Source organism: Pseudarthrobacter sp. SL88, from assembly GCF_026672455.1.
Classification (GTDB): Bacteria; Actinomycetota; Actinomycetes; order Actinomycetales; family Micrococcaceae; genus Arthrobacter.
Genome location: NZ_JAPPRD010000001.1, coordinates 2,909,305 through 3,816,627 on the forward strand (window position 1 = coordinate 2,909,305; position 907,323 = coordinate 3,816,627).

The 907,323-nt window shown below is 66.4% G+C and carries 824 protein-coding genes, 12 tRNA genes, 6 rRNA genes, 1 other RNA gene, 15 pseudogenes and 9 riboswitches (2 of these 867 cut by a window edge); of the genes and pseudogenes, 359 read left to right on the forward strand and 499 right to left on the reverse strand.

Features of this window, described 5'->3' with window-relative positions:
- A protein-coding gene (locus OVA06_RS13065) for a sigma factor-like helix-turn-helix DNA-binding protein (protein WP_268158826.1) crosses the window boundary here: on the forward strand, window positions 1-726 show its 3' portion. Its footprint begins 276 nt before the window's first position; the window shows 726 of its 1,002 coding nt (coding positions 277-1,002); the start codon falls outside the window, past its left edge; the stop codon is at window positions 724-726.
- 245 nt (window positions 727-971) lie between these two features.
- Entirely contained in the window at window positions 972-2,303 is a 1,332-nt protein-coding gene (locus tag OVA06_RS13070) for a TY-Chap domain-containing protein (protein ID WP_268158828.1), read from the forward strand.
- Window positions 2,304-2,327: 24 nt separating this feature from the next.
- Here OVA06_RS13070 and OVA06_RS13075 read toward each other — a convergent pair whose 3' ends face one another.
- On the reverse strand, window positions 2,328-3,500 hold the full coding sequence (locus OVA06_RS13075) for an AAA family ATPase (RefSeq protein ID WP_268158830.1): 1,173 nt from the start codon (window positions 3,498-3,500) through the stop codon (window positions 2,328-2,330).
- A gap of 648 nt (window positions 3,501-4,148) precedes the next feature.
- Here OVA06_RS13075 and OVA06_RS13080 point away from each other — a divergent pair.
- From OVA06_RS13080 to OVA06_RS13115, 8 genes are all read left to right on the forward strand, one after another.
- Window positions 4,149-4,397, forward strand: a complete 249-nt coding sequence (locus OVA06_RS13080) for a hypothetical protein (RefSeq protein ID WP_268158832.1) — start codon at window positions 4,149-4,151, stop codon at window positions 4,395-4,397.
- Window positions 4,398-4,623: 226 nt separating this feature from the next.
- Complete coding sequence (locus OVA06_RS13085) at window positions 4,624-5,190, forward strand: hypothetical protein (RefSeq protein WP_268158834.1); 567 nt, start codon at window positions 4,624-4,626, stop codon at window positions 5,188-5,190.
- Window positions 5,187-6,872, forward strand: a complete 1,686-nt coding sequence (locus tag OVA06_RS13090; protein ID WP_268158836.1) for a nuclease-related domain-containing DEAD/DEAH box helicase — start codon at window positions 5,187-5,189, stop codon at window positions 6,870-6,872. Before OVA06_RS13085 ends, OVA06_RS13090 begins: the two co-directional genes overlap by 4 nt.
- A 78-nt stretch (window positions 6,873-6,950) precedes the next feature.
- On the forward strand, window positions 6,951-9,479 hold the full coding sequence (locus tag OVA06_RS13095; RefSeq protein ID WP_268158838.1) for a sigma-70 family RNA polymerase sigma factor: 2,529 nt from the start codon (window positions 6,951-6,953) through the stop codon (window positions 9,477-9,479).
- Window positions 9,479-10,066, forward strand: a complete 588-nt coding sequence (locus OVA06_RS13100; protein ID WP_268158840.1) for a hypothetical protein — start codon at window positions 9,479-9,481, stop codon at window positions 10,064-10,066. Before OVA06_RS13095 ends, OVA06_RS13100 begins: the two co-directional genes overlap by 1 nt.
- Window positions 10,066-10,650 carry a hypothetical protein gene (locus OVA06_RS13105; protein ID WP_268158842.1) on the forward strand — a complete coding sequence of 195 codons (585 nt, stop codon included), beginning with the start codon at window positions 10,066-10,068 and terminating at the stop codon, window positions 10,648-10,650. Before OVA06_RS13100 ends, OVA06_RS13105 begins: the two co-directional genes overlap by 1 nt.
- A 57-nt stretch (window positions 10,651-10,707) precedes the next feature.
- A complete protein-coding gene (locus OVA06_RS13110) occupies window positions 10,708-13,545 on the forward strand; it encodes a PD-(D/E)XK nuclease family protein (RefSeq protein ID WP_268158844.1) in 2,838 nt (945 codons plus the stop codon).
- Window positions 13,542-16,832, forward strand: a complete 3,291-nt coding sequence (locus OVA06_RS13115; protein ID WP_268158846.1) for a UvrD-helicase domain-containing protein — start codon at window positions 13,542-13,544, stop codon at window positions 16,830-16,832. Before OVA06_RS13110 ends, OVA06_RS13115 begins: the two co-directional genes overlap by 4 nt.
- 14 nt (window positions 16,833-16,846) lie before the next feature.
- On the opposite strand, the gene OVA06_RS13120 is transcribed toward OVA06_RS13115, so the two are convergent.
- On the reverse strand, window positions 16,847-17,014 hold the full coding sequence (locus OVA06_RS13120) for a hypothetical protein (RefSeq protein WP_268158848.1): 168 nt from the start codon (window positions 17,012-17,014) through the stop codon (window positions 16,847-16,849).
- 173 nt (window positions 17,015-17,187) lie between these two features.
- Here OVA06_RS13120 and OVA06_RS13125 point away from each other — a divergent pair, with 173 nt between their 5' ends.
- The gene (locus OVA06_RS13125) at window positions 17,188-17,832 is read left to right on the forward strand and encodes a hypothetical protein (RefSeq protein ID WP_268158850.1); all 645 of its coding nucleotides are present in this window, start codon (window positions 17,188-17,190) and stop codon (window positions 17,830-17,832) included.
- A 25-nt stretch (window positions 17,833-17,857) separates the two neighbouring features.
- Here OVA06_RS13125 and OVA06_RS13130 read toward each other — a convergent pair whose 3' ends face one another.
- The 4 genes from OVA06_RS13130 to hisC all read right to left on the reverse strand — a co-directional run bounded on the left by OVA06_RS13130 (window position 17,858) and on the right by hisC (window position 21,172).
- Window positions 17,858-18,211 carry a type II toxin-antitoxin system HicB family antitoxin gene (locus OVA06_RS13130; protein ID WP_268158852.1) on the reverse strand — a complete coding sequence of 118 codons (354 nt, stop codon included), beginning with the start codon at window positions 18,209-18,211 and terminating at the stop codon, window positions 17,858-17,860.
- The gene (locus OVA06_RS13135) at window positions 18,212-18,469 is read right to left on the reverse strand and encodes a toxin HicA (RefSeq protein ID WP_268158854.1); all 258 of its coding nucleotides are present in this window, start codon (window positions 18,467-18,469) and stop codon (window positions 18,212-18,214) included.
- A 149-nt stretch (window positions 18,470-18,618) separates the two neighbouring features.
- Window positions 18,619-20,031: an amino acid permease gene (locus tag OVA06_RS13140; protein WP_268158856.1), complete on the reverse strand. Its 1,413-nt coding sequence runs from the start codon at window positions 20,029-20,031 to the stop codon at window positions 18,619-18,621.
- A 43-nt stretch (window positions 20,032-20,074) separates the two neighbouring features.
- Window positions 20,075-21,172: a histidinol-phosphate transaminase gene (gene hisC, locus OVA06_RS13145; protein WP_268158858.1), complete on the reverse strand. Its 1,098-nt coding sequence runs from the start codon at window positions 21,170-21,172 to the stop codon at window positions 20,075-20,077.
- A gap of 93 nt (window positions 21,173-21,265) precedes the next feature.
- On the opposite strand from hisC, the gene OVA06_RS13150 reads away from it, so the two are divergent.
- The 3 genes from OVA06_RS13150 (at window position 21,266) to OVA06_RS13160 (ending at window position 24,372) form a co-directional block, all read left to right on the forward strand.
- Complete coding sequence (locus OVA06_RS13150) at window positions 21,266-21,769, forward strand: Lrp/AsnC family transcriptional regulator (RefSeq protein ID WP_268158860.1); 504 nt, start codon at window positions 21,266-21,268, stop codon at window positions 21,767-21,769.
- 118 nt (window positions 21,770-21,887) lie between these two features.
- A complete protein-coding gene (locus tag OVA06_RS13155; protein ID WP_268158862.1) occupies window positions 21,888-23,546 on the forward strand; it encodes a thiamine pyrophosphate-binding protein in 1,659 nt (552 codons plus the stop codon).
- 334 nt (window positions 23,547-23,880) lie between these two features.
- Entirely contained in the window at window positions 23,881-24,372 is a 492-nt protein-coding gene (locus OVA06_RS13160) for a hypothetical protein (RefSeq protein ID WP_268158864.1), read from the forward strand.
- A gap of 228 nt (window positions 24,373-24,600) precedes the next feature.
- On the opposite strand, the gene OVA06_RS13165 is transcribed toward OVA06_RS13160, so the two are convergent.
- The 4 genes from OVA06_RS13165 to OVA06_RS13185 form a co-directional block, all read right to left on the reverse strand.
- Window positions 24,601-24,717 (reverse strand): mycothiol transferase, encoded by a 117-nt coding sequence (locus tag OVA06_RS13165; protein ID WP_268158866.1) that lies wholly within the window; start codon window positions 24,715-24,717, stop codon window positions 24,601-24,603.
- A complete protein-coding gene (locus OVA06_RS13170; RefSeq protein WP_268158868.1) occupies window positions 24,701-25,081 on the reverse strand; it encodes a mycothiol transferase in 381 nt (126 codons plus the stop codon). The genes OVA06_RS13165 and OVA06_RS13170 overlap by 17 nt, the downstream gene beginning before the upstream one ends.
- 172 nt (window positions 25,082-25,253) lie before the next feature.
- The gene (locus OVA06_RS13180) at window positions 25,254-25,745 is read right to left on the reverse strand and encodes an SRPBCC family protein (protein ID WP_268158870.1); all 492 of its coding nucleotides are present in this window, start codon (window positions 25,743-25,745) and stop codon (window positions 25,254-25,256) included.
- Complete coding sequence (locus tag OVA06_RS13185) at window positions 25,742-26,092, reverse strand: ArsR/SmtB family transcription factor (RefSeq protein WP_268158872.1); 351 nt, start codon at window positions 26,090-26,092, stop codon at window positions 25,742-25,744. The genes OVA06_RS13180 and OVA06_RS13185 overlap by 4 nt, the downstream gene beginning before the upstream one ends.
- 131 nt (window positions 26,093-26,223) lie before the next feature.
- Here OVA06_RS13185 and OVA06_RS13190 point away from each other — a divergent pair, with 131 nt between their 5' ends.
- Entirely contained in the window at window positions 26,224-27,153 is a 930-nt protein-coding gene (locus tag OVA06_RS13190) for an NADP-dependent oxidoreductase (RefSeq protein WP_268158874.1), read from the forward strand.
- Window positions 27,154-27,280: 127 nt separating this feature from the next.
- On the opposite strand, the gene OVA06_RS13195 is transcribed toward OVA06_RS13190, so the two are convergent.
- The 4 genes from OVA06_RS13195 to OVA06_RS13210 all read right to left on the reverse strand — a co-directional run bounded on the left by OVA06_RS13195 (window position 27,281) and on the right by OVA06_RS13210 (window position 31,300).
- Window positions 27,281-28,786: an MFS transporter gene (locus tag OVA06_RS13195; RefSeq protein WP_268158876.1), complete on the reverse strand. Its 1,506-nt coding sequence runs from the start codon at window positions 28,784-28,786 to the stop codon at window positions 27,281-27,283.
- A 292-nt stretch (window positions 28,787-29,078) separates the two neighbouring features.
- Window positions 29,079-29,348, reverse strand: a complete 270-nt coding sequence (locus tag OVA06_RS13200; protein WP_261621174.1) for a hypothetical protein — start codon at window positions 29,346-29,348, stop codon at window positions 29,079-29,081.
- Window positions 29,349-29,624: 276 nt separating this feature from the next.
- The gene (locus OVA06_RS13205; RefSeq protein ID WP_268158878.1) at window positions 29,625-29,945 is read right to left on the reverse strand and encodes a GYD domain-containing protein; all 321 of its coding nucleotides are present in this window, start codon (window positions 29,943-29,945) and stop codon (window positions 29,625-29,627) included.
- 74 nt (window positions 29,946-30,019) lie between these two features.
- Complete coding sequence (locus tag OVA06_RS13210; RefSeq protein WP_268158880.1) at window positions 30,020-31,300, reverse strand: serine hydrolase; 1,281 nt, start codon at window positions 31,298-31,300, stop codon at window positions 30,020-30,022.
- Between the two features lie 635 nt (window positions 31,301-31,935).
- On the opposite strand from OVA06_RS13210, the gene OVA06_RS13215 reads away from it, so the two are divergent.
- The 3 genes from OVA06_RS13215 to OVA06_RS13225 all read left to right on the forward strand — a co-directional run bounded on the left by OVA06_RS13215 (window position 31,936) and on the right by OVA06_RS13225 (window position 34,517).
- Window positions 31,936-32,634, forward strand: coding sequence for a DUF2306 domain-containing protein (locus tag OVA06_RS13215; RefSeq protein WP_268158882.1), 699 nt, complete (start codon window positions 31,936-31,938; stop codon window positions 32,632-32,634).
- Between the two features lie 110 nt (window positions 32,635-32,744).
- On the forward strand, window positions 32,745-33,212 hold the full coding sequence (locus OVA06_RS13220) for a hypothetical protein (protein ID WP_056078493.1): 468 nt from the start codon (window positions 32,745-32,747) through the stop codon (window positions 33,210-33,212).
- A 75-nt stretch (window positions 33,213-33,287) separates the two neighbouring features.
- On the forward strand, window positions 33,288-34,517 hold the full coding sequence (locus OVA06_RS13225; RefSeq protein ID WP_268158886.1) for an amidohydrolase family protein: 1,230 nt from the start codon (window positions 33,288-33,290) through the stop codon (window positions 34,515-34,517).
- A 39-nt stretch (window positions 34,518-34,556) separates the two neighbouring features.
- On the opposite strand, the gene OVA06_RS13230 is transcribed toward OVA06_RS13225, so the two are convergent.
- Both OVA06_RS13230 and OVA06_RS13235 read right to left on the reverse strand, forming a co-directional pair.
- Window positions 34,557-35,360, reverse strand: coding sequence for a hypothetical protein (locus tag OVA06_RS13230; protein ID WP_268158888.1), 804 nt, complete (start codon window positions 35,358-35,360; stop codon window positions 34,557-34,559).
- Window positions 35,361-35,483: 123 nt separating this feature from the next.
- Entirely contained in the window at window positions 35,484-37,541 is a 2,058-nt protein-coding gene (locus OVA06_RS13235) for a glycoside hydrolase family 28 protein (RefSeq protein ID WP_268158890.1), read from the reverse strand.
- A 483-nt stretch (window positions 37,542-38,024) separates the two neighbouring features.
- On the opposite strand from OVA06_RS13235, the gene OVA06_RS13240 reads away from it, so the two are divergent.
- Both OVA06_RS13240 and OVA06_RS13245 read left to right on the forward strand, forming a co-directional pair.
- The gene (locus tag OVA06_RS13240) at window positions 38,025-38,468 is read left to right on the forward strand and encodes a hypothetical protein (protein ID WP_056078505.1); all 444 of its coding nucleotides are present in this window, start codon (window positions 38,025-38,027) and stop codon (window positions 38,466-38,468) included.
- 36 nt (window positions 38,469-38,504) lie between these two features.
- Window positions 38,505-38,771 carry a hypothetical protein gene (locus OVA06_RS13245; RefSeq protein ID WP_268158892.1) on the forward strand — a complete coding sequence of 89 codons (267 nt, stop codon included), beginning with the start codon at window positions 38,505-38,507 and terminating at the stop codon, window positions 38,769-38,771.
- Between the two features lie 79 nt (window positions 38,772-38,850).
- Here OVA06_RS13245 and OVA06_RS13250 read toward each other — a convergent pair whose 3' ends face one another.
- The 6 genes from OVA06_RS13250 to OVA06_RS13275 form a co-directional block, all read right to left on the reverse strand.
- Window positions 38,851-39,747, reverse strand: a complete 897-nt coding sequence (locus OVA06_RS13250; RefSeq protein ID WP_268158894.1) for a diacylglycerol/lipid kinase family protein — start codon at window positions 39,745-39,747, stop codon at window positions 38,851-38,853.
- A 129-nt stretch (window positions 39,748-39,876) separates the two neighbouring features.
- Window positions 39,877-39,993, reverse strand: a 5S ribosomal RNA gene (rrf, locus tag OVA06_RS13255).
- Window positions 39,994-40,156: 163 nt separating this feature from the next.
- Window positions 40,157-43,284, reverse strand: a 23S ribosomal RNA gene (locus OVA06_RS13260).
- Between the two features lie 504 nt (window positions 43,285-43,788).
- A 16S ribosomal RNA gene (locus OVA06_RS13265) occupies window positions 43,789-45,310 on the reverse strand.
- The 16S, 23S and 5S rRNA genes sit together here, the layout of an rRNA operon.
- Before the next feature lie 566 nt (window positions 45,311-45,876).
- Window positions 45,877-46,959, reverse strand: a complete 1,083-nt coding sequence (locus OVA06_RS13270) for a TerC family protein (protein ID WP_268158896.1) — start codon at window positions 46,957-46,959, stop codon at window positions 45,877-45,879.
- Window positions 46,960-47,166: 207 nt separating this feature from the next.
- Window positions 47,167-48,036 (reverse strand): DUF1295 domain-containing protein, encoded by an 870-nt coding sequence (locus tag OVA06_RS13275; protein ID WP_268158898.1) that lies wholly within the window; start codon window positions 48,034-48,036, stop codon window positions 47,167-47,169.
- 137 nt (window positions 48,037-48,173) lie between these two features.
- Here OVA06_RS13275 and OVA06_RS13280 point away from each other — a divergent pair, with 137 nt between their 5' ends.
- From OVA06_RS13280 to OVA06_RS13295, 4 genes are all read left to right on the forward strand, one after another.
- The gene (locus tag OVA06_RS13280) at window positions 48,174-48,632 is read left to right on the forward strand and encodes a MarR family winged helix-turn-helix transcriptional regulator (protein WP_268158900.1); all 459 of its coding nucleotides are present in this window, start codon (window positions 48,174-48,176) and stop codon (window positions 48,630-48,632) included.
- Window positions 48,629-50,497: an AMP-dependent synthetase/ligase gene (locus OVA06_RS13285; protein ID WP_268158902.1), complete on the forward strand. Its 1,869-nt coding sequence runs from the start codon at window positions 48,629-48,631 to the stop codon at window positions 50,495-50,497. The genes OVA06_RS13280 and OVA06_RS13285 overlap by 4 nt, the downstream gene beginning before the upstream one ends.
- The gene (locus OVA06_RS13290; RefSeq protein ID WP_268158904.1) at window positions 50,494-50,922 is read left to right on the forward strand and encodes a DUF2177 family protein; all 429 of its coding nucleotides are present in this window, start codon (window positions 50,494-50,496) and stop codon (window positions 50,920-50,922) included. Before OVA06_RS13285 ends, OVA06_RS13290 begins: the two co-directional genes overlap by 4 nt.
- Window positions 50,923-51,112: 190 nt before the next feature.
- Entirely contained in the window at window positions 51,113-51,847 is a 735-nt protein-coding gene (locus OVA06_RS13295; protein WP_268158906.1) for a YoaK family protein, read from the forward strand.
- 135 nt (window positions 51,848-51,982) lie between these two features.
- Here the strand turns inward: OVA06_RS13295 and OVA06_RS13300 are convergent, their stop codons facing one another.
- The 3 genes from OVA06_RS13300 to OVA06_RS13310 all read right to left on the reverse strand — a co-directional run bounded on the left by OVA06_RS13300 (window position 51,983) and on the right by OVA06_RS13310 (window position 54,288).
- The gene (locus tag OVA06_RS13300) at window positions 51,983-52,141 is read right to left on the reverse strand and encodes an MFS transporter small subunit (protein WP_200937920.1); all 159 of its coding nucleotides are present in this window, start codon (window positions 52,139-52,141) and stop codon (window positions 51,983-51,985) included.
- A gap of 1 nt (window position 52,142) precedes the next feature.
- Entirely contained in the window at window positions 52,143-53,537 is a 1,395-nt protein-coding gene (locus OVA06_RS13305; RefSeq protein WP_268158909.1) for an OFA family MFS transporter, read from the reverse strand.
- 184 nt (window positions 53,538-53,721) lie between these two features.
- Complete coding sequence (locus OVA06_RS13310) at window positions 53,722-54,288, reverse strand: GNAT family N-acetyltransferase (protein ID WP_268160789.1); 567 nt, start codon at window positions 54,286-54,288, stop codon at window positions 53,722-53,724.
- A 77-nt stretch (window positions 54,289-54,365) separates the two neighbouring features.
- On the opposite strand from OVA06_RS13310, the gene OVA06_RS13315 reads away from it, so the two are divergent.
- The gene (locus tag OVA06_RS13315) at window positions 54,366-56,042 is read left to right on the forward strand and encodes an FAD-binding dehydrogenase (protein WP_268158911.1); all 1,677 of its coding nucleotides are present in this window, start codon (window positions 54,366-54,368) and stop codon (window positions 56,040-56,042) included.
- A 138-nt stretch (window positions 56,043-56,180) separates the two neighbouring features.
- Window positions 56,181-57,053 carry a universal stress protein gene (locus OVA06_RS13320; RefSeq protein WP_326493580.1) on the forward strand — a complete coding sequence of 291 codons (873 nt, stop codon included), beginning with the start codon at window positions 56,181-56,183 and terminating at the stop codon, window positions 57,051-57,053.
- A 75-nt stretch (window positions 57,054-57,128) separates the two neighbouring features.
- Here OVA06_RS13320 and OVA06_RS13325 read toward each other — a convergent pair whose 3' ends face one another.
- Window positions 57,129-57,905, reverse strand: coding sequence for a DinB family protein (locus tag OVA06_RS13325; RefSeq protein ID WP_268158913.1), 777 nt, complete (start codon window positions 57,903-57,905; stop codon window positions 57,129-57,131).
- A gap of 144 nt (window positions 57,906-58,049) precedes the next feature.
- On the opposite strand from OVA06_RS13325, the gene OVA06_RS13330 reads away from it, so the two are divergent.
- Window positions 58,050-58,691: a hypothetical protein gene (locus tag OVA06_RS13330; protein ID WP_268158915.1), complete on the forward strand. Its 642-nt coding sequence runs from the start codon at window positions 58,050-58,052 to the stop codon at window positions 58,689-58,691.
- Window positions 58,692-58,716: 25 nt separating this feature from the next.
- On the opposite strand, the gene OVA06_RS13335 is transcribed toward OVA06_RS13330, so the two are convergent.
- The 4 genes from OVA06_RS13335 to OVA06_RS13350 form a co-directional block, all read right to left on the reverse strand.
- Entirely contained in the window at window positions 58,717-58,971 is a 255-nt protein-coding gene (locus tag OVA06_RS13335) for a hypothetical protein (RefSeq protein WP_056084154.1), read from the reverse strand.
- 317 nt (window positions 58,972-59,288) lie between these two features.
- Window positions 59,289-59,696, reverse strand: a complete 408-nt coding sequence (locus tag OVA06_RS13340; protein WP_268158918.1) for a hypothetical protein — start codon at window positions 59,694-59,696, stop codon at window positions 59,289-59,291.
- Complete coding sequence (locus tag OVA06_RS13345) at window positions 59,693-60,055, reverse strand: PASTA domain-containing protein (protein WP_268158920.1); 363 nt, start codon at window positions 60,053-60,055, stop codon at window positions 59,693-59,695. The genes OVA06_RS13340 and OVA06_RS13345 overlap by 4 nt, the downstream gene beginning before the upstream one ends.
- A 68-nt stretch (window positions 60,056-60,123) precedes the next feature.
- Window positions 60,124-61,527 carry a GmrSD restriction endonuclease domain-containing protein gene (locus OVA06_RS13350; protein WP_268158922.1) on the reverse strand — a complete coding sequence of 468 codons (1,404 nt, stop codon included), beginning with the start codon at window positions 61,525-61,527 and terminating at the stop codon, window positions 60,124-60,126.
- Between the two features lie 275 nt (window positions 61,528-61,802).
- On the opposite strand from OVA06_RS13350, the gene OVA06_RS13355 reads away from it, so the two are divergent.
- The 3 genes from OVA06_RS13355 (at window position 61,803) to OVA06_RS13365 (ending at window position 63,156) form a co-directional block, all read left to right on the forward strand.
- Window positions 61,803-62,195: a VOC family protein gene (locus tag OVA06_RS13355; protein WP_056084242.1), complete on the forward strand. Its 393-nt coding sequence runs from the start codon at window positions 61,803-61,805 to the stop codon at window positions 62,193-62,195.
- Window positions 62,196-62,290: 95 nt separating this feature from the next.
- Window positions 62,291-62,929 (forward strand): hypothetical protein, encoded by a 639-nt coding sequence (locus OVA06_RS13360; RefSeq protein WP_268158925.1) that lies wholly within the window; start codon window positions 62,291-62,293, stop codon window positions 62,927-62,929.
- On the forward strand, window positions 62,929-63,156 hold the full coding sequence (locus OVA06_RS13365) for a helix-turn-helix domain-containing protein (RefSeq protein ID WP_268158927.1): 228 nt from the start codon (window positions 62,929-62,931) through the stop codon (window positions 63,154-63,156). The genes OVA06_RS13360 and OVA06_RS13365 overlap by 1 nt, the downstream gene beginning before the upstream one ends.
- Here the strand turns inward: OVA06_RS13365 and OVA06_RS13370 are convergent.
- The 3 genes from OVA06_RS13370 to OVA06_RS13380 all read right to left on the reverse strand — a co-directional run bounded on the left by OVA06_RS13370 (window position 63,153) and on the right by OVA06_RS13380 (window position 64,849).
- A complete protein-coding gene (locus tag OVA06_RS13370; protein WP_056084145.1) occupies window positions 63,153-63,659 on the reverse strand; it encodes a GNAT family N-acetyltransferase in 507 nt (168 codons plus the stop codon). The two genes, OVA06_RS13365 and OVA06_RS13370, sit on opposite strands and share 4 nt — an antisense overlap.
- Before the next feature lie 33 nt (window positions 63,660-63,692).
- Window positions 63,693-64,271, reverse strand: a complete 579-nt coding sequence (locus tag OVA06_RS13375) for an SOUL family heme-binding protein (protein WP_268158930.1) — start codon at window positions 64,269-64,271, stop codon at window positions 63,693-63,695.
- 68 nt (window positions 64,272-64,339) lie between these two features.
- The gene (locus OVA06_RS13380) at window positions 64,340-64,849 is read right to left on the reverse strand and encodes a DUF3592 domain-containing protein (protein WP_268158932.1); all 510 of its coding nucleotides are present in this window, start codon (window positions 64,847-64,849) and stop codon (window positions 64,340-64,342) included.
- Between the two features lie 162 nt (window positions 64,850-65,011).
- On the opposite strand from OVA06_RS13380, the gene OVA06_RS13385 reads away from it, so the two are divergent.
- The 3 genes from OVA06_RS13385 (at window position 65,012) to OVA06_RS13395 (ending at window position 67,353) form a co-directional block, all read left to right on the forward strand.
- Window positions 65,012-65,470: a MarR family winged helix-turn-helix transcriptional regulator gene (locus OVA06_RS13385; protein ID WP_268158934.1), complete on the forward strand. Its 459-nt coding sequence runs from the start codon at window positions 65,012-65,014 to the stop codon at window positions 65,468-65,470.
- Window positions 65,467-66,726: an MFS transporter gene (locus tag OVA06_RS13390; protein ID WP_268158936.1), complete on the forward strand. Its 1,260-nt coding sequence runs from the start codon at window positions 65,467-65,469 to the stop codon at window positions 66,724-66,726. Before OVA06_RS13385 ends, OVA06_RS13390 begins: the two co-directional genes overlap by 4 nt.
- A 129-nt stretch (window positions 66,727-66,855) precedes the next feature.
- Window positions 66,856-67,353 carry a DinB family protein gene (locus OVA06_RS13395; protein WP_268158938.1) on the forward strand — a complete coding sequence of 166 codons (498 nt, stop codon included), beginning with the start codon at window positions 66,856-66,858 and terminating at the stop codon, window positions 67,351-67,353.
- A gap of 132 nt (window positions 67,354-67,485) precedes the next feature.
- Here the strand turns inward: OVA06_RS13395 and OVA06_RS13400 are convergent, their stop codons facing one another.
- From OVA06_RS13400 to OVA06_RS13420, 5 genes are all read right to left on the reverse strand, one after another.
- Window positions 67,486-67,872: a VOC family protein gene (locus OVA06_RS13400; RefSeq protein ID WP_056084130.1), complete on the reverse strand. Its 387-nt coding sequence runs from the start codon at window positions 67,870-67,872 to the stop codon at window positions 67,486-67,488.
- Window positions 67,873-68,187: 315 nt separating this feature from the next.
- Window positions 68,188-68,511 carry a hypothetical protein gene (locus OVA06_RS13405; RefSeq protein WP_268158940.1) on the reverse strand — a complete coding sequence of 108 codons (324 nt, stop codon included), beginning with the start codon at window positions 68,509-68,511 and terminating at the stop codon, window positions 68,188-68,190.
- Window positions 68,512-68,588: 77 nt separating this feature from the next.
- A complete protein-coding gene (locus tag OVA06_RS13410) occupies window positions 68,589-68,933 on the reverse strand; it encodes an iron chaperone (protein WP_268158942.1) in 345 nt (114 codons plus the stop codon).
- 8 nt (window positions 68,934-68,941) lie between these two features.
- Entirely contained in the window at window positions 68,942-69,412 is a 471-nt protein-coding gene (locus OVA06_RS13415; protein WP_268158944.1) for an SRPBCC family protein, read from the reverse strand.
- An 83-nt stretch (window positions 69,413-69,495) separates the two neighbouring features.
- Complete coding sequence (locus OVA06_RS13420; RefSeq protein WP_056084120.1) at window positions 69,496-70,428, reverse strand: 2-hydroxyacid dehydrogenase; 933 nt, start codon at window positions 70,426-70,428, stop codon at window positions 69,496-69,498.
- Window positions 70,429-70,715: 287 nt separating this feature from the next.
- Between OVA06_RS13420 and OVA06_RS13425 the strand changes: the two genes are divergently transcribed.
- Entirely contained in the window at window positions 70,716-72,014 is a 1,299-nt protein-coding gene (locus OVA06_RS13425) for an MFS transporter (protein WP_056084118.1), read from the forward strand.
- A gap of 4 nt (window positions 72,015-72,018) precedes the next feature.
- Here OVA06_RS13425 and OVA06_RS13430 read toward each other — a convergent pair whose 3' ends face one another.
- Both OVA06_RS13430 and OVA06_RS13435 read right to left on the reverse strand, forming a co-directional pair.
- Window positions 72,019-72,354: a cupin domain-containing protein gene (locus OVA06_RS13430; protein ID WP_056084115.1), complete on the reverse strand. Its 336-nt coding sequence runs from the start codon at window positions 72,352-72,354 to the stop codon at window positions 72,019-72,021.
- A 9-nt stretch (window positions 72,355-72,363) separates the two neighbouring features.
- Window positions 72,364-73,407: a helix-turn-helix transcriptional regulator gene (locus tag OVA06_RS13435; RefSeq protein ID WP_268158948.1), complete on the reverse strand. Its 1,044-nt coding sequence runs from the start codon at window positions 73,405-73,407 to the stop codon at window positions 72,364-72,366.
- An 87-nt stretch (window positions 73,408-73,494) separates the two neighbouring features.
- On the opposite strand from OVA06_RS13435, the gene OVA06_RS13440 reads away from it, so the two are divergent.
- The 4 genes from OVA06_RS13440 (at window position 73,495) to OVA06_RS13455 (ending at window position 76,532) form a co-directional block, all read left to right on the forward strand.
- Window positions 73,495-73,902 carry a DUF1304 family protein gene (locus OVA06_RS13440; RefSeq protein WP_091718634.1) on the forward strand — a complete coding sequence of 136 codons (408 nt, stop codon included), beginning with the start codon at window positions 73,495-73,497 and terminating at the stop codon, window positions 73,900-73,902.
- Between the two features lie 82 nt (window positions 73,903-73,984).
- A complete protein-coding gene (locus OVA06_RS13445; protein ID WP_056084106.1) occupies window positions 73,985-74,737 on the forward strand; it encodes an ArsR/SmtB family transcription factor in 753 nt (250 codons plus the stop codon).
- Between the two features lie 159 nt (window positions 74,738-74,896).
- Window positions 74,897-75,904: an alpha-amylase family glycosyl hydrolase gene (locus OVA06_RS13450; RefSeq protein ID WP_268158953.1), complete on the forward strand. Its 1,008-nt coding sequence runs from the start codon at window positions 74,897-74,899 to the stop codon at window positions 75,902-75,904.
- Window positions 75,831-76,532 (forward strand): alpha-amylase family glycosyl hydrolase, encoded by a 702-nt coding sequence (locus OVA06_RS13455; RefSeq protein WP_268158955.1) that lies wholly within the window; start codon window positions 75,831-75,833, stop codon window positions 76,530-76,532. The genes OVA06_RS13450 and OVA06_RS13455 overlap by 74 nt, the downstream gene beginning before the upstream one ends.
- A 45-nt stretch (window positions 76,533-76,577) precedes the next feature.
- Here the strand turns inward: OVA06_RS13455 and OVA06_RS13460 are convergent, their stop codons facing one another.
- The 4 genes from OVA06_RS13460 to fdhA form a co-directional block, all read right to left on the reverse strand.
- On the reverse strand, window positions 76,578-77,342 hold the full coding sequence (locus OVA06_RS13460) for a dienelactone hydrolase family protein (RefSeq protein ID WP_268158957.1): 765 nt from the start codon (window positions 77,340-77,342) through the stop codon (window positions 76,578-76,580).
- A 9-nt stretch (window positions 77,343-77,351) separates the two neighbouring features.
- Window positions 77,352-78,713: an MFS transporter gene (locus OVA06_RS13465; protein WP_268158959.1), complete on the reverse strand. Its 1,362-nt coding sequence runs from the start codon at window positions 78,711-78,713 to the stop codon at window positions 77,352-77,354.
- A 167-nt stretch (window positions 78,714-78,880) separates the two neighbouring features.
- The gene (locus OVA06_RS13470; protein ID WP_268158961.1) at window positions 78,881-79,234 is read right to left on the reverse strand and encodes a GNAT family N-acetyltransferase; all 354 of its coding nucleotides are present in this window, start codon (window positions 79,232-79,234) and stop codon (window positions 78,881-78,883) included.
- A gap of 124 nt (window positions 79,235-79,358) precedes the next feature.
- A complete protein-coding gene (fdhA, locus tag OVA06_RS13475) occupies window positions 79,359-80,570 on the reverse strand; it encodes a formaldehyde dehydrogenase, glutathione-independent (RefSeq protein WP_056084091.1) in 1,212 nt (403 codons plus the stop codon).
- Between the two features lie 350 nt (window positions 80,571-80,920).
- Here fdhA and OVA06_RS13480 point away from each other — a divergent pair, with 350 nt between their 5' ends.
- Both OVA06_RS13480 and OVA06_RS13485 read left to right on the forward strand, forming a co-directional pair.
- The gene (locus OVA06_RS13480; protein WP_268158963.1) at window positions 80,921-81,895 is read left to right on the forward strand and encodes an aldo/keto reductase; all 975 of its coding nucleotides are present in this window, start codon (window positions 80,921-80,923) and stop codon (window positions 81,893-81,895) included.
- Between the two features lie 13 nt (window positions 81,896-81,908).
- On the forward strand, window positions 81,909-82,238 hold the full coding sequence (locus OVA06_RS13485) for a DUF6457 domain-containing protein (protein ID WP_056084085.1): 330 nt from the start codon (window positions 81,909-81,911) through the stop codon (window positions 82,236-82,238).
- Between the two features lie 110 nt (window positions 82,239-82,348).
- Here OVA06_RS13485 and OVA06_RS13490 read toward each other — a convergent pair whose 3' ends face one another.
- A complete protein-coding gene (locus OVA06_RS13490; protein WP_268158965.1) occupies window positions 82,349-84,676 on the reverse strand; it encodes an FdhF/YdeP family oxidoreductase in 2,328 nt (775 codons plus the stop codon).
- Between the two features lie 188 nt (window positions 84,677-84,864).
- Between OVA06_RS13490 and OVA06_RS13495 the strand changes: the two are divergent.
- The 3 genes and pseudogenes from OVA06_RS13495 to OVA06_RS13505 all read left to right on the forward strand — a co-directional run bounded on the left by OVA06_RS13495 (window position 84,865) and on the right by OVA06_RS13505 (window position 91,657).
- Window positions 84,865-86,579: pseudogene (locus OVA06_RS13495) on the forward strand (RecQ family ATP-dependent DNA helicase).
- A gap of 37 nt (window positions 86,580-86,616) precedes the next feature.
- Window positions 86,617-87,816 (forward strand): TerC family protein, encoded by a 1,200-nt coding sequence (locus OVA06_RS13500; RefSeq protein WP_268158967.1) that lies wholly within the window; start codon window positions 86,617-86,619, stop codon window positions 87,814-87,816.
- Window positions 87,817-88,012: 196 nt separating this feature from the next.
- Window positions 88,013-91,657 (forward strand): TM0106 family RecB-like putative nuclease, encoded by a 3,645-nt coding sequence (locus tag OVA06_RS13505; RefSeq protein WP_268158969.1) that lies wholly within the window; start codon window positions 88,013-88,015, stop codon window positions 91,655-91,657.
- Here OVA06_RS13505 and OVA06_RS13510 read toward each other — a convergent pair.
- The 3 genes from OVA06_RS13510 to OVA06_RS13520 form a co-directional block, all read right to left on the reverse strand.
- On the reverse strand, window positions 91,635-91,949 hold the full coding sequence (locus OVA06_RS13510) for an acylphosphatase (RefSeq protein WP_056084069.1): 315 nt from the start codon (window positions 91,947-91,949) through the stop codon (window positions 91,635-91,637). The two genes, OVA06_RS13505 and OVA06_RS13510, sit on opposite strands and share 23 nt — an antisense overlap.
- A gap of 104 nt (window positions 91,950-92,053) precedes the next feature.
- Complete coding sequence (locus OVA06_RS13515; RefSeq protein ID WP_268158971.1) at window positions 92,054-92,986, reverse strand: pullulanase X25 domain-containing protein; 933 nt, start codon at window positions 92,984-92,986, stop codon at window positions 92,054-92,056.
- Window positions 92,987-93,244: 258 nt separating this feature from the next.
- Complete coding sequence (locus tag OVA06_RS13520; protein WP_268160793.1) at window positions 93,245-94,306, reverse strand: adenosine deaminase; 1,062 nt, start codon at window positions 94,304-94,306, stop codon at window positions 93,245-93,247.
- A gap of 332 nt (window positions 94,307-94,638) precedes the next feature.
- On the opposite strand from OVA06_RS13520, the gene OVA06_RS13525 reads away from it, so the two are divergent.
- The gene (locus tag OVA06_RS13525) at window positions 94,639-95,292 is read left to right on the forward strand and encodes a LysM peptidoglycan-binding domain-containing protein (RefSeq protein ID WP_056084224.1); all 654 of its coding nucleotides are present in this window, start codon (window positions 94,639-94,641) and stop codon (window positions 95,290-95,292) included.
- A 134-nt stretch (window positions 95,293-95,426) separates the two neighbouring features.
- On the opposite strand, the gene OVA06_RS13530 is transcribed toward OVA06_RS13525, so the two are convergent.
- Entirely contained in the window at window positions 95,427-96,008 is a 582-nt protein-coding gene (locus OVA06_RS13530) for a hypothetical protein (protein WP_268158974.1), read from the reverse strand.
- A gap of 156 nt (window positions 96,009-96,164) precedes the next feature.
- Between OVA06_RS13530 and OVA06_RS13535 the strand changes: the two genes are divergently transcribed.
- The 3 genes from OVA06_RS13535 to OVA06_RS13545 all read left to right on the forward strand — a co-directional run bounded on the left by OVA06_RS13535 (window position 96,165) and on the right by OVA06_RS13545 (window position 98,868).
- Window positions 96,165-97,085, forward strand: coding sequence for an MSMEG_6728 family protein (locus OVA06_RS13535; RefSeq protein WP_268158976.1), 921 nt, complete (start codon window positions 96,165-96,167; stop codon window positions 97,083-97,085).
- Between the two features lie 3 nt (window positions 97,086-97,088).
- A complete protein-coding gene (locus OVA06_RS13540) occupies window positions 97,089-97,949 on the forward strand; it encodes an NAD-dependent epimerase/dehydratase family protein (RefSeq protein WP_268158978.1) in 861 nt (286 codons plus the stop codon).
- 73 nt (window positions 97,950-98,022) lie between these two features.
- Complete coding sequence (locus OVA06_RS13545) at window positions 98,023-98,868, forward strand: YqjF family protein (protein ID WP_268158980.1); 846 nt, start codon at window positions 98,023-98,025, stop codon at window positions 98,866-98,868.
- Window positions 98,869-98,872: 4 nt separating this feature from the next.
- Here the strand turns inward: OVA06_RS13545 and OVA06_RS13550 are convergent, their stop codons facing one another.
- Both OVA06_RS13550 and OVA06_RS13555 read right to left on the reverse strand, forming a co-directional pair.
- The gene (locus OVA06_RS13550) at window positions 98,873-99,223 is read right to left on the reverse strand and encodes a hypothetical protein (protein WP_268158982.1); all 351 of its coding nucleotides are present in this window, start codon (window positions 99,221-99,223) and stop codon (window positions 98,873-98,875) included.
- A 79-nt stretch (window positions 99,224-99,302) separates the two neighbouring features.
- The gene (locus OVA06_RS13555) at window positions 99,303-101,795 is read right to left on the reverse strand and encodes a Tex family protein (protein WP_326493581.1); all 2,493 of its coding nucleotides are present in this window, start codon (window positions 101,793-101,795) and stop codon (window positions 99,303-99,305) included.
- A gap of 164 nt (window positions 101,796-101,959) precedes the next feature.
- On the opposite strand from OVA06_RS13555, the gene OVA06_RS13560 reads away from it, so the two are divergent.
- A complete protein-coding gene (locus tag OVA06_RS13560) occupies window positions 101,960-102,277 on the forward strand; it encodes a hypothetical protein (protein WP_056084049.1) in 318 nt (105 codons plus the stop codon).
- Between the two features lie 237 nt (window positions 102,278-102,514).
- On the opposite strand, the gene OVA06_RS13565 is transcribed toward OVA06_RS13560, so the two are convergent.
- From OVA06_RS13565 to OVA06_RS13580, 4 genes are all read right to left on the reverse strand, one after another.
- Window positions 102,515-103,594 carry an alkene reductase gene (locus OVA06_RS13565; protein WP_056084046.1) on the reverse strand — a complete coding sequence of 360 codons (1,080 nt, stop codon included), beginning with the start codon at window positions 103,592-103,594 and terminating at the stop codon, window positions 102,515-102,517.
- A 143-nt stretch (window positions 103,595-103,737) separates the two neighbouring features.
- Window positions 103,738-104,670, reverse strand: a complete 933-nt coding sequence (locus OVA06_RS13570; protein ID WP_268158984.1) for a hypothetical protein — start codon at window positions 104,668-104,670, stop codon at window positions 103,738-103,740.
- A gap of 11 nt (window positions 104,671-104,681) precedes the next feature.
- Window positions 104,682-105,329 carry a DUF6318 family protein gene (locus OVA06_RS13575; RefSeq protein WP_268158986.1) on the reverse strand — a complete coding sequence of 216 codons (648 nt, stop codon included), beginning with the start codon at window positions 105,327-105,329 and terminating at the stop codon, window positions 104,682-104,684.
- A gap of 216 nt (window positions 105,330-105,545) precedes the next feature.
- On the reverse strand, window positions 105,546-107,273 hold the full coding sequence (locus OVA06_RS13580) for a purine-cytosine permease family protein (protein ID WP_268158988.1): 1,728 nt from the start codon (window positions 107,271-107,273) through the stop codon (window positions 105,546-105,548).
- Window positions 107,274-107,488: 215 nt separating this feature from the next.
- On the opposite strand from OVA06_RS13580, the gene bioB reads away from it, so the two are divergent.
- From bioB to OVA06_RS13605, 5 genes are all read left to right on the forward strand, one after another.
- Entirely contained in the window at window positions 107,489-108,502 is a 1,014-nt protein-coding gene (gene bioB / locus OVA06_RS13585) for a biotin synthase BioB (protein ID WP_268158990.1), read from the forward strand.
- The gene (gene bsaP, locus OVA06_RS13590) at window positions 108,499-108,810 is read left to right on the forward strand and encodes a biotin synthase auxiliary protein BsaP (RefSeq protein WP_268158992.1); all 312 of its coding nucleotides are present in this window, start codon (window positions 108,499-108,501) and stop codon (window positions 108,808-108,810) included. Before bioB ends, bsaP begins: the two co-directional genes overlap by 4 nt.
- A gap of 54 nt (window positions 108,811-108,864) precedes the next feature.
- On the forward strand, window positions 108,865-109,299 hold the full coding sequence (locus OVA06_RS13595; RefSeq protein ID WP_268158994.1) for a pyridoxamine 5'-phosphate oxidase family protein: 435 nt from the start codon (window positions 108,865-108,867) through the stop codon (window positions 109,297-109,299).
- 19 nt (window positions 109,300-109,318) lie between these two features.
- Window positions 109,319-109,753 (forward strand): very short patch repair endonuclease, encoded by a 435-nt coding sequence (locus tag OVA06_RS13600; RefSeq protein ID WP_268158996.1) that lies wholly within the window; start codon window positions 109,319-109,321, stop codon window positions 109,751-109,753.
- Between the two features lie 320 nt (window positions 109,754-110,073).
- Entirely contained in the window at window positions 110,074-110,484 is a 411-nt protein-coding gene (locus tag OVA06_RS13605; RefSeq protein ID WP_268158998.1) for an Hpt domain-containing protein, read from the forward strand.
- Here OVA06_RS13605 and OVA06_RS13610 read toward each other — a convergent pair.
- On the reverse strand, window positions 110,457-111,221 hold the full coding sequence (locus OVA06_RS13610) for a response regulator transcription factor (RefSeq protein WP_200937916.1): 765 nt from the start codon (window positions 111,219-111,221) through the stop codon (window positions 110,457-110,459). The genes OVA06_RS13605 and OVA06_RS13610 overlap by 28 nt on opposite strands.
- 94 nt (window positions 111,222-111,315) lie before the next feature.
- On the opposite strand from OVA06_RS13610, the gene OVA06_RS13615 reads away from it, so the two are divergent.
- On the forward strand, window positions 111,316-112,971 hold the full coding sequence (locus tag OVA06_RS13615) for a sensor histidine kinase (protein ID WP_268159000.1): 1,656 nt from the start codon (window positions 111,316-111,318) through the stop codon (window positions 112,969-112,971).
- Here the strand turns inward: OVA06_RS13615 and OVA06_RS13620 are convergent.
- The 11 genes from OVA06_RS13620 to OVA06_RS13670 all read right to left on the reverse strand — a co-directional run bounded on the left by OVA06_RS13620 (window position 112,968) and on the right by OVA06_RS13670 (window position 128,196).
- Complete coding sequence (locus OVA06_RS13620) at window positions 112,968-114,212, reverse strand: 5-methylcytosine restriction system specificity protein McrC (RefSeq protein ID WP_268160796.1); 1,245 nt, start codon at window positions 114,210-114,212, stop codon at window positions 112,968-112,970. The genes OVA06_RS13615 and OVA06_RS13620 overlap by 4 nt on opposite strands.
- A gap of 28 nt (window positions 114,213-114,240) precedes the next feature.
- Window positions 114,241-116,472, reverse strand: coding sequence for an McrB family protein (locus tag OVA06_RS13625; RefSeq protein WP_268159002.1), 2,232 nt, complete (start codon window positions 116,470-116,472; stop codon window positions 114,241-114,243).
- A gap of 110 nt (window positions 116,473-116,582) precedes the next feature.
- Window positions 116,583-116,840 carry a hypothetical protein gene (locus tag OVA06_RS13630; protein ID WP_056084017.1) on the reverse strand — a complete coding sequence of 86 codons (258 nt, stop codon included), beginning with the start codon at window positions 116,838-116,840 and terminating at the stop codon, window positions 116,583-116,585.
- 79 nt (window positions 116,841-116,919) lie between these two features.
- Entirely contained in the window at window positions 116,920-117,336 is a 417-nt protein-coding gene (locus OVA06_RS13635; RefSeq protein ID WP_261619366.1) for an acyl-CoA thioesterase, read from the reverse strand.
- Between the two features lie 47 nt (window positions 117,337-117,383).
- Window positions 117,384-119,462, reverse strand: a complete 2,079-nt coding sequence (locus tag OVA06_RS13640) for an ABC transporter ATP-binding protein (protein ID WP_326493582.1) — start codon at window positions 119,460-119,462, stop codon at window positions 117,384-117,386.
- Entirely contained in the window at window positions 119,459-121,192 is a 1,734-nt protein-coding gene (locus OVA06_RS13645; protein WP_268159005.1) for an ABC transporter ATP-binding protein, read from the reverse strand. Before OVA06_RS13645 ends, OVA06_RS13640 begins: the two co-directional genes overlap by 4 nt.
- Before the next feature lie 183 nt (window positions 121,193-121,375).
- On the reverse strand, window positions 121,376-123,589 hold the full coding sequence (locus OVA06_RS13650; protein ID WP_268159007.1) for an MDR family MFS transporter: 2,214 nt from the start codon (window positions 123,587-123,589) through the stop codon (window positions 121,376-121,378).
- Entirely contained in the window at window positions 123,582-124,079 is a 498-nt protein-coding gene (locus OVA06_RS13655) for a MarR family winged helix-turn-helix transcriptional regulator (protein WP_268159010.1), read from the reverse strand. Before OVA06_RS13655 ends, OVA06_RS13650 begins: the two co-directional genes overlap by 8 nt.
- Before the next feature lie 166 nt (window positions 124,080-124,245).
- Window positions 124,246-125,958 carry a thiamine pyrophosphate-binding protein gene (locus OVA06_RS13660; RefSeq protein ID WP_268159012.1) on the reverse strand — a complete coding sequence of 571 codons (1,713 nt, stop codon included), beginning with the start codon at window positions 125,956-125,958 and terminating at the stop codon, window positions 124,246-124,248.
- A gap of 6 nt (window positions 125,959-125,964) precedes the next feature.
- On the reverse strand, window positions 125,965-127,029 hold the full coding sequence (speB, locus tag OVA06_RS13665) for an agmatinase (protein ID WP_261619369.1): 1,065 nt from the start codon (window positions 127,027-127,029) through the stop codon (window positions 125,965-125,967).
- 591 nt (window positions 127,030-127,620) lie between these two features.
- Window positions 127,621-128,196: a helix-turn-helix domain-containing protein gene (locus OVA06_RS13670; protein ID WP_045731969.1), complete on the reverse strand. Its 576-nt coding sequence runs from the start codon at window positions 128,194-128,196 to the stop codon at window positions 127,621-127,623.
- Between the two features lie 261 nt (window positions 128,197-128,457).
- Between OVA06_RS13670 and OVA06_RS13675 the strand changes: the two genes are divergently transcribed.
- The gene (locus tag OVA06_RS13675; RefSeq protein WP_268159016.1) at window positions 128,458-129,984 is read left to right on the forward strand and encodes a sodium:solute symporter; all 1,527 of its coding nucleotides are present in this window, start codon (window positions 128,458-128,460) and stop codon (window positions 129,982-129,984) included.
- 128 nt (window positions 129,985-130,112) lie between these two features.
- On the opposite strand, the gene OVA06_RS13680 is transcribed toward OVA06_RS13675, so the two are convergent.
- Window positions 130,113-130,337, reverse strand: coding sequence for a hypothetical protein (locus OVA06_RS13680; RefSeq protein WP_056083993.1), 225 nt, complete (start codon window positions 130,335-130,337; stop codon window positions 130,113-130,115).
- A gap of 278 nt (window positions 130,338-130,615) precedes the next feature.
- On the opposite strand from OVA06_RS13680, the gene OVA06_RS13685 reads away from it, so the two are divergent.
- On the forward strand, window positions 130,616-131,791 hold the full coding sequence (locus tag OVA06_RS13685) for a VIT1/CCC1 transporter family protein (protein ID WP_268159018.1): 1,176 nt from the start codon (window positions 130,616-130,618) through the stop codon (window positions 131,789-131,791).
- 28 nt (window positions 131,792-131,819) lie between these two features.
- Window positions 131,820-132,761 carry a matrixin family metalloprotease gene (locus OVA06_RS13690; RefSeq protein ID WP_268159020.1) on the forward strand — a complete coding sequence of 314 codons (942 nt, stop codon included), beginning with the start codon at window positions 131,820-131,822 and terminating at the stop codon, window positions 132,759-132,761.
- Between the two features lie 39 nt (window positions 132,762-132,800).
- Here the strand turns inward: OVA06_RS13690 and OVA06_RS13695 are convergent, their stop codons facing one another.
- Entirely contained in the window at window positions 132,801-133,934 is a 1,134-nt protein-coding gene (locus OVA06_RS13695; protein WP_268159022.1) for an LOG family protein, read from the reverse strand.
- Window positions 133,935-134,095: 161 nt separating this feature from the next.
- The gene (locus tag OVA06_RS13700) at window positions 134,096-135,514 is read right to left on the reverse strand and encodes a sugar porter family MFS transporter (protein WP_268159024.1); all 1,419 of its coding nucleotides are present in this window, start codon (window positions 135,512-135,514) and stop codon (window positions 134,096-134,098) included.
- Between the two features lie 281 nt (window positions 135,515-135,795).
- On the opposite strand from OVA06_RS13700, the gene OVA06_RS13705 reads away from it, so the two are divergent.
- The 3 genes from OVA06_RS13705 to OVA06_RS13715 are packed head-to-tail and all read left to right on the forward strand — an operon-like array spanning window position 135,796 to window position 138,498.
- On the forward strand, window positions 135,796-136,536 hold the full coding sequence (locus tag OVA06_RS13705; protein WP_091718525.1) for a GntR family transcriptional regulator: 741 nt from the start codon (window positions 135,796-135,798) through the stop codon (window positions 136,534-136,536).
- 19 nt (window positions 136,537-136,555) lie between these two features.
- Complete coding sequence (gene iolB, locus OVA06_RS13710; RefSeq protein WP_268159027.1) at window positions 136,556-137,449, forward strand: 5-deoxy-glucuronate isomerase; 894 nt, start codon at window positions 136,556-136,558, stop codon at window positions 137,447-137,449.
- A 32-nt stretch (window positions 137,450-137,481) separates the two neighbouring features.
- Window positions 137,482-138,498, forward strand: a complete 1,017-nt coding sequence (locus tag OVA06_RS13715) for a LacI family DNA-binding transcriptional regulator (protein WP_268159029.1) — start codon at window positions 137,482-137,484, stop codon at window positions 138,496-138,498.
- A gap of 228 nt (window positions 138,499-138,726) precedes the next feature.
- On the opposite strand, the gene OVA06_RS13720 is transcribed toward OVA06_RS13715, so the two are convergent.
- Window positions 138,727-139,302: a recombinase family protein gene (locus tag OVA06_RS13720; protein WP_268159031.1), complete on the reverse strand. Its 576-nt coding sequence runs from the start codon at window positions 139,300-139,302 to the stop codon at window positions 138,727-138,729.
- A 268-nt stretch (window positions 139,303-139,570) separates the two neighbouring features.
- Here OVA06_RS13720 and OVA06_RS13725 point away from each other — a divergent pair, with 268 nt between their 5' ends.
- From OVA06_RS13725 to OVA06_RS13740, 4 genes are all read left to right on the forward strand, one after another.
- Window positions 139,571-140,089 carry a hypothetical protein gene (locus OVA06_RS13725; RefSeq protein ID WP_268159033.1) on the forward strand — a complete coding sequence of 173 codons (519 nt, stop codon included), beginning with the start codon at window positions 139,571-139,573 and terminating at the stop codon, window positions 140,087-140,089.
- 120 nt (window positions 140,090-140,209) lie between these two features.
- Entirely contained in the window at window positions 140,210-140,545 is a 336-nt protein-coding gene (locus tag OVA06_RS13730; RefSeq protein WP_268159035.1) for a hypothetical protein, read from the forward strand.
- A 336-nt stretch (window positions 140,546-140,881) separates the two neighbouring features.
- Window positions 140,882-141,121 carry a hypothetical protein gene (locus OVA06_RS13735; RefSeq protein ID WP_268159037.1) on the forward strand — a complete coding sequence of 80 codons (240 nt, stop codon included), beginning with the start codon at window positions 140,882-140,884 and terminating at the stop codon, window positions 141,119-141,121.
- Window positions 141,111-141,434, forward strand: coding sequence for a hypothetical protein (locus OVA06_RS13740; protein WP_268159039.1), 324 nt, complete (start codon window positions 141,111-141,113; stop codon window positions 141,432-141,434). The genes OVA06_RS13735 and OVA06_RS13740 overlap by 11 nt, the downstream gene beginning before the upstream one ends.
- A gap of 178 nt (window positions 141,435-141,612) precedes the next feature.
- On the opposite strand, the gene OVA06_RS13745 is transcribed toward OVA06_RS13740, so the two are convergent.
- The 3 genes from OVA06_RS13745 to OVA06_RS13750 all read right to left on the reverse strand — a co-directional run bounded on the left by OVA06_RS13745 (window position 141,613) and on the right by OVA06_RS13750 (window position 143,451).
- Window positions 141,613-142,185 (reverse strand): suppressor of fused domain protein, encoded by a 573-nt coding sequence (locus tag OVA06_RS13745; protein WP_268159041.1) that lies wholly within the window; start codon window positions 142,183-142,185, stop codon window positions 141,613-141,615.
- A 121-nt stretch (window positions 142,186-142,306) separates the two neighbouring features.
- Window positions 142,307-142,714: an SHOCT domain-containing protein gene (locus tag OVA06_RS19790; RefSeq protein ID WP_442793549.1), complete on the reverse strand. Its 408-nt coding sequence runs from the start codon at window positions 142,712-142,714 to the stop codon at window positions 142,307-142,309.
- Window positions 142,715-142,824: 110 nt separating this feature from the next.
- Entirely contained in the window at window positions 142,825-143,451 is a 627-nt protein-coding gene (locus tag OVA06_RS13750; RefSeq protein ID WP_268159043.1) for a hypothetical protein, read from the reverse strand.
- Between the two features lie 577 nt (window positions 143,452-144,028).
- Here OVA06_RS13750 and OVA06_RS13755 point away from each other — a divergent pair.
- A complete protein-coding gene (locus tag OVA06_RS13755) occupies window positions 144,029-144,544 on the forward strand; it encodes a DUF4265 domain-containing protein (protein ID WP_268159045.1) in 516 nt (171 codons plus the stop codon).
- Between the two features lie 100 nt (window positions 144,545-144,644).
- On the opposite strand, the gene OVA06_RS13760 is transcribed toward OVA06_RS13755, so the two are convergent.
- The 3 genes from OVA06_RS13760 to OVA06_RS13770 form a co-directional block, all read right to left on the reverse strand.
- Window positions 144,645-145,187 carry a hypothetical protein gene (locus tag OVA06_RS13760; RefSeq protein ID WP_268159047.1) on the reverse strand — a complete coding sequence of 181 codons (543 nt, stop codon included), beginning with the start codon at window positions 145,185-145,187 and terminating at the stop codon, window positions 144,645-144,647.
- A gap of 106 nt (window positions 145,188-145,293) precedes the next feature.
- Window positions 145,294-146,094 carry a peptidase M56 family protein gene (locus OVA06_RS13765; RefSeq protein WP_268159049.1) on the reverse strand — a complete coding sequence of 267 codons (801 nt, stop codon included), beginning with the start codon at window positions 146,092-146,094 and terminating at the stop codon, window positions 145,294-145,296.
- On the reverse strand, window positions 146,091-146,807 hold the full coding sequence (locus OVA06_RS13770) for an RNA polymerase sigma factor (RefSeq protein WP_268159051.1): 717 nt from the start codon (window positions 146,805-146,807) through the stop codon (window positions 146,091-146,093). Before OVA06_RS13770 ends, OVA06_RS13765 begins: the two co-directional genes overlap by 4 nt.
- 83 nt (window positions 146,808-146,890) lie before the next feature.
- Here OVA06_RS13770 and OVA06_RS13775 point away from each other — a divergent pair, with 83 nt between their 5' ends.
- A complete protein-coding gene (locus tag OVA06_RS13775) occupies window positions 146,891-147,331 on the forward strand; it encodes a DUF6896 domain-containing protein (RefSeq protein ID WP_268159053.1) in 441 nt (146 codons plus the stop codon).
- Between the two features lie 102 nt (window positions 147,332-147,433).
- Entirely contained in the window at window positions 147,434-147,769 is a 336-nt protein-coding gene (locus OVA06_RS13780; protein WP_268159055.1) for a hypothetical protein, read from the forward strand.
- Window positions 147,770-147,969: 200 nt separating this feature from the next.
- Here the strand turns inward: OVA06_RS13780 and OVA06_RS19795 are convergent, their stop codons facing one another.
- Complete coding sequence (locus tag OVA06_RS19795; RefSeq protein ID WP_442793581.1) at window positions 147,970-148,212, reverse strand: HIT family protein; 243 nt, start codon at window positions 148,210-148,212, stop codon at window positions 147,970-147,972.
- 124 nt (window positions 148,213-148,336) lie between these two features.
- Here OVA06_RS19795 and OVA06_RS19800 point away from each other — a divergent pair, with 124 nt between their 5' ends.
- Both OVA06_RS19800 and OVA06_RS13785 read left to right on the forward strand, forming a co-directional pair.
- Window positions 148,337-148,696, forward strand: a complete 360-nt coding sequence (locus tag OVA06_RS19800) for a PadR family transcriptional regulator (RefSeq protein WP_442793550.1) — start codon at window positions 148,337-148,339, stop codon at window positions 148,694-148,696.
- The gene (locus OVA06_RS13785) at window positions 148,693-149,241 is read left to right on the forward strand and encodes a hypothetical protein (protein WP_268159057.1); all 549 of its coding nucleotides are present in this window, start codon (window positions 148,693-148,695) and stop codon (window positions 149,239-149,241) included. The genes OVA06_RS19800 and OVA06_RS13785 overlap by 4 nt, the downstream gene beginning before the upstream one ends.
- Before the next feature lie 97 nt (window positions 149,242-149,338).
- Here the strand turns inward: OVA06_RS13785 and OVA06_RS13790 are convergent, their stop codons facing one another.
- Together OVA06_RS13790 and OVA06_RS13795 are read right to left on the reverse strand one after the other, a co-directional pair.
- Window positions 149,339-149,743, reverse strand: coding sequence for a VOC family protein (locus OVA06_RS13790; protein ID WP_268159059.1), 405 nt, complete (start codon window positions 149,741-149,743; stop codon window positions 149,339-149,341).
- A 127-nt stretch (window positions 149,744-149,870) separates the two neighbouring features.
- The gene (locus OVA06_RS13795; protein ID WP_268159061.1) at window positions 149,871-150,227 is read right to left on the reverse strand and encodes a DUF6984 family protein; all 357 of its coding nucleotides are present in this window, start codon (window positions 150,225-150,227) and stop codon (window positions 149,871-149,873) included.
- 124 nt (window positions 150,228-150,351) lie between these two features.
- Here OVA06_RS13795 and OVA06_RS13800 point away from each other — a divergent pair, with 124 nt between their 5' ends.
- Complete coding sequence (locus OVA06_RS13800; protein WP_268159063.1) at window positions 150,352-150,768, forward strand: hypothetical protein; 417 nt, start codon at window positions 150,352-150,354, stop codon at window positions 150,766-150,768.
- Between the two features lie 112 nt (window positions 150,769-150,880).
- Here the strand turns inward: OVA06_RS13800 and OVA06_RS13805 are convergent, their stop codons facing one another.
- The gene (locus OVA06_RS13805; RefSeq protein WP_268159065.1) at window positions 150,881-151,228 is read right to left on the reverse strand and encodes a hypothetical protein; all 348 of its coding nucleotides are present in this window, start codon (window positions 151,226-151,228) and stop codon (window positions 150,881-150,883) included.
- Between the two features lie 535 nt (window positions 151,229-151,763).
- On the opposite strand from OVA06_RS13805, the gene OVA06_RS13810 reads away from it, so the two are divergent.
- The gene (locus tag OVA06_RS13810; RefSeq protein ID WP_268160799.1) at window positions 151,764-152,450 is read left to right on the forward strand and encodes a hypothetical protein; all 687 of its coding nucleotides are present in this window, start codon (window positions 151,764-151,766) and stop codon (window positions 152,448-152,450) included.
- Window positions 152,451-152,525: 75 nt separating this feature from the next.
- On the opposite strand, the gene OVA06_RS13815 is transcribed toward OVA06_RS13810, so the two are convergent.
- On the reverse strand, window positions 152,526-152,891 hold the full coding sequence (locus OVA06_RS13815; RefSeq protein ID WP_268159067.1) for a DUF6188 family protein: 366 nt from the start codon (window positions 152,889-152,891) through the stop codon (window positions 152,526-152,528).
- 314 nt (window positions 152,892-153,205) lie between these two features.
- Between OVA06_RS13815 and OVA06_RS13820 the strand changes: the two genes are divergently transcribed.
- Window positions 153,206-154,072 carry an AraC family transcriptional regulator gene (locus OVA06_RS13820; RefSeq protein ID WP_268159069.1) on the forward strand — a complete coding sequence of 289 codons (867 nt, stop codon included), beginning with the start codon at window positions 153,206-153,208 and terminating at the stop codon, window positions 154,070-154,072.
- Between the two features lie 198 nt (window positions 154,073-154,270).
- Here OVA06_RS13820 and OVA06_RS13825 read toward each other — a convergent pair whose 3' ends face one another.
- From OVA06_RS13825 to OVA06_RS13835, 3 genes are all read right to left on the reverse strand, one after another.
- On the reverse strand, window positions 154,271-154,696 hold the full coding sequence (locus OVA06_RS13825) for a hypothetical protein (RefSeq protein WP_268159071.1): 426 nt from the start codon (window positions 154,694-154,696) through the stop codon (window positions 154,271-154,273).
- Between the two features lie 1,041 nt (window positions 154,697-155,737).
- Entirely contained in the window at window positions 155,738-156,031 is a 294-nt protein-coding gene (locus OVA06_RS13830; RefSeq protein WP_268159073.1) for a hypothetical protein, read from the reverse strand.
- A gap of 546 nt (window positions 156,032-156,577) precedes the next feature.
- Window positions 156,578-157,042, reverse strand: a complete 465-nt coding sequence (locus tag OVA06_RS13835; RefSeq protein WP_268159075.1) for a hypothetical protein — start codon at window positions 157,040-157,042, stop codon at window positions 156,578-156,580.
- Window positions 157,043-157,162: 120 nt separating this feature from the next.
- Between OVA06_RS13835 and OVA06_RS13840 the strand changes: the two genes are divergently transcribed.
- A complete protein-coding gene (locus OVA06_RS13840) occupies window positions 157,163-157,654 on the forward strand; it encodes a hypothetical protein (RefSeq protein WP_268159077.1) in 492 nt (163 codons plus the stop codon).
- A gap of 287 nt (window positions 157,655-157,941) precedes the next feature.
- Here the strand turns inward: OVA06_RS13840 and OVA06_RS13845 are convergent, their stop codons facing one another.
- Window positions 157,942-159,165, reverse strand: a complete 1,224-nt coding sequence (locus OVA06_RS13845) for an MFS transporter (RefSeq protein ID WP_268159079.1) — start codon at window positions 159,163-159,165, stop codon at window positions 157,942-157,944.
- Between the two features lie 163 nt (window positions 159,166-159,328).
- Between OVA06_RS13845 and OVA06_RS13850 the strand changes: the two genes are divergently transcribed.
- A complete protein-coding gene (locus tag OVA06_RS13850) occupies window positions 159,329-159,778 on the forward strand; it encodes a MarR family winged helix-turn-helix transcriptional regulator (protein ID WP_268159081.1) in 450 nt (149 codons plus the stop codon).
- Between the two features lie 93 nt (window positions 159,779-159,871).
- On the opposite strand, the gene OVA06_RS13855 is transcribed toward OVA06_RS13850, so the two are convergent.
- The 9 genes from OVA06_RS13855 to OVA06_RS13895 all read right to left on the reverse strand — a co-directional run bounded on the left by OVA06_RS13855 (window position 159,872) and on the right by OVA06_RS13895 (window position 170,286).
- Window positions 159,872-161,302, reverse strand: a complete 1,431-nt coding sequence (locus tag OVA06_RS13855; protein WP_268159083.1) for a sugar porter family MFS transporter — start codon at window positions 161,300-161,302, stop codon at window positions 159,872-159,874.
- Complete coding sequence (locus OVA06_RS13860; RefSeq protein ID WP_056083847.1) at window positions 161,299-162,174, reverse strand: sugar phosphate isomerase/epimerase family protein; 876 nt, start codon at window positions 162,172-162,174, stop codon at window positions 161,299-161,301. Before OVA06_RS13860 ends, OVA06_RS13855 begins: the two co-directional genes overlap by 4 nt.
- A 42-nt stretch (window positions 162,175-162,216) precedes the next feature.
- Entirely contained in the window at window positions 162,217-163,230 is a 1,014-nt protein-coding gene (locus OVA06_RS13865; protein ID WP_056083844.1) for a Gfo/Idh/MocA family protein, read from the reverse strand.
- Between the two features lie 45 nt (window positions 163,231-163,275).
- Window positions 163,276-164,187, reverse strand: coding sequence for a sugar phosphate isomerase/epimerase family protein (locus tag OVA06_RS13870; protein WP_056083841.1), 912 nt, complete (start codon window positions 164,185-164,187; stop codon window positions 163,276-163,278).
- Window positions 164,188-164,210: 23 nt separating this feature from the next.
- Window positions 164,211-165,725 (reverse strand): CoA-acylating methylmalonate-semialdehyde dehydrogenase, encoded by a 1,515-nt coding sequence (locus OVA06_RS13875; protein ID WP_268159088.1) that lies wholly within the window; start codon window positions 165,723-165,725, stop codon window positions 164,211-164,213.
- Window positions 165,726-165,768: 43 nt separating this feature from the next.
- The gene (gene iolD / locus OVA06_RS13880; RefSeq protein ID WP_268159090.1) at window positions 165,769-167,751 is read right to left on the reverse strand and encodes a 3D-(3,5/4)-trihydroxycyclohexane-1,2-dione acylhydrolase (decyclizing); all 1,983 of its coding nucleotides are present in this window, start codon (window positions 167,749-167,751) and stop codon (window positions 165,769-165,771) included.
- 6 nt (window positions 167,752-167,757) lie between these two features.
- Window positions 167,758-168,693, reverse strand: coding sequence for a Cgl0159 family (beta/alpha)8-fold protein (locus OVA06_RS13885; RefSeq protein WP_268159092.1), 936 nt, complete (start codon window positions 168,691-168,693; stop codon window positions 167,758-167,760).
- Window positions 168,690-169,706 carry a 5-dehydro-2-deoxygluconokinase gene (iolC, locus tag OVA06_RS13890; protein WP_268159094.1) on the reverse strand — a complete coding sequence of 339 codons (1,017 nt, stop codon included), beginning with the start codon at window positions 169,704-169,706 and terminating at the stop codon, window positions 168,690-168,692. The genes OVA06_RS13885 and iolC overlap by 4 nt, the downstream gene beginning before the upstream one ends.
- 175 nt (window positions 169,707-169,881) lie before the next feature.
- The gene (locus OVA06_RS13895) at window positions 169,882-170,286 is read right to left on the reverse strand and encodes a tautomerase family protein (RefSeq protein WP_268159096.1); all 405 of its coding nucleotides are present in this window, start codon (window positions 170,284-170,286) and stop codon (window positions 169,882-169,884) included.
- Between the two features lie 169 nt (window positions 170,287-170,455).
- Between OVA06_RS13895 and OVA06_RS13900 the strand changes: the two genes are divergently transcribed.
- Window positions 170,456-170,812 carry an ArsR/SmtB family transcription factor gene (locus OVA06_RS13900; protein WP_056083829.1) on the forward strand — a complete coding sequence of 119 codons (357 nt, stop codon included), beginning with the start codon at window positions 170,456-170,458 and terminating at the stop codon, window positions 170,810-170,812.
- Window positions 170,812-171,294, forward strand: a complete 483-nt coding sequence (locus OVA06_RS13905) for an SRPBCC family protein (protein ID WP_268159098.1) — start codon at window positions 170,812-170,814, stop codon at window positions 171,292-171,294. Before OVA06_RS13900 ends, OVA06_RS13905 begins: the two co-directional genes overlap by 1 nt.
- Before the next feature lie 145 nt (window positions 171,295-171,439).
- Here the strand turns inward: OVA06_RS13905 and sucD are convergent.
- From sucD to OVA06_RS13930, 5 genes and pseudogenes are all read right to left on the reverse strand, one after another.
- Window positions 171,440-172,343, reverse strand: a pseudogene (gene sucD, locus OVA06_RS13910) (succinate--CoA ligase subunit alpha).
- Between the two features lie 11 nt (window positions 172,344-172,354).
- A complete protein-coding gene (gene sucC, locus OVA06_RS13915) occupies window positions 172,355-173,524 on the reverse strand; it encodes an ADP-forming succinate--CoA ligase subunit beta (RefSeq protein ID WP_015936150.1) in 1,170 nt (389 codons plus the stop codon).
- 223 nt (window positions 173,525-173,747) lie between these two features.
- Window positions 173,748-174,470 carry a hypothetical protein gene (locus OVA06_RS13920; RefSeq protein ID WP_268159101.1) on the reverse strand — a complete coding sequence of 241 codons (723 nt, stop codon included), beginning with the start codon at window positions 174,468-174,470 and terminating at the stop codon, window positions 173,748-173,750.
- A 95-nt stretch (window positions 174,471-174,565) separates the two neighbouring features.
- Window positions 174,566-177,079, reverse strand: a complete 2,514-nt coding sequence (gene pcrA / locus OVA06_RS13925; protein ID WP_442793582.1) for a DNA helicase PcrA — start codon at window positions 177,077-177,079, stop codon at window positions 174,566-174,568.
- Between the two features lie 85 nt (window positions 177,080-177,164).
- On the reverse strand, window positions 177,165-177,995 hold the full coding sequence (locus tag OVA06_RS13930) for an inositol monophosphatase family protein (RefSeq protein ID WP_268159105.1): 831 nt from the start codon (window positions 177,993-177,995) through the stop codon (window positions 177,165-177,167).
- Between the two features lie 32 nt (window positions 177,996-178,027).
- On the opposite strand from OVA06_RS13930, the gene OVA06_RS13935 reads away from it, so the two are divergent.
- Window positions 178,028-178,663, forward strand: a complete 636-nt coding sequence (locus tag OVA06_RS13935) for a hypothetical protein (protein WP_056083812.1) — start codon at window positions 178,028-178,030, stop codon at window positions 178,661-178,663.
- A gap of 48 nt (window positions 178,664-178,711) precedes the next feature.
- Here OVA06_RS13935 and OVA06_RS13940 read toward each other — a convergent pair whose 3' ends face one another.
- Window positions 178,712-179,470 carry a DUF998 domain-containing protein gene (locus OVA06_RS13940; RefSeq protein ID WP_268159108.1) on the reverse strand — a complete coding sequence of 253 codons (759 nt, stop codon included), beginning with the start codon at window positions 179,468-179,470 and terminating at the stop codon, window positions 178,712-178,714.
- A gap of 83 nt (window positions 179,471-179,553) precedes the next feature.
- Between OVA06_RS13940 and OVA06_RS13945 the strand changes: the two genes are divergently transcribed.
- From OVA06_RS13945 to OVA06_RS13955, 3 genes are all read left to right on the forward strand, one after another.
- Window positions 179,554-179,626 (forward strand) — tRNA-Arg (locus tag OVA06_RS13945).
- A gap of 1 nt (window position 179,627) precedes the next feature.
- Window positions 179,628-180,122 (forward strand): DUF6314 family protein, encoded by a 495-nt coding sequence (locus OVA06_RS13950; RefSeq protein ID WP_268159110.1) that lies wholly within the window; start codon window positions 179,628-179,630, stop codon window positions 180,120-180,122.
- The gene (locus tag OVA06_RS13955; protein ID WP_056083806.1) at window positions 180,119-180,598 is read left to right on the forward strand and encodes an NUDIX hydrolase; all 480 of its coding nucleotides are present in this window, start codon (window positions 180,119-180,121) and stop codon (window positions 180,596-180,598) included. Before OVA06_RS13950 ends, OVA06_RS13955 begins: the two co-directional genes overlap by 4 nt.
- 14 nt (window positions 180,599-180,612) lie before the next feature.
- Here OVA06_RS13955 and OVA06_RS13960 read toward each other — a convergent pair whose 3' ends face one another.
- Together OVA06_RS13960 and OVA06_RS13965 are read right to left on the reverse strand one after the other, a co-directional pair.
- Window positions 180,613-182,526, reverse strand: coding sequence for an ABC transporter ATP-binding protein (locus OVA06_RS13960; RefSeq protein ID WP_268159112.1), 1,914 nt, complete (start codon window positions 182,524-182,526; stop codon window positions 180,613-180,615).
- Between the two features lie 2 nt (window positions 182,527-182,528).
- Entirely contained in the window at window positions 182,529-184,190 is a 1,662-nt protein-coding gene (locus tag OVA06_RS13965; RefSeq protein ID WP_261620664.1) for an ABC-F family ATP-binding cassette domain-containing protein, read from the reverse strand.
- A gap of 250 nt (window positions 184,191-184,440) precedes the next feature.
- Between OVA06_RS13965 and OVA06_RS13970 the strand changes: the two genes are divergently transcribed.
- Entirely contained in the window at window positions 184,441-185,178 is a 738-nt protein-coding gene (locus OVA06_RS13970) for a hypothetical protein (protein ID WP_056083797.1), read from the forward strand.
- On the forward strand, window positions 185,175-185,912 hold the full coding sequence (locus tag OVA06_RS13975) for a hypothetical protein (protein WP_261620665.1): 738 nt from the start codon (window positions 185,175-185,177) through the stop codon (window positions 185,910-185,912). The genes OVA06_RS13970 and OVA06_RS13975 overlap by 4 nt, the downstream gene beginning before the upstream one ends.
- Before the next feature lie 287 nt (window positions 185,913-186,199).
- Here OVA06_RS13975 and OVA06_RS13980 read toward each other — a convergent pair whose 3' ends face one another.
- The 10 genes from OVA06_RS13980 to OVA06_RS14025 form a co-directional block, all read right to left on the reverse strand.
- The gene (locus OVA06_RS13980) at window positions 186,200-189,229 is read right to left on the reverse strand and encodes an alpha-mannosidase (RefSeq protein ID WP_268159115.1); all 3,030 of its coding nucleotides are present in this window, start codon (window positions 189,227-189,229) and stop codon (window positions 186,200-186,202) included.
- A 123-nt stretch (window positions 189,230-189,352) separates the two neighbouring features.
- A complete protein-coding gene (fdhD, locus tag OVA06_RS13985) occupies window positions 189,353-190,231 on the reverse strand; it encodes a formate dehydrogenase accessory sulfurtransferase FdhD (protein ID WP_261620667.1) in 879 nt (292 codons plus the stop codon).
- A 66-nt stretch (window positions 190,232-190,297) separates the two neighbouring features.
- A complete protein-coding gene (locus tag OVA06_RS13990) occupies window positions 190,298-191,776 on the reverse strand; it encodes a molybdopterin molybdotransferase MoeA (protein ID WP_268159117.1) in 1,479 nt (492 codons plus the stop codon).
- On the reverse strand, window positions 191,773-192,066 hold the full coding sequence (locus OVA06_RS13995) for a DUF6457 domain-containing protein (RefSeq protein ID WP_056084187.1): 294 nt from the start codon (window positions 192,064-192,066) through the stop codon (window positions 191,773-191,775). Before OVA06_RS13995 ends, OVA06_RS13990 begins: the two co-directional genes overlap by 4 nt.
- A gap of 15 nt (window positions 192,067-192,081) precedes the next feature.
- On the reverse strand, window positions 192,082-192,747 hold the full coding sequence (gene mobA / locus OVA06_RS14000; RefSeq protein ID WP_268159120.1) for a molybdenum cofactor guanylyltransferase: 666 nt from the start codon (window positions 192,745-192,747) through the stop codon (window positions 192,082-192,084).
- A 129-nt stretch (window positions 192,748-192,876) separates the two neighbouring features.
- Entirely contained in the window at window positions 192,877-193,377 is a 501-nt protein-coding gene (locus OVA06_RS14005; RefSeq protein WP_056083784.1) for an HNH endonuclease, read from the reverse strand.
- A gap of 246 nt (window positions 193,378-193,623) precedes the next feature.
- Complete coding sequence (locus OVA06_RS14010; RefSeq protein WP_268159122.1) at window positions 193,624-194,403, reverse strand: NlpC/P60 family protein; 780 nt, start codon at window positions 194,401-194,403, stop codon at window positions 193,624-193,626.
- Window positions 194,404-194,560: 157 nt separating this feature from the next.
- Window positions 194,561-195,247: a C40 family peptidase gene (locus OVA06_RS14015; protein WP_056084183.1), complete on the reverse strand. Its 687-nt coding sequence runs from the start codon at window positions 195,245-195,247 to the stop codon at window positions 194,561-194,563.
- A gap of 70 nt (window positions 195,248-195,317) precedes the next feature.
- Window positions 195,318-195,499, reverse strand: a riboswitch (cyclic di-AMP (ydaO/yuaA leader).
- 128 nt (window positions 195,500-195,627) lie between these two features.
- A complete protein-coding gene (locus OVA06_RS14020) occupies window positions 195,628-196,458 on the reverse strand; it encodes a M23 family metallopeptidase (protein WP_056084180.1) in 831 nt (276 codons plus the stop codon).
- 10 nt (window positions 196,459-196,468) lie between these two features.
- Window positions 196,469-196,687: riboswitch (cyclic di-AMP (ydaO/yuaA leader) on the reverse strand.
- Between the two features lie 141 nt (window positions 196,688-196,828).
- A complete protein-coding gene (locus tag OVA06_RS14025; protein WP_268159124.1) occupies window positions 196,829-197,524 on the reverse strand; it encodes a metal-dependent transcriptional regulator in 696 nt (231 codons plus the stop codon).
- A 307-nt stretch (window positions 197,525-197,831) separates the two neighbouring features.
- Between OVA06_RS14025 and serC the strand changes: the two genes are divergently transcribed.
- The gene (serC, locus tag OVA06_RS14030) at window positions 197,832-198,962 is read left to right on the forward strand and encodes a phosphoserine transaminase (RefSeq protein ID WP_268159126.1); all 1,131 of its coding nucleotides are present in this window, start codon (window positions 197,832-197,834) and stop codon (window positions 198,960-198,962) included.
- 116 nt (window positions 198,963-199,078) lie between these two features.
- On the opposite strand, the gene OVA06_RS14035 is transcribed toward serC, so the two are convergent.
- Together OVA06_RS14035 and OVA06_RS14040 are read right to left on the reverse strand one after the other, a co-directional pair.
- Window positions 199,079-199,717, reverse strand: coding sequence for a DUF3027 domain-containing protein (locus tag OVA06_RS14035; protein ID WP_268159128.1), 639 nt, complete (start codon window positions 199,715-199,717; stop codon window positions 199,079-199,081).
- Between the two features lie 6 nt (window positions 199,718-199,723).
- Complete coding sequence (locus OVA06_RS14040; protein ID WP_015936126.1) at window positions 199,724-200,107, reverse strand: cold-shock protein; 384 nt, start codon at window positions 200,105-200,107, stop codon at window positions 199,724-199,726.
- 207 nt (window positions 200,108-200,314) lie between these two features.
- Between OVA06_RS14040 and OVA06_RS14045 the strand changes: the two genes are divergently transcribed.
- The 3 genes from OVA06_RS14045 to OVA06_RS14055 are packed head-to-tail and all read left to right on the forward strand — an operon-like array spanning window position 200,315 to window position 204,699.
- On the forward strand, window positions 200,315-200,548 hold the full coding sequence (locus tag OVA06_RS14045; RefSeq protein WP_056083768.1) for a hypothetical protein: 234 nt from the start codon (window positions 200,315-200,317) through the stop codon (window positions 200,546-200,548).
- 10 nt (window positions 200,549-200,558) lie between these two features.
- Window positions 200,559-203,039 carry a helicase-associated domain-containing protein gene (locus tag OVA06_RS14050; RefSeq protein WP_268159130.1) on the forward strand — a complete coding sequence of 827 codons (2,481 nt, stop codon included), beginning with the start codon at window positions 200,559-200,561 and terminating at the stop codon, window positions 203,037-203,039.
- Window positions 203,040-203,052: 13 nt separating this feature from the next.
- Window positions 203,053-204,699: a DNA repair helicase XPB gene (locus OVA06_RS14055; RefSeq protein ID WP_268159132.1), complete on the forward strand. Its 1,647-nt coding sequence runs from the start codon at window positions 203,053-203,055 to the stop codon at window positions 204,697-204,699.
- Between the two features lie 18 nt (window positions 204,700-204,717).
- Here the strand turns inward: OVA06_RS14055 and OVA06_RS14060 are convergent, their stop codons facing one another.
- A complete protein-coding gene (locus OVA06_RS14060; RefSeq protein WP_268159134.1) occupies window positions 204,718-205,566 on the reverse strand; it encodes an FHA domain-containing protein in 849 nt (282 codons plus the stop codon).
- 26 nt (window positions 205,567-205,592) lie between these two features.
- Window positions 205,593-205,850 carry a hypothetical protein gene (locus OVA06_RS14065; RefSeq protein ID WP_056083756.1) on the reverse strand — a complete coding sequence of 86 codons (258 nt, stop codon included), beginning with the start codon at window positions 205,848-205,850 and terminating at the stop codon, window positions 205,593-205,595.
- Between the two features lie 236 nt (window positions 205,851-206,086).
- On the opposite strand from OVA06_RS14065, the gene OVA06_RS14070 reads away from it, so the two are divergent.
- Window positions 206,087-206,587, forward strand: coding sequence for a DUF427 domain-containing protein (locus OVA06_RS14070; RefSeq protein WP_268159137.1), 501 nt, complete (start codon window positions 206,087-206,089; stop codon window positions 206,585-206,587).
- A 24-nt stretch (window positions 206,588-206,611) separates the two neighbouring features.
- Here OVA06_RS14070 and OVA06_RS14075 read toward each other — a convergent pair whose 3' ends face one another.
- Both OVA06_RS14075 and OVA06_RS14080 read right to left on the reverse strand, forming a co-directional pair.
- Entirely contained in the window at window positions 206,612-207,778 is a 1,167-nt protein-coding gene (locus OVA06_RS14075) for a phosphotransferase (protein WP_268159139.1), read from the reverse strand.
- Between the two features lie 3 nt (window positions 207,779-207,781).
- Entirely contained in the window at window positions 207,782-208,522 is a 741-nt protein-coding gene (locus OVA06_RS14080; protein WP_268159141.1) for a polysaccharide deacetylase family protein, read from the reverse strand.
- A gap of 323 nt (window positions 208,523-208,845) precedes the next feature.
- Here OVA06_RS14080 and OVA06_RS14085 point away from each other — a divergent pair, with 323 nt between their 5' ends.
- The 3 genes from OVA06_RS14085 (at window position 208,846) to OVA06_RS14095 (ending at window position 211,432) form a co-directional block, all read left to right on the forward strand.
- Window positions 208,846-209,556, forward strand: coding sequence for a response regulator transcription factor (locus OVA06_RS14085; RefSeq protein WP_268159143.1), 711 nt, complete (start codon window positions 208,846-208,848; stop codon window positions 209,554-209,556).
- Window positions 209,557-209,558: 2 nt separating this feature from the next.
- Window positions 209,559-211,034, forward strand: a complete 1,476-nt coding sequence (locus tag OVA06_RS14090) for a sensor histidine kinase (RefSeq protein WP_268159145.1) — start codon at window positions 209,559-209,561, stop codon at window positions 211,032-211,034.
- A 110-nt stretch (window positions 211,035-211,144) separates the two neighbouring features.
- Window positions 211,145-211,432 carry a WXG100 family type VII secretion target gene (locus tag OVA06_RS14095; RefSeq protein WP_056083737.1) on the forward strand — a complete coding sequence of 96 codons (288 nt, stop codon included), beginning with the start codon at window positions 211,145-211,147 and terminating at the stop codon, window positions 211,430-211,432.
- Window positions 211,433-211,437: 5 nt separating this feature from the next.
- On the opposite strand, the gene OVA06_RS14100 is transcribed toward OVA06_RS14095, so the two are convergent.
- Window positions 211,438-212,511 carry a ribonuclease HI family protein gene (locus OVA06_RS14100; protein ID WP_268159147.1) on the reverse strand — a complete coding sequence of 358 codons (1,074 nt, stop codon included), beginning with the start codon at window positions 212,509-212,511 and terminating at the stop codon, window positions 211,438-211,440.
- A gap of 255 nt (window positions 212,512-212,766) precedes the next feature.
- Here OVA06_RS14100 and OVA06_RS14105 point away from each other — a divergent pair, with 255 nt between their 5' ends.
- Window positions 212,767-214,077, forward strand: a complete 1,311-nt coding sequence (locus tag OVA06_RS14105) for an ABC transporter substrate-binding protein (RefSeq protein WP_268159149.1) — start codon at window positions 212,767-212,769, stop codon at window positions 214,075-214,077.
- A gap of 89 nt (window positions 214,078-214,166) precedes the next feature.
- Here OVA06_RS14105 and groL read toward each other — a convergent pair whose 3' ends face one another.
- From groL to OVA06_RS14130, 5 genes are all read right to left on the reverse strand, one after another.
- Window positions 214,167-215,801, reverse strand: coding sequence for a chaperonin GroEL (groL, locus tag OVA06_RS14110; RefSeq protein WP_056083728.1), 1,635 nt, complete (start codon window positions 215,799-215,801; stop codon window positions 214,167-214,169).
- A 289-nt stretch (window positions 215,802-216,090) separates the two neighbouring features.
- Window positions 216,091-217,362 carry an ABC transporter substrate-binding protein gene (locus OVA06_RS14115; RefSeq protein WP_268159151.1) on the reverse strand — a complete coding sequence of 424 codons (1,272 nt, stop codon included), beginning with the start codon at window positions 217,360-217,362 and terminating at the stop codon, window positions 216,091-216,093.
- The gene (locus OVA06_RS14120; RefSeq protein WP_268159153.1) at window positions 217,362-217,568 is read right to left on the reverse strand and encodes a cold-shock protein; all 207 of its coding nucleotides are present in this window, start codon (window positions 217,566-217,568) and stop codon (window positions 217,362-217,364) included. Before OVA06_RS14120 ends, OVA06_RS14115 begins: the two co-directional genes overlap by 1 nt.
- 185 nt (window positions 217,569-217,753) lie before the next feature.
- Window positions 217,754-218,398 carry a LytR C-terminal domain-containing protein gene (locus OVA06_RS14125; RefSeq protein WP_056083719.1) on the reverse strand — a complete coding sequence of 215 codons (645 nt, stop codon included), beginning with the start codon at window positions 218,396-218,398 and terminating at the stop codon, window positions 217,754-217,756.
- A gap of 44 nt (window positions 218,399-218,442) precedes the next feature.
- Window positions 218,443-218,796 (reverse strand): DUF3263 domain-containing protein, encoded by a 354-nt coding sequence (locus OVA06_RS14130; protein ID WP_056083715.1) that lies wholly within the window; start codon window positions 218,794-218,796, stop codon window positions 218,443-218,445.
- A gap of 131 nt (window positions 218,797-218,927) precedes the next feature.
- Here OVA06_RS14130 and OVA06_RS14135 point away from each other — a divergent pair, with 131 nt between their 5' ends.
- Both OVA06_RS14135 and OVA06_RS14140 read left to right on the forward strand, forming a co-directional pair.
- Window positions 218,928-219,698, forward strand: a complete 771-nt coding sequence (locus OVA06_RS14135) for a uracil-DNA glycosylase (RefSeq protein ID WP_268159156.1) — start codon at window positions 218,928-218,930, stop codon at window positions 219,696-219,698.
- Between the two features lie 14 nt (window positions 219,699-219,712).
- Window positions 219,713-220,552: a siderophore-interacting protein gene (locus OVA06_RS14140; RefSeq protein ID WP_268159158.1), complete on the forward strand. Its 840-nt coding sequence runs from the start codon at window positions 219,713-219,715 to the stop codon at window positions 220,550-220,552.
- 83 nt (window positions 220,553-220,635) lie between these two features.
- On the opposite strand, the gene OVA06_RS14145 is transcribed toward OVA06_RS14140, so the two are convergent.
- The 3 genes from OVA06_RS14145 to OVA06_RS14155 form a co-directional block, all read right to left on the reverse strand.
- Window positions 220,636-222,171 carry a threonine/serine ThrE exporter family protein gene (locus OVA06_RS14145; protein ID WP_056083707.1) on the reverse strand — a complete coding sequence of 512 codons (1,536 nt, stop codon included), beginning with the start codon at window positions 222,169-222,171 and terminating at the stop codon, window positions 220,636-220,638.
- A gap of 52 nt (window positions 222,172-222,223) precedes the next feature.
- Complete coding sequence (locus tag OVA06_RS14150) at window positions 222,224-223,534, reverse strand: peptidoglycan bridge formation glycyltransferase FemA/FemB family protein (protein WP_268159161.1); 1,311 nt, start codon at window positions 223,532-223,534, stop codon at window positions 222,224-222,226.
- A 107-nt stretch (window positions 223,535-223,641) separates the two neighbouring features.
- Window positions 223,642-224,715 carry a lipid II:glycine glycyltransferase FemX gene (locus OVA06_RS14155; protein WP_268159163.1) on the reverse strand — a complete coding sequence of 358 codons (1,074 nt, stop codon included), beginning with the start codon at window positions 224,713-224,715 and terminating at the stop codon, window positions 223,642-223,644.
- Window positions 224,716-224,920: 205 nt separating this feature from the next.
- On the opposite strand from OVA06_RS14155, the gene OVA06_RS14160 reads away from it, so the two are divergent.
- Window positions 224,921-225,466: a TspO/MBR family protein gene (locus tag OVA06_RS14160; RefSeq protein ID WP_268159165.1), complete on the forward strand. Its 546-nt coding sequence runs from the start codon at window positions 224,921-224,923 to the stop codon at window positions 225,464-225,466.
- 52 nt (window positions 225,467-225,518) lie between these two features.
- On the opposite strand, the gene OVA06_RS14165 is transcribed toward OVA06_RS14160, so the two are convergent.
- The 4 genes from OVA06_RS14165 to OVA06_RS14180 all read right to left on the reverse strand — a co-directional run bounded on the left by OVA06_RS14165 (window position 225,519) and on the right by OVA06_RS14180 (window position 232,008).
- A complete protein-coding gene (locus OVA06_RS14165; protein ID WP_268159167.1) occupies window positions 225,519-226,976 on the reverse strand; it encodes an L-serine ammonia-lyase in 1,458 nt (485 codons plus the stop codon).
- 6 nt (window positions 226,977-226,982) lie between these two features.
- Window positions 226,983-228,131 carry a glycine cleavage system aminomethyltransferase GcvT gene (gene gcvT / locus OVA06_RS14170; RefSeq protein ID WP_268159169.1) on the reverse strand — a complete coding sequence of 383 codons (1,149 nt, stop codon included), beginning with the start codon at window positions 228,129-228,131 and terminating at the stop codon, window positions 226,983-226,985.
- 93 nt (window positions 228,132-228,224) lie between these two features.
- A complete protein-coding gene (gcvP, locus tag OVA06_RS14175; RefSeq protein WP_268159170.1) occupies window positions 228,225-231,089 on the reverse strand; it encodes an aminomethyl-transferring glycine dehydrogenase in 2,865 nt (954 codons plus the stop codon).
- Between the two features lie 188 nt (window positions 231,090-231,277).
- A riboswitch (glycine riboswitch) is annotated at window positions 231,278-231,375 on the reverse strand.
- Window positions 231,376-231,471: 96 nt separating this feature from the next.
- On the reverse strand, window positions 231,472-232,008 hold the full coding sequence (locus OVA06_RS14180) for a TetR/AcrR family transcriptional regulator (protein WP_268159171.1): 537 nt from the start codon (window positions 232,006-232,008) through the stop codon (window positions 231,472-231,474).
- Window positions 232,009-232,094: 86 nt separating this feature from the next.
- Here OVA06_RS14180 and OVA06_RS14185 point away from each other — a divergent pair, with 86 nt between their 5' ends.
- Window positions 232,095-233,654 carry an MFS transporter gene (locus OVA06_RS14185; protein ID WP_268159172.1) on the forward strand — a complete coding sequence of 520 codons (1,560 nt, stop codon included), beginning with the start codon at window positions 232,095-232,097 and terminating at the stop codon, window positions 233,652-233,654.
- A 110-nt stretch (window positions 233,655-233,764) separates the two neighbouring features.
- Here the strand turns inward: OVA06_RS14185 and OVA06_RS14190 are convergent, their stop codons facing one another.
- On the reverse strand, window positions 233,765-234,244 hold the full coding sequence (locus OVA06_RS14190; protein ID WP_015936097.1) for a Dps family protein: 480 nt from the start codon (window positions 234,242-234,244) through the stop codon (window positions 233,765-233,767).
- A 222-nt stretch (window positions 234,245-234,466) separates the two neighbouring features.
- Between OVA06_RS14190 and OVA06_RS14195 the strand changes: the two genes are divergently transcribed.
- A complete protein-coding gene (locus tag OVA06_RS14195; RefSeq protein ID WP_268159173.1) occupies window positions 234,467-236,020 on the forward strand; it encodes an APC family permease in 1,554 nt (517 codons plus the stop codon).
- Between the two features lie 79 nt (window positions 236,021-236,099).
- Here OVA06_RS14195 and OVA06_RS14200 read toward each other — a convergent pair whose 3' ends face one another.
- The 6 genes from OVA06_RS14200 to OVA06_RS14225 form a co-directional block, all read right to left on the reverse strand.
- Window positions 236,100-236,651, reverse strand: coding sequence for an AMIN-like domain-containing (lipo)protein (locus OVA06_RS14200; RefSeq protein WP_056078539.1), 552 nt, complete (start codon window positions 236,649-236,651; stop codon window positions 236,100-236,102).
- Between the two features lie 273 nt (window positions 236,652-236,924).
- Window positions 236,925-237,227: a DUF4193 domain-containing protein gene (locus OVA06_RS14205; RefSeq protein ID WP_056078542.1), complete on the reverse strand. Its 303-nt coding sequence runs from the start codon at window positions 237,225-237,227 to the stop codon at window positions 236,925-236,927.
- A gap of 104 nt (window positions 237,228-237,331) precedes the next feature.
- The gene (locus OVA06_RS14210) at window positions 237,332-237,520 is read right to left on the reverse strand and encodes a hypothetical protein (protein ID WP_056078545.1); all 189 of its coding nucleotides are present in this window, start codon (window positions 237,518-237,520) and stop codon (window positions 237,332-237,334) included.
- A gap of 92 nt (window positions 237,521-237,612) precedes the next feature.
- Window positions 237,613-238,626: a LacI family DNA-binding transcriptional regulator gene (locus tag OVA06_RS14215; RefSeq protein WP_268160800.1), complete on the reverse strand. Its 1,014-nt coding sequence runs from the start codon at window positions 238,624-238,626 to the stop codon at window positions 237,613-237,615.
- 54 nt (window positions 238,627-238,680) lie between these two features.
- Window positions 238,681-240,201, reverse strand: coding sequence for an L-arabinose isomerase (araA, locus tag OVA06_RS14220; protein ID WP_056078548.1), 1,521 nt, complete (start codon window positions 240,199-240,201; stop codon window positions 238,681-238,683).
- Between the two features lie 35 nt (window positions 240,202-240,236).
- Window positions 240,237-240,953: an L-ribulose-5-phosphate 4-epimerase gene (locus tag OVA06_RS14225; protein ID WP_268159176.1), complete on the reverse strand. Its 717-nt coding sequence runs from the start codon at window positions 240,951-240,953 to the stop codon at window positions 240,237-240,239.
- A gap of 417 nt (window positions 240,954-241,370) precedes the next feature.
- Here OVA06_RS14225 and chvE point away from each other — a divergent pair, with 417 nt between their 5' ends.
- The 3 genes from chvE (at window position 241,371) to mmsB (OVA06_RS14240) (ending at window position 245,425) form a co-directional block, all read left to right on the forward strand.
- Window positions 241,371-242,501 (forward strand): multiple monosaccharide ABC transporter substrate-binding protein, encoded by a 1,131-nt coding sequence (chvE, locus tag OVA06_RS14230; RefSeq protein WP_200937757.1) that lies wholly within the window; start codon window positions 241,371-241,373, stop codon window positions 242,499-242,501.
- 109 nt (window positions 242,502-242,610) lie between these two features.
- On the forward strand, window positions 242,611-244,140 hold the full coding sequence (gene mmsA, locus OVA06_RS14235; RefSeq protein WP_268159178.1) for a multiple monosaccharide ABC transporter ATP-binding protein: 1,530 nt from the start codon (window positions 242,611-242,613) through the stop codon (window positions 244,138-244,140).
- A 4-nt stretch (window positions 244,141-244,144) separates the two neighbouring features.
- Window positions 244,145-245,425 (forward strand): multiple monosaccharide ABC transporter permease, encoded by a 1,281-nt coding sequence (gene mmsB / locus OVA06_RS14240; RefSeq protein ID WP_268159180.1) that lies wholly within the window; start codon window positions 244,145-244,147, stop codon window positions 245,423-245,425.
- Window positions 245,426-245,510: 85 nt separating this feature from the next.
- On the opposite strand, the gene OVA06_RS14245 is transcribed toward mmsB (OVA06_RS14240), so the two are convergent.
- The 5 genes from OVA06_RS14245 to OVA06_RS14265 all read right to left on the reverse strand — a co-directional run bounded on the left by OVA06_RS14245 (window position 245,511) and on the right by OVA06_RS14265 (window position 250,773).
- Window positions 245,511-246,776 carry an MFS transporter gene (locus tag OVA06_RS14245; protein WP_268159182.1) on the reverse strand — a complete coding sequence of 422 codons (1,266 nt, stop codon included), beginning with the start codon at window positions 246,774-246,776 and terminating at the stop codon, window positions 245,511-245,513.
- 11 nt (window positions 246,777-246,787) lie between these two features.
- Window positions 246,788-248,956 carry an elongation factor G-like protein EF-G2 gene (locus OVA06_RS14250; RefSeq protein WP_268159184.1) on the reverse strand — a complete coding sequence of 723 codons (2,169 nt, stop codon included), beginning with the start codon at window positions 248,954-248,956 and terminating at the stop codon, window positions 246,788-246,790.
- 138 nt (window positions 248,957-249,094) lie between these two features.
- Entirely contained in the window at window positions 249,095-249,517 is a 423-nt protein-coding gene (locus OVA06_RS14255) for a ChaB family protein (RefSeq protein ID WP_056078601.1), read from the reverse strand.
- Window positions 249,518-249,631: 114 nt separating this feature from the next.
- Window positions 249,632-249,708: transfer RNA gene (locus OVA06_RS14260), tRNA-Thr, on the reverse strand.
- A 189-nt stretch (window positions 249,709-249,897) separates the two neighbouring features.
- The gene (locus OVA06_RS14265) at window positions 249,898-250,773 is read right to left on the reverse strand and encodes a DsbA family protein (protein ID WP_056078567.1); all 876 of its coding nucleotides are present in this window, start codon (window positions 250,771-250,773) and stop codon (window positions 249,898-249,900) included.
- Window positions 250,774-250,952: 179 nt separating this feature from the next.
- Here OVA06_RS14265 and OVA06_RS14270 point away from each other — a divergent pair.
- The 4 genes and pseudogenes from OVA06_RS14270 to OVA06_RS14285 all read left to right on the forward strand — a co-directional run bounded on the left by OVA06_RS14270 (window position 250,953) and on the right by OVA06_RS14285 (window position 256,146).
- Window positions 250,953-252,456: pseudogene (locus OVA06_RS14270) on the forward strand (alpha,alpha-trehalose-phosphate synthase (UDP-forming)).
- A complete protein-coding gene (gene otsB / locus OVA06_RS14275; RefSeq protein ID WP_056078574.1) occupies window positions 252,446-253,276 on the forward strand; it encodes a trehalose-phosphatase in 831 nt (276 codons plus the stop codon). The pseudogene OVA06_RS14270 and the gene otsB overlap by 11 nt, the downstream one beginning before the upstream one ends.
- Before the next feature lie 220 nt (window positions 253,277-253,496).
- Window positions 253,497-254,579 (forward strand): ABC transporter ATP-binding protein, encoded by a 1,083-nt coding sequence (locus tag OVA06_RS14280; protein ID WP_056078576.1) that lies wholly within the window; start codon window positions 253,497-253,499, stop codon window positions 254,577-254,579.
- A 148-nt stretch (window positions 254,580-254,727) separates the two neighbouring features.
- Window positions 254,728-256,146 carry a DUF4032 domain-containing protein gene (locus OVA06_RS14285; protein WP_056078580.1) on the forward strand — a complete coding sequence of 473 codons (1,419 nt, stop codon included), beginning with the start codon at window positions 254,728-254,730 and terminating at the stop codon, window positions 256,144-256,146.
- Between the two features lie 3 nt (window positions 256,147-256,149).
- Here the strand turns inward: OVA06_RS14285 and OVA06_RS14290 are convergent, their stop codons facing one another.
- The 8 genes from OVA06_RS14290 to OVA06_RS14325 all read right to left on the reverse strand — a co-directional run bounded on the left by OVA06_RS14290 (window position 256,150) and on the right by OVA06_RS14325 (window position 271,832).
- On the reverse strand, window positions 256,150-257,520 hold the full coding sequence (locus OVA06_RS14290) for an FAD-binding oxidoreductase (RefSeq protein WP_268159188.1): 1,371 nt from the start codon (window positions 257,518-257,520) through the stop codon (window positions 256,150-256,152).
- A 59-nt stretch (window positions 257,521-257,579) separates the two neighbouring features.
- A complete protein-coding gene (locus tag OVA06_RS14295) occupies window positions 257,580-258,071 on the reverse strand; it encodes a hypothetical protein (protein ID WP_268159189.1) in 492 nt (163 codons plus the stop codon).
- Window positions 258,072-258,365: 294 nt separating this feature from the next.
- A 5S ribosomal RNA gene (gene rrf, locus OVA06_RS14300) occupies window positions 258,366-258,482 on the reverse strand.
- A gap of 162 nt (window positions 258,483-258,644) precedes the next feature.
- Window positions 258,645-261,773, reverse strand: a 23S ribosomal RNA gene (locus OVA06_RS14305).
- A 486-nt stretch (window positions 261,774-262,259) separates the two neighbouring features.
- Window positions 262,260-263,782: ribosomal RNA gene (locus OVA06_RS14310) — 16S ribosomal RNA — on the reverse strand.
- A 490-nt stretch (window positions 263,783-264,272) separates the two neighbouring features.
- A complete protein-coding gene (locus OVA06_RS14315; RefSeq protein WP_268159191.1) occupies window positions 264,273-267,995 on the reverse strand; it encodes a 1,4-alpha-glucan branching enzyme in 3,723 nt (1,240 codons plus the stop codon).
- A 1-nt stretch (window position 267,996) separates the two neighbouring features.
- Window positions 267,997-269,793, reverse strand: coding sequence for a maltose alpha-D-glucosyltransferase (gene treS, locus OVA06_RS14320; protein WP_268159193.1), 1,797 nt, complete (start codon window positions 269,791-269,793; stop codon window positions 267,997-267,999).
- A complete protein-coding gene (locus tag OVA06_RS14325) occupies window positions 269,790-271,832 on the reverse strand; it encodes an alpha-1,4-glucan--maltose-1-phosphate maltosyltransferase (RefSeq protein WP_261621052.1) in 2,043 nt (680 codons plus the stop codon). Before OVA06_RS14325 ends, treS begins: the two co-directional genes overlap by 4 nt.
- A 193-nt stretch (window positions 271,833-272,025) precedes the next feature.
- On the opposite strand from OVA06_RS14325, the gene glgP reads away from it, so the two are divergent.
- Window positions 272,026-274,644 (forward strand): alpha-glucan family phosphorylase, encoded by a 2,619-nt coding sequence (gene glgP, locus OVA06_RS14330; RefSeq protein WP_200937703.1) that lies wholly within the window; start codon window positions 272,026-272,028, stop codon window positions 274,642-274,644.
- 75 nt (window positions 274,645-274,719) lie between these two features.
- Here glgP and OVA06_RS14335 read toward each other — a convergent pair whose 3' ends face one another.
- The 8 genes from OVA06_RS14335 to OVA06_RS14370 all read right to left on the reverse strand — a co-directional run bounded on the left by OVA06_RS14335 (window position 274,720) and on the right by OVA06_RS14370 (window position 282,298).
- Window positions 274,720-275,076 (reverse strand): barstar family protein, encoded by a 357-nt coding sequence (locus OVA06_RS14335; protein ID WP_268159196.1) that lies wholly within the window; start codon window positions 275,074-275,076, stop codon window positions 274,720-274,722.
- 7 nt (window positions 275,077-275,083) lie between these two features.
- Entirely contained in the window at window positions 275,084-275,578 is a 495-nt protein-coding gene (locus OVA06_RS14340) for a ribonuclease domain-containing protein (RefSeq protein ID WP_056076527.1), read from the reverse strand.
- Window positions 275,579-275,595: 17 nt separating this feature from the next.
- On the reverse strand, window positions 275,596-277,707 hold the full coding sequence (gene glgX, locus OVA06_RS14345) for a glycogen debranching protein GlgX (RefSeq protein ID WP_268159198.1): 2,112 nt from the start codon (window positions 277,705-277,707) through the stop codon (window positions 275,596-275,598).
- A gap of 122 nt (window positions 277,708-277,829) precedes the next feature.
- Window positions 277,830-278,819 carry a 23S rRNA (guanosine(2251)-2'-O)-methyltransferase RlmB gene (rlmB, locus tag OVA06_RS14350; RefSeq protein WP_056076531.1) on the reverse strand — a complete coding sequence of 330 codons (990 nt, stop codon included), beginning with the start codon at window positions 278,817-278,819 and terminating at the stop codon, window positions 277,830-277,832.
- Window positions 278,820-278,909: 90 nt separating this feature from the next.
- Window positions 278,910-280,376 carry a cysteine--tRNA ligase gene (gene cysS / locus OVA06_RS14355; RefSeq protein ID WP_268159200.1) on the reverse strand — a complete coding sequence of 489 codons (1,467 nt, stop codon included), beginning with the start codon at window positions 280,374-280,376 and terminating at the stop codon, window positions 278,910-278,912.
- A 23-nt stretch (window positions 280,377-280,399) separates the two neighbouring features.
- A complete protein-coding gene (gene ispF / locus OVA06_RS14360; protein WP_261621048.1) occupies window positions 280,400-280,915 on the reverse strand; it encodes a 2-C-methyl-D-erythritol 2,4-cyclodiphosphate synthase in 516 nt (171 codons plus the stop codon).
- Entirely contained in the window at window positions 280,912-281,694 is a 783-nt protein-coding gene (gene ispD, locus OVA06_RS14365; protein WP_056076537.1) for a 2-C-methyl-D-erythritol 4-phosphate cytidylyltransferase, read from the reverse strand. Before ispD ends, ispF begins: the two co-directional genes overlap by 4 nt.
- Window positions 281,695-281,815: 121 nt before the next feature.
- Window positions 281,816-282,298, reverse strand: coding sequence for a CarD family transcriptional regulator (locus OVA06_RS14370; protein ID WP_011690592.1), 483 nt, complete (start codon window positions 282,296-282,298; stop codon window positions 281,816-281,818).
- 272 nt (window positions 282,299-282,570) lie between these two features.
- On the opposite strand from OVA06_RS14370, the gene OVA06_RS14375 reads away from it, so the two are divergent.
- Window positions 282,571-283,113, forward strand: a complete 543-nt coding sequence (locus OVA06_RS14375; protein WP_056076539.1) for a hypothetical protein — start codon at window positions 282,571-282,573, stop codon at window positions 283,111-283,113.
- A 137-nt stretch (window positions 283,114-283,250) separates the two neighbouring features.
- Here OVA06_RS14375 and OVA06_RS14380 read toward each other — a convergent pair whose 3' ends face one another.
- Window positions 283,251-283,931 carry a response regulator transcription factor gene (locus tag OVA06_RS14380; protein ID WP_268159204.1) on the reverse strand — a complete coding sequence of 227 codons (681 nt, stop codon included), beginning with the start codon at window positions 283,929-283,931 and terminating at the stop codon, window positions 283,251-283,253.
- Window positions 283,928-285,187, reverse strand: coding sequence for a sensor histidine kinase (locus OVA06_RS14385; protein ID WP_268160802.1), 1,260 nt, complete (start codon window positions 285,185-285,187; stop codon window positions 283,928-283,930). The genes OVA06_RS14380 and OVA06_RS14385 overlap by 4 nt, the downstream gene beginning before the upstream one ends.
- Window positions 285,188-285,393: 206 nt before the next feature.
- Here OVA06_RS14385 and phoU point away from each other — a divergent pair, with 206 nt between their 5' ends.
- Window positions 285,394-286,056, forward strand: coding sequence for a phosphate signaling complex protein PhoU (gene phoU, locus OVA06_RS14390; RefSeq protein WP_056076545.1), 663 nt, complete (start codon window positions 285,394-285,396; stop codon window positions 286,054-286,056).
- Between the two features lie 78 nt (window positions 286,057-286,134).
- Here the strand turns inward: phoU and OVA06_RS14395 are convergent, their stop codons facing one another.
- Complete coding sequence (locus OVA06_RS14395; protein ID WP_056076547.1) at window positions 286,135-286,881, reverse strand: phosphoglyceromutase; 747 nt, start codon at window positions 286,879-286,881, stop codon at window positions 286,135-286,137.
- A gap of 127 nt (window positions 286,882-287,008) precedes the next feature.
- Here OVA06_RS14395 and OVA06_RS14400 point away from each other — a divergent pair, with 127 nt between their 5' ends.
- The gene (locus OVA06_RS14400; protein WP_442793583.1) at window positions 287,009-287,854 is read left to right on the forward strand and encodes a class I SAM-dependent methyltransferase; all 846 of its coding nucleotides are present in this window, start codon (window positions 287,009-287,011) and stop codon (window positions 287,852-287,854) included.
- Window positions 287,855-287,923: 69 nt separating this feature from the next.
- On the opposite strand, the gene OVA06_RS14405 is transcribed toward OVA06_RS14400, so the two are convergent.
- Both OVA06_RS14405 and OVA06_RS14410 read right to left on the reverse strand, forming a co-directional pair.
- Complete coding sequence (locus tag OVA06_RS14405; protein ID WP_056076549.1) at window positions 287,924-288,274, reverse strand: DUF2516 family protein; 351 nt, start codon at window positions 288,272-288,274, stop codon at window positions 287,924-287,926.
- Window positions 288,275-288,283: 9 nt separating this feature from the next.
- On the reverse strand, window positions 288,284-289,474 hold the full coding sequence (locus OVA06_RS14410) for a trans-sulfuration enzyme family protein (protein ID WP_268159208.1): 1,191 nt from the start codon (window positions 289,472-289,474) through the stop codon (window positions 288,284-288,286).
- A gap of 127 nt (window positions 289,475-289,601) precedes the next feature.
- Between OVA06_RS14410 and tmk the strand changes: the two genes are divergently transcribed.
- The 5 genes from tmk (at window position 289,602) to OVA06_RS14435 (ending at window position 293,972) form a co-directional block, all read left to right on the forward strand.
- The gene (gene tmk / locus OVA06_RS14415; RefSeq protein WP_261620690.1) at window positions 289,602-290,300 is read left to right on the forward strand and encodes a dTMP kinase; all 699 of its coding nucleotides are present in this window, start codon (window positions 289,602-289,604) and stop codon (window positions 290,298-290,300) included.
- Window positions 290,297-291,460 (forward strand): DNA polymerase III subunit delta', encoded by a 1,164-nt coding sequence (locus tag OVA06_RS14420; RefSeq protein ID WP_056076555.1) that lies wholly within the window; start codon window positions 290,297-290,299, stop codon window positions 291,458-291,460. Before tmk ends, OVA06_RS14420 begins: the two co-directional genes overlap by 4 nt.
- Window positions 291,457-293,022: an alpha/beta hydrolase gene (locus OVA06_RS14425; protein WP_268159211.1), complete on the forward strand. Its 1,566-nt coding sequence runs from the start codon at window positions 291,457-291,459 to the stop codon at window positions 293,020-293,022. The genes OVA06_RS14420 and OVA06_RS14425 overlap by 4 nt, the downstream gene beginning before the upstream one ends.
- 106 nt (window positions 293,023-293,128) lie before the next feature.
- Window positions 293,129-293,201, forward strand: a tRNA-Thr gene (locus OVA06_RS14430).
- Between the two features lie 333 nt (window positions 293,202-293,534).
- Window positions 293,535-293,972: a peptidase inhibitor family I36 protein gene (locus tag OVA06_RS14435; RefSeq protein WP_235501388.1), complete on the forward strand. Its 438-nt coding sequence runs from the start codon at window positions 293,535-293,537 to the stop codon at window positions 293,970-293,972.
- Window positions 293,973-294,143: 171 nt separating this feature from the next.
- Here OVA06_RS14435 and OVA06_RS14440 read toward each other — a convergent pair whose 3' ends face one another.
- Together OVA06_RS14440 and OVA06_RS14445 are read right to left on the reverse strand one after the other, a co-directional pair.
- Window positions 294,144-294,719 carry a hypothetical protein gene (locus OVA06_RS14440; protein ID WP_268159214.1) on the reverse strand — a complete coding sequence of 192 codons (576 nt, stop codon included), beginning with the start codon at window positions 294,717-294,719 and terminating at the stop codon, window positions 294,144-294,146.
- Window positions 294,716-295,072: a hypothetical protein gene (locus OVA06_RS14445; RefSeq protein ID WP_268159216.1), complete on the reverse strand. Its 357-nt coding sequence runs from the start codon at window positions 295,070-295,072 to the stop codon at window positions 294,716-294,718. The genes OVA06_RS14440 and OVA06_RS14445 overlap by 4 nt, the downstream gene beginning before the upstream one ends.
- 656 nt (window positions 295,073-295,728) lie before the next feature.
- Here OVA06_RS14445 and OVA06_RS14450 point away from each other — a divergent pair.
- Complete coding sequence (locus tag OVA06_RS14450) at window positions 295,729-296,055, forward strand: hypothetical protein (RefSeq protein WP_268159218.1); 327 nt, start codon at window positions 295,729-295,731, stop codon at window positions 296,053-296,055.
- Here OVA06_RS14450 and OVA06_RS14455 read toward each other — a convergent pair.
- Window positions 296,052-297,293, reverse strand: a complete 1,242-nt coding sequence (locus OVA06_RS14455; RefSeq protein ID WP_268159220.1) for an NAD(P)/FAD-dependent oxidoreductase — start codon at window positions 297,291-297,293, stop codon at window positions 296,052-296,054. The two genes, OVA06_RS14450 and OVA06_RS14455, sit on opposite strands and share 4 nt — an antisense overlap.
- A gap of 125 nt (window positions 297,294-297,418) precedes the next feature.
- On the opposite strand from OVA06_RS14455, the gene OVA06_RS14460 reads away from it, so the two are divergent.
- A complete protein-coding gene (locus OVA06_RS14460) occupies window positions 297,419-298,429 on the forward strand; it encodes a hypothetical protein (RefSeq protein WP_268159222.1) in 1,011 nt (336 codons plus the stop codon).
- Window positions 298,430-298,510: 81 nt separating this feature from the next.
- Here OVA06_RS14460 and OVA06_RS14465 read toward each other — a convergent pair whose 3' ends face one another.
- Window positions 298,511-298,876, reverse strand: a complete 366-nt coding sequence (locus OVA06_RS14465; RefSeq protein ID WP_268159224.1) for a hypothetical protein — start codon at window positions 298,874-298,876, stop codon at window positions 298,511-298,513.
- 136 nt (window positions 298,877-299,012) lie between these two features.
- On the opposite strand from OVA06_RS14465, the gene OVA06_RS14470 reads away from it, so the two are divergent.
- A complete protein-coding gene (locus OVA06_RS14470) occupies window positions 299,013-299,195 on the forward strand; it encodes a hypothetical protein (protein WP_056076570.1) in 183 nt (60 codons plus the stop codon).
- Window positions 299,196-299,344: 149 nt separating this feature from the next.
- On the opposite strand, the gene OVA06_RS14475 is transcribed toward OVA06_RS14470, so the two are convergent.
- The 9 genes from OVA06_RS14475 to OVA06_RS14515 form a co-directional block, all read right to left on the reverse strand.
- Entirely contained in the window at window positions 299,345-300,190 is an 846-nt protein-coding gene (locus tag OVA06_RS14475; RefSeq protein WP_268159227.1) for an aldo/keto reductase, read from the reverse strand.
- Between the two features lie 105 nt (window positions 300,191-300,295).
- Complete coding sequence (locus tag OVA06_RS14480) at window positions 300,296-300,745, reverse strand: hypothetical protein (RefSeq protein ID WP_056076574.1); 450 nt, start codon at window positions 300,743-300,745, stop codon at window positions 300,296-300,298.
- Window positions 300,746-300,752: 7 nt separating this feature from the next.
- The gene (locus OVA06_RS14485) at window positions 300,753-301,400 is read right to left on the reverse strand and encodes a bacterial proteasome activator family protein (RefSeq protein WP_268159229.1); all 648 of its coding nucleotides are present in this window, start codon (window positions 301,398-301,400) and stop codon (window positions 300,753-300,755) included.
- Between the two features lie 78 nt (window positions 301,401-301,478).
- Window positions 301,479-301,682: a YbdD/YjiX family protein gene (locus OVA06_RS14490; protein ID WP_015936052.1), complete on the reverse strand. Its 204-nt coding sequence runs from the start codon at window positions 301,680-301,682 to the stop codon at window positions 301,479-301,481.
- On the reverse strand, window positions 301,682-303,979 hold the full coding sequence (locus OVA06_RS14495; RefSeq protein WP_261620696.1) for a carbon starvation CstA family protein: 2,298 nt from the start codon (window positions 303,977-303,979) through the stop codon (window positions 301,682-301,684). Before OVA06_RS14495 ends, OVA06_RS14490 begins: the two co-directional genes overlap by 1 nt.
- Before the next feature lie 245 nt (window positions 303,980-304,224).
- Window positions 304,225-307,101, reverse strand: coding sequence for a hypothetical protein (locus OVA06_RS14500; RefSeq protein ID WP_268159232.1), 2,877 nt, complete (start codon window positions 307,099-307,101; stop codon window positions 304,225-304,227).
- A complete protein-coding gene (locus tag OVA06_RS14505) occupies window positions 307,101-307,838 on the reverse strand; it encodes an ABC transporter ATP-binding protein (RefSeq protein WP_261620698.1) in 738 nt (245 codons plus the stop codon). The genes OVA06_RS14500 and OVA06_RS14505 overlap by 1 nt, the downstream gene beginning before the upstream one ends.
- On the reverse strand, window positions 307,835-308,443 hold the full coding sequence (locus OVA06_RS14510; protein ID WP_056076583.1) for a PadR family transcriptional regulator: 609 nt from the start codon (window positions 308,441-308,443) through the stop codon (window positions 307,835-307,837). Before OVA06_RS14510 ends, OVA06_RS14505 begins: the two co-directional genes overlap by 4 nt.
- Window positions 308,444-308,565: 122 nt before the next feature.
- Window positions 308,566-309,549 (reverse strand): NAD(P)H-quinone oxidoreductase, encoded by a 984-nt coding sequence (locus OVA06_RS14515; RefSeq protein ID WP_268159235.1) that lies wholly within the window; start codon window positions 309,547-309,549, stop codon window positions 308,566-308,568.
- A 108-nt stretch (window positions 309,550-309,657) separates the two neighbouring features.
- Between OVA06_RS14515 and OVA06_RS14520 the strand changes: the two genes are divergently transcribed.
- The 3 genes from OVA06_RS14520 to OVA06_RS14530 all read left to right on the forward strand — a co-directional run bounded on the left by OVA06_RS14520 (window position 309,658) and on the right by OVA06_RS14530 (window position 315,663).
- Window positions 309,658-309,745, forward strand: a tRNA-Ser gene (locus tag OVA06_RS14520).
- Between the two features lie 219 nt (window positions 309,746-309,964).
- Window positions 309,965-310,753 (forward strand): VOC family protein, encoded by a 789-nt coding sequence (locus OVA06_RS14525; RefSeq protein ID WP_268159237.1) that lies wholly within the window; start codon window positions 309,965-309,967, stop codon window positions 310,751-310,753.
- Between the two features lie 365 nt (window positions 310,754-311,118).
- Entirely contained in the window at window positions 311,119-315,663 is a 4,545-nt protein-coding gene (locus tag OVA06_RS14530) for an ExeM/NucH family extracellular endonuclease (RefSeq protein ID WP_268159239.1), read from the forward strand.
- 211 nt (window positions 315,664-315,874) lie between these two features.
- On the opposite strand, the gene OVA06_RS14535 is transcribed toward OVA06_RS14530, so the two are convergent.
- Window positions 315,875-317,830 (reverse strand): FAD/NAD(P)-binding protein, encoded by a 1,956-nt coding sequence (locus tag OVA06_RS14535; protein ID WP_268159241.1) that lies wholly within the window; start codon window positions 317,828-317,830, stop codon window positions 315,875-315,877.
- Between the two features lie 87 nt (window positions 317,831-317,917).
- On the opposite strand from OVA06_RS14535, the gene OVA06_RS14540 reads away from it, so the two are divergent.
- The 4 genes from OVA06_RS14540 to OVA06_RS14555 all read left to right on the forward strand — a co-directional run bounded on the left by OVA06_RS14540 (window position 317,918) and on the right by OVA06_RS14555 (window position 322,611).
- Entirely contained in the window at window positions 317,918-320,227 is a 2,310-nt protein-coding gene (locus OVA06_RS14540; protein ID WP_268159243.1) for a prolyl oligopeptidase family serine peptidase, read from the forward strand.
- Window positions 320,228-320,292: 65 nt separating this feature from the next.
- The gene (locus OVA06_RS14545; RefSeq protein ID WP_268159245.1) at window positions 320,293-320,826 is read left to right on the forward strand and encodes a GNAT family N-acetyltransferase; all 534 of its coding nucleotides are present in this window, start codon (window positions 320,293-320,295) and stop codon (window positions 320,824-320,826) included.
- A 99-nt stretch (window positions 320,827-320,925) separates the two neighbouring features.
- Window positions 320,926-321,013 (forward strand) — tRNA-Ser (locus OVA06_RS14550).
- Window positions 321,014-321,129: 116 nt separating this feature from the next.
- A complete protein-coding gene (locus OVA06_RS14555; RefSeq protein WP_268159247.1) occupies window positions 321,130-322,611 on the forward strand; it encodes an MFS transporter in 1,482 nt (493 codons plus the stop codon).
- Here the strand turns inward: OVA06_RS14555 and OVA06_RS14560 are convergent.
- The gene (locus OVA06_RS14560; RefSeq protein WP_268159249.1) at window positions 322,535-324,772 is read right to left on the reverse strand and encodes a RecQ family ATP-dependent DNA helicase; all 2,238 of its coding nucleotides are present in this window, start codon (window positions 324,770-324,772) and stop codon (window positions 322,535-322,537) included. The genes OVA06_RS14555 and OVA06_RS14560 overlap by 77 nt on opposite strands.
- 141 nt (window positions 324,773-324,913) lie before the next feature.
- Here OVA06_RS14560 and OVA06_RS14565 point away from each other — a divergent pair, with 141 nt between their 5' ends.
- From OVA06_RS14565 to OVA06_RS14580, 4 genes are all read left to right on the forward strand, one after another.
- The gene (locus tag OVA06_RS14565; RefSeq protein ID WP_268159251.1) at window positions 324,914-326,332 is read left to right on the forward strand and encodes a phosphomannomutase/phosphoglucomutase; all 1,419 of its coding nucleotides are present in this window, start codon (window positions 324,914-324,916) and stop codon (window positions 326,330-326,332) included.
- Window positions 326,333-326,335: 3 nt separating this feature from the next.
- Window positions 326,336-326,824, forward strand: coding sequence for a hypothetical protein (locus tag OVA06_RS14570; RefSeq protein ID WP_268159253.1), 489 nt, complete (start codon window positions 326,336-326,338; stop codon window positions 326,822-326,824).
- Window positions 326,825-326,839: 15 nt separating this feature from the next.
- Entirely contained in the window at window positions 326,840-327,325 is a 486-nt protein-coding gene (locus tag OVA06_RS14575; RefSeq protein ID WP_056076601.1) for an RrF2 family transcriptional regulator, read from the forward strand.
- Between the two features lie 153 nt (window positions 327,326-327,478).
- On the forward strand, window positions 327,479-328,639 hold the full coding sequence (locus OVA06_RS14580) for a globin domain-containing protein (protein WP_268159256.1): 1,161 nt from the start codon (window positions 327,479-327,481) through the stop codon (window positions 328,637-328,639).
- Between the two features lie 75 nt (window positions 328,640-328,714).
- On the opposite strand, the gene OVA06_RS14585 is transcribed toward OVA06_RS14580, so the two are convergent.
- On the reverse strand, window positions 328,715-330,541 hold the full coding sequence (locus tag OVA06_RS14585; protein ID WP_261621061.1) for a phosphoenolpyruvate carboxykinase (GTP): 1,827 nt from the start codon (window positions 330,539-330,541) through the stop codon (window positions 328,715-328,717).
- Window positions 330,542-330,817: 276 nt separating this feature from the next.
- Here OVA06_RS14585 and OVA06_RS14590 point away from each other — a divergent pair.
- The 6 genes and pseudogenes from OVA06_RS14590 (at window position 330,818) to OVA06_RS14615 (ending at window position 337,028) form a co-directional block, all read left to right on the forward strand.
- Window positions 330,818-330,891: transfer RNA gene (locus OVA06_RS14590), tRNA-Arg, on the forward strand.
- Window positions 330,892-331,045: 154 nt separating this feature from the next.
- Window positions 331,046-332,501: pseudogene (locus tag OVA06_RS14595) on the forward strand (dihydrolipoyl dehydrogenase family protein).
- Between the two features lie 69 nt (window positions 332,502-332,570).
- Window positions 332,571-333,431 (forward strand): ABC transporter ATP-binding protein, encoded by an 861-nt coding sequence (locus OVA06_RS14600; protein ID WP_442793553.1) that lies wholly within the window; start codon window positions 332,571-332,573, stop codon window positions 333,429-333,431.
- A complete protein-coding gene (locus OVA06_RS14605) occupies window positions 333,428-335,464 on the forward strand; it encodes a YhgE/Pip domain-containing protein (protein WP_268159259.1) in 2,037 nt (678 codons plus the stop codon). The genes OVA06_RS14600 and OVA06_RS14605 overlap by 4 nt, the downstream gene beginning before the upstream one ends.
- 74 nt (window positions 335,465-335,538) lie before the next feature.
- Window positions 335,539-336,273: a TetR/AcrR family transcriptional regulator gene (locus OVA06_RS14610; RefSeq protein ID WP_268160804.1), complete on the forward strand. Its 735-nt coding sequence runs from the start codon at window positions 335,539-335,541 to the stop codon at window positions 336,271-336,273.
- Between the two features lie 17 nt (window positions 336,274-336,290).
- On the forward strand, window positions 336,291-337,028 hold the full coding sequence (locus OVA06_RS14615; RefSeq protein ID WP_268159261.1) for a hypothetical protein: 738 nt from the start codon (window positions 336,291-336,293) through the stop codon (window positions 337,026-337,028).
- Here the strand turns inward: OVA06_RS14615 and OVA06_RS14620 are convergent.
- Window positions 336,929-337,903, reverse strand: coding sequence for an EamA family transporter (locus OVA06_RS14620; protein WP_268159263.1), 975 nt, complete (start codon window positions 337,901-337,903; stop codon window positions 336,929-336,931). The two genes, OVA06_RS14615 and OVA06_RS14620, sit on opposite strands and share 100 nt — an antisense overlap.
- A 72-nt stretch (window positions 337,904-337,975) precedes the next feature.
- Between OVA06_RS14620 and OVA06_RS14625 the strand changes: the two genes are divergently transcribed.
- Window positions 337,976-338,890 carry a LysR family transcriptional regulator gene (locus OVA06_RS14625; RefSeq protein WP_268159265.1) on the forward strand — a complete coding sequence of 305 codons (915 nt, stop codon included), beginning with the start codon at window positions 337,976-337,978 and terminating at the stop codon, window positions 338,888-338,890.
- Here OVA06_RS14625 and OVA06_RS14630 read toward each other — a convergent pair.
- The 3 genes from OVA06_RS14630 to OVA06_RS14640 form a co-directional block, all read right to left on the reverse strand.
- Complete coding sequence (locus OVA06_RS14630; RefSeq protein WP_268159267.1) at window positions 338,868-339,395, reverse strand: SixA phosphatase family protein; 528 nt, start codon at window positions 339,393-339,395, stop codon at window positions 338,868-338,870. The two genes, OVA06_RS14625 and OVA06_RS14630, sit on opposite strands and share 23 nt — an antisense overlap.
- A gap of 157 nt (window positions 339,396-339,552) precedes the next feature.
- The gene (locus tag OVA06_RS14635) at window positions 339,553-340,419 is read right to left on the reverse strand and encodes a winged helix-turn-helix domain-containing protein (RefSeq protein ID WP_268159269.1); all 867 of its coding nucleotides are present in this window, start codon (window positions 340,417-340,419) and stop codon (window positions 339,553-339,555) included.
- Window positions 340,420-340,987: 568 nt separating this feature from the next.
- Complete coding sequence (locus OVA06_RS14640; RefSeq protein WP_268159271.1) at window positions 340,988-341,968, reverse strand: hypothetical protein; 981 nt, start codon at window positions 341,966-341,968, stop codon at window positions 340,988-340,990.
- Between the two features lie 226 nt (window positions 341,969-342,194).
- Here OVA06_RS14640 and OVA06_RS14645 point away from each other — a divergent pair, with 226 nt between their 5' ends.
- From OVA06_RS14645 to OVA06_RS14655, 3 genes are all read left to right on the forward strand, one after another.
- Window positions 342,195-342,935 (forward strand): response regulator transcription factor, encoded by a 741-nt coding sequence (locus OVA06_RS14645; protein WP_056076624.1) that lies wholly within the window; start codon window positions 342,195-342,197, stop codon window positions 342,933-342,935.
- A 6-nt stretch (window positions 342,936-342,941) separates the two neighbouring features.
- A complete protein-coding gene (locus OVA06_RS14650) occupies window positions 342,942-344,435 on the forward strand; it encodes a sensor histidine kinase (protein WP_268159273.1) in 1,494 nt (497 codons plus the stop codon).
- A 133-nt stretch (window positions 344,436-344,568) separates the two neighbouring features.
- Window positions 344,569-344,726, forward strand: a riboswitch (cyclic di-AMP (ydaO/yuaA leader).
- A gap of 2 nt (window positions 344,727-344,728) precedes the next feature.
- Window positions 344,729-345,478, forward strand: a complete 750-nt coding sequence (locus OVA06_RS14655; RefSeq protein WP_268159275.1) for a hypothetical protein — start codon at window positions 344,729-344,731, stop codon at window positions 345,476-345,478.
- Between the two features lie 177 nt (window positions 345,479-345,655).
- On the opposite strand, the gene OVA06_RS14660 is transcribed toward OVA06_RS14655, so the two are convergent.
- From OVA06_RS14660 to OVA06_RS14670, 3 genes are read right to left on the reverse strand one after another with little or no spacing between them, the layout of a single operon-like run.
- Window positions 345,656-346,024, reverse strand: coding sequence for a glyoxalase superfamily protein (locus OVA06_RS14660; RefSeq protein WP_268159277.1), 369 nt, complete (start codon window positions 346,022-346,024; stop codon window positions 345,656-345,658).
- Between the two features lie 45 nt (window positions 346,025-346,069).
- The gene (gene upp, locus OVA06_RS14665) at window positions 346,070-346,705 is read right to left on the reverse strand and encodes a uracil phosphoribosyltransferase (protein WP_056076631.1); all 636 of its coding nucleotides are present in this window, start codon (window positions 346,703-346,705) and stop codon (window positions 346,070-346,072) included.
- 12 nt (window positions 346,706-346,717) lie between these two features.
- Complete coding sequence (locus tag OVA06_RS14670) at window positions 346,718-347,641, reverse strand: phosphatase PAP2 family protein (protein WP_268159279.1); 924 nt, start codon at window positions 347,639-347,641, stop codon at window positions 346,718-346,720.
- Between the two features lie 58 nt (window positions 347,642-347,699).
- Here OVA06_RS14670 and OVA06_RS14675 point away from each other — a divergent pair, with 58 nt between their 5' ends.
- Complete coding sequence (locus OVA06_RS14675) at window positions 347,700-348,206, forward strand: nucleoside deaminase (protein ID WP_268159281.1); 507 nt, start codon at window positions 347,700-347,702, stop codon at window positions 348,204-348,206.
- Window positions 348,207-348,261: 55 nt separating this feature from the next.
- Here OVA06_RS14675 and OVA06_RS14680 read toward each other — a convergent pair whose 3' ends face one another.
- The 4 genes from OVA06_RS14680 to OVA06_RS14695 form a co-directional block, all read right to left on the reverse strand.
- Window positions 348,262-349,344, reverse strand: coding sequence for a glycosyltransferase family 4 protein (locus OVA06_RS14680; protein WP_268159283.1), 1,083 nt, complete (start codon window positions 349,342-349,344; stop codon window positions 348,262-348,264).
- A gap of 3 nt (window positions 349,345-349,347) precedes the next feature.
- Complete coding sequence (locus tag OVA06_RS14685) at window positions 349,348-349,743, reverse strand: 6-pyruvoyl trahydropterin synthase family protein (RefSeq protein ID WP_056076637.1); 396 nt, start codon at window positions 349,741-349,743, stop codon at window positions 349,348-349,350.
- Window positions 349,744-349,824: 81 nt separating this feature from the next.
- Window positions 349,825-350,847 carry a zinc-dependent alcohol dehydrogenase gene (locus OVA06_RS14690; RefSeq protein WP_268159285.1) on the reverse strand — a complete coding sequence of 341 codons (1,023 nt, stop codon included), beginning with the start codon at window positions 350,845-350,847 and terminating at the stop codon, window positions 349,825-349,827.
- 194 nt (window positions 350,848-351,041) lie between these two features.
- A complete protein-coding gene (locus OVA06_RS14695; RefSeq protein WP_268159287.1) occupies window positions 351,042-352,775 on the reverse strand; it encodes an HNH endonuclease signature motif containing protein in 1,734 nt (577 codons plus the stop codon).
- A gap of 128 nt (window positions 352,776-352,903) precedes the next feature.
- On the opposite strand from OVA06_RS14695, the gene OVA06_RS14700 reads away from it, so the two are divergent.
- Window positions 352,904-352,993 (forward strand) — tRNA-Ser (locus OVA06_RS14700).
- 184 nt (window positions 352,994-353,177) lie between these two features.
- Here OVA06_RS14700 and OVA06_RS14705 read toward each other — a convergent pair.
- The 13 genes and pseudogenes from OVA06_RS14705 to OVA06_RS14765 all read right to left on the reverse strand — a co-directional run bounded on the left by OVA06_RS14705 (window position 353,178) and on the right by OVA06_RS14765 (window position 371,988).
- Window positions 353,178-355,457 (reverse strand): gluconokinase, GntK/IdnK-type, encoded by a 2,280-nt coding sequence (locus OVA06_RS14705; protein WP_268159289.1) that lies wholly within the window; start codon window positions 355,455-355,457, stop codon window positions 353,178-353,180.
- Between the two features lie 29 nt (window positions 355,458-355,486).
- A pseudogene (manD, locus tag OVA06_RS14710) lies at window positions 355,487-356,717 on the reverse strand (D-mannonate dehydratase ManD).
- Window positions 356,718-356,813: 96 nt separating this feature from the next.
- Window positions 356,814-358,223, reverse strand: coding sequence for a glucuronide transporter (gene uidB, locus OVA06_RS14715; protein WP_268159291.1), 1,410 nt, complete (start codon window positions 358,221-358,223; stop codon window positions 356,814-356,816).
- A gap of 267 nt (window positions 358,224-358,490) precedes the next feature.
- Window positions 358,491-359,870, reverse strand: a complete 1,380-nt coding sequence (locus OVA06_RS14720) for a mannitol dehydrogenase family protein (RefSeq protein WP_268160806.1) — start codon at window positions 359,868-359,870, stop codon at window positions 358,491-358,493.
- 89 nt (window positions 359,871-359,959) lie between these two features.
- Window positions 359,960-361,384, reverse strand: coding sequence for a glucuronate isomerase (uxaC, locus tag OVA06_RS14725; protein WP_268159293.1), 1,425 nt, complete (start codon window positions 361,382-361,384; stop codon window positions 359,960-359,962).
- Window positions 361,385-361,458: 74 nt separating this feature from the next.
- Window positions 361,459-362,529 carry a LacI family DNA-binding transcriptional regulator gene (locus tag OVA06_RS14730; protein ID WP_268159295.1) on the reverse strand — a complete coding sequence of 357 codons (1,071 nt, stop codon included), beginning with the start codon at window positions 362,527-362,529 and terminating at the stop codon, window positions 361,459-361,461.
- 85 nt (window positions 362,530-362,614) lie between these two features.
- Entirely contained in the window at window positions 362,615-363,781 is a 1,167-nt protein-coding gene (locus OVA06_RS14735) for a Gfo/Idh/MocA family protein (RefSeq protein ID WP_261620881.1), read from the reverse strand.
- 30 nt (window positions 363,782-363,811) lie between these two features.
- Window positions 363,812-364,672, reverse strand: a complete 861-nt coding sequence (locus OVA06_RS14740; protein WP_261620882.1) for a sugar phosphate isomerase/epimerase family protein — start codon at window positions 364,670-364,672, stop codon at window positions 363,812-363,814.
- Window positions 364,673-364,720: 48 nt separating this feature from the next.
- Window positions 364,721-367,438: an ABC transporter ATP-binding protein/permease gene (locus tag OVA06_RS14745; RefSeq protein ID WP_268159298.1), complete on the reverse strand. Its 2,718-nt coding sequence runs from the start codon at window positions 367,436-367,438 to the stop codon at window positions 364,721-364,723.
- A complete protein-coding gene (locus OVA06_RS14750; protein WP_268159300.1) occupies window positions 367,435-368,376 on the reverse strand; it encodes an ABC transporter permease in 942 nt (313 codons plus the stop codon). The genes OVA06_RS14745 and OVA06_RS14750 overlap by 4 nt, the downstream gene beginning before the upstream one ends.
- A gap of 84 nt (window positions 368,377-368,460) precedes the next feature.
- Window positions 368,461-369,993, reverse strand: a complete 1,533-nt coding sequence (locus tag OVA06_RS14755; RefSeq protein WP_091718162.1) for an ABC transporter substrate-binding protein — start codon at window positions 369,991-369,993, stop codon at window positions 368,461-368,463.
- A gap of 145 nt (window positions 369,994-370,138) precedes the next feature.
- Window positions 370,139-371,149 carry a Gfo/Idh/MocA family protein gene (locus OVA06_RS14760; protein WP_268159304.1) on the reverse strand — a complete coding sequence of 337 codons (1,011 nt, stop codon included), beginning with the start codon at window positions 371,147-371,149 and terminating at the stop codon, window positions 370,139-370,141.
- The gene (locus OVA06_RS14765) at window positions 371,146-371,988 is read right to left on the reverse strand and encodes a sugar phosphate isomerase/epimerase family protein (protein ID WP_268159306.1); all 843 of its coding nucleotides are present in this window, start codon (window positions 371,986-371,988) and stop codon (window positions 371,146-371,148) included. The genes OVA06_RS14760 and OVA06_RS14765 overlap by 4 nt, the downstream gene beginning before the upstream one ends.
- 205 nt (window positions 371,989-372,193) lie before the next feature.
- On the opposite strand from OVA06_RS14765, the gene OVA06_RS14770 reads away from it, so the two are divergent.
- A complete protein-coding gene (locus tag OVA06_RS14770) occupies window positions 372,194-373,240 on the forward strand; it encodes a LacI family DNA-binding transcriptional regulator (protein ID WP_268159308.1) in 1,047 nt (348 codons plus the stop codon).
- Between the two features lie 66 nt (window positions 373,241-373,306).
- Here OVA06_RS14770 and OVA06_RS14775 read toward each other — a convergent pair whose 3' ends face one another.
- From OVA06_RS14775 to OVA06_RS14795, 5 genes are all read right to left on the reverse strand, one after another.
- Window positions 373,307-374,773, reverse strand: coding sequence for an MFS transporter (locus tag OVA06_RS14775; RefSeq protein ID WP_268159309.1), 1,467 nt, complete (start codon window positions 374,771-374,773; stop codon window positions 373,307-373,309).
- An 83-nt stretch (window positions 374,774-374,856) separates the two neighbouring features.
- Window positions 374,857-375,336, reverse strand: a complete 480-nt coding sequence (locus OVA06_RS14780) for a MarR family winged helix-turn-helix transcriptional regulator (RefSeq protein WP_268159310.1) — start codon at window positions 375,334-375,336, stop codon at window positions 374,857-374,859.
- 157 nt (window positions 375,337-375,493) lie between these two features.
- Window positions 375,494-376,375, reverse strand: coding sequence for an aminoglycoside phosphotransferase family protein (locus tag OVA06_RS14785; protein ID WP_268159311.1), 882 nt, complete (start codon window positions 376,373-376,375; stop codon window positions 375,494-375,496).
- A 198-nt stretch (window positions 376,376-376,573) separates the two neighbouring features.
- Complete coding sequence (locus OVA06_RS14790) at window positions 376,574-376,906, reverse strand: GYD domain-containing protein (protein ID WP_056076709.1); 333 nt, start codon at window positions 376,904-376,906, stop codon at window positions 376,574-376,576.
- Between the two features lie 79 nt (window positions 376,907-376,985).
- Window positions 376,986-377,333: a hypothetical protein gene (locus OVA06_RS14795; RefSeq protein ID WP_091718143.1), complete on the reverse strand. Its 348-nt coding sequence runs from the start codon at window positions 377,331-377,333 to the stop codon at window positions 376,986-376,988.
- A gap of 180 nt (window positions 377,334-377,513) precedes the next feature.
- Between OVA06_RS14795 and OVA06_RS14800 the strand changes: the two genes are divergently transcribed.
- From OVA06_RS14800 to OVA06_RS14815, 4 genes are all read left to right on the forward strand, one after another.
- Window positions 377,514-378,581 (forward strand): NAD(P)H-dependent flavin oxidoreductase, encoded by a 1,068-nt coding sequence (locus tag OVA06_RS14800; protein WP_268159315.1) that lies wholly within the window; start codon window positions 377,514-377,516, stop codon window positions 378,579-378,581.
- Window positions 378,582-378,733: 152 nt separating this feature from the next.
- A complete protein-coding gene (locus OVA06_RS14805; RefSeq protein WP_268159317.1) occupies window positions 378,734-379,363 on the forward strand; it encodes a hypothetical protein in 630 nt (209 codons plus the stop codon).
- Between the two features lie 82 nt (window positions 379,364-379,445).
- Window positions 379,446-380,183: a YcnI family copper-binding membrane protein gene (locus OVA06_RS14810; protein ID WP_268159319.1), complete on the forward strand. Its 738-nt coding sequence runs from the start codon at window positions 379,446-379,448 to the stop codon at window positions 380,181-380,183.
- Between the two features lie 100 nt (window positions 380,184-380,283).
- Window positions 380,284-380,925 (forward strand): DUF4232 domain-containing protein, encoded by a 642-nt coding sequence (locus OVA06_RS14815; RefSeq protein ID WP_268159321.1) that lies wholly within the window; start codon window positions 380,284-380,286, stop codon window positions 380,923-380,925.
- Window positions 380,926-381,001: 76 nt separating this feature from the next.
- On the opposite strand, the gene OVA06_RS14820 is transcribed toward OVA06_RS14815, so the two are convergent.
- Window positions 381,002-381,466 carry a DUF4383 domain-containing protein gene (locus OVA06_RS14820; RefSeq protein WP_261620000.1) on the reverse strand — a complete coding sequence of 155 codons (465 nt, stop codon included), beginning with the start codon at window positions 381,464-381,466 and terminating at the stop codon, window positions 381,002-381,004.
- 277 nt (window positions 381,467-381,743) lie between these two features.
- Between OVA06_RS14820 and OVA06_RS14825 the strand changes: the two genes are divergently transcribed.
- Together OVA06_RS14825 and OVA06_RS14830 are read left to right on the forward strand one after the other, a co-directional pair.
- Window positions 381,744-386,903, forward strand: coding sequence for an Lhr family ATP-dependent helicase (locus OVA06_RS14825; RefSeq protein ID WP_268159324.1), 5,160 nt, complete (start codon window positions 381,744-381,746; stop codon window positions 386,901-386,903).
- Window positions 386,896-387,726: an Fpg/Nei family DNA glycosylase gene (locus OVA06_RS14830; protein WP_268159326.1), complete on the forward strand. Its 831-nt coding sequence runs from the start codon at window positions 386,896-386,898 to the stop codon at window positions 387,724-387,726. The genes OVA06_RS14825 and OVA06_RS14830 overlap by 8 nt, the downstream gene beginning before the upstream one ends.
- Here the strand turns inward: OVA06_RS14830 and yczE are convergent.
- On the reverse strand, window positions 387,690-388,379 hold the full coding sequence (gene yczE, locus OVA06_RS14835; RefSeq protein ID WP_268159328.1) for a membrane protein YczE: 690 nt from the start codon (window positions 388,377-388,379) through the stop codon (window positions 387,690-387,692). The two genes, OVA06_RS14830 and yczE, sit on opposite strands and share 37 nt — an antisense overlap.
- A gap of 60 nt (window positions 388,380-388,439) precedes the next feature.
- On the opposite strand from yczE, the gene yczR reads away from it, so the two are divergent.
- Window positions 388,440-389,921 carry a MocR-like transcription factor YczR gene (yczR, locus tag OVA06_RS14840; RefSeq protein WP_268159330.1) on the forward strand — a complete coding sequence of 494 codons (1,482 nt, stop codon included), beginning with the start codon at window positions 388,440-388,442 and terminating at the stop codon, window positions 389,919-389,921.
- A 155-nt stretch (window positions 389,922-390,076) separates the two neighbouring features.
- Here yczR and OVA06_RS14845 read toward each other — a convergent pair whose 3' ends face one another.
- Window positions 390,077-390,769: an SRPBCC family protein gene (locus OVA06_RS14845; protein WP_268159332.1), complete on the reverse strand. Its 693-nt coding sequence runs from the start codon at window positions 390,767-390,769 to the stop codon at window positions 390,077-390,079.
- Window positions 390,762-391,394: a winged helix-turn-helix domain-containing protein gene (locus tag OVA06_RS14850; protein ID WP_268159334.1), complete on the reverse strand. Its 633-nt coding sequence runs from the start codon at window positions 391,392-391,394 to the stop codon at window positions 390,762-390,764. The genes OVA06_RS14845 and OVA06_RS14850 overlap by 8 nt, the downstream gene beginning before the upstream one ends.
- Before the next feature lie 100 nt (window positions 391,395-391,494).
- Between OVA06_RS14850 and OVA06_RS14855 the strand changes: the two genes are divergently transcribed.
- Window positions 391,495-392,514, forward strand: a complete 1,020-nt coding sequence (locus OVA06_RS14855) for an RluA family pseudouridine synthase (RefSeq protein WP_268160808.1) — start codon at window positions 391,495-391,497, stop codon at window positions 392,512-392,514.
- 40 nt (window positions 392,515-392,554) lie between these two features.
- The gene (locus OVA06_RS14860; protein WP_056076734.1) at window positions 392,555-393,172 is read left to right on the forward strand and encodes a DedA family protein; all 618 of its coding nucleotides are present in this window, start codon (window positions 392,555-392,557) and stop codon (window positions 393,170-393,172) included.
- A 37-nt stretch (window positions 393,173-393,209) separates the two neighbouring features.
- On the opposite strand, the gene OVA06_RS14865 is transcribed toward OVA06_RS14860, so the two are convergent.
- The 3 genes from OVA06_RS14865 to OVA06_RS14875 all read right to left on the reverse strand — a co-directional run bounded on the left by OVA06_RS14865 (window position 393,210) and on the right by OVA06_RS14875 (window position 397,263).
- On the reverse strand, window positions 393,210-393,515 hold the full coding sequence (locus OVA06_RS14865; protein ID WP_056077060.1) for a hypothetical protein: 306 nt from the start codon (window positions 393,513-393,515) through the stop codon (window positions 393,210-393,212).
- A 124-nt stretch (window positions 393,516-393,639) separates the two neighbouring features.
- Entirely contained in the window at window positions 393,640-396,453 is a 2,814-nt protein-coding gene (ppc, locus tag OVA06_RS14870) for a phosphoenolpyruvate carboxylase (RefSeq protein ID WP_268159337.1), read from the reverse strand.
- 123 nt (window positions 396,454-396,576) lie between these two features.
- Complete coding sequence (locus tag OVA06_RS14875; protein WP_268159339.1) at window positions 396,577-397,263, reverse strand: NADPH-dependent F420 reductase; 687 nt, start codon at window positions 397,261-397,263, stop codon at window positions 396,577-396,579.
- 149 nt (window positions 397,264-397,412) lie between these two features.
- On the opposite strand from OVA06_RS14875, the gene OVA06_RS14880 reads away from it, so the two are divergent.
- A complete protein-coding gene (locus OVA06_RS14880; RefSeq protein WP_268159341.1) occupies window positions 397,413-398,303 on the forward strand; it encodes a DUF1684 domain-containing protein in 891 nt (296 codons plus the stop codon).
- 54 nt (window positions 398,304-398,357) lie between these two features.
- Here OVA06_RS14880 and OVA06_RS14885 read toward each other — a convergent pair whose 3' ends face one another.
- Both OVA06_RS14885 and OVA06_RS14890 read right to left on the reverse strand, forming a co-directional pair.
- Window positions 398,358-399,590, reverse strand: coding sequence for an acyl-CoA dehydrogenase family protein (locus OVA06_RS14885; protein ID WP_268159343.1), 1,233 nt, complete (start codon window positions 399,588-399,590; stop codon window positions 398,358-398,360).
- Complete coding sequence (locus tag OVA06_RS14890) at window positions 399,587-400,390, reverse strand: SDR family NAD(P)-dependent oxidoreductase (RefSeq protein ID WP_056076744.1); 804 nt, start codon at window positions 400,388-400,390, stop codon at window positions 399,587-399,589. Before OVA06_RS14890 ends, OVA06_RS14885 begins: the two co-directional genes overlap by 4 nt.
- A gap of 151 nt (window positions 400,391-400,541) precedes the next feature.
- Here OVA06_RS14890 and OVA06_RS14895 point away from each other — a divergent pair, with 151 nt between their 5' ends.
- The 4 genes from OVA06_RS14895 to OVA06_RS14910 all read left to right on the forward strand — a co-directional run bounded on the left by OVA06_RS14895 (window position 400,542) and on the right by OVA06_RS14910 (window position 405,775).
- Window positions 400,542-401,759 carry a glycoside hydrolase family 76 protein gene (locus OVA06_RS14895; protein ID WP_268159345.1) on the forward strand — a complete coding sequence of 406 codons (1,218 nt, stop codon included), beginning with the start codon at window positions 400,542-400,544 and terminating at the stop codon, window positions 401,757-401,759.
- 170 nt (window positions 401,760-401,929) lie between these two features.
- Window positions 401,930-402,988, forward strand: coding sequence for an iron ABC transporter substrate-binding protein (locus OVA06_RS14900; RefSeq protein ID WP_268159347.1), 1,059 nt, complete (start codon window positions 401,930-401,932; stop codon window positions 402,986-402,988).
- Between the two features lie 4 nt (window positions 402,989-402,992).
- A complete protein-coding gene (locus OVA06_RS14905; RefSeq protein ID WP_261619987.1) occupies window positions 402,993-404,585 on the forward strand; it encodes an ABC transporter permease in 1,593 nt (530 codons plus the stop codon).
- Window positions 404,582-405,775, forward strand: coding sequence for an ABC transporter ATP-binding protein (locus OVA06_RS14910; protein WP_200937711.1), 1,194 nt, complete (start codon window positions 404,582-404,584; stop codon window positions 405,773-405,775). Before OVA06_RS14905 ends, OVA06_RS14910 begins: the two co-directional genes overlap by 4 nt.
- On the opposite strand, the gene OVA06_RS14915 is transcribed toward OVA06_RS14910, so the two are convergent.
- The gene (locus tag OVA06_RS14915) at window positions 405,772-407,766 is read right to left on the reverse strand and encodes a glycoside hydrolase family 32 protein (RefSeq protein ID WP_268159350.1); all 1,995 of its coding nucleotides are present in this window, start codon (window positions 407,764-407,766) and stop codon (window positions 405,772-405,774) included. The genes OVA06_RS14910 and OVA06_RS14915 overlap by 4 nt on opposite strands.
- 182 nt (window positions 407,767-407,948) lie before the next feature.
- A complete protein-coding gene (locus tag OVA06_RS14920; protein ID WP_056076755.1) occupies window positions 407,949-408,557 on the reverse strand; it encodes a YdeI/OmpD-associated family protein in 609 nt (202 codons plus the stop codon).
- A 146-nt stretch (window positions 408,558-408,703) separates the two neighbouring features.
- Between OVA06_RS14920 and OVA06_RS14925 the strand changes: the two genes are divergently transcribed.
- The 5 genes from OVA06_RS14925 (at window position 408,704) to tgt (ending at window position 413,353) form a co-directional block, all read left to right on the forward strand.
- On the forward strand, window positions 408,704-409,447 hold the full coding sequence (locus OVA06_RS14925; protein ID WP_268159352.1) for a VOC family protein: 744 nt from the start codon (window positions 408,704-408,706) through the stop codon (window positions 409,445-409,447).
- A gap of 9 nt (window positions 409,448-409,456) precedes the next feature.
- The gene (locus OVA06_RS14930; protein WP_056076759.1) at window positions 409,457-409,996 is read left to right on the forward strand and encodes an NUDIX hydrolase family protein; all 540 of its coding nucleotides are present in this window, start codon (window positions 409,457-409,459) and stop codon (window positions 409,994-409,996) included.
- A gap of 87 nt (window positions 409,997-410,083) precedes the next feature.
- Complete coding sequence (locus OVA06_RS14935; protein WP_268159354.1) at window positions 410,084-411,130, forward strand: DUF6707 family protein; 1,047 nt, start codon at window positions 410,084-410,086, stop codon at window positions 411,128-411,130.
- Window positions 411,131-411,178: 48 nt separating this feature from the next.
- Window positions 411,179-411,904, forward strand: coding sequence for an SRPBCC family protein (locus OVA06_RS14940; RefSeq protein ID WP_268159356.1), 726 nt, complete (start codon window positions 411,179-411,181; stop codon window positions 411,902-411,904).
- 144 nt (window positions 411,905-412,048) lie between these two features.
- Window positions 412,049-413,353, forward strand: coding sequence for a tRNA guanosine(34) transglycosylase Tgt (gene tgt, locus OVA06_RS14945; protein ID WP_056076766.1), 1,305 nt, complete (start codon window positions 412,049-412,051; stop codon window positions 413,351-413,353).
- Between the two features lie 95 nt (window positions 413,354-413,448).
- On the opposite strand, the gene OVA06_RS14950 is transcribed toward tgt, so the two are convergent.
- Window positions 413,449-414,162, reverse strand: a complete 714-nt coding sequence (locus tag OVA06_RS14950; protein ID WP_268159359.1) for a queuosine precursor transporter — start codon at window positions 414,160-414,162, stop codon at window positions 413,449-413,451.
- A gap of 189 nt (window positions 414,163-414,351) precedes the next feature.
- On the opposite strand from OVA06_RS14950, the gene OVA06_RS14955 reads away from it, so the two are divergent.
- From OVA06_RS14955 to OVA06_RS14970, 4 genes are all read left to right on the forward strand, one after another.
- Window positions 414,352-415,008, forward strand: coding sequence for a TetR/AcrR family transcriptional regulator (locus tag OVA06_RS14955; protein ID WP_268159361.1), 657 nt, complete (start codon window positions 414,352-414,354; stop codon window positions 415,006-415,008).
- Window positions 415,009-415,049: 41 nt separating this feature from the next.
- A complete protein-coding gene (locus OVA06_RS14960; RefSeq protein ID WP_268159363.1) occupies window positions 415,050-415,961 on the forward strand; it encodes a TIGR01777 family oxidoreductase in 912 nt (303 codons plus the stop codon).
- Window positions 415,958-416,383 carry a hypothetical protein gene (locus OVA06_RS14965; protein ID WP_268159364.1) on the forward strand — a complete coding sequence of 142 codons (426 nt, stop codon included), beginning with the start codon at window positions 415,958-415,960 and terminating at the stop codon, window positions 416,381-416,383. Before OVA06_RS14960 ends, OVA06_RS14965 begins: the two co-directional genes overlap by 4 nt.
- A gap of 70 nt (window positions 416,384-416,453) precedes the next feature.
- Window positions 416,454-417,311 (forward strand): hydroxymethylpyrimidine/phosphomethylpyrimidine kinase, encoded by an 858-nt coding sequence (locus tag OVA06_RS14970; protein ID WP_056076777.1) that lies wholly within the window; start codon window positions 416,454-416,456, stop codon window positions 417,309-417,311.
- A 99-nt stretch (window positions 417,312-417,410) separates the two neighbouring features.
- On the opposite strand, the gene OVA06_RS14975 is transcribed toward OVA06_RS14970, so the two are convergent.
- The 3 genes from OVA06_RS14975 to OVA06_RS14985 form a co-directional block, all read right to left on the reverse strand.
- The gene (locus tag OVA06_RS14975) at window positions 417,411-419,159 is read right to left on the reverse strand and encodes a pyruvate dehydrogenase (RefSeq protein WP_268159367.1); all 1,749 of its coding nucleotides are present in this window, start codon (window positions 419,157-419,159) and stop codon (window positions 417,411-417,413) included.
- Between the two features lie 138 nt (window positions 419,160-419,297).
- Entirely contained in the window at window positions 419,298-421,754 is a 2,457-nt protein-coding gene (locus tag OVA06_RS14980) for a carboxypeptidase regulatory-like domain-containing protein (protein WP_268159369.1), read from the reverse strand.
- A 102-nt stretch (window positions 421,755-421,856) separates the two neighbouring features.
- Entirely contained in the window at window positions 421,857-422,489 is a 633-nt protein-coding gene (locus OVA06_RS14985; protein WP_268159371.1) for a TetR/AcrR family transcriptional regulator, read from the reverse strand.
- Between the two features lie 100 nt (window positions 422,490-422,589).
- Between OVA06_RS14985 and OVA06_RS14990 the strand changes: the two genes are divergently transcribed.
- The gene (locus OVA06_RS14990) at window positions 422,590-422,877 is read left to right on the forward strand and encodes a hypothetical protein (RefSeq protein WP_268159372.1); all 288 of its coding nucleotides are present in this window, start codon (window positions 422,590-422,592) and stop codon (window positions 422,875-422,877) included.
- Window positions 422,878-423,040: 163 nt separating this feature from the next.
- Here the strand turns inward: OVA06_RS14990 and OVA06_RS14995 are convergent, their stop codons facing one another.
- Window positions 423,041-424,459 carry an MFS transporter gene (locus OVA06_RS14995; protein WP_268159374.1) on the reverse strand — a complete coding sequence of 473 codons (1,419 nt, stop codon included), beginning with the start codon at window positions 424,457-424,459 and terminating at the stop codon, window positions 423,041-423,043.
- Window positions 424,460-424,687: 228 nt separating this feature from the next.
- Here OVA06_RS14995 and OVA06_RS15000 point away from each other — a divergent pair, with 228 nt between their 5' ends.
- The 4 genes from OVA06_RS15000 (at window position 424,688) to OVA06_RS15015 (ending at window position 428,739) form a co-directional block, all read left to right on the forward strand.
- Window positions 424,688-425,356, forward strand: a complete 669-nt coding sequence (locus OVA06_RS15000; protein ID WP_056076785.1) for a response regulator transcription factor — start codon at window positions 424,688-424,690, stop codon at window positions 425,354-425,356.
- Window positions 425,353-426,795, forward strand: a complete 1,443-nt coding sequence (locus tag OVA06_RS15005) for a sensor histidine kinase (RefSeq protein ID WP_268159376.1) — start codon at window positions 425,353-425,355, stop codon at window positions 426,793-426,795. The genes OVA06_RS15000 and OVA06_RS15005 overlap by 4 nt, the downstream gene beginning before the upstream one ends.
- Complete coding sequence (locus OVA06_RS15010; protein ID WP_268159378.1) at window positions 426,782-427,819, forward strand: TAXI family TRAP transporter solute-binding subunit; 1,038 nt, start codon at window positions 426,782-426,784, stop codon at window positions 427,817-427,819. Before OVA06_RS15005 ends, OVA06_RS15010 begins: the two co-directional genes overlap by 14 nt.
- Before the next feature lie 407 nt (window positions 427,820-428,226).
- A complete protein-coding gene (locus OVA06_RS15015) occupies window positions 428,227-428,739 on the forward strand; it encodes a hypothetical protein (protein ID WP_268159380.1) in 513 nt (170 codons plus the stop codon).
- 1 nt (window position 428,740) lies between these two features.
- Here the strand turns inward: OVA06_RS15015 and OVA06_RS15020 are convergent, their stop codons facing one another.
- Entirely contained in the window at window positions 428,741-430,225 is a 1,485-nt protein-coding gene (locus OVA06_RS15020) for a helix-turn-helix transcriptional regulator (protein ID WP_268159382.1), read from the reverse strand.
- 175 nt (window positions 430,226-430,400) lie between these two features.
- Here OVA06_RS15020 and aceA point away from each other — a divergent pair, with 175 nt between their 5' ends.
- Window positions 430,401-431,717 (forward strand): isocitrate lyase, encoded by a 1,317-nt coding sequence (gene aceA, locus OVA06_RS15025; RefSeq protein WP_268159384.1) that lies wholly within the window; start codon window positions 430,401-430,403, stop codon window positions 431,715-431,717.
- Window positions 431,718-431,969: 252 nt separating this feature from the next.
- Complete coding sequence (aceB, locus tag OVA06_RS15030; protein ID WP_268159386.1) at window positions 431,970-433,622, forward strand: malate synthase A; 1,653 nt, start codon at window positions 431,970-431,972, stop codon at window positions 433,620-433,622.
- Between the two features lie 237 nt (window positions 433,623-433,859).
- On the opposite strand, the gene OVA06_RS15035 is transcribed toward aceB, so the two are convergent.
- The gene (locus OVA06_RS15035) at window positions 433,860-435,056 is read right to left on the reverse strand and encodes an MFS transporter (protein WP_056076800.1); all 1,197 of its coding nucleotides are present in this window, start codon (window positions 435,054-435,056) and stop codon (window positions 433,860-433,862) included.
- Window positions 435,057-435,203: 147 nt separating this feature from the next.
- On the opposite strand from OVA06_RS15035, the gene OVA06_RS15040 reads away from it, so the two are divergent.
- Both OVA06_RS15040 and OVA06_RS15045 read left to right on the forward strand, forming a co-directional pair.
- Entirely contained in the window at window positions 435,204-436,163 is a 960-nt protein-coding gene (locus tag OVA06_RS15040) for a D-2-hydroxyacid dehydrogenase family protein (RefSeq protein WP_268159389.1), read from the forward strand.
- Between the two features lie 14 nt (window positions 436,164-436,177).
- Window positions 436,178-436,711, forward strand: coding sequence for a GNAT family N-acetyltransferase (locus OVA06_RS15045; RefSeq protein ID WP_268159391.1), 534 nt, complete (start codon window positions 436,178-436,180; stop codon window positions 436,709-436,711).
- Between the two features lie 4 nt (window positions 436,712-436,715).
- Here the strand turns inward: OVA06_RS15045 and OVA06_RS15050 are convergent, their stop codons facing one another.
- Both OVA06_RS15050 and OVA06_RS15055 read right to left on the reverse strand, forming a co-directional pair.
- Complete coding sequence (locus OVA06_RS15050; protein ID WP_268159393.1) at window positions 436,716-438,896, reverse strand: amylo-alpha-1,6-glucosidase; 2,181 nt, start codon at window positions 438,894-438,896, stop codon at window positions 436,716-436,718.
- A gap of 59 nt (window positions 438,897-438,955) precedes the next feature.
- Entirely contained in the window at window positions 438,956-440,017 is a 1,062-nt protein-coding gene (locus tag OVA06_RS15055; RefSeq protein ID WP_056076807.1) for a glycosyltransferase family 4 protein, read from the reverse strand.
- Between the two features lie 217 nt (window positions 440,018-440,234).
- Between OVA06_RS15055 and OVA06_RS15060 the strand changes: the two genes are divergently transcribed.
- Window positions 440,235-440,933 (forward strand): DsbA family oxidoreductase, encoded by a 699-nt coding sequence (locus tag OVA06_RS15060; protein WP_056077066.1) that lies wholly within the window; start codon window positions 440,235-440,237, stop codon window positions 440,931-440,933.
- Window positions 440,934-440,989: 56 nt separating this feature from the next.
- Complete coding sequence (locus OVA06_RS15065; RefSeq protein ID WP_056076809.1) at window positions 440,990-441,640, forward strand: TetR/AcrR family transcriptional regulator; 651 nt, start codon at window positions 440,990-440,992, stop codon at window positions 441,638-441,640.
- Between the two features lie 67 nt (window positions 441,641-441,707).
- On the opposite strand, the gene OVA06_RS15070 is transcribed toward OVA06_RS15065, so the two are convergent.
- The gene (locus OVA06_RS15070) at window positions 441,708-442,385 is read right to left on the reverse strand and encodes a LytR C-terminal domain-containing protein (protein ID WP_268159397.1); all 678 of its coding nucleotides are present in this window, start codon (window positions 442,383-442,385) and stop codon (window positions 441,708-441,710) included.
- Window positions 442,378-442,677 carry a type II toxin-antitoxin system VapB family antitoxin gene (locus OVA06_RS15075; RefSeq protein ID WP_171908923.1) on the reverse strand — a complete coding sequence of 100 codons (300 nt, stop codon included), beginning with the start codon at window positions 442,675-442,677 and terminating at the stop codon, window positions 442,378-442,380. The genes OVA06_RS15070 and OVA06_RS15075 overlap by 8 nt, the downstream gene beginning before the upstream one ends.
- Window positions 442,678-442,824: 147 nt before the next feature.
- Here OVA06_RS15075 and OVA06_RS15080 point away from each other — a divergent pair, with 147 nt between their 5' ends.
- Window positions 442,825-443,754, forward strand: coding sequence for a hypothetical protein (locus OVA06_RS15080; protein ID WP_056076813.1), 930 nt, complete (start codon window positions 442,825-442,827; stop codon window positions 443,752-443,754).
- Window positions 443,755-443,861: 107 nt separating this feature from the next.
- The gene (locus tag OVA06_RS15085; protein WP_268159399.1) at window positions 443,862-445,499 is read left to right on the forward strand and encodes a stealth family protein; all 1,638 of its coding nucleotides are present in this window, start codon (window positions 443,862-443,864) and stop codon (window positions 445,497-445,499) included.
- 55 nt (window positions 445,500-445,554) lie between these two features.
- Here OVA06_RS15085 and OVA06_RS15090 read toward each other — a convergent pair whose 3' ends face one another.
- The 4 genes and pseudogenes from OVA06_RS15090 to OVA06_RS19705 all read right to left on the reverse strand — a co-directional run.
- Window positions 445,555-446,484 carry a phosphodiesterase gene (locus OVA06_RS15090; protein WP_056076818.1) on the reverse strand — a complete coding sequence of 310 codons (930 nt, stop codon included), beginning with the start codon at window positions 446,482-446,484 and terminating at the stop codon, window positions 445,555-445,557.
- 164 nt (window positions 446,485-446,648) lie between these two features.
- Window positions 446,649-447,161, reverse strand: a complete 513-nt coding sequence (locus OVA06_RS15095; RefSeq protein ID WP_261619961.1) for a glutathione peroxidase — start codon at window positions 447,159-447,161, stop codon at window positions 446,649-446,651.
- 166 nt (window positions 447,162-447,327) lie between these two features.
- On the reverse strand, window positions 447,328-447,957 hold the full coding sequence (locus tag OVA06_RS15100) for a hypothetical protein (protein ID WP_268160867.1): 630 nt from the start codon (window positions 447,955-447,957) through the stop codon (window positions 447,328-447,330).
- A 158-nt stretch (window positions 447,958-448,115) separates the two neighbouring features.
- Window positions 448,116-448,943, reverse strand: a pseudogene (locus OVA06_RS19705) (M23 family metallopeptidase); the annotation flags it as partial.
- Window positions 448,944-449,052: 109 nt separating this feature from the next.
- Here OVA06_RS19705 and OVA06_RS15110 point away from each other — a divergent pair.
- Window positions 449,053-449,973, forward strand: a complete 921-nt coding sequence (locus tag OVA06_RS15110; protein WP_056076824.1) for an oxygenase MpaB family protein — start codon at window positions 449,053-449,055, stop codon at window positions 449,971-449,973.
- Window positions 449,974-450,054: 81 nt separating this feature from the next.
- Here the strand turns inward: OVA06_RS15110 and OVA06_RS15115 are convergent.
- A tRNA-Ser gene (locus tag OVA06_RS15115) sits at window positions 450,055-450,142 on the reverse strand.
- A 426-nt stretch (window positions 450,143-450,568) separates the two neighbouring features.
- Here OVA06_RS15115 and ffs point away from each other — a divergent pair.
- The 3 genes from ffs (at window position 450,569) to recR (ending at window position 454,965) form a co-directional block, all read left to right on the forward strand.
- An RNA gene (gene ffs / locus OVA06_RS15120) (signal recognition particle sRNA small type) lies at window positions 450,569-450,665 on the forward strand.
- Window positions 450,666-450,686: 21 nt separating this feature from the next.
- The gene (locus OVA06_RS15125; protein WP_442793554.1) at window positions 450,687-454,292 is read left to right on the forward strand and encodes a DNA polymerase III subunit gamma and tau; all 3,606 of its coding nucleotides are present in this window, start codon (window positions 450,687-450,689) and stop codon (window positions 454,290-454,292) included.
- 73 nt (window positions 454,293-454,365) lie between these two features.
- On the forward strand, window positions 454,366-454,965 hold the full coding sequence (recR, locus tag OVA06_RS15130; RefSeq protein ID WP_091718033.1) for a recombination mediator RecR: 600 nt from the start codon (window positions 454,366-454,368) through the stop codon (window positions 454,963-454,965).
- Window positions 454,966-455,021: 56 nt separating this feature from the next.
- Here recR and OVA06_RS15135 read toward each other — a convergent pair whose 3' ends face one another.
- The 3 genes from OVA06_RS15135 to OVA06_RS15145 all read right to left on the reverse strand — a co-directional run bounded on the left by OVA06_RS15135 (window position 455,022) and on the right by OVA06_RS15145 (window position 458,410).
- A complete protein-coding gene (locus OVA06_RS15135) occupies window positions 455,022-455,684 on the reverse strand; it encodes a hypothetical protein (protein ID WP_268159406.1) in 663 nt (220 codons plus the stop codon).
- 636 nt (window positions 455,685-456,320) lie between these two features.
- A complete protein-coding gene (locus tag OVA06_RS15140; RefSeq protein WP_268159408.1) occupies window positions 456,321-457,454 on the reverse strand; it encodes an ABC transporter permease in 1,134 nt (377 codons plus the stop codon).
- Complete coding sequence (locus OVA06_RS15145) at window positions 457,451-458,410, reverse strand: ABC transporter ATP-binding protein (RefSeq protein WP_261619956.1); 960 nt, start codon at window positions 458,408-458,410, stop codon at window positions 457,451-457,453. The genes OVA06_RS15140 and OVA06_RS15145 overlap by 4 nt, the downstream gene beginning before the upstream one ends.
- Window positions 458,411-458,616: 206 nt before the next feature.
- Between OVA06_RS15145 and OVA06_RS15150 the strand changes: the two genes are divergently transcribed.
- The gene (locus tag OVA06_RS15150) at window positions 458,617-459,975 is read left to right on the forward strand and encodes an aspartate kinase (protein WP_045730003.1); all 1,359 of its coding nucleotides are present in this window, start codon (window positions 458,617-458,619) and stop codon (window positions 459,973-459,975) included.
- Window positions 459,976-460,076: 101 nt separating this feature from the next.
- On the opposite strand, the gene OVA06_RS15155 is transcribed toward OVA06_RS15150, so the two are convergent.
- Both OVA06_RS15155 and OVA06_RS15160 read right to left on the reverse strand, forming a co-directional pair.
- Window positions 460,077-460,292 (reverse strand): hypothetical protein, encoded by a 216-nt coding sequence (locus tag OVA06_RS15155; protein ID WP_056076835.1) that lies wholly within the window; start codon window positions 460,290-460,292, stop codon window positions 460,077-460,079.
- A 159-nt stretch (window positions 460,293-460,451) separates the two neighbouring features.
- Window positions 460,452-460,694: a hypothetical protein gene (locus tag OVA06_RS15160; RefSeq protein WP_056077069.1), complete on the reverse strand. Its 243-nt coding sequence runs from the start codon at window positions 460,692-460,694 to the stop codon at window positions 460,452-460,454.
- Between the two features lie 76 nt (window positions 460,695-460,770).
- Between OVA06_RS15160 and OVA06_RS15165 the strand changes: the two genes are divergently transcribed.
- The 4 genes from OVA06_RS15165 (at window position 460,771) to OVA06_RS15180 (ending at window position 463,228) form a co-directional block, all read left to right on the forward strand.
- Complete coding sequence (locus tag OVA06_RS15165; protein ID WP_261619955.1) at window positions 460,771-461,238, forward strand: MarR family winged helix-turn-helix transcriptional regulator; 468 nt, start codon at window positions 460,771-460,773, stop codon at window positions 461,236-461,238.
- A gap of 101 nt (window positions 461,239-461,339) precedes the next feature.
- Complete coding sequence (locus OVA06_RS15170) at window positions 461,340-461,924, forward strand: SSI family serine proteinase inhibitor (protein WP_268159414.1); 585 nt, start codon at window positions 461,340-461,342, stop codon at window positions 461,922-461,924.
- Window positions 461,911-462,873 (forward strand): 3-methyladenine DNA glycosylase, encoded by a 963-nt coding sequence (locus OVA06_RS15175; protein WP_268159416.1) that lies wholly within the window; start codon window positions 461,911-461,913, stop codon window positions 462,871-462,873. The genes OVA06_RS15170 and OVA06_RS15175 overlap by 14 nt, the downstream gene beginning before the upstream one ends.
- Entirely contained in the window at window positions 462,851-463,228 is a 378-nt protein-coding gene (locus tag OVA06_RS15180) for a serine protease inhibitor (RefSeq protein ID WP_268159418.1), read from the forward strand. The genes OVA06_RS15175 and OVA06_RS15180 overlap by 23 nt, the downstream gene beginning before the upstream one ends.
- Before the next feature lie 107 nt (window positions 463,229-463,335).
- Here the strand turns inward: OVA06_RS15180 and OVA06_RS15185 are convergent, their stop codons facing one another.
- Both OVA06_RS15185 and OVA06_RS15190 read right to left on the reverse strand, forming a co-directional pair.
- Window positions 463,336-466,665, reverse strand: coding sequence for a S8 family serine peptidase (locus OVA06_RS15185; protein WP_268159420.1), 3,330 nt, complete (start codon window positions 466,663-466,665; stop codon window positions 463,336-463,338).
- 114 nt (window positions 466,666-466,779) lie between these two features.
- Window positions 466,780-466,965, reverse strand: a complete 186-nt coding sequence (locus OVA06_RS15190) for a hypothetical protein (RefSeq protein WP_056076845.1) — start codon at window positions 466,963-466,965, stop codon at window positions 466,780-466,782.
- Window positions 466,966-467,232: 267 nt separating this feature from the next.
- Between OVA06_RS15190 and purS the strand changes: the two genes are divergently transcribed.
- Genes purS through purL form a run of 3 tightly spaced genes read left to right on the forward strand, consistent with a single transcriptional unit; the run spans window position 467,233 to window position 470,577 of the window.
- Window positions 467,233-467,484 (forward strand): phosphoribosylformylglycinamidine synthase subunit PurS, encoded by a 252-nt coding sequence (gene purS / locus OVA06_RS15195; RefSeq protein WP_015935902.1) that lies wholly within the window; start codon window positions 467,233-467,235, stop codon window positions 467,482-467,484.
- Between the two features lies 1 nt (window position 467,485).
- The gene (gene purQ, locus OVA06_RS15200) at window positions 467,486-468,271 is read left to right on the forward strand and encodes a phosphoribosylformylglycinamidine synthase subunit PurQ (RefSeq protein WP_261619952.1); all 786 of its coding nucleotides are present in this window, start codon (window positions 467,486-467,488) and stop codon (window positions 468,269-468,271) included.
- Complete coding sequence (purL, locus tag OVA06_RS15205) at window positions 468,268-470,577, forward strand: phosphoribosylformylglycinamidine synthase subunit PurL (RefSeq protein ID WP_056076850.1); 2,310 nt, start codon at window positions 468,268-468,270, stop codon at window positions 470,575-470,577. The genes purQ and purL overlap by 4 nt, the downstream gene beginning before the upstream one ends.
- Window positions 470,578-470,657: 80 nt before the next feature.
- Here purL and OVA06_RS15210 read toward each other — a convergent pair whose 3' ends face one another.
- From OVA06_RS15210 to OVA06_RS15225, 4 genes are read right to left on the reverse strand one after another with little or no spacing between them, the layout of a single operon-like run.
- A complete protein-coding gene (locus OVA06_RS15210) occupies window positions 470,658-470,951 on the reverse strand; it encodes a DUF503 domain-containing protein (RefSeq protein ID WP_268159423.1) in 294 nt (97 codons plus the stop codon).
- Window positions 470,952-470,966: 15 nt separating this feature from the next.
- The gene (locus tag OVA06_RS15215; protein ID WP_056076855.1) at window positions 470,967-471,287 is read right to left on the reverse strand and encodes a putative quinol monooxygenase; all 321 of its coding nucleotides are present in this window, start codon (window positions 471,285-471,287) and stop codon (window positions 470,967-470,969) included.
- Window positions 471,284-471,838, reverse strand: a complete 555-nt coding sequence (locus OVA06_RS15220; RefSeq protein ID WP_268159425.1) for a DUF1990 family protein — start codon at window positions 471,836-471,838, stop codon at window positions 471,284-471,286. The genes OVA06_RS15215 and OVA06_RS15220 overlap by 4 nt, the downstream gene beginning before the upstream one ends.
- Window positions 471,831-472,238, reverse strand: coding sequence for an MmcQ/YjbR family DNA-binding protein (locus OVA06_RS15225; protein WP_268159427.1), 408 nt, complete (start codon window positions 472,236-472,238; stop codon window positions 471,831-471,833). The genes OVA06_RS15220 and OVA06_RS15225 overlap by 8 nt, the downstream gene beginning before the upstream one ends.
- 45 nt (window positions 472,239-472,283) lie before the next feature.
- On the opposite strand from OVA06_RS15225, the gene OVA06_RS15230 reads away from it, so the two are divergent.
- Window positions 472,284-473,315, forward strand: a complete 1,032-nt coding sequence (locus OVA06_RS15230; protein WP_268159429.1) for an isopenicillin N synthase family dioxygenase — start codon at window positions 472,284-472,286, stop codon at window positions 473,313-473,315.
- A 13-nt stretch (window positions 473,316-473,328) separates the two neighbouring features.
- On the opposite strand, the gene OVA06_RS15235 is transcribed toward OVA06_RS15230, so the two are convergent.
- From OVA06_RS15235 to OVA06_RS15260, 6 genes are all read right to left on the reverse strand, one after another.
- On the reverse strand, window positions 473,329-473,754 hold the full coding sequence (locus OVA06_RS15235; RefSeq protein WP_056076864.1) for a CoA-binding protein: 426 nt from the start codon (window positions 473,752-473,754) through the stop codon (window positions 473,329-473,331).
- Between the two features lie 45 nt (window positions 473,755-473,799).
- The gene (locus tag OVA06_RS15240) at window positions 473,800-474,696 is read right to left on the reverse strand and encodes a hypothetical protein (RefSeq protein WP_268159436.1); all 897 of its coding nucleotides are present in this window, start codon (window positions 474,694-474,696) and stop codon (window positions 473,800-473,802) included.
- The gene (locus tag OVA06_RS15245) at window positions 474,693-475,244 is read right to left on the reverse strand and encodes an RNA polymerase sigma factor (RefSeq protein ID WP_268159437.1); all 552 of its coding nucleotides are present in this window, start codon (window positions 475,242-475,244) and stop codon (window positions 474,693-474,695) included. The genes OVA06_RS15240 and OVA06_RS15245 overlap by 4 nt, the downstream gene beginning before the upstream one ends.
- Window positions 475,245-475,554: 310 nt before the next feature.
- Window positions 475,555-475,911 carry a YegP family protein gene (locus OVA06_RS15250; RefSeq protein WP_056076870.1) on the reverse strand — a complete coding sequence of 119 codons (357 nt, stop codon included), beginning with the start codon at window positions 475,909-475,911 and terminating at the stop codon, window positions 475,555-475,557.
- A gap of 276 nt (window positions 475,912-476,187) precedes the next feature.
- The gene (locus OVA06_RS15255) at window positions 476,188-477,477 is read right to left on the reverse strand and encodes an adenylosuccinate synthase (protein WP_056077073.1); all 1,290 of its coding nucleotides are present in this window, start codon (window positions 477,475-477,477) and stop codon (window positions 476,188-476,190) included.
- 241 nt (window positions 477,478-477,718) lie between these two features.
- Window positions 477,719-478,804, reverse strand: coding sequence for a M14 family zinc carboxypeptidase (locus tag OVA06_RS15260; protein ID WP_268159438.1), 1,086 nt, complete (start codon window positions 478,802-478,804; stop codon window positions 477,719-477,721).
- Window positions 478,805-478,987: 183 nt separating this feature from the next.
- A riboswitch (SAM riboswitch) is annotated at window positions 478,988-479,092 on the forward strand.
- A gap of 11 nt (window positions 479,093-479,103) precedes the next feature.
- Here OVA06_RS15260 and OVA06_RS15265 point away from each other — a divergent pair.
- Together OVA06_RS15265 and OVA06_RS15270 are read left to right on the forward strand one after the other, a co-directional pair.
- Entirely contained in the window at window positions 479,104-480,312 is a 1,209-nt protein-coding gene (locus OVA06_RS15265) for a cobalamin-independent methionine synthase II family protein (protein WP_268159439.1), read from the forward strand.
- Between the two features lie 217 nt (window positions 480,313-480,529).
- The gene (locus OVA06_RS15270) at window positions 480,530-481,162 is read left to right on the forward strand and encodes a uracil-DNA glycosylase (RefSeq protein ID WP_268159440.1); all 633 of its coding nucleotides are present in this window, start codon (window positions 480,530-480,532) and stop codon (window positions 481,160-481,162) included.
- A gap of 134 nt (window positions 481,163-481,296) precedes the next feature.
- On the opposite strand, the gene OVA06_RS15275 is transcribed toward OVA06_RS15270, so the two are convergent.
- The 3 genes from OVA06_RS15275 to OVA06_RS15285 form a co-directional block, all read right to left on the reverse strand.
- On the reverse strand, window positions 481,297-481,719 hold the full coding sequence (locus OVA06_RS15275; protein WP_268159441.1) for a DUF3151 domain-containing protein: 423 nt from the start codon (window positions 481,717-481,719) through the stop codon (window positions 481,297-481,299).
- Window positions 481,720-482,784, reverse strand: a complete 1,065-nt coding sequence (gene fbaA, locus OVA06_RS15280) for a class II fructose-bisphosphate aldolase (protein WP_268159442.1) — start codon at window positions 482,782-482,784, stop codon at window positions 481,720-481,722.
- A 103-nt stretch (window positions 482,785-482,887) separates the two neighbouring features.
- A complete protein-coding gene (locus tag OVA06_RS15285) occupies window positions 482,888-483,559 on the reverse strand; it encodes a TrmH family RNA methyltransferase (protein WP_268159443.1) in 672 nt (223 codons plus the stop codon).
- A gap of 94 nt (window positions 483,560-483,653) precedes the next feature.
- On the opposite strand from OVA06_RS15285, the gene OVA06_RS15290 reads away from it, so the two are divergent.
- Window positions 483,654-484,484: an HAD-IIA family hydrolase gene (locus OVA06_RS15290; protein ID WP_268159444.1), complete on the forward strand. Its 831-nt coding sequence runs from the start codon at window positions 483,654-483,656 to the stop codon at window positions 484,482-484,484.
- On the opposite strand, the gene OVA06_RS15295 is transcribed toward OVA06_RS15290, so the two are convergent.
- From OVA06_RS15295 to pyrE, 4 genes are all read right to left on the reverse strand, one after another.
- On the reverse strand, window positions 484,481-485,521 hold the full coding sequence (locus tag OVA06_RS15295) for an alpha/beta fold hydrolase (RefSeq protein WP_268159445.1): 1,041 nt from the start codon (window positions 485,519-485,521) through the stop codon (window positions 484,481-484,483). The two genes, OVA06_RS15290 and OVA06_RS15295, sit on opposite strands and share 4 nt — an antisense overlap.
- An 84-nt stretch (window positions 485,522-485,605) precedes the next feature.
- Window positions 485,606-486,247 carry a hypothetical protein gene (locus OVA06_RS15300; protein WP_268159446.1) on the reverse strand — a complete coding sequence of 214 codons (642 nt, stop codon included), beginning with the start codon at window positions 486,245-486,247 and terminating at the stop codon, window positions 485,606-485,608.
- A 146-nt stretch (window positions 486,248-486,393) separates the two neighbouring features.
- The gene (locus OVA06_RS15305; protein ID WP_056076885.1) at window positions 486,394-487,161 is read right to left on the reverse strand and encodes a GAF and ANTAR domain-containing protein; all 768 of its coding nucleotides are present in this window, start codon (window positions 487,159-487,161) and stop codon (window positions 486,394-486,396) included.
- A 168-nt stretch (window positions 487,162-487,329) separates the two neighbouring features.
- The gene (gene pyrE / locus OVA06_RS15310; protein ID WP_268159447.1) at window positions 487,330-487,914 is read right to left on the reverse strand and encodes an orotate phosphoribosyltransferase; all 585 of its coding nucleotides are present in this window, start codon (window positions 487,912-487,914) and stop codon (window positions 487,330-487,332) included.
- Window positions 487,915-487,988: 74 nt separating this feature from the next.
- On the opposite strand from pyrE, the gene nadE reads away from it, so the two are divergent.
- A complete protein-coding gene (gene nadE, locus OVA06_RS15315; RefSeq protein WP_268159448.1) occupies window positions 487,989-488,843 on the forward strand; it encodes an ammonia-dependent NAD(+) synthetase in 855 nt (284 codons plus the stop codon).
- 104 nt (window positions 488,844-488,947) lie between these two features.
- Here nadE and OVA06_RS15320 read toward each other — a convergent pair whose 3' ends face one another.
- Window positions 488,948-489,739 (reverse strand): IclR family transcriptional regulator, encoded by a 792-nt coding sequence (locus OVA06_RS15320; protein WP_268159449.1) that lies wholly within the window; start codon window positions 489,737-489,739, stop codon window positions 488,948-488,950.
- A 174-nt stretch (window positions 489,740-489,913) separates the two neighbouring features.
- Between OVA06_RS15320 and OVA06_RS15325 the strand changes: the two genes are divergently transcribed.
- The 4 genes from OVA06_RS15325 to OVA06_RS15340 are packed head-to-tail and all read left to right on the forward strand — an operon-like array spanning window position 489,914 to window position 494,041.
- Window positions 489,914-490,630: a CoA transferase subunit A gene (locus tag OVA06_RS15325; RefSeq protein WP_268159451.1), complete on the forward strand. Its 717-nt coding sequence runs from the start codon at window positions 489,914-489,916 to the stop codon at window positions 490,628-490,630.
- Window positions 490,631-490,683: 53 nt separating this feature from the next.
- Window positions 490,684-492,123 (forward strand): short-chain fatty acid transporter, encoded by a 1,440-nt coding sequence (locus OVA06_RS15330; RefSeq protein ID WP_268159453.1) that lies wholly within the window; start codon window positions 490,684-490,686, stop codon window positions 492,121-492,123.
- A 56-nt stretch (window positions 492,124-492,179) separates the two neighbouring features.
- A complete protein-coding gene (locus OVA06_RS15335; protein ID WP_268159455.1) occupies window positions 492,180-492,851 on the forward strand; it encodes a CoA transferase subunit B in 672 nt (223 codons plus the stop codon).
- The gene (locus OVA06_RS15340) at window positions 492,848-494,041 is read left to right on the forward strand and encodes an acetyl-CoA acetyltransferase (protein WP_268159457.1); all 1,194 of its coding nucleotides are present in this window, start codon (window positions 492,848-492,850) and stop codon (window positions 494,039-494,041) included. Before OVA06_RS15335 ends, OVA06_RS15340 begins: the two co-directional genes overlap by 4 nt.
- A gap of 105 nt (window positions 494,042-494,146) precedes the next feature.
- On the opposite strand, the gene OVA06_RS15345 is transcribed toward OVA06_RS15340, so the two are convergent.
- Window positions 494,147-494,869, reverse strand: coding sequence for an ankyrin repeat domain-containing protein (locus OVA06_RS15345; protein ID WP_268159459.1), 723 nt, complete (start codon window positions 494,867-494,869; stop codon window positions 494,147-494,149).
- A 9-nt stretch (window positions 494,870-494,878) separates the two neighbouring features.
- Complete coding sequence (locus OVA06_RS15350; RefSeq protein ID WP_268159461.1) at window positions 494,879-495,448, reverse strand: GlcG/HbpS family heme-binding protein; 570 nt, start codon at window positions 495,446-495,448, stop codon at window positions 494,879-494,881.
- Window positions 495,449-495,645: 197 nt separating this feature from the next.
- Between OVA06_RS15350 and OVA06_RS15355 the strand changes: the two genes are divergently transcribed.
- The 5 genes from OVA06_RS15355 (at window position 495,646) to OVA06_RS15375 (ending at window position 499,127) form a co-directional block, all read left to right on the forward strand.
- Window positions 495,646-496,848, forward strand: coding sequence for a sensor histidine kinase (locus OVA06_RS15355; RefSeq protein WP_268159463.1), 1,203 nt, complete (start codon window positions 495,646-495,648; stop codon window positions 496,846-496,848).
- A complete protein-coding gene (locus OVA06_RS15360; RefSeq protein ID WP_268159465.1) occupies window positions 496,845-497,471 on the forward strand; it encodes a response regulator in 627 nt (208 codons plus the stop codon). Before OVA06_RS15355 ends, OVA06_RS15360 begins: the two co-directional genes overlap by 4 nt.
- Window positions 497,472-497,601: 130 nt before the next feature.
- On the forward strand, window positions 497,602-497,805 hold the full coding sequence (locus OVA06_RS15365) for a cold-shock protein (RefSeq protein WP_013599688.1): 204 nt from the start codon (window positions 497,602-497,604) through the stop codon (window positions 497,803-497,805).
- A 137-nt stretch (window positions 497,806-497,942) separates the two neighbouring features.
- Window positions 497,943-498,263, forward strand: coding sequence for a hypothetical protein (locus OVA06_RS15370; protein ID WP_268159466.1), 321 nt, complete (start codon window positions 497,943-497,945; stop codon window positions 498,261-498,263).
- 78 nt (window positions 498,264-498,341) lie between these two features.
- Window positions 498,342-499,127 carry a MerR family transcriptional regulator gene (locus OVA06_RS15375; RefSeq protein WP_268159467.1) on the forward strand — a complete coding sequence of 262 codons (786 nt, stop codon included), beginning with the start codon at window positions 498,342-498,344 and terminating at the stop codon, window positions 499,125-499,127.
- Between the two features lie 16 nt (window positions 499,128-499,143).
- On the opposite strand, the gene OVA06_RS15380 is transcribed toward OVA06_RS15375, so the two are convergent.
- Window positions 499,144-500,334 carry an acyl-CoA dehydrogenase family protein gene (locus OVA06_RS15380; protein ID WP_268159468.1) on the reverse strand — a complete coding sequence of 397 codons (1,191 nt, stop codon included), beginning with the start codon at window positions 500,332-500,334 and terminating at the stop codon, window positions 499,144-499,146.
- 66 nt (window positions 500,335-500,400) lie between these two features.
- Here OVA06_RS15380 and OVA06_RS15385 point away from each other — a divergent pair, with 66 nt between their 5' ends.
- Window positions 500,401-500,913 carry a MarR family winged helix-turn-helix transcriptional regulator gene (locus tag OVA06_RS15385; RefSeq protein ID WP_056076909.1) on the forward strand — a complete coding sequence of 171 codons (513 nt, stop codon included), beginning with the start codon at window positions 500,401-500,403 and terminating at the stop codon, window positions 500,911-500,913.
- A gap of 6 nt (window positions 500,914-500,919) precedes the next feature.
- On the opposite strand, the gene OVA06_RS15390 is transcribed toward OVA06_RS15385, so the two are convergent.
- Both OVA06_RS15390 and OVA06_RS15395 read right to left on the reverse strand, forming a co-directional pair.
- Entirely contained in the window at window positions 500,920-501,573 is a 654-nt protein-coding gene (locus OVA06_RS15390) for a DedA family protein (RefSeq protein ID WP_261620137.1), read from the reverse strand.
- Between the two features lie 98 nt (window positions 501,574-501,671).
- Entirely contained in the window at window positions 501,672-502,268 is a 597-nt protein-coding gene (locus tag OVA06_RS15395) for a helix-turn-helix domain-containing protein (RefSeq protein ID WP_268159473.1), read from the reverse strand.
- 65 nt (window positions 502,269-502,333) lie between these two features.
- On the opposite strand from OVA06_RS15395, the gene OVA06_RS15400 reads away from it, so the two are divergent.
- Window positions 502,334-503,308 carry an NAD(P)/FAD-dependent oxidoreductase gene (locus tag OVA06_RS15400; protein ID WP_268159475.1) on the forward strand — a complete coding sequence of 325 codons (975 nt, stop codon included), beginning with the start codon at window positions 502,334-502,336 and terminating at the stop codon, window positions 503,306-503,308.
- Here the strand turns inward: OVA06_RS15400 and OVA06_RS15405 are convergent.
- The 4 genes and pseudogenes from OVA06_RS15405 to OVA06_RS15420 all read right to left on the reverse strand — a co-directional run bounded on the left by OVA06_RS15405 (window position 503,295) and on the right by OVA06_RS15420 (window position 507,633).
- Window positions 503,295-504,071 carry an enoyl-CoA hydratase gene (locus OVA06_RS15405; protein ID WP_056076917.1) on the reverse strand — a complete coding sequence of 259 codons (777 nt, stop codon included), beginning with the start codon at window positions 504,069-504,071 and terminating at the stop codon, window positions 503,295-503,297. The two genes, OVA06_RS15400 and OVA06_RS15405, sit on opposite strands and share 14 nt — an antisense overlap.
- Window positions 504,068-505,027 (reverse strand): 3-hydroxyisobutyrate dehydrogenase, encoded by a 960-nt coding sequence (mmsB, locus tag OVA06_RS15410; protein WP_268160810.1) that lies wholly within the window; start codon window positions 505,025-505,027, stop codon window positions 504,068-504,070. The genes OVA06_RS15405 and mmsB (OVA06_RS15410) overlap by 4 nt, the downstream gene beginning before the upstream one ends.
- Before the next feature lie 42 nt (window positions 505,028-505,069).
- Window positions 505,070-506,134: pseudogene (locus OVA06_RS15415) on the reverse strand (enoyl-CoA hydratase/isomerase family protein); the annotation flags it as partial.
- The gene (locus tag OVA06_RS15420; protein ID WP_268159477.1) at window positions 506,134-507,633 is read right to left on the reverse strand and encodes a CoA-acylating methylmalonate-semialdehyde dehydrogenase; all 1,500 of its coding nucleotides are present in this window, start codon (window positions 507,631-507,633) and stop codon (window positions 506,134-506,136) included. The gene OVA06_RS15420 and the pseudogene OVA06_RS15415, both read right to left, overlap by 1 nt.
- Window positions 507,634-507,830: 197 nt before the next feature.
- On the opposite strand from OVA06_RS15420, the gene OVA06_RS15425 reads away from it, so the two are divergent.
- Window positions 507,831-508,637, forward strand: coding sequence for an exodeoxyribonuclease III (locus tag OVA06_RS15425; RefSeq protein ID WP_268159479.1), 807 nt, complete (start codon window positions 507,831-507,833; stop codon window positions 508,635-508,637).
- 34 nt (window positions 508,638-508,671) lie between these two features.
- Entirely contained in the window at window positions 508,672-509,565 is an 894-nt protein-coding gene (locus tag OVA06_RS15430) for a hypothetical protein (protein WP_268159481.1), read from the forward strand.
- 45 nt (window positions 509,566-509,610) lie between these two features.
- Here OVA06_RS15430 and OVA06_RS15435 read toward each other — a convergent pair whose 3' ends face one another.
- The 5 genes and pseudogenes from OVA06_RS15435 to OVA06_RS15455 all read right to left on the reverse strand — a co-directional run bounded on the left by OVA06_RS15435 (window position 509,611) and on the right by OVA06_RS15455 (window position 514,259).
- Window positions 509,611-510,663, reverse strand: a complete 1,053-nt coding sequence (locus tag OVA06_RS15435) for a LacI family DNA-binding transcriptional regulator (protein ID WP_056076930.1) — start codon at window positions 510,661-510,663, stop codon at window positions 509,611-509,613.
- Window positions 510,664-510,789: 126 nt separating this feature from the next.
- Entirely contained in the window at window positions 510,790-511,038 is a 249-nt protein-coding gene (locus OVA06_RS15440; protein ID WP_015935850.1) for a hypothetical protein, read from the reverse strand.
- Window positions 511,035-511,931: a carbohydrate ABC transporter permease gene (locus tag OVA06_RS15445; RefSeq protein ID WP_056076932.1), complete on the reverse strand. Its 897-nt coding sequence runs from the start codon at window positions 511,929-511,931 to the stop codon at window positions 511,035-511,037. The genes OVA06_RS15440 and OVA06_RS15445 overlap by 4 nt, the downstream gene beginning before the upstream one ends.
- On the reverse strand, window positions 511,928-512,965 hold the full coding sequence (locus OVA06_RS15450) for a carbohydrate ABC transporter permease (RefSeq protein ID WP_056076934.1): 1,038 nt from the start codon (window positions 512,963-512,965) through the stop codon (window positions 511,928-511,930). The genes OVA06_RS15445 and OVA06_RS15450 overlap by 4 nt, the downstream gene beginning before the upstream one ends.
- 6 nt (window positions 512,966-512,971) lie before the next feature.
- A pseudogene (locus tag OVA06_RS15455) lies at window positions 512,972-514,259 on the reverse strand (ABC transporter substrate-binding protein).
- A gap of 139 nt (window positions 514,260-514,398) precedes the next feature.
- Here OVA06_RS15455 and OVA06_RS15460 point away from each other — a divergent pair.
- On the forward strand, window positions 514,399-516,237 hold the full coding sequence (locus tag OVA06_RS15460) for a glycoside hydrolase family 13 protein (RefSeq protein WP_268159484.1): 1,839 nt from the start codon (window positions 514,399-514,401) through the stop codon (window positions 516,235-516,237).
- 34 nt (window positions 516,238-516,271) lie between these two features.
- Here the strand turns inward: OVA06_RS15460 and OVA06_RS15465 are convergent, their stop codons facing one another.
- From OVA06_RS15465 to OVA06_RS15490, 6 genes are all read right to left on the reverse strand, one after another.
- Window positions 516,272-516,883: a hypothetical protein gene (locus tag OVA06_RS15465; RefSeq protein WP_268159486.1), complete on the reverse strand. Its 612-nt coding sequence runs from the start codon at window positions 516,881-516,883 to the stop codon at window positions 516,272-516,274.
- A complete protein-coding gene (locus OVA06_RS15470; protein ID WP_442793556.1) occupies window positions 516,880-517,536 on the reverse strand; it encodes a hypothetical protein in 657 nt (218 codons plus the stop codon). The genes OVA06_RS15465 and OVA06_RS15470 overlap by 4 nt, the downstream gene beginning before the upstream one ends.
- Complete coding sequence (locus OVA06_RS15475) at window positions 517,533-517,910, reverse strand: hypothetical protein (protein WP_268159488.1); 378 nt, start codon at window positions 517,908-517,910, stop codon at window positions 517,533-517,535. The genes OVA06_RS15470 and OVA06_RS15475 overlap by 4 nt, the downstream gene beginning before the upstream one ends.
- Window positions 517,907-518,098, reverse strand: a complete 192-nt coding sequence (locus OVA06_RS15480; protein ID WP_268159490.1) for a hypothetical protein — start codon at window positions 518,096-518,098, stop codon at window positions 517,907-517,909. The genes OVA06_RS15475 and OVA06_RS15480 overlap by 4 nt, the downstream gene beginning before the upstream one ends.
- Entirely contained in the window at window positions 518,095-518,556 is a 462-nt protein-coding gene (locus tag OVA06_RS15485; protein WP_261620128.1) for an Asp23/Gls24 family envelope stress response protein, read from the reverse strand. The genes OVA06_RS15480 and OVA06_RS15485 overlap by 4 nt, the downstream gene beginning before the upstream one ends.
- A gap of 227 nt (window positions 518,557-518,783) precedes the next feature.
- On the reverse strand, window positions 518,784-520,382 hold the full coding sequence (locus OVA06_RS15490) for a glycoside hydrolase family 68 protein (protein ID WP_268159492.1): 1,599 nt from the start codon (window positions 520,380-520,382) through the stop codon (window positions 518,784-518,786).
- A gap of 600 nt (window positions 520,383-520,982) precedes the next feature.
- Here OVA06_RS15490 and OVA06_RS15495 point away from each other — a divergent pair.
- Window positions 520,983-523,526, forward strand: a complete 2,544-nt coding sequence (locus OVA06_RS15495) for a polysaccharide deacetylase family protein (protein WP_268159494.1) — start codon at window positions 520,983-520,985, stop codon at window positions 523,524-523,526.
- A gap of 293 nt (window positions 523,527-523,819) precedes the next feature.
- Here the strand turns inward: OVA06_RS15495 and OVA06_RS15500 are convergent.
- The 3 genes from OVA06_RS15500 to OVA06_RS15510 all read right to left on the reverse strand — a co-directional run bounded on the left by OVA06_RS15500 (window position 523,820) and on the right by OVA06_RS15510 (window position 524,180).
- A tRNA-Phe gene (locus tag OVA06_RS15500) sits at window positions 523,820-523,895 on the reverse strand.
- 48 nt (window positions 523,896-523,943) lie between these two features.
- Window positions 523,944-524,017, reverse strand: a tRNA-Asp gene (locus tag OVA06_RS15505).
- Between the two features lie 90 nt (window positions 524,018-524,107).
- Window positions 524,108-524,180, reverse strand: a tRNA-Glu gene (locus OVA06_RS15510).
- Between the two features lie 164 nt (window positions 524,181-524,344).
- Here OVA06_RS15510 and OVA06_RS15515 point away from each other — a divergent pair.
- Window positions 524,345-525,379, forward strand: a complete 1,035-nt coding sequence (locus OVA06_RS15515; protein ID WP_268159496.1) for a PHP domain-containing protein — start codon at window positions 524,345-524,347, stop codon at window positions 525,377-525,379.
- Window positions 525,380-525,424: 45 nt separating this feature from the next.
- On the opposite strand, the gene OVA06_RS15520 is transcribed toward OVA06_RS15515, so the two are convergent.
- Complete coding sequence (locus tag OVA06_RS15520; protein WP_268159498.1) at window positions 525,425-526,108, reverse strand: DsbA family protein; 684 nt, start codon at window positions 526,106-526,108, stop codon at window positions 525,425-525,427.
- 126 nt (window positions 526,109-526,234) lie between these two features.
- On the opposite strand from OVA06_RS15520, the gene OVA06_RS15525 reads away from it, so the two are divergent.
- The 4 genes from OVA06_RS15525 to OVA06_RS15540 all read left to right on the forward strand — a co-directional run bounded on the left by OVA06_RS15525 (window position 526,235) and on the right by OVA06_RS15540 (window position 530,294).
- Complete coding sequence (locus OVA06_RS15525) at window positions 526,235-527,257, forward strand: DMT family transporter (RefSeq protein ID WP_268159500.1); 1,023 nt, start codon at window positions 526,235-526,237, stop codon at window positions 527,255-527,257.
- Between the two features lie 9 nt (window positions 527,258-527,266).
- On the forward strand, window positions 527,267-527,695 hold the full coding sequence (locus tag OVA06_RS15530) for a metallopeptidase family protein (protein WP_268159502.1): 429 nt from the start codon (window positions 527,267-527,269) through the stop codon (window positions 527,693-527,695).
- Between the two features lie 10 nt (window positions 527,696-527,705).
- Window positions 527,706-528,626, forward strand: a complete 921-nt coding sequence (locus OVA06_RS15535; protein WP_056076963.1) for a cation diffusion facilitator family transporter — start codon at window positions 527,706-527,708, stop codon at window positions 528,624-528,626.
- 180 nt (window positions 528,627-528,806) lie between these two features.
- On the forward strand, window positions 528,807-530,294 hold the full coding sequence (locus OVA06_RS15540) for a C40 family peptidase (RefSeq protein ID WP_268159505.1): 1,488 nt from the start codon (window positions 528,807-528,809) through the stop codon (window positions 530,292-530,294).
- A gap of 30 nt (window positions 530,295-530,324) precedes the next feature.
- Here the strand turns inward: OVA06_RS15540 and OVA06_RS15545 are convergent, their stop codons facing one another.
- The 5 genes from OVA06_RS15545 to OVA06_RS15565 all read right to left on the reverse strand — a co-directional run bounded on the left by OVA06_RS15545 (window position 530,325) and on the right by OVA06_RS15565 (window position 537,529).
- A complete protein-coding gene (locus OVA06_RS15545) occupies window positions 530,325-531,122 on the reverse strand; it encodes an ABC transporter permease (protein WP_268160814.1) in 798 nt (265 codons plus the stop codon).
- A gap of 73 nt (window positions 531,123-531,195) precedes the next feature.
- On the reverse strand, window positions 531,196-532,227 hold the full coding sequence (locus OVA06_RS15550; protein ID WP_268159507.1) for an ABC transporter ATP-binding protein: 1,032 nt from the start codon (window positions 532,225-532,227) through the stop codon (window positions 531,196-531,198).
- Window positions 532,224-533,477: a hypothetical protein gene (locus tag OVA06_RS15555; protein WP_268159509.1), complete on the reverse strand. Its 1,254-nt coding sequence runs from the start codon at window positions 533,475-533,477 to the stop codon at window positions 532,224-532,226. The genes OVA06_RS15550 and OVA06_RS15555 overlap by 4 nt, the downstream gene beginning before the upstream one ends.
- A gap of 104 nt (window positions 533,478-533,581) precedes the next feature.
- Entirely contained in the window at window positions 533,582-536,434 is a 2,853-nt protein-coding gene (locus tag OVA06_RS15560) for a PEP/pyruvate-binding domain-containing protein (RefSeq protein WP_268159511.1), read from the reverse strand.
- A 48-nt stretch (window positions 536,435-536,482) separates the two neighbouring features.
- The gene (locus OVA06_RS15565; protein WP_268159513.1) at window positions 536,483-537,529 is read right to left on the reverse strand and encodes a universal stress protein; all 1,047 of its coding nucleotides are present in this window, start codon (window positions 537,527-537,529) and stop codon (window positions 536,483-536,485) included.
- A gap of 430 nt (window positions 537,530-537,959) precedes the next feature.
- Here OVA06_RS15565 and OVA06_RS15570 point away from each other — a divergent pair, with 430 nt between their 5' ends.
- Window positions 537,960-538,583 carry an FAD-dependent monooxygenase gene (locus OVA06_RS15570; RefSeq protein WP_268160816.1) on the forward strand — a complete coding sequence of 208 codons (624 nt, stop codon included), beginning with the start codon at window positions 537,960-537,962 and terminating at the stop codon, window positions 538,581-538,583.
- Between the two features lie 48 nt (window positions 538,584-538,631).
- On the opposite strand, the gene OVA06_RS15575 is transcribed toward OVA06_RS15570, so the two are convergent.
- Complete coding sequence (locus OVA06_RS15575; RefSeq protein WP_268159515.1) at window positions 538,632-539,252, reverse strand: copper resistance CopC family protein; 621 nt, start codon at window positions 539,250-539,252, stop codon at window positions 538,632-538,634.
- Window positions 539,253-539,362: 110 nt separating this feature from the next.
- Here OVA06_RS15575 and OVA06_RS15580 point away from each other — a divergent pair, with 110 nt between their 5' ends.
- Window positions 539,363-540,805, forward strand: coding sequence for an NCS2 family permease (locus tag OVA06_RS15580; protein WP_056076980.1), 1,443 nt, complete (start codon window positions 539,363-539,365; stop codon window positions 540,803-540,805).
- Between the two features lie 30 nt (window positions 540,806-540,835).
- On the opposite strand, the gene OVA06_RS15585 is transcribed toward OVA06_RS15580, so the two are convergent.
- A complete protein-coding gene (locus OVA06_RS15585) occupies window positions 540,836-542,140 on the reverse strand; it encodes a cation:proton antiporter (RefSeq protein WP_268159517.1) in 1,305 nt (434 codons plus the stop codon).
- 233 nt (window positions 542,141-542,373) lie between these two features.
- Between OVA06_RS15585 and hutG the strand changes: the two genes are divergently transcribed.
- Entirely contained in the window at window positions 542,374-543,351 is a 978-nt protein-coding gene (gene hutG, locus OVA06_RS15590; protein ID WP_268159519.1) for a formimidoylglutamase, read from the forward strand.
- Between the two features lie 42 nt (window positions 543,352-543,393).
- On the opposite strand, the gene OVA06_RS15595 is transcribed toward hutG, so the two are convergent.
- Together OVA06_RS15595 and OVA06_RS15600 are read right to left on the reverse strand one after the other, a co-directional pair.
- A complete protein-coding gene (locus tag OVA06_RS15595) occupies window positions 543,394-544,065 on the reverse strand; it encodes a response regulator (protein WP_268159521.1) in 672 nt (223 codons plus the stop codon).
- On the reverse strand, window positions 544,062-545,636 hold the full coding sequence (locus OVA06_RS15600) for a sensor histidine kinase (RefSeq protein ID WP_056076988.1): 1,575 nt from the start codon (window positions 545,634-545,636) through the stop codon (window positions 544,062-544,064). Before OVA06_RS15600 ends, OVA06_RS15595 begins: the two co-directional genes overlap by 4 nt.
- A gap of 256 nt (window positions 545,637-545,892) precedes the next feature.
- Between OVA06_RS15600 and OVA06_RS15605 the strand changes: the two genes are divergently transcribed.
- Genes OVA06_RS15605 through OVA06_RS15620 form a run of 4 tightly spaced genes read left to right on the forward strand, consistent with a single transcriptional unit; the run spans window position 545,893 to window position 549,372 of the window.
- On the forward strand, window positions 545,893-546,903 hold the full coding sequence (locus OVA06_RS15605) for a Bug family tripartite tricarboxylate transporter substrate binding protein (protein ID WP_268159523.1): 1,011 nt from the start codon (window positions 545,893-545,895) through the stop codon (window positions 546,901-546,903).
- Entirely contained in the window at window positions 546,900-547,403 is a 504-nt protein-coding gene (locus tag OVA06_RS15610; protein WP_091717869.1) for a tripartite tricarboxylate transporter TctB family protein, read from the forward strand. Before OVA06_RS15605 ends, OVA06_RS15610 begins: the two co-directional genes overlap by 4 nt.
- Window positions 547,404-548,942, forward strand: coding sequence for a tripartite tricarboxylate transporter permease (locus OVA06_RS15615; protein ID WP_268159526.1), 1,539 nt, complete (start codon window positions 547,404-547,406; stop codon window positions 548,940-548,942).
- Between the two features lie 37 nt (window positions 548,943-548,979).
- Window positions 548,980-549,372 carry a universal stress protein gene (locus tag OVA06_RS15620; RefSeq protein WP_015935818.1) on the forward strand — a complete coding sequence of 131 codons (393 nt, stop codon included), beginning with the start codon at window positions 548,980-548,982 and terminating at the stop codon, window positions 549,370-549,372.
- An 11-nt stretch (window positions 549,373-549,383) separates the two neighbouring features.
- Here the strand turns inward: OVA06_RS15620 and OVA06_RS15625 are convergent, their stop codons facing one another.
- Window positions 549,384-550,253: a fumarylacetoacetate hydrolase family protein gene (locus OVA06_RS15625; RefSeq protein WP_268159529.1), complete on the reverse strand. Its 870-nt coding sequence runs from the start codon at window positions 550,251-550,253 to the stop codon at window positions 549,384-549,386.
- 187 nt (window positions 550,254-550,440) lie between these two features.
- Here OVA06_RS15625 and OVA06_RS15630 point away from each other — a divergent pair, with 187 nt between their 5' ends.
- Window positions 550,441-550,701, forward strand: coding sequence for a hypothetical protein (locus OVA06_RS15630; protein WP_261620115.1), 261 nt, complete (start codon window positions 550,441-550,443; stop codon window positions 550,699-550,701).
- A gap of 105 nt (window positions 550,702-550,806) precedes the next feature.
- Here the strand turns inward: OVA06_RS15630 and OVA06_RS15635 are convergent, their stop codons facing one another.
- The 4 genes from OVA06_RS15635 to OVA06_RS15650 all read right to left on the reverse strand — a co-directional run bounded on the left by OVA06_RS15635 (window position 550,807) and on the right by OVA06_RS15650 (window position 555,693).
- A complete protein-coding gene (locus tag OVA06_RS15635) occupies window positions 550,807-551,043 on the reverse strand; it encodes a hypothetical protein (protein WP_045732783.1) in 237 nt (78 codons plus the stop codon).
- Between the two features lie 163 nt (window positions 551,044-551,206).
- Complete coding sequence (gene hutH / locus OVA06_RS15640) at window positions 551,207-552,799, reverse strand: histidine ammonia-lyase (RefSeq protein WP_268159534.1); 1,593 nt, start codon at window positions 552,797-552,799, stop codon at window positions 551,207-551,209.
- Between the two features lie 105 nt (window positions 552,800-552,904).
- Window positions 552,905-554,647 (reverse strand): urocanate hydratase, encoded by a 1,743-nt coding sequence (locus OVA06_RS15645; protein ID WP_268159536.1) that lies wholly within the window; start codon window positions 554,645-554,647, stop codon window positions 552,905-552,907.
- A 212-nt stretch (window positions 554,648-554,859) separates the two neighbouring features.
- Entirely contained in the window at window positions 554,860-555,693 is an 834-nt protein-coding gene (locus OVA06_RS15650; RefSeq protein WP_442793557.1) for an IclR family transcriptional regulator, read from the reverse strand.
- Window positions 555,694-555,851: 158 nt separating this feature from the next.
- Here OVA06_RS15650 and OVA06_RS15655 point away from each other — a divergent pair, with 158 nt between their 5' ends.
- From OVA06_RS15655 to OVA06_RS15670, 4 genes are all read left to right on the forward strand, one after another.
- A complete protein-coding gene (locus OVA06_RS15655; protein ID WP_268159538.1) occupies window positions 555,852-556,571 on the forward strand; it encodes a class I SAM-dependent methyltransferase in 720 nt (239 codons plus the stop codon).
- Between the two features lie 64 nt (window positions 556,572-556,635).
- Window positions 556,636-557,226, forward strand: a complete 591-nt coding sequence (locus OVA06_RS15660) for a DinB family protein (protein WP_268159540.1) — start codon at window positions 556,636-556,638, stop codon at window positions 557,224-557,226.
- A 150-nt stretch (window positions 557,227-557,376) separates the two neighbouring features.
- A complete protein-coding gene (locus tag OVA06_RS15665) occupies window positions 557,377-558,873 on the forward strand; it encodes an amino acid permease (protein ID WP_268159542.1) in 1,497 nt (498 codons plus the stop codon).
- Window positions 558,874-558,921: 48 nt separating this feature from the next.
- The gene (locus OVA06_RS15670; protein WP_268159544.1) at window positions 558,922-559,557 is read left to right on the forward strand and encodes a LysE family translocator; all 636 of its coding nucleotides are present in this window, start codon (window positions 558,922-558,924) and stop codon (window positions 559,555-559,557) included.
- 133 nt (window positions 559,558-559,690) lie between these two features.
- On the opposite strand, the gene OVA06_RS15675 is transcribed toward OVA06_RS15670, so the two are convergent.
- The gene (locus OVA06_RS15675) at window positions 559,691-560,557 is read right to left on the reverse strand and encodes an SDR family oxidoreductase (RefSeq protein WP_268159546.1); all 867 of its coding nucleotides are present in this window, start codon (window positions 560,555-560,557) and stop codon (window positions 559,691-559,693) included.
- Between the two features lie 140 nt (window positions 560,558-560,697).
- Here OVA06_RS15675 and OVA06_RS15680 point away from each other — a divergent pair, with 140 nt between their 5' ends.
- Together OVA06_RS15680 and OVA06_RS15685 are read left to right on the forward strand one after the other, a co-directional pair.
- Window positions 560,698-561,075: a winged helix-turn-helix transcriptional regulator gene (locus OVA06_RS15680; RefSeq protein WP_056077012.1), complete on the forward strand. Its 378-nt coding sequence runs from the start codon at window positions 560,698-560,700 to the stop codon at window positions 561,073-561,075.
- A 260-nt stretch (window positions 561,076-561,335) separates the two neighbouring features.
- The gene (locus OVA06_RS15685) at window positions 561,336-561,599 is read left to right on the forward strand and encodes a hypothetical protein (protein WP_056077014.1); all 264 of its coding nucleotides are present in this window, start codon (window positions 561,336-561,338) and stop codon (window positions 561,597-561,599) included.
- Window positions 561,600-561,666: 67 nt separating this feature from the next.
- On the opposite strand, the gene OVA06_RS15690 is transcribed toward OVA06_RS15685, so the two are convergent.
- Both OVA06_RS15690 and OVA06_RS15695 read right to left on the reverse strand, forming a co-directional pair.
- Entirely contained in the window at window positions 561,667-562,416 is a 750-nt protein-coding gene (locus OVA06_RS15690) for a 3-hydroxybutyrate dehydrogenase (protein WP_056077015.1), read from the reverse strand.
- 46 nt (window positions 562,417-562,462) lie between these two features.
- Entirely contained in the window at window positions 562,463-563,845 is a 1,383-nt protein-coding gene (locus OVA06_RS15695) for an MFS transporter (protein ID WP_056077016.1), read from the reverse strand.
- A 130-nt stretch (window positions 563,846-563,975) separates the two neighbouring features.
- Between OVA06_RS15695 and OVA06_RS15700 the strand changes: the two genes are divergently transcribed.
- Complete coding sequence (locus tag OVA06_RS15700; RefSeq protein ID WP_056077018.1) at window positions 563,976-564,872, forward strand: LysR family transcriptional regulator; 897 nt, start codon at window positions 563,976-563,978, stop codon at window positions 564,870-564,872.
- On the opposite strand, the gene OVA06_RS15705 is transcribed toward OVA06_RS15700, so the two are convergent.
- The 11 genes from OVA06_RS15705 to OVA06_RS15755 all read right to left on the reverse strand — a co-directional run bounded on the left by OVA06_RS15705 (window position 564,869) and on the right by OVA06_RS15755 (window position 576,703).
- The gene (locus OVA06_RS15705) at window positions 564,869-565,798 is read right to left on the reverse strand and encodes a spermidine synthase (RefSeq protein ID WP_056077020.1); all 930 of its coding nucleotides are present in this window, start codon (window positions 565,796-565,798) and stop codon (window positions 564,869-564,871) included. The two genes, OVA06_RS15700 and OVA06_RS15705, sit on opposite strands and share 4 nt — an antisense overlap.
- A 53-nt stretch (window positions 565,799-565,851) precedes the next feature.
- On the reverse strand, window positions 565,852-567,402 hold the full coding sequence (gene rfaE2, locus OVA06_RS15710) for a D-glycero-beta-D-manno-heptose 1-phosphate adenylyltransferase (protein WP_268159550.1): 1,551 nt from the start codon (window positions 567,400-567,402) through the stop codon (window positions 565,852-565,854).
- Window positions 567,393-568,826, reverse strand: a complete 1,434-nt coding sequence (locus OVA06_RS15715; RefSeq protein ID WP_268159552.1) for an aldehyde dehydrogenase family protein — start codon at window positions 568,824-568,826, stop codon at window positions 567,393-567,395. Before OVA06_RS15715 ends, rfaE2 begins: the two co-directional genes overlap by 10 nt.
- A gap of 53 nt (window positions 568,827-568,879) precedes the next feature.
- Window positions 568,880-569,581: an SDR family oxidoreductase gene (locus OVA06_RS15720; protein WP_268159554.1), complete on the reverse strand. Its 702-nt coding sequence runs from the start codon at window positions 569,579-569,581 to the stop codon at window positions 568,880-568,882.
- 73 nt (window positions 569,582-569,654) lie between these two features.
- Window positions 569,655-571,115, reverse strand: a complete 1,461-nt coding sequence (locus OVA06_RS15725) for a PfkB family carbohydrate kinase (protein WP_268159556.1) — start codon at window positions 571,113-571,115, stop codon at window positions 569,655-569,657.
- Window positions 571,112-571,813 carry a D-sedoheptulose-7-phosphate isomerase gene (locus OVA06_RS15730; RefSeq protein ID WP_268159558.1) on the reverse strand — a complete coding sequence of 234 codons (702 nt, stop codon included), beginning with the start codon at window positions 571,811-571,813 and terminating at the stop codon, window positions 571,112-571,114. The genes OVA06_RS15725 and OVA06_RS15730 overlap by 4 nt, the downstream gene beginning before the upstream one ends.
- Window positions 571,810-573,069, reverse strand: a complete 1,260-nt coding sequence (locus OVA06_RS15735; RefSeq protein ID WP_268159560.1) for a glycosyltransferase — start codon at window positions 573,067-573,069, stop codon at window positions 571,810-571,812. Before OVA06_RS15735 ends, OVA06_RS15730 begins: the two co-directional genes overlap by 4 nt.
- Complete coding sequence (locus OVA06_RS15740; protein ID WP_268159562.1) at window positions 573,066-574,094, reverse strand: glycosyltransferase; 1,029 nt, start codon at window positions 574,092-574,094, stop codon at window positions 573,066-573,068. The genes OVA06_RS15735 and OVA06_RS15740 overlap by 4 nt, the downstream gene beginning before the upstream one ends.
- Window positions 574,091-575,179, reverse strand: coding sequence for a glycosyltransferase family 9 protein (locus OVA06_RS15745; RefSeq protein ID WP_056077034.1), 1,089 nt, complete (start codon window positions 575,177-575,179; stop codon window positions 574,091-574,093). The genes OVA06_RS15740 and OVA06_RS15745 overlap by 4 nt, the downstream gene beginning before the upstream one ends.
- Complete coding sequence (locus OVA06_RS15750) at window positions 575,179-575,715, reverse strand: D-glycero-alpha-D-manno-heptose-1,7-bisphosphate 7-phosphatase (RefSeq protein WP_268159564.1); 537 nt, start codon at window positions 575,713-575,715, stop codon at window positions 575,179-575,181. Before OVA06_RS15750 ends, OVA06_RS15745 begins: the two co-directional genes overlap by 1 nt.
- A gap of 169 nt (window positions 575,716-575,884) precedes the next feature.
- Window positions 575,885-576,703 carry a sigma-70 family RNA polymerase sigma factor gene (locus tag OVA06_RS15755; RefSeq protein ID WP_442793558.1) on the reverse strand — a complete coding sequence of 273 codons (819 nt, stop codon included), beginning with the start codon at window positions 576,701-576,703 and terminating at the stop codon, window positions 575,885-575,887.
- Window positions 576,704-576,963: 260 nt separating this feature from the next.
- Here OVA06_RS15755 and OVA06_RS15760 point away from each other — a divergent pair, with 260 nt between their 5' ends.
- Window positions 576,964-578,031 (forward strand): NAD-dependent epimerase/dehydratase family protein, encoded by a 1,068-nt coding sequence (locus OVA06_RS15760; RefSeq protein WP_268159568.1) that lies wholly within the window; start codon window positions 576,964-576,966, stop codon window positions 578,029-578,031.
- Here the strand turns inward: OVA06_RS15760 and OVA06_RS15765 are convergent.
- Window positions 578,028-578,807 (reverse strand): hypothetical protein, encoded by a 780-nt coding sequence (locus OVA06_RS15765; RefSeq protein ID WP_268159570.1) that lies wholly within the window; start codon window positions 578,805-578,807, stop codon window positions 578,028-578,030. The genes OVA06_RS15760 and OVA06_RS15765 overlap by 4 nt on opposite strands.
- A gap of 187 nt (window positions 578,808-578,994) precedes the next feature.
- On the opposite strand from OVA06_RS15765, the gene OVA06_RS15770 reads away from it, so the two are divergent.
- The 5 genes from OVA06_RS15770 (at window position 578,995) to OVA06_RS15790 (ending at window position 582,996) form a co-directional block, all read left to right on the forward strand.
- Window positions 578,995-580,005: a hypothetical protein gene (locus OVA06_RS15770; RefSeq protein WP_268159572.1), complete on the forward strand. Its 1,011-nt coding sequence runs from the start codon at window positions 578,995-578,997 to the stop codon at window positions 580,003-580,005.
- Window positions 580,005-580,433 (forward strand): phage holin family protein, encoded by a 429-nt coding sequence (locus OVA06_RS15775; protein ID WP_268159574.1) that lies wholly within the window; start codon window positions 580,005-580,007, stop codon window positions 580,431-580,433. The genes OVA06_RS15770 and OVA06_RS15775 overlap by 1 nt, the downstream gene beginning before the upstream one ends.
- Window positions 580,430-581,092: a DUF3618 domain-containing protein gene (locus tag OVA06_RS15780; RefSeq protein ID WP_268159576.1), complete on the forward strand. Its 663-nt coding sequence runs from the start codon at window positions 580,430-580,432 to the stop codon at window positions 581,090-581,092. Before OVA06_RS15775 ends, OVA06_RS15780 begins: the two co-directional genes overlap by 4 nt.
- A 114-nt stretch (window positions 581,093-581,206) precedes the next feature.
- Window positions 581,207-582,415, forward strand: coding sequence for a YihY/virulence factor BrkB family protein (locus tag OVA06_RS15785; protein WP_268159578.1), 1,209 nt, complete (start codon window positions 581,207-581,209; stop codon window positions 582,413-582,415).
- A gap of 323 nt (window positions 582,416-582,738) precedes the next feature.
- Window positions 582,739-582,996 (forward strand): hypothetical protein, encoded by a 258-nt coding sequence (locus OVA06_RS15790; RefSeq protein ID WP_268159580.1) that lies wholly within the window; start codon window positions 582,739-582,741, stop codon window positions 582,994-582,996.
- 65 nt (window positions 582,997-583,061) lie between these two features.
- Here the strand turns inward: OVA06_RS15790 and OVA06_RS15795 are convergent, their stop codons facing one another.
- From OVA06_RS15795 to OVA06_RS15820, 6 genes are all read right to left on the reverse strand, one after another.
- The gene (locus OVA06_RS15795) at window positions 583,062-583,814 is read right to left on the reverse strand and encodes a glycosyltransferase (protein WP_268159582.1); all 753 of its coding nucleotides are present in this window, start codon (window positions 583,812-583,814) and stop codon (window positions 583,062-583,064) included.
- A complete protein-coding gene (locus OVA06_RS15800; RefSeq protein ID WP_268159584.1) occupies window positions 583,811-585,205 on the reverse strand; it encodes a bifunctional PIG-L family deacetylase/class I SAM-dependent methyltransferase in 1,395 nt (464 codons plus the stop codon). The genes OVA06_RS15795 and OVA06_RS15800 overlap by 4 nt, the downstream gene beginning before the upstream one ends.
- Window positions 585,199-586,239, reverse strand: coding sequence for an acyl-CoA dehydrogenase family protein (locus tag OVA06_RS15805; RefSeq protein ID WP_268159586.1), 1,041 nt, complete (start codon window positions 586,237-586,239; stop codon window positions 585,199-585,201). Before OVA06_RS15805 ends, OVA06_RS15800 begins: the two co-directional genes overlap by 7 nt.
- An 81-nt stretch (window positions 586,240-586,320) precedes the next feature.
- Window positions 586,321-586,800, reverse strand: coding sequence for a Dps family protein (locus tag OVA06_RS15810; protein WP_268159588.1), 480 nt, complete (start codon window positions 586,798-586,800; stop codon window positions 586,321-586,323).
- A 98-nt stretch (window positions 586,801-586,898) separates the two neighbouring features.
- Window positions 586,899-587,576 (reverse strand): O-methyltransferase, encoded by a 678-nt coding sequence (locus OVA06_RS15815; RefSeq protein ID WP_268159590.1) that lies wholly within the window; start codon window positions 587,574-587,576, stop codon window positions 586,899-586,901.
- A gap of 85 nt (window positions 587,577-587,661) precedes the next feature.
- The gene (locus OVA06_RS15820; RefSeq protein WP_056080013.1) at window positions 587,662-587,985 is read right to left on the reverse strand and encodes a thiamine-binding protein; all 324 of its coding nucleotides are present in this window, start codon (window positions 587,983-587,985) and stop codon (window positions 587,662-587,664) included.
- 120 nt (window positions 587,986-588,105) lie between these two features.
- Here OVA06_RS15820 and OVA06_RS15825 point away from each other — a divergent pair, with 120 nt between their 5' ends.
- A complete protein-coding gene (locus OVA06_RS15825) occupies window positions 588,106-588,726 on the forward strand; it encodes a TetR/AcrR family transcriptional regulator (RefSeq protein ID WP_268159593.1) in 621 nt (206 codons plus the stop codon).
- 200 nt (window positions 588,727-588,926) lie between these two features.
- Window positions 588,927-589,151: a hypothetical protein gene (locus OVA06_RS15830; RefSeq protein ID WP_056080007.1), complete on the forward strand. Its 225-nt coding sequence runs from the start codon at window positions 588,927-588,929 to the stop codon at window positions 589,149-589,151.
- A 22-nt stretch (window positions 589,152-589,173) separates the two neighbouring features.
- On the opposite strand, the gene OVA06_RS15835 is transcribed toward OVA06_RS15830, so the two are convergent.
- The 7 genes from OVA06_RS15835 to OVA06_RS15865 form a co-directional block, all read right to left on the reverse strand.
- A complete protein-coding gene (locus tag OVA06_RS15835) occupies window positions 589,174-589,422 on the reverse strand; it encodes a hypothetical protein (RefSeq protein WP_268159596.1) in 249 nt (82 codons plus the stop codon).
- 108 nt (window positions 589,423-589,530) lie between these two features.
- The gene (locus tag OVA06_RS15840) at window positions 589,531-589,785 is read right to left on the reverse strand and encodes a hypothetical protein (protein ID WP_268159598.1); all 255 of its coding nucleotides are present in this window, start codon (window positions 589,783-589,785) and stop codon (window positions 589,531-589,533) included.
- 91 nt (window positions 589,786-589,876) lie between these two features.
- Window positions 589,877-590,188 (reverse strand): AzlD domain-containing protein, encoded by a 312-nt coding sequence (locus OVA06_RS15845; RefSeq protein ID WP_261621117.1) that lies wholly within the window; start codon window positions 590,186-590,188, stop codon window positions 589,877-589,879.
- A complete protein-coding gene (locus OVA06_RS15850; protein ID WP_268159601.1) occupies window positions 590,185-590,934 on the reverse strand; it encodes an AzlC family ABC transporter permease in 750 nt (249 codons plus the stop codon). The genes OVA06_RS15845 and OVA06_RS15850 overlap by 4 nt, the downstream gene beginning before the upstream one ends.
- On the reverse strand, window positions 590,931-591,398 hold the full coding sequence (locus OVA06_RS15855; RefSeq protein ID WP_056080048.1) for a DoxX family protein: 468 nt from the start codon (window positions 591,396-591,398) through the stop codon (window positions 590,931-590,933). The genes OVA06_RS15850 and OVA06_RS15855 overlap by 4 nt, the downstream gene beginning before the upstream one ends.
- 90 nt (window positions 591,399-591,488) lie before the next feature.
- Window positions 591,489-592,835, reverse strand: coding sequence for a CoA transferase (locus OVA06_RS15860; protein WP_268159603.1), 1,347 nt, complete (start codon window positions 592,833-592,835; stop codon window positions 591,489-591,491).
- 2 nt (window positions 592,836-592,837) lie between these two features.
- Window positions 592,838-593,794, reverse strand: coding sequence for a glycerophosphodiester phosphodiesterase (locus tag OVA06_RS15865; protein WP_268159605.1), 957 nt, complete (start codon window positions 593,792-593,794; stop codon window positions 592,838-592,840).
- A gap of 49 nt (window positions 593,795-593,843) precedes the next feature.
- On the opposite strand from OVA06_RS15865, the gene OVA06_RS15870 reads away from it, so the two are divergent.
- Window positions 593,844-595,193, forward strand: coding sequence for a DUF445 domain-containing protein (locus OVA06_RS15870; protein WP_268159607.1), 1,350 nt, complete (start codon window positions 593,844-593,846; stop codon window positions 595,191-595,193).
- Window positions 595,194-595,257: 64 nt separating this feature from the next.
- Here OVA06_RS15870 and OVA06_RS15875 read toward each other — a convergent pair whose 3' ends face one another.
- From OVA06_RS15875 to cycA, 3 genes are all read right to left on the reverse strand, one after another.
- Window positions 595,258-596,007: a LamB/YcsF family protein gene (locus OVA06_RS15875; RefSeq protein ID WP_268159609.1), complete on the reverse strand. Its 750-nt coding sequence runs from the start codon at window positions 596,005-596,007 to the stop codon at window positions 595,258-595,260.
- Complete coding sequence (locus OVA06_RS15880; RefSeq protein ID WP_268159611.1) at window positions 595,991-596,797, reverse strand: hypothetical protein; 807 nt, start codon at window positions 596,795-596,797, stop codon at window positions 595,991-595,993. Before OVA06_RS15880 ends, OVA06_RS15875 begins: the two co-directional genes overlap by 17 nt.
- A 220-nt stretch (window positions 596,798-597,017) precedes the next feature.
- Window positions 597,018-598,562: a D-serine/D-alanine/glycine transporter gene (gene cycA, locus OVA06_RS15885; protein WP_268159613.1), complete on the reverse strand. Its 1,545-nt coding sequence runs from the start codon at window positions 598,560-598,562 to the stop codon at window positions 597,018-597,020.
- Between the two features lie 50 nt (window positions 598,563-598,612).
- A riboswitch (glycine riboswitch) is annotated at window positions 598,613-598,707 on the reverse strand.
- A riboswitch (glycine riboswitch) is annotated at window positions 598,708-598,806 on the reverse strand.
- Window positions 598,807-599,066: 260 nt separating this feature from the next.
- Window positions 599,067-599,165: riboswitch (glycine riboswitch) on the forward strand.
- Window positions 599,166-599,321: 156 nt separating this feature from the next.
- Here cycA and gcvP (OVA06_RS15890) point away from each other — a divergent pair.
- The 7 genes from gcvP (OVA06_RS15890) (at window position 599,322) to OVA06_RS15920 (ending at window position 609,636) form a co-directional block, all read left to right on the forward strand.
- On the forward strand, window positions 599,322-602,174 hold the full coding sequence (gene gcvP, locus OVA06_RS15890) for an aminomethyl-transferring glycine dehydrogenase (RefSeq protein WP_268159615.1): 2,853 nt from the start codon (window positions 599,322-599,324) through the stop codon (window positions 602,172-602,174).
- 9 nt (window positions 602,175-602,183) lie between these two features.
- Window positions 602,184-603,332, forward strand: coding sequence for a glycine cleavage system aminomethyltransferase GcvT (gene gcvT / locus OVA06_RS15895; protein WP_268159617.1), 1,149 nt, complete (start codon window positions 602,184-602,186; stop codon window positions 603,330-603,332).
- A gap of 292 nt (window positions 603,333-603,624) precedes the next feature.
- Window positions 603,625-604,008, forward strand: coding sequence for a glycine cleavage system protein GcvH (gcvH, locus tag OVA06_RS15900; protein WP_056080113.1), 384 nt, complete (start codon window positions 603,625-603,627; stop codon window positions 604,006-604,008).
- The gene (gene glyA, locus OVA06_RS15905) at window positions 604,005-605,342 is read left to right on the forward strand and encodes a serine hydroxymethyltransferase (protein WP_326493583.1); all 1,338 of its coding nucleotides are present in this window, start codon (window positions 604,005-604,007) and stop codon (window positions 605,340-605,342) included. Before gcvH ends, glyA begins: the two co-directional genes overlap by 4 nt.
- A 336-nt stretch (window positions 605,343-605,678) precedes the next feature.
- Window positions 605,679-607,136, forward strand: a complete 1,458-nt coding sequence (locus tag OVA06_RS15910) for an L-serine ammonia-lyase (RefSeq protein WP_268159620.1) — start codon at window positions 605,679-605,681, stop codon at window positions 607,134-607,136.
- A gap of 70 nt (window positions 607,137-607,206) precedes the next feature.
- Complete coding sequence (lipA, locus tag OVA06_RS15915) at window positions 607,207-608,220, forward strand: lipoyl synthase (RefSeq protein WP_268159622.1); 1,014 nt, start codon at window positions 607,207-607,209, stop codon at window positions 608,218-608,220.
- Window positions 608,221-608,349: 129 nt separating this feature from the next.
- Window positions 608,350-609,636: an MFS transporter gene (locus OVA06_RS15920; protein ID WP_268159624.1), complete on the forward strand. Its 1,287-nt coding sequence runs from the start codon at window positions 608,350-608,352 to the stop codon at window positions 609,634-609,636.
- A 12-nt stretch (window positions 609,637-609,648) separates the two neighbouring features.
- Here OVA06_RS15920 and OVA06_RS15925 read toward each other — a convergent pair whose 3' ends face one another.
- The 3 genes from OVA06_RS15925 to OVA06_RS15935 all read right to left on the reverse strand — a co-directional run bounded on the left by OVA06_RS15925 (window position 609,649) and on the right by OVA06_RS15935 (window position 613,677).
- Complete coding sequence (locus OVA06_RS15925; RefSeq protein WP_268159626.1) at window positions 609,649-611,994, reverse strand: glycoside hydrolase family 65 protein; 2,346 nt, start codon at window positions 611,992-611,994, stop codon at window positions 609,649-609,651.
- 128 nt (window positions 611,995-612,122) lie between these two features.
- Complete coding sequence (locus OVA06_RS15930; protein WP_268159629.1) at window positions 612,123-612,860, reverse strand: HAD family hydrolase; 738 nt, start codon at window positions 612,858-612,860, stop codon at window positions 612,123-612,125.
- 199 nt (window positions 612,861-613,059) lie between these two features.
- Window positions 613,060-613,677 (reverse strand): alpha/beta hydrolase, encoded by a 618-nt coding sequence (locus tag OVA06_RS15935; RefSeq protein ID WP_056082413.1) that lies wholly within the window; start codon window positions 613,675-613,677, stop codon window positions 613,060-613,062.
- 273 nt (window positions 613,678-613,950) lie between these two features.
- On the opposite strand from OVA06_RS15935, the gene OVA06_RS15940 reads away from it, so the two are divergent.
- From OVA06_RS15940 to OVA06_RS15960, 5 genes are all read left to right on the forward strand, one after another.
- Entirely contained in the window at window positions 613,951-614,208 is a 258-nt protein-coding gene (locus OVA06_RS15940) for a DUF6458 family protein (RefSeq protein ID WP_268159632.1), read from the forward strand.
- 261 nt (window positions 614,209-614,469) lie between these two features.
- Window positions 614,470-615,276 (forward strand): DeoR/GlpR family DNA-binding transcription regulator, encoded by an 807-nt coding sequence (locus OVA06_RS15945; protein WP_261621178.1) that lies wholly within the window; start codon window positions 614,470-614,472, stop codon window positions 615,274-615,276.
- Window positions 615,273-616,265 (forward strand): 1-phosphofructokinase family hexose kinase, encoded by a 993-nt coding sequence (locus tag OVA06_RS15950; RefSeq protein ID WP_056082419.1) that lies wholly within the window; start codon window positions 615,273-615,275, stop codon window positions 616,263-616,265. Before OVA06_RS15945 ends, OVA06_RS15950 begins: the two co-directional genes overlap by 4 nt.
- Before the next feature lie 2 nt (window positions 616,266-616,267).
- On the forward strand, window positions 616,268-618,307 hold the full coding sequence (locus OVA06_RS15955) for a PTS fructose transporter subunit IIABC (protein ID WP_056082422.1): 2,040 nt from the start codon (window positions 616,268-616,270) through the stop codon (window positions 618,305-618,307).
- A 66-nt stretch (window positions 618,308-618,373) separates the two neighbouring features.
- Window positions 618,374-618,652 (forward strand): HPr family phosphocarrier protein, encoded by a 279-nt coding sequence (locus OVA06_RS15960; RefSeq protein WP_056082425.1) that lies wholly within the window; start codon window positions 618,374-618,376, stop codon window positions 618,650-618,652.
- 198 nt (window positions 618,653-618,850) lie between these two features.
- Here the strand turns inward: OVA06_RS15960 and OVA06_RS15965 are convergent, their stop codons facing one another.
- The 3 genes from OVA06_RS15965 to ku all read right to left on the reverse strand — a co-directional run bounded on the left by OVA06_RS15965 (window position 618,851) and on the right by ku (window position 621,454).
- Entirely contained in the window at window positions 618,851-619,282 is a 432-nt protein-coding gene (locus tag OVA06_RS15965; protein ID WP_268159634.1) for an SRPBCC domain-containing protein, read from the reverse strand.
- Window position 619,283: 1 nt separating this feature from the next.
- Window positions 619,284-620,126, reverse strand: coding sequence for a class I SAM-dependent methyltransferase (locus OVA06_RS15970; protein ID WP_268159636.1), 843 nt, complete (start codon window positions 620,124-620,126; stop codon window positions 619,284-619,286).
- Between the two features lie 146 nt (window positions 620,127-620,272).
- Window positions 620,273-621,454: a non-homologous end joining protein Ku gene (gene ku / locus OVA06_RS15975; RefSeq protein WP_268159638.1), complete on the reverse strand. Its 1,182-nt coding sequence runs from the start codon at window positions 621,452-621,454 to the stop codon at window positions 620,273-620,275.
- 40 nt (window positions 621,455-621,494) lie between these two features.
- On the opposite strand from ku, the gene OVA06_RS15980 reads away from it, so the two are divergent.
- Entirely contained in the window at window positions 621,495-624,011 is a 2,517-nt protein-coding gene (locus tag OVA06_RS15980) for an ATP-dependent DNA ligase (RefSeq protein ID WP_268159640.1), read from the forward strand.
- Between the two features lie 145 nt (window positions 624,012-624,156).
- Here OVA06_RS15980 and OVA06_RS15985 read toward each other — a convergent pair whose 3' ends face one another.
- Window positions 624,157-624,414 carry a hypothetical protein gene (locus OVA06_RS15985; RefSeq protein ID WP_056082444.1) on the reverse strand — a complete coding sequence of 86 codons (258 nt, stop codon included), beginning with the start codon at window positions 624,412-624,414 and terminating at the stop codon, window positions 624,157-624,159.
- Window positions 624,415-624,982: 568 nt separating this feature from the next.
- Between OVA06_RS15985 and OVA06_RS15990 the strand changes: the two genes are divergently transcribed.
- Together OVA06_RS15990 and OVA06_RS15995 are read left to right on the forward strand one after the other, a co-directional pair.
- Complete coding sequence (locus tag OVA06_RS15990; protein ID WP_268159642.1) at window positions 624,983-626,560, forward strand: MFS transporter; 1,578 nt, start codon at window positions 624,983-624,985, stop codon at window positions 626,558-626,560.
- Window positions 626,561-626,679: 119 nt separating this feature from the next.
- A complete protein-coding gene (locus OVA06_RS15995) occupies window positions 626,680-627,771 on the forward strand; it encodes an FUSC family protein (RefSeq protein ID WP_056082451.1) in 1,092 nt (363 codons plus the stop codon).
- On the opposite strand, the gene OVA06_RS16000 is transcribed toward OVA06_RS15995, so the two are convergent.
- Genes OVA06_RS16000 through OVA06_RS16020 form a run of 5 tightly spaced genes read right to left on the reverse strand, consistent with a single transcriptional unit; the run spans window position 627,721 to window position 634,005 of the window.
- Window positions 627,721-628,512 carry an SDR family NAD(P)-dependent oxidoreductase gene (locus OVA06_RS16000; protein WP_268159644.1) on the reverse strand — a complete coding sequence of 264 codons (792 nt, stop codon included), beginning with the start codon at window positions 628,510-628,512 and terminating at the stop codon, window positions 627,721-627,723. The genes OVA06_RS15995 and OVA06_RS16000 overlap by 51 nt on opposite strands.
- 9 nt (window positions 628,513-628,521) lie before the next feature.
- Entirely contained in the window at window positions 628,522-630,417 is a 1,896-nt protein-coding gene (locus tag OVA06_RS16005) for an IucA/IucC family protein (RefSeq protein ID WP_268159646.1), read from the reverse strand.
- A complete protein-coding gene (locus OVA06_RS16010) occupies window positions 630,414-631,013 on the reverse strand; it encodes a GNAT family N-acetyltransferase (protein ID WP_056082460.1) in 600 nt (199 codons plus the stop codon). Before OVA06_RS16010 ends, OVA06_RS16005 begins: the two co-directional genes overlap by 4 nt.
- On the reverse strand, window positions 631,010-632,386 hold the full coding sequence (locus OVA06_RS16015) for a lysine N(6)-hydroxylase/L-ornithine N(5)-oxygenase family protein (protein ID WP_268159648.1): 1,377 nt from the start codon (window positions 632,384-632,386) through the stop codon (window positions 631,010-631,012). Before OVA06_RS16015 ends, OVA06_RS16010 begins: the two co-directional genes overlap by 4 nt.
- Window positions 632,383-634,005 carry a pyridoxal phosphate-dependent decarboxylase family protein gene (locus OVA06_RS16020; protein ID WP_268159650.1) on the reverse strand — a complete coding sequence of 541 codons (1,623 nt, stop codon included), beginning with the start codon at window positions 634,003-634,005 and terminating at the stop codon, window positions 632,383-632,385. The genes OVA06_RS16015 and OVA06_RS16020 overlap by 4 nt, the downstream gene beginning before the upstream one ends.
- 331 nt (window positions 634,006-634,336) lie before the next feature.
- Between OVA06_RS16020 and OVA06_RS16025 the strand changes: the two genes are divergently transcribed.
- Entirely contained in the window at window positions 634,337-634,648 is a 312-nt protein-coding gene (locus OVA06_RS16025; RefSeq protein ID WP_268159652.1) for a hypothetical protein, read from the forward strand.
- A gap of 123 nt (window positions 634,649-634,771) precedes the next feature.
- Here OVA06_RS16025 and OVA06_RS16030 read toward each other — a convergent pair whose 3' ends face one another.
- The 7 genes from OVA06_RS16030 to OVA06_RS16060 form a co-directional block, all read right to left on the reverse strand.
- On the reverse strand, window positions 634,772-635,101 hold the full coding sequence (locus tag OVA06_RS16030; protein ID WP_056082469.1) for a GNAT family N-acetyltransferase: 330 nt from the start codon (window positions 635,099-635,101) through the stop codon (window positions 634,772-634,774).
- 15 nt (window positions 635,102-635,116) lie between these two features.
- Window positions 635,117-636,472, reverse strand: coding sequence for an acyltransferase family protein (locus OVA06_RS16035; protein ID WP_268159655.1), 1,356 nt, complete (start codon window positions 636,470-636,472; stop codon window positions 635,117-635,119).
- A gap of 106 nt (window positions 636,473-636,578) precedes the next feature.
- The gene (locus OVA06_RS16040; protein WP_056082476.1) at window positions 636,579-636,983 is read right to left on the reverse strand and encodes a DUF1304 domain-containing protein; all 405 of its coding nucleotides are present in this window, start codon (window positions 636,981-636,983) and stop codon (window positions 636,579-636,581) included.
- Window positions 636,984-637,029: 46 nt separating this feature from the next.
- Entirely contained in the window at window positions 637,030-637,905 is an 876-nt protein-coding gene (locus OVA06_RS16045) for a class II fructose-bisphosphate aldolase (protein ID WP_268159658.1), read from the reverse strand.
- Entirely contained in the window at window positions 637,905-639,371 is a 1,467-nt protein-coding gene (locus tag OVA06_RS16050) for a GntP family transporter (RefSeq protein ID WP_268159660.1), read from the reverse strand. The genes OVA06_RS16045 and OVA06_RS16050 overlap by 1 nt, the downstream gene beginning before the upstream one ends.
- Before the next feature lie 150 nt (window positions 639,372-639,521).
- Complete coding sequence (locus OVA06_RS16055) at window positions 639,522-640,421, reverse strand: NAD(P)-dependent oxidoreductase (protein WP_261618664.1); 900 nt, start codon at window positions 640,419-640,421, stop codon at window positions 639,522-639,524.
- A gap of 311 nt (window positions 640,422-640,732) precedes the next feature.
- Window positions 640,733-642,223, reverse strand: coding sequence for a four-carbon acid sugar kinase family protein (locus OVA06_RS16060; RefSeq protein ID WP_268159663.1), 1,491 nt, complete (start codon window positions 642,221-642,223; stop codon window positions 640,733-640,735).
- A 173-nt stretch (window positions 642,224-642,396) separates the two neighbouring features.
- Between OVA06_RS16060 and OVA06_RS16065 the strand changes: the two genes are divergently transcribed.
- Window positions 642,397-643,101, forward strand: coding sequence for a FadR/GntR family transcriptional regulator (locus OVA06_RS16065; protein ID WP_056082490.1), 705 nt, complete (start codon window positions 642,397-642,399; stop codon window positions 643,099-643,101).
- 52 nt (window positions 643,102-643,153) lie between these two features.
- Here the strand turns inward: OVA06_RS16065 and OVA06_RS16070 are convergent, their stop codons facing one another.
- The 3 genes from OVA06_RS16070 to OVA06_RS16080 are packed head-to-tail and all read right to left on the reverse strand — an operon-like array spanning window position 643,154 to window position 646,631.
- Entirely contained in the window at window positions 643,154-644,167 is a 1,014-nt protein-coding gene (locus OVA06_RS16070; protein WP_268159665.1) for a LacI family DNA-binding transcriptional regulator, read from the reverse strand.
- A 17-nt stretch (window positions 644,168-644,184) separates the two neighbouring features.
- Complete coding sequence (locus OVA06_RS16075) at window positions 644,185-645,762, reverse strand: glycoside hydrolase family 43 protein (RefSeq protein ID WP_268159667.1); 1,578 nt, start codon at window positions 645,760-645,762, stop codon at window positions 644,185-644,187.
- The gene (locus OVA06_RS16080) at window positions 645,759-646,631 is read right to left on the reverse strand and encodes a DUF6807 family protein (RefSeq protein WP_268159669.1); all 873 of its coding nucleotides are present in this window, start codon (window positions 646,629-646,631) and stop codon (window positions 645,759-645,761) included. Before OVA06_RS16080 ends, OVA06_RS16075 begins: the two co-directional genes overlap by 4 nt.
- A 306-nt stretch (window positions 646,632-646,937) precedes the next feature.
- On the opposite strand from OVA06_RS16080, the gene OVA06_RS16085 reads away from it, so the two are divergent.
- From OVA06_RS16085 to OVA06_RS16110, 6 genes are all read left to right on the forward strand, one after another.
- Window positions 646,938-648,242 (forward strand): ABC transporter substrate-binding protein, encoded by a 1,305-nt coding sequence (locus OVA06_RS16085; protein WP_268159671.1) that lies wholly within the window; start codon window positions 646,938-646,940, stop codon window positions 648,240-648,242.
- A 31-nt stretch (window positions 648,243-648,273) separates the two neighbouring features.
- Window positions 648,274-649,227: a carbohydrate ABC transporter permease gene (locus OVA06_RS16090; protein WP_261618657.1), complete on the forward strand. Its 954-nt coding sequence runs from the start codon at window positions 648,274-648,276 to the stop codon at window positions 649,225-649,227.
- 9 nt (window positions 649,228-649,236) lie between these two features.
- Window positions 649,237-650,157 (forward strand): carbohydrate ABC transporter permease, encoded by a 921-nt coding sequence (locus OVA06_RS16095; protein WP_268159673.1) that lies wholly within the window; start codon window positions 649,237-649,239, stop codon window positions 650,155-650,157.
- A 91-nt stretch (window positions 650,158-650,248) separates the two neighbouring features.
- The gene (locus OVA06_RS16100) at window positions 650,249-652,294 is read left to right on the forward strand and encodes a pectinesterase family protein (protein ID WP_268159675.1); all 2,046 of its coding nucleotides are present in this window, start codon (window positions 650,249-650,251) and stop codon (window positions 652,292-652,294) included.
- A gap of 38 nt (window positions 652,295-652,332) precedes the next feature.
- Entirely contained in the window at window positions 652,333-653,619 is a 1,287-nt protein-coding gene (locus OVA06_RS16105) for a pectate lyase family protein (RefSeq protein WP_268159677.1), read from the forward strand.
- A 62-nt stretch (window positions 653,620-653,681) separates the two neighbouring features.
- A complete protein-coding gene (locus OVA06_RS16110; RefSeq protein WP_268159679.1) occupies window positions 653,682-653,894 on the forward strand; it encodes a dodecin in 213 nt (70 codons plus the stop codon).
- 97 nt (window positions 653,895-653,991) lie between these two features.
- On the opposite strand, the gene OVA06_RS16115 is transcribed toward OVA06_RS16110, so the two are convergent.
- Window positions 653,992-654,201: a hypothetical protein gene (locus OVA06_RS16115; RefSeq protein ID WP_015935719.1), complete on the reverse strand. Its 210-nt coding sequence runs from the start codon at window positions 654,199-654,201 to the stop codon at window positions 653,992-653,994.
- 117 nt (window positions 654,202-654,318) lie between these two features.
- Window positions 654,319-655,218, reverse strand: a complete 900-nt coding sequence (locus OVA06_RS16120; RefSeq protein ID WP_268159681.1) for a helix-turn-helix domain-containing protein — start codon at window positions 655,216-655,218, stop codon at window positions 654,319-654,321.
- A 200-nt stretch (window positions 655,219-655,418) separates the two neighbouring features.
- Here OVA06_RS16120 and OVA06_RS16125 point away from each other — a divergent pair, with 200 nt between their 5' ends.
- The 3 genes from OVA06_RS16125 (at window position 655,419) to OVA06_RS16135 (ending at window position 658,352) form a co-directional block, all read left to right on the forward strand.
- A complete protein-coding gene (locus OVA06_RS16125) occupies window positions 655,419-656,240 on the forward strand; it encodes an aldo/keto reductase (protein WP_268159683.1) in 822 nt (273 codons plus the stop codon).
- Between the two features lie 106 nt (window positions 656,241-656,346).
- The gene (locus OVA06_RS16130) at window positions 656,347-657,318 is read left to right on the forward strand and encodes an aldo/keto reductase (RefSeq protein ID WP_261618651.1); all 972 of its coding nucleotides are present in this window, start codon (window positions 656,347-656,349) and stop codon (window positions 657,316-657,318) included.
- Complete coding sequence (locus OVA06_RS16135) at window positions 657,312-658,352, forward strand: NAD-dependent epimerase/dehydratase family protein (RefSeq protein WP_442793559.1); 1,041 nt, start codon at window positions 657,312-657,314, stop codon at window positions 658,350-658,352. The genes OVA06_RS16130 and OVA06_RS16135 overlap by 7 nt, the downstream gene beginning before the upstream one ends.
- Window positions 658,353-658,462: 110 nt before the next feature.
- Here OVA06_RS16135 and OVA06_RS16140 read toward each other — a convergent pair whose 3' ends face one another.
- Together OVA06_RS16140 and OVA06_RS16145 are read right to left on the reverse strand one after the other, a co-directional pair.
- Window positions 658,463-660,160, reverse strand: coding sequence for a glycoside hydrolase family 53 protein (locus OVA06_RS16140; RefSeq protein ID WP_268159689.1), 1,698 nt, complete (start codon window positions 660,158-660,160; stop codon window positions 658,463-658,465).
- An 80-nt stretch (window positions 660,161-660,240) separates the two neighbouring features.
- Complete coding sequence (locus tag OVA06_RS16145) at window positions 660,241-662,286, reverse strand: beta-galactosidase (protein ID WP_268159691.1); 2,046 nt, start codon at window positions 662,284-662,286, stop codon at window positions 660,241-660,243.
- Between the two features lie 225 nt (window positions 662,287-662,511).
- Here OVA06_RS16145 and OVA06_RS16150 point away from each other — a divergent pair, with 225 nt between their 5' ends.
- The 10 genes and pseudogenes from OVA06_RS16150 (at window position 662,512) to OVA06_RS19715 (ending at window position 674,017) form a co-directional block, all read left to right on the forward strand.
- Window positions 662,512-663,834, forward strand: a complete 1,323-nt coding sequence (locus OVA06_RS16150) for an ABC transporter substrate-binding protein (protein WP_268159693.1) — start codon at window positions 662,512-662,514, stop codon at window positions 663,832-663,834.
- 72 nt (window positions 663,835-663,906) lie between these two features.
- Window positions 663,907-664,887 (forward strand): carbohydrate ABC transporter permease, encoded by a 981-nt coding sequence (locus OVA06_RS16155; RefSeq protein ID WP_442793560.1) that lies wholly within the window; start codon window positions 663,907-663,909, stop codon window positions 664,885-664,887.
- 2 nt (window positions 664,888-664,889) lie between these two features.
- Window positions 664,890-665,741 carry a carbohydrate ABC transporter permease gene (locus tag OVA06_RS16160; protein WP_268159696.1) on the forward strand — a complete coding sequence of 284 codons (852 nt, stop codon included), beginning with the start codon at window positions 664,890-664,892 and terminating at the stop codon, window positions 665,739-665,741.
- 19 nt (window positions 665,742-665,760) lie between these two features.
- A complete protein-coding gene (locus tag OVA06_RS16165; protein WP_268159698.1) occupies window positions 665,761-666,777 on the forward strand; it encodes a LacI family DNA-binding transcriptional regulator in 1,017 nt (338 codons plus the stop codon).
- 130 nt (window positions 666,778-666,907) lie between these two features.
- Entirely contained in the window at window positions 666,908-669,463 is a 2,556-nt protein-coding gene (locus tag OVA06_RS16170) for a rhamnogalacturonan lyase (RefSeq protein ID WP_268159700.1), read from the forward strand.
- Between the two features lie 48 nt (window positions 669,464-669,511).
- Window positions 669,512-670,345 carry an aldo/keto reductase gene (locus OVA06_RS16175; RefSeq protein WP_268159702.1) on the forward strand — a complete coding sequence of 278 codons (834 nt, stop codon included), beginning with the start codon at window positions 669,512-669,514 and terminating at the stop codon, window positions 670,343-670,345.
- A 131-nt stretch (window positions 670,346-670,476) separates the two neighbouring features.
- Window positions 670,477-670,743 carry a GlsB/YeaQ/YmgE family stress response membrane protein gene (locus tag OVA06_RS16180; protein ID WP_056082542.1) on the forward strand — a complete coding sequence of 89 codons (267 nt, stop codon included), beginning with the start codon at window positions 670,477-670,479 and terminating at the stop codon, window positions 670,741-670,743.
- A 123-nt stretch (window positions 670,744-670,866) separates the two neighbouring features.
- Window positions 670,867-671,265 (forward strand): YtxH domain-containing protein, encoded by a 399-nt coding sequence (locus OVA06_RS16185; RefSeq protein ID WP_268159704.1) that lies wholly within the window; start codon window positions 670,867-670,869, stop codon window positions 671,263-671,265.
- A gap of 1,061 nt (window positions 671,266-672,326) precedes the next feature.
- A pseudogene (locus OVA06_RS19710) lies at window positions 672,327-673,583 on the forward strand (DUF222 domain-containing protein); the annotation flags it as partial.
- Window positions 673,584-673,723: 140 nt separating this feature from the next.
- Window positions 673,724-674,017 carry a hypothetical protein gene (locus tag OVA06_RS19715; RefSeq protein WP_326493594.1) on the forward strand — a complete coding sequence of 98 codons (294 nt, stop codon included), beginning with the start codon at window positions 673,724-673,726 and terminating at the stop codon, window positions 674,015-674,017.
- Window positions 674,018-674,171: 154 nt separating this feature from the next.
- Here OVA06_RS19715 and OVA06_RS16195 read toward each other — a convergent pair whose 3' ends face one another.
- On the reverse strand, window positions 674,172-675,032 hold the full coding sequence (locus OVA06_RS16195; RefSeq protein WP_268159707.1) for a methyltransferase: 861 nt from the start codon (window positions 675,030-675,032) through the stop codon (window positions 674,172-674,174).
- 229 nt (window positions 675,033-675,261) lie between these two features.
- Between OVA06_RS16195 and OVA06_RS16200 the strand changes: the two genes are divergently transcribed.
- Window positions 675,262-676,338: a lactonase family protein gene (locus tag OVA06_RS16200; RefSeq protein WP_268159709.1), complete on the forward strand. Its 1,077-nt coding sequence runs from the start codon at window positions 675,262-675,264 to the stop codon at window positions 676,336-676,338.
- Window positions 676,339-676,493: 155 nt separating this feature from the next.
- On the opposite strand, the gene OVA06_RS16205 is transcribed toward OVA06_RS16200, so the two are convergent.
- On the reverse strand, window positions 676,494-677,402 hold the full coding sequence (locus tag OVA06_RS16205; RefSeq protein WP_268159711.1) for an SDR family oxidoreductase: 909 nt from the start codon (window positions 677,400-677,402) through the stop codon (window positions 676,494-676,496).
- A 20-nt stretch (window positions 677,403-677,422) separates the two neighbouring features.
- Complete coding sequence (gene malQ, locus OVA06_RS16210; protein ID WP_268159713.1) at window positions 677,423-679,615, reverse strand: 4-alpha-glucanotransferase; 2,193 nt, start codon at window positions 679,613-679,615, stop codon at window positions 677,423-677,425.
- A 359-nt stretch (window positions 679,616-679,974) separates the two neighbouring features.
- On the opposite strand from malQ, the gene OVA06_RS16215 reads away from it, so the two are divergent.
- Both OVA06_RS16215 and OVA06_RS16220 read left to right on the forward strand, forming a co-directional pair.
- Entirely contained in the window at window positions 679,975-681,021 is a 1,047-nt protein-coding gene (locus OVA06_RS16215; protein ID WP_268159715.1) for an aldo/keto reductase, read from the forward strand.
- A 122-nt stretch (window positions 681,022-681,143) separates the two neighbouring features.
- The gene (locus OVA06_RS16220; protein WP_268159717.1) at window positions 681,144-681,443 is read left to right on the forward strand and encodes a DUF3040 domain-containing protein; all 300 of its coding nucleotides are present in this window, start codon (window positions 681,144-681,146) and stop codon (window positions 681,441-681,443) included.
- Between the two features lie 15 nt (window positions 681,444-681,458).
- Here OVA06_RS16220 and OVA06_RS16225 read toward each other — a convergent pair whose 3' ends face one another.
- The 11 genes from OVA06_RS16225 to OVA06_RS16275 form a co-directional block, all read right to left on the reverse strand.
- Window positions 681,459-682,493 carry a DMT family transporter gene (locus OVA06_RS16225; RefSeq protein ID WP_442793584.1) on the reverse strand — a complete coding sequence of 345 codons (1,035 nt, stop codon included), beginning with the start codon at window positions 682,491-682,493 and terminating at the stop codon, window positions 681,459-681,461.
- 5 nt (window positions 682,494-682,498) lie between these two features.
- Window positions 682,499-683,101 (reverse strand): TetR/AcrR family transcriptional regulator, encoded by a 603-nt coding sequence (locus OVA06_RS16230; protein WP_268160825.1) that lies wholly within the window; start codon window positions 683,099-683,101, stop codon window positions 682,499-682,501.
- A gap of 225 nt (window positions 683,102-683,326) precedes the next feature.
- Window positions 683,327-683,620 carry a hypothetical protein gene (locus OVA06_RS19720; RefSeq protein ID WP_326493584.1) on the reverse strand — a complete coding sequence of 98 codons (294 nt, stop codon included), beginning with the start codon at window positions 683,618-683,620 and terminating at the stop codon, window positions 683,327-683,329.
- A complete protein-coding gene (locus OVA06_RS16240; protein WP_268159719.1) occupies window positions 683,617-684,711 on the reverse strand; it encodes an L-idonate 5-dehydrogenase in 1,095 nt (364 codons plus the stop codon). Before OVA06_RS16240 ends, OVA06_RS19720 begins: the two co-directional genes overlap by 4 nt.
- Entirely contained in the window at window positions 684,711-685,481 is a 771-nt protein-coding gene (locus OVA06_RS16245; protein WP_056082572.1) for an SDR family oxidoreductase, read from the reverse strand. The genes OVA06_RS16240 and OVA06_RS16245 overlap by 1 nt, the downstream gene beginning before the upstream one ends.
- Window positions 685,478-686,449, reverse strand: a complete 972-nt coding sequence (locus tag OVA06_RS16250) for a 2-hydroxyacid dehydrogenase (protein WP_268159721.1) — start codon at window positions 686,447-686,449, stop codon at window positions 685,478-685,480. The genes OVA06_RS16245 and OVA06_RS16250 overlap by 4 nt, the downstream gene beginning before the upstream one ends.
- Before the next feature lie 72 nt (window positions 686,450-686,521).
- Entirely contained in the window at window positions 686,522-687,277 is a 756-nt protein-coding gene (locus OVA06_RS16255) for an SDR family oxidoreductase (protein WP_268159723.1), read from the reverse strand.
- 82 nt (window positions 687,278-687,359) lie between these two features.
- Window positions 687,360-688,700, reverse strand: a complete 1,341-nt coding sequence (locus OVA06_RS16260; protein WP_268159725.1) for an MFS transporter — start codon at window positions 688,698-688,700, stop codon at window positions 687,360-687,362.
- A 41-nt stretch (window positions 688,701-688,741) separates the two neighbouring features.
- Window positions 688,742-689,755 carry a biotin-dependent carboxyltransferase family protein gene (locus OVA06_RS16265; RefSeq protein WP_268159727.1) on the reverse strand — a complete coding sequence of 338 codons (1,014 nt, stop codon included), beginning with the start codon at window positions 689,753-689,755 and terminating at the stop codon, window positions 688,742-688,744.
- Window positions 689,752-690,483 carry a 5-oxoprolinase subunit B family protein gene (locus OVA06_RS16270; protein ID WP_268159728.1) on the reverse strand — a complete coding sequence of 244 codons (732 nt, stop codon included), beginning with the start codon at window positions 690,481-690,483 and terminating at the stop codon, window positions 689,752-689,754. Before OVA06_RS16270 ends, OVA06_RS16265 begins: the two co-directional genes overlap by 4 nt.
- 2 nt (window positions 690,484-690,485) lie before the next feature.
- Window positions 690,486-691,271, reverse strand: coding sequence for a LamB/YcsF family protein (locus OVA06_RS16275; protein WP_268159729.1), 786 nt, complete (start codon window positions 691,269-691,271; stop codon window positions 690,486-690,488).
- Window positions 691,272-691,671: 400 nt separating this feature from the next.
- Between OVA06_RS16275 and nac the strand changes: the two genes are divergently transcribed.
- Complete coding sequence (gene nac / locus OVA06_RS16280) at window positions 691,672-692,625, forward strand: nitrogen assimilation transcriptional regulator NAC (RefSeq protein WP_268159730.1); 954 nt, start codon at window positions 691,672-691,674, stop codon at window positions 692,623-692,625.
- A gap of 435 nt (window positions 692,626-693,060) precedes the next feature.
- Here the strand turns inward: nac and OVA06_RS16285 are convergent, their stop codons facing one another.
- Complete coding sequence (locus OVA06_RS16285; protein ID WP_261618625.1) at window positions 693,061-693,756, reverse strand: 4-carboxy-4-hydroxy-2-oxoadipate aldolase/oxaloacetate decarboxylase; 696 nt, start codon at window positions 693,754-693,756, stop codon at window positions 693,061-693,063.
- 62 nt (window positions 693,757-693,818) lie between these two features.
- Window positions 693,819-695,027, reverse strand: a complete 1,209-nt coding sequence (locus OVA06_RS16290; RefSeq protein ID WP_268159731.1) for an aspartate transaminase — start codon at window positions 695,025-695,027, stop codon at window positions 693,819-693,821.
- A 320-nt stretch (window positions 695,028-695,347) separates the two neighbouring features.
- Between OVA06_RS16290 and OVA06_RS16295 the strand changes: the two genes are divergently transcribed.
- The 6 genes from OVA06_RS16295 to OVA06_RS16325 all read left to right on the forward strand — a co-directional run bounded on the left by OVA06_RS16295 (window position 695,348) and on the right by OVA06_RS16325 (window position 701,707).
- Complete coding sequence (locus tag OVA06_RS16295; protein ID WP_056082603.1) at window positions 695,348-695,902, forward strand: hypothetical protein; 555 nt, start codon at window positions 695,348-695,350, stop codon at window positions 695,900-695,902.
- A 155-nt stretch (window positions 695,903-696,057) separates the two neighbouring features.
- The gene (locus OVA06_RS16300; RefSeq protein ID WP_056082606.1) at window positions 696,058-696,357 is read left to right on the forward strand and encodes a DUF4193 domain-containing protein; all 300 of its coding nucleotides are present in this window, start codon (window positions 696,058-696,060) and stop codon (window positions 696,355-696,357) included.
- 96 nt (window positions 696,358-696,453) lie between these two features.
- On the forward strand, window positions 696,454-697,818 hold the full coding sequence (locus OVA06_RS16305; RefSeq protein ID WP_268159732.1) for a BNR-4 repeat-containing protein: 1,365 nt from the start codon (window positions 696,454-696,456) through the stop codon (window positions 697,816-697,818).
- A 94-nt stretch (window positions 697,819-697,912) separates the two neighbouring features.
- Complete coding sequence (locus OVA06_RS16310; RefSeq protein ID WP_261618621.1) at window positions 697,913-698,818, forward strand: sugar phosphate isomerase/epimerase family protein; 906 nt, start codon at window positions 697,913-697,915, stop codon at window positions 698,816-698,818.
- Complete coding sequence (locus OVA06_RS19725) at window positions 698,815-700,515, forward strand: acyltransferase (protein ID WP_326493585.1); 1,701 nt, start codon at window positions 698,815-698,817, stop codon at window positions 700,513-700,515. The genes OVA06_RS16310 and OVA06_RS19725 overlap by 4 nt, the downstream gene beginning before the upstream one ends.
- Window positions 700,516-700,636: 121 nt before the next feature.
- Window positions 700,637-701,707, forward strand: coding sequence for a quercetin 2,3-dioxygenase (locus OVA06_RS16325; protein WP_268159733.1), 1,071 nt, complete (start codon window positions 700,637-700,639; stop codon window positions 701,705-701,707).
- A gap of 100 nt (window positions 701,708-701,807) precedes the next feature.
- Here OVA06_RS16325 and OVA06_RS16330 read toward each other — a convergent pair whose 3' ends face one another.
- The 14 genes from OVA06_RS16330 to OVA06_RS16395 all read right to left on the reverse strand — a co-directional run bounded on the left by OVA06_RS16330 (window position 701,808) and on the right by OVA06_RS16395 (window position 718,844).
- Window positions 701,808-703,043: a DUF3500 domain-containing protein gene (locus OVA06_RS16330; protein ID WP_268159734.1), complete on the reverse strand. Its 1,236-nt coding sequence runs from the start codon at window positions 703,041-703,043 to the stop codon at window positions 701,808-701,810.
- A complete protein-coding gene (locus OVA06_RS16335; RefSeq protein WP_268159735.1) occupies window positions 703,021-704,862 on the reverse strand; it encodes an FAD-dependent oxidoreductase in 1,842 nt (613 codons plus the stop codon). The genes OVA06_RS16330 and OVA06_RS16335 overlap by 23 nt, the downstream gene beginning before the upstream one ends.
- Window positions 704,862-705,761 carry a fumarylacetoacetate hydrolase family protein gene (locus OVA06_RS16340; RefSeq protein ID WP_268159736.1) on the reverse strand — a complete coding sequence of 300 codons (900 nt, stop codon included), beginning with the start codon at window positions 705,759-705,761 and terminating at the stop codon, window positions 704,862-704,864. Before OVA06_RS16340 ends, OVA06_RS16335 begins: the two co-directional genes overlap by 1 nt.
- A gap of 58 nt (window positions 705,762-705,819) precedes the next feature.
- Entirely contained in the window at window positions 705,820-706,788 is a 969-nt protein-coding gene (locus OVA06_RS16345) for an alpha/beta hydrolase (RefSeq protein ID WP_268159737.1), read from the reverse strand.
- Window positions 706,789-706,832: 44 nt separating this feature from the next.
- Window positions 706,833-707,825: an NAD-dependent epimerase/dehydratase family protein gene (locus OVA06_RS16350; RefSeq protein ID WP_268159738.1), complete on the reverse strand. Its 993-nt coding sequence runs from the start codon at window positions 707,823-707,825 to the stop codon at window positions 706,833-706,835.
- Window positions 707,822-710,566 carry an alpha/beta fold hydrolase gene (locus OVA06_RS16355; protein WP_268159740.1) on the reverse strand — a complete coding sequence of 915 codons (2,745 nt, stop codon included), beginning with the start codon at window positions 710,564-710,566 and terminating at the stop codon, window positions 707,822-707,824. The genes OVA06_RS16350 and OVA06_RS16355 overlap by 4 nt, the downstream gene beginning before the upstream one ends.
- On the reverse strand, window positions 710,560-711,582 hold the full coding sequence (locus OVA06_RS16360; RefSeq protein ID WP_268159742.1) for a 3-oxoacyl-ACP synthase III: 1,023 nt from the start codon (window positions 711,580-711,582) through the stop codon (window positions 710,560-710,562). Before OVA06_RS16360 ends, OVA06_RS16355 begins: the two co-directional genes overlap by 7 nt.
- A gap of 100 nt (window positions 711,583-711,682) precedes the next feature.
- The gene (locus OVA06_RS16365) at window positions 711,683-712,687 is read right to left on the reverse strand and encodes a bile acid:sodium symporter family protein (RefSeq protein WP_268159744.1); all 1,005 of its coding nucleotides are present in this window, start codon (window positions 712,685-712,687) and stop codon (window positions 711,683-711,685) included.
- 81 nt (window positions 712,688-712,768) lie between these two features.
- Window positions 712,769-713,752, reverse strand: a complete 984-nt coding sequence (locus OVA06_RS16370; protein ID WP_268159746.1) for a sugar kinase — start codon at window positions 713,750-713,752, stop codon at window positions 712,769-712,771.
- Window positions 713,749-714,438 carry a bifunctional 4-hydroxy-2-oxoglutarate aldolase/2-dehydro-3-deoxy-phosphogluconate aldolase gene (locus OVA06_RS16375; protein ID WP_268159748.1) on the reverse strand — a complete coding sequence of 230 codons (690 nt, stop codon included), beginning with the start codon at window positions 714,436-714,438 and terminating at the stop codon, window positions 713,749-713,751. The genes OVA06_RS16370 and OVA06_RS16375 overlap by 4 nt, the downstream gene beginning before the upstream one ends.
- 5 nt (window positions 714,439-714,443) lie before the next feature.
- Window positions 714,444-715,592: a galactonate dehydratase gene (dgoD, locus tag OVA06_RS16380; RefSeq protein ID WP_268159750.1), complete on the reverse strand. Its 1,149-nt coding sequence runs from the start codon at window positions 715,590-715,592 to the stop codon at window positions 714,444-714,446.
- Window positions 715,593-715,599: 7 nt separating this feature from the next.
- On the reverse strand, window positions 715,600-716,484 hold the full coding sequence (locus OVA06_RS16385; RefSeq protein WP_056082651.1) for a carbohydrate ABC transporter permease: 885 nt from the start codon (window positions 716,482-716,484) through the stop codon (window positions 715,600-715,602).
- Window positions 716,481-717,428, reverse strand: a complete 948-nt coding sequence (locus OVA06_RS16390) for a carbohydrate ABC transporter permease (protein WP_268159753.1) — start codon at window positions 717,426-717,428, stop codon at window positions 716,481-716,483. The genes OVA06_RS16385 and OVA06_RS16390 overlap by 4 nt, the downstream gene beginning before the upstream one ends.
- A 120-nt stretch (window positions 717,429-717,548) precedes the next feature.
- The gene (locus OVA06_RS16395; RefSeq protein ID WP_268159755.1) at window positions 717,549-718,844 is read right to left on the reverse strand and encodes an ABC transporter substrate-binding protein; all 1,296 of its coding nucleotides are present in this window, start codon (window positions 718,842-718,844) and stop codon (window positions 717,549-717,551) included.
- A 138-nt stretch (window positions 718,845-718,982) separates the two neighbouring features.
- Here OVA06_RS16395 and OVA06_RS16400 point away from each other — a divergent pair, with 138 nt between their 5' ends.
- On the forward strand, window positions 718,983-719,753 hold the full coding sequence (locus OVA06_RS16400) for a FadR/GntR family transcriptional regulator (RefSeq protein ID WP_261618610.1): 771 nt from the start codon (window positions 718,983-718,985) through the stop codon (window positions 719,751-719,753).
- 53 nt (window positions 719,754-719,806) lie between these two features.
- Here OVA06_RS16400 and OVA06_RS16405 read toward each other — a convergent pair whose 3' ends face one another.
- The 4 genes from OVA06_RS16405 to OVA06_RS16420 all read right to left on the reverse strand — a co-directional run bounded on the left by OVA06_RS16405 (window position 719,807) and on the right by OVA06_RS16420 (window position 724,905).
- Window positions 719,807-719,965: a hypothetical protein gene (locus tag OVA06_RS16405; protein WP_268159757.1), complete on the reverse strand. Its 159-nt coding sequence runs from the start codon at window positions 719,963-719,965 to the stop codon at window positions 719,807-719,809.
- A gap of 259 nt (window positions 719,966-720,224) precedes the next feature.
- Complete coding sequence (locus tag OVA06_RS16410; protein ID WP_268159759.1) at window positions 720,225-721,190, reverse strand: alpha/beta hydrolase; 966 nt, start codon at window positions 721,188-721,190, stop codon at window positions 720,225-720,227.
- On the reverse strand, window positions 721,187-722,176 hold the full coding sequence (locus OVA06_RS16415) for an alpha/beta hydrolase (RefSeq protein WP_268159761.1): 990 nt from the start codon (window positions 722,174-722,176) through the stop codon (window positions 721,187-721,189). The genes OVA06_RS16410 and OVA06_RS16415 overlap by 4 nt, the downstream gene beginning before the upstream one ends.
- Window positions 722,173-724,905 (reverse strand): alpha-L-rhamnosidase, encoded by a 2,733-nt coding sequence (locus tag OVA06_RS16420; protein ID WP_268159763.1) that lies wholly within the window; start codon window positions 724,903-724,905, stop codon window positions 722,173-722,175. Before OVA06_RS16420 ends, OVA06_RS16415 begins: the two co-directional genes overlap by 4 nt.
- Window positions 724,906-725,065: 160 nt before the next feature.
- On the opposite strand from OVA06_RS16420, the gene OVA06_RS16425 reads away from it, so the two are divergent.
- The gene (locus OVA06_RS16425) at window positions 725,066-725,920 is read left to right on the forward strand and encodes an IclR family transcriptional regulator (protein ID WP_082497454.1); all 855 of its coding nucleotides are present in this window, start codon (window positions 725,066-725,068) and stop codon (window positions 725,918-725,920) included.
- 4 nt (window positions 725,921-725,924) lie between these two features.
- On the opposite strand, the gene OVA06_RS16430 is transcribed toward OVA06_RS16425, so the two are convergent.
- Together OVA06_RS16430 and OVA06_RS16435 are read right to left on the reverse strand one after the other, a co-directional pair.
- A complete protein-coding gene (locus OVA06_RS16430) occupies window positions 725,925-727,076 on the reverse strand; it encodes a cation:proton antiporter (RefSeq protein WP_268159765.1) in 1,152 nt (383 codons plus the stop codon).
- A 153-nt stretch (window positions 727,077-727,229) separates the two neighbouring features.
- A complete protein-coding gene (locus tag OVA06_RS16435; RefSeq protein WP_268159767.1) occupies window positions 727,230-728,153 on the reverse strand; it encodes a LysR family transcriptional regulator in 924 nt (307 codons plus the stop codon).
- A 100-nt stretch (window positions 728,154-728,253) separates the two neighbouring features.
- On the opposite strand from OVA06_RS16435, the gene OVA06_RS16440 reads away from it, so the two are divergent.
- Window positions 728,254-728,706: a CBU_0592 family membrane protein gene (locus OVA06_RS16440; protein WP_268159769.1), complete on the forward strand. Its 453-nt coding sequence runs from the start codon at window positions 728,254-728,256 to the stop codon at window positions 728,704-728,706.
- A 29-nt stretch (window positions 728,707-728,735) separates the two neighbouring features.
- Here OVA06_RS16440 and OVA06_RS16445 read toward each other — a convergent pair whose 3' ends face one another.
- From OVA06_RS16445 to OVA06_RS16490, 10 genes are all read right to left on the reverse strand, one after another.
- Window positions 728,736-730,232 (reverse strand): glycoside hydrolase family 43 protein, encoded by a 1,497-nt coding sequence (locus OVA06_RS16445; RefSeq protein ID WP_268159771.1) that lies wholly within the window; start codon window positions 730,230-730,232, stop codon window positions 728,736-728,738.
- Window positions 730,233-730,318: 86 nt separating this feature from the next.
- Complete coding sequence (locus tag OVA06_RS16450) at window positions 730,319-732,664, reverse strand: glycoside hydrolase family 95 protein (protein WP_268159773.1); 2,346 nt, start codon at window positions 732,662-732,664, stop codon at window positions 730,319-730,321.
- A gap of 62 nt (window positions 732,665-732,726) precedes the next feature.
- Window positions 732,727-733,191 carry a hypothetical protein gene (locus OVA06_RS16455; RefSeq protein WP_056082678.1) on the reverse strand — a complete coding sequence of 155 codons (465 nt, stop codon included), beginning with the start codon at window positions 733,189-733,191 and terminating at the stop codon, window positions 732,727-732,729.
- Between the two features lie 59 nt (window positions 733,192-733,250).
- Window positions 733,251-734,102, reverse strand: coding sequence for a class I SAM-dependent methyltransferase (locus OVA06_RS16460; RefSeq protein ID WP_268159775.1), 852 nt, complete (start codon window positions 734,100-734,102; stop codon window positions 733,251-733,253).
- 45 nt (window positions 734,103-734,147) lie between these two features.
- A complete protein-coding gene (locus OVA06_RS16465) occupies window positions 734,148-735,104 on the reverse strand; it encodes a glycoside hydrolase family 43 protein (RefSeq protein ID WP_268159777.1) in 957 nt (318 codons plus the stop codon).
- Window positions 735,101-737,413 (reverse strand): alpha-L-rhamnosidase, encoded by a 2,313-nt coding sequence (locus OVA06_RS16470; RefSeq protein WP_268159778.1) that lies wholly within the window; start codon window positions 737,411-737,413, stop codon window positions 735,101-735,103. Before OVA06_RS16470 ends, OVA06_RS16465 begins: the two co-directional genes overlap by 4 nt.
- 68 nt (window positions 737,414-737,481) lie before the next feature.
- Window positions 737,482-738,489: an oligopeptide/dipeptide ABC transporter ATP-binding protein gene (locus OVA06_RS16475; protein ID WP_268159779.1), complete on the reverse strand. Its 1,008-nt coding sequence runs from the start codon at window positions 738,487-738,489 to the stop codon at window positions 737,482-737,484.
- Complete coding sequence (locus OVA06_RS16480; protein WP_268159780.1) at window positions 738,486-740,594, reverse strand: dipeptide/oligopeptide/nickel ABC transporter permease/ATP-binding protein; 2,109 nt, start codon at window positions 740,592-740,594, stop codon at window positions 738,486-738,488. The genes OVA06_RS16475 and OVA06_RS16480 overlap by 4 nt, the downstream gene beginning before the upstream one ends.
- Complete coding sequence (locus OVA06_RS16485; protein WP_056082700.1) at window positions 740,591-741,532, reverse strand: ABC transporter permease; 942 nt, start codon at window positions 741,530-741,532, stop codon at window positions 740,591-740,593. Before OVA06_RS16485 ends, OVA06_RS16480 begins: the two co-directional genes overlap by 4 nt.
- Window positions 741,533-741,592: 60 nt before the next feature.
- On the reverse strand, window positions 741,593-743,146 hold the full coding sequence (locus tag OVA06_RS16490; protein WP_268159781.1) for an ABC transporter substrate-binding protein: 1,554 nt from the start codon (window positions 743,144-743,146) through the stop codon (window positions 741,593-741,595).
- Between the two features lie 216 nt (window positions 743,147-743,362).
- Here OVA06_RS16490 and OVA06_RS16495 point away from each other — a divergent pair, with 216 nt between their 5' ends.
- The gene (locus tag OVA06_RS16495) at window positions 743,363-743,983 is read left to right on the forward strand and encodes a family 1 glycosylhydrolase (protein WP_268159783.1); all 621 of its coding nucleotides are present in this window, start codon (window positions 743,363-743,365) and stop codon (window positions 743,981-743,983) included.
- A gap of 13 nt (window positions 743,984-743,996) precedes the next feature.
- Window positions 743,997-744,620, forward strand: a complete 624-nt coding sequence (locus OVA06_RS16500) for a family 1 glycosylhydrolase (RefSeq protein ID WP_268159784.1) — start codon at window positions 743,997-743,999, stop codon at window positions 744,618-744,620.
- 57 nt (window positions 744,621-744,677) lie between these two features.
- Here OVA06_RS16500 and OVA06_RS16505 read toward each other — a convergent pair whose 3' ends face one another.
- Entirely contained in the window at window positions 744,678-745,508 is an 831-nt protein-coding gene (locus OVA06_RS16505) for a nucleoside hydrolase (RefSeq protein ID WP_268159786.1), read from the reverse strand.
- A gap of 279 nt (window positions 745,509-745,787) precedes the next feature.
- On the opposite strand from OVA06_RS16505, the gene OVA06_RS16510 reads away from it, so the two are divergent.
- Together OVA06_RS16510 and OVA06_RS16515 are read left to right on the forward strand one after the other, a co-directional pair.
- Window positions 745,788-746,693, forward strand: coding sequence for a methyltransferase family protein (locus tag OVA06_RS16510; protein WP_268159788.1), 906 nt, complete (start codon window positions 745,788-745,790; stop codon window positions 746,691-746,693).
- 90 nt (window positions 746,694-746,783) lie between these two features.
- Entirely contained in the window at window positions 746,784-747,074 is a 291-nt protein-coding gene (locus tag OVA06_RS16515) for a hypothetical protein (RefSeq protein WP_261618593.1), read from the forward strand.
- On the opposite strand, the gene OVA06_RS16520 is transcribed toward OVA06_RS16515, so the two are convergent.
- Window positions 747,059-747,811, reverse strand: a complete 753-nt coding sequence (locus OVA06_RS16520; protein ID WP_268159790.1) for a GAF and ANTAR domain-containing protein — start codon at window positions 747,809-747,811, stop codon at window positions 747,059-747,061. The genes OVA06_RS16515 and OVA06_RS16520 overlap by 16 nt on opposite strands.
- A gap of 106 nt (window positions 747,812-747,917) precedes the next feature.
- Between OVA06_RS16520 and OVA06_RS16525 the strand changes: the two genes are divergently transcribed.
- Window positions 747,918-749,477: a carboxylesterase/lipase family protein gene (locus OVA06_RS16525; protein ID WP_268159792.1), complete on the forward strand. Its 1,560-nt coding sequence runs from the start codon at window positions 747,918-747,920 to the stop codon at window positions 749,475-749,477.
- Here OVA06_RS16525 and OVA06_RS16530 read toward each other — a convergent pair.
- The 4 genes from OVA06_RS16530 to OVA06_RS16545 are packed head-to-tail and all read right to left on the reverse strand — an operon-like array spanning window position 749,455 to window position 751,155.
- Window positions 749,455-749,895: an SRPBCC family protein gene (locus OVA06_RS16530; protein ID WP_056083177.1), complete on the reverse strand. Its 441-nt coding sequence runs from the start codon at window positions 749,893-749,895 to the stop codon at window positions 749,455-749,457. The genes OVA06_RS16525 and OVA06_RS16530 overlap by 23 nt on opposite strands.
- A complete protein-coding gene (locus OVA06_RS16535) occupies window positions 749,895-750,164 on the reverse strand; it encodes a hypothetical protein (protein WP_268159794.1) in 270 nt (89 codons plus the stop codon). The genes OVA06_RS16530 and OVA06_RS16535 overlap by 1 nt, the downstream gene beginning before the upstream one ends.
- Window positions 750,165-750,178: 14 nt before the next feature.
- Entirely contained in the window at window positions 750,179-750,334 is a 156-nt protein-coding gene (locus OVA06_RS16540; RefSeq protein WP_442793561.1) for a hypothetical protein, read from the reverse strand.
- Window positions 750,335-750,381: 47 nt separating this feature from the next.
- The gene (locus OVA06_RS16545; protein WP_056082719.1) at window positions 750,382-751,155 is read right to left on the reverse strand and encodes an SDR family NAD(P)-dependent oxidoreductase; all 774 of its coding nucleotides are present in this window, start codon (window positions 751,153-751,155) and stop codon (window positions 750,382-750,384) included.
- Window positions 751,156-751,400: 245 nt separating this feature from the next.
- Here OVA06_RS16545 and OVA06_RS16550 point away from each other — a divergent pair, with 245 nt between their 5' ends.
- The 5 genes from OVA06_RS16550 to OVA06_RS16570 all read left to right on the forward strand — a co-directional run bounded on the left by OVA06_RS16550 (window position 751,401) and on the right by OVA06_RS16570 (window position 756,029).
- Window positions 751,401-752,738, forward strand: coding sequence for an MFS transporter (locus OVA06_RS16550; RefSeq protein ID WP_056082723.1), 1,338 nt, complete (start codon window positions 751,401-751,403; stop codon window positions 752,736-752,738).
- Between the two features lie 33 nt (window positions 752,739-752,771).
- A complete protein-coding gene (locus tag OVA06_RS16555; protein WP_056082728.1) occupies window positions 752,772-753,695 on the forward strand; it encodes a transketolase in 924 nt (307 codons plus the stop codon).
- Complete coding sequence (locus OVA06_RS16560) at window positions 753,692-754,711, forward strand: transketolase family protein (RefSeq protein WP_091717544.1); 1,020 nt, start codon at window positions 753,692-753,694, stop codon at window positions 754,709-754,711. Before OVA06_RS16555 ends, OVA06_RS16560 begins: the two co-directional genes overlap by 4 nt.
- 117 nt (window positions 754,712-754,828) lie before the next feature.
- Window positions 754,829-755,488: a GntR family transcriptional regulator gene (locus OVA06_RS16565; RefSeq protein ID WP_056082735.1), complete on the forward strand. Its 660-nt coding sequence runs from the start codon at window positions 754,829-754,831 to the stop codon at window positions 755,486-755,488.
- A gap of 94 nt (window positions 755,489-755,582) precedes the next feature.
- A complete protein-coding gene (locus OVA06_RS16570) occupies window positions 755,583-756,029 on the forward strand; it encodes a transferase (RefSeq protein ID WP_056082739.1) in 447 nt (148 codons plus the stop codon).
- 60 nt (window positions 756,030-756,089) lie between these two features.
- Here OVA06_RS16570 and OVA06_RS16575 read toward each other — a convergent pair whose 3' ends face one another.
- The 8 genes and pseudogenes from OVA06_RS16575 to OVA06_RS16610 form a co-directional block, all read right to left on the reverse strand.
- Window positions 756,090-757,133: a HoxN/HupN/NixA family nickel/cobalt transporter gene (locus tag OVA06_RS16575; RefSeq protein ID WP_268159797.1), complete on the reverse strand. Its 1,044-nt coding sequence runs from the start codon at window positions 757,131-757,133 to the stop codon at window positions 756,090-756,092.
- Entirely contained in the window at window positions 757,133-757,963 is an 831-nt protein-coding gene (locus tag OVA06_RS16580) for an urease accessory protein UreD (RefSeq protein WP_268159798.1), read from the reverse strand. The genes OVA06_RS16575 and OVA06_RS16580 overlap by 1 nt, the downstream gene beginning before the upstream one ends.
- A gap of 203 nt (window positions 757,964-758,166) precedes the next feature.
- Window positions 758,167-758,784 carry an urease accessory protein UreG gene (ureG, locus tag OVA06_RS16585; RefSeq protein WP_268159799.1) on the reverse strand — a complete coding sequence of 206 codons (618 nt, stop codon included), beginning with the start codon at window positions 758,782-758,784 and terminating at the stop codon, window positions 758,167-758,169.
- 30 nt (window positions 758,785-758,814) lie between these two features.
- A complete protein-coding gene (locus OVA06_RS16590; RefSeq protein WP_268159801.1) occupies window positions 758,815-759,483 on the reverse strand; it encodes an urease accessory protein UreF in 669 nt (222 codons plus the stop codon).
- A 207-nt stretch (window positions 759,484-759,690) separates the two neighbouring features.
- Complete coding sequence (gene ureE, locus OVA06_RS16595) at window positions 759,691-760,176, reverse strand: urease accessory protein UreE (RefSeq protein WP_261618586.1); 486 nt, start codon at window positions 760,174-760,176, stop codon at window positions 759,691-759,693.
- Window positions 760,177-760,209: 33 nt separating this feature from the next.
- A pseudogene (gene ureC, locus OVA06_RS16600) lies at window positions 760,210-761,968 on the reverse strand (urease subunit alpha).
- Complete coding sequence (locus OVA06_RS16605; RefSeq protein WP_268159803.1) at window positions 761,965-762,318, reverse strand: urease subunit beta; 354 nt, start codon at window positions 762,316-762,318, stop codon at window positions 761,965-761,967. The pseudogene ureC and the gene OVA06_RS16605 overlap by 4 nt, the downstream one beginning before the upstream one ends.
- Window positions 762,319-762,327: 9 nt before the next feature.
- On the reverse strand, window positions 762,328-762,630 hold the full coding sequence (locus tag OVA06_RS16610; protein ID WP_015935616.1) for an urease subunit gamma: 303 nt from the start codon (window positions 762,628-762,630) through the stop codon (window positions 762,328-762,330).
- A gap of 532 nt (window positions 762,631-763,162) precedes the next feature.
- Between OVA06_RS16610 and OVA06_RS16615 the strand changes: the two genes are divergently transcribed.
- Genes OVA06_RS16615 through OVA06_RS16625 form a run of 3 tightly spaced genes read left to right on the forward strand, consistent with a single transcriptional unit; the run spans window position 763,163 to window position 766,348 of the window.
- Window positions 763,163-764,113 (forward strand): hypothetical protein, encoded by a 951-nt coding sequence (locus tag OVA06_RS16615; protein WP_268159807.1) that lies wholly within the window; start codon window positions 763,163-763,165, stop codon window positions 764,111-764,113.
- Window positions 764,094-765,092 (forward strand): JmjC domain-containing protein, encoded by a 999-nt coding sequence (locus tag OVA06_RS16620; RefSeq protein ID WP_268159809.1) that lies wholly within the window; start codon window positions 764,094-764,096, stop codon window positions 765,090-765,092. Before OVA06_RS16615 ends, OVA06_RS16620 begins: the two co-directional genes overlap by 20 nt.
- A 5-nt stretch (window positions 765,093-765,097) precedes the next feature.
- Entirely contained in the window at window positions 765,098-766,348 is a 1,251-nt protein-coding gene (locus OVA06_RS16625; RefSeq protein ID WP_268159811.1) for an MFS transporter, read from the forward strand.
- Here OVA06_RS16625 and rsgA read toward each other — a convergent pair whose 3' ends face one another.
- From rsgA to arfA, 4 genes are all read right to left on the reverse strand, one after another.
- Window positions 766,349-767,371, reverse strand: coding sequence for a ribosome small subunit-dependent GTPase A (gene rsgA / locus OVA06_RS16630; protein WP_268159813.1), 1,023 nt, complete (start codon window positions 767,369-767,371; stop codon window positions 766,349-766,351).
- Between the two features lie 73 nt (window positions 767,372-767,444).
- Window positions 767,445-768,449, reverse strand: a complete 1,005-nt coding sequence (locus tag OVA06_RS16635) for a LacI family DNA-binding transcriptional regulator (protein ID WP_268159815.1) — start codon at window positions 768,447-768,449, stop codon at window positions 767,445-767,447.
- Window positions 768,449-769,036 (reverse strand): HhH-GPD-type base excision DNA repair protein, encoded by a 588-nt coding sequence (locus OVA06_RS16640; protein WP_268159817.1) that lies wholly within the window; start codon window positions 769,034-769,036, stop codon window positions 768,449-768,451. The genes OVA06_RS16635 and OVA06_RS16640 overlap by 1 nt, the downstream gene beginning before the upstream one ends.
- Window positions 769,037-769,096: 60 nt before the next feature.
- Complete coding sequence (arfA, locus tag OVA06_RS16645) at window positions 769,097-770,632, reverse strand: arabinosylfuranosidase ArfA (RefSeq protein ID WP_268159819.1); 1,536 nt, start codon at window positions 770,630-770,632, stop codon at window positions 769,097-769,099.
- A gap of 573 nt (window positions 770,633-771,205) precedes the next feature.
- Here arfA and OVA06_RS16650 point away from each other — a divergent pair.
- Complete coding sequence (locus OVA06_RS16650) at window positions 771,206-771,982, forward strand: GAF and ANTAR domain-containing protein (RefSeq protein ID WP_268159821.1); 777 nt, start codon at window positions 771,206-771,208, stop codon at window positions 771,980-771,982.
- Between the two features lie 51 nt (window positions 771,983-772,033).
- Here the strand turns inward: OVA06_RS16650 and OVA06_RS16655 are convergent, their stop codons facing one another.
- On the reverse strand, window positions 772,034-772,693 hold the full coding sequence (locus tag OVA06_RS16655; RefSeq protein WP_056082783.1) for a dihydrofolate reductase family protein: 660 nt from the start codon (window positions 772,691-772,693) through the stop codon (window positions 772,034-772,036).
- Between the two features lie 112 nt (window positions 772,694-772,805).
- Window positions 772,806-773,030: a three-helix bundle dimerization domain-containing protein gene (locus OVA06_RS19805; protein ID WP_397427745.1), complete on the reverse strand. Its 225-nt coding sequence runs from the start codon at window positions 773,028-773,030 to the stop codon at window positions 772,806-772,808.
- A 171-nt stretch (window positions 773,031-773,201) separates the two neighbouring features.
- Between OVA06_RS19805 and OVA06_RS16660 the strand changes: the two genes are divergently transcribed.
- A complete protein-coding gene (locus OVA06_RS16660; RefSeq protein ID WP_268159824.1) occupies window positions 773,202-773,708 on the forward strand; it encodes a hypothetical protein in 507 nt (168 codons plus the stop codon).
- Here the strand turns inward: OVA06_RS16660 and OVA06_RS16665 are convergent.
- From OVA06_RS16665 to OVA06_RS16695, 7 genes are all read right to left on the reverse strand, one after another.
- Window positions 773,698-774,453, reverse strand: coding sequence for an anti-sigma factor (locus tag OVA06_RS16665; RefSeq protein WP_056082793.1), 756 nt, complete (start codon window positions 774,451-774,453; stop codon window positions 773,698-773,700). The two genes, OVA06_RS16660 and OVA06_RS16665, sit on opposite strands and share 11 nt — an antisense overlap.
- On the reverse strand, window positions 774,440-775,057 hold the full coding sequence (locus OVA06_RS16670) for an RNA polymerase sigma factor (RefSeq protein WP_200937870.1): 618 nt from the start codon (window positions 775,055-775,057) through the stop codon (window positions 774,440-774,442). Before OVA06_RS16670 ends, OVA06_RS16665 begins: the two co-directional genes overlap by 14 nt.
- Window positions 775,058-775,070: 13 nt before the next feature.
- Complete coding sequence (locus OVA06_RS16675; protein WP_268159827.1) at window positions 775,071-775,793, reverse strand: class F sortase; 723 nt, start codon at window positions 775,791-775,793, stop codon at window positions 775,071-775,073.
- A 122-nt stretch (window positions 775,794-775,915) separates the two neighbouring features.
- The gene (locus OVA06_RS16680) at window positions 775,916-776,746 is read right to left on the reverse strand and encodes a DUF4397 domain-containing protein (RefSeq protein ID WP_268159829.1); all 831 of its coding nucleotides are present in this window, start codon (window positions 776,744-776,746) and stop codon (window positions 775,916-775,918) included.
- 108 nt (window positions 776,747-776,854) lie between these two features.
- Entirely contained in the window at window positions 776,855-777,874 is a 1,020-nt protein-coding gene (locus tag OVA06_RS16685; protein WP_268159831.1) for a LacI family DNA-binding transcriptional regulator, read from the reverse strand.
- A 69-nt stretch (window positions 777,875-777,943) separates the two neighbouring features.
- On the reverse strand, window positions 777,944-778,144 hold the full coding sequence (locus OVA06_RS16690) for a helix-turn-helix transcriptional regulator (RefSeq protein ID WP_261618571.1): 201 nt from the start codon (window positions 778,142-778,144) through the stop codon (window positions 777,944-777,946).
- 1 nt (window position 778,145) lies between these two features.
- Complete coding sequence (locus OVA06_RS16695) at window positions 778,146-778,613, reverse strand: hypothetical protein (protein ID WP_268159834.1); 468 nt, start codon at window positions 778,611-778,613, stop codon at window positions 778,146-778,148.
- Window positions 778,614-778,741: 128 nt separating this feature from the next.
- On the opposite strand from OVA06_RS16695, the gene OVA06_RS16700 reads away from it, so the two are divergent.
- Window positions 778,742-779,908 carry a GDSL-type esterase/lipase family protein gene (locus OVA06_RS16700; RefSeq protein WP_268159836.1) on the forward strand — a complete coding sequence of 389 codons (1,167 nt, stop codon included), beginning with the start codon at window positions 778,742-778,744 and terminating at the stop codon, window positions 779,906-779,908.
- 112 nt (window positions 779,909-780,020) lie between these two features.
- Here the strand turns inward: OVA06_RS16700 and OVA06_RS16705 are convergent.
- A tRNA-Lys gene (locus tag OVA06_RS16705) sits at window positions 780,021-780,093 on the reverse strand.
- 216 nt (window positions 780,094-780,309) lie between these two features.
- Between OVA06_RS16705 and OVA06_RS16710 the strand changes: the two genes are divergently transcribed.
- From OVA06_RS16710 to OVA06_RS16725, 4 genes and pseudogenes are all read left to right on the forward strand, one after another.
- Window positions 780,310-780,969, forward strand: a complete 660-nt coding sequence (locus OVA06_RS16710; protein ID WP_056082820.1) for a hypothetical protein — start codon at window positions 780,310-780,312, stop codon at window positions 780,967-780,969.
- 346 nt (window positions 780,970-781,315) lie between these two features.
- A pseudogene (locus OVA06_RS16715) lies at window positions 781,316-781,880 on the forward strand (DUF47 domain-containing protein).
- Between the two features lies 1 nt (window position 781,881).
- A complete protein-coding gene (locus OVA06_RS16720; protein ID WP_056082822.1) occupies window positions 781,882-782,892 on the forward strand; it encodes an inorganic phosphate transporter in 1,011 nt (336 codons plus the stop codon).
- A gap of 164 nt (window positions 782,893-783,056) precedes the next feature.
- On the forward strand, window positions 783,057-783,464 hold the full coding sequence (locus OVA06_RS16725; RefSeq protein WP_268159839.1) for a hypothetical protein: 408 nt from the start codon (window positions 783,057-783,059) through the stop codon (window positions 783,462-783,464).
- Window positions 783,465-783,515: 51 nt separating this feature from the next.
- On the opposite strand, the gene pstB is transcribed toward OVA06_RS16725, so the two are convergent.
- The 4 genes and pseudogenes from pstB to pstS all read right to left on the reverse strand — a co-directional run bounded on the left by pstB (window position 783,516) and on the right by pstS (window position 787,641).
- A complete protein-coding gene (gene pstB, locus OVA06_RS16730) occupies window positions 783,516-784,295 on the reverse strand; it encodes a phosphate ABC transporter ATP-binding protein PstB (protein WP_015935591.1) in 780 nt (259 codons plus the stop codon).
- A gap of 71 nt (window positions 784,296-784,366) precedes the next feature.
- Window positions 784,367-785,479: a phosphate ABC transporter permease PstA gene (gene pstA, locus OVA06_RS16735; protein ID WP_056082829.1), complete on the reverse strand. Its 1,113-nt coding sequence runs from the start codon at window positions 785,477-785,479 to the stop codon at window positions 784,367-784,369.
- Window positions 785,480-786,413: pseudogene (gene pstC, locus OVA06_RS16740) on the reverse strand (phosphate ABC transporter permease subunit PstC).
- Between the two features lie 106 nt (window positions 786,414-786,519).
- Window positions 786,520-787,641: a phosphate ABC transporter substrate-binding protein PstS gene (gene pstS, locus OVA06_RS16745; RefSeq protein WP_261618567.1), complete on the reverse strand. Its 1,122-nt coding sequence runs from the start codon at window positions 787,639-787,641 to the stop codon at window positions 786,520-786,522.
- A gap of 253 nt (window positions 787,642-787,894) precedes the next feature.
- Here pstS and OVA06_RS16750 point away from each other — a divergent pair, with 253 nt between their 5' ends.
- Together OVA06_RS16750 and radA are read left to right on the forward strand one after the other, a co-directional pair.
- Window positions 787,895-789,022: an FUSC family protein gene (locus tag OVA06_RS16750; RefSeq protein ID WP_056082838.1), complete on the forward strand. Its 1,128-nt coding sequence runs from the start codon at window positions 787,895-787,897 to the stop codon at window positions 789,020-789,022.
- Window positions 789,023-789,088: 66 nt separating this feature from the next.
- The gene (gene radA, locus OVA06_RS16755; RefSeq protein WP_268159844.1) at window positions 789,089-790,462 is read left to right on the forward strand and encodes a DNA repair protein RadA; all 1,374 of its coding nucleotides are present in this window, start codon (window positions 789,089-789,091) and stop codon (window positions 790,460-790,462) included.
- A gap of 76 nt (window positions 790,463-790,538) precedes the next feature.
- Here the strand turns inward: radA and OVA06_RS16760 are convergent, their stop codons facing one another.
- Window positions 790,539-790,808 (reverse strand): hypothetical protein, encoded by a 270-nt coding sequence (locus tag OVA06_RS16760; RefSeq protein WP_015935585.1) that lies wholly within the window; start codon window positions 790,806-790,808, stop codon window positions 790,539-790,541.
- Between the two features lie 110 nt (window positions 790,809-790,918).
- On the opposite strand from OVA06_RS16760, the gene OVA06_RS16765 reads away from it, so the two are divergent.
- On the forward strand, window positions 790,919-791,407 hold the full coding sequence (locus tag OVA06_RS16765; protein ID WP_056082844.1) for an NUDIX domain-containing protein: 489 nt from the start codon (window positions 790,919-790,921) through the stop codon (window positions 791,405-791,407).
- Window positions 791,408-791,483: 76 nt separating this feature from the next.
- Here OVA06_RS16765 and OVA06_RS16770 read toward each other — a convergent pair whose 3' ends face one another.
- Genes OVA06_RS16770 through OVA06_RS16790 form a run of 5 tightly spaced genes read right to left on the reverse strand, consistent with a single transcriptional unit; the run spans window position 791,484 to window position 795,377 of the window.
- Window positions 791,484-791,798, reverse strand: coding sequence for a hypothetical protein (locus tag OVA06_RS16770; protein ID WP_056082847.1), 315 nt, complete (start codon window positions 791,796-791,798; stop codon window positions 791,484-791,486).
- Window positions 791,799-791,815: 17 nt separating this feature from the next.
- Window positions 791,816-792,220 (reverse strand): universal stress protein, encoded by a 405-nt coding sequence (locus OVA06_RS16775; protein WP_015935582.1) that lies wholly within the window; start codon window positions 792,218-792,220, stop codon window positions 791,816-791,818.
- Entirely contained in the window at window positions 792,217-793,776 is a 1,560-nt protein-coding gene (locus OVA06_RS16780) for a tripartite tricarboxylate transporter permease (RefSeq protein ID WP_056082850.1), read from the reverse strand. Before OVA06_RS16780 ends, OVA06_RS16775 begins: the two co-directional genes overlap by 4 nt.
- Before the next feature lie 9 nt (window positions 793,777-793,785).
- A complete protein-coding gene (locus OVA06_RS16785) occupies window positions 793,786-794,361 on the reverse strand; it encodes a tripartite tricarboxylate transporter TctB family protein (RefSeq protein ID WP_056082852.1) in 576 nt (191 codons plus the stop codon).
- 5 nt (window positions 794,362-794,366) lie between these two features.
- Window positions 794,367-795,377, reverse strand: a complete 1,011-nt coding sequence (locus OVA06_RS16790; protein ID WP_056082855.1) for a tripartite tricarboxylate transporter substrate binding protein — start codon at window positions 795,375-795,377, stop codon at window positions 794,367-794,369.
- A 140-nt stretch (window positions 795,378-795,517) separates the two neighbouring features.
- Between OVA06_RS16790 and OVA06_RS16795 the strand changes: the two genes are divergently transcribed.
- The 5 genes from OVA06_RS16795 (at window position 795,518) to OVA06_RS16815 (ending at window position 802,057) form a co-directional block, all read left to right on the forward strand.
- Window positions 795,518-796,402: a LysR family transcriptional regulator gene (locus OVA06_RS16795; protein WP_268159850.1), complete on the forward strand. Its 885-nt coding sequence runs from the start codon at window positions 795,518-795,520 to the stop codon at window positions 796,400-796,402.
- A 177-nt stretch (window positions 796,403-796,579) separates the two neighbouring features.
- A complete protein-coding gene (kdgD, locus tag OVA06_RS16800; protein ID WP_056082860.1) occupies window positions 796,580-797,494 on the forward strand; it encodes a 5-dehydro-4-deoxyglucarate dehydratase in 915 nt (304 codons plus the stop codon).
- Window positions 797,495-797,521: 27 nt separating this feature from the next.
- Window positions 797,522-799,135, forward strand: a complete 1,614-nt coding sequence (locus OVA06_RS16805) for an aldehyde dehydrogenase (NADP(+)) (protein WP_268159852.1) — start codon at window positions 797,522-797,524, stop codon at window positions 799,133-799,135.
- Window positions 799,132-800,460, forward strand: coding sequence for an enolase C-terminal domain-like protein (locus OVA06_RS16810; RefSeq protein WP_056082865.1), 1,329 nt, complete (start codon window positions 799,132-799,134; stop codon window positions 800,458-800,460). Before OVA06_RS16805 ends, OVA06_RS16810 begins: the two co-directional genes overlap by 4 nt.
- A 187-nt stretch (window positions 800,461-800,647) precedes the next feature.
- Window positions 800,648-802,057 (forward strand): MFS transporter, encoded by a 1,410-nt coding sequence (locus OVA06_RS16815; protein WP_268159854.1) that lies wholly within the window; start codon window positions 800,648-800,650, stop codon window positions 802,055-802,057.
- A gap of 128 nt (window positions 802,058-802,185) precedes the next feature.
- Here the strand turns inward: OVA06_RS16815 and OVA06_RS16820 are convergent, their stop codons facing one another.
- Together OVA06_RS16820 and OVA06_RS16825 are read right to left on the reverse strand one after the other, a co-directional pair.
- The gene (locus OVA06_RS16820) at window positions 802,186-803,424 is read right to left on the reverse strand and encodes a beta-ketoacyl-[acyl-carrier-protein] synthase family protein (protein ID WP_268159856.1); all 1,239 of its coding nucleotides are present in this window, start codon (window positions 803,422-803,424) and stop codon (window positions 802,186-802,188) included.
- Window positions 803,425-803,432: 8 nt separating this feature from the next.
- Window positions 803,433-805,047, reverse strand: a pseudogene (locus OVA06_RS16825) (peptide chain release factor 3).
- Between the two features lie 141 nt (window positions 805,048-805,188).
- Between OVA06_RS16825 and OVA06_RS16830 the strand changes: the two are divergent.
- From OVA06_RS16830 to disA, 3 genes are all read left to right on the forward strand, one after another.
- Window positions 805,189-805,395 (forward strand): hypothetical protein, encoded by a 207-nt coding sequence (locus OVA06_RS16830; protein ID WP_268159858.1) that lies wholly within the window; start codon window positions 805,189-805,191, stop codon window positions 805,393-805,395.
- Between the two features lie 109 nt (window positions 805,396-805,504).
- Window positions 805,505-805,996: a 2'-5' RNA ligase family protein gene (locus OVA06_RS16835; protein ID WP_268159859.1), complete on the forward strand. Its 492-nt coding sequence runs from the start codon at window positions 805,505-805,507 to the stop codon at window positions 805,994-805,996.
- A gap of 263 nt (window positions 805,997-806,259) precedes the next feature.
- Complete coding sequence (gene disA, locus OVA06_RS16840; RefSeq protein ID WP_268159861.1) at window positions 806,260-807,336, forward strand: DNA integrity scanning diadenylate cyclase DisA; 1,077 nt, start codon at window positions 806,260-806,262, stop codon at window positions 807,334-807,336.
- Window positions 807,337-807,396: 60 nt separating this feature from the next.
- Here disA and OVA06_RS16845 read toward each other — a convergent pair whose 3' ends face one another.
- Window positions 807,397-808,086 (reverse strand): hypothetical protein, encoded by a 690-nt coding sequence (locus tag OVA06_RS16845; RefSeq protein WP_056082882.1) that lies wholly within the window; start codon window positions 808,084-808,086, stop codon window positions 807,397-807,399.
- Window positions 808,087-808,282: 196 nt separating this feature from the next.
- Between OVA06_RS16845 and OVA06_RS16850 the strand changes: the two genes are divergently transcribed.
- The 3 genes from OVA06_RS16850 to OVA06_RS16860 all read left to right on the forward strand — a co-directional run bounded on the left by OVA06_RS16850 (window position 808,283) and on the right by OVA06_RS16860 (window position 810,287).
- Window positions 808,283-809,209: an A/G-specific adenine glycosylase gene (locus tag OVA06_RS16850; protein ID WP_326493586.1), complete on the forward strand. Its 927-nt coding sequence runs from the start codon at window positions 808,283-808,285 to the stop codon at window positions 809,207-809,209.
- A 49-nt stretch (window positions 809,210-809,258) separates the two neighbouring features.
- Window positions 809,259-809,690 carry a DUF3592 domain-containing protein gene (locus tag OVA06_RS16855; RefSeq protein WP_268159864.1) on the forward strand — a complete coding sequence of 144 codons (432 nt, stop codon included), beginning with the start codon at window positions 809,259-809,261 and terminating at the stop codon, window positions 809,688-809,690.
- A gap of 105 nt (window positions 809,691-809,795) precedes the next feature.
- A complete protein-coding gene (locus tag OVA06_RS16860; protein WP_268159866.1) occupies window positions 809,796-810,287 on the forward strand; it encodes a hypothetical protein in 492 nt (163 codons plus the stop codon).
- A gap of 53 nt (window positions 810,288-810,340) precedes the next feature.
- On the opposite strand, the gene OVA06_RS16865 is transcribed toward OVA06_RS16860, so the two are convergent.
- From OVA06_RS16865 to lysS, 10 genes are all read right to left on the reverse strand, one after another.
- Window positions 810,341-810,583: a hypothetical protein gene (locus OVA06_RS16865; protein WP_056082893.1), complete on the reverse strand. Its 243-nt coding sequence runs from the start codon at window positions 810,581-810,583 to the stop codon at window positions 810,341-810,343.
- Window positions 810,584-810,596: 13 nt separating this feature from the next.
- The gene (gene dhaM / locus OVA06_RS16870; protein ID WP_056082896.1) at window positions 810,597-811,289 is read right to left on the reverse strand and encodes a dihydroxyacetone kinase phosphoryl donor subunit DhaM; all 693 of its coding nucleotides are present in this window, start codon (window positions 811,287-811,289) and stop codon (window positions 810,597-810,599) included.
- Entirely contained in the window at window positions 811,286-811,918 is a 633-nt protein-coding gene (gene dhaL, locus OVA06_RS16875) for a dihydroxyacetone kinase subunit DhaL (protein ID WP_268159869.1), read from the reverse strand. The genes dhaM and dhaL overlap by 4 nt, the downstream gene beginning before the upstream one ends.
- A gap of 2 nt (window positions 811,919-811,920) precedes the next feature.
- The gene (gene dhaK, locus OVA06_RS16880; protein WP_261618554.1) at window positions 811,921-812,922 is read right to left on the reverse strand and encodes a dihydroxyacetone kinase subunit DhaK; all 1,002 of its coding nucleotides are present in this window, start codon (window positions 812,920-812,922) and stop codon (window positions 811,921-811,923) included.
- 275 nt (window positions 812,923-813,197) lie between these two features.
- Window positions 813,198-813,707 carry an amino-acid N-acetyltransferase gene (locus OVA06_RS16885; RefSeq protein WP_056082905.1) on the reverse strand — a complete coding sequence of 170 codons (510 nt, stop codon included), beginning with the start codon at window positions 813,705-813,707 and terminating at the stop codon, window positions 813,198-813,200.
- Between the two features lie 246 nt (window positions 813,708-813,953).
- A complete protein-coding gene (locus OVA06_RS16890) occupies window positions 813,954-816,095 on the reverse strand; it encodes a S9 family peptidase (protein ID WP_268159872.1) in 2,142 nt (713 codons plus the stop codon).
- Between the two features lie 380 nt (window positions 816,096-816,475).
- Entirely contained in the window at window positions 816,476-818,968 is a 2,493-nt protein-coding gene (locus OVA06_RS16895) for an ATP-dependent Clp protease ATP-binding subunit (protein WP_268159874.1), read from the reverse strand.
- A gap of 529 nt (window positions 818,969-819,497) precedes the next feature.
- Window positions 819,498-819,833: a histone-like nucleoid-structuring protein Lsr2 gene (locus tag OVA06_RS16900; protein WP_056082913.1), complete on the reverse strand. Its 336-nt coding sequence runs from the start codon at window positions 819,831-819,833 to the stop codon at window positions 819,498-819,500.
- Window positions 819,834-819,970: 137 nt separating this feature from the next.
- Entirely contained in the window at window positions 819,971-820,147 is a 177-nt protein-coding gene (locus OVA06_RS16905) for a hypothetical protein (protein ID WP_268159876.1), read from the reverse strand.
- Between the two features lie 2 nt (window positions 820,148-820,149).
- Window positions 820,150-821,688, reverse strand: coding sequence for a lysine--tRNA ligase (lysS, locus tag OVA06_RS16910; protein WP_268159878.1), 1,539 nt, complete (start codon window positions 821,686-821,688; stop codon window positions 820,150-820,152).
- 68 nt (window positions 821,689-821,756) lie between these two features.
- On the opposite strand from lysS, the gene OVA06_RS16915 reads away from it, so the two are divergent.
- Window positions 821,757-822,611 carry an alpha/beta fold hydrolase gene (locus tag OVA06_RS16915; protein WP_268159880.1) on the forward strand — a complete coding sequence of 285 codons (855 nt, stop codon included), beginning with the start codon at window positions 821,757-821,759 and terminating at the stop codon, window positions 822,609-822,611.
- Window positions 822,612-822,712: 101 nt separating this feature from the next.
- A pseudogene (locus OVA06_RS16920) lies at window positions 822,713-823,550 on the forward strand (alpha/beta fold hydrolase).
- A gap of 72 nt (window positions 823,551-823,622) precedes the next feature.
- Here the strand turns inward: OVA06_RS16920 and OVA06_RS16925 are convergent.
- Together OVA06_RS16925 and OVA06_RS16930 are read right to left on the reverse strand one after the other, a co-directional pair.
- Complete coding sequence (locus tag OVA06_RS16925; protein ID WP_268159884.1) at window positions 823,623-825,101, reverse strand: DHA2 family efflux MFS transporter permease subunit; 1,479 nt, start codon at window positions 825,099-825,101, stop codon at window positions 823,623-823,625.
- A 126-nt stretch (window positions 825,102-825,227) separates the two neighbouring features.
- Window positions 825,228-825,794 (reverse strand): type 1 glutamine amidotransferase domain-containing protein, encoded by a 567-nt coding sequence (locus tag OVA06_RS16930; protein ID WP_261618547.1) that lies wholly within the window; start codon window positions 825,792-825,794, stop codon window positions 825,228-825,230.
- Between the two features lie 652 nt (window positions 825,795-826,446).
- Between OVA06_RS16930 and OVA06_RS16935 the strand changes: the two are divergent.
- Window positions 826,447-827,286, forward strand: a pseudogene (locus OVA06_RS16935) (HNH endonuclease signature motif containing protein); the annotation flags it as partial.
- A gap of 76 nt (window positions 827,287-827,362) precedes the next feature.
- Here the strand turns inward: OVA06_RS16935 and OVA06_RS16940 are convergent.
- The 14 genes from OVA06_RS16940 to OVA06_RS17005 all read right to left on the reverse strand — a co-directional run bounded on the left by OVA06_RS16940 (window position 827,363) and on the right by OVA06_RS17005 (window position 840,885).
- Window positions 827,363-828,379 (reverse strand): 4-phosphopantoate--beta-alanine ligase, encoded by a 1,017-nt coding sequence (locus tag OVA06_RS16940; RefSeq protein WP_268159886.1) that lies wholly within the window; start codon window positions 828,377-828,379, stop codon window positions 827,363-827,365.
- 2 nt (window positions 828,380-828,381) lie between these two features.
- Window positions 828,382-829,275, reverse strand: a complete 894-nt coding sequence (locus tag OVA06_RS16945; RefSeq protein ID WP_268159888.1) for a Rossmann-like and DUF2520 domain-containing protein — start codon at window positions 829,273-829,275, stop codon at window positions 828,382-828,384.
- Entirely contained in the window at window positions 829,268-830,836 is a 1,569-nt protein-coding gene (locus OVA06_RS16950; RefSeq protein ID WP_442793562.1) for a PH domain-containing protein, read from the reverse strand. The genes OVA06_RS16945 and OVA06_RS16950 overlap by 8 nt, the downstream gene beginning before the upstream one ends.
- A gap of 122 nt (window positions 830,837-830,958) precedes the next feature.
- Complete coding sequence (locus OVA06_RS16955; RefSeq protein WP_045731904.1) at window positions 830,959-831,471, reverse strand: PH domain-containing protein; 513 nt, start codon at window positions 831,469-831,471, stop codon at window positions 830,959-830,961.
- Window positions 831,452-832,000: a DUF3180 domain-containing protein gene (locus OVA06_RS16960; RefSeq protein WP_268159891.1), complete on the reverse strand. Its 549-nt coding sequence runs from the start codon at window positions 831,998-832,000 to the stop codon at window positions 831,452-831,454. Before OVA06_RS16960 ends, OVA06_RS16955 begins: the two co-directional genes overlap by 20 nt.
- Window positions 831,997-832,542, reverse strand: a complete 546-nt coding sequence (gene folK / locus OVA06_RS16965) for a 2-amino-4-hydroxy-6-hydroxymethyldihydropteridine diphosphokinase (protein WP_268159893.1) — start codon at window positions 832,540-832,542, stop codon at window positions 831,997-831,999. The genes OVA06_RS16960 and folK overlap by 4 nt, the downstream gene beginning before the upstream one ends.
- Entirely contained in the window at window positions 832,539-832,946 is a 408-nt protein-coding gene (gene folB, locus OVA06_RS16970) for a dihydroneopterin aldolase (protein WP_268159895.1), read from the reverse strand. The genes folK and folB overlap by 4 nt, the downstream gene beginning before the upstream one ends.
- A gap of 15 nt (window positions 832,947-832,961) precedes the next feature.
- Window positions 832,962-833,882 carry a dihydropteroate synthase gene (gene folP / locus OVA06_RS16975; RefSeq protein WP_268159897.1) on the reverse strand — a complete coding sequence of 307 codons (921 nt, stop codon included), beginning with the start codon at window positions 833,880-833,882 and terminating at the stop codon, window positions 832,962-832,964.
- 12 nt (window positions 833,883-833,894) lie between these two features.
- On the reverse strand, window positions 833,895-834,536 hold the full coding sequence (gene folE / locus OVA06_RS16980) for a GTP cyclohydrolase I FolE (protein WP_268159899.1): 642 nt from the start codon (window positions 834,534-834,536) through the stop codon (window positions 833,895-833,897).
- A gap of 9 nt (window positions 834,537-834,545) precedes the next feature.
- Complete coding sequence (gene ftsH / locus OVA06_RS16985) at window positions 834,546-836,609, reverse strand: ATP-dependent zinc metalloprotease FtsH (protein WP_268159901.1); 2,064 nt, start codon at window positions 836,607-836,609, stop codon at window positions 834,546-834,548.
- Window positions 836,610-836,773: 164 nt separating this feature from the next.
- Window positions 836,774-837,820, reverse strand: coding sequence for a LacI family DNA-binding transcriptional regulator (locus tag OVA06_RS16990; protein WP_268159903.1), 1,047 nt, complete (start codon window positions 837,818-837,820; stop codon window positions 836,774-836,776).
- Window positions 837,821-837,936: 116 nt separating this feature from the next.
- The gene (hpt, locus tag OVA06_RS16995; protein ID WP_268159905.1) at window positions 837,937-838,488 is read right to left on the reverse strand and encodes a hypoxanthine phosphoribosyltransferase; all 552 of its coding nucleotides are present in this window, start codon (window positions 838,486-838,488) and stop codon (window positions 837,937-837,939) included.
- Window positions 838,489-838,518: 30 nt separating this feature from the next.
- On the reverse strand, window positions 838,519-839,574 hold the full coding sequence (tilS, locus tag OVA06_RS17000; RefSeq protein WP_268160831.1) for a tRNA lysidine(34) synthetase TilS: 1,056 nt from the start codon (window positions 839,572-839,574) through the stop codon (window positions 838,519-838,521).
- A gap of 180 nt (window positions 839,575-839,754) precedes the next feature.
- Window positions 839,755-840,885, reverse strand: a complete 1,131-nt coding sequence (locus OVA06_RS17005) for a zinc-dependent metalloprotease (RefSeq protein WP_268159907.1) — start codon at window positions 840,883-840,885, stop codon at window positions 839,755-839,757.
- Window positions 840,886-841,131: 246 nt separating this feature from the next.
- Between OVA06_RS17005 and OVA06_RS17010 the strand changes: the two genes are divergently transcribed.
- A complete protein-coding gene (locus OVA06_RS17010; RefSeq protein WP_268159909.1) occupies window positions 841,132-841,314 on the forward strand; it encodes a hypothetical protein in 183 nt (60 codons plus the stop codon).
- A gap of 1 nt (window position 841,315) precedes the next feature.
- Here OVA06_RS17010 and dacB read toward each other — a convergent pair whose 3' ends face one another.
- Complete coding sequence (gene dacB, locus OVA06_RS17015) at window positions 841,316-842,845, reverse strand: D-alanyl-D-alanine carboxypeptidase/D-alanyl-D-alanine endopeptidase (RefSeq protein WP_268159911.1); 1,530 nt, start codon at window positions 842,843-842,845, stop codon at window positions 841,316-841,318.
- Window positions 842,846-843,000: 155 nt separating this feature from the next.
- Here dacB and OVA06_RS17020 point away from each other — a divergent pair, with 155 nt between their 5' ends.
- From OVA06_RS17020 to OVA06_RS19810, 4 genes are all read left to right on the forward strand, one after another.
- Window positions 843,001-843,489, forward strand: a complete 489-nt coding sequence (locus OVA06_RS17020) for an inorganic diphosphatase (RefSeq protein ID WP_015935533.1) — start codon at window positions 843,001-843,003, stop codon at window positions 843,487-843,489.
- Between the two features lie 114 nt (window positions 843,490-843,603).
- A complete protein-coding gene (locus OVA06_RS17025) occupies window positions 843,604-844,947 on the forward strand; it encodes a carboxylesterase family protein (protein WP_442793563.1) in 1,344 nt (447 codons plus the stop codon).
- A gap of 21 nt (window positions 844,948-844,968) precedes the next feature.
- Entirely contained in the window at window positions 844,969-845,505 is a 537-nt protein-coding gene (locus OVA06_RS17030; protein ID WP_442793564.1) for a DUF429 domain-containing protein, read from the forward strand.
- Window positions 845,432-845,722: a DUF429 domain-containing protein gene (locus OVA06_RS19810; protein WP_442793585.1), complete on the forward strand. Its 291-nt coding sequence runs from the start codon at window positions 845,432-845,434 to the stop codon at window positions 845,720-845,722. Before OVA06_RS17030 ends, OVA06_RS19810 begins: the two co-directional genes overlap by 74 nt.
- Window positions 845,723-845,729: 7 nt before the next feature.
- Here the strand turns inward: OVA06_RS19810 and OVA06_RS17035 are convergent, their stop codons facing one another.
- The gene (locus OVA06_RS17035; RefSeq protein ID WP_268159916.1) at window positions 845,730-848,192 is read right to left on the reverse strand and encodes a phosphoketolase family protein; all 2,463 of its coding nucleotides are present in this window, start codon (window positions 848,190-848,192) and stop codon (window positions 845,730-845,732) included.
- A 176-nt stretch (window positions 848,193-848,368) separates the two neighbouring features.
- Between OVA06_RS17035 and OVA06_RS17040 the strand changes: the two genes are divergently transcribed.
- On the forward strand, window positions 848,369-848,932 hold the full coding sequence (locus OVA06_RS17040; RefSeq protein WP_056082970.1) for a hypothetical protein: 564 nt from the start codon (window positions 848,369-848,371) through the stop codon (window positions 848,930-848,932).
- Between the two features lie 56 nt (window positions 848,933-848,988).
- On the forward strand, window positions 848,989-849,588 hold the full coding sequence (locus OVA06_RS17045; RefSeq protein ID WP_268159919.1) for a hypothetical protein: 600 nt from the start codon (window positions 848,989-848,991) through the stop codon (window positions 849,586-849,588).
- A 5-nt stretch (window positions 849,589-849,593) separates the two neighbouring features.
- On the opposite strand, the gene OVA06_RS17050 is transcribed toward OVA06_RS17045, so the two are convergent.
- The 8 genes from OVA06_RS17050 to OVA06_RS17085 all read right to left on the reverse strand — a co-directional run bounded on the left by OVA06_RS17050 (window position 849,594) and on the right by OVA06_RS17085 (window position 859,071).
- A complete protein-coding gene (locus OVA06_RS17050) occupies window positions 849,594-850,178 on the reverse strand; it encodes a histidine phosphatase family protein (protein WP_082497460.1) in 585 nt (194 codons plus the stop codon).
- A gap of 95 nt (window positions 850,179-850,273) precedes the next feature.
- Window positions 850,274-851,143, reverse strand: a complete 870-nt coding sequence (locus OVA06_RS17055; RefSeq protein ID WP_056082980.1) for an HAD family hydrolase — start codon at window positions 851,141-851,143, stop codon at window positions 850,274-850,276.
- 100 nt (window positions 851,144-851,243) lie between these two features.
- On the reverse strand, window positions 851,244-852,965 hold the full coding sequence (locus OVA06_RS17060) for a dipeptide ABC transporter ATP-binding protein (protein ID WP_056082982.1): 1,722 nt from the start codon (window positions 852,963-852,965) through the stop codon (window positions 851,244-851,246).
- Window positions 852,962-853,942, reverse strand: a complete 981-nt coding sequence (locus OVA06_RS17065; RefSeq protein WP_056082985.1) for an ABC transporter permease — start codon at window positions 853,940-853,942, stop codon at window positions 852,962-852,964. The genes OVA06_RS17060 and OVA06_RS17065 overlap by 4 nt, the downstream gene beginning before the upstream one ends.
- 8 nt (window positions 853,943-853,950) lie before the next feature.
- Window positions 853,951-854,898 (reverse strand): ABC transporter permease, encoded by a 948-nt coding sequence (locus tag OVA06_RS17070; RefSeq protein WP_056082988.1) that lies wholly within the window; start codon window positions 854,896-854,898, stop codon window positions 853,951-853,953.
- Complete coding sequence (locus tag OVA06_RS17075; protein WP_268159923.1) at window positions 854,895-856,541, reverse strand: ABC transporter substrate-binding protein; 1,647 nt, start codon at window positions 856,539-856,541, stop codon at window positions 854,895-854,897. Before OVA06_RS17075 ends, OVA06_RS17070 begins: the two co-directional genes overlap by 4 nt.
- Entirely contained in the window at window positions 856,538-857,965 is a 1,428-nt protein-coding gene (locus tag OVA06_RS17080) for an NtaA/DmoA family FMN-dependent monooxygenase (protein ID WP_056082995.1), read from the reverse strand. The genes OVA06_RS17075 and OVA06_RS17080 overlap by 4 nt, the downstream gene beginning before the upstream one ends.
- Before the next feature lie 11 nt (window positions 857,966-857,976).
- Complete coding sequence (locus OVA06_RS17085) at window positions 857,977-859,071, reverse strand: LLM class flavin-dependent oxidoreductase (protein ID WP_056083000.1); 1,095 nt, start codon at window positions 859,069-859,071, stop codon at window positions 857,977-857,979.
- Window positions 859,072-859,106: 35 nt separating this feature from the next.
- A riboswitch (SAM riboswitch) is annotated at window positions 859,107-859,215 on the reverse strand.
- A 215-nt stretch (window positions 859,216-859,430) separates the two neighbouring features.
- Between OVA06_RS17085 and OVA06_RS17090 the strand changes: the two genes are divergently transcribed.
- Together OVA06_RS17090 and OVA06_RS17095 are read left to right on the forward strand one after the other, a co-directional pair.
- Window positions 859,431-860,684 (forward strand): LLM class flavin-dependent oxidoreductase, encoded by a 1,254-nt coding sequence (locus OVA06_RS17090; RefSeq protein ID WP_056083002.1) that lies wholly within the window; start codon window positions 859,431-859,433, stop codon window positions 860,682-860,684.
- Between the two features lie 40 nt (window positions 860,685-860,724).
- A complete protein-coding gene (locus OVA06_RS17095; RefSeq protein WP_056083003.1) occupies window positions 860,725-861,105 on the forward strand; it encodes a rhodanese-like domain-containing protein in 381 nt (126 codons plus the stop codon).
- On the opposite strand, the gene OVA06_RS17100 is transcribed toward OVA06_RS17095, so the two are convergent.
- Entirely contained in the window at window positions 861,102-862,805 is a 1,704-nt protein-coding gene (locus tag OVA06_RS17100; RefSeq protein ID WP_268159926.1) for an MFS transporter, read from the reverse strand. The genes OVA06_RS17095 and OVA06_RS17100 overlap by 4 nt on opposite strands.
- A 288-nt stretch (window positions 862,806-863,093) precedes the next feature.
- Here OVA06_RS17100 and OVA06_RS17105 point away from each other — a divergent pair, with 288 nt between their 5' ends.
- Window positions 863,094-864,596 carry a PLP-dependent cysteine synthase family protein gene (locus tag OVA06_RS17105; protein ID WP_268159928.1) on the forward strand — a complete coding sequence of 501 codons (1,503 nt, stop codon included), beginning with the start codon at window positions 863,094-863,096 and terminating at the stop codon, window positions 864,594-864,596.
- A 431-nt stretch (window positions 864,597-865,027) separates the two neighbouring features.
- On the opposite strand, the gene OVA06_RS17110 is transcribed toward OVA06_RS17105, so the two are convergent.
- Window positions 865,028-865,555, reverse strand: coding sequence for a hypothetical protein (locus OVA06_RS17110; protein WP_268159930.1), 528 nt, complete (start codon window positions 865,553-865,555; stop codon window positions 865,028-865,030).
- Between the two features lie 272 nt (window positions 865,556-865,827).
- Between OVA06_RS17110 and OVA06_RS17115 the strand changes: the two genes are divergently transcribed.
- A complete protein-coding gene (locus OVA06_RS17115) occupies window positions 865,828-866,364 on the forward strand; it encodes a GNAT family N-acetyltransferase (RefSeq protein ID WP_268159932.1) in 537 nt (178 codons plus the stop codon).
- Window positions 866,365-866,621: 257 nt separating this feature from the next.
- On the opposite strand, the gene serS is transcribed toward OVA06_RS17115, so the two are convergent.
- Window positions 866,622-867,902: a serine--tRNA ligase gene (gene serS, locus OVA06_RS17120; protein ID WP_268159934.1), complete on the reverse strand. Its 1,281-nt coding sequence runs from the start codon at window positions 867,900-867,902 to the stop codon at window positions 866,622-866,624.
- A 90-nt stretch (window positions 867,903-867,992) separates the two neighbouring features.
- On the opposite strand from serS, the gene OVA06_RS17125 reads away from it, so the two are divergent.
- Window positions 867,993-869,069 (forward strand): diacylglycerol/lipid kinase family protein, encoded by a 1,077-nt coding sequence (locus OVA06_RS17125; protein WP_268159936.1) that lies wholly within the window; start codon window positions 867,993-867,995, stop codon window positions 869,067-869,069.
- A gap of 27 nt (window positions 869,070-869,096) precedes the next feature.
- Here OVA06_RS17125 and OVA06_RS17130 read toward each other — a convergent pair whose 3' ends face one another.
- The 3 genes from OVA06_RS17130 to OVA06_RS17140 all read right to left on the reverse strand — a co-directional run bounded on the left by OVA06_RS17130 (window position 869,097) and on the right by OVA06_RS17140 (window position 870,716).
- A complete protein-coding gene (locus OVA06_RS17130) occupies window positions 869,097-869,315 on the reverse strand; it encodes a hypothetical protein (RefSeq protein WP_015935510.1) in 219 nt (72 codons plus the stop codon).
- Between the two features lie 94 nt (window positions 869,316-869,409).
- Window positions 869,410-870,390, reverse strand: a complete 981-nt coding sequence (pheA, locus tag OVA06_RS17135) for a prephenate dehydratase (protein WP_268159939.1) — start codon at window positions 870,388-870,390, stop codon at window positions 869,410-869,412.
- A complete protein-coding gene (locus OVA06_RS17140) occupies window positions 870,390-870,716 on the reverse strand; it encodes a rhodanese-like domain-containing protein (protein WP_268159941.1) in 327 nt (108 codons plus the stop codon). Before OVA06_RS17140 ends, pheA begins: the two co-directional genes overlap by 1 nt.
- A gap of 110 nt (window positions 870,717-870,826) precedes the next feature.
- On the opposite strand from OVA06_RS17140, the gene OVA06_RS17145 reads away from it, so the two are divergent.
- The 4 genes from OVA06_RS17145 to OVA06_RS17160 all read left to right on the forward strand — a co-directional run bounded on the left by OVA06_RS17145 (window position 870,827) and on the right by OVA06_RS17160 (window position 873,624).
- Entirely contained in the window at window positions 870,827-872,236 is a 1,410-nt protein-coding gene (locus tag OVA06_RS17145; RefSeq protein WP_268159943.1) for an amidase, read from the forward strand.
- 118 nt (window positions 872,237-872,354) lie between these two features.
- Window positions 872,355-872,585: a hypothetical protein gene (locus OVA06_RS17150; protein WP_268159945.1), complete on the forward strand. Its 231-nt coding sequence runs from the start codon at window positions 872,355-872,357 to the stop codon at window positions 872,583-872,585.
- A 109-nt stretch (window positions 872,586-872,694) separates the two neighbouring features.
- Window positions 872,695-872,898, forward strand: a complete 204-nt coding sequence (locus tag OVA06_RS17155; RefSeq protein ID WP_056083031.1) for a hypothetical protein — start codon at window positions 872,695-872,697, stop codon at window positions 872,896-872,898.
- A gap of 279 nt (window positions 872,899-873,177) precedes the next feature.
- A complete protein-coding gene (locus OVA06_RS17160) occupies window positions 873,178-873,624 on the forward strand; it encodes a LapA family protein (protein WP_268160834.1) in 447 nt (148 codons plus the stop codon).
- Between the two features lie 73 nt (window positions 873,625-873,697).
- On the opposite strand, the gene OVA06_RS17165 is transcribed toward OVA06_RS17160, so the two are convergent.
- From OVA06_RS17165 to OVA06_RS17175, 3 genes are all read right to left on the reverse strand, one after another.
- Window positions 873,698-875,215, reverse strand: a complete 1,518-nt coding sequence (locus OVA06_RS17165) for a carboxyl transferase domain-containing protein (protein ID WP_268159947.1) — start codon at window positions 875,213-875,215, stop codon at window positions 873,698-873,700.
- A 1-nt stretch (window position 875,216) separates the two neighbouring features.
- Entirely contained in the window at window positions 875,217-876,443 is a 1,227-nt protein-coding gene (locus OVA06_RS17170; protein WP_268159949.1) for a CaiB/BaiF CoA transferase family protein, read from the reverse strand.
- Window positions 876,444-876,506: 63 nt separating this feature from the next.
- Complete coding sequence (locus OVA06_RS17175) at window positions 876,507-877,874, reverse strand: SLC13 family permease (protein ID WP_056083048.1); 1,368 nt, start codon at window positions 877,872-877,874, stop codon at window positions 876,507-876,509.
- A gap of 135 nt (window positions 877,875-878,009) precedes the next feature.
- Here OVA06_RS17175 and OVA06_RS17180 point away from each other — a divergent pair, with 135 nt between their 5' ends.
- Complete coding sequence (locus tag OVA06_RS17180; protein ID WP_268159951.1) at window positions 878,010-878,708, forward strand: FadR/GntR family transcriptional regulator; 699 nt, start codon at window positions 878,010-878,012, stop codon at window positions 878,706-878,708.
- A gap of 99 nt (window positions 878,709-878,807) precedes the next feature.
- Here OVA06_RS17180 and OVA06_RS17185 read toward each other — a convergent pair whose 3' ends face one another.
- Both OVA06_RS17185 and OVA06_RS17190 read right to left on the reverse strand, forming a co-directional pair.
- Window positions 878,808-879,380 carry a DUF4190 domain-containing protein gene (locus tag OVA06_RS17185; protein WP_268159953.1) on the reverse strand — a complete coding sequence of 191 codons (573 nt, stop codon included), beginning with the start codon at window positions 879,378-879,380 and terminating at the stop codon, window positions 878,808-878,810.
- A 59-nt stretch (window positions 879,381-879,439) separates the two neighbouring features.
- Window positions 879,440-880,030 carry a LysE/ArgO family amino acid transporter gene (locus tag OVA06_RS17190; RefSeq protein WP_268159955.1) on the reverse strand — a complete coding sequence of 197 codons (591 nt, stop codon included), beginning with the start codon at window positions 880,028-880,030 and terminating at the stop codon, window positions 879,440-879,442.
- 76 nt (window positions 880,031-880,106) lie between these two features.
- Between OVA06_RS17190 and OVA06_RS17195 the strand changes: the two genes are divergently transcribed.
- Complete coding sequence (locus tag OVA06_RS17195) at window positions 880,107-881,054, forward strand: LysR family transcriptional regulator ArgP (RefSeq protein ID WP_268159957.1); 948 nt, start codon at window positions 880,107-880,109, stop codon at window positions 881,052-881,054.
- On the opposite strand, the gene OVA06_RS17200 is transcribed toward OVA06_RS17195, so the two are convergent.
- Entirely contained in the window at window positions 881,014-881,958 is a 945-nt protein-coding gene (locus OVA06_RS17200; RefSeq protein ID WP_268159959.1) for a nuclease-related domain-containing protein, read from the reverse strand. The genes OVA06_RS17195 and OVA06_RS17200 overlap by 41 nt on opposite strands.
- A 273-nt stretch (window positions 881,959-882,231) precedes the next feature.
- On the opposite strand from OVA06_RS17200, the gene pgm reads away from it, so the two are divergent.
- Complete coding sequence (gene pgm / locus OVA06_RS17205; protein WP_268159961.1) at window positions 882,232-883,893, forward strand: phosphoglucomutase (alpha-D-glucose-1,6-bisphosphate-dependent); 1,662 nt, start codon at window positions 882,232-882,234, stop codon at window positions 883,891-883,893.
- 86 nt (window positions 883,894-883,979) lie between these two features.
- Here the strand turns inward: pgm and OVA06_RS17210 are convergent, their stop codons facing one another.
- Window positions 883,980-884,585 (reverse strand): malonic semialdehyde reductase, encoded by a 606-nt coding sequence (locus tag OVA06_RS17210; protein ID WP_056083064.1) that lies wholly within the window; start codon window positions 884,583-884,585, stop codon window positions 883,980-883,982.
- Between the two features lie 237 nt (window positions 884,586-884,822).
- On the opposite strand from OVA06_RS17210, the gene OVA06_RS17215 reads away from it, so the two are divergent.
- Window positions 884,823-886,175, forward strand: coding sequence for a uracil-xanthine permease family protein (locus OVA06_RS17215; protein ID WP_268159964.1), 1,353 nt, complete (start codon window positions 884,823-884,825; stop codon window positions 886,173-886,175).
- Between the two features lie 31 nt (window positions 886,176-886,206).
- On the opposite strand, the gene OVA06_RS17220 is transcribed toward OVA06_RS17215, so the two are convergent.
- The 3 genes from OVA06_RS17220 to OVA06_RS17230 all read right to left on the reverse strand — a co-directional run bounded on the left by OVA06_RS17220 (window position 886,207) and on the right by OVA06_RS17230 (window position 890,724).
- On the reverse strand, window positions 886,207-887,112 hold the full coding sequence (locus tag OVA06_RS17220) for an SGNH/GDSL hydrolase family protein (protein WP_268159966.1): 906 nt from the start codon (window positions 887,110-887,112) through the stop codon (window positions 886,207-886,209).
- Window positions 887,109-887,996, reverse strand: coding sequence for a GAF domain-containing protein (locus OVA06_RS17225; RefSeq protein ID WP_261620418.1), 888 nt, complete (start codon window positions 887,994-887,996; stop codon window positions 887,109-887,111). The genes OVA06_RS17220 and OVA06_RS17225 overlap by 4 nt, the downstream gene beginning before the upstream one ends.
- Before the next feature lie 217 nt (window positions 887,997-888,213).
- Entirely contained in the window at window positions 888,214-890,724 is a 2,511-nt protein-coding gene (locus OVA06_RS17230; protein ID WP_268159967.1) for a beta-glucosidase family protein, read from the reverse strand.
- Between the two features lie 91 nt (window positions 890,725-890,815).
- On the opposite strand from OVA06_RS17230, the gene OVA06_RS17235 reads away from it, so the two are divergent.
- Window positions 890,816-891,403: a TetR/AcrR family transcriptional regulator gene (locus OVA06_RS17235; RefSeq protein WP_056083080.1), complete on the forward strand. Its 588-nt coding sequence runs from the start codon at window positions 890,816-890,818 to the stop codon at window positions 891,401-891,403.
- A gap of 61 nt (window positions 891,404-891,464) precedes the next feature.
- On the opposite strand, the gene OVA06_RS17240 is transcribed toward OVA06_RS17235, so the two are convergent.
- Window positions 891,465-892,685 (reverse strand): ROK family transcriptional regulator, encoded by a 1,221-nt coding sequence (locus OVA06_RS17240; protein WP_268159968.1) that lies wholly within the window; start codon window positions 892,683-892,685, stop codon window positions 891,465-891,467.
- Between the two features lie 193 nt (window positions 892,686-892,878).
- Between OVA06_RS17240 and OVA06_RS17245 the strand changes: the two genes are divergently transcribed.
- The 13 genes from OVA06_RS17245 (at window position 892,879) to OVA06_RS17305 (ending at window position 904,199) form a co-directional block, all read left to right on the forward strand.
- Window positions 892,879-893,982 carry a Gfo/Idh/MocA family protein gene (locus OVA06_RS17245; protein WP_268159970.1) on the forward strand — a complete coding sequence of 368 codons (1,104 nt, stop codon included), beginning with the start codon at window positions 892,879-892,881 and terminating at the stop codon, window positions 893,980-893,982.
- A complete protein-coding gene (locus OVA06_RS17250; protein ID WP_268159972.1) occupies window positions 893,979-894,806 on the forward strand; it encodes a hypothetical protein in 828 nt (275 codons plus the stop codon). Before OVA06_RS17245 ends, OVA06_RS17250 begins: the two co-directional genes overlap by 4 nt.
- Before the next feature lie 109 nt (window positions 894,807-894,915).
- Window positions 894,916-896,241: an ABC transporter substrate-binding protein gene (locus OVA06_RS17255; RefSeq protein WP_056083092.1), complete on the forward strand. Its 1,326-nt coding sequence runs from the start codon at window positions 894,916-894,918 to the stop codon at window positions 896,239-896,241.
- A gap of 13 nt (window positions 896,242-896,254) precedes the next feature.
- Window positions 896,255-897,217, forward strand: a complete 963-nt coding sequence (locus OVA06_RS17260) for a carbohydrate ABC transporter permease (RefSeq protein WP_261620417.1) — start codon at window positions 896,255-896,257, stop codon at window positions 897,215-897,217.
- The gene (locus OVA06_RS17265; protein ID WP_268159974.1) at window positions 897,217-897,912 is read left to right on the forward strand and encodes a carbohydrate ABC transporter permease; all 696 of its coding nucleotides are present in this window, start codon (window positions 897,217-897,219) and stop codon (window positions 897,910-897,912) included. The genes OVA06_RS17260 and OVA06_RS17265 overlap by 1 nt, the downstream gene beginning before the upstream one ends.
- 5 nt (window positions 897,913-897,917) lie before the next feature.
- Entirely contained in the window at window positions 897,918-898,109 is a 192-nt protein-coding gene (locus tag OVA06_RS17270) for a hypothetical protein (protein ID WP_268159976.1), read from the forward strand.
- A 40-nt stretch (window positions 898,110-898,149) separates the two neighbouring features.
- Window positions 898,150-898,902, forward strand: a complete 753-nt coding sequence (locus OVA06_RS17275; RefSeq protein ID WP_268159978.1) for a sugar phosphate isomerase/epimerase family protein — start codon at window positions 898,150-898,152, stop codon at window positions 898,900-898,902.
- A complete protein-coding gene (locus OVA06_RS17280; protein WP_268159980.1) occupies window positions 898,899-900,020 on the forward strand; it encodes a Gfo/Idh/MocA family protein in 1,122 nt (373 codons plus the stop codon). The genes OVA06_RS17275 and OVA06_RS17280 overlap by 4 nt, the downstream gene beginning before the upstream one ends.
- Before the next feature lie 31 nt (window positions 900,021-900,051).
- Window positions 900,052-901,263 (forward strand): Gfo/Idh/MocA family protein, encoded by a 1,212-nt coding sequence (locus OVA06_RS17285; RefSeq protein ID WP_268159982.1) that lies wholly within the window; start codon window positions 900,052-900,054, stop codon window positions 901,261-901,263.
- Between the two features lie 2 nt (window positions 901,264-901,265).
- Window positions 901,266-902,267: a sugar phosphate isomerase/epimerase family protein gene (locus tag OVA06_RS17290; RefSeq protein WP_268159984.1), complete on the forward strand. Its 1,002-nt coding sequence runs from the start codon at window positions 901,266-901,268 to the stop codon at window positions 902,265-902,267.
- Window positions 902,268-902,300: 33 nt separating this feature from the next.
- Window positions 902,301-902,921 carry a TolB family protein gene (locus OVA06_RS17295; protein WP_268159986.1) on the forward strand — a complete coding sequence of 207 codons (621 nt, stop codon included), beginning with the start codon at window positions 902,301-902,303 and terminating at the stop codon, window positions 902,919-902,921.
- A gap of 9 nt (window positions 902,922-902,930) precedes the next feature.
- Window positions 902,931-903,182, forward strand: coding sequence for a hypothetical protein (locus OVA06_RS17300; RefSeq protein ID WP_268159988.1), 252 nt, complete (start codon window positions 902,931-902,933; stop codon window positions 903,180-903,182).
- A 3-nt stretch (window positions 903,183-903,185) separates the two neighbouring features.
- Window positions 903,186-904,199, forward strand: a complete 1,014-nt coding sequence (locus tag OVA06_RS17305) for a Gfo/Idh/MocA family protein (protein ID WP_268159990.1) — start codon at window positions 903,186-903,188, stop codon at window positions 904,197-904,199.
- Between the two features lie 75 nt (window positions 904,200-904,274).
- Here OVA06_RS17305 and OVA06_RS17310 read toward each other — a convergent pair whose 3' ends face one another.
- Window positions 904,275-904,631 (reverse strand): hypothetical protein, encoded by a 357-nt coding sequence (locus tag OVA06_RS17310; RefSeq protein ID WP_268159992.1) that lies wholly within the window; start codon window positions 904,629-904,631, stop codon window positions 904,275-904,277.
- Between the two features lie 43 nt (window positions 904,632-904,674).
- Window positions 904,675-905,589, reverse strand: coding sequence for an SDR family oxidoreductase (locus OVA06_RS17315; protein WP_268159994.1), 915 nt, complete (start codon window positions 905,587-905,589; stop codon window positions 904,675-904,677).
- 211 nt (window positions 905,590-905,800) lie between these two features.
- On the opposite strand from OVA06_RS17315, the gene OVA06_RS17320 reads away from it, so the two are divergent.
- The 3 genes in view from OVA06_RS17320 to OVA06_RS17330 are tightly spaced (at most 41 nt apart) and all read left to right on the forward strand, a layout consistent with a single transcriptional unit that may run on beyond the window.
- A complete protein-coding gene (locus OVA06_RS17320; protein ID WP_268159996.1) occupies window positions 905,801-906,313 on the forward strand; it encodes a DUF6328 family protein in 513 nt (170 codons plus the stop codon).
- A 32-nt stretch (window positions 906,314-906,345) separates the two neighbouring features.
- Entirely contained in the window at window positions 906,346-907,008 is a 663-nt protein-coding gene (locus tag OVA06_RS17325) for a DUF6766 family protein (RefSeq protein ID WP_268159998.1), read from the forward strand.
- Window positions 907,009-907,049: 41 nt separating this feature from the next.
- Window positions 907,050-907,323, forward strand: the 5' portion of a protein-coding gene (locus OVA06_RS17330; protein WP_268160000.1) for a LuxR family transcriptional regulator. Its footprint extends 62 nt past the window's final position; only the first 274 of its 336 coding nucleotides appear in the window; the start codon lies at window positions 907,050-907,052; its stop codon lies off the right edge, out of view.

Here is a 907,323-nt window from a genome sequence, read left to right on the forward strand (position 1 = left end):
CCTGATGCCGTGCTGAAGCTTCAGGCGCTGTACCCGGCGATCGACGTTGATCTGGCCGAAGAAGCCCTAAAGGGATCGTCCGTTCTTTTCTCCAAGGCGCAGGTCGATGACATCTTCTCCCAAGAGGCGCTGGCTGCCGGGATCTGGTTCCTGCTGGGATCCGACAGGAATCTTGCGCCCGACCGTGAGTGGGCGGCAGTGAACCTGGACCTGTCCCTCATGAGCGAGCTACGGGCCGCCCTGGAATCGGCAGAAGCGTCCCCCGATGACGTGGCAACCATCCTGGGAGTTATTGGCGCCGCCCAGAAACACGTCTCGAAGGATCCGACCACCAGCATCACCGGTGCCCGTTACCAGGAGCTCCGCGACGAACTTGTTGTGGCCTTCGGCCTAGTGTCTCGGCAAGGAGCTTTCCCGTGGCCGCCTACCCGGCAGACAGTGATGAAGCGCTTCGGGGGCTGGAACGAGGCCTTGGAAGCAATGGGAATCGGGACCACAAAGCAGGGCCGATCAAAGGGACTGCTGAAGTTCACCCGTGAAGAGTATGACGACGCGGTGAGTGACTTCTGCTTCCAAGCGGCGGCTGCCGAATCGAATGCGACGTACGCAGCCTACGACGACTGGGTGAAGCAGGAACTAGCAGCTGGCCGGTCCCGGCCCTCCGGCGCATCGGTCAGAAACATCTACGGCACTTGGGCGGACGCCCTGCGTTCGGTGAAGGGGTAGGCGAGAAGCATTGGGGGCATTTGCCGGCAAGGAACAGCACCAGGTGGGCATTCGTGTGCCGTCAGACTGGATGATCGAGTCTGACTTTATGGACTCGTACAGGAAGGGTGATCCGCTCCGTGCAATCGCCAGGGCGACGGAGCGCGACCTTGAAGAGGTTTGCCTCCTGATCATGGGGGAGCAGCCCAAGCGATGAATTGGAGCGCTCACGCGCTGTTCGGCGGCGCGCATCGGCAACCAACGAGGTGCTGCTCGCCAATGAGGAAATGGTTGAGCGGCTCCACGCCTCGGGAATTGATCGCGATGAAATACCCAAAGTTTTAAAAGCACTGGGTATTTCAATCGACATCCCCACCGCCGCGGAGCTGCTGCAAATCCCTGGTATTCCCGGGGGTCAAACGGTCGAGGACACCCCGACACGGCGGATCGGTGACAAGCTAAGCCTGCTGTATGTCGCGGGAGTCCACCATGAAATAGAACCGGACTACCAATTGGCCTTGGGAAAGATGTCACTGCCCGCAGTAGCAGAGCTCCGGGGCCTGCTGAATCAGCGCTTGCCGTATCGGCGCATGGCCGAGATTCTGGCCGTCATCGAAACGACAGCTCTGGCCATCCGAGCTAGAACAATCACGACCATTTCTCACGAGGACTACGAGAGCGCTAGGCAGGCAGTGTCGAGGCGCGTTGGTTCAATTGCGAACGACCCGGATGATCCCTGGCCCGTTCCGGGACGAACCTTGCGTGCACGCTACGGTCACGGGTCCTGGGAAAGTTTGCTGAACTCGGTGGGTATGCGACTTCTGTCCAGTGACCACCGCTTCACCGAGCTGGACTACTTGGACGTGCTCGACCGTTCCACCGAGGAATGCATGCAATTCGGGAATCCCATGGACATAGAGTTTTACGACCAGTGGATCATCGCGGCCGCCGCCGTGAGAGAAGAACATCCTTCAGCCGTAGAGCTGATCCGTCGTTACGGTAGCTGGGAAGCCGCCATCGAAGTCATACTCTCCCAAGAGGAAGAAGTCGACGAAGAGCCGGACACCCACGAGTTTTACTGGGGCTTTCCATTTGGATTTGAGGATGAAAGCTTGGCCATCAATGAAGCGAAAGCCAAACGTGAGGCTGAGGAGTGGCGTCAAGCAGGCGAACTCATCGGTCAACTCTTGGCAAAGATGCCGTGGAACAGCTTTCTGCGCGTCGAATACGACGGGAATGAGGAGGTCACAACTCGGCCCTACGCGCAGGCCACGCCGAGCGCCGACGGCGTGTGGTGCGAAATCGTGTCTGAGCAATACCTGTCGGCAGCTGAGTGGCCCATCAACAGGCGCTATTTTGCGAACAATGACTGGGCAGCGCCGGATGACGAGGTGCCCAATTGGTGGAAGACAGGTGTGCCCCTGGCCGATGCGGGTCACCAGATTGTGCGTGGGCTCAGACAAGGCCGGGGTTGCCAAGACGCTAATAAGCTGCGCTGGAGTACGGGCGAGTTCCCGGCCGGACCTGGCCCGGATGGCGGCGTCACGATAGAGCGAGCGCTGGGAGGCGAAGTCCAGACGTTGCGGAATGCGAGCTGACTCAAACGGAAATTGACGCTACCGTCAGGCTCTCTTGCTACAACTCGCCTTACCGAGTTTGACGGCTGGAAGTCCAGGCGCAGCAAGGTACGACGCCGCGTCATCGGAGCGGGCCTCGGGAATGGGTGGAGATAGCTGCAGCTGGGCTGCGCTGTTCCAGAGCGAGTCGTAACCAGCCAAGTCCGCCAGTCCACTGGCGGAAGTGCCAATCACCAGCGTGACGTTTGTTTGATTAGCGGTGTTGGCAAGGAACTTGATTAGGGTTTCCACAGCCTCAGCTGCGTCCACAACGTCAGTCTGGTTTGCTCTGCCTTTTATCAGGCCATCAAGATCATCAATAAATATTGCGATGGGCCGTGCCAACTCGGCAGAAATCCGAAAGTCTCTTACGTCTTTGGTTCCTAGTCTTCGGCACGCATCGATGCGCGGAAGAACCCGATCGAAAACGAGCCGCAGGAGTTCTCTTGTCTGCACGACTCCCGTGGACATAGTCCCCTGATGGTGGCGCCAGTTGGCGCTCACTGCGGACTCAGGGGCTGACGTGGCGACCCAAGTGAGCGCTCCAGAGTCTTGGGCAGCCATTGCCATGTCCGCGATCAGCCGCGACCGAGCCGAACGTGAACTGCCCTTAACCACAAGGTTCGGTGCCCACGCGGTCGAGAAGTTTGCCCTTTCAATTCCTGTCGGCAGCTCTAAAAACGCGTCTCCCACGGAGTTACCATCGGGGCCAACAAGAGGGCTAAAAAACGTTGATGGGGACCCGACAGGCCCTTCAAAAATGGCAGCCCCCGCAGGAATAACGGCATCCCGCAGGTCACCGTGCAAATACTGAGCGCCCTGCAACCCTTCACAGTTGCTGAGCTGGATGCGATGGGCTCCGTTCAAGCCGCCCACCAGAAGCTCGGAAACGTCCAAGTCGCGGCCCGCCAGTATTAAGGACACGCCTCCTTCAGGCGGGGAAGCGATGAGATGGTTGAGCTTCTCGGCAAGTAGGGATGAGTATTCATGGGCATCGGTCTGGAGTGACTCAGCTCCGTTGACAATGACAGGTGTACCGCGCGGATCCTCATGCATTCCTCCAAAGATCTCGCCGATACTCATGCAAGCATGCCCCATTGATGGGGAGAGTGTCCTCATCCCTTCCAACATCCAGCCATACTCACCGCCGACGAGGTCGATGACATGTGTTGCACGCATGCGGCAAGACTGACTGATGATCTCGTCGAGGTACGTTTTCCCCCTCTTAACTGACCCATCACCTCGAATCAGTAGGAGCCCACCGCTGGCTGGCCAATCTTCAGCCAAATCACCTAGGCGGACGACGGCCGTCAGGCAGCGTCCCGAGCATTATCAGGCGGTCATCCATGGGTAAGTCTCCGATCGCGGGTGAGTGCTGGAAGAAAGTGTATTGCCAGGCGCCGACACTGCCTCACAACAAATGTCGGACCTCGTATTCATAATGCTCTCAACGCCTCGCAACGATGCTTGGACTATGTTCTGGAGGGACGTTATTGGTGACGGATACGAAATATTTGATAGTGGGCACAACAAGCGCATTTCGCGACACCAACTGCTGAATGCGACGCAAATAGAACAGGTCATGATTGCGCTTCGTTCGCTCCGCTTGAATGGCGTCGAGGAGGCACGGATGGTGCTTTTGAAAGGGTCAGGCCGCCGCATCGCTCTAGTCACGGAATTGTATGACATAAAACTTCACAAGGTTCTGTCCTACATTGCCCGAGAAAAGCACCGTCGACTACTTGCAGGGCGCTAACCTCATCGGTCGAACAAAGCCCCTGTTCGTGTCGCCTCGACCAGACGGACAGCGAGTCGCCCGCCGCGCTCGTGCGCCAGGCCATCGAAAACGAAGACGGAGGCGCTTTCCCACTGACCCCGGCATTCCTCGAATGCATCGTCCGCAAGCTGATCGGAAACCTTGACAACGCCGTTGTACCTTCCACCACCTCCCACGAGGACGCAGCAGCCCAGGACTACCTCACTCAGCGCCTGTCCGTCCTGCGCAGGCAACCCGCTCACTCCACCGAATCCGCTTCACCGATGGGGTATCCGCTTAGGGTGCCCGAACCCTTTTAGACGTAGGATCCGTAATCCCGGGATGTTTCTCCGGCCTCCAGGAGAGCACCAATTCAGGACACTGCTGGAGCCGCGATCCGTCAAAGCAAATAATGTCGGGCAGTGCTGATACAAATATGATCTGAAACATCTTCTGAACTCAGCGCGGAGCAACACCACGCTGCGGTGTCCAGAGCTTAGGAACCGTGCGCGATCAAATGCGCAGCAGTGGAAAGATTGATACCCCGTGATGGAAATGCTCAGCGGAGCCAGCGTAGGCACGTTCAAGAACCTTGTGTGGATCATCGCTGTGGTGATCGGCCTGCTATTCCTCGTTGGAAGCCGCGTTTCCGCTCCGTTGAAAATTGCAGCGCGGGTGGTCACTGCCCTGACGGCAGGCACAGCGGCTTTTGCCGCAGCCAACCTCGCGGTGGTCTTTTACATCCTTGCCCACCTTATGGATCCGCGCTGGTCCGTTGGGAGGGACGCAACGGTTGAGAGCCCTGAACTGTCTGCGGGACCGTTCTTCCAGCCAATAACCGACACGCTGAATGACATCTTGGACGGCCTGACCGGCAGCGTTAACAACGTCATCGCACTGAAGAACGCGTTCCTCACCATGCCGGACTTTATTGTCGCCGCGGGCTGGGCGTCCTTGCTGCTGGTGGGTTTCGCCATCACGAACCGCATCCTTTCCTCGATTATCGAAAAGGACCAAATGAAGCAGATCGACCGGAATACGCGGGATCTAGCTGACATCCGTGCCCAGTTCGGGCTGGCCCCCTTCCAGGACACCAAAGTCGGGGCACGATGAGGTGCGTTCCGGAGGACCCGGAATTTGGCGAAGGTTTTCACGCCGAGAAGGCAGTCTGGGAGGCGCTGAAGAGTAGCCTTCCCGATGACTGCGTCCTGGCCCACTCGGTCCATGTCCGCGACGGCCGGAACGAATACGAGATTGACCTGCTCGTTCTTTGGCCCAACGTTGGCATGGCCGCCATTGAGGTCAAGGGCGGCCAGGTTTCCATCGACAACGGCCAGTGGTACCAGTCAGACCGCGCGGGGAAGCACAAAATCAAGAGCCCCCTGGCGCAGTCCCAAAGCTCACTCCACGCCCTCAAGAACTGGCTGGAGATCCAGCTCGGCTCCCGCATGAGCAGCCGCTGCGTCTACATGGTCAGCCTCCCCTACACAGAGGTGCCGGGAGACTGGACAATCGCAGGCTGCCCCCGGTCGCTCATCCTCGACCAGACCGGCAGCAAGTCCCCCGCCGACCTCGTCCGCCAAGCCATCGAAAACGAAGGCGGCGGAGCCTCCCCACTGGCGCCGGCCTTCCTGGAACGTATCGTCCGCAGGCTTGGCGGAAACCTGGACACCGCCGTCGTACCTTCCACCACCGCGCTGGAGGATGAAGCAGCGCAGGACCACCTCACCGAGCGCCAGTCCGTACTGCTCCAGGCAACCCGCTCACTCCCCCGGATCCGCTTCACGGGCGGCGCGGGCAGCGGAAAAACGTGGCTCGCCGTCGAGAGGGCCAAGCTGCTGAGCAAGCAGGGCAAGCGCGTAGGTCTCTTCTGCTACAACAAGGGCTTGGGGCAATACCTTCAGGACCGCGTCGCACCCTGGCGCCAGGCCAAGCCGGTGTTCACGGGCGAGTTCCACGAATACGTGCGCGGGCTGGGAGTCCCGGACGGCTCGGGGCAGGACTATTTCGACGTCGAAATGCCCCGCCTCTTGAAGGAGCTGGCAGCCGGACTGGAGCCGCACGAGCGGCTGGACGCCGTCGTCGTCGACGAAGCGCAGGACTTCGCACCCCTATGGTGGGACGCACTTCTCGCGTGCACCAGCGACCCGGACGCGGGTGAGGTATACGCGTTCATGGACGACCGTCAGGATGTCTACCAGCGCTGGGGAGGCGCGACGGCGGACCTCACCAGCGGCCCGATGGCTACCTTCGTTCCCATCCACATTGACGACAACCTCCGCAACACCCGCAAGATCGCCGAAACGTTCAAGCCCTTCGCGGGCGAATATTTCACGCCCCGGGGCAGCACCGGCCTCCCGGTACGGTTCGTGGACTGTCCGACCGAGGACGCGCTCGAGGTCGCCGGAGATTGCGTGGACGCGCTGATCGAGGAAGGCTGGGCGAACAACCAGATAGCGCTCCTCACCACCAAGGACCGCCACCCCATCCACCTGGATTACTTCAAGCGCGGCGCCACGGAAGAGTACTGGCGGGACTTCCACGCCAACGACGGTGAGTTCTACGGCCATGTGCTGGGCTTCAAGGGCTTGGAACGGTCCGTTGTTGTCCTTTGCGTCAACGGATTCAAGGACATGGGCAGGGCCCGGGAACAGCTATATGTCGGGTTGTCGCGGGCCCGGAGCCTGCTGGTGGTTGTAGGTGAGTCCGGGCTGCTGGAGGAGGCAGGCGGCCGCGAACTCAAGCTCGCGCTGTCGCGGAGCCAGACGTGGAAACCCGTGCTGGAAGACGGTTAGTGGCGCTGCTCACCTAAATTGTCGGTGCCCCGCAATACTCTTCAGGCACCAGATCAGAACCGTCCAATGGGGGATGAAATGCCAGAACTAGCCGACGCCGGGTCCCACCCGGTCGCGACGCTTCCGCGGGTGCCCGTCCAGGCTCCGCCCGCGTCGGTGCCTGCCTCCTACGACTACGCCTTCCTGTATCCGTGGCAGCAGGAGGCACTGAAGGCCTGGCACTCGAATGCGCGCCGCGGCGTGGTGGAGGCCGTGACCGGTTCCGGCAAGACGCGCGTTGGGATCGCCGCCGCTTTCGAAGCAGTGCGGCAGGGCATCAAAGTCCTGATCCTGGTGCCAACGGCCGAGCTGCAGCGCCAATGGCTGGTGTCCCTGCGCCGGGACCTGCCCGCCGCTCGGCGTGGTGCCCTTGGCGACGGCCGGGCCGATTCCCTCGACGACGTCGATATCCTCGTGGCCATCGTTCACTCCGCGTCCAACCGGGAGACGCTCCGCTCGCACAAGGCCGGACTGATCATCGCTGACGAGTGCCACCGCTATGCGGCACCCATGTTCACCGGCGCCCTCCAGGAAGGGTACGCCTGGCGGCTTGGGCTCACCGCCACGTTCGAAAGGGCGGACGGTGAGCACGAGAACCTCCTGACGCCCTACTTCGGCGGCGTCATCTACAACCTCTGGTACGACCGGGCGCTGAAGGACCAGGTCATTGCGCCGTTCGACATCGCTTTGGTTGGCGTTGATTTGACGCCTTCCGAGCAGGCGGACTACGACGAGTTTTCCGCCACGATGGTAGAGGCGGCCCGGAACCTGGAGACGTGCGCCGGCATCCCGCGGCGGCCCTTCCCCCAGTTCATCACTGCCGTGGCCGCGCTGGCCGCTTCGGATTCGCCCGGCCGGGAAGCAACCATCGCGCGCAGGTACATGCGGGCAATGTCCTCGCGGCTCACCCTGCTGGCGGAAGCCAAGACGAAGTACCTGGCACTTGCAGCACTGAAGGAAACGGTTGATGAGTCCCGCGGGACCTTGGTTTTTACACAGACCCAGGAGTCAGCCCGGCGGGCGCAGGAGCTGTATACGTCCCTCGGTTCGACGGCGTCGGCGGTTTTCAGCGGAATGGCCAGGGATGACCGCCGGCAGGGCCTGGAGGATTTCCGAACTGGCGCATCGCAGATTCTGGCCGCGCCGAGGCTCCTCGATGAAGGTATCGATGTCCCGGAGGCCGACCTCGGGATCATCGTTGCTGCCAACCGCAGCCAGCGGCAGATGGTGCAGCGGCTTGGCCGTGTCATTCGCAAGAAGGCCGATGGACGGCCCGGCCGTCTGGTTGTCCTCTACTCCAAGGGCACGGTAGAGGATCCAGACGTCCAAGGCGAGGAGTTCCTAGGCAAGGTGCTGCCGTTCGCCCGCAACGTTGAGTTCTTCGACATCAAGACGGACTTGGACGGGTTGCAGGAGTTCCTCTGCCCGGCCGAGCCTGAAGAGGTCACAGAGCCCGAGGCTGGCGGGACAACAGCGGGCACACCCGGGAACGGCGCTGGCCCGGAGGGCGGCAGTGCGCTCGAACCGGTGGTGGAGCCTTCTGTGGAGGAGGAGAGCGCACCGACGTCGTTTGATCTTGACGGCTCGGGCTGGCTGGAGGAACTCCAGGGGCTCGAGGGCTTTAGTGACGACGGGGTTTCGGACTACCTGCAGCGGGCCGGCCGCGCGGATCTGCTGACCGCCGAGCAGGAAGTGGAGCTCGCCAAGGACATCGAGGCCGGCCTTTACGCTGCGCAGCTGTTGGCAGACGGCACCGCACGTGGCCGCAAAGAATCCCGGGAACTCCGCACTATTGCCTTGCTCGGCGAACGCGCCGCGGACGTCCTGCTCGAGGCGAACCTCCGGCTGGTCATTTCCATCGCCAAGAAGTACATGTATCAGGGCATGGACCTGCTGGACCTGATCCAGGAGGGAAACATCGGCCTCCACCGGGCAGTCTGCAAGTTCGACTACACCTTGGGTAACAAGTTCTCAACGTACGCCACTTGGTGGATCCGACAGGCTGTCACCCGAGCCCTCGCCGACCAGGCCCGGGTCATTCGACTCCCGGTCCATATGGTGGAGCAGATCAATAAGGTGAAGACCATCCAACGCGATGCGTTCCGGAAGGGCCTCGAACACAGCCTTGAGGAACTCGGCAAGCTCACTGATCAGTCGGCTGAAAAAGTGGAGCACCTTCTGTCACTGGACCAACCCGTGCGTTCGCTGGACTACCTTGTGCCGGACGGCAGGGGCGGCCTGGAGCCGTTGGCGGACCAGCTCCTCGATCCCTGGCACGTTGATGTTCTCGACCAAATCGCCAAGGAACAGCTCAAGGCCCAAGTACACGCCGTTTTGGACACGCTGACGGAACGGGAAGCCGGCGTTATCGCGATGCGCTTCGGTATCGACGACGGCGAGGAGAAGACGCTGGATGCCATCGGCAAGGTCTACGGTGTCACCCGTGAGCGCATCCGCCAGATCGAATCGAAGACAATGGCGCTGCTCCGCGAACCCGAACGATGCCAGTCCCTCCAGGAGTGGAACTTCGCCTGCGGCAACAGGGCCAGCAGCACCGAGGAAGCCTGATGCCGGAGCCAAGAAAATCGCCATGGCCGGCCAAAAGTGCGCCGCCAGTTGATAACTACGAGGAGTTCATTAGCCGTCTCGATGCCGCGAGCGCCAAACTCATCGTGCGGCGCGACTCGCTGAACAAGACCATTGAGATCCTGACGCTGCTGTTAACGCAGAACAACACCGGTCTCCAGCTCTGGAAACAGCGGCTTCACGTATGCGAGGAGCTGCTGGCAAACGCCGCCGAAAAGCCTGCACGGAGAGCCGCCCTGACAGAGCTCCACGAGGTTGCGCTCAAGATGGAGCCCCTGTTCAGGAACCGGGCACAACGGATCACTGTGCGATTAGCCGCCGTCCAGACGCGCTGCGAGGAAATCAACAGCTCCCTCAAAGGGCTGGAGAAAAGCAGGATCAAGCTCACGTCGTCCCGGATGCTCTCGAAGGAGCGCGAGAACCTCAGCAGGGCGATCGGCGAACTGAGCGGGACTGCGGACGCAACTGCCGTGGTAAACCCGGACCCGGGCCTGCGCAGCGATATCCAGGACGCCCGGCACGCCATCATCCTGGCGGAGGCCCTACTCGAAGCGAAACGAGAGAAATGATGCCAAATCACCATCTGGAGCGGCGCGTCATCAGCAGCTTTACCTCCAAACAGTGGAGTGGCCAGCCAGCTGAGGACTACGGAAACCTGTTCGTTGGGTTGGCCGTGATCGGCGCCGTGCTGTGTCTGGTCCTGATGATTTTCGTGCCGGGCCTCAGGAATGGCGGAGCATTCACTCTCTTTACCGCTGCCTTTTCCATCGTCTTCACGGTGGTCTTAATCAGGGGGAAAACTGCTGCCGAACGCAAATTCCTGGAAGACCTGACGGCAAAGGTCAACGACATAATCGCGGGACTGACAGGAAATATTGCCCAAGGGTTGTCGGCCCAGCAATTCAGGGCTCTGATCGAAAACGGCGAGCCCATCCCTCTGCTAGTCAACGGTGTTCCCGGGCTCGAGCTAAGCGTAGTCAGGGAGCAACCGCCGGCGCAGGTGCGGGATCCCGCGGTGAAACGTGTGGACAACGTCGTCAGGACAACACGCGTCGTCATCACAGTGACCCCGCCCGACTATGGAATAACGAGTTTTGACCATTTGCTTGCCGCCGTAGAGGCTGGCGGGGACAGCGATGATGAAGTTCCGTAGCAGTTTTGTCAGTGCCGGTTGCTATGTTTTGTGGGATGTCAGAATGAGGGGGACAGCATGACCAGCACTATTTATGCTTCGGTGGGCGATGCTCTGGCCGAACTTGCAATAATAATCAGTCGCATTCAGGCCAAGGATCCGCTCGCTCCTGTCACCGTCCTGGTCCCGTCCCACGCTTCCGGGAGGGACGTGGCCCATTTCCTAGGCAGGACCCTCAACGCTGGTGCTGGAAGTGCGGGCATCAAAGCACTCACGCTGAAAGACCTGGCCGGCGACCTCATCGCCGACGAGCCCGCCATCAACGGGAGACGTCCACTTCTGCCGGTACTCCGGCTGGGAGCAGTAACAAGGGTCCTGACCGACGATCCCGGGCTCTTCAAGGATGTCGCTGACCAGCCCGCCACCGCCCGCGCCATAGCCAAGACAGCCGAACTCCTGGACGCCGTACCGAACACGGCCGGTCCCGCGGTCCCCGGCCTCATGCAAGAGGTGCTTCGAATCCATGATGCGGCCAAGCAGTCGCTCGGATCAAAGTGGTACACCGATCATGAGGCCTTTGCCCTCGCGGGCGGCAAGCTTGGAACCAGTACGGTGATGCGGCGCCTCGGCACCGTCATCGGTTTTATGCTGGGCACCGAAAACCGACCCGCAGAGGCCGCCTTCAGAGGGCGCCTCGAAGAGACGGGGATGCAGCACATCAGGGCGTCCGGGTCCCTGGAGGGCGGCACCACCATTAGGACGGCTTCCGATGCCGATGACGAAGTCCGGGCCGTCGTCCGGCTCGCCGTCGAGAAGCTGGCAGGAGGCACTCCGGGCCACCGCATCGGGATATTCCACTCCGCCGCCCAGCCGTACGCCGCCCTGTTGACGCAGCGGCTTAGCCAAGCCGGAGTCACCTTCGTCGGTCCGGCATCCCACCGGCTCACGGACTCTCCGCTCGCCCGTGGCCTGCTTCAGCTACTGAAACTTGACCCGCAGCTTCCGGACACGCGAGCCATCCTGAACATCCATGCCGAAGGCACCTTGTTCTGGCAGGAACAGAAACTGCCTAGCAGCGCCGTGTGCGAAAGGCTTTACGCCAATCCACCGGCCGAAGAGGACACCAGGGTGAAAGACTCCGCCAGGCATGCCTTTCACCTTGAAGACTTCGGGATACTCCGCTCCTTTGTCGCAGCCCTTGCCTTGCGGATTGGTCGAATCCATACGGCAGCAACGTGGAGAGAGGTGTCAGAGGAGCTTGTCCTGCTTCTCGACGGCTTTATGGGCCCGAGAACAGCCACCGAACGGCCGGAAAAGACCGCTGCCCGGGAAGCCTTGACCGTCGCCGCCTCGGAGCTCAGGCACCTGGACCTCGTCGGTCCGGCACCCCGCCCCTCGCTCATCCAAAGTGCCATGGAGGACGCCATCACCGCAATAGGCGGCTGGACCGGGAAAAGCGGCACCGGCGTCGTCATCGGCAGCTATGCCGACGCCGTGGCAAGGGACCTGGACGTCCTGTTCCTTCTCGGCGCGGCGGAAGGCCTGGCGCCGGCAAGAATCCGGGAGGACCCGCTCCTTCCGGACAGCGTGCGGACCTTGATGGGTGGCGGACTCCCGAGTGTGGAGCAGCGTGCGGAAGCCACCAAAGAACAGTTCTTTGCTGCCCTCGCTGCCGGGTCCGAGCGGACCATCACATCCCCGCGTGGCGATTTGCGCGGATCCGGCAGTTACCAGATGTCCCGGTGGATCACCGCCAGGCCCAGGCACGAGAACGAACTGCAGTCATTTGCCCACGGCATCGAGAACAGCGCCCCCACCGTGGCTGCGCTTCCTCCGACAGCCCAGGAATGGCGGCTGCGCCGCATCCTCACTGCCGAGGAGCGCACGGCGGCGCTTCGCGACGATACTGCGCTGCAGCGCGCATTGGCTGCTGCCCGTGACCGGCGCGATGGCATCTTCTCCAGGTTCAACGGCAACCTCGGCGCCCATGCCGGGGCCATCGTTGACCCCGAAAAAGCGCTGTCCCCCACGCGCCTCGAAGACTGGGTGACCAGCCCGTTCAGCTACTTCCTGAAGCACGTCCTGAAGGTGAACATCCTGGAGGACGCCGCACTGGAGGTGCAGATTTCGCCGCAGGAGCGGGGCACCCTTGTCCATCAGATATTGGAGGACTATGTCCGCAGCATCACCAAGGACGGCCTTCCGCCGTCGTCGGACCGCCTCATGGAGCTGGCAGAGGCGGCCTTTGCGCAATTCGCCAACCCGGCCTGGCTCAGCCACGTCTGGGAGCGCAACCAGGCCATGATCCGCCAGGATCTGGCGCGGGTGCTGGAAGATGACAACGAGCGGTTCGCGGACGGCTGGAGCTACCTCGCGGAAGAGGCAAGCTTCGGTCCGGAGGACACGGACAGCTATCCGCCGGTTGAGCTGGCCCTTGAGGACGGCACCGTGATCCGGTTCCGGGGGAAGGTGGACCGGATCGACGGCCATAACGACGGCAGGGTCCGGGTCATCGACTACAAGACCGGCAAGGTAAACGACAAATACAAGGCCCTGGGGAAACATCCAACCGCGGAAGGCACCCGCTACCAGCTGCCCGTCTACGGCCTGTTCGCGCAAAGCCTCCGAACCTCTGCCTCCCCTGTAGCAGCGGAATACTGGTTCATCTCGAAGGCCGGCAACTTCGAGAAGATCGGCTACACCGTGACGGACGAAGTCATGGAACGACTCCGCACGGACGCGGCCCTCATCATTTCGGCACTGCGGAACGGGGTCTTCCCCCCACGGCCCGAGTCCGATCGCTATGTCAACTTCACCACGATGATGGGAGCCCCGGAGCTCGGCCAGCAGTGGCTGAAGCTTCAAAACGCACCCGAAATTCAGCCCTATGCCCAGCTCCTGAAGGCGGAGAAATGACATCCGAAGTCCTGGACCTTGCAGACCAGATTGACCGCACGCTCATCGAGAAGGACCTCCAAGCAAACATCTTCGTCGAAGCCGGCGCCGGCAGCGGCAAGACGCATGAACTCGTCGAGCGCATCTGCGCCATGGTCGACGCCGGCGTGGAACTAAGGAGCGTGGCAGCCATCACCTTTACGGAAAAGGCGGCGGGTGAGCTCCGGGAACGGGTCCGGGAGCAGCTGGAGGACGCCAGCCCTAAAGACCTGCGCCGGCGGGCCCTCGACCAGCTGGACACCGCGCCCATCGGCACCATCCACTCCTTCGCTGCCCGCATCATCAGCGAACATCCCATCGAGGCCGGCGTCCCTCCCCTAATCACCGTGGTGGATGAGCTGCGGTCCCGGATCGCCTTTACCCGCCGCTGGGAGGCTGCGCGGCAAAAACTCTTCACCGACCCGTCCATCGACGACGCCCTCCGCATCCTCCTCGCGGTGGGCGTTTCCCTGGACCACCTCCAGAACGTGGCGTCTGACCTGGACTCGAACTGGGACCGGCTGGAAAGCCACCCTCCGCAGCGGCGCCACATCCCGGCCGTGCAGCTGGGCCCGCTTCTGCGCCAGACCTCCGAGGTCCTCGCGCATGCTGAACACTGCACAGATCCGGCAGACAAGCTGCTCACCGCCTTCGAACACATCAAGAGCTGGCACGGCCGGCTCGCCGAGGCCGAAACCGGCGAACTGGGCCTGGTCCTGGAGCTACTGCATGCTGTCCCCACGAAGGGCTTCGGCGGCGGCCAAAAGGGCAACTGGTCCGTCAACGTCGCGGACGTGCGGAGCTCCTGCAAGGATCTGGCTGATCAAGCCACCGCCCTGCGCAACAGCTTCGTCCAGCCCGCCGTCGAGACCGTCACGGCCGCCATGGCTGAGGTTCTTCTAGAGGCTGCACGTGAACGGCAGCACAGCGGCGAGCTTGAGTATCACGACCTCCTGATCCATGCCCGGGACCTCCTGGTCGGCGAGAACAATCATGCCGTCCATGCGGCCCTCCACAATCGTTACCGCTGCATCATGCTGGACGAGTTCCAGGACACCGACCCCGTCCAGGCGGAACTTGCCAGCCGGATTGCGGCGGACGAGGTCTGTGGGCCCGAGGGCTGGGAACAGCTGAGCGTCCCGCCGGGCCGGCTGTTCACCGTCGGGGACCCGAAGCAGTCCATCTACCGCTTCCGCCGGGCCGACATCGCCACCTACCTCGCGGCCCAGCAGCGCTTCTCTAACGATTCCTCTTCGAGCATCGCCTCGCTCCAGACCAACTTTCGCTCAACCGGAATGCTCCTCGACTGGATCAACGGCACCTTCGGCCACCTGATCGTGCCGAGCGGCACCATCCAGCCCGAATACCGCCCGCTGACACCCGATCCCCAGCGCCCTGACTGGAACAACGAACACGGCCCCGCTGTGGCGGTCATTGGCCGGGCCGGCGCCCAGGCCGGCGAATCGGGAAAGGTCACAGCTGACGCCATGCGCCGGCAGGAAGCGGCCGACGTCGCGGCAGCTATCAGGATCGCAACCGGCACGGCAGGGCTGCCGGGCTGGCAAAAGCAAAGCAAACGGAAAGGGGAATTCCGGCTTTCACCCATCGAACTGAAGGACATCTGTATCCTGATCCCCACCCGGACGGCCCTTGCCGCCCTCGAAGACGCGCTGGACGACGCCGACATCGAGTACCGGGCCGAGGCGTCATCGCTGGTCTACTCCACCCAGGAAGTCACCGATCTGCTGCTCGCTATGCGCGCAATCTCCAACACAGCGGATGAAGCCGCGCTGGTGCTGTCCCTGCGGTCGGCGATGTTCGGCTGCGGCGACGATGAACTGTTCGAGTGGAAGCAGGCGGGAGGCCGTTGGAACATCTTCTCGAAGGTGCCGGAGACGCTCAAGGACTCCCCCGTGGCCCACTCCCTGCAGTACCTTGCGGCCTTGTGCCGCGACATCGACGTGCTGACGCCGGCCGAGATCATGGAACGCATTGTCACCGACCGGCGAATGCTGGAGGCAGCTATTGACGCCCCTCGCTACCGGGACGTATGGCGCCGGCTCCGCTTCGTCGTCGACCAGGCCCGTGCCTGGACCGAGGCCACCCACGGCAGCCTGCGGGACTACCTCGTCTGGGCTGCCGCGCAGCAGGAGGAGAACTCCCGGGTCAAGGAAGCCGTAGTGCCGGAGACCGATGTCCAGGCTGTGCGGATCATGACCATCCATGCTTCTAAGGGCCTGGAATTCCCCATGGTGATCCTGGCAGGCACGGGCTCCGGCCCGAACAACCAAAAAGCTGCAGCCCTCTGGGACCAGGATTCCCAAGTGCAGGTGCACTTCATCCGCGACATCCGGTCGGCGGGTTACGGTGCCGCGGAGGAAGTGGAGGACCTGTTCGGCGAGGCAGAGCGGATCCGGCTGCTTTACGTTGCGTGCACACGCGCGGAAAGCCACCTCGTCGTATCGCACTACGTAAACGCCAGAAACAGCCTCGGCCAGTTCCTGAGAGACGCAGACACTGCCTCGGTGCCGGACCTCGACATTCCGGAGGACATGCCGGTACAGGCGAGAGCGCCCCATGAGGTCCTGCCCGTCGAAGCGTTCGACGCGTGGCAGCAGCGCCGCACGGCGTGGCAGACGAACTCCGCCATCCCATCCTCCACGTCCGTAACCGCGACAGCCAAGGGAACCGCGGACCTGGCCAGCCTTGAATCCGATGGTGCGCCGCGCTTTGTGAATATCGACGAAGACGGCGCACTGCCGCCCTTCGCAGCCCCGGGCGGAGAACACGGCCCGGAGTTCGGAACAGCACTGCACCGGCTGCTGGAGGTCAGCGACCTGCGGGAAGCCGCGGACTTTGATGAGCTGGCAGAAAGGATCGCCGATGCAGCAGGCCTCGGGGATCCGGCGGGCCTCGCGGAAAGGGCCCGTTCTGCCCTCAGGAGCGCGCCCGTCCGGCGCGCCGCGGAACGGGACCACTGGCTCGAGCTGCCGGTCGTCACATCTACGGACGGCGTGACCCTCGAGGGCATCATCGACCTGATGTACCGCGAGGACAATGGCACGCTGGTCATCGCCGACTTCAAAACCGACATCAGTGTTCCACAGGAGCGGTTGGGCTCATACTGGCGGCAGCTCAGCACATACGCCGGAATGGTGGAACGCATCACCGGCCAGACGGTCAGTGAGCTCGTCCTGATCTTCTGCCGGGCCGGAGACGCCGAAATCCGCCGTCAGGTACCGCACAGCAAGGCGGTTGCCGGGTCATAGAGTGTGGACGCCCATTACCCCCAACGGTGCCGGCACTCGGGATTCTGGCATGCCCACTTCGGCACACCCATTTCGGCTTTGCCGGTGTCGGGATAGATCCTGAGTTCCTCCATCATGACGCAGCCGGCGAACTCTGCCTTTGGAAACTGCTCCCGGGTGTCGGGCATGATCATGCCGTACATGACGCGCCAGGCTTCATGCCCGCACACGGGGCACTTCCTTGTCGCAGTTTTTCGTTTGGGGTTTCCGTTCTCTGCCATCTGAGAAACGTAGCCTCGGCGGCAGACATTATGCCGACTTACAAAAAGTTCTAGGGCCCGACATCGCCACAAAGGAAACAGGAGCAGCAACTCACGTGACCACCCCTGAACCGCGAATAGCGGTGTTACCAGACGCGCCTGAAACGAGGCTACTGGTAGCACTAACCAGTCATGCCTCCGACCTTTCGGAAGCCGCGCATACCCTGAGTAATGCTTTCGAGGCCGGTGAAGGTTCCGAGCTATGGCTCCCGCTGACTTCGCACGCGGTCACGGCTTACATCCGCCCGTTCATCGATTCGAACGTTCGCACACGCCTCGACGAGATGCCGGAGATCCCGGCGTTGCCGCCTACCCTAGCTGGGGTGCACGAGACGATACGGAAGTATCGAAACACCACCGTCGCGCACTCACAGTCAGAATTGACCCTGCCGCTACCCGTTGCCTTCCTCGACGCCGAGGGACGCGGAGTCAAGGTCAGGGGAATTTCGATCATTCATCCGATGCCTTTGGCAATTGCCGAGAGCTTCTCGGACCTGATCTCAGTAATGCAGGACATCGTGGACGATGCGACACAGCCAGTCCTGGAAAGCCTACGCGTCTGGTTGAAGGGCCAGGCCCCGGAAGCCATCAAAGGTTGGGACCATCCGACGTTTATCCACGCAACCGACTCGGACTTCAGCGCTGCCACTAGAAGAACGCCGGCGCCTCGGTTTACCGCTTATTGGCACGTGGAGCCCTGACCAACGACGGCACACAACCAGCCGTTTAGGCCGTCAGCCGCTCCGTTGCGTACTTGTTGAGGGGCATCCCGTGATTGGCAGCCTCGATAGCCAGCTTGCGGTGAAGCTCTGGGGGTACTCGAAGGTTGAGCCTGCCACTAAAGGTTTGGCCTGCAATTGGCTGGGGCACTGGCTCGCCTGAGCGGGTAAGTTCGTCGATAACGTCGGACACCAGGCGTTCAATGCCCCGGAGCGCTTCGAACTGGTCCTCATCCAGCCAGGAGAGGGACGGGAACTCTAGAACTGTGGCCACAAATTCTTGGTCCTCCGGCGACCACTGGACCGAGTAGCGGTAGTGCGCCACCTGGGACGGCGCGGCAGCTGCTTTACGGGTTGACATCTACTTCTCCTTGCTCCGATCGATGGCGGCAATGGCTTGCTTCACCTGGTACGGCTTCGCCTTGCCATTCTTGTTCTGCAGATTGATCCTCGGATCCCCCGCCCAAGGCATCTTGAATATTGCGTTGTGACTTCCGGAACCTGACCTCGGTTCGCCGAAGTAGTGTGTACAAAGTTTGAGCATTTCACCGTAGGAGACGTTCTCAGGTGAGTTTCTAGCTTGCTTTTCGATCTCATCGAGGCTCGCCATATGAACCATGGTGCCAGTTTTGGCACCATTTCTCAAGACAGCAGGGCCCCTTGCACCCTCGGGACACTGCTCCGGCACATATGGCAAAGGCGCGCCCAGCAAAAGCCGGACGCGCCCTCCTATGCAACGAACCAATAAGGTAGTTCACAACGCCAAATTCAGTCGATGAGCGCCGGCTGCTTGGCATCCTCGGAAGCTTCAACAACCGGCGAAACGTTCCGGTTCCGGTGATGCATCCAGTTCGCCACCGCCAGGAGCGCCACGAGCCCGAACGTGCTCAGCAACTGCGGACGGGAATCCTCGCCGATGAAGCCCACCGTGAAGATCGCCGCGAGGATAAGCAGGCCAAAGCACGTGAGCCACGGGAAGCCGGGCATCCGCAGGGGAAGCTCCGTTCCCTCGCGGTCGGCGCGGAGGCGCAGGGCAAGCTGGGCCAGGAGCGCGGACGTCCAGACCAGCAGGCAGGTCGAACCCACGATGTTCAGCAGGACCGGAAGCACCTTCTCGGGGAAGGCCAGCTCCAGCACCACCGTGAAGACGCCGAAGGCCACGCTGGCCAGAACGGCCACCACCGGGACCCGCGCCTTGGAAACCGCAGCGAGCCACCGCGGAGCCTCACCGCGCTCGGCCAGGGAGAATGCCATCCGGGAAGCACCGTAAAGGTTGGCGTTGAGCGCGGACAGCAGTGCGGCGACGGCCACCAACGTGATGGCGGTGGCCGCACCGGGCATGCCGGCGGCGTCCAGCACCGCGGCGAACGGGCTCTTGAGCCCCGCCGAACCGACGGGAACCACGGCGGCGATGACGAAGATCGCGCCGATGTAGAACACCAGGATGCGCCACAGCACCGTGCGGACTGCCTTCTTCACACTGCGGGCCGGCTCGGCGGTCTCGGCTGCCGCGACGGACACGATCTCGGTGCCGCCGAACGCGAACGCCACCACAAACAGCGCCGTCGCAATCCCGCCGAACCCATTGACCGCGAAGCCCTCCCCCGTGAAGTTGGAGAGGCCCGGTGACTGCACGCCCGGAATCAGGCCAAACAGCAAGGCGAAGCCCACCAGCAGGAACCCGACGATCGCCGCCACCTTGAGGAGGGCGAACCAGAACTCGAACTCACCGAAGTTCTTCACGCTGGTCAGGTTCACGGCGGTCAGCACCACAATGAACACGAAGGCCATCAGCCACACCGGGAGGGCCGGGAAGATGGTGGCCAGCAGGCCCGCCGCACCCAGCGCTTCCGCGGCGATGACCACCACCAGCTGGATCCACCACAGCCAGCCGACGGTGGCGCCGGCCACCGGCCCGTAGGCCTTGGCGGTATAGACGGAGAAGGCGCCGCTGTCCGGGTTGGCCGCGGCCATCTCGCCGAGTGCCCACATCACCAGGATGATCAGGGTGCCGGCCACGAGGTAGGAGATCAGCACCGCCGGGCCGGCGGCCTGGATGCCGGCACCGGAGCCGATGAACAGGCCCGCGCCGATGGCGCTGCCCAGTCCCATCATGGTGAGCTGCCGGGGTTTGAGGGCTGCGCCGAGTGGGCGGGCAGACGTCTTTGTCTGTTGTTCCATGGGATTCCTCTTAGTTGTAGGTGGAACTGTCGGGGATAAAGCTTCAGGCCGTGTGGGTTGCCAGGAGCCGGAGCACGCGGTTGTTGGAGGCGGGGTCGGCAACGGTGATCCGCACGCCGTCGCCCTGGTACGCCCGGACCATAATGCCGGCGGTATTGAACGCGTCCACCAGCGTCGCCAGCAGCTGCTCGTTGGCGCGGATCCACAGGAAGTTGCCCTGGCTTGGCTGGAGCGTCCAACCGTGGGCCTCCAGCTCCGCGGCTATCCGGGCGCGCTCCAGCTTCACCGCCGCAACCCGCGCTGCCATCTCCTCCCCCGCGTCCAGCGACGCGATGGCCGCCTTCTGGGCCAACGCGCTGACGGCGAAGGGCAGGGCGGTGCGGTGCAGTCCTTCGGCGATTGCCTGCGTCGCAATTGCATAACCCACGCGAAGGCCGGCGAGCCCGTAGGCCTTGGAGAAGGTGCGCAGGATGCAGACGTTCGGGTACCGGCGGTAGAGGGCCAGGGAATCGGGGCCGCTGCCGGCGTCGGCGTATTCCACGTAGGCCTCGTCGATCACCACCAGGACGCTGGACGGCACGGCCTGCAGGAAGGCCTCGATGCGTTCGTGGCCGATCGGGACGCCGGTGGGATTGTTGGGTGTGCACAGCAGGATCACCTTGGTGCGGTCGGTGACGGCGGCGGCCATGGCGTCGAGGTCGTGGCCCTCAGCATCGTCCAGCGGGAGGGGGACCGGCCTGGCGCCTGCCAGCTCCACCAGGATGGGGTACGCCTCGAAGGAGCGCCACGCGAAGATCACCTCGTCCCCGGCGTCGCACAGCCCGGTAATGATCTGCTGCAGGACGCCCACGCTGCCGGGCCCCACCGCGATCTCGCCCGCGGTGACGCCCAGGTGCCGGGCGATCCGTTCGCGGAGTTCGACGGCGGCGCTGTCCGGGTAGCGGTTCATGGTGCCGGCCGCGTGGGCCACGGCAGCCACCGCTGCGGGCAGGGGCTCGTAATGGCTTTCGTTGCTGGCGAGGGCGGCGATGTCCGCGCCGGCGCTGCGCCGGCCGGGGACGTAGGACGGAAGGCCGGTCACCGCGCCGCGAAGGGTGGGGAGCGCAGTTTCGGGCACGGCCACAAGCTGATCACTGGTCATGAGGTCCGATCATGGAAGTGACCCGGACCACAATGCAAGATACCCTCAACCCATTGGGACTTCTGCTCAACTTCTAGTACCTCTGGTGAAAATATGACCATCACAAATGCCCGCACCCTCGATACCCTGGACGGCCGGATCATCCTCGCCCTGGACAAGGACCCCGAAGCCAGCGCCCTGGCACTCTCCCGGACCCTCGGCGTCGCGCGCAACACCGTCCACGCCCGGCTGGCACGGCTGGAGCGCAGCGGCGCGCTCCGCTCCTTCAGCCGCAGGTTGGACCCCGCGGCCCTGGGCTACGAACTGATGGCCTTCCTGTCGCTCTCGATCAGCCAGACCCGCACCGGATCGGTGGAGAACGGGCTCGAGGCCATCCCCGAAGTCATCGAGGTGCACGCCACCACCGGCGACGCGGACCTCATGGCCAAGGTGGTGGCCCGGTCCACCGCCGACCTCTACCGCATCACCAACGAGATCCTGGAGATCGACGGGATCCAGCGGACCAGCACGGCCATCTCCATCCTGGAACTCATGCCGCCCCGCTACGACGGCCTCATCAGCCGGCTGTCGGAGCAGGAAGCGCGCCCGTCGGAGTAGCCACAGGTGACGGGTGCCACAGTGGGCAAATTGTCACTAGTCGCTTCTTCTGCTGCCAAAATGCCCAGCTGCATCGAGCGGTATTGCAAAGCTGAGATGCAGGACACACGATGCCTGCATGACTACTCTCACCGTCTCCGGCCGCGTGGCACAGGTTCTCAGCCGCTATGCCAGCGACGTCTTCGGCGTCATGGGCAACGGCAACGTCTACTTCCTGGACGCCGCGGAGCAGCAGGGCCTGCGCTTCACGCCCGTCCGGCACGAGGGCGGCGCCATCGCCGCGGCCGACGCCTACTACCGGGCCTCCGGACGGCTCGCAGTAGGCACCACCACCTATGGGCCCGGCTACACCAACGCGCTCACCGCCCTGGCCGAGGCCGTCCAAGCGCAGATCCCTGTCGTGCTGGTCACCGGGGATGCCCCCACCAGCGGCGCCCGGCCTTGGGACGTGAACCAGGCTGCTATTGCTACGGGCCTCGGCGCGGCCACCTTCACCGTCACCCGCGATGCCGCCGGCGCCGTCACCCGGCAGGCGGTGGAGTACGCACTCACCCGGCGCACCGCCGTCGTGCTTGCCATCCCCTACGACCTCGCGTCCCTCGAAGCCGGAGACGAGGAGCTTCCGGAGCCGCACGCACCGAAAGTGACGGACGACGTCGACGGCGGCCTTGCGCAGGTGGCCCGCCTGCTCGCCGGTGCCAGGCGACCGCTGATCCTGGCCGGCCGGGGTGCGCACCTCGCCGGAGCCGGGCCTGAGCTCCGCGAACTCGCCGACCGGCTCGGCGCACTGACCGCCGGAACCGCCCTGGCGCTCAACCTCCTCAATGGCGAGGGGTACCTGGGCGTTGCCGGCGGTTTCGGCACCGACACCGCGGCCGGGCTCATGGGCGAGGCCGACGTGGTCCTGGTGGCCGGGGCGAGCCTGAGCCCTTTCACCATGCGGTTCGGGCACCTGCTGGGCCCGGACGCCACGGTCATTCAGATCGATACTGCCGTGGAGCCGACGAACCCGCGGGTGGATGTGTTTGTCTCCGCGGACGTGAAGGCTGCAGCTTTGCGGCTGTTGTCACTGCTGGACGGCGAGGCTGCCGTGGCTGGCTGGCGGGCGGAAGCTTCCAAGCGTCTGGATGCGGGACCGGGGCATGAGGCTGGCTCGGTGGAAACCCTCGACGGCCGGCTGGACCCGCGTGCCCTTGCCACGGCGTTGGATGCCGTGCTGCCGGAGCGCCGCACGGTAGTCCAGGACGGCGGTCACTTCATCGGCTGGGCGCCCATGTACTGGAACATCCCGCGGCCGCAGGACCTGGTGATGGTGGGCACCGCGTTCCAGTCGATCGGGCTGGGTCTGGCGAGTGCCGTCGGGGCAGCCCGTGCGGTGGAGGACGGCCGCACCCTGGTGCTAGCCTCCGGCGACGGCGGTTTCCTGATGGGCTTGGCCGACCTCGAATCGCTGATCGGTGCCGCCCGCAGCGCCATCGTGGTGATCTACAACGACGCCGCGTACGGGGCTGAGGTCCACCAGTACGGCTCACAGGGCCTGACCGAGAAACCGATGCTGATCCCCGAGGTGGACTTCAGCGGGGTCGCGCAGGCGCTGGGTGCGGAATCTGCTGTGATCCGGTCACTGTCCGACCTTTCCGCGCTGCAGGACTGGATCGACGCCGGTGCCAACGGAACCTTCGTGGCCGACTGCCGCATCACCTCAAGCGTCCGTGCGCCATGGCTGACCGAGTGGATGAACGCCACCCGGGCAGCGAAGGCTGCGGTGGCGGGGTAGCTGGCGACGACACTCCTCCATTTCAAAGAGCGAGGTCAGGAACACCCCAATAGCCCAGCCGGACAAGGACTGAGAGGCAATTAGGTAGGGTTCCCCTAAATTGCTTAAAAGGGTAGAGAAAATTGGATGCGAATCTTTAGCGACGACAGTGGACCTGCTAATGTGAGCGGCCCGGACTCCTTTTGTGCCGAAGAATTGGCCGCTCGGTTAAGAGCTGCGGTGAGGGCTTAGCCCGTGCCTTGAGACGTTCCTGATTGCCCCGGACAGCTTTCAGTTCACGTCCATGAAATAGCAAAACCCAGTACGCATGACTCTGATTCGATGGAGAACGCAGATGATTCGCAATGCCACTCGTCGGTTGGCACCGCCCACTTTACTCGCCGCTCTGATGCTCATCGTGCCGCAAGCAGCCTCCGCAGCCGATCCCGTCTTCTACCCTGCTTGTCCTGGCTTCGATGTCGCGGTCAGCGGCGTCAGAGGCAACCAAGACGTAAAAGTGACGAGGGAGAAAAACGGTCTTGTGACCACGAAGGCGGGAGGTGATGGATTCATTTTGACCCTCACCAGCAGCAAGGGCACGTCAATAACTGTTCCAACGAACGGCTCCAACACAACTACGACGAAGTTCCCCGGAGGAGCACGAAAAGATGTCCTCACAGGGCAGAATGTGTTTCTCTATTTTTCGGGTGACAACGCCGGTGGCACGACGTCCACGCCGGCAACGGTCTTGTACACGGGAAGGGTAGTTATCACTACTAGCGCCACGGGCGTCAGCACTCTCGAAAGCGCATCTGGTAAACAACAGAACCTCTGCAATTTGTTGTAAGCCTAAGAATATAACCAGATCGCAGTAGCGAATCCTTTGGCTGGGTTGACCTGCCGAAGGATTCGCTGATTTAACAGCCCGACGGACCCTATTTCCGGGGCTTGCTGTGCTTGCAAGGAACTGCTCATCGCGGACGGCGGATTGGCAGGCACGACGAGCGTGGACAAAGGGATCGAGGAGCGCACCAACAACCCCGGACCTAATTACATGGGCGCCCAGGCCCAACCGCTAATTCGCTACGATGTGCTGATGCCCGTCGATGAGCTCCCGGACGATGTCCAGGTGGCCGGCGTGGACGGACGTCTCAGCGAGCACGCGGACCAGGACCTCACGCCCAGTTGCCATCGGTGGTGCGTCGAACACGCTGGCTGGGGGGCCACCAGCGGGGAGGGGCATCCAGATCGACCGCCGCAAGGACCTCGTCACTTCGAGCGATTTCAAGCTTGTAGATGGCAACGGCTTCCGTACCGGTCATCGGTTCGGACGCCCACCCGTCATGCAGTCCGGCAATGGCCCGGTCATCACCGCCGAGAACAGCCGATATCCAGAACATCTCGTCGTCGAATGCCAAGTGGTTGAGCAACTGCGTCATCGTCCAGCCGGACGGGACTAAGGAACGGCGCATCTGGTGGTCCTCGAGGCCGTCGACTGTCCGTAGAACATGCCTGCGCTCACTTCCCAGCTGGGCAAGCAATGGGGCGTCGCTCATGCCGCGTGCTCATATCCGATAGGCCACTGGAGCCCATGGCGGTCAACCACCTGGCCAGCGGACCCAGCCCGCGGCTTTGGCGAAAGTGGATCGAGCACCGACCCGTCAACGGAAAGTCTGTCGAACCACTCATGGAGGAGCGCCGGCTCGGCGATTCCCAGCAGCGAGAGCATCACAGGGCGGAGCTGTCTTTGACCCGGTCGATGGTGGCAGCCCACCCCTCCCGGGCACCGCCCAGCATGAGCTTTTGTACCTCCTCGATGTCCAGATCCTCGGAGAACCGGACCGTGAGGACGAGCTCCGTATCCCTGCCCAGGTCGTTCAACTGCACCGTGACAACAGGGGCAGTCATGTCGTTCCCGCCTCCGAGTTCGGGCCATCCACCCACCGCACCCCAGCGGAAAACGAGCCGTTCGTCAGGAACGATCTCCAGGTAGATTCCACCGGTGGGATAGCTCAGTTCCTCGTTGACGATCATCTGCTGCCTCCACGTCCCCCCAACCCGAAGATCCACTTCAATGGGCTCGGCCGGCATGGGCATGTCAGGGTTATGGAACCATCCAAGGTGCTCAGGATCGGTCCACGCGGTGAACACCGCCTGCCGCGATGCAGATAAAATACGGGTCAGGGTGAAGCTTCGATCTGTTGGGGAGTGGGTCGTCATCTGTCCTCCAGTTCAGTGAGCTTATTGGGTCGAGCGGGATCCATGGCGAGCTGAGCCTCAAGGCGGTCCAGCCGTGGGCCCAGGAAATCGCGGTACGGGCGCATCCATTCCTCCACCTGCTGCAACGGAGCAGTTTCAAGCCGGCAGTTCCTCCATTGGGCAGACCGGGACTTGGTGATCAGCCCCGCCTGCTCGAGCACCTTCAGGTGGCGCGACACGGAGGGCACACTGATGGTGTGCGGAGCGGCCAGTTCGGTCACCGTCGCTTCACCCCACTGCAGTTGCGCCAGCAAGGCACGGCGTGTGGGATCCGCCAGCGCAAGGAAAATCGCACTCAGATTGTCCATTTGCGCTCGAGCCTAATTACGCATCAGCGTAAATACAAGACTTCGATGTCTGGTGGTTCCCGATCTGCTATCTGCGCCACATGTCGGCCGGATCCGGAATACCGGTGCCGGGCCCATTGGTTGTCGCAAACATGAAGGCAATCACTTACAGCGAATACGGCAACCCCGACGTCCTCGAATACGGCGAACAGCCAATGCCGAAGGTGGGGCCCGGCATGGTCCTGGTCAAAGTCAAGGCGGCGGCCGTGAACCCGGTGGACTGGAAAATCATGGCCGGCGGTCTGGACGCCGTGATGGACCTGCAGTTCCCGGCCATCCCCGGCTGGGACGTGGCCGGTGTTGTAGAATCGGTGGGCATCGATTCCCGGCAGTTCCAGCCCGGCGACGAAGTAGTTTCCTACGGACGGAAGGACTACGTCCACGGCGGCAGCTTCGCCGAATACATCGCCCTGCCGGAGCGGCTCCTGGCCCGCAAGCCCGCTTCGCTCGGCTGGAACGAATCGGCCGGCCTGCCGCTGGCTGGCCTCACCGCTTTCCAGGTGCTCCGCCGGCTGGGCCTGAAGGCGGGCGAAACGGTCCTGATCCACGGCGGCTCCGGCGGCGTCGGATCCCTCGGCATCCAGATCGCCGTGGCCCTGGGTGCCAGCGTCATTGCCACCGCGTCGGAGAAGAACCACGACTACCTCCGTTCCCTGGGCGCTGAACCTGTTGCCTACGGGGAAGGGCTTGCAGACCGCGTGCGCGCGCTTCGCCCCGTCGGCGTGGACGTCGTAGCCGACTTCGTGGGCGGAAACCTTGAGGCCACCCTGGCGGTGCTGGCCGACGGCGGCCGGCACGCCTCCATCGCCGACAACGAAGTTGAGCAGCACGGCGGGGACTGGATGTGGGTCAACCCGGTGGGCGCCGACCTGCAGGAACTCGCCGACCTGGTGGACAGCCGGAAGTTCCGGGTGGAGGTCGCCGAGGTCTTCCCGTTGGAGAACGCCGCGGATGCCTTCCGCTCCAACATGGGAGGCCACACGCGCGGCAAGATCGTGGTAGCCGTGGACCAAAAGTCCTAATCCTCCAAAAGACCAGCGAAGGCTCCGCCCCATAGGACGGAGCCTTCGCTGTGTAGAAGCCCTGCCGCCCGCGCGCACACCGCAACCGCCGGCACCCAAGCCAAGCGCCGCCGTCGTACGTCCTTCCCTACATGACCGTGGGCTTCCGGTTGTGCGACGCCCGCGCGGCCGCGAAGCTCTCCTCGAACGGCAGCGAGTCCAGGTCCAGCAGCGGGTTATTGTCCTGCGTCTCCACCAGCGTCCGCGCCTCCTCCTGCGAGTCCACGCTGGGCATGGACCCGGGCAGGTGCCGGCCGGCCGATTCGGGCAGAAAGTAGATGGCCACTGCGGCGATCACGGCCACACCCATGAGGTAGTAGGCGATCGCCATGTCGTCGGCCGTCAGCTCAATGAGGGACGCGATGATGAACGGGGCCGTCCCGCCGAAGATGGCCACCGCCAAGTTGTAGGCGATGCCCATGGCGGAGTAGCGGTGCTCGGTGGGGAACAGCGCCGGCAGCGCCGAGGCGAGGTTGGGCACCGAGAACGCCACCGGGAAGGCAATCAGCGCCAGGCCCAGCAGCGTCATGGGGATGCTGCCCGCCGCGATGGCCAGGAACGCGGGAACCGCGAACACCACGGTGCTGCCGGCCCCGATCCACAGCACCGGACGCCGGCCGATCCTGTCCGAAAGCCGCCCGGTGAACGGAATGCACAGCGCCATGGCCACCAGCACGGGGATGGTCAGCAGCGTGCCCTGGACCTCGTCGTACCCCTTGTTGCTGGTCAGGTAGGTGGGCATGTAGGACGTGAGCGCGTAGGCCACCGTGTTGGCGGCGGCCGCCAGGATCATGGCCAGCAGGATGGGCCGCCAGTGCGCCTTCAGGATCCCCAGCGGGCCCACCGCACGAAGTTCCTCCCCCGTTTCCGGGTGCGTGGCCGCCACCGCTTCGGCCTCCATGGTGGCCTTGAACGCGGCCGATTCCTCGATCTTCATCCGGAAGTAGACGGCCACAGCGCCCAGCGGGCCGGCCACCAGGAACGGCAGCCGCCAGCCCCACGCCTCCATCTGCTCCTGCCCCAGCACCAGCTGCAGGACGGACACCACCAGCCCGCCCACCGCGAACCCGAGGTAGCTGCCCATGTCCAGGAAGCTGACGTAGAAGCCACGCCGCCGGTCCGGGGCGTGCTCGCACACGAACGTGGTGGCCCCCGAGTATTCGCCGCCGGTGGAGAAGCCCTGCACCAGTTTGAGCACCACCAGCAGCACCGCCGCCCAGATGCCCAGCACCGTATAGCCGGGCAGCAGGCCGACGGCGAACGTGGCGGCGGCCATGAGCATCAGCGTCATGGCCAGCACCTTTTGCCGGCCGATCTTGTCCCCCAGCCAGCCGAAGAAGATCCCGCCCACAGGCCGGGCGATGAACGTGGCGCCGAAGGTTCCCAGCAGGAACAGGTTCTGCACCGCCCGGTCCGCCTCGGGCAGGAACACCGGCCCCATGGTGGTGATGAGGTAGCCGAACACGCCCACGTCGTACCACTCCATCGTGTTGCCCACGATGGTGCCGCCGAGCGCTTTCTTGAGCGTGCGCTGGTTCACCACGTTGACGTCGGAAACCTTCAACCGCAGCTGCTGCCCGTTGTGCTCTGCCATCGCCCGCTCACCGCCGCATCGCTCGCCAGCTGGGCACGCGCCGGGCGTTCGTCCGGCTCATCCGTCCCCCAGCAGCCCAACTCCCCCGATCATCCCGCCGCGGGGCGTCGTGTGGCAACCACGAAAATTCTCGTCATCCGGCCGGCGCAACACACCGCACCCGAACCTCGGTGCAGGGCCGGGCCATGCGCGTTTGCCGGGGATGCAAAAAGGAGGCCGACGGCAATACCCAGTATCGCCGTCGGCCTCCTTTTCGCGCCGCATGGTGCCCTGCACCAAAGGCGCTGGAACCCTAGGCCGCCGCAGGAAGCGTGACGTAGCTACCCTCGATGGTTCCGGCGGGAACCGTGGGAGTGCCGCCCACCGTGACATAGCTGCCACGGGTGACGGGACGCAGGAATCGGCTGCCGGCGGCGGTGACGTAGGTGCCCGCCACGGGGGCCGCGGCGCTGCCGGCGGGAAGGGTGACGTAGCTGCCGCCGCGGGGTGCGGTGTCAGCGACGCGATCAGCGGTGGTGCGGGTGGGTTCGGTGGTTGCGGGGCGTTCAGCCAGCAAAGTCATGGGTTCTCCTTGGAGGATCAGGATGGTGGGCCATTCCGGTTCCAAGTACTGCTCAAGCGGGAGGACGCGTTGCGGATTATGGCGATTGCCCTGCCGGCCCGGGAATGTTCACCGGTGCGGTACTCGAGGGCTTCGGTGGCCTATACCCAAGTCTACGGTCTTATTTTGAGCTGCTCAAAATAAAGTGTGGAGACTCACGCCAAGCATCCAGGCACCCAGCGGCGGGCCGCCGTCCTCCATCACGACGGCGGCCGGCGGCCTTGGTGGGTAACCCGCCTACTGCCCGGGCGCCCGGTAGGACGGCGTCTTCTTGGCGGCCTCGTCGAGGTCCTCCACTGTGAGCAGCGGCTTAAGGCGGACGTTGACGTTTCCTGACGAATTGATGAGCAGCGACAACGCTGCGGCACTGGCATCGTCCGGCACTTCGAAAACGCCCAGGACGTCGTAGTAGCCGAACGCGTAGTAGAAGCTTTCCAGTGTTCCGCCCACGGACTTCAGGGCCTTCGTCAGCGCATCGCGCCGGGCGGTCCCGCCCTCCTGCATGAGCCCCTTGATGCCTTGGCCCATATACGTCGCTTCAAAAAGATACTTCGGCATGGTTCTTTCCTTCCTTCGTTGTGTTTCATCTGGCGCTCTTTGACGTAGCGGTGGCAGCGTGCCGGCGTCGGGAATTACCGCCCGCGCCTGGTGAAGGTTCCCAGCCCGGTCCTGTCGTAGAAGTCCAGGGTGACCTGCGGCGACGAGCCCCGGCGCGGCTCCGCAAAGAGTGCGCCGGCCAGGCCGTTGCCGTTCTCGCCGATGCTCTCGAAGCTGAAGGTGTCGCCGTCGAAGTGGGTGAGGGCGAACGTCGTCTGCCTGTCCTCCGGCCCTATCCTCATGGCGAGCCCGCCGCCCTCTTCGAAGACCACCAATGGGCCGTAATACGGATTGTCATACGTGCCGGTGTACCGGCGGGTGGGTCCGGCCGGGGCGGGGTTGGCCGGGACTTTGGTGTAATCGACCTCTGGTTTGTCCGCCTCCTCCTGCTGCCGGAAAATACCGGCGATGAAGGGCAGCCAGTCCACCGTGGGCGTGCCGTTTTGCGCGGTGTCCATGAAGTCCGCGTTGATGGCCTCCGGGATCCCCTGCGGGCGGCCGTTGGTCAGGCACACGATGGCCAGTTGTTCGCCCGGCAGCATGGACACGGCGGTGGCCGCGCCCAGGTTGAAGGCCCCCGAGTGGCCCAGCTGGACGCGGCCCTCATCGTCGTAGGAGACATTCCAGCCCAGCCCGTAAAACCGTGACCGGGCCGCGGGCGCGGACGCCGGCCCGGAGACCGAGTGCGGAACATGGGTGGTTTGCAGGGCAGCAGCGTCGATCACTGGTTCGCCGCCGTAGGTGCCGTTGCCCAGCTGCAGCCGGAGCCACTGGGCCAGGTCCCGCACAGAGGAGCTGGCGCCGCCGGCCGGGGCTTCGGCGTCGGGATCGCGGCGGTACTTCGCCGCCCACTGCCGGTCCCCCACCGGCACATGGAGGACGGCCCGGTCAGCGGCCTTCTCGTAGTCAGCCAGGCGGTAGCTGGACGACGCCATGCCCAGTTTGCGGAACAGTATCCGGTCAGCCAGGTCTTCCCAGGTACTGCCCATGGCCTGGGCCGCCGCCTGCCCGCCCTCGGTGTAGCCGAAATTGCTGTAGTGGTAGCTGGACCGGAACGCGTCCAGGGGCTGCTGGTGGAGGTGGGACAGGATGTAGTCCCGGTCGAAACCGAGGTCCTCCAGCAGGTCACCGGCGCCGGTTTGGAGGCCACTGCGGTGCGAGAGCAGGTCGGCGAAGGTGGCATTGCCGGTCACATAGCCGTCGTTGAGCGCAAAGTTCCTGTTGTACCGGACCACGGGGTCCGTCCAGGCAATGGCCTGCTGCCCCACCACCCCGGCAATCACCGTCGAGGCCAGGGGTTTGGATACCGATGCCACCTGGAACACCGTGTCCGGGGGTTACGCCTCCTGGCTTGCCCACCTCGCGCACGCCGAAGCCCTTCGAGTACAGCACCTCGTCCTGATAGACGACGGCGACAGCCAGCCCCGGAAGCCCTGTCCGGTCCAGCGCGTCCCCGGCAAATCCGTCCAGCCGGGCCAGGGCACGGTCCACCTTGGCCCGGTCCAGCAACGGCGGGACGAAAGCGGGCGGCGCGGGCAGCAGCGCGGACGGCACCGCCGATGCCGGCTGCCGCGGCGGACGTCCGGCGGCCAGGAGCGGCATCCCGGCAACGCCAACCCCGGCTGTCCTCAGGAGCGTGCGGCGGGTGGGAAAAACAGAACCACTGGTCATGGCGAATCCTTGATCCTCAGGCGGTGAGCACTTTCAGAAGGCCCCAGCCGTCCCGCGCCTTAATCGTGGACCCGGTGCCCGGGCCCTGCAAAGGGGTCACCGGCGTCTCGGTGCCCGTTTCCTGCCTATCGCCAACCGGAACCTGGTGCAGTACGTTGGGCGTATACCGTGCGAACCGGGTGCTGCTGGGCGCCGCTCTTCCGGTAACCCAACGCCTGAAGTCCGCCCGCAGCAACGGCGAACAAGCAAAGGCACAGCCCAGCCACAGGGAAGCCGCCCCATGAACCTCGCCACCATTACCCGCACCCGCCGCCCGCACTCCCGGACCCGGTGGCTGGTCCCCGCCGCCCTGATCCTGCTCAGCCTGGTCCCCGTCCTGGCCGGGTCACTCCGCCTGGCCGAACTCTCGGCCGGCCAGGTCACCCCGGGCAACGCCCGGTTCTTCGATTCGCCGGTCCCCGTCCTGATCCACATCCCCGCCGTCACCGTGTACCTGGTGCTCGGCGCGTTCCAGTTCGTTGCGCCGCTCCGGCGGGGCAGGCCGGGCAGGGCCAGCTGGCACAAGATCGCCGGCCGCATCCTCGCCCCCCTGGGCCTGCTGGCCGCGCTGTCCGGGTTGTGGATGGCCGTCTTCTATGACCTGCCGCCCCTGGATGGGACCCTGCTGCTGGCCCTCCGGCTGGTGTTCGGGTCCGCGATGGTGGCGTTCATTGTCCTGGGGTTCATTGCAGTGCGGCGCCGGAACTACGTCCGGCACTCGGAGTGGATGTCCCGGGCGTACGCCATCGGCATTGCCCAGGGCACCATCGTTGTGGTCACCCTCCCCTGGATTGCCCTGGTGGGGCCGGTGACCGAGCTCTCGCGTGCCCTCCTGATCGGCGCGTCCTGGATCCTCAGCCTGGCCGTGGCGGAATACTTCATCCACCGGCGGGCGCAGAAAACGGCGGGAAAGCCCCGCGCTGCCGTCCAGCCGGCCTAGCCGGACTCTCGCCGGAACGAACCCGGCACACGACGCCTTCGCAGCCCCACCAGGCCCACCCGTTGCGGAAGGCTTACCCTGCCGCGTCAAATTGGGCGCATAGTTAGAGGATGACAGGCCCATATACCCGCGGTGACTCTTACAGCAGCGAGGCTTCCCGGAAACAAATCAGGTTGGCGCTGGAAAAGTACGGTGCAACAGACATCACCTTCGGACAGCGGGGAACCATGGGCGCGCTCGCTTTCAAGGGTGACGGCAGGCAGTTCCGGATCGTCATGCCCTTGCTGCAGTCCGAAGGGCCCATGGCGGTCCGCGGTGACATCGCGGACAGCCGGCTCCACGAAGCGAACGCGAAAGTCCTGGAACGGCTCAACCGTAAATCCTGGCACGCGCTGGCTTCGGCGATCGACGCAAAGCTCGGAGCGGCGTCCGCGGGCATCGCATCCCTTGAATCGGAATTCCTGGCCCATGTGGTCCTTCCCGGAAACCAGACGGTCCTTGACGAGCTCGAACCCTTGATCGACTCTGCCTACCGCTCCGGCCAGCGCCCGTCGTTCGGCTACCCGGCCCTGCCGTAGCATCGCCGTAGCCCATTAGCCGCCGGCCCGGACGGCGTGCCGGACCCACCGCTCTGCAACCACAGGACTTCACCCATGCCTCTGACGCTCCGCAACGTCCGCCCCTGGGGCGGAACCGCTTCCGACGTGACGCTCGACGGCGGCGCGATCACCGCCGTCGTCCCCGCCGCCCAGGAGGGGGCTGCTTCGGCGGACGCGGTCGCTGCGCCAGGAGCCGGCGCGCTGGACGGGCGCGGCCGCATTTTGCTGCCTTCCTTCTCCGACGTGCACGTCCATCTGGACTCCACCCGGCTGGGACTGCCGTTCCGCCCGCACACCGGCTCCCCGGGCGTCTGGAACATGATGCTCAACGACCGGAACAACTGGCGGGACGCGGAAGCCTCCATCACCGAACGGGCCACGCACGCCCTGGGAGCGATGATCGAACGCGGCACCACGCGGGTGCGCAGCTACGCGCAGGTGGACGCCGACGCCGGACTGGAGCGTTTCGAGGCCGTCCTCGCCGCGCGTGAAACCCACCGGGGCCGGGCGGACGTTGCGGTGATCGCCTTCCCGCAGGCTGGCCTGCTGCGGGAGGCCGGCAGCGCCGAGGTGCTCGAGGAAGCCCTCCGGCTCGGCGCCGACGTGGTGGGCGGGATCGATCCCTGCGCCCTGGACCGGGACCCCGTGAAGCACCTGGATATCGTGTTCGGCCTCGCCGAAAAGTACAGCGTGCCGGTGGACATCCACCTGCACGAACCCGGCCAGCTGGGGCGCTTCAGCATCGAACTGATTTTGGAGCGCACCCGGGCGCTGGGCATGCAGGGGCTGGTGACCGTCTCGCACGCCTTCGCCCTCGCGGATCTGCCCGACGGCCAGCTGGATGGGCTCCTGGCGGAGATGGCGGAGCTGGATGTTTCCGTGGCCACCGTTGCCCCGGCAACACCGCTGCCGCTGGAAAAGCTCACCGCCGCCGGCATCCGCGTGGGCCTGGGCGAGGATGGCCAGCGCGACTACTGGTCCCCCTATGGCAACGCGGACATGCTGGACCGCACCTGGCAGCTGGCCTTCACCAACAGGTTCCGGGCGGACGAACTGATCGAGCATTGCGTAGCCGTGGCGACCATGGGCGGCGCCAGCGTGATCGATCCTGCGGCGCCGCGGCTTTCGTCGGTGGCGGACCGGCCCGGGCTGGCGGTGGGCGACCCCGCCGACTTGGTCCTCGTGGAGGGCGACACCGTGGCGGCAGCAGTGATGGACAAGCTTCCCGGCCGCACCGTGATTCACCGCGGCGAGGTGGTGGCGGACGGGCTGGAGCTGGTCTGAGCTGGGGTCGATCTGGCTGGAAGCGTCGGGCTCCGCCGGTCAGGGCTGGATGGCGGGCACCAACCTGTAGGCGTACCTACCCTCAACTCCCTCGAGCGGGCTCATGCTGAAGTCCGCTCCCGGGGTGGACAGCTGCAGGGGCATCCTGACGGCCTGCCCGTCGCAGGGGACGCGGACCGGTGCGAGCACTTCCGCCCCGGCCGCTGTGGTGACGGACAGCTCGGCAAAGTTCGGTCCGGCGCAGAGGAAGTCCAGGTGGTACAGGCCCGGGTCTGCCATCAATGTCGTTCCGGTGCGCGCGTTTCCGCTGCTGGCCCCGCGCAGCTCCCCGGGCACCGGCGGCTGCAACTGCTCCCCAGACCAATCCGAAAAGTCCTCGAGTGCCGACGCCCTGGGATCCTGGTTGCGCTGGACAGAGACGCCCGTCGCTGCCGGTTTGCCTTCCGGTGGAACCGCACTGATGGTGAGGGGTCCGCCGTCGTGCCTGAAGAATTTGTCCAGCGTGTCCTTGCATTCGAAGTACGCCGCCTCCGGCACGCCATCCTCCCGGATGACGGTGAGCTTCGCCCCGTACACGCCGGCACAGGCTCCGGTGATGGTGTAGTCCCCCGGGCCCAGGGCGAGGACCAGCTTTCCGGCGGGCTCAGCGTCCGATGGCATCCCGGCGTCGGTGGGGGCAGCCTTGAGCTTCCTGGCGACTTCTTCCACGTTCTGCTCGAAGGATGCGGGTGGTGGGGTCTCAAGCCGGGTCGCCGCCGGCGAGGAGGCTGCCGCGGCCGGCTCCTCCGGGCCCGTGTATTCGCAGCCGGCGAGTACCACCGCCGCAAAGGCTGCTAGAAACATTAACCCCGTTCGCCGGGCCGGCATCCCCCCAGAAGCTGACATGGTCCGAGTCTAGGGCCTCCCCCAACGCGGACGGCGGCACCCAGGCCGGGTGCCGCCGTCGTACGCTCTGCCGGAGAGCTCCTAGCCGGCCGGAAGCGCCGCGGGCGCGGGCGACACGTCCGTGAACGAGTTGCCGGTGGAGTACCGGTCGAACCGCCAGGGGTTGGCGTTGTTCCGGACGCTCTGGAACGTCACGCCGTCGAACACCGAATTGGTGAGGCCCTTGATGTTGGCGGGGTTGACGTTCCGGAACACCACGTCCTGGAAGGTGAAGTTGCTGAGCGTGGCAGTGCCTTCGCCGAGGGCGGGTCCGGCCTGGATGTCGATGACCGGTTTGCTGTCGGAGACGGCCATGCCGCAGCTGGGCGAATTGTTGCCGTCCACTGACACGTTGCGGACCGCCACGTCCTGGAAGGTGGCCGAATCCGCGGCGACGTACCCGCTGGGTGACTGGTTGTAGCTGAGGGTCATGATGAACGCGCTGCTGCCCATGCAGGCCATGGCGGTGTCCCGGAAGAGGAAGTTCCGCCCGCCGCCGGCCATGTCCGAGGTGCTCTTCATCCGCAGCCCGCCGGTCTCCACCTTGTACATGACGTTGTCCTCGGCCAGTACGCGCTGCACCCAGGCCGCCGTGTTGGAGCCCACCGCGATGCCGCCGTGGCCCATCCGCATGTAGTTGTTGAAGATCCAGACGTCCTCGCTCGGCCGGCCTTGGGCGCCGTATTTGCCCTGGCCGGCGGCGAAGTTGACCTGATCGTCCCCGGTGTCGAAGAAGTTGTTGAGCACGATCCCGTTGCTGGTGCCGCCGAACTCCAGCCCGTCACCGTTGTTGGTGTCGTAGGTGGTGTGCCGCATGCCGTTGACCGTGGTGTTTTCGCTGTCCAGGATCATCACGCCGTGGAACGCGGGATTGTCCGCCGTGACGCCCTCCAGGTACAGGTTTTCGACGCCCATGAAGGTCATCAGGCTGGAACGGTACTGGCCGTACAGCACGGAATCCTCGAACGTGTCCGGCCTGTTGACGATGCCGGTCAGGGCGTCCGGGTTGGCCTTGGCGTTGCGGAACTGGTTGGCCGCGAGCAGCCCGTCATCCAGTACCTTGCCGGCGCTGCTGGCCACGTACTGCGGCAGCTCGTTGCCCGCCTCATCTGTTACTGTTCCGGTGCTGGTGCGCTTCCAGCCGTTGCCGTCCACCACGCCCTTGCCGGTGATCCGGACGTTGCTGGCCACCGCGCCGGGTTCGCGGCCTTCCTTGGACCGGCCGCTGTCCTCGGGGAGGACGTTAAGGAGCGACGGCGGCCGCAGGTAGTTCCGGTATTCGGCCTCCGCGGGCAGCGGCTCCGGCACGGGATAGAGGTAGTAGCCCTTCTCCAGCGGGTAGTCTTCCGGCCGGTCCGAGCCCAGCAGCCGGGCGCCCTCCTGCAGTTCCAGCGTCATGTTGGAGTGCAGGAACAGCGCGCCCGTCCGGAAGGTGCCCTTGGGTACGACGACGGTGCAGCCGGGGGTGCGGCAGGTATCGATCGCTTTTTGGATGGCAGCCGTGTCCAGGGTGGTGCCGTCGCCTTTGGCTTTGTAGGCGGGTGCGGTGACCACGTTGGTGTGCCGCTTGGGAGTGGTGGTCACCGTGATGGTGTCACTCGCCGGGGTTTCGCTGCCGTCCGCCCGGATCCCGGTCACGCTGAAGGTGTGCTTGGTGCGCGGGGACAGGCCTGTGACTGTGAAGTTGTGGGCCACGGTTTTGGCGTGGAAGCCGTCCGTATCCCTGGCCCGGAAAGCATCCACATATTCCTGCGCCGGCGAGAACTGCCGGGCATTCTCCTCCGCCGTGCCGATCGGTGCGCCGTTCTGGTAGACCCGGTAATCCACCACGTCGCCGTACACGTCCGGCTTGTTCCAGACCAGCAGGGTGCTGGTGTCATCCGTGGCGGCGGCCGGGACGCAGAGGTTCTGGGGTGCCTGGGCGGTGCCCGCCTCGAGGCGGGTGCTGGAGCTGGAGCACGCCGGGGAATCCTGGCTTCCCGGCGGTGCCGCCGATGCCGGGGCGGCGACGGCGGTGAGGGATGTGAGACCGATCAGGACTGTGGCGGCGGCGCCTGCAAGGCGGTGATTACGCTTCCGTGGGGTTCTGGCAACCTGCATGTCATCCTTTCCGGGGCACGACAATGAGCCCCGAAGTGAGTAGAGGTATTCGGTGAGACCTTCGCAAAATGGGCACTGCGCCGGTGCCTGAGAAAACGCTTTCTGAGATCGAGCATATGTTGCTGTCCGCGGCCCGGTCAAGGGTGGCAATGGCAGAGGTTGCCGCGCTGCCGCGGCCGTGCCGAAACTGCTGCGCGCAATTGAGCGTAGACTGCAAATACGTCGGGACGTCGTGACTGGACATCCGATTCTCCGATCAATGAGCCCAACTCTCCTGCAGCCCCATCGCTGCTCACCAACCCGGTCCAGCATCATCCGGACACCGGCACGGCGGCGAATTGGGACAACGAGGACGGCCACGTTCAATCACCGGGCCTGTTTCCCTCCCCGCAGCGGCCCGGTTCCGGGCCCTGCCCTCCAGTCACAGCCGTTCCACGTACCCACGGGTCCGACGGTGCATTCCAGGAACGAAGGCCAAGCGCCATGACCACCACCATCCACACCTCTCCCGTGCGCGCTGATGCAGCACTCACGCTCAGCGGGGTTCTCGCATCCGCACTCCCGCACGACCTGCACACCGCACAGGGCCCAACCCGCTACACGGTCCCGGCAGTGTTCTCCCGGCGGCCCCAGCCACGGGAAATCGACCTCCTGCGCGGAAGCGGTGTGCGGCAGGAGCTCGCGGACGCGGGCTACAGCCACATTGACCTCTCCGTCTCCGACCGCCGGCTCCTGATCGGCAACACCAACCTTGCGGAGCTCAAATCGGGCCTGGCTCATTTGGTGGGAAACATCCTGGCCGGTGTGTCCGCCCAAGCCTCCAAGGAACGCCAGGACCGGACCGAGGAGTTGGATGCCCTGGGCATGGTCGAGGAACAGCGCCTCGAGTTCCTCCGCCAGGCTGCCGCCGAAATCCACTTCGACTGAATTTTCTCCCCAGGCATCCAACCCGAAAGGCACTCCATGACAGATTCGCCCCTCCGAGACCAGTGGCACCGGCTTCCCTCGACAGTGACCGACTGGCTGTTCGACAACCCAGGCTGCGTGATCATTCCACGGACTCTGTCCGCGGAGATAAGCGCGGCCCTGGATCAACCACTCACCTGGGACGTCCACGGGGAAACCAGCCTCAGCGAGGAAGACGTGGAGTTCATCCGCATGAAGGCACACGAACACCGCGACGGGAAACCGGACACCAGTTACACGTTCTTCGACTCGGTGCAGCCCTGACATTATGAAAGGCAGCCGGCGCCTCGGCGTCGGCTGCCCGGGCACCTGGTGCCCTTGGCACAACAACGGAGTTGGGCGCTCAAATGGTGGCGAGGGCTCCATGGGCGCTCTCCACCAGGACATGCGTTCCTGCCTGGACGTGCACCACTTCACCGTCAATCTGGCACGGCGCAGCGTCCCGCATGGTGAACGCATACGTGCTGACACTCGGCTGCCGCCCCAGTCCCAGCGTGACCGCGCGGAGTGTCATCAGCGCCATCTTCCAGCGCCCGGCGTGTGGCAGCGTCACCACTTCGAAACGCCCGTCATCCGGCTGGTCGGACTCACTGACCGTTCCGTACTTCGCCATCCGGGAAATGTTGGCCAGGATCAGGCTGTCGAACCGGGCGGTGGCCCCGTCCGCGCGGACCAGTTCAAAAGGCATGAGCTTGGACAACGTCCGCGCCACGGAGACGAGTTCCAGGACCTTCCCCTTTCCGCCCTTTTCGATCCCCACCGCCATCAGCGGCGTGAGCCCGAACCCGACGTAGGAGTGGGCGTACCGGACCTCCTCGCGGTCTCCGTCCCGGAACGTGATGCGGAGCAGATCGATGCGGCGGACGCTCGACTCCCGGATCGCCTGCGTAAGCGACTGATCCGGCAGGCTTCGGTGATGATCGTTGGCGTTACCCGCCGGCTGCACGGCACACACCGCTTTGCTGCCGGCGACGTCCATGACGCCGTTCACCACCTCGTTGTACCCACCGTCACCGCTGACGGACACCATCAGCGGCGTGCCCCACCCTGCTTCGGTCCGGGCGAGCTCGCGGGCGTGCCCGGCATGGGTGGTGGGCAGTGCACTGATGGGAAGCGACGGAAACTCCCGGTTGAGACTGCTTTGAAGGGTTTCGATCCTGGCGCCCATGCCGGGCTTCCCGGGATTGAAGATGAGGACCACGCGGTCAAAAGCCACGGCAGGCGCCGGATCCTCAGTCATAGCGTGACCAGCCCTTCCGTCGTTGTTCACATGTGGCTCCAGCCTATTTGGCCGTTCGCCCTGTGGGGTTTGTGGTGGTGGTTAAAGTGGTAGGGCCCTGACGTTGTGTCAGGGCCCTACTCAAATGATGTCCGGCGGTGTCCTACTCTCCCACACCCTCCCGGGTGCAGTACCATCGGCGCTGTGGGTCTTAGCTTCCGGGTTCGGAATGGGACCGGGCGTTTCCCCCACGCTATGACCGCCGTAACCCTTCTACCCGTCACCAACCCCTTTTAGGGGGTGGTGTGGGAAATCTGGTGGTTACAACATGTGGTGTTGTATTCAGTTGTGTTGGTTCCGGCCAGCAACGTGTTGGGTTGTTGGTTGGGAACCACATAGTGGACGCAAGCAGAGTTATGTATTTTTCTGTGTGGTGTAAGTTGTTGGCCTATTAGTACCGGTCAGCTTCACGAGTCGTTAGTCCTCGCTTCCACATCCGGCCTATCAACCCAGTGGTCTGGCTGGGGGCCTCTCACACATAAAGTGTATGGAAATCTCATCTCGAAGCGAGCTTCCCGCTTAGATGCTTTCAGCGGTTATCCCATCCGAACGTAGCTAATCAGCGGTGCACTTGGCAGTACAACTGACACACCAGAGGTTCGTCCGTCCCGGTCCTCTCGTACTAAGGACAGCCCTTCTCAAATTTCCTGCGCGCGCAGCGGATAGGGACCGAACTGTCTCACGACGTTCTAAACCCAGCTCGCGTACCGCTTTAATGGGCGAACAGCCCAACCCTTGGGACCTACTCCAGCCCCAGGATGCGACGAGCCGACATCGAGGTGCCAAACCATGCCGTCGATATGGACTCTTGGGCAAGATCAGCCTGTTATCCCCGAGGTACCTTTTATCCGTTGAGCGACGGCCATTCCACAATGTACCGCCGGATCACTAGTCCCGACTTTCGTCCCTGCTCGAGATGTCTCTCTCACAGTCAAGCTCCCTTGTGCACTTACACTCGACACCTGATTGCCAACCAGGCTGAGGGAACCTTTGGGCGCCTCCGTTACTTTTTAGGAGGCAACCGCCCCAGTTAAACTACCCATCAGGCACTGTCCCTGACCCGGATTACGGGCCGAAGTTAGATGTCCAAAGTGACCAGAGTGGTATTTCAACGATGACTCCACCCGAACTGGCGTCCGGGCTTCAACGTCTCCCACCTATCCTACACAAGCCACTCCGAACACCAATACCAAACTATAGTAAAGGTCTCGGGGTCTTTCCGTCCTGCTGCGCGTAACGAGCATCTTTACTCGTACTGCAATTTCGCCGAGTTTATGGTTGAGACAGCGGGGAAGTCGTTACTCCATTCGTGCAGGTCGGAACTTACCCGACAAGGAATTTCGCTACCTTAGGATGGTTATAGTTACCACCGCCGTTTACTGGGGCTTAAATTCTCAGCTTCGCCCTTACAGGCTAACCGGTCCTCTTAACCTTCCAGCACCGGGCAGGAGTCAGTCCGTATACATCGTCTTGCGACTTCGCACGGACCTGTGTTTTTAGTAAACAGTCGCTTCCCCCTGGTCTCTGCGGCCCCGATCCCCTCCGGACAGCAAGTGTCCATCAAGGTTGGGGCCCCCCTTCTCCCGAAGTTACGGGGGCATTTTGCCGAGTTCCTTAACCATAATTCTCTCGATCGCCTTAGTATTCTCTACCTGATCACCTGTGTCGGTTTGGGGTACGGGCGGCTAAAACCTCGCGTCGATGCTTTTCTCGGCAGCATAGGATCACCAAATCCCCCCAAACGGGGGTCCCATCAGATCTCAGGCATCATGAGTGGCGGATTTGCCTACCACTCGCCCTACATCCTTAGACCGGGACAACCATCGCCCGGCTCGGCTACCTTCCTGCGTCACACCTGTTAATACGCTTGCCTCCCAGGATCAGGTCCTGCGCTCCACCAAAACCCTCACACCACAAGGGTGATCGGGCAGGTCTCGGGCAGTTAGTATCCCCTGTTCAACATGGGCGGTTTTTCGCCGGTACGGGAATATCAACCCGTTGTCCATCGACTACGCCTGTCGGCCTCGCCTTAGGTCCCGACTTACCCAGGGCAGATTAGCTTGACCCTGGAACCCTTGATCATTCGGCGGACGGGTTTCTCACCCGTCTTTCGCTACTCATGCCTGCATTCTCACTCGTGTAGGCTCCACCGCTGGTTTCCACCGCGACTTCACTGCCCACACGACGCTCCCCTACCCATCCAAACGCCTGAACCACAAGGGCTTAGCTAATATTTGAATGCCACAACTTCGGCGGTGTACTTGAGCCCCGCTACATTGTCGGCGCGGAATCACTTGACCAGTGAGCTATTACGCACTCTTTTAAGGATGGCTGCTTCTAAGCCAACCTCCTGGTTGTCTTCGCAACTCCACATCCTTTCCCACTTAGCACACGCTTAGGGGCCTTAGTTGGTGGTCTGGGCTGTTTCCCTCTCGACTATGAAGCTTATCCCCCACAGTCTCACTGCTACGCTCTCACTTACCGGCATTCGGAGTTTGGCTGACGTCAGTAACCTTGTAGGGCCCATTAGCCATCCAGTAGCTCTACCTCCGATAAGAAACACGCAACGCTGCACCTAAATGCATTTCGGGGAGAACCAGCTATCACGAAGTTTGATTGGCCTTTCACCCCTACCCACAGCTCATCCCCTCCATTTTCAACTGAAGTGGGTTCGGTCCTCCACGACGTCTTACCGTCGCTTCAACCTGGCCATGGGTAGATCACTTCGCTTCGGGTCTAGATCACGCCACTCAAACGCCCTATTCAGACTCGCTTTCGCTACGGCTGCCCCACACGGGTTAACCTCGCGACGTAACACTAACTCGCAGGCTCATTCTTCAAAAGGCACGCCGTCACAACTACAAGGTTGCTCCGACGGATTGTAAGCACACGGTTTCAGGTACTGTTTCACTCCCCTCCCGGGGTACTTTTCACCTTTCCCTCACGGTACTGGTCCGCTATCGGTCATTAGGGAGTATTTAGGCTTATCAGGTGGTCCTGACAGATTCGCACGGGATTTCTCGGGCCCCGTACTACTTGGGATACATCAACAAGGCGGTGCAACGCATTACAGTTACGGGACTAACACCCTCTCTGGCCGGCCTTTCAAGACCGTTCACCTATACGCACACCCACACCCCGTCAGCCCGGCAGAACTGACACGTAATGTCCCACAACCCCGACCATGCAACGCCCGCCGGCTATCACACATGGAACGGTTTAGCCTGATCCGCGTTCGCTCGCCACTACTAACGGAATCACTATTGTTTTCTCTTCCTGCGGGTACTGAGATGTTTCACTTCCCCGCGTTCCCTCCACGCACCCTATGTGTTCAGATGCGGGTCACCAGGTAACTCGCGCTCCTGGCGGGGTTTCCCCATTCGGACACCCTGGGATCACAGTCCGGTTATCGACTCCCCCAGGCTTATCGCAGATTCCTACGTCCTTCTTCGGCTCCTAATGCCAAGGCATCCACCGTGTGCTCTTAAAAACTTGACCACAAAGATCAAAAACATTTTCGAGAGAACCACAGAAACCGACCCGCACACCCAAAGGCGCACGAACCAGATCCAGGTTCATATTCTTGGAAATTGCTTCTTATACAAGATGCTCGCGTCCACTATGTAGTTCTCAAACAACAACCCCACACCACACACCCCACACACAACCCCCCAAAAGGGATCACCATGCATGATCGGTGCAGCAGGGAAACCAGAAACAAAGTACCGACAAGAACCCCAAGGGCCCTCCCCGGTCCTGTTGCCTCAGGACCCAACAGTGTGCCAAACACTACCCAGCAGACCAGACCACCGAACGTTCCAGGACCAACTCCGAAGAGATCAGTCCGTACTAGCAAACGGTCCGTGCCACCAGGCACCTATTTGTTGATATTCCACCCTTGAGCACCCGCCACGAAACATTCGTCCGTGCAACGGGCATTACTCCTGACAACCCCCACCACCGGACATACATCCAGGACAGAAAGCTGTAGGTGCTCCTTAGAAAGGAGGTGATCCAGCCGCACCTTCCGGTACGGCTACCTTGTTACGACTTAGTCCCAATCGCCAGTCCCACCTTCGACGGCTCCCCCCCACAAGGGGTTAGGCCACCGGCTTCGGGTGTTACCAACTTTCGTGACTTGACGGGCGGTGTGTACAAGGCCCGGGAACGTATTCACCGCAGCGTTGCTGATCTGCGATTACTAGCGACTCCGACTTCATGGGGTCGAGTTGCAGACCCCAATCCGAACTGAGACCGGCTTTTTGGGATTAGCTCCACCTCACAGTATCGCAACCCTTTGTACCGGCCATTGTAGCATGCGTGAAGCCCAAGACATAAGGGGCATGATGATTTGACGTCGTCCCCACCTTCCTCCGAGTTGACCCCGGCAGTCTCCTATGAGTCCCCACCATCACGTGCTGGCAACATAGAACGAGGGTTGCGCTCGTTGCGGGACTTAACCCAACATCTCACGACACGAGCTGACGACAACCATGCACCACCTGTAAACCGACCACAAGTGGGGCACCTGTTTCCAGGCGTTTCCGGTTCATGTCAAGCCTTGGTAAGGTTCTTCGCGTTGCATCGAATTAATCCGCATGCTCCGCCGCTTGTGCGGGCCCCCGTCAATTCCTTTGAGTTTTAGCCTTGCGGCCGTACTCCCCAGGCGGGGCACTTAATGCGTTAGCTACGGCGCGGAAAACGTGGAATGTCCCCCACACCTAGTGCCCAACGTTTACGGCATGGACTACCAGGGTATCTAATCCTGTTCGCTCCCCATGCTTTCGCTCCTCAGCGTCAGTTAATGCCCAGAGACCTGCCTTCGCCATCGGTGTTCCTCCTGATATCTGCGCATTTCACCGCTACACCAGGAATTCCAGTCTCCCCTACATCACTCTAGTCTGCCCGTACCCACCGCAGATCCGGAGTTGAGCCCCGGACTTTCACGGCAGACGCGACAAACCGCCTACGAGCTCTTTACGCCCAATAATTCCGGATAACGCTTGCGCCCTACGTATTACCGCGGCTGCTGGCACGTAGTTAGCCGGCGCTTCTTCTGCAGGTACCGTCACTTACGCTTCTTCCCTACTGAAAGAGGTTTACAACCCGAAGGCCGTCATCCCTCACGCGGCGTCGCTGCATCAGGCTTGCGCCCATTGTGCAATATTCCCCACTGCTGCCTCCCGTAGGAGTCTGGGCCGTGTCTCAGTCCCAGTGTGGCCGGTCACCCTCTCAGGCCGGCTACCCGTCGTCGCCTTGGTAGGCCATTACCCCACCAACAAGCTGATAGGCCGCGAGTCCATCCAAAACCGCAAAAGCTTTCCACCAACCACCATGCGATGATCAGTCATATCCGGTATTAGACCCAGTTTCCCAGGCTTATCCCAGAGTCAAGGGCAGGTTACTCACGTGTTACTCACCCGTTCGCCACTAATCCCCCCACAAGTGAGGTTCATCGTTCGACTTGCATGTGTTAAGCACGCCGCCAGCGTTCATCCTGAGCCAGGATCAAACTCTCCGTTGAAAACAAACAGACACACCCACCAACCCCGGAAATAACGGGACAAAATGGATGCACAAAATTTGAAACCAGCCAAAAACACCATGCACACCACGGGGTGGCGGCACAGCAAATTCAACCAATTCAATACAATAAATTGGTATCAACAAACTTGGCACACTATTGAGTTCTCAAACAACAGACACACCCGGCACCACCCAAACATTCCGTTCAGGATCGCTCCGGAGCAACTTTCCAAAGTTACCCGACCACCCGGTCCGATGCAAATCCGTGTTTCAGGACTTGAAGCGGAAGATGACCGCTCCCACCAGTTTTCAGCGCCCTGAAGAGCAACTAAATCTTGGTCTTGGTTTTTGGGAGTTTGGCCGCCCGCGGTTACCAGCTCTTCGCTGTCTCCCTCGCGGCGACTTAGAAAACAATACACGCCCACCAACCCCACCGCAAATCCACCCCCACCCACAAGGAATGGCCCCCGGAAACCCTTGCAAATACAGGGATTCCGGGGGCCGTTGATGCTCTCCAGCCGGTCTAGCGGCCAGAACTGCCCGATATGCAGTGGGTCACAGTGGCTACTTGGGCGCCCCCGCGGTGGGGCTCAGGTCGTCGTCGGACTGCTGATCCGTTTCCCGCTGGTCCTTGGAGGCAGCAGTAACAGTGCCGCCTTCCACCGTATGGCGGTCGTTCTTGTCGCCATCACCCCTTGTCTTCATCAGGCTGGCCACTGTGGCCACAGCAATGGTGGCGCCAATGAACACCAGCGAGAACCAGATGGGAATCTCGGGGACCCACAGGAGCGGCTGGCCGCCGTTGATGAAGGACAGCTCGTTGACATGCAGGGCGTGGAAGACCAGCTTCACACCGATGAAGGCGAGAATGACCGCCAGGCCCTGGGCCAGGTAGACCAGGCGTTCCAGCAGACCGCCGATCAGGAAGAACAGCTGGCGCAGGCCCATCAGGGCGAACGCGTTGGCGGTGAAGACGATGTACGCCTCGCTGGTCAACCCGTATATGGCGGGGATGGAGTCGACGGCGAAGATCAGGTCCACGAACCCGATGGCGATGATGGTCAGCATCATGGGGGTGAAGAAGCGGGTGCCGCCCTTCTTCACGGTGAGCTTATCGCCGTGGTACTCGTCAGTGACGGGCAGGACGCGGCGGACCAGCTGCATGAACTTGCCGTCGGCGGGGTTGGAGTCGTGGCTGCCGAACGCCTGCTTGTAGGCCAGGAACAGCAGCAGCGCGCCGAAGATGTAGAAGATCCAGGAGAAGTTCTCGATGAGGCCGGCGCCGATGGCGATGAAGCCACCACGCAGGATCAGCGCAATGACGATGCCGATCATCAGCACCTTCTGCTGGTACTTCTTCGGGACCGCGAATCCGCTCATCACGATGAGGAAGACGAACAGGTTGTCGATCGAGAGGGCCTTCTCGGTGAGGTAGCCGGCGAAGTATTCACCGCTGAAGTTCCAGCCGGAGACCATGCCGATCCCGACGCCGAACAGCAGCGCCAGTCCGATGTAGAACGCGGACCAGCGCGCCGATTCACCGATGGACGGCTCGTGGGGTTTGCGCACATGCGCGAAGAATTCGTAAACGAAGAACAGGACGGTCACAGCAAGGGTGATGATCCAGATCAGTGGTGTTACCTGCATTTGGGTACTCCAAGGGGTTGGCGCTGACAGATACGCCAAGGTCTCCTCCGCCCGGTTGAACCGGAGCCGATGGCCCGGAATGCTTCGCTGCATCCGTATTGACGGGCCTATCACAGACGGGAGTACTCCCCTTGATGAGTGAATTCTAACTCATCGAGGGGATTACTTTTCAAGTGCCGCCGTCGACCGGGTAACCGGAGGGAAAACCTACTTCAGCTTCGGCACCAGGACGGGGGTGTTCTTCTTGTATTCCTCGTAGTCGGCTTGCCCGCCCCATTTCTTGTCCGCTTTCTTCTCCAGGGGCGGCACGCCGCTGCCCTTGGTCAGTAGCAGGGCAACAAACACCGGGGAGATCAGCGCCGCCCACTGCCAGCCCTGGAGCACGGGCAGGGCGATGATCGCCACGCCCACCCACAGCGTGATCTCGCCGAAGTAGTTCGGGTGGCGGGACTTGGACCACAGCCCGGTGCTGATAAAGCGGCCCTTGTTGGCGGGGTCATCCTTGAACCGGTTCTTTTGGACGTCTGCGGCGGTCTCGATGGACATGCCCGCGAGCCACACCAGCAGGCCCACCCAGAAAAACCAGTCCAGGCCTACCTTTTTGTCAGACGTGATGGCCACCCACGCGAGCGCCGCGGTAAGTACCACCCACAGGCCTTGGATGGTCCACGTGTTCAGGAAACGGAAGAAGTCGGGCTTGAGCTCGTCGAAGCGGTCATCCTTGCCGTGCTTGCTGATCCGCAGGAAGAGGAAGCTGCCAAGCCGCCCGGCCCACAGCACCACCATGGCCGCCAGCAGCATGCCGCGGGCGTCCACGCCGGGGGACGCCAGCACCAGGAACACCGTGATGGAGATGTATGTCAAGGCCCCGGTGAGATCGTAGAACTTCTCCGTCTGCGCCTTGTAGGACGGGATGAACACCAGCCACTGGATCACGAAGGCAATGGCAACCCCCAGGCCGAACACCGGGAACCCGCCGATCGTGGACCCGCCTTGGCTGCCGGCAAGGGCGATGAGCGCCGCCACCACCACGGCAATAATTGTGCTGATGAGGGCCTTGCGGCTCTTTTCGTTCACGGACAGATTCCTTTCCCCTGGTCCACCGCGCGCTTCTGCGCGGCCGGTCCCAACCACTCCTGCTAGTCTTTCATGTATTCAAATTAATTTGATCACTAGATAACCATAAATACTATCAGCGCAGCGGAGGAGGAACCGTGAACCTGCCGTATCACCCCGCCGCCGTAGCGCTGCAGGCGCTGTTCGACCTCGCTACCCAGACCGAGCGGGAGGTGGCCCGCCGGCTGGAACTGAACCTCACCGATTACCGCGCCCTCTCGGCGCTCAGCCATTCCGGGCCGGTCACCGTGGGCAAGCTTGCCGAAACCCTGGGGGCCACGGCTGCCACCACCACTGCAATCGTCAGCCGGCTGGAAGCGCACGGCTACGCCGAACGGCTCCGGTCGGAAGAGGACCGTCGCCACGTGCATGTCAGCGCCACCCCCGCCGCCACCAAGGACGTCATGGACCTCATGCGGCCTCTGATGGCGTCCACCAACCAGCACATCGAGGCCCTGCCCCGCATGCGACAGGACGCCGTCAGCGACTTCCTCAGTGTCGCGATGCACCTCATGCAGGACCATCTGCACTACCTTTCCGAGAAAGAAACCCCATGAAAGAGTTCACCTCGCCGCCGCTGGCCGACCTGTCCGAACATCGGAACGCCACTGACCTGCTGATGCACCGCTTCCGTACCTCCCCGGACCACGTCGCCTTCGAGGTCCGCGCCAGCGGCGCTCCTGTGAGCGATTCCTGGCAGCAGGTGACCACCGGGCAGTTCGTCAAGGAAGTCCGGGCGCTGGCCAAGGGGCTGATCGCCGCCGGACTGCGGCCCGGCGACGCGATGGCCATCATGTCCCCCACCCGCTATGAGTGGGCGGTGGCGGACATGGCAGCCTGGTTCGCCGCCGCCGTCGTGGTCCCCATCTACGAAACGTCCGCCCAGCCTCAAGTGACCGCCGTCTTGGAGGACGCCGCCGTCCGTCTGGCCATCGCCGGCACCGCCGCACACGCCGCCCTGCTGGACCACGGCTTCGCCGAAAGCGGCTCGGCACACTTGGGTGTTTGGACCATGGACGCCCGTCCGGGCGCCGATCTGGCAGCCCTTGTCCAGCGCGGCTCGGACGTGCCGGACAGCGACGTGGAGGAACGACGGCTGCTGCATGACCTCGACTCCGTGGCCACCATCGTCTACACCTCCGGCACCACCGCGGCCCCCAAAGGCGCCCTGATCACGCACCGCAACTTCGTGGGCCAGATCCTCAACGTCGGTGCCGCCTACACCAGCGTGGTCCGTGAGGGCGGCAACACCATCATCTTCCTGCCCATGGCGCACGTCCTGGCCCGCGGCCTGCAACTGATCTGCCTGGCCAACGGCATGCGCATCGCACATCTCTCCGACCCCCGCGATGTGGTCCCCGCTCTCGGTGCGCTCAAGCCAACGTTCCTGGTGGTGGTCCCCCGCGTCCTGCAGAAAATCCAGGCTTCCGCTGCTGCGGCCGCGGCGCAGAAGCACCTGGGCGGGGTGTGGGCCATGGCACAGGGCACCGCAGTGGAGTGGGGCAGGTTCATGGAAGCACACGACGCCGACGCTTCCCTCCGTGCCCCGCTTGGGCTGCGTGCGCGGCGGGGTCTGTTCGACCGGCTTTTCTACGCCCGCCTTCGCGCGCTGGTGGGCGGACGGCTGGACTGCCTGCTCTCCGGCGCCGGCGCACTGGACGCGGACCTGTCCCTCTTCTTCCGCGGCCTGGGCCTGCCGGTCATCGAAGGCTACGGGCTGACGGAGACCACCGCCCCGCTGACCGGCAACCTGCCCGGCGCAATCCGCTCCGGGTCCGTGGGTGTGCCGATGCCCGGTACCACCGTGCGGATCTCGGACGAGGGCGAAGTGCTGGCCCGCGGCATAGGTGTCTTCTCCGGGTACCGACGGTCAGCCGACAGTGCCGACGCCTTCGTTGACGGATTCTTCCGGACCGGTGACTTGGGCGAGCTGGACACCCAGGGCCGGCTCACACTCAGGGGCAGGATCAAGGATGTGATTGTCACCGCCGGCGGCAAGACCGTGACGCCTTCCATTTGGGAGGGCTACGTCGAGGGCGATCCCCTGGTGGCCCATGCCGTGATGGTGGGAGAGGGTAAGCCATACCTCGGCGGGCTGGTTCTCCTGGACCCCGAAACCGTGGCGGCCTGGGCCGAACGGGAGGGCATATCCGACATCGCCGGGCTGCGCATTCCCGACGACGGCGGCGCCGTCGAAATTGACGACGCCCGGCTGCTCACCGCGGTGGAGAAAGTGGTCAGCGCCGCAAACGCCCGGCTCGCTCGGTCAGAACAGGTGCGCAGGTTCGTGCTGCTGCTCGCTGACCTGAACGAGAACCACGGCATGGTCACCCCCACCATGAAACTCAAACGATCCGTCTTCACCGAACGCGCCCGCCACTTCGTGGAAAACCTTTACACCGACACAAGGAGTCCAGCATGAACCACCGCACCAAAAACTGGCTGACCGCCTACATCGTCGCAGCCCTCATCTTCGCGGTGCTGGACGTGGTGTGGATCCTGGGGGTGGCGAATCCGCTGTACCAGTCGGCCATCGGCGGAATCCTCGCGGACAAGACCAACTTCGTGGCTGCCGTCCTGTTCTACGTCATCTTCGTGGCCGGGATGGTCCACTATGGGGTCCGGCCCAACAGCCCCGACGCGACCATCCGGCAGCGGGTCACCGGGGCGGCGCTGTTCGGGTTCTTCACCTACGCCACCTGGGCGCTCACCGGGCTCGCCGTCCTCAAGGACTTCACAGCACTGGTGGCCGTGACGGACATCCTCTGGGGTGCCGCGGCCTGCAGCCTCGTCACGTGGCTGACCTCGGTGATCCTACGACGGCGGCTGGCGAAGCGGGCTGCCTGACCCCGCCTTCACTGCCGCGCACCTTCGTCCGGGGCCGGCGTCACGCACGGCATACTTTTGGCCTCCCGCAGACGGCGGAACCAGGAAATACCAAGGCTCCGCCGTCGTGCGTCATCTCAAAGCATGCTCTGCGTGACACCGGCGCATACTGGAAACCTCCCGTGTCCCCGGACCAGCGAAAGGCGACCGCATGCCCGCACGCTTCTTCCCCGCCGAACCGTCCCGGCTGCACCTGGTGCTCATGCTGATGCTGACGTTTTCCACGGGGGTGATCGATGCGGTGGGCTATCTGGGCCTGGACCGCGTCTTCACCGCGAACATGACCGGCAACGTGGTGATCCTGGGCATGGCGCTGATGGGCGGCGACAACCTGCCCGTGCTTGGGCCGGTGGTGGCGCTGGCCGGTTTCATGGCGGGGGCGTTGGTTTCCGGCCGCACCCTTCGCCTCACCACATCCGGCTGGTCGCACCGCACCAGCGCGCTGCTGGTAGGCGTCGGAACGGTGATGGCCGCCGTGGCCGTAGCCTTGCTCAGCGGTGTGACGCCGCGGAACAACGAGCCGCTGACGGTCGCGATCACCGGCGTCCTGGCAGTGTCCATGGGGGTTCAGGCCGCCACCGCACGGCACCTCAACGTCAAGGACGTGTCCACAGTGGTGGTCACCTCCACCATCACCGGACTGGCCGCCGATTCACGGCTCGGCGCCGGCACCCACCCGTTCTGGGGCCGCCGGCTCGCCGCCGTGGGGCTCATCATGGCCGGCGCAGCACTGGGCACCGGGCTCCTGCAGGTCCACATGGGCCTCGGTGTGCTGATGACCGCGCTGCTCACGCTGTTCGTGGCGCTGGTGGGCCGGTCCTCCCTGACCCGCCGGGATGCGGCAGCGCCGGCACCGGACCCGGGTGCCGGCGTCGTCAGCGGTTGATCATGCGTCACGCGCAGCACGCTTTCAGCCCGACGGCGGCGACCAAACCCCGGAAACCCAGGGCCCGCCGTCGTTGGTGCCCTAAAAGCATGCTATGCGTGACGAAGTCGCGGGCCGCCGTCGAACGCGGACGACTCAGCCGAACAGGGCCGCCACCCGCGTGAGGGTTTCGTAGACGCCGTAAGCCAGCGGCACCCCCACCAGGGCCCAGCCCAAGGCGAGCTTGCCGGTGGCGGTGTTGACGGCCACTGTGTTGTCCGGTGCCGAGGGATTGTTGTTGGGCACGTTGCTCATCTCAGGCCTCCATGGCGGGTTCGTGCGGGCGGTCCCGGTCCGGGCGGGGTTCGTGGAATCGTGCACTGACGGGTTTGACCAGCAGGTTCGCCACAAACCCGACCACCAGCAGCGCCCCCATGGTTAGCAACGCGGGCTGGTATGACGCCGCGGTCAGCTGGCCGGGCTTGCCCTGGGCATCAAGGAAGGCGTTGACGATCAGCGGGCCCGCGACGCCGGCGGCGGACCAGGCGGTCAGCAGCCGCCCGTGGATGGCGCCCACCTGGAAGGTGCCGAAAAGGTCGCGCAGGTAGGCGGGCACGGTGGCGAAACCGCCGCCGTAGAACGAGATGATGAGGAACGCCAGCGCCACGTACAGGATGGTGGTGCTGGATCCGGCCAGCGCCAACACCGTGTACAGCAGTGCCCCGACGCCCAGGTACAGCATGTAGATGCGCTTGCGGCCGGTGATGTCCGAGGTGGCACTCCAGGCGAACCGGCCCGCCATGTTGCCGATGGACAGCAGCCCCACGAAGCCCGCGGCGACGGCGGCACTGACCAGGGACGCGCCGTCTGGCCCCCTGAAGAAGTCCTGGATCATGGGTGCCGCCTGTTCCAGGATGCCGATGCCGGCCGTGACGTTGCAGAACAGTGCCACCCACACCAGCCAGAACTGCGGGGTTTTCACGGCGTTCTTGGCGGAGACGTTCTCGGTGGTCACCAGCTTGGCGGCCTCGACCTTGGCGGGGTCGAAGCCGGCGGGCCGCCAGCCGTCCGCGGGGACCTTGATGGTGAAGGCGCCGAACAGCATGTACACGAGGTAGACGACGGCGAGGGTCAGGAAGAGCTTGCCCACGGCATCGCCGCTGGCCACCCAGCCCTGCGTGCCGGAGTTGGGATCGTACGCCTTGAGCAGCGCTGTGGATACCGGGCTGGCGATGAGCGCGCCGCCGCCGAAGCCCATGATGGCCATGCCGGTGGCCAGGCCGGGCCGGTCAGGGAACCACTTGATCAGCGTGGACACCGGCGAGATGTACCCGATGCCCAGGCCGATACCGCCCACCACGCCGTAGCCCAGGTAGACGAGCCACAGGTGGTGCGTGAAGATGCCCAGCGAGCCGATGAGGAAGCCGCCCACCCAGAACATGGACGACGTGAACATCGCCTTCCGCGGGCCGTTCCGGTCCACCCATGTACCCATGATCGCGGCGGACAGGCCCAGCATCACGATGGCGATGGAGAAGATCAGGCCGATCTCGGTGAGGCTGGCGCCGAAATGCTTGACCAGCGCCGTCTTGTACACGCTGGTGGCGTACGCCTGGCCGATGCAGAGGTGGACGGCGAGCGCCGCCGGCGGCACCAGCCAGCGGTTGAAACCCGCCGGCGCGATGGTTCTTTCACGGTCCAGGAAGCCCATGGATGATTTCCCCTGCTCAAGTAGACGTCAGTGTCCGGCAGTCCAGAGGCTCATGGCCCTGCCCTCGGACCTTTTGGCACCTCGATACGCCTCCGGCCATCCTGCGCCAAATGATCAGTAAACGTATGATTCCTGCGGTGAGTGGTGGGAGATTCACGGTGAGCGGCGCTCCCCCGCCTTTCCGCTAACGGGCACCGGGGGTGCCCGCGCCGCCTTCCCGGGTGCCGCGGGCCAGGTCGATCCAGTACCGCCTGAAGTGCCCGCCGTCGTCATCCGGCCGGACGTCCTCCAACTTGCCCCCGCACCGCTCGATGGTCCGTGCCGAGGCAGCATTGCCGTCGTCGCAGGTCAGCAGGACCCGGTCCGGCTCGCCGCGTTCAGCCAGGCGGGTGCACAGTTCGCGCAGCGCCCAGGTTGCAGCACCCTCGCCGCGGCGGGCCGGGCGGACGCCGTAGCCGATGTGCCCGCCCGAGTTCAGCAGCGCCGGCGTGAGGTAGTGGCGGAAAGCGATGGACCCCACATACCGGGAGTCCTCGGTGATCCACCAGTAGGTGCACGGGACAATACCGCCCGTCCCGTCCGCCTGTTCGGCATTCGCCAGCTTGTTCACCCAGGCCTCGAACCCGGCCGGGCTGCTGACGTCATCCCCCGCGAACAGCCCGGCACCGTCCTGGTGGGCGCCGGCCCATTCGCGGTGCGACTCGAGGAAGGAACGGTAGAAGGAAACATCCGGGGAGGCCAGTTCAAACATGTCCACGACCCTATCCCGCCGCTGCTGTAGGTTGATGCTGGACTCTCACTTATCTCTCAACCAGGGCGGATATTCGGATGGACGCTGACGTCATCATCATCGGCGGCGGGCTGGCAGGGCTGGTGGCGGCCAACGAGCTGGTGCGGGCCGGCGAGCGGGTGGCCATCGTGGACCAGGAGAACGCGGCGAACCTGGGCGGCCAGGCTTTCTGGTCCCTCGGCGGCCTGTTCCTGGTGGACACCCCCATGCAGCGCCGCCTGGGCGTCCGGGACTCCTTCGACCTGGCCTGGCAGGACTGGCAGGGCTCGGCGCAGTGGGACCGGCTGGACGGACCGCTCGCCGAGGACCGGTGGGCGCAGCAGTGGGGCCGCGCCTACGTCGAGTTTGCCGCGGGCGAGAAACGTTCCTGGCTGCATCAGCAGGGCATCCGGTTCACGCCGCTGGTGGGCTGGGCCGAGCGCGGCGACGGCCGTGCGGGCGGGCACGGCAACTCGGTGCCCCGCTTCCACGTCCCGTGGGGCACCGGTACCGGCGTCTCCGAACCTTTCGCGGACAAGGCGCGGGCGGCGGCGTCAGCGGGGAGCGTCCGCTTCCATTTCCGGCACCGGGTGGACGGTTTAACGTACGACGGCGGTACTGTCACCGGGGTGCGCGGCTCGGTCCTGGCACCCGATTGTTCGCCGCGCGGCGTTTCCTCGAACCGGGACGTTGTGGGCGAATTCGAGCTGCGGGCCCAGGCGGTGGTGATCGCCAGCGGCGGCATTGGCGGCAACCACAGCCTGGTGCGGCGCTGGTGGCCGGAACGGCTGGGAAGGCCGCCGGAGAAAATGGTGACCGGTGTGCCGGAACACGTGGACGGGCGCATGCTGGACATCGCGGAGGGGTCCGGGGTACGGCTGGTCAACCGCGACCGCATGTGGCACTACACCGAGGGCATCCAGAACTGGAACCCCATCTGGCCGGACCACGCCATCCGGATCCTGCCAGGGCCGTCGTCGCTTTGGTTCGATGCCTTGGGCCGCCGCCTGCCCGCGCCCGGGCTCCCCGGGTACGACACGCTTGGCACCCTCCGTTTGTTGCGGACCACCCCGGACCTCCAGCAGCACAGCCATTCCTGGTTCATCCTCAACCAGCGGATCATCGAGAAGGAGTTCGCCCTCTCCGGGTCGGAACAGAACCCTGACCTCACCGGCCGTGACGTCAGGCTCCTGCTCCGCAGCCGTCTGGGCAAGGGCGCACCGGGTCCCATCGAGGCCTTCAAGGAGCACGGCGCCGATTTCGTGGTCGCTGACAACCTGGCGGACCTGGTCCGCGGCATGAACGGGCTCACTGCCGAGGCTTTGCTGGACTACGGGCACCTTCGGCGGCAGATCGAAGAACGCGACGCCGAAGTGCGGAACCCCTACTCCAAGGACGCGCAGGTGGCGGGCATCCGCAACAGCCGCCGCTTCCTGGGCGACCGGCTCTTCCGCACCGTCAAGCCGCACCGGATCCTCGATCCTGCCGCGGGGCCGCTCATCGCGGTGCGCCTGCACGTGGTGACCCGCAAGAGCCTCGGCGGGATCCAGACCAACCTTGCCGGCCAGGCTCTCGGGCAGGACGGCTCCCCTGTACCGGGACTCTACGCCGCCGGGGAAGCTGCCGGGTTCGGCGGCGGAGGCGCCCACGGCTACAACGCGTTGGAGGGGACGTTCCTGGGCGGCTGCCTCTTCACCGGCCTGACCGTAGGACGGGAGCTGGTCCGGTCGCTGTAGATCCTGTCTCCGGAGGTGCGGTCCGCTTTAGGGGACATTGGCACTGTGCCCCAGCGTGGCCTGCCCTAGGATCGGCATAAGGCAAACGACCCCGGCTCCACGACGACGTGGCGGCCGGCACCTGGGAATGGGGGCATTGTGGAATCCAAAGCCATCGTGGTGGGCTATGACGGTTCGGAACCGGCCGCACGGGCGGTGCGGTGGGCGGCGCAACAGGCGACACTGCGCAACGTCCAGCTGCATCTGGTGCACTGCACGCTCTGGCCCTTGCTGACGAAGAACCTTGGCCCGGTCCCCGGCATTGCGGACAGCGGTTTGCAGCGGGCTGCGGAAGTCACGCTCGAAGAGGGTGTTGGGCACGCGAAACAGGCCTCCCCCGGCGTCGACGTCCGTACCAGCCTGGTGTCCGGCAGCCCTGCCGTGCATCTTCCCAAAATCGCGGTGGACCAGGAACTCCTGGTGGTGGGAAGCCGCGGGCTGGGAGGGTTCATGGGGCTGCTGGTCGGTTCCGTGAGCCTGGAACTGGCAGCTACGGCGCCGTGTCCCGTTGCCGTGATCCGGCAAGGTGGCAACCCTGACGGACCCGTGCTGGTGGCCGTTGACGACTCGGGTTCGCAGGCGGCACTCGAGGATGCCTGCACTGCAGCCACTGCAGCGGGAACCCGGCTCACCGTCACCCACGTCCGGACGGTGCCCGCAGGCTACCGGCTGGTCCGCGAGCCCGTGGATCCCGGCGCCGCAGCGGAGGCACTCCTCGACGCCGCCGTCGCGAGGGCCCGGGACCTTGCCCCGGGACTCACTGTGGAAAAGCAACTCCTCACCGACACGTCGGTACCCCGCGCCGTCCTGCACGCTTCCGAGGGAGCCCGCCTGACCGTCGTCGGAACCAAAGGGCACGGAGTCATCAAGGGCAGCATCGGCTCCACTGCCCATGCCATCCTCCACCATGCCAAGGGTCCGGTGCTCGTCTCCCGGCGCCAGCCCGCAGCCAAGGGAGAGCACGAGGCGTAATCCGGGCGCGGAGGCAGGTGTGCGGAGGCAGGTGTGCGGAGGGCGGGGCTGAGTTTGGGTGATTAGACCTGCTGTTCAGCCGTCCTGTTCACCCGCATGCATTGCCTTCGCTTCGATCGTGTCCAGGTCGCGGACCGCGAACCTGTGGTGTTCCCACTCCTCGTGCAGGATGACGTGCAGGCAGTCGAGTGTGGTGACGGTGAAGCGCGGTTCGTCCGGTGCCGGGTGCGTCGCCTGTAGCTGCTCGGCGGTGGTACCGGCGATGAAGTCCCGCACCATGGCCACCCGCCCGGCCCGGACCTCGAGCACCTCGTCATAGGACGGCTTGGTTTTCTGGAAGACGGACATGTCCAGTCCGTCCGTCCCGTACTCGGCGTTCGGTTCGCCGGCCGGGTGGTACGGCTTGTCGATGCCCAGGACCGCCCCGCGCAGCCATTTATCCGTGGCCATCACCAAATGCCGCAGCGTCTGCGCGAAGGTCCACTCGCCGTCGACCGATATGTCCTCGGTACCGGGTGGCATCCGGGCCACCCGCTGCATGGTGGCAGCCCACGCCTCCTGCAGCCGGTCCCAGGCGTCGCGGAGGCCGGCAGGATCCGCGGCGTGCCGGAGCTCCCGGCCGGGGAAACGCCGGTTGAGCTCGGCATCGATCAGCGGAGCCACGTTCACGCCGTTCACGTACAGGGACCCGTCATCTTCCAGCAGCCACGGCGAATCGATGTCCGCGCCGTCAATCTCCACGCCGCGCATCACGACGCCGGACAGGCTGCTCCGGACGAACCGCGCCACTCGGAGGCTGACGTCGGAGAATTCGGCACCGCGCAGGTCATCGGATCCGGTGAAGGTAGCCATGCGCGCCATCATTCCGCGTGACGCGCCGCACATCAAGGAGGGTTCGCGGAGCTAGACTGGCCGGATCAGGACGGATTGGGGGATCCACAGTGGCGTGCCGCTGTTCCGCTGGTCAGTCGCAGCCAGCGGAACCCCAGGAGCACAGTGACTTTCTTTCAGGACTTTCCCGTTCCACCCCGGCCGCCCCAGCCCAGGGCAACGCGCTACATTCCGCCGCCGTGGGCGGGCGCACCGGCCCACGAATTGCCGGTGGTTGTGAACCTGGGCCGGTTCCTGCACTTGACGCCAACTGTGGTTCTGACCCTCAAAAGCGCTGACGTGTATTCCACCGGATGCCTGTTCACCATTGGCTGGCTCTTCCGCCGCGGCGACCAGGACGAGAACGCCTGGTCCGACCTGCACCACGCCTTCTTCCAGCCCGGAATGGGCCACCGCCACGGCGGGGCCCAACAGAACAACCTCATGTTCGGAGTGGAATTCCCGGACGGTTCGAAGGCGAGCACGGCTCACCAGCCGGTTCCGGGGTTCATGGAACCCGCCGTGGAACCGACCCCTCCTGTCCTCGCCCTCCACGGCGGCGGAGGCAGCGGTGGTGACGACGAACTCTCCGGTTCAGGCACGCTGTGGCTGGGGCCGCTGCCCCCGGTAGGCGACCTCCGGCTGGTGGCGCAGTGGACCCAGTTCGACGTGGCGGAAACATCCGTGATGCTCGACGGCGGGGCGTTGCGGGACGCCGCGGCCGGAGTCCAGCGCTTCTTTCCGGAGGAGGACACACCGGAGCGCTAAGGCGCCGGTGCCGCGGGGCACCTGCTCAGGCGCCGTCGTCGGACATGTCCGACTCTTTCGGCTCGGAGGAAACGATGCTGCCATAGCCCTGCAGGAACATCCGGCGCCCCTGGCCCTCGTCCGTCCACACCCAGACGATCGCGTAGTCGGAGGTGACGGCGTCCACGGTGCCCGTGCCGGTGGTGGTCCCTTCGGCAAAGTGGACCCGCTCCCCCACTGAGAGGCGGGGGTGGCGAACTTTCTTCCGCCTCGGCTGCGGCGGGGCCACGGGCGCTACCATTGCAGCGTCTCGGGGCGGGCGGTGTCCTGGTCCTGGTGCATCAGCTTCCTCGGCTCGCGGGCGGGTCGGTCAGCTCATTACAACCCTGCCCGCTGCTCCCAGGTCACGCGATGCCGCGTGGTGAAGCCAGACTAGCGCGCCCGGCAGCGTCCGCCACCGGTTCGCGGCACGGAACCGAATGTGACTGTCGGGGCGGGGGCGGCGGCCGTTAGGTAGCCCTAAGCGTTGACACCGATTCCGCATTATCGGGGACAAACATGGGGCTCGGCCGAGTGTCCGGCTGAGCCCCACGTAAGACGAGCTAAGAATTGATCGGCTTAGGCGCTTTGCCAGCGCAGACGTCCATCTTTCGCTGGGGCACAAACCATGGCCTTCCCGGTCTTGCTCACGCCCGCCCCGCCACTGCAAAACGCTCCGGGTGTGACGTAGTTCGGGACTGCGGGTGCCGCGGGCACCACGGGCGCCTGCTGCGCCTGTTGTGCAGCCTGCTGCGCCGCCTGCTGCGCCGCCTGCGCTGCAGCATCCCGGGCGGCCTGGTCGGCGGCCGCCTTGTCACGCGCGGCCTGATCAGCTGCGGCCTGCGCAGCAGCTGCCTGGGCTGCCTGCTCGGCGGCGGCTTTGTCAGCAGCAGCCTTCGCGGCCGCGGCAGCTTCGGCAGCAGCCTTATCGGCGGCTGCCTTCTCCGCTGCAGACTTTTCCTCCGCAATCTTCTCGAGGGACTTCACCCCAAGACGGACCGTGGAACCCTTTGCCGCCTGGCGCCGCCGGCAGGGTCCTGGGTCAGCACGTGCCAGTTCTTATCCACCAGGATCTTCCTGCCGTCAACGCTGTCCACGGTTTCGACCTTGAACCCGAGGTCCTCGAGCTGCTTCTTTGCCTTGTCCAGGGTCATCCCCACCACGCCCGGAACGGCCACGGCGGCTTCGGCAGTTGCGCTCGCGGCAGGAGTGGCAGCCGAGGCCGGCTCCACTGCCGCCTGCTTGCCGCCGCAGCCGGTCAGCAGGAGCCCTGCCAGCACGGCCATGGCCAGCGATTTCTTCAGCTGCCCCGCGTTCGGGCGGGCAGCAGCGTACAGGTTGTTCATGATTCCCCCTAGGAATGCGATGTGTTGGTGATGCGGATGAAAGTCGAAAACCGGGAAGCGAAAGGGGACTATTCGCAGGCGATGCCATCAGAGTCACGGTCCAGGGCTGAGCGGTATCCGGCCTGCCCGGCGTATAGCGGCGCAGCTCCGGCGGCCCGCGCGGCAGCACAGTTCGGGTAGTAGGCAGCAGCCGGGGCAGGTGCAACGGGCGCAGGTGCAACAGGAGCGGGCGCGACGGGAGCCGGGGCTACCGGGGCCGGGGCCGGGGCGACGGGAGCGGCCGGTGCAGCAGGAGCGGGTGCAACGGGTGCAGGCTGCACGGCAGCTGGTGCGGGCGCAGCCGGCGCAGGTTCAGCCACAACAGGCGCCTTCTGGTCGGTAGGTGCCAGCTGCCCGGTGCAGTCCGCCAGGATCCGGGCCATTGCGTCATGCTCGGCCTGGGTCACCCACAGCGAGTAGGTAGCCTTCACCGAAATCTGGCGGGCAACGTATTCGCACCGGAAACCCTTGTTCGGCGGGAGCCAGGTGGCGGCGTCGCTGTCGCCCTTCCTGATATTCGTGGGACCGTCCGTCGCCTGCAGGTTCAGTGGATCGTTGGCGAACGCCGTGCGCTGTTCGGTGCTCAACTGCTGGGCACCTTTCTGCCAGGCATCGCTGAGCGCCACCACGTGGTCGATCTGCACGGCAGTGCTGGTGGTGGAGCCGCGGACAAAGTTGATGTTCGAGCCCGTGTAGGGATCGGCCAGCATCCCGGACTTCACCTTGCACGGGACGCTGTTGACATACGCGACGCCCGTCAGGTCCCGCTTGAGGATGTCGTTCCGGGTATCGCAGCCGTTGCGGTCCACATCCGCCCATGCCTGCCCGAACAGCGCGCGGTCGTATCCCGTTTTTGGCGCCCGGCCCTTGATGGGGAGCGTGGCCAGCAGGTCGAGTGCCGTGGTGGCGTAGGCCGGCTGGGCGTTCGGCGCCGCGGCTGTAACTCCGGACGCCAGGGCGAAAGCCGTGTCCGGGTCTAGGGGTTCGCCGCTGGCCTGCGCCGTAGCCGACGGAGTGGGAACGGACGACGGCGACGCTGCCGCCGAAGGTGCGGCGGCCGCCGTCGGGGGCGTTTCCTTCGCCGTGCCCGCCGCGGCGGCCGCCTCAAGGTCCGCCGAGGTGGAACGCGGCAGGGCGAGACCGCCGGCAACCAGGAGGGCGAATGCTGTGCCGAGCGCAACGGCGCCGGCCCTGCGTCGTGCAGGCAGCCAGGCCCAAGAGCGCCGACCGGTGACCAGGACGTAAAGGCCCGTGAGCGCCACGGAAATGGCCAGGAAAATCAGCGCACCGCCCACGCCGCCGCTCAAAGCGCCAAGCAGCATAAACAATGCGGTAATGGCGCCAACGATGAACGTTGATGCGCGCGGTTTCTGCGGCGGCTTCGGTGCCGGCGCAGACGGAAATGACCCCAGAAGGGTCGGATAATCGGACATTTTCCCCCATTTGTGAGGGCCCAAATAAATTGCGGCCCCGCACCTGCCGGGCCTGCTGCTAAGCCCGACAAATTCCTCGTCGTTGAGCCTATTCCGGGGGCGGAACGAATTCCGGCCTGCCAGCCAATGCTCGGGCAATATTGCGCCAGCCTTGATTCGATCTTGAGGAAAGTCCGTCGCACCTGAATGGGCAGCCTTAACATTTGCAAGTTTCCGGGCGCAGCCTTCATGAAATTCCCCCGCAAAAGCACTGTCGCGAAGGTAGAGTGGCGCGCATGGAAATGCGCCTTGAAGTTGTCCAGGTTCCCGTGTCCGACGTCGACCGGGCCAAAGAGTTTTACACCGAAAAGCTGGGCTTCGTGCTGGACCACGATGTGGAGCACTTCCCGGGGATGCGGGTGGTGCAGCTGACTCCCCCGGGCTCACCCACGTCAGTAGTCATCGGCACGGGGATGACCGCCATGGAGCCCGGCAGCCTGGAAGGACTGCAACTGGTGGCGCCGGACCTCCCCGCCCTTCGCGCCGAACTGGTGGGCCGGGGCGCAGACATCAGCGAGGTCCAGGACATGGGCGGCGTGCTGTTTGCCCACTTTGCCGATCCGGACGGCAACCGCTGGGTGCTCCAGGGTGCGACTCCGCCCGCCGTCAGGGACGCGCACACAGCATAGGCACCCACGGCCGCGGAGGTTTGACCGAGGGCTGAGCATCCCACTAAGTTATCGAATATCGTTATTAACGATATTCGATAACTCTTGGGGGAAGAATGAAGCTGGCCAAGCACACCGGACGTCCGTCGGAGAACAGGAAGCGCCAGGTGGTGTCCAGGACGGATGCCCTGGTGCTCATGGTCGGCGCGGCCGTGATCGCCGCCGGATCAAGCGTCATGTCCGTCATGGGCATCGTGGACATCTTTTCCGGGCCCGTCACGCTGACGCTGCCCGTTGATCCAACCCGGAAAGTGGCCGGCCTGGAACTCGGCACCGAGGCCCGCTTTTCCGCCGTCGACGCCACCATCCCCACCCTTCCCGGCGCCGAAGCCGGGCAGTTGGCGTGGGCAGCCGCACTGACCCAGGTTGGCGTCCTTGCCGTGCTGGCCCTGCTGTTCCTGCTGGCGTTCCGGCTGCGGGGCGACACGCTGTTCACCCGGGGGTCGGTGTGGATCATCGGCGCCTGCGGGGCGGCCCTGGCACTGGCCGGCACGGCGGGCCAGGTGCTGGACCAACTGGCCCGGACCCGGCTCGCGGATGCCATCGGGCTGAACGCGGACCGCACCCCCGGCAGCGTCATCTTCGAAGGCAACATCAGCCTCCTGCCAATCGTGGCCGGCATCGCGCTGGTCCTCATCGCCGGCGTCTTCCAGTTCGGCGGCCGGCTGCAGAAAGACACCGAGGGCCTGGTCTGATGCCCGCGGAGGAAACCACCGGCATCCACTGCAGGCTTGATGAACTATTGGAGCAGCGCGGCATGACGCTCACCGAGCTCAGCAAGCGGGTGGGCGTCAGCCTGGTGAACCTCTCGGTCCTGAAGAACGGCCGCGCCAAGGCCATCAGGTTTTCCACCCTCGCCGCAGTCTGCAGTGCGCTGGACTGCGAGGTGGGAGACCTGCTGGTGACTGGCCCCGCCGGTTAAGCGTTCCCCGGCCGGTCCCGGACCATCCGCAGCTCCGGCACGCCCTCCCACTCGGGCGGCAGGTGGCCGCGTCCGCCGTCGAACGCAAAACCCTGGCGGCGGTAGAAAGCCTGTGCCTTCTTGTTGTCCTCAAGCACCCACAGATATGCCGGAGCGTCGCCGAGGGCGGCGGCCAGCAGCGCTGTTCCCAGCCCTGTCCCCTGCGCCCTGGCCAGGACGAATATGGAGTAGAGCTCCAGGGGAAACGGGGCGTCCTCATGGCGCGGGGGCCCGGCATCGGCCAAGCCGACAATCTCCCCGTTGGCGTCCTCGGCAAGGATCCGCGGGTGCGGAACGTCAAGATACGGCCGACGGCGGGCCACGCGTTCGGGGACGGACCGTCGCCGCTCCGCGAAGAAGCCGGGCGACAGCAGGTGCCCGTAGCTTTCCTCGTGCGCGGCCGTATGCATCAGCACGACGTTCTCGGCGTCATCCGGGGCGGCCTGGCGAAGCACGTAATCCATGGCCCCAGCCTAGTCAGTGCCGGACGCGCGCTCCTAGGCCTCGCGCACGTCCTGAACCACTTCGTTACGCCGCAGGAACCACGGCTTGAAAGGCGGATCGAAGCGGGCGAAGCGGGGTGCCCCCAGGGGCGTGAGTCCAGCGAGGCTGAGCGCGGCCTGGAGCCCGTTGTTACGGCGCTCGAAGTTTGCCTCGGAGCCGCGGCCGGAAAACCGCAGTACCGCGGCCAGGGAGCCCGGCACCGCACGGATCTTCACGGTGGGGTCGGTGGGGACCGGAGCCGTGTCAGCCGTCAGCCCGGCCGGCAGGACGAAAGCCACAACGAATTCCGCAGATCCACCGCCTCCGGTGAGCGGGCCGGCCTGGATGACCGGCGCGGTCATCGCGAGTTTTTGGGACTGCCCGGCTTCCTGGACAACGGGCGCCGTCATGGCCAGCTTGGCACCGCCCTTGTTGTTCCCGCTGATGTAGTTGAAGAGCCGGCGGAAGGCCACGTTCCCTGCACGGTCAAAGTCCGCCGCCACCGCCACCTCCGCGACGACGTAGTCCGGGTAGCGGCGCAGCTCGAAGTGCGGATAGCGGCGGACTGATTCATATGGCTGCTGCTCGGTCATGGTGGAGCAGAGCCTACGCCGGTCCTGCAAGTCCTGCCAGACCCGGCTGCGGACCGGGCCAACCACCTCTACTCAGAAGACAGGGCATCCTTGCCCCTCTGCGAGCGCCCCTTGAGGTAGGCGCCCAGCATCAGCAGGACGACGACGAGTCCCAGGCTTGCGAAGATGAAGGTCAGGACCATGCCCACGCCACGGACCCAGACGCCGTCGCTCTCGTAGCCCGGAACGATGGCCCTGCCCGGATCGTGCTCCGCGTAAATGACAGGGGTGGCGTCACCCACGATCGGGTACTGGTCGTGGTCCACGGTGGCCCACGTCGCGTGGCTGGCGCCGTCGCCGGATGTGAACTCCACTTTCATCCTGCGCTCCGAGGCCTTGGTGACGTCGTCGAAATGCACGATGGTGCCTGCTGCCTGGACGCCGCTCCGCGCCAGGTCCTCGTCAGCGCCGATCATGAAGCTGCCCAGGCCGATCATGACCGGTCCCAGCAGGAGAACCAGCACAGTCACCGCCAGGTTCAGCTTCCCCTTCCAGGTCAGCCCGGAGTTGCGGTTCTTATCAGTTCTGCGCCCAGTCACGCCGTCCATTGTGCCAAGGACCGCGCCGCGGGCTGGACGTTAGCGGAACCACACCAAAAAAGGTTGCCGCCAGCAACAAGAAGGAGGATGATAGTTAGCAGAACTAATTAGCAGTGCTAAGCAAATGATGAGCCGATTGTTCCAGGAGGCGCACCCGCCCATATGGCCCCCACCGAGACCAAGACCAAAGAAACTCCGCAGATCACCCCGGACACCCTCGCCATCGACCTCCGCACGGCCGTGATGCGCACCTCGCGCCGGCTCCGCGTCGAGGCCACCGGCGAGGTCATCACCCCCGGCCAGTACACCGTCCTCGCCGTCCTGAACGGTGACGGCGCCCGGACCCTCCGCGAACTCGCCGACCGCGAGCATGTGCAGGCCCCGTCCATGACCCGCATCGTCAACGCCCTCGCCGACCAGGGCTTCGTCACCAGGAACCAGCATCCCGACGACGGCCGGCAGGTCCGGATCGACATCACCGAGGCCGGCAGGGCCGTCCTCGCGGAGGCAAGGGAACAGCGCACCGCCTGGCTGGCACAGCGCGTGGCAGGCCTGAGCGCGGAAGACCGTGACATCCTCAGCCGCGCCGCACGCATCATGCAGGAAATGAGCGGCAAGTGAGCCAGATGTTCCGCGCCCTCGAAAACCGCAACTACCGGATCTGGGCCGGCGGTGCCCTGGTCTCCAACGTGGGTACCTGGATGCAGCGCATCGCCCAGGACTGGCTGGTGCTCACAGTCCTGACCAACCACGACGGCGCTGCCGTCGGCATCACCACCGGCCTGCAGTTCCTGCCAATGCTGCTGCTTGGCCCCTACGGCGGAGTCCTGGCAGACCGCTACCGCAAACGCGTCATCCTGCTGTGGACCCAGCTGGCCATGGGCATCACCGGCCTGGCCATCGGTTTGCTGGTAGTCACCGGCACGGCCCAGCTGTGGCATGCCTACCTCGCCGCCTTGTGCCTGGGCATTGCCAGCGCCATCGATGCCCCGGCGCGGCAGTCCTTTGTCTCGGAACTGGTGGGCCAGGACAACATCTCCAATGCAGTGGCCCTGAACTCGGCATCCTTCAACACCGCCCGCCTCACGGGTCCGGCCGTCGCCGGCGTCCTGATCGCCTGGGTGGGCACCGGGCCGGTGTTCCTGCTCAACGCCGCCAGCTACGCGGCGGTGATCTGGTCCCTGTTCTTCATCCGCACCTCTGAGCTTGTGCCCACCGTGCGGGCAGAGCGCGGCAAACACCAGGTTACTGAGGGCATGCGGTACGTGAAGCGGCGGCCGGACCTCGTCCTGATCATGGTCCTGGTGGGGACCCTCGGGGCTTTCGGCATGAATTTCCCCATCACGAACGCCCTCATGGCCACCACCGAATTCCACGCGGGGCCGGGCGAGTTCGGCCTGTTGGGCTCCATCATGGCCGTCGGCACCCTGGCCGGCGCACTGCTGGCCGCCCGGCGCGCTCGGCCGCGGCTGCGGTTCCTGCTGGGCGGCGCCCTGGGCCTGGGGATCTTCACGCTGGTAGCCAGCGTGGCGCCGTCGTTCTGGCTCTACACTGCCGTGCTGATTCCGGTGGGCCTGGCGTCCATCACGTTCCTGAACAGCTGCAACACCAGCATCCAGCTCTCCGTGGAGCCGCAGTTCCGCGGCCGGGTGCTGGCCCTCTACCTGGCCATCCTGCAGGGCGGCACGGCCGTGGGTTCGCCGCTGATCGGCTGGGTGGGCAGCGAATTCGGCGCCCGCTGGTCCGTGGCGGTGGGCGGCCTGGTGGTCCTGCTGACCGGGCTGGCCGCCGTGATTGTGGTCAGTCGCCGGAGCAAGCTCAGCCTCCGCCGGGCGGTCCGCATCGCGTTCAGCGGCAAGCGCGAAGCCGCAGTCTGACCACCCGGTCACGCCTTGCGCACGATGCCCACGGAGATCTCCACCGCCGGCACCGTCCCCCGGTTTCCAACCATCGGCTTTCCTTTCCGAACGTACCCGGGCCCGCATGGGGCGTGGCATACTGCAGCCATGCCTGCAGTCTCCTCCCTGACGCCAGACGACGTCATCAGCCAGCCCGCCCGTGCCCAGTTCGAGGCGTTCCTGGACCAGCACCGCGCCATGTTGGAAGCCTGCCTGGATGGCCTGACGGAGGAGCAGGCCCGCCGGTCCCTGGTGCGGTCCAGGACCACCCTGCTGGGGCTGGTCAAGCACGCGGCATTCGTCGAAAAGGTCTGGTTCGACGAAGCCATCACGGAGCGGTCCCGGGCCGAGATCGGCATTCCGGCCACCCCGGACGAATCCTTCATCCTCGACGGGCAGGACACCATCGCCAGCATCCGGAATGCCTACCGCCAGGCGTGCGAGGCATCCCGGCAGGCGGCATCCGGGCTTGACCTCGACGACGAGGTCCGGGGCAACCGCCGCGGCCCGTTGCCCCTTCGCTGGGTGTACCTGCACATGATCCGGGAGATCGCGCAGCACTGCGGCCACGCGGACATCCTGCGCGAACAGATCCTCAACGGCTGACCCGCAGGAAAAGATCGGCCGGAAGAAGTCGAACGACGGCGGCGCCGGCCTTCCGCCCGCCCGGCACCCCGGGTGCGGATGCCGCGGGAGGCGGCGGCCGGCGTCGTCGGTTGCTGTGCGGCGAACCGGTGGCTACATCGGCATTGACGAGATGTTGAGGATGTTGCCCTCGCTGTCGAGGAACCAGGCCCCCTGGCCCATGCCTTCCATGGTGGCGATGCCGTTCTCGGTCTTGAGCCCGGGCATGTCGTAGTCCTCGAAGACCACGCCGCGGCCGCGCAGTTCCTCCACTTCCTTTTCGACGTCCGCCACCCCCCATCCCATCTGGGTATTCTTCGCCGTGCCGGCATTATCAGTCTGGTAGAGCAGGAACGCTGTGCCGTTGCCGCACTGGTAGATGAGGTTATCCCCTTCAATGGTCTGGCTGGGCTCGAGTCCCAGCTTGTCGCGGTAGAACTCCTTTGCCCGGTCGATGTCCTTGGCGGGCAGTACTGCCATGACCTGCGAATCCTTGAGCATGACAAATCTCCTTGGTGCAATCTTGCGATGGCGGTGCTCTCCCCCTGTAACGGTCCGCGAGGTCCCTGCCGGAGATCTGGCGGGCCGCGTGACCGCCCGTTGCGCCGACACCGGGGCGGCCACCTGGGACTCTCCTGCGCCCCGGCCATCACAGGTCGCATTGGCGGGGAGGGTCCCCGAAGCCTATGAGGCCATTATGGAACTGCGTTGGCCGGAGCGATATAGGGGAATATTCCGTGCGCGGATGCCATGGAACGCGCGACGCCGGCACGCGGCCAGGCGGGCCGCAGAAGGGTACGACGGCGGGCTGCGGCACTACTTCCGTGCCGCGGCAATGGCGCGTCGCAGCGCGGTCCCGGCCACGGCGACCAGCGGCACCAGGCATGCGAGCAGGGCGAGGGTGTTGGGCCGGAAGACCGTCCGGCCATCGACGGTGGTGTAGATCCCCACCGGCATCACCATTCCTCCGCCGCCACCGCCGGACGCGCCATCGCCTGGCTCGCTGCCGCCGCCGAAACCGAAGGAAACCAGCGCCACCGGCACGATCTCCTGGCCTCCCACGCTCACCGGCGTGCCGTAGGCCTTGGCGACTCCCACATTCTTGAACGTGTCCACGAGGGACGCAAAAGTATCAGCCATGGGGCCAGCCTAGGCGCCCCGCAGCGCCACGGTAAGGGCTTTCGGGGGATGAACAACTGAGGACCAGTTGAGCGGGTTCAGGGACGGATCTCAGCCATCCGGCGTCGGACGATCTCTTCAACTACCTCGTCCGGAGGTGGCTGCTCGGCGGTGAAACGGATGGTGCCCTTGGACAGCGAGTAACCGTCCAGGCGGCCGGCCACAGCCTCCACCACCGCCGGCGAGAACGGGACGATGGACAGATGCCTGGCGGCGGCCACCACCCCCACCAGCGGCTTGCCGTCGAGCTTGAGCGCGGGCATGCCGTAGCTCACGCCGTCGATGGCCTCCGGCGCCACGGAGCGGGCCACCGCCACGATGTGCTGGAGGCAGCTCCGGCCGGGCTCGGGCAGTTCCGCGAGCGCGTCGTCCACGGTGCCCACGGGTGGCCTTAGCTTTTTTTCTTTGCCGCCACGGCCGACGCGAGCGAGGTGAGGCCGCGTTCAAAGTCCGAGCCCACCATCTTGTCCATGTTGATGAAGAGGGCGAAGATCTTCGCGGCGCCCTTGTTTTCGCCGGTCATCTTCCACGTGACCTCGGTGCCGCCGGGGACGGGCGTGAACGTGAAGGCGGTGGGGTTCAGGGCCTTGAACGGCTTGGTGAACTGGAGGCGGATGCCGATGTTGCTGGAGGGCACCGACTCGACGATCTCCATGGTGCCGCTGCCTGCCTTCCGGTTGCCGCTCCACTCATACCCCGCTCCCGTACCCGATGCCGGGCCGTAGTAGCGGCGGCTCATGCCGGGGTCCACTTTCTCCCACGGGGACCACGCTCCCCACTCACGAAAGCTGTTGACCAGGGGGAAGATCTCTTCCGGGGCGGCAGGGATGACCGAGCTGCGGCGGACCTCATACGTAGACATGGACACAGCATAGGAGTCCGGAAGCAGCCCTGAACAGGCCGCCACGATGCCACGGGGGGTAGCCGCAGTGGCATCGCCGCCACCTAGCCGCTGGCCGGTCCACCCAGCACCACGTTGACCGGGTCCTTGCCCTCGAGGAGGAGGCCGATCTGCTGGCGCACCAGCTTGACCATTCGAGGGAACATCGCCGAGCTTGCGCCGCCCACGTGCGGGGTGATGAGCACGCCGGGGGTGGTCCACAACGGATGGCCTGCCGGCAGCGGTTCCGGGTCCGTGACATCCAGCGCGGCGCGGAGCCTGCCTGAGGCAGTCTCGGCCAGGAGCGCTTCGGTATCCGCAACCTGTCCGCGGGCCACATTCACCAGCAGGGCACCATCCGGCATCGCAGCCAGGAACTTCGCGTCCACCAGCTGGCGGGTGTCCTCACTCAGCGGCACGCTCACCACAACAATGTCGTGGAGCGGCAGCTGGCCGAACAGGGCATCGATGCCGTGGATGGTTCCCGCGGCATCCCGGCGGGCACGGCTGGCCAGGCGTGTCACCTCGGTTTCGAACGGCAGCAGCCGTGCCTCGATGGCTTTGCCTACGCCGCCGTAGCCCACCAGCAGCACCCGCCGGTCGGCCAGGCTGGGACGCTGGCCCCGGTCCCAATAGCCCGTGGCCTGGTGGCGGGCGAACTCCGGGATCCCGCGCTGCGCGGCGATCATCATGCCCAAAGCGAGCTCCGCCGTCGACGTCTCGTGGACTCCCGCGGCATTGGCGAAGGCGACGCCGGCGGGCAGCACGTCCGCGACGCCGTCGTACCCGATGGACTGGCTCTGCACCAGGCCCACGTCCGCGCCCTCCAGCGCTGCCAGCGCACCGGCGCTGCCCATGTAGGGAGGCACCAGCAGGTCCAGCCGGCCTTCGGGAGCGGGGCCGGTGAGGTCCCAAAGGACAATCTCGACGCCGTTGGCCGGTTCAAGTGCCTCCATCAGTTCCCGGCTGGGCAGGCTCACCCGCAACCGGGAGCTCATGCCCCGTCCGCCAGTTCTACACGCAGAGCCGGGCGAACCGTTCCACAAATGCTCATGTTGCCTTCCCTCGAATCACGGTCTGCGGTCCACGTCGCGCCGCTGACCTGCAGTCCTATCAACGTACTGTCTGGCCACCCTTGGGCAGCTGCCGTGACCACCCTTCGGACGCCCCGCCGCAGCCGTCACCATGTCGATTTCAGGACCCCGGATCCTGTAAATTTAAGGCAGGAATTGTCCGGCCAGCGAGCCGCGTTCCAACCCTCCCCCTTGAATGGATCCGCTCCCCCATGTCCTCCGCGACTTCCGCGCCCGCCCCTGCCCGTTTTCCCTACGCCGCCCTCCTGGTCCTGGCAACCATTGCCTTCACCGCCATCACCACGGAACTCCTCCCCTCGGGCCTGCTGCCGCAGATCAGCGCCGGCCTGAACGTGACCGAACCCGTTGCCGGGTACCTCGCCGCAGCCTATGCCGCCGTCATCGTGGTGACAGTGGTTCCGGTCGCCCGGCTGCTGGCGCGGATTCCCCGGCACACCCTGCTGGTGGGGCTGGTCCTGACGTTCGCGGCCAGCAACGCCTGGGTGGGGCTTTCCCCGGATTTCACCACAGCGATGATCGCCCGGATGGTGGGCGGGCTGGCGCACGGGCTGCTCTGGACCACGATGGCGCCGTTCGTAACCAGGGTGGTTCCGGCGAACCAGGTGGGCAAGGCGCTGGCCATCGTCTTCAGCGGCAACAGCCTGGGCCTGGCCATTGGTGCGCCGGTGGGTACGGCCCTGGGCGGACTGCTCGGCTGGCGGGCGGCGTTCCTGGTCCTTGCAGGATTCGGCCTGCTCCTGACCGCCCTGGCGTTCTTCATGCTGCCGCGGGTGCAGCGGATTTCCGATACCGTCCGGCCGTCCATCCGGCGCGCCATCGCCGAACCCGGCGTCAAGGCGGTGGCCACGGCCTGGCCGCTGCTGGTCCTGGCCCACTTCGCGCTGTTCACCTACATTGCCCCGTTCATCCGTGAAGCCGCCCTGCCGGAGTACGCCACCAGCCTGGCGCTCACCGTTCTCGGCGCCTCAGGCCTGCTGGGTATCTGGGTTGCGGGACTCACCGTGGACTCGCGGCCGCGGCGATCACTGATGATCACGACGGCGGCGATCGCCGTCTCGATGGCACTGCTGCCTTTGGCGGTGGGCAACCTTCCGCTGGCCCTGGTCCTGATGACCGTCTGGGGAGCCGGCCTGGGGGCCATCGGCATCTACAACCAGTCCGCCATCCTCCGCGCCGGCGGCGAGTACAGCGAAGCGGCCAATGGCCTTACTGTGCTGACCATCCAGCTGGGCATCACCGTTGGCGCCCTGTACGGTTCCGGCGCGCTGGTGGCCGGCGGCCCCATGCTGGTGCCCGTGGCTGCCGCGCTGCCTGTGCTGGCCGCACTGGTGATCACCATCGCGGGCAAGAAGCACGCCTATCCGCCGGGACCCCGGGAACGCACCTGGCTGGAGCCGCGCCCGGTCCGCCAGATCCACCCGTCCCCGGCCGGCGACTCCCGGAACACCACCGTGGAGCCAGCGCCCGACAAGGTGGAGGATCCTGCCTAACCCCTCAGCCGCGGTACTTGGCCACCGTGAACAGGAACGCCGAGTCCTCCTCCGCCTCCAGGCTGTGCAGGCCCGGCGGGACGATCAGCAGGTCCCCCGCCTTGCCCTGCCAGGAATCCCCTCCGGCCACCAGCCGGACGCAGCCGCGGATCACGAACACCGTGGCGTCGCCGGGGTTCTGGTGTTCGCTGAGCCGCGTTCCGGCCTTCAGCGCCATCACGGACTGGCGAAGGGTCTTTTCGTGCCCGCCGTAGACGGTGTCCGCGGCGCGGCCGTTGGAAGATGCGAGTGCCGCTTCGAGCTGCTGGCGGGCCAGGGCTTCCACCGATATCTTCTGCATGGGCCAAGGCTACCCAGTGGCCGTCAACCTGGCGACAAGTTCCCCGCGGCTGTTCACACCCACTTTGTCGAAGATGGACTTCAGGTGGTCGTGGACCGTGTGCGGTGAGATGAACAGATGCTTGGCAATGTCGGCGCCGGCGCTGCCCGCCATGAGTTCCAGGCAGACTTCCTGTTCCCGCGGAGTGAGCCCGTACGCGGACAGGAGCAGGGCCAGCAGCTGGCGGGTGGTGGCCGGTTCCACGGTGACCACCATCTGTTGGGGATCGTCGCCCGTGATGAGCCGGCTGGCCTGCAGGATCACCCAACCGGAATCGACGTCGCGCATCCTGGTCCTGGCCGTCCCGCCCGGTGCGGCCCTCGCCTGCGCCACCAGCGCATACAGCACCATGCTGAACTGGCCCGGGGCGGCTTCCTCCAATGCCTGAAGCCAGGCTGCCGCGGCCGGGGTGGCGGCGCGCAGCTCACCGCGTTCGCCGGCCAGGACGATCACCGGCCCGTCAGGCTGGTGCCACAGACGGTGCTGCGAGCGGGCAGCAATGCGGGTGGCGGCCGCGAGCGCAGCCGTCACCGCCGCAAGGAACTCCACCTCCCTGTCGCTGAAATCCCCGGCACCTTCCCGGAAGAGGCTGCCCACACCCCAGCACGACTGGTCCACGCGGAATGCGCCGCGCAGTTCGTGGACCAGCCCCAGCGGACGGAGCAGCTCGTTGATCCGGATGCTGGCTGCCACCTCGCTGCGCGGCGCATCCGAGATCCGTGCCACCGGGTGCGGCCGGAGCATGAGCTGCGCGAAGGTGTTCGGTTCGGTCCCCTGGTATTCGGACTGGGCGAACCTGGCTGCGTACTCATCGGTGACTGGCCACGGCCGCCAGTTGGTGACCGCGTTCATCACCATCGTTTCGGGGTCGACGCCGGCCCAGCAGGCTTGGTCGAACGGCACCGCTTTACGCACCAGCACCAGGGCGGCGGTGTAGAGGGCGGCCAGGTCCCGTCCGTCCGTGGCCAGGGTGGCGATGTCCCGCCTGGCACGCTCTGCGCGCTCCTCCCACATACGTCCAGTATCGGGCCCGCCGGTGCAGCACGGTATCCCCTGTTTCGGGGATGGCCTGCGGCTTCCGGGCGGGCCTACCCTTCCGGCATGAACATCATGTCCCAGGTTTTCGCGGTGCTGGCGGTGGTCATCTACGTGGGAGTCTTTCCGGTGGAGAGCTTCCTGCTCCGGCGGAGCAGATGGGCGCAGAAGTTCCTGAGCACACCGCCGGAGAACGTGGCCGCCGTGATGATGTGGGCCATCCCCACCGGGTACAGGAACCTGGTGATCGCCCTGGGCGTTGCAGCCGGGCTGGTGGCCGTGAACATCGGCGAACCCGTGGTGGGCTACACCCTGGTGGTGTACTGCTGCCTCAACATGGCACTCACGGCACCCGCGATGCTGCTGGCCGACCTGCAGGGCCACTACCCGCAGCGCTGGGACAGCGTCCCCGGCACCCTGGCCGCCACGGTCCCGGCGGTGCTGGCGCTGCTTTTCCTGCCGCTGGGCCCCTAACGCGTGCTGAGTCTGCGCCCGGTTCTACGTGGATCTCTCAAATCCTTGATAGGTGACTATATGGTCACCTATCATTGTGTGTATGGACGACGTGTTCAAAGCACTCTCCGACCCCACCCGCAGGGACCTGCTCGATGAGCTGTTCCGCGAGGACGGCCAGAGCCTCAGTGCGCTTGAGGCGAGGTTCAGCATGACCCGGTTCGGGATCGCCAAGCACCTCCGCATCCTCGAGGACGCAGGCCTGGTGGCCACCCGTCGTCGCGGGCGGGAAAAGCTGCATTTCCTGAACCCCGTTCCCATCCGCCTGGTCCACGACCGATGGGTCAGCAAGTACGCAGAACCATGGGCCGCTGCCCTCAGCGACCTCAAATCCAGATTGGAAAGTCCCATGGAAAAGATCTTCGAGATTTACATCAAGACCACCCCGGAGAAGCTCTGGGAAGCCATTACCGACAGCGACATCCGCAGCAAGTACCAGTTCGGCAACACCCTGGAGTCTGACTGGACTCCCGGCGGCCGCTTCGAGATGGGCAATCCCAAGGCCGGCCAGATCCTGGGCGAAGGCGAAAACCTGGAGGTGGATCCGCCCCGCCGGCTGGTGCAGACCATGCGCGCGCTGTGGGGCGACGACGTCAAGGCCGAGGGGACCTCCAAGGTCACCTGGGAGATCGAGCCGGTGGGCGATTCCTGCCACCTCACCGTCACGCACAGCGATCTCCGCGAAGGCGCCAACGACCAGCTCTACGGCGGCTGGCCGATGATCCTCTCCGGCCTGAAGACCTGGCTGGAGACCGGCGAGAAGCTCACCACGCCGGGCTCGCTCATGTACACGTAACCAACGGCTAGTGCGTACGACGGCGGCGTGCGACGCCGGTGCGGAGCCGTCGTCGTCCGCGCAGCCCGGCGACCAGTCGCGGGGCGGGTTCATCACGGCCTGGCTGTAGCGGCACCTCCCCTCGTCCCCCAACATCCGATCATGGAAGGCGGCCCCGCTGTGAGCCTTGCCCACCCCGAAAGCCCGTCAGCGCAGTGGTGGCAGTCCGCCGTCATCTACCAGGTGTACCCGCGCTCCTTCGCGGACGGGAACGGCGACGGCGTCGGTGACCTCCCCGGGCTGCTCGGCAAGCTGCCGTACATTGCCGCGCTGGGCGTGGACGGGATCTGGCTGACCCCGTTCCAGCCGTCCCCGCAGGTGGACCAGGGCTACGACGTCAGCGACTACTGCGGCGTGGACCCGCTGTTCGGCTCGATGGCGGACTTCGATGCACTGCTCGATCAGGCCCACGCCCTGGGCCTGAAAGTGTTGCTCGACGTGGTCCCCAACCACTGCTCCTCCGAGCACCCGCTGTTCCAGCAGGCCCTCGCCGCCGGGCCGGGAAGCCGGGAGCGGGAGATGTTCCACTTCGTCGAGGGCCGCAGCTCGTCCCTGGATTCGCCCAGCGACCTGCCGCCCAACAACTGGCAGAGCGTCTTCGGCGGCCGGGCATGGACCCGGGCCAACCCGGGCTCCGGAACCGACACCGAGTGGTACCTGCACCTGTTCTCGGCCGGCCAGCCGGACTGGAACTGGCGGAACCCGGCGGTGGGCGACTACTTCGAAAACGTCCTGCGTTTCTGGTTCGACAAGGGCGTGGACGGCCTCCGGATCGACGTCGCGCACGGACTCTTCAAGGCCGATGGCCTGCCGGACGCCCCCTCCGCGCATGCTGTGGTGGACGGGCTGCGCGCCAACCCGTTGGTCTCGGACCAGGAGGATGTGCACGAGGTGTACCGACGGTGGCGGCGGCTGGCGGAAAAGTACCAGCCGCGCCGCCTGCTGGTGGGCGAGGTGAACCTCGAGCCTGCCCGCGCAGCCCGGTACACGCGCAGCGACGAAATGCACCAGGCCTTCGCTTTCGCGTTCGTGAAGCTGGGCTGGGACCCCGGCGGTGTGGGCGGCCGCGGGCAACAAACTGGAGGACGCCCGGAAGCTGCACGGTGCGGCCCCCACCTGGGCCCTTGAAAACCACGACATCGTCCGTTCGGCCACCCGCTTCGGCGGCAGTGAATTAGGGGGACGCCGGGCACGCGCGGCGTTGGTGGCGCTGCTCGGCCTGCCGGGTTCGGCCTACCTGTACCAGGGCCAGGAACTCGGGCTCCCCGAGGTGGACGTCCCCGCTGAAGCCCGCGTTGACCCGATGTGGGCGCGCGGCGGCATCACCCGCGACGGCACCCGGGTCCCCCTCCCCTGGACCACGGACCCGGCGCGTGCCCACGGCTTTTCGCTGCCGTCCCGAGATCCGCAGCGTCCCGCAGACCCCTGGCTTCCCGTTCCGGAGGACTGGGGACGCCACGCCATCGAGCTGCAGCAGCGGGACCCGGACTCGATGCTCGCGCTGGCCACGCGGGCGATCGCTGTGCGCCGCCAGCTATGGGAGGACGGCACCTTCACAGCGGACGACGGCGGCACCTGGCACGTGCGGGACGGGAACCTCCTGCTCTGCGAACGCAGCCCCGGCTTCCTTGTGGCCGTCGCGATGGGGAGCAGCCCGGTGAAGCTGCCCGCCGGTCTCGTACTCTTCAGCGCCTTCCCGCTGGCGGAGGCCGGCTGGCTGCAGCCGGACAACGCGGTGTGGCTCCGCCGCGACTGAGGGCGCCGCAACTGAAACGGCGCAACTCAAACGGCCGGGGAACCCCTACTGATTAAGGCTCTGCTCCAGGAACGCCAGGGTGCGTTTCCAGGAGTCGGTGGCGGCATCGGCGTCGTACCGGATAGGGGTGCTGTCGTTGAAGAAAGCATGGCCCGTCCCCGGGTACACCACCGCTTCGAAGTCCACCCCGGCACCGAACATCCTGGCCTTGACCAGCGGCAGCTTGTCCACCAGTGCCTTGTCTTCCTCGCCGTAGAAGGCCAGGACGGGGCAATTGATCCGGCCGAGTTCCTCCTCGCTGAAGTCACACGTGCCGTAGAAGGGCACGGCGGCACGCAGGCGCGGCTCCTTGGCGGCGAGGGTGAAGCTGTAGGTTCCGCCGAAACAGAAGCCTGCCACCGCCACCCGTCCGGCCAGTACGGGCACCCCCTCGAGGTGGTCGAAGCAGGCCCGGAGGGCCGCCACCGCCTTGTCCGCGAACTCTGGCGAGTGCAGCGGGGAGGTGATCTCGCGGAGCCTCGGCTGGACCTTGCTGCGTTGCTCCGGATCCGGATCGGCGAGGCCGGTGAGGACTTCCGCGGCCACGTCCGGCGTCATGCCGATGTCCGTCAGCAGGTCAGGGGCCAGCACCAGGTAGCCCTCCGCGGCGAACCTGTCCGCCACGTCCTTGATGTGGTCCACCATGCCCCAGATTTCGGAGATCAGCAGCAGCCCACCCTTCGGCTTTTCGTGGAAACGGCCCGCGGCCGGCTCGCTGACGTAGGCCTGGACGGAGGTTTCGGCGTTCCCGATGGTCATCATGTGTCCCATCAGGACAGGCTATGCGCTCCGCTGCCGCCAGAACAGGCTCACGCCGAAGGTGGCGGCGCACAGCACCAGCATGGCCACCACCATCCGCGCCCAGCTGTCCTGGTGCACCCCTCCTGAGGCGAAGACGCCGATCATCACCGTGGCGGTAATCGCGCCCACGTACCTGCAGGTCTGGTAGATGCCGGCTGCCACACCACGGTCCTGCGGCCGGGTGGAAACGAACATGCCCTGGTTGGTGGCGATGCTGACGGTGCCGTACGGGATGCCCATCAGAGCGGTCATCACCACCACCAGCGGGATGGCCAGGGTTCCGGTCAGCAGCCACATCAGGGCAGCCGCCACGGTCAGGAGCAGGACGCCGGCCAGCAGCACCCGCCGGACGCCAAACCGACCCATGGCCTTCACGGCCCACGGGGTTGCCACCACTGACATGGCGGCCAGCGGGAGCATCAGCAGGCCCACCACGCCGGGATCGTACCCGCCGGATTCCTGCAGCAGCTGGGGCAGGCCAAAGAAGACGAAGTAATAGACGCTGCTGAACACGGCGAAGGCCAGGTAGACCAGCAGCAGCGGCCTGTTGCGGCCCAGCAGCCGCAGGTCCAGGAACGGCCGGGCAAACCGCAGTTCCCGCCACGCGAACAGGGCAGCAATGCCGGTGCCGGCCGCCAGCATCCACCAGCGGTAGCCGGGTGCCACGTTCAGGGCGGCCATCATCACCAGCAGCAGGGCACCGACGAACGCCAGGATGCCGGGGATGTCCGAGTCGCGGAGAAGTTCGGCCAGGCTGCCACGTTCCCGGGCCTCGTCCGGCGGGGCCGCCTGTTTCACGATCAGCAGTGCAGCCAACGCCAGCGGCACGTTGATCAGGAACAGCGCCTCCCAGCCCACCAGGCTCACCAGCAGGCCGCCGATGACGGGACCCACGGCCGCGGCGGACGTGTTCGCCATCTGCAGCCGGCCCAGCGGGCGGGCTGACTCCACCTTCGCCCGGTGCGCGATGGCCCCCACCATCACCACGGCGCTCGGATAGGCGGCGGCGGTACCGAGCGCCATCACGGCCCGGGCCACGCACAGCAGCGCGAAGTTGGGTGCCAGCGGCGCCACCGCACAGGTGACCGCCACCAGGGCCATGCCCAGCATGAACATCCGGCGCGGGCCGAACCGGTCGGCCAGCCTGCCCATGACCGGTTGACCCGCGGCGGAGGCGAGGTAGAAGGATGTGACCACCCAGGTGACGGCGGCGACGTCCAATCCGAAGTCGGCCCGCAGCACCACCAGCGCCACGGCGATCATCGAGGAGTTCAGCGGGTTCAATGCCGTGCCCAGGCTGAGGCCTGCCACGGCCAGGGCGGTCCGGGGGTTGTTGCTCACGGTAACAGTCTGCTGCAACGGAGGGGGCCCGTGCGATTCGCAGCACTCCCGACACGCAAAACCGTCCCCGAGGCGCATGTTCGCAGGCGCACCGCAGATACACGGTGCGTCAACGAATCAGCGCCTCGAGGACAGCGTTCTGCGTCGAAAACAGGGGGGGCGGACCGTCAGCCCCGGGTCCGGGCGGACAGGGCGCTGTCCAGGAATTCCAGGTGGGCCGGAGCAACAGCAACGGCGCTGCCGACGTATTCCGGGTGCTTGCCGATGAACTTTTTGATGAACGGGCACACCGGAACGATGCCGATCCCTGCGTCGGCCGTCTCATCCAGCGCCACCGTGGCGAGCCTGCCGGCAAGGCCCTGGCCACCGTATTCCTCGTTGATCACGGTGTGGTAGAAAATCCGCTGCGGCGAGGCCCCGCCGTCGTACTCCTTGTACACGGCCTTGCCGATGACGTGGCCGGCCACGAGGATTTCGAAGCGTTCGCGCTCGGGGTTGTGGCGGACGGTGATGTCGCTCAAGGGAAATCTCCTTCATTGCAGTTCAAGACCTGTGAAGCGTAACCCGCAAAAGCCAGGCCTTATTTCCGCACGCGGCGGGAGGCCGGCCCGTAAGCCGGCCTCCCGCCGTTCGGGAAACTCCTTCCTAGCTGAGGTAGCCGTTCGGGTTCAGGACGTACTTGGTGGCCGCGCCGGCGTCGAACTCCGCGTAGCCCTTGGGTGCCTCTTCCAGCGGGATGGCCTTGGCGTTGACGTTCTTGGCGATGCTCACCCTGTCGTGCAGGATGGCCATCATCAGCTGCCGGTTGTACTTCATGACCGGACACTGCCCGGTGGTGAAGCTCAGCGATTTGGCCCAGCCGGTACCAAGGCTCAGGCTCAGTGCGCCCTTCTTGGCGGCCTCATCGATGCCGCCCGGGTCACCGGTGACATAGAGCCCCGGGATGCCCAGGGCGCCGCCGGCAGCGGTGATCTCCATCAGCGAATTCAGCACGGTGGCCGGCGCTTCCGAGGCGTTGCTGCCGTGCCCGCGCGCCTCGAAGCCCACAGCGTCCACGCCGCAGTCCACCTCCGGGACACCCAGGATCTGTTCGATCTGCTCGGCCGGACCGCCTTTGCTCAGGTCCACCGTCTCGCAGCCGAAGCTCCTGGCCTGGGCCAGGCGGTCGGCGTTCATGTCGCCCACAATCACGACGGCGGCGCCCAGCAGGTGCGCGCTGGTTGCCGCTGCGAGGCCAACAGGCCCTGCGCCCGCCACGTACACCGTGGAGCCCACGCCCACCCCGGCTGTCACGGCGCCGTGGAATCCCGTGGGGAAGATGTCCGAAAGCATGGTCAGGTCCAGCATCTTCTCCAGGGCCTGGTCCCGATCCGGGAACTTGAGCAGGTTCCAGTCCGCGTAGGGCACCAGGACGTAGTTCGCCTGGCCGCCCACCCAGCCGCCCATGTCCACGTAGCCGTAGGCACTGCCGGGGCGGTCCGGGTTCACATTCAGGCAAATGCCGGTCTTCCGCTCCTTGCAGTTCCGGCACCGTCCGCAGGCGATGTTGAACGGCACCGAGCAGATATCGCCCACCTTGATGAACTCGACGTCGCGGCCCACCTCCACCACTTCACCGGTGATTTCGTGGCCCAGCACCAGGTCCGGCGGTGCTGTGGTGCGGCCGCGCACCATGTGCTGGTCCGAGCCGCAGATGTTGGTGGCCACGGTCTTGAGGATCACCCCGTGATTGACCGCGCGGCCCACGTTGGCCGGGTTGACGCCCGGGCCGTCCTTCAGTTCAAAGGTGGGATAGTCAACATCGATTACCTCGACCTTGCCGGGTTCCTTGTAGGCAACGGCTTTGTTCCCTGTCATCTGTTCTCCTGTTGTCAGGCCTGCCGGGTACGGCGGCTGATGGTTGGATAGGTGATGCGCCCCGCAAGCGGGACCCGGCGGACCGAAATCGTGCGCTCCCGGATGGTATTGGCCGTGCCGGAACGTTCGTGCCGGACGTTCTTTGCCTGCCGGAAGTGCCAGTCGCTGCGGGTTCCTGGGTGGGGGTCCGCTCAGTCTAGGCAGGCCCGCTGGACTGGTCTAGGGGCCGACCCCATGTTTAGGCCGGCACTATTCAGGGGACTTGCCAGTGGGGCGTACGCTGCACCCAAGGGCTTTTGCACCCACGTCATGGTGGGTGCTGGGCACGTTCTACCGCTGAGGAGAACCGAATGAAGACCCGTACCGTCGGATCATTGAGCGTCTCTGCCTTGGGCCTTGGCTGCATGGGCATGAGCGAGTTTTACGGCCAGGGTGACGAGCAGGAGTCCGTCGCCACCATCCACGAATTCCTGGACGCCGGCGGCACCTTGCTGGACACCGCGGACATGTACGGCCCCTTCACCAACGAACGCCTGGTGGGCCGGGCCATCGCCGGCCGGCGTGATGCCGTGGTGATTGCCACCAAGTTCGGCAACGAACGCCGCGACGACGGTTCCTGGGTTGGCATCAACGGCCACCCGGACTACGTGCGGCGTGCCTGCGATGCCAGCCTGGAGCGGCTGGGCGTGGACCACATCGACCTCTACTACCAGCACCGGGTGGACAAGATGGTCCCTATCGAGGAGACCGTGGGTGCCATGGCGGAGCTGGTGCAGGCCGGTAAAGTACTCCACTTGGGCCTGTCGGAAGCCTCCGCCGGCACCATCCGCAAGGCCCACGCCGTGCACCCGATCACGGCCCTGCAAACCGAGTACTCCCTGTGGGAACGCGAGCCGGAAACCAAGGTGTTCCCCGTCCTCGAGGAGCTGGGGATCGGCTTCGTTCCCTACAGCCCGCTGGGCCGCGGCTTCCTCACGGGGCAGATCCGCAGCGAGGAGGATTTCGCAGCGGACGATTTCCGCAGGCACTCCCCGCGGTTCCAGGGCGAAAACTTCACCAAGAACCTTGAGCTGGTGGACCGCGTCCGGGAACTCGCCGCGGGCAAACAGTGCACACCCGGGCAGCTGGCCCTCGCCTGGCTGCTCGCGCAGGGTGAGCACATTGTGCCGATTCCCGGAACGAAGAAACGCGAGCGGCTGCGCGAGAACCTGGGCGCCGTCGACGTCGAGCTCAGCCGGGAGGACCTCGACCTGCTGGACCGGCTGGCACCGGCAGGCTCCACGGCGGGCGCCCGCTACCCCAACATGTCCACCATCGATAACTGACGCAAGGAGAACCATGGCAGTCAACGACGACGAGGCTCAGGTCCTGGACCAGTGGAGCCACCGGCTGGCACAGGCACTGCAGATCCTCGACCTCAAGGTTGACCAGGAGCTGCTCCTGGACCTGGCCCGGAAATCCGCTGATTCGGTGATCCATGCCGCCGCGCCGGTCACCACATTCATGGTGGGCTACGCCGCCGGGCTGCATGCCGGCACCGGCAGCGCGGGCAACAAGGAGGCAGCGGCAGCGGCCGTTGATAAGGCCGCAAGGGTGGCGTTCCAGCTGTGCGAGGACGGGCACGACGGCGGCCCGGCCAGCAAGGGCTGGGCCGACACAGCCCAGTAGCCGCAGAACCGGGACCGGCCCGCACAACAGGTGTTGGCCCGCACCGCTTGTGCGGGCCGGGGCCGGGGCCGTCAGTGCGGGCCGGGGCCGGTTATGCACCGGACGGCACGTCAGCCCCCGGCGGTGGGTTCCTCTTCCAGCACCGCCACCGGCTCAAGGCGCACGATGACGGCCTTTGATGCCGGCGTCTGGCTGCCCTCTGCCACGCTGTCCAGCGGCACCAGGACGTTGGCCTCCGGGTAGTAGGCGGCTGCGCAGCCCCTGGCGGAGGGGTAGGAGACAATCCGGTAGTTCCGGAGTACCCGCTCCACGTTGTCCGTGTACACACCGTGGATGTCCACCCGCTGGCCGTCCACGAACCCCAGCTCGGCAAGATCCACGGGGTTCACGAACACCACTTCGCGGCCTTTCTTGATGCCCCGGTAGCGGTCGTTGTTGCCGTAGATGGTGGTGTTGAACTGGTCGTGCGAGCGCATGCTCTGCAGGATCAGCGTGCCCTCGGGCCGGTCCACGTGTTCGAGTTCGTTGACCGTGAGCATGGCCTTGCCGGTGGGGGTGTTGAAGGTCCGGGAATCGCGCGGGCCGTTGGGCAGGATGAAGCCGCCGTCCTGCCGGATTTTGCGGTTGTAGTCCTCGCAGCCGTTGACCACACGGGAGATGTGGTCGCGGATGAGGTCGTAGTTCTTCTCGAACCCTGCCCAGTCCGCGGAGCTGCGGTCCTGCACCACGGCGGCGGCCAGGCGGCAGATGATCGCCACCTCGGACAGCAGGCCGGGGGCCACCGGTTCCACGGTGCCGTGGGAGGCGTGCACAGCGCAGACCGTATCCTCCACCGAGACGAACTGCGGCCCGGTTTCTTGCCGGTCGATTTCGGTCCGGCCCATCGTGGGCAGGATCAGCGCCTCGGCGCCGGTGACCGCGTGGGAGTGGTTGAGCTTGGTGGAGATCTGGACCGAAAGCTCGGTCTTCTCCATGGCTTCCTCGGCCACCGCGGTGTCCGAAATGGCTCCCACGAAGTTGCCGCCGAGGCCCACGAAAACCTTGATCCCGCCGTCGCGCATTCCACGGACGGTCTGGACGGCGTCCAGGCCGTGCTCGCGCGGCGGCTCGAACGCGAACTCCTGGCCCAGCGCGTCAAGGAACGCGGGCGGCATCTGCTCCCAGATGCCCATGGTGCGGTCGCCCTGGACGTTGCTGTGGCCGCGGATGGGGGACGCTCCGGCGCCCGGTTTGCCGATGTTGCCGCGCAGCAGGAGCAGGTTGATGATCTCCTTGATAGTGGCCACGCCCTTCTTCTGCTGCGTGATGCCCATGGCCCAGGTGATGATCACGCGGTCCGCTGCGAGGTAGCGGGCGGCGAGTTCGTCGATCTCCTCGGTGCGGAGGCCGGTGGCCGCCAGGACGGCACCGTCGTCCAGCTGCGCCAGGTGCGCCCGGAGCTCCTCGAGCCCTTCGCAGTGCCCCTCAAGGAATGCGTGGTCCAGGACCTTGCCCGGGTTGGCGGCCTCGGCGTCGAGCACCCGTTTGGAGACCGCCTGCAGCAGCGCCATGTCCCCGCCGATCCGCACCTGCAGGAACTGGTCCGCCAGGTCCGTGCCGTGGCCGATGATGCCCTTCACCTTTTGCGGGTTCTTGTACCGCATCAGGCCTGCTTCGGGCAGTGGATTGACGGCCACGATCTTGCAGCCGGCCTCCTTGGCCTCCTCCAGCGCGGTGAGCATGCGCGGATGGTTGGTCCCCGGATTCTGGCCCATGATGATGATCAGGTCGGCTTTTTCGAAGTCGTTGTAGGAGACCGTTGCCTTGCCCACGCCGATGGTCTGGCCCATGCCCCAGCCCGAGGACTCGTGGCACATGTTGGAACAGTCGGGAAGGTTGTTGGTGCCGTAAGCCCTGATGAAGAGCTGGTACAGGAAGGCGGCCTCGTTGGAGGTCCGGCCGCTGGTGTAGAAGGTGGCCTGGTTGGGATCGGGCAGTGACTTCAGCTTGTCCGCCAGGATCCCGAACGCCTGCTCCCAGCTGACCGGGCGGTAGTGGTCCTCCCCCGCCGGTTTGTACACCGGCTCGGTCAGGCGGCCCTGCATTCCCAGCCAGTACTCGGACCGCTGCCGCAGCTCGCTCACGGGGTGCTCGGCCCAGAAACCGCTGCCAACCACCACCGGGGTAGCTTCCCAGGTGACGGCCTTGGCCCCGTTTTCGCAAAACTCGAACATCTTGCGGTGGCCCGGGTCCGGCCAGGCGCAGCTCATGCAGTCGAACCCGTCCTTCTGGTTCAGCGCCAGCAGCGTCTTCCGGGACCGGTCCACACCCATGTGCTCCAGCGCCGGCTTCATCGAGTGGTAAACACCCGGAACACCGGCAGCCCACGCCTTGGGATGCCCGGTGACCTCGATCTGGGATTCGTCGGGCTCTTCAACCTTGGGGTTCTCGCGCACCACGATGCGTTCTCCTTGCGTCCTCGCCGGGTCCGGGAAACCACCGGTTGCTTCGGCACTTCCCGCTCTTTCCACAGTTGTTCAGCCATCCGCGGAAGTCAAGGGCACGGCCAGCGGCAGCACCGGGCCGGCGTTAAGGTGGGTTGTACGGCTGAAGCAAGCGGCCTGGCACCTCAACGCGGAGACGTACCATGCCGGACCACCTCGCCCTCGCCGCCCTCGCGGCATCCACATTTTCCCTCCCGGAGCTTCGGGACGGCCAGCTTGCCGGAATGACCGCGCTCGTTGACGGTCGCGATGTCCTGGCCGTCATGCCCACCGGCTACGGCAAATCCGCTGTCTACCAGGTGGCGGCCCAGTACCTGCACAGCGCAACGGGACGTCCCGCCGTCGTGGTCTCACCGCTGATCGCCCTGCAGGAGGACCAGTTGGACGCCTGGCCGCCGACCTCGGCCCGGATGCCGCCGTCGCCATCAACTCCTCCCACAGCGACGCCGAAGTGGAGGCCGCCTGGCAGGCCGCCGAGTCCGGGACGGCAGCATTCCTCTACCTGGCGCCGGAGCAACTCGCCAAGGACACGACGGTGGAGCGCCTGGCCCGCCTGGGGGTCTCGCTGTTCGTGGTGGACGAGGCCCACTGTGTCTCCTCCTGGGGCCACGACTTCCGGCCCGACTACCTGGGCCTGGGCGCCGTCCGCGAACGGCTGGGCAACCCGCCAGCGGCTGCACTGACCGCCACCGCTTCTCCCCCGGTGCGTGACGAAATCGTGGAGCGGCTCGGCATGAAGGACCCGCTGGTGCTGGTCCACGGCTTTGACCGGCCCAACATCAACCTTGACGTGGTCCGCCATCATGGGGACAAGGACAAGCGCAGCGCCGTCCTTCACCAGGTGGCAGGGCTGGCCCGCGACGGGCAGGGCCTGGTGTACACCGCCACCCGCAAGGACACCGAAAAGTACGCCGCCAAGCTCGCCGCCGAAAGCCTCCGGGCGGAGGCCTATCACGCCGGTTTGGCCGCCGCGGAACGGGAGCGCATCCACGAACTCTTCCTGGCGGACGGGCTGGACGTGGTGGTGGCCACCACCGCTTTCGGCATGGGCATCGACAAACCCACCGTCCGTTTCGTGGTGCACGCCGACATCCCGGAGTCCCTGGACGCGTACTACCAGGAGATCGGCCGTGGCGGCCGGGACGGTAAACCTGCCACCGCGGTGCTGCACTACCGTTCCGAGGATCTGGGCCTGCGGAAGTTCTTCAGCACCAGCACCCCGGATCCGGAGAAGCTGCTCAAGGTGCTGAGGGTCCTCAAGGATGCCGGCGGGCCTGTGCCCAAGTCGTCGCTGGCGGAGCTGAGCGGGTTCCCGGCCCGCCGGGTCACGGGTTTGGTGAACCAGCTCGAGGAGGCGGGTTCGGTCACCACGGGCAAGCGCGGGATACGCCTCGCCGCCAAAGCCAAGCTGCCTGCGTTGGCGGCGGCCGCCGTCGAACGTGCCGAGGCCCGGCAGCGCGTGGAGCAGTCCCGCCTGACCATGATGCGCGCCTACGCCGAAACGGACGGATGCCGGCGCCAGTTCCTGCTGAACTATTTCGGCGAAGACCTGGCGACGCCCTGCAACAACTGCGACGCCTGCGCCGAGGCCGCACGCCACCCCGGCAAGCCAGCCGGGCCCGGCTCCGGAAACGAGGGCGGCAGGAAGGGGAAAAAGGAGTACGACGGCGGCGGGCCGGGTCCCGCGGCGGCCGACGATCCGTTCCCGCTCCAGTCCGCAGTGGTCCATAAGGAGTGGGGCCCCGGCCTGGTGATGCGGCACGAGGACGACGTGATCACCGTGCTGTTCGAGCAGGAGGGCTACAAAACCCTGTCGCGTTCGGCCGTGCTGGAGCATAAACTCCTGAAGCCTGCTTAGTAAGCTTCAGGGACACGTTCCAACGAAAGGCCGCCGCGTGGAAGTTCCTTTTTATGTCTGGACCCTGACCATCGCGGGAATCGTGGGGCTGCTGGCCTTCGATTTCTTCTTCCACGTCCGCAAGGCGCATACCCCCACGCTGAAGGAATCGTCCATCTGGTCGGCGATTTACGTGGGCATCGCACTGCTGTTCGGGCTGGGGGTGCTGCTCTTCGGCGGACCCACCATGGGTACCGAGTACTTCGCCGGCTACGTCACGGAAAAGGCCCTGTCCGTGGACAACCTCTTCGTGTTCCTGATCGTCATGTCCAGCTTCAAGGTGCCCCGCGCGGACCAGCAGAAGGTGCTGCTGTTCGGCATCGTCTTCTCCCTGATTGCCCGCACGGCCTTCATCTTCCTGGGCGCAGCACTGATCAACAGCTTCGCGTGGGTCTTCTATATCTTCGGGCTGATCCTGCTGATCACCGCCGGCAACCTGCTCAAGCCTGACGACCACGACGACGACTCCGAAGGTTTCGTGGTCCGGCTCGCCAAAAAGTTCCTGCCGGCGTCGGAGCATTACGACGGCGACAAGCTCTTCACCATGGAGAACGGCAAGAGGGTGCTGACCCCCATGCTGCTGGTGATGGTAGCCATCGGCGGCACGGACATCCTGTTCGCCCTGGACTCCATCCCGGCGATCTTCGGCCTGACCCAGAACGTGTTCATCGTCTTCACCGCCACCGCGTTCTCGCTGATGGGCCTGCGGCAGCTGTTCTTCCTCATTGATGGCCTGCTGGACCGGCTGATCTTCCTGTCCTACGGCCTGGCAGTGATCCTGGGCTTCATCGGCGTCAAGCTCATCCTGCACGCCCTGCACGAAAACACCCTGCCGTTCATCAACGACGGCGAGCACGTCAACGTGGTGGAGGTCAGCACCGGGTTGTCGCTCAGCGTGATCCTCGGCGTGCTGGTGCTTACCATCCTGGCCTCGATCTTCAGCCCCAAGGGCAAGGCCAAGAACGCCGTTTCCGGAGCCCGGCGGCATGCCACTGAGTACGTGGACCTGAACTACGAAACGGATATGGCGGAGCGGGACAAGATCTTCGCCAAGATGGTCCGCGAGGAGGACCAGATCCGCAAGCTCCCGGAGAAGTACAAGCGCCTGGTCCGGAACGAAACCGAGTTCCTGGCCCTGATCCGCAAGGCCCACGACGAGCACGACAAAGCCCAGGTACGGGCGGACGCCAACGGCTGACGCGCTGCCCAACTAGGTAGCAGTTGATGTCGTTTTGAGGGCTCAAAACGACATCAACTGCTACCTAGTTTGAGGATAAGCGCTGCAGGGCTGCTGCTCCCGCCCTGGTTGTCGGCCCCTCTTGCTACGTTTGACGCAGCTGTTAACCAGGGCCAGGGGAACCATCCCCGGCCCGGCTGTCCAATGGGGAGGCCCCGTGTTCCTGCTCGAAGCCGATGCCAGTGCCGGTCCCGGTGCTGCGCCGGACCTCGTGTTCTCCGCGAGCGACCTCGTGGCGGCCAGCGAATGTGAATACCGCACGCTCCGCGTCCTGGACGAGAAACTGGGCCGGTCCCCCAAGGCCGCATTCCCTCCGGACGAGATGCGGGTCCGGGCCGGCGAGCTGGGCGACCGGCACGAGCAGACCGTCCTGGCCAGCCTCGTGGCCAAATACGGAACATGGGATGCCAGCCGCGGGGCGGGCGTCTACTCACTGGAACGCGGCAACACCGTCCGCGGGGAACTCCAGGCAAAGCACGCCGAAACCGAGCTCGCGCTGCGCTCCGGAGCCGACGTCGTCTTCCAGGCCACCTTCTTCGATGGCGAGTTCCTCGGCTATGCGGACTTCCTGGTCAACGAGGCCGCCGGAACAGGGTTGCCGGGCCGGTATGAGGTCTGGGACACCAAGCTCGCCCGGCACGCCAAGGTGGGCGCCCTGCTGCAGCTGGCGGCCTACGGTGACCAGCTCCTCGGGATGGGGCTGGACCCCTCCCCCGTCGTCACCCTCGTGCTGGGCACGCGCGTGGGCGAAGACTGGTTGCGCAGCAGCCACTCCCTGCCGGACCTGCTCCCCGTGTTCCGCGAACGGCGCCGGCGCTTCCGCCAGCTCACCGCCGAACACCGGGAGGGCAGCGGGGCGGTCCGGTGGCAGCAGCCAGGCATAGTCCACTGCGGCCGGTGCGACTACTGCGCAGAACAGGTCAGCCTGCACCGCGACCTCCTCATGGTCGCGGGAATGTCGGTGGTCCAGCGCAGGAAACTCCACGCGGCCGGCATCACCAGCATCGACGAACTCGCTGCCATGCCGGCTGCTGCAGCGAAAAACTCAGTGGCCCGTCTGCGTGCCCAAGCCAGGATGCAGCTGGGGCTCGATGCTGCCGCCGGGTCCCGGACGTTCAATAAAGACGGCGAGCCACACACTGTTTCCTACAGCGTCCTGCCGGAACACACCATCGGCACGTTGCCGGCCCCGAGTGCCGGGGATATCTTCTTCGACTTTGAGGGCGATCCGCTCTGGCAGGACCCGGCAACAGGAGTCTGGGGCATCGAGTACCTGTTCGGCGTGATCGAGGCACCCGTCGCCGACGCTGGAGGCGATCCGGTGTTCCGGCCCTTCTGGGCCCATTCCCGGTCCGGGGAACGGAAAGCCTTCCTGGATTTCCTCGAGTACGTGGAGAACCGCCGCAGGCAGTATCCGGACATGCACGTCTACCACTACGCCACCTACGAAAAGACGGCGCTGCGTAACCTGTCCCTGGCCCACCAGGCCGGCGAAGACACCGTGGACGACTGGTTGCGGAAGGGGCTCCTGGTGGACCTCTACGCCACGGTGAAGCACTCGCTGCGCATCTCCGAGGCGTCCTACTCCATCAAAAAGCTCGAGCCGCTGTACATGGGCGACAACCTGCGCTCCGGGGACGTCAAGGATGCCGGGGCGTCCGTGGTGGCCTACGCGGCCTACTGCGCCGCCCGCGACGCCGGGCACCAGGCCGAGGCAGACGCCGTCCTTGCCTCCATTTCCGATTACAACCAGTACGACTGCCTGTCCACGCTGCGCCTGCGTGACTGGCTGCTGGACATCCAGCCCCAAGCTGGTTCCGGACTTCCGGCGGAAGCACGGGAGGGCACCGGATCCGGAGTCCCTGGATCCGGCGATGCCACCACGGGACGCAGGGACGCGCGGGGCGAATCCCCTGAGGAGGGCCGGCTTCACGAGTACCTTGCCGGCCTCCCGGACAACCGCCCCTGGACGGACGATGAACGGGCCATCGCCATGGTGGCGGCGGCCACCGGATACCACCGCCGTGAACGCAAACAGTTCTGGTGGCAGCACTTTGACCGGGTGGAGGCTCCCCTGGAGAGCTGGTCCGATCAGCGCAATGTCTTCGTGGTGGAGTCCGCCGAGGTGTCCTCCGACTGGGCACTGGCGAAGCCGCGGGAGCGGATGCGGACCCGTGTGCTGAAATTACGCGGCACTATGACCGAAGGTTCCGACTTCCGAACGGATTCCACCTGGTGCCGTCTCTATGACGCCCCGCCGCCGGAGGGCATGGCGGCGCCGGATGCAGCGCCGGGAGCCCGGGCGTACAACTTCGGGACGCGTATCAGCGACCTGCAGGCTGCACCGGATAACCCGGTCTACACCCTCATTACCATCGCCGAACGCGAGTCCGCCAAGGTGGCGGCGTACCCGCATTTCCCGATGGCCCTGACCGAGGACCAGCCGCTGGCGACGGTGAGTATTGAGGCCGCGCTGGCGGAACTTGCGAAGGCCGTAGGGTCCGCTGTTCCCTCACTGCCCTCCCAACCGGGCCTGGACATCCTTCGCAAACTGCCGCCGCGGTTCCGCACGCTGCCCGGCCCGGCCGAGGTTCAGCACGGGGGCGATGGCGCTGCCGATTATGCAGGCGCCATCGCTGTTTCGCTGCGGGACCTGGACCGTTCCTACCTGGCCGTCCAGGGGCCGCCCGGCACGGGCAAAACCTACGTTGGCGCGCACGTGATCGGCCAGCTCGTCGGCGAAGGCTGGAAGGTGGGCGTGGTGGCCCAATCGCATAACGTGGTGGAGAACCTGCTTTGCCGGGCCATCGATAAGGGCGGGGTGGACCCCTCGCTGGTGGCGAAGAAGCTCTCTGCGCCCCACGAGGTGCCGTGGAAAGCTACGGCCGACGGCGATGTCGCACGGCTGCTGGAGTCTGCCGGCGGCTGCCTGGTAGGGGGAACGGCCTGGACCATGACCGGCAAGGAAGTCCCGGCCGGTTCCCTGGACCTGCTGGTGATCGATGAGGCCGGACAGTTCTCCCTGGCCAACACGCTGGCCGTTTCCCGGGCAGCGAAGCGGCTCCTCCTGCTGGGGGATCCCCAGCAACTCCCCCAGGTGACGCAGGGTGCCCATCCGGAGCCGGTGGATGAATCCGCCCTCGGCTGGCTGGCCGCCGGTCACGCCACCCTGCCGGCACGGCTGGGATATTTCCTGGCTGACAGCTGGCGGATGCATCCGGCACTGTGCGCTGCGGTGTCGAGGCTCAGCTACGAAAGTAGGCTCCAGTCAGCACCGGCCGGGTCCCTGCGTGAGCTGGAAACCATGCCGCCGGGCGTGGAGACCGTGGTCGTGCAGCACACCGGCAATTCGACAAGCTCGGCAGAGGAAGCGGCGGAGGTGGTTCGGCAGGCACACCGGCACCTGGGTCTGAAATGGACGGCCGGGCCGGAATTAGCAGCCCGGCCGCTTGAGCAGCAGGACCTGCTGGTGGTGGCCGCGTATAACGCCCAGGTCCACCTGATCCGCAAGGAATTGGCCGACGCCGGCCTGCCGGACGTCCGTGTGGGAACGGTGGATAAGTTCCAAGGCCAGGAAGCACCGGTGGTGCTGGTATCGATGGCCTGCTCTGCGGTGGCGGAAGCTCCACGGGGCGCCGAATTCCTCCTGAACCGGAACCGGATCAACGTGGCCGTGTCACGTGGCCAGTGGCGGGCGGTCATCGTCCGCACCCCTGAGCTCACGAACTACATGCCGCACAAGCCGGCGGCCCTGGAGGAACTGGGGGCCTTTATCGGGCTCAGCGTGCCCGGAAATCCCTAAATGATCCCTGGGCGTCGGACATGGAGTGGTCCACCCGCTCCACCCGGCCGGGGGCGCGGTCCGAGTTCAGCCAGTCCAGGAGCTTCCCCACCTGGTCGCCGGCGCCTTCGGCAACCAGGGCCACCGAACCGTCGTCGAGGTTTTTCACCTCACCGGTCAGGCCCAGCTCCTCAGCCTCACCCATGGTCCGGTACCGGAAGCCGACACCCTGCACCACCCCGAACACCCGGGCGCTCAACCGAACCTGGTGAGCCGACGGCCCGTCAGCGGTTGGTTCTGCGTGGCGTGCCATGGGTAGGCCTCCTCGGCATCCGCCCTCCCAACTGGGAGCAGTTGATGTCGTTTTGAGGGCTCAAAACGGCATCTGCTGCTACCCAGTTGGGGAGGATGGGCGCTTTAGTTGATGGTGATGTCGCGCGTGGAGTGGTTGTAGCGGATGGTTACGGTGCCGCCGGAGTGGTGCAGCTCGTGGTTGGGGCCATCGAACGTCCCGAATGCGCCGTAGTTTTCGGTCCACGAGCGGTTGAGCGCGATCTTGAAGGTGTAGTGGCCGGCCGGCAGTTCGGCGCTTTTCTTCCACAGCTGGTCCAGGAAGTCGAACTCCATCTGGGCCTCGTCATACTGCGGCGCCCAGTTCTCGGGGGCACCCAGGATGGTGTTGAAGTCGCCGGCAACAGCCACGGCCTCGGGCTGCGGGTGCGTCTCCACGTCCGGACCTTCGAACGGCTCGGCTGCCGCGGGTGTGGCGGCTTCGGCTTTCGCCGGTGCCTTCTTGCGCACGGCCTTAACCACGGGCTCGACGGCGTCTTCGATCGCCTTGGCGGCCTTCTCCACAACAGCGGCAGCCTTTTTGGCCGGCGCCTTCTTCGCGGGAGACTTCTTGGTGGCGGTCTTGGCGTCGTCCTTGGCAGGCACCTCAAGGGTGGCGGCAGCGGCGGACACCGGACGGACGAATCCGGCGGGCGCTGCCGGAACCGGGGTGTCGGCCGGAACGGGAGTGCCGGCGTCGAGCGCGGAAGCGAAGGAGACAGCATCCGGGTAGGCGACAGTGGCGCGCATGCCGTCCTCGGTGATGGTCCAGCCGGAGCGGCCCTTGACCAGCCAGCCGGCCTTGACCAGCTTGGCGGTGGCCGAGGTGAGGGTCTTGTGTCCGCGGGGAATTCCGCCGCTGAGCAGCTCGGCCTCGTGCTCGTTGAACGGCACGCGTGCCGTGGATTCCGCCAGGACCTGGCCCGCATTCAGCGCATCACCGGACCACACGCCTTCGGTCAGGACATCCAGCACGGTCTTGAGTCGAAGGAAGGTGTTTTCTGCGGTGGACTTGGCCATGATTCCCCTAGTGTGTGAGCGATCCGATGAGAGCATCTTGCCAAGTGCCCGTTAAATCGCGCGACTTTAATTGGTTAACTCTGCGTGTCGTGACCGACTATGAAGCGCAGGTCACAACAACTGAGGCGGCGGTCTCGGGTAAGGCCGGCTGCTCGACCATTTCTTGCGCTGGTGCGGGATTTCTCCTGCACGTCCCTGACCCGCCTGCGGGACCAAGTTTAGCCGGAGATTGGGCGGCCGGGACGCGCAAGGCTCGGGTCAGTGTGCCAGTTCCCCGCTGTTCAGTTCCTCCAGCAGCTCTGCCTTGCGTTCTTCGGACGCAAACGACGAGTGGATGGAGTTTGCCGCGAGCCTTGCTTTGTCGAATTCAGACAGCTCGAACACGGCCTCCAGCTGGGCAAAGTTGTCATCCACGTAGCCGCCGAAGTAGGCGGGGTCGTCAGAGTTCACGGACACATTGAGTCCGGCGGCCAGCATGGCCGGCAGCGGGTGGTCAGCCAAGGTGTCCACGGTGCGGAGCCGGACGTTGGACAGGGGGCAGACCGTGAGCGGGATCCGCTCGTCCACCAGGCGCTCCACCAGGTCGGTGTCGTCCATGCAGCGGATGCCGTGGTCGATGCGTTCCACGCCCAGGACGTCCAGGGCTTCCACAACATACGACGCCGGCCCTTCCTCGCCTGCGTGGGCCGTCAGCCGCAGGCCTGCTTCGCGGGCCTTGGCATAGAGGCGCTCGAATTTTGCGGGCGGGTTGCCCACCTCCGCGGAGTCCAGGCCGATGGCACCGATCGGTGCGTCCATAGCCAGCAGGGCGTCCAGGACTTCGAGGGCCGACTCTTCGGGGAGGTCGCGCAGGAAGGCGGCGATCAGGATGGTGGACATCCCAAAGTCCTCCATCGAGGTGGCCAGCACGGACGCCACGCCGTTGACGCAGGTCTCCAGGGAGATGCCACGGGACAGGTGGGCCTGCGGGTCGAGCATGATCTCGGCATGCCGGACGCCGGCGGCCGCCGCGCGTTCCAGGTAGGCGTGGGTCATGGCCGCGAAGTCCTCTTCGGTCTGCAGCACGGCCATGTTGGCGTAGTACAGGTCCAGGAAGGACTGGAGGTCGGTGAATTCGTACCGCTGGCGCAGTTCGTCAAGGTCTGCGTACGGGAGGGTGATGCCGTTGCGTTCCGCGAGGGCAAAGATCAATTCAGGCTGCAGGGTGCCTTCGATGTGCAGGTGCAGTTCAGCTACCGGCAGGAGCCGGGCCGGGACAGCGTCGTTGGATTCTGACACTTCGGTTTCGGGCGCAGCGGGCTCACCCTCAAAGTTTTCCATCCGGTCAGGATAATCCCCCACGAGGATTCCCGCCTGCCCGGGCCACGGAGCCGTGGCCCTGGGCGGAGGCCGCCGTCGCCGTCGGTGGCCCCTTCAACTGCCCTTGCCCGCACTGCGAAGTGCAGCACCTATCTCGATTTGATAACGCCGAGTCTATGTTTTAGCGTGAAATGCATGCCCGTCCGGCGGGCGCATGAATGCCAGGTGCTGCCTTCACCAGAACTGCCCAGCGGCAGCCACCGACGTTGACCTCTATTTGTCAGGGGCGGGCAGTAGCGCGACGATCTTCGGGGACGGAGCCAGCGCGGGTGGCCTTCAGGAGCATCACCACCATGAATAAATCTTCTTTCCGTACTGTTGCGCGCCGTGGAGCCACCGTGGCGGCCATCTCCGTGGCGGGCATTGCCCTGTCCACCGGCGCCGCCAACGCGGCCGCCCCCACCTCAACGTGGGACTCGCTGGCCCAGTGTGAGAGCGGCGGCAACTGGTCCACCAACACGGGCAACGGCTTCTCCGGCGGCCTCCAGTTCACCTCCAGCACCTGGCAGGCCTACGGCGGTTCCGGTTCGCCGGCAGACGCCAGCCGCGAACAGCAGATCGCCGTGGCCGAGCGCGTCCAGGCCTCCCAGGGCTGGGGCGCTTGGCCTTCCTGCTCATCCCAGCTCGGCCTGAACGGTGGCGGGGGCGCCCCGGTGCAGCAGGCACCCGTGCAGCAGGCGCCGGTCCAGGCGGCACCCGTCCAGGCCGCGGCCGTCGAAGCCGCTCCCGTGGCAGCTGCGCCCGCCGCCCAGGCACCCGCCCGGCACGCTACCTCCGTAGCCCTCAGCGGGGAGACCTACACCCTCGAAGCCGGCGACACCCTGAGCATCGTCGCCGATAAGCTTGGCGTTGCAGGCGGTTGGCAGCACCTTGCCGACGCCAACCTGGACACCATCTCGGACCCCAACCTGGTGTTCGAAGGACAGGTCCTCCAGCTCCCCGCCTAGCGGGCTCCAAAACCGGTCGGCGATAGACAAATTCCGTTGACCATAGAACGACGCCGGCACGCCCCCACAAGGGATGTGCCGGCGTCGTTCTCTTTAATTTTGTGCCTCGGATGCCAAGTCCGGGTGCTGCAGCTTCAGCTGGCGGGAATCTCCCGGACGATGCGCACCTTCCAGGCCGAGTCGTCAGAGGTGTCCAGCAGGGCCACAGTGCCGTGGGCCAGGTTCAGCGCAACGCGCTTGACGGCGAGCAGTTCCAGGTAGAGCTGCTCGTTCATGCGTGCCGGGGTGTCGACAACGTACTTCACGGCGTCGCGCACCTTGCGGTAATTGGCGCTGCGTTCCCGGTGCAGGTGGAGTTCCAGTGCGGAGCGCTGCTTCAGGCGCGGCTCGTGGCGGTTCAACAGCGTCACTGCCGTGTGCACCCCGATGACGAGGGCCAGCGAGACGGCGTAGATCCACCATCCGCTCGAGAGCAGGAACAGCGGGAGGTTGCCGATGGCCACGAGGGCGATCACCAAGCGAAGGGCCGCAATGCGGCGCATGGTCCTGGCAACGGTCGCCATGCCGGCCCGGAAACCGTGCTGTTCGTAGCGGGCAGCGGCGGGGTCGATGGTGAACTCATCGAGGACCAGAATGCCGTTGGCTTCGGGACCGAGCATCAGTCCGTACCGGGGCTGCGCGGGGCGGGAGGCGGGGTTTTCAGCTGTAAATGTCATGAGGTAGCTTCCAAAACGCGGGATGGGTTGCGGTGATCTTAGTGGTTCGACCTTCCGCCAGTATGCAACCGTCCACTATCTGGACATCCGGCAGGCCTTCCTGTGGCGCCCGGCACTGCAATTGGCACATCAGCAACCTGCCGTCAGACTGAATGGATGCAAACCTTCCTCCCGTACCCTGATTTCCGGCAGAGCGCCGCTGCACTGGACACCGCCCGGCTGGGCAAGCAGAGGGTGGAGGCCCTGCAGACACTCCGTGCGCTGGTCCTTCCCGGATACGGGTGGCAGACCCACCCCGCGATCCGGATGTGGATGGGCTACGTCCCGGCCCTCACCATGTACGGCCTGGCCATGGTGGACGAGTGGATGGAACGCGGCCACCCGGACAACACGCGCGCCAACATCGCCGAGTTCGCCCCGCAGGCCGCCCACCCGGACTACGCGTCGAAGATCCTGCTGCCGCCGTGGCTCGGCGATCCGGATTTCCACCTCAGCCACCGGTCCAAGCTGGTCCACAAGGACTCCAAGTTTTACAGTCCCCTCTTCTCCGATGCGATTCCGGAGATGGACTACATCTGGCCCGAACCCCGGCATGAGTTCCTCCCGCAGGAGCCCGAGGGGGACATCCTGTGGATCCTCCGGGACCCGCATGCCGACGTCGATCCCCAGACGCTGGACACGGTGGCGCTGCCGCCCGTGGGAAGGGGCAACGCTGCCGCGGCGGGCGCACCGGGCTCGGACGACGACTACAGCCCCGTGTACCTCGAGGAGAAGTCCCGGCGGCCCTCAAAGCAGTCGCGGAAGGCCGCACCCAAGCCGCAGGCCAAGAAGCCCACCCGCAAGCGGCTCGCGCAGGAGGAAGCCTTCTCCACCCTGCCGGGAAAGACGCCGGTTGCCGTTCCGTTCGAGAAGGGCGCCAAGTTCGCCGTGGGCCAGGTGACAGGCCGGCCCATCACCCTGGACGACGGCCGGTTCGGCAGGCATTTCACTGTCAACGAGATCATCGACCGCTCCGCGTTCGCCTACCCGGCCCTCCTGCAGGACCCGCGCGTCTTCTTCCCGGTGGAGGCACCGTAACCCATGACGATCCTTCTGGCAGGCTGCGGCGACCTGGGCACCGAGGCCGGGCTTCGGTTCGCCGGCCTGGGCCACCGGGTTGTCGGCTGGCGCCGCTCCCCTTCCAAACTTCCGGCGGCCATCGAAGGCGTGGCGGCTGACCTGAGCTCCGCCCAGCTGCCGCCGGTCCCGGCGGACACGTCCGCCGTCGTGATTGCCGTGGCGGCGGATGCACCCAGGGAAGACGCGTACCGCGCCGCCTATGTGGACGGCGTGGCCCACGTGCTGGATGCTTTGGAGCGCGACGGCGTGATCCCCCGCCGGGTGCTTTTTGTCTCGTCCACCGCCGTGTACGGCGACGCCGGCGGCGGCTGGGTGGACGAAGGGACGCCGCCGGAACCGGGCAGTTTCTCCGGCCGGGTTTTGGTGGAGGCTGAGGACCTGCTGCAATCCAGGCTTGCGGGTTCCGGTACCTCGGCGGTGTCCCTGCGGCTTGGCGGTATCTACGGGCCCGGCCGGACGAGGCTGATCGACCAGGTGCGGACCGGCTCAGCGGTGGTCCCGCAGGATGTCCGGTACACGAACCGCATCCACCGCGACGACGCCGCGGCCGCACTGGTGCATCTCGCCACGATGGAAAGCACCCCCGCGCCCGTCTATATCGGAGTGGACAACGAGGCCGCGGACCTGGGCTCGGTGCTCCGGTTCCTGGCCGCGGAAATGAAGCTGCCCGAACCAGCCGTGGGTGACGCCGGACCGGCACGCGGCGGCAACAAGCGGTGCTCCAACAAGCTTCTCCGCAGTACCGGCTTCACCTTTGCGCTTCCCAGCTTCCGGGAAGGATACCGGGATGTTTTAGCCGGGAACGGGGTACGGCACCCCTAAGCGGCTGGGTGGAGACCGGTGCGGAGTTCGAGTCGGCGGTGTTCTGTGCCCCTGCGCAGTTTAGGCTTCAGCCATGACTGTTCCACCTCCGGGCGGTGGTCCGCTTACAGTGCGGCCTGCGGATGACCAGTGGCCCAACCCGCCGGGGCTGCCCGCCCCGGTGCTCTCCTCCCAGCGCTGGCTGGACGCCGTTTTCCTGCACTGGCGCATCGATGTGTCCGTGGCGGCGCGGTTCATGCCGGCGGGCGTCCGGCCGGACGTCTTTGACGGCAGTTCCTGGGTGGGGCTGATCGGATTCCGGATGGAACATGCCGGGCTGGGGCGCGGGCCCGGCATCCCGTACCTGGGGAGCTTCAACGAGGTCAACGTCCGACTCTATTCACGTGCGCCCGACGGGACGCGCGGCGTGGTGTTCCTGAGCCTGGACGCCAACCGACTGCCGGTGGTGATGGCCACCCGGGCAGTGGGCATTCCTTACGTCTGGTCAAGGATCCGGCGCTGGCCAACCTTCCCATTGGGGGTTGGTGGGCTGCAGAAGACCTGGTCGGCGGCCGGAACCACGGTATCGGACGGCGGGGCCGCCCCGGTGGGCTACTCGGTACGCCGCTTCGGCGGCACAGGGGCCGGCAGCGATTTTACGGTTGTTCCCCGCCTCGGCGCGGCGGCGGCAGACCCGTTGTCCGTCTTCCTGACGGCGCGGTTCGGCATGCATGGCCGCTTCTTCGGCCGGACCGCCTTCATTCCCAATACGCACAGCCCCTGGCCCCTTTTTGAGGCAGATGTCCATACGCTCGCGGACAGCCTGGTTGAGTCTGCGGGGATCACGGCCGAAGGACCGCCGGAGTCCGTCCTCTACTCACCCGGGGTGCAGACAAGGTTCGGCAAGCCGCGCCTGCTGGGGAGCCGGCGTCCGGGATGAACCGCTAGAACGTGCTCCCCTGCGGATCCTCCCCGGGGGTGTCCTGCCAGCCCTTGCTGTCGGTGAAGGTGGCAACGAGCGTGCCAACGCCAGTCCCGAGCGACTCAGAGGGATCAAAGTACAGGGCGGCTTCCGAGGCGCGGCTGTGCGAGATCAGTTGCTCAGCCTCAAGTTTCGCCTCGGGGACCGTGGCTCCCACGATGCTGGTGCGTGCGGGAAGTTCCGAGGAATGGACCACCCCGGCGCCGGTCTGGGCCAGCGGAATAGTGGTGCCGGAATTGATCTCATCGTGGGGAAACTCAAACTCGGCGTCGCTGGATGCGGCAGGGATCGTGTACTCCAGGAAAAAGGTCATGGCCCCACCCTTGCAGAAAGCTGCCCCGCCCGAAACCCCACCGTTCCACCGGCCCGGTCCAGCAGCCCCGTGAGGCCCCCTACTTCCCCAGCCCTGCCCGGCGCAGCGCCTCGGCCATGGCAGTGTTCGCGGGCGCAGCCTGCGGAGCAGCACCGCGTCCGGCGGAGCGGCCGCCGGTGGCACCCGGGGTTCGACCTTCCGCGTTCTTGCCACCCTGGCCTCCGCGGGCATTCCGTTCACCTTGCGGAGCGGCACCCGGACCGCCCCTGCGGGAATCCCGCGCTTTGCCGCCGCCTGCAGACGAACCCGCGGGGCGCTGCACGCCGGTCCCCGTACCGCGGGGAGCCTGTCCGCGCGGGCCGGGTTCGTCGTCGAGCCTCAGCGTCAGGGAAATCCTCTTTCGGTCCGGATCCGCTTCCAGCACCTTGACGCGCACCACCTGGCCGGACTTCACCACTTCGCGGGGATCGGACACGAAGCGGTTGGACAGGGCAGATACATGGACCAGGCCGTCCTGGTGCACGCCCACATCCACAAACGCCCCAAAGGCGGCCACGTTGGTGACCGTACCCTCGAGGACCATGCCGGGCTTCAGGTCGGAAATCTTTTCAATGCCTTCGGAGAACGTGGCAGTGGTGAATGCCGGGCGCGGGTCGCGGCCCGGCTTGTCGAGTTCAGCAAGGATGTCCGTCACGGTGGGCAGGCCGAACGTGTCGTCCACAAAGTCGCGCGGATCCAGCGACGACGCGGGCGCCGCGCCTGCCGCCACCAGGATCTTTCGGGCCACCGCGTAGGACTCCGGGTGGACGCTGGAAGCGTCCAGCGGCTCCGCTCCCCCGGTGATCCGGAGGAAGCCGGCGCACTGCTCAAAGGCCTTGGCACCCAGCCGCGGCACTTTCTTGAGGTCCGAACGCTTGCCGAATGGCCCGTTCTGGTTCCGGTACGCCACGATGTTCTCGCTGAGCAGTGCTCCGACGCCGGCCACGCGGCTAAGGAGCGCCGGCGAGGCGGTGTTGACGTCTACGCCGACGGCATTCACGCAGTCCTCCACCACCGCGTCCAGGCTCCTGTCCAGCTTTGATGCGGTGACGTCGTGCTGGTACTGGCCCACGCCGATGGACTTGGGATCGATCTTCACGAGCTCCGCGAGGGGGTCCTGCAAACGCCGGGCAATAGACACGGCGCCACGCAGTGAAACATCCATGCCGGGAAGTTCGGCGGCGGCGAGTGCGGAGGCCGAGTAGACGGACGCTCCGGCTTCGGAAACCACCAGCTTCCGCGGCTTGCGGTCCACGTCCGGGAGGAGCTTGATCAGCTCGGCGGCGAGCTTGTCCGTCTCCCTGGATGCGGTTCCGTTGCCGATGGCCACGAGTTCGACGGCGTGCTGCCGCGCCAGTTTCACCAGCGATGCCAAGGCTTCGTCCCACTTCCGAGCCGGAGCGTGCGGGTACACAGTGTCTGTGGCAACGACCTTGCCGGTACCGTCCACCACCGCCACCTTCACGCCGGTGCGCAGGCCGGGGTCCAAGCCCAGGGTGGGGCGGTTGCCTGCCGGCGCAGCCAGGAGGACATCCCGGAGGTTCGCGGCGAACACCCGGACTGCTTCGTCCTCAGCGGCCGCGAACATCCGGCCGCGCAGATCTGCAGTGAGCCTGGCCAGCACCCGGGACTTCCAGGCGACCTGGGCGGTCTGCATCAGCCACGCATCGGCGGGCCGGCCGCGGTGGGCGACCCCGAGGAACTTTGCCACCGCGGACTCGTAGCGGGCCCGTGAGGCGGCCAGGGCGTCGTCGTCCGCGGGATCCGCCTCGGCGAGGTCGAGTTCAAGGACGCCGTCCTTCTCCCCCCGCAGCAGCGCGAGCACACGATGGGACGGCATTCCTGCGGGCGCCTGGGTGAAGTCGAAGTAGTCAGCGAATTTCTGGCCGTCCACCTCTTTGCCTTTCTTCATGCGGGACACCATGCGGCCCTGTGTCCAGAGTCGCTCGCGGAGCGTGGCCGCGAGATCGGGGTCCTGGGCAACGCGCTCCACGAGGATGGCGCGGGCGCCGGCGAGGGCTCCGGCCGCGTCACCGATGGCGTGCTCAGGGTTGAGGTACTTGGCGGCCTCGCGCTCCGGATCGAGCTCGGGACGCTTTACGAGTGCGTCGGCGAGCGGCTCAAGCCCTGCTTCGCGCGCTATCTGTGCCTTGGTGCGGCGCTTGGACTTGAAGGGCAGGTAGATGTCCTCCAGCCTGGACTTGGTGTCCGCTGCCAGGATGGCCTTCTTCAGTTCTGGTGTCAGCTGTCCCTGGGCCTCGATGGCTTCCAGGACCGCACGACGGCGGTCGGCAAGTTCCCGGAGGTAGCGCAGCCGCTCTTCCAGGTCGCGGAGCTGGCCGTCATCCAGCGTTCCGGTGGCTTCCTTGCGGTACCGGGCAATGAACGGGACCGTTGACCCGCCGTCCAGCAGATCGACGGCAGCTTTCACCTGCCACGGCTTGACGCCCAGTTCCACGGCAATCTGTGTGTAGATGGCGTCGTCCGGCTGGTGTGCTGCGGGCTTGGAAGGGGCTTGCGGCTGTTGGGTCACCAGAACATCTTGCCTTACCCGCCAGTTGCGCTCCACCGGCGGCAGGAGCCAGCGCGCTTCCTCAGATTGCGCGTCCGGGGGCATGCGCCGGGCCGCGCGGCCGGTAAGGGTATTCCACTCCCGTCTGCGAAGTGCTGTAGTTGATATGCCGTCTTAGGCCATCAATGCTCGAGGAAGAGGCCGCCATGAAAGAACTGCTGATTGTGTTTCAGGAAGGGTTCGAGGAGGCCAACATCACCCTGACGGTCAACGGCAAACAGGTGTGGCGTGACGTGGATGTATCCACCAATCCCATCCTCGGCATTGCCTCTGAGGTCTCCGTGGAGCTGCCGGCGAAGGGATCCCAAGTCGGCGTCGAAGTGACCAACCGCGGGCTGAAAGCGATCACGAAGGTGAGCGGAAAGCCTAAAAGCGTGCTTGTCTCCATCCAGGACGACAGGCTCGTAATGACGGAAGGAACGGGCCGCGAGGCTCTTCTGTAGCCCGGGAAGCTGCACTTGTTTCGAGGCCGAAGAAGGTCTGGTAAAAGTCAAATCGTTGGAGTAGCATCTGATCACCGCCGGCTTCCACAGGGGTCCGGCGGGCCAAAAATCCGAGTAGGCCGGGGGTCGTCGGATGGCTTCCGGTTTTTCGCTGCCGGGACAGCACACCGTGCAGCAGCAGAAGAGGGCGGCACCCAATTGTGGGTGCCGCCCTCATCGCATGTGGCCGTTCTGCTGCTACGAGTTGCTGTCCTGGTACACGGGGTAGTCCGTGTAGCCTTCTGCACCAGTGCTGTAGAACGTGCTGGCGTCCGGCTCGTTGAGCGGCAGGCTTTCCTTCCAGCGCCGCGCGAGGTCCGGGTTGGCGATGGCGGGCCGTCCCACCACCACTGCGTCTGCATGGCCGTCGGCCACGAGGCTTACCGCCTCTTCCCGCGTGGTCACCACGCCGAAACCGGTGTTCACCAGGAAGGGGCCGCCGAATCGTGCACGGAGGTCCTGGACCAGCTGGCCGGTGGGCTCGTGGTGGAGGACGCTGAGGTAGGCGAGGTTGAGCGGGGCGATGCTGTCCACGAGCACTTCGTAGGTGGCGCGGACATCTGCCGCGTCGGTCTCGGCAATGCCCTGGACGTTGTGCTCGGGCGAAATGCGGATGCCCACGCGGTTGGCACCGACCGCTGCCACAACGGCGTTCACCGTCTCGATGACGAAGCGGGCGCGGTTTTCGGGTGAACCGCCGTAGCTGTCAGTGCGGACGTTGGAGTTCGGGGCAAGGAACTCGTGCAGGAGGTAGCCGTTGGCGGAGTGCAGCTCAACGCCGTCGAATCCGGCCTCAATGGCGTTGAGGGATGCGTTGACGAATTCCTGGATGACCATAGGCAGTTCGTCAGTGTCCAGGGCACGTGGCACCGGGTACGGCTGCTTGCCTGCCGGCGTGTGGACAGTTCCTTCCACGGCAACGGCGCTCGGCGCTACGATTTCCGCCCCACCCGTGATGTCCTGGTGCGAGACGCGCCCGCCGTGCATGATCTGGGCGAACATCCGGCCGCCCTCGGCGTGAACTGCGTCCGTGACTTTCTTCCAGCCTGCGACCTGCTCGGGGGTGAAGATCCCGGGCTGACCGGCGTACGAGCGTGCACCGGCGCTCGGGTGGGTTCCTTCGCTGACGATCAGGCCGAGCGAGGCGCGCTGGCGGTAATGCTCGACGACGAGCGGCCCGGGGACACCTGCCTCGCCGGAGCGGACGCGCGTCAGTGGCGCCATGACCAGACGGTTGGGGAGCTCAAGTTCACCGAGGGTGAGGGTGGAAAACAGCATGCGCGTTCCTTTCGGGGGCTGAAGGCTTACTACCTCTGCCAACTAAGAAGCGCATGCAACTATTCCGGATGCGAGGTGAATCACAGGACAACTGTCCCCCGCCGCTGCGGAACGGGGCGATTTCGGCACTGCCTGGACTGTGCTCAGCGGGCCGTGCCGGGGCAGCCTTGGCCTTGTGGGTTGGTGTTGCAGTCGTCCGCGTAGTTCCGGGTGAGGGACCGCCATACGCTGATGGTCTGCGGCGGGGCGCTGAACTGGCCTTGGCCGGGAATCGGCAGGGCGGGGCCGTTATTGACTGAGTAAGTTCCCTGGAACGACGTGGTCAGCACTACCTGGAAATCACCGGTGGCCCCGTAGGCGTGGCTGGTCCGCGTCTTTTCACCCCACCGGTCCTGCGGCAGCGGTCCGCCCATTGAGGGTTGCGGGCCGAACACAGTGCCGTCGCCGTAGTTCCACGTGTATTGCACCGGGGTGGCGACCACGTGGACTTGCTGGCCGAACATCGTGATGTCGAACTGCTGCTCCACGGACTCCGCGTAGAAGTTGGTTTCAGCCCCGCGGAGGGTGTGGGGACTGGGCTGGGCGGTGACCGATCCGGCGCTCACTGGCAGGTTCTGGAACTCCCGCTGGATGTCCGCCGCGATCCGGGGCAGCAGGTCCTCAGGCCTGGCGTCGTAAAGGCAGGTGGGGCCGGAATGTGGCGCCCACACGGCTCCCGGAACGCCACGGGGACGGGAAAGCCACATGACAGGGATGCCTTCTTCGCCGTCCGGGCCGTTCTTGCATTCCAATTGGCGGGCCAGGCACGGGGTGTCGAAATCTCCCCCGCCGAGGTGGCACTGAAGTTCGTATTTGTACTCGTTGGGATCAGTAACGACAGCACCGGGCTCGGCGCGACCCAATTCGCCCGTATCTGGGTTGATTACCCAAGTATCAGCCCCCATCGTTATGCCACTGTCAACGAAACCTCCGCCGATCTTCGGCTTAGTTTCTTGCTCGTCGTCGGCGTACGCAGGCAGATAGGACGACGTCAGGAACGCCAGACAACAGGCGAGGATGAGGATGGCCTTGCCCATGCAACGCATGGCTAGCGAATCAGACCTAGGTCACTGACTACCCATCCGGTGCCGGCAAAGTCGACCATGGCCACACTTCCCGCATTCGTTGCGGCGGTTTTCTCCTGGTACGGGCTTCCATCTTGATTATGAATGGTCAGTTCCTTTTGGAGCACTTGCAAGACCACCTGCATCGAGGCACCGCTGGCCGGTTTTGCAGTGGCCGCGGGAATTTCTATTTGGCCCCCGGAAATCCATTTGTCTTCGGCCCAGGCAGCTTCAATGTCTGTAACTAGGCCCTGACAGAAATTACACTCAGGCTTCGATAAACCCGAGAGTTCAACGGTATCCCCGGTTTCGTATGCGTAGCTGAGAACACTAAACCAGTATTTTGTGAAAGCTTCTGCACCTTCCTTCGTCTCCGTTTTCGCCACTTCCGGCAGCACCGGAACAGGGACGTTCTGGGCGGGCCCGGATGCGTCGGCGGGCTTGTAGACGGCGCTGGGAGTGGGAGTGGGCGGGACGCTGGGAGACGCCGACTGGGAGGGCGTTGGCGAACCGGTCCCCGGATCGGCAGGGGCTCCGCCGGAGCAGCCAGCCATCAGAAGCGTTCCGGCAACCGCAAGAACAGCCGCGCCGGACCGAGGGCCAAAGGACGTACGAACGTTGCGCGAGGTCATGGGCCGCTGTTCCCCCAGTAGTTTCAAGACGGCTTGCTCCGGACAGTGATTCAAGGGTAGCCCAGGTCACATCTTGGCGATAAGAGTTATCCACAGGCTTCCGACTCCGGTTTTACCACCGCTCCGGGCCGCGCGGAAGTCACATGGGAAAAGCCGGCGCCCCCAGGCACCGGCTTCCCCCACTGCAACAGCTCCAGCCACAGAGCTCCAGAACGGCTACTTCTGCGCCGGAAGCACCAACTCCCCGGTCTTGTCCGTGGACAAGGCGAGCGAGGAAACGTACTGCGGGCCGCCGTCGGGCGCGTCCTGTGCCGAACGCACCATGTCCGGACGCTCGAACTCCAGCCCCGTCACGTGGCAGGTGAGTTTCGCGTCGCTGGGGTTGCCGTCGGCGTCGAACATGGGCAGGTCGATGCCGTCGTCCGTGCGGCGGAGGTAGTACCGGCCGCGGGTCAGGACCGCGAGCGCCGGCGGCAGCACCAGCGCCAGGCCGACAGCGAAGATCGGCGAATACGGCTGGATGCCGGACCCAAATGCACCGAAGAACACAGCGATGGAAACGCCCGCGGACACCAGCATCGACACAAACCCCACCGGGTTCACGGCGTAGAGCATGCCGCGGCGGAACTCGGGCACCTTCGGGGAGATCTTGAGCAGGTACTTGTTGATGGCGATATCGGAGGCAACCGTGACCACCCACGCCATGGCGCAGTTGGCGTAGAACCCGAGGATGGTGTTGAGGAAGTCGAACATGTTCGCTTCCATGAGAACCAGGGCGATGAGCAGGTTCACCACCACGAACACCATCCGGCCCGGGTAGGTCTTGGTGATGCGGGTAAAGCTGTTGGTCCACGCCAGCGAGCCGGAGTACGCGTTGGTGACGTTGATCTTGATCTGCGAAATGACCACCAGCACCACGGCAAGCGTCATGGCCAGCCACGCGGGCATCATCTCCTGGTACACGCCCAGGAACTGGTGCACGGGCTCGTTGGCCGTGGCAGACGCCGCGGGGTCCAGCGTGGCGATCAGGTAGATGGCGATGAACAGGCCCACGATCTGTTTGATGGCCCCGAAAATGACCCAGCCGGGTCCGGCCAGGATCACGGCCCGCCACCAGGCCCCACGGTTGGCATCGGTGCGCGGCGGCATGAACCGGAGGTAGTCGATCTGCTCGGCGATCTGCGCCATCAGGGACAGGCACACGCCGGCGGCCAGCATCACGGAGGCCAGGTTCGGACCGCCGTCGCCGGACTCGCCGGTGTATGCAAAGAAGCTGTCGATGCTCTCCGGATGCGAAACCAGCAGGTACCCCACCGGAACCACCATCAGGAGCAGCCAGAGCGGGGTGGTCCACACCTGCAGCTTGGCCAGGGTGTTCATCCCGTAGATCACCAGCGGAATGATGATCACGGTGGACGCCGCGTACCCCAGCCACTGCGGAATCCCCAGGCCCAGCTCCAGCCCCTGGGCCATGATGGAGCCCTCCAGCGCGAAGAAGATGAACGTGAACGTGGCAAAGATGACGTTGGTGACCACGGATCCGTAGTAGCCGAAGCCGGAGCCGCGGGTGATCAGGTCCAGGTCGATGTTGTAGCGGGCCGCGTAATAGGCCAGCGGGAAGCCGGTGGCGAAGATGATGACGGCGGCCACCAGGATGCCGAAGATCGCGTTCACGGTGCCATAGGAAATCCCGATGTTCGCGCCGATGGAGAAGTCCGCCAGGTAGGCGATGCCGCCCAGCGCGCTCGTGGCCACTACGCCTGCGCTCCACTTGCGGTAGGACCGCGGGGCGAACCGCAGCGTGTAGTCCTCCAGGCTTTCCTTGGTGGCGTTCAGCGCGGCGGCGTTTCCTGCCGTCGGAGTCGCCGTGGATCCGCCGACGACGGCGGCGCCGGGCGGTGCGGCAGGCTCCAGCAGTTGCGTGGATTCTGAGTCGTGGCTCATGGGCGTGTGTCGCTTTCGTTCGGAGTTCGAGGTCTGCGAGAGACGCTATCCACCCGAAAAGACAGTCCCATCACGTTCCTGTTTCCGCGGTGTAAAGCCTTGACTTCAGCAGTCAACAATGGGCGGCCCGGCTACTTGTTGCCACCCCACAAAAACGGCCGGCGCCCCTGGAACTAGCGTCGGAAAGGTACGTTCCGCGAGACAAAGGACCACCCATGACTGCCACCGTCCACAATTGGCCCATCCTGGAGACGGCCCGCGCCCAGGTCCTGGAGCAGGGCATCGGCCTCAGCGAAGACCAGCTGGTGGAGGTCCTCACCCTCCCGGACGAAGCACTCCCCCAGGCTTTGGAGCTGGCGCACCGGGTCCGCCTCCGGCATTGCGGCGAGGACGTGGAGGTTGAAGGCATCGTCTCCATTAAGACGGGCGGCTGCCCCGAAGACTGCCACTTCTGCAGCCAGTCCGGACTCTTTGACAGCCCCGTCCGCGGCGTCTGGCTGGACATCCCGGAACTGGTCAAAGCCGCCAAGGAAACTGCGGCCACCGGTGCTACGGAGTTCTGCATTGTGGCAGCCGTGCGTGGCCCGGACATCAAGCTGATGAACCAGGTCAAGTTCGCCATCGACCGGATCAAAGAGGAAGTGGACATCAACATTGCGTGTTCCCTTGGCATGCTCACCCAACGGCAGGTGGACCAGCTCGCCGGCTGGGGCGTCCACCGCTACAACCACAACCTCGAAACCGCCCGCAGCTTCTTCCCGCAGGTGGTAACGACGCACACCTATGAGGAACGGCTCGGGACGTGCGCCATGGTGAAGGCTGCCGGCATGGAACTGTGCTGCGGGGCGCTCCTGGGAATGGGCGAATCACTCGGGCAGCGGGCAGAACTCGCCGCCCAGCTTGCTGCGCTGGAACCGCACGAAGTGCCGCTGAACTTCCTCAACCCCCGGCCGGGAACACCGCTCGAAAACCAGGGCATCATGGACGGCAAGGATGCCCTCCGGGCCATCGCCGCCTTCCGTCTGGCCTTGCCCAAAACGGTCCTCCGCTACGCCGGCGGACGCGAGCTCACGCTTGGCGACCTCGGCACCCGCGAAGGGCTCCTGGGCGGCATCAACGCGGTCATCGTGGGCAACTACCTCACCACCCTGGGCCGCCCCGCCACCGCCGACCTCAACCTCCTGGTGGACCTCAACATGCCCATCCGGGAACTGCAGAAGACCCTGTGAGCCCGTTCCCGGCCGGTGCCTCCCCCAATGCTGCGGGCCCGTACTGCGGCCACTGCGGCCAGCCCCGCGAAGAGAACGCCCGCGAAGGCAGCCCGGGCGACGCCAGCCACCGCAGAAAGGACACGGACGACGGCGGGTCGCTTCCGCCGTCGTCCGCCCACCTGCGGTGCGCGTCGAGGCTGCACCTGGAACCGCCGCGGTTCTGCGGCCATTGCGCGCGCCGCCTGAAGGTCCAGGTCACCCCGCTGGGCTGGTGGGCTGCCTGCTCGCGGCATGGGGTCACCACCTACCCTGCCAGTGAGCCGTGAAAATTCAGCCACCACCCCCTAGCGCTTTTCTACAAGCAGTAGAAGAATGGCTGCATGATGTTTGAACACGCAGATGGGCAACCCGTTCTCGAACTCACCGACGAGCAGTCCTGGGAACTCCTGGAGGGCACCAAGCACGGCAGGCTGGTGGTTTCCGTTGGGGGTGAACCGGACATTTTCCCGGTCAACTACGTCACTGCGGACCGGAAGATCTTCCTGAGGACCGCCCCGGGCAATAAACTGGCGCAGCTGACCATCAACTCCAAAGTGCTCTTCGAAACGGACGGCATCCTCTCGGACCAGGCGTGGTCCGTGGTCCTTCGCGGCAGTGCACGCGTGCTGAGCAACTCGGCGGAGCTGGAACCGGTTGAGGCGCTGGGACTGAAGACGTGGGTTCCCACGCTCAAGGACTTCTATGTGGAGATCGATCCCAGCTCCGTCAGCGGCCGGCACTTTAACTTCGGAGAGCAGCCCGAACGGGAGATCTAGGCGCTCCTAGACTGGAAGCATGGCGGACAGGCTCACTCCCGAGCAACGCAGCTGGAACATGTCCCGCATCCGGGGCAAGAACACCAAGCCCGAACTCCTGGTGCGCAGGCTCCTGCACGCGAAGGGCTACCGTTACCGGCTCCATGGCGCCGCACGCGGGGGCAAGCTGCCAGGCAACCCGGACCTTGTGTTCGCCGGCCGCCACAAAGTTATCTTCGTCAACGGCTGTTTCTGGCACTTCCACCACTGCCGCGTTGGCCAGCATGCCCCCAAGGCCAACGCGGGCTTCTGGGCCGAGAAGCGCACCCGCACCAGGGAACGCGACGCCGCGCAGCGCCGCAAGCTCGAGGACGCCGGCTGGGAGGTCCTCACCATCTGGGAGTGCGAACTCAAGGACAGCTCCGCACTCGAATCACAGCTGGTGCGGTTCCTTGAAACCCAGCAGCGGACCTGAGTCAATCTCTAAAACCGGAGGAAAGTGTTACTGGCCGGTGGTCGCGGCCTTGAATCCGGTACCGGCCACTGTCACTGCGGGGCCCGGCGCGGACGCCAGACTGAACGCAATGTGTGCTGCCGGGCGGCCACGGCGGCGGGGTATGAGTGCGGTAAGCACTGGCTCACGTACTGGGTGTGGAAGCGGCAGCGTCATCAAGAAACCCACAATTCTTCCCCGAAACGGTGCCGCCTCCGGGCCCCGGTCCTAACCTGAAACTGCACGCCCGCCCCAACCCGATGATGCGCTGCCGGACTGGAACGTCAGCTGAAAGGAACCCCGTGAGCCCCTCGGATGACGCCCCCCTGCCGCTGGTGGACCAGTCAGTGCTGGACCGTCTCCGGGAAGAACTTGAAGAAGACGAGGGGTACAGCAAGGTGTTTGTGGGGAACTTCATCGAGTGCCTGCCCCGGCGGCTCAGCAAGCTCCGGCTGGCCCTGACCACAGGCGACCTGGACGGTTCCGTGGACGCTGTCCTGAGCCTGAAAACCTCCAGCCAGATGGTGGGCGCGGAACGGCTTGCGGGATTGGCCACGAATCTGGAAAGCGAAATCCGCGCCGGGGTGCACGCCACGGACGCCGCCGTCGTACTTCCCCAACTGGCCGTCGCGTTCCTTCGCAACATCAACCAGTGCGGCCGCCAGACCACGCACCGGCTGCAGGCTCAGTGCGCGATGGGCGCCAGCCTGTAACCCACGCCGCGGACGGTCTGCAGCCAGCGCGGCTGCTGCGGCGAGTCGCCCAGCTTTTTCCGCAGGTTGCCCATGTGCACCTCGACGGACCGCTCGTCCGCCTCGCTGATGTAACTCCCGACGTCGTAGTCTTCGTCCCGCAGCCGGCGCACCAGGTCCGACTTGGTCCGGACAGTCCGCCCGGCTTCCAGGAGCGCGTGCAGGAGTTCGAATTCCGTACGGGTCAGATTCATTTCCGTGCCGTCCACCAGCACGGTCCGGGAGGCGTAGCTGAGCTCGAGCCCGTTGTGGCTGTAGTTGCCCCGCTCCGGGTGGCCGCCGGCCTCTGCCGGGATCTCGGCGGGAGTGTCTGCGGGTTCGGAGGCGGATCGAGGGCGCCGCATCATGGCCGCCACCCGGGCCCGGAGCTCGCGCGGCCGGAAAGGCTTGGTGAGGTAGTCGTCCGCGCCGGATTCCAGCCCGATGAGGGTGTCCAGTTCTTCCGTGCGCGCCGTGAGCATCACGATGTAGGCATCGGAAAATTCGCGGATCTGCCGGGAAACCTCGAATCCGTCGATGTCCGGCAAGCCCAGGTCCAGGGTGATGACATCAGGGCTGATGGTTTTGGCCACCAGGACGCCTTCTGCGCCACTGCTGGCTACTGTTACATCAAATCCGGCTTGGGTCAGCACCGTGCGAACCAGTTCCCGGATGTCCTGGTCATCCTCGATGACAAGTCCCACACGTGCATCACTCATAGAGCCCCCTCAGCAGCCAACGTCAGAAGTATAGCTGGCTGCGGATATCCTGCTGGTATGGTCTCGCACGCGCCCGCCCGAATGTCCCAGGTCAATGGCTAACCCGGTGGCATGGTCGTCGGGAGGGCTGCGCTTTTTCCGGCGCCAGTTCCACGAGTACAGACTGCGGGATCGGGTGGCCATGAGCCAGATGCCGCTGTTCATCACCACGCTGCTGACGATGTTCCTGGTGTGGGCCTTCTTCCCCGGAACAATGGGCAATCCGCTCTTCGCTTCGTTCGTCATTTCACAGCTCGTCCTGATGGGTCTGTGCTACGTCGTTCCGTGGGAGCGGCTTCCCTTCACGAGCTTCCTGATCATTCCCCTGCTGGACTTCGTGTCCATCGCGGTGGGCCGGGAGGGCGGGCAGGACAGTCTCACCGGCATCAGCCTGCTGGCTGTCTTCCCGGTCATCTGGCTGTGTGCCTCCGGGTACTATCCCAAGGCCGCCCTGTGGTTGTCCTTCCTGGCACCGCTGGCCATCATCTGGGTTCCGCTGCTCCTGAAGGGGAACGTCACGGCCCAGGACCTCACCCGGTCCCTGCTGCTGCCGGTCATGATGCTCGGCATCGGGATCTCGGTCAGCGTCCTCACGCTCAGCATGATGCGCCAGCAACGCGAACTCGAGGAAAAGGATGCCCAGCTCCAGGCCAACCTCCGGACCAGCCAGCGGCAGGAGTCCCTGCTGAACACCGTCCTGGATACCGTCCATCTGGGCGTGCTGGCGGTGGACGCGGACGGTCACGATGTCCTGATGAACAAGAAGCAGCGGGCCAACCACCTGCTGGCCAGCCCCAAGGACAACCCGGACCCCAACGAGTCCCAGCTGCTGGTGTTCGGTCCGGACAGGAAGACCCTCATCCCGGTGGAGGACCGCCCCGTCCGCCGCGCCGTGCTGGGCGAAACCTTCACGGACTACCTGGTGTGGCTGGGCGACGGCAGAGACCAGCGCGCCTTCGTCACCACTGCCAGGGCCATGAAGGACAGCGACGGGCAGTTCGCCGGCTCGGTCATCGCCTTCAGCGACGTGACGGACCTGGTGAACGCCCTGGCTGCGAAGGACGACTTCGTCTCCAGCGTTTCCCACGAGTTCCGCACACCGCTGACGTCCATCCTCGGGTATGTGGAAATCCTGCTGGCCGACGAGCCCGAGGAATCCCAGGCGGAGATGCTCGAAATCATCCGCCGCAACTCCGAGCGCCTGCTGACCCTGGTGTCAGACCTGCTCTCCAGCCGCAACGGGCAGCTCATCGTCACCCCGCACACCGTGGACGTTGCAGAACTGGTGCGGGCCAGCGTGTCCTCCGCCGTGCCGAGGGCCACGGCCTCGGGCGTGGTGCTGGCGGCTGAGACGCCGGATCAGCTCGAGGCGCACGTGGACGGAGCCAGGATTTCCCAGGTCCTGGACAACCTGGTGTCCAACGCCATCAAGTACTCCCCCGACGGCGGCAACGTCCTGGTCAGCCTGGCCCGGGACGACGGCCATCTCGAATGCCGCGTCACAGACACCGGTATGGGGATGACCCCCGAAGACGCCTCCGAAGTATTCGCCAAGTTCTTCCGCACCAGCAGCGTCCGCCGGACCGCCATCCCGGGCGTGGGGCTGGGCCTGCCCATCAGCAAGGCCATCGTCGAAGCCCACGGCGGCAGCATCGCGGTGGACAGCACGCTGGGCAAGGGCACCACGTTCACGTTCCGCGTGCCAGTCTAGGGCCCGCCGGCACGCGCCTGCCGGACCACTTCGCCCCAGGACTGCCGGGCCAGGTCCTGGACCGCGGCCAGGATCTCTGCGGGCGGCAGGGAGAGGTCCAGCGGGAACTCCACGATGTCGATATCCGTGTTCAGGATCCTGCGGAGCTTGATGTCACCGGAGCCGGCGTAGACCAGCCATGCTGTTGGCACCGCCAACGCCGTGCAGTGGGCCAGCATCTGGAAGTGGTCGGCAGTGAGGGAGGCGCCGGAGTCGGTCGCGGCCCTGTACTTGGCGTTGTAGGCCACCACGGGACGGCCGCCGAGCATGTGCACGGCGTCCGGCTGCTCGGTGAGGCGGTCGGAGTCCCGTACGGCTTCACTCAGCAGCGCGTTGTACCGGAGCCGCAGTTCCCCGGGGTACGTGGCCATCGCCTCCCGCAGGGCGGTGCCCACGAAGTCCTCGAAAACCCTTGCCATGTCCACCACGAACGCGGCCGTCTGCTGCCGTCCCGGCCCCGCCTCTGCCGACGCGTTGCGCAGGATGAGCTCGGCCAGCCGAAGCACCGCGTGGTACCGGAGGTTCATCCTGCTGGGCTTCCACGGCGGCAGCGGCGCGCCCGACGGGAGCCGGGTGACGCCGTCGAGCTTTCCCTTCAGCAGGCGCAGCCGGCTCAGCACCTCGGGCCGGACCCGCGGCACCTGGCCCATGCGTTCCAGGGCCGCCCTCAGGATCCGGTTCTCGGCAATGTCCTCGGTGAATTCGTCGTAGGAGACCTCCAGCGGGACCAGCATGCCCGGCCGGCGGGAAATCTGGTCAGAGATGCGGATGCGTCCCTTGACCGTGCGGAGGGATTCGTCCACGGTGCGGTAGCCCTGCAGGACGCCACGTCCCAGCGCCCGTTCGGCCAGCTGCGCCAAGGACTCGGCAAGCGCACTCCACAGCTCCCGCTCCTCGAAGGCGGCCACCGAGTCCGGCCGGAAGCCCTGCTCCCCCGCGTAACTCAGGAGGAACAGCAACCGGCCAAGGCCCAACCGGTCCTTGGGCCTGACGTCCAGCTGGACCGAGGCCGTGCGCACCGAGCCCACTTTGCCCACCGGCTCGATGCGGTACAGCCCCATCCCCATGGGCGAAGCCTTGGCCAAGCCGCTCGAATTCAGGAATGAGGCACTGGCAGGATCCAGCCGCTCCACAATCCCGCGGGACAGCTCGTCCAACACAAGGTGCCGCGCTGCACTTCCGGGGCCGCGCGCGCCGGCGATGCCCCCCGGGGTAAAGGCCCTGGCGGGGTCAGCGGAGCGCAAGGCGTCCCAGCAGTTGCTCCAGCCCGAACCGTTCCTCCAGCTGCGCGCGGGTCAGCTGGCCGTGATAGTGCTCCTCCAGCAGCGGCATGAGTTCGTACTTCCAGATCCGCCGCAGCCCGGCCGGTGTCTGTGCCGCGGGCTTCATGAAGTAGGACGGGCCGATCATCAGGTCCCGGTCCCATTCGTCGATGGCATCGTTGAGTGCATCCAGCAGCAGCGCCGGCGTGGTGTCCAGCCCGCGGGCCTCCAGGAAGCGCAGCAGCGAGCCCTTGACCGGCTCGGTTTGCGGATGCAGCTCGATGAACGAGAAGCGCCGGCGGATGGCCGCATCCATCATGGCGATGGACCGGTCCGCAGTGTTCATGGTGCCGATGATGTACAGGTTGTCCGGCAGCGTGAACGGCTCGTTGGGGCTGTACTGCAGGTAGATCCGGTCGTCGCGGTATTCGAGCAGGAAGTAGAGCTCCCCGAACACCTTGGCCAGGTTGGCGCGGTTCATTTCGTCGATGATCAGGAAGTACGGCTTTTTCTCGTTGCCGGGCTTGGCGGCTTCCTCGGCGAGGCGTCGCAGCGGACCGGCAACAAGCTTGAAGGAGACCTGGCCTTCGTCCGTCTTGTCCGGCCGGTACCCCTCAAAAAAGTCCTCGTAGGCGTAGGAAGGGTGGAACTGGACCAGCTTGACGCGTTCGTCAGTGGTGTCGTCCGCCAGCTCCGCGGCGAGGTGCTTGGCCAGATAGGTCTTGCCGGTGCCGGGCGGGCCGTACAGGACCAGCTGGCGGTTCTCCTCCAGCAGGTCCGCTATTTCCTGCAGGGGTTCGAGGTCCATGTGCAGGGACCCTGCGAACTCCGGCGTCAGCGGGCGGAAGCCCTCCTGCGCAGGTTCCACGACGGCGGCGGCTTCCGTTTCGGCGTCGGGCTCCGCCTCCGCTTCGGCCGGCAGGAGGGCCTGAAGCGCCTGCACCACGCGGGTTGCGTCCACCACGATGCCGGGGGTGGCCAGCTGCCGCTGGACGTGCCGGGGCAGGCTGGTGGTGGCGTGGCCCTCGTCGAACCAGCGCACCTTCCGGCGCAGCCGCCGGTTGTCATCGTCGTACTCGGGTTCGCCCAGCACGCCGCCCAGCCGGACCGTGCCGGCGTGCTGGTACAGGACCAGGTCGCCGGGCTTCATGACGGTGAGGAAGGCAAAGACGGCGGTCTTGGTGTCCTCGCGCTCCACGTAGCCAAGGTGCTTGTAGTCCTCGTCGACGGCGTGCTGGACCAGTCCGGCGGTGACGCCGGGTTCCAGCAGGCGGAGGTGTTCGACGTCGAGCGTCACCTTTTCCTCGCCCCGCCAGGCGGTGAGCAGCTCCGCGTTGTCGTGATGGGTCCGGAGCAGCCACGCGCGGCGGCCGGGGTCGCCCACCTTGCGCCACTGGCTGACGAGCTGGCGGGCGTACCAGTCGATACGCTGGCCGGCCTGCTCATCGAGGTGCAGGCGGATGCGGTGGATGTCCGCGGTGATGTCGTCTTCCGAATCCCCCTTGGCGCCGCCCACCAGTGAGGCGAAGGCATCCCGGATTTCCTGCCGCTCCACGTCCGCCACCACGGGTTCGAAGTAGCTGGGCCACGCCAGAAACTCGATGCTGCGGCGGATGGCGGGCTGGTCCCCCGGCGTGCCGGCGGCCAGGGCGTGGAACTTCAACGGGTCCAGCAGGGCCGCCGTGATGGTGGTGGGCGGTTGCTCGTCCACATGCTGCACGAAGCGGCACAGCCACCGGAGGTGGTCCCAGATAGTCCAGTTGAACTCGGCCGTGCGGTCCCGGATCACGCCGTGGTCCGTCATGCCCTGGTACAGCTCTTCAGGCAGTTCCAGCGGCGGCTCAAGCCAGGAGGCGGCCTCTGCGACGCGGGCCCGCTTGACCTTGAGCGACTTCACCTCATGCGCAAGCGGCAGGGACTGCAGGAACAGGAGCTCGGCGGCCAGCTGCTTGGCTTCGCGGGACGCGCCGTCGAGGTTCTGGCGGAGATTGGTCATCATGGGCGCTTTGGGATCCGGCGTGCCCCGTTCCAGGCGCTCCAGCAGTTCCGCTGCGGCCTCGGAGGTCCAGGTCAGTGTCCGCCCGTCCAGGGCCGATGGTTTGCCCTGCAGCCCCGGGCCCAGGACAAACCATGCCGCGTCCTCGATCTCCTTCGAGATGCCGAGGGCGCGGGTCATGGCAGCAGTGGAGGCGGGGGTCATAACTTCAAATTTACAGGGTCTAACTGGACGCCTGCTCAAAGCCGCTTGGCCGCCCGGTTGGGAGCCGTCCGGCTTTCGCCGGACGGCTCTTGACCGTTAGACCGGAAAACTTACGTGCGCGGAGCGGAGCGCTTTCGCCCGAAGATGAAGTAGCCCATGGGTCCGACGAAGTTGATGAAGGATGCCGCGCGCCAGGCGCCCTTTGGTCCGTTGATCAGTGCCGCCGGCCGCTTCGAGATATCCCGCTGCGCCGCAACCAGTAACGAGAGCTGGACGATGGCCACGATGATTGTGCCGGCCTTGGAGGACGGCGACATCTCCTTCCAGGTCTTTTTCTTCCTGGCGACGCGGGTCTTGTTCTTGCCCATCTGGCTTCCTTTCGCTGTGGTGTGGTGTGGTGTGGTGTGGTTCCAGTCCAGTGTGCCCCGTGCGGTCCCGCCCAGAGGCTTAGTGCCTGTACGGCGCCATGCGTGCCTTCTGTTCCGGCGTGAGCCGCTGCACCCGGCCGGTGGCCTCGTCCACGAAAGCAAGGTGGCTGCTCGCCTTGACGCAGTCCTCCCCTGTGACGGGATCCTGGACCAGGTAATGGATGTCGAAGCTGGCACCCTTGACGGCACCGATCCATACCTGCACCACGGCCGGGACGTTGCGGTATTCCAGGGTCCTGACGTAGCGGATCTTGTGGTCCACCACCAGCGCCATGATGCCGTCCGGGACATCGTTGAACAGCGAAACCTGCGGCTCAACGCCGGGCAGGCCAGCGCCCCGCGGCGGACCGAAGGCGCCGATCCGGGCTTCCTCGAGCATGCGGACGATCTGTACGTTGTTGATGTGTCCGTAGGCGTCCATGTCGCCCCAGCGCATGGGAACGGGGACCTCGATCCGCTGCCCGCCGTTCCCGTCGTGCCCGCTCAGCTGTGCACCGCCGTCGAGTCGTCCACTGGCACGTCACCGGCGTCGGCCCCGGCGAACTGGGACATGTACAGGCGGTGGTAGGCGCCTCCGGCCGCAAGCAGGACCTTGTGGTTTCCCTGTTCCACGATCTTGCCGTTCTCCATCACCAGGATGGTGTCGGCGTCGCGGATGGTGGAGAGCCGGTGCGCAATCACGAAGCTGGTGCGGTCTGACCGGAGCGCGGCCATGGCTTTCTGCACCAGCAGCTCAGTGCGGGTGTCCACCGAGCTGGTTGCTTCGTCGAGGATCAGCAGCGACGGGTTGGCTACAAAAGCCCGGGCAATGGTGATCAGCTGCTTTTCACCGGCGCTGACGTTGTTGCCTTCCTCGTCGATCACCGTGTTGTAGCCCTCGGGCAGGGCGCGGACAAAGCGGTCCACGAAGGTGGCCTTGGCGGCGGCCATGACCTGCTCTTCGGTGGCGTCCAGGTTGCCGTAACGGATGTTGTCGTAGATGGATCCGCCGAACAGCCACGCGTCCTGCAGCACCATGCCCACCTTGGAGCGGAGTTCAGACCGGCTGAGGTGCGTCACGTCAACGCCGTCCAGGGTGATGGAGCCGGAGTTGAGCTCGTAGAAGCGCATCACCAGGTTCACCAGCGTGGTCTTTCCGGCGCCGGTTGGCCCCACGATGGCCACGGTGTTCCCCGGCTCTGCCGTGAAGGACAGATTTTCGATGAGCTGCCGGTCTTCGGTGTAGCTGAAGGTGACATCCCGGAATTCCACGTGGCCGTCGGTCCTGGCCGGCAGGTGCTCCGTAGCGGTCTCCGGGTCCTGCTCGTCGGCGTCGAGGAACTCGAAGACCCGCTCGGCTGAGGCCACGCCTGACTGGAGCATGTTGGCCATGCCCGCCATCTGGCCCAGCGGCTGGGTGAATTCGCGGGAGTACTGGATGAAGGCCGTGGCGTCACCAAGCGACATGGAACCGGAGGCGACGCGCAGGCCGCCCACGACGGCGATGCCCACGTAGCTGAGGTAGGACACGAACTGCATCACCGGGAAGATGATGCCGGAGACGAACTGCGCGCCGAAGCTGGCCTTGTACAGGGCTTCGTTGCGCTCGTCGAACCGCTCAAGCATGTCCGCCTCGCGGCCGAAGACCCGGACGAGGTCATGGCCGGAGAAGGATTCCTCGATCTGCCCGTTCAGCGTGCCGGTGTTCTTCCACTGCGCCGCAAAGAGCTTCTGGCTCCGCACGCCGATAAGGCCTGCGGCGACGCCCGAAAGTGGCAGGGCCACCAGGGCGATCAAGGCCAGCTGCCAGGAGACGATGAACATCATGATGACGATGCCCACCACTGTCAGCAGGGAGTTGATCAGCTGCGCGAAAGCCTGCTGGAGCGCCTGCTGGATGTTGTCGACGTCGTTGGTCACCCTGGAGAGCACGTCGCCGCGCTGGCGGGTGTCGAAGTAGTTCAGCGGGAGGCGGTTGAGCTTCTTTTCGGTGTCGTCACGGAGCTTGCGGATCACCTTCATCACGATGCGGTTCAGGACGTAGCCCTGCAGCCACAGGAAGATGTTGGACACAAAGTACATCAGCAGGACCACGGCGATGAGCATGGTCAGCTTGTTGAAGTCGATGCCGGTACCGGGCACCAGTTCCATCCGGGAGACCATGTCCGCGAAGTTGTCCTGGCCCTGTTGGCGCAGCCCCTCCACGAACTGGTCCTTGCTTACGCCGGCCGGCAGTTGCTTGCCCACCACACCGCCGAAAATAACGTCCATGGCCTGGCCGAGGATTTTGGGCGCGATGACATTCAGCACCACGGCCACCACTACCATGGCCACCACCACGCAGATGCCCAGGGTTTCGGGCTTCAGCAGGCCCATCAGCCGTTTGGCTGACGGCCAGAAGTGCTGGGCCTTCTTGGCGGGCATGCCGCCGAACATGTCGCCGTCGGCTTCGGAGGGCGTGAACTCCTCCTCGTAGAAGTCGTCGTCCTCCACCACAGCGGTTTCAGCGGAACTGCCGGCGTCCTGTGCGGGCGCCCCGGCGTCTTGCCCGGTGTTCGCCGGGTCCTTCTTGCGGGGGCTCATGCCATTTCCTCCACGCTCAGCTGCGATTCAACAATTTCCTGGTAAGTGGGTGAGGTTTCCAGGAGTTCCTCGTGCGTTCCGCGGTCCACGATCCGGCCGTTGTCCAGCACCAGGATCTGGTCCGCCTCGGTGATGGTGGAAACGCGCTGGGCCACGATGATGACCGTCGCGTTGGCGGTCGTGTCCTTGAGGGCCGCACGGAGGCGGGCATCGGTGGCAACGTCCAGCGCCGAGAACGAGTCGTCGAACAGGTAGACACGGGGTTTGGTCACCAGGGCCCTGGCGATGCAGAGCCGCTGGCGCTGCCCGCCGGAGACGTTCGTGCCGCCCTGGGAGATCCGGGATTCGAGCGCCTTGGACTTGTCCCGGACGAACGATTCTCCCTGCGCCACCCGCAGCGCTTCCCACAGTTCCTGGTCCGTGGCATCGGTCTTGCCGAACCGCAGGTTGTGCTCGATGGTGCCGGAGAAGAGGTAGGGACGTTGGGGCACCAGCGCAACGCGCTTGGTGATCTCGGCGTGGTCAAGGCTGTTAACGGGGACACCGTCCAGGAGGACTTCGCCCTCCGCGGCGTCGTAGAGCCGTGGCAGCAGCGAGAGCAGGCTGGTCTTGCCCGCGCCGGTGGAACCGATGATGGCGACGGTCTGGCCCGGCCGTGCGGTGAAGCTGATGTTGCTCAACACCGGGGACTCGGCGCCCGGATAGGCGAAAGTGACGTTGCGGTATTCCACCACGCCGCTGAGCTCCGAGGGGGCCACCGGGCGTTCGGGATCGTGGATGGAGGGTTCGACGTCGAGCACCTCACCGATGCGGTCCGCACAGACGGAGGCGCGCGGGATCATCATGGCCATGAACGTGCCCATCATGACGGCCACCAGGATCTGGAGCAGGTACTGGAGGAACGCCGTCAGGGCGCCCACCTGCATGTCGCCCGAGTCGACCCGCTGGCCGCCGAACCACAGCACCGCGGCCGTGGACAGGTGCAGGATCATGCTGATGGCGGGGAACATGAGGACGAACAGGGCACCGATCTTCAGCGAAACATCGGTGAGCTCCTTGTTGGCTTCGCCGAAACGGCCGGTCTCGTACGGTTCCCGGACGAACGCCCGGACCACCCTGATGCCAATGATCTGTTCGCGGAGCACCGCGTTGATGCGGTCGATCTTCTTCTGCATCGACCTGAACAGCGGCATGAGCCGGACCACCAGGTACCCCACCACCACGGTCAGCAGCGGCACGGAAACCCAGACCAGCCAGGACAGGTTGATGTCCTCACGCAACGCCATGACGATGCCGCCGATGCACATGATGGGCGTGGCCACCATGAAGTTCAGGCCCATCAGCACCAGCATCTGCACTTGCTGGACATCATTGGTGCCGCGGGTGATCAGCGTAGGCGCGCCGAATGCGTTGACATCCTTGGCGGAGAAGCTGGTGACTTTCCGGAACACGGCCCGGCGAAGGTCACGGCCCAGGGCCATGGCCGTCTTCGAACCGAAGTAGACGCCGGCGATGGCGGCGGCCACCTGGGCAAAGGCTACGAGCAGCATCACGGCACCGGTGCGCCAGATGAAGTCCGTGTCTCCCCTGGTCACGCCTTCGTCGATGATCCGGGCGTTCAGGCTGGGCAGGTAAAGGGCCGCAATGGTGGATGCGAGCTGGAAGATGATGACGGCGGCGATGTAGGGAGAATACGGTTTGGAGTAGCGCCGTATGAGCGTAAGGAGCATGGTTTCAACTCTAGTGTTGCCCGCTGACATTGGAGTCCCATTTATTCCACCTTTTCGATCCGGTTAACGCTGCGGCACCACCGGCGGTCCCCTGTGAAAAAGGGCCGCCGCCCGGACCCGGAATGCGATCCGGATGCGGGCGGCGGCCCTGTTGTTCACGCGTGGCTCGCCACGCGCAGCGCCTTACTGGTTCCGAGGGGTCCCGGCAGGTGCTGCGGACGACGGGTTGGCGGCACTGTGCTTGCCGCGTCCGGCCAGATAGAGGGCTGCAGCAGCCTGCAGCTTGCGTTCCTTGAGGAGCTTGCGCTGTACCCTGCGGAGTTCAGCTGCCGTCGCTTCCTGCTGGGCGGCGAGATCCCGCTGGGACCGCAACTGCTCCTGGATATCCAGGACCAGTCCGCCCAGCTCGGCCTGCTGCCGGGCCAGCAGGTGCTGGGTGTCCTGCAGCTTCCGGAGGGTGTCGGCGGCACTGGCGACAGCGTCGGCCGCCTTTTCGACAGAGTCGGCGGACCGGAGGTCCAACCCTTCGCTGCCGAACGTCCGGGCAAAAGCCGCTTCGAAGTCCTCCGTAGCTACTGACCTGGACGCGGCTGCGGCCGCGGCCTTGCCGCCGTCGTACGTCTTTGCCGGCGCGGCGCCTGTCCCCGGGCCGGCGTGAATTCCCGTCGGCCGGACAGCGGGCGCTGTGCCGTGTCCGGTGTCCGGGTCGCGGGGAACGATGGAGGAGACAACGGGCAGTTGCCCGGTCATGGCGGTCATTCCGGCTTCGCCGGCGGCGTTGGCCTGGAGCGATGTTTCGGGGGTGATGTCCACGGTCTTGCGCAGCGGCACCTCCTTGATGAAGATGACGGCGATTAGGGCAACCACGGCAACGACGGCGGAGATCATGAAGATCCCGGCAGTGGCGTCACCGTAGGCAGCACGCATGACGTCGGCGATCGGTGCGGGCAGATCCTTGAGGTCCAGCGTCGCACCGCTGTTGCCGGTGGACTCGATGCCGAGCTTCGCCAATCCGTCCGTGGCCAGGTCCTTCACGTGGTTGGCCATGACAGCGCCGAGCACGGAGACGCCGATGGCACCGCCGACGGAGCGGAAGAAGGCAACGGAAGCGCTGGCGGAACCGATGTCCTTGGCCTGGACGGTGTTCTGCACGGCGAGGACCAGGTTCTGCATGAGCATGCCGAGGCCGATGCCGAAGATGCCCGTGTAGATGCCGGTCAGCCAGAGTTCGGTGGTGTGGTCCATGGTTCCGGCCATCGCCAGCCCACCGATCAGCAGGACGGTACCGCCGACCAGGAAGCCCTTCCACTTGCCGTAGCGGCTGATCAGCTGGCCCGAGACCACCGAACCGGCAAGGTTGCCGGCGATCATGGGCAAGGTCAGCAGGCCGGCCTCGGTGGGCGTGGCGCCGCGGGCCACCTGGTAGTACTGGCCCAGGAAGGTTGAAGAACCGAACATGGCCACGCCAACAGCAACGGAGGCCACGATGGCCAAAGCGGTGGTGCGGTCGGAGATGATCTTCAGCGGAATGATGGGTGCGGACACTTTGGACTCCACTAGCACCAGCAGGGCCAGCAGGAGGACGCCGCCGCCCACCATCAGAGCCGACTGCCAGGACCACCAGTCGTAGTAGTCGGCCTTGCCGGCGAAGGACACCCAGATCAGCAGGAGGCTGACGCCGGAGGTCAGCAGGATGGCACCGAGCCAGTCAATCTTGGCAGGGCGCTTGACGTGCGGAATCTTCAGCGTGACCTGGAGCAGGATCAGGGCGACCACGGCCAGCGGCACGCAGACGAAGAAGGTCCAGCGCCAGCCCAGCGAGCTGTCCACGATGAAGCCGCCCAGCAGCGGGCCGCCGGCGGTACCGACAGCCATGACGGCGCCCATGTAGCCGGAGTACTTGCCGCGTTCGCGGGGCGGGATGATGGAGCCGATGATCGCCTGGGCCAGGGCCGTGAGGCCACCCATGGCGATGCCCTGGATCACGCGGGCTGTGAGCAGGAACGGGATGTTTTCCGAGAACCCTGCCATGACCGAGCCGGCCACGAAGATCACGATGCTCAGCTGGACCAGGACCTTCTTGTCGAAGAGGTCCGCGAGCTTGCCCCAGATGGGGGTGGTGGCCGCGTTGGCGAGCAGTGCCGCCGTGATGACCCACGCGAAGTCCGTCTGGGTGCCCTTGAGCTCGGACATGATGGTGGGCAGCGCGTTGGCCACGATGGTGCTGCTGAGGATGGCGGTGAAGAAGGCAGCGAGCAGGCCGGTGAGGGCCTCCATGATCTGCCGGTGGTTCATGGGTGCGCCGGGTTCGTGGCGCTTGGATTGCCGCGATTCCTGTTTGGCAGAGCGTTCGCGGTGGCGCTCCTCCAGGTCCGCGGCGGCGGTGACGTTAGCCATTGAGGGACTCCTGCATGGTCTGGTGTTCGGTGGTGGTTCCGGCCGCCCTTGCCCGGATGGAATTCTTCAGTGAAGCTGTCAGTTTGTTGAGCATCGCGGCTGTTGCGATGGCATCGTCTTCGTTCCAGTCGGAGAGGTAGCCCTGCAGCGTCTCGGCCCGGTGCCGGATGAGCTCGGCAAGTTTCTCCTTGCCCCGCGGTGACAGGGCCAGCAGCTGGGCCCTGCCATCGTCCGGATCCGGGGTTCTGACCACCAGGCCGGCGTCGGCGAGCTCCGCGATGTGCCGGCTGAGCACCGGAGGGCTGACGCCCAGGCGTTCTGCCAGATGCGCCGCGCGGGTTTCCCCTTCGCCGATGAACTTGAGCACGCCCTGGAGGGCTATGCCGGTGTCCTGGCCTTTGACGTTGATCATGGTGACGCAGCGCAGTGCGCGCTGGAGGTCAAAGATATGGCCGACGAGATCGGCGGCGGTGGCCGGTGCGACAGACATGACCCTCCCTAAAGAATTAGTTGCTGCAAGCAACTGTATCAGGAAAAGGTTGCTTAGGGAAACGAATTGTCCCGCCGCCGTCGAACGCCCGCCGTCCTTAAACGACCAACGCCCCCGCACCGCTGCCAAGGCAGGGGTGCGGGAGCGTCGCTGCGACAATGCGCGGCTAGTCGCCCAGGTGCGTGGGCCCGAACATCTTCAGGAGCGTTTCAACCACGACGACGTTGGGACCCTCCGCGGCGAAACCTGCCTTGAGCGCGTCCCCCACATCCCCGGGGGCAACCTTGACGGCGGGCACGCCAAACGCTTCGGCGAGCTTGACGAAGTCCGGGCGTGCGAGCTCTGTGGCGGTGGCTTTGCCGAAGGCGCCCACCATGTATTCGCGCAGGATGCCGTAGCCGCCGTCGTCCACGATCAGCCAGGTGACCGGGACGTTGTGCTGCCTTGCCGTGGCCAGTTCCGAAATGGAGTACATGGACGAACCGTCGCCGGAAACAGCCAGCACCCGGGCAGAACCAGCGGGCTTCCCCACTGTTTCCAGGCCTACGGCAGCCCCGATGGCAGCCGGGAAGCCGTAGCCCAGGCCGCCGGCGCCCTGGGCCGAGTGGAACTGTCCCTCGCGGGAGTCCCAGCAGGACCAGCCCCAGTAGGAGGCGATGGTCATGTCCCAAAAGGTCTGCATGTCCGCCGGGACGGCCTCGCGGATATCGGCCATGAATGCCAGTTCCTTGGCGAGGTCCTGGGACTCCAGCCGGGCTTTCACCTTGGCGAGGGATTCCCTGACCAGCTCTTCCGGGGCGGAGCCGTGCCAGTCAGCCGCGGCTTCTGCGGGCGCCAGCGCTTCATCGAGGGCTGCGAGCGCCTGGCCGGCGTCCGCGCGGATGCCCAGGCCTGGCCGGTTGGATTCCAGGACGCGCGGTTCGGCGTCGATCTGGATGATCCGGCCGCGGGGTTCGAACGTGAAGTAGTTGGACGTAACCTCCCCCAGGGACGAGCCGATGACAACCAGTACGTCCGCGTCCTCAAGGACATCGGTCATGTACCGGTCTTCGATCCATGACTGCAGCGACAGTTCGTGGTTCCAGGGGAAGGCGCCGTTGCCGCCCGGGGTGCAGATGACGGGCGCACGGAGTTTCTCGGCAATGGACAGCAGAGACTTCTCCGCCTTGCCGCGGCGAGTGCCGCCGCCGGCGATGATCGCCGGACGCCTGGCCTCCTGGAGCCATTTCACGGCTTCGCGGACCAGTTCGATGCGCGGCGGGTTATCCGCAGCCTCGGCCAGCGCGTCCTCCACCGGCGGGACCATGATGGGATCCAGCAGGACGTTCTGCGGAATCTCGATCCACACCGGCCCCTGGGGCGAGGAGATGGCTTCCGTCCAGGCGTCCTGGATGGCGGACGGGATACCTGAGGCATGCTGGATCAGCCGCTGGCTCTTGGTGACGTTCGCGGCAGAGGCCTTCTGGTCATCGAGCTGGTGGAGCATGCCCTTGCGCCGGGCCCCCAGCCCTTCCAGCGGGATCTGGCTGGCCACCACCACCATGGGCACGCCGGTGGCGTAGGCCTCCTGCAGCCCGGCCAGTGAGGTCAGTGCGCCGGGGCCGGTGGACAGGAACAGCACGCCCACTTCACCGGTGGCACGGGAATACCCGTCCGCGGCGAAGGCCGAGTTGTTCTCCACCCGGGACGAGACAAACTGCAGGTTTCCGCGGCCCATCGCGTCAAAGAGGCCCAGCGCGTGCTGGCCGGGAATGCCGAAGACGGTCTTCGCGCCCAGGGCCTCGAGGGTCTCGACGACGAGGTCCCCACCGTTGCGTGCGCCCGTGCCAGGCTTAGCACTGGCGCCCGGCACCGCCGCGCCCGGATCGAAATCGATCATGGCCGCCTACTCCTTGCCCGCTGCAGCGAACCCTGCCGGCCGGCGGACTTCCTGCCCGAGGGCCTGGTTGGCATAGCCGGTGGCTGCGCCGAAGCGGTCGCCGGGCACGGCGTTGTCCGCCATCAGCGTCACCAGCTCGTAGGCCACGTGGCTTCCGGCGACGCCGGTGATTTCCGCATGGTCGTAGGCCGGGGCCACTTCCACGACGTCGGCGCCCACCAGGTTCATGCCGCGGAAGCCCCTGATGATCTCGAGGAGTTCGCGGCTGGTGATGCCGCCCGCTTCGGGGGTTCCCGTTCCAGGTGCGTGCGCCGGGTCGAGGACGTCGATATCCACCGAGATGTAGAGCGGGCGGTTGCCGATCCGGTCGCGGACCTTGGCCACGGTTTCAAGGACGCCCTGGTAGTAGACATCCGCGGAGGTGACGATGCCGAACCCGAAGCGGTGGTCGTCGTCGAGGTCCTTCTTTCCGTAGAGCGGGCCGCGGGTGCCGATGTGGCTGATGGCTTCGGTATCGAGGATGCCTTCCTCCACCGCGCGGCGGAACGGGGTGCCGTGGGTGTATTCAGCGCCGAAGTAGGTGTCCCAGGTGTCCAGGTGCGCGTCGAAGTGCAGCATTGCGATCGGACCGCCGGCGCGTTCGGCGGCAGCGCGAAGCAGGGGCAGGGCGATGGTGTGGTCACCGCCGAGCGTCACCAGCTTGCTGCCTCCGGCAGTGAGGTCCAGGGCGTTCTGCTGGATGGTTTCGATGGCCTCGTTGATGTTGAAGGGGTTCACTGCCATGTCGCCGGCGTCGGCCACCTGGACGTTCTCGAAGGGGCTCACGTCCCAGGCCGGGTTGTACGGGCGCAGCAGCCGGCTTGCCTCGCGGACATGGTTCGCCCCGAACCTGGCGCCCGGCCGGTAGGAGACGCCTGAGTCGAAGGGGACGCCCACCAGCGTGACGTCAGCCTTGGCCACCTGGTCCAGCCGCGGAAGGCGCGCAAACGTGGCCGCTCCGGCGTAACGCGGAATCCGGGATGAGTCGATGGGTCCAAGGTTGCCGTTGGCTTCGATGCGCAGCTCTTCCATGCGGGTTTCTCCTTTTGAAGAGTGAGGGGCTGATGTGACTGCCATCATACACCTCGGTTTTCTAATGCGCATCAAGTGTTTACCTACTCGGGTAGGGGCCTTGTGCGGTCCTGCCCACTTACCGCCGCCCCAGGGACACATCCGTGCAGGCGAACCGCGCAATCCCGGCACCGCACAACCAGCGGACCGCAGGCAACCGGGAAAGGAGGCACTGACACCGGGTCCGCGATTGCCCACATTGGTACGAACACGGGTTCCGCGCTCCCTGAGCAGACCTTCCAATGGCCTCATGGACATCCTCGAATACCTTCGACAGTCAGGCGGCGTGGCCCGCTCCGGCCAGCTCCGGGACGCAGGATTCCCGCGACGGGACCTCCAACGGCTCACGGGGCTGGGAGCGAACCAACCCCGGCGCGGCGTTTTCGTCCTGCCGGGATGCGACCAAGCACTCCCCGCCGGTGAGCGTGCAGTCCAGCCCAGTTGCCGCCGCACCAGAGGGGTCTGTTCGAGCGCATCCTCCGGAAACATGCGGCTCAGGCCGAACGCGGCCAACAGCAACTGGGCAGGAAGGCGCGCGGACAGGGGGGAAGGTTAGCGGCTGGCGGCGGGCACCAGTACCCAGAGCACTTCCACCGGCTTGTCGGTGGGGTTGATCCAGGTGTGTGGCTCACGGCCGGGGAAGGTGACGGTATCCCCCGCACTGAGGTCGTATTCCTCATTGGTAAGAATCAGCCTGATGCTGCCCTTGGTGACGTGCAGGACGTCGACGTCGCAGTCCACGGCGTAGAGCTCGGACTCGCCACGGCCATGCGGCTCGATGACAGCCTGGATGATCTGGATGCGCCGCTCGGACCGGGCCGTCAGCAGGCGTTCCACAATCCCCTGCCCGCCGAGGGAGATCCGCGGGCCTTCATTGCGCTTGGTCAGGTGGGTCTCCGGCGCCACAAAAAGGTCGCCGATGGAAATGGACAGAACCTGGCAGAGCGTCACCAGCGAAGCGACGGACGGGGAGGTGAGGTCACGCTCCACCCTGCTGAGGAAGCCCTTGGTCAGCCCGGTGGCATCCGCCACCTGTTCGATGGTGAGCCGCTGGGACTGCCGCGCCGCGCGTATCCGGGAGCCGATGGCAACCGGAACATTGCTGGGCTCAACTGGCAGTGCCTTCATTCACGAACCTTTCATAGCCGGCAGTCCGGCCCCGCTCTGCAGCAATACTAATGGCCGCCACCATGTGTGACGCCTCCATGGCGCGCGGGCCCGGACCTTCAACTTCCCCTTGACTGTTACTGCGGTCACAGCCTAATCTTTGGAAACACCTGTTGCCTATAAGGCAATTATCGGGAGCCTCCTCCCCTTTTCCATCTTCCGCAGTTCGGCCCGGACCCCCGCCGGGCACGTCGGCTGCCAATCAGCTCCAAGGAACCCAACATGGATGCAAGTGTCATCAACATCGCCATCGTGGTGGTGTACCTCATAGCAATGCTGGCGTTCGGCTGGTGGGGCAAGTCCCGCACCCGCAACAACAGCGACTTCCTGGTGGCCGGCCGCCGCCTGGGCCCCTTCCTCTACACGGGCACCATGGCCGCCGTCGTCCTGGGTGGCGCCTCCACCGTCGGCGGCGTCGGCCTGGGCTACAAGTTCGGCATCTCCGGCATGTGGCTGGTGGTCGCCATCGGCTCCGGCGTCCTGCTCCTCAGCCTCGCCTTCGCCGGCACCATCCAGAAGCTGAAGATCTACACCGTCTCCCAGATGCTGTCACTGCGATACGGCAGCCAGGCCACCCGCACCTCCGGGATCATCATGCTCGCGTACACCCTGATGCTGTGCGCCACGTCCACCGGCGCCTACGCCACCATCTTCGTGGTGCTGTTCGGCTGGGACCGGGCCCTGGCCATCGCGGTGGGCGGCGCCATCGTGCTGGTGTACTCCACCATCGGCGGCATGTGGTCCATCACCCTGGCCGACCAGGTCCAGTTCGTGATCAAGACCGTGGGAATCTTCTTCCTCATGCTGCCCTTCACGCTCAACGCCGCCGGCGGCCTGGACGGCATCCGCAGCCGCGTGGAAGCCAGCTTCTTCCAGATCGACGGCATCGGCGTCGAAACCATCATCACCTACTTCGTTGTCTACACCCTGGGCCTGCTGATCGGCCAGGACATCTGGCAGCGCGTGTTCACCGCCAAGACGCCGCGGGTAGCCCGCTGGGGCGGCGCCACCGCCGGCATCTACTGCATCCTCTACGGCGCTGCCGGCGCCCTCATCGGCCTCGGTGCACGCGTGGCCCTCCCCAGCATCGACGTCGCCACCGAAGGCAAGGACGTTGTCTATGCCGAAGTGGCCCAGAACCTGCTCCCCATCGGCATCGGCGGCCTGGTCCTCGCCGCAGCCGTTGCCGCCATGATGTCCACCGCGTCCGGCGCCCTCATCGCTGCCGCCACAGTGGCCCGTGCCGACGTGCTGCCGTTCGTTGCCGGCTGGTTCGGCAAGACCGTCAACACAGACGATTCCGACAACCCCGAGCACGACGTCAAGGCCAACCGCCTGTGGGTCCTGGGGCTGGGCATCGTGGCCATCCTGATCGCCATTGTCACCAAGGACGTGGTGGCGGCACTCACCATCGCCTACGACATCCTGGTGGGCGGCCTCCTCGTGGCCATCCTCGGCGGGCTCATCTGGAAGCGCGGCACCGGCATTGCCGCAGCAGCCTCCATGGCCGTGGGTTCCGTGGCGACACTGGGCACCATGATCATCCTGGAGGTCAACGCCGAGGAGCCACTGGCAGGCGTTTTCGCCAATGAACCGATCTATTACGGCCTGATCAGCTCCGCGGTGGTGTACGTCGCCGTCTCCCTGCTCACCCGCCCCACCGAGGCGCACGTCATGCGCAACTGGCAGCGGCGCGTAGCAGGGCAGGACTCGCAGGAAAAGTCCGCTGAGCGGATTGCCGCCAACTGACCGGACCTGAAGAAACCGAAGGGTTTCCGGCACGCAACAGATCCGGGCAACGCACGACGGCGGCGCCTCCTTTCGCGAACAGCGGGAGGAGGCGCCGCCGTCGTCCGTCCTACGCCCCTTGGCGCGGCTTACCCGTCTTCACGGACCTCGTCCGGATCGAGCGGGACCACACGGTCCTCGGCGTCGACCACCACCGGGGCTGCATGGACCACCGGCTCCTCCTGGTCCAGGAATTCGTCCTCGGTGTCCCAGTCCTCGCTGGTGACCGGTGTGTCTTCGGCATAGTCATATGCGGGGTCCGCCTCCACGGCGTCCAGGTGCGGCATGTCCGGGTGCTGTCCGGTGGTGCCCATGATTCAACCTCCGTGTGTTCGCCTGACGTGCTCTTGTGAGTGGCGGCCTGGCCGCGCCGCACTTTCATCACAACACCGCGGCTGGGCCGGGTCAAGAGTCCAACGGCCGGCTGTGGACAGTGCGCGGAGAGCCTCCCGGGGAACGCCGGGAGCGCCGCCGGATTAAGGCATACCGAAACCCGGAAGCGAGGAATGCCAGCCGAAAAACCGCGGAAATTCGCAGTAGGCTGGCTCTGCAACGGGGCCGAATATCATGTCCCACCAGCCCAGGAGTCTTCGTGTCGCAGCACGCCCAGTCCACGCCAAACCATTCCACCCCGCACCATTCCAGCCCGGAGTTCGCCCCGCGTACCGGCGCAGCGGGCCACCATCCTGCACCGTCGTCCGCGGACCTCAAGCGGTGGCGCCAGTACCTGGCCGATGAACGGGCCGAGGCCGCCGTCTACCGCGATCTGGCCCAGAATCGTGAGGGCGAGGAACGCGAGATCCTCCTGGCCCTCGCCGAAGCCGAGGGCCGCCACGAAGCCCACTGGCTGGGACTGCTCGGCGATCAGGCCGGGAAACCGCGCCCGGCCTCGGCCCGCAGCCGGATGCTCGGATTCCTGGCCCGCCACTTCGGGTCGGTCTTCGTGCTCGCGCTGGCCCAGCGCGCCGAAGGGCGCTCGCCCTACGCCAAGGACCCCAACGCCACCGAGGCCATGGCCGCGGACGAACAGATCCATGAGGAAGTTGTCCGTGGGCTGGCCACGCGGGGCCGCAACCGGCTGGCTGGAACCTTCCGTGCCGCGGTCTTCGGCGCCAATGACGGCCTGGTCAGCAACCTGTCGCTCGTGATGGGCATGGCGGCCTCCGGCGTTGCCAGCAGCGTGGTGCTGCTCAGCGGCATCGCTGGCCTCCTGGCCGGCGCCATGTCCATGGGTGCCGGTGAGTTCATCTCCGTCAGGTCCCAGCGGGAACTCCTGGCCGCCACCCGCCCCACGCAGGTCACACTGGCTGCCGCTCCCAAGCTGGACCTGGAACACAACGAGCTCCTGCTGGTGTACCTGGCCCGGGGCATGTCCCACGAAGCAGCCGAACACCGGGTGGCCGAACGCATGGGCATCCTCTCCTGCGACTGCGATCCCAGCCTGTCCCTCCAGCCCGAACTGCCGGAGGAGGAAGACCAGCACGAGGCCGTGGGCACCGCCTGGGGAGCCGCGTTGTCCAGCTTCTGCTTCTTCGCGTCCGGCGCCATCATCCCTATCCTGCCTTTCCTGTTCGGCCTGACCGGGGTTTCCGCCCTGGTGGTAGCCGGCGTCCTGGTAGGCGTGGCGCTGCTGGCAACCGGCGGCATCGTCGGCCTGTTGTCCGGCACGTCCCCCCTCACCCGAGGCCTGCGCCAGCTGGGCATCGGCCTGGGCGCTGCCGCCGTCACCTACCTGCTGGGGCTCGTCTTCGGCACCGTCGTCGGCTAGCTGCGGCCCCTGCCGTGAAAGCCCTTTAGTGGAGGAATTCCCGCCCCGGCACGCCGTCAGCCGCCCCGCACGGAAGCACGGTCCGGGCTACCGGGCCGTGCTCGTCGTCGCTCTCTGCACGGCTGCCGTGCTGGGCGGCGCCCTGGCCCTGGGCGATCCGCGGATCAGCCAACTGCTGGCCCAAGGTCAGGGGCCAAGTCAGGTCCCCGGGCACTCGCAGGAACAACCCGACGCAGGCCGGGCGGAACCCCTCCCCGGCCTCGCCGGCGAACCATCCGCGGCCAGCACGGACGCGCCCCCTCCGGGCTACGAGGAGGAGCCGGTTCCGCTGGCCGAGCCGGAGGTTCCGGCAGCGGGCAGCGACTCCTACCGCTTCCTGGCGGTCAACGGTGACGGCACCCCGGTGGGCTACTCGCCCTGTCGCCCCCTCCACTACGTGGTCAATGACAAGCTGGCCCCTGCCGGTTCGGAACGGCTCGTCCCGGATGCCATCAGGATCATTTCGGCCGCCACCGGCATCACCTTCGTCTATGACGGCACCACCGGCGAACAGCCCTCGTCGCAGCGCGCCGCGTACCAGCCGTCAGCCTATGGCGAGCGCTGGGCGCCGCTGCTGATCGCCTGGACCACGCCGGACACCTCCCCGGAACTTGCTGGCAAGGTGATCGGCACGGGCGGCAGCACGCACTTCAGTTTCGACGGCGGTCCCAAGACGTTTGTCACCGGCAGCCTGGATTTGGATGCCCCGCAGATTACCGATGAGCTGCGCCAGCCGGACGGGAGGTTGTACGCCGCGGCGGTCATCCTGCACGAGCTGGGCCACGTGATGGGACTGGACCATGTGGCGGACCCCGCCCAGCTGATGTATCCGGAAATCGGCGGTTCGGTTGGCGCCTCCGGGAGCCTCGCAGACGGGGACCGCAACGGCCTGTATGAGCTGAGCAAGGCGCAGTGCCGGAAAGACCTCTAGGCCTGCACGTGCCGTGACCCGCCAGGGGCGGTTCCCCTGTCAGTCCTGCAGCACCGCCACGGCCTGGTCTACGGTGTCCACCAGGAAGATCCGGTCCTCCATGGCGCGGCCCGCCGCGAGCTGCCGGAGCAGGGGCCAGGCGGGGTAGTCGCGGGTCCAGTACTGCGTGCCCACCAGGACCATGGGCGTTACCTTTTCCCGTGCGCCGTAATAGTTCTCGCAGGCGTCCTGGAAGATTTCCTGGACGGTCCCCGCGGCGCCGGGGAGGAAGATAATGCCGCCCCGGCAGACGTCCAGCAGGACGGCCTCGCGGATGGAGTTGGCGAAGTACTTGGCGATGTGGGTGGCGAAGTAGTTGGGCGGCTCGTGCCCGTAGAACCAGGTGGGTATGCCCAGCGAGGGTGTCCCGCCAGGGTAGCGGTCGACGACGGCTGCCGCGGCGCGTGCCCACGCGGACACGGAAGGGCGGAAGCCGGGGACGGCAGCCAGGAGGCTGAGCGCGGCCTGCAGGCCGCCGTCGTCGTACCCGCCCAGATAGGCGCCCAGGTTGGCGGCTTCCATGGCACCCGGCCCGCCGCCCGTGGCCAGCGCATGTCCGCCGCTGACCAACAGCCGCCCCAGCCGCGCGGCCTCCGCGTAGTCAGCGCTCCCCCGTTTCGCGGCGTGCCCTCCCATGACGCCCACCATGCGTTTCCCGGACCACGGGCCGGCCCGGAGCACCTCGTCCAGCGCATCGCCGATCGCGTGGTCGTGCAGGGAAGATGCCAGCGTTGATTCCACGCGGTGTTCCCGGCCGGGCTGGATGCTCCAGTGGTAGATCCGCGCATCCGGCAGTTCCTCGTAGGGGGCCCCGGCCAGCCCTTCGTAGAGTTCGGCGGGCGAGTACAGGGCGGAGCGGTAGGGATCGAAGGGGACACCCTGCAGCCGCGGGAAAATCAGGGCTCCCCTGGCGCGGAGCCTGCTTTCCATCCCGTCGTCGAACGTGCAGCCCAGGAACAGGGCGCCTTCCACGTCCAGGCCGTTGAGCGCCGCCGACCTGCCCCGCAGGTCCAGGGACTGCGCATGCCATCCGTGGGCCCGGACCGCCCCCGCGGCGACCAGCCGGTCGAAGCTCTCCAGGTCCTCGACTTCGAGGCTGCGGGGCGTTGGCCCCAGCTTTCCGGTATGGCTCATGGCTGCCGTCGTCGTCCGCCGCTGGTCATGGGTTCAGCCTAGGCCAGCCAACGCAAACGCGGGGCCGGGCCCTGCCCGCCCGGCTGGTACCGGAAGGGCTGGTCCCGACCCCGCGATGCTTGGCAGTCGGATATCAGGGTGCGGCGGTCTCCGCCGGAGGGCTAGGCGGAAACCTTTGCAGGCACCGCACCGTCACGGAAGTGTGCTTCAAGGTCCTCGAGCGAGTGGCCTTTCGTTTCCGGGACGAATTTCGCCACGAAGGCCAGCGACGCGACGTTGACCAGGACGAAAAGTCCGAAGGTTCCGGTGGAGCCGAGGGCGTTGACCACGATGGGGAACAGGAAGGAGATGGCGGCGTTGACGGTCCACAGGGCGAAGACCGCGATTCCCATGGCAAAGCCGCGGATGGCCAGCGGGAACATCTCCGAGAGCAGGAGCCAGACGCAGGTGCCGATGAAGCACTGGACGAAAGCCACAAACAGCATCATGGCGGCCAGGATGGTGTAGCTGGCAAGGTCGGACTGGGGCAGGAGGAAGACGATGGCCAGCAGCGCCTGCGAGCCCACCACGCCGGAGAAGCCGATCACCAGCATTTTGCGGCGGCCCACGAAGCCCAGCAGCCAGATGCCCAGGATGGTCATCAGCACCGAGGTGACGCCGACGCCGATGGTGGCTACGAGTGAGGCGCTGACCCCAAGCCCGCTCTTTTCGAGGATGGTGGGTGCGTAGTAGTTGACGGTGTTGATGCCGGTTGCCTGCTGGACGATGGCCAGGCCGATGCCGATCCACAGCAGCCGGCGCATCCAGGGGTTGTTCTTAAGGTCGCGCCAGGCGTGGCCGCGTTCTTCCTTGGCGGTGCGGGCGGTCCGGGCGATTTCCTCGAATTCGACCGCGGCCTGTTCCGGCGTGCGGCTCATGGCCAGGACGCGGCGGCTGTCTTCGAGCCGCCCGCGGATGGCGTACCAGCGGGGTGATTCGGGGAGCATGAGCATCCCGGCAAGGAGCGCCAGCGCCGGGAGGGAGGCGATGCCCAGCATGGTGCGCCACACTTCGGTGTCGTGGATCAGGGCGTCCAGCAGGGCGTTGATGGCGAAGGCCAGCATCTGGCCGGTCACGATCATGAGTTCGTTGATGGTGACCATCCGCCCGCGAAGGTGGGCCGGGGCCATTTCGGCGAGGTACAGCGGACAGGTGACGGCAGCTGCGCCGACGCCCAGGCCCAGGATGATGCGGGCAGCGACCATGAAGGTGACGTTGGGTGCGATGGCACAGCCGATCGCGCCCAGCAGGAACAGCAGCGCGCAGACCAGCAGCGATCCGCGGCGGCCCAGTTTGTCCGCCATCCGCCCACCGGCCAGGGCTCCGACGGCGGCGCCGGGGAAGAGCAGGGCGCTGACAACGGTGGCTTCTTCGACGGCGGTCATGTTCAGGGAGTCATTCATGTACAGCAGGGCGCCGGAAATCACGCCGGTGTCGTAGCCGAACAGCAGGCCGCCGAGGGTGGAGATGACGGTCAGGCGGGCCAGGTAGCCCCGTCGCGTGGACCCGGGGGCACTAGGGGAAGGTTTCTGCAACAGCATTGTTGCCTCTCAGATTCTTTAGGGACCGAACGGTCCGGAATGTGATGCGTCCCACTAGATTAGAGCGCTCTAATTCGCGGCGTCAAGAGAAAGTCTTAATGTCAGAACAAGTCGATTTGACGCCATGCTGCCCAACCGGCGCGCAGTCAGCCTTGACCCAAGAACCCCGCCTGCTACGATCGAACCAGAAAGTATGTCCTATCAAGAGAACATATGGCGGCAAAGCGGCTGCGCCCCATCCGGGCGGAACCGGACGCTGCGACCGAGAACAGGAATACACCGTGGCGAACAACCTGGGCCTCAGCATCGACCGCAGCTCCCCCGTGCCGCTCTACCACCAAGTAGTCCAGGGCATCGAGGCGGCCATCCACAGCGGAGTCCTGGAACCGGGCAGCCGATTGGACAATGAGATCGACCTCGCGGCGCAGCTGAACCTCTCCCGGCCCACCATGCGCAAGGCCATGGACGAACTGGTGCGCTCCGGGTTGCTGGTGCGCAAGCGCGGCGTGGGAACCCAGGTGGTTTCCAGCCAGGTCCGCCGCCCCCTGGAACTCTCCAGCCTCTACGACGACCTCACCAACAACGGCAAGAAGCCCACCACCGAGGTGCTCAGCTTCTCCCACATTGAGGCCGACGACGCCACCCTGGCCATCCTCCAACTGCCTGCCGGATCCAAGGTGTACCACTTCACCCGGTTGCGGAAAGTGGGCGGGAAGCCGCTGGCACTGATGGAGAACTGGGTGCGCGACGACATCGCTTCCATGGACGAAGCGATGCTGTCAGCCGAAGGCCTCTACTCGATCCTCCGCCGCGGCGGCGTCAACTTCCGGCTGGCCACGCAGCGGATCGGGGCCGTGACGGCCAACGAGTACCAGGCCTCCATGCTGGACGCCGCCGAAGGTTCGGCCCTGGTCACCATGGAGCGCACCGCGGTGGACGACACCGGCCGGCACATCGAAACCGGACACCACGTCTACCGCGCCGATTCCTACAGCTTTGAAATGACACTCGTACAACGCTAAACCGCAAGGAACACACACCATGACCAACTGGGTCTACCCCCTGGGCACCGCCGCCGACGGCATCTGGGATGTCTCTCTCGGGACGTCCGATTCCTCCCTCACTGTTGATGGGTGGGCACACACCGGCCTGAAGGTGGCCACCCTGGCCGCGGGCGCCGCCGTCGAACTTCCCGCCGCGGACGAAGAACGCATTGTGGTGCCCCTCAACGGGTCCTTCACCGCCACTGTGGACGGCACGGACTACCCTCTCGCCGGCCGCGCGTCCGTGTTCGCCGGCCCCAGCGACGTTCTCTATACCGGGACTGGGCGCGCCGTCACTGTCAGCTCGGCCGACGGCGGCCGGGTCGCCATCGCGACGGCACCCGCCAAGGCCTCGTACCCCACCCGGCTGGTACCGGCTGCGGACACCCCCGTGGAACTTCGCGGGGCGGGCAACTGCTCACGCCAGGTCCACAACTTCGGCACACCCGCCGCGCTGGAAGCGGACCGGTTCATCGTCTGCGAGGTCCTTACTCCCGCCGGAAACTGGTCCTCCTACCCGCCCCACAAGCACGACGAAGAAAAGGACGGCGAGACCCACCTCGAAGAGATCTACTACTTCGAGACGCAGGTGGCCGACGGATCCGGAGCGCCGTCCGACGCTGACGCCATCGGCTACCAGCGCGTCTATGCCTCGGATGAACGCCCCATCGACGTCTCCGCCGAGGTCCGCACCGGCGATGTCGTCCTGGTGCCCTACGGCTGGCACGGCCCCTCCATGGCAGCGCCCGGCTACGACCTGTACTACCTCAACGTCATGGCGGGCCCGGGTCCCGTCCGGGAATGGCTGATCAGCGACGACCCGCACCACGGCTGGGTACGCCAAACTTGGGACACCCAGAACATCGACCCGCGGCTGCCCTTCGGAGCCTAAGGCCGGGCCGCCTGCTGGCATAGTGGAGTCTTGTGAAACAGACTTCCCCTTCGCCACGGTCAGTGACCATGGAGGACGTGGCACGCGAGGCCGGAGTCAGCCGCGCGCTGGTGTCCCTGGTGATGCGCGAGTCCCCCAAGGTCTCCCCCGCCAAGCGGACGGCGGTGCTGGAAAGCGCCGCCGCCCTGGGCTACTCCCCTAACCGGCTGGCGAGCCGGTTGGCGAGCCACCGGACCAACGCCGTAGGAGTCCTCTTCCTCGACCTGCACAACCCGGTCTTCGCCGACATCTATGACGGCCTCAGTGCAGGGTTGGCGGGCAGCGGCAACCAGGTGATGGTCGCCGTCGGCTCCGCGGATCCCCGCACCGAGATAGAAGCGGTGGGCTCCTTCGTGGACTTGCGCGTGGACGGGGTGATCCTGGCCGGCTACACCGGCACCTCCGAGGACCTTGCGGCCGCCCTGCGCGGGACCCCCGCGGTGGTGATCACCCGTGAGTTGGAGGCCGACGGCGTCGATTCAGTTTTGACGGACGACTTCCGTTCCGGCGTACTCGCCGTGGAGCACCTCTACGGCCTGGGGCACCGGCGGATTGCGCATGTGGACATCTCCGACTGGCTCCCCTACACCGCCCGCCGCGAGGGCTACCTGCACGCCATGAAGGAGCACGGCCTCGCGCCCCAACTGGTGCACAGCGACATGACCGAACGCGGCGGACGCGCGGTGATGGAGCAGTTCCTCGACTCGGACGGGCAGCTCCCCACGGCGATCTTCGCGCACAATGACCTCACGGCCATCGGCGTCATGGAGGCCCTCACCGCCCGGGGACTGTCCATCCCTGGCGACGTGGCCATTGTTGGCTGCGACAACATTGAGTTCGCGGCTTCCCCGTTGATTGGCCTGACGTCCATTGACCAGCACGCCAGGGAGCTGGGCCAGGTGGCTGCGAGGGCCATGCTGGACCGGATCGCCGGGACCGCCGGGCCGGCAGCGACCCGCAAGCTGGAACCGGCCCTGATGGTCCGCCGCTCCTCGGACCCGACAGCCTGATCCCCTGGCTCCCCCGACGCTTCTATGTCTGTGAAGCGTCGGAGGGGAGCAGGAGCATCTGCTACGGCAAGGAGTGGTCGAGTCTCCTCGCCGTCGTGACTCTGATACCCCGTTATTGCGGTGATGGCTATCCGTCGCCGAAGTAAGCTTTCGCCACGGCACAGGTGGGGCGCAGCGCATGCTCGGCGATGAGGGAAATGGACCCTAAACAGGGGCGCCGCTCAAACTTCAGATGGTGCGCCTTTTAAGCTCGCGGTATACCGTCGTCCGTGACACGCTGAACAACTCGGCCAGCTCGGCCTGTGTGTGCTCTCCGGCATCGTGCAGTGTCAAAAGGTGCTTCCGCTGCGTCTTGGACAATTTCGGCTGCTTGCCTTTCAGCCGCCCCTTGGCCTTTGCAACGGCCATGCCCTCGCGGGTGCGCATCCGGATCAGATCCGCCTCAAACTCGGCCACCATTCCCAGGACGTTGAACAGCAGCCGGCCTACCGGGTCAGTCGGATCATGGGTGCTGCCGCCCAGACTGAGGGCTACTCCCTTGGCTGTCAGCTCGTCGGCTATATCTCGCGCATCCGAAAGGGAGCGCGCCAGCCGGTCGAGCTTTGTGACCACGAGGGTATCGCCGGCCCGGCACGCAGCCATTGCTTCGCGAAGCCCCGGCCGCACACGGTTTGCTCCCGTTAGGCCGTGATCGACAAAGATCTGCTTCTCATCAACACCAAGGGCAAGGAGGGCGTTTCGTTGGGCCGTCAGGTCTTGGTCGTTCGTCGAGACCCGGGCGTAACCGATCTTAATTCCAGTCATGACGACTATGGTTGCAGTAATCCCCCCATCACCGCGCACTTCATCGTGCGGGTCCTACGTACATGTCAGGGGTCAGCATCCGCGCGGAACGTGGCAGCGGGCTTCTGAGCACGATGATCGACCGGCTAACGGGCGGGTAGCGCAGTTCGTTCTCACAGCTTCCGCCCCGCGGATCGGCGGCAACGTGGCCACGTCTGCTGAGTAGGACATCGTTACTTGCGCGCGCGCCGACGTTGGCCCAGTGAGTGAACCTAAATACATTTGAGCCATGACATTGCCCTTTGTCGGAGATGACACAGTCCATCTCGATTCCGGTACCTCTATGTGGGTCCAGTTGACGCATTTCCTCATTGACCCGGCCCAGGACGACCAAGCCATTCTGGAGCGCTTAATCGAGAGCCCCGGCTACCAGCACGACTATGCTTCTCCATTTCCCTCGGCGGCGGAAGTCCGCCCATGGGGAATTCACGGGCGGTGGAGGATTGATGCCATCCACCCAGGTCTGTTCCAGGCATCGACGGCCGAAGCGGCGAAAGCCGAGATCGACGCCTGGGCAAAGGACCAAGACTGGACGGACCCGGGATACTCCCAACCCGCCGATGCCATTCAACGGCTGGAAACCATCTATTCAGTCTTGGGATCAGGCACTGTACTGAAACTACGGAATCCCCCACCGGAAGCCGAACATGACTACGGCTTCGTCACCGGCAGCCTGGGTTTCTACGAGTACATCGTGATTGATCGGACTCTCCGCACGCTTCACGTCATAGTCGCTTCCGATGACTGAATTACACCACCCAGATGTCATCGCTCCCTGAGCCGAACTTGGATTCGACGATGGCACGCAGCACGCTGAAGGATCCCCTGTGGGGCGGGAGTTTTCGCACTCGTCCAAAGTCAAAGAGAATTGGAGAAACGATTGATAGAAGACGACTTCATCTCAGCCCTGGCATCCGAGTTTCCAGATCATGTGAGCGTCGAAGAGTCAGCTGTTCTAATCGGTATCGAGATAGTTTTTGATGCTCTGGACAGGGCCCAGCAGCTCGGGTTGAGGCTTGCTGGCCTGGATGGTTTTAGATCCGATCCTGACGGCTTATATCCGATGCTGGACTTCATCGTTGATCTCTCTCCCCTCATAGAACAGCGAGCTCCCCTTTCAGAGCAGTACGACAGTGCCCGGAAAATACTTAGGAACTGGGGCGAAGGACCGGACCTGGTCGAGCTTGTCTTACTCGAACCTTAGACGGCTGAAAAACGAAGAACGTCGCGGCGGGCTTCCGCGGTGCGAGATGATCGACTGGATTACGGGCAGTCAAAATGGCAATCGGTGCTTGGTGCAGCAGCAAGCGCCAAAGCCATGCACTTTCGATTTTCAGGCACCAGCTCGAGGCAGGATCCTTTCGCGACCGGGAAGCGAACTAGTCACACCCGCTGAAGGATCGGCCTACGGGCGCCTGACTGCCGTGGATATTCGGGAAGTCCTTGGCAGTAATTTCTAGATTCATGACAGCACTAGGACCCGGACTGGCAGCGTGGGGTGTTGAACTGGAACGAGTCACCCTACGGTTAGATTTATTGCGTGAGTTCTCTTGTTGAAGAAGCCCTGAAGGTGCTTTATGCGGCCAAGGTTCCTTTGGCTCCGGGCTTATCGCCACGGCAGCTCGAGGATGTTGAAGAGCAGTTCTCGTTCGGGTTCAGTCCTGATCATGCGCGGTTCTTGAGTCTGGCGATGCCGATAGGCCCTGGCTGGGTTGATTGGCTGCGACCCCGTCGGAATTCAGAAGAGGCTCGACTGGCCGCGCGATGGCGTGTTGTTTGATGTTGGGGAGAATGGTTTCTGGCCTGAGGAATGGGGCGAGCGGCCCACCCAAGTTGAGGAAGTCCTCCCAGCGGCACGAGAGCGATTGCGCACCGTGCCTGTCCTCATCCCGATCTATTCGCACCGTTTCATGCCCGCAGCTCCTGCACCCGCCGGCAGCCCGGTTTTTTCCGTGTATCAAACTGATGTGATCTACTACGGCAGCGATCTCGCCTCCTACTTCCAAAGCGAGTTCTTCAACAATCCTGACCGAAAATCATCCACACATCGCATCGAGTTCTGGTCTGATCTGGCAGAGGGCCGGTGGATCTAAAGGCTTCTGCTGCGAGGAGCGTCGGGTGGGCAAAACTTGATCGCGGACTTCATCGAAGCCCGGAAAACATTACACAACGAGGCAGTAGGAAGGTGCATCGTGAAGGATCCCTCAACGGGCGCGCAATTGCCGCCTGGGCACGGCCAAGTGATCCCTGTAACTGGCCCGATGCTCGACCTCACACCGTGTGCTCGGGAAGCGCAGGTCGACGCCAGTCGGTAAGATCCGGATCGAATTGGGCTAGCAGGTCCTCTAGGACTGACCAGCCATGCGTGCTGACGAGAGCGGCTTCAGCGGGAAAGAGCGGCACAAGCCACGAGATAACGATGGGCCCATTGTGGTCCTCGCAGGTCGCGAACCCTTCTGGCTGATAGACCGGAATACTGAAGTAGAAGGCCTCCAGGCCGGTGTCTGGATCCAGCGGCCCCCTGGGACCAATGACTTCACCTCGCAGGGGAGCCGTCCCCTGATGGACCACTTCATGCACGAGTTGCTGCATGATTGACGGAACGTAGCGCTCAAAGTGGCCGCTTCGGACCATCATCAGGAACTCCATCCGAACGGGCGCTCTGCCCGGCAACATCAGTGCATGTCGGCTCAGTCCCAAGGTCGAGTACGCGGTCACTCCTTCGAGGGGGCCGTTAGCGAACCTGACCACCTGCGCGTGCATTGGGTTGCCTTCGGCCTCCTTGGACCATCCCTCGGTGATGGTGCCCAAGTAGCGCTCAAGGTGCTCGACAAGGTGTGTCATGAAACCACCCTACCGACGGGCTTAGTGCTCGATCCTTCGCCGGTCTTGTGTATCGCTGGACGCCAACTGTGTTCCCGCCCGGTGAGGGATCCTCGAGTGGACGGCTTTTTAGCCTGGACACTTAGCTATCGAGTACGCGACGTTTGGCTGCCGAAAATTCTTCTGCGCTAAGGGCGCCCCTCGAATAGAGGTCTGCTAGAAGGGCAAGTTCCGCTGCAACCGAATCCCGTCCGGTGTTTCCATTCTTCACATGGCGCTTGCCAGAGAGGCCGGAAGCAGCAGCCACAGCCCTCGTTCGACTCTTTGTCATTGCGTGCAAGACGAGCATGATGGCACCGAGAACTGCTACTGCAATCCCAAGCGGCATGGATAAGTAGGAATGGATGACGTTCCCTATGATCGCGATTGCTACTCCCGCGCAAACCAAAGCGACACCAGATACCCAGCGGGCCGTCTCACGAAGGGGGCGTTTTCCCTTGAACTCAAACAAGTACCCGCCGGCAGGATTGGGAACCGCGTGCTCGTTCATGTGCTGAAGCGTAGCCCCAACCTAGATTATTGAACATCCCAGTTTTCCTGGGAGTCCCACAGCCGTGCGGTGAAGGATCCTCTACCGGACGAGGTCCCAGCTTTCTTGGATCAGTTTCCGGTTGCTGCTTCAGTTCTCTTTGCTTTAGGGTCGCGGCCGGGTGTGCCGGATTCCATCGCCTGCAAGGCGTCTGGGAGTGCAAAGACGGTGCTGATGAAGCTGAGCTCGATGTCCAAGTCTGGCCGCGCCTGGCGCCCTTCCAGCCCCCAGACCCGAGTTCCGTTGCGCCGAATCCACGACATGCTGCGATTGACCCATCTTTCATAGTCCTTGGAAACTTCCGCCATCGAATCTGCTTGTGAGCCCAGCGAACTGGGAAAGATCGCTTCTGCATGCAGACGAGCAGGAGACCACAAGATGGTGGGCGAAGCGTTCGAATCCATCAGGGCTTCATTCTCTGCGGGAGCTAACTTCTCCCAGTTCAATCTGTTGAATACGGCGTGGACAGAGCCGCCTTGCATCGCTGCATCACCGGGACGGACTGGAACGGGTGAGCCGAGCTGGTGATTCATTACCATCACGCGTGATTGTTCAAGCGCTTCTTCCCGGCTCAATGCCGTCAGTGGCGTTTTGATGAGTGGCCATGGATGCAAGGTCACCTTAGCGGGCTCACCCAAGTAATCGAGCAACAGCATCTGATCTTCAAGAGTCGCGAAGTAATGAACAGCGGTCACCATAACTGGAGTCTTTCATGCCCGATCGCAGTTCAAAGAAGCGCCCGTATGCCGATCCCTCACTGGGACAGTCAATCAGGTTTGTTGTTGCGTTTAGGGAGCCGCTGCCGACATTCGCGGTTGGGTAATAATCAGACAGTGATGCAACTAGAGTTTTGGCCGGACTATGGGCCGGGTCCACTGTGGGAGCAAGGAAAACCTGCTGATCTGCGATCTCTGGGGCTGCCGTATGAGCTCGCCGAGCGGCTCATCTCTTGGAACTCTCGATTCGAGGAGGACAAGGTTCCGCTCGAAGGCCCGGGCGACGTCGGCTGGGTCGCAGAAGGGGTACATCTTCTGCGCCAGGTTCGCCTTGCCCTGGGAGCTGGGTACAACGTCGTGGTCACTGAGCCCTGGTGGGGAGAGACTCCAAGTTGAGCGTGAGACTGCGGAAGAAACGTGTCTCAAGCCGTGCGGTTACACTCCACACCCTCTGCTCCCAGTACATACTGTCCGATGAGCGATCACTTACCGGTCCTTGCGGGGAAGACATGCCCTGCGGAGCAGTCTCATCCCTGTTTTCCTTGGGTAGTCTCAGCTCGTGACTGATTACCGGCAACACCCCAGCATCGTGGCACACTGGCGCGACGCTTCGCTCCAGCCCCTTCCGGAAGCTCAGGAAGCGCGAGAGACCATATGGTTTGCGGCGCCCCCTGAACCTGACACGGAGCAGATGTGGGAGGGACTTCGGGGTCGCCTGGAAACGGACGGCACAGCGACTGTTCTGGGAGTCCCCGCGTATCTTTACGACGTCAACTTTGGCGACCGCGTAAGCGTGATGCGATCCGCTGAGAACGCGCTCGTTGCCACTGGCGTGGAGTGCGACGCGCTCAACTTCACCTTCAGAGTCCAACTGACTGCTGATGACCCGAACGCATGGCGCCCCCTGGCCGAGGAACTTGCCGAGAAGGGCTGCCTCCTCGATCTCATCTCTCCGCGGTTCTTCGCCATATCCTGCGGTCAGCCTCAAGCACAGGAAGTCGCCGACAGGCTGTCCACGTTGGAACGCAACGGCGTCCTTCATTATGAGTCTGGTCGAACACAACAGTTGGGCTAGACACCCGATAGAGCCAGCGCGCCGTGGAGGATCCCTCACCGAGCAATGCTCTCGGTTCCTAAGCTCGTCGTTTCGAGCCAGATGACAGGGGCCATACGTCTCAGGGGAAAGGAAGGTTTGAGCCTTGCGGGAAAGGCAGGACTCCTTGTGCTGGGGTGATCGTGAACCACTCGCTGCCCTGTTTGGACGCAAAAATGATGACTCTCTCAGCGGTATCGAGCGGATCGCCGTCGGGGTAGGACTCTCCTGCGGTGCAGGTCGGCGGCGTGGAGGTGATGTGCAAGTTCCCTTCTCCTGGATCGCCTTTGAGTATCTGTTCGACTTCTACAAGGTGAGTCGTCGCCCTGTGACCGTAGATGCTGGTTTCGCCTGCTTGGCTTACCGACTTCCCGATGAGCACCAAAGCAGCGTTGTCGTATTGATTCTGGGGTGTTTCGAACCGGACCCAGTCAACGCACGCAAGGGGGCCGCCGCTTTGTACGGGGCTGCTGGGAGAACTAAGGATGGTGCTCGTGGCAGTTGTCTTGGGTTCCGTGACTTCTGTGGGTCCAGCTCCGCCCGTTCCCTCGTTGCCGCAAGACGTCAGCAACACGCTAAGGAGCAGGGTCGGAACCAGGCATCGCCAAATCTGGATGCTTTTCATCGTGCTTCCTCAAAGGTTGTCGCGGACAGGTAGAAGGCTGGCATGCCGCTTTCGGATGCAGCAATCGGAGCAGATCGAGAACCGCAGATAGCAGCGAGTGAACGTTTCATCCTGGCGGGGCGCTTGGTGTGGGGTAGGAGGGTGAACCTCCGCCGGAGCCGGAGGCCATGAAGACGCCTATCTGGGTTTCTCCGTCGCTTTGGAAGACTGGGATTTCGCGGTCCGGGCGGGGGGTGCTGAAGTTCTTGACGGCATCTTCCGGGCTGGTGGGCATGGGCCCGCCGTTCAGGTCCTTGGAGTAGGCGTAACCGGTTTGCCCGTTGGTGGCCATCACAGCGATCAGGTCGGGGGTTCCGTTCTCCTGGCTTTCGACGCCGTAGGTTTCACCCTTGGCATTGACCCCCAGGGGTGTTCGTTCCTGCTTCACGTACTTCGCGGTGAGCTGCCAGCGCGCCTCGGGGGCGGCCGTGATGGTGACGCTGTCCTGGCCCGGGGCGAGGGGAATGGTGTAGCCGCTCCAGCCCAGTCTGTCGCTGGCCGCGTCCTGCGCGGAGCAGCTGCTGGACGCACCGTCGGGAAATGTAAACCAGCCGGGCGTCAGGCACGTGAGTTCCATTTGAATCCCTGTGGCACCCTCGGGTGGGGAGCCCAACTCAACGGTTGCTGTGCCGGCGTAGGTTGTGGTCACGGGGGAGGCCAGGGGTGTCACTTTTTCGCTTCCGGGGATGACGAAAAGCCCTGCCGCTGCCGCTCCGACGCCAAGCAGTCCGGCCCCGGCCAGCAGCCCGGAGCCAAGCCACACCTTCGTGCGCCTCCGTTTTGCCACCGGTGATTCCTGAGCGACTTGGGAGACGAGTTCTGCCCGGAGGGCATCATTGAACAGTTTGTCGACGTGGAGTTGGTTCATGGCCGTTCTCCTTCCAGAACCGGTGTTGAAGCGGTGGGCGGGTTGGTTCGTACGTCACCGTCGAGAGCGGTTCTCAGGCGATGGCGGGCCCTGTGCATCCGTGACTTTGCTGCCGCAGGGGTGAGGCCCAGTGCGGCGGCGGCCGCTGCGATGGTGTGATCCTCGAACACAATCAGGCTCACCAGGTGCAGGTCTTCGGTGCTCAGTGTTCCGAGCGCTGTCGCAAGGTCCTGATCGAGCTGGTCTTGGTATCTGCGGTAGGGATCGGCAGCCGAATTGTCGGCGTCCTGGCCACGGGGAAGCGAGTTCAGCAGACGCTGGTAGCGGCGGGCCGTGCGGGCGCTGTTGCGCGCCATGTTCGTAGTCGTGACCAGCAGCCACGGAAGGATCGATCCTTCCACAACCCTGACCTGCTTCCGCCGCCTCCAGAGTTCCAGGAAGGAGGCGGCCATGATGTCTTCAGCATCGTGGTGATCCCCGCAGAGCCGGTATGCGTGGCGAAAGACCCGGTCCCGATGTCGGTCGTACAAGGCACCAAACGCATCACCCTGTCCCAGAAGGCTTTGGCGCCACAACCCCTCTTCGGTGTCTCCCTGATTCCCCATGCCTTTTAGTGTCCGGCAAAGCCCAAATGGTTTCGCCTGAACTGGAAGACTTTCCGAAACACGTCCAAAGCGCCCGCTGAAGGATCCTTCACCGGACGCTGCGCGCATCTCAGCCGTCTTGCATGAAATGTTTGTGCGATTCGAGCCCTTGGTGGGCCTGCCCGGTCGCCGCGCTTTGGCAAGATGGTTCAATGAGCAGCATTGCATCCCACGAAATTGTTGAGTCGTTCTTTCGGCTGACCTCTCGGTGTCTAGATGCTCTTCTCATGCAATACGGCGGAACCGAGCACCCGACCGTGTGGACCGGATTGTGGCTGGTGCCCCGCGACGGCAGCGATCCAGTACGATCCGGGCGGTTAGAGGAATGGGCTTCGTTTCACCTACACGGCCGCGGCTGTCGCTTCGAACTGGACACAGGCGAGGACCTGGACGTGGACTGGGATGATGACGGACGCGCCGTTTTTAATTCCTGGCGGATCCTCATGTTTGCCCTGTCGATAGGCAACGAGACAGTCAGTAAAGAATCATTGCTGATCGCGGCGATGCAGTCGCCTTCAATTCTGCAGATCGCCCCCGATCAGTTCTCATGGCCAGACCGACGTTACGACCTCACCTGGGGACCTGCTGTCTGAGCCGTTAGGACCCGTTCAGTAGGGACGCGCAGGCATGCTGGCGTTCCACCAGGGGATCCTCGATGGGGGGGAGTTTTCGCACTCGTCCAAGGTCAAAGAGAATTGGAGAAACGATTGATAGAAGACGACTTCATCGCAGCCCTGGCATCCGAGTTTCCAGATCAAGTGAGCGTCGAAGAGTCAGCTGTTCTAATCGGTATCGAGATAGTTTTTGATGCGCTGGACAGGGCCCAGCAGCTCGGGTTGAGGCTTGCTGGCCTGGATGGTTTTAGATCGGATCCTGACGGTTTGTATCCGATGCTGGACTTCGTCATTGATCTCTCTCCCCTCATAGAACAGCGAGCTCCCCTTTCAGAGCAGTACGACAGTGCCCGGAAAGTACTTAGGAACTGGGGCGAAGGACCGGACCTGGTCGAGCTTGTCTTACTCGAACCTTAGACCGCTGAAAACGACGAACGTCGCGGCGGGCTTCCGCGGTGCGAGATCGATCGACTGGCTTACGGGCAGTCAAAATGGTAATTGGTGCTTGGGGCAGCAGCAGGCACCAAAACCATGCACTCTCGATTTTCAGGCACCAATTCGAGGCAGGATCTTTTCGCGATAGAGCAGCGAACTAGTCACGCCCGCTAAAGGATCACTCAGCGAATGAGTTGCTGCTTGTAGCCGCTTGCTCCGCGCAGGTCGACGGTTAGAGCGCGGGAATCGTTTAGCTGCCCTACGGCCTCAGGCTTGCCCGGAACCTGACCCCAAGGGCGGACGAGGCTGTCTCCCTGATATCGAGAAACAAGGTGAATATGCAGGTGAAACACGTCCTGCCACGCCGCCTCACCGCTGCTCTGAATCAGGGTCAGTCCTAGGGGATTCAGCTCTCGTTTGAGGATCCTTCACCGGACGCCAGCACCGTTGCAGGCGTGAGGCTAGGGATTTAGGACGAAGCGGGTGACGAGAGATCAACAGATTTGGCGGGCATTGACTTAAGAGAAGGTATCTTCCTATTCTTTCAGCATGCCGCGACGAAAAGCAGGGACGCTACTTCCTTTGGAACTTCGCGTCCTGGAAATCGCTAAGAAAGCCGAGTTAGACCGCAAACCCATGTACGGATTTGCGCTTGCGAGTGCTCTGTCTGGAGATGGTGGAAAGTCCCTGACGGGCCATGGCACCCTCTACAAGGCACTGGCGCGTATGGCCGACGCCGGCCTACTGGAAACCGAGTGGGAAGATCCTGAGATTGCAGAGACTGAACGTCGGCCGCGCCGGCGCCACTACCGCATTTCATCCAAGGGAGTCGCCGCTCTCCACGCGTCCCACCCCGCTCCGGCCACGGCACCGCGCCCGATAACTACCCTGCGCCCGGTTCAGCCATGACCGCTCTATACGACATCCCGACTTCGAGAACCATGTCGGCAGTCCTCCTGTGGGTCGACTTCTACACAAGCTTCGTTCCGGCGAACGTGGCGCAAGAAAGACGTCAAGAACTCCTCTCTGATATCTACGAGCAGCTGGCGGACGGACAGCAACGGGAACTCTCGCAAGGAGCAATTAACCGGGCAATAGCTAGTCGTGCGCTCCGCGGCCTGTCCGCCGACCTCATCTGGAGCAGCAAGCACCAACGAAAGGGCAAGAAGATGAACGCATCACCGGCTACACCCCAACCCTCCAACGCGCTCGTGACTATCCGTCTCAGCAGCCTTGTCTGGGTAGCCCTCGCACTTCTGGCGCTGCTCGGCGTCGCTACCTCAATCACCGAGTTTGTTGAATATGGCGGTAACCGCTTCGGCTACGTCCCCTGGCCAGGGGCCGGGAACATCAACACCACCGTCGTCCAGATAGTTTGCAGCACAGTACTTCTAATCCCCGCCACATTCATCACAGTCAAAAGGCTGATCCACCACAACGCCCGCCAAGCCTAAAGGGCTTCTATCCGCCCGCATAGCGCTGATGTCAGCTGGGATGTCGCTGCCGCGCGTCCGGTAGAGGATTCTCTACCGGACACGATGCTGCATCCGCCTAGATGGTCGCCACAAGTTCCAGCTCGAATCCATCAGAATTTACGAGATAGGCAGCGTAGTGCTCGGACCCGCCAGCGAACGGGTATTTTTCTTGGAACAGCTGTACCCAGCCGTGATGGCGGCTTTCTTCGACAAACAGATCGAGATCTTCTTTATTGCCGGCATGGAGCGCTAGGTGGTTAAGCCCTGGACGTGTGCGCTCGTGTTCCGAGCTGCTCATGCCCGGTGATTGCTCAGCAACGATGTATGTCAGACCGAGCCGCCAGCTGATCCCTGCGCTCCAGCTCTGATGGATCGAGTACCCCAGGTTCGTTAATGCCCAGCCCCATTCCTGCTTGGCCCGACCCAGGTCAGGGACCCAGAGTTCGATATGGTGCAAAGTCCCTTTGGAATCGTTGTTCACGAGGGTGAGTCTTCCATACGCCAGGTCACCGCCAGCCGTTTCGCGGCAGCGGCCAGTGCCCGCCAAAGGATCCTCCCGCGGACATTACAGCTAACCTCTGGAGCGATGGCCGGGGACGTTCACAGAACTAGTCCATATGTGGGTTGTCGAAAAGTATCTCCGCCTCTGACTCGGGAAGCCGGCGCCGCGCAGAAGAATCGACCTTGAAGCTGTCTAGTTCAAAGATCTCGTCCTCTTTGTCCAGAAGCATTGCGACGACGCAGGGGTACCCGTCTTCATCCTTAAACCAACCCTCGGACAGAGTACGGCCGAACCTTCGGTCTGATTTGGTGCTTTCGAATGAGAGGCTGCCCATTCCTCCGTCGTTCATATCGGTAACGCGGAAGGATGCGAAGTCGACTGCTTTCCACTTCGGCTCGTAAGCGTGATCAAGCAAAGAACGCATGATCAATACTTCACCAGGCAGCAGGCTTCTAGGACTCATTTAGGGATCCTAATACTCGAGGGAGCAGTTGATGTGGCTTTCCTGCCTGGAGGATCTGCAGGAAGGCCCGTGAAGGGATCCATCTTCGGGGGATTTTGTACTGGGCCGCCCTGAGGGACTGACAATGGGAGCCATGAATGGATTCACAGCCGAGGACAATGAGTCGCTCGATCAGGCAGGTCGGATACTCCGAGAACATGGCTGGAAGAAAGCTTTCACCCTCGATGAGATGATGACAGCCTGGGAGCAGCTCGTGGCCGAGGTCGAACTGGGTTACAGCGACATGGTGGACGAATACACGAACGACTTGGCCTGCCGTGACTGGTTGGCGGCCGTGTGGCCATTGATTGCAGAGCACGTGCGAACAGTCCGGGAACCGGAACTGAACGCCCTGGACTTGCGGTTTCTGGCCGCAACAACCGAGGACAATGCCGAAGAGTTAAGGCGCTTCTACAGTACCGACGCTAAAGATGCATGGTGGTGGCGACGCCTACCCCTCCGTCGCTTTGGAGAATTTGCCGCTGACCTGAAGTCGCTCTAGTGTCCAACAGCCCTTGGCGAGCCCCGTCAGGCGGTTTTCAAGCACTCCGTTTTCGAGATCGATGGAGGATCCTCTATCGAATGCTCTGGTGTTCTGCTCTGAGGCCTGGGCGTTAGGTCCGCCGCAGCCTGAGGGCAACGGCCACCTCATCAGCGGGACCACAAATCTCGGGCGTGGACAGCTGGAAGAGTGCATCCGCCAAGAAATCGCGATCCTCGGGATTCAGTGCAATATCTTCTCGGCCCTGCACTTCCTCAGCCCATGCGCAAAGATCATCTGCACTAATCTTCCCGGCCCAAAATTCATCAAGTGCATGGTCGATATCCCGAGCAAAGGCAGTGGCGAGCTCTTCCTGCGATGGCCATTTATAAGGCGACAGTCGAGCCAAGGCCTCCTGCAACGGGTACCGCAACTGGATGAGGTCATAGACCGCCTCTCGTCTTTGTTCCTGCGACACCACGTACGTTCCTCCTTCAGTCCACCAATCGCGGAAACTAATTCGAACTGACTGCAAATCATTCACGCTACCCGGCGTCCGCTTGAGGATCCATCAACGTGCCACTCGTAGCGACCTTGAAGAGTCCGCTACTTGAATGGAGCTACCAAATCCGGTGCCAGGCGTTCTTGTTTCCCTGATCGAATTAGGAACAAGATACCCGTTGGAAGTAGAACAGTGCCTGATCCCAGCATTACTGCATGAACAGGCGTCGACGGGCAGCCGGCGGAACTATCGTCTTCAGCGCATGTGACTCCAGGCTGAAGGAAGCCCACTGCGATCAGGGCTAAAGCCATACATAATGTAGCTACTCCTGTTACGCCCCAAACCCAGTTCTTCATCCGTCCATCAGACCATGCTTAGCGCCTCCATGAGACGGACAATACTCGGAGTCGTCCGTTTGGGGATCGACTTACGGACACATAGAGGCCTGCTCATGAATGCGGGCCGAAACCCAGTTCCCATTTACAGGCACCCTCGTGTGGTTCATATTCGAGGTATGCGAGTGGCCGGAATTCTCCCCTCAGACGCTCCTGACCCGCGGGCCGGATGGGCCGAGCGCCTGAAGCTGATGCCCATTCCGGTGATGGGGCTCGCGCCTCAACCATCGTTGGAGGACACCGACAGCGTTGGTGTGACCTATGGCCAAGATGATCGTGGGTACAACGAGATGACGGCGAGCATCACCTATACGCTCTGGCGAAACCCGGATGACCGCTCAGACCCGGTAAACCTCGCGGACCTCAACGAGAAGACACGCAGATCGATCGAGGAAGTTCCGCCATGGCCGCGGCCCCCTTGGCTGATCGAGTACGTGGAGCGCCTGCGTTACCCGCAACTTGAGGATGCCGTGCGAACCACCTGGCACCGCGATCCATCCGAGCGTTCTTCGGTTCGAAGCCTGTTGGTTGACCATGTCAACCACATCCTCATGAACCAGTATCGGCAAGAGCTCTGGCCGGGCAGCAACCCGTGGGACCAGCACGCCCCCACAGTTACCGGCCGGATGGTCAACAGCCAGGCCAGGAGCGTCATCAACGGAGTCGATATGCCCGGTGCAGAGGTCGATACGGACCCGTTCGTCTACGGTATCGGAGCCCAACTGGCAGGCGGCGGCGTGGTGACCGCGGTGCTTCCCCGCACTGAGCTCAAGCACATCCAAGTCCAATTCACGCCCCGGACCTAACGCTTCCATTCCAAACACAGCAACACCAAGCTTGACGTCGCCCCCTAGGGGAACCTCGTCCGTAAGCCGATCCCTCTACGAGCTGCCCCAAAGGGCCAGCTCACCTCCGGGCGTGGACACGATCAGTAATCCGTCTGGACCAGTGACGTTCCACGCTTCGTACGCCGACTCGGATTCCGGCACCACGCTCAGCCGGAAGCCGTCCTGGATGACAATTTCAAGCCGCCCGTCGTCGAAGGCTCTTGCCTCAGCAACCACCTTGGAGCGCGAGAGCGGCAGAACGGGACTGAGCTGGTCGAAGCCGCCGCCCGGTTTGACTACATGTGAAGTGCCATCGGGGTGCTCAAGAACGAAGCTCTCCTCGATGGTGATTCTGAAATGTTCGAGAACCAGAGTTACTTGGAAATCCAGGACGAGTTGCAGGATGAGTTGCCCACTCACCTCGAGAAGCCAGTAACCCTCGGATCTTTGAGCCCCGCTCATGGACGCCGGAACATATGCCACAACGGCCCCCTTCCTACTAAGCTCCACCCTAGCCCTGCCCATGGCCCGGCAGCCCAAAAACGAAGAGCGTCTCTCACGGCGTCGCGGTAGTCCAAAGGAGCGTCCGTAAGCCGATCCCAAGCGGGCGCCTAAAGCGTCCTGTGAACCACCGGCCTACGGGCGCTCTGCAAGGTGAGCGGCGATCGAATCGGTCAGCAATAGTAGGGTGCGGGGTGAACCAGACGGGCAGGCTTGTAGTCGAAGGGGGAACCGTGATCGCAGCGCTCAATCAACTCGTCGATTTCATCGACGGCCACCTCACTGAGGAGATCCCCATTGATGACTTGGTGGTCAGTCTCGGCATGACGGAGTACCACCTCCGCCGAATGTTCTCAGCTCTGGCCGGCATGCCGCTCTCCGAGTACGTCCGCAGGCGCCGCATGACGGTGGCTGCAGCAGACGTTCTCGGAACGGGCGAGCTGCTGGCAATCGCGGTGCGGTATGGCTACGGCTCGACCGAGGCTTTCAGCCGGGCATTCCGATCAGTGCACGGCGTCGGTCCGGGCGACGTGCGCCGGGACGGCGGGCCCCTTCGCACGCAACCACAGCTCAGGTTCCGCCTGACCGTAGAAGGGAACACCACGATGGACACCCGCATCGCAGATCGGCCGGCATTCCGACTCATCGGCCGTTCGACCCGTGTACCGCTTATCCACCACGGCCCGAACCCGTACATCCAGGCGCACATCGCCTCACTGCCAGCAGCAGAGCACGCCCGGCTCAAGGAATTGAGCAACACCGACCCCATGGGCCTGCTCCAGGTGAGCGCCGACGTCGACCCGGACTACACGGAGGGCAGCGAACTGACCTACCTCCATGGCGTGGCCGTCACCGAAACGACCCCGGCTCCCGAGGAGCTCGACGCGATCGAGGTCCCCGCAGGCACTTGGGCGGTGTTCCACGCCGAAGGGGCGTACCCGGAAGTTCTGCAATCCACCTGGGCCGCCACTGCCACCGATTGGTTCCCGTCCAACCCGTGGCAGCTGCGCCCGGGCCCCTCGATTGTGGCAGTCCTAGACCGCGCCGCCGACTTCAGCACAGCGAGCTGCGAATTGTGGCTCCCAGTAGAACGCGCGTGACAGACCGCCCGCCGGAAGGACAATGCCGGCGGGCGCACGGCTTACTTTCCTGCGGGGTTCGGGTGCCCGGCGAAGGATCCTCCTACGCGACAGTCGACTCTCTGCGCCACAAACGCTGGGCCTCAAATCCCTAGAGTTAGTAGACGCCCAGGGCGAGATTTGCTGGGCATACCGCCGCGGTCCTTCGGCTTATATCTCCTATCCGGGGAGCGCTCCGCCTGCAATCAGGATTCCTTCCGCCATGATCCACTGGCCCCAGGCTAAGCCAATAGCCACAGCCGGTATGAGGATGTAGGTCGCAATGCGTGAACCTTTGCCCATCTGATATGCATCGGGTTTCCTTCCCGAACGCAGGAATCCGACAAGCATAGCCGGAGCGGGAAACATCGCAACCTGCATGGGGAGCCCCTTGCCGCTCCTGTCGTACTTTCCGTCGTACGGCATCCTGGTTTCCCAGGGAACACTCGTGAATGTGTAAATGGCAATGCCGATGCAGACTGCCAGGGCGATCCATTTGACGACTTCGACCCGCCGGCAAGCTACCTTGCCCAGCCTGAGGTCCTCTTCCGTCAACCCCTCCGGAATGGCTGTTTGCTCTGCATCTGAGTTAGCGCCATCCTTCATGGTGTATTCACCGTCTTTTGGCGCAACACCCAGTGGCCGAGCTGTTCATAATTCTTCGCCCCCATGGCTCCAACCCTACCGATCGTTACAGCTGTGCGCCCGTAAGCCGATCCTCGACCGGCACTCATTCGACTGTTTCAACCGTGCTGTCAGCCTACTCGGCGCTAGGCTCAAAGTGATTAGCGCGGGGGTTCGAGACGGTATCGTCCGTGCTAATGAGCGGAGGACCGCTGATAATAGATCTGCAGACAGGACCCCGCTGGCGCCGAGACTCGCTAAACAGATAAAGCCCTCGCCGAATCTTTTTATCTTGCTCGACGAGTGGATCGCAATGCCCGGTCGGTGACAATAACAACGGCCGCCACCAGCACTCCGATGAGGAAAGCAGTTGTTGGGCCATAGATAGGCCAAAAAATGGCGAACGGGACAAATCCAGCAAGGAAAACGAGAAGCCAGCGTCCCATACGTCTGGTCCGTGGAGTCACTTGCATAAGTGGACGCTACCACGGACTTGGCGCACCATAGCGTCCCCAAATGCCAATTTCAATTACAGTCAGCCGACGCACCCTCCTGCGTCCGATAGGGGATCCCCTTCCGGGACCCACGGTGCGTCAATTAGCGTTGTGAAAGTTCCACCATCCAACGCAGATGTTCATTGTTTGTCGGGGGCAGATTGTTTGTACCGCCGTCGGAGGACCAAAGAAACTGCAATGGCGGCTAAGCAGCTAGCTAGCAGAGCGGTCCAGAAGACATATGATTCGGCTGAGAGCGGCTGCGCTAGCGAAGCCCCCAACGTTAATACGCAGAGCACCCCGACGAGGAAGCCGCCACTCATCAGGACGACGCCGGCCAACATCTGTAGATGACGCAAGCGCTCGTTAGATGGGGTCATGGCAGTCCTTATGTTTCACAGACTTAATCTAGCAACGCTGTGAAGGCTCTGTCGCCAGCAGTGTCCCTCACCAGTCGCAATGTCCGGTGAGGGATCGTCTTGGGGCACGGTGCGCCGGTGGCCCACTGGGACGACCGCGACCATAAGGGTTAGTCGGTTCGTGAGTGTTCCATAAGAAAGTCCAGGGTAGTTTGGCCGGCGAGTACAGCCGAGACATGCGCTTCACCCAAGCCGGCGTCAGCCGCGATCGCGACTGGAGATACGCCTGAGTCTTTAATGGCTCGCAGGGCCTCATCTAGTTTGCGGGCATGGTCTTGCGCGGCTAGCAGGAGGGCCTGCAGAGTAACCGCGTTTTCTCTAGCAACCGCAATCAATTCAATGTCAGGAGCCTTCCATGCTGGGTCGGCTGAAGAAACCTCGGACTCGAAAGGCTGATCACTCATGAAATCATTGTCTCTGTCGCCAGGATCGACTTTGAGGATTCGGCTTACTGTTCCGGCGAGGGTGGCCCGGTAAGGGATCGTCTTACGGAGACCCACGGTGCAGTGCCGTTATTAGTGGTGCATCACTAGCTGCCACTCCGCCGTCAGTTGCTTAGAACCAGTTCCAGACGTCTCTCATAAGCCAAACAAGTCCGTAGGCCACGAGAAATGGGGGGATGAGATAAAGGATCCACGTGCCGTGCATTCTTCGTTTAGCCATGCCAAATCCTCTCTGTAGAAAATCGCCTGCGCCGATAAGTGCGCAGAACCGGGACATCGGGGACGTTCTTCCTTAAGATCCTATCGGCGGTCTGGTGGGCGGCGTAGGTGTTCCACGGGTCACCCATCAATTGCTTGCTTGGCTCTACGGCCGCCTCAGCCCGATGATGCATGAAGCCGAGAAGAATGACCGAACACTCGGACCGATGGCCATTAGACCGGCCAGGCGTCCGGTTGGCGATCTTCATCTGCACATGTCGCCAGGGCCCACGCGGATCCCGAAGTAGGTCAATCGAAGCTGTGGAGGTACCTCTCCACATCGCCCCAAATCTCAGCATCGGTCCTGGGTGGGTAGTAGGTGCTGCCGAGCGCGTCCCACAGGTACCAAAGTTCCCAGGCTTCCTCGGCGTCCCGGTCTTCATATTCGACTTCTTGAAGGTATTTAACGGCGTCTCGGAGAACTTGGCCTTTGGTTCGCTCGCCAGCTTTCCACGTGGACAGTTCGTATGCCCAGATCAGAGGCCAGCGGTTTTCAAGTGGTACGGGCTGGAATGCGAGGTCGTTTAGGGTTGCTGTCCATAAGTCGCGTATGTCGTTAGGATCCTGGTTGTCGGCGCCAGCAAGCATGGGAAGGTTCTCCGAATCCATGCCATCTACCAGCCACTGGGCAGCAATGTCGGGAAAGGCCTTGACGTCTAGCAGTCCCGAGGCCAACAGGGCCATGGCCTGGGCAGGGGTCGGCTGCAGCTTCATCTGATCAGCTTTACATAGGTCTCGCGCGATATGAGCACGTCATGCGCCCGGCAGGGATCCCTCAGCGGGCCGCTGCAAACAAACCCACCTGCTGCTGAGCATAGGCTGGGGTCTATGCCTATGCAGTGGCTTACCCGGGAAGTGTTTGCAGGAAGTCTCTCTGTCAGGGAAGAAGAGAAGAGGGATCAGCAGTGGAGGGATGCTCGTCAGTTAGTCCGAACTCGGCTTCACTCCGGTGCAGAGCAACTTATCGAGATCAACGTCCATGACGGAGTCATCGAAAGACTTCACCAGGTCGACACTGAGACGGTCGAACTCCGCGCACTGATCGGTGACAACGAATCCGGGTACGAGTGGCTTCATGTCCGCTATCGGGGCGCCACACTGACAATCATCGAATCGGGCTTTGCAGAAATGGCCGGCCCCTTCGAACTGCTGAGAGATGAACTAACTGCCGCCGCCGATGGTAGCTTCCTGCACAGCATGATCACCGATCCCTGCGGAGAGTTCGACATCGTCTTCACCTCCGTGCAAGTGACTCGCACCCCAACAAGCCCTGACGAGCGAATGGCTCTCATGGCCAGAGCGATGCCGCTCAAATCACCGAACTGACAGCACGCGAGCTAGCGCCCGGTGCGGGATCCCTCATCGTGCGAGGAGCGCCGGGTGCCGTCCTCAGTGGATACCCTAAGAGGGCCAAAAGGAGTCCATAGCCCGTTAGTTCTTGCATTGCGGTAGGTTCCCGGGCGGCCAGCGCTTCCTGACATGGAAGGTCCTACGTTTCGACTCTTCCCCCGTCGCACTTTTGCTGATGCGGGACGGCCTCTGAATATTCTTTCGGGACCAGACCACCTAAAGTCCCGGGAAAGCGGGCCTCCATCGGGTACCTGGCGGATGGTTCAGACGCGGACCGCGCCGGCGGCCTCCGCCGACGCCCCGCCCGGGGCTTCGGCTGGCGTACCAGTGCGGGTTTCGCTCCGCTTGGCAGCCGCCGCAGCGAAGGCCATGACGGCCACGCCCGCGAGGGTGATGACAGCTCCGGCCCAAATGGGCGATGTGTACCCGAAGCCTGCCGTAATGGTGACGCCTCCCAGCCAGGCGCCCAGGGCGTTTCCCACATTGAACGCGCCGATGTTGGCGCCGGAGGCCAAGGTAGGCGCACCCGGAGCGTACTTCATGACGCGCATCTGCAGTCCGGGAACGGTGGCGAAACCGAATCCTCCCATCAGCACCAGGGAGACCACGGTCAGCACGGGGTTGGCTGCCACAAGGGCGAATGCCACCAGGACCACAGCCAGGACGGCGAGCACCACCAGCAGGGTGCGGTCCACGTTCCGGTCTGCCGCTTTGCCGCCAAGGGTGTTGCCGGCGAACAGCCCCACGCCAAACACGATCAGGAGCCACGGGACGGTTGAGGCGGCGAATCCCGACACTTCTGTGAGGGTGTAAGCAATGTACGTGAACGCGCCGAACATGCCGCCGAAACCCAGGACCGTCACCACGATGGACAGCCACACCTGGCCGGAGCGGAACGCGCCAAGCTCTGAACGCAGGCTTCCGCCGGCTTCAGCTGCACCGGCCTGCCGGGGCACCAGCGCCAGGATGCCGGCGAGCGCCGCCACGCCGATCACGGTGATGGCCCAGAAGGTGGCCCGCCAACCAGCGGCCTGGCCCAGCAGCGTGCCGAACGGTACACCCAGGACGTTGGCGGCGGTGAGCCCGGTGAACATCAGGGCGATGGCACCTGCCTTCTTGCTGGGCGGCACCATGCCTGCTGCTACCACCGCCCCGATGCCGAAGAAGGCACCATGCGCGAGTGCGGCGATGACCCGCCCCAGCATCATGGGCCAGTAGTCAGCAGCCGTTGCGGACAGCAGGTTCCCGGCAATGAACAGCACCAGCAGGCCGGCCAGGACGGGTTTGCGCTCCAGTCTGGTCACGGCCGCCGTCAATCCCAGGGCGCCCACCACCACGGCGAGCGCGTAGCCCGAGATGAACCATCCGGCGGACGCCTCGCTCACCCCGAAGTCGGCGGCAACGTCAGGCAGGAGGCCCGCGATAACGAATTCGGTAAGTCCAATGCCAAACCCTCCAAGGGCGAGGGCGATCAGGCCAACAGGCATGGTGATGCTCCTTTGAGCTGTTCTGGTTGTTCTGAGGGGAAATGGCGCCTAAAATAGTTGCAGGCGCGGTATTTATTGTTGCACATGCAAATATACCGCGCAAGCAACTATTTCTATATCGCTGGCAGCGGTCCTCCGCAGCGGCTTAACGGAAGGAGTATCCATGGGCATCAAGGACGACGCCGTCGAGGTCCGCGCGCAGGGCTGGCGCACCCTGGCGGCCCTGCATGGCCTGATCGAGGGCGAGCTGGAACGGTCCCTTCAGGCGGAGTCCCAACTGTCCGTGGTGGAGTACACCGTCCTGGACGCCTTGAACCGCCAGGACGGCTGGCACATGCGCATGCAGCAGCTGGCCCGCGCCACGGCCCTCAGCCCCAGTGCCACCACCCGCCTGGTGAACCGGCTCGAGGACCGGGGCCTGCTGACCAGGATCCTCTGCGACGACGACCGGAGGGGCATCTACACCGAGCTCACCCCCAGCGGAAACACGCTGCTTGCCGAAGCCCGCCCGGTCCACGACGCCACGCTGGAACGTGCGCTTGAACAGGCGCAGGCGCTGCCGGAACTTGCACCCCTGGTGGGTGCGCTGCCCACGCTTCACGTTCCGGCGTAGTCACGGCCCAACCTTCCAGCACCAACAGAAGATGCCCCTCCGGGAATCACCGGAGGGGCATCACCTGTTGTGGGGCAACGATAGGCGGCCGGGCTAGTTCGCCTTGCCGGCGGCGGCCCCGGGCTTCTGCCCGGCTACGTTCTTGAAGTAGTGCTCCAGGTCCTCGAGGCTCTTGTCCTTGGTCTCCGGGACGTACTTCGCGGCAAATGCGATGGCACCCACACCCAGTACGGCGAAAACAAAGAACGTGTTGGACAGCCCGATGGCCGCAAGGAGCTGCGGGAAGCCAAAGCCCACCAGGAAGTTGACGATCCACAGCAGGAACGCAGACGCGCCCATGCCCAGGCCGCGGATCTTCAGCGGGAAGATCTCGGACAGCATCAGCCAGGTGACCGGTGAGATGGCGCCCTGTTGGAAGGCCAGGAACGTCACGGTAAGCGCCAGGATGACGAAACCCCGGACGGAGCCCTCCGGCAGGATCAGTGAGAAGAACCCGATCAGCAGCAGCGCCGTCGTGGTGCCTGCCTGTCCGGTGATCAGCATCCTGCGGCGCCCCACTTTGCCCAGCAGCCAGATGCCTACGAAAGTGGCCAGCACCGAGATGACGCCGTTGGCAATGTTGGCGGTCAGTGCCGCTTCGCGGCCGAAGCCCGACTCCGACAGGATCTGGGTGCCGTAGTACATGATCGAGTTGACGCCGGTGATCTGCTGGATCACCGCCAGGCCCAGCCCCACGAAGAAAATCCGGCGGAGCCACGGAATGCCGAGGTCCTTCCAGGTGCCCATCTTGGACTTGTAGTCCTCCACGGCCATGGCTTTGACTTCCTCGAACTCCTTCCGGGCCTCCTCCTGGGACCGGATCCGCTGCAGCACGCTGAGTGTTTCGCCGAAGCTGCCCATCGAAGCGAGCCAGCGGGGGCTCTCGGGCATGAAGTTCATCCCGATCCACAGCGCGATGGCAGGAAGGGTGGCGATCACCAGCATCCAGCGCCAGATGCCGCCGGCCTCGCCGAAGGTGTTGCCGAGGTAGGCATTGAAGATAAAGGCCAGCAGCTGGCCGGTGACGATCATCAGCTCGTTCTGCGTGACGATCCGCCCGCGCCGGTCGCTCGGTGACACTTCCGCAAGGTACACCGGAACCGTCACGGAGGCACCGCCCACGGCCAGGCCCAGTACGAACCTCGCAGCGATCATCACTTCAGTGGTCGGCGAAAAGGTGCAGGCGAGCGTGCCGGCGAGGAAGATGACGGCCAGGACCATGATCATCTTGCGGCGGCCGTTGCGGTCGGCCAGCCGGCCGCCGAACAGTGCACCGAAGGCCGCACCGAACAGCAGCGAGGATGTCACCAGGCCCTCTGTGAGCGGCGTCAGGCCGAGGTCCTCCTGCATGTACGGCAGCGCGCCGTTGATCACGCCGGTGTCGTAGCCGAACAGCAGGCCGCCGAACGTAGAGATGATGGTGACTGTCCGGAGCGCCTTCTTGTGGTTCCCGGGCTTGGTTTCCGTATGCGCAGGCACACTCATACGCTGACCTTCTGGACGTACTGCTGGATGGTGTCCAGTTGGTACCGGGACACCTCGTCTGCGTTGTCGTCCTCGGCGAAGACGCTGGAAACCATCACGGTGTCCTCGCGGTCCAGGAAGCCGATTTCCTTCAGTCCGCCGAAGAACTCGTCCCAGTTCACGTCGCCGTCGCCAACCTTCAGGTGCTGGTGGACGCGGACCGGGTTGCCCGGCGGGTTGGTGATGTAGCGCAGGCCGTGCGAGGCGTGGTGGTCCATGGTGTCGGCCACGTGGACCAGGCGCAGCTTGTCCCCCGCCGCGCGCATGATCTCAAGCGGCTGGTTCTTCATGTGGAAGCTGTGCGAGGCCACGTAGACCATGCCCACGTTCTTCGAGTTCACGCCCCGGATCACGCGGATGGCCGCCAGGCCCTCTTCCACGAAGTCGTCGGGGTGGGGGTCGATCAGCAGGTCGATGCCCTCACGTTCGATGATGGGCAGCAGTTCCTCCATGGACCGGTAGAAAGCCCGCTCGGATTCCTCGGCCTTTTCGGGCCGGCCGCTGAACTCCGTGTTCATGGTGCTGACGCCCAGGTCCACAGCAATCTGGATGGCTCGCTTCCAGTACCGGACCGCCGCTTCACGGGCGTCCTCGTCCGGTCCGGACCAGCGGAGCACCGGGAGAATGGACGCGATTTCGATCCCGGCGTCCTTGCAGGCCTTGCCCAGCTGGCCAACGAGCTCATCGTCGGCCTTGGGGTGGTTGTAGAACGGGATGAAGTCCGCGTGCGGGGTCATCTGCATGTACTTGTAGCCAAGGTCCGCCACCACCCGCGGAAACTCCAGGAGGCTGTGCGAGTGGTGGTACGGGGTGGGGTCAAGTGCGATTTTCACGTAAACACTCCATTGTGGATCAGGAAGGCCGGAAAGGTGGAACTAGCTGTAGAGGTCCGGCTTGGCGGCCAGCTTCACTGCCACCTTCTCGCCGTTCTTCTGCGCTTCGACGCCGGCTTCGCAGCACGCTGCGGTGGCGTACCCGTCCCAGGCGGAGGGGCCGCCGATTTCGCCCCTAAGTGCCGCGTCCACCCAAGACTGGATTTCGACGTCGTACGCCGCACCGAAGCGCTCCTCGAACCCGGGCGTGACGTTGCCGCCCCAGCGGCCGGCGCTGCGGGTGTAGGGGCCCTTGTCACCGCCGATGCTGACGACGCCCTCCTCGAAGGACGCCTGGGTAGCCACTTCGTAGCCGTACTTTGCGTTGACGTAGATTTCGACGTCGGCCAGGACACCGGACTCCGTTTCGATCAGGACGTGCTGGGGGTCGTGCTGGCCGGCCGGGGCGTTCTTCGTGGCCTTGCCGAGGCGGACCTGGATAGAGGTGATTTCCTCGCCGGTGAAGAACCGGATGGCGTCAAACTCGTGGACCACGGAGTCATTGATCAGCATCTCGTTGGTGAAGCCTGCCGGGGTGGTGGGGTTGCGGTGCTGATGGTGGAGCATCAGCAGTTCGCCGAGTTCCTGGTTCCGGATGATGGAGCCAAGGGCGGCGTACTCGGCGTCGAAGCGGCGCATGAAGCCCACCTGGATGCGCTTGCGGCCCAAGGCCACCTCAGCCTCGACGATTTTCAGCGAGGACTCTGCATCCGGGGTCAGCGGCTTTTCGCAGAGGATGGGGATGTCCTTGGCGATGGCCTTGAAAAGGATGTCCTCGTGCAGGAAGCCGGGGGTGGCGATGAGGACGGCGTTGACGTCGCCGTTGTTGAGCGCTTCCTCGGCGTCAGCGAGGGCCACAGCGCCCGGGATGCCTTCGATGGCGGCCTCGGCACGGGCGAGGTCAACGTCGACGACGGCGGCCACTTCGGCGCCGTGGATTCGCTGGTGGAGCCGCTGGATGTGGTCGGCGCCCATGCGCCCGGCACCGATGACGGCGACGCGGAGGGTTTCAGTCATTATTCTGTCCTTTGGGATCTGGAGGGAGTGGGCTGTGCTGGTCCGTCAGCTGACGGCGGTGCGGGAACCGCAGGACAGCAGGTAGTTACGGGTGCGCTTGGCGATCGGCATGGGGACGTCGAAGGCCACCGGGTACATGTCCTGCTCCACGATCCCGAAGATGGGGCGGTTCAGTGCCTCCACTGCTTCGATGACGGCGCGCAGGTCGGGCAGCCCGTTTGGCGGCTCGGTCATCACGCCGGCGAGGTTGGCTGCGGCCCAGGTCATGTTTTCCTCGTTGACCTTCTTGAGGATGTCCGGGTTGATCTGCTTCAGGTGCAGGTAGCCGATGCGGTCCGGGTAGTTCTTGATCAGTTCCAAGCTGGAAGCACCGCAGTATTCGGCGTGGCCGGTGTCCAGGCACAGGTTCAGGTACTTCGAATCCGTTGCGGCGAGCAAGGTTTCGATGTCCGCTTGTGCGCCCACGTGCGAGTCTGCGTGCGAGTGGAACTGCTGCTGCAGGCCAAAGTCCTCCAACAGGGTCTTGCCCAGCCGGTTGTGCCCTGCGAACAAGTCGCTCCAGGCCTTCTCTGTGAGCTGGCCGCTTTCCACGGCTTCGCCGGTGACGTCGTCCCGCCACATGGCCGGAATGACCACGATGTGCTCGCCACCCATTGCGGCGGTGAGTTCGGCCACCTTGCGGGCCGGTTCCCAGGCGGTCTCCCACTGGTCAAGGCCGCGGTGGAAGGCCGTGAATACGGTACCGGCGGTGACTTTGAGGTCGCGCTGCTTCAGTTCCTCGGCCAGGCGGGCGGGATCGTTGGGCAGGTAGCCATAGGGGCCCAGTTCGATCCATTTGTAGCCGGACTCGGCCACCTCGTCGAGGAAGCGCTCCCACGGGGTCTGCTGGGGGTCGTCGGCGAACCAGACGCCCCAGGAGTCCGGTGCGGTGCCGATGATCAGCTTGTTCTCAGTCATGACAGCGTTGTCTCTCTCTTGTGTCAGTTGGAGGGGAAGTTGTAGGAGGCGCCGGAGGCGTGATGGGTTTCGGGCCAGCGGGAGGTGATGACCTTGCCGCGGGTGTAGAAGGATACGCCTTCGGGGCCGTAGATGTGCTTGTCGCCGAAGAGGGAAGCCTTCCAGCCGCCGAAGGAGTGGTAAGCCACCGGGACGGGCAGGGGCACGTTGATGCCGATCATGCCCACCGTGACGGAGCGCTGGAACTTGCGGGCGGCGGCGCCGGAGGAGGTGAAGATGGCGGTGCCGTTGCCGTAGGGGTTGGCGTTGATCAGGGCGATGCCGTCTTCGAGGGTGTCGACGCGGACCACGACGAGGACGGGGCCGAAGATTTCCTCCTGGTAGGCGGTCATTTCGGTTTTGACGTGATCCAGGACGGTGGGGCCCACCCAGAAGCCGTCTTCGTGGCCGGGGACCACGAGGTCGCGGCCGTCAACCACCATGGCGGCGCCGGCAGTCTCGGCTTCGGTGACGATCCGCAGGATGCGTTCCTTGGAGGCGGGCGTGATCACCGGGCCCATTTCGGCGTCGGGTTCTGTGCCGTTGTTGACCTTGACGGCTTCGGCACGTTCCTGGACCTTGGCGACGAGGGCATCGGCGGCGTCCCCGACGGCGACAGCGACGGAGATGGCCATGCAGCGTTCGCCGGCGGAACCGAAGGCGGCGGCGGCCAGGTGGTCGGCGGCGTTGTCGAGGTCGGCGTCGGGCAGGATGATGGCGTGGTTCTTCGCCCCGCCCAGGGCCTGGACGCGCTTGCCGTGCTTGGTGGCGGTTTCGTGGACATACTGGGCGATCGGCGTCGAACCAACAAAGCTGATGCCGTCCACGTCCGGGTGGGTCAGCAGCCCGTCCACGGTTTCCTTGTCACCGTGCAGGACCTGGAACACACCGTCCGGGAGGCCGGCTTCCTTCCAGAGTTTGGCGAGCAGCAGGGAAGCGGAGGGGTCGCGTTCGGAGGGCTTGAGGATGAACGCGTTGCCGGTGGCGATGGCCATCGGCGCCATCCACAGCGGCACCATGACGGGGAAGTTGAACGGAGTAATGCCGGCCACCACGCCGAGGGGTTCGCGGAAGGAGAACACATCGATGCCGGTGGAGACCTGGTCCGAGTAGTCGCCCTTGAGGAGGGTGGGGACGCCGCAGGCGTATTCGATAACTTCGAGGCCGCGGCCGATTTCGCCCTTGGCGTCGGAGAGGACCTTGCCGTGCTCGGCGGTGATCAGCTCGGCAAGGTCGTCCACATGGGCGGCGACGAGTTCACGGAACTTGAACAGAACAGCCGTGCGCTTGGCCAGGGAAATATCGCCCCAGGTATCGGCAGCGGCGCGTGCGGCCGCGACGGTGGCGTCCAGGTCGGCGCGGTTGGCCAGGCGCAGCTCAGCGGAGACCTGGCCGGTGGCCGGGTTGTAGACCGGGGTGGTGCGGTCCCCCTCGCCGGCGGTTTCAGCGCCGTTGATGAAGTGGTTGATGACGGTGGTTTCAGTGGTGGTGGCAGTCATGGGACTCTTCCTTGAGTGGTTCGAAGGGGATGGAGGTACAGGGTCAGCCGAGCAGTTTGCGCTGACGGGACTTGTGGTCGGTGTAGGTCTGGAAGGCCTGCTGGGTGGAATCCAGTTCGGACACCTGGGAGACGGGGACATCCCACCACGATTCCGACGACGGCGCGTCCAGCAGGGGGTCGGATTCGACGTGGATCAGGATGGGCCCGGTTCCTTCCGGGGCAGCCTTCGCGTCCCGGACGGCCTGTTCGAGTTCGGCGATGACCTTCTCGCCCGGTTCGATCCGGATGACCTTCACACCAAGGGACTCGGCGTTAAGGGCCAGGTCCACGGGCAGGGTCTCCCCCGCGTCGAAGCTGTGCTGTTCTTCGTTCAGTGCCCGGTACTGGGTGCCGAAGCGCTGCGAGCCGAGCGATTCGGAGAGCGAGCCGATCGATGCGTAGCCGTGGTTCTGGATCAGCACCACGATCAGTTTGATGCGTTCGGCGACGGCGGTGACCAGTTCGGTGTGCATCATCAGGTAGGAACCGTCGCCCACCATCACGACGACGTCGCGCACCTCAGCCGCGCCGGTCCCGGCGGGGCCGCCTGCCGCCGTCGTGCTCGCCGCTTCGGCGAGGGCTGCGCGCTTGACTCCGAGGCCGCCGGGGATTTCGTAGCCCATGCAGGAGTAGGCGTATTCGACGTGGTAGCCGAACGGATCGCGGACGCGCCACATCTTGTGCAGGTCACCGGGCAGGGACCCGGCAGCGCAAATCACGACGTCGCGGGCGTCCATGGCTTTGTTGGTGGCGCCGATGATCGCGTTCTGGCTCACCAGCGGCGCGTAGTCCTGGGCGAAGGCCTCGTCGACCGTGGCGTCCCAGCGCTTCTTCTCGGAGGCAATCTGCTGTTCGAGGTCGGCGCCGATCCGGTATCCGCCCAGGGCCGCGTTGAGCTTGACCAGTGCCTTGCGGGCGTCGGCGACGATCGGCAGCGTAGTGCCGTGCTTGTACGCGTCGATCGGGGCGACGTTGATGTTGACGAAGCGCACGTCCGGGTTCTGGAAAGCTGTCCGGGACGCGGTGGTGAAGTCCTCGTAGCGGGTGCCGATACCGATGATCAGGTCCGCCTCGGCTGCGATGGCGTTCGCCGCCGTCGTGCCGGTGGAACCGATCGCGCCGAGGGACTGGGCGTGGTCCCAGGGCAGGACGCCGACGCCGGCCTGCGTGTTGCCCACCGGAATGCCGGTGAGCTCGGCGAACTTCGCCAGTTCGTCGTTGGCGTAGGCGTAGAGGACGCCGCCGCCGGCAATGATCAGCGGACGTTTCGCGGAGCGGATCGCTGCGACGGCGCGGGCGATGTCTTCAGCATCAGCGTCGGGGCGGCGGACCCGCCACTCCCGTTCGGCCAGGAACTCCCCGGGGACATCGAAGGCCTCAGCCTGGACGTCCTGCGGCAGGGAAATGGTCACCGCGCCGGTCTCGGCCGGGTCGGTGAGGACGCGCAGGCCGTGGTGGAAGGCGGAGAACAGCTGCTCGGGCCGGTTGACCCGGTCGAAGAACTTCGACAACGGCCGGAACGCATCATTGACCGTGATGTCGTACGCGTAGGGCTGCTCCAGCTGCTGGAGGACCGGGTCAGCGGCCCGCATGGCGAACGTGTCACTGGGCAGCAACAGCACGGGCAGGCGGTTGGTGGTGGCCAACGCGGCACCGGTCAGCAGGTTCGAGGAACCGGGGCCGATGGAGGTGCTGATCGCATAGGTCTGGCGGCGGCGGGTGTGCCGGGCGTAGCCGACGGCCTGGTGGACCTGGGCCTGTTCGTTCCGGCCCTGGTAGTACGGCATGACGGCCGGGTCCAGCTGCTGGTACTGCTTCAGCGCCTGGCCCACACCGGCCACGTTGCCGTGCCCGAAGATCCCGAACGTGCCCGGGATGAGCCGCTCGCGGTACTCCACCCCGTTGATGGAGTCAACGGTGTACTGCTTGGAAAGGTATTCGACGACGGCCTGGGCCACCGTCATCCTGCGCGTAGTTGTGCCCATGGCGGTTTACTCCGGAATTTCTGTGGTGTGGTGCAGGAGCGAGGCTGCGCTGGCGACTGCGCCGGCAACGTCACCGTCCGCGGGGTAGAGCAGGGTCCGGCCTACGGTGAGGCCTTGGACGCCTGGCAGGGACAGGGCAGCTCCCCAGGTGGCGAAGACTTCGTCCTGGGACCCTGCCGGATCCCCGCCCAAGAGGACGGTGGGCATGGTGGTGGCAGCCATGACGCGTTCCATGTCCGCAACGACCGGCAACTTCATCCAGGTGTAGGCGCTGGTGGAGCCGAGGCCTTCTGCGATGCCAATGGACTTGATCACCGCGTTGGTGGACAGGTCGTTGCGGACCTTGCCGTTTTCACGGACGGACAGGAAGGGCTCCACCATGGCGATCAGCTTCCGCTCCGCCAGCGAATCAATGGCTTTGGCGGTGGCTTCGAGGGTGGCGACGGTGTCCGGGTCGCCCAAGCAGATGCGGGTCAGCATCTTGCCGCCGTCGGCACCGAGTACTTCGAGGGCGGCGGCGGTGTGGCCGGTGAACCGGTCATCGAACTCATTGACCAGGCCGGCCAGGCCGCCGCGGTTCATTGACCCGAAGACCAGCTTGCCGTCGAGGGCACCCAGCAGGAGCAGGTCATCCATGATGTCCGGGGAGGCCAGGACACCGTCAACGGCCGGGTTGGCCAGCGCGATCTGCAGCCGGTCCAGCAGCTGGCGGCGGTCCGCCATGGCCACGGGGTCCGATCCGACGGCCAGCGCGCCCCGGGCGGGGTGGTCCGCGGCAACAATGAAGTTCTGCCGGCCGGCCTTGAGGCCCGGATGGCGGCGGCGGGACTTCGCTGCGCGGGCAACAGCCCCGGGGTCTTCCAGCCGGGTGGTGCTCAGGTGCTCATACCGGCGGGGATCATCGTCGACGGCAGGGCCGGTGGTTACGGGGGTGAGGGTCACAGTCCTGCTCCTTCGGGGATGGCGGCGCCGGAAACGGCGCCCGGCACAGTGCGGCCGCGTTCGGCCAGGAGCGAGGTGACTTCCTCCGGCGTCGGCATCGCGTCGGCGCAGGACAGGCGGGAGGCGACGATGGCACCGGCGGCATTGGCGTAGTCCAGAACCTGTTCGAGCGGCCAGCCGGAGAGCAGGCCGTGGCAGAAGGCACCGCCGAACGAATCCCCGGCGCCGAGTCCATTCAGGGTTTCCACCGGGACTGGTGGGGAGACGACGCGCTCGGTGCGGGTCTTGGCCATGACGCCCTCGGCGCCCAGCTTGACGACGGCGATCTCCACGCCGGCGGCCAGCAGGCGGTCCGCCTGCTCGTCCGGGGTTCCCTCCCCCACTGCGACGGCGCATTCCTTGTCGTTGCCGATGGCGACGGTGACGTGCGGCAGGACCTTGGCGACCTCGGCCCGGGCTTCTTCCTCGGAGGCCCAGAACATCGGCCGGTAATCCAGGTCCAGGATGGTGAACTGCCCCTCGGCGAGCCCGGTACGGGGGCGGGCCTCGTGCGCGGCGATGTGGGCACTGCGGCTGGGCTCCTGGCAGAGGCCCGTGACAGTGGACCAGAAGATCCCTGCATCGCGGATCGCGTCCAGATCCAGCTCTTCGGCTTTGATCTGCAGGTCCGGTGCCGTGGGGAAGCGCCCGTAGAAATAGAGCGGGAATTCGTCCGTGGCGGGCCTGATGGCGCAGAAGGTCACAGCGGTGGGCCAGTCCTGAACCGGCGTCACGAAGGTGTCATCGACGTTGAACTTGTGCAGTTCGCGGTGCAGGTAGGTGCCGAACGCGTCATCCCCGGTGCGGGTGATAACGCCGGTCCGGCGGCCGTGCCGGGCGGCGGCAACGGCAACGTTCGAGGGCGAACCACCCAGGTACTTGCCGAAGGAGTTAACGTCCTCCAGGCCAACCCCGATGTCGTTCGGGTAGATATCAACGCTGATGCGCCCGATCGTAAGAAGCTCATGGGTCACGGTGATCGTGGACCTTTCTGGTGTGGAACGTGGCACCTTCGGAAGGCTGGTGGTCCGGGCCGTAAAGGCCGTGGTGTGGGCCACAGGCACTACTTTGCCCTAGTTCGAATGTCCTGTCAAAGGTTTGTACTGACATACTTACAACATAGTTAGAGCGCACTAATTGTCCGCGCCGTTATTTCTTGGGAACAGCCAGCTCACCCGTGATGTACTGGGCACGTCCGTAGCCGAAGGACCAGTCGCCGGCCGTATTTTCCACATAGCCGATGAAGACATCCTCACCGGCAACGCCCGCTTCGGAGAGCTTCCCTGCGACGGCAGCAAACAGCTTCTGCTTGGCCTCCTGGGAGCGGCCCGCCTGCGTAAAGATCTGGATCATGACCACTCCACCCGTGCGCTCGAATCCCAGGCCGGCATCCTGGGCGAAGATCTGGCCCTTGGGGTGCTCGGTGAGGATGTGGAAGTAGTCGCGCTCCGGGATGCCATACTCGGCGAGAATGGCGTCGTGGATGCCGCGGCTCAGGCGCTGCAGCTCATCCGGGGTGCGGCCTTCATTGACGTCAATGCGAACCAATGGCATTCGAGTTCTCCTTCAAAAAGTTTGTACTGACATACTAACAAACTACGAATTTGGAAAACAAGACCCCTTCCCTTGCATCCGGCGATTCGCAGGCCTATCCTTAATCAACCGAAAGGTTGATCAATGAAAAGGTTGATCACCAAGCAACCCAGATAAGCAAGGACTCCCGATGATCTCCGACAGCACGGCACTGGACTCGGCCTTCCTGGCCCTGGCCGACCCCGTCCGGCGGAGCATCATCGCCAGGCTGAGCCGTGGCCCGGCCACGGTAAATGAACTGGCGGAACCATTCGAGATCTCCAAGCAGGCGGTCTCGAAGCACATCCAGGTACTCGAGCAGGCGCAATTGGTGACCCGCACCCGGGACGCCCAGCGCAGGCCCGTCCACCTGAACCCTGCACGGCTTGAGGCGCTCACAGCGTGGATCGACCAGTACCGGCTGGTCCGCGAGGGTCAGTTCCGCAGCCTCGATGCCATGCTTCAATCCAGCGCCGGGCAACGCGGCGCCAAGGCAAAGGAACAATGATGAGCAATTCCCTGAAGCTTTCCGTCCCCGAAGGCCTGCCCTTCATCGACTACGAGCGCGAGTTCGACTTCCCTGTGGCGGATGTCTTCCGCGCCCACAAGGAACCGGACCTGATCACCCAGTGGCTGGGCCCGCGCGGCATGAGGATGGAAATGGACCACTATGATTTCCGCAGCGGCGGCACCTACCGTTACGTCCACACGGGGCCGGAGGGGGTCCCCTACGAGTTCCGCGGGATCTTCCATACGGTCCGCGAAAATGAGTTCGCGCTGCAGACCTTCGAGTTCGGCGGCTACCCGGACGTGGTCAGCCTGGAGTTCATGACCTTCGAGGATCTCGGCGGCGGCCGGTGCAGGCTCCGCGGCCACTCCGTCTACCCCAGCCTGGAAGCCCGGGACGGCATGGCGCAGTCCGGCATGGAGGGCGGCATGACCGAAGGTTATGAGCGGCTGGACGAGCTGCTGAGCGCCGCCAAGGTCTGACGGGCACCGACGAACGGGCGCGACGGCGGGCCCGCACCTTCGGGCCGCCAACGTTGCCACCCGTCGTCGTCCTTAAACAAAAAAGCGGCGCCGCCTGCCATCCCGGAGGACAGCAGGCGGCGCCGCTTTTGCGTACTGGTGCAGCCTAGAGGGTTGCGAAGACCTCGCGCAGCAGCTTGGCGGTCTCGGACGGCGTCTTGCCAACCTTCACGCCTGCAGCTTCGAGGGCTTCCTTCTTGGCCTGTGCGGTGCCCGCGGAGCCGGAGACGATGGCGCCTGCGTGGCCCATGGTCTTGCCCTCGGGGGCGGTGAAGCCTGCAACGTAGCCAACAACCGGCTTGGTGACGTTGGCCTTGATGAAGTCGGCTGCGCGCTCTTCAGCGTCACCGCCGATTTCACCGATCATGACGATGGCCTTGGTCTCGGGGTCGGCCTCGAACGCGGCCAGGGCGTCGATGTGGGTGGTGCCGATGACGGGGTCGCCGCCGATGCCGATGGCGGTGGAGAAGCCGAGGTCACGCAGTTCGTACATCATCTGGTAGGTCAGGGTGCCTGACTTGGAGACGAGGCCGATGGGGCCCTTGCCGGTGATGTTGGCGGGGGTGATGCCCACCAGTGCTTCGCCGGGGGTGATGATGCCGGGGCAGTTCGGTCCGATGATGCGGGTGACCTGGTTGCCGTCAGCGTCAACCGTGGCCTGGGCCAGGGCCCAGAATTCGGCGGAGTCCTGGACCGGCACGCCTTCGGTGATGACGACGACCAGGCCGATGCCTGCTTCGATGGCTTCAACGACGGCAGCCTTGGTGAATGCCGGCGGCACGAAGACGATCGAGACGTCAGCGCCGGTCTCCGCAATGGCTTCCTTGACGGTGCCGAAAACGGTGATTTCCTTCTCGCCGTGCAGCACAGTGGTGCCGGCCTTGCGGGCGTTGACGCCACCGACGATGTTGGTGCCGGCCTTGAGCATCAGGGCGGTGTGCTTGGTGCCTTCGCCGCCGGTGATGCCCTGGACGATGACCTTGGAGTCCTTGTTTGAGGTAGATAGACATGGTGCGTCCCTTTACTTAGCTGCGTTGGCGAGCTCGGCGGCCTTGTCGGCGCCCTCGTCCATGGTGGCGGCCAGGGTAACCAGCGGGTGGTTGGCCTCGTTGAGGATGCGGCGGCCTTCCTCGACGTTGTTGCCGTCGAGGCGGACTACCAGCGGCTTGTTGGCGGTGTGGCCCAGTTCGGCCAGCGCACCCACGATGCCCTTGGCGACGGCGTCGCAGGCGGTGATGCCGCCGAAGACGTTGACGAACACGGACTTGACCTGCTCGTCGCCCAGGATGACGTCCAGGCCTGCGGCCATGACCTCGGCCGAGGCGCCGCCGCCGATGTCCAGGAAGTTGGCGGGCTTGACGTTGCCGTGGTTTTCACCGGCGTAGGCAACGACGTCCAGGGTGGACATGACCAGGCCTGCACCGTTGCCGATGATGCCCACTTCGCCATCGAGCTTGACGTAGTTGAGGTCCTGCGCCTTTGCCTTGGCCTCGAGGGGATCAGCGGCGTCCTTGTCCTCCAGCTGCGCGTGCTTGGCGTGGCGGAACTCGGCGTTCTCATCCAGGGAGACCTTACCGTCCAGGGCGACGATGTCACCGGCACCGGTCTTGACCAGCGGGTTGACCTCCACCAGGGTGGCGTCTTCCTTCTTGAAGACATCCCAGAGCTTGAGGATGACATCGGCGACCTTGCCGCGCAGTTCCTCAGCAAAGCCTGCGGCTGCGACGATTTCGTCAGCCTTGGCCTGGTCGATGCCGACGGCGGGGTCGATGGCGATCTTCGCCAGGGCCTCGGGGCGTTCGACGGCGAGCTGTTCGATTTCCATGCCGCCTTCAACCGAGCACATGGCCAGGTAGTTGCGGTTGGCCCGGTCCAGCAAGACGGAGAAGTAGTATTCCTCAGCAATGTCCGCACCCTGGGCGATCATCACCTTGTTGACGGTGTGGCCCTTGATGTCCATGCCCAGGATGTTGGTGGAGTGCTCAAGTGCTTCGTCTGCGGACTTTGCAACCTTGACGCCGCCGGCCTTGCCGCGGCCGCCAACCTTGACCTGTGCCTTGACGACGGTTACGCCGCCAATCTTTTCGGCAGCTGCTTTTGCTTCTTCAGGGGTGTACGCCACGATGCCGGCCAGCACGGGTACACCGTGCGCCTCGAACATATCGCGCGCCTGGTATTCAAACAGGTCCACGGTTTAGTGTCCTTCTACGTCGAAGTAGTTTCTATACAGCCGGACACCATCGAAAGACGATGACCGGGCTGCGGAATGCACGCACGGGCGGCCTGTTGGAAACGAGCCACGCGGCGTTGTTGCTCCATGGGGAACTCTAGTCCTTTGGAAGGACGGAGCCGTCCCAGAGTACCGCTTATGTGAGTAACGACACTATTCTATGGGGCGTAGAAAAACCGCGGAATTACGGGGTTTTTGGGGCATCGGCGGGCGCCGTTGCGGTGCCGGGCGCGGGGGCGGAAATCAATTCATACTTCTGCGGGGAGACGAAGAAACCCACCCCGGCCGAGACGTTTCCGCATGCCACGCCACCGTTGTAGGCCGAGCAGCGCAGGCCGTTGCGTTCCAGGTTCTGCCCGTTGGCCAAAGCGCGTACCTGGAGCAGGGGCCCGTCCTTGCTGCCGCCCGGCCCGTAAGTGGCTTCGGTCTGTGTGACGCCGGAACGGCATTCCCCGTAGCGGGCAGCGTCCGGCGTCAGCAGTGCCACGCCGCCCAGGTAGCCGAGGTTGGTTCCCGCGCAGTCATCCTTGACGTCCCCGCGGGCTGGCTCGGCGTAGGTGGCGAGCTCGCATTGGGCCACGGGGACAGTTGCGAGTTTATTGTTGGCGGTGTCGCTGAAGCTGTTTTCTTCGTAGGGAAGATTGACGTGCTCCCCCCGCGCCGAGGTGAGCGAGCAGACGATACTCCGGTCTTCAGTGGCAAAGGACAGGACGTCCTCCCCACCGCCGGAAAAGTCCTCGGGGTTGGCCAGCGGGGCCTGTTCGAGCTGCGCCATGGGTGCCAGCGGCGCCGGCGGGACGTAGTCAGGATCCTCAGTGGTGACGCTGCACGCCGTGGCGGTGAGCAGGAGTGTCACAAGGGGCAGGGCGGCGAGCATCCCCAAAGCAGTCCGTCGCATGGGCTCCATTATGCTCCATGGCGGAATCAGGCGGACGACGGCGGGAGCACACCTTCCTCGACGTCGGCGGCAGCCGCTGCGGGGGTCGGCGGACATCGCCCGGGCTACTGGACCTCGACCTTGGTCAGCGGAGCGTAACGCAGCAGCAGGCGTTTCTCGCCGACGTCGAACTTCACCTTCGCCACGGTCTTGTCACCGGCACCCTCAAGCGCCAGGACGGTTCCATTGCCGAAGCTGGTGTGGTTGACCTTGTCCCCCACGTTGACGGCGATAATTTCCTTCTGCGGCTGGACCCTGTTCCGGGCGATGGCCGCGGGAACGTCGGCGTTGAATCCTGCCGAAGGATCGGCGGCGGCGCCGCGGGAAGTGCCCGCACCCCAGAAGGAGCCGCTGTAGCGGCCGGAACTGATCGATCCCCCGCCCCAGGCAGCCTGCCGGCTGGTACCCTCGCGCTTCCACTCCAGCAGTTCCGATGGGATTTCCTCAAGGAACTGGCTTGCCGGGTTGTATTGGCTCTGGCCCCACATGTTGCGGACTTCGGAGCGCGTTACGTAGAGGCGTTTGCGGGCCCGGGTCAGTCCCACGTAGGCCAGCCGGCGTTCTTCGGCCAGTTCCTTCGGATCAGTGGCGGACCGCTGGTGCGGGAACAGGCCGTGCTCCATGCCGGTCAGGAACACCACGGGGAACTCAAGGCCCTTGGCAGTGTGCAGCGTCATGAGGGTCACCACGCCCAGCCGCTTGGCTTCCGCGACGGCGGCGTCAATGTCGGCGCCGGGGGCATCGGGGATCTGGTCGGCATCAGCCACCAGCGACACCTGCTCCAGGAACGCTCCCAACGATCCTTCAGGGTTCTCCTGTTCGTACTCGCGGACCACGGCCACGAGTTCGGCGAGGTTCTCCACCCTGGACTCGTCCTGGGGGTCGGTGCTGGAACGCAGGCCGGCGAGGTAGCCGGTCTGTTCCAGGACTGCTTCGAGGGCGGCGGCAGCACCGGAACCGGCCGCTACCTCGGCGAGGTCGTCCAGGAGCTTCACGAAGCCCAGGACCGCGTTGACGGAGCGGGTGGCCATGGCGGGAGCCTGCTCGGCGCGGCGGGCAGCGGCCATGAAGGAAATCCGCTCACGGCTGGCGAGCGCCGCGACTGCCCCTTCGGCGCGGTCGCCGATGCCGCGCTTTGGTTCGTTGAGCACCCGCCGGAGGTTGACGTCGTCGTCCGGGTTGACCAGGACGCGCAGGTAGGCGAGGGCGTCCTTGATTTCCTTGCGCTCGTAGAAGCGGGTGCCGCCCACCACCTTGTACGGCAACCCCACGCGCACCAGGACATCCTCAATGGAGCGTGACTGGGCGTTGGTGCGGTAGAAAATGGCAACGTCACCGGGGCGGAGGTTGTCCTCGTCCTGGAGCCGGTCGATTTCCTTCGCGATGAACTGGGCTTCATCGTGTTCGTTTTCACCCACGTAGCCGATGATCTTGTGGCCTTCGCCCTCGGCCGTCCACAACCGCTTTTCAGGGCGGTTGGGGTTGCGGGAGATCACCGAGTTGGCGGCGCTGAGGATGTTTTGCGTGGAGCGGTAGTTCTGCTCCAGCTTGATGGTGCGCGCCTCGGGGTAGTCCTTTTCGAACTCCACGATGTTGCGGATGTCTGCCCCGCGGAAGGCATAGATGGACTGGTCCGAGTCGCCCACTACGGTCAGTTCCGAGGCGCCGGGGCCCTCCCCCACGATTTCGCGGACCAGTGCGTACTGGGCGTGGTTGGTGTCCTGGTATTCGTCCACCAGGACGTGGCGGAACCTCCGCCGGTAGGACTCCGCGAGCGCCGGGAAGGCCCGGAACATGTAAACGGTCTCGGCGATGAGGTCGTCAAAGTCCATGGCGTTGGCCTGGCGCAGCCGCTGGGTGTACCCCTTGTAGACCTCGGCGACGGCCTGCTCGAACGGGTCGTTGTAGTTCGCGTCCGAGGCGTAGGAATCGGCGTCGATGAGCTCGTTCTTCAACGCCGAAATCTTGTGCTGGATGGCTTTGGGCGCAAACTTCTTGGGGTCCAGGTCCAGGGCCTTGGACACCTGGGTGACCAGGCGCAGCGAGTCCGCCGCATCGTAGATGGAGAAGTTGGATTTCAGGCCCACGTTGGCGGCCTCCTGGCGGAGGATGCGGACGCAGGAGGAGTGGAACGTGGAGATCCACATGATCTTGGCGCGGCCGCCCACCAGCGCTTCGATGCGTTCCCGCATCTCCGCGGCGGCCTTGTTGGTGAAGGTGATCGCGAGGATTTCACCGTGGTGGGCGCGCCCGGTGGCGATGAGGTAGGCGATCCGGTTACTGAGCACACGGGTCTTGCCCGAGCCTGCACCGGCAACGATCAGCAGTGCCGTTCCGGCGTGCTTGACCGCTTCCTCCTGCTGGGGATTCAGGCCCTCCGTCAGCTTGGCGGGATCCAGGCGCCTGCCGTGATGCTGCCCGGACTGGTGCTGCCCTGCGTGCTCGTCAGCGGCATGGCCGCCGGACGCCGAACCACCGGGCCCGGCCGCGGTGGCCACCCCGTCGGAACGGGTCCTTGTGTGGGTGGCAGATGCGGGGGCGGCCTTGAACGGTCCGTCAGAGTACGGGTCAAACAACATATCCATGGTGCCTACAAGTCTAGGCGGTGGGACCGACACCCACTCCCGGCCTGTGGATGAGGTGCCCCGGAGAGCCTGGAACGGCTTACGCTACCGAGCCTGATTCGAGCGCGGCACGCAACTCGCGCACCGCCGTCGTGCCCCCGGCCATGAACCACTCCAGGCCGTTGACCTGCACGGTGTCAACGGCTCCGCCGGCGGCGCGGACAATTGCCTTGCCGGGCAGCCAGTCCCATTCGGGGCAGCTGTGCTGGAACCAGCAGCCGAGCTGCCCGTCCGCCACCCTGCCCAGGTCGCAGGAGCCGGATCCGAGCATGCGCAGCGCCGCGGCGGAGGTTGCCGCTGCGTGCCAGGGCATGGCGCAGAGCGGGTCCATCAGCCAATTGGGGTGGATGTACGTGGCGGCGCCCAGTTGGGCGGCCGGGGTGGCGTTGCGTTCCCCGTGGTTGTCGCCGTACACGGTGATGGTGTCGACGTTCAGCGTGGTCTGCCGGTCGCTGCCGCCCAGCCACAACTTGTCCTCCTCAGGCTGGAAGATGGCCCCCAACTGGACGTCATGCTCATCCTTGAGCGCAATGGCCGAGCACCAGTACGTGGAGCCGTGCAGGAAGTTGTAGGTGCCGTCCACGGGGTCGATGACCCAGGTGCGGCCGCTGCTGCCCTGCACGGAGGCGCCTTCTTCGCCCAGGATGCCGTCCCCGGGCCGGCACCGCTGCAGCTGGGAGAGGACGTATTCCTCCGCAGCGTGGTCCGCGGCCGTCACTACGTCGGAAACGGAAGTCTTCTGCCGGGACTGCAGTCCTGCCATCCGCATGAGGAGCGCCAGTTGCCCGGCTTCGCGGACCAGTGCCGCAGCCAGTTGGTAGTCGTCCAGTGCAGGGTCAAGTACAGCTGCGCTGTGTCGGCCAATGGTCATGGCTTCAGTCTATGGGGCGGAATAATGGAGCCATGGCCAAAACCCCTGCCCAGCGGATCAAGAAGCACGGTGCAAAGGCTGCCGTGCCGCAGCACCATCTCCCGCCGGTGGTGAACCCCACTACCGCGCGCACGCCCGAGAAAGCGCAGAACAACAGCAACCTCATCCTGATCGCCGGTGTGGTGGCCAGCCTGTTCCTGTTCTGGTACCTGCACCTGCTGACCATGGACCAGCTCACCCAGCTCTCTGTCGACAAACCCATGCCTGACTCCCTGGTGGGCGGCTTCGATCCGGCGTACATCGAGGATCTGCGCGGCGCCATGAATGACGACGCGCGCGGCCAGCTCAACTACGTCCATAAGACCGCCGGCATCCTGTTCCCGCTGATCTTCGGCTTCACCTGGCTGCTGCTCATCGGCACCAATGTGGCCAAGAAGACTCTGCGCTGGGTGCTGTGGGCCCTGCCGATGCTGTTCGTCGTGGTCCGGCTGTGGGCCAACGTGGCGATTGACGCTCTGATGGGGCCGGATGCTCCCGACGCCGGCCAGGTGGCCCTCGCGTCCGGCCTCACGGTGGCGGGCTGGGTGCTGCTGGTCCTGAGCCTCCTGGCCGGCGCTGCCGCGGTGGTTATCGGGACGCGGAAGCGGAAGGCAGCGACGGCCGCCTGAGCCCATCCGTTGCTCCGTAGCTGCCCTTTTGGACACCCGAAACGGCAGTTACGGAGCAATCGATGAAGCCCGCAGGCTTTTCCGGTGCCTGTGGACCCGCCGTGCAATGACGATGCCCGCGGTTGCCATGCCCACCGTGACCGGATAGCCCATCAGCCGTTCCAGGGTCCCTGGTTCGGGAATATCCATTCCGGTCAGGCCGCCGGTTGCCAGCGCCGCCAGGGAGACGGCCCCGCAGGCCAGGAGGAACCAGGCCATGCGGGCCTTCCGCAGCCACAGGACGCCCAGCACCAGCAGCGCCGCGGCGCCGGTGAGGAAGTACGTGACGGCACCGACGAAGTGCCAACCGGAGCCGGCGTCCTCCGGGACGAGCCCCACCACCACGGTTCCCGCCCCTGCCGCTGCCGTCAGCACCCGCACCGCGGCCGCCGCGAACCATGGCCTGCGCCGGACCGGCTCAACCCGGGCTCCGGAACGGGCGGCGACGCACAGCAGCCCGGACGTCAGCAGCACCGCGCCCAGCAGCATCCCCAGCCCCTGCACCACGAACGAGGCATTCATCAGCCAGTTCAACGGCGAACACACCTGGCGGCCATCGTAGATACCGCAGTTCAGCGCGCCAAGGTCGCTGATGTAGCCGGTGCGCAGGTCGTAGGGGCGCGGACCGGCCCAGGCCATGACCACGGCGGCCTCCGCCGCGAAGTACTGGAGAACGCTCAGGACGGACCACGCGCCGATGTACTGCCGGGTGGACGCTGTGTCCGGTATGAAGGTGGCAGCCGGAGCGGCCGACGGGGCAGGACTCATGCCTTGAGCGTAGTACGGCTCTGTACCTTGTATGCTGGTATGCGTGTCCGTCCGGACCGGCGCCGCCGATCCTCAGGATGCCTGCCCTCGTAGCTCAGTGGATAGAGCACGGCTCTCCTAAAGCCGGTGTCGTTGGTTCGATTCCAATCGAGGGCACTTGAATTTCGCGTCCCCGGCGTTCGACCTTCGCGCCTACCTGCTCGGCCCCGCCGGTGCACCGGACGGGACAGTGGGACCGGGACGCCCCGGCCGCTGGACCGTCGAACGGGACCTGTTGGACCGGGCGGCCGGCACCCGCGGAACCTTTTCCGGCGTCGTACTTTTCACGCCAACGCCCGACGCCGGCCTGGACCTTCGCGAGGAAGGCACCATGCGATGGCCCACCTTCACCGGCCCCGCCACCCGCGACTACATGCTCAGGCCCAGCGGCCGGCCGGACGCCCTGGACGTCTTTTTCCCGGACGGGCGGCCGTTCCACCGCATGAGCTTCGCTCCGGAGGCCAACCTGGACAACCACTGGTGCGATCCTGATACCTACCGCGTGGCTTACACGTTCGAGGGCCCGCACCGGTTCAGCTACAGCTGGGACGTGGCCGGGCCTCACAAGGACCTGCTCCTGACCTCGCACCTGACCCGGAATGGGGACTCATGAAGCACCGGATCGTGGTGTCCGCCGTCTGCGTTTTTGACGACGCCGGCCGCCTCCTCACCGTCCGCAAACGCGGCACCACCATGTTCATGCACCCTGGCGGCAAACCGGAGCCCGGGGAGACGGCCGTGCAGGCGGCGGCCCGCGAGCTGGAGGAAGAAGTGGGCATCGTCATCGATCCTCGCCAACTCCGGCTGATGGGCGTATGGATTGCCGATGCCGCCAACGAAGCCGACACGGATATTGAGGCCACGGTGTTCATGGCGCCCGGGACGTGGCAGGCCCATCCTTCAGCCGAGATTGCGGAGATCCGCTGGCTGGACCTTGCCGGCCGGGACGGAGCCGTTTCGGAAGCCGTTGGTTCGGAAGCTTCCGGGCTGGGTGCCGGCGCTCCGCTTCCGGGCGACCTCGCACCGTTGCTGACGGACCACATCCTGCCTGCGCTGGCCGCTCCCGGTGCCACCCCGCCGAGCCCTTAATCCCGGACGGGCTGCTAGGGCTCGGGGACGGCTTCTGCGGCAACGGCGGTGGCCTCGGCGAACTGCGTCCGGTACAGCTCCGCGTAGCGGCCCCCGGCGGCCAGGAGCTCGGTGTGCGTCCCGCGTTCCACGATTTGGCCGCCCTCCACCACCAGGATGGCGTCGGCCGCTCGGACGGTGGACAGCCGGTGCGCAATAACCACGGCGGTCCTCCCCTCCAGGGCGGCGCCAAGGGCTGCTTGCACAGCGGCTTCGCTCGTGGAGTCCAGTGCGGCGGTGGCTTCGTCCAGGATCACCACCCGGGGCTGGGCGATAAGGAGCCGGGCGATGGTCAGCCTCTGGCGTTCACCGCCGGAAAGCCTGTAGCCGCGCTCCCCCACCACCGTTTCCAGCCCGTCCGGCAGCGACCTGATCATCGTCTCCAGGCGTGCTTGCCGAAGGACGTCCCACATGTCATCGTCCGTCGCGTCCGGGCGCGCAAGCCGAAGGTTCGAGGCGATGGTTTCGTGGAACAGGTGGCCGTCCTGGGTGACCATTCCCAGCGTGTCGCGGAGGGAATCGAACGTGGCGTCCCGGACATCCATCCCGGTTCCCGGCAGGGTGCCGCCCAGCCGCACCGCGCCCGAGTCGACGTCGTACAGCCGCGACAGCAGCTGGGCGATAGTGGACTTGCCGGCGCCGGATGAACCCACCAGCGCCACCGTCTGGCCCGGCTCCACCCGGAAGCTGACACCGTGCAGCACTTCCTCGCCGCCCCTGGTGTCCAGGGTGGCGACTTCTTCGAGCGAGGCCAGGGAGACCTTGTCCGCCGACGGGTACGCGAAGCGGACGTTGTCGAACTCAACGGACACCGGCCCGGCCGGAACCGGGAGAGCGTCCGGCTTCTGCTGGATGAGCGGCTTCAGGTCCAGGATTTCAAACACCCGTTCGAAGCTGACCAGCGCGCTCATGACTTCCACCCGGGCGTTGGACAGCGCCGTGAGCGGGGCGTAAAGCCGGGTCAGGAGCAGCGCCAGGACCACCACGTCGCCGGGGGCCAACTGGCCGCCCAGAGCAAGCCAGCCGCCCAGTCCGTACACCAGCGCCAGCGCGAGCGCGGAGACCAGCGTCAAGGCCGTGACGAAGGTGAACTGCAGCATGGCCATGCGGACGCCGATGTCACGGACCCTGCCTGCGCGGGCAGCAAACTCGCGGGATTCCTCATCCGGGCGGCCGAACAGCTTGACCAGTGTGGCACCCGGCGCGGAGAACCGCTCCGTCATCTGGGTGCCCATGGCGGCGTTGTGTGCGGCGGCTTCCCGGCGCAGGTCTGCCAGCTTGGAACCCATGCGCCGGGCCGGGATAAGGAAGATCGGCAGCAGCACCATGGCGAGCACGGTCACCAGCCACGACGTATTGAGCATTACGGCCAGCGTCAGGACCAGTGCCACAGAGTTGCTCACTACGCCGGAGAGGGTGCCGGCGAAGGCGGACTGCGCCCCGATAACGTCATTGTTGAGCCGGCTGACCAGCGCTCCCGTCCGGGTGCGCGTAAAGAAGGCAATGGGCATGCGCTGCACGTGGTCGAACACCCGGGTGCGCAGGTCCACGATGACGCCTTCGCCGATTGTCGACGACAACCAGCGGGTCAGCAGCCCCACGCCGGCCTCCCCCACAGCCACGATGGCGATCAGCACGGCAAGCCAGATCACGGTCCCGGTGGCTGACTTGGCAATGATGGCGTCAACCACCTGGCCGGCGAGCACCGGGGTGGCCACGGCCAGGAAAGCCGCCGCAATGGAAGCGAGCACGAAGGCGATGAGCTTGCCCTTATGCGGGGCGGCGAAGGCCAGCACCCGCTTCAGGGTTTCCTTGGAGAACGGCTTGGAGCCGCTCTTTGCGGTGCTGATGTTGTAAAGCGAGCTCCAGGCCACGCGGTCCATACTCATGCTTATTTCTCCTGGCCTGCAGTGTGGTGGAGCTCCCGGACCGTGCCGTTTTCGAGGTGCCACCGGTAGTCGAGTCGGACGTTTTCCAACAGCCGCCGGTCGTGGGTGACCAGCAGCAGGGCTCCGTCGTAGCTTTCAAGGGCCTCTTCCAGCTGCTCAATGGCCGGAAGGTCGAGGTGGTTGGTCGGTTCGTCCAACACCAGCAGGTTCACACCGCGCGCCTGGAGCAGTGCCAGGGCCGCCCGGGTCCGCTCCCCCGGAGACAAGGAATCCACGGTCCGTGAGGTGTGGTCCGCCTTCAGGCCGAACTTTGCCAGGAGCGTCCGGACGTCTGCGCTGTTCCAGTCGGCCAGGACCGCTTCCACGGCGTCGCCCAGCGGCGAGCCGCCGTCCAGCAGCCCGCGGGCCTGGTCAATCTCGCCGACGGCGACAGTGGCACCCATGGACGCGTCGCCGTCGTCCGGTGCCTGGGTTCCCAGCAGGAGGCGCAGGAGGGTGGATTTCCCGGCACCGTTGGGCCCGGTGATCCCGATGCGCTCGCCGCCGTTGAGCTGGAGGCTGACCGGTCCCAGCGTGAAGCTGCCCTGGCGTGCCACTGCGTTGCGCAGGGTGGCCACGACGGCGCTGGAGCGGGGAGCCTGGCCGATGCTGAACTGGAGCTGCCACTCCTTCCGCGGTTCTTCCACCGCGTCCAGCCTGGCAATGCGGGACTCCATCTGGCGGACCTTCTGGGCCTGCTTTTCTGAGGACTCCACGCTCGCGGCCCGGCGGATCTTGTCGTTGTCCGGGCTCTTCTTCATGGCGTTCCGCACGCCCTGGGAGCTCCACTCACGCTGGGTCCGCGCACGGGAAACCAGGTCCGCCTTCGTGGCAGCGAATTCGTCGTATTTCTCGCGGGCGTGCCGGCGAGCCACGGCGCGCTCTTCGAGGAAGGCGTCGTACCCGCCGTCGTAGACCGCCACGGCGTTCTGGGCCAGATCCAGTTCCACAATGGTGGTGACGCAGCGGGCCAGGAACTCGCGGTCATGGCTGACCAGCACCACACCGCCGCGCAGGCCGGTGACAAAGTCTTCCAGTTTGGCCAACCCGGCAAGGTCGAGGTCATTGGTGGGCTCGTCCAGCAGCACAACGTCGAACCGGCTCAGCAGCAGCGCGGCCAGGGCAACCCTGGCGGCCTGGCCACCGGACAGTCCGGTCATCAGGGCGTCGGCGCCCGTTGCCAGGCCGAGGTCGGCGAGGACAGACGGGATGCGTTCGTCCAGGTCTGCGGCGCCCGACGCCATCCACCTGTCGAAGGCCCGTGCGTAGGCGTCGTCCGAGCCGGGAGCTCCCGCACCCAGGGCTTCTGCGGCGGATTCCATTTCAGCGGTTGCCTGTGTGCAGCCGGTGCGGCGGCCGATGTAGGCTGCCACGGTTTCGCCGGACACGCGCTCGTGTTCCTGCGGCAACCACCCCACAAAGGCATCGGCGGGGGCCAGGCTGACGGAGCCGCCCTGGGGCTGGTCGACGCCGGCGAGGAGGCGCAGCAGCGTGGATTTCCCGGCACCGTTGGCGCCCACCACGCCCACCACGTCTCCCGGGGCCACAGTGAAGGAAAGATTTTCGAAAAGCCTGCGGTGGCCGTGGCCGCCGGAGAGGTCCTTGGCAACAAGGGTTGCAGTCATTGATGCGTCCTTTCGCCCGGGTGCATGCGCAGCCGGTCCCATGCCGGAACGGGCCGGCGATGCCGTACGGACAGTCCCGGGAAAGGCACTCCGGGCCGCGGGCATGAAAGAACCCGCTGGTCCGGACTTGGGGGGTGTACGGACCAACGGGCTCGACCATCAAGCATAGTCGAAACACCTCCCGGGGTAAAATCGGCTGTCCTGCGGCACGGTAAAATCGACTCACCATCCGTCCTGCAGAGAGCACTTCATGACCCTTCCCGCCAAGGCGTTCCAGCGCTGGCTGCACGGCATCGCCCCTGACGCCAGCACGGCAGACGTCTGCCGGGTCTCCGGGATCAAGCGGACCACGCTGGCCCAGCAACTGGTACGCGGCAAGGTTTCCGTCTCCACGGTGGTGAGCATCAGCCGTGCGTACAACATCAATCCGGTGGCCGCCCTTGCGGGCTTTGACAGTTATCGCATCCTTGCCGGGCCGCCGCAGCCACCCACCCGGTGTGAGCTGGTCAGCCAGATTTCGACGGCGGACTTGCTGCGCGCGGCGCTGGCACGCCCGGCCATGGACCCTGTGGGCCGCCGGGGCGCTGCGCCACCTGCCCTGAGCCCGGTCCCGCATGCCTCCTCCGTGAAGAACTGGGTGGATGCGATCGACGACGGCGAGGTCCGGCACCGGGTGTCAGCCGCCACCGGGATCGCACCGCAGAATTACTCCGCCCAGCTGACGGCCAACAGGCTGTCGCCGGAACTGGCGGTGGCCACGTCAGTGGCGGCCGGGGTGGGTCCTGCCGGCGGACTGGTAGCCACCGGCCTGGTCACGGAAGAGGAAGCCGGGTGGGCGCCCGGAGCGCGCCAGGAGGCGCTGGACAGCATGTCCGACGGCGACCTCACCGCCCTGGTGGGCGACAGGATGCAGGCATTGGGCAAGGTATTGCGCCGCCAGGAGCAGGACCAGGCACAGACGGAAAAAATTTGGGAGAACCTGGGATGATCACGATCCTTCAATGGACCACTTTGGCGATCTGCGGACTGGTCGCGCTGGCCCGCATCCCCAGTGCGGTGCGGGGTGAAAACAGGTCGCTGTTCTATATTTTCGCCCTGATGACCCTCGCCATCCTGCTCAGCATCGAGGCTCCCTACGTTGCCATCGACCATGCGCTGGGTGGTGTCAACCTGACCAACCTGTTGCTGCGGTTCGTCATCTTCGGTGCCATCTACTTTGTGGGGGTCCGCATCACCAAGGGCTTCGGTGCCGCGAATGCATACCGGCTGATCACGGGTCGGACAGGCATGCTGGCGCTGGCTGCCCTCTCGGCACTGGTAGTGGTGGTGTACCTCCTGATGGACACGGCCGGATCCTCGGCGGGACTGGTGACCGTCTCCGGCAAGGACCCACGCAACGGTTTGTTGGTGGAGTACTACGGGGCCGCGGGGCGGGCCTACCCCGCCTTCGTTTCACTCGTACTGTTCCCGGCGATGGTCCGCGCGGCGCGCAGCCGCCTGCCCCTGCTGGTCCGCATTGCCGCCGGACTCCTGGCGGTGGGCGGCCTGTCGATCGCGCTGACGCTGTTCTTCCCGGTGGTCCCCCCGGAACTGGGGTCGCTGGAGTTCATGGTCAACTACACGGCCGTACTGTGCTTCGTCATTGGCCTGGCACTGATCTGGGCCGCGCGCATCCGCCAGGACAAACGGGCCGGCAGCGGAACGTCATTTACCGAAAAGTAACCAAACTGCCTTTCACAAAATCATTAGAATGTGAAACAATCATGAATGTGTGAAGGTGAGGCACGGCGCGTTTTTGAACGGGGATAAATTCTTGGACGAAGCCCTGCATCGGGGGCCTTCACACGCATTGGGGGGATGAGTGGTGGCGGCCGTTGGGGACCGCCCCCACTCAGCCTATTTAAGGGCCCTTTTCGCAATGCAGGCGCCTCTGCGCCGCGGGCTTCTGTCCAGGCCAGCGGGCTGGCAGGCCACTGAACCTGCAGACCTGGACAATGACCTCCGGGGCATTACCGCACGAAGCGCAGGGTCACCAGCTGGAACGGCCGGAGCTGCAGTTCCGCACCGCCGTCAGCCGCGGACACGCCGGGAGCCTCGGTGGGCCGCTCCAGCAGGTCCGTCACCACAACGTCACGCACGGGGAAATTCGCCGTGATGCGCCCGGCAGTGCGCTGCCCCAGCGACTCATACAGGCGGACCACGACGTCGCCCGAGCCGTCTTCCGCAAGCTTGACCGCTTCAACAACCAGGCCCGGCGTGCCCACCGAGACCAGTGGCTCAACCGGATCGGCCCCCGTGACCAACCGGGGCACAAGGTTGGTCCGGTACCCCTCCTCCACCGCGGCCCCGATATCTGCACCGGGTCGGACGGTAACGGTCAGCTCGTGCCGGCCGCGGTCGGCCGTAGGGTCCGGGAACTTGGGCGCCCGCAACAGCGAGAGGCGCACAGTGGTGGTGGTGCCGCCGTCGGCCTCCCTGATGTTCCTGGCGACGTCGTGGCCGTAGGTGGACGAGTTGGAAACTGCGACACCGTAGCCGGGCTCCCCCACGTGGATCCAGCGGTGCGCGCAGATCTCAAACTTCGCAGCTTCCCAGGACGTGTTCGTGTGGGTAGGCCGGAAGACATGTCCAAACTGGGTTTCCGACGCCGACCGGTCGGCACGGACATCCAGGGCAAACCCGAGCTTGAGCAGTTTCTCCCGTTCCTGCCAGTCCACCGATGTGGTGATGGCCAGGGACGGACTGCCCGGAGCGAGGGTGATGCGCTGGGTGACCGGCGAGGTTCCGGCCAGGCGTTCCACCACAACAGTGGCGCCATCAGGCCCCTCCTCCAGCCGGATCGATTCCGCGCCGGTCAAGGCAGTGACGTTGCGCCGGTAGAACTCATCAATATCCCAGGCGTCCCACTCGTTGGGGGTATCCCGGTGCAGCTCCAGCAGGTTGCCGCGCTGTCCCGGTGCTATGGCTTCGCGGCCGGAGGCATAGTCCTGCAGGGATGCCACCAGGCCGTCCGCGTCCAGGACCGCCCGGATCACGCCGTTGTCCAGGACGAATCCGCCATCCCCGCTGCTGGCCCGGACTGTTCCGCCCCGGTCCGACGGCTCGGCGGCGGCCATCGCCGGAACTCCGTTCCGGGCATGCGGGGCGGCGTTGAGCAGGAATGTCCGTTCCCCTGTTCCCAGCGCTGCCGCGGCGGCCTGGCTGATGATGCCTTCCAGGGCGGCCTCGATGGCCTGGTAATTGCGCTCGGCGTCCTGGTGTACCCAGGCAATGGAGCTGCCAGGAAGGATGTCATGGAACTGCTGCAGCAGGACCAGCTGCCAAAGCCGCTTCAGCTCAGCTGCCGGGTACTCGAAGGCGCCGTCGGTGCGGACGGCGGCAGTGGCACACCACAGCTCGGCTTCCCGGAGCAGGTGCTCGCTGCGCCGGTTGCCCTTCTTCGTGCGCGCCTGGCTGGTGTAGGTGCCGCGGTGCAGCTCGAGGTACATCTCCCCCACCCACACAGGCAAGGCCGCATATTCCTCTTCGGCCTGCCGGAAGAAACTCTCAGCGGATCCGATCCTAACCTTGGGTGAGCCTTCCAGATCTGCGGTGCGGGCGGCGGCACTGAGCATTTCCCGGGTGGGTCCGCCGCCGCCGTCGCCGTAACCGAACGGCACCAGGGACACGGTGCCCCGACCGTGATCCCTGTAGTTGCGTTCCGCGTGCGCAAGCTCGCGGCCGCTGAGCTCGGCGTTGTAGGTGTCCACCGGGGGGAAGTGCGTAAACAGCCGGGTACCGTCGATGCCTTCCCAGTTGAAGGTGTGGTGCGGCATCCGGTTGGTCTGGTTCCAGGAGATCTTCTGTGTCAGGAACCAGCGGCTTCCCGCGGACTTCACGATCTGCGGCAGGGCGGCGGAATAACCGAATGAGTCCGGCAGCCACGCCTCCCGGCACTCGACGCCGAACTCGGACAGGAAGAACGATTTTCCCTCAATGAACTGCCGCGCCATCGCTTCGCCGCCGGGCATGTTGGTGTCAGACTCCACCCACATGCCGCCCACCGGAACGAACTGCCCGGCGCGGACCTTCTCCCGGATCCTGCTGAACAGTTCCGGATATGACTCCTTGATCCAGGAGAGCTGCTGGGCGGAGGAACACGAAAACACGAAGTCCGGGTTCTCGTCCATCAGGGCCACCACGTTGGAGAAGGTCCTGGCGCACTTCCGGACGGATTCGCGTACCGGCCACAGCCAGGCCGAGTCGATGTGCGCGTGGCCGGTGGCCACCAGCTGGTGGGCGGAAGCGTAGGCGGGCTGGGCCAGCACCCCGGCCAGAGCCTCCCGGCCGGCCGCCGCGGTCCCGGCGACATCGTCCGGATCCATGACGTCCATCATCCGTTCCAGGGCCCGGAGGATTTCGTGCCGCCGCGGGAGTTCCAGGGGCAGCTGTTCCATCAGGCCCGACAGCGTCCAGACGTCCTGCTGCAGTTCCCAGACGGTCTGGTTGAGTTCGGCGATGGCGATAGTTCCCAGCCGGTAATGCGGGGCCGTTCCGGCAGTGGACTTGTCACCGTAGGGAGTGGCCGCAAAGGTCCAGTCCTGCGCGAGGTCCGGGTTGGCCGCTGCCTCCACGTAGAAGTCCACCGTCATGCCGGTGCCCAGGAGCTTGAGCGGGATGTACCGGTTACGGGGCGAGACGGCCTTGATGATGGTGCCGTCCGGCCGCCAGGCAATACCCTCGCATTGGAAACCGGGGGTTTGGACGGTGAAGCCGAGGTCAACCACCACTTCGACCGTCGTGTCCGGGCCGGTGCCCCACGACTCGGGTACGTCCCCCTGCAGCCGGAGCCACTTGGTGCTCCACGGTTTGCCCCATGCCGTCCCGTGCTCGAGGGGCTGGAACTGCTGCCGCATCGCCTCGAGGGCGGCTACGGGCTCATCCGGTACGTCCCAGCTGCCCAGGGTCAGGGGCACGGTCCGGCTGTAGACCGCAGGGTCGATACGCTCACGCACAAACCTGGTGAGTCGGACTTCCGTGATCCTGCGGTCGTCATGCAATGTGGGCCCTCTTTAGCGCTTGAAAAAATTGGATCATCGTGTCCATTCGATGGACAAATCTACCCGCTGGTAGCCCTCAAACCAACCCCCTCGCGGCAGGCGCCGAAGGGAGTTGGTGGAGCGTCAGGCGGGCGCGGAGGCAACTGCCGGACTGCTGATCCTGGCGTCCCCGGCGTAGACATTAAGGCTGGTCCCCCGGCTGAAACCGGCAAGCGTCAGGCCGCTGGCCTCCGCGAGTTCCACGGCCAGGCTGGACGGAGCGCTGACGGCAGCCAACACGGGGATCCCCGCCTGGGCCGCCTTCTGAACCAGCTCGAATGATGCCCGGCCGGACACCTGGAGGACGGTGCCGCGCAGTGGCAGGAGTCCTTCGCGCAGGGCCCAGCCCACCACCTTGTCCACCGCGTTGTGCCGTCCCACGTCCTCGCGAAGGCACAGCAACTGCACGCCGCCGTCGTCCTCAATCCGGAACAGCCCGGCAGCGTGCACCCCGCCGGTATCGTCGAAGAGGCGCTGCGACTTCCGGAGCAGGGCGGGCAGGGATGCCAGCACGTGCGCGTCGATTGTGAGGGGGTCCGCCGCGGGGCTGTGGTGCGAGGACTTCCGGACAGCTTCGATGGAGTCCGTCCCGCAGATGCCGCAGGAGCTGGACGTGTAGACGTTCCGTCCCGTCTCCGGCAGGGGGACGTCCGGGCGCAGCTGGGCCTCCACCACGTTGAACGTCTGGACACCGTTTTCGTCCTCGCCGGCGCAGAAGCGAAGGGATACCAGCTGGTCCGGGGTCCAGATCACACCCTCGGATACCAGGAAGCCGGCTACCAGGTCGAAGTCGTCGCCAGGGGTCCGCATGGTGACTGAATAGGAGAGGCTGCCCAGCCGGATTTCCAGCGGTTCCTCCACTGCCAGGACATCCTCGCGGTAGCGGACCGGAAACTCCAGCGCCTTCGGCGAGCCGTCCAGGACATACTTATGCACCTTGCGGCGCTGCGTCACGCGTCCCATTGACCGTCCTGCCTGTTCATGTCTCCATCATCGCACTGCAGTGTGCCTGCCCGGCCAGCCCCCGGCTCAGCCGAGAAGGGCGCTCCAGTCCACTGGCCCGGCGGGGCCGGCCTTCGCCGCCGTCCGGGATGTCCTGCTGCTGCGCGGTTTGGCCTTGGCAGGATCCGCCGGGGCTGGAATGGGCGGGCCCCACGGCAGCGCGAACGCCGGTACCGGCTCTCCCAACTGCACGCCGTGCGGCGGAACCACCATGACGCCGTCGGCCGCGGCAAGCCCGCGCATCATGCCCGGGCCGGTGTGCTGGGCCGGCGACGCCATCCCGTACAGAAGCCGGAACGGCATGAGGCGCGTGCGTCCCGGATCCGGGTCTATGAGGGTACCGGAGGCCACCTCCTGCACCTCCGGCAAGCTTCCGTGCCCCAGGGCGGCCAACAGGGGCGCGCCCACGGTAAAGAGCGCCATCATGGCGGCGAGCGGATTGCCGGGCAGGCCCAGGACGAACCGGCCGTCGGGGAGTTCGGCCAGCACCACCGGGTGCCCGGGCCGCATGGCCACTCCGTCAACCACCAGGCGGCCGCCCAGTTCGGCAACGGCGCGGCGGAGATGATCCGTGCCGGAGCGGCCCGTTCCCCCGGTGGTAATGACGACGTCGGCGGGGAGCCCGGGTGCGCCAGGGCCGTCCGGGACCACGTCCTCAAGGGCCGCGAGCCATTCCCCGTAGGAGTCGCCGATGCGCTGCTGCCCGCCCGCTATACCGCCGAGCATGCCGACGACGGCCGGCAACTGATGACCGAATGTGTCCCGGACCTTCCCCGGGGCAGGCAGGCCTTGCACCACCACCTCGGACCCGGTCAGCAGCAGGCGTACGAGGGGTTTGCCCTGGACCTGAAGCTCGTCGTATCCGGCAAGTGCGGCGAGTGCCAGGTGCGCCGGGTTCAGGGTCACCCCCGCCGGGACAAGGGTGTCCCCTTCATGTGCTTCTTCGCCGGCTTTTCGCACGTGCTGGCCGTTTCGCGGTTCACCGGGACGGGCGGTTCCACCCGCTTCAAGGACGGGAAGCCCGTCCTCGTCCTCGGCGAGGACGGCACTTTCGCTGCGAAGGATCCCCTTGCCACCTGGCGGGATGAGTCCGCCGGTAACGATCGGGCTGGCCTGGTGCGGCGCCAGCCGGGCTCCGGCTTCCACGGGGATCCATGGCCCGGACCCGTTGACTGCCCAGCCGTCCATGGCCGAGGAAGCGTAGTGCGGCATGTCCTGGAGCGCAATGATGTCCTGCTCCAACCTGCGGGCCTGGGCCTGGTCCAGCGGCACCGGACCGGGCGGGATGGGCGTTGCGGCGTCAAAGGCGGCCTGGCGTGCTTCCGCCCATGTGTGAGCCAGGTGATGGTGGCCGTGGCCCTGTTCCTGGCCGGTTCCGGCCTGGCCTTCGTCGTTCTGCTCCTGCGGTTGTTCCTGCAGTTGTTCCCGCGGGTTTCCGTGGCCGTGGTCGTGGCTGTGGTCGTGCCCTGCGGGGGATGCTGCTTCCTGCCCGGGTGCTTCTGTCATTCGCCGGGAGCCCCGGCGGCTTCAGCGTCATAGTCGGCAGCCAGCGTGCGGGCGACGGCGAGGGCCTTTTCCATGGCCGCGGCATCCGTCGAACTGCCGGAGTGCGAGGCCAGGCCCGCGGCGAATCCGGCGATGAAGGTGGTCAGCGGGGCGGCGGGACGGACCACTGAATGCGCCGCCACACCGGCAAGGGAAAGGATGGCATTGATGTCCACCTGGACATCTTCAAGCTCGTAGGCCTGGAGCAGCGACCTGCACCACTCCTCCAGTGTTTCGTCCTGGCTCTTCACCACGTGCCTCCAAAGTTAACTGCGGCCGCGCCCGGCCCCGTCCACGTCCTCCACGTCCGGGCTGCCGGCGGCAATCCCCAATGCGGCGGCATCGTCCCACGTGTCCACATCTGCCGTGTAAGCGGCCGGAACGGCGACAAGCTGCACGTCCAGACTAGCAAGGAGTGAGCGGACTGATCCGTTGACCAACCGGCCTGTGGCAGCCATCCCGCGGGCGGACTTTTTTAGCATGTCCGTGCTATAAATTCCGGCCAGCGGCTGCATCCGCCCCACACCGTTTTCATCCGCGGCAAAGGCCACATAAGACCCCGCCCCAAGCCCCGTGGACAACTCATGCAGGAGGGTCCGCACAGCCCCGGAAACCAGGGGCATGTCACAGGCCAGGACGAGGGTGTGCGGAGCGCCGGCCCCCGCCCGGTCCAGGACATCCAGGCCCGTGGCGATGGCCGCTGCGGGGCCGGCGAACTCCGGCTCTTCACGGCACGTGAGCACTCCGGGAGGCAAAGGTCCGGGATCCGGGCCGACAATCACGGTGGCCCGGGCTCCCTCAGCCGCAGCCAGGGCCCGGCCAAGGAGGGTGGTGCCGCGAAACAGCAGCCCCTGTTTCGGGACGCCGCCCAGCCGCGAGGATCGGCCTCCCGCCAGGATGAGGGCATCAAAGGCCGGCACGTCGTCTTGCATGGTCCAAGCGTAGCCAGTGCCGGACGCCCTTCGGACAGTCCAGGCACTCGGCAGGTCAGGCGGTCAGGCGGTCAGGCCAGGCGGCCAGCGCAGGCAACACGTCAGGACCGGCCAGACAAACAGCGCACCTTACGCGGCCCGCTCCGGCAGGAGGAACGGGTCCCACGCCGGCGTGGGCTTTTCCAGTTCCTTGATCTGCCAGATGGTGCCGTGCGGCGGTGCCGGCTCGAATCGCAGCTTCCAGCCCATTTCAGCGGGCGTGTGGTCGCCCTTAACGTTGTTGCAGCGCAGGCAGGCTGCCACCAGGTTCTCCCAGGAGTCCGCCCCTCCCCGTGACTTGGGGTGCACATGGTCGATCGTGTGCGCCGCTTTTCCGCAGTAAGCGCACTTGTGCCCATCGCGTCTCAGGACGCCGCGCCGGCTGACGGCGGTGGCATGGTTGTATCTGGGCCGGATGTAGCGGTTGAGGAGAATCACGGAGGGGCGGCCCAGGATTTCCTGCGGACCCACAACGGGATCCTCGCCCTCGGCAACCACGCTTGCCTTGCCCGTGAGCACAAGCACCAGCGCCCGGCGGAAAGTAATAACCGCCAGCGGTTCATATCCAGCATTCAGAACGAGAGTGCGCATGCACGTACCTCTTCACGGCCGCACCCGTCAGGGGCACGAGGGCCGGCTGCCCTCGGCATGTCCGGGCTATGGATCGACACCACAAGAGTAAACAAAGAAATGCAGGATCAGCTAATCACGGCACACCCTACCGTCAGGAACGGCCGCCGGGGCGCACCGCCCGTGAACGGCAAAGGACCCCGGCCGCGTGGGCAGGGGTCCTTTCACTCCGAGGGGCGGCCGTACCGGCCAGCCCTCGCGGGGGGATCAGTTGACGCGGATGAAGACCGGTCCGGAACCGACGTTGGCGCTGAAGACCACGGTCTGGTTGCCGTTGTAGCCGCCGTGCACAGCCTGGCCGTTGCCGGCGTAGACAGCGATGTGGGCCATGCCGGCGCCGCCGTCGGCGTAGTAGATCAGGTCGCCGGGCTGGGCCTCGGCAGCGCTGACGGTGCGGCCAAGGGAAAGGTAACCGGCGGGCCAGTCGTGGAAGTTGATGCCCACGGCAGCCAGTGAGTTGGTGACGAGCATCGTGCAGTCCTGGTTGACGCCGAGCTGGGCGTAGGCTGCGGAAAGGATTGCTGCGCCCTTGCCGCTGGCAGACGCCTGGGGTGCAGACGCTGGCTGCGCCGTGACTGTAGCGGTGACCTTCGGCACTGCAGCCGTCTGGGCGGTGGCGGCCTCGGCAGCCGGAGCCGGAGCGGCTTCCTGGACCTCAACCTCGGGCTCTGCCTCAACCACCGGAGCCGGGCTGGTGCTGACGGCCGGCTTCTCGAAGGAGATGTTGATGGTGGACGCCGCGGAGATCGGGGCTTCAACGGCTGATCCAACTTCAAAGGCGGATGCAGGAGCGGAGTCGCGCTGGATGTTGGTGTCAGCTGCGTTTGCGGCGATGCCGCTGGTCAGGACCAAGCCCGAGGCTGCGGCGATAACCGCTGCCTGGCGCCCAACGCCGCCGGCGTTGCCGCCGACAGCCTTGGCGATGATGGCGATTGAGTTGGTCTTGGTGACTTCGGCGCGATGCCGTGCGGTAGCACGAGTCGTCATCAGTTCTCTCTTTCGTTGTCCCCGGGCCTGTAGGCAACACGGGGGTTATGGACGCGCCGGCATCTTGGGGGTACGCCGGCACGTCCCGAACGGGGATGTGTGATTTAGCGAAAAGCGGGGGCAAAGAAAAAGTTCCTGGGGCCTGTGGCCCCGGGAACTAGTTCATGGTGTAGAACGAGGAGGTTCCGGTAGCGGCAACCGCGTGCAGGAGGGTGCCCTGGGACGGGTTGAGCGCGCTGACCATCATGCCGTTGCCGACGTAGATGCCAACGTGTGCGCCGCCGTTCTGCATGACGAGGTCGCCAGGCTGGGGAGTGGAGGTGGGCTTCATGGCGTTCCAGGCGTTGACGCGCGGGATGCTGATGCCGGCCTGGGCGTAGACCCACTGGGTGAATCCGGAGCAGTCCCAGCCATTGGGGGTGGTGCCGCCCCACACGTACGGGTGGCCAATGCCGGTGTACGCGATAGCTGCGATGCCCGAAGTGGCAGCGGAGGAAACAGTCTCCGCGAGCTTCTCGGAAGCAGCTTCGGTTGAGTCAGCGGCTGCGGTGACGGCGTTGCCGGCATCCCGTGCTGCTGAAGCTGTGGACTGGGTGCGTACCGGCTCCGGCTTCGGAGCGGCGGTGGTCTTGATGACCGGGCGCTCGAAGGAAACAGTGGCGGTAGGTGCCGCGGTGACGGCAAGGGCGGTCTGGGCCGAACCCGACTCGGTGGATGCCGAGACGCCCGCGGTGGTATCCGCGACGGCCGGCAGGCCCATACCCAGGACGAGGCCGGAAGCGGCTGCAACTACAGCAGCCTGGCGACCCACTGTCCCGGCATTGGCACTAACAGCCTTGGACACGGCGCCCAAAGGGTTGGTACGAACCGTTTGCGCACGGTGGCGCGCAGCATTATGGCGTGAAGACACGAAGGTAGCCTCTCCCAATGCCTGCGAGGTGAGCTGTCGGATTCGGATGGGAGTCACCCGGCCACACGGCTTCCAAGGAAGCTTTCGTGACTTAACCCCAAGGCCTTCGAAACAAGAAGGCCAAAATTGGTTCCCCCGCCCCTGCCAGACGATGAAATGCGAACGGACCTTGAGCGGTGGCAGAGTTAGGCAATCCACTCAAGAGCGTCAACTTCGGAAAAGTTGACGCGAGTTAGACGGTACAGCAGTTTTGTTTGAATGTCACATTCAGGTCACGGCGGGTCACAGCCATTCGAGAGTCCACCATCATTTGGCTAGAGCCAACCGGTGGGGTCGACGACCTCGCCGTTGACCTGGACTTCGAAGTGGAGGTGGCAGCCCGTGGAAGCGCCGGTGGTCCCGCTGAGGGCAATGACGTCGCCCCGTGAGACGGTTTGGCCCTCGGTCACGTTGAACGACGACAGGTGGTTGTAGGTGGTCTCCAGGCCGTTGCCATGGTCCACCACCACCCTGTTGCCGCCGCCGTACTGGTGCCAGCCCACAAAGGTCACGGTTCCGGTGGCGGCAGCCATCACGGAGGTACCGCACTGGGCAACATAGTCCTGCCCGCGATGGAAGTCGCCGGTTCCGCCGGTGATGGGGCTGACGCGGTAGCCGAACGGCGATGCCGTCGCCATGGTGGCCAGCGGAGCCCCGAGGCTACCGGCGGACGCAGCACGGGAGACCGACGCTGCGGACTGGGCGCTGAGCAGTTGCTTGAGCTTGCCGTCAGGGTCCGCCTGGGTTACGACGGCGGAGCGGCTGAAGTCGATCTGGGCGCCTGCTTCCGCGGAAATCTCGGGCTGCGGCGTGACCGACGAGGCGGCCACCGCACCGGTTCCGCTGGCGTCAGTGGCCATGACGGGACTGGTGACGGGAACGGTCACGGTGAGCACCAGGCCGGTGGCGGCTAGCGCGATGCCGGCCTTCTGGCCGATGCCGCTGGCCGAGGCGAATTCCGTTATCTGGCGGAATGGACCCCGACGGCGGCGCGCATCACGGTGGAGATCGCGGGGGCGCGAGGTCTCGGCAGCCTGGACGGTTTCGACAGCACGCGGCGTAGCAGCGGGGCCGGCCGCGCGTCGGCGGCCCCGGGGGGTCTGCATGGTCAAGAAGGGTTCCTCTCTGGATAGCCTGCGAAGTTAGCTGTCGGATTCGGGTCAGAGAGTTCACAGACCCGGTCCGCCGTAAGCAAGCTGCGGCACAGAGAAATCCCCGGAAGGTTCCTTCACTGGAAGAGGCTTGCTGCTGACGGACTTCACCCCAAGGCAGTCCCCCGCTGCCAGTTGTGGTTCCCCCGCCTCTGCCAGTTATGACTTGGTGCTCCTGATCCGCTGGCAGAGCTCGGCTCCAGATCAGGTAACGCTTAAGTATCAACGCTTTCGTTCAACTATAGGGGCTTAAGTCCCTTAGTAACAATTCCGTTATGTTTGCGTGATCCAGCTCCCACGGGGTAAAAGCAGGGCTTTAACGGTGTCAGTTGACGGCTACGAACACGTGGGCAGCCACTTCAGGAGGCAGTTCCAGGGCGCCTTCAATGCCCGGAACACGGACGGAAATGTAGTCCCCTACACGCTCCAGCGATACCGCTGCTCCGGGGCGGATGCCGCCTTCGTCGAGCTGGGACAGGAGCTCGGGTTCCACCTGGATGGGCTCGGCCAGCCGGCTGATGGTCACGGCAGAGGCGGGGCCGTACGTCTTCATGGCCTCAAGGAGGCTGATCGCTCCATCGGCCAAGGACAGCTCCGGGTGCCCGCCCAGTGCGGCCAGTCCGGGAATCGGGTTTCCGTAGGGAGATTCGGTGGGGTGGTTGAGCAGTTCGTAGATCCGGCGCTCAACGCGCTCGCTCATCACGTGCTCCCAGCGGCACGCTTCGTCGTGGACGTAGGCCCAGTCCAGGCCGATGACGTCAGCCAGGAGCCGTTCGGCAAGGCGGTGCTTGCGCATGACCTCTGTGGCACGTTTGCGGCCGGCCTCGGTGAGCTCCAGGTGGCGGTCGCCGGACACCACCACCAGGCCGTCACGCTCCATCCGGCCGATGGTCTGGGACACCGTGGGGCCAGAGTGGCGCAACCGCTCGGCAATACGGGCCCTCAGGGCAACGATGTTTTCTTCCTCCAGCTCCAGGATGGTCCGAAGGTACATCTCCGTAGTGTCGATCAGATCCGTCATCCAGCTCAGCTCCTCGAGCGCAATACCCTGCGTTGTTCCGCGTTGTCCTACCGCGTTGTCCTACACAGTCCGCCGCCATGCGGCGCGACATAGTCCGGAGGCAAGCTTAGCCTATTTTGACTTAGTCCGAATAGTTGCCGGCCCACGTACCAGTGTCTCAATGTTTGGACTTTAGCGGCTCCGACTCCCGCGCCTACGGCGGTTCAGGCAGAATGGGTAAGGCCTGTATGGCAGTCACTGCCGACTGTCGGGCGGCGTTGTCCGCCCGACCGGCTAAAGCCACCTCCCCGCCGACATTGGAGCACCCGTGAGCGAAACCAGCATCACTATTCCTGCCGACCTCCTGCCCCGGGACGGACGGTTCGGAGCCGGGCCATCCAAGGTCAGGCAGGAACAGATCGATGCGCTCTCCGCGGCGTCGAAGACCATCCTGGGCACGTCCCACCGGCAGGCCCCCGTCAAGAACCTCGTGGGCTCGGTCCGCGAAGGCCTCAGCCGGTTTTTCCGGGCGCCCGAGGGCTACGAGGTTGTCCTCGGCGTCGGCGGTTCCACCGCTTTCTGGGATGTTGCCTCCTTCGGCCTCGTGGAGAAGAAGGCCCAGCACCTGTCCTTTGGTGAGTTCGGGTCGAAGTTCGCCGCCGCCACCAACAAGGCACCTTTCCTGGATGCGTCCTCCATCATCACGTCCGAACCGGGTACCCGCCCGGCTGCCCGGGCCGAGGCCGGCGTCGACGTATACGCCTGGCCGCAGAACGAAACCTCCACCGGCGTCTCCGCTCCGGTAAAGCGCGTAGCAAATGCCGATGAGGGCGCACTGGTCCTGGTCGATGCAACCTCGGCCGCGGGCGGCCTGGACGTCGATGTTGCCGAGAGCGATGTCTACTACTTCGCCCCGCAGAAGAACTTTGCCTCCGACGGCGGCCTGTGGCTTGGCCTGTTCTCCCCCGCCGCACTGGAACGCGCCGCACGGATCAAAGCCAGCGGCCGCTGGATCCCGGATTTCCTGGACCTGCAGACCGCCATCGACAACTCGAAGCTGAACCAGACCTACAACACCCCGTCGCTGTCCACCCTGGTAACGCTGGACGCCCAGGTGCAGTGGCTGAACTCCAACGGCGGCCTGGACTTCGCGGCGGGACGCACCTCCGACTCCGCCGGCCGCATCTACACGTGGGCCGAAGCATCTGAATACGCGACGCCGTTCGTCATCAACCCGGATGAGCGCTCGAACGTCATTGCCACCATCGACTTCGACGACTCCGTGGATGCCGCCGCGGTGGCCAAGGTCCTGCGCGCCAACGGCATTGTGGACACGGAGCCTTACCGCAAGCTGGGCCGCAACCAGCTCCGTATCGCCACCTTCGTTGCCATCGACCCCGAGGACGTTTCGGCCCTGCTGGCCAGCATCGACTTTGTGGTGGGCGAGCTGCGCAAGTAGCTTTCCGCCGTCGGCAAGGCCCCGGCGAATGAACATACGACGGCGCCGCCCGGGTTTACCCCGGACGGCGCCGTTTGCTGTTGGTTGGGTCGACGGACCCGCCGCAAGGGGGCTGGCTAGCCCTCTGGGTCGTCTGCCTGGCCAGCGTCCGAGGACCCGGCCTGCAGCGCAGGCTCTGCCTCTTCTGGATCCTGTTCCGCTTCGGGTTCCCCGGAACCCGCATCAGCGGGTTCCCCTGCAGCCTGGGCGTCAGGGACCGCGCGCTCCTGCTCGTGCTCCTCTTCCCGGGCGTCCTCGGGCCGCACCCGCTCAGCCCACGGCACCCATTCCGGGGACAGGATCGAATCCTCCGAGGGCAACAGGCCCAGTTCGTTGACCGTCACCAGCTTGGAGCGGGAGTTGCGGGTGATAACGGCGTACCACTGCCAGCCCGAGTAGCCAGGCAACCTGGATTCGAAGAGGTGCGTCACCAGGCGGTCGCCTTCGCTCTTGGCAGCCAGGTGTGGACCGATGTCCGACGCTGAGGTGATTCCCTCCAGGGCAGTCCTGGCAACGTCGACGGCGGCGGCCAGGAATGCATCCGGCTTCCCTGTCCGCCACACCGGCACGCCCGCCTTGCGTTGGGGAGCCGCCTTCACGGCCGTGGCGGAGCCGGAGACGGCCGTGCGCTCCGAGGCAGCTGCCTGGGGCACACCGGCTGTCTCCTGTTCCGAGGCCTGCATTCCTGCGTCGGGCTGTTCAGCTTCCGGATTCATTGCTGCCTAAACGTCCAGCTCGTCGGCAACCTTACGCAGGGCGGCGGCAATGGCCTTGCCCTTGTTGCCGTCCGGGTACTTGCCGTTGGACAGGGTGCCCGAGAGATTGTCGAGGACAGTCACCAGGTCCTGGACCAGGGGCGCAAGGTCGCGGGCGCTGGGCCGCTTCGCCTTGGCGATGGATGGAGTCTTGTCGAGGACGCGCAGGCCCAAAGCCTGGGCACCCTTGCGGCCGTCGGCCACGCCGAACTCCACGCGGGTGCCGGCCTTAAGTTCCGTCACGCCCTCGGGCAGCGACGATTTGGGCAGGAAGACCTCCTGGCCGTCCTCACCCGCGAGGAACCCGAAGCCTTTGTCCTTGTCATACCACTTGACCTTGCCGGTAGGCATTGAATCAACCTTCTTCGTTCTGCTGTTGTGATGCACGGCCGGCCGCCACCGCATCCGCGCCGGTTGTGCGGGTTTAAGGTATGGCAGCTGCGTACCGTGTTGGTCTGTATCCTTCAAGGTTATCCTGCCCCGCGCCCGAATCCCGCTTCATGCCGCCCCCGACGCCGGGTTCACGCGCGCTGCCGGAGGGGCGGTAGCGTTACGTCCATGACACCCTCGCGCTACCGGCGGCCCATCATGATTGCCGCCGCCGTCATTGCCGTGCTCTCGCTCGCCGCCGTGGCGGCGGTCATGGCCCTTGCCTTTGCCGGGTCCGTGGCTCCCGCGTGGGTCACCTACACGGCGCTGTACGGCCTGCCCGCGGCGTTCGTCCTCATGCTCTTCCTGGTTCTCGACAGCGTTGCAGGGCGGCGCCGGGCAGGAAAACCTGACCAGCGGTAACGTTGGACTGATGTCCCTCATTCGCGCGCTCAGCAAGGACCTGGCGGCCCGCAGCGACGACTCGCTGCGGGAACTGTTCGCCGCGCGTCCGGACCTGCTGTCCCCCGCCGTGCCGGACTTCCCTGCCCTGGCGGCGCGGGCCAGCTCGCGGGTCAGCGTGCAGCGTGCCCTGGAGCGTCTCAACAGGCCACAAATGCAGGTCCTTGAAACCCTCCATCTGTGCACCAACACCGATACCGGGCACAGCGCCAGCGCACCCGCGCTGCGCAAAATGGTCGCAGGCTCCTCAGTGCCCATCCTGGAACGGATCCTGGACCGACTGCAGGAACTTGCACTGGTGCACCGGGCCGATCCACCACACGGCACCCCCTCCGGCAACCGCCAGCGCTTCTACCTCCCCGTAGGCTGCCTCAAGGACGTAGTAGGCATTTATCCCGCGGGACTGGGCCGCAGCTACACCGAACTTGTCCGGCTCCAGCCTGCGTTCGCCCAACGGGCGGTACAGCTTGTGTCCGAACTGCACGGGAGCGGCGTCGAGATCCAGGATGCCACCACCCCGATGGAGGCGGCACTCGCCCTGCAGCACTGGACGTCCTCGCCGGAAGCCGTGCAGGACATCCTCGCCCACGCACCGGAGCGGACGACGGCGCTGCTCGCCAGGTTCCGGAACTGGGCCATGGGTGCCGTCCCCCAGGCGCAACGCAAGGCGTCAGTCGCCACCGAGGGCGCCGACGTCGGGCCCATCGACTGGCTGCTGGCCCGGGGGCTGCTGGTTCCGCTCGACGCCGCCCACGTTGAGCTGCCCCACAGCGTAGGGCTGTCCCTGCGGGGCGGCGCCATCATCAACGACTTCACGCTGACGCCGCCGGTGCCGGAGCTCGGCACCACCACCGCGGCCCTCCGCCGGAATGCTGCCCTGAGCGCCATCTCGGACACCCTGCGGCTGGTGGGCGAACTGCTGCACACCGTGCAGCGCCAGCCCTTGGCCACGCTGCGCAGCGGTGGCGTTGGGGTACGGGAAACGCGGCGGCTCGGTGAGCTGCTGCGGATCAGCCAACCGCAGGTGGGACTGCTGCTGGAGCTCTGCGGCCTTGCTGGACTCATCCGCCTGGACGTTGACTCGTCGTCCTGGGTGCAGCCACCGCAGCTTGAGTGGCTGGCGCTGCCCCGGCAGGAGCAATGGCAGTGGCTGGTCAACGCCTGGCTGTCCAGCGAACGCGTACCGTCGCTGGTGGGCCAGCCGGTCAACGGAACCTCCGGGGTTCCGGCTGCGCACCGGTCGGGTGCCGGCGGGGCCATTGTCCCGTTGTCTGCGGAAGCGCAGCGGCCCGACGCCCCCGTCATCCGCAAACGCATCCTGGAAATACTGCTGGAGCTGACCACCGAGGCGGCGTCCGGTGACGGCGCCGCGCCGGTACTGGACGCGGCGGCGGTCCTCCAGCGCGCCGAGTGGGCGCAGCCCCGGATGGCGCGGCGCTTCAGCTCCCTGATCCGCGGCGTCCTCGCCGAGGCCGAGATGCTCGGCCTGGTGGGCTCCGGGGCCCTGACCCAGCTGGGAGCCGCCTTCGCCGGTGACAACCCCGACGAGGCAATGACGCTACTGGGCCAGCACCTGCCAGCCGCCCTGAACCATGTACTGCTCCAGGCCGACCTGACAGCAGTGGCTCCTGGTTACCTGGCATTCGATTTGGCGGAAAAGCTCGTGGACATGGCCGACGCCGAAGGCCAGGGACCAGCCACGATCTACCGGTTCTCCGAGGCCTCCGTCCGGCGCGCACTGGACGCCGGCTATGACGCCGGCCGCCTGCTGCAGTTCCTGCGCGACCACTCCGCCACCGCGGTGCCGCAGCCGCTGGAATACCTCATCCAGGACACCGCCGCCCGTCATGGGCAGCTCCGGGTGGGGACCGCCGCCAGCTTCATCCAGGGCGATGACGAGGAAGCGCTGCAGGAACTCCTGTCCGGGCCACGGGCAGCCGCGCTCGGCCTGGTCCGGCTCGCTCCCACCGTCCTGGCGTCCTCTTTGCCGCCACGCGAAACAGTGCAGATCCTGCGCGGCCTCGGACTCTCGCCGTCGGTGGATGGCGTGGAGGACTCCGCAGTCCGGCTCCGGCGCGGACCGGTCCCGCAGGAAAGCCCGCGGCCCGTGTACACGGCGCCCCGCCTTGCACCGGCCGCCGACGATGTGGACGCCCAGCTTGCCGTACTGCGCCAGGCGGACGGCGCTCCTGGCCGCCACGGCGCGGCCGGCCATGAGGCGGAAGCGGCAACCCAGCTGGGGTTGGAGGCGCTGCAGCGCGCCATCCGGCTCAAGCAACGGATCAGCATGAACGTCGTGGACAGCATGGGGAATGCCACCCTCGAAACCGTTGTTCCGCTTTCAGTAAGCGGCGGACGCGTCCGTGTCTTCGACCCCGCCAGGGACACGGAACGGGTCCTGTCCATCCACCGGATCATCGATATCGAGGCTGCAGAGGAACTGCACCAGTAAAGGACTGTCCTGCGTGAACGACGGACCCCTCATTGTCCAGAGCGACAAAACCATCCTGCTTGAAGTGGACCACGAGCTCGCCACCGAGGCCCGGCATGCCATCGCGCCGTTCGCGGAGTTGGAGCGGGCACCCGAGCACATGCACAGCTACCGGCTCACGCCGCTGGGGCTGTGGAATGCGCGCGCCGCCGGGCTGGACGCCGAACGGGTCCTGGACACGCTGCTGAAGTATTCACGCTTTCCCGTACCGCATTCGCTCCTGGTTGATATCGAGGAGACGATGTCGCGGTACGGGCGGCTGCGCCTGGAGAAGGATCCCCAGCACGGGCTGGTGATGCGCACCGACGACTATCCGGTGCTGGAGGAAGTCATCCGGGCCAACAAGATCCAGCCGCTCCTTGGGCCTCGGATCGACGGCGAGACAGTGGTGGTCCACGCATCGCAGCGCGGCCAGGTGAAGCAGCTCCTGCTCAAGATCGGCTGGCCGGCTGAGGACCTTGCCGGCTACGTTGACGGCACCCCGCACCTCATCGCACTGAACGAGGACGGTTGGCAGCTGCGCCCCTACCAGCGGCTGGCCAGCGAAAACTTCTGGTCCGGCGGCAGCGGCGTGGTGGTGCTCCCCTGCGGAGCCGGTAAGACGCTGGTGGGCGCCGCGGCCATGGCCACCGGGTCCACCACCACGCTGATCCTGGTCACCAACACCGTGGCCGCGCGGCAGTGGAAGGACGAGCTACTGAAGCGCACGTCCCTGACCGAGGACGAAATAGGCGAATACTCGGGCGCGCTGAAGGAAGTGCGCCCCGTGACCATTGCCACGTACCAGGTCCTGACCACCAAACGCGGTGGCCTGTATCCCCACCTGGAACTGGTGGATGGCCACGACTGGGGCCTGATCATCTATGACGAGGTACACCTGTTGCCCGCTCCGATCTTCCGGATGACCGCCGACCTTCAGGCGCGGCGCCGCCTGGGCCTGACAGCCACACTGGTCCGTGAGGACGGGCGTGAGGGCGAGGTCTTCAGCCTGATCGGGCCGAAACGGTACGACGCACCGTGGAAGGACATCGAGTCCCAGGGCTACATCGCACCGGCAGACTGTGTCGAGGTGCGGGTGGACCTGCCGAAGGACGAGCGGGTTGCCTACGCCATGGCCGACGACGCGGACAAATACCGACTGTGTTCTACCTCCGAGTCCAAATCCCTGGTGGTGGAACAGCTGGTGGCACGGCACGCCGGCGAGCAGCTGCTGGTGATTGGCCAGTACATCGACCAGCTCGACGACCTCGGCGAGCGCCTGCAGGCACCTGTCATCAAGGGAGACACCTCGGTCAAGGTGCGGCAGCGGCTCTTTGATGCGTTCCGTGCCGGGGAGATCCAGACGCTTGTGGTGTCCAAGGTGGCCAACTTTTCCATCGACCTGCCGGAGGCTTCGGTGGCCATCCAGGTGTCCGGTTCGTTCGGGTCCCGCCAAGAAGAGGCCCAGCGGCTCGGCAGGCTGCTCCGGCCAAAGAAGGATGGGCGGGCGGCCCGCTTCTATTCGCTGGTGGCCCGCGACACGCTGGACCAGGACTTCGCCGCCAAGCGGCAGCGGTTCCTGGCCGAACAGGGGTATGCCTACCGGATCATGGACGCCAAGGATGCCGACTCAGCGGAATAGCAAGCCTCGATTACCTCCTCACCACACGCCTTCGGAGCTGTCCCGTTCGATGGTTCCGGTCCGAGGGTCCAGCTGGGGGCGTTCATAAGCCAGTTCCCCGCCGCTGCGGCCACCATAGGGGCGGCCGTGGTCAGCGAATTCCTCCCGGAAGAATGCAAGGCACCACTGCCCCATCTGGATCCTCGCACCGGTCCGCAAAATGGAGGGTCCTGAAAGGACCACGCTGCCGCTGACCGGCCCGTGCGGCACCAGGACATACTCGTCCTGATCGTCGTGCCTGATTTCCGCGTGCAGTGCCTCCAGGCCTTCGAGCTGGAGGCCGGAGCCCGGGATGCTTCCGATAGTAGTGACATCTTCCGTCAGGGCCACCTCCCTCGGGATTTGGCCGTTCCAGGTGGCAGCGTCCTGCACGAATATCAGCCTTGGACGGCCCCCGCCCCTTGCGTAGTGGGTAGTGGTGACGCGGCGGACAATCTTTCGCTGCACGGTGGGAAAAAGCGGCATGGGTGTGAACGGTGGCAGCAGCGGCATGCCTTTGGGCCGGCGCCTGCCTTGGCGGACCAGTGGCAGCAGGGACCCCAGTTTGCCCAGCTTGATGTGGGGCGAGCGGGTTATGAGCCGCTGCGAGGCCCGGCTGTCCACCTTGCCCAGGCTAAGGATGGGCCCGTCCGGGCCGGCGACGGTGACTGTTAACCCCTTGCGGGCCAGGAACTCCGCCAAAGGTTTGATGACTTCCACCGAAGGTAATCCGCCGCCGCTTAACGGGGCCAGCTCCTCGAGGGATACCGTAACCTCTGTGCCGGCGGCTCGGGCTTTACCTGTTGTGACCGCTCCGGACTCGTCCGTGAATGAAATGTCCAGATCCATGTCCAGACGGTTATCCGGCATCTCCGTCAGCCGCGGTCCGCGTCCGGCCCGGCTGTATCCCGGTCGCTGGTGGTGACTCTCAGGGCACCGTTGAGCTTCCACGTGGCACGCGGCGCATCGGGGCCGATGTCCCGGGGAACCTCTACGGTCATGTCGATGAACTCATAATTGATGGCTGCGCCCTTGCCCGTGAGATACGACCACATCTCCTCGGCAAGGTCAGCCCAGTCCCGGATGGTGCGTTCGTCGGCGGTTGTGTTTTCGGTGGCGCTCAGGTCAGTCATGATGGTCTATCCCCTTCGATGGCCAGGAACTATCGGGTACTACCGGTGGAAGGGGCCACCGGCAGCGCTTGGAACAGCACGCGGTGGTCCGTTGAACAGTTCGTGCCAGGCCCATGCCCGGCAAGCATCACTGTATTCCCGCATCCGTTGCTGGGGAAGATACCGCAAGCCGAACGTTCTTGCCGCATTTTGGGTTCCCGAGTGCGTCAGCGTCCGCCGGGACGCACACTGGACACATGAGGCAACGAATCACTCCGGCAGTGCCGGGACCGGGTCAGGAGTCGGTGTGGGACTATCCACGGCCGCCGCGGGTCGAGCCAGGCTCCGGGCGGATCCGGATCTTCCTGGGCGGAGAACTGATCCTTGACACCACAGACTGGCTTAGGGTGCTGGAAACCAGCCATCCGCCCGTCTACTACCTACCTCGCGCCGCATTCCTTCCCGGCGCTTTGGAGTCCGCCCAGGGATCCAGCTGGTGCGAGTTCAAGGGCCAGGCCGAATACTTCACCGTTCGCGGCGGCGGCCGGTCGGCAGAGCGGGCCGCATGGTCCTACCCGCAGCCGCTTCCCGGCTACGCGGAACTGGCGGGCCGGGTGGCCGTCTATGCGGGGCCGATGGACCGGTGCGAGGTGAACGGCGAAGTTGCCCGCCCCCAGGCCGGGGGCTTTTACGGCGGCTGGGTTACCGACCAGGTGGTGGGGCCGTTCAAGGGTGAGCCCGGCACGCTTGGATGGTGAGTCCTGCTGCCCTGGCAGGTGCGCCTACATGCCCAGCGCGTCCAGCCGTCCCAGGATGAACCGGACCATGTCCAGCCGCCCGGCCACCACGTCCTCCAGCCCGGGGCGCGGCGCCGCCAGCTGGTCCAGCGGCAGTGCGGACAGGCCGGTGAATACGGCCATGGCGGCTGCGTGGCCGCGGGCGACGGATGACGCATCGGGTTCGGTCCCGGCCTCGGCCATCCCATTGCAGTAGGCGTCCACGCACAGCGGCGCCAACCGGACAAGGTCGCTGCCTGGCATGTCGCCGTCGTTGACCCGCCCGGCCAGGAGCTGCGCCAGGTCGAAACCGGCCGGGCCCCTCCCAAAGTTTCCCCAGTCAATGAGGATGAACGCTTCGTCCCCACCGTTGGCTGCCCCGGCCAGCAGGTTCTGGGGGCTGGCGTCGCCGTGCATGGGGAACTGGGGCAGGGCCACAAGCACGTCCACCAGGTCCCGGGCCCTTCCTGCCAGGCCCCTCAGCCCGCTGATGACCGCGGGGTCCGCTGCGCCGGCCACCACCGGGTGTTGCCACACGTCGTCGCCCATGATCGCCGGGATGAGCAACTGCATTCCGACACCCTCGAGGAAGAACTCCAGGCGCCGCGATGTCGTGGCATCCGGCACTGCCGTGACAAGTGCATCCACGTCCGGGCTGCCCGCGAGGCCGCCCAGGACAAAGGCGGCGTCCGCAAACTGCTCATCGCTCCACCCGTGGGCACCGCCGTCGTCCACGTCCTCCATCCAGATGAGGATCCGTTGCGCATCCAGCTCGGTGATCCGGAAAGCCTCAGGCATCCGGGCGTTGAAGGGCAATGCTGTGCTGACCCCGGCGGCGTACGCCTGCGCTTCAGTGCGCCACGGGTAGCGCTCTGCCAGCTGCTCGCGGAACTCCGGGGGTACAGCCTGGATGCCCGGCCACAACAATGGCGACTGGGTGAGCTTGGCAATGACGCTGAAGGGCGCAGGTTCCGCTTCGTTGCCTGATCCTGCCTGTGCCATTCCCTGGATCCGCCAAAGCCCGCCAGTGGTCATGTTGGCCCCCGGAGGGATGATGCTCTCCGTTTTGGCCCGGGTGACCACCATGCCGCGCCGGCGCAGGGCAACGTCCACCACTGCCGGCAGGTCCGCGCGCAGCAGGCTGGGGACGGGCAGCTCCAGCTCGCCAATCACCGGCTAGGAGCCGGCCGGGGGAACCACGACGGCGGGTGAGCCCTCGTTGAGCGGGTTGGCTGTGGCCGAGGGAGCCACCACGCCAAACTCATACCCTTGGGCGCGCAGTGCGTCGATGGTGGTGGCCAGGTATGTCCACTGTGAAGCCGGGCAGGACAGGACATCTTCGGCATCATGGAGCAGGATGATCGCCCCTGGCGCCGCCTCATCCATGACGAACTTCTGCACGCCGGCCGCCCCGGGGCACTCAAAGTCGCCGGGCTGGCCAATGTGCCAACGCCACAGAATGCCGCCGCTCATGCCGATGGTCCGCAGGTAGTTCACTGCGTACGGGGTGCCGTTGCCAAACGGGAAGCGCATGAGCCGTGGCGTCTCGCCAGTCACGGCCCTGATGGCGTCGTTTGTGCTGTCAATCTGTTGCTTCTGCTCTGCCTGGCTGGTCTGAAGGAAGTCCGGGTGGTTCCATGAGTGGTTGCCGATGACGTGCCCCTCGGCCTTGATCCGGCGCACGAGGTCGGGGTAGAGCTGTGCGTTGGCCCCCTGCAGGAAGAACGTTGCCTTGACGTTCTTTGCCTTCAGGACGTCCAGGACGTAAGCCGTGCGCTGTGGCGACGGCCCGTCGTCGAATGTCAGTCCAATCAGCGGTTCGTCGGCTGCGTGAGCGGCCTGCGTGGGGCCGCCCGCCAGTAAGGCGATGACAAGGGCTCCTGCTCCCAAAGCCATGGCGGCAAATTTGCTCTTCATTGTGCCGGCCCTCCCTTGCCCACGTCTGCCCGTAAGCTCTAGGTAAGCACCGTACGGCGGCGCTTAAGGCGCTGTAAACGGACAATGCACAGTGGTGGGGAACGCCCGCGCAAACCGGGTAGGAGCAGCGGGAGTAACGGCCAAATAGGGGGAAACCGGCGGCCGGGAGGGGGTACCGCACCCTTGCGGGCCCGCTTGGCAGGTGGGTTGGCAGTGCCTCTTTCGGGCACGGCATGTCTCGGCCTGCGGCCGTGCCGAGGATACGCAACGTTCTTCCATGGAACATCCAGACAACTCCCAGAGACTGGGAGCATGATGGGAACATGAACAAGAACGGCCCTGAAGCGAAGCTCCTCGTTGTTGACGATGAACCCAACATCCGCGAGCTGCTGTCCACGTCACTGAGGTTCGCCGGCTTCGAGGTGGTGTCCGCGGCCAACGGCCGTGATGCCCTGGCCGCCGCCGATGCCCACTCGCCTGACTTGGCTGTCCTCGACGTCATGCTTCCGGACATGGACGGGTTTACCGTCACCCGCCGGCTGCGTGCCTCCGGCAAACACTTCCCGGTTCTGTTCCTCACCGCCAAGGACGACACCGAAGACAAAGTCACCGGGCTCACCGTTGGCGGGGACGACTACGTGACCAAGCCGTTCAGCCTCGATGAGGTAGTGGCGCGCATCCGCGCCGTGCTCCGCCGCACGCAGCCGCTCCTCGACGACGACGCCGTCATCCGGGTGGGCGACCTGGAACTCGACGACGACGCCCACGAAGTGCGCCGCGGCGGCACCGTCATTGAGCTCTCCCCCACCGAGTTCAAGCTGCTCCGCTACCTGATGCTGAATCCCAACCGCGTGCTGTCCAAGTCGCAAATCCTGGACCACGTCTGGGAGTACGACTTCAACGGCGACGCCTCGATTGTGGAGTCCTACATTTCCTACCTGCGCCGCAAGGTGGACATCGATCCCGAGGCCCCTGCCCTGATCCAGACCAAACGCGGCGTGGGCTACGTGCTCCGGACGGCCGAAAAGCGCTGACCTTGCTGAAACGGTGGAAGTCCTCGTCCCTGAGGACACAGCTGGTCGCCATGATCATGGCCCTGCTCATTATTGCCCTGACGGTGACCGGGGCCGGGACCCTGGCGCTGCTGCACAGCTACCTCCAGGGGCAGGTTGATGACAAGCTCAATGCCGCCGTGGGGCTTGCCGTCAAGCAGCAGTCATTCTCGCAACTTCAGGCCACCAGCCCCGAGGTCCCCACCGATTACTCCCTGCTTCTCTTCCGCCAGGACCAGGAGCCGCTCAGGCTCGGCGGCGACCCGGACAACCATCCGGCCGTCAGTTTCATCAGCCCGGAGCAAGCACGAGCCCGCGACAGCGTGCCCTTCCAGGTTGGTGGCACGGACGGAGAGAACTGGCGGGTTGTGGCCGTGCCCGTCCTGTCCAATAACCAGCCGGCGGTAGTGCTCATCGGCCTGCCGCTCGAGGGCGTGGATGACGTCCTCAAGCACGCCACCCTGGTGGTCACAGGCGTCGGCCTGCTGACGCTCCTGCTCGCCTCACTGATTGCCAGCTGGACTGTTTCGCGATCTTTCCGGCCATTGGCAAGGGTGGAAAAGACCGCCGCCGCCATCGCAGCCGGAGACTTGTCCCGCCGCGTGGACGTCGAAAACCCGGCCACCGAGCTGGGCCGGCTCAGCAGCTCCCTGAACGCGATGCTGGCGCATATCGAGACGGCTTTCGCGGCCCGCACTGCGTCTGAGGCACGGATGCGGCGCTTCGCCGCGGATGCGTCGCACGAGCTGAGGACCCCGCTGGTGACCATCCGCGGCTTCTCCGAGCTGTACCGCCACGGAGCCCTGACCACGGACGAGGACGTTGCCACCGCCATGGGGCGGATCGAAAGCGAAGCCAAGCGCATGGGCTCCATGGTGGAGGACCTGCTCCTCCTTGCCCGCCTGGACGAGCAGCGCCCGCTGCAGCAAAAGCCCGTTGACCTCCAGCTCATTGCACATGATGCAGTGGTGGACACGCAGGCCAGCGACCGCTCCCGGGTGATCACGCTGGCCGGGCTCGACAACGGACCGGCCAAGCCCGCACCGGTACTCGGCGATGAGGCTAAAATCCGGCAGGTGCTGGGAAACCTGGTGGGCAACGCCCTGCGCTACACTCCCGAAGGCAGCCCCATCGAGCTGGCTGTCGGCGTGCGTACGGTGGATGCACAGCCGCGCTCCGTGGTTGAGGTACGGGACCATGGCCCGGGCATCTCCGAGGAGGACGCGTCGAAGGTCTTTGAACGTTTCTACCGTGCAGATACCTCGCGGACACGCGACACGGGCGGCAGTGGCCTGGGCCTGGCCATTGTTGCGGCAATTGTTGGTTCACACGGCGGTTCGGTCCGCGTACAGGAGACCGACGGCGGGGGCGCCACGATGGTGGTCAGCCTGCCGTACCGGGACGAGGCCGCGGCGGACAGCGAGGACGAGGTCAGCGACGGCAAGGTTATCCACATATAGCTCTGTGGCCGTGGCCCACTGTCCTGCCCGTCCCTAGGCTCGTTTCAGCGGCCCGGACCAGCCGGGCCAGGGCAGCCTGCGCTGTCCCGCCGCGAGCGAAAGGCACAGCCATGAGCATCATCTCCGTCGATACCGAACTGCTGCAACTGAAGTCGGCCAGCGTCCAGGCCACGGTGGACAGGATCAGCACCGACGTCCAGTCCATGAAGCGCGGCCTCGACGAACTCCAGGGGTCCTGGCGGGGCTCCGCGGCCACGAACTTCCAGGCCTTGATCACCGAGTGGACCATCACGCAGGGCAGGGTAGAGGCCTCGCTGGCCTCCATCAATACAGCGCTGGCCTCCGCAGCGGCCACCTACGCCCAGGCGGAGCAGGGAAACACGCAGCGTTTCAGCTAGGCCCTTTATGCCTCCGGCGTGCCCTGGTGGAACCGCAGCCGCCAGCGGCCGCCGTCGAGCACCCACAGTGAGCTTCTCAGCGTGGTGCCGGAGCGGGCGAAGCTTCGGTAGGTCAGCAGGACAGCGCTGTTGCCGACGCGGTCGGTCCCCAGGATCTCGATATCGGTCCGCTCCCCCGGGTCTTCTTCGAGGGCCATCATCATGGCATCCCGGGTCCAGACCCGGCCCGAACTGCCGATCTCCATAAAGTCGGGGTGCAGCAGGACGGCCGTGCGGCCCATGTCGCCGCGGACGAGGGGGCCCAGGAGTTCACGTTCGAGTTCCTCCACCTGCGCTTCCGCGGATGGCTCTGCCGTGCCGGGTTCGGTCTCGAAGGCTTCGCTTCCCAGCTCACTGAAAAGGTCCGGTTCGCTGAAAAGCTTTGGGTCGCCAAAGAGCCCGGGGTCAGTGAACAGATCCGGCTCCGGCTTGGCGGCAGGCCGTGCGGCAGCTGGTGGCATCGCCGAACGCTGCGATGCTGCAGGCTGATCGGTGGAAGGCTGCTCTGCGGCAACCCGTGTGGTGGCAGGCGCGCCAGCCTGCGCTGTTCCGCGGCCTCCGGATTCGTGCTGGTGGCCCTGGAATCCCGGTCCGGAACGGGCAGCAACCCCCTGCTGGTAAGCCGTGGCTGCCGCCCTGGCCCGTTCGTCGGCGGCCTCGTTGAGGTCATGGCCAGCATGGCCTTTCACCCACTCGAAGGTGTATTTGCGCCCGGCAAGCTCACGGTCGAGTTCCTTGAGGAGCTCAACATTAAGGACCGGCTTGCCGTCTGCCTTGCGCCAGCCCTTCCGCTTCCAGCCGGGCATCCACTTGGTGATCGAATTGATGACGTACTGGCTGTCGCACAGGATGTGGAGGTCCTCCTGCCGGACGTGCGCGGTTGCGCGCAGCAGGTCCAGCACTGCCATCAGCTCGCCCTGGTTGTTGGTTCCGTGGGGCCACCCGCCGGCACGCCAGCACTTGTCATTCACGTACCAGGCCCATCCGGCGGGGCCGGGGTTTCCCAAGGCCGAACCGTCAGCCGCTGCAGTAATCGTCACCGGTCCATCCTGCCAGACCGGCCCGACAATGCCTGAACGCTGCCGGGCGCAGCCGGGACCGCGCAGAAGCGGAAAGTCTTGCAGGATGAAAAAACCATTTCGGGAAAACGTTTACCCAAAAGTATTGACTGCCCCTGACCAACAAGGACACAATCACTGTATCGAATGAGAAAACGCTTTCTCACTGGGGCGAAACGGCACGGATGCCGGCGCAACGCCCGGGAAAGCGCCTAAAGATTTCAGGAAGGCAGATCGATGACGATTCCAACCGTAAGCCGCCGAAGGTTCCAGCTGGGAGCTGCAGCTTTGGCAATTACGCTGCTGGCAACAGGCTGCGGCGCCTCGGGCAGTTCGGGCAGCGGCGACCAGGTCACCCTGCGGTTTGCCTGGTGGGGCAACGAATACCTCAACGCCCAGACAGAGAAGGTCATTGACGCGTTCGAAGCCAGCCACCCCAACATCAAGATCGAGTCCGAGCCCGGCGAATGGGGCGGCTACTGGGACAAGCTGGCCACCAAGACCGCCGCCAACGATGCCCCGGACGTTATCCAGATGGACCAGAAGTACATCGCGGAGTACGGCGGGCGGGGCGCACTCCTTGACCTGTCGAAGCAGGAGGGAGTCGATACTTCAAAGCTGGACAAGGAGGCCCTCGCCTCCGGACAGTACGATGGCGCCCAGTACGGCCTGAGCACCGGGCAGAACGCCTACGTCATCATGGCGAACACCAAAGTCTTTGAAGCGGCCAACGTCCCGGTCCCGGACGATACGAAGTGGACCTGGGACGAGTTCCTGGACATTGCAGCCAAGATCAGCGCCTCCGGTGACGGGAAGACGTATGGCGCGGCCTATGGCAGCAATGAGGCGGACCTCATCATCTGGCTGCGGCAGCACGGCCAGGACCTGTACTCGCAGGACGGGCAGCTGGACTTCGACACCGCCACCGCAGCATCGTTCTGGGAGCGGCTGAAGGAGCAGCGGGATTCAAAGGCCAGCCCGCCGGCCACGGTAGCAACTGAAGACTCCGGCGCGGGCCTTGAAGAAAGCCTCTTCGGCACCAACCGCGTGGGCATGGCCTGGTGGTGGACCAACCAGCTCGGCTCCCTCGAGTCGACCACGGCCAGCCCCATCAAGATGCTGCGTGCGCCCAGCCAGGACGGCGCGTCAGCGAAGAACGGTATGTACTACAAGCCCACCATGTTCTGGTCCGCTTCGTCCCGCTCCAAGCACCCCAAGGAAGCGGCCGCCTTCATCGATTACCTCACCAACAGCCCCGAAGCGGGGGCCATCCTGATGACGGACCGCGGCGTGCCCACCAACGCTGCGATCGTGGACAGCATCACGCCCAGCCTGAAGCCGGCAGACACCACCGTGGTGTCCTTCCTCAAGGACATCGCTCCGGACATCAAGGACGCACCCCCTGTCCCGCCAGTGGGTGCCGGCAGCGTGCAGAACGTGATCAAGCGCTACACCGACGAAGTGCTGTATGACCGGCTGACTCCGCAGGCCGCCGCCGACGCCTTCAAGAAGGAAGTCGAAGGAATGCTCGCCAGCGCGAAGAAGTAGACCCGGCAGCACGGAAAACGAAGAATGCGGCCCCCTCCAAAGAGGGGGCCGCATTCTTGTATCAGCGGGACAGGTCCCGGACGGAAGGGCTAGAAGCCGCCCATTCCGCCCATGCCACCCATGTCGTCGCCGCCGGCAGGAGCAGCGTTCTTCTCGGGCTTGTCAGCAACAACTGCCTCGGTGGTGAGGAACAGGCCGGCAATGGAAGCCGCGTTCTGCAGGGCAGAGCGGGTCACCTTGACGGGGTCGTTGACGCCGGCTGCCAGCAGGTCGACGTACTCGCCGGTGGCTGCGTTGAGGCCGTGGCCGGCGGGCAGGCCGCGGACCTTGTCGACGACGACGCCGGGCTCGAGGCCGGCGTTGAACGCGATCTGCTTCAGCGGGGCGTCGATGGCAACGCGGACGATGTTCGCACCGGTTGCTTCGTCGCCGGACAGCTGCAGGTTGGCGAACGCCTTGGCGCCGGCCTGGATGAGGGCCACGCCGCCACCGGCTACGATGCCTTCCTCGACGGCAGCCTTGGCGTTGCGCACGGCGTCTTCGATGCGGTGCTTGCGCTCCTTGAGCTCAACCTCCGTGGCGGCACCGGCCTTGATGACTGCAACGCCGCCGGCCAGCTTGGCCAGGCGCTCCTGCAGCTTCTCGCGGTCGTAGTCGGAGTCGGAGTTCTCGATCTCGGCGCGGATCTGGGAAACCCGGCCGGCGATCTGGTCGGCGTCGCCTGCACCCTCGACGATGGTGGTCTCGTCCTTGGTCACAACAACCTTGCGTGCCTGGCCCAGGAGTTCGAGTCCAGCCGTTTCCAGCTTCAGGCCGACTTCTTCGGAGATGACCTGGCCGCCGGTGAGCACGGCAATGTCGGCGAGCTGTGCCTTGCGGCGGTCACCGAAGCCCGGAGCCTTGACGGCGACGGACTTGAAGGTGCCACGGATCTTGTTGACGATCAGGGTGGCCAGGGCCTCACCCTCGATGTCTTCGGCGATGATCAGCAGCGGCTTGTTGGACTGCATGACCTTTTCCAGGACAGCAACCAGTTCCTTGACGTTGGAGATCTTGGAGTTGACGATCAGGATGTACGGATCCTCAAGGACCGTTTCCTGGCGCTCAGCGTCGGTGACGAAGTAGGCGGAGATGTAACCCTTGTCGAAGCGCATGCCTTCGGTGAGTTCCAGTTCCAGGCCGAAGGTGTTGGACTCCTCGACCGTGATGACGCCTTCCTTGCCCACCTTGTCCAGGGCTTCGGCGATGAGGGCACCGATCTCGTCGTCACCGGCGGAGATGGAGGCGGTGGCCGCGATCTCTTCCTTGGTTTCGATTTCCTTGGCGGAGTTCAGCAGCTCGGCGGTGACGGCCTCAACGGCCTTTTCGATGCCGCGCTTGAGGGACAGCGGGTCGGCGCCGGCGGCAACGTTGCGCAGGCCTTCCTTGACCAGGGCCTGGGCCAGCACGGTAGCCGTGGTGGTGCCGTCGCCTGCGACGTCGTCAGTCTTCTTGGCAACTTCCTTGACCAGCTCGGCGCCGATCTTCTCGTAGGGATCGTCCAGCTCGATCTCCTTGGCGATGGAAACACCATCGTTGGTGATCGTGGGGGCGCCCCACTTCTTTTCGAGGACGACGTTGCGTCCACGCGGGCCGAGGGTGACCTTAACGGCGTCGGCGAGGATGTTCAGGCCCCGCTCAAGGCCGCGGCGTGCCTCTTCATCAAATGCAATGATCTTGGCCATAACGGCAATAGTCCTTTCGGGACAGTCGTTAAGAATGAACCTCAGCTGCAGTGCCCGCGACGGACGGTTCCTGAACGGCAGCCTCTGTATGCCTCCGCGTGGGAACCTCACTCCAGTAAGGTGTTTCTTCGCTCCTCGGCCGCTGCCGGGCGCCGCCGGCTTAACCGGGCGTTGCCTTTAGCAGTCGGTACGTCAGAGTGCTAACTCAATAATTAGCACTCCCCCGGTGAGAGTGCAAGCGAAAGTGACCACCGGGCCCGCGTTTATGGCCCGTATTCGCCGAGGGCGATCAGCTGCCGCCGCGGCCGGCGGTTTCGCGGCCGGTTGCCGTTGGGATGTTGTCGCTGCCATAGGTAAACACCGTGAAGGCAGCGGAGGTGATATCCCCGTTGGTGTCGAAGGCGATGGGACCTGATTCGCCGTCGTAATTGATGCCGGCCCCTGAGGCGAGGGCGGGCAGGCAGTCCTTGTAGGTGGTGCAGGGCGCCGCGGCAGTGGCTTGGGATTCGGCGGCGGTCCCACCGGAGACGGCCACGAGGTTGGCAGCAATGGAGGGGCCGGCGTCATCCTGCGCTCGCGCCGCCGCCAGGGCAGCGAGGGTTACCGCATCGAACGTTTCCGCAGCATACGAAACATCTTTCAGTCCCTCGTCCACGCCCAACAGGCGGGCCTGGAAGGCGGCGCTGGGAAGCTGACCGGACACTACGGCCCTGGCGCCGTCCAGCGCCTTGGTCCCGAGTTTCGATCCGTAGCGCGCGAACGCTCCATCGCTGAGCAGCAGGCTGGCCCCGGAGAGCCCCGCGTTGTTGAGTTCCGCCAGTGCCCCCTGCGACCCTTCGCGGGCAACCACGACGACGGCATCCGGCTTCGCGGCCCCGGCTTTCCGGGCGGCGTCCCCGGCCTCGCCGGCGGCAAACCCGGCGTTGTCCAGGACCTGCAGCCCGGCCCCTGCGGCGGCGTCGGCAACTGCGGCAGCAACTTCCTTGCCGTAGGTACCCTCCTGGTGGAGGATGGCGATGGTCTTGGCGCCCCCGTCCTTGGCGAGCTTGGCCAGGACGGGTCCCTGCGCAACGTCCGCGGCCGTGGTCCGGAAGTAGTAACCGCCCGATTCGGCGCTGCTGAGGCCTGCGGCGGTGTTGGCGGGCGATATCAGTGGGGTCCGCGCCCGGGACAGGACATCGATAGCCTCGGTGGCGTGGCTTGAATCGGTGGGACCGATCACCACGTCCGCCTTGTCGGAGACCAGCGCGTGGGCCTGCGCGGCGGTATCCCCGCCGGCCTGGACGGGAAGGAGTTCCACGGGCCTGCCCTTATGGCCGCCGGCGGCATTGATTTCGCGGACGGCAAGCTGGGCCGCGGCGAGCTGGGAGGTATTGAGGAAGCTGCTGTCCCCGGTGTTGTCCAGGATCAGCCCTACACGGAGGACTCCGTCGCCGGATGCTTCCACGGTGTCCACACGGGCATTGCCGGTAACTCCGGAGCAGGCACTGAGGGCCAGGACGGCAGCAAGGGATGCGGCAAACACCGGTCGACGGCGGTCCGCTGCGCGGGGAGGATGCATCACCCGGCGGGCCGGACGCTTTCGGCCTGCGGGCCTTTTTCGCCTTCCCCGACTTCAAGTTCCACCCGCTGGCCCTCATCGAGCGCCCGGTAGCCTTCACCCTGCATTGCCGACCAATGCACGAAGACATCCTCCCCGGAACCGTCCACGGTGATGAAACCGTAGCCCTTTTCGGCGTTGAACCATTTGACGGTTCCCAGTGCCATGATGACCCACTCTTTCCGTTGAGACCGGAGGACCCCTGCTGCGGTGCCGAGTCATTGACGTGCATTGCGGGGACCGGGCAGGCGCCTGGATTTCACTCTAGCCAAAGGCTGCCCCGTCCTGCAGGCGGCCGGCAGCGGGTGCGGTAAACGTTATTCAGGCGTGACCGCCGGAATTTTGTCCGGGGTTAGCGGTAGCCGGGCCCCAGGACGACCACCAGCGGCACCTGGAATTCGGTGCTCGCCACTACGGTGGGCACGCCCAGCAGGTTGGCCAGCTCGCGCGCATTGGCTGCTTGGTCCGCCCCGGCGTAGTACACCGTGGAGCCCTGCTGCGGGGCGCCGGCCCAGTTGCCCACCTGCCCCAGCGTCCAGCCTGCCGCCTTCACCGTTCCGCCCACCCGGCTGGCGAGTCCGGATGTTCCGGCAGCGTTGTAAACGGCCACCGGCTGGGTCTTGTCCAGTTCCGGCCCCACCGACGCCGTGGCGCTGGGCTCGGGTTCCGGCTCGGCGGTGCTTTCGGCACTGGGGTCCGTGGATGGCTCGGCCGAAGCCGACGGTTCGGATGCCTTGTCCGCAGCGGCGGAAGGCGTGGCGCCTGTGTCAGCCAGCGGCGCCTCGGACACGACCGCCGAGGCCTGGCTTTCGGTCCCGCCAAGGCCCAGCTTGGGCAGGATCAGGAAGGACACCAGGCCGATGGCCAGGGCCGCAATGCCAACGGCAAGGATGGGCCACAGCCGCACGCGGGACGGTGCGGTCGCCGTCCGGTGGACACCTTGTCGCGATGCTGTCTCCGGGACCTTGTCGAATTCATCGCGGGCGTATTTGGTCATGGTGGGATGGATCCTTGCTGGTGGCTGCTGAAAAGGCGGGCGTCCTAGGCGTCGGATCCCAGTCGCCGCGCAGTGCGTGCACGGTGGCGCGACGTACGTAGTCTACGCAATCGCTTAACCAGCATGGGATCGTGGGCCAGCGCATCTTCCCTGTCGATCAGGGCATTCAACACCTGGTAGTAGTGCGTTGCGGAGAGGTCGAAGAGTTCCCTGACGGCCTGCTCCTTGGCTCCGGCGTACTTCCACCACTGCCGCTCCAGGGCAAGGATCTGCTGCTCACGCTCGGTCAGCGGCGAATCCTTGAGGGTGAAGTCTGCCAACAGTGAGTTGGCCTCGCCGTCTCCCCCGCCGCCCTCCGGCAGGTAACCGGTCAGTTGTTCCCGGGCCGGTTCAGCCACGGCGCACTCCTTCACTGGTTACGGAAAATGTCTCACCCCCATGCTACGGACGAATAACAGCGTTGTCATTTGGCATCCCACTCCGCCCCTGGGCCCGTTCCGCACTTCCGGTGCCCTGCAAGAATGGGACGGTGGCTGAATCAGATGCGTTGTTCGAACTGGAACCGGAGCCCCTGCCCGGCGGTGGATTCGCTGAACTTGCCGGGCTGCCGCTGGAGAGGCTCGTTGCCCCCGACTGGGCAGCCGCCCTTTCCGGCGTGGAAGCCGAACTCCGGAAGGTGCTGGCCTTCCTGGCTGCGGAGGAGTCCGCCGGGCGCCATGTCCTCCCGGCGCCGTCGAACGTCCTGCGCGCCTTCGGCCAACCGCTGGCGGACGTCAAAGTACTGATCGTGGGACAGGACCCCTACCCCACGCCGGGACACGCCGTCGGCCTCTCCTTTGCCGTGGACGGGCAGGTGCGGCCCATCCCCCGCAGCCTTGCCAACATCTACCGGGAACTGGAATCCGACCTGGGCCTGCCGCCGCGGATCCATGGCGACCTCTCCGCCTGGGCCGGCCAGGGCGTGCTGCTCCTGAACCGGGTCATGAGTGTCCGCGCCGGGGCGGCCGGGTCGCACCGGGGCAAGGGATGGGAGAAGGTTACGACGGCGGCAGTCACCGCCCTCGCGGCCCGCACCTCTGCGGACGGGTCACCCCTGCCGCTGGTTGCGGTGCTGTGGGGCAAGGACGCCGAGTCGGTGCGCCCGTTGCTGGCCGGCCGGCCGGCCGTGTCCAGCGCCCACCCCAGCCCGCTGTCGGCATCGAGGGGCTTCTTCGGTTCCCGGCCCTTCAGCGGGGTGAACCGGCTGCTGCAGGAGCAGGGTGCCGAGGCCGTAACCTGGGAACTCCCGCCTTTGCCCTAGCTTAGGCTTGCCTTATGAGCACTGTTCCCGCCGCCGCCGGCGCCCCGAAAAAGAGCCGCCCCCAGGTCACCCTCACGGTACTGAGGAGGGAGTCGTTGTCCCCCCATATGGTGCGGATTGTGGCCGGTGGTGACGGCTTCGGGGATTTCGTGAACAACAGCTTCGCTGACCGGTACGTCAAGATCATCTTCCCGCAGCCCGGCGTGGAATACCCCGCTTCCTTTGACCTGGCCACCATCCGCGAAACCATGCCGCGGGAGCAGTGGCCCACCACCCGCACCTACACCATCCGTCGGGTCGATCCTGAGGCACGCGAGCTTGCCATCGACTTCGTGGTCCACGGGGACGAAGGGCTGGCCGGCCCGTGGGCGGCTGCTGCGGAACCTGGCGACACCCTGACGTTCACTGGCCCCGGGGGCGCGTACAACCCCAACCCCGACGCCGACTGGTACCTGTTCGCCGGTGACGAGGCCGCATTGCCGGCCATCGCAGCGAGCCTGGAGGCACTGCCTGCGGGGGCCACGGGGCTGGCGTTCCTTGAAGTGGATACCGAGGCCGACATCCAGCCCGTTTCTGCCCCGGCCGGAGTGCGGGTCCAGTGGCTGACCCGCAACGGGGAACCGGCCGGTGCCAGCCGCTTGCTCGTGGACGCCGTGGCCGGTGCGGAATGGCTTTCCGGGACGGTGGACGTCTTTGCCCATGGAGAGCGCAGCTACATGAAGGCGCTGCGGGATGTCTTCTTCGCCCAGCGGGGACTTGAGCGCAGCCAGGTATCGCTGTCCGGCTACTGGGCCCAGGGCCGGGTCGAGGATGTCTTCCAGGCGGAGAAGAAGCTCCCCGTCGGTAAAATCTAGCGGCACATCCCGGCGCGAACCGAGCAACAAAAGCGCGCCCCGGGCAGGAGCCCGGGGCGCGCTTTTGTTGGACCTTCCGGAGCCTAGCGGCGCCGGGCTCGCCGGCGTTCGTTGCTGGCCAGGCTGCGGGTGAACGGGCGGGCAAGGGTGTCGCCCAGAACGATGCCGCCCGCGGTGCCCAGGACGATGGCCCCGGCGCTGAGCATCCCGCCGGCACCGAGCAGGATTTCCGATTCCTCGATGGTGAGCACGTACATGGACCGGAAGATCGTCAGGCCCGGCAACAGGATCAGTGCTGCGGGGACTGCCACCACCAGCTGCGGGGCTCCCATGCGCAGTGCCAGCACCCGGGCCAGCAGGCCGATCACCACGGCCGCCAGTGCAGGCGCGAACCGGTCGCCGATGCCCAGCAGTCCGCCGCCCAGCAGCACCAGGTAGCCGATGACTCCCACAGCTGCGGTGGGCAGCAGCAGCTGCCAGCTGGTCTGCTCGGTGATGCCAATGGCCATCACGGCCACCGCCACGAAGATGATGAGGACCCACAGGTCGTAGGCGGGCGGGAACGTTTCGGTGACGTCGATCCGCTGCGCACCGGTCAGCTCGCCCACTACGAAGGCGACGGCGATGCCTGCCACGATGGCGCCGAACGTCAGGAGCGTTGAGAGGAACCGTCCGGCGGCCGTGACGGGGAAGCCGTTGATGGCATCCTGCACCGAGGAGACCAGGCGGCCGGTGGGCAGCAGCAGGAGGATGCCGCCCACCACCACGATGGCCGGCGAGGTGGTAAGGCCGAACTGCCAGAGCAGCAGGGCCAGCTGGGTGACCACGAAGGAACAGCTCGCCGTGATGAAGAAGTCAGGGACGCGCCAGCGTCCCAGCTGGCGGGCCAGGAGGCTGATGCCGATGTTGGCTGCGAAGGCGATGGCGGAGGATACCGGCCCGCCGCCGAGCACGCCCACGAACACAGCGGCGAAGACACCGAAGGCCGAGGTAACCATCCAGCGCGGGAAGGGCTTGGGGCTGGTGATGATTTCGTTGAGGCGCCTGATGGCCTCGTCGCGGCCCACTCCCCCGGCCACGATGTCGGTGACCAGCTGGTGCACCCTGGCCAGGCCGGCGTAGTTGTTGGTCCAGGACCGCACCACGCGCAGCAGTGCGATGGGCGGCTGGTCCTTGGGGGCGTAGTTGATGCCGACGGACTGGTTGGTGATGTCCACTTCGACGTATTTCAGCCCCAGTGCGGCCGTGACGGCGATAATGCTGGTCTCCACTTCGAGGGCGCCGGCGCCGTAGCGGAACATGGTTTCAGCGAGGTGGAGGACAAAGTCCAGGGTCTTGCGGGCCGACGCGTCCACGCCGCTCACCTGGATGGTGGGGTTGGCGTAGGGGCTGCCGGTCAGCCTGTCCACGATGCTCAGCGGCGCGGTGGGAGGGTTCTCGCCCTGCACGAGCCGGCGCAGCATCTTCTTCGCCGCAGCGTTCTGGCGGACCTGGGCGGCCGTCAGCGGTTCGGTTTTGGGCAGGGCTTCGGTGCGGGGCAGCGCCCGTGCCGGCCCGGTGGGCGGGCGGTCCTTGGCGCCGGTTGGTTGAGCTTTGGGATGATCGCGCCGGTCGGCCATGATCTCCTCCTCCCTGATGCGCTGGTGTGGTGCGCTGGTGCGGATGTGTGGGTCAGGCGCGCTTGATCGGAAGCTTGCCCAGCAGGGTGCGGGCCGCCGCCGCGGCGGACCTGGCCAGCCTGTTGGCGTGGAAGGCTGCGGGACGGACCGGCATCACAAAGTCGCCCACGAGTTGGACCACTTCGCCGCCGAAGCCCTTCTTGAATTCGTACCCGCCGTGGCCCTCTTGGTCCTGCCCGGAGATGCCGAAGGTTCCGTAGAAGTTGTACCTCGGGTACCCCTTCTCAAGGGCGTGCAGCATCATGCCCCAATACAGCGAGGTGGCGCCATTGAAATAGATGTAGTCCTGCACGGTGCCGCCGATCACGCACACCACCTCGTCGCCGTAGCAGACGAAGTGGATGGCGGCCACGGTGGCCACGCCCGCGGAGTCTGGAAAGCGTTCGATGTCCTTGAGGCTGCGCTCGTAGCTGTCCACCAGGTCCTGGACCACTTTGAGCCGGTTGGCTTTCTTCTTGCTGCCTGTTTCCTCGACGTCGCGCCGAAGCTCGGCGGCCGTGGCCGATTCGGCTTCGAGCCGTTCGGTGATGGACCGGCGGTAGGCCGGGATGTCGATCTTGGCCATCATGAGCTTGGTGAATTCCGGCGACGTGGTGCGGAGCAGGTTCTCGTAGTACTCCCGTTCCCGGTAGACGAAGCCCTTCTCGTCGCCGGCCCGGCTCAGCGCGCCGTAAAAGTCGTCCAGGGTTTCCAGCGTGGCCTGCTCCAGGAACACACCGTTCTTTTCGGCCTTGCGGATGGCTTTTCGGGTGCGGTAGCTGGTGCCCATGATCAGCTCTTCCGGGTCCGCGATGCCCTGGAGGTTCTTGACGAACATCCAGTTAACGTTCACGAAGTTCATCTCCAGGCCCTGGTGCCGGAATCCCAGGCCGCCGAGCCGCGCCACCAGCGGCCGGTTGTCAGTGGTTTCCGGGTGCTCGGCCCCGTCCTCGTCGCGGGCAATGTACTTCAGGTTCGGTGAGATCCGCAGTTCGGCAGCCTTGCGCTCGGCCGCGCGCTTGCGGAGAAGTACGACGACGTCACGCACCAGGGCAGGGTCCGTGTAGTCCATCAGGGGTCCCTTGGCGCATTCGCACACGGTGTACCCGAGGCGCGCGGTGGTGAAGTTCAGTTTCCCGGCGGCCACGAGTTCTCCGTTGCGGCGGATACCGAACAGTTCCACCTGCTGTCCGCGGGCGCGCTGGAAGCGGGTGAAATCGGCCGACTGCAGGAAACTGTTTTGCGGATGCTTGAGGGCGAACGCCTCAAACTCGTCGTCATTGAGGACCGTGTATTCGGGAGCGGTGGTGGAAACCTGGTTCAAGGGATTACCTTTTCTGGAACTTGTCGCGGGCCTGCCTGGCAGGTGCTGGGGCGGGAGCGTCGTCTTCCGTGCTGTGGGGTACCGGGCAGCGGACCGGGGGGTACTGGTCAGTAGAACTGCTGGCCGGTGCGCGCCGTTTCAATCCGGCGGAACACCCGCTCACCGCCCTTGACCCACAGCCGGTGCCGGAGGGGAGAAAGAACGTAGTCGTGGCACCCCACAAAGTCGGTGACGGTCTTGGTGAAGCTGGTCTTGAACATCCCCATGCCGTACAGGTTGTGGCTCTTGTCCTTGATCCGTGATGCCGGTGGCGTGCCGCAGAAGTCGTACTCGGTGCAGCCCAGTTCCTGCATCCTCCGGATGGCGGACCACTGGACCAGGTGCGAGTCGCCGTACTGTTTGCGGTTTTGCGTGGAGCCGCCGTCCTTGTAGGTTGCCTTGGCACCATAGTTGATGACGAACGCACCGACGCTGGGCTTTCCGTCTTCGTAGGTGAAGAAGAAGTTGCCCTGGCCGCGGTTGCAGAATTCGTCCCAGAACTGCGCGTAGTACTCGTAACTGCGCAAGGGCATCGATCCCTTGGCCTTTACGGTGTCGGCCATGAGGTCGTAGAGGGCACGGTAGGTTTCGGGCCCGGGTTCCCGGCGAACTACCTCGCAGCCTTCCCTTTCGGCGCGCCGGACGGCGTTGCGGGCGCGGGAGGAGATGGCCTTGAGGACTTCCTCGTCCGTACCGGAGATGTCCAGCAGCGCCGTGGAGTCGTTGGACTGGATGTTGGGGGCCTTGGCCAGGCCGGCGTCAGCCAGCGTGGCGCGGGCGGCAGCGGAATCCACGATGTCCGGCTCGATCTTGATAGTGAACACGTTGAGCCTGCGCTCCCGGACCAGGGCGGCACAAGACTCCAACGCCGTTTTGAGATGCCCGGCGTCGGCGAGGTCCGGGCCCTTGATGAGGTACCAGAGCCGTCCCAGCGGCGGAACGGCCTTCTCCAGGACCAGGTTGTAGCTGGCGGTCCCGCCGCCTTCCAGCACCAGGAAGCGGACCTTCCAGCCGCTGCCGTTCTTCACGGACGCGTAGGCCGCCGACTGCAGCATGTTGCCGCCGTTGGGGTTGGCCGTGACGTGCTTGTCCCAGTTTTCAATTTCCTCGGCTGTGGCAAAACGTGCGGTGAATTCTGGCAAGGGGGCCGTGTCCAATCGGGGTTGATGCTCGGTGCTGTTCTCGGTGCTGCTGTTGCCGTTCCTGCGCGGACATGCAGCCTCAAGTCTAAAGCCTGCGGCGGTCCGGGCCGCGCCCGGGGAACTTGGCGGACGGCCGTCCGGCGGGCCCTGGACCCCTCCGCGCGCCTGCCTTGACTCGCGCACCACGATTCGCAAGGGTGGTGAGATGGAGCCGAACACGGGACAGTCCACCTTGCCGTCGGAGCGAAAGTCCCGCACGTACCGGCCGGCGGTCCAGGCGGCCGGGCTGGCGGGTTTCCTGGTGGCGTCCTTCCTCGTGGCCGGCCTTGGCGGACTCGCTTCCACCAGCAACGTCGACGGCTGGTACGCCACGGCGGAGAAGGCGCCCTGGACACCGCCGAACTTTGTGTTCGGCCCCGTGTGGACGCTGTTGTACACGGCCATGGCCGTGGCCGCCTGGCTGGTGTGGCGCAAGCGCACCAGGCGCACGCGTCCTGCCCTGATTGCCTACGCCGTCCAACTGGTCCTGAACCTCGCCTGGACCCCGATGTTTTTCGGTCTCTACCCAACGCTGGGAACGCCGGCACTGTGGCTGGCCCTGGTGATCATCCTGGCGTTGATCGTTGCCGTCGTCGTCACCATCCTGTATTTCGGCCCCATCAGCCGCACAGCGGGGTTGCTGCTGCTGCCCTATGTGGCGTGGCTGGTGTACGCCTCAACGCTGAACGTGTGGGCGGCCATCAACAATTAGCGTCCGGGCGAAGCAGACCAGGAGCCTCCCATGACCGACCGGGTTCCCGTGGTCAGCATTCGACGACGTTGACGGCGAGGCCGCCCATCGCGGTTTCCTTGTATTTGGAGGACATGTCCTTGCCGGTTTCGCGCATGGTGATGATGACTTCGTCGAGGGAGACCCGGTGGGTCCCGTCGCCCCAGAGCGCCATTTTTGCCGCGTTGATGGCCTTGGCCGCGGCGATCGCGTTCCGCTCGATGCACGGAACCTGCACCAGCCCGCCGATCGGATCACAGGTCAGGCCCAGGTTGTGTTCCATCGCGATTTCCGCGGCGTTCTCCACCTGCGCCGGGGTGCCGCCCATGACCTCGGCGAGTCCCGCCGCCGCCATGGACGACGCCGATCCCACCTCGCCCTGGCAGCCCACCTCGGCACCCGAAATGGACGCCTGTTCCTTGTAGAGCACCCCCACGGCGCCGGCGGCGAGCAGGAACCTGGCCACCACGCCGTCGCGGTCTTCCTGCGTTGCCTGGTCCATGCCCGGGGCGAAATGCAGCGCGTAGTACAGGACCGCGGGGATGATCCCGGCCGCCCCGTTCGTCGGGGCGGTAACCACCCTCCCGCCGGAGGCGTTCTCCTCGTTCACGGCCAGGGCCACCAGGTTCACCCACTCCTGCCAGTACCTGGGGTCATGGAAGTCCCAGTCCGTGAACTCCAGGTCCTGGCTGTCCTCGCCGGGGCGGGCGCATTCCTTTTTCAGCCGGTCGAACCAGTCCGGGGCGCGGCGGCGGACCTTCAACCCGCCCGGCAGCACCCCGTCACGCTTCAACGACGTCGCCACGCACGCCTCCATCACGGACCAGATATGCAGCAGCCCCGCCCGGATCTCCTCCTCGGAACGGGAAGACTTCTCATTGACCAGCATCACGTCGCCGATCCCCAACCCGGTGTCCGCGCAATGCCCCAGGAGCTCCGCAGCGGTCCGGAACGGCAACGGCAGCTCCTTCTTGGACTCATCCAACTCCTGCTGCGCGGCATCCTCCTCACCCTCACGGACAATGAACCCGCCGCCCACGGAGAAGAACGTGGCCCGGTGGAGTTCCCCGCCGTTGCCGTCCGAGACGGTGAACGTCATCCCGTTCGTGTGCCGCGGCAACACCGTCAACGGCCGCAACACCATGTCCTTCACCCCGTACGGCAACGCCACGCCTGCCCCGCCGCCGGCACCCGCCAGCTGCAGCGTCCCGGTCTCGGCGATCACAGCCAACCGCTCCTCCACCTCCGCCGGGAGGATCCTTTCGGGGTGGAACCCCTCCAGGCCCAGCAAGATGGCCGTCATCGTCCCGTGCCCATGCCCCGTCGCAGCCAACGACCCATACAGATCCACCCGCAGCCCTGCCACCCGGGACAACACCCCGCTGCTCTTCAACTCCTCGGCAAACACCGCAGCAGCCCGCATCGGCCCCACAGTATGAGAAGACGAAGGCCCAATACCAACAGAAAACAGATCAAAAACACCAACAGCCATGACGTCCTACTTGGTGCGCTTGTAGAATGGCAGCTCGACGACTTCGAACGGTTCGGCCTTGCCACGGAGGTCCACGTCGAGGGCTGTTCCGGGGGCGGCGTGTTGGACGTCGACGTAAGCCAGCGCCACCGGGTAGCCGAGGGTGGGTGAGGGCTGTCCGGAGGTGACCTCACCAACCACTGCCCCGTCCTTGAGGACCGGATAGTGGGCACGGCCGGCACGGCGGCCCAGGCCTTTCAGGCCCACCAGGCGACGGCCGGTGGTTGATCCCGCGCCGGCTTCCTTCTTTGCTGCCAGCGCAGCTTTGCCCACGAAGTCGCCCTCTTTGGACAGCGCGACGACGGGACCCAGTCCAGCTGAGTAAGGATCGCCCTGCAGGGAGAGTTCGTTGCCATACAGGGGCATCCCGGCTTCCAGTCGGAGCGAATCCCGGGATGCGAGGCCCGCCGGAGTGAGCTCCCCGTCGTCGGCCAACGCGAGGAGTGCCTGCCAAAGCCCCACGGCGTCATCGTTGGGCACGAAGATCTCAAAGCCGTCTTCGCCGGTGTAGCCCGTGCGGGCCAGCAGGAGGGCGAGTCCGGCTCCGTTGACCAGGAACGGGACTTCCACCGCGGCGTAGTACTTCAGCCCGGTGACGTCTGCGTGCTGGGCCGCGGGAACCAGCCGGAGCAGGAGGTCCTGCGCCTTGGGCCCCTGGACGGCGATCAGCGAAGTTTCCGCCGAGGCGTCCTGCACGGTGACGTCGAAGCCGGCAGCGCGGTCCTGCAGGGCCCCGGCTACTACCTTGGCGTTGCCTGCGTTCGGGACCACCAGGTACTTGGCTGTTCCGTCCGCAGCCGCGGGGAGGCGGTACGTGATCAGGTCGTCGATGATGCCGCCGTCGGTGTCACAGATCAGCGAGTACTTGGCCTTGCCCACCGCGATGGCTGACGGCTTTCCTGCCAGGGCGTAGTCGAGGAATGCTGCGGCGTCCGGGCCGGTGACCCAGACTTCACCCATGTGGGAGAGGTCGAACAGGCCGGCCGCGTTGCGCACGGCGTGGTGTTCGGCGAGCTCGGAGCTGTACTTGAGGGGCATCTGCCAGCCACCGAAATCGGTGAAGGAGGCGCCCAGCTTCTGGTGCTCGCCGTAAAGGGCGGTGTAGTTCTCAGTCATGGGAAGTCCTTAGGGAGCAGCTGTTAGGCCTGTCGAATGTGGTGATTGGGCTTGTCGACATCAAGGTTTCGGCAAGCCCAACCACCGAGCAACCTAGTTTTCGAAGGAGGTATCTTCCTCGAACGCCTCGAGGGGCGGGCAGGAGCAGACCAGGTTGCGGTCGCCGGCTGCGCCGTCGATGCGGCCCACGGGCGGGAAGTACTTGTCCTGCTTGTGGTGTGCCGGGAATGCGGCCTGCTCGCGCGGGTAGGCGCGGTCCCAGTCGGAGCTGACGACGGCTGACGCCGTGTGCGGTGCACGCCGCAGCGGGGAATCTGCGACGGCGAAGTCGCCGTTGGCCACCTGGTCGATTTCCTTGTGAATGGTGATCATGGCGTCGATGAAGCGGTCGATCTCGGCGAGGTCCTCGGACTCGGTGGGCTCCACCATCAGGGTCCCGGCCACCGGGAAGGCCAGGGTGGGCGCGTGGAAGCCGAAGTCGATCAGGCGCTTGGCCACGTCCTCGGCGGTCACTCCGGTACGGGCGGTGAGTTCGCGCAGGTCCAGGATGCACTCGTGCGCCACGAGCCCGCCCTCACCCGTGTAGAGCACCGGGTAGAACTCGTTCAACCGGGCAGCAACATAGTTCGCGGCCAGCAGCGCGGACTTAGTGGCCTCGGTCAGGCCCGTACCGCCCATCAGCTTCACGTACGCCCAGGAAATCGGCAGCACCCCGGCGGACCCGAACCGGGACGCGGAAATCGCCACGCCGTGGCCCTCCTCATGCGCGGCTTTATTCGCATCGCCGGGCATAAACGGGGCCAGGTGCGCCTTCGCAGCGACCGGTCCGACGCCGGGCCCGCCGCCGCCGTGCGGGATGCAGAACGTCTTGTGCAGGTTCAGGTGCGAGACGTCGCCGCCGAACTTGCCCGGCTGCGCCAGGCCCACGAGGGCGTTCAGGTTCGCGCCGTCCACATACACCTGTCCCCCTGCGGCGTGGACCGCGTCGCAGATCTCGGTCACGTCGCCGTCGTAGACGCCGTGGGTGGACGGGTAGGTGATCATGATGCAGGACAGGACATCCCGGTTCGCCTCGATCTTCGCCGTCAGGTCATCGTGGTTGATGGTGCCGTCCGCGGCCGTGGCGACAACAACCACCTTCATGCCCGCCAGCACGGCGGAGGCGGCGTTGGTGCCGTGCGCGGAGGCAGGGATCAGGCACACGGTGCGCTGCTCATCACCGCGGGAGCGGTGGTAGCCCCGGATCGCCAGAAGGCCGGCGAGTTCACCCTGGGAACCGGCGTTGGGCTGGATGGAGACCTGGTCGTACCCGGTGATCTCGGTCAGGTCAGCCTCGAGCCCGGTGATCAGTTCACGCCAGCCCTCGGTCTGGGAATCCGGAGCGAACGGGTGGATGGAGGCGAACTCCGGCCAGGAAATCGCTTCCATCTCGGCGGTAGCGTTCAGCTTCATGGTGCAGGAACCCAGCGGGATCATGGTCCGGTCCAGGGCCAGGTCCCGGTCGGACAGGCGGCGGATGTAACGCAACAGCTGCGTCTCTGACCGGTGCGTGTTGAACACCGGGTGCTCCAGATAGCCGGAGGACCGCTCCACCCCGGCATCCAGTGCGAAGCTCCCGCCCCCGGCGACCTTGGCGCCAAAGATGTCCACGACGTCGGCGACGACGGCCGTCGTCGTGGTTTCATCCAGGGAGATGCCTACGGTATCTGCATCGATGGAGCGCAGGTTGATGCCGCGTGCCTCAGCATCGGCAATAATGCCGGCGGCGCGGCCGGGAACCCGAACGGTGATGGTGTCGAAGAAGCTCTTGTGCAGGACTTCCACGCCGGCGGCCGCGAGGGAGGCCGCCAGGGTGCGGGCGTGGGCGTGCGTCGTTTCCGCGATCGCTTTCAGCCCGTCCGGGCCGTGGTAAACGGCGTACATGGAAGACACGATGGCCAGCAGTGCCTGCGCGGTGCAGATGTTGGACGTGGCCTTCTCGCGGCGGATGTGCTGCTCGCGGGTCTGCAGGGCCAGGCGGTAGGCAGGGACGCCGGCGTCGTCCTTCGAGACGCCCACCAGGCGGCCCGGCAGCGAGCGTTCCAGCCCCTTGCGGACGGCCATGTAGGCGGCGTGCGGGCCGCCGAAGAACAGCGGAACGCCGAAACGCTGGGTGGAGCCGACGGCGATGTCCGCACCCTGCTCACCCGGAGGAGTGATCAGGGTCAGCGCCAGCAGATCAGCAGCAACGGTGACCAGCGCGCCGCGCTCCTTGGCGGCGGAGATGGCATCTGCCTGGTTGAAGACACGGCCCGAGGCGCCGGGCTGCTGGAGCACGATGCCGTTGATGTCGCCCTCGGGCAGGCCCTTAGAGAGGTCGGCGACCTCCACCTTGAAGCCGAGCGCTTCGGCGCGGCCCTTGACGATGGCGATGGTCTGCGGCAACACGTCGATGTCCAGGACCGTTTTACCGTCAGCGGCAGGCTTGGCCTTGTTGGCGCGGCGCATCAGCAGGACTGCCTCGGCCACCGCCGTCGCTTCGTCCAGCAGGGATGCGTTGGCAATCGGCAGGCCCACCAGGTCCTGGACCATGGTCTGGAAGTTCAGCAGCGCCTCCAGCCGGCCCTGCGAGATCTCGGGCTGGTACGGCGTGTAGGCGGTGTACCAAGCCGGCGCCTCAAGGATGTTGCGGCGGATCACGGCCGGGGTGATGGTGCCGTAGTAGCCCTGGCCGATCAGCTGCACGGCGGTCTTGTTCTTCGCAGCAAGGCGTCGCAGCTCGGTTAGGACCTCAACCTCGCTGAGGGCGTCCTGCAGTTTCAGGGCCGTCTCCTGGCGGATGACCTGGGGAACGGCGGTATCGACCAGGGAGTCGACGGTGTCGTAGCCCACGGCCTTGAGCATGGTGTCGACGTGGTCCTGGCGCCGGGCACCGATATGGCGGTCGACGAAAGTGGTGGAGGCTGAACTAACCGTCACGGGGGAACTCCAGATACTCAGGCGGCGCAGGGTACGCCACAGCGATTCGGGTCCCTCCCCGCTCTGTATTGGACCTGAGAGTTTCCGCGGCGCCTGCATGGACAGGACCCGCTTGCACCGTCGGTGAGCACAACGGTCCGGCATCCGGTAACGGGGTGCCTGGACGGCCTGCTGCTTTCCAGAGGTGCCTCGCCGCGGCGGTACAGGGGCCTGCGAGATTCCTGGGGAGGATTTGCTCCTACGGCGCCTGCCGAACGTTGTGGCAGGACTCTCCCGCCGCAGATCAAAGGCTATTCAATTGGATGTGTACGCGGGGCCGTCCGGTGACGACTCCCACAACGCTTAATTCTCCTACGCCACGGCCCCCGGGGCAAATGTCCTGCTAGCGCCGGAGCCGCACCAGTGCTGCCAGCAATTCGTCGACGTCCGCGGCCGCGCCGCCTTCGGGGACGGGGCCAACGGAGAGCATGGCGTTGAAGTAGAGGCCGTCCCCCATGTACAGCACGGCCTTGGCCAGGGCCGGCCCCACGTCGGCGGCGATTTCGTCGAGCCACCGCCGCTGGATCGCAGCGAATCGGCGGCGGGTTTCTTCATGCGCCACCTCCGCCAGCCTGGTGGCGGCGACGATGGCCCGGTCCAAGGGGGTGTCTCCCCACACCGAGGACCGGATGAAGTAGGCCGCTGCGCCCTCCGATGCGGCGGCCATGGCATCGGCGTCTTCTCCCGCGAGCGTGTCCAACTGGTCCAGGAGCGCCTGGATCAGGGCTTCCTTGTTCGGAAAGTGGTAGAGGAGCCCGCCCTTGGAGACGCCGGCCTTTCGGGCCACGGCGTCCAGGGTGGCGGCTCGCTCCCCCACCTCAATCAACAGGGTGGCGAAGGCGTCAAGGACGGCTTCGCGGGCGACTGGCTTTCGGGGCATGCCATCCATCATGCCTTCCCGGGATGTCAGGGGCTCAACTCAGCCATCACTCCAAACTGTACCGTCTGGACGGTATAGTTAATTCCATGACCATCTCGACGCACCGTGATGCACCCCTGCTCCAGGGACCCGCCACGCCACGGGCCCCGTGGCGCGACTGGCTGGCCCTTGCGCTGCTGATGTTTCCCGTACTGCTGGTGGCCGTGGACAACACGGCCCTGACCTTCGCCCTGCCCGCGATCGCCCAGTCCCTGAACCCTTCCGGGGTGCAGCTGCTCTGGATCGTGGATGCCTACCCCCTGGTCTTGGCGGGGCTGCTGGTGTGCATGGGCAGCCTCGGCGACAGGATCGGCCGGCGGCGGCTGCTCCTCACCGGCAGCCTGGGCTTTGCCGCACTCTCGGCCGCCACGGCGTTCGCGCCAACGGCGGAATGGCTGATCGCAGGACGCGCCGCCCTGGGCTTCTTCGGGGCCATGTTGATGCCCTCTACCCTCTCGCTCATCCGCAACATCTTTGCGGAGCCCAACCGCCGCCGGCTGGCGGTGGCCATCTGGGCCGCCGGCTTCTCCGGCGGGGCCGCCCTGGGGCCGATTTTCGGCGGCTGGTTGGTGGAGCACTACTGGTGGGGCGCAGTCTTCCTGGTCGCAGTGCCGCTCATGCTGCCACTGATCGCCCTGGGTCCGGTGCTGATTCCGGAATCGAAGAATCCGGAACCGGGGAAGGTGGATTTTCCCAGCATCGTGCTGTCCCTGCTGGTGATGGTGCCACTGGTGTACGGCATCAAGGAAGTGGCTACGGAAGGAGTGTCCGGCACCGGCCTTGGCGCCATGGCTTTCGGCCTGGCCATGGCAGTCGTTTTTGTCCGGCGACAGCTCCGGCTGCCGCATCCCCTGCTGGACATGTCGCTTTTCCGCAACCGGGTGTTCAGCATGGCCATCACCGCAAACGTCCTGGCCCTGTTTTCCTTCAACGGCTTCATCCTCTTCCTGGCCCAGCACCTGCAGCTGCTCGAGGGCATGACGCCGTCCGCCGCAGGCGTCGCCATGATCCCGGCCCTTGTTGCCACTGTGGTGGCAGGCCTGGTGGTGGTGCCACTGGTCCGGAAGGTTAGGCCCGGCTTCGTGGTGGGCACGGGCTTGGCGTTCAGCGCTACGGGGTACAGCCTGGTGACGTTCGGGAACCACGACGGCGGGCCCACACTGCTGCTGGCAGCCTTGCTGATCCTGGCGCTGGGCGTGGGGACGGCTGAAACCATCTCCAACGACCTCATCCTCGGTGCGGCTCCGGCGCACAAGTCAGGTGCAGCGGCCGCCATCTCGGAGACCGGATACGAGGTGGGGGCGCTGCTGGGGACGGCCGTACTGGGCTCCATCCTCACGGCCTCCTACCAGCACAACCTGCACCTCCCGGCCGCTGTGGACGGCACCGCCACGGAAGCAGCCCGCCACAGTGCCGGCGAAACACTGGCCGGCGCCATGGACCTCGCAGCCGGGCTTCCGGCCCCGCTGGCCGATGCCGTCCGCCAGGCCGCAGCCGCCGCCTTCGACTCCGGCGTGCACGTCACCGCGGCGATTGGGCTGGTCCTGATGGCCACCGCGGCAGTCTGCGCCGCCGTCGTTCTTCGCAAAGTGCCCAAGGCCGCGTAACAGCACCACGGCACATGGCAGCGCGTAGGCCTTAACGGCAAAGGCGCCCTGCGCCGGAGATCAGCCTCCGGCGCAGGGCGCCTTATTCCTGCCGTGGCGGCAGCCCGCTGCTACTTTTCGTCAGGAGCGGTGACGCTGGCGGTTGGCTTGAGCGTCTCGGCGTTCACCATCCAGGCGAACTGCTCCAGCTTGGCGATGAACTCGTGCAGCAGGTCTGCGCTGGTGGGATCTTCCTCATCCACCTCGTCATGAACCTTGCGCATGGTGCCCACGGCGGCCTCCATGGCTGCAACGATCCGCTCGATGGCGTCCTTGGTGCTGATCAGCCCCTCGGGAAATTCCGCCAGGGCAGTCGACTTCGACACGGTGGAGCTGCGGCCGTCAGGCAGTGCATGGAGGGCCCTCATGCGTTCGGCGGTGTCATCGGCGAACTGGCGGGCGGCATCAACGATCTCATCCAGCTGCAGATGGAGGTCCCGGAAGTTGGTGCCCACAATGTTCCAGTGCGCCTGCTTGCCCTGGATGTGCAGCTCGATCAGGTCGGCGAGTACGGCCTGCAGATTGTTGGTCAGGGTCGGTGAAGCTTTCATGGGAGTCCTCCTCGATTGGTCCAGTAACTTCGAAACTATCAGCGCCCGGGCCACCCGGCATGGGCCTGGGCGGATATTTCTCAGTGAGCTTACTAATTTTGCCGCACAGTCATAAACGAACGTGATTCATATTCCCTCTTGCGCGACCGCCGTCACACCTCCATACTAAATGAACGCCATTCATATAGTGACCCCGGTCATAAGCTTTCAGAAAGCGGTGCCATGACAGAAGCACTCCGCACCAGCTCCATCGCCGCGCGGGGCGAGGAATTGCCCGGCAGCGGCGACATTACCGCCAAGGGACTAAAGGGCGGGCAGCTGGGGCTCCTCGCCGTCGTCGTCCTGGGAATTTCCACGATCGCCCCCGCCTACACCCTGACCAGCGCACTGGGCCCCACCGTCAATGAAGCCGGGCTCCAGCTGCCCGTGATTTTCCTGATCGGCTTCATCCCCATGATCCTGGTCTCGCTGGCCTACCGGGAACTCAACGCCGATTCACCGGACAGCGGCACCACCTTCACCTGGGTCAGCAAAGCGTTCGGCCCCTGGGTCGGCTGGATGGGTGGTTGGGGCCTCCTGGCGGCCAACATCATCGTGCTGTCCAACCTCGCCGGCGTGGCCGTCGATTTCTTCTACCTCTTCCTGTCCCAGCTCACCGGTTCACCGGAATTGGCGGAACTGGCCGATAACAAGGCCCTGAACGTCCTGACCTGCCTGGTTTTCGTCGCCCTGGCTGTCTGGGTCAGCTACCGCGGACTGCACACCACCAAAGTGGTGCAGTACGGCCTGGTGGGATTCCAGCTGCTGGTGCTCGGCCTGTTCGTCGGCATGGCCTTCGTCAACTGGTCCACCTCGGAGACCGCCATCCCCTTCAGCTGGGAGTGGTTCGACGTCACCAGGATCGAGACCTTCGGCCAGGTGGCCGCAGGAATTTCACTGTCCATCTTCGTCTACTGGGGCTGGGACGTCTGCCTCACAGTGAACGAGGAGACAGCCAACGGCAAGAAGACGGCCGGCGTGGCGGGCACCCTGACGGCCGTCATTGTCCTGGCCATCTACCTGCTGGTGAGCATCGCCACCATGATGTTCGCCGGCGTCGGCGATACCGGCAACGGGCTGAACAACGCGGAGAACCACGAGAACATCTTCACAGCGCTGGCCTCCCCCATCATGGGCCCGTTCGCCATCCTGATGTCCCTCGCAGTGCTCTCCAGCTCGGCCGCGTCCCTGCAGTCCACGTTCATGTCCCCGTCCCGCAGCCTCCTGGCGATGGCCCACTATGGGGCCCTGCCTGAACCCTTCAGCCGCGTCAGCCGGAAGTTCGCTACGCCGGGCTTCGCCACCATCGCTGCCGGCATCATGTCCGCGGGGTTCTACGCCGTGATGCATGTGGTCAGCGAGAACGTCCTCAATGACACCATCCTGGCCCTGGGCCTGATGATCTGCTTCTACTACGGCCTGACGGCACTGGCCTGCGCCTGGTACTTCCGGCACAGCCTCTTCACCAGCGTCCGCCATTTCGTGTTGCGGCTGCTGTGCCCCGTGCTGGGCGGCGTGGGCCTGTTCGTCGTGTTCTTCCAGACCGCCGTGGACAGCCTGGCGCCCGAGTTCGGCAGCGGCTCCGAAATCTTCGGCGTGGGACTGGTGTTCATCCTCGGCGTCGGCATCCTGGCGCTCGGCGCGGTCTTCATGCTGATCATGGCCCGGGTACGCCCCGGTTTCTTCCGTGGCGAAACGCTGCGGAAAGACACCCCGGCCCTGGTGGTCCCTGAGTAAGGGCGCCTGCACACGACAGGAAAGGTGCCGTTCCCGCCAACGCGGGGACGGCACCTTTCCTGTTTGACGACGGCGGCTGTCACCAGAAGTGCGCCACATCCACCACCAGCCGGGAGCCTGAACCCGGCCCGTCCAGCGTGAAGACACGGAACGGAAGACGGGCGCGGACGCCCACGCCGAGAGTGCTCTGGCCCTCAAAGCTTCCTGCCCAGACCACCTGGCGGAAGGTCTGGTAACCGGAGACGTTGGCGAGCTCAACCTGGTCGGCGGATTTGTACGTGGCGTCGCCGTTCCCGTCATAGGCAGGTGCCCGGACAACCACCTGCAGGCGGGCGCCACCCCGGACCTCGACCGGTTTGCCGGAACCGTCCTGAGTGATTTGCCCAACGTAACGGACGGAGTAGCCGGGGGCCGGGCCGCTGCCCAGGTCAACCACCAGCCGGTCGAAGCAATAGTGCTGTCCGGTGCGGACATTAGTGACGGGCGCGCCGCTCATGGAGTCGTCCGTCTTCATTAGCGAGCCCCATGTGAGCCCGCAATACGAGGTGGTTGCCGAGGCGGGCCCCGGAACCAGCAATCCCAGTCCGACGGCCACAAGGATGGCCGTGAACCAGATGGAGAGTTTTTTCATTGTGGTGCCACCCAAGGAAGGAGCGATTGGATAGCTCCAGATTAGGACGGCGGGAACGGTGAAACGAGGCCTGTGGCCGCTTCGGGGCGGAACCGTTAGCCTGCCGTCCGCAGCATTAAGGCTGCATAAAACAGGGGCCGTTTCCGGGGCCTTCTTAACCCGTTCGGCACCGTTCCTGCACCTGCCCGTTACCACCCATAACGGTTGCCCGGGGGATACGGGAAAGCGCCAGCCACCCCACTGGGGTGGCCGGCGCTGAAACCTGGTGGAAGCTCAGCCTTCGCAGTCGCGGCAGTACTTGAGGCCGTTCTTTTCGAGGGCAACCTGCGACCGGTGGCGGACCAGGAAGCACGAGGAGCACGTGAATTCGTCGGACTGCTCCGGAACGACAACAACTGTCAGTTCCTCGTTGGAGAGGTCGGCGCCGGGCAGGTCAATGCCTTCAGCGGTGTCGTTCTCTTCGAGATCGATGACGGCGGTCTGCGCGTTGCCGCCGCGGGACGCCTGGAGTGCCTCAAGCGAGTCAGCGGGAGACTCTTCTTCCTGCTTGCGTGGAGCATCGTAATCGGTAGCCATAGCGTGTTCACTTTCGTTGCTGCACAGCGCCATTTCAGGCACCTCAGTGCAGCAGTTTAGGGCATGACCCCGTTACAGGCGCAATAGTGTGCTCAACCAGCCAGTCAGCCTACGCCGGCGGTCGATTCGTCGTGCCGTGCGCGGGCATGGTCGGCCCCCACTGCCACGCCGCTCAGGGCCGGAAGCCAGCCCCAGCGGGATGCCTCAGCCATGGCGTCAGCGGCCTGTTCCGGGGATGTGAAGGCGAAGGCGGTGAACCACTGGCGGAACCTGCCGGGAATGTTCTCTGTCATTCCTGAAACTTAGGCGCCGGATGTTGTGTGCGCGTTTCCCCGGTATCTCTGCCTGGTTAAATCCGGAAGTGCCCAGGGCTGAGGGCGCGCCCTCAGCCGGGTGGCGCCGTACTGCTGCGCAGGACAAGTTCCGGTTCCACCACCAGCGTCCGGGGACCCGGCGTGCCGCCGAGCTCCGCGAGCATCATGTCCATGCACCGCCGGCCGAGTTCTTCAAAGTCCTGCCGGACCACCGTCAGCGGCGGACAAAAGTAGCCCGCCTCAGGCTGGTCGTCAAAGCCCACCACGGATACGTCCTGCGGTACCCTGATGTCCGCCTCGTTCAGCGCCCGCAGGACCCCGAGGGCCATCTGGTCGTTGCCCACAAAGAGCGCCGTGGCACGGGGGTTGGCCGCCAGTTGCCGGCCAATTCCGTAGCCGCTGCCCGCGCTCCAGTCACCCTCGATAACCAGGTCTGCGGCGAGTCCGGCGGCTTCAAGGGCGGCACGCCAACCGTCGGCGCGGGCCACGGCGTCTATCCAGTCCTGCGGCCCCGCGATGTGCCCGATCCGCACATGCCCCTGCCCAATGAGGTGTTCCACCGCCAGTTCGGCGCCGCGGCGCTGGTCCACCTTGACCCCGCCAACTGTGTCATTTCCGTTGGACCCAACGGCCACGACCGGCACTCCGATGGGCAGTTCTGCCAGTGCGGCCAATGTCTCCAGGTGCGGAACAATCACCACGATTCCGTCCACGGACTGGTCCAGGAAGTGCCGGACGGCGTCCAGGATCGCGTCCCGGCTGACCTCCCGCAGCGCAGCCACACTGACGAAATATCCTGCGTCCCGGGCCGCGCGCTCCACCCCCAACATGGTGTTGGCAGGGCCGTACTGCGAGAGCTCACTGCCCAAGACACCGATGGTCTGTGAACGCCGGGTGACCAGGCTCCGTGCGGCGGTGTTGCGGCGGTAGCCGAGTGTGGCGATCGCCGCTTCCACCTTTCCACGGGTCCCGGGGCTGACGCTCGGATGGTTGTTGACCACCCGTGACACGGTTTGGTGCGAGACCCCGGCGAGTTCCGCCACGTCCTCGAGCCTGGGCAGCCGGCGTGGCCTGCTGTCCGTCACGGGGTCCGTGTCCGCGGCAGCCACCGGGGCCGGCACCTTAGCCGTGCCATCGGATCAGATCCCGCCCGCAAGTTTGTAGTAGGCGGCGTTCCAGTTCAGGTCCTTCTTGAACTGGCGGATGGTGGTGCCTTCGTCGATGGTGAGCAGTTCGGTTTTCGCAATCTCGGCGAAGTCCTCGAACACGTCCATACCCACCTGGGTTGAAAGCACCGTGTGGTGCGCGGCGCCTGCGGTAAGCCAGGCGGCGGCGGACGTGGCGAAGTCCGGTTTGGGCTCCCACAGGGCGCGGGCCACCGGCAGGTTGGGCAGCGGCTGGTCCAGCGGGACGACGTCCACGGCGTTGGCCACCAGGCGGAAACGGTCCCGCATGTCGGACAGGGCGACGACGACGCCCGGGGAGGCATCGGCGTCGAACACCAGCCGCACGGGGTCTTCCTTGCCGCCGATGCCGAGCGGGTGGATTTCCAGCCGCGGCTTCGCGGCCGTCAGGGAGGGGCAGACCTCGAGCATGTGGGCGCCGAGGATCTTCTCCGCCCCGGGTTCCAGGTGGTAGGTGTAGTCCTCCATCAGGGACGCGCCCCCGGGCAGGCCGGCACCCATGACCTTCGCGGCACGGACCAGGATGGCGGTCTTCCAGTCACCCTCGGCACCGAAGCCGTACCCGGCGGCCATCAGCCGCTGCACGGCCAGGCCGGGAAGCTGGCGGAGGGCGCCAAGGTCCTCGAACGAGGTGGTGAACGCGGCCGACCCGTTGGCCTCGAGGAAGCTGCGCAGCCCGAGTTCGATCCGGGCGCCGTACCGCAGCGAGTCGTGCCGGGCCGCGCCCGTGCGGAGCTCCGGCACCACCTCGTAGAGGTCCTCATATTCGGCCACCAGGGCGTCGACGTCGGACTCCGGAGCGCCGTGCACGGCGTCCGCCAGCTCGTTCACGGACCAGGTGTTGACGGCGACGCCGAAGCGCAGCTCCGCCTCCGTCTTGTCGCCTTCGGTGACGGCAACGTTCCGCATGTTGTCGCCGAAGCGGGTCAGCTTCAATGTCCGGACAGCGGCCCAGCCCGCTGCGGCACGCTGCCACGAACCCACCTGCCGCGCCACCTCGGGGTTGGAGACGTGCCCGACGACGGTCTTCCGGGCGATGCCCAGGCGGGACTGGATGTACCCGAACTCGCGGTCGCCGTGCGCGGCCTGGTTCAGGTTCATGAAGTCAAAGTCGATGTCCGCCCACGGCAGGTCACGGTTGGCCTGGGTGTGCAGGTGCAACAACGGCTTCCGCAACAGGTCCAGGCCCTGGATCCACATCTTGGCCGGGCTGAAAGTGTGCATCCAGGCGGTGACGCCGATGACGGAATCATCCGAGTTGGCCTCAAGGGCGGTGCGGCGAATGGCGTCGGAATCGGTCAGGACAGGCTTCCAGACGATTTTGACCGGGACGGCGGAGGAGGCGTTGAGCTGGTTGGCGATCTCCTGGGACTGGGCGGCCACCTGCTTGAGGACTTCCTCCCCGTACAGGTGCTGGCTGCCGGTAAGGAACCAGACCTCATAGCCGTCAAGGGAAGTGGATGCTGCTGTACTCATGGGTTCTCCTGGAAAGTTCCTGGTGTCCACAGGCGTTATTGGCCGTAGACGTTCTGGTAGCGGGCGTAGAGGGAGTCGATGTGGCCCTGGTCGATGGGCAGCGGGTCACCGAGCTGCCGGGCGATGTGCACCGTGCGGGCCACTTCCTCGCACATCACGGCAGCCTTCACCGCAGACTTGGCGTCCTTGCCGATGGTGAACGGGCCGTGGTTCTGCATGAGAACTGCCGGCGAATTGGAATTTTTCAGCGTCTCCACAATGCCGTGGCCGATCGAGTCGTCACCGATCAGGGCGAACGGTCCCACCGGGATGGATCCGCCGAATTCGTCACCCATCATGGTCAAAACGCACGGAATGGCCTCACCCCGTGCAGCCCAGGCGGTGGCGTACGTGGAGTGCGTGTGCACCACGCCGCCCACTTCACGCATGTGCCGGTACACGTAGGCGTGCGCTGCCGTGTCCGACGAGGGCGACAGCGGCGGATTGCCCCAATCGACGGTGCCTCCAGCACCGACATTGGTTCCCCGGACGGGGGTGCCGTGCAGGTCAGTGACGATCATCTGCTCCGGGGTCAGGTCCTGGTAGGAGACGCCGGAGGGCTTGATGACCATAAGGTCCGTTCCGGGCACGCGGGCCGAGACGTTGCCGGCGGTCCACACCACCAGTTCATAGCGGGTCAGTTCGGCATGCAGCGCGCACACTTCCTGCCGGACCCGGGCAATGGTCTCCAGGATTCCTGCTGCGACGCTCATGCGGACACCTCCGTGGGAGCCTCTGACGCAGCGGCCGACTGCGTGATCCCCGGGGTTGTGCGCCGGATACCGGAGGGCGTCCCGTCATGAACACCGATGACGGGATGGCCGAGGCCTGGCCCGGGGATGGAAGGGAACAACGAATCTGGCATGTGGTGCCTCCGTCCGGGAGGCAGCGGCCTCATTACCGGGTTCTGTAGGGATCGGGTAGTGCTAAGTGCTGCAGTAAGTGTGAACGCTAACAAAGTAGAAGTCAATGAAGCGGAAAGGTTCTTGAAATTCAAACCCCGGCCTCTTGTTAGCGTTCACAAATGGGTCTATATTGAACCGACACATCAACAATGTGGCCAGGATCGGCAGCACGGGTGCTGCCTGATCCAACAACACTTCGTGGCAGTGCTGCCGCGGAAGGAGATTATGGTGAGAATCAAAAAACTGATGGGCGCGGTGGCCCTTGTCCTCGCCCTGACGGTGGGCGCCACCGGTTGCGGCTCCCGCGGCGGAACGAGCGAATCCAGCGGTGCTGCCGCCAACCCCAGTGATTCACTGGTTGGCATCTCGATGCCTACGCAGACCTCCGAACGCTGGATTGCAGATGGCGCCAACGTCGAAAAGTCCCTGAAGGACCTCGGCTACAAGACGGACCTCCAGTTCGCCAATGACGACATCCCCACCCAGGTGTCGCAGATCGAAAACATGCTGACCAAGGGCGCCAAGGCCCTGATCATTGCCGCCATTGACGGCACTACCCTGACCGACGTCCTGGCCAAGGCCAAGGAGCAGAACGTTAAGGTCATCGCTTACGACCGCCTTATCAACGGCACGCCCAACGTGGACTACTACACCACGTTCGACAACTACACCGTTGGTGTCCAGCAGGCTACCTCGCTGCTGACCGGCCTGGGCCTCGTCGATGCCAGCGGCAAGAAGGTGGACGGCAAGGGCCCCTTCAATGTCGAGCTTTTCGCGGGCAGCCCGGACGACAACAACGCCAACTTCTTCTGGACCGGGGCCATGGACACCCTCAAGCCCTACCTGGACGCCGGCACCCTCAAGGTCCCCAGCGGCCAGACCAAGTTTGAGCAGGCGGCGATCCTCCGTTGGCAGGCGCCTGTTGCCCAGAAGCGCATGGAAGACATCATCACCTCCGCCTACAGCTCCGGTACCAAGCTGAACGGCGTGCTGTCCCCGTACGACGGCCTGTCCATCGGCATCATCTCGGCCCTTACCAGCACCGGCGGCTACGCCAAGGGAAGCCTGCCCGTCGTCACCGGCCAGGACGCCGAAAAGGGTTCTGTGAAGTCGATCGTTGCCGGCGAGCAGTACTCCACGATCTTCAAGGACACGCGGCAGCTCGGCGCCCAGGCCGTCAAGATGGTCGACGCCGTCCTCAAGGGCCAGGAGCCGGAAACCAATGACACCAAGACCTACGACAACAAGGTCAAGGTGGTCCCTGCCTTCCTGCTGAAGTCCGTCATCATCACCAAGGACAACTACAAGAAGGAACTGATCGACTCGGGTTACTACACCGACGCTGACGTCAAGTAGTCAGCGTCCGGCAGCTGTGGCCGGACCCGGGGTCCGGCCACAGCTTCCTCCCGCAGCCTTCTGCAGCAGCAGGACGGCCAACCTTTCGACCAGTCAGTGGGAATTGACGATGAACACACCCATTCTTCAAATGCGAGGAATCACCAAGACGTTCCCGGGCGTGAAAGCGCTGCAGGACGTCACCCTGGACGTGAACCGTGGCGAGGTCCACGCCATCTGCGGTGAAAACGGAGCCGGGAAGTCAACGCTCATGAAAGTGTTGTCCGGCGTCTATCCTCACAACACATTCGACGGGGAGATCCTCTTCGAAAACGAACCCTGCAACTTCTCCAGCATCTCGGACAGCGAGAAGCGGGGAATTGTCATCATCCACCAGGAACTGGCCTTGAGCCCGTTCCTGTCCATAGCCGAGAACATCTACCTGGGCAACGAACAGGCCACCAACGGCTGGGTGGACTGGCGCAAGACCAACCTCGAGGCAGCAAGGCTGCTGGCGCGCGTTGGCCTGGATGAAAATCCGGTCACCCCCGTGCAGCACATCAGCGTCGGCAAGCAGCAACTGGTCGAAATCGCCAAGGCCCTCTCCAAGGAAGTGAAGCTGCTGATCCTTGACGAGCCCACCGCCGCTCTTAACGACGAGGATTCCGGCCATCTGCTGGACTTGATCCTCCACTTGAAGGGCCAGGGTGTCACCAGCATCATCATCAGCCACAAACTCAACGAGATCCGGAAAGTGGCTGACGCGGTCACCATCATCCGGGACGGTAAGACCATCGAAACCCTGCGGCTCGATGAAGGCCAGATCACCCAGGAACGGATTATCCGCGGCATGGTGGGCCGTGACCTGGAGAGCCTGTATCCGGAGCGTGAGCCCAACATCGGCGACGAGGTCCTGAGGATCGAGGACTGGTCCGTTCGCCACCCGCAGGATCACAGCCGCATGGTGGTCCGCAACGCAAACCTGCACGTCAGGAAGGGTGAAGTGGTAGGGCTGGCAGGCCTCATGGGCGCCGGCCGCACCGAACTTGCCATGAGCGTCTTCGGCCGGACCTATGGGACCACCGTCTCCGGCAAGGTCTACAAGTACGGCGAGGAAATCAACACCTCCACAGTGTCTGACGCCATCGGGCACGGCATCGCGTACGCCACCGAGGACCGGAAGCATTACGGCCTGAACCTCATCGAGGACATCAGGCGGAACATCTCCCTGGCTGCATTGCGCAAGCTCGCCAAGCGCGGCTTCGTGGACAAGAACCAGGAGACCGTGGTGGCCAACGGCTACCGCAAGAGCATGAACATCAAGGCGCCCTCCGTGGCCGCCATCACCGGCAAGCTGTCCGGTGGAAACCAGCAGAAGGTAGTGCTGAGCAAATGGATGTTCTCCGACCCCGACGTGCTCATCCTTGATGAACCCACCCGCGGGATAGACGTCGGCGCCAAGTTCGAGATCTACACGATCATTGCCAAACTCGCAGCCGAAGGAAAAGCAGTCATTGTGATTTCCTCGGAACTTCCCGAACTGCTGGGCATCTGCGACCGCATTTATACCCTCGCAGCCGGCCACATCACCGGTGAAGTGCCCATCGCAGAAGCGACCCAGGAAACCCTGATGCACTACATGACCAAAGAGAAGGAATAGCGAAATGTCCGCCCTACGAGAATCGCTCGGATTCCTCACCAGCCGCCTCCGCCAGGTTGGCATTTTCGTTGCCCTGATCCTGATCGTTCTGCTCTTCCAGGGGCTCACCGGTGGGATCCTGCTGCAACCCCAGAACGTCACCAACCTGGTGGTCCAGAACAGCTACATCCTGATCCTTGCCATCGGCATGGTGATGGTAATCATCGCCGGACACATCGACCTTTCCGTCGGCTCGGTAGCCGGGTTCATCGGCGCCGTCGCGGGCGTCATGATCGTGCACTGGGGCTGGCCGTGGTGGGCCGCCATCCCCGCCTGCCTCCTGGTTGGCGCCTTGGTGGGCGCCTGGCAGGGCTACTGGATCGCCTATGTGGGGATTCCGGCCTTCATCGTCACGCTGGCGGGCATGCTGATTTTCCGGGGGCTGACCCTCATCACCCTGAGGAACCAGCAGATCACCCCCTTTCCCGCGGAGCTGCGGGCCCTCGGCGGAGGCTTCCTTCCGGACATCTCCGGAGGCACCTCCGTGCTGGAATGGCTCACCGTCATCCTGGGCGTCGGCGCCACCGCTGCCCTGCTGATCCAGGCCTTCAAAGAGCGCAGGATCCGCCGGAAGTTCGATCTTGAAAGCGAACCCCTGGTCTGGTTCATCATCAAGACCGCGTTCACTTCGCTGCTCATGCTCATCATCACCTTCCTGCTGGCGTCCTACCGGGGCACGCCGATCGTCCTGGTGGTCCTGGCCGCACTGGTGATCGCCTACACCGCCCTCATGAACAACAGTGTCTTCGGGCGGCACACCTACGCCATTGGCGGGAACCTCCACGCGGCTGAGCTTTCCGGCATCAAGACCAAGGCCGTCACGTTCCGCCTGTTCGTGAACATGGGTGTTCTTGCCGCACTGGCCGGCCTCGTCTTCACTGCCCGCCTCAACTCGGCACAGCCGGCCGGCGGAACCGGCTTCGAACTCGACTCCATCGCCGCAGCATTCATTGGCGGCGCCGCTGTCACCGGCGGCATCGGAACCGTGGCCGGAGCAATGATCGGTGGCCTGATCATGGGCGTCCTCAACAACGGCATGTCCATCCTGGGCCTTGGCACCGACTACCAGCAGCTCATCAAGGGCCTGGTGCTCCTTGTCGCCGTCGGGTTCGACATCTTCAACAAGAACCGCAGCGGTGGCGGCGGCGGGATTGGAAAGCGCTTCAAACTGAAGACCAGTCCGCCGCCCGCAGAGGAGAAGCCCGCTCCGGTTTCCAACGAAACGGTGGAGGCAGGCCGCAAGTAGTACTTTCTGCAACCCGTACGAAACGAAGGCCCCCGTTGACATGGACCACGTCCAGGCAGCGGGGGCCTTTGCGTGCGGCACCGGTTCACCCCGTCAATTCCTCGGGGGCAGCCAGCGCCGTGGCAGTGTCCGCCGGCGAGCGCTGGCGCCGGCTCATCAGGATGAAGGGTGCGGCCAGCAGTTGCACGGCCGCGCTGACGGCAAGGGAGGCCGGGTAGCCGTAAAGGTCCGCGGCCCGTCCCAGCAATGGCTGTACCACCACTCCACCGCTGGAACCCATGAGGGAGTCGAAGCTGAGCACCGTTGCCCGCTGCTTGGAGGGGATCATGTCATTCAGGTACGCCTGGCGGACCGGGACGCCTGCCGAACCCACCATCCCCCACACCATGAGCAGCACCAGGGCCAGCCAGAACGTGGTGGTAAACAGGAGCGCCACAAGGATCAGTGCGCTGGCCACGTTGCTGACGATCAGCACCGTGGTCCGCCGGTGGACCAGTTTCCTGACCCGCGGCGCCATCCATCCGCCCACCACGTCGGCCCCGGCCACGATGGCGGCGGCAAGGCCGGCCACTGCGTAGGCACGGGGATCCCCGAAGAGCTGCAGGAGGTAGGGCTGCAGGGCGTAGAAGACGTAAATGCCCACGCCCTGCGTGAACGGGGCGGCCAGCATGATGTACCGGACGGGCGGATGCCGGAGCCCGCCGTCCACGGAGGCCTTGAGGACGGCGCGGGTGGCGGCGAGCGGGCGGGCCGAACGCTCGGGGGTGAATCCGACGTCGTGCATGAGCAGGAAGGCGACAACGAACATGGCCATCAACACTGCCACCCGCAGCAGGAAGGGAACGCCCAGGTTGGTGGCCTGCGCGATGACGCCGCCGGCAACGGATCCCGCCAGCATGGCGATGCCGGACACCATCTGGCCCCTGCCCAGCACGGTTTCGAGGGTGCCGTCGTAGCCGGAGTACTGCAGGGCATCCACCAGCCAGGCTTCCACCGCGCCGGAGAAGAAGGTGAATCCAAGGCCGAGCAGCACGGAGACCGCGGCCCACCACCAGAAGGGCGCCGAGTACTGCCACAGCAGGTAATAGAGGAAGGTGGAGCCGGCGAGGGTCACGGTTCCCAGGAGGAACGAAGCGCGGCGGCCCCAGCTGTCCGCCACCACCCCGGTGGGGACCTCGAACAGCACCATTCCCGCGGTGAAGAAGGCGTTGGCGGCGAAGGCTTCCAGGTTGCTCAGGCCGGCGTCGAGCAGGAACAGCGTGTTGATCCCCCAGATGAAGGACGCTGCAAGGGTGTTGCCGAGCGTCAGCACCAGGTAGACGTTCTGGATCTTGCGGGCGGCCGGATTCATCAGGGCCCGGTTCAGGTGGGGCTGAAGCCGGGCGGCACGGGGTCGTGGCGCAGGTAGCTGCGGCTGAAACGGCCCGTACCGGCTGTGAGGGCGCGGAGTTCGACGGCGTAGCGCAGCAGTTCCTGGTCCGGCACCTCGGCGCTGATGTCCGTGAGTCCCCCGCCCGACGACGTCGTGCCGGTCAGCCGGCCCCGGCGGCCCGAGAGGTCGCTCATGACGGGTCCCACGTGCTCGTCCGCAACGGTGATGCTGACTGCTGAGACCGGCTCAAGGAGCTGGATCCGTCCGGCAGCAGCCGCCTCCCGCAGGGCCAGGGCGCCGGCAGCCTGGAAGGCGGCGTCGGACGAATCGACGCTGTGGGCCTTGCCGCCCACCAGCCGCACGCGGACGTCCACCACGGGGAACCCGGCGGATACTCCTTTCTCCATCTGTGTACGGACCCCCTTCTCCACGGAAGGGATGAACGTCCCCGGGATGACCCCGCCCACCGTCTTGTCCACGAATTCGAAGCCGCCGCCCCGGTCCAGCGGCTCCACTTCGATGTCGCACACGGCGTACTGCCCGTGCCCCCCGGATTGTTTGACGTGGCGTCCGTGCCCGGTGGCCGGGCCCGCGAAGGTTTCCCGCAGCGGTGTCACCACGTCCACGGCGTGCAGCTTCACGCCCTGCTCACGGAGCCTGTCCATCACGACGTCGGCATGCGCCTCCCCCATGCACCACAGGACCAGCTGGTGCGTTTCAGAGTTCCGTTCCACGCGCATGGTTGGGTCGCCGGCGGCGATTTTCCCCAGGCTCCGGGCCAGGACCTCCTCGTCGCTGCGGGAATCAGCTTCCACGGCCACGGGAAGGAGCGGCTCGGGCATCTCCCACGTGGCGAGCATGAGCGGATCCTCCCGGGACGAGATGGTGTCACCGGTTTCGGCGCTTCCCAGCTTGGCCAGGGCGCACAGGTCCCCCGCCACGCAGTAGGGCACAGGCCGCAGGGTGGCTCCCAACGGCGAGTACAGGTGCGTGACGCGTTCGTCGGTGTCGTGGTCCTGGTGCCCCCGGTCCGCCAGGCCGTGCCCGCCAACGTGCACCGGCGAGTCCTCGCGCAGGGTTCCCGAGAACACGCGGACCAGGCAGATCCGGCCCAGGAAGGGATCGTTGGAGGTTCTCACCACTTCCGCGGCCAACGGCCCCGACGGGTCGCAGCCCAGGGACCGGCCGTGCCGGCCCTCCAGGTCCGTCGCCTCCGGAACGCCCGCCTCCGTGGGCGGTGGGAACGCGCGCACCAGCATGTCCAGCAGTTCTGATGTTCCCAGGCCGGTGACCGCGGACGTGGGGATGACCGGATGGAACGAACCACGGGCTACGGCGGTCTCCAGATCTTCGATCAGGACGCCGGTATCGATTTCCTCACCGGACAGATAACGCTCCATCAGGGTTTCGTCTTCGCTTTCGGCGATGATCCCCTCGATGAGCTCTCCGCGGGCCCCGGCCGCAGCCGCCGCGTCGTTGGCTGCGGCGTCCCGGGTGGCAGGGCTTTCCCCCGGGGTGTAATCCGTGACCGTTCCGGACAGCAGTCCCAGCAATCCGGTGCGTCCGCCGCCGGAGCCGACCGGGACGTAGAGCGGGAGGACGCCGTCGCCGAACGCCTTCCGGCACTCCGCGAGGACGCCGTCGTAATCCGCCCTCGGGTGGTCCAGCCGGGTGATCACCACTGCGCGCGGGAGCCGCCGGTGCGCGCACTCCGCCCACAACGCGGTGGTGGTGGCATCAATTCCGTCGACGGCGGAAACAACAAAAAGGGCGGCGTCCGCTGCGCGGAGGCCGGCCCGCATTTCCCCGATGAAGTCGGGATAACCGGGTGTGTCCAGCAGGTTAACCTTGGTTTCGTCCAGCATGAGGGGCACCAGGGAAAGAGTGACGGACCGTTGCTGGTGGATCGCAGCGGGATCGGAATCGCCTACAGTGGTCCCCTCAGCTATGGATCCTTTGCGGGTGATCATTCCGTTGGCAGCCAGAAGTGCTTCAATCAGCAGGGTCTTGCCGGCTCCGGAGTGTCCGATCAGCGCGATGTTCCGGATGCTGGCCGGTTCCAGTGCCGCGATGCGGGCGGCAGAATCGGCCCGGCGTGGTTCGGCCCCATTCCGGCCACTTGCAGCCCTGGCCGTGTCTTTGGCACTCTTCACCGACATGGGAACCTCCTGGCATCTTTGCCGTGCAACCCGTCCTAGCGTGTCCTCAAATTCGACACCCTGGGAGGCGTTAGGGCAAGGGCCAGGACGGCGCTGCGGCCAGGGACGCCGTCCGCTTTCCCTCGCGTGCCGGAGGGACTAGGACCTGGCCTTGCGCGTGGCGGCGTCGTTGGCTTTCTGCACTGCCTGGACAAGCTGATTCTTGTCCATCCTGGAGCGGCCCTTGACGTCCAGTTTCCGGGCCAGTTCGTAGAGATGTTCCTTCGAGGCATTGGCGTCCACGCCTCCCGCCGTGGGCGTGGATGAACCGGGGCCCTTCTCTTCCGCCCGCTTGTCCGACGGCCCCTTTTTGTCCTTGGCTTCCCAGTGGTCGCCCACCTTCTCGTAGCTGTGCTTCAGGGATGCGTAGGCGGTCCGCGCTGCCCGGCGTTCGTCGTCGTAGGACTCGATGGCGGAGTCGTACGTCTTGGCGAAGGTGTCCTGGGCCTTTTGGTCGGAACGCTGCAGGGTCGAGGGAAGTTCGTCCTTGCGGGCATGGTCGTTCTTGCCGGTCTTGGGCATGGCAGCCATCCTCCATTCATCAGCAGGCTGATCATTCGGATGGCACCAGCTTAACCCTGGAACGGCGGCGCGGGGAATGACGAAACGGACGGGTACCGGCATCCCGGGCATGAGTGGAGCCCCCTGTCGGATTCGAACCGACGACCCCCGCTTTACAAGAGCGGTGCTCTGGCCAACTGAGCTAAGGAGGCGTGCCCATACGGGCGGCGCCTGACGGCGCCAGATAAGCGTAGCCCAAGTGCTGCCGGTGGTAAAAACGGCAGGCTCGCGGGTTGGGGACCTTGGCCCACGGCCGGGAAGGAAGCCGGACTCCGGCCCTTAACGCAGTCAGCCCGCTCCCGGAAGTTCCGGAAACGGGCCGCCTGGAGGCTAAAGGGGTCTTAGCCCTTCGCTGCAATGGCCGCCTGGATCTCGGCGTTGAGGTCGGAGCTGCCGTCCCACTGCTTGCCATCCACGAAGATGGTGGGCGTACCGGTAATACCGATGTTGGATGCGAGCTGGGTGGAGTACTTGACGTACGGGCGGAACGTTTTATCGTCAACGCAGCTGTTGATGTCTGCACCGATATCGCCGGCCAATGACTTGAGCTTGTCATCGGAGAGGCCGGCGCTGCCTTCAGCGGGCTGGTTGGCGAAGAGTGTGTCGACATATTCGGCGTACTTCTCCGGCGCCTTGTCTGCTACACACGCTGCCGCGTTGGCTGCGCGGGACGAGTAGTTGGTGCTTGACTGGCGGTCAAGGAAGCCCAGCGGCCGGTATTCCAGGCTGATCTTTCCTTCGTTGCGCAGGCCGGTGAGGGCCTCGTTGTAGGTGCTCTCGAACCGCTTGCAGACCGGGCAGATGAAGTCGATGTACGCCACAACCTTCACGGGCTGGCCGGCCTCGGCTTCCGCGCCCGGGGCAACAACGGGGTTCGGCTGCGTGTCCGGCTTGGCCGGCACCTTGGCCATGTCCACCGTCGCGGAGTCCGTTGATTTCACACCGGTGTTGGCGACCAGCGTCACGCCGCCGTTGGCGTTACCGTTCGCGGGGACGGGTCCCTGGTCCGCGATGGGGGTGTTCTGCTTGATGCTGGTGGTGACCACCAGCCCCACGACCACCAGGATGGCGACGACAGCCGCCACAATGCCCCAGCCGATCAGAAGCTTGTTGCGCTTGTCCTTCTTCAGCTGGGCCTCACGGATCTGGCGCGCTTTTTCCCGCGCCTCCGCGGTTCGCTCAGCTTTCGACTTACGTACTTCGTTTCCGGGGCTCATGTGTTCCTTGGGTCGGTCGACGTGGAGGGACCACTTCGTGGCACTTCCACCATTTTAGGGGAGAAACCTGAGAGCTTGCTTCTTCAACTATCCACCCGGGTTGACCAACGGACGAATAGCACGGATGATTCCGCACGGCTAGGGTGGCTTAGAGGCACAAGCAACCCCAGGGGGCCGCAATGCAAACACCCGTCCAGGAAAAACCCGCCACAGCAAAGCCGTCAGGAAAGGCCGCATCCGGCCACGGCCAGGCCACGAAGTACGACTTCATGGTGGTCTCCAACAGGCTGCCGGTCGACCGGGTCGCCCCCGGCGACAGCGGGGACGACGGGTCCGGCTGGCGCCGCTCCCCGGGCGGCCTGGTGACCGCACTTGCTCCGATGATGACCAAGACCGACGGCGCCTGGGTGGGCTGGCACGGCGCTCCCGACGAGACGGTAAAGCCGTTCAGCCACGGCGGCATGGACCTGGTTCCGGTCCAGCTCAGCACAGACGACGTCGAGCTGTACTACGAAGGCTTCTCGAACGCGACGCTGTGGCCGCTGTACCACGACGTCATCGCACCGCCCGAGTTCCACCGCACCTGGTGGGATTCCTACCGCAAGGTCAACCAAAGGTTCGCGGACGCCGTCGTGCACCATGCGGACCACGGCGCCACCGTCTGGGTCCAGGACTACCAGTTGCAGCTTGTTCCGCGCATGCTCCGCCAGGCACGGCCGGACCTCCGCATCGGGTTCTTCAACCACATCCCGTTTCCCCCGCCGGAGATCTTCGCCCAGCTGCCCTGGCGGCACGCCATCATCGACGGACTGCTTGGCGCCGACCTGGTGGGCTTCCAGCGGGTCAGCGACGCCGGCAACTTCATGCGCTCGGCCCGGCGCTTCCTTGGCGCCAGCGTCAAGCAGCAACAGGTGCACGTCAAGGGCCACGACGGCCAGATCACCCATATCGCCCGTGCGCAGGCGTTTCCCATCTCCATCGACGTTAAGCAGATCACCGAACTTGCGGCCAGGCCGGACATCATCGAGCGGGCCCGGCAGATCCGCCAGGACCTGGGGCAACCCGAAAACCATCCTCCTGGGCGTGGACCGGCTGGATTACACCAAGGGCATCCGGCACCGGCTGAAGGCCTTCGAGGAACTCCTGGCGGACGGCCGGCTGTCCGTGGGAGATGCGACGCTGATCCAGGTGGCCTCCCCCAGCCGGGAAAGGGTTGAACAGTACCGCCTGCTCCGCGAGGAAGTGGAAGGCACCGTGGGCCACATCAACGGCACCTACGACACCATCCAGAACACCGCCGTCCGCTACCTGCACCACAGCTACCCGGTGGAGGAAATGGTGGCCCTATACCTGGCGGCAGACGTCATGCTGGTCACGGCCCTCAGGGACGGCATGAACCTGGTGGCCAAGGAGTACGTCACCGCGCGCAACAATAACGACGGCGCCCTGGTCCTCAGCGAATTCGCCGGCGCGGCTGACCAGCTCAAGCAGGCCCTGCTGATCAACCCGCACGACATCGCCGGCCTGAAGAACACCATCATGAATGCCGTTGAGATGGCTCCGCGCGAGGCCGGGCGCCGCATGCGGTCCATGCGCAAGCAGATCCTGGAACACGACGTGGATCTTTGGTCCGCCGACTTCCTGCGGGCGCTGAACGAGAAGGTGGTCCGCGATGACTCCTGAACCAGGTATGGCAGCGCCGCTCGCCCTGACACCGGAACTGAGGGAAGCCGTCCGGACCATCGCCAGCACTGACCAGTTGCTGGTGGCGATGGACTTCGATGGCACCATGGCACCGATCGTTCCGCATGCGGACGATGCCCGGCCGCTCCCTCGCGCGGCCGCCGCCTTTGCCGGGCTGGCGGCGCTTCCACGCACGACGACGGCGCTCATCTCAGGACGCGCCCTCGCCTCGCTGCGCGGCGTGGCCTCGCCGCCGGCCGAGTCGCTGCTCATCGGCAGCCACGGCGCGGAAGCCTGGCTGGGCCCGGGGTCGGCAGGGCTCGAGCTGGACGAAGACCAGCGGACGCTGCTGGCCGAGGTCAGGGGCGTCCTCGCCGAGATCGCCGGGGAAGCCCCTGGAACAATGCTCGAGGACAAGCCGGCAGGCGTGGTGCTGCACACCCGGCAGGCTGCGGACGATGTCGCCGAGGACGCCGTCGCCGCCGCGCGCTCACTGCTGGAAGACCGCAAGGGCGTGTTTCTGAAGAACGGCAAGCGGGTTCTGGAAACCTCCGTGGTGCACGCCTCCAAGGGCGAGGCAGTCGCGTTCCTTCGCCAGGCAGCGGGAGCTACCGCCGTGCTGTTCGCGGGGGATGACACCACCGACGAAGATGCTTTCGCCCGCCTTGTGCCGGGGGATATCGGGGTCAAGGTAGGCCTGGACTTCACCCAGGCGCAGTACCGGGTGGAAGCTCCGGTCCACGTGGCAGAGCTGCTTGAAGCGCTGCTTGCGGCGCGGAGCTCTGCCGTGGGCGGACGGGACGGGACGCCTGCCGGCTAAACGGCCCCGCAACGCCCCCGGTGTGACGTTCGTAACATTTGCGATAAAAAGCGAAGGTTCTGCCATACTCTTTCTTGTGATGTGGCGCACAAGAACCGTGCGGCGTCACTCGATGCGCTCCGGCCCTGCCGGAACGCATATGCAACACAAAACTGAACAAACATGAACCATTCACAACGGATCGTCCGGCACGTACCTGCCGGTGAAGGGATTGATAACTGTGGCTACAGTTACTTTTGATAACGCTACGCGTCTGTACCCGGGCACAGATAAGCCCGCCGTCGATAAGCTCAACATCGACATCGCCGATGGCGAATTCCTGGTCCTCGTTGGACCCTCCGGTTGCGGTAAGTCCACCTCCCTGCGCATGCTCGCAGGCCTCGAGGACGTCAACGCAGGCCGCATCCTGATCGGTGACCGCGACGTCACCGACGTCCCCCCGAAGGACCGCGACATCGCAATGGTCTTCCAGAACTACGCCCTGTACCCGCACATGACTGTGGCGGACAACATGGGCTTCGCACTGAAGATCGCCGGCATCTCCAAGGAGGAGCGCGCAGAGCGTGTCCGCGAAGCCGCCAAGCTCCTTGACCTCGAGCAGTACCTGGACCGCAAGCCGAAGGCACTTTCCGGCGGCCAGCGCCAGCGTGTTGCCATGGGCCGCGCCATCGTGCGTAACCCGCAGGTCTTCCTCATGGATGAGCCGCTGTCCAACCTTGACGCCAAGCTCCGCGTCCAGACCCGCACGCAGATCGCCTCCCTGACCCGACGCCTGGGCGTTACCACGGTTTACGTGACCCACGACCAGGTCGAGGCCATGACCATGGGTGACCGCGTTGCAGTCCTCAAGGACGGCCTGCTGCAGCAGGTGGACACCCCGCGCAACCTGTACGACCGCCCGAAGAACGTCTTCGTTGCCGGCTTCATTGGCTCCCCCGCCATGAACCTGCTGGAACTTCCCGTGGTCGACGGCGGCGTACAGTTCGGTGGCACCGTCTACCCCGTGCCGCGCGACGTCCTCGAGGAAGCACACGGCTCCACGGTCACCGTCGGAAGCCGCCCTGAGGACCTGGAGAACGCTCCCCACGGTGAGGGCCTTAAGGTCGAGGTCGATGTCGTCGAAGAGCTCGGTGCCGACGCCTACGTCTACGGCCACACCACCCTCGACGGCAAGGACCACGACATCGTGGCACGCGTCGACGGCCGCCGTCCTCCGATGAAGGGCGAATCCATCTACGTCCGTCCGCAGTCGGGCCACGTGCACCTGTTCGACACCAAGACCGGCCTGCGCCTGGGCGACTAGTCCCCACCGGCGCCGTGGGCCCACCACCGGCGCCCTAACTAACAGACGGCGGCCCGCACCACTTCGCAATGGTGCGGGCCGCCGTCGGCCGTTAACCGTCCCGCGGAAGAATTAGCCGGGCACGCCCTTGTACGGAAGAATTGAGTCCATGACCGAGGAACACAGCGCCCAGTGGCACGACGAACCCACCGACTACGGGCAGATCGGAAAACTACCGCGGTTCACCGCCGCCAGCGCCGATGACAACAAGGCCGCCTCGGTCTCAAGCTCGCTGAACATTACCGCGGCGGCCGCCGATCCCGAACTGCTGGACCTGCCGTGGCACATCGCACTGGAGGACTGGCCGGCAGAGAACCTTGCCGCCCTCCCCCGCGGCATTTCCCGCCACATCGTGCGCTTTGCACACCTGGGCGGATCGGTGATTGCCATCAAGGAAACCTCCGAGCACGTTGCGCGCCACGAGTACCACATGCTGCGGAAGCTGGCCCGGCTGGATGTGCCCTGCGTTGAGCCCGTTGCGGTCATCACTGGCCGGACCACCCTGGACGGTCGTCCGCTTAACCCTGTGCTGGTCACCCGGCACCTGAAGTTTTCGATGCCGTACCGTGCACTGTTCTCACAGATGCTGCGCAAGGACACGCTGACGCGCCTCATTGATGCCCAGGCGCTGCTGCTGGTCAGGCTGCACCTCATCGGCTTCTACTGGGGCGACGTTTCACTGTCCAACACCCTGTTCCGGCGCGACGCGGGAGCCTTTGCCGCTTACCTGGTCGACGCCGAGACCGGCGAACTGTACCCGGACCTGTCCCTCGGGCAGCGGGAATACGATCTCGAAATTGCCCGGGTCAACATCGCCGGCGAACTCATGGACCTGCTGGACGGCGGCCTGATCGAGGAGAAGGTGGACCCCGTGGCCACCAGCGAACTGATCATGGACAGTTACCGGCGGTTGTGGGCAGAGCTGACCGAAAAGGAATCCTTCGAACTCGGGGAACGCTGGCGGGTGGGCGCGCGCATCCGCAGGCTCAACGAACTCGGCTTCGACGTCGAAGAATATGCCATCAAGACCACGCAGAACGGTTCCACCATCCAGCTGCAGCCCAAGGTGGTGGACGCGGGGCACCATCAGCGCAGGCTCCTGCGGCTGACCGGCCTGGATGCCCAGGAAAACCAGGCCCGCCGCCTCCTGAACGACATGGATTCGTTCCGGGCGGACAACAACCCGGAGATGGATGAGGAGTACAGCGCACACCTCTGGGTGAGCCAGATCTTCGAACCGATCGTCCGGTCCATCCCGCGCGACCTGTCCGGGAAGCTGGAACCGGCAGAAGCCGTGCATGAAGTACTGGAGCACCGCTGGTACATGTCAGAGAAGCAGGAACGCCATATCCCCCTGGCCGAGGCCGTCCAGTCGTACATCGACTCGATCCTCCGGCACCGCCGTGACGAGGCAGCCATCATGCTGAACCCGGACACCGAGCTCCTGAAGATCCTTGAGGTGGAAACCGAAGAATCCCGTTACGGCAGCGACGAGACCGCTGACGAGTACCCGGATTCGGACGACTAGCCCCTAGATTGCCTTCCCGGGGTTCAGGATCCCGGCCGGGTCGAAGAGGTCCTTGATCCGGCGCTGAAGCTCCCGGACAGGTTCCGGCTGTTCCTGGCCGAGCCACCGCAGTTTGTACTGGCCCACCCCGTGCTCGCCGGTGATGGTGCCACCCATGGAAAGTGCCACGGTGATGGAGTCATCCAGGGCGCGCTGGAGCCGTTCCATGGCCGCCGGGTCAACGCCGGTACCTTGGCGGTCGATCCAGAAGGTGGGGTGGAGGTTGCCGTCCCCGGCGTGGGCCACCACCTTCAGCTTGACATGATGTTCGGCTGCCATGGCCTCCAGCGCGGCAACATAATCGACCAGGCGCGAGCGGGGTACGGCCACGTCCTCGCCCACCCGGTACTCATCATCAACTTCGGCGCCCCGGCTGTGCCGGCGCAGCTCCACCAGCCGCTCCGCCTCGGCGCTGGCTTCCGTCGTGACGGTGGCTCCGCCGGCACGGAGCAAGCCGCGCACCACCTCCGCTTCCGCGGCGGCACCAAAGCCATCAGTCTGCACCAGGAGGAGCGAGCGTCCCCTGGCAGTAAGGTCGGAGCCGTGCAGCTCGTCCAGCTGCGCCAGCGTCCCGCCGTCAAGCAGTTCCATGATGGCCGGCTGGACCCTGGCCCTGCCCACCGCCAGGACGCCCGCAGCGGCTGCGCGGAAGCCGGGGTAGAACGCGGCGATGGTATGAACGTCGCGGGGAAGGTATTTCAACCGTACGGTGATGCCTACAACGATGCCCAGGGTGCCTTCGGAACCGACGAACAGCCCGGTGAGGTCATAGCCCGCAACACCCTTGAAGGTCTGGTGGCCCGTGTGGATCAGGGATCCGTCAGCGAGCACCACGTCCAGGGCGAGGACCGAGTCCCTGGTGACCCCGTACTTGGCGCAGCGCAGGCCACCCGCATTGGTGGCTACATTGCCGCCTATGGTTGAGCTGCGGAAACTGGCGGGATCGGGGGCGTACATGAGTCCGTGCACGGCGACGGCGTCATTTAGGTCTGCGTTCACCACCCCGGGTTCCACGACGGCCGTCTCATCGTCGGGATTGACGGACAGGATGCGGTCCATGCGTTCGAGGGAGAGGACAACGCTGTTCCGGGTGGCATGGGCACCTCCGGAGACTCCGGTCCCGGCACCACGCGGCACCACCGTAATGCCGGCAGCGGCACAGGCTCGCATCACCGACTGTACTTCGGCCACAGACTCGGGGAACACCACCGCCAGCGGCAGTTGGAAGTCGGTAACCGGTGCCTGGTCCACTGCGTACCGGTGGAGATCCGCGTCGGCCGTGACAACTTGCCCGGCTCCGACGCTTTCCGTCAGTGCGTCCAGTACGTTTACCATCAAACCTCCAGCTGTCGCCGCCTATTGCTTCTCCAGTCTAGGGGCGCTGCAACACGCGGTTATTCCGCCCCCATGAAGCGGGCAAAGCGCGCGAGGATGCGGGGCCAGTCAGAGGCGTACTGGGCACGGGCGCCGGCAGGACCCTCGGCGCCCTCCCACCCGTCGTGGAGAACGCGTACCTCGGTGCCCGCATCAACCGGCTGGAACACCACGCGGAGTTCCGTGGACCAGAGTGCCGTCGTACCCGGGTGCCACGTGGCGTGGAAGGAGAACGGGGGCTGCCAGTCGTCGAGAGTCCCCCAGATGCTCGTCCGGCCGTCATCCGCCGTTTCAAGGATCAGGTTCTCTTCGAACTCCACATAGGAGCCGGCGCCGTAGATACCGTGCTCCTCAAGTGGCCACCACAGGTGCGTGTGGTCGGTAAAGCCGGCGAAGGCATGGGCCACGCCACCGGGAACCACAACCGAACTGACCACTGCATCGAGTACCTCAGAAGCGGTTACCCGGCTGTTCCCGGACGGTTTCTGGCTGTGGCTGAAGAGGCTGCTCATGCTGATCAACTTTACGCTGAACAGCGGCCCGCTTCCCCAACGGCCGTTCCCCTCCGCCTGTGACGTTCGCTCAGGTGTGGGGGTTCCCCGGGCCTGGTTGCTGTATCAGGTGGGGTTCCCCACGCCGGTGGGTGCCGCCGCGGGTGAGCGCGGGTTCGGGTGGGACCCGCCATAAGTGAGCGGGCGTCCGGGTGGGAACCGCCATGAGTGAGCGGGGATCCGGGGCTGCGGGTTTGTGGTGGTGGTTAAAGTGGTAGGGCCCTGACAGTTGTGTCAGGGCCCTACTCAAATGATGTCCGGCGGTGTCCTACTCTCCCACACCCTCCCGGGTGCAGTACCATCGGCGCTGTGGGTCTTAGCTTCCGGGTTCGGAATGGGACCGGGCGTTTCCCCCACGCTATGACCGCCGTAACCCTTCTACCCGTCACCAACCCCTTTCAGGGGGTGGTGTGGGAAATCTGGTGGTTACAACATGTGGTGTTGTATTCAGTTGTTGTGGTTCCGGCCAGCAACGTGTTGGGTTGTTGGTTGGGAACCACATAGTGGACGCAAGCACAGTTATGTATTTTCTGTGTGGTGTAAGTTGTTGGCCTATTAGTACCGGTCAGCTTCACGAGTCGTTAGTCCTCGCTTCCACATCCGGCCTATCAACCCAGTGGTCTGGCTGGGGGCCTCTCACACAATAAAGTGTATGGAAATCTCATCTCGAAGCGAGCTTCCCGCTTAGATGCTTTCAGCGGTTATCCCATCCGAACGTAGCTAATCAGCGGTGCACTTGGCAGTACAACTGACACACCAGAGGTTCGTCCGTCCCGGTCCTCTCGTACTAAGGACAGCCCTTCTCAAATTTCCTGCGCGCGCAGCGGATAGGGACCGAACTGTCTCACGACGTTCTAAACCCAGCTCGCGTACCGCTTTAATGGGCGAACAGCCCAACCCTTGGGACCTACTCCAGCCCCAGGATGCGACGAGCCGACATCGAGGTGCCAAACCATGCCGTCGATATGGACTCTTGGGCAAGATCAGCCTGTTATCCCCGAGGTACCTTTTATCCGTTGAGCGACGGCCATTCCACAATGTACCGCCGGATCACTAGTCCCGACTTTCGTCCCTGCTCGAGATGTCTCTCTCACAGTCAAGCTCCCTTGTGCACTTACACTCGACACCTGATTGCCAACCAGGCTGAGGGAACCTTTGGGCGCCTCCGTTACTTTTTAGGAGGCAACCGCCCCAGTTAAACTACCCATCAGGCACTGTCCCTGACCCGGATTACGGGCCGAAGTTAGATGTCCAAAGTGACCAGAGTGGTATTTCAACGATGACTCCACCCGAACTGGCGTCCGGGCTTCAACGTCTCCCACCTATCCTACACAAGCCACTCCGAACACCAATACCAAACTATAGTAAAGGTCTCGGGGTCTTTCCGTCCTGCTGCGCGTAACGAGCATCTTTACTCGTACTGCAATTTCGCCGAGTTTATGGTTGAGACAGCGGGGAAGTCGTTACTCCATTCGTGCAGGTCGGAACTTACCCGACAAGGAATTTCGCTACCTTAGGATGGTTATAGTTACCACCGCCGTTTACTGGGGCTTAAATTCTCAGCTTCGCCCTTACAGGCTAACCGGTCCTCTTAACCTTCCAGCACCGGGCAGGAGTCAGTCCGTATACATCGTCTTGCGACTTCGCACGGACCTGTGTTTTTAGTAAACAGTCGCTTCCCCCTGGTCTCTGCGGCCCCGATCCCCTCCGGACAGCAAGTGTCCATCAAGGTTGGGGCCCCCCTTCTCCCGAAGTTACGGGGGCATTTTGCCGAGTTCCTTAACCATAATTCTCTCGATCGCCTTAGTATTCTCTACCTGATCACCTGTGTCGGTTTGGGGTACGGGCGGCTAAAACCTCGCGTCGATGCTTTTCTCGGCAGCATAGGATCACCAAATCCCCCCAAACGGGGGTCCCATCAGATCTCAGGCATCATGAGTGGCGGATTTGCCTACCACTCGCCCTACATCCTTAGACCGGGACAACCATCGCCCGGCTCGGCTACCTTCCTGCGTCACACCTGTTAATACGCTTGCCTCCCAGGATCAGGTCCTGCGCTCCACCAAAACCCTCACACCACAAGGGTGATCGGGCAGGTCTCGGGCAGTTAGTATCCCCTGTTCAACATGGGCGGTTTTTCGCCGGTACGGGAATATCAACCCGTTGTCCATCGACTACGCCTGTCGGCCTCGCCTTAGGTCCCGACTTACCCAGGGCAGATTAGCTTGACCCTGGAACCCTTGATCATTCGGCGGACGGGTTTCTCACCCGTCTTTCGCTACTCATGCCTGCATTCTCACTCGTGTAGGCTCCACCGCTGGTTTCCACCGCGACTTCACTGCCCACACGACGCTCCCCTACCCATCCAAACGCCTGAACCACAAGGGCTTAGCTAATATTTGAATGCCACAACTTCGGCGGTGTACTTGAGCCCCGCTACATTGTCGGCGCGGAATCACTTGACCAGTGAGCTATTACGCACTCTTTTAAGGATGGCTGCTTCTAAGCCAACCTCCTGGTTGTCTTCGCAACTCCACATCCTTTCCCACTTAGCACACGCTTAGGGGCCTTAGTTGGTGGTCTGGGCTGTTTCCCTCTCGACTATGAAGCTTATCCCCCACAGTCTCACTGCTACGCTCTCACTTACCGGCATTCGGAGTTTGGCTGACGTCAGTAACCTTGTAGGGCCCATTAGCCATCCAGTAGCTCTACCTCCGATAAGAAACACGCAACGCTGCACCTAAATGCATTTCGGGGAGAACCAGCTATCACGAAGTTTGATTGGCCTTTCACCCCTACCCACAGCTCATCCCCTCCATTTTCAACTGAAGTGGGTTCGGTCCTCCACGACGTCTTACCGTCGCTTCAACCTGGCCATGGGTAGATCACTTCGCTTCGGGTCTAGATCACGCCACTCAAACGCCCTATTCAGACTCGCTTTCGCTACGGCTGCCCCACACGGGTTAACCTCGCGACGTAACACTAACTCGCAGGCTCATTCTTCAAAAGGCACGCCGTCACAACTACAAGGTTGCTCCGACGGATTGTAAGCACACGGTTTCAGGTACTGTTTCACTCCCCTCCCGGGGTACTTTTCACCTTTCCCTCACGGTACTGGTCCGCTATCGGTCATTAGGGAGTATTTAGGCTTATCAGGTGGTCCTGACAGATTCGCACGGGATTTCTCGGGCCCCGTACTACTTGGGATACATCAACAAGGCGGTGCAACGCATTACAGTTACGGGACTAACACCCTCTCTGGCCGGCCTTTCAAGACCGTTCACCTATACGCACACCCACACCCCGTCAGCCCGGCAGAACTGACACGTAATGTCCCACAACCCCGACCATGCAACGCCCGCCGGCTATCACACATGGAACGGTTTAGCCTGATCCGCGTTCGCTCGCCACTACTAACGGAATCACTATTGTTTTCTCTTCCTGCGGGTACTGAGATGTTTCACTTCCCCGCGTTCCCTCCACGCACCCTATGTGTTCAGATGCGGGTCACCAGGTAACTCGCGCTCCTGGCGGGGTTTCCCCATTCGGACACCCTGGGATCACAGTCCGGTTATCGACTCCCCCAGGCTTATCGCAGATTCCTACGTCCTTCTTCGGCTCCTAATGCCAAGGCATCCACCGTGTGCTCTTAAAAACTTGACCACAAAGATCAAAAACATTTTCGAGAGAACCACAGAAACCGACCCGCACACCCAAAGGCGCACGAACCAGATCCAGGTTCATATTCTTGGAAATTGCTTCTTATACAAGATGCTCGCGTCCACTATGTAGTTCTCAAACAACAACCCCACACCACACACCACACACACTCAGCGCATGATCGGTGCAGCAGGGAAACCAGAAACAAACAAACCCGGACAAGACCCCCGAAAGGGCCTCCCCGGTCCTGTTGCCTCAGGACCCAACAGTGTGCCAAACACTAAACCACCCACCCCCTCACCCACCGTTCCAGAACCACCACCAGGTGGGGTTCGTACTAGACAAGGCAAAGAAACACGCGGCCGCTATTTGTTGATATTCCACCCTTGAGCACCCGCCACGAAACATTCGTCCGTGCAACGGGCATTCTCCTGACAACCCCCACCACCGGACATACATCCAGGACAGAAAGCTGTAGGTGCTCCTTAGAAAGGAGGTGATCCAGCCGCACCTTCCGGTACGGCTACCTTGTTACGACTTAGTCCCAATCGCCAGTCCCACCTTCGACGGCTCCCCCCCCACAAGGGGTTAGGCCACCGGCTTCGGGTGTTACCAACTTTCGTGACTTGACGGGCGGTGTGTACAAGGCCCGGGAACGTATTCACCGCAGCGTTGCTGATCTGCGATTACTAGCGACTCCGACTTCATGGGGTCGAGTTGCAGACCCCAATCCGAACTGAGACCGGCTTTTTGGGATTAGCTCCACCTCACAGTATCGCAACCCTTTGTACCGGCCATTGTAGCATGCGTGAAGCCCAAGACATAAGGGGCATGATGATTTGACGTCGTCCCCACCTTCCTCCGAGTTGACCCCGGCAGTCTCCTATGAGTCCCCACCATCACGTGCTGGCAACATAGAACGAGGGTTGCGCTCGTTGCGGGACTTAACCCAACATCTCACGACACGAGCTGACGACAACCATGCACCACCTGTAAACCGACCACAAGTGGGGCACCTGTTTCCAGGCGTTTCCGGTTCATGTCAAGCCTTGGTAAGGTTCTTCGCGTTGCATCGAATTAATCCGCATGCTCCGCCGCTTGTGCGGGCCCCCGTCAATTCCTTTGAGTTTTAGCCTTGCGGCCGTACTCCCCAGGCGGGGCACTTAATGCGTTAGCTACGGCGCGGAAAACGTGGAATGTCCCCCACACCTAGTGCCCAACGTTTACGGCATGGACTACCAGGGTATCTAATCCTGTTCGCTCCCCATGCTTTCGCTCCTCAGCGTCAGTTAATGCCCAGAGACCTGCCTTCGCCATCGGTGTTCCTCCTGATATCTGCGCATTTCACCGCTACACCAGGAATTCCAGTCTCCCCTACATCACTCTAGTCTGCCCGTACCCACCGCAGATCCGGAGTTGAGCCCCGGACTTTCACGGCAGACGCGACAAACCGCCTACGAGCTCTTTACGCCCAATAATTCCGGATAACGCTTGCGCCCTACGTATTACCGCGGCTGCTGGCACGTAGTTAGCCGGCGCTTCTTCTGCAGGTACCGTCACTTACGCTTCTTCCCTACTGAAAGAGGTTTACAACCCGAAGGCCGTCATCCCTCACGCGGCGTCGCTGCATCAGGCTTCCGCCCATTGTGCAATATTCCCCACTGCTGCCTCCCGTAGGAGTCTGGGCCGTGTCTCAGTCCCAGTGTGGCCGGTCACCCTCTCAGGCCGGCTACCCGTCGTCGCCTTGGTAGGCCATTACCCCACCAACAAGCTGATAGGCCGCGAGTCCATCCAAAACCGCAAAAGCTTTCCACCAACCACCATGCGATGATCAGTCATATCCGGTATTAGACCCAGTTTCCCAGGCTTATCCCAGAGTCAAGGGCAGGTTACTCACGTGTTACTCACCCGTTCGCCACTAATCCCCCCACAAGTGAGGTTCATCGTTCGACTTGCATGTGTTAAGCACGCCGCCAGCGTTCATCCTGAGCCAGGATCAAACTCTCCGTTGAAGAAAAACAGACACACCCACCAACCCCGGAAATAACGGGACAAAATGGATGCACAAAATTTGAAACCAGCCAAAAACACCATGCCAACCACGGGGTGGCGGCACAGCAAATTCAACCAATTCAACACAATAAATTGGTATCAACAAACTTGGCACACTATTGAGTTCTCAAACAACAGACACACCCGGCACCACCCAAACATTCCATTCAGGATCGCTCCGGAGCAACTTTCCAAACTTACCCGGCTGCTTCGTTCTTGTCAAACCGGCGTTCCCCGACCTTCATCGCCGTAAGGCTTGGTGGTCGGTTTTCCGTCTGACTCCGTGGAGCAGCGCGGAAATAAACTCTACCACCCCTTTACCGGGAAGGCCAACCCGGCTTCCTTGGGGTCCCCTTCACGCAGCCTGCAGACGACAAAAGGCCCGGAATCACAGGGATTCCGGGCCTCCTGCCCTGCGCCGAACAGTAGTGGGCTGTTCAACCATGACTCTTACTTAGCGGCAGGCGCTTCCGGAGTAAAGAAGGATGCACCCAACGGAGGAAGGGTAACGGTCAGCGTTGCCGGCTGCCCGTCCTGTCCTTCATCCGTAGCCTTCAGGTCTCCGGTATTCAGTACGCCAGAGCCTCCGTACTTGGTGTGGTCCGTATTGAGCACTTCGGCCCAGGCACCTGCTTGGGGAACGCCCAGGGTGTAGCCGGCGTGGGGCGCTCCGGAGAAGTTGATGGCACACACTACCGGGTTGCCGTCCGCATCACGGCGGATGAAGGAGAGGACGTTCCTGTCAGCGTCGCCGCCGTTGATCCACTGGAACCCGGCCGGTTCGTTGTCGCGGGCGTACAGGGATGGAGTGGACGTGTAGAGCTCGTTCAGGTCCTTGGTCAGCAGTTGGATCCCCTTGTGGGCGGGGATCTCCGCGAGCCACCAGTCCAGCCCGTGCTGCTCTGACCACTCCGCTTCCTGGCCAAACTCGGTCCCCATGAAGATGAGCTGTTTTCCGGGGTGTGCCCACTGGTACGCGAGGAAAGCGCGGAGGTTCGCCAGCTGCTGCCAACGGTCCCCCGGCATTTTGCGAAGCATCGAGCCCTTGCCGTGCACGACTTCGTCGTGGCTGATGGGCAGGAGGAAGTTTTCCGTGAAGGCATAAACCAGCGAGAAGGTCAGGCCGCCGTGGTGCCATTTTCGGTTGACCGGGTCCTCGGACGCGTACTTCAGGGAATCGTGCATCCAGCCCATGTTCCATTTCAGGCCGAATCCCAGTCCGCCGTGGCTGGTGGGAGCGGTCACGCCGGGGAACGCCGTGGACTCCTCGGCAATCATGACAGCACCGGGGTGGCTCTTATAGACGGTGGCATTGACTTCCTGGAGGAAGGAGATCGCTTCGAGGTTCTCCCGGCCGCCGAACCGGTTGGGGCGCCACTGCCCCTCTTCGCGGGAGTAGTCCAGATACAGCATGGACGCTACGGCATCCACCCGCAGCCCGTCGATGTGGAACTCGTCCAGCCAGTACAGTGCGTTCGCCACCAGGAAGTTGCGCACCTCGGTACGGCCGAAGTCGAAGATCAGCGTTCCCCAGTCGGGGTGTTCGCCCAGGGTGGGGTCGGCGTGCTCGTACAGGGGCTGGCCGTCGAACTGTGCCAGCGCCCAGGAATCCTTGGGGAAGTGGGCAGGGACCCAGTCCAGCAGGACACCGATGCCCGCCTGGTGCAGGGTGTCCACCAGGTAGCGGAACTCGTCGGGGTGGCCGAACCGGGATGTCGGGGCAAAGTAGGAGGTGACCTGGTAGCCCCAGGAACCACCGAACGGGTGCTCGGCAACCGGCATGAACTCCACGTGCGTGAAGCCCAGCCACTTGACGTAGTCCACGAGTTCCTTGGCCAGCTCGCGGTATCCAAGCCCCAGGCGCCAGGAGCCGAGGTGGACCTCGTAGACGCTCATGGCAGAGTTGTGCGGATCGCGCTCGGCGCGGGCCTGCATCCACTCGTCGTCCTTGAAGGCGTAGGACGGCTCCACCACGCGGGATGCCGTGAGCGGCGGGACCTCGGTTCCGAAAGCCATCGGGTCCGCTTTTTCCACCCAGTAGCCAGCCTTGGTGCGGATTTCGAACTTGTAGCACGCCCCTGCTACAACCCCGGGGATGAAGAGTTCCCAAACACCGGAGGAGCCCAGTGAGCGGAGCGAATGTTCGCGGCCGTCCCAGCCGTTGAAATCGCCCTTTACGCGGACGGCCTGGGCGTTGGGGGCCCACACGGCGAAGGAAACACCGTCCACATCCCCCAGCGAAGACTTGTAGTGCTGGACGTGTGCGCCCAGGACCTGCCAGAGCTTTTCGTGGCGGCCTTCCCCGATGAGGTGGAGGTCGACCTCGCCGACTGTCGGCAGGTACCGGTAGGGCTCGTCCACCGTGACGGGGTCAGCCCCGGGGTACGTGACGGACAGGCGATAGTCCGGGACGTGCCCGTGCTCGCTCGGCTCAAGTACAGCCACCCAGGCCCCATGGGCCTCGTGCTGCATCGGCACTTCACCTGCAGCGGTGATGACGCTGACGGCTTCCGCCAGGTGCTTGACCGTGCGGACGGTGACGTGACCGTAGTCATCCAGGTGCGCCCCCAGTACGGAGTGCGGCGCGTGGTGTTCACCGTTGGCAATCTTGCCCAGGGTGCCGTCGTCCACCGGGAGCGGAGCCCCCGGCCGTCCTGTTCGTGCTGTGCCTGTCATTTCGTTACCTTCCGATGCTGCGCCGGCGGTGTCGCCGGCGCCGTTACCGCCCAGGAGCCGTCTGGAGGCGCTTACTGGAATCGCCAGCCAATCGGGCCTGTTACGCATTTCATAAACAACTTCGTACAGCGCCTTGTCCAGCCACAATGCCACAAACAGCGGCGAGGTCCGGTCCACCGTGCCGGGGGTGACGTGCGCGTAGCCTGCGAGGAACGCATCGGCGCAGTCGTCAACCCAGGACGCGGGCACTTGGGCGCCTTCCTGCTCGCGCTGGGCGGCTCCGGCCGCGTAGTCGAAGGAGCGCAGCATGCCGGCGACGTCCCGCAGGGGCACATCGGGGCCGTTCCGCTCATCGATGGGGCGCAGCGGTTCGCCCTCAAAATCGAGGATGGCCCAGCGGGGCTCCGATTCAGTGGCGGCCAGCGGTTCCGTTCGGCCTGCTGCAGGGGGCACCTGCAGGATCTGGCCGAGGTGCAGGTCACCATGGATCCGCTGCAGCGGACCCGCGCTGGCGCCGTCGAGCCCGTCAAGAAGGGCTCCGAGGGCTTCGTCATAGGGGCCGACGGCGGGACCGGCCTCGGCCCAGGCCGCGCGGATACGCCGGGCTACTCCTGCCGCGACGTCCTGGCCGGACCCGGCAGCTTCTGAACGGCCGAGCGTTTCGGCGAGCCGGCGGTGGACGGTGGCCGTGGCCGCGCCGAGTGCCCGCGCCTCGGCGGTGAAGTCCCTGCCAGCCCGTGCTGCATCAACGGCGAGCCGCCAGGCATCCAGTCCCCCGGCAAGGAATTCGTGCGCCACAGCAAGCTCACCCTGCACCGGGCGGGTGCCCCTCGCCGTCCCGCCTGCTTTGGTGCCGTCTTCCAGCCATTCTCCCCGGACCCAGCCCAGCGTGGCGGGGACCTCCGAGGTGCCGGCGGCGGTGAGGGCCGCGCCCACTTCGACTTCGGGGTTGGTTCCGGCGGACAGTGTCCGGAAGAACTTCACGATGGCCGCGGACTCGCCGTCGTCAACAATCACCGAGGTGTTGGACTGTTCGCCGGACAGTACCTTGACCACTCCGTGGGCGGTGGGGAGCCGGTAGTTTCCGGATGCCTTGAAGCCCGCGGCCACGCCGGTGCGTGCCGTGGCTTCGTGCCGGATGAGTTCCAGCCAGCCGCCGATGAAGTCGGGGTCGTGGAGGGCGTCGTAAACCCAGGTCCTGGACGGGTCCGTCCCGGCCGCCTGTCCCACCAACGCCCGTTCCATGCCGGCCGCCGGTGCCGCCCGGAAGCTCAACGGAACCTGCACCACCAAGGTGCGGCCGCCGCCGTCGGACGGGCCGGTGGTGATGTTCAGCAGAAATACCGCAAGCCCCGCGTGCCCCGACGGGTCCTCGATTCCCAGGCTGCCTGCCTGGGACATCTCGAAGTCGGGGCTATTGACGGGGAACCATCGCTGCTTCGGAAGCCATTCCTTGAGGAGCGCGGTCAGGGCGGGAGTAAGTATTGGCTGGTTCATATCAATTCTCTATCGACAGGATGGGCAGTGCCTGCGTGTAGGGCGACGACGGATTGGACGTCGCCGACCGGAGCCGGAGCCAGAAGAAATCGTGGCTTCCGAGGGTCAGCGTCAACGTCCCGTCGTCGTTGATCCCCGGGAAGACCTGGCCGCCGAAGACATCACGCAGTCCCCGGCCGGCGTATTCGGGCACACGCAGCGTGGCGGCCACGGGATGCTGCGAGAGATTAAAGGCGCAGAGGACCGTTTCGCCGTTCAATCCTGCGGAATTACCCTCCGGCAGTTCCCGGAGGTACGCCAGGACGGCGTCGTGGTCGGCTTCGACGTGCTTGAAGGCGCCGAGGCCGAAAGCCGGGTGGTTCCTGCGGACGCTGAGGATCTGGCGGGTCCAGCGAAGCAGCGATCCCGAGTGCGCGGCCTCGGCCTCCACGTTGGCCATGCTGTAGTTGTAGACCAGCGACTGGATGGGCGGCAGGTAGAGCTTTCCCGGGTCCGCGTGCGAGAATCCCGCGTTGCGGTCGGGGTTCCACTGCATCGGTGTGCGGACGGCGTCACGGTCCTCAAGCCAGATGTTGTCGCCCATGCCGATCTCGTCCCCGTAATACAGGAACGGGCTGCCCGGCAGTGAAAGCAGCAGGGCGTTGATCAGCTCAATCTCAGCCCGCGAGTTGTCCAGCAAGGGGGCCAGCCGCCGGCGGATACCGATGTTGGCGCGCATGCGCGGGTCCGGTGCGTACCAGCCGAGCATTGCAGCGCGTTCGTCAGCGGTGACCATTTCGAGCGTCAGTTCATCGTGGTTGCGCAGGAAGGTGCCCCACTGGGCTCCGTCCGGGATATCCGGAGTGTCGCGCATGGTCTCGATGATGGGCGCGGCCTTCTGGTCCCGGAGCGCGTAGTAGAGCCGGGGCATGATGGGGAAGTGGAAGGCCATGTGGCACTCCGGCTCCGCCTCCGTCCCGAAATACTCCACTACCTCGTTGGGCGGCTGGTTGGCCTCCGCGATGATGACGCGGCCGGGGTAGCTTTCGTCCACCATGGCGCGCAGTTTCCGGAGGAAGTCATGGGTAGCCGGAAGGTTTTCGCAGTTGGTCCCTTCCTCTTCGAAAAGGTACGGGATGGCGTCCGCGCGGAACCCGTCAATGCCCTGGTCCAACCAGAACCGCACGACGTCGAAGAGCGCCTCGATGACCTTGGGATTTTCGAAGTTCAGGTCCGGCTGGTGGCTGAAGAACCGGTGCCAAAAGAACTGCCGGCGGATGGGATCGAAGGTCCAGTTTGATTCCTCGGTGTCAACGAAGATGATGCGGGCGTCCTGGTACTTTTCGTCGGTGTCGCTCCACACGTAGAAATCGCCGTACGGACCTTCGGGATCCTTGCGGGATTCCTGGAACCACGGGTGCTGGTCCGAGGTGTGGTTCAGCGGCAGGTCGATGATCACCCGCACTCCCCTGGCATGAGCCTCTGCCACCAGCCGCTTGAAGTCGCTGATGGTCCCGAACTCGTCCAGTACGGAGTTGTAGTCCGAGATGTCGTAGCCGCCGTCCCGCAGGGGTGACTGGAAGAACGGCGGCAGCCACAGGCAATCCACGCCAAGCCACTGAAGATAGTCCAGCCTGTCGATGAGGCCGGAGAAATCTCCGGATCCGTCACCGTTGGCATCCGCAAAGGCCCGTACCAGCACCTCATAGAAAACGGCTTTCCGGTACCACAGCGGATCATGCTGGAGGCCCGGAGCATTCAGCTCAAACGTGCTTTTGGGCGTGAAGTGCTGGCCGGAACTTTGCGGATTGAAATTCACTGATGCATTCTCCTGACGCTCAGGATGTGTGCCGGCTCTACGTGCGGGTCAAGGCGGACGTAGTTGAACTCGCCCCATTCCCAGCTTTCGCCGGAGATGAGGTCGTCAACGTAGAAGCCGCCGCCCGCGGTGATGTCCTGCGGGTCCAGTTCCAGGGCAGCCAGGTCCAGGGCTACGCTGCATTCCTTGGTGACGTGCGGGTCCACGTTGACCACCACAATGAGCGTGTCCTTCGAACCGTCCGCCAGCGTCTTGTGCTTGGAGTAGACCACCGTGGAGTCGTCGGTGCTCTGGTGGACCGTGAGGTTCTGCAGGTCCTGGAGCGCCGGATGGTCGCGGCGAAGGTGGTTCAGCCGTGTGATGAACGGTGCCAGGGTCCGGCCGGACTCTGCGGCAGCGTCCCAGTCGCGGGCCTTGTATTCGAACTTCTCGTTGTCGATGTACTCCTCCGCGCCGGGGCGGGCCACATGTTCGTACAGTTCGTAACCGGCGTACACGCCCCACAGCGGACTGGCCGTAGAAGCGAGGACAGCCTTGATCTTGAAGGCGGCCGGGCCACCGTACTGGAGGTACTCGGTGAGGATGTCCGGGGTGTTGACGAAGAAATTGGGCCGGAAGTACGCCGGGGAATCGTGGCTGACCTCGTGGAAGTACTCCTCGATCTCCTTCTTGGTGTTGCGCCACGTGAAGTACGTGTAGGACTGCTGGAAGCCTGCCCTGCCCAGCGCGTGCATCATCGCGGGGCGGGTAAACGCCTCAGCCAGGAAAACCACGCCGGGAACCGTTTTGTTAACTTCGGCAATGAGCCATTCCCAGAACCACACGGGTTTGGTGTGTGGGTTATCCACGCGGAAAATCTTTACCCCGTGGCTGACCCACAACAACACAATCCGCAGAATTTCGTTCGAAAGCCCCTCGGGGTCATTGTCGAAATTAAGCGGGTAAATGTCCTGGTACTTCTTGGGCGGATTTTCGGCATAGGCAATGCTGCCGTCAACACGGGTGGTGAACCATTCGGGGTGCGCGGCCACCCAGGGGTGGTCCGGCGCCGCCTGCAGCGCCAGGTCCAGCGCCACTTCCAGCCCCAGCTCGTTGGCACGGGCCACGAAGGCGTCAAAGTCCTCGAAGGAGCCAAGGTCCGGATGGATGGCGTCGTGTCCGCCCTCGGCGGCGCCGATGGCCCATGGGGAGCCGGGATCGTGCGGGCCGGCCACAAGGGTGTTGTTGGGGCCCTTCCGGTGCTGCACGCCGATCGGGTGGATGGGCGGCATGTAGATGACGTCGAAACCCATGCCCGCGACGGCGTCCAGCCGGCGGGCGGCGGTACGGAAGTTGCCGGACGTCCAGGCGCCGGTGTTGTGGTCCTTGACGGCGCCCTCGGACCGCGGGAAGAACTCGTACCAGGAGCCGCGGCCTGCGCGGTCACGCTCCACCAGGAGGGGGTACTTCTCGGAAACGGTGACCAGTTCCCGGATGGGCTGGTGTGCCACAACCCCGGCCACATCGTGGCCGAACCCGGCGCCGAGGCGTTCCTCGGTGCTGAGGGACTGGTCAGCCAGCCTGCCGGCGGCGTCGCGCAGGACGCCCTTATCCCATTCGCTGCGGAAGTCCTCGCCGGACGCTTCCCGCAGCAGGGCGGCACCTTCAGCAAGCATGAGCTCGACGTCGATGCCGGCAGCGATCTTCACTTCAGCGTTGTGGTGCCAGGTGCCGTAGCGGTCATGCCACGCCTCAATAACGAATGACCAGTTGCCCGGTTCCGAAGGCGTGAGGATGCCTTCCCATCGGTCGGTTCCCATGCCCCGTTCCCCGCGTGGAGCCGTCAGCCGAACGCGCTGGCGCTCGGCACCGGACGGATCCAGCAGCACGGCGCTGACGCCAAGCTGGTCATGGCCTTCACGGAACGAGGTGGCACCCACGACGATTCCTTCGCCGGGCAGCGCCTTGGCGGGAAACTTCCCGCCCTCGACGACTGGCTGAACGGCAGTGATCGGAAAACGTCCGAACCGGAGTCCGTCGGTGATCTGTCCCTTGGGCATTTTCTTTGATGCGGCACTGGTTACTGAGTTAGTCGTCACAAGCTCGACGTTAGCGAGAAATGCCGAAGATTGCTAAGCCTGCGCACTGTATTTTGTTGCGCCGCGCTTCATGTGCTCCGCCTCCCCTGTCATTTACGCAAAAGAAACCTAAAGCTGGTTCCAGCCGCGGGGGTTGTCCGTTAGTGTGACGCAGGTGAAGGCAATCCGCAGGTTTACGGTCCGTACAGTCCTCCCCGAACCCATCCGGCCACTGGCCCGGCTGGCCAGCAACTTGCGCTGGTCTTGGCACCGCCCCACCCGGGAACTTTTCGCGGGCCTCAACCCCGCACTGTGGCAGGAAAGCGGCCAGGACCCGGTGGGCTTCCTGGGCATGGTCAGCCGCGAGGAGTTCCAGCAACTGGCCACCAACCAGGCAGTGGTGGAGAAGGTGCGGGCAGCCGAGGCGGACCTCAACCGCTACCTTGACGAGCCCCGCTGGTACCAGGGCCTGGGACCGGACGCTCCTGCCTCCATCGCCTATTTTTCGCCCGAGTTCGGCATCACCGAAGTCCTGCCCCAGTACTCCGGCGGCCTCGGCATCCTTGCCGGCGACCACCTGAAGGCGGCCTCGGACCTGGGCGTTCCGCTGATCGGCGTGGGCCTGCTGTACCAGGCCGGCTACTTCAAGCAGTCCCTCTCCCGGGACGCCTGGCAGCAGGAAACCTACCCCGTGCTGGACCCTGACGGACTGCCCCTGACACTGCTCCGAGAGCCCTCCCCGGACGGCAACGGCAAGCCAGTGCAGGTCTCCCTGCCCCTCCCCAACGGCCGGCGCCTGCTCGCTCACATCTGGCGGGCCGACGTCGGGCGCGTCCCCCTCCTGCTCCTTGACTCCAACGTCCCGGGCAACGACGACGCCGCCCGCAGCATCACAGACCGGCTCTACGGCGGCGGCGGTGACCACCGGCTCCAGCAGGAACTGCTGCTGGGCATGGGCGGCGTGAAAGCGCTGCGGGCGTTCCAAAAGCTGACCGGCACGGCGGCTCCGGAAGTGTTCCACACCAACGAAGGCCACGCGGGCTTCCTGGGCATCGAACGTATCCAGGAACTCATGTCCGGTGAGCAGGCACTGACGTTCGATGAAGCCCTCACCGCGGGGCGAGCCTCCACCGTTTTCACCACGCACACCCCCGTGCCCGCAGGCATCGACAGGTTCGAGATCGCCCAGATCAGCCACTTCTTCCAGGCCGGGCTGGCGCCCGACGTGCCGGTGGACCGCATCCTCGAACTGGGCCGCGAGAACTACGCGGACGGCAACCCGTCCGTCTTCAACATGGCAGTGATGGGCCTGCGCCTGGCACAACGGGCCAATGGTGTGGCCAAGCTCCACGGCGAGGTCTCCCGCGGCATGTTCTCGGCATTGTGGCCCGGATTCGACCACTCCGAGGTGCCCATCACCTCGGTGACCAACGGCGTGCACGTGCCCACCTGGGTGGACAGCCGGATCTCCCAGCTGGCCCGGGACCAGTTCGGCAGCGAAGCGGAGGCCAACGGCCGCTGGGACCTGGCGTACAACGTCAGCGACGCCGACGTCTGGGCGCTTCGGCGTGAGCTGCGTTCGGCGCTGGTGGACGACGTCCGCCGCCGCCTGCGCGCCGCGTGGAAGAAGCGTGGGGCCGCCGATGCCGAGCTGGGCTGGACCGAACACGTCCTGGACCCGGACGTACTCACCATCGGCTTTGCCCGCCGCGTTCCTACGTACAAGCGCCTGACCCTGATGCTGCGCGAACCGGAGCGGCTGAAGGCACTGCTGCTGCACAAGGAGCACCCCATCCAGCTGGTCATTGCCGGCAAGTCCCACCCGGCCGATGACGCCGGCAAGAAGATGATCCAGGACCTGGTCCGGTTCACGGACGATCCCGAGGTCCGCCACCGGATCGCATTCCTGCCGAACTATGACATCGCCATGGCGCGGACCCTGTTCCCTGGCTGCGACGTCTGGCTGAACAACCCGCTCCGGCCCTTGGAGGCCTGCGGCACGTCAGGCATGAAGGCCGCCCTGAACGGCTCGCTGAACCTGTCCGTCCTGGATGGCTGGTGGGACGAGATGTACGACGGCGAAAACGGCTGGGCCATTCCGACGGCCAACAACGGCGCATCCCCCGAAGAGCGCGACGATATCGAGGCCGCCGCACTGTACGAGCTGCTCGAAAGCCAGGTGGCGCCGAGGTTCTATGGCAGCACGGTGTCCGCAGCCGCGGGGGCTGCGGGACCGTCGACGTCGGCGGCAGAGCGGGTGCCCACGCACTGGGTATCCATGATCAAGCACACCCTGTCCCACCTGGGGCCGGCGGTTTCGGCAGAGCGCATGCTCCGCGACTACGTCAACATCCTGTACCGCCCCGCAGCCGAGGCCGGCCGCAGCGCCAGTGCCACCGGCTACGCCCAGGCCCGGTCGTTGGCATCGTGGACCGCGAGGGTGCGCTCGGCCTGGCCGCAGGTGCACGTGGAGCATGTGGACTCGGTGGGCGTCTCCGAGGATCCGCAGATCGGCGACACCCTCCAGGTCAACGCGTATGTGGCCCTCAGCGGCCTCACCCCCGAGGACGTGTACGTGGAGGTGGCTTACGGCAGGGCTGAGGAAAGCGACACCCTGACGGACATCACCATCATGGAACTGCAGGTGAAGGAGGACCTGGGCAACGGCCGCCACCTCTTCAGCGGTTCGCTGGTGATCGACAGGTCAGGGCCGTTCGGCTACACCGTCCGTGTCCTGCCGCAGCACGAGGGACTCGCGTCCAAGGCCGAGCTGGGGCTCATCGTGAATGCGTAACCCCGTCTCCTGACAGGAGGGCCTCCTGCCGGGTACGTCACCACGCAGGAGGAACGACCGGGCTCCTGATGTGTGTCAGAGCAGGACGGCCGTCACCGCCAGGTCCTTTCCGGCGTACCGCTCGGCGTCCTGGAGGATTTCGCAGAGGATGCCGAACGACCTGTCGGAGCGGAACGGTGCCGCCACCTGCCAGAGGACAGTGACAGGCGGGTTGCCGTTGTCCGAAATGCTGTCCGCAAAGTCATGCAGCGAATCGTTCAGCGCATCGAGGTTGACCCCGTAGTGCTCCGGGAAATTCAGGACCTCACCGAAGGTTTCCAGGACCTCCCGCTTGCTGTCCGCCGGGGGGATAACCAAGCTGCGGCGGCCGGCGTCCGCCACCTGGTCCTGCAGTTCCTCGAGGGTCCAGGTGTCGCCGGAGTAGATCTTCATGGTGCTGCTAACTGCCTTCCGTAATGAACGAGAATGATTCGTAGTGGTCGCCGGTGTAGTACTTTTCGCCGTCCGCACCGGCAACGATCCTGCGTGCGCCACGGTCTGACTCCCCCGGAGTGGGCACCGTGTATTCGCGGTAGTAACCGCGGTCGCGGCGGGGCAGGATCCCTTCAAAGTTGCCGAAGGCCTGGTCATCCTGGCTGTAGCGGTAAGGGCCGCCTGCGCGGATCAGTGCCAGGACCCGGCGCCCTTCGGCCGGCAGCTGGGATTCCCTGATGGCCGGCAGGCCGGAGGGGTTCTTCTGTGCGGGCGCCGGCGCCGCCTGGGCCGGGCGCGACGGCGCCGGGGACGCGGACGCGGATGCCGCCGCCGCGCCGGTGGTGGGTGCCGTCGTCGTGCCCTCCGTCAACTGGCCCAGGACGCCCTGGCCGCCGAAGGCAAGCACTGCCACCACCACGAGGGCGGCAAGCAGCAGGGGCAGGATCTTGCGGTTGCGCATGGTCGGTTCGTCCCGGGCTAGGCGTTACGGTAAATACTGATGGAGTTGGCCTCCACCAGGTCCTTTTCACCCGAAGCCACCAGGCCGCCCTGCCGCAGCTCGTGAAGCGGGGAGGTAGTGAGCCGCAGTTCGAACATGCGGGGGCCAGTGCCTTCGGCAGCCAGCGGCGGAAGCGTGATGGTGACATCCGAGCCGGTTCCGTTCACCACCACCAGGCCAGCCAGCTCACCGTCGTCGGAGCCGAGAAGGAGCTGCATCACGCGGTGCTGCGGATCGTTCCAGCGTTCCATGGACATCGGTTGGCCGTTGTGGTCGTACCAGTACAGGTAAGACTGCTCGTCCCGGACCGGGAAGTGGTGCGGCTGCGCGGCCAGGAACTCCTTGCGGAGCCGGATGTACCGCTTGGTGCTGCGGAGCATCTCATGCGATTCCGGGGTACGCGTCCAGTCCACCCAGGTCAGGGCGTTGTCCTGGCAGTAGGCGTTGTTGTTCCCTTGTTGGGTGCGTGCCAGTTCATCCCCGGCGGTAATCATGGGAACGCCGAGGGAGATCATCAGCGACGCCATCATGTTGCGCCGCGACTGGGCGCGCCTGGCCAGGATCTCGCCGTCCTCGGTGGGGCCTTCCACGCCATGGTTGTAGCTTCGGTTGTCGCCGTGCCCGTCGCGGTTCTGTTCGCCGTTGGCTTCGTTGTGTTTCCTGTCGTAGGACACAAGGTCGTTCAGCGTGAAGCCGTCGTGGGCCGTCACGTAATTCACTGACGCGAGGCGGGAGCGGCCGGAGCCTTCGAACAGCGCAGCGGAACCGGACAGCGCGTCGGCCAGTTTTGCCACCGAGCCGCCCTGTCCGCCGGATTCCAGTGCTGCCCGGTCGGCGAGCCAGAAGGACCGCACGGAATCGCGGAAGTGGTCGTTCCAGTCAACCCAGCCCATGGGGAAGCGGCCCGTCTGCCATCCGCCGTAGCCAACATCCCACGGTTCGGCGATGAGCTTGGTGTCGGACAGGACAGGGTCAGCAGCGACGGCCACGAGGAACGGGTGCCGGGGGTCGAACTCGTTATCGCCGTTGCGGCACAGGGTCACGGCCAGGTCGAAGCGGAAACCATCGATGTGGAATTCGTCCACCCAGTACCGCAGCGAGTCCAGGACCAGCTGGATAACCCGGGGCTCGGCGAAGTTGAGGCTGTTTCCGCACCCGGTGGTGTCCAGGTACTTCCCGTGGCCGTCCGTCCGGTAGTAGCGGTTCTCCCCCAGGCCACGGAAGCTGATGGTCTGCCCGTCCGCGCCGCCCTCCGCGGTGTGGTTGTAGACCACATCCAGGATGACTTCCAGTCCTGCCTCGTGGAAGGCCTTGACCATGGCCTTGAACTCGTTCTGGACTGCCTGCGGACCGGCATCCTGGGCCGCGCCCGTGGCGTAGGCGGGATGCAGGGCGAAGAAGGCCGCCGTGTTGTAGCCCCAGTAATTCGTCAGGCCCAGATCCTGCAGGTGCGGTTCGTCCAGGTGGAAATGGACCGGCAGCAGCTGCACAGACGTGATGCCCAGTCCTTTGAGGTGCTCAAGGACTGCCGGGTGCGCCATCCCCGCGTAGGTCCCGCGGAGTTCTTCGGGGACATCGGGGTGGAGCATGGTCTGTCCGCGGACGTGTGCCTCGTAGATGATGGTGTTCCGCCACGGCAGCCTCAGGCGGCTGTCCGTTCCCCAGTCAAAGTCGCCGGCCGTGCGTGCGCTGGTGAGGAGGCCGTCGCGCAGATCCACGGCCCGGCCATACGGATCGAGCAGCGGGCGGCTGCCGTCCTCGTCCAGGCCGTTGGCCGGTACCGCCACAGGCAGCGACTGCTCGCCGGAGGCAGGGCGGAAGCCGTAGCGGGAGCCCGGAGGCAGGTCCTCGACGATGCCGTGGTGGACGCCGTGGGTAACGTTCGGCAGCGGCTGGACGCGCCATTCACCACCCGGGGGCTGGTACACGATTTCCAGGCTGGGCACACCGGGGGCATAGCAGGCAACGTTGGCCCGGCCCCTGTCACCCTGGCCGGAGCCGTCTGAATCCGCGCGCGGGACGCTGACACCGAGGGGAACAGCCGTAGAGGCGTCCATGGTGGAGGCGGTGTCGAAGAGCGGCATGACCATTAGCTAAATAGTAGCCGCCGGCGGCTACTGGCCTGCGCCAGCGTCACACATGACGCCCGGGCCGGGGCCACGGCGTCGTCCCGCCGGACGGGACGACCCCGTCCGGCGGGACCCCGGACTGATTACTTGGCTGCGCGCTGGCGGGAAACCTCGTACAGCGTGATGCCCACGGCCATGGACGCGTTGAGCGATTCCATGGCGGAGTCGATGGGAATGGAGACGATCTGGTCGCAGTTTTCGCGGACCAGCCGGCTCAGGCCCTTGCCTTCGGAACCCACCACGATGCACACCGGTTCGGTGGCGAGGCTCAGGTCCGGCAGCGACACGTCGCCGTCGCCGTCCAGGCCCAGGACGAAGATGCCCATGTTCTTGAACTGCTTGAGGGCGCTGTTGAGGTTTGATGCCCGGGCCACCGGCACACGGACCGCCGCGCCGGCGCTCGTCTTCCACGCCGAGGCGGTAACGCCGACGGAGCGGCGCTCCGGAACAATCACGCCGTGGCCGCTAAACGCGGAGACGGAGCGGATAATGGCGCCGAGGTTGCGGGGATCGGTGATGCCGTCCAAAGCAACGAACAGGGGGGCGTTGCTGACGTGCCCCTTCTTCCACTTCTCCACGGTTTCTTCGGCGAGCTCATAGGCGTCGGCGTAATCGTAGGGCGGGATCTGCAGGACGAGGCCCTGGTGGACGGCGTCGTCGGTCATCCGGTCCAACTCGGGCTTGCCGGTTTCCAGCAGCGGGATGCCGCGCTCGGCCGCCAGCTTGAGGGACTCCTTGACCCGGTCATCCATTTCAATCCGGATGGCAACGTGCAGCGCCTTCGCGGGGATGCCGGCGCGGAGTGCTTCCACTACCGAGTTGCGCCCGGTAACGACCTCCTCGGTGGCGCGGCCCTTGGGGCCGGACTTGCCGGCTCCGGCGCTGCGGGCACCGGGGTTGCGCTTGGCGGCCGAGCGCTCCGCGAGCTGCTTGGACTTGTGCGCCTTGTGGTACGGACGGTCCTCCGCCTTGGGCGTTGGGCCCTTGCCTTCCAGGGCCTTGCGGCCATGGCCACCGGTCCCGATGGTTGGGCCCTTCTTCGCTTTAACCGATCGGCGACCATTGTTGGCCATGATGTTCCACCCTTGATTGTGTTGACTGAGTCCGGCTACCAGTCTACTGACCGAAGAAAAATCGGGTTCCCGGGCTTTGGGTCCCGGCGCTCAATCCCGTTTCAGGCTCCACGTGGCACCGTCCGGGCCGTCCTCCACCACCACGCCGGCCTCGTTGAGTGTGTCGCGGATGGCATCGGATGCTGCCCAGTCCTTCCCGGCGCGGGCTGTGGCGCGGGCGGCAAGCTGCGCCTCCACCAGGACAGCCAGTGCTTCGGCTTCGCGGGTGCTGGCTTTTTCCGAGCAGGCGACGGCGTTGAGCCCCAGCACGTCGGTCATGATGACGACGGCGTACATCGCCTTCCGGGCGGAGTCGTCATCCTTGTCGGCGAGGGCAGTGTTTCCTGCCCGCACCGTCTCATGCAGTGCGGCCAGGGCGCGCGGGACGTTCAGGTCGTCGTCCATGGCGGCATAAAAGGCCTCAACGCTGCCCGTTGAGGGTCCGTAGTCCCCTGCCACGAAGCTGAAATCTGTACCGAAGCGCGCCACGGCCTTTGCCAGGAACCCATCGATTCGTTCGACGGCGGCAGCGGCCTCCTGCAGGGATGTGGGGCGGTAGTCCAGGATCGACCGGTAGTGGGCCTGGCCGAGGTAGTACCGCACCACCCGGGGCGAGGCGAGTTTCAGCATTTCGGTGGGGCTGATGGTGTTGCCGATGGACTTGGACATTTTTTCACCCTCGTAGGTGACCATGCCGTTGTGCATCCAGAAGTTGGCGAACCCGTGCCCGGCGGCCTGTGACTGCGCCATCTCGTTTTCGTGGTGCGGGAACCGCAGGTCCAGGCCGCCGCCGTGGATGTCGAATTCGGTGCCAAGGTACTTGGTCACCATCGCCGAGCATTCCAGGTGCCAGCCGGGGCGGCCGGCCCCCCATGGGGACGCCCAGCTGGCGGTGGCAGGTTCGCCCCCTTTGGAACCCTTCCACAGCGCGAAGTCGCGGGGGTCCCGCTTACCCCGGGGGTCGGCGTCGGCTGCCGCCTGCATGTCATCAATGTTCTGCCGCGTCAGGGCACCGTACTTGCTCCACGAGCGCACGTCGAAGTACACATCGCCGGAATCATCCAGCGCCGGATAGGCGTGTCCGCGGTCGATCAATTGCTGGATCAGGGCGTGCATTTCCGGGATGTGGCCGGTGGCCCTGGGTTCGTAGGTGGGGCGGGAGACACCCAGCGCGTCGTAGGCCTTGAGGAATTCCTGTTCGTAGCGGTAGGCCAACGCCCACCATTCCTCGCCCGGAACCTCGCCCGGTTCCGGCTGGAAACCGGAGGCGAAGGACGCCTCTGACTTGGCGAGGATCTTGTCGTCAATGTCCGTGACGTTGCGGACCACCGTGACCCGCAGCCCGCGGTGGGTCAGCCAGCGGGTCAACTGGTCGAACGCGATGGCGGAACGGATGTGGCCGACGTGGGGCATGCCCTGCACGGTCGCCCCGCAGTAGTAGAGGCTGGCCCTTCCGGCTACGAGGGGGACGAAGTTCCGGACTTCGGCGGAGGCAGTGTCATAGAAGCGCAGGGTCACCGCTCCAGATTAGCCGATGCAGATTAGCCGGCTGATTCGGTAAGGCGCGGGTACACCAAGGCGGTGGCCACAGCGGAGATCCCTTCGCCGCGGCCCGTGAATCCGAGGCCGTCGCTGGTGGTGGCAGTGACGCTGACCGGGGCGCCGGCGGCGTCGGACAGGACCTGCTGCGATTCCTCCCGGCGGGGTCCGAATTTGGGGCGGTTCGCCACGAACTGCACCGCGATGTTGCCGATTTCAAAGCCGGCCGCCCGGACAATCCGCGCAGCCTCAGCCAGCAGGGTTACTCCTGACGCGCCGGCGAACTCAGGCCGGTCAGTGCCGAAGTGGGTGCCGAGGTCACCGATGCCGGCGGCAGAGAACAGCGCATCGGCAGCAGCGTGGGCTACCGGGTCGCCGTCAGAGTGTCCGGCAAGGCCACGCTCGCCCGGCCAGAAGAGCCCGCCCACCCAGAGTTGGCGTGCTTCCCCCTCCGCGGCGAAAGCGTGGACGTCCAGGCCAATTCCTGTACGGGGAATGATCATGCCCTCCGCGCTCATCCCTCCACCCACCGGGCTCCGAGGGGACCTTCCAGGAGCCCTTCGGCGAAGATCAGGTCCAGGGGTGTGGTGATCTTCAGGGACTGGGTGGAACCGCGCACCACGTAGACGTCGGTACCGGCCATCTCGACGAGCATCGCATCATCAGTGACGGCGGCTGCCTCCGCCGGTTCCAGCGCCTGCGCTGCCTCGTGGGCGCGGCGCAGGGTCTCCGCACGGAAGCCCTGCGGCGTCTGCACGGCGCGGAGGTTCTCGCGTGCGGGGGTCCCGGCCACCATTTCGGGTGCGACGGCGTTGTCCCCGGCGGGAGTGGGCGTCACGGTCTTGACGGTGTCCACCACGGGAACGGCAGGGATCACAGCTTCGGCCCCGGCCGCGAGTGCGTCTACCACCCGGTGGAAGACCCCTTCCGGGGTTAGCGCCCTGGCGGCATCGTGCACCAGGACAGCGTCGATTCCGTCCATCAGGGCACCAATGCCCTGCCGGACCGAGTCCGCGCGGGTGGGACCGCCGTCGACGACGGTTAGGAGCGGGCCGCCGTCGGCCAGTTCTTCCCGGAAGCTGTCGCAAAGGGAGCGCAGGCCGTCGTCGCCTTCGGGCAGGACCACGCAGACCTGGGTGGACACCCCGGATGCGACGATGCCCCGGAGGGCATGCATCAGGATGGTTTCGCCGCCCAGGGGCACGGCTGCTTTGGGCATGCCGTAGCCCAGCCGCTGCCCCGAACCTGCAGCCACCAGGATCACCGCGGTGACCGGGCGGGATGGTGTTTCGCTCATGCGGACTAGCCTACGTCCCGCGTGCCCGATGCGTCCCGACGCAGTCGCCGGAGGCACGCCGGGGGTGTTTTCGGGCAAAAAGAAACCCCGGCCGCACTTCCGTGCTGCCGGGGCTCAATTCTTAGGAAGCCAGGACCTCGTCGAGAACGCTTGCAGCCTTCTCCTCGTCGGTCTTTTCAGCCAGCGCCAGTTCTGAGATCAGAATCTGCCGGGCCTTGGCCAGCATTCGCTTTTCGCCTGCGGAAAGGCCCCGGTCGTGATCCCGGCGCCAAAGATCGCGAACGACCTCTGCCACCTTGATGACGTCACCGGAAGCAAGCTTCTCCAGATTTGCCTTGTACCTGCGCGACCAGTTGGTGGGCTCTTCGGTGAACTCGGCGCGGAGCACATCAAATACGTGCTCCAGGCCTTCCTTGCCCACTACGTCCCGGACCCCAACAAGGTCAACGTTTTCTGCTGGAACTTCAATGGTCAGATCACCCTGAGCCACCTTGAGCTTGAGATACATTTTCTCTTCGCCCTTGATGGTGCGCATCTTGATTTCTTCAATCTTCGCAGCACCGTGGTGAGGGTAAACTACTGTCTCGCCGACCTCAAATACCATGTGGACATTTCCCCTTTCCCGCAGACCAGTTTATCACGATTCAGGCATATGACCGGCCGCGGAAAGGGTCCTCAACCGCAGAAATACGCGGAAAATCGGCCCAATCGACCCCCTCCACCCCCTTGACGAACGCAGATAATAGTGCATCGCGCATGCGCTGCCAAGGATGATATGACGCTCCCGAATCCGCGTTTGAGCCCCTTTGCGGATAGGCTATGGGCTGAATAATGTTTCAAGACTCTCGAGGAGTACGTGACGTGCGTTTCACTGCGATGAACCGGGCCCGGCGGGGCAAGATGGCACTGACGGCCGCCGTTGTAGGCGTGGGCCTGCTGACCGCGGGCTGCGGCTACATCACGCCCCAGCAGACAAACCATCAGTACTCCGCTTCGGACGGCATCCGTGCCGACCTCGGCCCGCTGAAGCTCCGGAACATCCTCATCGTCTCCGCGGGTGAGGACCAGCCCGGCCGCGTCATCGGTGCTGTCTACAACTCCTCGTCCAAGGACGTGAAGCTGACCATGAAGGGCGCAGAGGGATCGCAGACCGAAGTTGCCGTCAAGGCGAACTCGTACACCCTGCTCAACGACACCACTGACGAAGCCATCCTCAGCACCACCGGCGGCAAGGCCGGTTCACTGGTTGATGTCCAGGTCAGCGAAGACGGCACCAACGTGAACAGCACCGTGCGCGTGCCCGTCCTGGACACCACCCTGCCCGAGTACAAGGAATACCTTCCGGCCGGCAGCACGCCTTCGCCGAGCACCTCGGCCACGCCTTCTCCGTCCGCTTCGGAGAGCGCCGCAGGCCACTAGCACCCGGCTGAAGCACTTCAGCAGAACAGCAAAAAGGGAGGGGCCGTCCGGTCCCTCCCTTTTTGCTGCCCTGGTGCCAGGGGCTACCCGCTTGTCCCGGAGCCGCTTATAACCGGCGGGACAGGATGCGCAAAGGCCTACGGCTCGAACTTGTAGCCCAGGCCGCGCACGGTCACCAGGAACCGGGGCGCCGAGGGGTCGGGCTCGATCTTCCCGCGCAGCCGCTTGACGTGGACGTCCAGGGTCTTGGTGTCCCCCACGTAGTCGGAACCCCAGACCCGGTCGATCAGCTGGCCACGGGTCAGCACCCGGCCCGAGTTGCGCAGCAGCATCTCCAGGAGCTCGAACTCCTTCAGCGGCAGCAGCACCTGCTCGCCTTCCACGCTCACCACGTGGCGTTCAATGTCCATCCTGACCGGTCCGGCCTGGACCGTGGAGGAAATCAGTTCCTCGGGCTCGCCCTGGCGGCGCAGCACCGCCCGGACGCGGGCAACCAGTTCGCGCGAGGAATACGGCTTGGTGACGTAGTCATCCGCGCCGAGCTCCAGGCCCACCACCTTGTCGATCTCGGAGTCCTTGGCCGTCAGCATGATCACCGGGACGGTTGATCGATGCCGGAGCTGCCTGCAGACCTCGGTGCCGGACAGCCCGGGAAGCTGCAGGTCCAGCAGCACGAGGTCGGCGCCGTTGCGGTCAAACTCGGTGATGGCATCGAGGCCGTTGTCCACGACCTCCACCTCAAACCCTTCCTTGCCCAGCAAATAGGACAAAGGATCGCTGAACGACTCCTCGTCCTCCACAATCAGAATCCTGCTCAAGCGCTAGCTCCTCGTTCTTTAGCGCCGGCGGCGCGGGGTATTGGGGTGACAGCGGCCTGTTCGGCGGCTTGTCCGGCCGGCCCCGTTGCCGGGACAGTTGCGGACGGAAGGTCGGTGTCGCCGTCGGGCCCTGCCTCGGGCCCTTCCATCTCGGGAAGCCGGAGCGTGAAGGTGGAACCCTGGCCCGGCTGGGACCACAGCGTCACCTCGCCACCGTGGTTGGAGGCGACGTGCTTGACGATGCTCAGGCCGAGGCCGGTGCCGCCGGTGTGGCGGGACCGGGCCGAGTCCACGCGGTAGAACCGTTCGAAGACCCGTTCCTGGTCCTCGGCGCTGAGGCCCTCGCCCTGGTCCGTCACCGAAATGGAAACCAGTCCTTCCTTGGAACGGACGCCAATGCCCACACGGGTGTTTGGCGGTGAGTACCGGATGGCGTTGTCGATCAGGTTGCGCAGCGCCGTGACCAGGAGGTCCTGGTCACCGAAGACCTTCTCCTCGGTGCGGCCACCCACCACGATGGTGATGTTCTTGCTTTCGGCCGGCAGCTGGGACCGGTCCACGGCCTCGGCGATCACGGCATTGACGTCAACGGGACCGCCCTGCTGCACCACGCTGGCGCCCTGCAGGCGGGAGAGTTCGATGATGTCCTGCACCAGTGCGGCCAGGCGGCCGGACTCCTTATGCATGCGCTTGGCGAAGCGGCGGACTGCCAGTTCGTCGTCGGCTGAGGATTCCAGTGCCTCAGCGAGCAGGGAGATGGCGCCCACAGGCGTCTTCAGTTCGTGGGAAACGTTGGCCACGAAGTCGTTGCGGATTTCCTCGGTCCTGGTGATCTCCGTGCGGTCATCGGCCAGCAGGAGGATATATTCCTCACCCAGCATGGCTGCCCGGACCTGGACGATGATGGTCCCCTGCCCCAGCGGCCCCCGCGGCAGCTCAAGCTTCTTTTCGAGGATCACGCCGTCGCGCCGTACACCCGCCGTCATGTCCAGCAGTTCTTTGTGGACCACCGTGTGGCCGCGGACCAGGCCGTAGGCGTACGCGGCAGGACTTGCCCGGACCACGCCGTCCACCGCGTCCACCACCACAAAAGCGCGTCCGACGACGGCCAGCACCTCGGCGGCACCGTCCGGCAGTCCCGGCTCGTCCCCGTCCATGTCCAGCAGCTGGCGCTGCTTTTCGCTGACCCGGTAGGCGAGCACACCGAACGTGCCCAGCGCCAGGCCGACGAGGCCCGCGATCAGGCCGATGAACATTGGATCCACAGGTCCACCTTATGCTCTTGCCGGTGGCCCAACGGCGCGTCCGGGCCCCCTGCGCCCACGGTTCAACTAACGTTCACCTGCAAGGGATCAACCGTTCACCGGATGCTGGCAGAGTATCCAGTTGGACTGCCGAATGGCGACAAGATTCCTGCTGCCCTCGTGCGGGCGTGCGGGAGTTCCAAGGAAAGGACGCCGACGTGCGTAAGGTTTTTCAGGAAGAACTCACCCAGGTCGGTGACCAGCTGGTGGAGATCTCCCGGCTGGTCAGCGAAGCGATAGCCAAGGCCACCACATCATTCGAGGTGGCGGACGTCGACCTCGCCCAGGACGTCATTGCCGCCGATGCGCGGATCGACTTCCTGCAGAACAGCCTCGACGAGCGGGCCATCGACATCCTCGCCCTCCAGGGCCCGGTGGCCAGCGACCTGCGGATGATCGTTGGATCACTGCGGATGAGCGCCTCCCTCGAGCGGATGGGTGACCTCGCCCGGCACATTGCGCAGCTGGCGCGCCTCCGTTTCCCGTCCACCGTGATCCCGGCTTCGATGACCGGGACGTTCAAGCAGATGGCGGAACTGGACCAGGTCATCGCCGACAAGCTGGCCGTCCTCCTGGAGACCCGTGACCTGGAAGTGGCCCGGGACATCATGAAGGCCAACACCGCCATCAACGACCTGCACCTCAGCGTGTTCAAGGCCATCGCCGCACCCGAGTGGGCCGAATCCCCCGCCACTACCGTGGATGTGGCACTGGCCAGCCGCTACTTCGAGCGTTTCGCCGACCACGGTGTCTCCGTCGCCCAGAAGGTCAGCTACCTGGTGACCGGCGCCTGGCAGCCGAACGCCACCGAACACAGCTGAGCCCCGGCTCCCCCACGTACATACGACGGCGGGCTGGTCACCTGAGGTGACCAGCCCGCCGTCGTACGTTCTGCTGCCTTACTTCTTGCCCTGGTTGGCTACGGCCAGGATGGCCTGCTCGGCGGCCTCGGGGTCGAGGTAGGTGCCACCCGGCTTGACCGGCTGGAAGTCGTCATCCAGGTCGTAGACCAGCGGGATGCCGGTGGGGATGTTGAGGCCGGCGATGGCTTCGTCGCTGATGCCGTCAAGGTGCTTGACCAGCGCGCGCAGGGAGTTGCCGTGGGCCGTGACCAGGACGGTCTTGCCCGCCTTCAGGTCAGCCTTGATGTCAGATTCCCAGTACGGCAGGATGCGGACCAGGACGTCCTTCAGGCACTCGGTGCGCGGCAGGGCATCACCAAGGTCCGCATAGCGCGGATCATGTGCCTGGCTGAATTCGCTGTCGTCATCCAGGGGCGGCGGCGGGGTGTCGTAGGAGCGGCGCCATTCCATGAACTGCTCTTCACCGTATTCGGCCAGCGTCTGGGCTTTGTCCTTGCCCTGCAGCGCACCGTAGTGGCGTTCGTTCAGGCGCCAGTCGCGCTTGACCGGGATCCAACCGCGGTCGGCCTTGTCCAGGGCGATGTTGGCGGTGTTGATGGCCCGCTTCAGCAGGGACGTGTACAGAACGTCGGGGAGGATGTTGTTCTCCACCAGCAGCTCGCCACCGCGTGCTGCTTCCCCGCGGCCCTGGTCGTTCAGGTCAACGTCCACCCAGCCGGTGAACAGGTTCTTGGCGTTCCATTCGCTGTGGCCGTGGCGCAGCAGAATCAGCTTGTAAGTCATGATTTTCATCCTAGCCGAGCAGTGTTGCCACCCGCCCAGCGTTACAGGGCCAGGGATGGTCATCGTCACACGGCAGCCCGTACCCCGGCTGGCGGCATCCCCGCGGCCGCGGGGATACAGTGGGGCGGTGGTGCAAAAGGCTGAACGGGTGAGTGGCCCCGAGATCACCGGCAGGAGGTTGTCCGGCCGGCACGGCCGGCCGGTAGGCAACGTCACCCGCGGCACCACCAATCCCAACCGGATGCGCCGGGTGGACCGCTGGTTGGCCGGTCCCCAGGCCTGGCGGCTCCTCCGGGCCACAGAACCGCTGGTGGTGGACCTGGGCTACGGCGCGACGCCGGCCACCGCCGTTGAACTCTTTGAGCGGCTCGCCGCAATCCGTCCGGATGTCCGGTTCTGCGGGATCGAGATCGAGCCGGAACGGGTGCGTGCTGCCCTCCCCCTGCAGCGGCCCGGCCTCAGCTTCCACGTGGGCGGTTTTGAGCTCCCCGTCCCCGGACGCCCCGTCCTGGTCCGGGCCTTCAATGTGCTCCGGCAGTATGAGGAGGCCGACGTCGCCGGGATCTGGCGCCTGGTGCAGGGCAGGCTGGCCCCTGACGGGCTTTTCATTGACGGCACCTGCGACGAGATCGGACGCCGTGCGACGTGGGTGGCCCTGGACGCGGAGCGCCCGCTGTCGCTGAGCATGTCGGTCCGGTTCGGCAGCTTTGAACTGCCCTCCGACGTTGCCGAACGCCTTCCCAAAGCCCTCATCCATCGCAACGTTCCCGGCGAACCGGTCCATGCGCTGATGCAGGCCATGGACAAGGCGTGGCTGGAGTGCGCCCCGCTGGCGTCCTTTGGAAACCGGCAGCGCTGGCAGGGTATGTGCAGGGCGTTACGCGACGCCGGCTGGCCGGTTCAGGACGGGCCCGCCCGGTGGCGGCTGGGCGAACTGACGGTGGACTGGGAAGCAGTTGCACCTCTGCCGTAAGCGTGATTCACGAATCGGCAGACAGCGGGTACCAGGTGTCCCCGTTGAACAGCTTGGGTGCGCCGGGGTTTACCAGGGGCCGTAGGGCCCCATGTTGCGGCTGCCGCCCCGGCCTGCGTCCTTGACCGCAGGGCGGACGTCGGCCAGGTAGACCGATGCGGCAACCACGGCGGCGAGGCCGAACAGTCCGAGCGTGCCGAAGATGCCGCCGCTGGCGAAGAGGGAGATGACACCTATCAGCGCGGCGCCGCCGGTCAGGGCGAGCCAGAAGGCCTTGGTCCGCTTGCCGGTCGCCTCAAAGGCGTTGGCCTTGTGGCGCGCGCAGTCTGCCAGGGCCCACAACTCCAGCCCCAGGGCAACCAGGGCAAGGATAAAGAACACTGCCTGTTCCACAGGCCGAATAATCAGTTCACCGTCCACAAGCCCAGCCTAGCCGTCCAGCGTGTCCAGCGCCTGCTCCAGGTCGGTCCAGAGGTCTTCCACGTTCTCAATGCCGACACTGAGGCGGATCAGGTTCCCGGGGACGCTGGCCGGCTCCGCGGTGTGCCGCCGCCTGCGTTCGATCAGCGATTCCACGCCGCCCAGCGATGTGGCGGGCAGCCACAGGCTGACTGCCTCAACGACCTTGTCGGCCGCCGCTGCGCCGTCGAGTCCGCCGTCGGGCGCCACCTGGATGCAGATGATGGAGCCAAAGCCCTTCATCTGTGCCGTGGCCCGTTCGTGCCCGGGATCGTCCGGGAGGCCCGGGAAGCGGACCGATTCAACCCTGGGGTGGGCGCTCAGCCGGTCCGCCAGGACCCTGGCAGACTCCTGGGACTTTTCCACCCGCAATGCCAGGGTGCGCAGGCCGCGCAGCGCAAGCCACGCCTCGAAGGGCCCGGCGATCGCGCCATGGATGGTCCGGTGGTGCAGGAGTGCGGAGCGGATGTCCGGGTTGGAGGTCACCAGGGCGCCCAGGACGACGTCGGAGTGGCCCGCCAAGTATTTGGTCACCGAGTGGAGTACGACGTCGGAGCCCAGGGCGAGCGGCTGCTGCACCAGCGGCGTCGAGAAAGTATTGTCCGTCACCACGATGGCGCCCGAAGCGTGCGCGGCTTGTGTCAGCACAGGAATGTCGGCGATTCCCAGCATGGGATTGGTGGGGCTTTCAAGCCACAGCATGGCGGCGGCCTTGGCATCCGGGCCGCCCGGGGCGAGGGCCGCTTCAACGGCTCCGGTATCCGCGATGTCCACGGTCCGCAGCTCGATGAACCCCTTCTGGGCCAGTTCCGCGGCCATGACAAGGGTTCCGGAGTAGCTGTGGTTGGGCATCACCAACACTCCGCCGGAGGGGATCAGCGACAACGCTGAGCTGACGGCAGCAAGCCCGGACGCATAGAGCAGACCGGGCAGGTCCGCTCCCTCAAGCTGGCCGAGGGCCTCCTCGAACGGGTCCCAGGTGGGGTTTGAGTACCGGCCGTAACCACGGTCTCCGGGGCCGAGCGGGCCTGTTCCGTAATACGTCGAGGACAGGACCAGGGGCGGATTCACCGGCTGGTCCCGTTCCCGCGGCGGACGGCCCGCGGCCACCACCATGGTTTCGGCGGACAGGCCCCCGGTCTGCTGTTCGGAAAGACTCATGGGGACAGCGTACTGTTCCACCGCGGACCGCCGGAAAAGCCCGCACGCAGCGTGGGACGCCGTGAAACTGTCCACAAAGCCCATGGCCGGGACCGTGTTTGCCCCGGCCGATCGGTAGGCTTGAACAGTGAACAAACAGAGTGCCGGACTTTTCATCGCGTTCGAAGGCGGCGACGGCGCCGGCAAGTCCACCCAGGCGGCTAGGCTCGCCGAAGCACTCGAAAGCCGCGGCCTTACGGTCCTCCGGACCCGTGAACCGGGCGGCACTCCCATCGGCGAGAAGCTCCGGTCCCTGGTCCTGGATCACGGCCATGGCCATATAGACGCCCACACGGAAGCGCTGATCTTCGCGGCATCCCGGGCGGCCCACGCCGGCCAGGTGATCCGCCCCGCGCTGGAGCGGGGCGACATTGTGCTGACCGACCGGTACATCGACTCCTCCGTCGCGTACCAGGGAGCCGGCAGGGACCTCGGCATGGACGCGGTCCGCTCGCTGAACGAGTGGGCCACTTCCGGCCTTCAGCCGCACCTCACCGTCCTGCTCGATGTGGAACCGGAAGTCGGAAGAAGCCGGCGCACAGCGGGAGACGCCACTGAGGACCGCCTGGAATCCGAAGCTGACGAATTCCATGCCCGCATCCGGGACGCGTTCCTTGACCTGGCCGCGGCCCGGCCGGCGTCCTACCTGGTGCTGCCTGCCCGGCTACCGGTGAACGACCTTGCCGCGATGATCCTCGATCGCGTGGCCGGCCTGCTGGAAGCACCGGGGAACGAACCGGCAGGTGCCGCACCCGCTGCCGGCGCGCACGGCGAGGGCACCCCATGACCGTGTGGGATGACCTCCAGGGCCAGCCCGCCGTCGTCGACCAATTGCGCCAGGCTTCCAGCGGCGAAGGCCTGACGCACGCATGGCTGTTCACCGGTCCGCCAGGGTCTGGGCGCTCCAACGCCGCCAAAGCCTTCGCAGCCGCCCTGAACTGCGACCAGGAAGACGTGAACCTGCGCGGCTGCGGCCATTGCCACGCCTGCCTGACCATTCTGGGTGAAACGCATTCGGACGTGACGTTTGTCCGGACGGAAAAGGTCACCATCACCATCGACGAAGCCCGCGACCTGGTGGCCACCGCCGGCAACAGGCCGTCCGCCGGACGCTGGCGCATCATCGTGGTCGAGGATGCGGACCGGATGGCCGAGCGAACCACCAACGTCCTGCTCAAGGCCATCGAGGAACCGACGCCGCGGACTGTATGGATGCTGTGTGCCCCCTCACCGGCCGATGTGCTGGTCACCATCCGGTCGCGCTGCCGCAGCGTGGCGCTGCGGCTGCCGCCCGCGGCCGACGTCGCGGAACTCCTGGTGAAGCGCGACGGCGTCGATCCCGCAGTCGCTGAACGGGCCGCCCGGGCAGCCCAAAGCCATGTGGGGATCGCCCGCCGGCTGGCGCGGGACCCTGCTGCGCGCGAACGCCGGCTCGAAACTGTCCGGTTTCCGCTGGGCCTGCGGGGAGTCACCGCAGCTGTCATGATGGCGGACAAGCTCGTGAAAATTGCCACCGCCGAGGCGAACAGCTCCAACGAAGAACGCGACGCCGCCGAGAAAGCCGCCTTGCTCGCCACCCTCGGCGCACCTGAATCCGGCACCCTTCCACCTGCCATGCGGGCGCAGGTCAAACAGCTGGAGGACGACCAGAAGCGGCGGGCCAAGCGGTCCATTACCGATTCCTTGGACCGTACCCTCACTGACCTGATGTCCTTCTACCGGGACGTCCTGATCATCCAGATGGGGAATGCTGTTGAGCTGGTAAACGTTGAGTTGAGGGGTGAACTGGAGGAATTTGCCTCCCGTTCCACCCCGGAAGTCACGCTCGCCCGGATGGACGCCATCAACAAAGCCCGCGAACGCATCACCACCACGAACGTTGCCCCGCTGCTGGCCATTGAGTCCATGGCAGCCAGCCTGATCCAGCCTTCCAAGGAGACCCGATGACTGCCCGCCCCCTGCCGGTACGCCGCAGACCCCTGGTGTTCGCGGCCCGTGCCGCCGGAGCCATGGCGCTTGCCCTGGTGCTGGCGTCCTGCAGCCTCATCAACGGGGGCGACCGCCAACAGGAAACCGCCACAGCCAAGGCAGATCCCTCCATCGTGGCGTCTGCGCCCGCGGGGCTTGAGAAGTTCTACTCGCAGGAAATCGTGTGGGAGCCATGCGAAGGCCAGTTCCAATGCGCCAAGGTCACAGTGCCCATGGACTATGCGGCTCCCGACGGCGAAACCATCCAGATTGCCGCGCTGCGGGCTTCAAGTACTGGCAATAAGACCGGAAGCCTGCTGGTCAACCCGGGCGGGCCCGGCGCATCCGGCTATGACTTCGTGAAGGACGCGGCAGCCACCCACTTCTCCCAGCCCGTCCGTGACGCCTACGACCTCGTCGGCTTCGATCCCCGCGGCGTTAAGCGGTCCGCGCCGGTGACCTGCATGACGGACGCGGAACGTGATGCGGCAAGGGCCAAGATCTACGACCTGGAGACCGACGCCGGCCTCGCGGCGGCCCGGGCGGACAACAAGGCCATCGCCGAACAGTGTGCTGAGCAGACCGGCCCCTCAATGGCCCACATCGATACCCAGAGCGCAGCCAGGGACCTGGACGTCCTCCGGGCCGTGGTCAACGACACGAAGCTGAACTACCTGGGCTACTCCTACGGCACGTTCCTCGGCTCGACCTACGCACAGCTGTTCCCGAAGAACGTGGGCCGCATGGTGCTCGACGGCGCGCTGGATCCCTCGATCAGCAATGAAGAACTGACCAGCGGCCAGGCCGTGGCCTTCGAAAAGGCGATCCGCACCTACGTGGCCAACTGCCAGCAGCAGAAGGAATGCCCCCTCACCGGCGGAGTGGATGGCGGCGTCCAGCAGATCCGCGACCTGATAAACGCCGTGGAGCAACAGCCCCGCACCGCCAAGGACGGCCGGCTGGTCAACGCCAACATGTTTGTCAGCGGCCTCATCACACCGCTGTACAACGACCAGAGCTGGCCCGCCCTCACCCAGGCCCTGGAGGCGGCGATGACGGGAGACGTGAGCCTCATGCTTCGCCTGTCCGACCTCGGCGCCGACCGTTCCACCAACGGAAGCTACACCTCGAATTCGACGTTCGCCTTCAACGCCATCAACTGCCTGGACTACCCCATGGACTCCGATCCTGCGTCCATGCGGGCAGAGCAGCAGCGGCTGATGCAACAGTCCCCCACCCTTGGCTACTTCTTCGCCTACGGCGGCATCAACTGCGCCGACTGGCCGTACAAGAACGTGCGTACGCCTGCATCCGTCCAGTACACGGGTGAGTCGCCGATCGTGGTCATCGGCACCACCGGTGATCCGGCCACCCCTGTGGAATGGGCATCATCGCTGCGGAAACAGCTCGGCAACTCCTCGCTGCTGACGTGGAAAGGCGAGGGCCACACGGCCTACGGCCGGGCCAACAGCTGCCTTGAGGACAAGGTGGACAGCTACCTGGTCAGCGGACAGGTTCCGGCCGACAACACGGTGTGCTGAAGGCCTCACCCGCGGCAGCGCCCGCCATTTTGACCCGGGCGCGGAGACTCCATTACAGTTGACTCTTGCATGAAGCGCCCGGATTCTTCCGGTCATTTTGTGCGGTGCTTCCTTAGCTCAGTCGGTAGAGCGTTTCACTCGTAATGAAAAGGTCATCAGTTCGATTCTGATAGGAAGCTCGGGATAAACCCCCTATCGCCCCTCGTTACAGGGCTTTGGGGGGTTTTTCGCTGGTTAAGCAGGTTTTTCGCTGGTTAAGCATGGACGGGAAACTCTGGCCGAGTACGGTGCAGAATCCCCCTGCTGTCTCTTTCCCTGCCCGTGAGCAGAAACGGGATCGACAGCCCGGAGGTCCACGGCTTCTTTGACTGACTCCTGCCGGTGCGCCACCCAGCGTTAGGGCAGGTATCCCCATGGCTGCGCAGCCCGGGAAGAGTACAGAATAGAGCAGGCGTCGGTCCTGGACGCCCGACCACCGTGAAAAATGACTGGGGAACTTCATGAAACTCGCGATGCACAAAACAGCTACAGCCGGAGCCGTCTTCGCTTTGAGCGCCAGCGCAGTACTGGCGGGCGCACCCGCTGCCAACGCGTCAGGAACAGGAACCGCGTGCCCGACATCACGGGTGTGCTTCTACTTCAACTCCGACTTCCAGGGCGCACGCGCCGACTACGCCAACAGCGACGCCACCATGGGCAACGAACTGTTCACAGACGGCCCGGCTGGCCGGAACGGATGGGGCGTCCAGGTCAACAACAACGCAGCATCCCTGATTAACAACACCTACGCGTACATCACGATCTACGACAACCCCGGCTGCGAAGGCTACGCCTGGTACATCCAACCGGGCGAACGCCTCAACCTGGGCGCGATGAAAAACAGGGTCAGCTCAATCCACGTGGCTTATAACGGCGGGGCATGCCTCGACCGGGACCAGTCCTGGGCCTAGCCCTCCACACTGCCCGCCGGGGTATCTCCCCGACCGCCTGGCGCCATATCGAAAAAATGGCACGGCGGTTGGCCTGTTCACAAGTAGGTAGCCATAGCAACGAGTGAATGGCCGGCACCCCACTGTTGTGGGTGCCGGCCTTTGACTGACTGAGTGAAACCCTACGGGCATCTAGTGGCGAACGGCCACCATCTTGGTCCCGCAGACCAGCTGCGGCCCGCCAGCGGTTTCCAGCCGACAGCCCCGGTCTTTAACCCGCGGCCACCCGGAGATTTCCGAGGCGTCGCGAACGCGCTTGTAGTGGAACCCGTCGTGCTGCCCATAGATGGCGACGCTGTCACCGTCGAAACCGTCTTGGGTTACGAGGACTGACTGCCCGTCGACTGCGGTGATTTTCACGGTGTCCCCGACCCCGAAAGCGCCCAGGGCCGCGAAGACAAACACCACGCCGAGGTACGGCACCGCGGCCGCGGCGGCTACCCCGGCGCTCCACCCGACGATCCGCCGCGGCACCTTCCGGGGAATTCGGCGTATCAGCGCTGGGAGCAGGAGCATCAGCCCCGCAGGCCCGGACAGGAAGGCCACAATCAGAAACCAGGAGGCAATGGAATCTGCAGGGATGCCCATGTAGAGGAGCAGGCCCTCTCGTGTGGCGGCCCGGTACGCTTCGCTGAGGACGTGGTGTACCCAGGTGCAGACGGCCGCTGCGGCCAGGAGAACGCTCCCCCATATTTCCCGGAGCTTCATGGGACATTAGCCGGATCGGGACGCTGGCATGCCGTCTTTGCCCGGGCAACCTCTATCGTCTGTGTCACCGCAACGCGAATAACCTCCAGCAGCGCGAGAGCCAGCAGCACCATTGTGGTCTCCAGTGCGAGTAAAAACTCAACGACTCCCCCAAGGGAATTGTTCTTCCATTCCGGTGGGACGGATTTGTCCACCTGGAAGCCAATGAGGAAGAACACCACGGCCGTCGCCGAGAGTCCTCCGAAGAGAAGGCGACCGCTGTATCGATAGGCACGGTGTCCCGTGGCGCCCAGGATCACGTGGGCCAGCCAGAGGATGCCGGCCACGAGCGGCATAGCGATGAAGGGGCTCACTTGGCGGCCAATTTGTTGCTGCGGAAGGTTCGGGCGATATACGGTTTGCGGCCGTATCCGATGGAGCCGTAGCGGAAAAGATGGACGGCGTCCCCCGAGGTCATGATCTCAGCCTATCTGTGGCAGGTGGGTCCGCTACAGACAGGCTTGCATATAGGGCCCGCCCTACCGGGTCAGATGTCTCTTCAATGGCCTACCCCGCGGCATGGTCCTCCGGCCGGGTCGGAGCCCCGAGGGGTCAGCACACGTAGCGGGGTTCGCCAAAACACGTACCTGTTACTCAGGCGCCGCGGCTGCTGAGGCCATAGCGTGGTGACCGGAGCCGGCGGCGATGGTGCTTGATGGAGACCAGCACCTCCCCCAGCCGTCGCCGGCCCGCACCAACTTTCGTGACCGTCTGCACCCAACGTGCCTCGCAGCAGCGTTGCGGAAAGATGCAGTTTCCGCCCGGGTTTCGTTCAGGTCGCGCACCTAGCGTGATGCATGGAGCCGGCGGCGATGGCACTGTCCGCGAGTGCGGTGCTTCCTCCAGCCGCCGCCGGCTCCCACCCCCTTTCCCTGGTCCAAGATCAGCCGGTCCATTTGTGTGGCCGTGTGGTTGAATGTCGCTGTGCCACGGCGCCAGCCGATGCCGGCCCGACGAAGGGAGAACTGCATTGTCTGGAATCAACTCGAAGTTCGATAAGGAATACATCGACAAGGGCATCGAGGAACTGGCCAAGGCGCCGGTCGAGGCGCTGAAAGGCCTTTCAGAGGCCGACGCCCAGAAGCTCAAGGAAGCCTTCAACATCAAGACCGTCAAGGACCTGGGCACCAACAAGTTCTTCCTGTGGCGCACGCCGTCTCGAAACTCGCGGAATAGCCTCTCAAAGCTCCGGGCTACGGGGCCCAGGCAGCTGCCGGGGCCCATTGTTTTCGCTGACAAGCGGGGTCCCGCGCCTCCATGCAGCCTGGCAACCAGGCGCGCGGCCCGCCGGAACTAGTCCGGCCGGCCCACCACAACCTGGGACGGACTGTGCGTCACGTACCCCACCGCCCAGGAGAAGAGTGCGCGGACTTTCTGTTGGACGCCGGGCAGCAGGGCAAGGTGGACGCCCAGCCAGGAGAGGAACGCCAGCGGACCCTGCAGCTGGATGCGCTGGGGGCCCAGCTCTGCCACCGCCGCGCCCCGGCCCACCATGGCCATGTACCCCTTATCGAGGTAGCGGAAGGGCTGCCGCGTACCGCCGGTGAGGTCAGCGTGAATGTTTCTTGCGGCCCATTTCCCTGATTGCTGGGCCACGGACCCCAGTTGCGGGAGCCTGGCCCCCGCGGCGTCGGTGATGTTGGCAGAGTCTCCAAGGACGTAGACGCCCTCCACTCCCGGAGCGGTCAGGTCCGGACGGACATCGATACGCCCGCCCTTCCCCTGCGTGAGCCCCGACTCGGCGATGATCTTGCCTGCCTGCAGGCCGCCGGCCCAGACGACGACGGGGGCAGGCAGCACAGTACCGTCCGCCAGCGTCACGCCGTCGGGGCGGACCTCCGTGACGCTCTGGCCCATGTGCAGCTGGACGCCCAGCTTCACCAGCCGGTCCCGGGTGTAGGCCTGCGATTTCGCCGAGAAAGCCATGAGAACGCTGGGCACCATGTCCACAAGGTGGACATGGCAGCGGGCGGCAAGCTCGGAAGAGAAGTACTTCGGCACGATGTATTTGACGTTCTCGGCGAGGGCGCCGGCCGTCTCCACCCCGGTGGGGCCGCCTCCGACAACTACGACGTCGACGCTCCCGCCGGCTCCCCGGTCCGCCTCGTCGAGGACTTCCGTCAGGGCTGCGCTGAGCCGAGTGGCGTCGGCAACGGAGTAGAGCGGGTAGGCGTGTTTGTCGGCGCCAGGGGTATTAAAGAAGTTCGGGACAGCGCCCGTGGCGAGGACGAGGATCTGCGCCTGGAACCGCCCGCCGTCGGCAGTGGTGACGGTGCGGGCCGCAGCGTCCACCGCTGTGACTTCTGCCGTGAGGACCCGGACCCCCTTGATGTTTCGGAAGACCGCACGGAGCGGGCGGGCCACTGCGGAGACGCCGATTTGCGAGGATGCCACCTGGTACAGGAGGGGCTGGAACTGGTGATAGTTGTTGGTATCAATCAGCAGCACCCGGGTGCCCTTGCGGCCGAGTTCCTGGGCGGCGGCCTTCCCCGCGAAACCGCCGCCAACCACGATGACCTGATATGTATCGTCCATTCGAGCAACATACCGTGCACGGGGCCGGAGCAACAGGGCTCACTGGCCCCGCCAGCTGCCCGGTCCCGGCAGCGCCCGCCCGGCGCTCCATGCCCGTCCCAGCCCTCCCGCCTATGATGGCGGACATGGATGAAGAGGCCCTGGCCGGGATCGCGAACGGGCTGTACGCCTGTCCCCTGGACGACTTCGTGGCGGCCCGTACTGCCGCGGCCAAGGCGGCTGCCGGCCAGGATAAGGGCCTGGGGGCGGCAGTCCGTGGACTTGCCAAACCGTCGGTGGGCGCCTGGGCTGTAAACATGCTCGTCCTGCACCGGCCGGATGTCCTCGACGAACTCGCGGATCTGGGCTCACGCATGCGTGCGGCGCAGGCGTCCCTTGATGCCCCCGCCCTTCGCGACCTGGGGCGTGAGCGGCGCACCTTGCTGGCGTCCGCCGTCGACGCCGCCCGCGCGGTTGTCCGCGGTCAAGGCCGGCAACTCAGCGACACAATTGCCGGGGATGTTGAGGAGACACTGCGTGCCCTGACCGCCGATGAAGGGGCCGAGGCCGCCGTCCGCAGCGGCAGGCTCGTGAAGACCCTGTCCGCCGACGGGGTCAGCGCCGCAGACCTGGACGGTGTGGTGGCCGTACCCGGCGCCCTTCCCGCAACACCGGCCGTTGCTCCCCCGGTCCTTGCATCGGTGCCCACGCCCGGGAAGCCGGATTCCAAAAAGCCACAGCCAGGGAAGAAGCAGCGTACGACGCCGGAGGCCGGGTCCCAGCCCCGGCCCACCAGGCCGCGCCTTGAGGCCGTCCGGCAGACGCCACGGCCGGCGTCGCCGCCTCTGTTGGAAAGGGCCCGGGCGGCACTCGCCGCGGCCGAAGAAGAAGCATCGGAAGCTGCCGGGCATGCCGTGGACCTTCAGGCGGAGGCAGAGCAGACGGCCGGGGACGTTGCCGCGCTGCAGGAGGAAACTGCAGACCTGCGGGCCCGCCTGAAAACGGCAGAGGCTGAGCTGGACTACTCGAAGAAGCGTCTCGCTGCCATCTCCGCGGAGGCCAAACAGGCAACGCGGGCGTCGGATAAGGCGGCCAGGGCAGCCGTCCTGGCCCAGGAACGGGTCCTTCGGCTGGACCGCCGCGAGGCAGGGACCTGACGACGGGACTCCCCCCTCCCGGCTGGCACCCAGCCAGTTCCATAAGTACCTACGAACAAGCAGTCCCGTAGGGCCTGTCCCTCAGGCGGCTACAGCGGCGAGGGACCGGCGGATACCCACGATCCTGATGGCTACGCCCACCAGGACCAGGCCAATGCCAAGCCCCATCAGCATCCAAATGGGTACGGCGGCGGAGTCGATGCTCCGGTAGCACTCGGACGCCAGGCCCGTGGTAAGCAATTGAGCATCGGACAGTTCAGCTGCCCCGCTGTGCGGGATCATCGGGCTGCCGCACAGCGGCGCCACGGATTTGAGTCCCAGCACCACACTGAGAATCTGCAGGGCGAACCCGACGGCCACCGTTAACATCCAGCCGCGCCGCCGTGCCAGTTCACGATTAATGTGCCTGGTGGCGTTGTCCCGGTCCGGAGAATCTCTAACCTCCATGGTGAAAGCCTAGCTGGAGTTCCGGGGCCGGGCAGCGGGGGCGACAACGCACCGTGATGCGTGCTGGGGTCACGTCACACGGCAACACGCGGGGCTGATTCCGTGGAATGTCAGACCCCGGTTGCACACTGGATTTATGGAAAACACCGTTCAGGAATTTCACGTCACGTACTTCGACGCCGACTGCGGCCGTGCACGCTCGGAGTCCTTCGACACCATGGTGGAGGCGCAGCGTTTCGCCGACCGGCAGTGCTCCGGCGAGGACGGCTGGGCAGTGATCGATGCGGTCAGCGTCGAACCTGTCCGCATTGCCGCCTGACCCCACAGATTGAGGCCGGGCCGGCTATTCAACAGGCCCGTGCAAAAGAAGAACCCGCACCGCCTGGGCCAGCCAGGCGGTGCGGGTTCGACGTCCCGGTTGAGCGGGACCGCCGGCTAAGGCGGGGCACTCACTGCGGACAGGTTGACTTACGCGAAGTCGGAGACTGCCGGGTCGGGGCCGATCCTGCCTTCGCCGCTGGCGGTCCGGTCGAGGGCGTTGATGGCCTCGACGTCCCCGGCATCCAGCGTGACGTCGAGTGCCGCGTAGTTCTCCCGGATCCGGGATTCGGTGACCGACTTCGGGATCACCACGTTGCCAATGGCAAGGTGCCAGGCGATGACAACCTGTGCCGGCGTGGCCTGGTGCTTGGCGGCGATGGCGGCGACGGCTGGGTCTTCCAGGAGCTCGCCGCCCTGGCCCAGCGGTGACCAGGCCTGGGTGAGGATGCCCTTGGAAGCACCGAATTCGCGCAGCTCAGGCTGGCTGAAGTAGGGGTGGAGCTCGATCTGGTGGATGGCCGGGACCACACCGGTTTCGTCGATGAGCCGCTGCAGCCCGTCGACGGTGAAGTTGGAGACGCCGATGGACTTGACCCGGCCGCGCTTCTGGAGCTCGATCAGCGCCTTCCAGGTATCGACGTACTTGTCCTGCTTGGGCTGCATCCAGTGGATCAGGTACAGGTCGAGGGTTTCCAGGCCGAGGCGGTCCATGGATTCCTCGAAGGCAGCCAGCGTCGACTCATAGCCCTGATCGGCATTCCACAGCTTGGTGGTGATGAAGATCTGCTCGGGGGTGAGGCCGGAGCTGGCGATGGCGCGCCCCACGCCCGCTTCGTTGCCATAGATCTTGGCTGTATCGATGTGGCGGAAGCCAGCTTCGAATGCCTGCCGCACCACCTTCTCAGCCACGCCGTCTTCGACCTGCCACACGCCATAGCCGAGCTGGGGGATCGTGTTTCCGTCGTTGAAAGTGAGTGTAGGTGAAAGAGTCATGACTTCATCCTGCCAAACGACGGGCGTTGAGAAGACCAAACCCGCGGTCTGTCAGCCAGGCGCGTAACGTGGAAAGTCACCCGAAGCAGCGGGAATAAATTGCGGCTAGGAGGTTTCCCCCGCAAGGTGCCGCTCGGCGTCGGCAACCTGCTCGAAGACGGCTTCCGCGCGCCGGCGCACGGACGCCGCGCCCACTGGAACGGGCCCGACGGCGAGCCGCAGCATGGCGGCAGCTTCGGCGGTGGTGGCCAGCGAATTCCCGGCCTTGGACAGGGCGCGGTGCACGCCGGACAGGGCGACGGGAATGTCCAGGCCGTCACTGGGTGAGCGGCGCTGGGCTTCGACGCAGACAGCCCGGACACGGTCCAGCAGGGCGGCGAGTTCGTTGGCGATCTCTACCAGCTCGCCGTACAACTGGTCGTCCTCCACACCCTCGAGCACCTGGTGGAAGCGGTCCAGTCCCCGGTGGAAGCGGTCGTGCGCGCGGCGCCACAACCCCTTGCCAAGTTCCGCATCGTCCTTGCGCCCCTGCCTGGCGGCGCTGAAAAAACCCAACCGGAGCCTACAGGTACTGTCCGGGACCGTGGTCCGGATCGTCGCGCTTGCCGGCATTGGCCGGCGCCCCCGGCCGGGCCGCCCCCGCGGGGGCGCGCTCCGGTTCACCGTTTTCCCCGATCACCACACCCGGGGCGATGACTGTCCCCGGGGGCAGCTGGCGGAGCTGCATCTGGGCGGCCGCGTGCTCCCGGGCAGCATGCTGGGCCGCAATGGCGGTCTGGATGCCGTGGAACAATCCTTCGAGCCAGCCCACGAGCTGTGCGTGCGCGATCCGGAGCTCGGCGTCGGAAGGGGTGCCTTCATCTGAGAACGGGAGGCTGATGCGGTGCAGTTCCGCCACGAGCTCGGGCGACAGGCCGTCCTCCAGTTCCTGGATGGAGCGGGCGTGGATTTCAGCCAGGCGTTCCCGGGCGGCCTGGTCCAGCGGGGCGGACTTCACTTCCTCCAGGAGCTGCCGGATCATGGTGCCGATCCGCATCACCTTTGCCGGTTCGTCCACCAGGTCCTGCACGCTGCTGCCCTTGGGCTTGCGGCCGTCGCGGGCGCCGGCCGGGGACTCGGCCTGAGCAGGGGCGGCGGGCTCGCTGTCGTCAAGGGTGGTGCCTTCGACGGGGACGTCCTCAGCTGACGTGGTGTCTTTCGGATCGCTCATGCGTTCATACTCTCATGAGCGATCCGAAGGCACTTCACTCCGTGAACCCGCCCGACGCGGCGTCCGCTGACGGCTAAATCAACAGCATCGCCCCTGCGGGTTGGCGTCCTGCCGGTCCGTCCTGTCGCGCCAGAACTCCCGCTCCGTGAGCGGCGGGCCGCTGTGGCCCGAAGCCCGGTGGTGTTCCAGGTACTTGGCGTACGCATCCGCGCCCAACACCCCGCTGAGGTACCGTGCGAAACCACGGAACCCGCTGGAGAGTACTGCCAGTCCTGCGCTCATCAGTGGTGGCCTGCCCGTTCGAACCGCAGGTTGGCCGGGACCTTCTCCCATTCGGCCATCAGTTCGCGCTCGGCAGCCGTGGGGATGAGGCCCGCAGGTGCAAATACGCGGGACGGCAAGGCCGGGTCCTCGTTATCCTTCTCCGTGCCCGTCCCCCGGTTCCGGAAGGCCTTCACGGTGGCGAGGACCGCCGTCGCGATCACAATGATGCTCAGCACCACGAAGATCACGGACAGCCAGCCCTGGATGGCGGTGTTGCGGACCACGGCTTCCATGGCGGCAACGGTCTTGGCGGTGCCGAACTCCGTCTTGCCGTCCGCCAGGGCCTTGCTGAATGCGGCGTTGTTGGCGAAGTACCCCACCGCGGGCGTGGGCGAGAAGATCTTCTGGTAGCTGGCCGTGATGGTGACCACCGCCGCGAAGGCCAGCGGCAGGGCGACGATCCACAGGTACTTGAAGGTGCCGCGCTTGGCCACGATGGCCAGGCAGACGGAGAGGGCGATGGCGGCCAGCAGCTGGTTGGCGATGCCGAACAGCGGGAACAGGGTGTTGATGCCGCCCAGCGGATCGGTGACGCCCATCAGCAGGACCGCACCCCACGCACCCACCATGATGGCCGTGCAGAGCCAGGCACCGGGGCGCCAGGAGGCTTCCTTGAACTTGGGGACGAAGTTGCCGATCGAGTCCTGCAGCATGAAGCGGGCCACCCGGGTGCCGGCGTCCACGGCGGTAAGGATGAACAGGGCTTCAAACATGATGGCGAAGTGGTACCAGAAGGACATCAGGGCCGTACCGCCGATGAACTGCTGCATGATGTGGGCCAGGCCGACGGCCAGGGTGGGGGCGCCGCCGGTGCGGGAAACGACGCTCTGTTCGCCCACATTCCGTGCCGTCTCAGCGAGCAGCTCGGGGGTGATGTTGACGCCGGCCAGGCCCAGGCTGTTGACCCAGGTGGCGGCCGTTTCGACGCTTCCGCCGGTGAGCGCGGCAGGAGCGTTCATGGCGAAGTAGAGGCCGCGGTCGATCGAGATGGCCGCCACCAGCGCCATGATGGCGACGAAGGATTCCATGAGCATGCCGCCGTAACCGATGAACCGGGTCTGCCGTTCCTTCTCAATCAGCTTGGGAGTGGTGCCGGACGAAATCAGGGCATGGAATCCGGACAGCGCACCGCAGGCGATTGTCACGAACAGGAACGGGAACAGCGCGCCCGGGAACACGGGGCCGTTCTCCCGGCTGGCGAACTCGCTGAAGGCCGGGACGTTGATCTCCGGCCGGACCACGATGATGGCCAGTGCGAGCATGACGATCACGCCGATCTTCATGAACGTGGACAGGTAGTCACGGGGTGCCAGCAGCAGCCAGACAGGAAGGATGGCGGCGATGAAGCCGTAGACGATGAGGCCCCAGGCGATGGTCACCTTGTCCAGGGTGAAGATATCTGCACCCCACGGGGTTTCCGCGACGATGCCGCCGCCGATGATCGCCGCCATGAGCAGCACGAACCCGATGATCGATACTTCCATGACCTTGCCCGGCCGAAGGTAGCGCAGGTAGACGCCCATGAAGAGCGCGATGGGGATGGTCATGCCGACGGAGAAGACGCCCCACGGGCTTTCGCCCAGGGCATTGACGACGACGAGCGCCAGGATGGCGACAATGATCACCATGATCAGCAGGGTGGCAACCAGGGCGGCGGTGCCGCCGATGACGCCGAGTTCCTCGCGGGCCATCTGGCCCAGTGAACGCCCGCCGCGGCGCATGGAGAAGAACATGACCAGGTAGTCCTGCACGGCGCCGGCCAGGACCACGCCGACGATGATCCAGATGGTGCCGGGGAGGTAGCCCATCTGGGCCGCGATGACCGGGCCGACGAGGGGGCCGGCGCCGGCGATGGCCGCGAAGTGGTGGCCGAACAGGACGTTCCGGTCCGTCCGGACGTAGTCCTTGCCGTCGGCCTTGTATTCGGCGGGGGTTGCCCGCCGGTCATCGGGCTTGGTGATGAACCGTTCAATGACCTTGGAGTAGAACCGGTAACCGATCAGGTAGGTGCACACCGAGGCGAAGACGAACCAGATGGCGTTGACGGTTTCGCCCCGGACGATGGCGAGCATGAACCATGCCACGCCGCCCAGCAGGGAGATCGCCGCCCAGAGCGCGATCTTTCCCGGGGTCCATTTGCTGTCTTCGGATTCGCGGACGGCCTCGTCCACTGCTGTGGGTGGGAGCGCCGGGTCGGTATCCACCGCGCCCTCCCGCCCCGATGAACCGGACCTGTTCTCTGGCGCTGTGGCCATGTCTCCTCCTCGAGATTCGTGCGGATCTGCTCTGAGGCACCCTACCGAACCCGGGGGTGCGGGCGGCGACGGTTCTGCCGGGTGCCCGGGGTTATGCGGCAGACGGCAGGCAATCGGCGACGAACGACGGCGGACGGGCGGCCTGTGAATTCCACGTTAGGCTTCCTTGGCCCCGGCCAAAAGAGGCGCGCCATGGGAATCGGTCGCGGCCACGCCTTGCGGAGGGCACTCCCCCGGGAACCGGATCAGCCGCCGAGCGCCCTCCGGGTCATCGGCAGCGCAGACCTGGTGAAGGCCCAGGCCAGGGCAGATCCGGTCAGCGGGACGGCCACCACCATGGCCGCAAGGGGAAGCCACGGTACCTCCAGCGAGGCCCGCATCTCCGTGGAAGCGACGATGAGGACGGCGGGAACCGTACCGGCCACCGCCCCCAGCACAGCGCCCAGGCCTGAGGTAAAGAGCGCCTGGGACGCCGCCAGGGCCTTCCTCAGCCGCGGGGCCGCCCCCACTCCTGCCAGCGTGGCGTGGTCCGTCCGGGCATCGGCAAGGGCAAGGCCGGTGGTGATTCCGGCTGCGCTGAACGTGATCAGGGCACTGATGGCCACGATCAGCCAGCCCATCCACGCCTGGTCTTTGGGGATTCCCGGTTCCGCCCAGAACCCCAGGCCCGACTGGCCGACGACGCCCGCCACCGCACCGGTCACCGCGTCAACTTCGGCCGCCGAAGGAGACCGGCTGAGCTGGATGGCCAGCCCGGCGGCTTCCGGGGCAAGGCCCAGGCGCCCGGCCGTGGCCGGCGAGACGATGCCGTAATACGGCACGGCCACCGCCGGTTCGAGGATGACGGCCTCCAGGACGGTACTGGTGACAGCTTCATGGACGACGGACCCGTCCGACGGCGATGGCTGCTGGGTGCGCACGTCCAGGCCCTGCAGCTCCGTTTTTCCGTCGCGGACAAAGGCCGGGTTGGTCACCACCATGGCCCCGGCGTCCAGCGCGGCGATGGTGTCCGCCCCGGCGTCGCGCCCGAACATGGCGCGGATATCGTCGGCGCCGCCCACCAGGATGGACCGGTCCGATGCCTGCTCCGATGCCATGGAGCCGCGGCACCGCCAGTCGTCCGGGTCCACGACGCGACGCTGGGGCGTCACCGGACACTCCTGGCCGCTTGGCCTGGCCAGAGCGTAGAGGAGGCAGTTGGACGTTTCTGTCGATACGGGCCCGGCGGGACCTGCGCCTTCCCCGAAGCCACAGTTTTCCACCGGCGCAGGGGTGGTGACTGCCCTGGTCCAGGAGACGCTGTCCAGGGCGCCTGAAACGGCAGCCGAAAGCCGCTGCGGGTCGACGGTCACGGCCGGCACGGCAGTGCCGTCGGCCAGCGGTGGCTGCGCAAGGCTGAGCGGCAGGTACGCCTGGTTCTCCAGTGCGCTCCAGGAATGCGACAGGCGCTGCCCTGCCAGCTGGCTGGATGACAACACCAGGGCCGCGCTTGCCAGGGTGGCGGCGGCAAGTACGGCCGCCACCGCCGGGACGGTCCGGCTCCGGTTCCTGGCGGAGTCCCGGGCCGCCATGCGCAGCGCCAGCGGCATGGCCCGGGTGCGTGATGTCAGGGCGGCGGTCAGCCATCCGGTCAGGAGCACCTGGGCCACCACCGCCAGCACCGCTCCCCCGGCCAGCATCGCGGAAACTGCGGCGGCCTGCTGTGCCCGCTGGTCGGGATCCTTGGCCGAGCTGCCCAGGGCCCAGCCTGCGGCAAGCAGCCCGGTGGCCACCAGCAGTACGGCCGCCCCCACGATCGTGCTCCGCCGTCCGCCGGCTGCCGGCGCCCGTCCGGATTTGAGAGCACCCCGGAGTGCCTGCCGGGCAACGAGGTTGGCCGGCGCCAGGGCAGCAAGGATGCAGGCCGCCAGGCCCATCAGCATGGCTATGGAGGTGAGAAGCGGGTCCGGGTGGACGCCCGCCAGGCGGGCGGAACCGATGAAACGGACCCACCAGACCACGCCGGCCGCAACTGCTATGCCGGCGGCGGCACCGGCCGTGACGGCCAGGCCGCCGAGCCACAGGCCGCTCGCGGTGACCACCGAACGGATGGTGGGTGCTTCGGCTCCGGACGCCGCAAGAAGGGCGAGTTCGCGCACCTGGTGCTTGGCCCCGACGGCGAACGCGGCCCCAGCCAGGAGTCCGACTTCCAGCAGGGCAAGGGCACCCACCACAGCGAATGTGGCGTAGGTGGCTACAGTCTGCGAGGAGACTCCGGCCGGCATGGCCCCTGGTACGGTCAGTTCGCCCGGCGGCGGCGGATCCAGCACCACGCTGCGTGAGAGCACTCCCACGCCCTTGCTGTTGGCCTCCCTGACCTGCTGCCAGGTCACCGGTTCCGGGCCTGTCACGTAGTAGGAAACAGCCTGCGCGGAAGCGGGCCCCGGGGCAAAGCCTGCGGGAACCTGCCCGGACTGCAGGTACAGCGTGCTGTTGTTATCCGAAGCGTCCGAGTCGCGGATGGTGCCCACCGGGACGAAGGTCCCCGCCGACGTCGTAAACTGCTCGCCAAGTTCCACGTCGAACCGCTCGAGCAGCCCGCGGGAGGCCAGAACCTCTTCACCGTTTGCCGGTGCCCGGCCATCCAGGAGGGCGAATTTTCCCTCGAAAGCCTCGTGGAGCGCGTCCACCTGCACGCCGTTCAGCGGGACCATCGCCTCCCCCACGGAGGTGGTCAGCTGCAGTTGGCGCAGCGGCAATACCCCGTAGCCGGACGGGAGCAGGTCCTTCGGGTCTGTGGGAACGAAATCACCATCCAGCTCTCCGGTGCTGGAGAGCACGTAGGCGTCATTCATCGGATCCTGGATGGAGTCCCCATTGGGCGTCGACAAAGCGACGAAGCGTGCCTGGGTGTTGCCCAGTTCGTACCGCACAATTTCCTGCGGTGTCCGCAGCGAGCTTTGGTACAGGGTGCCCGCCGCTGTCATCCCGGCTACCGGCAGCATGATCAGCAGGACGATCAGGAAGGACCGGCCCCTGTGCCGGGCAATATCCCGCCGGGCCATCCGTACCGCGATGCGGAAGCTGCTGCGGCGCGCTCCACGAGCCGCTGCCAGCTCCAGTGGCGGGCGCCGGTGGGACATCAGAGGCCGGCCTGCGTCAGGAGGAACGTGGGATCGTGCATGGCCGCCGCCTGGTCCACGATGCGCCCGTCGCGCAGGAACACCACCCGGTCAGCCCAGGCTGCGTGCCGCGCCTCGTGGGTGACGAGCATGACGGCGGAACCTGTGTCCGCCCTGGAGCGGAGGACCTCCATGACGCCATGCCCGGTGGTGGAGTCCAGCGCGCCGGTGGGTTCGTCCGCCAGGATCAGCCGCCGCTGGCCGACAATTGCCCGTGCAATGGCGACGCGCTGCTGCTGGCCGCCGGACATCTGGTCCATGAACCGGTCCGCGAGTTCCGGGATGCCCACCTGGCGGAGGGCGTCCAGCGCCTGCCGTCCCGCTTTCCTGGCAGCTGCCCCGTCCAGTTCCAGCGGAAGCGCCACATTCTCGGCCGCGGTCAGTGTGGGAACCAGGTTAAAGTCCTGGAACACGTAGCCCACCGCACGCCGCCGCAACCTGGCAAGCTCGTTCAGGCCAAGTCCTGCGAGCGGCGTCGACTCCACGAAGACACCGCCCGACGTCGGCCGGTCCAGTCCGCCGGCCAGCGCCAGCAGGGAGGATTTTCCCGAGCCGGACGGGCCCATGACGGCCACGAACTCGCCCGCTGCGATGGTGAGGTCCACGTCCCTCAGCGCCGCGACCGCCGTCGCGCCTTCTCCAAAAGTCCTGCTCACCCTGGCCAGTTCAAGGACCTGCTGCGGCCCCCGGACGCTCACCGGCGGTTGTCCGCGTTGAGCGGGGCAGCGTCTTCCGTGACCCCGTTGGACGTTTTGCGGGCGGCACCCTGGCCGGCCGATTGTGCCTGCTGGACCATCCTGGCTTCGCAGAGATCCAGCCAGCGGACCTCGGCCTCGGTCTGGAAGATCAGGGAATCGAGAACCAGCAGCCAGGCGGTGTCTGCGGTGCGCTGGTTTGCGGCGGTGTCGCGTCGGGCCTTGGTGTAGTCCTGCAGTGCCCGGATGGACGCCACCCGCTGGGCCTGGATGATGGCCTGGACATCCACGCCGGGAAGGGTGACGGCGAGCGCCAGCTTGATGGCGAGTTCATTCCTGGGCGGGTTGTTCCGCTCCACCGGCGCTGCAAACCAGCCCTGCACTTCCGCGGCGCCCTCGGCGGTGATGCTGTACACCACGTGGCCGCCGCCGTCGTCGCCTTCCCTGGCCACGAGGCCGTCGCGCTCCAGCCGGTCCAGGGTGGTGTAGACCTGCCCGATGTTCAGGGGCCAGGTGGCTCCCGTGCGGTTTTCGAACTCGACCCGCAGCTGGTAGCCGTAGCGCGGCTGGTCCTGCAGCAGGGCGAGGAGGCTGTGGCGTATGGACATGGTGCTCCCCCGGGCTTAGTCACTAACCGGTATGCACAGGCCCCCAAGACCTGTGCATACCGCGTATAGCCGAGCCTAGCCCGCGGATGCCGAACAAGCAATACTCAGTATCTATCTGGCGGTCACATCACCAGCAGGACCTTGCCCACATGGTCGCCGCTGTCGAAGTATTCATGGGCCGCGTTCACCTGGTCCAGCGGGAACGTCTTGGCCACCAAGGGCTGGATCCTGCCGTCCGCCACCATCGGCCAGACGTGGTCCCTGACCTCGTTCAGGATGGCACCCTTTTCGGCTACCGGCCGGGGGCGAAGCGCGGTAGCCACCACCGCGGCCCGCTTCCGGAGCAGTTCACCAAGGTCCAGTTCCCCCTTGGTGCCGCCCTGCAGGCCAATGACCACCAGGCGACCGTATTCGGCGAGCGCTTCGACGTTTTGCTTCAGGTACTTGGCGCCCACCACATCGAGGATCACGTCTGCACCCTTGCCGCCGTTCTGCCGGCGCAGGCTTTCCGGGAAGTCCTCTTCGGCGTAGTTGATGGCGATGTCCGCACCCAGGAAGGCCTTGGCGGTGCTGACCTTCTCATCGGTGCCGGCCGTGGTGGCTACCTTCGCGCCGTAGGCTTTGGCCAGCTGGATGGCCATGGTGCCGATTCCGCCGGTGGCGCCATGGATGAGGACTGTTTCCCCGGCCTGCAGCTGGGCCGTCATGATGAGGTTCGAATAGACCGTGGCAGCCACTTCCGGCAGGGATGCCGCCGTCACCAGGTCGACGCCGTCGGGCAGCCGCAGGACCTGTTCCGCGGGAACGGCAACCTGCTGTGCGTAGCCGCCGCCGGCGAGCAGCGCCACCACCTTGTCGCCCAAGGAGAACGGCTTGGACACACCCGTGCCAAACCCCGCGATGCGGCCGGAAACTTCCAGCCCCGGGATCTCCGATGCGCCGGGCGGCGGGGGGTAGAACCCGCGGCGCTGCTGCACGTCCGCACGGTTCAGGCCGGCGGCCACGACGTCGATCAGCACCTCGCCGGGACCGGGCACCGGAGCCTCGACCTCGCGTACCTCGAGTACTTCCGGTCCCCCCGGTTCCGAAATGTAGACGGCTTTCATGGACCACTCCCTGTTCCTGACTCAATACCCGTCCAACCAGTGTGCACCGGGTATGCACTGCGGGCCTGTTTTGTTGCAGGCAAGTGCCTATGAAACACTACTCGTTGAGGAAGGTTGTCCGAGCGGCCGAAGGAGCTGGTCTTGAAAACCAGTGTGCGGTAACCCCGTACCAAGAGTTCGAATCTCTTACCTTCCGCGATCAGGACCCCCGCCCGCCGGCAAAACCGGCAGGCGGGGGTCCTTCGTTTTAAGTCAGGACTTCGTTCCCGTGACCAGGCCGGGATGCGTTGGCGGCCCCCTGCGCGTTGGCCTCTTGATCGCTGTCTGTGCCTGCACATAGGGTCAGGGTGACCGACTTCCCCCACTTCCGCGCACCTTTCCTCCAGCCTTCCGCACACCGCAACAGGAGACCGTTATGCCGAGCCCAATGTCCACCCCCGGCGCCCCTTGCTGGATCGACCTCGTGACTTCCGATGTTGCCGCCGCCCGCACGTTCTACGGAGAGCTCTTCGGATGGGAGTTCGAAACAGGCGACCAGGAGAAGTACGGCGGTTACGCCACTGCCAGGAAGAACGGCAAGACAGTTGCCGGCATCATGCAGAAGGACGCCGGCATGGCGGCCATGCCCGACGTCTGGTCCACCTACCTGCGGACCGAGGACGCCGCGGCCACCGCCGAAGCCGTCAGCAGCCACGGCGGGCAGATCTACATGCCTCCCATGGATGTTCCGGAGCAGGGGTTCATGGCGATCTTCGGGGATGCGTCCGGTGCCTCCATCGGCGTCTGGCAGCCCCGGGAGATGAAGGGCTACGAGCTGGTGGCCGAGCCCGGTTCCGCCGCCTGGCATGAATTGCACGCCAAGGACTACGACGCCGCCGTGCAGTTCTACCAGGAAGTCTTCGGCTGGGACACCGAAGTTATGAGTGACTCGGCGGAATTCCGCTACACCACACTGGGATCGGGCATGTCCGCGCAGGCCGGGATCCTGGACGCCTCCGGATACCTGCCGGCCGAAGTGCCCTCGCACTGGCAGGTCTACTTTGCCGTGGCGGACACGGACGCCAGCATCGCCCAGGCCACCGCCATGGGCGCCACCGTTCTGGACGGTCCGGAGGACAGCAGCTTCGGCCGCGTGGCCATGCTCGCCGACCCCACCGGTGCCACCTTCAAAATCATCGCCAGCCAGGCACCGCAGGGCGGCTAGGACCCCGGTTCCGGCGGCGCCGGACGGGAACAACACCCATCACATCAGACCGATACCGGCCGGGGCTTCTTGCTACCGGCCGGTATTGTTTGTGATGGCCGGCACATCCAGGTATCAGGTGCCGGCCACCGCAATGGCATCACCCGCACGGGGCCAACGTCGCTCCGGGATGGTGGACGGGCCGCTCCGCTGGGGAACGATCCGCCGAATGCACGCACTGGCCACTTTGCGTTCATTCAGTGCTGTTGGGATATGCCGGACAACCACTTGACCAGGAGCAGGGTCCGGCCCCAGTCCGATCGGTACAACCCGGACATACTCCAATGGGTCCCCCACCGGGGACAATCTCATGAAAGTAAGAGCGGATGCATCAAACACCTTGGAAATTAGCGCTGGGCACAGCGTTGTCGGCGGGGCTCATCGCAGCCCCGTTGACGGCGCTGCCTGCGGTAGCGGACAGCACGGCCGCGGAGGTCTCAGCCGCGGCAGGCACATCGCCCGTTGTCATCAACGAGGCCTACCTGAGCGGCGGCAGCAGCGGCGCCGCCTACAAGAACAAGTTCGTGGAGCTCTACAACACCTCGGACACCCCCGTGTCACTGGACGGCTGGTCGGTCCAGTACCGCGCCGCCGGCGGGACGGGAGCGCCATCCGGCGTTTCGGCGCTGTCCGGTTCCATTCCGGCCAAGGGGTATTACCTGGTCCAGGGCGGGAGTAACGGTACGAACGGCGCTGACCTCCCTGCGCCCGACCTGGTAGCCGGCGGACTGAACCCCAGCGGCACTTCCGGGACCATCGTGCTCGCCAAGCAGCCCTCCGCCGTCGTACTTCCCACCGGTTCCGTGGTGGAATCCGCCGGCGTGGCCGACCTCCTGGGCTACGGGACGTCCAACACGTTCGAGACCCGGGCCGCAGCGGCGCCCACGGGCAACACGGACGTGCGGAGCCTCAACCGGGCCGGCGGGACGGACAGCAACAGCAACGCCGCCGATTTCAGCCTGAGCGCGGCCATCACCCCGGTCTCCTCCGGCGGAACCGCGCCAGACCCTGATCCGACGCCCACCCCCTCGCCCGATCCCGTGGCTAAAACCATCTCCGGGATCCAGGGCACCGGCACCGCCAGCCCGCTGGCCGGCACCACGGTGACCACCCGGGGCAAGGTCACCGCAGCATTTCCCACCGGCGGCCTTAACGGCTACTACATCCAGACCCCTGGCACCGGCGGCGACCTGGCGGGCACCAACCACGCGGCCTCCGACGGTATCTTCGTCTACTCGCCCGCCACCGTGGGATCGGTCAAGACGGGCGACTACGTCCAGGTGACCGGTGCCGTGGCCGAGTACTACGGCATGACCCAGGTCAACGTCACGGCAGCAGCCGGGCTCACCCAGCTCACGGAGCCGGCGCCCGAGGTCAAGCCCACCATCTTCACCCTGCCCGCCACGGAGGCCTTCCGCGAGTCGCTGGAAGGCATGCTCCTGGCTCCGGACGGGCCCCTGACGGTGACGGACAACTACAGCCTGAACCAGTACGGCGAGATCGGGCTGGCCGGGGGTACCACTCCGCTGGTACAGCCCACCGCCGTCGCACCCTATGGCTCAGCCGAATACAACGCCGCTGTTGCTGACAATGCCGCCCGCGGCATCAAGCTCGACGACGGCGCCAGCACCAATTTCCTCAAGGACGCCGCCACCAAGGCCGAGGTGCTGCCCTACCTCACCGCCACGGACCCGGTCCGCGTCGGATCCCCCGCCAGGTTCACCACCAACGTGGTGCTCGGGTACGCCAACGATTCCTGGAAACTGCAGCCGCTGACCCACCTGACCGAAGCCAACAAGGCAACGGTCCAGCCGGCCAGCTTCGGAGCCACCCGCACCGAAGCACCCGCTGCCGTGGGAGGCAACGTCAAGATCGCCTCGTTCAACGTGCTGAACTACTTCCCCACCACCGGGGACACCCTCTCCGGCTGCACCTATTACGGGGACCGCGCCGGAAACCCGATCACCGTCCGCGGCGGCTGCGACGCCCGCGGTGCCGCCAACGCGGAGAACTTCCAGCGGCAGCAGGACAAGATCGTCTCCGCCATCACGAAGACCGGCGCCGATGTTGTCACCCTCATGGAGATCGAAAACTCCGCGCAGTTCGGCAAGGACCGGGATGACGCCCTCGCCAAGCTGGTCGCGTCACTGAACATCCCCACACCCGGCATCTGGGACTACGTCCGCTCACCCGCGAACGCACCCCCGCTGGCCGACGAGGACATGATCCGCACCGCATTCATCTACAAGAAGGCCGTTGCAGAACCCGTGGGTGAGTCCGTCATCCACAACGACACCACCGCCTTCGCCAGCGCCCGCAAGCCGCTGGCCCAGGTATTCAAGCCCGTGGGCGGCGGCGCAGGCACCGAATTCATCGCCATCGCCAACCACTTCAAGTCCAAGGGCTCCGCCGCAACACCGGACGACACCGACAAGGGCCAGGGCGCCTCAAACCTCGCCCGCACCGCGCAGGCCAAGTCCCTGCTGGACTTCGCTACCTCGCTGCAACAGTCGAAGGGCACCGACAAGGTCTTCCTGATCGGTGACTTCAACTCCTACGGCAAGGAAGACCCCATCAACGTCCTGACGGCCGCCGGCTATGTCAACCAGGACGACAAGGCAAAGAACGCCGACGGTTCCGCCAAGCACTCGTACCTCTTCGGCGGCCTGGTGGGGTCCCTGGACCACATCCTGGCTTCCCCTGCGGCCAACGGCGTGGTGACCGGTGCGGACATCTGGAACATCAACTCCGTTGAATCAGTGGCCCTGGAATACAGCCGCTACAACAACAACGTCACCAACTACTACGCACCGGACCAGTTTCGCGCCAGCGACCACGACCCCGTGGTGGTGGGCCTGGACCTGAAGTCCGCACCCGCCAGCGTTGACCTGAACTTCCTGGGCATCAACGATTTCCACGGCCGGATCGACACCAACACCGTCCAGTTCGCCGGAACCATCGAGAAGCTGCGTGCGGCTGCCGCCCCCGGAGCAACAGCATTCCTCTCCGCCGGCGACAACATCGGCGCGTCCCTGTTTGCCTCCGCCGTGGCCAAAGACCAGCCCACCATTGATGTGCTGAACGCCCTTGAGCTGAAGGCCTCGGCAGTGGGCAACCACGAGTTCGACGGCGGCTGGGCAGACCTGCGCGACCGCGTCATCGCGGACGGCAGCAACGCCAAATTCCCGTACCTCGGCGCGAACGTGTACCGGAAGGGCACCACGGAGCCGGTCCTGCCGGAGTACACGGTGCTGGACATGAACGGCATCAAGGTGGCCGTCATCGGCACAGTCACCCAGGAAGTCCCCTCCCTGGTGACACCCGCCGGCATCGCCGACCTCGACTTCGGTGACCCGGTGGAGGCCATCAACCGGGCCGCGGCGAAGATCAAGGCAGGCAACCTCGCAGACGTCATCATCGTGGAAAACCACGACGGCGCCGGGTCCGGGGTGGTGGAAGGGTCCACCCTGGAGCAGGAAGTGGCAGCAGGCGGCCCGTTCGCGAAGCTCGTCACCGAAACCTCCGCGGACGTTGACGCCATCTTCACCGGCCACACGCACAAGGAATATGCCTGGGACGCCCCCGTCCCCGGTGTGCAGGGCAAGACCCGCCCCATCGTGCAGACCGGCAACTACGGCGAGAACGTGGGCCAGATCCAGCTGACGGTGGATACCGCCACCAAGGAGGTCACCGGTTACAAGGCCGGCAACGTCAAGCGGACCACGGACCCGGCGGCGGACCTGATCTCGGCCTACCCGCGCGTGGCAGCGGTGGACGGCATCGTGCAGAAGGCCCTGGCAGCCGCAGCCGAGGTGGGCAACCAGCCCGTCGGCTCGGTCACCAAGGACATCACCACCGCCTTCAGCACCGATGCCACCGGCACCGCGAAGCGCGACGACCGCGGCAGCGAGTCCACCCTGGGCAACCTGGTGGCCGACTCACTGCTCGACTCGCTGAAGCCGGCCGAACTGGGCGGTGCCGAAATCGGCGTCGTGAACCCCGGCGGCCTCCGCAACGAGCTGTACTACGCTCCGGACGGAACCATCACCTACGCCGAAGCGAACGCCGTGCTGCCGTTCGTGAACAACCTCTGGACCACGTCCCTGACCGGAGCGCAGTTCAAGACCCTGCTGGAGCAGCAGTGGCAGACCAACGCGGACGGCACGGTTCCCAGCCGCGCCTACCTGCAGCTGGGCCTGTCCAAGAACGTGAACTACACCTACGACGCCGCGCGCACCGCCGGTGACAGGGTCACGTCGGTTCGGGTCAACGGTGAGGTGCTGGATCCTGCCAAGTCCTACCGGGTGGGCACGTTCAGCTTCCTGGCCACCGGCGGCGACAACTTCCGGGTCTTCACCCAGGGAGCCAATACACGGGACTCCGGCCTCGTGGACCGGGACGCGTGGATCGGCTACCTGCAGAAGAGCAGCCCGGTGGCCCCGGACTTTGCCCGGCGTTCCGTGGCAGTCACCAACACCACCGCGGCCACGGTCAAGCCCGGCGAACCGGTCAACCTGGCGGTCTCCAAGCTGGACCTGACCTCGCTGGGCAGCCCGGTGAACACGGCGCTTACCGCCGTTTTCACCGATTCGGACGGCAAGGCCACGCAGTTGGGAACCGTGCCGGTCTCTGCAGGGTCCGCCACCGTCAGCCTTGCCGTTCCGGCAGGTGCTGCCGCCGGCGCGGCAACGCTGGTGCTCACCGCGGCGGAGTCCGGAACGAAGGTGACCGTAGCGGTTCAGGTGGCAGCCACCACGCCGCTGCCGCCCGCGTGCACGGCACCCACCAAGCCGGCAAAGTGGTACGACGTCCTGGGCTGGATCCGCTACGGCATTGCCTGGCTCCAGTACCAGCAGTGCCTGCGCGGCTGACACTGCGCCGGTAAGTCATAGAACGCAAAAGGGTCTCCCTCCCGGCCATGCGGCCGGGAGGGACACCCTTTCCAGTGCGCGTAGTTTTGGGCAGATTACGGGACTTCCTTGCCGCCCGGCCCGTGGTGCATGCCCGAAAGCTCAGGGCACGACGACGGTTTCCGAGTAGGTGGAATCCGGGCCGAATATTTCCCGGACGGAAGACGCGCTGTTACGCGGCGCCCAGGATGGCCTGTGCGATTTCGTCGGCGTCCCGGAGGGTGCGCTGGCCGCTGCGGTAGGCAGGGGCGCCCGGCTGGTGCGCCTCGGCGGCGATGGCGGTTCCCCACTGGGCGGAGGAAAGCTGCAGGCCCAGCACGTACATCCCCTCGGTGACCGACCCGTTGGCGGCGAGGGGCCGGTAGGGGTGCGGTTCCACGTCCAGGCCGGTGGACTGCACCGGTGCCCCCTCGGCAGTCATCATGTGCCTGGACCGGACCAGCCCGTCCTTGAGCAGTTGCTGCAGGAGCGGAGAGTCGTTGGCCGAGACCCGGTTGCCGGGCGCGAGGGCCTCAACCATGGTCCGGGCGGCGGCCGGCGGGCCTTCAACCCAGGGTGAGGCAGCGGTGAAGGTCCCGGCTTTGCGGTCCACGCCGAATTTCGGATCCGGGCCCACAAAGCTGACGACGCCGGCCCGCGCCAGCGCGGCCAGCTGCTCCGAGCGCAGCGCAGGCGGTCCGCTGGCCAGCCCCTCCACGAACGACTCGAACCAGCCCCGCAGTCCGGCGACCCAGGATTCGTCGGTGATGCCGCCGTCGGCCACCGCCGTTTTAAGGACGGCGCGGCCGTGGTGCAGGGCACCGATGGCCATCTTCACGGGATCGTCCTCGCCGAGCGCGGAGCGGCGGGCGTCGTCGAGGAGGAATTCGACGACGGCGGCATCCTGCTCGGCGCGCGACGCGAAAGTGCGTCCCGCCAGGGGCGCGGCGAGCCCTGGAAGGTTCAGCCGGTGCCGCGGCCCCACGTGGATGGCCAGCACGCTGTCCACGGCGTCTTCCCAGTTGGCGGCGCTGTGCGCGTGCGGGTGCAGGGCTTCCTCAAGGGCGGCCAGGAACGCTGCACCGTCCGGGACCGCGCCGGGCTGCGCGCGCACCAGCGTTGAGTAGTAGGCCCAGAGGGTGTCGCGGTGCAGCAGGGGCCAGAGGTCGTGGTCGAACCCCGGACGGATACCGGCAGCCTCGAACCGGTCCAGCGCCGCTTCCGTGAGGTAGCGGAGGGTGACCGAGGAGGCGTAATAGCCTTCCAGCGCCGCTTTGGCCCGGTAGGGGGTTCCCCGGCGGGAGGCTGCGATGATGAACGGTTCCTGTCCGGAGGGCTCATACTCCAGCCGCCCGGCCGGGCCGCCGGCAGTGAATTTGCCGCCGCGGCCCTCGGTCAGCTGGACCATCGTGTCGAAGAAGTTCAACCCCATGCCGCGCACCAGGACCGGTTCGCCGGCGGGAATGGCGGCCCAGTCAACGTCCGCCGGAACGGCCGGCGGCAGGTACCGCAGTCCCAGCTGCCCCGCGGAGGCCTGCAGTTCGCGCTGTTCGGGATTGAGCCTGGACGGGATGTGCCCGAGGGCCAGCACCACGGAATCCGCGCGGATCGCCGCCCCGGTGGCCAGGCCGACGTCGAACGTTCCGTCTCCCACCGGGTGAACCGACAGGGCGGACGTTTCGTGGAATTCGATGGTGACGCCGTCGGGTGCCTCCGCGAGCAGGTCCTCCAGCGTGGAGCGCAGGTACCGGCCGTAGAGCGCACGGCTGGGGAAGTCGTTGGACCCGAGCACTGCGAGTTCGGCGCGTTCATCCGTGGTGAGGGACGGGAGCGGATCCTGCTGTTGCCGTTCACGCCAGCGGTCGAAGGTGGTCCCGGCGACGGCGGCGGGCAGCGCCGGGTCCTCCGGAATCAGCGTGGGGTAGAAGGACTGGGTGTTCATCAGGAACAGCCGTGACTGCCCCGGCTGCCAGACGTGCCCCGGCCCCGCGGGGTAGGGGTCGATGACGTCGATGTGGAGCCGGACGGCAGCCCCGCCTTCCTGGTGCTCGGCCCGGTGGCTGGAGTGGGCGAGCAGGCGTTCCAGGACGCTGGTGCCCCTGGGGCCGGCACCGATGATGGCGGTCCGGGTGCTCTGCGTATTTTCCACGCCTTCCAGAGTACGGGCTTGTGTTGAAGAGGGAGGGCTGGCCGCTTGACTTGCCAGCCTCGAGCGGATGTTGTTTGGATGGGGCGCATGACCACCACTGCAGCTGATTCAGCGTCCGGCCCCGGCAATACCACCACGGACGGCACGCCTGCGGGCACCGGGCCCGGCGGCGTCGGCGGCCCCGCGCCGGAGCCGACCGACGAAAACGTGTGGCTCGAGGAGATCTACGGCGAAGAGCAGCTCGCTTGGGTCAAGGCGCAGAACTCACGCACGGAGGACCTCCTGGAGGACGCTGACTACGCAGAGCTCGAGGGCAGCATCCTGGAGGTGCTGGACTCCACTGACCGGATCGCCATGGTGGGCAAGCGGGGTGACTGGTACTACAACTTCTGGAAGGACCGGGACAACCCCAAGGGCCTGTGGCGCCGCACCACGTGGGAAAGCTACTGCACGGATTCCCCCGAATGGGACGTCTTGCTGGACGTGGACGCCCTGGCCGCCGCCGAGGGCGAGGAATGGGTGTTCCACGGCGCCACGTTCCTCCGGCCCGCCGCGGGTGGGCCTTACCGGCACGCGCTGCTGGCGCTCTCCCCCGACGGCGGCGATGCGAACCGGTACCGGGAGTTCGACGTCGAGTCCCGCACCTTTGTTGACCCGGCTGTGGGCGGTTTTGACCTGCCGACGGCGAAGGGCAACGTGTCCTGGCTGGACGCGGACACACTCCTGGTCTCCTCCACGGCGGACGGGCTGCCCAGGACGGCCTCCTCCTACGCCAGGACCGGCGTCACCCTGAAACGCGGCGAAACCCTGGCCAGCGCACCCCGGCTGTTCGAGGTACCCGAACAGCACATGATGGCCGTGGTGGCGTACGACTCCACCCCCGGCTTCGAGCGCACCTTCGCAGTGGACTACATCGACTTCTTCAACCGGACCAACCTGGTGCTGCGCGACGGTTCATGGGTGGCCATCGACGTTCCCACGGACGTCAACGTCAGTGCGCACCGTGAGTGGCTGCTGTTCCGCCCGCAGCGGGACTGGGCCCTGGATGGCACCACCTATCCGGCCGGCGCCCTGTTGGCCGCCAATTTCGAGGACTACCTCGCCGGCGGCCGGGACCTCGTGGTGCTGTTCACGCCGGACGCCCACACGTCCCTGCAGTCGTGGAGCTGGACGCGGAACTTCCTGCTCCTCAACCTCCTGAGGGACGTGTCCTCGGAAATCCGGGTGCTGGACCCCTCCCGCCCGGCGGACGCTGCCGACGGGTCCTTCGGAGACGGCTCCGCCTGGGCCTCCACACTCCTGGACGCCTGCCCGCCCCTGCATGACGTCAACGCCTATGCCGTGGACGATGAGGATGAAGCAGCGGCCGACGGCGGTGCGGGCGACGATTTCTGGCTGATCGCCACCGGATTCACCACTCCCAGCACGCTGATGCGCGGCACGCTGGAACGCGGCGCACCCGAATCCAGCCACGACGATGCGGGGGCGCCCGGTGTGGTGAGCCGGCACACGGAAGTGAAATCCTCGCCGTCGTTCTTCTCCGATGCCGAGTACGAGGTCCAGCAGCACTTCGCGGTTTCCGATGACGGCACGCGGGTTCCCTACTTCCAGGTCTCCTCCCACAACCTGCCCCTCGACGGCCAGAACCCCACCCAGCTCTCCGGCTATGGCGGCTTCGAGGTGTCCCGGACGCCCGCCTACAGCGGAACGGTGGGGCGTGCCTGGCTGGAACGGCGGACCACCGGGCTGCCGGCCGACGGCGGGGAGGCACCGCATTCGCGCGGCGGCGTCTACGTGGTGGCGAACATCCGCGGCGGCGGCGAATTCGGGCCGGCCTGGCACCGCGCCGCCCTGCAGGAAAACCGGCACAAGGCCTACGAGGACTTCGCCGCCGTGGCACGGGACCTGATCTCCCGAGGCGTCACCTCCCGCGAGCGCCTGGGCTGCGTGGGCGGCTCGAACGGCGGCCTGCTGGTGGGCAACATGCTGACCCGCTACCCCGACCTGTTCCGGGCCGTCTCCTGTGGCGTGCCGCTGCTGGACATGCGCCGGTACACCAAGCTGTCCGCCGGGCACTCCTGGATCGCCGAATACGGGGACCCGGACGTCGCGGAGCAGTGGGACTACATCCGGACCTTCTCCCCTTACCACCTGCTCAAGGACGGCATCGAATACCCGGAAACGTTCATCTGGACGGCCACCTCGGACGACCGCGTGGGCCCGGTGCAGGCACGGAAGATGGCTGCCCGCATGCTCGCCATGGGCATACCCAACGTCTGGTTCCACGAAGCACTGGAGGGCGGCCACGCGGGAGCATCGGACAACCGGCAGGCGGCAGCGTTGCAGGCCCGCAGCCAGCACTTCCTGTGGAAGGCGCTGGCGGGCGGAACATCGTGACAGCGGCATCCGCGCCGGGTGTATCTGGTTCGGGGGTGTCCGGGTCTGGGGTGCCTGGGCCTGCGGTGCCTCGGCCTGCGTTCTCGGTCCGCAGGGCTGTTGCCACGGATGTGGAGCGGCTCGCGGACGTGCACATTCAATGCTGGCAGGAAACCTACCGCGAGATGCTGTCCGACGCCTTTCTGGCGGCTGCCGACCGGGAGGGCCGCCTGGTGCTGTGGCGGCACCTGCTGGACCGCCCGGACCCCGCCGAAGCGTGGGTGGCGTGCGACGGCGACACGGTAGTGGGCTTTGCCGGTATCCGTTCAGTCCCCGCACCGGAGTCCCCGGAAGGTGACCCGCAGCCGGAGTCCGGCCCGCTGGAACTGTGGGGGCTGTACCTGTTGGCATCCCATCAGGGCCTGGGCCTGGGAGGGCAGCTGCTGGGCACTGCCCTTGGCACCCAGGCTGCGAGTCTCTGGGTGGCCGCGGGCAACAGCCGGGCCATCGGCTTCTACCGTCGGTTTGGCTTCGAACCGGACGGGGCGGAGGACACCCTGGCGGACTGGGAGGACCTGCCCGAGATCAGGATGGTGCGCCCGGTCCAGCCCGCTGCCTAGGCTGGCCGGCCCCGGCCAGCCTTCCGCATCGGGGGGCCGCAGCCGTTTTGCACTGCATGGCCGGATCTGCGTATCCTTGGTGGGCTAGGAATAGCAATTGGAGACGTGCCAGAGCGGCCGAATGGGCTTCACTGCTAATGAAGTGTGGGGCACAACTCCACCGGGGGTTCAAATCCCCCCGTCTCCGCGTTCGGCCCCGGTCCCTGGACCGGGGCCTTTTGCGTACCCGGTGGGGGTTGCTGGCGCCGTCCGGGGATCGGACGCACTCTGCTGGCACAGGCTGCCTGGTGGCAGGATAAGCGGATGGCAGTAAGAGATCGGGCCCGCGCGCAGGGGGATGCCGCGCAGGTATGGAGCCCACGGTTGGCCCTCCTGGTGGCAGCAACCTTCTTCATGGAGTTCCTCGACGGGACCATCCTCACCACTGCCATCCCTAACATCTCAGCCGACTTCAGTGTTCCAGCGGCAGACGTGAATATCACCATGACGGCGTACCTGCTCACCGTCGCCGTCGGCATTCCCATCAGCGGGTGGCTGGCCGAACGCTTCGGGGCGCGAAGGATCTTCTGCCTCGCCGTTGCCATCTTCACCGTTTCTTCACTGGCCTGTGCCCTCAGCCAGGACCTCACCGCCCTGACGCTGAGCCGTATCGCCCAGGGAGCCGGGGGCGCCATGATGGTTCCCGTGGGAACGCTGGTAGTGCTGCGCGGCACGCCGAAATCGGAGCTTTTGCGGGCTACCGCGTTCCTCGTCTGGCCCGGCCTGCTGGCGCCGGTCCTCGCACCCCTGGTGGGCGGTGCACTCACTACCTACCTGTCCTGGCACTGGATCTTCCTGATCAACCTCCCACTGGGTCTGGCTGCCTTCCTTGCGGCCCTGCGCCTCGTCCCGTCCTCCGCTGGAGACAAGGGGCGGCGGCTGGACTGGCCCGGGCTGTTCCTCACCACGCTGGGCGTCGGTGCCCTGGTGGTTGGCCTCGAGCTGGCCAGCTCCCACCCTGACGGCCCCTGGGCGGGCATCAGCGCGGCGGCAGGTGCAGCATCCCTGCTCGCGGCCGTGTTCTGGATGCGCCGGGCCAGCAACCCCCTGTTCAACCTGGATGTGTTCCGGACCCGCACCTTCCGTGCGATGGCCACCGGCGGATTCGTTTACCGGCTGACCATCAGCTCGGTTCCCTTCCTGCTGCCCCTGATGTTCCAGGCCGGCTTCGGCTGGACCCCCATCCACGCGGGCATCATGGTGGCCGCTGTCTTCATTGGCAATATCGGCATCAAACCGGCCACCACTCCCCTGATCCGCCGGTTCGGATTCAAGGCCATGCTGGTGTTCGCATCCCTCGCCTCAGCAGGCACTTTTGCACTGTGCGCCCTGCTGACCCCGGAGACTCCACAGGTACTGACGTTTGCCCTGCTGGTATGCAGCGGGGCGTTCCGCTCCATCGGCTTCTCGTCCTACGCGTCGGTGCAGTACGCCGATATCGTCCCCGCGCAGTTGACGTCGGCCAACACCGTTTCGGCAACCCTGGTGCAGCTCGCTACGGGTTCCGGGATCGCAGTGGCTGCCCTGCTGATCCGCATCTTCGACGGGCTTGGCTCGTTTCCCCAGGACGACGCCGGTCCGTACCGCGGAGCTTTCCTGGCCATGGCAGTCCTGATGCTGGCCAGCACCGTGGACAGTGTCCTGCTCCCGCGGCACTCGGGAGCAGCGGTCAGCCGGCCTGCGCCAGAACCAGCGGAAGCACAGCCCCGGCCCCGGCCTGCCGAAGGGCACGCCCCGCGACAGTAAGGGTCCACCGGCTGTCCGCCAGGTCATCAATCAGCATCACACTCTGACCCTGGATGGAATTCAACGCAGCTTCGAGCTCGGGGCCAACAACCACCCGGTCCCAGACCCCGGCCAACCGGTATGCGCTGTTGCCGCCCCTGCTTCCTGTGGGGCCACCGTGGGCCAACTGCAGGGCGCCGAGGTAAGGGATGCGGCCGATGTCCGAAATCCCCCGGGCCAGGGAATCCACCAGCTGCGGTTTGCTGCGCGACGGGATGCTCACAATCGCTGCCGGCCGGCCACCACCACTCCAGCCCGCCGTCCTGGAGTCACCTGTTCCCCACTCCCGCAGGACCTGGACGCAGGCCTGCAGCATGGCAGGGTCCACCGGACGGTCTTCCGCGCCGGCGGCGAAGATCGTGCGCAGGGCACCGCCCCAGCCAAGGTCGGTCAGCCGGGCCAGGACACGGCCCTCTGACAGCGCCTCCGGCGGCTTGATCTTTCCCTTAACCGGAACGCCCAGCCGGTCCATCCCGCTGGGCCACTGCAGCCGCGGCTCAAGGACGCCGCCGGCCCGGCTGAGCGTCTGCCCGGCCGCGTTCGTGGCATCGGCTGCGACGTCGGCGGGGAACCACTGCCCGGCGCAGTTGTCGCAACGGCCACAGGCGTGGGCAGTCTCATCATCAAGGACGGACGTGATGTACTCCATCCGGCACCCTGCAGTGTCCTGGTAGATGATCATGGAGTCCTGCTCATCTACGCGGGCCTCGGCAATGCGCTGGTACCGCTCCGCGTCATAGACCCACGGCCGCCCGGTGGAGCGCCAGCCGCCGCCTACCCGCTCCACGGCCCCATCCACCGAAAGGACCTTGAGCAGCAACTCCAGCGGGGTCCGGCGCAGGTCCACCCGTGCTTCCAGCGCCACGGTGGACACGGCACTTCCCGCCTCGGCAAGGGCCGTCAGGACTGCGGCAGCTTTCTCCTCCGACGGCATGGACGCGGTGGCGAAGTACTGCCAGATGTCCCGGTCCTCGGAGCCCGGCAACAGCAGGACATCGGCGTTGGCGGCTCCACGGCCTGCACGGCCCACCTGCTGGTAGTAGGCAACCGGCGACGACGGCGCCCCGAGGTGGACCACGAACCCAAGGTCCGGCTTGTCGAAGCCCATGCCCAGTGCGGACGTGGCAACCAGGGCCTTAACCTGGTTGTCCTTGAGCAGCTGCTCGGCGCGTTCCCGGTCTGCGGGGTCGGTGCGGCCGGTGTAGGACAGCACTTCGTGGCCCGCCTCCGCCAGCAAGCGGGCGGTGTCCTCGGCGGCGGAAACGGTCAGGGTGTAGATGATGCCGCTGCCGGGCAGGTCCGAGAGATGGGTCAGCAGCCACCCGAGGCGCTGGCGGGCGTCAGGGAGCGTCAGGACGCCGAGCCGCAGCGAATCGCGGCCCAGGGCACCGCGGATGGTCAGGACGCCGGCGCCGAGTTGCTCTTCGATGTCATGGACCACGCGGGAGTTGGCGGTGGCCGTGGTGGCCAGCACCGGCACCGAATCCGGCAACTGCTCAATGAGGTCTGCGATCCGGCGGTAATCGGGACGGAAGTCGTGGCCCCAGTCCGAGATGCAGTGTGCCTCGTCGATGACCAGCAGCCCGGTGCGCCGGATCAGTTCCGGCAGCTGGTTTTCCCGGAAGGAGGGGTTGGTCAAACGTTCCGGTGAGACCAGGAGAACGTCAACCTGGTCCGCCGCAAGCTGTTCGCGGACGGTGTCCCACTCCAGCTGGTTCGCCGAGTTAATGGCCACGGCCCGGACACCGGCCCTGGCGGCAGCCGCCACCTGGTCACGCATCAGGGCCAGCAACGGCGACACGATCAGGGTGGGGCCGGCGCCCCGGCGGCGCAGCAGGAGCGACGCCACGAAATAGACAGCCGACTTGCCCCACCCGGTGCGCTGGACCACCAAAGTCCGCCGGCCGCCGTCGACGAGCGCCTCAATGGCCTCGTACTGGCCGTCGTGGAAATCTGCCCCGGCGTTTCCCACCAGCTCGCGCAGCACCGCCAGCGCCTGGCTGTGGGTGGCGGTACCGGATCCGCCCGGAGGGGATGGCTGCGCCGAGGAAGCGTCAGCCCCAAAATCAGCGTCTGAATCAATATCGGTGTGGGAAAGGGTGGCGTTCCGGTTATCAACCATTGATTCAGTATCCCAGCCGCCCCCGACAACTGGCCTCCGGCCAACTGTTATGTGGAAAGGCCCACAGTTCCCTTGCGTCACAATCGCCAGCCCCGTCTCCCCCTCCACAGGCACCGCACGGGTCCACGTAAGATAAAGCCCGTGACTAGCGAACAGACAACGACTTTTGACCTTTCGGCATCCTTCAAGGCCTACGACGTCCGCGGCATTGTGGGCGAATCGATCACCGCCGAAATCGTCGAAGCCGTGGGGGCCGCTTTCGTAGACGTCCTGCAGCTCGAAGGGCAGACCATCCTGGTGGGCGGCGACATGCGCCCCTCCTCGCCCGAGTTCAGCAAGGCCTTCGCCGACGGTGCTGCCACCCGAGGCGCCAATGTGGAATTGCTGGACCTGATCTCCACCGATGAGCTCTACTTCGCCTGCGGCCTCCTCAACCGGGCAGGGGCCACCTTCACCGCGAGCCACAACCCCGCCGGCTACAACGGCATCAAGATGTCCAAGGCTGGGGCAGTCCCCATTTCCTCCGAAACCGGCCTGAAGGACATCCAGTCCCTTGCCGAGCACTACCTCAGCACGGGGACCATCCCGGCTGCCGGCCAGCGCGGCCAGATTGGTGTGCGTGACGTCCTGAAGGAGTACTCCGAGTACCTCCGCAAGCTGGTGGACCTCTCGGGTTCCCGCCGCCTGAAGGTTGTCGTGGATGCCGGAAACGGCATGGCCGGGCTGACCACGCCCGCAGTTCTGGGTGACGCCCTGCTGCCCAAGCTGCCGTTCGACATCATTCCGCTGTACTTCGAACTGGACGGTTCCTTCCCGAACCACCCCGCCAACCCGCTGGAGCCGGAAAACCTCCGGGACCTGCAGGCCGCCGTCGTCGAACACGGTGCTGACATTGGGCTGGCCTTCGACGGCGACGCCGACCGCTGCTTCGTGGTGGACGAAAAGGGCGAGCCCGTCTCGCCGTCGGCCGTTACCGGCATGGTGGCCCGGCGCGAAATTGCCCGTGCGAAGGCCCAGGGCGAAGCCACCCCCACGATCATCCACAACCTCCTCACGTCCCGCGCTGTGGCCGAGTTGGTGGAGCACGACGGCGGCCGGGCCGTCCGTACGCGCGTGGGCCACTCCTTCATCAAGGCAGTCATGGCCGAGGAAGGCGCGGTGTTCGGCGGCGAGCACTCGGCACACTTCTACTTCCGCGACTTCTGGAACGCGGACACCGGCATGCTGGCGGCCATGCACGTCCTGGCCGCACTGGGTGAGCAGGAAGGCCCGCTGTCCGAGCTCGGCCGCGAGTATGAGCCCTATGTCAGCTCCGGGGAGATCAACTCCGAGGTGGACGACAAGCCGGCGGCCGTCGAGCGCGTGCGCGCAGACTTCGCCGCCGAGGACATCACCATCGACACGCTGGACGGCAGCACCTTCACGGCCAACGACGGCAGCTACTGGTTCAACCTGCGGCCGTCCAACACCGAACCTTTCCTGCGGCTCAACGCCGAAGCGACAGACCAGGCCACGATGGAACGGGTCCGGGACCGGGTCCTGGCCCTCGTACGGGCCTAACCCGTGGCTGACCATACCGGACCCGCCACGGCGGGGCAGGAAAGCTGGCGGGACTCTGTCCCCGAAGCCACGGCGACCGACCTTGAAAATCTCCTCGGAACCGGCGTCAGCGCCGCCCAGGAGCAGCTTCAGCGCGCCGGCGGCTTCCTCCCGTTCGCCCTCACGGTGCAGAACGACGGCGAGGTGCGGCTGGTGGCGGTTTCCCCGGCGGATGCCGGGGACGGAAGCGAAGCCGAGTTCGATGCCGACGCCATGATCAGTGATTTGAACGCGTTGTTGCGGCAGAACCGGGACGATTTCCGCGCCGCTGCCCTGGTGTGCGACATCCTGCTGGTGGAGGAGGACTCCGATGCCATCCACGTGGCCGCAGAGCACCGGGACGGTTCGGTCTTCGCCGCCGTGCTTCCCTACGCGGCCAACGCCGCCACCCAGGCCTGGGAGTTCGGCCAACTGGAGGCCGATACCAACGAGCCCGCCATCTGGGTGGACTAGACCAGGCGCCGCGCCATGAAGATCAACGCGTTTGCCGATGTCAGCCTGCGGGCGCTGATGGTGCTGGCGGCCGTTCCGGGCGGCCAGCTCCTGACCACGCAGAACATTGCGGACGCCGTGGGGACCCCATACAACCATGTCAGCAAAGCCATGGCCAGGCTCCGCACCATGGGCCTGATTGACGTGGAGCGGGGCCGCACCGGGGGTTCCCGGCTGAGCAGCGCCGGCAGGACGGCCACCGTGGGACAGATCCTCCGGGAACTCGATACGCGCACGGACCCGGCCGACTGCATGGCCGCCACGGGCAATTGCCCGCTGATCAATGAGTGCAAGCTGCGCGCAGCCCTTGCCCGGGCACGCGAGGCGTTCTACCGTGAGCTTGATCCGGTAGTCATTGCCGATCTTCCGGGATCCCGCCAAATGGCTCCCGTATTCGAGATGATTGGCCTCCGCCCAGGACTGTTGGAACCGCTCCGTCCGAGCGTGCAGCCGAGGCAGTAACCGGCGCGAAACCGCCCATAGCCGGGAGCTTTCTCCCAGTTTGATTTCAAACTTCTACAAGGTGTAGAACTGAGGCAGAAATACTTGTATTTCATATGCAAGCATTTCGCCAAGGCCGGACAAAGGCCCCGGTCCCAACCTCAGGAGTCCGCAATGCTCTCGGATAAATCCCGCCCCGTCATCGAAGCCACACTGCCGCTGGTGGGGTCACGGATCGGCGACATTACCCCCAAGTTCTACGCCCGCCTGTTCGCCGCACACCCGGAACTCCTCGACGGCCTCTTCAGCCGATCAAACCAGCGCAACGGCAGCCAGCAGCAGGCCCTGGCCGGAAGCATCGCCGCCTTCGCCACCCACCTGGTCAACAACCCGGGCACCCTGCCGGAAACCGTGCTGACCCGCATCGCCCATCGCCACGCCTCCCTTGGCATCACCGAACCGCAGTACAAGGTGGTCTACGAGCACCTGTTCGCCGCGATCGCCGAGGACCTTGCCGAAGTGATCACCCCGGAGATCGCAGAAGCCTGGACCGAGGTCTACTGGCTCATGGCGGACGCGCTCATCAAGCTGGAAAAGGGCCTGTACGCGGCCCAGGCCAACGGCAGGATGTGGGCGCCGTGGCGCGTGTCCGCCAAGACGCCGGCCGGCGTCGGATCCATGACGTTCACCCTGGAACCTGCCGACGACACCCCCGTCACCGAAGCACTTCCCGGCCAGTACGTCAGCGTCAAGGTCCAGCTTCCGGACGGCCTGCGCCAGGTGCGCCAGTACTCCCTGTCAGGCGAAGCCGGCACCAGCCGCAGCTTCACCACCAAGAAGGACGACGGCGGTGAGGTCTCCCCCGTCCTGCACAACACCGTCCAGGCGGGCGACATCCTGGAAATTTCAAACCCCTACGGCGAAATCACGCTCAAGGAAGGCGACGGCCCGGTGGTCCTGGCCTCCGCCGGCATCGGCTGCACCCCCACGGCCTCCATCCTGCGCTCACTCGCCGACACCGGCACCGACCGGCAGGTCCTGGTGCTGCACGCCGAGAGCACCCTGGACAGCTGGGCACTGCGCGGCCAGATGACGGACGACGTCGAGCGCCTGGACGGAGCCGAGCTGCAGCTGTGGCTGGAGCAGCCGGTGGACGGTGCGAGGGAGGGATTCATGTCCCTGCGCGAGGTGGACCTTCCCGCCGATGCCTCCCTCTACCTGTGCGGTCCGCTGCCGTTCATGAAGAACATCCGCAATGAGGCCATCAACGCCGGCATTCCGGCAACCCGCATCCACTACGAAGTCTTCGGCCCGGACATCTGGCAGGCTTCTTAAAAGCAAAAGTACGACGGCGGCCCCGCACCTTTTCGCGAAAGGTGCGGGGCCGCCGTCGTACTCAGCGAAGAACTCCTACGCGAGGCGGGACTTCAGGCCGTTCAGCTCGGACTGCAGCGCCTGCGGGAGGGAGCCGCCGAAGTTGTCGAACCATTCCTCGATGGAGGCCAGCTCGGTGGCCCACTCTGCGGGGTCAACCCTGACTGCTTCCTCCACCTGGGCGGGGGTCATGTCCAGGCCTTCGAGGTCGATGGCCTCGCCGGTAGGAACGAATCCGATGGGGGTTTCGACGGCGTCGGCCTTGCCCTCAAGGCGCTCGATGGCCCACTTGAGGACGCGGGCGTTGTCGCCGAACCCGGGCCAGGCGAAGCCGCCTTCGGAGTTCCGGCGGAACCAGTTGACCAGGAAGATCTTGGGCAGCCGTTCCGGGTTGGCCTTGGCGGACAGGTTGACCCAGTGGTTCAGGTAGTCGCCTGCGTCGTAGCCGATGAAGGGCAGCATGGCCATGGGGTCGCGGCGGACCACGCCCACCGCACCGGCTGCAGCTGCAGTGGTTTCGGAGGACAGGGTGGAGCCCATGAAGATACCGTTGGACCAGCTGCGGGCCTCGGTCACCAGCGGGATGGTGGTCTTGCGGCGGCCGCCGAACAGGATCGCGGACAGCTCCACGCCCTCGGGGTTGTTGTATTCCTCGGCGAGCATGTCGATCTGGTCGATCGGGGTGCAGAAGCGGGAGTTCGGGTGCGCAGCGGGCTTGTCCGAGTCGGGCGTCCAGGAGTTGCCCTGCCAGTCAGTCAGGTGCGCAGGGGTTTCCTCGGTCATCCCCTCCCACCACACGCCGCCGTCGTCGGTCATCGCAACGTTGGTGAAGATGCTGTTGCCCTTGGCGATGGCGCGCATGGCGTTGGGGTTGGTGCCCCAGCCGGTACCGGGAGCCACACCGAACAGGCCGGCTTCGGGGTTGACCGCGCGGAGCTCGCCTTCCTTGCCGAAGCGCATCCAGGTGATGTCATCGCCGAGGGTTTCGACCTTCCAGCCGCTGATGGTGGGATCAAGCAGCGCGAGGTTGGTCTTGCCGCAGGCGGACGGGAAGGCTGCGGAAACGTAGTACGTCTTCTGCTCGGGCGAGGTGAGCTTGAGAATCAGCATGTGCTCGGCCAGCCAGCCCTCGTCGCGGGCCATCACGGAAGCGATGCGCAGGGCGTAGCACTTCTTGCCCAGCAGGGCGTTGCCGCCGTAGCCGGAGCCGAACGACCAGATGGAGCGCTCCTCCGGGAAGTGGACAATCCACTTGTCCGGGTTGCACGGCCAGGGCACGTCGGCCTGGCCCTGTTCCAGCGGCGCACCCAGGGAGTGCAGGGCCGGAACGAAGAAGGCGTTGGTCTCGGTGATGCGGTTCAGGACATCGGTGCCGATGCGGGCCATGATGCGCATCGAGGCCACAACGTAGGCACTGTCCGTGATTTCGACGCCGAACTTCGGGTCCTCCGCGTCAAGGTGGCCCATGACGAAGGGGATGACGTACATGGTGCGGCCGCGCATGGAGCCGGCGAACAGGCCGCGCAGCTTCTCCTTCATCTCCGCCGGAGCCATCCAGTTGTTGGTGAATCCGGCGTCGCGCTTGTTCTCGGAGCAGATGAAGGTCTGTTCCTCGACCCGGGCAACATCGGCCGGATCGGAGAAGGCTGCGAAGGAGTTGGGGAACAGGTCCTGGTTGAGCCTGGTCAGCGTGCCGGCGGCAACGAGTTCATCGGTGAGGCGCGTGTTCTCCTCTTCGGACCCGTCAACCCAGTAGATGCGGTCCGGCTGCGTCAGCTCAGCAACTTCTTCGACCCATGCCAGCAGCCCGGCATGTGTGGTGGGTGCTTCGTCAAGCAGCGGCTTCTGTGCCAGATCGCCCATTGCGGTTCCCTTCCTCGGGTTCATCGGTGTGTCCTAAATGCTATGGTCCGGACCAGTGCCGGATTTCGGCAGGTTGCTTGCTACAAGATGGCTCAAAATGCGGATTCCGCGAGATTTCAAGGAATATTTGTGGAAAAGTCTACGATTAAGTGAGGAAGGTCACCTAGACCGGTCTAGTAGCGCAGATAACAGCTCTCTCGATTTGGCACTCCGTCAAGACTCGCGTAAAGTAATTCGAGTTCCAAGGAGAGCGGTTCTTCTCCGGGAACACGAGATGCGCCCATAGCTCAGCTGGATAGAGCGTCTGTCTACGGAACAGAAGGTCAGGGGTTCGAATCCCTTTGGGCGCACAAACAAGGTCCGCACCGGTTCGCCGGTGCGGACCTTTTGCTTTAACGCCTGCCGGCGTTCCCCGATCCACGGCATGCCTCCTTCGCTGCCGCCACTCACGCCTTCACTGCTTGTCCACACGTTTCGCCCGGCCGTCCGGCGTAGGCTGTCCCCATGATTCCTGAGCCTGCTGGGCGCGAGTATGACGTAGTAGTAATCGGTGCCGGCGCTGCCGGCGAAAACGTGGCGGACCGTGTGGTCAAGGGCGGGCTTACCGCGGTACTCATCGAAGCTGAACTGGTGGGCGGTGAATGCTCATACTGGGCCTGCATGCCATCCAAGGCCCTGCTCCGGCCGGGCACCGCACTGCACGGTGCGCAGACGACGCCCGGCGCCAAGGAAGCCGTAACCCGGACGCTGGACGCCAAAGCCGTCCTGTCCCGCAGGAACTACTTCACGTCCAAACTGGCAGGACGACGGACAAGTGGAATGGGTCAAGGACTCCGGCATTGAGCTGGTCCGCGGCCACGCCTTCCTCACCGGGCCCCGGACTGTTGAGGTGGCAGGGCTGGACGGAACAGACCACCGCCTCAACGCCCGGCACGCCGTGGTCCTGGCCACCGGATCGGTGCCCACCCAGCCGCCCATTGAGGGGCTGGCGGACGTGCAGGTCTGGAGCAATCGGGAAGCGACCTCCGCCAGCGAGGTGCCGGCCCGGTTGGCCGTGCTGGGCGGCGGCGTGGCAGGAACTGAACTGGCCCAGGCCTTTGCCCGGCTGGGCTCGGCAGTGACGCTCGTTGCGCGCAGCGGCCTGCTGGGAAGCTTCCCGGAAGAAGCCGCCGCGCTTGTTGCCTCCGGCCTGCGGGCTGACGGCGTTGACCTTCGCCTCCACACAGCCACGCAGCGGATCGGCTTGAACGACGACGGCACCTTCAGTATCGAGCTTGGCGACGGTTCCAGCGTCACGGCGGATAAGGTCCTGGTATCGACGGGCCGGCACCCCGCCCTTGAGGGACTTGGCCTGGAAAGCGTCGGTTTCGCTCCAGATGCGGACGGGCGCTTGCTCCTTGAAACGGACAACACCGGGCTGGTCCATGCCGCGCAGGGTGACGGCAGCTGGCTGTATGCGGTGGGCGACGCCGCGGGGCGGAACCTCTACACGCACCAGGGCAAATACGAGGCCCGCGCCACCGGGGACGCCATTGCGGCGCGCGCCAGGGGAGAACTGGACGGCAGTCCGGCGGACTGGAGCCGCTTCGCCCAGACAGCCAACGATCACGCCGTCCCCGGGGTGGTCTTCACTGATCCGGAACTCGCAACAGTGGGCCGCAGTCTCCAGCGGGCCCGCAAGGACGGCTACAACGTGTCATCAGTGGAGCTTCCCATCCAGGTTGCGGGGTCCTCCCTGCACTCCGAGAACTACGAGGGCTGGGCGCAGCTGGTCATCGACGAGGACCGGAAAGTCCTTTTGGGCGCCACTTTCGCCGGCCCGGACGTGGCGGAGCTCCTGCACGCGGCGACCATCGCCGTCGTGGGTGAAGTTCCGCTCCACCGGCTATGGCATGCGGTCCCCGCGTACCCCACCATCAGCGAGGTGTGGCTGCGCTTGCTGGAGAAGTATGGATTGTAGGGTTCGTATTTGAACTGACCGGTCAGTTTGGTTAGTCTTGTAGCAGACACTTTCTGTGAAAGGCTCCCCTTGCTCTCAGCACGCCAGCTTTCTGTCAAAGGCCGCCGCGATCCCCTGCTCCCTCCCACCGCGCTTGCCGTGGAGCGGGGACAGCTCCTGCTGGTGGCCGGTGACCGCCAGGACCAACGCACGGCCCTTGCCCTTGCCCTCAGTGGGCGGATGAAGTCCACCGGCGGCTCGGTTGCCTGGGACGGGCAGCAGCGCACCCGGCAGCTGCGGCTGGCCAGTGCCCTGGTGGACTCCCCCGGCGTGAACGAGCCGGAGGAGCACCTGAGCGTGCGCGACCTCGTGACAGAGGACCTTGCCCTGGTGCCGCGCCGCTACCGGGGCGCGCTGCTCAGCGGCCCGTGGCTCAAAGTGAACCGCTTCGAGGACATCGCCGGCCTCTGGACCGAACAGCTGGACCCCGCCCGGCGGCTGGAGCTGCTGACCGCGCTGGCGCTGGCCAACCCGCACACCGACCTCCTCGTGGTGGACTCTCCGGACAGGCACAGCGCGGACAACGCCGCCTGGCTGCCCCGCCTGCAGGAATTGGCGTCCGACGCCGGAAGGCCGCTCGCGGTCGTCGCCACCGTGCGCGCCCTCCCGCCGTCGTGGAACGGCCCGTCCGCCGTCGTGGGCAACGATGCTGTGGCAGATGTGGGCAACGATGCCGTGACAGATGGGCCCGTGACGGAAACTGACGAGGCGAGCGACGGCCGGCAGACTGGCCGCCACGAAGCTGCGATCCGCGACGACGGGCTGCCGGAGCGTCCGGATGAAGACGATGCCCTCAACGAGGGTACCCATGGCCACGAAAGCCGGGCCACCCCTGCACACACCGGGCAGCACGTCCGGACCGATGAACTCGAAACCGAGGTTGCCAAGTGACAGTCATCCGGCTGGCCCGCTCCGAACTCAAGCGCATGACCGGCGGGCTGCTGCCCAAGCTGACCATCCTCGCGCTGACCATGGTCCCCCTCTTGTACGGGGCCGTCTATTTGTACGCCAACTGGAATCCTTACGGCCACCTGAACAACCTTGATGCCGCGCTGGTGGTCGAGGATACGGGGGCCGGAAGCAGCGACGGTACCCGTTTGGAGGCCGGGGCGAAGGTGGCGGACAGCCTGGTGGAGGGGAACGTCTTCCACTGGATTCCGGTGGAAAGCTCCGCAGCAGCGGATGAGGGCGTCAGCAGCGGCGAGTACGCCTTTGCCCTTAAGATCCCGAAAGACTTCTCCGCCAACCTGGCTTCGCCGGGTAGCTTCGACTCCGCGAGCCAGGCGATGCTCAATGTCACCACCAACGACGCGAACAACTATCTCCTCAGCACCATCGTGGACAAGCTGACCACTGCTGTTCACACCACGGTGGCCACCGAGGTGGGCGAGGAAACCGCGAACCAGCTGCTCACCGGCTTTGGAACCATCCACACCCAGATGGTGAAAGCCGCCGACGGTGCGGGGCAGCTGGCGGACGGCGTCGCCACCCTCCGCGACGGCACCGTGACGCTGCATCAGGGAACCACAGACCTCAGCAGCGGAGCCTCCCAGCTCGAGGCCGGGCAGCTGAAGCTCCGCGACGGAGCCAATCAGCTCACCGACGGCGCCGGCCAGTTAAGCAGCGGCCTGTCGGTATTGAAGGACAAGACCGGGTCGCTCCCCACCGACTCGCAGACGCTTGCGTCCGGGGCTGCGCAGGTGGCCGCCGGGAATGCCCAGCTCAACACCAAGGTCCAGGATGTGGCAACGCAGCTGGAGGCTGCGGACAAGGGGCTGCGGGCACGGGTGGTGGAGTCCAACAGCCGGCTGGTGGCTTCGGGCGTACTGACGCAGGAGCAGGCCAACGCCATTCTTGCCGACTTCGATGCCGCAGCCACGTCCAACCCGGTAGCCGCCGCCAAGGCGAAGCTGCAGTCGGATGCGGCCCAGATCCAGCAGCTCGCCGACGGCTCCGAGGCCGTCAGTGTGGGCGCCGCGCAACTGGCCGCCGCCACCCCAGCACTGAAGGACGCCATCGGGCAGGCCTCAAGCGGCGCCGACAAACTCCATACCGGTGCCGCCACCCTCGCCACCGGTGAGCAGGCCGCATTGGACGGCACCTCCAGCCTGGCTGCGGGGGCGCAGAAGCTCGATTCCGGCGCTGCCCAGCTGGCCGACGGTGCCGGCACGGCCGCGGACGGTTCACGCACGCTGGCCGATGAGATCGGCAAGGGTGCCGGGCAGGTTCCCAACCCCGACGATGCCCAGAAGGACAACCTGTCCAGGGTCATGGCGGATCCGGTTGCGGTCAGCAACGTTTCCCAGGCCAAGGCCAACTCCTACGGCGCCGGGCTGGCACCGTTCTTCCTCACGCTGGCCCTGTGGATCGGCATCTTCATGCTGGTGCAGGCCATGCGTCCCATCACCCAGCGGGCGCTGGCGTCCAACGCCCCGTCCTGGAAGATCGCCCTGGGCGGCTGGCTCCCTTTCCTGGCTGTATCCGTTGTGCAGGCGTCCCTGCTGACCCTGGTGGTGAACGTCGCCCTGGGCCTGAACCCCGCGCATCCGGTGATGATGTGGCTGTTCATGCTGGCGGCGGCCATGGCGTTCAGTGCACTGATCCAGGGGATCGTTGCGCTACTGGGCTCCCCCGGCAAGCTGGTGGTGCTCATCCTGCTGGTGCTCCAGCTCGTGTCCTCGGGAGGTACCTTCCCGTGGCAGACCACACCGCAGCCCCTGCATGTGGTGCACGAGATCCTTCCCATGGGGTACGTGGTGACCGGAATGCGGCACCTGATCTACGGGGCGGACCTGTCCATGATCCTGCCCACCGTGGCCGGCCTCCTGGGGTACACCCTGCTGGGTACCGTGATGTCCACGCTGGCAGTGCGCAAGAACAAGTACTGGACTTTGAAGACGCTTAAGCCGGAGATTGCCGTATGAGCAAGGACCCGGAGGATACGGGCGCTGCCTTGGCAGACGGGGCAGCGGCAGCTTCGGTCCTGGAAACGGCGGAAATGGGCACACATCCCTTAGACACTACGAAAGGGCGGCGGCCGGCCCGGACCACGGCCACCCGGCAGAAGCTGTTCGATGCCTCCATGGCACTGATCGGCGAGCGCGGGGCCGCAAACGTGACGGTGGACGAAATCGCCGCGGCCGCCGGCGTATCGAAGGGAACTGTCTACTACAACTTCGGCAGTAAGTCCGAACTGATCGCCCAGCTGCTGAGGCATGGTGTGGACATCCTGAAGGCCAGGCTGCTGGGAGCCGCCGACGCAGGGCAGCCACGTACCGGACGCCCGCGCAAGGCCAATAAGACCGGCGGTGCCGAAGCCGGGAGTTCCACTGATTCGGACGGGGATCCCTCCGTTTCGGCCGGGGATCCCCTGGTGGCCATGGAGTCGATGATCGGGCAGGCCATGGATTTCATGGCCGAGTACCCGTCCTTCGCCCGGCTGTGGGTGAGCGAGAACTGGCGCATCCCCAGCGAGTGGCAGGGCACCTTCGCGGTGCTTCGCGGGGAGCTGTTGGAGGTGGTGGGTCAGGCCGTGGACAACGTGGCGAAGGCCTACCCGGTGGACGAGTCCGTACCCCGCGGGAGCCTTGAAACGGCCATCTTCGGCGCCTGCTTCGTTGTGGGCCTGGACCGGCAGACCTATAACCCCGAGCGGACCCGTGACCAAAGCGTTGCAGCAATCATGGCCATCATGCGCGGCTACGTCCTGAAGGATGCGCACCCTCGGAGATGATGGAGCACATGCGTCACATGGGCAACAGCGGAAAGTTTGCGGTCATTTGCGGCATCGTCGCGGCCGGGCTGCTGGTCCTGACGGGGATGACGCTGGCGGAGCCTGTGTTCCTGGCGTTCCTAGGCGTCCTGGCGCTGGCCTATGTGGCCGCGGTCGGGGAGCTGCTCGTCCGTCGGCGTCGCCTGGCCCTCGTAGCGACAGGTGCGGGTACCAGCATCACCATCGCGTGCTCGCTCGCATTCCTGAGCACCTGGGAGCTGGCGTTCGACGGCGAGTCATCCTTCATCGGCACCCCGTTGCCCACGAACGATCCGGACAACTACTTCATGGTGGCCGCTGCCGCCGCTGCGGGGACCCTGGCGGTCCTTTTCCTGGGCGCTGCATGGCCGTCCCGGCGTCGTGCTGGCAGCGCGCGCAGGCCCGCCACGGCGGGACGCAGGCCCGCAGCCGCGAGCCGTCCCTCCGGCCGGGGAACGGCACAGAACCCCGCGCGGCGCCCGGGTGCGCAGCGGGCGGGAGAACAACGTACGGCTGCGCCCAGGCCAGGTGCGCCGCGCGCGGCTGAACAGGGTTCCGGGACGCAGCGTTCCGCGACAAGGGCCTCCGGCGGCCAACGTTCCGGCGCCCAGGGACCAGGTGCCCAGGGTTCGGCGGCTCAGCGTGCCCCGGGGACCCGGCCGCCGGCCAGGTTGCCGTCCACACCTGCCCGCCGCCCGTCCCCGAAGTCCGGCAACGGCTCAACCACGGGCCGCTGAGGCGGCCTCCGGCTGAAGTTCACCACCGCCGTCGCCACGCCTGCAAGGAGCAGCAGCCCGCCCGCAATTTCCGTTGGCGTGGGAATTTCCGCCAGGACCAGCCAGGCCGTGCCCATTCCCACCACCGGGACCAGCAGGGTGAACGGAACAACGGCGGACGACGGGTGGCTGGCCAGCAGCCGGTTCCAGATTCCGTAGCCCACCAGCGAGGCGAACACGGCCGTGTACAGTGCGCTCAGCAGCGTGGGCGCCTGCAGGTGCCCGAGCGTCCCCAGCACTGCGCCGGGGCCATCCACCACCAGCGACAGGCAGAAAAGGGGCAGCGGCACCACGGCGCCGGACCACACCACCAGGCCCAGTCCCGAGGCTGCCCGCGCTTTCCGGGCAATGACGTTCCCTGCGGCCCAGGACAGTGCGGCCGCGAGGACGATGAGGAAGGGCAGCAATGGCGCGACAGCGCTGCGGCCCGCCGCGACGACGGCCAGCCCCGCCACGCCCAGGACCACCCCGGCAAGCTGGCGGGGTCCGGGCCGTTCACCGAGGAAAACGGTGGCAAGCAGGACCGTCAGGAGCACCTGCGCCTGCAACACCAGGGAAGCGAGCCCTGCCGGCATTCCCAGCGCCATGGCCAGGTAAAGGAGCCCGAACTGCCCGGCACTCATGAAGAGGCCGACGCCGATGATCGCCTTCCAGCTGACATCCGGCTTGCGGATGAAGAAGATCCACGGGACCACCACCAGGACGAAGCGCATCGGCACGAACAGGAGCGGCGGGACGTCCCCTCCCCCGGGGTGCAGCCCGATGTCGATGGCAACGAAATTCAGGCCCCACAGGATGGCAACCAGGACGGCGAGGAGGGAGTTGCGGAGATTCACCCCATCAGAGTGGCAGAAGCAGCAATGAAGCACCAGCGTTTATTTGCACCGTAAATCGTGTACTTTTGCTTCATGATTGATATCGGGTCGCTCCGGGCCCTGGCCGCGATTGAACAGTACCGGTCCGTCATTGCAGCCTCCGAAGCTATGGGCTTCAGCCCTTCGGCCGTCTCCCAGCAGGTGAAGAAGTTGGAGAGGGAAGCCGGCTTTGCCGTGCTGGAACGCCGGGGACGGGGCGTACTGCTCACCGAAAGGGGCGTGGCACTCGCCGCCTATGGGCGGCGCATCCTTGCCGAACTCGAAGAACTCCAGTCAACCCTGCTGGCCGATCCGGCCAAGCCCAGCGGGCAGCTGCGGGTGGTGGCATTCTCCACCGCATGCCGCGGACTGGTGGGGCCACTGCTGGGCAAACTGGCCGCGACCGAAAGCGACCTGGACGTCAGCGTCCTTGCCGAAGACCCACGTGAGGCCGTGGCCCGCGTGGCCAACGGCGAGGCGGACCTGGGCCTGGTGCACAACTGGAATTCCGTTCCGCTGGTGATTCCCGAGCATCTGTCGCTGGAGTGGCTGTGCGAGGACATCGCCGATGTCCTCGTGCACAGCAGCCACAAGCTGGCAGGGCGCTCCGGGGTCACACCGGCGGACCTGGTGGATGAGCAATGGATCAGCACCCCGCACGGGGCCATCTGCAACGAAGCCCTGCTGAGGATCTTCGCCGATCTTGGCCGGGTTCCCGACATCAAGGTCTACGACCCCGATTTCGCCACCCACATCGCCCTCGTGGAGCAGGCCGCAGTGGTGGCCCTGGTTCCGCGGCTGGGCCGCCCGGTGCTGCCGCGGGACGTGGTTGCGGTGCCCGTCACGGACCCCGTCCAGGCGCGGCAGGTGGGCATTGTCCACCGCAGGACCATGACGGCCAGCCCGGGCATCCGGTACGTGTCCGAACTGCTGCGGAAGATCGCTGCTAGTGGGCCCGGGGAACCTTGAACCTGGTGATGCGGGCGTCCTGCCCGTCCAGCTCGGCCCACGACTTTTCGGTTTCCAGAACTGTCAGCGCGCTGGTGGGATACCGGGTGGCAGCGTCCATATAAGCATCATGGTCGGAGTCCCGGGAGGCCAGGTGCATCGCCAGGTCCTGGACGCCCGGCAGGTGCGAGATCAGCATCAGGGTGGTCACGGTATCCGGAACGTGGTTGACCACGGCAAGCATGCGCAGGGCCGAGGCGGCATACAGCCCGTCTTCAAGCTTGGGCGTGGGCGCCTTGTCCCCCAGCTCCGAGCACACCCAGGTGCAGGTCTGGCGGGTACGCAGGGCACTCGAGCACAGGATGAAGTCAGGGACGATGTTGTGCTTAAGCAGCCACTTCCCAGCCAGCGGCGCCTCCCGGTGACCGCGTTCCTCCAGGGGCCGCTCATGGTCGGCAATCCCGCCGGGCCAGTCGGCCTTGGAATGCCGCATGATCACAAGCCGGCGAAGATGGTGCTCACTCATGGCCCAAGCCTATCCAAACCACTTAGCCGTGGAGGTCAATGCTTGGCTGGGCAACACGAACGCAAGAAGGCGGCACATCCCGAAAGCGCCGTTGTTGCGTGAGGAACGAGCGCAGGCGCAGAGGGATCGTGCCGCCTTCTGGCGGTGATGAGCGTTTCTAGATCGAGTATTCCGGAGCGGCCCAGACGACTACCTCGGGGTGCTCGTAGAACCTGTAGCCCTGGCCGCGGACCGTGCGGACGGTGTTGGCCAGCCGGCCGAGCTTGGAGCGGAGGCGGCGGATGTGGACGTCGATGGTGCGCTCGTTGGGGACCTCTTCGGCGTTGCGCCACAGGCCTTCAAGCAGTTCGTCGCGGCCCACCGTGCGGGTGCCGTTTTCCACCAGGTAGTTCAGGAGTTCGAACTCCTTGAAGGTCAGGTTGAGGGACTCGCCATCGAGGTGGACTTCGCGGCGGGCGAGGTCGATCAGGACGCCGGAGGGGCGGGGCTCCTGCGGCTGCTGGGGCCGGGGTGCCTCGGTGCGCTGCCGGGCGTTGACGGTGGGGTCGCCGAAGGTGGAACGGACGACGTCGAGCGCGGAACCGGGGGTGCCGGCAGGGGCAACGGCCACGGCGGCGTAGCTTTCGGCGCCGGTCACCAGCGACTGGGCGTAGGCCCGGATTTCCTGGGCAAGCTTGGCAATGGAGGTGCCGGCAGCTGCAGCGGTTTCCTCATCAATGCCCATGTACAGCACAAACCCGCGGGCCACATTCTCGTTGGGAACCGGCCGGACGGCGTTAGGCCCGGCCACCACGGGGGTGGGGGCGGTGATGGGCGCCGCGGTCTCCGTGGGCTGCACCGCGCGGAGCTGGCCGTAGGAGTTGGGGTTGTAGCCCTGCGGTGAGTAGCCCTGCGCCGGGAAGCTGTTTCCGGACGTCGGAGCAAGCGAGGGGCGGGGGCCGAAACCGGGGCGGAGGCCGGACGGCTGGCCGGCCTTGGCGGCGTTACGGACGGAGATGTGGACGTATCCGGATGCAACTGACATGGAATGCTTACCTCAATGTGAATGGCCGCCATAGCGGCACTCGAATGCTGGGTTTCCCCGCACTGCGAATGGGGAGGGGCGCCCGACGCTGGGCTGGGGGCGAATGCCTAAGAACTTCGAAGGGTGTAGAAGGTCAGGCGTGCATTCGACAACAGCGCATGTCGGCAGCAGCTGATGTGCTGGGCCAATATTCTGCGGCTGCAGGTGCTGTTGAGTTCTTGTTCACATTGGAAGTGTGCAGCGTAACAATGGCAACTTGCAAGTAACAATGGGCGGGATCGTCCGCATCGTGAGACAAAGCGGCGGAATGTGCGACAGATCACGATTCTGGGAAGGTCAAATAATAACACTCGTTATCCGAGAATGATCCCTCGGAGAGTTATTTGATTGAACTATCTTCGATGGATACGCAATCTATCGAATCACGCTGAATTTCAATCGCTTGACATAGAATCGACCCACCGGAGGGTCCTCACTGTCCAATTCATTGCCGGCTGCTAGCCGTCTTTTTGGCCCCCGGCTACCTGAACGAAGCCACCGCGGCGGCGTCTCACATTGCGACGGCCGGTCAGTTGGTGGTTGTCCCCGCACCCGGAGCTGCTGCCGTACCGGACGCCGTCGCAAGCAGTACGGTCTTGGCTGTGTAGCTGTCCGACGACTTGAGCGCGGTAACGCGGACGGTTGACCCGGACGTGTCTTCCGAGATGCCCAGTGTGCCACCCGTGCTGCCGCTGCCCCGTTGCCGGATGCCCTCTGATACCTGCACATCCGCTCCGACGGCGTAGGTGCGCGAAAACCCGTCCTCGCTCTTGACGGTCAGCCAGTCAGACAAAACGTCCGTGACGGTGCCCGTCTGGGAAGCCATGGTCACGTAGGAAGAATCCTGCAGGATCACATATTCGGAGTGTATGGCGGCGTTCAGCCCTGCCAGCCCTATGCCGAGACCGCCGGGGCCGCCCATGGCTCCGCCGTTCATGCCGCCAATGCCGTCCGGGGCTGTCATTCCGGACTGGCCGCCGGGCGCGAACTGGCCGCCGGGGTCCGCCTGCCCGTTGGTCCCGCTGGCGCCGCCGGCATCCTGGGTATTGTCCGCGGCTGCCACGGAGCTGTTTCCGGCGGCATAGGCCCCCGCACCAGCTGCTGCGGCCACCGCCACCACGACTCCGCCAATGATCAGCCCCTTCCTGGCTGCCCTGCCCCGGTTATCCAAAGTCCGGCCGTCCAAAGCCCGGGGCCGCCCCTCTGCCGGGTACGGCTGCGGTGCGCCCCACCCTGCCGGCTGTTCCTGCCGCTGGTCCGTGTCCGCCGTCGTACTCCCCCATCCAGCAGGCTGGCCGCTCCCGGGAGCGGCCCAATCCTGGGACGGCCTGCTCTCCGCGATGCGGGGAGGTGCCCAACCGGAAGGTGCCTGCGGGCTGTCGGGGTTGCCGGCAAAGACTTCCCACTGGCTTTGCGGGCGGGCCTGCCCCTCGGCTGCGGCGCCGGCCTGATGCGGCTGTCCACCCTGGGCCGGTTCGTCCGGGACGGCACGGTTGTTCTGCTGGTCCATTGACTGCTCCAAGGGAACGTGGCGGTCGCCTCTGCTGATGTTCCATCAGCGTCAGCCGCGTTCCTGTACCCGGGCTGTGCAGCGGGGCAGTGCTGACTGTGACATTTGGACCTTGGCGCCGACGCTGCCTCACCCGCTGCGACGCCCAGCTGGCTAGGCTGGGATTCACAGCTGGGGCACAGGTAGCCCAAAGCCCGCCTATATCGAAGGATCGGAGAGTTGTCCCATGGCCACCTCGCACTCCATGACCAACAACCTCCCCAAGCTCTCCCATCCGGACGGCTCCCCCATCCGCGCCCTGGTGGTGGATGACGAACCCAGCCTTTCCGAGCTGATGAGCATGGGCCTGCGGATGGCCGGGTGGTCCGTGGCAGTGGCAGCGGACGGGCCCGAGGCGGTGAAGCTGGCCAAGGACTTCCGCCCCGACGTCCTGGTGCTGGACGTAATGCTGCCAGGGTTCGACGGCGTGGAGCTGCTGGGCAGGATCCGCGCCTTCGCGCCGGAGGTGCCCGCCCTCTTCCTGACCGCGAAGGACGCAGTCCAGGACCGCATCGTCGGCCTGGCCGCCGGCGGTGACGACTATGTCACCAAACCGTTCAGCATGGAGGAAGTCATCCTCCGCCTGCACCGGCTGGTTCAGCGCTCAGGCGTCGCAGCCATGGACACTGCCGAATTGGTGGTGGGCGACCTGGTGCTCAACGTCGACACCCGGGAAGTCACCCGCGCCGGGGATGATGTGCAGCTGACGGCCACCCAGTTCGAGCTGCTCCGCTACCTCATGGAAAACCCCAAGCGTGTCATCAGCAAGGCCCAGATCCTTGACCGGGTGTGGGACTACGATTTCGGCGGCCAGGCCAACATTGTGGAGCTCTACATCTCCTACCTCCGCAAAAAGATCGACGCCGTCCATCCGCCCATGATCCACACCGTCCGCGGGGCCGGCTACGTCATCAAGCCGGCGGAGTAGCACGCCATGGCCACTTCAGAAGCTCCCTACGCCCGGAGTTGGCTCAGGCCGGCAACCTGGCACCTGCGCACCCGCCTGATTGCCCTGGCCATGGCCCTGCTTATCGCCATCTGCGGTGCCGTTGGCATCGTGAGCTACGCATCGATGGACGCCTTCCTGACCCGGCAGCTTGATGACCAGCTCAGCCAAGCCGCAAACCTTGCCGACAACCCCGGCCGCCCGCCGTTTGGCGGCTTCAACGGACGGGACCCCCTGGACGCCCGGGGCCAGAGAATCGGCACCGTGAACGCGAGCATCCGCAACGGCCAGGTGAGTTCCGGCGGCTTCCTCGCCTCTGACACCACCCGCCAGCCCTTGTCCACGGAGGACAAGGAGACGCTCCTTGCGCTCGACGCCAACTCCCGGCCCGTGGACCGTTCGATGTCCAGCGGTGATTACCGGCTGATCGCGGTCCAGACAAACTCCGGCGATGTCCTGGTCACAGGACTCCCCCTGGCTACCAAGGAAAGTACCCTCAGGTCCCTGGTGTGGACCTTCGTGTTCGTGTCGTTGGGCGGCCTGCTGCTGATCGGCCTCGTGGGGACCGTACTGATCCGCCGCACAATGAAACCCTTGGAACAGCTCTCCGAAGTTGCCACCAGGGTGTCTGAACTGCCCCTGGACGCCGGTGAGGTGGCGCTCGCCGTGCGGGTGCCGCCGTCGAACTCCAACCCCGGCACGGAGGTGGGCAGTGTGGGGCATGCACTGAACCTCATGCTGGACAACGTAGCCAGCGCCCTGGAAGCCCGGCAGAAGAGCGAAACCAAGGTGCGCCAGTTCGTGGCGGACGCCTCGCACGAGCTCCGCACCCCGCTGACCGCCATCCGCGGCTACACCGAGCTGATGCGGATGACGGAGGACTTCACTCCCGATGGGCAGAAATCGCTGGCCCGGGTCCAAAGCCAGTCCGAGCGGATGACGGCACTGGTGGAGGACCTGCTGCTCCTGGCGCGGCTGGATGAGGGCCAGCCGCTCAAGCTGGCCGAGGTGGACCTGACGCAGCTGGTGGTGGAAAGCGTCAGCGACGAAAAAGTCATGGCCCCGAGCCACACCTGGCGGCTGGATCTTCCTGCGGAGCCGGTGCTGGTCAACGGGGACGGCGCGCAGCTGCGGCAGGTACTCATGAACCTGCTGTCCAACGCCCGGAAACACACCCCTGCCGGAACCACCGTGGTGGCCGGCGTCGGTACGGCACCCGACGGCGCCGCCGTCGTGACGGTCACGGACGACGGCGGAGGCATTCCGGCTGACTTCGTGGACCACGTCTTTTCGCGCTTCGCCCGCGCAGACGCGGCCCGCAAGGGCAGCGGCGACCAGGCCGGCGCGGCCGTTGCCGAGGGCACCAGCGGGCTGGGCCTGTCCATTGTCCAGTCCATCGTGGAAGCCCACGGAGGGCGGGTAACGGTCACATCACGGCCGGGGATGACGGAGTTTGCGCTTCGCCTGCCGACCGTGGCCTGAATTCGCCAAGGCGACGCGCCGTCGTCGTGACGTCTGTTACCTAAATGTGACTTAAGCGCCGCTCTCCTGTACCGTCGATAGAGTGCGGTTCCCGTTCGGGCCGCATATCCGGATGACGCCAAGCTCTGCCACTTCCCGGATTTCGCTTGAACTGAGGCAGAGGCGGGGGACCCACGTCCCGGGCAACGCAGTACTGCCCTTGGGGTTAAGCCAGCACGTGTATTTGCCGTGCGGCCGGATGCCCTCATCCGAACCCGACAGCTAACTCCGCAGGTGTGAGAGGCGAAACAAACATGTCTAAATTCACGGTAAAACCGCGCCCAAAATCGGCCCCGAGCCACAGCGCGCAGCCTGAAACCCGCAAGAAGTCTTCCTTCGGCAAGCGCGCCGCGGTCCTCGCAGTCTCCGCAGCCATGCTGGTGGGCGTAGGCGCCGCAGGCCAGGCCACGGACGGCTTTTCCGGCGTGGCAGCTACCGGCTCCGAGTCCCCCGCTGCCACCGATTCCCAGATGAGCATCGAGAAGAGCGAAATCCGGTCTAACCCTGCGGCCTCGGCGCCCGCCGAACTCAAGGTGCAGCCCCAGGAGGCGGCACCGGCGCCCGCACCCGCTGCGGAACCTGCCCCGGCCGCAGCGCCCGCCCCGGCTCCTGCACCGGAACCGGCACCTGCTCCCGCACCGGAGCCTGCTCCCGCTCCCGCTCCCGCTCCCGAGCCTGCTCCCGTCGTCGCCGTCAACGATCCTGCCGGCGCACAGGCCTACGCGTCCGGCCAGCTGGCCAGCTACGGATGGGCGCAGGACCAGATGCAGTGCCTGGTCACCCTGTGGACTAAGGAATCCGACTGGACCACCACCGCCACCAACGCCAGCAGCGGCGCTTACGGCATCGTGCAGTCCCTCCCCGCCGAAAAAATGGCGAGCGCCGGCCCCGACTACCTGACCAACTACCGCACTCAGATCAACTGGGGCCTGAACTACATCAAGGAGCGTTACCAGTCCCCGTGTGGCGCCCTGAACTTCCACCTGGGCAACAACTGGTACTAAAAACCTTCACACGTTGAGGCCCTTTCGACCGGCCGCCGCCGAACCCTACCGGTTCAGCGGCGGCCGTCGTCGTATCTGCAGCCCTTCCTGCGAGGCACCAATTACCCCGTGCGTTAGGTAGCCATTTTTGGGATTGGCGCTAACGGCCACCGAGCGGTTTGGGGCTGGGACGTGCCGTTACCGTCCCGGAATGTACTGGACGGCCCAGCGGTTGCCGTCCGGGTCCGCGAAGTACACGAAGTGCCCCCAGTCCTGAACGTCCACATCGCTGACCGCCACCCCATTGTTCTTCAGGTGGTCGTGGGCGGCCTGGATGTCGCTGACCACCAGCTGCAGGTTGGAGCCGGTGCCCGGAGGAGCGTCAGTGAGGCCTTCCCCGATGCAGATGGAACACGCTGAACCGGGCGGGGTCAGCTGCACGAAGCGGATGGATTCCGACGGGCGTTCGTCGAAGTCGGCGTTGAAACCCACTTTATTAACGTAGAAATCCTTGGCGCGGTCCACATCGGACACGGGGACAAACACGAGTTCAAGTTTCCAGTCCATTGCCACAGGCTACGGCCGGGGACTTGTGCGCGGAAGGCTTGAACCTCAGCCGGCGATGCCGTACAGCCGGTCTCCCGCATCTCCAAGGCCGGGCACGATGTAGGACTTTTCGTTCAGCTTCTCGTCAATCGACGCAAGGACGATGTGCACGTTTGCCTCGCCCAGTTCCTCCTCCAGCTTGGCCAGGCCCTCCGGGGCCGCCAGCAGGCAGATGCACGTGACGTCCGACGCCCCGCGCTTGAACAGGAACTTGATGGCCTCGCGCAGGGTTCCGCCGGTGGCCAGCATGGGATCCAGAACGAAGACCTGCCGGCCGGTAAGGTCCTCAGGCAGGCGCTCGGCGTAGGTGATGATGTCCAGGGTTTCCTCGTCCCGGGCCATGCCCAGGAAACCCACTTCTGCAGTGGGGACCAGCTTGGTCATGCCCTCCAGCATGCCGAGGCCGGCGCGCAGGATGGGGACCACCAGAGGGGTGGGCTTGGTGAAGGCCGTGCCCACCGTGGTGCTGACCGGAGTCTCGATAGTGACCGGTTCGGTGCGAACCTCGCGCGTGGCCTCGTACGCCAGCAGTGTCACTAGCTCTTCGGTCAGCTGCCGGAACACGGGCGAAGGGGTGTTCTTATCCCGGAGGACAGTGAGCTTATGGGCGACCAGCGGGTGGTCCACAACGAGAGTGCGCATTGCTCAAAGCTATCATCCGGCGCTGTCCCTGCCGGAGTCCCCTACTCCGGGCTCCTGATGCCTGACGCGGCTGCCTGGATGCGCGCCTGGGTGAGTCCCGCCGCCGTGGTCCGTTCCGCCTAAGTGAGTCCCGCCGTCGTGGTCCGTTCCGCGGCCATGCGTTGCGCTGTCGTGGTGCATGGCGTCTGCGACGACATCGCGCACCACGGGACGCTCAAACGATGGCGCGGGCCCCGCGTGCTCCCGCCGCCGGATCAGATGGAACATCCGATGGGCCAGGATGACGAATCCGACCCAGGCCAGGCCCAGCGTCCAGCCGGCAATAACATCGGTCAACCAGTGGTGGCCCAGGAAAACCCTGCTCAGGCCCATGGACACAATGAAGACGGTACCCGCGGTGATGGCCGTGATGCGCGCGCTGAGGACCTGGAACTGCAGACAGATGATATACACCAGCACGCCGATCACCACCGTGGTGTTGAGGGTGTGCCCGCTGGGAAACGACGGTGAGTCTTCGTAGGGCGGAACAGCTTCGGAGTGGTCCGGCCGGGTCCGGCCCACCAGCCGCTTGCCCAGGGTGGTGGCCGCGGTGGAAACCGCAGCTGCACCGCCTACAAGGAGGAGCGGGCGCCACGACCTGCTGAGGAAGGTCAGCCACGCGGTGAGGAGCGTGGCGAGGATGGGCATGCCAATGCCGCCGCCAATGTTGGTGAAACCCGTGACGAACGCATCCAATCCGGGATTGCGCAGTGACTGGGCGTAGTCCAGGGCGGGGATATCAAGGCTCGCAAGGCCTTCATCATCCACCACGTCCGAATACACTTCGGCACCCAGGAGGGCCATGGCGACAATCAGGGTTCCGCCCACCGCCATGGTCAGCCACAAGGCGGCATACGGTTTGATCCAACGGTCCACGCGGTCCCGAACGGTACTCACGGCGCCTCCCCGGCATTCAGTACGCAGGCTTACTATCCCCCGAAACTATCATTGAGCCATGGTCTCCGCATCGAACAGTTACGACGAGTGGATGGGCCTCGCCCTGGCGGAGGCCCGCGCGGCGCTCGCTACCGGCGATGTCCCCATTGGCGCCGTGGTGCTGGGGCCCGACGGCGAGGTGCTGGGTTCCGGACGGAACCAGCGGGAAGAGCTTGGGGACCCCACCGCCCATGCCGAGGTTGTGGCCCTCCGCCAGGCTGCTGAGCGGCTGCGGGAACTGGCACGGCTCGCCGGCGGCCCGGACGACGGGTGGCGGTTGTCCGACTGCACGCTGGTGGTCACGCTGGAACCGTGCGCGATGTGCGCCGGCGCGATCGTCCTGGCCCGGATTCCCCGGGTGGTGTTCGGCGCCTGGGACGAGAAGGCGGGCGCCGCGGGGTCCGTGTTCGACATTCTCCGCGAGCGGCGGCTCAACCACTGGGTGGAGGTCTACCCGGGCATCCGGGAAGGCGAGAGCTCCGTGCTGCTGCGCGACTTCTTCGCGGATCACCGGACACGGTTGTAGCCGCACCGCTTCGGCTGGTGACCAGAGGCTTCCTTGGCCTTGCCCTGTTCGCGCTTTACTCGACGCCCGTCAGCGCACGCACGACGTTCCCGGCCGTCTCCTCCCACCCGGGCAGGAGGCCGCATGCTTCCAGGGCCCGGCTGCGCCATTCCTGCTGCAAAGCATGGTCCTCCAGCCATCGCCGAAGGGCCGTGCCGAGAACGGCTGCGTCCGCTTCGCCCCCGTGGGGCAGCGCAAGCGCCGCCCCCGGAAGGCGCGTGCCGGCGTCGGCATCCTTCAGCCCGGCCAGGTCCAGCGCTTCGACCGCACCGGTCCCCTGCCGGACCACCCCGGGAACGCCGCGGGCCAGCGACTCAGTGACCACCATGCCAAACGCTTCTTCGCGGGAGACAAGGAGGCTCAGGTCTGCACGGTTCCATTCCGCCTCAAGCGCATCCCCCGCCAGCTCCCCCGTTAGCTGCACTCTTCCTGCCAGCCCGCTGCGGGCGATGGCTTCCTTCACCAGCCTGGCGTAGGCCGGATCTGCCTGCTCCGATCCGACCAGCGAGGCCGTCCACTCCAAATCCTGGATGCCTTCGAGTGCTGCCACGGTGAGGAGTTGGTCCTTGTTGGGCAGCAGCGCCGCCACGGCGAGGAGGTGTGGAGGCCGGGAGCCTGTGGCGGGCGGGGCCGGATCGGCTCCCGGAAGGGCGACCCGGGCGTTGGGAAGGCCGCGCTCCTTCAGGATGGCGGCCGCACTGCTGCTGGTGCAGATGACACCCGACGCCGCACGGAGTGCCCTTGCTTCTTTCTGCAACGCTTCCCGGCCGGAAGTTTCCGGGACGGGCATATGCACCAGGACGAAGGTTCGCCGGCCCGCCTTGGCCGCGACTTCGAGCTCGTCCGGGGCGCCGACGGCGACGAGCCCGTCCACCAGCACCACGGCTGACTGTTGCTCTTGCCCTGATTCCCATGCGCCAAGAATGCTGCCGAACCGGCGTCGTTCCTTGGCGGAAGCGTGGGGCCAGTTCCCTTCGACCGGGAGCACGCATACTTCCCAGCCCAGGCTCTGCATTCCCTCTGCCAGCCTGGCGTTGTAGACGTTACCGCCGGAGCTGTGGCGAATGTTGGCGGGGACCAGCAACCGCACCACGGGCATGGGTCAGGCTTTGAGGTCCAGCGAGAACGTTGCCCAGGCATCCGGATTCTCGCGGAGGGTGACGTCGATCCCGTCCAGGTGGCGGCCGTCGTCGTCATCGCTGATTTTCTCCGCCACGGCCTGGGCAATGTACTGGGCGAGGGCCTCGGTGGTGCTGAGCTTGCCCTCGAAGTCCGGGTGCTCGTCCAGGTTCTTGTAGTTCAGTCCGTCAAGGACCTCCTCGATGACAGTTCCGGCGGCGCCGATATCCAGGACGATCGCGTTGTCATTCAGGGCACGACGGCGGAACGCCACCTCCGCGACGAACGTTGCGCCGTGCAGGCCCTGGGCAGGTCCGAACGCCTCACGCGGCAGGCTGTGGGCAATCATGAAGTGGCGGCGGACGGTCAGGCTGAACATGGATTACCTCTGGCTCTGTTTGGTGAAGTCGGTCTGGTGTGGTTAATCAGTGGGCGTGGCGTGTACCGGCTGCCGGGTTGTTCAGGCCGGTCTTCCGGGCTGGCGGGCAACGTCCTGCGGGTATTCGATGACGTGGCAGAGGGCTTCAAGGCTTCCATCGGACAGGCCCTGGACCACCTCCGGGAGGTCCTCGAAGGCCGACTGTCCGGTGAGGAACGCGTCGAAGACAGGGTCGGCGAGCAGCGAGACGGCCAGGTCGAGGCGGTCGGCGTTGGTCCGGCGGTGCCGGCGGGACCGGGCCACCATGCCCACCTGGCTTGCCCTGATCGAGAGCCTCCGGGCGTGGAAGTCCTCCCCCAGGGGCACGGTGACCTTCCGGTCGGCATACCAGGACATTTCGATGACGTCCCCGTCGTCGCCCACAAGCTGGAGGCTGCGTTCGAGGCCTGCCTGGGAAGCGGAGCAATGGATCACGATGTCGCAATCGTCAAGGGCGTCCTCGGGGCTCGTGAACCCGACGCCGATGGTGTCTGCCAGCTTCTTCCGTCCCGGATCCACGTCAACGAGTTGAAGACGCTGAAGCGGGAAGGTGCGCAGCAGGGTGGCCACCATCCCGCCCACCAGGCCCGCCCCGACGACGGCGACGCGGTCCCCCAGCTTCGGTTCGGCCTCCCACAGGGCATTGATGGCCGTTTCCACCGTTCCGGTGAGCACGGCTCGCTGTGACGGGACGCCGTCCGGAATTCTCGTGAGGGCGGCCACCGGAACAACGTACCGGTCCTGGTGCGGGCTGAGGCAGAAAACGCGCTGTCCCTTCCACTCGGCCGGGCCTTCCTCCACGACGCCGACCGACAGGTAACCGAACTTCACCGGGCCGGGGAAATCGCCCTCCTGGTGCGGGGCGCGCATCTCATCGGCAACCCTGGGCGGCACCGCGCCCCGGTGGACCACCATCTCGGTGCCCCTGCTGATACCGGAGTACAGTGCGCGGACCACGGCCTCGCCCGGCTTTGGAGCCGGCAAGTCCTCGGACCGGAGTTCGCCCTGTTCCTTCGCGGTGGTCCAGTAGGCGGTGGCGCGGTGCGGCAATTCTGAATTAGTCATCTTGCTGTCGAATCTATCGGGACGGGCGTTCGGGAGGAAGGTCCGACGGCGGGTGTCGCCATTTCAGCGGGTCCACGTCTGCGGGTTACGGGCAACCGGGAGAGGTCTGCTGGCGCTATTTCAACGTGCTGGCTTAGACGTCGGCACGGAAGCGTGCGCAGCATCAGATTTCTTACAGCTTTCAGCCCTGGCGGTCATGTGAGCGAGAGATCGTGTAGCCGGTGTTCCTGTTGCGGATCAGTGGGCAGCTCGAAGGGAGCCGCGTAGAAGACTTCCCAGAGCGGATCATCCGGGGAGAGATTGTCGGAGGCTACACGGTCTCCCCAAGCGAATTCTTCGTCCAGCAATTCGTCATCCGGTGGATCGGCAAGGAGGTATTCGGGGCAGACCGCAACGCCGGCAAGGATCCTTTGTTCCAGAGAGCCTGTCATGTGCAACGCGTCAGGGAGTCCGGGTGGCCAGTGTGGTTGTTGTGGGTCGGGGTGTTGGGCTGGGTAGTGGCGGCCGGTGGGGGAGGTCCAGCCGGGTGGTTCAGTCCCGGTTGCTGGTGTGGGGGTCCAGCCGCTGTTGTGTTTGAGGCGGTGATGTTTGGGGCAGAGTTGTGCCAGGTTGCTGACCCCGGTTGTCCCGTGGTGCTGCCAGGCGGTGAGGTGGTCGGTGTCGTTGTCTGTGCTGGGGTTGGTGCAGCCGGGGAAGGTGCAGTGCCCGTCGCGCATCCTGATCCAGCGTTTCATCGCCATCGTCAGCCGGTAACTGGTCCGGCCGATCTCCAGCGGTGCGCCGTCGCGGGGGTCGACGAGGACCCGGTAGAACGATGTGGCCCCGTCGGCGACGAGTTTCCGTGCCATGGCCGCCGAGATGGGCCCGTACCCGTCGAGGTCTGCCGGTTCTTCAGTGCTGCCCAACATTGTAAATATCGGAATGGTGACCAGCACGTCGGCTTTCGGCGCGGGGATCTTGCTGAGGTCAACGAAGTATGGGTCGGTCCCGTTGCCACTGGCACCGGGAAGACTATCGGCCCCGGATGCGCTGCCAGATCCTTCGCCACCGTCCAACCCGCCTGTGGCAGCGGCCCCGGTGTGGGCGCTCAAGAGGAGCGCTGCTGCGGTGTCCGGCCGCAACTGGGTGAGGGTGCGGGTCTCGCCGGGACCTCGGAGACCGCGGGCGATCGCAGTGGTCTTGTTCCAGATGGCGCAGGCGGTGTCCCCCGGCAGGATCAGGGTAATCGATGCCATCCCGTCGGCGTCGGGGCGGTATTCCATCCGCCGGTCCGCCACACACCTCGCATGCCGGGCTGCGAGGGAGGCGGGGTAGGTGCGTTCGCGCCAGGTCCTGACCTTCCGGCGGAACAGGTGCGCCACGAGATCACCGGGTGCCAACCCGCGGGCACGGTTAGGGGCGTCGGGGTCGAAGAAGTGCGCCACCAGCGCCTCAGCACTCTCGGTGGCGAGGCAGTCCGCTTCGTCGGCCACAATCACCGCATGCCGCCACGACATCAACCCAGAAGCCAGCGCACCCGCGACCGCCGGCATCGCACAGACTTTGCGTGACTGGCTGATGAACGCTGCCGCCGCGCCCGGGCTGAGCGTCAGGACCCCGGCGACCTCCGCCGTCGTGGACATCTCCACGAACGCCCGCTCCGCCCCTGTGGCGTCAGGCGGTGTCATCGCCTCCTGAAACTCCGCGAAATCCGTGGCGTCCGCTGCCATTCCGGCCGCGGCCTGGGCCGCCAACTGCTTCCAGAACGCCAGCCGCTGCAGCCGAAGCTCCGACTTCCGCTCCAACACATCAACCACTGAAGCTTCGCCTTCGGCGTCAGGATCTTGAGCGCAATCCACCTGCGCGTCCCTCAGGAAGAGCGCGTCGAGGCTGGCGACAGATGCCCGAAGACCATCCATCACCGCTGCCCCAACCACTGCGTTTCCCATAAAGGCATCATCGCGCGAGGGTCTGACATTCACAGTGAACCCGTTGGACCGTCGACGGCCCTTCTCCGAGCGTGCGCCAAGGCGTCGTTTTGGGGATGTGCGTCTTGCTCCGGTACCCTATTGAGGTTGGTGACGTGTCCGAGCGGCCGAAGGTGCAACACTCGAAATGTTGTTTGGTGTAAAAGCCAACGTGGGTTCAAATCCCACCGTCACCGCCATTTAGAAGGCCCCCGTTCCTCTCGAGGAACGGGGGCCTTCTGCGTTTCTGGAGTCACCGCGGCCCCCAATTTGTCGGCCCGAACATAGCCCACCGCGGGGCCCACCTGGCTGCCCAGCGGACACAAAACAAAGCGCCGGACGCAGGGGATCTCCCCGCGCCCGGCGCCCTGAGCCCGGCGGCTGTTACAGCCGGGTGTCGAAGGAATCGCAGAAAACGTTCTCGTTGAACGTGCCCTGGAATTCAGACTTGCCCTGGATCTTCGCCACGGCAGCCCGGATGGCCTCACGCGAGCCGGCGTGCGCGTGGATGGCGGTCTTCACCATCGGCACGTCAATCAGGTGGTTCGGCTGGTTCAGCGAGACAAACACCGTGGGGACCTCCGTGGCGTACCACGGAATCTCGGCCGCCATCGGTGAGGACCACTTGATCCGGATGGCTGCCTCCTGCGCGAAGCCCTTGACGTTGGCGAACACAAATGCGGCGTCGTACCTGTCTGCATAGTCCGCGGTGGCCTCTTCAGCCAGGACGGACATGAAGTTCACGCCGGTCTCCCCCGCGGCCTCGCGCTGCTCCGCGGTCCGGAACAGATCCACCTCGAAGCCCGCCGCAACAAGCTCTTCCTTCACCGTTTCCAGGTACGCCAGCGGATCGGCGCGGGTGAAATCGGCCCCGCCGGAGATGCCGTAGAGCCGAATCCGCGGATGCGTTTCGGGCGTGATGGGCAGGTTCCCGGCGGTGTCCTTAACCAAGGTGACGGTCTTGTCTGCCACCTCGGCCGCGATGGCACGGTGCGCGTCCGATCCGATCACGGAAAGAGCTGCGGCCGGCGGGACCAGTTCGTCCAGGGACTTCCGGTGCAGCCCCAGCGACGCCTTCAGCCCGAGGATCCGCCGCAGGGCATCGTGCAGCCGCTGTTCGGTGATGACGCCGGATTTGTAGCCGTCCAGCATGAACTGGAAGTCCTCGGCGGGGTTGCGGAAGAACAGGAACATGTCGCAGCCGGCCGCGATGGTTGCCGGCACCAGTTCCTTGCGCTTCTGCGCCTGCGTCAGGCCCACCATCTGGGAAGCATCGGTGAGCACCAGGCCGTTGAAGCCCAGCTCGCCGCGCAGCAGGTCCTGCAGCAGTTCCGGCGCCAGCGTCGCAGGCAGGATATCGGCGTCGGACAGCCCCGGACGGAAGTGCCGCGACACCTCCGGCGCCCCAATGTGGCCCACCATGATTGACTGCACGCCATGCCCGATCATCTCGCGGTACACATGCCCGTACGTCCGGTCCCATTCCTCGTAGGAGAAGGTGTTGTAGGACGTGACCACGTGCTGGTCGCGTTCGTCCACGCCGTCGCCCGGGAAGTGCTTCATGGCGCAGACTGTGGGCGATTCGCTGATGCCGTCGAAGTATTCCTTGGCGCGCTCCACCACGACCTCGGGCGTGTTGCCGAACGAGCGCGTGGAGATGACGGTGTTCCGCCAGTTGTAGTGGATGTCCACGATCGGCGCGAACGCCCAGTTGCAGCCGAGCGCCGCAGTCTCGACGCCGGCCACCTGGCCCATCTGGCGGGCAATGTCCTTGTCCGGGTGGGAGCCGGCCTGGAGGTGCGTAGAGACGAACGTGCCGTCGTCGCAACTTCCGGCCCCGCCCATTTCCGGGTTGGAGGCGATCAGCAGCGGCACCCGGGACTTCGACTGCGCGTAGCGGATGTGCTCCTGCACGGCGGCGGACGGACCGGGCCGGTAGCGCATTCCGCCTACGTGGTAGTTCTCCAGCACGCCGTCGAGGTATTCGGGCGAGTAGCCGTTGTTGTGGTTGATGAACAGCTGCCCGATCTTTTCCTCGAGCGTCATGGAGCTGATGGTTTCTTCCACCCAGGCCAGCGCACCGTCGTCGAGATTGAACGGCGCGGCGGAAAGGTCGACGTCGAACTGCCGCGGCCGCGTGCCCTCGCCACCCGCCGCAGGAGGTACGACGGCGGCAATATTGGCCAGTGCCGACGCCACCACTTCGTCCACGGGCGCAGCGATGTCGACGACGAACCCGGCTTCGTCCGCTCCGAGCGGTTCCAGCGTGGCGAGCTGGGAGTCCAGGAGTGCGGGCGGCATGAAATGCCCCGTCCGCCCTTCGGTGCGGGCCTTCAGGACATCCTTGCTGCCGTGCAGGTGCAGGAAGACCGTGTCCGGCGCCTGCTTGCGGACGGCGTCGCGGTAGCTGCGGCGCAGTGCGGAGCAGGCCAGGACCAGTCCCCCGTCGCCGGCGTTGGCCAGCTCGGCGCCGACTGTGGCGAGCCAGGGCCAGCGGTCCTCGTCCGTCAGCGGAGTTCCCGCAGCCATTTTGGCCACGTTCTCCACCGGATGGAGCGAGTCGCCGTCGAGGAACGGGACGCCGAGCTCGCGGGCCACGAGGTCGCCGATGGTGGTCTTTCCGCAGCCGGAAACACCCATGACAATGATGCTGTGCTTAGTCATTTCTGCTGCCTTACCGGTGGTGCCCGCGCTCACCAGTCATGCACCGTGCCGTCAACCAGGCGGTTGTACGGCAGGTAGGCCTGCTGGTACGGGAACGCCGCGGCGGCTTCCTCGTTGAATTCGACGCCGATGCCCGGCTCATCGCCCGGGTGCAGGTAGCCGTCCTTGAAGGTCATGGACTGGTGGAAGACCTCATTGGTCTTGTCCGAGTGCTGCATGTACTCCTGGATGCCGTAGTTGTGGATGGCGAGGCCCACGTGCAGCTGCGCGGCGAAGCCCACGGGAGAGATATCGGTGGGGCCGTGGAAGCCGGACTTGATCTGGTACTGGGCGGCGAAGTCCATGACCTTCTTCAGCGGGGAGATACCGCCGAAGTGGGGTGGATGCTGCACGGACGTAGTCGATCAGCTGTTCTTTGATGATGGTCTGGTAGTCGTACACGGTGTTGAAGATTTCACCGATGGCCAGCGGCGTGGTGGTGTGCTGGCGGACCAGGCGCAGGGCCTCCTGGTTCTCGGCAGGCGTGCAGTCCTCGAGCCAGAACAGGTCGTACGGTTCCAGCGCCTTGCCGAGCTTGGCGGCCTGGATGGGCGTCATCCGGTGGTGGCCGTCGTGCAGCAGCGGGATCTCCGGGCCGAACTCGTTGCGGACCGCCTCGAACACGCTGGGCAGGTGGCGCAGGTACGCGCGGGTGTCCCAGTCCTCCTCCACCGGGAACGCGCCGCGGCCGGCAGGCTCGTAGTCGTACCGTTCACCCGAGGCCTGTGCCTGGGCAGCCACGCCGTAGACGGCCTTGATGCCCGGGACAGCGGTCTGGATGCGGATGGACTTGTAGCCCAGTTCCAGGTGCTCACGAACAGAGTCAAACAGTGACGGAATGTCCGCACCCGAGGCGTGGCCGTAGGCACGCAGGCCGTTGCGGGACGCACCACCCAGGAGCTGGTAGACCGGCATCCCGGCCACCTTGCCCTTGATGTCCCACAAGGCCATGTCGACGGCGGCAATGGCCGCCATGGTGACGGGGCCCCGGCGCCAGTAGGAGGACCGGTACAGGAACTGCCAGGTGTCCTCGATCCGGTGCGGGTCCTTGCCGATCAGCAGCTGGGCAACGTGCTCCTTCAGGTACGCGGCGACGGCGAGTTCACGGCCGTTGAGGGTGGCATCACCAATGCCGGTCACACCGTCCTCGGTGGTGATCCGGAGCGTGACGAAGTTACGCGACGGGCTGGTGACGAACACTTCGGCGGCAATGATTTTCACAGCTGGTCCTTTCGAGCGGGGCGGGCCTGGAAGGCCGGGGTTGATGGGCCGGGTTTGGCGAACTGGTACTGGTGGGCTGCTGCCCCTATGGCGGGGCTAACTCTTGTGCGCTGCGGGTGACGGTGCGGCGGGGGCCGCAGACTGTTGGACGGAGCCGGCATCAGATGTGCCTTCAGGCTCCGCACGGCGTGCCGTGATGTCCCGGAGGATGCCTGCATGCATGTCGTCGGTGAGCGTGTAGCGGGACATCACCAGCACGGCCAGGAGGGTGAGGACGGCAGGGATTGCGCCTGCGGCCACCTGGATTCCGAACGCGGCCTCGGCGGTTTGCGCAGCCCCGGATTTGTAGCCGCCCAGGGCCAGGGCGTAGGCCGCCAGGGCACCGCCTACCGCCTGTCCGGTCTTGCGGGTGAAGGAGAAGAGCGCGTAGGTGATGCCCTCGGTGCGGACACCGGTCTTCCATTCGCCGTATTCCACGGTGTCCGCTTCAAGGGCCCACACCACGATGTTGACGGCCATGACGCCCACCAGGCTGACCACGAGCCCGCCAAAGCCGATCCAGGTCTGGCTGGCAGGTGCGAGGAAGATGATGATTCCGCCAACAATGGTGACAACCGAGGCGTAGATGTAGACATTCTTCTTGCCGATGGTGCGGACCAGCCGCGGCATGATGGCCGCCAGCACGAAGGTGAGAACCAGCTGCACGATGGAAAGGACGGGGTACAGGTCCAGCCGGCCCAGCACGTCCCGCAGGTAGTACAGCTGGACCGAGGTCAGGGCCAGGTAGCCGGAGAGGAACAGGAAGGAGCTCAGGCACAGCATCAACAGCGGCTTGTTGCCCTTCAGGGTGTCCACGCTCTGCTTGAAGGACACGTTCGGCACCGAACGGTGGACCCGCTCCTTGGCCGTGAAAACGGTGAAGAAGTACAGGGCGGCACCAATCACCACGAACGCGAGGGTGATGCCGGTAAAGGTCGCCTGCAGGTTGGCTCCGGGCTTGATCAGCGGGGCTACGAAGATGCCCAGGGACGAGCCCACCAGTGCAGCGCCGATCATGCGGGCGGAACCGAGCTTGGCCCGCTCCCCCGGATCCTGCGTCATGGCACCGGCCAACGAACCGTACGGGATGTTCACCAGGCTGTAGGCCAGGCCCAAAGCGGCGTAGGTGACGTAGGCGTAGAGGAGGGTGCCGGTTTCGCCGATCTGGGGCACGGAGAACGTAGCAACGCTGAGCAGGAGCAGCGGGATGGAACCGAACATGATGAACGGACGGAACTTGCCGAACCGCTTACTGAAGGTCCTGTCGACAATCCGTCCGGCGAAGACGTCCGCGAAGGCATCGAAGATCCTGACGGCCAACAGGAGCGTTCCTGCGGCTGCCGCCGAAATCCCTGCAACATCCGTGTAGTAGACCAGCAGGAACATGGTGGCAGTGGTGAATGCCAGGTTATTGGCGGCATCGCCGGCGCCATAGCCGACGATGCTGAGCCTGTTCAGCTTCTTCACGAGGGGCTCCTTTACCCACTGCCGCGAGGCAGCACATTGATTAAGTCTGGTTGTAATCCTAGTCACTTGGCAAGACAATGGCAAGCGGTTGCCATGGGCTTTTGCACCGCAGAATTATGTTGCGCACGGCGGGGGCAGGACCCAGTGCGCATCACGGAAACGACGCCGGCCCGCGCACGCAAAACTGCCCGGACGCACGGGGGCGTCCGGGCAGTTCCGTAGGGCAGGCGGCGCGGCCGCCGGGCCAACGGGCAAGCCGAAGGAGACCTACTCCCCTTGGCGGGCGAAGGTTCCCGCGAGTCCGGCCACGAGTTCCACCACGGCGCCATCATGCGAGAGCGGGACGCTCAGCAGTGCCAGCAGTGCTTGTACCCGGTCCACTCCAGCCAACGCACAGGCGGCTGCGATGTCATCTGACAGCGGGTCCTGTACAGTCCGGCCGTCGCCGGTTGCATCGACGCAGAAAGCAACCCACGCCGCGATCATGGCGGCCGCGCCCTCACCGGACCTCCCGCCGTCGCGCTCAGCCATCAGGACGGGAACGGCGCGCATCCGCAGCTTGGTGCTGCCGTCCATGGCGATCTGGGTGAGGTGGTGCGCAATCCGCGCATTGCGGAACCGCGCCAGGAGCTGCTCCCGGTAGGCCGGAATCTGGAGGTCGGCACCGTGGGCTGCCGCGCCCGAGAGGTTGGCCTCCGCTTCGTTCCAGAAACGTTCGACGGCGGCCAGGCACACCGGGTCTGCCAGGGCTTCGGCAACCGTTGCGTGCCCGCGGAGCTGGCCGGCGTAGGCCAGCAGCGAATGGGCGCCGTTCAGCAGCCAGAGCTTGCGGTTCTCGTACGGTTCGATCTCGTCGACGAAGACGGCCCCGGCGTCCTCCCAGCGCGGGCGTCCCGCCGGGAAGTCACCGCTGAGGACCCAGTTGCGGAACGGCTCGGCCACCACCGGCGAGTTATCGATGTAGCCGCAGGCGGCTGTGACGGATTCGACGTCGGCATCGGTGGTCCGGGGGGTAATGCGGTCCACGGAGGTGCTGACGAAGCTGATGTTTTCCACGATCCAGGCAGCGAGCTGCGGATCCCAGGCCTCCGCCATGCCCACTACCGCGGTGCGGGCCACGGTGCCGTTGTTGGAGAGGTTGTCGCAGCAGACGACGGCGAGCGGTCCGGCGCCGCCAGCCTTGCGGGCGGCGAGTGCCCGGACCAGGCGGCCCACCGGAGTGGCCGGCCGGCCGGCGGGCCCGGCTGCGAGTTCCTGGAGGTCTGCGGCGACGCCCGGGGCTTTCCGGTCCAGCTGGCCGTCGGCACCGAGTCCATAGGCGGCCTCGGTGATGGTCAGCGTGACGACGGCGGTGCCGGCGGCGGCGATCAGCGCCGTGAGGCGGCCGGCGTCGGCCCCGTTCACCGCTTCGACGATGCTGCCAACGACTTCGAAGGTGTCGCCGGCGTCCCCGCGCTCAACCACCGTGTACAGGCCATCCTGCTGTGACAGGGCCTCCGCTGCGTCCGGGCGGCGTCCGGTGAACGCTGCGATCCCCCACTCGGCGGCATCCCCGGCGTGCTGCGTGTACCAGGCCTGGTGCGAACGGTGGAAAGCGCCAAGGCCCAGATGGACGATCCTGGCGGGCGCCTTGGGCGCGGGCCGCAGGGTCCGGCTGAGCTGCGCGACGGAAGGTGACGCGGCCCCGCGATGGGCAGCGGCGGCCCCGGACGGTCCGGCGGCAATCTTTTCGATGGTCACAGCTTGAAGACCCTTCGCGGGGAGCCGTCAACGATGTCGACGATGAGCTCATGGGCGCGCTCCTCGGTTACCCGGTGCTCGGCCACCAGGCGGGCCAGGAAGGAGGCCTCGATCCGGCGCGAGGCGTCATGCCGGGCGGGAATGGAGCAGAAGGCGCGCGTGTCATCGATGAAGCCGGACGAGCGGGAGAAGCCGGCCGTCTCGGTCACGGCAGAGCGGAAGCGGAGCATGGCGTCCGGGGCATCGAGGAACCACCACGGTGCACCGAGGAACACTGACGGATAGAACCCGGCCAGCGGCGCCAGTTCCCGGGAGAAGACCGTCTCGTCCATGGTGAACAGCACCAGGTGGAAGTCCTTGGCGGTGCCGAAATCCTGCAGCAGCGGCCGAACCGCTTCGGTGTAGTCGATGGCGAAGGGAATGTCGTGGCCGCTGTCCGCGCCGTAAGCATTGAAGGTGGGTTCGTGGTGGTTGCGGAAGGAGCCGGGGTGGATGGTCATCACCAGCCCGTCCTCGACGGACATCCGGGCCATCTGGTACATCATGTGCGCTTCAAAGTCCTCGCGGTCCTGCGCCGTGGCCTTGCCGGAGCGGGCAACGTCGAACAGGCGGGACGCTTCGGAGTCGCTGAGCTTGAGGGTTCGCGGCGTGCGGACGCCGTGGTCCGCGGAGACGGCGCCGTTGTCCACGAAGTAGCGGCGGCGGTTCTCGAGGGCGGTGAGGTAAGCGCCGTAGCCCGTGCCGCCGTCACCCGCTGCGGCAATGAGCCGCTCCACGTTGTCCTGCCACTGCGGGTGCGCGATGTTCAGGTACTGGTCCGGCCGGAACGTGGGCAGGACGCGGCCGTGGAAGGACGGATCCGCGGCGATTGCCTGGTGGCTGGACAAGGTGTCCAGCGGGTCATCGGTGGTGGCGAGCACCTCGATGTTGAAGTCCTTGAAAAGCTCGCGGGGCCGGAAGCCGGGTTCCTGGAGGCGGGCGGAGATGGCGTCGTAGCTGGCATCGGGGTCCGCGGCGTCCGGCTCTTCCCGGAGGCCGAAGACGCTCTGGAACTGGGTACGCAGCCAGTAGCCGGAGGCAGTGCCCTCGAACAGCGGCCAGGCCTTGCAGAACTCGCGCCACACGGTGCGGGCATCCGGAACCGCGCTGGGGTCGCCCTGGGCACCCGACTGGGGCCGCAACAGGCCCTGGTCAACACCGCTGGCGTGGATCAGGCGCGTGACGTAGTGATCCGGGCTGACCAGCAGCGCTGCCGGGTCAGGAAAGGCGGTGTTGTGCTCGATGACGGCGGCGTCAACGTGGCCGTGGGGGGAAATGATGGGCAGGTCCTGGACGCGTTCCAGCAGGCCGCGGGCGATGCTCCGCGTTCCGGGGTCAGCGGGCAGGAGCCGGTCGGGGTGGGAAGCAATGGACTGTGACATAGATCAATGATCGTTTTGGCAACCGGCGTTTGTCAACCGGTTGCCAAAAATTGCCATTTAGGTGGCGCAGGATCTCAGGCGGGGTGGCCCGATGCCAGGAGCCTGCCGCTGGAACCACGCAGCACCAGCTCGGTTTCCACCTGCAGCGCCGGGGACACTTCCTCCGCGCCGTGCAACACCTCCAGCAGCAAGGTTGCCGCCTCGGTGCCGCAGGCCGTCATCGGCGACCTGATGGTGGTCAGCGCCGGGGTGGTGAAGTCAGCGCCGAAAATATCGTCGAAGCCCACAATGCTGATCCGGTCCGGAACCTGCACGCCCGCGGCCTGCAGCTCCTGCATCAGGCCAATGGCCAGGAGGTCGTTGTACGTCATCACTGCCGTGGCACCGCTGGCGACGACGTCGCGCGCAACCTGCCTGCCGCCGTCGACCGTTGGCTTGGAGGAAGGAAGCTGGACGCACTCCAGGTGGGACCACTCGCACGCAGCCTTAACGCCTTCCCAGCGGCGGGTGGTCATCCAGGACTGCGGCGGCCCGGCCACGTAGGCAACCTTCCGGTGGCCGTTGGCGGCAAGGTTCCGCACGGCTTCGCCAATGCCCTTGTTCACATCCGGAACCACCGAGGGGACGCCGTCCACCTGGCGGTTGATCACCACCACGGGCTTCTCCCGGGCCAGTTCGCGGATGCGGGCATCGTCCATGCGGGGGCTGGCCAGGATGAGGCCGTCCACCGTGGTCAGCATGCGTCGCGCCGCCGTCAGTTCGGTGTCCGCGGATTCGGCCGACTCGGCGAGCATCAGGGTGTAGTCGCGGGCAGTGGCCGTGGATTCAGCGCCGCGGATGATGCCGAAGAACGTGGGGTTGGTGATGTCGGCGACGATGAGGGCCAGGGTGTTGGTGCGGCCGGTGGGCAGGGCGCGGGCGAAGGGGTTGACCCGGTACTCGAGCTGGGCTGCCGCGTCCTCGATCAGCTTCTGGGTCTTGGCGCTGACCCGGCCAGGCTTGCTGAGGGCACGGGAAACCGTGGAGGGGTTCACGCCCGCCAGCTTGGCAATGTCGTAGATGGTGGCGCTCGATTTTCCGCTGCGGACCGGTTTCCGGGCTTCGGCGGATGAGTCGGAAAGGTCCTGCGTCCTGGATTCGCTCACTGCCCCATCCTAACGAGGGAAGGACCGGAAATGGCCAGCGGTTGCCCTGCTGTTGCAGGGTGCAACCACTGGCCATCCCGGCCGGTCAGCTCCGCTCGGGGAACTGGCCTTCGGCGGCGATCCGCTTGTTCAGCTCGGCAAGGAACACGTCCTCGTCGAAGTCCAGGCCCACTTCGGTGCCGGTCCAGCTGGAGAGGTGGATGGCGTTGGCAAGGCGGACACCGTTGATGCCGTCCGAACCGGGGGCCAGCAGCGGCGTGCCGTCCAGGATGTTGGCGGCGAAGTTTTCCAGGACGCCGGCGTGCTGGCCGCCCCAGACGGATTCGAACTCGATGACCTCGGTGGTGTAATACTCCTCGGGCTTCAGCTGGCCCATGAAGAGCTTGCGGACATCATCCATGCCCATGCCGTCGCTGAGTTCACGCTCGGGCTTGTCCAGGCGCGTGACAGTGGCAGTCTTGGAGCCTTCGACCACGATCTTGCCCTGGTCGCCCAGGATCTCGAAGCGGTCGGTGCCGGTGAGGTCGTGCGTGGCGGTGACGAACACGCCGGTGGCGCCGTCGCCGTAGTCAACCACCGCGGTGACCTCGTCCTCGACGGCGATGTCCCGGCGGAAGCCGTAGGCCACCTTGGCGTAGACGGACTTGGGCACACCGCAGATCCACTGCCACAGGTCCAGCTGGTGGGGAGCCTGGTTGACCAGGACGCCGCCGCCCTCGCCGCCCCAGGTGGCCCGCCAGGCGCTGGAGTTGTAGTACCCCTGCGGACGCCACCAGGTGGTGATGATCCAGTTGGTCCGGCGGATGGCACCGATCTCGCCGTTGTCCACGATCTCCTTGATCTTGCGGTACAGCGGGTTGTTGCGCTGGTTGAACATGATGGCGAAGGAGAGTTCCGGCTTGGACGCCGCGAATTCGTTCAGTTCCTTGACCTGCTTGGTGTAAACGCCGGCGGGCTTTTCCACCAGGGCGTGGATGTTGCGCTGCAGCGCTGCGATGCCCATTTCGGGGTGGAGGTAGTGCGGGACGCAGGTAACGACGGCGTCCACGTCACCGCTGTCGAGCATGGCGATGTAGTCATCGTGGAAGGGGACGCCCGGGTAGGTTGACGCGGCGAGTTCCTTTTTGGCGGGGTCCGTGTCGCAAATTGCCGCGATTTCCATATTCGGCACCAGTCCGTCGGTGATGAACTTGGCGTAGGCGCCGCCCTGCTGGCCCAGGCCGATGATGCCGAGGCGTACTTTCTTGCTCATGTGGTTGTACTCCGTTTGTTCGTTCGAAAATTAGAAGAGGTCCGCGTGGCCCATGGCGGCAAGGTTGTCGTAGGAGGTCTGGAGGGCGTCCCACACGGTGCGGCCGTACAGCTCGTCCTGTTCCACCAGCAGGTACTGGGCACCGGCTTCGACGGCGGCGGGAACGATGGAGGGGAAGTCCAGGTTGCCCTCGCCCACCTCGGCGAACTGGACCACGTTCTTGAATTCCGCCATGAAGCCGGGGAAATCACCCTTCTCCAGCAGCCCGAACGATGATTCCGGCATCTGTCCGATCCGGTAGTCCTTCAAGTGCACCATGGCCGTGCGTCCGGCGTACTTTTCCAGCGTGCGGACGGGGTCGAGGCCGCCGCGCTGGACCCAGTGGACGTCGATTTCCATGCCCATGGCCGGGGAGTTGTCCGCGATGATGTCCAGCATGTACTTGCCGTCAAACTTCGCAAACTCGATGTGGTGGTTGTGGTAATACAGGCTGATGCCGTGTTCCTGGAGCCGTTCCGCATACCCATTGGCTTGCTTGGCAAAGTCCACCACGGCGTCCAGTGACTTCATGGCGGGAAAGGGCAGCATGCCGATCCGCAGCAGTGAGGTGTCCAGCCGTTTGGCGTCGTCCACGATCTTGTCGAAATTCTCCGCCAGCGACTCCACCGGCATGCCCTTCCGGCCTTCAACATTGACGGACAGTGCTGCGATGTCCATGCCGAGTTCGCTGCGGGACCGGTCCAGTTCTGCCACGTTCTCCGGTGTCATGGGGATCTGCGAGATCTCCACCGCGTTGTAGCCGATCGCACTGACCTTGCGCAGCGTCTCGAACGCCCCGATGTCCGCGAAGCTGTCCTTGAGCATCATGGCTTGTACGCCTATTTTGGCCACGTCATTCCTCCGTTGTTCTTCTGGGTACGCCTGCAACCGAATCCCCGCTCAGGCGAGGACGGCCGCCTGTTCGTTCTGCTGCCGCTGCTGTTCGAGCAGGCGGTGCCTGTCGGCGCGGCGCTGCTCCTGGCGGTCCGGGTCCGGGACCGGGGACGCGAGCAGCAGCCGCTGGGTGTAGGGGTGCTCCGGGGCCCGGGTGACGACGTCGGCGGGGCCCTGCTCCACGATCCCGCCGCGGTACATCACGGCTACGCGGTGGCTGATGTGCCGGACCACGTCCAGGTCGTGCGACACGAAAAGGTAGGAGACGCCGGTATCACGCTGGATTTGCAGGAACAGGTCCAGCACCACCGCCTGGGTGGACAGGTCCAGGGCACTGACCGGTTCATCGCAGACGATCAGCTTGGGTGAGAGGGCGAGTGCGCGGGCGATGGCCACGCGCTGGCGCTGGCCGCCGCTGAACTCGCGGGGCAGGCGGCTGATGGCGTCGGCGGGGAGCCCCACCTGGTCCAGGAGTTCGCGGACCCGCTTCTTTGCCTCCGCCGGTGGCTTGCCCTGCACGCTGAGCGGTTCGGCCAGGATGTCGCCGATCTCCAGGGCGGGGTTCAGGGACGTGTAGGGGTCCTGGAAGACCACCTGCAGGTCCCGGCTGAGCTTCCGCCGCTCCTTGCGGGTGGCCTGGCTGATGTCGTTGCCCTCGAAGATGACCTTCCCGCCGGTGACGGGCGCCAGGCCGAGGACTGCGCGGCCCAGCGTGGTCTTGCCCGAGCCGGACTCCCCCACCAGGCCAAGGGTTTCACCCTGGCCGATGCTGATGTTGATGTCCGACAGGGCACGGAACGACTTGGCGCGGAACCCCTTCCCGGGGTACTCCACAGCGAGGTCTTCCACCCGCAGCAAATCCTTGAATTCGGCATCGGTGCTGGTCATTTGACGTCCTCCTTGGCGGATGCGGAGACGAGCATGGTCATGGGTTCCTTGCCTTCGAGCATGGAAGAGAGCAGCATCTGCGTGTACGGGTCTTTCGGTTCGCGCAGGATGGTCCGGACGGGACCTTCCTCCACGAGGCGGCCGTTCTGCATGACCACCACGCGGTCGCAGAGGTCCGAGACGACGCCGAAGTTGTGCGTCACCAGGATGACCCCCCACGTTGAGGCGGCGCTGCAGGTCCCGGATGAGGTCCAGGACGTCCGCCTGGACGGTGACGTCGAGGGCGGTGGTGGGTTCGTCGGCGATGATCAGGTCCGGTTCGCAGCTGATGGCCCCGGCGATCAGGACGCGCTGGGCCATGCCGCCGGAGACTTCGTGCGGGTAGGCCTGGAAGGTGCGCTCCGGGTTGGCGATACCGACGTCGGAGAGCAGCTTCATGGCGCGCTTGGTGGCCTCGGCTTTGGAAATGCCGAGCACGCGCACCATGGGCGTTACCAGCTGGTAGCCGATGGTGAAGGCGGGATCCAGGTTGGACATGGGCTCCTGCGGAATGTAGGAAATCCGCTTGCCGCGCAGTTTGGTGAGCCGCTCCTGGCTGACTTTTTCGTCCCCAGGGGCAACCGTGTAGTTACCGTCGAACTGGATGGAGCCGCCCACGATCCGGGCGGTGCCGGGCAGCAGCCCCAGGATGGAAAAGGCGGTCTGGGACTTGCCGGAGCCGGATTCGCCCACGATGCCGAGGATTTCGCCGCGGTCCACATGGAAGGAGACGTCGTCCACCACCTTCTTGATGGAACCGTCCGCCTGCGGGTAGCCCACGCCGAGGTTGGTGACCTTGACCAGGTGGTGTTCGGTGCCGCTTTCGACGGCGGCCACGGCGCCGCGTGCCTGGCGCACCTTGGCGGGTGCCGGCGTCGTGCGTTCCATGGCAGAAGCCGATTCTGCGGCCTTGCGCTTCCGCTGCTTGACCTTCTCGCCGTCCTCCAGTGCGTCGCGCACCGCGTTGCCCAGCAGGACCAGGGCGCCGACGGCGAGGCCGATGGCCACCGCCGGCCAGAGCAGGAGCGTGGGGGTCAGGTAGACGTTCTTGAAGCCCTCGCTGAGCATGACACCCCAGGTGGCAACGGTGGGGTCGCCGAGGCCCAGGAATTCGAGGCCGGACTGGACGCTGATGGCCACGCCGCAGACCATGGCGGTCTGGATGATGATGGGGGCGCGGACCACGGAGAAGATGTGGCGGCTGATGATGCTGCGGTCGCTGAGGCCGGCAACGCGGGCGGCGTCGACGTACAGTTCGTTGCGCACCGATTGGACGGAGGTCCGGGTGAGCCGGAAGTAGCCGGGGCTGAGGAGGATGCCAAAGGCGATCATCGAGATCCAGACGGAGGGACCGAAGGCGGCCCGCACGGTCAGCAGGACGATGATTCCGGGCAGGCTCATCAGGATGTTGACGAACCAGCCGGCGATGCCGTCGAATTTTCCGCCGTAGTAGCCGGCCACCAGGCCGGCGGGGAGGCCGATGCCGATGGCGACGGCGGCGCAGAGCAGTGCCGAGAGCAGCGTGGTGCGGGCACCGAAGACGAGGCGGCTCCAGACGTCGCGGCCCACGCTGTCAGTGCCCAGCAGGTGGTTGGCGTCCGGGGCGGCGAGGGTGGAGGCGATATCCGCGAAGTTTTCGTCGAACGGCGCCAGGACATCCGCCAGGACGGCCATGGTGACGAGGACCGCCAGGATGGCCAGCGCAATCATGCCCATGGGGTTGCGGAGGACTTTGTGGATGACGTGGGACCGGACAACAACGCCGGTCTGGCCGCTGAGCTCGACAGCCTGGCTCATGAGACACGCACCTTGGGGTTCAGCCAGCCGTTGATGAGGTCCACCAGCAGGTTGACGATAATGACGATGACGACGGTATAGAGGACGACGCCCATGACCAGGGGGATATCGCCCATGGTGGTGGACTGCACGGCGAGGTTGCCGATGCCGGGCAGGGCGAAGATCTGCTCGATGATCACCACGCCGCCCAGCATGCCGATGAACTGCAGGCTGAGGACTGTCAGCCCGGTGGGGGCGGCGCTGCGGAGGACGTGCTTGAAGAGGATTTCGCGTTCCGGGATGCCCCGGCTGCGCAGCGTGCGCACATAGTCCCGCTCGAGCTGCTTGATGACGGCGCTGCGGACCTGCTGGGCGCCGCCGGTGACGCCGTTGATGACCAGCGCGATGGCCGGAAGCGTCAGGGAAGCGGCCCATGTGGAAGCTCCGGCGTCCGGGGCGATGCTGGAGGTTGCCGGGAAGAGCTTGAGCTGGATGGCGAACAGCGTGACCAGGATGATGGCCAGGACGAACCCGGGAATGGCGTCGCCGACGATGGCACCCGTCTGGACCACCTTGTCGATCCAGCCGCGCTTGACGGCTGCGGCCATGCCGAGAACTGTGGCGAGGACGGCGATGAGCAGGATGGCGGCGACCACCAGGGTGAGGGTGATGGGGAGCCGGGTGGCGATGGCGGTGGCCACGGGTTCGCCGGTGAACCATGAGCGGCCGAAGTCGCCGGTGATGGAGTGTCCGGCCCAGTCCAGGAACCGTGCGGGCAGCGGCTGGTCCAGGCCCAGCTCCGTTTCCTTCTGAGCCACCTGCTCCTGGCTTGCATACTCCCCCAGGATGTTGCGGGCAATGTTGCTGCTGGAGAAATACAGCAGGAAGTAGGTCAGGAAGGAAATCGTACACAGGACGACAAGTCCCGCAGCAATCTTCCGGATGATGAACTTAACCATAATGCGCTCCGTTGGGCGTTGGCCGTTGTGGTGATTAAGTCTCTGGTGGTGTGGGGCCGGCGGACCGGCCCCACACCGGGTTTGCTACTTCGCCGGAGCGTAGTTGTAGATGGACGGGACAGCCTGCTGCAGCTGCGGTTCCACGGTGATCTTCTTGCTGGTGTAGTACATCTGGTTCAGCCGGAACAGCGGTGCGAACCAGGCGTTCTCGGTGACGTAGGTGTTCACCTTCTTGGCCAGTTCGGAGCTGTTTTCACCGCCAACATGGACCTCTTCCACCAACGCGGCGATCTCCGGGTTGGTGGACTTGAACGGGTTGTACAGGGCCGAGGTGGAGATCATCTGGTTGATGGCGACCCACGGCTCGCCCTGGTAGAGCTGGAAGGTGGCAGCGGCGAACTTGCCGGCAGCCATGTCGCCCACGTAGTTGGCCTGCGGGACCGACTCGAGCTGGACCTTGATGCCGATATCGGACAGTTGCTGGGAGTAAACGGCGTTCAGGGCCTCAAAGCCAGCCATCGTGGGGATCTTCAGCGTGAAGCCGTCGGGGTAGCCTGCTTCCGCCAGAAGCTGCTTGGCCTTGGCGGGATCGTAGGAGTACCTGTTGTCCAGGTCCGCCACGAACGCACCGCTGTCCGGGCCGAAGACCTGGCTGGTGGGGGTGCCCTGGCCGAGGAACTGCTGGTCCAGGATGGTCTTGCGGTCAAAGGCGTAGTTGATGGCCTGGCGGACCTTCACGTTGGCCATTTCCGGGTTGATCTTGCCGTCACGGTCGTAGAGCAGGATGCCGTGCCAGTCCACTTCACTCTTGGTGAGAACCAGGCCTGCGCCCTCGGCCTGCTTGCCCGTCTTCGGGTCCAGGAGGGCGCCGTCGATCTGGCCGGAGACCAGGGCGTTGGTGCGGGCGGTGATGTCCGGCAGTGACTTGATGGTGACCTTTTCGAACTTCTGCAGGTCCTTGTTCCAGTAGTCCGGGTTCTTGGTGTAGACGTACTGCGAGCCCTTGACGCTGCTTGCCGTGTCCAGCTTGTAGGGGCCGCTGCCCACGGGATCGGTCTTGATGCCCGGGGTGCCGATGGCCTTGGGGCTGGCGACAAAGCCGGCGGCCTGGGTGAGGTAGTACTCGAAGGCCGGGTCCGGGGTGCTGAGCGTGATGGCAACCGTGCTGGGGTCAACCACGGCAACCGACGCCATGGAGGCCACCTGGTAGACGTCGCGGCCTTTGGCCTGCTGGAAGTGGTCAAGGTTGGCCTTGACGGCGGCGGCGTCCACGGGGGTGCCGTCCGTGAATTTTGCATCGGTGCGAAGCTTCAGCGTCAGGACGGTGTTATCCGCGTTCCAGGACTTCTCCGCCGCCAGCATGGGGCTGATGGTGCCGTCCGCTTCGCGGATCAGCAGAGTGTCGTATACGGCCTGGTAGTACGGCATGGTGTGGCCGATGTGGGCGTCTACCGGGTCGAATGACGGCAGGTCTCCGAGTTCGGCGATGGTCAGCGACGTGGTGGCTGCGCCGCCGTTCCCGGAGCCGGTGGCGGAACCGCCGCCACCGCAACCGGTCAGCGCGAGTGCTGCGCTGAGGAAAATAGCGGCGCCTGCCGCCTTGGGACCGAACTTCATCGTTGGCTCCTTGGATGAGTGGAGTGGTGCTCTTGGTGAAAGCGTGTGGCCTGCGCCACATCGTTTGTGGAACCCACAGTCGTATCGTTGCCATTACTGGCAACCGGTTGTAAGAAAAGTTGCACTTTTGTTTTGCAGCCGTTTGTCAGGAAACGGTTTCAGCCGCGTCCGGGTAGCTCTGGCGGTAGATGTCCTTGATGATCCGCAGCGATTTCTCAGCTTCGGCAGGGCTGATCCAGAACGGTTCCGCGTCACCGAGGCGGGCGTAGAAATCGGCGATCAGCAGCTCGTGGGACACACCCCAGTAGTCACGCCCGCCGGAGGCGCTCCTGCGTTCGGGCACAACCTCCACGCGACCGTCGGCATACGTCACCGTCAGGTCGCCACGGAGGTTCAGGACGGCTTTTTCGGTGACGACATCCAGGGTCACCGGCGCGTTGTACGGGTTGGCCAGGGTGGCATAGAAGGCGCTGCGGGCACCGTTGGCATGCTCGGCCACGAATTCCGCAGTGTCCTCCACCTCGATGTCGCCGCCCAGGAAGCGGGTGGACGCATTGCCGCTGACCGCAGTGATGTCCCCCGCCAGCCATTGGAGCAGGTCCAGGGTGTGGATGGCCTGGTTCATCAGGAGGCCACCGCCGCCGCCTTCCCAGGTTCCGCGCCAGGGCCGGTTGCGGTAATAATCCGCGTTCCGCTGCCACATGACTGTGGCGGACGCACCTACCACCGCCCCGAGGTCGCCGGTTGCCAGAAGCTGGTGCATCGCCTGGGACGTGGCGTTGTACCGGTTCTGGAAGCAGACGGCGATCTTTGCGCGGTTCGCTTCGGCCGCTGCCACCAGCCGCCGGCCCTCAGCCAGCGTGTGGGCCAGCGGCTTCTCCACAATGACGTTCACGCCCCGCTCCAGGCAGTCCGCTGCAATGGAGGCATGCTCACTGTGCGGCGTGCAGATGTGCACCACATCAGGCCGGACCTCCTCGATCAGCCTGAGGTGGTCACTGAAGCCCGGAACGCCAAAAACCTCCACGGCTGCGGTGAGCCGCTGGGTGTCGGGGTCGCAAACCCCGGCCAGCACGGCGTCGTCGAGCTTGGCAATGGCCTCGAAGTGGACGGAGGAAACGTCGCCGCACCCGATGACGGCCGCCCGGGCCGTCACGAGAACGAAACCCCGTGCTTGCCGGCGAGAACGGCGAAGGCGCGGGCAGCGATGCCGAACGCCACCGGGCCGGAGAAGCCGCCCAGTTCGTGGGCGCTGGCGAGGTGCGGCTCAAGGGAAGCGAAACCGCTGAAGCCGTCCGCTTTCAGGGCGGCCACCGTGGCGTCCAGTTCGCCGTCGCCGTGGCCCGAAGGGACTACTTCGCCGGTGCTGAACAGCGCGTCCTTGACCTGAAAGTATTCGAGGTAGGGCCGGAGCATGGCGTAGCCCGCGGTGAACGGCTTAACGCCCACCTGGACAAAGTTGGCGTTGTCCCACGCGACGCGGAGCGCCGGGGAGGCAACCGTTTCCATGATGTCCAGGACGCGCTCCGGGGTGTCGCCGTAGATGTCCTTTTCGTTTTCGTGCAGGAGCACGACGCTGGCCGCCTCGGCTTCCGCTGCCAGTGCGGCCATGCGGACCAGGACGTCGTCGCGGATGTCCTCGGCGCTTTGGGCCTCAGCGCGGTAGAAGGAGAAGATCCGCACATAGCCGGTGTCGAGGCCCTTGGCAACGGAAATGATCTGGCGCAGGCGTTCCACCTCATGCTCCACGGGCAGGCTGACGTCCACCTTGCCGATGGGGCTGGCGACGGCCGAAACCTTCAGTCCACGCCCGTCCAGGATGCCCTTGAGTTCGCGCACCTGCTCCGCCGTGAGTTCGGAGACGTTCGTCCCCCACGCGCTCCGGACCTCGATGTGGCTGGCGCCCAGGGCCAGCAGCACGGCGGCCTGCACGTGCGGATCGGGATCGATTTCGTCGCCGAATCCGGACAGGGGCCAGGTTGCAGTCTCGCTCACGGTTTCTCCTTGGTGCGGGCATGCCGGTGCGTCATTGGCCGGCGGCATGCCGTGGCTGGTGTCACATCTCCCCTGCAACATTAGCCGCGTTGCAATTCACTGACAACCGGTTGCCACAGTGTGCGATCCGTGACATCCTAGGGCTTTCAGCGCAGTGCCTCCGGTCACAACCGCGCTCACGCCAGTCCGTTCAGAGAGGAACGCCATGGCACTGCCGCCAGCTTCCGTGGGCCGCCCCGCGACCATCCACGACATCGCTGCCGTGTGCGGCGTAGCCCCGTCCACGGTGTCCCGGGCATTGTCCACGCCGGAACGGGTGAATATCCGCACCCGCGAGCGGATCCAGGCCGCCGCCGTCGAACTCAACTACACACCGAACTCGCAGGCCAAGGCCCTCAGCTCGGGAAAGACCGGCGCCGTGGGCGTCCTGGTCCCGGACATCACCAATCCCTTCTACTTCGACCTCATCCGCGGAACCCAGCTCCAGCTCAAAGCTGCCGGATACACGCAGCTCCTGGTTGACACCGAAGAATCTGACGAGGTGGAGGCCAGTGCCATCCAGCAGCTCCGCAAGAGTGCGGACGGCCTGATTGTGGGTGCTTCCCGCTTGACGGACGAGGCCCTGCTGGCAGCGTCCGAGGCCATGCCGCTGGTGGCCATTAACCGGGATGTACCGGGAGTTCCCGCGGTCATCATCGACACCCCCGCAGCCACCGGCCAGGCCCTGGACCACCTGATCTCGCTGGGCCACACCAGGGTGGCGTACATCTCCGGCCCTGTCTCATCCCAGTCGAACGCCCGCCGATGGGATGCCCTGGCAGAGGCCGGCAAGGAGCGCGGCATCGAAGTGGTCAAGCTGGGTCCGTTCGCCCCAAAGACCCAGTCCGGCGCCGCAGCAGCGGATACCGCGGTCCACAGCGGTGCCACAGCCTGCATTGTATTCAATGACCTGATCGCCATCGGAATGCTGCAGCGGCTGCGCGAACGGGGCGTCCGGGTCCCCGAGGACATGAGCATCGTGGGCTGCGATGACATCTTCGGCGCCGATTTCTGCAACCCTCCCCTGACCACCATGTCCTCCCCCATCGAGCAGGCCGGCAGGGTGGCGGTGACCATGCTGCTGGCACAGCTGGATCCCCTCCGCGGCGGCGGCACGCGCACCCGCTCGGTGATGCCCACACACCTGACGGTGCGTGCCTCCACCACGGCAGCACCATCATCGATTGCCCCTGCCGGCTCCCGGCCGTCGTAAGCCCAGGCCGGGCCTCTCTCCGGCGGGGGGACCGCCACGGGCTCCCCTGTCAGCCGCGTAAATGTTCTACAGGTGCACGGCCGGCGCGTCGGAAGTGCTTGCGCCGCTGAAGGTTTTCCTGCTGATGGTGATCAGCAGAAGGGCAACAGGCGTTATCAGGATGGCGACGCCGGCGGCCCACGAGAAGACCGTTGCGTATCCGCTGGAGAGTGCCTCCATCGGGGAGCCGCCTGCGGCCGCGGCGCCGGCGGCCGCGACCGTACTGAACAAGGCGATGCCGAGTGAGCCGCCAACCTGCTGCGAGGCGTTGACCAGCGCACTGGCCACCCCGGCGTCGTCCTTGTCCACCCCGAAGAGCGCCAGGTTCTGCATGGGGACGAACACCATTCCCAACCCGATGCCCAGGAGGATCAGCGCAGGCAGCATGTTCACCAAATAGGAGCCGTCCGCCCTGACCTGGGTGAGCCACAGCATCGCCGCGGCCATGAAGAGCGGACCCACCGCGGTCGGAATCCTGGCGCCCAGCGCCGGCAAGTTCTTGGCAACAATGCCCGCTGTGGCGATCAGCACCACCGTCATGGGCAGCGAGGCCACTCCGGCGATGAAGGGCGCGAAACCCAGCACGATCTGGATGTAGAAGTTAATGAAGAGGATGCCGCCGATCAGGACCGCGCCGGCCAGGAAGGATGCGAGGAAGGCGGCCGCACGGTTGCGTTCAGTGGCAACGCGAAGTGGAAGCAAGGGGTGCTTGACGCGCTGTTCGACGACGACGAAGAGCACCATCAGCACGGCACCGGCGAGGATGAAGCCCCAGGCTTCCGGCGAGGCCCAGCCATGTTCGGCGTTCGTGAAGCCGAAGACGAGGGCTCCGAGCCCCAGTGCCGCCAGAACCACTCCGGGCCAGTCGTACTTCGCGGATCCTTCAGCCTTGCTTTCCCGCACGCTCTTCCACACGCCCGCCAGGGCGATCGCGGCGATGGGCACGTTGACGAAGAAGCACCACCGCCAGGAAACGTAGTCCGTGAGGAAGCCACCCAGCAGGACGCCGGCCGCGGCCCCCACCCCGCTGATGGAGCCGAAGACAGCGAAGGCCGTCCCCCGCTCTTTGCCTCCCGGGAAGGAGACGGTGAGCAGCGCCAATGCGGCGGGCGCCAGCAGGGCCGCGAACAGTCCCTGGAGGGCGCGTGCTCCGATGAGCTCCCACGGCGCTTGGGCGAGCCCGCCGGCGAGCGAGGCGACGGCGAATCCGATGGAGGCGGTCATGAAGGCGCGTTTCCGGCCCCAGAAGTCAGCGATGCGCCCGCCAAGGAGCAGGAATGCGCCGAGTGCCAGGGCATATGCGGTGACCACCCATGCGCGGGTGGAGTCGCTGATGCCCATCTGGGCCTGCAAGCGGGGAAGGGCCAGGTTCACGATGGTGCCGTCCAGGACCACCATGAATTGTGCCAGGGCCAGGAAGACCAGCGCCCACCACTTTCCGCGGGCGGGGGTGGTCCGATTGAGTGCTGCGGGCGGCGCGGTTTGTGTGGCCACAAGGTTCTCCAACTCTAGGTACTAATACTTACATAAGTATAAGTAGTAGTTGTTCTGAGTTCAAAGCAGCTTCCGGTAAACCCTTAGTCCCGGCCCGGCTCCGCCAGGACCGCAGCCAGGCGTTCCAGCGCTGGCAGCGCGGCGGCCAGGCGGTCACGGTCCCCTTCTTCCAACCGGTCGCCGGCCGTAGCCAGCGCGGCCGCCCACGCTTCTTCAAGAAGGGTCTTGATGCGCACCGACTCGGACGTCGGATGCAGGGCGACGTACCTCTTATCCGAGGCGTCGCGCTCGCGGGTCACCAGGCCCAGCGCCACAAGTTCCCGCAGCTGCGAACTGACGTTGCTCAGCTGACGTCCCAGGCGGGCCGCCACTTCCGCCACCGTGATGCCTGGGTGCCGCTCGATAACGCGGATGACGTCGAGCACTCCACTGGAGAGCGGAAGGACTCCCGTCCCCTCATGGGTCTTCCGCCGTACCTCGAACGAGATATCCAGGATGGCGACGGCGAGGGGCCGGGAGTCGAGGGGCTTCCCATCACGGTGAGGGGGCGTGGAACGGTCCATGCCCCCAGCATATGAGAGGCCCGCACGGTTGCTTTCCACTCCTACTCCGCAGGACTGCCGCCCTTGGTGAAGGGCAACACGAGCCGGGACCGGTGGTGCGCGTCCCGGTAGATCGTGCGTCACCGGCCGCCCCACGACGCAGGCTGAGCACCCCCGTTCAAAAGAGCTGCAGCGCCTCGCGCAGCATGCGGTGACCCTGGTCTTCGAAGGCTGCGTCCCCCACCTGGAATGCCCAGACGGCCGTGCCGACTGCCTCCCGGAGCAGGTCGATGCGCCAGGACGGCGCCGAACGCGGGTCCCGGCCGTAGCCGTCCAGGAACGCCTGCTCAAGCTCCGGCCGTCCCCGCCATTGCTGCACTGCCATCCGGCACAGGTCCGTGGCGGCCGGGCGGAAATCAAACCGGCCGAAGTCGATGACCCGGACTTCGCCGGAGTGGATGAGCCAGTTCCTCGGCTGCCAGTCGCCGTGGGTGGGAACCACCGTGGCCGGCTGTGGCCGGTACTCCGCCAGGCGCCGCCTGGCTTCCCGCTCGACGGCGGGATCAATCCGGTGGGCACGGTCCAGCCACGCCAGTGACGTCGCCGTGGCCCGGAGTTCATAACGGTCATCGATGCGGAACTCCTGGCGGTGGAACAGCTTCAGCAACTCACCGGCCTGGGCATATATGGGCGGGGCCAGTTCGGCTTCCACGCCCTGAACCAGGTGGCCCTCAAGGTACTCCATGACCAGCAGGTTGGCGCCGGGATCGGCGTGGAGCAGGCGGCCTGCCCGTCCGCACTCCACCAGCGGGCGGGTATGGGCCCGATGGGCTGCGATCTCGCGGCCGAGGTGGTGGTTATCCGGTCCCCCGGCCTTGATGATGAACTGCCCGGCGGGCGCCTGAACGTGGAGAACCTTCGTGTCCGCGAGCCCCCAGGACAGATCGGCAACGAGCTTCGGTGAGCCCAGCCACGATGCGACCAGGGCCGACTGTTCGGTGCCCAGCAGTCCGCCGTCCCAGTGACCGTTACCATGTCCTGCCCGCAGCCCTTGCCCCATCCGAGGAGCCTAGCAATCAGTGCCTACGCCTCCGATCCGGCCCCGTACCTTCAGGCCGCCACTGATGTGGTCCTGCTTTCGCAGGGCTGAGGCCGCGAACAGCAAACAATGAAGCCATGGCTGACCCCGGGAGCAAAATCGTAACCACATGCCACCGCAACCCGCGCCGACGCTCCGGGACCGCGGGGCCCGGTGGCGTCAGGCCGGGTTGCCGGGCGGCCGGTAGGAAATCTCCGCGGCCACTTTGAGGGCTTCCATGGTTTCCTCGACCGTGAGCAGCACCGTGGTTTCGAAGGAGCTCAGCGCGCCTCCTCCGCTGATGGCCAGTGCTACCGCGGCCATGGAAACGTTATCCGGGGCCTCCCACAGGTTGTAGCCGTCATGGGCGCCGAAGCCGTACCAAAAACCATGGAGCTTGCCGCCCACGGATTCGATGTAGGCCTGGGCTGCTTTCCGGCGGTCTTCCGGATTCCGCGTCAACCGTGACCACGTCTCCGGGGTGTAACTGAATTTTGAGAGATAAAGGGGCATGGCCCGTTCCTATCGCCCGCTGCTGAACTGTGGCCGGTCGGTGGCTCCGGCTGGCCGGAGCCACCGACCGCAAGCACGGCTACAGCTTGTCGGTGCGGTCCTCGCCGCCCCTGTGGCCGCCGCCGCGGAGGTTCTCCTGGACTTTGCCGAAGAGGTCCTTGATGGTGGATTCCGCGTTGCTGATGACATCCACCGGCACATACACGTCATGCGTGGCCGGGAGGTCGTACTCGTCCTTCAGGTGCGTGCCGTTTCCGACTCCCTGCAGTGACAGGTAAACCATCGCTTCCGTCCGCGCGATCCCGGCAAGTTTTCCAAACACCACGGTGAACTCATTGGGCTGGAAGGTGATGGTCTGGCCGATGTGGCTGCGGCCAAGTTCACCAGCCGGAACAACCTTTTCTGACTGGCTTCCGGTGTAGTCCATGAACTTCTCCTTAGATCGCCTGCACTGATGAAATGCAGTCTATCGCCGGGCGGCGCGGACGTGGCCGGCACTTTTCTTCACACGAACGCAGCGGGACCGGGCCGGGACTTGGGAGCGCAGCCCGGCCCTGCAAGACTGGTCAAAGCAGCCGCAAGCCACCGGATCCGCCAGGAGAATGCCATGCCCCAGCAGGACCACGCCGCTTCACGCCGCAGCAGGCTCACGGACGAACTCGGCATTGACGTACCGGTGGTGCTCGGCCCCTTCGGCGGCGTGTCTTCCGTGGCGCTTACCGCGGCGGTGTCCGCCGGCGGCGGGCTGGGTTCGTACGGCCTGTACGGGTACGACGGCGCCGCGATCCTCAAGACGGCGGCGCAGCTTCGCGCCGCCACGGCCAAGCCGTTCGCCCTTAATCTGTGGGTGCCCACCGGCAGCGAAACGACGGAGCTGCCCCGGACAGAGTTCGACAGCTATGTCCGGGCGCTCCAGCCCTATTTCGAGGAGCTTGGCCTCGAATTACCGGAGATGCCGGCGCGCTTCATGGCCGACTACGGCGAGCAGGTGGAGGCGACGCTGGAAGCCGCCCCCGCCGTCGTCAGCTTCGTGTTTGGCGTCCCCGCGCCGGAAATAGTGGATGAAGCGCACCGGCGCGGCATCAAAGTGGCCGGCACCGCCACTACCGTGGAGGAGGCCCTGGCACTTGAGGCGGGCGGCGTGGATGCCGTGGTGGCCAGCGGCATGGAGTCCGGCGGCCACCGCGTGTCCTTCCTGCGCCCAGCCGAGGAATCCCTGGTGGGCACGTTCTCCCTGGTCCCGCAGGTGGCCGATGCCGTCAGCATCCCTGTCATCGCCGCGGGCGGCATCGCCGACCGCCGCGGGTTCGCCGCGGCCCTGGCGCTGGGTGCCGACGGTGTCCAGGTTGGCACGGCCTTCCTGGCCACCAGTGAATCGGCCGCCGCGCCGCCCTACCGGGAGCTGCTGCACAGCCCGGCCGCAGGAAACACTGTCCTGACCCGCGCGCTGAGCGGCCGGCTGGCACGCGGAATCCCCAACCGGGTTACCTCGGAACTGGCGCCACCGGCCATCGCTCCGTTCCCCGTCCAGAACTGGCTGACCGGCAGGTTCCGTCCGACAGCCGCCGCTGCCGGAAACACGGACCTCATGTCCCTGTGGGCGGGGCAGTCTGCGCGGCTCGTCCGGCACCAGGGCGCTGCGGATGTCCTGGCGGAGCTGCTGGCCGGGGCCTGACACGCTTGCCCCTCACAGCTGTCCGCTGCGGGTGTCCACATACCGTCAGGCCGGCACCATAACGTCCCCGGTTCCCCGGTAGAATCGCACGGGCAGGAACAGCCGCTGTTTCCTGCCGTTGTCCGCACCACCGCACGGGGAGGGGAGAGTCAGTGCCGGCACACCGCACACCCTTCCACCTCCTCCGCGCCTCGGCCCTTGCAACCGGCATCCTGACCCTCGCCGCCGGCGCCCACGTGGCCGGCGGCGGTCAGCTTCCCGCTCCGGGGATCCTCCTCGCCATCCTGGCGCTTACGGGTCTCGCCAGCACCGCCGCCACCAGGCTCAAGCTCTCCTTCCCGGCCATGGCCGGTCTGATGGGCGGCGGGCAACTGGCGCTGCACGAACTGTTCGCCACGTTCAGCGTGCCCTCACAGCCTTCCGTTCCCGTGGCAGCCTATGCAGGCCACCAGCACGGCGTGCCGGCGCTCCCGCCGGAGCTGCTGGCCATGGCCGGGCATGTGGGCGGCCCCGCAGACCCGTCGTCGGGTTCCCTCATGCTGGCCGCGCACGCGCTGGCAACCCTCGGATGTGCCCTTCTGCTGGCCAAGGGCGAAGCAGCGCTCTGGGCCCTGGCCGGCTGGCTGAGGCCCCTCGCCGGCCTTCCCGTACCCCTGGCGTTCAACGACGCCGGGCCAGTTCCCGCAGCACTTCCCCCAACCGCCGCTCCGCTCCGCCCCTGGCGGAACCTGCGGCAGGACAGCCGACGCGGCCCGCCTTCCGCCGTCGCGCTTTCCTCCTGACCCGCACCGGCACCGCACACCGGCCCGGGCATTCCCAGAAACTTTTGCACGCCACGTGTGGCGTGCGCCAGAAAGGCAACCCATGAATTCCTCAACACTTCGCCGTACCCTGACCACAGCCGCAGCCGCAGGCGGCACCGCCGCGTTGATCCTGGCAGGCGCCGGAGCCGCGTCCGCCCATGTGGGCGTGACGCCGGACAAGACCTCAGCCAACTCCTACGCGCTGCTGACCTTCGCCATCCCCCACGGCTGCGAGGAATCCGCCACCACCAAGGTGGCCATTACCCTGCCGGCAGAGCTCAACGATGCCCAGCCCACCGTGAATCCCAACTGGACAGCGGAGAAGGTGACCGAACAGCTCGCCGAGCCGAAAAAGCTCGCCGACGGCAGTTCCATCACGAAGCGGACCAGCCAGATTGTCTACACGGCCAAGACGCCCCTGGCGCACGAACTCCGTGACACGCTGGTCCTGTCCGTCAAGCTTCCCGATGCCGCCGGCACCACCCTGAATTTCCCCACGCTGCAGACGTGCGAGGCCGGCCAGACGGACTGGTCTGAAATCGCCAAGGACGGCCAGGACCCGCACTCACTGAAGGCGCCGGCCCCGTCCATCACCATCACCGAGGCCGCCGCGTCCGACGGGCACGGTGCCACCGCGGCCGCGGCAACCCACACGGAACAGGCAGCGTCCGTGACGGACAGCGGCGCCGATGCCCGCAGTTGGGCCGGCCTCGGGGCCGGCGTGGCCGGGCTGGTACTCGGCGGGCTCGCGCTGCTTCGGAGCGGCGCACGCCGGAAGGCGGCCGACACCACCAAGTAGCCCCGGTTTGATGCCCGGATCATCACGATCCGGGCATCAAATTGCCTTGGGACCACGTGGCATCGTTGACGCCGCCCCGGACTGCCGCGAAGGTGGTGGCATGAGGTCTCAGAAAACACTCCAGGGGATAACCTTGTCGACGGCCGGCGTGGCGGCTGTCCTGCTGCTTGCATCATGCGGTCTCGGCCAGCCGCAGAGCCAAACGACCACCACCCCGGCCGGGCCGGGGACGGGCTCCGCCAGCCCCTCGCAGTCCGCACCCCCGGCTACAACGGCCGCGCCGCCGTCGTCCGCAGTCCCTGCCACCACCACGCCGGCAGGGCCCGGACTGTGCAAGGCGGCCGGGCTGTCCGCGGCCACCGACGCCACCGGAGGGGGCGCCGCGGGAAGCGTCTACATGAAGCTCAACCTCACCAATACCGGCAGCGAACCCTGCATCCTCAGGGGCTTCCCCGGCGTGTCCCTCGCAGCGGACGCGGCAGGCGGCCCCATCGGCGCGGCGGCCGACCGGGACGAGTCCGTTCCTGTCACGGATGTCCTGCTGGAACCGGGCCAAACCGGCTGGGCCCAGCTGCGTTACACGCAGGCAGGCAATTACACGGATTGCTCACCGGTTGAGGCGGCTGGCTACCGGATCTACCCGCCGGAGGACACCGAGTCCCTTTTCCTGGCCCAGCCCACCACTGCCTGCAACAACGCAGAGATCAAACTGCTGACCATCGGCGCTTTCCAGCCCGCCTGAGGCAACTGCTCCACGCCACGCAAAAGCAGGCGGCCCCGGCATCTGCCGGACCGCCTGCTTTTGTCTCTGGTGGTACTCAGGCCGTGGTGCGCCCGGTCCGTGCTGTCCCGCGGGAAAGGGCCACACCCAGGCCGATCATGGCAACGCCAAGGACGAAGTGCAGCCAGTTGTCAGCGGTGTTGACCGGAACAAAGTTGGCTGCCGAATCCTGGCCGATCAGCAGGCCATAGAGCCACAGGACCAGGTAAATGGCGCCGCCGCCGATCAGGTAGTTCCTCGACTGCGCGGCGCTGCCGGCCATGGCGATTCCCGCGACGCCGAAGAGCAGGTGCACGATGTTGTGCAGGATGGACACCTGGAAGATGCCCAGTAGCAACGCCTCGGAACCGTGCCCGGCAAAGCCGAGGCTCTCGTAGTTGGACGTGATGCCCGGGATGAAGCCCAGAACCCCCACCAGGAGGAAGACGGCGCCAACTGCCAGGGTTGCTTTTTGGATGTTGGTCCGGCCTGCGGTGCGACCGGTGGAACTCATGCTGGTCATGATCTGTCCTGCTTTCAGTCGTATACGTGCACGTCATCGCGGGGATGTGCGTGAACTCCAGACTCAACCCCCGATACGATAAGTATACTTATCAAGTTGTTTCCGGATAGGCGGGGGCCCATAACGGACCCATCACAGATCGGCCTGCGGGCCGCGGATGAGGCAGGGCGCCGCCGCCACCGCGGGACGGTTCGTGGTATCTGCGCGACGCCGGGCATTCAAGAGCCTCTCCCCGGACGCCGGCCGTTCTGTCGGTGGGGTGGGGCATGATGGAGGAATGAACCAGGAAGAGCCTTCCACGGACGGCCGGGGCGCCGTGGCCACAGCGCCAATGGGCCAATTTACCCGGCCCACCCGCGACTGGTTCATGGGCGCCTTCACCGAACCCACCCCCGCCCAGGACGGCGCCTGGAACGCCATCTCATCGGGCTCGCATGCCCTGGTGGTGGCACCCACCGGGTCCGGCAAAACCCTTGCCGCATTCCTGTGGGCACTTGACCGGCTCCTTTCGGCAGTGCCCGCGACAGAAACGGAAATCCCTGCGGAAGCTGCCGAACCCGCCGCTGTGGCCGGCGCCAAAGGAACCAAAACCCCGGCGAAAGCCCGCAAGCCCCGTGCGCCCAAGCGTAAAACCAAGGTGCTGTACATTTCGCCGCTGAAGGCACTGGGCGTGGACGTGGAACGGAACCTGCGTTCCCCGCTGATCGGCATCACGCAGACAGCCAAGCGGCTGGGACTGCCCGCCCCGCTGATCACCGTGGGCGTCCGGTCCGGAGACACCACCACGGCGGACCGGCGGGCACTGCTGAGCAACCCGCCGGACATCCTCATCACCACGCCCGAGTCTCTCTTCCTCATGCTCACATCCCGGGCCAGGGAGACACTCACCGAGGTGGACACCATCATCATCGATGAAGTCCACGCCGTTGCCGGCACTAAGCGCGGAGCCCACCTGGCTGTTTCACTGGAGCGCCTGGACGCGCTGCTGCCCAAACCCGCACAGCGGATCGGACTTTCCGCCACCGTGGAGCCCAAGGAACTCGTGGCCCAGTTCCTTGCCGGCACCGCTCCCGTCGAAATCGTGGCCCCGCCGTCCAAGAAGAACTGGGACCTTACGGTGTCGGTACCGGTGGAGGACATGTCCGATCTCCAAGGTGCAGCGGGAGCGTTCGACTCCGGCCCCGCCTCCGGGCTGCAGCCGCAGGCGTCCATCTGGCCCCATGTGGAGGAAAAAATCGTTGACCTGGTGCTGGCCAACCAGTCCACCATCGTCTTTGCCAACTCCCGCCGGCTGTCTGAACGGCTGACGGCGCGCCTCAACGAAATCTATGCCGAACGCCAGCTCATGGCCGCAGGCGCTGGCTGGGACGGCCCCCTGCCGGACGGCGCGGAGGCGTTCGGCGCGCCTTCCCGTGGCTCCGCGCCGGGCGTTCCTGCCTCCACTGCCACTCCCGCCCACATGATGGCACAGGCCGGGAGCTCCGCGGGGGCCGACCCGGTGCTGGCCCGCGCACACCATGGCTCGGTGTCCAAGGACCAGCGCGCGCTCATCGAGGACGACCTCAAATCCGGACGGCTGCGGTGCGTGGTTGCCACATCCTCGCTGGAACTCGGCATCGACATGGGCGCGGTGGACCTGGTGGTCCAGGTGGAGTCACCGCCTTCGGTGGCCAGCGGTCTCCAGCGCGTGGGGCGCGCCGGGCACCAGGTGGGCGAAATCTCGCAGGGCGTCCTGTTTCCCAAGCACCGGGCGGACCTGGTGCACACGGCCATCACCGTGGAACGCATGCTGGACGGCAAAATCGAACGGCTCAGCATCCCCGCAAATCCCCTGGACATCCTGGCACAGCAGACGGTGGCCGCCACCGCCCTGGGCAGCATCGACGTCGAGGAATGGTTCGCAACAGTCCGCCGGTCCGCCCCTTTCGCTTCGCTCCCCCGCTCCGCGTTCGAGGCCACCCTGGACCTGCTGGCCGGCCGCTACCCGTCCGACGAATTCGCCGAACTGCGGCCACGGATCATCTGGGACCGCAATGAAGGCACCATCGAAGGCCGGCCCGGTGCCCAGCGGCTGGCCGTGACCTCCGGCGGAACCATCCCGGACCGCGGCCTGTTCGGCGTCTACATCGTCGGCACTGAGACGGAAGGCTCGGCCTCCCCCTCGGAGGATGGCAAGCCGGCTCCGGCCCCCAAAGGTGGCCGGCGCGTTGGCGAACTGGACGAGGAAATGGTGTACGAATCCCGCGTGGGCGATGTCTTCGCGCTCGGTGCCACCAGCTGGAAGATCGAGGACATCACGCACGACCGTGTGCTGGTTTCCCCGGCTTTTGGGCAGCCCGGCAAGCTGCCTTTCTGGAAGGGTGATTCACTGGGCCGGCCAGTGGACCTGGGCCGCGCCCTTGGCGCCTTCGTGCGTGAGCTGTCAGCCTCCGACGCCGGACCAGCCGCCGAACGCTGCCAAGCCAGCGGGCTGGACGCCTTCGCCGCCAACAACCTCATCCAGTACCTCTCCGAACAGAAACAGGCCACCGAGGTGGTCCCCAGTGACACCACACTGGTGGTGGAACGGTTCCACGACGAACTCGGCGACTGGCGCGTGATCCTGCACAGCCCCTTCGGCATGCCGGTCCATGCACCGTGGGCCCTGGCCGTGGGCCAGCGGCTCCACCAGCGGTACGGCCTGGACGGCTCGGCCATGGCCGCCGACGACGGCATTGTGCTGCGGGTGCCGATGATGGAGGATGAGCCCCCGGGCGCCGAGCTGTTCCTTTTCGACCCCGAGGAACTGGAGCAGATCGTCACGGCCGAGGTGGGCGGCAGTGCCCTGTTCGCTTCACGGTTCCGCGAGTGCGCGGCCCGTGCCCTGTTGCTGCCGCGGCAGACCCCCGGCAAGCGCCAACCCCTGTGGCAGCAGCGGCAGCGGTCCGCCCAGCTGCTGGATGTGGCACGGAAATACCCCACGTTCCCCATCGTTCTGGAGACAGTCCGCGAATGCCTCCAGGACGTCTACGACCTTCCGGCGCTGAAGGACATTGCGGCCGCCGTCGAACGCCGCGAACTGCGGGTGGTGCAGACCACTACACAGCAGCCGTCACCGTTCGCCAAGTCCCTGCTCTTCGGCTACGTTGCCCAGTTCCTGTACGAGGGCGATTCCCCGCTGGCGGAACGGCGCGCCGCTGCACTTGCTTTGGACTCCACCCTCCTGAACGAGCTTTTGGGCCGGGTGGAGCTGCGCGAGCTCCTGGATGCCAAGGTCATCGATGCCACCGAACGCGAACTCCAGCGGCTGGTGCCGGACCGCAGGGTGCGGGGACTTGAGGGTGTGGCCGACCTCCTGCGGCTCCTTGGCCCGCTGGACCCGGACGAAGCCGCCGCCCGGTTGGAGCCGGCAGCAGGGATTGAGACTGCAACGGCCGGGGAGCCCGGCGAAACCCCGGTGGTTGGGGCTGCCGGGACCCCGGCCGCCCAGGCCGACACCGACTTTGCCGACGACCCCGTCCTTGAGCCTGCTGAAACCGCGCCGCTCCACACCGCCTCAGCCACTGTTGAGGAGGCCACCGCCCACCTCGTGGCGCTGCAGCGGGCCAACCGCGCCATCAAGGTCAACATCGGCGGGGCGGAACGCTTCGCTGCCGTGGAGGACGCGGCCCGCCTTCGTGATGCCATCGGCGTTCCTTTGCCCATGGGCGTGCCGCTGGCGTTCATCGAGCCCGTGGCGGACCCGCTGGGCGACCTCGTGTCCCGCTATGCCCGCACCCACGGGCCCTTCACTGCTGCTGAAGCCGCCGCCCGGCTGGGATTGGGCGTCGCCGTGGTGGGCACCGCCCTCAAACGCCTTGCCGACGACGGCCGCGTGGTGGAAGGCGAATTCCGGCCCCACGCAACGCCCGCCGCAGCCGGACCGGAGTCCGCGCCAACCGGCGGGGAGGACGGCGGGCAGCCGGACGGGGACGGACGGCAGGGAGAGATCCTGCGCGAAACCGTGCATGCGGCCGTCAGCGAATGGTGTGACGCCGAGGTGCTGCGGAAGCTCCGGCGGCGGTCCCTGGCCGCGCTGCGCGCCGAAGTGGAACCCGTGGACGCCGCCGCTTACGGACGATTCCTCCCGGCCTGGCAAAACGTCCGGATCCCGGGCGGCGGGCGGGGGCAGCCGGCGCTGCGGGGACTGGACGGCATCGTCACCGCAATCGACCAGCTGTCCGGCGTCCCCATCCCGGCGTCGGCCTGGGAACCCCTGATCCTGGCCGGCAGGGTGTCCAACTACCAGCCCGCCATGCTGGACGAGCTCATGGCGGCCGGCGAAGTCCTCTGGTCCGGAGCCGGTGCATTACCGGGAAATGACGGCTGGATCAGCCTGCACCTGGCCGACTCAGCGGAGCTGACGCTGAACCCTGCACCGGACTACGAACCGGGTGATGCCGGCCTGCGGCTCCTCGACCATCTCCGGAACAACGGCGGCGGATACTTCTTCCGCCAGCTCACGGAGGTTGCGGGAGGCATGGACTCGATGCTCAGCGACCAGGAACTGGTGTCCGCCCTCTGGGATCTCGCCTGGGCGGGACGGATCACCGGTGACACCTTCGCACCCGTCCGGTCGCTGATCGCGGGCGGCCATACGGCCCACCGGCAGGTGGCGAAGGCTCCCCGGTCCAGGGCTCCACGGCTGAACAGGCTGGGCCGCTCCCACGGTACCGGGCTGATGGGCTCGGCGGGCCTGGCCGGCGGGCGGTACGGTTCCCAGGGTGCAGCCGCTACTCCCCCAACCGCTGCCGGCCGCTGGTCCGCCCTTCCGCAGCCGGAACTGGATGCCACCATCCATGCCCGGGCTACGGCCGAGCTCCTGCTCGACAGGTATGGGGTGGTGACCCGGGGTTCGGTCATGGCAGAGCAGATCCTGGGCGGCTTCGGCCTGATGTACAAGGTCCTGGCCAGGCTCGAGGAAGCCGGACGTTGCCGCCGCGGGTACTTCATTGAACACCTCGGTGCGGCGCAGTTTGCTGTCCCCGCAACGGTGGACCGGCTGCGCTCCTACGCCGAGGATACGCAGATCGCCAAACCCGAGCCCGTGGCCCTTGCCCTGGCCGCCACGGATCCTGCGAATCCCTACGGCGCGGCGCTGCCCTGGCCGGCCCTGCGGGACGATGCCGGCACCGGCCACAGGCCGGGCCGCAAAGCCGGTGCCCTGGTGGTGCTGGTGGACGGCGCCCTGGTTCTCTACGTGGAACGGGGCGGCAAGACACTGTTGGCGTTCTCCGACGACCCCGCCATCCTTGACGCCGCCGGCGCCGCACTGGTGGGAGTGGTCACCCGCGGAGCCGTGGACAAGCTGATCATGGAAAAAGTGAACGGCCAGGGGATCCTCGACACCCCCATTGCCGCTGCCCTCAGCGCTGCCGGCGCCTATTCCACCCCCAAAGGTCTGAGGATCCGTGCCTGAGGGAGATTCCGTGTGGCGGGCCGCCCGGCAGTTGCACGAGGCGCTGGCCGGCCAGACACTGACCGCATCGGACTTCCGGGTACCGCGGTTCGCCACGCTGAACCTCTCAGGATGGACGGTGACCGAGGTTGTACCGCGGGGCAAGCACCTGCTCATGCGGGTGAAGGGGCCAGGGGACAAGGCCCTCACCATTCACTCCCACCTGAAGATGGAAGGCACGTGGCAGGTCTACCCGCCAGGCGGCAGGTGGCGGAAACCCGGCTTCACAGCGCGGTGCGTGCTGCGAACTGCTGCCGCGGACGCCGTCGGCTTCTCACTGGGCATCCTGGAAGTGGTGGCGACAGCGAACGAGGACTCCATCGTCGGGTTCCTTGGGCCGGACCTCCTGGGCCCGGACTGGGACCTGGACGAGGCCGAACGCCGGCTCCGGGCACGGCCGGACGTTCCCATCGGCGTGGCCATCCTGGACCAGAGCAACCTTGCCGGCATCGGGAACATCTACCGCTGCGAGGCCTGCTTCCTTTCCGGAGTGCATCCGGCCACCCCCGTGTCGGCGGTGGCGGACCTGCGCACCCTGATGACGGACGCCAAGCAGCTCCTGGAAGCAAACCTGGGCCCCGGCCGCCGCGTCACCATCCTCAACGCCCGCGGCATGCCGGTGGGCAGGATGGCCGGGAGGCCCGGCTACTGGGTGTACCGCCGGGACCAGCACCCGTGCCTCAAGTGCGGTACACCGGTGCGGCGTGGACTGCTGGGAAAACTGAACGGTGAAGAGGAACGAGACATCTACTTTTGCCCGAAGTGCCAGCCCGTCCCGGAATAGCTGGGCTCACCCGCGGCTTCCGGGCCGCCGTGGGGCTTCCCGTCCGAACGCGCCGCCCGGGCCACATTCGGAGCCCCGGCCGGAATCATGAACCAGGGCAGCAGCAGCTGTACCAGCGGCCCGATCGCAAGCGCATAGAGCACCGTTCCCATGCCAACTGACCCGCCCAGCAGCCAGCCTGCCGCGAGGACTGCCACCTCGATGAGGGTGCGGGACAACCGCACGGACCACCCTGTGCGGCGCGCGAGTCCGGTCATCAGGCCGTCACGGGCCCCCGGGCCGAACCTGGCCCCGATGTAGCAGGCCGAGGCGATGCCGTTCAGGAGGATGGCGCCCGCCAGCATGCCCACCTGTCCGGCGAGGTTGGACAGGGAGGGAATCAGCGCCAGGCCGACGTCGGCGAAGACACCCACCAGGATGGCGTTGCAGAGGGTGCCGAAGCCGGGCCGCTGGCGCAGCGGAATCCACAGCAGGAGCACCAGGAAACTGACAATGATGACCACGGCGCCGATACTCAAACCGGTCCGGTTTGCCACGCCCTGGTGGAACACGTCCCAGGGGTCCAGGCCCAGCCCGGCGCGGATGAAGAGGGCCAGGGAAATGCCGTACATGGCAAGGCCGGTGAAAAGCTGAACGATTCTGCGGAGCATCATTGGTCCACCCTCCCATCTAACTGGCATTGATTTACATAGCCAGTTTGAGATACTGGCTACATGGCTCCCTCCCTTGGCGCAGCAGCGCTCGGCCGCACGCTCGGCACCTGGCACCACGGCGGCGCCCCCGCCTACAGGGAACTGGCCGACGTACTCCGGCTCCTGATCCTGGACGGCCGCGTCCCGCTCGACACAGCACTCCCCAGTGAGCGCGCCCTGTGTACCGCGCTGGGCGTCAGCCGGACCACTGTCACCGCCGCCTACGCGGCACTGCGTGAACAGGGGTTCCTCAGCAGCGGACAGGGCAGCCGGGGCAGGACACGCATCCCGGAGCGGACCGCCTTCGGCCCGGCCCTCTACAGCCCGCAAACGTCCGCCACGCCGGCACTGACGGCTCCCGGCCTGGCCGCGCCCGAAGGCCTCATCGACCTGGCCTATTCGGCATTGCCGGCCAGCGGCGAGGTGGTGCACCGGGCCTTCGCGGCGGCGATGACGGAACTGCCGGCGCTGCTGCCGGGATTCGGGTACGACGCCGTGGGCCTCCTGCCGCTTCGCCAGGCCATTGCCGACAGGTATACGGCGGCTGGCGTTCCCACCGGCCCCGGGCAGATCATGGTGACGTCCGGGGCGCAGCACGCGCTGACCATCATCATCCGCACTCTGGCCGACCGCCAGGACAAGGTCCTGGTGGAACACCCCAGCTACCCCAACGCGCTGGACGCCATCCGTGCCGCCCGCTGCAGGCCCGTGCCGGTCGGGTTCGCGGAGTCCGGCTGGGACCTGCCGGCACTGGAAGCCGCCCTGGCGCAGCAGCGTCCCAAGATCGCCTACCTCGTTCCCGATTTCCACAACCCCACAGGCATGATGATGCCCGATGCCCAGCGCCGCCGGCTGGTAGCGGCCGCTGCCACAGCGGGGACCATACTGATCGCGGACGAAACACTGCGGGAGTTGAACCTCGACGGCATCCAGTCCACTCCCCTGGCCGGCTTCAGCAGTGCTGTGGTTTCCGTGGGATCGCTCAGCAAGTCCCACTGGGGCGGCCTGCGCACGGGCTGGATCCGCGCTTCCGAACCGATGATCCAGCGGTTCACTGCGGCCCGGAGCGTCCTGGACCTGGGCGGACCGGTCATGGAACAGCTGGCCGCAGCGCACCTGGTGCGGGCCCTGGAAGAGCCGTTGCCGGCCCTGCTGGAAACCCTTCGGGGCAACCGCGCCGCGCTGCTGGCATTGTTGCGGGAGCATCTGCCGGCCTGGCAAACAGCGTCACCTTCCGGCGGCCTGTCAGTATGGTGCAGGCTGCCGGCCCCCGTCAGTACGGCACTGACCGTGATCGCCCCGGAGCACGGGATCAGGCTGGCCGCCGGGCCCCGGTTTGGGATCGGCGGCGCCTTCGAGCGGTACCTTCGGCTCCCCTTCACCCTCCCGCCCGGCAAACTCGAGGCCGCCGTGCTGGCCCTGCGGGCCGCCCAGGACAGGCTCGACGCCGCACCCCAGCTGCGGCGCTCACTGACGCAGGCCCCAGCCGTCGCCATCGCCTGACGGCAGCCGCCGAAATCGCGGGGCCGCCACGCGAGTTAGCGGGAGCGGCCCGCATTCGCTGTGGCGAAACAGCTAATGCAGGCCGCTCCCGCTAAACGGGCATTCTTGTGGCCGCGCACCGGCAGGGCCCACGGGAGGGTGGTGGGCCAGCCGGGCTAGGCGTAGACGCGCTCCAGGAACCCGCTCCAGGCCTTGGCCGTGGTCTCCGAATCGCCGGCGCCACTGAAATCGTGCACCGTCATGCCCACGGGGGCACCCCAGGCGTTGCGGCCGAAGAACCGGTAGAGGGCATCCGCCGTGCGAAGGCCGAGGAAGTGCTCGTTGGAGAAGTCCACCTCGCCCGCAAGCCGGCCCACGCCGTCGAGCTCGACGTCCACGGGGCTGCCCTGCACCGCCGACTCAACGCCCAGCGCCCGGCGGAGCCGTGCAAAGCCGTCCGCCACTTGGGAGCCGGCGGGCCCCTGGATGTCGGTGAACACCACAGGTTTGCCGTCGAAGTGCTGGAGGTACTGGCCCAGGGTGTGCAGGTAGAACTCGGTGTGGCGGCTGGCGCCGTCGTACTGCTCGTCCCAGTTGTCCGCGAAGATCCCGCTGTGGACGTAGTGCAGGCGCGCCCGGCCGCCGTCCAGCGGTTCCAGGATGTGCTCGAGCTGGTTGAACCAGCCGTCCGGCCCATCCATCCGGGACACCAGGTGCGCGGGGTACTCCTCCACCGTTTTCACGGCAGGCCACTGGTCCGTGGGGAACATCCAGGCGGGAGTCCCTGCGGTGACAGCCTCCCAGACCCGCTCCGGCGTACCGGGAAGCTCGGTGTCGTAGACGATTTCAAAGTTGCGGTTGTCAGTCATGGCCTTGCTCCTTGGGTGCGGGTTCGCGTGAACTTTCGGGGGACGGTTTGAGGACGGGATGCAGTGCCACCACCAGGCGGTGGCGCCGTCCGCGGGAGGAGGTACCGGCGTCATGGTACTTATCCACCAGCTGCGTGACGGCGACGCCCAGCTCCTCGGCGAAGGCGGCACGCTCCGCCGCTGTGCGGAAGGTGATCTCGCCGTCGATGGCAAAGGTGGCAAGCTTTTGCCGGGCCGTCGCGGCTCCGGCGATCAGCTTCCCCACCTCCTGGACCATCCGGCCCGCGAGCGCCAGGAGCCAGAACGCCGAGAACCTGTCGGCAAAGCGCCGCGGATCAGGCGACACGGAAGCCAGGGCCGCGGGTGAGATCAGGTAGGAGGCCGCCGTGGCCTGGAGGACACGCTCGGTGACGTTGCCCTTGCGCCGTTCCTCCACCAGTTCCACCAAACCGTGCCGCTCCAGCGATTTGAGGTGGTAGTTCACCTTCTGCCGCGGCAGCCCCACCCGGACCGCCAGCTGGGTGGCGGAGGCGGGCTCCGCCAGTTCGCGGAGGATGGTGGAGCGGATGGGGTCCAGCGAGGCTTCGGCCGCCGCGGGGTCCTCGATTACTGCAATGTCCAACATGGATTAAGTGTGCCAACCGACGACTTTTTTTGTCAAGAACTTTTTTATCGTCGGTAGCACACGCGGTCCGCCGAAAGTGCCCCGGTAGAATGGACCGGTGATGCAATCCCCCCTGCCCGTGCGCGACGGCGTCAACGCCACCCGTTTGCGGCTCCCCGAAGAGGGCCCGTGGGACACCGCCATGGACTACATGATGCACCGCTGGGGCCACATCGATCCGCAGGGCATCGAGGACAGGTTCGACGCCGGCGAGATCGTGGGCGAGGGCGGCGTACCCCTGAGCCGGAACACCAGGCTCGAAGACCACACCTTCATCTGGTACTACCGCACGCTTCCCCCGGAAACCCGGATTCCCGTGGACCTGAGCATCCTGCACCAGGACGAACACCTGCTGGTGGTCGACAAGCCACACTTCCTGCCCACCACCCCCGGCGGTACCTACATCCAGGAATCAGCCCTGGTGCGGCTGCGGAACCAGCTGGACCTGCCGGACCTGATCCCCATGCACCGGCTGGACCGCATGACCGCCGGCGTCCTGCTGTTCTCCACCAACCCGCAGACGCGCGGCAAGTACCAGGTGCTGTTCGAGAAGCGCCAGGTGCAGAAGGAGTACGAGTGCGTTTCGGCCGCTCACCCCGCGCCGGGCCACCCCGCCGTCGACTTCCCCGTGGTGGTCCGCAATCGCATGACCAAGTCCCGCAGCTACCTGCTCGCCGAAGTGGTGGAGGGCGAGCCGAACGCGGAGACGCGGATTGAGCAGCTGGAAACGTTCGACGGCGGCGCCTCCGCGGGTGCCGGCGGCAGCATGGCCGCGGCGCCAGGCAGCGCCACCCGCCTCGCCAGGTACCGCCTGGAACCGCACACGGGCAAGACCCACCAGCTGCGGGTCCACATGGCCTCACTGGGACTCGGAATCGTCAACGACGCCTTCTATCCCGAGCTCCTTGACAAGGCCCCGGATGACTACGGCAAGCCCCTGCAGCTGCTGGCCCGCGGCATCCGGTTCGTGGATCCGATCTCGGGCAGTCCGGTGGAATACCGGAGCAGCCTTGAGCTCAGCGAAACCGTCCGCCCGCGTTCGCGGACGGCGCCGGAAAACTTCGGGAATTCTGGGGCCTGACCCCGGCAGCCCGGCCGCGAAAGTGCGGTACCTTGTGGCAATGGACTTCGGGAGCGCTGACAGCTGGGGGGAGGCGATCTATTTCTGGATCATCCCCGTGGTGCTTGGCGACGCCATCTTTCCGCCCATTCCGTCCGAAATGGTGGTCATCACCGGCGGCGCCCTGTCCGCTGACGGCAGGGCCAACATCTTCCTGGTGCTCGCCCTCGCCGCCGTTGCATCGTGGACAGGCGACATTGTGGTGTTCCAGCTGTTCCGCCGCCGCCTCAGCCATGTCCTGGACCGCTGGAAATGGGGCCGGCGGGTGCATCAGGGCATCCACGTCGCCCTTGCGAAGGCCGGCAGGTCCTCCACCTACGGGGCCATCATCGGCGCCAGGTTCATTCCGGGCGGGCGGCTTGCCACCTCCGCCGCCGCCGGCATTGCCAATGTTTCGGTCCGGGGCTTCAGCCTGTGCGCGGGCCTCGGGGCGGTGCTGTGGGCCTGCTGGTTAGTGGGGCTCGGCTACTTCACGGGCTCGGCAACGAAGCTGCCGTTCTGGGCGAGTTCCCTCATTGGCGTGGTGCTCGGCCTGGTGGTGGGCGCCGTCGTCGGCATCATCGTGACCCGCCGCCGCGGCAACCGCTCCCCTGTGGAGGAGCCCGGCCCGCTGGGCTGAACCGGGGCTGGCATTCTGCCGGTCCAGCCGCACAGCTTCAGACGGGCAGCCACTTGCCCCGGCTGCGCCGCAGCACGCTCAGGGAACCTGTCAGCGCAACGCGTTCGACGGCGTCGCGCATCATGGCTGCCGATTCCACCGCCTGCCGGTTCTCGCCGCTGTATTCGGTCGCCTCCACCAGGAAGCGCAGGTTGAGCAGCGGCACCCCGCCGGCAATCTGCAGCTGGTGCGACTCGACGTGGTGGCGGGTTCCCAATGCCTCGACGGCGGCGTCCATCACGGATTCGGGGGCGTTGCCCGGCCGGAGCCCGGTGATCTTCAAGCGGGTCTGGAACGAAGGCATGCCTTCAACCTTATCGAAACGCGCGCTCATATCCCGGCCTTAAAACCCAAACCCCCGCTCACTCTTCTGAAGAGAGTGAGCGGGGGTTCCGGAGATAGGCACCACAAGTGAGCGCGCGTGTGGGTTAGCCGGTGTTGCGGAGCCCGGCTGCCACACCGTTCACGGTGATGAGCATGGCCCGCTGGAGGCGTTCGTCGATCTCGCCGTTGCTCATGCCCTCGCCGGCTTCCGCACGGACACGGCGGAGCAGTTCCACCTGGAGGTAGCTGATGGGATCCAGGTACTGGTCGCGGACCTCGAGGGAGCGCTTGAGCGTGGGCTGGGCGTCCAGGAGCACGTGCTCGCCGGTAAGGTTCTGCACCTCGGCCACCGTGAGTTCGTATTCTTCACGGATGGCACGGAAAATGTGGTGCAGCTCTTTGGGGACCAGGGTGTCCACGTAGTAGCCGGCGATATCCAGGTCCGTCTTGGCGAGCGTCATCTCCACGTTGGAGAGCACGGAGCGGAAGAAGTGCCAGTGCCCGATCATCTCCACCAGCTGCTCCGAGTTGCCGGCTTCGCGGGCGGCTTTGAGGCCTGACCCCACGCCGAACCAGCCCGGGACGATCTGCCGGGACTGGGTCCAGCCGAAGACCCACGGGATGGCGCGCAGCCCGCCAAGGCCCGCACCGGAATCGGGGCGCTTGGACGGTCGGGAGCCGATGTTCAGCGAGCCGAGCTGCTCCACCGGGGTGGACGCCATGAAGTACGCCGGCAGGTCCGGGTGGTCGATCAGGCTGCGGTACCGCTCGAAGGCGGCGTCGGAAATGGTTTCCATGACGTGCGCGTAGCGTTCGCGCTGGTCGTCGGAGGTCCGGGGGTCGCGGTGCAGCGCCGAGCCCTGGAGCACGGCGGCCAGCGAAAGCTCCAGGTTTTCGCGGGCAAGCTCAGGCAGCGAGTACTTGTCGGAGATGACCTCGCCCTGCTCGGTGAACTTGATTTCGCCTTCCAGGACGCCGTTGGGCTGGGCCAGGATGGCATCGTAGGTGGGCCCGCCGCCGCGCCCCACGGATCCGCCGCGGCCGTGGAACAGGCGGACGCGGACGCCGTGCTTTGCGGCGATGTCACGCAGCTTGCGCTGGGTCTTGTGGATTTCCCACTGGCTGGTCATCACGCCGGATTCCTTGTTGGAGTCCGAGTAGCCCAACATCACTTCCTGGACGTCCCCGCGCAGCCGCACCAGTTCGCGGTAGGAGGGATCGGAGAGGAGCTGGTCGATGATCTCGGCGGAGGCTCGGAGTTCCTCCACGGTTTCCAGCAGCGGAGCGAAGCCCAGCTTGGCGTAGGGCTTCTCGCCGAAGAGGTTGACCAGGCCGGCCTCGCGGGCAATGACGGCGGCGGCCAGGACGTCATCCGCGCCGCGGGTCATGGAGATGATGTAGGTCTCGATGACGTCCGGGCCGTACATGCGCAGGGCCCGGCGGATCTCCCGGAAGACGTCGTACGTGCCGTCAGCGGCGCCGTCGAGCTTGATCGGGTGGCCGGACAGCGGGCGGCGGGAAGCGAGCTCGGAACCCAGCACCTCGAAGCGTTCCTTGCGGCTCAGTTCGGCGTAGTGCAGCCCGGGGCCGCCGATGCGGTCCATGAGCTGCCCGACGGCATCGTGGTGGTGGTCAGCGTGCTCACGGATGTCGAGGGTGGCCAGGTGCAGGCCGAAGGACGCGATGGCGCGGCGGACCCGGGCCAGGGCGCCGTCTGCAGCCAGCGACGCCGAGTGGTTGCGGAGCGACAGCTCCAGCAGGTCGAGGTCTGCCAGGAGCTCGTCCGTGCTGCTGTAGTCGCGGCCGTGCTCGTGGTTCGAGTTCGCTACGACGCGCTTGCCGGTGTTGATCAGCTTGGCCTTGATGCAGGTCAGCTTCAGCCGGTAGGGCTCCTGGGCATTCAGTTCCAGGACACGCTTGTCCAGGCCGGGCAGCTTCTTCAGGTCGGCGTCAATGGAGTCCAGCAGCACCTGGTCCGCGCCGGCGAGCGCCGTGGAATTGGAGAGGATGGAGATCAGCTCATCGATCATGCCGATGCTGATGCGGATGGCGTTCTGGTTCTGGATCTGGAGGATCTCGCGGGTTACAGCTGCCGTCACGTTGGGGTTGCCGTCACGGTCACCGCCGATCCAGGAGCCGAACTTTACCGGCGCGTCCTGCGCGGCCAGGGTGACGCCGTGCTCGCTGAGGAGTTCGGACAGCTCGGACAGCATTTCGGGCATGGCGTCGGTGAGGATGCCGCCCAGGTAGTAGATGGCGTTCCGGGCCTCGTCCACCGGTGTGGGCCGGACCTGCCGGAGTTCGTCGGTCTGCCACATCTGGTCGATGATTTCGGCCAGCTGGCGGTCCTGGCGGCGGCGCGCAGTGGTGCCCTCGGTGGTGGGCTGGGCCAGGACGTCGGAGAGCTTGCGGATCTTGTCCAGCACCGAGCGGCGGGAGGCCTCGGTGGGGTGCGCCGTGAAGATGGGGCGGACGTCGAGTCCGTTGACCACTTCCTGCAGCACCTCGGATCCGGCCTGGCCGGCGATCTCGGCTACCGTCTTGGCGAGCCAGCCATCCTTCTCTGCGCGGGTGCGAAGGCCGCGGACACGGTGGACCTGTTCGGCGGCGTTGGCCAGGTGGAAATAGAACGCAAAGGCGCGCACCAGGTCCGTTGCCTGCTCAATCGGCAGGGAGCCCAGCAGTTCGCGGACCTGGGCGACGACGTCGTGCGCGCTCCACGGGCCCGTGGCGTCTGCGCCGCCGCGGGCAGCCTCCTTGGATTCCTTGGTTAGGAGGCGGACCTGCTCCACGAGGTCAAGGAGTTCGGGCCCGTGCTGGCGGACCAGGGATTCTCCCAGCAGGGTGGAGACCCGGCGGACATCTGCCCTCAGTTCGGAGGCAAGATCGGATTCGGGGTGTGCTGCAGTGTGAGCCATGGAAGCAATCTTTCGAGGGTTTCGGACTTGGCTCGTACACTGCGCTGGATACTGTGAGCCACGTTACTAGCAGAAGATGCTACCCCTTTGGCACGGCGAAGGCAGAATGTGTCTCAGACTGTGTCACCCGCCCCGCACCACCTTGAAGTTGAAATCCGGGGTGCCCAGGGCCCCGAAGAGGCGCAGCCACAGCGGAAGCACCATCTCCGCCCCGCGGGCGGACGTGATATCGCCAAGGTCGATGATGTCCCGGTGGCCCAGCGCCTGCAGCAGCCCTGTAACTTGGGCTTTGGCCTGGCTGTCATCGCCTGAGACGAACACGGAATGGTCGCCGTCCGCCAGCCGTCCCGGGTCAACCATCAGTCCTGCGTTCATGGTGTTGAGGGTCTTGACCACCCTCGCGTCCGGGAAGGCCCGCTGGATCCGTTCCCCCAGGCTTTCGGTGTTGACCGGGTTCAGGACCGGCGGCATTCCCTGCGAGAAGTCGAGCGGGTTGGACACGTCCAGCAGGACCTTCCCGGCCAGGTTGGCACCCCCGGCGGCAGCAAGGGCAGCGAGCGACGCAGCACCATTGGTGGCATTGACCACCATTTCGCCTTCTTCCGCTGCTGCGCCGAACGTCTCCAGCCGGATACTTTGGTGCGCCGCCTGCCACTCGTTGAATGGCTGCCCGCCCATGGGGCCAGGCTCAGTACGGCGGGCAGTCTCCGCAGGATCCCTGGTTCCCATCACCACTTCATGCCCCAGGGAGCTGAAGGCTGCGGCGAGCGTCCGGCCCACAGTGCCGGTTCCAAAGACTGCGATCTTCATGATTTCTCCTGCTCGCCGGATCCGTGCCTCTTGATTCACGAGCGTACCTTCGCTGGCTGGCGCCGCAAGGGCAGGCAGCCGCTGCGGATGCCCCGGAATGAACCGGGGCAGGTGCCGGTTGTAGCGGGCAGACGAGATTGGAAGGAATCATGAGCACCACCACACCCGCAGGGACCACCGCGCCAGCCGCCAAACTCGAGCGCTGGCAGCGTTTCCGCGCCAACCGGGACAAGGCCCTGGCGGCCGGCCACGGCTGGCTCACGCTCACCTCCTTTCAATGGCTGGAGGACTCCCCTGCCGCCGTCGAACTCGTTCCCGGTATGTGGTCCACGCGGGGTAACGGGTCCGCGGAAGGCGCCGGCACAAGGGAACGCACGACGGCGGTACTCACCGCAGTGCCTTCCGACGGGCTAACGCTGGTGGAGACGGGCGAAACGGTGGACGGCACCATCACCGCGGTCCTCGCCGATGAGGAATCCCTGATGTGGGTGCAGTTCGGCGGCCCCGCCGGTGACCGGACGGTGGTGGAACTGGCCATGCGCGGAGGGCGGTATGCGATCCGCACCCGGGACGCTGAGTCGCCGGTGTTCACCGAATTCGACGGCGTGCCCACCTACCCCTACAACCCGGAGTGGGAAGTGACGGCCCGCTTCGAGCCGTACCCTGCCCCGGTTGATGTCCCAATCAGCACCGCCAACCCCCTGGTGGACGGCGTGCACCGGACCGTGGGCGAGGTGGTGTTCCGGCTTCCCGGCAGTCCCCACGAGTTCCGGCTGCAGGCCGAGGAGGAGAAGCTCGGGGCATTGACGGTCACGTTCCATGACGAGACGAACGGCTATACGACAGATGAGTGGCGGAAGGTCTCGGCGCCCCGGCCCCGGCCGAATCCGGACGGCAGCTTCACGGTGGTCCTCGATTTCAACCGGGCCATCAACTATCCCAGCGCCTTCACGCCCTACGGCACCTGCCCCATGCCGGTCCGGAATAACAGCCTGGACATCCGGGTGGAAGCGGGCGAGAAGGAGCCGTACCCGGCGTAGGGTTTCGCCAGGGTCAACCACAGGGCCCACCCTCGCCACCACCCGGGGCCGGGCTCAGGCGATCGCTGAGATCCCGGTGATGGCCCGCCCCACAATGAGGGTGTTGATCTCGTAGGACCCTTCATAGGTGTAGATGGCCTCGGCGTCGGCGAAGATCTTGGCCATCCGGTATTCGGTAACAATGCCGTTCCCGCCCAGGATGGAGCGGCCCAGCGCCACGGTTTCCCGCATCCGGGCGCTGGCGTAGGACTTGGCCAGCGCCACCTGGGCCATGTCCGCCGAGCCTTCCTCCTGCAGTCTGGCCAGCTGGACCAGCATCCCCATGCTGGCCACGGCGTTGCCCAGCATGGTCACCAGCTGCTGCTGGATCAGCTGGAAGTGGGCCAGCGGCCGGCCGAACTGCCGGCGCTCCACGGCGTACTGCCGTGCGACGTCGAACGCCGCCAGCTGCTGCCCCACGGCCTGCCAGGCCACCATGATCCGTGAACTGCGCAGGAGCTCCTTGGTGTCGTCGAAGCTGCTGACCGGCGTGAACCGGTCGGCCTCGGCCACCCTGACGTCCTTGAAAACGATGTCCGCGTTCTGCACCGTGCGCAGCGCGATCTTGTTCTCGATCCGGCTGCGGGTGATGCCCGGCAGTGTGGCGTCCACGATGAAACCCCGCACCGACCCGGCAGGGTTGTCCGACCCGGCCGTTTCGTCGCGCGCCCACACGAGCATGTAGTCACAGAACGTCCCGTTGCCGATCCACCGCTTGGCTCCATTAAGCACCCAGGCGTCACCGCCGTCGTCGTCCTCCCCTGTGGCGGAGGAGATCCGCCGCGCCGTTGTTTCCATGCCGCCGGCTACGTCGGAGCCATGCAGCGGCTCTGTGAGGGCGAACGCGCCGGTGATGCGGAGGTCTGAGGCGTCGGCAAGGAGCCGTTCCTTCTGGGCCGCCGATCCGAAGGCGTGCAGGGACTGGACGAACAGGTCATGGTGGACCAGGAAGAACGTGGCGATCGAGGTGTCCACCCGGGTCATTTCGGCAATCACCAGCCCCGCGAACAGGTGGCTGTAGCCGCGCTGGGAGGGGGTGCTCAGCTCCAGGGCGGCGAGCTTGGGCAGGATATGGGCGGGGAACTCGGCACTGTTCCACCAGTCCCCGGCGTGCGGGGCGATCTCGGCCGCGAGGAAGTCCCGGAGTTCGGCGAGCTTGTTCCGTTCCGCCTGGCTGAGCAGGGATTCGACGGCGAAGAAGTCTGCGTCCGGAAGCCCTGCGGCGGCCGAACGCCCGGTGGCGCTCATTTGGGTCCCATCCGGATGGCGCCGTCAAGGCGGATGGTTTCGCCGTTCAGCATGGCGTTGTCCACGATGTGCAGCACCAGGTTGGCGTACTCGCCGGGCCTGCCCAGCCTGGACGGGTGCGGTACCTGCGCTCCCAGCGAGTCCTGGGCTTCCTGCGGCAGGCCCGCCATCATGGGCGTTTCAAAGATGCCGGGCGCGATGGTGACCACCCGGACCAGCGAGCGCGCCAGTTCACGGGCGACGGGCAGCGTCATGGCCGCTACCGCACCCTTCGACGCGGCATAGGCGGGTTGCCCGATCTGCCCTTCGAAGGCGGCCACGGAGGCGGTGTTGATGATGACGCCCCGCTCGGGACCGCCCAGCTCCGTGCTGGCCGGCTCCGTGGCCACCATTGCCTCGGCGGCCAGGCGCAGCACATTGAAGGTCCCGATCAGGTTCACCTGGACCACCCGGTTGAACGCTTCGAGCGGCAGCACGCCGTCGCGGCCCAAAACCTTGCCGGGGGTGGCGATGCCCGCACAGTTCACCACGATCCGCAGCGGCCCCAGCCCGGCGGCGGTCGCGACGGCGGCGCGCACCTCAGCCTCGCTGGTCACATCCGCGGGGGCGAAGACTGCGGACTGGCCGGATGCGTGCGTTTCCGCTGACGCGTTCAGTTCCTGCGCCAGCTCCGCGCCGGCCGAGGACGGGAGGTCCACCAGCACCACCGACGCTCCGGCCTGGAACAGCGCCCGGGCCGTGGCAGCCCCCAGGCCCGACGCACCTCCGGTGATCAGTGCTGCACTGCCTCTGACATCCATGCATCCTCCTTGATGTGGCCCCCGAAAGCGCAGGCGGACCGCGACGTATCAGTTAGTCAATGTTAACTGAAATGCCGCCGCACTGCACGCTCCGGACTTCCCGGGTCCGGACAATCAGCGCAGGGACCGGCAGCATGGCTAGGCTGGGCCCATGACGTCCAGTGATGCCTCCACGCCCGACTGGCAGCAGCGCGCCAACCATGCAGCACAGTCCGTCACCGCACTGTTCGGCCGCAGGCTGCTCTTCCTGCCGAATACGCACCTGGCGGCAGTGACCTGGCAGGGCGGCCGGCAGGCGCACGGCTGGCGCGGGAAGCTGCGCACCCTCGCCGAAGGTACGGCGCTGCTCAACCCCTGGCACTACTGGTGGCAGGCACACTACGTCGACTGCCTGGTGGACACCGGCCGGCGGGAACTGGGAAGCGGCGCCACCCCGGCGGCCCGGTTCAACGGGCCCGCCAGTCCAAGCGCCGGTCACCTGGCATCCCGGCTGGTGACGGGCATCCGGCTGCGGAACGCCTTCACCGTGGTCAACAACTACTATGACGACATGGCGTGGCTGGCCCTTGCCACCCACCGTCTCGACCGTCTCGCCGAAGAGACCCGGCGGCCGGGACGCGGCCGCAACGCGCGCGTCCGCCGCTCCCTGACCCTGCAGTTTGATGCCGCCGGAACCGACGACCTGGGCGGCGGCGTGTTCTGGAGCAAGAAGCGGGACTTCAAGAACACGCCTGCCAACGGCCCTGTGGCGCTGTACTACGCCCGCACCGGCGAGCCCGCCAAGGCGCAGGCGCTGATCGACTGGCTGGACGCCACACTGTTCGACGCGGATCAGCACCTGTACCTCGATGGCGCGCGCGCCGGCACGGCAGGGGAAGTGCTGGTGGAGCGCACCGTATACACCTACAACCAGGGGCCGGTCCTGGGCGCGCTGCTCGAACTGGGCGGAGACGCAAACCTCGCCAGGGCGGCCTCGGTGGTGGACGGGGTGGAGCGGATGCTGACCGTCACCGCCCCCACGGCAGGACAGGGCAGCGTGCTCCGCTGCGAAGGAACAGGCGACGGCGGCCTTTTCACCGGCATCCTGTGCCGGTACCTGGCGCTGGCCGCAAGGGACACCCGGCTCCCCGTAGGGACCCGACGCGCCGCAGCCCGGCTTGTCACCGACACGGCACAGGCATTCTGGAACGGCCGCCGCGCCGTGGAGAGTGGCGAACCATCCCGGGCGGTGCCGGATGCAAGCGTCTTTTCCCTGCACGCCAACACGCCCGCCGCCCACACCTACCCGGCGGGCGCCGCCGTCGAACTTTCCACCCAGCTGCAGGCCTGGATGGCTATCGAGGCCGCTGCGCTGCTCACCGCGCCCTAGAATTAAGTCACGCCACACTTCCGTAATTATTGTGATGCTGGTCACCTTAAGCGCTTTCCCTGTAGCTGCTTAGGATTGCCTACCCTACAGTTTTGCGGGGGCCCTTCCCCAAGGCCCACACGGACCGGCACCACCGGTCCCCCTGACATTTCCCAGAAAGCAGCTCCTCAATGAAGATCCGCAACCGCGCCCTGGCCGGCATCTCCCTTGCCGCGTCCGCTGTCCTCGGCCTGACTGCCTGTGGCGGCAGCACCACTCCTGCAGCTACGTCCTCCGCATCCGGCAGCGCCGCCGGGGCATCAGGCGAAATCACCGTGTACAACGCCCAGCACGAAAGCCTCACCAAGGAATGGGTTGACGCCTTCACGGCTGAGACCGGCATCAAGGTGACCATGCGCCAGGGGTCGGACACCGAGCTGTCCAACCAGATCATCCAGGAGGGACAGGCCTCCCCCGCCGATGTCTTCCTCACGGAGAACTCCCCGGCCATGACGCAGGTGGAAAACGCCGACCTGTTCGCCGATGTGGACAAGACCACCCTGGAGCAGGTCCCCACGGAATTCCAGCCCTCCACGGGCAAGTGGACCGGCATCGCGGCCCGCTCCACCGTCCTGGTCTACGACAAGGCCAAGATCTCCGAGGACCAGCTCCCCAAATCGATGCTTGACCTGGCCAAGCCGGAATGGAAGGGCAAGTGGGCCGCTTCCCCCACCGGCGCGGACTTCCAGGCCATCGTCTCGGCACTGCTGGAACTCAAGGGCGAGGACGCCACCGAGGAATGGCTGCAGGGCATGAAGGAGAACTTCAAGGCCTACAAGGGCAACAGCACCGCCATGAAGGCCGTCAACGCCGGCGAAGTGGAGGCCGCCCTGATCTACCACTACTACTACTACGGCGACCAAGCGAAGACCGGCGAGAACTCCAAGAACGTCACGCCGTACTACTTCAAGAACCAGGACCCTGGCGCGTTCCTGTCCGTTTCCGGCGGCGGCGTGCTGAAGTCGTCCAAGAACGCTGCGGCTGCGCAGGAGTTCCTGAAGTTCGTCACCGGGAAGAAGGGCCAGGAGGTCCTGAAGAACGGCACGTCCTTCGAGTACGCCATCGCCTCCGACGTTCCCGCCAACGACAAGCTGGTCCCCATCAAGGACCTGCAGGCCCCCGCGGTGGACGCCGCGAAGCTCAACTCCGAGAAGGTCACCGACCTGATGACCAAGGCAGGACTCCTCTAATTCCGTGACCACCGATCTATCGGCTCCCCCTTCGGGCGGGAGCACGACGACGGCGGGCCGGGGCAAGCGCCCCCGCCCGCCTTTCGGCGTTTCAGCAGTGTCCATCGTGGCGGTGCTGATCGCCCTGTTCTCCCTCGTTCCCCTGGGGTACGTGGCCTACATGACGGTGGCAACCGGATGGGACACCGCCGTCGGGCTGATCTTCCGGCCGCGCGTGATGGAGCTGCTGCTGAACACGCTGTTGCTGACCATCATCACGGTTCCTCTGTGCCTGCTGCTGGGGGTGGCCGGCGCCTGGCTCGTGGAGCGCACCAGCCTTCGCGGCCACCGGATCTGGGCGGTGCTCCTGGCAGCACCGCTGGCCATCCCGGCGTTCGTCAACAGCTACGCCTGGGTCTCGGCGGTGCCCTCGATGGGCGGGCTGTGGTCCGGCGTCCTGATCGCCACGCTCTCCTATTTCCCCCTGGTCTACATTCCGGCAGCGGCGTCCCTGAGCCGGCTGGACCCGGCCATCGAACAGTCCGCCGCCGCCCTGGGCCTGGGGAACTGGGCCACCTTCTTCCGGGTGGTGCTCCCCCAGCTCCGCATCGCGATGACCGGCGGCGCGCTGCTGGTTTCACTGCACCTGCTGGCCGAATACGGCGCCTTCGCGATGATCCGGTTCGATACCTTCACCACCGCGATCATGGTGCAGTACCAGTCCACCTTCAACGGCGCCGCCGGAAACATGCTGGCCAGTGTCCTGGTGTTCTTCTGCCTGCTCCTGCTCGTGGCCGAAGTCCGGAGCCGCGGCACCGCCCGGTACGCCCGGATCGGGCCGGGCGCCCAGGCCCGGGCACTGCGGCTGCCCCTGCACGTTTACCAGCTGCCGTCCCAGCTGTTCCTCCTGGCCCTGACGGCACTGGCTTTGGGACTTCCGCTGTTCTTCGTCCTGCGCTGGACCGCACTCGGCGGGGCCCCGGCGTGGGCTGCCGACGAGTTCCTCCCCGCCCTCCTGGCCACCCTGGGCTACGGCCTGGCCGGCGCGGCCGCCACCATCGTGGTCGCCTTCCCCATGGCCTACCTTGCGGTCCGGCATCCCGGTTGGTTCAGCAAGTCCCTTGAGCTGTCCAACTACATCACCAGCTCCCTGCCTGGCATCGTGGTGGGCCTGGCCTTCGTGACCGTCAGCATCCGGCTGGTTCCGGGCGTGTACCAGACCGCCGGCGTGCTGGTGGCCGCCTACGTGCTGCTGTTCCTGCCGCGCGCCCTGGTCAGCCTCCGCGCAGGCCTGGCCCAGGCGCCCAAGGAACTGGACGAGGCCGCGCAGTCCCTGGGCAAGCCGCCGCTGGCGTCGTTCATCCGGGTAACCCTCCGGCTCACGGCACCCGCGGCCGCCGGCGGTGCAGCCCTGGTGTTCCTGGCCATCGCCAATGAGCTGACGGCCACGCTGCTCCTGTCACCCAACGGCACCCGCACCCTCGCCACCGAATTCTGGAGCAAGAGCAGCGAGATCGACTACGCCGGCGCCGCCCCCTACGCGCTGCTGATGATCCTGCTCTCCGCACCGATGACCTACCTCCTCTTCCAACAGTCCAAGAAAGTAGCCGGACAGTGACAGCACCATCCACATCGAGGTTGCCGGAGCCCCGGGTCTCCCCGTCGGTGGCGGCCAGCACCAACCCGCACCTGCAGATCACCGGTGTCACCAAGAACTTCGGCCCGCAGGAGGTCCTGAAGGGCGTCAACCTGGCGGTGTCCAAGGGCGGCACCACCGCCATTGTGGGCCCCTCCGGATCCGGCAAGACCACGCTGCTGCGGCTCATTGCCGGGTTTGAGCACCCGCTGGCCGGCCGCATCGCCCTGAACGGCAACACCGTGGCCGGCGACGGCGTCTGGGTCCCGGCCCACAAGCGCCACATCGGCTACGTGGCGCAGGACGGCGCCCTCTTCCCGCACCTCACGGTAGGGCAGAACATAGCCTTTGGACTGGACACCGCCAAACTGTCCGGCGGCCGCCGCGCCGTGGCGGGCCGCGTCAGCGACCTCCTGGAGATGGTGTCGCTGGATCCGGCCATGGCCAAGCGCCGGCCCCACCAGCTCTCCGGCGGCCAGCAGCAGCGCGTCGCCCTGGCCCGGGCGCTGGCCCGCGAACCGGAACTGATGCTGCTGGACGAACCGTTCTCCGCGCTCGACGCCGGTCTGCGCGTCGCCACCCGCCGGGCGGTGGCAAAGGTCCTGGCCGAGGCCGGGGTCACCACCATCCTGGTCACGCACGACCAGGCCGAAGCACTGTCCTTCGCGGACCAGGTGGCCGTCATGCGCGGCGGAAAGCTGGCCCAGATCGGCAACCCGTTCGTGGTGTACACCCGCCCTGCGGACCGGGCCACCGCGGAGTTCCTGGGGGATGCCGTCATCCTGGACGCCTGGATGGAGGGTTCGCTGGCCACGTGCTCGCTGGGCGGCATCCCCGTCCGCCGGCCCCCGGCCCAGGGCCCTGTCCAGCTCATGCTCCGGCCTGAGCAGATCCGGATCGCCGAGGACGGCGACATCCGCGGCGTGGTGGTGGACACGGACTACTTCGGCCCGGAAACCACCGTCCGGCTGAAGCTGGCCGTGCCGCCCGAACTGGCCGGGCGCCCCGACCACCGCTATCCCGGCGGCGGCGAAATCATCACCATCCGCCACTGGAATGCCTCCATCGCCCGGCCGGGCATGGAACTCTGCCTCCGCGTCGTGGGCGAAGGCGTGGCGTTTCCCGCCGAGCAGGGCCCGGCAGCAGGCGGCGCTGCCCCCGTGACGTCCTAGCGGATCGAGGCCAGCGGCGTGACGGCGCCCTTCCGCAGGGTCACGTCGCCGCCGTCCGCCGCGAGCCGGACCTCTTTGGCGCCAGCCGGCGGGAACACCAGGGACGTCAGCGTCTGCCGGCCCCTGTCCGCAAAAACCTCTACAGATGACCGGTCCACGTACACGGCCAGGCGCACCGTGTCACCGCCTGAGCCCGCCGCGGACGCAGCCCCTGGCGAACCGCCGCCTGCGGTCCGGACCTGGCTGTACGCCCCGTCCACCCCGGTGTCGGCGGTGGCGAGAGCATCCCCGTCGCGGGCCACGAACGCCTGGCCTGCCCTGAAGTCGTAGCCCACGGTGGCGTAGGTCTTGCCGGCGCTTTGCAGGAGGATCCGGGCTTCCCCCGCTCCGTTGGCGGGCCTTTCCAGCTCAATGTCCACCTTGAAGGCACCGCTCTCCGGTACCGGCAGTGCCTTCCCGCCGGCCAGGTTCCCTGCCGGCACCTCGCTGGCCTCCCCCTCCAGCGACCGCAGCGCGGGGGTGGGTGCCGAGACCAATGCCGGGCGGCCGCCGTCGGAATTCAAACGGATGTCCCGCACCACGGACGCCGCACCGAACCAGCCGTCAGTGGGCAGGTTCCGGGCGTAGGCCCAGTTGTTCATCCAGCCGATGGCATGCCGGGAGGCCTTGCGCTGGCCGTCCGTCAGGCGGGGATCGTCCCAGGTGACGGCGGCGTAGAAGTCCGCGCCGTCGTCGAGCCACTGGTGGCCCCCCTCCGGCGTGAAGGCCTCACCGTCAAAGCTGCCGGTCCAGTACGCCAGGCCGGTGGTGCGGCCTTCCTCTGCCCCGTTGGCGCCGGCGGCGAGGACCCAGGTGCGTTTGGCGGGGTCGCCGTCCACGTCCATCTGGAAGAAATCCGGGCATTCCAGGATGCCCATCCCGTCCTGCTCGAACGCGGAAACGTACGTCCACTTCTTCAGGTCCAGCGAGGTGTAGAAGCCGATCTTGTGGCCCTCGGCGAGCAGCATGAGCCACTGGCTGTTCGCGTCGTCCCAGACGATCCGCGGGTCGCGCCAGTGCTCGGCGCCGGGGTTGTCCATGACGGGATTGCCGTCGTAGCTCTTGAAGCTGTAACCGTTGTCCGTTGAGTAGAACAGCGACTGGCGCTGCACGCCGGCATCCTGCTGCGTGAGGACGGCGATTACGGCGCCCCGGCCGAACCCTGCGGTCCCCTCTGCGTCCACCACCGCGGAGCCTGTCTCGATGTCGCCCAGTCCGTTGCGGAACTTCCCGATGGCCACGCCCTCGTTCTTCCAGTGCACCAGGTCGGTGCTGGTGGCGTGGAACCACTCGGTGCCGTTCCCTTCCGGGTAGTCGGCGTTGTAGAGGTAGTAGTAGTGCCAGAGCCCGTCCTTGAGGAACGGCCGCTGGGGGTCATTCATCCAGCGCTGGTCCGGGGTGAGGTGGTAGGCGGGCCGGTAGCCGGGATCCTTCGCCGGGGCCGCCAGCGCGGCGGCGGCCGGCGCCGGGAAAGCCCTGCCGTTGCCCAGGTCCGCGAGGAGGGCATCGCGGGCCTCCGTGCTGATGCAGTCCGGCAGCGGGACACCGCCGGCATCTCCGGACACCGTGTCCGACGCACTGCTCCGCAGGTAGACCTGGCCCTCCACCCGTGCCGCGGCCAGCCAGCCCGTCCCGCACTCGATGCTCCGGACATCCTCGGCGCCGTCCGCCGGGACCTCCTCCCCCCGCTCGAACAGCGTCCGGTCATTGCCCTTGAGCCACAGCGAGGCGTACCTGCCGGACCGGTCTTTTGACGCTTCCTGGGCGGCCGCCACCCCGCCCAGGACCCGCCCGGCCGTAGCCTCCGGACCGGTCCGCGCCTGCCCGGCCAGGACCAGGGAAAGAACCACCACGACGACGGTCGCCACCGCCACCGCGGCCCACAGGAAGGGGCGGCGCTTCAGCGCCGTGGCGAGCGCAGTGAGGGTGGTGCGGGGGGATTTTGGGGGCATGGCTTCAATCCGTCGCTGAACGCGCAAGTGCCGCCCCCCGGGGTCGGGGAACGGCACCAGCGCAAGTTAGCCATCAAATTTACCGGTTCGCTGCCCAGAACCCAACTGCGCAGCCATCGCCGCACGTCAGTGGCGTAACGTTTTGGCACCAGCGCCGCCAAGGACATGGATCTGCGGCCCGCTTAGGGCTGCGGAGCGTCGCCGGGGCGCTTCTTCTGCGGGTACGGTGCCTCGCCGCGGGCCAGCATGTCGACGAAACCCGCGATCTTCCGCTCGCGGGTGGCGGCCTGCTTCACCGAGTTGGTCCGGTAGATCAGGGCAAAACGGTTCGTCCTGGTCAGGACATCGAACATCGCCTGCGCCGCCGGAACCGCGGCAATGGCGGCGGCCAGGTCCTCGGGAACTTCAGCCGTGGCCTGCCCGCCGTAGGCCTTGTCCCAGCGGCCATCCGCTTTGGCAGACTCCACAGCCTCCCTGCCGGCCTCGGTCATCCTGCCCGCTTCCTCCAACCGGGCAATGTGGCCAACATTCCGCGCCGACCAGGGGCTCCGCGGACCCCGCCGGGTCATGCGCTGGAAGGAAGTTTCGTCGTCGCGCCGCCTTCCCTGCCCGTCGATCCAGCCAAAGCACAGGGCCTCGTCCAGCGCCGCGGCGTAGTCGAGTTCCGTCACCGTGCCGCCCTTCTTATGCAGCACCAGCCAGACCCCCGGACTGCTCCGGTGATTCTCCTCAAGCCAGGCGCGCCAAGCAGCCGCATCAGGCACCAGCAGTTCGTCGAGTTCAACAGCCATGGCCCTATTGTGCCCCTGCCCTCCGACATCACAAGGCCGGGACCACCACGGATGCACCAGCCCAACAGTCACGTCCGCCGGCACGGCCCAGGCGGCCCTGTGCCATCATGGGCGTATAGCCCCGATTCCGAGCTTAAGGACTCCCAATGCTCCGCGTCCGCCCCCTGCACTTCACCTCCCGCATCGACGACTGGGAACGGTTCCTCACCGCGTTGGGACTGGTCCTGACCGAAGGGGACGGCGGCTTCCGCGTCTTCGACTCCGTGGCCGGGCGGCTGGCCGTACACAGCGTCCCGGAGGGAGATCCGCTGGACGGCACCACCACCCTTGCGGTGGAAGTGGGCGATCTTGCGGAATTCGCACGGCGCACCAACGAGTCCGCAGCGGAGGACGGGGCGGACGGCAGCACCCCCGCCGAGCTTGTCACCGCGGACCACGGTGACGCCTGCCGGATCACCGGGCCGGACGGTTTCAGCTTCCTCGCGGACCTTGCCGGGAACGGAGCCCCGGGCGCCGACGCCGATCAGGCGCTGGCCGTCGTCGCAGTGTGGTTCACCCAGGACGCCGACGGCGCCGCCCGGACGTTGCGCCACGTCGGCGCCCGCCCGCGGCCCGTGCCGGATGACGACGAAACCGCAGACTTCACCGCCAAGAACGGCGGAGTCCTGATGGTCCGGCCGGCCTCCGGCCCATCCCGCTCAGGGCTGGGTTTCGAGTACGACGGCGGCCTGGAACCGGTGCGGGAACGGCTCGCCTCCGCAGGGTTCCAGGTGAGCGTGACGGAGGAAGCGTTCGGCAGCACACTGCACGTGGCCAACCCGGACGCCACCGTGTTCGCCGCCAGCGTGCCCGCCACGGTGTGGATCTCCGAGCGCCGCCCCATGGGGTAGAACTTAACCATGAACGTGCGCACCCCTGACCCGAATCCCGGCTGGCTCTCCGAAGAAGACCTTTTTGAGGCGCGGGGCCGGCTGCCCATGGTTTATGTGGAAGCGGTCCCGGTCAGGCTGGACCCGCTGGGTTACGTCAACGAAGTGGGCACGCTGCTGCAGGCCGACGATGACGGCACCATGGTCCGGTCCCTGGTGTCCGGCCGGGTGATCTACCGTGAAACCATCCGCGCCGCACTGCTGCGGCACATGGAAAAGGACCTGGGCCCCCTGGCGTTCCCGCAGCTGCCCATCAGCCCGGTGCCGTTCACCGTGGCCGAATACTTCCCGGCGCCGTCCCAGACCGGTTTCACCGATGAGCGGCAACACGCCGTGTCCCTGGCCTACGTCATCCCGGTCACCGGCGAATGCGAACCCCGCCAGGACGCCCTGGAACTGACCTGGATGACCCCTGACGAAGTCCTCAGCCCGGGTGTCCAGCTCGAGTTCAGCGGCGGCCGCGGCGGCCTCATCCGTCAGGCACTGGCTTTCGCGGGCGTCGGCTCCTGACATCCCGCGGGGACGTGGGGGTCCCCGGTTTCAGGCACCCGGCTTTGTAGACTGTAGGGCGGACCGCAAGAGAACTTAAGGACTCCCATGACCGAAACACCGGCCCGGCAACATCGCGGGCAGCCGGCTGGATCACTGACCACCGGCAGCCACATCCTCCTGCCCGACGGTGAACGGACGGCGGAAATCCACCAGCTGGAGCTGCAACGGGATGACTTTGGCGTGCCTGCCCTGGTCCTCGCCAGCCTGACCGGCGGGGGAACCCTCCGCATCGCCGCCGGCAGCACTGTCACCCTCGTTAACGCAGCGGACGACGCCGTCACGCACCTTCCGCGGGCACTCGCCCCGGAGGGGACAGCACCAGTGTCGGAGGCCACGCGCCCAGCCGATGCCGCGGCAGGCACGGAACCCCGGCAGGAGCAGCCCGGCGGTGAGTCCGCAGCCAACGCCCAGGTGCCCGCCGTCGTCGTGCCTCCCCTGCCGGCGGCTCCGCCCGCAGCCAACGGGCCCGGCGAAGAGGAGCTTGCGCTGATCCCCACGCCGGACGGCACCCCCGAATCCGTCGTGGAAGCCGCAGCTGAAGCGCACCCTGATGCCGTGGGCGTCCTGCTGCTGACGGACCGCCTCTCCAAGGGCGTGAACTTCAAGTCCGGCAGCTGCCTGAAGGACCTCACAGACCTCGCGCACGAACTGTTCGTCACGCTGAAGGACGCGGAGGGCGCGCTGTCCATCGCAGACCTCCTCACGGTCCTGCCCTACGACGGAAACCCCGGGCGCTGGGCGTCCGTGGAGGCATCCCTGGCGCTGGCCAGCTACATCTGCCGGCAGGACGGCCAGGACGAACGCGCGGCGGTGTACGAGAAACTCATCCGCACCCCGGAAAGCCAGGAAACGGATCCGTTCAAGGCCCGGATGGCGGCCAAGGTACGGCAGCGCTCGCTCAACGAGCCCAACCTGTACGACAAGGAAATCTTCCGTTCCATCGACAATTCCAACCATGATGCCGAGCGTGAGTGGCGGCTGCTGCGGCTGGAGTCACTGCTGTTCCTGCGGGCGCACGGCGGGTCGGAAACCATCGGCATGTCCGAGCTGGAGCGCCGGATCGGCAACGAACTTGAGGCCGTCCGCGCCTGAACAAATTAGCCCTACCCGGGCACAGGACAGAGTTGTAGATTCGGGGCTATGACGAACAATCTCAGCGTAGTGATCAACGCCGATGCGCCGCAGGTCTGGAACATGCTGCGTGAACCGTCCCGGGTGGCCCAGTGGCATGGCTGGCAGGCCGACGACCTTGACGCCGAAATCAAGGAAATCTACTTTGCCGACAATGTGCAGGAAGCAGCGGACCACACCAGCCTGACCGTGCACGGCGGCGACACGTTCGAGCTGCATCCCGTGGCCGGCGGGACCCGGGTCAACGTCACCCGCGGGGCGCTGGACCACAACTCCGAATGGGCTGCCTGGGACGAGGACATCACCCAGGGGTGGCTCACGTTCCTGCAGCAGCTCCGCTTCGCGCTGGAGCGCCACCCCAATGGCACGCGGCACACGCTGTTCCTGCAGCTTCCGGGCGGCCCGGGCTCCGCGATTGAAAAGCTCGGGCTCACCGACGTCCCGGCTCCGGGTGAGGACTACAGCCTCACGTTGGGCACGGGCGAGGAGATCTCCGGAAAGGTCTGGTACCGCAGCAACCACCAGGTGGGGCTCACCGTCCACCACTACGCCGCGCACGGCGAGGGGCTCCTGGTGGTGACGGACCAGCCGGTTATCGAAGAGCTGCGGCCCGACGGAGGGTCCATGGTGATTGCCTCCACGTACGATCTGGGAGCGGCGAAGGTGGACGCCATCCGGTCCTCCTGGGATTCGTGGCGGCAGGCCCAGTATCCCGGGTCGGAGCCGGTCAGCTGACAGGGCGCTAGCTGACTCTCTGGTTGACGGGGATAGGCGTTCGGGCGCCGGGGCGATTACCGGTGATAGGCGTTCGGCTGACCGCGCGGTTGCCGGCGGGGCCCGCTTTGTTGGTGCCGGCCGGTTTGCTGGCACACTGGTACGGTGCCAGCCAACCCCGCCCCCGCAACAACGTCTGATCCCGCGCTTCCCGCGGAGCAGTCCGCATTCTCGTTCACGGTGGGGACCCGCCTGGGTGAATCCTGCCCGCCGTCGGCCGCCCAGGTCTCGGAGAACGGCGGGGAATTCCTGGGCCGCACCGGCACCATCACCACCCCGCACGGAGAGATCCGCACTCCGGCGTTCATCGCCGTCGGGACCAAGGCCACCGTCAAAGCCGTCCTGCCTGAGTCCATGGCCGATCTTGGCGCGCAGGCTCTTTTGGCCAACGCCTACCACCTCTACCTGCAGCCGGGCGCGGACATCCTGGACGAGGCGGGCGGGCTGGGCGCCTTCATGAACTGGGCCGGCCCCACCTTCACCGATTCCGGCGGGTTCCAGGTGATGAGCCTGGGTTCGGGGTTCAAGAAGGTCATCGACATGAAATCCGTTGATGCCTCCGGCCCGGACGATGCTGTGGCCCCCGGCAAGGAACGCCTCGCACATATTGATGATGACGGCGTCTGGTTCAAGTCCCACCTGAACGGGGACCGGCACCGCTTCTCCCCCGAGATTTCCATGCAGGTCCAGCACCAGATCGGCGCGGACATCATGTTTGCCTTCGACGAGCTGACCACACTGCAGAACTCCCGCGGCTACCAGGAGGAGTCGCTGGAGCGCACCCGGCTGTGGGCCGAGCGGTGCATCGCCGAACACTTCCGGCTGACCGGCGAGCGGGTGGGCAAGCCGTACCAGGCGCTGTTCGGCGTGATCCAGGGAGCCCAGTACGAAGATCTGCGCCGGAAGGCCTGCCGCGACCTCGGCGCCATGCCGTTTGACGGGTTTGGGATCGGCGGGGCGCTGGAGAAGGAAAACCTGGGCACCATCGTTCGGTGGTGCAACGAGGAACTTCCCGAGGACAAGCCACGCCACCTGCTGGGCATCTCGGAGCCGGATGACATCTTTACGGCCATCGAGAACGGCGCGGACACCTTCGACTGCGTCTCCCCCACCCGCGTTGCCCGCAACTCCGCGTTCTACCACCCCACCGGCCGGTACAACCTCTCCGGCGCCAAGTACAAGCGCGATTTCGGCCCGCTGCAGGACGGCTGTGACTGCTACACCTGCCAGAACTACTCGCGGGCGTACATCCACCACCTGTTCAAGGCCAAGGAAATGGTGTCGGCGACACTGATCTCCATCCACAATGAGCGGTTCGTGGTGAAGATGGTGGACGACGCCCGCCTGGCCATCGAGTCCGGCACCTTCTTCGACTTCAAGGCCGAAACCCTGGCGAACTACTACTCCTGAGGGCAGTGAGGCGGCCTCCCGCCGTCGAAATCGCTGGAAGGGTCCGGGGACGCCGCTCCGGCCCTGTGTGTCAGGCGGCTGGGGTCCGGCGGGGCCTAGCCGTAACTCGGTTCGCGCTTCTTGACCCAACCGATAACGAGGGTGGTGACAGGGACGAAGAGGAACTCCACCAGGGTCTTGTAGAGGAATCCCGCCACCACGTAGTTCAGGAACATGCCAGCATCGGTGATGCCGATGACGGACGCGGCAATGCTGCAGAAGATCAGTGTGTCCACGAACTCGCCGGCCCCGGAGGACCCCATCAGCCGGGCCCACAGCGACTTCTCGCCCGTACGTGTCTTCATCTTCACCAGGATCCACGAGTTGATGGTCTGGCCGGCGAGGAATGCCAGGAGCGAGGCCAGCACGATCTGTGGCACGGGGCCCAGTGCCCCCTCCAGTGCGGACTGCTTGGCGATGCCGTACTCGTCGTCGAACCCGGGCAGGGCGATGATCACCCAGTAGCAGAGGGACGCGAAGACGGACAGTGCGAAGGTGGTGAAGATGGCCTTGCGCGCCACCTTGAAGCCGTACACCTCGCTGATGACGTCACCCAGGATGTAGGCGAGCGGGAACAGGAAGAAGCCGCCGTCCGTCACGATGGGGCCGATCGCCACACCCTTCGATGCGCCGATGTTTGACAGGATGAGCACCACCGCCATAACGGCCAGCATGATGCCGAAATACGGCGAACCGATCGAGGCGAATTTCGCAGGAGATTCCGGCGAGGTGGTTCGGGGCGCGGCGTTGTGTCCTGGGGCAGCAGGCATGGAGGAGATCCGTTCGGAGTGGTTCGCTCGGCGGCCGCGGAACCGGGCCGCCGGCTGTATTAGCACTGGGGTCAGTCCATTCTCCCACCGCCCCGTCCAAGGACGTGCGAGGGGGCACAGCAGAAACTGAACACGTTCAAAAGATGTGCCATACTTGTTCTTGAACACGTTCAAATTTGGGGGAATCAGTTGGCTGCGAAGAGTGAGCAGACCCGGCAGAAGCTGGCAGAAGTGGCCTTGCGGATGTTCCGGGAAATCGGCTTCGAGAAGACCACCATGCGTGCCATCGCGGCCGAGGCCGGCGTCTCTGCAGGCAATGCCTACTACTACTTCGAATCCAAGGACAGCCTGGTACACGAGCTCTACGTCCAGGTCCAGGCGGAGCACGCCGAGCGCGCGGCCGGAGCGCTGGCCACCGCGGGCGGACTGGCAGAGCGGCTCAAAGCCGTCCTGCACGCAGGCCTGGACGTCATGGCCCCCTACCACCGGTTCGGCGCGGACTTCGTGGCCACGGCCATCCGCCCTACCTCCCCCCTCAACCCCTTCTCTACGGCATCAACCCCCGCCCGGGAAGCCTCGCTGGAGATTTTCCGGCAGGCGGTGGACGGTGCCCGGCCAGCGGTCCCCAAAAAGCTGCGCAGCGATCTGCCCGAACTGCTGTGGCTCTGCTACATGGGGGTCACGCTGTTTTGGGTCTACGACACTTCTGAAGGGCAGCAGCGCACCAGGCGGCTGGTCGATGGAGCCGCGCCGCTGATCGCCCGGGGACTGGGGCTGGCCCGCGTTCCCGGCGTAGGCAAGGTCCTGGACGACGTCCTCAACCTCAGCCGCAGCGTCCGCAGTTAGGCAGGCGGCAACACATCGTGGAAAACCAACAAGGGGGAAAAATGCGCAGCACCAAGACGGTGGTACTCGCCGGCGCTTCGGGTTTCATCGGCAGATACGTCCGGTCGCGTTTCGAGCAGGACGGCTGGGCCGTGCGGACCATCGGACGCAAGGGAGCGGGGAGTTCCTCGGCAAGCTGGAACGACGACGACGCCCTCACCAGGGTGCTCAACGGCGCCGACCTCGTGGTCAACCTCGCCGGACGCTCGGTGTCCTGCCGGTACAGCGCCCGTAACCGTACCTCGATTCTTGAGTCACGGGTCCGGACCACCGAGGCACTGGGCCGCGCCATCGCCCGGTGCCAGGAACCGCCGTCGACGTGGCTGAACGCCAGCACCGGGACTATCTACCGGGACGCCCGGGACCGGCCGCAATCAGAGAACGACGGCGAGCCGGGCACTGGATTCTCCGTGGACGTGGCCCGCGCCTGGGAGACTGCCCTGGATGCTGCGGCCACGCCGGAAACCCGGAAGATTCCGCTGCGGATCTCTATTGTCCTCGGCCCGGGCGGCGGGGCGCTGCGGCCGTTCGCCAACCTCGCCAGGCTGGGCCTGGGCGGGCACATGGGCGACGGCAACCAGAAATTCAGCTGGATCCACGTGGAGGACCTGTACCGGTGCATGCGGTTCCTGCATGCCCGGACGGACATCACCGGCCCGGTCAACGTGGCCTCGCCGGACGTGGTGAGCAACCACGAGCTGATGCGGCTGGTCCGCCGCGCCTACGGGAAGCGCTTTGGCGTGCCCACTCCTGCCTGGCTCCTGCGCGCGGGCGCCGTGCTGATCCGCACCGAAACGGAACTGGTGCTCAAGAGCAGGTGGGTCCTGCCGCAGAAGCTCCTGTCCGCCGGGTTCATCTACCGCCAGCCGGAACTCGGCGGGGCCCTCCAGCAGGTTGCCAAGGGACGGGTGTGAGCAGGCCGCGCCACGTGGTCCTGGGTACATCGTCCTTGGCCGCAGGCGCGCTGGTGAGCCTACTCTGCCTGGCCATCGCCCTCGCTTTCACGAGCGGCAGGGACTGGTTCCTGCCCATGTTCCTGGCGACGCTCGTCTGGGGAGCCGTACCGGCGGCGGTCCTCGCATTCTGCGCGGGGGCGCCGCTGGGAATCCTGCTCCAGCCTGTACGGAACCAGTGGCTGCATGTTGCCGCGTTTGGCGGCCTTGGCGCACTCATTGGCACGGGTCTCGCCGCGTTGAGACCATGGTCCGGTTTCAGCGCCGGCTTCATGCTGTCCACGGCATTGATGATGGGCGGCGCCGTGGCCATCGGCCGCCTGGCTGTTTGGCGGTTGGTCCGCGTGGATCCCGAGGAGCACCAGGCGCCCTTGTCGGCCTGAACACGGAAGCCGCGGGTCGCCTGTTCAGCAACACAAGGCAACGCACGACGCCGGATGGCAGGATGGTGGGATGACTTCCGTTTCCACCGGCGCATCGCCGTCCGCCACCACTCCGGCCGTCGTCCTCACCATCGCAGGGTCCGAAGCCACCGGTGGTGCCGGGGCACAGGCCGACCTGAAGACCTTCCAGGAACTGGGCGTCTTCGGCATCGCCAACCTGACCTGCATCGTGTCCTTCGACCCGAAGGACAACTGGAACCATCGCTTCGTCCCGGTGGACCAGCAGGTGATTGCCGACCAGCTGGAGGCGACGGCGGCGGCGTACGGACCGGCGTCGGGCGCCCCCTCCGTGCTGGACACCGTGAAAATCGGCATGCTCGGCAGCCCGGCAACCATCAGCACGGTGGCCGGTTCCCTGAAGGCTAACGGCTTCGGCAACGTGGTGCTGGACCCGGTGCTGATCTGCAAGGGCCAGGAGCCCGGCCACGCCCTGGACACGGACCAGGCCCTGAAGGCCGAAATCCTGCCGCTGGCCACCTTCGTGACCCCCAACCACTTCGAGGCAGAATCCCTGAGCGGCCTGGAGATCACCGACGTCGAGTCCCTCAAGGCTGCCGCTGTCCGCATCCACGAACTCAGCGGCGCGGCGGTCCTGGCCAAGGGCGGGGTACGGCTGGAAGGCCCTGACGCCGTCGACGTCTTCTTTGACGGCGAAACCCTCGAGGTCCTCAGCGCCCCGAAGGTGGGCGAGGTGGCCGTATCCGGCGCGGGCTGCTCACTCGCGGCCGCCGTGACCGCCGAACTGGCCAAGGGCGCCTCCCCGCTGGAGGCGGCGCGCACAGCCAAGGCCTTCGTGACCGAGGGCATCCGCAACCGCGTGGCCTCCGGGGCACCATTCGATGCCCTGTGGCAGGGCGGCGCCCGCTAGCCAGGCTCAACACACCGCCGAAACGCCTGAACGCTCCTGTACCGGTTGCAGGAGCGTTCAGGCGTTAAGCCCCTCATCTGGTGGGGCGTCCGGATAGGGTCAGCGCCGGGGGATGTTCCGCAGGTTGCTGCGGGCCATGCTGACGGCCTCGCCCGCTCCCCTGTTCAGGACCACCTTGGACATGGCCGTGGCAAACCCGATGACCTGCGACCCGGAGATCTTGGGCGGAATGGACAGCGCCTTGGGATCGGTGATGAGCTCCACCAGCGACGGCCCCGGGTGCGCGAACGCCTCGCGGTATGCTGCCTCGATCTGCGCGGGGTCCGTGACGCGGACTGCATGGAAGCCCAGCGCCTGGGCTACGGCGGCGTAGTTGGCGTCCGGCACATCCACCCCGAAATCCGGGAGCCCGTCCACCAGCATTTCAAGCTTGACCATGCCCAGGGTGGAGTTGTTGAACACCACCACGTTGACGGGCAGCTTGTAGGCGGCCGCGGTGATCAGCTCGCCGAGCAGCATTGACAGCCCGCCGTCACCGGACACGGAGATGACCTGCCGGCCGGGGTACGCCAGCTGCGCACCGATGGCGTGCGGCAGGGCGTTGGCCATGGAGCCGTGCAGGAAGGACCCGATCAGCCGCCGCGTGCCCAGCGGGTTGATGTACCGCGCCGTCCAGACGTTGCACATGCCCGTATCCGCGGTGAAGATCGCATCCTCTGCAGCTATCTGGTCCAGCAGGGAGGCCGCGTATTCCGGGTGGATGGGCTGCTTCTTCTCCACCTTGCGGGTGTAGGCGCCCACGGCCTTGTTCATCAGCCGGTCGTGCTTCTTGAGCATCTGGTCCAGGAACCGGCGGCTCTTCTTTGCCTTCACCAGGGGCAGCAGGGCGTGCAGGGTTGGCAGCACGTCGCCGTGGACTGCGACGTCGACGTCGGTCCGCCGCCCCAGCCGGTGCGCCACCCGGTCCACCTGTGCAGTCCGGGTGTCCGGCAGGAACTGGTCGTACGGAAAGTCGGTGCCGAGGAGGACCAGGAGGTCGGCGTCCTCGATGCCCTCGGCGGCGGCGCCGTAGCCCAGCAGCCCGGTCATGCCGATATCGAAGGGGTTGTCGTACTGGACAAAGTCCTTGCCGCGGAGGGAGTGGCCGATGGGCGCCTTCGCGAGTTCCGCGAGTGCCATGAGTTCACTGTGCGCACCTTCGACGCCGGCGCCCGCGAAAATGGCGACCTTGCCGGCGTCGTTGATGGCGTCCGCCAGGGCCTGGACGCTGGCCGGGTCCGGTACGAGGCTGGCGGGGCGGAAAGTGGCGGGCAGAGGCGTGGGCGTGGTGGCTTCGAGCCCCGCAATGTCGCCGGGAAGGGTCACGACGGCCACTCCGCCCAGCCCCAGCGCATGCTGTATGGCGCTGTGCATGACGCGCGGTGCCTGCTCGGCGGTGCTGACCAGCTCCGAGTAGACCGAGCATTCGTTGAAGAGCCGGTCCGGGTGGGTTTCCTGGAAGAAGCTGCTGCCGATCTGCTTGCTGGGGATGTGGGAGGCGATGGCCAGCACCGGGGCGCCGCTGCGGTTGGCATCGTACAGCCCGTTGATCAGGTGCAGGTTGCCCGGGCCGCAGGAACCGGCGCACACGGCGAGGCGGCCCGTAAGCTGAGCCTCCGCGGCGGCTGCAAACGCGGCGGCCTCCTCGTGCCGGACGTGGACCCAGTCGATGCCGCCCTTGGCCGAACCGCCGGTTTGCCGGACGGCGTCCACTATGGGGTTGAGGCTGTCCCCCACAATCCCATAGATCCGCTGCACGCCGGCAGCCTGGAGTTGTTCGACGAGTTGGGTGGCAAGTTCCTTGGCCATGGATGCAGACTCCCGCGGTGGTGGTGGTGTGCTGACACGCCCCAATATAGTCCGCACGGCTCCACAGTCCCTGTTAAGTGGCGCCGCCCACCCGTGCAGCTGGCACGGGTGGGCGGCGAGCCTGCTGCTCCGGAGGTATCAGCCGATCAGCGCTGTGGCTGCCGAGTAGCGCACCAGGGCGGTGTATGCCGTCTTGGCGCCGGTGACCCGGACCTTGATGGTGGTTCCCTTGTCAGCGGCCACCAGTTTGTAGGTCTGGGCTGTGGCTCCGGCGATGGCGGTGCTGCCGCGGTACCACTGGTAGGCCAGCGTCACAGGAGCAGGCCCCCAGGTGCCTGGGCTTGCCGTCAGGGTGCTGCCGACGGTCTTGGTGCCGGTGACCGTCGGGGTGGGTCCGGTGAGGGTACCGGCAACCACTGCGGCCGTGGCCGCGGAGGTCTTCGCCGCCGTCGTAAACCCGGACTTGGTGCCGGTCACCCGGACCGTCAACGCCTTGCCCAGGTCAGCCGCAACGGCCGGATACGTTGCCGCCGTGGCGCCGGTGATGGCAACCCCGCTGCGGAACCACTGGTACGCCAGCGTCACCGGAGCAGGACCCCACGTTCCCGGGTTCGCGGTCAGCGTGGCACCCACCTTGGCGGTGCCGGTGATGGTGGGAACCGGCGCCGTCAGCGACCCGGCAACCACGGCGGCCGTGGCCGCGGAGGTCTTCGCCGCCGTCGTAAACCCGGACTTGGTACCGGTGACCCGGACCGTCAACGCCTTGCCCAGGTCAGCAGCAACGGCCGGATACGTTGCCGCCGTGGCGCCGGTGATGGCAACCCCGCTGCGGAACCACTGGTAGGCCAGCGTCACCGGAGCCGGCCCCCACGTGCCCGGGGTCGCGGTCAGCGTGGCGCCCACCTTGGCGGTGCCGGTGATGGTGGGAACCGGCGCCGTCAGAGCGCCGGCTGCAACGGTGACCGAGGCCTGGCCGTAGTACGGCTGGAGCGGCCAGGCGTGCACGCTGAGGCGGGCGGTGACTTTCTTGCCGGTGTCCGCCGTGGTCAGGGCGAAGGTCTTGGTGTTGGAGCGGTAGTCCGGGGCGCCGTTGACGAACCAGTCGTAGTAGGGCCCGAACTCGGGGGTGGGCGTCAGCGTTCCGTGGTCGACGGTGAGGGTGTTGCCGGCGCTGGGGGTTCCGATGATGGTGAACGGCTTGGACGCGGTGGTGGCGTCGGCACCTGCCTGCCCGGCGTGGACAGTGTCCGTGTGGGAGGCGTAGCCGGCCTTGCTTCCGGTGACTTTGGCGAAGATGTCATAGCCGGCATCTGCGGCCGTGACGGTGTAGGTGGCGGCGGTGGCACCGGCGATGTCAGTTGTCTCCGTACCCTTGATGCGCTGCCATTGGTAGGCGAGGGTTACGGGCGCCGGACCCCAGACGCCCGGATCAACTGCCAAGGTCTGGCCTGCCTGGACTGAACCGTAGGCGAAAATCCGGCCGGGAGACAGTGAGAGGCCGTCAACTTCCAGCTGCATGCTTGCCTGCACGCGCTGCCCCTGGGTGGTGGCGGTGAGTACGGCAGCGGTGTCGATGGTGGGTGCGTTGTTGTAGCACTCGGACTTGTAGCGGTACTGCCGGGGTTCACCGTAGTAGGTGTCGAAGACGCAGATCTTGTACTTCTTGCCCACCGTCATGCGCCAGTAGATCTTGCCGTTGGCATCTGAGGTCAGCGGGCCCATTTGGGGGCCGTCCCAGGCGCCGGTGGCGTCGTTGAAGACGTAGGGGACGTAGCCCACTTCTGCGATGGGTGCGCCCGCGGGGTCCGTGACGGTGGCTTCCAGGACTGTTTCGTTCTTGAGGACGAAGTTCGCGTTGGTCCACTTGACGCCCGGCGGGACGGTGGCCGCGGTATAGGTCTCAACGCCCTGCGTCCCGTTCCAGTACTGCTCCGTGTAAAGGCGCTGGCCCGAATCGTCCCGCACGCTGATGTAGGCCTGGTTCGGCGGCACCTTGGCCAGCGTGTAGTACCCGTTGGCGTCCGGCCGCACCGTGCTGTACTGCCCACCGTTTGCTGGTGAAGCAGAGATCTCGGCGGCCGTGACGGGCTGCCCTGCGCTGTTGGTGATGCGGCCGCTCATGGTGCCGTAGGCCTCAAGCTGCGGGTTGAGCGTGGTAGTGGGTGCGGCGTCGGAGACGGCCACCGGGGTGGAGTTGTAGGCGCCGGAGGAATTGCCGTTCCATTCGTCCGCGTACGTGTCAGCGCAGGGGTTGTTTCCGCAGGTGATCCAGATCTTGTAGCTGCCCGCGGCGGGCACGGTGAAGCTGTAGGAGCCGTCCGCGGCAGACCACGCGCCGGCCACGTAAGAGGCGCTTGAATCGTTGGTGTACGCACCCACCCAGGCGTTCCCCAGGGCCGCGGGAGTGGCGGTGGCGGTCAGTTTTCCCTTCACCACACCTTTGAACGTGTAGGTTGCGGCGTGCGCAGGGACGGCTCCGGCGAAGAGTCCGGCGGCAAGGAGTACGGCTGCGGCGAGGACGGCCCGGGCCCGGACCCACGCCCCCCGCCTTGGATTTTGATGAAGCTGTGACAGGGCAGGGCGCGGTAACGGCATGGGATGAGTCCTTTTCCCCCAGAAAGTGACAGTGTGAACCGAGCGGTTCACAGTCATCCTAGGCGCCGGTCAAGGCCGGGGCCATGGGGAGTTCTGCCCGCCTCAGTCCGCCGCTGCCGCCACCGCCGGCACGCCGGAGTGCTTTGCTGCCGCGTCCTCCAGCAGGGCGCCGGCCATCAGCGTTGCGGTCCGCACGATGAACGCCCGACGGCGGGCGGCCCGGTCCGTGCCGCTGCCCGCCAGGAGCGCGTCGATCTGGGGAAGGACCGGCCACCCGTCGCAGAGGGTGACCACGGTGATCAGCAGGTCTGCTGCGTCTTCGCGGGCCACACCGGGAAGCACCTCAACCACCTGCCCCACCTTGATGGCGCAGTGGTCCGTGCGGGTGGCCCTGCTGACGGTTTCCCTGCCCCGCTCCAGCCCTTCCCAGAACACCAGCCGCGGCAGCACGCCGTCGGTGGTGTGCCGGTCGAAGAGCCGGCCGGCGTAGTCGCCGAAGGCTTCAGGACCCTGGCCCTGGATGGGGACCTCGGTCATGACGCGGATCATTTCGGCGGCAAGGACGGCGTCGAACAGCTCATCCTTCTTGCCGAAGTACTGGTAGATGCGCTCCTTGTTGACCCCGGCTGCGGCGGCAATGCGGTCCACCCGCGCGCCGGCCAGCCCGTTCGCACTGAATTCCTCGGTGGCAGCTGCCAGCAGCAGTTCCTTGGTGCGTTCGGTGTTCCAGGCCATGACCCCATTCTACGCAATTCCAACCAAGTAGTTGCAATTTTGGTCCGCCGCACATATTCTCGGTTCACAGCAAAAGCAACTAACTAGTTGGAGATTTTTCATGGAGACCGCTCCCGGCCCCGCCGTCCTGACCCCCGCACCGCCGGCACTGGCCTCGCCGCCGGCCGTACCGTCCGTCCACGTCCGGGCCGTCATTACCTGGCTGGCAATCTTCCCGCTGGTAGCCCTCGGCATGATGGCCTCCGCTTCGCTGACCGAGGGGTGGCACCCGGTATTCAAGGCCCTGACGCTCACGCTCGTGGTGGTTCCTACCGCCGTCTACCTGGTGGTTCCCCGCATGATGCGGGCGCACGCTTCCTTGGCCGGGCGCCGCAGCGGGCGCAGCTAGGCGCACCCGGCAGCACCGGCCAGCGCACGACGACGGCCCCCACCCCGGGCAGCCCACGGCACCTGAGCCTGCCGGCCCGGGGGCGCGGCCGCACGGACGCTTTAACTACCACGGCGCCCGTCCCCCTGAGCGGGGAACGGGCGCCGGTGCGTGCTGCGGAAGCTCAGCGCTTGGCGGCAGCCAGGCGATCGTCGTCGTCCGCGCCGGAAGCCGTGCCGGCGTCCCAGGCGTGGCCCTGTTCCTGGTCCAGGTGCGTCGACTTCTTGTTCTTGAGCGCGAAGATGTAGACCAGCAGCGATACCCCGATGGCCACCGTGACATAGGTGAAGAGCAGTTCCACCTGTCCGGCCTTCTGCAGGGCTGCGCCGATCAGCGGGACGGTGCCGCCGAACATCGAGTTGGCAAGCGCGTAGCCCAGCCCCACGCCGAGGGCCCGGATCGAGGCGGGGAACAGCTCGGCCTTCACCAGGGCGTTGATGGAGGTGTAGCCGCCCACGATCAGCAGGCCGCCCATCATCAGCAGGAACGCGACCATCGGGTCCTTGGTGCCGGCGAGCGCGGACATCAGCGGCCAGGTGAACAGCACGCCCGTGATGCCGAACCAGAGCAGCAGCGGCTTGCGGCCGATCTTGTCCGAGATAATGCCGTAGACGGGCTGCAGCAGCATAAAGATAAACAGGGCCCAGAAGTTGATGACCGAGGTGGTTTCCTTGGGAATGCCGCTGGTGTTGTTCATGAAGCTGAGGATGAAGTTGGTGTACGTGTAGAACGCCACGGTGCCACCCAGGGTGACGCCGATGCAGATCAGCAGCGCCCTCCAGTGCTTGGTGAAGAGCAGCTTGAGCGTGCCGGGCTGCGCCTCGCCGGATGCCTTGGCGTTTGCGGCCGCTTCCACCTGGCTGGCGGAGACGGTTTCCTCCATGGAGCGCCTCAGCCACAGGACCACCAGTGCAGCCACGCCGCCGATGGCGAACGGAATGCGCCAGCCCCACTCGGTCAGGGCGTCCTTGCCCAGGGCGTTCTGCAGGACCACCAGGACCAGCAGGGCCAGCATCTGGCCGCCGATCAGGGTGACGTACTGGAAGCTGGAGAAGAAGCCGCGGCGCTTGGCGGTGGCGGCCTCGGACATGTAGGTGGCACTGGTGCCGTATTCGCCGCCCACGGAGAAGCCCTGCACCAGGCGCGCCAGGACCAGCAGGACCAGGGCCCAAACGCCGATAACGTCCTTGGTGGGGAGGATGGCGATGAAGAAGGAACCGGCGGACATCATGGTCACGCTCAGCGTCAGGGCGGCTTTCCGGCCCCGGCGGTCGGCGAAACGGCCGAAGAACCAGCTGCCGATGGGCCGCATGAGGAAGGTAACGGCGAAGACGGCCATGCCTTCGAGGGCGCCCTGCAGCGGGTCCTTGGAATTGAAGAAGTGCGGCTGGAAGTAGGCCAGGAACGCCGTGTAGATGTAGACGTCGTACCACTCCACCAGGTTTCCGGCGGAGCCCTTGAGGATGTTGCCCACGGCCCGGCGGGTCTGTGCCGCCTCGGACTGGGCCGCCCCCGTCAGCGGCGCTGCTTGTTCGGTGCTCATCATGAACCTTCCTTGGTGTGACGGTCTCCCGAAAGCGCGGAGGACCTCCACCAAACTATGGGTGATCCACGGCACAGCCAACGCGGAAGCGGGTTTCCTAACACTTCCTTAGGAATAGGCATTTCCCTGTTCCCAAGCGCCGGTTCCCCGTGAGGCGGTAATCTCCAAAGGCAGACTAGTCCCCGCACCCGACCCCCGCCCCAACCCCCAAGGACAAGGAACACGGCCATGGAAGTGCTCATCGTCGAGGACGACGACGCCATGGCTGGTGCGCTGGCGGCGGGTGTTGCGACGGCGGGCCACCGGACCACGAGGGTGGCGCGCGGAGCTGACGCCCTGCTGGTCCACCGGGACTTCGAGGTGATCCTCCTGGACCTCGGGCTGCCGGACATGGACGGCCTGGACGTCCTCCGCAAGCTCCGCCAGATCACCGACTGCCCCATCCTCATCCTCACCGCCCGCGACGACGAACGCAGCGTGGTGCTGGGACTTCGCTCCGGCGCCGACGACTACCTGGTCAAACCCGTGAAACTCGTGGAACTGCTGGCACGGATCGAGGCCGTCACCAGGCGGGCCGGACGCCGCACCGGAAGCGTGCCGGACACCATCGTCCTGGGCGATCTCGACATTGACCTGGGCCGCCGCATCGCATCCAGGGACGGCGCGGTCCTCCCGCTGACGGCCACGGAATTCGAACTCCTGTCCCTCCTGGCCCGGCACGCCGGCTCCGTAGTGACCCGGGAGCAGATCCTTGATGCCCTGTGGGGTGATGCTTTCCTCGCTTCGTCCCGGTCCCTGGATGTGCACCTGACCGGGTTGCGGGCCAAACTGCAGAAACCCGGTTTCATCATCAACGTCCGGGGCGTGGGCTATCGGGTGGAGGCAGATCCCGCATGAGGTTGCGGGTCCTTGGCGTCCTCAGCGTGCTGTGCCTGGTGGTGGTGTTCCTGGTGTCCGGGACCATCCTGTCCTCGGCGGCGCGGGAGCTGACGCAGGAGGTCCAGATCAACCGGGTGGCATCCCTGAACCGGCTGGCGCAGGTGGCCTTCGATGCGGCCGCCGACGGCGATACCGCACGGCTGCAGCGCGAGATGGACACGTACTCCGCCCTCTATGCCGAGGGCATCGTGGTCCGGCTGCAGCAGGAGACGCTCAGCTCGGGAGGGCTCAGTGAAGCACGTGCCGACGTGCAGGATGCGCTGTCCCTGGCCCGGCTGAACGTCAACGGCACCGCACTGGCACCGCTGGAGCCGCTCGGTTCCGGCCCCCAGGTGATCTTCCGCCCCTTCGGCAGCGCCAACCAGGTGCTGGGCGGCGTGGCCATGGACGTCAACCTCGATGCCGCAAGGGCGAAGCTGCAGCAGCGCTGGCTTGTGGTGGGGGCGGCCGCCGTCGCCCTCGCCGCGGTCCTGCTGCTTGCCGCCGCCCGTGTCACCGGGTGGGTGCTGCGTCCCGTCCTGCGGCTGAATTCCGCGGTGACCGAGCTGGGCCGCACGGGCCGGGCCGGACGGCTGCCGGAGGACGGTCCGCCGGAGCTGCGCGAACTGAGCCGGTCCTTCAGCGCCATGGCGCGGACGGTCAGCGACAGCATCGAGTCGCAGCGCCAGCTGATCGCCGATACGTCGCACCAGCTGCGGAACCCCATCGGCGCGCTGCGGCTGCGGCTGGACGTACTCCAGCTTGAACTGAAGACCGAACGGGAACACGACGCCGCCGCCAGCGCGGTGGCCGAGCTGGAGCGGGTGGAGGAGATCCTGGACGACGTGTTGAAGCTGGCCGCCGCCGAGCACCGGGCCAGTGAAGACGCCGTCAGGGCCTTCAACAGCCCGGAGGCCAGGCCCGTTGCTGCGCCGATCGACCCCTACCCCGTCCTGCAGGAGGAAATGGAACGGGCTGCCCCCGCCGCGGGCCGCGCCGGTATGCGGCTGGTCCTCGCTCCCCCGCCGCCGGCCCCCGTCCTGGTGGCGTGCGAGCCGGCCGAGCTCGCCCAGATGGTGGGCGAACTCGTGGGCAACGCGGTCAAGTACGCCCCGGGAGCCACCGTCACTGCCGGAGTCAGGACGGAGCGGTCCACGGCAACGGTTGAAATTTACGACGACGGCCCGGGACTTTCCGAACAGGACCTCGCCCGGGCCTCCACAAGGTTCTGGCGGGCGCCCCAGCACGCCTCGGTCCGGGGAACAGGCCTGGGCATGACGATCGTGGGTGAACTGGCGGCGGCCAACGGTGGCCGCCTGGTCCTGGGAACGGCGGCACCGCACGGCCTGTCGGCCCGGCTTGAATTTCCTGTTCCGCTGCTGGACGACGCCTCCGAAGGCGGGGATGGACGTGACTGAGGTCAGGGCGTCCGGCCATACCGGGGCCGTCCTGCCCAGGCGGTCCCTCCTGAAAGCCGGGGCAGGCCTGGCAGCAACGGCCCTCCTCCCGTCCGTGCTGTCCGCCTGCAGCGGGAACCGGCCCGGGCTGCTGACCGTGGCGGGCGGAGAGGCAGGTGGCTTCTACCTTGAGTTCTCCACTCTGCTGGCCGCTTCCCTGGAACGCCATGACATAGCCGGAAAGGCTCTAGCCGTTGCCACCGGCGGCAGCCTGGACAATCTGGCGCAGTTGCGGGATGGAAGGGCCACGCTTGCCGTGTCCCTGGCCGATGCGGTTGCCGGCCCTGCTGTGGGGCCGGGAACCGCAGCTGCCGAGGGCGCCGCGCCGCTGGCCGCGCTGGGGAAGGTCTACGAAAACTACGTCCACTGCGTGGTGCGGAAAGGCAGCGGCATCACTTCACTGTCACAGCTGTCCGGGCGGACCGTGGCAGTGGGCCAGCCGGGGTCGGGGACGTCGCTCACCACACCGCGGCTGCTCGCGGCAGCGGGCCTTGGCACCTCGGCGGAGGCCGGGCCGGCGGCGCAAGGCAGCGTCGCCGTCGTAAGCCTGGGCCTGAACGACGGCCTCGCGGCCCTGAAGGCCGGTACCGTGGACGCCTTGTTCTGGTCCGGCGGCGTGCCCACGGCCGCCATCTCCGCCGCGCAGCGGGAGGTGCCGCTGTCGCTGCTGGACCTCTCGTCCCTGTTGCCGGAGCTGCGCGCCCGGCACGGTGCCCAGTACGACCGCGTGTTCATCCCCGCGGAAAGCTACCCGGGTGTGCCCGCCGTCTGGACCGTGGGGACAGCCAACCTGTTGCTGTGCCGCGCCGACCTGGACGCCGGCACCGTCGAGCGGACCGTGCAACTGCTGGTCAACCACGCCGGCGAACTGATTCCACAGTCCAGCCTGGGAGTGCAGTTCCTCAGCCCGGAAACGCTGATCAACACCGCCGGCATCCCCCTGCACCCGGCCGCCGCCGCGGCGTACCGCGCCCTCCACGGCTAGCAACGCCCGCTCACTTACGGCGGCTCTCCCACCGACGCGCGCTCACTCGTGGCGGCTCTCCCACCGACGCGCGCTCACACGTGGCGGCTCCCACCCAAACGCCCGCTCACTCGTGGCGGCTCCCACCCAAACGCCCGCTCACACGTGGCGGCTCCCACCCAAACGCCCGCTCACACGTGGCGGCTCCCACCCAAACGCCCGCTCACACGTGGCGGCTCCCACCCAAACGCCCGCTCACTCTTCTCAGGAAAGTGAGCAAGGGTCGCGGGGAAACCCACCACTGCTGAGCGGGCGTTGGATCAGGGTTCCGTGTCTTATCCACATACGCGCTTCCGGTGATAGCAGGCCGGACCGCGTCCTTCCTACTGTTTGGGTTCACCCGAGCAGTAAGCAAAGCGAGGATCAACGTGGACAGGAACCAGCGCCGAGGGGCGGCCCGAACGAATCATTCGCGGAACCAACCTGGAGACCCGTTCAAAGCCGCCATCCCCCGAGTGGCCATCCCGTCGACCGGAAACATCCAGGAGTTGGAATCCCTGAGTCCGGACTTCATCTCCTGGTATGCCCAGCACCGATTCAGCGTTGACATCGAGGAGGTGCTGGAGAGCCTAACGCTCTTCTTCCGCTTCTATCCCAGTTTCGAAGGAGGTCGTTCCATCACTGCCCTGAAATCAGCGGAAATGTCTGCAAAGCTGTCGTCGCTCATCACGCATACCCTCTTCGAAGGCGTCATGGCCGCCTACTCTCTGATGCGCTTCGTCGAGTTCCTCCATGCTGCCGGCCGCTGGTCCGGCAGCCAGGAGTCGTTCACGGCCGTGCACGGCATCCTGGAGGACATCTCCAACGCTAGGGTGCGCATAGCGATTAGCTACGAGCACATCGCAGAACATGTCGCGACCGGAACCGCAGACTGGCTGTAGCTCAACTCCCCGAGTGGGCCTGCAGAAAGCTGTACACCTCGGTTTCGTCGACGCCCGGGAAGGCGCCGGGCGGCATGGCCGCCAGCAGGTGCGAATGGGCGCGCGCGGAGGGCCAGGCGTTACCGGCCCACTCCGAGGTCAGGGCGGCCGGCGGGCGCTTACAGCAGTTCGGGTCAGGGCAGTTTGAAGTGGCCCGGGCCGTCGTCTCACGCCCGCGGAACCATTTCACATGCTGGTAGGGCACCCCGATGCTGAGCGAAAACTCACCAGTGGCCGACCGCTCGGTACGCGCGGTGCACCAGTACGTGCCCGAGGGCGTGTCCGTGTACTGGCTATAGGCGCTGAACTTGTCCGGGACGTCGAACACGGCACGGGATGTCCAGGCCTTGCACGACGGCTGGCCTTCGATGGCGCCGGTGTGGTCCTGGGGGAAGTTCACGCCATCGTTCTCGTAGGCCTTGTAGATGATCCCGCTCTGGTGCGTCTTCTGGAAATGCGTGGTGATGCCCAGGTGCTTGGTGGCCAGGTTGGTGAACCGGTGGGCAGCCGTCTCGTAGGAAACAGCGAATGCATCCCGGATGTCCTCCACAGCGATTTCCTTGGCTGCTTTGGCTTTTTGCAGGAATTCCACGGTGGCCTGCTCCGGGAGCAGCAGTGCCGCGGCGAAATAGTTGGTCGCCACCCGCTGGGCCAGGAAGTCGCCGTAGTTGCGGGGCGTTTCGTGGCCCAGAACGTAGTGTCCCAGAGCCTGGAGCAGCACGGAACGGGGGTCGTGGTCCTGCCGCTGGCTCTGCGTCAGGTAAATTCTGCGGTTCTTCAGATCGGTCACGGACCGCGTGGAGTGGGGTAAATCGCCCACGTGGTACAGGGCGAATCCCAAGTGTGCGGCAATGTCTGCGATGACGTGCTGGCTCAGCGGACCGGCGGTGTAGCCCACCTCTCTGAGGACCTTCTGCGCTTCGGCCTCGTACTCCGGGAAGTAGTTTCCGCGCTCACGCATCATGGCACGCAGCTCACCGTTGGCGCGCCGGGCTTCTTCCGGTGTGGCCACCTGCTCGTTCATCTTCCGCTCCAGCTCGTGCAGGAGCCCCACCTGGGCCTCGAGCACATCCAGCGGAAGCCGCGAACTGATGCGGATTTTCGGCAGGTTGAGGGACTCGTAAAGCGGTCCGCGCTGGTACCGTTCCAGCTCGATCTCCAGCGCCGCGCGCCTGCTGGGCGGTTCGGCGCCCAGCAGCTGGTCGATGCTGACGTTCAACGCCGCGGCCAGGTGCTGCAGAAGGGTCAGCTTGGGTTCGCGCTTGCCGTTTTCGATCAGGCTGAGCTGACTGGGGGCGGTCCCGACGGCGGCGCTCAGGCCATCGAGCGTGAGCCCGGCTTGTTTACGCAGATGGCGGACGCGGCGGCCCAGCGCAATGACGTCAAGTCCCGCGGCGGCGGCTGACGGCGGCTGGGAAACGTCCCTGTTCCAACTTGAAGGCGACATTTATGAAGAATACGTGAAGAAGTGCATTTCTTTCCATAGGTTTTATCTAGAAAGGGGGTTGAAAGTGCTGAAAAGTAGTTCACACGGAAAGAAACACCGCACCGGAAAGCCGGTGGGAACCTCAACGACGCGGTTCCCACCTACCCCATCCGGAGCTCAATCAAGGAGATCAACGATGACTGCAGCATTTGAGCCCACCTCGCAGACGCCCGAACAGCAGGCCGCCGCCCTGGAGCTCGAGTGGGCCGCCAACCCCCGCTGGGAAGGTGTGACCCGGGACTACTCAGCCTCCGACGTCGTCCGCCTCCGCGGCCGCGTCACCGAAGAGCAGACGCTGGCCCGCCGCGGTGCGGAGAAGCTGTGGAAGCAGCTCACCGAAGAGCACAAGACCGGCGGCTACACCAACGCATTGGGCGCCCTCACCGGCAACCAGGCAGTGCAGCAGGTCAAGGCCGGCCTGCGCGCCATCTACCTCTCCGGCTGGCAGGTGGCGGCCGACGCCAACAACTCCGGCCACACCTACCCGGACCAGTCCCTCTACCCGGCCAACTCCGTACCCACTGTGGTCCGCCGCATCAACAACGCCCTGCTCCGCGCAGACCAGATTGAATTCTCCGAGGGCATCCAGACCGTTGAGGACTGGCTGGTCCCGATCGTTGCCGACGCAGAAGCCGGCTTCGGCGGCCCGCTGAACGCCTACGAGCTGATGAAATCCATGATCCAGGCCGGCGCCTCCGGCGTTCACTGGGAAGACCAACTCGCCTCCGAGAAGAAGTGCGGCCACCTCGGCGGCAAGGTACTCATCCCCACCCAGCAGCACGTCCGCACCCTCAACGCGGCCCGCCTGGCGGCCGACGTCGCCGGTACCCCCACCGTCGTCATTGCCCGCACTGATGCTGAGGCAGCCACCTTGATCACCTCGGACGTGGACGAGCGGGACCAGGAGTTCATCACCGGGGAGCGCACCGCCGAGGGCTTCTACAAGGTCCGCAACGGCATCGAACCCTGCATCGCCCGGGCCAAGGCCTACGCCCCGTACTCCGACCTCATCTGGATGGAGACGGGCACCCCGGACCTGGAACTGGCCCGCAAGTTCGCCGAGTCCGTCAAGGCCGAGTTCCCGGACCAGATGCTCTCCTACAACTGCTCGCCGTCCTTCAACTGGCGCAAGCACCTGGACGACGCCACCATCGCAAAGTTCCAGCGCGAACTCGGCGCCATGGGCTTCACGTTCCAGTTCATCACCCTGGCCGGATTCCACGCCCTGAACTACTCGATGTTCGATCTCGCCCACGGCTACGCCCGGGAAGGCATGAGCGCCTACGTCGAACTCCAGGAGAAGGAATTCGCCTCCGAATCCCGCGGCTACACCGCAACCAAGCACCAGCGCGAAGTCGGCACCGGCTACTTCGACACCCTCTCCACCGCGCTCAACCCGAACGCGTCCACCCTGGCCCTGGTGGGATCCACCGAAGAAGGCCAGTTCCACTAACTTCCGCCCAAGGTGAGCCGTTCGCTTCGCTCACCGAAAAGGCACGACGGCGGCACTCACCTAAGCGTGACCGCTGACGGGCCGGGAGGGGGAATCCGGAAGCGTGCGTAAAGGGGCCCTGTCCCCGGCGTCGACCGAGCTTTGCGAGGTCCTACGCCGGGGATGGGGATAGCACGCGGAGGATTTCCCTTTCCGGCCCCACCCAGGCAAGTCCAGCCGTCGAACTTCCCTTTCGTCTTTAAGGAGACTGAGATGAACAGCTTCACCGATAGCTTCACCATCAACGGCATCACCATGACTGCCCAGCCCATATGCCGGCAAGATGAAGTGCTTACGCCGGACGCACTGGCTTTCATCGCCAAGCTGCACCGGGCCACCGCGGAACGCCGGCAGGAACTGCTTCAGGCACGAAGGACCCGCCGCGCCAACATCGCCGCCGGCCAGGATCCGAGGTTCCTGCGGGAGACCGAGCACATCCGCAACGACGCGTCCTGGCGGGTGGCTCCCCCGGCCCCGGGCCTGGAGGACCGCCGGGTGGAAATCACCGGCCCGGTGGACAAGAAGATGACCATCAACGCCCTGAACTCCGGCGCCAAGGTCTGGCTGGCGGACATGGAAGACTCCTCCACCCCCACATGGCGGAACGTCATCAAAGGCCAGCTGAACCTCACCGACGCCCTGGAACGCCGCATCGACTTCACCAGCGAGGAAGGCAAGGAGTACAAGCTCCGCCCGGCCGGCGACCTGCCCACCATCGTGGTCCGCCCCCGCGGCTGGCACCTGCCCGAAAAGCACATGCTCATCGACGGCACGCCCATCGCCGGCGGAATCGTGGACTTCGGCCTGTTTTTCTTCCACAACGCCCGCCGCCTGCTGGCCCAGGGCAAGGGCCCGTACTTCTACCTGCCCAAGATCGAAAACCACCTCGAAGCCCGGCTCTGGAACGACATCTTCATCCTGGCCCAGGACCTGCTCGGCATCCCGCAGGGCACCATCCGCGCCACGGTACTGATCGAAACCATCACCGCAGCCTTCGAAATGGAGGAGATCCTCTACGAACTGCGGGACCACGCCTCGGGCCTGAACGCCGGCCGCTGGGACTACATCTTCTCCATCATCAAGAACTTCCGCACCCGCGGCCCCCGCTTCGTCCTCCCGGACCGCGGCCAGGTGACCATGACCGCCCCGTTCATGCGCTCCTACACCGAGCAGCTGGTCCGGGCCTGCCACAAGCGCGGCGCCATGGCCATCGGCGGCATGGCCGCGGCCGTTCCCAACCGCAAGGACCCCGAAGCCAACGCCAACGCCTTCGAGAAGGTCCGGGCGGACAAGACCCGCGAGGCCGGGGACGGCTTCGACGGCTCCTGGGTGGCCCACCCCGATCTGGTGCCCATCTGCCGTGAAGTGTTCGACGCCGTCCTCGGCGAGCGACCCAACCAGCTCGGCAAGCTCCGCGGGGACGTCACCCCGGACGACCGCGCCCTCATCGATGTCGCCTCCCTGCACGGCACCATCACGGAGCAGGGCATCCGCAACAACATCGAAGTGGGCATCCGCTACATCGAGTCCTGGCTCCGCGGCAACGGCGCCGTGGCCATCCACAACCTGATGGAGGACGCCGCCACCGCGGAGATCTCCCGCTCCCAGCTCTGGCAGTGGATCTACGCCCGGGCCATCACCGACCACGGCGAGATCATCACGCACGAATGGGTGGAGGATCTGCTGGACGGCGAATTCGCCCGGCTGGAGCGCTTCGACGGCGACCGCTTCGAGGACGCCCGGGACATCTTCGAGGAAGTCACCCTCGCCACGGAGTTCCCGTCCTTCCTCACCCTCCCGGCCTACGCCCGCTACCTCACCGAAGCCCGCGAGAAGGCCACCGTGGAGGAGCTCGCAGCGGCCTGACCCGCAGCTGCACAGACTTCCGTCCGCCGGGCCGGCACGCCCTTCGCAACAGGCCCCCCGAAATCCGGGGCGCCGGCCCGGCAACGGAACCCCTTTACACGCCCGCTCACTTGTTGGGTCATAACGCCGGACGCGCGCTCACTTCCCTCAGAAGAGTGAGCGCGCGTCCTTCGGTTAACCCATCAGGTGAGCGCGCGTCCCTGGGTGCTGACGGGATGTCCGACGGCGGCCTGCGCCTTAGCGGCCCCGCGGCACCTTGCGGACGGAGAGGGTGGTACTGACAAAGAAGGTCAGCACCGAGCCGAGGATGACCAGCAGCGCCGGCGTCCACGACTCCGAGGCGTCGTGGACAAAGCCCACCAGCGGCGGGGCAACCGCAGCGAGGCAGTAGCCCAGGCCCTGCACGGTGGCGGACATCCTGCCGGCCATGGCCTGGTTCCGGGCCAGCCGGATGATGGCGATGAAGATGATGGTGATGCCGCCGCCCTGGGCGATCCCGCCGCAGGTCGACCACAACCACCACAGCTGCGGCATCAGCAGCAGCCCGGCCGGGACTGCCGTCCACAACACACCCAAGGTGACCGCCACCGCCGTCGTACTCATGTATTTGGCGGCGAACGGCACGCCGAGCCCGCCCACGATGGCGAGGATCTGGAAGATCGAGGACGCCGCACCGGCTTCCGCGGCAGACATGCCCAGCTCATCGTGCAGGTAGCTGGGCAGCCAGGCGGTGACGCCGTAGTAGGAGAAGGCCTGGCCGCCGAAGCCCGCCGTGAGGCCGAAGGTGATCCAGCCGGTGCCGGCCACCGGCGGGAGCTTGGCTTCGCCGGCGTCCTCGGCAGCGGAGACGATGAACGCGGTCCGCGGCCCCACTGCCAGCGTCCACACAACGATGGCGGCCACGGCCAGGAGGGCCACCGATGCCAGGGCGGCACGCCAGCCGGTCCACTCGGCCAGGGGCGCCATGGCCACGGATGTCAGGAACGAGCCGATGTTCAGGGCAGCGGTGTAGATGCCCATGGCGGTCCCCTGCCGCGAGGGCGAGAAGTCGCGGCGGATGATCAGCGGCACGGCAATGTTGCCCACCGTGATGGCCAGGCCAATGATCACGGTCCCTGCCACTACCAGGGCGGGTCCGCCGGCGGACCGCACCAGGACTCCCGCCAGGACGCCCAGGATGGTGAGGCTGACGGCAAACTCGGCGCCGAACTTCCTCGCGGCCAGGGACGCCAGCGGCGAAGCGAGCGAGAAGCAGAGCACGGGAATGCTGGTCAGCAGTCCCAGCACCACCGGCGAGAAATGCAGTTCTGCCTGCATGGGACCCACCACCGGCGCGACGGCCACGAACGGCCCGCGCAGGTTCAGGGCCAGCAGGCCAATGCAGGCGAGCAGGATCCAGCTGCCGGGAATTCGGGAAAGCAGCCGGCCGGTCACGCGACGGAAAAGGGGAAAAGGAAGTCACTCATCACCTTCATTGCTATCACGCCGCGCAGGCCCACAAACTGTGCAAGGCACCGCGTGACGCCCAGGCTTAGGATGAACCTGCCCCCACAAGGACACCGTGAAGGACAGGACACCGCCATGCCGCACCGCCTTGCCATCCTCGACGACTACCAGGACGTGGCCCATGGCTACGCCGACTGGGCGGCCCTGGAAGCAGAGGGGGTCAAAGTTTCCACGTTCCGCGAACCCTTCGCCTCGCAGGATGCGCTGGTCTCGGCGCTCGCCGGCTCCACCATCGTGATCGCCATGCGGGAACGGACCGCCTTCCCGCGCGAAGTGTTCGAGAAACTGCCCGCCCTCGAACTGCTGGTGACCACGGGGATGGCCAACGCGTCCATCGACGTCGCCGCAGCCGCGGACCACGGCGTCACGGTCTGCGGAACACCCGGTTCGCCCGCGGCAGCCCCGGAGCTGACTTGGGCGCTGCTGCTGGCCATCGCACGGCACCTGCCGGCCGAGGAAGCCTCGCTGCGGGCCGGCTCCTGGCAGAAAACCGTAGGGGTGGAGCTGGCAGGCAAGACCCTGGGCGTGGTGGGGCTGGGCAAGATCGGGCGCCGGATTGCCGGCTACGGCCAAGCCTTCGGCATGGACGTGGTGGCGTGGAGCCAGAACCTCACAGCCGACGCCGCGGCGGAGGCCGGGGTGCGGCGGGTATCGAAGGAGGAGCTGTTCCGCGCGTCCGACATCGCCACCCTCCACCTGCGGCTCTCCCCTCGCTCGGAGAACACCGTGGGTGAGCAGGAGCTGCGGCTGCTGGGCCCCGAAGGCATCCTGGTCAACACCGCCCGCGGCCCCCTCGTGGACCAGGAAGCGCTGGTCCGGGCACTGAACGAAGGCTGGATCCGCGGCGCCGCCCTGGACGTTTTCGACCAGGAACCGTTGCAGGCCGGCCACCCGCTGCTGGCGGCCCCCAACACCGTCCTGTCACCGCACCTCGGCTACGTCACGCAGGAGAGCTACCGGCAGTTCTACGGCGGCGCCTTCGAGGACGTCACCGCCTGGCTGGCAGGCTCCCCCATCCGCACCATCACCCCCTGACCCCGGAGTAACCCATGAGCCACACCATCCGCCGCGCCACCATGGCCGACGCCGGCGCGCTGGCTGAGCTGGCGGCCGTCACCTTTCCGCTGGCCTGCCCGCCGTCGTCGTCGCCGGAGGATATCGCGGCGCACCTGGCAAACACGCTCAGTGAAGACCACTTCCGGGGCTACCTCGCCGATCCGGACATCACCATCCTGGTGCTGGACAGCGGCGACCGGCTTAACGGGTACAGCCTGCTGGTGGACCGGCCGGCGTCGGACCCGGACGTTGCCTCGGCCCTGATACTCACGCCGTCGGTGGAGCTCAGCAAGTGCTATGTGCATCCCGAACACCACGGACTGGGTGCCGCCGCCGAACTGATGCATGCCAGTGTGCAGGCCGCCGGTGCGGCTGGCCGGGCCGGGATCTGGCTGGGCGTCAACAGCCAGAATGCCCGCGCCATCCGCTTCTACGGGAAGTCCGGGTTCCGGAAGGTGGGCACCAAGTCTTTCCGGCTGGGCAGCACCGTGGAACACGACTTCGTCCTCGAACGCGCCTTGCCGTAGCTGCTTACGTGCCGGGCTGGTTCAGGCCGGCATGGTCTGAGGCGGCCTCCGGGCTTCCGGGCGGATACGCCAGCGGCGGGCGCGGCTGGGCCAGGAGCTTCAGGCCCGGGGGAAGTCCGTCAATGGTGCCGCTGGTGCCGGTGGCGGTGATGGTGACCCGGGAAGAGTCCAGCAGGACGTTTTCGGCCCGGAAGGTGCCCACGGTGTCCGGGAGGATCGGTGCCAGGTGCACTACTCCGCGGGTAAAGACAGGGTCGAAGCGGAGGAGGATCCGCGCCAGCTGGACAGGCGCCGCGGCAGCCCACGCCTGCGGCGAACATGCGGTGGGGTACGGCACGGGGCCGGGGAACTCACCGCGGTCGAAGCCACAAAAGAGTTCGGGCAGCCGGTTGTCGAAGTGTTCGGCTGCTTCGAAGACCCCCAGGGCCACCCGTCTTGCCTCGTCCACGAACCCGTAGCGCATCAGGCCTGTGGCCACCATGGCCGTATCGTGCGGCCAGACGGACCCGTTGTGGTAGCTGACCGGGTTGTAGGCGCCCATGTCCGAGGCGAGCGTGCGGATGCCCCACCCAGTGAACATTTGCGGGGACATCAGGTGCTCCATGACGGACTGCGCCTTGTCCCGGTCCACGATGCCTGAGAAGAGGCAGTGGCCGATGTTGGAGGTCAGGGCGTCCACCGGGCGCTTGTCCTTGTCCAGCGCGACGGCGAAATAGCCTTTGTCCGGCAGCCAGAACTTTTTGTTGAACTCCTCTTTGAAGGCCGCTGCCTTTTCAGCCCAGTGGTGTTCCAGTTCCGGGTCCCCGTCCCAGTGCGCCAGCAGGGAGCGGCCCAGATAGGCCGAGTAGACGTAGGCCTGCACTTCGCAGAGGGCGATGGGCGGTTCGGCGATGGTCCCGTCGGCGAAGTTGATGCCGTCCCACGAATCTTTCCAGCCCTGGTTGACGAGCCCGTGGTTGTTGGGGCGCAGGTATTCCACGAAACCGTCACCGTCGCGGTCGCCGTACTTCTCAATCCATTCCAGGGCCCGGTCCGCGTGGCTGAGCAGTGGCTGGATCACGTCCTTGGACAGTCCCCATCGGCTCAGTTCTCCGAGGACGGCCACGAACAGCGGGGTGGCGTCGGCGGTGCCGTAGTAGGCCGTGCCGCCGAGGGACAATCCGGCGGTGACCCCCAGCCGGACTTCGTGCGGGATGCGGCCGGGTTCCTCCTCGGAGTCGTTGTCCACCCTCTTGCCCTGGATGCCGGCCAAGGTTTGCAGTGTGCCAAGGGCAAGGTTGGGGTTGACCATCAGGCTCATGTAGGAGGTCAGCAGCGAGTCCCTGCCGAACAGCGCCATGAACCAGGGCGCCCCGGCGGCGACGGCCGCCCGGTCCGGATGGTGGGGGTCGAAGATGCGCAGTGCACCCAAGTCGCTTTGGCTGCGGTTGAGCAGGTCCTGGAGGCTGGCGTCTTCGATCCTGATCCGCGGTACGCCTTCTTCCCAGTCCAGGTGCCGGCGCACGCCTTCGCGGTGGTGCGGCAGTTGCCCCTCGCGGAAGGGCTGGTCCGGTGCTTCGCCGTTGACCAGGGGCACCACGATGATGCTGGTGGCCCACTTTCCCCGCGCCGGGACGGTGATGCGGAAGCGCAGGCCTTCGGTGCTGACCTCGGCATCCCTGGCGCCAACGGCGGTTCCGCGCTGCTGGCCGTGCCGCAAGGCCTCGATGATGAGCTTGCCGTCCCTGACGGTCCGGGTGGTGTCGTCGTTCCCCGTGGCGCGGCTGCCCTTGACCTCGAACAGGTCTGCCTGGTCCGCCTCCACCAACAGCTCAATTTCGCAGTCCACCGGCTCGGATGCATAGTTTTCCAGCGTGATGTCGTCCTGCATGCCGGGACCGATGTGCCGCACCTGGCGGACCACCAGCGGGCTGTCGAACCTGCCGCCGGGCCATTTGGCCCGGCCCACGAACGTCGCTTTGAAGGGCTGCGGCCGCTGGGCCGTCAGGGGCTCACGCAGCGCCCCATTGACGCGGAGCATCCACCGCGAAACGATGCGGGTGTCCTGGAAGAACGCACCGTTCGTGCCGCCGTCGGAGGGGATGTCCCCGCTTCCGGACGAGATGCAGAAGGAGGATCCTTCCAGGACGGTGACCGATCCGGAATCGGACACGGATGCTTCGTTATCGGCGTTCCAGGCGGTCATCAGGGACTCCCCTCTCAAGCGACGAGGTGCTGCCCGAAAATCCTGGAAGCACCGTTGCCCTATCGATTCTGGTCCACCGGGACGGCATGCGGAACCCCCGCCGGAGGCCGCCTTTCAATCAGTTCGGCATATAGGCGCAGGTGGTCCGCCACCATCCGCTCTGCACTGAAGCGCCCCTGCACCGCGCTGCGGCACACCGCCCTGTCCAGGCCTGCGGCGGCCGGAATGAAGTCCGCCAACTGTTCGGTGGCGCCCAGGAAGCCCGTTCGCCCGTGCTCCACAATCTCCTCCGCGGCTCCCACAGCGGTTCCAACCACCGGCGTTCCGGTGGCGAGGGCCTCGATCATGACCAGGCCGAAGGGCTCGGCCCATTGGATGGGGTTAAGGAATGCCACCGCTTCCCCCATCAGGCGGTATTTGGTCGCGTCATCCACCTCCCCCATAAAGTCCTCGTTGGAGCCCAGCATGGGTTCAACCACATCCCGGAAATAGCGCACCTCCTCCGGTTCCCGCATCTTCACCGCGATCTTCAGGCGCATCCCCACCTCACGGGCGATGCTGATGGCTTCCAGCAGGCCCTTGTCCGGGCAGGACCGGCCCACGAAGCACAGGTAACCGCCTCCTCCCGTTCCCACCGGAACCGCCGCGAGGTCCATACCGTGGTGAATCACCCGGGTGACGGGTACGCCGGGAGCATGCGAGGCCTGGTCCCGGGAGATGGCGATCACCGCCCCTGCCCGGGCTATGGCGCGATAGATGTCGGCCGCCCTGGCATGCAGGGGTCCGTGGATGGTGGTCACCACCGGAATCCCTCCGGGCCGGTGCATGTAGAGGGGGCCGGCAAGGGTGTGGTCATGGATGATGTCCACGTCCGCCAGCCCCTCATAGGCCCTGACCACGTGGCTAAGCTCCGACAGGCTGGTGCCCATGCCCGTATAGTCCGCCGGGCGCATGCCAGGGACAAGGGGCACCGGGCAGGTACTTTCAGTGGGTGCGGCCAGGAGTACCTCGTGGCCGCGTGCGGCGAAGCCCCGGGCAAGGGTGTCCACCACCCGTTCCGTCCCGCCGTACGTTGCCGGTGGAACAGGAATCCATGGTCCTGATACCAAGCCAATCCGCATCCTGACCTCCCAGGTGAGACGGGCCGGGCTCCCCAGCGGGCCGGGCGCCACCCCGCCGCGGTACGCAATGCCGCAGTGGAATGTTTGGGTTTCCGCGGTCCATTACTGGGCCTCTGTTCAGACTATTGCGCAGGATGCGGCGGCCCACAAGACCTACCGTGGGGTATCTCACACCCGGGCCCGGAATGGCGGCAGAACCGCACCGGTTATGCAGTCCATGAAGATTGAGATCTGGTCCGACGTTGCCTGCCCGTGGTGTTTCATCGGCAAGCGCCGCTTCGAGGCCGCCCTGGCTGACTTCCCGCACCGCGACGCGGTTGAGGTGCAGTGGCGCAGCTACCAGCTCGATCCCGGCCTCCCCGAGCACTACGACGGCACCGAACTTGAGTACCTCAGCACCCGCAAGGGCATGGCACCGCAGCAGGTCTCCCAGATGTTCAACCATGTGGCGGAGCAGGCCAGGGGTGAGGGCCTGGAGTACCGGTTCGACAACGTGGTGGTGGCCAACAGCTTCACTGCGCACCGCCTGATCCACCTGGCCGCCGCGCACGGCCAGCAGGACGCCGCCAAGGAGCGCCTGCTCAGCGACCACTTCGAGCATGGCAAGGACATCGGCAGCCGGGACTACCTGGCCGCGCTGGGCAGCGACCTCGAAATTCCGGACGCCGAGGTGGAAGCGCTTTTCACCACCGACAAGTACGCCGACGACGTCCGCAACGATGTCGAGGAAGGCCGTGCCCTGGGCATCAGCGGGGTGCCGTTCTTTGTCATCGACCGGAAGTTCGGCCTCTCCGGAGCGCAGCCCACCGAAACCTTCACCGCTGCCCTCAACCAGGCATGGCAGGACGCCAACCCCCTGGTTCTGGTCAACTCCGGCGACGGCGAAGCCTGCGGCCCGGATGGTTGCAGCGTCTGACTCGGCTGCAGGCGGGGCACTCACCGTTTAGTGACACATCGCGGTAAAGTGTCTGTATGCCCAGGATTTCAGCGGCCACCAACGCAGCGCAACGCGCCGACACCCAACGCCGCATCCTGACGGCCTTCGGCGAACTGCTCTTCTCGCACGGCCTGCCCGGGCTGACCATGACCGACGTCGCGCGGCACGCCGGCGTGGGGCGCACGGCCGTGTACAACTACTACGCGGACATCGAAGAGCTGCTGATTTCCTATGCCCTGGAGGAGACGGAAAAGTTCCTCGCGGAGCTGCGGGAGGCGCTCGGCCGGCTCGACAATCCGGTGGAGCGGCTGGCCCTGTACGTGCGCGCGCAGGTGGAGGACCTCACCCGGCGCCACCTGCCGCCCGGACCTGCCATGGGCGCGGTGCTCTCGCCGTCGTCCTTTGCCAAACTCGCCGACCATGTAGGCGAGCTGAGCGTGCTCCTGCAGGGCATTCTGCGTGACGGCATGGACCAGGGCTACCTGCCTGCCGCGGACGTGGGCCAGCAGTCGCAGCTGATCCTGGGAACCCTGTCCTCGAGCGCGGCCAGGGGCAGCGACGAGCCCGCGGAACTGGAAGCGCGGGTGGCGCGGACCGTGCGGTTCATCCAACTGGGCGCCGGGGCAAGGTTCGACGACGGCGGCCGGCCCGTCCGGTTGGCACCGCTTCGCGCCGTGGCCGGCTGAGTTGCCCCATCACTTCAGGTCCCCAAAAGCCCGGGTTTAGCAGCCCGGGCTGATAGAGCAGCGGGCGTCAGGAGGCGGGGGCTGCCGAGGGCATCACGGGCCACATGTCATCGTCCGCCACCCGCCGGCTTTCCCTGGGGCAGCTCAGCGTGCCGGGAGTCTGGTCCACCAGTTCCGGCGGCGCAAGTGCCCGGTAATCCTGCGACAGGATGACGTCCACGGTGCCGTCCGTCCGGCTGTCCTGGAAATAGTCCGATCCCGGCAGGTTCCGCTGGACACTGAAGGCTGCGGACTGCCCGGCCGCTCCGGAGATCACTGCGGCAACCCCGCGGTAGCTGGGCTCGGTGTTGCCGACCGCGGCCACCACGAATTTACGCGCGAGGAAATCATCCGCCACGGATTTCGCCAGCCCTGGCCTGCTGGTGGAGTTGTACACGTTGAGGTTGACCTGTTCGTTCGGCGTGTAGTCGAACGTTGCGGCCGGGCAGGCACTGACGGTCTTCGCGGCCGGCTCCGCAGAGGGGATGCTGAACCGCCCGTTGATGATGGCAAGAGCCGTGATAATGCCCGCTGCGATCAGTCCGATCAGGAGCACCAGGACCACGCCGTGCAGCACCCGGCGCCGTACGCGGGCCGTGTCGTCGGCGTTCCGGCCGGCGTCGAACGTGGCCCGCAGCTCCTGCCCGCTGACCACATGGTGTCCGTGCAGGACGCTGACGTCCTGCGGCTTCCTCTTCCTAGCCATCTATCACCAGGACCCGGGCGTGGATCGCGGTGCGCTGGTGCAGGGCAGTCCGGACCGCGCGGTGCAGCCCGTCCTCCAGGTACAGGGTTCCCTGGTATTGCACCACGTGCGGGAACAGGTCGCCGAAGAATGTGGAGTCCTCCGCCAGCAGCGCTTCCAGGTCCAGGGTGCGCTTGGTGGTTACCAGTTCGTCCAGCCGGACCGGCCGCGGCGGCAGCGAGGCCCAGTCCTTGGGCGTGCTGTAACCATGGTCGGGGTAAGGGCGGCCCTCGCCCACAGCTTTGAATATCACCATGCCACCCTAGGCATCCTGCCGACGGCAGCGGAAGTACCCGGCCGTGCCGCCTTAAGGTTGTAGCCAAACGGTGACCATGTCACACGCGGTGACCTTTGCACAGCCGGAGCGGGGAGTTGACCACCCAACTGAGACAATGGATCCATGACAGCATCCGAAGCCCCCGCCATGTCCGTGACCGGAACCCGCCTGCCGTCAACCCCGCCGCTGGCCCTCCTGCTGGATGTGGACGGGCCGATAGCCAGCCCGGTCACGCGGAACGTCAGGCCGGCCATCATCGGGGACCTTGTGGCCCTTGCCGCCGCCGGCATCCCCGTCATTTTCAACACCGGCCGTTCGGATGCCTTCATCCGCGAGCAGGTCATGGAGCCGATGCTCGCTGCGGGCATCCCGGACGGCACCGTCATCCATGCGGTCTGCGAGAAGGGCGCGGTGTGGTTCAGCTATACCGCCGCGGGCCCCGGCCCGGTCCACGTTGACCGCGAGCTGGCCGTCCCTGCCGCGTACGGCGACGACATCCGCCGCCTGGTGGCCGAGGACTACAGCGCACACATGTTCTTCGACGAAACAAAGCGTGCCATGGTGTCCGTGGAGCAGCACATCGAGGTGCCCAGCGCTGACTACCTTGCCGAACAGAAACTCTTTGACGCGGACGCCATGGAGCTGATGGCCCGCCACGGCCTGGGCGTGGTGCGCCTGGACCACCACGCGCCGAATTCCGACGACGACGTGGACTACCGCGTGGACCCCACCATTATCTCCACCGACATTGAGTCGGTGCGGCTGGGCAAGGACCTGGGGGCGAGCCGGGCGGTTGAACTGCTGGCCGCCCAAGGGATCACGCCTGACGCCTGGCGGACGGTGGGTGATTCCCGGACCGATTACGCCATGGCTGACTGGCTGCACCACAACGACCATCCGGTCAAACATGTGGACGTCCGGCCCGCTGATGGCGTCCCGGAGAAACCGTACGATATCCTGACGGCCACGGACCTGGGACTCTCAGATTCGGTCATCCACGACGACGCCGGCGGCGCCTTCCTGCGCAGCTGGCGGGAGGCGCTGGGCGCCTGACGCCGGATCCTTCCCCGCGGCACCCGGTCCCGGGCGGCCCGCCACATCCCGCTTGGCGCGGGCATGCCGACGCAAGCGAAACAAGCTGTTTCCCCCGCGCGGCTATCATGCAGGTAGAAAGGCTTACTTTGACCAGCACGGAGACAACCATCACAGAAGCACCGGTCCAGGACGAGGTTTACTACGCCGGACAGCCCTCGAGCGAGGAACAGTTCCATTCCGAGGTGACCTCGGCTGAGGCTGAACAGCGGTTCAGGCTCCGCCCTGACGTGATCCGGCACAAGGGCCGCTACGCCGTCGTCAACGACAACAGGACGCCCTACCAGGCCATGGTGGAGGACCTGCTGTTCCTGCGCAACGTGCTGGCCAACGCCGGGCTGGCCTACCTTCTGGTGCGCGGCAACAACGACAGGCCCGTCATCGCGCTGGGCTGGCGGGACCGGAAGAAGCTCCGGGCCGCCCTGGTGGAGGCCTGCCGGGACGAACCTTTCTACTCCATGACCGTGGATGCCAAGAAGAAGACGTCCGTCCTGGTTGCGGACGGCGAACTCTCCTCCAACCGGCAGGCGCGCATCTTCCGCCTGTACCGGCCCCGTGTGGAACCGGTGGGCGGCTTTGAGTTCGGCGCATCCGCCGGTGTGCAGATCGAGCTGTGGTCCTTCGAGGGCGAGCAGATCATCCTGCCCATCGAAAACTCGCTGACGCGCCGCACGCTCCTGCGCCAGGACGCGGTCCGCGGAACAGTGGAACGCTACGGCCACGCCTGGCCCACCATCGAGAACATGTTCGCCGACCATGCCAGCGACATCAGCTTCGACGTCGACCTGGTGTTCTCATGGGTGGACGGCAGCTCGCCCGAGTACATTGCCGCCCGGCGTGCCCAGCAGAAGGACGCCGTCCTGGGCGAAGGCGACGACCACGAGGCCCGGTTCCGGCAGATCGACGAGCTCAAGTACGCGCTGCGGTCTGTCTACATGTTCGCACCGTGGATCCGCCGCATCTTCATCGCCACGGACTCCCCCGCCCCGGCCTGGCTGGCGGAGCACCCCTCGGTGACCATCGTGCGGAGCGAGGAGTTCTTCGCCGATCCCTCGGTGCTGCCCACCCACAACTCCCAGGCCGTCGAGTGCCAGCTGCACCACATCGACGGACTCTCGGAGCACTTCCTGTACTCCAACGACGACATGTTCTTCGGCCGGCCCGTCAGCCCGGACCTGTTCTTCACCCCCGGCGGCATCACGAAGTTCATTGAGGCGGAAACCAGGATCGGCCTGGGCGACAACGCTGCGGAACGCAGCGGGTTCGAGAACGCGGCACGGGTCAACCGCAAGTTGCTGTGGAACAGGTTCGGCCGGATCACCACCCGTCACCTGGAGCACACTGCCGCGCCGCTTCGCCGGAGCCTCATCAAGCAGATGGAGGAGGAGTTTCCGGAGGAGTTCCGGAAGACCGCCGCCAGCAGGTTCCGGGCGGCCGACAACATTTCGGTGACTAACTCGTTCTACCACTACTACGCGCTGCTGACCGGACGTGCCGTCACGCAGACCGCGGCCAAGGTGCGATACGTGGACACCACCATGCGGGCCGGGCTGAACTACCTGCCCAAGCTGCTGTCCAAGCGGAACATGGACTTCTTCTGCCTCAACGACGGCAGTTTCCCGGAAGTCGCAGCCGATGAACGCGCCGAACTGGTCACGGATTTCCTGGAGAAGTACTACCCCATCAAGGCGCCCTGGGAGAAGTAGCACTGCAGTGCCACAGCCCGCGCTGTGGCACTGCCGCGCGGAAAGTCAACGCAGGTCAGCGCCTGGTGTTGGCGCCCGTCCTCGACATGGTGCGCTGCTTCGCGGTCTCGGGGATGCGTACCCCGGCGGCCTCGAGGCGCCGCGCAGTCTCGTCTGCCGTCACGTACTCGCCCACCGTCGTCGCGCTTCCCATGGGGACCACCGAGTGGACAATCGTGTGCTCGTAAACGTGCACCAGGTTGAATGCCTGACCGCTGTCCTGGCCACGAGTGCCGCCGACCGGAACGTTGAGGTCCTGGGTGTAGCAGCTGGCGGAGGCCACCGACACCGGGATCCCGGCGAAGGTGGCAGTGGTGGAATAGTGAAGGTGCCCCGCCAGGATGGTCCGTACATCTGAATTCCGGACCACCGCAGCCAGCGACCCCTGGTCACGCAGTTCCACCAGCACCGACAAGTCCAGGACCGACGGAACGGGCGGATGGTGCAGCGCAAGGATGGTGCCGTCCGGCGCGGGCGTCTCAAGTTCCCTCGCCAGCCACTCCAGCTGGGACTCGCTCAGCTCCCCGTGGTGGTACCCCGGAACAGTGGTGTCCATGGTGATCACGCGCAGGCCGTTGATGAAGTAGCTGTTGTCCACCGGAGCGTCATCGCGGGGCTGGTCCAGCAGGCCCTCACGGAAGTTGGCACGGTTGTCATGGTTTCCCATGGCCCAGATGACCTCGGCACCGAGTTCATCGCAGGCGGGATCGACAATCGCGCGAAGCTTGGCATAAGCGCCAGGCTCGCCCTTATCGGCAAGATCGCCGGTAAAAATGACGGCCTCCGGCCTCGCCCCGGACGCCTTGACCTCTTCAAAGAGCTGAGTAAGGCGGGCTTCGCTGTCAACGACGCCGTACAGGGGTTCCGGACCTCCCAACAAATGGGGATCGCTCAGGTGGAGTAGGAAGTGGCGTGGCCGGGGATGTTCGGCCTCGATGTGCTCCATTGCTACCTCTGTGGTCGGTGGGAAACGGCGCTTCCCTTGTACCCCTCAGTAATATTTATCCAATCAGACATTTGGCAAACTTTGGGCAAATCGCCGGAGCTGATGTGGAAAAAGCTAAAAGAACTGCGCTTTCTGCAGGGCAAATTCGGGAAACAGCCTACATTTCAGCCGAGTGCTTTTTCAATCGCGTCGATGACCTCCGCCGAATCCGGCTCCACGGTGGGTGCGAAGCGCGCCACCACATCGCCGTCGCGGTTCACCAGGAACTTCTCGAAGTTCCACTTCACCAGTCCCGGAAGGATCCCCGTCTTGAACTTGGTCAGCTCGGCGTAAAGCGGGTGCTGGTTCTTGCCGCGCACATCGGCCTTGGTGGTCAGCGGGAAGGAGACACCGAAGTTGCGCTCGCAGAACTCTGCGATCTCGCTGTCACTGCCCGGTTCCTGGCCTGCGAACTGATTGCAGGGGACGCCGAGGATCTCGAATCCCCGGTCGCGGAATTTGCCGTACAGGGCCTCCAGGCCCGCGTACTGCGGTGTGAAACCACAGTTCGAGGCAACGTTGACTACAAGAACCACGTTCCCCTTGAACCGGGCGAACTCGGTGCTGGTGCCATCATTCAGGGTCAGGTGAATTGGGTACAGGGGTGCCACGCGTTGCGTCCTCAGGTAGTTGTCCATGCCGGTGCTTCGTTGCCAACTGCCCACGGTACTGGTCGCGGCTGCGTGTTTCCTGTACGTCCGGGGCTATTGGTCCGGTCCATGCCCCGAGGAGGCCCGGGCTAGGGCGCCGTTGCAGGCAATTTGGCGGAGGGCAGCGGCGTTGGGGTCGGCGCGACAGTGGGGGTCACAGTGGCGGGTGGAGGTCGGCACCGGGCTGGGCGTCGCGGACGACGGCGGAGGCGCAGTCGGCGTCAGGGCAGACGACGTCGGTGTGGGAGTAGGAGTGGGCGCCAGTGTGGGGACCGGCGCCGGGGGCGGTGTGGGACTTGGCACGGGCGTAGCAGTGGGCGTCGGGCTCGGCGACGGAGCGGGTGAAGGCGTGGGCGTTGCCGTTGGTGTTGGCGTAGGTGTTGGCGTAGGCGTCGGAGTGGGCCTGGGCGTTTGCGTCGGGCCAGGTGAGGGCGAAGGTGTCGGCGTTGGGCTGGGCGTTTGCGTCGGGCCAGGTGAGGGCGAAGGTGTCGGCGTTGGGCTGGGCGTTTGCGTCGGGCCAGGTGAGGGCGAAGGTGTCGGCGTCGGGCTGGGAGTCGCTGCCGGCGACGTCGGACTCGGCGACGGCGACGGCGACGGCGTAGGTGTAGGTGTAGGCGACGGTACCTGAGGCGCCCCCGGGGGCGGCAGGACTGTCCCTGCGGGTCCTGGCGTTACCGACGGGAAAGGAGACGGAGGCGCCGTGGTGGGAGGCGTCGTCGTCGTCGCCGCGGTTTCCTCCTGGCCGGCCGACGGATCCGCTCCCACCCCCAAAGGTATGGTCCACACCGTGGCCCCCGACGAAGTTCCGGTGCCAGGGGCATAGGACACCGGTTCGGGGGTGGGTCCTCCCAGTGCGCGGAGCGTCATCAGGCTCCAGCCCCGGGGGCTGATGTAGCGGCCGTCCATGATCGTTTCGAAGTGCAGGTGGCACCCGGTGGACCACCCGGTGGTGCCCACCCGTGCGATGGCCTGGCCAACCTGCACCTTGTCTCCCGCCCGTGCTGCAATCGACTCGAGGTGGTTGTACGTGGTGATGAGGCCGTTGCCGTGGTCGATTTCCACCCGGTTGCCACCGCCCCAAGGATGCCAGCCGGCAGCCCGAACCACGCCGGAATCGGCTGCGTAAACGGTGGTGCCGCACGGCGCCGCGTAGTCCTGGCCAAGGTGGAAATCCCCTGCCGTCCCCGTCAGCGGACTGGTACGGAACCCGAAAGGAGAGCTGGCATTCAGGAGGGCCAGCGGTGCCATCAGGAAACCTGCCGGCGGCCTGCCGATACCGGACAGTTCCATGGACACCGTGGATTGTGAGCCAGCTCCCGGGCTGCCCACTTGGGGACGCGGAAAAGCTACGGCGGCCCCGGGATCCGTAAGGATTGCCGGGGACAGCAGGCCGGGACTAACCCGGCCGGACGCCTGGGCTCCCTGGGCAGGTGCAGCGGGAATCCGGAAGCCGTTCTCCGCACCCGTTAACGACTTATCCGCCCCGGGTGCAGCGGCGGTCCGGACGGCCTCGGCTGAACCTGGCCACAGGCCGGTGGACGAAGCACGGAGGTTGACCAGACCGAAGGCCACCGCCAAAGCACCGGTGGCCACCAGCGTTCGCGCGGCCGGATGGCTGAAGCGCCGGGCATATCCGCCCATACCGGTTCCCCAATGCTTGCCAATTGACTGGCTCCAGAAGGTAGCCACCCGCGCTTTCTTGACGGTACATCTCATGGGACCATACGGGCGGACCGGTGTGAACCCCTTACAACACATTGCGGGGATCATGTGGAAAACCACAGGCTGGACTGGCGTGGTGCAACCAAGCCCTGGTCCCCGATGTGCCGTACATGGCAAAGTTCCTCCCACCGACCCGCAAACCGGGCAACAATGGGATATGCGGAGCTTACTTCGGAAGTGGCAAGGCGAAATCAGGAAGACGTTCACCGGAAGGTCGGACGCCCCTCCGGACTGGGCCGTTCGGCTTGAGGAGGGGAACGATGCCGGATACCACCACCCCGGTTCAGCCGTGTGGGCAGTCCACGGCTCCATGTCCCCTATCGTGGCGGGAATCCGGACACTCCTGATGCAGTCCCTCCACCCGGGGGCACTGGCGGGTGTCCACGAGCACTCGAACTTCCGGGAGGATCCGCTGGGACGCCTTGCCCACACGATCCGCTGGATCTTCACGGTCACGTATGGTTCACGGGAAGCCGCCGAAGATGCCTCGGGCAGGGTCCGCCGCCTGCATGCACCCGTGCACGGGATCTATGACGGCAACGACGGCCAAGCCCACAACTACAGTGCAAACGATCCCCACCTGGCCGGCTGGATCCACATCGCCTTTACTGACGCGTTCCTGGCCTCCCACAAAATTTGGGGTGGGCCTGTCCCGGGAGGCCCAGACGCTTACGTCCGTGAGTGGGCCCAGGCCGGCAGGCTGATGGGCGTCGACCGGCCGCCGTTGACGGAGGCTGACATGCGGGCCGAACTGGACCGCTGGTATGAAAGCGGCCAGCTGCGAGCGGACCATCGGGTCGCCGAGACGGTGGAGTTCATCCGAAAGGCTCCCCTGCACCCGATGCTGCGGCCTGGCTATCGTGTTCTCTTCGCCGGCGCCGTGTACAGCCTCGAGCCCCGGTACCGGGCAATGCTGGGGCTCTCTGTCCCGCGGCTGGGCCCCTTCCCGCTGCCGGTGCGGCTCGCGACCAAAGCAGTCCTCGGCGTCGTACGCCTCACGCTTGGTCCCCGTGGACCGAGTGAGATTGCGGCGCGGGCACGTTTGCTCCGGCTGGGGATGGCAGCACCGGACGCCTGAACACGGCGCCCTCCAGGGTGCCCGCATTCTGGCCAGAACATGCAGAAACCCGGCCCCACACTGTGGGACCGGGTTCCTGGCTGGCGGAGAATGGGGGATTTGAACCCCCGAGGGCGTTAACCCAACACGCGTTCCAGGCGTGCGCCATAGGCCGCTAGGCGAATTCTCCAGCTGCTCTTGAATCAAAAGCAGATACTAGATTACCTGAAGATTCGCGCATCGCCCAATTGGGCCGTTTTCAGCGTTACGCCGGCGCTTGGGCGGCCGCTCCGCGGAGGCCTGTGCAGGGTTCCATGCGCCCGGCTGCCCAGCCACCCAAAAGAGCCAGCAACAGAAATGGGCGCCCCCAACGCGCCCATTCCACCGGACACCGTTGAGCTGCCGGGTCCGGCCCGTTCAGCCAGGCCACGCAGCTCACAACCTTGAGATTGCCCCAATCGGTGTACATACCAATGATCGCGGCTGCCGGCGGGATTAGCAATGAAAATGCGTCCCCTTTGTGCCCGCTGTTTCATCATTGGACAGGCGGGCCGGACGGAAGATGCCACGGACCGCCGCCGATTCGAGTCGGGCCCGATGTTCGGGTAAAGTATCTGACGGCCCCTCATGTGGCGTCATCCTGTTGAACTCCCCCAGGACCGGAAGGTAGCAAGGGTAGACGGGCTCTGGCGGGTGCATGGGGGGTCTTTACTATTCCCCCACAGGGCGGCAGGATGTCGGCCCGGATTGGTAGGGTTTTTCCTGTGACAGTTACTACCGCTCTCTACCGCAGATACCGTCCCGATTCCTTCGCAGACGTTATCGGGCAGGAGCATGTCACCGGACCACTGATGACGGCTTTGCGCAAAAACCGCGTCAACCATGCCTACCTGTTTTCCGGCCCAAGAGGCTGCGGCAAAACCACCTCCGCCCGCATCCTGGCCCGCTGCCTGAACTGTGCCGAGGGGCCCACCGACACCCCCTGCGGCGTGTGCCCCAGCTGTGTTGAACTGGCCCGCGGCGGCTCCGGCTCCCTCGATGTCATCGAGATTGATGCCGCCAGCCATGGCGGTGTGGATGATGCACGCGATCTCCGGGAACGCGCCACCTACGCCCCGGTCCGCGACCGCTACAAGATCTTCATCATCGACGAAGCGCACATGGTCACCTCGGCGGGCTTCAACGCCTTGCTGAAAATCGTCGAAGAGCCGCCGGAACATATCAAGTTCATCTTCGCCACCACGGAACCGGACAAGGTCATTGGCACCATCCGCTCCCGCACGCACCACTACCCTTTCCGGCTGGTTCCGCCCGAGCCGCTGATGGCCTACCTGGAGCTGCTGTGCAACCAGGAGAACGTCCCGGTGGCACCCGGTGTCCTGTCCCTGGTCATCCGCGCCGGCGGCGGGTCCGTCCGTGACTCCCTGTCCGTCCTGGACCAGCTCATGGCAGGCGCAGGGCCGAACGGGCTCGACTACGAGCTCGCCGTTGCGCTGCTCGGCTACACGCACGCCTCGCTTCTGGACGATGTGGTGGAGGCCGTTGCTGCCTCGGACGCAGCCACCGTTTTCCGCGCGGTGGACCGCGTCATCCAAACCGGGCACGACCCGCGGCGCTTCGTTGAGGACCTGCTGGAGCGTTTCCGCGACCTGATCATCGTCCAGGCGATGCCGGAGAGCGCCCAGGTCATCCTGCGCGGAATGCCGGCGGACCAAATCGCCCGGCTGCAGAACCAGGCCCACAACCTTGGCGCCGCGGAGTTGTCCCGTGCTGCCGATGTCACCAACACGGCGCTGACCGAGATGACAGGTGCCACGTCTCCGCGGCTGCACCTGGAATTGCTCTGCGCCCGGATCCTGCTGCCAAGTTCGGAACAGAATGAACGCGGCATTGCTGCGCGCATCGACCGCGTCGAGCGGCGTCTGAACTACTCCGGGAACGACGCCGGTGCTGCCGCAGGCCAGGGTGCCAGCGCCACGCTGGGTGCCGGATCGGCGCCACCAGCCCCGGCGGCTGCCCCGATTCCGGTGGCACCACAAACTGCAACTGCCGGCGCCACCGGTGGTCAGGCTCCCGAGTTACACGCTGCCGCCGCCCAGTCCCCTGCAGCCCAGTCCCCCTCTTCCCAGGGCGCAGCTGGCCGTGCTCCCGCTGAGCAGGCTCCTACGGCACCCATCCCGTCGGCCCAGCTGCAGGCTGGTCCGGATGTGCCTTCCCTCCCTGCAACAGGGGAATCTTCGCCCCGGACAACTCAAGGTGCTCCTGGTGCAGGGACCGCTGACGGCCGCCCGCCGCTGACGGCCCCGCGCGTGAGCACAAACGACTGGCCCGTGGACCAGCCTGGCAACGAGCGCCAAGCGGGCGGCAGCACCTCTCCGGTCCAGCCCGCTGCGGGCCGACCGGCGCCCGCGTCCGGACCTGCCGCTGCGGTGCAGGGTCCACAGGGCGCTCCGGAGCAGGCTCGGCCCGCTTCGTCGTCTCCAACGCAGGACGCATCCGCCCCGGCAGGTTCAGCACACACGTCGCACGGTCGCGGTGACGCCACTGCCGGCGCCGCCAGCGCTGGCAGTGCCGGACAGAACGCGCCACGCGATACTGCGGCCCCTGGCGGCCCCGCAGGCATGGGCGACGTTGAAGTCCTTCGCCGTGCGTGGCCAGACGTGCTGCAGACCCTGTCCAAAATCAAGCGCAGCACCTGGGCGCTTGTAGAACCGAACGCCCAGGTCAGCGCCTTCGATGGCAGCGTCCTCACGCTGGCTTTCGCAACCTCCGGTCTCGCCGGTGCCTTCGGGCGGGCGGATCACTCAGACAACCTCCGCCAGGCGATCCACAAAACGGTGGGCATCGACTGCCAGATCAATGCAGTGGCGGCCGGCGCAGGCCAAGCGAGCGCTGAACCAAACCCAAAAGCACCCGCCAGCCAGGTAGCTACGGCCAACCAGGTGGCTCCGGCCAGTCAGGTGACTACGGCCAGCTCAGCTGACGTTGCCTGGGGCCTGGCCCCGGCGCCCACTCCAGCACCGGCCCCGGCACCTGCATCTGCCGATGCCGGCGGACGTCCCGGCCACAACGCGCCATCGCCACAGCCAACCCGCACCGGTTCCTCCGCCGTGGCCGCAGGGACCGGCGCAGCGCAGGCGGCCGAACATGCGGAAGACCCCAAGCCGCCGGCGTCGCAGGACCAGGCACAGGGTGCGCGGGCCGATGTCCCGGCGCCCGGCAGCCATGCTCCTGGCAGCCACGCCCTTGGCAACTCCGGCGCTGCCGGCAACGCCAGCGGGCCCCCACCGTCCGGTGCCGGCACATCCGGCAGCGCCCCGGCGCGTTCTGCCGTCAACAGTCCCGACGGCTCCGGCGCGCCTTCGGGTAGCAGCGCTGCCGCCGGAGGGGACCCCTACGCGGCCCTTGCCGGCGACTACTCCTACTCAGACGACGATTGGGGACCGCCGAGGGACGAGGACGCTCCCCCGCTGGAGGAAGAACCTCCCATGGACTGGGCTCCCTCGCCCGCGAAGGGAAGCAAACAGGCGGCAGCGCCGGCCCCAGTGTCCGCCGAGACACCCGGGCCCTCACCGGCGCCCGCGTCCTCACCGGCATCAGCTCCGTCTCCCATTGGGGAAGCCCCGCAGCGGCCTTCGGGCACAGAAGACGGCGCCCACGACCCCTGGACCCGGGCTGTGGAACAGGCCCCCGGCGTCTGGGTTGTGGGGACGGAAAGCAACGTGGGAGCCGGTTCCGTGGCCGGCGGAGCCAGCGCGGAACCCGACAACCCGTCCCGGCCAGCAGGTGTCACGGCTGTGACCAGCACCCCGCACTACGAGCCCGCCACCGCCCAGGTCCCGCCGTCCCTCCCTGTTACTCCGGCGGCCGGCCCCGCCCGCACCACCATGCCACCGGCGGCACCAGCGGGGGCGGCAGTACCGCCGGCGGCACCAGCGGGGGCGGCACCACCGGCAGCAGCACCGCCGGCAACGGCACCGCCAGCACCGGCCAGCCCGCAACCGCAACAGGCTCGCGAGTACGCCATGGCGTCTTCCGCACCGGCATCAGCACCTTCGCCAGCCCTTGCAACCGCCCCGGCCACTGCCACGGCCGCGGCGACACGGCAAAGCCTCTACCAAAGGCTGTCCAACAGCCCGGAAGCCGAAGCCGGACGGGCCAAGGCTCCCGCACGGGCGGCAGCGGCGGCGGCCACTTATGTGCAGGACATTCCCAGCGCGGACGACGAAACCATCGAGGAGTCCGGCGTCTTCGGACGCGCCGCGGTGGAGCGTATTCTGGGCGGAAAGCTGATCGAAGAACGCTCGCCGGACGGCAGCCCCATAGCCCCGCGCTACTGACGGCCGCCGGTCCGTCACGGGGGCGGCTGCGCCATGACCTGCAAAACAACCAAACCAAGCTAAAGAGGGAATTGTGTACGAAGGTGCGGTCCAGGAGCTTATCGACGAGCTCGGACGCCTTCCGGGAGTCGGTCCCAAGTCGGCGCAGCGGCTGGCTTTCCACATCCTTGAAGCAGATCCACAGGATATGAAGCGGCTGGTGGAAGCCATCACCACGGTCAAGGACCGGGTCAAGTTCTGCACGGTCTGCGGCAACGTCACGGAACAGGAGCTCTGCAACATCTGCCGGGACCCGCGCCGCGATCCTGCCATCATCTGCGTGGTGGAGGAGTCCAAGGATGTCCTCGCGGTGGAGCGTACGCGCTCGTTCCGCGGGCGGTATCACGTGCTGGGCGGAGCCATCAATCCGATTGCCGGCGTCGGCCCGGAACAGCTGCGCATCCGTGAGCTGCTCACCAGGCTGAACGACGGCGCCATCCAGGAAGTCATCATCGCCACCGACCCCAACCTGGAGGGCGAGGCTACGGCCACCTACCTGGCGCGGATGCTCAAGACCATCGGGATTGCTGTCACCAGGTTGGCCTCCGGGCTGCCCGTAGGCGGCGACCTGGAGTATGCGGACGAGGTCACGCTGGGCCGCGCGTTCGAAGGCCGGCGGAACGCTCTGAGCTGACCCCGGCATCAGGGCCGGAACCCCGGGTTCCAGCCGGCGCAGAGCGCCAGTCCCTGTCAGGCAGGCGGACGACGGCGGGACGCCGCCACGTGCGCGCCACCCAGCAGGGCACCGGTCAAGCCAGCCTGCAGCAGGAGGCCAGCCGCTGCGAGGGGCGTCCGCGGCGAATCCATGCTCCTCGGTTCCCCGTTGACGCACGGAACCCTGGGGCCGTCGGCCGCGGCCTGCAGTTCCGCCGAAAGCCAGCCGGGCAGCTCCTGCCCTGCCCCCGGTGCACCGGCCAGCATCGTCAACACCACAATGGGGCTCACAGCCGGCAGCCACATGATCCGCTCCGTGTGGTAAATCTCAACAGTTCCGGCCGGGACCTGCGAGCACTCGTAGGCAACGGGAGTCCCGTCTGCTGCCCGGTGCACGTTCAGGGCCACCGTAACCGGTTCTTCGGAGCGGACGGCAGGCACCAGCAGGGCACCGGCAACCAGGGTCCCCGCCACAATGAACAGGCCCAGCGCCCAACCCGCCACCCTCGCCAGGCCAGGGCGACCCAGCAGGGCGGACACCGCAACACCCATGGCACCGAACAGGGACCCTTCCACCGCCGCCAGTCCTGACGCGGTGACGGCAACGGATCCTGGACCACCGGCAGCCGCTGCCTGGATGAGAAGACTGACCAGCACCAACACTGCGAACACCAGGCCCTGCAGGGCCGTGACAAGCACGGCGGGAAGAAACCCCCATAAGGCTCCCCGGTCGAGGCTCGCCGCAGCTGGCAAGCCATGCCCCAGTGCATCCCCACCAGCGCCGCCGCAGCCGGAAGCAGCGAGGACGCAAGAACGTAGATCAGCAACGCAGCAGGAACCGAGCCGGACTGTTCGCCTTCCGCGGCGGCCGACACCCACACCAGGCCTGCGGCGACGGCCCACGTCGCACACGCCGCGCCCACCGCAACGGCCCAAAAGCGAAGCGAAGCAACACTCACCCGCCACGCCACGACTGCCCCTGGCACCGTCGCCCGGAACCCCGGACCGGCCGTACGCCCGCCGTCGTCGGCGTCATCGGCATTATCCCGTGCACCTGGGGATCCGGCAGGATCCGTGCCCGGCTGGCCAGCGTCCCGGCCGATCGGCTCAAAGAATGGCTCCGGCGCGGGATTTCCGGAAGGTTGCCGCTGATCGGGCATGTCGGGTCCGCCTTCCCTGGACAGGCCCCAGCCCCGGAAGCGACCGGCGGTTGCCGGCCAATTGAGTTTGCGCTGGTTCAATCGTGGGATACCGGCTCCGGGCTGTCCAGATCCCGACGGGCCGAACCTCGAAACGTCCCTCCCAGCGGGGTCAGGTTCAGCCCCGCCGGCATGCTCAGGCGATGCGGGTCCCGCGGGGCAGCTTGCGGACGGGTGTCCGGAGCGAACGCCAGCCGAGCCACATCAGGAGCCCGGACAGCACGAGCTGGAGACCGAGGCCCAGCGGCCACAGCGGGGTCTTTTGTCCCAAATATGTGGGCTGGACCTTGCCGTTGGCGCACGGCGTGGTCCCCTCCGGCCCGGCCATGGCCTGGCGGGCTGCCTGGCTGATGCCTTCGATCGCACCGATGGACGTGAAGTCCTGCCGCGCCGTCCTGTCCGGATACGGAATAGCGTCCGCCACCACTACGAAGGGATTCATGGCAAGCGTCCAGGCCACCCGCTCGGTATGCATGGCGGACTGTTCCCGAAGGGGTCCGGCACAGGTGTAGCCGGCGTCCATGGGCTCTGACTGCAGCGGCGCGTAGGCACGGTACTGCGGGTTGTTGGCCAGCACCGTGCCCTGGGTCAGCCCGGTGCCCAGCCCAAAGGAGATCAGGGTGCCCACCACCAGGCCGGCCACCGCCAGGTAGGTCACCACAATGGAAAACAGCGGGCGCCCGGCCAGTGCGGAAATCCCGACGCCAATGGCGCACACAATGCCCACCTCAACGGCCAGCATCACCAGCGATACCAGTATGTACGCGGGAGTCAGGCCGCCCAGGGCCACGCCAATTACCAGGAAAGGGGTACTGGCCACCAGGAACGCCAGGGCAGCAGCCCAGGCCGCGACAAACTTACCCCAAAGGATCTGGCCCGGTTCCAGCAGCGTGACTTGGAGGATAGCCAAGGTACCGCCCGCCCGGTCACCGTTCACCGCGTTGGCAGACAGTGCCGGCGCCACCAGCAGCGCGAACAGCAGGACGAACGCCAGCACCACTTCAAAAATCAGAGACCCCGGGCCGGTGGATCCTGCTCCGGATACGTCACCGAAGTCGCGCTGGAAGGCATTCGAGGCGCTCCAGCTTGCCCACGTCAACCAGGTCACCAGTCCGGTCAGGGCGAACCAGATGGCCAGCATGATGTACCAGCCGCGGGACCGGAGCCGCTGTTTCAGCTCCAGGGCCACCACATGCCCGATCCCCGCCATGTAGGGGCCGGGCGCTCCGCGGTGGGCAGATCCTTCCCGGTTTTCCGTCATGCTGCTCATCGCCGTTCCCCCTCGAGGTTCATGTAGGTCTCCTCCAACGCGCCGACGGCCGGGGCAAAGGAACGGATTCCGACGCCGGCGAGCACCAGGTCGCGCAGGAGCCGCTCCGCCCCGACCTCGTTGTGCAGAACGAGGCTGACGCCCGGCCGGCGGCCTTCCTCCCGGCGGAATTCGAGCCCCAGCCGCGCCAGTTCCGCGGCGAGCGCAGCTGTATCGGCCGCCGTAATCGCATAACGGCGGCCAGCGGCGGCCGCCTCCTCGGTGGTTTGCTGCCGGACGGTGCGTCCGTTGTTGACGAACACCGCACCGTCCGCGATCTCATCCAGTTCGCTGAGGACGTGCGAGGACACCACAACGGCTTTTCCTTCGGCGGCGAGTTGCCGGAGCGTGGTCCGCAGCTCAACGCGGGAACCCGGGTCCAGGCCTGAAGCTGGCTCGTCCAGGAGCAGCACCGATGGATCGTGGATGAGCGCGCGCGCAAGGCTCAGCCGCTGCTGCTGCCCCCGGGACAGGACCCGGGCGGGCTGGTCGGCGAGGCCTGTCAGCCGGACACGCTCCAGCATCTCCGTGACCCGCGGAGCGATCCCGGACGCGGGTAGCCGGTAGAACCTGGCCATCTGGGTCAGGATCTCCCGGGCAGTCAGCGATTCCCACACTCCCAGGGTGTCCGGCATCCAGCCCAGCCGGCTCCGGACCTCCGCGCGGTTCCGGACGGGGTCCAGGCCGCCAACAGTGATGGTGCCCTGGTCCGGGGCCAGCAGCGAGGCAAGCATGAGCAGCAGGGTGGTCTTTCCTGCACCATTGGGGCCGATGAGTGCCGTAACCTTGCCCGCCGGGGCGTGGAAGTCCATATGGTCCACCGCGCGGACAGTGCCGAAGCTGCGGCTCACCCCCTGGGCCGTGATTCCGCCGTCGGGAACCTGCTGCCCGCCGGGCTGTTCCGAAATTATTGCCATCGTGTGCGCACCTGTCCCCCACAGTATTGCTGCGTGCTGATCCTCCGAGCGTACGCCAGCGGATATGGCCGGGATGTCGTCCTCCGTGCTGAGATTCGGTCACAATTCAGCGGCGCGGTACGGGCGGCGATAAACTGTCGGAGGATGCCGGGCCGCCCCGCTGCCTGGCTTCCGAAAATCCCATTGATCCGATGAAGGTATGCGCCATGAGTACGCCCACTACCGAAGTGCACAACGCGACGCAGCCGCAGGGCCTGCAGGCCGGCGGTGCGGTAACCAAACAACTCATCGTGCAGAAGTTCGGCGGGTCCTCAGTGGCGGACGCTGACGGCATTAAGCGTGTGGCCGCCAGGGTGGTAAACGCCCAGCAGGCCGGCAACGAGGTTGTTGTGGTGGTCTCCGCCATGGGCGACACCACCGACGAACTCCTGGACCTCGCCGCCCAGGTCACCGATTCCGCCCCTGCCCGCGAAATGGACATGCTGCTCTCCGCCGGCGAACGTATCTCAATGGCCCTGCTGGCCATGGCCATCAACAAACTCGGCGCGTCCGCGCAGTCCTTTACCGGGTCGCAGGCCGGCATGATCACCGATGGCATCCACGGCAAGGCCCGCATCATCGACGTGGACCCCCACCGCATCCGCACCGCGCTGGACAAGGAAAACATCGCCATTGTGGCCGGTTTCCAGGGCATGAGCCGGAGCACCAACGAAATCACCACCCTGGGCCGGGGCGGGTCGGACACCACCGCGGTGGCCCTGGCTGCTGCACTGGAAGCTGACGTCTGCGAGATCTACACGGATGTGGACGGCATCTACACGGCCGATCCCCGGGTTGTCCCGTCTGCCCAGAAGATCGACACCATTTCCAGCGAGGAGATGCTGGAGCTTGCAGCGTCCGGCGCCAAGATCCTGCATCTCCGGTGCGTCGAGTATGCCCGCCGATTCGGCGTGCCCCTTCACGTTCGTTCCTCATTCAGCCAGCACGAAGGCACCTGGGTCATCCCCAGCGCCGAAGACAAGATCACCACTCAAGAGGGAGTTGCCTTGGAGCAGCCAATCATCTCCGGCGTTGCGCACGACCGCTCGGAAGCCAAGGTCACCGTTGTGGGCGTTCCGGACATCCCGGGCAAGGCCGCCGCTATTTTCCAGGTCATCGCCGATGCCCATTCCAACATCGACATGATCGTCCAGAACGTGTCTACCCACGGAACCGGCAAGACCGACATTTCGTTCACGCTTCCCATCGTTGAGGGCGCCGATGCCCTTGCGGCCCTGCACGCCGCGCAGGACAAGATCGGCTTCGAAACCATCGAATACAACGAGCAGATCGGCAAGCTCTCCCTGATCGGCGCCGGCATGCGGTCCCACCCGGGCGTCTCGGCCACCTTCTTCAAGGCGCTGTCCGACGCCGGCATCAACATCAACATGATTTCCACATCGGAAATCAGGATCTCCGTAGTCACCCATGCAGACCTGCTGGACGAGGCTGTGCGCGTCATCCACAATGCGTTCGAGCTGGACAGCGACAACGAAGCCACCGTGTATGGCGGCACCGGCCGCTGACAGCCGCAGGCAGACAAAAAGCCGGGCCGCTTTCCATGATTCATGGAAAGCGGCCCGGTTTTTTCATGCTGTGCGGCTTGGGACCTGAATGCCGGAAGGGTTCAGCTTTCCCGTTCCAGGTCTTCCCGCCGGACGGCGTAGTGGTGGCCTGTTGAGTCGGTTTCCACCACGAAGTGCGCAAGGTCCTCCTCGGAGGCCTGCTCGAAATCGTCGTGCCTGTGGATCACCGGAGTATCGGCATCAAGCCGGGTCGCTGGACCGAAGAAGAAGCGGAGCCGGTCCGTCATGCTCATGAATCCGCTGAGTACGTGTGCCACTGTTTTCCACCCCCTTCCCCGGTGCGAGGAAATGAGCCATTGGCTCCACCCGGGAGCCGGTGCCCCTCATTTTACGCCGGGGACGGGCAAAAAGCTCCGGGATACCGGCGTTCCGGCGGGAAGCAGCGGCCGGTCAGTTGGACGGGGGCCGCGGGCCGATCAGCGCAGGGATTTGTCGCCCGGGTCCTTCGGCACCACGTAGGTGCTTCCGTCCGGCCGGGTGATGGTCTCCCATTGCTGGCTTTCGGCCTGGCGCTGTTCAAGGAGCCGGCGGTTTTCCTCGGTCATGGCGTGTCCGAGGGCGGAACGGTTGGCCGGCCCGAAGACTGCCCGCAATTTGCCGGTGGCCCGCATGAACCGCTGGGAAGCATTGCCCCTGTCTTCAGTGTTGCGCCTGGCCATGAACTTTCCTTCCATCTGACATCCTGCCTACCGAAAGTGTACGCTAATTATTAGTGCACTAATAGTTGGAGGACCGATGACCACCGCAGCCGCCCCGGACGCCCGCGAAGACGACCTGCTCCTGGAGCACCAGTTGTGTTTCGCCCTGACCGTGGCTTCCCGCAGCGTCGTGGGCGCCTACAAGCCAGTACTGGAAAGACTGAACCTGACCCACCCGCAGTACCTCGTCATGCTCGCTTTGTGGGAAACCAGTCCCCGCACCGTCAGGAACATCAGCGAAGCCCTCGCCCAGGAACCGGCCACCATTTCGCCGCTGCTGCGCCGTCTTGAAGCGGCCGGATTCATCACCCGGCACCGGGCCGACGGGAACGAACGTGCCCTGTCGGTGGAGCTCACGCCAAAAGGTGCCGCCCTCCGGCAAGAGGCGCTCAAGGTTCCCGGCACCATGATGGACAGGCTGGGGCTGACACGCGGGCAGGTCACCGAGCTGCACGCCAGCATGATGGCACTCATCGCCGCCACGTCCGGCAGCGGGGAGTCATAGGCAGCGCAGCCCACTCCCCTCCAGCGCACCGGGCCGGTTCAGCGGAGCACCCAGCACAACCAGGGGACGTTAGAATCGAGGCATGAATGAGGCGTCGGACCATGCGTAACGTGAGGCTTCACCTGGCGGCCCTTGCCGTCATTGCGGGCCTGCTCTCCGCCTGCACCGGAGGCCCGGACGGCGGCAACCCACCCTCATCCACACCCCCGGCTCAGTCGCCAACCTCCTCCGCCCCGTCGTCGGCAACCGCCCCTCCGTCAACAGCCACTCCATCCCCGGACACCGAAACGTCCGTTCCGGCCCCGCCACCTGCATCCCCGTCCGCGCTGCCTGCCGGGCCCGGCCAGGGCAATGCCGAACTTGCCATCACAGTCATTCCGGCGGAAGGCCAAGCCGCCGTCAACTACACGCTCGTGTGCGAATCCGGAGTTCCGGCAGGCGAAAGCAGCCACCCCACGGCTGATGCCGCCTGTGCGGCCCTCAAACGGAATGCTGCCCTGCTGAACCAGGCGCCCCGCACGGCCCAGGCCTGCACCCAGCAATATGGCGGACCGGAAAAGGCGACCGTGACCGGGGTGGTTGACGGAACCGCCGTCGAGGCATCCTTCGCCCGCACGGACGGTTGCGAAATCAGCGACTGGGACGCCGCGAAAGACATTCTTGGAGGCGCCGGTGGAGCAACTTAGGCTCCTGGCGGCGGACGAGTGGCGGACGCGGGAAGAGGCCCATCAACTGCGCGTGGGCCGCTACGCCGATCCATATTTGGAGCGGAGGTCCGCCGGGCGGAAACACCCGGTGGAGGACTTCCTTTTCACCTACTACACGCAAAAGCCGGGCCAGCTTCGCCGCTGGCACCCCGGCGCTGGAACCGTTCTGGTAGGCAGCGCGGGCGAGGCCCGGCGCGGATGGAAGCACTACCGGGAGCTCGACGACGGCGAAGTGGCTGTGCTGGGCCTGCCAACAGGAAGCACTGCGGTCGCCTTCGACCGGGCCGCCTTCCTGGCCGACCGGGCGGACGCGGTGGCCTTCGCGGAAATCATCCTGCGCGGAACCGCGGCCAGGCCTGCCCAGTTCGGCTGCTTCGGCCTTCATGAATGGGCCATGGTGTACCGCCAGGACAAATTCGACCTGCGCCACGAATACCTGAAACTGCGCCTTGGCTCCGAGGGAACGGACCAGGTGGTGGAGGATAACCGCATCCGCTGCACACACTTTGATGCGTTCCGCTTCTATTCTCCTGATGCGTTGCCGCTTAATGAGCACCTGCCTACCCGGGACTCCCAACGGCACATGGAGCAGCCCGGCTGCCTGCATGCCAACATGGACCTCTACAAGTGGGCCTACAAGCTGCTTCCCGCCCTTCCAAGCGAGCTGGTCATGGACTGCTTCGAGCTCTCGTGGCGGATCCGCGCCATGGATATGCAGGCATCCCCCTACGACCTCGCCGGCTGGGGCTACCCGCCCATCCGTATTGAGACCGCCGATGGAAAAGCCGACTACGTTGCCCGGCAGCGTGGGTTTGCCCAGGAAGCCGCAACACTTCGGGGCAGGCTGGCAGCGGCTTTGGCGACGGCCACAGGCCTACCCACCACGTCCGCAAAAGGAGAAGTCCATGGCGAACAAGGCGCAGCCTGATCCCGGATCCGTTCACCTGGTGATCAACCTCAGCGAAACACCGGACGGCCCGCACCATAACTTCACCCTGCAGGCGAGCAACGGCAAGGTATCCCCCGGCTCGACCGTACCGGACCCGCAGGCCGCGCTCGACGCCGTCCTCAAACACGGACCCGCGATTTTCTTTCCCGAACCCGGGCCGCCACGGCTCTGTACCCAGCAGTACGGCGGGCCGCAGCAGGCTGTCGTTACGGGGACGTTCCACGGCAGGCGCGTCCACACCACGCTGACACTGACCGATGGCTGCGAGATTTCCCGGTGGCGGGCCCTTGCTCCACTGCTGGGCGGAACTGCCGGAGCCGCCGGCACTACTTAGGCGGACGGATACCCGCCCCAAACACTGATGGCCGGCGGATCGCAGTCGATCCGCCGGCCATCAGTTATACGGTTATCCAGGCTCCGGGCCTCCTGGGAGGCTTGCGCCTAGATTCCCAGGTTGGAGCTCCCCGATTCGTCCTGGAACTCCTTCTTCTTCTTTTCCTTCTTGACCTTGTCCTTCTTGTCCTTCTTGCCCGGGTCCGTCTGCTCGTCATCCGGGACCACTGCGCCGGCCCCCGGGGTCACTACCACCGAGACAAAGGTGGGCGTGGCACCGCCGGAGTAGTTGACCCGGCCGATGTAGGAGCCAGGCTGGAGGTTCTGCCACGACAACGTCACGTCACCGGCAGTGCCGTTCGCCAACCGAAGCGGGTTCGGGCTGACCGAGGCATTGCCCACGTTTGCACCCAGGACTGCAGCATCCAACGAGGCCTTGGTGGGCTGGCCGTTAGGGCTTGCGTAGAGGTTGGCAAACATCGTGTAGACGCCGGCCTTGGGATTGGCGACGGACACTGATTCGCTGGCGGACACCGTCTGGGAGGCGAGCTGCTTGCCATCCGGGGTGAACACCAGGAGATCGAAGTCAGCATTCTCGTCCGAGGAGAAGACGGAGAACTTGGCCAGCGGCGAACCCGCAGCCACCGTCACCTGCTTCATGGCGTTGGAGGTGTTGTTCGCCAGCGCCAGCGGCCCGGGGACCAGTTCCACGGCAGTTGAATCCGCCTTGGACAGGCCGTCCACCGTCATGCTGACCGGTGCGTTGGTTCCGGACACCACGGGAATCTTCCCCTGCCCGGTACCGCCCACTGAGCTGAAGGCGGCATTCGCCGGCGCCACCACGGACTGCGGACGGACCGCTACCGGCGAAGCGACGTTCTTGCCGGCACCCTGCCAGACCAGGCTGCCCATGGCGAACTGGCCTGTGGGGGCGGAGGCATTTTCAAACTTGACCTTGAAAGTCCGCTTTTCGCCCACCGCACTGAAGTTCAGGATCGAGGGGGTCACCGTGACTTTGACGCCCGGCACATTCACCTGGGCGCGGTACAGGCCGGGGGTCAGGGCCGTCACCGTGCGGGTCACTTCGGTCCTGCCCGTCAGTGCGCCGAGTGCAAACGAGGCCACATTCATGTCCCGCGGCGCCGTAGTCCCCAGATCCGGGATGCCCAGGTCCAGTCCGGTTCCCTGGATGAACTTCAGGTAATCGGTTTCGTTGGCGTCGTACACCAGTCCCGGGTCCAGGACCTTGGCAACCGACACCTGGCCGGCGCCGGTGGCGAAGACATCCGTGTTTCGGCTGCCGTCCGCGTTCTTGACGTCCGTAGCGGTGGTCATCATGGCTGATTTGACCGTGGCGGGCGACCAGGTGGGGTTCTTGCCCAGGACCAGCGCACCGAAGCCTGCCACGTGCGGGGCGGCCATCGATGTGCCGGACATCATGCCGAACTGGGCGCCGGCTTCACCGATGGGTGAAACACCGGCCAGAACGGCGACGCCGGGAGCGGCGACGTCCGGTTTCAGCAGGTCGGAGTCGGTGGCCAGCAGCGGGCCGCGTGAGGAGAATCCGGCGATCTGCGGCTGGGGCTCCTGCGGCAGGCCGGTGGTGTCCTTGTTTACCAGCGCGGCTTTGATGGCGGGGTTGGCTGCCAGCTTGTCCTTGATCTGTTGGGTTGCCGGCGGATTCACGTGGACAGTGGGAACGGCGTGCTGGTCCACGTCCTCGGAGGACGGGGTGACGTTGACGAGGATCATGCCGACGCCGCCGGTGCGCTTGACCTCGGCGCTCTTGGCCACACGGTCAACTACTCCCCTGTCGCAGACGACAATCTTGCCGGCCACCTTGGCGGGGTCCAGTGTGTTCGGTCCGCAGAGCTCGGGGCTTGCGGCTCCTGCTGCGGCAGCAGATGCGGCGAGGACCAGCGGACTGGCCGGGACATTGTTGGCCATCAGGCTGGCACCGCGGTACTTGCTGCCGTCCTCGAATTCAACAGTTCCCTGTAGCTCTGTGGAGAAGGACGAGGCAGCGACAGTAGTGAGCCAGGGTGCGCCGTGGTTTACGGTGCTGGCCGTGGGGCCGCTGTTGCCTGCGGATGCGGAAACGAAGACTCCAGCTGAGGCGGCGGAGAGGAAGGCCAGGGCAACCGGGTCCGTGGTGGTGGAGGTGCTGCCCGAAATGGAGTAGTTCAGGACATCCACGCCGTCCAGGATCGCCTGATTGATGGCGGCCACCGATGCGGAGCTGTAGCAGCCGCCGGTGTTGGGGTCGGTGTCTTCCCAGCAGACCTTGTAGATGGAGAGTTTGGCCGCCGGAGCGACGCCGCCGGTGATGCCCATGTCACGGGCGCCCAGGTTGGCCCGGACGTTCGCGTTTCCGGCTGCGGTGCTGGCGGTGTGGGTACCGTGGCTTCCGACATCAACGGGAGAAAGGACTTCCTCGGGGGCTCGGTTGGCCTCCGGGACGTACTTCTTGAAGTCGTCGGCGAAGTAGCGGGCACTGAGGACCTTGGAGTTGCAGGCGCTGCCGTCGAAGGCGGCCCCGGTGCCTTCGCCCTTTTGGCATTCGCCCACGAACGTGTCGCCGTCGGACTTCAGCATCGCGATCTTGCCGTCTGCTGTCCGGTAGGGCACGCCCACTTCGGGGTTTCCGGCCAGCGGCTTGACGTCGGTTCCGGCGAAAAAGGGGCTGGAGGGGGTGTAGCCGGAGTCGATGACTCCCACCACAACACCCTTGCCGGCGTTCTCCGTGCCACCGAAGGATGTGTTCCAGATGCCCTGCGGGCCGGAGAGCTGGAGGAAATCGGTGGTGGAGTAGTCCGGCGCGTTCTCGGTATCCGGCGCCACCATGAGGACCTTCGGGTCCTTGGCCAGTTTCAGCGCCTGGTCGGCGGAGAGATCCGCGGCGAAGCCATTGATGGCGGCGGTGAAGTTGCGTTTGATCTGGACACTTTCATCCTTGGCAATCTCGCGCTGCTGCGTTTCGAGATGCTGCTGGTAGCGCTGCACCTCTGGCCGCCCGGCGTCGAGCTTCTTTCCGCTTTCAGGCTTCGTAGCGCTCAGGTCGCCGGTGCCGCCTGCATAGGTGGCTGCGGGCTTCTCAGCCAGTACCACGATGTACCTGCCGGCCTGGTAGTCCTTGGGATCAAGGTCTTTCTGCTGGACCGACGGAACCTGCCCCGTGGCGGGGGCTGCCGTGGCCGGCACGGCTGCCACTGAACCAAGAAGCAGCGGAATCCCGACGGAGAACGCTGCAGCCCTCCGGAACCCGCCGCCCCTTGCAGGGCTCTTTCCTGTTAATTTCACGTGCACCCTTTCACGATGAACCGGCCTGTCAGGATTAGAGGGCCGGAAACGACAGGCGTGGTACAGGGAATTACAGGTTTTGTAATTCGATAAGACCAGCCGGTTCACAGAGTACAGACTGATAGCCGAATATGACATAGGGCACAAACGGCAAATTTTCGCCAGTCATAAGCATTGCTGGCGGGGGTCTCACCGGGCACCCCGGGAAGACCTGCCTACGCAAGGCAGGGCGCAGGAATCCGCAGCAGAACGCTACTGCCGCGGGGTCCGGACCACGTCGCTGATCCATTGCCGGGTCTTCTCGTCCACAGGACCGGCGGTGCGGTTTTCCCGGGCACGGCGGTCGGCTTTGATCTTCTGGAAGACCATCCGGCCCAGGCCGGCAAATACGGCTGCGGCCATCACTGGCAAAAGGACGGACTTCGAATTCTCTGCCATCCCGTCATCCTAGTGAAGGGTCCCTTTCAACTCCATAGCGGGATCGCACGGATGTGCCGGATTGCCCTTGCGCGGGCCTCGCCGTGACGTGGATCTACCGAATACAGGGTGGGGCCGCCGGGCCGGTAGAATGATAGGGCAAGCTCGCGGAGCGCCCGTCCACAAAGTCTGGAACACTGCCTTACAGTGTGCCCCCAACACCGGTACGGCGTGAGACGGCATCACTCCGCTGCGCCCTTACCCAAGCTCACGCACAGGAGTTGCCGGATGCCCCGGATCGTTGTTGACGTCATGCCCAAGCCCGAGATTCTTGACCCCCAGGGAAAGGCGATCGTCGGCGCTCTTCCCCGCCTCGGCTTCACCAGCTTCAGCTCTGTCCGCCAGGGCAAGCGCTTCGAACTGACCGTGGACGGCGAGGTGACGGAGGAGATCCTGGCCCAGGCCCGCGACGCCGCCGAAACCCTCCTGTCCAACCCCGTCATCGAGGACGTCGTCAACGTCGAGGTCGTCGAGGCCTGACATGACTGAACTTCCCCTGATCGGCGAGGCTGTCGCCGTCGCCGCCAACCCGCGCCTTGCGGGCGCGAAGATCGGCGTCGTCACCTTCCCCGGAACCCTGGATGACCGCGACGCTGCCCGCGCCGTGCGCCTGGCCGGCGGCACCGCCGTCGAACTCTGGCACGGCGATACGGAAATTGGCGACGTGGACGCCGTGGTCATCCCCGGCGGCTTCTCCTACGGCGACTACCTCCGCGCCGGCGCCATTGCCCGTTTCGCGCCGCTGATGTCCAAGATCATCGACGCCGCAAACAGTGACGCCAAGCTGCCCGTCCTGGGCATCTGCAACGGCTTCCAGATCCTCACGGAATCGCACCTGCTGCCGGGTTCGATGATCAAGAACGATCACCTGAAGTTCCTGTGCCGCGACCAGATCCTGCGCGTCGAGAACAGCAACACTGCCTGGACCCTGGACTACGAGGCGGGCCAGGAGATCACCATCCCGCTGAAGAACCAGGATGGCCAGTACATCGCCGACGACAAGACCCTGGACGCCCTTGAGGCCGAAGGCCGCGTCGTCTTCCGTTACGTGGGCTTTAACCCGAACGGTTCGCGCCGCGACATCGCCGGCATCTCCAACGCAGCCGGCAACGTGGTGGGCCTCATGCCGCACCCCGAGCACGCTGTGGAGCAGGGCTTTGGCCCCGAAACTGTTTTGTCCGGCTCCGCCGGCGTCGGCGGGACCGATACCGACGGCCTCGGATTCTTCACCTCCGTACTGACCAAGATTGTGGGAGGCGACAAGTGACCACCGAAACCACCAAGAAGTTCAACATCGACACGGTGGAGAACGCCGGCAAGACTCCGAAGACGGACCTGCCGTGGGCCGAGCTTGGCCTGAAGCGGAACGAGTTCGACGAAATCGTCAAGGTCCTGGGCCGCCGCCCCACCGGCGCCGAACTGGCGATGTACTCCGTAATGTGGAGCGAGCACTGCTCCTACAAATCCTCCAAGAACCACCTGCGCCAGTTCGGCGAAAAGGTCACCGAGGAAATGAAGAAGGACATGCTGGTGGGCATCGGCGAAAACGCCGGCGTCACCAACCTGGGGGACGGCTGGGCCGTGACCTTCAAGATCGAATCGCACAACTCGCCGTCGTTCGTTGAGCCCTACCAGGGCGCGGCCACCGGCATCGGCGGCATCGTCCGCGACATCATCTCCATGGGCGCACGCCCCGTTGCCGTCATGGACCCGCTGCGCTTCGGCGCCATCGACCACCCGGACACAGCCCGCGTGATGCACGGTGCCGTTGCCGGCATCGGCGGCTACGGCAACTCCCTGGGCCTGCCCAACATCGGCGGCGAAATGGTGTTCGACTCCGTTTACCAGGGCAACCCGCTGGTCAACGCCCTGGCTGTGGGCGTCATGCGCCACGAGGACATCCGCCTTGCCAACGCTTCGGGCAAGGGCAACAAGGTGGTCCTGTTCGGTGCGCGCACCGGCGGCGACGGAATCGGCGGCGCTTCCGTGCTGGCCTCCGAATCCTTTGATGACACCAAGCCGTCCAAGCGTCCCGCCGTCCAGGTGGGCGACCCGTTCGCCGAGAAGGTGCTCATCGAGTGCTGCCTTGAGCTGTTCAAGGGCTCCCTGGTGGAAGGCATCCAGGACCTCGGCGCGGCAGGTATCTCCTGCGCCACGTCCGAGCTCGCTTCCAACGGCGACGGCGGCATGCAGGTTGAGCTGACCTCCGTCCTGCTGCGCGACCCCACGCTGACCCCGGGCGAGATCCTGATGTCCGAGTCGCAGGAACGCATGATGGCCGTTGTGACGCCGGAGAACGTGGAAGCGTTCGAGGCCGTCATGGACAAGTGGGCCGTGGAGTACTCCTGGTTGGGCGAGGTCACCGACACGGGCCGCCTGATCATCACCTGGGAAGGCGACGTGATTGTCGACGTCGATCCCCGCACCGTGGCGCACGACGGCCCGGTCTACGACCGCCCGTTTGCCCGCCCCGAGTGGCAGGATTCCGTCCAGGCAGACACCTTTACCGGCTCCGTGCAGGATGCCGGCCGCCCGGCCGGACCCGCCGAGCTGGCCAAGGCTGTGACGGAACTCGTGGCATCGCCGAACATGTGCTCGAAGTCCTGGATTACCAACCAGTACGACCGGTACGTGGGCGGCAACACCTCCATGGCGTTCCCGGACGACGCCGGCGTGGTCCGCGTTGACGAGGAAACCGGCCTGGGCGTTGCCCTGGCCACCGACGCCAACGGCCGCTACACCTACCTCGACCCGTACCACGGTGCACAGCTGGCCCTGGCCGAGGCGTACCGGAACGTTGCCACCGCAGGTGCCATCCCCATGGCCGTCAGCGACTGCCTGAACTTCGGCTCCCCCGAGGACCCGGATGTCATGTGGCAGCTGGCCGAAGCTATCCGCGGCCTGTCCGACGCCTGCCAGGTGCTCGGCATCCCCGTGACCGGCGGCAACGTCTCGCTGTACAACCAGACGGGCACCACCCCCATCCACCCCTCCCCCGTGGTGGCGGTCCTGGGCAAGCTCGACGACGTCGCCCGCCGCACGCCGTCGGGCTGGCGTGAGGATGGCCAGGCGATCTACCTGCTGGGCACCACCGCTGCCGAACTGGACGGCTCTGAGTGGGCCAACATGCGCGGCCACCTGGGCGGCCAGCCGCCGAAGGTTGACCTCGAGACCGAGCGCGCACTGGGTGAGATCCTTATCAATGCCTCCCGCGACGGCATGATCGACGCCGCACACGACCTCTCCGAGGGTGGCCTGGCCGCCGTGCTGGTGGAGTCCTCGCTGCGCTATGGCGTCGGCGCGCGGATTGCGCTGCAGGATGTCATGGACCGCGATGGCGTGGACCTGTTCACGGCACTGTTCTCCGAATCCCAGGGACGCGCCGTCGTGGGCGTTCCCCGCTCGGAGGAAGTGCGCTTCACGGATATGTGCACCGCCCGCGGCTTCGCGCACACCCGCATCGGCGTGGTGGACGCTGCCAGCGGCGCCCTGGAAATCAACGGCGTGGAGAGCCTGTCCCTCGACGCCCTCCGCGAAGCCCACGAAGGGACGCTGCCGAAGTACTTCGGCTAAGCTCCCCCATCGATTGCTCCGTAACGGCCCTTTTGAACCCTCAAAACGGCAGTTACGGAGCAATCGTTTTTAATCTCCCCTTAATCCTCGCTGTGCAGGTCCCGGCGGCGGGCGCTGAGCAGCTCGATTTCCGGGCGGCCCGCCACGAAGCGTTCGACGGCGTCAAGCACCTCCACGAGGTGCGCACGGTCGGCTGCCACCAGGCCGGAGCCCACCCTGGTGCGGCGGTACTGGTCGTGGTCGCCCACCTCGGCGGCCGAGACGTCGAAGCGGCGTTTTAATTCGGCAACGAGTGGCCTGACAACGGACCGTTTTTCCTTCAGGCTCTGGACGTCACCCAAGAGGATGTCGAACTCAATCCAGCCGACCCACATGGCTGCGGTCCTTCCCTAGCCGATGGTGAGCTCACCCATGCGGTCCCAGCCGTCGCCGTCGAGCTGGCGGCTGACGATGCGGGGAGTTTCGGCGAGGGCCTGCGGCATGTCCGCCATGGCCTTCTTGAAGTGTTCGCTGTTCACATGGTCGCCCGCGGCGTCGTCCTTGAACGCTTCGACAAGGACGTACTCGTTGGGGTCGTCCAGGCTGCGCGACCAGTCGAACCAAAGGTTTCCGGGCTCCTGCCGGGTTGCCTCGGTGAAGTCTGCCACCAGCTCCGGCCAGCGCTCCGACCATTCCGGCTTAACCTTGAACTTAACGACGATAAAGATCACTGGGACGTTCCTTCCGCGGCGAGTGTGCGTGCCCCTTCAATGTACCGGGAAGTAACGTACCGCTGGGCCGCCCGCGTCACCAGTCCGCCGGTGGCGTAGAACCAGTTGGCTGGTTTGCTGAAGGCACGGATCCGGAGGTAGACCACACCCGAGGCGTCGATGACCGCCTCAAAGGATTCTTCGCCGCGGGCGGGATGTCCCGGAAGCGTCCCGTAGCCAAAACCTGCTGCCTGCGGCATGCCGTCCGTGGAAGGTTCCAGGACCCACACCACCTCGCACGGCGCGTTCAACCGGAACGGGCCGACGCCGAAGCCGCTGACCACCCGCACGCCCGGCCTTGCCTGTGGGGACTCCGCCCGGACACGGAGCCCTGCGCGCCGCTGCAGATCCCACCCAAGGATGCCGTCCGCCACACGACGGAACAGCGGCAGCCCCGACCCCAAGCGCACCTCCTCCAGGACGCTGGCGTACCCCGCCGGCGTCGTTCCCTGCCTTGTACTTCCAATACCCGGGTAATTCAGGCTGCCGCGGGCCGGCCGTGCCTCATTCACCCGAACGTCCCAGGCGTGCCCAGCCAAGCTGTTCCTGCTGCTTGCGGCTCAGGCCGGCAACCACCAGGTCATAGGAGTCCTCCACCATGTCCCGCACCATGCTCTCCGGGAGGGAACCGTCCAGGCGGACACCGTTCCAGTGCGTCTTGTTCATGTGCCAGGCTCCGTCGATGGCCGGGTGCGCGGCCCGCAACTGAACCGCCAGGGACGGATCGCATTTGAGGTTCACGTAGAAATCGCCGGGGTCCATGGAGGACAGCGCAAACAGCTTCGCCTCATGCCGGGTTCCACCGGCGATGTGGGCACGGACCTTGAAGACGGAAGTCTCCGGCCCGAACGGGTAGTCCTCGAAGGCGCCGGGGAATGAGAGGCAGATCTTGCGCAGCAGGTCGGGGTCCATGAATGAAGCCTATAAAGCGCGTCCTTACGGTGCTAGTCTGCGAGGATGTCACACGATCAGGGAGCCATACCTGTTCTGGATTTGAGCACCGCACGGCAGCCCTACGGGACTTTCAGTCCGGAATTCATCGAGCAGTTGCGGCATGCCACCCATGACGTGGGCTTTTTCCAGATCACCGGTTACGGGGGTTCGCCAGGGCAGGCGGACCAGCTCCTCGACGCAGTCCGGCGGTTCTTCAAACTTCCCCTCGAAGAACGGATGAAGCTCGACAACCGGCTTTCCCCGCACTTCCGCGGCTACACCAGGATGGGAACCGAAGTGACCCAGGGGCGGGCGGATGCGCGCGAGCAGATCGACTACTCCCCCGAGCGCCCGCCCGTTGACAGCTATCCGCCGGACCAGCCGTACTGGCTGCTGCAGGGACCCAACCAGTGGCCGGACGAGGCGTTCCCGGAACTAAAGCCGGCAGCCATGGCCTGGGCCGAACTGATGTCCGGAGTGGGGATGGAGCTGCTGCGAGCCATTGCCGTGTCGCTGCAGCAGCCCGAGGACTATTTTGACGAACCGTTCCGGGAAGCGCCGGCATGGATGGGAAAATTGGTCCATTATGTTGGCGGCGTCGTCAAAGAGGCCGGTGACCAGGGCGTAGGTTCCCACGCGGACTACGGGTTCGTGACGCTCCTGCTGCAGGACGACGTTGGAGGCCTGGAAGTAAAACCGCCGGGGACCTCGGAATGGCTTCCGGTGGAGCCCCTCCCGGGGGCGTTGGTGGTGAACCTCGGCGAAATGCTCGAAGTAGCCACCGAGGGGTACCTTGCGGCCACGATCCATCGAGTGCAGGCACCGCCCCCGGGCGTGGACCGTTACTCGGTGCCGTTCTTCTGGTCACCCCGCCTGGACTCGGTCATCCAGCCCGTACCGCTGGCCCCGGAGTTGAAGGCAGCCGCACGCGGCATCACGGACGACCCCCGCAACCCGCTGCTCGCCTCCTTTGGCCTCAACATGCTCAAGGGCAGGATGCGGGCACACCCGGACGTCACCGAGCGGCATTACCCGGACCTCCTGAAGCGGGGCTAACCTCCCCACGGGCTCAGATTTTGAACTTCCAGGCCTGCTGGGCCGGGCAGGAGTTCATCACAACATCCAGGCCCGCGGCCTTGGCACGTTCCGCGGCGGCTTCATCGATGACACCCAGCTGAAGCCAGACGGCCTTGGCGCCAATGGCGATCGCCTCATCCACTACCTCGCCGACTTTCTCAGAGTTCACAAAGCAATCCACGACGTCGATGGGCTGTTTTTCCGCCGGAATTTCCGCCAGTGTCCGGTACCCCGGTTCGCCGTGCACGGTATCGCCGGCAAGATTGACGGGTATGATGTCCATGCCCAACTGGTCCCGGATGAACAAGGATACGTCGTAGGCGGAGCGCCACTCGTTGGTGGTCAGGCCGACGACGGCCCACCGCCCCTTGGTCCGCATGAGGCGTTCAATAACTGCAGGATCGTTCGTGTGGCCCATGCCATCAGCCTAACCCGGGGCCACGGACTACCGCCCGATGGACAGCTATTTGCCGCCGGGAGTGGTGTCGCCGCCATTTGCCGAACCCGCCCCTTGCCCGGAGTTTGCCGCGCCGGGCTTTTCCGGTGCGGGCTTTCCCGGTCCACTGTCAGCAACTTGTTGTGGTCCCGCCGTCCCCCGCCAATCCCTGTTCCCGGGTGCATGTCCGGGGGTCCCGGGATCGGCTTGGTCCGGGGCGGGAATGGCGCGGCCGGGCATGTTTTCGTCCGATACCGGTTTCCTGTCCGCTTTCCCGTGCGCAGCCGTGTCCGCCGTCGCTTCCCCGCCGGCACGGTTGCGGGGCCCGTCCGGCCGTCCTGGCGGTCCGGCTGCAGGCGGGCAGATGCCCGTAGGAGTTGCCTGGGCTTGTTCCCGGCTTCCGCAGTCGGGTTCACCAGCGACGCCACCGTCGTCCGGCAGCAGTCCTTTGCCCTGGGGAGTGCCGGCGGAATCCGAGCCGGAAATGGCTGCGGGCACTGATTCCGGGGTTTGTTCTGCAGGGACTGCCACTCCACGGTGTCCGGGAGTCGGTGCTGCCGTTGCGCCGTGGGTGATCGCCCAATCCGGCGACCAGTCCGCGAGCAAGTGCTGCACTGACGCTGCACTGCTGCCGGGGGCACTGCCGGCCGTTGCGGCTACGCCTCCAATCCCCAGCCCCATTCCTGCAATTACTGCAAGTCCCACCACAGTGGGACGGTGACGGCCGGAGCGACGGCGGCGGGCCAGTTCGTCCCCGCCGCCGGCCAACAGCCGGGCAAGCTCTCCGGAGGGTTCGGGAACGGGAAGCGACGCGAGCGAGCCGATCGATTCGAGTGCATTTCGAAGTGCGGCGTCGTCCGCGTGGCCTGCGTCCGCGAGGACTTCATCAACCAACTCGCGCAGCCTGCTTTCCGGTGTGGTCATGGCCGCAGATACTCCTTCACTGCCGCACCTTCGCGCAGTTTCAGGATGCCGCGCCGTTGCAGCTGCTTCACTGCTCCCGCGCTCTTCCCTATGGTTTCCGCTGTTTGCTCGACGGTGAGCCCGGCGACGAGCCGCAGCGACAGCACTTCCCGCTGTTCTTGCTGCAGTGATTCCAACAACCCTACGATTTCTCCCGGCGCAATCCGTTCCAGCGCTTCCTCTTCAGCGGACGGGTCCTCCCGCGCGTCCAGCTCCGGTTCGAACGGGAGCTTGGCCGGCGTGCGGCTCTGCCGTCGGTGGTCATCGACCATACGGGCGTGCGCCACCGAGAAGATGAAGGTGCGCAGGCCTGCGCTGCCGCCGGTCACTGAGTTCAACCGTGGCAGCACGGAAAGGAAGACCTCCTGCATCGCTGCCTCCGGATCCTCGGCTCCACGGGCCTTGAAATAGCCCAATACCTGTGACGCATATGTCCGGTAGACGACGCCGAAGGCCGAGGAACCAGAATCTGGATCTCGCAGGGACTCGCCTGTCAGTGCATCGGTCACGGACGTGGTGCCTTTGGTCGGTGCGGGGTTGGCCGGGCAGGAAGGCCCGTCGCCGGAATGCCTTTGCCCGCCTACTTTACCCCGCGGTAACCACCGCGCTCCGGACCGCCACGTGCACTGCCGGTGCCGGCCGTGCGCAGCTGTCCCTGCTGCCGGAGAGTTTAAAGAGCCGGCCTGGAACGTGATGGGGGACAAGTTCCAGGCCGGCGCTACATAAGGGTAATCGTCCCGGGTCCGCGAAAGGTTACGCCTCTTTCAAAAAAGTTTTCCCGTAAGCTGCTGACGCCCCGGAAGTGCACGTCCGCAACCGTCAGTTGGCCAGTTCTGCCCGGCTATGGCGCCAGTCCCAGTGTGCGGGGGCGGCGTGGCGGCGCATGCCCTTGGCCGCGGCAATGGCATGAAGCCTGGCCGCTGCCCGGTCATCGAGGGTGGAGTCGGCGGCGGGAGCTGACGCGGCAACGGTCACTGCCGTCGTTTGCGCACCGGCAGAGCACAGGTCCGTCACCAAGCCGGTCCCGGCGCACTCCCGGACCGCGGCAATCCCCGCTACGATAGCCGCTTTGTCGTTGAAGGCCTGCGAGACCGCCATCACCGCCCCGTCCGGGCCCACGAGCCTGAACCTGAACTTCGACTGGGGATCAAGGAAAACTTCGAATTTGCCCGCCATGGCGCACTTCCTTCCGGTTCTGAGCGGTTTTCCGGACGGCATCTCCGCCAAAAGTCCGGCTGGCGCGTGGCTGCGCCTGTCCCGCAAAGTGGGGACGTGCTTGCCAGGCAGTCCTCGAATGCTGTCCCAAAAGTCTGGCTGTCCGGGCTGTACGCCCACAAGGCAGCGCAGGTAAACCCTGTGTAAATTGAGCTGCCCCGCGCCTGGCAGGAAAACGAACAAGCGGCGGCCCACCCGTAAAGGTGGCCCGCCGCCGTCATAATTCCCTTTGAAACGTCAGTCGTTGATGAGGTCGTTCACCACGATGGTCTGGTCCCGGTCCGGTCCCACGCCAATGGCGGAGAAACGCGTCCCGGACAGCTTCTCCAGCGCGAGGACGTAATTGCGCGCATTCTCCGGCAGGTCTGCCAGGGTGCGGGCGCCCGTGATGTCCTCGGTCCAGCCGTCGAAGTACTCGAAGATGGGCTTGGCGTGGTGGAACTCGGTCTGCGTCATCGGCATCTCGTCGTGCCGGACGCCGTCAACGTCGTAGGCCACGCACACCGGGATCTGTTCGATGCCGGTGAGCACGTCCAGTTTGGTGACGAAGTAGTCCGTGAAACCGTTGACGCGGGACGCGTGGCGGGCAAGAACGGCGTCGTACCAGCCGCAACGGCGGGGGCGCCCCGTGTTGACGCCGAACTCGCCGCCGGTCTTCTGCAGGTAAACGCCCATCTCATCAAACAGTTCGGTGGGGAACGGGCCTGCACCCACGCGGGTGGTGTAGGCCTTGATGATGCCGATTGAGCGGGAGATTCGGGTGGGGCCGATGCCCGAGCCCACGGATGCGCCGCCCGCGGTGGGGTTGGAGGAGGTGACGAACGGGTACGTGCCGTGGTCGACGTCGAGGAACGTTGCCTGGCCGCCTTCCATGAGCACTACCTTGCCCTCGTCCAGGGCAGTGTTCAGCACCAGGGTGCTGTCGATGACCAGCGGGCGGAGCCGCTCGGCGAAGGACAGGAAGTACTCCACGATCTCATCGACCACAACGCTGCGGCGGTTGTAGATCTTGACCAGGACCTCGTTCTTCTGGTGCAGCGAGCCCTCCACCTTCTGGCGAAGGATGGACTCGTCGAAGACGTCCTGGACGCGGATGCCCAGGCGGGCCACCTTGTCCATGTAGGCCGGGCCGATGCCGCGCCCGGTGGTGCCGATGGCGCGCTTGCCGAGGAAGCGTTCAGTGACTTTGTCCAGGACCTGGTGGTAGGGCGCCACGAGGTGGGCGTTTGCGGAAACGCGCAGCTTGGACGTATCGGCACCGCGTGCCTGCAGGCCTTCGATCTCCTGGAAGAGGGCCTCAAGGTTGACCACGCAGCCGTTGCCAATGATGGGGACGGCGTTGGGGCTGAGAATGCCTGCCGGAAGCAGCTTGAGTTCGTACTTTTCACCGCCTACGACGACGGTGTGCCCGGCGTTGTTGCCGCCGTTGGGCTTGACGACGTAGTCAACACGGCCGCCCAGCAGGTCGGTGGCCTTGCCTTTTCCTTCGTCGCCCCACTGGGCTCCTACGATCACAATTGCTGGCATGGGATCCTCCCCCATTCGTTCGGGCCGGCCGGGCGCCACAGCGTGGCGGTCCTGGTTCAGCGCCGTTCATGAGAATGCCCCGAGTGGACCGGCTTCCGCCGTTCCGCAGGCGGATTGGCGAACGCGTTGGCCCCGGGGCCCTTACCACCCAAGTTTAGCCGATAGTGCACTTTGTCCACTCGCTGGGACGTCCCGGTTCTTTACGCGCGGTAAAGAACCGGGACGTCCTGTCCTGCGGCGGTTATTCGTCGTCGGCCTCGCCCGCCGGGCGGGAGGTCTGCTCGGCGAGGGTGTCCCAGAAGGAGGTGTCGGCGTCGGCAATTGAACCGTCCGCGATGGCGGCGGCGGTTGACGTCAGCGTGGTAACCGTCTGCTTGATCAGGTAGCCGTTGCTGCGCTGTCCCAGCGCGTAGCCGTCGAGGTAATGGTCCGACATGCCGCGCATCTCGAAGAGCAGGGTGGCGATGCCGTATTCCACTGAGATGCCGTTGCGGCTGATGGTCTCGGCGCTGCCGCCCTGGTACTTGCCAAGGTGGCCCCATCCGGTGGAGTCAACATTGTCGAAGACCACGGCGCCGAGCTGCTTGGACCGTTCGACGACGGCGGGATCGGCGTTGGGGGTGGTGGGGTACAGGATGGAGCCGGACACCAGTTTGCCGTCCCTCTCTGCCCGGGTGCCCTGGTGGTGCAGGTCGATCATGTAGTCGACCCGGTATTTGCGCATCACGTTGTTGTGCAGGGCCTGGGTTTCCGGCTGGATCTTGGCCACGTGGTCCCGGTTCAGGTCCACGCCCTCGGCGTTGAAGCGGGTCATGTTGCGGTCACCCTTGGCGATGTAGTCCTCCAGGGAGAAGTTGACGTCACCCATGGCGCCGTCCGCGTTGAGCATCGGAACCACCAGGATGTTGACGCCTTTGAGGATGTCCGCCGATTTTCCGGTGCCGAGGTGCTTGACGAACTCCATGGCTCCCTCGGTAGTGAGCTGTTCGTTGCCGTGCTGCTGGGTCAAGTAGAGGATGGTGGGCTTGGCCGGGTCCGAGATGTACTTGACCAGGTGAATGTCGCGGCCCTTCACCGTTTTGCCGATGACCTCCAGTTCCATGGCAGGCTGCTTGGCGTCCTGGTCCTTCAGGAAAGAAACCATCTGGTCATAGGTGGCCAGCTTCGACGTGGTGATCTGGCCGTTGCCTCCGTAGTTGGGCCCCTCCCCCACAGCGATGGCTGGAGCAGGAGCGGCGACAACCGCCAGTGCAAGGGCCCCTGAAACGGCAAGGGTCCTAAAAGTAGCCAGGGATTTCTTCACGTGCGTTACCTCTTTCGAGTGCATTGAGTGCGTCCAGCCGCCATGTCCCCCATTGCGGGCTGTGACAACAGCCAACCAAGCTGATTGAAACCTGTCAATGGACTCAACGAATCCTGGTAAGCCTATGACTGCGCTCTCCCAGTAGCAGCCACGCCACATCGTGAAACCGATTTGCCCCGCTTCCGGCCGGTGGGCTTGAGTGGAACTGACCCATCCGGAGCGGCTGAGAGACCTGGCTCAGTGACGCCGCAGCAACCCGTACAGCAGGGAGTCCCCCTGCCCCGAAGGTGCTACTGCCAGGACCGATGGAAAGGAACTCCACCGTGCCCCAGAACACTGACCACATCCGCGCCACCCACGCAGGCTCATTGCCGAGGACGCCTGAACTCATTGCTGCGAACGCCGCCAAGGAAGCCGACGGAATTACGCCCGAATTCCTGGAACTCCTCGAAGCCTCCGTGGTTGACGTCGTCCAGCGCCAGAAGGACCTCGGCATCGACATTCCCAACGACGGTGAATACGGGCACACCATGGCCAACTCTGTTGACTACGGGGCGTGGTGGAACTACTCCTTCGCCCGGCTCGGCGGACTGGAGCCGACCGACGTGGACCGCTGGGCAGACTCCGAGGTCCGGCGATCGTCGCCCGGAAACGTCGTCCTCACATCATTCCCCGACCGGCGGGACCGCCAGCAGTTCAGCGAGGCCTACAACGACCCGTCGTCGGGAATCCTGGCCCACCGCAAGAGCGTCACCCAGCCAAAGATCGCAGGCCCCCTCACTTACACCGGGCAGGACCTGGTGGCCTCGGATGCCAACAACCTCAAGACGGGCTTGGCCGCCGCAGGGCTGACGGATGGCTTCGTAGCGTCTCTCTCCCCCGGCTCATGCGCCCGGGTGGCAAACGAGTATTACAAAACGGACGAGGAACTCGTCTACGCCTGTGCCGACGCCATGCGTGAGGAATACAAGGCCATTATCGACGCCGGCCTGACCGTCCAGCTCGATGACCCGTCCCTTGCCGAAAGCTGGGACCAGATCAACCCCGAACCGGCGCTGGAGGACTACCTGAAGTTCATCCAGCTGCGCGTGGAGGCCACCAACTGGGCGCTGCGGGACCTCCCGCAGGAACAGATCCGGCTGCACGTGTGCTGGGGCTCCTGGCACGGCCCGCACACCACTGACATCCCCTTCGCAGACATCCTCGGTTCCGTCCTGCAGGTCAACGCCGGCGCCTACTCCTTCGAGGCGGCAAACGTCCGCCACGAACATGAATGGCGGGTCTGGGAAGACACGAAACTCCCCGATGGCAAGCTGATCATTCCGGGCGTCGTCTCCCACGCCACCAATGTGGTGGAGCACCCGGACCTGGTGGCGGACAGGATTGTGCGATTCGCCGACGTAGTCGGCCGGGAAAATGTCATCGCCTCCACCGACTGCGGCCTGGGCGGGCGCGTCCACCCGCAGATCGCCTACGCGAAACTGGAAGCTCTGGGCGAAGGTGCACGCCGGGCCACGAAACGGCTCTGGTAGCCCGCCGCCGTGGAATCACGGGAAGGACGAAACCCCGGCTGTGCATCCGGTCACCGGAATACGCGCTACCGGCGTTTCGCTTCCCGCGGCTTGCTAAACTGGGGAAGGCCGGGTTGACCGGCCCACCCCAACACACCGCCGATGTCGAGTTGCGCCTTCACGCGCCCTCGTCCGCAGGCGGAAGCACCGCCAATCCCCGCAGGAGACCCAGCACCATATGACCGCCCTTGCACCAGAATCCCTCCACGAACAGCTCCTGAACCGCCGCTACGAGCCCAGCGTTGCCGCCGTCAACGAGCTGTGCGATTCCCTGCAAGACACCAGGCCGGGCACGGTGGTGCCTTACGTCGACCCCATTCACGACGTCGACGAATGCCGGATCATCAGCCTGTTCTCCAACATCGGCGAGGCGGACGGCTCCGGCTTCATCACTGCCGGAGACCAGGACGCTGCCACCCGCATGCTCGGCATCCAGTGGAAGCTGGGGCTGCGGCCCGAGTATGTCATGCCGTGGAACGTCCACCCCTGGCACGTCCCGGGCGAACCGAACGGCAAGTTCACCCCGGACCAGATCCAGGCCGGCCTCAAGCCGCTGCTCAAGTTCCTCGCCCTTGTCCCGCGCGCATCAGTCATCGTGGCGCACGGCACCGAAGCCAACCGCCTGGCCAACGCGCTCCTCAAGACCGAGGTCCCGCTGCTGTGGCGCCGCGGCCTGAAGACCTACAAGGTACGCTCCCTCAGCGGCCGCGCCTTCGCCGGTTCCCCTGCGCGCCAGGAAGAGTACCTCCAGGACATGCGCGTGGCCTACGCGGACGCCATGGCCCGTACGGGGCTGCAGAAGGCGGTCTGATCCCCTAAGGAGTACGACGGCGGGCGGTCACCTTTCCCAAAGAAAGGTGACCGCCCGCCGTCGTCATATGAAGGGGCCTCCGCCGCCTAGGGTTCCCTGGCTGAGCAAAGCGAAGCCAGGGAGGCGGCGGGGACCTACTTGCCCTCGATCGCGGCCTTGGCCCCGGGGTCGGAATCGTTGAGGAACTTTTCGATCCGCTCGGGTTCGTCAGCTTCACCGATGGCCGAAGAGGCCCGTCCCAGCGAGTAGAGCGCACGCAGGAAACCGCGGTTGGGCTCGTGCTCCCACGGGATGGGGCCCACGCCGCGCCAGCCGTTGCGGCGCAACGAGTCCAGCCCGCGGTGGTAGCCAACGCGCGCGTAGGCGTAGGAGTCGATGGTTCGTCCCTCCGCCCAAGCCTCCTCGGCAAGGATGGCCCACAGCAGCGACGACGTGGGGTTCTTCGCCACAAGGTCGACGGCCTCCTGGCCGAGCGCCAGGTGCTGGTAGATCTCAGATTCTGCCGGCAGGAGCGTGGGCTCAGGCCCCATCAGGTTCTTGCGGAACTCATCCGACATTTAGAAGGTCTTTCCGGCTGAACCGAGCTGCTTGGTGGCTTCCACAACGCGGGCGGCGAGGCCGGCTTCGGCGGAGGCGCCCCAGACGCGGGGGTCGTAGGTCTTCTTGTTGCCCACTTCGCCGTCCACCTTCAGGACGCCGTCGTAGTTGCGGAACATGTGGTCCGCCACCGGGCGCGTGTAGGCGTACTGGGTGTCCGTGTCGATGTTCATCTTGATGGTGCCGTAGGACACGGCGTCGGCGATTTCCTGGTCCGAGGAGCCTGAGCCGCCGTGGAACACGAGGTCGAACGGGCTGTCCTTGCCGATCTTCGCGCCAACCTGCGCCTGGATGTCCTTGAGGATTTCCGGGCGGAGCTTAACGCCACCGGGCTTGTAAACACCGTGGACGTTGCCGAAGGTCAGGGCGGTGATGTAGCGGCCGTTCTCGCCGGAACCCAGGGCTTCAATGGTGGCCAGGGCGTCTTCGACGGTGGTGTACAGCTTCTCGTTGATCTCGTTCTCGACGCCGTCTTCCTCGCCACCCACGGTGCCGATTTCAACTTCGAGGATCATCTTGGCAGCGGCCGTGCGGGCAAGCAGCTCGCGGGCGATGCGCAGGTTGTCCTGCAGGGTTTCGGCGGAGCCGTCCCACATGTGGGAGTTGAAGATCGGGTTGCGGCCGGCCTTGACCTCGGCCTCGGAGGCTGCGAGCAGCGGCAGGACGAAGCCGTCCAGCTTGTCCTTGGGGCAGTGGTCCGTGTGGAGGGCGATGTTGACGCCGTAGTTCTTGGCCACTTCACGGGCGAAGGCCGCGAAGCCCAGGGAACCGGCCACCATGTCCTTGGTGGAGGCACCGGACCAGTAGGCCGCACCGCCGGTGGAGACCTGGACGATGCCGTCGGACTCAGCCTCGGCGAAGCCGCGAAGGGCCGCGTTGAGCGTCTGAGAGGACGTGACGTTCACTGCCGGGAAAGCGAATCCGCCCGCCTTCGCACGGTCGATCATCTCGGAGTAAATCTCTGGGGTTGCAATGGGCATGCTGACTCCTCTGCTGAGTTTCGTCTGTGGGTGGAAGACCCTCAAGTAGACCGCTTACGGCTAGGCACCATCCTAGCGATATCCGCCACACCGCCGAGTTTCTGGTCGGCAGTTGGTAACACTCCCTGGTTGCGTCCGCGCGGGCGTCCTACACGTGCTGGTTGAAGACGTGCCGGCGGACCCACGCGTGCATGGCGATCGCTGCGGCGGAGGCAGCGTTAATGGAACGGGTGGAACCAAACTGTTCGATGGACAGAGTGGCTTCGGCTGCTTCATGGACCTCAGGCGTCAGGCCCGGCCCCTCCTGGCCGAACACCAGCACGCAGTTGCGGGGCAACTCATAGGTTTCCAGCGGCACGGAATCCGGGAAGATGTCGATGCCGATGATCGCCAGCTCCTCCCCCTGCGCCCACTGGACGAAATCCTCCACCGTGGGGTGGTGGCGGACGTGCTGGTAGCGGTCGGTGACCATGGCTCCGCGCCGGTTCCACCGCCGTCGTCCGATGATGTGCACCTCCTTGGCGAGGAAGGCGTTGGCGGTGCGCACCACTGTGCCGATGTTGAGGTCGTGCTGCCAGTTTTCGATGGCCACGTGGAAGTTGTGCCGCCGTGAATCGAGCTCCGCCACGATCGCCTCGTGCTTCCAGTAGCGGTACTTGTCCAGCACGTTGCGCCGGTCGCCGTCGGCCAGCAGGTCAGGATCCCAGTGGTCGCCCTCGGGCAACTCGCCTTCCCAGGGCCCGACGCCGACCTCCGCCCTGGTTGCCCCGGCTTCCGTTGCGTCGGCTTCTTCGAGCGAGTGGTGGGGCGCGTCTGCCATCCCGGGCGTTTGGTTCACCCCTCAACACTAGACTGGACCTTTCGGGCAATCACCACGGCCCGTTCATCACGGGCGTCGACAGTCGGAGGCAGGCATGGCAGAAGCGGACAAGGTTGAGGGCGCGCCGGCGGTATACCGCAGCGGCCAGGACATTGAGTGCTGGCTGACGGACATGGACGGTGTCCTGGTCCACGAAAACCAGGCCGTGCCGGGCGCCGCCGAACTCATCCAGCGGTGGGTGGATACGTCCAAGCGTTTCCTGGTCCTGACCAACAATTCGATCTTCACGCCCCGCGACCTCGCAGCCCGGCTGCGTGCATCCGGCCTGGAGATCCCCGAAGAGAACATCTGGACGTCGGCCCTGGCCACGGCCCAGTTCCTGAAGGACCAGGTGCAGGGCTCAGGGTCCGGCAACCGCGCGTACACGATCGGCGAAGCAGGACTGACGACGGCGCTGCACGAGGCCGGCTTCATCCTCACCGACCAGGATCCGGACTTCGTTGTGCTGGGCGAGACACGCACCTACTCCTTCGAGGCGATCACCATGGCCATCCGCCTCATCCTCGCCGGTGCCCGCTTCATCGCGACCAACCCCGACGCCACAGGCCCGTCCAAGGACGGTCCGATGCCGGCCACCGGTGCCATCGCGGCGCTGATCACCAAAGCCACGGGACGGGAACCGTACATTGTGGGCAAGCCCAACCCGATGATGTTCCGCTCCGCCATGAACCAGATCGACGCCCATTCCGAAACCACGGCAATGATCGGTGACCGGATGGACACGGACATCATCGCCGGCATGGAAGCCGGGCTGCACACGGTCCTGGTGCTGACCGGGATCACGCAGCGGGACGAGATCGCCTCCTACCCCTTCCGGCCCAACCAGGTCCTGAACTCCGTGGCGGACCTGAAGAACCAGCTCTAGAACACCGTCACCCGGGAGCCGCCGGCCGGCAGCGGGAAATGCTCATCAAGCAGACCGTCCAGCAGCGGCCGGTAGATGTGCGGGTTCCATTGCGGGCTGGCGTGCGCGGGTGCGGCCCCGGTGGTCTGGAGTCCGGTGGAGACCATGTTGTCCTTGAACGCCACTGCCCACGCTTCCAGTGCTGATTCGTAGCGCACGGTGCGGTCCTTGGGACTTCCCAGGTAGGCCATCTTGGCGGTCCCGATCTTCCCTGCGAACCGGGTGCCGTCGAAGTGGTAGATATAGGCGGACTCCGTCTGGATCAGTACGCTTGACGGCGCGATGGGCGAGAGCTGCTCCAGGGTCTGGTCGAGGATCTGGCGCCAGCTGCGCTCGTCCTTGTGGATGACCCGCTCGCCCAGCTCGTAGCCGCCGCGGAGGGTGGACGGGAATCGGAATCCGCGCTCGTAAAGGAACACCACGCCGTCGAACCAGCTCTGGTCCAGGACGTCGTGCTTGCTGTATGGGCTGGAGTCCAGCACCACGAACTGGACCTGCACGCCGTGGATTTCCAGGAGCCGGGCCGCTACCTGGGTGGCCACCATTCCGCCGAAACTGTGTCCGTAGAAGAACAGTTTTTGGATCTTCTGCTCACGGACGTACTCGATGACGGCGATCACGATGTCGTCGATGTCCAGGCCCTGGTTGGAATACCCGACGGCGGCGAGCCGGGCCCGCTTGTTCAACGAACCACGGAGGGAGTTCAGGATCCACTGGGCCTCCTCCCAGCTGGTCTTGTATCCCGGGAACAGGAACCAGCTGGCGTCCGGGTAGTAGGCATCGGCAAAGTCGTCCGGAACGGGCAGGATCCTGTCCGTTCGCCGCTGCGACTGCACCTCGCGGGTCAGCAGCATGTCCGCTGCAAGTACCCCTGAAGCACCAGTAGCGGTAAAGAAGCTGCGCCGTGAAAAGCGCTTGAGGGCAGCGGCTTGTGACAGCAGCCGGGCTGCGGTTGCCCCGCCCCGGCCCTGCGGATCAACCTTCCCCTCATACGGCACGCCTCTACCGTAGGCACAACTGAAGAGTCCGCCGCAAGGAGCCTTGGATAACCATTCGGTGACTGCCCGGCAGCGGGCCGGCCGTCAGCTGGCGGCCTGGCCCTCCGCTGCCGGGAACGGAGCCTCCGGGTCCTGTTGGCGGCGGCCAAGCTCGCGTCCGATGTCGTTGTAGCGCCCCAGGAGGTCGGAACCCGGGAAAGCCCCCGGGTGGTCCAGCAGCGCAAAGAGGGTGTCGCTTGCCGCGAGGAGTTCCTGTTCGGAGTACTCCACCAACGGCCGCCCGAACAGTTCCTCAAGCGCGGCGTCCGGCGCCACCTGGTACCCCTCGCCGAAGGGCCTGCCGTGGTGGGGGTGGCTGGCGTCGTCATCGACGATGTGCAGTGGCTGCACCTGCTGGGCAGGCCCGGCACCGGCCAGGTGTGCCCCAGCCAATCGCTCGTGTGAACCCGTGAGGTGAAGCGACACACCAGAGCCGTAGATGCCGGGAAGGCTGTTGGCGTCCATGGTGTTCAGGTCGCTGCGAAGACCTGCCAGGGCACTGGATTCCACCAGTGCAGCCTGCGAGAGGTCAACGCGGATGTGGGCACGGATGCCCATGCGCCGGACGCGTCGGATGATGTGGACAAGGTCCGGACGGGAATCGTGGGTGAGGCTTCCGCGGACGTCGATCCTGACTATGTCAGCGGGGACGTCGAGGTTAACGAGCGCATTAAGAGAGCGGTCCATAGGTACTCCAAAAGAGGTTCTATGGCCGACGGCTCAACCACGGCCAGCGTATCCCCGATGGTGTGCGGGCACAACCTGTGCTCCAGGGACTGCTTCAGCGCCCGTTCAGGCGTCCCGTCGGGCGGCCTGCCCACCGGGCGGCCTGGCTAGGCTGACTGTTCAGGCCTGCGGCTGCCGGGTTCCTGGTAAAACGTACGCGTGCCGGTGCCGCCGACCGAATCAACCAATGACTTGGCGATGTCCCGCAACTTTGTATTGCTGTTACTGGAAGCCTCGGTGAGGATCCTGATGGCCGCTTCCTGGCTGCACCTGTTCTGCGCCATCACAATCCCGATGGCGATGTCGATGATGGTGCGCGATTCCAGGGTTGCTCTGAGGTTCGCCGCGCTGTCCGAATGGAGGGAGAAGCGCACGGCCAGCCGCAGGGCCTGGGAAATTTCCCTCGTGAAGCCTCGGGCCTTCGCGGTGGCCCGCTCGTCGAATTTGTGCGGGACATCCGAGTACAGGTTGAGCGCCGCCTTGGCGTCCCCCTGCAGGTTGAACGGCAGCGACAACACCGAACGCAGGCCGTAAGAAGCCACAGCGGAGGCGTACTCCGGGCCCCACCGGTCTTCATCAAACAGGTCCGGGACGTGGATCTCACGTTCTTCCTGGGCGGCGGTCAGGCAGGGACCTTGTGAAAGCGAATACTGGATTTCATCCACTTCGCGGGCGGAGTCGCTGCTCCAGCCGATAGTGGCAGCCTTCCTGTCACGAAGCAGCGTGATGCCGCAGAGGGCATCATCGCCCAGACCTGCAACCTGGTGGGCCGAGAAACGTGCGAGCTCATTGAGGAACTCTTCAAAATCCGAGCTGTCCAGGATCAGGTCCTGGACCGTCTCAGTGGCGCTCAACGGCTGGTCCGCGGTGGGCATGGGCAGGTTCTCCAAGGGAAACTTAAGGGGCTAAGGAGAATATTAGGCCAGCGGCCGGTCCGGACCAAGTGCGCTGGCCGGATCACTTCGGCGCCAACCCCCTGCCAAGCCACCCGGCCTGACTGCCGGCCCGGGTGCAGCAGTTGCTGGCCGGCCGGCGATGGGGACCTAGTCGAGGCCCAGTTCGTCCTTGCCGAACGCGAAGTGGTAGGGCACGCCGGTTTCGGCTTCGATCTTTTCCTTGGCGCCGGTATCACGGTCCACGATCACTGCCACGGCCACAACGTTGCCGCCTGCCTTGCGGACGCCCTCGACGGCGGTCAGTGCGGATCCGCCGGTGGTTGACGTGTCTTCGAGGACCAGGACGTTCCGCCCCTCCACTGAGGGGCCTTCCACCTGGCGCCCCATGCCGTAGGACTTCTGGGCCTTGCGGACCACGAAAGCGTCCACGGTGCGGCCGGCGTCCACCGCAGCGTGCATGACGGCGGTGCCCACGGGGTCGGCCCCCATGGTCAGGCCACCGGCGCACTCAAAGCCGATGCCGGCGTCGTCCGCCATCTTCAGCATGACCTGGCCTACCAGCTTGGACGCCTCGTGGTGCAGGGTGATGCGGCGAAGGTCGATGTAGTAATCCGCCTCCGCGCCGCTGGAGAGGATGACCTTGCCGCGGACCACGGCAAGTTCCTTGATGAGTTCGAGCAGTCGGGCGCGGGCGGCTGCAGAGTCCACTGCAGTCTCACTGGGGGAAGTCATGGGTTCCAGTTTAGTGGGACCGGGCCGGTGCGGTTGCTTGAGCAGGGTTGCCGGCGCTGGCTAGTGTGGACCACATGCGCGAACTCCAGGCCACCATCATTGAAGAAATGGGCGTGCAGCCCCGGATCGATCCCGCGGGGGAGGTGCGCAAACGCGTCACATTCCTCAAGGAGTACCTCAAAGCCACCGGCACCAAGGGCTTTGTCCTGGGAATCTCCGGAGGGCTCGATTCCTCGCTGGCCGGAAAACTGGCCCAGCAGGCGGTCGAGGAGCTCGAGGCGGAAGGCCTGGAAGCAAACTTCGTAGCAGTCCGCCTGCCCTACGGCGTGCAGCACGATGAGGAGGACGCGCAGGCCGCCCTGGACTTCATCAAGGCCAAAACCGAGTGGACCTTCAACATCTCCGCGGCCGTGGACGGCTTCGAGGACGAGTTCCAAAAGACCGCCGGCTCGGAGATCTCCGACTTCCACAAGGGCAACACCAAGGCCCGCACCCGGATGATCGCGCAGTATGCTCTGGCCGGGGAATTCAACTACCTGGTGATCGGCACGGACCACGGAGCGGAATCCGTCACCGGTTTCTTCACCAAGTTCGGCGACGGTGGCGCGGACATCCTGCCCCTGTTCGGTTTGAACAAGCGGCAGAACCGGGCCCTGCTTGCCGAACTCGGCGCCCCGGCGCGCATCTGGGAGAAGGTCCCCACTGCCGATCTTTTGGACGACCGCCCCGGACGCACCGACGAGGACGAACTGGGCCTCAGTTACGACCAGATCGATGACTACCTCGAGGGCCGCGAGGTTCCCGAGGCCGTCGCTGAGTCAATCGAGCAGAAGTACCTGCGCACGCGGCACAAGCGCACGGTCCCCGTGACCGTCTTCGATACGTGGTGGAAGGCCGAAGGCCCGGAAGAGCCCCGCGCGGGACTTTAGCCCGGCACGCCACCGCTGATATGCCCCTGCTTGGGGGATCACGACGGCGCGTCTCCCCATCCGGGGGTCCAGGGGTTGTCGTACGTGGGCACTGCCGTGGAGACTCAGCGGGCCGGGGCACCTTCTCCCCCGCCCAGCTGCTGGGTGATCCGGTGGGCCTCCGCCATGAGGAGGCCGCCCAGCTCGTCCTGCCGTTCCGGTTTGAAGCGCGGCTCAATGCCTGTCAGGGACAGCGCCCAGGCCGGCTTGCCGGACCTGTCGAATACTGCGGCACCCATCCCCCAGCTGCCTTCAAGGACGAGCCCGGGGTTCACGGAGTACCCAGCCAGCCTGGTGCGTTCAAGGTTCTCCCGGACGATGCCGGCGGTGTGCCCGGCTGCGAAGGTTCCAGCGTGGGCCTCCCAGTCCTGCAGGATCCCTTCCCGTTCCCCCTCGGGAAGGAAGGCCATGATGGCGGTTCCCGCGGACGCCACCCCCAAGGGAAACCGCACGCCCTCATGCAGCACGAAGGAACGGACCGGGAAGCTGCCTTCCTCCCGCAGAAGGCAGACCGTTTCCATGCCGCGGCGGATGGAGAAGAAGGCGCTCTCGCCCGTGGCTTCGGCCAGCCGCCGCAGGCTGGGCCGGGCGATGTCCTCCATGGGGAACCGGGCGGAGGCCACCGAGCCCAGCAGCAGCATCTCGGGGCCCAGCACCCAGTTGCCGTTGACGGGATCGTGGTCCAGCAGGCCCTCGGCGGCCATGGAAGACAGGAGCCTGTGCACGGTAGGCCGGGTGAGGCCGGATTCGCGCACAACAGCGGCCAGCGGCATGCCCCCGGCGCTGCGGCCGACCAGCCGGAGCAGGCTTGCGAGGCGGCTGACCACTTGGGCGCCCTGCACGGGAAAATTGCTCATCAGTGCCTCATTCGTCCATATTGTGGATACTTTTTTGCCCTACGTCCACAGTATAGAACGCGGCTGGATCAGGTGATTATCATCCTTGACGGGCATGAGACGCGGACCGTAGTCTCCATACTCAGAAGCCGAGTCCACAAAGTGGACTGACCATCTCGATGAGGAGACACACCCATGAGCAAAATCCAGGACTCCGCGGCAGCCGCCCTGGAAGGCGCCCTGCAGGACGGCATCACCCTCGCTGTCGGCGGCTTCGGGCTCAGCGGCATTCCGGCAGACCTCATTGAAGCTGTCCGTGACTCCGGCGTGCAGAACCTCACCGTGGTCTCGAACAACATGGGCGTGGACGGCAAGGGACTGGGCATCCTCATCGAAGCGGGGCAGGTCCGCAAGGTGATCGCCTCCTACGTTGGGGAAAACAAGCTCTTCGCCGAGCAGTACCTCGCCGGAAAGCTGGAGGTTGAATTCACGCCCCAGGGCACCCTGGCGGAGCGGCTCCGGGCGGGTGGGGCGGGCATCCCGGCGTTCTATACGAAGACCGGCGTGGGCACGCTGGTGGCCGAGGGAAAGCCGCTGGAAGTATTCGACGGCGAAACGTATGTCCGCGAGCGCGCCATCATTGCCGACGTGGCACTTGTCCACGCCCACACTGCCGATACGGACGGCAACCTCGTCTACCGCTACACAGCCCGGAATTTCAATCCCGTAGTGGCCACGGCCGGCAGGCTGACCATTGCCGAGGCCGAAGTGATCGTGCAGCCCGGAGAAGTGGATCCCAACCACGTGGTCACTCCGGGTGTTTTCGTCCAGCGCCTGGTGCAGGCAACCAATCGCGTGAAGGACATTGAGCAGCGGACGGTGCGGCCGCGCACCGATCTTGTGTCCGCCTGACCGGCGCCGACACCCGCAGCAACCGCCCGCAACTCAATGGAGAGCACACAACAATGAACACCGCGCAGATTCAAGATGAGGATGTCCGCCAGAAGGGCTTGGCCCGGATGGCGGAAAGCCTCGCCGGATGGACGCAGAAGTGGTTCCCGGACGCCTACATTTTCGCGCTCGCCGGCGTCGTCCTCGTTGCCATTGCCGCACTGGCCACTGGGGCTTCCCCCAAGGCCGTGGTGGACTCCTTCGGCAACGGGTTCTGGGACCTCACCGCCTTCACCCTGCAGATGGCCATGGTGGTGCTCACCGGCTATGTGGTGGCCACGTCCCCGCCCGTTGCGCGGCTGATCAACCGCCTGGCAGTCATTCCGGGGTCCGCCCGAACGGCGGTGAGCTTCGTGGCCGTCATGTCCATGTCCGTCTCGTTCATCAACTGGGGCTTGAGCCTGATCTTCGGCGGACTCCTGGCCCGGGCCATCGCGCGGCGTTCCGACCTCACGGTCGACTACCGCGCCCTCGGTGCGGCCGCTTTCATGGGGCTCGGTGCAGTGTGGGCCCTGGGGCTGTCCTCCTCGGCCGCGCAGCTGCAGGCAACGAAGGCGTCGATTCCGCCGGCACTGCTGCAGATTACCGGGGTCCTGGACTTCGGCACCACCATCTTCACGTGGCAGTCGCTGCTGACGCTGGTGATCCTCATGCTCCTCACCACCGTGATTGCCCACTTCTCGGCTCCCACGGGAAAGGCCATCCGGACAGCCGAGGACATGGGCGTGGACCTGGACGACGAACCCGAAGCTCCCGCCGAAAAGTCGCGACCGGGTGAGTGGCTTGAGTACAGCCGGATCCTGCCCATCATTGCCGGTGTCCTGACCCTGGGCTGGCTAGTCTCCCAACTGCTCACGCTGCCCATCCTTACGGTGGTCAGTTCCCTGAACGGCTATCTCCTGGTGTTCCTGATGCTCGGCCTGGTGCTGCATGGTACTCCCCGGAAGTTCCTGCAGGCGGTCACCAAGGCCGTGCCCGCCACCGCCGGCATCCTGGTCCAGTTCCCGCTCTACGCAGCCATGGCAGCCATCCTCACGAAGGCCGCCGGGGCTGACGGGCTCACCGTCTCTGAGCACCTGGCCCACTTCTTCACCAGCATCGGCAGCAACGGCGCCTTTGCGGTGGTCATCGCCCTCTACACGGCCTTCTTGGGCATGTTCGTCCCCTCGGGCGGAGGCAAGTGGCTGGTGGAGGCGCCCTACGTGATGCAGTCCGCCACGGACGTCAACATGAACCTGGGCTGGACCGTGCAGATCTACAACATGGCCGAGGCCCTGCCCAACCTGATCAACCCCTTCTTCATGCTGCCCCTGCTGGCCGTGCTGGGGCTGCGCGCCCGGGACCTGGTGGGCTTCACCTTCCAGCAATTCCTGTTCCACCTTCCGGTGGTCCTGCTGCTGGCCTGGCTGCTGGGAATGACCTTCGAGTTTGTTTCGCCGGTCATTCCCAAATAGCCATCCCTTCGCGGCACCCCGAAACAACCGACAAGACACTGAGAATCGAGGAACCCATGGCCTGGACCAGGGATGAAATGGCTGCGATCGCAGCTGAAGAACTGAACGACGGCGACTACGTCAACCTGGGCATCGGCATCCCCACGCTGGTGGCCAACAACCTGCCCGACGGTGTGCGGGTGGTCCTGCAGAGCGAAAACGGACTCCTCGGCATGGGTCCGTTCCCCTACGAGGGCGAGGAGGACGCGGACCTCATCAACGCCGGAAAGCAGACCGTCACGGTGCTTCCCGGCGGCAGCATCTTCGACTCCGCCACGTCATTTGGCATGATCCGCGGCGGCCACGTGAAGGTGGCCATCCTCGGTGCCATGCAGGTCTCCGGCAACGGCGACCTCGCCAACTGGACCATCCCCGGCAAGATGGTCAAGGGCATGGGCGGGGCCATGGACCTGGTGGCAGGCACACCCCGGGTGGTGGTCCTCACCGAGCACAACGCCAAGGACGGCACGGCGAAGATCGTCCGGGAATGCTCCCTCCCCCTGACCGGCCTCAGCTGCGTGGACCGGATCATCAGCGACCTCGCCGTCTTTGACCTTTACAAAACGGACGACGGCGGGCGGCAGCTCACGCTGACCCGGCTGGCGCCGGGGGTCACCGTGGAGGACATCCGGAATAAGACGGAAGCGGATTTTGAAGTCCGCCTTGAAAACGAGGAAGTGGCGGCATGAGCCTGAAGGAACAGTTCGGCAAGGATGTCCTGATCACCGGATGGGGGCACAGCAAGTTCGGCAAACTCGCCGACGACACCCTGGAATCCCTGATCGTGCAGGTGGCCACGGACGCGATCAGCGCCGCAGGCATCGAGCCCGGGCAGATCGACGAAGTCTACGTGGGCCAGTTCAACTCCGGCATGATGCCGCTGGCGTTCCCCTCGTCGCTGGCTTTGCAGGTTTCCCCGGACCTGGCCAATGTCCCGTCCACCCGCGTGGAAAACGCGTGCGCCTCGGGTTCGGCAGCGTTCCAGCAGGGCACCAGGTCGCTGCTGGCGGGCACCGCCAAAACCGTCCTGGTGATCGGCGCCGAAAAGATGACCCACGCAGGGGCTGACGTTGTGGGCGCAGGCCTGCTGGGTGCCGATTACGACATGGCCGGCAGGCCCTCCACTACCGGCTTTACCGGGCTGTTCGCCGAAGTGGCCAAGCACTACGCCAAGCGCTACGACCCGGCCGGGAACCTTGGAGACGTGCTGGGCAGCATCGCCGCCAAGAACCACCGCAACGGCGTGGACAACCCCTACGCGCAGCTCCGGAAGGACCTCGGCGAAGAATTCTGCCGGACGGTGTCGGACAAGAACCCCATGGTCGCCGATCCCCTGCGCCGTACCGACTGCTCCCCCGTCTCGGACGGTGCTGCCGCCGTCGTGCTCTCTACCTCCCCCACGGCAGGCGCCAACCCCGCCGTGAGGCTCGCCGGGTTCGGCCAGGCCAACGACTTCTTCCCGGCCGCACGCCGCGACCCCACGGCCTTCGAAGCCACCAGGGTCTCGTGGCAGCGTGCCCTGGCGATGGCAGGCGTCGGGATCGAAGACCTGGACCTCGCCGAAGTCCATGACTGCTTCACCATCGCCGAACTGCTCATGTACGAGGCCATGGGACTGACTGAACCCGGGCAGGGTGCCCGCGCGCTCGAGGAAGGGTGGGTGTTCAAGGACGGGAAGCTGCCGGTCAACGTCTCCGGCGGCCTCAAGTCAAAGGGCCATCCCGTGGGTGCCACCGGCGTCTCGCAGCACGTGCTCGCCGCCATGCAGCTGACGGGAACCGCCGGCGACATGCAGCTCACGGCACCGCGCCGGGCCGCGGTCCAGAACATGGGCGGCGTGGGCATCGCCAACTACGTCAGCATCCTCGAGGCCGTCTGACCCTCTAAGCAGAGCCCCCGTCGTGGGGCACTTTGAGGCGCTTCGCCGCCGCCGGATGGAATTGCGACGGCGTGTCCGCGTCAAAGTGCCCCGCGATCGCGCAGGTTAGCCGTAGCTCCGGATCAGGGCGGCGATCTCCGCAAAGCCCAGCCGCTCGGCGTTCTGCAGCGCAGTCCGGCCTTCCGGATCGCGGATACCCGGATCCGCGCCGGCCTCCAGCAGCAGCCGCACCACTTCCTGCTGCCGCGGACCGCCATTGTTCAGGAGGATGGCTTCCTGCATGGCCGTCCAGCCCAGGTTGTTCACGTGGTTGACGGGTACGCCGGCGGCAACCAGGATCTTCACCGTTTCCACATGCCCATGCTCGCTGGCCGGAATCAGGGCAGTCCCGCCGTACCGGTTGATGCTGGAAACGTCCGCGCCGGCGAGCAGGGTCAGCTGCAGTACCTCATTGAAGCCTTCAGCGCCGGCGTAGAGGAAGGCCGAGTCCTGGATGGAATCCTTGGCGTTGACGTTGCCGCCCCGGCCCACCAGTTCGCGGGCCAGCGCCGCATTGTTGGCCTTGGCGGCAGCAATGAGTTCCTGGTCCAGCGCCGCCTGGACCTCGGCGGGGAGTGCCGTCGGGGTTGCCGCCGGCCCTGCAGCAGGAGGGCCGGTTTCGGCGTCGACGGTTCCGCTGGGGCCTGCCCCGCCAGGCGTGCTGGATGAGGGGACGGCCGACGCCGGTCCGCCGGATGGTGCCGGTGCAGGGCTTTGGCACGCCGTGAGGATGAGGGCCAGGGCGCAGGCGGCCAGCAAGCCCCGGGCACCTAAGCCACTGCGCCTCATACGGGCAGCCTACTTTCCGGCGGGGGCGCCCGCGATGGCTGCGGCTCCGGCGGTGGCGCAGGCCTCGTCCAGAGCACCGTCCGGTGCGCCGCCAACCCCGACGCCGGCCACTGACACACCATTGACCTTGAGCGGGACGCCGCCTGCCAGGAACAGGGTGCCGGGAAGGTCTGCAATGGACGGACCGTTGCCGTTGATCCGTTTGGCCAACTCGCTGGTGGGCGTACCGAATGCGGCGGCGGTGTAGGCCTTCTGCTTGGCGGCCTCGATGGTGTGCTCCGCCGCATTGTCTCCGCGGAGCAGTGCCTGAACTGTGCCGAACCGGTCCACCACGGCAACGGTGACGAACGGGAGCTTGTCCGCCTGGCACTTGGCAAGGGCGGCGTTCACGGCGGTGGCGGAGGCCCCCACGGAGATGCGGTTCTGCTGGACGACGGTTTCCGGCGCAGGCTGGACGTCCACGGCGGGAACGGCTGCGGGCGCAGGGGCTGTTCCTGCGTTGGCCGCGGCCGTGACTCCGGCGGTGAGGACCAGGGCACCGGCTGCGGCGGCGGCAAGGGCTGTGCGGGACTTCTTCATGGTGGCTCCTTGGGTTTGGCAGGCGATCGCTGCGGACACTTCAATCCTTCCGGCCACCGCCCTGCCTGCCATCGGGCCTTTGCATGGTCCCTGCTGCGACCAAAGGACAGCCGTATCAGCCAAACGGATGAGAGACCCGCCCGTGCCGCTGGCAATAGCATGGAAAGGCAGTGTTCCCCCACCAGACCGGAAATTCCATGACAGCCCCAGGCCCTGACCAGTCCGCGAGTCCTGCCGGGCTGCCCCGGCTGGGCAGCATCGACACGGCGGTCCATGCGGGATTCGCCGTCCTCCTGGTGGCGTCGACCGCCCGGTACGTCATGCGCCACCCGCCCGCGGACAATGTGCTGGTCCTGTGCCTCGCCGCTGCAGCCTCCCTGCTGTACGCGGGCGTTGCGGTGCTTGCCAGGCGCGGTTTGCCTGGACTGGCGTGGATGTCCGCCCTGGTGGCCGTCTGGGCGGTGCTGGTCATCGCGGCACCCAGCTTTGCCTGGTGCTCCTTCGCCCTCTTCTTCCTCTGCCGTGCCGCAATCAGCGGTGCTGCGGCCTATGTTGCCGCGGGCATCATCGCCGTCGCCACGGCGGCAGGATTGTTCAGGCTCAGCGGGGGCACGGACCTGGCAATGCTGCTTGGCCCCCTGGCCGTGGGTGTGATGCTGACCCTCATCCATGACCGGATCCGCAACGATGCCGAGGAACAGCGGCGGCTGCACGGCGAGGTGTCCACCGCGCAGGGGAAGCTGGCTGCCAGCGAACGGCGTGCAGGCACCATTGCCGAGCGGGAGCGGGTTTCCCGCGAAATCCACGACACCGTGACCCAGGGCCTGGCCAGCAGCCTGCTGTTGCTCGAGGCTGCCGGGCGCACCTGGCCCGCGACCTCCGCCCACGCGGACCTGCGGCGGGCCACTTCCCTGCTGCGGGACAACCTGGCCGAAACCCGTAGCCTGGTCCATGACCTTGCCTCCCCCGGACTCGAAGGGTCGCCGCTGCCGGAAGCCCTGCTGACGGCGGCCCTCCGATACCTTCCCGACGCCCAGCTCCTGGTCACCGGCGAACCCCGGCCGGTGGCGGCAGACATCCGGCACACCTTGCTGCGAGTGGTCCAAAGTGCGGCGTCCAACGTTCGGCTCCATGCCTCCGCAACCACCGCCACCGTGACCCTCGGATTCCTTCCGGATGCCGTCACCCTGGATGTTTACGACGACGGCGCCGGCTTTGATCCGGCGGCGGCAGCCCCGCCGTCGGACGCCGGAGGCTACGGCCTGCGGGCCATGCGGCAGCGCGTGGAACAGCTTGGCGGGACGTTCTCGGTGGAAAGCGCCCCGGGCGAGGGCACCATCGTGGCGGCGCAACTCCCCGCTGGCCTTTCAGCGGCCTCAACGGACGGAAGCCAGGCATGAGTGCCATTACCGTGCTCCTGGTCGATGACCACCGGGTGGTCCGGAGCGGGCTGCGCGCCCTGTTGGGAACCCAGCCGGACATCGCGGTGGTGGCCGACGCCGCGTCCGGGGAGGAAGCCCTGGAGCTGGTGCGGGAGCATTCGCCCGGCGTCGTGGTCATGGACCTCGCCATGGGTGAGGGCATGGACGGCATCGAGGCCATCCGGCGCATCCGCGGGCTCAACAGCAGGCAGGCCATCCTGGTGTTCACTACCTACGATTCGGACGCGGACATTGTGCGTGCCGTGGATGCCGGAGCCATGGGTTACCTGCTGAAGGACGCCGCCCCTGAGGAGATATTTGCGGCTGTCCGCGGCGCGGTGCAGGGCAGGAGCGTGATGAGCCCGCCGGTGGCTTCGCGGCTCTTCCAGCAACTCCGCAACCCGGAGGAGATCCTCACTCCGCGCGAGGCGGAGCTGCTGAGCCTGCTCACCCAGGGGCTTAGCAACCGCGAACTCGGCCAGCGGCTTTTCATTTCGGAAGCCACTGTCAAAACCCACCTGGCGCACATCTATTCGAAGCTGGGAGTGGAAACCCGGGCCGCCGCGATTGCCACCGCCATCCGCCGTGAGGGCATGCGCTGACGCGGGTTTGTGGCGTTTACCCTTGCAACAGGGCGTTTAGCCCCGTACTTTGGGATTGCGGGGGACGTTCTTCGCACACCCCGGGCTGAAATCCGGGGAGAGAATCAGAGTCACATGAAGGAATGCAGCCATGGCAACAGGCACAGTTAAATGGTTCAACGCCGAAAAGGGTTTTGGCTTCATTGCCCCCGATGACGGGTCCGCTGACGTTTTCGCCCACTACTCGGCAATCGCCAGCAGCGGTTACCGCTCACTGGACGAAAACCAGAAGGTCGAATTCGACGTGACCCAGGGCCCCAAGGGCCCGCAGGCAGAGAACATCCGCCCGCTCTAAGTCTTACGGCCGGCCCGGTTACCCGGGCCAACCCCCGGCAGCGGCCCCGCCAACCTCGTGTTGGCGGGGCCGCTGTTTTAGTTGTGCCTGCCGGCGGCCCCTCCCACGACGTTCGGTGCTTTTGGGATAATTGACCCATGACCGGCAAGGAAGAGGACAGGGATCCCTGGGAAGAGTTCGACAGGCTCGGTCCCGGAATGCCGGACCGTGTCCCCGGCCAGCCCGGTGGCGAACCCCACGGATTCGGTTTCCGCACCGGCGTGCGCAGCGCCCGCGTCGCCGTCGGCTTTGCTGTCTACGCCCTGGCCCTGGGCACCATCCTGGTCCTGACCGGCTGCGTCTTCTTCGTAGCCCGCCAGCAATGGCTGCTGGCCGGACTCATGGTCCTGGTCGAGGCCGTCTTCGTCTTTTCATTCACCCGGCTGGTGGCCCAGGCGCGCCACCGCCGCACCCGCTGACCGCCGGCAAAAACGTTAACGGATTCCCTTCACGTTTCCCCTTGACCTTGACGCTGCGTCAACCCCTACGCTCGAAGCATGGAAGCAACCGGAGAGGACAGGGCCAGCGGCTGGCCCATCCAGGACGTGGCCAGGATGGCGGGAACCACCAGCCGTACCCTCCGCCACTACGATGACATCGGCCTGCTGAAGCCCACCAGGGTGGGCAGCAACGGCTACCGCTACTACGACGGCGGAGCCCTCCTACAGCTGCAGCGGATCCTGCTCCTTCGGGAGCTGGGCCTGGGCCTGCCGGCCATCGCCGAAGTCTTCCAGCACCAGACGGACCCCGTCCGGGCGCTGACCCGGCACCTTGAATGGCTGGGCCAGGAACAGGAACGCCTGGCCCGGCAAGTCCGGTCCGTCCGCCGAACAATCGAAACAGTGCAACAAGGAGGAGAGCTCGTGGCAGAGAAGATGTTTGATGGCTTCGACCACACGCAGTACAAAGACGAAGTGGAAGAGCGGTGGGGAAAGGACGCCTACGCGAAAAGCGACTCGTGGTGGCGGAGCATGGACGAGGCCGAAAAGCGGGAGTGGAAGTCCCGCTCGGAAGGACTGGGCCGGGACTGGCTGGCAACGGCAGGCTCCGGGGCGGTCCCCGGTGGCGACGCAGCCCAGGACCTTGCCGCCCGGCACGTGGCGTGGCTCCGCTCCATCCCGGGAACGCCCGCTGCCGAGGCCGGCGGGGACATCAAAGGCTACGTCACTGGCCTGGCGGACATGTACGTGGCAGACCCACGGTTCGCCGCCAACTACGGGGGCGAGGCCGGAGCCACTTTTGTTCGGGACGCTCTGCGGACCTACGCGGACCGGAACCTGTAACAGTCCGCCTGGCGTCCTAGGTGAACGCCTGGATTCCTGTAACGGCCCTTCCAACCAGCAGCGAGTTGATCTCGTAACTCCCCTCGTACGTATACAGGATCTCGGCGTCTGCGAAAAGCTTTGCCATCTCGTGGTCGCTGGTAATGCCGTTGCCGCCCAGCAGCGAGCGCCCCATCGCCACCGAGGCCCTGGCAAGCCTGGTGGTGGTGGCCTTGGCCATGGCCGCCTGTGCCATTTCCAGCAGCCCGTCTTCCTGGAGCCGGGCCAGCTGGACCATCAGGGCCAGTGAAGCGGCGGCGTTCCCGAGGATATCCGCGAGCTGCTGCTGGACCAGCTGGAACCCCGCGAGTTCCCTGCCGAACTGGCGGCGGTTCAGCGTGTAGCTGCGGGCCACATCGAAGGCAGCGAACTGGATGCCGGCGGCCTGCCAGCCCACCCAGGCCCGGGAGTCCCGAAGCAACAAGCTGGCCGAGGCGAAGCTTGACGCCCCGGGCAGGAGGTTGGCCGCCGGTATGCGTACATCCTCCAGCCTGATATCGGCATTCTGCATGATCCGCAGGCCGATCTTGTGTTCAATCCTGGCGGCGGAGTAGCCTGGGCGGTCCGTTTCCACGAGAAAGCATTTGAGGTGCCCGTCAGCCGTGTCCCGGGCCCAGACCAGGGCGACATCGGCAACGGTCCCGCTGCCGATCCAGCGTTTGGTGCCGTTGAGGACCCACTCGCCGCCGTCCCGCCGGGCGGTTGTTTCGAGCCCGCGGGAGATGTCGGAGCCATGGCCGGGCTCCGTCAGGGCGAAAGCTCCCAGCTGCGCAAAGGTCCTCAGACCGGGGAGCCACCTGCGCTTCTGCTCATCGGACCCCAGGTGGTGGATGGTGCCCACGATGAGTTCGTTGTGGATCCCGGCCAGGGCGGAGAGCGAGACGTCGGCCCTGGCCACTTCCACGTACATGAGGCCTTTGAACAGGGCGGAACTGCCGTCCAGCTGCAATTCCCCCAGCCCGCGGGCGCCCATCCCGGCCACTACATCGCGCGGGAACTCTTCCCGGTTCCAGTAGCCGATGGAGGCCGGCCTGACGGCGGACTGCAGGTAGTTCCGGATCTCCGCGTACCTGGCCTGTTCCGTGGGCGGAAGCAGCCGCACGATGTGCAGGAGATCCGCGTCCGGATAGGGAATCTCCGCCGGTCCGTCGTGGGAGTGTCCGGGCATAACGCCTCCCTTCCAAACGGTTGGATGTCCTAGTATATTCACAGGATTTTCGGAAAGGGGCTGGCTATGGGCACACCGTTATCCCGGGATCCGATTGCCGAAGCCCGGCGGAACTGGGAGGACCGCGGCTGGTCAGATGTCGCAGCGCCCATGGCCGCCATTACGGCAATTATGCGGACCCAGCAGATCCTTCTGGCCAGGATCGAATCCGCCCTCAAACCGTTTGGCCTGACCTTCGCCCGGTACGAACTGCTGGCGCTCTTGAGTTTCGCCCGGAAGGGTGCCCTGCCAATGAACAAGGCGAGCGCCCTGCTTCAGGTTCACCCGACGTCGGTCACCAACGCCGTGGACCGTTTGGAACGCGCGGGCCTGGTGGCCCGCTCGCCGCACCCCACCGACGGCCGCACCACCCTGGTGGGGCTCACGGCGGAGGGCCGTACTGTCGCTCAGCGTTCGACGGCGGCCCTCAACAGCCAGGTCTTCAGCGAGACGGGATTTCCGCCGGAGGATGTTGATGCGCTGATCCGGATCCTGGGCGACTTCCGCAGGGGTTCGGGTGATTTCGAGGACAGTCCCTGACTGCTGTCAGCGGTTTACCTTCGCCCGCTTCACCCGGCGGACCACCAGCCAGGCCAGGGTGATGGCGAGGGCGGCGTAGACGGCGTAGTTCAGGTACTTCGAGTAGCCCTCAATCAGGTGGTACTGCGTTCCCAGCAGGTACCCGAACCCGATCAGCGCTCCGTTCCACAGGGCGCTGCCGGCCAGGGTAAAGACGGAAAAGGTCAGGAGCGGCATCGCCGCCGCCCCGGCGGGAAGCGAGATCAGGCTGCGGACGCCGGGCAGGAGCCGGCCAAAGAAGATCGAGGACTTACCGTGCCGGGTGAACCAGCCTGCGGCCTTTTCGAAGTCCTCACGGTCTACCAGCGGCAGCTTCGACAGGCCGCGGATCGACCGCTCCAGCCCAAGTTTGGCACCGAGCCAGTACAGCAGGAGTGCGCCGAGGTAGGCGCCCAGCGTACTGGTGACGAAGATGAGCCCCAGGTTCAGGGAGCCCTGTTTGGCGAGGTATCCGGCCAGCGGCAGGATCACTTCGCTGGGAATGGGCGGGACCACGGTTTCGGCGAGGGTGAAGGCGCCAACGCCCCATTCACCGAGGTTTTCGATCACCTGGGCCGCGGCACCCACCAGCCCGCCCAGGCCCTCCGCCGCACCCGTTCCATCTGCCGCTGTTGCCCACATAGGCTGCTCCCCCGATTTCCACTGCGTTCCGCGACTGTACCCCTGCAGGTCCTGTCTACCGCACGGACCTGAACGCCCGCTGGCAGCGCGGAGCGCGGTTAGGCCCCCGGGGCTCTTCCGGCCGCCGGGTGGGCCCGGATGTGCATGCGCTCACCCTGGGAGCCGAACAGGCTGAGGAACTCCACGGCCTTCCCGTCGGCCCGGCCGAACCAGTGCGGCACCCGGGTATCGAATTCCGCTGCTTCGCCCGCCCCCAGGACCAGGTCCCGGGCCCCCAGGACCATCCGCAGTTTGCCGTTCAGCACGTAGAGCCATTCGTAGCCCTCGTGGACCTGTGGGTTGGGTTCCTCCACCGGCCCGGCAGGAACGATGTGCTTGTAGGCCTGGATACCGCCGGGCTTGCGGGTGAGCGGAATGATGGTCATGCCGTGGGCGGTGATGGGACGCAGGTGGATGCGGGGGTCCCCCGTGGCCGGAGCGCCGACCAGCTCGTCGAGGGGTACCTGGTGGGCCTGCGCAAGAGGAAGCAGGAGTTCGAGGTTGGGCCGCCGCTGGCCCGATTCGAGCCTGGAGAGCGTGCTGACGGAAATGCCCGTGGCGGCTGCGAGCGCGGTCAGCGTGACGTCCCTGCGCAGGCGTAAAGCCTTCAGTCGCGGGCCAACGGCGGAGAGGACGTCGTCGAGCTTTTCATCCATCCGGCAATTTTGCCATATCGGCAAATTACTTTGCCAGAACTTGGGGCGGGGAACACGATGAATGCATGACTGAACAGAACTCCTTTTACGACGTACTGGTAGTAGGCGGTGGGGCCGCCGGCCTGAGCGCCGCGCTGATGCTGGGCCGGAGCCGGCGGCGGGTGGCGGTGGTGGACGGCGGTGAGCCCCGCAATGCCCCGGCGCACGGCGTGCACGGATTCCTTTCACGCGACGGAATCAGCCCGGCAGAACTCCTCGCCACTGGCCGCGACCAGGCGCAGCACTATGGCGCGGACATCATCAACGGCACGGTAGTGGCTGCCGGAGGCGGCGCGGAGCAGGGCTTCGAGGTAACGCTCGACGACGGCCGGCGGCTTCATGGGCGGCGGCTCCTGATCACCACGGGCCTGGTGGACGAGCTGCCGGACATCCCGGGCCTGCGCGAGCGCTGGGGCCGGGACGTACTGCACTGCCCGTTCTGCCATGGATGGGAGGTCCGGGACCAGGCCATCGGCGTTCTGGGCACCGGTCCGTGGTCTGTGCACCAGGCCCTGCTGTTCCGGCAATGGAGCAGCAACATCACCCTGTTCCTCAATGACGTGGTGGAGCCCTCCGGAGACGAACCCGAGCAATTGGCTGCCCGGGGTGTGAAGGTGGTTCCCGGCCCCGTCGAGACCGTGCGGGTCCACGGCGATGCGCTCAAGGCTGTGGTGCTGGCTGGCGGCCCGGAGGTGGCGGTGGACGCCGTCGTCGTGGGTAGCCGGGTGCACGCCCGCCTTGACCCGTTCAGCGGCCTCGGCCTGGCGGCGGTTCCGCATCCAATGGGAATCGGGGATTACCTGGAAACCGATGCGGAAGGCGCCACGTCAGTGCCCGGCGTCTGGGCCGCCGGCAATGTCACGGATATGAGGGCGCAGGTCCTGGCATCCGCTGCGGCCGCGTCGTGGACCGCCGTGATGATCAATAACTCCCTGATGGCCGAGGAGATGGACCGCGACCTCGCGGCCTACCGGGAGTCGCTGGCTGTTACCGGTGCCTGAACTCCGGTTCGCGCTTTTCCGTGAACGCCGCCATGCCTTCCTTCTGGTCCTCGGTGGCGAACAGGGAGTGGAAGAGCCGGCGCTCAAACATGACACCCTGGGCCAGCCCGGTTTCGAAGGCGGCGTTCACGGCTTCCTTGGCAACCATCGCCACCGGCTTTGATTTGCCGGCAATTACTTCGGCGGCTTTGAGGGCTTCGGCCACCACGTCCTCTGCGGGTACCACGCGGGACACCAGGCCGGACCGCTCGGCTTCCTCGGCTCCGATGAACCGCCCGGTAAGGATCAGGTCCATGGCCTTGGCCTTGCCCACGGCCCGGGTGAGCCGCTGCGAGCCGCCCATGCCGGGAAGGACGCCGAGGTTGATTTCGGGCTGGCCGAACTTGGCATTGTCCCCGGCGATGAGGAGATCGCACATCATGGCCAGTTCGCAGCCGCCGCCCAGGGCAAACCCGGATACAGCAGCAACGGTGGGGATACGGAGCCGGGTGAAGTCCTCCCAGCCGCGGAACCAGTCCGCGGCGTACATGTCCATGTAGCCCTGGGCGGCCATTTCCTTGATGTCGGCGCCGGCCGCAAAGGCTTTCCCTGAGCCGGTGATCACCACGGCGCCGGTTCCGGGGTCAGCGTCCATGGCGCTGACGGCGTGCACCAGTTCCTCCATGGTGGCTTTGTTCAGTGCATTCAGGGCCTGGGGCCGGTTAAGGGTCACCAGCCCCACCCTGCCGCGCTGTTCCACCAGGATGTTGGCGTACTCCGTCATTCAGGACTCCCGTCGTCGTGCGCTGTTGCGGTCTTGTGCGGCGCGGTGCCGGACTTTTCGCGGATGTCGTTGATGATCGCGGAGAAGTCCTGGCCGGCGCCGCCTTCCGCCGCAAACGTATCGTAGATTTCTGCGGCAAGCGTCCCCATCCGGCCGGCCACCCCGGTGCTGTGCAGGGCGTTGAGGGCAAGGTTAAGGTCCTTGGCCATCAGCGCGCCGGCGAATCCCGGCTGGTAGCCGCGGTTGGCCGGACTGGTGGGAACCGGGCCGGGCACCGGGCAGTTGGTGGTCAGGGCCCAGCATTGCCCGGATGCGGCGGAGGCGACGTCGAACAGCGCCTGGTGGCTCAGCCCCAGCTTCTCGCCGAGGACAAAGGCCTCGCTGACGGCGATCATCGAGACGCCCAGGATCAGGTTGTTGCATACCTTCGCCGCCTGGCCGGCCCCGTGGGCTCCGCAATGAACGATGCGCTTGCCCATGACATCGAGGAGCGGCCTGACGGCGTCGAAGTCGTCCTCTTCACCGCCCACCATGAAGGTGAGCGTTCCGGCCTCCGCGCCCACCACGCCGCCGGACACGGGAGCATCCACGGACCGGTGCCCGGCGCCGAGCGCCAGCTGCGCCGCTTCCCTGGCTTCGTCGACGTTGATGGTGGAACAGTCCAGGAACATGGTTCCTGGCGCGGCAAGCTCCAGCAGTCCCGGCTGGTCCCCGCTACCGCGGTAGGCGTCCAGGACATGCCGGCCGCTGGGAAACATGGTGAGTACCACGTCCGCGTCCGGCACGGCCCCGGCAACACTTCCAACCACCGGGACGCCGGCGGAGCGGGCCGCGTCCAAGGCGGCCGGCACGACGTCGTACCCGGCCACCCGGTGCCCGGCCCTGACCAGGTTCACGGCCATCGGTCCGCCCATGTGGCCGAGCCCCAGGAACGCTACGGTGTAAGTGTCAGGCACTGTCCGCCTCCTCTTGTTGTGCCGCCTCCGGCTCCTGCTCCGGACTGGCCCGAGGTCCAGTTCCCTGCTGCCGAGCGATCCAAAAAAGCGTTCAACCTGCTCCGGCGATACCTCTGCCAGAGTGGGCGGCCTCCAGTGCGGGGTGCGGTCCTTGTCCACCACCTGCGCCCGGATGCCTTCGCGGAAATCGGGGGCCGCCAGGAACCGCAGGCCCACCCGGTACTCCTGCGCCAGCGCCCGGTCCAGGGGCATCCCCGCCACCCGCCGCAGCGACGCCAGGGTGACCTTGACGGAGGTGGGGGACTTCGCCTCGATGGTGTCTGCAGCCTGGGACGCTTCGGCGCTGCCGTCCCCGGCCCAGGCCCGCAGCCGCCCCACGATTTCTTCCGCGTCTGCAGAGTCGTAGCAGCTGTCGATCCACTGCCGCTGCCCGGCAAGTCCGGACGGCGGCGGGTCCACGGCCAAGCGTCCGACGGCGTCTTCCGGGGTTTCGTTTTCCAGCGCTGCCGTGAGTTCGTCGAGCCTGCCGGACGGAACGTAGTGGTCTGCCAGGCCGAGGAACAGCGCGTCCGCACCATCGAGGTGGGCACCGGTGAGGGCTGCATGGGTTCCCGCCTCCCCTGGTGCGCCGGCCAGCAAAAGCGTCCCGCCGACGTCGGGCGCAAACCCAATGGTGGTCTCCGGCATGCCGGTCCTGGTCCGCTCGGTGACCACGCGGACCGAGCCGTGCGCCGAGATTCCCACGCCGCCGCCCAATACCAACCCGTCCATCAGCGCGACGTAGGGCTTCGGGTACCGGGAGATCAGGTAATTCAGCCGGTACTCGGCCTGCCAGAAGTCCGCCGTATCGTCTCCTCCCCGGAGGATGTCGCGGTAAATCGCCACGATGTCTCCCCCGGCGCACAAACCCCGGCCGCCGGCGCCCTGCACCAGGACCGTGCTGACGCTGGCGTCCTCCGCCCATTCGGTGAGCTGCCGCAGCAGTGCCTCCACCATCCCGGCGGTGAGTGCGTTGACGGCCTTGGGCCGGTTGAGCGTTGCCACCGCCAGCCGGCCCCGCCGGGTGAAGAGCACTTCCGCGTCAGGCGTGGCGGCCGTGTCCGTCATCAGCTTCCTTCCGGCATCACGAAGCTGGCGCCGTGGCGTATTCCTGAGGGCCACCGCGTGGTGACCGTTTTGGTCTTGGTATAGAAGCGGAAGGCGTCCGCCCCGTGCTGGTTCAGGTCCCCGAACCCCGAGGCCTTCCAGCCGCCGAACGTGTAGTAGGCCAGCGGCACCGGAATAGGGACGTTGACCCCCACCATGCCCACATCCACCCTGGTGGCGAAGTCCCGGGCGGAGTCGCCGTCGCGCGTGAAGATGGCCACGCCGTTGCCGAACGGGTTATTGGTACAAAGCCGGAGGGCTTCGTCGTAGGTGGCGGCGCGGACCACACCCAGTACCGGCCCGAAGATTTCATTGCGGTAGATGGCCATGTCCGGGGTGACGTGGTCGAAGAGCGTCGGACCCACCCAGAAACCGCCGGGGTAGCCGCTGACCGTGAGGCCGCGTCCATCGGCGAGGAGGGTGGCGCCGTCGTCCACGCCTGAACTGATGAGTCCCTCGATACGGTCCCTCGCGGCCGCGGACACCACTGGCCCGAAGTCCGAGTCGCGGTCGAGGCTGTGGCCTACCGTAAGTTTCCGGACGCGTTCCTCCAGCCGGGCCACCAGCCTGTTGGCGGTGTCCTCACCTACCGGCACGGCCACGGAAATCGCCATGCAGCGCTCTCCTCCCGAGCCGTAGCCTGAACCGATAAGGGCATCCGCCGCCTGGTCCAGGTCCGCATCCGGCATCACCACCATGTGGTTCTTGGCCCCGCCGAAGCACTGGGCCCGCTTTCCGTGGGCGGCCGCCTTGGCGTAGATGTACTGGGCAATGGGTGTGGAACCCACGAAACCGACCGCTTTCACGCGGGGATCCTCAAGGAGGGCGTCCACGGCTTCCTTGTCCCCGTTCACCACGCTGAAGACACCGTCAGGAACACCCGCTTCGCTGAACAATTCCGCGAGCCGCAGCGGCACGGACGGGTCCCGTTCCGAAGGTTTGAGCACGAAGGCGTTACCGGCGGCGAGGGCGGGGCCGGCCTTCCAAAGCGGGATCATGGCGGGAAAGTTGAAGGGGGTGATGCCGGCGACGACGCCCAGGGGTTGCCGCAGCGAGTGGATGTCGATGCCCTGGCCGGCGTCGCTGGAGAACTCGCCCTTGAGCAGGTGCGGCGCGCCGGCAGCAAACTCCACCACCTCCAGTCCGCGTTGAATGTCACCGATGGAGTCGGCCAGGGTCTTGCCGTGTTCAGACGACAGCAGCCTGGCCAGCTCGTCCATGTTCCGGTTCACCAGGTCTACGAACTTCAGCAGGATCCGGCCCCGCCGCTGCGGGTTCAACGCCGCCCATTCCGGCTGGTCCTGCGCGGCGGCAGCCACCGCGGACTGCACTTCGTCCCGGCCCGCGAGCGGCACGCGCGCCTGCACTTCGCCGGTGCACGGGTCAAAAACGTCACCAAACCGTCCGGAGGTTCCGCCGGCGTGGCTGCCGCCAATGTAATGGGAAAGCTCGCGCACCATGGCTGGATGCCCCTTTGCATGTGATCCGGCTTTTAGTGACCCAGGTCATTCTGGTTGCGAATATACTCGGACTTCCTACTAAATTCCATCGCGTCGTCCGCGGCCGCTTCGGCCCGCTCCGCCGGGCCTGGGGGCCGCCGCGCGGGCTTTACCGGCTGCTTTACCTGCGGTGCGGCAGCCACGGTAAGTTAGGAGGCGTGAAGATAGCTACCTGGAATGTGAACTCGCTCCGTGCCCGCGCCGACCGTGTTGAAGCCTGGCTCCAGCGCAGCGACTGCGACGTCCTGGCCATCCAGGAAACGAAGTGCAAGGACGACAACTTTCCCTGGGAGCTCTTCGAACGCATGGGCTACGAGGTGGCCCACTTCGGCGTGAACCAGTGGAACGGCGTGGCCATCGCCTCCCGTGTGGGGCTGGAGGACGTGGAGCGCACGTTCCTGGACCAGCCGGCCTTCGGCAAGGCGGGCAAGGACCCGGTGCAGGAAGCCCGCGCCATGGCCGCCACCTGCGGCGGCGTCCGGATCTGGAGCCTGTACATCCCCAACGGCCGCTCCCTGGATGACGAACACATGCCCTACAAGCTCAAGTGGCTCGAGAGCCTGAAGACCCATGCCCAGGGCCTGGTGACAGAAAATCCCGAGGCCCAGGTGGCACTGATGGGTGACTGGAACATCGCCCCCTTCGACGACGACGTCTGGGACATCGACCTCTTCGTCAACAACCGGTACACCCACGTCAGCCCGCCGGAGCGCGCCGCCTTCCATGCCTTCGAGACTGCAGGTTTCACCGACGTCGTCCGGCCGTACACTCCCGGCCCCGGCGTCTACACCTACTGGGACTACACCCAGCTGCGGTTCCCCAAGAAGGAAGGCATGCGCATCGACTTCGTCCTGGCCTCGAAGGCTCTGGCCGCCCGGGTCACCGGCGCCTCCATCGACCGGGAAGAGCGCAAAGGCAAGGGCGCATCGGACCACGCCCCCGTCCTGGTGGAACTGGCGGACTGATGACAACGTCCTGGACCCAGCCAAGGAGACCGCAGTGACGGGCAACCTCTACCGGGGCCAGGCAGGCCTGCCGTTTTCCTCCACCCTCCGCGTCTACGAACCCCTTGACGCCTTCCCGCAGGAACAGCGGAAAGCCATCCAGGCGGCCGGGGCGCACACTGCCTCACGTGCCGCCGTCGAGAACGCCGAACTCCTCGCCTCGCTGGGACGGATCACCCGCCCCGGCGGTGATCCGTTCCCTACCGGCCGCACCGATCTGGTGCGGGTCACCGCCGCCCCGGCAGCCCAGCCCGGGGAGACCACTGACGGCGACGGCGGCCCGGAGGCCGAGCCGGAACTCCTGTACTGCCCCAGCCAGCTGGTGCTCCGTGCCGGGCTGGCCGCGAATGCACTGATGGAAGGAATCCACGGCCCGCTCGCGGAACTGCTGATCCCCGAAGAACAGCGGGACAGGCACCAGGAACGCATCGACCTGGTCAAGGCGCGGGACGGTTCCACGCGGGTACACACCAGGGCGTCCACGTGGGGCATCCCCTTCAGCTGGTTTTCGCTGTTCATGGAGTCGGACCACAAGGACGTCGTGGAGGCCGCCGGCCGTATCGTCACGGTCCGGGTGTGGGCGTCAATTACGGATGCGCTGGAACGTGCCCGCTACGCCGTTGCCAACCTTGCACTGGCCGCCCCGGACCTCGACATGCTGGACGATCTTGCCCAGCTGACCGAATGGCTGGAGCAGTTCCATGTGGAGTCGATGATTGAACTGGACTACGGATCCGTAGCGGACAAGGTCTACCCGGACGACTCCCCCACGGACATCAGGCTCGGCATCGAATGCCTGGCAGAGGGCGACATGACCGGTGCGGCTGCGGCCTACCGGCGGCTGGCCTCGCGCTGGATCCCCATCCGGCAGTTGGCCCGCGCCTCCTGAGGTCCGGCGCCCTTCCCCGTCCGGGCATTTCCGCCCAGGGACCGGTCAGTGCAGGGGTGGCGCCGTGGTCCTTCGGACCATCAGTTCGTGCGGCGCGACGGCGGACTGCACCGCCCCTTCCTGTCCGTCCAGTTCGTCGAGAAGCATCTTGGTGGCCAGCTCCGCCTGCTCGTCCGGCCGCTGCCCCACTGTAGTCAGGCCCATGGCTTCGGCAAAGTCGTGGTTGTCGATGCCCACCACTGACAGGTCCGCAGGTACGTTGACGCCGATGCGGGCGGCCTCGAAGATGACGCCCATGGCCATCTCGTCCGAGGCACAGAAGATTGCGGTGGGCTTGGCCTCGGACCCGGACCACAGCCGCCGGAATGCTTCCTGCCCGCTGCGGACCGTAAAGTCTCCCCATTGGTCCCATTCGGGGCGGATCTTCAGGCCGGCGGCCGTCATCACGTCCCTGAAGGCCAGGATGCGGACCCGGGGAACATCGAAATTCAGGTCCGTTTCGTCGTCGCCGTGGAGCAGGGCGATGTCCCGGTGGCCGAGGTCGATCAGGTGCCGGACAGCGGTGGAAGCGGCCGCGTAATCATCGATGCCGATGTAGGCGCACTCCTCGACATGCCCGCCCACCACCACCAGGGGGATGTCGATTTTTTGCAGGTGGTCCAGCTCTTCGGGGGTCAGCGCCATACAAAGGACCAGCAGGGCGTCGATCTGCTTGTAGACCATGGTCTTGCTGAAGAGCCGTTCCCGGTTGCTGCCGTGCCCGCCCAGGTTGAACAGCGAGAGGTTGTACTGCCGGGCATGGAGTTCCCGGTCGGCCCCCTCGATGGCCTTGGAAAAGAACCAGCGGCTAACAAACGGGGCCAGCACGCCGATGGTTTTGGTTCTCCCCGTGGCCAGCCCCGAGGCCGAGGAGGATGCCACGTAACCGAGGTTTCCTGCGACCTCCAGGATCTTCTCGCGGGTGGCCGGCGAAACCCTGGGCAGGCCCCGTACGGCCCGGGACACCGTGGCGGTTGATACACCGGCGGCGGCGGCAACGTCCTCGATACTGACTCCGTTATGGCCGCCCCGCTGGGATCTCTCTGTTGTGCGTGCCACGGTGTCCCCTCAATTACTCCTTGCAGCGTAAGGCTGTCCGCCCTGCGTTACCCCCAAGAATTCGTATTTTCGCATTCTGCGTGGATGCGGTGTTAACCGCGCAGGACGTAACCCGTTCTGTGACGGCTACCTCCGGTCCGGAAGTTTGCGGCGGAGCCGGATCATGCCGTAGAGCGCCAGGAGGGTTGCCAGCAACCCCAAGGCCCAGCCCAGGGCCGGTTGCGCGGTCACTTCCATCCAGACGGTCACCACCAGCAGGACCAGGGCCCAGAAGCCGAGGAACCCGATGATGATGTCAAAGTCTTCGCCCGAACGGACGCGTCGGCGTGTGCTTCCCGCTCCCGGAGCCCGGGAGCGGGAAGCGTCGCCTGTCACTTGACTGCACCTGCCGTCAGGCCGGCAACAATCTTGCGCTGGAAGACCAGCACCAGGATCACCAGCGGAATGGTGACGATGGTTCCCGCGGCCATGATGGCCGTATACGGGATCTGATTGGGCTGCGCACCAGCGAAGCTGGCAATGGCAACCGTCACCGGCTGGGTTCGTTCATTCGACAGCTGGCTGGCAATCAGGAATTCATTCCATGAGGAGATGAATGCCAGGATGGCCGTCGTGAAGATGGCCGGAGCCGCCAGCGGCATGATCACCTTGCGAAACGCCTGACCCTGCGTGCAACCGTCAACGCGGGCTGATTCCTCCAACTCCCAGGGCATTTCCCGGAAGAAGGACGTCAGTGTGTAGACGGTCAGCGGCAGGACGAACGAGATGTTCGGAATGATCAGCGCCTGATAGGTGCCCATCCAGCCAATGTTCGTGAAGAGCTGGAACAGCGGCGTGATCAGGGCAACACCCGGGAACATCGAGGCGCCCAAGATGAAGCCCAATACCAGGTACTTGAACCGGAAGTTAAGCCGGGCCAGCGCGTACGCGGCAAAGACGCCGATGACGAGCGAGACTACCGTGACTGTCACGCCGATGATGATGCTGTTCAGCAGCGCCTGGCCGAACTTGTTGCCAAACGATGTGTCGAAGGCAGTGAGGAAGTTGTCCAGCGTGACGTGGGTTGGCCACGGCGTGGTGTCGTAAGTGAAGCCCACCTCGCGGAACGCCGTCACCACCATCCAGTAGGCTGGCGCCAGGCACCAGATCAGGATGACCGCGGCGCTGATGTACGTCCTGGCGCTGGCCCATTTCTCCTTGTTCTGGGCTGCCTTGCGTCCCTTGTCCTGCTGCGCCCGGAGAGACGCTGGGGCAGTTGCCGCGGTCATTTCTTCCCCTTACCGCTGGCGCCGCTCTGCTCCACCACGTTCGCTCCGAGGAACCTGACGAAAATGAAGGCGACCAGGAAAATGATGATGAATGTGATGGTTGACAGCGCCGCCGCCGAGTTGAATCCCTGTCTGATTTGATTGATCACCAGGATGGACAGCGTAGTGGTGTTGTTGGCACCGCCGGTGAGGATATACGGCAGATCGAACATCCTCAGCGCGTCAAGGGTACGGAACAGGATGGCGACCATCAGGGCGGGCTTGACCAGCGGCAGGGTAATCAGTCGGAAGCGCTGCCAGGCACTGGCCCCGTCCACCTTTGATGCCTCGTAGACCTCGGCAGGAATCATCTGCAGGCCGGCCAGAATCAGCAGGGCCATGAAGGGCGTGGTCTTCCACGTGTCGGCGATGATGACCGCCCACTTGGCGGGCCACTCACTGCCGGTCCACAGGATGGAGACATTGAACAGCTTGTTGATGATGCCGTTGAAGTCGAACATGAACAGCCACAGCTGCGCGGTGACGGCGGTGGGAATAGCCCACGGCACCAGGACGGCAGCCCGGACCAGGCTGCGGCCCTTGAAGCTCCGTGCCATGATCATGGCCATCCAAAAGCCCAGGACGGTTTCAAACCCGACTGTCACCACTGTGAAGAAGAAGGTGGTGGCCGTTGCGGTCCAGAACTGCCCGCCGAGGGTGCCCGGCGGACAAGCCACGGTTCCGCCGCCTTGGGCAGCACACTGCTGCCCAAGCCAGTTCACGTAGTTCTGGATGCCGGCCGCGCCGCCGTCGGTGAAGAGTCCGGTGACGGGATCGAGCCCGGCATCCTTCTGGAAGGACATCACGATAGCGCTGATGATCGGGTACACGATCACAATGGCCAGCGCGACGATTGTCGGAGCCAGCAACCAGGAAGCCCACCGGCCCTGGCTGGCAATCCTGTTGTCTTCGCCTACCCCTTTTGGTCCGTGATGGACCGGGGCGGCGCCCGACGCCGGCTGCTTTACCGGCGTCGGGCCCAATTCGGTAGCCATGGCAGTTTACGATCCTGCGCCGGCGGTCTCGATGGACTTCTGCATGTCGGAGAGGGCATCCTTGGCGGGCTTTTCACCCTTCAGCGCCGCGTAGGCGTTGTCCTGGATGGCCTTGGTGACTGCAGGGTAGAACGGGGTTACCGGCCGGGGAACAGCATTCTCGATGGAAGTCTTGAGCACCGGCAGGTAAGGCAGTTTGGCAACCAGTTCCTGGTCCTGGTAAAGGTCACCGAGAACCGGGGCCAGCGAACCCTGGGTTGCGAAGAACTTCTGCTGTTCTTCCTCGACCAGGAACTTCACGAAGTCCAGGGACGTGGCCTTGTGGTCGGAGTAGACGCTGACGGCTGCGCTGTGGCCGCCGAGGGAGGAGGCCCCGGGGGCCGTCCTTGCCCGGAAGAGCAGCCATGCCCAAAACATCCTTGACCTTGGAGGATCCTTCAGTGGTGGCCAGGTTGTAGACGTACGGCCAGTTGCGGAGGAACAGGAGCTTGCCGTCCTGGAAGGCCCGGCGGCTTTCCTCTTCCTGGTAGGTGATGGCTTCAGCCGGGATGTTGCCGTTCTTGAAGGCCTCTACCAGGTTGTTCAGGCCTGCTTCGGCCTCGGGGGTGTTCAGGTTCGGCTTGCCGTCATCATTCAGGACAGATCCACCGGCCGAGTTGATGGCTTCGGAAGCGTTGACGGTAAGGCCCTCATACTGCTTGAACTGCCCGGCGTAGCAGCCGATGTTGTTCTGCTTGGCGATGGAGCACATGCCCATCATCTCGTCCCACGTCTTGGGGGCCTCGGGAACCAGGTCCTTGCGGTAGTAGAGGATGCCGCCATCGGAGGAAACCGGAGCCGCATAGAGGGTGCCCTTGTAAGAGCCTGCCTCGATGGTGGGCTCCAGCATGCCCTTGGTGTCGATAGCCATCTTGTCCTTGAGCGGCTGGAGCCATCCCTTGGCGGCGAACTCGGCCGTCCAGACGACGTCCACGCTGGCGACGTCGTAGTCGGCGTTCTTGGCCTGGAAGTTCTGCACCAAGTCATCGTGCTGCTGGTCGGCGTTGTCGGTCTGCTCCTTGAAGGTGACCTTTTCGTCCGGGTGCGCGGCGTTCCACTTCTCGATCAGCGGACGGACGACGTTGCTGTTGTCCTTGCCCTGCACGTACGTAATGGGGCCCCGGCTGTCGAGGTTGGCTTCAGCGTCGCTGCCGCCGCCCGAGGTTCCGCCACCTCCTCCGCCGGCACAGGCGGACAGGGAAAGGGCCAGAACACCGGCCGTGGCAACCGGCAGAAGGAATCTAGGGGTTTTCATTGGCTTGAAGCTCCTCGCTGAGAGACAAGTAAGTCGACACTGCGGTTGTTGGTGAGGTTGATGTGGTGCCTGTCACACTAGTAAGGTTGCTGCGGTTCATGCAAGCGTTTACATCAAAAAGTTATCTAAGGGGAACCAAATGTCCAACCCGTCCGTTCCAGGCCCCCGGAGCAGCAGCCGCGAATGGTGGGCCGATGCTGTGGTCTACCAGGTGTATCCCCGCTCCTTCGCGGACGCTAACGGTGACGGAATGGGTGATCTTCGTGGCGTGACCACCCACCTGCCGTACTTGGAGCGGCTGGGCGTGGACGCTGTCTGGCTCTCCCCTTTCTATAGATCACCCCAGGCGGACGGCGGCTACGACGTGGCCGACTACCGCCAGGTGGACCCCCTGTTCGGATCCCTGGCCGACTTCGACAGCATGTTGCAGGATGCTCACGGGCGGGGACTGAAGGTCATCGTTGACCTGGTTCCCAACCACACCTCGGATGAGCACCTGTGGTTCCGTGAAGCGCTGGCGGCGCCGCCGGGGTCCGCCGAGAGGGACAGGTACATCTTCCGGCCAGGCAAGGATTCTGAGCCGGGGTCCGGGGACGGCAACAGGCCACCCAACAACTGGAAGTCGATCTTCGGCGGCCCCGCCTGGACCCGGGTCACCGACGCCGGCGGCCAGGACGGAGAGTGGTACCTCCACCTCTTCGACACCAGGCAGCCGGACCTGAACTGGGACAACGGCGAGGTCCAGGACGAGATGCGGTCCGTCCTTCGGTTCTGGCTGGACCGGGGTGTGGACGGCTTCCGGGTGGACGTGGCCCACGGACTCGTCAAGGAGGCCGGATTGCCCGACTGGGACGGCGTGGCCGCCATGGTGGAGGGCACTCCCCCGCGCCGGGACCCCCTGCTCCCCGGCGATGCCCCCGCCGCCCACACCGACGCCGAAGAACCGCACCGTGCAGTATCGCCGGTATATCCGCCGTCGCCCTTCTTCGACCAGGAAGGTGTCCACGCGATCTACCGCGACTGGCACAAGGTGCTCTCCGGGTACGGTCCCGACCGCATGCTCGTGGCCGAAGCCTGGGTTGAACCGGCGGAACGGCTGGCCCGCTACGTCCGCCAGGACGAGATGCAGCAGGCGTTCAACTTCGACTTCCTGCTGGCAGGCTGGGACGCGGAACGGATGGCCGCGGCCATCGACACCTCCCTGGCCGCTGCGGCCACCGTGGGTGCACCGTGTACCTGGGTGCTCAGCAACCATGACACAGTCCGGCACACCACCCGCTTTGGCCTGCCCGATCCCACGTCCTTTCCCAAGGGCATTGGCCCGGACGACGAACAGCCGGACGCCTCACTGGGACTGGCGCGGGCCCGTGCCGCCACCCTGGTGTCGCTGGCGCTTCCCGGCTCGGCCTACCTGTACCAGGGCGAGGAACTCGGCCTGCCGGAGCACACCACGCTTCCCGCCGGGGCACGGCAGGATCCCACGTTCTTCCGCACCCGGGGCGCCGAAATAGGCAGGGACGGCTGCCGGGTGCCGTTGCCATGGACTGCCGGGGCTTCGGGCTTCGGATTCTCGGACCCTGCTCAGAACGCCGCAGAACCCTGGCTGCCGCAGCCGGAGAGCTTCGGCCCGCACGCAGCGGACCTGCAGGACGGTACGGAGGGGTCCACGCTGGAGCTGTATCGCGCCGCACTGGCCTTCCGGGCGGCGGAAAAATTGGGTGTGGGCAGCATCGAATGGGCAGAAGCCCATTCACCTGGGAGCGGCGTGCTGGCCTTCACCAACGGGGACGTGCTGGTCATTGCCAACATGGGATTCGCCAGCGCCCCGGTGCCTGGCGGCTACGCTGTGGCGGTATCCAGCGGACCGGAACCGCGGGCAGAGTGGGCAGGCATGCAGGAGGTTCCCGTGGACTGCACCGTGTACCTGCAGAAGAAAACCACTCCTCATCCAGGGGACGCCCAGCGCCAGCAGGATTAGGCCTTAGCCACGCCCACGCGGGAACGCACCGGTGTCAGCGGACGCGCTCGGCCCTACCGAAGCGGGTCCGGGCCCCGGCGCCGATGTGGATCAGGACTGGCGTCTTCCTGCCCACCACTGCGTCAAGGGCATCAACCAGCCCGGAGACTTCGGCGGCCAGAAGATGCGGCGCCACCCCCTGGCGGGGCAGCAGCCGGATCCTCAGTGTCGGGGTGCCTTTGACGTCGTAGGTGGTCACGCTGGACGAGGCAAGATCCGGTCGGCCGGCGAGCGCCTGCTTGAGTGCCTGTTCAGCCACTCCCGCGCCGATCCGGACATCGCCCGGGACTTCCCCGGGACCGTACTCGGACGCTAAAAGGTTCGACCGGCCCTTACCTTGCTGGGCCACCCAGGCAACCATCAGTCCGATCAGGACCAGGAGGGCGAATGCCACCACCATCCAGAGCCAGCTTTCCGTCCGGCCAGGGAACCGGGTGGCGTTGAAGGCATCGTTGGCGGTGCTCCAGGCTGCCGCGGACCAGGGGTGCCACCACGCTGCGACGGCGGGAACGGTGGCCAGCAGGACCAGCAGGAGGCCCACCGCCAGCAGTTTCAGGCCGAGCAGGGTGAGGAGGATCCGGTTCAGGACGGTTGGTGTGCTGTTCATGCCCCCACCACCCCGGACGGTGCGACATTAATACGGACTTCCGGTGCTGGATCGAGCGCCATCTGATCCATTTCCTCCCGGACGGCGTCCAGCACCGCGTCACCATCGACTGGCACGCCCGACGTGGGCCGGAGGTTGACCATGACCTGGCGCTGCGAGACCACCACCATCACTTGCTCCGGTGTGACGTTTGCTGCCAGGCGCGCCCGGCGGGCCAGCGACGAAGCGATCACTTCGTCGTCAATGACGACGGCGGGACGCCCGGATTCGAGCCAGCCGCCAGCGAGCGTGTGCCGGGCGCGGCGCCCCGGTCCCACGCCGTTGAGGAAGAAGACCAGGCCCACCATGGCAAGCACGGCACCGATGGCGCCCAGGAGGAGGGGTGAAATCCCGGCGGGAAGCGCCGTCAGCCGCTCGGCGGCGACCTGCGGTTCGATCAGCCAGGGCGGCTGGCCAATGGCGTGCACCGCAGCCTCCAGCAATCCGTACCCGGCCAGCGCCATGACCACCACTGCGGCAACGATGGCAGCACCGGCACGCGTCGAACGTGTTTCCCGGCGCACGATCCTGGCCATGTCCGGGCTCCGGCCAGTGTGGCGTCCGCCCTTGCCGGCGCGGACATCACTGTCCCGCATCTCCACGCTGCTGCTCACTGAACCCGGCCTCCTTCGCTGATCCTTGCCCCGCTGATCCTGATGTCCACCCGGCTCAGGCTTGCTCCGCTGAGCTCGGTCACGGTTGCCAGAATGCGGGCCTTGGCCTGCACCGTACGCTGCCAGATGGAACCGCCCACCAAGTCAATCCGTCCCGGCTCCATCGCCGCCTGCAACGGGGGGATCCTGATAGGCGTGACAAGCGACAAAGCCAGCAGCCCGTCGTCGTCCGCCCAGTCGGCACGGACGTCCTGGGCGTCAACGCCGAACTCGCTCGCCGCCGCTGCCTTGGCGAGGCTGGTCAGCGCCTGCGTGCTGATCCGGTTATGGCCGTTGAGCACCTGCCCCGGCACTGCCGGCGCCGGCGCGCTCATGACGATGAACGCCGGCCCGTGATGGCGTCAAGGACGCCGCGCAGGTCCAGCTTTCCTTCGGCGGCGCGGCCCAGGAGCGCTCCGATGGCCATGAAGAGCAAGGAAACGAGGAAGCCCCAGAGTCCGAACTGCAGGGACATGAAAGCAACAAAGGCACCCATCGCGATGCCTGCCAGGGTGAGGTTCACAGCAATGCCTCCCTTTCCGGAGAGCCGGCCGCTGGCGGCTTGACGGGCGGCGGCACGTAGACGTCGGTAACCTCCACGTTCACCTCAATCACCTGCAGCCCTACGAGTTCCTCCACGGCCCGGTAGACCGCGGCGCGGACCTGGTTGGCCAACGAATGCAGGGGCGTGCCGTAACTGGCAACCAGGCTGATGTCCACAGCCACCTGCGTTTCGCCGACTTCCGCCCGGACTCCCGTGGCATGGTCGGTGCTGCCCACGGCGTCCCGGATGGCACCCAGCGCCCGGGACGGGCCCGAGCCAAGGGAGTAGACGCCGGGGACCGCCCTCGCGGCAATACCGGCAACCTTGGCCACGGCGGTTTCGGAAATGACGGTGCGGCCCGGCCCGGGCACCGCAGCGGGAACCGGCACGGCCCCGCGGTGGACACCCGGTGTGGGTTGTGGGTTCTGGTATTCCATCAGGCACTTCCCCCTATCTTTTGTTTCCAACCCTATCCCCAGCCTGCGGTGATGTGCTGGAATCGCTCGGCGACAGGTGCAGCCGAATCGCCCCGGACAGCGGTGCGGGGCATGACAACAGTTGAGCGGGACAGTTAAAAGGCCCAGGCGGGGAGGCCCCCAAGGACATCCCCGCCTGAGCGGTGCCGCCCGTTCGGGCGGCGGAAGCGGCAGGTGCCGCGGTCTTGCTACTTGTAGAGGCCTTCGCCGCCAATGCGCTTGTTGGTGGGCAGGTAGCCGAGCGGGCCGAGGCCGTTCTGGCCGAAGCCGCGGTCCACCTGGGTCACGCCGTTCTTGAAGTTGATCTTGACGGTCGGGGACAGGGAGCCGCCGCGGACGCCGTTGACGTTGTCGATGAACGACTGCACCAGGCCATTGGGCTGGACGTAGTGCGAGTAGGCCTGGAACTGGCGGCCGTTCTGCTGGCCCGAGATGGTTCCGCTCGGGTTGTTGGCCGGAAGGTTCAGGTCGGTGGGTGAGCCGAGCGCCAGGCCGCTGTTGTTGACCGGCTGGTAGTCGGAGCGGATGCCGTCGCCCACGAAGCCGTAGACGCCGTCGGGACCGCGCATGCCGTCCGCATAGGTGAACTGGTGGCTGATCGTGTAGAGGTAGTACTTGTTCTTGCCGTCTTCATTCTGGATGAAGATCTGCGGACGCTCAGTCTGGTCGTTGACGCAGTTGGCGGACAGGATCGGCGGAAGGAAGGACCACTTGGTGAGGTCCTTGTTGTCGGCGACGGCCAGGCCCACGTTTGCGGTCTGGTAGTTGGCGCCGGTGTTCTGGACATCGGTCAGCTTCTCAGCGTGCGGATCGCCCGGCTGGTAGCCCAGGTCCTCGCCCTTGCACTGGTAGTCGCCGCGGTTTCCGGCGGTGTTGCCTTCAAAGACCATGTAGGTCTTGCCCGGGTGGGCCGGGTCAGCGAACGTGTACGGGTCGCGGAAGGCAAAACCCGGGTTCTGGGCTTTGTTCTGGTACAGCTTGCCGTCCGGCTCCAGCAGCTTGGTGTGCTGGAAGCCGTCGAACGTCACGCCGTTCCTGTCGGCATGGATCTTGCCCAGTGCCTTGGCGATGGCTGCGTCGGGAGCGATTCCGCCGCCACCGGCGTTGCGCTCTGCCACATCGTGGAACGTGGTGGCCGTGTAGAAGACGTTGACCTGGTTGCCCTGCATCAGGCGGGTGGAGCCGGACCATTCGGTGTTGCCGATGGACGTGTTGTCCAGGAACAGGTGTCCGCCGTAGTTCCACTTGTCCTTCGCCGGATCGGCGTTGGTCTTGCGGAAGAAGTATCCGATGCGGGCGTTCCAGTGGCGCTGGTCGAAGCCGTAGCCGGCATGGCGGTCGGCCACCAGGGAGAAGATGACGTCGTAGCCCTTGTAGCTGATCTGGTTGGCGTTTTCATCCGTCAGGGACCAGGTGTCCCAAACCCAAACGTCGTCATTCATGGCCGGAAAGTCCTCAGGGATTTCCGGCATGGTGACGTCGGGGCTCATGGAGTTCTGGCCCGGCGCAACGGAAGGGTTGCTCTGCGCCATGATCTGCTTGGCGTCCGCACGGGTCCACTTCGAGGTGAAGTCCGACGCCGGGTCAAGAGCCTGCTGGGTGTGCTTGGTGGGGAGGGGGAAGCCGGGCGTGGGCGACGGGAGCTGCTGGGCGGCCGGCGGGTCAGCGGGTTCGTTGGCCTGTGCCGAGGGGACGGCCAGGAAGGCCGAGGCCGCAACGGAGGCCGCCAGGGCTGCGGCGGCGGTCCGCCACCGCAGCTTCCGGGGTGATTGGGGGTGCTTGTGCATTTTTGCTCTTCTCGCGGAGTTCAAACTGTTCGTGGAAGACGGGCGGATGCCCTGGTTCCCCGCACTCCGGCGGATCCCCCAGCGACACGGCAGGCGTCGTCAGGGACGCCTTTGTAACGGGGGGGCGGGACCTGGGTGGAGTCCCGAAGCGGGCCCTGGCGACATCGGGGCGATGTCCGGGCCGGTTTCAACGCTAGGCAGGACGGGGAGCACATTTCAAACGTGTGTCGGCCCTCCGAAAACCTAGTTCGACTCATTTATGCAAGCGCTTACGCAACTCAAGGCGCGCGCGTGCCACAACGATTTTTCACAGTCAAATGTTTCAGATGTCTGACAAATCTTTTGACGGCCCCCCCCCCTGTCGCAGCGGACACGGCAGCAACGCGCGGGACTGGGGCAGCACGAGGGTCAATAGAGTGGTTCGGGGGCAAAGACAGGTAGCCATCACTCATGCCGCATTAACCCAACGAATATATTTTGGGATCAGTCGGCCAGCCAGAGGCTGGGATGGCAGACAACAAACGCCCGTTCCGGTTTCGATCGGGCCATTCCGGGTAGGGGGTGGGCCGGCAAGCCGCTGTTCTGAATCGAGTTAATCGCATGGAACGATCAATGCAGCGCGCCCCGAAAGGCCAGGCCCTGCAAAAAGCCCCTCCACCGGCCAAAGGCCGCTGGTGCATCCCCACGTTTGCTGGCCGCCAGCTCCGTGAAAAATTCAAGACCGGCCGGACCGCTGCCACCGCGGCAGGAACAGCGTTGCTGGTCCTGTCGACTTTTGTCAGCACTGTAGCCCTCGCCCCGGCCGCCCATGCGGCCGATCCCGTGGTGGTCTCCCTGACCTTCGATGACGCGCATGCGGACCAACTCGGTGCCGCGGCGTATATGAATGCCAAGGGCCTGAAGGGCACGTTCTATGTTCCCTCGGGCTTCCTCAATGCTGATGCCGCCTACATGTCAACGGCCCAGGCCCTTGCCCTGCAGTCAGCCGGTAACGAGATCGGCGGCCACAGCGTCACCCACGCCGACCTGGCATTCGCCGATACCGGTGAAGTCACCCGGCAAATCTGCAATGACCGCATCAGCCTGAGGAACCTGGGCTTCCGCATCACCAGCTTCGCCTATCCGTACGCCTCGTCGACTCCGGCCATTGAAGGCATCGCCAACACATGCGGCTACAACAGCGCCCGTGGCCTGGGCGACATCGCAAGCCACATCGCGGGAACCGAAACGTTCCCGCTGGCCGAGACCATGCCTCCGGCGGACCCGTTCCTCACGAAGGCGCCGGACCAGATTGACAACACGTGGACCCTCCAGAACCTGGAAGACCTGACCCTCAAGGCCCAACCGGGCGGAGGCTGGATGCAGTACACGTTCCACCACATCGGTGTGGACGCTGAGCCGCTCAGTGTCACCACGGCGAACTTCAACGCCTTGATTGACTTCCTGGCCGCCGAACAAAGCGCCGGCCGGATCGTCGTCAAGACCGTGGACCAGGTGATCGGCGGAGCTGTCAAAAACAATGCCGCCGGACCGCAGCCACCAGCGCCCCTGACGTCCGGCAACCTCATCCGGAACCCGGGCTTCGAAACAGCAGGCCCCATTGCCGGGGATGCGCCATACTGCTGGGTTCCCGGCGGGTTTGGGACCAACGCATACACCTACAGCACGGTAGCGGCAGCCCACACAGGCGCGGCCGCCCAACAGGTGGTCGTGTCCTCCTACCAGAGCGGGAACGCCAAGATCCTGCCCCCGCAGGATACGGGTCAGTGCACGCCGACCGTGACTCCGGGGCAGCGATACTCAATGTCTGCCTGGTACACGTCAACGGCCAACACCCAGTTCGAGCTCTACTACAGGACCGGCACGGGTAGCTGGCACTACTGGACTTCGAGCCCCTACTTCGGGCCGACGTCGACGTTTACCCAAGCCACGTGGACTTCGCCGGCGGTCCCGGCAGGCGCCACCGCAATGACCATGTCCTTAACGATGTTCAGCGCCGGAACACTTGTGACAGACGACTACAGCCTGACCAAGGCAGCCGTTGACCCGGGGGCATTCCAACCCATGACGCCGGTGCGCCTACTCGACACACGGGCCAGCAGCGGTCCCGTTGCTCCCAAGGGGACCGTCTCGTTCCAGGTGGGCGGTGTCAGCGGTATCCCAGCAAATGTTGCAGCCGTCACCTTCAACCTGACCGTTACGAATCCAACGTCCAATGGCTTCGTCTCGGCGTATGCTTCCGGCACCACGCGGCCCACTGCTTCCAACCTGAACTATGACACCGGGCAGACCGTCCCGAACAGCGTCACGGTTCCGGTGGGCGCCGACGGCAAGGTGACTCTCTACAGTGAGTCGGCCGGCACCGCCAACCTGATTGCCGATGTCTCCGGCTACTACGCAGCAGGAACAGCTGTTGCAGGTGGAGCCTTCCGGGCAGTCGCGCCGGCCAGGTTCCTGGATACCCGGAACACAGGGACCCCGGTAGCGCCTAAGGGAACCGTTTCCTTCCAAGTGGGCGGCAACAGCGGCATTCCAGCCGGCGTTTCGGCAGTGACCTTCAACCTGACGGTCGCCAACTCGACGTCCAACGGCTTCGTCACGGCGTTTGCCTCGGGAACCACTGTCCCCACGGCATCGAACCTCAACTACGACAGGGGCCAGATTGTCCCCAACAGGGTCACGGTTCCTGTGGGAACAGACGGCAGGGTCTCGCTGTACAACGAGTCCACCGGCACCGCCCACCTGATCGCCGACGTTTCCGGGTACTACATGTCAGGAGAAGTAACGCTGCCAGGCATGTTCAAGGCGATTGCTCCCACCCGGTTCCTGGACACCAGGTCAGGCAACCCGGTGGCTGCCAACGGAACCATCTCGGTCCAGATCGGAAGCGTCAGCGGGATTCCGGCAACGGCCTCCGCCACGATCTTCAACCTGACCGTCGCCAACCCGACGCGGAACGGTTTCGTCACGGCCTACCCGTCAGGTGCAACCTTGCCGAACGCCTCCAACGTCAATTATGCAACCGGGCAGATTGTCCCGAACAGCGTCACGGTTCCGTTGGGCGGAGACGGAAAGGTCAACCTCTTCAACAGCTCAACCGGCTCCACGCATCTGATCGCAGACGTCTCGGGATATTTCCTCTGACAGAAGCAGCCACGCGGCAACATCAGAAATAAGGACTGCTCCCCGGCAGAAGACCTGGTCTCCAGGTTCAACTGCCGGGGAGCAGTCATGTGGAGGGAATTCCCCGCCCGACGACTCGCAGATCAGGGGCTTGTTCGCCAATCCGGACGTTGAAGGCTCTGATGTGCGATCAAGGCCGGTACCGGCTTCCAAAAACTCCAAAAGTCCAGTTCCAAAAGTGTGGCCCAATAGTGCGGTCCAAAAGTGTGGTTAAAGAAGAAAAGCACCAGTTCCGCAGAACTGATGCTTCCCAGTGGTGGCTCCGACCGGCGTCGATCCGGTGACCTTTCGATTTTCAGTCGAACGCTCTACCAACTGAGCTACAGAGCCTAGGTGACACGTCACCATGACCGCCGAAATCTCTTCCGGCAACCAGAGCGACCCTGACGGGACTTGAACCCGCGACCTCCGCCGTGACAGGGCGGCGCGCTAACCAACTGCGCTACAGGGCCTTGCTTTTCTTGCTTCACAGTATCGCTACTGCTTTTTTCAAGGCTTCCAGCCTACCAGACATTTTTTGCCTGTTTGACCAGTTCCTTGCGTACCCCCAACGGGATTCGAACCCGTGCCGCCGCCGTGAAAGGGCGGTGTCCTAGGCCGCTAGACGATGGGGGCCAGAACCCGTTCGGAACAAAATAAAAGGCGTAAAGCGAGGCTTTGCGTCTTTGTCCTTTGCGTTTCTCCGAACTGGACTCAACAACTATAGGGCCTACTCTGCGATTATCCAAAATCGGCCAAAAACCCGTGCCTGAACAGGAAGAACGGGCGAAGATGGACGGATGGATGCCGTCGCAGCGCTCAACGAGATCGCCTTCTGGCTGGAGCGCGGACGCGCTGCCACCTTCAAGGTCCAGGCGTTCCGTAAGGCCGCCGCCGCCATCAGCGCCCTGCCACCGGACGAAGTGGCCGCGCGGGCGCGGAACGGCCGGCTGAAGTCGATGAAGGGCATCGGCGACCGGACTTTCCAGGTGATCCAGCAGGCGGTGGACGGATCCGTTCCGGACTACCTCGCTGACCTCCGCGATAAAGGCGCGCAGCCACTCGCCGCCGGCGGAGCCGCCATCCGTAAGGCCTTGCGCGGCGACCTGCACAGCCACAGCGAATGGTCCGACGGCGGCTCCCCCATTGAAGTGATGGTTGCCGCCGCGGAGGTTCTGGGCCGGGAGTACCTGGCCCTGACCGACCACTCCCCCAACCTGACCATCGCCAACGGCCTCTCCGCCGAACGCCTGGCGAAGCAGCTCGACGTGGTGGCCGCCATCAACAACGGCAGCAAGGACGGCGGCCCGCACGACGGCACCGTCCGGCTGCTGGCGGGCATCGAAGTGGACATCCTGGAATCCGGTGAGCTGGACCAGGACCCGGAACTGCTGGACCGGCTGGACATCGTGGTGGCCAGCGTCCACTCGAAGCTCCGGGCAGACCGTAAAACCATGACCGCGCGGATGCTCGGCGGCATCCTGGCACCGCATACCAACGTCCTGGGCCACTGCACGGGCCGGCTGGTGGAAGGCTCGCGCGGAACCCGGCCGCAGTCCGAATTCGATGCCAAGGAAATATTCGCCGCCTGCACCGAGAACAACGTTGCCGTCGAGATCAATTCCCGGCCAGAGCGGCAGGACCCGCCGGATGACCTGATCAAGCTCGCCTTGGAGGCAGGCTGCCTGTTCTCCATCGACAGCGACGCCCACGCGCCCGGGCAGCTGGATTTCCTCCAGTACGGGGCCGAGCGGGCTGAACGTAATGACGTGCCGCTGGAGCGGATCATTACCACCTGGCCGGTGGACAAGCTCCTTAACTGGGCGGCCGCATAGTCCCCGGCCAGTCAGCGTTACGTTGCCGGCACCGGCGTGATGCCTTTATTTGACGGCGTCGGCGAGTTTCTGCCGGAAGTCGGCTTTGGTGGTAAGCGTCAGCTTCTCCCCGTTGAGGAAGAAGGTGGGCGTCCCCTGGACGCCCAACGCCTCGCCGTCGGCAATGTCTGCCAAGACACGCTCCTCGGTTGCCTGGTCAGCCACAGCTGCATCGAACTGCGCCAGGTCCAATCCGAGTTCCTCGGCGTACGTGCGGAAAAAGGGCGCCTGGGACTGTTGCTGCCCGGCCCACTGCGGCTGGGTGTCGAATAACCTGTTGGCCATTTCCTGGTATTTGCCCTGCTGGTTTGCCGCCTCGGCAGCGAGCGCCGCCTGGCCGGAGTTGGCGTGGGCCGCCAGCGGAAAATGCCTGTTCACGAAAGTAATCCTGTCGCCAAACTCGGCTTTGAGCTCCTCCACCACGGGATGGATGGAGCCGCAAGCGGGACATTCGAAATCCAGGAACTCCACCAGCTGTGCCTTCTCCACCGCCGGCGTGGTGAGGCGGTAGCTGTTCTCCCTGACGAGCTGTTCGGACCCCGGCGCCGGCGGAGCAGCATTTTGCTCCTTGTTGGCGGCAAACAGGGCGTACCAGGCCACTCCACCGATGACGGCGGCTGCCAGCACAATCCAGATCACGGTCCTGACGAGGTGTGCGGTATCACGGGGTGGGGCAGGGCTTGAGACCATGTTTCGCATCCTAGCCGAGGCAAGGAGCGGCCCCGTCCCACGGCCACCTCCACTTTGGCAGGAAGTTGGCCAGACGTGGCCGATTTCCGCCAGCCCGGGCACGGCCTGCGCGACTAGATTGGGCTCATGCCTTCCACTAGCCCCGTCAGCAGTCCCGCTTCGGCGTCATCGGCGGCCGCCCCGGTCAAGACATTGGGGATCGCAGCCATGGCGGTCACCGTGGTCCTGTGGGCTTCGGCGTTCGTGGGGATCCGCGCCATCGGACCGCACTTCTCCCCCGGCTCCCTGACGCTGGGCAGGCTGGCGATTGCCGCCGTCGTACTCGCCGTCGTGGCGCTGCCGAAAATACTGAAGACGCGTCTCATGCCGCGGGGCCGCGAGTGGTGGCCCATCCTGGCATACGGAGTGATGTGGTTCGGTGGTTACAACGTTGCGCTGAATGCCGCCGAGCATGTCCTTGATGCAGGTACCAGCGCCTTGCTCATCAACGTCAACCCCATCCTGGTGGCCATCATGGCCGGCATCTTCCTCAAGGAGGGCTTTCCGCGCTGGTTGCTCATCGGCAGCACCATCGCCTTTGCGGGCGTCGCCCTCATCGCGCTGGGGTCCGGCGCGCCCGGCCAGCCAGGGGAAAGCGCGACGACGGACATGGCCGGCGTGCTGCTCTGCCTCCTTGCCGCGGTGCTCGCCGCAGTCAGCGTCATCGTCCAGAAGCCGGTGCTGCGGAAGTTTCCAGCGGCCCAAGCCACGTGGTTCGGCATCCTGGTAGGCGCGGCATGTTGCCTCCCCTTTGCCGGGCAGCTGGTGTCCGAGGTGCAGGCAGCACCTCCCGCGGCCACCGCAGGGCTGGTTTACCTGGGGATCTTTCCCACGGCAATCGCCTTCACCACGTGGGCCTATGCGCTGTCGCTGGTGGATGCCGGAAAGCTGGCGGCCACCACCTACCTGGTCCCCGGAACTACGGTGCTGATTTCATGGCTCCTGCTGGGTGAGATCCCCACAGCCTGGGGCCTGGTAGGCGGGCTGGTGTGCCTGGTAGGCGTCAGCCTGACGCGCCGCCGGACCCGCACCCGCCGTGGCGCTGCCGGCGGCGCTGCCAGGGGCGTTCCCGCGCGGAACCCGGCCGTCCCGGGGGCTAATCAGGACTAAAGTCGAGGTATGCCTGCAAGCCTTCCGCCCGGCCTCCCCATCATCCCGGAGGGCCCGCATGAACCGCGGGGTTTCACCATGTCCCCGGACGAGTTCGAGGCCGCCGTCTCCGATGCCCTGGACAGCATTCCAACGAAGCTGGCGCGGGCCATGGACAATGTGGCTGTCTTCATTGACGACGACTACGAACCGCGCCCGGGAGACGACCCGGACACCGTACTGCTGGGCCTGTACGAGGGCGTCCCCCTGACGGAACGGGATTCCTGGTGGGACGCCGGATCGCTGCCCGACCGGATCACGATATTCCGTGAACCCATCCTCGACATCTGTGATTCGCGGGAGGACGTCATCCACGAGGTGGCAGTGACTGTGGTCCACGAGATTGCGCACCATTTTGGCATTTCGGACGACCGGCTGCACGAGCTCGGCTGGGGCTAGCCTTGTAGGCATGGGACACGACCACAGCCACACGCACGGAATTACCGCCACCGGGCGGCACCGCAAACGGCTGGTGGCCGTCCTGGCGATCACGCTGAGCGTGGTGTTGGTACAGGTGGTGGGCGCCATCCTGTCCGGGTCGCTGGCCCTGCTGGCGGACGCCGGCCACATGCTGTCCGATGCCGCGGGCGTCACGATCGCCCTCCTGGCCGCCTGGATAGCCGGCAGGCCCGCCAGCGACCAGCGGACCTACGGATACCAGCGCGCCGAGGTCCTGGCCGCCCTGGCCAACGCGCTGATCCTGATCGTCATCTCCGTGGTGATCTTCACCGAGGCCATCCGGAGGATCGGATCCGTGCCTGAAGTCCACACCGACATCATGCTCTTCGCCGCCATCCTCGGCGCCGTGGCCAACCTGGTCTCGCTGCTGATTCTCCGCGGCGCCCACCAGGAAAGCCTCAACGTTCGCGGCGCCTACCTGGAAGTCCTGGGGGACTTGCTGGGCTCCTTCGCGGTGATCATTGCGGCCGTGGTCATCATGTTCACCGGCTACCAGGCGGCGGATACGATCGCCTCGGTCATCATCGCCCTGATGATCCTGCCGCGGGCCTGGAGCCTGCTGCGGGACGTGGTGGACGTGCTGCTGGAGGCCAGCCCCAAGGGCGTGGAAGTGCAGATGATCCGCGAACACATCCTTTCCGTGGACGGCGTCACTGACGTGCACGACATCCACATTTGGACCATCACCTCCGGAGTGCCGGTCTTTTCGGCCCATGTGGTGGTGGAGGACGGCGTCCTCAATGCCCGGGGCGCAGACCAGCTGCTGGACAAGCTTGTCACCTGCCTGGGATCACACTTTGACACCGACCATTGCACCTTCCAGCTTGAGCCGGCCAGCCACTCCGAACACGAGGAACGCCAGCACGCCTGACAACACGCCGCACAGCCTGCTGTTGTAATGACACTGCTGTGATTATTGTTATTGATGTGACAGCTGTTGCGTCTGTGCAACGGGTGACGTAACCTCGGACTGCTGGCGAGCAGCCGAGGCGTACCTCCGTGTCACCACCAGGACCTCACTCCCAGCCCAACCGCTGCGAGGTCCCAGTCCATGTCGAGGTTTCTGCCTACATCGCTTCTGCCCGGGCTTCGGGCTGCATCCGGCCGGAAAGCGGCAGTGCTGTGCGCCGCCGTCGTACTTCTCGGATCCGGAGGGCTGCCCGCAGTGGCGGCCCCCGGCCCGCACCTTCCCGCCACGCCGGCTCCGGCGGCGCCCGCCCTTCCCTCCCCTGGGGACATTGCGGCGGCGAAGGCCAGCGAAGCGGCAACAGCTGACCAGGTCGCCGCGATCGAACGCATCCTTGGGGACGCCTCGGACGCCCAGCAGGCGGCTTTCGCCGTGGCAATGCAGGCAAACAACTCCTACAGCGAAGCCCTGGTGGAGCTGCGGCAGCGGTCGGAGGCCGCGTCCTTGGCCGCCGCCCGGGCAACGGCCGCGCAGGCGGATCAGGACAAGACCCGCAAGCAGGTGGGACAGCTGGCCGGTGACCTCTACCGGAACGGCGGCCTGAACCCAACGCTCGGGACCCTGGTCAGCGGCACCGGCGAAAGCCTGCAGCAGGCCGCAACGCTCCAGGCGCTGTCCGCCGGCCGCAGCCGCGCATTCGAGGCCGCCGACGCTGCCGCCACTGCATCGCAAACCCTCACGGCCGCAGCAGGAGACGCCACAAAGGCAGCGGATGAGGCAGCCCGGACCGCCGAGGCAAGGAAAACCGGCGCCGAGCAGGCCAACGCCGCCCAGGCCGCGGCCGTGGCGGATGCCCGTGCCCGGCGGACCGTCCTGGTTGACCAGCTCGCGCAGCTGCGCAACACGACAGTGGAGCTCGAATCAGCCCGGGTGGACGGGCTCGAACGGCAGCGCGAGGAAGCGCGCCTGGCTGCCGTGACGGCCGCGGCCAACGCAGCGGTGGCCACAACCAATCCCCAGGGCACCGAAGCAAGGGGTGAACCCGGAGCCAACCAGGGCGGATCACCGGCCGCGCCCGCAGCCGTGGCTCCAGCTGCCCCGGCACCCGCACCTGTCCCTGCAGCTCCGGCTCCTGCGGCACCGGCACCCGCCCCCGCTCCGGCACCCGCCCCAGCGCCCGCTCCGGCACCCGCCCCAGCGCCCGCTCCCGCTCCCGCTCCCGCGCCCGCTCCGGCTCCCGCTCCCCCAACTTCCGGCGGCGCCACCCTCGAAACGGCCATTTCCGTGGCCCTCAGCAAGGTGGGTTCGCCGTACTTCTACCAGTGGGGCGGCACGGGGCCCACCGGCTTCGATTGCTCGGGGCTCGTGCAGACGGCCTTCGCAGCCGCCGGGAAGTACCTGCCCCGGACCGCCGGCCAGCAGTACGCGGCTGCTCCCGTCCATGTGCCACTCTCGCAGGCCCGCCGCGGCGACCTCCTGGTGTGGGGCTCCGGACCGGATTTCTACCATGTGGCCATCTACCTGGGGAACGGCCAGGTGGTGCAGGCACTCAACCCGCAGGAGGGCATCGGCGTCACCCAGCTCAGTTCCATGGCCGGGATGCAGCTGCACTCCTACGCGGCGAGGTACTGAGCCACGGCAAACATGCAGAGCATCACCCGGTCAGCTGAGGACGTCCTTGGTGGTGAACCGGGCGTAGGCGGACGCACCGAACACGGCTATGTAGCCAGCCTGCAGCAGCGCGTTGCTGGCGAATGAATCCCAGAGGACCGGCTGCCGGAGCATGTCGCCGAAGCCCAGCCAGTAGTGGCTGAACAGCCACGGGTGCAGCCATTCCAGCTGCGGCAACTGGTCCGCTATCTGCGACACCACGGAAACCACCACCGTGGCCGCCATGGCCCCTACCGGAACCACCGTCAGCGTGGACAGGAACAGGCCAATGGCCGACAACCCGGCCAGGGACACCGCCATGTACGCCGCGATCAGCAGCATCCGCATCGCTGCCTCCGGCGGCTGGATCACATCACCGGACAGCAGGGTGACAGGCCCCACCGGAAACAGCGCAGCCCCGATCGCGGCGCCGGCCAGCGCCACGGTCAGGGGCGCCACGATGCAGAACGCCAGCGCCGCCGCGTACTTGACCAGCAGCAGCCGCACGCGTCCGGCGGGAGCTACCAGCAGGTACCGCAGCGTGCCCATGTTCGCCTCGCCGGCAATGGTGTCGCCCGCCACGACGCCAACGGTAAGCGGCAGGAACAGCGGCACGGACACCAGCATGGCGGTGAAGGCGACGAACAGCCCGTTTTGCGTGATGCGGTCCAGGAAGGCCGGGCCGCGGCCGGCAGGGACGCCGGAGGAGAGCCGCACGGCCACCGCGATCAGGATGGGAATCGCTGCCAGGGCCAGGAGGAGGGCCCACGTGCGCCGGCGGCCAAACAGGACCTTCAGTTCGGACTGCATCAATGAGAGCCCGGACCAGCGCGGCACGGCCACTTTCTCTGTTCGGGCCGAACCGGGGATGTCCGCCGGGACACTACTGGACAACGTCGAACCCCTCCCCTGTCAGTGCGACAAACCGGTCTTCCAGGCTTTCGCGTTCGACGGCGAAACCCCGGACCCGGACCCCGGCCGCCACAAGGCGCGCCACGATGTCCTCCGCAAGGATTTCTCCGGACCCGGCCTGCGGGGACGCGTCAGTCCGTGTTGAGGGAGCACCGGATGCAGGCGTCAGGGCAGCCAGCAGGGTCTCCCCTCCGGCCTGGGCATCGCCGGCCTCGCAGTCCAGCCCCAGGCCCGCCAGCACGGTCCGCGCCTGTCCCCCGTCCGGCGTGAGGAGGCGGACCCTGGCGCTGCCGGTCCGGCGGAGGTCGGCGAGGGAGCCCTGGGCCACCAGCTTCCCGTTGCTCATGACGGCGGCATGCGTGCACATCTGGTCCACCTCGGCCAGCAGGTGGCTCGAGACGAAGACGGTGGTGCCGTTGTGCGCCAGGGAGCGGACCAGGTGCCGGACCTCCCGGGTGCCCTGCGGGTCCAGCCCGTTGGTGGGCTCGTCCAGCACCAGCAGGTCCCGGTGCGACAACAGCGCGTTCGCAATGCCCAGGCGCTGCTTCATGCCCAGCGAATAGGCGTGCACCCGTTTGTTGGCGGCATGGGCAAGCCCCACCTGGTCGAGCGCCCGCTCCACCCGCGCCCGGCGCGTTGCCGGCACCGTGTGGCGCGTGGCAGCGTCCAGCCGGTGCAGGTTCGCAGCGCCGGACAGGAACGGATAGAACGCCGGGCCCTCCACGAGTGCACCCACGCGCGGCAGCACCTCGTGGAACCGGCCCGGCATCTCCATCCCCAGCAGGTTCACCGTCCCGGATGAGGCCGACGCCAGGCCCAGCAGCATGCGGATGGTGGTGGTCTTCCCGGATCCGTTGGGCCCCAGGAAGCCGAACACGGAGCCGGGCGGCACCGCAAGGTCCACGCCGTCCACGGCCACTTGGTGGCCGAACTTCTTGGTCAGGCCATGGGTCTCAATGGTCAGCCCGTAGCGTTTTTCCGGGTCCGGAGAGCCCGGGTTCATGGGGCCGACGAAGAGGCGGCCTGCAGCCTGTCCGGCGGAACCATGCCCGCGAAAATGCGGCCGTCATCGGTGATGAGCACGTTGAGCAGCGCCGTGGACACCAGCCGCCCGCCGGGAACGACGACGGCGGCCTGGGCCAGCAACGGATCCTCCATGAAGGAATTGGCGGCCGGTACGCCCGCTGCCGCGGCAGGCAGCCGCAGGATGGTTTCCCAGCCCTGCCCGGTGACGGACGGATGTCCAGAGCCCTTGCCGGCGCCGGCATGGTCACCGAAGTTGTTGGCGCCGGGGGTGTGATCGCCGGCGATGTGACCTTCGTAGGTCCTCCGCCCGGAGTCAGGCACCTGCAGTTCCTTCACAGTGCTGCCCGGAGGCGGGGAGAACGTGAACAGGGAATCGTCCGGTGTGTCCAGGGACAGGGCGGTGAATCCGAGGCGGAAGGCGGGCGTTCCGGCGCCACGCGCTGTGACCTGGACGGCGAGGGGCATTCCGGTTTCGCCGTCCACGGCGATGGCCACCTGGCCTACCAGGGTGGCTTCGGACCGGGGTTCAAGCAGCAGGTTGTAGGCCGCCCGGCCAGCTACTTCCACATCGGCTCCCACTGTCACGGCCGTGGTGGGGTCCACTTTCTCCAGCAGGTGCCGGGCGAGCTCCTCCGGCGTCGGCATCATGGATTCCGCCGGTGAAGCGGTCGGTGCGGGAGCGGCGGGATCTGCACCCTGGGCCTGCGGCGCGCCGAGCGGCAGGTCGGAGGCGTGGGCCGGCAGGGTCAGATGGGCGGCTGAGTTGTCCTTGGAGGAGTAGAACCACACGTCGCTGTCCCGGCGGATGACGTCACGTTCGGCAAGCCTGTCCACCACCTGGATGCGGGCTTTGGTGGTGCCGTCCATGTAGACGCGGGCGGTGTGCTGTCCGGAAAGGAATTCGACCACGGACGCGGCACCGCCTGCGGACGCGGGGTCGGATGACGGACCTGTGGAGGGCAGGGCGGGCAGCCCCAGGTCCGAGGACTGCTCAATGGTTCCGGAGAAGGCCAGCGTGTGGTGCGTCGCCGCCAGGGCCAGCACCTCCGCGGGCGTCTTCTGCGGGAGCGGGTCACCGGCGTTTGCGGGCAGGGTCCCGGCGAGCGCGGCGGCGGCGATCACCACCGGCGCTGCGAGGGCAGGCAACCAGCGCGGCCAGTTGCGGCCGCTGCGGCGGTTGCCGTGCTGCTGGAACGTTGAGTCGGTGCCCGTGGTCTCGGAGCCCATAGCTCAAGGTTACGCCTGTCCGCGTCCCGCCACACGGGCTATCCGGGCCGGCTCCGGGAACGGAGCCCACCGGAGCTGTACCGCGACGGAACCGGGCGGGAAGACTACGCGGGAATGATTGTTCCTGCGCCGCCCTCGACCGTGATCTCCTGCCCGGTCGAAATCCTGCCGGTGGCATCGGGCACCCCCACTACCGCCGGGATCCCGTATTCGCGGGCCACCACGGCACCGTGCGAATTTGCGCCACCCATCTCCATCACCAGCCCGCCTGCGGTGAGGAACAGCGGGGTCCACCCGGGATCGGTGGACGGCGCCACCAGGATCTCGCCCGGTTCGAGGTGCGCCCCCACAGGGTCCAGGATGACCCTGGCAACTCCGGTGACTGTTCCGGCGGAGGCGGGGCTGCCGGTCAAGGCGCCTTCGGCGATGCCGCCGGCAGCCGCCTGCGCCGCCTCCGGCTCGGTCCCGTCGGAGAGCAGCACCCGGGGAATGTGCCGCCGCCCAAGCTCCCTGTGATAGTCAGCCCGGCGCTCCGCCACCAGTGGGCGCAGCCGTTCACCGGTCTGGCCAGGGCCGTTGGGGCCAGGTCCGGCAGCCATGTCCAGGGCCTCGCTTACCTCAGCGAAGTCGAGGAAGAAGATGTCCTCGGCCTGGTCAAGGGTGCCTGCCGCCTCGAGGTCCGCCCCCACATGCTGCAGCTGCCGGCGTACCTCTGCCAGTCCGAGTACCAGTTGGTATTTGGGCAGTTCCCGGAGACCTGCGAAAAGCCGGGCCCTGCGGAGCGCGGCGCGGACCAGGGCTCCCCGGAGCCGTCCCCGCGCGCCTGCTTCGGCAGCCAGCCGTTCCACCTGGGCTTCGGCGGCCTCGGCGGCGTTGCTGAACTGGACGTCGGGTGCGAGGTCCGGGTCCTCCAGCCGGAGGTAGTTCGCCAGGACCCCCAGGATATGGGCGGGGTCGTCGGACCAGCGGGGCATGCCGACGTCGATCTCGGCGACGGCGCGGTGCCCGTACCTGTCGAGGAATCTGCTGAGCCCGGCCTCCAGCCGGGGCGGAAGGCCGCCGTCCCGGTGCGCTGCTGCCAGCCCGGCCGTGTCCTTCCCGGCCAGGAACGCACGCGACCCTGGATCGTCCCGGATGGCTGCAGCCAGCCGCCACAGCTCCAGGTCCATATCCGTGGTGACGTTGTTGGGCAGCCCGCGGAGCACACCCTGGAGGTCCTCCCACCGGTTTCCGCCGAGCAGCTTTCCCGCCACTGCCAGCAGGCCGAACCCCAGGGCAGCCAGGGGCAGGATGGCAGGAACGATGGTGAACAGCCGCCGCTGCAGGAGTCCCTCGGCGTGCGCCAACCGGTCCCTGGCTGAGGGCACGCCTGCTGCTTGGGCCGTGGCCCCCAGGTCGAGTTCGAGGGCGGCTTCGAAGTCCCGGGTGAACCGGTCCAGGCGCCGGAGCGCGGCCTGCGGGCGGAAGATCCCGCGGAGGACTGCTTCGGGCACGCCGGCACGGGCTGCGGCGGGGAGGATGCGGCGGAGCAGCGGCAGGGGCGTCCGCAGCGTGATGGCGAACGAGGGGTCGTCGAAGAGCCGGCGCATCACCGTTGCGGAGCGGGCTTCCATGACGTCGAACACCCGGGGAAGGATTGCCCGGCCCACGGTGCTGCGGATGGGGGTGGTGAAGTCGATGAAGATCCGCTGCCCGGCATCGGCGTACGCCGGCGGTCCCTCGCGGGGGTCTGCGACGGGAATTTTCGCTGTCCGCGCCACGGACGAAGCGATCTGCCGGATGGCGGCCCGGCCCATCGGGGTGATGGGACGGGTCAGGCCCTGGGCGAGGCTGAAGCACAGGAACGCCCGGGTCCCTGGGGCACCGTCCCGGCGGCGGAGCACGGGGTACAGGGTGGTGATGGGCCGGGACTGTGTAAGCCACAGCGCGCCGCCGCGGCTGATGGCCCATTCGAGGTCCTGCGGCGCTCCGAAATGCTGCTCCGCCTTCAGGCCAAGCCGGGCCAGATCGGCGGCTTGCCGGTCGGTGAGGCAGAAGCCGGCGTGGTCCGCGGCGGCCACGGTGTGGGTGCCGCCGCCGGGCACGGCAAGGACGGCGATCTTCTTGTCGCCTTGCCGCCGCTCAACGACGCGACCGGCAGCGGGGTCCACCACAAAGTGGTCCGGATTCACCGCACCGGACACTACGGCTTCCCCCAGGCCAGGGCTGGCATCGATGACTGCCTCGTTCCTGCGGCCCGATACAGGGTTGGCTGTGAAAAGGACCCCGGCCGTCTCCACATCCACCATCCGCTGCACCACCACCGCCAGGGCAACCTCGGCGGGATCGATGCCCAGGCTTGCCCGGTAGGTGGTTGCCCGGTCGGTCCACAGCGACGCCCAGCAGTTCCGGACGGCTTCCAGCACCGCCACGGCCCCAACGACATTCAGGTAGGTGTCCTGCTGCCCGGCGAAACTGGCAAAAGGCAGGTCTTCAGCGGTGGCTGACGAGCGGACGGCCACCGGCACGTCCGGCCCCATCTGCCCGTAGGCGCGTTCGACGGCGGCGCTCACCTCCGGCGGCAGCGGGGCGGACACGACGGCGGCACGGGCCTTCGCGGCCAGGGCGGGAATATCCAGGGCGGGAATATCCGGGGCTGGGATCCCGAGGGCGGTGGCTTCCGGGGCTGCGCTGTCCGGTTGGCCGGGCCCGCCCTGCGCCATCCGCAGGGCCGCCTGGACGGCTGCCAGCTCCGGATTTACTGCGTCCGGAATCCCGGTCACCAGTCGGTAAGCCTCCGTGGTGAGGCAGAAGCCTTCCGGCACAGGAAGCCCGGCGGACAACAGTTCGCCCAGGTTGGCGGCCTTGCCCCCCACTTCGGCGAGCATTCCGGCGCGGAGGCGGCGCAGGTCCACCACCAGGTCCGCGCCGGACGCGGCAGCGCTCCCGCCGCCCTGGGAGGATTCCGGGTGCTGCATGATCGCGCCTCCACGTGTCAGTAGCTGACGGGCCCGGCCGCGGCGGGATCAGGCGGCGTCGGCGTCGCCCAGGATGGGTCCGAATCCGGGCCTGTCGGCCAGGCGGGGATCCGCGTGGTCCGGGACCACCATGACCGGCCCCTTGGCGTGGTGCAGCACGCCGTCGGAGGTGGAGCCCAGGAGCATGCCGGTAAACCCGCCGCGTCCCCGGGTGCCGAGGACCACCAGTTCAACATGCCGGCTCTCCCCCACCAGGACGTCCACGGGCGAGCCGTCCTTCAGTTCGGATTCGGCGTCAAGGCCGGGATAGTGGCTGCGGAGCCACGCCATGCCGGCGTCCAGCGTGACCTGGATTTCGGCAAACAGCGCCTTGCGGTCCATGGGCGCGGGCACCCAGGCCAGTGAACCGCTGTACTGGGGAACGGCGCACACCACCCGCAGCTTTGCGCCGAGGCGTTCCGCCTGGTCCGCGGCGTCCAGGACTGCGACCCGGGCCTGCTCGGAACCGTCCACGCCCACCACCACCACGTTCTCCACGAGCTGGTGCCCGGACTTGGCCTGCTCGGCCAGGACGCGCCTGTCCTCGGTGGTTTCACCCAGCCGGTCCGAGCAGATAAGGGGCACGGTGACGGTGGGGCATTTCGCGTGCGCGGGCAGGGCGCTGCTCACGGATCCCAGCAGCCGGCCCACAAAGCCGCCGCGGCCGCGGGTCCCGAAGACCAGGAGTTCGGCGGTTTCCGACATTTCCAGCAGTACGCCCGAGGCATCGCCGTTCTCCACTGAGGCGCTGACGTCGATGCCGTAGCCCGCAACCTTGTCCATGGCCTGCTTCACGATGGCCTCCGCACCCTCCCGGATGACGGAATCGTCCACCGTGGCGTATCCGCCGTCCAGGCCGGAGGCAGCGAAGATGGGCACCGAGTACGCGGTCACGATGTGCAGCGGACGACGGCGGCGGCGGGCCTCGCGTGCGGCCCATACGAGGGCGCACTGGCCATGGTCGGAGCCGTCCACGCCCACGACGATTCCTTCGGGTGCGGCGGACGGGCCACCACCATCCCGCGCCGGGTCCGGATGCAACTCTTGTGCGCCCATGGGGCCGCCTCCTTGCGCTACTGCCTGATGTTCCGGCCATTCTGCCAGAAAGTGGAACCCTCCCCGTGCACCCCCGGCCGCTGCCGGAACTGTGCGGGCGAGAACCGCTTCCAGTTCTCACTATTCCGCGTCCGAAGGACCATAGCAAGCCTGCTCAGGTGCGGAATCCACAGGTTATCCACAGTTTTTCCACACCTGCTGGGAAAGCGTGTTCAGCGCCCGAAGAATGTTTACGTTTTGGGCTATCCACGGCCGGATTTGTTCTGTAGTCTTCTGGACATTGTTGGTCCGGGACGCCGACAGTAACTTCCGTTCGACGGCTGCCCGGGACCACTGTGCGGCCTTGCATTTGGGGCAACGGGACCGCACCCGCCAGCGATGACGCCGGCACCTGCAGAAATGTCGAAGGAGGGAAACAGCAGTGTCAAACATGCCTGGAAATGCCGGGACCGAACAGACCACCACGGTGATCATTGGCACCGGGCTGTCCGGACTCGCTGTGGCGGCCGAGCTGCGCCGCAGGGGCATCGACTCCATCGTGGTTGACGGCCTGGACACCTTCGGGGCCACGCCACCCGCAGTCACCACCTCACTCCAGCGCATCGACACGGCAGATTCCGCGACGCTCCAGGAGCGCAACGAGATCCTGCGGCACCTCCGCAACTACGCCGCCAGCCACGACGTCGATATCCGCAGCACCCGGGCCCTGCAGCTGACCCAGGTGGACGGCACCCCGGAAAGCGCAGCAAGCCCGCAGTGGCAAGTGCATACCCCCACCGGCGTGCTGGTGGCGGACCATATTGTCCTCACCCGCTGCGCGCAGAGCCAGCTGCGGCGCATGCTCAATGACTTCGGCATCGCTGTTGGCCGGAACCTCGCCACAGCCATGCGTGCCATCGGCATCTACCTGGTGGGCGTGGGAGAGCTGATCACGCCGTCGCCCAAGGAGGTGCTGCGCCAGGCAAAGACCGTGGGCCAGGCCATCTCCGCCAAGGTCAACCCGGACAGCACGGCCTTCCCGGCGACGGGAAGCCTGGCCATGCTGCCCTGCTAGCGGCCTGCCGAACGCACCGGGAGGCAGCAGCCCCCGGCGGCCGGGCTCCTACTCGCTGTCCGGTTCCTCATCGGCGCCGCCGGAAAGGCGGCGCCTGGCCAGCACTGCAAGTGCAACCAGCAGGCCTACTGCCACCACCGCAAAGATGACAATGCTCCACTGGAACGGCTGCCCCGAGCTTGCCGGTTCGGCAGGCGCTGTGACTCCGGGCTGGGCGGTCCCCGCCCCCGGGACGGCACCGCCCGTCGTCGTACCGGCACCGCCTGTGGCTGTTCCGCCGGCCCCTTCGGCCGCCGCGGCAGCCGTGAACTTAAACGTCCCCTCGATGGGGTGCGAATCGGAGCTGACCACCCGCCAGGCCACCGTGTACCCACCGGCCGGGCCGCCCGGGCGCAGCTTCTGCGACGCAACGTTGTCCACGATCTCCACCGCACCGTCAGCCCATTCGGCGCCGGCGGCATCCTTGACCGAGATTGACGCGCCGATGCCCAGCGGCTTGTTGTTGAAGGTCACCGAAACCTTCCCGGGCGGCACGGGGACTGACGCGCCCTGGGCCGGGCTGCTGGATTCTGCGGCGTCGTGGGCGGCTGCCGGACCAGCCAGGCCCAGCGAGGCGGCCAGGACGGCGGCTCCCAGCAGAAGGGCGCGGAAATGGCGGAAGGGACGCATGGTGTACTGCTCCTTGTGTTGGCTTCCTTACAGACTAGGTGAAATTGGCGGCCGTCCCGCCGCCTCCCCAATAGGATGCAGGTATCCCCACATCATTCCCCGGAGGACTAATGCTTAAGCAAGGCTCTGCCCTGGACCGGTATTTCAAGATCACCGAACGCGGCTCCAACCTCTCCCGTGAGATCCGCGGCGGGTTCGCCACCTTCTTCGCCATGAGCTACATCGTGGTGCTGAACCCGCTCATCCTTTCCGGGGCGGACTCCAGCGGCAACACCCTCGGGTTCACCGCCGTGGCCGCGGTCACGGCCTTCGTGGCCGGCATCCTGACCATCCTGATGGGGGCATGGGCCAAGCACCCGTTCGCCTTGGCAACCGGCCTGGGCGTCAACGCGTTCGTGGCGGTCACCGTCGCCACCAACCCCGGGCTGACGTGGCCGGACATGATGGGCCTGGTGGTGCTCTCAGGCGTGACCATGCTCATCCTGGTCCTCACGGGCTTCCGCACCGCCGTCTTCAAAGCCGTTCCGGACGGGCTCAAGACGGCGATCGTGGTGGGCATCGGACTCTTCATCGCCTTGATCGGCCTGGTCAACGCGGGATTCGTCCGCCGCATCCCCGACGTTGCCGGCACCACCGTCCCCGTGGGCCTCGGCTTCGACGGCAAGCTGCTGGGCTGGCCCACTGCGGTGTTCGTGCTCGGCCTGGTGCTCACCATCGCCCTGGTGGTCCGCAAGGTCAAGGGCGCCATCCTGATCGGTATCATCACCTCCACCGTGCTGGCCGTCATCCTGGAAATGACCCTGCACATCGGCCCCAGCGTGCAGCCTGACAAGCCGTTCAACCCGCAGGGCTGGTCCTTGGTTTCCCCCGCGTTCTCCGAGTGGGCCGCGCCGGACCTCTCCCTGATCGGCAAGGCCAACCCGTTCGGCGCCTTCGAGCACCTGGGCTTCGTGGCCGCCACACTCCTGGCTTTCGTCATCCTGCTCAGCATCTTCTTCGACGCCATGGGCACCATGGTGGGCCTGGCGAACGAGGCCGGCACGGTGGACGAGCACGGCAACATTCCCGACGTCGACCGCGTCCTGCAGGTGGATGCCCTCGGCGCCATCATTGGCGGCGGCGCGTCCGTGTCCTCCAACCAGATCTACGTTGAAGCCGGCGCGGGCATCGGCGAAGGCGCCCGGACGGGCCTCGCCTCGATCGTCACCGGCCTGCTCTTTCTGGTGGCCATGTTCTTCACCCCGCTCATCAACCTTGTTCCGTTCGAGGCAGTTGCCCCCGCCCTGGTGGTGGTGGGCTTCATGATGGTGTCCCAGGTGGGCAAGATCGACTGGCAGGACTGGGGCATCGCCATCCCGGCGTTCCTGACCTTCACGCTGATGCCGTTCACCTACTCGATCGCCAACGGCCTGGGTGCCGGCTTCATCAGCTTCGTGCTGATCCGGACCGTTCAGGGCAAGGCCAAGGAAATCCACCCCCTCATGTGGGCCGTGGCTGCAGCGTTCCTGCTGTTCTTCGCCATCGGTCCCATCGAGGCCGCCCTGGGCATGTAACGCCGCCTGACGTGCTCAGCAACCCCTGGGTCAGACAGGGGTGTTGGGCGCCAGGCCCTCGTCGCCGGACACCTGCCGGGCTTTCTTTTCCCGCAGCCGGTCAAGCCGGTTCATCAGGGGAGACGTGGTGGCGCCATGGATCACGATGGACAGTGCCACCACCAGGCCAACGAAGCCCCACAGCCATTCCGCCTGCCCGGCAAAGCTGCCCTTGCCCAGCGCGTATGACAGGTAGTAAAGCGAGCCGATCCCGCGGATGCCAAAGAAGGAGAGGGCGATCCTTTCCCGCGGGCCGGTCTTCCCGCGCAGCAGGCTCAGCCAGCCTGCCAGCGGGCGGACCAGCAGCAGGAACGCCAATGCCACGAGCACCTCGGCCATGCCCATCCCGGACAGGAGCCCGCGGGCTATGGCCCCACCCAGCAGGACCAGTATGACCACGGTCATGAGCCGTTCCAGCTGCTCCACATAGGAGTGCAGGACGCGGTGATAGCCGTGTGTCCGTTCGGCGGTCCGGATGGTCACAGCGCAGACGAAGACGGCGATGAAACCGTAGCCCTCCACCATCTCGGTCAGGCCGTACGCCAGGAAGGTGGCCGCCAGGGCAACGAATCCCTCCGAATGGTTGGACAGCCGCAGGCTTTCCGTCCGGGCCGAGAAGAAGAGGCGCGCCAGCAGCTTTCCGGTCAGGAATCCCGCCAGAAGGCCGACGGCCAGCCGCCACAGGACATCCAAACCGAACCATTCGGGAAACCAGGCCGCCGGGTCCGAGCCGGCGATGCTGATGGCGATGGCCAGGTACACGAAAGGAAAGGCGAGCCCGTCATTGAGTCCCGCTTCGGACGTGAGGCCGAACCGTACCTCGTCTTCCCTGTCCGTACCCTCGTCGTCGTCTGCCGGCTCCCCCACTTGCACTTCCGATGCCAGAACCGGATCCGTGGGAGCGAGGCCGGACGCCACGAGCAGCGCTGCGCCCAGGCCGAGGCCCAGGAACCACAGCCCCAGCAGCGTGAGCAGCAGGATGCACAGCGGCATGGCAATTCCCAGGAGCCGCCACGTAGTTGACCAGCCCCTGCGCCCCAGTGGCCGGTCCAGTGCCAGCCCGGCGCCCATCAGGGAAACGATCACGCAGATTTCGGCGAGATGCAGGACAAAGTCACCGTGCGCCAGGGGATCCGGATCGGGAAGCGTCGGGATCAGGGCGAACGCCGCCATCCCGGACCCGAGGAAGACCATCGGCATGGAAAACGGCATGTTCCGCAGCAATTTAGGGAGCACGGCGGCAACGAAAACTGCCACGCCTGCCACGGCGAAAAGGATGTTGGGGGCTTCAAACACGCGCTGTTCTCCAGCCGGTCAAGGCGCCGGGAAGGCGCAGTCAACGTGATGCGTCCCGGGAGGGATTGCTCCACCTTAACCCCTTCCCTCCACCGTTCAGCCCCGTAGACTGCGGGCTTCCCCGGTCTCGGACCTCGCGTGGGTGGAACCATCCCTTCCCCGGTTCTTGGATTCCAGACAGGACGACGGCGGTCCTGCTCGCTTTCGCGGCGGCCATGCGGTGAGCTTGAAGCATGGCTTCCTTAACCCCCGACGTCGACACCCCGCCCAACGCCTGGACCGGCAGGTTCGATGGCGACGGGCCGGAGCACCGGCGCTGGTGGCAGGCGGTGGAATCCTGCGCGGACGGGGCGGCACGAGGCCACGACGACCCTCCGGGCGCCTTGGCTGAGGGCCGGCCGGCGGTCCTGCTGGGGTTCTGCAGCGACGAAGGAGTCCGCCGGAACAAGGGCCGCCCGGGTGCGGCTGCCGCCCCCGCCGCAATCCGCAAGGCACTGGGACCGCTGGCTTTCCACCTGGACCGGGCAGTGCACGACGCCGGCGACGTCACGGTGCAGGGCGCCGACCTGGAAGGCGGCCAGGCCCGGCTGGGCAGCGCTGTGACCGCCCTGCTCGACGCCAACCGCCTAACAGTGGTGCTGGGCGGCGGCCACGAGACCGCCTACGCCAGCTACCTCGGCGTCAGCGGGTCCGGTGCCGTCCGGAACGGCAGCCGGCTGGGTGTCCTGAACCTCGACGCCCATTTTGACCTGCGCGACGAACCCGTTCCCAGCTCCGGGACCCCGTTTCTCCAGATGGCCCGCGCGGAGGCCGGCGCCGGCCGGGAATTCCGGTACGCCGTCGTGGGGATTTCCGAGGCGAACAACACCCGGGCCCTGTTCGACGCCGCGGACCGCCTGGGGGTCCGCTACCTGCTGGACGAGGACTGCGAAGCGGGCCGGGTCGGGGAATTCGTGGCGTCCTTCCTCGACGGCATCGATGTCCTGTACCTGACCATCGACCTGGACGTGCTTCCGGCGTCGGTGGCACCCGGCGTCAGCGCACCCGCAGCCTACGGCGTTCCGCTGCCGGTCATCAGCGCGGTGTGCCGGCAGGTTGCCCGGAGCGGGAAGCTCCTGCACTGCGATGTGGCGGAACTGAACCCGGAGTTCGACCTTGACCACCGCACCGCCCGCGTGGCGGCGCGACTGGTGGACACGCTGCTCCGCTGACCGGCCGTCCCTCCAGGCAGCATTCCGGAGTGCCGGACGGCCTCAGGGCTTGGGGAGGTACCTGCGTTCCGGCCGCCCCACCCCGTATTTCAGCCGGACCTCCAGCAGCCCTTCGTCATGCAGGTACTCCAGGTAGCGGCGCGCGCTGACCCTTGACGTGCCCAACTGTTCGGCAACCTCGGCAGCCGACAGGTCGCCGTCGGCCCTTTTCAAGGCGCCTTCAACCAACCGCAAAGTCTCTACGCTGCACCCCTTGGGCAGCGGCCGCTGGGCCGTGGCATTGTCCAGGCCGAAAACCCTGTTGACGTCCGACTGCTCGGCCACGTCCTTGGACGAATCGAGGCCGTGGTAGGCGCTGCGATAGTGGTCCAGCCGCTCCTGCAGGTCAGCCTGGGAGAAGGGTTTGATGAGGTAGTGCACGATCCCGCCGCGCAGCGCTTTGCGCACCGTTTCGACCTCGCGGGCGGCGCTGATCACCAGCACATCGAGCTCCGGCGCCACCTCCCGCAACCGGTGCATCAGGTCCAGGCCGTTGATGTCCGGAAGGTGGATGTCCAGCAGCACCAGGTCCGGCTGGAGGCGTTGTGTCTCAACGACGGCCTGGGCACCGGTGTGCGCGGCGCCCACCACGGTGAAGCCCGCGGTGCGCTGGATGAAGCCGGCGTGGACTTTGGCCACCATGAAGTCGTCATCGACTATCAGGACCTTGATCATGCGTGTGCACCTTTGTTGAAGCGGGCGGTGAAGACTGCCCCGTTGTCGTTGGCCACCGCCAGGTCGCCGCCGGACCTGCGGCACACCACGCGGGAGAGGGCCAGCCCGAAGCCGCGGCCGCCTTCCCGCCGGGCATCCTTGGTGGTGAAGCCCTGCCGGAAGATGTGGTCCGCTGCGTCGGCGGGAACCCCGTGGCCATTGTCCCGGACCGTCACCACCACCTGTCCCTCACCATCTTCCACCAGGACCCGGACCGCTGCCTGCGGGAGCCCGGAGACGGCGTCGAACGCGTTGTCCACCAGGTTCCCCGCCACTGTCACAAGGTCCCGCGACAGTTCCTCATCCACAGGCCGCAGGGACGACGCCGGATCGAGCTGGAGGGCGACGCCCCGTTCGGTGGCGAGACTGGACTTGGCGATGAGCAGCGCGGCCAGGGCCGGATCCTTGATCCTGCCCGTCACCTCGTCGCTGAGCCGGGTCCGTTCCACGGTCGCCCCGTTAACGAACTGGACCACGGAATCATAGTCTCCGATCTGGATCAGCCCCGAGATGACGTGCAGCTGGTTGGCGAACTCGTGCGCCTGGGCGCGGAGGGTGTCGGTGGCGGTCCGGGTGGCGCCCAGTTCCCGCTCAAGCGAGGACAGCTCCGTCCGGTCCCGCAGGGTGGTCACCGATCCGATCCCGCGGCCCCGAGACTGGATGGGGACCCGGTTCAGGACCACCAGCCGCTCCCCCACCAGCACCAGCTGGTCCGGGTCCGGCTGGTCGCGGGTGAGCACAATTTTCAGTGCCGGGTCTACCGGAAGGGACGCCAGTTTCCTGCCCACACAGTCCGCGGGCAGGCCGAGCAATTCCCTGGCGCTGTCGTTGGCCACGGTGATCCGCTCGTGCGGGTCGAGCGCCACCACGCCCTCCTTCAGCCCGTGCAGCATGGCCTCGCGGTTCTCCACCAAGCCCGTGATCTCACTCGGTTCCATACCCAGCGTCTGGCGTTTGACCCTGCGGGACAGCAACAGTGAACCAGCGACGCCGAGGACGCTTGCCACGCCCACATAGGTCAGCAGGTTGGGTACGGCATCGCCCAGCCGCTCCAACGTGGTGGGATAGTTGCGGCTGATGGACGCGATGCCGATCATCTTGCCGCTATCGTCCAGGACCGGAACGTGCGCGGACAGCACTGCTGTTCCGTTGGTGGTCAGCACCCCGGTCCAGGCCCGGCCTTCCATGACCCGGCTTTCGCCGAGCGCCAGCTGCTGTCCCAGCAGGCTGGGATCCGACGCGGTCACCACGGTCCGGTCCTTCCGGGCAAGCGCCACCTGGGAGGATCCTGAGACGATCCGCACGGACTCGGCCACTGCCGGGAGTGCTGCACCGCCCCGCGGGGCGGCCGCCGGAAGCAGCTCGCGGACGGCAGGGTTGGCGCCGAGGGCTTCGGCCGCGGACAACGCCCGGCGGCCTTCCACACGTTCGAAGGCTGCGGCGGACTGCGCCAGCGAGATGGCCACCACCGCCACCAGCACGGCCAACACGATGAGCAACTGCAGCACCAGGTATTGCCCCGCGAGGGACATGCCTCTTCGTCGAGTCACTGTGGCTGGTCCTTTATTGGCTTCATGCGGCCACCGGTCCCGGCCGTAATACGTGGGAACTATATCCCACCTGCGGCGCCACCGGGGCGCGGAAGAATGCGGGGTGGGACTTCGGAAACGTGAACGCAATGTACTTAACTTTCTCTGCGTACATAAGAGTGACCGGCATCACGGCCGGCCATAGCATCGGTTGCACCAGTCAGTCTTGCTGATCGTTTTTCATGAGAAGAGGAACCCCATGCGCCAGATCCGCGCATTGCGAATTGCCGCCGTCGCTGCCGGCATCGCCCTGATGGCCACCGGCTGCGGTGCCACCGGCAAAAGCTCCACAGGTGCCGAGAGCTCCGGCGCCGCCGCCAAGCCCGTCACCGGACTCCAGATCATGGTCCCCAACACCCCGGGCGGCGGCTACGACACCACCGCCCGCGCCGCCGCGAAGGTCCTCGACGACGAGAAGATCTCCACCAACACCGAAGTCTTCAACCTTGCCGGCGCAGGCGGCACCGTGGGCCTGGCCCGCGTTGTCAACGAAAAGGGCAACGGCGACCTGACCATGCTGATGGGCCTGGGCGTGGTGGGTGCCAGCTACACCAACAAGTCCGAGTCGAAGCTGACCGAGACCACTCCGCTGGCAAGGCTTATCGAAGAGCCCGGCGCCATCATGGTCAGCAAGGACTCCCCGTACAAGACCATCGACGACCTCGTGAAGGCGTGGAAGGCAGATCCGGGTTCCATCGCGGTCGGCGGCGGCTCCTCCCCGGGCGGCCCGGACCACCTGCTGCCCATGCAGCTGGCAGGTGCCGTGGGCATCGACGCCACCAAGGTCAACTTCGTTTCCTACGACGGCGGCGGCGACCTTCTCCCCGCGATCCTCGGCAACAAGCTGGGCTTCGCGGCCTCCGGCGCCGGCGAGTACCTGAAGCAGATCGAATCCGGCGAGGTCCGCGTCCTGGCCACGAGCGGCGAGAAGCGGCTCGACGGCGTCGACGCCCCCACGCTGAAGGAATCCAACATCGACCTCGTCTTCACCAACTGGCGCGGCATCGTGGCCCCTCCCGGCATCAGCGACGAGGACAAGTCCTCCCTGATCGCGGCACTGGAGAAGATGCACGGCACCGAAGGCTGGAAGGAAGCACTGAAAACCCACGGCTGGACCGATGCGTTCATCACCGGTGACGAGTTCAAGAGCTTCCTCACCGAGCAGGACAAGCGGGTGGCAGACGTCCTCACCAAGCTTGGGTTGGCGTGACATCCCTGACCACAGGCCTTAAAGGCCGCGCCGAGCTGGGAGTCTCACTCCTGCTCGGCGCGGCCGGCGTCCTGGTCTTCCTGGACGCCAACGGCCTGGTAACCCCTTATTCGAAGTCTGACCCGGTAGGGCCCAAGACCGTTCCGTTTATCGTGGCCGGAATGCTGGTGGTCTGCGCCGTACTGCTGGCCATCAACGTCCTGCGCGGCGGCAAGGGAGAGGCCGAAGGCGGCGAGGACGTCGACCTGGAGCACCCCGCCGACTGGAAGACCATCCTGCCACTGGCGGGGGCCTTCATCCTGAACATCCTGCTCGTCGACTGGGCCGGCTGGGTCATTTCCGGCACGGTCCTGTTTTGGGGCAGCGTCCTGGCCCTTGGGAGCCGCCATTACGTACGGGACGGATTGATTTCCGTGGCATTGTCCCTGCTGACCTTCTACGGCTTCTACCTCGGCCTGGGCATCGCACTGCCGGCCGGCCTCCTGGAAGGAATCCTCTAAATGGACGTCTGGTCCTCCCTCATGGACGGCTTTGCCACCGCCCTGACTCCCATGAATTTCATGTATGCCGTCATCGGCGTCATCCTGGGCACCGCCGTCGGCGTGCTTCCCGGCCTGGGCCCGGCCATGACCGTCGCCCTGCTGCTCCCGGTCACCTACGCCCTGGAGCCCACCAGCGCCTTCATCATGTTCGCCGGCATCTACTACGGCGGAATGTACGGCGGCTCCACCACCTCGATCCTGCTCAACACCCCCGGTGAATCGTCCTCCGTGGTGACCGCCATCGAGGGCAACAAGATGGCCAAAGCCGGCCGGGCCGCGCAGGCGCTTGCGACGGCGGCCATCGGCTCGTTCGTCGCCGGCACCATCGGCACGGCGCTGCTCGCCGTTTGCGCACCGATCGTAGTGAAGTTCGCCGTGAGCCTCGGCGCTCCCAGCTACTTCGCCATCATGGTGCTTGCCCTGCTGGCCGTTACGGCGGTGCTCGGTTCATCGCGGCTGCGCGGTTTCGCTTCCCTGGGCCTCGGCCTGGCCATCGGCCTGGTGGGAATGGACTCCGTCACCGGCCAGCGCCGGCTGACGTTCGGCCAGCCGCTCCTGGCGGACGGCCTGGACATCGTGGTGGTGGCGGTAGCCATCTTCGCCGTGGGCGAGGCACTGTGGGTAGCGGCGCACCTGCGCCGGACACCGCTGCATGCGATCCCCGTGGGTCAGCCCTGGATGGGCAAGTCCGACTGGAAGCGTTCCTGGAAGCCGTGGCTGCGGGGCACCGCCTTCGGTTTCCCCTTTGGTGCGCTCCCTGCCGGTGGGGCCGAAATTCCCACCTTCCTCTCCTATGTCACGGAAAAGCGCCTCAGCAAGCACCCTGAAGAGTTCGGCAAGGGCGCCATTGAAGGTGTCGCCGGCCCGGAAGCGGCCAACAACGCCGCCGCTGCCGGGACCCTGACCCCCATGCTGGCCCTGGGCCTGCCCACCAACGCCACGGCAGCCGTGATGCTCGCCGCCTTCACGTCCTACGGCATCCAGCCGGGCCCGCAGCTCTTCACCAGCCAAGGACCCCTGGTCTGGGCGCTGATCGCCAGCCTCTTCATCGGCAACTTCCTGTTGCTGATCATCAACCTGCCGCTGGCACCAATGTGGGCCAAGCTGCTGCAGCTCCCCCGCCCGTACCTGTACGCAGGCATCCTGTTCTTCGCCACGCTGGGCGCCTACTCGGTGAACCTGCAGGCCTTCGACCTGGTGATCCTGCTTGTGCTCGGCGCACTCGGGTTCATGATGCGGCGCTTCGGCCTTCCCGTGCTGCCGCTGATCCTCGGCGTGATTCTGGGTCCGCGCATTGAGGGGCAGCTGCGCAAGACCCTGCAGCTGAGTGCAGGCGACCCCGCCGGCCTGTGGAGCGAGCCGATCGCCGTCGGGATCTACGTCATCATCGGCCTGATCCTGCTGTGGCCGTTTGCCTACAAGCTGATCCGCCGCAACCGTCCGAAGAACAGCCCGCTGCTTCCGGCGAACTCCGGCGCAGCAGACTACAGCGACTGAACCGCCGAGCGCGGACCACGAAACCAAAGGAGACACCATGACCATCGTGGTGGGATACGTCCCAACACCCGAAGGCGAAGCCGCCCTCACCCAGGCGATCGCCGAGGCCCGCAGGAGCAGCACCACCCTGCTGGTCATCAACTCCTCCAGGGGTGACGCCCTGGTGGACAACCGCTACGCCCAGGAGCAGGAGATCCAAAGCATCGAGGACCGTCTTGCCACCCAGGGCATCGACCACGTGATCAAGCAGCCGGTCCGTGGCCACGATGCCGCAGCGGAAGTCCTCGACGCGGCCGAGGAGCACAACGCCGAGCTGATCGTGATCGGCCTGCGCCGCCGGACCCCGGTGGGCAAGCTGATCATGGGCAGCGTCTCCCAGCGGATCCTGCTGGAAGCCGACTGCCCCGTCCTGGCCGTCAAAGCGGGTTAGCGAACCGGCGCCTAAGCACCCGCGCGGTAAAGCTCCTGGCGCTGGCGGCCCAGCCCTTCCACCTCCACCTCCACCACATCCCCCGGCTGGAGGTAGGGGAAGCGGCCGCTCAGCGCCACCCCCTCCGGAGTCCCGGTGATGATCACATCACCGGGCTCCAGCCGCATGTACTGGCTGCAGTGGTGGACGAGCGTTGGCGGGCTGAAGATCAGTCCCCCCGTGTTCGAGTCCTGGCGCACGTCCCCGTTGACCCAACTGCCCAGGGCCAGGTTTCCGGCGTCCACATCCCCTGCCGGAACCAGCCACGGGCCCAGCGGCGTGGACCCGGGAAGCGACTTGCCTTTGGTCCACTGGCCCGCCGCCCCCGGGATCTGGTATTCGCGTTCGGAAAGGTCGTTGGCCGTGACGTATCCGGCGATGCACTCCCGGGCTTCCTCTTCGGACGCGAGGTAGCTGGCCTCCTTGCCGATCACGATGCCGAGTTCCACTTCCCAGTCGTACTTACGGGAGTGCGGCGGGATGGGGGCAGGATCGCAGGGTCCCGTGACAGTGTTGGCTGGCTTGAGGAACACCACGGGGATTTCCGGGGGTGCGGCACCGGATTCGGCCGCGTGGGCCGCGTAATTCATGCCGATGCCCACCACCGAGCCCGGCCGGGCCAGCGGAGCGCCAATACGGAGGTTCCCGGCATTCTCAAGGAGTGGCAGTTCCCCTGCCGCCAGGGCTTCCCGCACCCGGTCCAGGCCGCCGGCGGCAAGGAATCCGCCGTCCACATCCGTGGTGAGGGGCAGCAGGCTGAAGTACCTGTCGGTGCCGTCCGCTCCGGGAACCAGTACTGCCGGCTGCTCCTCGCCGGCGTTGCCCAGGCGCATGATTTTCATGGCGGATCTCCTTTGATGGCGGGTTGCGGGCCGGGTGCTCCGTGCCCCCACTCCATCGTCGCGGATTGCTGCCGTGCACCGTGAACCGGCGGTTTATGACCGGCGATAAGAGAACAGACATCTGACATCTGGCCCGCCAGCCGGTAAACTGTTGTAGCTTCAGGCAAAAATACAGAAAGTTCAGCACATGAGTACAGCTACCTTGGAACGCCGTCCCGCCGCCTTCGGCCTTGCCGAAGCGCCCGCGCACCGGTCCATCGACCTGGAATTCTCCAGTGCCAGCGAAGTCCACGCCGGACTGGAAGGCGCGGTTGCCGAGCTGATCAGCGTGGCAGCACAGGATGCTTCGTGCGGGATTTTGGTGACCCGCCACTACCCCGGGCGCTACACGGTTGCCCTGGACGAGTCGGTGCCGTTCGGCCAGACGTTCGAGGCCATCGCGGCCTGACAGCGCCACTGCCGCCACATAACTCATAAACGCGAAAATCCCCGCCCTGCCGTGAGGCTGTGCGGGGATTTTCGTTTGGTCCGTTCCGTAGTGCGGGCCGTAATGCTAGCTGCGGCGCACCTGCACGCCGTCGGACTTGAGGAAGAGCTGCTTCTCCGCCGGCCCAGCCGGTACAAGCCAGAGAACGTTTCCGCTCTGGGATACTTCTTCCACCTCCCCGGCGGCTACCACATGCGCATGCTTCATGATCTCGACGTGGTCGCCAACCTGGAGTGATTTCCAGTCGGATACCGCGGCGGAATGGGCATGGCGCCTCGACAGGACTGCCCCACGTGCTTTCATTTGAACTACTACCCCTTTGTATGCGTTCTGCCGTCACAGCGTCTTCGGTGTGACTTTCACTACACCTTCAGTTCTACTACACTCCGCGTGCCACCGGCCGCCGTGTCGGACAAAATTCCAACTGATGGACGCGGAGTGCGCAGACGCTGAAGATTCTTCGGTGTCAGGCGAGCGTTCCGACGGCGGATTCGGCTGCCCTGAGCACGTCGCCCGAGGAAACGAGGCGGTCAGCCGCTTCGAGTTCCGGCGAGAGGAAGCGGTCCTTTCCCGGACCGTCCACGACGGTTCGCAACGCGGCCACGACGGCGGTTCCCGCCGGTCCCGGTGTGAGGGCGCCGCCGGACAGTTGCGTGCGCATGTCCAGCGCCCGGGCCGAGGCCACCAGCTCGATGGCCAGGACACGGCGGAGGTTCTCCACAGATTTGCGGAGCTTCCGGGCAGCATGCCAGCCCATGGACACGTGGTCCTCCTGCATGGCGGAGCTGGGGATGGAGTCAACGGACGCGGGCACTGCCAGCCGCTTGTTGTCCGAAACCAGGCCGGCCTGGGTGTACTGGGCGATCATCAGGCCGGAATCCACGCCGGGGTCCGCGGCAAGGAATGCCGGCAGGCCGTGCGAACGCGCCGGGTCCAGCATCCGGTCCGTGCGGCGCTCGGCGATGGAGCTGAGGTCGGCCACGGCGATGGCCAGGTAGTCCAGGACGTAGGCCACCGGGGCGCCGTGGAAGTTGCCGTTGGAGCTGACGCGCCCGTCCGGCAGGACCACGGGGTTGTCGATTGCCGCGGCGAGCTCGCGGGATGCCACCAGCTCGGCGTGGTCCACGGTGTCGCGGACGGCCCCGGCCACCTGGGGTGCGCAGCGCAGCGAGTACGCGTCCTGGACCTTGGAGTCCCCCACCCGGTGGGACGCGACGATCGGGGAGTTGGAAAGGACCCGCAGCATGTTGTCCGCGCTGGCCGCCTGGCCCGGGTGCGGCCGCAGGGCGGCATGCAGTTCAGGCAGGAACACCTGGTCGGTGCCCAGCAGTGCCTCGACACTGAGCGCGGCGGTGATGTCCGCCGTCGTCAGGAGTTTGCGGAGGTCGGCGATGGCCATCAGCAGCATGCCCAGCATGCCCTCGGTGCCGTTGACCAGCGCCAGGCCTTCTTTCTCGGCGAGGACGACGGGCTCGATGCCGTGGTCTGCAAGCAGCCCGGCGACAGGTTCCTCACCGCGCCCACCGTAGCGGACGCCGTCGGGCCCTTCCGCCTCGCCTTCGCCCATCAGCACCAGGGCGCAGTGCGAGAGGGGTGCGAGGTCGCCGGAGCAGCCCAGCGAGCCGAACTCGCGGACCACCGGTGTGATGCCGGCGTTGAGGACGTCCACCATGGTCTGCAGGACCACCGGGCGGACGCCGGTGCGGCCGGATGCCAGGGTCTTGGCGCGCAGGAACATGATGCCGCGCACCACCTCCCGCTCAACGGCCGGCCCCATCCCTGCGGCGTGGCTGCGGATCAGCGACTTCTGCAGCTGGGTTCGCAGATCGTTGGGGATGTGCCGGTTGGCCAACGCCCCGAAGCCGGTGGAGATGCCGTAGGCCGGGGTGTCGCTGGCCGCGAGGCCGTCAATGTGGGCGCGGACCCTGGCAACGGTGTCCAGGGCGTCCTGCGAGATGGTCACCTTGGCGTTGTGGCGCGCGACGGCGAGCACATCCTCAGGCGTAACGCCGGCGGATCCGAGGGTGACGGTCAGCGGTTCGTGAGTGGTGAGAGTCATGATTCCTACTTCGGTGGTTACTCCCAACCAGGTAGCAGCAGATGTCGTTATGAGCCTTCAAAACGACATCTGCTGCGACTCAGTTGGGTCAGCGGCATGATGTGGTTAGCGGGTCTCGTTCATGGGGATGCGGACGCCGCGTTCCTTGGCGACCTCGGCGGCCCGGTCGTAGCCGGCGTCGACGTGCCGGATGACGCCCATGCCGGGATCGTTGGTGAGGAGGCGTTCGAGCTTTTCGGCGGCGAGGTCGGTGCCGTCGGCCACGGAGACCTGGCCGGCGTGGATGGAGCGGCCGATGCCGACGCCTCCACCGTGGTGGATGGACACCCACGTGGCGCCCGAGGAGGTGTTGAGCAGGGCGTTCAGCAGCGGCCAGTCGGCGATGGCGTCCGAGCCGTCGGCCATGGCTTCGGTTTCCCGGTACGGGGACGCGACGGAGCCGGAGTCCAGGTGGTCACGGCCGATCACGATCGGAGCCTTGACCTTGCCTTCCTTGACCAGGCGGTTGAACAACAGCCCGGCCTTGGCGCGCTCGCCGTATCCCAGCCAGCAGATGCGGGCGGGCAGGCCTTCGAACTCGACGCGCTCCTGGGCGGCGTCGATCCACTTGTGCAGGTGCTTGTTCTCGGGGAAGAGCTCCTTGATGGCTTCGTCGGTGACGCGGATGTCCTCCGGATCACCGGACAATGCCACCCAGCGGAACGGGCCGAGACCCTCGCAGAACAAGGGGCGGATGTAGGCGGGGACGAAGCCGGGGAATTCGAACGCCCGGGTGTAGCCGCCCTTGCGGGCTTCGTCGCGGATGGAGTTTCCGTAGTCGAACACCTCGGCGCCGGCGTCCTGGAACTCCACCATCGCCTGGACCTGGCGGGCCATGGAAGCCTGCGCCTTCTTGGTGAATCCCTCGGGATCGGCTGCCGCCTCGGTGTGCCATTCCTCCACGGTGATGCCCTCGGGAAGGTAGGACAGGGGGTCGTGGGCGCTGGTCTGGTCCGTGAGAACGTCGATGGCCAGCTCGCCGGCCTGGTGGCGGCGGAGCAGTTCCGGGAACACTTCGGCGGCGTTGCCCACATAGCCCACCGACCAGCCGCGGCGCTCTTCCTTGGCCTTGAGCACCTTGGCGATGGCGGCGTCGAGGTCTGTTTCAACCTCGTCCAGGTAGCGCTTGCCGGCGCGGCGGCGCAGGCGGGTTTCGTCGACGTCGACGATCAGGCAGGCGCCGTCGTTGAGGGTGACGGCGAGCGGCTGGGCGCCGCCCATGCCGCCGCAGCCGCCGGTCAGGGTCAGGGTTCCGGCGAGGGGTCCTTCGGCGGACCCTTCGGCGGCCGGAGCAGGGCGGCCTGCGGTGTCCTGCCGGGCGTCCGCGAGTTTGCGTCCGACGGCGGCGAAGGTTTCGTAGGTGCCCTGCAGGATGCCCTGCGTGCCAATGTAGATCCAGGAGCCGGCCGTCATCTGGCCGTACATCAGCAGGCCTTCGGCTTCGAGGCGGCGGAACTCGGGCCAGGTTGCCCAGTCGCCCACCAGGTTGGAGTTGGCCAGCAGGACCCGCGGCGCCCATTCGTGGGTGCGGAACACGCCCACCGGCTTGCCGGACTGGACCAGGAGGGTCTCGTCCTTTTCCATGGTTTCGAGGGTGCGGGTAATGGCGTCGAACGCTGCCCAGGACCGGACGGCGCGGCCGGTGCCGCCGTAGACCACAAGATCGTCCGGGCGTTCTGCCACCTCGGGGTCCAGGTTGTTCATCAGCATGCGCAGCGGCGCTTCGGTCTGCCACGACTTGGCGGTGAGCTCAGTGCCGCGGGCTGCTTTGACCGGGCGGGCACCGGTGGTGAAATCGGCGGGTGCCATGGTGGCTCCTTTTCATTGTGTGTCTGGTTCTGCGGAAGTCCGGGACGGGAAAGTTCTTCTGTATCTACTAAAGCCCTTTGGTAACGGGCCTTACAGGGGTTTTGCGGCGGTGCTGTCCGGGATTCCAGACATGCCCGCCTCCCCGCGGTGCCCTATCACTTCGAGTCCCTAACAGGGGGTTTTAGGGACACGATGTGATGGCGCAAGTGGGGCTATTTGGCGGGCCGTCCGTGGATGCGGACGGACAGTTCGTTGGCCACTTTTTGCACCCGGGCGGCCAGGACGGGCCAGGAGTCCGCGGCAACCTTTTCCTCCAGGAAGGTGACGGCCACCGCGGCGGTGGGCCAGCCAAGGTGGTCGGTCACGGCTGCGGCGATGGAGCCAAAACCGGGGGTCACCTCGCCGTGTTCCGTGGCGTAACCGCGCTGCCGCACCTGGTCCAGGTGCGAGGAGAGCGCCGAGTACTTCATGATGGGTGATTCGGTTTCGTGCCTTGCAGTGAACGCGGCGGCATTGGGGTACAGCGCGCGGACCTGCGATTTCGGGAGGGCCGCAAGGATGGCCCGGCCGCTCGCGGTGAGGTGGCTGGGAAGCCGGACGCCGACGTCGGTCACCAGCGACGGGCGGTTCTTGGCCCGCTCCTCCACGATGTACAGCACGTCCCGGCCGTGGAGGACAGCCAGGTGGGCGCTCTCCCCCAGCGCGTCCACCAGCGACGCCAGCAGGGGCCGGCCCAGCCGGGAAAGTGGTTCCTGCCGGGAGTACGCCGAGCTCAGCTCGAAGGCGCTGATCCCCAGGCCGTAGCGCTGCTCCTCATGCAGGTGCAGGACAAATCCGTTCGCCTCCATCACCCCCAGCAGGTGGTAGACACTGGAGCGCGGCAGGCCCAGCGACGAGGCGATCTGCGAGGCGGCCATCGGGCCGCGGCGGGAGGCCAGCAGCTTGAGGATCCGGAGCGTGTTCTCGGCAGCAGGGACCTTCGACGCCGGCCTGGCATCTTGCGCCGGCTGTTCCGCTGCCCTCGGCATCGTCTCCATGGCAACCATCCGCACTCCCTTCACCGGGATCCGGCCGTGTCCGGGATCCCATACTCCAGCATGCACCTTCATCAGGGCTTCAAAGTTGCTGTTGAGCCTGGGTCTGTCTGGGATTCCGGACAAGTGGAACATGCAGATCCGGCATTCCGTGGCCTAGGCTGGCCTGCATGACCGACTACGACCCGCGCCTCGTAGATGTGTATGACCAGGACAATCCGGACGGGCCCGACCATGATTTCTACCGCGGCCTCGCCGGCGAAGCGTCTGCCCGGAGCGTGGTGGATTTGGGGTGCGGCACAGGCATCCTCACTGTCACTCTTGCCTCAGTGGAACGCTCGGTGGTGGGAGTTGACCCGTCAGCATCGATGATCGGTTTCGCCCGCAACAGGCCGGGCGCCGCACAGGTTGACTGGGTGGTGGGCGACAGCACGAGCATCCCCGGGACCGGCTACGACTTCGCCGTCATGACCGGCAATGTTGTCCAGGCGATTCCGGGCGCCGCATGGTCCAGGACACTTCGGGACCTCCGGCTGGCAATGGGGAACGGCGGAACGCTGGCCTTCGAAAGCCGGAATCCGGCAGTGCGCGCCTGGGACAACTGGGCATTCGAGGACAAACGACGGGACAGCCTGCACGGGCCGTTGATCGAGCGTAGGACTGTCTCCGCACCGGCACCGGGAGTCGTGGAGCTTCAGACGTCCACCACGTTTGCCGCCACAGGTGAATGCGTCGACGAAACGCAGCAGCTGGCATTCCGCGACCGCAACACCATCACCCGGGATGTGCGCGCGGCGGGTTTCGCCCTGGAGGCGACCTACGGCGACTGGATCCGTACACCCTTTGCCGATCACGCGCCCATCATGGTTTTTGTCTGCCGCGCCGTGTGATGGGGCGTTGACGGTTTACCGGCAGGGACCGGATGTCCAGCCATTCGTGGATAGGCTGCGCTTCATGGATGAGAAAGAGACACTGCACCGCTACCTCCGGGTCCGGCGGGACGATTTGGTGGTCAAGCTCGATGGGCTGGGCGAGTACGACGCACGCCGCCCACTGACACCCACCGGCACCAACCTCCTGGGCCTGGTCAAGCATGTGGCCAGCGTGGAGCTCGACTACTTTGGGGTGGTCTTCGGCCGGCCCAGCGGGCGGCGCCTGCCGTGGCTGGACGCCGACGCCCTCCCCGATGCGGACATGTGGGCCTCCGCTGATGAATCCCTCGCGGACATCCTCGAGCTGCATCGGTTCGCCGGCGAGCACAGCGATGCCACCATCGAAGCCCTGCCGCTGGATGCAGTGGGGTCGGTGCCATGGTGGCCGGAGGAGCGACGCCAAGTCACCCTGCACCAGGTCCTGGTGCACATGGTGGCCGAACGGGCGCACCACCTGGGCCACGCGGACATCCTCCGGGAACTGATCGACGGGACGGCAGGCCAGCGCCCCGGCGACCCCAACCTGACGTCACGGTCACCGGAGGAATGGGCCAGCCACCGGGCTGACATCGAAAGTGCAGCGCGGGCCGCGGCAGCTGAAGAGCGGGAGTAGCCGACCCACCGCAGGCGCCGTGCTCACTGACCAGGGCCGCCCGGTCAGTCTGAGATCAAAGACACCAAGCCTGCGTGAGGCTCATCACGGCGTCCCCGGAAGTGGTCTGCTGGTTAGCGGCTCCCCTCCCAAAGACGAGAAGGTAAGTGTATGCAACAAGCACCATCCCCAACCCGGAACGAAAGCCGCACCGGACAGCAGACGCGGGCAGCCGCCGTCGGAAGCGTCCTGAACCGCGGGCTGAACGTCCGCCACATCCGGTTCATGGCGCTGGGCTCGGCCATCGGCACCGGCCTCTTTTACGGCTCCGCTTCCGCCATCCAGAAGGCGGGCCCCGCCGTCCTGCTGGCCTACATCATCGGCGGCGCCGCAGTCTTCATGGTGATGCGGGCACTGGGCGAGATGGCCGTGCGGCACCCGGTATCCGGCTCCTTCGGCCAGTACGCCAGCCGCTACCTCGGCCCGCTGGCCGGCTTCGTGACCGGCTGGACCTACGTGTTCGAGATGGCGATCGTGGCCATCGCCGACGTCACGGCTTTCAGTATCTACATGGGCTTCTGGTTTCCGCAGGTAGACCGCTGGATCTGGATCCTGGCCATCATCTGCTTCCTGGCCGCCCTGAACCTCCTCAGCGTCAAGGTCTTCGGCGAGCTCGAGTTCTGGTTCTCGCTGATCAAGGTGGCAGCCATCGTTGCGATGATCGCCGGCGGAGCAGCAATCATCGCCTTCGGTTTCCAGGCCGGCGGCTCCAGCGTGGCACCGGGCCTGGGTAACCTGGTTGAGCACGGCGGCCTGTTCCCCAACGGGTTCGGCGGGCTCCTGGCATCCTTTGCCGTGGTGATGTTCGCCTTCGGCGGCATCGAAACCCTCGGCATCACCGCGGGCGAAGCGGCCGAGCCCAAGAAGGTCATCCCCAAGGCCGTCAACACCGTTCCGGTCCGCGTGCTGCTGTTCTACGTCCTCACCCTCGGCGTCCTCATGAGCCTCTTCCCCTGGAACGAGGTGGGAAGCAACGGCAGCCCGTTCGTCCAGATCTTCAGCGGGCTGGGCATCCCGGCCGCGCCCCACATCCTGAACGCCGTGGTCATCACGGCAGCGCTTTCGGCCATCAACAGCGACATCTTCGGTGCCGGACGCATCCTCTTCGGACTCTCCCGGCAGGGCCATGCACCCGCCGCCTTCGGCAAGGTCTCCCGGCACGGAGTTCCGTGGATGACGGTGGTCATGATGACCGCGATCCTCCTGGTGGGCGTGGTCCTGAACGCCGTCATTCCCGAGGACGTCTTCCTGGTCATCGCCTCGATCGCCACCTTCGCCACCGTGTGGGTGTGGGTCATGATCCTCGCTTCCCATGTGGCAATGAAGCGGGAAATCAAGCACAGCGGACTCCCGGCGTCGGAGTTCCCCTCGCCATGGTGGCCCGCGGCATCGGTGCTGACCATCGCATTCATGGCACTGGTCATCGTTGTACTCGGCGCCTTCGAGGACACCCGGATCGCCCTCTACGTCGGCGCAGCATGGCTGGGACTCCTGGTCCTCGGCTACCGCCTGTGGGTCAAGGGTGACGGACGACGGCGGGCCCACCTTGAAGACGAAACCTCGCCGCTACCGGTGGTCGGGGCTGCCCGGGGCACCCGGGCGGACTGAGCGCGGCAAGACAGCGCCAGGCGGCTCCTCCCGGGGCTAAGATCAGGCATGGTTCATGCCTCCAGCCTCCTGGCGTTCGCGCTGGCCTCGGTGGTGCTGATTGCTGTCCCCGGCCCCAGCGTCCTGTTCGTCATCGGGCGGTCCCTGGCCCTGGGCTGGAAAGGTGGCGTCCTGACAGTGCTGGGCAATGCCTGCGGCCAGCTTCTGCAGGTGGCTGCTGTCGCGCTGGGGGTTGGCGTGCTGGTGGCGCAGTCGGTACTGCTCTTCAGCGCAGTGAAATTCGCCGGGGCCGCCTACCTGGTCTACCTGGGCGTCCAGGCCATCAGGCACCGGAAAGTCCCCGCCGGTTCCGAAGGCCGTGCAACCGCCACCCGGCCGCGGCGGCTGGTGGCAGAAGGGGCGGTGGTGGGTGCCACGAACCCGAAGTCCGTGGTGTTCTTCGTGGCTGTGCTCCCGCAGTTCGTCGACTATCCGTCGGGGTCGATTCCCCTGCAGCTGGGGGTCCTCGGCGCGGTGTTCCTCTTCATTGCAGTGGTTTCCGACAGCCTGTGGGCCGTGGCCGCCGGAACCGCCCGGGAATGGTTTGCCCGGTCGCCGCGCCGGGTTTCCACCGTCAAGGCCACCGGCGGCACACTGATGATCGGCCTCGGCGGGACACTGGCCCTGACGGGCAGCAAATCCTAGGAAACACCCACACCCCGGCATGAAGCGTAGCCACCGGACCGGCCGGCCCAGACGGGAAGCACAGCAACACAGCTGACCGGAGACGCAACGGTGCCCGGCCCCTTCGTAAGGGACCGGGCACCGTTTGCGCCTGCTAGGCCGAAGCCGCGGCGGACCGGACCGCCTCGGCGAGGGACGTCGTCGGGCGTCCGATCAGCTTCCGCAGATCGCCGGTGCTGACCAGGAGATCGCCCCGGGCGATGCCCAGGTCCGAGTCTGCCAGGATCTCCGCAAACGCCTGCGGAACACCCACCTGGGCCAGGAGGCCTGCGTAATCGCCGCTGGGCATGTTGTTGTAGCTGATGTCCGTGCCCGTGGCCGCGGTGATTTCCGCGGCAAGGTCGGCCATGCTGAAGGCGTGGTCGCCGCCAAGCTCGTACACCTTGCCGGCCTGGCCGTCGGCCACCAGCACTGCCGCGGCCGCCTGGGCGTAATCCTGCCGCGACGCGCCGCTGACCTTGCCGTCGCCTGCGCTGCCGGCGATGGCACCCTGCGCGAGGGTCCCGGGCAGCTGCTCCGTGTAGTTCTCCAGGTACCAGCCGTTACGCAGCAGGGCGAACGGTACGCCTGATTCACGCAGCAGTTCCTCCGTTGCCTTGTGCTCGTCCGCCAGCTTCATGCCGGTGGTGTCCGCGTTGGCGATGCTGGTGTAGGCGAGGAGTTCCACGCCGCCCTCGGCCTTGGCGGCCTCGATGACGGTGCGGTGCTGCTCCACCCGCTGGCCCACTTCACTGCCGGAGATCAGCAGGACGCGGGTGGCACCCCTGAGGGCAGCTGCCACGGAGTCCGGGTCGGAGTAATCGACGGACACGACACGGACGCCCTTGGCGGCGAAATCCGCCAGCTTGTCCACGGAGCGCCCGGCGGCCACGATGTCACCGGCAGGAACGTCGCGCTCCAGCAGTGCTTCGAGGACGTGGCGGCCCAGGTGTCCGGTGGCTCCGGTAACGACGATGCTCATGGGTGGGTCCTTTCGGGGTGTTTACTCTGTCGAAGGGCACAACCATGCCCCTGTGTGGTTACTTCCCGAAAGAGAGTACGCACTTTGAAGTAAGGTACTCACCCCGCCGTAAGGTACTGACCCGGCGGTAAGCTGATGCCATGGACGCAACCCTGCAGCCCGCTCCCCTTCCGCTCAGCTTTTCCGGCGGCGTGTTCCCGGCCGGCTGCCCCAGCCGGACGCTCCTGGACCACGTCACCAGCAAATGGGGCGTCCTGATCCTCATTGCACTGTCCGAGGGGTCGCAGCGCTGGAGCGAACTGCGGCGAAGGGCGGAGGGCATCAGCGAGAAGATGCTGGCCCAGACTCTGAAAACGCTGGAACGGGACGGGCTGGTGAGCAGGGACGCACAGCCTGTCATCCCGCCGCGGGTGGACTACAGCCTGACGGAAAAAGGCTACGAACTCAGCGCACTGCTGGTTCCGCTGGTGGCGTGGACCTTCGACAATGCCGAGGAGATCATCAACGGCAGGGCATGAGATAGGGCGCCGCACAGGCTGGTCCGCGTCCCCTGCAGCCCGGTCCCACAGGGCCGCCTGCTCCGTGACCTTCCCGTGTCCTCCTCCGGGTAGTGCTGCATTTAAACCTGAGTACCTGTTACTGGTGTGACTGGTGTGATTAGCGCCTAGCTTTGGCGTAAGGTGCACGCCGGGATTAGGAGGACCATCCTCTGCTGGGGAGCGTTCCGGCACCAGGCACCGCGACTGAGCGGCAAGCTGCCGCCTGGGAGTTGGTACGCATGGATACGAATAATGTCCAGGACCTGTCCGGCATGGGCCGCCCCATCAGCCTTGGCTCAGCGGTGGCGCTGGGATGGGGCAGGGCGGTTGAGGCACTGCGCCCCCGCAGCCCCTACCGGATCGGGGATGCCGTGCTGGGGGACGATCCCTTCAACGGCAGGCACGAGGGGACTGTGGTGACGCAGGAGGGAACCACTGTTGGCGTCAAAACCGTCCGCGGGCTCTTCTTCTACGACCACCGGCAACTGCGAAGGCTGGACTGACCGCCGAAGCGGCCAGCCCAGCCTGGCATTTACTGCTTCGCCCACCGGTTGGCGAGCAACGGAAGTCCTACTTGGCCGACCAGCCGCCGTCCATGGTGTAGCTGGCGCCGGTCACCATGCCGGCGTGGTCCGAGGCCAGCCATGCCACCAGGGACGCCACTTCCTCCGGCTCAACCAGGCGTTTGACGGCCGCCTCCGTGAGCATCACCTTGGCCAGCACTTCGGATTCGGGGATGCCGTGAACAGCCGCCTGGTCCGCGATCTGCTTTTCCACCAGCGGTGTACGGACGTAGCCGGGGTTGACGCAGTTGGACGTGACGCCGTGCTCCCCGCCCTCAAGGGCTGTCACCTTGCTCAGCCCCTCCAGGCCGTGCTTGGCGGATACGTAGGCGCTCTTGAACGGGGAGGCGCGGAGCCCGTGCACCGAGGACAGGTTGATGATGCGGCCGAACTTGTTGGCGTACATGTGCGGCAGGGCGGCACGGACCAGGAGGAACGGCGCCTCCAGCATCAGGGCCAGGATCCGGCGGAACTGCACCGGATCGAACTCCTCGATGGGGCTGATCCGTTGGATCCCGGCGTTGTTGACCAGGATGTCGCAGTCCAAGCTCAAGGTGGCGAGCGAGTCCACGTCCAGCAGATCCACGGCCCAGGACGTGCCGCCCACTTCGTCGGCGAGGGCGGCAGCCGCTGCCGCGTCGACGTCGGCCACCACCACTTTCGCCCCGCGGGCGGCCAGTTCCCGGACGCAGGCCGCGCCGATGCCGCCGGCACCGCCGGTGACCAGGGCCTTCCGGCCATTCAGTTCGTGTTCCATCTCAAAATCCCTTCGTACGCGCGGACTGTCGTGGTGCCGTGGCGGCTCAGCGCGCGGAGGCCTTGAGCAGACCCTCGCGGGCGGCGTCGGCCCTGTCCACGTCCTGCAGCGCAATCCCCTTGGTCTCGCGCAGGCTCAGCACGGCGAACGCGGTAATGGCACAGGCAACCACCAGGTAGATGGCGGTGGGGAGCCAGGAACCGGTGTCCTTGAGCCACTGGGTGGCCAGCAGCGGCGCCAGCGAACCGGCGAAGATGGACGTCACCTGGGATCCGAGCGAGACGCCGGCGTACCGCATCCGGGTGGGGAACAGCTCGGCCATGATGGCGGGCTGGCCGGCATACATGAAGGCGTGCAGGCACAGGCCGATGGTTACGGCGAGCACAATGATCACCGCGTTGCGGGTATCGAACATCGGGAAGGCGAAGAACGGCCAGGTGGCGCCGGTGATTGCACCCACCAGGTAGACAGGCTTGCGGCCCCAGCGGTCCACCAGGCGGCCCACCTGCGGGATCACCAGGAAGTGGATGACGTGGGCAATCAGCAGCGCCAGCAGCAGGGAGGAGGTGTCGTACTTGTGGACGCTCTTCAGGTACACGATGGCGAAGCTGACCACCAGGTAGTACATGATGTTCTCGGCGAAACGGAGGCCCATGGCCTGCAGGATGCCCTTGGGGTACTTCCGGATGACCTCGCCCACGCCGTAGCTGACAGCTTTCTCCTTCTCCACGAGCTCCTTGGCTTCGAGGAAGATGGGGGCTTCGGAGACGTGCCGGCGGATGTAGTAGCCCACGAACACGATCACGGCGGAGAGCCAGAACGCTACGCGCCAGCCCCAGCCGAGGAAGGCCTCGCTGCTGAGGGTGGAGGACATGATGTAAAGGACCAGCGTGGCCAGCAGGTTCCCCACCGGCACCGCGGCCTGCGGCCAGCTCGACCAGAAGGCACGGGTCTTGTTGGGGCTGTGTTCGGCCACGAGCAGGACGGCGCCGCCCCATTCACCACCGAGGGCAAAGCCCTGGATGAAGCGCAGGAACACCAGCAGGGCCGGTGCCAGGTAGCCGATGTCGGCGAAGCCGGGGAGGCAGCCCATCAGGAACGTCGAGACGCCGATGATCACGATGGTCAGCTGCAGGGTGGGCTTGCGGCCCAGCCGGTCGCCGATCTGGCCAAAGACAATGCCGCCCAGCGGACGGGCTACGAAGCCCACCGCGTAAGTGATGAAGGCCTGGATGATGCCGTCCAGCTCGTTGCCGGTGGAGGGGAAGAAGTACTTGCCAAAGACCAGGGTGGCGGCGGTGGCATAGAGGAAAAACTCATACCATTCCACCACGGTGCCCACCATGGAGGCGGCCACGATCTTCTTTAGTCCTCCACCCTTTGTGGGGGTTCCGGCGCCCTGGTTGGCCGGGCGTTCTCCTACGCTCACTGGTTTTCTCCTTAGTGTCCACGTTGACACGTGCTGTGATCTCCAGCACAAATGACTACCCTGAGTATTCCTGCACAAACTTGCGCCTTCAATGGCCAAACCAGCACCCGCTGTGTGCACAATTGCAGATATGAATGCCAACCCCGATGATCTTTTGGTCCTCCTTGAGGTGTCACGTTCGGCGAAATTCACGACGGCGGCACAGGCTTTGGGCTTGAACCACACCACCGTTTCACGCAGGATCGCGTCGTTGGAGAAGTCGCTCGGCGGGCGCGTCCTGGCGCGGGCGGCGGGCGGCTGGGAGCTGACCGAGCTGGGCGGGCGGGCGGTGCGCGTGGCCGAGCAGGTGGAGGAGGTCCTGGCCACGCTGGGACCCGGCGGCCGCGCACCCGACCCCATTACCGGCGTCGTACGCATGACGGCGACGGACGGTTTCAGTGCGTACATTGCCGCGCCCGCGGTGGCCCGGCTGCGGCGCGCGCACCCCGGGCTGAGCGTGGAGGTGGTCACCATGACCCGGCGTGCGCTGCAGCAGCGCTCCGGCCTGGACATCGAAGTGGTGGTGGGTGAGCCGCAGGTGCACCGCGCGGAGGCGGTCCGGCTGGGCGAGTACATGCTGGGGATGTATGCATCCCGCGCGTACCTGGCGGAGCATGGCACACCCGCCACCGTGGCTGACCTCAACGGGCATCCGCTGGTCTACTTCGTGGATTCCATGCTGCAGGTGGACCTCCTGGACGCCCCGCGGCGCCTGGTTCCGGCAATGCGGGACGGGCTCACGTCCACCAACGTCTTCGTCCACGTTGAAGCGACCCGCGCCGGCGCCGGCATCGGCTTCCTTCCATGTTTCATGGGCGACCTGCACGATGACCTGGTCCGGCTGCTCCCGGACCGGATCGCCGAGCTGCTCCCCTATTGGATGGTGCTGCGGCCTGATTCGATGCGCCGCCCGGCCGTTGCCGCCGTCGTCCAGGCCCTGCGCGAACAGGTGACGATGCACCGGGAGAAGCTCCTGGGAAGGGGCTAATCCTCCGGAGGTGCCGGAGGGTCGTGGCGCACCGGGATGCCGGCAGCGAAGGCGCGGACCTGGGCGTCGTCCCAGATGTGCGCCGGTACTGCCCCGCCCAGCAGCCTGCGGGCCAGCTTGGGGTCGTCACCGAAGGGGACGTCGCTGCCGGCCATCACCATGTTTCCGTAGCGCCGCCCCTTGAGCATGGCGGGATCGGCGATGATCAGGGTGTGTTTGAAGGAAGCGGCGATGGTGGCGGCGTCCTCGCGGGCATTCTTCAGGTCCGGGGCGTCCCCGGAGTTCACCACGTACATGCCGCCCGGGGCAAGGACCCGGCGGACATGCTGGTTAAACTCGGCGGTGGTCAGCGGCCGCGGAGTGAAAGCGCCGGCGAAGACGTCCCGGATGATGAAGTCGCGGGTGTCCGCGGTGAGGGTTTCGGTCACCTCCCGGGCCTCCCCCACCCGGATCCGGAGCAGCGGCGCCTTGGGCAGGTCGAACCAGCCGCGGACGTACCCGGCGAGCTTGCCGTCGAGTTCCACCACCACCTGCCGCGCGTCCGGGTAGGCTGCGGCGAAGTACCGCGCGAGGGAGCAGGCTCCGCCGCCGAGGTGGAGCCCCCGCAACTTGCCCGGGTTATCGGCGGCCCCGCCCCGGGCGGACGAAACGTCCGACGGCGGCCAGCGGGACTCTATGAGCGCCGCAATCCAGCGCATGTATTCGAAGTCGAGGAACAGCGGGTCCGCGAGGTCGATATGCGAGCTCATGACCCCGTTGATTTTCAGGAGCCAGCCGCTGGAGTTGTCCTGGTCCGCGATCAGCTCGCAGTCACCGGTATCAACGTAGTAGACGCCTTCCACCGGCCCTTTGGAACCGGGGCCCGGACCTTCCACGACGCCGGCCGCAGCACGTCCCCGGCCGCCCGGCTTTCCGCGCTTCGCCATTACCCGTGCCCCGCCTCAGTCATGGATCCAACCCTAGTGGAACTGCGGCGGGCCTACTCGCCCGAGCCCTGCAGCGCCGTGGCGGCTCCCTGCCCGCCGCGGATGCGGTTGACCACGGCGGTAGTGGAACGCTCGGCCACGTAGTCCAGGATGGCCACCCGGCCGCCCGACTCCTCAACTGCAGGTGTCTCCGCCAACATTTCCGGCGTGTAGTCGCCGCCCTTGGCGTAGACGTCGGGGCGGAGCTGCCGGATCAGCGGTTCGGCGGTGGGGGTGTCGAAAACAGTCACGTAGTCCACGCAGCTCAGGGCCGCCACCACTGCCGCCCGGTCCGCGACGGCGTTGATGGGCCGCCCCGGCCCCTTGAGGCGGCTGACGGAGTCGTCGCTGTTCAGCGCCACCACCAGGACGTCACCCAGCTGTTTGGCCTGGTTCAGGTAGCGGGTGTGGCCGCTGTGCAGGACGTCGAAGCACCCGTTGGTCAGCACGATGCGCTGCCCCTCGGACCGGTGCAGGTCCAGTTGCTGCTTGAGCTCGTCAGCGCCCAGGGCAGTGTCCGCGAAGGCTGCCAGATACCGGCTGAGCTGGCTGGTGCTGCACACCGAGGTTCCGGGCTGGTGCACCACGACGTCCGCGGCAGACTGGGCGAGGTCCAGGCTCGCCGTCAGCGGCAACCCGGCGGAGCGCGCCAGGGTCAGCGCCGCCACGAAGGTATCGCCCGCCCCGGAGGCCTGCTTCTCGGCAGCCGGACGTGCCCACGTGCGGTGGGTGGCGCCGTCGGGCCTGATGAGCACGGTGCCGTCCCGGTCCAGGGTGACCACCACCGCTGCGGCGCCGGTGGCTGCCAGTAGCGCCGGCGCCTGCCCGGTGACCGTGTCCGCCCGGTCCGGCCCTTCGGGGAGCCGGACATCGAGCAGCCGTGCGGCCTCCTGCGCATTGGGCGTGACCAGGTCCGGCCGCAGCGGCGCCCAGGGCCGTGGGTCATGGGAATCCACCACCACCAGCGGGCGGCGGTTCCCGGCAGCCCCGGCAGTGGCCAGGGCTGCCACCAGGCTTTCCTGCACGGGGTCCGCGAGCACGCCGTTGCCGTAGTCGCACACCAGCACGGCATCCCGGCGTTCGACGGCGGCGCTCACCGAGGAGGCCAGCTCGGCGAGCGCTTCGGCGGGAACGGTCCGGGCGGCGTCATCGATGCGGAGCATCACCTGGCCGCCGCTGCTGATCCGGATCTTGGTGGTGGTCACCATGTCCGGGTGGGAGTGCAGGTGCCGGACGTCGATGCCGGCCGCCTCGAGCTGGCGGCGCAGGTCCGCGCCGGCGTCGTCCCTGCCGATGATGCCGGCAACGGAGACCCGCGCACCCAGGGCGGCCAGGTTCATGGCGGTGTTTGCCGCGCCGCCGGGAAAGGAGTCCCGGACGGCGATGTCCACCACCGGCGCCGGAGCCTCCCTGCAGAGCCGCTCGATGGTGCCGCTCCACCAGCCGTCCAGCATGAGGTCACCGATCACCAGGACGCTCGGCTGCTCTGCCGCGAGCCGCCCGGGCAGCCATTCGGCGAGCGCCCGCTGGGTGGAAAGGTCGGCTGTTTCCGGGTTCAGGCCCATGGCTGGCCCTGTTCGGCGGAGGGCGCCGGCGGCGCGGCGATGTGGACCACCTTGACCTGGCTGAACTCGTCCAGCAGTTCGGGCCCGTAGCCGAACCCGGCTCCGCTGTCGCCGCGGGGCTGGGCTGCGCCGCCCGGAGCGCCGCCGAACACCGCATTGACCTTGACCGTTCCCACCGGCAGGGCCGCCACGGCCTGCTGGATGTGGGCGATGTTGCTGCTCAGGACGGTGGCCGCGAGGCCGTACTTGCCGCTGCACGCGAGCCGCAGGCCGTCGTCGAACGAGTCCACCACCTGCACCGGGGCAACCGGGCCGAAGGTTTCCTCCGTCATCACCTGCATCTGTCCGGTGCAATCAACCAGCACGGTGGCCGGGAAGAAGGATCCCGGGCCGTCCGGCAGGTCGCCTCCCTCCACTGCGGTGGCGCCGGCCCCGAGGGCGTCGGTGACCTGCGCGTGGACCTCGTCGCGCATCCGCCGGTCCACCAGCGGGGCCACGGATCCGTTGCTGTTGCGCCGCGCAGCCTCAGCCCGGAGCGCCGCGGTGAATGGTTCCGCGATGTCCCGGTGGACGTAGATCCGCTCCACAGCCGTGCAGATCTGGCCGCTGTTGCTGAAGGCGCCGATGGCGGCCTGCTCCGCTGCCCAGGCGGGGTCGACGTCGCGGTCCACCAGGAGCGGATCGTTGCCGCCGTTCTCGCGGAGCACGTGTGCACCGGTAAGGGCGCCCGCACGGGCAATCCGGGCGCCTGATGCGCTTGAGCCCACGTGCGCCAGTACGTCCACCTCGGACTGGGACAGCAGTGCGCCAACGGCGGCCCCGCCGGAAACGGTAAGGAACACTCCGGGCGGGAAGGCCGGCGCCAGGACCTCGCCAAGCGCCTCGCCCAGCCGCGGGCAGCGTTCGCTCGGCTTGTGGATGACGGTGTTGCCCGTGGCCAGGGCGGCACCGATCAGGCCGCAGGCCACGGCCACGGGATCGTTCCACGGCGTCAGGAGCACCGCGACACCGCGCGGCTCAGCCACGGTGTAGTCGGCGGCGAGCCGGTTGCCCCGGAGGCTGTGGCCCCGGTGCACCGGCGCAAGCTCGGCGTACTGCTCAAGGGTGGAAACAGCCGCGCCGATGCCGGCCAGCGCTTCCTCCACGGGCCGCCCGGTTTCGCTGGCATTGAGCCCTGCCAGCTCCTGCGCGGCGGCATCCAGCGCCCGGGCCGCAGCCTTGAGCGCTGCCCCGCGGTCCGCCGGAGCGGTGGCGGCCCATTCCGGCGCTGCCCTGCGGGCCACCTCCACGGCATGGTTCACCGCTTCCGGGCCCGCTTCGGGGACTGTCCAAAGGACCTCGCCGGTGCGCGGGTCCGTGATGGTGATGCCGCCGGATTCGGCCGTGTCCCGGCCTGCTGGTGTGTCGATCGCTGTGGTGGGCATGGGGTTCCTCCCGTCGTGTGCGGACGTGGCCTGTGGCCGGGTTAGGGCTGGGTTTACGGCCAGGACCCTTCTTCCTCGTGGCAGATCAGCATTTCGCGGACCTCGCAGCCCCGGGGCTGGTTCAACGCGAACAGGATGGCCTGGGCGGTGTTGGCGGGATCGTTGAGGCGCGAATCGTCCTGCGGCTTGTACTGTTCGGTGCGGTCATCGAAGAACCGGGTCTTCATGCCACCGGGGATGATGGTGGTCACGCCGATCTCTCCTCCGGTTTCCGCCGCGAGGGCGTGGCTGAAACCCACCACACCGAACTTGGAGGCGCAGTAGGCGGTGGCGTCGGCCACGGCGCGTTTGCCCAGAGTGGAGGCGACGGTAATGACTCGGCCGTGGGTGGCCTTCAGGTAGGGCAGCGCGGCGCGCACTACGGAGACGGTGCCCATCAGGTTCACCCCGATGACCTTCTCCCACTCCGTGGCCTCCACGTCGGCGAGCTTGCCGCAGCGGTCGATGCCGGCTGCGGTGACCACGCCGTCCAGGCCGCCCACCGTCCCAGCCGCCTCACGGACCGCCGCTTCCACGGCCAGCCGGTCCGCAACGTCCACTTCGAACGCCTTCACGCCGGCCACGCTGCTGATATCGCGGTCCAGCACCACGGGCGTTCCGCCTGCCTTCAGGACGGCTTCGACGACGGCCGCCCCCAGCCCGGAGGCACCTCCGGTAACCAGTACGCGTCCGGGGTTGTTGGCATCTGCAGTCATGGTGTTCCTTTCAACGGGGAATCAAATCTTCGGGTGTTGTGTGTTGTGCGGAGTGGTGGGCGGATAGGGGAAATCAGCCCACCTTGGCGAGCGCATCGGCCAGTCCGGTGGTGGACCGCGCCGGATGGTAGGGAACAGTCACGCACCGGCCGCCCCAGCTCTCCACGAGCTCCGCTTCGGGCAACCGGGAACCTTTGTAGTCACCGCCCTTGACCCAGATGTCAGGGCGAAGCCGGTCCAGGGCAGCTTCCGGGGTGTCCTCGTCGAACACCATCACGGCGTCCACGCACTCCATGGCCAACAGGAGTTCGGCCCTGTCCTGCTGGCCGATGATGGGGCGCTCCTGGCCCTTGAGCCGCCGGACCGAGCTGTCCGAGTTCAGGCAGACGATGAGGCAGTCGCCGAGTTCACGGGCGGCGGCCAGCGAGCGCACGTGGCCGGCGTGCAGCAGGTCGAAGCAGCCGCCAGTGGCCACCACCGTTCCACCGTTGCCGCGGACGGCGCGGGCCAGCAGCAGCGGCTCGGTGGGGCGCCGGAGCGGTGCCGGCCCATCCGCCGGCCGTTCCACCGACGTACCGGTTGATGCCGATGCATCCCCGCCGCCGTCCCGGGGCCCGCCGTGGTCCGTGCTCCGGTCAGGCAAGGCAGAGACACCACCGGCGCCCAGGAAGTCGGCGGCATCGTTGACGGCCAGTTCCGCTGCCTCGGGCAGGGCGCTGCCGGCCAGGAGGTGGACTGCCAGGCCTGCAACGAGGCGGTCGCCGGCCCCGCAGGGATCCCCGGCTTCCACCCGCGGCGCCGGAACATCCAGTGGGGCCACGCTGTCCCGCTGCAGCAGCACGGCCCCTTCCGAACCCTTGGTCACCAGGACCGCGGTGCTCTGCCAGCGTTCAAGCAGGATGCGTCCGACGACGGCGGCCGGGTCGCCGGGCACACCGTCACCTGGGGCGGTGCTTGCGTAAGCGGCGGCGGCTTTGGTGGCCTCCGCCAGGTTGGGTGTTACGACGGCGACTCCCGGCACCGGTTCCGGCCCCGACGGATGCGGGTCCCAGATGACGGGCACTTCCGCGGTGCGCCTGTTAAGCAGGCGGCGCAGCTCCGGGCTGGCCGCCACTCCCCTGCCGTAGTCGGCCACGATGATGGCACCGGCTTCCTCCACGGCGCGAAGCATGGCAGGCGACATCGCCGGTACCGGTGGCCTGCCGCACCCCTGGTCGAAGCGGACCACGGCATGGGAACCGGCCCGGACCCGGGTTTTCACCGGCGTGGGGTGGCCGCTGGGGCCGGACACCAGCCGCACGCCGGCGAGGTGGCCGCGGAGTTGCCGCCCGGCGTCGTCATCGCCGAACACCGTCACCAGGGTGACGGGCCAGCCTTCCCCGGCCAGCATCCGCGCCACCAGGCCGGCGCCGCCGGCGCGGCTGCGGATTTCGGAAACGTCCACCACCGGGACGGGTGCATCCGGGCTCAACCGGGTCGCCTCGCCGGAGAGGTCCACATCCAGCATCACGTCGCCCACCACCACGATCCTCATGGCCGGCCTCCCTGCTGCAGGACGGCCGGGCTGTGGCGGGCCACCTCGAGGTCGAAGGCCCGGCAGACGGCGTGCAGAGCGATCAGGTGGCCCTCCTGGGCATTGGCATTGAGGGCATCGATCATCACGGCTTCATCGCAGGCGCCGGCCAGGGGGTTTGGCCCTGCACCAGTCAGCGCCCAGGTGGTGATGTTCAGGCGGGACGCTGCCTCCGCTGCGCGCAGCAGATTGGGGCTTTTGCCGCTGGTGGACAGCAGGACCAGCACATCCCCGGAGCGGCCGTGGGCGCGCACCTGGCGGGCGAAGACGTCGTCGTACCCGTAGTCGTTGGCGATGGCCGTCATGGCGGATGTTTCCGCGTGCAGGGAGATGGCGGAGAACGGGACCCGCTCACCGTCGAACCGTCCCACCAGTTCAGCGGTGAGATGCTGGGCTTCGGCGGCGGAGCCGCCGTTTCCGGCCGCCAGCAGCCGCTGCCCGCGGAGCATCCGGTGGGCCAGCTCCACACCCCAGGCGGCGAGCCGGCCTGACTGGCTGCGCAGGGATTCCAGGGCGGGAACCACGTTGTCGAGGTGCAGCCTGACGACGTCGGCGCTGGCGGAATCCACGTACGCGGCGCCGGGCAGCACCGCGGGGAGGGCCGGCGCCATGGCCAGGTGCGCCAGGTCGATGTCGCGGAGGGATGATTCAGCAGTCACAGTGCCGCTCCTTCCATGGGGATGGCTGCCGGGTGGGCGGCGGCACCCGCCACCGCCAGCTTGTAGGCCTTTTCGGATTCCGCAGCCACCCGGTCCCACGAATAGCGGGCACGGGCGCGGCGCTGGCCGGCATCGCCGAGTTCGGACCGCAACGAGGGGTTGCCCAGCAGCAGGGCCAGGGCCGAAGCGATGGCTTCCGGGTCGCGGGGCGGGACGTGCAGGCCGGTGGCGGAGTCCACCACGGTGTCCCGCAGCCCGCCCACGGCTGCGGCCACCACCGGCACGCCGCACGCCATGGCTTCGAGGGGAACGATGCCGAACGGCTCGTACCAGGGGGCGCACACCACTGCATCGGCACTGCGGAAGATGCCGGGCATGTCCCCGCGGGGCACCTGGCCTTCCAGCACCACCTGGTCCCGGACGCCGAGTGCTGCGGCGAGGTCCAGCAGCCGTCGCACCTCGGGGTCTGAATGAAGGGCACCCGAGTCCCCGCCGCCGCCAACGATGAGGAGTTCGACGTCGGCGAAGCCCGCTGCGCGCAGGTGCGGCAGGGCGCTGATCACCAGGTCCACGCCCTTGCGCGGCACCAGCCGGCCCACCGACAGGATGCGGTGGGACCGGGGCTTGGCGTCCACCGGACCATCCGGCCCGAAGACGTCCAGGTCCACGCCGCAGGGTGCGATGGAAATCTTTCCGGTGTCGATGCCCATGGCTTTGAGCTCGAAGACCTCGTCCGAGCAGGTGGCGATGATCCGGTCCGCGGAGCGCCCGACGCCGGGTTCAAGCCAGCGGCGTTCCTGCGGGCTGGTGTCCTCGGCACCCTGGTGCCGCCGCTTGACCGTGCCCAGTGCGTGGAAGGTCTGGATGACGGGGACCCGGCAGCCCGAGCCGGCCCGGCGGGCGGCGTCCAGGGCGGCCAGGCCGGACATCCAGAAGTGTCCGTGGACCACGTCCGGGGGCCGCTGGTCCCAATCCCGGGCCACGCCGTCGGCCAGTTCACCCATGAACGGCAGCAGCTCGTCCTTGGGAACGTGCCGCGGCGGGCCGGCGTCCACATGGACCACTTCAAAACCGGGTCCAACCTTTACGCGGGCGGGAAGCTCCGTCGCGTCCCTGCGGGTATACACGGTGACCTGGTGTCCGCGCCTGGCCAGCGCTTCGGACAGTGCGGCCACGTGGACATTCTGCCCGCCGGCGTCCACGCCGCCCAGGGCTGCCAGCGGGCTGGCGTGTTCGGAAATCATCGCGATCTTCATGCGGTCTTCCTTTCTTGCGCCGTAACAAGGATCTTCCCGTCCGGCCGGTGGCGGGCCGAGGGGCTGCGCGCGAGATCCGCCAGGAGCCCGTCCCAGCTGTCCTGGAATTTACCCAGCCCGTAGCGGGCCAGAGCGGCCTCGCGCGCGGCCACGCCCCGCCGTCGTGCTTCATCCGGGTTGGCGACCAGCCTGCGCGCGCACCGGAGCAGCTCGTCGATGTCCGAGGACACCACCCCGGCTTCCGGCGGGACTGCCCGGGGAGCTTCGGTGGCGGCCAGCACCACCACGGGCATGCCCAGGTGCATGGCCTCCAGCAGGGACAGGCCCAGGGAAGTCCAGCGCATGGGGTGCAGGTAGACGCGGCAGCGTGCCAGCTCCCGGTGGAGTTCCTGCGTTTTCAGGTCACCGCGCGGGGTGAGCCGGCCGGTCCCGATGCCGGCGGCAGCTGCCAGCCCCTCGGTCTTCATTCCGAACACCTGCAGCGGCGCCACCGCGGCGAAGGCGGGCAGCAGGTCGGTACCCGTCACCCGGCCGCGGCGCACGGGCTCGTTGACCACCACGCCCAGGTCCGGCAGCTCCCCCGTATAGAGCTGCCCGGGGTCGGGGATGCCGTGCTCGATGACTTTGGACAGGGCTGATCCGTTGTCCCAGGCGAGCCGGTTGAAGTGGGTGACGTGCACCAGGGGGATGGTGTTCTGGTCCGCCAGCGGGTGCCGGGTGAAGGGGAAATCACCCTTGGGTGTGTTGTGCTCCACGAAGACCGCGGGCAGGTCCACCCCGGGGGTCCGGCCGAGGACCCGGGAGACTTCGCTGAGTTCTTCCGGCCGTTGAAGCACGACGGCGTCAACGGAGCCTGCGTCCAGCGTCGCCAAGTCCACCTCCCGCACCGAGTCCGGCCAGTTGCGGCCGGCGCGGCCCAGGCCCCACGGGCCGCCTTCGGGCAGGACGGGGAGCAGGTACTCGTGCCTGCCGCGGACGAAGGCGTCCGTCCAGGATCCGTGGACATGCCAGAGCAGGATTCTCATCTGTTGCGGGCCTTTCTACGGGTGCTGACGTGGGTGCTGAAGGAGCTCACGCCGCCGATCAGGCGTTCAACGGCTGCCACCACTTCTTCGGGGGATACGGAGTCCAGGCAGGGGTGGCCGGGGACGGGACAGATGCGGGCACGGGTCAGCCGGCAGGCCGCGTTCTGGTCTCCCAGCAGCTCCAGCGGCACCCCGTACGGTGCCCAGCGGATGGCCGGGACCACGGGGGAAAAGAGGCAGGCCACCGGTGTGCCCACCGCCGCCGCCAGGTGGGCGGGGCCGGTGTTTCCGGTGACCACCGCATCAGCACCGGCCATGACACCGGCGAGCGTATGCACATCGGTGCGGCCGCCGAGGTCCAGCGCGGAGGGCCCGGCCACGGTTGCCGTCAGCGAGGTTTCCCCGGGGCCCCCGGTCACCACCACGCGGTGGCCTGCGCCTTGGAGGAGTTCGACGGCGGCGGCGTGGTGGAGCGGAGGCCACGCCCTGGCCGGCACGGCGGCGCCCGGGTGGACCACCACATACGGTCCGTCTCCCACGAGGTCATGCACATCCGGGCCGGGAGTGATGTGGAGCTTGCCGTCGTCGCCCTGGGGGAGCCTGAATCCTGCGGCTTCGGCGATGCCCAGGGCACGTTCGGCTTCCGGCTGGTCTTCGGGAAAGTCCTCGCCGGGTTTGAGCCGCACATCGAGCAGGGAGCCCGCAAAGTCCGTCGAGGCGCCCGTGATCCGCTCGACGCCGGCCAGCCGGAGCAGGAGTGCCAGTGGCAGCGGGGACTGGTGGAACGAGGTGAGGATGACGGCTTCGGTAATCCTGGAGTTGCGGACGTACTCGATGAGGCGGTCCGCGTGGGGGCCCGTCATTTTGGGAGCCGGGTTCATGATCCACGGGCTGTCCCAGCTGTAGACCTCGGCGGCGCCGGGCAGGAGTCCCGCAGCGGCCTCGCCTTGCCTGCCGCACAGCATCACCACATGGTTCGCGCCGCTGCCGTCCGGGACGCGGCCATTGGCGACGGCCCGCACTGCGGGTCCGGCCAGGAGGACATCGCCCATGCTGTCCAGCCGGGCCACCAGGACCCGGCCCATTACGGCGCCTCCCGGAGCAGGACGACGGCGCCGGCCAGGTCGTGTGCCACCAGCCGGGCGGCAGCCACTTCCTCGGCCCTGGTCACCGGGGTGGGGACCAGGACTCCGGTGGCCCCGGCAGCCTCGGCGGCCAGGACGTCGGCGCCGATGTCACCGATCATGGCAGCTTCGGATTCGTCGATGCCCAGCTTCCGGCAGGCGCTGTGGACCATTCCCGGCGCCGGTTTACGGCAGGAGCAGTTGTCCTGGTCCGAATGCGGACAGACTTCCCACACGTCGAAGGGGCCCAGGAGCTCTTCCACCCTGGCATTGACGCTGGCAACGTCGTCCTCGCTGATGAGTCCGCGGGCGATGCCGGACTGGTTGCTGACCACGCCCGTGGCGATGCCGTCGGCCCGCAGGCTATCCAGCACTTCCCTCGCACCGGGCATGGGCCGCACCAGGGCCGGGTTCCCGTTGTAGGGGACGTCGACCACCAGGGTTCCGTCCCGGTCGAACAGCACGGCGCGGATCTTGGCAGTTGCGGAGCTTCCCATGTCGGTCCTGTTCCCTCCTGCTGCTGTTCCTAAACAGGCCAACGTTGCACCGGGCGTCGGACAGCGACGTGTCCGGCCCGCTGAACAGGCAAGATAGGAGATCTGTGGTGTGGCGCGGCCCGGGCGGGGCAGGGCCCGAAGTCAGTGCGGTCCAGTCAGTGCGGTCCAGTCACTTCGCCGGCGGCCGGCCTAACCCGCGGCGCCGGGCAGGCTCCCGTTGGGAGTGTCCGGTTCGTTGGGCCTGCGCCCGCCCCCCGGAGGTTGCAGTGCCGGAGCATTCGCCGGACGGCTGGTCGAGCCGGGAGCTGCTTTCGAGGCGGCGCTGGAGTTCCACCAGCACCCGGGCCAGCCGGCGTGAAACCTGCATTTGCGACATGCCCAGGCGCTTGCCCAGTTGCACCTGGGTTTCCTCGCAGTAGTAGCGGCGGTAGAGGAGCTCCCTGTCTGCGGGGTCAAGGTCATGCATGGCGTCGCGCAGGCAGGCCAGTTCCTCCAGCCGTTCAAAGGGTGCGTCCGGGCAGGCGAGCATCTCACCGATGGACGGCGCGTCCGAATGCGGATTGACCGCATCCAGGGAGTCCGGGTGCATGCTGCTGGATGCCGACATGGCTTCCTGCACCGCTGCGGGGTCTGTCTCCAGTTCCCCGGCAAGCTCTTCCACGGTGGGAGTCCTGCCCAGCGCCTGGGTCAGCTCCGGTTCGGCCCTGAACATCCGGGTGCGCAGGTCCTGGATGTTCCGTGGCGGGCGGACCACCCAGGTCCTGTCACGGAGGTACCTCTTCAGCTCCCCGGTGATGGTGGGGGCGGCGTAGGCGGGAAAGCTTTCGCCCTTGGACCTGTCGAAACCACGGGCGGCCTTAACCAGTCCCAGGTAGGCCACCTGGTTCAGGTCCGCCCGTTCGCGGCCGCGGGCTTCGAAGCGCGCGGCCAGTGCTTCGGCGAGGTCCAGGTAGCCCAGGACCAGGTCGTTTTCGAAGGTTTCCCGCAACTGCCCTGATCTGGCGTGCGGATCGTGGCAGGAAGGGTTTTTCTGAGTCGGCGTGGACTGGGGGTCGTGGATGAATGGAGAGTCCACAACCGCTGGAGAGAAGGATTCTGGCATTGACGTTGGTTCCCTCGGGGATGGTTCCGAAAGCCTGCGGCAAGACTTAGAAGCAGCAAATCATAAGCTTGCTTATAAAACAATCTTTTTCGGCGATAGGCTCGTCTGGTACGCATTTCTGTCCACCCTGCGTCAGGAGCACTCTCATGCGGATCGTCATCACCGGGGCCAGTGGAAACGCCGGCACGGCCCTCCTGCGGAATCTGCAGGGCCAGCTCGCCAGGAAACCGGGAAGCCTCCAGCTCGCCGGAATCAGCCGCCGCCTGCCGGATGCCAGCCAGGCCCCGTACGCAGGGGTGGAATGGCACACGCTCGATGTGGGGCTGGAGCAGGACCGCCCAAAGCTGGAAGCAGCGCTGGAAGGAGCTGACGCCGTCGTCCATCTGGCGTGGCAGATCCAGCCCAACCGGGATCTGGAGCAGCTGTACCGGACAAACGTCGATGGGACCAGGCGTGTGCTGGACGCAGCCAGGACCGCGGGTGTGAAGCAAGTGGTCTGCGCGTCCTCAGTGGGCGCTTACAGCAAGTCGTCCAAGGACGGGCGCAGGGACGAATCCTGGCCCGCCCAGGGGATGCAGGGCTCTCACTACAGCCGGCACAAGGCTGAGCAGGAAGCGCTCCTGGACCGGTTCGCTGAGTCCGAGCCCGGCATTGCCGTGGCCAGGCTCCGCCCGGGCCTGATCTTTCAAGGCGACGCCGGCAGCGAGATCGGCCGGTACTTCCTGGGCCCGTTCATTCCGCGGCTGCTGCCCGGCAAACTGCGGATCCCGCTGCTGCCCGCGCCGGACAATCTGGTGTTCCAGGCAGTGCACGCCGATGACGTGGCCGAGGCCTACTGGCGCGTGGTTGACCAGCGGGCCAGCGGTGCCTTCAACATCGCGGCCGAACCAATCCTGGATCCCCAGGAGCTGGGCCGGATCCTTGGCGCCAAGAGGATCCTCCCCGTGCCCATGTGGCTGCTTCACCGGGCCGCGGGGCTGGCGTGGCGGCTGCGGCTTCAACCCACCGATTCGGGGTGGGTGGAGATGGCCGCCGGAGCTCCCGTTATGGACACCCGGCGGGCGCAGCGGATTTTGGGCTGGGAGCCAAAGACCTCGGCTGTGGACGCAGTCCGGGAAGTACTGGAAGGCATGGGAACGGGGAAGGGAGTAGCTCCCTCCCCCGTACTGAAACCGCGAGGCCGCACGCACCCGCGACGGTTCCCCGCGGCCTAGATTCCGTCGCGCGGATTACGCTCCCCATGCTGGATTTCGTCAACGCCGGCGTCGCCCGGCTGCCGGTCACGTTCGTCCAGGCGCGGATCCCGCTCACCGGGGCGCCGCTCATCGCCCAGGGTCCGGCCGTCGGCACCGGCACCGGCGCCGTCCTGCCCGGCCACCGGCCCGCGCCCGTCAGCCTCGCGGCTGTTTCCCGCGTGGTTGCCGTACACCGGGTCACCGAATGCCCGGTCATCGCGTGCACTGTCACGGTGTGACCCGGCGGCCTGGCCGCCGTAGGCCCGGTCCTCCTGCGAAGGGGTGGTGTGTGCGTGGTCGCCCTGCACGCGTTCGTCGTGTGTGTGGCCGGCTGATCCGCCGGCCGCGTCAGACTGGCGCGGACGCTGCTCACCGTCATCGGCCCTGCGTGCCCGCCGGCCGGCGTCGTGCGTGACGTCAGGATCTATTTCGTCAGCCTTGCGCGTGTGATCGGCGACTTCGCTGCGGAGCGAACCTGCCTCGCGGGCCTTCTCGTCGGCTTCCTGGCGAAGGCGCGCGGCGTTGACCTGTGCCTGCTCGGCATCAGCCCGGGCCCGGGCAGCCTTGGCCTCACGCTCACGCGCGTCAAGTTCTTTGTTTTCCGCTTCCCTGCGGATTTCTGCTGCTTTTTCGCGGTGCTCCTGCTCGCGCTTTTGCTGCACGGCCTTCCGGCGCCGCCCGCTCATCAGCAGGACAACAATCAGCAACACCACAACGACGGCAATGATTATCCAAATCCATGGAGCTGTTTCCACGCTACCCACCACTTTCCACTTCAGTTGCGACCGGGCAGGCCCTCGCCGTCCGGCTGACTTTTCGGGTTCGGTTATAACTCGCTTACGAAGGGTACTTACCTTTCATTAGTAATCATGCTTATCATTTTACGGCCAGTATTGCTGGTTCTTGATCAACAACCGGCCTTCTTGGAAAGAGAGATGGAAGATGACAGAGAACCAATGGCCCGAGGACCCCAACGCGGCTCCCACGGCCAATACAGGAATTCCCGGCGAGAGGGCTGCAACAACCTTCCCCGCCGCCACAACTCCACAGACGTCTGTACCCGGGACGGATGACTACCCGTCAGGTGGCTACCAGGCGGGCACTCCGTCAGGCGGTTCGAAGACCGACGCGGCAAAGGCAGAGGCCTCCGATGTGGCTGGACAGGCAACCTCTAAGGCCAAGGATGTGGCGCATACGGCGAAGGAAGAAGCCGCCAACGTCGCCGCCGAGGCAAAGACCAACGCCAAGGACCTGATGAACCAGGCGAAGACCGGCCTGACCAGCGAGGCGGGCGCGCAGCAGCAGAAGGCCGCGCAGGGGATCCGCAACATCTCCGACCAGCTGCACAGCATGGCCACCGCGCCGGAACAGCAGGGTGTGGCGAGTGACCTGATCCGCCAGGCAGCCGAACGCGGCGACTCCGTCGCGTCCTGGCTGGAGAACCGTGAACCGGGCGACCTGCTCGGCGAAGTGCAGCGGTTCGCCCGCAACAAGCCCGGAACGTTCCTGCTGCTTGCGGCAGGTGCAGGCGTTTTGGCTGGCCGGTTGACGCGCAGCCTCACGTCCGGCGCCCCGGAGGCATCCTCCGGCACCGGCACGTCCGGCACCCCGGGCAGGCACTCCGGCGGACTCCAGTTCTCGGGAACCGGATACGGCGACCAGTACAGCGAGTCCTACCCACCGGCCGGCGGTACTGTCCCGCCTCCGCCGGTGCAGCTGCCCGGTCCGGCGACCACCACGGCAGGGTACGACGGCGGCGCTCCCGGCAGCGGATATCCAGAACCTGCGCGGCCGGCCAGTGGGCTGGACAGCCCTCAGTTGGTCGAGGAGCCCTGGTCCGGAAACCAGATCGCCGAAGACCCCGTCTATGACCGCGAGCTCGCGGATGACCCCATGACAAACGATCCCCGCACCCGCGACCGGTCCGCGGACGGCGAGTCCGGCAGGTTCTGATGAGTAGCCAGATTCCTGAGTCGCCCGGCGTGGCGCACCAGAAAGCGGAGACAGCGTCGCTGGGTGACTTGCTCGGGGATGTCACCCGGGACCTGTCCACCCTGATGCGCCAGGAAGTCGACCTCGCCAAAGCCGAACTCAAACAATCCGCCACCCGGGCCGGTAAAGGCGGCGGCATGCTCGCCGGCGCCGGCGTCGCAGGCCACTTCGTCCTGCTCTTCCTGTCCCTGGCCCTGATGTTCGGCCTCGGCGCCCTCATGCCACTGGGCTGGGCCGCCGTCATCGTCGCCGTCATCTGGGCCATCGCAGCCGCGGTCCTGGCCAGCATCGGCCGGAAGAACCTCAAAGAAATCAAAGGCCTGCCCCAAACCGGCGAAACCCTCGCCGAAATCCCCCCGACCCTCAAACCAGGTGAGGTAAACCGATGAGCGAGAACCCCGACGCAATCCGAGCAGACATCGAAGCCACCCGCGCACGCCTCGGCACCAACGTCGACGCCGTCGCGGACAAGGTCACACCGTCCAACATCGTCCACCGCCAAACCGACAAGGTTAAAGATGCGGTATCAGGCGTCAAGGAGAAAATCATGGGAGCAGCAGACCACACCACCAGCCGGGTCCAGGACGCCACCCACACCGGGGCAGGACGCACCTCCAACGCCCTGCACAACACCGGCGACACCCTCCACGACGCCAAAGACAACGTCGCCTCCACCCTCACCGACGCCGGCCACACCGTCGCCGCCGCACCGGACCGGGTCAAAGCCAAAACCCAGGGCAACCCCCTCGCCGCGGGCCTCATCGCCTTCGGCGCAGGCATGCTGATCTCCTCCCTGATCCCCGCCAGCGACAAAGAACGCCAGGCAGCAGACCAGCTCAAAACCGCCGCCGAACCCCTCACCACCGAACTCACCGACGCCGCCAAAGGCATGGTCCAAGACCTCAAAGAACCAGCCCAACACGCCATGGACAACGTCAAAACCACCGCCACCGACGGCATCGACCACGTCAAAACCGACAGCCAAGACGCCGCCACCGACGTCAAAGACCGCGCCACCAACGCCAAAGACACCATCCAAAACACCTAGGCAGGCGCGGCAACAGCACGTCATTCCGTAGGCAACCGCATCACACGACAGGCCGGCCCCGCCCACCCGCGGAGCCGGCCTGTCTGGTTGGCCCCCTGACCGAGAGGACACCCCATGGCAACACATGACGCATCCGAAACCAGCACCGCGAAAGCGGGACAGGCACCGGATCCAAACGACTCCAGGAAACCTGACAGCCCCAAGGAGCTGGACAAGCCGAACTGGAAATACATCGCCAAGAAGACACTGCGCGAGTTCAGCAAGGACCAGTGCCCTGACCTCGCCGCTTCCCTGACCTACTACGCGGTCCTGTCATTGTTCCCGGCCATCCTGGCCCTGGTGTCCCTGATCGGGCTGTTCGGCGATCCACAGAAGACCACCGACGCGCTCCTGCAGATCGTCAGCGGGTTCGTCCCGGGTGAGACTATGGACACCATCGGCGGAGTGGTGAAGGACCTGGCCAACGCCCCGGCCGCCGGATTCACCCTGGTCATCGGCCTGGCCACCGCGCTGTGGTCGGCTTCAGGGTATGTGGGTGCTTTCGGCCGTGCCCTGAACCGCGTATATGAAGTGGACGAGGGACGTCCGTTCGTCAAGCTGCGCGGCACCATGCTGGCCGTGACCCTGCTGGCGATCGTCATCATCGCCATCCTCGCCGGCATGCTGGTCCTGAGCGGCCCCGTGGCGGAAGCCGTCGGCGGCTTCATCGGGCTCAGCGGGGTTTTCCTCGCCGTCTGGAACATTGCCAAGTGGCCCGTGATGGTGGCCCTCATCATTGTCATCATCGCCGTCCTCTACTACGCCACACCCAACGTCAAGCAGCCGAAGTTCAAGTGGATGAGTATGGGGTCGGGCATCGCCTTGGTCGTTTTCCTGCTGGCCTCCCTGGGATTTGGCTTCTATGTGGGCAACTTTGGCAACTACAACAAGACCTATGGCGCCCTGGGCGGCGTGATCGTCATGCTGCTGTGGCTCTGGATCCTGAACATGTCGCTGCTCTTCGGAGCCGAGTTCGACGCCGAGACAGAACGCGGCCGCCAGCTCCAGGCCGGCATCAAGGCAGAGGAAACCATCCAGCTGCCGCCGCGCGACACCAAGAAGAGCGAAAAACTGCAGGCCCAGGAAGAAGAAGACATCAAGCACGGCCGCGAACTGCGGGAGAAATATGCCGCGGAGAACGGGGACAACGGCGACGCACAGGCCACCGGCGCCGGGGACAACGCACCCACTGAACCGCACCGGGAACGGGTCCGGGACAAGGTCCGCGACCGCGCCACGCACGGCACGCCGGACGACGAAGACCGCGGAGGCCAAAGGCACTAGGCAGGACCCCCAAATGGGTGGAAGATTAATCAGGTCCTGAAGAGTTCCCGGGTGCATGAACCCTGGGGTTAGGCGGGGCCGGCGGTGAGATGGCCTCTTCTGAGACCGAGGCCAGTCCCCCCAGTCGCCGTCGGCCCCCTGGACGGATTCCGCCCCGGTGGATGCCCCACGTGACCTGGCCATATTCCGCAGCGGGAAAGCCTCGCATAACTGGACAAAACGCTCCGCGCTGAAATACCTTCATGTTTACCCTGTCGGCCAACTGGTGGCAGGGCCGCTGAAGCAGACACGGCGGAAATCACGGTCAAACCTTGTGAGCGGATATGCCTGCCAACCATTTTGAAGAATTTCTTGCCGATGCAGTTGTTCCGGCCAAAGAACCCGGCCTCGGCCTCGGCCGCGACGAACTCTACGGGCTGTACACCAGCTGGTGCCTGATCCATAAGGTCCAGCTCCAGTCGCCTGAAGAGCTGTGGGAAGCCCTGAAAGTGAAGGGCATCGATCCGGACAGCAACAACCTCTCCATGACCGGCCCCGCGGCAGCTGACTACATTATTGCCAGCGCACCAGACCTGGTCTGACCGCTAACCGAAAGGGCTGCCACGGTTTTCCGTGGCAGCCCTTTCGCGTCTCCTCAGCCCTCCGCTCAGCCCTCTGCCCCGCGGGGGTCCAGGGCAAGGGCAAGGAGGTAACCTGCGAACCCCCGCGGAGCGCGCGCCTCCAACCTGCCCGAGGTGATGACGCGGTTGCTGTCGGTAGCGGTGATCACGGCGCCTCCGCTGCGCAGCTTCCTGACGAGGCTCCGGTCCTCACCGGATTCCGCGGCGGGAAATCCGCCGGCTGCCAGGTAGGCGGATGCGCGGACACCGAGGTTGGCACCGTAGACGTGGTGGTGGTTGTCCTGCAGGCGGTGCCGCGCGTGCCACCGCTGCAGCAGCCCCGTGTCCATCCCGTCGGAGTCCGGCTCCACTGAGCCCAGCACAGCATCCGCGCCGGCATCAGCGAGTTCCAGTTGCCGCGTGAGCCAATGCGCAGGAACGCGGGAGTCGGCATCGGTGTTGGCAATCCAGGTTTCCGGTGCGGGAACACCCAGGGCACCGGCTTCGGCCAGGACCGCCCGGTTCCCTTCCCGCCTGCTCCGCCCAACGCTGCGGAAATCAGCTGCCAGGACGTTGAACTGGGGATCTGCCGCAGTGAAGCGGGCAGCCACAGACTCGGAGAGGTCGGTGCAGGCGTCCAGGACCACCAGCACGCGGACGCCCAGTCCGGGGCGCTGCACCTGCAGGTCGGCGACGGCGGTGCGGACGGCATCAAGTGCGGCACCCAGGTGCCGCTCTTCGTTGTGGGCGGGGACAACCACGCCAAGATGGCTGACGCGATGGCCGGTTGGAGCTGTCACTCCGGGGCCGTCCTTGCCGGAACGGGAGCCACGAGGACCTCCAGGAGGAAATCCCGTTCGCGGTAGATTCCTGCCTGGCGCCAGCTCAGCCGCTCCCTGGCGAGGGCGTGGACGGATTCGCCATCAAGCTCCCAGCCCGCCACCGGGTGCCTCCAATGGCAGAGCACCAGCGTCCCGCCGGGCTGCATGGCCGCCTCCACCCGATCCCACATGCCGGCCAGCTCATCGCGGGCCAGGTAGTAGCCCACCTCGGACACCACGATGAGGTCGAAGGAGCCCTCCGGCCAGGCAGCCGGAAGCACGGCCTGCTCCACCGTGACGTGGTGCGCCCCCGCCAGCCGGCGTCTCGCGTGTTCCACGGCCACCCCGCTCGCGTCCACCCCGAGCAGGCTCCGGCACCGGGGTGCCAAATCCGCCGTCAGGGTGCCGATAGAGCAGCCGATTTCCAGTCCTGCCCCGTAGGAGGCCTCCGGCAAGGCGGCCAGCGTCAGGGCACGCTTGCGCTGTTCGTACCAGCTGGAACCGTAATTCCAGGGGTCCTCGGTGCGCTGGTGCACGCGGTCGAAAATTTCCGTGGCCTCACCGCTGCGATGCGGTGGTTGCGCCGGTTTCCGCGGCGGTGTCCAGGCAAACATCTCGTAGCCCCTGGCGAAGTGCCGCAGGAAGCCCTCGCTGAGCAGCGCTTCGTCACCGGGGGCAGGCGACAGCGGCAGGACCTGCGTGGCATGCGCGGCCATCGCACGGTCCTTGGCTTGCCGGGCGGGCGGGTCCAGGTGGAACCTCATCCAGTCCCGCCAGTCCGAATGGTCCGGGCCGGCCCAGTGCCAGTACCAGATGGGATATTCGAGGAGGCCGTGGCCGCCCTCCGCGGCAACGTCCGCCCCAACTGCACCCAAGGCATCGTGGTCGGCGTGGCCGTCCGCCCGGTACGGCGCCACGACCACCACGTCCCGGCGTTTCCCATCGGCGCCGGCGAGCCTGGCCGCGGCCTGCCGGACCGAATCAGCGATGACATCCGCGTGCAGGCCCAGTCCGCGGTCCGGCAGGCCAAGGAAACGCCACCGGCCCTCCAGCCCCAGCGCCGTGAGGGCTGCCGCGAACTCCTCCAGCCGGGCCGCGGCGAGCCGTTCGGGCGTGTGCGTTACGGATTCCGGGTGGGAGCCCTCGCCGGCCGTGCAGAGCAGCACTTCCACGGATGCCCCCAGCTCGCTTAGGCTCGCTGCCAGCCCTCCTGCGCCCAGGGTTTCGTCGTCGGGGTGGGCGGCGAGGACCACGAAGCCCAGGGCGGCCAACTCGCCGGCGTCCAGGGGCAGCTCAGGGGCGGCGGACAATCCGGCTGCCATCCATGCGTGTTCGGCCGTGCCCAGATCCGCGTGGGAGAAGGTCACCATGGGCAGTCACCTTTGAGGGTCAGCGAGCCCAACTGGGCGTCGTCACGGTGCCCGTGGTGCTGCCGGACATAGAGGGCCAGATCTGCCACCCGCTTGGCGTACGCGGCGTCAAACGCCAGTGGCCCGGGCCCGCGGTTGGCCGTCACCAGTTGGAGGACGCGGTCGACGGCGGAGGCAACAGTTCCGCGGACACGCTGGGCCTCGCTCCAGTCGCTGCTGCTCCCGGCCGCGGTTCCAGCGGCGTCCACCCGTTCGGCGGTCCTGGCCAGGTACTGCAGTGCGGAAACGAGGATCCGGTCCGTTTCGCCCAGCGCAGCGAGCGCCAGCTGGTCCGGCTCGCGGCCCGTTTCGGCGCCTTTCCGCAGGCCGTCCCGGAAGTCGCGGGCAACACCCACCGCTCCCCCGAGCCAGCAGGCGGCAACCCCCATACCGCCCCACGCAAAGCCGGGACGGCTGTGGTACCAGCCGCTGCCGCCTACAGCCGCAGCAGGTACGTGGTCGAAGTGCACCGTGCCGCTGGGGATCTCGCGAAGTCCCCGGGCAATCCATTCCGGTTCCTCGGCCCTAACCCCGGCGTGGTGGAGGTCGACGGCGAACGCCGCCCGGCCGCCGTCGTCCGTGTGCGCGGTGATGACCGCGTGGTCAAGCTGGCCGGCCAGGGAGCACCAGGGCTTTGACCCGTTGAGGACGTACCCGGTGCCGTTGGCCGTGGCCTGGAGCCGAAGCCCCGGGCCTTCAGCCGCGAAGACACCCCAGGAGCCTTCGCCTGCGTCGGCCACTGCCGGAGCCTGCTTCAGGATTGCCGCAGCGTCGAGGTGCGGTTCGAAGACCCGGGCGGCAGCGACGTCCACGGCGGCCACAGATGCGAGCAACTCCCACAGCTGCGCGGTCCGGCCCTCGCCCGGCATCGGCCAGGAGCGTCCGGCCGCGACGGCGAGCTGAAGCAGCGCCGGCACATCCCCCGCTGCGCAGCCCACAGCCGCAAGCCCGGGGCCAAACCGTGCGAGCTGTTCCGCCGTGGAGCTGAGAAGCACGGGCCGGACGGGGCTGCCGCCGGTTTCCGGGTTTCCTTGCAGTATGCCCCGACCGCTGTCCGGGCTGTCCCCCGTTGCCACCTACTTGCTGGCCGGCTCGGTCACCGCGGCGGTGGGCGCCATGGTTTCGGCGTTGACCATCCAGGCCAGCTGCTCCAGCCGTTCGATGATCTTGTGCAGCAGGTCTGCGCTGGTGGGGTCCTCCTCGTCGACGTCGTCGTGGACGTCGCGCGTGGTCTTGACGGTCCGCTCCAGCCGGGCGGTGATGAGCTTGACGGTGTCCTTCGTGGACGTCAGCCCCTCCGGGAATTCAGCCAGGCGGTTGTCCGCTGTGACCGTGCTGCTGCGGCCGTCCGGCAGTGCGTGAAGGGCCCTCATGCGCTCGGCGACCTCATCGGCGAACAGCCGTGCCGCCGTGACGATTTCATCCAGTTGCAAATGCAGGTCCCGGAAGTTGGTGCCCACGAGGTTCCAGTGGGCCTGCTTTCCCTGCAGGTGCAGCTCAATCAGGTCCGTGAGGACCATCTGCAGGTTGCTGGCAAGGGTGGGTGATGCCTTCATCGTTTTCCTCCATTGCGGCCTGTCCGGCTGCCCGCCAGCCGGACGCTTATTCTAAGCATACTTATCAATGGAGGTGCGGCGGGCGCCGGAGGGCGTTGTCAGGTGATGCGGGCGAGGGCGAAGCCGTCCCATCCCTTGGATCCCACGGTCTGGATAACTGTGGCATCCAGGCGGGGATGCTCCCCCAGCATGGTGAGGGCATCGACGATGCCGGGGGCGTTCACGGGATCCATGTCCGGATCCAGGACCGCCCCTTCCCAGATGGTGTTGTCCAGCACCACGGTGGCTCCGCGCCTGCCCAGCCGGACCGCCCAGTCAAGGTAGCGGGTGTTGTTCTCCTTGTCCGCGTCGATGAAGATGAAGTCAAACGGCTCGCGGCCTTCTTCCTCCAGCGCGGCCAGCGTCTCAAGCGCCGGGCCCAGCCGGATTTCCACCTTCTGGCCCAGTCCGGCGAAGTCGATGTTGGCCCACGCCACTTCGGCGTGCTTGGGGAGGAACTCGCAGGTGACCAGCGTGCCGTTGGCGGGCAGTCCGCGGCCCATCCAGATGGTGCTGTAGCCGGCAAGCGTACCGATTTCCAGGATCCGCCGGGCACCGGAGAGCTGCACCAGGAGCATCAGCAGCTTGCCGGCGTTGGGTGCCACCTCAATGGCCGGCATGCCCGCTTCGGCCGCGGACCGGATGGCCTGGTCCAGCGCGGGGTCCGGGTGGACCACCACCCGCGAGAGGAACTCTTCGGTGGCGATCCATTCCGGCCGCGGCTTGTGCTCGAACATGGGCACAGTTTGGCACGCGGCGATCAGCCGGTCCAGAGGCTTCCGGCGGCCGGGAAATCGGCCGCCCCCACAGGGGAGGGTGACTTCAGGAGCCCTCCGCGAGCGCCTCTTCCAACCGGTCCACCTTGGCTGTGAGTTCACCCGTGTAGCCAGGCCGGATGTCGGCCTTGATCACCAGGGAAACGCGGCTGCCGTACCGGCCTACGGCCTCGGTGGCCCGTTTGACGACGTCGAACACCTCATCCCACTCGCCTTCGATGGTGGTGAACATCGAATCGGTTGTGTTGGGCAGGCCAGAGTCGCGGACGATCTTTACTGCGGCTGCAACGGCGTCATGCACGGAGGCATCTCCGGGGCGTGAACCTTCGGCTGGAGTACCTGACGGGGCAACTGAAAAGGCAAGGAGCATGGGGCAAGTCTGCCACTGCACGCCACCGGGCAAAATCCGCCCAAACAGGGCCGGCGTCACAATGAGCTCCTACCCTTCAGTAACGGTGATGGGCTGACCCTCCGTTGCTAACCTCATGGCATGAGCCTCGCAGTCGCCCGCAAGCCCCTCCGCGCCGACGCCGCGCGAAATGTGGACAGGATCATCGCCGCGGCGCGGCAGTGCTTCCGGGAGTTCGGCCCCGAGGTTCCGCTGCAGACCATCGCCACCACCGCCGGCGTTGGACCGGCCACCTTGTTCCGGAATTTCGCCGACAAGGAGGAACTGGTCCTCGCCGCACTGAACCGCCAACTGCGGATCTCGGTGGACCCCGTGGTTGACGGCGCCTTGGCGGACATCGATGCCGCCAACGGGCTGTTCCGGGTGCTGGAGTCCCTGATGGCCGCCGCCAGCGCCGACGCCAACCTGCTCGGCGCGGTGGCCGGGCGCCGCGGGCTCCTGACCGGCATCACAGGTTCCCTCATGGATTCCCTCAGCGTCCTGCTGGTCCGCGGGCAAGGCCAAGGCAGCCTGCGGCAGGACATTTCCATGACGGACATGTTCCGCCTCCTGGCCATGCTGATCTCCGTGGTGGACACCATGGAACCCGGATCGGACGCCTGGCGGCGTCCACTGGCCCTGGTGGAGGACGCCATCAGGTCAACACGTCCCGCGCGTGCGCTTCCCGCGCACGCGCCGGTGCCTGCACCCGCGGCACCGTAGCCGGCGCCACCCGAAGGCCGACGGCCCCGTCAAAGCTAAGACTGGCCCGCCCTGCCTGTATGCCCGCCAACGGGACCGTTGTCCGGCCCCGTCACCTGTCTTAGAATTCAAGAGGGTTACGCAGCCAGCCCACGACCTTCTGTACCGGAGCGACCCATGACACAGTTCTTGTGCATCCAGCGAACAAAGTCCGCAGCCCGATGAAGAATCCACAGCTGATCCAGTATTTGGACGACCCCCGCGAGCCGGATGAGGTCCTGGCCGGACTGCCAGCGGACGAACTGGCTACTTTGCTTGACATCCTGTTCCAAGAGCTGGACACCGAGGACCCGGAATACGGGGCGCACGCGTGGTACGACCTCGCAGTCGAAGAAAGCTGCCGCCGTTCGGTGACGCCGGACGGGGCGGCGCACGGCGTGGCGTAACCGGCCCCCGCCCGTCCGGCCGCTAGGCCCCTTCTGCACCCCGTTGGACTGAACCTGGATCCCCTGCATCTGCGGTGCCTGCATCAGCCGCGCCGGTGTCAGGGGCAGTGCCATCTGCATCGGCAGCAAGGGGTTCGTTGTACTCATTGGGAACGTGGCCCCTGGCCTCGAGGAGATGCTGCTGCAGTTTCTCTTCGGAGTCCCTGCGGCGGCGGGCAGTGTCCCGCATTTCCCTAGTTGATTCCGAGCCGCGGGGTGACTTGTCGTTCATCGCGGGTCCTCCTTCTGGCGGAGCCAGGCGTAGGTTTCGCCGCCGCCGTGTGGCGGGCGGCCTGCTTACAGTTCACCACAGGCGTTATGCTGCCGGCCCGGGAGGCGGCTATCCCGCTGCGGCATCCGCGCGGCGCCGGATCTCCCGGTGAACGGCGGCATGCAGCGCCGGGACGGGCGAGCCGGGTTGCAGGTCCAGTGCGTTCCTTAGGCTGCCTGCCAGTAACTCCAGGTCTGCCGCAGGGACATCGGACAGCCCGGCGAAGCGGGTGATGAAGTGTTTGGCGGGGAGACCGGCCCGGCGCTGGGGGTTCCTGCGGCGGGACCTGCCGGCTCTTTCGCCGGCGTGCTGCTGATTTTCCATGATGGCCGTTTCACACGTAATCCAGCGGCCAACTGCATAGCCGAGATTATGATACCGCCAGCCCCGCCCACTTCCTGTGAGCCAGATCACGTCAGTTCCAGCCGGCCATCCTGAGTAAGGCGGCGGTACCGGCGCCAACAATGACTACCAGCAGGAAGGGCGCACGCAGCGCCAAGGCGATGGCTGCCGCCGCCAGCGCTCCCAGCCGGGCATCCGCGGCGAGCGCCTGCCCGGTGGCCGCGGCGTTCACCACGGTCAGGGAGGCGAGCAGTCCGATGGTCATGGTGCCGGCGATCCGGGACATGCGGGGGTTTTCCAGGAACCGGGCGGGGACGAAGTAGCCCACCAGCTTCCAGGCGTAGGCCAGCACGCAGGACACGAGGATCCAGAACCAGAGATTCATTGGCCGGCCTCCGCAGCGTCGCCGTGCCCCTGCCGGTGGTGGCCGCCGTACGGTTCCACATCAGGTTCGAGGCCCTCATCGCTGCGGCCGTGGCTGAACCAGCCGATCAGGGCCGCCACCAGCGCGGCCACCAGGATGGGCACCCCCGCGGGAACGAACGGCACGGCCAGCACGGTGGCCCCGGCGCAGACGACGGCGATGGCCACCGGCTCGCGGCCCTTCAGGCGTGGCCAGAGCAACGCCAGGAAGGCGGCCACCGCGGCGCCGTCGAGCCCCCATTGCTTGGGGTCGCCGAGTCCGCTGCCAGCCAGCGCGCCTACGGCGGTGAAGAGGTTCCAGAGCACGTAGATGCCAATGCCCGCCGCCCAAAAGCCTCGGCGCTGCTCGGCAGGATCAGCCTGGCCGGTACTCGTGGCCGTGGATTCGTCGATGGTCAGCTGGGCGCCGACGTATTTGCGCCACCCTTCGGGCCGTAAGAGGGCATTGAGTTGCATCCCGTAGATCCCGTTGCGCATGCCCAGCAGGGTGGCCGCACTCATGGCGGCAATGCCGGAACCGCCGCCGCCCACCACGCCGATGAACGCGAACTGTGAGCCGCCGCTGAACAGCAGCAGGCTCAGTGCCATGGTCTGCCAGAAATCCAGGCCGGAGGTGACGGACAGGGCACCGAAGGACACGCCATAAAGACCGGTGGCGATACTGATGGAGATCCCCACCCGCACGGCGGGGGACGCCGCCAGCTTCACCGCCGGCCGTCCGGGCCAGTGTTGCGGAGGCTCCAGGCCCAGGCGATGAGGGGTGCCTGCAGCGGCAGGCGCGCCGTGTGGATCCGCCGCTGGAGCGGCGTCCCTTCCGGGCTGTAGGCCCGCCGGAGCGCGTCAGCGTGGCCGGCGAGGAACGCCGTGAACATCGCGGCCACGGCAGTGGCGGTGACCTTTCGGGTTGCTGGAATGAGGATCCCGACGGCGGCCGCGGCCTCGATCAGGCCGGACGCGGCGATCCATTCCTCACGTGAGAGAACAGCGAATGGGCCGTTGGCGCCGGTGGGCACGGTGCCGGGTGCGGGGTCTTCACGGCAGAGGTAGTCGGGAACCACCTGGCGGTAGAAGCCGGGGCTTCGGAAGTGCTTGCCGGCGCTGGCCAGGAGCAGGGCGCTCATCGCAGCAGCGGACAGGTTTCGTGCAGCCCGGCCGGAGCTGGGGAAAGGCATGGCTCCACTCAATCACAGCGCGGGCAGCGGCAGAAACCAGCGTGCGTCCCCTCGTTGTGGGGCTCCCGTGTTGCGGCGGCACGCGTATGCTCAGTCCCCGCGCGGCACCCATTCCATGGCGGAGCTGCCGTAGGGCGGTGGCGGGCCGGGGTAGTCCAGCGGCTGCCCCTCCACCAGCAGCGGAGGCCGGACGTACCGCAGCTCGCCGTAGGAGCTGGCCAGGGTGCGGTATCCCGGCGCTGGCAGGGCCTGCAGTCTGCGCGGGTTAGGTGGAAGCCCGAAAAGCTCCTCCGCGGTCCGGGCGAGTGACAGGCGCGCCGATCCGCCAGCGCCGCTTTCCCGCCGCCGGGTGAGGAGGGTAACCGCCGCGGCTGCCGCCCCGTACCCTGTTGCATGGTCCAGGGCCTGGACCGGCAGGGCACCCGGCCGCCATCCGGCGTCGTCCGTCATTCCGTACAGGTGGGCGATCCCGCTGGCGGCCTGGACGATGCTGTCGAAGCCGCGCAGCCTGCTCCATGGCCCGTCCGTCCCCCAGCTGTTCAGTGTGACCACCACGAGGTCCGGCCGGGTGGACAGCAGCGACGCCGCGTCGAGGCCGAAGCGGTCCAGGGAGCCGCTGCGGTAGCCGGTGATCACGACGTCGGCCACGGCAACCAGGCGTTCCAGCGCGGCGCGGGTTTCGGGCAGGCCGAGGTCGGCCACGGCGCTGCGTTTGCCGAAGGCGGTGTCCACGAACTGGTCGGAAAGTTCGGGCAGCACCGGCGGGTCGATGCGGAGTACGTCGGCTCCCAGGGCCGCCATGAGCCGCGTGGACACCGGGCCCGCGATCACGCGGGTGAGGTCCAGGACGCGCACTCCCGCCAGCGGCCGGCGCGGATTGCCGCCGGGCTGCGGGATGTCCTGGCGGCCGCTGCCCTGCGTGGCAGCGCCAGCAGCCGGGCCGTCCTGAACCTGCGGGTCAAGGACGATCCACGGCCCGGCGGCTGCTGCCCGGCCCATGTCCGAGGCCTGCCACTCGGCCCGGGTCCGGACGGCGGCTGCCACTGCACCCCGCGCCTGGATGGCGGACTCGGCGTCGAGGGAATCCCTGCTGCGCAGAGCGGCTTCGGCTTCCTCCGCCGTCATGGCATCCAGGGCCTGCAGGAGGCGTTGCCGGTGGTGTGGGTAGTTGGCATGCAGCCGGATCCAGCCGTCCCGGGTAGGGCGGAAACCCGAGAGCGGAGCAAATCCCTGCAAGGGGCGGCCGGCGATCCTCAGGTGCCCCGAGGAGTCGAATGCGGCGGCGGTCAGTTCCGGGCTGGCCGTGTACCTGCCGGCCGCACCCGTGTACCGGTCCAACGCGGCGCCCGCAGCACCCACCGCAGCCAGGGCGAGGCCTTCTACGTCCAGCGGGCCGCCCCACCAGGTGCGCAGGCCCTCTGCATCCGCCCCCGCCACGGCTACCGTCCGCGCGGGGGTGCCGCCTGCAGTTGCGAGAGCACCCGGGCCGGGACGTTCGTGGTGACCTCCTGGATCCCCAGCTCCCGGCACAGCGCCACGTCGTCCGCCGAATCCACGGTCCACACCCGGAATCGCCTTCCGGCCTTGAGCCACTGCCGAATGGTGTCCGGGCGTTCACGGACGTAGTCGATGCCCGGTCCCGCAAGCCCCACCAGGCCGGCGTCAAGGATACGTTCGCCCTCCAGCTGGGTGGCCTTCATGAGGTTGGCGACTGCTCCGCCGGTGATCAGGCCAAGGCCCAGGCCGCCGCGGATTTCATGGACCGTGAGGTCGTCCACCAGTTGGCAGATGTACTGCGCGGACACGGATTGCAGCAGGTGCCGGACCGAATCCGGGCTGAAGCTCATGAAGGTCACCGCCACGTTGTCCACCGTGGAGCTTCCGGGATCCCAGCCTTCGCTGCGCAGGACCTCCAGCACGCGGTCCTCGAGTTTGAGCTGGTAGGGGCTGGGGTGTTTGAGCTCGATGGCCAGCTTCACCGGCCGGCCCGCGCCGCGGAGGACGTCCAGGAGTTCCGGGAGCGTGAGGAGCTGCTCGGACCGGGCGCCGTAGGTTTCCGGGATACGGGCGCCCTTCCAGGAGGAGAAGTCCAGCTGCCGCAGTTCGCGGAGGGTCCGCTCGGCCACCGGGCCGGTGCCGTCCGAGGTGCGGTCCAGGTTGGCATCATGCAGCAGGACGACATGCTGGTCACGGGTCAGATGGACGTCGCACTCCACGCCGTCAGCGCCGTCCGCCAGCGCCTGCAGGTAGGCGGCGCGGGTGTGTTCGGCGAAGGCGCCGCTCGAGCCGCGGTGGGCGAAAACCAGCGGCCGCTGCGCCAGCCGGTCCGGAACGGTTTCGTCAGCTATGGTCCCCTCAGGTGTGGTCCCGTCAGGCGTGAGCTCGTCAGGTGTCATGGAGACACGGTAGCCGACCCGGCCCGGTCAGCGGGGCTAGGCTTGGCACATGCAGGTGAACTCTGAGCCAACTGCCCGGGAATCCCCTCCCCGCACCGCTCCTCCGGTGCCGGAAGGCGCGAAACCGCGGCCCGCCGTCGTCGGCCATCAACTCAGCGCGGGAGACGCCGAAAAGGCGGCAGCGCTGCGGAAGATGAAGATGCTGGCCCTGGGCCTGCTCATCGCCATGGCCGTGGTTTTCGTGTTCGCGTTTGCGCTGCAGGAGGAATATCCGTGGCTGCAGTACGTACGCGCCGCCGCGGAAGGCGGCATGGTGGGTGCGCTGGCTGACTGGTTCGCCGTCACCGCGCTGTTCAAGTACCCCATGGGCATCAAGATTCCGCACACCGCCATCATTCCGCGCCGAAAGGACCAGATCGGCGCGTCCCTGGGCGAGTTCGTTGAGACCAACTTCCTCTCCGAGCAGGTGGTCCAGGACAAGCTGGCCAGCGTGAACATCGCCCGCCGCGCCGGCGAATGGCTCGCCGCGCCAGGCGGCGCGGACCGGGTGGCCAAGGAAGGTGCGGCGGTCATCCGGGGCGCCTTCACGGTCCTGAACGACGACGACGTCCAGGCGGTCATCGAGGGCATGGTCCGCAAGCACCTGCTGACCCCGCCCTGGGGACCGCCGGTGGGCAGGCTCGCGGAGCGGATCTTCCACGATGGGCACCACCACACCCTGGTGGACCTGCTGGTGGACCGCGCCGCCGACTGGGTGGACGAGAACCACGAGACTGTCTCGCGGCTGGTTTCCGACCGCTCCCCCACCTGGGTACCCCAGTTCGTCGATGGCCTGGTGGGCGACAAGGTCTACGTTGAAATCCTGAAATTCGCCCGTGCCGTGCAGTCCGACCCCAACCACCAGGTGCGGCAACAGATCGACAAATACCTCAACGACCTGGCGCAGGACCTGCAGCACGACCCCAAGATGATTGCGCGCGCCGAGGACGTCAAGGCCCAGGTCCTGGGCGATCCCGAGGTCCGGGAGTTGGCCTCGCGGACGTGGGGCACCGTCAAGAACGCCCTGCTCGGAGCCGTGGACGATCCGGACAGCGAACTGACCGTCAAGTTCAAGGCCGCGGTCCGCGACTTCGGTTCGCGGTTGGTCAACGATCCCGAACTCGCCGGCAAGGTCAATACGTGGATCGGCGACGCCGCCGGCTACCTGGTCAAGACGTACCGGTCAGATATTGCCGGGGTCATCACGGATACTGTGGCGCGCTGGGATGCGGAAGAGACCTCCCAGAAGATCGAACTCCAGGTGGGCAAGGACCTGCAGTTCATCCGGATCAACGGCACCGTGGTGGGATCGCTGGCCGGGCTGCTGATCTTCACGGTGGCGCACCTGATCTTCGGCTGACCGCCGGCCACCGGTGTGCACCCGGCCCTGGGTCAGGCGCCAGGAGGCGCCGGGAGGTGCAGAATCAGGCGAAGGACTCCAGGCTGACGCCGGCGGCTTCCAGGCCCGCCCGGACACCGGCTGCCATGTCCACGGCACCCGGGGTGTCTCCGTGGATGCACAGGGAATCGGGCCGGACCTGGACCACGGTGCCGTCGGTGGCCACGACTTCGCCCCTGGTGGCCAGCCGGACGGCCCGCTCAACGATCGCGTCGACGTCGTGCAGCACGGCGCCCTCCTCGGACCGCGGCACCAGCGTTCCGTCAGCCCGGTAGGCGCGGTCCACGAAGGCTTCGACGAACACCGGGTGCCCGGCTTCCTGTGCCTGCTTGAGCAGCTCGGAACCCGGGAGGCCCAGGATCGGGAGCCCGGGGTCGTAGGCGTTGACGGCCGCCACCACGGCGGAGGCCTGCTCAGCGTCGTGCACCAAACGGTTGTAGAGCGCCCCGTGCGGCTTCACGTAGTCCACCGACGCACCTACGGCGTGGGCCACGCCGTCGAGCGCGCCCAGCTGGTACAGAACGTCGCCGAAGAGCTCATCAAAACTCGTGTCCAGGGACCGCCGGCCGAAGCCCGCCAGGTCCCGGTAGCCAACGTGCGCGCCGACGGTGACGTCCAGTTCGTAGGCCGCGCGGCAGCTGTCCAGCATGGTGACGGGATCTCCGGCATGGAAGCCGCAGGCCACGTTGGCGCTGGTGACCAGCTGGAACATCCGGGCGTCATCGCCCATGGTCCACGAGCCGAATGATTCGCCGAGGTCAGCGTTGAGATCCAAAAGTGTTGCCTTCCAGCTGGTTTTCCGTGGTCCCGGCTGCCGTGAGCTCACCGGGCAGGCTGTCCGGCATGGGTCCAAACGCCTCCTTGGCGTTGGCCACCACCGCACGGCCCATCACGAGGTTACCGGCTCCGCCCACCACGGCGCCGATCCCGAACGGCAGTGCCCGGCCCAGGAGCGCAGTTCCCTGGCGTTTGAGGAGGTTCCTGAGGAAGGCCTTCTGGATGCGGTTGCGGATGGTGCTGAAGCCCGGCATCGGCATCGACTTGGAGAGCACGCTGCCCCACTGCTTGGTGGCTCCAGCGCCGTTGCCGGCCATTTGTCCGCTGAGGGTGCCCAGCAGGGCGGTGCCTTCCTCTCCCAGCATGATGGCCATGACCATGGTGCTGGCCTTCTCCGGGTTGGTCAGGCGGATGCCGTGGAGCTCCGCGAGGGAGGTTGCGTACAGGGCGGTTGCCTCAAGGAAGCCCACCGTGGCGGCTGCCGAGAGTCCCAGCGACGCGACGGTCCCCACACCGGGCACGACGGCGGTGGCCCCCACGATTGCGCCGCCGCCGGTGACGGCGCGGAGGTAGTCGCGCTCAAGGAAGCCGGCCAGCTGGGCTGCCGTGGCACGGGGGTGCTTCTTCTGCAGCCGGCGGATGTAGGCCAGCACCAGCGGGCGCTGGATCTCCACGGCTTTCAGGAGCATGTTGTGGACGCCGGGCTTGGGCTTGCCGTCCTTGTCAAAGACTGCGTTGTGGGCAGTTTCCTGGGCGATCCGTACTGCTGGGTTGCTGCGCTTAGCCATGGTCACCTTCGTTTCACGTCGAGCTGCAGCGGGTGGCTGCCGTGCTTCTCCCATCCTAGATGCAGAAACACTAAGCATGCTGAACTTTGACGCCGGCGCCCCTGCACCCTCCTGCTGCAGACAGCACTGCGGCGGGACCCGGTGTGGGTCCCGCCGCAGCGTTGCAGTCAGGAGCTTATTCGCTTATCCGCAACCTGATGGCCTGGATTTGCGAAGAAGCCTAGGAGCGGGAGCCCCTGGATGCTTCCTCCTGGGCGGACCTTTCGCGGTCCTGCCCGCCGGCCGCCGCTTGTTCGTCGGCGCGCAGCTCTGCGCGGAAGACCTCGAAGCGGGCAAGGTGGGCGGGCCGGCGGCGGAGGATGGCCCACGCAACGCCAAGCACGAGGAACCAGATGGGGGTCACCAGCAGCGCTGCAAGCGTGTCCGGCTGGGTGGTCAGGGCCCAGAGGACGAACGCGAAGAACGCGTAAACCACCCACACAACGGGGATGCCGCCAGGCATCTTGAACTTCGACGCCTCGTGCAGGTGCGGGCGGCGCTTGCGGAAGGCAATGTAGCTGGCCAGGATGACCGACCAGACGAAGATGAAGCAGACGGCGGAGACGGTGGTCACCATCTCGAAGGCCTTGCCAACGTCCTGGCCGGCGTACATGAGCACGACGCCGGAGAGCAGCAGTACGCAGGAGAGGAACAGCGCGTTGCTGGGCACCTTCCTCGAGGACAGCCGGCTGAAGATGCCCGGGGCGTCACCCTCCTGCGCGAGACCGAACACCATGCGCGAGGTGGAGTAGATGCCGGAGTTGGCCGAGGACATGGCAGAGGTGAGGACCACCAGGTTGACCACGGTGGCTGCAGCGCCCAGCCCGGCGAGCGAGAACATGCCGATGAAGGGGCTGTGCCCGGCCGCGAACTGGGTCCACGGGGTGACGGCCATGAGGATGATCAGGGCGCCCACGTAGAAGAGCAGTACGCGAACGGGGATGGCATTGATGGCCTTGGGCAGCGTCCGCTCCGGGTTCTTGGCCTCGGCTGCGGTGGTGCCCACCAGTTCGATGCCGACGAAGGCGAACACGGCGATCTGGAAGCCGGCCACGAAGCCCATGAACTCATTGGGGAAGAAGCCGCCGTGGCTCCAGAGGTTCGTGAAGCTCGCGGTTCCGGCGTCGCTCTGGAAGCCGGTGAAGATCATGAAAAGGCCCACAATGATCAGCGCCGCGATGGCAATGATCTTGATGAGGGCGAACCAGAATTCGGTCTCGCCGAAGGCCTTGACCGTGGCGAGGTTCAGCAGCAGCAGGATGGCCACGGTGGCAAGCCCGGGGATCCAGAGCGGCAGTCCGGGCCAGAGTTCCTTGGAGTAGCCGGCGATGGCGATGACGTCTGCGATGCCGGTGATCACCCAGCAGAACCAGTAGGTCCAGCCGGTGAAGAACCCCGCCCACGGCCCCAGGAGGTCGGCTGCGAAGTCGCTGAAGGATTTGTAGTTCAGGTTGCTCAGGAGCAGTTCGCCCATGGCTCGCATGACGAAGAAGAGCATGAACCCGATGATCATGTACACGAAGATCACGGACGGGCCGGCCGCGGAGATGGTCTTGCCGGAGCCCATGAAGAGGCCGGTGCCGATGGCACCGCCGATTGCTATGAGCTGGATGTGCCTGTTGGTGAGCTGCCGCTCCAGGTGGGGAGGCTCGCTGCGGGCGGCGCTGCCCGCAGGAGGGTTGTTGCGGGGTGGCTCGCCGTTGGACGTGGGGGGATGAATCGCCATGGGGAACTCCATCGATAAAGCGGCATTTTGGGTGCCGCAGAAGTTGGGTTCCTCCCCGCTCTGTAGTGAACCTGAGAGTTTCCGCAGCCCAAGCCGCTTGCACCGCCGGTGAGCCGGAACAGGTCCGGCTGCTTTCCAGAGTTGCCTGTCCGCGGCGGTACATGGGCCTGAGAGTTTCCTGGGGAGGGTTTGCTCCTACGGCGCCTGCTAAATGTACCCGGCAGGACTCTCCCGCCGCAGGTCGAAGGCATGTTCAATTAGGTATGCTCAGCGGCCGCACCCTTCCGGGGCAACGTTGGCCCGGGCTGCTCCGATGAGCTGAGCCAGCCGGACACGGTGCTGATCACCGGACCCAGTGTGGTGCGGGTCACGATCGGATGTCAAACCCCCTTTTTCCGCCGCCGCAACAAAGCCGCTGCCGCCCATCGCGTGACAGTCGGATTTGTTTTCCTTTCAACCAACCTGTACGGTGTGAGGCGAATCACCCACAGTTGAATAGCCTTTCGAGCTGTGACGGGAGAGTCCTCCCGGCACCACCGGGCAGGCGCCGTAGGAGCAAATCCTCCCCAGGAATCTCTCAGGCCCCCGTACCGTCACGGCGAGGCAACTCTGGAAAGTAACCCGGCTCCGGCCAGGTTCACCGACGGTGCAAGCGAACCCGCCACGCAGGGTTCCGCGGAATCTCTCAGGTCCAATACAGAGCGGGGAGGAACCCATCCCATGCCGTGCCACCCTGGCCGGCCAGACCTGGAGTTCCTCATGACGATTCAATCCCTTCCAACTTCGTTCGTTGACCGCCATATCGGTGCGCGCCGGCAGGCTGACGTCGACACCATGCTGAAGGCTGTGGGCTACGACAGCGTTGACGGCCTGGTGGACGTGGCTGTTCCGGCATCGATCCGCCAGGAAACGGCATTGAAGCTGCAGGACGCCCTCAGCGAGGTTGAGGTCCTGACCGAGCTGCGCCGGCTGGCGGGCAAGAACAAGACCGCCGTGCAGATGATCGGCCAGGGCTACTACGACACCATCACCCCGGCCGTGATCCGCCGCAACATCCTTGAGGCGCCGGCCTGGTACACCGCCTACACGCCGTACCAGCCCGAGATCTCCCAGGGCCGGCTGGAGGCGCTGCTGAACTTCCAGACCATGGTTCAGGACCTCACCGCCCTCCCGGTGGCCAACGCGTCACTCCTCGATGAAGCCACTGCCGTGGCCGAGGCTGTGCTGCTGATGCGCCGGGCGAACAAAAATAAGGACGCCAAGGACGGCAAGACCGTCCTTGATGCCGACTGCCTCCCGCAGACCATCGCCATCGTGCTGGGCCGCGCCGAAGCGCTCGGCTTCGAGGTGGAGGTTGCTGACCTCTCCGCAGGCCTGCCTGAAGGTGCCATCAACGGCATCGTGCTCCAGCAGCCGGGCGTGTCCGGCCGGGTGTGGGACCAGAGCGCCGTTATCGCCGAGGCCAAGGAGCGCGGTGCGCTGGTCACAGTGGCCGCTGACCTGCTCGCGCTGACGCTGATCACTCCTCCGGGCGAGCAGGGTGCGGACATCGCCGTCGGCTCCACCCAGCGTTTCGGCGTGCCGCTGTTCTTCGGCGGCCCGCATGCCGCTTACATGGCTGTGCAGAAGGGCATGGAACGCACCCTCCCCGGCAGGATCGTGGGTGTCTCCAAGGACAACGCGGGCGCTCCCGCCTACCGCCTGGCCCTGCAGACCCGCGAGCAGCACATCCGCCGTGAGAAGGCCACGTCCAACATCTGCACCGCCCAGGCGCTGCTGGCCATCGTGTCCTCCTTCTACGCCGTCTACCACGGCCCGGACGGACTGAAGGCCATCGCAGAAACCGCCCACCACAACGCCAGGATCCTGGCCACGGCCCTCACCGCCATGGGCCGCGAACTGGTCACCGACTCCTTCTTCGACACCCTCACCGTGCGCGTGCCGGGCAAGGCCGCCAAGGTCATCAACGCCGCCGAGGCGCGCGGCATCAACCTCCGCTTCGTCGACGCGGACACGGTGGGCGTTTCCATCGATGAAACCACGACGGCGGCAACGCTGTCCGCAGTGGCCGTCGCCTTTGGTGCCGGCCCGGTAGGCGACGCCCAGGGTTTCGAGCTGCCCGACTCCGTGCTGCGCACCTCCGGATACCTGGAGCACCCGGTGTTCAACACGCACCGGTCAGAAACGCAGCTGTTGCGTTACATCCGCCGCCTGTCCGACCGGGACCTGGCCCTGGACCGGACCATGATCCCGCTGGGTTCCTGCACCATGAAGCTGAATGCCACCGCCGAGATGGAAGCGATTTCCTGGCCGGAGTTCGCCTCCATCCACCCGTTCGCTCCGGATTCCCAGACCGAGGGCTGGCGTGAGCTGATCACCGGGCTCGAGGCTGACCTGACCGAGATCACCGGGTACGACCAGGTGTCCATCCAGCCCAACGCCGGTTCCCAGGGCGAACTCGCCGGCCTTCTGGCGATCCGGGGCTACCACCACTCCCGGGGTGATCAGCAGCGCACCGTGTGCCTGATCCCCGCCTCGGCGCACGGCACCAACGCCGCCTCCGCCGTGCTGGCCGGCATGAAGGTGGTTGTTGTCGCCACCGCCCCGGACGGCACCATCAACCACGCCGACCTGTCCGCCAAGATCGAGGCGAACCGGGACGCCCTGTCCTGCATCATGATCACCTACCCCTCCACCCACGGCGTCTACGACGGCGACGTCACCGAAGTCTGCGACGCGGTCCACGCCGCCGGCGGCCAGGTGTACGTGGACGGCGCGAACCTCAACGCCCTCGTGGGCCTGGCGCAGCCGGGCAAGTTCGGCGGCGACGTGTCCCACCTGAACCTCCACAAGACGTTCTGCATCCCGCACGGCGGCGGCGGGCCCGGCGTCGGCCCGGTCGCGGCGAAAGCGCACCTGGCCCCGTTTATGCCCGGCGATGCGAATAAAGCCGCGCATGAGGAGGGCCACGGCGTGGCGATTTCCGCGTCCCGGTTCGGCTCTGCCGGTGTGCTGCCGATCTCCTGGGCGTACGTGAAGCTGATGGGCGGTACGGGACTGACCGAGGCCACTAAGTCCGCGCTGCTGGCAGCGAACTATGTTGCTGCCCGGTTGAACGAGTTCTACCCGGTGCTCTACACGGGTGAGGGCGGGCTCGTGGCGCACGAGTGCATCCTGGACCTGCGCGAACTCACCGCCCGCACCGGCGTCACGGCCGAGGACGTGGCCAAGCGCCTGATCGACTTCGGCTTCCACGCCCCCACCCTGGCCTTCCCGGTGGCCGGGACCCTGATGGTGGAGCCCACCGAGTCCGAGGACCTCGCCGAGATCGACCGCTTCATCGACGCCATGATCACCATCCACGCCGAGATCGAGCAGGTAGCAGCCGGCGAGTTCTCCCTGGAGGCATCGCCGGTGCGCAACGCACCGCACACGGCGTCCGCCGTCGTCAGCTCCGACTGGGACCGCGCCTACCCGCGCGAGCAGGCCGCGTTCCCCGTCGCTTCCCTGCGGCAGGACAAGTACTTCCCGCCAGTGGGACGCATCGACGGCGCAGCCGGCGACCGCAACCTGGTCTGCTCCTGCCCGCCGCTTTCCGACTTCGAGAACTAAGGACTTCCCATGACTGAGAACTACACCGCTCTCTACGAGCAGCACAAGAAGGCCGGCGCCTCCTTCACCGACTTCGGCGGCTGGCAGATGCCCCTCAAGTACGATTCCGAACTCGCCGAACACCACGCCGTGCGCAACGCCGCCGGGCTGTTTGACCTCTCCCACATGGGTGAAGTCTGGGTCACCGGCCCGGACGCCGCAGCGTTCCTGGACTACGCCCTGGCAGGCAAGCTGTCAGCCATCGCGGTGGGCAAGGCCAAGTACTCGCTGATCTGCGACACCGACGGCGGCATCATCGATGACCTGATCACGTACCGCCTCCCCGCGGCTGCGGACGGAACAGCCAAGTACCTGGTGGTCCCCAACGCAGGCAACGCCAAGGTAGTGGCCGCGGCCCTGCAGGAACGCGCCGCCGGCTTCGACGTCACCGTGCAGGACGCTTCGGCCGAGACTTCCCTGATCGCCGTCCAGGGTCCCGCCGCCGAGGCCATCCTGCTGGCGCTCGTCCCGGCCAGCCAGCACTCCCTGGTCACGGAGCTGAAGTACTACGCCGCCGTCGAGGTGGGCATCACGGTCAACGGCGCCGTCCGGGACCTGCTGGTGGCCCGCACCGGCTACACCGGCGAGGACGGGTTCGAGATCTATACCGGCAACCTGGAGGCAGCCGCCCTGTGGGAGTCCCTGCTCGCGGCCGGCGAAGGTTCCGGTCTCATCCCGGCAGGCCTCGCGGCCCGCGACTCGCTCCGCCTCGAAGCCGGCATGCCCCTCTACGGCAACGAACTCTCCCGCCGCGTCAACGCCTACGCCGCCGGGCTGGGACCGGTCGTGTCCCTGGCAAAGGAAAGCAACTTCGTGGGCAAGGAGGCCCTGGCAGCCATCAAGGCCGCCGGCGTCGGATCCACCGTGGGCCAGAAGCTCGTGGGCCTCAAGGGCACCGGGCGCCGCGCCGCCCGCGGCCACTACCCGGTCCTCAAGGACGGTTCCCTCATCGGCGAAGTTACCTCCGGCCAGCCCTCCCCCACCCTCGGCTACCCGGTGGCACTGGCCTACGTCGACGTCGAGTTCGCCGAAGCCGGCACCCTCGTCGACGTGGACCTCCGCGGCAAGCCGGAACGCTTCGAAGTAGTGGCACTCCCCTTCTACAAACGCCAAAAGTAGCCCCACTCCGGGACGGACAAGCCCCAGTTTCCACGCGTGCTGCACCCCCCGTCCCCCTAGCCTCGCAAGCTCGGCCAGGGAACCCGGACGGCGTGGGCCCACTTCGTCGCTCTGACGCACGCTTTCGGAAACCGCGGCCAGCCCGCCCTTGGAGGTGGCGGGGCATTCGGAAACGTGCGTCTAAGGAAGCGTCACGTCCGCTCAGCGGGCGTCTACACGACCGAGCACGTGGAGGATGTCCTGCCAACTCCACTCCCGACCACAACTAAGTTTTCAAACGAACAGGAAAATCATGAGCAAAGTTGCAGCTGAACTGAAGTACTCCGCCGAGCATGAGTGGATTGCTGTTGACGGGTCCGGGCCTGCCGGGATCGGTATCTCGGCCGTTGCCGCCGATGCGCTGGGCGACATCGTGTACGTGGACCTGCCCGAGGTTGGCTCCATCGTGACGGCCGGCGAAACCTGCGGCGAGGTGGAATCCACCAAGTCCGTTTCGGACCTCTACTCCCCCGTGACCGGCGAAGTCACCGAGATCAACGACGGCGTGGTGTCCGATCCCGCCCTCATCAACAGCGACCCGTACGGGGCTGGCTGGCTGTTCAAGGTGTCCGTCACCGAAGAAGGCCCGCTGCTGTCCGCCGCAGAATACGCCGCAGCGAACGGCGGCGAGCTGTGAGCGCGGCTGCCGGCGCGGCTGTCACTGAGGCGGTTGCCTTCCGCCAGGTTGAATCCCCCAGCCTGAACGCGGACCTGTCCGTCCTGGACCCGGAGATAGCGGCCAAGATCGACGACGAACTGGGCCGCCAGCGCGACGGCCTGGAAATGATCGCTTCCGAGAACCACACCGCCGCCGCAGTCATGCAGGCGCAGGGCTCGGTGCTGACCAACAAGTACGCCGAAGGCTACCCGGGCAAGCGCTACTACGGCGGCTGCGAACACGTGGACGTCATTGAACAGCTCGCCATCGACCGGCTCAAGGCCCTGTTCGGTGCCGAATTCGCCAACGTGCAGCCGCACTCCGGTGCACAGGCCAACGCCTCGGTGATGCACGCGCTGATCAAGCCCGGCGACACCATCATGGGCCTGAACCTCGCCCACGGCGGACACCTGACTCACGGTATGAAGATCAACTTCTCCGGCAAGCTCTATAACGTGGTGCCATACCAGGTCCGCGAAGACACCCACACCATCGACATGGCAGAGGTGGAGCGCCTGGCGCTGGAGACGAAGCCACAGCTGATCGTTGCCGGCTGGTCCGCATACGCACGCCAGCTGGACTTCGCCGAGTTCCGCCGGATTGCCGACCTGGTAGGCGCCTACCTCATGGTGGACATGGCACATTTCGCCGGCCTCGTCGCCGCAGGCCTGCACCCCAGCCCGGTGCCGCACGCCCACGTCACCACCTCCACCACGCACAAGACCCTCGCCGGTCCGCGCGGCGGCATCATCCTGTCGAACGACGCCGACATCGCCAAGAAGATCAACTCGGCTGTGTTCCCGGGCCAGCAGGGAGGGCCGCTGGAGCACGTCATCGCCGGCAAGGCCGTGGCATTCAAGATCGCCGCCTCGGCTGAGTTCAAGGAACGGCAGGAGCGCGTCCTCGCCGGCTCCCGCATCCTGGCCGAGCGCCTGGTCCAGCCGGACGTCACCGCCAAGGGCATCAACGTCATCTCCGGCGGCACCGACGTCCACCTGGTCCTGGTTGACCTCCGCAACTGCGAACTCAACGGCCAGCAGGCCGAAGACCGCCTGGCCGCGATTGACATCACCGTCAACCGCAACGCCGTGCCCTTCGACCCGCGCCCGCCGATGGTCACCTCAGGCCTGCGCATCGGCACCCCGGCTTTGGCCACCCGCGGATTCGGCGAAGCCGCCTTCCGCGAGGTTGCGGACATCATCGCCGAGGCACTGACGGCCGACGCCGACGCAGACCTTTCCGGCCTGCGTCACCGCGTCGAAGCACTCGCCGCAGCCCACCCGCTGTACCCCGGCGTCGCAAACCTCGCCTAGGTGCACGGCCCTGGTCACCTTCGGGACCAGCGGACCGGACATTTTCACGCCTGCTGCTCGTTCCTCGCTTTGACGCAGGCTTTCGAAAAGTCCGGCTCCGCCGGCCCTTGTGGGCAGGCTACGGGTGAGCGCCGACAACGTGCGTGTTCATCCCTGTTCTTCGCAAAGGTGCGCAGGGGTCGTTGCCCATCCTGTTGTTCGCTTGGGTGACGGGACCTACGGGGGTGAGCCGGATTCCGGAAGCGTGCGTCAGAGCGACGAAGGAGCAGCACGCGGAGGAATCCGGTCACCCACCATCCAACCCAACCACGCACGTTTCTAGTTAGGAATCCCACCATGGCCGTTGGCGTCTTCGACCTTTTTTCTGTTGGTATTGGGCCTTCGTCTTCTCATACGGTGGGGCCGATGCGGGCTGCTGCGGTGTTTGCCGAGGAGTTGAAGAGCAGCGGGGTGCTGGACAGGGTTGCCGGGCTGCGGGTGGATCTGTATGGGTCGTTGGCGGCGACGGGTCATGGGCACGGGACGATGACGGCCATCTTGCTGGGCCTGGAGGGGTTCCACCCCGAAAGGATCCTGCCGGCGGAGGTGGAGGAGCGGTTGGCTGCGATCGCCGAGACCGGGACGCTGCACCTGGCGGGCGCCGGCGAAGGGGCAGGCGTGGCGTTGCCGTACGGGGTGAAGGACATGGTGTTGCGGCCGTTGACGGTGTTGCCGCGGCACACGAACGGGATGACGTTCACCGTCTCGGACGGCAACGGCGGGGAACTCCACCGGGCCACGTTCTTCTCTGTGGGCGGCGGGTTCATTGTCCGTGAGGGTGAGGAGGATGCCGCGCAGCAGGAGTTGGATGAGTCCAAGAAGGAGCTGCCGTTGCCGTTCCGGACCGCTGCGGAGCTCCTGGGGCATTGCGCGGACACCGGGTTGGGGATCGGCGACGTGATGCTGGTCAACGAGAAGTCTTCCCGTTCCGAGGAGGAGATCCGGGCGGGGCTGCTGCATATCTGGTCCGTGATGGAGGCGTGCGTGGCGACGTCGTTGAAGCGTGACGGGGTGCTGCCGGGCGGGTTAAAGGTCCGCCGCCGCGCCCCGGACTGGTTCGACCGGCTGAAAAAGGAATGCGCCCGCCCCGGCGAGGACAGCCAGGACCTGGAGTTCACGGACTGGGACTTCCATGACCCCAGGTACTGGCAGGAGTGGGTGAACCTGGTGGCCCTCGCCGTGAACGAGGAGAACGCCTCCGGCGGGAGGGTGGTTACCGCCCCGACGAACGGGGCGGCCGGGATCATCCCCGCGGTCCTGTACTACGCGCTGCATTTCGCCCCGGGCATGGACCAGGCAACGCAGGAAGACCGCGACGGCGTGGTGGCCAGGTTCCTGCTCGCCGCCGGCGCCGTGGGGGTGCTCTACAAGGAACAGGCGTCCATTTCGGGTGCCGAGGTGGGCTGCCAGGGCGAGGTGGGATCGGCGTCGTCCATGGCGGCGGCGGGACTCGCCGAGGTCATGGGCGGCACCCCGGCGCAGGTGGAGAACGCCGCGGAAATCGCGATGGAACACAACCTGGGCCTGACCTGTGATCCGATCGGCGGGCTGGTGCAGGTTCCGTGCATCGAGCGGAACGCGATCGCCGCGGCGAAAGCCATCAACGCGGCAAAAATGGCGCTCTGGGGCGACGGGACCCACCGGGTCTCCCTCGACGAAGTCATCATCACCATGCGCGAAACCGGCAAGGACATGTCCTCCAAATACAAGGAAACCGCGATGGGCGGCCTCGCCGTCAACGTCGTCGAATGCTGACCCAGGGTTTCGACGGGCTCAACTAACGCCGCCCCGACGGCACACCCAGCACAAACAAAGGAAATCAATCATGACATTGGCACCCGAAGGCCGGAAGTTGCTGCGGATCGAGCAGCGCAACGCGGCTGTCCCGGTGGAACGCAAACCGGAGTGGATCAAGGCCAAAGTCCAGATGGGCCCGGAATTCGTCCAGCTCAAGAACCTGGTCAAAAAAGAAGGCCTGCACACCGTCTGCGAAGAAGCCGGCTGCCCCAACATCTTCGAATGCTGGGAAGACAAGGAAGCCACCTTCCTCATCGGCGGCTCCGAATGCACCCGCCGCTGCGACTTCTGCCAGATCGACACCGGCAAACCCTCCCCCGTGGACCGGTTCGAACCCACCAAAGTGGCCCGCTCCGTCCAATCCATGCAACTGCGCTACGCCACCGTCACCGGCGTGGCCCGCGACGACCTCGAAGACGAAGGCGTCTGGCTCTACGCCGAAACCGTCCGCAAAATCCACGAACTGAACCCCGGCACCGGCGTCGAACTCCTCATCCCCGACTTCTCCGGCAACCCCGGCCACATCGCCGCGATCTGCGACTCCAAACCCGAAGTCTTCGCCCACAACGTCGAAACCGTCCCCCGGATCTTCAAAAGGATCCGCCCGGCATTCCGCTACGAACGCTCCCTCGACGTCATCACCCAAGGCCGGAACCTGGGCATGGTCACCAAATCCAACCTCATCCTCGGCATGGGCGAAACCCGCGAAGAAATCTCCGAAGCCCTCCGCGACCTCCACCAGGCCGGCTGCGACCTGATCACCATCACCCAATACCTCCGCCCCTCCGAACGCCACCTCCCCGTAGACAGGTGGGTCAAACCCCAGGAATTCGTCGACCTCCAGCACGAAGCCGAAGAGATCGGCTTCCTCGGCGTCATGTCCGGCCCCCTGGTCCGCTCCTCCTACCGCGCCGGCCGCCTCTGGGCCACCGCCATGCGCAAAAAAGGCCGCGACATCCCCGCCGAACTCGCCCACATCGCCGACGGCATCCAGGACTCCGGCACCACCCGCCAGGAAGCCACCACCCTCCTGGCCGGATAGATCCGGCCAGGAGGGTCCGGGCAACATCCGGGACCATGCAGGTACCGGCCGGATTCACCACTGGCGGCCGGCCTGATGCTGATTTGGGGGGCATCAGGCCAGCCGCCGTCCGGGCTTAAACTGGGGCTTATGCCCGCCCCCAAAGCCTTGCGTCCTTTTATCCACCGCGAGTACCGGGTCCTGATTGCAGCGCTGGCCATCTCCATTTTCGGTTCCGGTATGTGGGCCGTAGCCATGGTCTACCAGGTGATCCACCTTGGCGGCGGTCCCCTGGAACTTTCGCTGGTGGCCGCCGCCGGAAGCGTGGGACTGGTGGCCTTCGTCCTGGCCGGCGGGATCGCGGCGGACAGGGTCCCGCAGCGGCGCCTGATCATCGCCGTGGAGGGCGCCAACCTGGCAGTCATCGCCGCGATCAGCGGCCTGGCAATGGCCGGCTGGCTGCAACTGTGGCATGTAGCGGCGGGGGCTTTCGTGCTGGGTGTTGGCGCGGCCTTCTTCTTCCCTGCCTACTCCGCGATCCTGCCGCGCATCCTTCCGGCTGAGGACCTGCTGGCCGCCAACGGCATGGAGGGGACCATGCGCCCCGTCCTGCAGCAGGCGGCGGGACCCGCGGTGGCCGGCATCCTGGTGGCAGCCCTCTCGCCGTCGCTTGCGGTGACCGGGGTGGCCGCGTGCCACCTTCTGGCCTTCATTGTCCTGAACTTCCTGGGCCAGCATGCCCTGGCCACACCGCCCGCTGAGGCCGGCCACGAGGATGGACACCGCAAAGCATCCTTCGTCCAGGACCTGCGCGAAGGCGTCAGCTACACCATCAGGACCCCATGGCTGCTCTGGACGCTGATCTGGGCCTGCATTTCCGTGCTGTTCCTGATCGGCCCCATCGAGGTCCTGCTGCCATTCCTGGTGCGGGACCAGCTCGGCGGGGATTCGAGCATGTTCGGTTTCCTGCTGGCGGTCATGGGGGTGGGGGCAGCCCTGGGCTCCCTGGTGACGGCGTCACTCCGCCTGCCCCGCCGCTACCTGACGGTGATGATGGTGTCCTGGGGCGTGGGCAGCCTGCCGATTGCCGCCGTCGGCCTCATGGACAACTTCTGGCTGATCGCCGCAGCTCTGTTCATCTGGGGCGCCACCGGGAGCGTGGGCATGGTCATCTGGGGCACGCTGCTCCAGCGCCGCGTCCCGCCACACCTGCTGGGCCGCATCTCCAGCCTCGACTTTTTCGTATCCCTGGCGCTGATGCCGGTGTCCATGGCGCTGGCCGGGCCAGCGGCTGAGGTGCTGCCCATCTGGCTGATTTTCCTGGTGGCGGGCGTGGTCTGCCCCATCATGGCCGTCATCGCATCCGCCGCCGCCGGGATGCCCCGCGACGAACTGGCCCACCCGCTGGACGCGGCACCCGAAGCCGCCGTGTCCTGACTTAGCGGCACATCAGCTGTTGGCGAGGACCACCGGGATGCTCGCCGTCGGCAGTCCGCTGGGGAACGCTGTGGGTTCCGGTTCCGCGACGGGCTCCAGCTCCACGCTGACGGGATCGGAGCCTACGGCCAGTACCTGGCCCCGCACGTTGACGTCCAGCGGGTCCCCTTCCTGGACGGTGAGGGTGATGGCGCCGGAGGAGAGCCGGACCAGCAGCAGCCGGCCCCTGATCTTGAGGTGGAAAGTCAGCCCGTCCCATTCCTCCGGGAGGCGCGGATCGAAGTACGGCACCGGGCCCTGGTCGCGCAGGCCCGCAAAACCGCACACCAGGGAGCTCCACACCCCGCCGGTGGAGGCAATGTGCACGCCGTCAATGGTGTTGCCGTGGGTGTCGTCCAGGTCGATGAACACCGCGTTGGTGAAGTGCTTCAGGGCCTCCCCGGAGTACCCCACTTCGGCAGCCATGATGCCCTGCACGCATGCAGACAGGGTGGAGTCGCCCGTGGTGATGGGGTCGTAGAAATCGAAGGCCCGCTGTTTCTCACCTGCAGTGAAATCCTGCCATTGCAGGAACATGGCGAGGACGGTGTCAGCCTGCTTGAGCACCTGGTGGCGGTAGATCACCAGCGGGTGGAAATGCAGCAGGAGCGGATATTTGGACCGCGGCGTGGTCCAGTCCCATGGTTCCAGGGTCATGAAGTCGTTGTCCTGGGAGTGGACCTGCATGCGGCTGTCGAACGGCAGGTGCATCAGGTTGGCTGCCGCAGCCCACAGCTGCCGCTCCTCCTGGGCGGCGCCCGGGTGGTCCAGCGCTGCGGCAGCCCGCAGGTTAAACCGGGCCATGACGTTGGTGTAGAGGTTGTCATTTACCACGGCGGTGTACTCGTCAGGGCCGGTGACACCGTGAATGTGGAACAGGCCGTCCTTGCCGAAGAAGCCCAGCGAGATCCACATGCGGGCGGTCTCCATCAGCAGCTCAGCTCCCATGCCCTCCCGGAACGCGGAATCGCCGGTGGCCCAAAGGTAACGGTTGGTGGCGAACGCTATGGCGGCCGCGATGTGGAACTGAGCGGTGCCCGCGGCGTAGTAGGCGCTGGCTTCAAGGCCGTTAATGGTCCGCCACGGGAACAGGGCGCCGTCCACGCTGAGTTCCTTGGCACGGACCTTGGCCTCGGGCAGCATGGCATGCCGGAACTCCAGGACCTGCCGGGCACCGTCCGGGTTCGTATACGTCAGGTACGGCAGCAGGTACACCTCCTGGTCCCAGAAATAGTGGCCCTCGTAGCCGGATCCGGTGACGCCCTTGGCCGGGATGCCCGCCACGTTGGCACGCGCCGTGGCCTGGGCCAGCTGGAACAGGTTCCAGCGGATGGCCTGCTGCAGCTCCGGCTCTCCGCCGTCCACCACGATGTCCGAGGTTGCCCAATAGCCCCGGTAGTGCGCCTCGCTTTCAGCGAAGACGTCCGCGACGGGGCGCAGGCCCGCTTCGGCCAAGGCGGCGGCGTCGACGCCTTCGTCCTGCACGGTCCGGCCGGCGGCGTAGCTGACGCTTTTCTCCAGCCGGAAGGGTTCGCCGGCGCTGACGGCCAGAACGTAGCGGACGCTGCTGTCATCCTGGTCCACCAGGGTTTCGAAAGGCTGGTGGCCGGCGGAGGTCCAGTGGTCCACGGCCAGTCCTACACGCTGCTTGGATTCTGCGGCTTCCCAGGAGAGCCGCAGTGATCCGTCGCCGCCATCCAGCCGCAGCGGCAGCAGGACCCGTCCGGCGTGGCGGCCGGCGCGGCGCGGATCGTGGGCGGAGTGGTCCTCTACCGGCTGGTCCTGCCGGTTGAGCACTGACGAGGTGACGTCGAGCGAAATATCGCGGTCCGCCGAAACTTCGAGGGAAAGGCCCAGGCTGCCCCGGGATTCGTACCCCACCGCACGGCGTTCGGTGGTGGTGACCACGGATCCGGACCGGCACTGCCAAGTGATGCGGCACTCGTAGATGCCGGTGGAGAAGTCAACGCTCCGCCGGTAGTCCAGTACCTCCGATTCGGCAAGGCCCAGGGACTCACCGTCCACTACGACGGTGAAGTTGTTGGCGTCCGGGATGTACAGGATGCGCTGGCCGGTCCGCGCGAATCCGAAGGCGTTCTCGGCGTGCTTAATGTCCCAGGTTTCGTGCAGCCCGTTGATGAAGCTGCCGGGAAGTTCGGCATCCGCCGCTGCCCAATGGGCGCCACGGATTCCGAGGTGGCCGTTGCCCAGGGAAAAGAGCGTTTCAAGCGTCCCTGCGTTTCCAGGCTCGTGGCGGGTTTCCACCAGTTGCCAGGGAGTGTTGGGGAACCGTTCGCGGTCCGCAGAGATGAGAGCCATGGTGTTGGGTCCTTTAGGCATGCTGTGCACCGGCGCAGGTCCGGCATAGGGGATTCGAGGTGAAAGCTTGCCCGGATGGGTGCTGCCCGGGGGTGGCAGCGGGTCTCCGGTGTGGAACGGGGCTCCCGTCAGGGCAGGAGCTCTCCAAGGTCGTTGACCACCAGGGTTGCCCCGGCTTCGAGGAGGGTTTGGCGCCCGGCACCGCGGTCCACGCCGATGACGGAATGGAACGATCCCGCCTGGCCGGCCTGGACTCCGGAGACAGCGTCCTCCACCACTACGCATTCCTCGCTGGGCAGTTCCAGCAGCCGGGCCGCGTAGGCGTACGTCGCCGGGCTGGGTTTGCCGGGAATTCCTTCGCGGGCGGCCACCACACCGTCCACCACAACGGGGAAATGGTGGCTGAGGCCTGCGGCGGCCAGGACCGCGGGGGCGTTGCGGGAGGATGAGACGACGGCGACCTTCAGTCCGCGGGCCAGCGCGGCTTCGAGGAAACGCACCGAGCCTTCGAACGGCGCGACGCCGGTGCTGACGATGTCGTTGAAGATCCGGTTCTTGCGGTTCCCGAGGCCCTGGACGGTGATGTTGGCGGGATCGTCGTCCAGCGGTCCTTCGGGAAGCTCGATGCTGCGTGAGGCGAGGAAGTCCCGTACGCCGTCGAAGCGCGGCTTGCCGTCGATGTGGTCGAAGTAGTCGCTTTCGCGGTAGCCCTGCGCCTCGGGGTGCCCGGCAAGGAAGCCTTCGAAGAGTTCTTTCCAGGCCTGTTCGTGCACGGTGGCCGTGGGGGTCAACACACCGTCAAGGTCGAACAGGATGGCGGATGCGCCCGTCCAGGCGGCGGTGTCAGCTGCAGTTCGTTGTGTCATCGGCAGTGCGGTGTCCTCTCGGTTTACGGACTGCCGGTCCCGTCCGGACAGCCTGAAGGAGGTGCTGCTGCGCCACATGCACACAGCATCGCCTCCTTGTTCCGCCCACTGCAGGACCGATCATGGCCGTAGACGAGTGTAAGCGCTTGCAAATTTGACTTGCAAATGTTTTATCGCCGTTACCTTGACCGCCTGCGGGTCATTTCAGCACGTAATGCCGAAGGAACGCGCCAACGTCCGCCATCTCGGCTTTCGACATGGCGTGCCCCATTCCGGGATACGTCCGGGCAGTCAGCAGCGTGTGCGCCTCAAGCCATTCACCCGTGTAGGCGGTGGCATCCTCGTTGATCACCAGGTCCGCCTTGTCGCGCCCCCAGAAGAACGGCGGCCTGGTATCGAACTCATCGGTGAGGGCCAGGAGGTCGTTGTCCAGCACAAATCCGGAAAGGCCAACGACGGCGGCGTAGTCGCGGGGGTGGAGGCGCAGGAGGGTGCTGGCCATGGCCATGCCCTGTGAGTAGCCCATCAGGCTCACACTGGTGTGCCGGCCGCGGACGGAGTTGATCCAGCCATGCACGGTGCCGGTGACCGAGATGACGTCGGCAAAGTCGTTGGTGAGGAAATAGTCCAGGAGGAACCAGCCATAGTGGTCTCCGATGGGCATCGGCGCCCGGAGGGCGGCGAAGGTGAACTCCGGAGGGAGGTACTCGAACAGCCGGACCATGCGGGATTCATCCGTGCCATAGCCGTGCATCATCACCAGCAGGGGCGTCCCGGCGCGCTGGTCCTCAGGCTTGGACCACACAACTGTTTCCATCGGACCAGACTAGCGAGGCAACGCGGCGCCCACGCCACGACGGCGATAAACCCAGGCGCCCCGGCAATCACACCAGTCACGCAGAATTTTCCCGGCAACGACTCGGCATCATTCATTGAATCGACTGTGGGTGCACTGTAGCGTGACGCCTACTATCAGCATGCTGACCAGTGACTTTACAGAGCAGTGTCAAAAGCAGGGCAGCGACCTACCCGCAATACCGTGCACCGCCCCACAGGAGCCGCAACCCGCGGCCAGCAGAAGGAGCAAGTCATGAGAATCGGCTCGTCAATCTTCCTTATCGCCCTCGGCGCCATCCTGGCCTGGGCAGTGGCCCCGGGACTCATTCCCTTCGTGGACCAGGCCCTGGTTGGTTACATCCTGATCGCCGTGGGCGTCATCGGCCTGATCGTATCCCTGGTCCTGGCCTCGCCCGGCCGGACGCGGCGGGTCAGCGAGACCCGGTCCGTCGTGGACCCGAACACGGGCGAGCGGATCACCCGGAACGAAAGCCGCGACGGAACCATCTAGGCAGGCCGCCCGCGGGTCATCCAGGACCACGAAAGACCATGAACCCGAGAAGCCGGGCCGGACCACAGCGTCCGGCCCGGCTTTCGCGTCCCGGGGCCTCAACCAAACGAGGAGAACCCAAATATTGTTTCGTGTTGGTTTCCATTGACAAACCAACATAAGCAAAGATAAAGTCAAGTAACTCAACATCATGTGATGCCAGTCACGCCAAACAGGGCGCCGGCCACCACAGCACCAGCAAAGCTACGCAACGGAGGGTACGTGTTCGCCGAGGAACGCCAGCAAAAGATTGCCGAGCTTGTCGCCGGCAGCGGCCGGGTCAGCGTGACCCTGCTGGCTGAGCGCTTCCGCATCACTACCGAAACCGTCCGCCGGGACCTCGCCACCCTCGAGAACGCCGGCACCGTACGCCGCGTGCACGGCGGTGCGGTGGCGGCAGACCGCTTCAGCACCACCGAGGAAAGCGTCACCGAACGCGCCATCCGCCGGCCGGACCAGAAGAGCCGCATCGCCGAGGCCGCACTCGCGCTCATCCCCCGCAACTCCCCCGGCAGCGTCCTGATCGACGGCGGAACCACCACCGAAGTCCTGGCCGACATGCTGGCCCGGCGCACCGCCGTAGAACTTTCCGAATCCGGCGCCGCCGGTACCGAGCTGGTGGCCATCACCCACGCCGTTCCCATTGCCGGCAAGCTCTCCAGCGTCCCCGGCATCGCCCTGCACATCCTGGGCGGCAGGGTCCGCGGCATCACCCAGGTGGCCGTCGGCCAGGCAACGGTGGACGCCGCCGCACGGATTCGCCCCGATATCGCCTTCGTGGGGACCAACGGCATCCACCCCACCTTTGGACTCAGCACTCCCGATCCTGAAGAAGCCGCCGTGAAGGCTGCCTTCGTCCACTCGGCACGCCGCATCGTGGTGCTGGCCGATTCCTCCAAGCTGGACGCGGAAACGCTGGTCCAGTTCGCCTCCCTGAAAGACCTGGACACCTTGATTACAGACAGCGAACCCAGCCCCGAACTCGCCGCAGCCCTGGAAGCGGCCGATGTAGACGTGGTGATCGCATGATCGTCACGTTCACGGCCAACCCCAGCCTGGACCGCACCGTCGCCCTGCCCGGACCGCTGGAACGCGGCGAAGTACAGCGCGCTGTGTCCGTCACCCAGGAATCCGGCGGCAAGGGCGTCAACGTGTCCCGGGCGCTGGTGGCCTCCGGCCTCGAATCCCTGGCCGTCCTGCCGGGCGCGGACAGCGATCCTGTGCTGGCCGGCCTGCGCGCCGGCGCCGTGCCCTTCGTGTCGCTGCCCATCGGCGAACCGCTGCGCACCAACGTGGCCCTCACCGAACCCGGCGGGGTCACCACCAAGATCAACGAACCCGGGCCTGTCCTCGATGACAACCAGCAGGAGGCGCTGCTGAAGCTGCTGCTCGAAAGTTCCCGGGGTGCCGGCTGGGTGGTCCTGGCAGGTTCACTGCCGCCGGGCTTCCCGACAGATTTTTACGCGACGGCGGCCCGCCGCCTGCGTTCAGCTGCCGACGGCGGGTCCCCGGGACGTACGCCACTGATCGCCGTCGACTCGTCCGGCCAGCCACTCGCCGCCGCCCTGACCGGCGGCGCGGAGGGCATGCCGGATCTTTTGAAGCCCAACGCCGAGGAACTGGCGGAACTGGCTGCTGCAGCCGGGTTCGCCACGGCCGCCGCGGACGAACTGGAAGCGGACCCGGCGGCTGCCGCCGAGGCCGCGTCCGCCGTCGTGCGTTCCGGTGTGGGTGCTGTGCTGGCAACTCTCGGTTCCAAGGGAGCTGTCCTCGTAACGGCCGACGGCGCGTGGCTGGCCACGCATCCGCCGGTCGCCGCAGTGAGCACGGTGGGTGCGGGAGATTCCGCACTGGCCGGCTACCTGCTCGCCCACGGCCGGGGCGCCGCCCCTGCCGACTGCCTGCGTCAGGCGGTGGCCCATGGAGCCGCCGCCGCCTCCCTGCCCGGTTCAACGGTTCCGGCAGTGCACCAAACCACCCCGGAAGCCGTAACCATCACGGCCCTTCGAAAGGATTGACAGTGACTCAGCTCATCACCACGGAACTGGTCGAGCTCGACCAGAACCTGGGCAACGACCCCGAGGCGGTGATCCGGCACCTGGCAAGCAAGGTTGCTGCCACCGGACGCGCAACAGAGGTTGAAGGCCTCTTTGCCGACGCCTACGCCCGCGAACAGAAGACCGCCACCGGCATTCCGGGCGGCATTGCCATCCCGCACTGCCGCTCGGCTGCGGTCGTCGAGCCCACCCTGGCCATGGCCCGCCTGTCCCCCAAGGTGGACTTCGGCGCCAAGGACGGCCCCGCGGACCTCGTGTTCTTCATTGCCGCTCCGGACGGTGCCGACCAGGCCCACCTGAAGCTGCTCTCCAAGCTGGCCCGGTCCCTGATCAAAAAGGACTTCACGGCCGCCCTCCGCAACGCCTCCTCCGAGGCGGAAATCGTGGAGCTCGTTGACGGCGCCCTGGCAGACAAGCCGGCGGCCCACGCTGCCGCGGCACCTGCTGACGCTGCTCCGGCGGCTGCCACGGCCTCCGCAGGTTCAGGTGCCGGTGCTGCGGCTGCCGGTCCCAAGCGCCTCGTGGCCGTCACCGCGTGCCCCACCGGCATCGCACACACGTACATGGCCGCTGACTCGCTGGTTGCCGCCGCCCAGGAAATGGGCGTGGACCTGCAGGTTGAAACCCAGGGTTCTTCCGGCGCCAAGCCGCTGGACCCCGCCGTCATCGCAGCAGCGGACGCCGTGATCTTCGCCGTTGACGTGGACGTCCGCGGCAAGGAGCGCTTCGCCGGCAAGCCCGTCATCAACGCCCCCGTCAAGCGCGGCATCGACGAGCCCGCCAAGATGGTCCAGGAAGCACTCGCTGCGGCTGAGAATCCGAATGCGCGCCGCGTCCCCCACTTCGGGGCGGAGGAGCAGGCCGAGAACGAGGCCACCGAAAAGGGCGAGCACATCGGCCAGAAGCTGAAGCGGGCACTCCTCACCGGTGTCAGCTACATGATCCCGTTCGTTGCCGGCGGCGGCCTGCTGATCGCCCTCGGGTTCCTGCTGGGCGGCTATGACATCACCGGCGTGGCGGACAAGGTGGTGCTGGAAAACAGCTTCGCCAACCTCCCCGAAGGCGGACTGGCCATTTACCTGGGCGCTGTCTTCTTCAAGATCGGCGCCCTGTCCATGGGCTTCCTGGTTCCTGCGCTGGCCGGCTACATCGCCTACGCGATCGCTGACCGCCCGGGCATCGCACCCGGTTTCGTGGCCGGCGCAGTTTCCGGATTCATGGGCGCCGGGTTCCTCGGCGGCATCGTGGGCGGCCTGCTGGCCGGCTACATCGCGCACCTGATCGGCACCTGGCAGGTGGCCCGCTGGCTGCGTGGCCTCATGCCGGTGGTCATCATCCCGCTGCTGGCTTCCATCGTGGCTTCGGGCCTCATGTTCCTGGTCCTCGGCGGTCCCATCGCGGGCCTCACCACCGCACTCAACACCTGGCTGTCCGGCATGACCGGTGCTTCCGCTGTGGTCCTGGGCATCATCCTGGGCCTCATGATGTGCTTCGACCTGGGCGGCCCGGTCAACAAGGTGGCCTACGCCTTCGCCGTGGCCGGCCTGAGCGCCGGCAGCGCCACCAACCAGGCACCGTGGCAGATCATGGCCACCGTCATGGCAGCGGGTATGGTCCCGCCGCTGGCCATGGCCCTGGCCACCGTCCTGGACAAAAAGCTCTTCAGCCTGGCTGAACGCGAAAACGGCAAGGCAGCCTGGCTGCTGGGCGCTTCGTTCATCTCCGAAGGCGCCATCCCGTTCGCCGCTGCCGATCCGCTGCGCGTCATCCCCGCCAGCATGCTGGGCGGTGCGCTCACCGGTGCCCTCACCATGGCCTTCAACGTCACGTCGCAGGCACCCCACGGCGGTATCTTCGTCTTCTTCGCCATTGGCAACGTGCTGATGTTCATCGTGTCGATCATTGCCGGCACCGTGGTCAGTGCGCTGGCCGTGGTGGCGCTCAAGCGCTGGGCAGTGAAGAAGAGCGTTGATACGGTTGAACCGGTTCCCGTAACCGTCTGATCCGGCCCACCGACACAAACTCACCGGCGCTGAACCGTCAGCTCGCCGAAAGACAAAGGAGCAACAATGCCAGAACGCACCGCAACCGTCGCCAGCCGCGTGGGCCTGCACGCCCGTCCCGCCGCCATCTTTGCCGAGGCAGCCGGCGAGTTCGACCTGGACATCACCATCGCCCGTGAAGGCGAGCCTGCCGACGAGGCCATGGACGCGGCCAGCATCCTGTCCCTCATGAGCCTGGGTGCCTCACACGGCGACAAGGTGGTCCTCCGGGCCGAGGGCACAGGTGCAGACGATGCACTGGAACGCCTGGTGCAGATCCTGGAAACGGACCACGACGCCGAGTAGCAGGCAGGCTGCCCGGCAGCCGGACTAAGCCAAGCGGCCGCCGTCGCGCCTTCCCCTCGTGGGAACGGCACGACGGCGGCCGCTGGCGTTAAGCGTCCGGGTCGCCTCCCCGCGGCCGCGCCCAACTGGGTCGCAGTAGATGTCGTTATGAGCGTCCAAAACGACATCTACTGCTACCTGGTTGGAGGAAGGGGACGGTCAGGGGCGTTCGGCGATCGCTTTCACGTCGGCCACGAGCTTGTCCCACATGCCCTTCGAGTGGTTTGCTGCCTCTTGGCTCGGGTTGTTGTCTTGGGCGAGCGTGAGGTGGGTGCCACCGTCACGGTCCTGCAGCGTCCAGGTCAGGGTGTGGTAGTTTTCCGGCACGTCGTCCTCGCCGCTGAGGGCGCTGAAATGGGTGTGCACCAGTCTCCGGCCGGGATCCACCTCCAGCACCTTGCCCCTGTCCTGGTACGGCTTGCCGTCCCATTCGCCGCTCCAGGTAATGGGGCTTCCCTCCGCCCAGTCCGTTTCCAGTTTGGCCCCGAACATGAACTCCCTGGCGGCTGCTGGGTCCGTGATGACGTTCCAGACGCGGTCCGGCGGGGCGTCGATGGTGGTGCTGGATGTTGCCGTGAAGTCGCCGGGCATGTCAGGCCTTCCTCGCGGTGAACAGCAGGTATTCCCACTCCATCTGGAACGGGGTGTCGCCATGGGCGTCGCCGAAGGAATCGGCGAGCTCCGTCAGCGCCTGGTCCAGTTCCCTGACCTTGTCCGCGTCGGCGCCGATGTACTTGTAGACGGCGATGGTGGGGCCGTAATGGGATTTGAAGTAGCGGACGAAGTCGCCCGGCTGGTGGAAACTCCGTACCGCCAGGGCCTGCTTGCGGACGGTCACGTCGGTGACCCTGTCCCCCAGCAGTTCACGGACGTGCTCCTCGCTCCCCCACAGCGGTGCCGGCTGCGCCCCCGGCGGTGGCGGCGGCGCAAACGGCTTCATGGTGGCGAACATCCGCCCAACGAAGCCCTCCGGGGTCCAGCTGAGCAGTCCGATGTTCCCGCCGGGCTTGCACACGCGGAGGATCTCGTCCGCCGCCGCCTGGTGCCGCGGCGCGAACATGGCACCCAGGCAGGACATCACGACGTCGAACGCGGCGTCGTCGAACGGCAGCGCCTCGGCGTCGGCTTCTTTCCATTCCAGGCTGACGCCACGGTTGCCGGCTTCGCGCCGTCCGGCCTCGAAGAGCTCCGGGGTGAGGTCCGAGGCCACCACCTTGGCGCCCATCATGGCCGCGGGGATGGCTGCGTTCCCTGACCCGGCGGCCACGTCCAGCACCCGGTGGCGGGAGCGGACGCCGCACGCTTCCACCAGGATGGCGCCCAGCTCCAGGAGCATTTCATCCGCCAGCGCGGGGTAATCCCCGGACGCCCACATGGCACGGTGCTTCTGTTTCAGCGCCCGGTCCGCCTCGGCCGCATCGGTCTGCTCAGTCATGGTCCGCGCTCCTCATCGAGCCGTTGGGGTTTCAGCGCGCTGCGGGCACAGCGGCGCTGCGATGCGACTCATTGTGGCCGCGCGGGCACCGGCTGTAAAGGTGGTCCGGCTATTTGCCGGGCCCGCGGCAGGGTCCCCGCCCCGACCTACGCCGGCTTGCGCGCCCTGGTGGTAGCCTTCGCGGCAGGTTTTTCGGTGTTCTTTGACGCGGCCGCCTTGGTCCCGGCGGATTTGCCGGCGGCGGACTTTGCGGCAGCGGACTGTGTGCCCGCGGACTTTGCCGAGGTGCTCCTTGTTGAAGTGCCCTTGGCTGTGGTGCTCTCGGACGCCGTCGATTTGGCAGCCGCGGACCGGGTGCCGGTTTTGGTGTCCGTCGCCTTGGCAGCCGACGTCCTCGAAGCAGCGGCAGTCCCGGTTCCCGACGACCGTGTACCGGAGGACCTCCGCGCGGGCTTGGCCGTCTTGTCCCCCGCGTCCTCCGACCCGCCGTCGGCGGACTCTTCCTCTTCGGAATCCGCCGCGCCCGGGGCCACTGCCGCGCCGCCGCGTTTCCGGTCGAGGCTGCGCTTCAGGGCCTCCATCAGGTCGATGACCTCGCCCTTGCCACCGTCGCCCGCTTCGACGCCGAACGTTTCGTCCGTGTCCAGGGACTCGCCCTGCTCCAGCTTGGCGTCGATAAGCTTCCGCAGCTGCACCTGGTAGTCGTCGGTAAAGGACTCCGGTTCAAAGTCCGCGGCCATCGATTCGACCAGCGCTGCGGACATGTCACGTTCCTGGGCGGAGATTTTGATGGCTGTGTCCAGGGCCGGGAAGTTGGCCTCACGCACCTCGTCCGGCCACAGAAGGGACTGCAGCACCAGGACGTCATCCTTGATCCGCAGCGCCCCCAGCCGGGTCTTCTCGCGCAGGGCGTACTGGACGATGGCCACCCGGTCGGTGTCCTCGAGGGCCCGGCGCAGCAGCACGTAGGCCTTGGGCGACTTGGAGTCCGGTTCCAGGTAATAGCTCTTCTCGAACATCATCGGTTCGAGCTGCTCGGACGGGACGAACTGCACCACTTCGATTTCGTGGCTGTTTTCCGCCGGGATGGCCTTCAGCTCGTCCTTGGACAGCACCACCGTCCGGCCGTCCTCTTCAAAGGCCTTCTCGATGTCCGAGTAGTCGATCACCTGCCCGCAGACCTCGCAACGGCGCTGGTAGCGGATCCTTCCGCCGTCCGCGTTGTGGACCTGGTGCAGACTGATGTCATGATCCTCTGTGGCGCTGTAGACCTTAACGGGCACGTTGACCAGCCCAAACGCGATGGCGCCCTTCCAGATGGCTCTCATCCCTACAGTCAACATCACGCCGGGCCGGAGGTGAAGACCCTTGGCTTCTAAGGAACGTGTCCGCGTGGCCGGGCGGGAGCTGACGCTGACCAACCTGGACAAAATCATCTACCCGGAAACCGGCACCACCAAGGCCGATGTACTGGCCTACTACGCCGCAGTGGCCCATGTCCTCATCCCCGCCGCAGCCAACCGGCCCGCCACCCGGAAACGCTGGGTGAACGGCGTCGGCACCACAGGGAAGCCCGGCGAGGTCTTCTTCCAAAAGAACCTGGAGGACTCCGCCCCCGGGTGGCTTCCACGCGCCGCCATCACCCACAAGGACCGGACCATCCACTACCCCATGGTCAACGATCCCGCCGTGCTCACTTGGTTCGGGCAGATCAACTCGCTCGAAATCCATGTCCCCCAGTGGCGGGTGGATTCCCAGGGCAACCAGCTGAACCCGGACCGGCTGGTCCTGGACCTGGACCCCGGCGAGGGTGCCGGCCTCGCCGAATGCCGTGAAGTGGCGCTGCTGGCCCGCGCCATCCTGCAGGACGTGGGCCTGGACCCGGTCCCCGTCACCAGCGGCAGCAAGGGCATCCACCTGTACGCACCCCTGGACGGCACGCAGACCTCGGACCAGATCTCGGAGTTCGCCCGGGAACTGGCGCGGGCCCTGGAGTCCGACCACCCGGACCTCGCCGTCAGCGACATGAAGAAGACCCTCCGCAAGGGCAAGGTCCTGGTGGACTGGAGCCAGAACAACGCCGCGAAAACCACCATCGTGCCCTACTCCCTGCGCGGCCGGCCCACGCCGATGGTCGCGGCGCCGCGGACGTGGCGGGAGATCAGCTCCCCCACGCTCAAGCACCTCGACTACCGCGAGGTGCTGCGCCGGGTGCAGGAGGGCAAGGACCCGTTCGCCGCCGTCGTCCGCGCAGTTGGAACGCTCGGGGAAGGCGACCCCGGCACCGGGCAGGACGGCGGGAATCCCCGCCTGGTGAAGTACCGTTCGATGCGCGACCCGGAGGCCACACCTGAGCCGTTCAGTGGCGCACCGCGCGGCGGCGACGCGTTCGTGATCCAGGAACACCACGCCAGCCGCCTGCACTGGGACCTCAGGCTGGAGCACGAGGGGGTCCTGGCCTCCTGGGCGCTCCCCAGGGGTGTGCCGGAGTCCGGCGGCAAGAACCACCTGGCCGTCCAGACCGAGGACCACCCCATGGACTACCTCACCTTCCACGGCACCATCCCCAAGGGTGAGTACGGCGCCGGCGAGATGACCATCTGGGATACCGGCACGTATGAGCTGCACAAGTGGATCAACGGCAAGGAGGTAATCGTCACCCTCACCGGCTCCGAGGGCGGCGGGCTGGGCGGCACCAGGAAGGTGGCACTCATCCATACCGGCCGCGGCCAGGGCAGCGACGCCGAAAAGCAGTGGCTGATCCACCTGATGGACAAGGAGGACCAGGGCGGACGACGGCGGAACGCACCTTCGTCCGCGGAGCCTGCGGACCGTGCCAAGCCGGCAGACGGCGCCAAACAGGTGGACAAGGCCGGAAAAGCCGGGAACGCCCCCGGCCAACCGGAGGACTCCCCTGTTCGGGTTTCCTTTGACGATTTCGGCCCCATGATGGCCACTGCGGGAGTCCCCTCAGACCTCGTCGGCAGCGACTGGCAGGTTGAACTCAAATGGGACGGGGTACGTGCCATCCTCGTGGCGGATGAGTCCACCGTCCGCATCTTCAGCCGCAACGGCAACGACGTCACCAAAACCTACCCCGAGCTGACGGACAGGCGGTGCTGGCCGGAGCAGCCGTTCGTGGCCGACGGTGAGATCATCGCCGTCGGGCCCTCCGGCAGGCCGGATTTCGGGCTGCTGCAGGGCAGGATGAAGCTCATCCGCGCCGCCGACGTCGCCAAAGCGCAGAAAGCCATTCCCGTCCGGCTGATGCTCTTCGACCTCCTGTACGACGGCGGCACCGACCTCCGGCGCCTCCCGCTCAGCAAGCGGCGCGCACGGCTTGAACAGTTCTTCCGGCCCTCGGACTGCCCCGTGGAACTGTCCACGGTGCTGGATGACCCCGTGCAACACATCATGGACAGCGCACAGGAGCTGGGGCTCGAGGGCGTGATGGCCAAGCGCACTGACAGCCGCTACGTCAGCGGACAGCGGACGCGCACCTGGATCAAACTCAAGACAGAGCGCACCCAGGAAGTGGTGGTGGGCGGCTGGCGGCCGGGCAAGGGCGGCCGCCAGGAAACGGTGGGGTCCCTGCTGGTGGGCATCCCCGACGGGAACAAACTCCAGTATGTGGGCCGGGTGGGCAGCGGATTCAGTAGCCGTGAGCTGGCCGAACTGCGGCAAACCGTGGAGCAGCTGGCCCGGAAGACCTCACCGTTCCACGAAGTTCCCCGGCCTGACTCCGCGGACGCGCACTGGGTCACGCCGCAGCTCGTGGGTGAGGTGACCTACGGCGAGTGGACGGGCCCGGGGCGGTTGCGGCATCCCCGGTGGCGGGGCTGGCGCCTGGACAAGGACCCGTCAGAGGTGGTCCGGGAGGATTGACGGCCTTGCTGGCGGCAACGAGGCTCAGCAACGAGGCCCCGGCGACGCGCAGGCTCGCCCGTGACGCGGAAATTCCCTGCCGCTCCGCATATAAGGGCGCGCCAGGGAATTTCCGTGTCGGTGATGAATGTGTGGTTCGCCCGTCTTAAGACGAGTGCGGCATCTGCGGCTTCCCGGTCCGGTGGACGGCGGCCACGGAGGCTTCGTGGCCCATCCGCCCGTGGCCGGATCCCCGGTCCTTCGGGTGGCGGCGCTTGCCGTTACCGTCAGGCCAGGAGTTTTGCCGCGGCATGGCGCCAGCAGCGGTGGTGGCCGCTGCCGGCAGGTCCGGGGTGTCCATTGCCGCTGCCAGATGGTCCGCCATCTCCGGATTGAGGTGGGATTTGGGGTTTTCGTCAGCCATTTTTCTTCCTTTCCACGATGAAATGAAGTCTTGAAGAGAGAGGCATCTGGGCCTCCTTATTCGCCGGTCATGCCGGCACATTCGTGAGGTCTGCGCTGTGAGGCTCAGCAGCGCCGGCGTGTCTGGCTCGGTGTCGGGCAGAGGGGATTTCCCGGCCGCACGCGTCTACTATTCGAAAATCAGTGTTCCCATGGCTCAACCATAGGCAACGGCCCGGTGCCTGTGAACCCCCGGCACCGCCTGGAGGCGCCAAAAACGGCGGCGAAAATCCTCCGCGATGGCAGTGTCGGCCGTCACATCCAGCGCCCGATCACGGCCAAAACCGTGCCCCAACGAACGGTTACGGAAAAAGATTCGGTGACGGTGGACACAATCAGCATGCTTCCCAGTATTCATAAGGGAAAACCAGCGAAATCAACCCGCAAAAGTTGGTCTGAAACGTGCGTAAAGGGGTAGACGGTACGGCATCAAACGGGCGAACGCTACAAAATCGGCGTAAAATTGAAGGCCTGCCCGGAGCGGGGCAGCAAGTAGTCGCAAGCAAATGACCTCCACAGGAGCTGACCAAATGCCCACAGACCAAAGCAACACCGACTCTTCAGCAGGCGCCAGGAACGCCCGCGGAACAGAACCAGCAGCAGTGAAAGCCGCCAAAAAGCCCAAGCTCCTTCCGCGGCGCCGGCTCAAGGAATCAGACGTCAACGTGGTTGACCAGCCGATGCTGAAGAAGGCCCTCGGCGGCACCATCGTAGGCAACACCATGGAATGGTACGACGTAGGCGTTTTCGGCTACCTCATCACCACCATGGGTCCGGTCTTCCTGCCGGAATCCGATCCCACGACGCGCAACCTGTTCCTGTTGGGCACGTTCGCTGCAACCTTCATCGCCCGCCCGCTCGGCGGCGTCGTATTCGGCTGGCTGGGCGACAAGGTGGGCCGGCAAAAGATCCTTGCCACCACGCTGATGATCATGGCCGCCAGCACGTTCGCTGTCGGCCTGTTGCCGGGCTACGCGCAAATCGGTTTGTGGGCAGCAGCGCTGCTGGTGCTGCTTAAGGTGATCCAGGGCTTCTCCACCGGCGGTGAGTACGCCGGTGCCACCACGTTCGTCAGCGAATACGCCGCCGACAAGCGCCGCGGCTTCTTTGCCAGCTTCCTTGACCTGGGCAGCTACATGGGCTTTGCCATGGGCGCTGCATTGGTTTCGGTCCTGCAGCTGACCCTGGGCCAGGACACCATGGAGCAGTGGGGCTGGCGCATCCCGTTCCTCTTGGCAGGTCCGCTGGGCCTGATCGCGGTGTACTTCCGGAGCAAGATCGAGGAGTCCCCGCAGTTCCAGGCCACCCTGGACGCCCAGGAGGAAAACGCCAAGAACGCCACCGGAGGCGACACCGCCGCTGCCAAGGGCCCGGTGGGAATCATCAAAGCCTACTGGCGGCCCATCGTCGTTGCCATGGTGGTGGTGGCTGCAGCCAACACCGCCGGCTACGCGCTGACGTCCTATATGCCGACGTACCTCACAACGTCCAAGGGCTACGACGAAGTGCACGGCACGCTGCTGACCATCCCGGTCCTGGTCATCATGAGCCTCTGCATTCCGCTGACCGGCAAATTGTCCGATCGCATCGGCCGCCGTCCCGTGCTGTGGGTTGGCGCGGTGAGCACCATTGTCCTGGCCATCCCGGCCTTCCTGCTGATCGGCGTTGGAGAAGTGTGGTCCACCCTGGCCGGACTGGCCCTGGTCGCTTTCCCCGTGACCTTCTACGTGGCCAACCTGGCGTCCTCCCTGCCGGCACAGTTCCCCACGTCCAGCCGATACGGCGCCATGGGTATTGCCTACAACTTTGCGGTGGCCATCTTCGGCGGCACCACTCCCTTCATCGTCGAACTGCTGATCAAGTCGACCGGCAATGACATGATGCCCGCCTACTACCTGATGGCAACCTCCCTGGTGGGCGCCGTGGCCATCTACTTCCTGAAGGAATCGGCCAACCGCCCGCTTCCGGGATCCATGCCCAGCGTGGACACCGAGGCGGAGGCCCGCGAGCTGGTCAAGACCCAGGACGAGAACCCGCTGATCAACGTTGACGAGCTGCCGTTCGACACCCATCCGCAGGACGGCGGGAAAACGCCGGTCAGCGCCTAACCGGCCAACTGTTCCGCTCCGTTACACGGACCGCCGCACCCATACCGGGTGCGGCGGTCCGGGCGTTTAAGGTTGAAGTCGTGGCTAACCCAGCCACAGGCAAGGAGAGTGGGTACGGCATGGAACGCGTCCTGCTGCATGTGCGTGCCCTCCACCGGCTGGAGCCCGCCAACGCGGACCACCTCGCTGCCCTGCGGGTGGCCCTCAGCGTCGCCGTCCCGTCCCTGCTCCTGCTTGCCGCGGGCCGTACGGACCTCATCATCTACGCCGTCTTCGGCGCCCTCACCGGGATGTACGGCCGGTCCGAACCGCACCAGCTGCGGATCCTCCACCAGTTCCAGGCAGCCCTGGTCCTCCTGGGCGGCGTCTCGGTGGGCGTGTTCCTGTCCGTCAACCACATCCACTCGTGGGCGCTGGTGGCCATCGAAGCTGCGCTGGCGGGCGTGGGTTCGCTCTACTCGGACCGCGTGCGGCTCAAGCCCAACGGCCCGTTCTTCGGCATCCTGGCCCTGGGAGCCTGCGCGTCGGTGCCCATGGCGGTCCCCTGGTATACAGCATTGCTGATTGCCGTGGGGTCGGCGGCGTTCGCCATCCTGGTGGGCTTCGCAGGGTGGGTCCGTCAACGGCGGTGGCAGCGCGGGGCCGTCCGCATTCCCGCCGCGTCGCAGCCGCTGGACCGCCGCGCCATGCTGATCCACGCCGCCCGCTACGTGCTGGCCGTCGGTGCCGCCGGAACCGTCGGCGTCCTCACCGGAAGCGGCCACCCGCACTGGGCCATGGCTGCCGCGGCTGTTCCGCTGGCCGGCGCGGACCTCCCCAGCAGCGTCCGCCGCGGGGTCCACCGCATCGTGGGGACGTTCGTGGGGCTGGCCGTGACCGCCGTCGTGATCCTTCCCGCCCCCTGGACGCTGCCCGGGCTGTTCCCCGGGCAGCAGGCCTTGGTCCTGGCGCTGCTGGTGATCCTGTTCCAGTTCACCACCGAGCTGTTCATGACGCGGCACTACGGCCTGGCCATGGTCTCCTTTACCCCGGTGATCCTGCTGATGACCCAGCTCGCGGCACCGGCCGACCCCGGCGTCCTGATCCTGGAGCGCGCCATCGAGACCCTGGTGGGCGCCCTGGTGGGCATCGCCGTTGTGGTTGCCGTCCGCCGGCGGGGTTCACGCTCCCCCGCCCTCCTCCTGGGGCTTGCGCGGCGGCCCCGCCATTAGCCTTGGCGGAGCGATCCGGGCGAGCGCTGCCACCACCTTGTAGCGCTTGGACGGGATCGAAACGGCTTTTCCCTTGGCGTTGTCCGCCAGCCCCTCCCGCACCACGCGCTCGGCCGCCAGCCAGGTCCACTTCGGTGCCACGGACTTGTCCATCCCCATGCGGTCGTGGAATTCAGTGTGCGTAAAACCCGGGCACACCGCTGTCACTTTGATGCCGCGGGTCCGGTAGGCCAGGTTGGCCCAGCGGCTGAAGCTCAGCAGCCACGCCTTGGCGGCCGAATAGGTTCCGCGCGGGAGGAAAGCGGCGATGCTGGCCACGTTGATGATCCTTCCCTCACCACGGTCCAGCATGCCCTTGAGCGCCGCGTGCGAAAGCACAAGGGCGGTTTCTGCGTGCAGCTTCAGGTGCCGCTTCTCCTCCTCCACCGGGTTGTCCTCGAAATTGTGCAGCAGCCCGATGCCCGCGTTGTTGACCAGGATGCCCACCGGCCGCTGCGGATCGGAGAGGCGTTCGACGACGGCGGCCACGGCGGCGTCGTCCGTCAGGTCGGCCGGGAGCACCTCGGCCGTGGTTCCGTAGCGCCGTTCCAGCTCCGCGGCGGCTTCCTCGAGGCGGTTCCTGTTGCGGGCCACCAGCACCAGGTGGCAGCCCTCGGCGGCGAGCTGGCGGGCAAACTCGGCGCCCAGGCCTGCGCTGGCGCCGGTGACCAGGGCAGTGGTCCGTGAAGTGGTCTGCGTCATGCAGCCAGCCTAGCCACCGCTGCCCCGATTTGGCTCCGTCTTTCCCTCGGCTTCGCCTGTGGTTTCACCGGCGAAGCGCGCCAGTGGGTTGGCCAGGCGGCCGGCCATCTGCAGGCTTCCGGACGGATCCGTGAGGTCCAGCATCTGCTGGTTGTTCCGCAGCTGCAGGCGGTTAAGGCAGGACAGCTCAAAGTCCGCAGCGAACAGGTTGTGCCGGGCGAATTGTCCGGCCAGCCCGGGGTGCTGTGCCTGGTAGTCCCGGACGGCGGCGGCGGCGGTACGCCAGAAGGCTTCCTGCGGAAGCGTTCCGTCGTCGTCGAGCAGCGCCCCGAGGAAGCGGAAGATGCAGTCGAAAATGTCGGTGAAGATGGCCAGCACCTTTTCGCCGTCGGGGATGTCCGCCCGGATCCGCGCGACCTCCTCGGGGAGGTCCAGCCGGTCCCCCATCACCACGATCTCTTCGGCGATGTCCTTCATGACGGCACGCACCGGAACACCGTCCTCGAGGACCAGGATGACGTTCTCGCCATGCGGCATGAAGGCCAGCTCGTAGCTGTAGAGGCAGTGCACCAGCGGCACCAGGTACGCCTCGAAGTAGCGGCGCAGCCAGTCCTCGGGGGCCAGGCCGGACCGCTCGATCAGGGCGGAAACCATGGACTTTCCGGCGGAATCCACGTGCAGCAGCGCGGCCATGGTGGTCAGCTGCTGCCCGTCCTCCAGGAGCGGCAGCGGACTTTCCCGCCACAGGGCAGAGAGCATCTTCCGGTACGGCGAACCGCTGGCGGATGCGGCCTCGTAGGTCCTGTTGTGGTAGCCGATGGCGGCGATTTCGCCGATCATGGTGAACCCGCGCTGTTGCAGTGCGGCGTCGCTCCCGATCAGCTTCCGCAGCCAGTCGTTAATGGCCGGCGTGGCCTTCATGTACTGGGGTGAGAGGCCGCGCATGAAGCCCATGTTCAGCACGGACATGGCGGTCTTCACGTAGTTCCGCGACGGCTGGCTGGTGTTGAAGAACGTCCTGATGGACTGCTGGGCCTGGTAGGAATCGGTACCGGTTCCCAGGTAGACAATGCGCTGCCGGGCGATTTCGGCCGCGAAGGTGACCGTGAGCTTGTTCTCCCACTGCCAGGGGTGGACCGGCATGAAGAAGTACTGGTCCGGGTCCAGGCCCTGCAGCAGCAGCTCGCTGGTGAAACTGCCGGCCAGCGGGCCCAGTTCGGCGTCGAGGTGCGCCGCATAGTCCAGGCCGCTGCTGGTGCTGGCCACGGCGTGGCTGCGGTGCACGGCGATCCATTCCAGCAGCACCGGCGCCCCGGTTTCCGGCGCGAACGCCAGGTAGTCGCTGACGCCGAACCCCAGCCGGCCGTTGTTGGCCACGAAGCAGGGGTGGCCCTCGGTCATGCTCCGCTCGATCGCCTGGAAGTCGGCAGCGACGTCCTGACCGCCGGTCACCCCGGCGGCCAGTTCCACGGCGGTCGGCTGGCCGGCCCACTGCTTGTAGGCATGGCTGGCCAGGGTGCTGCTGACCTCCTCCAGGTAGACAGGGAGCATCTGGAGGTTGACGCCGAGCGTCTCATGGAACACCGTGATGAACTCCAGCACGTCCAGCGGCGCTTCGGTGCCGTCCTTGACATGCCGGATGGAATCGGCGCTGATGGACCAGTGCTCCAGCTCCAGGATCCTGGCGGTGAACCGGTACTCGTGGGAGCCATCGGCGCTGGCCAGGCGGTAGGCGTTGGTTTCCGGAGCGCCAGGCACAGGCTCGGGTGTGAGGATCCGTTCGTGCGAGAACTCGGCGAGCGCCTTGCGCAGCAGGTGCCGGTTGGCGGCATCCCACCGGCCCCCTTCGAGGTGTGGCGCTGCTGCTGCGGCCGTGTTGGTGGTGGATTCGAGCTGGACGGTCATAGTGCTGCGGCTCCCTGCAGGTCTTCGGTGCGGTTGGTTTCCATACGGGCGGAAGTTTCCAAGGTGGGAAGGGTTGCGCGGGCGGCCAGATAGTCGGCCCGGGTGCAGAAGCTGAGCAGCGCATCCTTGTCCGGCAGCCCCACAACTCCCGAGGGCCGGAACCCGAAACGTTCGTTAAGGGCGTGGATTTTCGTGTTTCGGGCGTCGGGCTCCACCACGATGCGCTCCACATCGGGCCCGGCGAACAGCCGGGCCAGGACGGCATCCATGACGGCGGTGGTGAAACCCGGCTCCGGAACGCCCGACGGCGGCGCCACCAGCAGGTGCATCCCCGCGTCGCCGGGAAGGACGGGGTAGGCGGCGGCCAGCGGTGAGGACGCCGGAAGGTACTCCTCCATCAGGAAGGCGGGGACGCCGCCGTCGAGTCCCAGGAGGGCGTGGTGGTGGCCGCTCGCCTGGATCTTCGCGTATTCGTCAATAACGCCGGCCTCGGTGGCGGACAGCATTCCCCAGAACGAGGCGTAGGGCTGGGTCACCCAGCTGTGCAGGAGGGGGGCGTCCGCCACCGGGTCCACGCACCGGAAGGTGAACCTCATGCCGGCACCTCCACGGCCACGTTCCCCGCTGCGGGGGCCGGATGCACTTCCGGGACGGAAGGGGGCGCCCCGAACTGTTGGAAGGCGATGCTGCGTTCCACCGGGTACACCTCCCGGCCGGTCATCTCCCGGAGGATGCAGGAGTTGCGGTAGGCGCCCATGCCGAGGTCCGGGGTGACGAACCCGTGGGTGTGCAGTTCGGCGTTCTGGACGAAGATCTCGCCCGGTTCAACGCCGGTGCTGTAGTTCCGGTCCACGGCGAAGCGGCCGGAACCGTCCCGGGCAATCCGGTCCTGCACCCCGGTGAGGAACGCGGGTTCGCGGTAGCCGTAACCGGTGGCCAGCACCACGGCCTCGCTGTCCAGGGTGTAGGAGGTGCCCTGTTCGCCATGCTCCAGGTGCAGCCGGTGGGTTCCGGCGGCCGCGTCCCATTCGGCGGCTGTCAGCGTGGAGTGGGTGAGCAGCTGGGTGTCCACCATGCCGGACAGGCTCCTGGTGTAGAGGAGGTCGTAGATGGCATCGATCAGGTCCGAATTGATGCCCTTGTAGAGGTTCTTCTGTGTTTTGTTCAGGTGGTCGCGCTGCTCGGGCGGGAGGCCGTGGAAGTAGTCCACGTATTCTGGCGAGGTCATCTCCAGGGTCAGCTTGGTGTACTCCAGCGGGAAGAACCGGCCCGAGCGGGTCACCCAGTTCAGCTGGTACCCGCAGGCGTCGGCTTCCTGCAGCAGCTCGTAATAGATTTCGGCGGCGCTTTGGCCGCTGCCCAGGATGGTGATGCTGCGCTGCCGCTGCAGTTCGGCCTTCCGGGCCAGGTACTCGGCGTTGTGGAAGGCCACTCCCCCGTCCCCGGCAGCCGCGGCGGCAAGGATTCCCCCGGCGGCCGCCGGAACGTACGCGGAGGTGCCGGTGCCCAGCACCAGCCGCCGCGCCGACAGCACCTCCGGCCCGTCCGGACCTGACACGGAGAGCCGGTACACGCCGTCGTCGTACGCCACCTCCTGCACGGCCGTGCCGAAACGCACGGAGGGCAACTGCCCCGCCACCCACTGGCAGTACTGGTTGAACTCGGCGCGCAGCGGGTAGAATTTTTCCCTGATGTAGAAGCGGTAGAGCCGGCCCGTCTGCTTCAGGAAGTTCAGGAACGAATAGGGCGAGGTGGGGTCCGCCATGGTCACCAGGTCAGCCATGAAGGGAACCTGCAGGTGCGCGGGTTCGAGCATCATGCCGGGGTGCCAGTCGAAGGAACCGCGCTGTTCGAGGAAGATGCCGTTGAGGCCCTCCACGGGTTCGGCGAGGGCGGCCAGGCCCAGGTTGAAGGGCCCGACGCCGATCGCAGCGAAGTCGAAGATGGTGCCGTTGGCGGGGGTGCTCATGCGGTGGTTTCCTTCTGCAGGAGTCCGGCGCCGGTGCTGCGCAGGAGGGTGATGATGTCCGTGATGTCTTCAAGGGTGGCCTCGGCGTTGAGGAGCGTGAACTTCAGGTAGTGGCGTCCGCCCACCTTGGTGCCTGCCACCACGGCTTTGCCGGAGGCGAAGACGGCCGCCCGGATGGCGGGGTTGAGGGCATCGGCGTCCTCGTCGGAGAGGCGTGCGCCGGACTCGAGTACGGGGCGGTAACGGAACACCAGGGTGCTCAGTTGTGGTGCTGCGGCAAGCTCGAAATCGTCGTCGGCTTCGAGGACCGAACCTACGCGGGCGGCGAGGTCGATGGCCTCGTCGAAGAGCGCGCCGATGGCATCCGCACCCATGATGCGCAGGGTGAGCCAGAGCTTCAGGGCGTCGAAACGGCGGGTGGTCTGGATGCTTTTGTCCACCTGGTTGGGGATGTCCGCCAGGGCGGCGCTCTCCGGGTTCAGGTAGTCGGCGTAGTAGGTGATGTGGCGCAGCATCGCCGCTTCCCGGACCAGCAGGGCGCTGGAACTGACGGGCTGGAAGAAGGTCTTGTGGAAGTCCACGGTGACCGAGTCCGCGAGGCCTGTGCCGTCCAGCAGGTGCCGGTACCGGCCGGAGACCATCAGGCCGCCGCCGTACGCGGCGTCGATGTGGAACCAGGCACTGTAGGCCCGGGCCAGGGCGGCGAGCTCTGCCAGCGGATCCACGGCTCCGAAGTCCGTTGTCCCGGCGGTAGCCACCACAGCCATGGCGGTCAGGCCGGCGTCGTGCGCTTCCGCCATGGCCGTGGCAAGCGCCGCCGGGTCCATCCGGTGGTCCGCGGAGCACGGGACGGTAATGACGGCGTCGAACCCGAGGCCCAGCATGGAGGCGGACTTCTGGACGCTGAAGTGGCTGTCCTCGGACGTGAAGATGCGCAGGGTATCCAGCAGTGCCGGGAGTCGGAGGGATGCCCGGGCGGGGTCCTGGCGGAGGCCTGCCACGGCGTGGTTCCGTGCGATGAGCAGGGCCTGGAGGTTGGACTGGCTGCCGCCGGAGGTGAAGATTCCGTCCGCAGCGCCGCCGAGGTGCAGCCGTTCGGCGGCCCAGTCGACGAGGCGCCGTTCGATCATGGTGGCGCCGGCGCTCTGGTCCCAGGTGTCCAGCGAGGAGTTCACCGCGGACAGGATGGCCTCACCCACCAGCGCCGGGATCACCACGGGGCAATTGAGGTGGGCGGCGTACTTGGGGTCGTGGAAGTAGACGGCGTCGCGCAGGTACACGTCCTCGAGTTCCTGCAGGGCCGCGGCGGTGTCCGGCAAAGGGGTGTCCAGGTCCACGGCTCCCACGCGGTTCCGCATGTCGGCGGGCCCGACGCCGGTGAACGGCTGGGTGGTCCGCTCCAGCTTGGTTGCCACGGTGGTGACGCCCTGCAGCACCTGCGCAACGTACCGGGGTGAGTTCCGGGCATTGAAAAGATGGTTGGTTGCCCCGAGGGCCAGTTCCACACGCGAGCCGAAATCCTGCCCCGGCGGAACCGTGTTGTCCGGGTCCTGGCGGGGCACGTCGTGGCGGGTGGAGTGGTCCACTTGCGTCTCATCGAGTCGGGGCATCAGCGGCACGGGTCTTCCTTCGGTCAGCAATTTGGGGGCGTTGCGTAGGTAAGCCTTACTTAGGATGACCTTTTAATCAAACTTTTGTGCCCTATTTCTCCTTAGCCGCGGAATGGCGGGGTTTTTGGGCTTGCAGCAGGTCACTGACTGGCGCTGGAACGGGCCCATGGTGCACAATTCACGCCCTTCGGATGATGGACGGGTAGCCCGGGGCGGGAATGTCCGGCTTGTCACACCTTTAGTAAGCATGCTTTGCTTATGGGGATAAATGACCTCCGCAAGCAGTTCGCGGCGGGGCTGGAAGAGCAGCCTCGTGAAGAAGCCCAAGGATGAACATCGCATGACCACCGCAACGGAAGACCGGCTGACCGCGTCCGGGGAACGCACAGAGCCAGCCGGCAGCACAGCCCAGCCACTGGATCTGGGACTCCTGGTCACCCTCAATTCGCGCATGCATTGCCGCACGCCGATGCAGCGGATCGATCCGCAGGACCTGCCGGTCCGGCAGCCTGTTTACGTTGACGGAACCGGTGTGCTGCCCGCCGGTCCGGCCTCGGCCGGAACCGTGGCCACCTACCGCTGCGCCTGCGGCTTCACCCTCGACGATCCCGCCTTCAGCGCCACGGTCAGCGACCAGGCCCTGGCAAGCTGACGCCGGAATGCAGGCAGTGCCGTCATTTAGCTGGACCGGTTCGCCTTAGCTGTAACGCTGCAGCTAACCCGGGCCGCTCCCACTAACGTGGCGCCCGATGGCGGCAGCCGAAGAACTGCCGCGTTATCCCTCCGGCCAGTCGACGAACTGTTCGTACCCTTCGTGCTTGCGGAGGTAGCTGGAGATGAAGGGGCAGTGTGGAATGACCCGCTTGCCGGTAGCCACAACGTCGTCCAGGGCGAAGTGCGCCAGCACCTTGCCAAGGCCCCGCCCTTCGAAGTCCTGGCCCGTCTCGGTGTGGGTGAAGTCGATGTGGCCCGGCAGGTCCCGGAAGAAGGACTGCACGGCGAGCCTGCCGCCCACCAGCAGTTCATACCGGTGCTGCGCGTCGTTGCGCCGCAGCGTGACATCGGGGGCGAACCTATCCTCGGTGGACAACGTGTTCTCGGTCATGGTTCGACACTGGCACTACTTCACCCCGCTGGCAATGCCCTTCCGCCCCCTCCTGTGCCCGGCACGCCTGCGCGTACCAGCGGCGTCCGTTTTGCGTCGAGGGACCGGACTCCGCCAAGGCAACGCGCCGAGGATCAGTTGGGTGAGGGCAAATAAGGCGGCTCCGGTTCCCAGCAGGGCAAGGGTGAGGCCGCCCAGTGCAGCATCCGCCACCGGAAGGAAAACCACCACGACGGCGGCCCCCGCCGCGGCGGGCTTGGCACCGGAGCCCGGACTCGCCGTCGGGGTGTCCTCGAGGCGCCCGAAGGCGGCGATGACGGGAAGCAGCAGGAGCAGCAGCGCCAGCAGGACCACGGCGCGTGCCCACCACCATTCGGGCGTTCCGGACTCCGGTTTCGGAACGGGCGCAAGGAGCAGCAGGCCGGACAGCGCCACCAGCAGGGGCAAGTGCCAGAGATACACCGTAAGGGACCGGGCACCCGCGATCCGCAGCGCCCTGCTGAGCCACGGCCACGAAGCCACCCCCTCCAGGACCGGCCGCGCCGCCTCCATCAGGGCCGCCTGGGACACGCCCAGCAGCAGGAGGCACAGGTTGGGCGGGTTGAGGTTCACCAGCATGTTCCCCGTGTAAAGCCCCAAGCCCGTCACAGCACCCAGGAGGACATTCGCGGCGAGGGCCACCGCTGCCAGCCAGGAGCGTGACAGGCCGGCCAGTTTGCCATCGGCGATGAGGAAGCCCACCTGCTGGACGGCGCACCACAGGAACAACAGGTTGATGTTGGCCAGGAGCGGCAGGGTGCCGCGCAGGCAATCGACGGCCACCACCAGCGCAGTGAGCAGGAGGAAAGTCCGCCAGGGGGCACGGGCGTGGAATGCGTCAAGCAGGGGGATGTTCAGCTGCGCCGCGAGGTATGCGGCCAGGAACCACAGCGGCATCCCTGCCCCTGCTGCCATCAGCCCGATGACCTGGGGGTGCACACCGAGGAGCTGGGCGGCCCCGAGCCCCAGGAACATTGCGTCAAGCAGGGCCGTGGCGGGCCTGACCAGCCGCAGCAGGCGTGCACTGATGAACAGGGCAGCCGTGCCGCCGTTTGCCGCAAGCCGCCGCCAGGAATCCAGGCCCGTCATCCCGCCGGTCACGAAGAACACCGGCATGACCATGAAGATCCAGATGACCGGCTCGAACCAGCGCTGCTCGGCGAGGGTGTTCTGCGTGGTCACCGTACCGTCGGCGTGCAGCACGGGGCTGACCATCATGCAGTGTCCCACCACCACCAGGGCCAGGCAGGCGAACCGGACAAGGTCGATCACCGGATCACGGCCCGCCGTGCCCGTCCGGAGGCTTCCGCTCAGGCCGCCGGCGGTACCCACCGTGCACCCCGGAGCGTCCCGGCGCTGTTCACAGGACTATTGTGCGCCCGCCACCTGGGGCGGAGAAGGGTTGAGCGGCCGGGGCAGGAGTTGAAGTGCCCCGCAGTTAAAGTGACACAGCTATAAGGCCGAGGACGACGGCGAGCAGCGGCGTGGCGCCTTGGGTTGCGGCCGCGCGGAGGTACTTGCGGCCGGACAGGGCCAGGACCAGCGCCGCCAGCAGCATTGAGCCGCAGCTGGCGAAGATGAGGGTCCATCCGGCCACGTCCTGCGCCGAGCCGTCCGCACCGAAAGCCACCAGGCCTACGCCAACAAGGGCGCCAACGGCCAGGAACAGGTTATAGAAGCCCTGGTTGTACGCGAGCGGCTTGGTGATCTCCGCGTTTTCCTGGGATTCGATGCTGAAACGCTTCCACGTTGCCGGTTTGGTCCAGGTCAAAGACTCCATCGTGAAGATGAAGACGTGCAGCGCGGCAGCAAGGAACGCGAAAAAGAGGGAGGCCAGGATCATTGCTCGATCCTAGCCTCCCTCCCCTGTGTTCCTTCGCGTCTGGGGCCTAGCGCGTCAGCGTGGCCAGCGTGGCGCCCGCGAACTCTCCGGCGGACCGGTTCCAGTGGCCCAGGAGCGCCTGCAGGTTTTCACCGTCGGCGCGGTGGGCGGGGAGCTGCTCCTGCAGGGTGGCCAGCACCCCGGTGCGCAGCTCGGTGTTGAAGTTGACCTTGCCAACATTCATGGCCGCGGCCTTCACCAGCTCTTCGGCCGGAATACCGGAGGCGCCGTGCAGGACCAGCGGAACGTGGGTCCGTACGGCGATGTCCTGCAGCACGTCCCAGCGCAGCTGCGGGTCACCCTTGTACTTGCCATGGACATTGCCCACGGCAACGGCAAGAAGCTGGGCGCCGGTACGGGCCACAAAGTCTTCCACCTGCGCGGAGTCGGTCAGCCCTGCCACGGCAACGCCGGACTGGTCTGCAGGTTCGTCGGCCGAGAACGCGCGGTCCTCGTCGCCGGCCAGGCCGCCGAGTTCGGCTTCCAGCACCACATCGGGATACCCGTTGGCTGCCAACAGTTCCCGGGCGGCCACCACCAGGGCGATGTTCTCCTCGTAAGGCAAGGACGAACCGTCGGCGAGTACCGAGTCCGCCCCCGCCGCGACGGCGTCGGCCATCACCGCGAGGTCCGTGGCGTGGTCGAGTTGCACCGCGACCGGCACGGAGGCCGCGTCCGCCAGGCCCCGGAGGGCCGAGATCAGGCGGAGCCCGTTGGGGGTGGCGGCCGTCTTGGGTGCCACGAGCAGGATGACGCCGCGGCCGGATTCCTCGGCCGCGCCCACCACAGCCAGCGCGGTGGTGAAGTCGTAGCAGGTGAACGCGGGAACGGCGGAGCCCTGCTGAAGTGCGGAAGTGACCAGGTGGTCGAGTCGGGTGCGCATCAGACGCCCAGGCCTCCCACCAGGATCCAGGCCACGAAGGTCAGGGCGAAGCCGGCCAGGCCCAGGACCGTGGTCAGCACGGTCCAGGTCTTGAGGCCGTCGGAGACGGTGAGGCCGTAGTAGCGCACCACGGTCCAGAAGCCGGCGTCGGTGACATGGGACAGGCCCAGTGCGCCGAAGCCGATGGCGATCACGATGACGGCGATCTGCGCCGGGCTGTAACCGCCCTCCATAACGGCGGAGGTCAGCAGGCCGGTGGTGGTCACGATGGCAACGGTGGCCGAACCCTGGGCGGCACGCAGTGCCAGCGAGATCACGAAGCCGAGTGCGATGACGGGCAGGCCGAGGTGGTCCAGGGTCTGGGACAGCGCCGCGCCGATGCCGGAGGTCCGGAGGACTTCACCGAACACGCCGCCGGCGGCCACCACCATCAGGATCGACGCGATGGGAGGCAGGGCGCCTTCGAAGATTTCGCCGGTTTCCTTCAGCGACCAGTTGCGGCGGACGGCCAGCAGGAAGAAGGAGAGGGCGACTGCCACCAGGAGGGCGAAGAACGGGTTGCCGACGAAGGCGGCCAGGCCGTACCAGGAGTTGTCCTTGGGGATGGTCAGCGTACCCAGGGTGCCGAGGAGGATCTGCACGATGGGGGCGGCGATGAGGAAGATGATCAGGCCGGGACGGGGCGGAGCGATGGCGGAGGCGCCGGGGCCGTCGTGGCCCACCTTGACCAGCGAGTCGGAGCCGAACTCCTCAACCTGGGCCTTGACCGAGGGAAGGAGTTCGTATTCCTTGCGGTTCATGATGCTGGCCACCCAGTAGGACAGGAAGCCGAGGGGAATACAGATGGCCAGCGAGATCAGCGTGATCAGTCCGATGTCCGCGCCGAAGACGCCGGCGCCGGCAACGATGCCGGGGTGCGGCGGGACGGCAACGTGGATGGAGAGCATGATGCCGGCCATGGGCAGGCCGAACTTGACCGGGTGGACCTTGGCGATCTTGGCGAAGGCGTAGACGATCGGCACCAGGACGATGACGCCCACCTCGAAGAACACGGGGATGGCCACGAGGAAGCCGACGGCGGTGAGGGCCACCGCGACCCGCTTGGCGCCAAGCTTCTCGGTGAAGTGTGCGGCCAGCGACTGCACACCGCCGGAGACCTCGATCATCCGGCCCAGCACTGCGCCGAGGGCAATCAGCAGCGCCACCTTGCCCATGGTGCTGCCCACGCCGTTGGCCACAACGGTGAACACATCCTTGAGCGGGATCTGGGAGGCCACGGCCACCAGGATGCTGACGGTCAGCAGGGCCACGAAGGCCTGGATCTTGAAGCGGATGATCATTACCAGCAGCACGGCGATGCCAAGCGCTGCGATGGTCAGCAGCAGCGGAGTGCCGAGCTCAACTGCGGGTTTGATGGCCGGGGCGTCGGCCGCCCGCACCATCAGCGGGCTAATGAGGTGGTTCACGATGGGTGTCTCCTTTGACGTGCCAGTCTTCCAGAAGACGGGCAATAAGGCGCCGGTTGTTTCTAGGGGGAGTAACGCGAGAGGTACGACGGCGGCGGAGGGGGGACCGCCGCCGTCGTACGTATTGGGGAGGGTGCTGCCGGTTGGTGCTTAGTTCGTGCGCTTGGCGGGGGCTACCACCTTGATGACCGCGGAGTCATCGGCGGCGGCGAGGCCCTGCGCCTGGCCCAGCAGGTAGAGCTGCTCCGCGGCGGCGGCAACCGGGGCTGCCAGGCCGGCGGCGCGGGTGGCCTTGCCCACGATGCCCATGTCCTTGACGAAGATGTCCAGGCGGGAGAGGACCTCGGCGCCTTCCTCGTTATAGGCCTCAAGGATGCGCGGGCCGCGGTTCGAGAGCATGAAGGACCCTGCAGCGCCGGCTTCGAGGGCGGCGAGGGTCTTGGCCTGGTCGAGGCCGAGCGCGTCCGCCAGGGCCAGGGCCTCGGCGGCGGCCGCGATGTGGACGCCGCAGAGGAGCTGGTTGACGGTCTTCAGGGCCTGGCCGTCGCCGGGCTTGTCGCCCACCACGGTCAGGGTGGAGGCCAGCAGTTCCAGCGCGGGAGCCGCCTTTTCGCGTGCTTCGGGGGAAGCGCCGACGACGATCAGCAGGTCGCCTTCGCCGGCACGCTTGGGTCCGCCGGAGAGCGGCGCGTCAACGAGCTCGACGCCGAACGCAGCCAGCTTTTCGACGGTGGCCGGGATGGCTTCGGTTCCGACGGTGCTGCCGAGGATCACGACGGCGCCCGGGTCCAGGACGGAGGCCACGCCGTTCTCGCCGAAGAGGACGTCGTTGAGCTGCTCGCCGTTGCGGACGGCGAGGAGTACCGCGTCGGCACCCTTGGCTGCCTCGCGGGCGGTGCCGAAGGTGGCGATGCCGGCTTCTTCAGCGAGCTTCAGGCGCGGTTCGGCGATGTCGAAGCCGTGCACGGTCAGCTGCGAGGCGAGGCGGGTGGCCATGGGCAGGCCCATGGCGCCAAGGCCCAGGACGGTGACGGTGTAGTTGCTGGTCATGGTGTTTCTCCGTTGAATTTTTGCGGGGCTGGTGGGGAACCGGTGGTGGGCCCACGCCGGCGAGGGCTGGGAGCCGGTGGGTGGGCCCACGCCGGCGAGGGACCCGGCCCGAGCTTGCGAGGGCTGGGAGCCGGTGGGTGGGCCCACGCCGGCGAGGGACCCGGCCCGAGCTTGCGAGGGCTGGGAGCCGGTGGGTGGGCCCACGCCGGCGAGGGACCCGGCCCGAGCTTGCGAGGGCTGGGAGCCGGTGGGTGGGCCCACGCCGGCGAGGGACCCGGCCCGAGCTTGCGAGGGCTGGGAGCCGGTGGGGACTAGAAGGTGTTGCTGAGCTTGCGGGTGACCTGGGCCAGGGAGTCGTCGTCGCCCACGTTGCCGGCGAAGACGATGTACGGGATGCCCTTGGCCGGCCCGTCCACAGGTTCCCAGAGGGAGACGATGCCCGGCAGCATGGGGCCGCGGACAATGCCGTGGCGGATTTCCAGGCCGTGGGCTGCGACGTCCGAGGAGGTGATGCCGCCCTTGGCGATGACGAACCGCGGCGGGAAGGTCTTCAGGGTGCGGTTGACCACGGCGACGACGGCGGCGGACACGGTGCGTGCGATCCGCAGGCTTTCGGCGGCGTCGTCGGTCTTGATTAGGAGCCGGCTGGTGTGCACGATGACGTCACCGCCGCGGAGGGCCTCGACCACGGCGTCCACTGTGGCGTCCAGGTGCGCGGCCGCCTGCGCCGGATCGGCGAGGAGTTTCTCGACGTCGATCTCGATGGTGCTTGCGGAGCTGTGTTCGGCCGTGAGGACGTTCAGTTGGCGGGTGGTGACGCCCACGTGCGAGCCCACCACGATCAGGCCGCCGGCGGTTGAGGGCGTATTGCCTTCGTAAGCTTCCTCAGCGGTCAGGGCGGTGCGGACTTCCTGGCCGATGCGGCCGCGGACGAACGGCGGGCCGACGCGGTAGAGGAGGTTCTTGCCGCGGCGCTCGGCTTCTTCCAGGCCGAGTGCCAGTGCGCGGAAGTCGTTCTCGGTGACGATGTCCGCCACGATCGGGGTGGAGTTGGTGGCCCCCTCGATGGCGTCGGCGATGGCCTTGGCGGAGATGGCGGGGTCCTGGGCGGCGGAGCCGGCGCGGATAATGTCCAGGTCCAGGACGATCACGGAGTCAGCGGTGAACCGGCCCTTGGACTTTTCCTCCACATATTCCGCCATGACGGAGGTGGCGAAGCCGAAGCTGGCGTCCTTGGCGAATTCGGTTTCGGAGACCGGGACCAGTGTGCCGGCGGTTTCGCCCGTGCCGCGCATGTAGTGCACGCCGCCGATGGTGACGCGGCCGGCGTCGGGGAAGGCGGGGACCAGCACGACGCCGTCGGTGGTTTCACCGCTCACCTCGCTGACCGTGGCGGCGATGACGTCCGGCTCCAGCGGGTAGTGGCCGCGGAGGGTGGAGTCGCTGCGGCTGACGAACCCCAGCCGCAGTCCTGCATTTGAGCTGGAACCGGCGGCGGTGAGGGCGTTGCGGACCACTTCCTCGTTACGGGCGGCGGCTTCGGCAGGGTCCAGGCTGCGGGTGTTGGTCAGGACGTAGACCGCCGGCTTGGACTGGCTGAAGGCCCAGGCGAAATCCTCGACGTCCCACTGGGTGAGCACGGGCAGGTCTGCCACGGACTGCGTTCCGGTGGGGTCGTCGTCGAGCACTACCAGGACGCGGGGAGTCTCCGCGTTGGAAGCGGCCAGGGTGCTGGCCACCAGGGCTGCGGGGATGAGGAAGTCCGCGGGATAGGCGGCCAGGACGTCTGCTTCAAGCGTCACAGTGCACTCCGTTGTGTTGCGATCCGGGGGCCGGATCAAGGTGTAAATGAATCTGTAAGATGTCTGACATCTTGCATTTGAATGCTAGTGTGGCACACGACATAAAAGACGCGCAAGTAGACTTGTCAGACATATCCGCCGGGTAGACGCCCACGGCAGGAATCGGGGGAACCATGGCAAGGAAATCGTTGGTTGGCGTTGTGGCCGACGAACTGCTGGACCGCATCATCGACGGCGAATTTCCGCCCGGATCAACCGTCCCCGGCGAGCACGAACTGAGCGCCCGCCACGAGGTCAGCCGGATGACGGTCCGCGAAGCCATGAAGACGCTGCAGGCGCAGCAGATCCTCAGCGTTGAGCGTGGCCGGGGCACCTTTGTGAACCCGCTGAACCGGTGGACCTCACTTGAAGCCGTGCTCCGCGCGGCATCGGAGGGCAAGAACGAAGCCGAAGCTTCCGTACAGCTCATCGAACTCCGGCGCATGCTGGAAACCGGAGCCTGCGAGCTGGCTGCAGGCCGGATCTCCGAGGCGGATACCGAATCCCTGTTCGCCTACATTGCGGCGATGAAGGCCGCCCACGCCGTCAACGACGTCACGTCCTTCGTAGAAGCCGACCTCGCCTTCCACGACGTCATCCTGCGCGCTTCCGGCAACGTGTTCGTCTCCGTATTGTTTGAACCGCTGCACCGCGTCCTGGAAAAGCGCCGGGCCGAAACGTCTGCCGTTCCGGCCATCCAGGAGCACGCCATCGGCCACCACCAGAACATCGCAGAGGCCCTGCAGTCAGGCGACGCCACCCGCTCCCGGCTGGCCATGGACGCCCACATGCAGCAGACGCTGGACGACCTGAAGAACCTGGTGCTCCCCGCCAAATAGCCGTCCCCTCGGGGGGAATGCACGGCCGGGCGAGACTAAATTTCCGCCGGGGCTAGCTTGCCGGCGGGGCCGTAGTTCCACGGACCACCAGTTCGGTGGCCACTTCCAAAGCTGCGGGCACCGCGCCCTGGCTGTCCTGCTGCTCGATGAGCATGCCCACGGCCATGGTGGCCAGCTGGGCCAGCGGCTGCCGGACGGTGGTGAGCGGCGGCGAGGTCAGCGCGGCCTGGGCGATGTCGTCAAACCCCACGATGCTGAGGTCTTCGGGGACCTGCAGCGAGCGCTGCGCGGCGGCATTCATCACGCCCAGTGCCTGCAGGTCGCTGCCGGTGAAGATGGCCGTGGGCCGCTCGGCCAGGTCCAGGAGGTCGGCACCCAGGCGCATGCCGGACTCGATGCTGAAATCGCCGTCCCGGACAAGCTCCGGCAGGACCGGCAGGCCGGCCTCGTGCAGGGCGGCCGCGTATGCCGCGTACCGCGCCCGGCCGTGCCCAGGGCTGTGCTTGCGCCCGGTGATGATCCCGATCCGGCGGTGCCCCTGGGTCAGGAGATGGCCGACGGCGGCGAGCGCCCCGGAGAACGACGCCGGGCTGACGCTGGGGATATCCAGGCCTTCGGTCCCCTCGGGATCGATGGCGACGGCCGGGATCTTCAGCGACCGCACCAGGGTAACCAGGCGTGAGCCGCTGCGCGGCGCCAGCAGCATGACCCCGTCCAGGCGGTTCGCCGAGGGCTCACGCAGCTTCCGCCAACGGTCTGCAGTGACATGTTCGGCCCGGACATACGCCACCGCATATCCCAGCCGGTCGGCCGCGGCCTCCACGCCTTCCATAGTGGCCAGGACCCACGGCGAATCGAAGTTGTTGACCACCAGCTGCAGCATCCCGGGCTGGGCCGCGGCGGCGTTCCGCTTGGAATAGTCCAGCTCATCCAGGGCCTGCTGCACTTTGGCGCGCGTGGCATCCGAGACGTGGGTGCGGCCGTTAAGCACCTTGGAGACGGTGGGTACGGATACCCCTGCGGCGGCCGCAACGTCTGCGATCTTGGGACGCGGGGTGGCGGTCAACGGGGCAGTCCTTGGGGTCATGTGGTTGCGGCGGCGAGCTGCGGGGCAGTAGCCCGGCGAACGGGCGCCGTGTCCACGCGCACGGGTCCCACGATAACACTGCCGCCTTCCTGCGATCCCAGCGGCGAAGTGGCAAAAATCCCCAGTTCCGCGCCGATCCACTTCCCCTGCACGACGCCGAAGTTCCAGCCCTGGACCTCCCACGGCTCCCCGGGGCCAAGGCGCCAGGCAAAGGTGGACCGGGGCGTCCCGTCGGTGCGGATCTGCAGCTCCACCCGGGAAGCCGGGAGGGAGATGCTGCGGCTGGGTGCCTGCTCCGACGGGCCCTCTCCCCCGGTCCCGCTTCCCAGGACGAATCCGTCGGCGGTCCGGACGATGCCGAGCCAGGCGTATTCCTGCCCCAGCACCACTACGCCGGCGCGGGTGCCCACCGGGACATCCTGCAGTTCCAGCGAGGTGGTGAAGGTGGACGGCGTTCCTGGAAGGACCTGCGCCAGGACGTTGGGCAGCTCCCGGAGGTTGACCGGATCGTTGGCCTGCGGCCGGAGGATGAGCCGGCCACCACCGGGCTGGAACGACCAGGAGTGCCGGGGGTTGGCCTGCCAGTGCCATTGCGGGCCCAGCCACGGTGAGGCGAAGTCGTCACTGGCCGGGGGTGCCACGTCCTGCGGCGAAGTACCCCTCGGGTAGGAGTGGCTGGCGACGGGGGTTCCCGGGCCGCCGTCGGGCGCCTGCTTCCCCATCCAGGGCCAGCCGTCCTCGGTCCAACCCATGGGTTGGAGATGGACCACGCGTCCGTAGGGTCCGCGGTCCTGGAAGTGCAGGAACCAGTCCTCCCCCCGCGGCGATGTCACCCAGGCGCCCTGGTGTGGCCCGTTCACCGGACTGTTCCCCTGTTCGAGGACCCGGCGCTCCTCGTAGGGGCCGAACGGCGACCTCGAACGGAAGACGGACTGCCAGCCGGTAGCCACGCCGCCGGCAGGTGCGAAGATCCAGTACCAGCCATCCCGCTTGTAGAACTTGGGCCCCTCCAGCGTGGTGTAGCCGGGCAGGTCGCCTCCGTCGATGACGGTGGTTCCGTGGTCCAGCAACTTTCCGGCGTCGGCGCTCATGCGGTGCACTGTGAGGCGGTTCTTGATCCCGATCCGGCTCTTTGCCCATCCGTGAACCAGGTAGGCCTGGCCGTCGTCGTCCCACAGCGGGCACGGATCGATGAGCCCGCGGCCTGCGTACAGGAGGTGCGGCGCTGTCCACGGCCCCTCAGCTTTTTCGGCGCTCAGCACGAAGATGCCGTGGTCCGGATCCGGGTAGAAAATCCAGAACCGTCCGTCGTGGTACCGCAGCGCGGGCGCCCAGACGCCGCCACCGTGGCGGACCAGGGAGAAGTGGCTGCCCTGCGGAAGCTGCAGCAGGGCGTGGCCGGCATGCTCCCAGTCCACGAGGTTACGGGACTTGAGGATGGGCAACCCGGGAACGCGGTTGAAGCTGGACGCAACCATGTAATAGGTGCCGCGGACCTGGACGGCATCGGGGTCCGGCCAGTCGGCATTGAGGATGGGATTGGCGTACACGGGGACGGAGTTGCGCGAGGTCATGATGTCCTGTCGGGATGGCTGGGCGTGCGTACGGCGGGATGATGCTCAAGAAGGTGGAGCGCCTGGTCCGGTGATGCCACCGGACCGTCGTGGATAACGGCGTGCAGCGACTGCTCCAGCGGATGTGCGGCGTCGGCCACCGCTTTTTTGGACCAGGCGACGGCGGGGCCTACGCCCAGATAGCCCTCCGAGCGGATGAACCAGGGGCGGACGGGATTGTCCTGGGCGAGCACCACCGTGACGGGTGCGCCGCCGGTGACGGTGCTGATGGCAAGCCAGGGCGAGCGGGATCCGTGTGCCGCATCTGCGCCCGCACCGGCAGCGGAAAAGACGCGGGTTCCGGAGCAGTCCGCGGGGAAGCGCCAGAAGATGCCGCCGTATCCGGCGCCGCTGCGGCCCTTGACGGCCGACGACGACACCTCCAGGGCGGGAACGTCGCCTGCCGGGACCATTACCGACGTCAGGGACAGGCTCCAGGTTCCCGGGGCCGGGTGCGCGAAAACCTCCATCGAGCGGCGTTCCTCTGCCAGGAGGGTTCCGTGCCTGGACGTCCACAGCACGGTTCCGGCGGCACGGCCGGCATCATCGCTCCAGCCGTCCAGGGCCTGGTTGCCGTGGTTGGACAGGACCACGGGTCCGCGGTCCTGCGTGTAGGTGGACCCGCCCCAGAAGTTGGTGCCGTTCAGGTCCGAAAAGGCCACAGACAACCCCAGATGGTGGATGTGGTCAACCGGCGCGACTTCCGTCAGCACGGTTCCGGCCAGGGAGCGCACCGGGTGGAAGTAAGGCCTCGGTGCACTGGCCGGCGCAACGCCTGAGCCGGGATCCAAGGTCAAGAGCCGGGCGGGCTCAAGGACGGGGGTGGGCAACGGCGCCTCCTTCCGGTGGGAAATGCATCGCATCCATAGCGATGGAGAACAGCATAGGCAGACAGAAAAGAATCAGCAATAGTCTCGGAAACTTTCTGCTCTCAAATCTGCATCGGTTTTGAAAAAAGTGTTGACAGTCACAACTGCCACTTGCTAGAAATCGTTTACTCACTTCTTTCGTATCCCTGCTCAGGGCTTGATTTAGACTCCTTGGCAGCGAAGTTCGACGGCAGAGGCAGCAGAAAGTTTCTGGAAAATTCAGCACGCTAACGCTCCTACGGGGCAGCCACAGAGAGGCGTCATTCAATGAAGAAGACAGCAACCACCGGGTTCTCCCGCAGGATCTTCCTGGGAGCGGCAGTCACGGCAGCGGGCCTGGGCCTGAGCGGCTGCGCTGGAGGTGGTTCCCCGGCAGCCGGCGGCAACGTTGAACTCAACTTCGTCTACTGGGGTGACGCCAACCGGGCCAAGATGACGGACGCGGCCATCAAGGTCTTTGAAGAGAAGAATCCCGGCATCACTGTCAAGAGCGAGTACCAGGACAGCGGCCCCTACGCGGACAAGCTGGCCACCCGCTTTGCCGGCGGCAACCCGCCGGACGTTCTCAACATGGCCAACAGGACCCTGCTTGAGTATGCCCAGCGCGGCACCTTGGCCGATCTCAAGTCCCTGCCGGAAATCGAACTGGGGGACATTCCCCAGACCATCCAGAGCCGCGGCGAGGTGGACGGCAAGCTGTACGGGCTTGCCACGGGCGTCAACCTGATTGGCATGGTGGTGAACAAGACCATCACGGACCAGGCCGGCGTCACCATCCCTGACGACAAGACCTGGAGCTGGGAAGACTATGCAAAGTTTGCCACCGAGGTGAGCCAGAAGACCGGAGGGAAGGTTTACGGCGCAGGTTACGATGTCTCGACCGAAACCGGCCCCATCCTGTTCGCCCGGCAGCGCGGCGAGGACTTCTATACCGAGGACAACAAGCTCGGCGTCAGCGAGGACACCATCCGCGAGTGGTTCCAGTACAGCGTTGACCTGCGCAACGCCGGCGGGTACCCGCCAGCTGGCTTCTTTGAGCAGATTGGCGGCTCAGCGGCTCAGTCCTATTTGGCGAAAGGGACTGTAGCTTCCCAGATCATCCCCATCAACAACTACAAGGCCTACAACGAAGCCGCCGGCGGCAACGTTGTGCTCTTGAGGATGCCTGGTGAAACCACCGAGAAGCGGCGCGGTTACTCCGCCGATCCCAGCATGCTTTGGTCCATCGCTGCCAAGTCCAAGCACCCCAAGGAAGCGGCCAAGTTCGTAAACTTCCTGATCAACGACGCCGACGGCGCAGCCGAGACGCTCACCCAGCGCGGTGTGCCGATCAACCCAAACGTCACCGAAGCCATCAAAGCAAAGCTCGGGCCGGACGACACGAAATTTGTCCAAATGGTGGCCGACATCCAGAAGGATGACCTTCCGCCTGCCTACGTCTACCCCAAGGGCGCCAGCGTGGTGGCTGACACCCTCAAGCAGCTGGCCACCGAGGTGGAGTTCGGCAGAATCACCCCGGCCGACGCCGCCAAGACCTTCCTCGAGAAGAGCAATGCAGCCATCAACAAGTAGCACCAGCCCACAACAGAAAGGAGCCTGACGCATGTCGGTACTGACCAAACAAGCCCCCGGCGCGGCGGCCTCGCTTGCGGCAGGACCTCCGGGCCGCCGGAAGCAGGGCACCGCGCGGCGAAAGAACCAGCGCTCGGGCTACCTGTTCCTGCTGCCCTGGTTCCTGGGCATGCTTTTCACCATCATTCCGTTCTTCGCCTCCCTGTACCTGGCGTTCACGGACTACAACCTGTTCACCGAACCCAACTTCGTGGGGCTGGCAAACTTCCAGGCGATGACCGAGGACCCCCGGCTGTGGCAGTCGCTGAAGGTCACGTTCATCTACACCTTTGTTTCGGTGCCCATTTCGCTGGCCGTCGCCCTGCTCATCGCCCTGGTGCTCAACCGCGGCCTGCAGGGCCTGAAAATCTACCGGTCCGTGTACTACCTGCCCTCCCTGCTGGGCGGCAGCGTGGCCATCGTGATGCTGTGGCGCTACATCTTCGGCAACGAAGGAATCGTCAACGGTTTCCTTGGTCTTTTCGGGATCGCCGGCCCGGCCTGGGTCACGGATCCCAACTTCTCACTGAGCACCCTGATCGTCCTGAACGTCTGGACCTTCGGCTCACCCATGGTCATCTTCCTGGCCGGACTGCGGCAGGTCCCCACCATGTACTACGAGGCGGCGTCCATCGACGGGGCGTCCCGGTGGCGGCAGTTCCGCAACATCACCATCCCGCTGATCAGCCCCATCATCTTCTTCAACCTCATCATGCAGCTCATCGGGTCCTTCCAGACCTTCACCCAGGGCTACGTCATGAGCGGCGGCACCGGCGGCCCGGCTGATTCGACGCTGTTCTACAACCTCTACCTGTACCAAAAGGGCTTCACCGAATTCGAGATGGGGTACGCCTCGGCGATGGCCTGGCTGCTGCTGATGATCATTGCGATCTTCACCGCCATCAACTTCATCGCATCCAAGTTCTGGGTCTTCTACGACAATTAAGGCAACCCCATGGCACTCCTCGAATCACCTCCCACATCAGCCACCAAACCCGGCAAGCCGTCGAAGCAGCCCAAGCAGGCGGATCCGGAAGACGCCCTCACCGGGACCCGGGGCACCCGGTTTTCCCGGCACCTGATCCTCTGCCTGGTGGGGCTGGTGATGTTGTATCCACTGCTGTGGCTGATCTCCAGCTCCTTCAAGCCCAGCAATGACATCTTCCGGCAGCTGGGGCTATGGCCGGACAACTGGGATTTCAGCAACTACGCCGAGGGCTGGACCGCGCTCAACCAGCCGTTCCACGTTTACCTGATCAACTCGATGATCGTGGTGGTCTTCTCCATCATCGGCAACATCTTCTCCTGTGCCCTGGCGGCGTACGCCTTTGCCCGGATGGAGTTCACGGGCCGGAAGCTGTTTTTCGCCCTGATGCTGGGCACGCTGATGCTCCCGGGGCACGTGCTCCTGGTGCCGCAGTACATCATCTTTTCGCAGCTCGGCTGGCTGGACACCTACCTGCCGCTGATCGTGCCCAACTTCATGGCCACCAACGCGTTCTTCATTTTCCTCATGGTGCAATTCATGAAGGCGCTGCCCAGGGAACTGGACGACGCCGCGCAGATCGATGGCTGCGGACCATTCCGCACGTTCCTGCGGGTCATCCTTCCGCTCTGCGTTCCCGCCATGGCCACCACCGCCATCTTCACGTTCATTTCAACGTGGAACGAGTTCTTCGGACCCCTGCTCTACATCCAGAACCAGGACCTCTACACCGTCCCGCTGGCGCTCCGGGCCTTCATGGACTCCGAGGGCCAGAGCATGTGGGGACCCATGTTCGCCATGTCCGTGGTGTCCATCGCACCCATCATCGGCTTCTTCATTGCCGGCCAGAAGTACCTGATCAACGGCATCGCCACCACGGGCCTGAAGTAGCCCGCGTCTCTCCACGCATCACCCGCTCAACAACACAATGCACGGTGCCCGGGCTGGAGGCTGCCCGGGTGCCGGAACAAAGGAGTTTTGCATGAGTTTGCGTCGGTTCTTAGGTGCGGCAACCGCCGTCGTCCTCCTGTCCAGCCTGGCCAGCGCCCCGGCGACGGCGGCACCGCCGCTGCACGCGTCCGGCACCGCGGCCCCGTCCGTCCAGGCACCTTCAGTCCTGGCACCCGCCGTCCTTATCCCTTCTTCGCTGTCCGAGGGGAATGGGCCGCTGTGGAAGCAGACGCCCGATGGCTTCGCATCACTGCCCGGGAACGGGCTGGCGGGCACCACCGGCGGGCAGGCGGGACGGATTGTCACGGCCACCACCATCGCCCAGCTCCAGGAGTATGCCTCCGCTGCAGAGCCACTGGTGATCTTCATCAGCGGCTCCCTCACGGCTGATCAGTACGTCAAGATGCCTGTCGCTGCCAACAAGAGCTTCATCGGCATGGGCGCTGGGGCCGAGGTGGTCAACGCCGGCTTCAAGCTGATTAATGTCTCCAACGTGATATTCCGAAACTTCACGGTCCGGGATTCCTACATTCCGGGTGATTGGGACGGCAAGCGGCCGGACAACGACCGTGACGGCATCCAGCTCGATACCAGCCACCACGTCTGGGTGGACCACATGAAGTTCGAGCGGATGGGCGACGGCCTGATTGATACCCGCAAGGACTCGGACTACCTGACCTACTCATGGAACGTGTTCGCGGACAACAACAAAGCCCTGGGAGTGGGCTGGACCGCCAACGCCGTCACGAAGATGACCATCCACCACAACTGGATCCGCAACACCACCCAGCGGAACTTCAGCCTGGACAACACCGCCGCCGCACACGTCTACAACAACTACCTGCAGGACGTTGGCCAGTACGGCATGATGGGCCGCAACAACGCCAAAGTGGTGCTGGAAGGAAACTACTTCACCGCCGTCCAGGACCCGATTGTGGCCAAGGACTCCGCCACCCAGGTGGTAAACCGGGACAACATCTTCGACTCCACCCGGGGCCGCAAAGACAACGTGGGAACCGCATTCGACCCCGTCGCGAACTACTCCTACACCGTGGACAGCGCCGCGGCAGTGCCGGGCATTGTCAGCGCCGGCGCCGGACCCCGCGAAAACAATGCAGCGAACAAGGCCGCAAACATCACCGTGGCACTGGACGGGACGGGAGAATTCGGCAGCCTGCAGGCCGCCATCGGCTCCATCCCTGCCGGCAGCACCCAGCCACGGACCATTACCGTGAAGCCCGGCACCTACCGCGAAGTGGTGAACGTCTGGGCGGACCGCCCCAACCTCACCATCCAGGGCGCAACAGCCAACCCGGCCGACGTCGTCATCACTTACGACCTGCCCGCGAACGGTGCGAAGTTCTTCGGCGGAACCTGGGGAGCCGTGGGCAGCGCCACGCTGACCGTGGCAGCCTCGGGCACCACCGTCCGGAACCTGACAGTGGAAAACGCCTACGACGAGGCAGCCAACGGCGGAAGCCAGGCGCTGGCCGTCCGCAGCGTCGCGGACAAGGTGGTGTTTGACGGCACCCGATTCCTGGGCAACCAGGACACCTACCTCGCCGACACCACAGGCCGGGACGCCACCGCCAGGACCTACCTGAAGAACTGCTACATCGAAGGCGACGTGGACTTCCTGTACGGCCGCGGCACGGCGGTCTTTGACGGGTGCACCATCCATTCCCTGGACCGGGGAAGCGATACGAACAACGGCTACATCGTGGCCCCTAGCACCAAGAACTCCAACCCGTACGGCTTCCTGATCGTCAACAGCACGCTCACCTCCGAGGCCGCTCCGGGCACCGTCAGCCTGGGCCGTCCCTGGTTTGCCAGCAGTGATCCGGACGCCTACCCCATGGCGGTCATCCGGGATTCAGTCCTGGGCAGCCACATCGCGGTCCAGGGCTGGGCGGATATGAGCGGCCACGCGTGGACTGAGGGCCGGTTCGCTGAGTACAAGAACACCGGCCCCGGTGCCTACGTGAACGAGTTCCACCCCCAACTGTCCGACGTTGACGCCGCCAGGTTCGCCGCGGAAGCGTTCCTCGGTGACTGGACCCCGGCAGGACGTGGCTGAGCGATGACCTGCAACCACTATTTCGAGGAGAACCACCAATGATGTCCCTGGCTGGATCGGTTGTACTGGCCACCGCTGTTGTCCTCGCCGGGCCACTTCCCGGGCCCGCCCCATACGTCGCGGAGCATGCACCGGCCTCCACCGACCTGGGGCGGCAAGTCCTGGCCGCAGGTGACGGCTGGGCCTCCGCCGAGGGCGGAACCACCGGCGGCTCCAGCGCGGCACCCGGGAACGTGCACGAAGTTTCAACGAGGGATGAACTCGCCGCCGCGGTGGCGGGAAACGAGCCCAAGATCGTGTACGTAAAGCAGGGCTTCAACGCAAACACCGCCTCGGATGGCACCGCCATCACGTGCGAGGATTACGCAACCGGCGGCTACTCACTTGAGGCCTACCTTGCGGCTTTCGACCCTGCGAACTGGACGGGGCCGGCATCCGGCCCCCTCGAAGACGCCCGCAAGGATTCAAGTGCGAAGCAGCGCGAACGGGTCCGGGTCAATGTCGGCGCCAACACCACCATCGTTGGCGTCGGTGACGTCCAGCTCACGGGCTTCACGTTGAACATCGACAATGTGGATAACGTGATTGTCCGCAACCTCCACCTCTCTGACGCCTACGACTGCTTCCCGGGCTGGAACGGGGACACCTGGAAAACCGAATGGGACAACCTCGTGGTCTCCGGCTCCACCCATGTGTGGCTGGACCACCTGACCCTGGACGACGGCAAAACAGCCGATGCCGGCCAGCCCCGGTATTTCGGTGAACGGTTCCTGCGGCATGACGGCCTCCTGGACGTGGTCCGGCAGGCAGACCTGGTCACCATCTCCTGGAGCCGGCTCTCGGGCCACGACAAATCCATGCTGTGGGGCAACGGAGACGGGGCGACGGCGGACCGCGGCAAGCTGCGGGTTACCCTCCACCACAACGAATTCGTGGACCTTGGGCAGCGTGCGCCCCGGGTCCGGTTCGGGCAGGCGCACGTGTACAACAATGTGTACCGCGTGACGGACCGGGCGCAGTACCAGTACTCATGGGGTGCGGGCGTGGAATCCAGCATCATCGCCCGTAACAACACGTTTGAGCTCACGGAAGGCATCCCGGCCGCACAGATTATCCGGAATTTCGGCGGCACGGGAATCGACGAGGCAGGCACCTGGGTCAACGGCCGGAAGGTCAACGTCCTGGACGCCTATAACGCTGCCAACCCGGATGCTGCGCTGGCCCCTGCAGTCAGCGGCACCGCCGGGCCTCACCTGCGAATCGAGCCGGCTCCGGCAGCCCGGGAAAGGGTGGGCCGTGAAGCAGGGTCTGGCCAAGGCTCTTGAAGTCCTACTAGTCTTCAGGAACGGCCCGCAACCGGGAGCAACGATGATCACGAGGAGCGAAGTTGTCCAACCACACGTACAGCATTTCTGAAATTGTCGGTACCTCCACGGAAGGTGTGGACGACGCCGTGCGGAACGGGATCGCCAAGGCCTCCCAAACCCTCCGCAACCTTGACTGGTTCGAAGTCAAGGAAGTCCGGGGCCACCTCGAAGACGGCAGGGTGGCGGACTGGCAGGTGACCATCAAGATCGGTTTCCGCCTCGAAGAACAGTAGGACGCGCCCTTAAACGGATGAAGAAGGCCGTGGCCCCGGAGGTCACGGCCTTCTTCATGCGGCACATCCCTCGTGCCGGTACTGCGGGGGCTTCGCTTTAGTAGGCCTGTCCCAGCGACCGGCGCCGCCATACTGTGGGAACGCCGTCGAACGCGGGAAAAACGTGGCCCTCGAAGAAAGACAACACCGTGTGTGGATCGTGGTCCGGGCTCCACAGTCCGGACACCGGGCAGTGCGAGCCGGTGGACGTCGAGGCGGTGCCGGCGGGAGCGGCCTGGCGTTCTTTCAGCAGCGCGATGCGTTTCATCGTTGAGACCATCCTTGGGAAGAAGTGTGTTCCCCCCAGCCTACGAAACCCCACGGGTCGCCAAAATGGATTCCTGGCCAAACAATGAACCTTTGCTTGGTCAAACGTACAAGGCGTTTAGGACTCTGCGACGCCGGAGGGTGGAACCTCGGTTGCCCGCTCCCGTTCGGACGGCGCCTCGCCCGCGCCCAGGCTGCCCAGCAGGGCCAACGCGTCCGACGACGGCGAGCCCGGTTTGGCTGAATACACCCTCAGCACCTGGTCGGGGTCGTCCGGAAGGGCGAGGCTCTCAAAGTTCAGTTCGAGGTCCCCCACGGTGGGGTGATGCAGGCGCACGATGCCCGCAGACCGGCTGGCCACCCGGTGCCCGGCCCACCACTGACGGAACTGTTCGCTGTTCACCGCAAGCTCCCCCACCAGCTGGTTGGCCTGCGGATCGTTCGGGTGGCGGCCCACATCGAGCCGCAGCGCCCCCGCCGCCTCGGCCGCCAGCGTCTTCCAGTCGCGGAACAGCTCCCGGGCCGCCGGATCGAGGATGAGCCAGCGGGTGAGGTTCCGCTCCGCCGCGGGCAGCGAGGGAAAGTCGGTAAACAGCAGGTACGCCATCCTGTTGCCGGCAAGGACGTCGTTGCGGCGGCCCAGCAGCAGGGCGGGCACATCGCCCACGGCCTCGAGCAGCTGCCGCAGCCCCGGCCGCACTCCCTGGGCAGTCGGACCCGTGGCCCGCGGGTTGGCGGCGCAGTTCTCCAGCAGGTCCATCATGTGCGCATGCTCGCTGCTGTCCAGCCGCAAAGCCCGCGAAACCGCGTCAAGGACCGTCCGGGAAGGATGGATGTTGCGGCCCTGTTCGAGCCGTACGTAGTAATCCGTGCTGACGCCGGCAAGCCGGGCTACTTCCTCGCGCCGCAACCCCGGCACGCGGCGGGCGCCCGTAGTGGGCCCGGCACCGGCATCCTCCGGTGTCAGGCGCGACCGCATGGCTTTGAGGAATTTTCCGAACTCGGCACTTTGACCCATGCTGACCATTCTGCCCGCCCGTCCGGCACTCCTCCTACACCGAAGGTAGGACTGCCGGTCCTAGGAAAAACAGGATCACGGTCACCTGCTGACGCGGCGGGCAAAAGTGCATAGGCTCAATACTGAGCCATCGGAAACCGCTTTCTCCCCTGTCGAGCCAACGGCACCGATCCCAGCACCAGCATTATCCAAGGAGCACCATGTCAGAGCTGACACTGAACAACGGCGTCACCATCCCCCAGCTTGGCCTCGGCGTTTTCCAGGTCCCCCCGGAAGACACCCAGCGGATCGTCGAGGACGCGTTCGAGGCGGGTTACCGGCACATCGACACCGCTGCCGGATACCGCAACGAGGCCGGCGTCGGCGCCGCCATCGCGGCGACGGGCATCGCGCGCGAGGACATCTTCGTCACCACCAAGCTCCGGAACGGCGAGCAAGGCAAGGCCCAGGAAGCGTTCCAGAACAGCCGTAAGGCGCTGGGACTCGACTTCGTCGACCTCTACCTCATCCACTGGCCCGTCCCGTCGCAGGGACTTTTCGTCCAGGCCTGGAAGGAACTGGAACGGCTCTACGACAACAAGCAGATCCGGGCCATCGGCGTCTCCAACTTCCTCTCCGACCACCTGGACACCCTGCTGGAATCGTCCGAAATCGTCCCGGCCGTGAACCAGATCGAACTGCACCCCAGCTACCAGCAGGCAGACCTTGCGGCCAAGTGCCGGGGCCTCGGTATCGAAGTGGAGGCCTACAGCCCGCTCGGGCAGGGCGGCGACCTGAACGGCAACGCCGTCACTGCCATCGCAGACGCCCATGGAGCCACCACGGCACAGGTGGTGCTCGCCTGGCACCTCGCCTCCGGAAACATCGTGATCCCCAAGTCGGTGGACCCCGGCCGGATGCGCGAGAACTTCGCTGCGTCCTCCCTGACGCTTTCCGACGACGAACTGGCCAGCATCACCGCCCTGGAGTCCGGTGCCCGTATCGGCTCCGATCCCGCCGTCGCGTCCTTCACCCAGATGTAGGTTTCGGCCGGCTCAGCCACCGGGGCGCCGGGCCCAGCCACCGCAGCGTCGGACGCGAATCCGCCGGTCCGGCAGCCCCACCCCAATCTCCGAGAGGAACCCAGCAATGCAGTACACCCATCTTGGCCGCTCAGGCCTGCAGGTCTCCCGCCTTTGCCTTGGCACCATGAACTTCGGCCCCCAAACCGAGGAAGCCGACGCGCACAGCATCATGGACTCCGCGCGGGAGAACGGCATCAACTTCTTTGACACCGCCAACGTGTATGGCGGTGCCGGCCACCGCGGCTGGACCGAAGAGATCATCGGACGCTGGTTCGCCAAGGGCGGCGAGCGCCGCGAACACACGGTGCTGGCCACCAAGCTCTACGGCACCATGACGGACCGGCCCAACGAATCCAAGCTCTCCGCGCTGAACATCCGGCGTGCGCTGGATGCCAGCCTCAAGCGGCTGCAGACGGACTACATCGACGTCTATCAGTTCCACCACATCGACAGGAATACACCGTGGGACGAGATCTGGCAGGCCATCGAGGTGGCAGTCCAGCAGGGCAAGATCCTGTATTCCGGCAGCAGCAACTTTGCCGGCTGGCACATTGCCCAGGCCCAGGAGGCAGCGCACCGGCGCAATTACACGGGCCTGGTCAGCGAGCAGTCCATCTACAACCTGTTCCGCCGTGAACTGGAGCTTGAGGTCATCCCGGCAGCGCAGCAGTACGGCCTGGGGCTCATCCCGTGGTCACCGCTGCAGGGCGGCCTCCTGGGCGGCGTGCTGAAGAAGGAACGCGACGGCGTCCGGCGCACCGAGGGACGGGCCCTGGAAACCCTAAAGAAGCACGAGGACCAGATCCGCCAGTACGAGGATCTCGCCGATGACCTGGGGCACGAACCAGGGGACGTCGCACTGGCCTGGCTCCTGCACCAGCCCGCCGTTACGGCACCGATCGTCGGGCCCAGGACGCAGGAACAACTGGATGCCGCCATCCGTGCCCTGGATGTCACCCTCGATGAGGACGCGCTCAAGCGGCTGGACCACATCTTCCCGGGGCACAAGACCGCTCCGGAAGACTACGCGTGGTGACCCCACCGTCAGGTGCCGGGACGTCCTCGGGGACGGTGGCGCCGAGGAGCATCCTCTTCATCGGCGGCACCGGGGTCATCAGCGCGGCGGCGGCTGAGCACGCCGTCGCGCTGGGCCACCGGCTCACCATCCTGAACCGGGGCCGGTCCACCCGGCCGGTTCCGGACGGCGCGGAGGTCCTGCATGCGGACGTCCGGGACCCGGCGTCGGTCAGGGACGTGCTGGGGGCGAGGGAGTTCGACGCCGTTGCGGACTTTATCTCGTACACCCCGGACCAGGCGCAGGCCGGGCTCGAGCTGTTCCGCGGCCGGGCCGGGCAGTACGTGTTCATCAGTTCCGCGTCGGCCTACCAGAAGCCGCCCACCCGGTTGCCCATCCTGGAATCCACGCCGCTGAAGAACCCGTTCTGGCAGTACTCCCGGGACAAGATCGCCTGCGAGGAGCTGCTGTTCCGCGCCTACCGGGACGAGGATTTCCCGCTCACCGTGGTGCGGCCCTCCCACACCTATGACCGGACCAAGATCGCCATGGTGGGCGGCTGGACGGACATCCACCGCATGCGGGCGGGCCTCCCCGTCATGGTCCACGGCGACGGCACCTCGCTGTGGACCCTGACCCACAGCAAGGACTTTGCCAAGGCCTTCGTGGGTCTGCTCGGCAGGTCTCAAGCGGTGGGTGAAAGCTACACGATCACCTCTGACGAGTACCTGCCGTGGAACCAGATCTACCGGCTGTTTGCCCGGGCTGCCGGGGTGGCTGAGCCGGAACTGGTGCATGTGGCCTCGGAGACCATCGCGGCCCACAGCCCGGAGCTCGGGCCCAACCTGCTGGGCGACAGATCGCATTCAGTGGTGTTCGACAACACCAAGATCAAGTCCCTGGTCCCGGAGTACACCGCCACCATTCCGTTCGCCGACGGTGCCCGGGAGATCGTCCAGTGGTACGACGCCAACCCGGAGCTGCAGCAGGTGGACCAGTCCTACATGGACCTCAGCGACACCCTCACCACTTGGGCCGCGGGCGGCGCGCACTAGCGCCTCGCCGGGACAAACAGAAACAAGCAGGACAAAGGACGCCGACGGCGGGGAGGTGGGCTCCCGCCGTCGGCGTCCTTTTTCCTGCAGCGCCCCACGGCGCAGACGGCCTACCGCTTGGGCCAGGTGCCGGCGTCGTCCGCGGCGAACGCATCCAGCGCCGGCAGTGCGTGCCCGGCAAAGTCGAAGACTGCCTGGTTTTCCCAGGCATTGCCCGATGCGGGGTCGGCCGGATCCCAACCGTTGCCGGGTACCGACGTCCAGGCGGGCTCCCAATAGACGGCGCCCAGGCCGCGTCCGCCGGGAGCGGATGCCACCACGTCCTGCACCGCCCGGAAGTTGGCGGCATGGCCGGCCGGTGTTGCCGGGTAGCCCTTGACGAGCTGGGACCCGTTGGCGATCACGTTTTCCCACGGGGCGTTGGGGTTGTCCTCGAGGGTGAACGGGTACGAGGTTTCCACCACCAGCACGTCCTTGCCGTACCGCTGGGACAAGGTGGTCACGGCGTTCTGCAGGTCCGCCAGGGTTCCGTGCCAGTACCCGTAGTAGGACAGGCCAATGATGTCCATGGGCACGCCGCGCTTGGTGGCTTCATCGAACCACCAGGTCAGCCCGCCGATGCCGTTGTTGATGTTGGTCAGGTGGAGCACTGTCCTGGTGTCCGGGCTGACGTCCTTGACGGCACGGGTTCCAGCCTTGAGGAAGGTAGCGAGGTTGTCCCACTGGGCACCGTCCACGCCGTCAGCTGGATCAACGTCCCAGGTCTGGCCCAGCGGCCAGAGCATGCCGGGGTTGATTTCGTTGCCCACCTGCGCGGCGTACGGCGTGATGCCGGCGGACTTCAGCGCAGCCATGACGTCCTTGGTGTGTGCGTAGACGGCGTCGGCCATGGCTGCCGCCGACAGGCCCTTCCAGGCAGCGGGAACGCTCTGCGCCCCGGGATCGGTCCAGCGGTCGGAGTAGTGGAAGTCCACCAGCACCTTCATGCCCTGGGCCTGGGCGCGTTTAGCCATGTCCACCACCTGCTGCCGGGTGTTGTAGCCATCGGCCGGATTGACCCAGACCTTAAGGCGGACCAGGTTGGCGCCGGCATCGGCAAAAGCCTCCACCGGGTCTACCCGGGTACCGTCCGCCGTGGCGTACACGGCGCCGTGGTCCTCGTTCTTGGGAACGCCGGAGAGATCGGCGCCGCGGAAGGTCCGCTCCACCCGGCCTTCGACGAAGGTCACGTTGTCCATGCTGGCCCACGCCCCGGCGCCCGTGGTTGTGAGGGAGAGGGTGCATTTGCCCGCGACGTTGGCGCTGACGGCGAGGGTCAGCCACTGGTCGTCGGTTTCCGTGGAGGGCACGACGGTGGAACCGTCCCTTCCGCATCCTGTGAGGACCAGGCGCGACGAATTCACCGGGCCGCCGGACTTGATCGAGGCGCGGAAGGTCCACCACCCCTTTTTCAGGCCTGTGACGGTCTGGGAGGTGGTCACCGTGTTGTCCGAGGCCAGGTAGTGGGTAAGCCGGTGCGCCGAGTCGGCTCCCCCGGACTCCACCGCGGCCGCGCCGGCCGGGCCGGAAACGGACCAGCCCGCGGTCCCCGCTTCGAAGCCCGGGTTAGATACGGACGCCGGTCCAACCCCGGCCGGCCTGCCCTGGGCCGGGGCAGCAGTGGCAGGGCCGGCAGCCAGCAACGCTCCTGCCAGGGCCAGCGCGGTGACGGCGGCCAGGGTCCGGCCGGATGGCAACGTCCGGCCGGAGAGTCGTAAGCGGCCGGACAGTCGTTTACTCGCAGTGCGCATCGTGCGGGGATTGATCACTGGGGCGTCCTCCTTGACGTTGAGCCGTGGTTGTGGAAACCGGCCAGGGCCTGGGCGGCCCCGGCCGGCGGTCTGTAGGGCTAGCTGGATCCTTCGGGGTGCCGGATGACCCGCACGGTTCCGGCCGGAATGGAGGCGACGCCGTCCACCCTTTCACCGGAAACCATGTCCAGTCCCGAGACTGCGAATGACGCGTCAGCCTCGGTGTGGTTGATCAGGAACGTGAAGCGGTCTGCACCGTTGCTGCGCACGGACACCTCAAGGCCGGACGGGTGCCCGTCTCCTGCGGACAGCCCGGCGTGGGCCAGCGCCTCCGCCAGGATGGCGGCCAGGCCGCCGTCGTCCAGGTCCGTGGAGACGTACCAGGCCGTGCCACGGCCGAAGGCGTTGCGGGTAATGGCCGGTCCCGGCGCGGCCGGACCGTCCTGGTAGCGGGCCACGACGTCCGCGGTGGTGGGGTGGATTTCCTCGGACCAGATGGTGCCGGTCCCCCGTCCGGCACTGAGCTGGACTGCCTGGTGTTCGCGCAGGGGCAGGAATTCGTGGATTTCCAGCCCCAGCAGGTCACGCAGCGGACCGGGCGAAGCTCCCGCGGGAACGGTGTCCGTGGCGTCCACGATGCCCGAGAAGTAGGACACCACCAGGTGCCCGCCGCCCTGGACATAGTTGCGCAGGTTGGCCGCCGCAAGTTCGCCCACGAGGTACAGGGCCGGGGCGAGCACCAGGTCGTAGCCGGATAGATCCGATTCCGGGTGGGCGAAGTCCACGGCAACGCCACGGTTCCACAGCACCGAGTAGTAGGCCTCGATCCGCTCGCGGTGGGTCAGTTCGTTGCTGGGCCGCCACTCCAGGTCCTGGGCCCAGAAGGATTCGACGTCCCACAGGATGGCCACTTTGGCGGTGACAGTGGAGCCCTTCACGGCCGTAAGTTTCTTCAGGTCGTCGCCCAGGTCCAGGACTTCCCGCCAGATCCGGGTGCCCGTACCGGCATGCGGAAGCATGGCCGAGTGGAACTTTTCCGCCCCGAAGCGGGAGGCGCGGAACTGGAAGAACATCACGGCATCGGCACCGCGGGCAACGTGGGCCAGGCTGTTGCGGGCCAGCTCCCCCGGACGCTTGGCGATGTTGCGGCCCTGCCAGTTCACGGCGCTGGTGGAGTGCTCCATCAGCATCCACGGCTTGTTTCCGGCCAGTGAGCGGGTCAGGTCCGCATCCATGGACAGGAGAATGTGGTTGTCCGTCCGCTGCGCCACGAGGTAGTGGTCATTGGCCACGATGTCCACCTCCCGGCTCCAGGCCCAATAGTCCGGGGACAGGCAGTTGGTGGCCATGAAGTTGGTGGTCACCGGGGTGCTGGGGGCGTAGCGGCGGATGACGTCGCGTTCTGCAATGAAGCACTCCAACATGGCGTTGGAGGTGAACCGGGCGAAGTCCAGCCGCTGGCCCTGGTTGCTGACGCTCGCGGAGATCCGCGGGGCATCGATCTCGTCCCAGGCGTTGTATTTCTGTCCCCAGAAGAGGGTGCCCCAGGCCGCGTTAAGCGCGTCGAGGCTGCCGTAGCGGGCCTGCAGCCAGGTCCGGAACGCCGCCACGGAGGCGTCATCGTAGGACTCGCTGACGGGAGCGCCGTACTCGTTGTGGACATGCCAGAGGACGACGCCGGGGTGGGAACCATAGCGCCGCGCCAGCTGTTCGGTGATGTTTACCGCAGCCCGGCGGTAGTCCGGCGAGCTGGGCGCGGCCATTCCGCGGGAGCCGTGGCCAAGAGTGAGCCCGTCCCGCGTCACGGGATGGGCCTGGGGGTACTTCTTCCAGAACCACGCCGGCGGGGCGGCGGTGGGGGTGCCCAGGTCGATGCTGATACCGGCATCGGTGAGCTGGCCGACAAGGTGGTCCAGCCACTCGAAGTCGTACTCCCCTTCCCGCGGTTCCAGCAGGACCCAGGAGAAGATCCCAACGCTGACCAGGTTGATGCCGGCTTCGCGCATCAGGGCGATGTCCTCCACCCACACCTCGCGGGGCCACTGCTCCGGGTTGTAGTCCCCGCCGTAGCAAAGGCCCGCCGGGCGCTGGACCCACGGCGCCGGCGCGAGTCCAGGTGCTGGTGCCTGCAGGACGTCTGTCATCGGGTGATCTCCTTAGAACTGTGTGCGCTCCCAGTAGTATCACAGCTCTTCAATGAAGTGATACAGGCAATATTTTGTTGACATAGATCACAACTGTGTGAATTACTGGAACCGCTCACAGGACTTGGTTGACGCAGTGTGTCCGCTTCCGCCGCAGCACGACGGATCCCGCGCCGGGATCCCACCAGCTTTTACACAGCCAGCTTTTTCGACAAGGAGGACGGAATGCGCAGCTCATTTCGTGCAAGCGCAGCGGCAATGATGGCCGCAGCGGCCCTGCTCACCGCAGGATGTTCCACAGGTTCCGGCACCAGCTCCGTGGAACAGAACACGGATCCAAACCAGAAGGTGGAATTGACCTACTGGGCTTGGGCCCCGAACCTGGACAAGGTGGTGGATCTCTGGAACGAGAAGAACCCCAACATCCACGTCACGGTCAACAAGCAGGACGGCGGCGATCCCGCCATCACCAAACTGCTGACGGCCGTCAACGCCGGTTCCGGCGCGCCGGACCTGATCCAGGCTGAGTATCAGAAGATCCCCACCCTGGTGGCAGCAGATGCGCTGGCAGACCTCTCCGGAACCGACGCCAAGGACACCAAGGACGCATTCCCTGAGGCCGTCTGGGATTCCGTCACCCTTGGTGGTGACGCCCTCTATGCCGTTCCGCAGGACACCGGTCCCATGGCGTTCTACTACCGTGCAGACATCTTCGAACGCCTGGGCCTCGCCGTCCCCACAACCTGGGAAGAATACGCCGCGGCGGCCAAGAAGGTGCACGACGCTGACCCAGAGGCTTACCTGGGCACGTTCTCCTCCAACGACGCCGGCTGGTTCACGGGCATGGCCCAGCAGGCCGGGGCGTCATGGTGGGCCATCGACGGTGACGCGTGGAGCGTCAAGATTGCCGAGGATCCCACAGAGAAGGTGGCCGGCTACTGGGGAGGACTGGTGGAGCAGGGCATCATCGACAACAAGCCCATGTACACCCCCGAATGGAACGCCGCATTGAACAACGGCAAGCAGGTGGGCTGGCTCAGCGCCGCCTGGGCCCCCGGCGTGCTCTCCGGCAATGCCGGCGCAACGGCCGGCAAGTGGAAAGTGGCCCCCATGCCGCAGTGGGATTCCGCCAAGCCCGCCACCGGCAACTGGGGCGGCTCCTCCACCGCTGTGACGTCCCAGTCCAAGAACGTCGCGGCGGCTTCCAGGTTCGCTTCGTGGCTGAATACCGATCCCGAGGCCGTCAAGGCCCTGGTGGACGTGGCCGGCATCTACCCTGCGGACACCGAAGGTGCCAAGACGGCCCTGACCAAGGCGCCGGAGTTCTTCAGCAACCAGCCCGACTTCTACGATGTGGTGGGCAAAGCTGCGCAGAGCGTCACATCGTTCAGCTACGGCCCCAACGTCAACGTTGCCTACAACGCGTACAACGACCAGTTCGCCAAGGCTGCCCAGGCCAAAACCAAGAGTGCGTTCCTGGACGCCGTGGCCGGCATGCAGCAGGTCACCGTTGACGACCTGAGGAAGACCGGCTTCACAGTCAAGTAGTCCCGCCTGCCGGGAGGGTGCCGCGGCGCCCTCCCGGTTCGTTCCCCACCACCCCACCCAAGGAAGTGCACCATGGCAGCGACAGCGACCGCGCCAACCAAGGCGGAAAAGACCGCATCCGCCGGGCCCGGGACTCCCCGGAAGGCCCGGAACTTCAGGCAGCGGGCCATGATCCCGTACGCGATGCTGGCCCCTGGCATTGTCCTGTTCCTGGTGTTCATGGCGGCACCGATCGCCTACACCTTGGTGTTGAGCTTCCAGCAGAAGAAGGTCAGCGGACTGGGGCTGGGCAAGGGCGCACAGAGCACCGTCTTTGCCGGGTTCGACAACTACATCCGCTCCCTGACCGACCCCGAGTTCACCGCCAGCGTCCTCCGTGTCCTCACGTACGGCGCCATCCTGATCCCGCTGATGCTTGGCTTCGCGCTGCTCTTCGCACTCCTCCTGGACTCGCGGCGTACCCGTGCCGGCAACTTCTCCCGCACCGCCATCTTCCTGCCCTACGCCGTGCCGGCCGTGATCAGCTCGCTCCTGTGGGGCTTCCTGTACCTGCCCGGGGTCAGCCCCTTCCACTTCGTGGCGGACAGGCTGGGTATAGCCTTGCCATCGCTGCTGAACCCGGACCTGATCACCTTTGCCATCGCCAACATCGCCCTATGGGGCGGCGTGGGCTTCAACATGATCGTCATGTACACCTCACTCAAGGCCGTGCCCCAGGAAATCTATGAGGCCGCCAAACTGGATGGTGCCTCGGAGATCCAGACCGCGCTGCGCATCAAGATCCCCATCATTGCCCCGTCGGTGGTGATGACGGCGCTGTTCTCCATGATCGCCACGCTGCAGGTCTTCGCCGAACCCACCACGCTCCGCCCGCTGGCAAACAGCCTCTCCACGAGCTGGTCACCGCTGATGCTCGTCTACCGGGACGCCTTCACCCGCAATGACATCTACTCTGCGGCGGCAACCAGCATCATCATCGCCCTCGCCACCTTCGCCATTTCCTTCCTCTTCCTGCGCATTGTGCAGAAGCGGGCCTTCGGACAGGAGAACTGACCATGTCCACTCCCACTGAGATCCGCGAGAAACCGAGCTTCCTTTCCACCGGCATCCTGATCCTCGGGGCGCTGTACTGCCTGTTCCCCGTCATCTGGGTGGTGGCCGCGGCCAGCAAGAGCAGCGACGAGCTCTTCTCCACCTTTACTTTTGCGCCGAGCGTCCACCTGTGGAACAACATCGTGGAGCTGACCGCCTACCGCGACGGCGTGTTCTGGCGCTGGATGCTCAACACCGCCCTCTACGCCGGCGTGGGAGCCCTGCTCTCCACCTGGGTGTCCGCCCTCTCCGGCTACGTCCTGGCCAAATACGACTTTCCCGGTAAGAACGGCGTGTTCAAGGTTCTCCTCATGGGCGTGCTGGTTCCGGGCGTCATCCTCGCCATCCCGCAGTACCTGATGCTGGCCCAGCTGGGCCTGACCAACACGTACTGGTCCGTTCTCCTGCCGCAGATCATCAGCCCCTACGGGATCTACCTGGCCCGCATCTACGCCGCTGCGTCGGTTCCCGGGGATGTGATCGAGGCTGCCCGGACGGAGGGCGCCAAGGACATGTACATCTTCAACCGCATCGCGTTGCCCATGATGCTCCCCGGGCTGGTGACCATCTTCCTGTTCCAGTTCGTAGCCATCTGGAACAACTTCATGCTGCCGTACATCATGCTGGGTGATGACACGCTGTTCCCGTTGACGGTGGGCCTGAACGGACTCCTCAACCAGGGCGCCACCGCCCCGGCGCTGTACACGCTGGTGCTGGCCGGAGCCCTGCTGTCCATCGTTCCGCTGGTCATCATGTTCCTGTTCCTGCAGCGTTACTGGCGCGTTGACCTCGCCGCCGGCGCCGTAAAGGCCTAGGGCTGGATAGGCTCGGATCATGATGCAACCGCAAGGCCGGCCCCGGCCCAAGATTGACGATGTGGCCAGGGAGGCAGGCGTCTCGCGAGGGACAGTTTCGCGGGTGCTCAATGGCGGCCACTGGGTCAGCCCGCCCGCGTTGGCTGCCGTCAACGCCGCCATCAAAAAGACCGGGTACCGCGTCAATCCGCATGCCCGGAACCTTGCCACGAACAAAGCCAACTCGGTGGCGTTCCTGTTGACCGAAACGCACGACCGCCTGTTCGCCGACCCCAACTTCGCCGTCCTGATGCGGGGCGCCGCCGATGCCCTGGCCGTGCACGACATTCCCCTGGTGCTGATCATGGCCGGCACGGAAGACGAGCAGCGCCGGGCCACCGATTTCCTCACCGCCGGCCATGTGGACGGAGTCCTCCTGGTCTCCTCGCATGGCAGCAGGAAGGGCGTCATCGCCGACATCATCGCCGCAGGCGTGCCTGCCATCGCCTGTGGCGTTCCCCTGGGCTTCGAAAAGAAGATGGGCTACGTGGCAGCCGACGACTACCAAGGCGCCTTGGAGCTGCTGGAGTTCCTGGACAACGGCGGCCGGAAGCGGATCGCCACCATCACCGGCCCGCAGGACACGTCCGGCGGCATCCGGCGGCTGGAAGCGTACCGGGCACATCAGGGCGAGGTCTTCGATGAGGCGCTGGTGGCGCCGGGTGACTACAGCCGCGAAAGCGGGGCCAGGGCCATGCGTGAGCTCCTCGCCCGGGTCCCCGACGTGGATGCCGTCTTCGCCGCCAACGACCTTATGGCCCTTGGCGCGCTGGAGGTATTGCACGACGCCGGCCGGCGGGTTCCCGAGGATGTTGCAGTAGTCGGGTTCGACGACATTTCGGCCGCGTCCGCCGCCACGCCGGCCCTGACCACGGTGCGGCAGCCATTCGATCGGATCAGCGAGGAAATGGTGCGGTTGCTGCTGGACGTCATCGCCGGGAAAAACCATGCTGCCATCACCATTCCCACTGAACTGGTGGTACGGGAGTCGGCCTGAAGGGCCAGTATTTCTACAACGTTCTAAATACCCCGCGGCGGGTTCAGAAGACAAGGCTTGTTTTGCCTAACCCCGCAGTCTAGATTGCTGGGGAAGCGTTTTCCCAATTCGAAATTGAAAGGATTCACTGATGAATCCCTCCAAGGCTCCCGCACGCCTCCTGTCGGTCGCCACTCTCGGCCTGGCACTCACCGTAGGCTGCCTCGCAGCCCCTGCTGCCGCCGTCGGGCCTTCCCCCTCCAAGCCCGGCAATCCGGGAATCCAGCTCGACTACCTGGACCGCGGCCTGGTGGCTGCGGGAACGTCCGAAGGTGTGTTCCTCAGCTGGCGCCTGCTCGGCAACGAGGCCACCGGATCCTCAGCAACCGGCCTGACCGGCACGGACTTCAACGTGTACCGGGACGGGCAGAAGGTGGCGACGGTCACGGACAGCACCAACTATCAGGACCCCGCCGGGACCGCCGCGTCGAAGTACCAGGTGCGGGCCGTCGTCGGCGGCGTCGAACTGGACGAAAGCGCCACTGCCACCTCCTGGGGCGGCAACTTCAAGGACATTCCGCTGAAAAAGCCGGCCGACGGCACCACGCCCACCGGCCAGGCCTACACCTACTCGGCCAACGACACCTCCGTGGGCGATGTGGACGGCGACGGCCAGTACGAGTTCATCGTCAAGTGGGACCCGAACAACTCAAAAGACGTCTCCCAGGTGGGCTACACCGGCAACACCTACGTGGACACCTACAAAGCCGACGGCACGCTGCTGCACCGGATCGACCTGGGCGTCAACATCCGCTCCGGGGCCCACTACACCCAGATGCTGGTCAATGATTTCGACGGCGACGGCCGGGCCGAGCTGATGATGAAGACCGCGCCGGGCACCAAGACCACCAACTACAACGCGGACGGCAGCGTGGCCGCGGAATCGTTCATCACCATGCTCCGGTCCGATATCAATGCCGGGTACTCGAACAGCGACGACTACCGGATGAGCGCGGCGGACTACTACCAGCACATGGTGAAGACCTTCCAGGGCTGGACGGAGCACCCCGAGGTGAAGGCCGGAAACTGGCCGGCCACCCTCGAAGAAGCCTTCGGCATCGCGCCGAAGTACAAGTACCCGCTGTCCCAAGCCGATGCCGAGGCGCTGACCGACTACTTCATGGACGTCTACGCCCCCTCGCGCAGCAGCCGGAACAACCTTCGCGCGTTCGAAGGATTCATCGTGTCCGGCCCCGAATACCTGACCGTCTTCGAAGGCGCCACGGGCAAGGAACTCAAGACCGTCGCCTACCAGCCGGGCCGGACCGACGACGGCATGATGTGGGGCGACTACGCCATGGCCCGCATCGAACCGGGCAACCGCGTGGACCGGTTCCTCGCCGGCGTCGCCTACCTGGACGGCAAGAAGCCCGCCGCCGTGTTCGCCCGCGGCTACTACACCCGCACCACCCTGGCCACCTACACCTGGGACGGCGCCAACCTCTCCCCCGTATGGAACGTGGACTCGGGCTGGACTCCCATGACCAACCCGTTCAACGACTCCCCGCACGGCCGGGACGGAACGGACCCGACCCACGGCAAGCTCACCACCCAGGGCTTCCACTCCCTGAGCGCCTCCGACGTTGACGGCGACGGCAAGCAGGAGATCGTCTACGGTTCGGCAACGCTCGACGACGACGGCTCGCTTCTGTACAGCTCGTTCGACACCCTGCCGGCCGGCAGCGCCGCGCCGGGTGAGGAGGCACGCCTGGGCCACGGCGATGCCATGCACGTGGCGGACATCGATCCCAACCGCCCCGGCAAGGAGATCTTCACCGTCCACGAGGGCGGCACGTACGCGCCGTACGGTTACGCCATGCGCGACGCCGCGACGGGTGAGGTGCTGTTCGGCGCCTACTCGGGCAAGGACACGGGACGCGGCATGATCGGCGACGTGGATCCTTCCGTCCCCGGCCTGGAGAACTGGGCGATCGGCATGCAGTCCGCCGACGGCCGCAAGCTTTCCAGCACAAGCCCCGGTACCAACATGAGCATCAGGTGGGCCGCGGACATGACGACGCAGATCGTCAACGGCTCCGGCGACCAGACCCCCACCATCGACGACTGGACGCGGGGCCGCCTGCTGACCGCGGACGGCACGCGCACCAACAACGGCACCAAGGGCACCCCCAGCCTGGTGGCGGACATCCTGGGCGACTGGCGCGAAGAACTGGTGGTCCGCACCGCCGACAGCTCCGCATTGCGGATCTACCTGAGCACCGAGGTGACGGACCACAAGCTCTACACCCTCATGCACGATCCCCAGTACCGTGCTGAGGTGGCCCGGCAGAACACCACATACAACCAGCCGTCCTACACCGACTTCTACCTCGCCTCGGACATGCAGTTCGGCGATGTCCCGCTGCGCGCCGCGTGGCTTCCGGGCAGCGTGAAGGCACTGCAGAATGCGGTGGAGGATTTGGTGGAATCGGGTGAGATCGCGGGCCCGGTGGCCAGCCAGCTCACCGCAGCAGCCCAGCAGGCACAGAAGGCCGTGGAGGACCGGGACGCCGCGAAGGCAGCTCAGGCCATCCAGCGCTTCGTGAAATTCCTGGGCCAGCAGAAAAACCCGGACAAGGTATCCGACACGGCCAGGGCGGTCCTGAACCACAACGCAGGCAACGTCCTCCGCGCATTCGAGAAATAGGGCTTCGCCGCATGAAGCCCATCACGGAAAGGACGGCAGACTGTTAATATGACACTTGCACCTGTTATCGCACTCAACGACGGATACACGATTCCCCAGATCGGTCTCGGCACATGGCCGCTGGACGACGACCAGGCGGCGGCCGCCGTCGTCCAGGCCGTAGAGGCCGGCTACAGGCACATCGATACGGCAGTGAAGTACGGCAACGAACGCGGCGTGGGCAACGGCATTAAGGCCAGTGGCGCTGACCGCGGTGAGCTTTTCATCACCACCAAACTGGATGGCGAGTTCCAAGGGAACGACAGGGCTGTGGAAGGGTTGGAGGGGTCGCTGCAGCGGCTCGGCCTCGACTATGTGGACCTGCTGCTGATCCATTGGCCCTTGCCCGGCAGGGATCAGTTCATCTCCACCTGGAAGACGTTCGAACGCCTCCAGGCAGGGGGAAAGGTGCGGTCCATTGGCGTGTCCAACTTCAAGCCGGCGCACCTGGAGCGGTTGATGGCGGAGACGGATGTTGTTCCAGCCGTCAACCAGATCCAACTGACACCGGCAGTCACCCGGGTGGCGGAACGGGAATTCCATGCAAAACATGGCATTGCCACCGAGTCCTACAGTCCCCTGGGCGGCTCCGGCGCCGGTATCCTGGGCGCGCCGGCCCTGGGTCGGCTGGCGGAAAAACACGGAAAAACGCCGGGCCAGGTGGTGCTGCGTTGGCACGTACAAAACGGATTGGTAACGATTCCGAAGACCGCGAATCCGGACCGGATGCGTGAGAACCTGGATGTCTTCGATTTCGTCCTGGATCCGCAGGATCTCGCGGAATTGACTATCCTCGACGAGGGTCCCGACGCCGGAAACGATTCAGACGTGACAGGGCACTGAGGCAGGCCTGAGCAGCCACTTTCCTCCTCTCCGGGGTTGGCAAATCGATAGTAAGCATGATTACTATTAGGGCAGAGGATGAATTGCCTCCGGAATCCGGGGGCGTCCTTACTTAGGAAGAGGAGCGAAAAATGGGTTTCATTGCATTTCTGATTCTCGGACTTATTGCCGGTGCGATTGCAAAGGCGATCCTTCCGGGACGCCAGGGCGGCGGCTGGATCATCACCCTGGTGCTGGGCGTCGTAGGTGCCCTCCTTGGCGGATGGATCGGCGGCGCGCTGTTCGGCGGCGGACTGCAGGAGTTCTTCTCGCTGCAGACCTGGCTGCTGGCGATCCTCGGATCGCTGATCGTCCTTGCGATCTACGGCATGGTCACTAAGCGCGGTGCGCGCCGCTAACGCAGCGCCCACAGCCAGGAAACCGGCCTGGGGAGGACATCCCCGGGCCGGTTTTCACTTTTCCGGCTACGGCGTTGCAGCCGGGCCGGACCTGGAAACCTTCTTTCGGAGCAGGAGTTCACAATGAAAAACAAGCTTCTTTTGGGTGTTGGAGTTGCCGTCGGCTACGTCCTTGGATCTAGGTCAGGACGCGCTGCCTACGACAAGCTGAAAGCCCGCGCAGCCGGGGTCTGGGACAGCAAGCCCGTACAGGACAAAGTGGCAGTTGCTACCGAGGCCATCAAAGAGAAAGCCCCGGATGTAGCCGACCAGCTGTCAGAGGCAGCCCGGCGTGCCGGAACCGTATTGGGCTCGGCGATGCACCGTGACGACTCCTCCGGGAAGTCCACGCCATCCAGCCACGACACCTCACCAACCACCGGTGTAGCGGGCGGGCTGGGCGGAGACCACATTCCGGCCCACAGCACGCATCCGGAAACCACGAACCTCGGCACCACCAGTGAGGGCAACTCCAAGAGCTAGCCACTCCGCGGGAGCAGGCGCCCCGGGCGAACCCCCGATTGACAAGGGGCTCCCGCCTTCCGTGTGCTACAACTGATTCGCCTTGCCGGCCGTCGCGATCCTTGGGGGACGCGCCGGCCGGCAGCGTGTTTAAGCACCGCCCGCTGCGCCCTGCCCGTACAGCACTGCCTGTTTAGCGCTGCCTGTCTAGCGCTGCCTGTCTGGAACAGCCGTCAGCCGGTCATCGAACCGATCACTCGTGGGCGGCCGACACCTAGGATCCGGCGTCAGGCCATTGGTTGGGGTCATAACCGTTAATCCCCGGCACACGCCGTGCCGGCTGACTATCCATGTTTTCGGCATGCTCAGGGGCAACGGAATCCCCATTCACAGCGGCGTCCTTACCCGACTCCTCAAGGTCCGCCCGGACCGTCTTGCCCCGTTCCTTGCCAGCCATTTGCCACTCCCGGCCCATTGTTGACGAAGGCCCGTCTGCATGACCCACTACGGCAACCCTAGTCCCGGGGGAACGCCGAAATCACTGAATACCATCAAGAAAATGGCAATTTAATTGAGGTTCGGCTGCGCGCCCGCTCCGGCTGCGGGTGACGTGACCAGCCAGGAGACGTGCACGGGCCAGGTTTTCCACATAGGCGTTTGTGGGGGTCCTGATTGTCAGTGCCCTTTGGCAGAGTGGGGTCATGGAAGCCATTGGGGAGAAGCTGACGGAGAGCGAAGACTCTTCGGGCTTCCTGCCGCTGGGCTTCCGCTCCAGCAGTCAGCCTTCCTCCGTGCACGAGACCGGGCCACACGTCCGCGCGACAGCGATCGAGACAGGCCAACAGGTCCGCGCGACAGCGATCGAGACAGGCCAACAGGTCCGCGCAACAGCGCACGACGCCGGGCGGCACGTCCGTGCGACACGGTACCTCCGGCCCGTCCCCGGCTACCCCGTAACGGACCAATCACCGGTGCAACCGCTGGACCCGGCTTTGGACTTGTCTGCTCTGATCGCAGGGGTGGCTGGGGCGGCGGTCGCAGCCCCGGAAGCACTGCATACTTCCTGCTACACCGGGGCGGCCATGTTCGCCGCGGAGGTCGAAGAGCTCGCCCGCTGCGTCGAGTACCTCCAGCTCATTGCCGCCGGGGCCGTGGACCACACCCGCACCCTCGCGATCCACGACGCCGCCGCCCGGGCCACCACCAACCGGAGCGCCCGCCGCACCACCACCGGGGCCAGCACGTGGGACGCCAACGGCACCGAAACCCTCAACGAAACCGACGCCAGCTGGCCCACGCCCACACCCACTGGAGCACCCAACGTGGTGAGGTCCCCGGCCGACGACGGGTGCCGGAACACCGCTGAGTTTCTCCGGCTCCGGCTCCGCATCTCCATCCGCGAAGCCCGCCGCCGCCTCACACTCGCCCAGCAAACCCTGCCCGGCACCACCCTCACCGGCGCACCCACACCGCCACCCCACGAACACCTCGCCACCACCCTCGCACCGGCCGACGCCAGCACCGGCCAGCCCGCCACCACAGCCACACCCCCACACACCATCACCGCACCCGCCGTGTCCTCCCACGCGGCCACCATCATCACCGCCACCCTCCACCGGCTACAACACCAGGCCACCCCCGAAACCCTGCACGGCATCGAACGCCACCTCACCCACGCCGCCACCACCGCAGACCCCGATTTCCTCGCCCGATTGGCCCAACGCCTCACCGAAACCCTCGACGCCGACGGCACCGAACCCACCGAAGAAGCACTCCGCCACACCCAAGGCGCCTTCATCCGCAAACCCCGCCACGGCCTCCACCGCGTAGAAATCTTCGCCACCACCGACCAATACGAACACCTCCTCACCGCCATGAACATCGCCACCAACCCCCGCACCACCACCCCAAACACCAGCAGCAACCGCGGAAACACAGACGGCGCAGTCACCAGTGCCGCAACCACGGTCACCTCACCTAGCGACGGCGCAGTCACCGGAGACGGCAATGCCGTAGAAACCGCCTACCCCGAGGGCACAGACGAAAAGAGCTTCCCGGACCTGGAGCGCCGCACCCGTCCGCAGCAACAACTCGACGGCATCATCACCGCCGTCAAAACCGCCCTCACCACCACCCATTTGCCCACCACCGGCGGCAACAGACCCCAAATCATCGCCACCATCAACCACCACGACCTCTTCCCCGCTGCCGCTCCCGCACCCGCACCCGACACACCCCACACACCGGCCGCGGGAACCTTTGCCTTCACTGGGCCCGTCGCCGCCACCACCCTGCGCAAAATCGCCTGCGACGCCGACATCATCCCCGCACTCCTGGGCACCAACAGCGAGATCCTCGACCTCGGACGCAAAACCAGACTCTTCACCCCAGCTCAACGCGCCTCGCCCTCACGGCACGCGACCAAGGCTGCACCTTCCCCAACTGCACTATCCCCGCCCCCTGGTGCGAAGCACACCACATCACCTACTGGTCACACGGCGGCCGTACCAACACCACCAACGGCACCCTCCTCTGCACCCATCACCACCACCTCATCCACAAAGAACACTGGACCATCACCACCACCGGCGGCATCCCGGCCTTCATCCCCCCACCCCACATCGACCCCACCCAAACGCCCCAACAAAACCACTACTTCAAACCACCACAGTTTTTCCCCCCCAACCGGCAACCAACGGCCCCTGGCCATGACCATGGCAAAGGCATCGGACTAACTCCGAAACATCAGGAGCGCTCGGCCCGCTACCGGTAAAGCGGGTGCAGGGGCCGGTGCAACACGCGACGGTTCGAACGCCAGCCCAATCAAACAAGTCTCTACACAGCCCTTTCCGGCTCCGACGCGACTCCATATGAAAAGTTGGGCGGACGGCCGCCACGACATGACGCATGGCGCTGCCAAAGGCGCCCTAGCTGCGGGCGCTCCCCACCACGACTGTTCCATCGAGTTCCTCTGAATGAACGGTGGTCACAGAGAGCCCTTCGGCGGCCACGAGCGCGGCGGTACCGTCGGCCTGCTGCCCGCTGGTTTCGATGAGAAGATGGCCTTGCGGCGCGAGCCAGTTTTTAACGCCTGCTGCCACACGGCGGTGAAAGTCGAGCCCGTCCGTGCCGCCGTCGAGGGAAATAAGCGGTTCGTGAACGCGCGCCTCCGACGGCATGGTTCTGATGGCATGGGTGGGAACGTACGGTGCGTTGACGGCGAGGACGTCGACCCTTCCTCTAAGACCTCGAGGGAGCGCATCGAACAGATCACCGGCGTGGACGTGGCCTCCAAGAGCCTCGAGATTGCTCCGCGCACACTCCACAGCGACGGGATCAATATCCGCCGCGTGCAGTTCTGCTCGTGTGAATCGTCGTGCAAGGGCCGCACCAACGGCTCCGGAACCGCAACATAAGTCCACCACCACACCACCGAAGAAAGCATTTCCCCGAGGGCCTTGGACCTCTGTGGCGATGCCGGACAAGGAATCACCCGAAACGGCGCCACGTGAAGAACTGCCCTCCCCCGACATCAGCTCAGCGGCAAGCCAAACCAACAGTTCGGTCCGCCGCCGGGGAACGAAAACACCGGGACGGACCGCCATGCGGTGGCCATCGAACTCTGCCCAGCCCAAGATGTACTCCAGCGGAACACCGGCCACCCGGCGCCGCACGCAGTCTGCCAACTCGTCGGGGCTGGCCGCCCGCTCGAGGAGAAGCAGGGCTTCCTCCTCGGCAAACACGCAGCCGGCGGCCCGCAGGGCGTCCGCCACCTCGACGGCCCCCATACGTAACTGTTTCGGACTTCCGGAGGATGGGACAGAATGCAACGTGCTCCCCTTCGGCATGAGTGCGGGCACTAGGGTTGCCCCGCGCCAGGAGACTGGACGGCAAGAGAGGGAACCTGAGACGACAACATCAGCCATCGGATCCACCTCCATCTTCCTGGCTGGAAATTTCATCGTAATTGACGCGACGCCGCCGCGGCAGAGCTGTGTTTATTGGCAGGATGGAGCCATGACATCTGCCTCCGGGACACCTGCCACAGAGGGCCAAGCTCCTCACACCGCCATCATCTGGACTGGCGCTTACACCCCGGACGGCGGCGGACGCGCAGAGGGCATCGGCGCCCTCCGCGCCAACGGGGACGGGAGCCTGGAATGGCTCGGCACGGCAGTGGAGGCCCAGTCGCCGTCATTCGTTGCCGTCCATCCGACCCTTCCCGTGGTGTACGCGGTGGCCGAGCAGCGCAGGATGGTTCAGGCATACCGGCACGTCGGCGGCCACACGCTGGAACCGATGGGCACACCCTGGCCGGCAGGCGAGGCCACCTGCCACGTTGCAGTGGACCCGCAGGGCCGCTTCGTCACCGCGACCTGCTGGGGAGACGGCCAGGTCCTGCTCTATGAACTGGATGCCGACGGCGGGATCACGGAGCGGTTCCCGGCCTCGCCGTCGGTTGATCCGCATGCGGCCCACTCCCCCGATGAACGCCGGCAGAGCAGGGCACATACCAGCCTGACGCTGCAGGACGGGCGGGTCATGACCACAGACCTGGGCCACGACACACTCCGAATCTGGACCTACAAACCCGGAACCGGGCTGGTGGCCGATCATGAAGTCGCCCTGCCTTTCGGCAGCGGCCCCCGGCACCTGGCGCAGCACTCAAGCGGGAACGTGTTCGTCGTCTCCGAATACTCCATCGAGGTCTTTGTTGTCCGGCCGGAAGCCGGAACTTTCGAGCTGGTGTTCCGTGGCCCCGCAACACTGGGAGGTGCCAGGGACGGCGACTCGGCCGCCGAAATCTGCCTCGGCCCAGGCGGCACCTTTGCGTACGCCGGCGTCCGCGGATCCAACCGGATCAGCGTGCTTGAGGTAGGCAGCGACGGCAGCGAACTGCTACCTGTGCAGGACGTGTACAGCGGCGGCGACTGGCCCCGGCACCACCTGGTCCAGGGGCCCTGGCTCCACGTTGCCCACGAGCGCTCCGACAACGTGGCCACTTTCGCCCTTGACCCAGGGACAGGCCTTCCCGGACCGGTGGTCCACAACGTCAAAACTCCTTCGCCCACCGCCCTGGTACCAAACGGCTGACACAGCCGCCGGTTGCCAGGCCAGGCTCGAGACTGCGAAGCCGGTACAAACAGCAGAAGAGAGCTGTCCACTTGGAAGGGAGCACGACGGCGGCCCGGTCACCTTCCGGTACGACCACTCCACCCATGTGATCACCGCCGGATAGCGGCGCTGACCTACCTGTCGGCCGGATGGCCGAGGATGCCGAGCAGCCGCCGGATGGCATCCTCGGCCGTGGGCGGCGGGCCGAACACTGCCCGCTGCCGTGTGGTGTTGGCGACGTAGCGGCCGGTCTGGAACCAGCCCATCATGGACGCCATGTCCGGCACCGTCGGGCTCACCCGTCCCAGCACCACTCCGGCCGTCTTCAGCACCCTCAAGGGCACTGAGCGGACCCGGACCTTCGATCCGCTGAGCCGGCCCATCATGTCCGCCACGTCCTTCATGCGGACCGGCCGGTCCCAGCCGATGTCGATCCGTTCCCCGTCGATTCCCGGAGCATCGACGGCATCTGCCAGGTAACCGGCAAGGTCAGGGGTGAGCACAAAGGTCAGCGGAACGTTGGGCGAACCGAACCACATGAGTTTGCCCTTTGTCACAGGGTCACCGCCGAACCGGGTGACCTGGTCCAGGAAGGCACCCGGCCGCAGCGCAACGAACGGTACGCCGAGGCCCTCGAGCTTGTCCTCCATGAGCTTCTTGTGCCAGAAGTGCGGCACCTGCGGGGTTTCGTCGCAGGTCAGGATGCTGGTGAGGACAAAGCGCCGGACGCCTGCCCGGGCGGCCGCTTCGGCCAGGTTGGCGTTGCCCGTGGTGTCGGTTGCGGGGCTGTCGCCTTTGCGGTGCTTTGTGTAGCCGGCAGCTGAGGTGATCACGGCGTCGATGCCGGCCATGGCCTGGTCCAGTGACCGTGGGTCCATCATGTCGCCCCGGGCAATCTGCACTCCCCGGGATTCCAGCCGCGAGGCATCCGATCCCGGCCGCACCAGGGCGCGGACTTCCTTGCCCCGGTCCAACAGCGCGGTGACCACCTGGCCGCCGAGCATGCCGGTACCGCCAACCACCAGTACTGGTTCGCCGTTCATCGCATTCTCCTCACCGTTGACTAGCCGTGCAGGGCCTCCTCCACCGCCGCGAGCAGCGAGTTGAACCGCGCGTTGGCGGGGAGGTCATCAAGGAACACCGGCTTGCCGTCCGGACCGGCCAGCGGCACCTGCCAATTGGGGTAGAGCTCCTCAGTGGTTCCGGGCTGGTTCTGCACCCTCCGCTCCCCCACCGCATCCACCAGCGCCACGCCCAGCAGCACGGACGGCGTCTGGCTGAGCAGCAGGTGCAGGGCCTCGATGGTCTGCTCCTCCGCGTCTCCGCCGGTGCCGGCTCCGGGCAGGTAGCCGCGTTCGCGGAGCAGCGCGAACATCTTTTCCAGGGACGCGTTGTGCTGGGCACGCTCTTCGGCCTCGGACCGTTCCAGCAGTCCCAGGTGGCTGCGCAACGCCACGTGGTCCCCGGCGAGGTAACCGGCGGTGGGGGGAAGATCGTGGGTGTTGACGCTGGAAAGCGCCTGCGTACGGTACTTTTCCGGCGCAAGGGGGGAATCGCCGTCGTACTCAAACCAAAGAATGGACGTGCCCAGAATGCCGCGTGCGGCAAGGTAGTCCCGCACCCACGGTTCGAACGTGCCCAGGTCCTCGCCGATCACCACGGCCCCCGCCCGGTGGGCTTCCAGGGCCAGGATGCCGATCAGTGCCTCATGGTCGTACTTCACGTAGGCGCCGTCGCCGGGGGCGTTGCCGCTGGGGATCCACCACAGCCGGAACAGGCCCAGGATGTGGTCCACCCGGATGCCGCCGGCATGCCGCAGCACGGTGGCCAGCATGTTCCGGAACGGCTGGTAGCCCGCTTCGGCCAGCTTGGCCGGGTGCCACGGCGGCTGGCCCCAGTCCTGGCCCTGCTGGTTGTACATGTCCGGCGGCGCACCGACACTCGTAGCGGGGGTGAGAACGCCCTTCAGCGTCCAGGCGTCCGCGCTGCTGTGGTCCACGCCGACGGCGAGGTCGTGCACCACGCCCAGCCGCATCCCCGAACGCAGCGCTGCCTGCTGCGCGCTCTCCAGCTGCTCGTCGCAGATCCACTGCAGCCACCGGTGGAATCCAATCCGGTCCGCAAGCCTTTCCCGCAGCGCCTCCGCCTCCCGCGAATCCAAGGAAAACGCCGGGTCGGTCCACATGGGGTCGTCCGGCGCAGCGTCCTCGCGGATGGCTGACCAGAGGGCGAAGTCATCCAGGCCGCTGCCGGAAATACGGCAGAACTCATCGAAGGCGACCTGCCGGGACGGCGACCGGCGCGTGTGGTACAGCAGTTCCAGGGCCTGAAGTTTCGCTGCGTAGACCGCGTCCCGGTCCAGCCGTTCGGCGTCCCTGTTGAGCCCTGCCACTTCGTCGCGGAGCTTCTCCAGCGCGGCACGCTTGCGGGGGCGCAGGTAGGCAAGCTCCGGAATGGCCTCGATCCGGATATAGATCGGGTTGAAGAACCGCCGGGTGGACGGCGAGTACGGTGAGGGCTGCACCGGCGGAACCGGTTCTGCGGCGTGCAGGGGGTTGACGAGCACGTAATCGGCACCGCGGGCTCCACTGAGTGCGGCGAGGTCGGCAAGGTCGGAGAAATCCCCGATTCCCCACGAACGCTTCGAACGCACGGAGTACAGCTGGGTGGCCAGCCCCCAGCCGCGCCGCTCCTCAAGGTCCCGGGCGGTATCCAGCCGGGCGGGCGTCACCACCAGGGTTGAGGTGGCGGTGACGCTCCCGGCTTCCGCGTGCAGCGTATGCCAGCCGAGCGGCAGGTCCTGCGGCAGGGCGAAGGTGGCCCGGCCCATGGCCACGCCGTCCACGTCCCGCTTCTGCACCCACACGTCCTGCTGGGCCGCGTCCACGCTCCCGGCACCGCCTTCAAGGCTGATGCGGAGGCTCACCGGGGCTCCGTCGGGAATATGGACCGGTACCTGCGCCGGCTCACCCTGCTGGATGACGACGGCGGGGGGCAGCGTTTTGCGCCAAGGGGCCAGTTCCGCTTCGGCCAGTCCGGCCCGGATCTGTTCATCAGTGTGGGCCGGCACGCCCAACGCGCCCAGGACCTTCGTCAGGGTCTCGAGGGACACTGCGTGCGGCAATCCGTCCCAACCCTGGAACGACGTGCCCACCCCATGGGCGTCCGCGAGCTGCTGCAGCAGGTGGGCATCCACGGCCGGTGGTTCCGCTGGCGCGTTCCGCCGTAGTAGGTGCTGCTGGTCTGATGCCGTCATGCGTGTCCGCCTCGTCTGGTGTGATGGGCCTGAACTTACGTGCTGCATGTTGCACCGGGCGTTTGCACCCCCGCGCACAACCGTTGGTTCAGATTATTCCAGTGCTGCCGTGGGACGAAACTGCCGACCGAAACCGGCCTGCCCGCCACAAAACGTCACGCCCGCTTCCCTGCGTTACCTCCCGCGTCGAAAAGAGAAGGAACAAGGCGGGATTCTGCCGGGTGGAAGTGAATCTGTGTAGCCTCGTGACGATCGGCGGCACGTAGGCATCACTCGACGATGCGCGGGCACCAGGCAGACAGCAACAGGCATTCACGCATATACGCAACTGGCACGCAGCCAACAGGAGGGAACCGGGGATGAGCCTCAGCGAACTGAGGGTGTTCGGACGTTCGGGCACCCCAATCAGCCAACTCACCCTTGGCACCATGAACTTTGGCGAAGGCGCCGGCGGTCCGCACGGGGCCCCCACCGGCGCGGACGAAAGCATCCGCATCATCCACGCCTCCCTTGACTCGGGCATCACCGCCATCGACACGGCGGACGTCTACTCCCAAGGCGAATCCGAGCAGGTGGTGGGGCGGGCCCTGCGCGGCCGGCGCGACGACGTTTTCCTGGCCACCAAGTTCCACGGCCAGATGAGCGCCAACCCGGCCCATTCCGGCAACTCCCGCCGCTGGATCACGCAGGCAGTGGAGGGTAGCCTCCGCAGGCTGCAGACGGACCGGATCGACCTCTACCAGGCGCACCGGCCGGACTACAACACTGATGTGCTGGAAACCATCACCACCCTCAACGACCTGATCCGGCAGGGCAAGATCCTGTATTACGGCACGTCGGTCTTCACACCCGCCCAGCTGGTGGAGGCCCAGTGGCTGGCCAATACCAACCACCTCATCCCTCCGCTGGGCAACCAGGTGCCGTATTCCATGCTGGTCCGCGGGAATGAACGCGATGTGCTGCCCATCGCCCAGCAGTACGGCCTCGGTGTCCTCGCCTACGGTCCGCTGGCGGGCGGCTGGCTCTCCGGAAGCTTCACCTTCGAGGCCGGCAAGGCCCCCACCCGGGTGCACTCGCTCCCGGGCCGGTACGACATTTCCGGGCCGGCCAGCGAGCGGAAGCTCCTTGCCGCGGATGCGCTGGCCCGGCTGGCGGACAAGCTGGAACTTTCCCTGGTGGACCTGTCCATCGGGTTCGCCCTGACCCACCCGGCCATCAGCAGCGTGATCATCGGGCCCCGCAACGAGGAACACCTGCAGGCCTACCTGCGCGCGGCGGATGTCCGCCTGAGTGAACCGGTCCTGGACGCCATCGACGACCTTGTGCCGCCGGGCACCAACTTCGTTGAGCGGGACGCGGGTGCCATTGTTCCGTCCATCGAGTTCGCGGAATTGCGACGGCGGTAGGCGGCTTTCCGGCGTAGCGTCCGGGGTGCGCCGACCATGGGCGACGCGAGCCCTTGACTCGATGCGGGAAGGCTCTTAGCGTCATAAGCGATACCGCGTCTCATGGAACCCAGGGGCATCCGATGCCAATGTCCGAAGAGGAGCGGAGGCTGCTCAAGGAACTGGAGCTCGGACTGATCGCCGACGATCCCCACCTGGCCATGGAGCTGCTCTCCGGTTACCCGTCCCGCCGTATTCCGCCGGGCCTCGTCCCCGGCTGCCTGGTGTGCCTTCTCGCGTTCGCGATCGTCGCCGCAGGCATCGGCAGCCAGGAGCTTGCCGCCGTGGTGGTGGGCCTTATGCTGCTGGTGCTTGGTAGCTGCCTCCTGCTGAACCGTCCCGCCACCGGGCGCGGTCCGCAGGGTGGCAGGGCTACGGGCTGACTTTCCGCGGCAGGGCTACCGGCTGACGTTCCCGTGGCCGACGCCTGCCTTATGGGGCACCGCGCTCTCCGGCGCTGACCGTGTGCCGTCCGAAGGGCCGGCGGGCTGCGGTGTGCGCTGGGTCCGCGGCGTCAGGATGAACAGGCTGCCCAGGACGACGGCGGCGCCAAGCCAGCCAAGTGCCGGGAGCCGCTCCCCCACCACCAGGACGGCGAGGACAGCTGCCACTACCGTTTCCAGCAGCGAGATGCTGGTGGCCGTGCTGGCCCGGACCCGGGCCAGGCCCCAGCCGAACAGGATGTAGCCGGCAAACATCGGAACCAAAGCCATATAAGCGCCCACGGAGAAGTTGGTCCAGGAGTCGAGCAGCGGTGCACCGGTGGCGGCCAGGACGGGCATCAGCAGCAGCCCGCCCAGCCCGAAGATGCTGCCCATCGCCGCCCGGGACGGGATGCCGCCGCCGATAAGCCGGTGCGCCGCCCACGAGTAAAGGGCATACGTGCCGCCGGCAAGCAGCCCCAGGAAAATTCCAGCCGTGGAACCCCAGGCCCCGGCGGCGTCTGTGCCAGCGCCGGTCGCGGGACTGTGGCCGGCGAACGAGAGGAGCGCCGCTCCGCCCACGCCAAGGAGCGCACCGGTGATCCAACGCCGGGTCAGCGGCTTCCGGTCGGTGAACCGTTCGATCAGTGCTGCCGCAACGGGCGCCGATCCGATGGAAACCACAGTTCCCACGGCCACTCCGGACAGGTGCATGGAACTGTAGAACGCCAGCGGGTATACGGCCACGGCGGCCGCTCCAACTGCCACGAGCTGCCACCGCCGCAGAATGCCGGACCGCTGCCGCCGGATGGCACGGGCCGCGAACAGCGCCTGCAGCATGCCGCCCACCCCCATGGCCACAGCACCGATGGCCAGCGGGCTCACCCCTGGCGCGAAGGTGGCGGCGGTCCCGGTGGTGCCCCAGAGGATGGAAGCCGCGGCGACGAACAGGGCGCCCCAGAGCGGCGCGTTGGCGTGCCCCGCGTGCACAGTGACGCCTGGTGCGGGGATGCCTGTCACAGTCCTGCCAGCATCCGCTGGGCAATGCGTTTAGCTTCCCGGAGGTTGGCGTCGTCGCCTTCCAGGCCGGCCCTCGCCATCGCCCCCTCGAGGAGGAAGGAGAGGTGCTGCGCGAGCCCCGCCGCCCGTTCCGCCGCGTCTGGCGACGCCGCAGCCCCGGGAAGACCGGCCAGAAGGTCAGCCAAATGCGTGGCCAGTAGGTGTTCAACTTCTTCTTTGTGCTGCCGCACCGCCAGCCTCCCGGGATGGCCAACGGGCAGTTCGGCCGCCGCATTCAGCAGGCCGCAGCCGCGGAAGCCGTGTTCGTAGGAGAAGTTGGCGTGGTCCAGGTAGGCGTCGAAGACGGCGAGGACCCGTTCGCCGGGGTTGGCGGCAATTGCCACCCGGGCGCGGTACAGGTCCAGCCATTCCTCGTGGCGTGCCTCGAGGTAGGCGGCCACCAGCTCGGCTTTGGACGCGAAGTTGTTGTAGAGGCTTTTCTTTGCGACGCCGGCCTCGGTGGTGATGGTGTCGATCCCCGTGGCGCCCACGCCCTGGGCATAGAACAGCCGGGCGGCGGCTTCGAGCAGCAGTTGCCGGGCGGGTGCCCGGGCGGGCAGCGTTACGGCAGAAGCAGCATCGGATACGGATGCGGCGGTTGGGGCTGTTGCGTTGGCGGGCACGGCACGACTCCTTGGTAGGTAGACCAGTCTACCTACCAAGGAGTCGTTGTACCAGATCCGGCCATTTATGCCGCAGCAGCGCCCGTCCGTGATCGCAGTTCGAGCACCACGGCTTCCACGAGCGCGCCCGGGTCCAGGGCGATATCGCCGAGGACGTGCGCCTCATCGGGTTCCAGGGTTTTCGAGGGTTGCCAGCTGGGACTCGAGCAGGGTGCGGGGCATGAACCCGTAGGCCCGTGCGTCCATCCGCGCGGCGATCGTTGCCGCAGTGCCGGAGAGGTGCACGAAAACGACGTCCGGCGCGGCAGCCCGCAAAAGGTCCCGGTAGCTGCGCTTAAGCGCGGACAGGCGACGATGGGCGCAACCGGTGTGCCGCCGTCGTAATTTCCCGTGGCCCCGGCGCCATGCCCCGCCGGCACCTCGCCTGCCCACCAGCGGCGGAGCCTTCGTGGTCACTGCCCGCCTGCCGCCTGCGTGGGACCGCCGCCGTTGAAGCTCAGCAGGACCTTGCCGGAGCTGGTGGAGTCCTTGGCAACCTCGAACGCGTGCAGGGCCTCGGACAGCGGGAACTCATGGGTGATGACGGGCTCGATGTGCAGGCTCCCGTCGGCGAGCGCGGCGATGACCTCATCGATCTCGTCGTTGAAGCGGAACGAACCCTTCAAATCCAGCTCCCTGGTGATGGCCAGCGAGATGGGCAGCGGCTGCATGCCGGTTGGCAGCAGCCCCACCATCACCACGGTGCCGCCGCGGACGGCACCGCGGATGGCCGAGGCGAGGCCGTGGTGGTTGCCGGAGGATTCGATCACCACGTCCGCTTCGACAGCGTCAATGGCAGCCGTGTCCGCGGCGTTGATGACCTGATCCGCGCCGGCGGCGGTGGCGATCTCCAGCGGCTTGGGGTGCAGGTCCACCGCGGTGATGTGCGCGGCGCCGGCACGCTTGAGCACCGCGACGGCCAGCGCGCCGATGGGTCCGGAGCCGATCACCAGGGCGGTCTTGCCGCGGACATCACCCGCCCGGGACACAGCGTGCCAGGCGACGCTGGCAGGTTCGATCAGGGCTGCCGTGCGCAGGTCGATACCTTCGGGCAGGGCCCGCAGCATCCGCACAGGAAGGTTGACGTAGCGGCTGAACGCGCCATCCGTGTGCGGGTAGCGGGCCGCACTGCCCAGGTAGGTGCAGCCCGGCGAGAGATTGGGCCGGTCGGCCGGGTACTTCGCCGCACCGGGTCCGGGGGTGGCCGGGTGGACGGCGACGGCGGTCCCCGCCTGCGGCCCCTCACCGTTGGCCGCGGCGCGGACCACCACGCCGGAGATCTCGTGGCCCAGGACCAGCGGGGCCTTCAGGATGGACTCCCCTGCCGCGCCGTGCAGCCAGTAGTGCAGGTCCGAGCCGCAGATGCCGCCGTACAGCACCTCCACGACGGCCTGGTCTTCGGCCGGGTCGGCCAGCGGTACGTCATCGATGCGCAGGTCCCCTGCGGCGTGGGCCACCAGGGCCGGGCCGGAGGCGGGCAGCTTTTCGGGCGCTGTGTTTGCGGGCATCAGACCACCACCGTCATTCCACCGTCGATAAAGATTGTTTGGCCGTTCACGAAGTCGGATCCGCTGGAGGCGAGCCAGACCACCGGTCCCGCGAGGTCCTGCGGGGTGCCCCAGCGGTGGGCCGGCGTCCTTCCCAGGATCCAGGAGTTGAACTGCTCGTCGTCCACCAGGTTCTGCGTCATTTCCGTGTGGATGTAACCGGGGGCGATGCCGTTGATCTGCAGCCCGGAGGCGGCCCACTCGGCCGTCATGGCGCGGGTCAGGTTCCGCAGCCCGCCCTTTGCCGCGACGTACGGGGCGATGGTGGGGCGGGCCAGGTCCGTCTGCACCGAGCAGATGTTGACGATCTTGCCACGGCCGCGGGGAATCATGTGCCGCGCCGCTTCCCGGCCCACCAGGAACGCGCTGGTGAGGTCAGTAGAAATCACCCGTTCCCAATCGGCCACGTCCAGGTCCAGCATGGGCACCCGGTGCTGGATGCCGGCGTTGTTGACCAGGATGTCCAGCGGGCCGACGTTCTCCTCGATCCAGGCGATGCTGCGGGCGGCGGCGTCGCCGTCGGTGACGTCGAAGGCGATGCTGGTGATGCGTCCGGGCGGGAAGTCGGCGGCGAGTACCGTTTCGGCTTCCTTGAGCCGCTCCGCGTTGACGCCGTTGAGCACCACTGTGGCGCCGGCGTCGGCCAGTGCGCGGGCCAGCGATGAGCCGATCCCCCGGCTGGAGCCGGTGACCAGGGCAACGCGGCCGGTCAGGTCGAACAGTGCGCTCATGCGGGCAGTCCCTGCTGGGAAGGGACCTGCTGGAACGGGCCCTGCTGGACCAGGTTTGCCGGGGTCTCGCCGGCGGCGAGCGCTTCGAGCTGGCGCTTCAGGAGCTTGAGGATCCTGGGCTCGAACGCGGAGGCGTTGCCGCCCACGTGCGGGGTGATGAGGGCGTTGCCAGTGGACCACAGGGGGTGGCCCTTCGGCAGCGGCTCGGGGTCCACCACGTCCAGGGCGCACTGCAGCCGGCCGGAAACAACCTCGGCGGTGAGAGCGTCGGTGTCGATGACGGGGCCGCGGCCCACGTTGACAACCAGGGCGCCGTCGGGCAGGGCGGCGAGGACCTCTGAGTTGACCAGGTGGTGGGTGTGGTCGTTCAGCGGGAGGACCGAGACCAGGATGTCGTGGTCCCGGGCGAGGGTTTCCAGGTCAGTGGAGGCATGGACCTGGCCGTGCTGATCGGTGCGGGCCGTGCTGCCCACGCGCGTTACGGTGACCTCGAACGGCTCCAGCCGGCGGGCCAGTTCCTGCCCGATGCCGCCGATGCCCAGCAGCAGGATGCGGCGGTCCGCCAGGGATTGGCGGCGCTGCGGTGCCCAGTTTTCGGTTGCCTGGTCGCGGACGGCCTGGTCGATGCCGCGCAGCTTGGCGAGGATGAGGCCCACCGCCAGCTCGGCGGTGGCGGCGGCGTGCACGCCTGAGGCGTTTGCCACTGCGGCGCCCGGCCCGGCTGCCTCGCGGACGCCGTCGAACCCTGTGGACTGCGTCTGCACGAACTTCAGGTCCTGAACCTTGTCCAGGTTCCCCAGGACCGCCCCGGCGTTGATGTACGGAAGGATGACGCCGTCAATGCTGCCGTGGGCCGCGTCGGGTTCGCCCTGCATGTCCCACACCACGCCGCGGAGTCCTTCGGGGAGCGGGGAAAGGTCAGCCAGGAGCTGGGGTTCGGGGAAACTGACGGTTCGTATCAACTGCATCGGTGCGGCCTATCGGGTTGGCGGTCTGGATATGGGCTGCCCGGGTCCCGGGCAGTGCGGAGTGGCTGTTCGTCAGTCCTCGCGGCGGTCAAAGGTGAGGCCGCCGGGAACCTGGAACGTGGGCATGAGTTCAAGCATGCCAACATTCACGTGGCGCGGGGTTTCGATGGCGTAATCAAGCGCATTAACAATGTCGTCAGTGGTCAGCGACTCGTAACCCTCGTAGTACGTCTTCCAGGCTTCTTCCATGGCCTCGGGGCTGCCGCCCATGTTCCGGCCGAAGATCTCGGTTTCCACGCGGCCCGGGCAGATTTCGGTGACCCGGATGCGCTTGCCCACGGTGTCGTTGCGGAGCTGGCGGGAAATCTGGTGCACGGCAGCCTTGGTGGCGTGGTAGACCGTGTGGCCGTAGAAGTTGTAGAGGCCGGCGATCGAGCTGATGTTGACGATGTGGCCAAGGTCGCGCTCCACCATCCCGGGCAGGACCAGCCTGGTCAGCTGCAGCAGCCCGCGGAGGTTGACGTCCACCAGTTCATCGATGTCCTCTTCGGAGGAGTCCAGGATGTTGCCAGGGCGGGAGACGCCGGCGCAGTTGACCAGGACGTCCACGTTCAGGTCGCGGACGACGGCGGCGAGCGCGGCGGTGTCGGTCAGGTCCACCACGTGCGGGACTGCTCCCGTCCGGTCCGCCAGCTCAGCGAGGCGTTCTTCGTTGCGGGCCACAGCGTGGACGGTGAGTCCGCGCTTGGTGAGGCGCTCGGTGATGGCGGCGCCCATGCCGGTGGAGGCTCCGGTGACGAGGGCGGTGGTGTAGTCAGAAAAAGGCATGTGGTTCTCCAGGTGTGGGGAATGGGAGTGCTCCTGCGCCCGGCGGCGGGGCCGGGCGCAGGAGCCTGTGGGTCAGGGGTGCTTAGGCATCCCGCAGTGGTTCGTGGGCACGGTCCTTGACCGTGCTGACTGCGGCGAGGGTGCCCAGCGCGGTGATGACGGCGTAGAAGGCGGGCATGTAGATGTTGTTGGTTTCCGCAATCAGCCAGGTCATCAGCAGCGGGGCGGTACCGCCGAAGAGTGCCGAGGAGATGTTGTAGCCCACGCCGTAGGCGGAGTAGCGGACACGGGTGGGGAACAGTTCCACGAGCAGGATGTGAATGACTGCAGTGTGGCCGGCGAAGACGACGGCCATGATGCAGGCGCCCAGGATGGCCAGGCCCATCTGGCCGGTGGCGATCAGGGCGTAGGACGGGATGCCCAGGACGGCCATGGCGATAGCCGAACCGGCGATGACCTTCTTGCGGCCCAGGCGGTCGGACAGGGCGCCCATGAACGGGATGGCGATGCAGATGACCACCAGGCTGCAGGCGGTGACCAGCAGCGCCTCACCGATGGTGAAGTTCAGCTGCTTGCCCTTGAGGAACGTGGGCATGTAGGAGAACAGGACGTAGTAGCCGGAGCCGTTCATCAGCGGGATGAACAGTGCCAGGAGCATGGCACGGCGGTGGACCGGGCTGGCCAGGGCTTCCTTGAGCGGGTTCTTGGAAAGGCCGCCCTCTTCCTTCAGCTTCTCGAAGTTGGGGGTGTCGCTGATGGCCTTGCGGATGTACCAGCCGATGATGCCCATGGGGATGGCCACCAGGAACGGAATGCGCCATGCGAAGGAACCGAAGCCGCCGCCGTCGATCGCTGCCTGGGTGAGCCACGGGGACATGGAGAAGGCAACCAGGGTGCCGGTCAGCAGTGCTGCGAAGGAGGCGATCTGGGCGTAGGAGGTAATGACGCCGCGCTTGCCTTCAGGGGCGTGCTCGGCGAGGAAGGTCATGGCGCCGGCAGCTTCGCCGCCCACGGAAAAGCCCTGGACCAGGCGCAGGAGGACCAGCAGGATGGGGGCGGCAATTCCGATGGCCGCGTACGGCGGCAGCAGGCCAATGCCGGCAGTGGCAACGCTGATCAGCATGATGACAAAGACCAGCAGTTTCTGCCTGCCGATCCGGTCACCCAGGTAGCCGCAGACGACTGCGCCGAGGGGCCGGACGAAGAAGGACACCGCGTAGCCCGCGAACACGAACAGCAGGGCGTTGTCCGGGTTGCCCGGGGCCAGGAAGACCAAAGCCAGGGTGCCGGCCATGAAGGCAAAAATGCCGTTGTCGTACAGCTCCACGAAGATGCCCACGCATCCGGCGGTGACAACCTTGCGGGTCTGCTTCGCAGTCAGACGGTCATGCTGCGGTGCTACCGCATTCGTTGATGTTGACATCTTGTTTTCCTTTGTGGGTTTGGGAAAAGCATTCACGGGATTCAGCTTCCTGACGCTGGGCTGAGTTCGTGCCAGCGCTCGCCGGCTCCGATGCCGAGGAGTCCGAAGACCGTTTGGATGGTGCTCCGCAGCCTGTCCAGTTCCAGGCAGGCTGCCCTGTGGGTGGCCGTTGCATCAGCAACGGTTGTCTTTCGGAAGGTGATGGTGTGTCCGGGCCTGGCCTGCGCCAGGACGTCCAGGGAGCGGCTGGTGACCACTGCCAAAACCGGATAGCCTGCCGTCACGCCGCGTCCCCGGTGCAGGACCAGCAGTTCTTCCCGGGACGGGACCTCGATGGCCCCCACCGGAACGCCGCGGGACAGTACTTCGGAGGTGAGTTGGCGTTCGGGCAGTGCGCCGCCGAGCCGGAGGCCGATGTGGTTGCTCCTGGGGCTGACGGTGTACTGCGAGGTGAAAAGCAGGTCTGCGGTGGTGCCGAACTCCGCCACGTCCGGACCATCGGTGACATCGATGACCGGGTGGGTGGTGAAGTCCGGTTTGGTCAGGCCCAGCCGGAACAGGGGCAGGCCGTAATGCGGCTGGGTGATGGGGGCGGTGGTCCTTTGCGTGGCCAGTTCGGTTCCCTCAATGAGCTTGAGGCCAAAGCCCACCACCGTGTCCGGGGCGCAACTGCCCAGCAGGGTGGGTACTGTGAACGATCCGTGGACGGCGATGTAAGCCCGGAGCCCGGTACGGATTCCACGGACCGCCACTGTTTCGCCGGCCCGGACCGAGACCGGCTCCCACTGCGGGCAGTCGCGGCCGCCCACCGTGAGGTCCAGCGGCGCGCCTGTGACGGCGATCAGCAGGTCCGTGGTGGCGCGCATCCGAAAGTCGAGTGCGGTGAGTTCCAGGAGCGGTTCGTTGTCCGCGTTGCCGGCCAGGATGTTGGCGGCCTTGGCCGAGAACTGGTCCAGGGCACCGTTGACCGGGAGGCCGAAGGCGGGGCCCCTGGTGCGGCCGAGGTCGGTGGCCACGGAGTGTCCGGGCTGCAGGATGACGAGCGATCCGGTCATGGCCGCGCCTCCAGGAACCGCCCCGAGAGGCTGTCGAAGTCCGCTTCCGGGATGGCGTGGAAACGCAGTTCGTCGCCCGGAACGTAGGGCACCAGCGGTTCACGCGTGGCATCGAGGACGGTCAGCGGCGTCTGGCCGATGACGCACCAGCCGCCGGGTGCCGTAGCTGGGGCAATCACTGCCTGGCGTCCGGCAACGGAGACCGCCCCGGCGGGGACGGAGAGCCGCGGGTCCTTGAGCCTTGGGACAGGGAACGGGAAGTCCGGTCCGTCCATCATGGGAGAGCCGGCCGGCGCTCCCAGGCAGCGGATGACGTAGGTCTTTTCCGTATGCCGGGCGATGACGTCCGCGGCCTCCATGCCCTGCTCGGCTGCCACGCGGTCCAGGTCCGGTCCGTAGCTGCCGCCGTACACCACGGGCACTTCGAAGCGGCGGGGCTCACGGACGGTGGCGCCGGTGAAGTCCAGCTGGCGCATGGCGAGGAGCACGAATGCCCGGACCTGCCGCGCGGAAGTGAGGTAGGGATCGAATTCCACCAGCACGGAGTCGTAGGTGGGCACGGCGCCGTGGACGCCGTCGACTCCGGCCGTTGCCAGCCAGCCGGCCAGGGAGTGGACGGTGGCCCAGTCGGCTTCGGCATTGCCGGAGGTCGCCACCACCCGGAGGGCGGCGTCACCGGACTCGTGGATCTCCAGTGCCGCGGGGGCGGCGATGGTTGGGGCCGGCATGGTCAGGAAACCTTCTGCTTCGCGGCGAGCACCTGCGCCAGCGGGGCCACGGTGACGCCTGCCGTGATCAGTTCGCTGCGGATCAGGCGGGCCAGTTCGACGGCGCCGGGATTGTCCCCATGCAGCAGGATGGTGTCCGCCTGGATGGCGAGGTCACTGCCGGACGCCGTGGCGATCAGGCCTTCGCAGACCATCCGGACGGTCCGTTCGACAATGGCTGCGGGGTCGTGGATGACGGCGCCGGGCTGGCTGCGGGGAACCAGGGTGCCGTCTTCCTGGTAGGCGCGGTCGGCGATGCCCACGATGGCGACCTGCAAGCCACGGTCAGCTGCGGCGGTGGCCAGTTCACCGTCCTGGGCGAGCACGATCAGGCGGGGGTCCACGCGGGCTGCGGCGTCAGCCACAGCCCCGGCGTAGTCGGCGCGGGTTGCTACGAGGTTGCCGAGGCGCCCGTGCGGGGCCAGGTGGGAGACAGATCCGCCGTGGTAGGCGGCGAAAGCCGTGAGGGCGCCGAGCTGGTACACGACGTCGTTGCGGACTTCGTCCGCGGTGAGGTCCATGGCCCGGCGGCCGAAGCCGCGGAGGTCCGGGAAGCTTGGGTGGGCACCGATGCCCACTCCCTTGCGGACGCATTCTGCAACGGTGGCATTCATGATGTCCGGATCGCCGGCGTGGAATCCGCAGGCGATGTTGGCGCTGGAAACGATATCCAGGAGGGCCTTGTCGTCGCCGATCGAGTAGGCACCAAAACCTTCACCAAGATCCGCTACGAGATCAACTGTGGGCATTGCGGGCCTTCCTCTGCTGCATGTTTGGGGATGTAAAAAAGTGTGGCACCGGAGACTTGACTCACACAAAGACGTAATCGGTGTCACGGGATAGGGGACGGTTATGACCCCTCGTTTGCGGCCTTGTGGCCGACACCTGGAAATGTACTTATGGCTTGTTTCGGAAATGTAAAAACAATGCGGCTAATTGACGCCTCTGCGGTTTATGCAAAATGCATATGCCGTCATCGGAAGCTGCTATGACCGGAGCGGGGATAGAATGTTCTGGTCATTGGGAAGTCATCTGCAATTAACCTATGCCTGAGGCCGGGATCACACAAAGACGTAATGCCTGTCCCGCCATAGCGCCAACGTATGACCCCCGCAGTACTGTGCCGTCCCCGCCGGAAAGAGGAACGCTATGGACACCCGCAAGCTGGCGTACTTCGTGAAGATCGTCGATTCCGGCAGCATCACCAAGGCCGCCGCCGCCCTCCATGTCGCCCAGCCGGCCCTGAGCCAGCAGGTGTCCTCCCTGGAAACCGAGCTGAAGCAGCGGCTCCTGATCCGGAGCAAGCAGGGCGTGGAGCCTACCGCCGCCGGCCACACCCTCTACCGCCACTCGCAGACCATCCTGAGGCTGGTGGAGCAGGCACGGCTGGATGTGGCAGCATCCGGGGCTGCGCCGTCGGGCCGGGTTTCCATCGCCATCGCCCCCTACAGCATGGCGTCCAGCCTGACACCGCGGATCATCAGCGAAGTGAACCGGCGCTACCCGGACATCGTGCTGCACCTGACCGAGATTTACGGCGGTGTGCTGAGCGAGGCGATCAAGAACGGCCGGCTGGACATGGCCCTGATTTACGAGCCCGGGCCCATCCGGGGCGTGCAGTTCACCACCCTGATCGTCGAGGACCTGTACCTGATCGTCAACGCCGCCCGCGAGCTTCCGGTCGGGCCGGAGGCAGACACTATCACCCTGGAGCAGGCAGCCACGCTGGGCCTCTTCCTGCCGGAGCAGATCCACACCCTGCGGCAGGTGGTGCAGGCCGGCATCGAGGGCAAGGGGCTCACGCTCCGGCTGGTGGGTGAGGTGGAGTCGGTTCCATCGCTCACCCGGCTGCTGCGCAGCGACCTGGGGGCCACCATCCTGCCGAAGTCGGCGGCGGACGCCCTGTTCCATGAGGAGGACTTCCGGGTCCTGCGGATCGTGGATCCGGCGCTGCAGTGCAAGATCGCCCTCTGCACCCCGGACCATGAACCACTGTCCGAGGCGGGGTCCGCCGTGCTGCTGGTCCTGAAGGAAATGCTGCAGGAAATGCTCCGCAGCAAATACCCGCCGATTTCCGCGGGAAATCCTGCCGCCTCGAAATAGCCATCATAAGGCAGCCTTATCAGGTCACGCTCCATTAGTCTTATCCATGGAATTACGGGCGTCCTAGGATAAAAGCCATAAGGGTTCGCCAACGGCGTTTACCCGGCACAAATGATTCCTTGGAGCCCAGCCATGAAAAAGATCACCAGCCTGCAATACCGGAAGTCCTCGGACCGAAGGGTCCAGCTCAAGGCAAGCACAGGCTCGCACTGCCCCACGAACGGATTCTGGAGGCCTGAGGACGGGCCGGCGTCGGACCCTGTTTTCGTCTTTGAGGGAAGCATGATGCCGCCGGGCAAGCGCGGCTCCACCATGTGGTACCTGGATGACAGCCAGGTTGGGCCTCCGGCGCGCCCTCCCCGGCATGAACTGACAAGTTCCACCACAGCAGAAGGGCCCGGAGTTCCGAAAGGAACCCCGGGCCCTGCTTTGTGCTTACAGCGCGGGTTCGAGTTCGGCGTCCTCCACCAGCAGGCCCTTGGCCTTGAGGACGTCCGTAAGCTTGCACAGCTCTATGGTGGTGCCGCCTTCCTTGTAGAGGCGGATGAGTTCATCTTCGGCGTCAACGCGTGCCTGGGACAGTGCGATGACTTCCTCGATTTCGTCCTTCCGGACCACCACGACGCCGTCGGCGTCACCCAGCAGGACGTCGCCGGGGTAGACAATTTCGTCGCCGAACACCAGCGGGTGGTTGATGGGGCCGATGGTTTCCTTCACGGTGCCCTTGATGCAGACGCTGCCGGAGAACACCGGCAGGCCGAGCTCGATCAGGTCCTTCGTGTCGCGCACGCCGGAATCGGTCACCATGGCGGCGACGCCCTTGGCCTTCATGGCGTTGCCCAGCACGTCGCCGAAGGTTCCGGCTTCCTCGAATTCACCGGCCGCAACCAGGACAACGTCGCCCTTTTGGGCGTAGTGGATGGCCACCTGCAGCATGAGGTTGTCCCGCGGCGCGCACACCACGGTGACGGCCGGGCCGCAGAATGACATGCTGCGGTCGATCGGCTTGATCTTCGAGCTCAGCGCACCCTTGCGCCCCTGGGCTTCGTGGACCGTGGCTGAGGAGAACTTGGACAGGCGTGCGATGGCGTCCTCGGACGGCTTGTCGAACTTGGTCTTGACGTGGATCACGGGATGGCTCCTGGAGAGGCTGGAAAGGGAGGTGGTTGAGGGGCTGATGCAGGACACGGGGCTCAGGAGAGCGCCAGGACCGCTTTTTCGATGGCAGCGATGGATTCCTCGATCACGGGCAGTCCCGTGGCGTAGGAGATCCGGAAGTAGGGGCCCACACCGTAGGCCGAGCCCTGGATGACGGCCACGGAGGCGGCGTCCAGGAGGTAGAGGGTGAAGTCCTCGTCGTTGGCAATCAGCTTCCCGTCCGGCGTGGTCCTGCCGATGACCCCGCCGCAGTTGACGTACGCGTAGAAGGCGCCTTCCGGCGTCGCGCAGTTGAGGCCTTCGATGGCGTTGAGCCCGGAAACTGCCGCGTCCCGGCGTTCGCGGTACACGGCCACGCTTTCGCGGACGAAGGACTGGTCGCCGGTGAGTGCCGCGGCGGCGGCCGCCTGGCTGACGGACGACGGGCAGGAGGACATCTGGGACTGGAGCTTGTTGATGGCTGCCACCAGGGGCGCCGGTCCGCCGGCGTAGCCCAGCCGCCAGCCGGTCATCGCGTAGGCCTTGGAGACACCGTTGGTGACCAGCACGCGGTCCTTGAGTTCCGGCGCCACGGCAACGAGGCTGGTGATCGGTTCCGAGCCGAAGTGGATTTCGTCGTAAATCTCGTCGGTGAGGACATGGACGGCGGGGTGCTCCTTGAGGACCGCGGCCAGGCCGGCGAGTTCGGCACGGGAGTAGACCGCCCCGGTGGGGTTGGACGGCGTGTTGAGGATGACCCACTTGGTACGGTCCGTGAGGGCCGCTGCCAGCACCTCCGGGGTCAGTTTGAAGCCGGTGTCCTCGGAGCAGGGGACGACCACCGGGGTGCCTTCATTGGCGAGCACCATGTCCGGGTAGGACACCCAGTAGGGGGCGGGAATGACCACCTCGTCACCCGCGTCCAGGGTGGCCATGAAGGCTGTAAAGATGACCTGCTTGCCGCCGCCGCCGATGGTGATCTCGCCGGGCGTGTACCGCTGCCCGGTCTTGCGCTCGAGCGTCTGCAGGATGGCCTGCTGGAGTTCGGGCGTTCCGGTGACCGAGGTGTACTTGGTTTCGCCGCGGCCAATGGCGGCAATGGCGGCGTCCTTGATGTGCTGGGGGGTATCGAAATCCGGTTCGCCCACCGTCAGGTCCAGGATCCGCCGGCCCTCGGCCTTGAGCTCCCGGACGCGGGCCGCTGCGGCCACGCTGGGTGAGGATTTGATTCGGGTGACGCGTGACGCTGGCACGAATTCAGGCATGTTCTCTTCCGGGGCCTTCCACTGCGGACGGAGGGTGACTCATTCGAGCGTAGGGAAGGAACGCCCCGCTTGGATAAGACCTAAAGTGCGTGGACGGATAAGCGGCCCTTATGACGCCGCACCCAGAAGAATCCGCTATAGCACCACGCCAAATAGGTATTCCCTGCCCGGCGGCGGGGCCGCGTAGCGTGGCAGGCTGGACCTCCTTCCCGCGCTCCGCGCCATGGCGCACGACGGCGGCGGCCGGCTTTCCGCCGTCTGCCTGGGGTGGTCCTCCGCTACTTTCGTCCCAGGAGCCTTTTGGCAGCAAGGAGCCGGCCGTGTCCTCCCGCCACGCCTTCCGCCCAACGGCCGCTGCCGCGGCCACGCACACCGGTGGCTCCCCGCGTGGCGCGTACCGGTACCGGGGAACACCGCAGCCGGACCCTGCCGCCGCCAGGATTGGCGAGATCCGGGACCTTTTGGAGCAGCAGCGGCGGATGATTTCCCTCCGGTCCAGCCGGCTGCGGGCCCTGTTCTCCGAGCTCAACGAACGCGTGGCACAGGCCGTCTGCGACGGCGTGAAGGTCACCACCATCGCACGGGCTGCGGGCGTGCCGGTCACCGCGGTCCGCGGCATCGGGCTGGGCCGGGACGGGCTGTACCCCTCGGGCCTGCCGGCCGAGGACCAGCTGCGCACCATTGCCGGGATCGCGGACGAGGTGTCCGCCGTTGAAGCGGCGCGTGCCGCCGTCGAACGCCACCGTGTCCAGGTGCTGGCGGACGCGAGGAAACAGCGCCTGCTGGACGATTACCAGCTCGCCTCCGTGAGCGGCCTGAAGCACGACGAAATCCGCAAGATGACCAGGGGCGTGAACACCCGGCCGGAAGGCTGACCGGCCGCAGGCACGGAAGGGAATATTGTGGCCCCGGCCCGGCGTTGTTGCCCTGTTCGGAAGAATCTGTCCAGAAGAATCAGTCGGGAGGAATCCCGTCGGACAAACCTGCCAGGTGGTTCCGGATTTCACCAGCCAGAGAGGAGAACGCACTAATGGCAGTTGACTACGACGCTCCACGGGTGACGCCGGAAGACGAACCGAACGTTGCCATCGAGGAGCTGAAGGCCGACAAGCCGGGACGCCGGGAGGCGGCTCCCGATGTGGACGAGACTGACCTTGCGGACAGCTTTGAACTCCCCGGAGCCGATCTGTCCCACGAGGAACTGCAGGTCCAGGTTGTCCCGGTCCAGGCGGACGAGTTCACCTGCATGTCCTGCTTCCTGGTCCATCACCGCAGCCAGCTGGCACGGGAAAAGGACGGGAAGAAGTACTGCAGGGAATGCGAGTCCTGAGCGGCCATGCGGAGGCGGCGGACGGCCGCTTCCGCCCGGACCGGTGAGCCCGCCCATGACGGAAAGCCCTTTCCAAGGCTTGCCGGTCCTGATTGAATGAAGCACGCCAACCTTCCTTTAATCAACAGAACGGCTTTCACAGTGCGCATCAATGACAACGGGGCATGGTGCTGGTTCCAGGACGAACGCGCCCTCATCGATCCGGCCAACAACACCCTCCTGGTGGGTTCCGTCGCCGCTCCGGAAGGGCCCGGCGGTGCTGACCGCGGCGGCAACATCGAGGTAGCGGTGCTTGACCCCGCCACGGGGCACAGCCAGGTCCATGTGCTGCACGAACGGCTGGAATCCGATGACCATAACGCCCCGGCACTGCTGATCCGGCCGGACGGCAGATACGTGGCGATGTACGCCAGGCACAAGACGGACAACTACTCCCGCTGGCGCGTATCCGTCCGGCCGCATGACGCCTCCGAATGGGAGCCCGAGCAGGTCTTCGACTGGACCGAGCTGGCGGACGGCCGCGGCGCCACCTACTCCAACCTGCACCGCCTGGACGCCGAATCCCGCGTCTACAACTTTGTCCGCGCCGTCAACGACGATCCCACCATGCTGGCCGACGACGACGGCAGCACCTGGCGCTACGGCGGCAAGCTCTTCACCCGCCCCAAGGTTGGCTACGTCAACGGCTACACCCGCTACTGGGGCAACGGCGTGGACCGGATCGACCTCATCACCACGGACCACCACCCCCGCGACTTCAACAACAGCATCTACCACGGCTTCATCCGGGACGATGCGCTGCACGACGCAGAAGGCCGGGTGGCCAGCAAGCCGCTTCTGGGCTCCGCGGGCGTCAACCAGGACACCCTCACCACCGTCTTCCGGGCCGGTACCGAGATCGACGGCGACGTCCTCACCCACGCCTGGACAGCAGACCTGCGGGGGCAGGGCAACCAGCTGGCGGCCATCATCAGCTGCCGGGCCAACGACGTCAACGGGCCGCTCCAGCGTCAGCAACGGCTCGACGTCGACGACCACCGGCTGCTGTACGCGCGCTTCGACGGAACAGAGTGGGCCCTGCACCCGCTGGCCGTGGCCGGCCCGGGCCTGCTCCCCCATGAGCAGGACTACACCGGACTTGGCGCCGTGGATCCCAACAACCTGGACCAGGTCTACATCTCCACGCCGGTCCACCCCGGCACCGGCGAAGCCACTGACCACTACGAGATCTACCGGGGACAGACGTCCGCTGGCGGCGCCAGCTGGAGCTGGAGCGCAGTGACCGGGGGCTCCCACTCCGACAACCTCCGCCCCCTGGTGGTTCCCGGCGACCCCTCCGTCCACGCCGTGCTGTGGTTCCGCGGCAGCATGGCCTCTTCCCAGGCCTACACCGCCGAGGTAGTGGGACAGGTGAGCCGCCCGGAAGCGGGCGACGGGACCAACCCGCAGCCGCCCAGCTGACCGATTGTGATCGAACCGCCATTAATCGGTTGACCGCACAGAGGGGCCCGCAAAGAATGGTTGAAACGATATTCCTTACAGACCGGGGAGACCCTTGCATTACCTTCCAGAGGGCCGCCCGGTCCTGACCGTTTCCACCCTGGGCGCCCCCGGCGAAGGGCTCGGCACCGTGCTGGGCTGGCTGGCCGGGCAAGGGGTGTCAGGCGTTGAACTGCGGCTTGCCCCGGGCCAGATCGCAGCGCCGGCGATGACCCGGCAGGACCGTGCCCGCCTCCGCTCGGAGGTGGCGGACGCCGGCGTGGCCATCACCGGGCTGGCCAGCTACATCCGGGTGGCGGACCCGGCGCCGGACGAACTCGTGGTGGGCGCCCTTGAGGCCGCGCTGTTCCTGGCCGCGGACCTCGGAGCACCCACGGTCCGGGTCTTTCCCGGTGCCCCCACGGCGCCCGCGGACTACCAGCAGGTTCCCGTGACAACGGCGGCCCGGCACGAAGTCAACGCCCTCGCCGCCCGGCGCCTCACCGCCGTCGGCCGCCTTGCCGAAGAACTGGACGTGTTTCCGGCGCTGGAAACCCACGACTCCCACCCCCGCGGACGGGACATTGCCGAGATCCTGGGCCAGGCGGAGGGAAGGGTGGGTGCCGTGTGGGACCTGATGCACCCCTGGCGTGTGGGCGAAAGCCTCGAGGATACGTGGAACATCCTGGCGCCCTGGCTCACCAACGGCCTGGGCAGCGTCCAGGTCAAGGACGCCGGGCTGCCGGACAGCCGGACCCCGGTGCCGATCGGGGATGGCACCCTGCCCGTGGACGGATTCGCGCAGCTCCTCAAGGACCACGGCTACACCGGACTGCTGTGCCTGGAATGGGAGAAGGCGTGGCACCCCGATGCTGTCCGGCTGGACGCCGCCCTCGCATCCACCAAGGCCTGGTACCTGCGCCACTGGCCGGACCGCCAGCAGCCCGTTTCAGCCCAAGACACCGTTGTGGAGACACCGTGAACGCCCAGCCGGACCTCAGTTTCGACTATTCCCCCTGGACCTTCCGGGCCAATGCGTCCGCCGCTCAGCGTGAGGCGCAGCTGGAACGGCAGCGGGCCCTGGCCGGCAAGGGCGGCATCACTATCGGCGAAGGGGCCTACGTTTCCGCGCTGGCCATGGTGGACCCGGACAGCCTGGCCCTGGGGGACGAATCGCTCATTGCCGCCCACGCGTACCTCACCGGGGATCTTCGGATCGGCAGCAACTGCACGGTGAACGCCTTCACCGTGGTGCGCGGCACCGTCAGCATGGGCGACGGCGTCCGCATCGGCGCGCACACCTCCATTCTGGGATTCAACCACTCCATGGAGCCGTCCGCACCGGTGTTCCGGCAGCCGCTCACCAGCAAGGGCATTGTCTTCGGCGACGACGTCTGGATCGGCTCCAACGCGGTGGTGCTCGACGGCGTCACAGTGGGTTCCCACGCAGTCCTCGCCGCCGGTGCCGTGGTCACCAAGGACGTGCCCGACTGGGCGGTGGTGGGCGGCAATCCCGCACGGTTTATCCGCGACAGGAGGAGTCCGCGCAAACCTGCCGGCAGCGGCGACGGGATCCTGCGGGAACGGCTGGCATCCTTCGCAGCAACGGCCCGGGCCGACGCCACGGAGATCATCGCCCGCTCGTGGCAGCAGGAGGCGTCCGGCGCCGGCGGCTTCGGTGAGGGCCGGTACGTGGACCGTCCGGGTGCAGCGGCAACGGTCCGGGCCCACTGCGACGCGGTCGAAATCGCGGATCTCCTGCTCCGCACCACTCCCCCGCAGCTCAGCAGGGACGCGCACGCGGACCGGCTCCGGTCGCTGCAGGATCCACGGACGGGCCTGGTGCCCGAGTACGGCCCCGACGGGCTGCCGGACGCCGGTGAACCGGCTTTCGGGCGCGGGGAGGCCACGTACCATGTGCTGTCCGTGGGTTACGCCCTCGATCTGCTGGGAAGCGGATTCAAGCACCCCATCCACGCGGTGGCCGGGACCGGGCCTGCGGATCTGGCCGCCCGGCTGAACGCCCTGCCATGGCGGAAGGAAGCCTGGGAATCCGGTGCCTGGGTGGATGCCTGGGGAACTGCGGAGTATTGGAACCTGGCACACGCAGCGGACGCCAACCGCGGGAGCACCGGCACCCTGGAGGCCCTGTTCGGCTGGCTCCTGACCCGGGTCAACAGCGCCGCTGGGACCTGGGGAACCCCTTCCGCCGATACCCGGCTCAAGGTGGTCAACGGCTATTACCGGCTCACCCGCGGCACCTTCGCCCAATTCGGATTGCCGGTCCCCCACCCGGAACAACTGATCGACACCGTCCTGGAGCACGGGGCGGATCCCCGGTACTTCGCGGACAGCCGGCAGAACGCGTGCAACGTGCTCGACGTCGTCCATCCGCTCTGGCTCGCGCGGAAACAGGTGACGCACCGGGAGGCCGATATCAAGGCCTGGGCCGCAACCCAGCTGGACCACGCCCTCAGCCAGTGGCACCCCGGGCAGGGCATGGCCTTCAGCGCGGCACCGGAAAGCGGCCAGCAGAGCCTCCCCGGCCTGCAGGGCACCGAGATGTGGCTCAGCATTATCTGGTACCTGGCGGACCTGCTGGGACACTCGGAGGCCCTGGGCTACCGCCCCCGCGGCGTGCACCGGCCGGAACCGGCTTTCCTGCTCCCCACGCTGTAGCTGCGGGCCGGCAGCGGGTTGTTCATTGAATGAAAAGTCGGACTGACGCGCGGCAGGCAGTCCGTCATGCTGGTGGGGACTCACACTCCGGCCGTGCCGGGCGACCCGAAAGAAGGAACCGATGTCCCTCAGCGTGGAGGAAATGAACAAGCAACTGCCGGTGGCCAATGCGCTGCCGGGTGAGGCCGTCCCGTACTACATGGCCTCCGGCGAGGGCGCACGCTACGAGCTCAACGGGCAGCTGGTCACGGTCATCGCCCGGGCTGCGGACACCGGCGGCATCTTCAGCGCCGCCTACATTTCCGGCGGCATGGGCGCCGAATCCCCGTTCGTCACCCACAGCATCGAGCACAAGACCCTGTACGTTTTCGACGGCATCCTGCACGTCTGGCTGCCCGGCGAGAGCCGCATCCTGACCCCCGGCGATTCGGTGGTCATCCCGCCGAACACGCCGCACGCCTACCGCATGGCCAGCCACTACACCCGGTTCCTGAACTGGATGACGCCCGGCGGCGGCGAGGCCTACTACGAGCGGGTGGGCACGCCCATCGATTCGCACGTCCCGCCGGTCCGCGCCGGCCGGTCCGCGGGCCTGCAGGAGCAGGCCGAGGTGGGTGCCGAGTTCGGCATCAGCTTCCCGGACGTGGAGCGTGTCACCCCCACGTTCAAGCACGACGCCGGCCTCCCCGCCACCCAGAGCCCCTACTTCCTCAGTGCCCACGAGGGTGAGCGCCTGGCCAGCTACCAGACAATGTTCACCTACCTGTCCCGCCCGGCCAACACCGGATCCAACTACTTCGCCGTGCACACCAAGGGCGCCAAGTCGCCCTACATCCCACTGCACTTCCACTCCGAACACACCGAGAACTTCCTCTGCACCGAGGGCCGGATGTGGCTGTACGCCAACGGCCGCGAAATGCTGCTGACCAAGGGCGACTTCGTCCACGCCCCGGCCGGCACCATCCACTCGTTCGCGTTCGACTCGCACAACACGCAGATGGTGGGGTTCCTGACGCCGTCGGTCTTCAATGGCTTCTTTGAGTACTTCAACAAGCCCACCGAGGACTACATGTACACCGAAGGCGGGACGCCCTACATGGACATGGAAGGCTTCGGCCGGGCCCAGGCGGAGATGGACCTGACCGTCGTCGGACCCCCGCCGCAGCGCCGCGCAGCCCTCGACATCCCCTAAATCCAGCCCACCAAAAACCCGAAGGCAGAAGGCCCGGACTTCCGAAAGGAAATCCGGGCCTTCTGCTGTTCACAGACCATCCGCAATGACCGGGTACTGGTCAGGAAGTTGCCTGCCTGGCCAGTTCGCGGCCGTAGTCGTTGCCGTTGGGGGTGCGGACCACGGTGTGCATGTGGAACGGGGCAGGTTCATCGTTGCTGAGGAACACGCCGGTGTGGTGGTCCAGTTCCAGCACCACCACCGGGCTCTGCACGCGGAAGTAGAACGCCTCGTCCCCCTCCCAGCCGCCGATCCAGCTGAAGTACGTCTCGCTGTAGTGCTCCTGGATTTCCCGACGGCGGGCGGCGCGGGGTCCGTCCGGAAGGTAGCCGATGAAGTCGTCCACCACGGCGTCCAGGAGTCCGCGGGCTTCCGCGGGCATGTCCGCCACCAGGATGCCCTCGTACGGGATCACCCGGTTGTCCTGGAAGCAGCCGCCCAGGTGGCGCTCGTCGCCGGGGTGGATGCGGCCCTCAGGCATTGCCGGGTCCACCATGGAGCCGTAGGACACGACGCTGGAACGAACGTCCGCGGGCAGCGCACCCATCAGCTGCCGGGCCAGGGCGATGCGCTCCTTGAAGAGCTTCACGCCCCGGTGCGGGCCGGCGTCGATCATGTCCGGCTCGGCGCCCATGAACACCGGCGAAATCACCAGCTGGGTGCCTGCCACCAGGCAGTTCAGCGCCGCGTGGTGGCCGAACAGCTGCCACCCCCACGGTTCCGTTTCGGACGGCTGCCCGTAGAGGGCAAAGTTGTAGCTGAATTCGTTCATGAGCAGCGGCAGTTCCACCAGGTCGCCCAGGAAGCCGTTGATGCGCATCAGGTTCCGGACCAGCTCAAACCCTTCCCCGGACAGGCTCGCCTCCACAACCCCAAGGATCGCGTCCCGGACCGGCCCGTCCAGCTCGTCCAGGCGCAGCCCGGTGTCGTGCTGCATGAACTCGGGGTTGGCCCAGCTCTGCCACTCGGGTGCGTTCACGGCGTACGAGAGCTTTTCCGCCTGTTCCGGTGTGAGGGTGCCCAGGAGCTTGCGCGCGGCGGCCACCATGACCGCCGTCGGCGCTTCCTCCCCCGGCCGGGCGGGTGCAAGCGGAAACAGGCCTTCCCGTCGGACGCCGTCGTTGGTGACGCCCGTGAACGGCTGCGGGTAGAGCTTCTGCCAGCCCTCGATCATCGGGCCCGCGAAGGAGTCGGTCTTCGCAGCTTCGGCGTATTCGCGGGCGTTCAGGCCGCGGATCTCCGCGACGCGCGGATGGTCCGGGGCAAACAGGTAATCACGGAATGACGGCGTCGACACGGGTGCTCCTCGCTGGAAATTCTGGTGCTGGAAAGTCGGCTGCTGGGATTTCTGTGACCGGCAGGTGTGCCGTCCCACTGGCCGCGGCTTCTTGCGGCAAACCGGGAAGCCGGCCCGCCGCAACGGACAGCGCGGCCGCGGCGGCCGTGGCTGAATTGCCCCGCCACGCCACGTGCTGGTCTGGCCGGACCAGCACGGCGTCGGCGCCCCACAGTTCGGAAAGGCGGGTGCCGTTGCCGGAAGGGCCGACGGCGGCGACGGTCACCGGAATGCCCTGCCGGGCCGCTGCTTCCACTACCGGCGCAAAAGCCTCATCCGCCGGCACCCCGCCCAGCGCACCGGCGTCGGCCAGGAGCGTGAACCCGGGGCCCAGAGCACTGTACAGGGAGAAGGACTCCGCCAGCCAGGCATGCGGCAGCAGTGCCCCCGGGCTGGCGGACGGGACGTAGTGGATGGGGTCCTCGGGCGGTACAGGCAGGCCGTCCGGCACCACCAGGGGCGAGCCGGTGTACGCATAACCCAGCACCAGCCCCAGGGAATCGAACTCGCTCTGCTTCACGGCCAACGCCTCGCGGGCCGTATGCCGCGCGGCGTCGCCGGCGGGCCCGGAGGCCGCCAGTTCCGGATCCGCGAAGTGGTAAGCCAGCGCCTTGCCGTTCCGTGCGGCGTCGCCGATGGTGCGGTCAGCCACCGGCCGGCGCTCCTGGCCGTAGCTGGCCAACAGCGCAGGACCGCCCCACCCGTTGATGGTTGCGGCCAGCTTCCAGGCCAGGTTGGCGGCGTCGCCGATGCAGGTGTTGAAGCCGTGGCCGCCCCACGGCGGGTTGAGGTGCGCGGCGTCGCCCACCAGGAAAATGGTGCCCCGGCTGTAGTGGGGGGCCAGCAGCATGCGGGCGGTCCACGGATCGGTGGCCAGCACCTCGATGTCCACCTCGGCGCCCACGAGCGCGCGGACCATGGCGCCCGCGTCCTCCGTGCTGACGGTAACGGACGGGTCCACGCCCTGTACGATGGCCCACCAGGTGCCGTCCAGGTCCATGGGCCCCACCATGCCGGACGTTCCCGAACCCACCACCCAGTACTGCACGGCCGGGTCCAGCGTGATGGCGGGGGCCAGCGACTCGGAGCGGAAGAGGATGCTGATGTTGGACAGCGCAGCGGAGCCACCCTCCAGGCGGATGCCCAGGCTGCGGCGGACGGCGGAGGACCCGCCATCGGCACCGATCACATATTCCGCGGCGATGGTGCGGGCGGCAGCGGACGTGCCGTTCGAAACAACTGCGGTGTGCGCCGCCCGGGCAGTGTCACCCGCCTCATGGACCTCGGTGACAGACCATCCGGTCACGAGTGTCACCAGCGGATGGCTGTCGACGGCGGCCCGGAGCACCTCCTCGAGGACCGGCTGCGGCACCTGCTGCCCGCCTTCCGGCTGCGGGCCGTAGCGGCCGGGAACCAGCTGGAAGGCGTTGCGGAACCGGCGCAGCTCGTGTGCGGCCGGGCCCGTCAGGCCGGTGCAGAAGATGACGTCCTGGGCGTAGTCCACCGGCAGCGGTGATGCGTCGCGGAGGGCTCCGGCCAGCCCCAGCCGGCGCAGGTGGGTCATGGTGCGGGCGTTGGTGGTCTTGGCCCGGGGCCGGGTGTGGTCCACGCCGGTGCGGGGTTCAACCACCGTGCTGGCCACGCCGCGGGAGGCGAGGTCAAGCGCCAGGAACAGTCCGCTGGGGCCGCCGCCGGCAATGAGGACCTGGACCTCATCGGGGATGTCCGCCGCATCCGTCATGGGAAAAGCGCGTGGGAAGGTGCCCTGCGAGGTGTCCATCAGGCACGGCTCCGCAGGGAAATGTCGCCCACGGGGGTGGTCAGGGTGCCGAGCTTCTCGATCTCCACCACCACTGTGTCACCGGGCTGCAGCAGCCACTGCGGGGTGCGGGCGTAGCCAACGCCTTCCGGGGTGCCGGTGGCGATGACGTCGCCCGGGTGCAGGGTGAAAGTCTGGCTGATGAGCGAGATGATGGCCGGCACGGAGAAGATCATGTCCCGGGTGTTGCCGTTCTGGGCTTCGATGCCGTTCACCAGGGTCCGGACCTGGAGCCCGTCGCGGAGATCGCCCACCTCGTCACGGCTGACCAGGTGGCCCAGGGGCCCGCTGAAGTCGCCGTTCTTGCCCAGCGTCCACTGCGAGGTCAGTTTCTGGGCCTTGCGGGAGGTGATGTCGTTGAAGGTGGAGTAGCCAAAGACGGCGTCCGCCGCGGTGGCCTCGTCCGCCGATTCGACCCGGCGGCCGATGTAGGCAGCCACTTCCCCCTCCCAGTCCAATCCGGCCTCGCCGGCCGGGACGGGAACCGGGACGTTGCCTACGGACAGGGACGCCGTCCAGCGGGCGAACAGGGTGGGGTACGGGGGCAGTTCCTGGTCCTTGAAGCTTCCTTCGGCCACGTGCGCCTTGTAGTTCAGGCCCACGCAGATGACCCGGGCCGCGGCGGGGACGAGCGGCACCTCGGTGACGCTGTCCCGCTCCAGCCAGGCGCCGGCGTCGGACGTTTCCTTACCCTCCGCACCGGCATGGGACGCGGCGGCGGCAACCAGTGTGCTTGCCTTGTCCTGCCATCCCTCCGGGTCGGCCCAGAAGTCGGTGACGGTGGCCAGCGGGAGGACGTGCCGTCCGGCAAGGGCTGCCGCCCAGGGTTCGCCGTTGTGGTTGATGCCGATGAACTGCATGAGGTGGCCTTTCAGGTCTGGCGGCCGGGCAATCGGGCCGCCCGGGCGTGGTGGAAAATCAGTGCTCCGACTGGCGGCGGAGGAAATCAAGGGTTGCGGCGGTAGCCGTTTCGGCGGCCGCACTGCTGCCATCCGGGGTGGACCACATATGGTCCGCGCCGTCCAGCAGGAGAAGTTCGACGGCGGCGCCCGCGTCTTCCAGCGCCCCGGCAAGGGCGGTGGACTGGGCCGCCGGGACGAACCTGTCGTCCGTTCCGTGGATGAGGAGGAAGGCCGGTGCACCCGTATGCACGTAGGTGAGGGGGCTGGCGGCCGTTGCCTTGTCCGGGGCGTCGGCGGGCCGGGCGCCGATGAGCAGGGCTTCCCGGGAACCCGGGTCGTCGGCGCTGGCAACGGCATCGGGCCGGGCCTGGGCACCCATCCGCACCAGGTCGGTGGGCGGATACCAGGCCACCACCGCGGCGACGCCGTCAGCGGTCCCGGTGCCGCCGTCATCGGCAAACGCGGCTGACCCGGCGGTCAGGCCAACCAGGCTGGCGAGGTGTCCGCCCGCGGAGTCGCCCCACGCGTAGATGCGCCCGGGGTCCACGTCGTAATCGGCGGCGTGCGCCCGGACCCAGCGGACCGCTGCCTTGGCGTCATGCAGCTGGGCGGGAAATGTGGCGGTATCCGTGAGCCGGTAGTCGGCGGAGGCCACCACGAAGCCGGCGTCCACCAGCTGTTCAATGGGGCTGAGTCCAAAACTGTCCACGGTGGGCCCCAGCGAGGAACGCTCCCCCGTCCGCCAGCCGCCGCCGTGGAAGTGAACCACCGCGGGGCGCGGGGCGCCCGAAGCGGGGCCCCGGGCGGGATCCGCCGCCGGGAGGTAGAGGTCCAGCAGCAGCGGCGCTCCGCCACCGGGGCGGGCGAACTCAATCCCCCGAAGGATCCGCCCCGCCGTCGTCGTTGACTCCATGTGTACCGCGCCGTTCTGTCCCGTGATGATCCTGTGGTGGCTGCCTGACAAGCCCGGTGTGGGCTGCGTCATGAATCAACTGTGGGGTATCGGGAAGCCGCACGGCGCGGCCGGTTTCACTGAATGAAAAGGCTTGCCGATCCCGGCCGGTAGTGCCTGGCCAGCTTCGCGAGTCCTTCATCCAGCGACACCGCAGGAGTCCAGTCCAGGAGCTCCCGGGTGCGGCGCTGGTCGAACCAGTGGGCGGTGGACAGCTGCTCGGCGAGGAACCTGGTCATCGGCGGCTCTTCCGTGCGTCCGGCCCACAGCCACAGCCTTTCCACCACGGCCCCCACGCTCCGGGCCACGGCTCCGGGAACGGCCCACGACGGCGCCGCGACACCGCCCGCGGCGCAAATGCCGGCCAGGAGTTCACCCACCGGGCGGGGCTCGCCGTTGCTGACCACCACCGCCTGGCCGTGGACGTGCTCCATGCGTTCCAGCGCGGCCACCATGGCGGACGCAGCGTTGTCCACGTAGGTGGTGTCGATCAGGGCCGCTCCGGCGTCCAGCAAGGGCAGGCGGCCGACGGCGGCGCGCGCCAGGACGCGCTCCACCAGTTGGGTGTCGCCCGGGCCCCAGACGATGTGCGGGCGCACAGCGGCCACCCGGAAGCCCGGGGAATCAGCGGCCAGGGCCAGCAGTTCGGCGGCTCCCTTGGTGCGTGCGTAGTCGCCGTGGGCGTGCTCCGGGTCTGCCGGGCCCGCTCCCAGCCCCACGATGGCGGCGCCGGAATTCGCCACGGACGGGGACGAAACGAACACGAAGTCCGGAACGCCCGCCGCCCGGGCGGCGTCCAGGAGCCGGCGGGTGCCCTCGATGTTCACCTCGTCGAACTCCGCCGCGCGTCCGGTGAAGGAGACCTTCGCGGCCAGGTGGATGACGCCGTCCTGGCCCCGGACGGCGTCCTTCAGCACCCCGGCATCGGTGATGGACCCGCAGAGGTCCGTGGCGCCGTCGACCCCCGACGGGCGCCGCTGCAGCGTGGTGACGGTGTGGCCCTCGCGGACCAGGAACCGCGCAACGGCGCCGCCGAGCATGCCGCTGGCGCCGGTGACCAGGACCTTCATGGCTTCCCCGGCCGGCCGCCGGCCAGCACGCGCGTTGCCCAGCGCGAAAGGCGTGTCCTGTCGATTTTGGCGTTATGCCGGATGTCGGTGGGCTGTGCGGGAACGGCCAGCACCGCGGAGATTTCGACGCCGGCCGTGCGGGCTGCTGCACGGACGCTTGCCGCGAGTGCCGGTTCAGCCGGTCCCGCGGTGCGCGTTGGAGGCACGGTCTCGACGACGGCCACCACGGCCTGCGTACCGGACGGACCCACGCCCGTGACGGCGGCCAGCCGGACACCCTCCAGCCGTTCGATGGCCTGCTCGGCACCCACGGGGGTTACTGCGGCGCCGGGTGCGGTCACCACGTGCGCGAGGCGGCCTTCCACCCAGAGCCTCCCGGCGGCGTCGAAATGCCCCACGTCCCCGGTGCGGTGCCAGCCGGGCAGGCCGGCGCTTTCCCGCTGGGTCAGCCAGAGCCTGTCGTACGAGTCCTTGACGTGCGGGGCGCTGACCAGGATTTCACCTGTCACGCCGGTGTCCGTCACCGGGCTGGTTCCGGACGCGGTGCCGTCCGCCGCGAGCGGGATGATGGCCAGGCGTGCTCCGTGGACGGGTTTGCCGACGCACACGCCGTTGCCGCCGCCCTGGAGGTGTCCGGCCGCTGTTTCGGCGTCCGCTTCCCTGATCTGTTCCAGGCTGATGTCCGTGACCGGCAGGGCTTCCGTCATCCCATAAGGGGTGTGCAGCGAGGCGGCGGGGGCCATCTGCTGGACCTCTGCCAGGAGCGGTTCGGGGACGGGGGCTCCAGCGGAGAGCAGCAGCTCAACGCGGGCCAGCGCCTTCAGCCCCGCCTCATCGAGGTCTTCCCGGGTGGCAACGACATTGCGGAGCGCCGCCGGCGAGGCAAACACCACCGTCGCGTTGATGGCCCTGGCAGCGTCGGCCAGCGCGCGGGCTGTCAGCGTTCGGGGCGCCGTCACGTCCATGGCCGGTGTGACGGACACAGCGCCCAGCGCCGGGCCCAGGAGGGCGAAGGGAGCGAAGCCGGCAACCAGGTTGGACCCTGTCCGGATGCCGAAGGTGCTGGCCACGGTGTCCCGCATCGCGGCCAGCTGCCGGTGCGTGTAGAGCACGCCCTTGGCCGGCCCGGTGGAGCCCGAGGTGAACAGCACGGCGGCGGGGGCGTCGGGGTCGGCAGCACCGGCGGGCTGTGCGGCACCGGTTCCGGCGCCGGGCCGGGTCAGTTCCGCGAGGGAGGTGTCGGCGCCGAGGAGGCGGCGGCGCGCCGCCGGGAGGGTGCCCACGCTGATCCGACGGCCGGGCCAGCCAAGGGCGGCGGCCGCTGCCAGGGCCTTGTCGATGCCGATGATGAAGTCCGGGGTGGCGCCTTTCACGGCGCGGCTCAGGCCCTTGGTTCCCAGTCCGGCATCGGCCACCACCACCACGGCGCCAAGGCGCAGGCAGGCGTAGAGGGCCACCGTGAGGTCCACCCCGGGCGGCACCATGAGGCTGATCCTGCTGCCGCGCTCTACTCCGGCTTTCGCCAGCCCGGCAGCGAGGTCCACGATTTTCTGTTCCAGCTGCTGCCAGCTGAGCGACCGGGCTGCCGTGCCGTCCGGGGCCATCTCCACGACGGCGGACCCGGTGCCTGCGGGCCCTGCGGCCTGTTCGCCGAGCAGGGTCCAGAGGGGCCGGAATTCAGCGGTCTCGGGCGCAACCGGGCTGGCTGGTGTGCCCACAACATCAGCTGGGGCGCCCGAAGTGTCAGCGTCGGCGCCAGAATCAGCGGCGGCCGGGACAGCACCTTTCAAGACGGCACCGCCCGGGGCAGCACCCTCCCGGCCGGCAAGCCACTCAAACACCGGCGAGGCAATGTCCCGGTCTTCCGCCACAAGGTGTCCCGCGCCCTCGAAGCGGTGCACCTTGGCGTGCGGAAGCCTGCCGATGAGGTCTTTGAGGTAGCGGTCGGAAAAGATGGGATCGCGGGGTCCCCACAACATCAGGGCCGGGACTGTCAGCCCGCGCAGCCCTTCCGCCACGCCGGCCAGCGCCGCAAAGCTGGGATGGAATTCGTCCACCGGGATGTCGGCCACGAAGTTGCCCACGCCGGCCCGCCGGCTGGCACCCCGGTAGGGGGCCATGTAGGCGGACTTGATGTCCGCGGCAAGCGGTGGGTGGGCCAGCGAATGGGTGACCCGCAGGAAGGCGTCCGAGGTGACCGTTCCCCACTGGTGCACGGCGGGGTGCAGGGCCAGCCGGAGCGCCGGCGGAATTTTGGATGTGTACGGCTGGTGGACGGCCGTGTTGGTCAGGACCACCCCGGCGAGCTGGTCCGGGTGTGCCAGTGCCCAGCCCAGGCTGATGACCCCGCCCCAGTCGTGTCCCACGGTGACCACGGGACCGTCCAGTCCCAGCGCCGTGGTGAGGTCGGCCAGGTCGTTGATGCGGTCGGCGAGGCGCCGGAACGTGCCGGTGCGTTCCGAAAACCCCATGTCCAGCTGGTCCACCGCCACCACGCGCCACGGTTGGGCGGGATTGGACCCGGCGGCAAGCAGCGTGCGCCAAAGATAGGACCAGGTGGGGTTGCCGTGCACGCACAGCAGGGTGCCTGCAGGTGTCAGCCCCCGGGCCTCGAGCTGGGCGCCGTTATCCAGGATGTGCCAGTTGCGGACCGTTCCGGGCTCATCCGCACCGGAGGTGGAGGGCACGGCAAGTTCGCGGGACCACGCGGGGTCCACTCCGGGCCAGGCGGCGGCTACCAAACGATTTCAATCATGGCGGTGTTCAGGCCTGAGCCCACTCCCATGCACAGGACGCGGTCCCCGGCTTCGAGGGACTGGGATTCGGCGGCAAGGGTCATGGGCAGCGAAGCCGGTCCCACGTTGCCCCAGTGCGGGAACGTGATGGGCACCTTGGCCGGGTCCAGGTCGATGGCATCAATGATGGCCTGGGTGTAGGCGTTGCTCACCTGGTGCGTGACGTACCGGTCCATGGCGGCCCAGTCCCACTCCGGCTGCGCCTCGTGCCAGGCGTCCACCACGAGCTGCAGGCCGCCGTCGAGCAGTCCTTTGGTGTCAGTGGACATGCCGTCGATGCCGCCCACGCACAGTTCGTGGTGTTCGGTACCGGCCCGCATCACCCCGCCCACCAGCCGGTGCGCGCCGGGGTGTCCGTCTGCCGGGCCCAGGACGGCCGCGGCAGCGCCGGAGCCCAGGGTGAGGGTGGCAAACTCGCGGTTGAAGTCCTCGCGGGTGGTTTCGGGCCGCTGCAGCCGGGCGAGCGTCGCTTCCTGCGTGGCTTCAGCGTCCTCGGCGTTGACGATCACGGCGTATTTGATCTGGCCGGAGTCGATCATGTTGGCCGCGAGGGTCAGGCCGTTCACGAACCCGAGGCAGGCGTTGGCGAGGTCGAAGTTCATGGCCGACGACGGGAGGCCCAGTCCGTGATGGATCTTCACCGCAACGGACGGCTCCAGGTTGCGGCGGGTCACCGAGGTGTTGATCAGCAGGCCAACCTCGGACGCTTCCACGCCGGCCTCGGCAAGGGCCTTGGCTCCTGCCTCGATGGCGGCGTCATCAAACGATGTGCCGGCCGCCCACCAGCGGCGGTGCGTGATCCCGGCGACGCGCTCCAGGAGCCGGGGCGGGAATTTCAGCCGCTGCAGTGTCGATGCCAGCCGGCGGTCGAAGTCAACGGAACTCACGATCCTTGGAGCTTCGACGCTGCTCACCGAGAGCAGCGCGGTGTTGGTGTGCCGGAAGGTTGCATTACCTGCCAATTCAAGCCCCTGTTCGTTTCTGTCCTGCGGTGTCTATTACCCACCGGCGCAGGAGCTTAACTATGCAGGCAAGTGCCCCGTCGTGCACATTTATTCCCGGTCACTGCGTTGCCGGGGTGTCCTGGAGGGGGCGGCGGGCCAGCCAAGCTGCCACTATGGCGCCTGAGATATTGTGCCACAGCGAGAAAACGGCGGACGGCAGCGCGGCCAGCGGGCTGAAGTGTGCCGTGGCCAAAGTGGCGGCCAGCCCGGAGTTCTGCATGCCGACTTCGAAGGCCAGCGCACGGCGGGCCTTGTCATCCAGGCGGCCCAGTTTTCCGGCGAGGTAGCCCAGTCCCAGGCCGAATCCGTTGTGCAGGACCACGGCCAGGAACACGATGCCGCCGGCGGCCACGATCTTGCTGGCGCTGCCGGCCACCACGATGGCCACGATGAGGGAGATCACAACGGCGGATGCCCACGGCAGTGCCGGCAGCACCTTATCCACGAGCTTCTTGAGGAACAGGCGGGCCAGCAGCCCCGCGACCACCGGGAGGAGGACCGTGTTGAGGATGTCCACCACCATGCTGCCGGCGTCGATGTTCAGGTAGGAACCCGCCAGGAACAGCACGAGCAGCGGGGTGACGATGGGTGCGATCAGGGTGGACACGGAGGCCACCGCCACGGAGAGGGCAACATCACCCTTGGCGAGGAAGGCCATGACATTGGACGCGGTGCCGGACGGGGCACAGCCCACCAGGATCAGGCCGACGGCAAGCTCCGGCTCCAGGTTCAGTGCCTGCGCGATGAGCCAGCCGGCGCCGGGCATGATCACGTAGTGCGCCACGATGCCGAGCGCCACAGCCCAGGGCCGCTTTGCCACAGCGGCGAAGTCGGGCGGGGTCAGGGTGAGGCCCATGCAGAACATGATGATGCCCAGCAGGAAAGGCACGGCGACCCCCATGGGCTTGAAGGTCCCGGGGATCAAGTACCCCGCAATACCTGCGGCCACCACGAGGAGCGGGAAGACCGTCACGGCGACGCGGGCAATCCTGCTTTCCGCTGCCAGTGCCGGATTAAGTGGTTCGCCCTCAGGGGACTTCTGCGATTTGGTTGCCTCAAGCATCTAACAATGCTGTCACCGACTGGTATGGTTCCGCCAATTGATGACCGCCGCCCGTAACCGGCCACCGCCAAACCTTCGGGCCTACCGCTGCGTGGTCCCACCGGCCGTGGCTTCGAGCAGGGCAAGTTCTGCCCGTGTCGGCAGCCCTTCCCAATCCCCTGCCGTGCTCACGGCGAAAGCACCCATCAGGGCGCCGCGGTGCAGGCGGCCAGCCACGTCCCCGCCGTCGAGCAGGGCTGACAGGTAGCCCGCGGTGAACGCGTCACCGGCGCCAACGGTGTCAATGCCAGTCACGGGAACCGCGGCGGCTTCCCGGTTGCCGTCCGCGGTGTGGACGCCGGCACCGGCGGCACCGCGCTTGACCACCACCTCCCGGACGCCCAGGTCCAGGAGCTGCGCTGCCATGGCGGGCTCGGCGGCGGTTCCCGCCGCCGAAGGCGCCGGAATCGCCAGGTCCAGTTCGTCGTCGGACGCGATCAGGATGGTGGCGTGGCGGGCCAGCGGCGCCAGGACGTCACGCGCCTGGTCCCGGGTCCACAGCTTGCTGCGGTAGTTCACGTCCAGCGAGACCACCATCCCCTCCCGGGCACCGCGCGCCGCCGCATGCTCCACGGCCAGCCGCGCATCCGGACTGAGCGCGGGAGTGATGCCGGTCAGGTGGAGGACCTGGGCTCCGGCGTCGAGGGCCTGGTCCACATCGTCACAGGAAATGGTTGATCCGGCCGAACCCGCGCGGTAGTAGAAGGCCCGGCTGACGTCAGCGGTGCGGTGTTCGAGGAACATGACGCCCGTGCTGCGGCCCGGGTGCACGCGGTGGTGCAGGTGGACCCCCTCGCCGCGGAGTTGTTTCAGGATGAACTCGCCGTGGGGGTCTGCGCCCAGTACGCCTGCCCATGCGGTCCGGTGGCCGAGCCGGGCGACGCCGATGGCGACGTTGGATTCCGCTCCCGCCACGTGCATGCCAAGGCTTCCGCCGGAGGCCAGCGGACCCGCAGAGCGCAGCGAGACCATCGACTCCCCGAAGGTCAGGAGGTCCACGGGAGGAAGTCCGACGGCGGGAGTCACCGCAGGATCTCCGCGGACCGGCCGTTGTACTCCCCGGCCAGGGCGAGGAATTTGCGGGCGCGTTCACGCATGCCCTCCAGGTCTCCACCGGAGGCCGCGTCCCCGAACAGGGGGCCGCCGAGGCCCACGGCCACGGCACCCGCATCCCAGTAGCCGGCCGCTTCGCCCAGGCCCACTCCCCCGACGGCGATGAAGGGTATGTCCGGGAAGGGGTCCCGGACGGCCTTGAGGTAGCCGGGGCCGCCGATGGAGGCCGGGAAAAGCTTCACAGCGGTGGCCCCGCGGTTCATGGCCTCCAAGGACTCGCTCGGGGTCAGCGCCCCGGCCAGTACGGGGATGCCGCGGCCGGCGGCTGCTTCGATGGACGGCGCAAGGGAAGGTGTCACGATGAACTGGCCGCCCGCGGCAACGACGTCGTCCACATCCTGCTTGCTCAGGACAGTCCCGGCGCCGACAAACGAGCCGGCGGGAGCAGCCGCACGCACTGAGGTGATCGCCTCCAGGGCGTCCGGCGTGGTCAGCGCGATCTCTACGTACTGGAAGCCTTCCTCCATCGCGGCCATGGCGGCGCGGGCGGCAGCACCGCCGTCGTTCCCGCGGACAATGGCGACGAGCCTGGTCCGCCGGATACCGGCCAGCACGGTGGCCGGCGTGACTCCGGCGTCGGTGGATTCTACGGGTTTCATGTGGTTCACCATTCTGCGAAGGAGCCGTCGGGGTGGCGCCACACGGGTCCGCGCCAGGCGTGACCGCGCTTGTCGGCTGCCCTCACCACCGCCTCATCAATTTCGATGCCCAGGCCGGGCCCGGTCAGCCGCTCGATGTGGCCGTTGACGAACTTGAACGGCGACTTGTCCACCACGTAGTCCAGCACCTCCGCGCCGCGGTTGTAGTGAATGCCGATGCTTTGTTCCTGGATCAGGAAATTGGGGGTCGCAAACCCCACCTGCAGGCACGCGGCCAGCGCCAGCGGCCCCAGCGGGCAGTGCGGGGCAAGCTGGACATCGAACACCTCGGCCAGCGAGGCGATCTTCCGGACCTCGGTAATGCCCCCGGCATGTGAAAGGTCCGGCTGGGCAACGGCGATCCCCGCCTGGAGCGCGGGCAGGAACTCCTGCCTGTTGTACAGCCGTTCGCCGGTGGACACCGGCGTGGTGGTGGAGGAGGTGAACTCCCGCAACAGGTGGGTGTTCTCCGGAACCACCGGTTCTTCGAGGAAGAGCGGCCGGTAGGGTTCCAGCAGCGGCGCCACACGGCGGGCGTTGGCGAGGCTGAAGCGGCCGTGGAAGTCCACGGCAACGTCCCGGTGTTGGCCCAGTACCTCCCGGGCGGCCGCCACACGCTTCACGACGCCGTCGAGCTCGGCAACGGAGGCCACCGGGCTCATCCGTCCGCTGGCGTTCATCTTGACGGCGGTGAGGCCTACGTCCAGCTGGGCGCTGATCTGGTCCGCCACCTCGTTGGGTTCGTCGCCGCCCACCCACCCGTACATGCGGATCCGGTCGCGGACGTGGCCGCCCAGGAGCTGGTGGACAGGGGTGTTGAAGTGCTTGCCGGCAATGTCCCACAGCGCTTGGTCCAGCCCGGAAACCGCACTGGCCAGGATGGGTCCGCCGCGGTAGAACGAGCCCTTGGTCATCACCTGCCAGTGGTCCTCGATGCGCAGGGCATCGTTGCCGATGAGCAGTTCGGAGAGCTGTTCGACGGCGGTGCGCACCGTTTCGCTGCGGCCCTCGCAGGTGGCTTCGCCCCAGCCGACGATGCCGCTGTCCGTCTCCATCCGGACGAAGAGCCACCGTGGGGCGATGAGGAATGTTTCGATCCTGCTGATGAGTGTCATGCAGCCCCTAGCCTTTGGTTGCACCGGCGGTGAGGCCGGAAACGATGTACTTCTGCGTGAAGAGCGCAATGATCATGATGGGGATGGTGACCACGGTGGCGGCCGCCATCAGTCCGCCCCAGTCGATGCTGGCGTAGGACACGAAGTCGAAGATGGCCACGGGGAGTGTCTTGGTTTTCGCGCCGGAGAGCACCAGGGCGAACATGAAGTTGTTCCACGAGAAAATGAACGACAGGATTCCCGCGGTGGCCATGCCCGCCACGGACAACGGCAGCGTGATCCGGCGGAAGGCGCCGATGGGGGTCAGCCCGTCCACCTGCGCTGATTCCTCAAGCTCCAGCGGCAGGGAATCGAAGTAGCTCATCATGATGTAGACGATCAGCGGCAGGGCGACGAACATGTGGCTGAGGATGAGTACCTCGAACTTCCCCACCATCCGGAGGTTGGAGAAGACGTAGTACCAGGGCACCAGCAGCGATACGCCGGGGATGACCCGGGCCATGAGGACCACCAGGGCGGAACGGTGCATGGTGAACCGGCTCATGGCGTAGGCGGCAGGGACGCCCAGGACGATGGACAGCGCCGTGGACACGAAGGCCACCCAGAAGCTGTTGAAGATGAACACGAAGTAGTTGTTGCGCTGCAGCACGTTTGCATAGTTCTCCATGGTGGGAGAGAACAGCAGCGCCTTGCCGGTGTCGTAGATGTCCACGTTCGTTTTCAGGGACGCCAGCAGCATCCATGCCAGCGGCGCCAGGAGGAACAACACCACGAGCACGAGCGCGGCCACCCGGAACACCTTGTAGGCGCGGGTACCCAGCGGCTTCCGGCGGCGGTGGGCAGGCACCGGCGCGGAAGTGGCAGCGCCAGGGGTTTCATCGAGCACGGTCATTTGGTTACCGCCTTCTTGCGCATGGTCAGCAGCCACATGGTGCCGATGATGATCATGAAGAACAGGATCAGCACCGCGGAGGAAACCCCGTACTGGTTGTAGTCGAAGCTCAGGCCGTAGGCGTAGACGTTGAGCGTTTCCACCTCGTGGAACGAACCGCCGCCTTTGCCTTTGGTGGCGTAGAGGATGTCGAAGGTCTTGAGGGCATCGATGCCGCGCAGCAGGATGGCCACGATGACGGTGGGCATCATGAGCGGCAGCGTGATGTAGAAGAAGCGCTGGAAGGCGTTGGCACCGTCCACGCGGGCAGCCTCGTCCGGCTCGTCGGAGAGGGAGGTCAGGCCGGCCAGCAGGATCAGCACCACCATGGGGGTCCACTGCCAGATGTCCATGAAGATGGTGGTGCCCAGTGCCGTGTCCTGGCCGGAGAGCCAGGGCTGGGCGGGGATGCCCACCACGCCCAGGAGCTGGTTGGCGAAGCCGATGTTGGGATCGAAGATCAGACGCCACATCATGCCGACGGCCACCGGGGTGGCCACAAGGGGCAGCAGGATGGCCACCCGGACCCACTTTTCACCGCGGAACGGCCGCCAAAGGAGGAGGGCAATGCCCATTCCCAGCACCACTTCGAAGGCGAGTGCGACGCCGGTGAAGGCCAGGGTGCGGCCCACGGCGGGCCAGAACCGCTCGGTGTCCGTCAGGACGTCGATGTAGTTCTGGAATCCGATGAACTCGGTGGCCGCCCGGACGGAGCCCTGGGAGTCGGTGAGGCTCAGGTACAGGGTCCAGGCCAGGGGAAAGACGATGAGGATGCCGACGAAGAGCATCGCAGGGGCCGCGAAAAGCCACTTGCGGTGGGCATTGGCCCAGTCCGAGAACTTTTCCCGGGGACCGCTGGCACGGCCCGGACGGGCAGCACTGCGGGGAGGAGTCATGACAGACATGGTTCACCTAAGGAGTCGGTGGGTGAAGGGTGGCCCGGCGGGGCGGCAGGCTTGCTGCCTCCCCGCCGGGCCCTGTAAGACAGGGGGCGGCGGACCGCCATCGCTGCCCCGGTTGCGCTGCTACTTCTCGCCGTCCAGGAACTTCTGGAAGGCCTCGTGCGCTGAGTCGGCGGCAGCTGATGCATCGGCGCCGGTGATGCTTGCGACGATGGGTTCACCTACGATTTCGCGCGCCTTGCCGACGGTCACGACCTCGGGACGGTCGTGGCCCACACCGTTTTCCGCACTGGTGGCGATGGCGGCGGCGAGGTCCTTCGGGTAGGTGGAGGTGCCTTCGGAGTTGGCCCAGACAGAGGCCCGCGGGCCCGGTACGCCGGCCTTCTGGGCCGCAAGGGTGCGTTCCTTGCTGGTTGCCCACTGGATGAACTTCCAGGCGTTGTCCTGGTTGCTGGTGTTCTGGTTGACGCCCAGAGCCCATGACGGGATGTTGTAGGGCTTGGAACCGGCAGGGCCCGCAGGAAGCGCGGCGAATCCGACGTTGTCTGCCACCTTGGACTTGGCGGGGTCCGTGGCGTTCTTGTAGAGCGAGTCAGCCTCGGTGTAGAAAGCGGCCTTGCCCTGCGTGAAGATGGCCATGGCCTCGGGCCAGCTCATGTCGGTGCTGACATTGGCGGGGCCGTAGTTCTTGATCAGGCCGCCGTAGAAGGCGTAGGCCTTCTTGGCGGCATCCGAGTTCACTGCCGACTTTCCGCTGGAATCGGTGAAGTCGCCACCGAAGCTGTAGAGGAAGCTGGAGAACTGGGTGACGGCTGCGGACTTTCCGGTACGGGCCACGAAGCCTGCGGTGTCCGGGGAGGACTCCTTGATGGCTTTCGCCGCGGCTTCCAGTTCCTGCATGGTCTTGGGAACCTGCAGCCCGGCGGCCTGCAGGAGGTCCTTACGGTAGTAGAGAACCTCGCGTTCGGTGATGATCGGGACGCCCACCACCTTGCCGTCCACCGTAGTGGCCTTCACGGGGCCTTCCTGGTAGTCCTTCCAGTCCCAGCTGGAATCGGACGAAACGTTGCTGGTCAGGTCCGCCAGGTAGCCGTTCTTGGCGAATGCCTTGCCTTCCTGGAGCGGGCGGTACATCATCACGTCGATCTCGTCGCTGCCTGCATTGAGCTTGACGTTGTACTGGTCTGAGAGCTGGTCCTCGCCCAACTGGGTGAGCTCCACCTTGAGGCCGCTGGACTGCTCGAATTCGGGGATTGCCGCCTTGATTCCCTCGGTCCAGACATGGTTGGCGAGGGTGACCCGGACGGTGCCGGCCTGTTTGGCATCGTCGCTGCCTCCCCCGCCGCCGCTGCAGGCGGTGAGCCCCAGCGACATCGCCGCAGCCACCGCCGCGTACTTCACAATTGAACGTCGCTTCATTACGACTCCCTTGTTTCAGGGCCCGCGTCCGCCGCGGAGCCGATAGCAGACGCGTCTTTACATCTGCTCTAGAAAGGCATCCTAGGCAAATAAGGCAGACATATACAAGGGTTTGGCGGGTCTCAGTATGATCTATTCATGAATACCCCCAAGGCGGCGGCGTCCCCTTTCGACCTGCACAACGCGCTGGTTGAGAAGCTGGGCCTTGCCATCGCGGAGGGAAACCTGGCGGCACATTCCATCCTCCGCCTGGACGAACTCGAGGCGCAGCACAGCGTTTCCCGCTCCGTCATCCGGGAAGCGACCCGGGTACTCTCCTCCAAGGGAATGCTGGAGTCGCGGCGCCGCCTGGGCACAGTGGTCCAACCCGAAGAATCCTGGAATCTGTACGATCCGCAGGTCATCCGCTGGCGCCTTGCCTCGGCGAAACGGCTGGAACAGCTGCAGGCACTGAACGAGCTGCGCGGGGCCATCGAACCGCAGGCCGCGCGGCTGGCCGCGGAGCGTGCCTCCTGGGATGCGGGCTCAGACCTGGTATCGCAGGCTGCACGGCTGTGGGCCGCCGGGCAGCGCGGAGACCAGGAAGAATTCCTTCGGCTCGATATCGAGTTCCATGCGGCTGTGCTCCAAGCCTCCGGCAACCTGATGTTTTCCCAGCTCCACAACCTGGTGGCGGAGGTGCTGACCGGCCGCAGCGCCCACGGGCTCATGCCGAACCTGCCCAACCACGAAGCTTTGCAGCTGCACGTGGATGTGGCGAGCGCCATCCAGCGCGGCGAAACTGCCGCCGCCCACGCTGCCATGAGCAGGATCGTGGAACAGTCCAGCGAGGAGATGCGGCACATCTGGTCCAGCAGCCACGAAACGGACGGCGGCCCGCTGGCCCTGGACGGTGCCCAGCCGGTTTAACCCATCTCCACCCACTGTGACCGCCATTCGGGTGCCGGGAACGCCTCGCTCCATTAGGCCGTCTCCGTGGCGATCCGGCCGTCCCGGAACTCGAAGATGAACACCGTTTCGTAGACGGGGCCGCCGTAGTCCAGGGACGCCACGGCCACCACCAGGTTGCCGCCGCTGGTCAGCCGGTGCACCACCTTCTCGTTGCTGCCCGTCTCATCCATGGCCTGCCCCGCCCTTCCCTGCCGACCGTCCACTTTCGCAGTGAATTGTGCGCACATGCTAGGCCTGTCCGGCCGGCGGGGCAACGGTCCGGCGGACGACGGCGAGGACGCACCGTGGGCGGGTGCGGCTCCTAGGACCCGCCGGCGCCGCAGCCGGTTCCGCCGCCGTATTCCAGCCAGCCCGGCAGGGCGACAGCGAACGGGTCACGGATGGCCGGGGTGCTGGTGACGGTCCAGCAATATGAAAGGCGCGGGCTGGCTACCGCTCCCCCGCGGACCGGAGTTCACGTGCCAGGAAGTCAAGCGCAGCCTTGCCTTCGGGCAGCCCGGCCGTGTGGTTCAGGTGCCCGTGCACGCCGCCCTCGGCGAGGAAGTAGGTGACGGGGACCTTGGCCTGTTCCAGGCTGGCGGCGAAGAGTTCGGCGGAGCCGCGGGCGTCGTCGTACTCGCAGGCCAGCAGCGCCGTTGGCGGGAGCCCTGCAGGGTCGGCATACCCAGGCATCGCGTAGGACGGCGCCATACTGACCGGGCCGCCCACGTAGTTCTCCGCCGTCCGGATGCAGTCCTCCAGGGTGAAGCGCAGGTGCCTGGGCAGCCCGGCCATGACCTCAGGGTCCAGTCCCCCGGCGGGCGGCGGCAGTTCCGCGTGCAGGAAGGGGTAGGCCAGCAGGAGCTTGGCGGGCAGCGGCTTGCCGGCGTCAATCAGATAGAGCGCGGCGCCCACGGCCAGGTTGCCCCCTGCACCGGCACCGCCCAGGCAGAGCAGGTCCGGATCCAGGCCCAGGGATTCGGCGTTCTCCCGGGCCCAGAACCAGCCCGCCAACGCGTCGTCGTGCGGGATGGGGAAGGACACGCCGTCGCGGGCCAGGCGGTAGTCCACGGACAGCACCGGCGTGCCTTGGTGCGCGAGCACCCGGGCAAGGTAATCGGATTCCGGAATATCCACGCTGCCGCTGACGAATCCGCCGCCGTGCAGCCACACCAGGGAAGGACTGTCCGTGCCCGCCGGTTCGCCGTAGATCCGGATGGCCACGGGGCCGTGGCGCCCGTCGGCGGTCACGGTGCGGATGGGGACGTCCGGGCCCGGCGAGCGCACGGCGTCAGGGTTCAGGAACTGCGGCCCTTCCGGGCTGGCCAGGTACTCAGCGAAACCGGCGGCGGTCTCCCCCTCGGGCGTCCGGGCGGGACCGGCGGTCGCCGCGGCTGATTCTGTCCGGGATGTCATGGTGTTCCCAGCTTCCGTGAGAAGTAGTCGACGGCGGTGGCCAGGATGGTGTCCAGCTGGTCCTCGGCGCCGGAGAAGCAGTGGTCGCCGCCCGTGATGGTCACCACGTCATGTTCCACGCCTGCGTTGGCGAGCGCGGCGGCCAGGAGGTCGGTCTGCGAATGCGGGACCAGGCCATCCGAATCGCCGTGGACCAGGAGGAACGGTGCGGCGTCAGCGGTCACGTAGCTGACGGGACTGGCCGCGGCCAGCAGTTCGAGATCATCCGAGCCGCCCACCAGCATGTTCTCCGGCTGCAGTGACCTCCCCGGCGGGACAGCGGCAGTCAGGGCCGGGGGAAAGAGCCCGCCGGGGGTGTTGATGGGGGGAATGTCCTCAAGGGAGGAAACGCCGTAGAAGTCGACGACGGCGCTGACGCTGCTTGCATGCCCCTGCGCACCGAGTCCGCCTTCCAGGTCGCCGCGGTTGCCGGTGAGGCCCAGGAGCGCCACCAGGTGGCCGCCGGCGGATTCGCCCCAGGCGCCGAACCGGTCGGGGTCGATGTTAAGGGCCGCGGCGAACTCACGGAGGTAGCGCAGCGCGGCCTTCAGGTCGTGGAGCTGCGCCGGGAACGGGGCTTCCAGGGAGTGCCGGTAGTCCGCCGTGGCGCAGGCGATGCCGGCCTCGTTGAGCAGCCGGAACACGGAGTCGGGCGCGAAGGTGAACGGGAGTTGCCGGCGGTCGCCCAGCTGGAACGCTCCGCCGTGCACCCAGAGGACCAGCGGGGTCGGGCCGGCAGCCTTGCGGGGCAGCCATATGTCCATCTTCAGCGGCCGGAACCCGATGGCCCGGGCGTAGGTGACTTCACGGTAAACCGAGGAGACGTCTGAGACGTGCTCAGGGGTTCCCGGCGCATCGAAGACGGGGAACGGCGGAACCTTCCTGTCTCCGGGCCTGGACATGTCCCGGGACGGGTCCATTACGTCGGTAGCGTTGTCCACTGTCATAGTGTGCTCCTCATCAGTTCAGGTTGTGCGGTGTCCGCGCCGGTTCCGGCGAGGAAAGTATGGTGCCCGGGCCCGACGACGGCGGCCGGCTCGCCGGGCAGCCGCACCTCCGCGGCGGTGCCGGCGGGGATGGTGGCACGGAGCGTCAGCACGCCGTCGTCCGTCCCCCACTCCACCCCAATCAGGCCGCGCGGGCCCTGGTGCGTTGTGGACGCGGACGTCAGGCCGGCGCCGGGGCGCGGCTCGATGACGATGCGCTCCCAGCCCGCGCTGCCGGTAGCCTGCCGCAGCCCCGCCGTGTAGCGGTGCAGGAAGGAGACCACGGCGCCCTTGCTGTAGTGGTTGAGCGACTGGTGCGCGGTGCCGTTTGCATCGATGCCGTTCCACAGCTCCCACACGGTCGTGGCGCCGCGGTCCACCATGGTGAGCCAGGACGGTTCGGTGTCCTGCATCAGCAGGTCATAAGCGACGCCCAGGTGGCCGTTATCGGCCAGGACCGGGAGCAGGTAGGGGGTGGCCAGGAAGCCGGTGCCCAGGTGGATGCCGGCGTCGCGGATCTGTTCCACCAGCTGTGCGGTGACGGCGGCGCGGTATTCCGGGCCGGCCAGGCTGAAGGCGAGTGCCCGGACGCAGTTGGCCTGGCTGGCGTCGGTGACCCGGCCGGACGCGTCCAGGTATTCCGTGGCCCAGGCCTTCCGGATGGCGTCGGAGAGTTCGGCGAGGTCAGCTGCTTCCTCCGCCAACCCCAGTACCCCGGCGATGCGGGCCATCAGGTCCGTGGTGTGCCGGTAGTAGGCGGTGGCCACGATGCCGTTGTCCGCGGTGCGGGCGGCGAACAGGTCCGGCTCGGGGCCTCCCGGTTCCATCCATTCGCCGAAGTGGAAGCCGGTGTCCCACAGGAACTTCTCGTGGGCGGCGGGGACGGGCGCCTTCGCTGCGCGGGTGGAGTGCCGCTGCGTTTCGGCGGTGGTCCGGACGAAGCCCAGCCACCGGTTCATGGCCTCCCAGTTTTCGGCGAGGATCGAGGCGTCGCCGGTGGCCAGGTAGGTCTCCCAGGGCACCATGACAATCGCGTCGCCCCAGCCGGAGGAACCGTTGGTGAAGCCCATGAACTCCGCCGAAGTGATGGCCGGTCCGGGCGACGGCGAGATGTTGGCGATGACGCCGTTGTCCCACTGGTCGGCGCGGACGTCACGCAGCCACTTGCGGGTGAACCCGGTGACGTCGTACAGGTACGCGGCGGTGGGGACGAACAGTTGCCAGTCCCCGGTCCAGCCCGCTTTTTCGCGCTGCGGGCAGTCGGTGGGGACCTCGCAGGAGTTGCCCAGGAAGCTCCATTCCACCATCCTGTGGAGCTTGTCCAGCCGCTCGTCGCTGCAGTGGAACGTGCCGATGCGTTCCAGGTCGGTCCGGACCAGGCAGGCAGTGATGTCCCCCGGGTGAAGATCCGAGGCGAGGCCCTGGACCGAGACGTACTGGAACCCGTGCGTGGTGTGCCGGGGCTCGAAGACTTCGCCGGCGGCGCCGGAGGCGGTCACGGTGTCCACCTGCCCGGCGTCCCGGAAAGCTCCGGGCGTGCGGAAGTCGTGCGGGCGCAGGTGATCCCGGGTGACGTCGCCGTCCCGGCCGAGTGCTTCGCCGTATTCCAGGGTGACGGTTTCGCCCGGCGCGCCAAGGGCAGCCAGGCGGACCCAGCCGTGGATGTTCTGGCCGAAGTCCACCACCTGGTGTCCGTTGGGCAGCCGGGTGATGGCCGCCGGCGCCAGTTCGGCCGTCACCCGTGTGGGCGCGGCGAGGGGCCCGGTGAGTGCGTCGAAGCTGCGGGAATGAACGACGGCGGCCCGCGGCGGCGCTGGCGGAAGACCTGGTGCGCGCGCATTCTTCCCGCCGTCGCCTGCACGGGGTAACGCACCGTCGTCGGTCGTTCGAAAATCAACCCGCTGCCCCGCCATGAGGTCCGCGCTGATGACTTCCGTGGCGGACACCAGCCACGACGCGTCGGTGCCGATGACCTGCCGTCCGGCCCCGGACCCCAGCTCGAGCTGGGCGAGGAACGCCGTGTGCGTGCCGTACATGTCGGCGTCGCGCGTGTACCCGAAGGTGCCGCGGTACCAGCCGTCGGTGAGGACGGCGCGGATGGTGTTGCGGCCCGCGGTGAGCAGGGCGGTGACGTCGTAGGCCTGGACCTGGAGGGTGGTGTTGTAGCTGGTGGAGCCCGGAGTGAGCTGCTGGTCGCCGACGCGTTGGCCGTTGATGAAGAGTTCGTAGATGCCGTGGGCGGTGGCGTAAGTGCGGGCTTTGTCCGGTGCGGCCGGCAGCATGAAGGTTTTGGTGAGTGCGTATCCCGGGCGCTCGCCTGGCTGGTTTACCTGCTCCTCATCGGCGCCGATCCACTGCGCCGTCCAGTCCGAGGGGTGCAGGAGGCCCAGCTCGACGGGCATGGGGTGGGACCATTCGCTGGCTGTTTCGGTGCCGTGGGCATCGACGTCCCAGCTGCGCACCCGCCACTCGAACCGGCTGCGGGAATGCAGGGCAGGTCCGCTGTAGGTGATGCCGCTGGAGTCCGCGGATGCGATCCGTCCGGTGTCCCAGCCGTTCGAGGCTGTGATCCGGTACGCGGTCTGCCGGGTGGTCCCGGCGGGCGGCGTCCAGCCCAGGCGGGGCTCCCGGACGGCGAGGCCCATGGCTTCGCGCAGGTGTTCGGCCCGGAGCCGGGTGGGGGCGGTCATGCGGCAGGACTCCTGGAGGTGGTGGTGCTGGGAATTCAAGCTTCGTTGGCTGGCGCTAAGCCCTCACATGCGGCTTTCAATGGTTGGAATAGTATTGTGGTTCAGCTCACGGCACCGCTGTGGGCCGTAAGCCCTGCCAACGGCGCTAGGAACCAATGCCATGACACTGTCCCCGGACACAGAAACGCACACGGATACCCCCAACGCCGCCTCGCCGGCCCGCGGCAAACGGCCCAAACAGGGCGAACCCGTCATTGACCGGGCGCTGAGCCTCCTGGCCGTCTTCTCGGACCGCCGCAGGGCGCTGACCCTCTCGGAGCTCGCCCGCCACGCGGACATGCCCGCGCCCACCGCGCTGCGCCTGATCTCCCGGCTGGTGGCCTGGGGTGCCCTGGAGCGGCTCGACGACGGCCGCTACGTCGTGGGCGTCAGGCTCTGGGAGGTGGCATCCCTGTCACCGCGCGGGCACGGAGTGCGCGAGATCGCGCTGCCGTACCTTGAGGACCTTTTCGAAGTGACCCGCCACCACGTCCTGCTGGCCGTGCGGGACAACGAGCAGGCGGTGCTGATCGAGCGGCTCTCGTCCAAGGATGCCACCGAGGTGGCGTACCGGGTGGGCGGCCGGGCGCCGCTGCGGTCCACCGCCGTGGGGCTGGTGCTGCTGGCGGGCGCGGACCAGCAGTTCCAGGAGGCCATCATGGCCAAACCGCCGGAGAAGGAACCGGGTGTGGCGGATATGCCCGAGGGGCAGCTGCGGCGGACCCTGTCCGACGTGCGCCGCACCGGAATTGCCATGATCCGGCGCAGCCACCCGTCCATGACGGTGTCCGTGGCGTCGCCGGTTTTCGATGCGCAGGGTTCCGTGGTGGCGGCCCTGTCCATTGTGGTTCCGGACGGCTCCACGCCACCGAACGTGCTGGCGCCGGCGGTCCGTGCCGCCGCCCGCGCCGTATCCAGGAACCTGGGGCACCAGGCAACGGTCAGCGCGGACGTGCGGACGCACTCGCGGGGGTAGCCGCCTAGCCCGCGGTGGCCGGGGCGTTCCGTGCAAAGGTGCGGGCCGCCCGGGATCCTGCGGCGGCGCTGGTCCCGATGGTGATGAGGGCGCCCAGGATCAGCGCCGAAGCTTCGCCGGGCTCCAGCAGGTTCAGCTGGGTGCCGATGGCGGTGGCGGCAACCGGCACGCCCAGCTGGGATGCCGAGAGTACCGCGAGCGGCAGCGGCTGGCCGAGCAGGCGCAGGCTTCCGTGGACCAGCAGGGTTCCTGCTCCGAGGCAGAGCCCGAGGAGCACCATTCCGGGGGTGCCGGCGAGCGCCCGCAGGTCCAGCGATGCGCCCAGCCAGACGAAGAACACGGGCCCCAGGAAGCCGTCGCTGACAGCGAAGAGCTGATGGGCCAGCCGCCGGGGTTCCCCCACGGCCGCCACCACCAGCCCGAAGGAGAATCCGGCCAGCATCACGGATACGTGCCCTGCGACGGCCAGCCCGGAGAGGGCGAAAAGCAGGGCGAGCTGGATCCGGAGTTCCAGGGCGAACTTCCGGTCCTCGGACACGTCATGCACTCGCCCGCGGGTGCCGGTGAGCTCCAGCCAGCGGAGCACGAAGAACAACGCCACCGAACAGGCCGCGACGGCGGCCGCCCCCGCCGCCGCCCGCGCAGCGTTGGGCGGGTCCACGGCGAGCGGCAGCGCCACGATGCAGGCGATGTCTGCCACGGCAACCTGCGCCGTGGTGGTGAGGACCCTTGGACCGGCCAGCCGCAGGGAATCGATGATCGGCAGGACCAGGGCCGCCGACGACGACGCGAGCAGGACGATGTAGAGCGGAGCGTGGCCGGTGCCGAAGGCGAACGCAATACCGGTTCCGACGGCGGCCGCGAGCGCCGCGGCGATGGCCGCCCGGAGCGCGCCGCCGGCCAGGGCCGGGCGGAGGGCCCGGTCCCGCACCGGCACGTGCGTACCAGCCACGAACATGATGAGGGCGAACCCCACGTCCGCCACGAATGTGAACGTCGGATCGGAGGAATCCACCAGGCCCAGGCCGGTGCGCCCAATGGCGATGCCGGCGAGCAGCTGCCCCAACACCATGGGCAGGTGCCATTTACGCGGGAACGCCAGCAGGGGCCCCAGGAGCGCGACGGCGGCGATCAGCGAGAGCTGGAAGAACGACACACGCCTTCCTCCTTCTGCCGGCGCGCCCGGACCCCCATCCGCTCCGGGTAACCGCTGCGGCCGTGACCCGTGGGATTCGCCAGCGGGGCGGATGGTGCGCTCACAGTACCCACGCCGCTGCAGGCGGTCAACGGCGTGGGTAGCGTGAGCCGGTCAGGAAGCCGAGCGGGTATCGAACCCGGCCGCTGATTCCCGCAGCAGGCGGGCGACGGTATCCAGCGGGGTGCTGGCGGGCCGGCGGCCTGCGAACCGCCGCAGGACGATGCGCCGGGTTCCCAGCCCGGGGACGTCCAGGACTTCCACGCCGTCCTGGACCACGCCTGCCAGTGCCAGGGTGGGCACGATCGCCACCCCTTCGCCCGCAGCGACGAGCGCCAGTGCCGTCAGGGTTTCCTGGTACTGGTGCACCGTTTCGATGTGCGCCCCCGTCGCGTGGCGGAGCCGTCCGATCACGGCGGCGTTGGCTGCTGATTGCTCGACGCCCAGCCACGGGAGCGGGAGCCGGCCAAGGTCCACATTTTCGGTGGTGAGCAGCGCCCCGGTGGGGACCACCAGCTTCCAGGGCTCGTCCAGGAGCGGCTCCTCGATCATTCCGGCTGCAAGCGTCCGTTGCTCTGCCGTGGTCGAATCCAGCTCCACCACCACGGCATCGAGCTGGCGTTGGCGGAGCAGCCGCATCAGGGCGGGATAATCGTCCTCCACGATCCGGACCTGCAGCTGGGGGTACTGGACCCGCCATTCCGGGAGCCGCGGGATGACCACTGTCCGCACGAAGCTGGTGAACCCGCCGATGCGCACCACCCCTTCGATGGTGGCTCCGCTTTCCATCCGCGCACGCGCCACGGTGAGGGCGCGTTCAATCTCTTCGCCCGCCTCTGCCATCGCCAGGCCGGCGGGCGTCAGCACCGAGCCCTTCGGCGTCCGCAGCACCAGTGCCTGCCCCGTTTCGTGCTCCAGTTTGCTCAGTTGCTGGGACACGGCGGAGGGCGTAATCCGCAGCTCATCGGCTGCCGCGAGGACACCGCCCGTCCGGGCAACGGCCAGCAGCACCAGCAAGCGGCGCGGGTCAAGATTCATGTTAAGCCGTTCTAAACAAGGACTTCAGAAGAATGCAATTGAACTACACCTCTTTCGGCCCCGACAATTGCCGTTAGGTAACGATTTCAGAAAGGACACCATGGAACTGCTGTGGGAAATTGCCGGTTGGGCCGGCGCCGTCGCCATCCTCAGCGCATACCTGACGGTATCCATGGGGTGGCTGAAGGCCGGGAAGGCTTTCCAGACCGCGAACCTCGTGGGCGCTTCCGCATTCATCATCAATGGCGCCTTCCACGGTGCGTGGCCGTCCGTGGCCACCAACGTTGCCTGGTGCCTCATTTCCGCCGTGGCTCTTCTTCGGATGCGCGCGGCCGGCGGTTCGGCCGGCATCGACGCTCCCGCGGTGCAGCTGCCCGGCGTCCCGGACACCACCGGCCAGCTCGCCGTCATCGAGCCGCGCGTCACTGGACCGCACCCCATTGAGGCGCGAGCGGTTGAAGCCTATGCAGCGGAGCCCTATGCCACTGAGCCTTACGCGGCCTGCACTGCGTCCGCCGCTGCACCCGCACGGCAGGGCGCCGTCGCCATCTAGCGGTGGCGATCCGGCGCCGTGCCGAGTGGTCAGTCTTCGCCGCGGTAGGACACCCGGCGGACCAGGACCTCACCGTCAACGGCGTAGACGCCGAACGCCCTCCCGGTAAAGGCCTTGGCGGTTTCGAAGGCCCAATGCCGCCCGTCGAGCTCGGCCAGCAGCAACTCCGGGCTCCCGCCAGTCCCGGCGGCGCGGGCGGTCAGGCGGATCCTGTCGCCACCCACGGCACCGGCGCTGAAATCCGACGGCGGCGGGCTCGTGACGATGGCCAACTCCACGTCGCCGGACGGAACCGTCGCCTCCCACGTGCGGTCAAAGCCGGCTACAACGGCACGCGCGGTGATCCTGACGCCGTCGAAATCCTGGCCCTGCCGCTGGCTGGCTTCGATGCCAAACCAGTTGTCCTCGGCGTTCCGCACGGCCACGCCCCCGCTGCCCGTGGCGACGCTGAGAACGGCACGGAATTCCATGCCGAGGTGGCGTTGGCGCTGGGCGAGGAAGCAGGGCCGGGGCGAACCCATGGTGCTCCCGTCGCCGGTGACCAGGAGGCCCTTCGACGTCGGTGCCGTGAATTCCGCGGGCATCCTGCGGACCCCAATCCAGTTGGGGTGGTCAGGGGCTGCGCCGTGGCTGAAGTCGTACTCCACCTGTTCCGGCCGGGTCCCACCCATTACGGGCAGCTGGGCGTGCGGCCAGCCGTCCTTCCACTGCACCCCGGTGAGGAAGGTCTCCCGGCCCAAGGGTGAAAACGCCTGGGTGAGCCCCACCGGACGCACGCCCAGCAGGACCATGGCCGTGCCGCCGTCGGGAAGCTCCACCAGGTCCGCGTGCCCGGTGTTCTGCACCGGCGATCCCGTGCCGGCCGCGGTGAGGACAGGGTTGTGCGGCGCGGACTCGAAAGGCCCGTCCGGGCGGCGTGACCGTGCCACGGTGACGGCGTGGCCCCTGTCTGTCCCGCCCTCCGCAGCGATGAGGTACCACCAGTCGCCGCGGTGGTAGAGGTGCGGCCCTTCCGGTGCATACAGCCCGCTGCCGGACCACAGCGCGCGGGGCTGCCCAAGCGCTTCCCCCGTTGCCAGATCCACCCGCACCTGCTGGATCGCATCCGGGTGGCGGGCGAAGGTGACATAGGCGTTGCCGTCCGCATCCCACGCGAGGTCCGGGTCGATGCCGTCAACTGCCCCGATGGTGGTGCCGTCGCTCCAGGGGCCGGCGGGGTTCGTGGCTGTGAACACCACGCAGCCCCGGCCGCCGAGGAAGACGGACACGATCAGGTAGAAGACACCGTCACGGTAGCGGAGGGTGGGCGCCCAGACGCCTCCGGGTGTGGGGACGTTGGCGAGCCGGACCTGCTCCTCACGCGTGGCCACGTGCCCCACCAGCTCCCAGTCCCCCAGGTCCCTGCTGTGGTAGATCGGCAGGCCCGGAAGGTATTCAAAGGATGAGGTGGCCAGGTAGTAGCCGTCCGGGGTGCTGACGATGCTGGGGTCAGGGTTGAATCCGGACAGGATGGGATTGGTGTGCATCCCGCCATCCTGCTGCCTGCAACCACGTCAGGGCCGGGCCGGTTTCACCCTTTGGAAGGCATTCTGCCCGGCGGGCTGGGCGTCCATTACAAGAAGCTGCCCGCACTGAGCTCATGGTCCGCTCCCCCGGCCAGCTCAACGCTGATTTGTAGCCCGTTCCACACAATGTCCCTCCGCACGGCCTCCGGCGAACGGAGCACGGCACTCCCGAGGACCCCGCCGGCCCACCTGACGTCCACGCCGATGCCGCCCACAGCGCGCAGCCCCCTGGCCGATCCCTCGCCCCATGCGTCGGGCAGTGCCGGGAGGAGCCTGATGGCGGCAGCGTCCGACTGCACCAGCATCTCCGCGATTCCAGCCGTGGTCCCAAAGTTGGCGTCGATCTGAAAGGGCGGGTGCGCGGTGAACAGGTTGGGGTAGACCCCGCCGCGTTCGGCCAGCCCGTCCCCGGCCACGCGCAAGGCGAGGTGCAGGCTCTCCTCCGCTTTGCCGGCGACGCCCAGGTGGGCCCACAGGCCGAGGCGCCAGGCCATGGCCCAGCCCGTCGACTCCGGGCCCCGGAGTTCCAGCGTCCGTACTGCCGCGGCGGCCAGTTCCGGGGTAGCCTCCAGGCTCCATTCCTGCAGCGGGAACAGCCCCGCCAGGTGCGAGGTGTGCCGGTGTTCCGGCTCGTGTTCGGCGGCCGGGAAGGACCATTCGAGGACTTCACCGCGGCCGCCGATGGCTGGCTGCGGAAGCGCGGCCACTTTGCGGGCGAGGTCATCGAGCCACGGCGCCGGGGCACCGAGCGCCGCCGCTGCCTGCCGCGCCGAACCGCACAGCGCCCTGAGCAGGGAAACGTCCATGGTGGCGGACCTGCCCACCGCCGCGGGGCCGCCGTCGTCCGCGACAAAGCGGTTTTCGGGAGAGGTCGACGGCGACGTGTGCGTTCCGCTGTCAGGTTCGCCGATGATCCAGTCCAGTGCGAAGAGGCACGCGCCTTCGACGGCGGGCCAGGACGCTTGAAGGCGGGTGAGGTCACCCGTGAAGGAGTAGTGCCGCCAGGCCGCCTGGACCAGCCATGTTCCGCCCATCGCCCAACTGGCCCACATCGCGTTGCCCTCGCCGGCTCCCACCGCGAAAGGCTGCCCCCAGGGGTCCGTGTTGTGGTGTGCCGCCCAGCCGCGGGCACCGTACCGGCCCGCCGCCGCGGTGCCGGTGCGGGCGAGGGTATCCACCAGCCGGAGCAGTGGTTCGTGGCATTCCGCGAGGTTGGTTGTCAGGGCCGGCCAGTAGTTCATCTGGGTGTTGATGTTGATGGTGTAGTTGCTGCTCCAGGGCGGCGGAAGCTCCTCGTTCCAGATGCCCTGGAGGTTGGCCGGGAAGCCGCCCTCCCGCGAGGAGGCGATCAGCAGGTACCGGCCGTAGTGGAACAGCAGTGCCATCAAGGCAGAGTCGGACTTGTCCGTTTCGAAGGCCCGGATGCGCTCATCGGTTGGCTTCCCTGCCGCGGTCACCGAGCCGGCGCCGAGCTCGAGGGATACGCGGCTGTAGAGCCCGGTGTGGTCGTCGAGGTGGCGCCGCAGGGCCGGCTCGAAGGATTCTTCTTCCAGTACCCCCGCGATCCGTGCGCTGAGGAGCCCTGCCAGCGCCTCGGCGTCGTCCGCGGTGTTGGCGTGGCGGGCAAACGGATGCTTGAGCACCGTGCCCGTCGCCACGACGATCCGGACAAAAGTCGCGCCCCGGATGCCCAGGACACCGTCGGCAAAGCCGGCATCGCCGTCCGTGACAATGCCGGCGTGGACCGCTCCGGCGCGGGAACCGTTGCCGTAGACGATCGGTTCGGCAGCCTGTTCATGGGACGGCGCGACGTCGGCCGGAAGCAGCACGCCCAGCCGGAGCTCCGTTCCCCAGTCCTGTGCGACGGCGTCCAAGGCCCGTGCGGTGATTTTGTCCGGCGCCATTCCGATCCGCAGGTCAGCGGGCGCACCGAACGCGATGTCGTGCACGATGACGGCGTCGGGGTGGGAGGCGAAGGTCCGGTGCCGGGCCTCGGAACCGTCCAGGAGGTAGCGGTGCCCCGCGGTGCCTGTCCGGAGATCGAGCCACCGGGCGGGGCCATCTGCCGGAGCAGCGGTGCCGGCGGCTTCGACTGACAGGACGGCAAAGGGAAGGTACGCCTGCGAATGCGTGCCCTGGAAGGCCAGCAGCAGTTCTTCGGCCCGGCGGACGTCCCCGGCATCGATGGCATGGCGGATGGCCTGGAGCCGGGCTGTCCCCTCTGGCGGGCTTAGGGCCGGTGCGGACCGGTGCGTGGGCCCGGACCAGGCCGAGCCCTCGTTGAGCTGGATGCGCTCGCCGCCGGCCAGGCCGCGCAGCGTGGCACCGGCGAGGCCGTTGCCCACCGGCAGTGACTCGACGAACTGTTCCGCCGGCCGGCGGTACCAAAGCACGTGGCCGGGATCGGCGTCGGGCAGTTCGATGGCCGGCGGATGCCCCGCCGGGGCCCGCCGGCTCAGTACTGTCCCTTGATCACGAAGTAGGAGCCGCGGATGGTGCCTGCGAGCTTGGATTTCTGGCGCGCGAACTTGAAGCTGGACGCCAGTTCCTCCGGCACCTCCATGCCGTCGGAGAGCTTGAATCCGACTGCCCGTTTGGCGCCCTCGCCGATGCCGTACATGACGTTGATGGACAGCCCGGACTCATAGAACACGTAGGCCATCCGCAGCCCGTCCACCTCGAAGGAAGACACTTCAAGCGGTTTCGAGGCAATCACCAGGTCCCGCTCCGTGGCAAGGATGTTGTGGATGTACGCGAGCGTCTGGGGATCGTCTTCGGCGGCGGTGACAGTGAAGTCGTGATCGTATTTGTTCTTGTAGTACCGTGCCTCGTTGGCGCGCAGCCCGGCCAGCGCGTCCGCCACGGGTGACGATTCCAGGCCAACGGTGGACACGTTCTTGAAATCCACTGTGTACGGCATGAGTCCTCCTGGGTTTTGGTCCTGTGGCACATCGTTGCAGATCAGCGGCTGCCGCGCATTCACTCCTGTGGTTTGCGCGCAACCAGCGTGTAGGTGCAGGGGACGAGGTCCCGCTCGGCTTCGGGCCACGCGTAGCCATCCGGCACGTCCACCATGCGGGGCGAGAACTTCCACGGCAGCGTGGTGCCCTCGTCCAGGCGGAGGAGCTGCAGCCCGGCGCCGATGAGGGAGTTAATGATGTCGGACAGCGGATGCGCCCACTGGTAGGTGCGGGAATGGGACACCTTCCCGCCGCCCACATAGGTGGACTCCTCGTCCCGCACCTGGGCACGGCCGCGGTTGAAGTACGGATAGCGGAGTTGCAGCCCCTCGGCATCCTCATCCACCGCGTAGAGGGCAGGATGGCCGTCGCGGATGTAGAAGGTGCCACCGGGTTTGAGGAGCGCTGCCACCTGGGACGCCCACTGCGCCAGGTCCGGAAGCCAGGTGATGGTTCCGATGCTCGTGTAGACGACGTCGAAGTCGCCCGAAACGGCCCGCCGCGCCTGCAGGACATCCGCCTCCACCCACGCCACCTTCAGGCCCAGCTTTTCCGCCAGGCCGGCAGCGGACGCCAGGGCGGACGGCGAGAAGTCCAGGCCGGTGACCCGGGCGCCCGCACGGGCCAGCGATACCGTGTCCGTCCCGATGTGGCACTGCAGGTGGCACACGTCCAGGCCGGCAACCGTCCCCTCCGGAACGAACGGCGCCAGCGCTTCCAGGTCGGTACGCACCACGGGGGTCAGGTAGCCCGGATCATCCAGCGCCCCGAGTCCGTAGGCTTCCTCGTGCAGGTGCACCCGGTCTTCCCAGTTGTCCCGGTTGGTGGCGCGTGCGGTCTCCCAGTCGACCGTAATCCGGCTGTCACTCATTCCGGCAGCCTACAGCGTTGTAGAGCCACCGGCCCTGCGCCATCGTCACAGGATCCTGATGCCGGCCCCACTGATCTCGATTTCCGCCAACGTGACCCGTTCGTCCGGCGTGCTGTTCGGCCAGTGGAAGCTCAGGTAATCGCGGCCGCCGGATGTGCGGAGGACCATGCCATGGCCTCCATCGGCGGACCACAGGGGCTCGGGCCGCTGTGTCCACGGGCCCGCGATGCTTCCACTGGCTGATTCCGCGATGCCCATGGCGTACCCGGCCTCGCCGTGGCTGGACCACAGCATGAGAAGTGTGCCCTCAGCGGCATGGATCAGGAAGGGGCCGTCGGTGAACCGCGGATCCGCGGCCAGGTTCAGTCCCTTGGGAGGTTCCACGCCCTCCGGGAAACGAAGGGGACGGGTCCAGTTGGCCGAGGACGCCGCGAACAGGAGAACCGGCTCATCAACGCCGGAGCGGAGATCCTCGGCCAGCCGCAGCGCGTACATTTCGCCATCCCCGAGGCCTGCCTGGTCCGGCGTCCCCTCCGCCCCGCGGCTGTAGACCAGCCAGCGCGTGCCGTCGCCGTCGATATGGAGGGTTCCGTCCAGGCATGGCTGGGTTGCCGGCGTGACAGGTCCGTCGCTCCAAGGACGGTACGGCCCGGTCGGGCTGTCAGAGACCAGCACTGCAACCCCGCGGGGCCGCGCACCGGTGGACGTGGCAAAGGTGGCGAACAGAAAGAACCGCCCGTCGAGGGCGTAAACCTCCGGCGCCCAAAACTGCGTGTCGGCCCAGAACCCGGCCGGCCGGCGGAACGCTTCGATGGGGCCGTCCCAGTGCTCCAGGTCGCGGCTCGTGTAGCAGTCAAAGCCTGTAGCGGGCCCGCCCCAGACGTTCTCGTCACTGGTCCCGAACAGGACGAACTCACCGGGGGCAGGCTCCAGGATGAACGGGTCCCGCATCCGGATTTCGTCGAGGCGCAGCTGGCGAACAGTCTCCTGTTGACCCGTCATCGGCTTACCTCATAGCCGGGGGCAGGTGCCAGCGCACAGTCGAAGAGGTGTGTTCCGCCCGTGACGCCGTGCCGCGCGCCGTCTGGAAGGACGACGTCGGCCGCCACCCCGTCCGGGACGGTCGCCTCGAGCCGGAACCCGCCGCCGTCGTACTTCCACGCGGTACGGACCTCACCGTGCGGTGTCTTCAGCGACGTGTTCGCCCACTCGATCCCCTCCCCCGGCTGCGGCTGCGGCTGCGGCTGCGGCTGGATGAGCACACGGGCGTACCCGGGCTCCAGCGGGCGGATGCCGCCGATGGCCTTGTGCATCCAGTCCGCCACGGCGCCCAGGGCGTAGTGGTTGAAGCTGGTCATCTCGCCAGGGTTGATGGTGCCGTCCGGGAGCATGGAATCCCAGCGTTCCCAGACCGTGGTGGCGCCCATCGTTACCGGGTACAGCCAGGACGGGCAGCCCTCCTCCAGCAGCAGCCGGTACGCCTCGTCCACATGCCCGGTGTCCGTCAGGGCGTGGGTGATGAACGGCGTCCCCGCGAAGCCGGTGGACACCCGGTAGCCGTTGTCGCGGACCAATTCGGCCAGGCGGTTGCCGGCGAACTCCCGCAGCTCCGGCGTCAGCAGGACGTCGAAGGCGACGGCCAGCGCGTAGACGGTGGTGCAATCGCTGGAGATGGTGCCGTCGGCAGCCACGTAGTGCTCGGCGAAGGCGTTCCGCACCCGGGCGGCGAGCGCGTCGAAGGAGGCTTCGTCGTCGTACTTTCCCAGCAGTCCCGCGGCCTGGGCGGTGAGCCTGGCGGTCCGGTACATGCAGGCGGTGGCTACGACGGCGGTGTCCGCTTTGGCTGCCCACGGCTGGTCCGGCGCGGCGTCGGGATCGAGCCAGTCGCCGAACTGGAAGCCGGAGTCCCACAGCCCGGCGGGTGAGAGCAGGCCTTCCACCCGGCGGGTGTGCGCGGCCATTGATTCGTATTGGTTCTTGAGGACGCTGAGGTCGCCGTAGGCCTCCCACAGGGCCCAGGGCACCCACACTGACGCCTCGCTCCACAGCGCGGAGGACTCCGGCGCGGGGAATTCGGCCGGCTGCGGGCAGTACTTCAGCACATCCGGCACGGTGATGGGGACCAGCCCGTCCTGTGCCTTCTGCTCCGCTGCGAGGTCCAGCAGCCAATCCTGCAGGAAGCCCTTGACGTTGTACAGGTAAGCGGCGGTGGGGGCGAACACCGCGATGTCGCCGGTCCAGCCGAGCCGTTCGTCGCGCTGCGGGCAGTCCGTGGGCAGGTCCAGGAAGTTGCCGCGCAGGCCCCAGACAATGTTGCGGTGCAGCTGGTTCACGAGTTCGTTGGAGCACTCGAAGGTGCCGGTGCGCTCCAGGTCGGAATGGACCACCACAGCTTCGAGATCATCGGCGGTGAGGGTCCCGGGCCAGCCGGTCACCTCGGCGTAGCGGAAGCCATGGAAGGTCTTGGTGGGCTCGAAGGAATCCTGGCCGCCGGAAAGGATGAACGTGTCCGTGGCCTTCGCCGAGCGCAGCGGCCGGACGCCCAGTTCGCCGTCCTCCAGCACTTCGGCATGCCTGATGGTGATGGCGTGGCCCGCTTCGCCCTGCACGGTGAACCGCAGCCAGCCCACCAGGTTCTGGCCGAAGTCCACCAATGTCTTGCCGCTGGGTGAGGTGAAGACCTCGACGGGACGGACCGCGCCGGCACGCACCACGGGCGGGCCCACCGGCTCAGCCAGCCGCCCGGCGTCGAACGCCACCTCGCGCACGCCGGTCCAGCCGGTGCCGGGCACGAAGCCGGGCTCCGCCCAGCCCTGCTGGAGCCTGCGGGCGTCGATGGCCTGGCCGTCGTAGAGGTCATTGAAGGTGGTGGCAGACTGGCCTGCCTGCCAGGAAGTGTCCGAGGCGACGGACTGGACGTGCCCGTCCTCGAACTCGATGTCCAGCTGGCCGAAGAACCCCAGCTCGCTGCCGTAGAGGTTGGACATGCCGTGCCAGGCCAGCCGGCCGCGGTACCAGCCGTTGCCAAGCTCGACGCCGATCACGGTGGTGGGCCGGATGAGGGCGGTGACATCGTAGCTGCGGTGGCGGAGGCGCCACTCGTAGGAGCTCCAGCCCGGGCTCAGCACATCCGGACCCGCAGGGACGCCGTTGATGGATGCCTCGTAGACGCCCAGTGCCGTGGCCCGCAGCGTCGCCTTCACCACCGCGCCGTGGCCATCCTCAAGGGTGAACTCCTTGCGGAGCAGCGGGGCGCCGTCGAAGTCGTTCTCGGGCGTGATCATGGCGGCGAGCCAGGAAGCTGAAGTCATGGAGGGAGTGTTCCGTTCTGGTGGAAGCAGGGTCAAGGGTGGTTCGGTCCGCGAAAACGCAGGCGCCGTCAGGCGTAGTGGCAGGCGACGTCCGCCGTGCCCACGCGGCGCAGCGCCGGGCGTTCGGTGGCGCACAGCTCGGTGGCGAGCGGGCAGCGGAGCCGGAAAGGGCAGCCGCCGGGACCGGGCACCGCGGCAGCGCCGGTGCGGACCCCGAGCGATTCGCGGGCTTCCCGCCGGGCGGCCTGTTCGGCGGGCCGGGGCACAGGTGAGGCGGCCACGAGGGCCTGCGTGAAGGGGTGCTGCGGGTTTTCCGTGACGGCCGCCGCCGGTCCGCTTTCCATGACCTGGCCGCGGTAAAGCACCACCACCCGCTGGGCCAGGAACTGCACCACGGCAATGTCATGGGCGATGAACAGGTAGCTCAGGCCGCGCTCGTCGCGGAGGTCGGCCAGGAGGTTGAGTACCTGCGCCTGGGTGGAGAGGTCCAGGGCGCTGACGGCTTCGTCGCAGACCACCAGCTGGGGATCGCAGATCAGGGCCCGCGCCACGGAGATCCGCTGCCGCTGGCCGCCGGAGAACTGGCTGGGGTAGCGGTCCACGGCCTCGCGCGGGAGCCCGACGCGTTCCAGCATGTCCTCGGCCTTGGCGCGGGCCTCTCCCGCGGACACCCCGCGCAGGCGCAACGGTTCAGCGAGGGACGTACCCACGGTGTTGCGCGGGTTCAGGGAGGAGTTGGGGTCCTGGAAGACGGCCCGCAGTTCGCCGCCGAGTGCCCGGCGCTGGGCGGCGCCGGCGGAGGTGATGTCCGTGCCCTGGTAGCTGATGGACCCGCCGGAGACCTTCTGCAGGCCCAGGATGGCCTTGCCGATGGTGGACTTGCCCGAGCCGGACTCCCCCACCAGGCCTACGGTTTCGCCGGGGGCGATGCTGAAGCTGACACGGTCGACGGCGGCCGGTGCGGCGGCTGCCTTGCGGCCCCGGCCGTAGCGGACCACCAGGTCCTTGACCTCCAGCATGGGGGTGCCGTCGTGGGGAAGCGCAGAATCGGGGCGTTCCGTGACTGAGGTGCTCATGCCAGGTCCTTCTCGATGACGGTGGTGTGTTGGTGGGCGGCGGTGGTGTGCTGGGAGCTAATCGGCAGGAGGCGGGCGGCGGGCACGTCGTTGGCCAGCCAGTCCATGCCCTCGACAGCCAGCTGGTCCGCCTTGACGCAGCGCACCAGGCCCTCTCCCGTGCCTGAGGCCAGCAGCGGAACGGGGTCTTTGCAGGCGGAGCCGGCGAACTGGCACCTTGCAGCGAAGCGGCAGCCTGTGGGCCAGTCCTTGGGCTGGGGTACCTGGCCTTGAATCGTGGCCAGGCGTTCGGGCATGTTGTCCGCGTCGTTGGCGTGCGGGTCCGCGGCCAGGAGGGCCAGGGTGTAAGGGTGGCGCGGGTTGTCCAGGATGGCGGCGGTCTTGCCGTTTTCCACTACCTGGCCGGCGTACATCACGGCCACCTGGTCGCAGATGTCCGCCACTACACCGAGGTCGTGGGTCACCATCACCACTGACATCCCGGTGTCCTTGACCAGGGCCCGGAGCAGGGAGAGGATTTCGGCCTGCACCGTGACGTCCAGGGCGGTGGTGGGTTCGTCCGCCACCAGCAGCCGGGGCTGTCCGGAGAGCGCCAGTGCGATGGCCACACGCTGGGCCATGCCGCCGCTGATCTGGTGCGGATAGGTCTTCAGGATGCGCTGGGCGTCAACGATGCCCACCTTTTCCAGCAGGTTCCGGGCCTCCGTGCGTGCCTCGGCTTTGCCCATGCCGCGGAGCCGGCGGATGGCGGCAGTGAGCTGGTAGCCCACGGTGAACATGGGGTCCAGTGCCCGCATGGGCTCCTGGCTGATCAGCGCGATGTCGCGGCCGCGGATGCCTTCCATATCCTTGTCCGTTGCGGCGGCGAGGTTCCTGCCGTTCCAGAGGATCTGGCCGCCGCTCACGGAGACGCCGGAGGGCAGCAGCCCCAGCAGGGACAGGGCGGTCATGGTCTTGCCGCAGCCGGATTCGCCCACCAGGCCCAGGACGGTACCGGGTGCGACGTCGAAGGAGACGCCCGTGACCAGGCCGACGCCGTTGTCGACGCCGACGGATAGGTTGCGGACGCTGAGGGTTCCGTTCCCGGGGGCCTCCTGTGCATCTGCGTCCTTGGGTGCCGGGGCGGCGGCGATGGCAGCGACCGCCTGGGCCCGATGCCGGCGCGCGGCGGCGGAGGGCAGGTGCGGCGCAGCGGCGTTGGGTGCCTTGCCCAGGGCGTTGCCGATGGCGTTGGCGGAAAGGACTGTCAGCGCCAGGACGGCTCCGGTGGGAACCATCATCCAGGGCGCGTCATAGACGTGCTGCGAGGCGCCCTGGATCATGCCGCCCCAGCTGGGCTGGGGAAGGGGCGGCCCGAATCCGATGAATGCCAGGCCGGCCTGGATCAGCATGCCGACGGCGAAGATCAGCGCTGCCTGCACCACGATGGTGTTGGCCAGGCCGGGCAGGACGTGACGGACGCTGATGCCCACGGGGCTGAGGCCGTCCACCTTGGCGGCGTCAACATAGAGCTGGGACTGCAGGGACTTGGCCTGGCCCAGGACCACCCGGTAGATGCCGGCGGACATCAGGATGCCCAGGATGGCCATGATGAGCGGGATGTTGGTTCCCACCGCGCCGATCACCGCAAGGATGATCACGGTTCCCGGCAGGGACATCATGACTTCGGTGATCCTGCTGATGACGGCCTCGGTGCGCTCGGCACCGGCGGCGGCCATGGCCAGGAGTGTGCCCAGCCCGACGCCGACAATCACCGTGATCAGCGAGGTCCCCAGGGTTCCGGCCGCAGCGGCGAAGATGCGGCTGAGGATGTCCCGGCCCAGTTCGTCGGTGCCCAGCCAGTGGGCGGCGGTGGGGCCGGAAAGGACGGCGGTGAAGTCCTGGTCCTCGGTCTTGAAGGGCAGCCACAGGGGCGCGGTCAGGGATGCAACGACCAACGCCGCGAGCCACAGAAGCCCGGCCACGGCGCCCGGTGAGGCGAACAGCCTGTACCGGGAGGCTTTGGTGAGGCCCGCTTTGCCGGCCCTGCGCCGGGGCGCTGCTGCCGACGTCGTACTTGCTGTCTGGTCCGCGTCTGCGGGGGCCGGGGCGACTGAGGGGATCATGAGGCACGCAACTTCGGGTCGAGGAACTTGGTGGCCAGCTCCAGCACCAGGTTGACGGCAACCACCACCACGGTGGCGATCACCACCACGCCCTGGACTGCTGGGGCGTCATGGGTGCTGACGGAGGTCTGGACGGCCTGGCCCAGGCCGGGCATGGCGAACAGCTGCTCCGCGATGACGGAGCCGCCAAACAGGCCGATGAACTGCAGGGCGATGCCGGCCACGATCGGCAGGCTCGCGTAGCGCAGGGCGTGGATGTAGAGGATTTTCCAGGTGGGGGTGGCCGTGGCGCGCAGGGTGCGGATGTGTTCCTGCTGCAGCGCTTCGAGCATGGAGGCCCTGGTCTGGCGGGCGATGAAGGCCGCTCCGCCGACGGCCAGCGTGATGACCGGCAGTGCCAGGGACAACGCCCAGTCCTGCGGTGAGACCTCGAACGGGACGTAGCCGGTGGCAGGGAAGACCGAGGACTGGACGGCGAGGAGGTAGACCAGGATGATGCCCACCCAAAACGCCGGCAGGGCCACGAGCAGTCCCACGAACCCGCCGATGATTTGGTCCAGGAGGCCGCCGCGGACCGCCGCCGTGACGCCGAGGGCGATGCCGATGATGGCGCTGAGGACCGTGGCTCCGGCGGCGAGGGACGCCGTCACCGGCAGGCGGTCCGCAAGATCGGCACTGACGGAGCGGCCGTCAATCAGCGAAACGCCCAGATTTCCCTGCACCGCGTCGCCCAGCCAGCGGAAGAACTGGGAGAACAGCGGATCGTTCCAGCCGAGCTGCTGGTTCAGCTGGTCGATCGCGTCCTGGGAGGCGCCGGCGCCGAGCGAAACAGCTCCCGGGCTGCCGGGCATCGCGTGCACCAGCAGGAACGCCAGCACCGCAACCACCAGCACCGTGGCGAGCGCCATGAGCAAGCGCTTGGCAACGAACAATGCCATGGGGTGACCTCCGTTGGTCTTGCCCGGCGCCCCGTGTAAGCGGGGCGCCGGGCGGGTTGATCAGTTAGTGGGCTTGTAGGAAGAGAGCAGCGGATAGGCGTTGGTGCCGGCGAACTGGACTTCCTGGACCTTCTTGGTGTTGTAGCCCCAGTTGGACAGCGATTCGAACAGCGGGATCATCCAGCCGGACTCCACCAGGCGGGTGTTCAGCTTGGTCAGTGCCGTCTTCCGGGCGGCGTCGTCCTTGGCTGCGGCGGCTTCGCCGGTGGCGGCGCTCAGCTGATCGTCGGTGGCCTTCTGGACGTTGGTGAAACCGTTGAGGATGGCGCCGTACATCAGGCCGATCGGGTTGTCCCAGCCGAGCGGTGCGTAGCCCAGCGGGGTGGTGGCAACGGCGGCGAAGGCCTCATCGGTGGAGGCGGCCATCTTCACGTTCATGGTGATGCCCACCGCGGCGAGGTCCTTCTGGACAGCCTGCAGGTCGGTCTGGGTCTGGGCGCTGGCGATGATGGTGAAGTCGAAGCCGTTGGCGTAGCCGGCCTCGGCGAGCAGGCTCTTGGCTTTCTCCGGATCGTAGGCGAACGTCTTCTCCAGGTCCGCGGTGAAGCCGGCCGAGTCCTTGGGGAGGGCGTTCCAGGTGGGGATATCGCCCTTGTGCAGCGCGTCCACCAGGGCCTGGCGGTTGATGGCGTGCTGGATGGCCTGGCGGACCTTTTCGCTGGCGAATGCGGGGGCGGTCTTGCCGGTCTTGTCGAAGGAGATCATGGTCTGCACGGTGCCGCCGATGCGGGACACGCCCACGCCCTTGGACTTGGCGAAGTCCACGGTGGGCGAGGTCAGCTGGGCAACGTCGGCCTGGCCGGACACCAGGGCATTGGCGCGGGCCTGGGGGTCCTGAATGACGTTGAAGACGATCTTGCTGTACGAATAGTCCGCCGCGTCTTCGTTCTTCTCGTTCTTGACCATCACGTACTTGTTGCCCTTCACCGTGGACGGGTCAAGGGTGTAGGGGCCGGAGCCGTCCGGCGTGGTGGCGAGGCTGGCGGTGTCGGCGACGCCCGTCTTGCCCACGATCATGCCCATGGTGGAAGTGAGGTTCTTCTCGAAGCCGGGCTGCGGCTTGGCAAAGGTGATGGCTACCTGGGTGGGGCTTACGACGTCGACGCTTGCGATTTCCTGCGCCCCGCCCTTGGCGATGGCTGAGTAGGTGCTGAGGGCGGTGTCGGTGCGGCGGTCGAAGTTCGCCTTGACCAGCGCGGCGTCCAGGGTGGAACCGTCCGTGAAGGTGACGCCGTCCTTGAGGGTAAGGGTGAGGACGGTGCTGTCTGCGTTGTATTCGAATTTGGTGGCCAGGCCGGGGCCGGCAGTTCCGTCGGGCTGGAGGTCCAGGAGGGTGTCGTAGAGGCCCTCCATGAACTGGCGCTGGGCGTCCGCCACGCGGATGGGGTCGTAGCCGAAGGATGCCGAGTCGCTTTCGACGCCGATGGTCAGGGTGGACTTGTCCACGGTGGCAGCCTGCTGGCTGCCACCGCCACAGGCGGCCAGGGAGCCCATCAGCAGGGCGCCGGTCAGGACGGCAGCGCTGCCGCGGGCGGTGGTGGTCAGGAGTTTCATCGGGTGCGCCTTCGCATTCTTCGGTGACTGCAACGGAAAGAAAGGGGGCCGGTGGTGTCCGGCACCTTTCAAGAATCAGCCGGGGCCGTCAGGGCCAGACATGACAATGTCATTGATTGAAAAGGTATTGTGGCGGGGGTCACGCGGCCGGACAGGATGGATGAAGGCAGAGACGCCTGGGTGCCGCCTGGCCGGCCCCATCACGAGAGGAACCACATGACCAACCCGTTTCCGCAGGACTTCCTTTGGGGCGTGGCCACCGCCGGCCACCAGGTGGAAGGCAACAACGTCAACAGCGATACCTGGTTCCTGGAGCAGCTGCCCGGGACGATCTTCGCGGAGCCGTCCGGGGACGCCGTGGACCACTACCACCGCTACCGCGAGGACATTGCCCTGATTGCCGGCCTGGGCTTCAGCAGCTACCGCTTCTCCCTGGAATGGGCGCGGATCGAGCCGGCCGAAGGCCAGTTCTCCGTGGCCGCGCTGGACCACTACAAGCGCGTCCTGGAGGCCTGCGTTGAGCACGGCCTCACCCCTGTGGTGACGTTCCACCACTTCACGTCTCCACTGTGGCTGCTGCAGTCCGGCGGCTGGGAAGGTGCCCGCACGGCTGAGCTGTTCGCCCGGTACTGCGACCGTGCCATGGCACACCTGGGCCACCTCATCGGCGTCGCGTGCACGTTGAACGAACCCAACCTGCCCCTGGCTCCTGGAGTCCTTCGGCATTGGCGGGGAAGCTCCGGCAAACCGCGGCTCCGTACCCATCTGGGCTGCCGCAGCGCAGCGCCTGGGCGTCGACGCAAGCACCGTTGCCCCGTTCCAGTTCTGTTCCACTGAGGCCGGGTTCGCCGTGAAGCTGGCCGCGCACAAGGCCGCCACCGCCGCGATCAAGGCACATCGGCCGGAGCTCCAGGTGGGCTGGACGCTCGCCAACTCCGACATCCAGGCCATCCCCGGCGGCGAAGAAATTGCGGACAAGGTGCGCCGCGACGTCAACGAACGCTTCCTCGAGGCTTCCCGGGGCGACGACTTCGTGGGCATCCAGACATACGGCCGCACGGTCTACGGCCCCGAAGGCCATGCGCCCGCGCCGGACGGCGCGGAAACCAACCAGATGGGTGAGGAAATCTACCCGCAGGCCCTTGAAGCCACCGTCCGTGAAGCCGCCCGCGTTGCCGGCGTTCCGGTGATGGTCACCGAGAACGGCCTGGCCACGGAGGACGACACGCAGCGGGTTGCCTACCTGAAGGCAGCGGTCGACTGCGTTGCCTCCTGCATCGCGGACGGCATCGACGTGCGCGGGTACATTGCGTGGACCGCATTCGACAACTTCGAGTGGATCTTCGGGTACCGGCCCAAGTTCGGACTGATCGCTGTGGACCGCACCACCCAGGAGCGCACCCCCAAGGAGAGTGCCCACTGGCTGGGCAGTTTTGCCCGGGAGCAGGCATCCCAGGTGGCCCAGCCCGCCTGATCACGGCGAATGGCCCGGATTTCCCAAGGAAATCCGGGCTATTCCTTTGCAGCGCAGCTACGCCTGCAGCCGCAGCTTGGCGGCGAAATCGGCCATGATCAGCCTGGTATCCACGGAGGTGTAAGTGCGGCGCACGGGCTGGGTGCCGGCCTCCGTGAACGTGGAGGTGACGTCGTCGAGCCCTGTCACCACCAAGGGTGCGCTGTCCCCCAGGCACCACAGCGGCCCGAACTTCACGAAGTCCGGCACGTCCAGGCCGTGGAAAAGCTCCCACAGCCAGGCGCCGGCGGCTCCGGCGGTGCGGAACAACTGGTCCAGCTCCGCCACCGGGGCAACAATTTGCCGGTACGTTTCGGCCGGGAACTGCCACACGGCAAGGTCCTGCTTGCCCAGCACGAAGTCGGCAGCGGCGGGATCGGTGAAGTAGTTGTATTCGTCGTCGTTGACCTCGGCTCCGCCCACCCACGCAAGCGTGAACGAAGACGCGATGGCCGGCTCCAGCAGGAGTGCATCGGCAACATTCGTCAGGGGACCTGCGCAGACCAGGACCAGCGGAAGGCCTCCCCCGGCCGGTTCGGCAGCAGCGGCGACGATGGCCCGGGCCGCTGCCGATTCCCGCGGTTGTCCCGTGAAGGGGGCATCGGGTCCGGCCTGGACGGTTGACGGTTCCGGCAGCTTGAGGACCCGCAGCAGGTCCGCCGCCACATCCGCCCCGGCAACGGCCCGGCCTTGCGGCGGCCCAAACATGGGATTCGTCAATGACGACGTGACAGCAACGATCCGGTTGGCCGGGGACAGCGCGTGATGCGCCAGCCCCACCAGCCCGTCCGGATCACCTGCCCAGTCATTGTCGATAATGACCCTGCACCGGGGTTCAACCGGAATCATGTCCATCATGGTCCTTTCACTGGGCAGGGCGCCGGTTTTGTCCTGGCGCTGGTGCGGGCGGGCGCCGGCGTGGCCACGCGCCGGTATGCACGCATCCGGGAGCACCGGCGGAGTCCCTGCTCCCGGATCGACGGGTAGTCTCAGGAACAAGTCTTGCCGCCGCATCCCATCCCCGGGCCATGGCTTTCATTCACTGGAAAGCTCCGGGCTCGACTTGCGGGCGGCAAGGCGGAACCTACGGCATTCGCTAAGGATGCCGGGAGAGATTCGGGGGGATCCGTGCCGCGATTGGCTTGGTGGGGCAGGGCGTATTTTGCGCTGCAGGCATTGGCCGGAGCCCTGTGGTGGGCCGCCGTTGCGGTGTCTCCCACCGTACGTACCGCCACCCTCGGCGGCCTCGATCCCGCCCTTGTTGCCGCCTTCGACATCCCGCTTTTCGTGATGGGGTCCGCCGCCGCGGCAGCAGGTGTCCGGGCCGCTGCCGCCGTCGCTGCCGCATGGTCCACCGTCGTCACCATTGCACTCGGCGCCTACGCCACGGTCACAGCCCAGGCGGGTGCAGGAGCCCTCATCATGGCAGCCGCGGCCGCGGGCTCGATCGCTGCCCTCTGCCTGGCCTGGTGGGGACGGATTCCCGTTGAGTGGATTATCCGCGGCCCGTTTGCGTTCCGCCCCGCCCGCCAACGGAGCGCCCGGTTCCATGTGGCTGCCACGTTCGGGCAGATCGTCCTGTTCTGGGGCTTCTTCCTGGGAATCCTTCCCCTGTTCCTGGACTACCTCGAGCAGCGCTGGGGACTGGCTGCTGCTTTTCCCCAAGCGGCCGGCGGCGCCGGTGTGGTGGTCTTAATCCTGGCCAGCGCGCTGGGCATCTGGTCTGCCATTTCGATGTCCACCATGGGAAATGGGACACCGTTGCCCGCCGCCATGGCCACCACGCTGGTAGTTGCCGGCCCGTACCGCTGGATACCCAATCCGATGGCAGTGGCCGGCGTTGTGCAGGGCGCGGCCGTGGGCCTCATGCTCCACTCCTGGTTCGTGGTGGGCTACGCGGTCCTGGGTTCGCTGGTGTGGAACTATGCCGTGCGGCCGCTTGAGGAGGCCGACCTCAAAGCCCGCTTCGGCAGCGGCTTTGAGGCATACCGCGAGGCAGTACCGTGCTGGATCCCCGCCCTTCGCCGGGTGTAGGCATTCAAAAATATTCCAATCTGCACACATCCGCAGGCCACCTGGCTACGAATCCCGGTGGAGATCATCTCCCAAAGCTAGGAGGGGACAATGGATGAGGCGGACCAGCAGGCCCTGACCGGAGCCGTCATCAGGCTGCACAACCTGGACATCGGCGGCCTGTGGCTCGACTACGTGGCCCTTGGCGGCGACGCCTCCGAACAGGACATCCGCGATTACAGCCTGGAATCCGGAGCACTGCCGCAGAAGGAACGCGACGCTTTGTCCCAGGCCGTCAATGAAAGTTGCGCCGAGGCGGACCTCGTGGTCAGGGCGCCGTACAGCAGCTCCCCGCTGACGGTGGTTCCCGTGGAGCCGAAGGATCCTTATTCGTCGAAGTAGGTGAAGGTCTTCGCGCCGCCGGCTACCGAGGACACCACCAGCGACGCGACGTCCCGCAGCTTCATGTTCCTGCTGTTGGACGCTTCCCGCAGCACCTTGAACGCTTCGTCCTGGCTGCAGCGGTTCTGCGCCATAATGGCACCAGTGGCCAGGTCTATGACCGTCCGCGTCTGCATGGCGGCGCTCATGCCGTCCTTGGTGTCCTGGAGCTTCGACATCCGCAACGTCAGGGCCAGGCCCTTGGCAGCCTGTTCGGTGAACGCCTCGGCCATGGCAACGGCATCGGCGCTGAAAGCGTCGGGCTCCCCACTGTACAGGACCAGCACGCCGCGGTCCCCGCCCTCGAGCTGCAGCGGCATGGCCAGCACGGAGTACGCGCCCTGGTGTGTGGCCGCGGCGGCATAGTCCGGCCACCGGGCTTCCTCCCGCAGGTCCTTGACGTGCATGGTGGATGCGCTGCTGACGGCGGCATCTCCGGGCCCCTGGCCGTATTTGAGCTCCAGCTGGTCAAGCAGCCTCGCCTTGGTGTCGCTGGCGGCCGCTGCTGTGGGTTTCTTGGGGCGGCTGACGGAGATGCCGCAGAACAGCTCCCGGCCTACGATGCCCAGCCGGGCTACCGCGTAGAGGGCAAGGCTGTCCAGGAGCCGGACCACATCAGGACTCTGCAGGACAAGGTCCTGCACATGGGCTGCAACATCGACAAAAACCCTGCCACCCGAAACCCCGGTGTCAACCACAAGCATTCCCTCCCGGACACAATTGATAAGCCATGGCACACCATGGCCGCTCACTGCCGAACGGTAGTCCTCAGCGTACCCGTGGACACCCCGTAAGGTGTCAATCATGAAGCTCGCCTCCAGCAACGGCGGAACCTTCCGCGGAGCCACCCTGGCAGTGGACGGCGCCCCCGTGCACCGGTTCCTCGGCATCCCTTACGCCCAGCCGCCATCGGGAGAACTGCGCTTCCGCCCGCCAGTGGCCCTCCCCCAATGGACCGGCGAGGTGGACGCCACCGGGTACGGCCCCGCAGCCCCCCAGAACCCGGACGCCCGCGATACAGACGAAACCCCGCTGGCCTGGAGCGAGGACGGCTGCCTGAACCTGAACATCTGGACGCCGGACACCAGCGGGACGGCCAGGCCGGTGATGGTCTGGATCCACGGCGGCGCCTACCTGATGGGCGCCAACAGTGACGGGATGTACGACGGCGCCCGGCTCGCCGCGGCGGCGGGCACGGTGGTGGTAGCCATCAATTACCGGCTGGGCGCACTCGGTTTCCTCCACCTGGCACACCTGCTCGGCGAGGGATTTGTGGATTCGTCCAACCTCGGCCTGCTGGACCAGATTGAGGCGCTGCGCTGGGTGCGGGACAACATCGCCGGGTTTGGCGGCGACCCGCACAACGTGACCCTGTTCGGCGAATCGGCAGGCGCGGCAGCCATCGGCACCCTGCTGGGCATGCCGGCGTCGGAAGGCCTCTTCCGGCGGGCCATCATGCAAAGCGGCACAGCGGAGCGCTTCCGCACCCCGGAGGGGTCTGCACACGTAACTGCTGACTTCCTGCGGCTTTGCGGCCTGGACGAATCGTCAGCAGGTGAGTTGCGCACCCTTCCGGTGGAACGCCTGCTGGCCGCCCAGCAGCAACTCGAAGAGGGGATCGCCGCCGAAAGCTACGCAGTGCCGCTCCCCTTCCAGCCAACAGTGGGGACCCCGTCACTGCCGGAACCTCCACTGGACGCCGTCCGGAGCGGGATCAACAGTGGCGTGGACCTGCTGGTGGGCACCAACCTCAACGAAGGGTCTTTCGCCGTGGAAATGCGCCCGGACCGGCCGGAAGACCCTGGTTACCCGGACCGGGCCGCCGCGGTCCTGTCCGCAGGGGGCCTGCCGGGAGACTGCGCGCAGGGATACGCGGAAGCACTGGCGGCCGTGCTGGCACACGAGCCCCGCGGGAAGGAACTGCTGGAGGCGGCCATTGCCGATGCGGTGTACCGCCAGCCCAGCAACAACCTGCTTGATGCGAGGCTCCAGTCAGCACGCAGCGCTGCGCACGGCAGGACATTCGCCTACCTGTTCACCTGGCGCAGCCCGGCCATGGGCGGCAAGCTGGGATCCTGCCACACGCTGGAAATTCCCTTCGTGTTCCGGCACTTGGCATCCCCGGACGCCGCCTACCTGACCCGGGGCAAGGGTCCGCAGGCCCTCAGTGACACCATGAGCGGAGCCTGGGCGGCCTTCGCCCGCACCGGGGCCCCGGACCAGCCCGGCCTGGCGTGGCCGGAATACGGGCAGGAGCGCCGCACCATGATGCTCGACGACGCGCCCCGGGTGGAAGCGGACCCACGGCGGGAGGTCCGGCTGTTCTTTGCCGGGATCCAGGTCAGGCAGCAGCCAGTGAGTTAAGCGTGTCCCGGAGGCCCTTCAATGCGGGGTCGCGGAGCTGCATGAACAGCGGCTTCAGGAGCGGCTGGATGATTTTGGCCGGCCCCTTGATGCTGAACTCTGCCGTGTACTTCACCACGGATCCGGTGCCATTGGGGGCGACGTCGATGGAATCGAAGGAGACGACGGTCTTGTTCTCCCCGCGCAGCTTGATGTGGCTGCCCGTCAGCTCGATGACCTCGTAAATCAGCGACTGGCGTTTCCCCCGGAACTCGGCCTCAGCGTGGTACTTGTGTCCCACGGCCACGGGTCCCGGCGTGATCTTGTCCATCACAGGAGTGCCGGGGTCCCACTTGCTGGTGTTTTCGAACTCACTCAGGAAGGCAAAGGCCTTCTCAGCGGACAGTTTGGTTTCCACACTTCCGGCTACTGTGATCATCACCCCAGTCTAGGAGCACCCGGCAGGTGGGCGGCAGCCATTCTGTAGCAAAGATTGCCGTCCAACTTACGGGGGCTGATCCACACCTCGTAGCCGTCAGCGGCGGTGAACAGGGCACGGCCGCCGTTGGCGTCGCCTGCAATCCACACGGCGGAGGAGTCCGGCATGGCGTTGTCCACCACTCCGGACCGCACCATCCGGCGGCCCTTCCGGACCTCCACAGGGACACCGATCAGGCGGGCCCACTCGGAATACGGGTAGGAATCCACGGCATCCCTCCTGCTCAGCGTGTCTGGAAGTCGCTGAGGATCTTGATATTGCCCATCAAGGCGCCGTCGGCGACGTCCGGGCCGGTCAGCCCGGCGAAGGCGTGAATGTCGCAGAAACCCGCAAGGGCTTCCTCGGCGAAGTCCGAAGGGTCATTGACGGTCTTTGTCATGGTGGGTTCTCTGGCATCCGGAAGGAGGTGAAAGGGCTGCGGGGCCCTTAGTGCATGTGGCTTCCGCCGTTAATGTCCACCACGGTTCCGGTTAGGTACGCGGAATCCTCGGAGGACAGGAAAGTGATCACGGAAGCTACTTCCTCGGTGCTGGCGTTACGGCCCAGCGGGATGCCGGCGTTGATGGCGGCTTCCTGTTCTTCGGTGCTGCCCACGCGGATGTTGGTGTCCACCGCGCCCGGGGTGATGGCGTTGACGGTGACGCCGGTGGTGCCGAGTTCACGGGCCAGTGCCTTGGTGAGGCCCAGGATGGCTGCCTTGGCTGCAGAGTAGGGGACCTTGCCGAAGACGCCGCCGCCGCGCTGGGCAGAGACGGAGGACATGTTCACGATGCGGCCCCAGCCGTTCCCGATCATGTCCGGCAGGAATGCCTTGGTCACCAGGTAGGTGCCGGTGGCGTTGACGTCCATGATCTTGTGCCACAGCTCGAGGGTGGTTTCCAGGAACGGGACGGGCGAGGTGATGCCGGCGATGTTGGCCAGTGCGCCGACGGGGGGCAGGTTACCGGCGGCCACCTCGGCGGCGACGGCGGCCTGGGCGGTGGTCACGGAGGCCTCGTTGGCGACATCGATCTCGTGGCCGTAGGCAGGGACGTTGAACTCGTTGCCGATTTCCGCGGCCACCTTGGCGGACTTTTCGCCGTCGAGGTCCAGGATGACGACGCCCCAGCCTTCACGGGCGTAGCGGCGGGCGGTGGTGATGCCGATGCCCCGGTCCGAGGTGGCTCCGGTGAGGACGGCGGTGCGCTGGATGGTGGTCATGGTTTGTGCTCCTTGAAAGTGTTTTTGTGGATCGATTGCTCTGTAGTTGTCGCCGGCCCCTGCCGGGCGGTATTTCGTGCAAAGGAGTAGTGATGCCGACCACAGTAATTGCGTTAACTGTCAACAGTCAACCCATAAAGTTGACTGTTGACAGTGAGCATGATGCGGGTCACACTTAGGGATACCATTTGTTAACAGTCGACAGCGGCGACTTCCTGAGGCCGCTTTTCGAAAGGGAACCCAACATGAGCAAAGATGCTCTGACCATGCGCGGTCCGGTCCACGGAACCAAGGACGCCAGGCGCGTTGCCGTTGGCTCCGGTGTAGGCGCTGTGATCGAGACGTACGACTTCATCGGTTTCGGCACCGCCGCTGCTCTGTACTTCGGAACCGCGTTTTTCCCCGGAACCGATCCGGTCACCGGCACCCTCGCCTCCTTCGCTACGCTGGGCGTCGGCTTCGCGGCCCGTCCCCTGGGCGGCATCATCGGCGGCCACCTCGGCGACAAGGTAGGGCGCAAGCCCGTTTTGGTGGCCTCACTGATCCTGATGGGCCTGGCCACGTTCGCCATCGGACTCCTGCCCACCTACGCCGCAGTGGGGCTCCTCGCCCCTGCACTGCTCGTCTTCGTCCGCATCGTCCAGGGTTTGGCCTTCGGAGCGGAATGGGGCGGCGCCATCCTGATGAGCTACGAGCACGCACCCTGGAAGGCCAAGGGCAAGTACACCGGCATTGTCCAGGCCGGCTTCCCGGTGGGTCTGCTGCTGGCCAACCTGACCTTCCTGTTCAGCGTCAACCTCGGCGGCGAACTGGCCTGGCGCATCCCCTTCCTTGCCAGCATCGTGCTGGTGGCGGTGGGCCTGATCATCCGCTCCAAGGTCCCGGAATCCCCGGTCTTCGATGAGGTCAAGGACAGCGGTGCCATCGTGAAGTCCCCCATCGTGGAGGTCATCAAGACCGACTGGCGCAACATCGTCAAGGGCATCGGCCTCCGCGTGGCCGAGACTGCAGGCTACGCCGTGTCCATCACCTACATGATTTCCTACCTCAACAGCCAGCACCTGGCAGACAAGAGCCAGACCCTCATCGCCCTGTGCATCGCCTCCGCCATCGGCATCTTCGCCACCCAGGCCTGGGCTGCGCTGACCGACCGCATTGGCCGGCGTCCGCTGTATGTCTGGTCCACCCTGTTCGCGGCCCTCTTCGCCATCCCGATGTTCCTGCTGGTCAATACAGGAATGTTCATCGCCATCATCATCACCATCGTCATTTCCTACGCGGTCTGCCAGAACTCGCTCGCCGGCGCCCAAGGCGCCTGGTTCCCGGAGCTCTTCCAGGCCAAGACCCGGGCCTCCGGCGCCAGCCTGGCCTACCAGATCTCGGCCATGGTCTCCGGCTTCACCCCTTTCATCACCACCCTGCTGTTTGTCAGCTTCGGCTGGATGGGCCCGGCGCTGCTCTTCGGCGCCTACGCCCTGATCGGCCTATGGGCTGCGGTGGCCACCCGGGAAACCTGGGGCAAGCGGGAGCGCGAACTGGCCGAAGAAGCCACCAAAAGCACCCCCAACACCATCAACGCCTGAATGACCGCGCACCCAACAACCACGGAGCACGCAATGCCTACAGATACCGTCCAGGACACCCCACAGGGACAAACATTGCAGGAACAGATCCTGCAGACCGCGGTGACCCCGGAACGGGTGGAGAAAATCAGCGCCGCCGCGTACCGGATCCGGCACCACGCCCTCAACATGGGCGAAGTCCAAGGCCAGGGCTACGTGGGCCAGGCCCTCGGGGCTGCCGACATGCTCGCCACCGTGTACGGGGACCAGCTGAACTTCCGCGCCGAGGACCCGCACTGGGAAGCCCGCGACCGGTTCCTGCTGTCCACCGGCCACTACGCGATCGGCCACTACGCAGCCCTTGCCGAAGCCGGCATCGTCCCGGTGGAGGAACTTGAAACCTACGGCTCGGATGACTCCCGGCTGCCGATGTCCGGGATGTCCACGTACACCCCCGGCATGGAGATCTCGGGCGGTTCCCTGGGCCACGGCCTGACCATCGCCGTCGGCATGGCGTTGGGCCTGCGCTACCAGGGCTCGTCCGCCCGGGTGTTCAACTTCCTCTCCGACGGCGAGCTGGACGAAGGCTCCACCTGGGAAGCGGCCATGGGTGCGCACCACCACCAGTTGGGCAACCTCACCGCCATGGTGGACATCAACGCCCTGCAGGCCGACGGCAAGACGGACACCGTACTCCGCACCGAGCCGGTGACGGAGAAGTGGGAATCGTTCGGCTGGTACACCCAGCGGGTTGACGGGAACGACGTCGGTGCGCTGCTCGCAGCGTTCGACAACGCAGCCGCCCAGGCCGCCGCCGTCGGACGTCCTTCCGTGATCCTGTGCGATACGAAAGTGGGCCGCGGCGTCCCGCTGCTGGAGGACCGCGAAAAGGCGCACTTCATGCGCATCGAAGAGAACGAATGGCAGATCTGCCGCGAGCAGCTCACCGCCGGATATGAAGGAAAGGCTTCAGCATGAGCACCACCACGGAGGCCCCGGACACCACGGCGGCCGCTAAGCCCAAGCTCAAGACCTCGGCGATGATCGCATCGTTCGCCGATCCCGGCCAGAAGACGGCGTCGGCGCCGTTCGGGCACGCCCTGGTCAAGGCCGCGCAGGAGAACGACAAGATCGTGGGCCTGACCGCGGACCTGGGCAAGTACACGGACATGCACATCTTCGCCAAGGCTTTCCCGGAGCGGTTCTTCCAGATGGGCATGGCCGAACAACTGCTGTTCGGCGCAGCCGCGGGCCTGGCCGAAACGGGGCTGGTGCCGTTCGCGTCCACCTATTCCGTGTTCGCGGCCCGCCGCGCCTACGATTTCCTGTGCCTGGACGCGGCAGAGCCGAACCTGAACGTCAACATCGTGGGCGGCCTGCCCGGCCTCACCACTGGGTACGGCCCCAGCCACCAGGCCACCGAGGACATGGCGATCTTCCGCGGCATGCCCAACCTCACCATCGTGGACCCCTGCGACAGCATCGACATCGAACAGGCAGTGCCGCAGCTGGCAGCGTCCGAGGGCCCCACATACCTGCGGCTGCTCCGCGGGAATGTGCCCACCGTCCTGGACGAGTACGGCTACACGTTCGAGCTCGGCAAGGCCAAGGTGCTGCGCGGCGGCAACGACGTCGTCTTCATCTCGTCCGGGCTGATGACCATGCGTGCGCTGCAGGCAGCGAAGGCCCTCGCGGCACATAACGTGGACGTCGCCGTCGTGCATACGCCCACCATCAAGCCGTTCGACGCCGAAACCGTCCTCAAGGAGATCAACACGGACAGGCTCGCCGTCACCCTGGAAAACCACTCCGTGGTGGGCGGTCTGTTCGAAACCGTTGCCTCCGCCGTCGTCACCGCGGGCCTGGGCAAGCGTGTCGTTCCCATCGGCCTGCCGGACCAGTTCCTCGATGCCGGGGCCCTTCCCACCCTGCACGACCGGTACGGGCTCGCCACCGACCGTATCGTGGCCAAGGTCCTCGCCGAACTCGGGTAGAGAGTCAACAAACCAGCAGAAAGCGCGGCACCGGTCCAAAGCCGGTGCCGCGCTTTCTGCCGTACCATCGAAACTACGACTGTAAACAGTCGACTTATGACACTGAGGACGGATGCCATGGCCGGACTGACAGCCCCGCTGCTGGGACTGCAAAAGAAAAGCCTGCGCGAGCAGGCCCTCTCGGCGTTGCGGACCGCCATCACCAGCGGCGAGCTGGCACCGGGACGGCACTTGGTGGAAACCGAACTGTCCGAAATGCTGCAGATCAGCCGCGGCACGCTCCGGGAAGCCTTGCGGCAGCTGGAACAGGAGGGCCTCCTCTCCGCCGGACCGCGTGGCCGCCTGTCCGTGCGGCACCTGGACCACAAGGAGATCCGGGACATCTTTGCAGTGCGCGCGGCTCTGGAGTCCCTTGCTGCCCGGACACTCTGCGAATTGGCGGACCGCCAGCACGTCACCGAGTCGTTGCACGCCGCCATCGACGCCATGGCCGCAAATGCCGGGGGCACGCTTGAGGAACGCATCGAGTCGGACCTGGAGTTCCACCGGACCCTCTGCCGGCTGACCGGCAATGAAACGCTCCTGCACTCCTGGGAGTCGCTGGAGGGCTCCATCCGGATGTCCATCATGTTTGCCGGACAGGAAAAAGGCGTCAGCAACATGAGCGTTGACCGCCACCGGGACATCGTGGATGCCATCGATACCGGTGACGCCGGGCTGACGCGGAAGACCATCCTCGAACACATGGACACCGCCGCCGCGAACCTTGTCTCCTAGGGCTCACCATTCCCGGGGCCGCCGGGAATCCCTTCGGGCTGTCAACCGTTAACTTACTGTGCGGTAGGAAACCCGTCCGCTGGTGAGGGATGTGATGAGCGCAAAGTTTGAATCAGTAGAAGACGACGCCGGCAAGGTCACCCGGTATGTCCGGCATGCCAACGGCGGCGGTTTCGTCGCACCGGGCGCCGTGGTGCCTGAGAGCGTCCGGGTCGGCCCGATGACCTACGTGGAGCACGGGGCGGTCATCGGAGCAGGCTGCCGGATCGGCCACGGCAGCTGGATTGACCGGGAAGCGAAGATTGGAGCCAAGACCGTCATCGGCGACGGCGTCCGGGTTGGCCGCGGCACCGTGATCGGCAACCGGGCCAACATCGGCAGCCATTCCCGCATCGGGTCTGGAGCCCTGATCGGGCACGGGGTCCATCTTCATTCGGACAGCACCGTTCCCGATGGCCACCGGCAGCTGCAGAAGCCGCAGGCCCTGGCGCCGGCGAAGGAACGCCCGCACCGGAAGCCCGACCGCGGGATAGCTGCCTGACCTTCGCCCGGCCGCCTCGAGAACCTGCAGCCCGCCGTTGTGGCGGCCTGCCCGTTGTGGTCAGCCCTCGCGCTGCAGCCGGTTCCTGGCGGCCGTAAGGGCCCACACACCAATGAAGGCGGCCACGAGCAGGAGTCCCGCCTCCCCCAGGTCGAGTTCCCCCAGCCAGGTGGTCAGAGGGTCGCCAATGCCAAACGCGGCATTGGTGAATCCGCCAAGCGTGACGGCGGCGATGAACAGCGCTGACAGGGCTGAGATGCCGGTCACCACTGCGTTGAAGCCGAGCCTGCGCTGCGGATTGTGGATGGCGGACCGGTACATACGCATCATGGCCACGCCGTTGACGGTGTCGCAGACGGTCATTGCCGCCGTGAAGGCGAGGGGAAGGGCCATGAGCGCCAGCGGGGACACCCCGGCCAGCGACGCGGCGGTGGTGACCACCAGCAGCCCGATGGTGGTGGCCGTATCGAAACCGAGCCCGAACAGGAAACCGATGACATAGATGTTCCGTGGCCGTTGCACCGCGGAGAGTGGCTTGGACAGGAGCTGGGCAACAAACCCCGTGCTTTCCAGGTCCTCCTCCCGGATCGCCGCGCCGCCTCGCGCACTCCGGTATACCTGCGCGGCACGCACGAACGCCGAACCGTTGAACAGCCCCATGGCCAGCAGGAACAGCCCGGACACGCCACTGCCGATCAGGCCGAGAACGTGGTTGCCGGTGGTTCCGTTTTCCATGAACTGGCCGATCACCGCCGCGCCCGCCACCACCAGCAGCCCGGCCAGGACCACCACGGAACTGTGGCCCAGGCTGAAGGCGAACCCCACGCTGACGGGGTCCTTCCGCTGGGCCACGAACTTACGGGTGGAGTTGTCGATGGCGGCGATATGGTCCCAGTCGTAACTGTGCTTGACGCCGGCCACGTAGGCGGTCAGGACCAGGCCGAGGGCAAGGGGCGCGCCTGCTGTTGCCGACCCGGCGACGAGGAGGACGACGGCGGCAATATGCAGCGCGGCCACGGCACCAAAGGTGGCCAGCAGGCGGGTCCGGAACGGCAGGGTTTCCCGGTCGCGATACAGGGTGGCGATGTTTGCCAGTGCCGTCATCAGTGCTTCCTCAGGTTCAGTGGGCCTTGCCCGTGCCAGCGTTCCCTCAGGAGGTCGGCGCAGGCGGCGAGCAGGCGGTTCAGTTCGCCGGTGCTGTTGGACAGCGAGCGCAGCACCAGGCCGGTGGTTCCGGCAACGGTGCGGGTGAGGGTGATTCCGGTCCGGGCGTCGTAACCTGCCGTGAGGTGGTGCAGGCGGTCTGCGAGTGCCTGGTCCACCCGGGCGTCCACCACCACCAGTGAGCCCAGGTGGCTGAAGCCTTCCATGAACCCCAGGCCGGTGACGTCGCCGAGGGGAGGCCGGATCAGCAGGTTGTCGAGGGCCAGCAGCTGCGTGCCGCCATCCGTTTCGACGTGGATCCCGTTCCGCAGCCGCACTTCCTCGTACCGGAAGGCGGCGCCGTCCGGCGACCAGCCTGGGGTCACCACTTCCGCCATGACAAGGCTCGACGACGGCCGGAGGGTCACGGAGGTCCGTTGCCGGTAGCTGGCCTCCCGGTAGGCGATGAGCTGGTCCGGCATGAGTTCCAGCCGCGCCCCCTCCCCCAGCCGCACATCCATCCGCTGCTCAGCAAACGACCCCGGCGTCCGGTAAACCTTGGTAGCGGACTGGGTAGTCAGCAGCAGGTCAGCGCCATCCCCCACCTCCACATCCAGCAAGAACAAATCCGCCCCAAGATAGGCTCCGCCAGGATTCACCACGACATAACAAACCTGCCCGGAGTCATCGAGATAATGCGGCCGGAGTACCCGGAGGGCCCCCTCATGAAACTGGCGTGAAGCAACTGACCGGCCGCCCCGGAAACTGATACCAAGCTCAAGCCGCCCCATAGGTGACTGTCCGTGGCTGGGTCCGGCGGCTTCGCCGGATTTGGGGCCGTGCCCTTCCCCAGGCGCTCCCAACCGTCGCAAGCTCGGGTCGGGGCCCTCGCGCCAGTGGGCCCCCCACGAGCCCCGCCACGCCGCGGCCCCAAAATCCGGCCTCGCCGCCTCAGCGTGTATGTCACGTTCGGGCAAGTCCACGAGTGCCATGTCTATTGGGCCAAATCGAGCATCAGGACGTCGTGGCGTATCCACTCAATAACCTTGTCCAGCCCTTCGTCGGTTTTCAGGTTGGTGAAGCAGAACGGCTTGTTGCCGCGGAATTCCTTGGAGTCCCTTTCCATGACATTCAGGTCCGCTCCGACGTGGGGGGCGAGGTCAGTTTTGTTGATGATGAAGAGGTCTGACTTGATCATGCCCTGGCCGGCTTTGCGGGGGATTTTTTCGCCCTGGGCCACGTCGATGATGTAGATGGAGAAGTCGACGAGTTCGGGGCTGAAGGTGGCGGAGAGGTTGTCGCCGCCGGATTCGACGAAGATGACCTGGAGGTCGGGGTGCCGGGTTTTTAGTTCTTCGATGGCGGCGGTGTTCATGGAGGTGTCTTCGCGGATGGCGGTGTGGGGGCAGCCGCCGGTTTCGACGCCGATGATCCGGTCCTCGGGGAGGATGCCGTTGGCTGCGAGGATTTTGGCGTCCTCGATGGTGTAGATGTCGTTGGTGATGGCGGCCATGGAGATGTCACCGCTCATGTGCCGGGTGAGCCGTTCCACGAGTTGGGTTTTGCCGGCTCCGACGGGCCCGCCGATGCCGATTTTGATGGGTTCAGTCATGGTGTTCCTCCTGTAAAGCGATAAGCACTGTTAGCTCATGAACATCCGGGCACGCTGGCGTTCGTGCCGCATTTGCGAAATTTCCAGTCCGGGGCTGACGGCGCCGAAGTCGTCCGGCGTGAGGTGCGCGATCGCCTCGATGGCGGCAGCGACGTCGTCGTGCGCTTTCCGCAAGATCCGTTGGCCGGCGTTCTGGCCGAGCGGGATGGCCCGCACCGCGTTTTGGGTGAGGGACGTGACGGTGGCGAAAAGGTAGGCGGCGAGCGCCTCCTTCAGGGGTACGCCCAGGGAGCGGGCGACGACGGCGAACGCCAGCGGTTGGTGCCCTGCGGCGCGGCCGCTGGCCACGGAGTCCCGGTACAGTTCCAGCGCGGGCGAGGGGAAAACCTCAGCCCCAATCTCCAGCAACCGGCCGCCCATCTTCACACTGGCCTCCCGAACCTCCCGGGGCATCAGAGAGGCGGACAACAGGGCATCCAGCTCAACAACATCCCACCCCTCATAAAAAAGCCGAACAGCCAGCCCATCAGAGTAAGCAAGCGACTGCGAGACAAACGCACCAAGCCAGAGTCCAAACGACTCCTCATCAAAAACAAGCTCCCGATCGATGTACGACTCAAACCCGAGTGAGTGCGCAAAAGCCCCAGTAGGAAGCGCAGAGTCAGTGAGCTGCTGAAGAGCAAGCTGATACCCACTCACGAAAGACGCCCCCAAGGCGACGTTCGCGCCCAACTCGGCGTAGGCGGGTGATAGGGGCCGCGGCGTGGCGGGCCTCGTGGGGGGCCCACAGGCGCGAGGGCCCCGATCCGAGCTTGCGAGGATTGGGAGCGTCTGGGGACGGGCACGGCCCCTATCACCCGCCGAAGCCCCCGGGCCCGCGCCCATGAAGGAGCCAAAGGCGAAGAGTCAGTGCGAGTGTTCAGCATGGCGGAAAGGCACAGGCATGACGCGTTCCTGGCGGGCGTAGGGCACGGAGTTGTGGATGAGGTAGTCCTCGACGGTGTGGTCGTAGGCGCACACCATGACGTCGGCCCCGTACTCGCTGGCGGCGTCGAAGAATTGTGCCTGGAGGTGGCGGTTGCCGAGGGAGTGTGCGGTGACGCCCATTTCGTGGATGGTGCGGGGGGCGATGACCAGGACGTCGGTGGGCAGGACGGAGACCACGATCATGTTGGTGTCGGCGACGTGGAGGATGTCGCCGTCGCGGAGGTCGCCGGATCCTGATGCGAGCCTGATGCCGATTTCGTTGCCGTGGTCCGTGGTGGCGCGTTGGATGCGTTTGACCAGTTGGGCGCTGGGCAGCACCACTTTCTCGCGGTGGAGACCGGTGTAGGCGGCGAGGTCGGTTTCGGGCAGGTCGTGGAGGTTGCCGAGGACTTTCTCGATGATCACGTGGTTTCTTTCAGTGATTTGGACTTTGAGGGGTTAGAAGAGGAAGTAGCGCTGGGCCATGGGAAGGACGTCGGCGGGTTCGCAGGTGACGTCTTCACCGTCCACCGTGACCTGGTAGGTTTCCGGGTCCACCTGGATGTCCGGCGTCGCGTCGTTGTATTTGAGGTCGGCTTTGGTGAGGTTCCGGATGCCGGAGACGGGCCGGATGACCTTTTCGAGGCTGAGCTCTGCGGGGACGCCGGCGTCGATCGCGGCCTGGGAGAGGAAGGTGATGGAGGTTTGCTGGACGGCCTTGCCGAACGCACCGAACATGGGCCGCATGGTGCGTGGCTGAGGGGTGGGGATGGACGCGTTCGCGTCCCCCATCAGGGCGTAGGCGATCTGCCCGCCTTTGATGACGAGTTCGGGTTTGACGCCGAAGAAGGCCGGGTCCCAGAGGACCAGGTCGGCAAATTTTCCTTCTTCCACGGAGCCGACCGTGTCCGCGATGCCCTGGGCGAGCGCGGGGTTGATCGTGTATTTGGCCACGTAGCGTTTGAGGCGGAAGTTGTCGCTCCCGGCGCTGCCGTGCCCGGCGGCCGAGCCGTCGGCACCAAGGTCCGTGCCGCCGTCGGCCGCTAAAACTCCGCGCTGCTTTTTCATCTTGTCCGCCACCTGCCAGGTGCGGGTGATCACCTCGCCCACCCGGCCCATGGCCTGGGAGTCGGAGGAGGTGATGGAGAAGATGCCCATGTCCTGCAGGACGTCCTCGGCGGCGATGGTCTCGGCGCGGATGCGGGAGTCGGCGAAGGCCACGTCCTCGGGGATGTCCGGGTTGAGGTGGTGGCAGACCATCAGCATGTCCAGGTGCTCTTCGATGGTGTTGCGCGTGTACGGCAGTGTGGGGTTGGTGGAGGCGGGCAGGACGTTGGGCATCCCGGCGATTTTGATGATGTCCGGAGCGTGGCCGCCGCCGGCGCCTTCGGTGTGGAAGGTGTGGATCACGCGGCCGTTGATGGCGCGGATGGTGTCTTCCACGAAGCCGCACTCGTTGAGGGTGTCGGTGTGGATGGCCACCTGGACGTCGTATTCATCGGCCACGGTCAGGGACATGTCGATCGAGGACGTGGTGGAGCCCCAGTCCTCGTGCACTTTCAGGCCGATGGCACCGGCGCGGATCTGCTCGGCGAGGGGGTTCGACGGCGGACGCGTGGCCCTTGCCGAACAGGCCGATGTTCATGGGGAACGCCTCGGCGGCCTGCAGCATGCGGTGGATGTGCCATTTGCCGGGTGTCACCGTGGTGGCCTTGGTGCCCTCCGCCGGGCCCGTGCCCCCGCCGATCATGGTGGTGACGCCGCTGGTCAGGGCCGTGGCCACCTGGTCCGGGGAGATGAAGTGGATGTGCGTGTCGATGCCGCCGGCGGTGAGGATTTTGCGTTCCCCGGCGATGATCTCGGTGCTGGCGCCGATCACGATGTCCACGCCGTCGGTGATCTGGGGGTTGCCGGCCTTGCCGATTCGGAGGATGTGGCCGTCCCTGAGGGCAACGTCCGCCTTGTAGATTCCGGTGTAGTCCAGAATGACGGCGTTGGTGATGACGGTGTCGGGGATGTCCTCATCACGGGTGGCCTGGCCGTTCTGGCCCATGCCGTCGCGGATCACTTTGCCGCCGCCGAACACCACTTCCTCCCCGTAGACGGTGAGGTCCTTCTCGATTTCGAGGAACAGTTCGGTGTCAGCAAGGCGGATCTTGTCGCCGGTCGTGGGGCCGTACAGGTCGGCGTACTGCCGCCGCGGGATCTCGAAGCTCATGTGGCATCCCTTTCGGTGGCTGACCCGCCCGGGCGGGGGCCGCCGTCGAGCTTTCCGTTGACGGCGTTGCTGAGCCCAAACACTTCGCGGGACCCCGCGAGTTCGATGAGCCGGACGCTGCGGGAGTCTCCGGGTTCAAACCGGGCAGCCGTCCCTGCGGGAATGTCCAGGCGCCGGCCGCGGGCTGCCGCCCGGTCGAAGTCCAGCGCAGCGTTCGCCTCGGCGAAGTGGAAGTGCGAGCCCACCTGCACGGGCCGGTCGCCGGTGTTGGTGACGGACAGCTCGATGGCGTCGCGCCCCGCGTTTGCCGTCACGGGCTCCGGGCGGAGGACGTATTCTCCTGGAATCACTGCGGCTCCTTAGCGGATGGGATCGTGGACGGTGACCAGCTTGGTGCCGTCAGGGAAGGTGGCCTCGATCTGCACGTCGTGGATCATTTCGGGCACCCCCTCCATGACGTCCTCGCGGGTGAGGATGGTGGTGCCGTAGCTCATGAGGTCGGCAACGGTCCGGCCGTCCCGGGCGCCTTCGATCAGTTCGTAGCTGATGATGGCCACCGCTTCGGGGTAGTTGAGCTTGAGGCCGCGGGACTGCCGGCGCCGTGCGAGGTCGGCGGCCACCACGATCATGAGTTTTTCCTGCTCACGTGGCATCAGATGCATGGGTTCCTCTCCAGGGCCTGGCACGGTCTTACGTTTATAGACCGAAGCACCATGCTTAGCCAGCGCTCCCGCTGCATCGCCTCCACTGTGGTCTTTTGTGCCCACACTAGGCGGGTAAGGTTTCCGTCAGATTTCGGAAGGATTGTCCCGTTCCCTGCCAGCCGGTGGAGCCAGGCGGTAGCGTTTGCGCCCGCCCTCGACAACCCCTCCGCAGCAGGCACCGCATGCCTCAAATCCAAACTGATGGCACTTGACTTGACAATTAAGACAATAGCCATATTGACAAGTTCATAAAATAAATTGACAAATTAGTGAACACTACCTGTAACATCATCCTCGCAAGGCTAATTAATACAAAGGGGGATAAAATGGAGAATGAAAGCACAGTCGGCGAAGTCGACTCAATGTTTGAAGTAGTCGTCGAGGAAGCGCCGGTTGTTTCACCTCGCCAAGACGTAGGACACTGACTGGCCGGCGGGTCCCGGGCTACGGCCCGGAACCCGCCTGCTTTTCGTTTAATTATTGGGGGAAAGTGGACCTCTCACACGAACTCGGGGTAGCAATCGACCGTGCCCTGACATCTCAGACTTCAGAGCCCCGCTACAGGGTGTTCAAAGACGGCACCTTGGACTACCGCGCGTGCAACCAGGTTGCCCGCCGGTGGAAAGCCGGCGCTGGAAAGCCTCAGGATCAACTCCGAGAAATCGCTGGAAATGGCGCAGTTCTTGCACTAAACGACGTCGCGGCCTGGAATGACAACATCCGCCGCTGCCTGACCGAAGACTCGAGGCCCCTTCCAGCCACTGTTTCCGGCGACGACGTAGTGACCACCGACGTGTATGCCTTCGTCTCAACAGCAGCCGGATGGACAGCTTTCGGTGCGCATGTCGATTTCGAGCACTCCATAATTCTTGACCTCGACGGAGCAGGGAGGGATGTTGTGACCTGGCCGGAGGGGGCAAGGTATGGCCAACGAATGGATGATGCCAAGGCATTCTTTGGGATCTCTATGGATTGGAAAGAATGGTTGGCGGACTCGACGAGATACAAGCTCGCTCCAGGTGACATCGCTGTTATCCGGGCCAGGCAACCTCATATATTCCACGCAAATGGTCCAGGCATGTTTCTGGGCATAAGTACCGTAGGGCACAACACCAGCAGCCTCGGCTCATCTGTTTCGGAACTTGCAGCAGGCGCCGCTTTGGTCCCCAAACACGACTCAGATCTAGTCTCTCGGATCACGAATGCTGCCGTTCCTCCTCCTGTCAGACTCGTGGATTCCGTTGATTTGGAAGTAAGTCCCGACGGCCTTCGGTCCCATGGCAAGTACGTTGCCCTCAGCAGTACCGAGCGTAATTTGTTCACCGCAAACACAGCCGCCAGCATAGTGGCCGCCTTCGGAGCGGCTTCGCCGCCCGCAATTCGCACTGTGATCGCCAAACTCGTTATGATCGGGGCCGCAATTGTCCACCCAAATACTTGAAAATGATGAGCTACTTGAAGTTTTGGACCAACTGGATCTTGTCCATGATGGAGGCTCCTACGTTTCCCGTCGCAACATACTAAGTGAAGAATCAACTGCTCGCTTGGCAGGCATTTTTTTCAATGCGTTTGGCCAAGTAGGTACGTCCCGCTTTTCAATACGCGTGATTCACGCTGGCAAGGACCTCCATCCAGCCCAATTCCTTACCAGCCGCACCGGAGATGGCTTAATCGACCACGTTACGGTCAAAGACCGCGTGTTGCACCACTATCTCCAACAAGGGGCCACGGTAGTTTTCGACCACGTCAACGATCATGTGCCCGCGGCGCAAGCCATCCAAGAGCGGGTGGAAGCCCTAACGGGGTCCAAATGCTGGGTCCAGTGTTACATTACGCAGGCATCATCATCGGCCTTCGACATGCATCGCGATGATCACGCGTTTGTGATCGTCCAACTTGTTGGCCGAAAGGAGTGGCGTCACGCCGCAGAGACCGTCGGAGCTCCGGAAAGTGCCGTGTACACGCCCGGATCGGTCTCGTTCTACCCCAAGGCAACGCCACATGATGTCCACGGTCTTGGTGAAATGTCCATGCACCTGACCATCGCTTTCGAAGGGTTTGGCGGTAAACCATTCCAGGAACTCGCAGACGACGCGGCCAGGACACAGCTTGTCCGCCGCCGCGGTTCCGGGCTGCCGTTCTCCATCAACACCCGCCTCATAGACGCCGCCACGCCCGCACGCCTTGCAGTGAGCCATGTACCTCGATGTTCGGAGGGCTCGGCGGAACTGCGGGTGTGGTCCGGAGCTGGACAGCTCGCGGTTCCGGCCAGGTTCGAAGACGTTCTTCACCTTTTGGCCAAACGGCCGGCAACGACGCCGGCCCAGGCATCTGAAGCTTGCGGCATTGACGAAACGGAAATGCTTCAATTCTGGGCTTTTGGGTTCGAAAACGGCCTCCTCCACAACCCAGCGCAGTGACGTCAATGAAAGGACTTAGCTTCACCGGACCGTTCGAAATCGCAGGGTTTCCTCGCCTCTTTACCGCGGCCTTGGTATCCGGGCTCGGCGGATCTCTCGTCCCCATCGCCTTCGCGTTGGAAAGTCACAGGCTGGAGCCTTCCGGGTGGGGCCTGACAGTGGTCCTTCTCTCCCTTTGGTCAGGACGATTCATCGGAGTGTTTGCTGTCCAGCGAATTCGCCCGGCCCGGAATCCCGTGCGGGTGATGATATTTTCGGATCTCGTGCGGTTCATTGCCCAAGCCGGACTGCTTGGCTGGATTCTGACACTGGGAACCGACAGTCCGCCGACTGGGGCGATCACTGCATTGTCCATTTCATCGGGTGTCTATGGAATCGCACTGGCCTTTTTCCAACCGGCGCGGTTCACGGTGATTCCCCGGCTGATCCCCTTGGAGCAGCGGGGACGCGTCAATGCGTGGCTTTCAGTGCTCGGAGACGTGTTCGCCATCTCCGGACCACTCCTTGGTTCACTGGTCTTCCTGTCACTTGGCTTCCAAGCCATTCTCCTAATCGATTCAATTGGATTCCTTGTCGGAATCGTTGTCCTGGCCGGCCTTCGGCTGTCGAAGTCGCCAAGCCAAACCACACCTGAGGCGTCTGCCAGCAATGGCAACAAAAGAATCCGCGCCAAACTTCCTCCCGGCATCAACACAGGACTGGCCACCTGGCTGTTCGTCGCGCTCACGATCGGCCTCCTGGGGACGGCGGGCCCTACCCTCGTCATCGAGCAGAACTCTGCCGCAACGTGGGCGGTAACGGCAGCATTTATGGCTGCCGGCTCGCTTGTCGGTTCGGCGTCGTCGCTGTTGGGCTTCCTCAAAAAAGTCCCATGGAAATACCTGCACCTGCTCTGTTGCCTGAGCATCGCAACGCAGCTGCTTTGCTTCCTGCTGGTCCCGGTGCCGGTTCTACTGTGGGCCGTGGGGTTCCTGGGCGCAGCCCTGACAACTGCTTCAGGTATTCAGTGGGACACCCTGGGCCAGTCCATCGGTGACGATGACCAAGTCCACACGTTTGCCGTTCGGGATCAGATCGTTAACACCGTCGGCGTTCCTGCCGGAATGCTGCTTTTTGGGGTGGCGGGTGCCGCCGATGCTACTTTTCTGATCAGTGCAGGCGTTGCCGGCGCCGTAGCCCTTATGGGTGTAGTGATCACATTCGCGCCGCAGCCCACAGCAGAGACTCCCCGGCCGCTCCCCACCCCGGTGAGCTAGTTACCGGCTCTTTCTGCTCATCTTCGTGGCCTGCTTCCATCGTTTACGCTGCTCAGCCATAGCTGCGGGGTCGCGACGCCGCTCCTGGAACGAGAGTTCGCGCTGGACGGCTAACCAGCTGTCAAGCCTGCGCGCGGACAGACGACCGTCGGCGACAGCCGCAGCGACGGCACATCCCGCGGTTCGTTCGTGCAAGCAGTCGCTGAAACGGCAGTGATATGAGAGCTCGGAGATGTCGGCGAAGGTGTCGGAAATGCCCTCCTGGCCCGCCTGGAGCGCCAACGAGCGAATCCCTGGAATGTCCAGCATTACACCGCCCCGGGGCATGGGAAATAACCGCCGGGTAGTAGTGGTGTGGCGGCCCTGACCGTCACGCCTGACCGGAGCGGTTGCTGCATCAGTGCCATGCAATGCGTTCAGTAAAGAGGTTTTGCCTGCGCCAGAGGCCCCAAGCATGGTTGTAGTCAGGTTCTCCACCCGATCGTGCAGGAGGCTGAGCCCTCGTCCGTCAGTGATGCTGGTCACGATGGTCTCAAGACCGCTGCTGACCGGGGCAACGTGTTCAAGCACTTCATCCAGGTCTGAGCATTGGTCCGCCTTGGTCAACACCAGAACCGGTGTAGCCCCCGAGTCCCACGCCATAACCTGCATGCGTTCAATGGCATTGAGGCTGGGGATGGGATCGGCGGCGACAACGACCAAAATGAGATCGATATTCGCGGCCAGAACCTGAGTGCGGTTACCCCCGGGATCGGGCCGGGCCATGGATGTCCGGCGTGGAGCTACCTCAACAATCGTGCCCTGGAGAACGGCCACCCAGTCACCAGCAACGGGAGTTGTATCGAGGGTCGAGCTGAAGAGAACTGTCTCGGTTACATTTTCCGTTCCTGACGCAGACATCACCTCAGCATGCCCGCCGTGAACAATCGCCACCCGGGCGATCTGCGCTTCGGTTTGCTCAAGGAATGATTCCTCGTCATCTGGAGTCCAGCCGAGCATTACGAGGTCTGTACGTTCCGTCATTGTCCACCTCTAGCCCTTGACGGTTCCTTGGCCCGATCATCGGGTCTCGTGTGTTCAGGCACTCGCTGGCCTCCTACGGCGCAGATTCCCGGATCCTCAGCTGAAATTCGGCTTCAACGTGCACTCCGGCGTCGGCGGTCTCGCGGCCGGCGATCCGATCCAGGAGCAGCGCCATGGACCGTTCGGCGATCTCGCCCATCCCGGGCGAAACGGTGGTCAGGGACGGTGAGGCGAAGCGCGCTTCGTCCACGTCGTCGAAGCCGGCAACTGCCACCTCCTGCGGCACCCTGACGCCGCGGATCAGGAGTTCATGAAGCGCTCCGAGCGCCAGAACGTCGTTCAGGCCGAAGACGGCGTCGAACTCCACGCCCGCTTCCAGCAGCCCGGCCACGGCGGCGGCACCGGCGTCGCGGCGCCACTCACCCGGGGCGATCAGCGCCGGGTCAAAGGGAATTCCAGCGTTCTTCAAGGCGGTGCGGTAGCCGTTGAGGCGCAGCCCGGCGGTGCCGGTGGATTCCTCCGGCGTGGCACCAATAACGGCAATACGACGGCGGCCTCCCGCCAGCAGGTGGGAGGTCAGCGCGGCGGCGGCCTCCTCGTTCTTCATGGTGACCAGGTCGAACCGCGGGTCCACGATATGTTCGCCCAGCATCACGAGGGGCTTGGATCCGGCCCGCTCGGCAATGGCGTCGGCGCCGATGGACAGCGGTGTGAAAAGCAGGCCGTCCGTGAGTTGCCGGAACGGGCCCTGGAGGGCGTTCAATTCGGCCGTCCCCTCCGCGGCGGACTGCTCCACCAGGACGCGGTAGCCGTGTTTGGTTGCCGCGTCCATCAGCTTGGAGGCGAGTTCGGCGTAGTAGGGCGCCGAAAGGTCCGAGAGGACGAGGCCCAGCATGGAGGTCTTGCCGGACCGCAGGCTGCGGGCGGTGAGGTTGGCTTCGTAACCCAGCTCCGCGATGGCATCTTCCACCCGCTGCTTGGTGGCGGGGCGGATGAACTCATAGTTGTTCAGGACGTTGGAGACGGTCTTCAGTGAGACACCCGCAGCCTTCGCAACGTCGTTCATGGTTACTGCCATTAACGTTCTTTTCCTGCCTTCGCCGCGGCCTTGGCCGCCTGCTTGCTGGCCCGCACCTTGACCAGGGAGTCCGGGTCCACGATGTCCGCAACGGACAGGTAGGAGCCGTCCTCACCGTAATGGCCTGCAGCTTCCCGCCAGCCCGGCGCCTGGAGGCCGCGCTGTTTGCCCAGCAGGGCCAGGAAGATCTTGGCTTTCTGGTCACCGAACCCGGGCAGGGCCTTCAGCCGCTTCAGCACCTCGGCGCCGCTGGGCTCGCCCTGGGTCCAGATGGCGGTGGCGTCGCCGTTCCAGTCGCTTTGCACGGCTTCGGCGAGCGCCTGGACCCTGCCTGCCATGGAACCGGGGAACCTGTGGACGGCGGGCCGTTCCTTGAACATCTCCACGAAGGCCTGCGGATCATGGCCGGCAATGGCTTCGGGTGAGACGGTTCCGATACGGGTCCTGATCTTTTCCGGCCCCGCGAACGCCGATTCCATGGTCACCTGCTGGTCCAGCAGCATGCCGGTCAGCAGCGCGAAGGCGTCCTCACTCAACAACTTGTCCGCGGCGGGATCCCCCGTGATGTGCAGCTCCATGCCGTCCATCCTCCCACCTGCGGGCCGCCGTCGTCATAAGGGCGCCTCCGCCGTCACCGACCCGGGGTGTTAGCTGCCCACCGCCAGGCGGATCATGGACCAGGACACCGCCGGGAGCTCCGCGGTGAGGCGGCCACCGTCGGCCTTGACCGTGACGTTTTCCGCCGGCTCCACGGACGTAGAATCGTCCGCGCTTGCCTGCCAGTACGGGTCCTTGTTGGCGTAGGTCAGCGCCTCCAGCACGCGGACGTTGCCCAAGCCGGCGACGGCGGCATCCAGGGTGAGTGCGTCCGTTGCCGAGCGGTTGACGGCGAACACCACCGCCTCGCCCTTGCCGGCGTCGAAAGTTGCAACGGCGGACAGTGCGGCGACGCCGGCGGTGGTGCCGCCGCTGACCAGCGGGGATTCGACGGCGAGCTGCAGGACAGTGCCGGCGGCGTGCCGGGAGGTCAGGGCGAAGGGGTGGAAGGTGGTCTGCTTCCAGGCGCGGCCGCCGGGTTCGGTCATGATCGGGGCAATGACGTTGACCAGCTGGGCCAGGCTCGCGGAATGGACCCGGTCCGTGTTCTTGAGCAGGGTGACCAGCAGGTCGCCCACCACCACGGCGTCTGCCACCGTGTAGGTGTCCTCCAGCAGCACGGGGGCTACCGGCCAGTCCTTGCCGGAGGGTGCCTTGGACTCGGCCCGGCTCATGTGCCAGACGTTCCATTCATCGAAGGAGATGTTCACCTGTTTGGTGGACTTCTTCACCGACTTCACGTGGTCGATGTGGCTGACGATGTCCTTGATGAAGGCGTCCATCTTATGCCCGGCAGCCAGGTGTTCCTGGAGGTCGCCGAAGTCCTCGAAGTACTGGTGGGCGGAGATCAGGTCCACCAGCTCATAGGTTTCGGACAGGACCACGCGCTCCCATTCGCCGAACGTGTCCATGGTGGGACCGGAACTGCCGCAGGCTACGAGTTCCAGGTCCGGATCGATCATCCGCATGCCGCGGGCCGTGTCCGCCGCGAGCCGCCCGTATTCGAGGGCGTTCTTGTGGCCGATTTGCCACGGGCCGTCCATCTCGTTGCCCAGGCACCACATGCTGATGCCGTAGCCGTCCTGTGCACCGTTGGCGCGGCGCTGGTCGGAAAGCTCAGTACCGCCGTCGATGTTGCAGTACTCCAGCAGGTCCATCGCCTCCTGGATGCCGCGGGTGCCCAGGTTGACGGCCATCATGGGTTCCACGCCGGCCTTGGCGGACCACGCCGCGAATTCGTCCACGCCCACCAGGTTGGGGTCTGTGGAGTGCCAGGCCAGGTCGAGGCGTACAGGCCGCTGGTCCTTCGGCCCCACGCCGTCCTCCCACCGGTAGCCGGAGACGAAGTTGCCGCCGGGGTACCGCACGGTGGAGACGCCGAGTTCCCGGGTCAGGTCCAGGACATCACGGCGGAAACCGTCCTCATCGGCATCGGGGTGGTCGGGCTCGAAGATGCCGGTGTAGACGCACCGGCCCAGGTGCTCCACGAAGGCGCCGAACGTGCGGCGGCGGACTGGACCAACGGTAAAGGCCGGGTCAAGGGTTACTTTGGCGGTTGCCGGTTCAGGGGTTGCCACGAAAAACATCCTCGTTTTCTTTTGATTTACAACGTTATAGAAATTATTGTTGGCGCTGCGGTGATCTGAGTCAAGGGTGCGGCGCGAAATGGCCGCCGGAGAGAAACTTTTTCGCAGCCCGGCCGGGAGCTGAAGCGGCACCGGGCGTCCCACCTGCGGCTACGCGCAAAGCAAGTAGCGGTTTCGAGTATCCAAGTAATACCTAATCTGAAAGTCGAGTACCGTTACTCATTCTCCGGCCCCGGACAGCCCACTAGGTTTTTCACAGGGACAGGGCGTCTTTCTGCCCCTGCAGGACTTAGCTCACCAGGGGGTGTGAGAGTGGCAATGCACGCACGGCAGGTGAGCCCAAACTTCCCGGGTCAACGCACCCGGGTACTAAGCGGGGCCGGCGACGAGGAGGCCTTTGAGACCAAGGCCTCTCCCCCAGCCGTCGCCGGCCCTCTTCTTTCTTCGCGCCCTCATGGACCGCGTCCTGCCGCCGGGTTGCCGACGGTTGCGCCGCATGGCAGCACGCAGGTTTCCACCGGTCCGGCCTCGAAAACAGCACAGGCTGGCCGGAATGACGGCAGCCAGGCGATATTGCTTGATCTGGTCACCGGGGCAGACTCACTGACCGATTCCCTTGACCGGCTGGCCGCCGCTGCGGTCCGGTCGGTGGCAGGTGCCCAGCAGGCGGGCGCGCTTCAGTCAGCTGGCACGCGGATCGAATGTGCGGTGGTGCTGACCCAGCCCCGCCGGTCTCCCGCCATTACGGGGACATCGCGGGACGCGGAGCGGATGATGGCGTGGGAGCAGCAGGCGGCGGAGGGCCCCACCAGCGAGGTGCTGGCTGGCGGCCATCCCGTGGCGGTTCTTCAACGGCACGGGGATTTCCGCTGGCCGCGCTACTGCAGCGAGCTTCAGATTGCCGGTTTTGGCAGCGTCCTGGGCATAAGGCTCCGGGTTGACGGTTCAGGCGATGCCGGGGGTTCGGGCCCATCCGGTGAAGCACCGGGCGCGGACGCGGAAACCCACGCTGCGTTGGCGTTCTTCGCCCCGGATTCCAAAGCTTTCCCCCTGCAGGTCATCGCCGAGGCCCGCGCCTTCGCAGGGTTGGCATCCCGGAGCCTGCGGATGGCCCTCGACCTGCATACAGCCCGTTCCGTGGCCTCGGACTTGCGCTCGGCATTGGACAGCCGCACCTCCATCAACGTGGCGTGCGGCGTCATCATGGCCCAGAACCGGTGTTCCTACAACGAGGCGTTTTCCATCCTGGCCAAGGCCTCGAGCCACCGGAACATCAAGGTCCGCAGGATTGCGGAGGACATCCTCGAGCGGCTGCCCGAGGGGCCCCCGCAATCCCACTTCGGTCACTAGCCCGGAGGCAGGCCCGCCCGTCGGCCTTGCACTGACACGACGCGGGCCGCGCTATGCGTCGGCGCGGCGGGTGAAGACCATGTGCACCACTCCGGCCGGCGATGTGGTGGATTCGATGTCGAAGCGCTCGTCGAGTCCTTCCAGCCCGTCCCACAGCCGCTCGCCGCGGCCAAGGATGATGGGTACCACGGCGATATGCATGTGGTCGATCAGGCCTGCCTGAAGAAACTGCCGCACCGTGCCGGCACCGCCGCCAATCCGGACGTCGAGGCCGGGGGCCAGTTCGCGGGCCTTTTCGAGCGCCGTTGCGGGGTCGGCGTCAACGAAATGGAAGGTGGTTCCGCCCTCCATTTCGAGGACCGGCCGGGGGTGGTGGGTCAGGACAACGACGGGCGTGTGGAAGACGGGGTTGCTGCCCCACCACCCCTTCCACTCTTCGTCCTCCCAGGGCCCGCGCTGGGGGCCGAACTTGTTGCGCCCCATGATTTCGACGCCGATTCCGGTGCCCCACTGGCTGGCGAAGGCCTCATCGACGCCGAAGGATGCCTGCCCCTCTCCGTGGAGGCCCATGGCGCGGAAGGTACGGGTCCCGAAGGCCCACTCCATGAGCCGTGATCCGGCATGGCCGAACGGGGCCTCGAGTTGCTGGCCCTCACCCGTGCCGAAGCCGTCGAGGGAGACCGAGAAGTTGTGCACGCGGACGAGGGACATGTCATCTCCTGGGGTGTGCTGACCTGGTCAGATCACCTTAGGGGCAATGAACCCGGAAGCTCCAGAGCCTGCGGCCAGGAAGCAGCAGCGCTGGTCCGTGCGAGCCAGTCCATCATCGCCCCAAGTCCGCAGCCGAATACAGCACCCTGCCCCGCAGTCTCTTAACGGCCGCGTGCTCGACGAACAGGGGAACCATCGTCCTCACAGGCCCCGAATTGAACGCCGCATATTCCTCGCACACCACGTCTTCAACTTCAGCGCGGGAGCACGAAGGAAATCTGCCCTCGAGGGCGTTGATCAAAGACACCAGAGCCCGCTGCTCTTCACTGCACTCCACCCTTGACCTCTTCGTCGAAGCTTCAGAATTTTCACTAGCCAGTCAAGCATCTAGTATAACTAGTAAAAGTCCACGCGTTGGCACAAGCAGTCGACGGGAAACAGCGTTCATCAGCAGCAATTCGGGGTACGGTCCACTGGAACTGCCAGCCGGATGGATTGAGGGGAACCTGTGAGCACCACCAGAGCCGAAGCCGGGCGCATACCCGCTGCGGCCCTGGCCTGGCTGCCTGGCCCGATCGCCGCGGGGCTCGGACTGCTGGCGCATGTCCTGGGCGGCGGGGCCTCACCCGCACTACCGATTGTGGTGGCGCTGGCAGCGTTGCTGGGCATGGCGGCCGCCATCGGCAAGCCCGGGCGGCTTCCCGGGTGGGGCCTGCTCCTCACCGCGGGGATCGCCCAGCAGTTGCTGCACTTCGCCTTCGCTGACTTTTCGGTTTCCACGGGATTCGACGCACCGGCCCATGATCACGGGCAATCGCCGGTCCAGGACCCAGGTACGGCAAACCAAGGCCATACCCAAGGAGCCGTGCCGCACGATCTTCACCTGCTCCTGTACCTGCACATGGCCGCGGCGCTGCTGACGGTTTTCGCCACCCGGCAGCTGGACAAAATCCCCGCACGGCGAAGCCAACGAAATCCGATAGCTACGGACGCCGGCGTTCCGGTCAGGAAGTGAGCGTCCCCCGGACGATGCTGACCGATGAGTGGGCCGGATTCCCGTCCACCGGCTCGTCGGAGACATCCACAATCGGATAGTCCGCCAGCTGGAGGCCTGCGGGCACCTCGAAGCTTCCCGAGTCCGAGTTCATGATGCCCAGGCTGACCAGCCGCGACAGGTCCGGGGCAATCAGCCAGACTTCCTGGTAGCCCCGCGCCTCGTCCTTATCCAGCGTGACATCCAGTCGGCGCGAGCCGTCCGCAGCCTCCACCACCTTCGCCGATCCGGTAGCGGAGTACTGGGCAAGCGGCGTCAGCTGGGCCTGCGCCAGCGGAATGGGCTGGGCAGGCCGGGTGGACACCCAGATTCCGCCTGCCGCAACCATCACAACGGCAGCAGCGGCGGCGATCCATGTCCCGGTGCGCTGCCACCACGCCTTCTTCCGCGGGCCGAAGGCGATAACGTTCGACGGCGCCGGCCCAGCAGGTGAGTCCGCAGGCTTGGTAGCGGCTCCACCCAGCGGGTCCTCCTGGACAGCCTCGGCAAGCCCAAGTTCCCGGTGGATTCCGGCCCACACGTGCGGTCCGGGAACGGACAGGCTGGCGGTATCCGGCGTCGTCTTCACCGCGTCAACTGTGCGGCGCAGCGCGGCGTAGTCGGCGGCACATTCGGGGCAGACGCCGAGGTGCTCCCGGCCGTCCGCGTCCTCCCAGCCCTCGTACATAGCAAGGAGGCTCAACTGTTCCGGATCAAGATGCGGCATGGTCTACCTCCAATCGGCTTCTCAAATGCGTCAGGCTGCGGCGGATGTGGCTCTTGACGGTACCAAGCGGCAGGCCCAGTTTCCGTGAGATCTGTTCGTGCGTCAGGTCCTCATAGAAGGCAAGCTTCATGATGGACCCCTGAGGTTCGCCCAGCCTGTCCAGTTCGCCGTCCAACAGCAGCCGGTCGGCCAGGACCTCTGCGGCCTCTGTTCCGGCACCGAATTCTCCGGCGGCCAGTCCGGCCCCGGCCACCGCGTTGGCCTTGCGCACTTCGCGTGCGGTCGCCGAGTGCGCGTCGGTAATGACGTTCCGGGTGATACCCACGATCCAGGCGGGCAGCCGGGCCAACTCCGGCTTGAAGGTGTTCCGTGAGCGCCACACCCGGATGAAGACCTCCTGGGTGACGTCGTCGGCCGCGGACCGGTCCGACAGGGAACGGAGGGCCAGGGTGTGCACCAGCGGGGCGAATTCGCGGTAGGCCGCCGCCAGAGCCCGCTCGTCACCGGCGAGGAAGGACGCGGTCAGTCCGTCATCCCAGCCGCGGGAGGCCTGCGCAGGAGAGGTCACACGCGGCTCCTTCCCGGCATCGGTGACGAGAATCATGGCTTGTCACCGCTTACCCGGGGACCGCGGTGACTATCACATTGTCGCTGTAGTCCATCCGCTCGTCCAGCCACCGTCCGCCGCAGGTGACCACCTTGAGCTCGTGGGGGCCGGTGCGGCGGAAGAGCGAGCCGCCGTCGAACCTGTCCTTGGCCATCAGTTCCACCCTCACCACACGGTAGGTGAGGTCCGGGGCGCCATCACGGCCCACGCGGACGGCGGTCCCCTCGGCCAGCGATTTCAGGGCCGAGAACGGAGCCCTGTCCGAGGCTGTGTCGATGTGGCCGGCGATGACGGCCGCCCCCTCTACCGCGCCCGGGGCCGGTCCGAACCGGTACCAGGCGGCGCGGTCAAAGGCGTCCGGGATTTCCATGGCGCCTTCGCCGGACACTCCCCCGGGAACCACGGACATGTTGATGGCCGTGCCGGCAATGGAGATCGACGTTGGCGCAGGGTCTGCCGGAACAGCGCCCAGGGTGGCCGGATGGACGGGAATGGGCACCGCACCCGGCCGGGCGGCCGCGCCCGGGACAGTGGTGCCCGGGGCAGCGGGAACCGCATCGGTGGCAGCCGCTGCTGCGGAAGCTGCTGTGCTGGCGGGTGCAGTGGACGGTGCTGAGGACTGGCCGGCAGGCGCACAGGCGGTCAGGACCACAATTGACGCGGCGGCGGCGATCCGCACCCCAACTGACGGGCGACGGCGGGACTCCCCTGCCGTCGTCGTGCGTCCGTTCATCTCTGTGGCCTTTCTCGGTCCCGGGCGCCGGGCCCGACGGGGAGTAGTGGTTTTGTGGTGGGTGGCCGCCCGGCGCAGGTGGGCAGGGTACGCCGGGCGGCCGGTCTTTCCGTTCCCGGACGCTACTGCCGGACGCGGCGCGCTGCCACCGCGCGGGCCGTGCCGAAGCCGCCCAGCAGCAGGGCGAGGGCGGCTGCACCGAAGCCCAGAACCAGTCCTGCCGGTGCCGGTGCATCGGCGGATCCGTCGCGGGCGCCGGGGACAGAACCGGGTGCGGAGTGCAGGCCGGGGATGGTCTGCACCGCGAGCTGCAGGTTCTTGTCCGCCAGGCTGCCCCACGCGTACACGATGGTGTGGGTGCCCTCGGCGATGGTGACGTCCGCCGGGCCGATCACGGGGGCAGTGGTGCCGGTGGCGGCAACCGCTGCGGATACCGTTCCGGGAGCCAGGGTGAGGGTTTGCTCGTTGGGGTTGGCCAGGTTGGTGACCACGGCGCTGCCTCCGGTCAGGACGTCGACGGCGGGTGCCGCGGCGGTGTGCCGGACGGTGAGCTTGCCCTTGCCCGCGGCGATCTGGGACACGTCATTGGTGAAGAGGTTGGCTGTGGGTTTGCCCGCGGCGTCAAGGTTGGCCACGGCGGTGTAGTTGCCGTTGGCTGCGAGGTTCACGGTCACCGGGCCGATGACGGCTGCGGAGGCGTCGGCCGCATCCGCTGCGGTGATCGCGATCTGGTAGGCGCCTGCGGGCAATGCCAGCGGCCCTGCCAGGCTGCCCGGGGTGAAATCATCCAGGGTGCGGTCGCCGTTGACCCAGACATCCACGGTCAGTCCGGGGACGCCGTGCAGCACCGATAGTTGGGCGTCGCCTTCGGCAGCGCTGGCTGGACCGGCCAGGGCCATCGCGGCGGCAATGGCTGCGGCACCGATACCTGCTGTGAAAATCCTCTTTCGCATGTCCTTCTCCTTGGTCGGCCCGTCAGCCGGGCGCTTTTACGCTTACACCCCTACTACTGGTGCGGGCGCGGAGTTGGATGCAGAATCATGGAACTTTTTGTGGGCCGCCTATCCGGCCGCGGGCGGGGCGGTGCTGGACCGTGGCACGAGTTCCGGCGTGACCACGGTGGAACTGACCCCGGCGCCTGCCTCGATTTCCTTCAGCATGACGTCCAGGCAGCGGCGGCCCAGCTCCTCGAAGTCCTGCCGGACGGTGGTCAGCGGCGGGCTGAAGTACCCCGATTCCGGCTGGTCGTCGAACCCGACTATGGAGACGTCGTCGGGCACGCTGACGCCGGCCTCTGCGAAGGCCCTCAGGATTCCCAGCGCCATCTGGTCGTTGCCTATGAACAGGGCGGTGGCGCTGCGCCGTGCCGCAAGCCTGCGGCCGATGGCGTAGCCGCTGCCGGCGCTCCAGTCCCCTTCCGCCAGGAGATCGTCCGCCAGCCCGGCGGCGTGGAGTGCTTCGCGCCATCCCTCGGCGCGCTCAGCGGCGTCGGTCCAGCCGGCGGGACCGGAGACGTGGCCGATCCGCCGGTGCCCCTGGGCGATGAGATGTTCGACGGCGAGCCGCGCCCCTGCGCGCTGGTCCACCATGGCACCGCTCACCTGGCTGTTGCCCAGCGATCCCACGGCCATCACCGGCACCGGAATGTTGAGCGCATCGAGCGCCTGGAGGGTCTCGGCGTGCGGCACCAGCACGGCGATGCCGTCCACCGCCTGGTCCAGGAAGTGGCTGACGGCGTCGGCGATGGCCGCTCCGCTGACCTCACGGAGCGCGGCGATGCTGACGAAGTAGCCGGCGTTGCGGGCGGCCTGCTCCACGCCGAGGAGGGTGTTGGCAGGCCCGTACTGGGACAGCTCGCTGGCCAGGACCCCGATGGTGTGGGACCGCCTGGTGACAAGGCTCCGGGCAGCCGTGTTCCGCCGGTACCCCAGTTCCGCGATGGCGGCCTCCACCTTTTCCCGGGTGGCTTTGCTGACATTCGGGTGGTTGTTGATGACGCGGGAGACGGTCTGGTGGGAAACGCCGGCCACATCGGCCACGTCCTCCAGGCGCGGCATCCTGCCCTTGCTGCTTTTAGCCATCTGCCTATTGTCCCCGCTGGAGCGGAAAGCCCGCCCCGGGCCCCGCGCTGCGTGGTGAGCGGGACCCTGCTAGGGATTCCCGTCCGGAAGGAACAGCTCTTCAAGGGTGGTCTCGAAGATCCGGGCGAGCCGGAAGGCCAGGGGAAGTGAGGGGTCAAACCGTCCGCGTTCTATGGAGATGATGGTTTGGCGGGAGACCCCCAGCTGGTCCGCAAGCCGTTGCTGTGACCATCCGAGCCGTGTCCGGCACTCGTTGACGCGGTTTTCCACTTCAGCCCCGGTGGCGCAGCAGCAGGTAGCGGATGCCGAAGGAGGCGAAGCAGACAGCCAGGATTGCCGGCAGGACCAGTTTCAGGTCGGCCGCAAGATCGGCAGGAACGAATGCTGCCACGGCGGCCAGGACTCCCAGGACCAGGACGAGGTCCGTGAACGATCCTGAGGCTGCCTTGTCATACCACTTGCCTTCGACCGACTCCTCGGGCCGGTCAACTGCGCCTTCGACCGAGTTTCTGTCGACCACCAGGACGTACATCAGCGCCATCGCCGGCATTGCCAGGCACGCTGTGAAAACCGCGAAACCGAGGGCGGGGTTTGACCCGGCCAGGCCGGTCCCCACGGCCAGCCAACCGCCGGCAGCCCCGAGGAGTAGGCCGCCGGGAATGGCGATCAGCACCGCGGGAATCCGGCCACCCCCGAATCTTGCCTGCCCCCACCTGGTGCGTGTCTGCTGCCCTGCCATGGTGTCCCCCTCGATATGTATAACAAACTTTACATGTCTAGTCTGCTTTACATTGCCGGGTACTGCAAGGGGCGTCATCCGCCGGACGGTGCAGTCGGATCAGCGGGCCGGCGTGATGGAATGGCGGTATGACCCTGGACCACGGCGCGCCTGGTACGTTGCCGGCTGCGATCAAAGGCGCCCTGGACGTTTCCCTCGACGAGGGCGGAATGTCGGTCAGGCGCCTACCGGCCTGGACGCAGGCCCAGTTCGGCGGCGACGTGCCGCTGGCCAAAGCCAACTCCACCCCCTCCGGGGTGCGGCTGGAATTCCTTACAGACGCGGCCTGGCTCGAACTCGATCTCACGTTCACCCGGGAATCCGCGGCCTGGCGCTGGCGTCCGCTCCAGGCAGCCGTGATCAGCCTGACCACCTCGGATGGCCATGCCGAAAGCAGGGACTTCCACGAGGGGGACGTCCTGGAAACCTTTCCGGACGGGTCCGGCACCCTCGCCCCGGGAGCCCCGTCCACGGCACGATTCGAGATACCGGGGCCGCGGCAGGAGCGCACAGTCACCCTGTGGCTCCCGCACCGGGGAAGCGCCCGGATCCACGGCATCCGTTCCGAAAGGCCAGTGCAGCAAGCGGCGCGCACCGGTCCCCGCTGGGTCCACTACGGAAGCTCCATCAGCCAGTCCTCGCACGCCGAGGCACCGCTCGGGGTGTGGCCCGTCATTGCCGCCCGCAACCTCGGCCTGGACCTTTACAACCTGGGGCTTGCAGGCTCCGCCCACCTTGACCAGTTCGTGGCCCGGACCATCCGCGACCAGCCCGCCCACCTCATCACACTGAAGGTGGGCATCAACATCATCAACAGCGCCAGCCTCCGCCGGCGCACGTTTGCACCGGCCCTCCACGGATTCCTGGACACCGTGCGGGACGGCCACCCTGAAACCCCGCTGGTCCTGATATCGCCCATCTTCTGCCCAGAGCATGAGGACGCCCCCGGCCCCTCACGGCTGGTGGACGGGAAGTTCCTGGCCACCGACGTTCCCCGCAAGCCCGGCGACGGACTGCTGACCCTCCGCGACGCCAGGAGCATCCTGGCGGAGGCCGTCAGCGAACGCTGCACGTCCGATCCGAATCTGCATTACCTGGACGGGCTGCGGCTTTTCGGGTCCGCCGACGCACATCTCCTCCCGGACCGCCTGCATCCGGACGCCGAGGGTTACGGGCTGATCGGCGAACGGTTCACGGCTATTGCGGCAGGCAGCCCGTGGCTTGCCCCGGCAGCCCAGGCGCGCGTCAGAAGCTAGTTCGCAGGACCGTGCCGTGAAGGTTCTGACCGGCGAACAAGCCCGGGACCGGCGCCACAACGGGCAAACAAAAACGGGCCGGAAGCTCCACGCTTCCGGCCCGCTGAATGGGTGGGCCCTGTGGGGCTCGAACCCACGACCCACGGATTAAAAGTCCGATGCTCTACCAACTGAGCTAAAGGCCCCAGCCGGCTGGTCAACGCTGCAGTCTGCCACGTTCGCCATCCCGGCCCATCCATTTCTGGACGTTAATACTCTAACCCATGGTTCCGGCGCCTCCGCACGCAGTCCGGACGCCGCCGTCGGGCGTTCCACGTCGGAACCGGCACCCGCTTTCCTGCCCGGTCCTGCGCCTGCTCCGCATGCTCGATTCAGGCACGGCACAGGAGTAGCGTGGGGGCATGAGCGAGCAAGCAGGATCCAAGCCATACGGCGGCGCGAACCGGCACCACAAGCCCAAGCCTTTCGCCCCCATCGACTTCGAGCCCTTCGCCGGCGGCGCCGACCCCGCCCGGGTGTCCGAGGCCGCGCACCTCGCCGCGCAGGCCCTGGTGCGGCATGGCCGCGACAGCGACGATCCCGTCATCACCGAGCGCCTGGTGCGGCTCGCGGACGAACAGGGCCTCGAAGCCATCGCGGAGATGTGGGCCGAAAGCCCGGCCCGCTCGCTGCCGGGCGCACTCTGGCGGCTCTACGCCCTGCGTGCCGCCACCGTCCAGGACCCCGAGCGCATCTCCGTCTACTTCCGGGCAGGCAAAGACACCGCGCAGGTGTCCAACGTGGTTGCCGGCGTCGCAGAGCCGCCGGGGGCGGATGAAATGCGGACCATGGCGGACGCCGTCCTCTCGGGCGCGTTCGACGGCGAGTTCGACGTCGCGCTGGAACGTTCCGCGGCTTTCTGCCGCGTGGTGGCGCTCGGCCAGGTGACGCTCGCCGACGGCGCCGAGCACGCCAACGAGGCCCATGCCAGCCGACTGACCCGCAACTCGCACCAGCTGGTAAAGACCGCTGAGGACCTGGAACACGCCGCCAACGCGTGGCGCCTGGGTGAACTCGACTGAATCCCCCTGCCCAAGCACTGCCAACTGTCAAGATTGACTTGGGCGAAGCATCGTAGAAGACTGAAATCGGTGCCGAACCGCGAAACCCCCGGGCTTCAACACTCAGCCGCCTAGAGCGGCCTACCGCCGAGAGGCGTATCCGGTTCGGCACCATTTTTCTGCCCGTTTTACCGTCCGCCCATTTCAGGCCCGCAGTGACGGGCCGGTAGAGTTAGCGTCAGTTGCGCGCCCGGGTCAAGTCACGGCGGCAATCCCCCGCCTTGAACTTTTCCCGGAGACCGGTAACCACGTGAAGCAGTTGCGTCTATTTCCCCAGGAGCCCGCCGGGCTGAAACTCCTCTCCCAGATGGCGCAGCAGATTGTCCTGGCCAGCGGCACCCTGGCGGAAATCCTCGGAGTCTCGGCCGCGGACCACGCCAAGCTCGTGGAGGACATGCACAACCATGACGCAAAATCCTCCGAGCTGCACTATGCCCTGCTGACCCACATGCGGACCAGCTTCGTGAACCCGCTCCCCCGCGAGGACATGTACACCCTGTCCCGCTACCTCAACGAAGCCATGGAAAAGATGGACGCCGCGGCCGAACTGGTTGCGCTGTACAAGCTCGAGCGGCTTCCCAAGCGCGCCGCGGACCAGCTGGAGATCATCAGCAGGCAGGCTGAACTGACCGTGGACGCCATGCGCCGGCTGAATAACCTGGACGACCTCGAGGACTACTGGATCGAGATCCTCCGCCTCACCAAACGGGCCGAGCGCACGCACCGGGTGTGGGTGGCGGACATGATCTCGGACATGAAGTGGGCCCAGTACTCCCGCAACCGGGACGTGGCCAACCAGCTGGTGGAGGTCACCAAGGACATGCGGCGCATCGCCACGCAAGGTGGGCAGCATCATCGTCAAGGAATCGTGAGGTGACGGCAGTCTTTTTCGGCGCGGTGGTGCTCCTCACCGCCGCGTTTGCCTTCCTCAACGGCTTCCGGGACGTCTCACTCTCCACGGCCCTGCCCGTCCGCAACCGGGCACTCACGCCCAGCGTGGCGGTCCTGCTGGCCGCCTTCTTCAACTTTGTGGGCGCGCTCCTGAGCGCCACCCTGGCCGTTGCCGTCAGCCAGACATGGATCAGCCTGCCCTCCGGCACCGACGGCCTGACCATCCTCGTTTCCGGCCTTCTCAGCGCCTGCGCCTGGGGCCTGCTGATGTGGTGGCGGGGCATACCCGTCCCGTCGACGCACACCCTGGTGGGCGGCCTGGCCGGCGCCGGTCTGGCCAGCCTCGCGGTCGGCGGAACCGGGGTGGGCGGGGCAGACCAGTCGCTCCTCCTGCAGGTGGTCCTGCCACTGCTGCTCTCCCCCTTGGTGGCGTACAGCGGCGCGTTCCTGCTGGTGTATCCGGCCACGTGGGCCGCCCGCCATACCCAGCCGAGTGTGGTGAACCAGCGCTTCCGCCGCAGCCAGGCCATCGCCGCCGGCGCGGTGGCATTCGGCCACGGCCTGCAGGACGGCCAGCGGGTCAGCGCCGTGCTGTTGCTCGCCCTGCTCGCGGCAGGATATTCCGACGGCGGGAGCATCCCCGTGTGGGTTGTCCTCCTGTCTGCGGTGATGATTACCGCCGGGACCCTGTTTGGCGGCTGGCGGATATCCCACACCATCGGCTACAAGCTCACCCGGGTGGATCCACTGCGCGGTTCAGTGGCCCAGATCTACAGCGCCCTCATGCTGTTTGTGGGGGCACTGGCACTGCACTGGCCCCTGTCCACCACCCACACCGTCACCGCGGCGGTCCTGGGAGCCGGCGAGAACCAGCACTTCTCCGTCACCAACCGGAAGCTGGTGATCCGCATCGTGGGGCTCTGGATCCTCACCCCGGTGGCCACGGCGGCACTCGCCTTCGTGCTGGCGCTGGCCCTGTCCGCGGCAGGCTGAGCGCCCCATTTTCCTGTACAGTCCCCGCGCCGGTGACGTACATTCGAATGACGTCCCCCAGGGCTGGGTGCCGGGGATGCGTCCGGCGCCCCGTGCAACCGCCGGATTAGCGCCGCTGCTGCAACCGGCGGCATGGATGCACATCGCGGAAAAGAGCAGGCATCATGTCTACTTCCAATCCCCGGCGCCCGCTGCCCCAGCCACGGCAGCTCGGCTGCGCGACCTGCGGCACGGAAAACCACGTGACTATCCACGCGATCACGGCCCTGGACCCCGGCGGCGGGGACCTGGTGACGGTGTCCTACACCTGCGATGACTGCAGGCAGTTCCAGGAGCATCTGGCCTGCGCCACGGACGTGGCCGCTGCCCTCCACCAGGTGCGCTCCATGACGCAGGTGATCATGTTCGGCGATGACTACGTCCACTGCGGCTACCCCATGGACGAAGCCGGGTTCGAGATCGAACGGCTGGGCTACCGGAACCGCGTGGCGGGAGGCGGGTTCAACGCCGTCTGCCTTCCCACCAGGGTCCTGCGGTGCCGGTGCGGTTTCCAGCTGGAAGTCCCCGAGTAGGCGGGCCTGGGGAAGCAGCGCCTGCGGTCCCCTTTTCCGAGGCTGCCGGATTTACCCGAAGCGGCCGGAGACGTAATCCTCGGTGGCCTTCTCCACGGGGTTGCTGAAGATGGTGTGGGTGTCGCCAAACTCGATCAGCTTGCCGGGCTTGCCGGTACCGGCGATGTTGAAGAACGCGGTCTTGTCAGAGACGCGCGCGGCCTGCTGCATGTTGTGGGTCACGATCACCACGGTGTACTGGTCCTTGAGCTCGTTGATGAGGTCCTCAATGGCCAGCGTGGAAATGGGATCCAGGGCGGAGCAGGGCTCGTCCATGAGGATGACCTGCGGCTCCACTGCGATGGCACGGGCGATGCAGAGGCGCTGCTGCTGTCCGCCGGAGAGGCCGGAGCCGGGCTTGTCCAGGCGGTCCTTGACCTCGTTCCACAGGTTGGCGCCCTTCAGTGAGCGTTCCACCAGGACATCGGCTTCGCCCTTGGAGATCTTCTTGTTGTTCAGCTTCACGCCGGCCAGCACGTTGTCCCGGATGGACATGGTGGGGAACGGGTTGGGGCGCTGGAACACCATGCCGATCTGTGAGCGGACCGTTACGGGGTCCACTCCGTTGCCGTACAGGTTGTCACCGTCGAGGAGGACCTCGCCCTCCACGCGGGCGCCGGGGATTACCTCGTGCATGCGGTTCAGGGTCCGCAGGAACGTGGACTTACCACAACCGGACGGGCCGATGAACGCGGTGACGGACTTGGCCTCGATGTTGATGCTGACGTCTTCCACGGCGAGGAAGTCGCCGTAGTAAACGTTCAGGTCCTTGACGTCGATGCGCTTAGACATGGTGTTCCTTCACTAACTGGGGATGAATTGAAGTCTGGCATCCGGCCTGCGGGACCGGAAGGGGCTGCGGCTCAGCGGCCCGCTTTGGGGGCGAAGATCCTGGCGATCAGCCGTGCCGCGAGGTTGAGGATCATCACCAGGATGATCAGCACCAGCGCCGCGCCCCAAGCCCGCTCGGACGACGGGTCCGGGTTGGCGGGCGAGGTGGGGTTGAGGATCTGGGTGTAGATAAAGGTGGGCAGCGAGGCCATCCAGCCGCCGAAGACGTTGGAGTTGATGCTGGTGGCAAAGCCTGCGGTGACCAGGATGGGCGCTGTTTCGCCGATCACCCGGGCGATGGCCAGGGTGACGCCGGACGCGATGCCGGAGATCGCCGTCGGGATGACCACCTTGAGGATGGTGCGCCACTTCCGCACACCCAGGGCGTAGGCGGCCTCGCGGAGCTCGTTGGGGACGATCTTCAGCATTTCCTCGCTGGAGCGGACCACCACCGGAATCATGAGGACGGACAGCGCGACGGCGGCCACTGCACCGGTCTTGGTTCCCGGGCCCACCACTGCGAAGAAGAAGGCCGCTGCGAAGAGACCGGCCACGATGGACGGGATGCCGGTCATGACGTCCACGAAGAAGGTGATGGCCCGGGCCAGGCGGCCGTCGTTGCCGTACTCCACGAGGTAGATGGCGGTCAGCAGGCCCACCGGCACGGAGATGACGGTGGCCAGGAGGGTGATCTGCACGGTGCCCAGGAGCGCGTGGTAGATGCCGCCCAGGACGGGGGCACCCTCTTCAACGGCCCGGTTGTCGTAGACGCCGGTGACGCCGTTCATGGAACTGCTGAGGAAGCCGGGGTTCAGGAGCCCGGGCACGCCGTTGACCAGCACGGTCCAGATCACGGAGACGAGCGGAAGCAGCGCCACGAGGAAGGAGCCCACCACCAGGCAGGTGGCCAGCCGGTCCTTGGCCTTGCGGGACCCTTCCACGGCGGCGCTCCAGGATACGAGTCCGACGGCGAACAGCAGCGCCGAGACGAGGCCCCACCCGAAGGCGTTGAAGCCAATGAGCGCCAGGATGGCGGCGCCCACGATCAGGGCGGCGGCCAGGACAATGTACGGGGCGTACTTGGGCAGCTGGCCCTTGGTCAGTGCAGAGCGCTTGCTGCGCACCGGGGTAAGCGTGGAGGTCATTTAGTTGGCTCCCGAGAATTCTTTGTGCCGGGTGATGATCCAGCGAGCAATCATGTTGACGGCCAGGGTGATGACGAACAGGACCAGGCCTGCGGCAATCAGCGTGCTCACCTTCAGCCCGCTGGCCTCCGGGAAGTTCAGGGCGATCTCTGCGGCGATGGTCTGGTTGCCGGACTGGATCAGGCTGGCGGTCAGCGCACCGGAGGACAGCACCAGGGCCACGGCCATGGTTTCGCCGAGCGCACGTCCAAGGCCGAGCATGACGGCGCTGATGATGCCGGGCCGGGCAAAGGGCAGGACCGACATCTTGATCATTTCCCAGCGCGTGGCGCCGAGGGCCAGGGCGGCTTCCTCATGCAGTTTGGGGGTCTGCAGGAAGATTTCGCGGGACAGCGAGGTGATGATGGGCAGCACCATCACGGACAGGACGATGCCCGCCGTCAGGATGGTCTTGCCGGTGGCGGAGGCGGGTCCCTGGAAGATGGGCAGCCAGCCCATGTTGTCCGCCAGCCAGTTGTAGGCCGGGGAGATCTCCCGGGCCAGGAACGTTGCGCCCCAGGCACCGTAGACCACTGACGGGATGGCGGCCAGCAGGTCAACCACGTAACCCAGGCCGGCGGCCAGGCCGCGCGGGGCGAAGTGCGAGATGAACAGTGCAACGCCGATGGCGATGGGCGTGGCGATCACCAGCGCGATGACGGCCGCGATCAGCGTGCCGATCACGATGGGCCAGATGTAGGCGAAGAAGCCTGCCCCGCCCTGGATTTCGGCGGCCGGTGCGGTGAGCGCCGGGATGGCCTGGACCACCAGGAAGAGCGCGACGCCGAACAGGACGGCAAGGATGAGGCAGCCGGCGGCGAGCGCGGCGCCCCGAGAAGATTTTGTCCCCGGTGCGGCCGGCGCCCTGGGTGCTGGTCAGGGAGGTGGCGGTCATTCGACGGCCCTTCGATCGTTAACTGGCACGAAAAAGATTGCTGCGTCCAAGCCGAAGTTCCCCGCTTGCCTCTCGGCAGGCGGGGAACCCGGTTTTGGTGCGGCTGCTAGGACTTGACCTTGATGGAGTCAATGGCCTTCTGGGCCTTCTCCGCGAGGGAGGAGGACAGCGGGGCGGACTTCGCGGAGTCGGCGGCGGCCTGCTGGCCTGCGTCGGAGACTACGTAGTTCTCGAAGGCCTTGACCAGGTCAACGGTCTCCTGCTTGTCGTAGGCGCTGCAGACCACGTGGTAGGAAACCAGAACCACCGGGTAGGCGCCGGCGGCGGTGGTCTTGCGGTCCAGCTTGATGGAAACGTCGTTGGCGGAGCGGCCATCAACGGGCTTGCCGGCTTCAACAGCCTTGGCGGCGGCGTCGGCGGAGATCTTGACGAACTCCTCGCCCACCTTGATGGAGGCGGTGCCGAGCTTGCCGCCCACAGCGGAGTCGTCAGCGTAGGTCACGGCGCCGGGAGTGTCGGTAACGGTCTTGACCACACCGGAAGTGCCCTTGGCGTTCTCGCCCTGGAGGCTGGCGGGCCAGACGCCGGAGGACTTGTCCGTCCAGACCTCGGGGGCAGCGGAGGCCAGGTAGTCGGTGAAGTTCGTGGTGGTGCCGGAGTCGTCAGAGCGGTTCACCGGGGTGACCTTCAGGTCCGGCAGGCTGACGCCCTCGTTCAGGGCGGCGATGGCGGGATCGTTCCAATTGGTGATCTGGCCGCGGAAGATCTTGGCAACCGTGGTGGCGTCCAGCTTCAGCTCGGTGACGTTGGGGATATTGAACGCAACGGCGATGGGCGAGATGTACACCGGGATGTTGATGGCGCCGTCGGGGCCGCATACGGTCTTGGAGCTTTCGAGCTCCTCATCCTTGAGGTATGCGTCGGAGCCGGCAAACTGGGCCGAGCCGTCGATGATGGCCTTGCGTCCCGCGCCGGAACCGTCCGGGGAGTACTGCACGGTGGCGCCCTGGTTGGCGGAGGCGAAGCCTGCCTTCCACGCGTCCATGGCTGCGCCGGTGGAGGAGGCGCCGATGCCGGTGAGGGTGCCCGTGACCTTGGGGCCGGAGGAAGTCTGGTTGCCGGCAGGCGTGGTGCCCGTGGCGTTGTCTGAACCGCAGGCGGTAAGCGCGAGTGCGCCGGCTGCGATAACAGCGATAGCCGCGTGGCGGCCGAAGCGGAGTGCCTTCACTAGGTGTACCCCTTCCAGGGATATTCAGTGCGGGCAGGGACGGGGAACCCTGCTGCGCGATGCGTACGTTCTGTACCTTCAATGAAGTTATGGGCCGCAGGTAACGGGATGGGCTGCCCAAAGTGAACGGGACCTTAACGACGGCGGGACTTTGGTTAACACTTGCCGGGTCACCATTGCGCAGATCACATTCGCCGCCGTAGTGCAGCTGCGCGCGCCGGAACCGGCCCGGGCAGCAAATAGACTTGACGCCATGGCCCCCGCAGCAGGACTTTCAGCAAGCCGGCACTTCCTGCACGGCCGCTTCCGCACCGGGATGATCCGGAGCCGCAATTCCCTGGTTCCGGCCATCCAGATGACGGTCTGCGCGGTGGGTGCCTACGCGTTCGCCGAATATGTGCTGGGCCACTCCGGGCCGCTGTTCGCCGCCACATCGTCGCTGATTGCGCTGGGGTTCTCGCGGGAGCCGCGGCTGCGCCGGGTGCTGGAGGTGGGCCTGGGATGCACCATCGGCATCGCGGTGGGCGACCTGCTCCTGCACTGGCTGGGCAGCGGAATCTGGCAGGCCGCCGTCGTGCTCCTTTTCTCCATCCTGCTGGCCCGTTTCCTGGACAGCGGCAATATCTTCACCACCCAACTGGCTCTGCAATCGCTGCTGGTGGTGCTGCTGCCGGCGCCGTCCGGCGGGCCGTTCACCCGCAGTATTGACGCCGTGGTGGGCGGATTGTGCGCCCTGCTGGTGACCATCCTGATGCCCAAGGATCCCCGACGGGAGCCCCGGAAGGACGTCCAGAACCTGCTCCATGAACTGGCGGAAGTGCTGCGCGAGTGCGCGGAGGCGTTGGCGCACAGCGACTCCACCAAGGCATGGCACGCCCTGGTCCGCGGCCGGAACTGCCAGCCGTTGGTGGACGGGATGCGGCACTCGCTGCGGGCCTCCAATGAGGTGGCCCGCCTGGCGCCCGCCTACCGGCGGCACCGGGACGAACTGGACCGGCTCAAGGAATCCCTCGATTTCATCGACCTGGCTTTGCGCAACAGTCGCGTGTTCGCGCGGCGGCTCACCAGCGCAATCAACCATGCGGCACTCTCCGACGACGCCACCGAGAACATCGCCGAAGTGCTGCAGGAGACCGCTGGCGCGATTGAGGAATTGTCGCTGGGCCTCGCGGAAACGCACGACGGCGTCCGGCGCGCCCACCTGCGCACGGCACGGAACGACCTCAGCGAGATCGCCCTGCGGCTGCACCCGAAGCTGCTCGAGGTGCAGCGGTTGGAGGGCGAAACAGTGGTGATGCTGTTCCGGCCGCTGATGGTGGACCTGCTCGAAGCCACCGGCATGGATGCCCAGGAGGCCCGGGACGTGCTGCCGGCGCTGTAGCTCTGCCGCCCGCAGGCCGGCGGGGGTGGAAGGCCGATGTCGGTGCCCGCCAGTAGGGTTGGAAGCATGGCAACAAAGACTTCCCGGGCTTCCAAGGCGCCCGCGTACAAATGCGCCGAATGCGGCTGGACCACCGTCAAGTGGGTGGGGCGCTGCGGCGAGTGCCAGGCGTGGGGCACCGTTGAGGAAACGGGCACGGCCGTTGCACGTACCACCGCGGCCACCACCGTTGCGGAGCCTGCACGGCGGATTGCCGAGGTGGACGCCACCACGGCGGCTTTCCTGCCCACGGGCGCGGCCGAGCTGGACCGCGTGCTGGGCGGCGGCCTGGTCCCGGGTGCCGTCATCCTGCTGGCCGGCGAACCCGGCGTCGGGAAATCCACCCTGCTGCTGGACGTGGCCGCGAAGTTCGCCCGGACGGCACAGGATGTCCTGTACGTGACCGGAGAGGAATCCGCCGCGCAGGTGAAGCTCCGTGCGGAACGTATCGACGCCGTCGCCGAATCCCTGTACCTGTCCGCGGAAACGGATCTCGGCCAGGCGCTGGGCCAGGTTGAGAAAATTGAACCGCGGCTCCTGATCGTGGACTCCGTCCAGACGCTCAGCAGCGCCGATGTGGACGGCAGCGCCGGTGGCGTCTCCCAGGTCCGGGAGGTGGCAGCCTCCATCATCGCCGCGGCCAAGCGGCGCAACATGACCACCCTCCTGGTGGGCCACGTGACCAAGGACGGGTCCATCGCCGGGCCCCGCCTGCTGGAGCACCTGGTCGACGTCGTCTGCCAGTTCGAGGGCGAGCGGCACTCCCGGCTGCGGCTGCTCCGGGCCGTCAAGAACCGCTACGGGCCCACGGACGACGTCGGCTGTTTCGACCTGAACGAGAACGGTATTGAAGGGCTCACCGATCCCAGCGGGCTGTTCGTCAGCCGCACCAAGGATCCCGTCTCCGGCACCTGCATCACCGTGACCATGGAGGGGCGCCGTCCGCTGCTGGCCGAGGTGCAGTCGCTGCTGGCCGAAAGCCCCAACTCCCAGCCGCGGCGGGCCACCAGCGGCCTGGACAGCTCCCGGGTGTCCATGCTCCTGGCCGTGCTGCAGCAGCGCGCCGGAACGCAACTGCACAAGGATGATTCCTACGTGGCAACGGTGGGCGGCGTGAAGCTCAGCGAGCCCGCTACGGACCTGGCCGTCGCCCTGGCCGTGGCCTCGGCCAAGGCCCGCAAGCCGCTGCCGGTCCGGCTCATCGCCTTCGGCGAGGTGGGCCTGGCCGGTGAGGTCCGGCCGGTGCCCGGCATCAACCAGCGGATCCAGGAAGCCCACCGGCTGGGGTTCACCCATGCGGTGGTCCCTGCCAGCCATACAGGGCCCGGGCCGGTTCCTGCCGGTTTCTCGGTTCGCGAGGTGGAGCACCTGACCGAGGCGCTGAGCCTGCTGATCGGCTGAACGCCCGCCGGCTGAGGGGTGGTGCGGCGCCCAACCGCCGGAAGTCCCGGGTCAGCTGGCCGGAGCTGTGTCCCCGTCAGGGGTGCTGCGGAAGCTGGTCGGGATCGTCCCGGTGGGAGCTGAACAGCCAGCTGGAGACATCGCTTCGCAGCACCAAAAGGGGGCCGCCGGTAGAGCTGACGTTTCCCGTAGGCACGTAGTAGCCCCTGCCGGAGCCAGGCCCGCCCGCCGCACGGTCCAGGGCGTCCTGGAGATGGCGGGGCAGGTGGCCCTGCGGCCCCAGGCGGTGAAGCTCATCAAGTTCTTCCGGCGTGAGCCGTCCCATAACCTCAGCGATGTTGGCCATGATGGTCCCTTCGAGCAGAGTGCCTGAAGGAATAACCTAAAGCAGTGCCGTGAACTGCGGGTTAACGCCGGACGGCAGTTTTCCACTTTTGATTCGACCTTGGAGGGCAGATGCCGGTTCGTAGCGCGGGACTCCTGCTGTACCGGCAGGACACGGACAGCACCGGCTCAAATCCGGGGCTCCACGTGTGGATCGCCCACATGGGCGGACCGTTCTGGGCACGGAAGGACTCCCATGCCTGGTCCATTCCCAAGGGTGAGTACGGTGACGGCGAGGTCCCGCTCGAAGCGGCCCTGCGGGAATTTGCCGAGGAGATGGGTGTAGCCGCTCCCGCCGCCGAGTACAGGCTGCTGGGTGAGTTCCGGCAGTCCAGCGGAAAGGTCATTACCGTGTTCACGGCGGAACAGGATTTTCAGCCCGAAAGTATCGTCAGCAACACGTTTCCGCTCGAATGGCCCAAGGGGTCCGGACGTATCCAGCACTTTCCCGAGATCGACGACGCCCGATGGTTTCCGGTGCCGGCCGCACGGGACAAACTCGTCAAAGGCCAGATTCCCGTGCTGGACGCGCTGCTGAAGGAGCTCGGCGCTGCCGAATGATGGCAGCATGCGAAAAGCCGGTGGTCCGTGAAAGGACCACCGGCTTCTGGGCCGGAAACTGGCGCGGCCAGAACCGTCAGGGGCATCCCGCCTCAGCTGCTTCGTGCTGCGGCGGCCGTGCCGCCTTTGCCCGGGCGACCATTGCAACGCTGACGTCATCACCTGAGCAGACCATGGTCCGGCCGCCGCCGTCGCGGCGGATCATCCAGAACACACTGCGGTCAGGAGCAATCATGTCGATCGTCCCTGCCACGGCGGTTCCACGGGGAGGCAGCACCTCGACGTCGTCTCCCCGGCCCAGCCTGGACCAGTCGGGGACCTGTGCCGGGGCGGCCACGCGGGCGGGCCCGCGCCTGGCGGCGATCCTGCGAAGCGGGCTGCGCTGGTACATTCCGGGTCCCGTTCCTGCTAGAAGTTTCCGCCGTCGGCCTTGACGGCCAGCACGGGACGGTCGGCCTGCATCAGGATCTGCTGCGCGTGGCTGCCCAGGATGAACTTGCCCACCTGGGTGCGGTGCCGCAGTCCGATGACGATGAGCGAGGCATCCACCTCACGCGCAACGTCGAGGAATTCGTCCGCGAGGTCGTGCTGGTACGGCGGCTGGATGACAGTTGCCTTGATGCCCGCGGCCGTAGCCCGGGCAGCTGCCTCCGCCAGCACGTCCTCGGGGGCGACCGACTTGTCCACCAGCGCACCCTGGCGGGCCGAGTTGACGATGAACAGTTCCTGGTTCCGCAGCTGCGCCTCCGCGATGCCTGCGGTGAGGGCAGCCTCCCCGGCAGGCGTGGGGACGAACCCGACGATGATGCTCATACCTTCTCCTTGATGTTGTTGGCGCCGTCGTTGTTGGTGCCGTCACCGGCGGAGGCGGATGCCGCCGTCGTGCCCTTGCGCTTGGCCATTGCGCTGCGGATGCCCGGCATCAGTGCCACCAGGACGAAGACCGCCAGCAGGGTGGCCGAGATGGGCCGGGTGAAGAACCCGGTGGGGTCGCCGTCAAACACCAGGAGCGAACGGCGGAGGGAGCTTTCCAGCAGCTCGCCCAGGACGAAGGCCAGGACCAGCGGGCCGGGTTCGAACCCGAACTTCTTCATCAGGTAGCCCACCACCCCGAAGACCACCACGAGGGTCACATCGAACATGCTGTTGTTGATGGTGTAGGCACCCAGCAGCGTGATCAGCGCGGTGATCGGGGCGAGGATGGCGGCGCGGACGCGCAGGATCCGCACGAAGATCCCCACCAGGGGCAGGCTCATGATCAGGAGCAGGATGTTGCCGATGTACATCGAGTTCACCACGCCCCAGAACAGCTCCGGCTCCTGCTCCACGAGCTGCGGGCCCGGGGTGACGCCCTGGATCAGCAGCGCGCCGAACATCAGGGCCATGGTGGCGTTGGCGGGGATGCCCAGGGTCAGTAGCGGAATGAACGACGACGTGGCTGCCGCGTTGTTCGCCGTTTCAGGGCCGGCCACGCCCTCGGGCGCACCCTTGCCGAAGCGTTCGGGCTGCTTGGCGCGCTTCTTTTCCATGGCGTACGAGGCCATGGAGGCGATGGTGGCACCGCCGCCGGGAAGGATGCCGAGGAAGAACCCGAGCACGGAGCCGCGGCCGATGGCGCCGGAGGCATGCTTCAGTTCGGCCTTCGAGGGCCAGACGTTGGAAACCTTCGACGGCGCTTTGGCGGCGCGGTGCCGCTCCTCCAGGTTGTAAAGGATCTCGCCGAGGCCGAAGATGCCCATGGCGATCGGCACGAAGTCGATGCCGTCCGCCAGCTGGATGCTGCCGAAGGTGAAGCGGCTCTCGCCGGTGAAGATGTCGCGGCCCACGGTGGCCAGCAGGAGGCCCACCGACGCGGCGATCAGCGCCTTGGCTTTGGACCCGCCGCTGATGGTTGCAACGAGCAAGATGCCCAGCATGGCCAGCGCGGAATACTCGGGGGGCCCGAAGTCCAGGGCGAAGCCTGCCACCAGGGGCGCCAGGAAGGTCAGGCCAATGATGGCCGCCGTGCCGCCGATGAACGAACCGATTGCAGCCAGGCCCAAAGCGGTTCCGGCCTTGCCTTGCCGGGCCATCTGGTACCCGTCAAAGACGGTGACAACGGATGATGCTTCGCCGGGGAGCCGCAGCAGCACCGACGTGATGGTGCCGCCGTACTGGGCCCCGTAGAAGATGCCCGCGAGCATGATGATGGCCGTCACCGGCTCAACGCCGTAGGTCAGGGGCAGCAGGATGGCGATGGTGGCGGCCGGTCCCAGGCCCGGGAGCACGCCGATCAGCATGCCGATGACGACGCCGACCAGGCAGTACAGGAGGTTCATCGGTTCCAGGACGACCGAGAAACCGTTAATCACGGGATTAAGGAAATCCACGGTGGTCTCCTAGAAGAGGTGGGGAATGGAGGTGCCCAGGGCCAGGATGAAGATCGCGTAGAACGCAACCACCACCAGGACACTGACCAGGATGGTTGATCGCCAGGTTTCGCCGCCCAGGAACTTCATCCAGATGACGCACAGGACCAGGGCGGGGATTTCGAAGCCGATCAGCGGCATCAGCGCAACCATCGTGGCGAGGGTGGCCAGGCCAATCAGCGGGGCGAAGGACATCCGGGTGAATTTCTCGGCGTCCCGGTTGTGCCGGCCCAGGATCAGCTGGAAGAGCCCGAGGGCCACCATCACGCAGCTGGCCATGAAGGGCCACAGTCCGGGCTGCGGGGCCGACAAGGTGCCCAGGCCCATGGCCACCGAGAGGACCAGGGCGCCGATGCCCACACCGAGCACCACCAGAGAGGACGCAGCGTTGGCCAGCGGCCCGGCAGCGGGAGGTTTTTCCTCTTCCCATTGAGCGGCGAGCTGCTCCGGGGTGAGCGCCTCGGGCAGTTCGTTGGGGGCGTCCCCGCCGGGCGTAACGGCGGTGCTGCCGTCACGCCCGGCGGATACTGCTGGAGTTGTCTCCATGGTTCTTACTTGTTTCCGCCGAGGCTGATGTCGTACTTCTCCACCAGCTCCTTGTACTTCTCGGCGTAGCCCTTCCACTCAGTGACCACTTCCTCGCCGCTGAGCTCCTTGGGCGTCAGCAGGTTCTTCTTGTTGAACTCCTTGTAGGCATCGGTCTTGAAGGTGTCCTGGAAGGATGCCAGGAGTTTGTCCTTTACCTCCTGCGGGGTGCCCTTGGGCGCTGCCACCGCACGGTACTGGGCGACGGGGACGTCGTAGCCGGCCTCCTTGGCTGACGGCACATCGGGCAGGAAGCTGTTGCGCTCTTCGGAGAAGACGAGCAGCGGGGAGACCTTTCCGGCTTCGATCTGCGGCATGGCCTCACCGAGCTGGATGGTGGCCAGTTCCACCTGGTTGCCCAGGACGGCCGTCAGTGCGGGCTTGCCGCTGTCGAAGGGAACGTCGGTGCCCTTCACGCTGGCCTGCTTGAACAGGACAGTCTGGGCCAGCTGGCTGCCGGTGCCCACACCTGTGGTGCCGAACGTGACGTTGCGGCCGGCGTTGGTGACATCCTCGAAGCTCTTGAAGCCTGACTGCTGACTGGCCACGAGGACGTAGTCGTCCTGTGACAGCCCGGCAATGATGTCCAGGTCATCAATGTTCACGGCTTCATCGGCGCTGACAGCCAGCGGGGTGATGGTGATCAGCGATGCGGTGAGCAGCACCAGCTCCTGGCCGTCTGCGGTCTTGCCTGCCACTTCCTTGGTGGCGAGGGCTCCGTTGGCGCCGGGCTTGTTGACCACCGGCATGGGCGAACCGAGTGTCTTGGTAGCCCCTTCAGCCAGGGCGCGGGCGATGAGGTCGGTGCTGCCACCGGCCGCCTGGCCGACGGTGAGCGTGACCGGACCGCTGGGGTATTTGGACGAGTTGCCGGCCGCGGCGCCGCCGCCGACGTTGCCGCCGCATGCCGTCAGGGCCAACAGCGTGACAGCCGACGCGGTGCCGAGGATGGCGCGGCGGGTGGGGAAGTGCTTCATTGGAACTCCTCATTAAGTCTCCGGGTGGGGCCCGGAACAATCTGTGAATCGGGTCACCCCGCTCGCTTTGTCGAGTGTAGGGAGCGGTTATGATGCCTGTCTAAGCCCATATCTGCATCATTTGATACCCGGAAGGCATCATGTTTACTTTCGACCAGCTGGCCGGCTTCATCGCCGTGGCCGAGGAACTCCACTTCGGGCGCGCCGCCGAACGGCTGAACATGACGCAGCCGCCGCTCAGCCGGCAGATCCAGAAGCTGGAAAAGATTGTCGGGGCCGAGCTGCTGGAGCGGGACAACCGGAAAGTCACCCTGACCTCGGCCGGCGAAGCCTTCCTGGACGAGGCCCGGCGGCTGATGGCACTTGCCGAGCGGGCCCCCGTGACGGCCCGGCGGATCGCCTCCGGACGGTCAGGTGTCCTGCGGGTGGGGTTTACGGCAGCCAGCGGCTTCAGCATCCTGGGCCCCCTTCTGGGGGAACTGGCGGCCATCATCCCGGACGTGGACATCGACCTGCAGGAACTGGTGACTGGCGAGCAGCTCAGCGGCCTCCTCACCGGGGAACTCGACCTGGGGCTGGCCCGGCCGCCGTTCGACAGTGGGACCTTCGATTCACACCTGCTCTACCGCGAGTCCATGGTGATAGCGGTACCGGCCGGCCACCCTCTGACGCTGTTGGCACGGGACATCACGGCCGAGGACTTCAAGGACGAGCCCCTGATCATGCACTCCCCCACCCAGGCCCGGTATTTCTACGATCTGGTGGTGCGGATGCTGCCCATCCGCCACGCCAACGTGGCGCACACAGTCAGCCAGATCCTCACCATGGTTTCGCTGGTGGCCGCCGGCCGAGGCCTTGCCTTCGTCCCCCACTCCGCCACCCTGCTGGGCATCAAGGACGTGGAGTTCCTGCCGCTCGAGGCCGGGCGCGGGGAGGAAGTGGAACTACATGCCCTGTGGAACCGCAGGATCACCAACCCCGCTCTGGCCAGGCTGCTGCGCGATCTCGAATTCGCGATGGAGTGATCCTCCGGGGCTGGCCTCCCAGCCCGAGTTGCCACTCCGGCGCATGCGGCATGATGATGCAACAAAGGTATCAATACATATAAAAATACACTTAGACAGGCATCGGCGGCGCTCCTACGCTGGGAGGGACTCATCAGCCTGCCGCCTTCGCGGCGCACACACCCGGAGGACCACACCGTGGCAAAGTACACCCCCCAGGAACTGGCGGACACTCTCAAGGAAGGCCTGCTGTCCTTCCCCGTGACGTCGTTCGACGCCAACCTCCAGTTCGATGAGGAGAACTACCGCAAGCACCTGTCCTGGCAGGCAAGCTTCCCCGTGGCCGGCCTCTTCGCCGCCGGCGGCACCGGCGAAGGCTTCTCCCTGACACCCGCGGAGTCCGAGCGCGTGGTCCGCACCGCCGTCGACGAAGTGGGCAGCCGCGTTCCGGTCCTGGCCTCCGCCGGCGGATCCACCGCCCAGGCCATCGAAAACGCCCAAGCCGCGGAAGCTGCCGGCGCCGACGGCATCCTGCTCCTGCCGCCGTATCTGACCGAAGCCGACCAGGCCGGCCTGGTGGAGCACGTCAGCGCCGTCTGCCGCGCCACGTCCCTCGGCGTGATCATCTACAACCGTGCGAACGCCATCTACAAAGACACCACGGTGGCCACCCTGGCGGACCGCCACGACAACCTCATCGGATTCAAGGACGGTGTGGGCGACCTCGAGCACGATGCCCGCGTCTACGCCAAGCTCGGCGACCGGCTCTTCTACCTCGGTGGCCTTCCCACCGCCGAAACCTTCGCGCTGCCCCTGCTGCAGCTGGGCATGAGCACCTACTCCAGTGCCATGTACAACTTCGTTCCGCAGTTCGCCCTGGACTTCTACCAGGACGTCCGCAACCAGGACCGCGCCGCCGTGAACAAGAAGCTGAACGACTTCGTCATCCCGTACCTGGACATCCGCGACCGCGTGAAGGGCTACTCTGTCTCCATCGTCAAGGGCGGCCTGGACGCCATCGGCCGCTCCGCGGGACCGGTGCGCACGCCGCTGCAGAACCTGGCGCCGCAGGACCTCGCGGACCTTAAAGCCCTCATCGCCACCGTTTCCTAGCCGTCACCGAAGACACAGGAGCAATTCATGACCCTCACCGGACATTCACTCATCGCCGGCCGGACGGTTGCCGGCGAAGGCAAGACCACATTCGGCTTCAACCCCGCCACCAACGAGGCCCTCAATCCCGCCTACACGCTGCTCACCGAAGAACAGCTCGCCACGGCCACCACGGCAGCGAGGAAAGCTTTCCCCTCCTTCAGCACCTTGGACCCGGAAACCCACGCCTCCTTCCTGGAGTCCATCGCCGACAACATCGAAGCCATCGGCGACGAACTGCTGGTCCGTGCCGGCCAGGAAACCGGCCTGCCCGCCGCACGGCTCACCGGCGAGCGTGCCCGCACCACCGGCCAGCTGCGCCTCTTCGCCGCCGTGGTCCGCCAGGGCGACTTCCGCGGCGTCCGCATCGACCCCGCCATCCCGGACCGGGCCCCGCTGCCCCGCGCGGACATCCGCCAGCGGCAGATCCCGCTGGGCCCGGTGGCCGTGTTCGGCGCCAGCAACTTCCCGTTGGCGTTTTCAACGGCGGGCGGCGACACCGCCTCGGCCCTCGCCGCCGGCTGCCCCGTGGTCTTCAAGGCCCACAACGCCCACCCCGGCACCAGCGAACTCGTGGGCCAGGCCATCAGCAAAGCCGTCCAGGACAACGGCCTGCACCCCGGCGTGTTCTCGCTGATTTACGGCCCGGGCTCCAGCATCGGCCAGGCCCTCGTGGCAGACCCCGCCATCAAGGCCGTCGGGTTCACCGGATCGCAGTCCGCCGGCATCGCCCTCATGAAGACCGCTGCCGCGCGCCCGGAACCCATCCCGGTCTACGCCGAAATGTCGTCCCTGAACCCTGTCTTCGTCTTCGACGGCGCCCTCGCCGGCAGTCCCGAAAGCATCGACGCCCTCGCGTCCGCCTACGTCACCGCCGTCACCGGCAGCTCCGGGCAGCTCTGCACCTCCCCCGGCCTGCTTTTCGCCCCCGCAGGCGAGGCTGGCGACAAACTCGCTGCAGCCGTCGGACGCGCCGTGGCAGCCAGCGCCGGGCAGACCATGCTCACCGCCGGCATCGCTGGGTCCTGGAATACCGGCACCGAGGCGCTCGGCGCAGCGGACGGCGTCGAACTCATCGGCCAGGGCACCCCTGGGCCCACCGAAAACGCCCCCGCACCGGCGATCTTCGGCACCGGCGTTGACCAGTTCACCACCAACCACGTCCTGCACCAGGAAATTTTCGGCGCAGCATCCCTGGTGATCCGCTACACCGGCACCGAAGACCTGCTCCGGGCAGCCGCCCGGATCGAGGGCCAGCTCACCGCGTCCCTGCACCTGACCGAAGCTGACTACGCGACGGCGGCGCCGCTGATCCCCGTCCTCGAACAGAAAGTGGGCCGCATCATCGTCAACGGCTGGCCCACCGGCGTCGAAGTTGGCCACGCCATGGTCCACGGCGGCCCCTTCCCCGCCACCTCCGACACCCGCACCACCTCGGTGGGAACCCTCGCCATCAACCGCTTCCTCCGCCCGGTCGCATACCAGAACATCCCTCAGGAACTGCTGCCGGCACCCCTGCAGGACGCCAACCCCTGGCACCTCAACCGCCGCATAGACGGCGACGTCGTGGCAGCACCCGAGAAGGCTGAGGTGGGCGCATGAGCGGCCAGCCCACCATTGCCGGCGTTGAGGTAGTACCTGTCGCGGGGCACGACAGCATGCTGATGAACCTCAGCGGCGCCCACGGCCCGTTCTTCACCCGCAACGTGGTCATCCTGACCGACTCCGATGGGCGCACCGGGCTGGGCGAGGTACCTGGCGGCGAAAAGATCCGCACCACCATCGAAGAGGCCGGTGCACTGCTCAAGGGCAAGCCGGTGGCCCGGTACCGCTCGCTGCTGCGCGACGTTGCGGCGGAGTTCGCGGACCGCGACGCCGGCGGCCGCGGCCTGCAGACCTTCGACCTGCGCACCACCGTCCACGCGGTCACAGCCGTCGAATCGGCCCTGCTGGACCTGCACGGCCAGTTCCTCGGCGTCCCCGTCGCGGAACTGCTCGGGGACGGGCAGCAGCGCACCTCGGTGCCCATGCTCGGATACCTCTTCTTCGTGGGCGACCACCAGCGGACGGACCTGCCCTACCTGGTGGAGGAATCGCCGTCGGACCGCTGGGAGAAGCTGCGCCGGCAGGAGGCCATGACGCCGGAGGCAGTGGTAGCCCTGGCCGAAGCCGCCCAGGAACGCTACGGCTTCAGCGACTTCAAACTCAAGGGCGGCGTCCTTTCCGGCGACGACGAGGTGGACGTGGTCACGGCCCTGGCCAAGCGCTTCCCGGACGCCCGGGTCACGCTCGATCCCAACGGCGGCTGGCTCCTCGACGACGCCATCCGGCTCGGCAAGCGGATGCAGGGAGTGGTGGCATACGCCGAGGATCCGTGCGGCGCCGAGGGACGCTTCTCCGGCCGCGAGGTCATGGCGGAATTCCGCCGGGCCACCGGCCTGAAGACGGCCACCAACATGATCGCCACGGACTGGCGCGAGATGTCCCACGCCATCCGCAGCAACGCCGTGGACATCCCGCTGGCGGACCCGCACTTCTGGACCATGCACGGCTCGGTCCGGGTGGCGCAGCTGTGCAACGAGTTCGGCCTCACCTGGGGCTCGCACTCCAACAACCACTTCGACATTTCGCTGGCCATGTTCACCCACACAGGTGCCGCTGCGCCGGGTGAAATCACCGCCCTGGACACGCACTGGATCTGGCAGGACGGCCAAGGCCTGACCAAAAGCCCGCTGCAGATCAAGGGCGGCGCCATCGAGGTCCCGGCCGCACCCGGGCTGGGCATCGAGCTGGACCGCGAAGCGCTGGACAGGGCGCACCAGCTGTACCGGGAGCACGGACTGGACGCCCGTGACGACAGCATCGGCATGCAGTACTACGTCGACGGCTGGTCCTTCGATCCGAAGCGGCCCTGCCTGGTCAGGTAGGACCGCGGCAGCAGCCCCGGACCGGGAGCGCAGCTGCCACAAATTTGGGGCCCCTTTTGTTCTGCTCGCCGGACACAAAAGGGGCCCTCCCCATGCCTGTCCCCTAAAGTAATTGAGTCGCTGTGGCGCACCCCACATTCCCCAGCCCCACAGCCGGCAGACAGATCTATCCCGAAGGAAATACTCAATGGTGTCTGTGGACAATGCCGTCACGGACGTGGCCTCGGCCACGAAGAAGTTCTTCAAGCGCGTACTGCCCATCATGTTGGTGATGCTGGTCTGCAACCAGCTCAACCGCTCCAATATCGGCTACGCGCAGGACCACTTGCAGGCCGACGTGGGCATCGGCGCCGCGGCCTACGGCTTCGGCGCGGGCCTGTTCTTCATCGCCTACGCCATCTTCGAACTTCCCAGCAACGTGATGATGGAGAAGTACGGCGCCAAGATCTGGCTGACCAGGATCATGATCAGCTGGGGCATCGTCTCCTTCCTGATGGCCTTCGTGCAGAACGAGACCATGTTTTACGTCCTCCGTTTCCTGCTCGGCGCTGCGGAGGCCGGGTTCTTCCCCGCTGTCATCTTCTATTTCGCCCGCTGGGTCCCTGCCGGGCAACGCGGCAAGGCCACCGCCATCTTCATCGCCGGTTCCTCCGTGGCCGCGGCGATCTCCGGTCCCGTTGCCGGTGGCCTCCTGAGCCTGCAGGGTGTCCTTGGCCTCCGCGGCTGGCAGTGGCTGTTCGGTTTCGAGGGCGCGCTGTCCGTCGTGGTGGGCATGGCCGTGTTCTTCGTCCTGGACGCCGGCATCAAGGATGCCAAGTGGCTCTCCCCCGCCGAGAAGGCCGCGCTCACGCAGGCCATCAGTGACGAGGACGCCCAGCACGCCCCCGCCGAAGGCGACGAGACAGGCGACGGCGCTGCCGCCGGCGCTGTCGCCAGCGGCAAGCTAAACCGCTGGAAGATGCTGCTGAACCCGCAGATCCTGCTGCTGTGCGGCATCTACTTCTCCGTGCAGCTCTCCATCTACGCCAACACGTTCTGGCTGCCCAGCATCATAAAGCAGATCCCCGGCACCACGGACCTGGCTGTGGGCTTCCTGTCCTCCATACCCTGGGTCTGCGCCGTGTTCGCGATGTACTTCGCCGCCAAGATGCAGGACAAGGCAAAGTCCAAGAAGCCGCTCCTGGTGGCGGCACTGCTGGTGGCGGCAGTGGGCACCTTCGCGGCCGCCATTGCCTCACCGGTTCTGGCGCTGGTGTTCCTGGCCGTCGCCGCCATGGGCTTCAAGAGCGCCTCGCCCCTGTTCTGGACCATCCCGCAGTCCGGACTGCACCCGTTGGTCCTGGCCCCGGCCATCGCCATCATCAACTCGCTGGGTAACCTCGGCGGCTTCGTGGCGCCCTTCGGCTTCGGCATCATCAAGGAGCAGACCGGCAGCGTGGTCCCAGGCCTGTTCGCGCTGGCCGCCGCGTCCACCATTGCCGCCGGCCTGGTCTACTTCCTGAAGGAGCGCCGCAGCGGAGGGGACGCCGTCGTGGATTCTGCGAACCCTTCAGCAAAGGCAGCGGAGGCAGCCGAAGCGGTTCCCGCCCGCGCCTGACGCTTAGCACAGTCCAAATCGCTGGAACGGTGCGGGAACGCCGAAACAAATCAGCGTCCCCGCACCGTTCCAGCGTCCCCGCGTCCAGTTGGCTCCCCCGGGTACGGCCTACGACGGCGGCAGGCGGCTTAGCTTCCCGCGATCACCAGCGCCACGCTGTGTCCGCCGAAGCCGAACGCATTGACCAGACCGGCCCGGGGAGAGCCGGCAGCCAGTGCAAGGGCGGTGTCGGTGACGACGTTCAGTTCCACCTCGGGGTCCAGCGCCTCCACGTTCAGCGTCCCGGGAAGTTGCCCGGTGCGGAGCGCTTCGAGAACCACGACGGCGGCAAGGGCACCGGCGCCGCCCAGCAGGTGGCCGGTGTGCCCCTTGGTGGAGGTCACGGGCACCTCGGTGCCGAAAATGGCGCTGATGGCCTGGCCCTCGAGCCGGTCCCCCACAGGGGTGGAGGTGGCGTGGGCGTGGACGAAGCCGATGTCCGCCGGTTCCATCCCGGCCGAAGCCAGCGCCTTTTGCATGACGCGGCGCTGCATGGCCGGGTCCGCGGCCACGATGTCGTTCGCGTCGGAGGTCACTGCACCCCCGGCCACTTCGCCGAGGATTGCGGCGCCCCGGGCGCGGGCGTGGCCTTCGCTCTCCAGCACCACCATCCCGGCCCCTTCGGAGAGCACGAAGCCGTCCCGGCCGCCGTCGAACGGCCGTGACGCTTCCGCCGGATCCCCCGGGCGCGTGGACAGCGCGCGGATTTGAGAAAAGCCGCTGATCACGAGGTCGTTGATCGAGGCGTCCACGCCGCCGGCAATCACGACGTCGGCGGCACCGGAGCGGATCATCTCGGCTGCTTGGACAATCGCCTCAGCCCCGGAGGCGCAGGCGCTCACGGGAGTACGTGCGCCGCCGCGGGCACCGAGGTCGATGGACACCCAGGCGGCGGGTCCGTTGACCATCAGCCGGGTCAGGGTGTGCGGCGAGACCTTGCGCGGGCCGGATGCCGCCAGCACCCGGTCCTGCTCGATGGTGGAACCCAGCCCGCCGTACGCGGAACCGATCACCACGGCGAAACGTTCCGGGTCCACTTCAGGGGCGCCTGCCTGGGTCCAGGCTTCGCGGGCGGCGATGAGCGCCAGCTGGCCGCACCGGTCCATGCGCTTGAGTTCCCGGGTGCTGAGGTGCTGGGAGAGGTCCGCGGACACCTGTCCGGCGATCTTGACGGGCAGCTGCCCGGCCCAGTCCCCGGTCAGCGCGGTGATGCCCGATTTCCCGGCGAGCAGCGCCTGCCAGGTATCCGCCACGGAGGCACCCAGCGGGTTGATGGTGCCGGCGCCGGTAACGATGGCGCGCGGCTGGGCCGTGGTGGGTTCCGTCATTGGTGCCCTTACTTTGCGGGGTTGTGCGTGCCGATGGGCACCAGGGTCAGGTCCGGGTGGTTCTTTTCGATCCGGCGCAGGGCCCAGACGTCGTTGAACAAGGCGAGGTATTCGCCGTCGGACCGCAGGAGCACCTCCGCGCCCGGAACGTTGGCCAGCGCGGGCATGGCGTCCGCCGTCGAGATCCTGGCCAGCGAGTAGGGCAGGCGCTCCAGCCGCATGGGGGCGCTGAAGTCGTGCGCCATCCGGTCCTCCACCACCTCGAACTGCATGGGGCCGACGGCGGCGAGCACCGGCGCCTGGTCACCGCGGACGTCGGAGCGGAGCACCTGGATTACGCCTTCGTGCTCAAGCTGTTCGATGCCGCGGCGGAACTGCTTGAACTTGCTGGGGTCCTTGGAGCGGGCCACCTGGAAGTGTTCCGGGGGCGAAGAGCGGGATGGCCGGGTATTCCACGGAGTCTTCGAGGAAGAGGCTGTCTCCCACGCGCAACGAGGAGGCGTTGACCAGTCCCACCACGTCACCGGGGTACGCCTCGTCGATGACTTCACGTTCGCGGCCGAACACCTGCTGGGCGTACTTGGTGGCGAACGACTTGCCGGTGCGGGTCTGGGTGACCACCATGCCGCGTTCGAAGACGCCGGAGCAGACGCGGATGAAGGCCACATGGTCGCGGTGGGCCTTGTTCATACCGGCCTGGACCTTGAACACAAAGCCAGAGAACGGGGATTCGACGGGGCGCGGGCTGCCGTCCACGTCGGGGCGTGGTGCCGCGGGCGGCGCGAAGTCCACCAGCGCGTCCAGCAGCTCCTTGACACCGAAGTTGAGCGCGGCGGAGCTGAACAGGATGGGGGTGGCCTTGCCGGCGTGGAAGGCATCGACGTCGAACTCGAGGTTGGACTCGACCACCAGGCCGGCCTCATCCACGGCGTCTGACCAGTTGCTCCCCTGGCTTTCGGCGGCTTCCTCCGGGGTGAAGTACTCGGTAAGGGCGATCTGGGCGCCGGCGTTGTTGCGCTGGAACCGGGCGAACCGGTCGTTGCGCAGGTCCCAGACCCCGCGGAAGTCACCGGAGATGCCCACGGCCCAGGTCAGCGGCATGGGCTGCAGGCCGGTGCGTTCGGTGATCTCGTCCATCAGCGCCAGGGCGTCCAGGCCGGGCCGGTCCCACTTGTTGATGACGGTGATGATGGGCAGGTTCCGCTGCTTGCAGACCTCGAAAAGCTTCATGGTCTGGGTTTCCAGGCCCTTGGCGGCGTCCACCAGCATCACGGCGCAGTCGACGGCGGCCAGCACGCGGTAGGTGTCCTCGGAGAAGTCGGCGTGGCCGGGGGTGTCCAGGAGGTTGATGACCGTGTCCCGGTAGGAGAACTGCAGGGCAGCGGAGCTGATGGAGATGCCGCGGTCCTTCTCCATCTGCATCCAGTCCGAGACCGTTTCCTTGCGGTTGGCCTTGCCGCTGGAGGCGCCGGCGGTGCCGATCACCTTGGCGTGCAGGGCGAGGGCTTCCGTGAGGGTGGACTTGCCGGCGTCGGGGTGGGAGATGACGGCGAAGGTCCTGCGGCGGCCCGCTTCCTTGTGAATCTCATTGATCCGGGCGGGGGTCAGGACATCTTGGGACACGGTGCTACTTTCGCTGCGGTTGCGGCTGGATGAAGCCAAAGTCCAATTTTATCGCAGGCCCGCAAACCGGCGCAGGTCCGCTTAACGCCCGCGAAACCGGCAGTTCAAGGCAGCGAAACGAGGGCCAGCTACCGTGGCGGCATGATGACGCCGGGCAACCCCTTCCACGATCCCTTCGCCTCCGGCACTGGTCCTGCCAGGATGCAGGAGCACAGTGCAGGCCAAGGAGACGCAACTCCGCAATCAAAGGGCGTCCAGTCGGCGGCCGAGCTGAAGGCACTCCGGGCAGCATCGCTCGCCAGGGTCAGCAAGGACCTTGAGCGGATGCTCCGGGTCAGGGCACGCTGAAGCGGGCCTACCTTCGCTTTCCCTTTGGCTCTTCCTGTCAGGCTTTCAGCTCCGGGGTCTTCCTGTCCGGGACCAAGCGGGTTGCCGCCTGAAAAGGCATGATGGGTGCATGCGCAGCATAGAGCTTGTGTTCGACGACGGCACCGAATCCGCCGTCCGGGCAGACTGGGTGCGGCTCGCCGAGGCGGGGCTTCCCAGCCTTGCCGGCCATACCGGCGCCAGCAACCGGCCACACCTCACGCTCGCGGCCGGGGCGGAACTGTCCGTGCCGCAACTTCACGCGTTCGATGGCGCGCTTCCCATGGAGGCCGTCTTCTCCGGCGTGCAGGTTTTTGCCGCCGGCAGGGATAGGTATGTCCTGGCCCGGTCCGTGGTGCTGACTACCCCGCTCCGCAAAGTGCACCGGCGCCTGCACCGGGAGATCGGGGGTGCCGTTCCGCTCACCCTTCCCGGGGCCTGGACGCCGCACGTCACCCTGGCCCGGCGGGTTACCGGTGAACAGCTGGGCAAGGCCATGGATCTCCTGGACCTCCGGCTCGGCGGGCACATTGTAGGTGCCCGGCTCTGGGACAGCAGCACAAAGTCGGTCACCGGGCTCTGATTTCCTTCCGCGGACGCAGCCGGGCTCCAGCAACCTCCGCCCCGCGGCCAAAGTCCATGCTGCGCACGCTGCGGCGGAGGGCCGGCCCGGGCATTTCCGGCACACCCCCAACGGTGCACTTTGGGGCTTGACCATGCGGAATTTGGGGGTGGTTGCCCCTATCATTGTGCTTGCGGGAAAATGAGTACTTTTGGTCCGGCCGGTGAAACAGGGATGCCGGCGTTCTTGCGGGGAGTTTGCCCGCACCTTTGAAGGGAAATCTTATGGCGCGGAGCCCCGAAGAATCACTCAGGGCGACTCTGGGCAGGGTGGCCCCGGGCACTCCCCTCCGCGACGGCCTCGAACGCATCCTCCGCGGCCGCACCGGTGCACTGATCGTGCTGGGCTCGGACCGCACCGTTGATTCGATCTGCTCCGGCGGCTTTGACATCGGCATTGAGTTTTCGCCGACGCGCCTGCGTGAACTGGCCAAGATGGACGGCGCCATCATCTGCGACAGGGACGCCGGCAACATCCTGCGTGCTGCAGTCCAGCTGGTCCCCGATTCCAGTATCGAAACCCAGGAATCCGGGACCCGCCACCGCACCGCCGAGCGCGTCGCCATCCAAACGGGCGTTCCCGTGGTGTCCGTCAGCCAGTCCATGCAGATCATCGCCCTGTACGTCAACGGCCTGCGGCACGTGCTGGAGGGCTCGGAAAAGGTCCTGGCGCGCGCCAACCAGGCCCTGGCCACGCTGGAACGCTACCGTGCCCGGCTGGACCAGGTCACCAGCTCCCTGTCCGCCCTGGAGATCGAGGCGATGGTCACCGTCCGGGACGTGGCCGTGACGCTGCAGCGGCAGGAGATGGTCCGCCGTATCTCGGAGGAAATCTCGCAGTACGTGCTCGAACTGGGTGAAGACGGCCGGCTCCTCTCGCTCCAGCTCGATGAACTGACCGTGGGCCGTGGGCCGGGCAGCGACGTCATCATCCGCGATTACGCCGGCCCGGACGCCTCGCCCGAGGACGTCGAGAACGCCGTCAGTGCACTGGTCAGCCTTGGCCCCACGGAGCTGATCGACCTCGGAAAGATTTCCGGAATTGTCGGGTTCGCGGGCGGGGAGGCCAACCTCGACGCCGTTGTCCAGCCCCGCGGCTACCGCCTGCTCTCCGGGCTGAAGGCCGTCCCCAAGGCCGTAGCGGACCGGCTGGTGGACCACTTCGGCGGGCTGCAGTTCCTGATGGCCGCCACCATAGATGACCTGATGACCGTTGACGGCATCGGCGACCAGCGTGCACGGACTGTCCGTGAAGGCCTCAGCCGGATGGCCGAAGCCAGCCTGCTGGACCGCTTCCTCTAATCCACGCGCCCCACCGGCACGGCCCCGCAGGCCGGCCGTAAGCGCAGGTCAGCAGGTGGCTCAGTTCAGCTGGAATACCGCTTTCGGGCTCGCTTTGGAGCCGAGTTTCGCAGTGAAGATGTAGTACGCCCCGCCGGTTCCGGGCCTGGCAGCCACCGCCTGGCATCCCTCCACGGTCCGGTTCCGCTGCCACGTGAAGTTGGCGGTTTCGCTGGCACCGGGCGCCAGGGTCTTTTCCAGGTCTTCACTGGCAGCCTGGCAGTCCTTGGACGAAAAGACCCGGTCAGCGCCGCTGGTCACGAGAAACTCCATTTGCGAGGTCCCCAGGTTCACCTCGCATGCCACGGTGCCGCCGTTGGTCACCTTCAGCGTGAGCCGCGGGTTTTCCCCGTCGCCATAGGCCGCTTTGTCCGTAGAGGCCGAGATGGTCACGAGGTTTTGGTTGCAGCCGGGGGTGGCGGACGGCGAGGGCGTCGCCGAAGCGGAGGGACCGGCCGACGGCGGGGCCGAAGCTTCGGGGGAAGCGGCCGGCGCTGCGGTGGTTGGCATCGTGGACGAAGCCTGCTGGGAAGCTCCCCCGAGCACCCCGGAGATGGCAAAACCGGTGATCACCAAAGCAATGACCATCAGCAGCGCGCCACCAACAAACAGCCTGCGGCGCCGGTACACAGCAGCGCTGGGCTTCGGCGCACCGCCGGAGCCTGATGCCGTTGCCTTGCCACGTGCTGGTGAATTGCCTTGCCTGACCATCCTCCTAGGCTAGGGAAAGTCCCCGGTTCTGCGGCACCACCACGCCGCCGGCAGCCCATCGCTCTGGTCACAACGCGGGCCGGGCCCGGTTTTCCGGCGCGGGAAGGGCATCCATTACAGTGTTGGCATCGATACTCAATCCCCTCCCTTAGCCGCTCCGGCCGGAACGCCGCCAATCCCCGGCAAGCCCAACCACGTGGAGTTCCTGCACCGCAGAATCACCGGCTGGTTTGCCAAAACCGCCCGCGACCTGCCGTGGCGGGACCCAGACTGCGGCGCCTGGGGCGTGCTGGTCAGCGAGATCATGCTGCAGCAGACCCCGGTGGTGCGGGTGCTCCCCGTCTGGGAGGAATGGCTGAAACGCTGGCCCACCCCCGCAGGCCTGGCCGCCGAACCAGCCGGCGAGGCAGTCCGGAACTGGGGCAGGCTGGGATATCCGCGGCGGGCCCTCCGGTTGCATGCCGCGGCAACGGCCATCGTTGAAAACCACAACGGCAGGGTGCCGGACACGTATACAGAGCTGCTGGCACTGCCCGGCGTGGGCAGCTACACGGCAGCAGCTGTGGCCGCCTTCGCCTACGGCCGGCGGGAAACGGTCGTCGACACCAATATCCGCCGGGTACACGCCCGGCTGGTGGCCGGCACCGCGCTTCCCGCGCCTGCCCTGACCGCTGCAGAGATGCGCCTTGCCGCCTCGCTGTTGCCGGACGACGCCGCCGCCTCCGTGCGCTGGAACGCTGCGGTCATGGAGCTGGGAGCGCTGGTCTGCACCGCGCGTGCGCCCAAATGCGCCGACTGCCCCGTAAAGAATTACTGTGCGTGGCGCGCTGCCGGTGAGCCGCCGCCGTCGTACGTCCCCAAGGGCCAGGCCTGGCACGGCACCGACCGGCAGGTCCGCGGAGCCGTGATGGCCGTCCTGCGGCTGGCTGATGCCCCGGTGCCAGCGGAGATGTTCCTGCAGCCGCCGGCGGACCTGGGCTTTGCCCCGGAGGGGATCGGTGTCCCGCTCGCGGCGCTGCACCGGCTCAATTCCGCGCCGGAGCAACTGGAGCGTGCCATGTCCGGGCTGCTCGCGGACGGCCTGGCGGAGATCCACGACGGCGGCTACCGGCTTCCCGCGTAAGTGCCGCCGCCGGGGTGGCATACTTTTGGTGACTGGAACCGGGGGAACCTTGAGAATCATTCTTTACATCGTCTGGGCGCTGTTCGTTGTGGCCGCTGCCTTCGCCATGGTCCATGCCATCCGCAAGACCAGGCGCCAGGAGCAGCTGATGGCCAGCTGGCCAAAGGTGCAGGCCACCGTCACCGGCAGTGTGGCCGGCTGGACAAGCGGCGGAGGAGGCTCCAGCCGCAGCCGCCGCTTCTTTCCCACCTACCAGTTCACGGACCCGCGCGGCACCCTGTTCATGGGCAAGTCCGAAATCTCCACGGCGGCAGCGCCGGCCGCCGGGTCCCTGATCGAGGTTGCCTACAATCCGGCCGACCCCAACGATTCACTTCAGGTTTCCTCCGCGCCCCGGACCACCCTGGGCTGCCTGGTGCCTTTCTTTGCCGTGTTCGCCGTCGCCCTGTTCTGGTTCATCAGCGTCTTCCCGCTGGGCTGACCACAGGTTTCCTTTCGGCCGTCAGAACGTCCCCGGCCATAACAATGCCGGCGTCACTTCCCCGGCAGAGGTGCCTTGCGCGCCCGGCGGTCCTACGCTGAAAACATGCGTACACGGGGGCTGCTCTTGGCGCTGCTGACGACGGCGGCACTCACCACAGGCTGCGGGCCCGGGGCGATTGCCTGTCCGGCCATCGCGCAGGCCACTGCTGTGTCCGTGACCATCGCGGCCGATTACGCGCCCCTGGTCGGCGCGCTCCACGTGAAGGCGTGCCAGGACGGCACCTGCAAGGAGGGGCCCGTTGAACTGGCCCCCGGCAGTGCCAGCATTGACCAGGGCTGCACGCCGGACGGCGTCTGCTCCGCAACGGCCTCGCCGGACGGGACCAAGGTGGGGATGCTGATGCTGGATACGCTCACCGAATCGGCCATGACCGTCACAGCCTCCGGGACCGGCGCGGACGGCTCAGCTCTGCCGGTCCGCACCCTCGAGTTCCGGCCCCGGGCGGACTATCCGTTTGGCGAACAGTGCGGCAGGTTCATCTCCGCGTCCGTGACCCTGGATGCGGCCGGCCTCAGCGAAGCACGGGGCTCATAGTGCCGGCTGGCAACAGTGCAGGCCGGAAACAGTGCGGTCAATAAGAGCGCAGGCTAGAACAGAACGGGCTGGCTGAACTGCCCGTCTGCCGGCTGGCCAAGGTCGCCCACATACTGGGGACGCCATTCGAACCCGAGGTCCGCCAGAAGCTCTTCCACCGTGGTCTGCCCGTCCAGCACTTCGATTGCCGGGGAGTTGTCTTCGGGGTGGAGCTGTTCCATGGCATCGAGCTTATTGGCAGGATCAGGCGCGGAGCTGCGGACACACCGGGCTGCGCCGATTGTGGCCAGCTGCACGCCGGTTGCCGGCTCAGGGCTCGCCGAAACCAGCCTGGACCAGACCGCCAACGTAGTTCACGGCCCGTTCCGCATCAGCGCCCCAGGCCTCCACGTGCAGCACCGATCCCTTACCGGCAGCCAGCGTCATCAGCGCCGTCATGGATGCCCCGTCCGCCCCGTTCACCGTGACGTCCGCCGCCAGCGCGGACAGGCCACCGGCGATCTTGGCGGCGGGCCGGGCATGCATGCCCGCCTGGTTGATGATCTCAAAGTCACCCGTGAAATCCGGGCCCTGCCCCGTGACCGATCCTTCCTCCACCACCTGCCGCCCGGCGTCGCCGCCGTGCGCGGGTCCCCGTACCGCCTCGGCGGCGCGCTTGACGGCCTCAACGTCGGCGCCGCCCTGGGCAGCGACGGACGCCGCCACCAGCCCTTCCACCAAGGGGGCATCGGCCAGCAGGAACTTCTCCGGATCATCGACGAACTCCAGCGCGGACTCCGCGGTCATCACCGCGGAACCCAAATCTGCGAGGATCACCGCGCCATCACCGCCGGCGGCCTTGTCCAGGGCGGCCATGACCTTCTCCAGGCTGGTGCCGATCCTGCCGTCCCCGGTGCCGCCGGCTGCCAGGATCACCACGTTGGGCGCCATCTGGGCGGCAAGTTCCACGGCGCCGTCGGCAATCTTTTCGCTATGGGACACCACCACAATGCTGACCGTCACGCGGCAGCCCCCACGGCGGCCCGCAGGATCAGCGCACTGGATGCCGCGCCGGGGTCGCGGTGCCCGGCGCTGCGTTCGCCGAGGTAGCTCGCCCGGCCTTTCCGTGCCACGAGCGGGTCGGTGGCCACCGCCCCGGCCTCGGCAGCCTCTGCGGCGGCCACCAGGACCGCCAGGACATCGGCACTGCCGCCGTCGGCAGCGGCCCGGGCAGCGTCAACTGCCGGGGTCCAGGCATCCACCATGGTCTTGTCCCCGGGTTCGGCCTTGCCGCGGGCCACTATGCCGTCGCGGGCGGCAGCCAACGCCTCTGCCCAGGCCCCGGGATCGATCTCGGCAGAGTCGCCGAGGGAGGCGGCCGCTCGGAGGAAGGCTGTGCCGTAGAGGGGGCCAGCGGCGCCGCCCACTTTGGACATCAGCGTCATGGCCGTGAGCTTCAAGGCTGCTCCGGGCGTCTCCGGCGTCCCCTCGCCCAGCTTGGCCACCACCGCCTGGAACCCGCGGTCCATGTTCTCGCCATGATCGGAATCCCCAATGGCCCGGTCCAGCTCGATCAGTTCCACTCGGTGTTCAGCCATGGCCTCGGCGCACAGGTTCAGCCACTTCACCGCCCATGCGGCATCCAGCACCATGGTCAGGCGCCCCAGCGGAGGGCGGCGGTGTGGACGGGCGCATCCCACAGTTCGGTCAGCTCGTCGTCGAGCCGGAGCACGGAAATGGAGCAGCCCTGCATCTCGAGTGCAGTGATGTAGTTGCCCACCAGGGACCGCTCAACGGTGGCGCCCTTGTCCTTGAGGACCTGGACGGCGCGGCGGTACACAATGTAGAGCTCACTCTGCGGCGTCCCGCCCATCCCGTTGACGAACAGGAGCACCTTGTCCCCGGAGCCAATGTCCAGGTCCGCCAGGACGGGCTCCAGCAACCGGTCCGTGATGCCGTCCGCGTTTTCGAGCGGAATGCGGTGCCGGCCGGGCTCGCCGTGGATCCCGATGCCGATTTCGATTTCATCGTCCGCGAGGTCAAAGCTCGGCTGGCCCGCATGCGGCACGGTGCAGGCGGACAGTGCCACGCCCATGGTCCGGACGTTGGCGTTCACCCGTTCACCGATGGAGGCCACGCCGTCGAGGTCGTCACCGCGCTCCGCGGCCGCACCGGCGATCTTCTCCACCAGCACGGTGCCGCCCACACCCCGCCGGCCCGCCGTGTACAGGGAGTCCTCCACGGCGACGTCGTCGTTGACCAGGACGGTGCGGACGCTGACGCCCTCGGCTTCTGCAAGTTCGGCCGCGGTCTCGAAATTAAGGACGTCGCCGGTGTAGTTCTTGACGATATGGACCACGCCGGCGCCTGAGTTGACGGCGAGGGTGGCCGGAAGGATCTGGTCCGGCGTAGGCGAGGTGAACACCGCCCCCGGCACGGCGGCGTCGAGCATTCCCTTGCCCACGTAACCGGCGTGCAGCGGTTCGTGCCCGCTGCCCCCGCCCGAAACCAGGCCTACCTTGCCGCTCACTGGCGCGTCCTTGCGCGTGATGTACATGGGATCTTCGGTGACGGTGACGAGGTCGGCGTGGGCAAGGCCGAAGCCCTGCACCGATTCCGCTACGACGGACTTGGGATCGTTGATGAGTTTCTTCATGGCGGTGCTCCTGGCTGTGCTTGTGCTTGCTGCGCACATGGAGATTGACAATCCCGACCCTACTACCGGCCGCATGAGCCGCGGTAGGGTCCCATCCGCCGCAGACGCAGAAAAGGGACAGCCCCCAATGACTGTCCCTTTTCGTGGGCCCCCAAACCCGGCCGCCAACAGTTTATCCATCAATTCGAGTAAAAGGAAGTGCAGGTCAGGATGAAGTGAAATGTTTTTCGCTTCGTGCGGGCTGCTCTTTGGGCGGGAGGGAACCGGAGGCCCTGCTAGAGGAAGCGGATCATCCGGGTATTGCCCAGGGTGTTCGGCTTCACGCGGGCCAGGTCAAGGAACTCCGCCACGCCTTCGTCATGGGAGCGCAGCAGCTCCGAGTAGACCACCGGATCCACGGCAGACTGGTCAGCCATGACCTCAAACCCGTGGCGCTTGAAGAAGTCCACCTCGAACGTGAGGCAGAAAACCCGTGCCACCCCAAGCGCGCGGGCCTCCTCCAGCAGCCGTTCCACCAGGACGTGGCCCACACCTTTACCGCGCCAGTCCCCTGACGCTGCGAGCGTGCGGACTTCGGCCAGGTCCTCCCACATGACGTGGAGCGCCCCGCAGCCGATCACCTCGCCGTCGTCGGACTCGGCGATCTTGAATTCCTGGAGGCTTTCGTAATACGCCACCGTCTCCTTCGCCATCAGGATGCGCTCCTCGGCCAGCGGCGCCACCAGTTTCTTGATGGCGGAAACGTCACTGGTGCGGGCAGGGCGGATGTGGAAGGAGTCAGTCACAGGTTCAATCCTACGAGGGGAGGCGGCTGCACTGCAGGTTGGGCGTTCCGGTGCCGGAGCCATTTGCCGCTTGCTGCTCCTCCGTCGCTCTGACGCAAGCTACACAAATGACCCCGGCACCTTCACTTCGCTAAAAGGTGCGCCACCCACACGTGGCGGCGGTCAGGCATTTGTGTAGGCGCCGTCAGAGCGACGAAGGAGCAGGCGCCGGCAAATGCCTCGGCCGACGGCGCGAAGCCAACCAGCCTAGAGACCCAGCTCGGGCGGCAGGTCCAGGTCCTGGCCCAGCACGTTCTTGGAGAGGAAGCTTTCGACGACGCCGTACCAGACCTTGGCGTGCTGCGGCTGAAGGATCCAGTGGTTCTCATCCGGGAAGTACAGGAACCGGTGGGCGGTCTGGCCGTCCTGGTCCGCCGCGAGCTTTGACTTGGACAGCAGCTCATACCAGAGCCGCAGCCCCTCCCCGATGGGGACCCGGTAGTCCTTGTCCCCGTGGATCACCAGCATGGGCGAACTGATCTTCTCGACGTGCAGGTGCGGCGAGTTCTCCAGCGCCATTTCCTCGGTCATTTCCTTCAGCCAGTACTGCGAGGCATCCGTGGTGGGACCAAACTGGTCCAGCGCCCACAGGCTCGCGTGGGTGACCACCGCTTTGAACCGGTCCGTGTTTCCTGCAACCCAGTTGGCCATGTAACCGCCGAACGATCCGCCCATGGCGGCAGTCCGCGTCTCGTCAATGTCCGGCCTGTCCACTGCGGCGTCCGTGACAGCCATCAGGTCCGTGAAAGGCGCCTTGCCCCACGCGCCCCAGCCACGCTGGATATACGCCTGGCCGTAGCCGGTAGACAATGCCGGGTCCGGCAGCAGCACCGCGTATCCCTTGGCAGTCAGGAGCCAGGGGTTCCACCGCCATGTCCAGGCGTTCCACGAACCCAGGGGTCCGCCATGGATCCACAGCAGCAGCGGCGCCGGATCGTCCGCCGACGCACCCTCAGGCAATGCCAGGTAGGCGGGGACCCGCGAACCATCCGGCGCAGTGGCGGCGATCCGCTCCAACCTGCCCGGGTAGGACGGCCGTTCGGCCGGCGCCGGCAGCCGCGTGGTCTCCCCCGTCGCAAGGTCGATCCGCACGGCTTCGGCGGGAAATTCGTAGGAGCTCCGCAGGGCATAGGCGTACCGGCCTTCGGGAGAAACAACGACGTCGGAGTAGGCCGCGGCGTCCTGGGTCACCCGGGCGACGCCCACTTCCGCCGCAGCAGCCGGGACGCTGATCCGGAAAACCGGCGACGCGCCGTCGTCGTCCGCCGTAGCCAGGAGCGCGGAACCGTCCGGCAGCCAGGCGGCAGGCTTGGGCCAGCGGTCCCAATCGTGGGCGAGCGGCTGCAGGCCTGCCCCGTCCGCAGCGGATTCGGCGGCATTGTCAGCACCGCCGGAAACGTCGAGCAGGTGCAGCTTTATTTCAGGGGCCCGCTGCGGGGTGGAATCGCTCTCGCTGACCACCACCAGGGTCCGGCCGTCCGGGCTGACCGGTCCCGGGAAGTAGCTCATGCCTTCGCTGTCGAGCAGCACCTTCAGGCTGCCGGAGGCGGCATCCACCGCCACCAGCACCGAGCGGCTGTCCGCCTTGGCCAACGGCTTGGTGTAACTGGTGTAGACCGTCCTGCCGTCGGGGCTGACCACCGCGTCAGCCTCCCGGAGGCGCGGCCCGGCCTCCGGCGTCAGGTTGCGGAGTGCCAGCAGCGCCGTGGCGTCCACGGTTCCGGGCTTGCCCCCGGCCTGGTCCTCCCCCGGTTCCACAGCGAAGATCCGTGGCTGGCCGGGCCCCAAGTCGGCATCCCAGTAACGCACCGGGTACTCGCTGTGCAGGATGGCTGACACTTTCTTGTCCTTGCGGGACTTGCGGCGCTCAGCGTCGTCTTCCTCATCGGCGGAGCCGGCCAGCACCTCGGCGGCCACGAAGGTTGCGTCCGCGTTCTGCGCCGTCATCACCCGGCTGACGCCGCCCGGCCTGCTGAGCACCACACGCGCCTCGCCGCCATCGGCCGGAAGGAGCCACAGTGCGTTGACGGGTTCTTCCTCGGGGCTCTCCGGATCGGGGCGTGCAGACGTGAAATAGACGTCCCCGTTGGCTGCGAAGGCTGCTCCCGCCTCACCCTTCGCGCTGCGGGTGATGCGCCGGGCATGCTTCTGGCCTGTCGGGTCCAGTTCCCACAGCGCTGTGGCAAACTCGGTGCCCTTGCCGTTGAGGGTGCTGACCGTGGTGACCAGACGGGTTCCGTCGGGGCTCAGGGCCAGGCCGCCAACGCGCGGGATGGACAGGAAGTGGTCAAGGTCGTGGAAGGGGGTCAGTGGTTGCTCGTCCGGGATCGCCGGATTCTGATTAGCCATGCTTCCGATTCAACACGGTTTGTGTCCTGGAGCACAGTAGCCACACGGTGCCCGCAGCATGCCAGAGTGCCTCCCCCGCGCTTGCGTCCGGTACCGGCCATCAGAGATTTGCCGGCGCCTGCTCCTTCGTCGCTTTGACGGCGCCTACACAAATCCCCGATACCCGGTACCTCGTGCGCAGTATCGCCAAGCGCGCTGTAAGGCACCGAGCGAGGGCGCCGGGGGCATTTGTGTAGCTTGCGTCAAAGCGAGGAACGAGCAGCAAGCGGCAAATGGCGCCGGCGCCCCCGCGGACTCAACCACGGAAGGCGGGTTAACCAGGAAAGCCCCGCCGCTCCTTCGCGGAGTGGCGGGGCTTTCGCTGGTGTACTTCTGACCGGTTAGACGCTCGGGGCGATTTCCGGGATGCGCGGCTTGGCGTTGCCGGCGAAGGTGAACTTCGCGTCGTCGCCTTCGCCTTCGACGTCCACTACGACGATGTCGCCGGGGTGGATCTCGCCGAACAGGATCTTCTCGGACAGCTGGTCCTCGATCTCGCGCTGGATGGTGCGGCGCAGCGGCCGGGCACCCATCGCGGGGTCGTAACCGCGGGTGGCCAGGAGTACCTTGGCGGCCGCGGTCAGCTCGATGCCCATGTCCTTGTCCTTGAGCCGCTTCTCGAGGCGGTTCACGAACAGGTCCACGATCTCGATGATCTCGTCCTGCGTCAGCTGCGGGAACACCACGACGTCGTCAACACGGTTCAGGAACTCGGGGCGGAAGTGCTGCTTGAGTTCCTCCGTGACGCGGGCACGCATGCGGTTGTAACCGGTCTGCGTGTCGGTGCCGGACTGGAAGCCGGTGGCGACGCTCTTGGAGATGTCCCGGGTACCGAGGTTGGTGGTCATGATGATCACGGTGTTCTTGAAGTCCACCACGCGGCCCTGGGAGTCGGTCAGGCGGCCGTCTTCCAGGATCTGCAGCAGCGAGTTGAAGAGGTCCGCGTGGGCCTTTTCCACTTCGTCGAACAGCACCACGGAGAACGGACGGCGCCGGACCTTCTCGGTCAGCTGGCCACCCTCTTCGTAGCCCACGTAGCCCGGAGGGGCACCGAAGAGCCGTGAAACGGTGTGCTTCTCGGAGTACTCGGACATGTCCAGGGTGATGAGGGCGTCCTCTTCACCGAACAGGAACTCCGCGAGGGCCTTGGCCAGTTCGGTCTTGCCGACGCCGGTGGGGCCGGCGAAGATGAACGAGCCACCGGGACGCTTGGGGTCCTTGAGCCCTGCACGGGTGCGGCGGATGGCCTGGGACAGTGCCTTGATGGCCTCGTCCTGGCCCACCACGCGCTTGTGCAGTTCGTCTTCCATCTTGAGCAGGCGCGAGGACTCTTCCTCGGTCAGCTTGAAGACGGGGATGCCGGTGGAGTTCGCCAGCACCTCGGCGATGAGATCCTCATCCACCTCGGAGATGTCGTCCATGCCGCCGGACTTCCAGTGGCGCTCCTTCTCCGACCGCTCGGAGATCATCTTTTGCTCCTTGTCGCGGAGCGCTGCGGCGCCTTCGAAGTCCTGGGCGTCGATGGCGGATTCCTTCTCCATCTTCAGCTTGGCGATGCGCTCGTCCATGGCCTTGAGCTCCGGCGGAGCGGTCATGCGGCGGATGCGCAGGCGGGCGCCGGCCTCGTCGATCAGGTCGATGGCCTTGTCCGGCAGGAAGCGGTCCGAAATGTAGCGCTCGGCGAGGCTGGCCGCGGAGGCCAGTGCGCCGTCGGTGATGGTGACGCGGTGGTGTGCCTCGTAGCGGTCACGCAGGCCCTTGAGGATCTCGATGGCGTGTGCCACGGAGGGTTCCTTGACCTGGATCGGCTGGAAGCGGCGCTCCAGGGCGGCGTCCTTCTCGATGTGCTTGCGGTACTCGTCCAGCGTGGTGGCACCGATGGTCTGCAGCTCGCCGCGGGCCAGCATGGGCTTCAGGATCGAGGCCGCATCGATGGCGCCTTCGGCAGCACCGGCACCCACCAGGGTGTGGATCTCATCGATGAACAGGATGATGTCCCCACGGGTGCGGATCTCCTTGAGGACCTTCTTCAGTCGCTCTTCAAAATCACCGCGGTAGCGGGAGCCTGCCACCAGCGAACCGAGGTCCAGGGTGTAAAGCTGCTTGTCCTTGATGGTCTCCGGGACGTCGCCGCGGACAATCGCCTGGGCCAGGCCCTCGACGACGGCCGTCTTACCGACGCCGGGTTCACCAATGAGGACAGGGTTGTTCTTGGTGCGGCGGGAGAGGACCTGCATGACGCGTTCCATCTCCTGCTCGCGCCCGATGACGGGGTCCAGCTTGTTCTCGCGGGCAGCCTGGGTGAGGTTGCGGCCGAACTGGTCCAGGACCACCGAACCTGCAGGGGCGCCTTCGGGCTGGCCGCCGCCGACGCCGGCGCCGGTGGTTTCCTTGCCTTGGTAGCCGGAGAGGAGCTGGATGACCTGCTGGCGGACCCGGTTGAGGTCGGCGCCCAGCTTCACCAGGACCTGGGCGGCTACGCCCTCGCCCTCGCGGATCAGGCCGAGCAGGATGTGCTCGGTGCCGATGTAGTTGTGGCCCAACTGGAGGGCCTCGCGCAGCGAGAGCTCCAGTACCTTCTTGGCGCGGGGGGTGAAGGGGATGTGACCGGAGGGAGCCTGCTGGCCCTGGCCGATGATCTCCTGCACCTGCTCGCGAACGCCGTCGAGCGAAATGCTCAAAGACTCAAGAGCTTTGGCGGCAACGCCTTCACCCTCATGGATTAGACCCAGAAGGATGTGTTCGGTACCGATGTAATTGTGGTTCAGCATGCGTGCCTCTTCTTGGGCAAGCACAACTACGCGACGGGCACGGTCCGTAAATCGCTCAAACATTTCGCCACACTCCTAGCTACGACGTACTTTGATGCTACGTGGCTGGCCCAATCTTGTGGAGCGTGTTCGCCACAGGGGAAACCCACACCCTTTTCAGGGGGTGACCCAAGGTTGGACGCGGAGCATTGGCGGGCGGCCTGGTCTCGGGCGTTCCGGGCTCTGTATTACGTCTTCGGAGGCAACCCGAATGACGGCACGGCCACGCGCCGGATGAATGAAACGATCAGCACCGGCCGAACATAAAGCCAATAAAAACCTGCGCCGGCCCCCGGTTCCCCAGTTTGCCCCGAGTTTCGGTGTTTGCCCCGGCCGCGAAACTCAGTTCCGGGCACCGGCGGTTCCGGAGACTATTCGCAATGGGCAGTGCCGCGGATGGCCCGGTCCCTTGTCGAGGCAAACCCGATGAGTCAAAAGGGGCGGCCGGCTGCTGAATGGATGTTGGAGCATCCCAACCGGGCAGCGTGGCCAATAAACAAAGCCCTGCTCCCCGACAACGGGGAACAGGGCTTAAACCAGGGTCCTGCGGCAGCTAGGAATTGGCCTTTTGGTAGGCTTCCTGGATTTCCGCCTGAATTCGGCCGCGGCTGTTAACGGTGTAGCCGTTATCGCGCGCCCACTGGCGGATTTGTGCCGAATCGTGGCTGCGGCCACTCCCTGAAGGAGCCTTGGCCTTGGCAGCCGTGCGGCCGCCGGAGGACTTGCGTGCAGCGCCAACATAGCGCTCAAGCGAAGACCGGAGTTCGGTGGCGTTGGCCGCCGAAAGATCAATCTCGTAGTTGACCCCATCGAGGCCAAACTTAACATTCTCGTCTGCGGATCCCCCATCCAGATCATCAACGAGGATGATGTTTACTTTCTGTGCCATTTAGAGTCTTCCTTTTGCTGGAAAGTTGGTGTTCAGAAAAGCAGGATGTTTCCCAAAGAAAATTATCGCCCTTTTTATGCCGACGCGTCAAAGTGACAAATGGGTTCCGGGGATAACAGGGGGGGCAGGTTGGGGGTTTATCTATTTCCGCCGGTATCCGGGCTCTCGCCCAGGCCCGCCCGGGCATCGGCTTCTGCCTGTGCCCGGGCTTCAGCCTGGCGCTCCGATTTATCGGCATTAAATACAGCCTTCATGGCAAACCAGAACAACAGGCCTACAACAAGGGACGGAAGCAGGACTGCAACGTACTCCATGGTCAGTGCCCTTCAGGCTTGAGGAGGGGGAAAAGGATCGTTTCCCGGATTCCGGCGCCGGTGAACAGCATCACCAGGCGGTCGATGCCCAGGCCGATGCCGCCCATGGGCGGGGCACCGTATTCGAGGGCGCGGAGGAAGTCCTCGTCCAGCTGCATGGCCTCGTCATCACCTGCGGCGGCGTGGCGAGACTGCTCCGTCAGACGCTCGCGCTGGATCACGGGGTCGATCAGCTCCGAGAACGCGGTGCCGCGTTCCATGCCGCCGATGATGAGGTCCCAGGCTTCGATGAGGCGTCCGTCCTCGCGGTGCGGGCGCGCCAGCGGCTGGGCGGAGGGCGGGTAGTCGTAGACGAAGGTGGGGTTCAGCAGCGTGGGCTCGACAATCTCGCCGAACAGTTCCACCACCGTCTTCTCAGCGTCCCACTTGGGGTCCACCTTCACCTCGTGCTTGGCGGCAATCTCGCGGAGCACCTCAAGCGAAGTCTCCGGCGTGATTTCCTGGCCAACGGCGTCGGACAACCCCGGGTAGACGGCCAACCAAGCCCAGTCGCCGTCGAGGTTGATCTCCCCCGCCTCCGTCTGGACGGCGCGGCCGGCACCCACGGCGTCGGCGGCGTCGAGGATGATCTCCTTGATGCGCTCCGCCATGACGAACTGGTCAGCCCAGGCCTCGTAGCATTCGAGGGTGGTGAATTCGGGGCTGTGCGTGGAGTCGACGCCTTCGTTGCGGAAGACGCGGCCCATGTCGTAGACACGGTCGATGCCGCCCACCACGGCGCGCTTGAGGTACAGCTCGGTGGCGATCCGCAGGGTCATCTTCTGGTCGAAGGCGTTCATGTGCGTCTCGAAGGGCCGCGCCAGTGCGCCACCGTGGACCAACTGGAGGATGGGCGTCTCAACCTCGACGTACTGGTGGCGGAACAGCGTTTCGCGGATGGAGCGGGTGATCGCAGCGCGCGTGTAAACCATTTCGCGGGCTTCGTCGCGAACCATCAGGTCCACGTAGCGCTGGCGGACGCGGGTTTCCTCGTTCAGCTCCGCATGCAGCACGGGCAGCGGGCGAAGGGCCTTGGAAGCCATACCCCACGATTCGGCCATGACGGAGAGCTCGCCGCGGCGGGAAGAGATGACCTCACCCTTGATGAACACATGGTCGCCGAGGTCAACGAGGGCCTTCCAGTCAGCCAGCGCTTCCTCACCCACGTTGGCGAGGCTCAGCATGGCCTGCAGACGGGTTCCCTTGCCGTCCGTGCCGCCTTCCTGGAGGGTGGCGAAGCACAGCTTGCCCGTATTGCGGACGAACACCACGCGCCCGGTGACACCCACGACGTCCCCCGTGGTTTCGTCGGCCTGCAGGTGTGCGTACTTCTCACGGATCTCCGCCAGGGAGTGCGTGCGCTCCACACCCACGGGGTACGCTTCGGCGCCGCGCTCGAGGAGTTTGGCGCGCTTTTCCATACGGATGCGCATCTGCTCGCTGGCGTCGAGCGGCTCGGGGGCGTTCTTGGGAGCGGGGGTGTTTTGGGAAGTCACAATCATCAAGTTTACCGGGCAATGCAAAACCGGGCTTTCAGCTGCCCCGCAGGCACGCACCCTACGATGGGCTGGTGAAAGAACAGGTCCTTCCCACGCACGACGGCGGCCACTTGGCCTTGTACAGCTACGGCACCGAGGACGCGCCCGGGGAGAAGAGGGTGGTGCTGATCGGCGGTGCCTTCCTTACCGCCCTGATCTACCGTCCGTTCTCGATCGCGCTGGCCAACGGCCTGGGTGACGGCTGGGCCGTGGACGTCTATGACCGCCGGGGCCGCGGCAGTTCATCGCCGCAGCCGGCCGGCTACTCGATGGCCACGGAGATCGAGGATGTCCGCACGGTGATGGATGCCACGGGTGCCCGCAACATCCTGGGCCACAGCCTGGGCGGTTCCGTGGCACTGAATGCTGTCCAGGAATTCACCGGAACCGGATACGTCCCCGACAAGCTGGCCGTTTACGACGCCGCGGTGAACATCGACGGCAGCATCGACATCAAGTGGCTGGACGGTTTTGAGAAGGCCGTCAATGACGGCAAGGTGGGGCACGCCCTGGCCCACATGAAGAAGGCCACCAGCCCGGGATCGGCCATGGCGAGGATTCCGGAGCCGGTGTTGGCCGGGCTGATGGCGGTTCTGTCGCGGACCAAGGTCAACAAGGTCTTCCGCCAGGTCATGCCCAGCGGTGTGGGTGAACTGCGGGCCGCATATAACGAAAAGGACCATGCCAGGGACTTCAGTGTGCTGCCCGCAGGTACGCACTTCATGGCGGGCGGGAAGAGCCCGAGCTATTACAAGGTGACGGCGGAGCGCCTGCATGCAGCGGTCCCCGGCAGCACCTTCGAGCTTTCGCCCAAGTGCTTCCACGGCTCCATCCCGGCCGCCGTCAAGGAACTGGTGGCGGACATCTCGGAGTACTTCACGGCCTGAGGCAGACACCCGCGGACTTGCACAGTAGAGTGCCCCGCGGCCGGCGCCCCCCTAACTGCGGCGTTGTGTCCGCGGTCAGGTTGCTCAGATAGGCTCAGATCATGACGCGTGAGAACATCAGGACCCCCGACGGCGGCACTCTGGAGCTCTTTACCACCGGCGCTGACCTTGCTTCCGGCGGCTCAGGGGTGGTGATCGTGCCGCCCTCCATGGTGACGGCGGCGGACTACACCAAGTTCGCCCCAGAAACTCAGTGCGGCACTGGGCCGTCCGGTGCACACGTTCAACCGCCGCGGCCGTGGTTCGTCCTCGCCGCAGCCGGAGGATTACACCCTGGACGTGGACATCCGCGACCTCGACGTGGTCATGAAACACACCTCCAGCACTGACGTTTTCGGCCACAGCTTCGGCGGAGCAGTTGCCCTGCACGCGGCCCGGACGCTGCCGGTGGAGCGGCTGGCCGTTTACGATCCCGCCGTGTCCGTCAACCAGTCCGTCAAGGCCGACTGGATTGGCGAGTACGAGACCGCCATCGCTGCCGGCGACGACGACCGCGCCCTTGCCGTCATCCAGCGTGGGCTGGAGGCGCCGGGTCCGTTGTCGTCCCGCATGCCGCTGTCCATGATGACGCTCGCCAACAAGCTGACCGCCGGGACGTCAGAGGGCAGGCAGCAGCGGGAGCTGATGCGCACCGGCGTCCGCGAAATCAAGGCCATCATCGCCGCGGACATGCCTGCCGAGCCGTTCCTGGAACTGCCCCTTGAAACGCTGATTGTCGTGGGCGAAAAGAGCCCCGCCTACTTTGGCGTGGCCTGCGGCCAGATCCACGACGTCCTGTCCGGCTCCAGCTACACCATCCTCCCCGGATTCGGGCACGACGGCGTCATCAAGGCTCCGGACAAGCTGGTCAAGGAACTGAGCGATTTCTACGCCGGCTGACCCATGTGAGGCCGCTGGTGGTTGAGCGTGTCGAAACCCGGCGGGGTTTCGACACGCTCAACCGCTGAACTACTAGTGCGCGGGGCCGTGACCCGGGCCAGCACCTTCGGTCTTGCGCATCATCGCGGAAAGTACGACGGCGGCGAAGGCGATGACGGTTGCCGTCATGAAGGCGGCACTCATCCCGGCGACGAGTCCCGACGTCGCGCTGACCACGGAGAAGATGGACACCAGCAGTGCTGTGCCGGCGGCGCCGGCAACCTGCTGCGTGGTGCTCATGATCGCCGAGCCGTGCGAGTACAGGTGCGGCGGCAGCGGGTTCAGGCCTGTGGTGAACGCGGGCGTGAACAGCAGTGCGAGGCCGAAACTCAGCCCCACGTGCAAGGTGACGATCCACGCAACCGCCGTGCCGGCGTCGAGCATGGAGAACTGCCACAGCGTCACCACCATCAGGATGGACCCCGTGACGGTCAGCGGCAGCGGCCCCACCTTGTCGAACAGGCGGCCAATGACGGGGCCGAGGAGGCCCATCGCCAGGCCGCCGGGCAACAGCGCCAGGCCGGTTTCCAGCGAGCCAAGTCCGCGGACTTCCTGCAGGTACAGCGGCAGCAGGATCACGCCGCCGAACAGCGCCATCATGGCCACCACCATCAGCAGGACGGAGACCGTGAACATGCGGAAGTTGAACGCACCAAGGTCCAGCAGCGGCGCCGAGGCCTTCTGCAGGCGGACCTGGCGCATTACGAAGACCGCCAGCGCCGCGATGCCGATGACCAACGCGGCGATGGCACCTGCACTGGGACCGGCCTGGCCGCCGTGGCCGCCGCCGATCTGGCTCAGGCCGTAAACCAGCCCACCGAAGGCCGGAACGGTCAGGAAGACGGACAGGAAGTCGAGCTTGGTCTTCTCAGTTTCGCCGATGTTCGTCAGATACTTCGCGCCGATCGCCAGGGCGGCCAGCGCCACCGGCAGGACGAACACGAACATGAAGCGCCAAGTGAAGTGCTCAAGGATCAAACCGGACACCGTTGGGCCCATGGCCGGAGCCACGGAGATGGCGATGCTGACGTTGCCCATCACCGCGCCACGCTTGGCCAGCGGAACCAGGGTGAGGATGGTGGTCATCAGCAGCGGCAGCATGATCGCCGTACCGCCGGCCTGGACGATGCGCGCCAGCAGCAGGATCTCGAATCCGGGAGCGACGGCGGCCAGTGCGGTGCCGCCGGCGAACAGCCCCATGGCCAGCATGAACACGGCGCGGGTGGAGAGGCTCTGCAGGATGAACCCTGTGGTGGGGATGACCACGGCCATGGTGAGCATGAAGCCGGTGGAGAGCCACTGCACGGTGGGGGCATCCACCTGCAGGTCCACCATGAGGCGCTGCAGCGCGACGTTCATGATGGTTTCGTTGAGGATCACCACGAAGGTAGCCACCAGCAAGGTGCTGATGATCGTCACCGATTCGCGGGACATTTTCTCCGGCGCGGCGGGTTTGGTTCCTGCCGCCTGAGCCGGCTGGCCTTTGGCGTTCGGAGATACTTCGGTAGACATGAGTGTTCCCTCAGGGAGAGTGGTGAGTGATGCGCGAACCTGGCCGCTGCAGATGCCAACACTCTACCGGCTGGAGTAATTCCTCCGCACGGAATCTTTTCCCAAACCCTGAGGGAACAACAGGTGTCAGGCGGTCTGGCCCGCGTGCTGCCCTTCCGCGATTTCTTCAACCAGTTTGCTGTTGAAGGCTGGCAGGTCATCGGGGTTGCGGCTGGTCACCAGGCCCTGGTCCACCACCACTTCCTCGTCCGTCCAGTTGGCTCCGGCGTTCTTGAGGTCGGTTTCCAACGTGAAGTAGGACGTGACGTTCCGGCCGCGGATCACGCCGGCGTCAATGAGCACCCACGGTCCGTGGCAGATGGACGCCACCGGCTTGTGCTGCTCGAAGAAGCTGCGAGTGAAGCTCTGCGCGTCCTTGTCCGCCCTCAAGTGGTCTGCGTTGACGACGCCACCGGGAATGACCAGCGCGTCAAAGTCCGAGGCGTTGGCCTCGGCGACGGTGAGGTCGACGTCGAACGTGTCTCCCTTGTCCGTGCCGTTGAAGCCCTGCAGCTTTCCGCTGCTGGGGGCGACGAGGGTGGGTTCGCCACCGGCGTCCTTCACTGCCTGCCACGGGCTGGTCAGCTCAACCTGCTCCACGCCATCCGTGAGCAGGAATGCAACCTTCTTGCCTGCGATGTTGTGTTCTGACATTGTTCCTCCTCGCTTGAAGCCGGCCGCTGCGCTCCGTTGTGAGGGCGCATTGCACTGCTTCGAGAGTTGCTTGCCTGACAGGTTCCAGCCTAGGAAAACAGAAAGTAATAAGCAAGCTGACTATCTTTTGTCCGTGTTCGGGTGGGGTGCGGCCCGTTTCGGAGCCACCTCCCGAAAACACGCTCGTTTTTATGGAACGTACGACGGCGGGCGGTGGCTTCCGCGCGCTGCGTCGCGGGGCGATGGGTTGGGGCTGATAACGGGTCGGTATTGAATTGGAGAGTCCGCGGGCTGGCGATTTTCACGGGCCGGCGGTCTGCGTGACCGTCGACTCGCCCGTGAGAGGCTGTCAAGAAGCACTTCTGGGGGGGGAATCTTGATCTCGATAGTTATTGCCATAGCCTCGTTTGCCATACCCGCACTGGTGGTCGGCACCATCCTCTACTGGATTATCAGGCTAGGCGTGAAGCACGGGCTGCGTTCCTATGACGCCGAAAAGGCTCGGGACTGAGGCCGAACGATCTGAAAACTTAGCCGGGTACGCATTTACCTATTGAACGAACCAGGACTCTCCTGAAATGTCAGACCCTCACGCGAGAATTCTTTTATGGGAAACGCGGCGGCTTCTCCGGTCGAGGAGACAGAGGTGACCGACGTCCTGGTGACCATCCCGATCTTCACCCTGCTGGGCATCACTGATGAACCGGCAGATTTGGACGGGTACGGGCCCATCCCGGCGGCCATGGCACGGAAACTCGTCGCCGACGGGGCTACCCCGTTTTACCGGGTCCTCGTCGATCCCCGCGACGGTGCGCCCTTGGAGATCGGCCGGACCAGTTACCGGCTCACGGAGGCGATGAAACGCTGGATCAGGATGCGCGACGGGCACTGCACCTTCCCCGGCTGCACCAACCCCAGCACAGACAACGAAACGGACCACCTCACCGCCTGGCAACACGACGGGACAACAGGAATCAGCAACCTGGCACAACTCTGCCCGAAACACCACCACCTCAAACACCACAGCCGCTGGACCCCCACACCAGCAACCGAAACTGAACCACCCGGCTGGACCTCCCCCACCGGCCGCCACTACCCAGCCCAACACCCCCACCCACAACCACCACACTGGCCACCCGCACTCCTCAAACTCGAACAGGACAGGGCCCTGACCGGAGACGTCATCGCGCCCGGAGACTCAGCATCGACCGGAGACCTTGCGCCGGGCGGCGACGTTGGCGCGGCCGAGGAATCTGTCGTGACCAGCGTGCCCGGCGCGCCCGGAGGCACCGCAGAGGACAGGCACCTGACAAAGACCCGAAACTTCGTCGCTGCCGGAGACCCTGCATCAGCCACAGATCTTGCATCAGCCGGAGCCGCTGGCACTGCGGGTGGGTCCAGCCCGACCGGAGCATCAGGCGCTCCGGGAAGCAACCAGCCGGACAAACTAAGCCCGCTCGAACGCGCACTCACGGCCTACCTCGCCGCCTGACGGCAGGAGCGCCTAACGGCAGGCGCGAGGGAACTCAGGCGCGTGGGCAGTCAGGCACGTGTGAACTCAGCAGCGCCTAAGAGCTCAAGGGGGCGTTGTCGATCAGCCGCACAGGACCCACCTTCGCAGCAATGAGGGCAAGGGCCTCGCCCCGGAACGGAGTCTCGCGGCAGTTTTCAGCCAGGGGCTCCAACGTGGCAGGGTCCACAACGTCGAAGTAGTCCAGCTTCACCAGCGGCTGCGACTCCACCATCGCGAGCGCAGACTCAAGGTCCAGCGGCTCATGGGCGTTGGCACGCTCCTCCAACAGCCGAAGTGCACGGGAAAGGACCAGTGCTGCATCGCGTTCGTCGTCGGACAGGAACCGGTTACGGCTGGACAGCGCCAGCCCCTCGGCAGAACGGACGGTGGGGACGCCCACGATGTCGACGGGGAAGTTGAGGTCGGCCACCATGCGCCTTACCAGGGCCAGCTGCTGGGCGTCCTTCTGGCCAAAGTAGGCGCGGTAGGCGGGCAGCCCCGTCCCCACAGATGAAGATCCGGGAGCTTTGAGCCCTTCTGATGCAGACCGGGCGGAGCCAAACCCGGCAGACGCAGAACCGGCAGACGCAGAACCGGCAGAACCTGTCGAAGCCCCTCCGGCACGGCCGGCCGCCGGGATGCCATAGTGCAGCAGCTTGGCAACAACCGTAAGCGCACCGTCGAAATGGCCTGGGCGGGATGCGCCCTCCCACTTCTCCCCCAGCCGTCCCGACGTGATCCGCACCAGCGGCTCGCCACCCGGGTAGACCTCTTCGACAGACGGTGCGAACGCGATGTCGACACCCTGGGCGTCGAGCAGTGCAAGGTCGGCGTCCAGGGTCCTCGGGTACCGGTCAAGGTCCACGGCATCACCGAACTGCAGCGGGTTCACGAAGATGCTGGCAACCACCACGTCGTTCTGTTCGACGGCGGTCCTCGCCAGGGCAGCGTGCCCCTCATGGAGCGCGCCCATGGTGGGGACCAATCCCTGCGATGCACCCTGCTTTTCGGACAGCAGCCGCGCACTCTCGGCGTGCAGTCCGGCCACGGTGGTGACAAGTTTGATGGCCACGGTCAGTCCTCCTTGGATCCGAGGGCCTGGTTCAGCCCTTCAAGCTGGTCCGCCTTCAGCAACCCGCGCGCTTCGGCCCGCCGGGCAGTGGCGCGTGCCATGGCAAGGTACGCCGCGAGGACATCGCCATGCCCGCCGCCGTCGTACTCCCGCAGGGCCTGGGCATGCGCCTCCACCGTGCCCACATCACCGCGGGCAACCGGTCCGGTCAGCGCAGACTCTCCGGACGCCAAAGCGTTTTCCAGGGTTGCCCGCAACAGGGGGCCGAGCATGCGTTCGGGCTGCTCCACACCCACCTCACGCAGCAGCTGGGACGACTGGGCCACCAGGGTGACCAGATGGTTGGACCCGTGCGCCAGGGCAGCGTGATAGAGCGTCCGGTCAGCTTCTGCGATGGCTACCGGTTCGGCGCCCATCTCCACCACCAGCGCCTGCGCAATGGGCAGCATGGCGGCATCGGCCGTGACGCCGAACGTGCAGTCGAGCAGGCGTGTCAGGTCCAGGCTCATTCCGGTGAAGGTCATAGCCGGGTGCAGCGCCAGCGGAACGGCCCCGGCAGCGCGCACGGGATGCAGCACGCCAACCCCAAACCGGCCTGATGTGTGGGCCACCAGCTGACCTGGCTGCCAGGCGCCGAGCTTCGCCAGCCCGTCCACCAGGCCGGGGAGGGCGTCGTCAGGCACAGCGAGGAGCACCAGCTCGGCGCGCTCCACGATGTCCTGCACTTCCAGGACGGGCACCCCGGGGAGCAGGGTTTCGGCCCGTTCACGGCTGGCCTCGGACACCGCGGAAACACCCACAACGGCGTGCTCAGCGGCGCGCAGGGCCGCGCCCAGGACGGCACCCACCTTGCCCGCTCCAATGATTCCGACGCCGAGGCGTCCGGGCTTAGCCATGGTGGGGGCCTTCCTGTTGGTGGTGGGCTTCATTTCCGAATGGCCCGGTTCCAGCCGCCGGAGACTCAGGGTCAGCACGCTGAGGCGCCACCTGGCGGAGCCACTGTTCGGTGGTTTGCCGTTTCCGGGCCAGCCGGGCACGGGCCGACTGCTCATCGAAGAGCGCCCGCGCCTCGTCCAGCCCGGCCTGCGTCAGGCGCGGAACCACCGGACCGGCGGTGGTGTGCAGGACCAGGTCGGCCACCCGGAACCGCCGGGCCAGCGGGCCCTGGTGCAGCGCCATGGACTGGGTGCGCTGGTGCGGCACGAGCACCAGGTTCCGCCACCAACGCCCCGAACGGATGAGCAGAGCAGTATCCGTGGCGGCGAAGCCGTTGCGCCGCCACCCAAGCGGGGCCAGCAGCCGGGCGCGGCGCGGGGTGGTGACGAAGCCGCCGTCGGAACCCAGCCCGGTGAGGCCCGCGCCGAAAACCTCGGCAGGGCGGGACGTGCCGGGGTCGGGCAGCACCAAAGCGAGCATGTTCATCGCATCGTCGAGCTTGCCGACGGGCAGGAGGGTGGTCCGGGATGACGCTTCCCCCGCGTTCTCCACCAGCCCATAACCGGCCACATTGACCTGCATCCGGTACCAGCCGAACGGCCGCCACAGCGGCGGCTGGCTGATCTTCAGCGCCTGGATCCGCCCCGGCGGGAGCGTCTGCGCCTGGGTATCCAGCAATCCGTAACGGAGCCGGATACCGTCCGGCGAGATGGCGGCCGTGAAGTTGTATCCCTTGTTGAACAGGTTCCAGTAGCTCGCCGCGAGGCCAAGCGCCGCGGGAATCAGGTAGAAATAAAACGCCCGGTTGTCCGTAACAGCCGAGAGCACCACCGATGCCACACCGCCCACCACCACGAACAGGCTCTGCTCGCTCAGCAGCAGTGAACCGATAAGGCGCGACGGCGGTACGGACAGAACCGGATACTCCGGCGCCTCGGGCGCGGGGGCGCCAGGGTTTTCGGCATCTTCATCGATACCAGCGGCACGGGCCAGGATAGTGGCCCGCAACTGCTGGGCGTCATCGATCTTCAGGTAAGCCAGCCGCACCGCAGATTCACCGGCGTCGGCCACCTCAAACTTGAGTTCGCCCAGCCCGAAGATACGCGCCAGCAGCGGCTGCACGATATCGATGGCCTGCACCCGGTCCAGCCGGGCCTGTCGCTGCTGCCGGAACAGGAAGCCCGTGTTGACGCGAACGTAGCCGCCGGACACCTGGTACTTCGTGAAGTACCAGGTGAGGACAAAGCTGAGGACCGCCACCAGCAGGACGGCGCCGCCGCCTGCCACCAGCCAGGGCACCCGGCCGGCAAATCCGTCTTCGAACATGGGCCTGCCCTGCAGAATCCGTTCAAAGATGTCCCGGCCGAAGAAGAAGCCGATGGCGGCCAGCGCGACCCAGCCGCGTACAAAGGGTGACGCCGGATGGACACGCAACCATCCGTCGTCGGGCGTTGCGATCCCGGGACCCGCACCGTCCGCAGCAGTGGCAGTTGATGCGGCGGGCACCGAGCCTGCGGGCACGGAGCCGCCTGAAACTGAGCTGGCGGACGTTGAGCCGGCGGGCTGTGATCTGGCAGGCGTGGGGTCAGCGGATGCAGCACTGTCTTCCCGCACCCCGTGACGGGGGAACCGCCCGTCAGCGGTCACAGTCCTGCCAGCCTGGCCTCGCCGCGGGCCGCGAGCTGCTCACGGAGCCGCGCTCCCTCTGCCTCCGGCAGCCCGGGGATGTGCGCGTTGGTGCCGGGCGATGCTGTGTGCAGCTTGACCGTGCACAGGCCAAGGCTGCGCTCAACGGGGCCCACGGCGACGTCCACGTACTGCATCCGGCCATAAGGGACAGCCATAGTCCGCTGGAAGAAGATGCCGCTGCGGACCAGGAGGTCGTCGTCACGCTCGGCGTAGCCGATGGCCCGGACCTGGCGCGGGATCAGCACCAGCCGCCAGAGGGCCACAACCAGCGTCACGGCCGGAACGGTGATGGCCAGCCACAGCGGCGGCCACCGCCACCACTCGAGCAGGACAAACACGAGCGGAAGGCTGAGGATTACGACGGCGGCCAGGTTGCCGAGTGCCCACTGCACCAGCCGGACGGTAACGAACTTCGGTGACACCCGGTGCCAGTCGATGCCGGGCGGGTCAATCGCCTCGGTACGCATATTCGCCTTCCCCGGCGGCTTCTCCCCGTGGTGCGCGGCCCGGCTTGCCGTCCACGCCCTTCGTGTCGCCGTCCTCCGGCGGAATCTTGCAGAACCTCTCTACCAGCAGGCCAACGATGATCATCACCAGGCCGCCGCCGGCCATGCCGAGCGCCAGCCAGGCGATGTCCTGGTGGCTGCGGAAGCTCCAGATCCGCAGCTGGTCCAGGAAGATTCCCACATGCCAGCCGAGCAGCACCGTTCCGGCGTAGGCACAGGCCTGGGCCAGGATGAGCGTGCGGGCGGCGAGCAGCGGATCCAGTGCTGTCTTCTTTGCCGTGCTGTTGGGCTTGATGCTGTTCCGCCAGCGCAGGATGCGGATGCCCAGGACCAGGGTGATGGCCACGATCACGCCCATGGTGGCCAGCGCGGTGGCCGGCAGCACCGGAGTGGCCATGCCGTAGCGGCTGGTGAGCACCGTTCCGGCCCAGCCGGCCACGGTCAGGATGACGCCGATCAGCAGCAGCCGCAGCGGGTTGATGGGCTTCAACGGTCCGTCACCGCCCCGGCGGTCGGCATCCCGTCAAAGTCGCCGAAACCATCGAACGGGGCAAGGTCGCCGAAGTCCTCCGCCCGGGCTGCGAGGGCACTGATACGCTCCCCCTCAAGGGTGGCCGCCGGGTCGATCAGGGACCATGGATACAGCACGAAAGCCCGGCTGGCAGCGCGCGGGTGCGGCAGGGTCAACACGGGGTCGTCGCTGCGCACGTTGCCGTAGGTGATGATGTCGACGTCGAGCGTCCGCGGCCCCCAGCGCACCTCGCGGACCCGGAGGTGCTTGTTCTCCACCGCCTGGCAATGCCCCAGCAGTTCATGGGGAGTCAGGCTGGTTTCAACGGTGAGGACCATGTTCAGGAAATCCGGTTGCCCCGGCGGGCCGCCCACGGCTTTGGTCTGGATGATCGGGGACACCGCAAGGAGGCGGACCTCCGGCGGGTCAACGAGGTCAGCCACCGCGCTGGACAGGGTGTCGTTGCGTTCGCCGAGGTTGCTCCCCAGGGCCAGGACCGCCTTGGTGAAGCCTGCGTTCACGGGGTGCCCCCGGAAGCCGGTTCCACCGGGCGGCCGGAAACGGTGGCGGTCCGTTCGCGGTGCACCGAAACGGCCACGTCCCCGAAGGGCACCTCGATGGGCGCCTGAGGTTTGTGTACGGTGATATCCACGGCCTGGAGGCCGAACTCGGACAGCAGGCCGTCGGCGATCCGGACCGCCAGCGCCTCAATAAGGTTCAGCGGCTCTCCGGAAATCCATTCAGTAATACGCTGCGCCACCTCGCCGTAGTGGGCGGTGTCGCTGACGTCGTCGGACTCCGCGGCAGCGGCGAAGTCGAGATACAGGACGGCGTCCACAACAAAAGGCTGGCCCTCGCGGCGCTCAAAATCAAACACACCATGATGGCCGACGGCCGTCACACCAGTCAGCGTAATCCTGTCCATGGGTCCCCCGGCCGCTTACGGTGCTTTGGGTACTGCCGCCATGCGCGCGGCGACCTTGACGGCGTCAAGGCTGGATCCGACGTCGTGCACGCGGACGGCCCAAGCGCCACGGGCGGCGCTGATGGCCGTGATGGCTGCCGTGGCTCCGTCACGCTCTTCCGGGGCTGCGGACTTGCCTGCCACCGTAAGGAGGGTGCCGAGGAACCGCTTGCGGGAGGCGGCCACCAGGACGCGGTGGCCCAGGGCCTCCAGCTTCTCCAGGTTCTGCAGCAACTCCCAGTTCTGGGCGTCGTTCTTCGCAAAGCCCAGGCCGGGGTCGACGATGATCTGCTCAGCGCTGACGCCGGCGGCATACAGCTTGTCCCGCACTCCGGCCAGTTCTGCCACCACTTCGCCGGCCACGTCCGTGTACTCCGCGAGGGAGTTCATGGTGCGGGCATCGCCGCGGCGGTGGGTGAGGATGTACGGCGCCTTGGACGAGGCCACGAGCTCAGCCATTTCGGGTTCGATGGTCAGCCCGGAAACGTCGTTGATGATGGCGGCGCCGGCCTTCAGCGCGGCGGCGGCGGTGGCGGCGTGGGTGGTGTCGATGCTGACCAGGGCACCAGCCTTGACCAGTGCTTCGATGACGGGGAGGACACGCTTCTGCTCTTCGTCCGGGGAGACGTCCTCAGCGCCGGGACGGGTCGATTCCCCGCCGACGTCGATGATGTCCGCGCCGGCGTAAAACATGCGCAGGCCCGCGGCGATGGCGGTGTCCGCCGTGGCGTGCTTGCCGCCGTCGCTGAACGAATCCGGGGTGACATTGAGGATGCCCATGACCAGGGTGCGGTCTGTGGGCAGGTCCTCGAAGCGCGCGGCCGGGCGCGGTTTGCGCAGGATGGGCAGCGGCGAGGTTGCGGGCCCGGTTCCCGGGGCTGCAGCTAGTGAGTCCATGGTCTTGTGTGGTTACCTTCCGAGGATGAGGCTCATGGCCTCGGCACGGGTGGCCGGGTCATGAAGCTGCCCGCGGACCGCACTGGTGACGGTCTTTGCTCCGGGCTTGCGGATACCGCGCATTGACATGCACATGTGCTCGCATTCGACAACGACGATGGCCCCACGCGGCTTGAGGTGGAGGACCAGCGCTTCGACAATCTCCGTGGTGAGCCGCTCCTGCACCTGGGGGCGGCGGGCGTAGATGTCCACGAGCCGGGCCAGCTTGCTCAGTCCGGTGACCTTCCCGTCATGGGAGGGAATATAGCCGACGTGGGCCACACCGTGGAACGGCACCAGGTGGTGCTCGCAGGTGGAGTAGAAGGGGATGTCCTTCACCAGGACCAGTTCTTCATGGTCCAGCTCGAACGTGGTGGACAGGACGTCGGCGGGGTCGTGGTGCAGTCCCGCAAAGACCTCGGCGTACGCCTTCGCCACCCGCTTGGGGGTGTCGATAAGGCCGCCACGGTCCGGGTCCTCGCCGATGGCCAGGAGGATTTCGCGGACAGCCGCTTCAATCCTTGGCCGGTCCACCTTGTGGTGCGGGGCATGGGTGGAACCGTCCTCCACCGGGTAGGCGGAGGCGGAAACGGCGTCGTCGTCGAAGGAAGTCACAGGGAAAGCTTAGCCGCGAAGGGTGTCCGGCCCCGATTCGGGGACGCCTCCCTGGAACGGTGCGTCTTCCGGAACGCCCTGCGGATGCGGCGGCTGGGCGTCCAGCGGCTCGTCCAGGCGGGCCTGCTTGGCTTCCTCCTGGGCCTCCCGTTCGGCCCGCTCCTGGCGGGACTCTACGGGACCGGCCGTCTGGACGGGACGGGATTCCTTCGAAAGCCATACCTCACGGAAATCGCGCTTGCGGATGTCCCGGAAGATGTCGGCGATCTCGGCCTGGTTAAGGGTTTCCCGCTCCAGCAGCTCCAAGGCAAGGCGGTCAAGGACATCACGGTTCTCAGTGAGGATGGCGTAGGCCTCGTCATGGGCCTGGTCGATCAGTCGGCGCACTTCCTCGTCCACCACGTAGGCGATCTGGTCGGAGTAGTTGCGCTCGTGCCCGGCGTCGCGGCCCAGGAACGGCTCGCCGCCGCCCTGGCCCAGGCGCACAGCGCCCACGCGTTCGCTCATGCCGTATTCGGTGACCATCTTGCGGGCGGTCCCGGTGGCCTTCTCAATGTCGTTCGAGGCGCCGGTGGACGGATCGTGGAACACGATTTCCTCGGCCACGCGGCCGCCCATGGCGTACGCCATCTGGTCCAGGAGCTCGTTGCGGGTGACGGAGTACTTGTCGTTGTCCGGCACCACCATGGTGTAGCCCAGGGCACGGCCGCGGGGAAGGATGGTGATCTTGGTGACCGGGGCCGAGTTCCGCAGGGCGGCCGCCACCAGGGCGTGGCCGCCTTCGTGGTAGGCGGTGATCTTGCGTTCGTGTTCCTTCATGACCCGGCTGCGCTTCTGCGGGCCGGCCATCACGCGGTCGATTGCCTCGTCCAGGGCGCGGTCGTCAATGAGGTTGGCGTTGGAACGCGCGGTCAGCAGGGCGGCCTCGTTAAGCACGTTGGCCAGGTCCGCGCCGGTGTAGCCGGGGGTCTTCTTGGCAACGGCCTTGAGGTCGACGCCGGGAGCCATCGGCTTGCCCTTGGCGTGCACCTGCAGGATCTGGTCACGGCCGATCATGTCCGGCGCGTCGACGCCGATCTGCCGGTCGAAACGGCCCGGCCGCAGCAGCGCGGGGTCCAGGACGTCAGGGCGGTTGGTGGCGGCGATGAGGATGACGTTGGTCTTGACGTCGAAGCCGTCCATCTCCACCAGCAGCTGGTTGAGGGTCTGCTCGCGTTCGTCGTTGCCGCCGCCGATGCCGGCGCCGCGGTGGCGGCCGACGGCGTCGATTTCGTCCACGAAAATGATCGCCGGGGAGTTGGCCTTGGCCTGTTCGAAGAGGTCGCGGACGCGGGACGCACCGACACCAACGAACATTTCCACGAAGTCCGAGCCGGAGATCGAGAAGAAGGGGACGCCTGCTTCACCGGCAACGGCGCGGGCCAGCAGGGTCTTACCGGTACCGGGAGGGCCGTACAGCAGCACGCCCTTGGGGATCTTGGCGCCGACGGCCTGGAATTTGGCCGGTTCCTGCAGGAATTCCTTGATCTCCTGGAGCTCTTCGACGGCTTCATCGGAACCGGCGACGTCCGCGAAGGTCACCTGCGGCATGTCCTTGCTGACCATCTTGGCCTTGGACTTGCCGAACTGCATGATCTTGGAGCCGCCGCCCTGCATGCGGGTCATGAGGAACCAGAAGAGGGCGCCCAGCAGGATGACCGGAATGAGGAGGGACAGCAGGCCGGAGAACCAGTTGCTCTCGATGGGCTGGTCTGTGTAGCCCTGCGCCGGCTTGGAATCGGTGACAGCCTTGACCACGTCCGTGGCGCGCGCATCGACGAAGAAGAACTGGACGCTCTTGCCCTTGTTCTGGCCGTCCACCTCCAGGTCATCCTTCAGCGTGAGATCAACGCGGTTCTCACCGTCGAAGATCTTGGCCTGCTCCACATTGTTGCCGGCAAGCAGTTCCAAGCCCTTATCGGTGTCGATCCGCGACGCACCGCCGGGGGCCAGGGTTGCAAAAGCCACCAGGAGCAGACCGACAACGACGACGATCCAGATGCCCGGGCCCTTGAAGAAATTCTTAGCTTTCATCTGTTCGGGGGCTGGCCCCGTCCCTTCCGGTAGTGCTGCACGGCGTCTAATTCGCGCGCGTGATGGTGCTGCGTCAGCTTCTAGCTATACACCGTCCGGAGTACATCACGCATGATGAAAAGCAAAAGTTCCCTGTGGGCGTAGCGGACATCGTTGCAGGCAGGCTAGGGGTTCCGGGGTGCGGCGACGGACGCTCGGGTGACCAGCGGACACTCCAGAACAGTGGTCCCGGCGGAAGCCGAAGAACCGCCCCCTGCCCCTTCGAGCGCATCAATGAGGTGGTTGGCGGCCCAGGCACCCATTCCGTAGTGGGGCAGCGCCACGGTGGTGAGCCCTGGAAAGAGGCTGCCGGCCACCAGTTCCTGATCGTCGAACCCGACGACAGAGAGGTCTCCGGGGATGCTGAGACCCAGTTCCGCGGCTGCCCGGTAGGCTCCCATGGCCATCTGGTCGTTGTAGCAGAACAGGCCCGACGGCGGGTGTTCGCTCCGCAGGATCCTCGCCGCTGCCTCGTACCCGCCCGCAGCGTCAGACGACGACGCCTCCACGGGCGCCAGGCCGCCGTCGAGCCCTGCCGCGGTGAGCGTGTCGCGGAAACCGCGGAGCCGCTCCGAGGTTGATGGCACGTCCTGGACGTTGTTGATGAAGCCGATGCGGGTGTGCCCGGCGTCCAGCAGTGCGTGGACGGCGGTGCGGGCGCCGCCGTATTCGTCCGGGACAACGGAGGGGAAGCGCCCGTCAGCGGTAACGGCATCCACCAGGACGGTGGGCACCTTGCCGAGGTTGGCCGGCGCGTCCAGGACCCGGTGGTACATGGTGGCGTATAGGATCCCGTCCACCTGGCGTTCCAGCACGGCCTCCACATCGACTTCCCGCGATGCGGGCCCGGCGGTGGCGGCGGTGTTGATAAGCATGAGGGTGTAGCCGCGGGCGCGGGCAGCGTCATCGGCGCCCAGGATGATCCGGCCGGCATGCGGCGTGGTGGCCACATCCTCGCTGACCAGCCCCAGCACGCCGGTGCGGCGGTTGCGGAGCGCCTGCGCCACCCGGTTGGGTTCGTAGCCCAGCTGCTCCGCGGCCGCCTTCACCTTCTTGCGGGTTTCGGGGCTGATCCGGGCATACGTGACGTCGTTCAGGACGTGCGACACCGTGGTTGCCGACACCCCTGCGGCCACCGCGACATCCTTGATGCCAATATTCGACCTTGCCAAAATCAGACGTGCTGGTCCAGGTAGACGGGGTTGCCGAGCTTCCGGTAGAACTCCATGGAAGCGGCGAGGTCCTGCACGGCGAGGCCAACCGAGAAACCGCCGAGCTGCATGGCGGCCTACTCGTAGACGTGCGGAGCCAGGGTGCCCACGAAGTCCAGGTTGCGGTACTTCTCCGCGTAGTCCAGGCCGTAGCCCACCACGAACTCGTTGGGAATGTCGTAGCCCACGTATTTGACGTCGATCTGGACCTTGGCGGCGGTGGGCTTGCGGAAGGCGGTGCAGATTTCCACCGATGCGGTGCCGCGGGATTCCAGGTTGGTCTTCAACCAGGACAGGGTAAGGCCGGAATCGATGATGTCCTCGACGATCAGCACGTCCTTGCCCATGAGGTCCGTGTCAAGGTCCTTCAGGATGCGCACCACGCCGGAGGACTGGGTACCGGAGCCGTAGGAGGACACAGCCATCCAGTCCATCGAGACGTGGCTGTGCAGTGCGCGGGCCAGGTCCGCCATGACCATGACCGCGCCCTTGAGCACGCCCACGATCAGCAGTTCGCGGCCTTCGTAGTCCTTGTCGATCTGGGCAGCGAGTTCGGTGATGCGCTGCTGGATCTGTTCCTTGGAGTAAAGAACGTGCTTGAGGTCTGCCTGGACGTCGTTTGAATCCACCAATGGCTCCTGTGTAGATGCGGGGTGCGACTAATGTGTGGCCGGTTTTAGCGGCCGGAATACTAGCTTCCCACAGCGCGCGGGTTCGCGGGGACCGGTCCCGGGGCGGTCTGCGGTCCCGGGCCCTTCGAGTTCGGCCAGCGACAACCGGTAGGCGGCTACCCCGCCGGGCAGCTGCACCGGGCCCGCCGACCCCTGCCGCCGCAGCAGCGCTTCCGCCGCCACGAGGCGCCGATAGCTGGGCTGCTGGCCGCCGACGCCGGCCGCGGCCTTGGCGATCACGCGGAACCTGATGGCCGGGGCCAGGGCGCGCAGGGCGTCTTCCGGAAGGCTTGCTTCGGGGCCGTTCCACTCCACCAGGGACGCGTAGGTGCTTTCCGCCACATCCTCGAGGTAGTCGGCGTCCAGTTGCAGGATCGAGGCCGTGCGCGCCAGTGATTCCGCGACGCCGGGGCCCAGCTTCTCCTCGAGGTGCGGGAGGACCTCCACCCGGGTCCGGGAACGGGCGAACGCGGGGTCCGTGTTGGTGGGATCGTGCCAGGGGTCCAGCTCCTCCACCTCGCAGATCTCCTCCGTGTCGGCCCGGCGGAGCCCCAGGAAGGGACGGAGCAACAAGGCGCTTCCAGCCCCTGAACGGGTGGGCCGCATGCCGGCGAGTGATCGGGTTCCGGAGCCGCGGGCCAGGCCCAGCAGCACCTGCTCGGCCTGGTCATCCAGGGTGTGCCCCAGAAGAATGGCACCGGCGCCCTGGTCGGCCGCTGCCGCTTCGAGCGCTGCGTGGCGGGCCTCGCGGGCGGCGGCCTCGGGGCCCATGCCGGCGCCTGCCACTGTCACGGTGTGGACATCGACCGGGGCGAGGCCCAGTTCCCGAAGGGCACTGGCGGTGTCAGCTGCGACGCGGCCGGAGCCTTCCTGCAACTGGTGGTCCACCACCACTGCCCCGACCGTGACGAAATGGCCGTCAATGCTGCCGCGGCGGGCGAAGTAGGCGGCGACGGCGGCCAGCGCCATTGAGTCCGGCCCGCCGCTGCAGGCCACCAGGACGTGCTCCGGATAGCCTGCCTGCGCCAGGGCGTCACCCAGCATCTTGCGGGCAGTGCCGACTACCGGCGCCAACCGGCCGGGCCGGCGTCGTCCGCTGCGCTGCGGCACGGAATCCTGCGGCGCGGATTCCTGCGGGGCGGGGCCGGAAGGCTGGGTGGGCCCGGACGGCTGTGTGGGCCCGGACGGCTGTGCTTCGGAATGCGTGGGGGAAACGTCAGGCAATTACAGGCCCATCCGCTCAAGCCACAGCTTGGCGTCGTGGATCTCCGGCTCGGTGGGCAGGTGGTCTGCCGACTCCCAGACCCGGTTGAAGCCCTCCATTCCGGCCACGCCAACCACGGCACGGACAAAGCGGGCGCCGTCGGAGTACTGCCGCATCTTGGCGTCCAGGCCCAGCAGGCTGCGGATGAACTTCTCCACCACGCCACGGTCCTTGCCGCGGTCGTTGAACCGCTGCCGGATGGTCTTGACGGAGGGAACGATGCTGCCGTCCACGGCGTCCATCACCACGTTGGCGTGGCCTTCGAGCAGGCTCATCACGGCCGTAAGGTGCGAGATGGCGGCTTTCTCCTCCGGATCCTGCAGCAGGTCCAGGATGGCGCCGCGGCCCGGCGTGTTTCCAGTGGCCGAACGGTCCTTCAGTGAACGCGCAGCGGCCGAGGCCCGGTCCATCAGGGAATCGACATTGCCGAGCAGGTGCCCGCTGAGGTTGTCGATCTGGTCCAGCATGTGGTGGCGCAGCCAGGGTGCGGCGGCGAACTGGACCCGGTGGGTCTGTTCGTGCAGGCAGACCCACAGCCGGAAGTCCTCGGGCGCCACGTTGAGTTCGCGCTCCACGGAGACAATGTTGGGGGCCACCAACAGGAGCCGCCCGGCGGCAGGGGCGGAAGAGTTTTCGGCCAGCGCCGCGAACGGATCGTACTGGCCCAGGACCTTGCTGGACAGGAACGCCAAGACTGCGCCCAACTGGCTGCCGGTGATGGCGCCGCTGACACTGGCTGCGGAAGGGCTCAGCGACCCGCGCCGGCTGTCCAGCATCTTCTGCATGGCCGGCTTCAGCATCACGGCGAAGGACTGCGTGTTTGCCTTGGCCCACGATGCCCGGTCCACCACCAGCACCGAGGAATCCCGGAGGTCCCGGGCTGCTTCCAGGCCGGTGATCTCGTGAACGTGCGGAACGGAGGCGTCGGCGAGCCTGCGGAGGCTGTCCACGGCTTCGTTGATGGCTGCCGGTTTCAGGTCCGGCCCGGCAGGAGCAAGCCGTGCCGCCGAGGAAGCCGCCAGGTCCCAGTTGATCAGGGAAGCGGCATCAGCAGATGAGATGGGGGCGGACTGGGCTGCAGTGGACTCCATAGGTCCCATCAGAACACAGCGGGCCGGGGATCGTCCTTAAGTTCGCTCACCGGCGAAGCGAAGGCACCGGCCGGCCGCCACCCTCACAGCCGAAGCACAGGAAGGCAAAAGGCCAGGCCTAAGCTGCGGCGGCATCGTAGTGGCTACACCGCAACAGCGGCCCTACTGCGTTCCAGAAGCAGAGGCGGCCCTGGCCAGCACCGTTCGTGCGTGCCAGGGCCGCCAAAATCCCCTCAGGAGGACACCATGATCCCGTACCGTCCCATCGCTCCCCTGACCGCCGGCCCGAAGAAGGGCTGGAAGGCCGTGGTTGCCGCCGTCCTGGTGGCAGCACTCCTGGGGACCACTGCCCCCATGGCGGTGGCCGCGGAACCGGCAACCCCGGCCGGCCCTGCCTATGGCGTTACAGATACCAGGGAAGCGCGATGACTTACCGGCAGCCGCAGCCTGCGAGCGCCGTTGCCGCCCGGTCCAGCGCCACCTTATTGCCTGCGGCGCCGGGCGTCAGCCCGTTGCCAATGAAGGAGAACACGAGAAGCCGGCCGTCCGCGTCAACGACGTAGCCGCTGAGCGCCAAGACGGTGTTGAGTGTTCCGGTCTTGGCCCGGACCAGGCCCGCACCCTGGACGGTGGACTCGTCGCCGTACCGGGAATCAAGGGTGCCGGTGAGGCCGGCCACCGGGAAGCCGTCCAGTGCGGCCCGGAGCCTGGCATCGGTGCCGGTGGTGATGGCCCGGACCACCTCGGCGAATTGGCCGGCCGAGACCTGGTTGCCCATCGCCAGGCCGCACACGTCCACCAGCGTCAGGGGGCCCGCCGCAATCCCCGCCTGGGCCAACTGGCTGCTGACGGCCGCCGCGGCGCCGTCGTTGCTGCCCGGACCGCCGTCCGCAAGGGACGCCATCCGCCCCATGACCTCGGCCAGGTAGTTGTCTGATTCCTGCAGCAGCAGGTCCACCTGGTCCGCCACCGTGGCTGACTGTACCTCGGCCAGGACGTCGGGCCGTTCGGTGCCGGCAGCCGGCGCAGCCGAACCCGCTTCCGGTGAGCGGTCGACGCCGGCCGCCACAGTCAGTCCCGCGGCGGCACCTGCGGCACGGAGCCGGGCCGCGAATTCTTCCGCGGCGGACTGCGCCGCGTCCTGCGGGCGTGGACCCGTGGTCACGTCGGGGTCGTAACGCGCCGAATTCATGGCCAGCGGATACACAGGTGCCACTTCGCCGGCCGCGACGTCGCCCTCCTGCCAAGCCGGGTTCAGGGCCGGCCCGGTAAACAGGGAATCGTCCAGCATGACCTTGATTTCCCCCGATGCTCCATTGGCCTGCAGGGATGCCACAGTCCGGGCCGCGAGGGTGGTGAGGCCTGCCCTTCCCATTACCTGGCCCGGCTTCGACTCACCGGGTCCGAGCAGGACGTCGCCGCCGCCCACCAGCACCACCTGGTTGGCGGCCGGCCCCGCCACCACCCGTGTGGCGAACGTATGCTCCGGGCCCAGGGCGCGAAGGGCGGCCACGGAGGTCAGCAGCTTCATGTTCGATGCCGGCACCCGGCGGTCGGCGCCGCCCCGGTCGAAGAGGATCTGGCCCGTCAGCGCATCCTGCACGATGCCCGTAAAAGTACCGCCGCCGTCGGCCTTCAGCAGCGGGTCCACCTGCGCAGAGAGAACGGCGGGGTCCGGGACCGGGGCAGTGGATTGCAGCGGAGCCAGTCCCTGCGGGGACGCCAAGGCAGTCGGTTCGCGCTGCCAGGGCGGGGCCTCGGGCGCAGGCGGGGGAGGCTCGGGGCCGAGGAACCCGGGGGCGACGAGTGCCGCCGCCGGGAGGGCAAGGACCAGCAGGAGCGCCGCGAGCAGGAGGAGGTGCCATGGTTTTCCGGGGCCGGCGGACCTGCCCGGAAGGCCCAGCGCCGCGGCCTTCAGCGCACGGCGGTGCCACGCTTCCGCGCTGGTGGTTTTGGTCATGCCGGTGCCGGTCCTCAAGTCCTGAAATTTCCCCACAAGTTCCTGATTCCAGGGCCTCTCGCTATATCCTCAATAATAGTCGGCGGCACGGACACTCCTTTTTGTGGACCGTCAAGTGTGCCGCGCACCCCCTGTAATCGCTGAGGAGCGTTCCCATGAAGCACGACGTGACCATCGAGATCCCCAAGGGATCGCGTGTCAAGTACGAAGTTGACCACGAGACCGGCCGCGTCCGCCTGGACCGCGTCCTCTTCACCTCCATGCAGTACCCCACGCACTACGGTTTCTTCGAGAACACCCTGGGCGAAGACGGCGATCCGCTGGACGCACTGGTGCTCCTGCAGGACTTCGACCTGCACCCCGGCGTCATCGTTGAATCCCGCCCCATCGGCGTCTTCAACATGACCGACGACGGCGGCGGAGACGCCAAGGTCCTCTGCGTTCCTGTTGATGCGCGCTTCGACCACATCCAGGAAGTCAGCGACGTCAGCGAATTCCTGATCAAGGAAATCGAGCACTTCTTCACCCGTTACAAGGACCTGGAGCCGGGCAAATGGGTCAAGGCCGAGGGCTGGGGCGACCGCGCCGCCGCCGAAGCCGAGCTGGAAGCGTCCATCAAGCGCTACGTCCCCACCGGACACTGATCCCCAGGCTGGGCTTGCCCCAACAACTCCCTTAGGGTCCGACGGCGGGTGGCCGGCTTTTCGAAGCCGGCCACCCGCCGCCGTTGTCCCAGGATGGTGTGGCAAGGTGGGGCTGTGAATTCCGAGCCAGCCGTGACGTCCGAGCTTCTGTTCCATCCACCGTGCGGGCCCGTCAGCGGCTGGCGGGACGGCGAGGTGCTCCGCGCCACGGGCATCCCCTACGCCACGGCGGCCCGCTTCCGGCCTCCTGCTGCGGCGGCGGACTGGACCGAAACCTTCGCCGCCACCTCCTTGGCGCCGGCATGCCCGCAGGGACCCGTCCCGTTCCTCGACGACGTCCTGGGCACCCGGTACGGCGAACTCCCAGGCAGCGAAGACTGCCAGAACCTGTCCATCACCATGCCCGGCGATCTGAAGCCCGGCGAGACGCTGCCCGTGATGGTCTGGATCCATGGCGGCTCCTACACCACCGGGTCCGGGGACCTCGCCATCTTCGACCCCGCCCGGCTTGTGGCCGAGAACCGGGTGATCGTGGTGTCGGTAACCTACCGGCTGGGTTTGTTCGGCTTCCTCGCCACCCGCACCGGCAGGCCGGCGAACCTGGGCCTGCTGGACCAGCTGGAGGCGTTCCGCTGGGTGCAGCGGAACATCGCGGCATTCGGCGGCGATCCCGGCTGCGTCACGGCGTTCGGGCAGTCTGCCGGCGGTGATGCCATCGCCCACCTGATGGCCACCCCCGAAGCGCCGTCGCTGTTCCGGCGTGCCATCATCCAGAGCGCGCCGCTGGGGATTGCCCGCGGCCGGGCACGGATGAACCGCGCCATGGGGATCGCGGCGGAATCGGTGACGGAGGAGACCCCGGCCATGGACGTGGTGGACCGGGAGGCACTGGTGGCGCAGGTGTCGCGGAAGTTCGGGATGCTGGCCGCCATGCCATTCGGTACGCAGTACGGCCACGCCCCGCTCCCGGAGGAGAAGGACATCGCCGCCGCATGGGACCGGTCCGCACCGGGCATCGACATCCTGATCGGCCACACCTCGGAGGAAGCGCGGCTTTTCCTCCCCCGGAGTCCCTTCCTGATGCGCCTGCTCAAGGTGCCGGGAGTGGGAGCCGCCGCGGTGCGCGCCGTCGACTGGGTGGTCACCGAAACCGTCTACGGGTGGGCGTCCCGGAAGTTCGCGCGCCGCCACAAGCGCGCAGGAGGACGGGCCCACCGCTACCTGCTGAGCTGGCATGCGCCGGACAACCTCTTCGGCGCAGCCCACACCATCGACCTGCCGCTGCTCCTGGGCAACCGGGAAACCTGGGACGGCGTGGGGCTGATCGCCGGCGCTCCCTGGGAGCAGGTGGACATGACCGGCCGGGCCGTGCGGGCTCTGTGGGCCGGTTTTGCCCGCGGGGACGATCTGGGCGGGGCCGGCGCTGTGGGCGATGCGCTGCATTACCGGAGGGTCTGAGGCCGGATGAGGACCCTCGGCGTGGATTTGGCGGCAGCCACCAAGAAGACCGCCGCCGCAGTCATCGAATGGGACCTGGATTCCCACGGCCAGGGACGCGCCACGCTCGCCCACCTGGCCCTGGACGTGGACGACCAAACGATTGTGGAGCTGTTCGGCACCAGCGACATGACCGGCGTCGACTGCCCTGTCGGCTGGCCGGACGCGCTGATCCCGTTCCTCACCGGGCACCTGGACAACGTTGCGGGGCCGGTCCTCGAACACGACGGCATCGCCGGCCGGCGGCTCCTGGCCTACCGGGACACGGACCGTTTCTGCACTGCCCGGACAGGGCTGATTCCGCTGAGTGTTTCGGCGGACCGGCTGGCCCACCCTGCCATGCGCTGCGCGGTGATCCAGGCGAAGATCGCCTGCCCTGCATGGCCCCCAGTCCCGGGATGGCTCCGGCCGGCTGGCCGAGGTCTATCCGGCGGCTTCGCTCAAGATCTGGGGCCTCAACGGCCGCGGCTACAAGGGCCGCGGCAGCACGGAAACCGAACGGCTCGGTGTGCTCCTTGAAGCCCTCCGGACGCAAGCGCCGTGGCTGGACCTGGCCGGGCACGAGGCCCAACTGGCAGCCTCGGACGACCTGTTCGACGCCGTCGTCGCCTCGCTGACCGCCCGGGCCGTGGCCCGCCGTCGTACGCTCCTCCCCGATGAGGCGCATGCCCGGGCGGCCCGCAGCGAAGGCTGGATCCATCTGCCCTCGTCCGGGCTCAGCGGCCTCCCCGGCTGACGGGAAGTCAGCCGCCCAACTTCCAGTTCCGGATCTCTTCCGGGTCCTCGCCGTGGGTGCGGGTGTGCCCGCGGGCGCTGTCGCGGCGGTCCTGCAGCTCCTGCCGCAGGATTGAGTGGTTCCCGGCCAGGCCGGGCACCCGGTCGATCGCGTCGATGGCCAGCGTGAAGCGGTCGATCCCGTTGAGCATCGCCATGTCGAACGGGGTGGTGGTGGTCCCCTCCTCCTGATAGCCGTGCACGTGCAGGCCCGCCTGGTTGGTGCGCTTGTACGCCAGGCGGTGGATCAGCGTGGGGTAGCCGTGGTACGCGAAGATGATGGGCCTGTCCGTGGTGAAGATGCCGTCGAAGTCCCTGCCCGGCAGCCCGTGCGGGTGTTCGCTCTCATCCTGCAGGCGCATCAGGTCCACGACGTTAACCACACGGACCTTCAGCCCCGGGACCCCGTTGCGCAGCAGTTCCGCGGCGGCCACGGTCTCCACGGTGGGGACGTCGCCGGCGCAGGCGAGTACGACGTCGGGCTCCTCACCGGGCACCTCGGAGCCGGCGAACGTCCAGATGCCCAGGCCGCGGCGGCAGTGGTTGGCCGCGTCCGCCGGGCCCAGCCAGGTGGGTGAGGGCTGCTTTCCGCTGACCACGATGTTCACGTAGTCGGTAGAGGCCAGGCAGTGCTCCATGACGGAGAGCAGGGTGTTGGCGTCCGGCGGCAGGTACACCCGGATAACCTCCGCCTTCTTGTTCACCGCATGGTCGATGAACCCCGGGTCCTGGTGCGAGAAACCGTTGTGGTCCTGCTGCCAGACATGCGAGGACAGCAGGTAGTTCAGCGACGGCACAGGCTGGCGCCACGGCAGCCGGCGGTGCACCTTCAGCCACTTGGCGTGCTGGTTGAACATCGAATCAACAATGTGGATGAAGGCCTCGTAGCAGTTGAAGACGCCGTGCCTGCCGGTGAGGAGGTAGCCTTCCAGCCAGCCCTGGCACAGGTGCTCACTGAGGACCTCCATCACGCGGCCGGACCGCGCGAGGTGCTCGTCGGCGTCGTCAATCCGGTACTGCCACACCTTGTCGGTGACCTCATAGACATTCTGCAGCCGGTTCGACGCGGTTTCGTCCGGCCCGAAGAGGCGGAAGTTCTCCATGTTCTGCGCAATCACGTCCCGCATCCACGAGCCCAGCGTGACCATGGGGCTCACGCGGTCCGTTCCCGCTGCTGCAACGTCGACGGCGTGGTCACGGTAGGCGGGCAGCTTCAGGGCGCGCCGCAGCACTCCGCCGTTGGCATGCGGGGTGGCGCTCATCCGGAAGTCCCCGGTGGGGGCTGCCTCGGCGACGTCCGCACGGAGCCGCCCGTCGCCGTCGAACAGTTCTCCCGGACGGTAGGACTGCAGCCACTCCTCCAGTTGCTTGAGGTGTTCGCCGTTGGTGCGGACCTCCGACAGCGGGACCTGGTGGGCCCGCCATGTTCCTTCCACCTGCAGCCCGTCCACGGTCCGCGGACCGGTCCAGCCCTTCGGTGAGCGCAGCACGATCATGGGCCAGCGGTGTCCCGGGTGTTCCCCGGAGATATCGTCGTGGTCCGGACCGCTGCCGTTCCCGGCGTTGCGGTGTGCGGCCTGGATAGCGCGGATGTCCGCGAGGCATTGGTCCAGGACGCCGGCGAAGTCCTGGTGTGCCTGCCCGGTATTGCCCGGGTCCTGCACCGTGACGAAGTACGGTTCGTGCCCGTAGCCGCGCAGCAGCTGCTCCAGCTGTTCCTCGGGCATGCGGGCGAGCACCGTGGGATTGGCGATCTTGTAGCCGTTGAGGTGCAGGATGGGCAGCACGGCGCCGTCCGCCGTCGGGTCCAGGAAATTATGCGAGTGCCAGCTGGCCGCCAGCGGCCCGGTTTCGGCCTCGCCGTCGCCGATCACGACGGCGGTCACCAGCTGAGGGTTGTCCAGCACCGAGCCGTAGGCGTGGGCCAGGGAGTAGCCGAGTTCGCCGCCCTCGCTGATGGACCCCGGGGTCTCCGGCGCCGCGTGGCTGGGGATGCCGCCGGGGTAGGAGAACTGGCGGAAGAGTTCCGCGAGCCCGGCTTCGTCGTTGCCCACGTGGGCGTAGATCTCCGAGTACGTTCCTTCCAGCCAGGCATTGGCCACGACGGCGGGGCCGCCATGGCCGGGACCGGCGATGAAGAGCATCTCGGCTGAGTCGCGGCGGATGACGCGGTTCAAATGGGCATACACGAAGTTGAGGCCGGGAGTGGTGCCCCAGTGGCCCAGCAGGCGGGACTTGGTGTCTTCCGGGGTCAGGGGCCGCCGCAGCAGCGGGTTGGAGCGCAGGTAGATCTGGCCGACGGAGAGATAGTTGGCGGCACGCCACCAGCGGTCCACGAGCTCGAGTTCCTGGCGGCCCATGATGCCCTGCGCTGCGGTTGCCTGCCCTGCGTTGCCGTTTCCCTTGACTTCATTCCCAGTGCTGCCGGTCATAACCATCCTCACCTTGGGGTTTGCGCCGTGCCCGGCCGTCCCTCCATCGCAACATCTCAGCGGCGCAGGCACAACCACCAGGCACTCTCCACATGGGCAGATGTCCCCCTCGTTGCCGCTATGGGACAGGGTAGATTGAAGGTGTTTTGGACAGTTCGGATAGTGGGGGAACGGACGTGACCGACGTACACGGCACGGCAGCAACGCAGTCCCGCGCGGAAGCAGCCCTGTGGAAAAGCGCCCGCCAGCGGGTCAGGACACTGAGGAACGGGACCCGGGTGGTCGATTCCTCCATCTGGCGGTCGGTCAAAGCCTGGGCCGTCGATTTTGGCATCGTGGCCATCCTGGCAATCACTGCCGCCGTCCTGGTGGGTACCTCCGTGACCGGGACCGCAGGCAAGGCCGCCGGCGCTGCTGCCGCGACCTGGCTCATCGCGCCCTGGCTGTACGGGTTCTGCTGTGCTGGCGGCCGGTCCCTGGGGTCGCTGGCCTCGCAGACGGAAGTGGTCCGGATCAGCAGTGGCGAAGCACCGGGGGTCTGGCGGGCCGGCTGGGTCATGTTCGCCCGGACCGTCCTGTTCACCGTGATGGTCCTGGTGCTGGTCCTGGGCACCGCGGACGGCTCTTCACCCTCCGGCGCCGAGCCGAAGGGACGGCACCTCACCATCGACCGGCGGTTCCCGAAGCTTCCCGCGGGGGCTCCCGAGATCCCGCCCTACGACCTGCCCGCGGCCGCTTGACCAGCCGTAATACTCCCCCTCGCGCATTTCCTACTTACCGGTAGTGTGTAGCCAGAATGTTCACGCTGACAATCAACCAGACGGACAGCCGGCGCGACGGTGACCGGGTGCCGCAGTTACTCAAGGACCTGCGGCACATTCCCGCGCGCCTGGACTTTGACCGCTCCGTCGAAGACGAAGTCCAGGGCATCGTTGACTGCCCTGAACAGGCGGTGGAAGCGGCCTTGGTCGCCCTGCGCAGCGGCCAGTGGTACGTGGGGATCGGCGTAGGGCCGGTCAACGAGCCGCTGCCGAACCAGATCAAGGACGCTTCCGGCCACGGCTTGGTGTACGCCCGCCGGGCAGTGGACCGGCTGCGGAACAGCAAGGAGCGCGTTCCGGTGGCCGTCGAAGGGCCCCTTGCGGACATTGCGCACGACGCCGAGGCCGTCCTCCGCCTGTTGGGCCACATTGTGCGGGACCGGTCGGGCGCGGAATGGCGGGTGCTCGACCTGCTGACGCCGGGTGTCCGCGGCCAGCAGAAGGCGGTGGCCCAGGAGCTGGGCATCACCACCCAGGCGGTCAGCAAAGCCGTGGCGCGGGCGCAGTGGAACGAGGAACACGCGGCCAGGCCGGCAGTTGCCCGGCTGCTGGCCCTGATCCTTGAGGTGCGGTAGCGGCGCTACTTTGCTGTGGCCGCCATGACGGGCTCGCCGTTGAAGTATTCGAGCTGCCACCCCTCGATGGCGTGGTGGTGCGCCAGGTTCAGTGCGGCGTTGTCCACGCTGGGAAGGGTTTCGCCGATGGCCCGGCTCAGGCTGACGCGAAGGAGCGTGCCGTGCGTGACCACCAGGAGCCGCTTGCCGCTGAACTCCCCGGCGAGCGCTTCCAGAGCCGCGAGGCCGCGGCTGGCAGCTTCGTCCTCGCTCTCGGCGCCCTTGAAGCCGCCCGGGATCCGCAGCGCGTCCAGTTCCGGCCCGGCCTGCATTCCCTCGGCGGGCCCGAAGCTGCGCTCCGTCAGCTCCGGAACGCGCCTGGACACCGTAAGGCCCAGCCCTTCGGCGATGAGGTCAGCTGTTTCCGCGGCACGGCTCAGCGGTGAGGAGACGATCGCATCCCATTCGTAAGGCGAAAGGACGGCGGCGGCGTCACGCGCCTGGCCGCGGCCCACGTCGTTCAGCGGAATGTCGGTGGACCCCTGCAGCCGGCGCTCGGCATTCCAGTCGGTCTGGCCGTGGCGGACGAGGGCAAACGTCGTAAGGGTCATGCCTTCCATTCTGCCTTGTACGCAGCTGGGTTACGGAACCGTGCCGAGGCGGGGGAGACCGCGTGGCCGCAGCGCGGGCTGTGGCGGCCGGAAGCCTAGAGGAGGCTGCGGAGCACGTGCGCTGCGCCGTCGTCGTATACGGAATGGGTGACCTCGTCCGCGATGGCGATGACCTCTTCCGGCGCCTGGCCCATGGCCACTCCCCGGCCGGCCCAGCCGAGCATCTCGATGTCGTTCCTGCCATCGCCCACAGCCACCGTGCGGCTCGGATCGATGCCGAGCTGGAGGCGGAGGTTTTCCAGGGCGCTGGCCTTGGTCACTCCGGCGGCGGCGATGTCCAGCCACGCCGTCCAGCCCACCGAGTACGTGACGCCGGCGAGACCGATGTGGTCGATGGCCTCGTTGAACTCCTCGGGGGTGTTCTCAGTGCTGAACACCACCACGCGCACAGCCGTGGCCTCGAGCATGGTCTGGAAGTCGACGCCAATGGCCTCGACGCCAAAGCTCGCGTCCTGGAACCGCTCGGTGGAGAGGAAATTGCCGTCGGCGTCCTCGAGCGCGTACTTGGCTGAGGGGAGCCGTTCGCGGAGTGCCCGAAGCGCAGGTGCCGGATCGAAGGTGGCCTTGTGGATAATCTCATAGCCGCCGTCGAGTTCGGGGTGCAGCCGCAGCGTCACGCCGCCGTTGCAGCACACCGCGTAGCCGCGTTCCACGCCGATCTTTTCGATGATGGGCAGCGTAGCGTTGAGCGACCGGCCGGTGGCGATCATCACCTCGTGGCCGGCTTCCACCACGGCCTGTGCGGATTCCCGGACGGCCGGGGACATGTGGCCGTCATGGTCCACCAGGGTGCCGTCCACGTCCAGGGCCACCATCAGTTGCCGGCCATTGAGTGCGCTGTTGTTGGGTTCCGTGTCTCGCCGGTCATCGTTGCCGGCGACTGAGGTTTCAGTCAGTGTTGTCATTGTTCCAGTGAAACAGACGCCCCCAAACGCCGCTAGGACGCGCGCCACAGGTTTGTTGAACAGCCGGTAAATACTCACAGGTTGTCCACGCTGTGAGTATTTACCCCGGCAGGTCCTGCACCGCCAGCGTCCGCCGGCCCGGTACCGCCGAGATCAGCTCCCGCGTATACCCGTGTTCGGGCCGCTCCAGCACCGATTCCGTGGTTCCGGCTTCCAGCAGTTCCCCGCCGCGCATCACGGCCACGCGGTCCGAGATCTGCTGCACCACCGCGAGGTCGTGAGAGATGAAGAGGTAGCTCAACCTGTCCTGGACCTGGAGCTCGGCGAGCAGCGCCAGGATCTGCGCCTGCACTGACACATCCAGCGCGGACACTGCTTCATCCAGCACCACCAGTTCCGGACGCAGGGCCAGGGCGCGGGCAATGGCCACCCGTTGGCGCTGCCCGCCGGACAGTTCTGCGGGCTGCCTTCGCCCGTAGTCGGCCGGCAGATGCACCGCGTCCAGCAGCCCGGCCACCCTCGCCCGGCGGTCCGACGGCGTCCCCTCACCAAAGGCGCGCAGCGGTTCGGCCACGCTGTCCGCCACGGTGAAGCGGGGATCCAGCGAAGCGTAAGGGCTCTGGAAAACCACCTGGAAGCGGCGCCGCAGCTGTCGCAGCCGCTCACCCCGCGCGGCGGTGAGGTCCTCGCCGTCGAACGTCACGGAACCGCTGGTTGGCTTATCCAGCCGCAGCAACAGCCTGGCCACTGTACTTTTGCCCGAGCCGCTCTCCCCCACCAGTGCCAGGGTTTCACCGCGCAGGATCTCGAGCGAGACGTCGTTGACCGCGGTGAGGGTGCGCGGCCCCTTGGCCGTCCGCGGCAGGTGGAAGACCTTCCGCAGGTTACGCGCCTGCACCAAGGGACCCTCGGAACCAGTAGGCCCCGGGGCTGCCGCAGCGGCGGTGCCATCCGGCCGGGTTACGCCGGCCACGGTTGGCCGGAGCCGTTGGGGACTCAGTCCGGGTGCAGCGGCGATCAGCTGACGGGTGTAGGCGTGCCGGGGATTGCCCAGGACCTGGGCAGCTGACCCTGCTTCCACGATCTCGCCCCGGCGCATCACGATGATGCGGTCGGCGCGGTCTGCTGCCACGCCAAGATCGTGGGTGATCAGCAGGACGGCGGTCCCCCGCTCCGCCGTGAGCGCCGCGATGTTGTCCAGGATCTGCCGCTGCACGGTGACATCCAGCGCACTGGTGGGTTCGTCCGCGATCACCAGCCGGGGCCGCGCGGCGAGCGCGGAGGCAATCAGGACCCGCTGGCGCATCCCGCCGGAGAACTGGTGCGGGTACTGCCGTGCCCGGGATTCGGCGTCCCGGATGCCGCTCTCGGCCAGCAGCCGGACGGCATCCCGGCGGGCCTCCTTCTTCGGCTGCAGCCGGTGGATGGTGAGGGCCTCGGCCACCTGCGGCCCCACTTTCTGCAGTGGATCCAGCGACGCGGTGGGGTCCTGCGGGATCAGGCCGATGTCCCGGCCCCGGACGCCCTGCCACTCCTTGCGGGTGAGCCGGGACAGGTCCGCACCGGCAAAGACCACTGACCCGGAATCCGGCCGCGCGTTCCCTGGCAGCAGGTTGATGATGGCGTGCGCGGTTGTGGTTTTTCCGGAGCCGGATTCGCCCACGATCGCCACCACTTCCCCGGCGTTGATCTCGAAACTTACTCCGTGCACGGCTTCCCGGGGCGTGCCGTCCACCAGGTAGCTGACGCGCAGCCCCTCGACCTTCAGGAGCGGTTCGCCGGCTCCGGTGGGCGGGCTGTCCTGCGCTGGAGTAGCCGTCATGTCCTGTTCCTTTCGGGGTCCTGGAAAGCGTGCGAGATGCGGTTGGTGGAGAGGACGACGGCGGCGATCACCAGGCCGGGCAGCGTCACCAGCCACCATGCGGCTACCAGGTAGTCGCGGCCGCCGGCCACCAGGGAGCCCCACTCGGCGGCCGGCGGCGGCGCGCCGAAGCCGAGGAAGCTCAGAGAGGAGATGGACAGCACGGCCATCCCGAATTCCAGGGCGGACAGCGCCAGCACCGGCCCGGCGGCATTCGGGAGGACATGCCGGAGCAGGATGCCGTGCCAGCGGACACCGGAGGACCGGGCCGCCTCCACGTAGACTGCCGACCCCACCCGGAGGGATTCGGCGCGCATGATGCGGGCGAAATTGGCCACGCTGGCGATGCCCACCGCGATGGCGATGTTCACCGTACCGAAGCCCAACACCGTGATGAGCGCCAGCGACAGCAGCAGGCTGGGGATGGCGAGCAGGACGTCCATGACGCGCATGATGGCGTCGTCCACCCAACCGCGCAGGAACCCTGCGAGCAAGCCGAGCAGCGAACCTGCCACCAGCCCCACTGCCACCGCAACGGCTGTGGCTGCCAGGGACGTGGCGGAACCGTGCACCACCCGGGAGAACAGGTCCCGGCCCAGGCTGTCCGTCCCGAACCAGTGTTCGGCGGACGGCGGTTTGAGCCGGGCCGACGGAACGCCGGTGTCCGGCGGCCATTGTGTGAACGCCCCCGGAATCACGGCCCAAAGGATCACCACGGCGATGACCAGGACGGCCAGGACCAGTCCGGGGCTCTTAAGCAGGACCCTCGCCCTGCGGGCAAGCCGCGCAATCGCAGGGGGTGCTGCAGGCCCGCGTCCGACGGCGGCGGGTGCGGCTGTCCGCCCGGCGGCGGACAGCGGGTCCCGCACCTCATCCCTCCCGGGGTCTGGTGCGTCCGCTGCCGGTCCCGGGCTGTCCCGGAGAAGTTGCTGCGACATGATGCCTCCTAGGCGGTGGCCCTGGCCGCGGTGTTGATGCGGGGGTCCACAAGCGGGTAGATCAGGTCAACGATCAGGCTGGTGATCACGAAGATGGCAGCGGCCAGCACCACCAGCGTCTGGACCACCGGGATGTCACGGCTGTTGACGGCTGTGACGGTGAGCCGGCCAATTCCTGTGCGGGAGAAAACCGTTTCGCTGACCACGGCCCCGGCCAGCAGGTTTCCGACCAGGATGCCGAGCATGGTCAGGGTGGGAATGGCCGCGTTGCGCAGGGCGTGCCCAAAGTGGATCAGCGCGTCACTGGCGCCCTTGGCCCGGATCTGCTCAATGTACGGTTCACCGAGTGTCTGGTGCAGGCTGCGGATCAGCAGTTGGGCAATGACCGCCGAGGTGGGGATCGCCAGGGTCAGCGCGGGAAGCACCAGGCTCTGGGCGCCGTCGTTCCCCAGCGCAGGGAACAGCCGGAGCCGGAAGGAGAAGAACTGCAGGAGCAGCAGCCCGATCCAGAAGGTAGGCACCGCGATGCCCAGTGGCGGCAGCGACGCAACCAATTGGCGGACCCAGCGGTTGCGGCTGAACGAAGCCGCGATGGCCAGGGCACTGCCCAGCAGTACGGCCAGCGCAAATCCGGCCGCCGCGAGCTTGATGGTTTCGGGCAGGACCTCCGCCACGGCCTGGGTGGCGGCCACACCGTTCTTGATGGACACCCCGAAATCCAGCTGCAGGGCCTTGAACAGCGCTATCACGTACTGCTCGTGCAGCGGCCGGTCCAGCCCGTACTCACTGCGCAGCTTGGCTACCAGCGCCGGGTCCACCGAGTTCTGTTCGTCCCCGCTGGCCATGATGCTCACGGCGTCCCCGGGAAGGAGGTAGAGGATCAGGAAGGACACGGTGTACGCCGCCCAGAGGACGAACGCCCCCTGCAGCAGCCGCCTTCCAACGTAGCGGATCACTGGGACAGCCAGGCGTCGTAGAAGTCCAGGCGGCTGGAGGCTTCGAACGCCAGGCCGTGGACCTTTTCGTTGGCGGAGATGGTGGTGGACAGTTCGTAGATGGGAATGGAGTGGGCGTCCTTGATCAGGGTTTCCTGCCCCTGGTCCACCAATTCCTGGCGGGCGTCCTTGTCCAGTGCTGCGGCCTGCTCGCCCAGGGTGTCGTCCACGGGGAGCTTCTCGCGGAGGTTGCTGCCGCCGCGGGCGGTGGTGGAGGCGAAGACGGTGCGCAGCACGTCCGGGTCGCTGCGGGTCAGGTTGCCGTAGGAGAAGTCGTAATCCTTGGTGGCCTGCGCGGCCGTGACGTCGGCGATGGTGGTGAACTTCAGCTGCAGGTCCACGCCCACGGCCTTAAGCTGCTGCTGGACCAGTTCCAGTACTTCCTTGGGCGACTGCCAGTAGGTGACCTTGAAGGCAAGCTTCTCGCCGTTCTTTTCCCGGACTCCGTCCGCCCCTTCCTTCCAGCCGGCGTCCTCCAAAAGCTTCTTCGCGCCGTCGGGATCATGGGCCAGCAGTCCGCTGAAGTCCTTGAAGTACGGGGTGGTGTGGGACAGCACGCCCTTGGCGGGCTGGTCCTTTTCGGTGAGCAGCGTGGTGGTGATTTCCTCGCGGTTGATGGCCTTGGAGATCGCCTGGCGGACTGCTGTTTCCTTGAGCTTGGGCGTGGACTCGTTCGGGTACAGGTTGTAGACGACGCCGGGGTTGGCCCGGGTTTCGTTCCAGAAGCCGTTGCCGTTGAAGAGGGTGATGTCCGCCGCGGAGATGGCCGCCGTCGCGTCAATCTGCCCGGACTGCAGGCTGCCGGTGCGGTTGCCGGCCTCGGGGATGATCTTGAACGTGACAGTGTCCAGGTAGGCCTCGCCGGTGTTGGTGTTGGTGGCGGCCGGCCAGCTGTAGCCGGTGCGGCGCTCCAGCACCGCTTCCTTGTCCACCGTGTAGCTCTTGACGCTGAACGGGCCGGACCCGGAGAACTTCCCGGCGCAGCGGTCCGCCTCGGACAGGGACGCTGACGACGGCGAAAGCAGGCCCAGCGTGAAGGTGGAGGTGGCCTGCAGGAACTGGGCGTTGGGCTTGCTGAAGTCCACCACAACGGTCTGCGGGTCCTTGACGGTGATGGCGCTGACGTCACTGAGGTAGGTGGAGCCCAGGCTCGCCTTGGCCCCCAGTGCCTTGATCGCTTCGAAGTTGGTCTTCACGGATGCGGCGTCAATGGCCGTGCCGTCCGCGAAGGTGGCGCCGGTGCGGAGCATAAAGGTGAAGCTGGTGGCATCGGCGTTGGATTCGAATTTCTTTGCCAGCCAGGGCACGATTTCGCCGGACTTCGGGTCCTGCGAGGTCAGTGACGCCACGGTCTGCCGGGCGATCGCGATGGCATCGTTATTGCCCACCTGCTGCGGATCAATGCAGCCGCGGTCCACGGACAGGGCAAAGTTCAGGTTCCCGCCGGACACCGGGGTGGCGTCGGCGCTTTGCTGCGTACCGGCGTCGGCCCCGCCGCCGCAGGCCGAGAGCAGCAGCGCTGCGGTTCCAAGGAGGCCGACGACGGCGGCGGGCCGGCGAATGGGTCCGGCGGGCAGGGTGCGGGGCTGGTTGGAGCGGGTCATGCGACGTTTTCGCTTTCGGTCAGGCCGGCGCCGTTACGGCCGGAGTTCAGGGATGCGCGGCGGGTCAGTGGGGCGCGGAGGCCCAGGTTTTCGCGGAGGTTGGTGCCTTCGTATCCGGTGCGGTACACGCCGCGGTCCTGCAGGCGCGGGACCAGTTCGTTGACAATGTCGTCCAGCCCGCCGGGAACGATCCAGGGAGTGATGTTGAAGCCGTCCACAGCTCCGGTGTGGGCGTATTCGGCGAGCTTGTCGGCGATGCCGTCGTAGGAACCCACCAGGCCGCGGCCGTTGAGCCGGGACCGTGCGGCGACGAACTGGCGGATGGACTGGCCCTTCTCCTTGGCCTCGGCGCGCCACTGGGCTGCGAGTTCCTTGGCGCTTGCACCGTGGAAGGCGTTGCCGCGGGTGGGGTTGGTGACGTCCACAATGGGGTCCGTTTCGGGAAGGGGCCCGTCGGGGTCGTACTCGGTGAGGGTCCGGCCCCAGAACTGCTCCAGGTACGCGATGGCGGTCTCCGGGCCAACCTGCTGTTCGCGGACCCATTGGTGCTTCTCCTCGGCCTCGGCCTCAGTGGCGCCGAGGATGAACTCCTGGCCGGGGAAGATCTTCACGTCGTCGGCCGGGCGGCCGGCCTTGAGGGTGCGCGCCACGATGTCCTCGCGGAACCTCTTGGCATCTTCAAGCTCGGCATGCCGGGAGAAGATCACGTCGGCGTTCCGGACGGCGAAGTCCCGCCCGTCCGGAGAGTCGCCGGCCTGGAACAGGACCGGGTGGTGCTGCGAGGAGCGCGGCAGGCGGCCGGTGATCTCGACGTCGAAACTTGCGTCCGTGCGCCGGACCGGAGTGATGCTGCCTTCTTCGAGCCAGCGCCCGGCGTCCCGGGACCCGGCGATTGCGCCGTCGGCCCAGGAATCCCAGATCGCTTTGGCCGTCTGGACGAAGGCCTCGGCCCGGATGTAGCGGTCCTCGTGCTTGAGGAACCCGCCGCGCCGGAAGTTGGCACCGGTCCAGGCGTTGTCCGTGGTGACGATGTTCCAGGCCGCCCGCCCGCCGGAGAGCAGGTCCAGGCTGGCCAGGCGGTGCGCCAGGTCTGCGGGGTCGTTATAGGTGGTGTTCTGGGTGGCTACCAGGCCGATGTTGGTGGTGACGGCGGCCAGGGCCGCGAGGGCTGTCTGGGCATCGGGGCGGCCGGCGACGTCGAGGTCGTGGATGCGTCCCAGGTGCTCACGCAGGCGCAGTCCCTCGCCGAGGAAGAACGCGGTGAAGAGGCCGCGCTCCGCCGTCTGGGCCACCCGGCGGAAGGACTCAAAGTCGGTTTGGGATCCACTCTCCGGGGTCTTCCAGACGGTGGTGTGGTTGACGCCCTGGAAGAAGACGCCGAACTGGATCTGGCCGTTGCCGGCGGTGCGGTGGTGCGTGCTCATGATGCTCTCTTTCAGGCCGCGGCGTAGCGGTTGGCGGGGCGGGGAAGGCCGAAGGATTCGCGCAGGGTGGTTCCGGTGCGCGGCGCGGCCACACCGGCGCGGTGCAGTTCCGGCAGGACCTGTGCGGCCAGCTCGGGCACGTCGATGTCCAGGACGGCGGGGTGGAGCCGGACCCCGTCTGCTGCGCGGAACAGTTCAACCAGCAGCTCGACGAGCCCTGCCGCACTGCCGGCGTACCGGGCGCCGCGCCGCCAGGGTTCGTACGCATCAAGCTCCGCGAGGCGCTCCGCCGCGGACTGGCCGCGGGAGTCGAGGACGACGTCGAGCTCCACCAGGGTGCGCGGGGTTCCGGCCGCTGCCGACGCCGTTGCCGCGGCCGCCAGTCCGTCCACCGAAGCGGCGGCGGCGAGCGCCACGTCGGCTTCGACGGCAGGGATCAGGTCCGCCGGTGCGAAAACCACCAGCTGGCCCTGCAGCGGGCGGGGGATGATGGACGGGCCCTTCACGGAGAATCTGTCACCGTCGAAGTCGGCGTAGTGGAGCTTGTCCCGGTCCAGGTAGCGGCCGGTGGCTGCGTCCCGGATGACAGCGCCGTCTTCCCAAGAATCCCAGAGCCGGCGGCCGGCCTCCACCACGTCTGCTGCCTCGGCCAGGACATCGGCTTCGGCGAGTGCCTGGCGGCCCACGGACCGTGCCTCGGCGGGTTCGTTGGCGGCGCTGACCAGCCAGCCTGCCCGGCCGTGGGAGGAATAGTCCAGGCTGGCCAGCTGCGTGGCCACATGGAACGGCTCGGTGAACAGCGTTCCCGCCTCGGGGACCAGTCCGAGGGACCGGGTCAGCGGGGCCGCGAAGGCCGCACGCTGCACGGCGTCGATCCGGCCGGCGATGCCGGTGCTGCCCGCATCCAGGACGCGGGAATCGCGGAAAGTGGCCAGGTGGAAGCCTGCGATATCCGCGGCCTGGGCGGTTTCCCGGATCCGGCCGCCGCCAAGCAGGGCACCAGGAAGGTGGGACGCGCGGCGCCACGCGGCCGGGTGGGCGCCGTCGCCGTCGAGCTCGAGCGCCACGATTTTGGAGCGCAGTTCAGGTACCGGTGTTGAAGCCATGGTTTCCTTCTTCAGGGCCGCAGCGCGGCCGGGACGACATTCACTTGCCGCGGTGCGGCCAGGTCTGTTTCCGGAGCACCCCGCCACAAAATGCCTGAGGGTTGCCGCAGCACCAGCCGGTCCTTGGCGTGCTGACTCTTGACCTATGGCTTGAATGTAGGAGCCGGTCCAATGCGTTGACAAACGCGGTTGTCGCGCGGCGTCAACGCAGGAAATCCCGCGTCAAACAGCGGCTTTTGGCGTCATCTTTACCCTTCCGCCCACCACCGGAAACGGGCTCCGTGACGGCCTGTTTCCCCCGGTTGAGCCCGGTGACAGGGCCGCTTGGGACAGGGTGGGCCGGCTCGTAGGGTCATGCCATGCCTACCGCTTCCCGCGTCCCCCTGTCAGTACTCGATCTCAGTCCAGTCCCTGCCGGGCAGTCGGCCGGCGACGCGCTGCACAACAGCATTGACCTTGCTGTAGCCGCCGAGGACCTTGGCTACCACCGCTTCTGGCTGGCCGAGCACCACCTGAACCCCGGCGTCGCAGGTTCCGCCCCGCACGTGCTGTCCGCCCTGGTTGCCGCGGCCACCCGGACCATCCGGGTGGGCACCGCAGCCACCATCCTGGGCAACTACCGGCCGCTGCAGGTGGCGGAGAACATCGGCACCCTCGCGGCCGTGTACCCGGACCGGCTGGACCTGGGGTTCGGACGGTCGGGGCAGCCCAGCACGCCGGCCGCGGATTCAACGGATGCTGGACGGACGACGCCGGAGCCCGCCGCCGTCGACGGCTCCGCTGCGGGTGGTACGCATGCGGACGGCGCCGTGCACGCCGCAGGCCCGGGCGGCGCGGTCGCTGCGGCGGAGCCGGACGAGGGAACCCGGGTGGTGGACGGGCTCCTGGTCCCGGCCGCCCGGCGGCTCTTCAACTCCGTCCTCCCGCGGAAATTCCGCCTCCAGGCCGAACTCCTGGGCCGCGAACCCGGCGACGCGGACAACTTCGAAAGCGACGTCCAGGACGTGATCGGGTTCTTCACCGGGGGCTACCGGACCCGGCATGGCGAGGAGATCACAGTAACTCCGGCACGGGGCACCGCGCCCCAGTTCTGGATCCATGGTTCAACCGCCGGCCCCAGCGCCCGCCTGGCCGGGAAACTCGGCCTGCCGTTCGGGGCGAACTACCACGTCTCCCCTGCTACCGTGCTGGACTCGGTGGCCGAATACCGGGCCCATTTCAAGCCCTCGGCCGCGCTGGCGGAGCCATACGTCACCGTCTCCGCGGACGTCCTGGTGGCCGACGACGGGACGTCCGCCCGCGCCCTTGGTGCCGGCTATGCCGCGTGGGTGCACAGCATCCGCACCGGCCACGGGGCCATCCCCTACCCTGCACCCCGTGACGGCGGCCGCCTGGATGCACAGGCAGCCGCACCCGGAACGGGCGCACCGGATCTTGTCCGGGACCGGGTGGAGACACGGTTCGTGGGCGGCCCGGCGCAGGTGGCCGACCAGCTGCGCGCCCTCCAGCACGCCACCGGCGCCCGGGAGCTGCTGATTACCACCATTGCCCACAGCCACAACCACCGCGTGCGCTCCTACGAGCTGCTGGCCGCCGAGTGGGGACTGTCCTGAAGTTTGTCCCATCACCATCCGCACAAGAGAAGGAAGAACCATGACCACTGAAACCGAAACAGACACGCAACTCGTCACGGCCGCAGAAGCCGCCCAACTGATTGCCGGCGGTGCACTGCTGGTTGACGTCCGCAGCGATGCCGGACGCAACAGCACCGGCGCAATCCCCGGAGCGCTGGTGGTGGACCGCGGGCGTGTGGAGGAAGATTTCGGCCCCCAGTCGGAGGAACGCCTGGCGCAGGTTGAAGGCACGGACCAGAACATCGTGGTGTTCTGCGGATCCGTGAACGGCTCCGGCCCGGTTGCACGGAAGCTTGAGCTGCTCGGTTACGCCAACGCGGTGCACGTCGACGGCGGTTTCCCCGCCCTGCGTGACGCCGGTGTGCCCGCCACCGGTCCCGTCGACGCCGCCGGCAACTAAGCGTCCGTCCGTTCCCCGGCTCCCCGGGCCGGGGAACCGGCTCGCCGGACACCGGCCCCTGCCGCGACCGGCGCCGCCGGCCGGGCACCTGGCGCGCCGGACACCGACGCAGCAGGCACCGGGGCGAGGGCCGCCGTCGTACTTTCCTTTCCGGACCGTGCCACGGCGGCCCTCGCCTTTCGTGCGGAAACAGCGATCCGCACGGCGTCCGCCGTTCCGGCCAGCAGGGCGGCGGCCAGCAACGCGCAGCACAGCACGATGCCCTGGTGGAAGGCTTCCCGGGCATTGCCGCCGGAGGCACCCTCGCCGAGGAACATGCCCGCGGCCGCGGCGGAGCAGAGTGCCGCGGAGAAGCGCTGGCTAAGCTGGTAGAACCCCGCAGCCACCCCCGCTGCCCCTTGCGGCGCATGGGCCAGCGTGAGTGCTTGGTTGGGCGCCACCACAAGCCCTGTGGCCACGCCCTGCAGGAGGCCCACCCCTGCGACAATGGCTGCGGCAGCACCGGCGTCGAACCCCTGGACCGCCCAGTCCTTTGCCGGGAGGCAGGCCAACGCCGCGGCGATGGCAGCCACTATTCCGGTCCGGCCGTACCGGCCAACGAACCTCCAGCTGAGGCTGGAGGCCAGCAGCATTCCGGCGGCCTGCGGTGCCAGGATCGCTGCGGCGGCCAGCGGCGGCAGGCCCGTTCCGGACAGGAAGTACAGCGAGGTCACTGCCGCCATGGCCGCTCCGACGCCGAACTGGCACAGCGCCACCACCGTGCCCAGGAGATACCCGGGCGACGTCACCAGCGCCGGGCTGAGCAGCGGGGTGCGGCCGCGCCGGTGATAGGAAAACTCCCATGCCGCGAAAGCCAGCACTGCGGCGGCGCCCACTCCCATCCACACGACGGCCACCGGTGCCGGGCCGTAGATGGTGGGAACCAGCGATGCCACCACTACCGCGCCCAGCAAGGCCGCTCCGGGGACATCCACGGAGGAACGGCGCGGTGCAGCATCGCTTGGGTCGTGGATGCGGCTGGAGCTGGCTGAGCGGGTGGCGTCCGTTCCGTGGGTGCCCGTGCTGCCTGGCCTGGCCTGGCCGGGCTGCGGCGCCGCGCGGGGAAGGTAGACCAGGGCCAGCGGCACCAGGACCAGCACGAGCGGAACGTTGACCAGGAACAGCAGCCGCCAACTAAGTGCGGGATCGCCGGCGGACAGAATAATGCCGCCCACCAGGGGGCCGCAGACCGCAGCCGTGCCACCGGCGGCCGCGTAGTAGCCCAAGGCCTTGGCTCGTCCGGAGCCGGTAAAAATGTCCTGGAGGAGGCCCAGCACCTGGGGGTTCAGCGTGCCGGCGCCCAGTCCCTGCAGCAGGCGGGCGGCGATGACGACGGCGGGATCCGACGCGAGCCCGCCGAGGAGGCTGAAGGCGCCGAAGACGGCAATCCCGGCGATGAACAGTTTCCGGCGGCCCAGCAGGTCGCCCAGCCGTCCGGCCGGGACCAGCGCGACGCCGAAGGCCAGGGAATAGCTGGCCAGGATCCACTGCACCTGCCCGCTGTCCGCATGCAGGCCGGCGGCCATGGCAGGGACGGCAAGAACGAAGACCGATTGATCAAGCAGGGTCACGAACCCGGCGCCGAGGCACAGCCACAGCGCGGCCCGCGGTGACGGCGTGCCCGTTGTGCGCGGTGTGCTTGCCCCAGCGATTCGGCCCATATCGGGACCCTAAGCCCGGGCAGCAGGGCGCTCCGCATCCGGCGTCGGAGCATTAATCCGGGTGAAGTCCGGTTACCTGTGGCTTCCGTGAGGGGTCCTTTTGTGACACTTCCCGTGACGCCGGGCGGGTGGACGGAGCCGCATTTGCACATCGGGGGACATGCTGGGAAACGCGGCTCAAAAAAGTTTGGGACGCACCGGTGCGCAGTCCTACCGTGGCCGCATGACAGCCCTCCGCCGCACGTCCACAGTCCATCCCCGCCCGGTTCCGGACGCGGCGGTGACGGCATGACAGTCTTCGAATCCGTCCTGGACGGCATCGGGGGCACTCCCCTGGTCCGCCTGCGCCGCCTTGGGGCAGGACTCCGCCCACGGATCTACGCCAAGCTGGAATTCCAGAACATCGGCGGCAGCGTCAAGGACCGGGCCGCGCTGTCCATGATCCGTACCGCCGAACGCCAGGGGCTGCTCCGTCCGGGCGGAACTGTGGTGGAAGGAACCAGCGGCAACACCGGCATCGGGATCGCCATGGTGGCGGCGCAGCTGGGGTACCGGGCAGTGATTTTCGCACCAGCGGCAACGGCCGCGGAGAAGATCCGGCTGCTGCGGGCCTACGGCGCCGAGGTGCATCTGGTGGCCGATTTCGTTCCGCGCGATCACCCGGGCCATCTGGCTTCCCGGGCTGCCGCGTTTACCGCAGCTACCCCCGGCGCGTGGCTTGCCCAGCAGTACGACAACCCTGCCAACCCCGCGGCCCACCGGCACACCACGGGCCCTGAAATCTGGGATGACACCGAGGGGTCCGTCACCCATCTGGTGGCGAGTGTGGGAACGGGCGGCACGCTGTCCGGCACCGGCGGTTTCCTGAAGGACGCCAGCGGCGGTTCGGTGCAGGTGTTGGCGGCTGATCCGGAGCATTCCCGGTACGGCGGCGGTGACGGGGCGCTGAAGTACGTGGAAGGCGCCGGCCATGCCCTGCACCCCGAATCCGTGGAGGACATCTGGCCGGAGGCGTTCGACACCGACGTTGTGGACCAGTACATCCGGGTCAGCGACCGTGATGCGATTTTTACCGCCCGGCGGGCAGCCCGCGAGGAAGGGCTGCTGACCGGGGCTACGGGTGGAACGGCGCTCGCTGCCGCGCTGAACCTCGCGGCGGACCTGGACGGGTCCCACACCATCGTGGTGGTCCTTCCCGATTCAGGGCGGAACTACCTTTCCACGTATTTCGACGACGGCTGGCTGGCCTCATTGGGCTTCCTTGAACCGGACAGTCCCCAGGGGACGGTGCGGTCGCTGCTTACTTCCGTTGACGCCGGCGGTCCGGCAGCCGGGGTGCCGCTTCTGCCGTCGGGGCAGTCTGTAGGCGAGTCGATCGCCCACCTGCGCGCACGGGGACAGGGGCCGGCCGATCCTGCCTTCCTTGTCCTGGACCGCGGCGCGCGGCACGGGACGGTCCACCCCAGGGAGGTCCTGGCCGCCGTGACCCTTGAGTCGCTGCAGGCTTTGGATTCGCAGGCCGGGCCATCGGCTGCGGCCCTCCTTGCCGCAGTGCCCTACCGTGCGGTGGGGGCTGGAACGCCGGTGCCCGGCGGTGTAGTCGGAGACAGCGGCGCCGACAGCGGCGTGGCTGACGGCGATGTGCCCGTTGCGGGAAGCACAGGTACCCCATCCCATGAAGTACTGGCGGTAATGGTCGATGGCCGGATCACGGCAGCCGTGCCTGCCGGCTGGCGGACCGGTGGACGGGGTGCGGACGCGGCGGCAGGCTCAGTGACCTTCAGCCGGTAATGGAACACCATGCCGTCCTCGTTCTCGCGGCTCCCTGAGATGCCCGCGACGGCCATCGACGGACCGGCCACGGCCTCGGCCCAGGCGTGGGCTTCGTCCCAAAAGACTTCCTGGGGCCAGCGCGGATAGTCCAGCAGCATGGCCACCGACAATGTCAGCTGCGGTGGGCCGTAGCCGGCGCAGGTGCCGAACCCCAGGATGTCCACCGACGAGCCTTCGGTGAGGAGCGACGGGTGCCGGGGCATCGTTGTCACGGCGCTTTCGAGCCCGTCAGCGTAGACGTCCCGCTGCGCAAGGGAGCAGAGCCGGGCGCGGAAGGCGGCCAGGTCTGCTCCGCAGAGCATGTTGATCCTATGGGTGAGGGTGGCGGGCACACGGTCTCCTGTGGTGGCTGGTGTTGAGGCTGTTGTCTGCGGTCCGGACAGGTGGCGTCACGGCACAGCGGCCCTGCCGGTCAAGGTCCCGGGCGCGGCTGCCATAGGTTCCGGGGTGCGTGGTTCGGGGGTGCCGGCTTTTGAAGTGACGGCTGTTGCAGTGCGCGGTAGTGGTGTGCCTCCTGCTGCCGTCCGGCGTGCAAGGCGGACCCCTTCGAGGTGGCCGAACATCCGGCGTGTGCCGGCGTCGCTCCTGATCCAGATCACGCCGGAATCAGACGTCTTGGCGTCAACGGTTCCGTGGAATGAGAACCCGTCAGGCAGGTGGACGTCAACCAGCTGCCCCGTGTCGAAGCCGTGCCAGTCCTGGCCCTGATCAGCGCTGTCCTCGTGTCCCTGGGCTGCCTTGGCCCCGGAGGATCGGCGTGGCTTGGCGGAGGAACCCCGCCGCCGTCGCGATCCCTGCCGCGCGTTCGCATCGGCACCGGGCCACACCGCATCCTTGCGGTGTTCGTCGCCGACAGTTGCTCCGCCGGCCACCTCATTGCCTGCCGCCGTGGCCGGCGGCCCCGGGATTGTGTCCATTGGTTTCCCCCTGTTGATGCCTGTGCCACCACACAACCACCGGGGTGGGGGCATCACAACACCGGCCGCAATGCGCCGTCGTGCAAGGCAAAACATGTCCCTGTATTGCCCTAAGTGACTGCCCAAGACGCCCTGTTTCCCGCTTCTGGGATGCGGCCCTGCCCCACGGATAGCCTGTCGGTTCAAGGGCCGGTCCAGCGCCGGTCTAAAGCACAGGCTGAAAGCAACGAATAACAAGGCAGGCCGGACCCCACGGCGGAAGGGCAGGAACGTTGACAGTCCCCACACAGGCATTGGAGACCACCGTGATCCGCGCGGCCCGGGAATCTGAATACGAAGCCGTCGGTGAGCTGACCTTCCGTGGTTTCGGGCACCACCTGCCGGGAGCCCGGCAACCCGACGCCGAGCGGCTGGACCTGCTGGTGGACGCGGGTGCCCGGGCAGTTGCCGGCCATCTGCTGGTGGCCGAGGACGCCACCACCGGCGAGCTGCTGGGAACCGTGACGGTGCTGCAGCACGGTTCGGCCCTGGCGCGCCAGGCAGAGCCGGGTGAAGCGGAAGTCCGGCTGCTGGCCGTGCTGCCGGAAGCCCGGCGCCGGGGACTTGGATGGCAGCTGTTGGACCGGGCGTCGGAACTCGCCGTGGCACAGGGCGCAGAGCGGATCGTCCTCGACACCGGCGTGGACAACTATGGGTCCCAGAACCTCTACGAAAAGTACGGCTACGTGCGCCGCCCCGACCGCGAGAAGCCCCGCCCCGCACCCAAGGTCCAGCTCGCCGTCTTCACCCTGGACCTCGCAAGCAGCTGACCCCTCCCCCGGCCGCACGGCCCGCGCAGGGCGGCGTGGCCAGCGTCGGCAACCCGCCGGCAACGGCTGCCGTTTGCCCGCACAGAACAGCACCTTTGACGGACCTGGCCACCGCCGTCGTCGTCCATGCGAAGCGTTCGGAAGGACGCGCCCGCAGGAAGTCCTAAGCCTGTTCGCGGATCAGAACCGTAAAGGTTTGGTTCCGCGAACAAGCCCAGGGAAAAACGCCCGGGAAACGCGCCCGGGACAAGCAGAACCTACAGGACCGGAAGGACCTCAAGGCCGCCCAGGTACTTCTGGAGCGCCTTCGGCACGTTGACCGAACCATCGGCGTTCTGGTGGTGCTCCAGCAGCGCAACGATCCAGCGCGTGGTGGCCAGGGTGCCGTTCAGCGTGGCCACGGCACGGGTTCCCTTGGCGACGCCTTCGGCGTTGACCGCACGCTCGCGGATGTTCAGGCGGCGGGCCTGGAACGTGGTGCAGTTCGACGTGGAGGTCAGTTCGCGGTAGGCACCCTGGGTGGGGACCCAAGCTTCGCAGTCGTACTTGCGTGCCGCGGAATTGCCGAGGTCGCCGGCCGCGGTGTCGATGACCCGGTAGGGCAGCTCGCACTTGGCCAGCATCTCCTCTTCCCACGCCAGCAGCCGCTGGTGCTCGGCGGCGGCCTCTTCAACCGTGGTGTAGATGAACATCTCCACCTTGTTGAACTGGTGTACGCGGATGATGCCGCGGGTGTCCTTGCCGTGCGATCCGGCCTCGCGGCGGTAGCACGAGCTCTGGCCGGCGTAACGGATGGGGCCGGCGGAAAAGTCCAGGATTTCGTCGGCGTGATACCCGGCAAGGGCCACTTCCGAGGTGCCCACCAGGTAAAGGTCGTCTTCGGCGAGGCGGTAGATTTCGGCGTCGTGCTTCACGTCGAAGCCCGTGCCCTGCATGGTCTCGGGGCGCACCAGCGTGGGCGTGATCATGGGGACGAAGCCGGCATCGATGGCCTGTTCCATGGCCATCTGCAGCAGCGCCATCTCCAGCCGGGCGCCGACGCCGCGGAGGAAGTAGAAGCGTGATCCGGAAACTTTGGCGCCGCGTTCCATGTCGATGGCGCCGATCAGCTCACCGATCTCGAGGTGGTCTTTGGGCTCGAAGTCCGGGAACTCGCGCGGGGCGCCGACGGTCTTGACCACCACGTAGTCATCCTCGCCGCCTTCGGGAACGCCGTCCTCAACGAGGTTGGGGACGGTGCGCAGCAGTTCTTCCTGCTTGGTCTGTGCGGCGTCGGCTTCGGCGGATGCGGCCTTCACCGAGTTCGCCAGCTCCTTGACCTCGGCCAGCAGTGCCTGCTTTTCCTCGCCCTTGGCCTGCGCCACCTTCTTGCCGAACGCGTTTTGCTCGGCCCGGAGGTTTTCGAAGCGGATCAGCGCGGCACGGCGGGCGGAGTCCGCGGAGATGATCGCGTCCACCACTGATTCGTCCGCGCCGCGGGCGCGCTGGCTGGCACGGAACTTGTCCGGGTTTTCGCTGAGGTCTTTTACGTCGATCACCAGACAAGGGTATCCAATACAGCGCACGACGGCGGGCGGCCGGGGCGGCTGGGTCCGGCGCGCCTTCCGCCGGGCTACTGTGGAACCACCATGAGCGACTGGATTCTCTACCTGCTGACAGCGGTGGCCCTTGCCTTTGCCATCTCCAGCTGGTGGGGCGTACGCCGGCTGAAGGCCCTGCATATGCGCAGCGCCGTGGCCGGCGAAGCCTATGATCCGGGCCTGGAAAAGCAGCGGGTGGCGGTGATCATCAACCCCATCAAGGCCCGCGCGTCCGAGGCACGGGCGGCCATCCAGCGGGCGTGCCTTACCGCCGGTTGGGATGAGCCCGTCTTTTACGAGACAACGGCCGAGGACCCCGGTTTCACCCAGATGCAGGCGGCCCTGGCCACGAAGCCGGACGTCGTCCTGGTGGGCGGCGGCGACGGCACCGTCCGGGTGGTGGCCGAGGCACTGGCACACACGGAAGTGGCCATGGGGCTGATCCCGCTGGGGACGGGCAACCTGCTGGCACGGAATGTGGACGTTGACGTCACGGACCTGCACGGCTCCGTCCAGACCGCGCTCTTCGGCCGGCAGCGCTCCATCGACACGGCTCGGATGGCCATCGAGAATTCCCGCACGGGAACCTATTCGGAACACGTCTTCCTGGTGATTGCCGGAATCGGCATGGATGCCGAGGTCCTCGCGGATACCAATGACGGTTTGAAAAAGGCTGTGGGCTGGCTTGCCTATACCGAGTCCGGCATGCGGCATCTTCCGGGCAGGCGCAAGAAGGTGTCCATCTCCCTGGATGGCAGCCCCGAACAGGTCCGGAACATCCGCAGCGTTCTTTTCGCCAACTGCGGCCTGGTGCCCGGCGGCATCGACTTCATTCCGCAGGCCATGATCGATGACGGCATGCTGGATGTGGTGGTGATGAGCCCCCGCAGCGCTCTCGGCTGGCTGCTGATGTACGGCAAGATCATGTTCAAGCACAGCGGAAAGCTGCCGATCATGACCGTGTACAGGTCTGGAAAGATCGTCATTAAGTGCCCGGAGCCGATGCCCACGCAGCTGGACGGCGACACGTCAGGCGAGGCAACCAAACTTACGGTGCAAGTGCAGCCTGGGTCCCTGCTGGTACGGGTCCGGGGGATTTCCGGGCCCGACGGCGGGACCGCCTAGCGGATCGGTGGTCCGGGCGGGGCAGCCTCAGTGGTGGTCCGGTTTGGATTCTTTCGCAGCCTCAGCGGCGTGCTTCGCGTGCGCGCGTTCCTCGGACTGCTCCCGGATCATGGCCTGTTCCTCCTCGAAGCGCAGGCGGTCGGCGCGGTCGGCGTCGTCGCCGTCCCAGTCCTGGTTGTCGGCGGAGGGCTTGGGGTTGACGATCATCCCCTGGCCATCGTTCTCGGTGCTGCTGCCGGCTGACATGACCCGCTCCCTTCGCTAGGGGCCACTCTTCCTGTGGATCAGGCAAGCATACGCACAGTGCAGAACCCGGGGAAGTACCCCGGGCGGCATTTACCTACGCTGTGGGCGAAGGCCCGGAACCGCTTTCCACCTGCAATGATTCCGTGTCCAGTATGGATTCCACCCAGTTCCGGGAAGCCGCGAAGGCCCGGTCCGAGGTGTGCGGCTGAACCTCAATGGGCTGCCGGTCTGCCCGCGGGTATGAGCCGAGGAAGCGGGTGGCTGGGCTGATGCGGTGGAGCCCGGCCAGCGCATCAGCCACCCTGGCGTCGCCCACATGCCCATCGGCGTCGATGCTGAAGAAGTAGTGCCCCAGGTACTGGCCGGTGGGCCTGGATTCGATCCGGCTCAGGTTCACGCCGCGGTTGGCGAACTGGTCCAGGATTTCCATTAGGGCGCCGGGACGGTCCTCGGGCAGCGGGACCGCCACAGTGGTCTTGTCTGCGCCCGTTCGTTCCGGAAGCGCCCCGGGGCGGCCCACCAGCACGAAGCGGGTGACTGCGCCCGGGTTGTCGCCAATGTTCTCGGCCAGCACCGGGAGGCCGGGCTGTTCCTGGGCAACCAGGGGCGCGCAGATAGCGGCATCGTAGTGGCAGTCGGTTTCCAGCAGGCCCATTGCGGCGGCAGCCGTCGAGGATCCGGGAACGTATTCCGCGCCTGGAATATGCTGATCCATCCAGAGCCTGCACTGCGCCCATGCGTGGCCATGCGTGGAGACCCGCCGGACGTCGCCGAGGCGGGTGCCGGGCCGTGCCACCAGCACGAAGCTGATGGGCACCAGCACTTCCCGGACGATCCTCAGTTCCTGGCCGCCGGCGATCGCGTCCAGGGTGGCGGTGACTCCACCTTCCACGGAATTCTCGATGGGCACCATGGCGGCATCGGCGGAGCCTTGCCGGACCGCGTCCAGGGCGGCGTTCACGTTGGAGGCCGGCACCCGGACGGCGTCCCCGGCATCCGGCACCTGCATCAGCGCCGCTTCGGTGAAGGTTCCTTCGGGGCCGAGGAACGAGTAGGTGGGCACGGGGCCTGGCACTAAAGCACCATCGGCTTAAGCCCGTTGTCGGAGACCAGGGGCTTGCCCGACTCCAGCCACTGGTCCATGCCCCCGGCCACGTTGATGGCCGTATAGCCCTGCCCCGTCAGCCACTGCGCGGCACGGAACGAACGGCCGCCCGTGCGGCAGATAACGTAGACGTCCGCGTCGGGGTCGAGCTCGTCGAGCCGGGCCGGAATCTGGTCAAGGGGGATGTGGCGGGCACCTTCTGCGTGGCCCGCAACCCATTCATAGTCTTCCCGGACGTCCAGGATGACGGCGTCATCAGGAACATCGTTGACGGGTACGGAATCGAAGTCGCTCATGGGGAATCCCTTCGTGGCAGATCGAAAGTCAGCTTCAAGCCTAGTGCTTACACCCGGCTGAGGGCCTGCGGCCGGGCACGTTACGCTTCTAGGAGACCCCAGGAGGACCAGTGCCCGAAGAGCTCCACAGCCTCTCCGCCGTCGAGTTGCGGGACGCCCTGCGCGGAGGCCAGGTCTCGGCCGTGGAAGCTGCGGAACATTTCCTGGCCCGGATTGGGCAGCTCAATCCGCTGCTGGCGGCCTTCATCACCGTGACGGCGGAACAGGCCATCGAACAGGCCCATGCCGCGGACGCCCGCCACTCCCGCTCCCGCACCGGCGAACTGCCGCTGCTGCACGGGATGCCCCTTGCCTTCAAAGACCTGACCGACGTAGCCGGCGTGGTGACCACCCACGGAAGCGCCGCCCTTGATCACAAGCCCGCCCCCGCGGATGCACCCCTCGTGGCGCACCTCAAGGAAGCCGGCGTTATCTCCCTGGGCAAGACGCAGGTGCCCGAATTCGGGCTGACGGCCTACTCCGAAAACCGGGTTGCACCGCCGTCGCGCAATCCGCATGCCCCCAGCAGGAGCTCGGGCGGCTCCTCCGGCGGCAGCGCTGCCGCCGTGGCCGCAGGCCTGGTCCCCTTCGCCCCCGGGACCGACGGCGGCGGTTCCGTACGCATCCCGGCGGCGGCGTGCGGACTGGTGGGCCTGAAGCCGGGCCGCGGCGTGGTGCCCAGCGGGGAAAGCCAAGGCGATCCGGCCAGGCTTGTGGTCGCGGGACCGCTGGCCAGGACTGCCGCCGACGCCGCCCTGATGATGGACGCGCTGGTTCCGGATGCCCGCTACCTGGCCGCCCTGGAACGGGAGCCTGGGAAGCTGCGCATCGGCGTCACACTGGACAGCCCGTGGTCCGCAACCTTCCCCTTCACGCCTGACCAGGAAGCGCTGGACGCCCTGGCGGCGGGCGAGCGGCTCCTGGAACACGCGGGGCATACCGTTGGTGACGCGGCGATCCGCTACGACAACAGGTACCCCGATGCCTTCACCACGGCCTGGACCGCCGGGGTAGGAAGCGCCCGCATCAGCCCGCACCGCGAAGCGCTGCTCGCGCCGCTGACCCGCACGTTCCGCCGCCGGGCACAGCAGCGGAGCACCGCCAAGCTGTCCGAGGCACTGGGTTTCCTGCGGCAGTTCCAGCACGACACCGTGGCGCAGTACGCCGAATGGGACCTCATGCTGATGCCTGCCCTGGCGCAGACGCCCCGCCCGGTGGGCTGGTTTACCGGGACGGGCCACGGCGGCGAGCGCTGGCCGTCGGCGCAGTGGCCGGGCGACGCCGACGGCGACTACCGGAAGCAGTGCGAATTCGCGCCCTGGTCCTCCATGGTCAATGTGTGCGGACTGCCTGCCATCAGCCTCCCGGTCCATTGGACGGGCGGGGCGCAGGGCCAGGGGTTGCCGATAGGAATCCAGCTGGTGGGGCCCATGGGGTCGGAAGAGCTGCTGCTGCAGGTGGGGCACCAGCTGGGCCTGTAACGGTGCCCGCCCTGTTGATCTGCTCCTAACGCACCCTTAACCCGCGCGTAACCCGGCGGGAGCAGACTGGAAAGGCGTCACGTCCATCCAGCCACCGCTCGACGGGGAGTTGCCCACTATGAACGCCGAATACCCCACCACCACGGACCCCGGCATTTCCAAGCAAGTGGACGAAACCCGGCCCGACCTGAGCAACGCCAACGTCCGTGAGGACCTGGCGCTCACTGGCCGCTGCGCCCTGGTCCATCTGCCCTCTGGCCGGACCTGCCTCCTGCCCCTCCGCCACCCGGGGCCGTGCGATTTCCACGGGCCCGCCGAGGCTGCGGACGTGGTCTCCGCCGGCCACTAGCCTCCCTCCGCAGTGACGCGGCCCGGGCGCCGATTTGTTCCGTCCGGGTGTCGACTCCCGGGCCTTTCCGGAGGACGATTAAAGCGCAGTCACTGGAAGGAGGTCTGTGATGTGCTACGGATACAACAAGGATTTCGGGCGGAGCGACAAGAAGGACACGAGCCGCAAGCCTGAAGCCAAGCAGGAAACTCCGGTAGGAACTCCGGAACCGCGGGTCAAGGCACAGGACTACACGTTCTGGGCCTTCCCGAGTTGGCGCAGGTCGCCAACACCCCGCACCCCGTCCGCAGAGCGGAGCGGGGAGCGGGTCTGACGCCGCAGCATCGGGACGGGCCTCCGCGGCCCGTCCCGCCCCGTTAACCGGAAAGGTGGATTCGACGGGAGTATATGGCCGGTCCGAGGCTCGCAGACGGGCCCGGACGGCGTAACGTCCCCTTGGCCATTCCTGGCTGGTGAAGCAGGTGGGCTGCCGGCAGCGGAACGCATCCACGCCGAGCGCGGTGCGGCATCTGGGCGATACCTGTTGTGCTGCGCCGAACCCCGCAGCTAGGGTTAGGTGCTAAGCATGCTTATCATCAAGAAGGGAATGGCCATGAGTGCCGGACAGACTACGCCAGAATCCAACGGGCGGCAGGAGCCGGGGGCCGAAACACCGTCCCCGGACCTCCCAGGCGGCCCCACCAACACGGGCGGCCCTTACAGCAACGCACCCTCGTACTCTCCGGATACACCCGCTGCCGGCGCCGCCACCGGAACCGGAACCGGCGTAGCAGACCGGCGCCAGGTCACCCGCACTGGCGTCATCTGGGTGGCCGTGGTGGCTGCGCTGGTGCTGCTGATCCTGCTGATCATCTTCATCCTGCAGAACCAGGAGCAGGCCCTGGTGAAGTTCCTGGGGCTGGAGGGCTCCGTCCCGCTGGGCATGGCCCTGTTCATCGCCAGCGTGACCGGCGGAGTCCTGGTGGCGGCGGCCGGCGGCGCCCGGATCCTGCAGCTTCGGGCCAGCGCGCACCGCTCCCGGACGCGGCAACGCCGCTAAGGCAGCAGCCGCCACCCAAGCAGCCCCGGAAACGTTGCGGCGGGCACCGTAAGGTGCCCGCCGTCGTCGGGGCCTAACTGCCGAGGTTCCGGAACTTCCGTGCCCGCGAGGCCACCAGCTGGGATACCGGCACCGCGGCAACCGACGCGAGCTCGTACTCAATGGCATGCGCCATCCGTGCGCAGAATTCGCGCGGTTCGAGGGACGCGTCGTGTCGCTCATCCACAATGTGGTCCACCAGCCCGTTGGCGTACAGGGACGCGACGTTGACGCCCTGAGCCTGCGCCATCGCGGGGGCGAAATCCGTGGTGCGGTGGACAATTGCACTCGCGCCCTCGGGCGGCAGCGGCGACAGCCAACTGTGTTGCGCCGCGATGGTCCGGTCCGCCGGCAGCAGGGCCAGCGCCCCTCCCCCGGCGCCCTGGCCCAGCAGGACCGAGACCGACGGCGATTCGAGCCCGATCAGTTCGTGCAGGGAGCGGGCGATTTCCCCAGCCAGGCCGCCTTCCTCCGCTTCCTGCGAGAGCGCCGCTCCGGCGGTGTCGATAACCGTGAGCAGCGGCAGCCGCAGTTCTTCCGCCAGCTTGGCGCCGCGCCGGGCCTCGCGCAGCGAACCCGGCCCCATCCCGGCGGCGTCCTTCCGCAGCGGGCGGGCGTGGCCCAGCACGATGCAGGACTGGGTGCCGAACCGGGCCAGGGCCAGCAGCAGCCCGGGATCTTTTTCGCCCTGCCCGGTGCCGTTGAGCGGGAGGGCGTCGCTGGCACCGTATTTGAGGAGTTGGCGGAGATCGGGCCGGCGCGGTTGGCGGGAGATTCCGATGGAAGTCCAGGCGTCCGCCTCGGCGGGCCGGACGGCCAGCGTGGCCGGGGCATCCGGCCAGGCAGCGGAGCCGGAAGCCCGCCGGGGCATCAGGATGTCCAGCGCCCTGCCCACCAGCTCGGCGAGCTTGCCGGGTTCCACCACACCGTCGATCAGGCCCTTGCTGAACAGGTTCTCGGCCACCTGGACGTTGTCCGGGAAGGCTTCGCCGTGCAGCGCCTCGTAGACACGCGGGCCCAGGAACCCCAGGAGGGAGCCCGGCTCGGCCACGTTGATGTGCCCCAGGGATCCCCAGGAGGCCATGACGCCACCGGTGGTGGGGTGGCGCAGGTAGACCAGGTACGGGAGGCCCGCCTGCCGGTGCGCCCGGACGGCCGCGGTGATCTTGACCATGGACAGGAACGCGAGGGTTCCCTCCTGCATGCGGGTACCACCCGAGGCGGTGCCGGCCAGCAGCGGCAGGCCTTCCGCCGTGGCGCGTTCCACCGCGGCCACGATCCGTTCGGCGGCGGCGTGGCCGATCGAACCGGCCAGGAAGGAAAATTCGCTCACGATCAACGCCACGCGGCGGCCGCGGATCAGACCGGCGCCGGTCAGCACGGATTCGTCAGTGCCGCTGCGGGCCCGCGCCCTGGCGAGATCGGCCGCGTATTCTCCGGTCAGTGCCGGCTGTTGCGGTTCGGTATCCCAGGAATTGAACGAACCGTCGTCCACCACGGCCTCCAGCAGTTCGGCGGCGCTGAGGTGGCGCACCTTTTCCGACGTCGGCATGCTATTCCGCCCTGACCGGCGCATCAGCGGCGGCGACGGGAACCAGCCCCAGCCACTCCCTGATGGATCCGCCGTCGGCGTCCAGAAGAGGCGGAGCAGCGTGGTCCGTCACGGTCGTCTCCGCGGCGTCGCCCTGGGCGAAGAACCGCAGCGGCGGACCGGGGAGGCTGACTGTGCCGAGCAGCGGATGCTCCACATCCACCACCAGGCCCTGCGAGGCCACCTGATCCCAGGCGTACACCTCGTCCAGCGAGCGGACCTTCCCTGCCGGAATCCCGGCGTCGTTCAGCTTCTCCAGCAGTTCCGCCGCGCCGTACTCCGCGAAGGCGCGTTCGACGGCGGCAATCACCTCCTGGCGGTTCCGCACCCTCTCGGCGTTGCTGGCAAAGCCGGGCGCGGCGGGGTCCAGGCCGAAGGCGGCAGCGAAGGAAGCCCACAGCTTCTCGCTGCCCACGCTGATCTGGACGCTGCCGTCCTTGCAGTTGAACAGGCCGTAGGGCGCGATGGACGGGTGGTGGTTGCCCTGCGCCTGCGGGACTTCACCGGCCACCGTGGCGCGGGTGCCCTGGAAGGCGTGGACCCCGATGAGGGAAGCGAGCAGGGAGGTGCGGACCACCTTGCCCTGGCCGGTGCGCTCACGCTCAACCAGTGCGGCCAGAACGCCGGTGGCGCCATTCATGCCTGCCAGCAAATCGGCAATCGGCACTCCCACGCGCTGCGGATCCTCCGGACCCGACCCCGTGAGGGACATCAGCCCTGCCTCACCCTGGAGGATCTGGTCGTAGCCGCTGCGCCGGGATTCAGGCCCGTCGTGGCCGAAGCCGGTGATGGAGAGGACCACCAGCCGCGGGTTGAGCGCGTGCATGGCGGCGGTGGAAAAGCCCAGCCGGTCCATGACGCCGGGCCGGAAGTTCTCAATTACCACGTCCGCCCGTTCCAGCAGTCCGCGGAGCACTGCCTGCCCGTCGCTGCTCTTCAGGTCCAGGCTGATGGACTCCTTGTTGCGGTTGCAGGACATGAAGTAGGTGGACTGCAGGTCATCCTCGGGGCCCACGAAGGGCGGGCCCCAGCCGCGGGTGTCGTCGCCGGTTCCGGGGTTCTCCACCTTGATGACACGGGCACCGAGGTCGGCGAGCATCATGCCGGCGTGCGGGCCGGCCAGGGCACGGCTCAGGTCGACGACGGTGTGCCCGGCCAGGGGGCCTTGCTGACGGTCAGCTGCATTCATGTGCTGGTTCCTTTACTGAAGTGCGTGGCGCGGAGCGCTGGCGGCGGGTGGGAATTCTGCTAACTACAACCAGCCGGGAACCACCAGCGCCAGCCAGGCGAGGACAGGCCCGGCAGCGATGACGATGCCGCTGTAGCCCAGGATCTGCTTGTAGAACTTGTCCTTGTCCACGCCCTCGGGCGCGTTGGCCAGGACCAGGGCGCCGTTGGTGGAGAAGGGCGAGACGTCCACGATGGTGGCGGCCACGGCCAGTGCGCAGATGACGCCGACGGCGCCGATTTCGCCGGTGGACAGGAAGGGCACGGCAAGCGGGATAAGCGCTGCAAGGATGGCTGTGGAGGATGCGAAGGCCGAAACGATGGCGCCGATGAAGCAAATGAGGAGCGCTGCCACCAGGGGCATGCCCATGCCGGCCACGCCGTTCGAAACGAATTCGATGGTGCCTGCCTCTTCGAGCACCCCAACGAAGGTGAGCATGCCGCAGATCAGCAGCACGGTGGACCAGCTGATCTTGTTGATGGCGCCCTTCTGGGCTGCGGGCGAGACGAGCGCCAGGACGATGGCGATGGTGATGGACACGAAACCGACGTCCATCTTGAAGCCCAGGGCGACGACGGCGAGCACCACCAGGCCGGCGATGGTGACCAGCTGCGGGATCCGCTGGGAGCGTTCCCTGGTGGCGGCAACGCCGTCGCCTGCGGGGTCGCGGGGGCCGTACATGCCGGAGCCGAAGCCTTTGAAGGCGACGTCCGTGCCGGCCTTGGCACCCACGCTGACGGACATCCGCGCCTCGGCCGCCTGCTCCACGAAGTGGCCCACGCGGGAGGACAGCAGCGCCCGGCCGCCCAGGACGGCGAAGAGCACCACGGCGATGACGATGTTGAAGATCAGGCTGCTCAGGAACAGCGCCGTGGGGCTGAAGGCGAGGTCCGTCTTGGCGATAATGCCGTTGACGGTGACGCCGTAGACCGCGATGGGCGAGAACCCGCCGGCCTGGGCGCCGTGGATCACCATCATGCCCATCAGCAGCGGACTGATCTTGTACTTGCCGGCGAAGCTGAGGGCGATAGGGGCAATAATCGCGACCGCGGCCGGGGACAGCGCGCCAACGGCGGTGATGACGGCGGTGATGGCAAACATGACCCAGGGGATGAGGGCAACGCGGCTGCCCACCAGCCTGACGGCGCCACGGACCAGGAGGTCGATGGTGCCGTTGTTCTGCGCGATGGCGAACAGGTAGGTGACGCCGACAATCGTCAGGAAGAGGCCACCGGGGAAGTTGGCCAGGATCTCATTCGTGGACATGCCCAGTACCAGGGCGCCCAGCAGGAAGGCGCCCACGAAGGCGAGGGCACCCATGTTGAGGGGCAGCACGGTGGCTAACAGGAACATCGCCGCCAGGATGATGATCGATAGAACAGGAGCGGACATCGTTGGTCCTCCATTGGGGAAAGAAAAGTGTGACGTGAGTAACTGGCTCACTGGACTAGCCTCTTAGACAGTGAGTCTATCTGTCAATAGCAGCGCGCTGTATTCTTGGGGTAACGACGACGTAGCGAGGGCTTTGTGGAGAAGACAGCACGGCTGGGATTGGAACGGGTTTCGCGGCCACGGCTTTACGAACAGCTGGTGGAGCAGATCCTTGCCTACATCGAATCGGCACAGCTGAAGCCCGGCGACCTCCTGCCGGCGGAACGCGACCTCGCCGAACGGCTGGGGGTTTCGCGCGCCACCCTCGCCCAGGCACTCGTGGCGCTGGAAGTGCTGGGCGTCATCGATGTCCAGCACGGCACAGGAGCCGTGCTTGCCCGGCGGCCCAGCGTGGCGTCCGTGATCAAGGGCCTCCGCGAACACCGCAGCCGGCTGCCGGAAATTGTCGAGGCACGCAGCACGCTGGAAGGAAAACTCGCGGCCCTGGCCGCTGCGAGGCGCACGGACGAGGACCTGAAGGCGATCGACCACGCCCTCGGGGTCATGGCCAAGGAAATCAGCGAGGGCGACCGCGGCACCCAGGGCGACGAACTCTTCCACGAAGCGATCACCGCAGCCGCCCACTCCTCGGTGCTGGCGCAGCTCATGGCATTCATCGCCGAGATGATCCTGGAAACCCGGATGGAATCCCTCGGCCAGCCAGGGCGGCCGGAACAGTCACTGGCCTCGCACCGGCGGATCGCCGACGCCATCCGGGACCAGGACCCGGAGGCCGCCGCCGAGGCGATGCTGGCGCACATCGAGCTGGTGTCCGACGTCGAACTCCTCCGCTGACCCGGCCCAGCCAGAGCTTAAACGGCAGATGCCCCATCAGATGGCGTTCCTAAAACCGGGTTTTAGGAACCGGATCTGATAGGGCACCGGGCGGGGCGGTCAGTACCCGTAACTAGAGGACGAGTACGACGCCAGCCCGATGATAAGCAGCAGCCAGAAGCCGCCATACCCCAGCAGGCAGAGGTAGCCCAGGACCAGTCCGGTGATGGACATTCCCTTGCCCGCAGGCTCGCGCTTGAGGGCCATGTGGCCGGTGATGATGGCGGCAAGCTGCGGAAGCATCAGCCATCCCATGATCACGGACGCGATGCCGCACACCATGCTGGCGATGCTGAGCGTCTTGGGCTCGGCCTGCATGCCGTAGTACGCCGGCTGGCCATACTGGGCCGGCTGCCCGTAGGGGCTCGGCTGGGCGTAGGGGCTGGCGTTGCCGTGCTGGTTGCCGTATTGGTCGTTGCCATACTGCGGGCCGCCGTACTGGTTGCTCCCGTACTGCGCGGAAAGGCCCGGGTACAGCGGCGGCGGGGGAATGTCAGAGCCCGGCGAGCTGGATCCTTGCGGCGGGACGAACGGCGGCGGTTCATACCCGGACGGCGGCGCGGGCGGAGTGCCGTCGCTGCCGGACGGGTTGTGCCACTGGGAGTCAGGGCGCTGGGACGGCTGGTCGGTCATGGTTTTCCCCCTGGAATGTTGCTTCCAGCCTATCGCCTGCGGCGGCTTTCCGGGCGCCGTCAGTGCAGGACCAGCTTGACGGCCAGGCCAAGCATGACGATGCCGATTCCCAGGTCCAGGAACCGCCAGGTGCGCGGGTTGCCGAGCACCCCGGACAGCGCCCTGGCCCCGTACCCCAGCGCGGAGAACCATGCGATGCTGCCGGCAACGGCGCCGCCGGCGAAGACCCACCGGAGGTCCGGGCCCTGTTGGTTGGCCAGGCTGCCCAGGAGTACCACCGTGTCGAGGTAGACGTGCGGGTTCAGGAAGGTCAGCGCCACCGTACTGGCCACCACCGATCCCTTGGACCGGGGTGTGCCCTGCGCAAGGGCGGACGGCCTGAGCGCCGAGATGAAGGAGCGCACCGCGAACCAGGCCAGGTAGGCCGCCCCGCCCCACCGAAGAACTTCGAGTGCTTCGGGGAAGCGCGTCACCAGCGCGCCGATCCCGGCGGTCCCGCCCAGGATCAGGGCAGCGTCACCGGCCATGCACACGGCAACCACCGCGCCGATGTGCTCACGGCGGACGCCCTGGCGGAGCACGAAGGCATTCTGGGCACCGATGGCAACGATCAGCGCCAGCCCCGTCAGCATCCCGGTAAGTCCTGTCATCAACATGCATTCGACGGTACGGACCGCAGAATCTGAAGACAAACGATTGGTTCTTGGGTTCCATTAGAATTTCTTCATGAATCTCGAGCATCTTCGCGCACTGGTGGCCGTCATTGACGAGGGCACCTTTGAGGCCGCGGCCGATCTCCTGCGCGTCACCCCGTCCGCCGTCAGCCAGCGCATCAAGGCGCTGGAGGCTTCCGCAGGGCAGGTCCTGGTGCGCCGGCGGGTCCCGTGTGTTCCCACCGACGCCGGGGCCGTGCTGCTCCGGATGGCCCGCCAGGTGCAGGTCCTCGAGGCGGAAACGTCAACCGCACTGGGAACCGCCACAGCCTCCAGCGCCACCCTGCCGGTGGCCATCAACGCGGATTCGCTGGCCACGTGGTTCGTGCCCGTCCTCGCCGTCGCCGCCACGTGGGCGGACACCACCCTGGACCTTCACGTCGAGGACCAGGGTTTCAGCAGCCAGCTCCTGCGACAGGGTGACGTCATGGGTGCCGTCACCTCCGATCCCGTCCCTGTCAGCGGTTGCCGGGTGGAGTTGCTGGGCCACATGCGGTACGTCCCGGTGGCCGCGGCCGCCCTGCGTCAACGGTTCGCCAAGGGCAATACGGTGGACTGGGCCCGGATGCCGGTCCTGAAATTCAATGCCAAGGACAACCTGCAGCGCGGGCTGCTGGCGGCGAAAGGCGTTGGGCAGGTTCCGCCCACCCACACGGTTCCGTCGTCGGAAGGGTTCCTCGCGGCCATCAAAGCCGGCCTGGGTTGGGGCATGCTCCCTGAACTGCAGCTGGGCAACGAGCTGGCCGACGGCTCGCTGGTCCTCGTCGGGAAGAACGCCCATGAGGATGTTCCGCTCTACTGGCAATCCTGGTCGCTGGACTCGGAGCGGCTCCGCCGGATAGGCGACGCGGTCCGCGACGCCGGCCTTGGCACGCTGCGCACAGCCGCCCCGGAGAATGGCGGCAGCGCAGGCAGCAAACTCAGCGCGTCCAGAACGGCAGGACGTAGACCGCAAAAATAACGAAGGCCGCCAGGAGGGCGAGCCGGCCCGCGCTGGTACCACCCCGCGCCTGCGGTTTCCCGCTTCGGTTCCGGCCGGCAGCAGTTCGGGCCGCTCCGCCGGTGCCTGCAACCGGGATGGCACGCCCCGCGGGATGCCGGGAAACACTGCCGCCCCGGCTCCGGTCAGGACCCGCAGCCCGGGGATTGTCCGCGCCGCGACGGTCCGCGGCGGGATCGCCCGTCCGCGGCCCGGCGTTTCCTGGACCGGCCGGCGGGAGGCCGCCCGCAGGCCGCACCACTGTTCCCGGCCGGACATTCCGGAACGCCGTGATGCCGGGCTCCTGCTCGTGGGTAAGTTCCTCCCCCAGTTGGGCATAAAGTCCCACGACTGTTTGGTGGTCCAGCACCGGCGGCAGCGCCTCGATGGCACCCACCAGGCGCTGGCTGCCCGCGACGGCGACATCGGAGTTCGTCACGCCAAAGAGGTCAGGCTGGGCGGCCATGCAGATCAGCGGCCGGACCAGCCGGCGGTGCGGCGGCGCCAGCACGGACGCGACGGCGGCGCACTGCGCCAGTGCGCCTTCCACTGCCTGGGTCCGCGCATACCGGCCCTGCCAGAGCACTCCCGACGCCACCCGCACCTCACCGGTCCAGTTTTTGGAATCGACCACCACCACGCCGCCAGGCCCCACCAGGACGTGGTCCAGGTTGGCCTTGGGCCGGCCGGGCCAGTGCACGTCGTGCAGCACGTACCAGCCGTGCGGGACCAGTTCGCTGAGCTTCTCCGCCACCACGCGTTCACCCACGGCACCCGCATCCCACGCTTTCGTGGAGCGCTCGGCCGCGTCCAGCCGGCGCTTGAGCCTGGCTACCCGCTCAGCGGCCAGCCTGGACTGTTCGGCTGCCCCGTCTCCTGCCCCCATGGTGCGTCCCTGCTTCCGTGCCGGACGGGCGAAAAGCGGCGGGCCGCCGTCGTCCCCTGCTGTGGTTGTTCGAGCCGGGAGGCGGTGGATAGCCTTCCGGATTTTTCGAAAGTAACAGCGCGCGCAGGGGCGGGTATATAGGTACTTTTCGGGGCATGTACTCAGGTTGGCTACTTGGTTAACGGCTCGTTTTCGATGACGTGCCGCCGTCACAGGGGCCGGAATGTGGCCCTGCCGTTTTGACTCCGGCGAGGTTCTGGCATGCTAGGTCCCATGGCTAGCCGCGCGGGTACAGTTGCCCAACCCCAGGACCTTGTTGACATCACAGCGCTCCTCGATGCGTACTACGACATCTCGCCGGACCTGGGTGACCCAGGCCAGCGCGTGGTGTTCGGCACGTCGGGTCACCGCGGATCGAGCCTGAAGGCCTCGTTCAATGAAAAGCACATCGTGGCCATCACCCAGGCCATCGTCGAATACCGGGCGGCGCAGGGCGTCACCGGCCCCCTGTTCCTTGCCAAGGACACCCACGCCCTGAGCGAGCCGGCACAGAACTCGGCCCTCGAGGTCCTTGCCGCCAACGGCGTCCAGGTCCTGGTCGACGCCCGGCACGGCTACACGCCCACCCCGGCGCTGAGCCACGCGATCCTCACCTACAACCGGAACGCCGGTGCCGGCGCCCCGCAGGCAGACGGCATCGTGGTCACCCCCAGCCACAACCCGCCGCAGGACGGCGGCTTCAAGTACAACCCGCCCCACGGCGGGCCGGCGGACTCCGACGCCACCGGCTGGATCGCCAACCGCGCCAACGAACTGCTCGAAAACGGCCTGCGCGGCGTCAAGCGCATCCCGCTGGCCGACGCCCAGGCGGCCGACACCACAGGCAAGTTCGATTTCCTCTCCAGCTACGTGGACGACCTTCCATCCGTCCTTAACCTGGACGCCATCCGCGACGCAGGAGTCCGGATCGGCGCGGACCCCATGGGTGGCGCCTCCGTGGACTACTGGGGCGAGATCGCCGAGCGCCACCACCTGAACCTCACGGTGGTGAACCCCACCGTGGACCCGCAGTGGGCCTTCATGACCCTGGACTGGGATGAGAAGATCCGCATGGACTGCTCGTCGCCGTCGGCCATGGCCTCGCTGATCCAGCGGATGACCGTTGGCGCGGACGGATCCACCGCGTACGACATCGCCACGGGCAACGATGCGGACGCGGACCGGCACGGCATCGTTACCCCTGACGGCGGGCTGATGAACCCGAACCACTACCTCGCCGTGGCCATCGACTACCTGTACCGCAACCGCAGCGGCTGGAACCCGGCCTCGGTGGTGGGCAAGACCCTGGTGTCCTCCTCGATCATCGACCGCGTGGCCGAAAGCCTGGGCCGCAAACTGGTTGAGGTGCCGGTGGGCTTCAAGTGGTTCGTCCCCGGGCTGCTGTCCGGCGAAGGGGCGTTCGGCGGCGAGGAATCGGCCGGCGCGTCCTTCAACAAGCTGGACGGCAGCGTCTGGACCACGGACAAGGACGGCATCCTGCTGGCCCTGCTCGCATCCGAGATCACCGCCGTGACCGGCAAGTCGCCGTCGCAGCTGTACAAGGGCCTCACGGACCAGTTCGGCGCGCCCGTCTACGCCCGGATCGACGCCGCCGCCACGCGTGAGCAGAAGTCGGCACTCGGCAAGCTCTCGCCGTCGGACGTCACCGCCACCGAACTGGCAGGCGAGGCGATCACTGCCAAGCTCACCGAAGCTCCCGGCAACGGTGCCTCCATCGGTGGCCTGAAGGTGGTCACGGAGAATGCATGGTTCGCCGCACGTCCGTCCGGCACCGAGGATGTCTACAAGATCTACGCCGAGTCCTTCAAGGGCGAGGAGCACCTGAAGCAGGTCCAGGCCGAGGCCAAGGCCCTGGTGGACAGCGTCATCGCCTGATTTAACGCCAGATGCCCTATCACTTGGGGTCCCCCTCCATGCCGGATGGGGACCCTTAGTGATAGGGCATCTTGGGTTAAGCGGGGTTAGACGGTGCGGACGGCCTCGTCGTAGGAGAACTTGGGCTTGGCGGCGCCCCAGGCTTCTTCACCGGGCTGGCCGATGTTGACCACCAGGAAGCTCTTCTGGTCGCCGGCCGGGAAGAAGGCAGCGTCGATGGCGGCGAAGTCAGCGCCGGTCATTGGGCCTGCGGCGAAGCCGAGCGAGCGGACGGCAAGGATGAAATAGCCGGCCTGCAGGTGGGCGTTGTTGTTGCCGGTGCTGGCGGCCAGGGCGGGATCCGCGTCGTACATGGCCTTGGGGGCGTTGTAACCGGGGAGGAAGCTGTCCCACTTGCCGGCCCAGTCCGTCTCGTAGCTGAGGATGGCCACCAGCGGAGCGGAGGCGGTCTTGGCCTGGTTGCCGCGGGACAGGGTGCCCACCAGGGTTGCGCGGGCCTCGTCCGAGCGGACGTAGGTGACGCGAAGCGGCTGGGAGTTGAACGCGGTGGGCCCGAACTTGGTCAGTTCGTAGATGGCCTGGGCCTGCTCCTCGGTGACCTCACCGGTGAAGGAGTTGGCGGTGCGGGCCTGGGCGAAGATGGCGTCAACGGCTGCCGAATCGATAACCGCTTCTTCATGGGCAATGGTCATTCGCGTACCTTTCGCTGCGGCTCCCCCGCCTGCCGGGGTGGGCCTCTGGTTGCTTTCCATAGTTGCAACTTCAACTGCTTGCCGCCTCTTCCCGTGACGGCAGGTGACGTTGGCCACAGCAGATCGCTGGTGCCTGCCGGGCAACTACGAACGGCAGCCGCCCAGCAGGGCTGGCGGTATTCTGGACCAAGTTGATCTTCGCCCCCTCGCGGCACCCCCTGAAAGGCATTCCTTCCCATGAGCATGCTCGGAATCAAATGGAAGCTGCACGGCACCGGAAAATCCATCAAGCCCGGCCAGGTGGTGGCCCCGGATGAGCGATTGGCGTGGCCCCTGACCATTGGCGTGGGCATGCAGCACGTGGTGGCCATGTTCGGCGCCACGTTCCTGGTGCCCATCATCACCGGCATGCCGCCGGCTACCACACTGTTCTTTTCCGGCATCGGTACGCTCCTGTTCCTGGTGGTCACCAAGGGCCGCGTGCCCAGCTACCTCGGCTCAAGCTTCGCGTTCATCGCACCCATCACCGCGTCCCAGGCGCAGTTCGGCATTCCGGGTGCCCTTGGCGGCGTGGTGCTGGCCGGTGCCACCCTCGCCCTGGTGGGTGCGGTGGTGCAGAAGTTCGGCGCCGGATGGATCAACCGGCTGATGCCGCCCATCGTCACCGGCGCCATCGTGGCGCTGATCGGCCTGAACCTTGCGCCCGCCGCAAAGCAGAACTTCGACGCCGCCCCCATCACCGCCGTCATCACCCTGGCAACCATCATCCTGGTCAGCGTGCTGTTCCGCGGGATCCTGGGCCGGCTGAGCATCCTGGTGGGCGTGGTGGTGGGCTACCTCGTGGCCATGCTCCGCGGCGAGGTCAGCTACGACAAGATGGACGCCGCCGCATGGGTGGGGCTGCCGCACTTCCAGACCCCCGAGTTCCACATCGGCGTCCTGGGCCTGTTCGTCCCGGTGGTGCTGGTGCTGGTTGCGGAGAACATCGGCCACGTGAAGTCCGTGGCCGCCATGACAGGCCAGAACCTCGACGGCGTCTCCGGGCGCGCGCTGATGGCCGACGGCGCCGCGACGGTCCTGGCGGGCTTCGGCGGCGGATCCGGCACCACCACATACGCCGAGAACATCGGCGTCATGGCTGCCACCAAGGTCTATTCGACGGCGGCCTACTGGGTGGCGGGCATGTTCGCCATCCTGCTCAGCTTCTCCCCGAAGTTCGGCGAACTCATCGCCACGGTCCCGCCGGGGGTGCTGGGCGGTGCTGCCACCATGCTGTACGGCATGATCGGCATCCTTGGCGTAAAGATCTGGGTGCAAAACAAGGTCAACTTCTCCAACCCCGTCAACCTGACCACGGCCGCCGTAGCACTCATCATCGGCATCGCCGACTACACCTGGACCATCGGGGACCTCACGTTCACCGGCATCGCCCTGGGGTCCGCGGCAGCATTGGTGATCTACCACGGCATGCGGGCCATCGCGAAGGCCCGCGGAACCGTGGCCGAGCCCGAAACCGAGCAGGGCGGACTGCCGCCCTCGGTCAAGTCGGCGCTTAACGCGGCATCGAAGCGCGGCCCCAAGAAACGCTGAACCTAGGCCGCTGCGCTGCGGGCCGGAATGGCTAGGCGGCCTGTCCCTGTGGCGCCGGTCCGCCCTTCAGCCCGGGGTTCACGCCGGTGGCCGGGTGCCCAGCCGGGAAAGGTCCGGGCCTGGCCAAACCAAGGACGGGCCCGGGCAGCGGCCGCTTCGCGGCAAGGGATTCGTCTTCCGGGTGCAGGAGGTGGCGCAGGACCCAGGGGAAAAAGTACTGCCGGGCCCACACCAGGTCCTCTGCCCGCGCCCGCTTCCACCCCTGGGCCGGGAGTGGCTTGGGCCAGAGCGGTTCAAGGGTGTGCGGGACGCCCAGGGCGTTGAGCGTAGCCACGGCAACCGTATGGTGGCCCAGCGGCGAGAGATGCAGCCGGTCCGGGTCCCACATTGCCGCATGCTGGAGTTCGGGCAGGCACCACAGGTCCACCATGACGCAGTGGTGCCCGGCCCCAATGGCGTGGATGTTTTCGTTGTAGACGGCCATCTTGCCCCGAATGGCGCTGAAGACGGGCGTGTTACCCCAGTCCGGCCCGGCATAGAGGAGGACAGTGGCGCCGGTGGCGGCCAGCACGCCAACTGCCGTGTCCATTTTTTCGGCCAGTTTGTCCGGGTTGCCGCGTTTGAACAGGATGTCGTTCCCGCCGCCGGACATTGCGATCAGGTCCGGTTTGAGGGCCAGCGCGGGGGCCAGCTGCCGGTCTACGATCTGGCGCAGCAGCATGCCGCGCACGGCGAGGTTGGCGTAGGCGAAATCCGGCTGCCCGGCGCTGAGTTCCTCGGCCGCCCGGTCCGCCCAGCCCCGCAGTCCGCCCAGGCTGAGCGGCTCGGGGTCGCCGATGCCTTCGGTGTAAGAGTCGCCCAAGGCCACGAACCGGCGCCAGGGGTGCCGTCCGCTGTCGCCGCCCAGCGGCGGCAGCTCCCGTTCCTGGATGGTCATGCCGTTTTCCTTCCCGCAGTATGGCGCGGGCGCCGCTTTCTTGCAGCCCCCACTGGTGCGGCGTCCTGTGGCTTGTGGCCCAGTTCAGCCGCCGGTGCAGGCTGAAGGCCCGCAACGCCGTCGTGCATTTCCTGCGGGGTGACCGCAGGCGCCGGGCCTGGACGGCCCATCCCGGCGCCGGGAACGACGACGTTGAGCGCCGCGTCCCGTAGGTCCAGTTCGTGATGGACAGCCTGCGTCTGCAGGAACCTCAGCGCGCCGTCACGGCTCAGCCCGTACTCGTTCATCAGGCTCCGGACGGCCAGGTCCACCAGCACCAGTGAGCTTTGCACGACGGCGATGCCGACAGTGGCCTCGGCACGCTCACCAACGCGCACCACCACGCTGAGCGCCCTGGCCACTTGCCGGACGTAGGTGCGGCACCGGACGAGGTCGTCGCTGGTGAAGGTGTGGGCGGTTTCCGCGTAAAAGTTGATGGCGGCACTTGTTTCGCCCTCAGCGGCAAGTGGCGCGGACAGGAGGCACTGCACGCCGTGTGCCGCGGCAGCGCTGGAGTAACCGGGCCAGCGCCAGTCCCGGTTGAGATCGGAAAGAAGGACGAACCCGCCGGTCCGTACGGCCTCCATGACAGGGCCGTCCGCGAAGGAACACTGCTCGCGGTCAGCCTCGCGCGCCTGATCGGTACTCGCTGCGATGGTGTGGGCTTTTCCCTGCCTGAAAAGCGTGGCTGCCCAGCTGATGCCGCGCTGTTCACCCCTGATGTCCCGCATTAGCTCATGGGTGACTTCCCGGAGGTAGTTTTCAACATCCTTGCTGTCGAAAACCGGCGCCGGGGGCGTTGGAAGGGGTCCCCAGCCAACCTGCCCCGAAGGTACAGCGGCCATGCTCCACGCCTTGGATTAAAACGGTTCGGCTCACTGCAAAACCTTGTTCTAAGAATACGACTCGAAAGTGCCGCGCGGGGAGGCCGGGCCAACGGGTTTAGGGGAACCCGCAGCCCCTCCGTTTCTTGGCGGGTTCACCGAGGAACGGACGGGGGCACAGGACGGGGGCACAGGACGGGGCGCTGACCGCCACGTCCCTATCCCCGGGCAGCGGCTCCTACCGCACCTCGATCTCCAGCACCTGGAAGTCGTCCGCCGAATGCCGGCCCACCAGGATCCGGAACGTTCCCGGCTCAACCTGCCAGCCGCCGTCGTAATGCGCGAACGAGCGTGCGGGGATCCGCAGCTCCACGCTGTCGGTGCCGCCGGGAGCCAGGTGGGTCCCGGCGTATCCGGCCAGCCAGCGCACGGGCCTTTCCACCGCTGACTCCGGACGCTCAAGGTATACCTGCACCACCTCGCGGCCGGCCCGCGTGCCGGTGTTGCGGACGGGGACGTGCACCACTACGTCCCTGCCGGCGGGCACCGTCCGGGAGGCGTGCGGGGTGCAGAGTTCGAACGTGGTGTAGCCCAGCCCGTAGCCGAACGGCAGCGCCGGGGCAGCCCCACCGGCGGCCTGCTGCTTCAGCCAGGCCCGGTAGCCCACGTGGATGCCCTCGGAATAGACCACCTTGCCGTCCACCGGGACGGTATCCAGCACCGGGACGTCCGCCAGGGCTGCCGGCCAGGTAGTAGGCAGCCGGCCGCCCGGTTCCTCGGCACCGAGCAGGATGTCCGCGATGGCACGGCCGAATTCCTGGCCCCCGAACCAGCCGAGCAACACCGCGCCCACCCGGTCCAGCCACGGCATGAGCACCGGGGAGCCGGAGTTCACCACCACCACGGTGCGCGGATTCGCGGCAGCCACCGCTTCCACCAGCTGGTTCTGGCGGCCAGGGAGGTCGAGGTCCTTGCGGTCGAAGCCTTCGGACTCGATGGCGGCGCTGGTGCCCACCACCACCACGGCAACGTCCGCCGCCCTGGCTGCTTCCACCGCGGCGTCAATCTCCGCCTGCGGGTCCGCCACCACGGTTTCCTCGCCCAGCAGGATGGCGGTGAACGGGATGGCCTGCTCCGCGGGCAGTTCGAAGAGTGCCTCAATCCGGACCCGCCCACCTGCCTCCGCTTGGACCTCGTGGACGGTCTTGGGCGGATCGAAGAGTGCAGCGCCGAGGACGTCGGTATCGTCCTCGATGGTCCCGTTGAAGACCTCGTCACCGTTGAGTGAGAGGCGGATCCTGCCCACGGTACCCATGCCAAGGTGGTGCGTGCCCGCCGAGGGTGCCGTCCAGTCGGTTTCCATCCGGATGGCGGCAGAGCCCTCGGGGATGCCGATCCCGAACCAGATCAGATGGGATGCCAGCCGGTCCTCGCCGGAAAGTTCCGTGCCGTCAGCTGCCAGGAACGTCACGCGCAGGCCGGGGACGTTGGACACCGGGTTGTGGAGCGAGGTCCGCGGGAAGGCCTGCAGGCCCTCGGCCACCTTGGCGCCCCGGTGGTAGGAGACGGTGACGCCGGCGGGCAGGGCCTCACGCAGTCCGTCCAGCGGCGAGATGTTCTGCTTGGGCATGACGGTGGCGCTGCCGCCGCCCTGGGTCCGTGCTTCCTCCGCGTTGTGGCCGCTCACGGCCACACTGCCCAGGACCGCCGGGTCCAGGGGCAGCAGGCCGTCCCGGTTCCGGACCAGGACAGCGCCGCGGACAGCCACTTCGCGGGCGACGGCGGCGGCGTTGAGTGGTGCCGGCAGTTCCCTTACGGCGGGGCTGACGCCGTCGAGCGAACCTACGCGGGCGGCCAGCCGGAGGATGCGGACCACCTTATCCAGGATGGCGGTGCGGCTGACGCGGCCGTCCTCGACGGCGGCAAGCAGCTTGGGTCCCCAGTGACCCACGGGTCCCGGCATTTCCAGGTCCTGGTGGGCGTTGGCGGCGTCAACGGAGCGGACGCCGGTCCAGTCGGACACCACGACGCCGTCGAAGCCCCACTCGGTGGACAGCGGCGTTTCGAGGAGGTCATTTTCGCTGGCGGTGGTGCCGTTGATGGAGTTGTAGGAGCTCATCACCAGCCAGGCCCGGGACTCGGTAACGGCGTCCTCGAAGGCTGCCAGGTAGAGCTCACGCAGGGGCCGCTCGTCCACCACGGAGTCGGCGGTGAAGCGGTCGGTTTCGGCTTCATTGGCAAGGTAGTGCTTGGGGGTGGCCCCAACCCCCATGGACTGCACACCCGCCACGTATCCGGCAGCAATGGTGGCCGTCAGCCGGGGGTCCTCGCTCATGCATTCGAAGTGCCTGCCGCCCAGCGGGGAGCGGTGCAGGTTGATGGTGGGGCCCAGGACTGCGTGGACGCCCTTGCGCCGCGCTTCCTGGCCCAGGACCTGGCCGTAGCGGCGGGCCAGGCCGACGCTCCAGGTGGCGGACAGGGCGGACGACGACGGCAGGGAAACCGAGTCGTGCCGCTCATCGAAGTCCTCGCCGCGAACGCCGGCGGGGCCGTCTGACATCACCACGCGGGACAGCCCGATGGCGGGAAGGGCGTGCGTGGACCAGACGTCCGCGCCGGTGAGCAGCTGGACCTGCTGCTCGAGGGTGAGGCTTTCCGCGAGGTCCCTGATCCGGGCCTCGGCGTCCGGTGAGCCGGCGGCAGGAACAGCGGCGGCTGGAACGGTGGCAGCGGGCAGGGTGGGGTTCACGGGGGGCTCCTTCAGATAGTGGATTGATCGTAACGGCAAAAACCGAGTATGACTAGGCTTTCGCTGGGCGGAGTGAAATACACTGGCTTCCGTGACCCCGAACAAGCCGCGCGGACCGTACGCCAAGGGAGCGGAACGCCGCGAACAGATCATCCAGACCGCCACCGACGTCTTCGCCACCGACGGATTTGAGGGCACCGCCCTCAAGCGGGTGGCCGAGCTGGTGGGCGTCAAAGAGGCCACCCTGTTCCACTACTTCAGCGGCAAGCAGGAGCTGCTGACCGCGGTCCTTGCCGAGCGGGACAGGCGCGGGCTTGCGGACACTCCGGCGAAGGAGGCCGGGCTGGCACTGATGGCGCCAATTGCCGCCAGGAACCGGACACAGCCGGGGCTCACCACGCTCTACGCGGTGGCATCGGCCACGGCCAGCAACCCGGGGCATGATTCCCACGGCTACTTCCAGGAGCGGTTCGCCTCCGTGGTCCGCTCCCTGGAGGACGATATCCGGGAACGGCAGGCGGCCGGCGGGGTCAGGTCCGATGTTTCCGCCACCGACCTGGCGAGGCTGGTGGTGGCGGTGTCCGACGGGCTGCAGCTGCAGTGGCTCTATGACAAGGACGTGGACATGGCGGACGGGCTCGCCACCTTCATCGACGTCCTCCTCAAGCCGCCCGCCTGATCTTCTCCGGCGAGCCGGGTGATCCAGCCAAGTTTTCAAGCCAGTGATCCAGCCGGGCGGCCTAGCCGGCGATGGCGTTGCCCGCGAGGGTGGCTTCGATAACCGCCGGGGAAAGCACGTGCTGGGTGACCATCTGGCTGGCCCCCAGGATCGCCGCCTGGCCGCCGGCCATGGAAATGCCGATGCGCAGGTGCGTGGTGGCCAGCGGCAGGGACCGCCGGTACACCACTTCGCGGATGCCGGCCACCAGGTGCTCGCCGGCCTCCCCCACGCTCCCGCCGATCACGATCATGGACGGATTCAGCAGGTTGACCACTGTGGCCAGCACATCTCCGACGTCCCGGCCGGCCTGGCGCAGCGCCTGGATGGCCTGCAGGTTCCCTTCGGCCACCAGCCGCAGGACGTCGCCGCCGGTTTTGGCTTCCAGCCCGTGGGACCGGAGCTGGTGCGCGACGGCGGGACCTGACGCGAGCGCCTCCAGGCACCCGTAGTTGCCGCAGCGGCACAGGACGTCGTCGCCGCGGGGGACGCGGACGTGGCCAAGGTCGCCGGCGGTGCCGTTGGCGCCGCGCTGCAGCTCGCCGCTGCTGATGATGCCGGCACCGATTCCCGTGGCCACCTTGATGAAGAGGAAGTTCTGGTGCTCGGGCCAGTGCGCGGTGCGTTCACCGAGCGCCATGATGTTCACGTCGTTGTCCACCAGGACGGGGACAGGCAGCTGCCGCTGGACGTACGGGACGACGTCGAACCCGTCCCAGCCGGGCATGATGGGCGGCTTGACGGGGCGTCCGGTGTCATGTTCAACGGGGCCCGGAAGTCCGATGCCGACGCCTGCGAGGTCGCCCGGCTCGCGTCCCGATTCGGCCAGGAGTTCCTTGCCGGCGGAGATCACGCGGCCCAGGACAACAGCCGGGCCGTCCGCCACCTCCTGCGCAAACCGGCGTTCGCCGAGGATGCTGCCACCCAAGTCGGTAACGGCAACTATCACATGGGTAGCGCCGACATCGACCGCCAGCACCACGCGGGCCTCGGGCTTGAAGGCGAAGCGCGACGGCGGCCTGCCGCCGCTGGAATTCGCCTCGCCGGCCGGGCCCACGAGGCCGGAGCCGATGAGGGCATCAATGCGGGACGCCACGGTGGACCTGGCAAGACCGCTGGTAAGGGCCAGCTCGGCACGGGTCCGCGCCTGGCCGTCACGAAGAAGCTGGAAAAGGTCACCAGCGCGCGAAAGGTTGCCGGCGTCGGCATCCCTTGCAGGCAATTTTCCTGAGGCTGGAGTCATGTACAAGTCATAACACGCAGACTTGGCACTGTCACGAATGCAGAAGATTGATTCGCCGCAAACAACTTTTGCTTGACTCTCGTCAAAAGTAGTCCTAGGTTGTGACGAGGAGCACATCGCCCTTGCCGATACGGCAGATCGACGGCATCGATCAACCTCCGCATCCGAGTCCGCCTACAAAGAGGTAACCGACTTGCCAAGCCAGACAACGCCCGCCGGAAAGCCCCTTGGGGTCGGCATCCTGGGCGCCGGTCCTGTCACCCAGGCCATCCACCTACCGGCCCTTGCCCGGCTCCGCGACATCCTCGAAGTACGCCACATCATGGATGTAGATGAGTCTGTGGCCGCATCCGTCGCCGCCCGCGTCGGTGCCACGTCCAGCAGCAGCATGGACGCCCTGCTTGGCGACAACACCGTGGACATCGTTGCCATCTGCAGCCCACACCAGTTCCACGCCGACCAGGTCATCGCCGCCTGCCGCGCCGGCAAGAAAGCCGTGCTGTGCGAAAAGCCGTTCGCCATGAATGCCGGAGAGGCCGCCCGCATCTCCGAAGTCAGCGCCGAAACGGGTGTTCCCATCGTGGTGGGTGCCATGCACACCTTCGATCCGGGCTGGCTCGCAGCAGAAGGGCACTGGGAAGACCTCCCGGAGACGGCGCACACCATCCGCTCCTCCATCGTGCTTCCGCCCAACGCCCGCTTCGAAGACTTCGCCACGGAGATTGTGGCGCGCCCCGCCGCCGGTACACCCGACTACTCGGACGTCGACGTCATCAAATCCATGATGCAGGGCGGGATCATGGGGCTCGCCATCCACGACCTCCCCCTGGTCCGCCGGTTCACCCCAGACTTCAACGACATCCAGGTGCTGCAGGCCCGGCACGTCCGCCCCTTCGGCTACGCCATTTCACTGCGCACTCCCACCCGCACCATCGAACTGCGGGCCGCCATGAACAGCACCTGGCAGCCTGAGTGGAGCTTCGAGGCCATTTCCGACCACAGCGCGCTGCGGATCGATTTCACGCCCTCCTACGTCCAGGCAGGTTCCGCCACCGCCACCTTCAGCCGGGGCACAGAAACCACCACCCTCGGTCCCTACAGCCACAACGGCTACGAGGGCGAATGGCGCGAACTGGCAGAACTTGCGCGCGGGACCAAACAGCCGCCGTCCGCACAGACCCTGATCGATGACCTCACCTTCGCGCTGGCCATCGCGGACGCCACCGTGGACAGCGTCGCCGCCGACCACGCCCGCCGGCCCGGCGGGATTGCCGCAACCGCAGGAGCGTCAGCATGAGCGCCACCTACTCCGTCACGGCAGCCCCCGGCGCCGAGGAGGCGGGCGCCGTCGCCCTGGCCGTGGCGTCACTGCCCGCAACCTTCGGCCCGGCGGCAGGCGGTTCCGCCACCCCGGACGTCGCCGCCATCGCCGGCGGACCGGGCTGGACCGCCGAGGCCCTGCACGCCATCGAAGCCGGCAGCCGCGGGGTGATGGTGGTCAACCCCGTCCCCGAGGACACCGCCCAGTTGTCCGCTGACACCGAAGCCGCGGGCACCGCCGTCGTCCTGGACCTGCGCTGGGCCTCCAACCCGGCACTGGTCTCGCAGGACGGCGGCCCGGATGCCCGGGAGGCATTCCGGAGTGCGCTGGGCACGGCGGCCATGCTGGACAGCGTCGCCACGGGCGCACCCGGCACAGACCCGCAGCGGCTCCTCGGAGAGCACCTCGCCGCGCTCCTGGAAGTGGCCGGAACGCTCGACGCCGTGTCCCTGCTTCAGAGCGGCGCCACCGGTTACACCTTCAGCGGAAGGCTCGCCAACGGCGCCCCGATGTCCGCCCACGGCGTGCTGACCGCGGCCCGTCCCGCCGGCGTCGACATCCGCCTGTACACGGCCGACGGCGGCGTCAGCGTCCGGCTGCCCGAGCCGGCCGCCGCCTGGCCCGCCGAAGTCCGGGTCACCGGGCCGCACGGCGGACTATTGCTGCCCACCCTGTATGAATCGGCCCACCGGACGGCGTGGCGCCGCCTCAAGGAGCACCTCACAGCCGGCACCCGGCCGGACGACCTCACCCGGTTCGCCCGGCTGACCGCCCTCTACGCAACCTTCGCTGACACGTAACCAACCCCTTCGATACGCAACCAACCAGCAGTCCAGTCCCACCTCCACTCTCAACGATGAGCAGGACCGCACCACAACGCAGCGCGCGGCGGTCCCGAAAGGACACACCATGAACGCAAACACCCACCAGAACCGCTCCTTCTCCCGCCGCGGCTTCCTGGGCCTGACAGCCGCGGCCGCATCCGTTCCCCTGCTGGCGGCCTGCGGCGGAGGATCGGCAAGCCAGGGCGGCGGAGGAGGCGCCGCGGGAACCGTCAAGTTCTGGGATATGCCGTGGGCCACCCCCGCGTACAACGACGCCGCCAAGGGGATCGCAGAAGGTTTCTCCGGTGCGAACGGCGGCAAGGCGTCCTACCAGATCATCCAGTGGGCCAACTTCTACCAGACCTTCTCCTCCGCCATCGCCTCCAAGACCGGCCCGGCGGTTTCCACCGGCGGCGGCTTCCAGGCGTTCCAGTTCGAGCAGCAGGGCCAGATTGCCTACGCAGACAAGGTCATCGACAAGCTCAAGTCCAACGGCCAGTTCGACGATTTCCTTCCGGGCGTGCTGGACCCGTTCAAGTCGGACAAGGGCTACGTGGCGGTGCCCTGGCAGCTGGACATGCGCGTCTTCTGGTACCGCAAGTCCCTGTTCGAGAAGGCCAACGTGGCCCTGCCCACGGACTGGCCGTCCCTCCTGGAGGCCGGCAAGGCGCTGAAGAAGGTAGGCGCCTTCGGCTTCACCACGGGTGCCGGCGCCGGCAACAACTACGCCAACCACTCCATGATCATGATGATGGTCAACAACGGCGGCGGCGTGTTCAACAAGGACGGCGAGCTGGACCTGCTCAACGACCGCAACGTCGAGGCCATGGAATTCGTCCTGGAACTGGTCTCCAACGGCATCGTGGACCCGGCAGCGGTCAGCTACACCACGGACAACATGTCCGCCCAATGGAAGGACGGCAAGGCCGGCTACGGCCTCTTCCAGGTCAACGTCCCGCAGCGCGTGGGCGACACCTCCGGCGACCTGCTCGTGGCGGATCCCATCACCGGCCCGCACGGCGACAAGGCCACCATCGTGTTCCCGAACAACATCATGATGTACACCAACACCCCGTCGCAGGACGCGTCCGAGGAATTCCTGGTGTACTACCTTGGCCAGCTCAAGCAGCTGTGGCAGAAGAAGCTCATGTCCGCCCTCCCGGTCTTCAAGTCAATCACCGAGATCCCCGAGTTCGCCGACGATCCCAACAATGTCAAGATCGTCAAGGACTGGCAGCCGATCGCGAAGACCTTCGCCTCGCAGGGCAACACCCTGAACGCCAACCTCGCAGCACTCGACGGCGGGCAGGCACTGAACCAGTTCAGCCAGACCATCATCACCGGCAAGTCCGACGCCAAGTCCGCGCTGCAGGCCTTCCAGTCCGGCCTCGAATCCGTCCTGAAGAAGTAGGACAGGGCCCCTCATGTCCAGTACCACAGCACAGTCCGGCCTGGCCCGGGCCCGCCGGGGACTCGCCCCCGGCGGGTCCGGGACGGTTCCCGGGAAGCGCAAGAGCAAGCTCTCGGCACAGGCCACCAGGACGTTCTTCTGGCTCCTGCTCCCGTCCGTCGTCCTGCTCGTCCTCATTCATGGCTACCCGCTGGTTTACGCGGCCGTCCAGGCCACCCATGACGGAAACCTGCTGCAGACCGGAAACTTCATCGGCGGGGAAAACTTCGCCACTGTCCTGACCTCGCCGGCGTTCTGGAAAGCAGCCCAGTTCACCCTCTGGTTCACCATTGTGGGTGTCTTTGGCTCCTGGCTGGTGGGGTTGGGCCTGGCCCTGCTCCTGCGCACCAAGATCCCCGCCGGCAACACGTTCAAGGTCCTCCTGCTCCTGCCCTGGGTGGTGCCCATCGTGGTCTCCTCCACGGCCTGGAACTGGCTGGTGGCCACCCCTGACAGCCTCATCCCCTCCATGTTCCGCAACCTCGGGCTGGGTACTCCACTGTTCCTGGCCGATCCCACGCTGGCCTCCATTACGGTGATGGTGTTCAAGGTCTGGGTGTCCTTCCCCTTCATGATGATGATGACCTCCGCGGCGCTGGCCTCGGTGGATGAAACCGTCTACGAGGCAGCCAGCATGGACGGTGCCAGCCGCTGGCAGCAGTTCACCCAGATCACCCTGCCGCTGATCGCGCGATCCACCTATATCAGCTGGATCCTGATGACCATCTTCTGCGTCAACGACTTCCCCACGATTTACCTGCTCACCGGCGGCGGACCCGTCAGCGCCACCACCTCACTGGTGGTCCTGGCCTACCGCACCGTCTTCCAGGACTTCGCAACCGGCCCCGGCGTGGCCATCGCCTTCCTCATGACCATGACCCTGGTGGTCATCTCCGTCATCCTGTACCGCCAGATCCGAAAGTCGAGCGTCGAATAATGAGTGCTGTCCTCCACGCCCACCCGGAATCCGGCCCCGCACTCGGAATCGACGAGGGCAAACCACGCAGGGTACTCTCCGAAGCCGGCATGCGCGGCCGCTGGTGGCGGTTCGTCCTGATCCTCGCCATCACCGCCGTTGTGCTGGTTCCCATCCTGGTCACCGTGATCCTGGCGTTCACCCCCGGACCGAACAGCACCGCCACCGGCCTGACCTTCGAAAACCTCAGCAACGTCTTCTCCAAGACCCTGGCTGCCACCTGGCTCAAGAACAGCCTCATCACCACACTGGCAACCGTGCTGGTGTCCGTGGCGGTGGCCGCCCCGGCCGGCTATGTCCTGTCCCGCGGCCGGTCCAAGGCAGTCTCCGGCTACTCGCTGCTCCTGTTCGTCATGCAGTCCCTGCCCATCATCACCTCCGTGGTGCCGCTGTTCATCCTGTTCGCAGGGATGGGCCTGGTGGACAACCTCATGGGCCTGACCATCATCTACGTGGGCTCCACCATGACTGTGGCCACCTGGATGATGGCCGCCTACTTCGATTCGATCCCCATCAGCCTGGAAGAAGCGTCCTGGATCGACGGCTGCTCAGTCTTCGGCTCCTTCACCAAGGTGGTGCTGCGCAACTCCCTCCCGGGCGTGCTCTCTCCACCGCAATCTTTGCCTTCCTCCTGGCCTGGAACGACTACCTGGTAGCCATCGTGTTCCTGCGCTCCAACGAAATCTTCACCCTTCCCATGGGCGTGCAGTCCTTCTTCCAGCAGAACGCCACGGACTGGACTTCCGTGATGGCCCTCGCCGTGGTCATGATGCTCCCGCCCGTCATTGTCTTCGCCACCCTGAACAAGTACTTCAGCGTCGGCGGCATCGGCGGATCCCTCGCCGGCCGCTAGCCTGCCAACAACGTCACCAACCATCCCCGATAGGAATCCCATGTCTTATTCACTCCAGCTCTACACCCTGCGCAACGCCATCGCCGAGGACCTGCCCGGCACCATCAAAAAGGTTGCCGAGATCGGCTTCACCCAGGTCGAGCCTTACAACTTCGTGGCCACGGCCAAGGAACTTGGTGCCGCGCTGAAGGAGAACGGCCTCACCGCACCCTCCGGCCATGCGCCGCTGCTGTCCCAGGACCAGGACGAAATCTTTACGGCGGCGAAGGAACTGGGCATCAGCACCGTCATCGATCCCTTCCTGCCCGCCGAGCACTGGCAGGACGCCGAAACCATCCAGGCCACCGCCGCCAAACTCAACGCCGCAGCGAAGAAGGGCGCCGAATACGGCATCACCGTGGGATATCACAACCACGCCTGGGAACTGCAGTCCAGCATCGAGGGACGGACCGCGCTGGAGTACTTCGAATCCTTGCTGGACCCGGAGCTGGTCCTGGAAGTGGACACCTACTGGGTGGCCGTGGGCGGCCAGGACCCCGTGGATATCCTCACCAAGCTCGGAGACCGGGTGAAGTTCATCCACATCAAGGACGGCAACCTGACCACGGACACCAAGGCCCAGCAGCCCGCCGGGCAGGGCAGGGTCCCCGTCCTGGACGTGATCGCCGCCGCAAAGTCCCTCGAAGTCGGCGTGGTGGAATTCGACGACTACTCCGGCGACATCTTCGACGGCATCACCCAGAGCCTCGCCTTCCTCAACAACAACACCGCCACCGAAGGAGCCAAGGCATGAACTTCACCCCTTCCACCCGCAAAGGGCCGGTTGGCGTTGCAGTTATCGGCGCGGGCAACATCTCCAAGCAGTACCTGGACAACCTCACGGTCTTCCCGGACCTGAAAGTCCTGGTCATCACCGACCTCTTCGAAGACGCCGCCGAGGCCCGTGCCAAGGAATACGGCATCCCCGAATGGGGCGGCCCGGAAAAGGCGCTGAACCACCCCGACGTCGAAATCATCGTCAACCTCACTATCCCCGCCGCCCACGTCGAGGTGGCCACCTCAGCGGTCAACGCCGGCAAGCACGTCTGGACCGAAAAGCCCTTCTCCCTGGACCGCGAATCCGGGCTGGGCCTGCTCAAGGCAGCCGACGCTGCGGGGATCCGGCTCGGCACCGCTCCGGACACGTTCCTGGGCGCCGGGATCCAGAGCGCACTGCGGCTCATCCAGCGCGGCGACATCGGCACCCCACTGACCGCCATGACTACCTTCCAGACCCCCGGCCCGGAATCCTGGCACCCCAACCCGGCGTTCCTCTTCCAGCACGGCGCCGGCCCCTTGTTCGACATGGGACCGTACTACCTCACCACCCTGGTCCAGGCCTTCGGCTCGATCCGCAAAGTGGCCGCCGTCGGGTCCAAGGCCAAGGAAGTCCGCGTCATCGGTTCCGGGCCCAAAGCGGGCGAGGAATTCACCGTAGAGGTCCCCACCCACGTCTCAGCGATGGCGCAGTTCGAATCCGGCGCCTCCTCGCACAGCGTCTTCTCCTTCGAATCCCCCCGGGCCCGGATGGGATTCGTGGAGATCACCGGCACGGAAGCCACCATCTCCCTGCCTGACCCCAACTACTTCACCGGTGACATCAGGCTCTGGCGCGCCGGTGACGAAGACTGGACCACCATTCCCGCCACCGGCCCTGCCAACGGCCGCGGCATGGGTGCCCTGGACATGGCCCGCGCCATCCGCGCCGGCGTGCCGCACCGCGCCACCGGCGACCTCGCCTACCACGTGCTGGACAGCATGGTCTCGATCTCCGAATCCATCGACTCCGGAACCTTCGTGAACGTCGAAAGCTCAGCTCCCGTTTCCACAGCCCTCCCCGAGGACTGGGCCCCGGAAACCGCAACTCTCTAGCTCAGCCAGCAGGAAGCAGCAGGAACACGCCATGACCACTCCCGCACACCCAACCGCAACCCCGGCTCCCCCATCCCTCGGTGTGGCCGCCATCGGCTACGCCTTCATGGGGAAGGCCCATTCGAATGCGTGGCGGAACGTGGCCAGTTTCTTCGACGTCCCGGCCTTCGAGCAGAAAGTGCTCGTGGGCCGGGATGCCACCGCCGTGGCCGAGGCCGCAGCCAAATACGGCTGGGCCGAGTCGGCCACCGACTGGCGTGAAGTCATCCAACGCGACGACATCCACATCGTTGATATCTGCGCCCCCGGCTGGATGCACGCCGAAATCGCCATTGCAGCACTCGAAGCCGGCAAGCACGTGCTGGTCGAAAAACCCCTCGCCAACACCCTTGCCGAAGCCGAACTCATGACCGCCGCCGCCGCCAAAGCCCGCGCCCGGGGCGTCCAGTCCATGATCGGCTTCAACTACCGCCGCGTCCCCGCCCTCGCCCTGGCCAAGGAACTCATCGCCGAAGGCCGGTTAGGCACCGTCCGGCACGTCCGCGCCGCCTACCTCCAGGACTGGCTCGCCGACGACCAATCGCCCATGACCTGGCGGCTCCGCAAGGAAACCGCCGGCTCCGGCGCCCTTGGAGACATCGCCTCCCACGCCATCGACCAGGTCCTCTACCTCCTGGGCGACCAGGTCACGGAGGTCACCGGCCGGCTCCACACGTTCGTTCCGCAGCGCCCCGGCGGCGATGCTGCCGGGGAAGCGCTGGAGGACGTCACGGTCGACGACGCCGCCTGGGCCACGCTGTCCCTCGCCTCCGGGGCCATCGCCTCGGTGGAGGTCTCCAGGGTGGCGACGGGCCAGAAGAACAGCCTCAAACTCGAGATCTACGGCGACCAGGGCACCATCCTGTTCGACCTCGAAAACCTCAACGAACTCGGGTTCCTGGACGCCACCGCCCCGGTGCGGGAGCAGGGATTCCGCCGGATCCTGGTCAACGAACCCGAGCACCCCTACCTCGAAGCGTGGTGGCCGCAGGGCCATATCATCGGCTGGGAACACACCTTCACCCACCAGGTCCGCGACTTCCTCACCGCCATCCAGGACCAAACCCCGCCCTCGCCGTCGTTCGAGGAAGGACTGAACGTGCAGTACATCCTCAACGCCGTGGAGGAATCCGCCGCGGCGAAGAGCGCCCTGATCCAGCTTCCGGGCACCTCCCCGGAGACCAGCCCCACCGAAGGAGCCTGACCATGCCCCGCCCGTTTACCCTGTTTACCGGCCAGTGGGCCGACCTTCCCCTCGAGGAAGTCGCCAGGCTTGCCTCCGGCTGGGGCTACGACGGCCTCGAAATCGCCGTCTCCGGAGACCACCTGGACGCCTGGCGCGTGGACGAACCCGGCTACGTCGAGTCCAAGCTCGAACTCCTGGACAAGTACAACCTCAAAGTCTGGGCCATCTCCAACCACCTCAAGGGCCAGGCCGTCTGCGATGACCCCATCGACTTCCGCCACGAAGCCATCGTCGGCTCGCGCGTCTGGGGCGACGGGGACCCCGAAGGCGTCCGCCAGCGCGCCGCCGAGGAACTCAAGCACACCGCCCGGCTCGCCCGCGCGCTGGGCGTGGACACCGTCGTCGGGTTCACCGGCTCCTCCATCTGGCAGTACGTCGCCATGTTCCCGCCCGTCCCGGAAAAGATCATCGACGCCGGCTACCAGGACTTCGCGGACCGCTGGAACCCCATCCTGGACGTCTTCGACGACAACGGCGTCCGCTTCGCCCACGAAGTCCACCCCTCCGAGATCGCCTACGACTACTGGACCACCGTCCGCACCCTCGAAGCGATCGGCCACCGCGAAGCGTTCGGCCTGAACTGGGACCCCTCCCACATGATGTGGCAGGGCATCGACCCCGTGTCCTTCATCTGGGACTTCAAGGACCGGATCTACCACGTGGACTGCAAGGACACCAAGATCCGCCAGACCGGCCGGAACACCGTCCTCGGTTCCCACCTGGCCTGGGGCGACCCCCGCCGCGGCTGGGACTTCGTCTCCGCCGGCCGCGGCGACGTCCCCTGGGAAGCGTCCTTCCGGGCGCTGGCCGCCATCGGCTACGACGGGCCCATCTCCGTCGAATGGGAAGACGCCGGCATGGACCGCCTCCACGGCGCCCCCGAAGCCCTCGCCGCCCTCAGGAAATACGACTTCCCCGCCTCCCAGACCAGCTTCGACGCCGCCTTCAGCAGCAAGGACTGAGTACCGCCGGACCACCGGCCCGAAAGCAGGCATGTGAACCGCACCCTCCAACCCGGGCAGCGCAGCGAAGTATGGATCGCCTCCGTCACCGGGGAATCAGAGCTGCTGTATTCCACCGGCGAAGTGCTGCTCGAGGCCCCCAACTGGACCCTCGACGGCAGTTCGCTGGTGCTCAACGGGGACGGGAAGCTCTGGACCCTGGAGATCGCCGCGGCAACTCTTGCCCACGTTCCCCTCCGTGGCGCCCGGGACTTGAATAACGACCATGTCCTGGCGCCCGACGGCAGGACCATCTTCTGTTCCGCGAACGACGGCCACATCTACCGGGCCGCGCTCACCGGCGGCACGGCGGAGCAGGTCACCACGGAGGACGGCACCTTCCATTTCCTGCACGGCGTCAGCCCGGACGGAACCGCACTGGCGTACGTAGGCATCGAAGCAGGCGATTTGACGAAGCCCGGCAGGCTGATGACCATGGCGTCCGACGGCGGTGCTGCCGCGGCTTTGAGCGTGGACAGCCACTGCGACGGGCCGGAGTACTCACCGGACGGTTCCTGGCTGTACTTCAACACGGAGGCGTTCACGGGGCGGCCGGGGCACGCCCAGCTCGCACGCATACGTGTTGACGGAACAGGGCTGGAGCAGCTCCTGTAGTCCGGAACGGTGGACTGGTTCCCGCACCTGTCCCCCAACGGCGCCTTCGCGGCGTACCTCCGCTTCCCCGGCGGAACCCAAGGCCACCCCGCGGACCTTCCGGTCGCCGTCGTCCTCGTGTCCACCACTGCATGGGACCGGCCGCTCCATACGTGGCCCCTCTTTGGCGGCCAAGGTACGCTCAACGTCAACAGCTGGTGGCCCGATTCCGGCCGCTTCGCCTACATGGCATACCCCTTCCCTGATTCTGCAAAGGACTGACGCGTGACCAACAGCAACGGAACCTCCGACGGCCGCCTCCGGTGGGGCATCCTGGGGACTGGCTTCATCGCCGGACTGCAGGTCCCGGACCTGCAGGAGAACGGCTTCACCGTCCAGGCCGTGGGCTCCCGCACGGAGGAGTCCAGCAAGGCGTTCGCCGACGGGCACGGCATTTCCACCGCCCACGGGAGCTACGAGGACCTGGTGGCCGATCCGGACGTGGACGTTGTCTACGTCGCCACTCCGCACCCGTTCCACCACGCCAATGCCCTGATGGCGCTCAACGCCGGCAAACACGTGCTGGTGGAGAAGGCCTTCACCATCAACGCCCGCGAGGCGCAGGAGATTGTGGACCTCGCAGCGGCCAAGGGCCTGGTGGTACTGGAGGCCATGTGGACGAGGTTCCTTCCCCACATGGCCCGGATCCGCGAGATCATTGGCCAGGGAACCATCGGCGAAGTCCGCAAGGTGCTGGCGAGCCACAACCAGGACCTGCCCAAGGATCCTGCCCACCGGCTGAACGACCCCGCCCTCGGTGGCGGAGCGCTGCTGGACCTGGGAATCTATCCCATCTCCTTCGCGTTCGACATCCTGGGCGCGCCGCAGCGGATCCTGGCCAGTGCGTCGAAGACTGGCACCGGGGTGGACCGCCAGACGTCGGCGATCTTCGAGTATGCAGGGGGTGCGCAGGCGATCGTTGACTGTGAGCTCGACGCCGCGAGCGCCAACCGGGCCCTGGTGATCGGAACGGAAGGCTGGATCGACATCGAGTCCACCTGGTACAACCCTGTTCCGTTTACGGTGTTCGACGCCGCAGGAAACATGGTGGAACGGTTTGAGCAGCCGGTCAACGGCCGCGGGATGCAATACCAGGCCGCTGAGCTGGAGCGCCTGGCGGGCGCCGGCGCCACCGCCGGGAGCCTTCTTCCCCCCACCGAAACCGTGTCCATCATGGCGGCCATGGATGAGATCCGCCGCCAGATCGGGTTGGAGTACGACGCCGACACCCGGCCCTGACAGGGGACGGCAAGGGCCCCTGCCGCAGCTCCCTTAGGAAGGAGCGGCAGGGGCCCGTGCACCGAAGCGGTGCTGCTAGCCGGCGTTGAACTCTTCGCCGCCGTCGTCCTTGGGCGACTTCTCCTGCGGAAGGTCGTTGCCGCTGCCGTCCGGGACGCCCGCTGCTTCCTGCCCCGGCTCCGAGGAAGTGGGCGCCGACCCCTTGGAGTCGTCGTTGTTCTCGTCGATTTCGGCGGCGCTGGAGGGCAGGTCGACGTCGCGGGCCACCTGCTCCTCTCCGCCGGACTGCGGTTCGTTGGTGGCCGCGCCCTGGCCGCCCTGTGAACCCTGGGGGGCCTGCTGGTCCTGCCCGCCCATTTCCTGCTCAGCGGTTGGAGTGCCGTAGCCGCCCGGGTCGGTCTCGGGTGCAGCGTGCTGGTTGTCCTGCGTCATGGTTCCTCCTGTTTGCGTTGCGGTTGTTTCGGTGTGAAGTGGGCTAGAGGCCCTTGCCCCCGGTTACCGGGAGTACTGCCCCGGAAATGTAGGAGCCGTCCTCGGAGGCGAGCAGCACATAGGCCGCTGCCAGTTCGGCGGGTTGGCCGGCGCGCCCCAAGGGTGTGTCCTGGCCGAAGGACGGCAGCTTGTCCGGCCACTCGGTGGCCGGAATCAGCGGAGTCCAGATGGGGCCGGGCGCAACGGCGTTGACCCGGATCCCCTTGGGCCCCAGTTCCTGGGCCAGCGCCTTGGTGAAGGCCACCTGGGCTGCCTTGGTCATGGCGTAGTCGATCAGGCCAGGCGACGGGTTGAAGGCCTGGATCGATGCCGTGGTGATGATGGAGGCGCCTGCCTTCAGGTGCGGAACGGCCGCCCGCGCCGTCCAGAGCAGCGAATACAGGTTGGTCTTGAACACCCTGTCGAACTCTTCGGTGGGCAGCGACTCGAGGCTGTCCCGGTTCTTTTGGTAGGCCGCGTTCAGCACCACCACATCCAGGCGGCCAAATTCGCTGGCGGACTCATCCGCGATCCGGGTGCTGAATTCCTCTTCGCGCCCGTCGCCGGGGAACAGCAGGGCGCGGCGCCCCGCCTTGCGGATCCATTCCGCGGTGTCCTGGGCATCGTCCTCCTCTTCCGGGAGGTAGGAAATGGCGACGTCGGCCCCCTCGCGGGCGAAGGCGATGGCCACGGCCTTGCCGATTCCGGAGTCACCGCCGGTGATCAGGGCTGCCTTGCCTTCGAGCTTTCCATTGCCCTCATAGGACGCTTCGCCATGGTCCGGCTTGGGATCCATGGGTGCGGTCAGGCCGGGCTGCTTCTGTTCCTGTTCGGGGAACGGCCCCGAATGGTAGCCGCCCCGAGGGTCCTTGGGCTGGTCTGTCTGCTTGCCTGTGTCCTGCTTGTCTGTGCCGCTCATAGTCCGCCTACTCAGTTGTCGGTTTCCGAAGAGCTTCGCCGGAATACCGGCTCTTCGAAGCTATCCCCCACGAAGGAACCAAGTCCACCGTTCAGAACCAATAATCAGTAAACTTATCAAATACTGGTGTTGGCGCAACGTTGCCTTGTTTCTGGGTAGGTAAAGAGCAGGAAGGGAACAGGGCGGCTGGCCGGGATTGGAGGACGCAGCAATGTCAGAGGTGGAGGATTACACCGGCAGGACCGGGCGGAATGAAACCCGCGAGGAACAGCTGGACCGCAACTGGGCCGAGCTGCTGCAGGAGTTGCGTGTGCTGCAGACCGGGGTGCAGATCCTCGCCGGATTCCTGCTGACGCTCCCCTTCCAGTCACGATTCGAGGACCTGGACGATTTCCAGGTCACCCTGTACCTCGCGAACGTGGTGGTCGCCGCCCTGACCACCGCTTTCATCCTTCTCCCCGTCAGCGTCCACCGCCGGCTGTTCCGGAAGCGGCTGAAGGAAACGCTGGTCTCCAGCGCGGACTCCATCACCAAGATCGCGCTTGGCGGGATCGCCCTCCTCAGCGCCGGGACCGCCGCGCTGGTCTTCGACGTCACCGCCGGACGGCAGGCCGGCCTGACCGCCGGAGGGGCGCTGATGGCGGTGATGGTGGTCCTGTTGGTCTATGTCCCCATCCATCTCAACCGGAAGGCCGACGCCGGCAAACTCGACCGGAAGCTGTAGGCGACCGGAAACTCTAGGGAACGGAGTAGGAAATGCGCAAATGGGCTAAAGAGCACGGGCTGCTCCTGGCAAATTTGGCCCTCTTCCTGGTGTTCTTCGGAGGCATGATCCTGTCAGGGGCTTCCTCCTACAGCGAAGACCAACAGGCTCACGGGGAACCGGCCGTAACAGTAGTCCAGTTCCTGGGCAGCGGAGAATTCCTGGAGGCCACCTTCGAAAACTGGGAGTCAGAGTTCCTGCAGATGGCCATGTACGTGGTGCTGACCATCTTCCTGTTCCAGAAGGGTTCCTCGGAGTCGAAACCCCTGGACAAAAAAGCGCCGCAGGACGAAGACCCCCGCCACGCCGCCATCAGGAAGGCAACGCCCTGGCCAGTGAAACGCGGCGGGGTCGCCCTCGGGTTCTATAAGCACTCGCTGTCCATCCTCCTGTTCGTGCTGTTCCTGGCTTCCTTCACCATGCATGGCGTGGGCGGCGCGGAGGCGTACAGCGAGGACCAGCAAAGCCATGGCCAGCCCGCCGTCACCTTCCTGCAATACCTGGGCACCAGCCGCTTCTGGTTCGAGTCCTTCCAGAACTGGCAAAGCGAATTCCTTGCCGTCGCCGTCCTGGTGGGCGCCTCCGTCTACCTGCGGGAGAAGGGCTCCCCGGAGTCCAAGCCTGTAGCTGAACCGCATTACGAGACCGGCGCCTGAGCTCCACCACGCCTTAAACCTGTCCACTACGAGAGGAACACATGAGAACCGCACTGAAATCAGTCCTGCTCGCCCTGCTTCTCCTGGCCGCCCCCGCGCTCTCAGCCGGCGCGGCCTCGGCCACCCCGGCGCCGGCCGCCGCTACCGCGGTGGTTGGATTCAGCCCCGCAGCCGCAATGCCGGCGGGAAACACTCCCACCCCGTCGCCCGGTGACACGTCGTCCACCGGCCCGGCCAACCCCGGAACCGGAGAATCGACGCAGAACGAATCCACGCGCGTGAACTATGCGCCCTGGGTTATCGGCGGCATCGTGG

What these genes read in the sequence shown, in the direction of transcription:
- OVA06_RS16270 (WP_268159728.1), bottom strand. Translation starts at nt 690,483, where the DNA reads ATGCCGGCCCCAACCATCGCCGCCCCCGCGGCACTGGAGATCCACGAG.
- OVA06_RS15110 (WP_056076824.1), top strand. Translation starts at nt 449,053, where the DNA reads ATGCGGAGCTTACTTCGGAAGTGGCAAGGCGAAATCAGGAAGACGTTC.
- OVA06_RS16195 (WP_268159707.1), bottom strand. Translation starts at nt 675,032, where the DNA reads ATGGGGGCCGTCGAGGTGGCGGACGCCCTGCGGGCCGCCGGCTGCGTG.
- OVA06_RS14115 (WP_268159151.1), bottom strand. Translation starts at nt 217,362, where the DNA reads ATGCATCCTCCCCGCGCAGCGGACCGCCGTCGACCGGTGTTTGCCGCA.
- OVA06_RS14515 (WP_268159235.1), bottom strand. Translation starts at nt 309,549, where the DNA reads ATGAAAGCCGTCTACATTTCGGAACCGGGGGGACCGGAAGTACTCGAG.
- OVA06_RS14205 (WP_056078542.1), bottom strand. Translation starts at nt 237,227, where the DNA reads ATGGCTACCGATTACGATGCTCCACGCAAGCAGGAAGAAGAGTCTCCC.
- rfaE2 (WP_268159550.1), bottom strand. Translation starts at nt 567,402, where the DNA reads ATGGGCCTGAACCCGGAAACAGCCGACCTTTCCACCCAGCGGGCGCTC.
- OVA06_RS16480 (WP_268159780.1), bottom strand. Translation starts at nt 740,594, where the DNA reads ATGATCCCCTCAGTCGCCCCGGCCCCCGCAGACGCGGACCAGACAGCA.
- OVA06_RS16025 (WP_268159652.1), top strand. Translation starts at nt 634,337, where the DNA reads ATGACCACCGCAACGGAAGACCGGCTGACCGCGTCCGGGGAACGCACA.
- OVA06_RS13360 (WP_268158925.1), top strand. Translation starts at nt 62,291, where the DNA reads ATGAAGCTGGCCAAGCACACCGGACGTCCGTCGGAGAACAGGAAGCGC.
- iolB (WP_268159027.1), top strand. Translation starts at nt 136,556, where the DNA reads ATGACCAACTGGGTCTACCCCCTGGGCACCGCCGCCGACGGCATCTGG.
- OVA06_RS14425 (WP_268159211.1), top strand. Translation starts at nt 291,457, where the DNA reads ATGACTGCCCGCCCCCTGCCGGTACGCCGCAGACCCCTGGTGTTCGCG.
- OVA06_RS16215 (WP_268159715.1), top strand. Translation starts at nt 679,975, where the DNA reads ATGAGCCTCAGCGAACTGAGGGTGTTCGGACGTTCGGGCACCCCAATC.
- OVA06_RS15815 (WP_268159590.1), bottom strand. Translation starts at nt 587,576, where the DNA reads ATGTTCGAGCACAAGCCGCGGCCGGAATGGATCGCCACCGAAGAGTTC.
- OVA06_RS16030 (WP_056082469.1), bottom strand. Translation starts at nt 635,101, where the DNA reads ATGACCGAGAACACGTTGTCCACCGAGGATAGGTTCGCCCCCGATGTC.
- fdhD (WP_261620667.1), bottom strand. Translation starts at nt 190,231, where the DNA reads ATGGGACGCGTGACGCAGCGCCGCAAGGTGCATAAGTATGTCCTGGAC.
- OVA06_RS16290 (WP_268159731.1), bottom strand. Translation starts at nt 695,027, where the DNA reads ATGCCTGAATTCGTGCCAGCGTCACGCGTCACCCGAATCAAATCCTCA.
- OVA06_RS13595 (WP_268158994.1), top strand. Translation starts at nt 108,865, where the DNA reads ATGATGTTTGAACACGCAGATGGGCAACCCGTTCTCGAACTCACCGAC.
- OVA06_RS13845 (WP_268159079.1), bottom strand. Translation starts at nt 159,165, where the DNA reads ATGCCTGTTGGCCTGATCGCCCTCGCCCTTGGAGGGTTTGGCATTGGA.
- OVA06_RS13205 (WP_268158878.1), bottom strand. Translation starts at nt 29,945, where the DNA reads ATGCCGAAGTATCTTTTTGAAGCGACGTATATGGGCCAAGGCATCAAG.
- OVA06_RS14860 (WP_056076734.1), top strand. Translation starts at nt 392,555, where the DNA reads ATGGACTTCGGGAGCGCTGACAGCTGGGGGGAGGCGATCTATTTCTGG.
- OVA06_RS14290 (WP_268159188.1), bottom strand. Translation starts at nt 257,520, where the DNA reads ATGGTAAACGTACTGGACGCACTGACGGAAAGCGTCGGAGCCGGGCAA.
- OVA06_RS14050 (WP_268159130.1), top strand. Translation starts at nt 200,559, where the DNA reads ATGTCCCTCATTCGCGCGCTCAGCAAGGACCTGGCGGCCCGCAGCGAC.
- OVA06_RS15515 (WP_268159496.1), top strand. Translation starts at nt 524,345, where the DNA reads ATGGATGCCGTCGCAGCGCTCAACGAGATCGCCTTCTGGCTGGAGCGC.
- OVA06_RS15785 (WP_268159578.1), top strand. Translation starts at nt 581,207, where the DNA reads ATGGCAACACATGACGCATCCGAAACCAGCACCGCGAAAGCGGGACAG.
- OVA06_RS13220 (WP_056078493.1), top strand. Translation starts at nt 32,745, where the DNA reads ATGACAGGCCCATATACCCGCGGTGACTCTTACAGCAGCGAGGCTTCC.
- OVA06_RS13965 (WP_261620664.1), bottom strand. Translation starts at nt 184,190, where the DNA reads ATGACTGCAACCCTTGTTGCCAAGGACCTCTCCGGCGGCCACGGCCAC.
- pyrE (WP_268159447.1), bottom strand. Translation starts at nt 487,914, where the DNA reads ATGACTTCCCCCAGTGAGACTGCAGTGGACTCTGCAGCCGCCCGCGCC.
- dhaL (WP_268159869.1), bottom strand. Translation starts at nt 811,918, where the DNA reads ATGGTGCTGGATGCCGCATGGGCGGTGAAGTGGCTGAACCTGTGCGCC.
- OVA06_RS14625 (WP_268159265.1), top strand. Translation starts at nt 337,976, where the DNA reads ATGATTGATATCGGGTCGCTCCGGGCCCTGGCCGCGATTGAACAGTAC.
- OVA06_RS16345 (WP_268159737.1), bottom strand. Translation starts at nt 706,788, where the DNA reads ATGACGCAGCCCACACCGGGCTTGTCAGGCAGCCACCACAGGATCATC.
- OVA06_RS15330 (WP_268159453.1), top strand. Translation starts at nt 490,684, where the DNA reads ATGAACACCGCGCAGATTCAAGATGAGGATGTCCGCCAGAAGGGCTTG.
- OVA06_RS13185 (WP_268158872.1), bottom strand. Translation starts at nt 26,092, where the DNA reads ATGGACAATCTGAGTGCGATTTTCCTTGCGCTGGCGGATCCCACACGC.
- OVA06_RS13355 (WP_056084242.1), top strand. Translation starts at nt 61,803, where the DNA reads ATGGAAATGCGCCTTGAAGTTGTCCAGGTTCCCGTGTCCGACGTCGAC.
- OVA06_RS14810 (WP_268159319.1), top strand. Translation starts at nt 379,446, where the DNA reads ATGAATTCCTCAACACTTCGCCGTACCCTGACCACAGCCGCAGCCGCA.
- OVA06_RS15960 (WP_056082425.1), top strand. Translation starts at nt 618,374, where the DNA reads ATGCCAGAACGCACCGCAACCGTCGCCAGCCGCGTGGGCCTGCACGCC.
- OVA06_RS15385 (WP_056076909.1), top strand. Translation starts at nt 500,401, where the DNA reads ATGGGCACACCGTTATCCCGGGATCCGATTGCCGAAGCCCGGCGGAAC.
- OVA06_RS15965 (WP_268159634.1), bottom strand. Translation starts at nt 619,282, where the DNA reads ATGCCCGGCGACTTCACGGCAACATCCAGCACCACCATCGACGCCCCG.
- OVA06_RS14855 (WP_268160808.1), top strand. Translation starts at nt 391,495, where the DNA reads ATGCAATCCCCCCTGCCCGTGCGCGACGGCGTCAACGCCACCCGTTTG.
- OVA06_RS14695 (WP_268159287.1), bottom strand. Translation starts at nt 352,775, where the DNA reads ATGGGAAACGCAGTGGTTGGGGCAGCGGTGATGGATGGTCTTCGGGCA.
- OVA06_RS15290 (WP_268159444.1), top strand. Translation starts at nt 483,654, where the DNA reads ATGGCAGAAGCGGACAAGGTTGAGGGCGCGCCGGCGGTATACCGCAGC.
- OVA06_RS15390 (WP_261620137.1), bottom strand. Translation starts at nt 501,573, where the DNA reads ATGTGGGCAACAGCGGCAGATGGAACGGGTGCGGCGGAGGGCCTGGGC.
- OVA06_RS13365 (WP_268158927.1), top strand. Translation starts at nt 62,929, where the DNA reads ATGCCCGCGGAGGAAACCACCGGCATCCACTGCAGGCTTGATGAACTA.
- OVA06_RS13970 (WP_056083797.1), top strand. Translation starts at nt 184,441, where the DNA reads ATGACCCTTCCCGCCAAGGCGTTCCAGCGCTGGCTGCACGGCATCGCC.
- OVA06_RS16750 (WP_056082838.1), top strand. Translation starts at nt 787,895, where the DNA reads ATGGCCCCCGCAGCAGGACTTTCAGCAAGCCGGCACTTCCTGCACGGC.
- OVA06_RS16095 (WP_268159673.1), top strand. Translation starts at nt 649,237, where the DNA reads ATGGCACTCCTCGAATCACCTCCCACATCAGCCACCAAACCCGGCAAG.
- OVA06_RS15045 (WP_268159391.1), top strand. Translation starts at nt 436,178, where the DNA reads ATGAGCCACACCATCCGCCGCGCCACCATGGCCGACGCCGGCGCGCTG.
- OVA06_RS13695 (WP_268159022.1), bottom strand. Translation starts at nt 133,934, where the DNA reads ATGAGCCATACCGGAAAGCTGGGGCCAACGCCCCGCAGCCTCGAAGTC.
- OVA06_RS13955 (WP_056083806.1), top strand. Translation starts at nt 180,119, where the DNA reads ATGAAGCACCGGATCGTGGTGTCCGCCGTCTGCGTTTTTGACGACGCC.
- OVA06_RS16925 (WP_268159884.1), bottom strand. Translation starts at nt 825,101, where the DNA reads ATGTCTACCGAAGTATCTCCGAACGCCAAAGGCCAGCCGGCTCAGGCG.
- OVA06_RS13195 (WP_268158876.1), bottom strand. Translation starts at nt 28,786, where the DNA reads ATGGCAGAGCACAACGGGCAGCAGCTGCGGTTGAAGGTTTCCGACGTC.
- pstA (WP_056082829.1), bottom strand. Translation starts at nt 785,479, where the DNA reads ATGACCTCCACGCTTACCCCGGTGCGCAGCAAGCGCTCTGCACTGACC.
- tilS (WP_268160831.1), bottom strand. Translation starts at nt 839,574, where the DNA reads ATGCTGGGTGACGCCCTGGCGCAGGCAGGCTATCCGGAGCACGTCCTG.
- OVA06_RS16625 (WP_268159811.1), top strand. Translation starts at nt 765,098, where the DNA reads ATGAAAGGACTTAGCTTCACCGGACCGTTCGAAATCGCAGGGTTTCCT.
- OVA06_RS14630 (WP_268159267.1), bottom strand. Translation starts at nt 339,395, where the DNA reads ATGAGTGAGCACCATCTTCGCCGGCTTGTGATCATGCGGCATTCCAAG.
- OVA06_RS14825 (WP_268159324.1), top strand. Translation starts at nt 381,744, where the DNA reads ATGAACCAGGAAGAGCCTTCCACGGACGGCCGGGGCGCCGTGGCCACA.
- rsgA (WP_268159813.1), bottom strand. Translation starts at nt 767,371, where the DNA reads ATGACGGAACGTACAGACCTCGTAATGCTCGGCTGGACTCCAGATGAC.
- OVA06_RS13750 (WP_268159043.1), bottom strand. Translation starts at nt 143,451, where the DNA reads ATGGTGACCGCTGTTCATTACTTCGCGACTCTTGAAGATCAGATGCTG.
- radA (WP_268159844.1), top strand. Translation starts at nt 789,089, where the DNA reads ATGGCAACAAAGACTTCCCGGGCTTCCAAGGCGCCCGCGTACAAATGC.
- OVA06_RS15820 (WP_056080013.1), bottom strand. Translation starts at nt 587,985, where the DNA reads ATGCTCCTTGCCTTTTCAGTTGCCCCGTCAGGTACTCCAGCCGAAGGT.
- OVA06_RS16580 (WP_268159798.1), bottom strand. Translation starts at nt 757,963, where the DNA reads ATGGGGCGGCTTGAGCTTGGTATCAGTTTCCGGGGCGGCCGGTCAGTT.
- OVA06_RS16115 (WP_015935719.1), bottom strand. Translation starts at nt 654,201, where the DNA reads ATGAAACGCATCGCGCTGCTGAAAGAACGCCAGGCCGCTCCCGCCGGC.
- OVA06_RS13140 (WP_268158856.1), bottom strand. Translation starts at nt 20,031, where the DNA reads ATGGAACAACAGACAAAGACGTCTGCCCGCCCACTCGGCGCAGCCCTC.
- OVA06_RS16065 (WP_056082490.1), top strand. Translation starts at nt 642,397, where the DNA reads ATGGCAAGGAAATCGTTGGTTGGCGTTGTGGCCGACGAACTGCTGGAC.
- OVA06_RS14735 (WP_261620881.1), bottom strand. Translation starts at nt 363,781, where the DNA reads ATGAGCAAGAAAGTACGCCTCGGCATCATCGGCCTGGGCCAGCAGGGC.
- OVA06_RS14285 (WP_056078580.1), top strand. Translation starts at nt 254,728, where the DNA reads ATGACCGAGGAACACAGCGCCCAGTGGCACGACGAACCCACCGACTAC.
- OVA06_RS14500 (WP_268159232.1), bottom strand. Translation starts at nt 307,101, where the DNA reads ATGTCCCACCGGCGCCCGCCACTGGAGCTGGCAGCGGCTCGTGGAGCG.
- OVA06_RS16405 (WP_268159757.1), bottom strand. Translation starts at nt 719,965, where the DNA reads ATGGATGAGACGGGCAGCAACGAGAAGGTGGTGCACCGGCTGACCAGC.
- OVA06_RS14335 (WP_268159196.1), bottom strand. Translation starts at nt 275,076, where the DNA reads ATGAAGATCTACTCCGGCGACACCTGGACCCTCGAGGAACTGCAGGAC.
- OVA06_RS15165 (WP_261619955.1), top strand. Translation starts at nt 460,771, where the DNA reads ATGACCACCGCAGCCGCCCCGGACGCCCGCGAAGACGACCTGCTCCTG.
- OVA06_RS14045 (WP_056083768.1), top strand. Translation starts at nt 200,315, where the DNA reads ATGACACCCTCGCGCTACCGGCGGCCCATCATGATTGCCGCCGCCGTC.
- OVA06_RS13855 (WP_268159083.1), bottom strand. Translation starts at nt 161,302, where the DNA reads ATGAGTGTGCCTGCGCATACGGAAACCAAGCCCGGGAACCACAAGAAG.
- OVA06_RS13135 (WP_268158854.1), bottom strand. Translation starts at nt 18,469, where the DNA reads ATGGTTCATATGGCGAGCCTCGATGAGATCGAAAAGCAAGCTAGAAAC.
- OVA06_RS16860 (WP_268159866.1), top strand. Translation starts at nt 809,796, where the DNA reads ATGCGTACACGGGGGCTGCTCTTGGCGCTGCTGACGACGGCGGCACTC.
- OVA06_RS16530 (WP_056083177.1), bottom strand. Translation starts at nt 749,895, where the DNA reads ATGATCACAGTAGCCGGAAGTGTGGAAACCAAACTGTCCGCTGAGAAG.
- OVA06_RS16435 (WP_268159767.1), bottom strand. Translation starts at nt 728,153, where the DNA reads ATGAATCTTGACCCGCGCCGCTTGCTGGTGCTGCTGGCCGTTGCCCGG.
- OVA06_RS15600 (WP_056076988.1), bottom strand. Translation starts at nt 545,636, where the DNA reads ATGTCCCTCGCGGGGCAATACCTGGTGCTGCAGTTGCTCATCGTGTTG.
- OVA06_RS15620 (WP_015935818.1), top strand. Translation starts at nt 548,980, where the DNA reads ATGACCATCGTGGTGGGATACGTCCCAACACCCGAAGGCGAAGCCGCC.
- OVA06_RS16505 (WP_268159786.1), bottom strand. Translation starts at nt 745,508, where the DNA reads ATGATTCCGGTTGAACCCCGGTGCAGGGTCATTATCGACAATGACTGG.
- OVA06_RS15840 (WP_268159598.1), bottom strand. Translation starts at nt 589,785, where the DNA reads ATGGAAAATCAGCAGCACGCCGGCGAAAGAGCCGGCAGGTCCCGCCGC.
- OVA06_RS13420 (WP_056084120.1), bottom strand. Translation starts at nt 70,428, where the DNA reads ATGAGCTCCCGGTTGCGGGTGAGCCTGCCCAGCCGGGAACTGATGGAG.
- OVA06_RS19800 (WP_442793550.1), top strand. Translation starts at nt 148,337, where the DNA reads ATGCCGCGACGAAAAGCAGGGACGCTACTTCCTTTGGAACTTCGCGTC.
- OVA06_RS17190 (WP_268159955.1), bottom strand. Translation starts at nt 880,030, where the DNA reads ATGACAGGACTTACCGGGATGCTGACGGGGCTGGCGCTGATCGTTGCC.
- OVA06_RS13375 (WP_268158930.1), bottom strand. Translation starts at nt 64,271, where the DNA reads ATGACCGAGCAGCAGCCATATGAATCAGTCCGCCGCTATCCGCACTTC.
- OVA06_RS14975 (WP_268159367.1), bottom strand. Translation starts at nt 419,159, where the DNA reads ATGGCCAAGGAACTTGCCACCCAACTCGTCGAACAACTCCAGGCTGCC.
- OVA06_RS16760 (WP_015935585.1), bottom strand. Translation starts at nt 790,808, where the DNA reads ATGGCCAACATCGCTGAGGTTATGGGACGGCTCACGCCGGAAGAACTT.
- OVA06_RS14650 (WP_268159273.1), top strand. Translation starts at nt 342,942, where the DNA reads ATGGCCACTTCAGAAGCTCCCTACGCCCGGAGTTGGCTCAGGCCGGCA.
- OVA06_RS17265 (WP_268159974.1), top strand. Translation starts at nt 897,217, where the DNA reads ATGAGTGCTGTCCTCCACGCCCACCCGGAATCCGGCCCCGCACTCGGA.
- OVA06_RS13640 (WP_326493582.1), bottom strand. Translation starts at nt 119,462, where the DNA reads ATGAGCCCCCGCAAGAAGGACCCGGCGAACACCGGGCAAGACGCCGGG.
- folB (WP_268159895.1), bottom strand. Translation starts at nt 832,946, where the DNA reads ATGGACAGGATTACGCTGACTGGTGTGACGGCCGTCGGCCATCATGGT.
- OVA06_RS14040 (WP_015936126.1), bottom strand. Translation starts at nt 200,107, where the DNA reads ATGCCTACCGGCAAGGTCAAGTGGTATGACAAGGACAAAGGCTTCGGG.
- OVA06_RS13075 (WP_268158830.1), bottom strand. Translation starts at nt 3,500, where the DNA reads ATGCGTGCAACACATGTCATCGACCTCGTCGGCGGTGAGTATGGCTGG.
- OVA06_RS15985 (WP_056082444.1), bottom strand. Translation starts at nt 624,414, where the DNA reads ATGGCTGACGAAAACCCCAAATCCCACCTCAATCCGGAGATGGCGGAC.
- OVA06_RS14165 (WP_268159167.1), bottom strand. Translation starts at nt 226,976, where the DNA reads ATGGCTGTTGGTGTTTTTGATCTGTTTTCTGTTGGTATTGGGCCTTCG.
- OVA06_RS17285 (WP_268159982.1), top strand. Translation starts at nt 900,052, where the DNA reads ATGACCACTCCCGCACACCCAACCGCAACCCCGGCTCCCCCATCCCTC.
- OVA06_RS16165 (WP_268159698.1), top strand. Translation starts at nt 665,761, where the DNA reads ATGATGCAACCGCAAGGCCGGCCCCGGCCCAAGATTGACGATGTGGCC.
- OVA06_RS15560 (WP_268159511.1), bottom strand. Translation starts at nt 536,434, where the DNA reads ATGCAGCACCCGGAATCCTCCCAGGGCGGCGGGAGCGCTGCCGCGTCC.
- OVA06_RS15210 (WP_268159423.1), bottom strand. Translation starts at nt 470,951, where the DNA reads ATGTGGGTCGGCTGGATTGAGTTCGACATCCTCTTGGGTGACGTCCAG.
- hisC (WP_268158858.1), bottom strand. Translation starts at nt 21,172, where the DNA reads ATGACCAGTGATCAGCTTGTGGCCGTGCCCGAAACTGCGCTCCCCACC.
- OVA06_RS13810 (WP_268160799.1), top strand. Translation starts at nt 151,764, where the DNA reads ATGCGAGTGGCCGGAATTCTCCCCTCAGACGCTCCTGACCCGCGGGCC.
- upp (WP_056076631.1), bottom strand. Translation starts at nt 346,705, where the DNA reads ATGCGCACTCTCGTTGTGGACCACCCGCTGGTCGCCCATAAGCTCACT.
- OVA06_RS15715 (WP_268159552.1), bottom strand. Translation starts at nt 568,826, where the DNA reads ATGCCCACCACAGCGATCGACACACCAGCAGGCCGGGACACGGCCGAA.
- OVA06_RS17060 (WP_056082982.1), bottom strand. Translation starts at nt 852,965, where the DNA reads ATGACGGCTACTCCAGCGCAGGACAGCCCGCCCACCGGAGCCGGCGAA.
- OVA06_RS17055 (WP_056082980.1), bottom strand. Translation starts at nt 851,143, where the DNA reads ATGACAACACTGACTGAAACCTCAGTCGCCGGCAACGATGACCGGCGA.
- OVA06_RS14080 (WP_268159141.1), bottom strand. Translation starts at nt 208,522, where the DNA reads ATGAAGAGCAAATTTGCCGCCATGGCTTTGGGAGCAGGAGCCCTTGTC.
- OVA06_RS13165 (WP_268158866.1), bottom strand. Translation starts at nt 24,717, where the DNA reads ATGGCAACTGGGCGTGAGGTCCTGGTCCGCGTGCTCGCTGAGACGTCC.
- OVA06_RS16695 (WP_268159834.1), bottom strand. Translation starts at nt 778,613, where the DNA reads ATGGCAGGGCAGCAGACACGCACCAGGTGGGGGCAGGCAAGATTCGGG.
- OVA06_RS15790 (WP_268159580.1), top strand. Translation starts at nt 582,739, where the DNA reads ATGCCTGCCAACCATTTTGAAGAATTTCTTGCCGATGCAGTTGTTCCG.
- OVA06_RS13825 (WP_268159071.1), bottom strand. Translation starts at nt 154,696, where the DNA reads ATGAAGGATGGCGCTAACTCAGATGCAGAGCAAACAGCCATTCCGGAG.
- OVA06_RS13245 (WP_268158892.1), top strand. Translation starts at nt 38,505, where the DNA reads ATGACAGATTCGCCCCTCCGAGACCAGTGGCACCGGCTTCCCTCGACA.
- OVA06_RS17250 (WP_268159972.1), top strand. Translation starts at nt 893,979, where the DNA reads ATGAGCGCCACCTACTCCGTCACGGCAGCCCCCGGCGCCGAGGAGGCG.
- OVA06_RS15300 (WP_268159446.1), bottom strand. Translation starts at nt 486,247, where the DNA reads ATGGACCGCTCTCTTAATGCGCTCGTTAACCTCGACGTCCCCGCTGAC.
- OVA06_RS15870 (WP_268159607.1), top strand. Translation starts at nt 593,844, where the DNA reads ATGCAGGTGAACTCTGAGCCAACTGCCCGGGAATCCCCTCCCCGCACC.
- OVA06_RS13180 (WP_268158870.1), bottom strand. Translation starts at nt 25,745, where the DNA reads ATGACGACCCACTCCCCAACAGATCGAAGCTTCACCCTGACCCGTATT.
- OVA06_RS15060 (WP_056077066.1), top strand. Translation starts at nt 440,235, where the DNA reads ATGAAGATTGAGATCTGGTCCGACGTTGCCTGCCCGTGGTGTTTCATC.
- ispF (WP_261621048.1), bottom strand. Translation starts at nt 280,915, where the DNA reads ATGAGCGCGGAGGGCATGATCATTCCCCGTACAGGAATTGGCCTGGAC.
- OVA06_RS13530 (WP_268158974.1), bottom strand. Translation starts at nt 96,008, where the DNA reads ATGACATTTACAGCTGAAAACCCCGCCTCCCGCCCCGCGCAGCCCCGG.
- OVA06_RS15010 (WP_268159378.1), top strand. Translation starts at nt 426,782, where the DNA reads ATGGACGTGACTGAGGTCAGGGCGTCCGGCCATACCGGGGCCGTCCTG.
- OVA06_RS13745 (WP_268159041.1), bottom strand. Translation starts at nt 142,185, where the DNA reads ATGACACACCTTGTCGAGCACCTTGAGCGCTACTTGGGCACCATCACC.
- OVA06_RS13580 (WP_268158988.1), bottom strand. Translation starts at nt 107,273, where the DNA reads ATGAGCCACGACTCAGAATCCACGCAACTGCTGGAGCCTGCCGCACCG.
- OVA06_RS14960 (WP_268159363.1), top strand. Translation starts at nt 415,050, where the DNA reads ATGCGCAGCACCAAGACGGTGGTACTCGCCGGCGCTTCGGGTTTCATC.
- OVA06_RS14815 (WP_268159321.1), top strand. Translation starts at nt 380,284, where the DNA reads ATGAGGTCTCAGAAAACACTCCAGGGGATAACCTTGTCGACGGCCGGC.
- OVA06_RS14420 (WP_056076555.1), top strand. Translation starts at nt 290,297, where the DNA reads ATGACCGTGTGGGATGACCTCCAGGGCCAGCCCGCCGTCGTCGACCAA.
- OVA06_RS16205 (WP_268159711.1), bottom strand. Translation starts at nt 677,402, where the DNA reads ATGAACGGCGAACCAGTACTGGTGGTTGGCGGTACCGGCATGCTCGGC.
- OVA06_RS13565 (WP_056084046.1), bottom strand. Translation starts at nt 103,594, where the DNA reads ATGCTGTTTTCCACCCTCACCCTCGGTGAACTTGAGCTCCCCAACCGT.
- dhaK (WP_261618554.1), bottom strand. Translation starts at nt 812,922, where the DNA reads ATGAAGAAACTCATCAACGATCCCAAGTCCGTCGTAGCGGAATCGGTG.
- OVA06_RS15595 (WP_268159521.1), bottom strand. Translation starts at nt 544,065, where the DNA reads ATGATCAAGGTCCTGATAGTCGATGACGACTTCATGGTGGCCAAAGTC.
- OVA06_RS14020 (WP_056084180.1), bottom strand. Translation starts at nt 196,458, where the DNA reads ATGCAGACCCCCCGGGGCCGCCGACGCGCGGCCGGCCCCGCTGCTACG.
- OVA06_RS15065 (WP_056076809.1), top strand. Translation starts at nt 440,990, where the DNA reads ATGCCCAGGATTTCAGCGGCCACCAACGCAGCGCAACGCGCCGACACC.
- OVA06_RS13430 (WP_056084115.1), bottom strand. Translation starts at nt 72,354, where the DNA reads ATGCAGAAGATATCGGTGGAAGCCCTGGCCCGCCAGCAGCTCGAAGCG.
- OVA06_RS15530 (WP_268159502.1), top strand. Translation starts at nt 527,267, where the DNA reads ATGCCTGCAAGCCTTCCGCCCGGCCTCCCCATCATCCCGGAGGGCCCG.
- OVA06_RS15260 (WP_268159438.1), bottom strand. Translation starts at nt 478,804, where the DNA reads ATGCACTCGAAAGAGGTAACGCACGTGAAGAAATCCCTGGCTACTTTT.
- OVA06_RS13935 (WP_056083812.1), top strand. Translation starts at nt 178,028, where the DNA reads ATGGCCAAAACCCCTGCCCAGCGGATCAAGAAGCACGGTGCAAAGGCT.
- OVA06_RS17005 (WP_268159907.1), bottom strand. Translation starts at nt 840,885, where the DNA reads ATGGAGTCCACTGCAGCCCAGTCCGCCCCCATCTCATCTGCTGATGCC.
- yczE (WP_268159328.1), bottom strand. Translation starts at nt 388,379, where the DNA reads ATGATGCTCCGCAGAATCGTTCAGCTTTTCACCGGCCTTGCCATGTAC.
- OVA06_RS16045 (WP_268159658.1), bottom strand. Translation starts at nt 637,905, where the DNA reads ATGCGCACCCGACTCGACCACCTGGTCACTTCCGCACTTCAGCAGGGC.
- OVA06_RS15910 (WP_268159620.1), top strand. Translation starts at nt 605,679, where the DNA reads ATGGCCGTTGGCGTCTTCGACCTTTTTTCTGTTGGTATTGGGCCTTCG.
- OVA06_RS14800 (WP_268159315.1), top strand. Translation starts at nt 377,514, where the DNA reads ATGCCCCAGCAGGACCACGCCGCTTCACGCCGCAGCAGGCTCACGGAC.
- OVA06_RS16455 (WP_056082678.1), bottom strand. Translation starts at nt 733,191, where the DNA reads ATGCCGTACACAGTGGATTTCAAGAACGTGTCCACCGTTGGCCTGGAA.
- OVA06_RS13405 (WP_268158940.1), bottom strand. Translation starts at nt 68,511, where the DNA reads ATGGCTGATACTTTTGCGTCCCTCGTGGACACGTTCAAGAATGTGGGA.
- OVA06_RS16495 (WP_268159783.1), top strand. Translation starts at nt 743,363, where the DNA reads ATGACCAACCCGTTTCCGCAGGACTTCCTTTGGGGCGTGGCCACCGCC.
- OVA06_RS15995 (WP_056082451.1), top strand. Translation starts at nt 626,680, where the DNA reads ATGGAACGCGTCCTGCTGCATGTGCGTGCCCTCCACCGGCTGGAGCCC.
- OVA06_RS13435 (WP_268158948.1), bottom strand. Translation starts at nt 73,407, where the DNA reads ATGTGGGAGGAGCGCGCAGAGCGTGCCAGGCGGGACATCGCCACCCTG.
- OVA06_RS14615 (WP_268159261.1), top strand. Translation starts at nt 336,291, where the DNA reads ATGGGCAACAGCGGAAAGTTTGCGGTCATTTGCGGCATCGTCGCGGCC.
- OVA06_RS16240 (WP_268159719.1), bottom strand. Translation starts at nt 684,711, where the DNA reads ATGCCCGCAAACACAGCGCCCGAAAAGCTGCCCGCCTCCGGCCCGGCC.
- OVA06_RS17090 (WP_056083002.1), top strand. Translation starts at nt 859,431, where the DNA reads ATGCCTACCGCTTCCCGCGTCCCCCTGTCAGTACTCGATCTCAGTCCA.
- OVA06_RS15920 (WP_268159624.1), top strand. Translation starts at nt 608,350, where the DNA reads ATGCCCGCCCCCAAAGCCTTGCGTCCTTTTATCCACCGCGAGTACCGG.
- OVA06_RS16175 (WP_268159702.1), top strand. Translation starts at nt 669,512, where the DNA reads ATGACACTTGCACCTGTTATCGCACTCAACGACGGATACACGATTCCC.
- dgoD (WP_268159750.1), bottom strand. Translation starts at nt 715,592, where the DNA reads ATGACACTCATCAGCAGGATCGAAACATTCCTCATCGCCCCACGGTGG.
- araA (WP_056078548.1), bottom strand. Translation starts at nt 240,201, where the DNA reads ATGAGTACAGCAGCATCCACTTCCCTTGACGGCTATGAGGTCTGGTTC.
- OVA06_RS13155 (WP_268158862.1), top strand. Translation starts at nt 21,888, where the DNA reads ATGACTACTCTCACCGTCTCCGGCCGCGTGGCACAGGTTCTCAGCCGC.
- chvE (WP_200937757.1), top strand. Translation starts at nt 241,371, where the DNA reads ATGGTGAGAATCAAAAAACTGATGGGCGCGGTGGCCCTTGTCCTCGCC.
- OVA06_RS16085 (WP_268159671.1), top strand. Translation starts at nt 646,938, where the DNA reads ATGAAGAAGACAGCAACCACCGGGTTCTCCCGCAGGATCTTCCTGGGA.
- OVA06_RS15720 (WP_268159554.1), bottom strand. Translation starts at nt 569,581, where the DNA reads ATGACTGCAGATGCCAACAACCCCGGACGCGTACTGGTTACCGGAGGT.
- OVA06_RS16790 (WP_056082855.1), bottom strand. Translation starts at nt 795,377, where the DNA reads ATGAAGCACTTCCCCACCCGCCGCGCCATCCTCGGCACCGCGTCGGCT.
- OVA06_RS16420 (WP_268159763.1), bottom strand. Translation starts at nt 724,905, where the DNA reads ATGACCGCCCCCACCCGGCTCCGGGCCGAACACCTGCGCGAAGCCATG.
- OVA06_RS15990 (WP_268159642.1), top strand. Translation starts at nt 624,983, where the DNA reads ATGCCCACAGACCAAAGCAACACCGACTCTTCAGCAGGCGCCAGGAAC.
- OVA06_RS15055 (WP_056076807.1), bottom strand. Translation starts at nt 440,017, where the DNA reads ATGCGGATTGGCTTGGTATCAGGACCATGGATTCCTGTTCCACCGGCA.
- OVA06_RS14375 (WP_056076539.1), top strand. Translation starts at nt 282,571, where the DNA reads ATGAACCGGGCCCGGCGGGGCAAGATGGCACTGACGGCCGCCGTTGTA.
- OVA06_RS13700 (WP_268159024.1), bottom strand. Translation starts at nt 135,514, where the DNA reads ATGCTGTTGCAGAAACCTTCCCCTAGTGCCCCCGGGTCCACGCGACGG.
- mmsB (WP_268159180.1), top strand. Translation starts at nt 244,145, where the DNA reads ATGTCCGCCCTACGAGAATCGCTCGGATTCCTCACCAGCCGCCTCCGC.
- OVA06_RS16265 (WP_268159727.1), bottom strand. Translation starts at nt 689,755, where the DNA reads ATGACCGGATCGCTCGTCATCCTGCAGCCCGGACACTCCGTGGCCACC.
- OVA06_RS14690 (WP_268159285.1), bottom strand. Translation starts at nt 350,847, where the DNA reads ATGACTAATTCAGAATTGCCGCACCGCGCCACCGCCTACTGGACCACC.
- OVA06_RS15770 (WP_268159572.1), top strand. Translation starts at nt 578,995, where the DNA reads ATGACAGAGAACCAATGGCCCGAGGACCCCAACGCGGCTCCCACGGCC.
- OVA06_RS13345 (WP_268158920.1), bottom strand. Translation starts at nt 60,055, where the DNA reads ATGAACAACCTGTACGCTGCTGCCCGCCCGAACGCGGGGCAGCTGAAG.
- OVA06_RS13630 (WP_056084017.1), bottom strand. Translation starts at nt 116,840, where the DNA reads ATGGGCAAGAACAAGACCCGCGTCGCCAGGAAGAAAAAGACCTGGAAG.
- OVA06_RS15240 (WP_268159436.1), bottom strand. Translation starts at nt 474,696, where the DNA reads ATGACCACACCGGAAAGCAGGCTGCGCGAGTTGGTTGATGAAGTCCTC.
- OVA06_RS14540 (WP_268159243.1), top strand. Translation starts at nt 317,918, where the DNA reads ATGACCACCACTGCAGCTGATTCAGCGTCCGGCCCCGGCAATACCACC.
- OVA06_RS16545 (WP_056082719.1), bottom strand. Translation starts at nt 751,155, where the DNA reads ATGACCACCATCCAGCGCACCGCCGTCCTCACCGGAGCCACCTCGGAC.
- OVA06_RS14750 (WP_268159300.1), bottom strand. Translation starts at nt 368,376, where the DNA reads ATGGTTAAGTTCATCATCCGGAAGATTGCTGCGGGACTTGTCGTCCTG.
- OVA06_RS16155 (WP_442793560.1), top strand. Translation starts at nt 663,907, where the DNA reads ATGGCAGCGACAGCGACCGCGCCAACCAAGGCGGAAAAGACCGCATCC.
- OVA06_RS13445 (WP_056084106.1), top strand. Translation starts at nt 73,985, where the DNA reads ATGGACGACGTGTTCAAAGCACTCTCCGACCCCACCCGCAGGGACCTG.
- OVA06_RS13870 (WP_056083841.1), bottom strand. Translation starts at nt 164,187, where the DNA reads ATGACTGAGAACAAGCTGATCATCGGCACCGCACCGGACTCCTGGGGC.
- OVA06_RS14875 (WP_268159339.1), bottom strand. Translation starts at nt 397,263, where the DNA reads ATGAAGATCGCAGTCTTTGGAACCGGCACTGTGGGCCGGACGCTCGCC.
- OVA06_RS13235 (WP_268158890.1), bottom strand. Translation starts at nt 37,541, where the DNA reads ATGCAGGTTGCCAGAACCCCACGGAAGCGTAATCACCGCCTTGCAGGC.
- mmsA (WP_268159178.1), top strand. Translation starts at nt 242,611, where the DNA reads ATGAACACACCCATTCTTCAAATGCGAGGAATCACCAAGACGTTCCCG.
- bioB (WP_268158990.1), top strand. Translation starts at nt 107,489, where the DNA reads ATGACTGCCACCGTCCACAATTGGCCCATCCTGGAGACGGCCCGCGCC.
- mobA (WP_268159120.1), bottom strand. Translation starts at nt 192,747, where the DNA reads ATGCAAGACGACGTGCCGGCCTTTGATGCCCTCATCCTGGCGGGAGGC.
- OVA06_RS16325 (WP_268159733.1), top strand. Translation starts at nt 700,637, where the DNA reads ATGTCCCTCAGCGTGGAGGAAATGAACAAGCAACTGCCGGTGGCCAAT.
- OVA06_RS15230 (WP_268159429.1), top strand. Translation starts at nt 472,284, where the DNA reads ATGTCACACGATCAGGGAGCCATACCTGTTCTGGATTTGAGCACCGCA.
- OVA06_RS15355 (WP_268159463.1), top strand. Translation starts at nt 495,646, where the DNA reads ATGACAGCCCCAGGCCCTGACCAGTCCGCGAGTCCTGCCGGGCTGCCC.
- OVA06_RS15670 (WP_268159544.1), top strand. Translation starts at nt 558,922, where the DNA reads ATGGTTCATGCCTCCAGCCTCCTGGCGTTCGCGCTGGCCTCGGTGGTG.
- yczR (WP_268159330.1), top strand. Translation starts at nt 388,440, where the DNA reads ATGGCTCCCTCCCTTGGCGCAGCAGCGCTCGGCCGCACGCTCGGCACC.
- OVA06_RS13290 (WP_268158904.1), top strand. Translation starts at nt 50,494, where the DNA reads ATGAACCACCGCACCAAAAACTGGCTGACCGCCTACATCGTCGCAGCC.
- OVA06_RS13440 (WP_091718634.1), top strand. Translation starts at nt 73,495, where the DNA reads ATGAACATCATGTCCCAGGTTTTCGCGGTGCTGGCGGTGGTCATCTAC.
- OVA06_RS15420 (WP_268159477.1), bottom strand. Translation starts at nt 507,633, where the DNA reads ATGGTGCGCGAGCTTTCCCATTACATTGGCGGCAGCCACGCCGGCGGA.
- OVA06_RS13795 (WP_268159061.1), bottom strand. Translation starts at nt 150,227, where the DNA reads ATGAGTCCTAGAAGCCTGCTGCCTGGTGAAGTATTGATCATGCGTTCT.
- OVA06_RS15495 (WP_268159494.1), top strand. Translation starts at nt 520,983, where the DNA reads ATGGAACGATCAATGCAGCGCGCCCCGAAAGGCCAGGCCCTGCAAAAA.
- OVA06_RS15935 (WP_056082413.1), bottom strand. Translation starts at nt 613,677, where the DNA reads ATGGAAACAGTTGTGTGGTCCAAGCCTGAGGACCAGCGCGCCGGGACG.
- OVA06_RS13850 (WP_268159081.1), top strand. Translation starts at nt 159,329, where the DNA reads ATGGGCATCAAGGACGACGCCGTCGAGGTCCGCGCGCAGGGCTGGCGC.
- OVA06_RS14495 (WP_261620696.1), bottom strand. Translation starts at nt 303,979, where the DNA reads ATGGCCACAGCGCCAGAGAACAGGTCCGGTTCATCGGGGCGGGAGGGC.
- OVA06_RS13800 (WP_268159063.1), top strand. Translation starts at nt 150,352, where the DNA reads ATGGGAGCCATGAATGGATTCACAGCCGAGGACAATGAGTCGCTCGAT.
- OVA06_RS16785 (WP_056082852.1), bottom strand. Translation starts at nt 794,361, where the DNA reads ATGGAGACAACTCCAGCAGTATCCGCCGGGCGTGACGGCAGCACCGCC.
- gcvH (WP_056080113.1), top strand. Translation starts at nt 603,625, where the DNA reads ATGAGCAAAGTTGCAGCTGAACTGAAGTACTCCGCCGAGCATGAGTGG.
- OVA06_RS16525 (WP_268159792.1), top strand. Translation starts at nt 747,918, where the DNA reads ATGAAGCTCGCCTCCAGCAACGGCGGAACCTTCCGCGGAGCCACCCTG.
- OVA06_RS16180 (WP_056082542.1), top strand. Translation starts at nt 670,477, where the DNA reads ATGGGTTTCATTGCATTTCTGATTCTCGGACTTATTGCCGGTGCGATT.
- OVA06_RS16385 (WP_056082651.1), bottom strand. Translation starts at nt 716,484, where the DNA reads ATGACCGTGCTCGATGAAACCCCTGGCGCTGCCACTTCCGCGCCGGTG.
- OVA06_RS14990 (WP_268159372.1), top strand. Translation starts at nt 422,590, where the DNA reads ATGGAGACCGCTCCCGGCCCCGCCGTCCTGACCCCCGCACCGCCGGCA.
- OVA06_RS16490 (WP_268159781.1), bottom strand. Translation starts at nt 743,146, where the DNA reads ATGAAACTCCTGACCACCACCGCCCGCGGCAGCGCTGCCGTCCTGACC.
- OVA06_RS14930 (WP_056076759.1), top strand. Translation starts at nt 409,457, where the DNA reads ATGAACGTGCGCACCCCTGACCCGAATCCCGGCTGGCTCTCCGAAGAA.
- OVA06_RS13960 (WP_268159112.1), bottom strand. Translation starts at nt 182,526, where the DNA reads ATGAGTATGGACCGCGTGGCCTGGAGCTCGCTTTACAACATCAGCACC.
- OVA06_RS14585 (WP_261621061.1), bottom strand. Translation starts at nt 330,541, where the DNA reads ATGGGCGATCTGGCACAGAAGCCGCTGCTTGACGAAGCACCCACCACA.
- OVA06_RS15685 (WP_056077014.1), top strand. Translation starts at nt 561,336, where the DNA reads ATGGATACGAATAATGTCCAGGACCTGTCCGGCATGGGCCGCCCCATC.
- OVA06_RS15070 (WP_268159397.1), bottom strand. Translation starts at nt 442,385, where the DNA reads ATGGCTAGGAAGAGGAAGCCGCAGGACGTCAGCGTCCTGCACGGACAC.
- OVA06_RS15940 (WP_268159632.1), top strand. Translation starts at nt 613,951, where the DNA reads ATGAGAATCGGCTCGTCAATCTTCCTTATCGCCCTCGGCGCCATCCTG.
- OVA06_RS16255 (WP_268159723.1), bottom strand. Translation starts at nt 687,277, where the DNA reads ATGCCTTTTTCTGACTACACCACCGCCCTCGTCACCGGAGCCTCCACC.
- OVA06_RS16550 (WP_056082723.1), top strand. Translation starts at nt 751,401, where the DNA reads ATGAGCAAAGATGCTCTGACCATGCGCGGTCCGGTCCACGGAACCAAG.
- OVA06_RS14885 (WP_268159343.1), bottom strand. Translation starts at nt 399,590, where the DNA reads ATGAGCGCCACCGGGCGTTCGGCCGCCGCAGGGCTTCCGGACGCAGAC.
- OVA06_RS13865 (WP_056083844.1), bottom strand. Translation starts at nt 163,230, where the DNA reads ATGACTGAAACCCTCCGCGTCGCCGTCATCGGTGCCGGGCGCATGGGC.
- OVA06_RS16930 (WP_261618547.1), bottom strand. Translation starts at nt 825,794, where the DNA reads ATGTCAGAACACAACATCGCAGGCAAGAAGGTTGCATTCCTGCTCACG.
- OVA06_RS16675 (WP_268159827.1), bottom strand. Translation starts at nt 775,793, where the DNA reads ATGAACGGACGCACGACGACGGCAGGGGAGTCCCGCCGTCGCCCGTCA.
- OVA06_RS13305 (WP_268158909.1), bottom strand. Translation starts at nt 53,537, where the DNA reads ATGGGCTTCCTGGACCGTGAAAGAACCATCGCGCCGGCGGGTTTCAAC.
- OVA06_RS14470 (WP_056076570.1), top strand. Translation starts at nt 299,013, where the DNA reads ATGGAAAACACCGTTCAGGAATTTCACGTCACGTACTTCGACGCCGAC.
- OVA06_RS14120 (WP_268159153.1), bottom strand. Translation starts at nt 217,568, where the DNA reads ATGGCACTGGGAACCGTCAAATGGTTCAACGCCGAAAAGGGCTACGGT.
- groL (WP_056083728.1), bottom strand. Translation starts at nt 215,801, where the DNA reads ATGGCCAAGATCATTGCATTTGATGAAGAGGCACGCCGCGGCCTTGAG.
- OVA06_RS14865 (WP_056077060.1), bottom strand. Translation starts at nt 393,515, where the DNA reads ATGCCTTCGTTCCAGACCCGCTTGAAGATCACCGGGCTCCGGCCGGGC.
- OVA06_RS13170 (WP_268158868.1), bottom strand. Translation starts at nt 25,081, where the DNA reads ATGAGCGACGCCCCATTGCTTGCCCAGCTGGGAAGTGAGCGCAGGCAT.
- OVA06_RS17035 (WP_268159916.1), bottom strand. Translation starts at nt 848,192, where the DNA reads ATGACCGGCAGCACTGGGAATGAAGTCAAGGGAAACGGCAACGCAGGG.
- OVA06_RS14920 (WP_056076755.1), bottom strand. Translation starts at nt 408,557, where the DNA reads ATGGCTGTTGAACTCGACGAACTGCTGGTGCCTGATGCGGCTGCTTGG.
- OVA06_RS17065 (WP_056082985.1), bottom strand. Translation starts at nt 853,942, where the DNA reads ATGTCGCAGCAACTTCTCCGGGACAGCCCGGGACCGGCAGCGGACGCA.
- OVA06_RS15635 (WP_045732783.1), bottom strand. Translation starts at nt 551,043, where the DNA reads ATGAAAGCACGTGGGGCAGTCCTGTCGAGGCGCCATGCCCATTCCGCC.
- OVA06_RS13115 (WP_268158846.1), top strand. Translation starts at nt 13,542, where the DNA reads ATGACATCCGAAGTCCTGGACCTTGCAGACCAGATTGACCGCACGCTC.
- OVA06_RS15925 (WP_268159626.1), bottom strand. Translation starts at nt 611,994, where the DNA reads ATGGCTCTCATCTCTGCGGACCGCGAACGGTTCCCCAACACTCCCTGG.
- OVA06_RS14085 (WP_268159143.1), top strand. Translation starts at nt 208,846, where the DNA reads ATGAACAAGAACGGCCCTGAAGCGAAGCTCCTCGTTGTTGACGATGAA.
- OVA06_RS15700 (WP_056077018.1), top strand. Translation starts at nt 563,976, where the DNA reads ATGAATGCCAACCCCGATGATCTTTTGGTCCTCCTTGAGGTGTCACGT.
- OVA06_RS13350 (WP_268158922.1), bottom strand. Translation starts at nt 61,527, where the DNA reads ATGTCCGATTATCCGACCCTTCTGGGGTCATTTCCGTCTGCGCCGGCA.
- OVA06_RS15650 (WP_442793557.1), bottom strand. Translation starts at nt 555,693, where the DNA reads ATGGTTGCCATGGAGACGATGCCGAGGGCAGCGGAACAGCCGGCGCAA.
- OVA06_RS15570 (WP_268160816.1), top strand. Translation starts at nt 537,960, where the DNA reads ATGCCTGGAAATGCCGGGACCGAACAGACCACCACGGTGATCATTGGC.
- OVA06_RS16245 (WP_056082572.1), bottom strand. Translation starts at nt 685,481, where the DNA reads ATGAGCGCACTGTTCGACCTGACCGGCCGCGTTGCCCTGGTCACCGGC.
- OVA06_RS15835 (WP_268159596.1), bottom strand. Translation starts at nt 589,422, where the DNA reads ATGAACGACAAGTCACCCCGCGGCTCGGAATCAACTAGGGAAATGCGG.
- aceA (WP_268159384.1), top strand. Translation starts at nt 430,401, where the DNA reads ATGACTGCAGCATTTGAGCCCACCTCGCAGACGCCCGAACAGCAGGCC.
- OVA06_RS15970 (WP_268159636.1), bottom strand. Translation starts at nt 620,126, where the DNA reads ATGACTGAGCAGACCGATGCGGCCGAGGCGGACCGGGCGCTGAAACAG.
- OVA06_RS14980 (WP_268159369.1), bottom strand. Translation starts at nt 421,754, where the DNA reads ATGCCGTTACCGCGCCCTGCCCTGTCACAGCTTCATCAAAATCCAAGG.
- OVA06_RS14490 (WP_015936052.1), bottom strand. Translation starts at nt 301,682, where the DNA reads ATGAGCGCAGGACTGGCAGTACTCTCCAGCGGGTTCCGTGGTTTCGCA.
- OVA06_RS13600 (WP_268158996.1), top strand. Translation starts at nt 109,319, where the DNA reads ATGGCGGACAGGCTCACTCCCGAGCAACGCAGCTGGAACATGTCCCGC.
- OVA06_RS17150 (WP_268159945.1), top strand. Translation starts at nt 872,355, where the DNA reads ATGAACGCCGAATACCCCACCACCACGGACCCCGGCATTTCCAAGCAA.
- OVA06_RS13120 (WP_268158848.1), bottom strand. Translation starts at nt 17,014, where the DNA reads ATGTACGGCATGATCATGCCCGACACCCGGGAGCAGTTTCCAAAGGCA.
- OVA06_RS17310 (WP_268159992.1), bottom strand. Translation starts at nt 904,631, where the DNA reads ATGACGCAGGACAACCAGCACGCTGCACCCGAGACCGACCCGGGCGGC.
- OVA06_RS13660 (WP_268159012.1), bottom strand. Translation starts at nt 125,958, where the DNA reads ATGATCGATTTCGATCCGGGCGCGGCGGTGCCGGGCGCCAGTGCTAAG.
- OVA06_RS16665 (WP_056082793.1), bottom strand. Translation starts at nt 774,453, where the DNA reads ATGCCGCATCTTGATCCGGAACAGTTGAGCCTCCTTGCTATGTACGAG.
- OVA06_RS14580 (WP_268159256.1), top strand. Translation starts at nt 327,479, where the DNA reads ATGCTCTCGGATAAATCCCGCCCCGTCATCGAAGCCACACTGCCGCTG.
- OVA06_RS13675 (WP_268159016.1), top strand. Translation starts at nt 128,458, where the DNA reads ATGGATGCAAGTGTCATCAACATCGCCATCGTGGTGGTGTACCTCATA.
- OVA06_RS13315 (WP_268158911.1), top strand. Translation starts at nt 54,366, where the DNA reads ATGGACGCTGACGTCATCATCATCGGCGGCGGGCTGGCAGGGCTGGTG.
- OVA06_RS13100 (WP_268158840.1), top strand. Translation starts at nt 9,479, where the DNA reads ATGCCGGAGCCAAGAAAATCGCCATGGCCGGCCAAAAGTGCGCCGCCA.
- OVA06_RS14880 (WP_268159341.1), top strand. Translation starts at nt 397,413, where the DNA reads ATGAGCACCACCACACCCGCAGGGACCACCGCGCCAGCCGCCAAACTC.
- OVA06_RS15085 (WP_268159399.1), top strand. Translation starts at nt 443,862, where the DNA reads ATGCAGGTAGAAAGGCTTACTTTGACCAGCACGGAGACAACCATCACA.
- OVA06_RS15735 (WP_268159560.1), bottom strand. Translation starts at nt 573,069, where the DNA reads ATGAAGATCGCGATGATTTCCGAACACGCCAGCCCGCTGGCAGCCCTG.
- OVA06_RS15380 (WP_268159468.1), bottom strand. Translation starts at nt 500,334, where the DNA reads ATGCCCGGACACTCCCACGACGGACCGGCGGAGATTCCCTATCCGGAC.
- hutH (WP_268159534.1), bottom strand. Translation starts at nt 552,799, where the DNA reads ATGACTCTCACCACTCACGAACCGCTGACCGTCACCCTCGGATCCGCC.
- OVA06_RS15825 (WP_268159593.1), top strand. Translation starts at nt 588,106, where the DNA reads ATGAGCCTCGCAGTCGCCCGCAAGCCCCTCCGCGCCGACGCCGCGCGA.
- OVA06_RS16635 (WP_268159815.1), bottom strand. Translation starts at nt 768,449, where the DNA reads ATGGCAGTAACCATGAACGACGTTGCGAAGGCTGCGGGTGTCTCACTG.
- OVA06_RS16655 (WP_056082783.1), bottom strand. Translation starts at nt 772,693, where the DNA reads ATGTCCCTCGTCCGCGTGCACAACTTCTCGGTCTCCCTCGACGGCTTC.
- OVA06_RS14395 (WP_056076547.1), bottom strand. Translation starts at nt 286,881, where the DNA reads ATGACTTACAAGCTGATTCTGCTGCGCCACGGCCACAGCGAATGGAAC.
- OVA06_RS14370 (WP_011690592.1), bottom strand. Translation starts at nt 282,298, where the DNA reads ATGGTATTTGAGGTCGGCGAGACAGTAGTTTACCCTCACCACGGTGCT.
- OVA06_RS14935 (WP_268159354.1), top strand. Translation starts at nt 410,084, where the DNA reads ATGACCGAAACACCGGCCCGGCAACATCGCGGGCAGCCGGCTGGATCA.
- OVA06_RS13130 (WP_268158852.1), bottom strand. Translation starts at nt 18,211, where the DNA reads ATGTCAACCCGTAAAGCAGCTGCCGCGCCGTCCCAGGTGGCGCACTAC.
- OVA06_RS16515 (WP_261618593.1), top strand. Translation starts at nt 746,784, where the DNA reads ATGGATGAGGCGGACCAGCAGGCCCTGACCGGAGCCGTCATCAGGCTG.
- OVA06_RS16670 (WP_200937870.1), bottom strand. Translation starts at nt 775,057, where the DNA reads ATGATTCTCGTCACCGATGCCGGGAAGGAGCCGCGTGTGACCTCTCCT.
- OVA06_RS15800 (WP_268159584.1), bottom strand. Translation starts at nt 585,205, where the DNA reads ATGGTGACCTTCTCCCACGCGGATCTGGGCACGGCCGAACACGCATGG.
- OVA06_RS17325 (WP_268159998.1), top strand. Translation starts at nt 906,346, where the DNA reads ATGCGCAAATGGGCTAAAGAGCACGGGCTGCTCCTGGCAAATTTGGCC.
- OVA06_RS14265 (WP_056078567.1), bottom strand. Translation starts at nt 250,773, where the DNA reads ATGAGCCCCGGAAACGAAGTACGTAAGTCGAAAGCTGAGCGAACCGCG.
- OVA06_RS15235 (WP_056076864.1), bottom strand. Translation starts at nt 473,754, where the DNA reads ATGGGCCACACGAACGATCCTGCAGTTATTGAACGCCTCATGCGGACC.
- OVA06_RS17195 (WP_268159957.1), top strand. Translation starts at nt 880,107, where the DNA reads ATGAATCTCGAGCATCTTCGCGCACTGGTGGCCGTCATTGACGAGGGC.
- gcvP (WP_268159615.1), top strand. Translation starts at nt 599,322, where the DNA reads ATGACGATTCAATCCCTTCCAACTTCGTTCGTTGACCGCCATATCGGT.
- OVA06_RS15565 (WP_268159513.1), bottom strand. Translation starts at nt 537,529, where the DNA reads ATGGGCGCACAAGAGTTGCATCCGGACCCGGCGCGGGATGGTGGTGGC.
- OVA06_RS13520 (WP_268160793.1), bottom strand. Translation starts at nt 94,306, where the DNA reads ATGGAAAACTTTGAGGGTGAGCCCGCTGCGCCCGAAACCGAAGTGTCA.
- OVA06_RS13230 (WP_268158888.1), bottom strand. Translation starts at nt 35,360, where the DNA reads ATGTTTCTAGCAGCCTTTGCGGCGGTGGTACTCGCCGGCTGCGAATAC.
- OVA06_RS15325 (WP_268159451.1), top strand. Translation starts at nt 489,914, where the DNA reads ATGAGCAAAATCCAGGACTCCGCGGCAGCCGCCCTGGAAGGCGCCCTG.
- ureG (WP_268159799.1), bottom strand. Translation starts at nt 758,784, where the DNA reads ATGACTGAACCCATCAAAATCGGCATCGGCGGGCCCGTCGGAGCCGGC.
- OVA06_RS15605 (WP_268159523.1), top strand. Translation starts at nt 545,893, where the DNA reads ATGCGCCAGATCCGCGCATTGCGAATTGCCGCCGTCGCTGCCGGCATC.
- OVA06_RS16440 (WP_268159769.1), top strand. Translation starts at nt 728,254, where the DNA reads ATGGAACTGCTGTGGGAAATTGCCGGTTGGGCCGGCGCCGTCGCCATC.
- OVA06_RS13160 (WP_268158864.1), top strand. Translation starts at nt 23,881, where the DNA reads ATGATTCGCAATGCCACTCGTCGGTTGGCACCGCCCACTTTACTCGCC.
- OVA06_RS16575 (WP_268159797.1), bottom strand. Translation starts at nt 757,133, where the DNA reads ATGACGGCACTGGCAAACATCGCCACCCTGTATCGCGACCGGGAAACC.
- OVA06_RS13570 (WP_268158984.1), bottom strand. Translation starts at nt 104,670, where the DNA reads ATGGGCAAGGCCATCCTCATCCTCGCCTGTTGTCTGGCGTTCCTGACG.
- OVA06_RS13310 (WP_268160789.1), bottom strand. Translation starts at nt 54,288, where the DNA reads ATGTTTGAACTGGCCTCCCCGGATGTTTCCTTCTACCGTTCCTTCCTC.
- OVA06_RS16395 (WP_268159755.1), bottom strand. Translation starts at nt 718,844, where the DNA reads ATGAAGCGACGTTCAATTGTGAAGTACGCGGCGGTGGCTGCGGCGATG.
- OVA06_RS15545 (WP_268160814.1), bottom strand. Translation starts at nt 531,122, where the DNA reads ATGCAGTCCGAACTGAAGGTCCTGTTTGGCCGCCGGCGCACGTGGGCC.
- OVA06_RS15550 (WP_268159507.1), bottom strand. Translation starts at nt 532,227, where the DNA reads ATGAACCCGGGCTCTCCGGACCCGGAAAAACGCTACGGGCTGACCATT.
- OVA06_RS16465 (WP_268159777.1), bottom strand. Translation starts at nt 735,104, where the DNA reads ATGACGGGTCAACAGGAGACTGTTCGCCAGCTGCGCCTCGACGAAATC.
- OVA06_RS17155 (WP_056083031.1), top strand. Translation starts at nt 872,695, where the DNA reads ATGTGCTACGGATACAACAAGGATTTCGGGCGGAGCGACAAGAAGGAC.
- ppc (WP_268159337.1), bottom strand. Translation starts at nt 396,453, where the DNA reads ATGGCTCACACTGCAGCACACCCCGAATCCGATCTTGCCTCCGAACTG.
- OVA06_RS16475 (WP_268159779.1), bottom strand. Translation starts at nt 738,489, where the DNA reads ATGAGCACCTCAGTCACGGAACGCCCCGATTCTGCGCTTCCCCACGAC.
- OVA06_RS15680 (WP_056077012.1), top strand. Translation starts at nt 560,698, where the DNA reads ATGGACGCAACCCTGCAGCCCGCTCCCCTTCCGCTCAGCTTTTCCGGC.
- OVA06_RS14895 (WP_268159345.1), top strand. Translation starts at nt 400,542, where the DNA reads ATGACGTCCAGTGATGCCTCCACGCCCGACTGGCAGCAGCGCGCCAAC.
- rlmB (WP_056076531.1), bottom strand. Translation starts at nt 278,819, where the DNA reads ATGGCCAACAATGGTCGCCGATCGGTTAAAGCGAAGAAGGGCCCAACC.
- OVA06_RS14465 (WP_268159224.1), bottom strand. Translation starts at nt 298,876, where the DNA reads ATGGAGGTTAGAGATTCTCCGGACCGGGACAACGCCACCAGGCACATT.
- OVA06_RS15780 (WP_268159576.1), top strand. Translation starts at nt 580,430, where the DNA reads ATGAGCGAGAACCCCGACGCAATCCGAGCAGACATCGAAGCCACCCGC.
- OVA06_RS13285 (WP_268158902.1), top strand. Translation starts at nt 48,629, where the DNA reads ATGAAAGAGTTCACCTCGCCGCCGCTGGCCGACCTGTCCGAACATCGG.
- OVA06_RS16725 (WP_268159839.1), top strand. Translation starts at nt 783,057, where the DNA reads ATGTCTACTTCCAATCCCCGGCGCCCGCTGCCCCAGCCACGGCAGCTC.
- OVA06_RS14095 (WP_056083737.1), top strand. Translation starts at nt 211,145, where the DNA reads ATGAGCATCATCTCCGTCGATACCGAACTGCTGCAACTGAAGTCGGCC.
- nac (WP_268159730.1), top strand. Translation starts at nt 691,672, where the DNA reads ATGGACACCCGCAAGCTGGCGTACTTCGTGAAGATCGTCGATTCCGGC.
- OVA06_RS13370 (WP_056084145.1), bottom strand. Translation starts at nt 63,659, where the DNA reads ATGGATTACGTGCTTCGCCAGGCCGCCCCGGATGACGCCGAGAACGTC.
- OVA06_RS13425 (WP_056084118.1), top strand. Translation starts at nt 70,716, where the DNA reads ATGTCCTCCGCGACTTCCGCGCCCGCCCCTGCCCGTTTTCCCTACGCC.
- OVA06_RS14745 (WP_268159298.1), bottom strand. Translation starts at nt 367,438, where the DNA reads ATGAGCCAGGCTGTCGAGCTCAGCGGCCAGACCGGCGTTGTTGTCCGG.
- OVA06_RS15520 (WP_268159498.1), bottom strand. Translation starts at nt 526,108, where the DNA reads ATGGTCTCAAGCCCTGCCCCACCCCGTGATACCGCACACCTCGTCAGG.
- OVA06_RS13240 (WP_056078505.1), top strand. Translation starts at nt 38,025, where the DNA reads ATGACCACCACCATCCACACCTCTCCCGTGCGCGCTGATGCAGCACTC.
- OVA06_RS14460 (WP_268159222.1), top strand. Translation starts at nt 297,419, where the DNA reads ATGGATGAAGAGGCCCTGGCCGGGATCGCGAACGGGCTGTACGCCTGT.
- fdhA (WP_056084091.1), bottom strand. Translation starts at nt 80,570, where the DNA reads ATGACAGGGAACAAAGCCGTTGCCTACAAGGAACCCGGCAAGGTCGAG.
- OVA06_RS17130 (WP_015935510.1), bottom strand. Translation starts at nt 869,315, where the DNA reads ATGTCAGCCGGCAGCAGCACCGAGAACGATGGCCAGGGGATGATCGTC.
- OVA06_RS16145 (WP_268159691.1), bottom strand. Translation starts at nt 662,286, where the DNA reads ATGACAGACGTCCTGCAGGCACCAGCACCTGGACTCGCGCCGGCGCCG.
- OVA06_RS15375 (WP_268159467.1), top strand. Translation starts at nt 498,342, where the DNA reads ATGGAAGCAACCGGAGAGGACAGGGCCAGCGGCTGGCCCATCCAGGAC.
- OVA06_RS15080 (WP_056076813.1), top strand. Translation starts at nt 442,825, where the DNA reads ATGACAGCATCCGAAGCCCCCGCCATGTCCGTGACCGGAACCCGCCTG.
- OVA06_RS14785 (WP_268159311.1), bottom strand. Translation starts at nt 376,375, where the DNA reads ATGGGGCAAGGGCTGCGGGCAGGACATGGTAACGGTCACTGGGACGGC.
- OVA06_RS15460 (WP_268159484.1), top strand. Translation starts at nt 514,399, where the DNA reads ATGTCCAACCCGTCCGTTCCAGGCCCCCGGAGCAGCAGCCGCGAATGG.
- OVA06_RS14660 (WP_268159277.1), bottom strand. Translation starts at nt 346,024, where the DNA reads ATGGACTGGAAACTTGAACTCGTGTTTGTCCCCGTGTCCGATGTGGAC.
- OVA06_RS15285 (WP_268159443.1), bottom strand. Translation starts at nt 483,559, where the DNA reads ATGGCAGACGCGCCCCACCACTCGCTCGAAGAAGCCGACGCAACGGAA.
- OVA06_RS16170 (WP_268159700.1), top strand. Translation starts at nt 666,908, where the DNA reads ATGAATCCCTCCAAGGCTCCCGCACGCCTCCTGTCGGTCGCCACTCTC.
- OVA06_RS16770 (WP_056082847.1), bottom strand. Translation starts at nt 791,798, where the DNA reads ATGTACCAGCGCAGCCCGCTTCGCAGGATCGCCGCCAGGCGCGGGCCC.
- OVA06_RS13335 (WP_056084154.1), bottom strand. Translation starts at nt 58,971, where the DNA reads ATGGTAGCGCCCGTGGCCCCGCCGCAGCCGAGGCGGAAGAAAGTTCGC.
- OVA06_RS14200 (WP_056078539.1), bottom strand. Translation starts at nt 236,651, where the DNA reads ATGAAAAAACTCTCCATCTGGTTCACGGCCATCCTTGTGGCCGTCGGA.
- OVA06_RS13840 (WP_268159077.1), top strand. Translation starts at nt 157,163, where the DNA reads ATGCAGTGGCTTACCCGGGAAGTGTTTGCAGGAAGTCTCTCTGTCAGG.
- ku (WP_268159638.1), bottom strand. Translation starts at nt 621,454, where the DNA reads ATGAGAGCCATCTGGAAGGGCGCCATCGCGTTTGGGCTGGTCAACGTG.
- OVA06_RS14250 (WP_268159184.1), bottom strand. Translation starts at nt 248,956, where the DNA reads ATGTCGGTGAAGAGTGCCAAAGACACGGCCAGGGCTGCAAGTGGCCGG.
- OVA06_RS16470 (WP_268159778.1), bottom strand. Translation starts at nt 737,413, where the DNA reads ATGACTTCAGCTTCCTGGCTCGCCGCCATGATCACGCCCGAGAACGAC.
- OVA06_RS14790 (WP_056076709.1), bottom strand. Translation starts at nt 376,906, where the DNA reads ATGCCCCTTTATCTCTCAAAATTCAGTTACACCCCGGAGACGTGGTCA.
- OVA06_RS15160 (WP_056077069.1), bottom strand. Translation starts at nt 460,694, where the DNA reads ATGGCCAGGCGCAACACTGAAGACAGGGGCAATGCTTCCCAGCGGTTC.
- OVA06_RS14195 (WP_268159173.1), top strand. Translation starts at nt 234,467, where the DNA reads ATGACAGAAGCACTCCGCACCAGCTCCATCGCCGCGCGGGGCGAGGAA.
- OVA06_RS15250 (WP_056076870.1), bottom strand. Translation starts at nt 475,911, where the DNA reads ATGGCGGGCAAATTCGAAGTTTTCCTTGATCCCCAGTCGAAGTTCAGG.
- OVA06_RS15865 (WP_268159605.1), bottom strand. Translation starts at nt 593,794, where the DNA reads ATGACACCTGACGAGCTCACGCCTGACGGGACCACACCTGAGGGGACC.
- OVA06_RS13550 (WP_268158982.1), bottom strand. Translation starts at nt 99,223, where the DNA reads ATGACCTTTTTCCTGGAGTACACGATCCCTGCCGCATCCAGCGACGCC.
- OVA06_RS14190 (WP_015936097.1), bottom strand. Translation starts at nt 234,244, where the DNA reads ATGAAAGCTTCACCGACCCTGACCAACAATCTGCAGGCCGTACTCGCC.
- OVA06_RS16460 (WP_268159775.1), bottom strand. Translation starts at nt 734,102, where the DNA reads ATGAGTGACAGCCGGATTACGGTCGACTGGGAGACCGCACGCGCCACC.
- OVA06_RS16685 (WP_268159831.1), bottom strand. Translation starts at nt 777,874, where the DNA reads ATGGCTAAAAGCAGCAAGGGCAGGATGCCGCGCCTGGAGGACGTGGCC.
- OVA06_RS16075 (WP_268159667.1), bottom strand. Translation starts at nt 645,762, where the DNA reads ATGACCTCGCGCAACTCCGTCCCCGTGTACGCCAATCCCATCCTCAAT.
- pcrA (WP_442793582.1), bottom strand. Translation starts at nt 177,079, where the DNA reads ATGTTGTTTGACCCGTACTCTGACGGACCGTTCAAGGCCGCCCCCGCA.
- OVA06_RS13215 (WP_268158882.1), top strand. Translation starts at nt 31,936, where the DNA reads ATGAACCTCGCCACCATTACCCGCACCCGCCGCCCGCACTCCCGGACC.
- OVA06_RS14210 (WP_056078545.1), bottom strand. Translation starts at nt 237,520, where the DNA reads ATGACAGAGAACATTCCCGGCAGGTTCCGCCAGTGGTTCACCGCCTTC.
- OVA06_RS15540 (WP_268159505.1), top strand. Translation starts at nt 528,807, where the DNA reads ATGTCGAGGTTTCTGCCTACATCGCTTCTGCCCGGGCTTCGGGCTGCA.
- OVA06_RS16845 (WP_056082882.1), bottom strand. Translation starts at nt 808,086, where the DNA reads ATGGTCAGGCAAGGCAATTCACCAGCACGTGGCAAGGCAACGGCATCA.
- OVA06_RS16640 (WP_268159817.1), bottom strand. Translation starts at nt 769,036, where the DNA reads ATGGACGGCATGGAGCTGCACATCACGGGGGATCCCGCCGCGGACAAG.
- OVA06_RS16015 (WP_268159648.1), bottom strand. Translation starts at nt 632,386, where the DNA reads ATGAGCACCCCCGCCAACGGCACCATCTTCGACTTCGCTGCGATCGGC.
- OVA06_RS13990 (WP_268159117.1), bottom strand. Translation starts at nt 191,776, where the DNA reads ATGACAGAAGCACCCGGGCAGGAAGCAGCATCCCCCGCAGGGCACGAC.
- OVA06_RS13835 (WP_268159075.1), bottom strand. Translation starts at nt 157,042, where the DNA reads ATGAAGCTGCAGCCGACCCCTGCCCAGGCCATGGCCCTGTTGGCCTCG.
- OVA06_RS13270 (WP_268158896.1), bottom strand. Translation starts at nt 46,959, where the DNA reads ATGCAGGTAACACCACTGATCTGGATCATCACCCTTGCTGTGACCGTC.
- OVA06_RS15090 (WP_056076818.1), bottom strand. Translation starts at nt 446,484, where the DNA reads ATGGAGCACATCGAGGCCGAACATCCCCGGCCACGCCACTTCCTACTC.
- OVA06_RS13415 (WP_268158944.1), bottom strand. Translation starts at nt 69,412, where the DNA reads ATGTCTACGTATGAGGTCCGCCGCAGCTCGGTCATCCCTGCCGCCCCG.
- OVA06_RS14485 (WP_268159229.1), bottom strand. Translation starts at nt 301,400, where the DNA reads ATGAGCGATCCGAAAGACACCACGTCAGCTGAGGACGTCCCCGTCGAA.
- lipA (WP_268159622.1), top strand. Translation starts at nt 607,207, where the DNA reads ATGACATTGGCACCCGAAGGCCGGAAGTTGCTGCGGATCGAGCAGCGC.
- OVA06_RS15365 (WP_013599688.1), top strand. Translation starts at nt 497,602, where the DNA reads ATGGCAACAGGCACAGTTAAATGGTTCAACGCCGAAAAGGGTTTTGGC.
- OVA06_RS15445 (WP_056076932.1), bottom strand. Translation starts at nt 511,931, where the DNA reads ATGACCGCGGCAACTGCCCCAGCGTCTCTCCGGGCGCAGCAGGACAAG.
- OVA06_RS14680 (WP_268159283.1), bottom strand. Translation starts at nt 349,344, where the DNA reads ATGCCCGTGGTGCGGTTGCTGGTCCCCGCCAACATTCGCCACAGCTCC.
- OVA06_RS15630 (WP_261620115.1), top strand. Translation starts at nt 550,441, where the DNA reads ATGAGTACAGCTACCTTGGAACGCCGTCCCGCCGCCTTCGGCCTTGCC.
- OVA06_RS14645 (WP_056076624.1), top strand. Translation starts at nt 342,195, where the DNA reads ATGGCCACCTCGCACTCCATGACCAACAACCTCCCCAAGCTCTCCCAT.
- cycA (WP_268159613.1), bottom strand. Translation starts at nt 598,562, where the DNA reads ATGGCGATTCATCCCCCCACGTCCAACGGCGAGCCACCCCGCAACAAC.
- OVA06_RS13485 (WP_056084085.1), top strand. Translation starts at nt 81,909, where the DNA reads ATGGCAGTCAACGACGACGAGGCTCAGGTCCTGGACCAGTGGAGCCAC.
- OVA06_RS13190 (WP_268158874.1), top strand. Translation starts at nt 26,224, where the DNA reads ATGAAGGCAATCACTTACAGCGAATACGGCAACCCCGACGTCCTCGAA.
- OVA06_RS14635 (WP_268159269.1), bottom strand. Translation starts at nt 340,419, where the DNA reads ATGTCAGTTGCATCCGGATACGTCCACATCTCCGTCCGTAACGCCGCC.
- iolD (WP_268159090.1), bottom strand. Translation starts at nt 167,751, where the DNA reads ATGGGCACAACTACGCGCAGGATGACGGTGGCCCAGGCCGTCGTCGAA.
- OVA06_RS15050 (WP_268159393.1), bottom strand. Translation starts at nt 438,896, where the DNA reads ATGACCGCCTGGAACGCCGATAACGAAGCATCCGTGTCCGATTCCGGA.
- ftsH (WP_268159901.1), bottom strand. Translation starts at nt 836,609, where the DNA reads ATGAAAGCTAAGAATTTCTTCAAGGGCCCGGGCATCTGGATCGTCGTC.
- OVA06_RS15880 (WP_268159611.1), bottom strand. Translation starts at nt 596,797, where the DNA reads ATGGCTAAGCGCAGCAACCCAGCAGTACGGATCGCCCAGGAAACTGCC.
- OVA06_RS15270 (WP_268159440.1), top strand. Translation starts at nt 480,530, where the DNA reads ATGACCGCCCTTGCACCAGAATCCCTCCACGAACAGCTCCTGAACCGC.
- OVA06_RS15625 (WP_268159529.1), bottom strand. Translation starts at nt 550,253, where the DNA reads ATGAAAATCATGCGCCTGGGCAACGCCGGCGAGGAGCAGCCGGCAGTA.
- OVA06_RS16105 (WP_268159677.1), top strand. Translation starts at nt 652,333, where the DNA reads ATGATGTCCCTGGCTGGATCGGTTGTACTGGCCACCGCTGTTGTCCTC.
- OVA06_RS14385 (WP_268160802.1), bottom strand. Translation starts at nt 285,187, where the DNA reads ATGTTCATCGGCCTGATCGCGGGCCTCGTCGGCCTGGCGCTGGGCACG.
- OVA06_RS15705 (WP_056077020.1), bottom strand. Translation starts at nt 565,798, where the DNA reads ATGGCGAAGCGCGGAAAGCCGGGCGGCCGGGGACGTGCTGCGGCCGGC.
- OVA06_RS16130 (WP_261618651.1), top strand. Translation starts at nt 656,347, where the DNA reads ATGCAGTACACCCATCTTGGCCGCTCAGGCCTGCAGGTCTCCCGCCTT.
- OVA06_RS14440 (WP_268159214.1), bottom strand. Translation starts at nt 294,719, where the DNA reads ATGAAGCTCCGGGAAATATGGGGGAGCGTTCTCCTGGCCGCAGCGGCC.
- OVA06_RS17220 (WP_268159966.1), bottom strand. Translation starts at nt 887,112, where the DNA reads ATGACCATCCAGGAACGGGAGCTGCCGCCGCTGGGCGGCGACAGCGGA.
- OVA06_RS14060 (WP_268159134.1), bottom strand. Translation starts at nt 205,566, where the DNA reads ATGGATCTGGACATTTCATTCACGGACGAGTCCGGAGCGGTCACAACA.
- OVA06_RS15125 (WP_442793554.1), top strand. Translation starts at nt 450,687, where the DNA reads ATGTCGGCCCGGATTGGTAGGGTTTTTCCTGTGACAGTTACTACCGCT.
- OVA06_RS15555 (WP_268159509.1), bottom strand. Translation starts at nt 533,477, where the DNA reads ATGGGCTCCGAGACCACGGGCACCGACTCAACGTTCCAGCAGCACGGC.
- OVA06_RS15150 (WP_045730003.1), top strand. Translation starts at nt 458,617, where the DNA reads ATGAGTACGCCCACTACCGAAGTGCACAACGCGACGCAGCCGCAGGGC.
- OVA06_RS15140 (WP_268159408.1), bottom strand. Translation starts at nt 457,454, where the DNA reads ATGAGCAGCATGACGGAAAACCGGGAAGGATCTGCCCACCGCGGAGCG.
- OVA06_RS16570 (WP_056082739.1), top strand. Translation starts at nt 755,583, where the DNA reads ATGAGCGCAAAGTTTGAATCAGTAGAAGACGACGCCGGCAAGGTCACC.
- OVA06_RS13650 (WP_268159007.1), bottom strand. Translation starts at nt 123,589, where the DNA reads ATGGCTAACGTCACCGCCGCCGCGGACCTGGAGGAGCGCCACCGCGAA.
- OVA06_RS15760 (WP_268159568.1), top strand. Translation starts at nt 576,964, where the DNA reads ATGCGGATCGTCATCACCGGGGCCAGTGGAAACGCCGGCACGGCCCTC.
- OVA06_RS16485 (WP_056082700.1), bottom strand. Translation starts at nt 741,532, where the DNA reads ATGGCATTGTTCGTTGCCAAGCGCTTGCTCATGGCGCTCGCCACGGTG.
- purQ (WP_261619952.1), top strand. Translation starts at nt 467,486, where the DNA reads ATGACTGAACTTCCCCTGATCGGCGAGGCTGTCGCCGTCGCCGCCAAC.
- OVA06_RS14025 (WP_268159124.1), bottom strand. Translation starts at nt 197,524, where the DNA reads ATGACGGATCTGATCGACACTACGGAGATGTACCTTCGGACCATCCTG.
- OVA06_RS15535 (WP_056076963.1), top strand. Translation starts at nt 527,706, where the DNA reads ATGGGACACGACCACAGCCACACGCACGGAATTACCGCCACCGGGCGG.
- OVA06_RS15000 (WP_056076785.1), top strand. Translation starts at nt 424,688, where the DNA reads ATGGAAGTGCTCATCGTCGAGGACGACGACGCCATGGCTGGTGCGCTG.
- OVA06_RS16150 (WP_268159693.1), top strand. Translation starts at nt 662,512, where the DNA reads ATGCGCAGCTCATTTCGTGCAAGCGCAGCGGCAATGATGGCCGCAGCG.
- OVA06_RS17160 (WP_268160834.1), top strand. Translation starts at nt 873,178, where the DNA reads ATGAGTGCCGGACAGACTACGCCAGAATCCAACGGGCGGCAGGAGCCG.
- OVA06_RS13775 (WP_268159053.1), top strand. Translation starts at nt 146,891, where the DNA reads ATGAGCAGCATTGCATCCCACGAAATTGTTGAGTCGTTCTTTCGGCTG.
- OVA06_RS16220 (WP_268159717.1), top strand. Translation starts at nt 681,144, where the DNA reads ATGCCAATGTCCGAAGAGGAGCGGAGGCTGCTCAAGGAACTGGAGCTC.
- OVA06_RS14655 (WP_268159275.1), top strand. Translation starts at nt 344,729, where the DNA reads ATGTCTAAATTCACGGTAAAACCGCGCCCAAAATCGGCCCCGAGCCAC.
- OVA06_RS14795 (WP_091718143.1), bottom strand. Translation starts at nt 377,333, where the DNA reads ATGGACTACACCGGAAGCCAGTCAGAAAAGGTTGTTCCGGCTGGTGAA.
- OVA06_RS14410 (WP_268159208.1), bottom strand. Translation starts at nt 289,474, where the DNA reads ATGAGTCTTTCCGAACAGCAGACCGGGGGCCTGTCCGCCGAAACCATG.
- OVA06_RS13830 (WP_268159073.1), bottom strand. Translation starts at nt 156,031, where the DNA reads ATGAGTGATCAGCCTTTCGAGTCCGAGGTTTCTTCAGCCGACCCAGCA.
- OVA06_RS14340 (WP_056076527.1), bottom strand. Translation starts at nt 275,578, where the DNA reads ATGCGCAACCGCAAGATCCTGCCCCTGCTGCTTGCCGCCCTCGTGGTG.
- OVA06_RS16125 (WP_268159683.1), top strand. Translation starts at nt 655,419, where the DNA reads ATGTCAGAGCTGACACTGAACAACGGCGTCACCATCCCCCAGCTTGGC.
- OVA06_RS13200 (WP_261621174.1), bottom strand. Translation starts at nt 29,348, where the DNA reads ATGACTTTGCTGGCTGAACGCCCCGCAACCACCGAACCCACCCGCACC.
- OVA06_RS14245 (WP_268159182.1), bottom strand. Translation starts at nt 246,776, where the DNA reads ATGAATCCGGCCGCCCGCAAGATCCAGAACGTCTACCTGGTGCTGACG.
- OVA06_RS13725 (WP_268159033.1), top strand. Translation starts at nt 139,571, where the DNA reads ATGACATTGCCCTTTGTCGGAGATGACACAGTCCATCTCGATTCCGGT.
- OVA06_RS17075 (WP_268159923.1), bottom strand. Translation starts at nt 856,541, where the DNA reads ATGACCCGCTCCAACCAGCCCCGCACCCTGCCCGCCGGACCCATTCGC.
- OVA06_RS14985 (WP_268159371.1), bottom strand. Translation starts at nt 422,489, where the DNA reads ATGGCCTGGAACACCGAACGCACCAAGGAACTGCTGCTGGCAGCTGCC.
- OVA06_RS14255 (WP_056078601.1), bottom strand. Translation starts at nt 249,517, where the DNA reads ATGCCCAAGACCGGCAAGAACGACCATGCCCGCAAGGACGAACTTCCC.
- OVA06_RS15810 (WP_268159588.1), bottom strand. Translation starts at nt 586,800, where the DNA reads ATGAAGGCATCACCCACCCTTGCCAGCAACCTGCAGATGGTCCTCACG.
- OVA06_RS16185 (WP_268159704.1), top strand. Translation starts at nt 670,867, where the DNA reads ATGAAAAACAAGCTTCTTTTGGGTGTTGGAGTTGCCGTCGGCTACGTC.
- OVA06_RS17125 (WP_268159936.1), top strand. Translation starts at nt 867,993, where the DNA reads ATGAGCGACTGGATTCTCTACCTGCTGACAGCGGTGGCCCTTGCCTTT.
- OVA06_RS17110 (WP_268159930.1), bottom strand. Translation starts at nt 865,555, where the DNA reads ATGGACACAATCCCGGGGCCGCCGGCCACGGCGGCAGGCAATGAGGTG.
- OVA06_RS13225 (WP_268158886.1), top strand. Translation starts at nt 33,288, where the DNA reads ATGCCTCTGACGCTCCGCAACGTCCGCCCCTGGGGCGGAACCGCTTCC.
- OVA06_RS15690 (WP_056077015.1), bottom strand. Translation starts at nt 562,416, where the DNA reads ATGGAACACGAACTGAATGGCCGGAAGGCCCTGGTCACCGGCGGTGCC.
- OVA06_RS16400 (WP_261618610.1), top strand. Translation starts at nt 718,983, where the DNA reads ATGAATACCCCCAAGGCGGCGGCGTCCCCTTTCGACCTGCACAACGCG.
- OVA06_RS15575 (WP_268159515.1), bottom strand. Translation starts at nt 539,252, where the DNA reads ATGCGTCCCTTCCGCCATTTCCGCGCCCTTCTGCTGGGAGCCGCCGTC.
- OVA06_RS14555 (WP_268159247.1), top strand. Translation starts at nt 321,130, where the DNA reads ATGGCAGTAAGAGATCGGGCCCGCGCGCAGGGGGATGCCGCGCAGGTA.
- OVA06_RS17275 (WP_268159978.1), top strand. Translation starts at nt 898,150, where the DNA reads ATGTCTTATTCACTCCAGCTCTACACCCTGCGCAACGCCATCGCCGAG.
- lysS (WP_268159878.1), bottom strand. Translation starts at nt 821,688, where the DNA reads ATGATTGTGACTTCCCAAAACACCCCCGCTCCCAAGAACGCCCCCGAG.
- OVA06_RS15580 (WP_056076980.1), top strand. Translation starts at nt 539,363, where the DNA reads ATGCTTAAGCAAGGCTCTGCCCTGGACCGGTATTTCAAGATCACCGAA.
- OVA06_RS14145 (WP_056083707.1), bottom strand. Translation starts at nt 222,171, where the DNA reads ATGGCCGACCGGCGCGATCATCCCAAAGCTCAACCAACCGGCGCCAAG.
- OVA06_RS16775 (WP_015935582.1), bottom strand. Translation starts at nt 792,220, where the DNA reads ATGAGCATCATCGTCGGGTTCGTCCCCACGCCTGCCGGGGAGGCTGCC.
- OVA06_RS16835 (WP_268159859.1), top strand. Translation starts at nt 805,505, where the DNA reads ATGCGCAGCATAGAGCTTGTGTTCGACGACGGCACCGAATCCGCCGTC.
- OVA06_RS16340 (WP_268159736.1), bottom strand. Translation starts at nt 705,761, where the DNA reads ATGCAGTTCATCGGCATCAACCACAACGGCGAACCCTGGGCGGCAGCC.
- OVA06_RS13480 (WP_268158963.1), top strand. Translation starts at nt 80,921, where the DNA reads ATGAAGACCCGTACCGTCGGATCATTGAGCGTCTCTGCCTTGGGCCTT.
- OVA06_RS16100 (WP_268159675.1), top strand. Translation starts at nt 650,249, where the DNA reads ATGAGTTTGCGTCGGTTCTTAGGTGCGGCAACCGCCGTCGTCCTCCTG.
- OVA06_RS16710 (WP_056082820.1), top strand. Translation starts at nt 780,310, where the DNA reads ATGAGCGAGCAAGCAGGATCCAAGCCATACGGCGGCGCGAACCGGCAC.
- OVA06_RS14510 (WP_056076583.1), bottom strand. Translation starts at nt 308,443, where the DNA reads ATGTCCATACGCCACAGCCTCCTCGCCCTGCTGCAGGACCAGCCGCGC.
- OVA06_RS14295 (WP_268159189.1), bottom strand. Translation starts at nt 258,071, where the DNA reads ATGAGCAGCCTCTTCAGCCACAGCCAGAAACCGTCCGGGAACAGCCGG.
- OVA06_RS16055 (WP_261618664.1), bottom strand. Translation starts at nt 640,421, where the DNA reads ATGACCAGCAACTACACCGTCACCGTCCTGGGCCTTGGCGCCATGGGC.
- OVA06_RS14575 (WP_056076601.1), top strand. Translation starts at nt 326,840, where the DNA reads ATGAAGATCAACGCGTTTGCCGATGTCAGCCTGCGGGCGCTGATGGTG.
- OVA06_RS16905 (WP_268159876.1), bottom strand. Translation starts at nt 820,147, where the DNA reads ATGGAGTACGTTGCAGTCCTGCTTCCGTCCCTTGTTGTAGGCCTGTTG.
- OVA06_RS13105 (WP_268158842.1), top strand. Translation starts at nt 10,066, where the DNA reads ATGCCAAATCACCATCTGGAGCGGCGCGTCATCAGCAGCTTTACCTCC.
- OVA06_RS17010 (WP_268159909.1), top strand. Translation starts at nt 841,132, where the DNA reads ATGATCCCGTACCGTCCCATCGCTCCCCTGACCGCCGGCCCGAAGAAG.
- OVA06_RS16160 (WP_268159696.1), top strand. Translation starts at nt 664,890, where the DNA reads ATGTCCACTCCCACTGAGATCCGCGAGAAACCGAGCTTCCTTTCCACC.
- OVA06_RS16805 (WP_268159852.1), top strand. Translation starts at nt 797,522, where the DNA reads ATGACCCTCACCGGACATTCACTCATCGCCGGCCGGACGGTTGCCGGC.
- uxaC (WP_268159293.1), bottom strand. Translation starts at nt 361,384, where the DNA reads ATGTCACAGTCCATTGCTTCCCACCCCGACCGGCTCCTGCCCGCTGAC.
- OVA06_RS16415 (WP_268159761.1), bottom strand. Translation starts at nt 722,176, where the DNA reads ATGACAGTGGACAACGCTACCGACGTAATGGACCCGTCCCGGGACATG.
- OVA06_RS15275 (WP_268159441.1), bottom strand. Translation starts at nt 481,719, where the DNA reads ATGTCGGATGAGTTCCGCAAGAACCTGATGGGGCCTGAGCCCACGCTC.
- OVA06_RS13940 (WP_268159108.1), bottom strand. Translation starts at nt 179,470, where the DNA reads ATGAGTCCTGCCCCGTCGGCCGCTCCGGCTGCCACCTTCATACCGGAC.
- OVA06_RS16815 (WP_268159854.1), top strand. Translation starts at nt 800,648, where the DNA reads ATGGTGTCTGTGGACAATGCCGTCACGGACGTGGCCTCGGCCACGAAG.
- OVA06_RS15855 (WP_056080048.1), bottom strand. Translation starts at nt 591,398, where the DNA reads ATGCCTTTCCCCAGCTCCGGCCGGGCTGCACGAAACCTGTCCGCTGCT.
- OVA06_RS13930 (WP_268159105.1), bottom strand. Translation starts at nt 177,995, where the DNA reads ATGACCATTGGCCGACACAGCGCAGCTGTACTTGACCCTGCACTGGAC.
- OVA06_RS16090 (WP_261618657.1), top strand. Translation starts at nt 648,274, where the DNA reads ATGTCGGTACTGACCAAACAAGCCCCCGGCGCGGCGGCCTCGCTTGCG.
- OVA06_RS17050 (WP_082497460.1), bottom strand. Translation starts at nt 850,178, where the DNA reads ATGACCCTTACGACGTTTGCCCTCGTCCGCCACGGCCAGACCGACTGG.
- OVA06_RS15370 (WP_268159466.1), top strand. Translation starts at nt 497,943, where the DNA reads ATGACCGGCAAGGAAGAGGACAGGGATCCCTGGGAAGAGTTCGACAGG.
- OVA06_RS13395 (WP_268158938.1), top strand. Translation starts at nt 66,856, where the DNA reads ATGCCTGCAGTCTCCTCCCTGACGCCAGACGACGTCATCAGCCAGCCC.
- OVA06_RS16955 (WP_045731904.1), bottom strand. Translation starts at nt 831,471, where the DNA reads ATGCGTACCGAGGCGATTGACCCGCCCGGCATCGACTGGCACCGGGTG.
- OVA06_RS13645 (WP_268159005.1), bottom strand. Translation starts at nt 121,192, where the DNA reads ATGCTCCTTACGCTCATACGGCGCTACTCCAAACCGTATTCTCCCTAC.
- OVA06_RS17225 (WP_261620418.1), bottom strand. Translation starts at nt 887,996, where the DNA reads ATGGCCGCTGTACCTTCGGGGCAGGTTGGCTGGGGACCCCTTCCAACG.
- OVA06_RS15655 (WP_268159538.1), top strand. Translation starts at nt 555,852, where the DNA reads ATGACCGACTACGACCCGCGCCTCGTAGATGTGTATGACCAGGACAAT.
- OVA06_RS14035 (WP_268159128.1), bottom strand. Translation starts at nt 199,717, where the DNA reads ATGAATCCGGAAGCTGAACAGCCCGACGCAGGAATGCAGGCCTCGGAA.
- OVA06_RS16610 (WP_015935616.1), bottom strand. Translation starts at nt 762,630, where the DNA reads ATGCATCTGATGCCACGTGAGCAGGAAAAACTCATGATCGTGGTGGCC.
- OVA06_RS15485 (WP_261620128.1), bottom strand. Translation starts at nt 518,556, where the DNA reads ATGGAATACCAGAACCCACAACCCACACCGGGTGTCCACCGCGGGGCC.
- OVA06_RS14325 (WP_261621052.1), bottom strand. Translation starts at nt 271,832, where the DNA reads ATGCCCAAGGGACAGATCACCGACGGACTCCGGTTCGGACGTTTTCCG.
- OVA06_RS13575 (WP_268158986.1), bottom strand. Translation starts at nt 105,329, where the DNA reads ATGACCTCGCGCAACGTTCGTACGTCCTTTGGCCCTCGGTCCGGCGCG.
- OVA06_RS13635 (WP_261619366.1), bottom strand. Translation starts at nt 117,336, where the DNA reads ATGCGCTGGGGCGACATGGACGCCTACGGACACATCAACAACGTACAG.
- speB (WP_261619369.1), bottom strand. Translation starts at nt 127,029, where the DNA reads ATGGAAGAGCTGCGCATCGAAGCCAACGGCAACCTTGGACCCATCGAC.
- pgm (WP_268159961.1), top strand. Translation starts at nt 882,232, where the DNA reads ATGGCTAGCCGCGCGGGTACAGTTGCCCAACCCCAGGACCTTGTTGAC.
- OVA06_RS14820 (WP_261620000.1), bottom strand. Translation starts at nt 381,466, where the DNA reads ATGACCAGCATGAGTTCCACCGGTCGCACCGCAGGCCGGACCAACATC.
- OVA06_RS16900 (WP_056082913.1), bottom strand. Translation starts at nt 819,833, where the DNA reads ATGGCACAGAAAGTAAACATCATCCTCGTTGATGATCTGGATGGGGGA.
- otsB (WP_056078574.1), top strand. Translation starts at nt 252,446, where the DNA reads ATGACTCCTGAACCAGGTATGGCAGCGCCGCTCGCCCTGACACCGGAA.
- OVA06_RS16425 (WP_082497454.1), top strand. Translation starts at nt 725,066, where the DNA reads ATGACACTGTCCCCGGACACAGAAACGCACACGGATACCCCCAACGCC.
- ispD (WP_056076537.1), bottom strand. Translation starts at nt 281,694, where the DNA reads ATGAGCGAAACACCATCCCGCCCGGTCACCGCGGTGATCCTGGTGGCT.
- OVA06_RS17100 (WP_268159926.1), bottom strand. Translation starts at nt 862,805, where the DNA reads ATGGGCCGAATCGCTGGGGCAAGCACACCGCGCACAACGGGCACGCCG.
- OVA06_RS14530 (WP_268159239.1), top strand. Translation starts at nt 311,119, where the DNA reads ATGCATCAAACACCTTGGAAATTAGCGCTGGGCACAGCGTTGTCGGCG.
- OVA06_RS14005 (WP_056083784.1), bottom strand. Translation starts at nt 193,377, where the DNA reads ATGCGCACTCTCGTTCTGAATGCTGGATATGAACCGCTGGCGGTTATT.
- OVA06_RS17020 (WP_015935533.1), top strand. Translation starts at nt 843,001, where the DNA reads ATGAAGCACGACGTGACCATCGAGATCCCCAAGGGATCGCGTGTCAAG.
- OVA06_RS13615 (WP_268159000.1), top strand. Translation starts at nt 111,316, where the DNA reads ATGGCTAACCCGGTGGCATGGTCGTCGGGAGGGCTGCGCTTTTTCCGG.
- OVA06_RS15490 (WP_268159492.1), bottom strand. Translation starts at nt 520,382, where the DNA reads ATGCACAAGCACCCCCAATCACCCCGGAAGCTGCGGTGGCGGACCGCC.
- OVA06_RS13095 (WP_268158838.1), top strand. Translation starts at nt 6,951, where the DNA reads ATGCCAGAACTAGCCGACGCCGGGTCCCACCCGGTCGCGACGCTTCCG.
- folP (WP_268159897.1), bottom strand. Translation starts at nt 833,882, where the DNA reads ATGGACTCACTAGCTGCAGCCCCGGGAACCGGGCCCGCAACCTCGCCG.
- OVA06_RS17080 (WP_056082995.1), bottom strand. Translation starts at nt 857,965, where the DNA reads ATGAGCACGCACCACCGCACCGCCGGCAACGGCCAGATCCAGTTCGGC.
- OVA06_RS15745 (WP_056077034.1), bottom strand. Translation starts at nt 575,179, where the DNA reads ATGGGCCGGGTCCTGGTGGCCCGGCTGGACAGCATGGGCGATGTCCTC.
- OVA06_RS16560 (WP_091717544.1), top strand. Translation starts at nt 753,692, where the DNA reads ATGAGCACCACCACGGAGGCCCCGGACACCACGGCGGCCGCTAAGCCC.
- OVA06_RS16445 (WP_268159771.1), bottom strand. Translation starts at nt 730,232, where the DNA reads ATGCACACCAATCCCATCCTGTCCGGATTCAACCCTGACCCCAGCATC.
- OVA06_RS16830 (WP_268159858.1), top strand. Translation starts at nt 805,189, where the DNA reads ATGATGACGCCGGGCAACCCCTTCCACGATCCCTTCGCCTCCGGCACT.
- OVA06_RS15465 (WP_268159486.1), bottom strand. Translation starts at nt 516,883, where the DNA reads ATGAACAGCACACCAACCGTCCTGAACCGGATCCTCCTCACCCTGCTC.
- OVA06_RS15335 (WP_268159455.1), top strand. Translation starts at nt 492,180, where the DNA reads ATGGCCTGGACCAGGGATGAAATGGCTGCGATCGCAGCTGAAGAACTG.
- OVA06_RS15740 (WP_268159562.1), bottom strand. Translation starts at nt 574,094, where the DNA reads ATGAGAATCCTGCTCTGGCATGTCCACGGATCCTGGACGGACGCCTTC.
- OVA06_RS14675 (WP_268159281.1), top strand. Translation starts at nt 347,700, where the DNA reads ATGGTCTCCGCATCGAACAGTTACGACGAGTGGATGGGCCTCGCCCTG.
- OVA06_RS15190 (WP_056076845.1), bottom strand. Translation starts at nt 466,965, where the DNA reads ATGGCAGAGAATTCGAAGTCCGTCCTTTTGCCAGTGATGGCCGCAGCC.
- OVA06_RS14755 (WP_091718162.1), bottom strand. Translation starts at nt 369,993, where the DNA reads ATGAAGTTCGGTCCCAAGGCGGCAGGCGCCGCTATTTTCCTCAGCGCA.
- OVA06_RS15040 (WP_268159389.1), top strand. Translation starts at nt 435,204, where the DNA reads ATGCCGCACCGCCTTGCCATCCTCGACGACTACCAGGACGTGGCCCAT.
- OVA06_RS15450 (WP_056076934.1), bottom strand. Translation starts at nt 512,965, where the DNA reads ATGGCTACCGAATTGGGCCCGACGCCGGTAAAGCAGCCGGCGTCGGGC.
- gcvT (WP_268159169.1), bottom strand. Translation starts at nt 228,131, where the DNA reads ATGACTGAGAACTACACCGCCCTTTACGGCGAGCACCAGAAGCTGGGC.
- OVA06_RS17170 (WP_268159949.1), bottom strand. Translation starts at nt 876,443, where the DNA reads ATGAATGCAGCTGACCGTCAGCAAGGCCCCCTGGCCGGGCACACCGTC.
- OVA06_RS14950 (WP_268159359.1), bottom strand. Translation starts at nt 414,162, where the DNA reads ATGCCTGCTGCCCCAGGACACAACGCCGCGCCCCGAACCACCTCGCCG.
- arfA (WP_268159819.1), bottom strand. Translation starts at nt 770,632, where the DNA reads ATGTTTTTCGTGGCAACCCCTGAACCGGCAACCGCCAAAGTAACCCTT.
- OVA06_RS16350 (WP_268159738.1), bottom strand. Translation starts at nt 707,825, where the DNA reads ATGAAGGTCCTGGTCACCGGCGCCAGCGGCATGCTCGGCGGCGCCGTT.
- OVA06_RS17185 (WP_268159953.1), bottom strand. Translation starts at nt 879,380, where the DNA reads ATGACCGACCAGCCGTCCCAGCGCCCTGACTCCCAGTGGCACAACCCG.
- OVA06_RS15005 (WP_268159376.1), top strand. Translation starts at nt 425,353, where the DNA reads ATGAGGTTGCGGGTCCTTGGCGTCCTCAGCGTGCTGTGCCTGGTGGTG.
- OVA06_RS14105 (WP_268159149.1), top strand. Translation starts at nt 212,767, where the DNA reads ATGACGATTCCAACCGTAAGCCGCCGAAGGTTCCAGCTGGGAGCTGCA.
- OVA06_RS15400 (WP_268159475.1), top strand. Translation starts at nt 502,334, where the DNA reads ATGACTGAACAGAACTCCTTTTACGACGTACTGGTAGTAGGCGGTGGG.
- OVA06_RS14455 (WP_268159220.1), bottom strand. Translation starts at nt 297,293, where the DNA reads ATGGACGATACATATCAGGTCATCGTGGTTGGCGGCGGTTTCGCGGGG.
- OVA06_RS15845 (WP_261621117.1), bottom strand. Translation starts at nt 590,188, where the DNA reads ATGAATCTCTGGTTCTGGATCCTCGTGTCCTGCGTGCTGGCCTACGCC.
- OVA06_RS13525 (WP_056084224.1), top strand. Translation starts at nt 94,639, where the DNA reads ATGAATAAATCTTCTTTCCGTACTGTTGCGCGCCGTGGAGCCACCGTG.
- OVA06_RS14185 (WP_268159172.1), top strand. Translation starts at nt 232,095, where the DNA reads ATGACCATCTCGACGCACCGTGATGCACCCCTGCTCCAGGGACCCGCC.
- OVA06_RS15750 (WP_268159564.1), bottom strand. Translation starts at nt 575,715, where the DNA reads ATGGGAAGCTCCGCAACTGCCAAGATCCGCGCCGTGCTGTTCGACCGG.
- OVA06_RS16890 (WP_268159872.1), bottom strand. Translation starts at nt 816,095, where the DNA reads ATGGCTAATCAGAATCCGGCGATCCCGGACGAGCAACCACTGACCCCC.
- OVA06_RS15345 (WP_268159459.1), bottom strand. Translation starts at nt 494,869, where the DNA reads ATGAGGCGCAGTGGCTTAGGTGCCCGGGGCTTGCTGGCCGCCTGCGCC.
- OVA06_RS13920 (WP_268159101.1), bottom strand. Translation starts at nt 174,470, where the DNA reads ATGGAGCCCATGCGACGGACTGCTTTGGGGATGCTCGCCGCCCTGCCC.
- OVA06_RS14140 (WP_268159158.1), top strand. Translation starts at nt 219,713, where the DNA reads ATGAGCACTGTTCCCGCCGCCGCCGGCGCCCCGAAAAAGAGCCGCCCC.
- OVA06_RS16680 (WP_268159829.1), bottom strand. Translation starts at nt 776,746, where the DNA reads ATGCGAAAGAGGATTTTCACAGCAGGTATCGGTGCCGCAGCCATTGCC.
- OVA06_RS14995 (WP_268159374.1), bottom strand. Translation starts at nt 424,459, where the DNA reads ATGAGCACCGAACAAGCAGCGCCGCTGACGGGGGCGGCCCAGTCCGAG.
- OVA06_RS15725 (WP_268159556.1), bottom strand. Translation starts at nt 571,115, where the DNA reads ATGAGGATCGTGGTGGTGGGCGACGTGATGCTGGATGTGGACCTCTCC.
- OVA06_RS13785 (WP_268159057.1), top strand. Translation starts at nt 148,693, where the DNA reads ATGACCGCTCTATACGACATCCCGACTTCGAGAACCATGTCGGCAGTC.
- OVA06_RS15170 (WP_268159414.1), top strand. Translation starts at nt 461,340, where the DNA reads ATGCGTAACGTGAGGCTTCACCTGGCGGCCCTTGCCGTCATTGCGGGC.
- OVA06_RS13545 (WP_268158980.1), top strand. Translation starts at nt 98,023, where the DNA reads ATGACTGTTCCACCTCCGGGCGGTGGTCCGCTTACAGTGCGGCCTGCG.
- OVA06_RS17315 (WP_268159994.1), bottom strand. Translation starts at nt 905,589, where the DNA reads ATGAGCGGCACAGACAAGCAGGACACAGGCAAGCAGACAGACCAGCCC.
- OVA06_RS14065 (WP_056083756.1), bottom strand. Translation starts at nt 205,850, where the DNA reads ATGACTGACCTGAGCGCCACCGAAAACACAACCGCCGACGAACGCACC.
- OVA06_RS14845 (WP_268159332.1), bottom strand. Translation starts at nt 390,769, where the DNA reads ATGACTGACAACCGCAACTTTGAAATCGTCTACGACACCGAGCTTCCC.
- OVA06_RS15180 (WP_268159418.1), top strand. Translation starts at nt 462,851, where the DNA reads ATGGCGAACAAGGCGCAGCCTGATCCCGGATCCGTTCACCTGGTGATC.
- OVA06_RS17210 (WP_056083064.1), bottom strand. Translation starts at nt 884,585, where the DNA reads ATGACCATTGCCCATGAAGAAGCGGTTATCGATTCGGCAGCCGTTGAC.
- OVA06_RS16040 (WP_056082476.1), bottom strand. Translation starts at nt 636,983, where the DNA reads ATGATCCTGGCCTCCCTCTTTTTCGCGTTCCTTGCTGCCGCGCTGCAC.
- OVA06_RS16810 (WP_056082865.1), top strand. Translation starts at nt 799,132, where the DNA reads ATGAGCGGCCAGCCCACCATTGCCGGCGTTGAGGTAGTACCTGTCGCG.
- OVA06_RS14560 (WP_268159249.1), bottom strand. Translation starts at nt 324,772, where the DNA reads ATGGTTGATAACCGGAACGCCACCCTTTCCCACACCGATATTGATTCA.
- OVA06_RS13905 (WP_268159098.1), top strand. Translation starts at nt 170,812, where the DNA reads ATGAGCAATTCCCTGAAGCTTTCCGTCCCCGAAGGCCTGCCCTTCATC.
- OVA06_RS13670 (WP_045731969.1), bottom strand. Translation starts at nt 128,196, where the DNA reads ATGAAGGCACTGCCAGTTGAGCCCAGCAATGTTCCGGTTGCCATCGGC.
- OVA06_RS13770 (WP_268159051.1), bottom strand. Translation starts at nt 146,807, where the DNA reads ATGCGCGCAGCGTCCGGTGAAGGATCCTTCAGCGGGCGCTTTGGACGT.
- OVA06_RS15225 (WP_268159427.1), bottom strand. Translation starts at nt 472,238, where the DNA reads ATGGACCCCGACCTGCTGCGCAAGATCTGCCTCTCATTCCCCGGCGCC.
- OVA06_RS16300 (WP_056082606.1), top strand. Translation starts at nt 696,058, where the DNA reads ATGGCAGTTGACTACGACGCTCCACGGGTGACGCCGGAAGACGAACCG.
- OVA06_RS16895 (WP_268159874.1), bottom strand. Translation starts at nt 818,968, where the DNA reads ATGTTTGAGCGATTTACGGACCGTGCCCGTCGCGTAGTTGTGCTTGCC.
- OVA06_RS16765 (WP_056082844.1), top strand. Translation starts at nt 790,919, where the DNA reads ATGCCGGTTCGTAGCGCGGGACTCCTGCTGTACCGGCAGGACACGGAC.
- OVA06_RS14315 (WP_268159191.1), bottom strand. Translation starts at nt 267,995, where the DNA reads ATGAACCAGCCAATACTTACTCCCGCCCTGACCGCGCTCCTCAAGGAA.
- OVA06_RS17280 (WP_268159980.1), top strand. Translation starts at nt 898,899, where the DNA reads ATGAACTTCACCCCTTCCACCCGCAAAGGGCCGGTTGGCGTTGCAGTT.
- OVA06_RS17240 (WP_268159968.1), bottom strand. Translation starts at nt 892,685, where the DNA reads ATGACTCCAGCCTCAGGAAAATTGCCTGCAAGGGATGCCGACGCCGGC.
- OVA06_RS15525 (WP_268159500.1), top strand. Translation starts at nt 526,235, where the DNA reads ATGCCTTCCACTAGCCCCGTCAGCAGTCCCGCTTCGGCGTCATCGGCG.
- OVA06_RS17200 (WP_268159959.1), bottom strand. Translation starts at nt 881,958, where the DNA reads ATGGGGGCAGGAGACGGGGCAGCCGAACAGTCCAGGCTGGCCGCTGAG.
- OVA06_RS16390 (WP_268159753.1), bottom strand. Translation starts at nt 717,428, where the DNA reads ATGTCTGTCATGACTCCTCCCCGCAGTGCTGCCCGTCCGGGCCGTGCC.
- OVA06_RS13895 (WP_268159096.1), bottom strand. Translation starts at nt 170,286, where the DNA reads ATGCCATTGGTTCGCATTGACGTCAATGAAGGCCGCACCCCGGATGAG.
- OVA06_RS16335 (WP_268159735.1), bottom strand. Translation starts at nt 704,862, where the DNA reads ATGGACACCTCGCAGGGCACCTTCCCACGCGCTTTTCCCATGACGGAT.
- OVA06_RS15395 (WP_268159473.1), bottom strand. Translation starts at nt 502,268, where the DNA reads ATGGATGAAAAGCTCGACGACGTCCTCTCCGCCGTTGGCCCGCGACTG.
- OVA06_RS16365 (WP_268159744.1), bottom strand. Translation starts at nt 712,687, where the DNA reads ATGCTTGAGGCAACCAAATCGCAGAAGTCCCCTGAGGGCGAACCACTT.
- OVA06_RS15145 (WP_261619956.1), bottom strand. Translation starts at nt 458,410, where the DNA reads ATGGCAATAATTTCGGAACAGCCCGGCGGGCAGCAGGTTCCCGACGGC.
- OVA06_RS16005 (WP_268159646.1), bottom strand. Translation starts at nt 630,417, where the DNA reads ATGACCGTCCAGCTCGAATCCACCACCAACACGGCCGCAGCAGCAGCG.
- OVA06_RS15950 (WP_056082419.1), top strand. Translation starts at nt 615,273, where the DNA reads ATGATCGTCACGTTCACGGCCAACCCCAGCCTGGACCGCACCGTCGCC.
- OVA06_RS16945 (WP_268159888.1), bottom strand. Translation starts at nt 829,275, where the DNA reads ATGGCTAAGCCCGGACGCCTCGGCGTCGGAATCATTGGAGCGGGCAAG.
- OVA06_RS13560 (WP_056084049.1), top strand. Translation starts at nt 101,960, where the DNA reads ATGCTCGAGGAAGAGGCCGCCATGAAAGAACTGCTGATTGTGTTTCAG.
- OVA06_RS14070 (WP_268159137.1), top strand. Translation starts at nt 206,087, where the DNA reads ATGAGGCAACGAATCACTCCGGCAGTGCCGGGACCGGGTCAGGAGTCG.
- OVA06_RS15305 (WP_056076885.1), bottom strand. Translation starts at nt 487,161, where the DNA reads ATGCCCACCGCGGACCAGCCGTTGAGCGCCACTGAGACGGTCCAGGAC.
- OVA06_RS13515 (WP_268158971.1), bottom strand. Translation starts at nt 92,986, where the DNA reads ATGGCCAAGTCCACCGCAGAAAACACCTTCCTTCGACTCAAGACCGTG.
- malQ (WP_268159713.1), bottom strand. Translation starts at nt 679,615, where the DNA reads ATGACGGCATCAGACCAGCAGCACCTACTACGGCGGAACGCGCCAGCG.
- OVA06_RS16120 (WP_268159681.1), bottom strand. Translation starts at nt 655,218, where the DNA reads ATGGGTCAAAGTGCCGAGTTCGGAAAATTCCTCAAAGCCATGCGGTCG.
- OVA06_RS13300 (WP_200937920.1), bottom strand. Translation starts at nt 52,141, where the DNA reads ATGAGCAACGTGCCCAACAACAATCCCTCGGCACCGGACAACACAGTG.
- OVA06_RS15185 (WP_268159420.1), bottom strand. Translation starts at nt 466,665, where the DNA reads ATGTCATATTCGGCTATCAGTCTGTACTCTGTGAACCGGCTGGTCTTA.
- OVA06_RS13680 (WP_056083993.1), bottom strand. Translation starts at nt 130,337, where the DNA reads ATGGGCACCACCGGACAGCACCCGGACATGCCGCACCTGGACGCCGTG.
- OVA06_RS15930 (WP_268159629.1), bottom strand. Translation starts at nt 612,860, where the DNA reads ATGACACAACGAACTGCAGCTGACACCGCCGCCTGGACGGGCGCATCC.
- OVA06_RS15475 (WP_268159488.1), bottom strand. Translation starts at nt 517,910, where the DNA reads ATGAGCGCGCCGGCGCCGGCAGTGCCGGGGCAGGTGCTCAACGGCCAT.
- OVA06_RS16565 (WP_056082735.1), top strand. Translation starts at nt 754,829, where the DNA reads ATGGCCGGACTGACAGCCCCGCTGCTGGGACTGCAAAAGAAAAGCCTG.
- nadE (WP_268159448.1), top strand. Translation starts at nt 487,989, where the DNA reads ATGCGCGAACTCCAGGCCACCATCATTGAAGAAATGGGCGTGCAGCCC.
- OVA06_RS15405 (WP_056076917.1), bottom strand. Translation starts at nt 504,071, where the DNA reads ATGACGGAGTACGCCAACATCCTGGTGGAACAGCGCGGCAGGGTGGGG.
- OVA06_RS14940 (WP_268159356.1), top strand. Translation starts at nt 411,179, where the DNA reads ATGACGAACAATCTCAGCGTAGTGATCAACGCCGATGCGCCGCAGGTC.
- aceB (WP_268159386.1), top strand. Translation starts at nt 431,970, where the DNA reads ATGAACAGCTTCACCGATAGCTTCACCATCAACGGCATCACCATGACT.
- OVA06_RS13760 (WP_268159047.1), bottom strand. Translation starts at nt 145,187, where the DNA reads ATGAAAAGCATCCAGATTTGGCGATGCCTGGTTCCGACCCTGCTCCTT.
- OVA06_RS13090 (WP_268158836.1), top strand. Translation starts at nt 5,187, where the DNA reads ATGAGGTGCGTTCCGGAGGACCCGGAATTTGGCGAAGGTTTTCACGCC.
- OVA06_RS13720 (WP_268159031.1), bottom strand. Translation starts at nt 139,302, where the DNA reads ATGACTGGAATTAAGATCGGTTACGCCCGGGTCTCGACGAACGACCAA.
- OVA06_RS17105 (WP_268159928.1), top strand. Translation starts at nt 863,094, where the DNA reads ATGACAGTCTTCGAATCCGTCCTGGACGGCATCGGGGGCACTCCCCTG.
- OVA06_RS15350 (WP_268159461.1), bottom strand. Translation starts at nt 495,448, where the DNA reads ATGAAGAAGTCCCGCACAGCCCTTGCCGCCGCCGCAGCCGGTGCCCTG.
- OVA06_RS17175 (WP_056083048.1), bottom strand. Translation starts at nt 877,874, where the DNA reads ATGTCCGCTCCTGTTCTATCGATCATCATCCTGGCGGCGATGTTCCTG.
- OVA06_RS15830 (WP_056080007.1), top strand. Translation starts at nt 588,927, where the DNA reads ATGAAGAATCCACAGCTGATCCAGTATTTGGACGACCCCCGCGAGCCG.
- OVA06_RS13875 (WP_268159088.1), bottom strand. Translation starts at nt 165,725, where the DNA reads ATGACTGCCACCACCACTGAAACCACCGTCATCAACCACTTCATCAAC.
- OVA06_RS14685 (WP_056076637.1), bottom strand. Translation starts at nt 349,743, where the DNA reads ATGTTCAGCCTGACCGTCCGCCGCCACTTCATGATTGCCCACAGCCTG.
- OVA06_RS16305 (WP_268159732.1), top strand. Translation starts at nt 696,454, where the DNA reads ATGAAGCACGCCAACCTTCCTTTAATCAACAGAACGGCTTTCACAGTG.
- purS (WP_015935902.1), top strand. Translation starts at nt 467,233, where the DNA reads ATGCCCCGGATCGTTGTTGACGTCATGCCCAAGCCCGAGATTCTTGAC.
- OVA06_RS17085 (WP_056083000.1), bottom strand. Translation starts at nt 859,071, where the DNA reads ATGGCTTCAACACCGGTACCTGAACTGCGCTCCAAAATCGTGGCGCTC.
- OVA06_RS15675 (WP_268159546.1), bottom strand. Translation starts at nt 560,557, where the DNA reads ATGAGCATCGTCGTTACCGGAGCCACCGGACACCTGGGCCGCCACGTC.
- OVA06_RS17095 (WP_056083003.1), top strand. Translation starts at nt 860,725, where the DNA reads ATGACCACTGAAACCGAAACAGACACGCAACTCGTCACGGCCGCAGAA.
- OVA06_RS13900 (WP_056083829.1), top strand. Translation starts at nt 170,456, where the DNA reads ATGATCTCCGACAGCACGGCACTGGACTCGGCCTTCCTGGCCCTGGCC.
- OVA06_RS16410 (WP_268159759.1), bottom strand. Translation starts at nt 721,190, where the DNA reads ATGACATCCCGGACAGAATCAGCCGCGGCGACCGCCGGTCCCGCCCGG.
- OVA06_RS13975 (WP_261620665.1), top strand. Translation starts at nt 185,175, where the DNA reads ATGATCACGATCCTTCAATGGACCACTTTGGCGATCTGCGGACTGGTC.
- OVA06_RS17290 (WP_268159984.1), top strand. Translation starts at nt 901,266, where the DNA reads ATGCCCCGCCCGTTTACCCTGTTTACCGGCCAGTGGGCCGACCTTCCC.
- OVA06_RS14640 (WP_268159271.1), bottom strand. Translation starts at nt 341,968, where the DNA reads ATGGACCAGCAGAACAACCGTGCCGTCCCGGACGAACCGGCCCAGGGT.
- OVA06_RS13150 (WP_268158860.1), top strand. Translation starts at nt 21,266, where the DNA reads ATGACCATCACAAATGCCCGCACCCTCGATACCCTGGACGGCCGGATC.
- OVA06_RS14160 (WP_268159165.1), top strand. Translation starts at nt 224,921, where the DNA reads ATGGAGCCGAACACGGGACAGTCCACCTTGCCGTCGGAGCGAAAGTCC.
- OVA06_RS13110 (WP_268158844.1), top strand. Translation starts at nt 10,708, where the DNA reads ATGACCAGCACTATTTATGCTTCGGTGGGCGATGCTCTGGCCGAACTT.
- dacB (WP_268159911.1), bottom strand. Translation starts at nt 842,845, where the DNA reads ATGACCAAAACCACCAGCGCGGAAGCGTGGCACCGCCGTGCGCTGAAG.
- OVA06_RS17140 (WP_268159941.1), bottom strand. Translation starts at nt 870,716, where the DNA reads ATGAGCGACTTCGATTCCGTACCCGTCAACGATGTTCCTGATGACGCC.
- OVA06_RS14705 (WP_268159289.1), bottom strand. Translation starts at nt 355,457, where the DNA reads ATGACTAAGCACAGCATCATTGTCATGGGTGTTTCCGGCTGCGGAAAG.
- OVA06_RS13295 (WP_268158906.1), top strand. Translation starts at nt 51,113, where the DNA reads ATGCCCGCACGCTTCTTCCCCGCCGAACCGTCCCGGCTGCACCTGGTG.
- OVA06_RS15615 (WP_268159526.1), top strand. Translation starts at nt 547,404, where the DNA reads ATGGACGTCTGGTCCTCCCTCATGGACGGCTTTGCCACCGCCCTGACT.
- OVA06_RS14525 (WP_268159237.1), top strand. Translation starts at nt 309,965, where the DNA reads ATGCCGAGCCCAATGTCCACCCCCGGCGCCCCTTGCTGGATCGACCTC.
- OVA06_RS14925 (WP_268159352.1), top strand. Translation starts at nt 408,704, where the DNA reads ATGCTCCGCGTCCGCCCCCTGCACTTCACCTCCCGCATCGACGACTGG.
- OVA06_RS17215 (WP_268159964.1), top strand. Translation starts at nt 884,823, where the DNA reads ATGAGCATGCTCGGAATCAAATGGAAGCTGCACGGCACCGGAAAATCC.
- OVA06_RS15775 (WP_268159574.1), top strand. Translation starts at nt 580,005, where the DNA reads ATGAGTAGCCAGATTCCTGAGTCGCCCGGCGTGGCGCACCAGAAAGCG.
- OVA06_RS13400 (WP_056084130.1), bottom strand. Translation starts at nt 67,872, where the DNA reads ATGCTCAAGGATTCGCAGGTCATGGCAGTACTGCCCGCCAAGGACATC.
- OVA06_RS13460 (WP_268158957.1), bottom strand. Translation starts at nt 77,342, where the DNA reads ATGGGACACATGATGACCATCGGGAACGCCGAAACCTCCGTCCAGGCC.
- OVA06_RS17320 (WP_268159996.1), top strand. Translation starts at nt 905,801, where the DNA reads ATGTCAGAGGTGGAGGATTACACCGGCAGGACCGGGCGGAATGAAACC.
- OVA06_RS14180 (WP_268159171.1), bottom strand. Translation starts at nt 232,008, where the DNA reads ATGCCCCGAAAGCCAGTCGCCCGCGAAGCCGTCCTTGACGCCTTCGCC.
- glgX (WP_268159198.1), bottom strand. Translation starts at nt 277,707, where the DNA reads ATGGTCATGCCGCTCTTCGACACCGCCTCCACCATGGACGCCTCTACG.
- OVA06_RS14770 (WP_268159308.1), top strand. Translation starts at nt 372,194, where the DNA reads ATGGCACTGCCGCCAGCTTCCGTGGGCCGCCCCGCGACCATCCACGAC.
- OVA06_RS13765 (WP_268159049.1), bottom strand. Translation starts at nt 146,094, where the DNA reads ATGAACCAACTCCACGTCGACAAACTGTTCAATGATGCCCTCCGGGCA.
- OVA06_RS13610 (WP_200937916.1), bottom strand. Translation starts at nt 111,221, where the DNA reads ATGAGTGATGCACGTGTGGGACTTGTCATCGAGGATGACCAGGACATC.
- OVA06_RS13535 (WP_268158976.1), top strand. Translation starts at nt 96,165, where the DNA reads ATGCAAACCTTCCTCCCGTACCCTGATTTCCGGCAGAGCGCCGCTGCA.
- OVA06_RS13385 (WP_268158934.1), top strand. Translation starts at nt 65,012, where the DNA reads ATGGCCCCCACCGAGACCAAGACCAAAGAAACTCCGCAGATCACCCCG.
- OVA06_RS15020 (WP_268159382.1), bottom strand. Translation starts at nt 430,225, where the DNA reads ATGTCGCCTTCAAGTTGGAACAGGGACGTTTCCCAGCCGCCGTCAGCC.
- OVA06_RS15255 (WP_056077073.1), bottom strand. Translation starts at nt 477,477, where the DNA reads ATGCCAGCAATTGTGATCGTAGGAGCCCAGTGGGGCGACGAAGGAAAA.
- OVA06_RS14225 (WP_268159176.1), bottom strand. Translation starts at nt 240,953, where the DNA reads ATGAGCGTCGCAGCAGGAATCCTGGAGACCATTGCCCGGGTCCGGCAG.
- OVA06_RS16820 (WP_268159856.1), bottom strand. Translation starts at nt 803,424, where the DNA reads ATGACGGAACCCACCACGGCCCAGCCGCGCGCCATCGTTACCGGCGCC.
- OVA06_RS14610 (WP_268160804.1), top strand. Translation starts at nt 335,539, where the DNA reads ATGGGCACACATCCCTTAGACACTACGAAAGGGCGGCGGCCGGCCCGG.
- OVA06_RS15095 (WP_261619961.1), bottom strand. Translation starts at nt 447,161, where the DNA reads ATGGACAACTACCTGAGGACGCAACGCGTGGCACCCCTGTACCCAATT.
- gcvT (WP_268159617.1), top strand. Translation starts at nt 602,184, where the DNA reads ATGACTGAGAACTACACCGCTCTCTACGAGCAGCACAAGAAGGCCGGC.
- OVA06_RS13655 (WP_268159010.1), bottom strand. Translation starts at nt 124,079, where the DNA reads ATGTCTGTCGCACCGGCCACCGCCGCCGATCTCGTCGGCCATATCTTT.
- OVA06_RS15665 (WP_268159542.1), top strand. Translation starts at nt 557,377, where the DNA reads ATGCAACAAGCACCATCCCCAACCCGGAACGAAAGCCGCACCGGACAG.
- OVA06_RS14435 (WP_235501388.1), top strand. Translation starts at nt 293,535, where the DNA reads ATGCACAAAACAGCTACAGCCGGAGCCGTCTTCGCTTTGAGCGCCAGC.
- OVA06_RS14125 (WP_056083719.1), bottom strand. Translation starts at nt 218,398, where the DNA reads ATGACCAAATACGCCCGCGATGAATTCGACAAGGTCCCGGAGACAGCA.
- OVA06_RS16000 (WP_268159644.1), bottom strand. Translation starts at nt 628,512, where the DNA reads ATGACGCAGACCACTTCACGGACCACTGCCCTGGTCACCGGCGCCAGC.
- OVA06_RS16375 (WP_268159748.1), bottom strand. Translation starts at nt 714,438, where the DNA reads ATGAAACCCGTAGAATCCACCGACGCCGGAGTCACGCCGGCCACCGTG.
- OVA06_RS16250 (WP_268159721.1), bottom strand. Translation starts at nt 686,449, where the DNA reads ATGCAGTTGATACGAACCGTCAGTTTCCCCGAACCCCAGCTCCTGGCT.
- OVA06_RS15660 (WP_268159540.1), top strand. Translation starts at nt 556,636, where the DNA reads ATGGATGAGAAAGAGACACTGCACCGCTACCTCCGGGTCCGGCGGGAC.
- OVA06_RS16260 (WP_268159725.1), bottom strand. Translation starts at nt 688,700, where the DNA reads ATGTCAACATCAACGAATGCGGTAGCACCGCAGCATGACCGTCTGACT.
- OVA06_RS17045 (WP_268159919.1), top strand. Translation starts at nt 848,989, where the DNA reads ATGTTCACGCTGACAATCAACCAGACGGACAGCCGGCGCGACGGTGAC.
- OVA06_RS13625 (WP_268159002.1), bottom strand. Translation starts at nt 116,472, where the DNA reads ATGACCCCCGCCTCCACTGCTGCCATGACCCGCGCCCTCGGCATCTCG.
- OVA06_RS15645 (WP_268159536.1), bottom strand. Translation starts at nt 554,647, where the DNA reads ATGGCACCCGCCGATTTCACCACCGGTGCCCGCCCGGTCAAAGCAGCC.
- OVA06_RS16010 (WP_056082460.1), bottom strand. Translation starts at nt 631,013, where the DNA reads ATGAGGTTCACCTTCCGGTGCGTGGACCCGGTGGCGGACGCCCCCCTC.
- OVA06_RS16795 (WP_268159850.1), top strand. Translation starts at nt 795,518, where the DNA reads ATGTTTACTTTCGACCAGCTGGCCGGCTTCATCGCCGTGGCCGAGGAA.
- OVA06_RS19790 (WP_442793549.1), bottom strand. Translation starts at nt 142,714, where the DNA reads ATGAACGAGCACGCGGTTCCCAATCCTGCCGGCGGGTACTTGTTTGAG.
- OVA06_RS13510 (WP_056084069.1), bottom strand. Translation starts at nt 91,949, where the DNA reads ATGGCACGCCACGCAGAACCAACCGCTGACGGGCCGTCGGCTCACCAG.
- OVA06_RS14915 (WP_268159350.1), bottom strand. Translation starts at nt 407,766, where the DNA reads ATGCCCCCAAAATCCCCCCGCACCACCCTCACTGCGCTCGCCACGGCG.
- OVA06_RS14780 (WP_268159310.1), bottom strand. Translation starts at nt 375,336, where the DNA reads ATGGACCGTTCCACGCCCCCTCACCGTGATGGGAAGCCCCTCGACTCC.
- OVA06_RS13540 (WP_268158978.1), top strand. Translation starts at nt 97,089, where the DNA reads ATGACGATCCTTCTGGCAGGCTGCGGCGACCTGGGCACCGAGGCCGGG.
- pstB (WP_015935591.1), bottom strand. Translation starts at nt 784,295, where the DNA reads ATGTCTAAGCGCATCGACGTCAAGGACCTGAACGTTTACTACGGCGAC.
- OVA06_RS15360 (WP_268159465.1), top strand. Translation starts at nt 496,845, where the DNA reads ATGAGTGCCATTACCGTGCTCCTGGTCGATGACCACCGGGTGGTCCGG.
- OVA06_RS13250 (WP_268158894.1), bottom strand. Translation starts at nt 39,747, where the DNA reads ATGACTGAGGATCCGGCGCCTGCCGTGGCTTTTGACCGCGTGGTCCTC.
- OVA06_RS14850 (WP_268159334.1), bottom strand. Translation starts at nt 391,394, where the DNA reads ATGTTGGACATTGCAGTAATCGAGGACCCCGCGGCGGCCGAAGCCTCG.
- OVA06_RS14970 (WP_056076777.1), top strand. Translation starts at nt 416,454, where the DNA reads ATGACTTCCGTTTCCACCGGCGCATCGCCGTCCGCCACCACTCCGGCC.
- OVA06_RS13325 (WP_268158913.1), bottom strand. Translation starts at nt 57,905, where the DNA reads ATGGCTACCTTCACCGGATCCGATGACCTGCGCGGTGCCGAATTCTCC.
- hutG (WP_268159519.1), top strand. Translation starts at nt 542,374, where the DNA reads ATGGCTTCCTTAACCCCCGACGTCGACACCCCGCCCAACGCCTGGACC.
- OVA06_RS16700 (WP_268159836.1), top strand. Translation starts at nt 778,742, where the DNA reads ATGACCCTGGACCACGGCGCGCCTGGTACGTTGCCGGCTGCGATCAAA.
- OVA06_RS17260 (WP_261620417.1), top strand. Translation starts at nt 896,255, where the DNA reads ATGTCCAGTACCACAGCACAGTCCGGCCTGGCCCGGGCCCGCCGGGGA.
- disA (WP_268159861.1), top strand. Translation starts at nt 806,260, where the DNA reads ATGGCGCGGAGCCCCGAAGAATCACTCAGGGCGACTCTGGGCAGGGTG.
- OVA06_RS14890 (WP_056076744.1), bottom strand. Translation starts at nt 400,390, where the DNA reads ATGGATGTCAGAGGCAGTGCAGCACTGATCACCGGAGGTGCGTCGGGC.
- OVA06_RS15320 (WP_268159449.1), bottom strand. Translation starts at nt 489,739, where the DNA reads ATGAGCAATTTTCCCGTGCAGGGCGCCCAAGTGGTCAGCCGCCTCGCA.
- OVA06_RS16555 (WP_056082728.1), top strand. Translation starts at nt 752,772, where the DNA reads ATGCCTACAGATACCGTCCAGGACACCCCACAGGGACAAACATTGCAG.
- OVA06_RS14900 (WP_268159347.1), top strand. Translation starts at nt 401,930, where the DNA reads ATGAAGATCCGCAACCGCGCCCTGGCCGGCATCTCCCTTGCCGCGTCC.
- OVA06_RS17165 (WP_268159947.1), bottom strand. Translation starts at nt 875,215, where the DNA reads ATGCCGACGTCGGAAAAGGTGCGCCACCTCAGCGCCGCCGAACTGCTG.
- OVA06_RS15340 (WP_268159457.1), top strand. Translation starts at nt 492,848, where the DNA reads ATGAGCCTGAAGGAACAGTTCGGCAAGGATGTCCTGATCACCGGATGG.
- OVA06_RS17255 (WP_056083092.1), top strand. Translation starts at nt 894,916, where the DNA reads ATGAACGCAAACACCCACCAGAACCGCTCCTTCTCCCGCCGCGGCTTC.
- OVA06_RS16200 (WP_268159709.1), top strand. Translation starts at nt 675,262, where the DNA reads ATGACATCTGCCTCCGGGACACCTGCCACAGAGGGCCAAGCTCCTCAC.
- OVA06_RS14010 (WP_268159122.1), bottom strand. Translation starts at nt 194,403, where the DNA reads ATGACGACTCGTGCTACCGCACGGCATCGCGCCGAAGTCACCAAGACC.
- OVA06_RS16275 (WP_268159729.1), bottom strand. Translation starts at nt 691,271, where the DNA reads ATGCCCACAGTTGATCTCGTAGCGGATCTTGGTGAAGGTTTTGGTGCC.
- OVA06_RS16540 (WP_442793561.1), bottom strand. Translation starts at nt 750,334, where the DNA reads ATGACAAAGACCGTCAATGACCCTTCGGACTTCGCCGAGGAAGCCCTT.
- OVA06_RS14475 (WP_268159227.1), bottom strand. Translation starts at nt 300,190, where the DNA reads ATGACTCTTTCACCTACACTCACTTTCAACGACGGAAACACGATCCCC.